Annotated in this window: 716 protein-coding genes, 12 tRNA genes, 3 rRNA genes, 1 other RNA gene, 2 pseudogenes and 2 riboswitches (2 of these 736 only partly in view); of the genes and pseudogenes, 431 read left to right on the top strand and 303 right to left on the bottom strand. The window is 40.8% G+C overall.

Annotated features, from left to right (window positions below; translation table 11 throughout):
• The 7 genes from G6053_RS22495 to G6053_RS22465 all read left to right on the top strand — a co-directional run.
• Positions 1 to 210, top strand: the end of a protein-coding gene (locus G6053_RS22495; RefSeq protein WP_165308562.1) for a SusC/RagA family TonB-linked outer membrane protein. The gene continues 3,372 nt to the left of window position 1, outside the view; only the last 210 of its 3,582 coding nucleotides appear in the window; the start codon falls outside the window, past its left edge; it ends in the stop codon at positions 208 to 210.
• Positions 211 to 222: 12 nt separating this feature from the next.
• Positions 223 to 1,686: a RagB/SusD family nutrient uptake outer membrane protein gene (locus G6053_RS22490; RefSeq protein ID WP_165308561.1), complete on the top strand. Its 1,464-nt coding sequence runs from the start codon at positions 223 to 225 to the stop codon at positions 1,684 to 1,686.
• 30 nt (positions 1,687 to 1,716) lie between these two features.
• Positions 1,717 to 2,868, top strand: a complete 1,152-nt coding sequence (locus G6053_RS22485; RefSeq protein ID WP_165308560.1) for a TlpA disulfide reductase family protein — start codon at positions 1,717 to 1,719, stop codon at positions 2,866 to 2,868.
• 319 nt (positions 2,869 to 3,187) lie between these two features.
• The gene (locus tag G6053_RS22480; protein ID WP_165308559.1) at positions 3,188 to 4,807 is read left to right on the top strand and encodes a DUF6377 domain-containing protein; all 1,620 of its coding nucleotides are present in this window, start codon (positions 3,188 to 3,190) and stop codon (positions 4,805 to 4,807) included.
• A 222-nt stretch (positions 4,808 to 5,029) separates the two neighbouring features.
• A complete protein-coding gene (locus tag G6053_RS22475) occupies positions 5,030 to 7,981 on the top strand; it encodes a TonB-dependent receptor (protein ID WP_165308558.1) in 2,952 nt (983 codons plus the stop codon).
• Between the two features lie 20 nt (positions 7,982 to 8,001).
• Positions 8,002 to 9,687 (top strand): RagB/SusD family nutrient uptake outer membrane protein, encoded by a 1,686-nt coding sequence (locus G6053_RS22470; protein WP_165308557.1) that lies wholly within the window; start codon positions 8,002 to 8,004, stop codon positions 9,685 to 9,687.
• Positions 9,688 to 9,746: 59 nt separating this feature from the next.
• Complete coding sequence (locus G6053_RS22465) at positions 9,747 to 11,018, top strand: histidine-type phosphatase (RefSeq protein WP_165308556.1); 1,272 nt, start codon at positions 9,747 to 9,749, stop codon at positions 11,016 to 11,018.
• Positions 11,019 to 11,199: 181 nt separating this feature from the next.
• Here G6053_RS22465 and G6053_RS22460 read toward each other — a convergent pair whose 3' ends face one another.
• From G6053_RS22460 to G6053_RS22425, 8 genes are all read right to left on the bottom strand, one after another.
• On the bottom strand, positions 11,200 to 12,594 hold the full coding sequence (locus G6053_RS22460; protein ID WP_165308555.1) for an alpha-L-fucosidase: 1,395 nt from the start codon (positions 12,592 to 12,594) through the stop codon (positions 11,200 to 11,202).
• A gap of 18 nt (positions 12,595 to 12,612) precedes the next feature.
• Entirely contained in the window at positions 12,613 to 14,070 is a 1,458-nt protein-coding gene (locus G6053_RS22455) for a hypothetical protein (protein WP_165308554.1), read from the bottom strand.
• Between the two features lie 158 nt (positions 14,071 to 14,228).
• Positions 14,229 to 15,260: a LacI family DNA-binding transcriptional regulator gene (locus tag G6053_RS22450; protein ID WP_165308553.1), complete on the bottom strand. Its 1,032-nt coding sequence runs from the start codon at positions 15,258 to 15,260 to the stop codon at positions 14,229 to 14,231.
• Between the two features lie 172 nt (positions 15,261 to 15,432).
• Complete coding sequence (locus G6053_RS22445; protein WP_165308552.1) at positions 15,433 to 15,786, bottom strand: Ig-like domain-containing protein; 354 nt, start codon at positions 15,784 to 15,786, stop codon at positions 15,433 to 15,435.
• A 24-nt stretch (positions 15,787 to 15,810) separates the two neighbouring features.
• Positions 15,811 to 17,766 (bottom strand): RagB/SusD family nutrient uptake outer membrane protein, encoded by a 1,956-nt coding sequence (locus G6053_RS22440; RefSeq protein ID WP_165308551.1) that lies wholly within the window; start codon positions 17,764 to 17,766, stop codon positions 15,811 to 15,813.
• A gap of 10 nt (positions 17,767 to 17,776) precedes the next feature.
• Positions 17,777 to 21,301, bottom strand: a complete 3,525-nt coding sequence (locus G6053_RS22435; protein WP_165308550.1) for a TonB-dependent receptor — start codon at positions 21,299 to 21,301, stop codon at positions 17,777 to 17,779.
• Between the two features lie 142 nt (positions 21,302 to 21,443).
• On the bottom strand, positions 21,444 to 22,640 hold the full coding sequence (locus G6053_RS22430; RefSeq protein ID WP_165308549.1) for a FecR family protein: 1,197 nt from the start codon (positions 22,638 to 22,640) through the stop codon (positions 21,444 to 21,446).
• 84 nt (positions 22,641 to 22,724) lie between these two features.
• A complete protein-coding gene (locus G6053_RS22425) occupies positions 22,725 to 23,273 on the bottom strand; it encodes an RNA polymerase sigma-70 factor (RefSeq protein WP_165308548.1) in 549 nt (182 codons plus the stop codon).
• Positions 23,274 to 23,538: 265 nt separating this feature from the next.
• Between G6053_RS22425 and G6053_RS22420 the strand changes: the two genes are divergently transcribed.
• The gene (locus tag G6053_RS22420; RefSeq protein WP_165308547.1) at positions 23,539 to 24,381 is read left to right on the top strand and encodes a hypothetical protein; all 843 of its coding nucleotides are present in this window, start codon (positions 23,539 to 23,541) and stop codon (positions 24,379 to 24,381) included.
• An 11-nt stretch (positions 24,382 to 24,392) separates the two neighbouring features.
• Here G6053_RS22420 and G6053_RS22415 read toward each other — a convergent pair whose 3' ends face one another.
• The 3 genes from G6053_RS22415 to G6053_RS22405 all read right to left on the bottom strand — a co-directional run bounded on the left by G6053_RS22415 (position 24,393) and on the right by G6053_RS22405 (position 26,550).
• Positions 24,393 to 25,133 (bottom strand): hypothetical protein, encoded by a 741-nt coding sequence (locus G6053_RS22415; RefSeq protein WP_165308546.1) that lies wholly within the window; start codon positions 25,131 to 25,133, stop codon positions 24,393 to 24,395.
• A gap of 84 nt (positions 25,134 to 25,217) precedes the next feature.
• Positions 25,218 to 26,273, bottom strand: coding sequence for a hypothetical protein (locus G6053_RS22410; protein ID WP_165308545.1), 1,056 nt, complete (start codon positions 26,271 to 26,273; stop codon positions 25,218 to 25,220).
• Positions 26,274 to 26,403: 130 nt separating this feature from the next.
• Entirely contained in the window at positions 26,404 to 26,550 is a 147-nt protein-coding gene (locus tag G6053_RS22405) for a hypothetical protein (RefSeq protein ID WP_165308544.1), read from the bottom strand.
• Positions 26,551 to 26,673: 123 nt separating this feature from the next.
• Here G6053_RS22405 and G6053_RS22400 point away from each other — a divergent pair, with 123 nt between their 5' ends.
• The 5 genes from G6053_RS22400 (at position 26,674) to G6053_RS22380 (ending at position 33,652) form a co-directional block, all read left to right on the top strand.
• On the top strand, positions 26,674 to 27,210 hold the full coding sequence (locus tag G6053_RS22400; protein ID WP_165308543.1) for a hypothetical protein: 537 nt from the start codon (positions 26,674 to 26,676) through the stop codon (positions 27,208 to 27,210).
• A gap of 222 nt (positions 27,211 to 27,432) precedes the next feature.
• Complete coding sequence (locus tag G6053_RS22395) at positions 27,433 to 27,855, top strand: hypothetical protein (protein WP_165308542.1); 423 nt, start codon at positions 27,433 to 27,435, stop codon at positions 27,853 to 27,855.
• 108 nt (positions 27,856 to 27,963) lie between these two features.
• Positions 27,964 to 29,043 carry an efflux RND transporter periplasmic adaptor subunit gene (locus tag G6053_RS22390; RefSeq protein WP_165308541.1) on the top strand — a complete coding sequence of 360 codons (1,080 nt, stop codon included), beginning with the start codon at positions 27,964 to 27,966 and terminating at the stop codon, positions 29,041 to 29,043.
• A 15-nt stretch (positions 29,044 to 29,058) separates the two neighbouring features.
• On the top strand, positions 29,059 to 32,220 hold the full coding sequence (locus G6053_RS22385; protein ID WP_165308540.1) for an efflux RND transporter permease subunit: 3,162 nt from the start codon (positions 29,059 to 29,061) through the stop codon (positions 32,218 to 32,220).
• The gene (locus tag G6053_RS22380) at positions 32,213 to 33,652 is read left to right on the top strand and encodes an efflux transporter outer membrane subunit (RefSeq protein ID WP_165308539.1); all 1,440 of its coding nucleotides are present in this window, start codon (positions 32,213 to 32,215) and stop codon (positions 33,650 to 33,652) included. The genes G6053_RS22385 and G6053_RS22380 overlap by 8 nt, the downstream gene beginning before the upstream one ends.
• Positions 33,653 to 33,716: 64 nt before the next feature.
• Here the strand turns inward: G6053_RS22380 and G6053_RS22375 are convergent, their stop codons facing one another.
• The 4 genes from G6053_RS22375 to G6053_RS22360 form a co-directional block, all read right to left on the bottom strand.
• Positions 33,717 to 34,181, bottom strand: a complete 465-nt coding sequence (locus G6053_RS22375; RefSeq protein WP_165308538.1) for a PepSY-like domain-containing protein — start codon at positions 34,179 to 34,181, stop codon at positions 33,717 to 33,719.
• A 164-nt stretch (positions 34,182 to 34,345) separates the two neighbouring features.
• Positions 34,346 to 35,272 carry a HipA domain-containing protein gene (locus G6053_RS22370; RefSeq protein ID WP_165308537.1) on the bottom strand — a complete coding sequence of 309 codons (927 nt, stop codon included), beginning with the start codon at positions 35,270 to 35,272 and terminating at the stop codon, positions 34,346 to 34,348.
• Positions 35,265 to 35,600, bottom strand: a complete 336-nt coding sequence (locus G6053_RS22365; protein WP_108635609.1) for a HipA N-terminal domain-containing protein — start codon at positions 35,598 to 35,600, stop codon at positions 35,265 to 35,267. The genes G6053_RS22370 and G6053_RS22365 overlap by 8 nt, the downstream gene beginning before the upstream one ends.
• Positions 35,600 to 35,803 carry a type II toxin-antitoxin system Y4mF family antitoxin gene (locus tag G6053_RS22360; RefSeq protein WP_108635610.1) on the bottom strand — a complete coding sequence of 68 codons (204 nt, stop codon included), beginning with the start codon at positions 35,801 to 35,803 and terminating at the stop codon, positions 35,600 to 35,602. The genes G6053_RS22365 and G6053_RS22360 overlap by 1 nt, the downstream gene beginning before the upstream one ends.
• Positions 35,804 to 35,971: 168 nt before the next feature.
• Between G6053_RS22360 and G6053_RS22355 the strand changes: the two genes are divergently transcribed.
• The 7 genes from G6053_RS22355 to G6053_RS22325 all read left to right on the top strand — a co-directional run bounded on the left by G6053_RS22355 (position 35,972) and on the right by G6053_RS22325 (position 44,677).
• Positions 35,972 to 36,364, top strand: coding sequence for a hypothetical protein (locus G6053_RS22355; protein WP_165308536.1), 393 nt, complete (start codon positions 35,972 to 35,974; stop codon positions 36,362 to 36,364).
• 15 nt (positions 36,365 to 36,379) lie between these two features.
• Positions 36,380 to 36,877, top strand: a complete 498-nt coding sequence (locus tag G6053_RS22350; protein WP_165308535.1) for a DinB family protein — start codon at positions 36,380 to 36,382, stop codon at positions 36,875 to 36,877.
• Positions 36,878 to 37,082: 205 nt separating this feature from the next.
• Positions 37,083 to 37,763: a response regulator transcription factor gene (locus tag G6053_RS22345; RefSeq protein WP_165308534.1), complete on the top strand. Its 681-nt coding sequence runs from the start codon at positions 37,083 to 37,085 to the stop codon at positions 37,761 to 37,763.
• Between the two features lie 2 nt (positions 37,764 to 37,765).
• The gene (locus tag G6053_RS22340; RefSeq protein WP_108635613.1) at positions 37,766 to 39,112 is read left to right on the top strand and encodes a HAMP domain-containing sensor histidine kinase; all 1,347 of its coding nucleotides are present in this window, start codon (positions 37,766 to 37,768) and stop codon (positions 39,110 to 39,112) included.
• 90 nt (positions 39,113 to 39,202) lie between these two features.
• Positions 39,203 to 40,477, top strand: a complete 1,275-nt coding sequence (locus G6053_RS22335) for a TolC family protein (RefSeq protein WP_165308533.1) — start codon at positions 39,203 to 39,205, stop codon at positions 40,475 to 40,477.
• Positions 40,474 to 41,580, top strand: a complete 1,107-nt coding sequence (locus G6053_RS22330; protein ID WP_165308532.1) for an efflux RND transporter periplasmic adaptor subunit — start codon at positions 40,474 to 40,476, stop codon at positions 41,578 to 41,580. The genes G6053_RS22335 and G6053_RS22330 overlap by 4 nt, the downstream gene beginning before the upstream one ends.
• 1 nt (position 41,581) lies before the next feature.
• Positions 41,582 to 44,677: a CusA/CzcA family heavy metal efflux RND transporter gene (locus G6053_RS22325; RefSeq protein WP_165308531.1), complete on the top strand. Its 3,096-nt coding sequence runs from the start codon at positions 41,582 to 41,584 to the stop codon at positions 44,675 to 44,677.
• 93 nt (positions 44,678 to 44,770) lie between these two features.
• On the opposite strand, the gene G6053_RS22320 is transcribed toward G6053_RS22325, so the two are convergent.
• From G6053_RS22320 to G6053_RS22300, 5 genes are all read right to left on the bottom strand, one after another.
• Positions 44,771 to 45,763 carry an ABC transporter permease subunit gene (locus G6053_RS22320; protein WP_165308530.1) on the bottom strand — a complete coding sequence of 331 codons (993 nt, stop codon included), beginning with the start codon at positions 45,761 to 45,763 and terminating at the stop codon, positions 44,771 to 44,773.
• Positions 45,726 to 46,724: an ABC transporter ATP-binding protein gene (locus G6053_RS22315; RefSeq protein ID WP_165308529.1), complete on the bottom strand. Its 999-nt coding sequence runs from the start codon at positions 46,722 to 46,724 to the stop codon at positions 45,726 to 45,728. The genes G6053_RS22320 and G6053_RS22315 overlap by 38 nt, the downstream gene beginning before the upstream one ends.
• Before the next feature lie 24 nt (positions 46,725 to 46,748).
• Positions 46,749 to 47,603 (bottom strand): NEW3 domain-containing protein, encoded by an 855-nt coding sequence (locus G6053_RS22310; protein ID WP_165308528.1) that lies wholly within the window; start codon positions 47,601 to 47,603, stop codon positions 46,749 to 46,751.
• A 211-nt stretch (positions 47,604 to 47,814) separates the two neighbouring features.
• Complete coding sequence (locus tag G6053_RS22305; RefSeq protein ID WP_165308527.1) at positions 47,815 to 48,105, bottom strand: hypothetical protein; 291 nt, start codon at positions 48,103 to 48,105, stop codon at positions 47,815 to 47,817.
• Between the two features lie 76 nt (positions 48,106 to 48,181).
• On the bottom strand, positions 48,182 to 48,628 hold the full coding sequence (locus G6053_RS22300) for an Hsp20/alpha crystallin family protein (protein WP_165308526.1): 447 nt from the start codon (positions 48,626 to 48,628) through the stop codon (positions 48,182 to 48,184).
• 436 nt (positions 48,629 to 49,064) lie between these two features.
• Between G6053_RS22300 and G6053_RS22295 the strand changes: the two genes are divergently transcribed.
• The 4 genes from G6053_RS22295 to G6053_RS22280 all read left to right on the top strand — a co-directional run bounded on the left by G6053_RS22295 (position 49,065) and on the right by G6053_RS22280 (position 52,257).
• Positions 49,065 to 49,661 (top strand): hypothetical protein, encoded by a 597-nt coding sequence (locus G6053_RS22295; protein WP_165308525.1) that lies wholly within the window; start codon positions 49,065 to 49,067, stop codon positions 49,659 to 49,661.
• Positions 49,662 to 49,935: 274 nt separating this feature from the next.
• Entirely contained in the window at positions 49,936 to 50,943 is a 1,008-nt protein-coding gene (locus G6053_RS22290) for a hypothetical protein (RefSeq protein ID WP_165308524.1), read from the top strand.
• 63 nt (positions 50,944 to 51,006) lie between these two features.
• Entirely contained in the window at positions 51,007 to 51,507 is a 501-nt protein-coding gene (locus tag G6053_RS30680; protein WP_206531799.1) for a DUF6265 family protein, read from the top strand.
• Between the two features lie 186 nt (positions 51,508 to 51,693).
• Positions 51,694 to 52,257, top strand: coding sequence for a DUF4468 domain-containing protein (locus G6053_RS22280; RefSeq protein WP_165308523.1), 564 nt, complete (start codon positions 51,694 to 51,696; stop codon positions 52,255 to 52,257).
• Positions 52,258 to 52,367: 110 nt separating this feature from the next.
• On the opposite strand, the gene cobA is transcribed toward G6053_RS22280, so the two are convergent.
• On the bottom strand, positions 52,368 to 53,129 hold the full coding sequence (gene cobA, locus G6053_RS22275) for a uroporphyrinogen-III C-methyltransferase (protein WP_165308522.1): 762 nt from the start codon (positions 53,127 to 53,129) through the stop codon (positions 52,368 to 52,370).
• A 199-nt stretch (positions 53,130 to 53,328) separates the two neighbouring features.
• Between cobA and nirB the strand changes: the two genes are divergently transcribed.
• The 4 genes from nirB to G6053_RS22255 are packed head-to-tail and all read left to right on the top strand — an operon-like array spanning position 53,329 to position 57,492.
• Positions 53,329 to 55,845, top strand: coding sequence for a nitrite reductase large subunit NirB (nirB, locus tag G6053_RS22270; RefSeq protein WP_165308521.1), 2,517 nt, complete (start codon positions 53,329 to 53,331; stop codon positions 55,843 to 55,845).
• A gap of 32 nt (positions 55,846 to 55,877) precedes the next feature.
• The gene (nirD, locus tag G6053_RS22265) at positions 55,878 to 56,225 is read left to right on the top strand and encodes a nitrite reductase small subunit NirD (protein ID WP_108635626.1); all 348 of its coding nucleotides are present in this window, start codon (positions 55,878 to 55,880) and stop codon (positions 56,223 to 56,225) included.
• 46 nt (positions 56,226 to 56,271) lie between these two features.
• Positions 56,272 to 57,084 carry a formate/nitrite transporter family protein gene (locus G6053_RS22260; protein WP_165308520.1) on the top strand — a complete coding sequence of 271 codons (813 nt, stop codon included), beginning with the start codon at positions 56,272 to 56,274 and terminating at the stop codon, positions 57,082 to 57,084.
• A 6-nt stretch (positions 57,085 to 57,090) separates the two neighbouring features.
• Positions 57,091 to 57,492: a hypothetical protein gene (locus G6053_RS22255; RefSeq protein ID WP_241254808.1), complete on the top strand. Its 402-nt coding sequence runs from the start codon at positions 57,091 to 57,093 to the stop codon at positions 57,490 to 57,492.
• Positions 57,493 to 57,566: 74 nt separating this feature from the next.
• Here G6053_RS22255 and G6053_RS22250 read toward each other — a convergent pair whose 3' ends face one another.
• Complete coding sequence (locus tag G6053_RS22250; RefSeq protein ID WP_165308519.1) at positions 57,567 to 58,265, bottom strand: Crp/Fnr family transcriptional regulator; 699 nt, start codon at positions 58,263 to 58,265, stop codon at positions 57,567 to 57,569.
• A 315-nt stretch (positions 58,266 to 58,580) separates the two neighbouring features.
• Here G6053_RS22250 and G6053_RS22245 point away from each other — a divergent pair, with 315 nt between their 5' ends.
• The 12 genes from G6053_RS22245 (at position 58,581) to G6053_RS22190 (ending at position 83,115) form a co-directional block, all read left to right on the top strand.
• Positions 58,581 to 60,200, top strand: a complete 1,620-nt coding sequence (locus G6053_RS22245) for a DUF6377 domain-containing protein (RefSeq protein ID WP_206531798.1) — start codon at positions 58,581 to 58,583, stop codon at positions 60,198 to 60,200.
• 226 nt (positions 60,201 to 60,426) lie between these two features.
• Positions 60,427 to 61,836: an SGNH/GDSL hydrolase family protein gene (locus G6053_RS22240; protein ID WP_165308518.1), complete on the top strand. Its 1,410-nt coding sequence runs from the start codon at positions 60,427 to 60,429 to the stop codon at positions 61,834 to 61,836.
• Between the two features lie 4 nt (positions 61,837 to 61,840).
• Positions 61,841 to 64,414 carry a glycoside hydrolase family 38 C-terminal domain-containing protein gene (locus G6053_RS22235; protein WP_165308517.1) on the top strand — a complete coding sequence of 858 codons (2,574 nt, stop codon included), beginning with the start codon at positions 61,841 to 61,843 and terminating at the stop codon, positions 64,412 to 64,414.
• A 22-nt stretch (positions 64,415 to 64,436) separates the two neighbouring features.
• Positions 64,437 to 66,776, top strand: a complete 2,340-nt coding sequence (locus G6053_RS22230; protein ID WP_165308516.1) for a GH92 family glycosyl hydrolase — start codon at positions 64,437 to 64,439, stop codon at positions 66,774 to 66,776.
• Positions 66,773 to 69,466, top strand: coding sequence for a glycoside hydrolase family 2 TIM barrel-domain containing protein (locus tag G6053_RS22225; RefSeq protein ID WP_165308515.1), 2,694 nt, complete (start codon positions 66,773 to 66,775; stop codon positions 69,464 to 69,466). The genes G6053_RS22230 and G6053_RS22225 overlap by 4 nt, the downstream gene beginning before the upstream one ends.
• A 27-nt stretch (positions 69,467 to 69,493) precedes the next feature.
• The gene (locus G6053_RS22220; protein WP_165308514.1) at positions 69,494 to 71,770 is read left to right on the top strand and encodes a GH92 family glycosyl hydrolase; all 2,277 of its coding nucleotides are present in this window, start codon (positions 69,494 to 69,496) and stop codon (positions 71,768 to 71,770) included.
• 85 nt (positions 71,771 to 71,855) lie between these two features.
• Complete coding sequence (locus G6053_RS22215) at positions 71,856 to 73,583, top strand: RagB/SusD family nutrient uptake outer membrane protein (protein WP_165308513.1); 1,728 nt, start codon at positions 71,856 to 71,858, stop codon at positions 73,581 to 73,583.
• 12 nt (positions 73,584 to 73,595) lie between these two features.
• Positions 73,596 to 74,048, top strand: coding sequence for a DUF5004 domain-containing protein (locus G6053_RS22210; RefSeq protein ID WP_165308512.1), 453 nt, complete (start codon positions 73,596 to 73,598; stop codon positions 74,046 to 74,048).
• Positions 74,045 to 75,034, top strand: a complete 990-nt coding sequence (locus G6053_RS22205) for a DUF4961 domain-containing protein (protein WP_165308511.1) — start codon at positions 74,045 to 74,047, stop codon at positions 75,032 to 75,034. Before G6053_RS22210 ends, G6053_RS22205 begins: the two co-directional genes overlap by 4 nt.
• A gap of 26 nt (positions 75,035 to 75,060) precedes the next feature.
• A complete protein-coding gene (locus G6053_RS22200) occupies positions 75,061 to 78,168 on the top strand; it encodes a SusC/RagA family TonB-linked outer membrane protein (protein ID WP_165308510.1) in 3,108 nt (1,035 codons plus the stop codon).
• 148 nt (positions 78,169 to 78,316) lie between these two features.
• A complete protein-coding gene (locus tag G6053_RS22195) occupies positions 78,317 to 79,999 on the top strand; it encodes a RagB/SusD family nutrient uptake outer membrane protein (RefSeq protein ID WP_165308509.1) in 1,683 nt (560 codons plus the stop codon).
• A gap of 71 nt (positions 80,000 to 80,070) precedes the next feature.
• A complete protein-coding gene (locus G6053_RS22190; RefSeq protein ID WP_165308508.1) occupies positions 80,071 to 83,115 on the top strand; it encodes a TonB-dependent receptor in 3,045 nt (1,014 codons plus the stop codon).
• Between the two features lie 143 nt (positions 83,116 to 83,258).
• Here the strand turns inward: G6053_RS22190 and G6053_RS22185 are convergent, their stop codons facing one another.
• Positions 83,259 to 85,856, bottom strand: coding sequence for a family 78 glycoside hydrolase catalytic domain (locus tag G6053_RS22185; protein ID WP_165308507.1), 2,598 nt, complete (start codon positions 85,854 to 85,856; stop codon positions 83,259 to 83,261).
• A 336-nt stretch (positions 85,857 to 86,192) separates the two neighbouring features.
• Here G6053_RS22185 and G6053_RS22180 point away from each other — a divergent pair, with 336 nt between their 5' ends.
• Complete coding sequence (locus G6053_RS22180; RefSeq protein ID WP_108635633.1) at positions 86,193 to 86,717, top strand: hypothetical protein; 525 nt, start codon at positions 86,193 to 86,195, stop codon at positions 86,715 to 86,717.
• A 134-nt stretch (positions 86,718 to 86,851) separates the two neighbouring features.
• Here G6053_RS22180 and G6053_RS22175 read toward each other — a convergent pair whose 3' ends face one another.
• Entirely contained in the window at positions 86,852 to 87,766 is a 915-nt protein-coding gene (locus tag G6053_RS22175; RefSeq protein ID WP_108635634.1) for a response regulator transcription factor, read from the bottom strand.
• A gap of 70 nt (positions 87,767 to 87,836) precedes the next feature.
• Complete coding sequence (locus G6053_RS22170) at positions 87,837 to 88,688, bottom strand: SDR family NAD(P)-dependent oxidoreductase (protein WP_108635635.1); 852 nt, start codon at positions 88,686 to 88,688, stop codon at positions 87,837 to 87,839.
• 225 nt (positions 88,689 to 88,913) lie between these two features.
• On the opposite strand from G6053_RS22170, the gene G6053_RS22165 reads away from it, so the two are divergent.
• From G6053_RS22165 to G6053_RS22150, 4 genes are all read left to right on the top strand, one after another.
• Complete coding sequence (locus G6053_RS22165; protein WP_108635636.1) at positions 88,914 to 89,465, top strand: antibiotic biosynthesis monooxygenase; 552 nt, start codon at positions 88,914 to 88,916, stop codon at positions 89,463 to 89,465.
• A 191-nt stretch (positions 89,466 to 89,656) separates the two neighbouring features.
• On the top strand, positions 89,657 to 90,112 hold the full coding sequence (locus tag G6053_RS22160; RefSeq protein WP_108635637.1) for a redoxin domain-containing protein: 456 nt from the start codon (positions 89,657 to 89,659) through the stop codon (positions 90,110 to 90,112).
• 6 nt (positions 90,113 to 90,118) lie between these two features.
• On the top strand, positions 90,119 to 90,628 hold the full coding sequence (locus tag G6053_RS22155) for a thioredoxin domain-containing protein (RefSeq protein ID WP_108635638.1): 510 nt from the start codon (positions 90,119 to 90,121) through the stop codon (positions 90,626 to 90,628).
• 234 nt (positions 90,629 to 90,862) lie between these two features.
• Positions 90,863 to 91,684 carry an alpha/beta hydrolase gene (locus G6053_RS22150; protein ID WP_108635639.1) on the top strand — a complete coding sequence of 274 codons (822 nt, stop codon included), beginning with the start codon at positions 90,863 to 90,865 and terminating at the stop codon, positions 91,682 to 91,684.
• 72 nt (positions 91,685 to 91,756) lie between these two features.
• On the opposite strand, the gene G6053_RS22145 is transcribed toward G6053_RS22150, so the two are convergent.
• From G6053_RS22145 to G6053_RS22100, 10 genes are all read right to left on the bottom strand, one after another.
• A complete protein-coding gene (locus G6053_RS22145) occupies positions 91,757 to 93,352 on the bottom strand; it encodes a sigma-54 dependent transcriptional regulator (protein WP_108635640.1) in 1,596 nt (531 codons plus the stop codon).
• Positions 93,353 to 93,390: 38 nt separating this feature from the next.
• A complete protein-coding gene (locus G6053_RS22140) occupies positions 93,391 to 94,767 on the bottom strand; it encodes a sigma-54 dependent transcriptional regulator (protein ID WP_108635641.1) in 1,377 nt (458 codons plus the stop codon).
• An 11-nt stretch (positions 94,768 to 94,778) separates the two neighbouring features.
• Positions 94,779 to 97,001: a histidine kinase dimerization/phosphoacceptor domain -containing protein gene (locus tag G6053_RS22135; RefSeq protein WP_108635642.1), complete on the bottom strand. Its 2,223-nt coding sequence runs from the start codon at positions 96,999 to 97,001 to the stop codon at positions 94,779 to 94,781.
• A 77-nt stretch (positions 97,002 to 97,078) separates the two neighbouring features.
• The gene (locus G6053_RS22130; protein WP_108635643.1) at positions 97,079 to 97,744 is read right to left on the bottom strand and encodes a YoaK family protein; all 666 of its coding nucleotides are present in this window, start codon (positions 97,742 to 97,744) and stop codon (positions 97,079 to 97,081) included.
• A gap of 4 nt (positions 97,745 to 97,748) precedes the next feature.
• On the bottom strand, positions 97,749 to 98,222 hold the full coding sequence (locus G6053_RS22125) for a DNA starvation/stationary phase protection protein (RefSeq protein ID WP_108635644.1): 474 nt from the start codon (positions 98,220 to 98,222) through the stop codon (positions 97,749 to 97,751).
• A 4-nt stretch (positions 98,223 to 98,226) separates the two neighbouring features.
• Positions 98,227 to 98,670: a DoxX family protein gene (locus G6053_RS22120; RefSeq protein WP_108635821.1), complete on the bottom strand. Its 444-nt coding sequence runs from the start codon at positions 98,668 to 98,670 to the stop codon at positions 98,227 to 98,229.
• A gap of 11 nt (positions 98,671 to 98,681) precedes the next feature.
• Entirely contained in the window at positions 98,682 to 100,565 is a 1,884-nt protein-coding gene (locus tag G6053_RS22115; RefSeq protein WP_108635645.1) for an amidohydrolase, read from the bottom strand.
• Positions 100,566 to 100,576: 11 nt separating this feature from the next.
• Complete coding sequence (locus tag G6053_RS22110; protein WP_108635646.1) at positions 100,577 to 101,338, bottom strand: M17 family peptidase N-terminal domain-containing protein; 762 nt, start codon at positions 101,336 to 101,338, stop codon at positions 100,577 to 100,579.
• Positions 101,339 to 101,342: 4 nt separating this feature from the next.
• A complete protein-coding gene (locus G6053_RS22105) occupies positions 101,343 to 102,737 on the bottom strand; it encodes an alginate export family protein (protein ID WP_241254807.1) in 1,395 nt (464 codons plus the stop codon).
• Between the two features lie 37 nt (positions 102,738 to 102,774).
• Positions 102,775 to 103,410, bottom strand: a complete 636-nt coding sequence (locus G6053_RS22100) for a hydrolase (RefSeq protein ID WP_108635647.1) — start codon at positions 103,408 to 103,410, stop codon at positions 102,775 to 102,777.
• Positions 103,411 to 103,956: 546 nt separating this feature from the next.
• Here G6053_RS22100 and G6053_RS22095 point away from each other — a divergent pair.
• The 4 genes from G6053_RS22095 to G6053_RS22080 all read left to right on the top strand — a co-directional run bounded on the left by G6053_RS22095 (position 103,957) and on the right by G6053_RS22080 (position 114,036).
• Positions 103,957 to 107,193 carry a TonB-dependent receptor gene (locus G6053_RS22095; RefSeq protein WP_165308506.1) on the top strand — a complete coding sequence of 1,079 codons (3,237 nt, stop codon included), beginning with the start codon at positions 103,957 to 103,959 and terminating at the stop codon, positions 107,191 to 107,193.
• Between the two features lie 11 nt (positions 107,194 to 107,204).
• Positions 107,205 to 108,968 (top strand): RagB/SusD family nutrient uptake outer membrane protein, encoded by a 1,764-nt coding sequence (locus G6053_RS22090; RefSeq protein ID WP_165308505.1) that lies wholly within the window; start codon positions 107,205 to 107,207, stop codon positions 108,966 to 108,968.
• A gap of 299 nt (positions 108,969 to 109,267) precedes the next feature.
• Complete coding sequence (locus G6053_RS22085) at positions 109,268 to 112,378, top strand: TonB-dependent receptor (protein ID WP_165308504.1); 3,111 nt, start codon at positions 109,268 to 109,270, stop codon at positions 112,376 to 112,378.
• Between the two features lie 47 nt (positions 112,379 to 112,425).
• Positions 112,426 to 114,036 carry a RagB/SusD family nutrient uptake outer membrane protein gene (locus G6053_RS22080; protein ID WP_165308503.1) on the top strand — a complete coding sequence of 537 codons (1,611 nt, stop codon included), beginning with the start codon at positions 112,426 to 112,428 and terminating at the stop codon, positions 114,034 to 114,036.
• 90 nt (positions 114,037 to 114,126) lie between these two features.
• On the opposite strand, the gene G6053_RS22075 is transcribed toward G6053_RS22080, so the two are convergent.
• Complete coding sequence (locus G6053_RS22075) at positions 114,127 to 115,536, bottom strand: alpha-L-fucosidase (RefSeq protein ID WP_165308502.1); 1,410 nt, start codon at positions 115,534 to 115,536, stop codon at positions 114,127 to 114,129.
• 130 nt (positions 115,537 to 115,666) lie between these two features.
• Here G6053_RS22075 and G6053_RS22070 point away from each other — a divergent pair, with 130 nt between their 5' ends.
• From G6053_RS22070 to G6053_RS22055, 4 genes are all read left to right on the top strand, one after another.
• Positions 115,667 to 117,085 carry a HAMP domain-containing sensor histidine kinase gene (locus G6053_RS22070; protein WP_108635651.1) on the top strand — a complete coding sequence of 473 codons (1,419 nt, stop codon included), beginning with the start codon at positions 115,667 to 115,669 and terminating at the stop codon, positions 117,083 to 117,085.
• A complete protein-coding gene (locus tag G6053_RS22065; protein WP_108635652.1) occupies positions 117,054 to 117,770 on the top strand; it encodes a response regulator transcription factor in 717 nt (238 codons plus the stop codon). Before G6053_RS22070 ends, G6053_RS22065 begins: the two co-directional genes overlap by 32 nt.
• Before the next feature lie 16 nt (positions 117,771 to 117,786).
• Positions 117,787 to 118,371, top strand: a complete 585-nt coding sequence (locus G6053_RS22060) for a Crp/Fnr family transcriptional regulator (RefSeq protein WP_241254806.1) — start codon at positions 117,787 to 117,789, stop codon at positions 118,369 to 118,371.
• Positions 118,372 to 118,666: 295 nt separating this feature from the next.
• Positions 118,667 to 119,485, top strand: a complete 819-nt coding sequence (locus G6053_RS22055; RefSeq protein WP_206531796.1) for an AraC family transcriptional regulator — start codon at positions 118,667 to 118,669, stop codon at positions 119,483 to 119,485.
• Here the strand turns inward: G6053_RS22055 and G6053_RS22050 are convergent, their stop codons facing one another.
• The 3 genes from G6053_RS22050 to G6053_RS22040 form a co-directional block, all read right to left on the bottom strand.
• On the bottom strand, positions 119,486 to 120,610 hold the full coding sequence (locus tag G6053_RS22050) for an MBL fold metallo-hydrolase (RefSeq protein ID WP_165308501.1): 1,125 nt from the start codon (positions 120,608 to 120,610) through the stop codon (positions 119,486 to 119,488). It lies immediately after the preceding gene.
• A 322-nt stretch (positions 120,611 to 120,932) separates the two neighbouring features.
• Positions 120,933 to 122,519 carry a sulfatase gene (locus tag G6053_RS22045; protein ID WP_165308500.1) on the bottom strand — a complete coding sequence of 529 codons (1,587 nt, stop codon included), beginning with the start codon at positions 122,517 to 122,519 and terminating at the stop codon, positions 120,933 to 120,935.
• Positions 122,516 to 124,348: a hypothetical protein gene (locus G6053_RS22040; protein ID WP_206531795.1), complete on the bottom strand. Its 1,833-nt coding sequence runs from the start codon at positions 124,346 to 124,348 to the stop codon at positions 122,516 to 122,518. Before G6053_RS22040 ends, G6053_RS22045 begins: the two co-directional genes overlap by 4 nt.
• Positions 124,349 to 124,856: 508 nt before the next feature.
• On the opposite strand from G6053_RS22040, the gene G6053_RS22035 reads away from it, so the two are divergent.
• From G6053_RS22035 to G6053_RS21985, 11 genes are all read left to right on the top strand, one after another.
• Positions 124,857 to 127,112, top strand: a complete 2,256-nt coding sequence (locus G6053_RS22035; protein WP_165308499.1) for a GH92 family glycosyl hydrolase — start codon at positions 124,857 to 124,859, stop codon at positions 127,110 to 127,112.
• Positions 127,113 to 127,478: 366 nt separating this feature from the next.
• Positions 127,479 to 128,060, top strand: coding sequence for a sigma-70 family RNA polymerase sigma factor (locus G6053_RS22030; protein WP_165308498.1), 582 nt, complete (start codon positions 127,479 to 127,481; stop codon positions 128,058 to 128,060).
• Between the two features lie 97 nt (positions 128,061 to 128,157).
• On the top strand, positions 128,158 to 129,396 hold the full coding sequence (locus G6053_RS22025; protein ID WP_165308497.1) for a FecR domain-containing protein: 1,239 nt from the start codon (positions 128,158 to 128,160) through the stop codon (positions 129,394 to 129,396).
• Positions 129,397 to 129,527: 131 nt separating this feature from the next.
• A complete protein-coding gene (locus tag G6053_RS22020) occupies positions 129,528 to 133,040 on the top strand; it encodes a TonB-dependent receptor (RefSeq protein WP_241254805.1) in 3,513 nt (1,170 codons plus the stop codon).
• 2 nt (positions 133,041 to 133,042) lie between these two features.
• The gene (locus tag G6053_RS22015) at positions 133,043 to 134,833 is read left to right on the top strand and encodes a hypothetical protein (protein WP_165308496.1); all 1,791 of its coding nucleotides are present in this window, start codon (positions 133,043 to 133,045) and stop codon (positions 134,831 to 134,833) included.
• A gap of 8 nt (positions 134,834 to 134,841) precedes the next feature.
• The gene (locus tag G6053_RS22010; protein WP_165308495.1) at positions 134,842 to 136,083 is read left to right on the top strand and encodes a hypothetical protein; all 1,242 of its coding nucleotides are present in this window, start codon (positions 134,842 to 134,844) and stop codon (positions 136,081 to 136,083) included.
• A 2-nt stretch (positions 136,084 to 136,085) separates the two neighbouring features.
• On the top strand, positions 136,086 to 137,243 hold the full coding sequence (locus G6053_RS22005; protein WP_165308494.1) for a fasciclin domain-containing protein: 1,158 nt from the start codon (positions 136,086 to 136,088) through the stop codon (positions 137,241 to 137,243).
• Complete coding sequence (locus G6053_RS22000) at positions 137,240 to 138,520, top strand: fasciclin domain-containing protein (protein ID WP_165308493.1); 1,281 nt, start codon at positions 137,240 to 137,242, stop codon at positions 138,518 to 138,520. Before G6053_RS22005 ends, G6053_RS22000 begins: the two co-directional genes overlap by 4 nt.
• Before the next feature lie 32 nt (positions 138,521 to 138,552).
• A complete protein-coding gene (locus G6053_RS21995) occupies positions 138,553 to 139,539 on the top strand; it encodes a fasciclin domain-containing protein (protein WP_165308492.1) in 987 nt (328 codons plus the stop codon).
• Between the two features lie 47 nt (positions 139,540 to 139,586).
• Complete coding sequence (locus G6053_RS21990; RefSeq protein ID WP_165308491.1) at positions 139,587 to 142,862, top strand: carboxypeptidase regulatory-like domain-containing protein; 3,276 nt, start codon at positions 139,587 to 139,589, stop codon at positions 142,860 to 142,862.
• A 111-nt stretch (positions 142,863 to 142,973) separates the two neighbouring features.
• Positions 142,974 to 143,213, top strand: a complete 240-nt coding sequence (locus tag G6053_RS21985) for a hypothetical protein (RefSeq protein WP_165308490.1) — start codon at positions 142,974 to 142,976, stop codon at positions 143,211 to 143,213.
• A gap of 172 nt (positions 143,214 to 143,385) precedes the next feature.
• Here G6053_RS21985 and G6053_RS21980 read toward each other — a convergent pair whose 3' ends face one another.
• A complete protein-coding gene (locus tag G6053_RS21980; protein WP_165308489.1) occupies positions 143,386 to 146,136 on the bottom strand; it encodes a substrate-binding domain-containing protein in 2,751 nt (916 codons plus the stop codon).
• Positions 146,137 to 146,428: 292 nt separating this feature from the next.
• On the opposite strand from G6053_RS21980, the gene G6053_RS21975 reads away from it, so the two are divergent.
• From G6053_RS21975 to G6053_RS21950, 6 genes are all read left to right on the top strand, one after another.
• Positions 146,429 to 147,751 carry a sugar porter family MFS transporter gene (locus tag G6053_RS21975; protein ID WP_108635659.1) on the top strand — a complete coding sequence of 441 codons (1,323 nt, stop codon included), beginning with the start codon at positions 146,429 to 146,431 and terminating at the stop codon, positions 147,749 to 147,751.
• 86 nt (positions 147,752 to 147,837) lie between these two features.
• Positions 147,838 to 148,794 (top strand): carbohydrate kinase, encoded by a 957-nt coding sequence (locus tag G6053_RS21970; RefSeq protein WP_165308488.1) that lies wholly within the window; start codon positions 147,838 to 147,840, stop codon positions 148,792 to 148,794.
• A 72-nt stretch (positions 148,795 to 148,866) separates the two neighbouring features.
• The gene (locus G6053_RS21965; RefSeq protein WP_165308487.1) at positions 148,867 to 151,992 is read left to right on the top strand and encodes a TonB-dependent receptor; all 3,126 of its coding nucleotides are present in this window, start codon (positions 148,867 to 148,869) and stop codon (positions 151,990 to 151,992) included.
• Between the two features lie 89 nt (positions 151,993 to 152,081).
• Complete coding sequence (locus G6053_RS21960) at positions 152,082 to 153,767, top strand: RagB/SusD family nutrient uptake outer membrane protein (RefSeq protein WP_165308486.1); 1,686 nt, start codon at positions 152,082 to 152,084, stop codon at positions 153,765 to 153,767.
• Positions 153,768 to 154,059: 292 nt separating this feature from the next.
• A complete protein-coding gene (locus G6053_RS21955) occupies positions 154,060 to 155,664 on the top strand; it encodes a glycoside hydrolase family 32 protein (protein WP_165308485.1) in 1,605 nt (534 codons plus the stop codon).
• Between the two features lie 61 nt (positions 155,665 to 155,725).
• Positions 155,726 to 157,231 carry a glycoside hydrolase family 32 protein gene (locus G6053_RS21950; RefSeq protein ID WP_206531794.1) on the top strand — a complete coding sequence of 502 codons (1,506 nt, stop codon included), beginning with the start codon at positions 155,726 to 155,728 and terminating at the stop codon, positions 157,229 to 157,231.
• A gap of 60 nt (positions 157,232 to 157,291) precedes the next feature.
• Here G6053_RS21950 and G6053_RS21945 read toward each other — a convergent pair whose 3' ends face one another.
• Complete coding sequence (locus tag G6053_RS21945; RefSeq protein WP_165308484.1) at positions 157,292 to 158,440, bottom strand: alginate lyase family protein; 1,149 nt, start codon at positions 158,438 to 158,440, stop codon at positions 157,292 to 157,294.
• Positions 158,441 to 158,595: 155 nt separating this feature from the next.
• On the opposite strand from G6053_RS21945, the gene G6053_RS21940 reads away from it, so the two are divergent.
• The 18 genes from G6053_RS21940 (at position 158,596) to G6053_RS21855 (ending at position 190,819) form a co-directional block, all read left to right on the top strand.
• Positions 158,596 to 159,195: an RNA polymerase sigma-70 factor gene (locus tag G6053_RS21940; RefSeq protein WP_108635666.1), complete on the top strand. Its 600-nt coding sequence runs from the start codon at positions 158,596 to 158,598 to the stop codon at positions 159,193 to 159,195.
• 67 nt (positions 159,196 to 159,262) lie between these two features.
• Positions 159,263 to 160,534: a FecR family protein gene (locus G6053_RS21935; protein ID WP_165308483.1), complete on the top strand. Its 1,272-nt coding sequence runs from the start codon at positions 159,263 to 159,265 to the stop codon at positions 160,532 to 160,534.
• A gap of 252 nt (positions 160,535 to 160,786) precedes the next feature.
• On the top strand, positions 160,787 to 164,323 hold the full coding sequence (locus tag G6053_RS21930) for a TonB-dependent receptor (protein ID WP_165308482.1): 3,537 nt from the start codon (positions 160,787 to 160,789) through the stop codon (positions 164,321 to 164,323).
• Between the two features lie 14 nt (positions 164,324 to 164,337).
• Complete coding sequence (locus tag G6053_RS21925) at positions 164,338 to 166,104, top strand: RagB/SusD family nutrient uptake outer membrane protein (protein WP_241254804.1); 1,767 nt, start codon at positions 164,338 to 164,340, stop codon at positions 166,102 to 166,104.
• Positions 166,105 to 166,176: 72 nt separating this feature from the next.
• Complete coding sequence (locus G6053_RS21920) at positions 166,177 to 168,819, top strand: alpha-L-fucosidase (RefSeq protein WP_108635669.1); 2,643 nt, start codon at positions 166,177 to 166,179, stop codon at positions 168,817 to 168,819.
• 29 nt (positions 168,820 to 168,848) lie between these two features.
• Complete coding sequence (locus G6053_RS21915) at positions 168,849 to 169,814, top strand: SGNH/GDSL hydrolase family protein (protein WP_241254803.1); 966 nt, start codon at positions 168,849 to 168,851, stop codon at positions 169,812 to 169,814.
• A gap of 53 nt (positions 169,815 to 169,867) precedes the next feature.
• Positions 169,868 to 171,709: an alpha-L-fucosidase gene (locus G6053_RS21910; protein WP_165308481.1), complete on the top strand. Its 1,842-nt coding sequence runs from the start codon at positions 169,868 to 169,870 to the stop codon at positions 171,707 to 171,709.
• Positions 171,710 to 171,818: 109 nt separating this feature from the next.
• A complete protein-coding gene (locus G6053_RS21905; protein WP_165308480.1) occupies positions 171,819 to 173,102 on the top strand; it encodes a Gfo/Idh/MocA family oxidoreductase in 1,284 nt (427 codons plus the stop codon).
• Positions 173,103 to 173,708: 606 nt separating this feature from the next.
• Positions 173,709 to 174,695 carry a LacI family DNA-binding transcriptional regulator gene (locus G6053_RS21900; RefSeq protein WP_241254802.1) on the top strand — a complete coding sequence of 329 codons (987 nt, stop codon included), beginning with the start codon at positions 173,709 to 173,711 and terminating at the stop codon, positions 174,693 to 174,695.
• A 195-nt stretch (positions 174,696 to 174,890) separates the two neighbouring features.
• Positions 174,891 to 177,476 (top strand): alpha-amylase family glycosyl hydrolase, encoded by a 2,586-nt coding sequence (locus tag G6053_RS21895; protein ID WP_165308478.1) that lies wholly within the window; start codon positions 174,891 to 174,893, stop codon positions 177,474 to 177,476.
• Positions 177,477 to 177,487: 11 nt separating this feature from the next.
• Positions 177,488 to 180,454 (top strand): SusC/RagA family TonB-linked outer membrane protein, encoded by a 2,967-nt coding sequence (locus tag G6053_RS21890; RefSeq protein ID WP_165308477.1) that lies wholly within the window; start codon positions 177,488 to 177,490, stop codon positions 180,452 to 180,454.
• A gap of 32 nt (positions 180,455 to 180,486) precedes the next feature.
• Entirely contained in the window at positions 180,487 to 182,079 is a 1,593-nt protein-coding gene (locus G6053_RS21885; RefSeq protein ID WP_165308476.1) for a RagB/SusD family nutrient uptake outer membrane protein, read from the top strand.
• Between the two features lie 89 nt (positions 182,080 to 182,168).
• On the top strand, positions 182,169 to 183,188 hold the full coding sequence (locus G6053_RS21880) for a SusE domain-containing protein (protein ID WP_165308475.1): 1,020 nt from the start codon (positions 182,169 to 182,171) through the stop codon (positions 183,186 to 183,188).
• A gap of 6 nt (positions 183,189 to 183,194) precedes the next feature.
• A complete protein-coding gene (locus G6053_RS21875; RefSeq protein WP_165308474.1) occupies positions 183,195 to 185,054 on the top strand; it encodes a glycoside hydrolase family 13 protein in 1,860 nt (619 codons plus the stop codon).
• Positions 185,055 to 185,087: 33 nt separating this feature from the next.
• Positions 185,088 to 185,735: a beta-phosphoglucomutase gene (gene pgmB / locus G6053_RS21870; RefSeq protein ID WP_165308473.1), complete on the top strand. Its 648-nt coding sequence runs from the start codon at positions 185,088 to 185,090 to the stop codon at positions 185,733 to 185,735.
• Positions 185,736 to 185,841: 106 nt separating this feature from the next.
• Positions 185,842 to 188,151 carry a family 65 glycosyl hydrolase domain-containing protein gene (locus G6053_RS21865; protein ID WP_165308472.1) on the top strand — a complete coding sequence of 770 codons (2,310 nt, stop codon included), beginning with the start codon at positions 185,842 to 185,844 and terminating at the stop codon, positions 188,149 to 188,151.
• 151 nt (positions 188,152 to 188,302) lie between these two features.
• Entirely contained in the window at positions 188,303 to 189,409 is a 1,107-nt protein-coding gene (locus G6053_RS21860; RefSeq protein ID WP_165306649.1) for an ISAs1 family transposase, read from the top strand.
• 84 nt (positions 189,410 to 189,493) lie between these two features.
• Positions 189,494 to 190,819, top strand: a complete 1,326-nt coding sequence (locus tag G6053_RS21855) for an MFS transporter (RefSeq protein WP_165308471.1) — start codon at positions 189,494 to 189,496, stop codon at positions 190,817 to 190,819.
• 184 nt (positions 190,820 to 191,003) lie between these two features.
• On the opposite strand, the gene G6053_RS21850 is transcribed toward G6053_RS21855, so the two are convergent.
• Entirely contained in the window at positions 191,004 to 194,960 is a 3,957-nt protein-coding gene (locus tag G6053_RS21850) for a two-component regulator propeller domain-containing protein (RefSeq protein WP_241254801.1), read from the bottom strand.
• Positions 194,961 to 195,396: 436 nt separating this feature from the next.
• Between G6053_RS21850 and G6053_RS21845 the strand changes: the two genes are divergently transcribed.
• The 3 genes from G6053_RS21845 to G6053_RS21835 all read left to right on the top strand — a co-directional run bounded on the left by G6053_RS21845 (position 195,397) and on the right by G6053_RS21835 (position 202,448).
• On the top strand, positions 195,397 to 198,381 hold the full coding sequence (locus G6053_RS21845; protein ID WP_165308470.1) for a SusC/RagA family TonB-linked outer membrane protein: 2,985 nt from the start codon (positions 195,397 to 195,399) through the stop codon (positions 198,379 to 198,381).
• A gap of 41 nt (positions 198,382 to 198,422) precedes the next feature.
• Positions 198,423 to 199,988 carry a RagB/SusD family nutrient uptake outer membrane protein gene (locus tag G6053_RS21840; RefSeq protein WP_108635682.1) on the top strand — a complete coding sequence of 522 codons (1,566 nt, stop codon included), beginning with the start codon at positions 198,423 to 198,425 and terminating at the stop codon, positions 199,986 to 199,988.
• 588 nt (positions 199,989 to 200,576) lie between these two features.
• A complete protein-coding gene (locus G6053_RS21835; RefSeq protein ID WP_165308469.1) occupies positions 200,577 to 202,448 on the top strand; it encodes a hypothetical protein in 1,872 nt (623 codons plus the stop codon).
• Between the two features lie 95 nt (positions 202,449 to 202,543).
• On the opposite strand, the gene G6053_RS21830 is transcribed toward G6053_RS21835, so the two are convergent.
• Positions 202,544 to 202,617 (bottom strand) — tRNA-Pro (locus G6053_RS21830).
• 231 nt (positions 202,618 to 202,848) lie between these two features.
• Positions 202,849 to 203,412 carry a porin family protein gene (locus G6053_RS21825; protein ID WP_241254800.1) on the bottom strand — a complete coding sequence of 188 codons (564 nt, stop codon included), beginning with the start codon at positions 203,410 to 203,412 and terminating at the stop codon, positions 202,849 to 202,851.
• 332 nt (positions 203,413 to 203,744) lie between these two features.
• Here G6053_RS21825 and G6053_RS21820 point away from each other — a divergent pair, with 332 nt between their 5' ends.
• The 3 genes from G6053_RS21820 to G6053_RS21810 are packed head-to-tail and all read left to right on the top strand — an operon-like array spanning position 203,745 to position 207,132.
• Positions 203,745 to 204,278: an RNA polymerase sigma-70 factor gene (locus G6053_RS21820; RefSeq protein WP_108635685.1), complete on the top strand. Its 534-nt coding sequence runs from the start codon at positions 203,745 to 203,747 to the stop codon at positions 204,276 to 204,278.
• Complete coding sequence (locus G6053_RS21815; protein WP_165308467.1) at positions 204,275 to 205,390, top strand: FecR domain-containing protein; 1,116 nt, start codon at positions 204,275 to 204,277, stop codon at positions 205,388 to 205,390. The genes G6053_RS21820 and G6053_RS21815 overlap by 4 nt, the downstream gene beginning before the upstream one ends.
• A gap of 47 nt (positions 205,391 to 205,437) precedes the next feature.
• On the top strand, positions 205,438 to 207,132 hold the full coding sequence (locus G6053_RS21810) for a hypothetical protein (RefSeq protein ID WP_108635687.1): 1,695 nt from the start codon (positions 205,438 to 205,440) through the stop codon (positions 207,130 to 207,132).
• Positions 207,133 to 207,298: 166 nt separating this feature from the next.
• On the opposite strand, the gene G6053_RS21805 is transcribed toward G6053_RS21810, so the two are convergent.
• The 4 genes from G6053_RS21805 to G6053_RS21790 all read right to left on the bottom strand — a co-directional run bounded on the left by G6053_RS21805 (position 207,299) and on the right by G6053_RS21790 (position 209,888).
• A complete protein-coding gene (locus G6053_RS21805) occupies positions 207,299 to 207,751 on the bottom strand; it encodes a KTSC domain-containing protein (RefSeq protein ID WP_165308465.1) in 453 nt (150 codons plus the stop codon).
• A 54-nt stretch (positions 207,752 to 207,805) separates the two neighbouring features.
• On the bottom strand, positions 207,806 to 208,027 hold the full coding sequence (locus G6053_RS21800; protein ID WP_108635689.1) for a VF530 family protein: 222 nt from the start codon (positions 208,025 to 208,027) through the stop codon (positions 207,806 to 207,808).
• An 86-nt stretch (positions 208,028 to 208,113) separates the two neighbouring features.
• The gene (locus G6053_RS21795; protein ID WP_108635690.1) at positions 208,114 to 208,632 is read right to left on the bottom strand and encodes an NADPH-dependent FMN reductase; all 519 of its coding nucleotides are present in this window, start codon (positions 208,630 to 208,632) and stop codon (positions 208,114 to 208,116) included.
• 107 nt (positions 208,633 to 208,739) lie between these two features.
• Positions 208,740 to 209,888, bottom strand: coding sequence for a hypothetical protein (locus G6053_RS21790; RefSeq protein ID WP_165308463.1), 1,149 nt, complete (start codon positions 209,886 to 209,888; stop codon positions 208,740 to 208,742).
• Positions 209,889 to 209,995: 107 nt separating this feature from the next.
• Here G6053_RS21790 and G6053_RS21785 point away from each other — a divergent pair, with 107 nt between their 5' ends.
• The 8 genes from G6053_RS21785 (at position 209,996) to G6053_RS21750 (ending at position 220,043) form a co-directional block, all read left to right on the top strand.
• Positions 209,996 to 210,553, top strand: a complete 558-nt coding sequence (locus tag G6053_RS21785) for a sigma-70 family RNA polymerase sigma factor (protein ID WP_165308461.1) — start codon at positions 209,996 to 209,998, stop codon at positions 210,551 to 210,553.
• Between the two features lie 183 nt (positions 210,554 to 210,736).
• Positions 210,737 to 211,840, top strand: coding sequence for a FecR domain-containing protein (locus G6053_RS21780; protein WP_165308459.1), 1,104 nt, complete (start codon positions 210,737 to 210,739; stop codon positions 211,838 to 211,840).
• A 187-nt stretch (positions 211,841 to 212,027) separates the two neighbouring features.
• Entirely contained in the window at positions 212,028 to 215,285 is a 3,258-nt protein-coding gene (locus tag G6053_RS21775) for a SusC/RagA family TonB-linked outer membrane protein (RefSeq protein ID WP_241254799.1), read from the top strand.
• A gap of 12 nt (positions 215,286 to 215,297) precedes the next feature.
• Positions 215,298 to 216,893: a SusD/RagB family nutrient-binding outer membrane lipoprotein gene (locus G6053_RS21770; protein WP_108635693.1), complete on the top strand. Its 1,596-nt coding sequence runs from the start codon at positions 215,298 to 215,300 to the stop codon at positions 216,891 to 216,893.
• 70 nt (positions 216,894 to 216,963) lie between these two features.
• Positions 216,964 to 217,446, top strand: coding sequence for a hypothetical protein (locus G6053_RS21765; RefSeq protein ID WP_206531793.1), 483 nt, complete (start codon positions 216,964 to 216,966; stop codon positions 217,444 to 217,446).
• 245 nt (positions 217,447 to 217,691) lie between these two features.
• Positions 217,692 to 218,249: an RNA polymerase sigma factor gene (locus G6053_RS21760; RefSeq protein ID WP_147430301.1), complete on the top strand. Its 558-nt coding sequence runs from the start codon at positions 217,692 to 217,694 to the stop codon at positions 218,247 to 218,249.
• Positions 218,239 to 219,057 carry a HEAT repeat domain-containing protein gene (locus G6053_RS21755; RefSeq protein ID WP_165308457.1) on the top strand — a complete coding sequence of 273 codons (819 nt, stop codon included), beginning with the start codon at positions 218,239 to 218,241 and terminating at the stop codon, positions 219,055 to 219,057. The genes G6053_RS21760 and G6053_RS21755 overlap by 11 nt, the downstream gene beginning before the upstream one ends.
• Before the next feature lie 104 nt (positions 219,058 to 219,161).
• Complete coding sequence (locus tag G6053_RS21750) at positions 219,162 to 220,043, top strand: DUF4097 family beta strand repeat-containing protein (protein WP_108635696.1); 882 nt, start codon at positions 219,162 to 219,164, stop codon at positions 220,041 to 220,043.
• Between the two features lie 124 nt (positions 220,044 to 220,167).
• Here G6053_RS21750 and G6053_RS21745 read toward each other — a convergent pair whose 3' ends face one another.
• The 3 genes from G6053_RS21745 to G6053_RS21735 all read right to left on the bottom strand — a co-directional run bounded on the left by G6053_RS21745 (position 220,168) and on the right by G6053_RS21735 (position 223,825).
• The gene (locus G6053_RS21745; protein ID WP_241254798.1) at positions 220,168 to 220,875 is read right to left on the bottom strand and encodes a methyltransferase domain-containing protein; all 708 of its coding nucleotides are present in this window, start codon (positions 220,873 to 220,875) and stop codon (positions 220,168 to 220,170) included.
• Positions 220,862 to 222,043, bottom strand: coding sequence for a nicotinate phosphoribosyltransferase (gene pncB, locus G6053_RS21740; protein WP_165308455.1), 1,182 nt, complete (start codon positions 222,041 to 222,043; stop codon positions 220,862 to 220,864). Before pncB ends, G6053_RS21745 begins: the two co-directional genes overlap by 14 nt.
• Positions 222,044 to 222,301: 258 nt before the next feature.
• Positions 222,302 to 223,825 (bottom strand): DUF6600 domain-containing protein, encoded by a 1,524-nt coding sequence (locus G6053_RS21735; RefSeq protein WP_165308453.1) that lies wholly within the window; start codon positions 223,823 to 223,825, stop codon positions 222,302 to 222,304.
• A 257-nt stretch (positions 223,826 to 224,082) separates the two neighbouring features.
• Between G6053_RS21735 and G6053_RS21730 the strand changes: the two genes are divergently transcribed.
• The 6 genes from G6053_RS21730 (at position 224,083) to G6053_RS21705 (ending at position 228,199) form a co-directional block, all read left to right on the top strand.
• Positions 224,083 to 224,841, top strand: coding sequence for an ABC transporter permease (locus G6053_RS21730; protein ID WP_108635700.1), 759 nt, complete (start codon positions 224,083 to 224,085; stop codon positions 224,839 to 224,841).
• A 6-nt stretch (positions 224,842 to 224,847) separates the two neighbouring features.
• Complete coding sequence (locus G6053_RS21725) at positions 224,848 to 225,621, top strand: ATP-binding cassette domain-containing protein (RefSeq protein WP_108635701.1); 774 nt, start codon at positions 224,848 to 224,850, stop codon at positions 225,619 to 225,621.
• 5 nt (positions 225,622 to 225,626) lie between these two features.
• Positions 225,627 to 226,631, top strand: a complete 1,005-nt coding sequence (locus G6053_RS21720) for an MlaD family protein (RefSeq protein WP_108635702.1) — start codon at positions 225,627 to 225,629, stop codon at positions 226,629 to 226,631.
• Between the two features lie 137 nt (positions 226,632 to 226,768).
• Positions 226,769 to 227,470 (top strand): RluA family pseudouridine synthase, encoded by a 702-nt coding sequence (locus G6053_RS21715; RefSeq protein ID WP_165308451.1) that lies wholly within the window; start codon positions 226,769 to 226,771, stop codon positions 227,468 to 227,470.
• Positions 227,471 to 227,497: 27 nt separating this feature from the next.
• Positions 227,498 to 227,761 (top strand): hypothetical protein, encoded by a 264-nt coding sequence (locus G6053_RS21710; RefSeq protein WP_108635704.1) that lies wholly within the window; start codon positions 227,498 to 227,500, stop codon positions 227,759 to 227,761.
• A 30-nt stretch (positions 227,762 to 227,791) separates the two neighbouring features.
• Positions 227,792 to 228,199 (top strand): DUF983 domain-containing protein, encoded by a 408-nt coding sequence (locus G6053_RS21705; protein ID WP_241254797.1) that lies wholly within the window; start codon positions 227,792 to 227,794, stop codon positions 228,197 to 228,199.
• A gap of 34 nt (positions 228,200 to 228,233) precedes the next feature.
• On the opposite strand, the gene G6053_RS21700 is transcribed toward G6053_RS21705, so the two are convergent.
• Complete coding sequence (locus G6053_RS21700) at positions 228,234 to 228,524, bottom strand: DUF4286 family protein (RefSeq protein ID WP_165308449.1); 291 nt, start codon at positions 228,522 to 228,524, stop codon at positions 228,234 to 228,236.
• A 183-nt stretch (positions 228,525 to 228,707) separates the two neighbouring features.
• On the opposite strand from G6053_RS21700, the gene G6053_RS21695 reads away from it, so the two are divergent.
• From G6053_RS21695 to G6053_RS21655, 9 genes are all read left to right on the top strand, one after another.
• Positions 228,708 to 230,549, top strand: coding sequence for a S9 family peptidase (locus G6053_RS21695; RefSeq protein WP_241254796.1), 1,842 nt, complete (start codon positions 228,708 to 228,710; stop codon positions 230,547 to 230,549).
• 9 nt (positions 230,550 to 230,558) lie between these two features.
• A complete protein-coding gene (locus G6053_RS21690) occupies positions 230,559 to 232,217 on the top strand; it encodes a HAMP domain-containing sensor histidine kinase (RefSeq protein WP_108635708.1) in 1,659 nt (552 codons plus the stop codon).
• A 102-nt stretch (positions 232,218 to 232,319) separates the two neighbouring features.
• Complete coding sequence (locus G6053_RS21685; protein WP_077438378.1) at positions 232,320 to 233,018, top strand: response regulator transcription factor; 699 nt, start codon at positions 232,320 to 232,322, stop codon at positions 233,016 to 233,018.
• Between the two features lie 132 nt (positions 233,019 to 233,150).
• A complete protein-coding gene (greA, locus tag G6053_RS21680; protein ID WP_108635709.1) occupies positions 233,151 to 233,624 on the top strand; it encodes a transcription elongation factor GreA in 474 nt (157 codons plus the stop codon).
• A gap of 284 nt (positions 233,625 to 233,908) precedes the next feature.
• On the top strand, positions 233,909 to 234,325 hold the full coding sequence (locus tag G6053_RS21675; protein WP_108635710.1) for an HIT family protein: 417 nt from the start codon (positions 233,909 to 233,911) through the stop codon (positions 234,323 to 234,325).
• A 140-nt stretch (positions 234,326 to 234,465) separates the two neighbouring features.
• Positions 234,466 to 235,116 (top strand): VTT domain-containing protein, encoded by a 651-nt coding sequence (locus tag G6053_RS21670; RefSeq protein ID WP_108635711.1) that lies wholly within the window; start codon positions 234,466 to 234,468, stop codon positions 235,114 to 235,116.
• 8 nt (positions 235,117 to 235,124) lie between these two features.
• The gene (locus tag G6053_RS21665) at positions 235,125 to 235,667 is read left to right on the top strand and encodes an inorganic diphosphatase (RefSeq protein ID WP_108635712.1); all 543 of its coding nucleotides are present in this window, start codon (positions 235,125 to 235,127) and stop codon (positions 235,665 to 235,667) included.
• 8 nt (positions 235,668 to 235,675) lie between these two features.
• Positions 235,676 to 236,989 (top strand): hemolysin family protein, encoded by a 1,314-nt coding sequence (locus tag G6053_RS21660; protein WP_108635713.1) that lies wholly within the window; start codon positions 235,676 to 235,678, stop codon positions 236,987 to 236,989.
• Between the two features lie 18 nt (positions 236,990 to 237,007).
• Complete coding sequence (locus tag G6053_RS21655) at positions 237,008 to 237,721, top strand: 16S rRNA (uracil(1498)-N(3))-methyltransferase (RefSeq protein ID WP_165308445.1); 714 nt, start codon at positions 237,008 to 237,010, stop codon at positions 237,719 to 237,721.
• Positions 237,722 to 237,798: 77 nt separating this feature from the next.
• On the opposite strand, the gene G6053_RS21650 is transcribed toward G6053_RS21655, so the two are convergent.
• The 3 genes from G6053_RS21650 to G6053_RS21640 form a co-directional block, all read right to left on the bottom strand.
• Entirely contained in the window at positions 237,799 to 238,275 is a 477-nt protein-coding gene (locus tag G6053_RS21650; protein ID WP_108635715.1) for a hypothetical protein, read from the bottom strand.
• 185 nt (positions 238,276 to 238,460) lie between these two features.
• Complete coding sequence (locus tag G6053_RS21645; protein WP_165308443.1) at positions 238,461 to 239,858, bottom strand: ABC transporter permease; 1,398 nt, start codon at positions 239,856 to 239,858, stop codon at positions 238,461 to 238,463.
• Between the two features lie 47 nt (positions 239,859 to 239,905).
• Entirely contained in the window at positions 239,906 to 240,547 is a 642-nt protein-coding gene (locus G6053_RS21640) for an ATP-binding cassette domain-containing protein (protein WP_165308442.1), read from the bottom strand.
• A gap of 373 nt (positions 240,548 to 240,920) precedes the next feature.
• Between G6053_RS21640 and G6053_RS21635 the strand changes: the two genes are divergently transcribed.
• The 3 genes from G6053_RS21635 to G6053_RS21625 all read left to right on the top strand — a co-directional run bounded on the left by G6053_RS21635 (position 240,921) and on the right by G6053_RS21625 (position 245,807).
• Positions 240,921 to 243,722, top strand: coding sequence for a TonB-dependent receptor (locus tag G6053_RS21635; protein WP_241254795.1), 2,802 nt, complete (start codon positions 240,921 to 240,923; stop codon positions 243,720 to 243,722).
• 82 nt (positions 243,723 to 243,804) lie between these two features.
• On the top strand, positions 243,805 to 245,259 hold the full coding sequence (locus tag G6053_RS21630; protein ID WP_165308441.1) for a hypothetical protein: 1,455 nt from the start codon (positions 243,805 to 243,807) through the stop codon (positions 245,257 to 245,259).
• A 110-nt stretch (positions 245,260 to 245,369) separates the two neighbouring features.
• Complete coding sequence (locus G6053_RS21625) at positions 245,370 to 245,807, top strand: hypothetical protein (protein ID WP_165308440.1); 438 nt, start codon at positions 245,370 to 245,372, stop codon at positions 245,805 to 245,807.
• Positions 245,808 to 245,901: 94 nt separating this feature from the next.
• Here the strand turns inward: G6053_RS21625 and G6053_RS21620 are convergent, their stop codons facing one another.
• The 5 genes from G6053_RS21620 to G6053_RS21600 all read right to left on the bottom strand — a co-directional run bounded on the left by G6053_RS21620 (position 245,902) and on the right by G6053_RS21600 (position 250,337).
• Positions 245,902 to 247,101 (bottom strand): hypothetical protein, encoded by a 1,200-nt coding sequence (locus tag G6053_RS21620; RefSeq protein WP_241254794.1) that lies wholly within the window; start codon positions 247,099 to 247,101, stop codon positions 245,902 to 245,904.
• Positions 247,102 to 247,588: 487 nt separating this feature from the next.
• Positions 247,589 to 248,314 (bottom strand): hypothetical protein, encoded by a 726-nt coding sequence (locus G6053_RS21615; RefSeq protein ID WP_165308439.1) that lies wholly within the window; start codon positions 248,312 to 248,314, stop codon positions 247,589 to 247,591.
• Positions 248,315 to 248,318: 4 nt separating this feature from the next.
• Complete coding sequence (locus G6053_RS21610) at positions 248,319 to 248,609, bottom strand: helix-turn-helix transcriptional regulator (RefSeq protein WP_108635722.1); 291 nt, start codon at positions 248,607 to 248,609, stop codon at positions 248,319 to 248,321.
• Positions 248,599 to 248,952, bottom strand: a complete 354-nt coding sequence (locus tag G6053_RS21605; RefSeq protein WP_165308438.1) for a type II toxin-antitoxin system RelE/ParE family toxin — start codon at positions 248,950 to 248,952, stop codon at positions 248,599 to 248,601. The genes G6053_RS21610 and G6053_RS21605 overlap by 11 nt, the downstream gene beginning before the upstream one ends.
• A 689-nt stretch (positions 248,953 to 249,641) precedes the next feature.
• Positions 249,642 to 250,337, bottom strand: coding sequence for a hypothetical protein (locus G6053_RS21600; protein ID WP_165308437.1), 696 nt, complete (start codon positions 250,335 to 250,337; stop codon positions 249,642 to 249,644).
• Positions 250,338 to 250,681: 344 nt separating this feature from the next.
• Here G6053_RS21600 and G6053_RS21595 point away from each other — a divergent pair, with 344 nt between their 5' ends.
• Both G6053_RS21595 and rlmB read left to right on the top strand, forming a co-directional pair.
• Positions 250,682 to 252,538, top strand: a complete 1,857-nt coding sequence (locus G6053_RS21595) for a DNA polymerase III subunit gamma/tau (protein ID WP_165308436.1) — start codon at positions 250,682 to 250,684, stop codon at positions 252,536 to 252,538.
• Positions 252,539 to 252,590: 52 nt separating this feature from the next.
• The gene (gene rlmB, locus G6053_RS21590; RefSeq protein WP_165309706.1) at positions 252,591 to 253,382 is read left to right on the top strand and encodes a 23S rRNA (guanosine(2251)-2'-O)-methyltransferase RlmB; all 792 of its coding nucleotides are present in this window, start codon (positions 252,591 to 252,593) and stop codon (positions 253,380 to 253,382) included.
• A gap of 223 nt (positions 253,383 to 253,605) precedes the next feature.
• Here rlmB and G6053_RS21585 read toward each other — a convergent pair whose 3' ends face one another.
• Complete coding sequence (locus tag G6053_RS21585) at positions 253,606 to 255,369, bottom strand: long-chain fatty acid--CoA ligase (protein WP_165308435.1); 1,764 nt, start codon at positions 255,367 to 255,369, stop codon at positions 253,606 to 253,608.
• Between the two features lie 214 nt (positions 255,370 to 255,583).
• Complete coding sequence (locus G6053_RS21580) at positions 255,584 to 257,452, bottom strand: DEAD/DEAH box helicase (RefSeq protein ID WP_165308434.1); 1,869 nt, start codon at positions 257,450 to 257,452, stop codon at positions 255,584 to 255,586.
• 277 nt (positions 257,453 to 257,729) lie between these two features.
• On the opposite strand from G6053_RS21580, the gene G6053_RS21575 reads away from it, so the two are divergent.
• The 6 genes from G6053_RS21575 to G6053_RS21550 all read left to right on the top strand — a co-directional run bounded on the left by G6053_RS21575 (position 257,730) and on the right by G6053_RS21550 (position 265,761).
• The gene (locus G6053_RS21575; protein ID WP_241254793.1) at positions 257,730 to 258,329 is read left to right on the top strand and encodes a sigma-70 family RNA polymerase sigma factor; all 600 of its coding nucleotides are present in this window, start codon (positions 257,730 to 257,732) and stop codon (positions 258,327 to 258,329) included.
• 128 nt (positions 258,330 to 258,457) lie between these two features.
• Positions 258,458 to 259,420, top strand: a complete 963-nt coding sequence (locus tag G6053_RS21570; protein ID WP_165308433.1) for a FecR domain-containing protein — start codon at positions 258,458 to 258,460, stop codon at positions 259,418 to 259,420.
• Positions 259,421 to 259,582: 162 nt separating this feature from the next.
• A complete protein-coding gene (locus G6053_RS21565; protein ID WP_241254792.1) occupies positions 259,583 to 262,915 on the top strand; it encodes a TonB-dependent receptor in 3,333 nt (1,110 codons plus the stop codon).
• 216 nt (positions 262,916 to 263,131) lie between these two features.
• A complete protein-coding gene (locus tag G6053_RS21560; protein ID WP_165308430.1) occupies positions 263,132 to 264,493 on the top strand; it encodes a hypothetical protein in 1,362 nt (453 codons plus the stop codon).
• Positions 264,494 to 264,563: 70 nt separating this feature from the next.
• On the top strand, positions 264,564 to 265,370 hold the full coding sequence (locus G6053_RS21555; RefSeq protein WP_165308429.1) for a hypothetical protein: 807 nt from the start codon (positions 264,564 to 264,566) through the stop codon (positions 265,368 to 265,370).
• Between the two features lie 13 nt (positions 265,371 to 265,383).
• Positions 265,384 to 265,761, top strand: coding sequence for a hypothetical protein (locus G6053_RS21550; protein WP_165308428.1), 378 nt, complete (start codon positions 265,384 to 265,386; stop codon positions 265,759 to 265,761).
• Here G6053_RS21550 and G6053_RS21545 read toward each other — a convergent pair.
• The 4 genes from G6053_RS21545 to G6053_RS21530 form a co-directional block, all read right to left on the bottom strand.
• Positions 265,715 to 267,079, bottom strand: a complete 1,365-nt coding sequence (locus G6053_RS21545; protein ID WP_165308427.1) for a S41 family peptidase — start codon at positions 267,077 to 267,079, stop codon at positions 265,715 to 265,717. The two genes, G6053_RS21550 and G6053_RS21545, sit on opposite strands and share 47 nt — an antisense overlap.
• A gap of 304 nt (positions 267,080 to 267,383) precedes the next feature.
• On the bottom strand, positions 267,384 to 268,730 hold the full coding sequence (locus tag G6053_RS21540) for an OmpA family protein (RefSeq protein ID WP_165308426.1): 1,347 nt from the start codon (positions 268,728 to 268,730) through the stop codon (positions 267,384 to 267,386).
• Between the two features lie 90 nt (positions 268,731 to 268,820).
• Entirely contained in the window at positions 268,821 to 269,663 is an 843-nt protein-coding gene (locus G6053_RS21535; protein WP_165308425.1) for a universal stress protein, read from the bottom strand.
• 14 nt (positions 269,664 to 269,677) lie between these two features.
• A complete protein-coding gene (locus tag G6053_RS21530) occupies positions 269,678 to 270,526 on the bottom strand; it encodes a universal stress protein (RefSeq protein WP_108635759.1) in 849 nt (282 codons plus the stop codon).
• Positions 270,527 to 270,955: 429 nt separating this feature from the next.
• Between G6053_RS21530 and alaS the strand changes: the two genes are divergently transcribed.
• The 8 genes from alaS to G6053_RS21490 all read left to right on the top strand — a co-directional run bounded on the left by alaS (position 270,956) and on the right by G6053_RS21490 (position 284,894).
• Positions 270,956 to 273,571, top strand: coding sequence for an alanine--tRNA ligase (alaS, locus tag G6053_RS21525; RefSeq protein ID WP_165308424.1), 2,616 nt, complete (start codon positions 270,956 to 270,958; stop codon positions 273,569 to 273,571).
• A gap of 272 nt (positions 273,572 to 273,843) precedes the next feature.
• A complete protein-coding gene (locus tag G6053_RS21520) occupies positions 273,844 to 274,941 on the top strand; it encodes a TlpA disulfide reductase family protein (RefSeq protein ID WP_165308423.1) in 1,098 nt (365 codons plus the stop codon).
• A 102-nt stretch (positions 274,942 to 275,043) separates the two neighbouring features.
• Positions 275,044 to 275,739, top strand: a complete 696-nt coding sequence (locus G6053_RS21515; RefSeq protein ID WP_108635762.1) for a response regulator transcription factor — start codon at positions 275,044 to 275,046, stop codon at positions 275,737 to 275,739.
• Positions 275,740 to 275,891: 152 nt separating this feature from the next.
• On the top strand, positions 275,892 to 277,229 hold the full coding sequence (locus G6053_RS21510; RefSeq protein ID WP_165308422.1) for a dihydroorotase: 1,338 nt from the start codon (positions 275,892 to 275,894) through the stop codon (positions 277,227 to 277,229).
• Positions 277,230 to 277,240: 11 nt separating this feature from the next.
• On the top strand, positions 277,241 to 278,296 hold the full coding sequence (locus G6053_RS21505; protein WP_165308421.1) for an LD-carboxypeptidase: 1,056 nt from the start codon (positions 277,241 to 277,243) through the stop codon (positions 278,294 to 278,296).
• Position 278,297: 1 nt separating this feature from the next.
• Complete coding sequence (locus G6053_RS21500; RefSeq protein ID WP_165308420.1) at positions 278,298 to 279,701, top strand: M14 family zinc carboxypeptidase; 1,404 nt, start codon at positions 278,298 to 278,300, stop codon at positions 279,699 to 279,701.
• A gap of 192 nt (positions 279,702 to 279,893) precedes the next feature.
• Positions 279,894 to 283,193 carry a SusC/RagA family TonB-linked outer membrane protein gene (locus G6053_RS21495; protein ID WP_165308418.1) on the top strand — a complete coding sequence of 1,100 codons (3,300 nt, stop codon included), beginning with the start codon at positions 279,894 to 279,896 and terminating at the stop codon, positions 283,191 to 283,193.
• Between the two features lie 111 nt (positions 283,194 to 283,304).
• Positions 283,305 to 284,894, top strand: coding sequence for a RagB/SusD family nutrient uptake outer membrane protein (locus tag G6053_RS21490; protein WP_165308417.1), 1,590 nt, complete (start codon positions 283,305 to 283,307; stop codon positions 284,892 to 284,894).
• Between the two features lie 74 nt (positions 284,895 to 284,968).
• Here G6053_RS21490 and G6053_RS21485 read toward each other — a convergent pair whose 3' ends face one another.
• From G6053_RS21485 to G6053_RS21470, 4 genes are all read right to left on the bottom strand, one after another.
• Positions 284,969 to 286,456, bottom strand: coding sequence for a RagB/SusD family nutrient uptake outer membrane protein (locus G6053_RS21485; RefSeq protein ID WP_165308416.1), 1,488 nt, complete (start codon positions 286,454 to 286,456; stop codon positions 284,969 to 284,971).
• Positions 286,457 to 286,474: 18 nt separating this feature from the next.
• Positions 286,475 to 289,687, bottom strand: a complete 3,213-nt coding sequence (locus G6053_RS21480; protein ID WP_165308414.1) for a TonB-dependent receptor — start codon at positions 289,685 to 289,687, stop codon at positions 286,475 to 286,477.
• A gap of 129 nt (positions 289,688 to 289,816) precedes the next feature.
• Positions 289,817 to 290,872 carry a dipeptide epimerase gene (locus G6053_RS21475; protein WP_165308413.1) on the bottom strand — a complete coding sequence of 352 codons (1,056 nt, stop codon included), beginning with the start codon at positions 290,870 to 290,872 and terminating at the stop codon, positions 289,817 to 289,819.
• 6 nt (positions 290,873 to 290,878) lie between these two features.
• Positions 290,879 to 292,105, bottom strand: a complete 1,227-nt coding sequence (locus G6053_RS21470) for an NlpC/P60 family protein (RefSeq protein ID WP_165308411.1) — start codon at positions 292,103 to 292,105, stop codon at positions 290,879 to 290,881.
• A 320-nt stretch (positions 292,106 to 292,425) separates the two neighbouring features.
• Between G6053_RS21470 and G6053_RS21465 the strand changes: the two genes are divergently transcribed.
• Positions 292,426 to 293,454, top strand: a complete 1,029-nt coding sequence (locus G6053_RS21465; RefSeq protein ID WP_108635770.1) for a N(4)-(beta-N-acetylglucosaminyl)-L-asparaginase — start codon at positions 292,426 to 292,428, stop codon at positions 293,452 to 293,454.
• Between the two features lie 171 nt (positions 293,455 to 293,625).
• Positions 293,626 to 294,141 carry a peptide-methionine (S)-S-oxide reductase MsrA gene (msrA, locus tag G6053_RS21460; protein ID WP_165308410.1) on the top strand — a complete coding sequence of 172 codons (516 nt, stop codon included), beginning with the start codon at positions 293,626 to 293,628 and terminating at the stop codon, positions 294,139 to 294,141.
• Positions 294,142 to 294,333: 192 nt separating this feature from the next.
• Here msrA and G6053_RS21455 read toward each other — a convergent pair whose 3' ends face one another.
• From G6053_RS21455 to G6053_RS21430, 6 genes are all read right to left on the bottom strand, one after another.
• The gene (locus G6053_RS21455; RefSeq protein WP_165308409.1) at positions 294,334 to 297,066 is read right to left on the bottom strand and encodes a DNA gyrase/topoisomerase IV subunit A; all 2,733 of its coding nucleotides are present in this window, start codon (positions 297,064 to 297,066) and stop codon (positions 294,334 to 294,336) included.
• A 158-nt stretch (positions 297,067 to 297,224) separates the two neighbouring features.
• Positions 297,225 to 297,758, bottom strand: a complete 534-nt coding sequence (locus tag G6053_RS21450) for a GNAT family N-acetyltransferase (protein ID WP_165308407.1) — start codon at positions 297,756 to 297,758, stop codon at positions 297,225 to 297,227.
• 27 nt (positions 297,759 to 297,785) lie between these two features.
• Positions 297,786 to 298,463, bottom strand: a complete 678-nt coding sequence (locus G6053_RS21445) for an ATP-binding cassette domain-containing protein (RefSeq protein ID WP_165308406.1) — start codon at positions 298,461 to 298,463, stop codon at positions 297,786 to 297,788.
• A complete protein-coding gene (locus tag G6053_RS21440) occupies positions 298,460 to 299,374 on the bottom strand; it encodes a hypothetical protein (protein WP_165308405.1) in 915 nt (304 codons plus the stop codon). The genes G6053_RS21445 and G6053_RS21440 overlap by 4 nt, the downstream gene beginning before the upstream one ends.
• Before the next feature lie 102 nt (positions 299,375 to 299,476).
• The gene (locus tag G6053_RS21435) at positions 299,477 to 300,640 is read right to left on the bottom strand and encodes an MFS transporter (RefSeq protein ID WP_165308403.1); all 1,164 of its coding nucleotides are present in this window, start codon (positions 300,638 to 300,640) and stop codon (positions 299,477 to 299,479) included.
• Positions 300,641 to 300,840: 200 nt separating this feature from the next.
• Positions 300,841 to 301,590, bottom strand: coding sequence for an RNA methyltransferase (locus G6053_RS21430; protein WP_165308402.1), 750 nt, complete (start codon positions 301,588 to 301,590; stop codon positions 300,841 to 300,843).
• A gap of 8 nt (positions 301,591 to 301,598) precedes the next feature.
• Between G6053_RS21430 and G6053_RS21425 the strand changes: the two genes are divergently transcribed.
• Positions 301,599 to 303,950: a BamA/TamA family outer membrane protein gene (locus G6053_RS21425; protein ID WP_165308401.1), complete on the top strand. Its 2,352-nt coding sequence runs from the start codon at positions 301,599 to 301,601 to the stop codon at positions 303,948 to 303,950.
• A gap of 66 nt (positions 303,951 to 304,016) precedes the next feature.
• Here G6053_RS21425 and G6053_RS21420 read toward each other — a convergent pair whose 3' ends face one another.
• The 4 genes from G6053_RS21420 to G6053_RS21405 all read right to left on the bottom strand — a co-directional run bounded on the left by G6053_RS21420 (position 304,017) and on the right by G6053_RS21405 (position 307,593).
• The gene (locus G6053_RS21420) at positions 304,017 to 304,544 is read right to left on the bottom strand and encodes a hypothetical protein (protein ID WP_165308399.1); all 528 of its coding nucleotides are present in this window, start codon (positions 304,542 to 304,544) and stop codon (positions 304,017 to 304,019) included.
• A 294-nt stretch (positions 304,545 to 304,838) separates the two neighbouring features.
• Positions 304,839 to 305,516, bottom strand: a complete 678-nt coding sequence (locus G6053_RS21415) for a hypothetical protein (RefSeq protein WP_165308398.1) — start codon at positions 305,514 to 305,516, stop codon at positions 304,839 to 304,841.
• 300 nt (positions 305,517 to 305,816) lie between these two features.
• Positions 305,817 to 305,945, bottom strand: a tRNA-OTHER gene (locus G6053_RS21410).
• Between the two features lie 130 nt (positions 305,946 to 306,075).
• Positions 306,076 to 307,593 carry a TROVE domain-containing protein gene (locus G6053_RS21405; protein WP_165308397.1) on the bottom strand — a complete coding sequence of 506 codons (1,518 nt, stop codon included), beginning with the start codon at positions 307,591 to 307,593 and terminating at the stop codon, positions 306,076 to 306,078.
• A 698-nt stretch (positions 307,594 to 308,291) separates the two neighbouring features.
• Here G6053_RS21405 and G6053_RS21400 point away from each other — a divergent pair.
• On the top strand, positions 308,292 to 310,502 hold the full coding sequence (locus tag G6053_RS21400) for a TlpA disulfide reductase family protein (protein ID WP_165308395.1): 2,211 nt from the start codon (positions 308,292 to 308,294) through the stop codon (positions 310,500 to 310,502).
• 212 nt (positions 310,503 to 310,714) lie between these two features.
• Here G6053_RS21400 and G6053_RS21395 read toward each other — a convergent pair whose 3' ends face one another.
• The 4 genes from G6053_RS21395 to G6053_RS21380 all read right to left on the bottom strand — a co-directional run bounded on the left by G6053_RS21395 (position 310,715) and on the right by G6053_RS21380 (position 313,561).
• Positions 310,715 to 311,569, bottom strand: coding sequence for a DUF695 domain-containing protein (locus tag G6053_RS21395; protein WP_165308393.1), 855 nt, complete (start codon positions 311,567 to 311,569; stop codon positions 310,715 to 310,717).
• A 106-nt stretch (positions 311,570 to 311,675) separates the two neighbouring features.
• Positions 311,676 to 311,930 carry a hypothetical protein gene (locus G6053_RS21390; protein ID WP_165308391.1) on the bottom strand — a complete coding sequence of 85 codons (255 nt, stop codon included), beginning with the start codon at positions 311,928 to 311,930 and terminating at the stop codon, positions 311,676 to 311,678.
• A 66-nt stretch (positions 311,931 to 311,996) separates the two neighbouring features.
• Positions 311,997 to 312,878, bottom strand: coding sequence for a hypothetical protein (locus G6053_RS21385; RefSeq protein ID WP_165308389.1), 882 nt, complete (start codon positions 312,876 to 312,878; stop codon positions 311,997 to 311,999).
• A 158-nt stretch (positions 312,879 to 313,036) separates the two neighbouring features.
• Entirely contained in the window at positions 313,037 to 313,561 is a 525-nt protein-coding gene (locus G6053_RS21380) for a hypothetical protein (protein ID WP_206531792.1), read from the bottom strand.
• A gap of 160 nt (positions 313,562 to 313,721) precedes the next feature.
• Between G6053_RS21380 and G6053_RS21375 the strand changes: the two genes are divergently transcribed.
• Positions 313,722 to 314,618, top strand: a complete 897-nt coding sequence (locus G6053_RS21375; protein WP_165308387.1) for an Rpn family recombination-promoting nuclease/putative transposase — start codon at positions 313,722 to 313,724, stop codon at positions 314,616 to 314,618.
• 241 nt (positions 314,619 to 314,859) lie between these two features.
• On the opposite strand, the gene G6053_RS21370 is transcribed toward G6053_RS21375, so the two are convergent.
• From G6053_RS21370 to G6053_RS21360, 3 genes are all read right to left on the bottom strand, one after another.
• Entirely contained in the window at positions 314,860 to 315,645 is a 786-nt protein-coding gene (locus G6053_RS21370; protein ID WP_165308385.1) for a hypothetical protein, read from the bottom strand.
• 167 nt (positions 315,646 to 315,812) lie between these two features.
• Positions 315,813 to 316,289, bottom strand: a complete 477-nt coding sequence (locus G6053_RS21365; protein ID WP_165308383.1) for a hypothetical protein — start codon at positions 316,287 to 316,289, stop codon at positions 315,813 to 315,815.
• Positions 316,290 to 316,475: 186 nt separating this feature from the next.
• Positions 316,476 to 317,078: an SMI1/KNR4 family protein gene (locus G6053_RS21360; RefSeq protein WP_108635786.1), complete on the bottom strand. Its 603-nt coding sequence runs from the start codon at positions 317,076 to 317,078 to the stop codon at positions 316,476 to 316,478.
• 211 nt (positions 317,079 to 317,289) lie between these two features.
• Here G6053_RS21360 and G6053_RS21355 point away from each other — a divergent pair, with 211 nt between their 5' ends.
• Positions 317,290 to 319,470, top strand: coding sequence for a S41 family peptidase (locus tag G6053_RS21355; protein ID WP_165308381.1), 2,181 nt, complete (start codon positions 317,290 to 317,292; stop codon positions 319,468 to 319,470).
• 133 nt (positions 319,471 to 319,603) lie between these two features.
• Here G6053_RS21355 and G6053_RS21350 read toward each other — a convergent pair whose 3' ends face one another.
• A complete protein-coding gene (locus G6053_RS21350; protein WP_165308379.1) occupies positions 319,604 to 320,161 on the bottom strand; it encodes a plasmid pRiA4b ORF-3 family protein in 558 nt (185 codons plus the stop codon).
• A gap of 647 nt (positions 320,162 to 320,808) precedes the next feature.
• On the opposite strand from G6053_RS21350, the gene G6053_RS21345 reads away from it, so the two are divergent.
• Positions 320,809 to 321,741, top strand: a complete 933-nt coding sequence (locus G6053_RS21345; protein ID WP_165308377.1) for a hypothetical protein — start codon at positions 320,809 to 320,811, stop codon at positions 321,739 to 321,741.
• Between the two features lie 67 nt (positions 321,742 to 321,808).
• Here the strand turns inward: G6053_RS21345 and G6053_RS30675 are convergent, their stop codons facing one another.
• Together G6053_RS30675 and G6053_RS21335 are read right to left on the bottom strand one after the other, a co-directional pair.
• Positions 321,809 to 323,524 carry a GNAT family N-acetyltransferase gene (locus tag G6053_RS30675; protein ID WP_206531791.1) on the bottom strand — a complete coding sequence of 572 codons (1,716 nt, stop codon included), beginning with the start codon at positions 323,522 to 323,524 and terminating at the stop codon, positions 321,809 to 321,811.
• A 23-nt stretch (positions 323,525 to 323,547) separates the two neighbouring features.
• Positions 323,548 to 324,090, bottom strand: coding sequence for a hypothetical protein (locus tag G6053_RS21335; protein WP_165308375.1), 543 nt, complete (start codon positions 324,088 to 324,090; stop codon positions 323,548 to 323,550).
• A 756-nt stretch (positions 324,091 to 324,846) separates the two neighbouring features.
• On the opposite strand from G6053_RS21335, the gene G6053_RS21330 reads away from it, so the two are divergent.
• Genes G6053_RS21330 through G6053_RS21320 form a run of 3 tightly spaced genes read left to right on the top strand, consistent with a single transcriptional unit; the run spans position 324,847 to position 330,136 of the window.
• Positions 324,847 to 325,560: a TlpA disulfide reductase family protein gene (locus tag G6053_RS21330; RefSeq protein WP_165308373.1), complete on the top strand. Its 714-nt coding sequence runs from the start codon at positions 324,847 to 324,849 to the stop codon at positions 325,558 to 325,560.
• Positions 325,557 to 328,778, top strand: a complete 3,222-nt coding sequence (locus G6053_RS21325) for a SusC/RagA family TonB-linked outer membrane protein (RefSeq protein ID WP_165308372.1) — start codon at positions 325,557 to 325,559, stop codon at positions 328,776 to 328,778. Before G6053_RS21330 ends, G6053_RS21325 begins: the two co-directional genes overlap by 4 nt.
• Before the next feature lie 11 nt (positions 328,779 to 328,789).
• On the top strand, positions 328,790 to 330,136 hold the full coding sequence (locus G6053_RS21320) for a RagB/SusD family nutrient uptake outer membrane protein (RefSeq protein WP_165308370.1): 1,347 nt from the start codon (positions 328,790 to 328,792) through the stop codon (positions 330,134 to 330,136).
• Positions 330,137 to 330,208: 72 nt separating this feature from the next.
• On the opposite strand, the gene G6053_RS21315 is transcribed toward G6053_RS21320, so the two are convergent.
• Positions 330,209 to 330,622: a hypothetical protein gene (locus tag G6053_RS21315; RefSeq protein WP_165308360.1), complete on the bottom strand. Its 414-nt coding sequence runs from the start codon at positions 330,620 to 330,622 to the stop codon at positions 330,209 to 330,211.
• Positions 330,623 to 330,768: 146 nt separating this feature from the next.
• Entirely contained in the window at positions 330,769 to 331,368 is a 600-nt protein-coding gene (locus G6053_RS21310) for a MauE/DoxX family redox-associated membrane protein (protein ID WP_165308357.1), read from the bottom strand.
• Between the two features lie 259 nt (positions 331,369 to 331,627).
• Between G6053_RS21310 and G6053_RS21305 the strand changes: the two genes are divergently transcribed.
• The 4 genes from G6053_RS21305 to G6053_RS21290 all read left to right on the top strand — a co-directional run bounded on the left by G6053_RS21305 (position 331,628) and on the right by G6053_RS21290 (position 334,249).
• Positions 331,628 to 332,155 (top strand): sigma-70 family RNA polymerase sigma factor, encoded by a 528-nt coding sequence (locus tag G6053_RS21305; protein ID WP_108635795.1) that lies wholly within the window; start codon positions 331,628 to 331,630, stop codon positions 332,153 to 332,155.
• Between the two features lie 43 nt (positions 332,156 to 332,198).
• Positions 332,199 to 333,494: a FecR domain-containing protein gene (locus tag G6053_RS21300; RefSeq protein WP_165308354.1), complete on the top strand. Its 1,296-nt coding sequence runs from the start codon at positions 332,199 to 332,201 to the stop codon at positions 333,492 to 333,494.
• Positions 333,495 to 333,510: 16 nt separating this feature from the next.
• The gene (locus tag G6053_RS21295) at positions 333,511 to 333,840 is read left to right on the top strand and encodes a hypothetical protein (protein ID WP_108635797.1); all 330 of its coding nucleotides are present in this window, start codon (positions 333,511 to 333,513) and stop codon (positions 333,838 to 333,840) included.
• Positions 333,841 to 333,988: 148 nt separating this feature from the next.
• Positions 333,989 to 334,249, top strand: coding sequence for a hypothetical protein (locus tag G6053_RS21290; RefSeq protein WP_108635798.1), 261 nt, complete (start codon positions 333,989 to 333,991; stop codon positions 334,247 to 334,249).
• A 125-nt stretch (positions 334,250 to 334,374) separates the two neighbouring features.
• Here G6053_RS21290 and G6053_RS21285 read toward each other — a convergent pair whose 3' ends face one another.
• Both G6053_RS21285 and G6053_RS21280 read right to left on the bottom strand, forming a co-directional pair.
• Positions 334,375 to 334,788 (bottom strand): hypothetical protein, encoded by a 414-nt coding sequence (locus G6053_RS21285; RefSeq protein ID WP_165308351.1) that lies wholly within the window; start codon positions 334,786 to 334,788, stop codon positions 334,375 to 334,377.
• Between the two features lie 67 nt (positions 334,789 to 334,855).
• The gene (locus tag G6053_RS21280) at positions 334,856 to 335,470 is read right to left on the bottom strand and encodes a SprT-like domain-containing protein (RefSeq protein WP_165308348.1); all 615 of its coding nucleotides are present in this window, start codon (positions 335,468 to 335,470) and stop codon (positions 334,856 to 334,858) included.
• Positions 335,471 to 335,931: 461 nt separating this feature from the next.
• On the opposite strand from G6053_RS21280, the gene recN reads away from it, so the two are divergent.
• On the top strand, positions 335,932 to 337,593 hold the full coding sequence (gene recN / locus G6053_RS21275; protein ID WP_165308345.1) for a DNA repair protein RecN: 1,662 nt from the start codon (positions 335,932 to 335,934) through the stop codon (positions 337,591 to 337,593).
• 64 nt (positions 337,594 to 337,657) lie between these two features.
• On the opposite strand, the gene G6053_RS21270 is transcribed toward recN, so the two are convergent.
• Both G6053_RS21270 and G6053_RS21265 read right to left on the bottom strand, forming a co-directional pair.
• Positions 337,658 to 338,104, bottom strand: coding sequence for a hypothetical protein (locus tag G6053_RS21270; RefSeq protein ID WP_108635801.1), 447 nt, complete (start codon positions 338,102 to 338,104; stop codon positions 337,658 to 337,660).
• 137 nt (positions 338,105 to 338,241) lie between these two features.
• Positions 338,242 to 340,767, bottom strand: a complete 2,526-nt coding sequence (locus G6053_RS21265) for an ATP-dependent Clp protease ATP-binding subunit (protein ID WP_108635802.1) — start codon at positions 340,765 to 340,767, stop codon at positions 338,242 to 338,244.
• A 185-nt stretch (positions 340,768 to 340,952) separates the two neighbouring features.
• On the opposite strand from G6053_RS21265, the gene ettA reads away from it, so the two are divergent.
• The 9 genes from ettA to uxuA all read left to right on the top strand — a co-directional run bounded on the left by ettA (position 340,953) and on the right by uxuA (position 351,718).
• The gene (ettA, locus tag G6053_RS21260; protein ID WP_165308343.1) at positions 340,953 to 342,635 is read left to right on the top strand and encodes an energy-dependent translational throttle protein EttA; all 1,683 of its coding nucleotides are present in this window, start codon (positions 340,953 to 340,955) and stop codon (positions 342,633 to 342,635) included.
• 8 nt (positions 342,636 to 342,643) lie between these two features.
• Entirely contained in the window at positions 342,644 to 343,834 is a 1,191-nt protein-coding gene (locus G6053_RS21255) for a PAS domain-containing sensor histidine kinase (protein WP_165309704.1), read from the top strand.
• Between the two features lie 153 nt (positions 343,835 to 343,987).
• Positions 343,988 to 345,055 (top strand): response regulator, encoded by a 1,068-nt coding sequence (locus G6053_RS21250; RefSeq protein ID WP_165308341.1) that lies wholly within the window; start codon positions 343,988 to 343,990, stop codon positions 345,053 to 345,055.
• Between the two features lie 208 nt (positions 345,056 to 345,263).
• Entirely contained in the window at positions 345,264 to 345,674 is a 411-nt protein-coding gene (locus tag G6053_RS21245) for a lactate dehydrogenase (RefSeq protein ID WP_108635805.1), read from the top strand.
• Between the two features lie 6 nt (positions 345,675 to 345,680).
• Positions 345,681 to 347,051, top strand: a complete 1,371-nt coding sequence (hemN, locus tag G6053_RS21240; protein ID WP_241254791.1) for an oxygen-independent coproporphyrinogen III oxidase — start codon at positions 345,681 to 345,683, stop codon at positions 347,049 to 347,051.
• The gene (locus tag G6053_RS21235; protein WP_346774510.1) at positions 347,038 to 349,452 is read left to right on the top strand and encodes a heavy metal translocating P-type ATPase metal-binding domain-containing protein; all 2,415 of its coding nucleotides are present in this window, start codon (positions 347,038 to 347,040) and stop codon (positions 349,450 to 349,452) included. Before hemN ends, G6053_RS21235 begins: the two co-directional genes overlap by 14 nt.
• A 5-nt stretch (positions 349,453 to 349,457) precedes the next feature.
• A complete protein-coding gene (ccoS, locus tag G6053_RS21230) occupies positions 349,458 to 349,619 on the top strand; it encodes a cbb3-type cytochrome oxidase assembly protein CcoS (protein WP_121127391.1) in 162 nt (53 codons plus the stop codon).
• Between the two features lie 107 nt (positions 349,620 to 349,726).
• Positions 349,727 to 350,545, top strand: a complete 819-nt coding sequence (locus G6053_RS21225) for an SDR family oxidoreductase (RefSeq protein WP_108635808.1) — start codon at positions 349,727 to 349,729, stop codon at positions 350,543 to 350,545.
• Positions 350,546 to 350,557: 12 nt separating this feature from the next.
• Complete coding sequence (uxuA, locus tag G6053_RS21220; RefSeq protein ID WP_165308339.1) at positions 350,558 to 351,718, top strand: mannonate dehydratase; 1,161 nt, start codon at positions 350,558 to 350,560, stop codon at positions 351,716 to 351,718.
• A 136-nt stretch (positions 351,719 to 351,854) separates the two neighbouring features.
• On the opposite strand, the gene G6053_RS21215 is transcribed toward uxuA, so the two are convergent.
• On the bottom strand, positions 351,855 to 352,877 hold the full coding sequence (locus tag G6053_RS21215; protein WP_108635810.1) for a LacI family DNA-binding transcriptional regulator: 1,023 nt from the start codon (positions 352,875 to 352,877) through the stop codon (positions 351,855 to 351,857).
• Between the two features lie 186 nt (positions 352,878 to 353,063).
• Between G6053_RS21215 and G6053_RS21210 the strand changes: the two genes are divergently transcribed.
• Positions 353,064 to 354,170 (top strand): ISAs1 family transposase, encoded by a 1,107-nt coding sequence (locus G6053_RS21210; RefSeq protein ID WP_165306649.1) that lies wholly within the window; start codon positions 353,064 to 353,066, stop codon positions 354,168 to 354,170.
• Positions 354,171 to 354,962: 792 nt separating this feature from the next.
• Here the strand turns inward: G6053_RS21210 and G6053_RS21205 are convergent.
• Positions 354,963 to 355,238, bottom strand: coding sequence for a hypothetical protein (locus G6053_RS21205; protein ID WP_165308337.1), 276 nt, complete (start codon positions 355,236 to 355,238; stop codon positions 354,963 to 354,965).
• A gap of 513 nt (positions 355,239 to 355,751) precedes the next feature.
• Here G6053_RS21205 and G6053_RS21200 point away from each other — a divergent pair.
• From G6053_RS21200 to G6053_RS21140, 13 genes are all read left to right on the top strand, one after another.
• Positions 355,752 to 357,281: ribosomal RNA gene (locus G6053_RS21200) — 16S ribosomal RNA — on the top strand.
• Positions 357,282 to 357,404: 123 nt separating this feature from the next.
• Positions 357,405 to 357,478: transfer RNA gene (locus G6053_RS21195), tRNA-Ile, on the top strand.
• Between the two features lie 102 nt (positions 357,479 to 357,580).
• A tRNA-Ala gene (locus G6053_RS21190) sits at positions 357,581 to 357,654 on the top strand.
• 282 nt (positions 357,655 to 357,936) lie between these two features.
• Positions 357,937 to 360,816, top strand: a 23S ribosomal RNA gene (locus G6053_RS21185).
• A gap of 171 nt (positions 360,817 to 360,987) precedes the next feature.
• Positions 360,988 to 361,099 (top strand): 5S ribosomal RNA (gene rrf, locus G6053_RS21180).
• The 16S, 23S and 5S rRNA genes sit together here with 2 tRNA genes alongside, the layout of an rRNA operon.
• 906 nt (positions 361,100 to 362,005) lie before the next feature.
• Positions 362,006 to 364,144, top strand: coding sequence for a cytochrome-c oxidase, cbb3-type subunit I (ccoN, locus tag G6053_RS21175; protein ID WP_108632969.1), 2,139 nt, complete (start codon positions 362,006 to 362,008; stop codon positions 364,142 to 364,144).
• Positions 364,145 to 364,148: 4 nt separating this feature from the next.
• Positions 364,149 to 364,343: a hypothetical protein gene (locus G6053_RS21170; protein WP_108632970.1), complete on the top strand. Its 195-nt coding sequence runs from the start codon at positions 364,149 to 364,151 to the stop codon at positions 364,341 to 364,343.
• A 3-nt stretch (positions 364,344 to 364,346) separates the two neighbouring features.
• Positions 364,347 to 365,240 (top strand): cbb3-type cytochrome c oxidase N-terminal domain-containing protein, encoded by an 894-nt coding sequence (locus G6053_RS21165; protein WP_165308335.1) that lies wholly within the window; start codon positions 364,347 to 364,349, stop codon positions 365,238 to 365,240.
• A 15-nt stretch (positions 365,241 to 365,255) separates the two neighbouring features.
• The gene (ccoG, locus tag G6053_RS21160) at positions 365,256 to 366,644 is read left to right on the top strand and encodes a cytochrome c oxidase accessory protein CcoG (RefSeq protein WP_108632972.1); all 1,389 of its coding nucleotides are present in this window, start codon (positions 365,256 to 365,258) and stop codon (positions 366,642 to 366,644) included.
• Between the two features lie 11 nt (positions 366,645 to 366,655).
• Entirely contained in the window at positions 366,656 to 367,078 is a 423-nt protein-coding gene (locus tag G6053_RS21155) for a FixH family protein (RefSeq protein WP_108632973.1), read from the top strand.
• Positions 367,079 to 367,087: 9 nt separating this feature from the next.
• Positions 367,088 to 367,777, top strand: coding sequence for a sulfite exporter TauE/SafE family protein (locus G6053_RS21150; protein ID WP_108632974.1), 690 nt, complete (start codon positions 367,088 to 367,090; stop codon positions 367,775 to 367,777).
• Between the two features lie 57 nt (positions 367,778 to 367,834).
• On the top strand, positions 367,835 to 369,298 hold the full coding sequence (cls, locus tag G6053_RS21145) for a cardiolipin synthase (protein WP_165308333.1): 1,464 nt from the start codon (positions 367,835 to 367,837) through the stop codon (positions 369,296 to 369,298).
• Positions 369,299 to 369,416: 118 nt separating this feature from the next.
• Entirely contained in the window at positions 369,417 to 372,140 is a 2,724-nt protein-coding gene (locus G6053_RS21140; RefSeq protein WP_241254790.1) for a carboxypeptidase regulatory-like domain-containing protein, read from the top strand.
• Between the two features lie 345 nt (positions 372,141 to 372,485).
• On the opposite strand, the gene G6053_RS21135 is transcribed toward G6053_RS21140, so the two are convergent.
• Positions 372,486 to 373,091, bottom strand: a complete 606-nt coding sequence (locus G6053_RS21135; RefSeq protein WP_108632977.1) for a thymidine kinase — start codon at positions 373,089 to 373,091, stop codon at positions 372,486 to 372,488.
• Positions 373,092 to 373,325: 234 nt separating this feature from the next.
• Here G6053_RS21135 and G6053_RS21130 point away from each other — a divergent pair, with 234 nt between their 5' ends.
• A complete protein-coding gene (locus G6053_RS21130; RefSeq protein ID WP_165308331.1) occupies positions 373,326 to 374,321 on the top strand; it encodes a hypothetical protein in 996 nt (331 codons plus the stop codon).
• 82 nt (positions 374,322 to 374,403) lie between these two features.
• Here G6053_RS21130 and G6053_RS21125 read toward each other — a convergent pair whose 3' ends face one another.
• The gene (locus tag G6053_RS21125; RefSeq protein ID WP_165308329.1) at positions 374,404 to 375,030 is read right to left on the bottom strand and encodes a hypothetical protein; all 627 of its coding nucleotides are present in this window, start codon (positions 375,028 to 375,030) and stop codon (positions 374,404 to 374,406) included.
• A gap of 99 nt (positions 375,031 to 375,129) precedes the next feature.
• On the opposite strand from G6053_RS21125, the gene G6053_RS21120 reads away from it, so the two are divergent.
• On the top strand, positions 375,130 to 375,435 hold the full coding sequence (locus G6053_RS21120; RefSeq protein WP_165308327.1) for a YbaB/EbfC family nucleoid-associated protein: 306 nt from the start codon (positions 375,130 to 375,132) through the stop codon (positions 375,433 to 375,435).
• A gap of 10 nt (positions 375,436 to 375,445) precedes the next feature.
• On the top strand, positions 375,446 to 376,129 hold the full coding sequence (locus tag G6053_RS21115; RefSeq protein ID WP_165308325.1) for a metal-dependent hydrolase: 684 nt from the start codon (positions 375,446 to 375,448) through the stop codon (positions 376,127 to 376,129).
• A gap of 83 nt (positions 376,130 to 376,212) precedes the next feature.
• Here the strand turns inward: G6053_RS21115 and G6053_RS21110 are convergent, their stop codons facing one another.
• The 3 genes from G6053_RS21110 to G6053_RS21100 all read right to left on the bottom strand — a co-directional run bounded on the left by G6053_RS21110 (position 376,213) and on the right by G6053_RS21100 (position 380,071).
• A complete protein-coding gene (locus tag G6053_RS21110; protein WP_120260579.1) occupies positions 376,213 to 377,034 on the bottom strand; it encodes a UDP-2,3-diacylglucosamine diphosphatase in 822 nt (273 codons plus the stop codon).
• A 204-nt stretch (positions 377,035 to 377,238) separates the two neighbouring features.
• Positions 377,239 to 378,102 carry an N-acetylglucosamine kinase gene (locus G6053_RS21105; RefSeq protein WP_104380805.1) on the bottom strand — a complete coding sequence of 288 codons (864 nt, stop codon included), beginning with the start codon at positions 378,100 to 378,102 and terminating at the stop codon, positions 377,239 to 377,241.
• A gap of 241 nt (positions 378,103 to 378,343) precedes the next feature.
• Positions 378,344 to 380,071, bottom strand: coding sequence for a sugar MFS transporter (locus tag G6053_RS21100; protein WP_165308323.1), 1,728 nt, complete (start codon positions 380,069 to 380,071; stop codon positions 378,344 to 378,346).
• Between the two features lie 294 nt (positions 380,072 to 380,365).
• Between G6053_RS21100 and rho the strand changes: the two genes are divergently transcribed.
• Both rho and pssA read left to right on the top strand, forming a co-directional pair.
• Positions 380,366 to 381,865, top strand: a complete 1,500-nt coding sequence (gene rho / locus G6053_RS21095; protein ID WP_108632983.1) for a transcription termination factor Rho — start codon at positions 380,366 to 380,368, stop codon at positions 381,863 to 381,865.
• Between the two features lie 76 nt (positions 381,866 to 381,941).
• Positions 381,942 to 382,628 carry a CDP-diacylglycerol--serine O-phosphatidyltransferase gene (pssA, locus tag G6053_RS21090; RefSeq protein ID WP_165308321.1) on the top strand — a complete coding sequence of 229 codons (687 nt, stop codon included), beginning with the start codon at positions 381,942 to 381,944 and terminating at the stop codon, positions 382,626 to 382,628.
• Here the strand turns inward: pssA and G6053_RS21085 are convergent.
• Positions 382,625 to 382,969, bottom strand: coding sequence for an Hpt domain-containing protein (locus G6053_RS21085; protein ID WP_108632985.1), 345 nt, complete (start codon positions 382,967 to 382,969; stop codon positions 382,625 to 382,627). The genes pssA and G6053_RS21085 overlap by 4 nt on opposite strands.
• Positions 382,956 to 383,453: a 2-amino-4-hydroxy-6-hydroxymethyldihydropteridine diphosphokinase gene (gene folK / locus G6053_RS21080; RefSeq protein ID WP_165308319.1), complete on the bottom strand. Its 498-nt coding sequence runs from the start codon at positions 383,451 to 383,453 to the stop codon at positions 382,956 to 382,958. Before folK ends, G6053_RS21085 begins: the two co-directional genes overlap by 14 nt.
• Before the next feature lie 121 nt (positions 383,454 to 383,574).
• Here folK and sppA point away from each other — a divergent pair, with 121 nt between their 5' ends.
• The 3 genes from sppA (at position 383,575) to G6053_RS21065 (ending at position 387,766) form a co-directional block, all read left to right on the top strand.
• Positions 383,575 to 385,341: a signal peptide peptidase SppA gene (sppA, locus tag G6053_RS21075; protein WP_165308317.1), complete on the top strand. Its 1,767-nt coding sequence runs from the start codon at positions 383,575 to 383,577 to the stop codon at positions 385,339 to 385,341.
• Between the two features lie 111 nt (positions 385,342 to 385,452).
• On the top strand, positions 385,453 to 386,643 hold the full coding sequence (locus tag G6053_RS21070) for a phosphoglycerate kinase (RefSeq protein ID WP_165309701.1): 1,191 nt from the start codon (positions 385,453 to 385,455) through the stop codon (positions 386,641 to 386,643).
• Positions 386,644 to 386,923: 280 nt separating this feature from the next.
• On the top strand, positions 386,924 to 387,766 hold the full coding sequence (locus tag G6053_RS21065; protein ID WP_108632988.1) for an endonuclease/exonuclease/phosphatase family protein: 843 nt from the start codon (positions 386,924 to 386,926) through the stop codon (positions 387,764 to 387,766).
• Here G6053_RS21065 and G6053_RS21060 read toward each other — a convergent pair.
• The gene (locus G6053_RS21060) at positions 387,763 to 390,612 is read right to left on the bottom strand and encodes a hypothetical protein (protein ID WP_165308315.1); all 2,850 of its coding nucleotides are present in this window, start codon (positions 390,610 to 390,612) and stop codon (positions 387,763 to 387,765) included. The genes G6053_RS21065 and G6053_RS21060 overlap by 4 nt on opposite strands.
• A gap of 644 nt (positions 390,613 to 391,256) precedes the next feature.
• Between G6053_RS21060 and mgtE the strand changes: the two genes are divergently transcribed.
• The 5 genes from mgtE (at position 391,257) to G6053_RS21035 (ending at position 394,225) form a co-directional block, all read left to right on the top strand.
• Complete coding sequence (gene mgtE / locus G6053_RS21055) at positions 391,257 to 392,633, top strand: magnesium transporter (protein ID WP_108632991.1); 1,377 nt, start codon at positions 391,257 to 391,259, stop codon at positions 392,631 to 392,633.
• A gap of 255 nt (positions 392,634 to 392,888) precedes the next feature.
• Positions 392,889 to 392,962, top strand: a tRNA-Asn gene (locus G6053_RS21050).
• A gap of 49 nt (positions 392,963 to 393,011) precedes the next feature.
• Positions 393,012 to 393,085: transfer RNA gene (locus G6053_RS21045), tRNA-Asn, on the top strand.
• 94 nt (positions 393,086 to 393,179) lie between these two features.
• Positions 393,180 to 393,253 (top strand) — tRNA-Asn (locus G6053_RS21040).
• 57 nt (positions 393,254 to 393,310) lie between these two features.
• The gene (locus G6053_RS21035) at positions 393,311 to 394,225 is read left to right on the top strand and encodes a PfkB family carbohydrate kinase (RefSeq protein WP_165308313.1); all 915 of its coding nucleotides are present in this window, start codon (positions 393,311 to 393,313) and stop codon (positions 394,223 to 394,225) included.
• A 7-nt stretch (positions 394,226 to 394,232) separates the two neighbouring features.
• Here the strand turns inward: G6053_RS21035 and G6053_RS21030 are convergent, their stop codons facing one another.
• From G6053_RS21030 to murB, 3 genes are all read right to left on the bottom strand, one after another.
• A complete protein-coding gene (locus tag G6053_RS21030; RefSeq protein ID WP_206531790.1) occupies positions 394,233 to 394,478 on the bottom strand; it encodes a cytochrome b5 domain-containing protein in 246 nt (81 codons plus the stop codon).
• Between the two features lie 32 nt (positions 394,479 to 394,510).
• Positions 394,511 to 395,020, bottom strand: a complete 510-nt coding sequence (locus tag G6053_RS21025) for a sigma-70 family RNA polymerase sigma factor (RefSeq protein WP_108632994.1) — start codon at positions 395,018 to 395,020, stop codon at positions 394,511 to 394,513.
• 261 nt (positions 395,021 to 395,281) lie between these two features.
• Positions 395,282 to 396,298: a UDP-N-acetylmuramate dehydrogenase gene (gene murB / locus G6053_RS21020; protein ID WP_165308309.1), complete on the bottom strand. Its 1,017-nt coding sequence runs from the start codon at positions 396,296 to 396,298 to the stop codon at positions 395,282 to 395,284.
• A 104-nt stretch (positions 396,299 to 396,402) separates the two neighbouring features.
• On the opposite strand from murB, the gene G6053_RS21015 reads away from it, so the two are divergent.
• Positions 396,403 to 397,017, top strand: a complete 615-nt coding sequence (locus G6053_RS21015) for a TetR/AcrR family transcriptional regulator (RefSeq protein ID WP_108632995.1) — start codon at positions 396,403 to 396,405, stop codon at positions 397,015 to 397,017.
• On the opposite strand, the gene G6053_RS21010 is transcribed toward G6053_RS21015, so the two are convergent.
• Together G6053_RS21010 and G6053_RS21005 are read right to left on the bottom strand one after the other, a co-directional pair.
• The gene (locus G6053_RS21010; RefSeq protein ID WP_165308307.1) at positions 397,014 to 398,000 is read right to left on the bottom strand and encodes a YpdA family putative bacillithiol disulfide reductase; all 987 of its coding nucleotides are present in this window, start codon (positions 397,998 to 398,000) and stop codon (positions 397,014 to 397,016) included. The two genes, G6053_RS21015 and G6053_RS21010, sit on opposite strands and share 4 nt — an antisense overlap.
• 30 nt (positions 398,001 to 398,030) lie before the next feature.
• The gene (locus tag G6053_RS21005) at positions 398,031 to 400,223 is read right to left on the bottom strand and encodes an FUSC family membrane protein (RefSeq protein ID WP_241254789.1); all 2,193 of its coding nucleotides are present in this window, start codon (positions 400,221 to 400,223) and stop codon (positions 398,031 to 398,033) included.
• Positions 400,224 to 400,480: 257 nt separating this feature from the next.
• On the opposite strand from G6053_RS21005, the gene G6053_RS21000 reads away from it, so the two are divergent.
• From G6053_RS21000 to G6053_RS20985, 4 genes are all read left to right on the top strand, one after another.
• The gene (locus G6053_RS21000; RefSeq protein ID WP_108632997.1) at positions 400,481 to 403,057 is read left to right on the top strand and encodes a phosphoenolpyruvate carboxylase; all 2,577 of its coding nucleotides are present in this window, start codon (positions 400,481 to 400,483) and stop codon (positions 403,055 to 403,057) included.
• Positions 403,058 to 403,132: 75 nt separating this feature from the next.
• On the top strand, positions 403,133 to 403,678 hold the full coding sequence (locus G6053_RS20995; RefSeq protein ID WP_108632998.1) for a hypothetical protein: 546 nt from the start codon (positions 403,133 to 403,135) through the stop codon (positions 403,676 to 403,678).
• A 391-nt stretch (positions 403,679 to 404,069) separates the two neighbouring features.
• On the top strand, positions 404,070 to 404,948 hold the full coding sequence (locus tag G6053_RS20990; protein WP_108632999.1) for an exopolyphosphatase: 879 nt from the start codon (positions 404,070 to 404,072) through the stop codon (positions 404,946 to 404,948).
• 74 nt (positions 404,949 to 405,022) lie between these two features.
• Positions 405,023 to 405,106 (top strand) — tRNA-Leu (locus tag G6053_RS20985).
• A gap of 98 nt (positions 405,107 to 405,204) precedes the next feature.
• Here G6053_RS20985 and G6053_RS20980 read toward each other — a convergent pair.
• Both G6053_RS20980 and G6053_RS20975 read right to left on the bottom strand, forming a co-directional pair.
• Positions 405,205 to 405,654, bottom strand: a complete 450-nt coding sequence (locus G6053_RS20980) for an SRPBCC domain-containing protein (protein ID WP_165308305.1) — start codon at positions 405,652 to 405,654, stop codon at positions 405,205 to 405,207.
• Between the two features lie 4 nt (positions 405,655 to 405,658).
• Positions 405,659 to 406,330 carry a DinB family protein gene (locus tag G6053_RS20975; protein ID WP_165308303.1) on the bottom strand — a complete coding sequence of 224 codons (672 nt, stop codon included), beginning with the start codon at positions 406,328 to 406,330 and terminating at the stop codon, positions 405,659 to 405,661.
• A gap of 322 nt (positions 406,331 to 406,652) precedes the next feature.
• Here G6053_RS20975 and G6053_RS20970 point away from each other — a divergent pair, with 322 nt between their 5' ends.
• From G6053_RS20970 to G6053_RS20945, 6 genes are all read left to right on the top strand, one after another.
• Positions 406,653 to 407,261: a TetR/AcrR family transcriptional regulator gene (locus G6053_RS20970; RefSeq protein ID WP_108633003.1), complete on the top strand. Its 609-nt coding sequence runs from the start codon at positions 406,653 to 406,655 to the stop codon at positions 407,259 to 407,261.
• 75 nt (positions 407,262 to 407,336) lie between these two features.
• Positions 407,337 to 410,090, top strand: a complete 2,754-nt coding sequence (locus G6053_RS20965) for a TonB-dependent receptor plug domain-containing protein (RefSeq protein ID WP_165308301.1) — start codon at positions 407,337 to 407,339, stop codon at positions 410,088 to 410,090.
• A gap of 27 nt (positions 410,091 to 410,117) precedes the next feature.
• Positions 410,118 to 411,392 (top strand): parallel beta-helix domain-containing protein, encoded by a 1,275-nt coding sequence (locus G6053_RS20960; RefSeq protein ID WP_108633005.1) that lies wholly within the window; start codon positions 410,118 to 410,120, stop codon positions 411,390 to 411,392.
• A 2-nt stretch (positions 411,393 to 411,394) separates the two neighbouring features.
• Positions 411,395 to 412,471 carry an SO2930 family diheme c-type cytochrome gene (locus tag G6053_RS20955; RefSeq protein ID WP_165308299.1) on the top strand — a complete coding sequence of 359 codons (1,077 nt, stop codon included), beginning with the start codon at positions 411,395 to 411,397 and terminating at the stop codon, positions 412,469 to 412,471.
• Positions 412,472 to 412,510: 39 nt separating this feature from the next.
• Entirely contained in the window at positions 412,511 to 413,902 is a 1,392-nt protein-coding gene (locus tag G6053_RS20950; RefSeq protein ID WP_241254788.1) for an aldehyde dehydrogenase family protein, read from the top strand.
• A gap of 24 nt (positions 413,903 to 413,926) precedes the next feature.
• Positions 413,927 to 414,517, top strand: a complete 591-nt coding sequence (locus tag G6053_RS20945; RefSeq protein WP_108633008.1) for a TIGR00730 family Rossman fold protein — start codon at positions 413,927 to 413,929, stop codon at positions 414,515 to 414,517.
• A 704-nt stretch (positions 414,518 to 415,221) separates the two neighbouring features.
• On the opposite strand, the gene G6053_RS20940 is transcribed toward G6053_RS20945, so the two are convergent.
• The 10 genes from G6053_RS20940 to G6053_RS20895 all read right to left on the bottom strand — a co-directional run bounded on the left by G6053_RS20940 (position 415,222) and on the right by G6053_RS20895 (position 427,221).
• Positions 415,222 to 416,016, bottom strand: a complete 795-nt coding sequence (locus G6053_RS20940; RefSeq protein ID WP_108633687.1) for a (Fe-S)-binding protein — start codon at positions 416,014 to 416,016, stop codon at positions 415,222 to 415,224.
• A gap of 7 nt (positions 416,017 to 416,023) precedes the next feature.
• Positions 416,024 to 417,322 carry a (Fe-S)-binding protein gene (locus tag G6053_RS20935; RefSeq protein WP_165308297.1) on the bottom strand — a complete coding sequence of 433 codons (1,299 nt, stop codon included), beginning with the start codon at positions 417,320 to 417,322 and terminating at the stop codon, positions 416,024 to 416,026.
• Between the two features lie 195 nt (positions 417,323 to 417,517).
• Positions 417,518 to 418,189 carry a TetR/AcrR family transcriptional regulator gene (locus G6053_RS20930; RefSeq protein ID WP_181390486.1) on the bottom strand — a complete coding sequence of 224 codons (672 nt, stop codon included), beginning with the start codon at positions 418,187 to 418,189 and terminating at the stop codon, positions 417,518 to 417,520.
• A 440-nt stretch (positions 418,190 to 418,629) separates the two neighbouring features.
• Complete coding sequence (locus G6053_RS20925) at positions 418,630 to 419,196, bottom strand: OmpH family outer membrane protein (protein WP_108633689.1); 567 nt, start codon at positions 419,194 to 419,196, stop codon at positions 418,630 to 418,632.
• Positions 419,197 to 419,300: 104 nt separating this feature from the next.
• A complete protein-coding gene (locus tag G6053_RS20920; RefSeq protein ID WP_108633010.1) occupies positions 419,301 to 419,834 on the bottom strand; it encodes an OmpH family outer membrane protein in 534 nt (177 codons plus the stop codon).
• Between the two features lie 519 nt (positions 419,835 to 420,353).
• On the bottom strand, positions 420,354 to 421,805 hold the full coding sequence (locus G6053_RS20915; protein WP_165306447.1) for an IS1182 family transposase: 1,452 nt from the start codon (positions 421,803 to 421,805) through the stop codon (positions 420,354 to 420,356).
• A gap of 165 nt (positions 421,806 to 421,970) precedes the next feature.
• Positions 421,971 to 424,535, bottom strand: a complete 2,565-nt coding sequence (gene bamA, locus G6053_RS20910) for an outer membrane protein assembly factor BamA (RefSeq protein ID WP_108633011.1) — start codon at positions 424,533 to 424,535, stop codon at positions 421,971 to 421,973.
• A 115-nt stretch (positions 424,536 to 424,650) separates the two neighbouring features.
• Complete coding sequence (locus G6053_RS20905; RefSeq protein ID WP_108633012.1) at positions 424,651 to 425,388, bottom strand: isoprenyl transferase; 738 nt, start codon at positions 425,386 to 425,388, stop codon at positions 424,651 to 424,653.
• A 235-nt stretch (positions 425,389 to 425,623) separates the two neighbouring features.
• Entirely contained in the window at positions 425,624 to 426,508 is an 885-nt protein-coding gene (locus G6053_RS20900) for an NAD kinase (RefSeq protein ID WP_108633013.1), read from the bottom strand.
• 50 nt (positions 426,509 to 426,558) lie between these two features.
• Positions 426,559 to 427,221: a CBS domain-containing protein gene (locus tag G6053_RS20895; RefSeq protein ID WP_121123996.1), complete on the bottom strand. Its 663-nt coding sequence runs from the start codon at positions 427,219 to 427,221 to the stop codon at positions 426,559 to 426,561.
• Between the two features lie 245 nt (positions 427,222 to 427,466).
• Between G6053_RS20895 and G6053_RS20890 the strand changes: the two genes are divergently transcribed.
• The gene (locus G6053_RS20890; RefSeq protein ID WP_108633015.1) at positions 427,467 to 428,300 is read left to right on the top strand and encodes a 1-acyl-sn-glycerol-3-phosphate acyltransferase; all 834 of its coding nucleotides are present in this window, start codon (positions 427,467 to 427,469) and stop codon (positions 428,298 to 428,300) included.
• A gap of 5 nt (positions 428,301 to 428,305) precedes the next feature.
• Positions 428,306 to 429,265 carry a GNAT family N-acetyltransferase gene (locus G6053_RS20885; RefSeq protein WP_108633016.1) on the top strand — a complete coding sequence of 320 codons (960 nt, stop codon included), beginning with the start codon at positions 428,306 to 428,308 and terminating at the stop codon, positions 429,263 to 429,265.
• 51 nt (positions 429,266 to 429,316) lie between these two features.
• Here the strand turns inward: G6053_RS20885 and G6053_RS20880 are convergent, their stop codons facing one another.
• The 3 genes from G6053_RS20880 to G6053_RS20870 are packed head-to-tail and all read right to left on the bottom strand — an operon-like array spanning position 429,317 to position 433,164.
• A complete protein-coding gene (locus tag G6053_RS20880; protein ID WP_165308295.1) occupies positions 429,317 to 430,051 on the bottom strand; it encodes an MIP/aquaporin family protein in 735 nt (244 codons plus the stop codon).
• A 9-nt stretch (positions 430,052 to 430,060) separates the two neighbouring features.
• Complete coding sequence (gene glpK, locus G6053_RS20875) at positions 430,061 to 431,560, bottom strand: glycerol kinase GlpK (protein ID WP_108633018.1); 1,500 nt, start codon at positions 431,558 to 431,560, stop codon at positions 430,061 to 430,063.
• 26 nt (positions 431,561 to 431,586) lie between these two features.
• A complete protein-coding gene (locus tag G6053_RS20870) occupies positions 431,587 to 433,164 on the bottom strand; it encodes a glycerol-3-phosphate dehydrogenase/oxidase (RefSeq protein WP_165308293.1) in 1,578 nt (525 codons plus the stop codon).
• Positions 433,165 to 433,533: 369 nt separating this feature from the next.
• On the opposite strand from G6053_RS20870, the gene G6053_RS20865 reads away from it, so the two are divergent.
• Positions 433,534 to 434,040, top strand: coding sequence for a thioredoxin family protein (locus G6053_RS20865; RefSeq protein WP_165308291.1), 507 nt, complete (start codon positions 433,534 to 433,536; stop codon positions 434,038 to 434,040).
• A 42-nt stretch (positions 434,041 to 434,082) separates the two neighbouring features.
• Here G6053_RS20865 and G6053_RS20860 read toward each other — a convergent pair whose 3' ends face one another.
• Entirely contained in the window at positions 434,083 to 435,474 is a 1,392-nt protein-coding gene (locus G6053_RS20860; protein WP_104380843.1) for an arginine decarboxylase, read from the bottom strand.
• Between the two features lie 108 nt (positions 435,475 to 435,582).
• Between G6053_RS20860 and argS the strand changes: the two genes are divergently transcribed.
• Genes argS through G6053_RS20845 form a run of 3 tightly spaced genes read left to right on the top strand, consistent with a single transcriptional unit; the run spans position 435,583 to position 439,651 of the window.
• Entirely contained in the window at positions 435,583 to 437,367 is a 1,785-nt protein-coding gene (argS, locus tag G6053_RS20855; protein ID WP_165308289.1) for an arginine--tRNA ligase, read from the top strand.
• Positions 437,368 to 437,371: 4 nt separating this feature from the next.
• Complete coding sequence (locus tag G6053_RS20850) at positions 437,372 to 438,448, top strand: oxidoreductase (RefSeq protein WP_165308287.1); 1,077 nt, start codon at positions 437,372 to 437,374, stop codon at positions 438,446 to 438,448.
• A 9-nt stretch (positions 438,449 to 438,457) separates the two neighbouring features.
• Positions 438,458 to 439,651 carry an aminoacetone oxidase family FAD-binding enzyme gene (locus G6053_RS20845; RefSeq protein ID WP_277603183.1) on the top strand — a complete coding sequence of 398 codons (1,194 nt, stop codon included), beginning with the start codon at positions 438,458 to 438,460 and terminating at the stop codon, positions 439,649 to 439,651.
• Between the two features lie 89 nt (positions 439,652 to 439,740).
• Here G6053_RS20845 and G6053_RS20840 read toward each other — a convergent pair whose 3' ends face one another.
• A complete protein-coding gene (locus G6053_RS20840; protein WP_165308285.1) occupies positions 439,741 to 440,814 on the bottom strand; it encodes a WYL domain-containing protein in 1,074 nt (357 codons plus the stop codon).
• A 158-nt stretch (positions 440,815 to 440,972) separates the two neighbouring features.
• Here G6053_RS20840 and rnpB point away from each other — a divergent pair.
• An RNA gene (rnpB, locus tag G6053_RS20835) (RNase P RNA component class A) lies at positions 440,973 to 441,350 on the top strand.
• Positions 441,351 to 441,415: 65 nt separating this feature from the next.
• Positions 441,416 to 442,807 (top strand): sigma-54 dependent transcriptional regulator, encoded by a 1,392-nt coding sequence (locus G6053_RS20830; RefSeq protein ID WP_108633026.1) that lies wholly within the window; start codon positions 441,416 to 441,418, stop codon positions 442,805 to 442,807.
• A 139-nt stretch (positions 442,808 to 442,946) separates the two neighbouring features.
• On the opposite strand, the gene G6053_RS20825 is transcribed toward G6053_RS20830, so the two are convergent.
• The 4 genes from G6053_RS20825 to G6053_RS20810 all read right to left on the bottom strand — a co-directional run bounded on the left by G6053_RS20825 (position 442,947) and on the right by G6053_RS20810 (position 447,997).
• On the bottom strand, positions 442,947 to 443,606 hold the full coding sequence (locus tag G6053_RS20825; protein WP_108633027.1) for an HAD family phosphatase: 660 nt from the start codon (positions 443,604 to 443,606) through the stop codon (positions 442,947 to 442,949).
• 75 nt (positions 443,607 to 443,681) lie between these two features.
• The gene (locus G6053_RS20820; protein ID WP_108633028.1) at positions 443,682 to 445,583 is read right to left on the bottom strand and encodes a DUF3857 domain-containing transglutaminase family protein; all 1,902 of its coding nucleotides are present in this window, start codon (positions 445,581 to 445,583) and stop codon (positions 443,682 to 443,684) included.
• The gene (locus tag G6053_RS20815) at positions 445,580 to 447,556 is read right to left on the bottom strand and encodes a DUF3857 domain-containing protein (protein WP_165308284.1); all 1,977 of its coding nucleotides are present in this window, start codon (positions 447,554 to 447,556) and stop codon (positions 445,580 to 445,582) included. The genes G6053_RS20820 and G6053_RS20815 overlap by 4 nt, the downstream gene beginning before the upstream one ends.
• A 66-nt stretch (positions 447,557 to 447,622) precedes the next feature.
• The gene (locus G6053_RS20810) at positions 447,623 to 447,997 is read right to left on the bottom strand and encodes a hypothetical protein (protein ID WP_108633030.1); all 375 of its coding nucleotides are present in this window, start codon (positions 447,995 to 447,997) and stop codon (positions 447,623 to 447,625) included.
• 432 nt (positions 447,998 to 448,429) lie between these two features.
• On the opposite strand from G6053_RS20810, the gene G6053_RS20805 reads away from it, so the two are divergent.
• Positions 448,430 to 448,954: a hypothetical protein gene (locus G6053_RS20805; protein WP_108633031.1), complete on the top strand. Its 525-nt coding sequence runs from the start codon at positions 448,430 to 448,432 to the stop codon at positions 448,952 to 448,954.
• 102 nt (positions 448,955 to 449,056) lie between these two features.
• Positions 449,057 to 449,935: an OmpA family protein gene (locus G6053_RS20800; protein WP_165308283.1), complete on the top strand. Its 879-nt coding sequence runs from the start codon at positions 449,057 to 449,059 to the stop codon at positions 449,933 to 449,935.
• Positions 449,936 to 450,020: 85 nt separating this feature from the next.
• On the opposite strand, the gene G6053_RS20795 is transcribed toward G6053_RS20800, so the two are convergent.
• The 3 genes from G6053_RS20795 to G6053_RS20785 form a co-directional block, all read right to left on the bottom strand.
• Positions 450,021 to 450,656 (bottom strand): gluconate 2-dehydrogenase subunit 3 family protein, encoded by a 636-nt coding sequence (locus G6053_RS20795; RefSeq protein ID WP_108633033.1) that lies wholly within the window; start codon positions 450,654 to 450,656, stop codon positions 450,021 to 450,023.
• A gap of 3 nt (positions 450,657 to 450,659) precedes the next feature.
• Positions 450,660 to 452,396 carry a GMC family oxidoreductase gene (locus G6053_RS20790; RefSeq protein WP_165308281.1) on the bottom strand — a complete coding sequence of 579 codons (1,737 nt, stop codon included), beginning with the start codon at positions 452,394 to 452,396 and terminating at the stop codon, positions 450,660 to 450,662.
• Between the two features lie 305 nt (positions 452,397 to 452,701).
• On the bottom strand, positions 452,702 to 454,294 hold the full coding sequence (locus G6053_RS20785) for an ABC-F family ATP-binding cassette domain-containing protein (RefSeq protein ID WP_165308279.1): 1,593 nt from the start codon (positions 454,292 to 454,294) through the stop codon (positions 452,702 to 452,704).
• A gap of 270 nt (positions 454,295 to 454,564) precedes the next feature.
• Here G6053_RS20785 and G6053_RS20780 point away from each other — a divergent pair, with 270 nt between their 5' ends.
• Entirely contained in the window at positions 454,565 to 455,905 is a 1,341-nt protein-coding gene (locus G6053_RS20780; protein ID WP_165308277.1) for a sigma-54 dependent transcriptional regulator, read from the top strand.
• Entirely contained in the window at positions 455,902 to 457,629 is a 1,728-nt protein-coding gene (locus tag G6053_RS20775; RefSeq protein WP_165308276.1) for an ATP-binding protein, read from the top strand. Before G6053_RS20780 ends, G6053_RS20775 begins: the two co-directional genes overlap by 4 nt.
• Before the next feature lie 502 nt (positions 457,630 to 458,131).
• Here the strand turns inward: G6053_RS20775 and yiaA are convergent.
• Complete coding sequence (gene yiaA, locus G6053_RS20770; RefSeq protein WP_241254787.1) at positions 458,132 to 458,581, bottom strand: inner membrane protein YiaA; 450 nt, start codon at positions 458,579 to 458,581, stop codon at positions 458,132 to 458,134.
• Between the two features lie 160 nt (positions 458,582 to 458,741).
• Here yiaA and G6053_RS20765 point away from each other — a divergent pair, with 160 nt between their 5' ends.
• The gene (locus G6053_RS20765) at positions 458,742 to 460,250 is read left to right on the top strand and encodes a hypothetical protein (RefSeq protein WP_108633038.1); all 1,509 of its coding nucleotides are present in this window, start codon (positions 458,742 to 458,744) and stop codon (positions 460,248 to 460,250) included.
• On the opposite strand, the gene G6053_RS20760 is transcribed toward G6053_RS20765, so the two are convergent.
• Both G6053_RS20760 and G6053_RS20755 read right to left on the bottom strand, forming a co-directional pair.
• A complete protein-coding gene (locus G6053_RS20760) occupies positions 460,244 to 460,867 on the bottom strand; it encodes a murein L,D-transpeptidase catalytic domain-containing protein (RefSeq protein ID WP_165308274.1) in 624 nt (207 codons plus the stop codon). The two genes, G6053_RS20765 and G6053_RS20760, sit on opposite strands and share 7 nt — an antisense overlap.
• Positions 460,868 to 460,928: 61 nt before the next feature.
• Positions 460,929 to 462,032, bottom strand: a complete 1,104-nt coding sequence (locus tag G6053_RS20755; protein WP_165308273.1) for a DUF695 domain-containing protein — start codon at positions 462,030 to 462,032, stop codon at positions 460,929 to 460,931.
• A gap of 212 nt (positions 462,033 to 462,244) precedes the next feature.
• Here G6053_RS20755 and G6053_RS20750 point away from each other — a divergent pair, with 212 nt between their 5' ends.
• The 10 genes from G6053_RS20750 to G6053_RS20705 all read left to right on the top strand — a co-directional run bounded on the left by G6053_RS20750 (position 462,245) and on the right by G6053_RS20705 (position 472,789).
• Positions 462,245 to 462,721: a BON domain-containing protein gene (locus tag G6053_RS20750; protein WP_241254786.1), complete on the top strand. Its 477-nt coding sequence runs from the start codon at positions 462,245 to 462,247 to the stop codon at positions 462,719 to 462,721.
• 13 nt (positions 462,722 to 462,734) lie between these two features.
• A complete protein-coding gene (locus G6053_RS20745; RefSeq protein WP_165308272.1) occupies positions 462,735 to 463,154 on the top strand; it encodes an SH3 domain-containing protein in 420 nt (139 codons plus the stop codon).
• Between the two features lie 176 nt (positions 463,155 to 463,330).
• Positions 463,331 to 464,200, top strand: a complete 870-nt coding sequence (locus G6053_RS20740) for a hypothetical protein (protein WP_165308270.1) — start codon at positions 463,331 to 463,333, stop codon at positions 464,198 to 464,200.
• Positions 464,201 to 464,469: 269 nt separating this feature from the next.
• Entirely contained in the window at positions 464,470 to 465,672 is a 1,203-nt protein-coding gene (gene tyrS, locus G6053_RS20735; RefSeq protein WP_165308269.1) for a tyrosine--tRNA ligase, read from the top strand.
• A 132-nt stretch (positions 465,673 to 465,804) separates the two neighbouring features.
• A complete protein-coding gene (locus G6053_RS20730; protein WP_165308268.1) occupies positions 465,805 to 467,562 on the top strand; it encodes an aromatic amino acid hydroxylase in 1,758 nt (585 codons plus the stop codon).
• 81 nt (positions 467,563 to 467,643) lie between these two features.
• Positions 467,644 to 468,003, top strand: a complete 360-nt coding sequence (locus tag G6053_RS20725; protein WP_206531789.1) for an S-adenosylmethionine decarboxylase — start codon at positions 467,644 to 467,646, stop codon at positions 468,001 to 468,003.
• Between the two features lie 3 nt (positions 468,004 to 468,006).
• Positions 468,007 to 469,443: a hypothetical protein gene (locus G6053_RS20720; protein ID WP_165308266.1), complete on the top strand. Its 1,437-nt coding sequence runs from the start codon at positions 468,007 to 468,009 to the stop codon at positions 469,441 to 469,443.
• Between the two features lie 14 nt (positions 469,444 to 469,457).
• Positions 469,458 to 469,676 carry a DUF350 domain-containing protein gene (locus G6053_RS20715; RefSeq protein WP_108633048.1) on the top strand — a complete coding sequence of 73 codons (219 nt, stop codon included), beginning with the start codon at positions 469,458 to 469,460 and terminating at the stop codon, positions 469,674 to 469,676.
• Positions 469,669 to 471,183 (top strand): polyamine aminopropyltransferase, encoded by a 1,515-nt coding sequence (locus tag G6053_RS20710; RefSeq protein WP_165308265.1) that lies wholly within the window; start codon positions 469,669 to 469,671, stop codon positions 471,181 to 471,183. Before G6053_RS20715 ends, G6053_RS20710 begins: the two co-directional genes overlap by 8 nt.
• Positions 471,161 to 472,789, top strand: coding sequence for an NAD(P)/FAD-dependent oxidoreductase (locus G6053_RS20705; RefSeq protein WP_165308264.1), 1,629 nt, complete (start codon positions 471,161 to 471,163; stop codon positions 472,787 to 472,789). Before G6053_RS20710 ends, G6053_RS20705 begins: the two co-directional genes overlap by 23 nt.
• A gap of 102 nt (positions 472,790 to 472,891) precedes the next feature.
• On the opposite strand, the gene G6053_RS20700 is transcribed toward G6053_RS20705, so the two are convergent.
• Both G6053_RS20700 and G6053_RS20695 read right to left on the bottom strand, forming a co-directional pair.
• Positions 472,892 to 473,794, bottom strand: a complete 903-nt coding sequence (locus G6053_RS20700) for a flavin reductase family protein (RefSeq protein WP_165308263.1) — start codon at positions 473,792 to 473,794, stop codon at positions 472,892 to 472,894.
• A 13-nt stretch (positions 473,795 to 473,807) separates the two neighbouring features.
• Positions 473,808 to 474,782, bottom strand: a complete 975-nt coding sequence (locus G6053_RS20695) for a fumarylacetoacetate hydrolase family protein (RefSeq protein WP_165308261.1) — start codon at positions 474,780 to 474,782, stop codon at positions 473,808 to 473,810.
• A 313-nt stretch (positions 474,783 to 475,095) separates the two neighbouring features.
• On the opposite strand from G6053_RS20695, the gene G6053_RS20690 reads away from it, so the two are divergent.
• From G6053_RS20690 to G6053_RS20655, 8 genes are all read left to right on the top strand, one after another.
• On the top strand, positions 475,096 to 476,253 hold the full coding sequence (locus G6053_RS20690) for a homogentisate 1,2-dioxygenase (protein WP_165308259.1): 1,158 nt from the start codon (positions 475,096 to 475,098) through the stop codon (positions 476,251 to 476,253).
• A gap of 29 nt (positions 476,254 to 476,282) precedes the next feature.
• Positions 476,283 to 477,410: a 4-hydroxyphenylpyruvate dioxygenase gene (gene hppD / locus G6053_RS20685; RefSeq protein WP_108633054.1), complete on the top strand. Its 1,128-nt coding sequence runs from the start codon at positions 476,283 to 476,285 to the stop codon at positions 477,408 to 477,410.
• Complete coding sequence (locus tag G6053_RS20680; protein ID WP_241254785.1) at positions 477,382 to 478,650, top strand: Glu/Leu/Phe/Val dehydrogenase dimerization domain-containing protein; 1,269 nt, start codon at positions 477,382 to 477,384, stop codon at positions 478,648 to 478,650. Before hppD ends, G6053_RS20680 begins: the two co-directional genes overlap by 29 nt.
• Positions 478,651 to 479,440: 790 nt before the next feature.
• Positions 479,441 to 480,220, top strand: a complete 780-nt coding sequence (locus G6053_RS20675; RefSeq protein ID WP_108633055.1) for an N-formylglutamate amidohydrolase — start codon at positions 479,441 to 479,443, stop codon at positions 480,218 to 480,220.
• Positions 480,210 to 482,042, top strand: a complete 1,833-nt coding sequence (locus tag G6053_RS20670) for a tyrosine/phenylalanine carboxypeptidase domain-containing protein (protein ID WP_241254784.1) — start codon at positions 480,210 to 480,212, stop codon at positions 482,040 to 482,042. The genes G6053_RS20675 and G6053_RS20670 overlap by 11 nt, the downstream gene beginning before the upstream one ends.
• 13 nt (positions 482,043 to 482,055) lie before the next feature.
• Positions 482,056 to 483,069, top strand: coding sequence for a glutathione synthase (locus tag G6053_RS20665; protein ID WP_165308257.1), 1,014 nt, complete (start codon positions 482,056 to 482,058; stop codon positions 483,067 to 483,069).
• 240 nt (positions 483,070 to 483,309) lie between these two features.
• Positions 483,310 to 484,293: a lipoate--protein ligase gene (locus tag G6053_RS20660; RefSeq protein WP_108633057.1), complete on the top strand. Its 984-nt coding sequence runs from the start codon at positions 483,310 to 483,312 to the stop codon at positions 484,291 to 484,293.
• A 47-nt stretch (positions 484,294 to 484,340) separates the two neighbouring features.
• Positions 484,341 to 485,108: a methyltransferase domain-containing protein gene (locus tag G6053_RS20655; protein ID WP_165308256.1), complete on the top strand. Its 768-nt coding sequence runs from the start codon at positions 484,341 to 484,343 to the stop codon at positions 485,106 to 485,108.
• A gap of 11 nt (positions 485,109 to 485,119) precedes the next feature.
• Here the strand turns inward: G6053_RS20655 and ybaK are convergent, their stop codons facing one another.
• Both ybaK and G6053_RS20645 read right to left on the bottom strand, forming a co-directional pair.
• A complete protein-coding gene (gene ybaK / locus G6053_RS20650) occupies positions 485,120 to 485,596 on the bottom strand; it encodes a Cys-tRNA(Pro) deacylase (protein WP_165308254.1) in 477 nt (158 codons plus the stop codon).
• Between the two features lie 8 nt (positions 485,597 to 485,604).
• Entirely contained in the window at positions 485,605 to 487,266 is a 1,662-nt protein-coding gene (locus tag G6053_RS20645; protein WP_108633693.1) for a DNA polymerase/3'-5' exonuclease PolX, read from the bottom strand.
• A gap of 258 nt (positions 487,267 to 487,524) precedes the next feature.
• Between G6053_RS20645 and G6053_RS20640 the strand changes: the two genes are divergently transcribed.
• The gene (locus G6053_RS20640) at positions 487,525 to 488,649 is read left to right on the top strand and encodes a peptidoglycan bridge formation glycyltransferase FemA/FemB family protein (RefSeq protein WP_165308253.1); all 1,125 of its coding nucleotides are present in this window, start codon (positions 487,525 to 487,527) and stop codon (positions 488,647 to 488,649) included.
• A 3-nt stretch (positions 488,650 to 488,652) separates the two neighbouring features.
• On the opposite strand, the gene G6053_RS20635 is transcribed toward G6053_RS20640, so the two are convergent.
• Positions 488,653 to 489,909 carry a hypothetical protein gene (locus tag G6053_RS20635; RefSeq protein ID WP_241254783.1) on the bottom strand — a complete coding sequence of 419 codons (1,257 nt, stop codon included), beginning with the start codon at positions 489,907 to 489,909 and terminating at the stop codon, positions 488,653 to 488,655.
• 288 nt (positions 489,910 to 490,197) lie between these two features.
• On the opposite strand from G6053_RS20635, the gene G6053_RS20630 reads away from it, so the two are divergent.
• On the top strand, positions 490,198 to 490,626 hold the full coding sequence (locus G6053_RS20630) for a nuclear transport factor 2 family protein (RefSeq protein ID WP_165308252.1): 429 nt from the start codon (positions 490,198 to 490,200) through the stop codon (positions 490,624 to 490,626).
• Positions 490,627 to 490,720: 94 nt separating this feature from the next.
• On the opposite strand, the gene G6053_RS20625 is transcribed toward G6053_RS20630, so the two are convergent.
• The 3 genes from G6053_RS20625 to G6053_RS20615 all read right to left on the bottom strand — a co-directional run bounded on the left by G6053_RS20625 (position 490,721) and on the right by G6053_RS20615 (position 492,028).
• A tRNA-Ala gene (locus G6053_RS20625) sits at positions 490,721 to 490,794 on the bottom strand.
• A 77-nt stretch (positions 490,795 to 490,871) separates the two neighbouring features.
• Complete coding sequence (gene bla, locus G6053_RS20620) at positions 490,872 to 491,621, bottom strand: BlaB/IND/MUS family subclass B1 metallo-beta-lactamase (protein ID WP_165308250.1); 750 nt, start codon at positions 491,619 to 491,621, stop codon at positions 490,872 to 490,874.
• Between the two features lie 68 nt (positions 491,622 to 491,689).
• The gene (locus G6053_RS20615; RefSeq protein WP_165308249.1) at positions 491,690 to 492,028 is read right to left on the bottom strand and encodes a cupin domain-containing protein; all 339 of its coding nucleotides are present in this window, start codon (positions 492,026 to 492,028) and stop codon (positions 491,690 to 491,692) included.
• Between the two features lie 198 nt (positions 492,029 to 492,226).
• On the opposite strand from G6053_RS20615, the gene G6053_RS20610 reads away from it, so the two are divergent.
• Positions 492,227 to 494,167 carry an AAA domain-containing protein gene (locus G6053_RS20610; protein ID WP_346774509.1) on the top strand — a complete coding sequence of 647 codons (1,941 nt, stop codon included), beginning with the start codon at positions 492,227 to 492,229 and terminating at the stop codon, positions 494,165 to 494,167.
• Positions 494,168 to 494,215: 48 nt separating this feature from the next.
• On the opposite strand, the gene G6053_RS20605 is transcribed toward G6053_RS20610, so the two are convergent.
• The gene (locus G6053_RS20605) at positions 494,216 to 495,739 is read right to left on the bottom strand and encodes an acyl-CoA dehydrogenase family protein (RefSeq protein ID WP_165308247.1); all 1,524 of its coding nucleotides are present in this window, start codon (positions 495,737 to 495,739) and stop codon (positions 494,216 to 494,218) included.
• A 183-nt stretch (positions 495,740 to 495,922) separates the two neighbouring features.
• Complete coding sequence (locus tag G6053_RS20600; protein ID WP_108633066.1) at positions 495,923 to 496,789, bottom strand: helix-turn-helix domain-containing protein; 867 nt, start codon at positions 496,787 to 496,789, stop codon at positions 495,923 to 495,925.
• A 380-nt stretch (positions 496,790 to 497,169) separates the two neighbouring features.
• Here G6053_RS20600 and G6053_RS20595 point away from each other — a divergent pair, with 380 nt between their 5' ends.
• Complete coding sequence (locus tag G6053_RS20595; protein ID WP_108633067.1) at positions 497,170 to 498,378, top strand: DUF1343 domain-containing protein; 1,209 nt, start codon at positions 497,170 to 497,172, stop codon at positions 498,376 to 498,378.
• A 276-nt stretch (positions 498,379 to 498,654) separates the two neighbouring features.
• On the opposite strand, the gene G6053_RS20590 is transcribed toward G6053_RS20595, so the two are convergent.
• Both G6053_RS20590 and G6053_RS20585 read right to left on the bottom strand, forming a co-directional pair.
• Positions 498,655 to 499,005: a DUF2200 domain-containing protein gene (locus tag G6053_RS20590; RefSeq protein WP_165308246.1), complete on the bottom strand. Its 351-nt coding sequence runs from the start codon at positions 499,003 to 499,005 to the stop codon at positions 498,655 to 498,657.
• Between the two features lie 62 nt (positions 499,006 to 499,067).
• A complete protein-coding gene (locus tag G6053_RS20585) occupies positions 499,068 to 499,637 on the bottom strand; it encodes a hypothetical protein (protein WP_165308244.1) in 570 nt (189 codons plus the stop codon).
• Positions 499,638 to 499,862: 225 nt separating this feature from the next.
• Between G6053_RS20585 and G6053_RS20580 the strand changes: the two genes are divergently transcribed.
• Both G6053_RS20580 and G6053_RS20575 read left to right on the top strand, forming a co-directional pair.
• Positions 499,863 to 500,612: a ThiF family adenylyltransferase gene (locus tag G6053_RS20580; protein ID WP_165308242.1), complete on the top strand. Its 750-nt coding sequence runs from the start codon at positions 499,863 to 499,865 to the stop codon at positions 500,610 to 500,612.
• A 100-nt stretch (positions 500,613 to 500,712) separates the two neighbouring features.
• Positions 500,713 to 501,402, top strand: coding sequence for a hypothetical protein (locus tag G6053_RS20575; RefSeq protein ID WP_108633072.1), 690 nt, complete (start codon positions 500,713 to 500,715; stop codon positions 501,400 to 501,402).
• Positions 501,403 to 501,416: 14 nt separating this feature from the next.
• On the opposite strand, the gene G6053_RS20570 is transcribed toward G6053_RS20575, so the two are convergent.
• Positions 501,417 to 502,178 carry a helix-turn-helix transcriptional regulator gene (locus G6053_RS20570; protein ID WP_108633073.1) on the bottom strand — a complete coding sequence of 254 codons (762 nt, stop codon included), beginning with the start codon at positions 502,176 to 502,178 and terminating at the stop codon, positions 501,417 to 501,419.
• A 772-nt stretch (positions 502,179 to 502,950) separates the two neighbouring features.
• Here G6053_RS20570 and G6053_RS20565 point away from each other — a divergent pair.
• From G6053_RS20565 to G6053_RS20555, 3 genes are all read left to right on the top strand, one after another.
• The gene (locus G6053_RS20565) at positions 502,951 to 506,088 is read left to right on the top strand and encodes a GH92 family glycosyl hydrolase (RefSeq protein WP_165308240.1); all 3,138 of its coding nucleotides are present in this window, start codon (positions 502,951 to 502,953) and stop codon (positions 506,086 to 506,088) included.
• Positions 506,089 to 506,486: 398 nt separating this feature from the next.
• Positions 506,487 to 508,805: a GH92 family glycosyl hydrolase gene (locus tag G6053_RS20560; RefSeq protein WP_206531788.1), complete on the top strand. Its 2,319-nt coding sequence runs from the start codon at positions 506,487 to 506,489 to the stop codon at positions 508,803 to 508,805.
• Positions 508,806 to 508,835: 30 nt separating this feature from the next.
• Entirely contained in the window at positions 508,836 to 511,079 is a 2,244-nt protein-coding gene (locus tag G6053_RS20555) for a GH92 family glycosyl hydrolase (protein WP_206531787.1), read from the top strand.
• 79 nt (positions 511,080 to 511,158) lie between these two features.
• On the opposite strand, the gene G6053_RS20550 is transcribed toward G6053_RS20555, so the two are convergent.
• From G6053_RS20550 to G6053_RS20540, 3 genes are all read right to left on the bottom strand, one after another.
• Complete coding sequence (locus G6053_RS20550; RefSeq protein ID WP_165308238.1) at positions 511,159 to 511,701, bottom strand: GNAT family N-acetyltransferase; 543 nt, start codon at positions 511,699 to 511,701, stop codon at positions 511,159 to 511,161.
• Between the two features lie 38 nt (positions 511,702 to 511,739).
• Complete coding sequence (locus G6053_RS20545; RefSeq protein WP_165308236.1) at positions 511,740 to 512,243, bottom strand: YfbM family protein; 504 nt, start codon at positions 512,241 to 512,243, stop codon at positions 511,740 to 511,742.
• 91 nt (positions 512,244 to 512,334) lie between these two features.
• The gene (locus tag G6053_RS20540) at positions 512,335 to 512,544 is read right to left on the bottom strand and encodes a hypothetical protein (protein WP_206531786.1); all 210 of its coding nucleotides are present in this window, start codon (positions 512,542 to 512,544) and stop codon (positions 512,335 to 512,337) included.
• 391 nt (positions 512,545 to 512,935) lie between these two features.
• Between G6053_RS20540 and G6053_RS20535 the strand changes: the two genes are divergently transcribed.
• Positions 512,936 to 513,439: a hypothetical protein gene (locus tag G6053_RS20535; RefSeq protein WP_108633079.1), complete on the top strand. Its 504-nt coding sequence runs from the start codon at positions 512,936 to 512,938 to the stop codon at positions 513,437 to 513,439.
• 19 nt (positions 513,440 to 513,458) lie between these two features.
• Positions 513,459 to 514,337, top strand: a complete 879-nt coding sequence (locus tag G6053_RS20530) for a hypothetical protein (RefSeq protein ID WP_165308232.1) — start codon at positions 513,459 to 513,461, stop codon at positions 514,335 to 514,337.
• A gap of 111 nt (positions 514,338 to 514,448) precedes the next feature.
• Here the strand turns inward: G6053_RS20530 and G6053_RS20525 are convergent, their stop codons facing one another.
• Positions 514,449 to 515,549: a glutaminyl-peptide cyclotransferase gene (locus G6053_RS20525; RefSeq protein ID WP_165308230.1), complete on the bottom strand. Its 1,101-nt coding sequence runs from the start codon at positions 515,547 to 515,549 to the stop codon at positions 514,449 to 514,451.
• A gap of 538 nt (positions 515,550 to 516,087) precedes the next feature.
• Here G6053_RS20525 and G6053_RS20520 point away from each other — a divergent pair.
• A complete protein-coding gene (locus tag G6053_RS20520) occupies positions 516,088 to 516,834 on the top strand; it encodes a DUF72 domain-containing protein (RefSeq protein WP_165308228.1) in 747 nt (248 codons plus the stop codon).
• A gap of 15 nt (positions 516,835 to 516,849) precedes the next feature.
• Here G6053_RS20520 and G6053_RS20515 read toward each other — a convergent pair whose 3' ends face one another.
• The 7 genes from G6053_RS20515 to G6053_RS20485 all read right to left on the bottom strand — a co-directional run bounded on the left by G6053_RS20515 (position 516,850) and on the right by G6053_RS20485 (position 522,385).
• Positions 516,850 to 517,182 carry a hypothetical protein gene (locus tag G6053_RS20515; RefSeq protein WP_108633083.1) on the bottom strand — a complete coding sequence of 111 codons (333 nt, stop codon included), beginning with the start codon at positions 517,180 to 517,182 and terminating at the stop codon, positions 516,850 to 516,852.
• Between the two features lie 11 nt (positions 517,183 to 517,193).
• Entirely contained in the window at positions 517,194 to 517,514 is a 321-nt protein-coding gene (locus G6053_RS20510; RefSeq protein ID WP_108633084.1) for a hypothetical protein, read from the bottom strand.
• Between the two features lie 36 nt (positions 517,515 to 517,550).
• Complete coding sequence (locus G6053_RS20505; RefSeq protein WP_108633085.1) at positions 517,551 to 517,865, bottom strand: hypothetical protein; 315 nt, start codon at positions 517,863 to 517,865, stop codon at positions 517,551 to 517,553.
• Positions 517,866 to 518,192: 327 nt separating this feature from the next.
• Positions 518,193 to 519,200, bottom strand: coding sequence for an alpha/beta hydrolase (locus G6053_RS20500; RefSeq protein ID WP_165308226.1), 1,008 nt, complete (start codon positions 519,198 to 519,200; stop codon positions 518,193 to 518,195).
• Between the two features lie 25 nt (positions 519,201 to 519,225).
• Positions 519,226 to 520,335, bottom strand: a complete 1,110-nt coding sequence (locus G6053_RS20495) for an L-dopachrome tautomerase-related protein (RefSeq protein WP_206531785.1) — start codon at positions 520,333 to 520,335, stop codon at positions 519,226 to 519,228.
• A 171-nt stretch (positions 520,336 to 520,506) separates the two neighbouring features.
• Positions 520,507 to 521,091, bottom strand: coding sequence for an alpha/beta hydrolase (locus G6053_RS20490; protein ID WP_206531784.1), 585 nt, complete (start codon positions 521,089 to 521,091; stop codon positions 520,507 to 520,509).
• Positions 521,092 to 521,320: 229 nt separating this feature from the next.
• Positions 521,321 to 522,385, bottom strand: coding sequence for an NADH:flavin oxidoreductase (locus G6053_RS20485; RefSeq protein WP_165308223.1), 1,065 nt, complete (start codon positions 522,383 to 522,385; stop codon positions 521,321 to 521,323).
• A gap of 110 nt (positions 522,386 to 522,495) precedes the next feature.
• On the opposite strand from G6053_RS20485, the gene G6053_RS20480 reads away from it, so the two are divergent.
• Entirely contained in the window at positions 522,496 to 522,831 is a 336-nt protein-coding gene (locus G6053_RS20480; RefSeq protein ID WP_206531783.1) for a helix-turn-helix domain-containing protein, read from the top strand.
• Between the two features lie 44 nt (positions 522,832 to 522,875).
• Here G6053_RS20480 and G6053_RS20475 read toward each other — a convergent pair whose 3' ends face one another.
• The 4 genes from G6053_RS20475 to G6053_RS20460 all read right to left on the bottom strand — a co-directional run bounded on the left by G6053_RS20475 (position 522,876) and on the right by G6053_RS20460 (position 525,691).
• A complete protein-coding gene (locus tag G6053_RS20475) occupies positions 522,876 to 523,619 on the bottom strand; it encodes a hypothetical protein (RefSeq protein WP_165308221.1) in 744 nt (247 codons plus the stop codon).
• A 14-nt stretch (positions 523,620 to 523,633) separates the two neighbouring features.
• The gene (locus G6053_RS20470) at positions 523,634 to 524,164 is read right to left on the bottom strand and encodes an NADPH-dependent FMN reductase (protein WP_108633094.1); all 531 of its coding nucleotides are present in this window, start codon (positions 524,162 to 524,164) and stop codon (positions 523,634 to 523,636) included.
• A 254-nt stretch (positions 524,165 to 524,418) separates the two neighbouring features.
• Positions 524,419 to 524,952 (bottom strand): GNAT family protein, encoded by a 534-nt coding sequence (locus G6053_RS20465; protein ID WP_165308219.1) that lies wholly within the window; start codon positions 524,950 to 524,952, stop codon positions 524,419 to 524,421.
• A 334-nt stretch (positions 524,953 to 525,286) separates the two neighbouring features.
• The gene (locus G6053_RS20460; RefSeq protein WP_206531782.1) at positions 525,287 to 525,691 is read right to left on the bottom strand and encodes an NUDIX domain-containing protein; all 405 of its coding nucleotides are present in this window, start codon (positions 525,689 to 525,691) and stop codon (positions 525,287 to 525,289) included.
• Between the two features lie 103 nt (positions 525,692 to 525,794).
• Here G6053_RS20460 and G6053_RS20455 point away from each other — a divergent pair, with 103 nt between their 5' ends.
• The 3 genes from G6053_RS20455 (at position 525,795) to G6053_RS20445 (ending at position 528,555) form a co-directional block, all read left to right on the top strand.
• Positions 525,795 to 527,498: an N-6 DNA methylase gene (locus G6053_RS20455; RefSeq protein WP_165308216.1), complete on the top strand. Its 1,704-nt coding sequence runs from the start codon at positions 525,795 to 525,797 to the stop codon at positions 527,496 to 527,498.
• Between the two features lie 95 nt (positions 527,499 to 527,593).
• A tRNA-Ile gene (locus tag G6053_RS20450) sits at positions 527,594 to 527,667 on the top strand.
• Positions 527,668 to 528,258: 591 nt separating this feature from the next.
• Positions 528,259 to 528,555 (top strand): hypothetical protein, encoded by a 297-nt coding sequence (locus tag G6053_RS20445; protein WP_165308213.1) that lies wholly within the window; start codon positions 528,259 to 528,261, stop codon positions 528,553 to 528,555.
• Between the two features lie 317 nt (positions 528,556 to 528,872).
• On the opposite strand, the gene G6053_RS20440 is transcribed toward G6053_RS20445, so the two are convergent.
• Positions 528,873 to 529,268, bottom strand: coding sequence for a hypothetical protein (locus tag G6053_RS20440; protein WP_108633099.1), 396 nt, complete (start codon positions 529,266 to 529,268; stop codon positions 528,873 to 528,875).
• Between the two features lie 537 nt (positions 529,269 to 529,805).
• On the opposite strand from G6053_RS20440, the gene G6053_RS20435 reads away from it, so the two are divergent.
• The 5 genes from G6053_RS20435 to G6053_RS20415 all read left to right on the top strand — a co-directional run bounded on the left by G6053_RS20435 (position 529,806) and on the right by G6053_RS20415 (position 533,556).
• The gene (locus G6053_RS20435) at positions 529,806 to 530,561 is read left to right on the top strand and encodes a hypothetical protein (protein ID WP_165308211.1); all 756 of its coding nucleotides are present in this window, start codon (positions 529,806 to 529,808) and stop codon (positions 530,559 to 530,561) included.
• Positions 530,519 to 530,776 (top strand): hypothetical protein, encoded by a 258-nt coding sequence (locus G6053_RS20430; RefSeq protein ID WP_165308209.1) that lies wholly within the window; start codon positions 530,519 to 530,521, stop codon positions 530,774 to 530,776. The genes G6053_RS20435 and G6053_RS20430 overlap by 43 nt, the downstream gene beginning before the upstream one ends.
• A 264-nt stretch (positions 530,777 to 531,040) precedes the next feature.
• A complete protein-coding gene (locus G6053_RS20425) occupies positions 531,041 to 531,742 on the top strand; it encodes an RNA ligase family protein (RefSeq protein WP_165308207.1) in 702 nt (233 codons plus the stop codon).
• A complete protein-coding gene (locus G6053_RS20420; RefSeq protein WP_165308205.1) occupies positions 531,743 to 532,849 on the top strand; it encodes an AAA family ATPase in 1,107 nt (368 codons plus the stop codon).
• A gap of 134 nt (positions 532,850 to 532,983) precedes the next feature.
• Positions 532,984 to 533,556, top strand: coding sequence for a Crp/Fnr family transcriptional regulator (locus tag G6053_RS20415; protein ID WP_165308202.1), 573 nt, complete (start codon positions 532,984 to 532,986; stop codon positions 533,554 to 533,556).
• A 34-nt stretch (positions 533,557 to 533,590) separates the two neighbouring features.
• Here G6053_RS20415 and G6053_RS20410 read toward each other — a convergent pair whose 3' ends face one another.
• Positions 533,591 to 534,076 carry a hypothetical protein gene (locus tag G6053_RS20410; RefSeq protein ID WP_108633104.1) on the bottom strand — a complete coding sequence of 162 codons (486 nt, stop codon included), beginning with the start codon at positions 534,074 to 534,076 and terminating at the stop codon, positions 533,591 to 533,593.
• A gap of 569 nt (positions 534,077 to 534,645) precedes the next feature.
• Here G6053_RS20410 and G6053_RS20405 point away from each other — a divergent pair.
• From G6053_RS20405 to G6053_RS20395, 3 genes are all read left to right on the top strand, one after another.
• Positions 534,646 to 535,146, top strand: a complete 501-nt coding sequence (locus G6053_RS20405) for a DUF2199 domain-containing protein (protein WP_108633105.1) — start codon at positions 534,646 to 534,648, stop codon at positions 535,144 to 535,146.
• Positions 535,147 to 535,580: 434 nt separating this feature from the next.
• Entirely contained in the window at positions 535,581 to 536,972 is a 1,392-nt protein-coding gene (locus G6053_RS20400; RefSeq protein WP_108633106.1) for a DUF1080 domain-containing protein, read from the top strand.
• 11 nt (positions 536,973 to 536,983) lie between these two features.
• Positions 536,984 to 538,399, top strand: coding sequence for a Gfo/Idh/MocA family oxidoreductase (locus tag G6053_RS20395; protein ID WP_165308200.1), 1,416 nt, complete (start codon positions 536,984 to 536,986; stop codon positions 538,397 to 538,399).
• Between the two features lie 549 nt (positions 538,400 to 538,948).
• On the opposite strand, the gene G6053_RS20390 is transcribed toward G6053_RS20395, so the two are convergent.
• Complete coding sequence (locus G6053_RS20390; protein WP_108633108.1) at positions 538,949 to 539,308, bottom strand: winged helix-turn-helix transcriptional regulator; 360 nt, start codon at positions 539,306 to 539,308, stop codon at positions 538,949 to 538,951.
• Positions 539,309 to 539,468: 160 nt separating this feature from the next.
• Between G6053_RS20390 and G6053_RS20385 the strand changes: the two genes are divergently transcribed.
• Positions 539,469 to 539,999 (top strand): NAD(P)H-dependent oxidoreductase, encoded by a 531-nt coding sequence (locus G6053_RS20385; protein ID WP_165308198.1) that lies wholly within the window; start codon positions 539,469 to 539,471, stop codon positions 539,997 to 539,999.
• Between the two features lie 774 nt (positions 540,000 to 540,773).
• Here the strand turns inward: G6053_RS20385 and G6053_RS20380 are convergent.
• From G6053_RS20380 to G6053_RS20370, 3 genes are all read right to left on the bottom strand, one after another.
• Positions 540,774 to 542,447 (bottom strand): M1 family metallopeptidase, encoded by a 1,674-nt coding sequence (locus tag G6053_RS20380; protein ID WP_165308196.1) that lies wholly within the window; start codon positions 542,445 to 542,447, stop codon positions 540,774 to 540,776.
• A gap of 3 nt (positions 542,448 to 542,450) precedes the next feature.
• Positions 542,451 to 544,625: a DPP IV N-terminal domain-containing protein gene (locus tag G6053_RS20375; RefSeq protein WP_165308194.1), complete on the bottom strand. Its 2,175-nt coding sequence runs from the start codon at positions 544,623 to 544,625 to the stop codon at positions 542,451 to 542,453.
• Positions 544,626 to 544,692: 67 nt separating this feature from the next.
• On the bottom strand, positions 544,693 to 546,081 hold the full coding sequence (locus tag G6053_RS20370; RefSeq protein ID WP_165308192.1) for an aminopeptidase P family protein: 1,389 nt from the start codon (positions 546,079 to 546,081) through the stop codon (positions 544,693 to 544,695).
• A gap of 545 nt (positions 546,082 to 546,626) precedes the next feature.
• On the opposite strand from G6053_RS20370, the gene G6053_RS20365 reads away from it, so the two are divergent.
• The 3 genes from G6053_RS20365 to G6053_RS20355 all read left to right on the top strand — a co-directional run bounded on the left by G6053_RS20365 (position 546,627) and on the right by G6053_RS20355 (position 552,593).
• Complete coding sequence (locus G6053_RS20365) at positions 546,627 to 547,511, top strand: AraC family transcriptional regulator (protein ID WP_165308191.1); 885 nt, start codon at positions 546,627 to 546,629, stop codon at positions 547,509 to 547,511.
• A 337-nt stretch (positions 547,512 to 547,848) separates the two neighbouring features.
• Entirely contained in the window at positions 547,849 to 551,064 is a 3,216-nt protein-coding gene (locus G6053_RS20360) for a SusC/RagA family TonB-linked outer membrane protein (protein ID WP_165308189.1), read from the top strand.
• A 44-nt stretch (positions 551,065 to 551,108) separates the two neighbouring features.
• Positions 551,109 to 552,593: a SusD/RagB family nutrient-binding outer membrane lipoprotein gene (locus tag G6053_RS20355; protein WP_165308188.1), complete on the top strand. Its 1,485-nt coding sequence runs from the start codon at positions 551,109 to 551,111 to the stop codon at positions 552,591 to 552,593.
• Between the two features lie 829 nt (positions 552,594 to 553,422).
• Here the strand turns inward: G6053_RS20355 and fabF are convergent.
• The 3 genes from fabF to G6053_RS20335 form a co-directional block, all read right to left on the bottom strand.
• Entirely contained in the window at positions 553,423 to 554,661 is a 1,239-nt protein-coding gene (fabF, locus tag G6053_RS20345) for a beta-ketoacyl-ACP synthase II (protein ID WP_165308186.1), read from the bottom strand.
• A gap of 60 nt (positions 554,662 to 554,721) precedes the next feature.
• Entirely contained in the window at positions 554,722 to 555,315 is a 594-nt protein-coding gene (locus tag G6053_RS20340) for a TetR/AcrR family transcriptional regulator (protein ID WP_165308185.1), read from the bottom strand.
• Between the two features lie 82 nt (positions 555,316 to 555,397).
• On the bottom strand, positions 555,398 to 556,024 hold the full coding sequence (locus G6053_RS20335) for a metalloregulator ArsR/SmtB family transcription factor (RefSeq protein ID WP_165308184.1): 627 nt from the start codon (positions 556,022 to 556,024) through the stop codon (positions 555,398 to 555,400).
• A 197-nt stretch (positions 556,025 to 556,221) separates the two neighbouring features.
• On the opposite strand from G6053_RS20335, the gene G6053_RS20330 reads away from it, so the two are divergent.
• The 5 genes from G6053_RS20330 (at position 556,222) to G6053_RS20310 (ending at position 560,802) form a co-directional block, all read left to right on the top strand.
• Positions 556,222 to 556,845, top strand: a complete 624-nt coding sequence (locus G6053_RS20330; RefSeq protein ID WP_165308182.1) for a superoxide dismutase — start codon at positions 556,222 to 556,224, stop codon at positions 556,843 to 556,845.
• Positions 556,846 to 556,890: 45 nt separating this feature from the next.
• Positions 556,891 to 557,382: a DUF2480 family protein gene (locus tag G6053_RS20325; RefSeq protein ID WP_165308181.1), complete on the top strand. Its 492-nt coding sequence runs from the start codon at positions 556,891 to 556,893 to the stop codon at positions 557,380 to 557,382.
• A 7-nt stretch (positions 557,383 to 557,389) separates the two neighbouring features.
• Positions 557,390 to 557,962 carry an NADPH-dependent FMN reductase gene (locus G6053_RS20320; protein WP_108633121.1) on the top strand — a complete coding sequence of 191 codons (573 nt, stop codon included), beginning with the start codon at positions 557,390 to 557,392 and terminating at the stop codon, positions 557,960 to 557,962.
• Positions 557,963 to 558,217: 255 nt separating this feature from the next.
• On the top strand, positions 558,218 to 560,164 hold the full coding sequence (locus G6053_RS20315; RefSeq protein WP_165308179.1) for a sensor histidine kinase: 1,947 nt from the start codon (positions 558,218 to 558,220) through the stop codon (positions 560,162 to 560,164).
• Positions 560,165 to 560,178: 14 nt separating this feature from the next.
• The gene (locus G6053_RS20310; protein ID WP_108633123.1) at positions 560,179 to 560,802 is read left to right on the top strand and encodes a response regulator transcription factor; all 624 of its coding nucleotides are present in this window, start codon (positions 560,179 to 560,181) and stop codon (positions 560,800 to 560,802) included.
• A gap of 17 nt (positions 560,803 to 560,819) precedes the next feature.
• Here the strand turns inward: G6053_RS20310 and cydB are convergent, their stop codons facing one another.
• Both cydB and G6053_RS20300 read right to left on the bottom strand, forming a co-directional pair.
• Positions 560,820 to 561,896 carry a cytochrome d ubiquinol oxidase subunit II gene (gene cydB, locus G6053_RS20305; protein WP_165308177.1) on the bottom strand — a complete coding sequence of 359 codons (1,077 nt, stop codon included), beginning with the start codon at positions 561,894 to 561,896 and terminating at the stop codon, positions 560,820 to 560,822.
• A gap of 6 nt (positions 561,897 to 561,902) precedes the next feature.
• Positions 561,903 to 563,246, bottom strand: a complete 1,344-nt coding sequence (locus G6053_RS20300; protein ID WP_165308176.1) for a cytochrome ubiquinol oxidase subunit I — start codon at positions 563,244 to 563,246, stop codon at positions 561,903 to 561,905.
• Between the two features lie 250 nt (positions 563,247 to 563,496).
• Between G6053_RS20300 and G6053_RS20295 the strand changes: the two genes are divergently transcribed.
• Entirely contained in the window at positions 563,497 to 564,480 is a 984-nt protein-coding gene (locus G6053_RS20295) for a hypothetical protein (RefSeq protein ID WP_165308174.1), read from the top strand.
• Between the two features lie 641 nt (positions 564,481 to 565,121).
• Positions 565,122 to 566,486 (top strand): sulfatase-like hydrolase/transferase, encoded by a 1,365-nt coding sequence (locus G6053_RS20290; protein WP_241254782.1) that lies wholly within the window; start codon positions 565,122 to 565,124, stop codon positions 566,484 to 566,486.
• 68 nt (positions 566,487 to 566,554) lie between these two features.
• Here G6053_RS20290 and bglX read toward each other — a convergent pair whose 3' ends face one another.
• The 5 genes from bglX to G6053_RS20265 form a co-directional block, all read right to left on the bottom strand.
• Positions 566,555 to 568,831 carry a beta-glucosidase BglX gene (gene bglX, locus G6053_RS20285; RefSeq protein WP_165308173.1) on the bottom strand — a complete coding sequence of 759 codons (2,277 nt, stop codon included), beginning with the start codon at positions 568,829 to 568,831 and terminating at the stop codon, positions 566,555 to 566,557.
• A gap of 191 nt (positions 568,832 to 569,022) precedes the next feature.
• Positions 569,023 to 570,408, bottom strand: a complete 1,386-nt coding sequence (locus tag G6053_RS20280) for a glucoamylase family protein (RefSeq protein ID WP_165308172.1) — start codon at positions 570,406 to 570,408, stop codon at positions 569,023 to 569,025.
• Positions 570,409 to 570,485: 77 nt separating this feature from the next.
• Positions 570,486 to 571,916: a RagB/SusD family nutrient uptake outer membrane protein gene (locus G6053_RS20275; RefSeq protein ID WP_165308170.1), complete on the bottom strand. Its 1,431-nt coding sequence runs from the start codon at positions 571,914 to 571,916 to the stop codon at positions 570,486 to 570,488.
• Positions 571,917 to 571,936: 20 nt separating this feature from the next.
• Complete coding sequence (locus tag G6053_RS20270) at positions 571,937 to 575,035, bottom strand: TonB-dependent receptor (RefSeq protein ID WP_165308169.1); 3,099 nt, start codon at positions 575,033 to 575,035, stop codon at positions 571,937 to 571,939.
• Positions 575,036 to 575,301: 266 nt separating this feature from the next.
• Complete coding sequence (locus tag G6053_RS20265; protein ID WP_165308167.1) at positions 575,302 to 578,187, bottom strand: triple tyrosine motif-containing protein; 2,886 nt, start codon at positions 578,185 to 578,187, stop codon at positions 575,302 to 575,304.
• Between the two features lie 322 nt (positions 578,188 to 578,509).
• Between G6053_RS20265 and G6053_RS20260 the strand changes: the two genes are divergently transcribed.
• The 8 genes from G6053_RS20260 to G6053_RS20225 all read left to right on the top strand — a co-directional run bounded on the left by G6053_RS20260 (position 578,510) and on the right by G6053_RS20225 (position 598,462).
• Entirely contained in the window at positions 578,510 to 581,611 is a 3,102-nt protein-coding gene (locus G6053_RS20260; protein ID WP_165308166.1) for a TonB-dependent receptor, read from the top strand.
• A 122-nt stretch (positions 581,612 to 581,733) separates the two neighbouring features.
• Entirely contained in the window at positions 581,734 to 583,248 is a 1,515-nt protein-coding gene (locus G6053_RS20255; RefSeq protein ID WP_165308165.1) for a RagB/SusD family nutrient uptake outer membrane protein, read from the top strand.
• 447 nt (positions 583,249 to 583,695) lie between these two features.
• The gene (locus tag G6053_RS20250) at positions 583,696 to 585,150 is read left to right on the top strand and encodes an alpha-L-fucosidase (RefSeq protein ID WP_241254781.1); all 1,455 of its coding nucleotides are present in this window, start codon (positions 583,696 to 583,698) and stop codon (positions 585,148 to 585,150) included.
• Between the two features lie 36 nt (positions 585,151 to 585,186).
• Positions 585,187 to 587,661: a glycoside hydrolase family 2 TIM barrel-domain containing protein gene (locus G6053_RS20245; protein WP_165308163.1), complete on the top strand. Its 2,475-nt coding sequence runs from the start codon at positions 585,187 to 585,189 to the stop codon at positions 587,659 to 587,661.
• Positions 587,662 to 587,665: 4 nt separating this feature from the next.
• Positions 587,666 to 590,236: a glycoside hydrolase family 95 protein gene (locus G6053_RS20240; protein WP_241254780.1), complete on the top strand. Its 2,571-nt coding sequence runs from the start codon at positions 587,666 to 587,668 to the stop codon at positions 590,234 to 590,236.
• A 19-nt stretch (positions 590,237 to 590,255) separates the two neighbouring features.
• Positions 590,256 to 591,443 carry an alginate lyase family protein gene (locus G6053_RS20235; RefSeq protein ID WP_165308162.1) on the top strand — a complete coding sequence of 396 codons (1,188 nt, stop codon included), beginning with the start codon at positions 590,256 to 590,258 and terminating at the stop codon, positions 591,441 to 591,443.
• A gap of 87 nt (positions 591,444 to 591,530) precedes the next feature.
• Entirely contained in the window at positions 591,531 to 594,224 is a 2,694-nt protein-coding gene (locus G6053_RS31055) for a glycoside hydrolase family 88 protein (RefSeq protein ID WP_165308161.1), read from the top strand.
• A gap of 62 nt (positions 594,225 to 594,286) precedes the next feature.
• Complete coding sequence (locus G6053_RS20225; protein WP_165308159.1) at positions 594,287 to 598,462, top strand: two-component regulator propeller domain-containing protein; 4,176 nt, start codon at positions 594,287 to 594,289, stop codon at positions 598,460 to 598,462.
• Between the two features lie 183 nt (positions 598,463 to 598,645).
• Here the strand turns inward: G6053_RS20225 and G6053_RS20220 are convergent, their stop codons facing one another.
• From G6053_RS20220 to G6053_RS20190, 7 genes are all read right to left on the bottom strand, one after another.
• Positions 598,646 to 599,845: an MFS transporter gene (locus G6053_RS20220; protein WP_165308157.1), complete on the bottom strand. Its 1,200-nt coding sequence runs from the start codon at positions 599,843 to 599,845 to the stop codon at positions 598,646 to 598,648.
• 146 nt (positions 599,846 to 599,991) lie between these two features.
• Positions 599,992 to 601,467, bottom strand: a complete 1,476-nt coding sequence (locus G6053_RS20215; RefSeq protein WP_108633141.1) for a RagB/SusD family nutrient uptake outer membrane protein — start codon at positions 601,465 to 601,467, stop codon at positions 599,992 to 599,994.
• 19 nt (positions 601,468 to 601,486) lie between these two features.
• Positions 601,487 to 604,555, bottom strand: coding sequence for a TonB-dependent receptor (locus tag G6053_RS20210; RefSeq protein WP_108633142.1), 3,069 nt, complete (start codon positions 604,553 to 604,555; stop codon positions 601,487 to 601,489).
• Between the two features lie 30 nt (positions 604,556 to 604,585).
• Positions 604,586 to 605,644, bottom strand: a complete 1,059-nt coding sequence (locus tag G6053_RS20205) for a dihydrodipicolinate synthase family protein (protein ID WP_108633143.1) — start codon at positions 605,642 to 605,644, stop codon at positions 604,586 to 604,588.
• 18 nt (positions 605,645 to 605,662) lie between these two features.
• The gene (locus tag G6053_RS20200; protein ID WP_108633144.1) at positions 605,663 to 606,685 is read right to left on the bottom strand and encodes an NAD-dependent epimerase/dehydratase family protein; all 1,023 of its coding nucleotides are present in this window, start codon (positions 606,683 to 606,685) and stop codon (positions 605,663 to 605,665) included.
• 7 nt (positions 606,686 to 606,692) lie between these two features.
• Positions 606,693 to 607,925 carry an Nramp family divalent metal transporter gene (locus G6053_RS20195; protein ID WP_165308156.1) on the bottom strand — a complete coding sequence of 411 codons (1,233 nt, stop codon included), beginning with the start codon at positions 607,923 to 607,925 and terminating at the stop codon, positions 606,693 to 606,695.
• Between the two features lie 4 nt (positions 607,926 to 607,929).
• Positions 607,930 to 609,453, bottom strand: coding sequence for a PQQ-dependent sugar dehydrogenase (locus G6053_RS20190; protein WP_241254779.1), 1,524 nt, complete (start codon positions 609,451 to 609,453; stop codon positions 607,930 to 607,932).
• A 374-nt stretch (positions 609,454 to 609,827) separates the two neighbouring features.
• On the opposite strand from G6053_RS20190, the gene G6053_RS20185 reads away from it, so the two are divergent.
• The 4 genes from G6053_RS20185 (at position 609,828) to G6053_RS20170 (ending at position 618,060) form a co-directional block, all read left to right on the top strand.
• Positions 609,828 to 612,944 carry a TonB-dependent receptor gene (locus G6053_RS20185; RefSeq protein ID WP_165308154.1) on the top strand — a complete coding sequence of 1,039 codons (3,117 nt, stop codon included), beginning with the start codon at positions 609,828 to 609,830 and terminating at the stop codon, positions 612,942 to 612,944.
• Between the two features lie 11 nt (positions 612,945 to 612,955).
• Complete coding sequence (locus G6053_RS20180) at positions 612,956 to 614,572, top strand: RagB/SusD family nutrient uptake outer membrane protein (protein WP_165308152.1); 1,617 nt, start codon at positions 612,956 to 612,958, stop codon at positions 614,570 to 614,572.
• A 55-nt stretch (positions 614,573 to 614,627) separates the two neighbouring features.
• Complete coding sequence (locus tag G6053_RS20175; protein WP_165308151.1) at positions 614,628 to 617,351, top strand: hypothetical protein; 2,724 nt, start codon at positions 614,628 to 614,630, stop codon at positions 617,349 to 617,351.
• Positions 617,352 to 617,421: 70 nt separating this feature from the next.
• Complete coding sequence (locus tag G6053_RS20170; protein ID WP_108633149.1) at positions 617,422 to 618,060, top strand: GntR family transcriptional regulator; 639 nt, start codon at positions 617,422 to 617,424, stop codon at positions 618,058 to 618,060.
• Between the two features lie 38 nt (positions 618,061 to 618,098).
• Here the strand turns inward: G6053_RS20170 and G6053_RS20165 are convergent, their stop codons facing one another.
• The gene (locus tag G6053_RS20165) at positions 618,099 to 618,896 is read right to left on the bottom strand and encodes an SMP-30/gluconolactonase/LRE family protein (RefSeq protein WP_165308149.1); all 798 of its coding nucleotides are present in this window, start codon (positions 618,894 to 618,896) and stop codon (positions 618,099 to 618,101) included.
• Between the two features lie 159 nt (positions 618,897 to 619,055).
• On the opposite strand from G6053_RS20165, the gene G6053_RS20160 reads away from it, so the two are divergent.
• The 7 genes from G6053_RS20160 to G6053_RS20130 all read left to right on the top strand — a co-directional run bounded on the left by G6053_RS20160 (position 619,056) and on the right by G6053_RS20130 (position 627,552).
• On the top strand, positions 619,056 to 620,378 hold the full coding sequence (locus G6053_RS20160) for an aspartate aminotransferase family protein (RefSeq protein WP_165308148.1): 1,323 nt from the start codon (positions 619,056 to 619,058) through the stop codon (positions 620,376 to 620,378).
• Positions 620,379 to 620,386: 8 nt separating this feature from the next.
• On the top strand, positions 620,387 to 621,565 hold the full coding sequence (dgoD, locus tag G6053_RS20155) for a galactonate dehydratase (protein ID WP_108633152.1): 1,179 nt from the start codon (positions 620,387 to 620,389) through the stop codon (positions 621,563 to 621,565).
• A gap of 13 nt (positions 621,566 to 621,578) precedes the next feature.
• The gene (locus tag G6053_RS20150; protein WP_165308147.1) at positions 621,579 to 622,349 is read left to right on the top strand and encodes an SDR family oxidoreductase; all 771 of its coding nucleotides are present in this window, start codon (positions 621,579 to 621,581) and stop codon (positions 622,347 to 622,349) included.
• Between the two features lie 3 nt (positions 622,350 to 622,352).
• Complete coding sequence (locus G6053_RS20145) at positions 622,353 to 623,744, top strand: hypothetical protein (RefSeq protein WP_165308145.1); 1,392 nt, start codon at positions 622,353 to 622,355, stop codon at positions 623,742 to 623,744.
• Positions 623,725 to 625,290 carry a sodium/solute symporter gene (locus G6053_RS20140; RefSeq protein ID WP_108633155.1) on the top strand — a complete coding sequence of 522 codons (1,566 nt, stop codon included), beginning with the start codon at positions 623,725 to 623,727 and terminating at the stop codon, positions 625,288 to 625,290. The genes G6053_RS20145 and G6053_RS20140 overlap by 20 nt, the downstream gene beginning before the upstream one ends.
• A 77-nt stretch (positions 625,291 to 625,367) precedes the next feature.
• Positions 625,368 to 626,567, top strand: a complete 1,200-nt coding sequence (locus G6053_RS20135) for an amidohydrolase (RefSeq protein WP_165309686.1) — start codon at positions 625,368 to 625,370, stop codon at positions 626,565 to 626,567.
• Positions 626,560 to 627,552 carry a Gfo/Idh/MocA family oxidoreductase gene (locus G6053_RS20130; RefSeq protein WP_165308144.1) on the top strand — a complete coding sequence of 331 codons (993 nt, stop codon included), beginning with the start codon at positions 626,560 to 626,562 and terminating at the stop codon, positions 627,550 to 627,552. Before G6053_RS20135 ends, G6053_RS20130 begins: the two co-directional genes overlap by 8 nt.
• 28 nt (positions 627,553 to 627,580) lie before the next feature.
• On the opposite strand, the gene G6053_RS20125 is transcribed toward G6053_RS20130, so the two are convergent.
• The 3 genes from G6053_RS20125 to G6053_RS20115 form a co-directional block, all read right to left on the bottom strand.
• Positions 627,581 to 628,258 (bottom strand): YiiX family permuted papain-like enzyme, encoded by a 678-nt coding sequence (locus tag G6053_RS20125; RefSeq protein WP_108633157.1) that lies wholly within the window; start codon positions 628,256 to 628,258, stop codon positions 627,581 to 627,583.
• Between the two features lie 139 nt (positions 628,259 to 628,397).
• Complete coding sequence (locus G6053_RS20120; protein ID WP_165308143.1) at positions 628,398 to 628,667, bottom strand: hypothetical protein; 270 nt, start codon at positions 628,665 to 628,667, stop codon at positions 628,398 to 628,400.
• Positions 628,654 to 629,148, bottom strand: a complete 495-nt coding sequence (locus G6053_RS20115) for a hypothetical protein (protein WP_108633158.1) — start codon at positions 629,146 to 629,148, stop codon at positions 628,654 to 628,656. Before G6053_RS20115 ends, G6053_RS20120 begins: the two co-directional genes overlap by 14 nt.
• A gap of 388 nt (positions 629,149 to 629,536) precedes the next feature.
• Between G6053_RS20115 and G6053_RS20110 the strand changes: the two genes are divergently transcribed.
• The 5 genes from G6053_RS20110 (at position 629,537) to G6053_RS20090 (ending at position 634,344) form a co-directional block, all read left to right on the top strand.
• Complete coding sequence (locus G6053_RS20110) at positions 629,537 to 630,346, top strand: phosphoribosyltransferase family protein (RefSeq protein ID WP_165308141.1); 810 nt, start codon at positions 629,537 to 629,539, stop codon at positions 630,344 to 630,346.
• On the top strand, positions 630,339 to 631,847 hold the full coding sequence (locus tag G6053_RS20105; protein ID WP_165308140.1) for a nicotinate phosphoribosyltransferase: 1,509 nt from the start codon (positions 630,339 to 630,341) through the stop codon (positions 631,845 to 631,847). Before G6053_RS20110 ends, G6053_RS20105 begins: the two co-directional genes overlap by 8 nt.
• Complete coding sequence (nadE, locus tag G6053_RS20100; protein WP_108633161.1) at positions 631,837 to 632,619, top strand: NAD(+) synthase; 783 nt, start codon at positions 631,837 to 631,839, stop codon at positions 632,617 to 632,619. The genes G6053_RS20105 and nadE overlap by 11 nt, the downstream gene beginning before the upstream one ends.
• A 101-nt stretch (positions 632,620 to 632,720) precedes the next feature.
• Positions 632,721 to 633,635 carry a hypothetical protein gene (locus G6053_RS20095; protein WP_165308139.1) on the top strand — a complete coding sequence of 305 codons (915 nt, stop codon included), beginning with the start codon at positions 632,721 to 632,723 and terminating at the stop codon, positions 633,633 to 633,635.
• A 4-nt stretch (positions 633,636 to 633,639) separates the two neighbouring features.
• Positions 633,640 to 634,344 carry an NUDIX domain-containing protein gene (locus tag G6053_RS20090; protein ID WP_165308137.1) on the top strand — a complete coding sequence of 235 codons (705 nt, stop codon included), beginning with the start codon at positions 633,640 to 633,642 and terminating at the stop codon, positions 634,342 to 634,344.
• Positions 634,345 to 634,418: 74 nt separating this feature from the next.
• Here the strand turns inward: G6053_RS20090 and G6053_RS20085 are convergent, their stop codons facing one another.
• Positions 634,419 to 634,994 (bottom strand): hypothetical protein, encoded by a 576-nt coding sequence (locus G6053_RS20085; RefSeq protein ID WP_108633164.1) that lies wholly within the window; start codon positions 634,992 to 634,994, stop codon positions 634,419 to 634,421.
• Positions 634,995 to 635,199: 205 nt separating this feature from the next.
• Between G6053_RS20085 and G6053_RS20080 the strand changes: the two genes are divergently transcribed.
• The 3 genes from G6053_RS20080 (at position 635,200) to G6053_RS20070 (ending at position 641,243) form a co-directional block, all read left to right on the top strand.
• Positions 635,200 to 635,979: a hypothetical protein gene (locus tag G6053_RS20080; RefSeq protein ID WP_165308136.1), complete on the top strand. Its 780-nt coding sequence runs from the start codon at positions 635,200 to 635,202 to the stop codon at positions 635,977 to 635,979.
• 203 nt (positions 635,980 to 636,182) lie between these two features.
• Positions 636,183 to 638,660: an SEL1-like repeat protein gene (locus tag G6053_RS20075; RefSeq protein ID WP_165308135.1), complete on the top strand. Its 2,478-nt coding sequence runs from the start codon at positions 636,183 to 636,185 to the stop codon at positions 638,658 to 638,660.
• A 9-nt stretch (positions 638,661 to 638,669) separates the two neighbouring features.
• Positions 638,670 to 641,243, top strand: a complete 2,574-nt coding sequence (locus tag G6053_RS20070; RefSeq protein ID WP_165308134.1) for an SEL1-like repeat protein — start codon at positions 638,670 to 638,672, stop codon at positions 641,241 to 641,243.
• A 250-nt stretch (positions 641,244 to 641,493) separates the two neighbouring features.
• On the opposite strand, the gene G6053_RS20065 is transcribed toward G6053_RS20070, so the two are convergent.
• Positions 641,494 to 642,030: a YfiT family bacillithiol transferase gene (locus G6053_RS20065; protein ID WP_165308133.1), complete on the bottom strand. Its 537-nt coding sequence runs from the start codon at positions 642,028 to 642,030 to the stop codon at positions 641,494 to 641,496.
• 223 nt (positions 642,031 to 642,253) lie between these two features.
• On the opposite strand from G6053_RS20065, the gene G6053_RS20060 reads away from it, so the two are divergent.
• On the top strand, positions 642,254 to 642,919 hold the full coding sequence (locus tag G6053_RS20060) for a DUF2625 domain-containing protein (protein ID WP_165308132.1): 666 nt from the start codon (positions 642,254 to 642,256) through the stop codon (positions 642,917 to 642,919).
• 120 nt (positions 642,920 to 643,039) lie between these two features.
• On the opposite strand, the gene G6053_RS20055 is transcribed toward G6053_RS20060, so the two are convergent.
• Together G6053_RS20055 and G6053_RS20050 are read right to left on the bottom strand one after the other, a co-directional pair.
• Positions 643,040 to 643,402, bottom strand: a complete 363-nt coding sequence (locus tag G6053_RS20055) for a hypothetical protein (RefSeq protein ID WP_165308131.1) — start codon at positions 643,400 to 643,402, stop codon at positions 643,040 to 643,042.
• A 293-nt stretch (positions 643,403 to 643,695) separates the two neighbouring features.
• Positions 643,696 to 645,006 (bottom strand): NYN domain-containing protein, encoded by a 1,311-nt coding sequence (locus G6053_RS20050; RefSeq protein WP_165308130.1) that lies wholly within the window; start codon positions 645,004 to 645,006, stop codon positions 643,696 to 643,698.
• A gap of 895 nt (positions 645,007 to 645,901) precedes the next feature.
• Here G6053_RS20050 and G6053_RS20045 point away from each other — a divergent pair.
• Positions 645,902 to 646,786 (top strand): annotated as a pseudogene (locus G6053_RS20045) (MFS transporter); the annotation flags it as partial.
• A 116-nt stretch (positions 646,787 to 646,902) separates the two neighbouring features.
• Here the strand turns inward: G6053_RS20045 and G6053_RS20040 are convergent.
• Positions 646,903 to 648,762 carry a CocE/NonD family hydrolase gene (locus G6053_RS20040; protein WP_165308128.1) on the bottom strand — a complete coding sequence of 620 codons (1,860 nt, stop codon included), beginning with the start codon at positions 648,760 to 648,762 and terminating at the stop codon, positions 646,903 to 646,905.
• 557 nt (positions 648,763 to 649,319) lie between these two features.
• Between G6053_RS20040 and G6053_RS20035 the strand changes: the two genes are divergently transcribed.
• From G6053_RS20035 to G6053_RS20010, 6 genes are all read left to right on the top strand, one after another.
• Positions 649,320 to 650,648 (top strand): inositol-3-phosphate synthase, encoded by a 1,329-nt coding sequence (locus G6053_RS20035; RefSeq protein ID WP_108633174.1) that lies wholly within the window; start codon positions 649,320 to 649,322, stop codon positions 650,646 to 650,648.
• A 197-nt stretch (positions 650,649 to 650,845) separates the two neighbouring features.
• Entirely contained in the window at positions 650,846 to 651,586 is a 741-nt protein-coding gene (locus G6053_RS20030) for an NDP-sugar synthase (protein ID WP_241254778.1), read from the top strand.
• 4 nt (positions 651,587 to 651,590) lie between these two features.
• A complete protein-coding gene (locus G6053_RS20025) occupies positions 651,591 to 652,484 on the top strand; it encodes a hypothetical protein (RefSeq protein ID WP_108633176.1) in 894 nt (297 codons plus the stop codon).
• The gene (locus tag G6053_RS20020) at positions 652,465 to 653,418 is read left to right on the top strand and encodes a CDP-alcohol phosphatidyltransferase family protein (protein WP_108633177.1); all 954 of its coding nucleotides are present in this window, start codon (positions 652,465 to 652,467) and stop codon (positions 653,416 to 653,418) included. Before G6053_RS20025 ends, G6053_RS20020 begins: the two co-directional genes overlap by 20 nt.
• Positions 653,408 to 654,397, top strand: coding sequence for a lysylphosphatidylglycerol synthase transmembrane domain-containing protein (locus tag G6053_RS20015; protein ID WP_108633178.1), 990 nt, complete (start codon positions 653,408 to 653,410; stop codon positions 654,395 to 654,397). Before G6053_RS20020 ends, G6053_RS20015 begins: the two co-directional genes overlap by 11 nt.
• Positions 654,398 to 654,399: 2 nt before the next feature.
• A complete protein-coding gene (locus G6053_RS20010; RefSeq protein ID WP_108633179.1) occupies positions 654,400 to 655,107 on the top strand; it encodes an HAD family hydrolase in 708 nt (235 codons plus the stop codon).
• Here G6053_RS20010 and G6053_RS20005 read toward each other — a convergent pair whose 3' ends face one another.
• From G6053_RS20005 to G6053_RS19975, 7 genes are all read right to left on the bottom strand, one after another.
• Positions 655,108 to 655,980, bottom strand: coding sequence for a helix-turn-helix domain-containing protein (locus G6053_RS20005; RefSeq protein WP_165308127.1), 873 nt, complete (start codon positions 655,978 to 655,980; stop codon positions 655,108 to 655,110). It lies immediately after the preceding gene.
• 1 nt (position 655,981) lies between these two features.
• On the bottom strand, positions 655,982 to 656,659 hold the full coding sequence (locus G6053_RS20000) for a M15 family metallopeptidase (RefSeq protein ID WP_206531781.1): 678 nt from the start codon (positions 656,657 to 656,659) through the stop codon (positions 655,982 to 655,984).
• A 134-nt stretch (positions 656,660 to 656,793) separates the two neighbouring features.
• Positions 656,794 to 658,863: a polyphosphate kinase 1 gene (ppk1, locus tag G6053_RS19995; protein ID WP_165308126.1), complete on the bottom strand. Its 2,070-nt coding sequence runs from the start codon at positions 658,861 to 658,863 to the stop codon at positions 656,794 to 656,796.
• Between the two features lie 167 nt (positions 658,864 to 659,030).
• Positions 659,031 to 659,405, bottom strand: coding sequence for a hypothetical protein (locus tag G6053_RS19990; protein WP_165308124.1), 375 nt, complete (start codon positions 659,403 to 659,405; stop codon positions 659,031 to 659,033).
• Between the two features lie 10 nt (positions 659,406 to 659,415).
• Entirely contained in the window at positions 659,416 to 659,994 is a 579-nt protein-coding gene (locus G6053_RS19985; protein ID WP_108633183.1) for a DJ-1/PfpI family protein, read from the bottom strand.
• A 77-nt stretch (positions 659,995 to 660,071) separates the two neighbouring features.
• Entirely contained in the window at positions 660,072 to 660,635 is a 564-nt protein-coding gene (locus tag G6053_RS19980) for an NAD(P)H-dependent oxidoreductase (protein ID WP_108633184.1), read from the bottom strand.
• A 109-nt stretch (positions 660,636 to 660,744) separates the two neighbouring features.
• Positions 660,745 to 661,680 (bottom strand): pyridoxal-phosphate dependent enzyme, encoded by a 936-nt coding sequence (locus G6053_RS19975; RefSeq protein ID WP_241254777.1) that lies wholly within the window; start codon positions 661,678 to 661,680, stop codon positions 660,745 to 660,747.
• 18 nt (positions 661,681 to 661,698) lie between these two features.
• Here G6053_RS19975 and G6053_RS19970 point away from each other — a divergent pair, with 18 nt between their 5' ends.
• Both G6053_RS19970 and G6053_RS19965 read left to right on the top strand, forming a co-directional pair.
• The gene (locus tag G6053_RS19970; RefSeq protein ID WP_165308123.1) at positions 661,699 to 662,745 is read left to right on the top strand and encodes an RluA family pseudouridine synthase; all 1,047 of its coding nucleotides are present in this window, start codon (positions 661,699 to 661,701) and stop codon (positions 662,743 to 662,745) included.
• Positions 662,746 to 662,765: 20 nt separating this feature from the next.
• Positions 662,766 to 663,632, top strand: coding sequence for an aminotransferase class IV (locus G6053_RS19965; protein ID WP_108633186.1), 867 nt, complete (start codon positions 662,766 to 662,768; stop codon positions 663,630 to 663,632).
• A gap of 37 nt (positions 663,633 to 663,669) precedes the next feature.
• On the opposite strand, the gene G6053_RS19960 is transcribed toward G6053_RS19965, so the two are convergent.
• Positions 663,670 to 664,245: an NAD(P)H-dependent oxidoreductase gene (locus tag G6053_RS19960; protein ID WP_165308122.1), complete on the bottom strand. Its 576-nt coding sequence runs from the start codon at positions 664,243 to 664,245 to the stop codon at positions 663,670 to 663,672.
• Positions 664,246 to 664,461: 216 nt separating this feature from the next.
• Here G6053_RS19960 and G6053_RS19955 point away from each other — a divergent pair, with 216 nt between their 5' ends.
• Positions 664,462 to 664,977, top strand: a complete 516-nt coding sequence (locus tag G6053_RS19955; protein ID WP_146190997.1) for a hypothetical protein — start codon at positions 664,462 to 664,464, stop codon at positions 664,975 to 664,977.
• Positions 664,978 to 665,289: 312 nt separating this feature from the next.
• The gene (locus tag G6053_RS19950) at positions 665,290 to 666,216 is read left to right on the top strand and encodes a polysaccharide deacetylase family protein (protein ID WP_165308120.1); all 927 of its coding nucleotides are present in this window, start codon (positions 665,290 to 665,292) and stop codon (positions 666,214 to 666,216) included.
• 93 nt (positions 666,217 to 666,309) lie between these two features.
• Here the strand turns inward: G6053_RS19950 and G6053_RS19945 are convergent, their stop codons facing one another.
• Positions 666,310 to 666,891: an alkylphosphonate utilization protein gene (locus G6053_RS19945; protein WP_108633711.1), complete on the bottom strand. Its 582-nt coding sequence runs from the start codon at positions 666,889 to 666,891 to the stop codon at positions 666,310 to 666,312.
• A gap of 170 nt (positions 666,892 to 667,061) precedes the next feature.
• Between G6053_RS19945 and G6053_RS19940 the strand changes: the two genes are divergently transcribed.
• Positions 667,062 to 667,931, top strand: coding sequence for a neutral zinc metallopeptidase (locus G6053_RS19940; protein ID WP_165308119.1), 870 nt, complete (start codon positions 667,062 to 667,064; stop codon positions 667,929 to 667,931).
• Positions 667,932 to 668,025: 94 nt separating this feature from the next.
• Here G6053_RS19940 and G6053_RS19935 read toward each other — a convergent pair whose 3' ends face one another.
• Both G6053_RS19935 and fabG read right to left on the bottom strand, forming a co-directional pair.
• Positions 668,026 to 669,006, bottom strand: coding sequence for an acyl transferase (locus G6053_RS19935; protein WP_165308118.1), 981 nt, complete (start codon positions 669,004 to 669,006; stop codon positions 668,026 to 668,028).
• Between the two features lie 138 nt (positions 669,007 to 669,144).
• Positions 669,145 to 669,888, bottom strand: a complete 744-nt coding sequence (gene fabG, locus G6053_RS19930) for a 3-oxoacyl-[acyl-carrier-protein] reductase (RefSeq protein ID WP_121123636.1) — start codon at positions 669,886 to 669,888, stop codon at positions 669,145 to 669,147.
• Positions 669,889 to 670,203: 315 nt separating this feature from the next.
• Here fabG and G6053_RS19925 point away from each other — a divergent pair, with 315 nt between their 5' ends.
• From G6053_RS19925 to G6053_RS19915, 3 genes are all read left to right on the top strand, one after another.
• Positions 670,204 to 671,703 carry a malate:quinone oxidoreductase gene (locus G6053_RS19925; protein WP_108633193.1) on the top strand — a complete coding sequence of 500 codons (1,500 nt, stop codon included), beginning with the start codon at positions 670,204 to 670,206 and terminating at the stop codon, positions 671,701 to 671,703.
• Between the two features lie 11 nt (positions 671,704 to 671,714).
• A riboswitch (TPP riboswitch) is annotated at positions 671,715 to 671,857 on the top strand.
• Positions 671,858 to 671,916: 59 nt separating this feature from the next.
• On the top strand, positions 671,917 to 672,537 hold the full coding sequence (gene pnuC / locus G6053_RS19920; protein WP_165308116.1) for a nicotinamide riboside transporter PnuC: 621 nt from the start codon (positions 671,917 to 671,919) through the stop codon (positions 672,535 to 672,537).
• Positions 672,512 to 673,606 carry an acyl-CoA dehydrogenase gene (locus tag G6053_RS19915; RefSeq protein ID WP_165308115.1) on the top strand — a complete coding sequence of 365 codons (1,095 nt, stop codon included), beginning with the start codon at positions 672,512 to 672,514 and terminating at the stop codon, positions 673,604 to 673,606. The genes pnuC and G6053_RS19915 overlap by 26 nt, the downstream gene beginning before the upstream one ends.
• Positions 673,607 to 673,733: 127 nt before the next feature.
• Here the strand turns inward: G6053_RS19915 and G6053_RS19910 are convergent.
• Positions 673,734 to 673,805: transfer RNA gene (locus G6053_RS19910), tRNA-Arg, on the bottom strand.
• Between the two features lie 327 nt (positions 673,806 to 674,132).
• Positions 674,133 to 675,035, bottom strand: a complete 903-nt coding sequence (xerD, locus tag G6053_RS19905; protein ID WP_108633218.1) for a site-specific tyrosine recombinase XerD — start codon at positions 675,033 to 675,035, stop codon at positions 674,133 to 674,135.
• 226 nt (positions 675,036 to 675,261) lie between these two features.
• On the opposite strand from xerD, the gene G6053_RS19900 reads away from it, so the two are divergent.
• Positions 675,262 to 678,117, top strand: a complete 2,856-nt coding sequence (locus G6053_RS19900) for a M16 family metallopeptidase (RefSeq protein ID WP_165308113.1) — start codon at positions 675,262 to 675,264, stop codon at positions 678,115 to 678,117.
• A gap of 126 nt (positions 678,118 to 678,243) precedes the next feature.
• Here the strand turns inward: G6053_RS19900 and G6053_RS19895 are convergent, their stop codons facing one another.
• Positions 678,244 to 679,104: an RNA polymerase sigma factor RpoD/SigA gene (locus tag G6053_RS19895; protein ID WP_028068906.1), complete on the bottom strand. Its 861-nt coding sequence runs from the start codon at positions 679,102 to 679,104 to the stop codon at positions 678,244 to 678,246.
• A gap of 388 nt (positions 679,105 to 679,492) precedes the next feature.
• Here G6053_RS19895 and G6053_RS19890 point away from each other — a divergent pair, with 388 nt between their 5' ends.
• Positions 679,493 to 679,714, top strand: coding sequence for a helix-turn-helix transcriptional regulator (locus tag G6053_RS19890; RefSeq protein ID WP_165308112.1), 222 nt, complete (start codon positions 679,493 to 679,495; stop codon positions 679,712 to 679,714).
• On the opposite strand, the gene fmt is transcribed toward G6053_RS19890, so the two are convergent.
• Complete coding sequence (fmt, locus tag G6053_RS19885) at positions 679,711 to 680,628, bottom strand: methionyl-tRNA formyltransferase (protein ID WP_108633221.1); 918 nt, start codon at positions 680,626 to 680,628, stop codon at positions 679,711 to 679,713. The two genes, G6053_RS19890 and fmt, sit on opposite strands and share 4 nt — an antisense overlap.
• 149 nt (positions 680,629 to 680,777) lie before the next feature.
• On the opposite strand from fmt, the gene G6053_RS19880 reads away from it, so the two are divergent.
• The 12 genes from G6053_RS19880 to G6053_RS19825 all read left to right on the top strand — a co-directional run bounded on the left by G6053_RS19880 (position 680,778) and on the right by G6053_RS19825 (position 695,792).
• The gene (locus G6053_RS19880) at positions 680,778 to 681,995 is read left to right on the top strand and encodes an FtsX-like permease family protein (RefSeq protein ID WP_108633222.1); all 1,218 of its coding nucleotides are present in this window, start codon (positions 680,778 to 680,780) and stop codon (positions 681,993 to 681,995) included.
• A 112-nt stretch (positions 681,996 to 682,107) separates the two neighbouring features.
• Positions 682,108 to 684,231 carry a cation:proton antiporter gene (locus G6053_RS19875; protein ID WP_165308110.1) on the top strand — a complete coding sequence of 708 codons (2,124 nt, stop codon included), beginning with the start codon at positions 682,108 to 682,110 and terminating at the stop codon, positions 684,229 to 684,231.
• Between the two features lie 26 nt (positions 684,232 to 684,257).
• Complete coding sequence (gene icd / locus G6053_RS19870) at positions 684,258 to 685,520, top strand: NADP-dependent isocitrate dehydrogenase (RefSeq protein WP_165308109.1); 1,263 nt, start codon at positions 684,258 to 684,260, stop codon at positions 685,518 to 685,520.
• A gap of 55 nt (positions 685,521 to 685,575) precedes the next feature.
• Positions 685,576 to 685,833, top strand: a complete 258-nt coding sequence (locus G6053_RS19865) for a hypothetical protein (protein WP_165308107.1) — start codon at positions 685,576 to 685,578, stop codon at positions 685,831 to 685,833.
• Between the two features lie 186 nt (positions 685,834 to 686,019).
• Entirely contained in the window at positions 686,020 to 687,087 is a 1,068-nt protein-coding gene (gene serC, locus G6053_RS19860) for a 3-phosphoserine/phosphohydroxythreonine transaminase (RefSeq protein WP_108633226.1), read from the top strand.
• 156 nt (positions 687,088 to 687,243) lie between these two features.
• Positions 687,244 to 688,191 (top strand): D-2-hydroxyacid dehydrogenase, encoded by a 948-nt coding sequence (locus G6053_RS19855; RefSeq protein WP_165308106.1) that lies wholly within the window; start codon positions 687,244 to 687,246, stop codon positions 688,189 to 688,191.
• A 124-nt stretch (positions 688,192 to 688,315) separates the two neighbouring features.
• Positions 688,316 to 689,629: an aspartate kinase gene (locus G6053_RS19850; RefSeq protein ID WP_108633228.1), complete on the top strand. Its 1,314-nt coding sequence runs from the start codon at positions 688,316 to 688,318 to the stop codon at positions 689,627 to 689,629.
• Positions 689,630 to 689,642: 13 nt separating this feature from the next.
• The gene (gene lysA / locus G6053_RS19845; RefSeq protein WP_165308105.1) at positions 689,643 to 690,803 is read left to right on the top strand and encodes a diaminopimelate decarboxylase; all 1,161 of its coding nucleotides are present in this window, start codon (positions 689,643 to 689,645) and stop codon (positions 690,801 to 690,803) included.
• A 105-nt stretch (positions 690,804 to 690,908) separates the two neighbouring features.
• A complete protein-coding gene (locus G6053_RS19840; RefSeq protein WP_206531780.1) occupies positions 690,909 to 691,670 on the top strand; it encodes a prolipoprotein diacylglyceryl transferase family protein in 762 nt (253 codons plus the stop codon).
• A 3-nt stretch (positions 691,671 to 691,673) separates the two neighbouring features.
• Positions 691,674 to 691,910 carry a hypothetical protein gene (locus tag G6053_RS19835; RefSeq protein WP_108633231.1) on the top strand — a complete coding sequence of 79 codons (237 nt, stop codon included), beginning with the start codon at positions 691,674 to 691,676 and terminating at the stop codon, positions 691,908 to 691,910.
• Between the two features lie 13 nt (positions 691,911 to 691,923).
• Positions 691,924 to 693,327, top strand: coding sequence for a radical SAM protein (locus G6053_RS19830; protein ID WP_108633232.1), 1,404 nt, complete (start codon positions 691,924 to 691,926; stop codon positions 693,325 to 693,327).
• Between the two features lie 119 nt (positions 693,328 to 693,446).
• On the top strand, positions 693,447 to 695,792 hold the full coding sequence (locus G6053_RS19825; protein WP_165308103.1) for a mechanosensitive ion channel domain-containing protein: 2,346 nt from the start codon (positions 693,447 to 693,449) through the stop codon (positions 695,790 to 695,792).
• A gap of 31 nt (positions 695,793 to 695,823) precedes the next feature.
• On the opposite strand, the gene G6053_RS19820 is transcribed toward G6053_RS19825, so the two are convergent.
• Positions 695,824 to 696,654 carry an AraC family transcriptional regulator gene (locus G6053_RS19820; RefSeq protein ID WP_108633234.1) on the bottom strand — a complete coding sequence of 277 codons (831 nt, stop codon included), beginning with the start codon at positions 696,652 to 696,654 and terminating at the stop codon, positions 695,824 to 695,826.
• Positions 696,655 to 696,761: 107 nt separating this feature from the next.
• Between G6053_RS19820 and G6053_RS19815 the strand changes: the two genes are divergently transcribed.
• Complete coding sequence (locus G6053_RS19815; protein WP_108633235.1) at positions 696,762 to 697,676, top strand: AEC family transporter; 915 nt, start codon at positions 696,762 to 696,764, stop codon at positions 697,674 to 697,676.
• A gap of 133 nt (positions 697,677 to 697,809) precedes the next feature.
• Positions 697,810 to 698,256, top strand: coding sequence for a DoxX family protein (locus G6053_RS19810; protein WP_165308102.1), 447 nt, complete (start codon positions 697,810 to 697,812; stop codon positions 698,254 to 698,256).
• 45 nt (positions 698,257 to 698,301) lie between these two features.
• On the opposite strand, the gene purL is transcribed toward G6053_RS19810, so the two are convergent.
• Entirely contained in the window at positions 698,302 to 701,976 is a 3,675-nt protein-coding gene (gene purL / locus G6053_RS19805; protein WP_165308101.1) for a phosphoribosylformylglycinamidine synthase, read from the bottom strand.
• Between the two features lie 464 nt (positions 701,977 to 702,440).
• Here purL and pheT point away from each other — a divergent pair, with 464 nt between their 5' ends.
• From pheT to rny, 4 genes are all read left to right on the top strand, one after another.
• Positions 702,441 to 704,837, top strand: a complete 2,397-nt coding sequence (gene pheT, locus G6053_RS19800; RefSeq protein WP_165308099.1) for a phenylalanine--tRNA ligase subunit beta — start codon at positions 702,441 to 702,443, stop codon at positions 704,835 to 704,837.
• 40 nt (positions 704,838 to 704,877) lie between these two features.
• Entirely contained in the window at positions 704,878 to 705,183 is a 306-nt protein-coding gene (locus tag G6053_RS19795; RefSeq protein WP_077432703.1) for a hypothetical protein, read from the top strand.
• Positions 705,184 to 705,240: 57 nt separating this feature from the next.
• A complete protein-coding gene (locus G6053_RS19790) occupies positions 705,241 to 705,531 on the top strand; it encodes a cell division protein ZapA (RefSeq protein ID WP_046675831.1) in 291 nt (96 codons plus the stop codon).
• 421 nt (positions 705,532 to 705,952) lie between these two features.
• Positions 705,953 to 707,506 carry a ribonuclease Y gene (gene rny, locus G6053_RS19785; protein WP_165308098.1) on the top strand — a complete coding sequence of 518 codons (1,554 nt, stop codon included), beginning with the start codon at positions 705,953 to 705,955 and terminating at the stop codon, positions 707,504 to 707,506.
• A 57-nt stretch (positions 707,507 to 707,563) separates the two neighbouring features.
• On the opposite strand, the gene G6053_RS19780 is transcribed toward rny, so the two are convergent.
• Positions 707,564 to 708,214, bottom strand: coding sequence for an HAD-IA family hydrolase (locus G6053_RS19780; protein WP_165308096.1), 651 nt, complete (start codon positions 708,212 to 708,214; stop codon positions 707,564 to 707,566).
• Positions 708,215 to 708,354: 140 nt separating this feature from the next.
• On the opposite strand from G6053_RS19780, the gene G6053_RS19775 reads away from it, so the two are divergent.
• Positions 708,355 to 708,882: an Mpo1-like protein gene (locus G6053_RS19775; RefSeq protein WP_165308095.1), complete on the top strand. Its 528-nt coding sequence runs from the start codon at positions 708,355 to 708,357 to the stop codon at positions 708,880 to 708,882.
• Positions 708,883 to 709,038: 156 nt separating this feature from the next.
• Here the strand turns inward: G6053_RS19775 and G6053_RS19770 are convergent, their stop codons facing one another.
• Both G6053_RS19770 and G6053_RS19765 read right to left on the bottom strand, forming a co-directional pair.
• Positions 709,039 to 710,364, bottom strand: coding sequence for an ABC transporter permease (locus G6053_RS19770; protein WP_165308093.1), 1,326 nt, complete (start codon positions 710,362 to 710,364; stop codon positions 709,039 to 709,041).
• The gene (locus tag G6053_RS19765) at positions 710,357 to 711,292 is read right to left on the bottom strand and encodes an ABC transporter ATP-binding protein (RefSeq protein WP_165308092.1); all 936 of its coding nucleotides are present in this window, start codon (positions 711,290 to 711,292) and stop codon (positions 710,357 to 710,359) included. Before G6053_RS19765 ends, G6053_RS19770 begins: the two co-directional genes overlap by 8 nt.
• Before the next feature lie 191 nt (positions 711,293 to 711,483).
• Here G6053_RS19765 and yihA point away from each other — a divergent pair, with 191 nt between their 5' ends.
• From yihA to G6053_RS19750, 3 genes are all read left to right on the top strand, one after another.
• Entirely contained in the window at positions 711,484 to 712,113 is a 630-nt protein-coding gene (yihA, locus tag G6053_RS19760; protein WP_165308090.1) for a ribosome biogenesis GTP-binding protein YihA/YsxC, read from the top strand.
• A 98-nt stretch (positions 712,114 to 712,211) separates the two neighbouring features.
• Positions 712,212 to 713,066, top strand: coding sequence for a UbiA-like polyprenyltransferase (locus G6053_RS19755; RefSeq protein WP_165308089.1), 855 nt, complete (start codon positions 712,212 to 712,214; stop codon positions 713,064 to 713,066).
• Between the two features lie 80 nt (positions 713,067 to 713,146).
• Complete coding sequence (locus G6053_RS19750; RefSeq protein ID WP_165308087.1) at positions 713,147 to 714,823, top strand: PNGase F N-terminal domain-containing protein; 1,677 nt, start codon at positions 713,147 to 713,149, stop codon at positions 714,821 to 714,823.
• A gap of 84 nt (positions 714,824 to 714,907) precedes the next feature.
• Here the strand turns inward: G6053_RS19750 and G6053_RS19745 are convergent, their stop codons facing one another.
• Entirely contained in the window at positions 714,908 to 715,369 is a 462-nt protein-coding gene (locus G6053_RS19745; protein WP_104381061.1) for an Lrp/AsnC family transcriptional regulator, read from the bottom strand.
• 158 nt (positions 715,370 to 715,527) lie between these two features.
• Between G6053_RS19745 and G6053_RS19740 the strand changes: the two genes are divergently transcribed.
• Both G6053_RS19740 and G6053_RS19735 read left to right on the top strand, forming a co-directional pair.
• A complete protein-coding gene (locus G6053_RS19740) occupies positions 715,528 to 716,595 on the top strand; it encodes a PLP-dependent cysteine synthase family protein (protein ID WP_165308086.1) in 1,068 nt (355 codons plus the stop codon).
• Between the two features lie 125 nt (positions 716,596 to 716,720).
• Positions 716,721 to 718,403: a cytochrome c biogenesis protein CcdA gene (locus G6053_RS19735; protein ID WP_165308085.1), complete on the top strand. Its 1,683-nt coding sequence runs from the start codon at positions 716,721 to 716,723 to the stop codon at positions 718,401 to 718,403.
• 546 nt (positions 718,404 to 718,949) lie between these two features.
• Here the strand turns inward: G6053_RS19735 and G6053_RS19730 are convergent.
• A complete protein-coding gene (locus G6053_RS19730; RefSeq protein WP_165308083.1) occupies positions 718,950 to 721,547 on the bottom strand; it encodes a DUF5686 family protein in 2,598 nt (865 codons plus the stop codon).
• Between the two features lie 301 nt (positions 721,548 to 721,848).
• A complete protein-coding gene (locus G6053_RS19725; protein WP_165308082.1) occupies positions 721,849 to 723,537 on the bottom strand; it encodes an RluA family pseudouridine synthase in 1,689 nt (562 codons plus the stop codon).
• 146 nt (positions 723,538 to 723,683) lie between these two features.
• Between G6053_RS19725 and G6053_RS19720 the strand changes: the two genes are divergently transcribed.
• From G6053_RS19720 to G6053_RS19675, 10 genes are all read left to right on the top strand, one after another.
• The gene (locus G6053_RS19720) at positions 723,684 to 724,157 is read left to right on the top strand and encodes a DNA starvation/stationary phase protection protein (RefSeq protein WP_108633250.1); all 474 of its coding nucleotides are present in this window, start codon (positions 723,684 to 723,686) and stop codon (positions 724,155 to 724,157) included.
• 217 nt (positions 724,158 to 724,374) lie between these two features.
• Positions 724,375 to 726,765: a glycoside hydrolase family 31 protein gene (locus tag G6053_RS19715; RefSeq protein ID WP_241255022.1), complete on the top strand. Its 2,391-nt coding sequence runs from the start codon at positions 724,375 to 724,377 to the stop codon at positions 726,763 to 726,765.
• Positions 726,766 to 726,767: 2 nt separating this feature from the next.
• Positions 726,768 to 728,726, top strand: coding sequence for a 1,4-alpha-glucan branching protein GlgB (gene glgB / locus G6053_RS19710; protein ID WP_165308079.1), 1,959 nt, complete (start codon positions 726,768 to 726,770; stop codon positions 728,724 to 728,726).
• An 87-nt stretch (positions 728,727 to 728,813) separates the two neighbouring features.
• Positions 728,814 to 730,226 carry a glycogen/starch synthase gene (locus G6053_RS19705; protein WP_165308078.1) on the top strand — a complete coding sequence of 471 codons (1,413 nt, stop codon included), beginning with the start codon at positions 728,814 to 728,816 and terminating at the stop codon, positions 730,224 to 730,226.
• Between the two features lie 6 nt (positions 730,227 to 730,232).
• Positions 730,233 to 731,516: a glucose-1-phosphate adenylyltransferase gene (locus G6053_RS19700; protein WP_108633253.1), complete on the top strand. Its 1,284-nt coding sequence runs from the start codon at positions 730,233 to 730,235 to the stop codon at positions 731,514 to 731,516.
• A 59-nt stretch (positions 731,517 to 731,575) separates the two neighbouring features.
• Positions 731,576 to 732,337, top strand: a complete 762-nt coding sequence (locus G6053_RS19695) for a hypothetical protein (RefSeq protein ID WP_165308077.1) — start codon at positions 731,576 to 731,578, stop codon at positions 732,335 to 732,337.
• Position 732,338: 1 nt separating this feature from the next.
• Positions 732,339 to 733,121 carry a M90 family metallopeptidase gene (locus tag G6053_RS19690; protein ID WP_241254776.1) on the top strand — a complete coding sequence of 261 codons (783 nt, stop codon included), beginning with the start codon at positions 732,339 to 732,341 and terminating at the stop codon, positions 733,119 to 733,121.
• Between the two features lie 74 nt (positions 733,122 to 733,195).
• A complete protein-coding gene (locus tag G6053_RS19685) occupies positions 733,196 to 734,977 on the top strand; it encodes a DUF4091 domain-containing protein (RefSeq protein WP_206531779.1) in 1,782 nt (593 codons plus the stop codon).
• Between the two features lie 256 nt (positions 734,978 to 735,233).
• Entirely contained in the window at positions 735,234 to 736,967 is a 1,734-nt protein-coding gene (locus G6053_RS19680; RefSeq protein WP_241254775.1) for a thiamine pyrophosphate-dependent enzyme, read from the top strand.
• A gap of 650 nt (positions 736,968 to 737,617) precedes the next feature.
• On the top strand, positions 737,618 to 738,085 hold the full coding sequence (locus G6053_RS19675) for a hypothetical protein (RefSeq protein ID WP_165308076.1): 468 nt from the start codon (positions 737,618 to 737,620) through the stop codon (positions 738,083 to 738,085).
• Here the strand turns inward: G6053_RS19675 and G6053_RS19670 are convergent.
• Complete coding sequence (locus G6053_RS19670) at positions 738,065 to 738,460, bottom strand: diacylglycerol kinase family protein (protein WP_165308075.1); 396 nt, start codon at positions 738,458 to 738,460, stop codon at positions 738,065 to 738,067. The genes G6053_RS19675 and G6053_RS19670 overlap by 21 nt on opposite strands.
• Positions 738,461 to 738,701: 241 nt before the next feature.
• Here G6053_RS19670 and G6053_RS19665 point away from each other — a divergent pair, with 241 nt between their 5' ends.
• On the top strand, positions 738,702 to 739,874 hold the full coding sequence (locus G6053_RS19665; protein ID WP_165308074.1) for a MalY/PatB family protein: 1,173 nt from the start codon (positions 738,702 to 738,704) through the stop codon (positions 739,872 to 739,874).
• A 105-nt stretch (positions 739,875 to 739,979) separates the two neighbouring features.
• Here the strand turns inward: G6053_RS19665 and G6053_RS19660 are convergent, their stop codons facing one another.
• Positions 739,980 to 742,142, bottom strand: coding sequence for a S46 family peptidase (locus tag G6053_RS19660; protein WP_165308073.1), 2,163 nt, complete (start codon positions 742,140 to 742,142; stop codon positions 739,980 to 739,982).
• Positions 742,143 to 742,369: 227 nt separating this feature from the next.
• Between G6053_RS19660 and G6053_RS19655 the strand changes: the two genes are divergently transcribed.
• Entirely contained in the window at positions 742,370 to 743,308 is a 939-nt protein-coding gene (locus G6053_RS19655; protein ID WP_108633259.1) for a hydrogen peroxide-inducible genes activator, read from the top strand.
• Between the two features lie 6 nt (positions 743,309 to 743,314).
• Positions 743,315 to 745,114, top strand: coding sequence for a chloride channel protein (locus tag G6053_RS19650; RefSeq protein WP_108633260.1), 1,800 nt, complete (start codon positions 743,315 to 743,317; stop codon positions 745,112 to 745,114).
• A gap of 138 nt (positions 745,115 to 745,252) precedes the next feature.
• On the opposite strand, the gene G6053_RS19645 is transcribed toward G6053_RS19650, so the two are convergent.
• From G6053_RS19645 to G6053_RS19615, 7 genes are all read right to left on the bottom strand, one after another.
• Complete coding sequence (locus tag G6053_RS19645; RefSeq protein ID WP_165308072.1) at positions 745,253 to 745,843, bottom strand: riboflavin synthase; 591 nt, start codon at positions 745,841 to 745,843, stop codon at positions 745,253 to 745,255.
• Between the two features lie 486 nt (positions 745,844 to 746,329).
• Positions 746,330 to 746,923, bottom strand: coding sequence for a sigma-70 family RNA polymerase sigma factor (locus tag G6053_RS19640; RefSeq protein WP_108633262.1), 594 nt, complete (start codon positions 746,921 to 746,923; stop codon positions 746,330 to 746,332).
• Positions 746,924 to 747,130: 207 nt separating this feature from the next.
• Positions 747,131 to 748,621, bottom strand: a complete 1,491-nt coding sequence (locus tag G6053_RS19635; protein ID WP_165308071.1) for an arylsulfatase — start codon at positions 748,619 to 748,621, stop codon at positions 747,131 to 747,133.
• Positions 748,618 to 750,141, bottom strand: a complete 1,524-nt coding sequence (locus G6053_RS19630; RefSeq protein WP_108633264.1) for a sulfatase-like hydrolase/transferase — start codon at positions 750,139 to 750,141, stop codon at positions 748,618 to 748,620. Before G6053_RS19630 ends, G6053_RS19635 begins: the two co-directional genes overlap by 4 nt.
• A gap of 54 nt (positions 750,142 to 750,195) precedes the next feature.
• Entirely contained in the window at positions 750,196 to 751,851 is a 1,656-nt protein-coding gene (locus G6053_RS19625; protein ID WP_165308069.1) for a RagB/SusD family nutrient uptake outer membrane protein, read from the bottom strand.
• Positions 751,852 to 751,870: 19 nt separating this feature from the next.
• Positions 751,871 to 755,302, bottom strand: coding sequence for a TonB-dependent receptor (locus G6053_RS19620; protein WP_165308068.1), 3,432 nt, complete (start codon positions 755,300 to 755,302; stop codon positions 751,871 to 751,873).
• A 183-nt stretch (positions 755,303 to 755,485) separates the two neighbouring features.
• Complete coding sequence (locus G6053_RS19615; protein WP_165308066.1) at positions 755,486 to 756,658, bottom strand: FecR family protein; 1,173 nt, start codon at positions 756,656 to 756,658, stop codon at positions 755,486 to 755,488.
• Positions 756,659 to 756,914: 256 nt separating this feature from the next.
• On the opposite strand from G6053_RS19615, the gene G6053_RS19610 reads away from it, so the two are divergent.
• Complete coding sequence (locus G6053_RS19610) at positions 756,915 to 757,331, top strand: hypothetical protein (RefSeq protein WP_165308065.1); 417 nt, start codon at positions 756,915 to 756,917, stop codon at positions 757,329 to 757,331.
• Positions 757,332 to 757,382: 51 nt separating this feature from the next.
• Here the strand turns inward: G6053_RS19610 and G6053_RS19605 are convergent, their stop codons facing one another.
• The 3 genes from G6053_RS19605 to G6053_RS19595 all read right to left on the bottom strand — a co-directional run bounded on the left by G6053_RS19605 (position 757,383) and on the right by G6053_RS19595 (position 759,698).
• Positions 757,383 to 758,246, bottom strand: a complete 864-nt coding sequence (locus tag G6053_RS19605) for a DMT family transporter (RefSeq protein ID WP_165308063.1) — start codon at positions 758,244 to 758,246, stop codon at positions 757,383 to 757,385.
• Positions 758,233 to 759,051 carry an alpha/beta hydrolase-fold protein gene (locus tag G6053_RS19600; RefSeq protein WP_165308061.1) on the bottom strand — a complete coding sequence of 273 codons (819 nt, stop codon included), beginning with the start codon at positions 759,049 to 759,051 and terminating at the stop codon, positions 758,233 to 758,235. Before G6053_RS19600 ends, G6053_RS19605 begins: the two co-directional genes overlap by 14 nt.
• Positions 759,052 to 759,125: 74 nt before the next feature.
• The gene (locus tag G6053_RS19595; RefSeq protein WP_165308060.1) at positions 759,126 to 759,698 is read right to left on the bottom strand and encodes a Crp/Fnr family transcriptional regulator; all 573 of its coding nucleotides are present in this window, start codon (positions 759,696 to 759,698) and stop codon (positions 759,126 to 759,128) included.
• A 205-nt stretch (positions 759,699 to 759,903) separates the two neighbouring features.
• Between G6053_RS19595 and G6053_RS30950 the strand changes: the two genes are divergently transcribed.
• Entirely contained in the window at positions 759,904 to 760,029 is a 126-nt protein-coding gene (locus tag G6053_RS30950) for a hypothetical protein (protein WP_277603181.1), read from the top strand.
• A gap of 2 nt (positions 760,030 to 760,031) precedes the next feature.
• On the opposite strand, the gene G6053_RS19590 is transcribed toward G6053_RS30950, so the two are convergent.
• The 9 genes from G6053_RS19590 to G6053_RS19550 all read right to left on the bottom strand — a co-directional run bounded on the left by G6053_RS19590 (position 760,032) and on the right by G6053_RS19550 (position 768,615).
• Complete coding sequence (locus tag G6053_RS19590; protein WP_165308059.1) at positions 760,032 to 760,826, bottom strand: hypothetical protein; 795 nt, start codon at positions 760,824 to 760,826, stop codon at positions 760,032 to 760,034.
• Positions 760,827 to 761,013: 187 nt separating this feature from the next.
• A complete protein-coding gene (locus tag G6053_RS19585) occupies positions 761,014 to 761,526 on the bottom strand; it encodes an AAA family ATPase (RefSeq protein WP_165308057.1) in 513 nt (170 codons plus the stop codon).
• Positions 761,527 to 762,072: 546 nt separating this feature from the next.
• Positions 762,073 to 762,660: a hypothetical protein gene (locus tag G6053_RS19580; RefSeq protein WP_165308055.1), complete on the bottom strand. Its 588-nt coding sequence runs from the start codon at positions 762,658 to 762,660 to the stop codon at positions 762,073 to 762,075.
• Between the two features lie 176 nt (positions 762,661 to 762,836).
• The gene (locus tag G6053_RS19575; RefSeq protein WP_165308054.1) at positions 762,837 to 763,157 is read right to left on the bottom strand and encodes a hypothetical protein; all 321 of its coding nucleotides are present in this window, start codon (positions 763,155 to 763,157) and stop codon (positions 762,837 to 762,839) included.
• A 495-nt stretch (positions 763,158 to 763,652) separates the two neighbouring features.
• Positions 763,653 to 763,922: an Imm17 family immunity protein gene (locus G6053_RS19570; RefSeq protein ID WP_165308052.1), complete on the bottom strand. Its 270-nt coding sequence runs from the start codon at positions 763,920 to 763,922 to the stop codon at positions 763,653 to 763,655.
• Between the two features lie 765 nt (positions 763,923 to 764,687).
• Positions 764,688 to 764,760 (bottom strand) — tRNA-Lys (locus G6053_RS19565).
• A gap of 138 nt (positions 764,761 to 764,898) precedes the next feature.
• Positions 764,899 to 765,177: a lipopolysaccharide assembly protein LapA domain-containing protein gene (locus G6053_RS19560; RefSeq protein WP_108633276.1), complete on the bottom strand. Its 279-nt coding sequence runs from the start codon at positions 765,175 to 765,177 to the stop codon at positions 764,899 to 764,901.
• A gap of 84 nt (positions 765,178 to 765,261) precedes the next feature.
• Positions 765,262 to 768,093, bottom strand: coding sequence for a heavy metal translocating P-type ATPase (locus tag G6053_RS19555; RefSeq protein WP_165308050.1), 2,832 nt, complete (start codon positions 768,091 to 768,093; stop codon positions 765,262 to 765,264).
• Positions 768,094 to 768,381: 288 nt separating this feature from the next.
• Entirely contained in the window at positions 768,382 to 768,615 is a 234-nt protein-coding gene (locus G6053_RS19550; protein ID WP_108633278.1) for a hypothetical protein, read from the bottom strand.
• Between the two features lie 267 nt (positions 768,616 to 768,882).
• On the opposite strand from G6053_RS19550, the gene fbp reads away from it, so the two are divergent.
• Positions 768,883 to 769,890, top strand: a complete 1,008-nt coding sequence (gene fbp / locus G6053_RS19545; protein ID WP_104381098.1) for a class 1 fructose-bisphosphatase — start codon at positions 768,883 to 768,885, stop codon at positions 769,888 to 769,890.
• Between the two features lie 118 nt (positions 769,891 to 770,008).
• Positions 770,009 to 771,457 (top strand): L,D-transpeptidase family protein, encoded by a 1,449-nt coding sequence (locus tag G6053_RS19540; RefSeq protein ID WP_165308049.1) that lies wholly within the window; start codon positions 770,009 to 770,011, stop codon positions 771,455 to 771,457.
• 46 nt (positions 771,458 to 771,503) lie between these two features.
• On the opposite strand, the gene G6053_RS19535 is transcribed toward G6053_RS19540, so the two are convergent.
• Positions 771,504 to 773,075: a DUF3943 domain-containing protein gene (locus G6053_RS19535; protein WP_165308047.1), complete on the bottom strand. Its 1,572-nt coding sequence runs from the start codon at positions 773,073 to 773,075 to the stop codon at positions 771,504 to 771,506.
• A gap of 169 nt (positions 773,076 to 773,244) precedes the next feature.
• On the opposite strand from G6053_RS19535, the gene G6053_RS19530 reads away from it, so the two are divergent.
• Positions 773,245 to 774,777 (top strand): SulP family inorganic anion transporter, encoded by a 1,533-nt coding sequence (locus G6053_RS19530; protein WP_165308045.1) that lies wholly within the window; start codon positions 773,245 to 773,247, stop codon positions 774,775 to 774,777.
• A gap of 1 nt (position 774,778) precedes the next feature.
• Here the strand turns inward: G6053_RS19530 and G6053_RS19525 are convergent, their stop codons facing one another.
• A complete protein-coding gene (locus G6053_RS19525; RefSeq protein WP_165308044.1) occupies positions 774,779 to 775,369 on the bottom strand; it encodes a methyltransferase in 591 nt (196 codons plus the stop codon).
• 498 nt (positions 775,370 to 775,867) lie between these two features.
• On the opposite strand from G6053_RS19525, the gene G6053_RS19520 reads away from it, so the two are divergent.
• From G6053_RS19520 to G6053_RS19500, 5 genes are all read left to right on the top strand, one after another.
• A complete protein-coding gene (locus tag G6053_RS19520; RefSeq protein WP_165308042.1) occupies positions 775,868 to 776,395 on the top strand; it encodes a hypothetical protein in 528 nt (175 codons plus the stop codon).
• Positions 776,396 to 776,655: 260 nt separating this feature from the next.
• Positions 776,656 to 777,198 (top strand): hypothetical protein, encoded by a 543-nt coding sequence (locus tag G6053_RS19515; protein WP_165308040.1) that lies wholly within the window; start codon positions 776,656 to 776,658, stop codon positions 777,196 to 777,198.
• 70 nt (positions 777,199 to 777,268) lie between these two features.
• A complete protein-coding gene (locus G6053_RS19510) occupies positions 777,269 to 778,063 on the top strand; it encodes a hypothetical protein (RefSeq protein ID WP_165308023.1) in 795 nt (264 codons plus the stop codon).
• A gap of 96 nt (positions 778,064 to 778,159) precedes the next feature.
• Positions 778,160 to 778,960, top strand: a complete 801-nt coding sequence (locus G6053_RS19505; protein ID WP_165308021.1) for a class I SAM-dependent methyltransferase — start codon at positions 778,160 to 778,162, stop codon at positions 778,958 to 778,960.
• Positions 778,961 to 779,306: 346 nt separating this feature from the next.
• Complete coding sequence (locus tag G6053_RS19500; protein ID WP_108633288.1) at positions 779,307 to 779,564, top strand: hypothetical protein; 258 nt, start codon at positions 779,307 to 779,309, stop codon at positions 779,562 to 779,564.
• A gap of 21 nt (positions 779,565 to 779,585) precedes the next feature.
• Here G6053_RS19500 and G6053_RS19495 read toward each other — a convergent pair whose 3' ends face one another.
• From G6053_RS19495 to G6053_RS19485, 3 genes are all read right to left on the bottom strand, one after another.
• Complete coding sequence (locus tag G6053_RS19495) at positions 779,586 to 780,122, bottom strand: hypothetical protein (RefSeq protein ID WP_165308019.1); 537 nt, start codon at positions 780,120 to 780,122, stop codon at positions 779,586 to 779,588.
• 164 nt (positions 780,123 to 780,286) lie between these two features.
• Positions 780,287 to 781,171, bottom strand: a complete 885-nt coding sequence (locus G6053_RS19490; protein ID WP_165308017.1) for an AadS family aminoglycoside 6-adenylyltransferase — start codon at positions 781,169 to 781,171, stop codon at positions 780,287 to 780,289.
• Positions 781,172 to 781,542: 371 nt separating this feature from the next.
• Positions 781,543 to 782,001: a hypothetical protein gene (locus G6053_RS19485; RefSeq protein WP_108633290.1), complete on the bottom strand. Its 459-nt coding sequence runs from the start codon at positions 781,999 to 782,001 to the stop codon at positions 781,543 to 781,545.
• Positions 782,002 to 782,319: 318 nt separating this feature from the next.
• Here G6053_RS19485 and G6053_RS19480 point away from each other — a divergent pair, with 318 nt between their 5' ends.
• The gene (locus G6053_RS19480; RefSeq protein ID WP_165308015.1) at positions 782,320 to 783,519 is read left to right on the top strand and encodes an MFS transporter; all 1,200 of its coding nucleotides are present in this window, start codon (positions 782,320 to 782,322) and stop codon (positions 783,517 to 783,519) included.
• Between the two features lie 73 nt (positions 783,520 to 783,592).
• On the opposite strand, the gene G6053_RS19475 is transcribed toward G6053_RS19480, so the two are convergent.
• The gene (locus G6053_RS19475; protein WP_241254774.1) at positions 783,593 to 784,126 is read right to left on the bottom strand and encodes a 5'(3')-deoxyribonucleotidase; all 534 of its coding nucleotides are present in this window, start codon (positions 784,124 to 784,126) and stop codon (positions 783,593 to 783,595) included.
• 110 nt (positions 784,127 to 784,236) lie between these two features.
• Between G6053_RS19475 and G6053_RS19470 the strand changes: the two genes are divergently transcribed.
• Positions 784,237 to 784,983, top strand: coding sequence for a DeoR/GlpR family DNA-binding transcription regulator (locus G6053_RS19470; protein WP_104381115.1), 747 nt, complete (start codon positions 784,237 to 784,239; stop codon positions 784,981 to 784,983).
• A gap of 55 nt (positions 784,984 to 785,038) precedes the next feature.
• On the opposite strand, the gene G6053_RS19465 is transcribed toward G6053_RS19470, so the two are convergent.
• Both G6053_RS19465 and G6053_RS19460 read right to left on the bottom strand, forming a co-directional pair.
• Positions 785,039 to 785,605 carry a YceI family protein gene (locus tag G6053_RS19465; protein WP_108633292.1) on the bottom strand — a complete coding sequence of 189 codons (567 nt, stop codon included), beginning with the start codon at positions 785,603 to 785,605 and terminating at the stop codon, positions 785,039 to 785,041.
• A 186-nt stretch (positions 785,606 to 785,791) separates the two neighbouring features.
• On the bottom strand, positions 785,792 to 786,361 hold the full coding sequence (locus G6053_RS19460; protein WP_165308013.1) for a dihydrofolate reductase family protein: 570 nt from the start codon (positions 786,359 to 786,361) through the stop codon (positions 785,792 to 785,794).
• A gap of 509 nt (positions 786,362 to 786,870) precedes the next feature.
• Between G6053_RS19460 and arr the strand changes: the two are divergent.
• The 4 genes and pseudogenes from arr to G6053_RS19440 all read left to right on the top strand — a co-directional run.
• A pseudogene (gene arr, locus G6053_RS31050) lies at positions 786,871 to 787,213 on the top strand (NAD(+)--rifampin ADP-ribosyltransferase); the annotation flags it as partial.
• A 408-nt stretch (positions 787,214 to 787,621) separates the two neighbouring features.
• Entirely contained in the window at positions 787,622 to 788,335 is a 714-nt protein-coding gene (locus G6053_RS19450; RefSeq protein ID WP_165308011.1) for a 2OG-Fe(II) oxygenase, read from the top strand.
• 41 nt (positions 788,336 to 788,376) lie between these two features.
• The gene (locus G6053_RS19445; RefSeq protein WP_165308009.1) at positions 788,377 to 789,090 is read left to right on the top strand and encodes a 2OG-Fe(II) oxygenase; all 714 of its coding nucleotides are present in this window, start codon (positions 788,377 to 788,379) and stop codon (positions 789,088 to 789,090) included.
• A gap of 17 nt (positions 789,091 to 789,107) precedes the next feature.
• Complete coding sequence (locus tag G6053_RS19440) at positions 789,108 to 789,371, top strand: Ada metal-binding domain-containing protein (protein WP_165308007.1); 264 nt, start codon at positions 789,108 to 789,110, stop codon at positions 789,369 to 789,371.
• A gap of 80 nt (positions 789,372 to 789,451) precedes the next feature.
• On the opposite strand, the gene G6053_RS19435 is transcribed toward G6053_RS19440, so the two are convergent.
• Positions 789,452 to 789,916 (bottom strand): Lrp/AsnC family transcriptional regulator, encoded by a 465-nt coding sequence (locus G6053_RS19435; protein ID WP_108633297.1) that lies wholly within the window; start codon positions 789,914 to 789,916, stop codon positions 789,452 to 789,454.
• Positions 789,917 to 790,105: 189 nt separating this feature from the next.
• On the opposite strand from G6053_RS19435, the gene eat reads away from it, so the two are divergent.
• From eat to G6053_RS19410, 5 genes are read left to right on the top strand one after another with little or no spacing between them, the layout of a single operon-like run.
• The gene (gene eat, locus G6053_RS19430) at positions 790,106 to 791,428 is read left to right on the top strand and encodes an ethanolamine permease (RefSeq protein ID WP_108633298.1); all 1,323 of its coding nucleotides are present in this window, start codon (positions 790,106 to 790,108) and stop codon (positions 791,426 to 791,428) included.
• Positions 791,425 to 792,786: a glutamine synthetase family protein gene (locus G6053_RS19425; RefSeq protein ID WP_206531778.1), complete on the top strand. Its 1,362-nt coding sequence runs from the start codon at positions 791,425 to 791,427 to the stop codon at positions 792,784 to 792,786. The genes eat and G6053_RS19425 overlap by 4 nt, the downstream gene beginning before the upstream one ends.
• 7 nt (positions 792,787 to 792,793) lie before the next feature.
• On the top strand, positions 792,794 to 793,942 hold the full coding sequence (locus G6053_RS19420; protein WP_165308005.1) for an iron-containing alcohol dehydrogenase: 1,149 nt from the start codon (positions 792,794 to 792,796) through the stop codon (positions 793,940 to 793,942).
• Positions 793,943 to 793,952: 10 nt separating this feature from the next.
• A complete protein-coding gene (locus G6053_RS19415) occupies positions 793,953 to 794,702 on the top strand; it encodes a gamma-glutamyl-gamma-aminobutyrate hydrolase family protein (protein WP_165308003.1) in 750 nt (249 codons plus the stop codon).
• Positions 794,680 to 796,056 (top strand): aldehyde dehydrogenase family protein, encoded by a 1,377-nt coding sequence (locus G6053_RS19410; protein WP_165308001.1) that lies wholly within the window; start codon positions 794,680 to 794,682, stop codon positions 796,054 to 796,056. Before G6053_RS19415 ends, G6053_RS19410 begins: the two co-directional genes overlap by 23 nt.
• 142 nt (positions 796,057 to 796,198) lie before the next feature.
• Here the strand turns inward: G6053_RS19410 and G6053_RS19405 are convergent, their stop codons facing one another.
• Positions 796,199 to 797,467: a metallophosphoesterase gene (locus tag G6053_RS19405; RefSeq protein WP_241254771.1), complete on the bottom strand. Its 1,269-nt coding sequence runs from the start codon at positions 797,465 to 797,467 to the stop codon at positions 796,199 to 796,201.
• A 176-nt stretch (positions 797,468 to 797,643) separates the two neighbouring features.
• Here G6053_RS19405 and G6053_RS19400 point away from each other — a divergent pair, with 176 nt between their 5' ends.
• From G6053_RS19400 to G6053_RS30945, 3 genes are all read left to right on the top strand, one after another.
• Positions 797,644 to 798,009, top strand: coding sequence for a hypothetical protein (locus tag G6053_RS19400; RefSeq protein ID WP_108633302.1), 366 nt, complete (start codon positions 797,644 to 797,646; stop codon positions 798,007 to 798,009).
• A 506-nt stretch (positions 798,010 to 798,515) separates the two neighbouring features.
• On the top strand, positions 798,516 to 798,725 hold the full coding sequence (locus G6053_RS19395) for a hypothetical protein (protein ID WP_108633304.1): 210 nt from the start codon (positions 798,516 to 798,518) through the stop codon (positions 798,723 to 798,725).
• A gap of 443 nt (positions 798,726 to 799,168) precedes the next feature.
• Entirely contained in the window at positions 799,169 to 799,291 is a 123-nt protein-coding gene (locus G6053_RS30945) for a hypothetical protein (protein WP_277603180.1), read from the top strand.
• A gap of 206 nt (positions 799,292 to 799,497) precedes the next feature.
• Here the strand turns inward: G6053_RS30945 and G6053_RS19390 are convergent, their stop codons facing one another.
• Complete coding sequence (locus G6053_RS19390; RefSeq protein WP_165307999.1) at positions 799,498 to 800,553, bottom strand: ketoacyl-ACP synthase III; 1,056 nt, start codon at positions 800,551 to 800,553, stop codon at positions 799,498 to 799,500.
• Positions 800,554 to 801,066: 513 nt separating this feature from the next.
• Here G6053_RS19390 and G6053_RS19385 point away from each other — a divergent pair.
• The gene (locus tag G6053_RS19385) at positions 801,067 to 801,432 is read left to right on the top strand and encodes a response regulator (RefSeq protein WP_165307997.1); all 366 of its coding nucleotides are present in this window, start codon (positions 801,067 to 801,069) and stop codon (positions 801,430 to 801,432) included.
• Between the two features lie 211 nt (positions 801,433 to 801,643).
• Positions 801,644 to 802,003: a hypothetical protein gene (locus G6053_RS19380; RefSeq protein ID WP_165307995.1), complete on the top strand. Its 360-nt coding sequence runs from the start codon at positions 801,644 to 801,646 to the stop codon at positions 802,001 to 802,003.
• Positions 802,004 to 802,287: 284 nt separating this feature from the next.
• On the opposite strand, the gene G6053_RS19375 is transcribed toward G6053_RS19380, so the two are convergent.
• On the bottom strand, positions 802,288 to 803,295 hold the full coding sequence (locus G6053_RS19375; RefSeq protein WP_165307993.1) for an AraC family transcriptional regulator: 1,008 nt from the start codon (positions 803,293 to 803,295) through the stop codon (positions 802,288 to 802,290).
• 127 nt (positions 803,296 to 803,422) lie between these two features.
• Here G6053_RS19375 and G6053_RS19370 point away from each other — a divergent pair, with 127 nt between their 5' ends.
• Both G6053_RS19370 and G6053_RS19365 read left to right on the top strand, forming a co-directional pair.
• Complete coding sequence (locus G6053_RS19370; protein ID WP_165307991.1) at positions 803,423 to 803,791, top strand: hypothetical protein; 369 nt, start codon at positions 803,423 to 803,425, stop codon at positions 803,789 to 803,791.
• Position 803,792: 1 nt separating this feature from the next.
• Entirely contained in the window at positions 803,793 to 804,188 is a 396-nt protein-coding gene (locus G6053_RS19365) for a nuclear transport factor 2 family protein (RefSeq protein WP_165307990.1), read from the top strand.
• A 424-nt stretch (positions 804,189 to 804,612) separates the two neighbouring features.
• Here G6053_RS19365 and G6053_RS19360 read toward each other — a convergent pair whose 3' ends face one another.
• The 3 genes from G6053_RS19360 to G6053_RS19350 form a co-directional block, all read right to left on the bottom strand.
• Positions 804,613 to 805,680, bottom strand: coding sequence for a 2,3-butanediol dehydrogenase (locus G6053_RS19360; RefSeq protein ID WP_108633309.1), 1,068 nt, complete (start codon positions 805,678 to 805,680; stop codon positions 804,613 to 804,615).
• A 117-nt stretch (positions 805,681 to 805,797) separates the two neighbouring features.
• Complete coding sequence (locus G6053_RS19355; protein ID WP_165307988.1) at positions 805,798 to 806,181, bottom strand: 5-carboxymethyl-2-hydroxymuconate isomerase; 384 nt, start codon at positions 806,179 to 806,181, stop codon at positions 805,798 to 805,800.
• Between the two features lie 215 nt (positions 806,182 to 806,396).
• Positions 806,397 to 806,633, bottom strand: coding sequence for a hypothetical protein (locus G6053_RS19350; protein ID WP_165307986.1), 237 nt, complete (start codon positions 806,631 to 806,633; stop codon positions 806,397 to 806,399).
• Positions 806,634 to 806,953: 320 nt separating this feature from the next.
• On the opposite strand from G6053_RS19350, the gene G6053_RS19345 reads away from it, so the two are divergent.
• Entirely contained in the window at positions 806,954 to 807,601 is a 648-nt protein-coding gene (locus tag G6053_RS19345; RefSeq protein WP_165307984.1) for an HD domain-containing protein, read from the top strand.
• 71 nt (positions 807,602 to 807,672) lie between these two features.
• Entirely contained in the window at positions 807,673 to 809,304 is a 1,632-nt protein-coding gene (locus G6053_RS19340) for a carboxylesterase family protein (protein ID WP_165307982.1), read from the top strand.
• A 192-nt stretch (positions 809,305 to 809,496) separates the two neighbouring features.
• Here the strand turns inward: G6053_RS19340 and G6053_RS19335 are convergent, their stop codons facing one another.
• The 4 genes from G6053_RS19335 to G6053_RS19320 all read right to left on the bottom strand — a co-directional run bounded on the left by G6053_RS19335 (position 809,497) and on the right by G6053_RS19320 (position 816,305).
• On the bottom strand, positions 809,497 to 811,092 hold the full coding sequence (locus G6053_RS19335; protein WP_165307980.1) for a RagB/SusD family nutrient uptake outer membrane protein: 1,596 nt from the start codon (positions 811,090 to 811,092) through the stop codon (positions 809,497 to 809,499).
• A gap of 10 nt (positions 811,093 to 811,102) precedes the next feature.
• Complete coding sequence (locus G6053_RS19330; protein ID WP_206531777.1) at positions 811,103 to 814,360, bottom strand: SusC/RagA family TonB-linked outer membrane protein; 3,258 nt, start codon at positions 814,358 to 814,360, stop codon at positions 811,103 to 811,105.
• Positions 814,361 to 814,511: 151 nt separating this feature from the next.
• Positions 814,512 to 815,702 (bottom strand): FecR family protein, encoded by a 1,191-nt coding sequence (locus G6053_RS19325; RefSeq protein ID WP_165307978.1) that lies wholly within the window; start codon positions 815,700 to 815,702, stop codon positions 814,512 to 814,514.
• Positions 815,703 to 815,792: 90 nt separating this feature from the next.
• Positions 815,793 to 816,305, bottom strand: coding sequence for a sigma-70 family RNA polymerase sigma factor (locus G6053_RS19320; protein WP_165307976.1), 513 nt, complete (start codon positions 816,303 to 816,305; stop codon positions 815,793 to 815,795).
• 324 nt (positions 816,306 to 816,629) lie between these two features.
• Between G6053_RS19320 and G6053_RS19315 the strand changes: the two genes are divergently transcribed.
• Together G6053_RS19315 and G6053_RS19310 are read left to right on the top strand one after the other, a co-directional pair.
• Positions 816,630 to 816,851 carry a hypothetical protein gene (locus G6053_RS19315; RefSeq protein WP_165307974.1) on the top strand — a complete coding sequence of 74 codons (222 nt, stop codon included), beginning with the start codon at positions 816,630 to 816,632 and terminating at the stop codon, positions 816,849 to 816,851.
• Positions 816,827 to 817,252 (top strand): DUF3995 domain-containing protein, encoded by a 426-nt coding sequence (locus G6053_RS19310; protein ID WP_165307972.1) that lies wholly within the window; start codon positions 816,827 to 816,829, stop codon positions 817,250 to 817,252. The genes G6053_RS19315 and G6053_RS19310 overlap by 25 nt, the downstream gene beginning before the upstream one ends.
• A gap of 89 nt (positions 817,253 to 817,341) precedes the next feature.
• Here G6053_RS19310 and G6053_RS19305 read toward each other — a convergent pair whose 3' ends face one another.
• Together G6053_RS19305 and G6053_RS19300 are read right to left on the bottom strand one after the other, a co-directional pair.
• Positions 817,342 to 817,548 carry a hypothetical protein gene (locus tag G6053_RS19305; protein WP_165307970.1) on the bottom strand — a complete coding sequence of 69 codons (207 nt, stop codon included), beginning with the start codon at positions 817,546 to 817,548 and terminating at the stop codon, positions 817,342 to 817,344.
• A 155-nt stretch (positions 817,549 to 817,703) separates the two neighbouring features.
• Positions 817,704 to 818,039 (bottom strand): hypothetical protein, encoded by a 336-nt coding sequence (locus G6053_RS19300; protein WP_146191000.1) that lies wholly within the window; start codon positions 818,037 to 818,039, stop codon positions 817,704 to 817,706.
• A gap of 770 nt (positions 818,040 to 818,809) precedes the next feature.
• Here G6053_RS19300 and G6053_RS19295 point away from each other — a divergent pair.
• The 4 genes from G6053_RS19295 (at position 818,810) to G6053_RS19280 (ending at position 823,361) form a co-directional block, all read left to right on the top strand.
• Positions 818,810 to 819,406: an NAD(P)H-dependent oxidoreductase gene (locus G6053_RS19295; protein ID WP_165307968.1), complete on the top strand. Its 597-nt coding sequence runs from the start codon at positions 818,810 to 818,812 to the stop codon at positions 819,404 to 819,406.
• A 204-nt stretch (positions 819,407 to 819,610) separates the two neighbouring features.
• Positions 819,611 to 820,555 (top strand): aldo/keto reductase, encoded by a 945-nt coding sequence (locus G6053_RS19290; protein WP_165307967.1) that lies wholly within the window; start codon positions 819,611 to 819,613, stop codon positions 820,553 to 820,555.
• Positions 820,556 to 820,707: 152 nt separating this feature from the next.
• Positions 820,708 to 821,829: a VWA domain-containing protein gene (locus G6053_RS19285; RefSeq protein WP_108633322.1), complete on the top strand. Its 1,122-nt coding sequence runs from the start codon at positions 820,708 to 820,710 to the stop codon at positions 821,827 to 821,829.
• A 65-nt stretch (positions 821,830 to 821,894) separates the two neighbouring features.
• A complete protein-coding gene (locus tag G6053_RS19280; RefSeq protein ID WP_165307965.1) occupies positions 821,895 to 823,361 on the top strand; it encodes a sigma 54-interacting transcriptional regulator in 1,467 nt (488 codons plus the stop codon).
• A 335-nt stretch (positions 823,362 to 823,696) separates the two neighbouring features.
• Here the strand turns inward: G6053_RS19280 and G6053_RS19275 are convergent, their stop codons facing one another.
• Positions 823,697 to 824,332, bottom strand: a complete 636-nt coding sequence (locus tag G6053_RS19275) for a carbonic anhydrase (protein ID WP_108633324.1) — start codon at positions 824,330 to 824,332, stop codon at positions 823,697 to 823,699.
• Between the two features lie 587 nt (positions 824,333 to 824,919).
• Positions 824,920 to 825,522, bottom strand: a complete 603-nt coding sequence (locus G6053_RS19270; protein WP_165307963.1) for an NAD(P)H-dependent oxidoreductase — start codon at positions 825,520 to 825,522, stop codon at positions 824,920 to 824,922.
• 109 nt (positions 825,523 to 825,631) lie between these two features.
• Between G6053_RS19270 and G6053_RS19265 the strand changes: the two genes are divergently transcribed.
• Positions 825,632 to 826,018 carry a helix-turn-helix domain-containing protein gene (locus tag G6053_RS19265; RefSeq protein ID WP_108633726.1) on the top strand — a complete coding sequence of 129 codons (387 nt, stop codon included), beginning with the start codon at positions 825,632 to 825,634 and terminating at the stop codon, positions 826,016 to 826,018.
• 63 nt (positions 826,019 to 826,081) lie between these two features.
• Here G6053_RS19265 and G6053_RS19260 read toward each other — a convergent pair whose 3' ends face one another.
• Positions 826,082 to 826,354 (bottom strand): hypothetical protein, encoded by a 273-nt coding sequence (locus G6053_RS19260; protein ID WP_108633327.1) that lies wholly within the window; start codon positions 826,352 to 826,354, stop codon positions 826,082 to 826,084.
• Between the two features lie 207 nt (positions 826,355 to 826,561).
• Here G6053_RS19260 and G6053_RS19255 point away from each other — a divergent pair, with 207 nt between their 5' ends.
• From G6053_RS19255 to G6053_RS19240, 4 genes are all read left to right on the top strand, one after another.
• Positions 826,562 to 827,698 carry a hypothetical protein gene (locus G6053_RS19255; RefSeq protein ID WP_165307961.1) on the top strand — a complete coding sequence of 379 codons (1,137 nt, stop codon included), beginning with the start codon at positions 826,562 to 826,564 and terminating at the stop codon, positions 827,696 to 827,698.
• Between the two features lie 125 nt (positions 827,699 to 827,823).
• A complete protein-coding gene (locus G6053_RS19250; protein ID WP_165307959.1) occupies positions 827,824 to 828,654 on the top strand; it encodes a YARHG domain-containing protein in 831 nt (276 codons plus the stop codon).
• Positions 828,655 to 828,710: 56 nt separating this feature from the next.
• The gene (locus tag G6053_RS19245; protein ID WP_165307957.1) at positions 828,711 to 829,370 is read left to right on the top strand and encodes an ElyC/SanA/YdcF family protein; all 660 of its coding nucleotides are present in this window, start codon (positions 828,711 to 828,713) and stop codon (positions 829,368 to 829,370) included.
• Positions 829,371 to 829,373: 3 nt separating this feature from the next.
• Positions 829,374 to 830,168 carry a hypothetical protein gene (locus G6053_RS19240; RefSeq protein WP_165307955.1) on the top strand — a complete coding sequence of 265 codons (795 nt, stop codon included), beginning with the start codon at positions 829,374 to 829,376 and terminating at the stop codon, positions 830,166 to 830,168.
• Between the two features lie 486 nt (positions 830,169 to 830,654).
• Here the strand turns inward: G6053_RS19240 and G6053_RS19235 are convergent, their stop codons facing one another.
• The 5 genes from G6053_RS19235 to G6053_RS19215 all read right to left on the bottom strand — a co-directional run bounded on the left by G6053_RS19235 (position 830,655) and on the right by G6053_RS19215 (position 834,949).
• Complete coding sequence (locus G6053_RS19235) at positions 830,655 to 832,196, bottom strand: protein adenylyltransferase SelO family protein (RefSeq protein ID WP_165307953.1); 1,542 nt, start codon at positions 832,194 to 832,196, stop codon at positions 830,655 to 830,657.
• A 12-nt stretch (positions 832,197 to 832,208) separates the two neighbouring features.
• Positions 832,209 to 832,364 carry a hypothetical protein gene (locus tag G6053_RS19230; protein ID WP_165307951.1) on the bottom strand — a complete coding sequence of 52 codons (156 nt, stop codon included), beginning with the start codon at positions 832,362 to 832,364 and terminating at the stop codon, positions 832,209 to 832,211.
• A 509-nt stretch (positions 832,365 to 832,873) separates the two neighbouring features.
• Positions 832,874 to 833,089 carry a hypothetical protein gene (locus G6053_RS19225; RefSeq protein ID WP_165307949.1) on the bottom strand — a complete coding sequence of 72 codons (216 nt, stop codon included), beginning with the start codon at positions 833,087 to 833,089 and terminating at the stop codon, positions 832,874 to 832,876.
• 64 nt (positions 833,090 to 833,153) lie between these two features.
• Positions 833,154 to 834,008, bottom strand: a complete 855-nt coding sequence (locus G6053_RS19220; protein WP_108633333.1) for a class I SAM-dependent methyltransferase — start codon at positions 834,006 to 834,008, stop codon at positions 833,154 to 833,156.
• Positions 834,009 to 834,589: 581 nt separating this feature from the next.
• Entirely contained in the window at positions 834,590 to 834,949 is a 360-nt protein-coding gene (locus G6053_RS19215; RefSeq protein ID WP_165309675.1) for an ROK family protein, read from the bottom strand.
• A gap of 297 nt (positions 834,950 to 835,246) precedes the next feature.
• Here G6053_RS19215 and G6053_RS19210 point away from each other — a divergent pair, with 297 nt between their 5' ends.
• Both G6053_RS19210 and G6053_RS19205 read left to right on the top strand, forming a co-directional pair.
• Complete coding sequence (locus tag G6053_RS19210) at positions 835,247 to 836,131, top strand: hypothetical protein (RefSeq protein ID WP_165307946.1); 885 nt, start codon at positions 835,247 to 835,249, stop codon at positions 836,129 to 836,131.
• Complete coding sequence (locus G6053_RS19205; protein WP_165307944.1) at positions 836,128 to 836,739, top strand: hypothetical protein; 612 nt, start codon at positions 836,128 to 836,130, stop codon at positions 836,737 to 836,739. The genes G6053_RS19210 and G6053_RS19205 overlap by 4 nt, the downstream gene beginning before the upstream one ends.
• Before the next feature lie 417 nt (positions 836,740 to 837,156).
• Here the strand turns inward: G6053_RS19205 and G6053_RS19200 are convergent, their stop codons facing one another.
• Positions 837,157 to 837,441, bottom strand: coding sequence for a hypothetical protein (locus G6053_RS19200; RefSeq protein ID WP_165307942.1), 285 nt, complete (start codon positions 837,439 to 837,441; stop codon positions 837,157 to 837,159).
• A 455-nt stretch (positions 837,442 to 837,896) separates the two neighbouring features.
• Between G6053_RS19200 and G6053_RS30670 the strand changes: the two genes are divergently transcribed.
• A complete protein-coding gene (locus tag G6053_RS30670) occupies positions 837,897 to 838,160 on the top strand; it encodes a hypothetical protein (RefSeq protein WP_206531776.1) in 264 nt (87 codons plus the stop codon).
• Between the two features lie 366 nt (positions 838,161 to 838,526).
• Here G6053_RS30670 and G6053_RS19190 read toward each other — a convergent pair whose 3' ends face one another.
• The 11 genes from G6053_RS19190 to G6053_RS19140 form a co-directional block, all read right to left on the bottom strand.
• Entirely contained in the window at positions 838,527 to 839,057 is a 531-nt protein-coding gene (locus tag G6053_RS19190; protein ID WP_165307940.1) for a DUF4382 domain-containing protein, read from the bottom strand.
• 959 nt (positions 839,058 to 840,016) lie between these two features.
• Positions 840,017 to 843,286, bottom strand: a complete 3,270-nt coding sequence (locus G6053_RS19185; protein ID WP_165307938.1) for a carboxypeptidase regulatory-like domain-containing protein — start codon at positions 843,284 to 843,286, stop codon at positions 840,017 to 840,019.
• A 40-nt stretch (positions 843,287 to 843,326) separates the two neighbouring features.
• Positions 843,327 to 845,459 (bottom strand): IPT/TIG domain-containing protein, encoded by a 2,133-nt coding sequence (locus tag G6053_RS19180; RefSeq protein WP_165307936.1) that lies wholly within the window; start codon positions 845,457 to 845,459, stop codon positions 843,327 to 843,329.
• Positions 845,460 to 845,525: 66 nt separating this feature from the next.
• Positions 845,526 to 846,500, bottom strand: a complete 975-nt coding sequence (locus tag G6053_RS19175; RefSeq protein ID WP_165307934.1) for a fasciclin domain-containing protein — start codon at positions 846,498 to 846,500, stop codon at positions 845,526 to 845,528.
• A 6-nt stretch (positions 846,501 to 846,506) separates the two neighbouring features.
• A complete protein-coding gene (locus G6053_RS19170; RefSeq protein WP_165307932.1) occupies positions 846,507 to 847,784 on the bottom strand; it encodes a fasciclin domain-containing protein in 1,278 nt (425 codons plus the stop codon).
• 12 nt (positions 847,785 to 847,796) lie between these two features.
• On the bottom strand, positions 847,797 to 848,828 hold the full coding sequence (locus tag G6053_RS19165; protein ID WP_108633349.1) for a fasciclin domain-containing protein: 1,032 nt from the start codon (positions 848,826 to 848,828) through the stop codon (positions 847,797 to 847,799).
• A gap of 8 nt (positions 848,829 to 848,836) precedes the next feature.
• Positions 848,837 to 850,138 carry a hypothetical protein gene (locus G6053_RS19160; protein WP_241254769.1) on the bottom strand — a complete coding sequence of 434 codons (1,302 nt, stop codon included), beginning with the start codon at positions 850,136 to 850,138 and terminating at the stop codon, positions 848,837 to 848,839.
• Positions 850,139 to 851,875 (bottom strand): DUF4397 domain-containing protein, encoded by a 1,737-nt coding sequence (locus tag G6053_RS19155; protein ID WP_165307930.1) that lies wholly within the window; start codon positions 851,873 to 851,875, stop codon positions 850,139 to 850,141.
• A 3-nt stretch (positions 851,876 to 851,878) separates the two neighbouring features.
• On the bottom strand, positions 851,879 to 855,352 hold the full coding sequence (locus G6053_RS19150) for a carboxypeptidase-like regulatory domain-containing protein (protein WP_241254768.1): 3,474 nt from the start codon (positions 855,350 to 855,352) through the stop codon (positions 851,879 to 851,881).
• 121 nt (positions 855,353 to 855,473) lie between these two features.
• Entirely contained in the window at positions 855,474 to 856,676 is a 1,203-nt protein-coding gene (locus tag G6053_RS19145) for a FecR family protein (protein WP_165307928.1), read from the bottom strand.
• Positions 856,677 to 856,909: 233 nt separating this feature from the next.
• A complete protein-coding gene (locus G6053_RS19140) occupies positions 856,910 to 857,509 on the bottom strand; it encodes a sigma-70 family RNA polymerase sigma factor (protein ID WP_108633352.1) in 600 nt (199 codons plus the stop codon).
• A 256-nt stretch (positions 857,510 to 857,765) separates the two neighbouring features.
• Between G6053_RS19140 and G6053_RS19135 the strand changes: the two genes are divergently transcribed.
• Both G6053_RS19135 and G6053_RS19130 read left to right on the top strand, forming a co-directional pair.
• Positions 857,766 to 857,990 carry a hypothetical protein gene (locus G6053_RS19135; RefSeq protein ID WP_108633353.1) on the top strand — a complete coding sequence of 75 codons (225 nt, stop codon included), beginning with the start codon at positions 857,766 to 857,768 and terminating at the stop codon, positions 857,988 to 857,990.
• Between the two features lie 165 nt (positions 857,991 to 858,155).
• The gene (locus G6053_RS19130; RefSeq protein ID WP_165307926.1) at positions 858,156 to 858,947 is read left to right on the top strand and encodes a hypothetical protein; all 792 of its coding nucleotides are present in this window, start codon (positions 858,156 to 858,158) and stop codon (positions 858,945 to 858,947) included.
• A gap of 265 nt (positions 858,948 to 859,212) precedes the next feature.
• Here G6053_RS19130 and G6053_RS19125 read toward each other — a convergent pair whose 3' ends face one another.
• Positions 859,213 to 859,632: a hypothetical protein gene (locus G6053_RS19125; protein ID WP_165307924.1), complete on the bottom strand. Its 420-nt coding sequence runs from the start codon at positions 859,630 to 859,632 to the stop codon at positions 859,213 to 859,215.
• Positions 859,633 to 860,494: 862 nt separating this feature from the next.
• Here G6053_RS19125 and G6053_RS19120 point away from each other — a divergent pair.
• Positions 860,495 to 860,746, top strand: a complete 252-nt coding sequence (locus G6053_RS19120) for a hypothetical protein (protein ID WP_165307922.1) — start codon at positions 860,495 to 860,497, stop codon at positions 860,744 to 860,746.
• 642 nt (positions 860,747 to 861,388) lie between these two features.
• Here G6053_RS19120 and G6053_RS19115 read toward each other — a convergent pair.
• On the bottom strand, positions 861,389 to 863,761 hold the full coding sequence (locus G6053_RS19115; RefSeq protein ID WP_165307920.1) for an FtsX-like permease family protein: 2,373 nt from the start codon (positions 863,759 to 863,761) through the stop codon (positions 861,389 to 861,391).
• A gap of 548 nt (positions 863,762 to 864,309) precedes the next feature.
• Between G6053_RS19115 and G6053_RS19110 the strand changes: the two genes are divergently transcribed.
• On the top strand, positions 864,310 to 866,037 hold the full coding sequence (locus tag G6053_RS19110; RefSeq protein ID WP_206531775.1) for a CocE/NonD family hydrolase: 1,728 nt from the start codon (positions 864,310 to 864,312) through the stop codon (positions 866,035 to 866,037).
• 217 nt (positions 866,038 to 866,254) lie between these two features.
• A complete protein-coding gene (locus tag G6053_RS19105) occupies positions 866,255 to 866,473 on the top strand; it encodes a hypothetical protein (protein WP_165307916.1) in 219 nt (72 codons plus the stop codon).
• 169 nt (positions 866,474 to 866,642) lie between these two features.
• Here the strand turns inward: G6053_RS19105 and G6053_RS19100 are convergent, their stop codons facing one another.
• Both G6053_RS19100 and G6053_RS19095 read right to left on the bottom strand, forming a co-directional pair.
• Positions 866,643 to 867,587 carry a polysaccharide deacetylase family protein gene (locus tag G6053_RS19100; protein WP_165307915.1) on the bottom strand — a complete coding sequence of 315 codons (945 nt, stop codon included), beginning with the start codon at positions 867,585 to 867,587 and terminating at the stop codon, positions 866,643 to 866,645.
• On the bottom strand, positions 867,584 to 867,991 hold the full coding sequence (locus tag G6053_RS19095; RefSeq protein WP_165307914.1) for a DoxX family membrane protein: 408 nt from the start codon (positions 867,989 to 867,991) through the stop codon (positions 867,584 to 867,586). The genes G6053_RS19100 and G6053_RS19095 overlap by 4 nt, the downstream gene beginning before the upstream one ends.
• 93 nt (positions 867,992 to 868,084) lie before the next feature.
• Here G6053_RS19095 and G6053_RS19090 point away from each other — a divergent pair, with 93 nt between their 5' ends.
• Positions 868,085 to 868,915, top strand: coding sequence for an AraC family transcriptional regulator (locus G6053_RS19090; protein WP_108633375.1), 831 nt, complete (start codon positions 868,085 to 868,087; stop codon positions 868,913 to 868,915).
• A 323-nt stretch (positions 868,916 to 869,238) separates the two neighbouring features.
• Here G6053_RS19090 and G6053_RS19085 read toward each other — a convergent pair whose 3' ends face one another.
• Genes G6053_RS19085 through G6053_RS19075 form a run of 3 tightly spaced genes read right to left on the bottom strand, consistent with a single transcriptional unit; the run spans position 869,239 to position 872,501 of the window.
• On the bottom strand, positions 869,239 to 870,924 hold the full coding sequence (locus tag G6053_RS19085) for a hypothetical protein (protein ID WP_108633377.1): 1,686 nt from the start codon (positions 870,922 to 870,924) through the stop codon (positions 869,239 to 869,241).
• 26 nt (positions 870,925 to 870,950) lie between these two features.
• Positions 870,951 to 871,955, bottom strand: coding sequence for a hypothetical protein (locus tag G6053_RS19080; RefSeq protein WP_108633378.1), 1,005 nt, complete (start codon positions 871,953 to 871,955; stop codon positions 870,951 to 870,953).
• 36 nt (positions 871,956 to 871,991) lie between these two features.
• Positions 871,992 to 872,501 carry a hypothetical protein gene (locus tag G6053_RS19075; protein WP_108633379.1) on the bottom strand — a complete coding sequence of 170 codons (510 nt, stop codon included), beginning with the start codon at positions 872,499 to 872,501 and terminating at the stop codon, positions 871,992 to 871,994.
• A 236-nt stretch (positions 872,502 to 872,737) separates the two neighbouring features.
• Here G6053_RS19075 and G6053_RS19070 point away from each other — a divergent pair, with 236 nt between their 5' ends.
• The 4 genes from G6053_RS19070 to G6053_RS19055 all read left to right on the top strand — a co-directional run bounded on the left by G6053_RS19070 (position 872,738) and on the right by G6053_RS19055 (position 877,674).
• On the top strand, positions 872,738 to 874,768 hold the full coding sequence (locus G6053_RS19070; protein ID WP_108633380.1) for a histidine kinase: 2,031 nt from the start codon (positions 872,738 to 872,740) through the stop codon (positions 874,766 to 874,768).
• Positions 874,769 to 874,773: 5 nt separating this feature from the next.
• Positions 874,774 to 875,511: a LytTR family DNA-binding domain-containing protein gene (locus tag G6053_RS19065; protein WP_108633381.1), complete on the top strand. Its 738-nt coding sequence runs from the start codon at positions 874,774 to 874,776 to the stop codon at positions 875,509 to 875,511.
• A 352-nt stretch (positions 875,512 to 875,863) separates the two neighbouring features.
• Positions 875,864 to 876,610: a nucleotidyltransferase domain-containing protein gene (locus G6053_RS19060; RefSeq protein WP_146191004.1), complete on the top strand. Its 747-nt coding sequence runs from the start codon at positions 875,864 to 875,866 to the stop codon at positions 876,608 to 876,610.
• On the top strand, positions 876,607 to 877,674 hold the full coding sequence (locus G6053_RS19055; RefSeq protein WP_108633383.1) for a nucleotidyltransferase domain-containing protein: 1,068 nt from the start codon (positions 876,607 to 876,609) through the stop codon (positions 877,672 to 877,674). The genes G6053_RS19060 and G6053_RS19055 overlap by 4 nt, the downstream gene beginning before the upstream one ends.
• Positions 877,675 to 878,075: 401 nt before the next feature.
• Here G6053_RS19055 and G6053_RS19050 read toward each other — a convergent pair whose 3' ends face one another.
• Positions 878,076 to 878,678 (bottom strand): hypothetical protein, encoded by a 603-nt coding sequence (locus tag G6053_RS19050; RefSeq protein ID WP_108633385.1) that lies wholly within the window; start codon positions 878,676 to 878,678, stop codon positions 878,076 to 878,078.
• A gap of 293 nt (positions 878,679 to 878,971) precedes the next feature.
• Here G6053_RS19050 and G6053_RS19045 point away from each other — a divergent pair, with 293 nt between their 5' ends.
• The 6 genes from G6053_RS19045 (at position 878,972) to G6053_RS19020 (ending at position 884,539) form a co-directional block, all read left to right on the top strand.
• On the top strand, positions 878,972 to 879,562 hold the full coding sequence (locus G6053_RS19045) for a TetR/AcrR family transcriptional regulator (RefSeq protein ID WP_108633386.1): 591 nt from the start codon (positions 878,972 to 878,974) through the stop codon (positions 879,560 to 879,562).
• 61 nt (positions 879,563 to 879,623) lie between these two features.
• Positions 879,624 to 880,715 carry an alkene reductase gene (locus G6053_RS19040; protein WP_108633387.1) on the top strand — a complete coding sequence of 364 codons (1,092 nt, stop codon included), beginning with the start codon at positions 879,624 to 879,626 and terminating at the stop codon, positions 880,713 to 880,715.
• 49 nt (positions 880,716 to 880,764) lie between these two features.
• Entirely contained in the window at positions 880,765 to 881,493 is a 729-nt protein-coding gene (locus G6053_RS19035; RefSeq protein WP_108633388.1) for an SDR family NAD(P)-dependent oxidoreductase, read from the top strand.
• 161 nt (positions 881,494 to 881,654) lie between these two features.
• A complete protein-coding gene (locus G6053_RS19030) occupies positions 881,655 to 882,656 on the top strand; it encodes an NADP-dependent oxidoreductase (RefSeq protein ID WP_108633389.1) in 1,002 nt (333 codons plus the stop codon).
• Positions 882,657 to 882,782: 126 nt separating this feature from the next.
• The gene (locus G6053_RS19025) at positions 882,783 to 883,685 is read left to right on the top strand and encodes an AraC family transcriptional regulator (protein ID WP_108633390.1); all 903 of its coding nucleotides are present in this window, start codon (positions 882,783 to 882,785) and stop codon (positions 883,683 to 883,685) included.
• Positions 883,686 to 883,807: 122 nt separating this feature from the next.
• Positions 883,808 to 884,539: an SDR family oxidoreductase gene (locus G6053_RS19020; RefSeq protein ID WP_108633391.1), complete on the top strand. Its 732-nt coding sequence runs from the start codon at positions 883,808 to 883,810 to the stop codon at positions 884,537 to 884,539.
• Between the two features lie 157 nt (positions 884,540 to 884,696).
• On the opposite strand, the gene G6053_RS19015 is transcribed toward G6053_RS19020, so the two are convergent.
• Positions 884,697 to 885,401 carry a TetR/AcrR family transcriptional regulator gene (locus G6053_RS19015; protein WP_108633392.1) on the bottom strand — a complete coding sequence of 235 codons (705 nt, stop codon included), beginning with the start codon at positions 885,399 to 885,401 and terminating at the stop codon, positions 884,697 to 884,699.
• 522 nt (positions 885,402 to 885,923) lie between these two features.
• Between G6053_RS19015 and G6053_RS19010 the strand changes: the two genes are divergently transcribed.
• Together G6053_RS19010 and G6053_RS19005 are read left to right on the top strand one after the other, a co-directional pair.
• The gene (locus tag G6053_RS19010) at positions 885,924 to 886,976 is read left to right on the top strand and encodes a DUF5694 domain-containing protein (protein WP_108633393.1); all 1,053 of its coding nucleotides are present in this window, start codon (positions 885,924 to 885,926) and stop codon (positions 886,974 to 886,976) included.
• Between the two features lie 116 nt (positions 886,977 to 887,092).
• Entirely contained in the window at positions 887,093 to 887,251 is a 159-nt protein-coding gene (locus G6053_RS19005) for a hypothetical protein (RefSeq protein ID WP_165307913.1), read from the top strand.
• Positions 887,252 to 887,316: 65 nt separating this feature from the next.
• Here G6053_RS19005 and G6053_RS19000 read toward each other — a convergent pair whose 3' ends face one another.
• A complete protein-coding gene (locus G6053_RS19000; protein ID WP_108633394.1) occupies positions 887,317 to 887,682 on the bottom strand; it encodes a helix-turn-helix domain-containing protein in 366 nt (121 codons plus the stop codon).
• Between the two features lie 94 nt (positions 887,683 to 887,776).
• Here G6053_RS19000 and G6053_RS18995 point away from each other — a divergent pair, with 94 nt between their 5' ends.
• Positions 887,777 to 889,018, top strand: coding sequence for a serine hydrolase domain-containing protein (locus G6053_RS18995; RefSeq protein ID WP_206531774.1), 1,242 nt, complete (start codon positions 887,777 to 887,779; stop codon positions 889,016 to 889,018).
• A gap of 52 nt (positions 889,019 to 889,070) precedes the next feature.
• Positions 889,071 to 890,252 (top strand): MFS transporter, encoded by a 1,182-nt coding sequence (locus G6053_RS18990; protein WP_108633396.1) that lies wholly within the window; start codon positions 889,071 to 889,073, stop codon positions 890,250 to 890,252.
• A gap of 506 nt (positions 890,253 to 890,758) precedes the next feature.
• On the opposite strand, the gene G6053_RS18985 is transcribed toward G6053_RS18990, so the two are convergent.
• The 6 genes from G6053_RS18985 to G6053_RS18960 all read right to left on the bottom strand — a co-directional run bounded on the left by G6053_RS18985 (position 890,759) and on the right by G6053_RS18960 (position 894,664).
• Positions 890,759 to 891,100: a carboxypeptidase-like regulatory domain-containing protein gene (locus G6053_RS18985; protein ID WP_108633397.1), complete on the bottom strand. Its 342-nt coding sequence runs from the start codon at positions 891,098 to 891,100 to the stop codon at positions 890,759 to 890,761.
• Between the two features lie 116 nt (positions 891,101 to 891,216).
• The gene (locus G6053_RS18980; RefSeq protein ID WP_108633398.1) at positions 891,217 to 891,711 is read right to left on the bottom strand and encodes a GNAT family N-acetyltransferase; all 495 of its coding nucleotides are present in this window, start codon (positions 891,709 to 891,711) and stop codon (positions 891,217 to 891,219) included.
• Between the two features lie 75 nt (positions 891,712 to 891,786).
• Positions 891,787 to 891,945, bottom strand: a complete 159-nt coding sequence (locus G6053_RS18975; protein ID WP_165307911.1) for a hypothetical protein — start codon at positions 891,943 to 891,945, stop codon at positions 891,787 to 891,789.
• A 321-nt stretch (positions 891,946 to 892,266) separates the two neighbouring features.
• Positions 892,267 to 893,124, bottom strand: coding sequence for an alpha/beta fold hydrolase (locus tag G6053_RS18970; RefSeq protein WP_146191005.1), 858 nt, complete (start codon positions 893,122 to 893,124; stop codon positions 892,267 to 892,269).
• Positions 893,125 to 893,377: 253 nt separating this feature from the next.
• On the bottom strand, positions 893,378 to 893,989 hold the full coding sequence (locus G6053_RS18965; protein ID WP_108633401.1) for a hypothetical protein: 612 nt from the start codon (positions 893,987 to 893,989) through the stop codon (positions 893,378 to 893,380).
• 102 nt (positions 893,990 to 894,091) lie between these two features.
• Positions 894,092 to 894,664 (bottom strand): hypothetical protein, encoded by a 573-nt coding sequence (locus G6053_RS18960; RefSeq protein ID WP_146191006.1) that lies wholly within the window; start codon positions 894,662 to 894,664, stop codon positions 894,092 to 894,094.
• A gap of 499 nt (positions 894,665 to 895,163) precedes the next feature.
• Here G6053_RS18960 and G6053_RS18955 point away from each other — a divergent pair, with 499 nt between their 5' ends.
• Positions 895,164 to 895,910, top strand: coding sequence for a nucleotidyltransferase domain-containing protein (locus G6053_RS18955; protein ID WP_108633403.1), 747 nt, complete (start codon positions 895,164 to 895,166; stop codon positions 895,908 to 895,910).
• Positions 895,907 to 896,974 carry a nucleotidyltransferase domain-containing protein gene (locus G6053_RS18950; protein ID WP_108633404.1) on the top strand — a complete coding sequence of 356 codons (1,068 nt, stop codon included), beginning with the start codon at positions 895,907 to 895,909 and terminating at the stop codon, positions 896,972 to 896,974. Before G6053_RS18955 ends, G6053_RS18950 begins: the two co-directional genes overlap by 4 nt.
• 412 nt (positions 896,975 to 897,386) lie before the next feature.
• On the opposite strand, the gene G6053_RS18945 is transcribed toward G6053_RS18950, so the two are convergent.
• Both G6053_RS18945 and G6053_RS18940 read right to left on the bottom strand, forming a co-directional pair.
• Complete coding sequence (locus tag G6053_RS18945; protein ID WP_108633406.1) at positions 897,387 to 898,127, bottom strand: DUF2490 domain-containing protein; 741 nt, start codon at positions 898,125 to 898,127, stop codon at positions 897,387 to 897,389.
• Positions 898,128 to 898,168: 41 nt separating this feature from the next.
• Positions 898,169 to 898,762: a hypothetical protein gene (locus G6053_RS18940; protein WP_108633407.1), complete on the bottom strand. Its 594-nt coding sequence runs from the start codon at positions 898,760 to 898,762 to the stop codon at positions 898,169 to 898,171.
• 309 nt (positions 898,763 to 899,071) lie between these two features.
• Here G6053_RS18940 and G6053_RS18935 point away from each other — a divergent pair, with 309 nt between their 5' ends.
• The 4 genes from G6053_RS18935 (at position 899,072) to pgl (ending at position 903,865) form a co-directional block, all read left to right on the top strand.
• On the top strand, positions 899,072 to 899,665 hold the full coding sequence (locus G6053_RS18935) for a DUF4375 domain-containing protein (protein WP_241254767.1): 594 nt from the start codon (positions 899,072 to 899,074) through the stop codon (positions 899,663 to 899,665).
• Between the two features lie 562 nt (positions 899,666 to 900,227).
• Positions 900,228 to 901,646, top strand: coding sequence for an NADP-dependent phosphogluconate dehydrogenase (gene gndA / locus G6053_RS18930; protein ID WP_165307909.1), 1,419 nt, complete (start codon positions 900,228 to 900,230; stop codon positions 901,644 to 901,646).
• A 9-nt stretch (positions 901,647 to 901,655) separates the two neighbouring features.
• Positions 901,656 to 903,137, top strand: a complete 1,482-nt coding sequence (zwf, locus tag G6053_RS18925) for a glucose-6-phosphate dehydrogenase (RefSeq protein WP_165307908.1) — start codon at positions 901,656 to 901,658, stop codon at positions 903,135 to 903,137.
• Between the two features lie 17 nt (positions 903,138 to 903,154).
• The gene (gene pgl / locus G6053_RS18920) at positions 903,155 to 903,865 is read left to right on the top strand and encodes a 6-phosphogluconolactonase (protein ID WP_165307906.1); all 711 of its coding nucleotides are present in this window, start codon (positions 903,155 to 903,157) and stop codon (positions 903,863 to 903,865) included.
• A gap of 247 nt (positions 903,866 to 904,112) precedes the next feature.
• Here pgl and G6053_RS18915 read toward each other — a convergent pair whose 3' ends face one another.
• Positions 904,113 to 904,889, bottom strand: a complete 777-nt coding sequence (locus tag G6053_RS18915) for an AraC family transcriptional regulator (RefSeq protein WP_165307903.1) — start codon at positions 904,887 to 904,889, stop codon at positions 904,113 to 904,115.
• Between the two features lie 81 nt (positions 904,890 to 904,970).
• On the opposite strand from G6053_RS18915, the gene G6053_RS18910 reads away from it, so the two are divergent.
• Positions 904,971 to 906,104: a 2-isopropylmalate synthase gene (locus G6053_RS18910; protein WP_165307899.1), complete on the top strand. Its 1,134-nt coding sequence runs from the start codon at positions 904,971 to 904,973 to the stop codon at positions 906,102 to 906,104.
• Between the two features lie 823 nt (positions 906,105 to 906,927).
• Here the strand turns inward: G6053_RS18910 and G6053_RS18905 are convergent.
• Complete coding sequence (locus tag G6053_RS18905; protein WP_165307895.1) at positions 906,928 to 907,944, bottom strand: hypothetical protein; 1,017 nt, start codon at positions 907,942 to 907,944, stop codon at positions 906,928 to 906,930.
• Between the two features lie 941 nt (positions 907,945 to 908,885).
• Between G6053_RS18905 and G6053_RS18900 the strand changes: the two genes are divergently transcribed.
• From G6053_RS18900 to G6053_RS18835, 14 genes are all read left to right on the top strand, one after another.
• Positions 908,886 to 909,407, top strand: a complete 522-nt coding sequence (locus tag G6053_RS18900; RefSeq protein ID WP_165307893.1) for a hypothetical protein — start codon at positions 908,886 to 908,888, stop codon at positions 909,405 to 909,407.
• A 138-nt stretch (positions 909,408 to 909,545) separates the two neighbouring features.
• Positions 909,546 to 909,704, top strand: a complete 159-nt coding sequence (locus tag G6053_RS18895; RefSeq protein WP_206531773.1) for a hypothetical protein — start codon at positions 909,546 to 909,548, stop codon at positions 909,702 to 909,704.
• A 2-nt stretch (positions 909,705 to 909,706) separates the two neighbouring features.
• Positions 909,707 to 910,060: a hypothetical protein gene (locus G6053_RS18890; protein WP_165307891.1), complete on the top strand. Its 354-nt coding sequence runs from the start codon at positions 909,707 to 909,709 to the stop codon at positions 910,058 to 910,060.
• A 152-nt stretch (positions 910,061 to 910,212) separates the two neighbouring features.
• On the top strand, positions 910,213 to 911,175 hold the full coding sequence (locus G6053_RS18885; RefSeq protein WP_165307889.1) for an Rpn family recombination-promoting nuclease/putative transposase: 963 nt from the start codon (positions 910,213 to 910,215) through the stop codon (positions 911,173 to 911,175).
• A gap of 311 nt (positions 911,176 to 911,486) precedes the next feature.
• Complete coding sequence (locus G6053_RS18880) at positions 911,487 to 911,960, top strand: hypothetical protein (RefSeq protein ID WP_165307886.1); 474 nt, start codon at positions 911,487 to 911,489, stop codon at positions 911,958 to 911,960.
• Between the two features lie 107 nt (positions 911,961 to 912,067).
• On the top strand, positions 912,068 to 912,241 hold the full coding sequence (locus G6053_RS18875) for a hypothetical protein (RefSeq protein ID WP_165307883.1): 174 nt from the start codon (positions 912,068 to 912,070) through the stop codon (positions 912,239 to 912,241).
• An 8-nt stretch (positions 912,242 to 912,249) separates the two neighbouring features.
• Positions 912,250 to 912,639 carry a hypothetical protein gene (locus G6053_RS18870; RefSeq protein WP_165307879.1) on the top strand — a complete coding sequence of 130 codons (390 nt, stop codon included), beginning with the start codon at positions 912,250 to 912,252 and terminating at the stop codon, positions 912,637 to 912,639.
• Between the two features lie 62 nt (positions 912,640 to 912,701).
• Entirely contained in the window at positions 912,702 to 913,589 is an 888-nt protein-coding gene (locus G6053_RS18865; RefSeq protein WP_165307875.1) for a hypothetical protein, read from the top strand.
• A gap of 265 nt (positions 913,590 to 913,854) precedes the next feature.
• Positions 913,855 to 913,949: riboswitch (TPP riboswitch) on the top strand.
• Positions 913,950 to 914,189: 240 nt separating this feature from the next.
• Positions 914,190 to 914,780 carry an RNA polymerase sigma-70 factor gene (locus G6053_RS18860; protein ID WP_165307873.1) on the top strand — a complete coding sequence of 197 codons (591 nt, stop codon included), beginning with the start codon at positions 914,190 to 914,192 and terminating at the stop codon, positions 914,778 to 914,780.
• An 88-nt stretch (positions 914,781 to 914,868) separates the two neighbouring features.
• Positions 914,869 to 916,026, top strand: coding sequence for a FecR family protein (locus G6053_RS18855; protein ID WP_165307872.1), 1,158 nt, complete (start codon positions 914,869 to 914,871; stop codon positions 916,024 to 916,026).
• A 198-nt stretch (positions 916,027 to 916,224) separates the two neighbouring features.
• Complete coding sequence (locus G6053_RS18850) at positions 916,225 to 919,542, top strand: SusC/RagA family TonB-linked outer membrane protein (RefSeq protein WP_165307871.1); 3,318 nt, start codon at positions 916,225 to 916,227, stop codon at positions 919,540 to 919,542.
• Between the two features lie 18 nt (positions 919,543 to 919,560).
• Positions 919,561 to 921,033, top strand: coding sequence for a RagB/SusD family nutrient uptake outer membrane protein (locus G6053_RS18845; RefSeq protein ID WP_165307870.1), 1,473 nt, complete (start codon positions 919,561 to 919,563; stop codon positions 921,031 to 921,033).
• Positions 921,034 to 921,046: 13 nt separating this feature from the next.
• A complete protein-coding gene (locus G6053_RS18840) occupies positions 921,047 to 921,901 on the top strand; it encodes a DUF4843 domain-containing protein (protein WP_165307869.1) in 855 nt (284 codons plus the stop codon).
• 52 nt (positions 921,902 to 921,953) lie between these two features.
• On the top strand, positions 921,954 to 922,746 hold the 5' portion of the coding sequence (locus tag G6053_RS18835; RefSeq protein ID WP_165307868.1) for a PKD-like family lipoprotein. Its footprint extends 749 nt past the window's final position; only the first 793 of its 1,542 coding nucleotides appear in the window; its start codon is at positions 921,954 to 921,956; its stop codon lies beyond the right edge, outside the window.

Below are 922,746 nucleotides of genomic sequence, written 5' to 3'. Positions count from 1 at the left end.
TATATTGAATTTAAGGAGCTTAGCTTAGGGTACAAACTGTCCAACCGCTGGACGGAAGCCATCCGCCTGAACAATGTCAACCTATTCGTGCAGGCCCGTGACCTAGGCTTGATCTGGCGTGCCAACGCTAAGGGGTACAATCCGGATTGGTTACCAGGCACGATGCGTCCTGCACAGAGTTATACATTTGGTATCAATTTTCAATTTTAATAACAGACAGACATGAGAGTGTTCACATATATAGGGCTTGCCGCTGCGATGCTATCGACCGCAAGCTGCAAAAAATACTTATCCGAAGAACCTAAAAAACAGGCCAGTATCAAAACCGTCGATCAGTTGGAGGCCTTAGTAGATAATGCGACTGTATTTTCCAGAGAAGAGAATTACGCAGCCACCTACGCTACTGATGACACCGAGATCAGCAAGGAGCTGTACAAAAATAATGTTACGGCATTCACTGTCGACAACCTCCAACGTTATGTATCCTCTCCGGAGGGTATTGAAAACCTCGCTACGGACGAGTTGTGGACCGGAGAATATAAAAAGATCTTCACCGCAAATGTCATTTTAAAAAACATAGACCTGGTGAGCGGTGATGAGGCCAGTCGCATACGGGTAAAAGCAGATGCTCATTTTATTCGGGCGATGTCTTATTGGACCCTTGTCAACAACTATTGTGCGCCATACACTGCGGCGAATATGAATAGCTTAGGACTTCCCCTAAAGCGTAGCGTGGATTACGAGGAATCCTTAAAACGGGCAACATTGAAAGAAACCTACGATTTTATCCTGGCCGATATTCAAGAAGCGAAGAACGTAGCCGAAGCCGATGTCGATCCTAGAAAGGCCTGGCGTGTGAGCCAAAAAGCTATTTCCGCTTTCATGAGCCGGTATTACCTATTCACTGGCGACTATGATAAGAGTTTGGCCGAATCAAACAAAGCACTAGAGTCGGGCACCGTAACTTTAGTCGACTATAATACCTTACTTCCGGGCAGAAGCGTCTCCTACAGCAATCCGGCCGCAACGCTCAGGTACTGTGAGTTAAATGACTGGAACGCGGCAAAATACCTCTATTGGAGCGAACTTTATTACAGCCGCTTTCAATACACAGGTACACAATGGTATATTCCGAGCAGCGCATTGGTGGCCCTCTACGATCAGACCAACGACCTCCGTTACAAACACCTGATGATCCCTAATGGAGGCCGACGTTTCAGTGTCGTGACACCGGCTGCGTATCGGTACACCATGTTTACCGATGGTAGCACTTTGGTTTCGGGTCCTACAAGAGCGGAGATGCTTCTTAACAAAGCCGAGGTGCTGGCCCGTAAAGGGGATGTTCAGAATGCGTTATTGACGGTCAATACCCTGCGTCAAAAACGCATGTCTAGCTATGTGGCGCTGACTGCCAATAACAAAGACGAAGCCATCAAACAAGTGCTCGCCGAGCGACGCCGTGAACTTCCGTTTGTGATGCGCTGGTACGATATACGTCGATTTAGTGTCAATGACTATGCCGCGGATAATATCACTGTAAGAAGAGACTTCTATCAGGTCAGTACAACAGGCGTCGACCTCAATACACCCAAAACCTATACCTTGGAAAGCAAGCATCTGGTCGTACCTATCAATGGTGTCGAAATAGATGCCAGCAAGGGACAGATACAACAGAATCCATACTAAAAAACTATTATTTAGCTAATCAATTCGATCATGAAACTAAGAAAATTATTCGTCCTAATAGGCCTGCTGGTAGCCAGCAGCTTGCATAGCTTCGGACAGAGCAAAACTTTTACGGTGACCTCCCAGATCGCTGACTTTAAGGACAGCACTTATAACATGACCATCTGGAATGGCGTGACCGATGTCTATTTCAAAAAAGGCAGCACTAAAAACGGGCAGATATTCTATCAGGATACGACTTCTATGCCATTAATCATACGGCTCACGCTTCCGACCGAAGCACTTTACAAGCGTGTCGACCGAGGTTATATCCCTGTCAAAAGCCAATCCATCTGGTTTGTGGCCATGCCGGGTGGCAAGATATTACTCAAAGGAAAGCTATCCGACTTTGCGGAGGTATATCCTAGTGGGGATAAAGAAAACAGTATCATCAGTAAGCTAAATAAGGGCTACCATCCACTGTTGAATAGATCGGCTAATATCGAGCTGAAATTGGCAAAAGACACTTCAGATGTGGTGCAAAACAAACGTCTTACAGCCGAGCAAGAACAGATCGATGCCCAGGCAGCTAAATACGTGAACGACTTTCTAAAGAAGCATGTTTCGTCTGTAGCCGGCCTGTATTACCTTGAAGATATGCTGGTCAGGGAGATTGTAACGATCGAGACTGTGGAGGCGCTGTTACCTACCGTAGATAAGGTATACCGAAGCTCTCCTTTCTATACCTCTTTAAAGAATCGTGTAGCGGGCAGCAAATACGATGTAGGCAAGTCCATATTCCAGATCAACAGTAGCAATACCTATGCTGGGAAGACATTCGATTCAAACAACTGGAAAGGCAAATTTTATCTCATCGATTTTTGGGGCTCATGGTGTGGCCCATGTATGGCCGATGTGCCTGATCTGAAAAAACTGAGAGACAGTTATCCCGATCAGCTGCGTGTGCTAGGCATCGCGTCGGATAAAAATGAGAGCTGGCGCAAAGCCATCGAACAGCACGACCTCAACTGGGTACAAATATTGAACGACAAAGGTAGCAACAATTTTGTCCTGCGTCTGAATGTCACCGGATTTCCGACAAAGATCCTCGTGGATCCCAATGGCAAGATCGTCTACCGCAGTACGGGCGGCGGCGAAACTTCCTTTGACAAGATGAGTGAAATCATCAAAAACTGGAAATAAGCCCGATAATCCAAACGCCTGAGTCTAAAAACCTTAGGCGTTTACTTGTTACATTTTTGTCCTGCTTTTTGTACCCTGCAGGTAAAACTGAAATTTTCATCGGCAGTGGCATTTCGTAAATTGCACAGTACCTGATCCACGATAAGACGATCTTCAGGATAAATATGGTTCAAAACTACATATCTGGACCTTGGAAAAACTATTATAAATTTGAGGAGATTAAAAATTAGAGGAATATTTTTATTTAACAACAATAACTGTAGTTTTGGTCTAGTCGGGATACGGCAGATATTAGTCTACCCTTTTTTAAGCCTTTATCATGAAAAAAATTATTCTTCTGGTTTTATTGTCCATAGCGTTATCCCCGGTTCTTGCAGGGGAAAATGTAGATTCATTGTTGCAGGTACTTGATAAAACGATAGTGCAGCGAAAGGAATTTTCGGATAAAAAAGAACGAGAGCTGAAAGAACTAAAACAGGCACTCGATAATAGCCGCGACTTATTTGACAAATTCAATTATACGGATAAGCTCTTTGATGCTTATAAACACTACAACCTCGACTCGGCTATTGCTGCTGCCCGGATGAAATTGACGGTTGCGCAGCAGCTGCATGATAAACAACTTGAGCTACAGTCACAAATGAACATTGCCGAGATCATGGGAAAAATGGGCATCTATAAAGAGACCTTTGATTGCATGGACAAAATCGATAAATCCCAATTAAAGAAAGATCAATGGGGCTATTACTATCACCTCTACCACTCCATTTATACGCTGTTATTCAATAATGCATCACTGGATGACGAAAAGAAACAGTATAATACTCTTATTAGCCGTTATAAGGATTCACTCCTACAGGTGTACGATGCACAGAGCATAGCCTATCGGCTGACTTATAATGATAAATTGCTGGAAAAAGGGGACTTTAGAGAGGCACTGCTTGTATTAAAGCCCATTGGAAGCCTTCCCGGGCAAGAAAATGCACAGAAAGCCAGTATTGCTTATCGTTTTGCAAAGACTTATGAAAAACTGGGCGATGTAGCTGAACAAAAAAAGTATCTGGCGCTCGCGGCCCTGATTGACATCCGAAGAGCAGCCAAGAGTTATGTGGCTCTGCGTGAACTGGCTGTCTTATTGTACGAGGAAGGACAAGTGGATAGGGCCTACGCCTATATTCGATGCGCCATGGAAGATGCTTCCTTTGCCCGCGCCCGGTTTCGGATGATAGAAATTACAGAGGCTCTTCCTATTATTGTAGCGTCATACGATAAAAAAATGGAAGCGGAGAAGAGTACGTTATTCAACTATTTGGTATTAATATCGGTATTGTCGGTGATCTTACTAGCGAGTAGTATCCTCATTTACCTACAGCTCAAGCGGATCTCTGCAACTAAAAAGATTATAAAAAGTAAAAACGATGAATTATTAGGGATCAATGTCACGCTTCGTGATCTGAATACCAAGCTTTCCGAATCTGACCACGTCAAAGAGACCTATATCGGCTATGTCTTCAACTTATGCTCGTCGTACATCAACAAACTCGAAAGCTATCGGGTCAACCTGCACAAGAAGCTCAGGGCTGGCCAGATACAGCAGGCTTTGTCGGATACTGGTGACACTAATCTGGTCTCTAATGAAGTCAAAGATTTCTTTCAGAATTTTGATGCGGTTTTCCTGAGTATATATCCTCGATTTATCACTGACTTCAATCAGCTGCTCAAACCTGAAGAACAGATCCAGCCCAAATCGGATGATTGTCTTACGCCCGAGTTGCGCGTTTTTGCGCTGATGAGAATGGGGATTCCGGATAGTAGCCGTATCGCAAATTTTCTGCATTATTCGCCACAGACAGTTTATAATTACAAACGGAAAATTATGAACAAATTGGTGGTTAATAAGGAGGATTTTTTGCTCAAAATGGAGCAGATCGGACGGTGATCCCGAAGAGATTGCCTACTCTGATGATACATTTTGTCTACTTTATTTTTAGTGTTTATTTTTTGTAATATATTGTTTTTTAGTTTTTTATATTTTATTTATTCTGTTGTTAATCTACTTTCTGAATCTACTTCTATTTTAATTGCAACTGTCTCGGTCTAACTTTGACCTGTCAAGCAAGGGATGTCCCATTGCTCAGTCATTTACCAATTATAGACAATTATGATACAGTTGAAACAGCGGAAAAATCTGCTCACTTTTCTAATTTTTCTTGTCAGCTATTTTTTCGTTTTGCAACAGACGATAGGACAAGAGATGCCTACGGTTAAAGGTACCGTTTTCAATCGGTCGACAGGAAAGGCAATCGTCGGGGCAAATATTAAAATCAAGGGACAAGATCGTACTATCCTCACGGATGAAAAAGGAAATTATCAGCTTAAAGCTGGAGAAAAGGTGACGCTTATCATCTCCTATGTAGGTTTTCAAAAACAGGAAATAGAATTTGACGGCCGTGCTCAGACTGATATCTATCTGGAACCTGTCGATCAGGAACTAGAAGAGGTGCTGGTGATCGGTTATGGTCAGGTCAAAAAAACGGATGCCACGGGGGCAGTAGCCAGCCTTAAGCCGGATCAGTTAAACAAAGGGGTCCAGGTGACACCGCAGGATGCCCTGGTCGGGAAAATTGCAGGTGTCAATATTGTTCCCGGAAGCGGTGCCCCCGGTAGTGAAGGGACTATCCGGATTCGGATGGGGGCTTCCTTATCGGCATCCAATGATCCACTGATCGTGATCGACGGGGTTCCCATTAGCAGTGGATCGCCACTGAGATCGATTAATCCGGGCGATATTGAGACTTTTACTGTATTAAAAGATGCCTCAGCTACGGCAATCTATGGTTCAAGGGCATCAAATGGTGTGGTCATTATCACGACCAAAAAAGGTACACTGGGGCAGTCAAAACCGCAGTTCAATTACAGCAGCAATTTTACCTTGAATAGGGTAGCAAGTTATTATGATGTGCTTTCTGCAGACGAGTACCGTAAGGCTTTTGCAGAGAAAGCAAATGCGCCAGCAGATTTTCAGCTGGGGGCAGCATCTACCGATTGGCAAAAGCAAATCTATCGTACGGCCTTTGGTAATGACCACAATATATCCTTAACTGGCAATACTGTGGGTACTCCATACCGTATATCGGGTGGATATACCAATCAGAATGGTATTATCAAAGAGAACAATTACAAACGGACAAACTTAGGATTTGGCATTTCGCCCAAATTTTTGAATAAACACCTATCTGTCGATCTGAATCTCAAAGGAAGCCTAGAGCGTGAACGCCCTATTTCCACAGGCGTGATCGGAAGTGCGATCTCATTTGATCCTACACGACCGGTGTTTGAGGAGTATCCTGAGCAAGTGGGATTGGGTTATTATGTATGGCGGAATGAAAGCACGCCGATTACACTCGCACCAAGCAATCCTGTGGCAGATCTTTTTTTGTCCGATAAGCTCGACCGAATCAAACGGTCTATCGGTAATATCGCTCTGGATTATAAAATACATGGCTTTGAAGAACTGAGACTAAACCTCAATCTGGGCTATGATGTCCGCAAACGGGATTATGAAGAGACTATTCCGGATCATGCACCGTCGATGTACACGTCAAACCGTAACGACGGGAGGGGAATATTTAGTACACAAAATGATAAGAATACCAATTATATGCTCACGGCCTATGCCAACTATGTGAAAAAGTTTGCCGGCAGGCACCAGATCGATGCGACCGCAGGCTACGAATGGCAACGGTTTTGGTATAGTACCGATCCCAAAAGCGTGGTCAAAGATGTCGTAGATACCTCTATTCCGGATGAAGATGTTCTCTACCTACTCTCGTTTTTTGGAAGGGTCAATTATTCCTTTGCAGATAAGATTTTATTGACAGGTACATTGCGGGCGGATGCATCCTCGCGTTTCTCTCCGGATAATAGATGGGGGTATTTTCCATCCGCGGCATTGGCTTACCGTCTCTCAGAGGAAGGTTTTATAAAAAACATGGAAAAAATCTCTGATTTAAAGTTGAGATTGAGCTATGGTCGGACAGGTCAGCAGGAGATCGGTGGCTACCATCCTTATCTGTCAACCTATTCGGTATCTAGCAATGCGGCCAGATACCTGTTTGGAGACAATTGGCTCAATATGTACCGACCTAATGGATACGATCCGAATATCCGATGGGAGACGACTGATACCTATAACTTGGGGCTGGACGTTGGCTTCTTTAAAAATCGTTTGTACGGAAGCTTTGATATCTATCAGCGCTATACCAAAGACCTTTTGAATAAAATCGCAGTTCCTGCCGGCAGCAACTTTACCAATATTATCGAGACCAATATCGGTGATATGGAAAGTAAAGGTATTGAACTTGCCCTAGGAGGGAGTCCGATCAAGAAAAAAGATCTTGAATGGACAGTCAATGCAAACTTCACTTATGGTAATGCCACGATAAAAAAACTCAATACCATCGATACAGATGATAATTATGTCAAGACTGGAACGATCAGTAGGAATGACTTTCAGGTGCAGAAAGTAGGCGAAACACCGAACACCTTTTTCCTACTCAAACAGGCTTATGACGACAACGGCAAAGCGATAGAAGGAAGTTATATCGCCAAAGATGGTTCGATAACGACGAGCGAGCAGGATGCTAACAAATACATCACGGGCAAAAGTTCGCGTGTGCCGTATTATTATGGACTCTCCACACGATTGAACTATAAAAATTGGGATTTGGGGATCAATGGGCATGGCAGTTTTGGGAACTATGTGCTCAACTACCAGCAGGCAAGTCAATCGCTGATGGATCTGTTCAGCTCGGAACGTGTTTCCAGCAATATTTCACAGAAAGCATTGGAAAGAGGTTTTGTACAGGAACGCTATTTCTCCGATCTGTTTTTGGAGAGTGGTGCATTTTTTCGGATCGACAATATTACCCTCGGTCGCTCGTTGCGCCATCTTTGGAACGACAGCAGTACACTGCGCATTGCATTGAGTGTACAGAACGTAAAGCTCTTTACAAAGTATTCCGGTGTGGATCCTGAGCTTTTCAATGGACTTGACAACAATGTGTATCAACGTCCGCGCGTCTATACACTCTCATTAAATCTTAGCTTTTAATCTCCTTAAGAATGAAAATCATGAAACACAGGATAATGATATATGTAGGTAGCCTTTTGATGCTATCCGGAATATTGAGTTCTTGTCTTAAAGATCTCGATACCTTGCCACTCAACGATCGACAATTGATCAATGAAGATGTCTATAAAACGGCTGCTGGTTATAAAGGCGTGCTGGCCAAATGTTATGGTTCGCTCATCTTGAATGGGCAGGAGGGGCCTGATGCCAATGGTGATCTAGGTGGATTGGATGTGGGGTATAGTGGATATACAAGAGCCTTGTTTTATCTACAGGAATGTACGACAGACGAAGTAGCCTTGCATTCGGGAAGTTCGCAGGGATCGCGGGATCTCCTTTTTGTCAATTGGAACCCGTCGACCATGATCAGCAAATATGCTTACTATAGGCTATATATGACCATTGGCTATTGCAATGAATTCCTCCGTGAAGCAACAGAAAGCAAACTGAAAGAAAGAGCGGTTTATGATGCGCTCAAAGATGATATGGATGCATTTCGTGCTGAAATTCGTTTCCTCCGCGCGTACTGCTACAGTATGCTCTGTGACTTGTATGGCTCGGGGCCCTTTATCGATGAGACAATGGCCACGGGAGCTATTCCAAAGCAAAAAACTCGCAAGGAAATCTACGATTATGTAGTTTCCGAACTTGAAGATGTACAGGCGATAATGAAATCCCCCGGTGAGAATGAATATGGACGGGTTGACCGGGTAGCGGCTTGGTTTTTGTTGGCGAGGGTATATCTGAATGCCGAAGTATGGTCAGGAACTAAAGAGTACACGAAGGCATATGCGTATGCCAAGAAGATCATTGATGAGGGTACCTATCCTCTGGCATCCGATTACCGTCATATCTTTTTGGCTGACAACGACAAATGCAAGGAGATCATCTGGCCATTGGTACAGGATCAGGACAATACGATCAATAGTGCGGGTACCAACTTTCTGATCAAAGCATTGGTCAATGGTGCGATGGGCAATTATTATTTGACTGGGATAGGCGCGCGCGGTTGGGGAAATGTACGTGCAAAAACACAGCTGCTGGATAAATTTGTGGCTACTGACCAAACATTTACCACCACCGATACTTGGGGAGATAGCAAAAAGGACAAGCGGGCCCAGTTTTTTTCGCCCGGCCATACCAAAGAAACATGGTTAGATGGCAAAGCATTCCAAAATGATTTTAATAATGGCTATGCCATTGTCAAATGGCGCAATGTCACCAAAGACCGCAAAGACCTTGCAGAGGGTGGTACTACCTATAGCGCTGTAGATTATCCCATGTTCCGTACAGCGGATGCCTATCTGATGGCTGCGGAGGCTATTTTGCGTGGGGCCGCAGGGACTAGAACGGAGGCATTGGATTATGTCAATCAGCTTCGGGACCGTGCTTACCTATCGGGTAATTACGGTACAGAAGCTAGTGGAAGAATTAGTGATGCTGAACTGAACTTGGATTTTATCCTTGACGAACGTGCCCGTGAGCTATACACCGAATCCGTTAGACGGACAGACTTGATCCGATTTGGCAAATTTACCAAAGGGTACAATTGGGACTGGAAAGGAAGTGATGGTGCGGCAGGACATTATGTGGGTAAGGATGTGGATGATAAATTCAACTTATTTCCGATCCCACAGGACGAGTTTACCGTTAATCCTAATCTAAAGCAGAATCCGGATTTTAATTAAGTCCGCGATATTGTCCACATTTCACGGGCATTTGATAAGACAGACACAATTTTTATAGCATGATAAGATATATTTATTTTCTTGTACTCTTTATTTTAATAAAGCAGACGACAGCACAGACAACAAAGGCCGAACTGTTCAACCAGATTGAAAAGGCTGGTGGTGTACACTTTGCCTACCCCGAGCATGAAATCAGTTCGCAAAGCCCGGTTCCCGACGGTTATATTCCTTTTTATATGAGTCACTTGGGGAGACATGGTTCCCGTTATCTCATCAGCGATACAGATTATAAAAGTATCATTGATATTTTTGAACGTGCGGCGCAAAAAAATGAATTAACACCATTGGGTAGGGAGGTTCTCGGTAGGCTCAATATCCTTTGGAGGGAAGTGCAGTGGCGGGGTGGCGATCTCTCCCCTCGTGGTGTCCGTGAGCAGCGTGGTATCGCTTCGCGTCTGTATGGCAGCTACCCAGAACTGTTTGGTGCTGAGAGCAAAGTAACGGCCTGTGCTACCACCGTGGTCCGCTGTGTACTGAGCATGGATGCATTTTGTGAACGCATCAAAGAGTTTAGCCCTGAAACACATATTGATCGCAACGCGGGTGAGAAATGGCAACGTTTTCTCAACCACCATACCAAGCAAGCTATTACCTACCGTTCGGCAGAAGATACTTGGAAACCTGAGTATAATAAATTTGAGAAAGCCCATGTAAAACCGCAAAGAATGATGGCGGCATTGTTTACGAACAGCAAGTCCGTTGAAAAGGAAATGACAGCCGAAAAGATCATGTGGGGACTTTTTGCCATTGCTGAAGGAATGCAGAATGTGGAGACCAAGATCAGTTTCTTTGACATCTTTACCAAAGATGAGCTGGTAGACCTTTGGCAGTGCAAAAATTTGAAAACTTACCTCAATGATGGCAATTCGGCGCTGAGCAAAGGTATTATGATGGAGAATGCGAAGCCTTTGTTGCGCAGTATCTTGGATAGCGCAGCGCAGATCATTGCTAATGGAGGGAGAGGGGCTGATTTTCGATTTGCCCATGACGGAAATATCATCCCTTTGGCGATGCTACTGCACCTGAAAGGTTGCTATAGCAGTGTTTCGGATGCGAATGAAGTGTATCTGACCTGGAGTGATTTTAAAGTTGCCCCAATGGCGGGAAACATACAATTCGTCTTTTTTAGAAAGAAAGATGGTAATCCGGATGATATTCTCGTGAAAATTCTACTCCACGAAAATGAAATTACGGTTCCACCGGTTAAAACAGTTGACGGTGTACATTATAGATGGAAAGACCTTCGGCAATTTTACGAGTCCTTGCTGTAACCCCAAGCAATGTTCATCATAGGGTTGTCTATGTTTATTTAGTTTTGAGCCATATCGCGAGATATGGCTTTTTAAGTTAATCATTCATGCCGTCGTAATATACATCAGTGTTGCTAGTGAATATTATACGCTTTTAGAGAGATCTTGTATTGGGTACAGGTGGATTATCTGATTGCGGGGACTACTTAGTCTCAATCTTATACACATAAATCGGTATACTCGGGTCTTTGACAGTTGGTAACACAAGTGCTAGCGTATCTTGGCCCTGCGTCCATTTCACCTTCGACGGGCTGCCAAGGAGGCTGATCGAGCTGATCGCAAGTTTGTCATTGGCAAGCTCCGGAATGGCAATCGCTTTTGATGCCGGACTCCGCACAAAGAGATAAACAACATTCCCCTTCTGCGTAAAACGATAGTCTGATACAATTTCTTTTGGGGTTGCATCATTGACAGCGTCCTTCATGCTGGCTTTATCTTTGTCGGATTCTTTTTTTGCCACTTGCGCTGCCGCGACTTCCTTATTGCCGTTCCATACGCTGCTGCCGTATAGGGCTTCGCCGTTGACCTTCATCCAGGCGCCTATCGCCTGTAGGTTTTCCTCACTCTCCACCGGCCAGCTGCCGTCGCCTTTCGGACCGACATTGAGCAGCAGATTGCCACCTTTGCTGACCACTTCAATCAGGTTGCGGACGAGCAATTCGGGGCTTTTCCATTTTTGATCATGCCGGTTGTAACCCCAATTTTCACTCATCGTAATGCAGGCTTCCCAATCCTTTCGTGCCGTTGAAACCAAGGTTTGCTCGACCACGGCATAGTCGCCCAGACCATTGCCGATCCGGCTATTGATAATGCACTGGGGTTGAATGGAGTGGATCAGATCGCGGATCTCCTGACTCTGTTTTTTGGTAATCAGTTCCGGTGTATCAAACCAGATAATACCGATGGGGCCGTACTGGGTCAGCAGTTCACGAAGCTGCGGTTTGACCTTGTTTTCAACATATTTGTTCAGGTCTTTGGCGTCTTCATCGGGATAGTCCCAGGTATTGCTGCGGCCGGCTTTGGTCGGCCAGTTGGTCGGTACATCGGGATCTGCCCAATCGCGGCCCAGGGAATAATAGAAGCAGAGCTTTAACCCGTACTTCTTGCAGGCCGCCGCGAGCGTGAGCATGGGGTCTTTGGCCCAGGGGGTTCTCCTGACGATATTATAGTCACTGACAGCCGAATTGTACATCGAAAAACCATCGTGATGCTTGGCTGTAATTACAATGTACTTCATCCCGGCATCATGGGCCATCTGCACCCAGCGGTCGGCATCGAAGGCGGTCGGGTTAAACTGATCGGCGATCTTCGCATAGGTCTTGACCGGGATCCGTTCATAGAGCATAAAATGTTCACCCCCTTTGGTCGGGTGTCCGTCCCAGTCGCCGGCCGTCTGCGAATACAGACCCCAATGCAGAAATAGCCCAAATTTGTCCTCGGTAAACCAGGGAGCGGGCTGGCCAAACAGGTTCAATCCTGCCAAAGCAAATAGCAGAAGCAGGATTGTTTTTGTTTTTCTAAAAAGTAATTTCTTCATCTCAGCGCTTTGCTCTTTCTAACGGTTTTGTACTTTCATGGATGAAACTTTATCGTTGAACGTAGAGAGATAGGAAGACGTAGATGTAACGACGAGGCTATCGCCGGTAAAATTATTTCCGTTGTATAAGGTGACTTTAACATTGGCTCCAACTTTAATGGAAGAGATGCTATTGTCTGTCACGCCTTTCGCCAATAAATCCGAGGTGGTATACTGCCCTTTACCAAAGCTTCCTTTCACACCGGCATAGGAGGCATTGGAATAGGTATACACCGAATCTTGATTGGTTGTCAGGAGTCCGTTGACATAGTTGAAATCGTAAACATTGGACGTAGTGTATCCATTTTGCAGTAATAATTTTACTTTAAGTTCGTAAGGTGTATTGCCTTTGTAATAAAGTTCATTGAGGTCTATGGTTCCTTGGATGCTACCCGAAGAAAGTGGCGCAAACTTCCATGTGACTGCATTGTAATCTTTGTTGGCCCCGGTACCTTCGTTGTTCACGTTGGGATCCATATAAACCAATATCTCGCTCACAGGCAAATTAGAAGTATAATTTCCTGTAATAAAGATTTTTTGCTGACTGTTGTCAATGGCAAATTGAGGTTGTACGGTATAACTGGGCGCCTGATAAGGACTGGCTGTTGCTACTGTTGATTGAAAAACTTCATTTCTGCTGAGAATTGCTGCATCAGAGCCCGTTAGGAAAGTAGGCAACCCCTTGCTAAAGCTCACATTGCCGCTTCCCATCAGTGATGTGCCCAAGGTAGGTTCTTCACTGACATATTTAGCACGGTTATGGGGCAGGTTTAATCCATGTCCCAATTCATGGAGCATACCGCCGAGATAGTTTGAGCTCGGATTCGGAATTCCATTGACGGACATGGAGGAATTGTCCACTGCAAAGCAGTATTTTCCATAGCCATAGAATGGCTGGCTGCCATCGCCGTCTGTTCTCGCCGGCAAAAGTACCAGGTAGTGATTGTTGGATGAAAATTGGCCCGGATGGCTGGTTTTGTAGGCATTGATCTCATTTATAATTTTACCGGCTGATATAGCTGAGCTATAGGGATAGTCCGCTTGTGCTCCCGCCGCCGGAATTTCAATAATGTTAACCAGACCGGTGGAATCTTTTGCCAGACCCAGATAATTGCTGTAGCCATAGCGCCCCATTTCATTATGTAACCAGTCCTGAAAATGGACAAACAGCTGAGATAGCCGGGTTTTGTAGCCGGGTAAGGCTGGATTGTCTGTGGGGACAAACATAATGATATTGAGATTGACCGGATTCGTGACAAATGTAAGGTTGGATAGTGATGTGTCTATGACGCCATTCGAGGAGGCCTTTGACCGTCGGATTTCTGTCGTACCTTGCTCTGACAATGGCTTTGAACAGGCGAAAAAAAGTGATAGGATTGTGGTGGACAATGCAATTCGTTGAATGATTTGCATCCATCTTTTTGTTGGTTTTTTCATAATTTTTGAAATAAATAATCTATAATTGTTAATGGGTATTGGTTACTTAGGGGCAACCAAAACACATATCTATAGTAGAGAATATATTTTGATTTATAGCGATTTCCGTTTAAGTCAAACGTTTGCGTAACTTACGAAAACGTTTCAATTGATATACTTTATTCAGAGGATTTGCGTGTGAGGATAGACGCTTGTAATTCAATGTTTTGGTACTGTGTTGCAATCTCGTTATCCGAACTGTCCAAAATTTTATGGAGAATAGCGAAAGCCTGAGATCCAATTTCACGCGAAGGCTGTACAATGCTTGACAATGACGGCTGAAAAATATTGGTGTATTGGAAATTAGCAAAACCGATAAGGGCTAAACGATCCGGTACGGAGATTCCGATTGTATGTAGAGCCTCTAAGGTTAAATAGGTAAGTTGATCTGATGCGGTAAAAATTGCTTGGGGCGGGGTACTTGAATTAACGAAATGTGTGAGGTGATTTTTTAGCTGGTCCAGCACATCTATTCTTCTTCTATTCGTTTCTATCGATAGCACGTAATTCGAATTATAAGCTATGTCAAAATCCCGTAGACATTGAATATAACCACGCCGACGCTCCGATGATGTTCCTGGCGATAGATTGGAAATAAATAGAATTTTTCTCTTACCGCGATTGATTAACTGAGAAATACCTTCGTAAACGACTTTGAAATTATCTATTCCAATCTTATACGTATTTATATCGTAATTGGTCCGGTCGATAAGGACAATAGGGGTGCCCTCATTTTTTAATTTTCGGAGATATTTTAATGAGATACTATTTCCTGTTGCTGCAATGACGATAGCATCCGCCCCCTTTTTAGATAACATTTCTAAATGTTTCAATTCAAGCTTGGGGTCGTCCGCACTCTGCATAATGATCAGGTTGTAAGCCGTTTCGGACATTTCTCTTTCAATACCTTCGAGAATCTGCGAGAAAAACGGATTGCCGATCGAAGGAACAATCATACCGATAATATTTGTTCGCCCCTTACGCAATAGTTTGGCATATTGATTGGATTGATAGCCGTTCTCATGAGCAAAATTTTGAATTTTAACTTTAGTTAATGAGCTGATTTCGTGACTATTTGAGAGTGCTTTGGATACGGTACCTACAGAGTAGCCTAAAGCCTTGGCAATATTTTTTATAGTTATTCTTTTCATGTTTTGGAATTGCTTTTATTTACTATTGGTGGCCTATTGAAAGTTTTATCTGTACTATCCCGGTATATGAAAGAAGACTACCAGGCGGTTTTGCCTGATAGTCTAAACTAAACACTAATTAATACATGGTCATCTCTTACCATTATTTTTTGAGCTTGTCGATCGTTGGCTTTTAGTTGGTTACATTGACAATATACCATACATTGAGTTCGCCAGATCGTATGGTGACAGTGTCCTTGCCGACGGCTAAGCCAGTAACCAGCCCGGTATTGCTATACGTGGCAATTTCGGGATGTTTGTTGCTATAGGTCGCGTCTGTTACAGTACGGTTTCCGGGATTGACTGCCAGATTGATCTGGAGCGGTGTACCGATTTTAACAGGGATCTGCATAAAGCCCCCCGAATTTACGGCCTCCCGAACAGTTAAATTGTCTTTGATCGGACCAAGATCTTTTTTGCAGGAATGAAAAACTAAACTTCCGCACAGGCAGCTTAGCAACAGGTATATATTTGATCTAATTTTCATGATATTATTTCTTTTTTATCCTCATTATTTTGCACCCAACCATCCGGGGTTCTGAACCAGCTGGCTACCGTCCAACGTGAGGTCATATAAAGGTAATGGCCAATAGTAGCGGTAGTCTGCCCATAAGGCGACGCCGTTTGTGATGGTGGCACTCCTCGGATATGCGATAATAAATCCATTATTATCCAAAAAGATGTCTTTATTGACTTCTTCTTTGAGGGCGATAATAGGTTTGGCGGTATGCGAACCATCGTATAATTTTCCTTTTTCGGCTGTAAATTTCATGCCGCGCAGGGGAACGGTCATCAGATTGCCGGCTTTCCAGCGCATCAAATCCTCATAACGGCGGTCTTCTAAGACCATTTCTACACGACGTTCACGCCTGATTTCACGGATAATAGGGCTAACGGTGTAATCCAGTTTGGTAGCGTAGATCTCATCGAGCCTTGGGTCTGCCGGAGGGTTGCCAAGCTCGAGCTTGCTGCTGGGGTATTTTGCAAAATCAAATCCTGCACGTTGGCGCAACAGATTGATCGTCCGATCGAGGTCATTCTGAGTCAAAGTGCCTAGGATAGCTTTAGCTTCTGCCAACATCAGCAATACCTCTCCATAGCGGAATTCAATAGCCGTTTGTTGTCCGTTTGTCGTCGCCTCATTTTCGGTCCGGTCACCCATCCAGTGTTTAATGGGAAGGTAACCGGTTACCGTGCTGCCTCCACTGACATTGTAGGATAGTCTAGGGTATGTGATACCATTTTTTTCGAGACTGGTGGTTCCATCCGTTCTGTTAAACAGGGAACGATTTTCACCTGGATAATTAATGGTTTGCTTCAGGCGTGGATCGCGGTTTTCAAGTTCGGACCATAGGCCATCATATCCTTTGAATAGGGGGTTGGCGGTATAGTTGCCAGCCGCGCCCGAGGTATAGATGGGTTTCCCGTCAATACAGAGGTATTCGTCAATAAGCCCACGTGTTGCACCTCCCGCTGGTCGCCCGCCTGAGACACTGTTGTTCTGATCCCAATACCGTTGAGTGGCATGGCCCACCACAGTACCATTGTATACCCTGGCTAAAATAGCCTCTTTATTACCGTCAGAATTTGGGTCTTTTTTAAACGTAAATAATTTCCAATAAGGGCTGTCGCCTGTGGCATAGAGCTGATAGCGACCAGTGGCTATGATTTTTTCACAGGCATCTACAGAAGCTTCTAGGAAAGATTTTGCTGTACTTTGCAAGGATAGCTCGTTGTGATAGGTTCGAAAGGAACCTTCGAACAGGCCTATCCGTGCTTTTAAAAATAGTGCCATATCCTGATTGATGCGTCCATCGGGACGGCCGGTGACGCCTTCCAGTCCCGCAATGGCCATATCGATCGTCTTCATTAAGGAATCAGCGACCACGGTGCGCTTATCCCTAGGATTGAACAATTCCTTACTGTCGATATTGAAATCACTAGAAATCCAGGGTACATCGCCAAACAACATCAGTTTGCGATAATAATCCATGGATTTAAAGAAATACGCCTCCCCGATATATTTGTTCAGTCGGGTAATATCATTATTGACCGCGGGCAATGCATTTGTGTAGTTTTGGATGAAATAATTGACCGAGCGCAGATTTTCCCATGTCCAGTCGACCGAAGCGCCTCCATTTGGCGGAATAAATGTGTTATCCAGGATACTGCTAATATTGCCATAACGGACCATATTGTCGGTCATAAAATCGCTGGCCAGCAGATGGCTGCCGCCAACCACATTGGGATTGACTTTGGCATCTGCCCAGACCGTACCATGCCCTAGAATATACCGGCTATAGAGGTTATTCAGGTAGAGTTTCAATTCGGTTTCAGTATATAATGAGTTGTCCTTCGATAGGTCGGTCTCAGGACTTAGTTGTAAAAATTTATCGTTACAGGACTGGGTCAGCAAGAGGGATGATGCTGCACCAATCACGATTAATCTGAATATGTTCTTTTTCATAATAGTTTAGTTAGAAGACAATTTGGGCACCAAAAGCAATGGATCTCTTTTGCGGATAATCGGCGGATATCTGGTCGACGTCAAAAATTGTTGGTATTTTAGTCACTTCAAAGATATTGTAACCGGCCAGTGTGAAGCGTAACCGCTCGACGCCAAATCGTTTGGTCAGCTCTTTAGGCAGGGTATAGCCTAATACGGCTTGTTTGAGTCTGAGGTAGGCACCGTTGATCAGATATCGGTCCTGAACGTCGACCGAAAGGCCATACATGGGAAATTCGGCATCGGTACGATCCGGAGTCCAGGATCTTTCGTACATCCATTTTGAGCCAGCGCCACCGCCCCAATAGGACGATAAGCCAGTCCAGATATCACGTTTCAGTACGCCCTGGAATAGGAAATCAAGATCGAAATTTTTGTACTGCACATTTCCAGTGATCCCAAACCGATAACGTGGTGTGGAATTTCCGATGACGACACGGTCACCCGGATTTGCCAGCGTATTCAAACCAGCATCTATTTTACCGTCCGGAATTCCCTCAGGTCCGCCCAGATCCTGGTACCAGATATAGCCTGGAAATACCGTTCCCTGATAAGCACCATTGTAAATCCAGTTGCCATTGAGTGGATTTTTGCCGGCAAAATCACTTTCCTGCAGTATCCCGCCGGTACGGTATCCCCATATTTCGCCAACGGTTTTCCCATCATACATCACTTCTCTGTTTGATTGATTGACAATCATCATGGTCGTATTAGAAGCATAATGCTGTACCTTGGTCAGGTAGTCGGAGAGGTTAAGACCGACACGATAGCGGAGCTCATTGTTAATCGTCTGCTTCCAAAGGAAAGAAAGTTCGAATCCTTTTGTCTCCAGTATCCCTGAATTTTCCAAAGGTGCAACCGTACCCAAAACGGATGGGAACGCGGCACTGCCATCAGTCAGGATATCCGTGGTCTTTCTGTTGTAATACTCAAAGGTAACATCGAGTCTGTTTTTGAGCAATGTACCATCTAAACCGATGTTCCAGGTTCTGGCCTTTTCGAAAGTCAGATAAGGGGAAACTAGGCCAGGCGGATTGATATAGACGATCTGTTCCCCATTGATCAGATAAGGAGCTTTTCCTGTTTCCATTGTTGCCTGATAAGGATAGATGGAGGAAGGCTGATTGCCTAATTTTCCCCAGCTTCCGCGCAGCTTAAGTTCGTTGAGCCAGTTTCTTGTACCTTCCATAAAACCCTCCTGCGAGATCCGCCAACCAGCAGAGAAAGATGGAAAGGTAACAAACCGATCATTCTTTGTAAATTTGGAACTACCATCATAACGCAGATTGCTCTCAAAGAAATACTTTTCGGCATAGTTGTAGTTCACCCGTCCGAATACGGCACGGCCGGCAAGCGTATATGCATTTCGGGATACAGTATGCAAAGATGGATCCTCTGCAGCATCAGGATTCTGTATGTCTGCTGAGATCAGTTTCCGGAATTTATTGGTGATCTGATTAAATTTTGTCTGTTCCTGATTATATCCCACGACCGTGGAAAAATTATGTTTCTCGGCCCAGGTCTTTTTGTAATCAGCATAGATATTAACCAAATATTTATTGGTGTTGTTGTTATCAAAATAAGCCTGATTCTCTCCTGCGTCGGCTTGTTGGGAGGAATACTTCCAGGAATCTATTATTTGGTTGAATTTTGGACTATACCGATTCAGGCTATAAGATTGTGGTTGATAGCTCAGGTCGGCCTTTAGTTTCAGTGCATTGGGTATAAGGGTAAATTCGGGCGAAATCAATAATGATACTCTTCTGTCCGTGGACTGGTTGTTAGCACCATAACTCAACCAGGCAAGAATGTTATCGGTGTAGGTATTGGGCAAAGGATCATTTGGCCCCGTTTGGATGGGCATATTGATGTTTTTGTGCGTCTCGCCCATCATGGCAGACCAGATGCTTCCCTTTCCGCCAACAATATAAGGGCTGTTGAAATTGGTCTGGTCAAAACCTATTTTCCCAAAAACGCTGAACCAGCTATTCACTTTGGCATTGATATTCATCAGGGCATTGTAGCGTTTCAATTTATCGGTGTTGATCTTATACATACCCGATTGATTCTGTAAGCCTCCGGAAATATAGTAGTTAATGGATTCGGCACCACCGCTGAGGTTAAGCGTATGTTTTTGCATCGGGGTCCATTTTTTGACCGCTTCCTCAAATGGATTGACATTGGCTACCCAAATGATGTTGTTTCCCTCCTGATACCAAGCATTTTCAGGCGTTGGATTATCCATGTACTTTTGGATCATTTCCAGCCTTTTTTCATCCGATGTGTTGGGTTTGCCATTTGTCCATAGTGTTCGGTCCATACCCGATTTTTGGATCTCATAGGCGTTGAGGATATCAGGAAGGCCAGAAGGCGTATCAAAGTTGGAATCGAAGTTGTAGGCTATCCTGCCTTTTTGATTGAACTCCCCACGTTTGGTGCGGACCAGGATGACGCCATAGGCTGCTTTTGTACCATAGATTGCAGCTGCAGAGGCATCTTTGATAAAAGACATGTCCATGATATCATTCGGGTTAAGCTGATTCAGGGCACCTGTGGAGCTCTCGACACCATCGATGATCACCAAGGGGTCGCCATTGACGGATTCAAAAACTTTTGTATTCGTATTATAACTCATGGACGTACCGCCTCTCAGGTTAAACCCCGGTGTACTGTTTGGCGAACCATTGCCAAAGGTAATGTTCAAGTTGGGGACGAGGCCCTGTAAAGCCTGCCCGATATTGGCAACCGGACGATTCTCAAAAGCTTCTTTGCCAACATGTGAAATAGCCCCTGTTAAGTTGACCTTCTTTTGTGTACCGAAGCCCACAACAACAACTTCTTCCAAAGCGCTGTCATTTTCTACTAGGGATACGGTTAAGCTGCCAGCCGTAGCACTGTTAAATTTGACAGTCTGTGAATTGAAGGAAAGGTGGGAGATCGTCAAGCTACCTTCTGATAGTGTGGATTTTAGCATAAAGTTTCCGTTGCTATCAGAGGATGTTCCGGTATTCGTTCCGTTTAAACTGATTGTTGCATTTTCAATGGGGGCACCGTCTTTTTGGGCAATCAACTTGCCTTTAATCGTGTATTGTTGTTGGGCCTGAACGGTATTTTTTGGCGCACTTGGCAGGACGATAATATGCTTTTTGTGCATTTCAAACTGAAGCGGCAGCTCGTCCGAAAGTTCTTTGAGTACGTTTTCCAGCTTTTGGTTGGAGACGTTGACGTTCACCTTTCTTAGATCGTTAAAGAGACTTTCATCATAAAAGAAATGATAGCCGGTTTGTTTCTTGATTTCCTGAAAGATCGTCTTCAGGTCGCCTTTGTTGAGATGCATGGTGACTTGTTGGGCTTCCGTTTTACCGTATACGCCATAAGTAAATAGTAAACCAAGAAATAGGGTTGCTTTCACTTTTTTTGAAATAAGGGGTGCAAAGCTAGGTTCGGTCATACGACTCCCGAACAGGTAATCTTTACATTTGATAAAGTAATTCATATATTCAGCAATAAGATTGGTTTTTTGTTTTTCATTCAGGTACTTAGGTACCTTTAATTAGCATCGACTGATGCGGTACCACTAAGGTTGGTTACGTAAATCTCTAAATCATAAATAGGTCCTCCTTTAATAATTGCTTGTCTTACTTGTTTTTGTTCTTGACGGTGACGGTTTTCTTGTCGATGGCGAATTCAACTCCGGCGCCACGCTTAATCAATTCCAACGCCTCGGCCAGGCTCACGCTTCGGCTGATGCTGCCCCCAAAGGTTTTCTTGGTGATGGGCCCCTGATAAATGACTTGGATGTCATACCATCTTGCCAACTGTTCCATAATATCCTGGATCTGGTCGTGCTCGAAGTAAAAGTAGCCCTGCTGCCAGGCAATTTCCTTTTCAATATTCGCCTTGGAAATATGCATGTCGTTGCCATTGAATTCAACTTTTTGTCCAGGAACGACCTGTTTTGTCGTTTTATTGGTATTGGTCAGCTGGATGCTGCCATTGATCAGGGTGACATTGGATGATGCACTGTTGTATGCCCTTAAGTTGAAAGCTGTCCCCAACACTTTAATATCACCATGGGCAGTGGTGACAATAAAAGGTCGATTTTTTTCATGGGCCACTTCAAAATAAGCTTCTCCGCGTAGTTCTACTTTGCGGACTGATTTGCCGAAGGCTAGCGGATAGCTCAGTTCAGAAGCTGAATTGACCCAGACTTTGGTGCCATCGGGCAGTACCATGCGATAGAACCCTGATGCAGGGACTGTCAATGTATTTTTTAGCGTAGCAAGTTCTGCCTGCGCACTGTTGGGTTTATAGTGCAGTTGTCCATCGCTAATCCGGAGCTGTTCACCATGTTGTTCCTGCAGGGTAGCCTGCTCTTGCGAAAGTTCTACAATCTTACCGTTGGAAAGGGTGAGTGTGGCTTTCTGTCCACCCGGTAAAACATCATTTTTATAATGATACACCTGATCGGCGACAATCTGTTTATCCTGCTGTGTTTTATTCAGGAACAGTGCGGCACCAATAATAAGGAGCAGGCTGGCGGCCAAGCCCACATAGATTTTTAGGTTTCGTAGGCGGCCATTGCCTACGGACCGAATTGCTGCCCTGGTCGGCTCGTAGTTTAAGATCTTTGTTCTTGCCCGATCAAGGTCCAGGTTACTCCAAAACTGGGCATCACTTGATTTGACTCCCCGGCTGATGGATTGCTCCCATTGATCGCGCAGGGTAGGATCATCTTCAAAGATCTTTTGGAGAGATTGCAGATCTGTTTGACTTAGTGTTCCGCTAAAATGCTTTACTAAGTAATCTACGAGTATAAATTGGTGGTCCTTCATGTTCTTCAATCGGCTGTTTGATTAAAAGAGCCACAAAGACTGCAAAAGGATGGAAGGAAAAATAAAAAGAATCGTAAAATATTATTAGTCAGGAAGTAAAAATAATAGGAGCGCTAGCATGCGGCTATCCAAACGCGTGCGTAGGAGCTGTATCGCTCTTTTTTTCTGGCTTTTGACGGTATTAATGGAAATGGTCAGGTTGTTGGCGATTTCATCGTTGGAGAGCTTCTCAAAAATTGCCATGTGCAGCACTTGCTTGCAGCCCTGCGGTAATTGGTTGATCGCTTCCATCAGTTGGTTGATAACTTCTGCCTGCATCATGGCATCCATGATCGTCTGTTCTTCGATCATGTCCTTATCGAGTTGGTCGAAGTATTTGCTTTTTACTTTTTCGCTCCGGATCTGTTTGAGGCAATTGTTTCGGATGGCGATAAAGAGATAGCCTTTTCGGGCATGCTCCTCCTGGGGCAGGGTATTGCGCCCTTCGCAAAGTCCGGCAAAAAAGCTCTGTACAACATCCTCAGCCTGTGCTTCGTCATGAAGGATATTATTTGCAAACAGACAGAGCTGTTTGTAATACTGCTGAAAGAGCGATTCAATATCATAAGGTAGCGATCTCTGCAAATTTTCCAAGTGATTTAATATGTATTAAGAAATTGACATAACAGGAGCTCTTGGAGCATCGCATAAATATAGGAAAATATGCTTAACTTTTGAATCGGGATCATTTGAACTACTTTTAGACGACAATTGCTGCTGGTCGGCCTTTTTCCACCGGATGCACTAGCTACTCTATCTGCTGGTTTAAGAAATGCCGGGCAATATATAATTTTCTTTTTTATAAGGACTTCGTGTGAATTTTATTAATTTTTGCATCATAGTCTTGGAGACCACATGAATGACAGCATTAAATACGAATAAACCCTATACAAAAATAGCATTTTGGGCTATTTTTATGCTTTTTGGTTGTGGCTCCAAAACTAAGCAACAACTGTCAGGTGCAAGAATCTTGCATGAGGTTCCTGCAAATGGGACCTACTGGAGGAATTCGGATAACACATTTCTTGTCGCAGTCGTCCAAGAATTAAATGCAATTTATTTATATAAGATTAGTCTAACGGACAGTGTTCATATCGTTAAATTCTTTGGTGAAAAAAGTAATGACACAATTTTTATGGATTGGCGAGATTATCAGGAATATCCATATAATTCGAAAATAGGTTATATCGGAGGTCAAATTTATCCCATGTGGACCATCGCCCGGAAAAATAAAGAAAATCCTAAAAACGATATAAAAGGATATTTTTCAGTGGATGAAATGTTGAAAGATGCCAATTTAAATCCAAAAATTGAACAAATTTCTAATAGCGATTTTTCTATGATATTGTCCCGTCAGCTTGAAAACAAGATCATTGACTTCAATAAGAATCAAATTGTATTTGATGCCAAACATTTAAAAAGTCGGAAATATAATTGTAATATGAGCATAAATTATGGTGATCTAGACTATACATCTGATAATCCGTACGGAACAATTAATTTATTTTATAATCTTACAATTTCCTCAAATGGGCAGGTCGTAAAATCTGATATCGATGGTATGAAAAATGCGAACCAAAACACGGAACTGTTAAAAGATGTTGCCGATAATTTGATTGGTAAAAAAACACAAATTTATACAATCTTAAACCTTCCTGTTTCAACTTGTATCCCTTGTGCCGTTGCGATACGGTTTAATTAAATTGAGTGATCTTATGATATGCTAGTACCCTTTGCTTTCTTGATCCGCTCAAGTACATATGCATAGATATAAGGCAACGAAATAATAATGGCCAATGCTACGATGATTTTTAGAAGCATGAGGATAATCTGAAGGGGGAGAGCGACCCAAAAGCTAAAATAATCCAAAGGAATAAATAGTCTGGAATCATCTGTTCTATTGATCAGTATTTTATAATTTTTAGCGTTGATGTACTCCTTTATCTGCTTGTCCAGTGCTAAATTATGGCCTTCGATATCGCCGTCTGTATTCCATAAGTTATTGGAGTAACGGCGGGTTGCCTCCGAAGCGTAAACTCGCTGCTCTTTGTCCCCGACCCTGTACGTGTAGGTAATGGATGCGGTAGATGAAGCTGCGGAGTGCTTTGTCGTTGGCGTCCAGCGGATTTTATAATCAATAATTCTGCCCTCTGCTTCCGTCCAGCTGGGATGAAAAAAAAGAAAGCTCCGGTATTGAAACCACGGTAAGCAGGAATAGATAGTTGATCCGGTCAAAAAGATCACAAACGAAAAAATAGCGAACTTCTTACTGAAGAGTTTACGGTTAAAAAATAGTATAAACAGCAGCGGGGATAAGACTATCGTAAAGATAAGAACAGGTGGCGGACTGACGCACAGGAATACAATATATAGCACTGGCATCAGAAATTTGTACGTAATTTTGTCGTACAATTTCCTTGTCTCTTTTAGATAACTTTCGTTTGAGTTATTCATCGCTATTGATCATCATATTAGATTATTGGCCGTTTGACTTGCGGCCAGACTGCCCAAAGAGGCCGTTGAAAGATCCGCTAAATCTTAGTCATTCATGCCGTCGTAATACACATCGATTTTGCTCAGGATCTTCTGAAGCTGTTCGTACTGTTTTTTGGTAAATCCTGTTTCGTACAGGAAGAACAGTCCTCGCCATTGTATTTTTTTGATAGAGGCCAGGAATGGCTCCCATTGCAGGGGATTATCGTCAAAGGGAACATAGACCAGCTTGGGATTTGTAGCAAGTACTTCGGGAAACGACTTAAATTGATTGTTGGAAAAATTTGCGTGATCCAATTTTTTTAATGTCGCGATAGATCTGGGCAATGAAGAAAGTTCTGCATTTTGTATACCCAGCTCTTTTAGTTCCGGCAGTTGCTGAAACAGGTCAGGTAGTTCCTTCAGTTTCGTTTCACTTTTGTAATTGCCCGATAGATATAATATGGAAAGTTGGCTCAGGCTAAAGATTTCTGCTGGAAAGGCTGTAAATAGGTGGTTGTACAGTCCAAGTTCTTCTAAGTTTTTGAGTTGTGTGAATGATGGCGGCAGTTCGGCAAGAGGGTTGTCACAGTCGAAAGCTGTTAACGCGGTAAGATTGGAAATGCTTGCTGGCAGTGATGTTAGCTTGTTTTTTCGTAGTGCCAGTTTCTTTAGGTGATGATGAGCTGTCTTGATTTCAGGAAAAACAGCTAACTCGAAATTGTCAATACCTAGTATTTCCAGTTGCGTAGCACGTTCAATGATTTGCTGCAAAATGCCGCTGTCGATAGACTTGCCGCTACCCACCGATCGAAATGACAGTTCTTTCAGTTTCGATAAGTCTGTCGTCGTCAGTTCTTCGATATTCTTGAAACGCATTTCTTTTCCTTCGATGGTTGTGGCATGGATAGGAACGGGGGCGATTGTGTAAAGGATAGGAACAGAGCTGGTTGTGGGCATCGGCACAGAGAGAGTATCTGCGGCCGAACCGTTGGTAATATAGTCTGGTTTAACGACAGGGATAAACTCCTTTGGTGGGGGTACCTGCTTTTTTCTTCTTTTCTGCGCAGCGACAGTTAACGTGAGTAGCGAAAGACTGAATACGATAATATATTTTTTCATGTTTGAATCGACGTTGTTTACATGCAAATGTGCATATTAAGATCGAATATTTTTTTACTGATTTATATCTGTCCTGCCTGATTTACGATTCGTCGACTTTGAAGCCATAGTCGACTTTGACCGCGGAACTTTAATCCTTGGCATTTCTATTATCGATGCTCATCTCATTGCACCTTTCGATCAAATAGGTCACTGGTCTTTGTTCAGCCATTGATCTATTTGATCGAATGATGTCTATATCCGAAGCGTCAGCTGATAGACTAATTTTTTTGGACATTGTTGTTAAATATCTTGATTTTCATTATTTTCATTTGGAGTTCGGTATTTGCTTATTTTAAGTATAAAGCTTATCATAATTTAAGCAATACTTTTATAGTAATGGAATAATCTAAATACATGTATGGAACTGGATACGCTCTATATCAGCATTCAAATTGAAAGAGAAAGATTAAACGCTTTTTTCGCAGCGAGACCAATGCAGGCAGCCATTGATAAGAATTGGTTGCAATGGTGGGAAAGCCGCCAGATGTATAATAAATTAGTCTTGGAAACCATTCCTACCTATTCAAAACAGTGTATCCGTGATGTCTTGGATGATTTGCTCAGAACAGCATCTTACGGAGCTATGGAACAATACGATGACACAAATCAGCGCTGGACTTTTGCAGCACTCCATTTCAGCGAAAACTATCACGAGATACTGCCAATGCTGGCTCTTTTTAAACAACTGGGCAGCTATACCGAGAGCGGTTTTGCATTGATCTTTGACTGGATGTGGGGCGGTGATACAGTGATGGCTTACGTCGATTTTAAGGGAGGCGAAGCATCGCTTGAGCCTGTGACAGCATCTTATGAGATCGAACTCAAACGTTTTGAAGAAGCGGATAGCTACTTACAGGTTCTTTCAGAAACCCTTTACGGAAATGGGCAGGATTGATGTGTATTCCCAAGGGCGTTCCGATCGTTATGTAGCGGCATAAATACAAGCAGACTTTTGTTTATTGTGTCTGAATCAGCGCGTTAGATCTATTTAAATATCATTATTTTAATTTTAATGGGTTAATTTTAAATACTTTGTAACAATAACCTGTAATCTTTAAAACTTCTATATTCAAATTCCTTGCATCCTTTTTAAAGTTTAATTACATTTGCTTTAACGATGCAAGGAAGATTCCATCAATATCTATTCAGCGTTCTGTGTGCAATACTTGTCAGTTTGGGCTGGTATTATGCATCAGCGTCAAATGAGCCTGCATCAGCCAAGCGTCATGCTGTCGAGCACTACAACAGACAGGTAAAAACCGAGGCACAGGATGTAGATGTCATCCGTAAAGGTGGACACCACCGCCACGAAAAACTCAGAGCTTTTGTCGCGGAGAAAGACGGTGAAAACGACGAGACAGGAAGTGATTCGGATACCACTAATTTATTTGCGCTTGCCAAAGAGGGTTTTGGAAATCTGAGCGCCTATATCCATCCCGCTTTTCACAATACGTGCACCGCAGTTTCGCTTGCCAATACAGAGCATCTTAGCCCATTAAAAAACGCCCTTTATATCCATTACAGTGTCTTCAGGCTGTGATTTTTAACTAATTTTTTTAAAAGAATATCAAAATGGCTTTCATTTATTTTGGAAGCTGGTCACACTATTGTTCAAATTTTTCAAAAATTATTATAAAAATATACGATCATGAAAAGCTTCATGTATATCAGCCTGTGTTTTATTGTGCTATCAACGAGCTGTCAGTCTGAAAAAAAGGAAAAGAAGGAAGCCGCAGTTTTCAACGTGACAACACCCCTGGTAAAAGACACCATTGTCAATAAAGATTATGTTGCCCAGATCCGCTCAATCAACCATATTGAACTGCGTGCGCAGGAAAAGGGCTACATCCAGTCCATATTTGTGGATGAAGGACAGTTTGTACAAAAAGGACAGCCGCTCTTTAAAATTATGCCCAACCTCTATGAGTCCGATGTCAACCGCGCAAAAGCAGAGGTCAAATATGCCGAAATCGAATATCAAAATACCAAAAATCTCTCTGAAAAAGATATCGTTGCGCCCCAGGAAACTGAGATGGCCAAAGCAAAATATGAGAAAGCTAAGGCCGAACTGGCGTCGATGAACACCCACCTCAAATTTACGGATATCGCAGCCCCATTCTCGGGTATCGTCGGTAAACTACATGTGCGCAAAGGAAGCCTGGTGGACGAGGGAGAATTGATCACCGAACTCTCTGATAATAGTAAAATGTGGGTATACTTCAATGTGCCGGAAGTGGAATACCTCAATCAGATGGAAGCCAAGAAGGACAACAGCCCCCTGCATGTTCGCCTGAACATGGCCAACGGCAAGGAATTTGGTCAGGAAGGTATTGTTGAAACGATCGAATCGGACTTCAATAATGAAACCGGAAATATTGCTTATCGGGCCACGTTCCCAAATCCAAAGGGGTTATTACGCTTTGGGGAGACGGGAAATATCGTCATTACCTCTCCTTATGTGAATGCGATGATGATCCCGCAGAAAGCCACATTTGAGGAGCTTGAAAAGAAATATGTATATGTCATCACAAAAGATAATAAAGTAAAAGCAAGGGAAATAAAGGTTGCTGCCGAACTGCCCCATATCTATGTTGTCTCTTCGGGACTGAATAAGGACGAAAAGATTCTGCTGAACGGTCTTCGCATGGTACAGGAAAATCAGACCATTGAAGCGAGGTACCAGACCCCGGAGAAAGTCATGTCAAACCTGGATTTATATGCAGAGTAATTAAAACGCAGCACTATGTTTAAAAAAGTAATTCATCGACCGGTATTTGCTATTGTCATATCGGTTGTCATCCTATTTATCGGGGGACTGGCGATCAAGCAGCTTCCTACCGAACAATTTCCGAAGATCGCACCGACCACGGTGGCGGTTTCGATAGCCTATCCGGGCGCCAGTGCGGATGTACTTGTCAAATCTTCGCTGATTACCTTAGAAAATGCCATCAATGGGGTGCAGGGCATGCGTTACATCGCCACGGACGCAACCAGTGCCGGGGAGGCGACCGTCAACGTGATCTTTGATCCGGGAACGGATCCCAACGATGCGGTGGTGCTGGTCAAAACCAGGGTGGATCAGGTGATGCCCCTCCTGCCTGAATTGGTGCAAAAGGAGGGGGTGATCGTCAATCCGATCCAGCCCAGTATGTTGATGTATGTTAACCTGTACAGTACCAGCAAAAGCATGGATGAGAAATTCCTGTACAACTATGCAACGGTCAATATCATTCCTGAAATCAACCGGATCCATGGGATCGCCAAATCCCAGATCTTGGGTAGCCGCCGTTATGCCATGCGGATCTGGTTAAATCCCGACCGCATGCGAGCCTACAACTTATCGGTGGATGAGGTAATGAAAGCGATCGGAGAGCAAAGTATCATCGGCCGGCCGGGTCGATTGGGTCAAAGCTCGGGTATCGCCGCCCAATCCCTGGAGTATGTATTGACCTATAAAGGACAGTACAATCAACCCGAAGAGTACGAAAACATTATTGTTCGCGCGAATTCGGAAGGGGAGAATATCAAACTCAAAGATGTCGGCAAAGTCGAACTGGGCAGTGAATTTTTTGATATCTACTCCAATCTGGACGGACATCCTTCGGCTTCCATTGTGCTCAAACAGAATTATGGTAGCAATGCCAATGATGTCATCAAAGATGTCAAAGCGAAGCTGGCAGAGATGAAGGGCAATTTCCCTCCTGGTATAGACTATAAGATCAGCTATGACGTATCGCAGTTTTTGGATGCCTCGATCGAACAGGTAATGCATACCCTGCGCGATGCCTTTATTTTGGTAGCTATTGTGGTGTTTATTTTTCTTGGCGACTGGCGCTCTACCCTGATCCCGATCATTGCGGTGCCGGTGTCGTTAATAGGTACATTCTTTGTCATCCAGTGGTTCGGCATGTCGATCAACTTGGTCACGCTGTTTGCACTCGTTCTGGCGATCGGAATTGTGGTGGACAATGCCATTGTCGTGATCGAAGCCGTGCATGCCAAGATGGAGGAGAGTGCGATCTCACCTTACAGTGCCGTCAAGGAAGTGATGGCTGAAATTGCAGGTGCGATCATCGCCATTACGGCGGTCATGGTGGCGGTATTTATTCCGATTTCTTTTATGACAGGCCCCGTGGGGACGTTCTACCGTCAGTTTTCAATTACCATGGCGAGTTCCATTGTGATATCGGCCGTGGTGGCGCTGACACTCACGCCGGTGCTTGCAGCCATGCTCTTGAAAAATAACCATGGAAAACCTAAAAAATCAAATCTATTTACCAAAGCGCTCGATGCCTTTAACCGTACCTTCGATCGGGTGACCGGCTCTTACGCTTCTTTTCTCCGAAAAATCGCCAGCCGTAGGATCATCACCTGGGGGATATTGATTGCGTTTTGTGTAGGCACGTTCCTGATCAACCGAACGCTTCCGGGCGGTTTTATACCGAGTGAGGATCAGGGGACGATCTATGCCATTATTCAGACGCCACCAGGATCGACGCTCGAACAGACCAATAAACTTTCCCGCGAGTTGCAGAAGATCTGTCAGGGGGTGGACGGCGTGGAGTCGGTCTCTTCCCTCGCAGGTTATGAGATCATGACCGAAGGCCGGGGTTCGAATGCCGGGACTTGTCTGATCAACCTGAAGACTTGGAGCGAACGAGAGCATTCGGTTAAAGAGATCATGGAGGAACTGGAAGAAAAATCTAAAAATCTGGGTGCAACCGTAGAGTTTTTCGAACCGCCGGCTGTTCCTGGTTTCGGTTCCTCAGGAGGTTTCTCCATGCGCTTACTCGATTTGAATAGAACCACAGACTACCAGGATTTTGATAAGGTCAACAAAGCCTTTATTGCTGAACTTAAAAAACGCAAGGAGCTGACAGGTGTGTTCACCTTTTTTGCTGCCAATTACCCGCAATATGAATTGGTGTTTGACAATAATGCCGCCATGCAAAAAGGAGTTTCTATCGGTAAGGCCATGGACAACCTCAATATCCTGATCGGTAGTACCTACGAACAGGGCTTTATCCGCTTTGGCCAATTTTTCAAAGTGTATGTGCAGTCATCACCCGAATTTAGAAGGCTGCCTTCGGATATCTTGAACCTCTATGTCAAAAATGACCATGATCAGATGGTGCCTTATTCGGCCTTCATGACCTTGAAAAAAACGCAGGGCCCCAATGAGATCACGCGTTATAATATGTACAACTCTGCTGCGATCCGCGGGCTGCCGGCCAATGGGTATACCACGGCCGATGCCATTCAGGCGATCAACGAGACTGCCCTTGCTTCCTTGCCGCATGGCTACAAAGTGGCCTGGGAGGGACTGTCCTATGATGAGGCACAACGGGGAAATGAGGCGATCTATGTCTTTTTGGTCGTATTGGTTTTTGTCTACCTGGTGTTGGCCGCACAATACGAGAGTTTTATTATTCCGTTTGCGGTATTGCTGTCGCTTCCTGTCGGTGTATTTGGCTCTTTCTTCCTATTGAAGGCCATGGGACTGGAAAACGACATTTATGCCCAGGTCGGATTGATTATGATCATTGGTTTATTGGGTAAAAATGCCGTACTGATCGTTGAATTCGCCGTCAAACGCCGTCAGGCCGGAGACACGATACTGGAAGCAGCCATCGAGGGCTCACGGGCACGGTTCAGACCGATTCTGATGACTTCATTTGCTTTTATAGCCGGACTCGTACCGCTGGTCTTTGCGAGTGGGGCCGGAGCCATCGGGAACCATACCATCGGTGCTTCTGCCCTGGGCGGTATGCTCGTCGGAACAGTCTTTGGCGTGATCGTCATTCCCGGACTCTATTACATTTTTGCAAAATTGGCTGACGGAAGAAAAATGATCCAGGCCGAAGACGATTCACCTTTAAGCGAAGACATGATACACTATGAATAAGAACAGAATATATCAATATACGGGTATCGCACTTTTCTTGCTCGGTTTTGCAGCCTGCAAACCCCTGGAAATACAACAGCGTGCCGAAAACAGAACAGTGCCGGAGAAATATGGGGTAGCTGAAAATGACTCTGTCAATACCGGAAAAATCAGATGGAACAGTTATTTCAATGATCCGCATCTACAGGAGCTGATTGGTATGGCATTGGCCAACAATCAGGAGCTCCATATTATGCTCCAGGAAATCGAGATGGCCAAAAATGAAGTCAGTGCCAAAAAGGGGGAATATTTACCCAGTGTGGGGGTAAAGGTCGGTGCCGGTGTGGACAAAGTGAGCCGCTATACCAATATTGGCGCGATGGAGAAAAATACGGAAATCGAACCGGGCAGGGAAATGCCTGAGCCGCTGTTTGATTTTGGGGTCGGTGTACAGGCAAAATGGGAAACGGATATCTGGGGCAAACTGCACAATGCGACCAAAGCACAGCTGCAGCGCTATTTTGCCAGCGTAGAAGGGAAGAACTTTATGGTGACGCACCTGATCTCCGAAATTGCGGATGCGTATTATGAGCTTCTGGCCCTGGATAATGAGCTGCTGGTCATCAATGAGAATGTGAAGATCCAAAATGACGCACTTACGGTGGTCAATGACCTGAAAAAGAATGCCCGGTCCAATAAACTTGCCATCAAAAGATTTGAGGCGCAGATCCTAAAGACTCAGGGCATGCAGTATGATATCCAGCAGCAGATAACGGAAACGGAAAATAGGATCAACTACCTGGTGGGACGGTTTCCGCAGCCGGTACAACGGGATCACGAAGCGTTTGATAAGCTTGTTCCGCAGACTGTATATACAGGTATCCCTGCTGATCTGCTGGAAAATAGGCCGGATATCAAACAGGCGGAATATGAACTGGCGGCTTCCAAACTGGATATCAAATCGGCGAAGGCACGGTTCTATCCTTCCCTGGATATTGCTGCTGGTGTAGGCTTGCAGGCTTTTGATCCGACTTACCTCATCAAACCGGAGTCTTTTCTGACCTCACTCGTCGGCGAACTGACTGCTCCCCTGATCAACAAGAGGGCGATCAAAGCGGCGTATTACAATGCCAACGCAAGACAGGTACAGGCGGTATATCATTATGAGCAAACCATACTGGGGGCTTACATCGAAGTGGCCAACCAGCTTTCCAAAATTAAAAACCTGGAGAATGGGCTGGCAATCAAGACCAAGGAGGTGGATGCGCTCAAAGAATCCATAGACATCTCCAATGACCTGTTTAAATATGCGCGGGCGGATTATATGGAGGTGTTGCTGACACAGCGCGATGCACTGGAATCCAAATTTGAACTGGTGGAAAAGAAAGCCAACCAGCTCAAAGCAAGTGTCGCCATATACCGATCCTTAGGTGGCGGATGGGATCGTCAATAATATAATTTTTGTTTTTTACTTGTTAGGGACTTATCGTATGGTAAGTCCCTTTTTGTAGTTTCATTTAATCATCAAGACCGATGAAAGCTCCCTCGGTATTAAATTTTAAATCCACCTCATTGGACAAGTCGATTTGGTAGCCATAAGGTTCTTTGTCAATCCCTTCAATAAATAGGGAGGCAGGGTATTGCTTGGTGACATAGTTCAATATCGGTGATGGAATTAATGCGTCGGGTAATTTTTGATTATTTCCGTCGATATCGGTCCAGTTGCCATCTTTGTCGAGATCGATCTCGATGCCGCTGGTCAATCTGACTTCATAGAGGCTACCGTCTGTATCGGCATTGTTTTTTCGCGTAACGCTGGCTACTGTGTTTACTCCAAAATGAGTTTCAATCATCGTTTTACCTGCCTGCGGCAATTCGGCATAGCTTGTTGTTGTTTCAATCGGATCGTCTTTGTCACATGCCATAAATGTCAATGCGCTGCCTGTCATTAGGACAGCGGCTAACCAAGTTAATTTCTTCATATTTGCTATTTTACTAAATTCTATTACATCTGTTGTTGACTTGTTTTCTGTCGTGCAGGCTGTCTTAAGCCTGGAAACAGAAAATGCTACAGGGTAAAGTTTCAGATAGATTCTGGAAACATTTGGGAAAGAAACTTGGAAGCTAAATAAATAAGCGGATAAATCTACAATTCGATTTGATTGAATTTATGGGTAACCACCTTTGCGTATTGTTCCTTATATTCCTCAGTTAAAAAGCTACGATCAATCCAAATGGGAATTTTATCGGCATGTTTTGAAAAGTCGCTGTAGATATTATTCCGAACTAAATCAGAAATTCCTAAACTTGAAGCGAATTGGTTAAAGTCAGATTGCTTAATCTTTCTTTTGCGACCTCCCAACGTTAAGGCCATATCGTCCTTGTCTTTCGGGAAGATCAAGTTCACATTTAGGAGATCATACGCAGGCGATAGTAAAATATTGTTATTATGATGGATTAATGAAAAGTTTTTTAGGTGCATGTCATTATTACCAGTGAGGAAACTAAACAGCACTAATCTAAAGTATTTGATAGCATCTAGTCCGGAATTTGTAGCAAATTGTCTGATGATTTTCCCCACTCGCTCATAAGAGCTATTGTATTTTTGCTCTGTCAGTAGCTGCGATAATTGGCATAAATCTTCAATATGAATTTTCTTCCCCTTTTCTCGGTCAAATCGTTTTGTGATATATGCTAATTCTCCAGTAGCTGTTCGTATCAGGGAGTGCTCAGCAGTTTCTATTTTAAATAGCTTAGCCAAATGCATTGTTAAATCTTCTACTTCAGGCATAAAAAGAAAATCTGTAGATTGGGGCTTAAGGATATATTCTCCCCATAAGCCGACAAGTGTTAGTCGTTTACTACCCTTTTCCCCATTTAAACTAAGTGATATCTTGGGTTGCACGCCGGTTAACGCCAGTCTTTCATTTACTGTTATTTGAGCTAATTTATTTAATTTTTCCCTATCTAATTCCAGATAAGGAACTTGGGCTGTGCCAAAAAACTTTTTTGAGCATGCAATATGGTATTCCCCACTTTCAACTGGCTGGTAGCAAAATAAACAATTAAGCATGATCTTCCGCCTCCATCGGATAGACGGAAACGGCCCCGATGGTGTCCCGGCATAGATTAATCAATAATTCAAAGCGGTCTCGGGGATTGAGTTTCCAATACTTTTCACCTATTTCCAATAACCATCCCTCTGGAATCAGACCGTCAAAAAAGGGAAAAAGCACATTGCTGTGGTACGCGTGTTCCGAAATCGGTAGGGTTAAACTGATAGGCTTAGGATCGGCTGTTCTGATATAATTTTGATCGTAGTTAAATGAATAACCACGATCGGTTTCAATTAGATATCCTGCTAATTGATCTTGAAAATATATTTTTGCTTCACGCGCCATTATGCTCTAATTTTATCCACTACGCCAACCTCTTTACCAAATAAAGCTAATACATCATTTACTTTATCTAACCGAAGTGTTTTTTTTCCTTGTTCAAGGTCACGGACAAAACGTAAACCTACCCCAGCATTAAATGCCAAATCTTCTTGAGTAAGCTTTAGTTCCTTTCGTTTTTGTTTTACAAATAATTGCAATGAATCCATATCTATACCTTTTCTGATATAAATATAAGTAAAAACAAATTATTTATACCACTTCGGGTATAGATTATTTGCCTTTGCTGTTTTTTATACCTTATCGGGGTTATTTTTTAAATCTTATTTGTCCTATCAAACTATTTTCGCCCTGTACTGTCTTCTAATAAAAAAGTTATGGAAAAATCTTGTTTTAAAAAGATCGCGCGCTATGGCCTAGGTGCATTTTTGGTCGTCGCGGGAATTGGTCACCTCACTTTTGCCCGAAAGGAATTTCAGGCGCAGGTACCGGATTGGGTACCGATCTCTAAAGACGATACGGTGGTCTATTCCGGTTTTGCTGAAATTGCCCTGGGCACGGCGCTGCTATTGGCCAGGGGTAAACAGCGTGCTGCCGTGGGTAAAATTGCAGCGGCTTTTTTTGTTGCGGTGTTTCCGGGCAATATCGCACAATATACTGAACATCGGGATGGTTTCGGACTTGACAGCGATGGGAAGCGCCTTGCCCGTTTATTTTTCCAGCCAGTATTGGTTGCCTGGGCGTTAAAGAGTACGAGCAAACGAAAATAGCTTATAGAATCAGGTATGGAAAACGTAGAAGTATGGATGCGGGGACCGATTGCAGGGATTCCCGATCTTTTGCAGCCGGTGGCTCATGCGCTGCTGCAGGCAGAAGAGGATATTGTAAAATATACCACGCAGCTGTCATCTGAGCAGCTCTGGGCTCGTCCCTGTGGAAATGCCAGCATTGGATTTCACTTGTTGCATATCGGCGGTGTGATCGACCGCATGTTTACCTATGCTGCGGGCAAAGCGCTGTCTGCTGGGCAGTTCGATTACCTTCGGCAGGAAGGTGTCGTGGATATGGAGCTTGATGTAGCTACTTTAGTCGAAAACTTACAGCTGCAAATTGAGCAGGCCTTGCAGCGCTTATCTGAAATTGACCCTGGGACCCTGACAGAACAACGTTTTTTGGGAAGAAAACGTATTCCAACGACCCTGATCGGTCTCTTGTTTCATGCGGCAGAACATGCACAGCGCCATGTTGGACAGCTATTAGTCACTGTCCGCTGCGTAAAATAGGGGCGTGCCGAATGCTTTTTCTGGCAAGGTGTTGATAGACAGTGGCTCCATCGGTGTATGGGGAGCCGAGAGCTGGATAAGGGCATCCATAGAGGCAGTGGACGGCTGTGGACTGCAAGGGATTAATTCTTAATTTCGTATACTTGCAAGATTCCATTGGGAAATACATGATTTTTATAACCCCATATAAAGATAAACTCCGTTTATGCAGATACTTTTGGTAGAGGACGATCGTCGTATCAGTAGCTTTGTGGTGAAAGGACTGGAAGAATTGGGCCATCGGGTCATTTTGGCGGAATCCGCGGAGGCGGCGCGGGAATGGGTCCATGCCGAATCCCTGGATATCGTGGTATTGGATATTATGTTGCCGGGAATCGATGGGATCCAGTTTACAAAAATGCTGCGCTACCGCAAAAACTATATTCCGATTCTGATCTTAAGCGCGCTGGGTGAAATTGAAGATAAAGTCGATGCCCTGGAAAGTGGTGCCGACGATTACCTGGTCAAACCTTTTTCGTTTAAGGAGCTCGTCAGCCGCATCAAAGCGCTGGTGCGCCGGGACAGTTATAAAAATATAGTTAATGACACCTGCATCGAAATTCGTGACCTCAAAGTAGACCTGGACCGTTATGAAGTCTATAAAGGCGGTGCAAATGTGGATCTGTCCCCCAAAGAATTTAAGCTCCTTAAGTATCTGATCGAAAACCGCAATAAAACACTTTCGCGTACCGCTATCTTGCAGGCGGTCTGGGGAATTGATTTTGACAATAATACAAATGTTGTGGATGTGTACGTCTCTTATCTGCGGGGTAAGGTGGATGACAGAACTGATACATCCATTATCAAGACGGTCAAAGGGGTTGGTTACATGCTCAAAACAGACTGACGATGAACCTCAAGATCAGATTGACACTTTTTTCTTCATTGGTCTTCACGATCATTTTTGGACTTGCCACGCTGGTCATCTATTGGATATTCTATAATTCTTCGGAACGCCATCTGATCAGTTCGCTGGAAAAAAATGCAAAGATTGCCGGGATCTACTACCTGGAAGCGGATGAACAGAGTCCTTTGAAACACCTGGAGTCTAAAAATCAATACGAAAGTCTGGTCAAGCGGGCCATGGTAGCAGTCTATAATGCCGAGGGCCGGGTAAGCTACGGTGGCTTGAAGTCGGATAGTCAAATCAATAAAAGCTTGCTGACGCAGCTGAAATCACAAAAAAAAGTTTATTTTAAAACGGAGGATAGCTTTTATTTCGGTCTATATTATCCAGATAATCAGGGTGATTTTTTTGTGTTTGTCAAGGAGTCAAATGCGGATTTCAGCCATCAGTTGAACCGCCTGCTTTTTATTCTCGTGCTTGTTTTTCTGGTTGCCCTGATCAGTATCGTCCTGCTGTCGGTCTGGCTGAGCAAATATGCTTATCTGCCCATTCGGAATGTCATTCAGGAAATCCGGCATAAGGATTTAAATACCATCCAGGAGCCGCTCACGGTCATCAGGACGAAGGATGAGCTGCAGGACCTGATCGAAAGCTACAATGCGCTCCTGCGACGGATCAGTGAAAACATGATCATCCGAAAGAATTTTGTGAGTTACGTCTCCCATGAGTTCCGCACACCTCTTGCCGGTATTCTGGGATCGATGGAGGTTTTTGGGACGAAAGCCCGCAGTCAGGCGGAGTATCAGGAGCTGGCAGCAACAATCACCGAACACGTCAATTTTCTGAACCAGCTTATCGGTAATTTTCTGTTGCTGACGGAAGACCGGGCCCTGACGCGCTCCATGGAGGTCTTTCGCATAGATGAGGTGGTATGGGACCTGGTGCCTAAGTTTAAGCGCACATTTTCCGTACCCCTGAAAATTGAGCTACAGGTGGATGAACCGCATTATTTTAATTTTCGGGGCAATCGCATGCTCCTGGCATTGTCGATTTCCAATCTGATCGAAAACGCGCTTAAATACGCCAATGGTCAGGAAGTGCTGGTCCGCATGACAACAGTCGATGAGCGTTTGTCCCTGGAGATCATTGATCAGGGTATCGGAATTCCGCAGGCGGAACTGGAGGCGGTGAAGCAGACCTTTTACCGCGCAACAAATGTCGGAAAAGTCAAGGGCAGTGGCATCGGTCTTTCTTTTGCGCAGATCGTTTTTAAAGACCAGGGCGTAGACTTTGCTATCCGTTCCGATGAACGCGGGACAACGGTATCGCTGCTGTTTCCAAAATTCTAATCTTTCTCTAATCTCTTCTAATCAAACTTTAATTTACCTTAAAGTTGCCTGTAATTCCTGTCGCTTAGTTTTGTGGAAATACAAAATAGAGTGAGAAAAATACGCATTGCATTACTTATTCTTCTTGGCCTGAATAGCAGGCTATCTGCACAGGAAATGCCCGAAAACCGTTTGCAAAAATCGGAAATAGAACAAGTCTTCTTAACACACAACCTGGCCCTGATGGCACAGCGTTTTCAGCTAAAGCAGGCTGACGCAGCGATCCTGCAAGCTAAGCTGTGGCCCAACCCTAAGATCTCCATCGGCGAGGTCAACCTCTGGAAAAACTCTTCCAGCGAGGAAATGCCGGCATTGATCGGGAACTACGGACGGTACCAACAGGTGGCCGTGGAATTGGAGCAGACGATTGAACTGGCCGGCAAAAGAAAAAAACGGGTACAGCTGCAACTCCTCGAAAAGGAGAATGCACAACTTCAGTTTGAGGAATTGCTCCGGAACCTGAAATATGACCTTCGCAGTCAATGCCTGGAGCTGCAGGTGCTGCAGGAAAAGGAGCGCCTCTACGCCAATCAGGTTGGAATCTTTCATCAATTGACGCAGTCTTACCGGAACCAGTGGAAGGAAGGCAACGTCAGCGAAATGGACTATCTCCGCATCCAGAGCGAGTCCATTGCTTTTGGGAATAAACTGAATGAAATCCAGCAGGATAGAATTGTAAAAATGAACGATGTCGCACGTTATCTGGGGGCGAAAGGAAAGGCGCTTTCCATTGTGGATACCATAGGCAATCCGGCCTTTATTGCGAATAGACAAAACGAATGGAAAGTCATGGCCCTGGATAATCGTGGTGATTATAAAATCATCCACAATGAATTTAAGAAAGGTCAGGCCCAGCTGGAAATAGAGAAAGCCGAACGTGTGCCCAACCTCGATGTTTCGGTGAATTATGATCGGGGCGGCAATATTATGCGTGATTTTATCGGTCTGGGCCTGTCCATGGACCTGCCCCTGTTTAATAGAAACCAGGGGAATATCAAGATCGCCAAGCTGGAACTGGAAAAAAACAAGGTCGAAATCGAGCAGTCCCGAATCGATATCGAACGTGAGATTGATTTTCTTTCGGCACGTCTTAGTAACCTGGAATCTAGCCTGAAGGCTACAGATAATGGATTTGACGGTAGATTGGATGTAGCCCTAGAACGCTACGTCCGAAATTTTCAGGAACGCAGACTGACGATTGTTGAGTTTATAGATTTTATCAATAATTATATGGAAAACAAAGAATCAATATTGGAACGAAAGGCAAAATATCTTCAGTATGGCGAAGAACTGAGCTATTTAGTCGGAAAGGATATCGTCCAATGAAAGGGAATGTTGTAATGCTGATGACGCTTTTGTCCATCTATCTCCTGTTGGGCTGTCAGTCATCGCAAAAGGAGGAACAGCAGATTGTGGGGACAAAAAACTTTTGCCTCAGTGATGATTTCAAAAACCATATTAAAATTGATTCAATCCAAAAGCGGGATGTGTCCGAACAGATTGCCTTAAATGGCGCAATTCAATACAACCAGGATGAACTTGCGGCATTGAGGAGCCCGATTCAGGGTATGGTGCAATCCGTCGCTGTAAACGTGGGTGATTATGTGGAGAAAGGGCAGGTGCTGATCGCACTCAAAGGGACTTCGGTCAATGATCTGGGCAAGGAACTCCGCGAACTGGAAAATAGCCGACGTCTGACGGAAAGTAAAGTGAATAGTTTACGCAGCATGCTGAAAGACGGGATGGCTTCCCAACGTGAGCTGGAGGAAATGGAGAGCGAACTGAAATCGGTGGAGATCGGGATCCGGAACGTAAAGGCAAATATGAAGCTGTTGAACGGATCGGCCGAAAATGGTATTTTCTATATCCGTGCGCCCAAAGCGGGGTATATCATTGACAAAAAGGTGAGTCCGGGCATGACGGTGGGCGACGATACGGATCTAATGTCAATCAGCAACCTGAATGAGGTCTGGGTGACTGTCAATATTTACGCAAATAACTTACCCTTTGTCAAAAATGGGGCGCATGTCAGGATCACAACACTGGCCTATAAAGGGGAATATTTTGAAGGCTATATCGATCAGGTGGCCAACTTTTTTGATCCCGAAGAACGGGTGGTCAAAGCGCGTGTCAAGCTGCTCAATAAGGATCTGAGGCTCAAACCGGGCATGAGTGTGGACGTATTGGTGGAGAAAGGATCCGCAGGGCAGAAACAAAACTTGCTGGCGATCCCCAAAGATGCGGTGATCCTGCATAACAACCAGAATTATGTCGTGATCTACAAAAGTGACTGTGATTTATCCTTGAAAGCTGTCGATATCGTATCGGAAAACGAAACCTATGCTTTCGTCGAAACGGGTCTGGAAGAGGGGGACCGCGTATTGACAGAAAATGAACTGATTGTATTTGATGAATTGATGAACAGATAGGATGAAGAAAGTTGTACAAAATATCGTTTCATTTTCACTGAAACATTCCCTGGTAGTGCTATTTTTTACGCTGGCTTTATTGTTCGGCGGAATTTACGCTTACCTCCATACACCGATCGAAGCATTCCCGGACGTGACCAATACCCGTGTCCGGATCATCACGCAATGGCCGGGACGTAGTGCCGAAGAAATCGAGAAATTCGTCACGCTGCCCGTCACCAAGGAAATGAACACCATCCCGAAAAAGACGGATGTACGGTCGATCTCCCTGTTTGGGCTCTCTGTCGTCACGGTCCAGTTTGAGGATGGAGTGGAAGACTTCTATGCGCAGCAATATGCCGGCAACAAGATGCGTTCCATTGAGCTGCCGGAAGGAGCGGAGAGCTCCATCGAACCACCGTCGGGTGCCACGGGAGAAATCTTCCGCTATGTGGTCAAGAGCAACCTGCCGATCAAGGAGGTATCTGCCATTCAGGACTGGGTGATCGAACGGGAGCTCGTCGGGGTGCCGGGCGTAGCGGATGTCGTGAGCTTCGGCGGTGAAGAAAAGATCTATGAAATAAAGATCAATCCAACGGAACTGGCCAACTACAACCTGTCCCCATTGGATGTATATGAGGCGGTATCGCGCTCAAATATCAATGTGGGCGGAGATGTGATACAAAAAGGAAATCAGGCCTATGTGGTACGTGGTGTGGGCTTGCTGGATAAAATAGAAGATATTGGCAATATTTTGATCAAAGTGGTGGGTAATACGCCCATCCTGGTCAAGCATGTGGCTGAGATCGAACTGGGTGCCAAACCGCGGCTCGGACAGGTAGGGCTCAATCAGGAGGATGATCTGGTACAGGGTATCGTTATTATGCTCCGGGGTGAAAATCCATCAGCGGTAGTGACACGCCTGAAAGAAAAAATTGAGGAACTGAACGGCCGTATCTTACCTGAAAATGTCAAGATCGAACCGGTGATTGACCGCACAAAATTGGTGAATAATACGGTACATACGGTGTCGAAAAACCTGATTGAGGGCGTTATCCTGGTTTCGATCATTGTCTTTATCTTTTTGAACAACTGGAAGACGACCTTTATTGTGGCCTCGGTGATTCCATTGGCCTTCTTGTTTGCGATTATTTTATTGAAAATACAGGGTTTGCCGGCGAATCTGATTTCCATGGGGGCACTGGACTTTGGTCTATTGCTCGAGGGCACGCTGGTGATCGTGGAGACGGTTTTTGTCTCCCTGGAAAAGGAGGCGCACCGGCTGGGGACGGCCCGTTTCAACAAGGTATCCAAACTGGGGATCATTAAAAAAAGTGCGGGTTCGGTGGCGGGGTATATCTTTTTTGCCTTACTGATACTGATTGTCGCACTGACACCGATTTTCTCTTTTCAAAAGGTGGAAGGAAAGATGTTTTCGCCATTGGCCTTTACCCTCGGCTATGCCCTGCTGGGCTCCCTGGTCCTGAGTCTGACCTATGTGCCTGCAATGTGTAAGTATCTGCTGAAGACGAATATCAAAGAGGATGATAATAAAATAACTAGGGTCAGCCGAAAGGTAATTTTTAGTGGGTTCAAAAAAGCTTTTGATCATCCAAAACGGACCTTGACGCTTTTTGGACTGGTGCTGGTTGTTTGTATGGTGCGCTTTAGCCATTACGGTTCGGAATTCCTGCCCAAGCTCAATGAAGGGGCCATTTATGTCCGTGCGACATTGCCCAATAGTGTCAACCTGGAGGAATCGGTCAAGTTGACGAAAACAATGAAAACCAAATTGATCAAGCAGTTTGATGAGATTGATTTTATTATGACGCAGACGGGTAGACCCAATGACGGAACGGATCCGACGGGGTTTTTTAATATCGAATTTAACATTGAACTGAAACCGGAGGGGGAGTGGAAGCGGAAAATATCGAAAGAGAAACTGATCGGGCAGATGCGCGATAGCCTGCAGACTTTTCCGGGAATCAATTTTGGTTTTAGCCAACCGATTCAGGACAATGTGGAGGAATATGTGGCCGGCGTAAAAAGTCCGCTGGTGATCAAGATTTTTGGTGAGAACTTGCAGGATCTGGAGAACAAGGCCAATAAATTTGCTGAATCGCTCAAGAAGGTAGCAGGAATCACGGATGTGAATGTATTTAAAAATATTGGTCTGCCCGAACTGCGGATTCAGCTGCACGACTCCAAGATGGCGAAGTATGGGGTGTCGACCAGAGATGTGCAGTCGGTCATCGAGATGACCATCGGAGGACAGTCCGTGACGCATTTTTACGACAATGAGCGCATATTTGATGTACGCCTGCGCTTTCAGAAACAGTACCGGGACAGCCCCGAAAAGATCGGAAACATCATTATTCCGACGATGAATGACCAGAAGGTGCCGCTGCGGGAAATCGCAACTATAGACTATCATACGGGACCGGCCTTTATCTACCGCGATGGGAATTCGCGCTATATCGGTGTTGGATTTAATATTGAAGGCAGGGATCTGGGCAGTACCATCGCGGATGCGAAAAAACAGATCGCGACTGACATTAAATTGCCCAAGTCGTACAAGGTTGTCTGGGCCGGTGAGTTTGAAAGCAAGGAAAGGGCCACTAAACAGCTGATGAACGTGGTGCCGGTTTCCCTGCTATTGATCTTGCTCTTGCTCTACGCCAATTTTGGCAATCTTAAAGATACGCTGATCTCCTCCCTGACGCTTGCCTTTGCATTTATCGGTGGGTTTGTATCCCTATGGATGACGGGGACGACATTCGGGATCTCGGCCGGTATCGGTTTTATTATTCTCTTTGGCGTGGCAACGATCGACGGAATTGTCTTAATAGGCGTCATGAAGGAAAATCTGCTGCACAAGATGGGCTTGAAACCTGCTATTTATGAAGCCGTAAAAAGCCGGATCCGGCCGATCTTAATGATTGCACTCATGGGAGCGATGGGCTTATTGCCAGCTGCCCTGTCCAATGGCATGGGATCTGAAATCCAGAAACCCTTGGCTATTATGATTGTCGGCGGCTTGATTATCTGTATGATTCTTTCGTTTTCCATTCTCCCGATTGTCTTCTACTACGCTTACAAAAGAGAAAATAGAGATTAAGCACCCATTTTTTATTCATTATATACTTGATAAAGGCTGCCTGCTAATAAAGCGGTGCAGCCTTTGTTGTTTTAGTATATTAAAACGATGCGATCAGCTCCTTATTTCCCTTCGCATAAAAATGTAATAGGACCAGGCAAAGCAGACCATCATGGCGGCGGTGAGTCCACTGATCTGGGGCCAGACCATCAGAAAACTTTCGCGAAAGGAGAGTGGTGAAGGGATGGCGCCGACCATCTGTTCCATGGCGATAGGGCCAAGGCTGCGTACCGAAGGCATCAGCAGGGTGGTCGTGGCATCGGTATAGAGCTGGCTTGGCGATAAGCGAAGCAGATTTAAGATCAATTCATTGTAACCAAGATATTCCTGTTCGGAGATGTAATTGGGATTGGGTAAAAATGGTCGAATGGCCAAATTTACCAGGATAGGAAAGAATACAGTAAAAAATAGCCAGATGCCGATTGCGGTGAGTGCTGAAGTGGCCGGCTGACGAAAGCGGATCGACAACAGGATGGACAGGCTCAGCCAGAAAGCAACATATAGCACACTGATTAGAGTGAAACCCAAAATACGCAGCAATTCCTGGGGTTCTATCCGCACACCGGTACCAATGAGTCCGCCACCGATCATCAACAGGACCAACGCGATAAATAAGGTGCCTACGACAATCAGCGGGGCCAAAAACTTGGCAAACAGCAGATTGTCGCGGTAGATGGGCTGGGCCATCAGACGGGTGAGGGTACCATTGTTATATTCTGCATTGACGGCGTCAAAACCAAGGGCTATGCCCAATAATGGTGCTAGAAAGTTTAAAAAAACATGAAACGGCGGAATGGAATTATCCGTTGTGGTCAGGAGCTTGAGGTACAGAAATGACTGATCGGGATCACGCATATTGCTGACAGCGTCCTTGAGCCCCATGGAAGAAACATACAGGGATGCTCCGAAGGTCAGTACGATGAGCAGGATCAGAATAATAAAACGCCAGCTGCGGATATGTGCCGCGATTTCTTTGCGGACCAGCACCTGCATCGGAACGGATGGTCGGTTATTGATATCTTTTGAAGAAACCGTTGGATTTTTCATAGACAGTATTTGTTGTTATGCTGTTCTCAAAATATGTATTATAAATATCGTCGAGCTGGTAGTCATTGCGGTTTACGGAAACAATATCAGCACCATTGTTGACCAGAATGCGTACGGCGGCCGCGGTGGCATCGTTGTCGGTTATCAACTCGATCGAATGTCCTGTGATAGCAAGTTTGCGAATTCCAGGCAGCACATGGAGCGCTTGCTCAATTTTTGCGCTATCGCCTGGGGGCTGTTCAAGAGTAATGACTGTGCTGACTCCTTTCTGCTGTTGCAGGTTTTGGGCCAGGCTTTCAATAGAACCTTCGACAAGTAACTTACCGCCAACGAAAATGCCCACCCGATCGCATACTCGCTGTACCTGGTGGAGGTGGTGTGAAGAAAGCAGTACTGTAAGGTTATGCTCCCTGCTGAGCTTCTTGATGAGTTCCAGGAATTCATCAACGCCCTTGGGATCAATGCCCAGCGTAGGCTCGTCAAGAATGGCAACCTCGGGAGCCTTGATCAGCACCTCGGCCAAGCCCAGACGTTGTTTCATCCCGCGGGAAAAAGCACCCGTTTTTTTATGCATCTCCCGTTCGAGTCCCACGACATGCAACATGTCTTTAGCGGCAGCTTGTGCATAGGATTCTGTAAGTCCATTTAATTGGGCAATGAAGCATAGGTTTTCCAACGCTGTCATGTCCGGGTAGAAACCTACATTGTCGGGAAGGTAGCCAACTTTGCGTTTCACTGCGATAGGATTGCGCGTGGCATTATGGCCACAGACATGGGCTGTACCGGCCGTGGGTTCGGTCAGGCCCAGCATCATGAGAATACTGGTTGTCTTTCCGGCGCCATTGGGACCAAGTAGGCCAAAGATCTCTCCGCGATAAATATGCAGGTCCAACTTGTCTACGGCGGTTACTTTACCGTAGTTTTTGGTCAGGCCTGTCAATTGAATGATAGGATCCTTCATAATGATAGTCTTTTTGTCGCGCCCTTATCTGCGGCCGTATTTGCGGATAAGATAATACACCAAGCCAATAGCCAATACGATGACCAGCATGCCGATCCAGCCGGAAAGCAAAGAGGTCTTGACGATCATACGGAATGAAATGTCGGCGTTGCTGTTGGATGACTTGATCTCGAATTTGGCCGCATAGTCACCGGCGATAGTCTTGTCGGGAACTTTTAGGTTGACTTTGACGTCGATAGATTTACCTGCTTCGAGCTGTTTGATAGTCGAGGGATCGAAGCTTGCCTCCCATCTGCTGGGTAATTGGGACGTCAGTTCCAGTGTATTGAGCGGAAGAGTACCTGTGTTTTTGACTTTAAGCAGAATTTCCTTGCTGCTGCCGGATACGACTTCGTCGCTGAGTCTTCCACTTGGTGTGGTCAGCTCAAGTGCATAAGAGCCCTTGACGACTGCTTCCAGATCGAGTTGTAGGGTATCTTTTGAAGATATGGCTTTTACGGGGATTTTATATTTATCGGGCTTAGCAGTGATGGGACAACTGATTTCAATGCTGATTTCCTGTACTTTATTGGGCTGCATCTGTAGGGAAGTCACTTGCGATCCTTCTACGCGGTAGCTAATCTGCCATCCGTCGGGTAGCTGTGCATTCAAGTTGTAGTTGACCAATTGAGCAGATCCATTGGTCAGAGTCGTGGTATAACGAAAAGGTTCATTGCTAGGGGCCTCAATATTGATCAACCTCGCTTCAAAACTGGATTTGAGCGGTTTCACGGTTTGCCCCGATAGATAAAGGCTGTTTGCCAGCACAATAAGTGCGATAAAAAATGGCCTGAAAGAAAAATGTCGGTCTGTGTTTGTAATTAGTAATTTTGTTAACATGATCCAATAACTAAAATTTATATTTAAATAGAATATTAGCTTTTAAAAAATGTCGGTTTGGGGTATCAGGTACCTTTTTGAAAAAACCGCTCCCAAATTAAAAATCAATTTGATAAAAATCAAGGGTGAAAGAAAAAAACAATTGTAAAAAAAATGTGCTTAAATGAACTGTAAGCCGATAATTTGTGCTGAATGCCAGAGCGGACTGCCGTCAGTCGAAATTTACTGACCGGAAGGTCTTCTTAATAATAATCTTGGTGTTTTCTGCCAATTCATCCAGTGTGCAGTGTATTGATCGTAATTGTGTCTTCGGAACCTCTGTGTCGTTCAGGAGAAGATTGATGCGCAATCGCCGGATGTCCGAGGCCTCATGGTCGCCAAGTAATTCATCAAATAATTCCTGAATAATCTTTTCGCAGCTGTTCTGGTCGAAACTGGCGATAGTGATATAACGTCCGTGGCAGTACATCTGTAATTCAATATAATAATTCGATGTTTTCATAATCTTTGTATTAAAGACTGAAAAATAGGTTAGCCTCCAGTGGAGGCTAACCAAGTTAAAGTTGCTATTTGAATCTTTAGGATATTTCGATCAGTCGTGGTTCTTTCTGTTTGGCCTCTTCTTTTTTAGGTATTGTCAATCGCAGCATGCCATTTTCATAGCATGCCCGGATATTATCCTGGTCGACTACATCCTTCTGAAGCTCAAAGCTACGCTGGAAAGATTGATAACTGAACTCCCGGCGTGTGTAGTTTTCCTTATGTTCCTCATTTTGTTCCTCCTTAGCCGAGGATATGGTCAATAGGTTGCCATCGAGCGTCACCTTAAAATCATCTTTGGCCATGCCCGGGGCAGCGACCTCAACTTCAAAAGTATCTCCATTTTCCTTGATGTTGACCGCAGGAACCGTGGTACTTGTTGATGAGTAATTTTTGTTGTCCCAATTTAAAAGCTCACGGTTAAAATTATCAAACATGGGCGAAAAAAGTGAAAAATTGTTCCAGTTTCTTTTTGCAAGTTTCATAGTAACCTCCTTTTAATGAAGTATAACAATAATTTAAATTTGCCAGCCGGCCGACTGTATTAAATAATCCACAAAAAAAATACCGAGCTTAAAAAACTGAAATTTTTGCACCAAAACTGCCAAATTTTACATGATAAATTGACAGAAAAAATAGAGCTTTTAGAAAAAATGGCTATTTGAAGCTTTTTTAAACTATTTTTAATTGGATCTTGTCCTTATAATAATCCATTTGATGGATAACTTAGTTATAAAGGTCAGGATTCTTTTATGTTCCTGGCCTTTTCTTTTTTTTGTGGGAAACTTTCGGCTCCAACCGATTGTTTATAAGATAGAATAATCGGCACAATGGACCGTACATGCTGTCGGACTTGACACGGTTGAATGTGTGCTTGTCGATTAGGGACTAGAGATTAGGTATTAAATTAAAAATTGATATATGAAACGGGAACAAATTGAAGTGTGGATTGCCGAGGGATATAACATTCTGGAACATAATAAACCCAAAATCGTCCAGGGGGATGTCTGGGAATATCTAAACAAATGTGATGGACAGGGCACCGATGTGTATGCCCTGTCGGAGTTGGCAAACTGGTCGGATCGGGAATTGTCGGAATTGGAACTGCGTAAATATGCGAAGGAGTACGGGCAATTGGGGGAGAAGCAATTCCTACGCAATGAAGCCATCCGAACGAAACAGTTTGATAAGTATGTTGCATTCCTCAAACTATTTTATCCCAATAGTGTCGAAAAAGAGCTTGAGGAAGCTAAATTTTTGGCAGAAAGGGTACAGCAGCTGACCAAAGCAGAGATGGAACAATGGGTCGTATCCAACAATATCAATGTCCTATTGTCCGATTTAAACTGTTTGGATGAATCGGCTATCATTACGGGAATGGTTGTCCCCTCCGAAGAACTGGTAAGTTATACCGATGGGGGATTACAGGATACCATGGACTGTCATGTGACGCCCATGGAATTTTTTAGCCACACGAACCACACTGCTTATTGGATAGATCCAAAAATAAAAGCCTAGCATCAATGCCGGGCTTTTGCCTGTAAAATGGCTCTCGAATTATCTTTTCTGCTTAATCGACGACATGAGTCTGTACGGCCTTTTGCCAAGGCTGACGACTCTGGGTATATTTTTGCTTTTTGCCAATGGCGTCTTTCTGCTGATCTGACTTGTCCTTCTGTATTTTGCGCTGACTTTTACGAATCGTAACTGATCTAATGCGGATATTAAAATAGATCCGCTTGTTGTGATGTTATCCCTATCTTTAGGGTCAAATAGATTATAAAAGCAAAAAATGAACGTAAAAATAACAAAGTTGTTAAGTCTGCTAGTATTGATTTTCTGTATGGGCAAAGGCTTGTTTGCACAGAAATTCTATCCAAGAAATTTCATTCATCTATATACAGATGAAGGGGTTCAGGCAGATAAAATTGCTCGGTTAAATAGAAGCTACCTACTACCAACGGGATTCCAGGAGGTCAATGATAGCCTCTATATACATCCGCAGACGAAGGAAAGACTGTCGTTGTCCACCAGACAGCAGGACAATAAGAATGAACTGTTGCTGACTTATATTACGGCTGCCGATCTTAGCGTTTTTAGAGCGCGCTTGCTTGATTATGAGCCTAAGCTTGAGCAGATCGATGCGAATACCTATCAAGCTGCGTTTAACAATCCGGTGGTTAGGTATATGATCGCCGGGGATACCGCCATTGACAATAAGCGGCTTCATACCATAAAATTCCTGCTGATCTATGACAAAGGACAAAAATTTCCTTTTTCTTCGGATAATTACACATTTCCTGTTACGGAGACTTATCCGCTCCAGCATACAACCTGGTATTTTACAGCCAAATACGAAAGATCGCCATCAAATTCGGAGTACAATGAGATGAGAATAATATTCGGCAAAGAGAAGACCGCCTACAAGATTGATTTTGTGGATGATATCAATTTTAAGTTAACGTATACGGATCCGAAGAAAAAGACACATGTGTATCAGGGGCAATATCAAAACTACAAATCTGATATCTCCTTTTTTAACCGTCAGGGCGGATGGTCGGACAAGGATAAAACGGGTAGGGCGCTTGCAACCCCCGGCGAACAGTATATGGGTAAGGAATCATTTTATGAAGATCCTAAAAAGTTTGCGGAGGAGGCAGGGACGGCCAGATACTTTCGATTTATCTTTTTAAATAACTACCAAGCTATTTACCATTCTGATTTAGGTCTGATGGAATTGAGTAAACAGGAAGCCAGGGAACAGGAAGATATTTTAAGTATGCCTAGGCGGGAGAGGTAAAATTGTATAAAAATAGGTATATTGAAGTCAATATTAACATACAATTCATAACCAAAATAGTAAATGATGAAAAGGATAGGTCTTTTAGTTTATACCGCTGTCGCTGTATCCTGTCACCAGACGATAAAAAGTGGTCCCGCTGCAACCTCAACGACTGCATCTGAATCCACAATGGAAACAGCGGTGAATTTAGATTGGCTCAACGGAAATTGGAAGCGGGTGAACGAAGAAAAAGGAAAAGAAACTTTTGAAAACTGGGAAAAAATAAGCGTGACAGAATATGCAGGCTTTTCCTATACATTGCAAAAAGGGGATACCGTAAGCCAGGAGCAAATGTCGTTAATCGCAACGGATGGAAAATGGAGCTTATTCGTTAAAACTCCGGATGAAAAAAGACCTATTGAATTTAAGCTGGCAGAGCTTAAAAGCAACGAGTTTGTTTTTACAAATGATTCGATAGATTTTCCGAAACAAATCCAGTATTGGACCGAAAGTGGAAAGCTGAAAGCAAAAGTTTCTAATAAGGACATGGAAATTCCCTTTGAATTTGAGAAAATTCAATAGCTTAAATGGATTTTCATTAGGAATACGCCAAATATGTCTGGTGATTCCGGATGATTATATTTTTTAAATGAGGAAAGACAAAACCTGCCGTTTAAAGTTTAACTGTATAAGTTTGGCATAATATCTGTTAACATAGCAACGTGTGTTAATATAATTAATCTTAAATTGAAAAAAGGACTACAGGTAATGAGTAAAAAGTTTTTTGCCGTTTTATTGTTTTGTATCGTTACGGCATTTGTGCAAGCACAATCAATGAAAATAACACCGAAGGATTTTGTAGATACTAGCGATGAGTCCAAAAGCTATGTTGTGTTGAATTTCGCCGGTAGATCACAAAACGATCTCTATAAAGCGGCGCTAAAGTATGTGAATTCCTATTATAATAATCCTGAGAAAGTAACGACGAAAATCGATGGCGAGCAAATTGTGATCGATGCGATGGAGCAGAAGGCTGTTTATACCACCTATTTGGGTTCAAAAACGTACTATGATTTTTATTATAAGATTACCCTGGATTTCAAAGATTCGAAAATAAGGTTCGCACCGAATTACAAATATTTTGAGTCGCCGGGCGGAGCTGAATACCCGTTGAACGGTACGAATAACTTTATGTCAAAAAATGCATTGTATGGTAGCAATGGCAAAGTGGCCCGAAAAAGCTTGCAGGAAGGGTTAGATGCATTCATCAATAGGTATATCGCTGAATTCTCAAAGGGAATCAACGATAGCAAGTCGAATGACAATTGGTAGAAAAACCACCAAATAATATATAATGAGAGAGCCTCCGTATGGGGGCTTTTTTCGTTTATGGGTTATGGTGTGAAATACGAAGCTATCAAAAGGAATTTTTAGGTGCTATATTATATAATATGCCGTTGTTCCATAACGATTGTGGCGGCCTGCTGCAAGTTGACAACTTCTCCGATGACAATAATCGCCGGATGCCCGAGGCTATTCTCCAGACTAGCTCGCACAAGATCTTTCGCTTTACATAACACCTGCTTTTGTTGTGGTAGGCTCGCGTGCTGTATAATGGCCGCGGGTGTATCTCCTTTGCCATAGAGCACATAAGTACGTGCAATCTCATCAAGTTTACGCATCCCCATATAAATCACCACGGTCGATTTGCTCTGGACAGCTAGTGGAAGGTCGGCTGATAGGCTGCCATCTTTTTTCATACCGGTCAATGCCCATACACCTTCACTTACACCGCGATGCGTGAGCGGGATACTATTGAGACCTGCACCTTGCATGCTGCTGATTCCCGGAATATAGGTAACATTTATATTTTGGTCTTTCACGGTAAGCCATTCTTCAAAACCACGTCCAAAGAGGTAGGGATCTCCGCCTTTCAAGCGTACCACATGCTCAAAATTTTGACAATAGTAAAGAATAAGGTCATTTATTTCTTCTTGTGGTACGTATTTGCCATAAGGATGCTTGCCAACATAACGTTTTATACAGTTTTTATTCGCTATACTTAGGATTTCCTCGTTGATTAAGTTGTCATATAGGATAACTTGCGCATTTTCGATCGCTTTATAGGCTTTAATGGTGAGCAATTCTGGGTCTCCCGGACCAGCTCCAACAATAAATAATGATTTTTCGGTTGATTTTTTCATGTTTTACCTGTTTTTACTGTCTTTATGTATGTAAATGTATTAAAAATTATGATTAAAATCACAAAATATTTGATTGTTTGTAGTTTTTTAATGAAAAAATATGATAAAAATCATATTTTTGTTGATTATTTGATTTTTTATTTCATAAATTAGTGGTATGAAATCAGGTATATGGTTTTTTAATAAAAAAATAGATGTTATGGAAAGAAAAATGATTGTAATTATCGGAAATGGTATGGTCGGGAATAAGATTTGTGAAAAATTAAAACAAAAATCTCCCGATCTACAGATAACTGTGTTTGCAGAAGAGCCAATTCGTGCCTATGATCGCGTACATCTGACAGATTACTTTAAAATTTCATCGATTGATGAACTTTTTCTTTCAAAAAACGATTGGTACGCTGAGAATAACATTAAAATTCATTTAAATGACCCCGTTGTTGATGTAGATTTAAGTAAAAAAGAGGTTTGTTCATTGAAGGGTGAAATTATTCATTATGACTACCTCATCTTTGCAACAGGCTCGGCTGCTTTCGTACCGCCAATTCCGGGGATAGAAAAGCAAGGCGTATTTCTCTACCGGACTATTGAGGATCTAGAATTGATCAAAGCTTATGCGGCGAAAGCTAAAAAAGGAACGGTTATGGGGGGCGGACTGCTGGGTTTGGAAGCGGCAAAAGCCCTCGTTGACTTGGGTATTGAAGAAACAGCAGTCATTGAATTTGCGCCGCGATTGATGCCCAGGCAGATCGATGCAAGCGCGAGCGCCCTTTTAGAAGCTAAGTTGGCTGAATTGGGGCTGAGCTGTCAACTGCAAAAATCCACAAGCCAGCTACTCGGAGATGAACACCTTACTGGTATTGCTTTTAATGATGGTACGGTGCTCGAAACAGATATGCTGGTGATTTCTGCTGGTATCCGTCCGCGGGATGAGCTGGCAAAAAAAATTGGATTAGCCGTCGGAGAACGTGGCGGGATACTGGTCAATGCACAGATGCAGACTTCTGAGCCTGCTGTATATGCCATTGGGGAATGTGCGCTGGTTAATGACATGATTTATGGCTTGGTTGCTCCTGGTTATGAAATGGCGGAAATTGCCGCTTCTCATATCATAGGTGAAGAGAAATCTTTCAAGGGATTTGATATGAGTACCAAATTAAAACTGATGGGGGTGGATGTGGCTAGCTTTGGTGACCCTTTTGTCAGTGAGCCTTATGCACGGACGATCCTGCTGGAGGATCGCAATAAAGGTGTCTATAAACGATTGAACGTCAGTACGGACGGTACGCGTCTGCTCGGTGGAATTCTCGTGGGCGAGGCTACCAGTTACAACATGCTCCTGCAAATGGTCAACAATAGTATGCCTTTGGCTGAGCATCCCGAACTGCTGCTGTTTGACGAGAAGCGCGAGAGCAAATCGGCTTCTTCGGGATTGGAAGCCCTACCGGATCAGGCATTGATCTGCAGTTGTGAAGGGATTACCAAAGCGCAGATCTGTGATGCTGTGACCACACATAATTGTGAAAATGCAGAGGCTGTTAAAAAATGTACCAAAGCTGGTTCGGGATGCGGTGGTTGTGTACCTATGGTAAAAGATCTGGTCAACTATACCATGAAGCAACAGGGTAAATATATCCGTAATACAATATGTGAGCATTTTGACCTGAGCCGTCAGGAGCTGTACGACCTGATCAAAATACACGAGCTGAAAAGCTACGATCATGTGCTGGATGCTTTGGGCAGGGGGCACGGTTGTGAGGTATGCAAACCGCTGGTATCTTCATTGCTCGCTAGTCTCTGGAATGAAATGATCCTTGGTAAGGGAAATGATGTGGCACAGGATAGTAACGACCGTTACCTAGCCAATATACAGAAAGGCGGAACCTACTCTGTCGTTCCACGGATTCCGGGCGGTGAAATTACACCTGACAAGCTGATCGTTATCGGTGAAGTGGCTAAAAAATATAATTTATATACAAAAATTACGGGAGGACAACGCATTGATTTGTTTGGTGCACACCTCAATGACCTCCCGTTTATCTGGGAGGAACTTATCGCAGCGGGTTTTGAGAGTGGGCATGCTTATGGAAAGGCACTGCGTACCGTGAAAAGCTGTGTGGGTAGTACCTGGTGCCGATTTGGTCTGCATGACAGTGTGTCTTTTGCTATCCGCATTGAGGAGCGCTATCGTGGACTGCGGGCTCCGCATAAGCTCAAGTCTGCTGTCAGTGGCTGTATCCGTGAGTGCGCCGAAGCACAGAGCAAGGACTTTGGTATCATCGCGACGGAAAAAGGCTGGAATCTCTATGTCTGCGGAAACGGTGGTAGCAAACCTCAGCATGCGCTACTCTTGGCGGCCGATATTGATAGTGAAACCTGTATCCGGTATATTGACCGTTTTCTGATGTTCTATATCCGCACAGCAGACCCACTGACGCGTACTGCTCCTTGGCTCAATAAAATGGAAGGGGGGATCGACTATTTGCGGAATGTGGTGGTGGAGGATAGTCTCGGAATGGGAGAAGCTTGGGAACAGGATATGCAATTGCTTGTTGATAGCTACCGTTGTGAATGGAAGGCTGCAGTAGAGGATCCCAATATCCGTAAACGTTTTGTACATTTTGTAAACGCACCTGAGGAAAAGGACGATACGGTACAGTTTGACATGATGCGCGGACAGAAAAAAGCAGCCGATTGGAATCTAAAAACTATTTAAACATTATACAAAACCTTTTTAAAGAGAATCATATGGAAACGCAACTAGACACACAATGGCTTCAAGCCTGTAAAATAGAAGATGCTATCGAGAATGGCGGGGTTTGTCTCAAGCTAAACAATCAACAGGTCGCGCTATTTTATTTTGCACGCCGCAATGAATGGTATGCTACCCAGAATGAATGTCCGCACAAACGGCAGATGATTTTAAGCAGGGGAATGTTGGGTTCGCTGGGGGATACGCCAAAGGTGGCTTGTCCATTTCATAAGAAAACCTTTGCACTGGATACAGGGGAATGTCTCTCCGGTGATGAATGTGCAATTAAGACTTACCCTGTTAAAGTGGAAAACGGGAACGTGTATATCGGAATGATCGCTTAGGGCTTTCGGAACTATTTAAATGGAAAACTTTTAACGTAAATAAATTATGGATTACATTAGCCCCAAAGAAGTGGCGGGAACAATGATGAATACCGCTATCTACAAATCTTCCTTGCCGGTCCGGGATCTCCTGATCCGTGGTGCGCTTGCCGGTGCCTTATTGGCGATATCGGTGACGTTGGCCTTATTGGCGACTTCACAGACGGGTTTGAGCCTGGTGGGGGCATTTGTCTTTCCGGTGGGATTTGTCATTATCGTCATCCTTGGATTGGAACTTGTGACGGGAAGTTTCTCCCTTGTGCCCTTGGCCTGGTTTGAAGGAAAAATTGGTTTTAGGGTGATGGCGAACAATTTGTTTTGGGTATTCTTGGGAAATCTCTTGGGAAGTGTCCTTTTTGCGTTGCTATTCTGGGCTGCAAGCACTGAAACGGGGCAGATCAGTCAATTGGGTAATATCGAGCAGAGTCTGATCCTGATCAGTGAAAAGAAAACAATCGGCTATGGTGATCATGGCGCTGCGGGTTTATTTGCCGCTTTTGTCAAAGCGATTCTGTGTAATTGGATGGTCTGTATGGGCGTTGTGATGTCCATGACTTCCAAGTCTACTTTGGGTAAAATACTGGCCGCGGGCATTCCGATCTTTATATTCTTCGCGCTGGGCTATGAACATGCGGTGGTCAATATGTTTGTGATTCCTGCTGGAATGATGTTTGGTGCAAAAGTAAGCATCTCTGATTGGTGGCTTTACAATCAGCTTATCGTGACCGCTGGTAATATTGTTGGCGGTTTGTTGTTTACAGGAATGGCAATCTATTACACGTATAGCAGAAAAGGACAAGTATCGACCTCGCAAAACTAAATAGTTATGGCTAAAATAAAACAAATCACGGTCATGCTGATGCTGCATGTGCTCTCGCTGGCGGCCTATAGCCAGCAAAACCCCGTAAAAGCCAGTTTATTTGAGGGTATTTTGGTGGCGGGATACGCAGATCACGGTGCTTACATTAACTGTACGGGGCCTGCCGTGAAATATAATTTTGCTAAAAAGAGGGCTGTAATGCTCGGATTGCTGCCTACGTTGAAATTAAAGGATGACAAGGTGGAAGAAGGGAAGCCAAAGAATTCTTGGATTACCCCGACGCTTGGATTTGGTCTGACGCTGGTATCCGGACATATGGCCATCCAGTTGCCCGCTTTTTATAATGCAAAAACCAGTACTTCTGATGGGAAATGGAAATTGGGGATCGGAATGGGGTACAAATTTTAACGTTGACGTATAGATTGGGAAATATTTACGCTGGGGAGCACAAGATCATTTTTAAGTTGTTGGCTCCCCCTTTTTTATACTTCTTGTTCAGAAGCTAATCTGTTTAACTGCTGGAAATCTTTAATAAAAATTTTCTTTCCCTCAACCGTGATTGTTCCCATCGCCGCAAGTTCGCCAAGCATACGATAAAAGGTCTCGTAGGTAGTACCCACATAGGACGCCAAGTCTTTCTTGCTTAGTGCAAGACCAATGTAACCCTCGCTAGACCCAGCACCAAAAATACGGTGGAGCAGCAGTAGGCTCCAGGCTAATCTGTTTTTAACGGATAGTTGGACAAGATTGCACATCTTCTGCTCCGAGAGCTGTAACTCGTCAGCATAAAAGAGCATGAGTTGATAGCTTAGCTCAGAGTTGATGCGTAGCGTTGACATAAAAAAGGGTAGATCAATAAAACAGAGTTGTGTTGGTTCCAATGCGGTTGCTGAAATTGGATAGACAGCTTGTTCGGATGAAACGCCCCGATGGCCGACAATATCACCTTCTTTCGCGAAACGGACAATGATTTCCTTGTCGCTAAGGTTGCGGTGTACTTTGATAAGTCCAGATTGTACAAAATAAATACCGTGGACAGCTTCTCCTTCAGCGATAAACTGCTCGCCTTTTTTTACCTTGATCTGTTTTCGATGCAGATCGATCTGGCCAAGCCAATCCTTTAAAACATAGCGGCACATAAGGCAGGAGTGGTCACAGGTCGTTGCTTTTTTTGATTTCATCAATATTCGTTTCAGGTACTGAAGTGGTTTTATCTGCCCAAAGGTATTATCTATTCACTTAAATTCCTATTTTGTCTGCTATAAAAAACGGACGATAAGGCAATTTTAAATTTGCAGCCTGTGCAATCCTTTATTTTATTAACGCTTGATAAATGGTTGGCTATTGAGGATCCGATATAATTCTCTAATGTCAATAGTTTATGCTCATAGCGGTCTATTTTTGATGCAACAATAACGTTAACTATACAATCGTGGGTTTTTACCAGCGAATTTTTACTTATATTTGAGCTACGTTTGATCAATTATAATAGCCTAGTGAAAGCGAGACAACTTATTCTTCTGTGCATTTTTGCATTAGCTTACTGTACACCACTGCACGCGAACAAAGTAGATTCCTTATTGAACGTACTGGATAAAGCAATCCATAATCGGGCTGTCTATTTAGATGCCAAGATCCATCAGATTGATTCAATCAAAGGTTTATTGAAAGGCCTTTCAAGGGACAAAGAGCGCTACGAGATCCAAAATCAGCTAATTTTTGAATACCAGACGTTAAACTGTGACTCATCACTGGCTTATATAGACGGCAATATTGCGATAGCCAAACAGCTGAACGATAAGATGCTCATGACAGAAAGCCAAGTCAAATTGGCTTTTGTTCTTTCCATCTCTGGATTGTTTACCCAGGCATGGGATGTACTGAAGCAAATCGATTATGATGGACTGCCTCAGCACCTGAAGGTCCTCTACCACTGGAGCAATATCCGTTATTATGAAAATTTGATCAAATATACTGACCACGATAATTACAATACGGAGTACGAAAGTGAAATCGCCAAATCCAGAAGCAGCCTTATGGGGCTGCTCGATCCTAACTCAGATATGTACCTCAAGGAGAAATCATTTAAGCTCAAAGCAGAGGGTATGTTCAAAGAGTCCGGTGATATCCAGTTGCATTTGTTCAAAAAGGAAAAAAGTGATACACATGCCTATGGGATGTCTGCGATGGGTATTGCGATGATTGCTAAAGAACTAGGAAAAGCGCAATTGGCGGAAGAATATCTTATTATGGCCGCAATTACAGATGTCCGACTGGCAATTAAAGAAAACGAGTCATTATTGACCTTGGCGATTTACTTGAATAAAAAGGGTGATGTGAATAGAGCCTTTGCTTATATTCAGGCTGCTCTGGACGATGCCAACTATTACAATTCGCGCTTTCGCAATACTGTTATCGCACGCACACAACCTATTATTGAAGCGACCTATCTTGCCAAGATCGATCAACAGCGGAAAAATTTGCGTCTATATGCAATCGTAATTAGCATATTTGCAGTTATTTTGATCCTCACACTCTATTTCTTATTTAAGCAGATGAAGATTGTATCCCGTGCCCGAAAGAAGCTCAATATGACTAACGAGCAGCTGATCTTCGTCAACCATAAATTGGACGAGGCCAATCTTGTACGTGAACGTTATATCGGCTATTACCTCAACCAATGTGCGGTATATCTGGAGAAACTGGATGATTTTAGAAAAAATGTGTACCGTAAGGTCAAAAGCCGCCAGCTGGAAGACTTACAACAGCTGACTTCTTCCAATGAATCCCTGGAAAAATACGCACAGGATCTTTACGCTGATTTTGACCGGACTTTTTTGGAGGTATATCCCAATTTTGTTGATGAATTTAATAACCTCCTCCGGCCGGATGAACAGTACCAGCTGAAAAAGGATAAACTCAATACCGAACTCCGCATTTTTGCCCTGATCCGCCTTGGAATATCTGATGTCAATCAGATTGCCATCTTTCTGCGCTATTCGATGCAAACCATCTATAATTATAAGAGCAAGGTAAAGAGTAAGGCCATTGATGATGCCCAACATTTTGAAGAAAAAGTGCGAAAATTGGGCGCAGTATCCACAAATCAATTCTAAATCATTTACCAAAATAGCTTGCTTATTGTTTTGTAACTATTTGTTTGTGAGCTGATTGTTATCTTTTCTTTGTTATAATCGTTTACTAGGAGCCCTACTTGCACATGCAAGTAGGGCTCTTGCGTTATACATTTGTTTCTAAGGAAATGCCGATAGGACCAATACCAATTTAATAAATCTATTTTTACGTTTTACCTATCGTCACCCCCTGTACAATTTTAATCTTATGGGAAATTATTCTAGAAAAATCTTTTCGGCGGGATTTGCCGTTCTTCTGTCTTTGGGAACAGCCGTCCGGACTCTTGCGCAACAAATTTCACCCTTTAAGGATGGCGACCGCGTGGTCTTTTTGGGAAATAGCATTACGGATGGTGGGCATTACCACGCCTATATCTGGCTGTATTACCTCACACGTTTTCCCGAAATGAAATTGAAGGTATTCAACGCCGGGATCGGTGGGGATCGGGTGGTTGATATGCTTCGACGATTGGATGGCGATGTCTTCAGCAAGCAACCTACGGTATTGATCACGACTTTCGGTATGAACGATTCAGGCTATTTTGAATATAACGGTGATCAGCCTGAGGATTTTGCTGATACTAAGGTAAAAGAGTCGTATGATGGCTATAAGGAAATGGAACAACGATACAAAGGGTTGGTCGATACCCGCCTGGTATTGCTTGGAAGTACTCCTTATGATGAAAATGTGGTGATCAAGGATAATAAGCCCTTTAAAAATAAAAACAAGGCTATGAAACGCATCGTCGATTTTCAGCGTGAATCTGCTAAAAGTAATGGCTGGGAATTCTATGATTTCAATCAGTCCATCAGCGCAATCAATGCGAATTTTCAGCAAAAGGATCCGTCTTTCACCTTATCGGGAAGTGACCGTGTGCACCCAGATAATAATGGGCATATGGTGATGGCTTACTTATTCTTGAAAGCACAGGGATTTGCCGGTCAAGGGGTAGCAACAGTAGGCATTGACGCCCCGAAACAACGGGTGACAGCAGCAAAGAACTGTACGGTTGAAAATGTCAAAAAAGCTGGAAATAACCTCAATTTTGATTATCTCGCGGCGGCACTACCTTATCCCATGGATACAGTCGCTAGAGGCTGGGGGGCTAAATATAGTCAGCACGATGCGGTTAAGATCGTCCCTTTTATGGAAGAAATGAATCAGGAAATCTTGCAGGTAAAGGGACTTAAAGGAAACTACACCTTATGGATTGACGATCAGGAAATCGGTGTATGGTCTGCTGCGGATCTCGACAAAGGGATCAATCTAGCGAATCAGACACGGACACCCCAATATCAACAGGCCTTGAAAGTGATGTTTCTCAATGAAGAACGCTGGGAGATTGAACGCCGCTTCCGTGATCTGGCCTGGGTGCAGTATAATTTTTTTCTTCCCAAAGGACTGTTGAATGCCGACAATCGCAAGGCAATCGAGGTCATGGATCAACATGTAGCCACAGATGGTTGGGTGCGCGCAAAAAGAGATCTTTATGCCAAAGCGATGTATCCTGAAGTACGTGCAGCCTGGCAAAGCCAGATTGATGATCTGCAGCAGCGGATGAATGAAGTAAATCAACCTGTTAAACGGTCTGTGCGTCTTGTACAGCTGAAAAAATAGTGGCATGACCGGGTTGAAAAAAATAGCAGTTATTTTGTTTCTTGTGTTGGTATCGGCAGCTGGTCTGCGGGGGCAGCAGCAAGCTTATTTTGTCGATGGTTACCACGGCGGGGTTTACGGACACTACCCCCTTTGGGTAACGTCATTTATGCTCGACCATCTGGAAGCAGTGCCAAGCTGGCGAATTGGACTTGAGATTGAACCGGAGACCTGGGATACGGTCAAGGTCAAGGATCCTGCTGGCTATGCACGTATGAAGGAATGGGCGAAGGATCCGCGTCTGGATTTTACAAATCCAACCTATGCGCAACCTTATCTGTATAATATCTCTGGTGAAAGTATCATTCGCCAATTTGCTTATGGCATGGCCAAATACCAGTCGCATTTTCCGGGTATTAATTTTACAACCTATGCTGCGGAAGAACCTTGTTTTACAAGCAGCTTACCCCAAATACTCAGGCAATTCGGATTTCAGTATGCGGTACTTAAATCTCCAAATACCTGCTGGGGAGGCTACACAAGAGCATATGGTGGTCAATTTCTGAATTGGGAAGGGCCTGATGGCACAGCAATCCTTACGGTACCCCGTTATGCAAACGAGGCTTTTGAAAAAAACTCAACCTGGCAGACTACGGCCTGGACCAATACTGCGGAATATTGGAAGAGCTGTTATGATGCTGGAATTATGAATCCAGTCGGTATGTGCTACCAGGATGCTGGATGGAAAAATGGTCCCTGGATGGGAACGTCCGAAAAGGTAAAAAATAATGTGCGCTACACCACCTGGACGGAATATTTTAGGTCGGTCCCGGCTGGAGGAGCTTTGCCCCGCTGGAAAATGGGACAAGAGGATATTTTGGTCAATTTAATGTGGGGCAGCCAGGTATTGCAGCGCATCGCACAACAGGTACGCCAGGCTGAAAATCGTATACTCCAGGCTGAAAAGATCGGAGCCATGGCTTTTATGGATCATGGCTTCGTGCCGGATGGTAAACGTCTTGACGAAGCCTGGCGGACGTTGATGATGGCACAGCACCATGATTCCTGGATTGTGCCTTACAATAAGTTGCATAAGGAGCAGACTTGGGCTCAGGCTATCGAAGAATGGACCAGCAATACGCTGACCATTGCGGATCAATTGATCCAGCAGGCAAATGCTTCTTATGCGACTTCCACGCGGAGCAGTAATGCTGAACTGGGCTATATACGGGTTTATAATACGCTAGCCCGGCACCGAAAGGAATGGGTACAGGTGCGCTTACCTGCAGATGTGGATGATGTCACCGTGTGGACTGGAAAGTACCAGGTATTGCCCGCGCAATGCCATCATATGGCTGGCGGTAAGGTCGTGGAATTTGAAGCGGAGGTGAACGGCTTTGGCTATGCTACCTATCAGCTTAGGGCAGCTCAACCTATTACGCTAGGGCAATCTAAATCGGGTGAACCGAAAAAGATTGTCCGTTTTGACAATGAAGGTAATTGTATTCTCGAAAATGAATTGTACAGGATTGTGCTGGACAAAAAGCAGGGGGGAACAATCAAGAGTCTGATTGCCAAATACGCAAATCAAAAGGAATTTGCGACACAAGATGGGGCTTATCGGATGGGAGAAATCGCTGGACATTTTTATGAGGCTGGGAAATTTTATTCTTCAAAAGACAGCCCCGCGGCGTTCGCTGTCGTACAGGACGATGGCCTGAAAACAACGGTCAAGATAACAGGGGAAATAAATGGACATCCTTTTGTTCAGTTGCTATCGCTTGTAAAAGGACAGCAACGCATCGATATGGATCTGACCATCGACTGGAAAGGCAATGTTGGGATCGGTGAATATAAGCAACAAAAGAAATGGACAGACAATAGACGTGCCTTTACGGACGATCGCTATAAGTTAAAAGTCATGTTTCCGTCAGCGATAAAGCAAGGGAAAATAGCCAAAAATGCCCCTTTTGACGTCACTGAAAGCGGCTTGGAAGACACCTTTTTTGGCCAGTGGGATCAGATTAAGAACAACGTTGTGTTGAACTGGGTAGATCTCTTTGACGAAAATAGCCAATATGGCCTCGCGGTACTGACCGACCATACAGGGTCATACGTCCACGGTAAGGAATACCCATTGAGTCTGACAGCGCAATACTCGGGTTTGGGATTGTGGGGGATGGATTATAAGATCACTGGGCCATTACACATGCGCTATGCCTTGATACCTCATGAAAAGAATTGGAATATAGCGCGTATCGCAGGCCGAAGCAATGCATGGAACGAACCATTATTGGCATCCTATCATCCCAATATCGAAGTCAGAGATCGCCAGTTGATCGCACTTTCGGATGATAATTTGGAAATATCGGCCATGCAGTTGGACCATGGACAACTTAGCTTACGCCTGTTTAATACGGGCAATAAACAGGCACCATCAACTGTCACCATAAACTTTCCAGCAACTTCGCTGCAGGAAGTCCTGCTGAATGGTGAACACAAAGGGAATATTTCCTTTAGAAAGATGGCAGAGGATAGGAAAGCTTTTGTCGTGCAGCTGCCACAATTCGGAATCAGGACCTTTAAAGTCAATAAATAGAACCTAAAAACGATAAATCACTATGAATAAATTATATGGACTGCTATCTTGTTTTGTTATCGCACTAACACTGTCTTCGACATCTTGTGCTAATCGCCGATATCATCCTGTTTCCAGTCCAGCAGACTATGTCAATCCATTTATTGGTGCCAGTACAAGCGTTGGCGCTGCAGGCACGTATCATGGTCTAGGTAAGACTTTTCCGGGGGCAACGACACCCTATGGCATGGTGCAGGTGAGCCCTAACACGATTACAGGCGGTGACAACAGCCCAGGGTATAGTTACGAGCATCGCAGTATTGAAGGTTTTGCCTTCACGCAGATGAGTGGAGTGGGTTGGTACGGCGATCTCGGAAATTTCCTGGTGATGCCTACCATTGGTAAGTTGCGTACCATTGCCGGAAAGGAAGATGGTAGTGTGAGAGGCTATCGTTCGCCTTACAACAAGTCCAGTGAGGTTGCTCAGGCTGGATATTATGCGGTTGATCTTGAACGGTATCATATCCGGGTGGAGGCTACCGCTGCGCCACATAGCGGCATGCTGCGTTTTACCTTTCCGCAAAGTAAGGAATCCCGCATCCAGATTGACCTTGCGCGTCGCGTCGGCGGCACAGCGATACAGCAATATGTCCGAAAAGTAGATGACTATAGTATTCAGGGATGGATGCGCTGTACGCCTGAGGGGGGCGGCTGGGGTGATGGCGACGGCAAGGCGGATTATACGGTTTACTTTTATGCACGCTTCGATAAACCCCTAAAAAAACACGGTATCTGGTCGGCAGCAATCCCCGACGACTGGAAGCGTAAGCGTGATGATATACAGTCCATCCCTTACCAAAGTCGGGTAGCCGAAGCGAAAGTGTGGCCCGGAAAAAATGAAATGGAAGGCAAACACCTCGGGGTATTCTCCGAATTTGAAACCAGTCAGGGCGAGCAGGTCAATCTACAGGTCGGCATTTCTTTCGTCGATATGCAGGGCGCCGAAAATAATTTAAAAAAGGAAATAGCAGGCAAAAATTTCGATCGTGTCCGTCGGGAAGCGAAAGAAATGTGGGATGCACAGCTATCAAAAATCGCTGTCAACGGCGGTACAAAGGATCAAAAAACGATCTTTTACACCTCATTGTACCATACCATGATTGATCCGCGCATCTTTACGGATGTCGATGGGCGTTATGCGGGTGGTGATAACAAAATCCGCCGTAGTCAGGGCTTTACCAAACGGACAATTTTTAGTGGCTGGGATGTCTTCCGGTCGCAATTTCCACTACAGACTTTGATCAACCCCTCCTTGGTAAATGATGAGCTCAATTCATTGATCAGTCTGGCTGACGAGTCTGGAAAGGGGTATTTTGAACGTTGGGAATTATTAAATGCGTATTCTGGCTGCATGATCGGCAATCCTGCGCTATCGGTATTGGCAGATGCTTATGCGAAAGGGATACGCAATTACGATGTATCCAAAGCATTAACCTACGCGATCAATACCTCCAAACGGTTTGGCAACGATTCGTTAGGCTACACTCCGGGGGCATTGAGCATTTCGAATACGCTGGAATATGCGTACACCGACTGGTGCATTGCGCAGCTGGCAAATGGATTGAACAAGACTGATATGGAACAAGTGTATTTGGCCAAAAGCCAAGCTTACCGAAAGATATTTGATCCAGAAAAAGGCTGGTTCAGACCCCGGAAAAGTGACGGATCATGGGAAGAATGGCCCGAGAATGCACGCACTAAAGAGTGGTATGGTACGATTGAAAGTAACCCATATCAACAGGGCTGGTTTGTGCCACATGATATTCCGGGCATGATCGAGTTGATGGGTGGGAAAGAAAAAACCTTAGCGGACCTAACAGATTTTTTTGAGAAGACGCCTGAAAATATGCTCTGGAACGATTATTATAATCATGCCAATGAGCCAGTGCATTTAGTTCCCTTTTTGTTCAACCACCTGAATGCGCCTTACCTCACCCAAAAATGGACCCGTTACATCTGCGACAACGCGTATAGCAATGCTGTAGAGGGGATCGTGGGAAATGAGGATGTAGGACAGATGTCGGCCTGGTACGTGCTGGCTGCATCGGGGATACATCCCTCTTGTCCGGGGTCAACACGCTTTGAAATAACAAGCCCCATATTCCAGGAATTGTCTTTTCAGCTGGATCCTAATTATTTCTCGGGTAAAAGGTTTCGCATTGTCGCTCACGATAATTCGCCGGACAATATGTATATCCAACGGGCAGTCCTAAACGGAAAACCCTATGCTAAAAATTACATTGACTTTAAAGATATGGTGGCCGGGGCAACTTTGGAGCTCTATATGGGGCCTAATCCAAACAAAGACTGGGGGATCGAATGAAAAAAAGACTAGTATATATACTGCTATTCCTACAGCTGGCGCTTGTAGGCTATGGTCAAGTACGCGAGATTTCGCTCAATAGTGATAATCCTGCGATTCGCTGGGAAATAAAGCCGCAATCGGATCTGCCTTATTCAGGGCAGGAAATAGCACAACCCAATTTTCGGATCAAAGACCCCGTACGTGGTATTGTCCCGGGTGTCGTCTTTACCGCTTATGTGAATCAGGGACTTGTACCGGATCCCAATTTTTCAGACAACATCTACCGCGTAGATGAACAGTTATTCAACCGTCCGTTCTGGTACCGTACCTCTTTCCGCCTCCCTGCAGACTATAGAAAGGGGCAGCGTGTATGGATTCATTTTGACAATACCAACCGCTATGCTGACTTCTTCTGCAATGGGGTGAAGCTATCGGGTGTAGCAGGCTCTACGAGAGATGTCAGTGGCCATATGTTGCGCAGTAAATTTGATATTACGGATCTGGTGCGTATGGGGCAGGAAAATGCAATTGCGGTGTTGATTACCGATGCCGATCAGAAAAAAACACGTACAGCAAAAGAACCGTTTGGCGTAACGGCAAGCCCCACGTACTTGGCTGCAGCTGGCTGGGACTGGATGCCTTATGTGCCGGGACGCTTGGCTGGGATTACCGGCAATGTATCGCTGCACTTTGGTGGCGACGTCAGTATGGAAGACCCCTGGATGCGGTCCGACCTGGAAAGCAATGAGTTTGCTTATCTGGACTTTTCGACTGATCTAAAAAATGCGGGGGACCAGACCAAAGAAATAACGCTGGAAGGAGTCATCAAGCCCGGAGATATCCGATTTTCTAAAAAAGTAAAAGTTCCGGCACATAGCACCCAAAAGGTATATATCACCCGCAACGAGGTGAAGGAATTTTTGATCAAACAGCCGCTGCTATGGTGGCCAAATGGTTATGGGGAGCCGAATTTATATCGTTGTGCACTTACCGCCAAAATTGCTGATGAGATCTCGGATCAGAAGGAGTTCCAGTTTGGGATCCGTAAATATGAGTACCATTATGTGCGTAATAAAGCGGGATGGCCAGTGCTGAATTTCTATATCAACGGAAAAAAGATCTATCTCAAAGGTGGGAATTGGGGAATGAGCGAATACTTGCTCCGCTGCCAAGGGGAAGAGTACGGTGTCAAGGTCAAACTTCATAAGGATATGAATTATAACATGATCCGCTTGTGGACGGGCTCAATCACGGACGATGCTTTCTATGATTATTGCGATCGTTATGGGATGATGGTGTGGGACGATTTTTGGCTCTATGTGGCGTATAACGATGTGGCCAATGATGATGATTTTAAAGCAAATGCGCTCGATAAAGTAAAACGATTGCGAAATCATGCCAGCATAGCGATCTGGTGCGGCGCCAATGAAACGCGTCCAAAACCCGAACTGGATAATTATCTGCGTGCTATTGTGGCATCGGAAGACCATAATGACCGGCTGTATAAGTCCAGTTCCAATCAGGATGGACTTTCGGGAAGCGGATGGTGGGGCAACCAACCGCCGCGGCACCATTTTGAAACTTCGGGAAGCAACCTGGCCTGGAACGATCCTCCTTACCCTTATAGCAGCGACTACGGCTATGGCCTACGTACGGAAATTGGAACGGCCACTTTCCCCAATTATGAAAGTATCGTGAAGTTTATCCCAAAGGACAAACTTTGGCCATTGCCTACGGACGAACAGCTCAAATCGGAAGATGACAATGTGTGGAATAGGCATTTTTTTGGTAAGGAAGCCTCGAACGCCAGTCCTATCCAGTATAAAAATGCGGTCAATAAACAGTATGGCGAATCGATGAATTTAGCTGCATTTGCTGAAAAGGCGCAATACCTTAACCTTGAAGTCATGAAGGGCATGTATGAAGCCTGGAACGACAAACTCTGGGACGATGCAGCAGGCATGCTGATCTGGATGAGCCAATCGGCCTACCCTTCATTTGTATGGCAGACGTATGATTATTATTACGATGCAACGGGCGCCTATTGGGGGGCGAAAAAGGCCTGTGAGCCGGTACATGTACAATGGAATGCATCCAACAACAGTGTCAAGGTCATCAATACAAGCTTAAAGAACCTGGATTCGGTATGGATTTCGGCGCAGACCTTTGATATGGATGGTCGGGAGATTAAAAAATATGGCCTTCGGACCAATGCTACTGTACATTCTAATGTGGCGATGGAGGTCTTTCGTCTAAATTTTGGCGGCGAACAAGAAGATACAGCCTTGTCGGATCTACACTTCATCAAGCTTACCCTGAAGGATAGAAAGGGCGTTTTGCTGTCTGAAAATTTCTATTGGCGAAATGGCCGAAAAGAGCTGGATTATACCAGCCTAACTAGCTTACCGAAGGCCAAGCTTGAATTTGACTATAAAAAAGAAGCGGGTACCGAAGGTATTGTGCTCCGGATCGTTAACCGTGGAACGACAATATCATTTGGTAATCGCTTGCGCCTGGTTGATGCAGCAACAAATGAACGGATTTTGCCGCTCATGATTTCGGATAATTATTTTACTCTAATGCCGGGTGAGGAAAAGTTTGTTCGGCTTACGGAATCTCATGCACAGCAATTGAAAAATGTGAAGCTGCTATGGAAGCAATATGGTCATGCCGAAAAGGAAACATTGAAACTAAAGAACATTTTTTAAAGATGATACAAATTTAAATAACTGATTATGAAACGAAGATTATGTATTTATCTAACTATGATTTACGTGATGCTAAATCAGGCGCAAGCCCAGCAGGTGGATCTGGTAAAGTATGTGAATACCCTTCAAGGAACGGATTCTGAATGGAGCCTGTCCTATGGAAATACTTACCCTACGGTAGGACTGCCTTTTGCGGTGCATTTCTTTTCGGCTCAAACGGGAAAAAATGGAGATGGCTGGAAATATCAATACAAAGCAAACAGCATACGGGGATTTCAGCAGGTTCACCAATGTAGTCCCTGGATGGGCGATTATATGGTTTTTTCTTTAATGCCAGGCCTTGGAAAACTGGAGGTCAATGAGGAGCGCCGGGCGCTCTCTTTTAAGCATGAAAATGAGATCGCTAAGCCGCATTATTATGCGGTGAATTTTGATAATGGTATCAAAGTAGAACTAAGTCCGGTGGAAAGAGGAGCGCATATGCGCTTTAGCTTCCCAAAAAAGGAAAAAGCATTCTTGGTATTGGATGGCTTTTTGGGCGATAGCGAGATTAAGATTATACCCGAAGAACGCAAGATTGTCGGGTATGTACATAATGGTCGTTTTGTCCCCGAGCATATGAAAAACTATTTTGTGCTGACTTTTGATGAGGACTTTAAAGCTTACGGCACTTGGGAAAATGTGAAAGGCACCATCCAGGATAGGCAGCACTATGATGCCGGGAAAGGTAAAGGTGGGTATCTGGAATTCCGCCCGGGGGCAAAAGTGGAAGTGAAGCTTGCTTCATCCTATATCAGTCCTCAGCAGGCAAATCTTAATTATAAACGCGAATTGGGAGGACACAATACTTTTGAGGTAAGTAAAAAGAAAGCTTTTGATACCTGGAATGCATTACTGAATCGCGTGCGCGTAGAAGGGGGGACGGAAGCGGAGATGGCAACATTTTATTCCTGCATGTTCAGAGCCAATTTATTTTCACGTAAGTTCTATGAAATGGATCCGGAGGGAAATCCCTATTATTTTAGCCCTTATGATGGTAAGATTCATAAAGGGTATATGTTTACGGATAATGGTTTTTGGGATACTTTTCGTGGGCAGTTCCCTTTGAGTAATCTCTTGCATCCGGTTATGCAGGGACGTTATATGCAATCCTTGCTGGATGCGCAAAAGCAGGCCGGATTTTTTCCGACCTGGTCCAATCCCGGGATGTCGGGCGTGATGATCGGCAATCATGCCATATCGCTACTGACGGATGCCTGGGTGAAAGGGATTCGAACCTTTGATGCCGACAGTGCTTTGGCAGCCTATTACCATGAAGCAACAAATAAAGGATTGTGGGGCGGATCAAATGGCCGCGAAGGGTGGAAGGCGTATTTTACCAAAGGGTATGTTCCTTATGGGGATATTCACGAAAGTACGGCAAAGACATTGGAATATGCCTATGATGATTTCTGTGGTTATCAGCTGGCAAAGGCTACGGGCAATACTTTCTATGAAAATATCTTTGCCCGGCAGATGTATAACTATAAAAACGTATTTGATCCTCAGGTAAACTTTATGCGCGGCCGGCTGGATAATGGGCAATGGCGTGAACCCTTTGATCCTGTCGAGTGGGGTGGCCCTTTTACCGAAGCGAATGCCTGGCAATATAGCTGGTCGGTGATGCACGATGTGAACGGCTTGATCAACCTGATCGGCGGGGTGGATAAGTTTAATGCAAAACTAGATACGTTCTTTACCATGGAACAGCGCGTCAACTATGGTAGCTATAAACAGGAAATCCATGAAATGCGCGAAATGTTGTTATCAAAAATGGGACAATATGCGCATGGGAATCAGCCTACGCAGCATGTTCCGTATTTGTATAATTTCAGTGGCCAACCCTGGAAAGCGCAAAAATATACCCGCATGGTGACATCAGGCCTATACAATGCGACCGAAAAGGGTTATCCCGGCGATGAGGACCAGGGGCAAATGTCTTCCTGGTATGTCTTGAGCGCTATGGGGATCTATAGTGTCTGTCCCGGAACGGATGAATACGTTTTTGGAAGTCCGGTATTCAAAAAGGTGACGATTAGTCTCGATAATGGCAAAACATTTACCATCAAGGCGGACAATAATAGTCCACAGCATGTCTACATCCAATCAGCAGCGCTCAATGGAGCAGTCTACGACAAAAATTTTATTCGGTATGAAGATCTGCTAAAAGGAGGGGAGCTTCATTTTGTCATGGGCGATAAGCCCAATTATAAAAGAGGAGTTTCGACGGATTCAAGGCCATTTTCCCTGAGTTCGATCAATTAGATTATTTAAAAATTTGATACCAGCGAGCTAGGCTCGCTGGTATAATGATAGCATAACCAATTATTTTACTGTTTTACAAAAAATTATGAACAAAAGCCAATTGACATTTTGCGCACTGGCCTTCCTGGCCTGTACGGCTTGTAGTAAACAGGGATTTTTAGATCAGACGCAATCATCAGATCTGAATGAAGAGGTCGTCTTTTCCGATAGTACCTATACCATCAACTTCCTGTCAGGAATATATGGTGATATTGGGTTTGCGACTTGGCCCAAACGCTTTGGTGGGGGTGGTCTTGATGCCAGCACAGACGAAGCGGAGGGAGCTGGACTGGGAAGCATCAATACCTTTATCCAGTTTGCTACAGGTACCGTCAACTCCAATATTATCACCAATGATGCTTGGGCAAAACCTTATACCAATATTCGTAGGGCAAATATTATGCTTAAAAATCTGCATAGGGCACGCTTTGGTACGAATATTAAGGTGCGGGTGAAGGCAGAAACCCGGTTTTTAAGGGCCTATTATTACTTTATCTTACTGGAGCATTATGGTGGTGTACCCCTGATGAGGGACAGTGTTTACACGGCCAATGATGCGATCCCTGCCAAGCGTAATACCTTCGAGGAGTGTGTGCGCTACATTGTGACTGAATGCGATGCCGCAGCGCAGGATCTCCCCTGGGAGCATGCTGGCGAAGACTATGGACGGATCAATAAAGCAGCCTGTTACGGATTGAAATCCCGCTTACTGTTGTATGCTGCGAGCCCCCTGTTCAATGGTAGCCCAGTGACAACAGAAGGAGCATTAAAGGACGTCGTGGCCTATCCCAACGCGGATGAAACACGCTGGCAGCAGGCCGAAGCGGCGGCAGCACAAGTCATTGAATCGGGACATTACAGTTTGTATGTCAACAATGATCCTGAACCGGGATTTGGCTTCTATCAGCTGTTTCAACTGCGGAAAAACTCAGAATATATCCTCGCCAAAATGCAAGATTCCAACCGGGATCTTGAAGGTATCTGGAATCCGCCAACTTTTGGCGTAAGCAACCCCGGAGCTTATCCTTATCTGGAAACGGTGGATGCTTTTGGGATGCGTAATGGTTTGCCTATTAGCGATCCGAATGCTGGATACGACCCGAAATCTCCCTATAAAAACCGGGATCCCCGCTTGGCGAATACCGTGACCCGGGATCAGTCTTTGGTCTTCCACCGGGATGGATTAGCCCGGAGACCAGTCAATATCTATATCGATAAGACCAATCCAAACAACGTGACTTCGGGACAGGATGCCATCTATAGGGGCACGCCTACAGGATATTATACCTATAAAATGGTCAATCGGGATGTAGCCGCGGATTGGTTTAATACCTATACGCCACGCTGTCTGCCAATCATCCGATATGCCGAAATTTTGTTGAACTATGCTGAAGCACGGAACGAATCGCTCGGGATCCCGGATCAGAAGGTCTACGCGGCGGTGGAGGCAATCCGAGAAAGGGCAGGATTGGATCCTTTTGTATTGCCGACTGGCCTAAACAAACAAGCTATGCGTGAGATTATCCGGAATGAGCGACAAAAAGAACTGGCCTTTGAAGGACATCGTTTTTTTGACGTACGCCGTTGGAAGTTGGCTGAATCATTGGAAAATAAACAGCTGCATGGAACCGAACCCGTCCGTACAGCAGCGGGAACAACCTACAATACCATCAACGTACGAAAACGTGTCTTTGACAAACGCATGTACCTCTGGCCCATCCCCCAATCTGAAGTAGCGAAGTCCTTAGACTTGATTCAAAATCCAGGTTATTAAAAAATTAAACGGATGAAAATATATAAGATACTTTCATGGCCCTTGATGCTGGTCCTATGTTGGGGAATAAACTCCTGTAAGGATGAGCTGGGCAATATCCGCACTGAGGAGGCGGAAAAAGATATTACCGGAAACTGGAAAGTAACACAGCTAACCCGAAATGGTGAAAACCTGAGTAAGCGGTTGAAATTGGAAAACTTTAAGATCGATTTCAATGCCGACGGCACCTATTCCATTGCTGATGATCTTCCTTTTGTGGTCAGCGGATCGGGAAGATACCGTCTGGATGATCCACAATATCCCTTTAGTGTTGTGCTTAGTCCAACGGAGGGCAAAGAAGAGGTGGTCCTCAAATTCCAATTCCCTGTGGTCAATGGCAAACGCCAGCTCAGTTTAGTCATGAGCCTGGGTTGCAGCAGCAACACCTATCAATATGATTGCGAACGTTTAAACGGGGGAATATGAAAAAGAACACACATTATTCGACGTATATCTACTGGGCAATGGGTCTATTTTTGGCCATATTCCTAGTCCAATGTGGTCTTAAAGCCATCTCAGTGGTTGTGCCGACAGCTGCAAAGGCAAATCAGCGGGTGACTTTTACGATGCATTGCGGAGCCGAACCCCGTATCCAGGGTGGAGGTAATTATAGCACCCAGCTGGTCGCGGGTATCATGGTGCCCAAGGGATGGAATGCGCGCAAAAACCTGACCATGTCCTTTACCAGTCCAAAAGGAAATGGCACCATGCGTATTATTCCGGACAGTGAACTGGAACCTGTATCTGGGCTGAGTTGGCATCAGGCCGCCAAGAAAATGTTCGGGATCGGCCCCAACTTGGTGGATGATATGGAATGGATTGTTTTTAGAAGTACGCAGGCCTATTCCTTTGTCAATAACGAAGACATCGATTTTACGGTGAAGGCGGAATGTAACGTTGGATCCGAAAATATGTTGGTGTCTTTGGGATTCTATATCGGTTCTTCAATCGAAAATTTGCGTCCAGAGGATACAGATTATAAAAAGTTTACCTTCTCAAATGCTTTCGAGGTAACTGATGGTGAAGGCGATCTGATCGATTTTATCAACCCACAGTTGGGTACGGTACAACCGGTCAAAAGTCTGGACAATGATATCATTACCTTGACTTTTGATGGCGGGGTTACCAATACGGTGCTGGATCAAGAGCCTGCCATCTACCTGCATGTCAGGGCAATGGATGAGTCAGGAAAGCTAATTGCCGAAATCAAGAAACAGACAGCAGATACCAAACTGACAGACATCGGTGGTAAAAAATACCTTATCGACATCTGGCCACGTGGATTTTTTAAGGTCGATAAAGATCGGCACATCGCCCGTCTGGAATACTTCTATACAGACATTACGGGAACTAAAAGTGTCGGCTATGGCAATACGGATGAGCCTTTTAAATATACCTTCCGCTGTGAGTGATTGCTAACCTAATAAACGAATGACAAATGTTTAACCATTATATAAAATTAAGTGTTGTCGGTGTACTGTTGGTGATTGCCGATAAACAGACCGCACAGGCTAGCTGGTATCCACGGCTCCGTGAGACAGTCTCAGGGAATGAGGAGCGGGCGATAGGGGAATTTCCGAAAATTGTGGATGAATATGGTAAGCCAATTTCAGGTGCTAAGGTCTATGATGCCGGGCGGCAGCTTATTGGTGAGACCGATGAAAATGGAGATTTGTCTCTGACAGGCCATGTTACGCATGAAGTCTTATGGGTGGAATATCCAGGATATTATAGAAAGAGGATAAAGGGAAGTGCCGATAAACAAGTGTCCCTGGTGCCTACCGTACTTCAAAGTGCAGACTCCCTGCGTATAGGTTATGAAAAAAAGAAAAGTTCGGAGCTCCTGGGAGCCGTTTCGGTAGTCTATAACAGTCAGATCAAAGATGTACCGACATCCTTGTATTTGAATGCGCTCACTGGTCGTATGCCGGGGCTGTTTACGCAGGAAGTCAGCGGATTTAGATCACCGAGCATGACCGCAATTACCTCAAATGATCTGGCAGGATCTCTCCCATCGGATGCCGTGAAATATCGTTCCAGTATCGGTGACAATACCGAAATTGGCTTCAACCTAAGGGGACAAAGTCCGGTGACTTTAATCGACGGTGTACAGCGGGATATCTATTCCATAGATCCCGAAAACATCGAATCGGTGACCGTCGTCAAAGATGCGCTGTCCAGTATTTTATTGGGACAACGGAGTTCTAGGGGGATATTGCAGGTAACGACGAAAAAAGGACAGGCAGGACCACCAAGGATCAGCTTTACAGCACAAACAGGAATCCAGCAATCGTTGAAAATGCCGCAGCCCTTGAACGCCTATCAGTATGCCTATCTCTACAACGAAGCACTACTCAATGCAGGGCGACAACCCGTGTATAGTTCGGACGATTTTAAGGCCTTTAGGGATGGAACCAATTCCTTGTTCTTCCCGGATGTCAACTGGTATGATGCTGTTGTACGGGACAATAACCCGACCACCAAATATAACCTTGGTGTGAAGGGCGGAATCAAAAATGCACGTTATACCCTTTCGCTAAGCTACCTGAACCAATATGGTCTATTTAAATCGGATGATAAATTTGACTACGAGACCAACGTACAGAATAAACGTTATCTCATCAATAGTGCAATTGATGTGGATGTAACTGATGACTTAACGATTGGACTGCAGTTTTTTGGAAAAATCCAGGATGGCAGACAGCCGGGGGCAAAAACAGGAACGATCTTATCGACCTTGTACAATACACCGAACAACGCGTATCCAATTTTTAATCCCGACCAATCTTATGGTGGCTCCTCGGTGTATCGGAGCAATTTGTACCAGCTTACTACGGGATCGGGCTATCTTTTGGACAATACGAGGGACCTGCTGGCTAATCTGGATTTTAATTACAAGCTTGACAAATTTGTTCCCGGACTGTACGCAAAGGGTAAGCTAAATGTTTCATCAACTTCGTCGAGCCTTATCGACCGGAATCGCCAACAGCCGGTGTATGACTTAAGCTATAACGAGCAAAAAGAACTCGTGTATGTACGTTATGGAACGATAGCGGATCAGCCTAATTCATTTGCGACTACTTCTACAGCAAATTTTTTCTATTTCCAGGGAGCACTGGGGTATGACAAGCAAGTGGGTGAGAAACATCGTGTCGGAGCCAAACTGTTTATGGACAGACAAACAGCCAATTATCAGTTTGACTTACCTGCCATCTATACCAACTTTGCAGCGACAGCAAACTATGCCTATCAGGATAAGTACTTTGCTGAAGTAGCCTTAAACTACTCAGGATTCAACCGTTTTATGCCGGGAAACCAATATGGCCTGTTTTATGCTTTTGGCTTGGGCTGGGATATGTTGCAGGAAGACTTTCTGAAGGAAAAATCGGATTGGCTTTCTCAACTGAAATGGCGCGCTACATTTGGGCGGACGGGAAATACCAACGAGGCCGCCCTAGGCTATTACAGCTGGCGAGCTTCTTATGGACAGGACGGAGCGAACGGCTATGACTTCGGCTCAGAATATGCTTATACCAATAGCTTGATCGAAAAAGGGCTAGCCAACATTGAGGGAACCTGGGAAAAGGGAAATAAATTTAACATCGGTTTGGATGCTGCATTCTGGCATTCAACACTAAAATTGACCGCCGATTATTTTAGAGATACTTATTTTGACCTATTGCAACAGCGCGGATCGACCATTGACTTGATCGGTATTGGATATCCGAATGAAAATATTGGTAAAAACCGTTATGAAGGGCAGGAAATCAGTTTGACCTATCAAAATAATTTGGGTGAGTTTAACTATTTCATTACCGCTAATGCCTCACGTATGAAGACCCAAGTGCTGTATATGAACGAGGTCTTTCAGCAATATAATTGGAACAGGCGCACGGGAATGCCCGTAGGCCAGACATTTGGTTACCGGGCCGATGGACTAATCCAGACGCAGGAAGAAGCCGATCATGCACCATTGCTATCGGGAAATAAGGTGTATCCTGGTGATGTCAAACTGGTGGACCTGAATGGAGATGGTATCATCAACCAGTACGATCAAACGGCCATTGGCAATACAAAACCACTCGTATATTTTGGTACTACCGTGGGATTCAATGTTGCGGGGTTTGATTTCAGCGTATTGCTTCAAGGGGTATTAAACCGTAGTTACCAACAGACGGATTATTCCTTTGGAAATACTGGCGACGGACAGGGATTTGATTATATGCTGGGACGTTGGACACCGGAGACCGGTACTGCTGCAACTTATCCAAGGTTGACGCTGGGACCCGATCCGACCAATACACAAAATATTTCGAGCTACTGGACCCGTTCGGGGGAATATCTTCGGGTTAGGAACCTTGATGTCGGCTATACATTGCCTTTCAATTGGACAAAGCGGGCGAAGTTATCCTCGGTACGCATTTTTGCAAACGCGCAAAACCTGTTCACTTTTACCCCCTATGGCCGTCTGGATCCTGAAATCTCATCAGGTACCGCTTATCCAGCACAGCGGATCATAAGCTTTGGTGTAAACGTCAAATTATAAACCTTAGAAATCGATAATGATGAAATACCCCTATTCAAACCACATACATGCTGAGGAGCACGAAATATCATGCGGATTGTCTGAAATGAAACCTGTGTCCAAAGTGGACCGGGGCTTCCGGATGCCCTTTAAATTACAAATCATTTGTATGACGTATGATCAGCTAAAATGGATGCTCGTAGTCGGAGTTGCGATCGGGATCTTCTCCTGTAAAAGCGACCTAGAGGAAGAGCCTATCGAGCTGCAGACACTGGACCAGGTGTTTGACCGACGGGATTCGGCCGGCGTAAATGCAAACCGGTTTCTGACCGATTGCTACCGTTATCTGCCCAGCCTGGGAAATCGGGTCGGTGGAGATTTTCTCGACGCAGCCACGGATGATGCTGTTTCCTCCAATCCGACCAATACATCGGTACAACAGTTGGCAACAGGCTCTTATACTTCGGATAATTATCAGGACAACCTTTGGGCATCTTGGTATCAGGGGATTCGAAAGACCAGCATTTTTATCCAAAATATTGATCGGGTACCGGTAAAGGGAAAACTGGAGAATGGTACGCCCATGCCGCGTGTATGGAAAGCCGAAGCAAAATTTATACGTGCCTTATTTTATTTTGAATTGGTCAAGCGGTACGGCGGGGTGCCGTTGATGGGCGATAAGGTATACCAGTTGAATGACGATATTGAGCTGCCACGGGCAAGCTTCGAAGAATGCGTCAACTATATTGTGGGGGAATGTGACGCAATAAAAGACAGTCTACGTACCGATCCATTTAATCTGGCTTTTTATGGAAGGCCTACGAAGGCGGCGGCCATGGCGCTAAAATCCCGTGTGCTCCTATATGCTGCCAGTCCATTATTCAACGGTGGAAATAGCAATGGACAGAATGTTCTTACGGGGTATACGGCATTTTCCGCTGGGCGATGGCAGTCTGCCGAAAATGCGGCCAAAGACTTGATAGACCTAAACCTGTTTAAGCTTGAACCTCAGTTTAAAGATGTCTTTATCACACGCAACAATGAACGGATCTTTGCGAAGCAAGGCGGCAATAATACCAGTTTTGAAAATAACAATGGCCCCGTGGGCTATGCCAATGGGGTGAACAATGGGCGCACTAGTCCGACCCAGGAACTTGTAGACGCCTTTGGGATGAGTAACGGTTTGAAAATTACAGACGAAAATTCAGGTTATGATCCAAACGATCCTTACACAGGGCGCGACAGCCGCTTTTACGCAACTGTTTTTTATAATGGCGCACCTTGGTTAAATCGGCCTGTACAAACCTTTGAGGGGGGATCAGATAAACCAGGTGGATCCAAGCAACAGACAAAAACGGGCTATTACCTCCGCAAGTTTATGGGGAACTTTGAATCCCTTACAAATTATAGTAATGTAAACCATGACTTTATCCTGTTCCGTTATGCTGAAATATTGTTGAATTATGCTGAAGCACGAAATGAACGTCTGGACAGACCTGATGTCAATGTCTATCGTGCTGTTGAACAAATACGACAACGGGCAGGACTAACTCCCTATCAGCTTCCCGAAGGATTGACCAAAGCAGAAATGCGGGAGCTGATCTACCTCGAACGGAGAAAGGAACTGGCCTTTGAGGAGCATCGCTTTTATGATGTGCGAAGGTGGAAAATAGCCGAAGAGGAGTTTAATAAGGAGCTTCACGCCACAGTCATTTATCAAACGGGAACCGGGGCGATCAGGCAGTCACTTCCTATTCTGAAAATGACATTTGATACGAAGATGTATTTGGCTCCCATTCCATTTTCGGAAGTGATCAAAAATCCAAAAATGGTACAGAACCCAGGCTGGTAATTGGCTTATTTACGTAAGCCGAAGAAGGCTGCGCGAATGGCTTTAATCATGAATAAATAAAATATAAGCGGATGAAAAAGAGCATATATCTGTTAACAATAATGGTTTTGACGCCATTTATACTATTGGCGCAATCCATTGTGAATGGTATTGTCAAAAATAGTTCGGGTCCCTTGGTGGGTGTATCGGTGCAGGAGAAAGGAGGGGGAGCCACACAAACAGATCAAAATGGACGGTTTAAATTGGCCCTACGTGGTACTAAGGTCTTAGTATTTACAAGTGTGGGATATAATACCCAGCAACGAGACGTGAAGCAGGGTGAAAATATCGAAGTGATTATGCAATCAAGTAGCCAGGATATTGATGAGGTGGTGGTGGTGGGATTTGGTACGACGAAAAAGCTCACTAGCACGGGCGCAGTCAGTTCAATAAAGGGGGCAGATATCCGTCAGGTACCAACGTCGAGCGTACAGAATGCATTGGCTGGAAGATTGCCGGGATTTGTGTCGGTACAACGTTCTGGCCAACCCGGTAAGGATGCTTCGGATTTTTATATCCGTGGTGTCAGTTCGCTAAATCCAGAAGGAAACCAGCCGCTGATCATTGTCGATGATATTGAATATACCTATGAACAATTGTCGCAGATCAACGTCAACGAGATCGAAAGTATTTCGATCTTAAAGGATGCATCGACGACAGCAGTCTTTGGTATCAAGGGGGCAAATGGTGTATTGGTTGTCAAAACGCGACGCGGTGAATCGGGACGGCCAAAGATCAATGCGCGTGTCGAATCAGGTATGCAGAGCCCGGTTACAAAATTGAAGTTTTTGAATGCCTATGAAAGTGCGCTCTTATGGAATGAAGCGATAGCAAATACGGTAGGAGACAATTCCAATCAACCCTTTAGTGAAGCCGACTTGGCACATTTCCGTTCGGGGGACGATCCTTATGGCCATCCCGATATCAATTGGTATGATCGGATCTTTAAACCGTCGAGCCAACAGTATAATACGAATATTGATATCACTGGCGGTGGTGAAAGTATTAAATATTTTGTGTCGGGTGGTGCTTTCTCCCAAAATGGAAACCTCTACAATTTTGAAAATGAGGGCGACAAGGTTAACAATAATTATTATTATCGTCGTTTCAATTTACGGTCGAATCTGGATGTACAGGCGACAAAGACACTCAAATTGCGTTTGGATTTCCGGGCAAACTTCAATCGCATTAATTCGCCCAGGGCGGGAAATATTGTTGGTGAGGTGTTTAATTTTAATAAGATAAGACCCTGGTCAGCACCTTTTATCAATCCAAATGGTTCATTTACCTATGCCAGCGATACGCAGGAGTTGCTTCCGACCATCAATGCACGCCTGGCAGCAGCTGGTTATAGCTTGGATCGACGCAACGACATCAATATTTTATTTGGCGGGACGCAGGAACTCAACGCTTGGTTAAAAGGGCTTTCTTTTTCGACTCGTGTAGCCTATGCCAGCGTGGAGTCAAACGGCCGTGAGCAGGCCCGTGATGAAATCCCGGTCTATCGTTATGACCCAAGCTCGGGCAGTTACCAGCTGAAAGGTGGGGCACCTTATGTGCTGGGTAATTATACCCTGCGGGCGTATCAGGGGGATTACAACAGTCGGGTAAATGTGCAGGCCAACTTCAACTATGCGCGAACTTTTGGGGATCATGCGGTGACAGCACTCTTACTATATAATCGGGAATCCTATAAAACAAAGGGTGATAAGAAAATCAACTGGATTCCACAGAATTTTGAGGGCTACACCTTTCGGGCAGGATACAATTTTAAAGAGAAGTTCTTGTTGGATGCGACGACAGCATACAATGGGTCAGACCGTTTTCCGGCGGCACAGCGTTACGGTCTTTTTCCGGCGGTCTCAGCTGGTTATAATCTAGCTAAGGAATCGTTTTTCAAAGACGCCTTTAGCTTTGTGGAGCTCTTTAAATTGCGGGCTTCCTATGGAATCGTTGGTTCTGACAAGGTTGCCGGTGATCGTTACTTGTACCAGCAAGTATACAATGAGGGTGGAAATTATTCGTTTGGTGAAACCCATCAGCCTTCACTGATTATCACGGAAGGAAATCTGGGAAATAATAATGTCACTTGGGAAAAACAAAAGTCATTTGATGTTGGGCTTGATGTCAATCTTTGGAAAAACAAGTTTTCCATGACCATTGACTATTTTAATAATTTACGATATGATCAGCTCGTGACTTCACAGTCGCTTTTCCAGCATATTGGTGTAGGCGTCTCACCATCAAATATTGCGAAGGTACGGAATAGGGGAGTGGAATTGGAACTGAATGTAAACAACAATATCGGTGCGTTTAATTATAATATCAAAGGGGTATTGACGTATTTCAAAAATAAGATCTTGTTTCAGGATGAACCGGCACCAGCTTATCCTTGGCTGCGGCTGACAGGGCAGCAGATCAATCAACCATTGGGCTATCTGTACGATGGTTTTTATACCGATGAAAATATCGGTACAAGCCCAAAACCATCAGGAGGATATGAGGTGCAGCCTGGTGACCTGCGGTATAAGGACCTCAATAACGATGGTGTAATTGATGACTATGATCGAACGGTGATCGGTAAGCCTAATATTCCGAATACCAGTTTTGGGCTTACCCTCGGGGGAAGTTACAAAGGTTTTAGTTTTAATGTGCTGCTGCAGGGAACTACTGGGTACAGTTTTAGCGTTCAGGGAAGTGGTATTGAGCCCTTTCAGAGTCAGTTTCAACCGATCCACCAAGAGCGCTGGACTGCACAAACAGCTGCTACAGCTAAATTTCCACGCTTGACGACTAATCCGACAACGATTAATAGCCCGTCAACCTATATGTCTGATTTCTGGCTTATTGATGCGACCTATTTACGTTTGAAGACAGTCGAACTGGGTTACCAGTTGCCCAATAAATGGCTGCCATTTAAGATGAACAATGCGCGCTTATATCTAAGCGGATATAATCTGCTGACTTGGACGAATTATTCCTTATATCAGCAGGATCCTGAGGTGACCTCCAACAGTGCTGGAGATGCCTATCAGAATCAGCGTGTCGTCAATCTGGGCATACAGATCGGGCTTTAGCAGCACCTGATCAGGTTTAAGATTTAAATAATAGGATTACGGGTTTAAATAATAAGCGGGACCAAATAGTTTTGGTCCCGCTTATTATTTAATGGCAATTTGGCGGATCTGGATTGCCCGCTTATCTTATTTCAATCGTTGGATTATTGATGGTAATTGATCGTGATATCCTTCTCTTCGAATCCTTCTGGGGCTTTTACCGTAGCAGTACTTCCAACAGGAAGGGTAATATCGAGCTTTAATTTATGCTTTTTGATGGACCAATCTACTTTAACCTCACCATAAGGAGTCTCAATGGCTGTTTTTGCCCAAGTAAGGCCTTTGGGAATCTGCGGACTAATTAGGATATGTTTATAGCCTGGTTGTTTTTCATCAACACGGATTCCACCGAGAGCTTGGTAAAACCAAGTTCCGATACCATTATAACAATTATGGATCCGGCTGCGCTCTCCACTCCAATATTCCCAGGTCGTGGACGCACCGTGGTCAAGCATAAAAAGATAGCCGGGATAACCCCGCTGCTTGAGCATAGTATACATAAAGTCAACAGCATCGTTGTCCGTGGCCCATTGCGTGAGAATTGGTACGCCAACGAGCCCTACGGCTATATGATTGTTGTATTTTTCGGCACTTTCTCTTAAGAGCTGTTGTTTTACTGTCGTATAGGAAGCTTTGGGCGTGATTCCGAGCAGCATGGGATAGCTCATGTCAAGTTGAGAGCCTGTAGCATATTGGTTTGTCTCTTCATTAAAAAATACCTGATGGATCAAAGTGTCCAATTTTCTTTTTCGTGTGGCAAAGTCCTGTGCTTCTTGTGGGAGCTGGAGGATTGTGGCTATTTTCTCCATCGTAGCCAAGCATTCGCTCACGACACAATTGCTGACTAGGTCGACCGAGCGAGCAGCTCCCGCATCTACGCCAGCTGGGGCAAGCCAGTCTCCTAAAAACCAATCGCGGTATTTGGTATCTGGCCAGCGTGTAAGGAGCCCATCTCTGCTATAGCGCTCTACATAAGAGAGCCATTGTTTCATGGCAGAATAGTGGCGTTGGATCAACCGCGGATCTTGATAGTTGACATAAGTACGCCAGGACGCCATAATGAAAAAGCTGCACCAATAAGGCCCGCCGCCACCTGCACCAGGATTGGGTGCTACATGTGGTAGGCTGCCTCCCTCGCGCATGCTATCCGACCAGGCCTGTAGCCAGTTGACAAATAGTGGCGAACTTGCAAACATGGTTTGTAAGGTATTGGTGGATGAATTTCCGTCGCCACCATATCCGGCCCGTTCCAAATGTGGGCAGTCGACCATATATCCACTGAAAGAAAGACAACGCATGGTGTATTGGATCATCGTGTGGATGGCATTGAGGTCCGAATCCGAACAGATAAAAGAAGAGATCTGGCGAAAGTCAGTATGGATTAAATGCGCTTTAACGTCTTTCTTTTTGGGGCTATGTCCGAGGTTAGAAATTTTGATGTATTGGAAAGCATGGTGATTGAACTTGTTGCGAAAAGTTTCGCGATGAAGTCCCAATGCAATGTAGCTATCCTGTTGTCCCTGAGGTATAAAATTACCAGTAGTGTCCAAGGCATCGCTATAATCGAAAACAACGGTCTGATCTTTCTTTAAACCAGTCATTTCCAGTTCGAACCATCCATTTAGAGCTTTTCCGATATCAATCAGCCAACTGCTATCGCTGAGCTGTTTGATTGAGGTGGGCCGGTAGGTCGCTTGAATGCTATTGGGCTCGGTCATTTGTGGGCTAGCCTGTATATGGGGAAGTGCTATCGTGGATACTGGCGACCAGGAGCGATGGTCTAAGGCAATAGCATCCATATCTGTTGGATTTAGGCTCGCATGGACACGCTCGCCTCCAAATTGCAGTGCCTGCCAGGGCCCTGTATCGGCGTACCCAGTTACTGAACCTTGCCAGGAGGAGTCGGAGACAAATTTTGTTTGCCAGTGACCCTTGTTGCGAATGTCGAGCTGAGCCCGGACTAACGCGCCATCGAAAGCAACGTTAAAACCTGTGGTTTTCTTGTACCAGCCCGTGCCTAGCCAAAGTACTATGCTGTTTTCACCCTTACGAAGATAGCTGCTGATGTCATACGTATTGATCAATGAACGATTGTTCAAATGGGACACTGCAGGAGAAAGTACATCTGAGCCCACCTTTTTCCCATTAATATATACTTCATAGTATCCGAGCGAATTGATATGTAAAAAAGAGAGTGCCACGGCATCCAGATGAAAGTTTTTTCGGAGCAAAGGGCTCTGCACACCTTTTAATCCAATATACTCACCTTGCATAGGCTGATCCTTCAGAAGCCCAATGCCAAACCGTTGGATATCACTCCAGTCGGATTGCTCGCCTTGGTTGCTCCATATCCTCACTCGCCAATAGCAAAGGGATCGAGACGCAAGGGGTTTGCCCTCATAAGGCACCATGACGGATGCGTCGGAGGCGATCTTATTTGATTGCCAGAAATCTGCTTGATGATTTTCAAGTAAGGTTATGCTATCGGATGCAACTTGAATTTCGTAAAACTGTTGGCTCATTTCTCCTCCGTGGGACTTAATTTTCCAACTGAAATGGGGACTGGTATTATCCAATGCATTTGGATTGATCAGGTTCTCACATCGAAGATCGTATAACTTGATGTTTTTGGATTTGCCGTAACCAACAGAGGTCAATACACTAAGTAGGCATAACGATAATAGGGCAAACGAATTGGTCATTTGAGGTCTAGTATTTGGTTTCCATAAAGGTAGTGAGCAAAGTGAGTGTTTTTCAGTAGCGTAAATCTGTTGGTAAACTTTTTAAAACTTCTTGTTGGTTTATATTGTTGTTAGTTAGGGTTTTATAGGTGTTTTTGATTTTTGGTTTGGTAGATGTATGTATTCTTTTTTATGCTGAAAATAAAAACAAAATGCTGGATCTGTAAGGTTAATTCTTGTTGAAAAGTTTGGCTAAAAATTGTTGTCCATCAATTTTTAGCTATCTTTATAAGAGTACTAAGCTATTGAATCTTACGATTTAAGAAAGGATGTTTTGAACGCTCAACTATGTAAACAATGAAAAAGATCGAATTTATTCCACTTGTAGGAATTCATATTGAAGACTTAGGGCGAGTGCCCTTCGGCATGGACCAAGCGCAGGTACAGGAATTTCTGGGTGCGCCATCAGACGCCCTTGACGGTCAGTATTATTATGATGAGCTCGAATTACGGTTGGATTTCAATGACCTGGGGCAGCTTGAATTCATCGAAAGCATTAATGGCCCTTATCCCCAAAAGACCGAAGTCAGTATCTACGGAGTCAACCCCTTTCAGGTGGAAGCCGACGAACTGCTCCATATATTGAGTGAAAAAAACAGTGGACCTGTCGATGATGCTGAGGCGGGGTATTGTTATGCCTTTTTGAACAGCTCAGTTGGTGTTTGGCGGCAGATGACCGTAGAGGATATCCAGGAGGATATCGAAGCGATAAAGGCCGAAGGGGAATACGAAGAGAATGTGGATATGCTGCTCGAAGACTTTGAAAAAGCGAAGTTTTTCTGGACGATCGGAATTGGTGTTGAAGGGTATTATGCCGATTAATGGTATCGCTAAAACTGCAAAGACCCAAGGCAACGGTCTATGGATTGGAGGAAATAGCCTAAGATCGATCGGTTTTTCCAGATCATGCGAGCAAAATGGTGGATACGGATGATCTGGATGTTTGCAAGCCGTACTTATTGAAACGCCTGCCTAAATTCTACGGGGCTCTGTTGCGTGTTTTTCTTAAAGACTTTACTGAATGACTGCGGGTGCTCAAAGCCTAGCTCGTATGCTATTTCGCTGATCGATAAGGCGCTGGTACTCAATCTTAGTTTGGCGTATTCGATCATTTTGTGTTGTATATGCTGCTGGGTATTTTGCTGCGTATAGATACGCAGTAGGCTACCGAGATAATTAGGGGAAAGATTGAGCTGCTGGGCAAGCATGCTTACTGTTGGAACTCCTTTTGTGATCAGGCTGTCGTAGCTAAAATGTGCCGAGAGTATATTTTCGAAACGGGTCACCAGCTCCTGAGTGGATTTTTTTCGTGTGATAAATTGACGTTCGTAATATCGTTCTGCATAGATGAGCAGCCGTTCGATCTGCTTGAGAATCAGATCGCGGCTGAATTTGTCGATGTTGGATTGATATTCTTTTTCGATATTCTGGAGAATGTCAACAATTACCGCCTCCTCCTTTTCGGAAAGAAAAAGTGCTTCGTTGACTTCATATTGGAAAAAATCGTATGTATGGATATGCTTCGCCAGTTCGCTGTTCCACAAAAAATCGGGATGTATCAAGAGAATCCAGCCACTGGGTTGGGCACGGACCTCTTGATTAATCTCTACTTTCAAGAATTGTAATGGTGATATAAAAGTCAATACACCCGAATCAAAGTCATATTGTTGCTGCCCATAATTGAACCTGGCATTTACATTTCGCTTTAAACCAATCGAATAAAAATGCTGTATCCAACTTAATTTGCTGTCATTAATAGGATAGTGCACTTGACTATAATCAACCAAACTGATCAAGGGATGCTCTGGTTGGGGCAGCCCGCAAAAGCTGTGGAACTCCGAAAGGGAATGAAAGCGAAATGTATTCTCCATAATTGTAAATTTAGTTATTTTCTTTTTTTAATGTTGCTGATTTTTCCTTGCTGTCAGTTCTAGCTTTAGGCTATTGTGCAGTCTGTTCAAAACCTGTGGATACCGTATAGCTCTTCCATTTTTCAATCTCGGCAGTCAACATGTTAATCTTGTTTTTGGCTAGTTCAAAGGCATCTTCACCCATTAGGAAATGGACTGGCGGATGTGTCAAAGTGCTGAGCTCGATCAATAAAGTAGCTGCTTTTTGCGGATCGTTTGTCTGATTGCCATGGATCTGGTGTAAGTGCGCTGCTTCATTTTCCCGTGCTGTGACATAAGCTTCGATGGGATTGGCTGCGGTTTGGATTGATCCATCGGATAAAAAATCCGTTCTGAAATAACCGGGATAAACCAGGGTCGTGTGAATACCAAAAGGCTGCATTTCAACAGCGAGTGCTTCCGTAAATCCGGATACAGCAAATTTTGTGGAACAATAGATGCCAAAACCCGGGTAATTTCCTGCAAGGCCACCAATGGATGCAATGTTAAAAATATGCCCCGATTGCTGACGTCGCATATGCGGTGCGATATGCCGGATAGCATTGAGTGATCCAAAGACATTCACGTCAAAATTGCGTCGGGCTTCGGAGTCGCTGAGTTCTTCGACACTGCCTGTCTGCCCGTATCCTGCATTGTTGACCAGGACGTCGATCCGCCCGAAATAATCAATTGCCGACAGCACTGCCCGTGCGACGTCCGCATCATTGGTGATGTCGACTTCAAGGGGAAGGAAATTTTCATTTTCACCGATTTCTTGTTCCAGGGCTCGTTTCGTACGCGAGGTCGCTACAACAAGATAATCTTGTGCTAAAAGTTCCTTTACCAAACTTAAACCCAGTCCTTTGGAGGCACCGGTAACAAACCATACTTTTTGTGATTTCATGTGTTTTAGTTTAAAAATAAATTGATGCTACAAAGTTGATGATTTGGTATTTTTGGGATGTAGGCAGATCGACGGATCTCGTAGCCAAATCGTGGGTTTGATGTTTTTTATAAAATTGTATTTTCGATAGGCAATCCCTACGAACTGTGCGATGAGAGAAAAGATAGATACCGGGCATAAGTATATCCCGGTTGTGTAAATGTAAACTTTTAACAAATAATAACTATGGAAAATCAGGGAGCCTCTGTCGTTATAACACATCATATTTTAGATGACAAGCAATTGGAATACGATCAGTGGCTAGCGGAGGTTGTTCCGCTCACCAAACATGCGAGAGGATTTATAGACTTACAGATCATCCGTCCTATCCCGAAATTGACGTTTGTCTATACGGTAATTATCCGGTTTGATACTGTCGATAACCTAAAAAATTGGATGAAATCGGACACGCGTCGACGTATGATCGAGAAAGCTGCTCCCTTATTTCGGAAGCAAGACCGCTATCAGATCAAATCAGGCCTCGAGTTTCTTTTTGAAACAGCAGAGCAAGCCCATCAGGTGCCGCGACGCTGGAAACAATATCTTGTTACCTGGTCAGCAATTTACCCGCTGTCATTGACTATACCAATAATTCTGCTGCCTGTTCTCCGGTATTTTCATATTCCTCAAAATCATTTTTCTGATGGATTATTGATCTCCGGATGTATCGTTTTTTTGATGGTTTATCTGGTCATGCCCAATTATACAAAGATGATCCGTAAATGGTTAAACAAGTAACGGAAACGATGAAATACAGCTCAATTGCTGCGTAAATTTGAGTGTACAACGGGCACTGTATTGATTTGATCGCAAAGAAAATAAAACAATTTTTCCATTACAACACTTTGTTTTATAGGTAGGGCCCAATGCGATAAATAGCTAAACCGGATTGCGGCCCTGGGTGATGGTTAAATTTTAAATATCTTAATATGCTACAGAAGAATGATGTTGCGCCTGATTTTACCTTGTATGCGACTCCGGATCAGACAATTAAATTGTCGGAATTTAAAGGTCATAATGTAATCCTTGCTTTTTATCCTGCTGACTGGAGCCCGGTATGTAGTGATCAAATGGCGCTGTACAATGAAATGCTTAAATATTTTAAGAAATATGATGCAGAGATATTAGGTATATCTGTAGACAGCAAATGGTGTCATCTTGCTTTTGCACAATCCAGAAAATTGCACTTTCCACTGCTGGCGGATTTTGAGGCAAAAGGTGAAGTCGCGAAAAAATATGGGGTGTATGATGAGGAGGAAGGAGAATGTAAACGTGCTCTTTTTGTGATCGATAAAGAGGGTGTTATTCAATGGAGCTACCTATCGCCAACAGCGGTAAATCCAGGAGCAGATGGGATAATAGAAGCATTGGAAAATCTTAAATAGAAATTTATGTCATTAAAGCCAAAAGTAAACGATAAGGATCATATCCAGGGTAATGGCAATGCAGAGGTAACGATTGTCGAATATGGGGATTATCAATGTCCACATTGTGGCGCTGCTCATCCCATATTGAAAAAGATGATGGCCGAATTGGGGAGTCAAATCAGGTTTGTATTTCGCAATTTTCCATTGTCAGAGATGCACGAATATGCGCGGCCAGCGGCACTTGCTGCCGAAGCAGCGGGCCAACAGGGTAAATTTTGGGAGATGCATGATGCAATCTATGAAAACCAGTTAAACCTGAGTACAAGGTTGTTTATAGATCTTGCTGAACAACTGGGGCTCGATGTCGGGAATTTTAAAAGCGCCATGCAAGACCAAAGCTTGGACGAAAAAGTAGAGGGTGATTTTGAAAGTGGTATGATGAGCGGGGTAAATGGTACACCTACATTTTTTGTCAACGGCGAGAAATTCGATGGCGGCGCAGAGGATCTTGTCCGGATACTATACGAAAATTGATAATTTAAATCTTGCCTGAATTAGGATTGGGCGGATAAGATAAGGCCTGTTGCGCGTGTTGGAAGGTTCGTGGACAACCGATCAATCCAATATGCAATTAACGATATTTCGTTGTTTTTAAATGGAAAGTTTTTGTTTTAAATACCTTAAAAACAACGTATTGTGTCTTATGGTTAAGTTGTTGTATTACGTATATTGTATAAATTAAACAATTAAAAATATAAATTATTCATCATGGCAACATTCAAAGTTCAAGACGGAACTGAAATTTATTACAAAGATTGGGGTACAGGGCAGCCCATCGTTTTCCATCATGGTTGGCCTTTGTCAAGCGACGACTGGGATGCTCAGCTGATGTATTTCCTCGATAAAGGCTATCGCGTAATTGCGCATGACCGTCGTGGTCATGGACGCTCTACACAGACTGACCAAGGGAATGACATGGATACGTATGCTTCTGATGTAGCACAATTGGTAGCAGCTTTGGATTTAAAAGATGCGATCCATATCGGCCATTCTACTGGTGGTGGGGAGGTAATCCGCTATATAACCAATCATGGGACTTCACGTGTCGCAAAAGCGGTATTAATTAGTGCCGTAACACCGACAATGGCTAAGAGCGAAACAAATCCTGACGGTGTACCCATGGGCGTGTTCGATGAAATCCGATTGAATACAGCGACACGCAGACAACAATATTTTCAAGACTTTACCCTTGCTTTTTATGGCTATAACAGGGATGGAGCCAATGTGCAGCAGGGGGTGATGGATAATTGGTGGCGACAAGGAATGATGGGGGGAATAAAAGCGCACTACGACTGTATCAAAGCATTTTCTGAAACAGATTTTACGGAAGAACTTAAGCAAGTAGCGGTTCCTGTTTTGGTTTTACATGGTGAGGATGACCAAATTGTACCGCTGGATATTACGGGTAGAAGAGCAGCACAATTGGTGAAAAATGGTACGCTGATCACTTATCCTGGATTCCCGCATGGAATGCCGACAACTGAAGCAGAAACAATCAATAAAGATATCCTGGCTTTTATCACAAAATAAAATGTGCCGCGGATCAAAATTAGTTTTTAAATAGTAGTGGGGCTGTTCTTTTTTAGGAACGGCCTTTTTTGTTTATTCTTTTAGGGATATAAATTTCTTACTTATACCAAGCTTTTTCATTTTGGACTGTAATGTGGTTGCTGGAATGCCAAGAATGGTCGCAGCACCATTTGTGCCTGAAATAAGCCCATTGCAGCGTCGCAACACCCAAAGGATATATTGTTTTTCAAAGTCTGCAAGGGTCTGTGGACTAAAGTCCGGAATTTTGTTTGCTCCGACAAAAACTGGGTTGTCTGATAACATGATGTTTTTTATGGTCGGACCCTCTGTCAAAAGAATTGCACGTGCTACAACATGTTCCAGTTCACGAATGTTGCCCGGCCAAGGATGTAAACCAAGACGTTGGAGCATTTTTTTTCCCATTTGCTTTGGCGGAACTTTTCCGGCATGTTTTTCAAGGAAATGCTGCACTAAGATGGGGATATCTTCTCTACGCTCACGTAAAGGAGGTAACGTGACTGGAAATGCGCTTATACGGTAATAGAGATCTGCTCTGAAGTTGCCGGCCCGTACTTCGGCTAGTAGATCCTTGTGCGTTGCGCAAATAATGCGCACATCTACGGGAATAATTTTATTGCCGCCAACACGCTCAACCTCTTTTTCTTGTAACACCCGAAGCAACTTAGCTTGTAATACGAGAGGGAGATCACCAATTTCGTCCAAAAATAAGGTGCCCCCATTAGCTTGTTCGAACTTACCGATCTTACGCTTTATAGCACCGCTAAAACTTCCTTTTTCATGACCAAAAAGTTCGCTTTCGATCAATGTCGGTGCAATCGCAGCACAGTTGATTTTGATCAAAGAATGCTGAGAACGGGTAGATAGACGATGGAGGTACTGAGCGACGACTTCTTTTCCCGTTCCACTTTCTCCTTGAATCAACAGGGTCATTTCTGTACTGGCAACTGTTTCGAGCTGTGATTTTATGATCTTTATTTGCTCGCTATTTCCGATTATTTGTGTTCTTAAAACCTCTGGCGTTGTAAAATCGGTTCGCACCGGGGCGGAGGATACAATTGGCGAGGCGAGTATTTTGGATGTCGTAAGCTGTACTGACTGGGTATTCATCCGTATATTGCCTATGGTAATGTTAAGTTGCGGAATAAGGCTGGTGATGCGGTTAATGAGTTGTAGATCGTTATCTGTCCGTTTTTTGTATTCCAGACTTAATATTGCCCAGCGTTGGTCATGCATTCGAAATGCCATGGATATAATTGCCTTACTGCCGCTACGTACCGCTTCAACAAGAATCGTAGGGAAGGTGCTTTCGGCTTTTAAAATCTCTTTGGGACCATGTTGAACTGGCTCGGCTGAATCAATGCAATGCTGAAAAAATCCTGCTTTGCAGCTCCACAAGTCGTTATTGATAACCTGCGTATTTCTTTTTACCTGTAAAAGTAGGCTATAGCTTTTTTCCTCTTTGTCCGCAACAAATATGTACAAGTTATCTTGATCCAAAAAATTTTGCAAATCTGGTTGAAGCGCCTCAAATGCCTTATGGGTAGATATTGTTGCCATTTTTTGACTGAGTGCTAATTGCTTAAGCTGTTCGCTTTCCCGTTTTCGTAAACGGTCGTATAGCGCTTGTAGAGCTGTTTCTGAGGTCATGTTTAGCGGTTATAAAGAAGGAAAATGAAATTTTGTTATTAATAGAAGTCCGATGTAATGCCGTATTTTTTCATTTTGGTATAAAGGGTGGAGCTGCTGATCTGTAAAATCTCTGTTGCTCCGCCTGGCCCAGAAATCTTTCCATTGCAGGATTCAAGGACCCGCAAGATATGGGCACGTTCCATTTCTTCGAGTGATCCCAATTTTTGGGGTTGTTTACCCCCAATTTTGGTTTGACCTCCCATATGATCTGTAAAAGCAAATGTGCTGATCATTGGATCTTTTGTCAGTAAAACAGTTCTTTCGATCAAATGTTGCATTTCCCGAATATTGCCCGGCCATGGATAGGCCTGCAGCTGTGCAAAAGCATTGGCTGTAAAACCCACAATGTCTTTGTTGAGTTTAGAAGCATATTTAGCCAAGAAATAATTTGCGAGTAATTCGATATCCTCTGTCCTTTCACGTAGCGGAGGGATAGCGATCGGAAAAATATTGAGCCTATAGTAGAGGTCAAGTCTGAACCGCCCTTGAGCAACTTCCTGTTCGAGGTTGCGGTTGGTGGCAGCGATGATGCGCACATTGATCTTGATCGGTAAGTCGCCGCCAACGCGGTCGATTTCTTGTTCCTGAAGTACGCGGAGCAATTTGGTTTGCGCCTCCAGCGGCAGTTCACCAATCTCATCCAGAAAGATTGTGCCGCGATCAGCTTGCTCAAATTTGCCGATACGGCGATTTTGAGCTCCCGTAAATGCGCCTTTTTCATGGCCAAAAAGTTCGGATTCGATCAAGGATAGGGGGATTGCTGCACAATTGACGACAACTAAAGGTTGTTGTCTGCGTAGTGAAAGCTGATGTAAGGATTGTGCAATCTTCTCTTTGCCTGTGCCACTCTCTCCTGAAAGCAATACCGAGGTATCAGTCGGAGCGACAAGCTCCACCTGTGACAACACCTCCTTAAAAGCGGGGCTTGTACCTACAATTTCCTCTTTGGCAGATTTACCAGTTGCCACTTTTACAGGCGTCTCCCAATCCTTTTTCTCTGTCATGAACCGTTCCTTGGCAATATCTAACATGATGAAAAGATCTTTCTCCCGGAAAGGCTTGGTCAAGAAGCCATAAGGTCTGGTTCCTTTTACCGCTTCCAAAATTCCCTGGTTTGTATTTGCTGATATAAAGAGAAATGGAATTTGTACTTCGTTAAGTCGCATGGCAAGGTCGATACCTGTTTCCGTTCCTTTTAATATGATGTCAAGCAAGACCCAGTCGGGCTTTTGGGTTTCGATGATTCCTGTAGCTTGCGTAACCGAAGATGCGATACCAACAACTTGATAGCCATGTTTTTTGAGAATCATCTTGAGATCGTTAGCGACGATAAATTCGTCTTCTACGATTAAGATCTTGTTGCCTTTGTGCATAAAATTTTGTCTTAAATTTCACCTTCTTTTTGAGAAAATTGGACGGTAATAAAAACGCCATGGTCTGATACAAGGTTAAACTCACCTTCGAGCTGAGAGGTCAGACCTCGCATGAGGCTCATGCCAAAAGAATCGTTTTCGTCCTTGTCAATATCTTCCTGCAAGCCCACACCGTTATCAGCAATACTGAGCATAAGATCATAGGGCGCTACCTTGATTCGTTTGAAGCTGATAAAAACCGTACCCTCCCGTTGATCAAAAGCATGTTTGATGGCATTATTGATCGCTTCATTAAGAATAAGTCCAACCGGTACGGCTTGCGATACGTCGAGGCTGATCTGATCCAATTGCATGTCAAAGCTTATCTTTTTTTCAGATTGGAAGCTATCTTTGAGGTAACCGGTAAGCTCCCGGATATACCACTTCATGTCAATGCGTGAGAGGTTATCGGTCTGATACAGTTTTTGATGGATCAAAGACATCGCATGCATCCGATTTTGGCTATTCTGGATTGCGCTGATCGCATCTTGATTATCTAAGTAAGCGGATTGTGTATTTAGCAAACTGATAATAATCTGCATATTGTTTTTAACACGATGGTGGATTTCTTTGAGGAGCCATTCTTTTTCAGCAATCAACTGTTTTAACTTTTCGTTTTGGGTATTGATTTCTTCCTGCTTAAGCGTGAGTTTTTGGTTGCTTCTTTTTTTAATTGTGTTCTGAACATAGAGAAACCCGACGAAGATAATAAGCACAATTAGACTGCCAATGAAGACATTCCGTATAATCGCTTCACGTTCAAGCAGTGATTTCTGGAGCTCACCTTTTTGTTTGAGCAAAACGATATCGTGATCCTTCTTTTCGGTATCGTAGTCCAGTTGTAGTGCGGTCAGTTCTTTTGCACGGTCCACGCTGTTGATCGAGTCGCTGATGGTTTTGAATGCTGCAAAGTTTTTAAAAGCTGATTTGAAATCCCCGCGTGCAGAGTCGGCCAGGTAATGGAGTTTACGTAACTCTGATACACGCAACAAACTTGTTTCTTTTGTCAAGGAGCGCTCAATTTCCGCTAAATATGGGTACATTTCCTTGATCTGACCGTTTGCAAACAGGAAGCTTGTAATGCCGATCATCATAATGTGTTTTTCCTGTCCGGTAATGTTTCCTGTCTTGTAATAGCTTAACAGTTTTTGATAATAGGGGCGTGCTTTTTGGGTGTCCTTGGTTTTGCAGTAAAGCATGGTATACAAATAGGCATAACGTATCGTATAGAGATCCGAAATATAGTCTTTTGTCACATTATCAAGCAGGTTCAACGCATCCGCGGTACGATTTAAACGGGATAATATCGTCGCCAGATTGAGGGTTATGGTATGGATAGCATAGCGGTCACCTTTTTGCTTGGCAATTTCAAATGCTTTTTGATAATTTGCAAGCGCCTCTTTATTGGATTTAAGATCATAATAGATTAGCCCGACAATATTATAAACGGCAGCCATATCATCTTGCGTTGTCGGCGTATTTTCGTTTTCGACAATACGGCGAGCTTGAAGAGCATATTTAAGTGCTTCTTTGAGGCGGAGGAGTAATCGGAGGTTGCCGGCTACGGATACCAGTTCCCTGCTGACGTTCTGATCCCCGGCCTGTTTTTTTAATGTGGCAGCGCGGTGTGCGGTATTTACTGCTCCTTTGTAATCACCATATCCGGAAAGATAACTGGAATGTTCCATCAGAATTTTAGATTCGAGCAGCTTGTCATTAGTCTTAGTGGCCTGTAGCAAAGCCTCTTTAAAGATTGCTTCTTTTTGATTAAAGGCTACGTCCTTGATATCCCCTGCCATGGATAAGTAAATTATTGCCGCAGCTTTATTGAGGCGATGGCTATGGGCAAAACGTAGGCTTGCTGCCTTTTGTTCTTTAGCAAGGGATGGTTTGCCCATCTCTTCCTGAATGCGCGCATCTAAAAGCATATTCATGGCGGCTTCGGTTTTGAGATTAGCTGCCAAATGCAGCTTTTGGGACCTTCTATTGAGCCATTGCGCACTGTCGAGGTCTTTTTTCAATTCACCGGGCTTTTCGAGATAACACTTTGCGGCCTCATATAAAAAATGACCTTTGCGTCCGGTATCATGCTCAAGGGATAAACTGTCCATATACCGGTCAATTAGGCCATTGTCCTGACAAAAAGCACTGTTCATCCAAAGGATAAATACGCTTAGTAAAAATTTGATTTTCATCAAGGTGGATATTAATTGGGTGCAAACGGACGATAAGTCGACGCTTGCACCGCTATTGTTTTTAAGCTTGCTATCCGTTAATGCTCGCTATCTCTGGAAAGAAAATAACAGATTAGCATTGCTATTCCTGCAAATATAATAGAACTTAATCCAAGTTGTTTACCGAAATAAGCACCAGCCAAACATCCAATGAAAAATCCCGATAGTGTAATCAGCTGTTTCCCAAAACTGACATTTGTCTCAGGGTTTTTAAATTTATTGGCAATCAACACACATAGGTCCAGTGAGGCCTGGGTCACATTGCCGGTCATCATGGTCGTCGGTCCATGTGTAGCTTTTGCAAATAATTTTCCGAAAGCATTTTGCATCCCCAGCGCAAACACAACAAGCATCACGAGTCCATACATGACTGTTTTGGACTCTTCGACTGGAAGCATAATTGCCAATAATCCTACAATTACGAGTAGCAGGGCTTCGACGAACAGAACGGTGTTTTTCTTGTGCGAACGTGAGGTGAGCCACCCGCCCGCCATGACAGCGGCGACAAAAACGGGAAAAGTGGCCAATTTGATCCAAGCACTGATATCTCCACCATTGATCAGCTGATAAGCAAAAACAATGAAGTTGCCTGTAACATGAGCCGAAAATATTTTGTCAGCGGCCACAAAAGTGACGGTATCACAATATCCTCCTACAAGCGTAAGAACCAGTGTGGTGATGTGCGCATTGTTTTGATTTTCCATAATTTTATTTTAAATGTGCGCGTAACATCCAGGCCATTTTCTCATGGGTTTCCATTAATCCTGTGATGAAATCACTTGTTCCAAAGTCTTTAAGCTGGGTGGCCAGATAATCGATCTTTTCGCGCAATGAAATAATAATGCTCTCGTGATCAACAAGCAAGTCACTGATGTATCCGCTGCTCTGGTTGGTCTGTCTGCTTTCTTCAGTGAGTTGAGACAATTGTAGGAATTGTTTTAAAGTTCCCGGTGCATAATGCCCCAATGTGCGGATACGCTCGGCGAGGCTGTCTATGATTTCATCCAGTTGGTTATACTGGGCTTCAAAAAACAAATGCTTGTTGTAAAAGTCTGGACCCTCGATGTTCCAGTGTGCATTTCGGGTTTTGGTGTATAACAGATACTCATCCGCTAATAATTTAGCGAGAAAATGGGCAGCATCAGCTAAATGAATTTCCTTTATTCCGATATGTGGTTCCATGTTGTTAACGTATATTTATTAATAGTTGATAGATAAAATGATCGATAGAGTAGGCTCCAGGGCCGGTCAGTAGCAGGAATAGAAGACATAACGTATACATAAATGGAATGTCTCTGACCTGAGGCGAATCATGACGGTGGACCACGAAATAGCCAACAGCGGTGACCCCAAGGGTTGGAAGTATAGCCAGCCTTCCACATAGTCCGAGTGCGATGAAGAAAGGTACGATGGTATCGGCAAATTGGGCAACAGCAGCATTAAGCTTCTCAGGGAGATGCAGGGGATTGGGAATCTGCTCTACCTGAGCTTCCTGGCTTTGCTTTATCTTCTTGAGGCCATGGACGGTAAGTAATTCCCAAGCGAATAGTATCCGAAAAATAAGTAGAGCGGTATTGTTGACCGCGGTACCTAAGTCGGTATAAAATAGTTTTTGAAGTATTTCCATCATTTTCTTGCGTATTAGAATGCAAAACATGAACAGCCTAAGGCCCCCCAGAATGCTGAATAATTGTTGATAGCAATATTGCTCATGCGGGCATGATTGTGGTTGTGTGCATGCACCTGGCAGCTGCCGCTACAAAGATGGACCGTATCCACAATATTGCTTTTTGTGGAAGCAGTATTGGGGTGATCGTGCTGGGGCGTTTTTGAGACACGATAGTAGCCACCATAACTTTTTGTGGGGGACCAGTCAGGTAGAACGGGGATAGGCGGTGGTGAAAATGAACTGAAATCGCCATCAGCGTAGACAATCTTACCTGCTACAATCGTCAGTTCGGATTCAATCGATTTGATGGCTTCCTCGTCGATTGTGAAATAGTCGCTGTTGAGCACGGTCAGGTCGGCCAGCATGTCCACCGCAATATCACCTTTTTGCTGTTGTTCTTGTGAAAACCAGGCACTTCCTTTGGTATAAAGCTGCAAGGCCGTCTGACGATCAAGTACACTGTTGTGATACAGTTGCCGTCCACCAACTGTTTTGCCAGCGGTAAGCCAATAAAGGGATACCCATGGGTTATAACTGCTCACACGGGTTGCATCGGAGCCACCACCGACAGGAACTCCCATTTCGAGCATTTTCTTGACTGGCGGTGTTTGTTCGGCTGCCTCGTGCCCATAACGATCGACAAAATATTCACCCTGATAAGCCATACGGCTTTGAATGGCGATGCCACCACCTAATGCCTTGGTGCGTTCGATATTACGTTCATCGATGGTTTCGGCATGATCAAAGATCCAGGCAAGTCCATCAAATGGAATATCTCGGTTGACTTTCTCAAATACATCCAAAAAGCGACTGATGCTTTCGTTGTAAGTGGCATGTAATCTAAAAGGCCACCTGTTGCTCACCAATAGACGGACGACTTTCTCAAGTTCGGCTTCCATGTTTTCATTGAGGTCAGGTCTTGGTTGTAGGAAATCCTCAAAATCTGCTGCCGAAAAGACTAGCATTTCGCCGGCGCCATTGTGTCGGTACATGTTGTCACCTTGGTGTAAGGGGACTGTATCAATCCATTGCTGAAAATCCTCATATTCATGTTTTGGTTTTTGTGTGAATAGGTTATAGGCAATGCGGACAGTAAGCTGATCCTCGCGGTGTAGGTCACTGATGACTTTGTAGTCATCAGGGTAATTCTGAAAACCGCCTCCAGCATCAATGACACTGGTGATCCCAAAACGGTTTAATTCCTTCATGAAGTGACGAGTCGAATTGAGCTGCTCCGCATAAGGAAGTGTAGGACCTTTTGCTAAGGTCGAATAGAGGATCATGGCATTTGGGGACGCAATAAGTAAGCCTGTTGGATTGCCTTGGCTATCACGTTCAATTGTGCCACCGGGAGGCGCTGGTGTATCTCTGGTATAGCCGACAGCACGGAGGGCAGCAGCATTCAATAATGCCCGGTCGTAGAGATGCAGTATAAACACTGGTGTTTCGGGTGCGATGGCGTTGATCTCTGCTAAGGTAGGCATACGTCGTTCTGCAAATTGAAACTCGGACCATCCGCCGACCACCCGTACCCATTGCGGATGAGGTGTTCGGTCAACCTGCTCCCGGAGCATGCGCAGAGCATCGGCTAAAGAGGGAACTCCATCCCAGCGTAATTCCAGATTATAGTTGAGACCACCGCGGATCAGGTGAATATGGGAGTCGTTGATCCCCGGGACTACGCGTTTTCCGCCGAGATCTATAAGTTTGGTGCTGGAATCGGCAAATTGCAATACGTCCTTGTCAGGTCCGACCGCGATAAATTTACCATCTTGAATCGCCACGGCGGTCACCTCCTGCTGTGCACTGCCAAAATGGGTTATTTTCCCGTTATGGAGAATGAGATCTGCTTTCATAGTCGTTGAGTTTAATTGTGTAAGGATGAAATCGCTTTTTTTATACCTTCACCTGCGGTTTCGAAGAATGCAGGGCCGGCCAATAAAGTGATCTTTTTTAATTTCGGCGATTGATCCATGTTTTTTGCACCCAACCATTTCTGGGTTCTAAAAGCATCAATGCTGCCAAGTACGATATTTTCTGCAATTAAGGCTGTCGGCGAGTCTATGCCGGCATCTTTGAGGTCGCTTGCAAAACTGAAATCCTCGACCCCTAGCCTAAGCGCTTCACGCATGGCGACGTGGGCAATATCTTTCATTTGTTCGGCATCGAAATCTTGACGGTTGCCCAAACCGATTAACAGTAGCTTTTTGCTTGCGAGTGTACCTTTTTGGGTTGGAGTCAGCAGAATGGTTTCGCGTGCGTGCCCCTTGAATTTACCCGATTTACGCATTTCGGTAAGGGAACCATGCAATGCCTCATCCAAATGGACAAGACCATTTAGCGCTGGGGGCAATGCAGGTGGTGAGATAAAGATATCACCTTCGGTGTATTCAAAAATACAGGCTATTTGCAATTCGCTAACTGCTGCCGAAGGGCCTTGCACCAATCCTTCAATGGCAAGTCCATCGACGTTGCCCCATATTGTGCTTGTTCCTATTGCTGTAGCTTTGGGGGCAACAGCGGTTGCTTGGGCATTGCTCTTTACAGGCGCAATTGCCAGAGCAGCAAATAAAGCAACCAGTGTCCATTGTGGTGTTTTGTTGTGAAAAAGTCTCTTTGCTATTTTCATATGATTAAAATTTAAAGGCTATCCTGCTATTGAAGAAAATTCCGTTTTTAGGTGTCGTAATGATGTCTTCAATGAATGCACCTGTTTTAAAATACTGGATCCCTGACACAAGCGAAAGTTGTTTGTTGGCAGCCCAAGTAAAGTTGGCTAGATAGGCTGTGCCAATGTAGCGTTTTCGGGACATTGAGCCTGCAAGGTTAAATGATCCGCTGGGTCTATAAACGCCGTCCTGAAGTGAATGGCGCCAATTAAATACCAGGTCAACCTGTAACTTCAAGTTTGCAAGCAGATCCAATGTGGCATAGGGATGGATATCGATCAGGTTGACCGGGCCGACCTGCGGACTGAATCCGAAATATCCTCCCTTGGGATAAATGGGATTGAAAGTCTGTAGGTTGCCATCTCCAGCCTTCTTGTCGCCTGAGATATAGTCGTTGCGCAGATTGATCGAAGGTTTTAAATAGCTGTCTTCGAAGAGGTAGCCGATATCGACCGAGGCAGTCCATGCGGATATTTTGCCTTTGCCAAAGGATCCGAACTGATAGGCTCCCTCAAGATTGTAAATAAAACCACCGCCATATTTCCATATACGGGTGCCAATGCTGTGTCTGGTTTCTTTGGCGGCATCTTCTTCAAATATTGACTGATCACGGTATATCCCAATGTAATAAAGGTCGATGTTTGCTTGTCGAGGCATGATGATTTTGCCATAGGCACCCCAAAGGTTGATCTGTTTGGACGGTTTGTTGTCAAAAACTCCCGCTTTAATGGTATCGGCCATCATCGCAAAAGTTTCGAGCTTGACTTTGCCTGAATTATAGGCAATTTTTGCACCTGTAAAATATCGCCTTGCATTGGGGCCTTCACCAACGGAGATCAGACGGCCAGAACCGTAGTCAAGTTCCTGTCTGCCTATGCGCAGTAGGAGCGATCGACTATTTCGTTCGAGGATTGTCCAATCGATAAACAAATTCTGGACATTCAATTGGTCCTCGTCGATCTGTCGGGAGCCGTTTTTGCGTCCATATTGCAAGGCTGACCGCAATTGTGTGAATAACCGGAAGCGCTCACCAAAATGGAGGTCTGCATGGAGGTTATAGCGCTGCAGTAGAAAGTTGTTGTTTCCAAGTTGTAAGCGCCCCCAGTCTTCATTGTTAAAATCCACGTATTCTGCTCGCGCCTCCCCCCCAAGAGATAGCCAAATTTTGTCGTCAGAGGCAAGTGGCATATATTTGAACCGCTCATAACCCCGGCGTGCTGAATCAGCGAGGCTACGATAATCTTCCTCAAAACGCATCAATTTGAAGCTTTGGGCGAAGAGATTTGGTAACAGGCCAAATAACAACAACAGAAGGGTCGCTCGACGGAAATAAGGGGCTATGGGTTGTTGTGGATACACGGCGTTTGGATTATAATTGTAACTTGTTTGGATGATGTTAGGAATGTTTGACCATATTGTGGGCGTAATGGATACCTAAGCCATAGCCGCCACCATGTTTTTTCATCAAGTCTGTTACGGCAACATAAGTTTCCTGACGTGCCCAGTCTCTTTGCAATTCTAAGAGGTACTGAACCGAAGTAATCGGTTTGACACCCCTATGAATCATACGTTGCATGGCACGTTCATGCGCTTCATGGCTCACGTCGCCACAGGCGTCAGCAATAACGTAAACTTCATAATCTTCAGCCAAAGCGGAAAGTGCCGGACCGACAATACAGACACCTGTCCATAGTCCTGCAAGAACAAGTTTTTGTTTTCCGGTGCCTGTGATGGCTTGATACGCCGCTTCATCTTCCCATGTGTTCATGCTTGTCCTATCGATGTATCCGCTGCTAGCTTGCGGGTAATAGGTTTCAATTTCCGGAAAAACCGGCCCTGAAAAGCTCTCTTCGGCGACAGTAGTGACGATTGTTGGGACATTAAATATTTTGGAAGCGCCACAGATTACTGCGACATTGTTTCTCAATTCTTCCATGGTAATGCTTTTGGTGGCAAAGGCCATTTGTCCTTCGAAATCGATTAATACAAGCGCATGGTTGCTTGGTGATAATAGTTCTGCTGATGGTTTCATAAATTATGTGTTTTAAATGTTGTTTTATGTTTCTTGAGAAGTTCAATTTTTCTGCCTGTTGTTTTAGTTGTCTATTTTATAGTGTATTAGGTGTTTTGTCTTTGTTTTAAATTTGACGATATTTCGTTAAATGACCTTTTCTTTAGATATATCTAATTAAATGATTTGCTAATGTTTGACTGTTATCCGTTTTTTTACAGCGGGTACACTCAAAATTAAGCGACCGAAATTTGCTGTTCATTGAACTAGTTTAAGAAAAGGGGGAAGGAGAAATTAATAAAGCGAAGAATTGCGAATACCTAGGTTAGCTCAATATTAGGATATCGCTCTTCGCTGACTCATTATTGGGAAACGCTAACGATATATATTAAAAGCTATTGTGATATTTAAACTGTTTATAAGTTAATTTTTTATTAAGTAAAGTTGTGCTAAACCTGTTTAGTAAGGGGTTGTATGGTTATTAATTAAATATTTCTTAATATTAAGGTAAATTATAAACCAAGTGAAAGCATCAACTTTGGTGCTGAATTCTAAACCAGACTAAAAATGCAGAAAACATTACTAATCAGTATGGCATTGGGTCTCTCATACCCCACATGGGCGAATGTAGAGCGTAATTATGTCAAATTGAACGAGAAAACGCAAGCTATTGCTATTCAGTCTACCGTGAATGGTGTGGTAAAAGACAAAAGCGGCACAGCTATGGCCGGTGTCACCATTACCAATCTATCGAGTCAAAAAACGACATCTACTAATGCATCCGGAGCGTTTAGCATTGAGGCTGCGATCGGCCAAAAATTGAAGCTGACTCTTGTAGGGTATAGCGAACAGGTGGTGACTGTAAACGCAACCCAATTACAACTTGTGATCGAGTCGAAAGATACCGAGTTAGAGGAAGTTGTCGTAGTGGGCTACGGAACCCAGAAGAAAGCAAATTTGACAGGTGCTGTGGATCAGGTAGGGTCAGAAGTGTTTGAGGGACGTGTCCTTGGCAATGCGAGCCAAATGCTCCAGGGTGTTGTTCCTAACCTGAATATCATCCCTGCCGATGGTAAACCAAATCGTTCTCCCAGTTTTAATATTCGGGGGACAACCTCGATTGGGCAGGGAGGAAGCGCCCTGATTTTAATAGATGGTGTCGAGGGCGATCCCGGTTCGATCAATCCAAATGATATCGAAAGTGTGTCGGTACTCAAAGATGCATCATCAGCAGCAATTTATGGTTCAAGAGGTACTTTTGGTGTAGTATTGATCACAACAAAACGGGCCAAATCGGGAAAGACTTCGGTGAACTATTCTGGAAGTGGATCTTTCCAAAAACCGGTTACTATACCAAAGTTCGTAACAGATGGTTATGAATATGCTTCTCATTTCTTTGAGGCTTACAACGCCTGGAACAACTATACCTTAACACCTAGTAAACTGAATAAGACCCAGATTTTTACTAAAGAGTGGTTGGACGAATTTAAACGTCGCAAAGAACAGGGCATAACAGAAGACGTCACTGTCGATAAGGATGGTAACTATGTTTATTATGGTAATGAAGATTATTATGGTACCTTGATAAAGGACAATACTTTTGTGCAGGACCATAATCTTTCGATCAGCGGAAACACCGAAAAGTTAGATTATTATATCTCGGGGCGTGCTTATGATTACAAGGGTATGTACCGTTATAATACGGACAAATATCAAAATTACAATACACGGGCTAAGGCCGGACTGCAAGTGACAGATTGGTTGCGGATTGCTAATAATATTGATTTTAGTTATGCCAAATACTGGGATCCTTCTACTGCTGGTGAAGGCGGCAATATATGGCGGAATATCGCGGATGAAGGACACCCTTCGTCGCCAATTTTTAACCCAGATGGCTCACTAAGTTTCTCCGCTGCGTATACCGTAGGCGATTTTATCTATGGCAAAAATGGAACCAGAAGTGGCAATCAGGATTTGCGGAATACAACCTCGTTTGAATCTAAGTTTTTTAATAATACGTTTCGTGTAAAGGGAGATCTCACCTTTAGAAGCCGTGATCTTAATTCGCTTCGCGTTAGGGTGCCAGTACCTTACAGTACAAAGGAAGGGGAAATCGTCAAACTGACGACAAATATGAACGATAACCTCTATCAGGTCAACGAAAACTGGCGCTATTTGTTCGGAAATATCTACGGTGAGTATGAAAGGACGATAGGAGATCATTATTTCAAAGGTTTGTTGGGTTATAACTATGAGCAACGCGCTTATAATGCGAGTTATATCACCAAAAACGGCCTGCTCAATGATAACGTGGAGAATATCAATCTCGCAGTGGGGCAAAGTACCACCGCAACAGCCAAATACAATAAATATCGAAATGTAGGTGTGTTTATGCGGGGCAACTATATTTTTAAAGACCGTTATCTATTTGAATTTAATGGACGTTATGACGGTTCTTCAAAGTTTCCGATCAACCAGCAATGGGGATTTTTCCCTTCAGCTTCGGTAGGCTGGCGTGTATCGGAGGAGCCTTTCTTTCAGGTGGATAAGAAGGTCTTGTCAGACTTAAAGCTACGTGCTTCTTACGGCTCTTTGGGAAATGGTAATGTGGATCCGTATTCGTATTTGGATCTTTATAAGATCGATATCATGGATAGGCTACTGAATGGAGAAAAATCGACGTATACCTCCGTACCCAAAGTTATTCCCGATAATCTGACCTGGGAAACAGCGCGTACGGCAAATGTTGGACTTGATTTTTCATCGCTCAACGGAAAACTTACTTTCACCGGTGATATGTATCAGCGTAAAACATTGGATATGTATACATTGGGGATGGCATTGCCTGAAATATTTGGTGCTGAATCTCCTAAAGGGAACTATGCTGATATGACGACCAAAGGTTTTGAGGTCAGCCTGGCTTACCGCGATCAATTTGAACTCAGCGGAAGCCCCTTTAACTGGTCTGTCAAAGCCACTTTGGCGGATTATAAATCGAAAATAGATCGCTACGATAACAAGGAAGGGATCATTAAGGATGGATACTATTATGAAGGTCAGCAAATCGGAGATATTTGGGGCTATGTGACACAGGGATTGTTTCATAATCAGGCGGAGATCGATGGTGCGGCGAAACAAAAGTTGATCAAATCATCCAATAACGGAACGATTTATCCGGGAGACATACGTTTTGCAGATCTCAATGGAGACGGGGTTATAGATTATGGGAACAATACCGTTTATAGCCACGGTGACCGAACAATTATCGGGAATTCCGAACCCCGTTATATGTATAGCTTTAATATTAACCTAGACTGGAAAAATGTATATTTTTCTACTTTCTTTCAGGGAGTGGGCAAGCAAAATTGGTATCCGAATAATGAATCTCTATTTTGGGGACAATATAATAGACCTTATAACAACCTACCGGAATGGCACCTGAACAATTATTGGACAGAAGATAACCCGGATGCTTATTTCCCGCGCTACGCTGGTTACAATGAGTCACTAAAAGTTACACCACAGACCCGTTTCTTGCAGAATATCGGTTATCTACGGATGAAAAATATTCAGATCGGCTATAATTTTCCAAAATCTGTAACCTCTAAACTGAAAATCCAGAATCTACGTGCCGGTCTTTCTGGTGAAAATCTGCTGACATGGTCCCCTTTTTATAAACATACCAGAGACTTGGATGTCGGTAATGTGGGAAAATCAGATCCTACTGTAGAAGCAGGTACACGTGATGGATTTAACTATCCGATCATGAAAAGTGTGAGTTTTAACTTATCCATTGGTTTTTAATATTTAGTATAATGAGAAAGATATTTTATTTGCCGGTTTTAGCCTTGTTGTTCGCTTCCTGCGAATTGAAGGAATTGCCAAAATCGGAGGCAACTGAAGAGGATATTTTCGGAAGCGAAAAGGGACTGAAAAACTATAGCAATTCATTTTATCGGAATATTACGTCAGGTAGCGATGCCTACAAAGGGGATGCTATGGCCGATTATGCGGCTGTGAATCGGGTGAATGACTTTATAATCGAAGGTGCATATAGCAAAGAAGTGGAGGAATTAAAGGGACTCTGGACCTGGACAACACTGCGTAATATCAATCAGATGATCGCCAAATGTACAAGCCCCAATTTAAGCGATAAGGTTAAGAATAATTACATTGGTTTAGCTCGTTTTTTCAGGGCCTGGTTTTATTACGAGAAAGTGGTTCGTTTTGGTGATGTGCCTTGGGTGGACCACCCTTTAACAGTTGATGAAACGGATATTTTAAAAGCACCCCGCGATTCGAGAGAAGTGGTCATGAAACATATCATGGAAGATCTTGATTTTGCGTATGAGCATATAACGGACGCGCCGGGAGATGGAACTACAGTAAATAAATGGACTGCACTGGGACTGAAAACACGGATCGCATTATTTGAAGGTACTTTTCGTAAATACCATCAACTGAATCTGCCAACAAAGCCCGAAGCTTTTTTTCAATACGCTGTGGACGCAGGTAAGATCCTGATGGAAACTGGGCCTTATCGCCTTCATATTGCCGCTGATCCTAAAATTTCACAGCGTGAGCTTTTCATTAGCGAACAACCGATGAAAGACGAGGTGATGCTGGCTGTTGCATTTAGTAAAAATCAAGCTTTGATGAATGATGCAAATTGGTGGTGGACTTCGGCCACTTATGGTCCGCGGCTGAGCCTGGTACGCCCATTTATCAATACGATTTTGAATGCAGACGGATCGCCTTATACTGATCGTCCAAACTACGAAAAAGAAGAGTTTTATGAGGAATGTCAAAATCGGGACCTCCGTTTAGCGCAGCTGATCCGCACACCGGGCTATAAGCGCGCCGGTAAGGCTGCTCCGCCCAATTTCGCAAGTTATACCTATACTGGCTATCAACCCATCAAATATGCACTGGATGATCCCTACTATGACAATGGTGGATTCAATACAAATGCGCTGCCCTTGATGCGGTATGCAGAGGTGTTGCTGAATTATGCGGAAGCGAAGCAGGAACTCGGAACATTCAACGATGTGGATTGGTCAAAGACCGTTGGTGCACTACGTGCTCGTGCCGGAATTTCCGACGGAACCAATGTGCTGCCGACCAAAGTGGATACCTATTTGAAAAACACATTCTTTCCGGGTATCTCTAATCCTGTTATGCTGGAAATCCGCCGCGAAAGACAGGTGGAGTTAGCATTGGAAGGATTCCGTTTTAATGATCTGAAACGATGGAAAACTGGTGAACTGATGGCTAAATTACAGTGGACAGGTATCTATATTCCTGCTTTGGAAAAACCGATGGACCTTGATCGCGACGGTACTCCTGATGTACTGTTTTATGATGCAAGCAGACCGGAGCCCACCGTGGAAGGGGTGACCAAGGTGAAACTGGGTGGTGCTAAAAACTCCCAGACAATGACTGCAGATAATCATTTGCAATGGGGTATAACAATGAATAGAATGTGGTACGATGATGGTAAACAGTACCTGTACCCGATCCCTTCTTCGGCGCTTGTGCTGAATAATCAATTGGGACAAAATCAAGGCTGGGAAAAATAACGGCTTAGTTCCCACAGTATACAAAAAGCACCATCTCTACATTTGAAAGGGCACTGAAAAAGCTTCTTAAAGGAATTTTTTCAGTGCCCTTATGGTTACCAACTGCCCTTTTTGTATATATTGGATCCATTATCTTCTTTCACCTTAAATATTTTAGTGGATAAAAATTGAATTAACCATTAAGTTTTTATTAGGCTTTCATTAGGTTTCCGTTAAGCATAGTGCCCAGCTGTGTATAGTATCTTTACGAATACTAAAAACCTTATACCTATTCAAGTAACTAATAAACTTTTTATGTTATGAATCATTTTTTTATTCAACCAAAGACTCAATATATGCTTCGTTGGAAAGCAAATTGTCATTGGTCAATTTTGCTATTGACTTCGGTAGCATGTTATTCGCCAGCCAGATCGGCTGAAATGAAAATTACCAAACCAATATTAAATCACCTCAATCTACAGGATTCGTTGATTTTAGTGACGGGGCAAGTAACAGGAGTACAACAAGGATTAAAGGGTATTTCCGGAGCTACAGTAGCTGTGAAAGAAAGTAAAGAACAAAGCCAAACGGATAGCAAAGGGATGTTCAGTATTCGTGTGCCGAAAAATGGCTCACTTGTATTTTCCTATGTGGGCCATCAAACACAGGTTGTTCCGGTACACGGTCGAAAAATGTTAAATGTAACTTTGCAGCCTTCGCAAACCAGTCTAAATGAGGTGGTCGTGGTTGGCTACGGCACACAGAAGAAAGCGAGTTTGACGAGTTCTGTTAGTACGGTTTCGAGTGAGGACCTTGAAAATCGTGCTGTTCCTTCAGTGATCAATATTCTTCAAGGCCAAGCTGGTGGTTTAAATATCCAGCAGACCGATGGCAATCCCGGCTATGGTTCAACTTCAGTGGATATTCGTGGCAATAGCACTTTGTCGAATAATCCGGTTCTTTATATTGTTGATGGTATTGCTGTGAACAATATTAATTACCTCAACCCAAATGATATCGCGTCTGTCAGTATTTTGAAAGATGCTTCGGCGACGGCTATTTATGGCGCCCGGGCTTCGGGCGGGGTACTTTTGGTAACAACTAAGAAGGGCAAAAAAAATAGTAAACCAAATGTACAATATAGCGCGATGTTGGGGGCACAACGTCCGGTGAAACTTCCTAAATTTGTAGATGCGCCGCAATTTGTAGACCTGTACAATCAGGCCCAGTTGAACGATAATCCAAATGCTCAGGTTAAATTCGATCCCGAATTAGCTGAAAAGTACAAATCTGGAGCCTTGCCGAGTACAAACTGGATCCCTTATATACTTGACAATCGTGCAATGCAAAACCAGCATAATTTAAGCGTGTCCGGTGGAAGCGAAAATGTAGATTATTTCGTTTCGGGAGGCTACCTAAACCAGGGCGGATTAATTAAAAATGTGGAGTACAAAAGATATAATACGCGGGGTAATGTAAATGTTCAGGTATCGAAAAGGTTGAAACTTGGTGTTAATACAGTGCTGACCAAGGAAGATAAGCAACAGCCTGCTTATGGCATAGGCAATGCACTACAATGGTCCTATATTGTTCCTGTAACCGAATATCCGTATACAAAAGGAGGAAATGACAGAAGTTACCGTGGGGGTGCTCAGCCGAATGATATCATGACAAAGGGCGGGGTCAGTAATGAAAATCTTAACACCATAAATACGAATTTTCTTGCTGAATTTAAAATTCTGGATAATTTGGTACTGAACGGGACATATAGTTATAACTATACCAATAGTTTTACTTCGGCATTTTTTAGCAGATATCCGCTTTATAATGATAATGAACAGATCGTAGTGTATGTGAATGATCCCAATAGTGCGAGTAAAGTAAATTATGCGCAAAGCCATCCCACTGGAATAATTACATTAAACTATAATAAGACCTTGGCTGACCACGCGATAAAAGTTTTACTGGGATATTCTCAGGAATCCGATCGCTATGATTACAACGCTATTACACGTTATGATTTCTTAAACAATTCCTTGGATCAGATTGATGCAGGATCATCTGATCCAACCTTGACCAATGTGTCCGGAAACGCAACATCTTACGCTGTTAGATCTTGGTTTGGCCGGGTAAATTATGATTATAGAGGGCGTTACTTATTGGAGGCAAATGCCAGATATGACGGCACCTCGGTTTTTCAGAATAAAAAATATGGCTTTTTCCCATCGGTTTCTGCTGGCTGGATTATTTCAGAGGAGAACTTTTTAAAACCTATCACGAATGTTTTAAATTTCGTTAAACTCAGGGCATCTTATGGCCAGGTCGGCAATCAAAATGCAAGCGGATTATACCCTTGGGCGAATACCATTGGACAGGATCGATATATTCTGAATAAAAATAGCACTACGACCACCTATTATAATAATTCGCCGAATCCAGATTTGACCTGGGAGGTCAAAACTACTGCAAATGTTGGGTTGGATTTCACATTTCTAAATCATATTGATGTGAACGTGGACTTATTCAGAGAACGAACATCAGGAATTTTACGATCGCCCGTTGTGCCAAGTACTTATGGGATTGGAGCACCTCAGCAAAATGTCGGAAAGCTACAGAATCAGGGTTTTGAGGTAAATATTGCCTACAAGAACCATGTCAATGATTTTCATTATCATGCTTCCGTTAATTTCTCTGATAATCGTAACAAAATCCTTGATTTAGGGGGAACCGGCCCCAGTTACGGCGATAACCCGCTTATCGTGGGACAATCGAGATGGATCTGGTATGGTCTGAAAGCAGAGGGGCTTTTTCAATCAGTAGACGAGATAGCGAATCATGCAACCCAGACCCCAAGAAATATCCCCGGAGATATCAAATTCAGGGATGTCAATGGGGATGGCAAGATTACGCCTGATGATCGCGTGATTTTGGGACAGGCAACTCCTCGGTATCGTTATGGAATTAATTTGGGTGGATCCTACCGTGGATTTGATATCGGAATTTTATTGCAGGGGGTTATGAGCAACCTTGCCCGTGTCAGCGGTGGAGCTCAAGTGCCTTTTTTTTATAATGGTGATGGAAATATGCTGGAATCACAGTTAGATTATTGGTCACCGACTAATCCGGACGCACGTTATCCCATATTGCGTACAGATCAGTCCATTAATAACAGTCAGTTTTCGAGTTGGTGGTTGTTTAATGCTTCTTATCTGCGTGTTAAAAATATTCAATTGGGCTATACGATGAATAGCAAAATTGTAAACAAGCTCGGTCTTTCCTCTTTGCGATTTTTTGCATCGGCGGACAATCTATTCGTTTTTACAAACAAAGATTTTCCAAAAAGTTTGGATCCTGAGATCTCGAATTATGGTGATGGATCCAATTATCCACAGGTTAGAAATCTGAGTCTGGGTCTAAATCTATCGTTTTAAAAGAAGGGAAAGTTGATTTTTAGAAATATAAAATAATGAGCAATCAAATGATAAAGTTAACACAATTATTAGGTGCCATGGCGCTCTGTATCATGACAGGAGCTTGTAACAAAAATATGTTGGATCATGTTCCGCTGAATCAGATCACAGATGAAACGTACTGGCAGTCTTCGGAGGATGCAGTGATGTTTGCAACTCGAATGTATACCTTTATGCCCCAGGATAATTTTGTATATTATGAGGGAATGAGCGATAACGGTATTAGCAATGATCCGACAACAAAACGCTTTGGCAATAGCACCCAAGATCCGACCATCAGTGGAAAAGAATGGAATTATGCTCCCATGCGACAAGCATTCAGTTTTTTTGAGCACGTAGACCAGGTTCCGGGCATGGAGGTCAATCTGAAAAAAAGATTGATTGCAGAAGTCAAATTTGTCTTAGCATACCGCTATTTTATGATGACTACACTCTATGGGGATATTCCTTTTGTTAATAGTCTGATTAAAGATCCAAATGAAGCAGATCTACCTAAAACTGCTAAATCGGAAATTATAAAAAATGTTATTCAATGGCTAGACGAAGCCGCGGCAGATTTACCTCAGTCTTATACAGGTGCAGACTTGGGGAGGGCGACCAAAGGTGCGGCGATGGCCCTTAAAGTTAGGGTATGTCTTTATAATGAACAGTTTAGTCAAGCGGCAGCTACTGCCAGAGAACTAATAGCGATGAAGACTTATAGTCTTTATCCGAATTATTATAATTTTTTTCAAAAGGACGGTGATTATTCGGCAGAGGATATTTGGTCCTTTGGGTATACTTTGTCCGTTAAGCAGAACAGCCTGAGAGATATTCTGGGATCTCAGGCCTTGATGAACGGTCGTAATATTCTTGGGCCTACGGCCGAATTGGTAGACGATTACGAAAGTAAAAATGGATATTATCCTTTCACGAAGGATCCTGGTTATAAGTCAACAGACCCTTTTGGCAATAGGGATCCCAGGCTAAGGGGGACGATATTGTGTCCGGGGGACATTTTCCCTTATCCTTTTTTTTCCAATATAAATCAGTATGACCCATTTAATAATGCTGGTGACAGAATCGGTGGTGACCTTGGCTCACGGACAGGTTTTTCATGGGCCAAAAATGTAGACAGATATGATTATGTAAGATCCGGAACAAACAATTGGAAAGCTTTTCGTTATGCTGAGGTTTTATTGAATTATGCTGAAGCACAAAATGAGTTATCAGGACCTTCAAATGAGGTTCTCGCTTCCTTAAACCAAATTCGGACGAGAGCAAATATGCCATCTGTCGAGCAGACTTTTGCATTGAATGGCTGGGCAATGAATCAATCTGGTTTACGTACTTTTATCAGACATGAACGAAGGATAGAATTAGCAGGGGAGGGACTTCGGTATTTTGATATACTGCGCTGGAAAATCGGAGAACAGGTTCTGCAAGGGCCTATATATACAGTTCATGCTCCGGATGGCATTGCCTCTATAAGTACAGAAAATGGCCATAAAAATAAATATTTGAAAACTGTAGTTGACACACGGTATTTTAATAATCCAAAATTTTACGTCTGGCCGATACCTCAATCTGCAATTGATGCTTCTAAAGGGGTATTGGTTCAGAACCCGCTATGGAAATAAAGGTAATGGTAAAAGGTGAAAACGAAAATTCCCGAGACGCTTTGCGATCGGGAATTTTTGCTGTTTTATATAGCGGGGAATCGTCTATTTCTACCTTCTTTCTTGGTAAACACCGATCTCATTTACCACCGCATTATCCTTCTCGGGATGGATATTGAAGCGTAATTTTTCTCCAAGGACTTCGTCAAAACGAAAGATCTTAATTCGGCCTTGTTGCACCGGTGTGGCTGAAATGGAATGCCATTTGCCACCTTTGAGGTAAGATAAACTATAGTGCGATGGGTTGTCTTTACCTTCCGTGATAACCACGCTATTGAAAGCTTTGCTACGCTCAAAATCCAATTCATACCATACTTCTTTTTTAGCCTGTGGATTGGATACCCAGGCGCTACCAAAATTATCATCATTGGCAAAATCCATAATATTCATATCCTCACCCCAGCTGCTGTAAGAAGCGACTTGTTTGGCAATATTGTGATCGACAATTGGAGCCTGATAGCTTGGTAAGGTGCTGTAATTAGGTTTGTTTTTGTACAATGTACCGATGGTTTTTAAGGCTTCAAGTGCGTTTTGATCCATTAAACCATCACTATTGGGAGCTACATTGAGCATAAAGTTGCAATAGGCATTGTTGTAGGGGATAACGAATTTTTCCACAAGTTCTTTCACATCCTTTACTGGAGCGGTTGGAAATGATGTTTTCCAGAACCAATTTTGCTGTAGGGGCAAACAGGCCATGGCGGGCAGCTTATTATGTTCTTTGGAGATAAATTGTCCCGCACCCTGCTCATAGGATTTGATGTCGGTATAAAATAATGCATCACCCGGATATTTAGCCGAATTGAGATCCATCAATAGGCATTTGGGCTGTAATGATTTGACTAAATAATAAATATCATCGAAAGGAACATCATCGTACGAAATGCGCGACCAAGGGGCATCCCAACCATCGATAACCAAAGCATCGATCTCGCCATATTGTGTCAATAATTCTGTGAGCTGATCCTTAATCAACTGGATATGGGCTTTGGTGATCGTCTTTGGGCGTATTCCCTGATGCATGTCCAGAATGGAATAATAAAGCATCACGCGCAGGCCATTTTTACGGAAGGCATCGGTAAACTCCTTCACCACATCGCGGTGTAAAGGGGTGTTCATAACGTTATAATCCGTGGTTTTGGTTGCCCAGATCGGGAAACCGCTATGATGTTTGGTGGTGAGACAGCCATAGGTCATATTGGCCGATTTAGCTGCCTTGGCCCATTGATCTGCATTGAGTTTCGGTGATTTGAACAGTTCCAAAGGAGCATTGGGATCAGACCAGTCCTGTTCCATAAAGGTAGGCATGCCATAGTGAATAAACATTCCAAATCCTAAGTTAACAAAATCGAGCTGGCTCTGCTCAAGAACTTTTTTCGAAAAACTGGACTGTGCGAATAGTGTATTACCCAACAAAAGGTAAAATAGGCTGTAAAGTAGTGTTTGTGAAATTTTGGACATAATTTGCTAATTTGTTATACTATAAAAGTACAGTTAATCGGGGTATCATCGGCCTAACGAAAGCTTAATGAAAGCCTAATAAAAACCTAATAGGTATCTTGAATCGGTAAATAGATGCTATTTTTAAACTATGAATAGCCTCAATAGAAATATATATCCTTGGGCATTTGGGACAAGTTTCTTGATCTTAACTGCCCTAATCGGCTTTTTGATTTTCAATACCTATCAACTTGAAGATAAAAACTATCAGATTGGACAGCTCAATCTGATCCAAAATGAATATGGTACAGCCATTATGGATGATAAGATTTTTCCCGGGGGGGATGCTGTATTTCAGGCGGAACTGGTTCCGTATCTGCAGACCTGGTTTAGGAAAGTCATGGCCCATTCGCCAGATGCACAACAGTACGGCAAGCAAAGGATGGAACAATTTCTCGCTAGCATGCGTAAAAAACAGTCGCTGGACAGCCTCTTTTATCAGATCGTTCAGCAGCAGCAGCTCGATACAGCACTGGTTTATTTATTTCATTTTGATGAGCTAGAACTCTACAATCCAATAGACAGTACCTGGAAGGTGTTTTATAAAAGTACGAATGCTAATTATATGTCGGCCATCAGTGGCTCACTCAAACAGGGATCGCTCAACAATCGGGTATTCCAGTTGGCCGTCAGCGACAGAGCTCCGATTCCTTATCGTTTTACTTATAGTCTCTATGTGGATTATGAAAACCGGAACTGGCGGATCATACAACAAATGGCGCCCGTATTTTTACTTTCCTTGGCTTGTATAGCTCTTATTGTGCTGCTGAGCTATAGAACCTACAGAAATTGGGTCAATCAACGTAAACTTGTCGATCTGAAAACAAGTTTCCTGAATCATATGCGGCATGAATTCAATACACCATTGACAACAATCTTGGTCAGCGCGCATAGCCTGATCGATCGGGAGACTGATCCGGACAATAAAGAGGTAGCTCAGTTGGGGCGTGTGGTCGAAAGGCAGGCAAAGCGGCTTAAGGACTATTTTGAACAAGTGATGGGATCCGTTGCTTTGCAGGAGCAGCAGGCCAAAATTGTACAGGTTCCCCTTGACTTATTTACGATGGAGATCTTACACGAACTGCGACTGCGTTACCAAGGAGAAATTGAAATTGACTATACGCCACTAGGGGAGGAGCTGTTATTGCAACTGGATGAAGGGTATTATTTTTCAATACTTGACAATCTGATCTCAAACGCCATCAAATTTAATGACCATTCCACCAAGACCATTCGATTGAGCTGGGAGAGGAAAGTTGAACAATATTGCCTGAAGATTGAAGACAATGGGCGGGGAATTGCTCCATCGGATAGGAATGCGCTATTTACGGCCTTCTATCGCGGACAGTCTTCGGGGGGTAAACCCGGACTTGGATTAGGATTATACTATGTAAAATCTTGTTTGGATCGCCTAGGTTGGAAAATCTGTTTGGAAAACAGGCCCGGGGGCGGTACTATTTTTTATATTTACATTGACAATGGGGATTTCAATAGCAAAAAAAAGGATTGATATCCTGCTAATCGAGGACGAACCTGATCTGGGCGAGGTTTTCTCACGCTATCTCCGCTACAAGGGATTTAGTGTGGTGTGGGCTTGCACAATGAAAACCGGACTGGAAGCCTTTGAGGAGCACGTGGCTAAATTGCTGATTATAGATGTGCAGCTACCGGACGGAAATGGTTTTGATCTCGCTCAGGATATTGTGCAACTGAAGAAGGGACAGCCGATTTTCTTTTTGACAGCCTTGCACGAACGAACTTCACGCCTCCAAGGACTGTCCCTGGGGGCGGTGGATTACATCGCTAAACCCTTTGATATGGATGAAATATTGCTTAAAATTCGCAATTTATTGGCCGTAGCTGCTGCTCCTGTACCGGATGATGTGTCTGAGACCGGACTGCGGATAGGTCAGCTGTGGCTCGATATGGAGCGTTATAGCTTGTCGGATAGCGAAGGAAAAGCACAAAAGCTGACCATCCGCGAAGCAGAACTGCTGCGCCATCTGATCTTACATAAAAATCTGTTGGTCAACAAAAAGGATCTTCTTTTGTTATTCTGGGGGAATACAGATTTTTTTAATGGCAAAAGCCTGGAGGTTTTTATTTCGCGTATTCGTAAATTGCTGCAGGTCGATAAGATGCTACATATCGAGAGTATCTATGGTGCCGGTTATATTTTACATGAAAATAAGTAGGTTTGACAATAATGATATGATGTACGCAAATATCCTCAACAATGTTTCCAAGTGTATAATACTTACAGAAGAAGAGATAACACAATTTACTGATTTGTTGACTACACGCAAAGTCCCCAAGAAAACCATGCTGCTGCAGGAGGGGGAGATCTGCCAGTTTGAAGGATATCTCCAGAAAGGCTGCGTTCGGATCTATTATCTTGATGAAAACGGTTTTGAGGTAACCTTGGCCTTTGCAGTCGAAGATTGGTGGATCAGTGATATCGCCTCCTTTCATTACCAAATACCGTCGAGTTTGTATATGGAAACATTGGAAGAATGTGAATTCCTTATGCTGACTCCGGAGACTAAAGAAAAACTGCTGGATACTATTCCAAAGTTTGAACGCGTCTTTCGTATGCTGGTACAGCGTAGGCTTGCTGTGCTACAAAATAGGCTGATCCACACCATGGCCAAACCGGCCACTGAACGCTATCTTGAATTTATCGACTTATATCCGACGATATCACAACGGGTGCCACAATATTATATCGCGTCTTATCTCGGTGTTTCACCCGAGTTTGTCAGTATAATAAGGAAAAGACTTGCTACAGGTAAGTAAGATGCGCATGGTGTCTTTTTTGATGATTAAAAGTGTGGAAAGCACCACTTCGGCCTGTATTGGAAAGAGGAGGTCCATACAACAATACGAAATAATGGTGGGCTAATAATCTTTGTCGGCAGCTTGGCGTAAGGTCGAGAGCACAATATTTTTTAAATGAGCTTTTGGGAACATATCATCTGAGCCGTATGGAAAATGAAAATTCAAAAAAGCAAACAATATTTGTTATCTTGGGAATAGGTTCCGCTTTTCGTACGAGGACGGCTTATTGCTATATGAATTGATAAAATTGAATATGATCAATATGGAGGAAAAAGATTTTGGAAAGGCTTTTTTATATTCCTGTTATGTGGATAAGGCTTTTGGTCATGAACAGTTTATCCCTGAACATGCGGTGCTGTTCCAGCTATCCGGTGAGACACATTTTGACCACGAAAAGGGAAAGCTGGTGACAAAGGAAGGGCAGATATTGGTCGCCCGGAGAAATCAACTGGCAAAGGCGTTCAAACACCCTTCGAAAAATTCCGCTTATCAGTCTATCTCCATCATGCTCCATGCAGACCGGCTCAAGAAATATGCCCTGGACCATCAGCTCTCTTCAGATAGGAAGCAGCAGTCGGATACGAATATTCTTCTGGAGGGTGATGTCTTTATCAAAAGTTATTTTGAATCATTGGCGCCTTATGCGGAGGCTTCGGACCGTGTCAGCCCTCAGATGGAAACCATCAAGATCTACGAACTGATCACCTTGTTACTGGAAAGATATCCATTCCTAAAAGACCTGTTGTTTGATTTTTCCGAACCGTTTAAGATTGACCTGGAGGAATTTATGTTGAAAAATTATAAGTATAATGTTCCTTTGGAGAATTTTGCCAAATTATCCGGTCGTAGCCTAGCAAGCTTTAAACGCGATTTTGAAAAGATATTCCGCACCTCGCCCCGCAAATGGCTACAGGAAAAACGTCTTTCGGAGGCATACTATCTGATTGAGAATAAGCGGAAAAGACCTGTGGACATTTACCTCGATCTTGGTTTTGAAAACCTCTCCCATTTTTACGCTTCCTTTAAAGAGAAATTTGGAATAACACCAGCAACAATTAATTCAATCGCTTAATCAGTTTTTCCACCAATAGCTGTGGCCACTGTCGGTATCATCCAGATCAACTACTTCACCGATGCGTGGGGTAAGCAGGGTTTGTTGCTGTATTGATGCTTCTTTGGAAATACGCTCTAAGGGTTCGTACCAGGCATGATTGGCTAGGACAAATTTGGAGGAGTGCACGGGTAATAACTTGGCTGCCTTTAAATCTATAGCCGCCTGTACCACTTCTTCGGGCATCATGTGGATGTATTTCCAACTCAGATCATATTGTCCATTTTCGAGGATGGCCAAATCAAATGGGCCCAGCTTGTCACCGATTTCTTTAAAATGGGTATCGTAGCCACTGTCTCCGCCAAGGTATAATCTGCGGCTTGGCGTCACAAGCACATAGGAGGCCCAGAGTGTGTTAGCCGACCAGATGCTGCGACCGGAGAAATGCCGTGCCGGTGTGACTGTTACATGAAATCCATTTCCCAGATCGATCTCTTCCCACCAATCTTTTTCAATAATCTGATCGTTACGATAACCCCAATATTCCAGATGTTCACCTACGCCAAGTCCAACGATTATTTTGCCGACTCGGGGTTGCAGTGCTTTGAGCGTTTTGTAATCCATATGATCGTAATGATCATGGGAAATAAATAGATAATCGATGGCCGGAAGCGCATCTGCTGTTGTTACATCAGCGCCCGCAAAGGCTTTGCCACTGCCCGGTATAGGCGAAATGCTGCCGCTTAGTACCGGATCGACAAGGATAGTTTTTCCGTCTGCACGCAAAAGATAGGAGGAGTGCCCCAGCCAAACCAAACCATGGGATCTGGTAAAAAGACTGTCCCAATTGACTGGAACCGAAGGTATCTTATGTTTGGGGCTAGTCTCGCGTGATTTTTTGAAGAAATAATCAGAAAGGGCTACCGTCCAGCTTTGTGTCAGCTGTGGTGTTGGGCTGCTGTTGCGAAATTTTCCATCCTTGAATTGCTTCGATTGTTCGATACGTTTAAGTCTTTCGCCTGAGGGTCTTTTACCAAATTGGGGATGCATCATATAGCCGGTGATTAATCCGATGAGAACAACAAGCGTTAGGGCTGACCATTTCAAAAATCGGAAGAAGCCTGCGGCTTTGTGCTTTGTTTTCATCTTTACTTGTTTTTACAATACAAAAATAAGTAGCCCGGTAATCTTTTGTTTTTGTGTAAAGCTCAATTTTAATGTGCTGTACGGCTCATGGTCCTCCGTATGCGTTTACTGCGTTGTTCAAGATAAAGTTACCGTAGATCTATTCAGCTGGTTACAGAAGTTGATTAACGAGAGCTAATATTTTTTTTCCATCCAGTAGCTTTATCCGTGTTAATCATGTATCAGTTTTATTAGGTTTAAAATAAAAGCCTTTGCGATTTGATCGTAAGGCTTTCTATAAAAGTTGAGCCAACTTAAAAAACTATTTTGTTGACAATAAACGCTATTGGTCTACAGATTTTAGCTGATCAGGATAGGGAACCTGTTGTCCAGTAGCCTTGTAAGTCGGCAGCTGTGCCTTCCATATCCGAAGTTGATCGGAAAGTAACTTGCTGAGTGCTTTTGTTTTCTCCTTCATTCGGGGAGCGAGGTTGTTGCGTTCACCGATATCCTCCTTCAGATTGTAGAGCTCTAATTTCCCCTGTTTCATGTCATAAAGCAACTTGTAGTCGCCTTGGCGTAGCGCCGAAAAGAAATTGATACCCGGACCATCCGGAACAGTCCATTTATTGGGTATATTCCAGATAAGGGGACGGTTATTCCATCGGTCGTCATTCTTGCCTGCTAGCAGACTCGTCAGATCCTTGCCATCCGGCTCGCGCTGTACGAGTTGATAATCCTTTATTTTTGCCATATGGAGAATCGTTGGAAATAGGTCTTCTACCATAACGGGTGTAGGATTACTGCTCGGTTCATGCCTGCTGGCTTGTTTTATCAGCAGTGGAATACGTATGCCCCCTTCGTAAAGAGAACCTTTGCCCGCTTTGAGCGGCAGATTCTGTGTATGGACTTCTCCCGAACGCTGGGGGCTGAGACTGAGCCCGCCATTATCGCTCAAAAAGATAATAACCGTATTGTCGTAAATGCCTTTGTCTTTTAGAAACTGGACAATATCGCCAATACTTTTGTCATAGCCTTCCACCAAAGAGGCATAAGCTGCTTCAGTAGAGTCCAGACCCCGGTCGAGGTAGCGCTGTACAAAACGCGGATCGGGCTGAATTGGGACATGAACAGCATAATTGGAAAAATGGAGGAAAAAGGGTTCCTTGCGACGAATAGGTTCCTCAAGTGCTTTCAGTGCTTCCTGCGTCAGTGCCTCCGTCAGAAAAGTGGATGACCCATGGTATTCCATCAGGTCCGGTACAGCCTGATAACTGGTTTTGCTCGGAAGGTTGCCATAGTTCTGTTCGCCATAGTAATTTTGTGGATGTCCCGCCGAATGGCCGGCCACATTGACCATAAAACCCAAATTAAGCGGACTGGCGCCAGGTGTGCCAGCAGATCCCCAATGGGCCTTACCGATATGGATGGTGTAGTAACCGTTAGACTTAAGGATGCTGGGAAATGGTGTCGCATATATGGTATGAGGAATATTTGGTACCGGACTCAATCCATTGATGTTCCAGTCAGGTGGATTAAGGATCTCATCGTTGCTGTCGGTAGCTGTATTGGCTTTCGGATGTGTCCAATTCGTTACCCGGTGATGTGCAGCATTTAACCCTGTGAGAAAGCTCACCCGCGAGGGCGTGCATACCGGCGTAGCATAAGCATTGGTAAACTTAACGGCATCTTTGGCCAGTGATTCGATATGTGGTGTATGAAACTTCTCGTTAATAGCTGTTTTGGTGGAATAGAATGGTTCGGACATGTCCTGCCAGCCCAGGTCATCCACAAAAAATACCACAATATTGGGGCGTTCATTCGTATTGAGATCCTGTGACTGATTGGCCGACTGTGCCAGGCATCTTAGTCCCACACTGCTAAATAACAGCAATAAAATCAGGTTGCTGTTGTTTTTAAAGGATATCATAGCGAAAGATGAAATGGTTTGCCATCGATGGTGTTATTCGAAATTTCATCGTGAACGACGCGCTCGAAGAATAAAGGTTTTTTATTCCAGTGGAATGCCGGATACGCCCTGTTTGTCCTGATCCGATTGTTGCGAAAAACTAGACCATCCACGGATTTCGCATAGAGTATGGGTTTATCAAAGGTCTCAAAAAGATTATCTTCGATGACTATACCGCTATGAAAATACTTTTGTTGATTTTTGAGGTCAGGAATTTCAGGATAGACCGAGATAATCGCATTGGTAAACTGAAACATATTGGTCAGCGCATTGATAAATGTATTGTGCCGGATCACAATATCATGACAGCTGCCGGTCTCATACCAGCCGTTGGCATCGCCGCAGAGTAGGATTGCAGTGCCCGAGGTATGGTCAAAAAGATTCCCTTCGACGAGGGTTTTTCTCGGTGTACTGAACAAAGCCCCGCGTGCACGATTGTGACGAATGGTATTGTCGCTGAAAACAACGCGAGGTGTCCAGGTGAGGTTTTCAATACCGATAGCTGTTTTCGCAGGATCTATTTCCGGATCGAGTGCCTGTTTGAACGTAATCTTAAATTCACGGACCGGATCATCCTCTTTGTTGCGCAATATCTGAATGGATTGAATCTGGTTTTTCTGGTTCCAAAGTTCCATCGTCCCTGATCGGATAAACTGCACCGTGTCTCCGGCATCACCCCAGTCAAATCCGTAGGATTGGTCATGCATATAACGGCCCACCAGTGTTTTATTGTCCAGTCTTGTCGTGATGTTGAGATAAGTGCCGTGGATGTTAATGGCATCGTCCATCATATTTTCGTATAGCCCATTTTTAGAGACAATAACACCTTTACAACCTGAAAAATGGGTCGCGTCAGCTTGTGCGGTAAAATACCGGGGATCTTGATCACCGCGCAGTGCCACTTGGAATCTGTCGAGGCTGATATTTTCGGTGAGCTGAGCCAATAAGCCCATGCCTTCCGCATAATGCACGCTGATATTTTCAAGTCGAATATCTTTTCCTTTATGGACAAAAACACCGGGGTTGGGGCGATGTCCTGCACGCATGGCCACGACGGTGCCCGGAATAAGCTTTGGATTTTTCCATTGCTCGGCTTGGATAATACCCGGCGAAAGCTCGGTTACTCTTTTTGTTCCTACCCCAATATCACTGGTATTGTAAACGATGCGTTTGGTTTTTTCCTCAAAGGCGATTCCGGATGTTGGACGCATGGCCCAATCTTCGCCGGTATTGTAAAATACACTGTCTTTGATTGTGTAAGTCACCCAGGGAGCTGTCTTGTAAACGATCGTGCCATTGATCGTGTCATTCTTCAGGATCTGGACCTGACAGATCTGTGGGCGTTCAAAATCTATATGGATATTTTTAAGGGTCAGATTTTTATTTTCGATCAATGCAATCGGCAACATCCGGCCATGATAAATGAAATCTGAGCCCTGGCCATCGATCGTGAGGTTGTTGCATTGTTCGAATGCGATACCTACTATCTTGGGATTATCCTGATCGTGGTTGGAAATATAGTATGTTCGTGATAATGCGCCCTCGGGATAAAAGTCATAGCGTCCTTTTTTGAATTTTAAAATGAGAGACTGATTTCTATTGGCCTTTCTGAGAATTGTCTGAAGGACTTGATTGATTGTAGCAGCGCTATTGGTCCCGGTATTGGGAAGTACACCATAATCGGAAAGATAAACGATTTTGGGGGCTTGTGAAGCAATGCTGTTCAGGTAAAAGCATGTTGCCAGTAAAGTAATCAGTGTCGATCGTACCCAGCACGTATGTAATTTCATATTGATTGATGGTTTATGCGCTATTGTAGCCAATTGGATGAATGCTTGCCGAATATAGGCATTATCCCTTAACATCCCAATTCCACTCTGGTCCGTAGCAATATTTTTACCCGAATGGAAGCAACACCGGAGACCATCATATCTCGTTGTTGGTAACGAAAAATAGACTGTTTTGACGAGCTGTAGATAATTGGAGAAATGTTCGGTTTCTCTCTAAAATTTTATAATTGAGATCAGGCTAAATCTAAATTGTGAAGGGAACAGTATGCCTTTTATCATCATAGTGAACTTTCGCAAAAAAAGCGAGTTCATTGATTGGCCGCGTTCGATCTGCATAGACCGCCTGGAGGATCATGCTGATGGTAGTATTAAACAAGTAAAACAAACGGGCCTCCTGAAAGGACCTAAATAATGGATACGGAGGGAATAAATGTGGTCAAAAAAAATTATCTTTAAGGGCGAAACGGATGTTTGGCCCTTAAACCATTAATCACTTAATAATTCTAGAATGCTAAATAAGAATATCAATCTGAAACATAAAACCTTTCTACGGACAGTCTGTTGTTTTTCTTTTTTGTCTATCTTTTTGCTAAAAGGTTTTTCCCAGTCCCAAAAACAAAAAGATTTTGTGGATTATGTCAATCCATATATGGGTAATATCAGTCATTTACTGGTGCCAACCTACCCGACTGTCCATCTGCCTAACAGTATCTTGCGGGTCTATCCCGAAAGGGACGATTTTACCTCGGATCGTCTGTATGGCCTTCCACTTATTGTTACGAGCCATCGTGGATCGTCGGCTTTTAATCTAAGCCCAATGCTGCAGTTGCCCAAGGAGCTTAAACCTGTGCAGTTGTACAGTTATGATCAGGAGGAGATTAAGCCTTATCGTTATTCAGTTGTTTTAGATCAGGAAGATATTAAAGTAGATTATGCGCTGTCTCATCAGTCGGGCATGTACACGTTTGCTTTTCCGAGCACAGCGACAACATACCTGCAGTTCAATTCACGCGACGGGGAATTGAACTGGGATGGACAAGCTCTTTCAGGCAGTCAGGAAATTGGCAATGGCACACGTGTGTATATCTATGCCGTTCCTGATATTCAACCAACTGGAGTTAGTAAACTGCAGGGTCAGCAATTAGAAAAAGGTATGGACGCAAAGGGCAGAAATGCTTGTCTTGTCCTGCAATTTGACAAGGCAGGAGCGAATTTAAAAATCAAGTACGGCGTTTCCTTTATTGACGCAGTACAGGCTAAAGCAAATCTGAACCGTGAAATTGCTGATTTTGATCAAAAGAAACTAGCAGAAAATGGCCGTAAAATCTGGAATCAAGCACTCGGAAAGATTGCTGTGGAAGGCGACAGTGAATCGGACAAAAATGTCTTCTATACCTCTTTGTACCGCACTTATGAGCGGCCGGTCAACATTTCTGAAGGGGGGCGTTATTTTAGTGCATTTGACGGCAAAGTACATTCGGATGAAGGTAAACCTTTTTTTACAGATGACTGGATATGGGATTCTTATCGCGCCCATCACCCCCTACGCGTTCTTCTGGACCCAGCGTCAGAATCGAATATTCTCCATTCCTTTGTGCGGATGTCGGAGCAGATGGACAGGCCTTGGCTGCCGACTTTTCCAGAGATCACAGGAGATAGCCGCAGAATGAATTCCAACCATGGCGTAGCAACTTTACTGGATGCCTATCGGAAAGGGATTCGTGGTTTTGATATTCAGAAAGCATATCTGGCTGCAAAAGGAGCGATTACCGAAAAAACCTTGGCGCCATGGTCGGGCAAGCCTGCAGGAAAAATGGATGAATTTTTCAAAGAAAAGGGCTATATTCCGGCTTTGCACCCGGGCGAACAGGAAATTTACCCAGAAGTACATGGCTTTGAAAAACGTCAGCCTGTAGCGGTTACCCTCGGCACTTCTTATGACTTGTGGTGTCTCGCGCAACTGGCGAACGAATTGGGTATAAAAGCGGATTATGATCTGTTTATGAAGCAGTCTTTCAATTACCGAAATCTGTTTAATCAACAGACCAAATTTTTCCACCCCAAAGATGAAAAAGGTAATTTTATCATGCCTTTTGACTATGTCTTCGCCGGAGGACAAGGAGCCAGGGGGTATTATGGTGAAAATAATGCTTGGATCTACCGCTGGGACGTACAGCACAATATCCCCGACCTGATTAAGTTGATGGGTGGCAACCAGCTGTTTGTCCAATATTTGGATGAAATGTTCCAACAGCCGCTGGGACGTTCCAAATTTGATTTCTATGCACAATTACCGGATCATACGGGGAATGTCGGTCAGTTTTCGATGGCCAATGAGCCGGCCCTTCATATTCCGTACCTCTATAATTATGCGGGACAACCCTGGATGACACAAAAGCGTATCCACAAACTAATTGGCGAGTGGTTTAGAAACGACGTGATGGGGGTACCGGGTGATGAGGATGGTGGTGGTATGTCTGCTTTTGTTGTTTTTTCACAGATAGGTTTTTATCCTGTTACACCCGGACTGGCGTCCTATAGCATTGGATCGACATTTTTCAGGAAAACAACGTTAAGCCTGCCGAACGGAAAATCTTTTGTGATCATCGGAAAAAATGCGTCAGCAAAAAATAAGTATATCCAATCGGCTACGTTAAACGGAAAACCATTGAATAGTACACAGCTAAACCATGCGGATATCCTGAACGGTGGTACGCTTGAATTTGTGATGGGGGACAAAGCGAACAGAAACTGGGCAAATTAATCCTGATCGAAAGAAATAGAGAAGGTATTACTATAATTTAAAAAACTGGCATAGACCGTTGGAAGTGCTTCCAACGGTTTTTTTATTTACCTATTATTGGTTTCGGAGACAGATCATAGGCTCTCTATTGTGACCATTGTTGACAAGTCGGTCCTACAATGATAAAGATTTGCGAAAGAATGCACTTAACAGAAACATAATACTAAACACACACTGCCCACATATTTCTTTAAGAATTTAGTACCGGAAGCATAATGTCCTGTAATTGGCCTGGAAATGCTTCCCTGCCATTGTGACCGATGAAAGGAATGTTCCTTTGCCGGTCATACAGAGAAAAAGAACTAGGATCGAAAATTTTGACCAGGGGTGAATTATACGAACTTATCAGACCGCGAATTATTGGAAAGCTGTTGTCAGGATGACGACTTGAAAGCTTATAATGAGCTTGTGGCCCGTTATTCCCCAAAATTGTATGCAACATGTCACTTGTATCTCAATGATGCCTTTCTTGCTGAAGAAATTGCACTAGATATCCTGTTCTGGCTCTGGAAAAAACGCCAGGAGTTTAGTATTCCTGATAATCTAAATAATTACCTCCATCGAGCGGCACACAATGCTGTGATTAGCCAATTGCGCAAACAGCGCCGCAATATTGTGGAAACAGTGGCGGATTATGCCGAAACTACCGCGGTGGAATACCGCATGGCCGATTATGCAGTGAGCTGTCAGGAGGAAGAAGAACAGTATCAGAAGCTTTTGTCTGGACTCAGTTCCCAGCGTAAAGAGGTTTTTGTACTCAGCCGTGAGCAGGGCTTCAGTTACAAGGAGATTGCACAGAAAACCAACCTATCTATCAACACCATCGAAAATTATATGGTCGCTGCACTAAAACATTTTCGTAAAGGAATCTTATCTCTTCTGCTACTGTTTTTAAATCTATTTTTTTAATTTTTATTTCTCAATATCAGTTAGTTGTGTTTTTTTTTGATTGACCGTAGGTGGTACAGTCTCATTTCTGCGCCTTTATATGTGAAGAAGCAAAAAAATGGACGAACAAATAATCACAAATGAACTGTTAAAGCGATATCTGCAGGGAAAATGCACTGTTGCAGAACAGCAGCTTATCGCAGATTTTCTGGACGATCCGAACAATTTGATCCTGCTACATCAGATCATGGCTGAACAGACAAACAGTCTTTGGGATTCTTCGGCAGATGTTCCACAGCATGATCGTGGGCAAATTACAGTTTGGCAGCGTCGTCTGCATGAAAGGATGGAAGAGGAGCAATTGATCCCATCGGATAAAACCAAGCCGAACTTACGTAAAAGAGGTATTATCCCAATCCGACAACGGATACAATGGTATGCTGCAGCTATCCTGTTATTTGTTGGACTGGGAGCGTTGCTCTGGTTGTGGATCCCTCAGGGAGCCAAACCGTCAGAGCAACTTGTTCATCAAAAGAACCGTATCACTCCCGGCAGTGACAGAGCTATCTTGAAACTGGCAGATGGATCGACGATCTCTTTATCAGATGCTGCCAAAGGAAGCATTGCAGATCAAGGTGGAGTGAAAGTACAAAAAACAGCCGAAGGTGAAATTGTTTATGCCGCTGTAGATAAAAGAGCATCCACACAATCCTATAATAGCATCAACACGCCCAATGGCGGACAATATCGTGTCACACTGCCTGATGGAAGTAGGGCATGGCTCAATGCGGCATCTTCACTGACCTACCCAGTGGAATTTGAAAAAAAAGAACGTCGGGTAAAAATGACCGGCGAAGTCTACTTCGAAATAGCCAAAATCACTAACGAAAATAAGGAACGCGTACCATTTTTTGTCGAGACCGATAAACAGGTGATCCAGGTATTGGGAACCACCTTCAATGTCAACGCTTATGCCGATGAACCTTATGACTGTACAACGCTGTTGGAAGGGAGCGTACGCCTCGTTGCCGCACATAGCGGGAAATCAGAATTGCTCAAACCCGGACAGCAGGCATTGGTCGGAAACAATATGCTGCTCTCGGAAGCAGATATACAACAAAACTTAGCCTGGATAAATGGGTATTTTATATTCCGTCGGGAAGACTTAGGCGGTATTCTGCGCAAGATCGCCCGATGGTACGATGTCACGGTGGAATGTCCTCCTGAATTAAGCACAATGAAATTTACGGGAAAGGTATCCCGAAGTCAATCGCTATCGGCGGTAACGGAAATGATCGCTTCCATCAATAAGGTGAAACTGGAGATCAAAGAAAGGAGGATTATCGTGAAGAAATAATTACCCATTACCATGACATTGGATAAAAAATAAGCGGCGATGCTACCAACATCACCGCCCGAAATAGCTAAAGTCATTAAAAAAGATGTGTCGTCAATTTTTAACATTTACTATAACTACAAGACAAAAGTATGAATTTTCATCAAGTCATGCGTGTTATGAAAATCACCATGGTATTATTAACCTGTGTACTAGCACATTTAAGTGCAGCTACATATGGTCAGCGCCTAACTATTAATAAGCAAAAGACCCTTTTGGCTGATCTGATGGAACAGATTAGCGTACAAACGGGGTATGATTTTTTTTATGACGCGGAGATCTTTGATCATGCACCGCGCATCACGATCAATGTGGTGAATGCACCCTTGGAACAGGTGCTGGAACGCTGTTTTGAAAAACTTCCTTTTGCCTATACGGTCAAAAATAGGATTGTAACCATTCGCCGTACAGGACCGGAAGATCCGGTGGACGAAAAAAAGCCTGTTCGTTTGTCCCAAACCACCACGGTCCGTGGCCGGGTACTGGACGGGAGTACAGGACAGCCACTGGCAGGGATTTCCATTAGTGTCAAGAATACCAAAAATTCAACCTCAACAGATGTAAATGGAAATTTTTCCATCGCGATCTCCGGTCAAAATGGGGTGCTTGTCTTTACCTCACTGGGCTACCAACGGAAAGAACTTAGTGTCACTGCACAGCAAGCTGATATAACCATACGTTTGCAGTCCCTAACGACTGCATTGGAGGAAGTTGAAGTCACAGTGCAGGCCCGAAAAAGAGCGAATACCGAAGCTTCAGTGCTCGAAGAACGCCGCAAAGCATCCATCGTACAGGATGCGATCTCGGCTCAATTGATCGAACGTACCGGTAGTATCACCACAACACAGGCCTTGCAACGTGTGACTGGGGTGACCATAACCGACGATAAATACGTGGCGGTACGTGGACTGGGCGACCGCTCGGTGATCGGACAGTTGAATGGCGTACGGTTGGCATCCTCGGATCCTGACCGCAGTGCTATCCCATTGGATCTTGTTCCGGCGTCTTTATTGGATAATATTACCGTCTATAAGACCGTCACACCGGATAAGCCTGCCGATGCGGCTTCGGGCATCGTCGAACTGAAGACCAAATCGGTGCCAGAAAAGATGACGTTTGAAGTGATCGCGCAGACAGGCTTCAATTCCAATATCGGAGTTGGCGGCAAGTATAACAGTTTCTGGAATAGCGATATGGGCGTATTAGGTACGGCAATCAATAAGAAAGATCTTTCCAAAGACTTTCTGAATCTATCCAAACAATACCCCAATGGCCTCAGTTCGATTCAGCAGCTGATTGCCTCGAGCAATTATAGTCCTGAAGTGCGCCAGGAGGTCAATCGCATCAATGGCATTATGCAGGGATTTGACCCCGTATTGACCTCACAGACCAAACGAGCACCACTCAATCAATTGTATTCCGCTACGTTCGGTAACAGTTACACCCTTTTTGATAAACATAAATTGGGCGTGATTCTCGGCGGAAACTATTACCGACGCACAAGCAATATCTACGACGGAGACCTGACACAATATAGCATTTACCAAGGTGTGGTCACAGGTAGCCCCTATATCTATAGCCAGCGCAAGATCCCTAATTTTACCACCACCAATAATATTGTGATGGGCAAGTATCAGACCTACAAGGAAAATACTGGTGTCGAGACGCTTAATTATGGCCTATTGGGTGGTCTGACCTATCGCTTTAACCCGAGACATGAAGTGAGTTTTCAGTATCTGGGCAGTTGGGGCGGGGAGAATAAGGCAACGAACCTGCGTGGCGGATATTACTATGCGGGTTTACCGGGTGAAGTAAACAGTACCACCTACTCGCTAAAGCAAACCTTCCGCACGCTACATACCTTTAATCTACAAGGAGAACACAAATTTTTAACAAGTGCATATTCACCACGGTTGAGCTATAATATGGCGTCATCCAAATCCAACCAGAATGATCCGGATTACCGCTTTGTCAATATGGTGGATTACAAACCGCGCTATGGCGGTGCCATTGAGCGGCCAAGTATTGCCCATCTCCCGAATACGGGGAATGTAGACTATGTTTATACCGAACGCTATTATGCGTTAAGCTCGGGTTATGTCAATGGATTTGGTCCTTTCGGTATTCTTCAGGCTGATCCGAATGGACGGCGCTGGCGGAATCTGGACGAAACCAACTATAATTACAAAGCTGATCTGACGATTCCTTTTAAGTTATCGGGCCATAAACAGGAATTAAAAACAGGATTCAACTACCTGAACCGTGAGCGGAAATTTGGGGAAAACGTACTGTTTCTGCCGGGATCTAATTTTACAAGTTATGGTGCTTATGGTCCTGGTAAATTTTCCTCAATTCCACTGTATGATGTGGAAGGTAATCTAGATCGCCTGGTCAGCAATGAGGTGGTCGGTGTGCGCGTACCCACAGGCGGGGTAGGTGAAGGTGACTTTCCCGTGGGGGGCTTCTTGTACAACATCCAGAAATCACCTAACAATTACACCGGATTTTACGAAACCAATGCGTTCTATGGAATGCTGGACCTGAAACTGACGGATGAACTTCGGGTCGCCGGTGGATTGCGGTTTGAAAATACCAATATCCAGTCCGCGGTGGATACGGCGAATGTATATCTGGATCCATCCCTGACAGCAGCCAATGCAAACGGGACCGTAAACCTGAACCCACAGAATCCAAATTCGGCCTATAAACAGGGCTACAAACCGTATTATTCAGTCAATGCAACGTATACCCTCAACGATAACATGAACTTTAGGGTTGCATTCAATACCACACTGGCGCGACCTGAATTACGGGAAATTACCAATGTTTACGAATTTGACGCTTTCCAGATGGGCTTGGTCGTCGGAAACAGAAACTTAAAAAACCAGTCGACCAAAAATCTGGATTTTCGCTGGGAATGGTTTCCCAATAGCGGTGAAGTCATTGCTGTTTCGGCCTTTGGGAAAGAAATCAATGATCAGTTGGTGAAGGTGTTCAGCCTACAGACACAGGGACTTGCCGCTACTTTTCCGGAATTTCCGATCATTCAATTTCAGAACGACCCCAACCGGGGCCGGGTCTATGGAATTGAACTGGAACTGGTGAAAAACTTAGGCTCATTCTGGCAACCCGCACAGGATTTCTTCTTGGGGTCGAACCTGTTGCTTGCGCAGAGCAATATTAAGAAAACACCGGAACGGCTTGCTGCCAACTGGTCTATCGACCGGAATGCACCGACCAATAGCCCGCTCTTTGAACAGGCTCCCTATAGTATCAATGCCTGGCTGAATTATAACAATAAAAAATGGGGCACGGATATCACAGCGACATACAATACGGTAGGCGAAAGGCTGGTACAGATCAATCTTACCGGAGAGCCGGATCTCTATACGCGGCCATTTTCCATGATGGACCTGGTATTCAGTCAAAAGTTGAATAAGAGGTTGCTCGTTAAAGGTTACGCAAAGAATATCCTGAACCCGGCCATCAAAACGGTTTATGCCAATCCAAATACAGGTGGCAAATGGTATGGACGCGAATACCTCAACCGGAGCTACAAACGCGGTACAGAAATTATGGTTGGATTTACCTATAACATTTTATAAGTATGAAACAGCAAAAAAAAGGAAATAATGGACAGCGCTTGAATGCGATGGGGTGGCTATCCCTGCTACAGGTCATACTGCTATTGGTCAGTATTTTTGTCCTCTCCTGTAAACGGGAAAACTTAGATTACACTTTTGACTATAGACCTAATCCAGATGCTGAAAAAGCCTCAAATATACGCTTGGTCAATTTATCCGAGAATGCACAGCTGATTGCTAATGGCGACAGTCTGACAAATTTCTTTGTGCCCCCACAGCGTTCGGGCTATATTCCACCCGAAGAGCTGACGCCACCGGGAACACGTTATTTTCCGAAAGATGGACGCTTGGGGCAGAGCTGGACCGTGCCGCAGGATCTCTTTCAGACCGATGGCACAGTACGTCTTAGGACAACCTTTGTGCCGATACCAAATAAGACCATTGCTTCTCATGATGTCGAATTTACAGTCCACGATTCTTACAACACTCCGAAGGACTATTACCTGCTGATCAATCACGAAAGCAGGGTGCAGAAACCGGATAGGCTGGTGGAGGTACCACGCAGTGTGACAGCTCCGGCACGTCCGGATCATTTTAAAATTCGGATCATTAATTTCGCCAAGAAGCTGATGCCAACAAGCGCTATGGAAGATATTACGGGACCTATTACATTGGCTTATGCTGATGGAACCCCCGTTGGTAATAGCACAACAAAGATTGCCAGTGATACTTGGTCGGATTATGTGGAACTACCCTATGGTACCTATCAGTTTAAACTGTTGACGGATGACGGCCGGCAGATTCCGGCTGTGGGGCATACTTATTACAATACTATTGACCGCTTCAACTCAACCATGGAGATGGGCGGCGGTGCCATTAGCCGAATGTCTTCTGGCCAGACCTATGCACCGGTTCAGACCTTCCAACCCGGTGGTATCTATACTATTGTCGTCCATCCCAAAGAATTTACCTGGACCACGGGTACTGACGATATCCGCGAACTGCAAAATGGTTTCCAGATTATAGCCGATATCAGCGAACCCCTGAATCGGACCTATGCGCAGATACAGCTTGCCAATGCCATTTCAGGACAAGACGTGGTGTTGCAGACTAAGGGCCAGGTTACAGCCGCCACAGGATATGGTAAGGCATCGAACTATCTACGGGTGGTCGGCGGTCAGCAGCATATTGTTATTGAAACAGCTTCAGGACAAGCTTTGGCCGCCATCGATACTGAACTACAGCCCGGACAAAATTACACGGCCTGGCTTTACATGGATCAGGACAAAAAAGCGAAGGCCCTAGTAGCAGCCAATAACTTGGCAGGGACGGTCTATACAGGGAAAGAAGGGGCAGGTAATAATGCAACAATAGACCGGGTCCGGTCCAGCTATATGTTTAATTTCCGTTTCCTGAATTTCTGTGCAGCTTTGCCATATGCCACATTCACCAACGGTGAGGGCCGTCCTTTTGGGACAGGGTCAATGGATAGTGGTGTAAATATGGCTCCTGGAGTTTTAAATATCCTGCAACCTTATACTTCGCTGCTCTATAGTGCCTCCAATGATGTCGGTGGCCCTTATCAGTTTATGGCTTACAGTTCGCTGCCAACACGTATCCCCGGCGATTGGCTGGAACAGGTCAAACCTATGTCCAGTATGCAACTTGTAGCAAACCCAAAACTGTATACTGCTGTCGGGCGTAAAGTTCCACTGCATGAACCAGGGGTATACTCCATTGCGGTGATAGGTGATCTGAAAAGCACCTCCGAAACTCGCAAAGCGAAATTTATGGTAGTAAAACATACGAAATAATCATTTTTATGAAATACAAGATTTTAAATTGTCCCATTTTTGCAGTTATCGCGTTATCGTTTATTTTTTGCGTAGCTAGCTGTACAAAAACCGAATATCGTACTGTCGAAGATCCTGCCTATATCCGGGTATTTAATAATTTGACATATACGCTCACCTTGGATAATAAAGAAGAAGCGCAGCCCTTTTTTTGCATGTTTATTGATCCAGAGTTTGATGCATCGGGCAAACCTATTGGCGGATTGGCGATAGGTGATTTTTTGGATAAACGGAATATTTATGCAGCCCCTAATGCCGCACATGCCGGATTGAGTACTTCTAAATACAACCCCGAATACCCGGGTAAAGAACTGGTACCCACAGCACCTATATTGAATGGTTTTGATTTAACAAATTGGGCACAGGTCTCTGCGGGAAAACGTCGTTTTTTATTTATGGCACGCCCTATCAGCACTGTGCCTTTCGCGCAATTGCCCGATGAGCAGCAGCGCAAAGTATTTCTGGATACAATTATTGATCTGTCCTCCCGTGAAGTGTATACTTTACATATACTGCAGAAAGACTTTAAGACGAAGGAAAACGGACTCTATGTACGTCAGGAGACTTTCCATAAACAGAGCTTTTCGGATACCCTGACTTATGTCAATTTTTATAACCTGAGTGCCAAAGGTTTTCTACAGGCGGACCTTTCACAGAAATTGCCCGTACCGGGGACAACAAGGTCCTTGCGTTATGGTATACGTGATACGATGAATATTTTTATCACGCATATTCAGCCAAGTGTGAACGCTGCCGGAGCGACAGTGCAGCAACGTATTCCAAATTTTAGTTATCAATACGCTGGTCAGATATTGCGTAACATTGGTGCCCCTAAAGTGACGCCTTATTATGGTTTCCCGATCTTCTTGCAGGATAAAAATAAGATTTATTCCAATACCTGGCAATATATCCAGTTGTTTGCGCCTTCCATTGATCCGCGTACCGCAGGATCCTATCTCGAACCGCCATCGGTCCCGGGAGGGCTTACGGAACCTGCTGTTAAAGACGGTACTTTCGGCTATATCCTGATGGATCATGCACAATATTCGCCCAGTTATTATCTAAATACTTTTTTTCCCGGTCTAACAGTCAATGTTCATTCTGGAACAGCTAATCCACGAACTTTCGGTGTAGTCAATAGTATTGAAATCGTCAATGGAAATGCCTTTCTGACCACGGTACAACGTAAATATCCGCAACCTATTTATTAATTATGAGACCTGATATTTTAGCTATAAATCAGCAAACAGTGGGCAGACAGACCGGCGGCATGCGATCGGGCAGTATGAAAATACTATTTTGGCTTGCTTTACTTTTAAACACATTCTTTTTCCATGCATGCAAGAATAAAGATCTTGATCTGTATGTCGAAAGTGACAAATACAGCAATGCAGCGGATTTTATTGGTAACAACTATAATCTGACCTTATTTTATGCTGCATTGAAGCAGGCTGATTTGTTGGATCTGCTCAAAGAGCCTGGGCCTTATACACTGTTCGCGCCAACGAATAAAGCTTTCAATGATCTCGGTATTGTCCGTGCCAGTGATTTCGCGAGCATGAAGCAAGATAGCCTGCGGCAGCTATTGCTTTATCATATTTTGCCGCGCAGGTTGTATACCAGTGATGTACCACCAAATACCATCGACAACAAATATGTTAACATGATGGAAAAAGAACTGTTTATCGGTTATAAAAACCAAAAAGTCTGTGCGGAATGTACGCTAATTTCGGACTTCTATGTTAATGGCTCAAAATCTGTCTTAGCGACGCAGAATATTGTATTGGCGAATGGTGTATTGCATGTCGTTGACAAAGTGCTGAAGTATCATCCAACCATACAAGATGTATTGAATTCCAAACCTGAGTATAGCTTATTTATTGCATTGCTCAAACGTACGGGAGATTGGGAGCGCCTGGGAGCGCCTGCAAATACCACTGTTTTTGCGCCCGATAACGAAGCCTTCGAAAAGGCTGGAATAACAGCCAATGACATCGCTCAGTTGGATCCTGGCAAATATGGCAAACGATTGTCGCATGTTTATCTGCTGTACAACCACTTCTTTCTTTCCGATATGGCAATCTATGGACAGTTACCGGGCTCAGGCTATTACGGAAGTCCTTATTATCGTGCGCGCATCGTGGGTGATGAATTATATTATTTTGGTATTTCCGCCAATACGCCAATGGAACCCTTTATTATTCACAGCCAAGCTCCTGAAGCCAATACGCCACTACGGATCAGTAACTTTCAACCTGGTTATCAAACGGATTATAAAGCGGACAATGGCGTTGTACATGGAATAAACAGCCTTTTGGTATTGCCCGAAGAAGCATTGATTAAGGAATCAACTAAGACAAATCAACGATGAAAAGTAGTTTAAATCAATATATTACGCTTGCAATATTCGCTGTCGTTCTCTTATTTTCCGGCTGTAAAAAGACGGAGTTTATGCCTGACGCAGTGGGAGAAGAGATCCCGGTGCCAACCTATCCTTCGCTGCTAGAAGGACTGCCGGAGAATACCAGTTTGTTTAAAGCAATGTGGCAAAAGGCCGACATGGATAAAGTACTGGCCACCGAACAGGCGCAGGCCAAATTAACCTTTTTGGTTTCGAACAATAGTGCAATGGAAACCGCTGGATATACGGCCGTAAAAATACAGCAGCTAACAAAAGACTCCTTGCAGACTGTATTGCGCTATCATGTACTCAACGGTGCAATCAGTTCCGATCAACTGGCTATGATAGGGCGGGATCTGACTTATTTTACACTATTGAAGCATCCTAAATTTTTGGATGGTGAACCCCGGGATGGTACATTGGTGCGGACGGTACCTTATTTCTATCGGCAGCAACTGAGTATGGACGGAGGAAACTTCATTATCGATGGAAAGAAATTAAAGATTGGGCAGGAACTTGCCGTTGCGCAGGGACATGTTTTTATTATTGAGCAGGTTCTTAAAGCTCCCCAGAAGCAGATGTACGATTTTTTGGTAAAGGACGGCCGTTTTTCCTTGTATTTAAAGTCCATGGAACTTAGCAATACAGAATATGCCAATGATTTTATGATGAATATGTATCCGGGTTTTGGTTTACCGGTTCGTTTTATGCTCGATTGGAACTATTATTTTGAGGGTACTTTTCACTACAGTAGTGAACGGCCTAGACATGTAATCCATTGCACACTGTTTGCGCCGACCGATGCAGCTTTCAACCGGATGGGCATTTATACGGAGGCTGATCTACGGGCATTGAATGGACGGATCGAAACCCCATGGTACTATGAAACAAACCAATTAACTCCGGTGGATAGCCTGCTCAAGTACCAGTATATAGGAGGTGCGAGACTGGAGACAGGTTACAATGAAGATTATTCCATGGTTACGGTCGATGTGCAAATGGACCGTTTTTTAAATAATGCAACTATTTTTTCGCAAATGTTGGACAACAACAGGTTGACTGAATTCAAGAATATCTACCATCGTTTTTACCACGAAGGCAATCGCATCCGGGTTGGTCATGTGAAAAGCAAAGAACAGCCTTCGGACATTATTGAGGAAAATATCAACACCATCCAGGGGCCAGTCCATGTTGTTGATCGGATCATTGTGCCGGATGATTTCAGCATGTGGCACAAGACAAAATAGTACAAAAAGCGTAAACGATTAGACAAAAAGACATGAAATCAATCAACTATCTATACGCCATCTTGGTGATATTATCCCTGGTGAACTGTTCCAAGGATGCGGTGAATCCTACGGCGGCTGTCGAAAAAAATACCTTAAATGATGTGGTTCGGGATAACTTTGGACTGACCTATCTCGCGACGGCACTGTATAAAAGTGGGCTGAATAACATATTGATGCAGGATGGTTCGTATACATTATTGGCCCCATCCGACGATGCTTATAAGGCTGCTGGTTATCAAAATCCAGCGGCAGTATATGCCGAACCAGCGGGCAAGCTCGCCGAGCAAGGAAATTATCATATCTTGAAAGCCCCGGTAGTGTTTACTGGAAAGGCCTTAAAAATGAACCAGGAGGAGGAAACTTTATTGGGTACCAAAGTGTATTGGAGTCGCGTGAAGCGCGGAAAAGATACACTGACGACGATCAATGGTGGGCGACTGCTGCAGGCTGATACCAAAGCTTCTAATGGTGTGATGCAGGTGCTTGACCGTCTATTGGTTCCCAATGTTCACGGCAATCTCAAACAGGCGCTGGCCGCGAATGTGGATCTCAGTCTGTTTTATCAGGCTTTAAAGGTTTCCGGACTGCTGGAATCATTGGCAGGTACAGCGAATTATACAGTATTTGCACTCAATAATACAGCGATAAAACAAATGGGCTATCCCGATCTGGAAGCGATCGAAAAGGCTGACCCCGTAGAGTTGAAAAAACTACTGAGCTACCATATAGCCAAAGAGCGCAAGTTTGCACAGGATTATTTTTTGCTGACGCCTGATGGAACAACGAGTTATACCGAAACGATGCTGAATGAAAAGACCGTGACCATCAACTTGCTTGGTCAATACAATGTACCCAATAGTTTTACGGGGATAACTATTAAAGGCATCGGCAATTCCTGGGCACTAACACCGCTACGTATGGATGTACTTGCGGGAAATGGAGTCATCCATGTAATGGGACATACACTCCAACAATAAGGTGAAAGACTGGGTGTTATTCACGCAGATTTATAAAAAATGTTTACATGAGAACAATCAATAATACAATATATCGTTGGCTAGGGATGCTTATTGCCATATTCCTGCTGCAATTACAGCCAACAGGGATTTTGGCCCAGGAGACTTCGGGGGCTCTGACGGGGCGTGTATTGGACGGTACAAAAACACCGATAGCGGGAGCTTCCATCGAGGCTGTTCACACGTCTTCGGGTACAAAATATACACTTTCAGCAGATAAGGACGGACGTTTTACGATCAATAATATGCGGATCGGCGGACCTTATCGCGTTACGGTTACAGCTGTAGGGCTGCAACCCGATATACGGGAAGATATTTATATCCGTTTGGGGGGAGCCCAGGAGGTTGAGCTGCTGCTGACCGCAGCCAACCAACGGATAGAGGAGGTGGTCGTCAGCGCCCGGACAAGGGGGCAGCGAGCTGATACCTTCGGTGCCGGTAAAAATATCTCGGGTGACCAGATCCGCAATATGCCGACAGTATCGCGTTCAATTACCGACGTTACACGCTTGACACCTCAGGGAAGCCGCGACAATAGCTTTGGCGGAACCAATTTCCGTTACAATAATGTCACCGTGGATGGTGCAATCAACAACGATGCAATCGGTTTTTCGCCTTCTTTGGGTGGGCAGACCGGTACCTCGGGCATGGCGGGGAGCTCGACCCGAACCAATCCGATTTCTATCGATGCGATTCAGGATGTGCAGGTTTATCTTGCGCCCTATGATGTCAAGATCGGGAACTTTACCGGCGGTTCGGTGAATGCTGTGACCCGATCGGGAACAAATAAAATCGAAGGCTCCGTCTATGGTTTTGGCCGCAATGCGTCGTTGACCGGAAAAGATAGGGTCGGTACATTGGGAAAAATGAACAGTGACTTCTACGACTATCAGTCTGGTTTCCGTATCGGTTTCCCGATTATTAAAAATAAACTGTTCTTCTTCAGCAATGAAGAAATCGCGAGCCGGCAGGATCCGACACAGCTTATTGTCGGCACAGCTGAAACGGCTCAGATACTGAGTGTGACGGATGCAGAAAAAATAGCAAATACCGTCAAAGAACGCTATGGTAACTTATTTGACGCCGGGACTGCTGGTTTGTATACCAATTGGAGCAAATCGGTCAAGTTCTTTAACCGTATAGATTGGAATATCAATGCCAAGCATCAGCTGGCGGTCCGGAACAATACCATCCGCAGTTCGGCGACGCATATGGACCGCGACCAACAGGACTTTCGCTTTTCGAGCATGGCCTTCAAACAGACCAATAACCAGAGCAGTACGGTAGCTGAATTGAAGAGCCGGTTTTCAAACAATCTATCCGCCAATGCGGTGATCGGTTATACCATTGTAAATGACAGCCGCGATCCACTTTCAGACCCCACGCTGCCGCAGGTGCAGATTCAGGGGCATACCCCCGGAACGACGATCTACATCGGTACGGACCGCGAAGCAAGTATTTTTGATATGCAGCAGCGTACCTGGGAGTTTACGGCCAATTTAACCTGGAACACAGGAAGACATAAACTGCTGTTCGGTACCCACAACGAGTTGTATAAAATTCGTTACGGCTTTGTCAATAGCTGGAACGGGCGTGTTGATTACAACAGTATCGAAGATTTTGTTAATAACAATCCATATCGTGTGCGCGGTAGCTACAATTATTACAACAATACCCGCGATTATATCCTAGCAAATCCAGCGGCAGATTTTGCTGTGAATATGTACAGTGTGTATGTACAGGACGAGATCAGAATACACGATAGACTGCGGATCACACCTGGGCTACGGGCAGATTTGGCAAGCCTTCCGGAAATGCCCGGACTGAGCGATAAAGTAAAGAGTATTCTCTCAGATCCTAATTTTGGTACGACCTATCTGTATACCCCATTAAGTCGTCTGCGCAATGATTTTATGAATAGGGTACAATTATCGCCACGAGTAGGCTTCCGTTGGGAAGTAACGGAAGATCGCAAACTTGTATTGCGAGGCGGTGCAGGATTGTTTACGGGACGTATTCCTTTTGCGTGGTTGGCTTACGCCTATTACAATACCGGAAATAGTTACGGTGCTTTCGACCAGCGGGCAGATCAAAAACCTTTTGCTCCGGGCAGTGATGCAATACGTCCGAGTGAAAATGGCCTGGCAGATTTTATTGCTCAGAATGGTGCTGTCGTCAATGATCCGAATAGCGGAAAAACGCAGGTCGATCTCGTTGACAATGGATTCACGCTACCACAGGTATTCCGTGCAAGTTTAGGAATGGATTATGAGGTGTCCGGTGACTGGAAGTTTACGCTCGAAGGGATCTATACCAAGAATATCAGTGATGTGTTATTCCAGCAGCTCAACACCTCCGATAATCCACATTGGTATGGTTATGATCGTACGCATCAACAGCCCGTATACAGTGGTACAGTAGATACCCGTTTTTCGAATATTTACTTGCTGAGCAATACCAATCAAGGGTATAAATACAGTGTGACAGGGACGGTGGCGAAGAAATACAAAACTTTAAATGCAACTGCGAGCTACACCTACGGCATGTCAAAAGATCTATCCAATGGGGTGCGGAACTCCATGGAGTCGAATTGGCAGCTTAACCAGTCCCTGATTCCCAATAATCCAAACCTGGCCCATAGCAATTTTGATATCCGGCATCGGATTGTAGCGAGTATCGGTTATGATAAACTATGGCATCGTGCCGGACGGACAAATGTCACACTGTTCTTTTCCGCGCAGTCCGGTTCGCCATTTACTTATGGTATTGTAAACAATAGCATACAGGGATTACCACAGCAGGTATCGCTGGTCTATATACCGACAGCGTCGGAAGCGATTCAATATTTTAAAGACATTGCCGGTGGGCAGACAGCTGCACAACAAGCTGCCGCTTTTAATGCTTTTATTGATGCAAATGAATATTTAAGCGGGCGAAGGGGCGATTTTACCGAACGTAACAAAGCACGTACGCCCTGGAATGTACAGGCCGATCTGCGGCTTGCACATGAACTACCGGTCAATGGAAAGGGACATATCCTGACACTTTCGGCTGATGTGATGAATCTGACCAACTTACTTTACAGGAAATGGGGGGTACAGTACTTTTCACCGAATACATTCAATTCCACCAGTTCGGTGGGACTGACGCAGACGCTGTTTCCACCGCAGCAGAATGAGGGAAATTGGCCTGTATTCGAGTTTCGCAATCCCGGGACACCTTATAGTATTGATTATTTTAATTCAAGAGCTCAGGTACAGCTCGGCCTGCGCTATTCATTTTAGATCCTGATACAGGATGAGGCATCTGGGGCTTTCTTGCTCCAGGTGTCCATCTTACTTAAATAGACAGAAAATTTGGCTACCGGAATAGACAAAAAACAGCATAAGCTGCTGATGGAGTGTATAGATCGACTACTTGAAAGTGAGGCTGATCCACAGGAATGGCTCAAACGCAAAGCGGAACTGGAAGATGCATTTGGAGAATTACTCCGTGCGATACGGCAGGTTGAACAGTCCATTGCTAATTATAAAAATCTGTATGCCGGTATCCGGCCCTTAGCGTCCCAAGCCCATCGAAGGCGGACGAAGAAATCATCAAAATCTTTTCACAAAAATTCTGATAAAGACAATTAACATAAATTTCATTTTATAGGGATTAACAATCGATCCCATAGAAGCGCTGATCTGTGGTCTTCAACTTCATTTTATAATGAAAACTGTCCTGGATAAACGCGAATTTCCCGATTGCCCAGGTGTTCGATACTGCCGCCGATGCTATTTTTTTACTTTACGGCATTTGTTGCTATTATTTTCGGTCAAGCTCTTTTTTAAAACTGCTTGGCGACTGTCCATATCTCTTTTTAAATGCTGAAGCAAAATAGGAAGCCGATGAAAAACCGACACTGCTAAAGATCTCATTGATATGGAGGCCATCTGCCATCAGGCTTTTGGCTTTTTTGAGCCTTCTTTCGACAATATATTCGCTGATGCTACAGTCGAGCAACTGTTTAACCTTTCGATAGAGCTGCACGCGCGATAAGTGAAGTTCGCTGGCAATATCGTCGACGCTCAGCCTTGAATCGGCCAGCTTTGATTCAACAATCGTCGAAAAACTATTGAGAAAGCGTCTGTCGCTCTCGTTAATGCTATCAGACTGTGAAGTATCAAATTGCTCCACAGTGCTGCTATATTTTTCTTTCAGCTGATGCCTCGATTGTAGGATATTGCCAATCCGTACCTTAAGGAGGGCTGCATTGAATGGTTTGGTGATATAGTCGTCTGCCTTCAAAAGGCTTCCCTCAAGCATAGTTTCTTCGTTAGCAAGTGCACTCAACAAAATGACTGGAATATGAGCAGTCTGATAGAAGGTTTTGACATCTTTGAGGATATCTAGGCCACTGCCGTCAGGCAGCATAATATCGGTGAGTACCAAATCTGGGAAATGCGTTTTCATAAAGTTATTGGCTTGACGCGAATCTCTGGCCAATAATAAATTGTAGTCGCTTTCTAAGATAGATCTGAGGTAGTCCCTGATTTCATCGTTATCTTCAACAATTAGGATGCTTTTTGATTTATCAGAATGAAAGGAAAGATTCTTTTCGGGAGACTTTACCTCAGGCTCCAGGTATTCTTGCTGCTTGAATATGGGCTTTATGCCGGATCCATCTTTCAGGAGCTCTTCCTGCTCGTAATGGGCATTGCCTATGGGCATCCGTAGTGTAAAAATCGAACCATGGCCTAATTTGCTGCTGGCCGTGATCTGGCCATGATGTAGCTCGACGATTTGTTTGGCGTAAGCAAGACCAATCCCAGAGCCATTCCTGCTACCTGTTCCTTGATAGAAAGGATCAAAAATATGCTCTATATCGATAGGTGCAATTCCTAAACCATTGTCCAATACGCGTAAGTAGAAGTAATCTTTGAAGCTATTTTCTTCCAATGAAATTTCAATTCTTCCGCTGGCTGCGGTATGTTTTATGGCATTGGAAAGGAGGTTGGATAGCACCTGTTCCATCAGGTATTCGTCAATCCATACTTCTTTTAATATACTTTTGTTAACGTAGCTGACGGATATTCTGTTTTTTTTGAGCAGTGGCTTGAAGCTGTTGATTACCTGTTGTATAAAAGGGTCAATCTGTACTGCTGAAACCTGAAGCTTGATCTTTGCTTTGCTTATGCGATGGATATCGATGAGATCGCTTACCAGGCGTTGCATTTTTTTCGCACTTCGTTTGACACGTGACAATTGGTCTTTGATATCGTCGGCAAGATCCTTCCGTGTTTCGAGATCCTCTATTGGTGCTAGGATAAGAGTGAGCGGAGTTTTGAACTCGTGGGAGATGTTGGTGAAAAAATCGTTTTTAATTTCCGCTGCCTGCTGAATCTGGCTGTTCATCTCAACGATTTGCTTCTGCTGGGACAAGATTTCGCCATTTTTGATTTCGAGATGTTTGTTCTTCTCCCAATTGCTTTTGATGACAATGACGGAAACACCGCCAAACACGACTGCGAGCACCAGACTGACAACAAGGACATTGAGGACAGACTTTTGATTTTGATAAATACGGTTCTGCTCGGTAATAAATTCCTGTCTTTTGTCGATATCTATTTGTTGCTGTTGGATCTTATGGGACTGCAGTGCGAGTAGTTCTGCATTTGTTTTGTCAATAACGGAGGTAGCAAGGATGTTCTCACGTTTATAAGGCTGATTGTTTATTATCGCTAGCGCTATTCGGATTGCTTCAGTACCGCCAGTGGGGTACAACATGGAAGCATACATATGGCCTTGCATAATCTGTTCCAAGCCATTGCCCGGTCCGGGCAGTGCATCTACGCCGATGATTTTAATATCCTTTTTGAGCTGCGCTTCGTCCAGGGCTTTTTTTACGCCCATGGCCATTTGATCATTGAACGTAAAAATGACATCGCTTTGCGCCATCTGACTGATGTGCTTTCGCGTTTCGGCATAGGCTGTGTTTTTTTCCCATCCCCCGTGGATAATACCGCTTATTTGCATGCCAGATGCTGCCAAAATACTTTGTTTAAAACCCTTTTCGCGTTCAATGGAAGCCGATGTCCCCGATAGTCCGGTCACTAATCCGACCTTGCCTTTGCCTTGAAGGACAGTTTGACTATATTGACCAGCAAGTTTACCAATGGCCAGGTTGTCTGCCCCTACGTATGCATTATATTGACCTGAAGAGGTTTTGCGGTCGGTTACGATCACAGGGATATGAAGCTGGTATATGGAATCAACGATGGGAGTAAGCGGCTCCGCCTCATTAGGCGAAACAATCAACAGGTCGATATCTGCTTTGGCAAGTTCGCGTATCTGGTCAATTTGCAGCGCATTGTTGCCATGGGCATCCCGGTATAAGAATTCAATGTCGGGATTAAAGGAGAGTTCGCGTTTCATTTCCTCGAGCATGGTCTGTCTCCAGGCATCATTCCCAATGCATTGCGAAAAAGCGATGACCCGTTTCTTTTTTTGGCTTACTGATTGACAACCCAAAAAAAGGAATAGGATCAATAGGCCATAAACGGTGTGTCTTCCCATGATTTTTTTTCCCTTTACAATCCGAATATACATCATTTCACTTTTTTTAGATAATCAGTATATGGTTAGTGTATTCATTACACTAAAATGGATTGAGATAAATATGTATCATTTTCTATAGGATATGTCTAAAAACTAACAGTTTTAAAAGATGAATTTTTTGTAAAATATTGATATATAAAGGTTTGTTGTGTTTTTAAAAATGTTACATAAATACATGTTTTTGCTGTGTCCAAATTTAAGTTAGCATGAATCCTGAGTTAAATTTGAGTTAATCAATTATAGGGAAAACATGAACAAAAACACCGTATTAGCCTGGTCATTTGTAGTGGCGTTGGGCGGATTCTTATTTGGCTTTGACACAGCAGTGATTTCTGGAGCTGAAAAGGCAGTACAGGAGCATTGGCATCTGAGCGAGTTTCAGCATGGGCTTACAATGGCTATTGCCTTAATAGGTACTGTCGTCGGTGCAGCATTGGGGGCGCTGCCTTCGGATAAGCTTGGCCGCAAGAATACATTATTTGTTGTGGCAGCACTTTATTTTATTTCCGCCATTGGGAGCGCATTGGCGAATGACTGGACTATATTTATTTTATTCCGTTTTTTGGGAGGAATCGGGGTCGGTGTGTCTTCGGTGACGGCGCCAATTTACATTTCCGAAATTTCCCCTGCGGCTTCAAGAGGCAAGTTGGTGGGCCTCTTTCAGTTTAATGTGGTATTGGGAATTCTGATTGCCTACTTATCTAACTATTTTATCGGACAATTGGGGGAAGAATCCTGGCGCTGGATGCTGGGTGTGCAATGCTTTCCATCGCTCCTGTTCTTTATATTGATCTTCTTTATTCCCGAAAGTCCGAGGTGGCTGTTATTGCATAAAAATAATTTGTCCGAAGCAACGAAGATCATGAAAAGAATAAATTCTGAAGATTACGAGCTTGAAATCGAGAAAATTCAGGAATCCAATAATAAGATGGCGGGCGAAGGTAAATTATTTATACGTGAAAATGCCAAGCCGATCTTGTTAGCCCTCTGTTTTGCGCTATTCAACCAGCTTTCGGGTATCAATGCGATTATTTATTATGCGCCGCGTGTCTTTGAGATGGCTGGCCTCGGCTCGCAGAGTTCGCTGCTATCCACAGTCGGTATCGGTGTGATCAATTTTATTTTCACTTTGGTGGCGATCAATTTTATTGATAAGGTAGGTCGCAAAAAATTAATGCTTGTGGGTTCTCTGGGATTGATCGTATCGCTAGCATTGGTTTCGCAGGCTTTCTACACCGGACAGACAACAGGATTCGCCATTACCATCTACCTGATGAGTTTTATCGCTTTTTTCGCCTTCTCGCAGGGAGCGGTGATCTGGGTGTTTATTTCCGAAATTTTTCCAAATGATGTACGGGCCAAAGGGCAGACATTTGGTAGCCTGACACATTGGGTGATGGCGGCAATTATCACTTTTTGTTTTCCGGCACTGACGGAGATTCTTGGCGGTGGAGGCACCTTTCTGATGTTTGCCCTGTTTATGGTATTGCAGCTTATTTATGTAGTGAAATTTATGCCCGAGACAAAAGGACGGTCTTTGGAAGATATGGGGCAGACCATCAATCTGCATTAAGTAGGTATTTGTAAAGGAAATTAAAATAATCAATTCGGTACACTGTTTTGGCACTCAGCCAAAGCGCTGTATAAAAAAGAGTAAATATGAGAAACGGAGATAAATCAATACAAGGTATTTGTTTTGGAGAGGTTCTTTGGGACAATCTACCTACAGGCAAAAAATTGGGTGGCGCTCCTTTGAATGTAGCGTATCACCTGAATAAATTGGGCGTTGTGACGCGTATGCTGACACGCATAGGCCGTGATGAAAATGGAAGCGAACTGCTTTCTGCGTGTGAGCAACTGGGAATTCCGACAACATTTTTTCAGTTTGACGATAGTTTACCCACCTCAACGGTCGAGGTTACGATTGATGCGGAACGCAATGTACAATACGAAATCGTTTATCCCGTTGCTTGGGATAGAATAGCGGTGGATACTGTTGTACTGGAAGAGGTTGAGGTCATAGATTTTTTGGTATACGGCAGTTTAGCCTGTAGAGATGAGATAAGTTTTCAAAGCTTGTTGTTGTTACTGGAAAAAGCACGTTTCCGCGTGATGGATGTCAATCTGCGCGCTCCATATTTCGGTCCCGAAAAAATACATAGCCTTTTAAAATACGCTGATTTTGTGAAAATGAATGCCGAAGAACTGCACATTATTTCGGATTGGAATGGTGCTACAGCTACTTCTACTGATCAGCAGCGTGTAGATCTAATCATGGAGCGTTTTGCAATTCAGGAAGTTATAGTAACGTATGGTGCAGACGGTGCAGTGTATCATTTTAAAAAAGACAATATAAGTTATCATTTTCCAGCATTGAAGGTTCAGGTAGAAGATACGATTGGAAGCGGGGATTCATTTTTGGCAGCTTTTCTGGCCAAGAGGTTTCAGATGCAGGATGGTGTTCAACTTGAGGAAGTACTGGAATTTGCAGCTACGCTCAGTGGTTTTGTGACGCAGAGCAGCGGTGCATGCCCTGCTTATAGTCCTGAAGATATCAACCGCTTCCATTGGCTGAATCCAATCTTTCGCGATAGCAATCTAAAGGTGAAACAATAGCTGTTTATGACAAAAATAAAACCAACAGCGAGACAAATAATCTAATTAATAATCTACTTATAATAACCAATTATGTTTACAAGACAGCAAGTTATGTTGCTCCCGTCTTTGGCGCTCTTTTCGGTAGCTGCTTTCGCGCAGCAGACAGAAATTCGGGGGCGGATTTCGGACAGCGGAACAGCGGCTCCTATCGCTGGAGCGTCATTAGTGGTCAAGGGAACCACTCAGGCAACCAAATCGAATGAAAAAGGGGAATTTGTGTTGCAGGTAGCGGGTAACAAAGGTACTTTGGAAATAACCTATGTAGGCTACGAACCTCAGACTATGTTATTGGGGGATCGGAAATTTTTGGATATCCGATTGATCAACACCGAAAAGGGACTTGATGAAGTGGTTGTTACAGGCTACCAGACCGAGCGCAAAAAGGACCTGACTGGGGCGGTGAGCGTCGTCAATGTGACAGAAATGATGAAAGCGCCTGAAAATAATCCAATGAAAGCACTTCAGGGACGCGTGGCAGGTATGACGGTAACCTCTGACGGTAGTCCCAGCGGAGCTGCCACGGTACGGATGCGCGGTATCAGTTCGATCAACAGTAGCCAAGATCCACTCTATGTCATTGATGGGGTACCTACGCAAGGCGGGATGCATGAGCTTAATGCTAACGACATCGAGAGTATTCAAGTCCTGAAAGATGCCTCATCAGCAAGTATCTATGGATCACGCGCAGCAAATGGCGTTATTGTGATTACAACCAAAAGAGGAAAAATCGGCGCAACAAAGCTTACAGTTGATGCCTATGCAACCAGTACACATTTTAACAACCGGATGAAGGTGCTTAACGCCCAGCAGTATGGACAGGCACTATGGCAGGCTACGATTAATAGCGGTGGTAATCCGAACAGCAATAATATTGGTTATCAGTTTGAGTGGAACAATGACGCTAATGGTCTGCCACAGCTAAACAAGGTCGTTATACCACAATATATCGACCGCGAACATACCATGTATGCCGCAGATACGGATTGGTTCGATGAAGTTTCTAAACCAGGTCTGCTCCAGTCCTATAATGCCACTTTGAGTTCGGCGACGGATAAGTCGAGTTCATACTTCTCGTTGGGTTATCTGCGTAATAACGGAACTCTTCGTTATACGGATTTCCAGCGCATATCAGCTCGGATGAATGCCGATTACAAACTTTTTGATGGTAAGCTGGTTGTTGGGGAGAATTTTACGGTCAACAATACAGGCGAGGTACAGGTACCCGGAGATGTACTTGATCTATCCCTGAAAGCATTGCCTATCATACCAGTACATACTGTTGACGGCATTGGTTGGGGCGGTCCAGCGCTGGGAATGAACGATCGCCATAATCCGGTACGCCTGCTGCATGACAACAGAAATAATAAATACAACTATTGGCGGTTATTTGGAAATGTCTATGCCGATTTGCAGCTTATTAAAGACTTGCATCTCCGGACAAGCTATGGGATAGATTACGGTAATTATTATAAACGTAACTTGCAAGTTTCCTACCTTTCCGGGTTTATGAGCAGCGATAGAAGTGCTGTCAATATGGAACAGTCACATGGAATGAAATGGACTTGGTCGAATACGGCAACCTACCGAAAAGAGATCGCTAATCATACGATAGACCTATTGGCTGGTGTTGAAATGAATCGTCAGAATGATATTAATTTTAACGCATATACCGGTGGTGATGGGGCTTTTTCTATCGAAACGCCTGAGTATATGTGGCCTGGCGTAAGCACTGGAATTGCTGCTGTCGGTGGTACCTCGACAGGCTTTTCGCTCCTCTCTTATTTTGGAAAGGCAAACTATTCTTTTGATGACCGTTATTTGGCTTCCTTTACAGTGAGACATGATGGCTCTTCCCGTTTTGGCAAAAATAACCGCTTTGCAACCTTTCCGGCTGTAACAGCGGGCTGGCGGATTTCATCCGAACGTTTTATGGCGAATACCAAAGATTACATTTCTGATCTTAAATTACGTGTGGGCTGGGGGCAGACTGGTAATCAGGGGATTGGTAATCTAGCGACTTATGCACTTTTTGTGCCTGAGTATGGGGTTGGTGACCCAACTTGGAATATCGTCGACGGTACTGCTTATGATCTTTCGGGTTCGGGAACCGGAATCTTACCTTCGGGATACCGGAAAATTCAGACAGAAAACAACGACCTGAAGTGGGAAACTACGACACAGACCAATATCGGTTTGGACTTCACGCTGTTTGGCCAAAGTCTTTACGGGTCAGTTGATTGGTATGTCAAAGCAACAAAAGATATGCTGATTAATCCCGCCTATATTGGTGTTGTAGGTGAGGGTGGTTATCGCTGGGCCAATGGGGCTTCGATGGAAAACAAAGGCCTGGATTTTACTGTGGGATACCGCAATAAGACCGCTTTTGGGTTGGATTATGATGTGACCGCTGTCTTATCGTCGTATAAAAACAAGGTAACTCACTTGCCTGTAGCCGTTGAAAACTCCTACGGTGGACGCCAGGGGGATAATATTATTGGTAGACCGTTGGGTTCGTTTTATGGTTATGTAACCGATGGGATCTTTCAAAATCAGATGGATGTTGACAATCATGTCAACCAAACCGGGAAAGGGATAGGGCGATTGCGCTACGTAAATGTGTATGATGCAGATCAGCAAATTACAGACATGGACCGTACCTGGATTGGAAACCCACACCCTGATTTTTCCTATAGTTTGAATATCGCACTGAAATATAAGGGCTTCGATCTTTCAGCCTATTTTCAGGGGGTGCAGGGGATTGATGTTGAAAATTGGCTGAAAAAACAGACTGATTTTTGGAGTGTAGATGATGTAAACTCCAACAAAGGTGTGCGCCTGCTCAATGCTTGGACACCGCAGAATCCAACTTCGACAATTCCAGCATTGCAGACGACAAATAATAATGATGAAGGCCGACTGTCCAATTATTTTATTGAAAACGGATCCTATCTGAAACTTCGAAACCTGTCCATTGGATACACGTTACCCACAGCAACCGCTTCTCGTTTGCGGATGAGCCGGTTACGCGTCTACCTTACGGGACAGAATCTGTTTACTGTCAAATCGAAGAATTTTACAGGTGTAGATCCAGAGAATGTAGGCTGGGGCTATCCTATCCCTACGACATGGACCGCGGGAGTAAATATTGGCTTTTAGCAAAAAGTAACCGAGAATCCTTAGATAATGGACAAAGGAACCAAAAGAATAATCCATCAATATGGAACATGTTAATAAATAGAATTCCAATGAAAAAAATAACCAATAAACTAGCGATAATAATGATGGTGTCAACCGGCCTACTGTCTGGATGTACCAAGTTTCTGGAGCAGACCCCCAATGCTGTACTGAGCTCCGACCAGGTAAAGGAACCTGAAAGATTACTGACGGCTACGTATGCTGCTTTGGGCAATGACCATTATGATGTACCTTTTAGCCTCTGGCCTTATGGTACAGTAAGGTCTGATGACGCGTACAAAGGTGGCTCGGGTCCGCAGGATATTCAAACGTTCCATTTTTTGGAGGTATCCAGCAATATTACGACCAATTTTGCGGAGCTGGATAAACTATGGTTTCAGCTGTATGTAGCCATTTCACGTGCCAATACGACGATCAAAACGATTCAGGAAATGGATGGTTTTGAAGGAAAGGAGGGAAAATTGGCCGAAGCAAGATTTCTGCGAGGACACTTCTATTTTATGCTTAAAAACCTCTTTAAGTATGTGCCCTATATCGATGAAAATGTGCCGATAGATAATTATGAAACGGTATCAAATCGAGCGTTGAGCAACGATGCACTTTGGCAAAAAATTGTGGATGACTTCCAGTACGCGGTAGATCATTTGCCGACCACGCAAACGGAAATTGGTCGTGCCAACCGAATTGCAGCTGCTGCCTATCTTGCGAAAACATACCTGTATAAAGCTTATCGCCAGGACAATGCCGAGCGACATGCCGTAACAGGAATTAACTCGGACGATCTGAATAAAGTGTTGGAAAATACAGACATTGTACTTGCTTCAAATCATGCACTTGAAGCGGACTTCGCTTTCAACTTTTTGCCCGGGAAATATGAGAACGGTACAGAAGCAATTTTTTCAGTTCAATTCTCAAAAGATGATGGAACCAAGTTTGGCCGTGTGAATTTCTCGGATGTGCTCTCTGTGCCAATGGGTGTAGGCTGCTGTGATTTTAATAAACCTAGTCAAAGCTTGGTAAATGCATTTCGCACGACAGGAAAGGGTGTGCCTCTTGATAACTATAATACTTTAAATACGTTCAATGCTACGGAAAGATATGACCCAAGGTTATTTCATACCGTAGCGATTCCGGGACTGCCTTATAAATACAATACCAAACGCACCTATCAAGAGAGCTGGAATCGTAATCCCGCGGACTATTCGGTTTATGCTTCGCTGAAAGAGAACGTTGATCCTGATTGTGATTGTTTTGTACCGATGGCTCCATTTTTTGCGAATACCAAAAACCGTATTGTGCTGCGTGTGGCCGATGTCTTGCTGATGCGTGCCGAAGCACTTATAGAATCACATCGTCCGGCCGAAGCCTTACCGTTGATCAACCAAGTGCGTCTGCGTGCAAAAAATAGTGCCACAATGACGGGGTATGCCACCGATAAAATGTTGATCGAAACGTATAAAAATGGTGAAAATATCATATGGAACGAGGAAAATGCACGGAAGGCTTTACGTTGGGAGCGCCGTTTGGAATTGGCGATGGAAAATGGCCGGTTCTTCGACCTGGTACGCTGGGGAATTGCGGATCAAACCATGAATGCGTATTATGAATCGGAGAAATCGCGTCGTTCTTATTATGCTGTAGCTCATTTTACGGCAGATAAGAATGAGTATTTGCCCATTCCGGAAGCACAGATCAGGCTAAGCAAGTACCTCTATAAGCAAAACCCGGGATATTAAAACATTAGCCAATGCCTCTTGTGGGAATATTAAAACGAACGATAGGATAGTGTCTTGTGGTTCCGTCAATATTGGTCTGTTTTCAATTTTTACGCTAAAGAGCTTAGAAAAATAGTTCCGATATACTTTAAGCAAGAAAAGACGGAAGCGCCTAGGTAGTGACAATTCATCATAGTGAGATGGTTGTTGCGAAGATTAAGCCTAAGTGAAACAGGATGGATTGGGAGGAGTTAAAGATACTGTAGGGGAATAGGCAAAACAATAGTAAGTAATAGTTTTATTGAGATCGTAAATGAAAACAAAATTTTATTTAATTCAGGTGCTATGCTTGATAGCGTTGCTGACAAGTTGTAAAAGTGGTGATCAAAGCTTGCCTCTCGATAAGCAGAGTGATCCAGAAGCAGTAGATCGGTCTATTTCCTGTACTTCGGTACAGGAAGCCGGCCTGTTTCAGACCTTTTATAAGCCACAGGAGGGATTTGTCGGAGATCCCATGCCGTATTACAATGCCGATGATAGAAATTATTATTTGTTTTATCTCTACGAAAATGCCAATCGTCATCCGATTTACGTGACCAAAACCAGCGATTACGCCACATTTGATGGTTTTACACAAGTATTGCCGGCCGGGGCTATCGGAAGTCAGGATGAATGGATAGGGACAGGCAGTTTTATTAAGAAGGATCAGACCTATTTTTGTTTTTATACGGGGCATAATGGCAACCTGAACCCAGCCGAAAAAGTGATGATCGCGACTTCGACAGATTTACTGAATTGGACAAAGCAGCCTGCCTGGACAATAGAGGCCGCTCCGGGTTATGACCAAAACAATTTTCGGGATCCCCATGTCTATTGGGACGAAACTCGTGGCAGTTACGTGATGTTGGTATCCACGCGTAAGGATGGCAAAGGTGCTATTGCACGGTATACATCTGCAGACCTAAACAATTGGTCTAGTATAACACCCATCGTAGCGACAGATGCACAAGCTGTAGGGACGTATCAGATTGAAACGGATGCAGAAATACTGGAGTGTCCAGATCTATTTAAAATGGGAGACAAATGGTATTTGACATTCTCCCGGATCAATCGGGACGCGCATCGCAAGACTTTTTATCGCATTGCTGATTCACCCGATGGCCCTTGGAAAATATGTCGAGATGCAAACGGCCATCATGAAACTTTTGATGGCTTATACCTTTATGCTGGCAAGACAGCAAGTGATGGAACAGCGCGCTACCTTTCGGGTTGGTGCTCCACAGGGCAGACCATTAACAGTAATAATGAATTGCCCTGGTCTGGAACTTTGATTACACACAGGCTACTGCAGGGGCCGACAGGGAGATTATATCCGGGTATTCCCGCTGCTGTGGACAATAAGTTTAATGAGGAGTTACTGTTTGAAAAGCTGAATGCTGTTGGAAATGTTTTGGAAAATAATAAAACATATCGTATAACGGCGCAGTCCAATGGGAGGAGCTATGCACAATTCAACCGAAACAAAACCGCTGTTAAAATATCAATGACGATAGATGCTTCGCAATCTGACCACTTTGGTTTCACTTTTGGTGCTTGTGACAATCCTTCTGAGTTGTACAGTATTGCCTTCGACTTAACTTCTGCAAATCGCTGGAGCATGCCTTCGCTCTTTATGAATCGGGAAGTCAGTTTGGGGGGGACAGCTGGAAAAACAGAACTTAACTTTACGCCGTTGATCATACCTGCCGATAAACGTTTTGACGTAAAAATTGTCATCGAAAAATCTATCTGTGTGGTCTATGTTAATAATAATGTCGCTTTTACCAATCGTATTTATAAAATGGAGCAGAATCCATGGACGATTTATGCTGATCAGGGTACCATTAAAGTCAATATGATGAAAGTCGAGAAATTATAAGAAATATCGCTATTTTATGGACAAACATAAATAACCTGAAATGATATAAACTAAATAAGCTATGAATAGAATAAAGAAATATGGAACTATGCTGCTTCTTGCGGGCATAGCGAGTACAACATTTGCGCAAGTTGATTTGAAAGAAATAAAAGATCCTAAGGAAAAATACCGTCCGATCTACCATTTTACGCCCAGGCAAGGCTGGATGAACGATCCGAATGGCATGGTATATATCAACGGAAATTATCACCTCTTTTTTCAACATAATCCCGATAAACCAGTCTGGGGGCCTATGCATTGGGGGCATGCGACCAGCAAAGATCTGCTTCATTGGGATGAAAAAAAGATTGCCTTATATCCGGACAGTTTAGGAACTATTTTCTCGGGAAGTGCTGTGATCGATAAGGATAACACGGCAGGTTTTGGAAAAGGTGCCATGATCGCCATTTTTACCCATCACAATCATCAGGAAGAAGACCGGAAAACAGGATTACATCAAAACCAAAGTTTGGCGTATAGTCTGGATGAGGGAGTCACCTGGACAAAGTATAAAGGGAATCCAGTACTACCTAATCCGGGCATATGGGATTTTAGAGATCCAAAAGTAATGTGGCATGCGCATAGTAAACGTTGGATCATGACTTTGGCAACCAAGGATTGCATCACTTTTTACTCATCTAAAAACTTAAAGGAATGGAATAAGGAAAGCGAATTTGGTAGGGAGGTGGGCGCACATGGCGGAGTCTGGGAATGTCCTGACCTTATCCCCATGAAATACAAAGGCGAGACGAAATGGGCTCTATTGGTAAGCATAAATCCGGGTGGACCCAATGGTGGTTCGGTAACGCAATATTTTGTCGGTGATTTTGATGGAAAGCAATTCAAAGCTGATGATACAGCAATTAAATGGTTAGACTGGGGACCGGATAACTATGCTGGCGTAACCTGGAGCAATCTAGGCGATAGACCTCTGATGATTGGTTGGATGAGCAATTGGCAATATGCTAATGAGGTGCCTACGACTGCATGGCGTTCCTCATCAACCATACCCCGTGTTTTATCCCTGGAAAAAGTTGGACAGTCTTTCTACGTCGCGAGTACTGCGCCTAAAGAAATTGAAACTGCATTTCGGCCGTTAAAAAAATACCATGACGGCGGGGCGAAAGAAGTTTCATTCGAGGAACACCTTCCACAAGCGTACCGTTTGGACCTCAAGAAATTGAAGCAACAGGCTTTTAAAGTGATCTTATCAAATGAATCCGGTGACGAATTGGTCATTGGTTATCGTGAAGACCAAAATGCATATTACATCGATCGTTCTAAGTCCGGCGAAGTGTCTTTCAATGCGGAATTCGCTAAAACGGCTTTGGCGCAACGCCTGTTGAATAACGGTACATTGTCTTTCAGCTTGTATGTCGATGTGAGCTCTGTGGAGCTTTTTGCAGATGGAGGACTGACGACAATGACCAGCTTATTTTTTCCGAATAAGCCAATAACCAAGATTCGTATCCTAGGGGATAAAAAGCTGGAGTTTCAAGAGCTGAGCATCGCTGAGTTTAAAAAATAAGCGCTGGTTTGTGCGATTAAAGCGATCCTTTGTCACGACAAGGATCGCTTTAATCCTGCGCTACTTGGTCGTACTGTCTGGACGCAAGTGTGCCGGCATTAGTGTTGGGAAGGTCCACGCAAAATGATTTTTTTTGTAGACCACGGGACGATAAATGGAGAGGTACGAATCAAATTCAGGCGTATGATAAATATCCTTCATGGCTTCGAACAGATTGGAAGGCCAGACTCCCACTGTCCTGTCCTGAATATCAACATCAGGATTCTTAAACCAAGGCCATGCTGTCGGATGTTGATTGTAATAATATAAATAATCTATGGCCCGCTTGATTGATTTTCCATCCTTCGTTGCTGCAAAAAGGTTTTCTCCCGTCGCGTTGTGTATGCACCACATGGCGGCTGTCAATGGAGCCAAGGAAAAGTACGTATACCATAAACCTTTCTCACCCCGTTTTACTTCTTCGATAAGGTGACCATCTGCTGCGATCTTTTCAAAAAGATCAGTCTTGATTAAGGCTATTGTAAAAGAAAGCTCTTTTTGGTCATCAAGAAAATTTGCTGAAAGTAGATTAGCAAATCTTGCCCAATCAGCAATATTATTGGGTCTTTCACGTAGGAAATGTGTTGCTTTTTGATAGACGTTCATAGTCCAGGTCTTAAAATGATCACGGTCGTTCTTCGTCCAAAGAGGATCGTTTTTAAGTAATTCAGCTGCGATCATTAATCCGGCACCAGCATAAGAAAGTACAACGGGGCCGTCAAAATCAGAATATTTTTTATTGATTGTGGCCCAGGAGTTGATGAAATATAGGGCTTTGGATGCATATTTCTCCTCACCGTTTAAGGTATAGGCTAAGGCAGTACAATAGGCCGCAAAAGCATCCGCATGGAGTTTTTTTGCCATGGCACGTTGGCCTTCTTTATCGCTGTAGAAGCCAGGCACACTAAAATCCTCGACAGCATGATGGTCGGCCAATAAAAGAGAGTCGGCCAGTATAATCAACTGCTTGTATGCAGTATATACCGGTTCGGATTTTTTGCTGATTTGGGATTTGACATCATGGATCTGGGTAATTGGGTGCATTAGGGATTGGGCATGACCATGTGTGGGTCTGATAAATAGGCCGGCTAGCAACAAGGTTAATCCTAATTTTAGAAATTGGGTGGTTCGGACCTGGAGGCCGAAAAATAAGTATATGAAATTTTGCATGGTTTTAAATGGATATATTAATTGATTGATTATGCAGCTATGGGGGGATTAGCTCCTGCAAATTAAGAAAAAATACCACAAGTTTGTAGGGATTCAGAAATTTGATTTGAAATATTGCAGCGAAGTAATTAACTTCATACCTAGAATAATCAATTATGGACATCGATCAAAATCTGCCTGAGAAGGAACTCTTGTGCCAACTCCATCATGGAGATATGCAGGCCTTTGATATTTTGTACCATCGTTATAGCCAAATTATTTACGCCAATATTCTTAAGTTTCTAAAAGATGAAACTAGCGCCGAAGATTTACTTCAGGATGTTTTTCTACGTATTTGGGAAAATAGATCAAAAATAGATCCTGAGCAATCTTTCGCAGCATTTCTGTTTACCTGTTCGCGTAATATTACTTTTAATTTCAAACGACGACTGAAATTGGAGATGGAATCTGAGATCCAGCTCGCCTACGGGGCATCGGAATCCGAGAATACCATTGATAAAGTGCTGGAATCAAAGGAGGCCATGGCCCTGGTTGAAGACTTGTTGAGCAGATTGCCCAAACAACGCCAAAAGATATTCAGGCTGTCTAAGCTAGAAGGTAAAAGCTATCAGGAGATTGCGGAAGAAATGGGTATTTCTATTGCTACTGTTCGTGACCATATTGTCAAGGCAAATAAGTTTATCCGAAGCGGTGCACTGCAGGACAATGGTTTCTCGGCCTTGTTACTGATTCTGCTTCTCCATTCTGCACATTAAAAAAAAAATTTTTCTAGAGCAGACCTTTATTCCATGCTGTGTGTATTTACTTTAAAAATACAGCTCAGTGGAGACCAATAAATCTAAAATAGACCAATTACTTCAAAAATATAAGGAAGGGAACTGTTCGCTTGAGGAGATCGAATGGCTACAGCATGCGCTTTCTACTGCTGATATCCATGGTCAGGATGCCATCGACCAAGCCATAGTCGCTAATTTACTGCAGCCTTCCTCTGTAGAGAAAATGAGCGAATCCAGGCAGAAAATAATGCTTGAAAACATCAAAGAGCAAATTCAGCGGAGGGCCGAAGATAGCGATGAGATATCCGATATGGGTGTAGAAAGTATCGTTCCGATGCAAAAGAAAACCATATTTTCTATTCGATGGCAATACTGGACTGCTGCGGCTTGTCTGCTGCTCTTTGTTTTTTCAATGGTATTTTGGCGGCAGCAGACGAGCCCTGTTCAGATGGATGGCAACCTGGCTGGGATACAGGATACAATGAAGGATATCGTACAGCCTGGCGGAAACCGTGCGACACTTCGTTTGGCGGACGGTACACTTCTGGAGCTTGATAAGCAAGCATCCGGGATTGTTATGGGCGAAAGTATTACCTACGAAAATGGGAAATCTATTGCTTCCGCCACATTAGGTAAAGAGAGGATGACAGTAGATCCGAGCAAGGTTATGTTGGAGTTAACCACTCCGTTGGGCGGGATGTACCAGATTACTTTACCTGATGGTACAAAAGTGTGGCTCAATGCGGCCTCATCTTTAAAATATCCGATGAGCTTTGCCAAAAATGAACGAAAAGTTATCCTGCTGGGCGAGGCTTTTTTTGAGGTGACCAAAGATAGTTCACGACCTTTCAAAGTGCTGAGTAAAGGACAGGAAATTGAGGTGCTTGGAACCGCGTTTAATGTAAATGCATATCCCGAAAATACGACGATCAAGACGACCTTAATCACAGGGAAGGTTAAATTATCAAAGGAAAATCATGCCACGCTGCCTATATACTTGAAGCCGGGACAACAATCGACCAATACCAATAGCGGAAATATACAAGTTGCAAATTTGGATACAGCACCCTTCACTGCTTGGAAAGATGGCCTGTTTTATTTTGATGAAACACCACTGTCGGAAGCATTGCAGCAGATTGGTCGCTGGTATAATGTAGAAGTGAGATACAAAGCCGAAGTGCCGCAGACGCATTTCTATGGTCGTATAAAACGAAGCAAGCCACTCCGGGAAGTACTCGAAGTATTGGAAGAAGGTGGGCTGCATTTTGAGCTGAGCAAAAAACAGGAAAAAAATATCTTATTGGTGACACCATTGTAATAATAATCCTAAATACTGATGAAAAAAGAAATGATCATGGATTCCACCTAAGCTGGAGAAGGGTATAGGCAAGACAAAAAGGGCAGTGCTGGGGGGCACTGCCTTGAATTGGATGCATATACTTACAAGTATTGCCCGAGGGCAAATTTTTGATAACCATTTATAAATAAATACAAACCGTACAAACATATGATTTTTTATCCATTTGTTAGGCTACACCCGTGGAGTTTAACTTTACGAAGTATACTGATTATGAAATTGATCGTACTCATTTCCTTGCTGACCACCATGCAACTGTTTGCTGAGGGAAATGCGCAGACCATAAACTTAACCGCTAAGCATGTGACCTTAAATCAGGTAATGCGAGATATCCAAAAACAAAGCGGGTTTAATTTTTTCTTAAATGGCAAGTCCTTGGCCCAGACTCGTTTGTCTGTCAATATACAACATGCCAAATTGGAAGATGCGCTAAACGCCATTGTAACGCCTCTGAATCTGGAGTGGGTCAAAAAAGACGAGGTAATCGTGATAAAACCCAAAAGAAAGCTGCTAAATACCGACCGAAAAGAAGTTCTACAGCGGAGCATTGGCGGTAAAGTCGTGAATGGCAAGGGACAGGCTGTTGTAGGAGCCACTATTATGGTGAAAGGTACCAATATCTCCACGATCACGGACCAAGAGGGAAGGTTCACCATTCAGTTACCTGCTACGAATGGCATCTTGGTATTTTCGAATGTGGGCTACCAGCGTTTGGAAAAAAGTGTCACTGGAAATGACGAATTAAGTATTGTGCTTCAGGAGGAGGTGAACGGTCTGGACGAGGTTGTTGTTGTGGGATACGGAAGCCAGAAACGCGCAAATGTGATTGGCGCTGTATCAACCGTGAGCGGAAGTTCAGTAGAAAACCGGTCAACGTCCACGCTTACCTCTTCCTTGGCTGGACTCGCGGCCGGCGTGAATGTACAGACCACAACAGGAAAACCAGGGGCAGACGGTGCTAATATCCTTATTCGTGGAAAGGGAACATTAAACAATACCTCACCCTTGGTGGTGATCGATGGTATCGTGGGTTCCATGGATGCTGTCAATCCCAACGATGTGGAGTCGATTTCGATTTTAAAAGACGCTGCGACGGCAGCAATTTATGGATCGTTGGGATCGAATGGCGTTATTTTAATTACGACAAAAAAAGGTGCCAAGGGGAAAAATAATGTTTCCTATACGGGCATGGTTTCGATGCTTCGACCCAATAATGTGCCCGAATTTATCACCGACTATGCACAGCATATGCGCCTTGTCAATGAAGGCTTCAAGAATTTGGGGCAGGCGGCCGTTTATACGGATGCAACGATCAATCTCTGGGAAGAAGCGAAGAAAAATCCAAACGGGCTAACCGAATTTGGTATTCCCAATGAAGTCGCTTATCCGAATACCAATTGGGGCGATGTGCTTTTTGGACAACGCAAACTTTTACAAAATCACAATCTTTCCTTAAATGGTGGCAACGAGAATACGCAATACCTCTTTTCAGTAGGCTATTTCAACAATCCGGGGACGATGCCCGAAACTGGCGCGGACAAGATACGTATGCGTATAAACTTACAGTCCAAAGTCGCCAAGTTTTTGACTGTAGGCACCCAGACGTTTGGCGATATGCAGAATTTGAGTGTGGCCGATGTGGTTACTGCATATTCCTATCTGACCCAAACTGTGCCCGGAGTGTACCCTTATTACAATGGTGTCTATGGTTTCCCGGCTGCTGCCGAAGAATCGGCCACTGCAAATAATGCCTTGGCTTTTCTAAATGGGATGGGCGGGAAGAACCAGGTCAATCGATTCAATACTACGGTATTTGCAAAATTAAATTTAATGAAAGGGCTGGAGTTTGAATCAAAGGTAAATTATAACCATACGTACACCGAAACCAATTCCCATCAGGTTCCTTATGAAAAATGGAATTTTGCAACCAACAAATTGAGTACAGCGGCGCTATCGTCAGGACAAATAACAACGCAATATGGCGTGACTAAGAGCTACAACGTGATCATCGATAATGTATTGCGTTATTCAGGATCATTTGGTAAACACGATGTGGGGGGGATTTTGGGTTACAATGAACAGTATTTTAACCAATATAATATTGGTGCGGCCAAACTGGGACTTGTGCATCCCGACTTGACGACATTTAATTCGGCGACAACAATGAGTTCCATTACAGGCGATGAGCTTGATTACGGTTTGCGGTCCTTTTTTGGCCGTGCCAATTATGCATACGATAATAAATACCTTGCCGAAGCGGTGGTACGGTACGATGGGTCATCGCGATTTGGCACCGCCAAACGTTGGGGCTTCTTCCCGGCCTTCTCCGCGGGATGGCGTATTTCGGAGGAATCTTTTATGAGTCCGCTCAAATCCTTTCTGAATGATTTGCGGCTAAGAACCTCCTGGGGGAAAACCGGAAATAATGCATCTCCGGGTAATTACGATCATCTTCCGTCATATGGTACTGTAAATTACTCATTCAATAATCAGGCTGTCCGTGGTTTGGCGCAGACTAAGTTGGGAAATGACCTGCTGCACTGGGAAACGACCACCACGACAAATGTTGGCTTTACAGCGACAGCATTGAAAAATAAATTGACAGTCGAGTTTGATGCCTACCGCGCTTACACGGATGGAATTTTATATGTCCCGACTATTCCTGCGACAACAGGGACCGCTACAGCAGCAACGATGAATATTGCCGAAGTCAGCAAACGGGGGATTGAATTGACCTTAGGATACCAAGATAAAATCAGCGATTTTAAATATGGAATATCAGCCAACTTCGCCTATAATACCAATCGGGTAGAAAAATATAAAGGGGCATTGTCGGAGGGCTATGTCACTGATGCCGCAGGTAATCGGGTTTATCAGTCAAATATCGGCATGGTTTCTAACGGGGTAAACCAGCGGATTCTGGAAGGGCACGAAATCAATGAATTCTACTTGTACAATGTGTACCGTGGATCAGGAAACCATTTTCTAACGGATGGTGCTGTTGATAAAAATGGTGGACCGCGCGACGGTATGATCCGCACCGAGCAGGATATGGCCTGGTTAAAGGCCATGGTCGCAGCAGGCTATTTGTTTCAGCCTGCAGATGGCATAGACCCTACCAAGATCTGGTATGGTGATTTGATTTATTCGGATATGAACGGGGACGGTATTTATGGAAATGTGTATGACCAAAAGTTTATGGGCAAAAGGGCAACACCGTCATTCAATTATGGTCTTACTATCAACATGGCCTATAAAGGATTTGATGCGTCTATGATCTGGTCCGCTTCTTCAGGCATGTCGTATTATTGGAATGAACTTTATCTCAATTCATCCATCGTGGCGCAGGGTAAATCGGTACCGGCATTGGTCGCTAACGACCATTATTATTATAATCCTGCAAATCCCTCAGATCCCAACAATCGGATCGATGGTTATTATCCACGCTTAAAAGGCGTGACTGACGCACAGAATGGACGTACCAGCGATTATTACTTGTATAACGCTTCTTTTGTGAAGCTGAGAAATCTTCAGTTGGGCTACACCCTTCCTGAAAGCTTAGCGAGCCGTTTATCGATCGCTAAACTCCGGATTTATTTAGCTGGCGAAAACTTGCTGACATGGACGAAGTTCCCGGGACTGGATCCGGAAATTGGACCAGCAAGTAACGACCCATCGTTGATCAACTCTTCTGTTGTAAACTACCCAACGATGCGCCAATATTCACTGGGTTTGAATCTAACTTTTTAATCCGAATGAGAACAATGAAAAAGATGAAAAAATTTCTGGCGATTGTATTGCTAACAAGTATAGTGGGGTGTAAAAAAGATCTTTTGGATACCTCTCCGTATTCATCGGTCTCCACTGAAACGATGTGGACAACCGATAATTTAACAGATTTGGGCGTTGCGGGAATCTATAGTTCCTTTCGACTCTTAATGGGGCATAGCGGATTGATTTCGCCTTATGAGCTCTATCAGTTTGACCGTTTCTCCTACACTGGGCAGGCACGTTTTGATGAACCCTTATTGACAGGGACCATCACTGCGGGCGATCCCTTATTTATGAATGTTTGGAAGATCCAATACGAAGGTATTCAGCGGGCAAACGACGCTTTGAAAAATATTCCCATAAAGTCGCCTTCAACAGCAGAAAAGAAAGCGAAATATATAGCCGAAGCTAAATTTCTACGCGCTTACTTTTACTTTCGACTCAATCAACTTTACAAAGGAGTACCTATTTACCTTGAGCCTTTTACGGCGGTCGAGGCCATCAAAGGGCGTAGTTCGGAAGATGAGGTCTGGAATCAAATATTGGCTGACTTGAACGATTGTATTGCGGAAACTAATTTTCCGGATCGTTATCCCGCGGGCAATGGGAATTATGGACATGCAACAAAGGCGGCGGCTTATGCCTTACGGGGTAAAGTGTATCTCTATCGAAAAGATTGGGCAAAGGCTGCAGCTGATTTTCAAAAAGTAAAAGATGCTGGCCACACACTCTTCGCTGATTATAAAGCTTTGTTTAAGGAAGCCAATGAGCAATGTCCTGAGATGATTTTTTCCATTCAGCATCGGAGTGAGTCAGGCTATGGAAATAATATGCAATTGTTTTGCGGTTGGCCGTCAGTCTATTCGCGGGGCTGGAATTATTACATGCCTTCACCACATTTGGTCGATCTCTATGAAAATAATGACGGTTCTAAATTTGAATGGGATAAAATCATTCCCGGATATAGCAGTTTAACTGAAAATGAAAGAGAAGTCTTTTTTCTACGCAACAACCTGACGGAGGCTGAGAAAGCGGCCGCGGCATTGAGAGGAGCAAAGATGAGCCTATATCTGCCGCAAGGTAATGAAGAGCGTATCAAAAAAGCCTATGAAAACCGTGACCCTCGTTTGCAGGCCAATGTCGTGACGCCTTATTCGACTTTTAGGGGCGCCTATAATTTTACCAATGTAGAAAGTCTTCAATTTATGCGCTGGCCATTTCGTGGACAGGCACAGGTAGATGGCGATATTCAGAGTGATACACAGATCAATTTCTTTTATTTCTACCGAAAATTTGTTGCGGAAGGAGTCAATGAGATTGTGGACCGTAATTATGGTCCCATTGATTTTCCGATTTTCCGCTATGCCGACGTATTGCTGATGTGGGCTGAAGCATTGAATGAAGACGGGAAATTGAATGAGGCTATTGCAAAAGTCAACGAAGTACGGCAGCGAGCTGGTGTCGCGCTTTTAAATTCAAATGCTGCAACGGCTGTTGGGGGAAAGGATGACTTACGCCTGCGTATTCGCAATGAACGTCGTGTGGAGTTCCCGAATGAAGGAATCAATTACTTCGACGAACTGCGCTGGGGAACTTGGAAAGAGAAGGTGTTTCAAACTGGCAATGGACGTAAACAGATCTGGGGAACAAATGTTGGGAATTACAGCTATAAGGGCGATTTCTTGACCGTATGGCCTATCCCTACCTCCGAAATACAGATGAACGTGAACTTGGTGCAAAATCCGGGTTGGATCGACTAGTTTTTGTAAAATAAAACCGGGGAGTGAGGCTATTTGGAGCTATCCCCGGTTCCATATAAAATAAACCTAAACATGATTGTTTTTAAATATAGCCTATACGTTATTTATTTTTTGACCTTTTTTTATCCTTTTCTTCTGCATGCAGATACAAGTGATATTGCAAAAAAAGGATTCGATTTAGCCGAACGACAATATGCTTTACTGTATCAAGATCATAAGGACATGAGTAAGTATCCACGCTCGGCAGATCGCAACGGAAAAACAACTTTTACGGATATCCGGGATTGGACCGGCGGTTTTTGGGCGGGCTGTCTCTGGTATGTTTTTGACTATACCGGTGACGATAAATGGCGGGACGCAGCATTAAAATGGACGAATTCATTACACCAAAATCAATTCAATACCAATCACCACGATATTGGTTTTGTCATGAATAGCAGTTATGGCAATGCCTATCGGCTTACTGGAGATACAACGTTCAAAGCGATTTTAATCCAGAGTGCTAAATCGCTGCTGACACGTTTTAATCCCAAGGTAGGTGCTATTAAATCATGGGATGTATTTCCTTCTTGGGACGGTAAACATAAATATGAGTTTCCGGTTATTATTGACAATATGATGAACCTGGAGCTGCTTTTTCTGGCTTCCAAGTTATCCGGTGATCCCATTTACCGTAATGCTGCCATTCGGCATGCGGAGACAACACTAAAAAACCAATATCGTCCAGATTATAGCTCTTATCATGTTGTTGCCTATGACCCCAACACCGGTGCTGTATTAAGCAAGGAGACCGCACAAGGTTTTTCGGACAATTCCGCCTGGGCGCGAGGACAAGCTTGGGGATTGTATGGCTTTGTGCTGATGTACCGTGAAACGAAAGACCCAAAGTATCTTGAAGTCGCACAAAAAATGGCGGATTTTTATATAAAGCATCCGCGTCTACCCCAAGATAAGGTGCCGCTATGGGATTTTGATGTCAACCAGCCCGGATTCTTTCCAAATTGGGATTATCGTAACGCTGATTTTAAGTCCGTACCGCGTGATGCTTCTGCCGCCGCAGTCACTGCTTCGGCATTGCTGGAACTGGTTGACTATATGGAAACTGGACAACAGCAGGAATATTTGGATGTGGCCGAAATGATCTTGCGATCATTGGGTTCGCCACAGTACTCCAGTGAGGTTGGAGCAAATGGCTTGTTTGTCTTGAAGCATAGTGTGGGCAGTATTCCGCATAAAGGGGAGATCGATGTACCCTTGGTATATGCAGACTATTATTATTTAGAAGCGTTGATGCGTTGGAACAAGCGAAGACATCGGCTTGCGCAATTGATGAAGGAATGGCAGGAGATGAACAGGCAGAAGGCACCGGCACTCAAGGATTTTCAGCAACAAAAATTTGGACTCTTTATTCATTGGGGGCTGTACGCCATTCCGGCGGGTATATGGAATGGAAAGAAGATAGAAGATTTGGGTAGTCCAAGTGTTGCCGAATGGATTCAATTGGTTGCAAAAATTCCACGGTCCACCTATGCCAAATTGGCGGATCAATTTGCGCCGCAATCTTTCGATGCCGATAAAATCGTTAAAATGGCCAAGGATGCCGGAATGAAGTATCTTGTTGTGACTAGCAAGCATCACGATGGATTTGCCTTATATGGCTCAGCGGTAAGCTCATTTAACGTGTTACAGGCGACACCCTATAAACGGGATGTCATTCAGGAACTTTACGATGCTTGCATTCGTCATCAACTCGATTTTGGTGTCTATTACTCCCATAATATTGATTGGAAAGACGGTAGTGACGCACAGTATGCCACTACCAAAGCACAGCATGATATGCTAAACAAAAAAACTGATGCCTTTGGGGCAAATCTTTGGGACCCCAGTGCCAATTCCTTTGCTTCCTACTTGAATGAAAAAGCAATTCCGCAGGTACAGGAAATCTTACAACGTTTCAAAAAATTAAAATATATCTGGTTCGACATGCCCGGCTTGATGACTGCCGAACAGAGCTTTCGCTTTTACAAAACAGTGTATGACCTCAATCCGAATATCATCGTCTCCGAACGGATTGGTAATGGGATGGGCGATTATGCCATTCCGGGCGATAATCGGATTCCCGATCCTTCGGAGCATTTTACCAGACCTTGGGAAGCCATCGGTACATTCAACCATTCCTGGGGCTATAAATCTTATGATCATGATTGGAAAGATGTGGATGAATTACGGTATTGGCTCTTGGAAATAGTCAGCAAAGGAGGTAATTATATGCTCAATATTGGTCCCGACGCAGAAGGAAATTTAGCCGCACCTGTAAAAAAAAATCTTGCTATCTTAGGGAGATGGTTACGACTCAATGCTGAAGCGGTTTATGGGACATCGCCTTGGACCATCGCACACGAGGGACCAACAATAATTCGGATAACAGACACCGAACAACGGGAAAGAGAGGGATTCAAAGCAGCATTTACTGCCTCGGATTTTTGGTTTACACAAAAGAAAGATTTTGTCTATGCCATGGCTCTCGTAGTACCCAAGGATGGGGTCGTCAACGTAAAGTCTCTGAACCAAAATAAAGCTAAAGTGAAATCAGTGGAAATCTTAGGGTTTGGTCAGGTCCATTTTTGGCAGGATGACCAAGGACTGCAGTTGAAATTACCTAGGAAGATGCAAAATAACAGTTTGGGCTACGCGCTCAAAATAAAATTAAGCTAATTCGAATATTGGCTCTATCAATTATAACGATGTTACAACTAGTAATGAATACAAAAAAAATGCGCGTTTTGTTGCTGCTTTTTTGCTTAAGTTTATGGTATACGCAAGCTATTGGGCAGAAAAAAGGAAATAATTTTGCTTGGGACGCGGGGCAAAAAGTGCTCTTTTTGGGCAATAGCATTACTTACGCCGGGCAATACGTCGCTATGACCGAAAGTCTGCTTCTGAGCAGTCACCCGAAAGGGCAACCTCAATTTATTAATTCGGGGCTACCAAGTGAGACTGTTTCTGGACTCAGTGAACCGAATCATGCCGATGGAAAATTTCCACGACCTTGTCTATTTGATCGTTTGGCCAGCGTGCTTGATAAAATCAAGCCTGAGGTTGTTTTCGTCTGTTATGGCATGAATGACGGCATTTATCTTCCTTTTGATTCCGCCCGTTTTGAAGCTTATAAAGATGGAATTATCCGCCTGCACAAACGCTTGGTTGATCAGGGCGTCAAACGCATAATATGGATGACTCCTCCTGTACATGATGATCCGCAGCTTCGACTCAATGGCTATAATAAAGTATTGGATCGCTACGCCGAATGGCTTATCGGCTATGCCAGAAAGCAGTCCTGGGAAATTATCGACCTCCATTTTCCCATGCGTCGTTATTTGGAAGCCAAGATCGAGAAAGATGCTCAATTTAAGCTGGCAGCAGATGGGGTACACCCTGGAGAACTGGGCCATTGGCTGATGGCAAAGGAAATTGTGCAGCACCTGATACCTGACTTTCCGCTTGAAAGCACATGGGACGACAATTTGCACAATAAGCCAAAACTTTTGCAATTATATGCGCTCGTTTTAAAAAGGCAGACAATTATGAAAGACGCATGGTTGACTTTTGCAGGTCATAAACGACCTGGACTATCCAAGGGAATTCCAATGGAAGATGCAAGCAAAGCATATGCTGCTATCCAGACGGAAATTAAAACTTTGGGTTTCTAATCGGCGATGGTTTGTCATCCGAATGAATGAACTTTTATGTATAAATCTATATCATGATGAAAATCAATTTTTTTAAGTGGAAGTGTGCAGTAGCGGTGGGAATGTTGCTGTGCATGACTGAGGGCGCAATTTCACAGACCAAGTCGCCACCTTATGAAGGTGTGGCTGGTTGGCAAGAGACTCAAGATAAGCGCATGGAATGGTTTAAGGAAGCCCGTTTTGGACTATTTATCCATTGGGGCTTATACAGTGCCGCAGGAGGTTCTTTTGAAGGAAAGCAATACCCACAACATTATGCCGAATGGATTCAGACTTGGGGTAAAATTCCTAGCAAGCAGTATGCTGAAGTGCTGAAACCAAAATTCACATTACGTTCTTTTGATCCGAAGTCCTGGGCGCGTCTTGCAAAAAAAACGGGAATGAAGTATATGGTGCTGACCTCCCGACACCACGAAGGTTTTAGTCTATTCAATAGCCAACAGCCTTATGCCCTGAAAAATGATGTAACGGGTACGGCAAATTTATCGCCAAAGGGAAGAGATCTTTACCGCGAAATTATGGAAGCTTTCCGCCAGGAGGGAATGAAAGTGGGAGCCTATTATTCGCTGTTGGATTGGCAGCATCCCGATTCTTATGAGGCATTTCAGTTAAATCCGAATACGGATAACCATCAGCCTGATCATGAGCGGTATAAAGCCTATCTCTATGGTCAAATTAAAGAGCTTGCCCAACATTATGGGCGTTTAGATATGTTATGGCCCGATTTCAGTAGCAAACAGCGTGAGGGCGAAGCCTGGGGTACAAAACATATTTTGACAGATCTGATCAAATGGCAGCCCAACATTATTATCAATAATCGATTTTGGAATGGACTTGAAAATAAGAACGGTGATATCGGAACTCCGGAGAAATATATTCCACCGACAGGTCTACCTGGCATGTATTGGGAGGTGAGCCATACCATGAATGAAAGTTATGGTTACAGTGCTCACGATCAAAACTGGAAAAGCTTTCCCAAGATCATGCAATTATTTGTAGAAACGGTGAGTAAAGGCGGCAATTTTCTGTTGAATGTCGGTCCGGATGGAGATGGAGCAATTCCCGAACCTGCGGTGCGGATTATGGAACAGATCGGTGATTGGATGAAGATCAATAGTGAAGCGATATACGGAACCACGGCCAGTCCTTTTCAGGCCCTGGATTGGGGCTATTGCACTCAAAAGAACGGTAAATTATACCTGCATGTCTTTGACCGCCCTGCCAGTGGAAAAATAGATCTGCCTATCAAAAACAAGGTGACAGCTGTTTATACTTTGGCTTCGCCCAAAACGAAAGTAAAACCTGCTTCGGAGAATGGAAAACCTGTAATTCCTGTCGATACCTTTGATAAAGGTAAAGGCCCGAAAGTTATTGTTGTTGAAATACAGGGAAAACCAATTATTGAGGAGAGTCTGACCCAGACACAGGCAGATGGGCGTATTGTAATGAACGCAAATAATGCAAAACTACAGGAAGGGAAGGGGTTGAAAATAATTGGCGCACATACCCATGATCCCAATCGTCCAAACGCTATCGGCCAATGGAAAGATCTTCAGGACAGGGTATTTTGGGATATCAAAATTCAAAAACCCGGTAAGTATAAGGTGCTCATTAATTATCTGCCCAACAACAAGCATCGAGGAAAAATTATGCTCTCGATGCTCGGCCAGCAACTGCCATGGGAATTTATAGCTGAACAAGAAACTAAATTTAAGGAAGTGAGTATGGGGACCATAGAAGTGTCTCAGCAAGTGATTGGCGAGCCCAGTACAAAGGTGATTTTGCAAGCTACGGCCATAGAAGGTGACACTCTGCCGGAGATTGCGTCGATTACCTTGGTTCCCATTCAAGAATAAACTATCTTTAGGAAAACCTGAATAAATCATTTATAGCTAAACCATTTTGCCGTCAAAGGCCTAAAAAGTGCCGGTAAAGACGAACAGAAAATAAATTATAAAACAAAGAATGAAAAGAAGAGAATTTATAGCCAAGGGGATTGTATCCTCTTTGGCTTTTACAATTGTCCCTCGTGTTGTGTTGGGGGGAAATGGATTCCTTGCACCCAGCGATCGTATCAATCTTGGCTTTATTGGTGTAGGAAAACAATCCTATACCTTAATGAATGGCCTCAATCGCTGTAAGGAAATCGCCAGTTTGGCTGCCTGTGATGTCGATCGTAACAAATTGGCTGCATTTATTGCTGCAACAACAAAAAAACAAACGGAACTATCAAAGGCACAGGTCGAAATCAAAGCATATCACCATTATCGGGAACTGTTGGGTCGGAAAGATATTGATGCGGTTGTCATCGCGACGCCGGATCATTGGCATGCACAGATTGCGGTCGATGCTGCTAAAGCTGGAAAGGATATCTATTGTGAGAAACCTCTTGCGCTTACCATTGCCGAAGGTCGGGCAATGGTCGATGCAACCCGGAAATATAAACGTGTATTTCAAACAGGTAGCATGCAGCGTTCGTCGTACAATTTTAGACAGGCCGCAGAACTGGTGCTCAACGGTTATATCGGTAAAATAAAGGAAATCAACGTATCTGTTGGCGAGCCGGTCAAGCAATGTGATCTTCCATCCATGCCAGCCCCCGACTATCTCGACTGGGATATGTGGGTAGGACCTTCACCCTATAGGGGATACAACCCAATCTTAAGTCCGCCATTGGAAGATGATAAATGGGCATGGTGGCGCGGCTATCGCGATTTTGGCGGTGGTTATATCACCGATTGGGGGGCGCATATGTTTGACATCGTCCAATGGGCATCGGGCATGGACGAATCTGGCCCAGTTCGTTTTAATCCACCCAAAGAAGCCAATAGCAACACGGGGCTTTCCTTTAGCTACGCAAATGGTGTTAAGGTAAATCATGTGCAATGGGGAGTACATAATGCGATTCAGTTTATCGGTGAAAAAGGTAAGATTGAAGTAAGCAGAGAATTTATCCGCTCGAATCCGGAAAATTTGGCCAATCTTAAATTGACATCTGCAGATCGTCGTCTGTATTATAGCGATAATCACTATCAGGACTGGGTTGATGCGATTAAAAAAAGAAGCAAGCCTATCTGTGATGTGGAAATAGGCCACCGGACGAGCTCAGTGTGCAATGCCATTAATATTGCTTATGAACTTCAAAAGGATTTGAAATGGAATCCACACAAAGAACAGTTCGACAATGACTATGCTAATCTCATGCGCAGCCGACCCTATCGCGGTGAATGGGATTTTAGAAAATTCTAGTCTTTGCTGTAAATTTTCGACTCAGGCTTGACAAGATTGTTTTGTCAAGCCTGTTTTGTCAAGCCTGTTTTGTTTATTGATCAATATTTCTACCACAATACAGACCTGTATTACCCTATCTTAGACAGCAACATGTTATAGACATCGAATCGCATACTTGACAAGTTTGACCTTATATTTTCTAGCTATCAACTTCAATATTCTTTCGTATAATAGACGTTTTTTTTTCGGAACTTAGTCGTTGCTTATCCGGTTCCAACCGAAGTAGTACCCAACAAATACCGAAGTAGTACCGAATAAGAAGCGAGTAAAGTATGAAAATGGTATTAGGTAAAACTAGTTTTTGACTGGCCGAAATAGGCAAGTTGTCTGATGGCGGAAAGATGATGAAAGCTAGCATATTGGAATGATCATTTACAATGTTTGATCACTAGATTGCTTTTCTTATACGGTGATAAATAAATACATGACTAGCTGATTTAAAACAGCGGGAACAAAAAAGAAAATTTGTTATTCTGGAGAGATAATTGCTTTATTTGTATTAAGCAATTATTAAATACGAACAGCAGAGGGAACCCCGATATGTCTCAATTAACAATAGTAGATTTGGCCAAAAGACTAGGCTTGTCAAAGTCCACCGTCTCCCGTGCATTTCGGGATAACGTCGATATTAATCCGGCTACGAAAGCTCGTATTTTGGCTATGGCCGAAGAAATAGGGTTTTCGCCAAATGTTTATGCAAGTAGCCTCAAAGCGAACAAAAGCCTGACTATTGCGATTATTATCCCCGAATTTGGCAATAAGTTTTTTTCACAGGCCATCAAGGGTATTGAAGCTGTGGCGCGGTCAAAGGGCTACCATACCTTGATTTACGTGACTGATCATCAGGTGCAGAATGAAGCCTCTATCATTCGTTCCTTGGCAAATGGGCGGGTGGATGGTGTTATCATCTCGGCTTCAGGTGAAGGAAAAGATCACTCCCATATCCAGTTGCTGGAAGAACGAGGTATTCCGGTGATGTTTTTTGACCGCGCATATGACGACTGGAAAGGGGGCTACATTACGGGAAATGACTTTGATTCGGCTTATCTCGCAACGAAGCATTTGATTACGAATGCCTGCAAACGGATTGCTTACCTCGCCATCAATCCCAATGTTTCTATTGGTAAGGTCCGTAAAAACGGGTACGAGAAAGCTTTGCGGGAAGCTGGACTGACGATCCATCCGGAACTGATCTTGGATACTGTTAACGATGCGGAACAAAATATGCGGGATATCGCCGCCTTGATCGAAAGGGAGAAACCAGATGCCATATTTGCTTCTGTTGAGCGCTTGGCGATTTCCAGTATCCGCGTTGCCAAGCAGCAGGGGATACGGATTCCGGAAGATCTCAAGATTATTTGTTTTTCCTGTCTGGATATCGCCGATCTCATTGATCCAGCACTCAGCGTGGTGAAACAACCGGCCTATGAAATGGGCGAATTAGTAACAAAATACCTCTTGGATAAGATGGATGATCCAACTAGTGATAAGTTTGCTAATTCGGTTTATCTTGATTCCCAGCTTATTTTTCAAAAATCCAGCCTGAAATAAGAAAAAAAATATTTGTTTTTTGTTATCCCATTATTTAGCTTTGATTACTTTCGGGAACATTCCCGAAAATGTTTAAATAATCAATTTGTATAAAATATTGGAAGGGGAAATCCAGAAAATCGCAATAGGCGATTTCTTTTTACCTTGATTTCGGGAACGTTCCCATTGTCAATTTCCAATGAAAACTAGTTATCGATGGGGAAGCATATCACGCGTTTAATAGGGTATCTTTGGATGGTCGTCCTATTAGCATCATGTGCAAATAAAAAAGATATTGTTGATATTGAACAGCCGCCTGTGACTGAACGGCAGGAGACCGGCCTCGTCAATCTTTCTTCTCCATTCCTCTTCTGGGATAGGGAAATTACACTGCAATTTGATTTTTCAAAAGGAAATGCTGCTTTAAAAGGTAGTACAGCAGATCTATACCTACACGCTGGATTGATCCCTATCAATGGTGGTAACTGGCAACACGTGGTGACAGGCTGGTCAACCAACGACAATGCCTACAAATTGAAGTTTATCGCGGCTGGACTTTATTCATTCACATTTACTCCCGCCAAATTCTTTAACCTGAGCAACGCTGAGGCCTTTGGCCAGCTGGCATTTTTGGTACGCAATGGCGATGGATCGCTGATCCAACGAAACCAAAATAATTCAGATTTATTTCTGCCTCTTGTGGCGGGCAATGGGCAGGCGATTCGATTTGTGTCACCTACGCTGCAACCCACTGATCCGATTACAACCGAGCATATGTATATCGTTGGCGAAGATTTGAAGCTTGAAGTTCAGGCAACGCGGTCCGGAAAAATCAGTATCTGGGACAATGGCCAGCAACTAGCAGAATCTACTGCTGCGCTGTCGTTGGAAAAATCCATCAGCTTACAAAGCAATGGGCTGCATGAGCTTGAGGCACGTCTGGAAATAGGTGGCCAGGTCGCTACGACTAAAATCACATTACTTGTACAGGCAAAACCGGCCATTGCGGCGCTTCCAAGAGGCGTTAATCCCAACGGGACGACAATCAATAAGGAAAAAGGACAAGTCAGTTTCGCATTGACTGCCCCCTTGAAAAACAGTGTGTATCTATTGGGGGATTTTAACGGTTATAAAGCATTGCCAGCCTATGCGATGAGTCAGACACCGGATGGTAAAACCTGGTGGGTGACTTTATCTAATCTGGATTTCGCTCAAAAATATACTTATGAGTTTTTGGTCGATGGTCAACTTTATATTGCTGACCCCTATGCCGAACTGATTCTCGATCCACAAAATGATCCGGCCTTGGGTCTGACAAGCAATGTTCTGCCAGCTTATCCGGCAGCAGCGCACGGAATTGTGGGGGTATTGGATCTCGCGGAAAAGCCCTATTCCTGGAAAAATAGCTCATTTACTAAACCTGCGCAAGGTAATCTGGTGATTTATGAATTGTTAGTCCGTGATTTTGTCAAACAGCATCGGTACACCACACTAAAAGACTCCCTAGCTTATTTAAAACGCTTAGGGGTTAATGCGGTTGAATTGATGCCTGTCCAGGAATCGGAGGGAAATTCGACTTGGGGTTATAATCCTTCTTTCCATCGCGCTCTGGATAAATATTATGGATTGAAAAATGACTTGAAAGCCTATGTGGATGCTTGTCATGAAAACGGTATTGCCGTGATTTTGGACGTTGTATTTAATCATGCTTTTGGTCAGTCCCCACTCGTACAGCTCTATTTTGAACAGGGCAATGTCGCTGGGAATAGCCCTTGGTTCAATACCGTTGCTAGACATCCGTTCAATGTCGGTTTCGACTTCAACCATGAAAGTAGCTATACCCAAACCTTTGTCAAGGATGTGTTGACCTATTGGATGCAAGAATATAAAATTGATGGTTTTCGATTTGACTTGTCCAAAGGATTCACGCAGAAAAATTCGGGGACTTCGGAAAATGACCTCAGCGCCTGGAATGCCTATGATGCATCCCGTGTGGCCATTTTGAAGCAATACCAGCAGCATGTTCATAGCATAGATCCTTCCTGTTATATTATTCTTGAACATCTTGGTGGAGATCAGGAAGAAATGGAGCTGGCACAATCGGGCATGCTGCTCTGGAATAATATGAATACTGTCTTCAATGAAGCAGCAATGGGATGGAATGCAAATAATGGCTCAGATCTGGGCAGATTGTTTGCCACCAGCCACGGTATGGCGCAGCCTTCTTTTGTATCCTATATGGAAAGTCACGACGAACAACGGCTGTTGTTCAAATGCCTGAATTATGGGAATTCATCAGGTAGTTATAACATCAAAAACTTGAGTACAGCGCTCAAACGTATGGAATTGGCGGCCCTGTTTTTATTGACTTCACCGGGGCCAAAGATGATCTGGCAGTTTGGTGAATATGGCTATGATGTGTCTATCGACGAAAATGGACGTACGGGTGAAAAACCGCTTTTATGGAGTTATCTGCAACAAGAAGCGCGTAGGCAGCTCTTTGAGACCTATGGCAAACTCACACGTTTTAAAACGCAAAATAACATCTTTCAAAATGGAAATATCACTGCCGCAGGTGTAAAGGATGTAGTGAAATATTTTGTACTGGAAAAAGATGGGCAACAAGTAGGGGTACTTGGCAATTTCGGAGTAGAAGATGCGGAGTTTGCATTGCCACAAGCATTAAAGGAACAATGGGTGGATAATTTTACGGGGAAAGAGCTCAACTGGTCCGGCCAGTCAAAACTGAGCCTTTTACCAGGGCAATACCAATTGATAAGCAAAACAAAACTAAATAAATAAACGGTTATTTTATGAACAAACAGCTATTACGTCCATTTTGGGCTCTGAACATGCTACTTGGGGTAAGTGCTTCGGCATTCGCCCAACAGGCGACGCTTCAAGGGCGAGTAATGGACCAGAAAGGAAATTCCTTGGTCGGTGCCACAGTGCGCTTTGAGGATATTCAAAAATCGCTGTCTACCAATGCGAATGGGGATTTTAGCTTGGATAGACTGCAAACGGGGAAATTACACCTGAAAGTGAGCATGGTCGGATATGCGAGCTTGGATACTTTAATCCAAGTGAACGATGGACGAAATCCGTTAAACCTCTACCTTAAATCCAATACGAGTGCCCTAGAGGAGGTCGTCGTTATTGGTTACGGTACACAAAAGAAAAGTGATCTTACGGGATCGATCAGTACGGTAACATCAAAAGACTTTCAAAAAGGGCAGATTTCTTCTCCTGAGCAGCTCATAATGGGTAAAGTACCGGGTGTGCAGATCACAACCAGTGGCGGACAGCCAGGAGCAGGAAGCACAATTCGTATCCGGACGGGAGCTTCCTTAAACGCCAGCAATGATCCACTTATTGTTGTTGATGGAATCCCATTGGCTGGTGGTGGCATTTCAGGGGTTGCCAATCCCTTGAGTATGATTAATCCAAATGATATCGAGACGTTTACTATCCTGAAAGATGCCAATGCAACAGCAATCTATGGTTCGCGTGCATCCAATGGTGTCATTATGATTACCACCAAGAAAGGTAGCCGTGCCGGTACGCAAGTCAATTTCAGTACACAGAATTCACTGGCGACAGTAGCTAAGAAAGTCGATTTATTGTCCGCAGATCAGATTCGTGATTATGTCAATGCAAATGGAACCGACGCGATGAAAAAGCTGTTGGGAACAGCGAATACCGATTGGCAGGATGTGATCTATGGTAATGCTTTTACAACGGATAATAATATCAATATCGCCTCAAAAGTTGCCAAGATGCCTTATCGTGTTTCGGTCGGATATATGAACCAGAATGGTGTGCTGAAAAATGACAACATGAAGAGGACAGCAACTTCACTGGCCTTGACACCCAATTTTTTCGATAATCATCTGAAACTGGAGGTAAACGCACGCGCAACTTGGTCGAAATCCAAATTCGCAACGCAGGACGCTATCGGTTCAGCCATACAGTTTGACCCGACCCAACCGGTCTATGTTGATGATAAAAATAGCTTTGGAGGATACTACGAATGGATACAGGGTGGGAAACCGAATCCAAATTCGCCCAGAAACCCTTTGGCATTACTGGAATTGCGAAAAGATATTGGAGATGTCTTTCGGAGCACGGGAAATGCCAAATTAGACTACAGTATGCATTTCTTGCCCGAGCTTCATGCTAACCTGAATGTGAGTTATGATTTGGCTCGTGCTAAAGGAAACACCCTGACACCTGCTATTGCGGCGCGTAATTTTAATGAAGGAGGGGAACGTACACAGTATAAGTCAGATATCAACAATAAAGTGCTGGAATTCTATCTGAAATATGATAAAGAATTGCCAACTATAAAAAGTAATATTGACGCCACCTTGGGCTATGGCTATTATAAAAATAGCACGAAGTCCTATAATTTCGATCGCACCAGTGAGGCAGGGGACATTTTGACCTCGGTGAATCTTCCTTTTGATAAACCTGAAAATCTGCTGATCTCCTATTATGGACGGATGATCTATTCCTATGACAACCGTTATGTGCTGTCCGGAACGTTAAGGGCGGACGGATCTTCCCGATTCAGTCCCGATAATCGCTGGGGATATTTTCCATCGGTGGGCTTTACCTGGCGAGCAAAAAATGAAGGTTTCTTAAAAGATCACAACGCGATCTCGGATCTGAAACTACGGTTGAGTTATGGGAAAACCGGACAACAGGATGGTATAGCAAATTATTCCTATATGCCTAATTATACCATAGGTGGTGACCAGTCGATGTACCGTTTTGGCAATGAATATTATTATTTGTACTCGCCGGTAGTTTACGATGGTGATATCCGTTGGGAAAGTACCACAACCTATAATGCCGGAATCGATTTTGGTTTTAACGATAATCGCATTTATGGTAGCGTGGACTATTATTCGAAAAAAACCAAGGACCTATTGAGTACCATTCCGATTGCGGTGGGATCCAACTTTAGCAATTTTCTACTGACTAACGTCGGTAATATGGAAAACCAAGGTCTTGAATTTAATCTACATGTGTTACCGGTTAAAACGGAAAATTCAACCTTGGACCTTGGCATCAACCTGACCTATAACAGAAGTAAAGTCACCAATTTGACGCTATCGGACGATCCGAATTTTATGATCGAAACAGGTGGTATCCGTGGTGGTACGGGCAACAATATTCAGGCCCACATGGTGGGGTTTACACCTTATAGCTTTAGGGTCTATCAACAGGTATATGATGATGCTGGAAAACCAGTAGAGGGATTGTATGTGGATCGCAACGGCGACGGCGTGATCAGTGATAGCGACCGTTACATGTATAAATCGCCTTTGCCTAAATATCTGATCGGTTTTTCGGCTGCTTACTCGTACAAAAAATGGTCTGCAAGCACAACTTTGAGAGCCAATTTGGACAACTATGTCTACGATAATGTTTCGTCCAATTTTGGAAGCAGTTACAATGTGATCGACCAGGCATCTTTGGTGATCAACAATGCACCTGTGGACTTTTTGAATACCAATTTCAAAGAAAAACAGTTACTCAGTGATTATTATGTCAAAAATGCTTCTTTTTTAAAGATGGATAACCTTAATGTCGCTTATCAGGTTGGTCATTTTATCCGCAACAGCAAAGCTACGCTTTCGATTTCGGCTACCGTGCAAAATGTATTTACGATTTCAAAATACAAAGGCGTGGATCCTGAAATTTCCAATGGTATAGATGATCGTTTTTATCCTAGACCACGTACCTATGTACTCGGAGTCAATGTCAATTTTTAAACTGAAAGAATTTGATTTAAAGCATAAACAACATGAAAAAACTAAATAAATATATAACGGTCTGTTTAATGGCACTATCGCTTTCGAGCTGCCATAAGGATTTGGATCTCAAACCGACCAATGATGTCACCGCGGATCTAGCCTATAAGGATTTCAAAGGGTATACAATGGCTTTCGCGCGATTATATGGTTCATTGACCATGACCAGTACCTCGGGACCAAACAATACAGATCTAGGTGGTCTCGATGCGGGTACTTCGGATTTCTTGCGTCTTTTTTGGAATGCACAGGAACTGACAACAGACGAGGCCGCTTGTGCATGGCTTAATGATGGCGGAGTTAGCGGTTTGGATTACCTCAAGTTTGATGATAGTAACCCCATGCTCCGCGGTCTTTACACCCGTTGTATCTATAGTGCTACGCTCGTCAATGAATTTCTAAGAGAAAGTACAGATGCGAAATTGAGCGGCCGCGGCATCTCGGATGCAGATAAAACTGAAATCGCTTACTATCGTGCCGAAGCTCGCTTTTTGCGTGCATATAACTATTGGGTATTGCTTGATCTGTTTGGAAATCCACCCTTTGTAACCGAAGAAACTCCTGTAGGGAAGGTGTCTCCACCGCAGATTAAGAGAGCTGAACTCTTTGCTTATGTGGAAAAAGAACTCCTGGAAGTCGCCAATCAACTGAAAGGAGCCAAACAGAACGTTTATGGACGTATTGACCAAGTAGCCGCATGGGGATTATTGGCCAGATTGTATCTCAATGCCGAGGTGTACCTGGGAACTGGCAATAAAAAATATGGCGAAGCCATTACCTATGCCGAAAAGGTGCTGAACTCAGGCTATAGCTTGGGCACGAATTATAGCCAATTATTTTATGCGGATAATGATGTCAACAATCCTGAATTTATTTTCTACTTGCCCTATGACGGTACCAAAACACAAAGTAAAGGTGGAACGACTTACCTCATCAATGCTGCTATCGATGCAACAATGAATCCGACTTCCTTTGGTGTTCCCGGAGGTGGATGGGCCGGTAACCGCGTACGCGATAATATCGCAACGATTTTTGGTGATTATTCCGGCGCAACGGACAAGCGTGCGATGTTTCACTTAAATACAAGTGTTAAAATTGAAGATATCGCTGTCTATAAGCAGGGTTTGGCCGTGACCAAATTCCGTAATGTGAACAGGGATGGATCGGCACCTACCGCCGCAGAAGGTTTTGTGGCATCTGTAGACTTTCCATTAATCCGCCTCGCTGAGATGAATTTGATTTATGCTGAGGCGACATTGCGTGGTGGAACAGGTGGTACGATGGCCAAGGCACTCGATTATGTGAATAAGCTGCGTGTCCGTGCCTATGGTAACAACAGCGGAAACTTAACCAATCTTTCGTTGGACGATATTCTCAACGAACGGGTTAAGGAACTATACTGGGAAGGATTTAGAAGATCTGATTTGATCCGCTATGGAAAATTTACGGGCGATAATTACCTATGGCCATTTAAAGGTGGAGTATTGGCAGGACAGGCAGTGGAAAGCTATCGGATATTATTTCCCATTCCTGCTGCAGATTTGATTGCTAACTCAAATCTTGTTCAAAATCCAGGTTATAATTAATTGAATATCATATTGGAGTGTCGGACAGTATCGTGTTCCATGATGTGAAATCGATAGGCCTGACGGACGCCAAAATAAAAAATAAAGGGATGAAAATTAGACACTATATCGGAATGATCCTGACTTTGTTTGTGGTCTTCCAGAGTTGTAAAAAAGACGAGACACAAGCAAGATTGGCTAGCGACGATGCCATAAAACCGGCGACATTGACCCTCGATAAAATCGCGGTGACCCTGTCAAAAGATAATGCCAGTGACACGGTGTTACACCTTACACTGGTACAGCCTGACTTTGGCTTTCAAGCTGCTGTGACCAATGTGCTGCAGATCGGTTTGAAAGGGGATAATTTTAAAACTGTAAAGGAAGTAGTGATCCCTAATGGCCGGACAAGCCTGGGATTTACGGGCAATGAACTGAATGGGTACCTACTTTCCCTTGGCGTGCCAACCGGAACAGTTTCAGATTTTGATGTTCGCCTCAAGTCGAGTATCAATACGAAAATTGCCGCTGTGTTTTCAGCTTTGGCAAGTCTTAAAGCAAGCCCGTATGCTTCGACGAGCTATTTGTATGCCATAGGCGCGTACGAAGATTGGGTAGAGGCCAATGCCGAATCGTTGATTTCGCCGACGAGCGATGGAATCTATACGGGAATAATCAATTTTCCAGAAGGAAAATTGACATTTAAACTGACACCTGAACGGAATTGGAGTAATTCGTATGGAGAGACAGAGCCGGGTAAATTAGTTTACAATGGCGGTCAGGACATCAAGGCTCCGCGCACAGGCAATCTCGAGCTTCAGGTCAATACCAACACAAATACCATTTCATACAAAGACCATAACTGGGGCATTATCGGTAGTGCCACACCGAAAGGTTGGGATGCGGATACGGATATGAAATACGACAACGCCAATCAGGTATGGAAGCTGACCGTTAGTTTGACGGCGGGGGAAATCAAATTCCGTAAAAACCACGATTGGGGAACTAATTTTGGTGGAGCAAATGGAACCTTGGAAGCTGGTGGTGCCAATATCACTGTTGCAAGTGCAGGTACCTATGATATTGTCGTGGATTTCAATGCAAATACCTATACGCTGACGAAGAAATAGCACATTATGTTAAAGAGCAATAGAAAGATTACCACCGTATTGGTGGCACTAACAGTGTTTGGATGGAGCCCCTTAAAGGGGCAATCCATCCAACGCATAGAACCCCTAAACTGGTGGGTAGGAATGGAAAATCCGACACTACAACTGGTGATCTATGGACCTGAGATTGGAAAAACCGATGTGCAGATTGAGGATAAGGGGATAGAGCTTGTGAAAATCAACCGGGTAGAGAATCCGAACTATTTATTTTTGGATGTCAAGGTTGCTGCTTCGGCTAAACCGGGCTGGTCAACCTTGACCTTTAGCCAAGGAAAGAAAAAGCTAACTTACCGCTATGAATTAAAACAAAGAGACCAAAAAGTAAAAGCGCAAGGGGTGAACAGTGCGGACTTGATCTACCTGATTATGCCGGATCGTTTTGCAAACGGCAATAAGGCAAACGACCAAGTAAAGGGGATGCTGGATATGAGCTTAAACCGGGATTCGATGTACCTCCGTCATGGTGGTGATCTGGAGGGGATCATCGGTAAGCTGGACTACTTACAAGATCTTGGCGTGACATCGTTGTGGTTAACGCCCGTGTTGACCAACGATATGCCGCAAGCTTCCTACCATGGCTATGCCAATACCGAAACCTATCATATCGATCCGCGCTTTGGCAGCAACGATACCTATGTGCAATTGGGCGAACAACTGCATAAGCGTCAGATGAAATTGATTTTTGACGTAGTGCCCAACCATATTGGAAGCTATCATTGGACGGTGAAAGATAAGCCCATGTCCGATTGGCTCAATGAATGGCCAAGCTATACACAGACGTCTTACAAAGACCAAACTGTTTTCGATCCCTATGCCTCGGCAGATGACAAAAAGAAAATGGTCAAAGGCTGGTTTGTTCCGACCATGCCTGATATGAATGAGCAGAACCCGTATGTCCAAAACTATTTGACCCAAAGTCACATCTGGTGGATAGAGACTGCGGCAATTGATGGATTCCGTATCGATACCTATCCCTATAATGACCTTGATTTTATGGCCAAATGGACCGATCGGATTCAGCAGGAGTATCCCAATTTTACGTTTTTTGGCGAGACTTGGGTGCATGGCGTAGCTAACCAGGCTTATTTTCTGGGCGGGAAACACGTAGGTCAAGAGGTGGATTCCAAGCTGATGGGTGTCACGGATTTTCAGCTTAATTACGCGATAGGTGATGCGCTCAATCAAAAGACTGAATGGACCGCAGGCGCGAATAAATTATATTCTACCTTGGCCTCAGACTATCAGTACCCCACGCCTGAGCGCAATGTGCTTTTTCTAGATAACCACGATAAGGATCGTTTTTTCTCCGTTGTGGGCGAAAATGTACAGAAATACAAATCAGCCATGGCTTGGCTGATGACCACGCGGGGGATCCCACAACTGTACTATGGCGCGGAGATTCTAATGAAGAACTTTTCCAATCCCGATGGCTTATTACGGGAAGATTTTCAGGGTGGTTTTGCAGGTGACAAAATGAATAAGTTTAGCCCCGAAGGGAGAACCAAGCCCGAGCAGGATATGTGGAGCTATGTGCAGACCTTAGCCAATTACCGAAAACAGCATGCTGTTTTACAAACCGGTAAAACAATGCAATATGTACCGGAGGATGGAATTTATGTTTATTTCCGTTATAACGAGCAGCAGACCGTCATGGTTGTGATGAATTGCAATGATGTGGCCAAGGAGATCAAACTGGATCGCTTTAAGGAAAGAAATAGCAAAGTAAAATCCTATTTCGATATTATCCAAAAGCAGGAGACTAGTCCGGCTGACAATACCTTGAAATTGGAAGCTTATGAGACTAAGGTGCTTGAACTTAAGTTTTAACACAATTTAAAATTCTATATAGTTCATTTTTCAATGATTAATTATAATACTATAAAAGCCGTAATATTTGATTTGGACGGCGTGTTGGTGGATACGGCAATCTACCATTTTCAAGCTTGGCATAGATTGGCAGAAGGCTTGGGCTGTTCGTTCAGCATTGTTGACAACGAACAGCTGAAAGGGGTCAGTCGTATCGAATCCCTGGAGCTGATTTTGAAATGGGCAGGACTCGAAAAATCCGAATCGGAAAAGGAAGATTTGCTACGGCAGAAAAACCAGTGGTATCTGGAACTGATCGAGCAGCTTAGTCCAGCCCATTTGCTTTCCGGAAGCCTCGAACTGCTAAAAAAGCTGCGGGAAAAGGGAATTAAGATTGCACTTGGCTCGGCCAGTAAGAATGCATTGGGAATTCTCCAGAAAACAGGAATCGTTGGTTATTTCGATGCACTGATTGATGGAAATGCGGTTCAGTTGTCAAAACCCAACCCCGAAGTATTTCTCAAAGGTGCGGAAGCATTGGGGATAGCAACAGCGGATTGCCTGGTCTTGGAAGATGCGCAGGCTGGAATTGACGCGGCAAGGGCTGCAGGTATGCAAGTGATAGGGATAGGACAAGCCGAAAATCTAAAAGGAGCAGATTTGGTCGTGGCTGATTTAGGGTTCTTAGTCGGTAAATTTTAACGTGTAGTAGCAATTTAGGTGATGATACGGCGCTATAAATAACATTGGTAAACAAAACAATAATTATTTATAGCGGCTGTCATCGGCCGTTGAAAAAATTAAATCAATGAAAACATATATCAAACATAACCCTTGGCAAATTATTGAGGATACATTTCGTCCGGAGCATAACGAATTTTCGGAAAGTATCTTTGCAATTGGTAATGGTCGGATGGGGCAAAGGGCTAATTTTGAAGAAGACTTTAGCGGGAAATCCTTGCAGGGATCATATTTGGCTGGTATCTATTATCCCGACAAAACACGCGTGGGCTGGTGGAAAAACGGGTATCCTGAATATTTTGCCAAGGTCATCAATTCCGTGGATTGGATTGGATTGCATATCCTTGTCAATGGTCAGGTACTTGATCTGGCTAAAGCAAAGGTCACAGCTTTTGAACGCCGATTAGATATGCAGCAGGGTATGCTATACCGCAGTTTCGTTGTTGAAATGCCAGATGGTGCGCAGATTAAGGTTGAGGCAAGTCGAATGTATCATCTGTTTGCTTCCGAAACGGCTTCCTTGCAATACAGGATAGCGGCACTTTCGGACGACATAACGCTAACGGTCACTTCGCGATTAAATGCCGAAGTAACCAACCGTGATAGCAACTACGACGAAAAATTCTGGGAAAGTGTAGGCCAAGGTAGGGACGAGGATGGTATTTTTGTGGCTGCGCGGACCAAGAAAACGGGTTTTGAGGTATATGCTATGCTCGAGACTAGCATAAAGACTGCGACAGCAACATACGGCGTACAGGATACGATCATAAGTTCAGGTTGTATGGCTGAGGTCTATAGCGTGAATCTGGCTAAATCACAGACTTGTAGTATTGAAAAACGTGTCGCCATTGTTACATCGCAGAATCATGCGGTAGCTCAGCTAAAAGAAGTTGCTTATGCGCATTTGCGAGCGTTTAGAGGGCTTGACTTTGATCAGTTAAAGGAAAAGCAGGCAGCAGCATGGCAAACGGTCTGGGCAGAAAGTGATATTGAAATTAGTGGTGATGTCGCCGCACAGCAAGCGATACGGTATAATATTTTCCAACTCAATCAAACCTATACCGGAGAAGATGAGCGGCTCAATATCGGTCCGAAAGGGTTTACGGGTGAGAAATATGGCGGTGTCACCTATTGGGATACTGAAGCGTACTGTATCCCTTTTTACCTCGCTACACAATCACCAAAAATTGCACGCAATCTATTGATTTACCGCCATCAACAATTGGATAAGGCCATTGAAAATGCCGCCAAGCTGGGATTTGACAAAGGAGCAGCGCTCTATCCCATGGTTACGATCAACGGGGAGGAATGCCATAACGAATGGGAGATCACCTTTGAGGAAATCCATCGCAATGGGGCCATCGCATTTGCCATCTACAATTATGTCCGTTATACAGGCGATGAAGACTATATTTGGTCACATGGTTTGGAAGTGTTGGTGGCGATTAGCCGATTCTGGGCACAGCGTGTCAACTGGAGCGCCGAACGTGGGCAATATGTCATGTTGGGCGTAACGGGGCCGAATGAATATGAAAACAATGTGAACAACAACTGGTATACCAACCGCATTGCCTCCTGGTGTCTGGAGTATACGCTCGAATGTTTAAAAAAGCTGGCGCAGCCGAAGTCTGACAACCTTAGTGCATTGAAAGTTAAGCTGGCAATTGGAGCTGAAGAACAACAAAAATGGCAGCATATCATTGATAATATGTATTATCCTTTTGATGCGCAACGCAATGTGTATTTACAGCAAGATGGTTTTCTGGACAAAGAGCTGATTCCTGTGGCGCAACTCGATTCATCACAACGTCCCATTAATCAGCATTGGAGCTGGGATAGGATTCTGCGTTCCTGTTATATCAAACAGGCTGACGTATTGCAGGGTTTTTATTTCCTCGAGGATCAATTCGACCGAGATACACTAAGCAGGCATTATGAATTCTATGAACCACTGACAGTACATGAAAGCTCACTTTCTCCTTGTGTACATGCGATATTGGCGGCTAAACTCAATAAAGCGGAAAAAGCGTACGAGTTTTATCTGCGGACTTCGCGTTTGGATCTGGACGATTATAACAACGATACCGAAGATGGCTTACATATTACGTCCATGGCCGGTACGTGGATGACGATCGTGGAAGGTTTTGCGGGAATGCGGATCAAGGCTGGAAAACTTTACCTCAATCCCATGTTGCCGAAAGAATGGGACGGGTATAAATTCCGTGTATTATTTCGTGGATCTACCTTGTTGATCGCGGTACATGCCGATGGTTATACGATCGAAAATATCAGTGATACAGCGGCTCATATCCAAACAGCAACCGAAACTTTCATACTCAGTGGACTGAGCAAAAAACAGGTGCCGCAGGTTAGATAAACCCTTGTTTTCAGCAGCAGAAATGGATTCTTTTGCTGCAGGGCTAACGCATTAAAAATAAAAAATTCAGGAGAGTTTCCACATTTTTAGGTTTTCGATGTTGGTAATATGTGTTTCGTTAATGCTCTGATGGAGGTATCTTTGTTCCATCATGTTAGAGAAAAAGAGTACCCTCCATCACTATTTTGAACAGTTTCCCGACCACCGGATTAGCCGGAACAAGAAGCATCTTTTGAGTGACATCATCATTCTGTCGATCCTTGGTGTACTTTGTGGTGCTGAATCCTGGGATTCCATTGAGGCTTTCGGTAAAACCAAGCTTGGTTTTCTCAAAGGTTTTCTCAAACTGCCTCATGGGATTCCCTCACACGACACGATCAATCGTGTCTTTAGCGGTCTTCGGCCCAAGTTGTTTGAAAAAATGTTCGTAGAATGGGCAGGTAGCCTGAAGAATGAGTCGATCAAAAAGGAGGTCATCAGTATAGATGGGAAGAGCATTAGGGGTTCAAGGGATAGTTTTCATTCCCAGAGTCCAATACACATGGTGAGCGCATGGGCATCCAGTAATGAGCTGGTATTGGGACAATTGAAAGTCTCTGATAAGAGCAACGAGATCACCGCAATCCCCCTTTTATTGGAACTGCTGGACATAGAAGGGAGTATCGTGACCATAGATGCTATGGGTACCCAAGTCGATATTGCACAGAAGATCGTAGAGAACAAGGCGGATTATATCCTATCGGTCAAGGGAAACCAACAGGAACTATTGGATCAGATAAAGGGTCGATTTGAAAACCAGCTTCCAGCAGACGCAGATCTCGCCCAGGAGAAAGGGCACGGACGCATAGAAAGCCGTAAATGCGAGGTGATCACCGACCTTACCTTCATAGACAACAGTATTTCATGGGCTTCAATAAAATCGGTGGTACGCATAAGTTCCACAAGGGAGATAGGAAACAAGGTGACCACAGAACAGCGCTATTATATCAGCAGCTTGAATGAAAAAGCTGCACATTTCAATAGTTATATCAGGTTACACTGGGGCGTGGAAAACAAGTTGCACTGGTCACTGGATATGATATTTAATGAGGACAGGCAAAGAAAGAGAACAAAGAATGCCGCCGACAACTTCTCATATATTAGAAAAATAGGACTCAATCTGCTCAAAAAGGATACATCAAAGGGCTCATTGGTCACAAAGAGACTCAAAGCGGGATGGGATGATAAGTATCTAATGCAAATTTTTAATCAAATTTAAATGCGTTGACCCTGTCTTTTGCTGCTGAAAATCGGGATTAAATGATAATTAATTGTATTTTGTCTTAAATTTTGATTGCCTATTATGGGAAATAAACCTGAATTAAGCATTAGCCAGGTCGTCAATATGAGTTTTGGGTTTCTGGGGATACAAATGGGTTTTGCTTTGCAAAATGGCAATGCCTCCCGTATTCTACAGACTTTTGGTGCTGATGTGGAACACCTTTCGCTATTTTGGCTTGCGGCTCCGATTACGGGGATGATTGTACAGCCAATTATAGGGCATTATAGCGATCGAACCTGGAATAGATTGGGCCGTCGTCGACCCTATATTTTGGTGGGGGCGCTGTTGACCACTTTGACTTTATTTTTAATGCCCAATGCGGCATTGTTTACAACATTACTGGCGCCACTTTGGATAGGAGCAGGCTTACTGATGTTTATGGATGCGTCCATTAATGTAACTATGGAGCCCTTTAGGGCCTTGATCGGCGATAATCTCCCCAGCAGTCAGCGGAGTCTGGGTTTTTCGGTACAGACCTTTTTAATTGGTATTGGAGCTGTTTTGGGATCACTGCTTCCGTTTATACTGACGAAGTATTTTCATGTAGCGGGAACTTCCGAAGTTGGGCAGGTACCCAGCAATGTCATCTACTCCTTTTATTTGGGCGGTTTCGTACTACTGCTGACGGTGTTGTGGTCTGTGTTCAAAACGAAGGAGTATTCGCCGGGTGAACTCCAGAAATTTTCGGATACTATTGCAGCTGAACAGGAAGCAGCACCAAAATTTGGCTTGCGATCCATTGTTAGCGACATCGGTAAAATGCCAATGATTATGCGTAAGTTGGGTTGGGTGCAGTTTTTCTCCTGGTTTGCCCTCTTTATGATGTGGGTATACACAACTCCGGCGATTGCAGATTCGGTTTTTTACTTGCGCGAAGGCAATCGGCAGGATCTCTATATGGAGGCTGCCAACTGGGTAGGTGTGCTCTTCGGTATTTATAATGGGGTTTCGGCAATATATGCCTTGTTTATTCCGCGGATAGCCAAACGCTTCGGGCGTGGAAAAACGCATGCTCTCGGCCTTTCCATTGGCGGACTCTCTTTAATTTCATTGTTCCTGATCAAAGATGCTAATCTCCTGATCCTTCCCATGATCGGTATTGGTATCGCTTGGGGGAGTATTCTGGCGATGCCGTATGCAATTTTGAGCGATCATTTGCCGGCGGGTAAAATGGGGGTTTATATGGGACTTTTCAATTTCTTTATCACCCTGCCTCAGATCGTGTGTGGTTTTTTCGGAGGCATGATCATCAAATATTTTTTTCACAGCCAATCGATTTATGGATTATTGTTGGCCGGTGTATTTATGTTGCTGGCGGCATTTTTCGTTCCAAAAAGTAAACACTAAGGTCATTATCGTAGACGTATTGGATCTAGCCTACGTCTACGATTTTTTTCTCACTTCGCTCGAGTCCCTCAATTGGATTTTATTCGCTTCCTGAATCTATCCTGACATTCTTTCGTTATCTTGGGCAGTTTTCTACGCCATCGGGATATTCATCTCGTTCCATGGACCAAAAAATGAGTATCCATCACTTGCTGTTTTCAAGAATATAGCTGCTCGGTGACATTCCGTAATGTTTATGAAAGTCCCTTGAAAAATTGGATTGCACGGTGTAACCAACCATAGTGGACACCTGAGTAATGTTATATTCTTTTTTGGTGAGCAGTTCTGCCGCCTTTTTTAATCGTGAAATATTGATCAATTCATTGGGCGTTAGGTCAGAGAGCCCTTTGATTTTGCGGTAGAGGGTTGGACGGCTCATATGCATCAATTTGGCCAGTTCATCGACATTGAGGTCTATCGTTGAAATATTTTCGTAGATAACCGTATTGAGCTGGCTGATAAAGTCTTTGTCCGGTGCAGATACATTGATATCCATTAAATTGGAACTTGAAGAATTGGTGAAGTAATTCTTGATAATTTTGCGGTTCTTGAGGATATTGCGTATTTGTACCATGAGGAATTCAAGCGAAAAAGGTTTTTCGATATAGGCATCGGCACCATTTTTTAAACCTTGGATTTTTGAATCCAGTGCATTTTTTGCCGTCAGGAAAATCACGGGAATATGACTATACAGAATGTCCGTTTTGATGCGTTTGCATAAGGCGAGCCCATCCATAATGGGCATCATAATATCTGTCAGTACGAGTTGAACATTCTCTTGATCTAATATTTCGAGTGCCTCGGCACCATTGCTGGCCCGTAGTATCGTATAGCTGGTTTTTAATTCTTTATTGAGGTAAGCCAGTATTTCTTTATTATCCTCGACGAGCAGAATCACTGGTTTTTCTTCCTCCTGTTCATCCAATTTATCATTCAACAGGTTATCGTCGCTATCTTCCTGAAAAGATTTGATATCCAGCGATTGCTCCTGGAAAATTGGCAGAGAAAGAAGGAATATATTGCGGTTTTCCTCCAGATGTACAAGGGATAAGGTTCCTCGGTGCAATTCGACCAAAGAGCGGGATAGAGGAAGACCAATGCCAGTTCCCGTATCTTTATCGGATTCGTTTAACCGATAAAATGGTTCAAATATTTTTTCTCTCTTCTCAAAGGGAATGGGCTCACCGTCATTCTTAAACTCAATATTGAACATAATATCATCGCTATTGAAAGGAAGGAGCTTGACATGGACTTCTTCATCCGCATATTTGATTGCGTTGTGAATAAGGTTAGTAAAAATTTTTCGCAAAGCTTCTTCATCCACATAAGCAGTGAGGCTAATGCGTGGAAGGCTGAGGTCATAGTGCAGCTGTTTATCTTTCGCCAGATAATTTAGATCGTGGAATACTTCGGATAGCAGGGCGTTGATATCCGTTTTCGTAAAAATAAGACTCATATTGTTGGTTTCTGCTTTTCTAAAATCCAGTAATTGGTTGGCCAGGCGAATTAATCGCGCTGTATTTTTTTCAATCAGTGCGAGATCTTTAACCGTGTCGCGGTCGGTGAATTTTTGATTATTTATTATTTTCTCCAGGGGCATTTTGATCAACGTGAGTGGCGTACGGATTTCGTGGGCCAGGTTGGTAAAGAACTCCAGCTTGAGATTATAGATTTCCTGTTCTTTTTTTCGTTCATAACTATCCATCTTTTGCGTATTGTTGGCCTTTAATAGTAAAAAATAATAGCGCAATACGAGCAGGGCAATCGTACCGAAGCTCAGAAAATAAAGTAAATAGGCCCAGCCTGACAACCACCAGGGAGGGGAAACGATGATAAGCAGTTTTTTTTCGGCCGGATTCCAGACACTGTTATTATTTGCGCCCCTGAACTTAAACGTATAAGTGCCCGGTGGGAGTTTATTGTAATAGATCTTTTGATTGCCAGTAATATCGGTCCAGTCTTTGTCATAGCCTTCCATGATATAACGATAGGGATTGCTTTTTGGGGACACAAAGCTCAAGGCTGCAATATTGAAACTGATATTGGAGTTATCGTAGGTGAGGTGGATCTCCTTTGATAGGGAGATGGACTGTTTCAGTATGCCATTTTCACGAACCGGTATGCTCACATTGTTGATCTGAATACCGCTGATGAATATAGGCGGAATAAAACTATTCTTAATGGATTTTGTGGGGTTGAAGCTGACCATTCCTTTGATGGTGCCAAAATATAAGGTCCCGTCGCTATCTTTAAAAGCTGAATTATAATTAAACTGATCTGCGGGAAGCCCGTCCCTTGATGTATAGATGACCCTCCGGGGAATACCCTCATCCAGTCTGACCAATCCACCACCCGTTGATATCCATATACTCTTATTGTCGTCTTCCAGGACTTTGAATACTTGGTTTGACGGTAAGCCCGATTCGGTCAGATAGTTGGTGAAACGTCCATCACGTCGGTATTTTGAAAGCCCACTTTCAGTACAAAACCAGATGTTTTTTTTGCTGTCTTCAAATAAGCCATTCACGTAGTTATTGACGAGCGTATTTTGTTTGCCTTGCTCGGACAGTAAATGCTGTATCTGTCCCGAGCTGCGATTATATTGATAGACCCCGCTGCCATAGGTGTTGACCCAAAGTATGCCATATTCATCTTCATAAATACCCTGGATCCAAGCCGTAATGGGAAGGAGATCAAAACTGTCGCTTTTTTTGTTGTAGACGTATAATGCGCGGTCTGTCCCTACAAACATACTGTTGTCTTTGGACTTATAGATGCAGACGGCAAAGCTACTTTGTAAAGAACCCTTACCGATGCGGTCATAGTGTTTTTTTAATTTTCCGGTCTTTACGTCAAGTATATCAAGGCCATGTGTTGTGGAACCCACCCAGAGGTCATCGCCGATCGTGGCCAAGCCATGAACATTATTATGTGCAATACTTCCCTTTTTTCCATTGGCAACAAAATGTTGGATTTGCTGCGTCTGAGCATCTATTTTATTCAGGCCTCCATCTTCTGTGCCTATCCAAAAATTTCCATATTTATCTTTGTTAATGTCGTGTACGATATTTCCCGATAAGGCTGATTTACCAAATCCGGATAAGTATTTTTTGAAATTGTCGAATTGGTTGCTGTATTGATTAAAGCCGCCAAAAAATGTCCCGAACCAGATGTTGTCTTCACGGTCCCGATAGAAATTCAAAACAGCGTTGTCCGATATGGCGAATGGATTGAGCAGATCTTTTTTGATATGTTGGCTTCGACCTGTGTGAATATCATACGTATATATTCCGGTCTCTGTTCCGATCCAGTAGACCGACTCTGTTTGTTGAATAATGCAATTCGCCTGAATGACTTTGTTGGGGTAATGGCTGGCGAATAGATTTTTTAGCGTTCCGTTTTTAAAATCAAATAAATAAGCTGAATTGATGGTGCCGACCATCAGCAGCGAGTCGTTAATGGCATAGACGGTCTTGGTATTGGACAGTGCTTTCCGATCTGTTTTTTTGAGCGCTATTTGAACAAATTTGCCCGTGTTGACTTGATACCGTTCGATCGTACTGTTATTGTCTGTTGTCCACAGGCCGCCTTTTTTGCTACTGGTAATGGCCACCAAGGTGTTTTTGTTTTGGTCGAATGAGACGATCTCTGTCGTGTAAGGATTATATCGATAGAGTTTTCCATTGGAAAGCAACCAGATAAAACCGGCGTATTCATGTATCGCATTTACTTCACCTATCGGTATACCCTTAAATGGTCTGAAATTTTCTTTAACGGGATCGTAACAATAGGTCCCCCATGTCGTTCCGACCCATAAGATACCTTGGCTGTCGGTAAGGATGCTTAATATGGATGAACTCCCGATACTTGTTGAATCCGAAGCGCTGTGCCGAAACACCTTAAATTGATTGCCGTCAAAACGATTAAGGCCATTCCTTGTCCCTAACCATAGAAAGCCCTGTACATCCTGAGTAATACACTTAACAGAACTATTGGAGAGACCATCGTGGGTTTGATAATTTTTGAAATAGAGCGATTGAGCCCGTAAGTTAGTCCATACGAGTAGCAGGCATAGGATAGGTATAAAGGTTATTCCGCGCAAAATTTATAATATCTATATAAAAATAGTCAATTAAAAGATAAAAAAGAGTTTTGTTGATACGCTTTGATATAAAATTGAGACGCTGTGATTGGAATTACAATAGGGATTTGGCGATTTTTATAGTACAATAAATAACCAAAAATAAACGTATGCCTTGCCCTAAAATTATGACAGCAAATTGCTGTATTCTTATTTTTCAGCGCGTTACTTGTTCATCTCTTGCCCTGATGCGAGCATCAGCGGGGAGTTTGTTTTTTACGACAGTTTTCAGGTCTCAGAATAGGTATTTGTATGCAGACTCAACGACAGTCGCACGAAGGTGTCCGTAGATCTCAGTCTATATTTTGTACTGTAAACATTGAAATCACTTCACACTATTTGAGCGAGAGATCGCCCAGAAATAATGAATCAATTAAACCAATCAATTTAAACGCGTATGAAAAACAAACTACTTGCGCAATGTTTCATGATACCGACTTTAATGCTTGTTACTTTTATAGCAGCAGCCCAGACTCGGATCTTGAAAGGAAAGGTCGTGGATGAGACCCAAAGTCCATTGACGGGCGCCACGATCAAAGTAAAGGGAACGAACACGGCAACAACGACGGATCCTGAAGGATCCTTTTTGTTGAATATTTCAAATGATGCCAAATTCCTTGAAGTATCGTATATCGGTTACGCACTGAAAGAGGTTCCCATTGCCGGAAATGACATGACGATTGCTCTTGAACCCAGTACAGATCAGGGGCTTGAAGAGGTTGTTGTCATTGGTTATGGTACCGCGAGAAAAAAGGATCTGACCGGCTCTATGGTGACCATCGGAGCAAAGAATTTCAATAAGGGCATTATGACAAGTCCCGATCAATTGATCCAGGGAAAGACACCTGGCGTAATGGTTATTAACAACACTGGGCAACCCGGCGGATCGACAACTGTACGGATCCGTGGTAATTCGTCTATTCGTGCAAGCAATAATCCGCTATTTGTTCTGGATGGTGTGCCAATGTCAGGTAATTCGCCGTTGCCGGAAGGCAGAGGCGGGTTCTCTTCGGATAGAGGTAATCCATTAACCTATTTGAATCCGGGTGATATTGCGAGCATGGATATTCTAAAAGATGCATCCGCTACAGCTATCTATGGTTCACGTGGAGCAAATGGGGTTGTCATCATTACTACAAAAAAGGGAAAAGTAGGCTCTCCAGAAGTTTCTGTTGGCGCATCCGGAGGTGTATCCTCCATGCGTGAATATCCAGATGTATTGAATGCGGCAAGATTTAGAGAAGCATTGAAATACTACACACCATCTGATGCTACTAATGCCGATTTTGGAGGCAATGAGGATGCGTTTAAGGCGATTACACAAAAAGCAATCACACAAAATTATTATGCTGATGTGGCCGGAGGAACCGAGCATGGGAAATATCGCCTATCTGGTGGTTATCTAAATCAGAACGGTATTATTCGGGGTTCACAATTGAAAAAATATACGGCTAATTTTACAGGCAACTTCCGTTTCTTGGAAAACAAGCGATTGGGACTTGATTTTGCGGTATTCTTGACGCAAATGGATAATAAATATGCACCGATCAATGCAATGGTTGGTTCGGAAGGTAATGTTATTTCGCAAGCTTTGCAGTGGAACCCGACCAGACCTTTACGTGATGAACAAGGTAATCTGACTTTTGTCAGTACAACGACACGTAATCCATTGACAAGTATTGAAGCATTCAAAGATATAGCGACCACCAATACCATGGTGGTTAACTTAGCACCCTATTATAAAATTACCGATGACCTAGAATACCGATTCATCTATAGTGCGATGCGTCAGACAGGTAATCGTCAGGGAATGTATCGCGCGGGACTGATCGATCCGTCCACAAATAAAGATGAGCAAGCTTTTATTTCCAATAATGGTGAAACCAATTTGCAGATGACGCATATGCTCTCTTACAACAAACAAATTAACGAAGATTGGAGCGTGAATGCAGTCGCTGGTTATGAGTACCTAGATTACAAATTCAATAATAATATTATGTTCGGTCGAGGTTTTAGTTACATGGGACTAGATTATTTCGATTACATGCAATATTCCACGGCGGCATTAAGAGAGGTAGCTTCTTACAGAAGCCCGACCAACCAATTACAATCGCTATTTTTACGTGGAGGTTTTAACTATTTGAATCGTTATTTATTGACAGCAACAGTCAGACGGGATGGATCGACCAAATTTGGTTCCAATAACAAATATGCAGTATTTCCATCTCTTGCAGTCGCATGGAATGTCGCTGAAGAACAATTCTTAAAATCCAGCGGCATTTTTGATCAATTAAAAGTAAGATTGGGCTGGGGAAAAACAGGTAATCAAGAATTCCCTTCCGGAGCTTCACAGGACCGCTTGGTTTTTGGAAACCAAAGCATTAGTCAGGCTAACTATGGTAATCCGGATTTGAAATGGGAAACCTCCACCACCATAAATGCGGGTATCGATTTTGGTATCCTGGGCAACCGCCTCTATGGCTCGATCGATTACTTTAATAAGAAGACCACGGATGCGCTATTTGAGCAAACTTTAGCACAGCCAGCACCCGCAGGTAGGATTTGGGTGAATCTAGGCGGTGAGATCGTTAATAAAGGGGTAGAAGTAGCTTTGACGGGTACAATCGTTAAAAATGACAATTGGAATTGGGATTTAACCGGAAATGCGACATTTCTAAAAAATAGCGTCAGTGGCCTGATTGGTTATTATCAGACCGGAGCACTTAGAGGACAAGGCTTTTCGGGGGTATTGGGACAACGGATGGTAAATGATCAGCCATTGAATGTTTGGTATTTAGCCGATTATCAAGGGATTGATCCACAGACAGGCATGAGTATGTACCGTGGTTTAGATGGTAGTATTTCCTCTAAAAATGATCCGGCGATGAACAAGTTTTATATGAACAGCCCGAATCCAACAACTTTACTAGGTATTTCGACAAATATAAGCTATAAACAGTTCTCTTTGGCGGCTAATATGAATGGTGCTTTTGGCCACTATTTATTCAATAATACAGCTGCGACCACATTGGGGTTAAGTAATTTATCATCGCGAAATATTGGTTCGGCCTTCTTTGATACCTCAGTACAAGAATCCACATCCAATTCAGCATCAGCTTCTACCCGGTATCTTGAAAAAGGTGATTATCTAAAGATGGCTAACCTCACATTGAGTTATAAAGTGGGAAATGTTGGGAAAACACTTAAAGATCTGAGTGTTTCACTGACCGGACAGAATTTGTTTATCATTACCAAATATACGGGATTTGATCCTGAAGTAAATACGGATGGTGCAACAAATGGAATTCCGTCACTAGGTATAGAGTATTTGCCTTATCCGCCGGCTCGAAATATTCTATTGGGAGTCAATTTCTCATTATAAGCACATAGATAAGTTATTGGGCTACATTAAAAAAAAGAAAGATGAAATTAAAGACTTTATTATATATAACAATTGCAGGTTCTATTGTGACAAGCACATTCTCCTGCACAAAGCTGAAAGAAGAATTTAATGGAGAACTGGGCGAAGGCAATACCAACGTCGAAGCAGGGGGCCTACTTGTTACAGCTTATACCTCTTTAAACACACCTTATCAGCAAGATCAGCGCTGGGTAATGCAGGAGATATCAACGGATGCTGCAATAGCGCCTACGCGTGGGGGCGACTGGGATGACAATGGGATGCACAGGGCAATTCACCTCCATACATGGAATGCTGATAACGGCTATATGAATGATACTTACGTGAGCTTGGGAACAGCAATTTACAATGCCAGCAATGTTTTGCGCTATAAGCCCAGTGCCCAGCAAGCTGCTGAAGCGAAATTTATTCGTGCGTTGGCAATGTTTGATATTTTGGATCTATATGGTGTGGTGCCTATCCGTGAAGGAGAAGCGATGGATGATTTTAGAATAGCGCCCGAGGTTTTACAGCCGCAGGCGGCCATAGATTATATCATCAAAGATCTAAATGAAATCATGGCAAGCCTGCCTAATAAAGGGCCCGCCTTTATTGCGAATAAAAATGCTGCAAGAACTTTGTTGATGAAAATCTACCTCAATAAGGGAGCGTTTTTGAATAGACAGACACCTACTTTTGCAGCGGAGGATATGAACAAGGTAATTGCGCTTTCAAAAGAAATCAGAACAAGCGGCTCATACAGTGTGTCGCCCGCAGGTAAGTACTTTGATAACTTTGCGCCGGACAATGACCTGAAATCAACGGAGAATATTTTTACGCTGTTTAATAAAAATGGAGAAAGAGGTGGTAATGTTGATCGTACGTGGAATACTATTGCCCACTATAATATGAGACCCGGGGGCTGGAATGGCTGGTGTACGTTGTCAGATTATTATAATAAGTTTGCGGCGTCTGATGAAAGAAGAGGGATATATTATGACTATCCTTCGGATACCACAGAAAATAGAACCCAGTCTTATCATCGTCAAAACGTAGGTTTTTTTGCGGGACAGCAATATGACTGGAAAACAAATGAACCTTTGAAGGCCAGAAATCCTGGAACTGCACCGCTGGTTTTTACTCCAGAAGTAACCATTCGGACGTCGGGAGCTACCTTAGAAACAGCAGGTATAAGACCTATGAAATATGCATTTGATTATGCTGTTACTGGCCAACGCAATAATGACTGGGTGGTTTACCGCTATTCTGACGTGTTGTTAATGGAAGCCGAAGCCATGCTCAGGGGGGGAACCGGAGGTGCGTCAGAAGCGCTCAACTTGGTTAATAGTATCCGCACAAATCGAGGTGTTGCAGCGTTTACAGCCCTAACTTTGGACAATCTATTGGATGAACGCGCACGGGAACTGTATTGGGAGGGCTGGCGAAGACAGGATTTGATCCGATTTGGTAAATTTTTGCAGGCTTGGCAAGAAAAAGAAGCTGATCCGGATCCAAAAACGCTTGTCTATGCATTACCTAGTCAACAGATAGCAGTTAACCCCAACCTGAAGCAAAATCCAGGTTATTAATAAAGAATAGCTCAGGTGCTGGCAAAAAAGTAGCTTGAACGATTTTGTATCAAAGGTATTTAGATTGTAGGAATTTCCCCCTATAATCTAAATACCTTTTTTCTTTAGATAGACAGATGAATGGCTCACCATGGTGTGGTTCGGGATTCCGTCGTGCTATAGTTAGGACTCCTTCGGGCCATAGTCGCCCCTGATTCGCCATGAGAACGCCATGAATCCGTACTGAGTCCGTGATGAGTCCGAGTTAAACACGGACTCATGGTTTAAGCAAGAGGGTCTTATCCCGCATATAACTGCACTATGGGGCGAAGAAGGGGTATCGCAGGCCCGAAGCAGACTCGAATCAATGCCGAAAGGCTGTATTACATGGACTATATTTATATGAGCCATTTATAAAACAGGTATGTGTTTTATTGTTACTTAACAGCGTATTGGCCAGCGTTGATCCGGCACATTTATTTCGAGCAAGACCAGCGTATGTTTTAATTCTCTTTGTCATTGATTGCTATAAAAACAGGGAGATTTTACCGTATTTTATATTCAATAAAAAAGGTGTAAATTGAATTAATTATACAAGAGATGAAATAAATGGTAAGAATGATCTTTAGGCAGCTCTATTTGGTATTGTTGATCATGGCATTTTGCCAATGCCATGGCAATAGCAATACGGTAGCAAATCGTGAAAAACTTATGTCAAGAGTGGATACGTTGGAAAAAGTGGAATCTGTTACGGGGCAGTTCAAGTCGAATAATCAGGTTATTCAATTAAGTGATGCAATGGAAAAGTTACTTTTTGTGCTTAATAAAGGTGACATCTATCTTCCTGAAAGCGGTTTTTTCTTACACTTGAGTCAGGTAGACGCCAAACGGCTGGGGACAGCATATATTTTATTGATTCCCCTTTTTCCCGATAGAGAAAACTTATTTTTCACCTATGACCAGGATTTTACGTTTGAGATAGTCCCTATGCCAGGCATGGAAAATTGTTATTATACAAAGAATGTTACGTTTTTCAATGCACATAATAAAGACAAGATATCGTCAGAAAATGACCGTTATCCAGCTACTATTTTTAACCAGCCTACATTAAAAGATACCATCGAATGGTCGATTTTTTCTGATTATCGCGACCTGCGCCATGTACCACAGTGGATAGATCATTTAGACAATAATCAGCAGGTTATCGTTCACTATGTAGGTTGCGCTGAAACAACTGATGGAGGGTATGCCATACATGATTACAGACCTACTACAGTGGCTGACCTTGCGAGAAAAAGGTTGAATGATGTCAGTAATCAGATGGAATCTTTGGGCGTACCGGGGGCCGAGGCTTCGCAACAGGAATGGAAAACCTGGTTAGATAAGGTAATCAGTCTTAATCCTAAAGATCAGTTCTCAAAAGGGGGGGCAAAAGTATGGACGAAGACCTTTCAGGAGAACACCAATGGGCTATTTGCCTTAGATGAAACAAAGGGCAAGATCATCCGCTTGCACCCACAGCCGGATTACCTGAATTTTAAGGATCAGCAGCTGTTGTCTATCAATCCTGCGGACAATAGTATACAGGTCGGTAAAATTGCTTCTTCACAACAACCAAATGCAGCGGAATTTGTTGATTTTAGGGTTGAAAATGGAACGCTATTCAGCATCAATAAGCTATTTCAATGGGGGCAATATAGCGCGGAACCAAGTAATGAAAAGACCACATTTTATAAAGAACGGGCTTCCAAAAAGTTGTTGCCAATGGTACGGGATATGATTATTGATCATACTTATATGACTCCGGAGCATAGTTATATCCTTTATCATAAGGACCAGACCGTAAATTATGAAATATTATGTATCAACAGTAGGACAGGGACAATAATAGCGCAAAAAACAGTAGACAGGTTGTTGGCTGAAGCACATATTGCCAAAGGAAAAATCGAGTATCTACCCTTCGCAACAATGAATAGCACTTCCCCGGACTTTCCGTTGCTGTTTAAATTAAACGAGGTCATCTATCACCTATCGCTCAATGCTAAATTGATACCTGTTGAAACAGTGAAGCTGCCCGCTAATTTACCATGGCACCCCAGTTATCTGTCTGCTGATAAACGGTCGTTTTATTTTGATAAAACCGATAATGAACTATTGTTTTATCCTATCGGTCAAAAAGAGTCCATACCATCGATCAAACTACAGGACCATCTTTTTGATCGGTATATCATGCTTCCAGATGGGGATAATTTTCGTTTCTTTTATGAATATGGAGACACTTTCACGCATGGCATAAAGACGGTTTTAATCAATGGTTCTACATTTAGGCAAGAGGGAGAAGCTGAGCTTGTTTATTCTTATGTGCCATTGGAAACGGAATCCAGTGACAATACACCCAATAATTTAAGAGCTTTTAAAATCGGAAAGAAATGGATAGTTACTTTTATGTTGGAACAGAAACTGATTGTGGCCGAAATTTGATTTACAATAGGATCCGTTTGAATCTAGGGTTGAATCCCAGGCTATAAAAAGAAAGACCACTTCATGCTTAAAATGAAGTGGTCTTTCTTTTTCTGTCGGGATGGCCGGATTTGAACCGACGACCTCCAGCACCCCATGCTGGCGCGATACCGGGCTACGCTACATCCCGAAATATTCCAATACGAATGTGGAGGATAATCCTAAACTCGTTTTTTAAAGAATAATTTTTTGGTAGCGCTAAAATAATAATTATTGACAAAAAATAAAATCTAATTGAAAAAAAATGGGATGTCCGACTTTTGACATCCCATTTTTTTAAGCTTTATTCGTATTCCCCCTGCATGCTCTTTCCAAATATTCAATCGTCGGGGGAGGCATTTTTTTGTTTAATGAGCATTGTCTAAAACTTATAGCCGACCATAATGCCAACAGTTTTGTTCTTAGCGTCTAAAGTTTTGTCCACACTCGTAAATCCATGACTGTAATAAGCGTCTACGGTAAAGCGACTGACATCGATTCCAATTCCGGCTCTGCCGTCAAGAGAGAATTTCTTATAATCTGTAGCCGCACTGGATTTGACGGTTTTTAGATCATAGTTTAATTGTGGTCCTAATAAACCGCGAAGGCTGAAATCACCGTTTTCTAAAAATTTATAGCCAACTTGCAGGGGAAGATTGACCTGGTAAAATTTAGGTGTCTTCTGATTATTTTCAAAAGTATATTCCTTTCGCAATAAACTGGCGCCAATGCCGGGTTGAAAGAAGATGCGATCCCCGACACGTGCAAATGCAGCGACAGAAACGCCTACTTTGCCATTATTGTCTTTAACAGATTTGTTTCCAAATGATGACATGTGATAGTTGCTTCCTACCTGTATACCATAGGTCACTTCCTGTGCTTGTGCCGTACCTGTTATTCCTAAGACTGTCAATGCCAATAAGGCCGCTTTGAAGGTTGTTTTCATGTTTGATATTATTTTTCGTTATCTATTTTCTAATGCACTTTTATCTTATGACAACGGAAAATCAGTATACCCTTAGAAAAAAAACATTTTTCTATTTTTAGATAATTAACTTTAGCACCGATCTGGGATAGAGGGGGCATCTTCGCAATTTAAAAGGTGACAGGACAAATTGGCCAAAGGCCCTTAATTTAGTCGGCATGACAATCATATATAGGATTGTGCAATAGACCGTTATTTTATGTAAAAAAAAATAAAAAAATAATAAGGGTAATAACTACTTCTGTTGTCTTAGTAATAAAGTAGATTGTTTAATCAATATGGTAGAGTAACCAATGTCGGAAAATAAAGAAAAGAATTTCGAGCGGCTTTTTCGAGCGCATTACAAGGAATTGCATCGTTATGCTTTTAGATATCTAGGGGATAGTGATGGGGCCGAAGAGGTCGTACAGCAAGTATTTCTACGATTATGGGAGAAAGACTGGGAGGAGCAGATTCATACTTCGCTGAAAGCATACCTATACCGTGCTATCTATAATGAAAGCATGAATGTCCTTAAGAAGGAACAGCGGAAGTTTAAATATCAGTCTTATGAACAGCATAGGCAGGAGTTGGAGCCGGCTGTAGATGAGAGCAGCAAGGATCTGGATGATAAATTAAGGGTCGCCTTGGCCGAACTGCCCGAAAAAAGCAGGACTGTATTCGAATTGAGCCGTTTTCAGGAGATGAAATACAAGGATATTGCAACAACATTGGATCTGTCCATAAAAACAGTAGAAGGGCACATGAGTAAGGCTTTGCGTCACTTACGCGTCGAACTTATGGATTATTTGACATTGATTATTTTCTATCTTATCTATATGTTATGAATAAGGAATTACTGGAAAGATATATCGTTGGGGAAACCAATGAAGTAGAGAATAATTTAGTACAGCGCTGGTTGGAGGAAGATCCCGACAACAGAGCAGAATACCTAAAAGTGAAAAATGTATTTCTATCTTATCTATACGCTATGAATAAGGAATTACTAGAAAGACATATGGTCGGGGAAACGAATGAAGCTGAGCGTATGATCGTAGAGGAATGGTTGGAAAAAGATGCTAATAATAGGGAGGCATATTTGCAAATGAAAAAGTTATGGGATAGCTTGCCTAAACCCCTGGAGGTTCCAGAAGTGGATGTGGATAAGGCTTGGATGGATTTTAAAATTGTTAGGGACAGAAGAGCATTGGAATCGACTGAACCCCCCAAAAGAAAAACAAAAGTGATCCAATGGAACTGGTGGGCCGCGGCGAGCATTTTGTTGGTCTGCATGGTGGGATTCTATGTGTTTGATCGTTCACAGCGGAAGGAAATGCACCTTGTGAGCCAAGAAGCCGTACGTCAGGATGCATTGCCTGACGGATCTATAGTCACGCTCAATAAGAATACTGAACTGGCCTATTCCAGCACATGGAGTAATAAAAACAGAAATGTGGAATTAAAAAAAGGAGAGGTGTTTTTTCGGGTGCAAAAAGATAAAAAACATCCTTTTGTGATCGCGACAGGCAATACGCATATAACAGTGCTGGGCACAAGTTTTAATGTGCGTCGCATTCCCAATGCAACGGAGGTCATCGTCGCCACGGGATTGGTCAAAGTGGCTTATGCAGATAAAGAGATTTTCCTACGGCCCGATCAGATGCTTACGATTAGAGATACAGATACCATGAAAGTTGCAAAGAAGCCTGTTCAGGATAAATTCTATAAATATTATGTAGACCGTGAGTTTAATTTTGAAAATACACCTTTAAAAAGGGTTATTGAGGTGCTTAGTCAAGCATACGACTATAAAGTTATGATCGGTGATCCTACTCTTGAAAAAATACCATATACTGCCGAATTTAAACAAAATAGCTTGGCAGAAATACTTAAGGTAATGGCAAAAAGCCTCGACTTAAAGGTCGAAGTGCGGGATAAAGAAATTCACTTAACAAGATAATCAAAAGCGATAACATGTTTTCGAAACAAAATTGTACAGATAGCAGCATGATACTATTTTTTATAAAGCGAATCAGGTTTTATATCCTCTTCTCTCTGCTATGCTCCTTTCATTGGGGGCTAGCACAGCAAAAGCTCGCTGCGGAAATTCAAATGCCCGCTTTCTCAAAAACTACGGTCGGCGAAGTCTTTCAGCTACTAAAAGAGCGGCAGGATGTGCTCTTTTCCTTTAATGGAAATATATTACAGATGGATAGTGTCATCTATCCCAGGGCTTATAGGGGAAATTTATACGATTATCTCGACGGGATTTTGGGTAAAGAATATAGCTTTAAGGAATTAGGCAAACATATTATCGTTCAATATACGCCGCAACGGATGTCGGTTGATTTTGAAGTACAGACCCCGAGGAAAGATAAGGTTGTGATCACGGGGTATATCAAAAATATCCGAACCAATAACCCGATTTCCAATGCCAGTATTTTTGACAGAAGCGCGTTGCTATCTACGTTGACAGATAAGAATGGTTATTTTGAATTGGATGTCAAGAAAAAAAGTAATCTGATCGCCGTTAATGTGAGCAAGGAGATGTTTCGGGATACAAGTGTAATGGTTATTTTCCCTATTGAAGCACAGATAGGTGACAAAAAGAAACGTGAGTATGGTTATTTTGAAGGCTATGAGGAGGATCATGGCCTTTATCGCTCATTTTTTGGAAGGGTCTTTTTGTCTCCTGCCCAACAGATACAGAGCATGAATCTCGGTGGTATGTTTTTGTATAGTCCTTATCAAATATCTATGACACCGGGATTAAGCTCACATGGTTTTATTCGGTCACAGATTGTCAATAAGTTTTCATTAAATATCATCGGCGGTGCAACCGCCGGGGTGAGTGGCGTTGAGCTCGGCGGAGTATTCAATATCAACCAATATAATATGCAGGGGTTCCAGGTGGCCGGGGTATTTAATACTGTCGGCGGTAATGTAGGTGGAGTACAGTTAGCGGGGGTAGGTAATCGGGTTTTTGGAACCGTTAAAGGTGTCCAGATTGGCGGAGTATTGAATAAGGTTGATACGGTAAGGGGCGTACAGATCGCTGGTGTTGCTAATACCGCAAAGGAAGCTGCCAGAACAACCCAATTAGCGGGTGTATTAAATAATAGCAGCGGAAATGTGGGCATCCAAATAGCGGGGATTGCAAATAAGGCAAAAAAAGTAAAGGGATTTCAACTGGCCGGAATTGTTAATATTGCTGATAGTAGTGATTACCCGATTGGTCTATTAAATCTAATCAAAAACGGAGAAAAAAGCCTTTCGTTGGCAATAGACGAGAATCGGTACCTTGGACTGCAGTTTCGTTCCGGAGGCAGGGTACTTTATAGTGTGTTATCTGTCGGTGCAGCTCTTGTTGATGATGGACCTTCTAAATATGCTTTTGAAGTAGGTCTGGGGGCAGTTCTGCTGAACACTTCTAAGTTTGCGCTTCGCACGGAAATTACGACACGTAATCATCTGACTGATAAATTTAAATTGTTGGATAATCACCAGTCTTCTTTCCGTATTATTCCAGCCTATAAATTAACTGAAACCCTGTCCATTTTTGTAGCACCAAGTTTCAACTATGCTGAACGGGATGAAGACACTATTTCTGGGACCGGTACCCGTTGGAAAACCTGGGGAAGAGACCGCACCAGAAATACGTTCTACGGTGGCGGTATCGCCGGGCTAATGTTAAAATTATAATTTAATTAAAACTATTTTGGGTACACAAGTGTTATACAAATAGCTTTTAAACATTTAACATTTTACATAAGCGCCCTTGTTGTATCAACAAAGGGCGCTTATGCTTTAACGGATATATCGTCTATATACGAGTATGTATAATGACCGTTTGAAATTTACGCTTTAACTAGACAACAACCGTGGCTGTTTTCAGTACATTCCGGTATGGGTAAGAATGAAAAACATGTCTACGTGCAAATCGTCCTAAAGAATCAGCATTGACAAATTTTACATAATCATTTCGTTGGACGCCAAAGTATTCATATTGACTGCCATCCTGGAAGGTGATTGTCAATATTTGGGCCTTCCAGTCGATATCCTGAATAAGCGAATTCGTAATAGTTTCTGTATAGATCGGTAATTGTTGTTCAATAGTTTCCGGGCAGATACTGACCAAAAAATGATAAGCTTCAATCATTTCTACACTCTTTTCTTCAGCAGCCAAACGACCTTCTTCGTCATTGACAAATTTATCCGGATGACATTCTTTCATAATCGTCCGATAGGTGGATTTGAGCGTTTTGAGATCCGCTGATTTATCCACATTTAACAACTTTCGGTAGTCGGCAATTTTTTTCATGGCGGCAAAGATATGCTTAATAATCAGATTATTTGTATTATCAGGGAAATAAGATTATTTTTTACCCAGGGTTTTGACATAGAGTTGTTCAACCTTCTCACGCGCCCAAGGTGTTTTCCGTAGAAAAGTTAATGAGGATTTTATGCTCGGATTTTCATTGAAACATCGGATGGCTATCCTTTGCCCGAGTTCTTCCCACCCATAATAGTCGACCAGATACTCAATGATGGTATCTAATCGTTTTCCATGTAATGGATTATTGACTTGTTCTTGCATGTTGTAAAGTTAGCAATCTTTGTATATTTTAAATGACTTTTTATTGCATTTCCATAGCAAGTAGATGGATTCAACAATATTTTTTATTAGAATTTCTTGAGCTGTTCGGCAAGTTTATCAAGCTGTTGCTCAAGTTTTTCGTCCCAAATATTTCCCGTCGCGTCGAGTTTGCCTTTTATTCCCTGGACAAGCAGGTTTCTCTCGGGGTCAAGCTGTGCTCCAAGTCCCTGCATGATGCGTTGCAATTCGGCATGGCCCGTCTCTCCTTGCGCTGACGCGGTAATAATGCTGACAGGCTTGTCGGTAAAAATAGTCGTCGCAGCGCACCACTCAAGCAGGTTTTTTAACCCACTGGGAATGCTGAAAATGTACTCTGGACTGCTGATCAATACCAGATCTGCATCCTGAATAACCTGACGTAAGGCAATGATTTCTATTGGTGGACGGGACGTGCTTTCCTCAGGATCGAAATGAGGCAGCTCTTTTAGACGGTCAAAGACAATCAGCTTCACCTCTGGATTTACCTTATGTTGAAGATGCCCTATGAGCTGGTGATTGGACGAATGTTCACTTGCACTACCTATTATCGCGAAAATGGTTTTCATTGAATATATTTACTTGTTGGACGCTAAGGCCCTGATTGTTTAATGTATAATTTTCAGTACTGGAGCTCAGTTGTGCCCTATAAGATTTTGAAACCGCTAATTTACGATTATAGATCCACACGATTGACATAGTTTTTAGCCTGAATGTAATTTTTTCGTTCCAGAAAAAATAGCAATACGGTAGGATATAGCGTGAAAAAATGACTACTATCGAAACTGTTTTCATGTCCCTTTAATAGAACCTCACAAATAATCATCACTAAAACTAACAGAAATAGGTTGAGTATGATAATGACTCTTAAGTCCCTTTTTCTTGAAAATTGATATTGGATGAAACTGGGGTAATCTATCGTCATAAAGGCAAGCTGGCTGAGTAGAAAGGTTACTGTGCCAATAAGAAAAAAGATACCCTGATTGGTATAAGATTGCATGATTAACGATTCTAATCCGATAAAATCTTTCCGGAAATAGAAAAAGGATACCGTTCCAAGTATAATGAAAAGAAATAGTCTGTACCCTTTTTTTTCGAGCTGGATCAGGTTGGTCAGTTTATTTAATGTATCAAATAATTTGCAGATGATCGCTGTAATAACGAGGCAAACAATACTGTTGATTTGAAAGGTGCCAAAAAGTCCAATAATATTGTCATCTTGGTCTGTCTGCAAATAAGCTTTTCGGATCAGAAGAAAAAGACAGTAAATAAGATTATAAATCGTCGCATAGAAAGAGATACGCTGTAACAATAAAAGCTTTCGGTCTTTCTTATGGCGTTCATCTGGAATTTCCGTCATTTCGACAGCAGAAATATTGGAAGGGGCGACTAGATTGGGTTGTCGTGAACCTTGATCTTGGTCTGTTTTATTTATGGACTGTGAAGACGTTGTTTGGAACTTGGAAAGAGCTGCTGGTTGTTCAGCGTCTTTCGGGTTCAGCGAAACCACACTGTTTTCGTCAATTTTGGGATCAACAATTTCGGTATCTATGCTCTCTTCTTTTTCGGAACGAAATTTTTGCGGTGTAAAATAGATGATAGTCTTACGGAGCAAAAAGATAATGATAGCGATCCATGCCAAAGCAAAGACCGTCAAAAATACCCATTTTATCATTAATAAACGGATACATAAGTAAAGTATTGGTGTGATTAAATAAGCTAAAATACCTTTTGGACGCATCTTCCGATGGTCTTTAAGCCACTTCAACACATAGAAGTTCAATACAATACAGATAAATAAGGTAATTATAATTTCAGACCACATACAGATAACTATACCTAAAGATAAAAACTTTTTCCTTTTACGGATTAAGTTTATACTTTTGGAAATAAGGACTTATATTAGCTTTAATACGGATTATATGCTTTGTTATGAGAAATAAAATGGGGTACCGCCTGTTGTGGGAGCGTATTCGTACGGGTGACGAGGGAGCATTTTTTGATCTGTATGCGGCACTCTATCAGGAGCTTGTTAATTTTGGAATCCGCACCTGTGGTGACAGCGACCTGGCAAGTGAAGCAACTGATCAGGTTTTTGTCAAGATCTGGGAAACAAGGGCACAGCTTGAACGCGTTGAAAACGTACAGTCCTATCTTATTACCTTTCTAAAAAGACGTATTCTTCGTCTGATCGAAAAGCAGCATAAAATTAATACGGCACTTCAAAACGTCAAAGCAGAGGATGAATGGATCGAGATGCCTTACGAAGAGTTTGTGATCAAAGTACAAACCAATGAGATTATTCAGATCCGTTTAAAAGAAGCATTGGAGAAGCTGTCTTTTCGCCAGAAACAATTGGTCAATCTGAAGTTTTTTGAAGGCTATTCTTATGAGAAGATCTCAGAAATCACGCAGATGTCTGTCAAAACCGCTTACAATACGCTTTATGATGCATTGAAAATCTTGCGGGAGGAACTAAAGGATATTTAATACGATCGCCTACGGGGGGTGACAGATGTAAAGCATTAAAGGATTGTCAGATTGAATTTTGCTGGTTTTAGGATAGTTTTTCTGAAAAATAAAATACTTATAATGAGGTTGTTATAAAATATTTCATTTTTTTCTTAGGAAAAAAACTGCTTTCAGGGCACTATAGGTTAAATACCCATTAGAATGAGCCAAAAAGATTATAAACAGTTAGAGGATTTTTTGATTGACGATACTTTTCAGAAGTATTGCTCCGGAGAGGATAAAAACTGTATCCTTTACTGGCAACAATACAGCTTAAATCATCCCGAGCAGGCTGAAATGATCTTAAAAGCAAAACGTCTTTACCAAATATTGGTCGGAAACCGAAAATCCGTCCATGAGCAGTTGGAAAGATTGAAAACTGATCTTCAAAATGCTCCCATTGAATCTTCACCTATCCGTCGAATAGCATGGCAAAGATGGGCAGCTATTGCTGCGGTATTCGTCGCTTTAGTGGCGGGCGGAATATGGTATTATACAGTTCCGACACAAGATATTGTCCCTCAGGAGCTGACCGATATTGGTCAGGTTTACCAGACAAAGAAGGGTGAGAAAAAGACTTTTGAGTTAATTGACGGTAGTACTGTCACTTTAAACTCTGCAAGTAAATTGGAGGTGTCTTCGGATTTTAACCATGAATTGCGCCTCGTGAAATTAGTTGGTGAAGGCTATTTTCAGGTCGCGAAGAATAAAGAAAAACCATTTATGGTGCAGGCTTCTGATTTTGATATCAAAGTTTTGGGAACAACCTTCAATGTGAAAAGTTATCCCGAAGAGCCAACAGCCGAAGCCGTATTGGTAGAGGGATCTATTGAGATGAAAAGCAAAGGCCAGCGCGAGAATTCCGTTGTCATTAAGCCAAATCAAAAAATTACAATATTCAAAAATCAGGCTGCACTTTTAGTTAATTCATCTCAGGGAGATAAACCAGCCCTAAGTAAGTTGCCCATTAAGGAAATTGCCATCGAAAATATCCCCGTAGTGGAGTCAGATGCCACCGAAATACCTGATATCGCCTGGAAGGAAAATAGATTAGAAATTGTGGACCAAGATTTCGAAACTTTACGGCGCACGCTGGAGCGTTGGTATGACGTGGATATTCAGCTTCAAAGTGACCAGTTAAAGCAATATCGCTTCACGGCAACCTTTAGCAAAGAAAACATTACTCAGGTACTGAGTGCTTTACAAAAAGTCGAACCTTTTAAATTTGAATTATATGGGAAAAAAATAACTATCTCAGAAAAATAAAAAGGATGGTGGACCAACACCATCCTTCATTGAAAAAATGATTAACCAAAAGCAGCAACATTGGGGCGTGCTGCTTAATATTAATTTTAACCAACACTAAAATATGATTAAAAATTGCTTATTGCAAATGCGCAATGGATATATTGTGCATTTTAGATTCATTATCCGGATGAAACTAGCCTTAATTATGACTACGTGTGCTGTAATCAATGTCTCAGCATCTGTATTTTCCCAACAAAAAGTTTCCTTGGATGTCCAAAAGACAAAACTGAGCAAGGTACTTAAGCTGATCGAAGAGCAAAGTGATTATTACTTTGTTTATAATTCGACCAACGAAAATTTAAATAAAGAAGTATCCGTCAATGTCAATAATACGAAAGTATTGGACGTTCTGGCGAAGCTTTTCAATAAAAGTGGACTGGTATATTCGGTATCAAAAGAAGGCCTTGTTGTGGTGAGTCAGCAGCAACAGGTTTCCGTTTCGGGTTTAGTAACAGACGACAAAGGGAATCCATTGGCAGGAGCCAGTGTTCGTGTTAAAGGAACTGCTGTCGGACGGGCGACCGATATCAATGGGCGATTTTCCATCGAAGCGACTACAGGTAATACGTTGATTGTTTCTTTTGCGGGCTATGCATCGCAAGAAGTGGCCGTGACAAAGGACGGTGACATGAAAATCATCTTAATCGAAGACAATCGGATGTTAAATGAGGTGGTGGTGACTGCCTTGGGGATGAAAAAGGAAAAGCGTTCACTAGGGTACTCCGTTACACAGGTTGCTGGGGAATCCCTAACCACAGCGCGTGAAAATAATGTGATGAATTCACTTGTCGGAAAAGTTGCTGGTCTGGATATTAGCTCAACTTCAGGTGGGGCAGGCGCTGCATCGAATGTAACAATACGCGGGGTTTCCAGTATCTCACAGTCTAATCAACCTTTATACGTGATCAATGGTATTCCAATGGAAAGCAAGCCTGTTGGTGTTGGAAATGCTAATTCCAGAGGAAACTCGGGTAGCCAATGGGACAACGCACCGGATCTGGGAGACGCAATCAGTAATATCAATCCTGACGATATCGAAAGTATTTCGGTATTAAAAGGCGCTGCGGCTTCAGCATTATATGGTTCACGGGCTAAAGCAGGTGTTATTTTGATTACGACCAAATCCGGAAAAGGAAATTCAATAGATTTTAACAGCAATTATGTCGCTGAGAAAATTATCGATCAAACGAACTGGCAAACGGTATATGGTCAGGGGGCAAACGGTGAAAAACCTGCCGATGGTAAGGCCGCAGCACAAGTTGGGGGCTCTAGTTGGGGAGCGAAATTGGACGGCAGTCCAGTGCCCCAGTTTGACGGTGTATCGCGACCTTATTCCTATCAATCAGGTAATCTGGGACGTTTTTATCGTACAGGTTCTACATGGACAAATACCTTGGCATTAAATAAAACATTCGAAGGTGGTTCAATCCGTTTCTCTGGTACGGATGTAAAAAATAAATCTGTTGTTCCTAATTCGGGATTGGATCGACAATCATTTAATCTAGTCGGTTTGTTTGAACCATTGAAAAGGTTGACCATTGATGCGCGTTACAATATGATCTTGGAGCAAGTGAAAAACAGACCCATGGTGTCCGACATGTCAGGTAATGCCAATTTTAACGCAATGTTTTTGCCAACAAGCATCAATGTGAACGATTTAAAACCTTGGAAGAAAGAAAACGGGTTTGAACTTCCGTTTACAACAGGTAATACCTATGCAACCAATCCTTGGTTTGCGGCTTACGAGTTTCAGAATAACACAAAAAGAGATCGTTCAATTGCTTCTTTGACGGCGAAATATACGCTTGAAAATGGACTATTTATTCAAGGACGTGCTGGTCGTGATGCTTATAATGATCACTACAGAAATGTTTTGCCTACCGGAACAGCCTATTATGAGTATGGAAAAATAAATGAACAACAAACAAAATTTGCCGATATAAATGCGGATATCTTAGTGGGCAAAGCTTTTAGTTTTGGTGATTATACAGTAACACCGAATATCGGTGCCAGCTATCGCAATACAAAAATGTCGCAGTTAACGAACTCAGGAACCGATTTTATTATCCCGTTCGTTTATAATATATTAAATGCCAAAAATAAATCTGTTAATTACCTGGAAAGCGAGTCGGAAACTCAGTCTGCATATGGTACAGCGGAGTTTGCCTATAAAGATGTGTTTTATCTGACAGGTAGCTTGCGCTCGGATTGGTATTCCACCTTGGCAACACCGGGTTACGATAATAAATTGAATTCGGTTTATCCTTCAGTTTCAGGTTCATTCATATTTTCGGAGTATTTTAAACCATCTTGGTTGTCTTACGGTAAATTGAGGGCGGGTTTCGCTCAGGTGGGACAGGCCACTGATCCCTATCAGACAATGTTAACTTATAATTTTAGAGGCGAGAATTTAAATGGAGCTCCCTTGGGATCAATTAGCAACAGAGGGATTCCGAATACTTCCCTAAAAGCCTCTATTGCGAGTGAATTGGAAGTAGGTGCTGAACTTCGTTTGTTGAATGATCGCTTAAATGTGGATTTGACTTGGTATAATAAGAAATCAAAAGATGAAATTATATCTAATACAACAACCCCCGCAACAGGATATGTTGCGGCTGTATTGAATTCTGGGGAAATGCAAAACAAGGGTTTTGAGGCACTGATTTCAGCGACCGTCGTGAAATCGGAGAGTTTCAAATGGGTGTCTTCGATAAATGGTTCTTACAATGACAACAAAATTATATCGTTGGCAGATGGCTTAAAAGACCTACTCGTGGCAACTTCACGTTCTAACGTTGGATTTATTATGAACAAAGTGGGTATGTCTGCATTTCAGGTGATGGCCTACGATAATAAATACGATAGTGAAGGTAAGATAGTAACACTGGAAGACGGGTCGCCGGCACGCGGAGAACTTAAATCCTATGGATCAGCAATGAATAAATGGTTTGCGGGTTGGAACAACGAATTTAATTATAAAAATTTCAATCTGTCTTTCCTTATTGATGGTAAATGGGGAGGAAAATTATTCTCAGCAACCGATTATTATGGATATATCTGGGGACTACATCAAAATACGGTGGAAAGACGCGAAGAGATAGGAAGGGCAGCGGCGAAATATTATGAAAATACGGCGAACAACGTTTCGAAAAACTTTGTCAACAGTGCCGACTTTATAAAATTTAGACAACTAATCATCGGTTATACCTTCCCAACAGCAATGTTTAATAATAAAATAAAATCCTTAAATGTAAGTGTTGTAGGACGGAATCTCTTTACATTGATGCGTAAAACCGATAATATTGATCCAGAATCAAGTTACAATGCAACATTCCCCGGTCTTGAATTGGGAGGTGTGCCAGCCATACGCACATTTGGAGCAAACCTAAGTGTTAAATTTTAAATCTAAATTGAAATGAAAGCAATGATTAAACCAATTATATCTACGTTAGCTGTTGGTCTTATTTGTTTGACAGGTAGCTGTACCAAGGATTTTGAAAAAATAAATACAGACCCCATAGCTTATGATAAGGAAAAATGGGATCCTAATTATACTTTATCTTCATCCCAATTATTCTATACAGGCAGTTTTGACTTCGCCTATGATACCTGGCGTGGAAATTTGATTTATTCAGCCACTATGATGCAGGGGTTATCTACAGTAATTAGCTATTGGGCAGGCGATAAATATTTGCTAAATGAAGGTTATACAGCAGCTTATTGGGGAAATGGAACTGTAGGAGCGTATATTGAGCAGGTGCGGAATATTCAGGATGTGGTGATGAATACAAAAGGTAAACCCGAATTAAATAATTTATATCAGATAGCAAGAATTTGGCGCGCTGTTATTTTTGCAAGACTAACTGACCTTTATGGCGATGTACCATATTCGGAAGCTGGTGTTGGGTACTATGAGAAAATTTATAAACCCAAGTTTGATAAACAACAGGATATCTACAATGATTTGCTAAAGGAAGTTGATGAAGCTGTAGCAGCATTGAAGACAGATGGGGACAATGTTTTTGGAGATGTTATTTACAAAGGGAATATTGATAAATGGAAACGTTTTGGAAATTCTTTTTTGCTGCGCCTGGCAATGCGCCTAGTGAAAGTAGATGAGACCAAAGCAAAACAATATGCGACCAAAGCTGTAGCAAATACATTGACTAATAATACTGAAAACGCTTACATCTCACACGATGAAAGTGGTTCGCGTGTAACACAGAATAGAAATTCACAGGTACTATTAGGGGATGGAGGACAAGAATGCTATTATGTGAAGTGGTCAAATACATTTATTGATTTTCTAAAGAAAAATAATGATCCTCGTTTAGGTTTAGTGGCTGTGACTAAATTATATTTAAAAGACGATGTTAAGGCACAGAATCCGGATTATGTAAGTAATCCCGCGGTTCAAAAAGGAATGCCTAATGGAAAGGATTTGAGTTCTGATCCTAAGTATAAAATTAGCAGTGACCCAAGTTTTACCACATTCCCTGATTATTCATCACCGAATCCGAAGATGATCAAGAGAAATGGTGTGACATTTATACTGACATATGCCGAGACAGAGTTGTTGAAGGCAGAAGCCGCAGAGCGTTGGGGGGTTGGAGGTTCGGCTGCTGAACATTACAAAAATGGACTGAAGGCCTCTATTACTTATTTGAATCAATATGATCCAGAACTAGCTGTTTCGGATGCATTAGCAGAGGCATTTGCTGTTGCGAATCCTTATGATGCGAGCAAGGGCTTGGAACAGATCAATATGCAGTATTGGGCACATACGATTACCATGCTGGATTTTTATGAAACTTGGGCCAACTGGAGACGTACAGGGTTTCCAAAACTGACGCCAGTAAACTACCCTGGAAACGCCACTTCAGGAACTATTCCACGTCGTTTTCCATATCCTTCTACGGAAGAGGCTATCAATGGCGAAAATTTTAAAGCAGCAGCAGCGGCAGTACCCGGCGGGGATAATCTTGCAGGCCGGGTCTGGTGGGACAAATAATCACAATGGTTTGTTTTTTTTGAGGCTGAACTTTCGTAGTTTGGCCTCTTTAAACCTCTTATAAATTACTATGAACCTAAAAAATCAAATTTTGCTAATTGCGGTTATGCCATGCATAGTCTTTTCCTGCAATAATGCCGGTGAACAACAGAAGGAAAATAAGGCTGCAAAAGCCAAATCATTGACCGGGACTTACAGACTCCTGGAAAGTAAAACAATCAAAGGGAAGGATACAGTGACTGCATTCGCGGATACCAGTAAAACCGAAATGTTTAAAATGTTTAATGAAGATCATTTTTCGTTTTTCAACCACGACAAGGAAAAAGGTAAAGGGAAAGAGCCTCATTTTCTTGCTGGTGGGGGGACTTATTCATTTGACGGTAAAAATTACCAAGAACGGCTACAATATTGTAGTCTGCGCGATTGGGAAAGCAATAAGTTCGATTTCGAATTGGAATTTAAGGGGGATACACTTATTCAAAGGGGGGAGGAGAACTTGCCTGAACTTGGTGTAAAACATACCATTATTGAAACCTATCTAAAAATAAAATAATATAACACTGGCTTATTGAAGATCTCATAAAACTTCATAAAGTATTTTTTGTTAATGCAAGCACCCAAGGTATTCTTTGGGTGTTTTTTTTATTGCTTAAAAACAGTGAAAAAAGTTGTTTATTGCGGTTTACGAGTGCTTTGTTATTTATTTTAGAAAAAAAATAAAATTATATTGCAACATTTTTCAACGCTTTCCGACTATAGAATAGAAACATAGAAAATTAACAGTATTAAATAGTACACGTGCAGAATCAACTTAGCGATAGAGACTTATTAGCTATGTGCCAGTCCGGTAACGAATCAGGGTTTGCACAGCTTTATCATCGCTATGCGAAGAAGATTTTTAACTCGATCTATCGGATTTTGTCCAATCAGGAGGAGAGCGAGGATATTTTACAGGAGACTTTTGTGGAGTTTTTCTCAAAATCCGATAAGTGGCATGCGGTACTAAATGTTGAGGCTTGGTTGCGGCGGATGGGAGTGAATAAAGCGATCTCTCTTTTACGGAAGAATAAGCAATATCACACACCGATTGATGATCTGGAAATCCGGGACGAGGGTGAAGATGAGTTATTGGAAAAGGAATGGCGGGAATGCCGATTAACTGACCTGGAATCGGTTATTGATCAGTTGACCGGGATACCCAAAATGATTATCAATCTTTATCTTTTTGAAGATATGAGCCATGATGAAGTTGCTGAGTCTTTGGGAATGACGGCCGTAGCGGTAAGGAGTCAATACCATCGTGCCAAAAAGAAAATTTACGAACAATTGAAGGAGAGGTATAATTATGCGGGATAATTTGAAAGATTTTGTAAATGCGAATCGGGATGCATTTGACCATAGAGAACCTTCTGCGGATTTATGGAATAAAATCAAACCACAGGTAGTTCCTCCGGTACAGGAAAAGAAAATTAAACCATTATGGCGATGGGCAAGCATTGCAGCAGCGACATTATTGGCTGGTACTGCTACATTACTGATTTTTAATCAGCAAGAAGATCACGCGACCAAAGTAGCAGATAGAAGACCAGTTTCTGTCCAAAAGGATGCATCGGAAACAATGACACCTGCACAGCAGGGAGTTTCTGTAGAAATTGAAAAGAAGGAGCCGGTTCGAACCATACAAACAATGTCAAATGTTCAAAAAATAAATCGTGTGGCTAAAGTGAAAGGACAAAAAATAGTTCAGGACAAGAATCGGTCGGCCAAAAAACAGGATTATATGGAAATGCTTCAGGATTCCACTTGGGCAAGTACACGTCTCGCAGCCATACTTGCTCTACAAAAACAAGGAGATCTGAATGACGATGCAACACGAGTGCTGGAGAAAATGGCAGTTTCTGATGAAAGCAGCAATGTACGTATGGCAGCCATTGAGACCTTATTGGAAGGAATGACACCGGAAGCCAGACAACAGAAAGTTCAGGATTTTTTTGTCGCACAGAATGACCCTACATTGCAGGTCGAACTGATGCAAATGATCGGGCAGCGAGATGAGCTGGAAATGAAAAACAGCACAAAGGATAAACTGAATGCGATCGTGGAAGATCCCTTTACATTGAAGTTTGTGAAAGAACAGGCCTATGCCGTGTTGCTGCATCAATAAGGGAACAAAGCGATAAGGACTATGAAACAAATGGGATAGGCGGGGCCAGCGAATACAGGAGGAGATTAAAAAAAATTAGATAAAGAAACATTAAAATTAAGGAAATGAAAAGGATAAGAATAATCATCATGGGAATGGCGCTGATTTTTGCACATGCATTGCAGGCTCAGATATCAGAGCATGTGGAGGGGGCTGTACCGCCGAAGCCTCCCAGACCACCAAGAGCAATTCGAAGTGCTGTTGAAAATAGTGGAAAGAAAGTTTGGAAAGAGTTTAAAGTACCTGCTTTAGGAGAGAAGTTATTGCTAAAATTTGATAATGTGGCTATCGAAGGCTATAATGGCAAAGAAGTTTTAATTACAGCGAATGTAGAGGAGCAGGAAGAAAACGACCGTGCTAAAGGTTTACGCGTAGTCAACGGTTCGGGTTTGTCCGATAATTCGGGAATGGGGATGAATATCCAGAATAATGCTGGCGTGACCGAAATCAGCATGGTCGGCATGCCAATGGAGGATTCGGTACATGTGCGTGTTCCTTTTAATCTTCCTATTAGCGTAAAAGGCCGCGGCGGTTTTTTTAATGGCGGTGGTATCGAGATAAAGGATGTTAAAGCTGAGGTGGAGATTTCCAGCACGATGGGCGATGTCAAGGTGATCAATGTAACAGGACCGATTAATGTAAAGGTTGCTCAGGGTGATGTTGTTGCCAAATTTGTGCAGCCCGTCAAAGGGCCTATTTCGCTCATTGCCGCAATGGGTGCGGTGGATGTGGCCTTCCCCGCAAAATTCGGCGCCAACGTAGATATGAAGACCTCAATGGGCAATATCTATGCGGCAGATGAATTTCAATTTGAAAAGCCTGTTGAGGAACCTAAAAGTAGTCCTTACAACATGTCAAATACTGTTAAAGGAAAAATGAATGGTGGCGGACAGGATGTGATCCTGAAGACTTCTATGGGTGATATCTATATTAGATCCCAAAAATAGTAGATGAAGTTGAAATAGGCTGACCACATTTAGCATACAAATGCAAAAAACCTTAACTACCGATAGGTAGTTAAGGTTTTTTTGATGTGTTTTCAGTTGTGCCTAAAGTTTTGAAATAGGTCTGTTATTTTTTCGGTTCCATGCGTACCAAATACTGATCATTTTCATCTTCATATAGAATCTGGACTACCCAGCCCAGTTCATGGGATATGTTGATCAGTTTATCCTGATCTAAATACAGCCATTTGAAGGGAAACCCCCTTTGTCCTTTATATTCATATTGATATTGGATCTCTCCAAAATAGTAGGGCGGCTTTTTGATATTATAATCTTCGTAGAGATAAGTGATGTCCGAAGAATCGAAAATAAGCTGCCCTTTTTCAGTTAGAAGTTCTTTACTATGGTGCAATAGCTGTTTAAAACCAGCAATGTCACGAGAAATACCGACACCATTCATAAGAAACAGAAGCGTATCATACTTTTGTCCGTTAAATTGATAAAAATTTTGACAGATGATATTTTGTACGCCGCGTTGTTGCATAATATGGCAGGCAGTTGGTGATATTTCCAATGCATCAACCTCAAATCCCTTATCCTGTAAATACAAGCTATGACTGCCTACTCCCGCTCCTACATCCAATACCCGTCCGTCACAGAGCGATAATGCGATAAACTCCAGTTCTGGAAAATCATCTGCATCCCTAAAAAAAACTTCTACGGGCATTTCTTCTTCTTCCCCATAACTTGTATAAAGCATTAATGGGAATTTTTCTTCCTGGTGGACAAAGTAATCGTCCAATGCCTCACCATATACGTCTCTAAAAATTGTCATTATCGATCATTAATACTTTTTTTGCGATATAAATGGAATCTTCATCACCAGTGTGTTTCATTGGCTCATCCGAAAGTTTGATGACAGGTGTCCATTGGTCGTCTTCCGGGAGAGCATCGGTCATTTTGATGACGATGTTCATAGGTTTAAGTCCCACATCGTTGGTAAAGTTGGTACCAACACCAAAGGAGTGTAATATCTTGCCTTCGCAATAATTCGCTATCCGCTCAACTTTATCGTAATCGAGCCCATCGGAAAATATAATTGTCTTTGACAGCGGATCTATGCCATTTTTCTTGTAATGTGCAATAACCTTGTCCGTAAATTCCAACGGGTCGCCGCTGTCGTGTCGTACACCGTCAAATAATTTGGTGAGCTTTTTATCGAATTGCTGAAAGAAAACTTCCGTGGTATAGGTATCGGATAACGCAATCCCAAGGTCGCCTCGATATACATCAGACCAGTGTTCCAGCCCCAGCAGGTTAGCCATCTTATAGCCATATTTGGCGGCGTGAAACATAAACCATTCGTGTGCATGCGTGCCGATGGGTTTGGTCTCATATTTCATGGCCAGATGAACGTTGCTGGTTCCGATAAAGGTTCTTTCTCCGTATTGCTTTAATGTACGGACAACCAAATCGTGAACTTCATAAGAATGCCTTCTGCGGGTGCCAAAATCAGCGATGGTGATATGGAGTTTTTTGTATTTTTCAATTTTGTCTTTAGCTGTGGCGATGACTCCTTCATCTGATGCACGGATTAAGCCTTGTGATTCATAAAAAAGCTCACAGATAAGTGACATTAACGGTACCTCCCAAAGAATAGTGCGATACCAGTACCCTTCGATGATAACCTCTAGATCAGGTCCATCCTGTGTGATCTTAACTTCATCGGGATCATAACGATAACCTTGCAGAAAATCAAAATAGGTTGGATCAATGTAGGGGCAGTTTCTCGCGAAAAAGGCTTTTTCAGCTTTGGTAAGCCGTAAGTCTGCCATTTCGTTTACAGCCTCCTTCAAAAGGACATCGAACCCTTCCGGAAACTTGTGATGGCCCCGATTGATAAAGTGGTAGCGCGCTTTTGCCTTTGGAAAGAGCTTAACTACCGCATTCTGCATCGTGAATTTATAAAAGTCGTTATCTAATATAGAGGTGAATGAAGCCATCTTTATTAATCTGATTTTTGTTTGAGTTTGTAAATTTACTAATTAACATGAAATTGTGCGGATTGTTCATCATAAATAAAACTTTCGCGGTTCGATGGCTGCGCGAATAGCGCCGGAAATTTTAATGGAATGACTAGGGGAGCAAAGGAAATTCCTCGAAGTCTAAAGAGAATAAAGAAGAATCAACAAGCGGCCGGATGACAAAAAAGCGGGTCAGTGATTCACTGACCCGCTTTTTATCCTAAATTTAATCTATTATTATCGTGTACGTGTTCTTTCAGAACCGCCGCTTGAACGGCTAGCGCCTTCAGATGATCTTGATCTTGGCGCTGAAGAGCTACCGCTATGTGCCGAACCTGATCTATCCACCGCAGGGGCCGAGGACCTAGTACGGGTGTTCTCATAGCTTCTATTTTGTACTGGCTGGGTAGCTTGATTTACAGGCTGACTAGAACGCGTTCTACTGTTGCTTGTCTCATAACTCCTATTTTGCACCGGTTGAGCAGGTTGGTATACGGGCTGGCTAGAACGGGTTCTGCTGTTACCCGATTCATAGTTTCCATTTCTTTGCGGTGTCGTTGTTGGCTGCGAACCGCGTGAAGAAATGGCGTCAACAGTGTTTCCTTGTCTGGTTCTACCGGTAGAAGTAGGGTTGTTATTATTTGCTGGATTCGACTGCCTGTCGGATCGTGTTCTGAAATCGTAATTATTTGAATTGGGCGTTGTTCCAACATTATTTCTGTTGGTTGCTCCATTGTCTCTTGTTCTACTGTTATTGTCAGTAGAGCTACGTGTAGACCCGTTGCTGTTTGCATCATTACGTGATCTGACCGAGGCATTACCACTATTGTCTATATATAACTCCCGGTTTCCAGATCTGGAATTGATGTTATCCCGATTGGAAATGACACGGTTGTTGCGGTCTGATATCGCACTATTATTATTACGTGTGCGGGTCGATGCATCGACGACATTGGTCGGGCGTGCCGATGAACGTGTGTTGCGGTCTACAGTCGGACGGTACATACTGATTTCGTTTGTCCTCGTACGGCTGTTGCTGCTGCGCGCAGATCCGGGTCTGTCCGCATTGGCAATCCGATTGACCGTAACACTTCTGCCTGTATAACGTTCGATATCAGATCGACGCGGTCCACCGACATAGTAATTATTGTTGATGATAGTCGTATTGTTGATAACAGTAGTTCTATTATAGATGCTGTTATAATTTCGACGATTCACATAATATCTATCCATGTTTCGGTTCATAAAATGATTGACTGAAACAAAGGTCCAGAAGTTCATGGGGATATTGACAGAAACATTGATATTCATGCCGGGACCTAATGGAGCCCAGCCATAATAATCATTGCTTTGACGCCAGTTTACCCATGCTGGTCCCCATTCATAGTCAGGAACCCAACCCCAGCCATAGCGGTCATTGTAATTCCAACGACCATAGTGGAAAGGAGCCCAGCCCCAATCGTAGTTGGAGACCCAGGTATTACCATAATCCGTCATCGACCAATACCCATTGGTTGCATAAGGTTGGAAATCAGGGCCAGCATCCGGAATCCACACATATCCATAGTTCGGATCATTGACCCATTGCCCGTATGGTGAAAGCTCATCATAGAACATCTGAAATGAAACACCGGAATTGCTATAATTGTTATACCCTGTGTTGTATCCCCCTCTTTGGGCCATGGAAGTTGTACAACTTGTGAAAGAAGCAACACCGATCAAACCCAATGCCCAATATTTTATATTCCTTAAATTTTTCATCTTCGTAATATTTTAAAGTATGACAAAACTCTATGCGCTTGTCGTTGTTATTATGACAGCATAACGTATTAAATGGTTTAATCAGTACACTATAAATCTGATTTTTTTTATATAAAAGTCAAATTGATGATCTTTTTACATAAACGACAATTTTAGATACATATTTTTTATTTACCTTTACCGCTCGAATTGTTACGTGTTTGTTGAGCATATAAGGTGTTTTATGACACATTGATTTGACATAGACATATTTTTAAATGGCTAAAAAACTTCAGACTTTTTTTCTAGAATTCGCGAACATTCACCGTTTCTTATTGCGGTTTTGGCGCGAATTAGTAACACCACCATACGAATTCAAGGAAATTATACGCCAATGCTATGAGATAGGCTATAAGTCGTTGCCTTTGATCAGTTTAACCGGATTTATCGTTGGCTTTGTATTTACAAAACAGTCTCGTCCTTCGTTGGAAGAATTTGGTGCAACTTCGATGTTACCGTCCTTGATCTCCATTGCAATTGTTCGGGCTTTGGCCCCTTTGGTAACGGCTTTGATTGCCTCCGGTAAAGTGGGGTCACAGATCGGTGCTGAATTAAGTTCGATGAATGTGACCGAGCAGATCGATGCCATGGAGGTGTCGGGTACAAATCCTTATAAGTATTTGATTGTAAGTAGAATTTTAGCTACAACCATCGGTATTCCTGTCCTCTGTTTTTATGTGGCCGGTATTGGTCTCTTGGGCGGTTACCTGAGTATGATGAGTAAAGATGACCTGAGTTTTTTGAGTTTTTTTACACAGGTTTTTGAAACCATTGCTTTCAAAGATTTGGGGGCTATGGTATTGCGTGCGGTGATATTTGGTTTTACCATTGGAGCTGTTAGTTGCTATTGCGGCTATTTTTCTTCGAAAGGTACCGAGGGGGTAGGTAAAGCTGCCAACGCTGCTGTAGTCGCTTCAATGTTCCTTGTATTTATTGAGGAAATAATTATTGTTCAGGTTTTGTCGTTCTTTGGATAGTGGTATATGGAAAAAGCGAAATTAAATATAGATCATTCTCAATCTGTTATTGAAATCAGAAATGTGAGTAAATCTTTTGGAGATAACCATGTACTGAAGAATGTTAATCTGGATTTATATAAAGAAGAAAACCTTGTTGTTTTAGGCCGTTCAGGTACGGGTAAGTCGGTTCTGATTAAGTTGATTTCTGGCTTATTAAAACCGGATGAAGGGGCAATTGATGTATTGGGTGAATCTGTTACTGAATTAAACGATCGTCAACTGCGTGAATTACGGTTAAAAATAGGTTTTTCTTTCCAGAATAGCGCGCTTTATGACAGTATGACGGTTCGTGAGAATTTGGAGTTTCCTTTGGTGAGAAACAAACGGAAGCTGACTCGATCTGAGATTAATTATGCGGTAGAAGAAGTGTTGGATGGGGTAGGCTTATCCCAGGCAATCAACCAGATGCCATCTGAACTGTCCGGAGGCCAGCGTAAGCGGATTGGTATAGCGCGTACGTTAATCCTTAGGCCGGAGATTATGATGTACGATGAGCCCACGGCGGGTTTGGATCCGATTACCTGTTTGGATATTAATGGGTTGATTAATGAGGTTCAGGAGCGGTATAAGACTTCGTCAATTATTATTACACACGATTTGGCCTGTGCAAAAGAAGTCGGTGATCGTATTGTGATGTTACTGGACGGTAAATTTGAAAGACAGGGGTCTTTTGAGGAAATTTTTGATACAGATGACGCACGGGTAAGGGCGTTTTATAATTATAATTTTATTCTATAATATACATGAGTAAGGCAGAAAATAAAAGAGCAATCATTGTTGGTATTTTTGTTTTTTTAGGCGTATTGATTCTTTTGGCCGGGATTTTTATTTTAGGCAGTCAACAGAAGAAATTTACAAGAAACATCGAGATCACCACTTCATTTCCTGATGTTGCAGGATTGAAAGTAGGAAGTAATGTCTGGTTTTCTGGAGTTAAGGTGGGCATTATTAAAAATATTCATTTTAAAAGTGTACAGGATGTCGAAGTTGTTTTGACTATTGAAGAGAAATCTGCAGAATATATCCGTAAGGATGCAGTCACAAAATTGGGTTCTGATGGACTGATCGGTAATAAGATTGTTGTTATTTCAGGAGGATCTCAAAACGCACCTACCGTAGAAACAGGTGACTTCCTGCGGTCCGCCAAAACTGCGGATATGGAAGCGATGATGGAGACATTGCAGGTGAATAACGAAAACTTAGCTAAGATTACCACAGACTTTGTCGAGATATCACGTGGATTGGCAGATGGCAAGGGGATGGTCGGTGCGATGTTGACCGATACGGCTATGGTGAATACCTTACGTGCGAGTTTATTGTCCATCAGTGCGGCAATGAACAATGCAAACAAGGCATCGGCTAACTTGGTGACGTTGACAAATTCGTTGAACAGCAACAGAGGTTTGATCCATGATCTGACCACAGATACCGCGATATTCTCCAATTTACGTCAATCTGCTGCCCAATTGCAGGGCGTTTCGCAGACCGCAAATGCATTGATCAATAATTTGAATAACGCCTCAAGCAGATTGAACGATAAGGATAATGCCGTAGGTGTCTTATTGAATGATCCTGCTTCGGCTGACCAGATTAAGTCGGCAATTAACAACTTGAATTCAAGTACCGAAAAGTTGGATGAAAATATGGAAGCCTTGCAACATAACTTCCTATTACGCGGCTTCTTTAAGAAAAAAATGAAGGAAAATGCGAAGAAAGCCGAATTACTTAAGGCAGATAGTGCACAGTAAACTGTCGTAAACATATTATCGAAAGGCTTTACGCTTGCGTAGAGCCTTTTTTTCTTTAATAAATAACAAATCATACGGGTTTTCAAACGAAACTTAGGCTTATAGCGAACGTTTGAATGACTTTTAGTTAAGAGGAAATGAATAAACCTGAAATTACGGATAAAGAGGTGATCTTTGAAGACAATCATCTGATAGCAATCAATAAAAGCGCAGGGGATATTGTACAAGTTGACGAAACCGGAGACCTTTCATTGGAAGATATGGTAAAGATCTACCTGAAAAAGAAATATGATAAACCCAATGATGCTTATGTTGGGGTTATCCATCGTTTGGATCGACCGGTTAGCGGTATGATTCTTTTCGCGAAAACGAGCAAAGCCCTTGAGCGCATGAATAAGTTTTTTCAAGATCGCACGGTAAAGAAAACTTATTTTGCCATTGTGCGCCAACGTCCGAGAAATGCCGAGGGTAAATTGATCAACTGGCTAATTCGAAATAGACAGACGCGAGTGACCAAGGCATTCCCACGTGAAGTGAAGGGCGGTACCTATGCTGAATTGGATTATGCGGTGATAGGTGAGTTGAACGGGTTTTACCTGTTGCGTGTTGAACCGCTTACAGGCCGTACACATCAGATTCGCGCACAGCTGGCGGCGATGGGTTGCCCCATTGTTGGCGATAACAAATACGGATATCCAAGAGGAAGTTCATTGGGAAGTATCTGTTTGCACTCGCGATCGTTGGCGTTTATGCATCCCATCAAAAAAGAGCAGATGACATTGGTGGCGTCATTGCCGCAAGATGGTTTTTGGGACAAATTTGAAGCATTGGTACGCTAATCGTTAAATTTTCAGTAACTTTGGGCTATGAAATGGTTTAAATATCTACTCTTAATATTTACCTTAAGCTGCTCGATGGTGTCTATTTCTCGAGCACAGTGTGCCATGTGTACATTGAATGCCGAAAACGCTACGAAAGAAGGCAATATGCAGGGAAAGGGGTTGAACGACGGTATCTTATTTCTATTGGTAATTCCTTATCTGGCAGCTGCAGGACTAGGCTATCTATGGTATAAAAAATACCGAAAAAAGAATCCGCCAACCAAAAAGTTTATTAACGAGATAAAATAGAATCTAATGCCGACATCTAAATTTCATGCAATGATACATTCCAAATGTCCTAAATGTCATGTTGGAAATGTATTTGAAGGAAAGGTATACAGTTTGCGGAAGCAGCATATGAATGAAGTTTGCCCACATTGTGGTGTTAAATATGAGGTCGAGCCCGGCTATTTTTATGCGGCAATGTATGTTAGCTATGCGCTTTCTGTAGCAGAAATTGTGTCAGTGTCTGTTGCTATTGCGATTTTGACGGGAAGTGAGTCGCCTTGGTTCTATTTGGGAGGTCTGGCTGTTACCATTTTAGTTTTCGCTCCCTTTAATTTTAGGTATTCCCGCTTGATCCTATTACATTTTTTAACGCCAAAAATAAGCTATGAACCTCGCTATGAGCTCGCTTTGGAAATTGGGGAGAAAGATAAGGAAGCGCAGGGTAATAAAAAGAATTAACAATATTTAAAAAAATAAAGAGCTTTATAGCTCTTTATTTTTTTAAATATTTCATTGTACTGTCGAAAAGGAAAACTTTATCCTTGTACGACTCCGAAATAAGTTGTTGTAATGGTATCAAATGCACCTGCTGAAAATCCGTGATATGTTCTTCGGAAGGCAGGATGACTTGAATACAATAAGTCATTCCTTCGTGCGGGGACTGGAGCATTTCCAGAAAATGCACTTGGAATTTTTGGGATTGTACGATATTATCCTCAATCCAGGAAACGATCTCGCGATGGATTGTTTCTTCTGCTATAACAGATACATTGTATAAAAACATAAACAAAAATACGGTTTTATACGCTATTTTTGAATATTACGTTTAATTACTATATCTTGTAAAAATAAGGTTGCATTGACTGCAATTTGGTATTTAATTACAATATTTGGGTTAAATGATAAGGACGTATTCGGGATTATGAGGTTGCAATTTTGGACTGTTTTATTTTTTTGTGCATTGACTATGTTAGGGTGCCAACAACATAAGGTTGACCCTATACCCATTAATCAATTCTTTTCCACACCTGAAAAATCAAATTTTAAAATTTCTCCCAATGGTCGGTTCATTGCTTATATCGGTATGGACAACCATTGCAAAAATATTTATTTGATAGATTTGATGGACAAGGACAGCTCCAAGCAGCTCACTTATCAGAATGATATTAACGTAAAATCCTTTGTCTGGAATAACGATTCCAAAATTTCTTTTTTGACCGAGCAATCTGCCCAGGACAGTTTACGTTTATATGCTGTGGATATTAACACAGAAAAGATTTGGCCCCTAATTAAACCTGCCCGTGCAAGATTCAGGTGGGTTCATCCGATGGTTTCCAATAGCGATAGTTTTGTTGCTGGAATCAATGACCGTGATTCCTCGTTTTTTGATCTTTATCGCATTTATTTGGACGGTAGACCCCGGGAACTGATTTTACAAAACCCCGGTAATATGAGTTCTTGGATTGCATCCAATGATGGGCAGGTGCGTTTAGCAATCGCAAATGATTCGGTACAGCAGTCTGTTCTTTTCCGGGCTTCTGAGAAAGAACCTTTTAAGGAGATTATTCGCTGTGATGTCGAGAGTAGTTTCACTCCGTTGGGATATAAGGATAGTTCAGATCGTATTATTTATGCACTTTCAAATATAAATCGTGACAAGCTGGCTCTCGTTAGTTATGATCTGGTTGATGAAAGGGAATTGGGGGAGCTGTATAGCCATAAAGAGGTCGATGTAAGTCCCGGAGGTTACTTTCCGGAGCAAAACCGCTTGTTGTTTGTTAATTATACAACTTCGAGACAGAGCCGGCATTTTTTTGACGATCAAACAAAACGGAAATATGATGAACTGTCTAAGCAAATTGATGGTTTTGAATTCCAGGTACTCAATACCGATGTTTCGGGAGAGAAAGTCATTATTAAGACCTATACAGATGTTAATCCCGGGGGGATTTATTTTTACGATTTTACATCCAAAAAATTGACCAAATTAGCCGACAATAACTCGGATCTCAAAAGTAAGGAATTGTCTCCCAATGAATTTATTACCTACAAAGCGAGAGATGGCATGACGATCTCAGGGTATTTGACCTATCCAATACATTCCAACCGGAAGGATCTGCCTATGGTGGTACTGCCACACGATGGTCCCAATGGACGCGAAGTATGGGGATTTGACAATGAAGCACAATTTTTAGCGAACAGGGGATATTTGGTTTTTCAGATGAATTATCGAGGTTCAACGGGATTTGGAAAGAAGTTTTGGACTGCTGGATTTAAGGAATGGGGTGGAAAAATTCAAGATGATATTACGGACGGGGTAAAATGGCTAATCAAAGAGGGGATTGCCGATAAAGATCGTGTGGCCATTGTGGGAAAAGGATTTGGGGGCTATTCGGCACTACATGCTGCTTGCTTCAATTCAGATCTGTATAAATGCGCTGTTTCTTATTCCGGATATACCAATCTATTTACCTATTTTAGGGATATTCCACCGTATTTTAAGTCCTATGTACAGAAAATGTATCAGATCGTAGGGAATCCTATTCGGGAAGCGGAGTTGTTTAAAAATATATCTCCTGTTTTCCATTCGGATAAGGTACGGATTCCTGTACTATTAGTCCAAGGGGGCAAAGACCGATTTAGTTCGGTGACAGATGCAAACCAATTTGTTCAGAAATTGAAGAATAACCATGTTCCTGTGCAATATGTCCTGAAGGAAGATGAGGATAGAACTTTTAAAAAAGATGAGAATATATTTGGCTACTATAATGAACTGGAGCGATTTTTGGAAAAATATCTAGCGGACTAGGGGCATTATATGAAAGCAGAGAAATACAGCTATCGAAAAAATTATGGACTATTGTTGATGTTTTTCATCGTCATCAGTGGTTTGTATATTTTTGCGCTTTTTCTATCCAGAAGCTATACCGAGTCCCATATAAAGAATGAATTTACCAATAGGAAATCGGAAATTTTTGATCAAACCTTAATTCCTTTCAATGACTTTTTCCAAAATAGAATTCCTGAGGTCTCGTTTTATCAGGGCTTTTTGGACTCTGTACAAGCCGGAAAATATGCCTACAGTATTTTAAGTTCTTATCCTTTTGTGCGCGAAATCGGTTTTTTTGATTTACAATTTAACAATGATCATAATTTAAATTACGGTTTTATAGTCAATAATTTGAGAATTCAGCCTAAGACCATTACATTTTTTACGGTATCCCGCTCGGGGCTGAACAAAAATACGATCCGTGACCGTGGTCAGATGGGCCTTCATTCGGAGGAAATCAATAACATTGGGGTTAAGCTCGCTACTTATATTGACAAGTTGCAGCCGAATGCGAAACTTTCTGACAAGGATATTTTAAAGGTATTCTATACGATCAGACCCGGACAGATTACCTATTTAAATATACCAAGGGTCAATGATTTGATCGTTTATAAAACCATTATGGAGGGGAATCTGGACCATACTGTCGGCTATGAGCAGGACATGTTCAATTTTCAGATCGACCCAATGTATCTGGAGGTGAAAAATAGTTATGCCAATCTCTATGAAAAGGTGGAGATCGTCCCCTTGGTAGGGGCACCGATTACACCGGAAAATGATGAAATTTCGACAGAAATGCCTTTGCCTGGAGCTTTGGCGGATTATAAACTGCTCTTTAGATCAAGTAAAAGTTTTCTCTCGAAGGAAATAAACCGCAGTTTTTGGCCCGTATTGGGCGGTATATCCTTGATTTATATTATTTTGATCGCTATTCTATATTTAATTTATAGAAATTTAGAAATTAACGGGAGACTTTTTAAATTGCAATATGATTTTATCAACAATTTGACCCACGAGTTTAAGACGCCTGTAAGTGTCATAAAAATTGCTGGAAATAACATCAAGAGTGCACAAGTTTTATCCGATGAGGAGCGAAAGATGTATGGTAATATTTTGGATCAGGAAGCCGACCGGCTCAATAATCTGATGAATAAATTATTGTCGTTTAGTCAAATTGAAAATAAAACCATCAAATTAAATAAGGAGGAGGTAGATCTGGAGGAATTTACCGAAAATTTGGTTGCTTCCTCGAGAATAAAATATGCTGACTTCAAAATTAGCACAAAAATTGATGTAAGAACATCGATGCTTGCGGATCCGGTGTTATTGAGCAGCGTATTTCAAAATATGATAGACAATGCCTACAAATATTCGAAAAATGGGCACAAAATCTTGGATATTGCAATACAACAAAATAAGAAGAATTTTGTTATTACTTTTAAGGATGAAGGAATTGGGATAGAGAAGGCAGAGTTTAACAATATCTTCAAAAAGTTTTATAGAATAAAAAGTCAATATAATCAGCAAGGAAGTATTGGTTTAGGTTTGGCTTTCTGTAAGGAGATCACCGAGTTTATAGGTGGAGAGATTACGGTAAAAAGCCAATTGGGGCAAGGCACTACCTTCACGTTAGTATTTCCGGTTTAAAAAATAAATTTAAATATGAAATATCCATGTTTAGAAAACATGAAAACTTATAATTATAAACTGGATATTCCATAAGACATTTAAAAGACAAATTATTTACTTATGAATAAAGACATCACTGTTGCTGTTATTGAAGATGATGAGAACTTACGTTTCTTGGTAAAACATCGATTAGAATCTGAGGGCTATCAAGTCATCCAAAGCGGAAATGGGAATGAAGCAGAAAGTTTAATCTTGGAGAAACGACCGGATGTGGTCCTCTTAGATTGGATGCTCCCTGGAAAAGAAGGTAACGAGATCTGCGAGGATGTACGTAAAGCAGGATTTGAGAATATCATTATTATGATGACAGCCAAATCCCAGGATGTGGACAAGATTGAAGCGTATAGCTTTGGTGTGACAGACTATATTAGCAAGCCGTTCAATATGGACGTGTTGATCGCAATGATAGATAATAAGGTGAAGTTTTTCCTGCCTAAGAACAGCCCTGAAATCTACAAGTTTGGACAGACAGAACACCATCCGAATATCCATTCCTTGATACGGGATGGCAAAAAGGTCGAATTGACTATTTTAGAGAATAGAATCTTATTACATTTTCTTCAAAACTTAGGTCGGGAGATCACACGTGAGGAGTTGATGGAAGTGGTATGGGGATATAGCTCCAATGTGAATACACGGACGCTGGACATGCACGTTGTACGTCTGCGGAAGAAGATAGAGACAAATCCTGACAAACCGCATTATTTGCAGACAGTACGCGGATTGGGCTATAAATTTGTTGATGAAGAAGAGATTTGATGGATAAGAATTTGTTTTGTTGAAAACAATTATTATCTTCGTATAGATTGAAAGCAAGACCATGTTACCCGAAGAGGGTAATATGGTCTTGTTTCTTTTTTTAAATGTAGAAAATAAGAAAAAGATAAAATTATGGCAGAAGTAACTTATTTTACGGAAGAAGGATTGCGTAAGCTTAAAGAGGAATTAGCTTATCTGAAGACGGAAGGAAGATCTAAAATTGCCAATGCTATTGCAGAGGCAAGAGACAAAGGAGATTTGTCTGAAAATGCGGAGTATGATGCAGCTAAAGAAGCTCAGGGACTTCATGAAGCTAAAATAGCCAACTTGGAGAATACCTTGGCGACAGCCCGATTGATTGACGAATCCAAATTGGATACATCTAAGGTGCTAGCTTTGTCTATCGTTAAGATCAAAAATAAAAAGAATGGTGCTGTGATGACTTATCAATTGGTTGCCGAATCAGAGGCGGACCTTAAGTTGGGCAAGATTTCCGTTAAATCTCCTATTGCTCAGGGATTATTGGGCAAATCGAAAGGTGACACGGCAGAGATCGAAGTGCCTGCAGGTAAGATTGAATTTGAAATTGTAGAGATTTCGAGATAACATATGTCGGTTATGTGCGGTACGCCATAACCGCACATCCGCAAATTAACTTTATATTAAGAAGGTCGGGTTCTAGCAATCGCGACCTTTTTTGTTTATATTTGTTGAGAACATCATACTTAATGTTACTTATGGTCGTTTTTTATCAAATGTATTTAGATCGTAAATGGTAGACGTTAGGCTATCTTTCTGCAAGCCAATGGGCGGTAGAATCGAAGTCTCCTATGCCATACTCATATCTCAATACTTTATTACAAAAAGAGTTTATTCCAATATAGAATAATATGTCAACAATTTTTTCAAAAATCGTCGCTGGAGAGATTCCAGCTTACAAAGTTGCGGAGAGTAATGATTTTCTGGCTTTTTTGGATATCAGTCCTTTGGCGAAAGGCCATGTTTTGGTGATACCTAAAAAAGAAACAGATTACATTTTCGATATCGAAGATGATGAGTACATGGCACTTTGGGTATTTGCAAAAATCGTTGCGCAGGGAATAAAAAAAGTAATTCCGTGTGTTAAAGTTGGCGTGGCTGTTGTGGGATTGGAAGTTGCGCATGCACATATCCATCTTGTTCCGATCAATAAAATAAGTGACCTAAATTTTGCTGGGCCTAAGTTGAGTTTAGGCGAAGATGAACTACATCAGATCGCTGAAACAATCCGGGAGTCCATTATCAGCATAACTGCACAAAATCAATAACAAGATTATATTACACTTGATTTACTTTCGTTTTTTAGAAGAATACTATATTTGTACTTTGTTGTTTTAAAATTATACAGGGAAAAAAGTAGATTTTGATTCTAAAATGGAGAAAACAACATTGATTTTTACTGAAAGTTATGCATGAACTTTTGTTGTCATTTCAACAACTAATGAACCCCGAAGAGCTCCTGAGTTCAGGCGGGTTTTATTTAGTTATATTAATCGTATTTGCCGAAACGGGTCTGTTTTTTGGTTTTTTTCTACCGGGCGATTATTTATTATTTTTAGCAGGACTATTTTGCGCGCTCAATAAGATCGATGTGAGCATTTATACGCTTTGTCTGGGCTTATTGGGAGCAGGAATATTGGGTAATTTTACTGGTTATTGGTTCGGTTATCGAGCGGGCCCCATGTTATTCAAGCGAAAGGATAGTTTTATCTTTAAACGGAAATATGTGGTCATGGCGGAAGAATTTTACCATAAATATGGGGGAACCGCATTAATTATAGGTAGATTTGTTCCAATAGTTCGTACTTTTGCTCCGATCTTTGCCGGTGTTGTAAAATTAGACTTCAAAAAATTCGTTTTATATAATATCAGTGGAGCTTTAATTTGGGTCTTGGTATTAACTCTTTCGGGTTATTTCCTAGGGATAGAGTTTCCTTGGATCATCCATTATGTGGAATACGTTGTGGTTGGAATGATCGTGATCGCATTTTTGCCTATTGCAATAACTTTGCTCAAAAAGCGAATAAAAGACAAAAGAAACAAACAAAATATACAGTAAAATAAAAAATGAGTAAACAAAACCCTTGGCACATGGTTTCTCCAGGTGAGAATGTGCCAAATGCCGTAAATGCTATCATTGAGATTACAAACGGATCCAAAGGAAAGTACGAATTAGACAAAGAAACAGGTTTGTTGCTTTTGGACAGAGTAATGAGTTCCTCTGTTGTCTATCCAGCCAATTATGGTTTCATTCCACAGACTTATTGCGATGACAAAGATCCTTTGGATATTTTGGTAATTTGTTCGGTTGATATTTTACCATTAACATTGGTGGAAGCACAAGTTATCGGTGTCATGAATATGGTTGATGGCGGAGAGCAAGATGATAAAATCATTGCTGTTGCCAAAAATGATCCTATATTCAACTACATTAAAGACATCGATCAATTGCCGCCGCATACCATGAAGGAAATTGTACAATTCTTTGAAAGTTACAAAGCTTTAGAAAAGAAACATGTTATTGTTGAAGGGGTGAAAGGACGTGAAGAAGCACAAAGAATCTTGATAGAGGCTATTGAGTTGTACAAAACAGAATTTGTTAACAAATAACCCCCAGCATGGCGCTCGATATTTTTTGGACATTGTTTTTAGTACTGGCCAACGGTTTTTTCGTTGCGGCCGAGTTTGCTATTGTCAAAGTCCGAATCTCCCAAATTGAAGTTCAGGCAAAAACAGGTAGTAAAGTTGCTACAATAGCCAAAAGTATAACGGAGCATTTGGATGGTTATTTGGCCGCTACACAATTGGGTATTACACTTTCTTCACTGGCCTTAGGTTGGGTAGGAGAGGCTGTAATGACCCAGATTGTGCAGGGGGCTTTAGGTTTCTTTGGTGTTGAATTGACCGGTACGATAGCGACCAACGCAGGACATGTGCTGGCATTTACAATTATTACCGTATTGCATATTGTCTTTGGGGAGCTAGCTCCCAAATCAATTGCCATTCAAAAACCTGTTGCAACAACCATGAAGATTGCGGTTCCACTGCAATTTTTCTACTTTATCTTTAGACCTTTTATTTGGATATTAAATGGTTTTGCTAATTTTCTGCTTAAAATTTTAGGCTTTGAAGTCACTAAAGGTGAATCTGCCCACTCTTCTGAGGAATTACAATACCTCTTGGATAAAGGAAAAGAATCCGGAGCATTGGATATTTCTGAACATGAGTTAATTAAAAATGTCTTTGATTTTAATGAACGTATCGTCAAGAATATTATGGTGCCAAGGACGAAAATTGTTGCTGTCGAAATAACGGCAGACGCTTCAGAATTGATTGAGACCATGACGGAGGAAGGCTATTCACGTCTTCCGATCTACGAAGATAACATTGATCAGATTGTTGGTATTGTGCATACCAAGGACATCCTTCCGCTATTGGCCAAAGGCAAAGAGGTGGTGATGAGAAATATCATGCGTAAACCATACTTTATCCCTGAGACCAAAAAAATCAATGATCTGATGGCCGAGTTTCAGCAGCGACGCCTGCAACTGGCCATTGTACTGGATGAATTTGGAGGAACAGCAGGGATGGCTACCTTGGAGGATATTGTGGAGGAATTGGTAGGGGAGATCCAAGATGAGTACGATGAGGAAACACCAGTTGTGGAACGTATATCTGAAACAGAATATATGGTGGATGCGGGGGCTAGTATTCATGATGTGAATGAGTTTCTTCCGATAGAATTACCTGAAAGTCAGGATTACGATACAATGGCCGGATTGGTCAGTGAAATCTTTGATAAAATTCCTGAGGTAGGTGAGCGGAAACAGGAATACGGTTATGTGTTTACAATCATCCGCAAGGCGCAGCAGAATATCGAATTTGTTAAATTAGAACTGGTCGAGTCGACGGATGACGATCTAGCGGAATAAGATCACAACGAACAGTACATGCAGTTATTTTTTACACCGGAATTAAATCCTTCTTTAGAAAATTTTATCCTCTCTGAGGAAGAAAGCAAGCATGCTGTCCGTGTACTTCGTATGAATACGGGAGACCGTTTATATTTAATTGACGGTCGTGGCGGCCTTTACGAAGCTGAAATTATAGATCCACATCCGAAACGTACTGTACTTCGCATATTAAGTGTCAAAGAGAACTACCAACAGCCAAACTATCATTTGCATATTGCTGTTGGACCGACCAAGAACATCGACCGTATCGAGTGGTTTTTGGAGAAAGCTACCGAGGTCGGGATTCAAGAGATTACACCTATTATTTGTGAGCATTCCGAGCGCAAGGAGGTGAAGTTGGACCGCTTGAACAAAGTCATTGTGTCAGCCATGAAACAATCTTTGAAAGCGTATTTGCCAAAACTTAATCCTGCGATACCCTTTAAACAGTTTTTAAAAGACCTTCCAAAGGAAGGTGTCCAAAAAGCAATTGCACATTGCGTTGATTCGGACAAGAAGTATTTGAACGAGGTATTTGAAGCCGGACAACATTATATCATTTTGATAGGTCCGGAAGGAGATTTTTCAGCCGAGGAAATCGATCTGGCAATAGCTGTAGGGTTTCGGCCAATATCGCTTGGCGAAGCACGTTTACGGACCGAGACAGCGGCATTGGCGGCTTGTCTTGAGACCTCGCTACTCAATAGATAATTTAAGCTATCTTTTAGTGTTTCTATGTGAATCCGATCTAATAATATAGATAAGATTCAGCATAGAAGAGGATATGTTTATTTTACAAGTTCAGCATCGACGATCTGAATTTCGGAATTTCCTTTCAGTGGGTCCTTTGTAAAAATCATCTTTCCTTTGAGCTTGATGGGATCTTCGGAAAATTTTATTGCTCCCCCTTTTAAGGTCACTTCTACCATAGGTGGTATTCCATTGGAACCACAAAATTGACATTGCATGACAGGTAGCACAGACATCATAAAGTTCTTATGATTACGGCCACTGTGTAGGGGCACCATATAGCCCGGTAATTCGACCACTTTGTTTTCAAGCGCTTTGAGCTCTTTCGGATAAAAAGGAGTATATACTTTTTTTGCACCATTATAGGTTACTTTATAAGCCATTTTATCAATGGCATCCCATGTTTTGTTCATCATGGGTGTATGATCAGGCACATCGGGGTTGCTGCCGATCTGTGCCTGTGCTTGCATGATATAGAAAAATATAAAGGCGAATGCTGTGATAATTTGTTTCATCTGTTTAATTTTTTGTAGTTGCGGTGAAGCGATTAGATTTATTCTGTATGATGAATAAATCATAATGGTTTCATCTGTTTTAGTATTGAGTATATTGTATTGCGTACTGAGATTTTGCCGAAGCAAATCCAGAATTTATCTTGTATATGCTATTCTTCGTTTTTTTACTCCAATACGCAGTTGTCCTATTTGTTTGATAAAGTACCGGCTATACTTGTCCTATACGCTTTCACAGCGGGAATCAGCGCTGCTAGCACGCCGATGAGGCAAGCAACAAGCAAAAATACCAATTCTTTTGGATGTAGCCTAAAAGCTTCGATAAAGTCAGCACTCTGGCTCGTTTGGTTACTGATATAATATAATGCCAGATGTGCCAATAACAGCCCGACTAGTCCGCCCACGATTGTTATGGTCAGGCCCTCCAATAGGACAATGGTAAATAATTTTCCTTTAGACGCACCGAGTGTACGCATAATGGCCAGATCATATTTACGTTGTTTCAGCGCATTGTAGAGGTTAATAAATACACTCAGCCCAGCAATGAGCATGATGACATAAGCAAGGATCGCTAAAGAATCTATCCCTACGCCTAGGAGTGAAAACAGACGTGTACTTTCCATAGCAGGAGAAGCTGCTTGCATATCTGTTTGTTGGTCGATCATTTTAGGCAATATACCGATAGCTGCCGGTGACTGGTATTTTATTAAAATAGCTGTTATTTCAAGACCATTTTGTTTGACCATATCGGCTCCAATAGATTTGACAAATACCCCTTCCTCTTCGTGTTCGTGGTCATCATGATCGTGATCATGATGTTCTTTTTCATTGGTTGCCACTTGTCCGGTAGCATTTTCCGGCAAGTCTTCTCCATGGTGATGTAAATGTGCTTTGACTGTTTCCTGACGGTCTTCTTCCCGTTCACGTTGTTCTTTTTGTGCTGCGGTTTCGTTGTCAGCATGAGCATGGGCGATACCATGAACATCCCAGACGCTTTCGAGATTGGTCAATATGAGGTTATCGGTTACATTGTTATTTTGTTTTAGAATACCTACGATGGTAAAAGGATGTTCGTCGTGACTATGGCCATCCTTGCTGAGTCCATGGGAGCTGTTGATCTGGTCACCTATTTTCAAATGGTGCTTTTTTGCGACCTGCTCACCGATAACGGCTTCAAAGTCTTTTTGCCAGATGCGGCCTTCATTTATTTTGGTATTGTAGATGGTCAGAAAAGAAGAGTCCGTCCCCACAATTCGATGTCCCTTAAAGTTATCACCTAATGACAAGGGGACCGCGAGTTGAACAAGCGGGTTTTGGCGCAGGGGTTCGAGTTCATCCAAAGGTATATTTCCAGTTGGGTTGTCGATATGATATACGCTGGATAAGATCAATTGAAGTGGACTGCCCTTAGCTCCGACAACAAGATCAATGTTACTGCTATTATTGTCAAGTTGTTTTTCAAATGTATCACCTGTGATAGAAAGCACAGCTAAGATGGAAATTCCAAAAGCTGTCAGCAAGATACTAAGAAAGACAGAGCCAAATTGTCTACTTAAATTTTTCCAAACCAACTGTATCGTATTCATAACAAATTCTAAAGCTAAAAGGGTGAATGACTATATGACGTATTCAATTATTTTAAGATATACATTTTTGAGAACTGATCTCTAATCCGTTTGTCATGTGTGGTGATCAAGAGGGTTGAGCCGGCGGTATCTGCAATATCCAAAAGTAGTTCCAGCACACGATTTGTATTGCTGTCATCCAAAGCAGCTGTGGGTTCATCCGCGATGAGCAGGGCAGGCTTATTGATCACACTACGAGCAATCGCGGCACGTTGTAATTGGCCACGACTTAATTCATTCGGATAAGCCGCAGTTTTGTGATCCAGTTGCAGTTGTTTCAAGACCTGATGAATCTGATTCACATCCACCTTTTTTCCTGCAAGGGACTGTGCCAATTTGATATTTTCCAACAAAGTTAAATTTTTGAGAAGGTGTGCCTCCTGGAATATAAAACCGATATATTGAGATCTGAATTTGTCTAGTTTGCTATTAGATAATAGGGAAAGATCCTGATTATTAATTTTAACGTGCCCTGTTGCGGGTTTAGATAAGCCGCCCAACATGTTCAGCAAGGTTGTTTTTCCAGTTCCTGAATCGCCCAATAATAGCGTGTGCTGTCCTTTCTCGATGTGGATGTCCGGAAATGCGATGCTTTTAGCATTCGTATATTGGAATGTTAGCTGTTCAGTAGATACGATCGGGTTGCTCATATGCTCAAAAATTGAAAATCTATTCAAACTTAGAGAAATTGCTTTGTATATGCAATATAATTGCAATAATAAGATCATTCTCGGCATTTCGTCTCACACAGAGGTGATACTTTTTCTGATAAAACCTAATATCGTCCCTAATATGTTAATAACTTTTCGGCTTAATAATTTTATTACACTTCTTTAATATTATACTTTGAAAATGATGAAATATTCGCTCAAATTCTCCTTCAGGCGGGTTTTTATCGAAAAATTTAATCTAGAATTTCCAAGGTAACATTAAATTAACAAGTGGTTTACGTAATGGTAATTGGTTGTTAATGTTAATATAATATTGTGCCAATAGCTTTGCAGAAACAAAAAACAAAATAAATTGGAACCACAATTACAACTTAAAAGAATCGCTGCTGCCATTACGTTCGTCGTAGCTGCGTCAACAACAGTTTATGCACAGAGCAGTGGGAAGTTAATGGGGACTATTACAAATAGTAAGACGGGAGAAACGATTACAGGAGTAACTATTCGTGTTATTGGGACTTCGAGAGGCGGAAGTTCAGATGTTTCGGGTAAATATAGTATTCCAGCGTTGCCTGCTGGTAAATATACCGTGGAATACGCTTATATTGGTTATGCCACAAAACAAATTACTGAGGTAGAGATCAAAGCGGATGACATGACCAATTTGGATATAGTCCTTGATAACTCAGAGGGTAAGGTGTTGGATCAAGTTGTGGTTACAGGTTCTTTTAAAAAGGAATCAATCGGTGCGTTATACGCACAACAAAAAAATAGCGCATTGATTTCCGATGGTATTTCAAGTGAACAAATTAGAAGATCACCAGATAAAAATACATCTGAGGCATTACGTCGTGTAAGTGGCGCTACTATCCAAGACAATAAATTCGTTGTCGTTCGTGGATTAGGTGACCGTTATAATGTTTCGATGATGGATGGTTCAGTGTTACCGAGTACAGAAGCGAACCGTCGTGCATTTTCATTTGATATCGTGCCATCTAACTTGATTGACAAAATTACGATTTCAAAAACTGCAACACCGGATCTTCCCGCAGATTTCGCTGGTGGCGCGGTTCAAATTAGTACTAAAGATATACCTGATAAAAACTTTGTGTCCTTTGGTATTGGCTACGGATTTAACTCTGTTTCGACATTCAAAGATTTTTTACAGACGAAAAAGAATATTCAGAATTATTTAGGTTTTGATGATGGTTCAAGCCAACTTGCTAAGAATTTTCCATCGCGTACTGATGTAAATGCTGGACTCTCTCAAAAATGGCAGAGATTGGCTTTAAAATCGCTTCCAAATGATTATGTTATTCAAAATAAAAGTGCATTACCATCACAAAATTATCAGTTTTCTTTGGGGCGCATAAAGCAATATAAAGATGATAGCCGTTTTGGTGCATTATTTTCTGTTAATTACAGAAACTCACAAAATATTCTGCCGAATATCGAGCGGAATTGGTTTACATACGACTATCGCGATCAACAATACAAGTTTTCAACCAATTTAGGAGCCCTTGCAAATTTTGGGTATAGTTTTGGTAAAAATAAAATTACTTGGAAAAATTTATATAATAGAACTTACGATAATACTTATACAGAACGATATGGTACAGATGCTAGCTCATCATCAATCAATAAGTTTTATGCATTTGATATTATGCAAAAATCATTGTTTAAATCTACTTTAGAAGGTGAGCATGTATTAAGTGATAAAAATGATAAGTTAAAATGGACCGCTTCCTGGAGTAACATCGGCAACAATCAGCCAAATCAAACCAAAATAAACTATCAAAAACACGAAGATTACATTAATGATTCGTCAGTACCTTATTTAGCTAATCTAACTACAGTTGGTAAAGCAAATTCAAGACTATTTGCAGATTTGAGTGAAAATATCTTTTCTGGAGAAGTTAGTTATTCCACTCCATTAAACTTCTTAAACGTACCAAGTAGTTTAAAAGCAGGAGGTGGTGCACAATATCGTAAACGTAATTTTGATGCACGTTTTGTTGGGTTCGAGTTCAATTCTTTAGCGGTGAGCGGTGATGAGCAAACTCGCATATTACAAATGACTCCGGATAAGATTTTTTCCTCTGATTTAATAAATCAAAATATTTATAAGTTTGGGGAAGTAAAAGGGGATGGCGATATCTATGAGGCAAAATCTCTATCAACATTTGGATATGCGATGTTAGATCAGAAATTTGCTGATAAATTTCGAGTGGTGTATGGTCTACGCGTTGAAAATTATAATGTACAAATAGACGCGTATAGAATTTTATCTGGACAAATTGAGAAAAGTGTAGACGACACTAAATTAGACTTCCTTCCTTCGGTCAATATGACTTACAGCCTAACTCCTAAAACCAATTTGAGGGCGTCTTATTATAGGACGTTGGCGAGGCCAGAATTCAGAGAATTAGCTCCTTTTGCATTCTATGATTTCGAAAATATGGCAATGATAAACGGTAACGAGAAGTTGAAAAGAAGCTCAATCAACAATGTCGATTTTCGATTTGAATTTTATCCGAAAGCAGGAGAAATATTGTCGGTATCTGCTTTTTACAAAGGATTTACGGATGCAATTGAGCCATTCCGCTACGATGTTAATTCAACACCTGATATCAGTTATTTTAATGCCCCAAAAGCAGATTTATATGGCTTGGAATTGGAAGCCCGTAAAAATCTTGGATTTATTCAGGATAAAGAATTTCTAAAGAACACAATTGCCTATCTAAACGTTTCACTTGTTCATTCAAAGGTAAAAAATCCCACAGATTTAGAATATATAGACAAGACAAGGCCAATGGTTGGTCAATCTCCTTACGTTATTAATGCGGGATTACAACATACAGCTCTCGACAATAGACTAAATGTTAATCTATTATATAATAGAATAGGAAAACGAATTACTCAAGCAAGCGGTATGCGTTTTGCAAGCACTTGGGAGGCTCCTCGCAATGTATTAGACTTTCAGGTCGGGTATAAGGTGATGAAAGGTAAAGGGGAGTTGAAACTTAATGCTGGTGATATTCTAAATAATGCGATCAATGTGTATTATGATAACAAGCAGCTCAACTTACCTAATGAAACAAGTTTTAAATATAAGCCAGGATCAAACTACTCATTGTCATTTAATTATACATTTTAGAATATAACATAAAATTAATAGTGATTTAATCACAAGGTTATAACAGTTGAATTTATTTGTTCAGTATATTAAAACAAAAAAAATGAAAAAAAGATTTTTATTCTTGTCCCTATCGGCATTATTGCTAGCAGGAGCCTGTAAAGAAACAACCATTACGGATGATGGTGATGGAACAGAAACCCCGACAAATCCCGGTAATGAAAATGTTGTAGAGATTTCCGGTGAAATTACGAGTAATACGACATGGACATCGGATAAGATTTACTTGTTGAAAGGATTTGTATTCGTTTCAAATGGCGCTACTTTGACTATAGAGCCAGGAACCATTATAAAAGGAGACAAAGCAACGAAAGGCACCTTAACCATTACACGAGGATCAAAAATAAATGCTACTGGCACTATCGAAAAGCCAATAGTATTTACCTCTGCATTAGCTGCGGGAGCTAGGGCACATGGCGATTGGGGTGGTCTTATTATTTTAGGTAAAGCTCCTGTTAACCAAGGTGCTGATGTCAAGATAGAGGGTGGTCTAGCGGGACCATCAGGTAAAGACGAAAAGAAATACATCTACTATGGAGGTACTGATGCAGCCGATAATTCTGGAACCTTAAAATATGTGCGTATTGAATTTGGTGGAATTCCATTCTCACCCGATAATGAAATTAACGGCCTTACTTTAGGTGGTGTAGGAAGTGGAACAACACTTGATTATATTCAAGTTTATCGTTCAGGCGATGATGCTTTTGAATGGTTTGGGGGTACAGTAAACGCCAAGCATTTATTGGCAATTGGTACTTGGGATGACGATTTTGATACCGATTATGGCTATTCAGGAAATGTACAGTTTGCGGTGGCACAACGCGCGAATGCAGCTGCTGACGTTTCGCAATCAAATGCTTTCGAGTCGGATAACAATGGAAGTGGCACCAACCAAACTCCGAAGACATCTGCTGTATTTTCCAATGTTTCGGTTATTGGGCCAATTTCTAAAGATGGATTTAATCCGAACGCAAATTTCCAACATGGAATTCAGATTCGACGAAATTCGTCTGTTAGTGTTGTAAATTCAGTGATTTCTGGATTCCCAATTGGTATTTACGTGGATGATACAAAGGTAAGCACTCCAGAATCTACATCTAAAAATGTAGTTGACGGAAGTGCGTTATTTGCAAATAATTTGTTTTACGGCACGCCAGTGGGTATCAAAACTACCGCGGCTACAAGTATTGCAAGTCAAGTTGAGGGTTTGCTTAAATCGAGCAATACTTTCGAAAGTAAATTATATGCTAATAATCTATTTACCGCACCATTTAATTTCGGGAAAGATTTTTCGTCCAGCCCAGCTAATCCAGACTTTACTTTGTCGACAGGTTCGGCTGCGGCTAGTGGTGCGAACTTTACAAATGCGAAGGTTTCTGGAAGCTTCTTTGAAAAGGTTGCTTATAAGGGCGCTTTTGGTTCTGAAGATTGGACAAAAGGATGGGCTCATTATGATCCACAAACTTTACCATACACAACTCCTGGTCAAGTTAAATAGTAATGACATCGTATTAAAATTATTAGAAAATCCTGCCACGAGCAGGATTTTTTTTGTAGCATCTCGTGCTGATATTTCGTTATATAGTCAAATAATATAAACTCTAAAAGATGAAAAAAACAATCTATTTGTTTGTGTTGAGCATTTTTCTGCTTTTAAGCTGTAAAAAGTCTGATAATAAAATTGATCCTGAAGATTCTGGACTTAGGATAGAAATCAAAGGAATTTCTGGTTGGGGTAATGGGGTGGACATCAGCATTGATCAAAGTAAGACTGAAATTAAATATCCTAAAGATGGTTTATCAGAGACAAAAAAAGATAAAGTATATAAAACAAGTGAGGCTACATTGAAGCAGCTGTCCAGCTATATCAATACTTATAAATTAATGGATGCTAAAATTGAGGAATGTGCACGTTGCGCAGATGGACTGGATTATGTGATCACAATAAAATCCGAAGGCCGTGAAAATACAGTAACTATTGCTGCTCATCGTACAGATGGTAAATATACAGACCTCTTAGACTTTATTAATAATGTGATTAACTAAAGCTAAGGAGCGATTTAGGAACTTTAAGTAAAATAACGAAAGCGGATAAAATAGAACGCCTCTTTATTATCACGGTTATTTTTAGCTCACAAGTTTACCTCGGTTCATAGTGGTAAACAATCTGATAGGATTGCTTCTTAAGCTCCTCAGACAATTGACCAAGGGCCAGACTCTGTGCTTGCGGAGTAGGTTCGCAGATGGAATAGTATTTGCCATTGTATAAAATCGCATCACCTATAGGTCGTTCAAATTGGACGGCCATCGTGATATGTGTGGGATAGAGCAGTGTGATCATCGGAAGGTTATAAATTTCCTTGACCAGGTAAAAGAATAATGCTACTCGGTCATCACAGTCGCTGGATTTATTTAATAATGTCTGTTCTGGTGATAACCGTTTTTCTGTGCCAAAATTATTTTCATCGTTTTCGTACAGAAAAGCATAACGTGTAAATCGCATTAAATAATCTACGCCTTCCTTTTCGTTCTTGCCTTTTAAATTTTCTTTGAGTGCGGGAATTAATGATTGGTAGGTTTCCTTACTCAATGGAATATTGAAATAAGTTTCGAAATCTACTCCCGGATAGTTTTTAAAAAGGTCGCTGATATCGTTGTTCAACTTAATATTGAAGTGATAAGCTTTATGTCCATCATTGAATGCAAGCTGTTTTTCTATATAATTTGCTGGAACGAAATCCGGTAGTTTAGTGATTTTATAGCTGAAATCGTTAGTGGCTTCCGGTACTTTAATCTTTATGGGTATATAGGCGTCTGCCCTTTGAAATAGCTTTCCATAGTCATGGAAATTTAAGCAGGTATATTTTTTACCATCAATTTCAAAGAAAGGAATATCAGAAATATCCTCATTATTTTGGATAAAAAAGATAATCTGATTGTTGCCCACCGCCAAACGTGCATCATATCCGGACTTACACATCAAGAACCATTTGTATAGTGTGTAGCGCGCATAGTTTTCCGCTTTAGGGGCTATTTGTTGTGCTGTACGGCGCACAAGTTGATAGTATACCCAGTCATTAAGATGTTGCTTGTCCTTGTAATCCAATAGGCTGTTAACTAAATTACGGTATTCTGTCTGATCGGCAGCCTGATAAAACTCTTGGACACGAGCTCCAGTTAAACTATCATCGAATGGAATATTGAACGAGGGGGATACATCAATTGAGACCTTTCCGTCATAGAAATCGAAATCATGACGTTGCGCCCTAACAGGTTGTAGACTGTAGGTTAACCAGCATAAGATGGTCAAAAACGCAATATAGTATCCTTTGATATTCAATTCTTAACAATTTGATAACATTAGTGTAATATAAATTTAACAAATTGTAATAGCTTTTTATAAGGATTAATGAAAAATGTTTTTGGCATTTGGTTTTTTTCGCAAGCTCTTCTCTGGTGAAGTAAGGATTATTGCGTAAATAGGATAATATTAGGGCTGAGTTTCCTTTTAGGTTTTCTCCCACAGTTTTTCCAGCCTTCGGGATTTGGGTGTTTACTTTTCGGTTTGTATAACTTAGCATGAGATTCAATCCATTGGGGATTTCTTCCACTGTTAGTTTCATTGTGGGGTAAATAGAAATTTCTTTACGGATCCTGAGAAATCTATTGCCATATTTTTCAATCTCGCCAGTTAGATAAAAGGCTTCGGCAATTAATTTATTTCGTGTGTAAGCGCTATAACTATTTCGTTCTAGATCTCCATTATAGCGGTAGAAGTTTTCTGATCCAAAATTTCGTAATCACATAAAAAAAATCAAACTAGATTTTTAAGGCTTGGCTAAATAGGAGTGTATTGTTCCAGCAGAGATTTCAGGCATTTTCTCCAATATCTCATTCCTCCAATATCTCAACACTCCATCAACAGAATCTTTCTGCAATAGGGCCTGACGGCTTCCACATAGGATTTTCATACATTTTTCAATATCACTAATGCGAAATTTAAACATGCCTTGCGCTTTAATTTTCTTGAAGATTTCTAAGGCATCACGTTTTTGTTCGAAATAACCCTGGTCGATCCAGTTCTTCAAAAGTGCGAGTATAGCTTTATTGGTCTTTCGGGTACTGCCTTTTGGTGCATTTTTCTTCTTCCAAATGATCCGGGTGCCGTCTCCGTTCGGAGAATAAACGATATGCGAAAAACCTTTATATCCATCCTCGTCGATATTTTTTGTATGGTAAAGCTGGATATTCCCGGATTGGGTGTCATTTACGAAAATTTTTGAGAAAGGACATTCTAGGATAAAAGGAAGTAGATCCAGTTGATCTTCGTGGAAACGATTCTTATCACTTGGCTTGATAATGAAACTAAAGACGTAATTATTGGGTTTGCCAAGGAGAAATGAGAGTTCATCATCGCGCATGTCTATTTCATTCAACCGTTTGATCACTTGGCAGATGATAACATAGTCCATGCAGGACATAATCACATCCGGTTTTTCCGCTTTGCGGATAGATGGTCTTTTGATAATTTCGATCAATGGAGTAGCGATCAAAAATTTAAAACTCTATGGATATTTTGACTTTGCCTCCAAGTCCCTTTTCAACAATGTCAAAAAGTGTTTTTAAAGTAATATTGCTTCCATTGTTCTCAACCCTTGAAATATACTCACGTTTTTTGTCAATCAGTTCGGCGAGCTCGGATTGAGTAATATGTCTTTCCTCACGCGCTTTTTTAAGGAGCAGACCTATTTTAAAAGATTCAAAATCTCTATCCAATTCATCTCTTCTTTGGGTGCCCACTTTTCCGTAAACATCATCTTTAATATTTTTCCAGTTCTTAGTTTCCATCTTCTCTACCTTTTTGTTCGTAATACTCAGCCATGATACTTAATGCTTTTTCGATCTGATTCTTTGGTGTTTTCTGTGTTTTCTTTTGAAAACCGTTCATTAAGATAACGAGTTTATCACCATCAAAAAAGCAAAATACACGCCATATATTGGAGCCAAGCCGAATCCTAGCTTCATATAATCCGTCGGTTCCAGTTAAATGTTTTAAATAATTACTCGGAACCCGTTCAAGAGTTTCTATTGCTTCAATTATTTTAAAAATTTTGTCCTGTACCTTTTGGGGTTGATCCAAAAGGAAGTCTTCAAAATAATTTTTAAAAGCAATTACCTCTCTTACTCTCATTTTACAAAGGTAATTTAAAAGTTACTTTTTGTCAAGTTTTTTAAGCGTTTCATTTTCCTGATTTTTGAAATGTTAACAAAATCAAAGTTAGGGAAGGGGATGCCAAAAAATTGGGCTTTTAAGTACTATTTTTTGGTGTTTGCTTCGCTAATTATTCAGTATTTCTTCGCCTCTTGTCCGTACCATCTTCGGAATGCCCATATAGATTCTCTACCCATTCTCCACTTATTGCCTACATAATCAGTAGGGAAAGAGTAGGGGATGAGTGGAGAAAAGTAAGGTGATAGGCGAATATGGGGCGAAGCAGTCCTGAACGAGTCCCGAATGAGGAATGAGCAATTTTTAGATAATGCCAATCGCACTAACTTCCTATGTTCTTTGCTGTTTTTTATGAGCGTATTCGCTTCCCGCCCCACTTTTGGGTTACTATCTACCTACTGTTGGCCTACTCCAGTAGGCCAACAGTAGGAGAAATGTAGGAAAATGGTAGGTGAAACGTAGAATTAGATTAGGAAATTCCTAAAGGAGAATAGATGGTTGGTAGCTTAAATGTCTTATCATATAAAATGAGAAAAGTGTATTCATTTTATTTGTAAGTCGATCCTTGGATGAAGTACCGGTTTGGAAAGTTTTGTAGAGGAAAGCCCAGTCTTATGAGGGAAGACTGGGCTTTCCTCCGCATTAGGACATTAATAAGTAATTTTGGGCTTATCATTTTCACAAACCACACCTTTAGCTGGTTTGTCATTTTTATCTGGACAGTTGAAGCTTTTGTCTAGCTCCTTTTTTGCATAATACAGGTGATTATACTGTTCCATCATATTGCCAAACTCAGCGAAGTTTTGTTTATCGGTATATAGTATGGGGATAAATTCACAGTCTTTGCGCAAGGTAGCAATGTGCCATTTACTTGGATCGTTGCAGGGAACGTCATCAAAAAAGGTCTGCAATTTGGGTAGCAGATCCGCCAATAGTTGATTGATTTCAGATAATTCCAGATCTCTAGCCGAAGCGACTTTCAGTTTACCGGCAATGCACCGTAATCCAAAATGGGGTGGAAGATAATTCTCAGCAGGACTTGTATTGTATACAGGAGGTCCTTTATATACTTTCTGTGCTCTTTCTTTAAGATCTGCGGCCTCGGCAAGTAATTTATTATAGGCTTGCTCGAAGCTCGGATGTACGGGTACATAGGTGTAATAGAGTGTGTCAATACGGCATTCCTTCAGATCATTGCAAGAAAGATTTTCAGTTAGTTTAACGGCTTGCTGAATTTTATCATCTGCTAGACTGGTGAGTTCTTCATAGCTGTCTTCTTTTTTGCATCCGGAAAATAAAAAAATACTCAATAAAATGGTGTAAAATAAGGTTGTTTTTTGCTTCATAATTTGGTTTTAATTACTTTGATGGTAATATAACGATCAATATTAAAGTTTCGCTACAAAAATAAAAGTAAATATCAATACAATGAAGATGCGATAGTTCTATTGGGGGGCACCTCCTAAATAATTATATCCTGTTTCATCGTTCGATTTGTTTAATCTACAATGTAATTAGATATTGTATATAAAAGCAAATTTATCTAAGTTTGAAAACCAAATGTTTGTGGGTATGTTATTTTCATCCATGAAGTGATCCCAGAAAGTTGGACATCCCTATTAATTACTGACTTGCGATTTTTAGGTTTTAGTTTCTCCATTTTCTTTTTTAAAATCCGTATCTTCGTGCAATGGATAATTTTATTGTTTCTGCACGTAAATACCGCCCGATTACCTTTGATTCGGTTGTAGGTCAGCAACACATTACAGGCACCTTAAAAAATGCAATTCACAACAATCAGTTGGCGCAGGCATTTTTATTCTGTGGTCCACGGGGTGTTGGTAAAACTACTTGCGCGCGTATTTTGGCCAAAACAATAAATTGCGAACAGATCTTACCCGGAACTGAGCCTTGTGGCGAATGTGACAGCTGTAAATCCTTCCAAAACGGTAATTCGTTCAGTATTCATGAACTTGATGCCGCATCCAACAACTCGGTAGATGATATCCGTAATCTCATTGATCAGGTCCGTATACCACCGCAGGCCGGAAAGTATAAGATCTATATCATTGATGAGGTGCACATGCTCTCGCAGGCTGCTTTCAACGCATTTTTGAAAACATTGGAAGAACCGCCTTCCTACGCGATTTTTATCTTGGCTACAACGGAGAAACATAAGATTTTACCCACGATCCTTTCACGTTGTCAGATCTTTGATTTCAATCGTATAAAGGTGGAGGACATGGCAGGTCATCTGGCGAGAATCGCTGACCGTGAGACGATCGCTTATGACCAAGATGGTTTACATATCATTGCACAAAAGGCGGATGGTGGTCTCCGTGACGCCTTGTCTATGTTTGATCAGATTGTCAGTTTCTCAAATAAGAACGTAACCTATCAAGCTGTGATCGATAATCTGAACATTCTGGATTACGATTATTATTTTAAGCTAACGGATTCGATCTTGGCTGAAGATGCTGCGCAAACGCTTTTGACATTTAATGAGATTTTGAACCATGGCTTCGACGGAAGTCATTTCATTGCTGGTTTGTCGGCTCATTTCCGTAACCTGCTGGTGGCCCGAGAGCCCGCGACGTTAAAACTATTGGAAGTTAGCGATAGCATACGACAAAAATATTTACAGCAAGCGCAAAAAGCTTCTTCGGGGCTTCTATTGTCGGCATTGAATATTTCAAATCAGTGTGAAATAAATTACAAGACCAGCAAAAACCAACGCTTACAGGTAGAGCTTGCTTTGTTAAAAATGTGTCACATCGCAAGTGCCATTAAATTAAGTCAGCTTGGTTCCGTACAGATTCCTTCAGCTGCTGAAGGAGTAAAAAAAAAACTCCCTGAGCCAGTAGTTTCGCAGGCAAAGGAAAGTCCTTCTACGGCAGCATCTTCTGGAAATACAGGACAAAATGGGACATCAGTACCAGTTGTATCCACTCCCGGGCCTATATCCAATCCGCAAACAACAGTTTCCAATCCCCAGACTTCAACCGTCAAGCCCGAGGTTAAAAATGAGGCAGTTTCAAATGTGCCGCCAAAAGTTAAAAAGGGGGGATGGGGATCCTCAGCTTCAGCGATTATTCCATCATTGCCGGATTTGAACACCATTTATGACAACAACGCTGTTGCCAAAGAAGGGGATGAACCTGAATTAATAAGAGGTACCGAACAACGTGAGGTAAGCTTTAATCAATTTATTGCGATTTGGAATGCTTATGCTGAGCAGTTGAAGACAGAAAATAAAATCAATCTATATACAATGATGACGGCTACGCAACCTCGCTTGAAGGGCACATTGATCGAGATAGATGTCGAGAATGGTGTACAGATGGATGTATTGCAAAGCGCGAAAGTGGATGTATTGAATTATCTTCGCGTCAAGCTACAAAATTTTGCGCTCGATCTACAAGGGGTTATGATGGAATTTACGGTTTCCCGCAAACCGTACACTTCGCAGGAAAAGTATCAGGCAATGGTAACCAAAAATCCGCTTTTAGATACTTTGCGTAAAGAGTTCAACTTAGGTTTAAGCTAATTTTTGTACCTTTGCAATCTCTTCTATTTGGAAGGTAATATTTAGTTTTATGATGCAAGGAAATTTTCAGAGACGTGATCGCGATCAAGGCGAAAGACGTGAAGTAAATCAGATGGTATTCGGTATCCGTGCCGTTATTGAGGCGATTGATAGTGGTAAAGAAATTGAATCGTTATTTGTACAACGCGGATTAAGCGGTAGTCTGATTCTGGAATTGAAGTCCTTATTGAAAGAACATGATATTGCTTTTCAGCAGGTACCTATTGAGAAACTGAACCGTATCACACGGAAAAACCATCAAGGGGTAATTGCGGTGATATCGCCAATTACTTATCAAAATATTGAAGATCTCTTACCGCAGATCTATGAGAAGGGTGAAACTCCTTTACTTTTGATGTTAGACGGGGTGACTGATGTCCGTAATATGGGGGCTATTGCACGTACGGCAGAATGTTCAGGTGTGCATGCGATCATTGTGCCTAAAAAAGGATCTGCTGAAATAAATCCGGATGCAATTAAAACATCAGCTGGTGCGCTGTATAAAATCCCGGTCTGTCGTCACGACAGCCTTTCTAAAGTGGGTAAATTTCTGATAGATTCAGGCGTACAATTGGTTGTTAGTACGGAAAAAACAACATCAAGCATCTATGATGTGGATTATACTGCGCCTACTTGTGTCATTATGGGAGCTGAAGATGTCGGCGTATCAAATGATTTAATTCGTATCGCGGATAATCTTGCCAAGATACCCATGTATGGCGAAATAGGATCCCTTAACGTGTCTGTATCGGCTGCGGTTGTGATCTATGAGGCAATTCGTCAACGTCTGCCGAAGAAGTCTTAAGCTTTAAAAAAATCTACGATATAACATAGCTTTTGTCTCTGACAAAGGCTATTTTTTTGAATACCGATCTTATTGAGTTTCAATTTGATTCTTAAACAAGGGGGGGGGATTTTATACTAATCTTGCTGATTCTTATTTCAATACATGGACAAAAACACCTGGCCCAGTTACTGATATCTTAGATGCTTTGTTGTTTGCCCCTAAGATCTGCTTGTCTATCTCGTTAAGTATTGTAGATTGCCTCAACCTCTTTTTCATACTTCTGGAGAATGATTTTCCGCTTCATCTTTAAGGTTGGGGTTAATTCTCCAGTCTCTATCGTCATTTCGTTCGGAATAATCGCAAATTTCTTGATCTGCTCCCAGTTACCAAAATTTTGATTGATGCGATTGAGTTCGGACTCAATCTGTTGTTTGACTTCAGCGCTGTTGAGAAATTCTATTTTCGACAGTTTTGCCAATGAAGGGGTGGCGTTTTTGCTCCATTCCAAAAGATTGGCATAGTTCGGAACAATAAGAGCTGCGGGGAATTTCTGTGACTCACCAATTACCATCACTTGCTCAATCAGAGAAGATTCCGCAATTTTGGACTCAAGCTGTTGTGGAACAATGTATTTTCCGCCGGAAGTCTTAAACATTTCTTTTTTACGGTCAATGATTTTAAGAAATTTGCCGTCCACCCATTGACCAATATCACCTGTATACAGCCAACCGTCTTTCAGGACCTCAGCAGTGGCTTCTTCATTTTTATAATAGCCAATCATATTGTTTTCCCCTTTGGTGAGAATCTCCCCATCATCGGCAAGTCTGATTTCGATATTGATCAGTGGCAGACCGACTGTGCCGATTTTCATCCCTCTTTTAAAACAGTTTACAGCAATACAGGGGCCTGCTTCAGTTAAACCATAGCCTTCATATATCGGTATTCCGGCAGCCATGTATAGTCGAATTAATCTTTCCTGTAAAGCTGCACTGCCCGATGCGATACCTTTGATATCTCCGCCTAATGCCGCTCTCCATTTCGAAAAGACTAATTTTCGTGCAATACTTAATTTAATGTCATACCACCAGGAACGGTTATCCAATGTATATTGTTCACCGATACGAAGCGACCAAAAAAATATCTTGCGTTTTAATCCGGTCAGTTGATCACCGTTGGCCTTAATTTTTTCATACACTTTTTCAAGCACACGCGGTACGGCAGAGAAAATATGAGGCCGGACTGATTTGAAATCTTCTCCAATGGTATCCATCGACTGAGCGAAAAAGATTGTCAATCCCTTATACATATAGACGTATTGGAATACACGTTCGTAGGCGTGGCAAACCGGGAGAAAGGAAAGTGCTCGGTCGCCACGTTCAACAGGGAAGGAATACTCACTGCTCATGGTATCGGCCAATAGATTTCGGTGAGCCAGCATAACTCCCTTTGGATTTCCGGTTGTCCCCGATGTATAAATGATTGAAGCCAGGTTATCGGTATTGACGGCATTTCGAAGTGTTTCAAGCTGCTCATCAGCGATGGAAGAGCCCTCAGCTATGAAATGCTGCCAAAGTGGTACATGCTCTTCTTTATCTAAGGTGAAAATATGCTCCAGGAGCGGGCATGAGTCTTTGATCGCAGTGATTTTGGTGTATAATTTTCTGGAGCTTACGATACAATTTCTGATCTCAGCATGGTTGAATATATACCTGTAGTCTGATTCAGAAATATTCGGATAAATCGCGACAACAACAGCGCCGATCTGCTGGATTGCAAAATCAAGAATATTCCATTCGATACGGTTTTCACTGATTAAAGCAACTTTTTCTCCTGCTTGAACACCTAATGCAATGAGACCTTTGGATACCTGATTGACCTGTTCGATAAAGTCTGTATTGCTTACCGCTACCCAATTTGTTCCGTTTTTGTAGGAAAACATAGGAAAGCCGGGCGCAGTTTCTTGTTGCAGATAGGCTAAATCAAATAATCGTGTTGCTGTTAGCATGATGGAAATCCCGTTCGTATAATTGAGCTAATTTACGGATTTTTGGGGAGATTAAAGCAGTTGGGAAATGGAATATCGTGCATGAAACTGACGAGAAGGGGAGGAGTATAACTGGTTGTGGACCCGTCGGGGGATTATAAACGAAAAAGACTCTGATCTGCAAAGCCGGGGCTTCCCAAATCAGAGTCTTTATACGTTTATCTAAATACTAAATCTAGTATTTGCTTTTAGATTCTTTACGTTTACCTGAGAAATCACGGAAACCTCCGCCATTGCTACCACGGTCGCGTTTTTCGCTGCTGAATCCGCCTTCACGTCTTCCGCCACGGTCACCGCCACCATATCCGCCTTCACGTCTTCCGCCGCGATCACCACCACGGTATCCGCCTTCGCGTCTTCCGCCACGGTCACCACCACGACTTCTTCCACGATCACCACCACGGCCTTCGCTTTTTGCTTCTCCAGATACTTCGATACGTACTTGACGACCGTTGTAATCCACACCTTGGAATCCTTGGAATACTTTCTCTACTTCAGCATCTTGAACTTCAAAGAATGTAAACACACCTTTTAAGTCAATTTTACCGATAGATTTTCCTGAGATATTCGCATTGTTACAGATAAAGCCTAACATGTCTCCACGAGAGAATTCATCTACTGAACCTAAGTTCATAAACAAACGTGTATAACCTTTCGAACCTTCGCGAGAACGACCATCACGTCTGTCACCACGATCTTCACGAGAACCTTCGCGGGCTTCGATATTTAAATCAGGTGCATTTTTATAATAATCTAAGAAACGGTTAAATTCAAGAGAAGCAAATCTTTTGATAATATCTTCTTTTGAAAGAGATTCCAAGTTTTCCATAATTGCAGGCAAGAATGGACTGATTTGTTCATCATTTACTTCTACGTTTTCAATCTTCTTAACGATAGAGAACAATTGTTTTTCGCAAACTTCAGCGCCTTGAGGAACTTGTTTTTTCTCAAAAGCTTTACCGATGATCTTTTCAAGATGACGGATTTTGCTGAGCTCTTTTACGTTTACCAATGAAAGAGAGATACCAGTTTTACCTGCACGGGCTGTACGGCCTGAACGGTGTGTATAGTTTTCTGTTTCATCAGGTAAAGAGAAGTTGATTACGTGAGTTACATCACTTACATCAATACCACGAGCTGCTACGTCTGTTGCGATCAATAATTGTAAACTACGGTCACGGTAACGTTTCATTACTTTATCACGTTGTTGTTGGGACAAGTCACCGTGCAACGAATCTGCATTGTAACCATCTTTGATCAACGCTTCAGCGATATCCTGTGTTTCGATTTTTGTACGACAAAATACGATACCAAAGATATCAGGGTTTGAATCCACAATACGTTTGAACGCAGCATATTTATCTTTTGCTTTGATCAAATAATAATGGTGTTCAATGTTGGCGTTACCTGTGTTTTTTGTACCTACAGTAAGCTCAACAGGATCGGTCATATAATTCTTCGCAATACGACGTACCTCGGAAGGCATTGTCGCCGAAAATAACCAAGTTTTTTTCTCGTCAGGAGTTTCTGACAAAATGTTGTTGATGTCTTCTTTGAAGCCCATATTGAGCATCTCATCCGCTTCATCTAATACAACATACTTAACATTTGAAAAATCAATTGCATTTCTGCCAATGATATCCAACATACGACCCGGGGTCGCTACTACAATTTGCACTCCACGTCTGATTTGACGTAGCTGGTCTGAGATATTTGCACCTCCATATACAGCAACAACATGTACGTTGTCAACGTATTTAGCAAATTTTTCTAAATCTTTTGAGATTTGTAAACATAATTCCCGAGTTGGGCAAAGAATTAATGCCTGTGGGTGTTTTTGAGAAAAGTCTAATTGCTCTAATAATGGAAGACCAAATGCCGCGGTCTTTCCTGTGCCAGTTTGGGCTAATCCGACAAAATCGTCGTTACCAGTCAATAAAACAGGAATGGCTTTTTCCTGAATTTCAGAAGGTTTTTCGAAACCTAATTCTGAGATGGCATTAACAACTTCCTCACGGATTCCCAGTTCTAAAAATGGGTTCATGAAATATTATATACAATAGGCACTATTGCCTAAGGCGTTGCAAAGGTAAGAATAATATTTGAATAATCAAAGAATTTAAATGATTGATTTTTAGTGAGATTGAAGGATTTAAAATTAAGGGGATAAAAACTTTAGTCACGCTGTATAGGTAAGGATAAGCTGAAAAGTATTATTTTGATTGTAAACTATTTTGCTTCTTTGTACTTTCTTTATTCATTTATTAATAAAAACTTAATATCCTAACCTTATTTTTGATATTAGTATGGAGCAGGTACCAATGATATATCAACAGTGGCTAAGGGCTATTAAAGAGCAGAATGATACCACTGCTTATGCTGCATTATATCAGTATTGCTGGAAAGACCTTTATCAACATGCTGCCCGGCGTATTCTTGATGCGCAGGATGTAGAAGATATTCTCCAGGAACTGTTTGTCCAGTTTTGGGAAAAACGTCATACGATCGATATCCAGATGAATCTTCCTGCCTATCTAAAGGGAATGCTCAAATATAAGATTATCGATTTTTTCAATTCCAATAAGGCAAAAGACAAACTCTTGGATCATTGGAGCAAACATATTTTTGATTATGTACAGCATCATCCCGAAGAGCTTGAAACTTACCTCATGCTTGAAAAGATGTTGGAAGATGAACTGGAAATTATGCCGCATAATATGCGGCAGGTGCTCTTATTGAAGTGGGAGCATCTATCAATTCGTGAAATAGCACTGCGGATGGGACTCTCTGAACAAACCGTAAAAAATAACCTTACCGAAGCGTCTAAAAGACTAAAGAAAGCAATAACCGGCTATCAAAATGTCCAAAATGGCAGCTTTACACTCCTGCTTATTTTTGTTCTGGAAGAACTTTCCAAGTAAGGATTGTACGTTTAAAAACGATCGCAGGAATAAAAATCAACTTAACAATTCTTTTATAAAACATTAACCATTTCTTGAAGTACTTTCTGGCTTTTTTAAAGACTTGTATATAAACAGCAAGGAAAAAAGTGAAAAGAAGAATTTTTGAATCCTTAATCTATAGATATCAGCAGAACAAAGCCAACAAGGCTGAGCAGTCTCTGATTGATCGCTGGTACGATACGCTTGATCAGGAAGAACTTCCTGTAAAGGAGATAGATGAGGTTCGGTTGTGGAATAGTATACAAGAACGTATTGGAAATACAGCTCCTAAAAAATCAGCGGTTCGGAAAATAAGCTATTGGAGTGGGGCAGTGGCAGCAAGTCTGCTGTTGTGCTTTGGAATTTTATTTTGGAAACAACAGCATGAGCCTAATTTAATCGCAAAAGAAACGCATTTAAAACCGGGTTACCGGATTTTTGAAACCGGGGCCTCACAGCGTAAACGGGTACTTTTGGCCGACGGATCAATCATTGTAATGAATGCCTATTCCAAAATTAAATTGGATACGGTTTCTTACGACAGGAGGGACCGTGTTGTAGAGCTTCTTGCTGGAGAGGCGTTTTTTGAGGTCAAGAAAGATTCTGCAAAGGCTTTCATTGTGCATACCCAACAAGTACAGACAAAGGTCTTGGGAACCTCGTTTACCGTAAAGAACTACACTGGATTGGATGATATATCGGTGTCTGTATTTACAGGTAAAGTACAGGTCACGGCCAATAATCATCCGTTGGGTGTGTTAACTCGTGGCGAAGAGGTCCGATATTCCAAAAATAACCACCATAACAATCAGACGGTTTTTGATCTGACGATACGTAATAGCTGGATTGAGGGAAGAGTTTACCTTAAGCAAAGCAGTTTTGCAGAATTGGCACGGGCGGTCAAAAATATTTATGATGTGGATATTAAAGCTGGCGACCAGCGGATTGCCCAACAACGTTATAGCATGCCGATATCAAAGCAGCTCTCCTGGACGGCAACCCTGGAAAGTATTAAAGCAATTCATCATAACAAATCCAGAAAGGAGGGCGGGATAGTGCATATTTACTAATTCGGGGACAAAAAAAGAGCTGACGACGGCCATCGTCAACTCTGAATCATACACCATTTGGAGATGGTATAAATAACATATACAACAACTTATAGAGATATTATATACGCATACAAATTTATGAAATTTAAGCAATACGTTACGCAAAACGATATTAAGTTTATGATAAGGACATCGTTGGTAGGTTTACTTCTTTCGATCGTGTCGGCCGAAATGCTTTTTGCTTCGGGCGCATACGGCCAGTTACTCAATAAAAAGATCGCAATTTCTTTTAATGAATCCACTATTCCGGCAGCTTTCGAGCGTTTGGAATCCAAAAATATACCTATCGCTTTCGATGCAGCGAAATATAATCTGGCAAAGAAAAAGGTCAATGCCAAAATTTTCAAAAGCAACAGTGTCCGGGATATCATGCATTATCTGCTCAAGGAAACGAACTTGATGGCGCATGACAACGGTGTCTATATTACATTGGTCGAAAAGCCGGTACAGCAGGATGGGCGTATCGCAGGTAAAGTGATTGATGATCGCGGTCAGCCTTTGGCCAATGCCAGCATCAAACTGATCGGTGCCAATAAATCCACCCAGAGCGGTATCGACGGTAGCTATGTGCTGAATGCCGAACCGGGAACCTACATACTGGAAGTCAGTTATCTCTCTTACCAGACCCAACGTATTGAGGGGGTCAAAATACAGGCTGGACAGCGGACAGGACTAAATATTGCCATGAAGACGCAGGTGAATGCGTTGGAAACGGCAGTTGTCAGTGTATCGTTTAAAAAAGCTTCTGTAGCGGGACTTTATGCAGCACAAAAGAACGCAGCTTCGGTGACCGATGGTATTTCGGCTGAACAGATCGCCCGCACACCAGACAATGATATGGGACAGGTTTTGAAACGTGTTACCGGAGTGACAACGGTCAACAACCGGAACGTCATCGTACGGGGCATGTCGGACCGCTACAATCAGGCCATGCTGGACGGAGTCGTGATTCCAAGTACTTCACAGAATAGACGGGATTTTTCTTTTGATATTATCCCAACAGAAATGGTGAGCTCGGTAGTTGTTAATAAAACAGCAACACCAGATGTGTCCGCTGAATTTTCGGGCGGGCAGGTTTCGGTGAATACATTAGATATTCCGGAGAAGGATTTTACGACAATACAATATGGGATAGGCGGAAATTCCCGCACAACAGGCAAAGATTTTTACAGGCTGGGGGAGGGGCATACGAGCGAATATTTCGGTTTTTTTGACAAATCTTCTAAAATGCCTGATGGAATAAAGACATGGCAGTGGAATAGTCGGGCGATACAATTGGACGCGCCTCCCGGTTATATTTTGACTGACTCTGAATTGAACAATACCCCTTTAAATCCAACTGAGTTTGGCGATGCCGTGAAGTATAACGATTTGGATGCTATAGCACAGTCCAAGCGCTTTAATAATGACGCACTGCGACAATATAAATATAAAGCATACCCTAATCAGAATATGCGTTTTTCGCTAGGACGGGTTTATCAACTAAATAACGGACAGCGATTGGGGTTTGTAGCATCCGCAAATTTTAGAAACGAACAAAACATTATTGCATTTAATAATGCACGTAATTCAACTCAGGCTAATTATATAGATAGTTTGGGAGTAGGTGATAATGGAGCTGGCATATCTTATCGCTTCAATAGTAATGGCGGGTTGATGGCCAATGTTGGATGGCAAGGCCAAGGCTTTAAGGTTTCCTTAAAGAATACATATGCGCGTACTTATAGTGATGTTTATAATGAGTCTATTCAAAAACCTTATAACGATGCTATTCCGGTAGCTTATAAAATGATTTATCAATTGCCGGAAGCAATGTCTTTGCAGCAACATCAGTTGACAGGAGAGTATCAGTTACCATGGGAAATAAAAGCTGAAGGAATGGTTACTGTTAACAAAATCAAACAACAGATTTTAGATGAACGAAAACTTTCTTATAGGATAACTACTACGATAGATAATATACCTTATTTTCAAACCCCCAGCCTAATGACCAACAGCAGCTCATCAGTGGCGGGGGTTTTCAAAGACTCCAGAAGATGGACGCATATTGATGAGACGGATTATAATTGGAGTACGGCATTTTCTCGAAAATTTGGTGTGAATTCAGCAGTGCCAACCTTGGTGAAATTAGGCTATCAGGCTTGGTCAAAGAAGAGAACGCTAGATTTATTCAATTTCGTTCCCTGGACAAGATCTTGGGCGGAGGGCACTACGAATCAACCGCCTCCCGCAATAGAAATACCATACCATGAATTGTTCAACGCTGATAATATAGGTAATGGAAACGGTCAGGCCTATTATTACGCAGACGCATTGGGGGGGCGATATTATGATGGTGAAATGTCTTCACAGGCGGTGTATCTGATGGCGGATCAAATGCTATGGCATAAATTACGTTTGGTATATGGTGTTCGTGCAGAGTTTTTTAATTTAAACTCTAAGCAAGAGGAATTATATAGGAGAACTTATCAGGATGAACCAGATCCCAATGACGTGCAACGGCACCGTTTCGGTGTAAAAGAAAATAATTGGCGTTTTCTACCTTCCCTTAATGCTACTTATAGGGTAACAAACGATTTTAATATCCGAAGCAGTTACGCAAGGACGGTAATTCGGCCAGATTTTAGAGAAGTTGGTATGTTTGCCATGTATGATTATGAGTTAGACGGTTACGTTTATGGAGAGCAAGTTAAATCCACGTTGATCGATAATGTAGATCTTCGATTTGAATGGTACCCCTCACCAGGTGAAATAATTTCGATAACAGGATACTATAAATACTTGGATAAACCCATAGAACTTGTTCATAGTGGGGGGAACACGTATACTTTTGCCAACATGGAAAATGCGAAAAATCTTGGACTCGAAATGGAGATTAGGAAAAATTTGACATTTCTATCGGATAAGGACTGGTTAAAAGACCTATTTATATATGCTAACGGAACACTGCTCAAATCGAAGGTCAATGTCTTAAGTCATTGGGAATGGATCAATAACCCTGAAACCCAAGTTGCTGAGCGCGTTCAACAGCGCTATCCCAATCAAGATAGACCACTGATGGGGCAGTCACCTTGGTTATTGAATCTAGGCGTAGGATATTGGGGTGAGCTTTTTGGGGTAACAGCAAGCTATAATCATCGAGGGTATCGAACAAATTTAACCAATGTTAATATGAACAATGTCGAATATGAGTTGGCCCCAAAACAATTGGATGCACAACTTTATACACGTTTTCTAAAGGGCAAGATGGAAGTAAAATTCAATATGGCCAACCTATTGGATGAATGGACTCGGTATTATATGAATATTCAAGATTATGAACAAGATGATACAAAATTTTATGTATTGAAAAAAGGTAAATCTATAAAATATAATAAAGAAGAAGGAGATATTATTACCTACCGTCGAAAAGACGGTCGACGTTTTAATCTCTCAGTGACTTATAATTTTTAAGAAAAATACCAACTGCGCGAGGCAGGTTCATGCTAACCCATAAATACTTAAAACAGCGTTCCAAGACTTGTCCAATAGCACAATCTGGAAGATATTCAAATTTATCATAATGGGGGAATGAATAACTATGCAACTATAGGAATAGCTATCCGCTATAGAAGCATAGTCTAAAAAGTGATCTTGTGATGGCTAAGTTATGTAAAAGTTAACAAAAAAATGAAAAAAATCTTAACGCTAGCAAGTGTATGCGCAATCGCATTGGCATCTTGTAACAAGGACAACTTGACTCCGGTAAATGGTTCAACAGCTGGATTACCATCTTTACCTCAAGCAACAGTTCCAACTGATGCTAATGGTCTAATCACTGTAACAACCCTTACTTCGGATAAAGTATGGAAAATTGATGGTGTAGCCTTTGTAAAACCAGGTACAACATTGACCATCCAACCAGGTACTTTTATTACTTCTGGTGTAACCAAAGCGTATCCAGATCAAATCACTGGTATTACACAGAACATCAAAGGTGTATTGGTTGTACCTAAGACTGCAAAATTAATCGCTAATGGCACAGCGACAGCGCCTATTGTATTTACTTCACCAAATGCAGCTGGATCACGTAATCCAGGTGATTTCGGAGGCGTTGTATTGTTGGGGTCATCAACGACAAACCAACCTGTTACCAAAAGAATTGAAGGTATTCCTCAGCCTGTAAACGTTGATGTTACGTATGGTGGTTCAGTACCTGCAGACAATTCAGGTTCGTTGAAATATGTACGTATCGAGTTTGCTGGTTACAATTTGACTGCTGACAATGAAATTAACGGTTTGACTTTGGGTGGTGTCGGTTCAGGTACTGTATTGGAAAACATCCAAGTTTCTTGGGGTAAAGATGATGCGTTCGAATTCTTTGGTGGTACCGTAAATGCGAAATATCTAGTTGCCTTATCAAATGACGATGATGATTTCGATTTTGACCATGGTTATAAAGGTACGATCCAATATGCCCTGTCCTTAAAAGATCCTAATTCAACGAATAGTACTTCAAGCGGTAGCTCAGATTCAAATGGTTTAGAATCTGATAACGAAGCAAACTCACCTTGGTCGGCTACACCTAAAACACGTCCAGTTTTGAGAAACTTTACGTTCTTGGGTATCGGCAATTCTTCATTAGCTGGTACTAAATTAAAATTTGGTAACCGTTGGAGAAGAGGTACTGAATTGGATATCGAGAGATCAATTATTGCTGGTTATGCCACAGGTGCTGCTTTCCAAGATGGTGCTACCGGCAATTTTAGCAACAATGTAGTTCAGGCTTATACTGCAGCTTTTAGTGGAACTGCTCCAGGTACGGGAAATGCAACTAATATTGGTTCAACTCCAAATAGCTATTTATTATTAGGAGGTGCTGGTATAAATCCTTTCTACACAACAACTGCTGCAGCTAGTTTTGATGTATGGAACTTGGTTCCATCTTCTACAAGTCCTGCTGCTGGCGTAAATTATAAAGGTGCATTTGACCCTGCTGCAACGACCTTGTGGACAGATAATTGGACGAAATTTACTCCAAAGACTTATTAACTATTATTTATAACATATGTGATCCTGCCCTATATTACGGCAGGATTACATTTTTTACTACATCCATTCTATGAAAAGACTATCAGCAGCTTTTATTGTTTTCCTAACATTAATCATTTCTTCTTGCCAAAAAGGGGAACATGTTGAGATATTTCAAAAATTTACTAATGTTTTTATTAAAGATCTTAGTATACTAACTGGTCCAGACAAGGGTAAATTGCTGATCGATGATCGGACGATATCTATAAGTAACAATGAGACGGTAAAAATAACTCCTGGACAAAAGAAATTTACGCTTCTCGATAGTACGGGGAATATTCTGTTTAATGACACTCTTTCTATTGGAGACAATATAGATACGTTGCAGTACGTGAAGATTACCGATGATATCCCTCCAAGTTTGATAAAAATGAAAGCAGAAAATCGGGTCGATGGAAAGATAAAAATTCGAATTGTAAATGGTAATAAAGAGTTGAACACGCTATTGGGGGGAGAGAAATTCCACTTGGTTTTCTACCACGTTGTAGAAAGGTTATCAGGGCCGCCTTCTAGAAGAAAAATTGTCTATAGTGCGACAGGAGATACAATAAAAAATATCGGAAAAACCTTGCCTGCAGATTATCAATTACTTACACTGCCGAGTGCGGATGTTCTTTTTAACTATGGTTTTTATGGTAGAGCGCAGATTTTAAAGGAAGATCTCAAGCCGCTTTTGATCAATGGTATGGAGGCTTATTACGGGTATTCTATAAACTATCATAATTATGGTGTCCTAACCTCATTTACAACCAATAATTCGGGAGCAGCCAATAGCCCTGCTGCTAATATCCCAACATATTGGGAGTTTGCAGGTTTAGAGGTTGCATTTGGCAATTAAAAAGGGATAAATTATGAAAGGCATAAACGAAATCAAACACCAGCGCTTACTGCATCTGATGATCGAGATGCAGTATAAGTTGGCATCCGATGGTGACGGGGTTCTGATCAACAAACTACAAGCTGAAGGTGAGAATTTACAAGCTTTATATCTTCGTTATTTAAAGCTACTGGATGAGGTAGGTACAGTGGTGAAAGACTATGAGCTCAAAGAACGGCAAGTCCGTTCGGGCTTATTGTCTAAGCGTATTCGCATGTTATCAAGAAGAAGTGGTAATGATTCACCTATAGCTTCTTGGATCTCTACGATCAATTCTTGCGCGTTAGCTAGCCTTTTATTCTTTTTTATTTGTCCTTTTCAAATGTTGAGAGGAGCAGAGGAAATGTCATAGGAATGGCGCGATAGCTGCTACCGAAATACGGCGAAGTAAACGTTTTTGCACTAGTACTAGCTTTTCTGTTGAGTGATTGTGTTGTCTTGTTCGCTATGATGTTCAACGCCTGTTGTAGCAATGGGTCTTTTTCATCGCCAAAGGGAAGCAAGGGCAATTGTGCAAATTCATCTGTATGGTAATGCGGGATGAGTCCACTGCTGTAATCACCAGATCCATCTCTGTTGTAAATTTTGTATACCAGCGGCATCAGCAACCAAGCACGTTGATTACCACTGACCTGGGGTGGTGAGGAAAGGGTAGTCGAAGCCATATCCTTGCCTAAGGTTTCTGTACCGATCTGAATGACCTCGATATAAGGTTTTAAACTGTTGATCAACATCTCCGAAGCAGATGCGGTGTTAGGGCCTGTGAGTACAAAGATTCGTTTTAGTTGCAGTCCGCTCCGTAGAAGCTCTTCTGCTTGAAAGCTGTAACCTTCGGGCTGCTGAGCTAAAGTAGATTGAAAGGTTTCCTCTCTGTTGCCCAATTTCTCGTTGCCCCTGAACCTGACAAATACAGAATTCGGCGCAATATCAGCAAGTGTTAATGAGCAAAAAGAGGCAAAGGCTACTTGTCCGCCAGTATTATAGCGAAGATCAAGAATCAAATCTCGCACCAGGCCAGCTTTAAGTTTTTGGATAGCCTCCAATATCGAATAACCACCGCTGAAATCAAACTGGCTTAAAAATAGGTAGCCCACATTTGTTTGCTTATGAAAGATCTGACTGGTGTAGACTACCGGCTGGGATATATAGGAAGCGGGCAGCTTCATTTTCTTCCCATTCTGTAATTGCAATTGGATAGAAGGTAGTTTCAACGCCGCTTCTAACACAGGAGCAAAATTGTATGCTTCTAAGGGTTGCGTGTTGACTTGTTGGATGGTGTCACCTCTATGTAGGCCAGCTAAGTCTGCTTCTGAAAAGGGAACTACTTGTGTCACCAATTGCATGGTCTGACCATTGTGCTGAAGCTGAGCTATATCAAACCCAAAGGTATTCGCGAGCGTATTGCCATAGGTGTCACTGTTGAGGACTTGTAGAATAGTAGAATAATGGTCGTCACGATACAATAGATTTTTGAAAAAGATATTTGGCTTGCCATCGAGTGTAACTTGATTGGGCAACTTGCTGTTCCAATAATAATATTGCTGCATTTGCTCTAGCGTCCATCGGTTGATAGCTTCATTTGAACCTGGCTCATCAGGCGGAGGATCTTTTTCACAGGATAAGAGAACCACTGAAAACAAAGCCAAAAGAATAGTTTTTGATTGACGCATTTTTTTGTTTTTGGTAGATTAAAAATACGACTTATTATACTTTAATGGATGTTATCTTTTTGTTGCTCCAATGTTTAATTGCTTTAAAATTAGGTGCTGACAAATGAAAGGGCATTGGCGGTATCTGAAAGATGGATCCATTCTCAATTGGTTATATCGTTAAGTTGTTGCGAAGTTGGGTTGTGCTTAAATCGCAATGACTGAGTGGCGCCTAGGAATGGAATGAGTAGTTATATTAAAAAGAAAAGCTGCCCCAATAAACTTGAGACAGCTTTTTTCTTCATATATCTTGAAGATGTATCGATTAATAAAGTGTAAACTCTACGCGACGGTTTTGTTGACGACCAGCAGCATTCTTATTGGATGCAATGGGTTGGTCAGGACCGTAACCTGTTGCTTCAATACGTGAAGCGTTTGCGCCCTGAGATACTAAGTAAGCTTTCACTGACTCAGCACGCTCTTTGGATAAACGCATGTTCAATTCGCGTGAACCTGTGTTGTCCGTATGACCCGCTAATTTCAAGCTAAAGTTTTTCTCAATCAACAATTCAGCAACTTTGTTCAATGTTGCATAAGAAGTAGGACGGATGGTTGATTTGCTTAAATCGAACTCTAAGTTTTTGATCGCATCAGCAACAACTTTTCGGTCTGCTTCCGTAACAACAACTTTCTCAACAACTTTAGTTTCGTTTTTCACTACAATTGGACAACCTGCACCATCTACCTGTACACCAGAAGGTGTGCCCGGACATTTGTCGTATTTGTTTGCTACACCGTCACCGTCATCATCTTTCAAATCACTGTTCAAACCATCCAATTGACTTTGTAAAGCTTGGTTTTTTGCGTTTAATGCGTCATTTTGAGCTTTTAAGTCATCGTATTTTACCGTATAATCACTTACTAGGGTCGCGACCGGGTTTGAGTTGTTCAAGGCTGGTTTGCTACCGCTACCCAAAGCAAATTCTAAACCTGCGTGTGCGTAAGTGAACAAGTCGTTTTTATCAATTTTTGGTCCGCCAGCTGGGTTAGCCAAATTGTCGAAGCGTTGATTTACCCAGTTCAGCTGATAACCCAATTCAAAATTGATACCTTTTGCAACGGCAAATTTAAAACCGAAATCAGCAGGTACAAAGATTTTTGAATAAGAATCGCCATACTCACCTCTGTTTCCGCCGGTAATTCCAGCGGTTTCGGCATTCATTACCCCCACACCGATAGATGCGTAAGGTTTGATGAAGCTATTGAAGAATCTCCAGTTGGTGTTTGCCGCCAAAAATTCTCCAGATAAAGCTACTGACCAAGGTGTTTTGGTTTCAAAACCGGTTTGCTTGTCATCAGCCGTATAGCCAGAAGTTTTGCCGCCAAAATAAGTTGCTTTCAAACCGAAGGAAGGAGAGATTTGTTTCTTGATATAAGCACTGTAACCTAAGTTCCAGTCCAGTTTATCATAACCTCCATTATTTAACTTGGCAATATTCTGCAAACTCGTTACACCGGCCCCCACACCGATTGACCAAGTCCTGTACTGTGTAGTCGGACCAAATGGAGATGTGCCTTCAATTGATGACTGCTTTGCGCTTTGTGCAAAGGATGCTGTCGAGATGATTCCTGCCGCGATTAGTAATCCTGATTTTTTAAGGCTAATTTTCATAATGTGTTCTTGTAAAATTTTCTACTATAAAATTCTTGTTAAATTAACTCATTGACTACTCTTGCAATAAATTTGCCAAAAATTATTTGGTCAATCCACTCGACCGAAAAAGTTTGGTACCTCAATTTCGAAAGCCATGTGCTTAACAATATTTTCAGTAAAAATGTTTTGAAAAAAAGTTTTCCTACTTTTTGTAATCAAAATCACATCAATATCTTCATCTCTGATAATCGTATGTATTCCGTTTGCGATGTTCTCTCGTGAACCTGCGAAATAGCTCGGCGCTTTGACAATATATGAAATGTCTTCAATGCCTGTTTCAGCAATAATCTGTTCAATCCATTTTTCGAGTTTCTGGCCTAATATATTGATTTCCAGTTCGCTTTTGTTGATGTGGATAAGCTGTAAATGAAAGTTATTTCCATACAAAGGAATCGCTTGCTTAAGCACTTCAAGCTCGCCGGGCTTAAAATTAGTCAGTAATGCAATGTTATCTTTTTTTAATTTTACGGCATTTTTTGGGATTGCCAATACGGGAATTTTTGACTCTTTAATAACGTCATAAGTGTTGCTTCCGATTAGTACAGATTCAAGTCCGGTGACTCCTTTTGTTCCCATAATCACGGTCCGATAGCTATCTTTTATCTCTTGTCTATCCAAAGATTCTGCTAAAATCCCGTTCGTAAACAGAGTAGAAATTTTTATCGAAGGATATTTTTGTAGAAGTTCAGCGACAAGTTTTTCCATGTTACGATGTGCTTCTTCTTCAGTAGGGTCTACTAAATGCTTCGCATTTGCAAATTTATTGATATGTGAAGTGAAGGAGTGAAAGAGTGTAATTTCATCATGTGTTTCCTGCGCGATCTGAGCAGCATAGTCTGCTGCGATTCGAGCATTTTCGGAAAAATCTACGGGTATTAATAATTTAGACATAGCGATATACTTAATTATGCTTTGGTAAAAAATATTGGAACTAAAGGATGGCTAAACAATGCTTTTGCCACTGATCGGGTGAAAGCACGTTCAAAAAACGATTTTCGCGAACGTGTCACCAGTAATATCTTGATCTTTTCGGCATGGATCATTTCATTGATGACCTCAGGGACGGTGTCCAGATCCTCAATATCTCCCTGTATAGAGTCGACTTCAATGGCAATGTTGGTGACGCCGATATATTTTTTGATTTTATATTTCCACACTTCCAATTTGTCTTCAATCCGGTTTTCTGAAGAATGATCATAATGTACATGCATCAGTTTTAATTCAAAATCTTTGCCCATGATATTGACAAAATCCTGAACCGTCTGCACTTCTTCTTCCTTGAAATTGGACAGTAAACCAACTTTGTCAAGTTGTTCAAATGAAACTTCTGCGGGGATGGCCAAAACGGGAATTTTTGATTTTTTACTAATGACATAGGTTGTACTGCCGATAAGTTGACTGTCATCATTTGTAATCCCTTTTGTGCCCATGATCACGAAATCAAAGCGATCAGGTGTAGCGATGTCAGATAAAGTTTCTGTGATTATGCCGCGCTCACATTGGGTCGTAACCTCAAGAGCAGCATTTCTGGATGTTATCTGCTCGGCAAGCTTCTTAATCAGAATATCAGCTTTAAATATAGGACTCTGTTTACCTGTGGAACCTGTTTCCTCCTCGAATACAGCAGAAGCTGAGGTATAATTGTGGTAAAGGTGAATGCTGTACCCCTTCTGAGTTGCCAGATCCACAGCGTAATTTACCGCATTGTTAGAATGTGCCGAAAAATCTACGGGTAGTAGAATGTTTTTTTTCATTGGAAGGAATTTTATCTGCGCTATCTTATCTTAAATTTCTATTTCGGTATAGGGTAACTATTCAAAAGAATCGTTGTTGAGACCCCTTATCCCTATCAAATGTAATAAAACAAATGCAATTGTGAATGCGTATCAGTCAAAATGTTTTTATTGTTAAACGTATTGGACCTAATTATGATGATACAAAGTTGGATAACATTTAATGCTTTTAAAATGTTGTATTTAATGTATAATTGTGATTACTGTCATCTTAAAAATAGAATAACCCTGTCCGTCTGAATCTTAAGTCCTGATCTTTTTGTTAGAAAAGTCAATTTCCTATGGAGAAGAAAGGCTGTTAAAATCGTTGAATCGAGGTTATTATCTCGTATTCTACATTGCATAACAGACCAATTTTGAGTAAGTTTGCACATATTTTTAGATAATTAAATGACAAGTAGAGAAATTCGTCAAGCCTTTTTAGACTTTTTTAAAAGCAAGGGGCATCAGATAGTACCTTCAGCACCAGTAGTTGTAAAAAATGATCCGACATTGATGTTTACCAATGCAGGGATGAACCAGTTCAAGGATTTATTCTTGGGAGAAGCACCAATTAAATTTCCGCGTGTTGCAGATACGCAGCGTTGTTTGCGTGTTTCTGGTAAGCATAATGATTTAGAGGAAGTTGGTATAGATACTTACCACCATACCTTATTCGAGATGTTAGGAAACTGGAGCTTTGGCGATTACTTCAAGAAGGAAGCTATTGCTTGGGCCTGGGAGCTATTGACCGAAGTCTATAAGCTCGACAAAGATCGTTTATATGTGACCATTTTTGAAGGTGATGCAAGTGAAGGTTTGGACAGAGACATGGAAGCATTCGATTTCTGGAAGCAGTGGATAGCCGAAGATCGTATCTTGCTTGGCAACAAAAAGGACAATTTCTGGGAAATGGGAGAGACCGGTCCTTGTGGACCTTGTTCTGAAATCCATTTTGATATGCGTAGCACGGAAGAACGTGCACAGGTTTCGGGGCAAAGTCTGGTCAATGCAGACCATCCACAGGTGATCGAAATCTGGAATTTGGTCTTTATGCAATTTAATCGCTTGAAAGATGGTTCACTTCAAACTTTACCTGCGAAACATGTGGATACAGGGATGGGCTTTGAGCGTCTTGTCAGATGTATTCAAGGCAAAACCTCAAATTATGATACAGATGTGTTTACGCCGACCATTGATTTTATTGCTGCAAAGTCGGGGATAAAATATGGCTTAGACGAAAAGAGTGATATCGCAATGCGTGTGGTATCTGATCATATCCGTGCCGTTAGTTTCGCGATAGCGGATGGACAATTGCCCTCTAACAATAAAGCGGGCTACGTAATCCGACGTATTTTACGCCGTGCTGTACGTTATGCTTATACGTTTTTGGGATTTAAAACGCCATTTATTCATGAGCTTGTTCCAGTACTGGCGGCACAATTCAGTGGTGTATTTGATGAATTGATCCAACAGCAGGATTTCGTGCAGAAAGTAATCCTGGAAGAAGAGGTTTCATTTTTAAGAACCTTGTCCACTGGTGTGCAACGTTTTGAAAATTACGTTGAAGATCATACGCTTATTAATGGTGACTTTGCGTTCGAATTATACGATACTTACGGTTTTCCGATCGATCTAACTGAATTATTAGCGCGCGAGAAAGGATTGTCTGTTGATATGGATGGTTTTAAACAGGCACTTCAGATTCAAAAGGATCGCTCCCGTGCGGCAACAGCGATAGATACCGGTGACTGGATTGTTGTTAATGATGACGAGGGCTTCGAGTTTGTAGGTTACGATACATTGACGGCAAAAACAGAAATCGTAAAATACCGTAAAGTTGTCGCAAAAAATAAGGAGCAATACCAATTGGTACTTTCGGTCAGTCCGTTTTATGCGGAAGGAGGAGGTCAGGTAGGTGATTCCGGAGAATTGATTTCGGAAGAAACCGGCGAAAAGATCTACATTACGGATACAAAAAAGGAAAATGGAATCTTCGTCCATTTTACCAATAAGTTGCCATTGGATCTGAACGGAACCTTTGTCGCCGAGGTTGACAGAACCAAACGATTGGATACGGAAAATAATCACTCCGCAACTCACCTACTGCATGCTGCACTAAAACAGGTATTAGGTACACATGTAAATCAAAAAGGTTCATTGGTCAATGCTGATATTTTACGTTTTGATATTTCTCACTTTGCAAAGATGAGTGAAGAAGAGATCAAACAGGTGGAAGATATCGTGAATGCTAAAATCCGTGAAAATATTCCATTAAAAGAAGAACGTAATATACCTTATCAGCAGGCTTTGGACTCCGGTGTCACGGCTTTGTTTGGTGAGAAATACGGTGATTTTGTTCGTGTGATTACTTTTGAAGATCAATTCTCCAAAGAGTTATGCGGGGGGACCCACGTGAAAGCAACGGGGCAGATCGGATTCTTTAAGATTGTTTCTGAATCGGCTGTTGCTGCGGGAGTACGTCGTATTGAGGCGATTACCGGGACGCGTTCAGCTGCGGTAATTCGTGAGCATTTTGAACTGGTACATCATTTAAAAGAACTCATGAACAATCCGAAGGACTTTGTGTCAGCCTTGGGTAAGATCATCGACGAAAACGGTGCACTGAAAAAGGAAATTGAGAAAAGTATTACCGAGAAATCTTTGGCGTTGAAATCAGATCTGGAAGCAAAGATCGAACAAGTTGGTGATGTCAACTTTTTATCGACTCTAGTTGATCTCCCTAATGCAGAAGCGGTAAAGACGTTAGCCTATGCTGTAAAGGGAGCTGTCAATAATTTGTTTTTGGTTATAGGAGCAGAATTCGACGGCAAACCAAGTTTAACTGTTGTTATTTCAGATGATTTAGCAAAAGAAAAAGGTTTGAATGCAAGCAATATCGTCCGTGATCTGGCAAAAGATATCCAAGGCGGCGGTGGCGGCCAACCTTTCTTTGCGACAGCGGGAGGTAAAAATTCTGCGGGATTAAAAACGGCTATTGAACGTGCGAAGGAATTTTTAAGTTAAATTTGCGTATTTAGATCGGAGACTTAGGATACTTGCTTGAATAAGTTTCAAGCTTATCGGAAGTCTCTCCGAAAATGCTATGCGATGAAACTATCCTACTTATCCAAACCGAGTGTAACGAGTTCATAAATTTGGCTGAAGAGCAATTTATGAATGAATAATAACATGGACGGGCGTAATAAATAGGATAGTTTCTACAATTAAAAAAGAAACCGAGTGCTATTAACATCTAGTTATGGATGGACTTGAAGCACTCACAAAACGATATGTAGATGAAAAAGGCAATTTTTTTAGTAGCTGGAGTGGTTGGATTGATGTTTGGTTGCCAGAATAAAGAGCAGTTTACCATCGAAGGAAATATAGAAAACCCCGGTAATATAAAAGTTATCTCCTTGTACGAAGGGGATACCAAGCTGGATTCTATGTTTTTTAGCGATAATAACAAATTTCAGTTTGTACGTCAAGCGAGTCAATCTAGGCTGTTGTCGTTACGCGTCGGCAAAAATCGTTATGATCTGATCGCTTCTCCGGGTGAGACAATTTCATTTAAGGCAGATTTGCATAAGAACGTCAATGATTATCTTGTTGAAGGATCTGAATTGTCGAAAACAATACAGCCATTTGCTAAGGAACGAAACCACCGCGATTACGTGCAAGATTCTCTTCAGGGTGTCTTTTCCAAATTAACAGCGAATTCGACTGCTGACGAAATTGAAAAACTTCGTGCAGAATATAAAGCCAAATTTGCGGATGAACTCCGTGACTATACCAGCAAGGCGGTCGATTTTTCCGCTAAGCATAATGATCTAGCTGGATTTTACGCCATCTCAACACTGGATCCTGAAGTAGCAGAGGCAGAAATAATTGCTTATGCAGATAAAATTAAAAATGAATTTACAGAAAATAGATATGTGACGCAGTTTAAGGAAGAAACCGAAAAACTGAAGAAAATGGCTATTGGTCAACCGGCACCGGAACTGACCTCCTTTACGCCTACTAACAAAGAAGTAAAGCTGTCCAGTTTCAAAGGGAAATATACTTTAGTGGACTTTTGGGCTTCTTGGTGTATGCCCTGCCGTCAGGAAAATCCGAACCTCGTCAAGTTGTATAATGCTTATCATACCAAAGGTTTTGATATTCTATCTGTTTCATTTGACGACAATCCCGGTTCGTGGATGCGGGCTATTGCAGACGATAGACTTACGTGGACACATGTGTCTGACTTGAAAGCTTGGACGTCACCGGTCGTAATAGATTATCGTGTCAAGGCATTGCCAACATCTTATATCCTCGATCCCAACGGTATTATCGTTGCAAAGAACTTGCGTGGCGAAGAGCTGGCAGATTTTCTGAAGAAAACAATTAAGTAATCAATGTGTTATTGTTAATTGAAATATTACTTAATGATTTGGTAACATTAGATTAACCGATTGTTATCATTTTGTTCATATTTTAGCAAAAAAATAAGACAAATGAGTTCTTCGAAACAAAAGATTTTAATTGTTGATGACGAAAAGGATATCTTGGATTTAATTGCATTCAACTTAAATCGTGAAGGTTATCAGGTCTCTACAGCGCAAAATGGGGAAGAGGCAATACAGGTTGCCAAACAAGTAAACCCAGATCTGATCATCTTGGATGTGATGATGCCCAAGATGGACGGTATTGAAGCTTGTCGCATCATGCGCGCGATGCCTGAATTCAAAAATACCTTTATGGTATTTTTGACTGCCAGAAGTGAAGAATATTCGGAAATTGCCGGATTTCATGTTGGAGCGGATGATTATATTGCCAAGCCAATTAAGCCCCGTGCGCTGATGAGCCGCATCAATGCGATATTGAGAAGAAATGCGTCGGAGGAGTCTGATTCTTCTGTACAGGACAAAATCGAGATCGCAGATCTGGTGATAGACAGAGATTCGTTCTTAGTCTACAAAGGAGAGCAAAAGATTGTGCTTGCCAAAAAAGAGTTTGAATTACTCTACTTGCTGGCATCCAAACCCAATAAAGTTTTCACTAGAGAACAAATCCTAAAAAGTATCTGGGAGGACTCGGTGGTTGTCACCAATCGTACGATAGATGTGCATATTCGTAAGCTTCGTGAAAAAATAGGCGACGATTATGTGACCACTGTAAAAGGAGTGGGTTACAAATTTGATAAAGAATAAAAGAAGAGACTTAGGTCTCTTTTTTGTTTTAGGGATAAGGATGAGTTTTATCTGCTTTTTATCGTCTTATTTGGGCAACTCTTTGAACAGATAACTTGATATCACGGCAACAAATCTTTACTTTTGACAGATACCAAAGTAAAGAGATCAACATGTCATCTATTCTTATAAAATCTGCGCAACTTGTTAACGAAGGTAAAGTTGAGGCTGCTGATGTATACATCAGCAATGGTCGAATCGAAATGATCGCACAGGAGATTAATCATCCTGCGGATCAGGAAATCAATGCTGAGGGACTGCACTTGTTTCCGGGATTAATTGACGATCAGGTTCACTTTAGGGAGCCCGGATTAACTTATAAAGCAGATATATGGCATGAAAGTCGCGCTGCGGTTGCAGGTGGTACTACCTCTTTTATGGAGATGCCGAATACGGTTCCCAATACCTTGACGCAGGAATTGCTTCAGGATAAATATAATATAGCAGGAAAGAATGCATTAGCCAATTATTCATTCTTTATGGGAGCAGCTAACGATAATTTAGAAGAGGTTTTGAAAACCAATCCGCGTGATGTCTGCGGTATAAAGGTGTTTATGGGTTCATCCACTGGAAATATGCTGGTGGATAATGAGAAAGCATTGGAAGGTATTTTTGCCAACGCTCCCACATTAATTGCCACACACTGTGAGGACGAGGCAACGATAAAGGCCAATCTGGCAGCATTCAAGGAAAAATACGGTGAGGACGGATTGAAGATCGAGATGCATCCGTTGATCCGCTCTGCGGAAGCTTGCTACCTGTCTTCATCCAAGGCTGTGGAACTGGCTAAAAAACATGATACAAGATTACATATTTTACATATATCGACAGCAAAGGAGATTGCGCTATTTCGGAATGATATTCCACTAAAGGACAAGAAAATCACAGCCGAAGCTTGCATCCATCATCTTTGGTTTTCTGATCAGGATTACACGACAAAGGGAAATTTTATTAAGTGGAATCCGGCTGTTAAGACGGCCAATGATCGTGATCATATTCTTAAAGCGGTATTGGATGGACATATTGATGTCATAGCGACAGATCACGCGCCGCATACGATCGAAGAAAAAATGCAGCCTTACGCCACAGCTCCGAGTGGTGGCCCCTTGGTTCAACATGCTTTACAAGCTTTATTGGATATGGTCAAAGCGGGTAAAATGACCTTAGAACAATTGGTTCAGAAGTCAGCACATAATACCGCAACATTGTTTCAGGTCGAAGATCGCGGTTATATCCGAGAGGGTTATTGGGCGGATCTTGTGCTTGTGGACCTAAATAAACCATATACCGTTTCCAAAGAAAATATCCTTTCTAAATGCGGATGGTCACCATTTGAAGGACACACATTTAGTTCAACGATCGAACATACCATTGTATCGGGTAAAGTCGCATTTTCTAAAGGACAGATTATTGAGAAAGGTGCCGGAGAGCGTCTATTGTTCAATAGATAAGTTAGCGTAATATGGAGAAAAGGGCTTTTATAAAATCAATTGCTTTGGGCGCATTGGCTATTCCGGTGTTGGGAGCTGGGCGTTCTACAGCAATCGCTGGGGAGCTAGCAGAGCCAGCTACTTTGCTGGCAAAGAAGCTACAGCTCGGGGATACGATCGGATTGATCACTCCCGCAGGTGTATTGGACGATGAGGAATCAATTATTATCGCTCGCGAGATCTTTGAAACATTGGGTTTTAAAGTAAAAGAGGGAAAACATATCCGTAGCCGTTATGGCAACTTAGCCGGGACAGATCAGGAGCGTATTGCCGATATACATGATATGTTTGCTGATAAGGCTGTTAAAGCAATAGTTTGTGTAAGGGGAGGCTCGGGAACTTCCCGTCTCTTGGACAGACTTGATTATAAGATGATCGCCCAAAATCCTAAAATTTTGTTGGGCTATTCAGATATAACGGCATTAATTCTAGCGTTGTATGCGAAAACAGGACTTGTTACTTTCCACGGTGCGGTCGGTATAAGCACATGGACGAAGAAGCTTGCCGATGCATTTAATGCGCAATTTGTAGCGAATAAACCTGCGGTATTTGAAAACCCTAAATCAAAAGGGGACAATATTGTACAGACTAAAGACCGGATTACCACAATTTCTCCGGGTACTGTCGATGGCGTACTGCTCGGTGGAAATTTGACCGTATTGACGGGGTTGTGTGGTTCGCCTTATCTACCCGACTTTAAAGAAAAGATACTTTTTATTGAGGAGGTGGATGAAGATATGGAACGCGTTGACCGCATGTTTTGCCAATTAAAAAATGCAGGAATATTAGCTGTGATCAAAGGTTTTATTTTTGGGAAATGTACCAATTGTAAGCCGTCGGGAGGCTATGGCTCTGTGACATTGGATCAGCTATTCAATGATTATATCAAGCCCTTAAAGGTGCCTGCTTATAGCGGAGCTGTCATTGGGCATATTGCGGAGCAATTTATCCTTCCGGTAGGTGCAAAGGTGAGAATGGATGCATCGCAGGGAACGATTACCTTACTTGAAGCCGCCTTAAACGACTAAGATGAATTTAGTAAAAGAAGATTTTCTCAAAGCCTTTTCTTTATATGAAGAAAAGGCTTTGCAGCATAGACGATTTAAATACGCTGATATCTTGCCACTTTTGCAAGGAATAGAGGCCAGTAAACAATTTACCGTTGAAGAGATTGGACAGTCAGTGGAGGATCGTTCGATTTTTAGATTGAAATATGGGCAAGGACCGATAAAGGTTTTGTTATGGTCGCAGATGCATGGGGACGAACCTACGGCAACAATGGCGCTATTTGATCTGTTTAATTTCTTAAATGGGGAGGCGGACGGCTTTGATGCCTTGCGAAAGGAGATGGGGAATAAACTGAGCTTATACTTTATTCCGATGCTGAACCCTGACGGTGCTGAGCGTTATCAGCGGCGGACTGCCATGGATGTGGATATGAACCGGGATGCGCGTGCGCTTGCAACGGTGGAGGGCAGCCTTTTAAAAGCACAGGCGAGGCTACTTAAGCCAGACTTTGCTTTTAATCTCCATAATCAGAATAATTACTACAATATTCCAGGCAGCGCCACTCCGGTAACAATTTCCTTGTTGGCACCAGCATACGATTATGCGAGAAGTGTGAATACAGTTCGGGCAGATGCTATGCGGCTTATCGTTGGAATAAACAAGATTTTACAGGAGTTTATACCGAATGCTGTCGCGAAATATGATGATGAACATACCCCACGTGGTTTTGGAGACAATTTTCAAAAATGGGGGGCGCGTACCATTCTGATTGAATCAGGAGCCTACGCCGGTGACCCTGAAAAACTGGAAGTTCGAAAATATAATTTCATTGCGCTTTTACACGCCTTTCAGGAAATCGCTTCGGGATCCTATTTAGTACATGATATTGCAGATTACAACGCAATTCCTTTTAATGACGAAAAGCTGCATGATGTTTTGATTCGAAACTTATCCATCAAAAAAAATGGTAAAAGGATGTTGGTGGATGTGGCTATTCGACAAAATGAAAAAACTGTGGCGGGTGACTATTACGTAGAAGGTGTGATTGAGGATATCGGTGACTTTCAGGATTTCTACGGATATACTGATATTGATGTCGCAGGACTCCAATTTATTCCCGCAAAAATGTATACCGACCAGGTCTTTTCACTGGCGGAATTAACCTTACCTATTGTGATTGAGTTGTTGAAACAGGGGTATGGGGCGTTACAGATTTCTGATAGGGACGAAGGTACGCAGCTGCATGATTTTCCGATTCAGGTGCTGAATGGTGCCAATTTTGTTGCTGATACCTGTCTGAGATTAGGGGGTGGCGCTGATTTTTTTATTGGGTCCGAAAAGGAGATACAATATGCAGTGATAAATGGTTATTTAATCAATTTTACGCAATCGATTGATAATAAATCAAAAAATGTAGTGAAATAATACTGTTTTATCGCTTGAAATAATATTAAGCCCATAATTCTATGGGCTTTTTTGTTTGTTTTTGTCTTTTTTATGCCTCGTTTGGAATTAATTAAAATACAACAAAGATTTTACATTAAATTCTAATTAATATATATTTGGCGCTAGAATCTACGAAGCAAGAGAAACTAACTTAAAACCATCCCACTAATTATGTCAGAAAAAACAAAATTATTTTTCGCATTGACTTTAGTAGCGTCAAGTGGATTTGCATTCGATGTACATGCTACGCTGAATACTGCAAATACAATTGAGTACAAAGTTGCGCAACAAGAGATTACTGGCCAGGTCAGCGATAAGGACGGGCCAATTGTAGGAGCTTCCGTCAGTGTCAAAGGATCTGCGATAGCGACCTATACCGATCAGCAAGGGCGTTTCAAATTAAGTAAGCTGAATCCCGGAGCGATTATCGTTGTATCCTACGTAGGCTATGGATCTAAGGAATTGAAATATGAAGGCCAATCAAACCTGTCTATTTCTTTAGATGCCACATCAACTGATTTGGATGAAGTCATGGTCGTAGCCTATGGTACGGCAAAAAAATCAACCTTTACAGGATCTGCGACCGTAGTTAAAAAAGAGCAGCTGGAAAAAATAGGCGGATCGGGGTTTGCTGAAACCCTTCAAGGAATGAGCCCAGGGGTCAATGTAACCAACAATGAAGGTAATCCGGGCGGTGATTCTCGTATTCAGATCCGCGGGATCAGTTCCATGAGCGGTTCATCCAATCCATTATATGTGGTGGATGGCATGCCATACGATGGCCAGCTAACATCTATTGCCCCTTCCGACATCGAATCCATTACAGTGTTGAAAGATGCGGCAGCTTCTTCCTTGTACGGATCCAGAGCGGCCAATGGTGTTATTGTGATCACCACTAAGAAAGGTAAAAGTTCCAAACCTACCCTGAACTTTAAGTCTACCTGGGGAACCTCGGATAATGCTGTTGGCAATCCGACAAAAGCCACACCCGAAGAACAACTGTTGAACACTTGGGAGGGCATGTATAATGACCAGTTTTACCGTTATAACAGAACTTCGAAAGAGGCGGGGGATTGGGCGTCTGCCAATGTACTTGGTAAGCTACTGAAAAAAAGCAGCGCCGGTGTTTACGTATCTCCATTTAAAGACATCAATGAAAATTATGTACTTCATGATGGAAATGGGAACGCTTATATCAACCCTAAATTGGAAAAGATCTGGAATGAGTCTGACTATGACTATTATGGTGCTGTATTCTCCCGCAAATTGCGACAAGAGTATAATTTAGATGTGAGCGGTACCGCTGGCGATGGCAAAACCAATTATTTTCTGTCTTCGAACTATTTGGATGACAAGGGATATGCTATGACTCAATATTTTAAACGTTATGGTTTTAGGGCTAATGTAACATCGCAGGTAACTGATTGGTTGCAGCTCGGAGGGAATATGTCGTTCTCTTCATCTAAACAGAATCTTTCCGGAGCTAGTAGAGCCTTAGATTTTAGTACAACATTGACATCCCCTTGGTTACGTAATGCTGACAATACAGATTGGGTTTATTCTGAAAAGACTGGCCGCCGTATGTTTGACTATGGTACTTATGGCAATAACTTTTTTGGTATCCACGTGTTGAACAATGGCGGTGACTACTGGGATAATCCGAACGACGAAGGATTTACCAATAACCAGCACAACATGATATCAGCCCGTTACTTTGCTGGAATTAAATTACCCTACAATTTAAACTTTAAGTCTAGCATTAGCATAGATAATAATGTTTATAAAGAATTTACGTATGGTTCTGCTGTGCATGGGCCTGGACAACAGGCACCTTACGGAACAAGTGTTCTAACAAGCGGGGGAAGCGCGGGGCGTAAAAACGATGAAAAACGTTCCGTTACATTCAACAATATATTGAGTTGGGAGCAGAATTTCGGAGAACATCATCTATCTGTGTTGGCGGGTCAGGAATCGTATACTAGAAATACTGTTGGTGATAATGGTTACGGCGAAGGTATTATGCAGCTTGGGCAATATGAGTTGACTTCGACAACGACCAACTGGTCCGTGGGTTCGTATAAAGATCGCTATGCCTTATTATCGTATTTGGCTAAAGTGGATTACAATTATAATGACAAGTATTTTGCTTCTGTTTCTTTCCGTCGGGATGGATCCTCTCGTTTTCACCCCGATAATCGCTGGGGAAATTTCTTGTCCGGTGGACTTTCCTGGAAAATTTCCAAAGAGAATTTCTTAAAAGAGGCGACTTGGTTGGATAATTTATCGTTCCGTAGCAGTTATGGTACTACCGGAAATGACCGGTTGATCCGACGTAATGCGCAAGGTGTGGCAACTGATGAGATTCTTTATGGCTACCAGGCATATTATAGTGCTGATAATCTTTATGGATTACCAGGTTTAAAACCTAATACTGTCGCAGCACCTGATCTGCAATGGGAAAAAAACAAGCAGTTTAATATCGCTGCTGATTTTGCTTTCTTAAAGCGTTTTTATGGAACAATAGAATATTATTCAAGAAATTCTTCTGATCTTCTTTTTTACAAAGAATTTCCCATTTCGGCGCAGGCTGGAAATGCAATTGGACAGAATATTAACCTTGGTAATCTGAGAAACAGTGGTTTTGAATTCTCGTTTGGTGCAGATGTTTTCCGAAAAGATAATTTTAATTGGAAGATAGATGCAAATCTATCCACTCTAAAAAATGAAATTACCTATTTGCCGGGCGGAGCTTTTACATTCAACAACCGCGGTGCCGGTTATCGTTTAGAGGAAGGGCATTCATTGTATGATTTCTATATGGTCAAAAATGCAGGTGTCAATCCGGATAACGGCAATATGCAATATTGGGTGAAAGATGATAAGGGGGGCTGGAAGATTTCCGAAGACTATGTTGGTGAGGTCACATCCGATGATTATCAATGGATTGGGTCAGCTCTGCCAAAAGTATATGGTTCACTGACCAATAGTTTCAAATTGCATGGGTTGGATTTCTCGTTTATGTTCTATTATTCACTTGGTGGAAAAATGTATGATTACTCCTATTCTGAGCGTAGTACACTCCGCGGTGGGGTGGGAGTAACCCAGGATTTAGTCCAGGACCGTTGGCGTAAACCCGGTGATCATGCCTTGCTGCCAAAATGGTCGGATGACAATTATGCTTCGACACGCAGAGCTTCTGATTTTTATATTTTCAACAACGATTATTTACGTTTGCGGAATATCACACTGGGTTATTCCATTCCGAAAAACACCTTACAAAGGCTGGGATTATCCAATGTCCGGTTTTTTGTTTCAGCGGATAATTTATTGACTTTTGGTTCTGCCAAAAATCGGTATACCGAACCAGAAACAGGTTTGTCGGGTAATAACTATAATGGCAATGCGGATACGGATAATGGTCGGCAAGGGGCGAGAAGAATCTATACTGGTGGCTTGCAGGTTACATTCTAAGGATAAATTAAATCGAGGAAAATTATAGGAACCGGCCATCTGACTGACGTATAGATCAAATGAAATCGGTGTATACAGGATGAAAAGGTTACTTGTATAAAAAATATATTAATGAAAAAGATATTCAAAACCATACACTTTACAATTTTGGCTTCTTCATTGCTTTTTATGGGGAGCTGTAAGGACTTTTTGGATGCCAATACCTCCGTCGATACCGAAGAGGGAATGGCTTTATCCAGTGCAGGGCAGTTACAAATGGTGCTGACCTCTGCTTATCGACAATTATATTTTAATGACCAGGGCGCAGACCGTGTTTATGCGGGGTTACCGGGATTGCAAATGTATGTGGATCTAGGTGGAGCAGATATTGTTAGTCATACCAACATGGGCGGTAATCAGGTTGATACGTATAAATATGAGGCAGTAAGGACGCAGACTACAGGTACTTCGGACGCAATTTGGTCAATGATGTATAAAATTATCAATCAGACCAATAAAATTATTCAGGCTGTACCGGCGGCACAGGGGGATAATGCGATTAAAAACCAGATTTTAGGACAAGCTAAAGCTATTCGGGGAATCTGCTACTTTCACCTAATCCAGAACTATCAACAAACTTATATGATCGCCAAAGAAAAGAAAGGGGTGATATTACGTCTGGATCCGAAGGAGGACCTTAACTTACCCAGAGCTACCGTGCAACAGGTCTATGATCAAATCCTGGCTGACCTTGGTGAAGCGAAATCATTGTTAAAAGGATTTGACCGTCCGGATAAATGGACAATTAATGAGGATATTGTATCCGGCCAACTGGCACGAGTCTATTTGGTGATGAATAATTGGCGGGGCGCCTTGACTGAAGCCTCAACGGTTTATAATAAATATAGCCAACTCATGACACGGGATCAGTACCGTAGCGGTTTTGATGATGCGATCACCAATGCTTATCCAGAAGTGGTTTGGGCGATGAAGTTTACGGCTACTAATAATTTGGGAGGTGGCACGCAGTTTAATTTTTGGTACAACCAAGATGAAAAATATGGCGAAGGGTATACAGATGGACCGATTTATGCCTTCTTGGATTTTTTTGCGGATGGGCAGTATGAAAAATTGTTTGAAAAGACAGAAGACCGTTACCAATTCTGGAAACGCACCAAAAATGCAAACAAAGAATGGTCTACTAAATGGGCTTACGATAAATACAAGCATTATGGTGATGCCAATGGTGCGGTGCAAGGAAATACACGACCAGAGGTTACACTGATGCGCGGCTCAGAGATGCTCTTAATTATGGCAGAGGCAGCTGCCCACTTAAATAACGGCATGGGGCTTACTTATTTGAACCGCCTACAGACTGCCAGGGGTGTGAAAAATCTGACTAAGATAGCTGCCGGAGAGCCTCTTTTGGAAGCAATTTATGTTGAACGACGCAAAGAATTACTTTGTGAGGGCGTGACAGGATTATATGATCTGCTTCGCTTACAAAAGCCTTTGCAGCGTATTCAGGAAACGCCTACCTATGTGGAGGGACATTATACTTGGGGTATGACCAACTTGGATGGGTATGATCCGAAGAGTGCAAATCCGACAGGGACATTACCGTCTAATGATTACCGCTTTATCTGCCAGATTCCACAGTTAGAAATGACAAGAAATACTCAGCTAAAGGAAAGTGATCAAAATCCGTTTAAAGGACAGTAATTCCAAGACGCATTTACAATCAAAAACAGCACCCCGCCTCGGGGTGCTGTTTTTTTAGAGCTAATCTATTACATCTAGTATCCGGGGTTCTGCTGCTCCTTCAACGTTGGATTGGCATTGATTTCCGATTGAGGGATTGGCAGGATATACTTTTCAAAAGTTCGGTCAATTTCCTTAGGACGGGTTTTGATCGTCAATCCCTGAAAGTCATCATTGAATGTGATTTTCTTATTGAGCCGGATCATATCCCAGTATCGATGCCCTTCACCAAACAACTCTTTGCTCTTTTCATTAAGGATGGCATCTTCGTTGACCGTGGCCGAAGAGAATGCAGGACGGTTCGGAGAGCGTTTACTGATAGCATTTAATAATTCTGCCGATTTTGCGGGATCTGCGCTTGGCTTTTTTAAAGCAGCCTCCGCAGCGATAAGGTAAATTTCAGAAAGCCTGATTACTTTGATATTCACAGCTGTATTATTTGTGTTTCCTTTGTCCCCAAGTGAATTTAGTGGTAAGGAGGTATTGGTATTTACACTACCTAGATTTTTATAAACGGCTCCCATACGTGTTGCCGAACTTTCGTCTCTTCCCAAAATTGCCCAACGCACATCACTGTTGTCCTCTTTCATGCGATTGAGATAATAATCACTTGCGTAGAACATTCCACCCTGTCCACCTGTTCTCCGCATCAGGTAATAACCCAGGCTTGCTGTACCCAAGTCAGCTTCACCTTCGTTAATACCAAGTTCATAGATAGATTCTGTGCCATACATGCTCGCCCAAGAAGACGTCCATTTCTCATTCTCATACAATTTATAGGTACCACTGGTGATGATCTCATTTGCTTTTGAATAGGCATTTTCATAGTCCGCCATTGTCAGATAAACCCTGCTTTGTATGGCTAAGTTCGCATAATAATTGATATACCCATTGTCAATAGCTTTATTTGCTCCAAGTAGCTCCTGGCCGGTTTTGAGATCTTTTAAAATCTGGGTGTAGACTTCTTCTACAGTTGCTCTGGCTGGTTTACTGTTATAGGATGCCGGACTGATAACAATGGGAACCCCCCGAGAAGCTTTATCCTGTGTATATGATTTTCCATATAAACGAACGAGGTCAAAATAAAATAATGCCCGTAAAGTAAGTAACTGTCCCTGTGCATTTGCATATTGCGCTTTGGAATCCATAGCCACTTGGTCAATTTTTTCCAATACGTCATTTGTCTGGGCAATACAATAATAAATCTGTGACCAGAAACCCGAAAAGTTATTTGTTTCTGCATCTTGATTAAATGAATACAGTTGATCAAGCCCTCTTCCTTGGGAATAAACCGTTAGATCGCCCCCTTTGACCTCGCCATATAGTTCAAAGTTTCGACCGTAATAACTTGATGAAGCGATCAGTCTGCTTAATCCGTTTATTCTATTGCGGGCATCATTGGCGCCATTAAGTGCTGTCCCTGCATCAATGGAATTGCCCGGTTCAACGTCTAGAAAATCCTTGCAGCTGCTGAAGGACGTTACCAGAGCTGCGGCTATAATAGATATTTTAAATATTTTCATTTCTTAAAAGATTAACGATTAAAAACCCAGTTCTATACCAAATGTGTAGGTCTTCCCTAGCGGTGTTTCCCAGCCGCGTGTTGCGTATTGACCAACCTCAGGGTCGGCAATTTTATACTTTGATGCGGTCAATAGATTAGTTCCATTGAAATATACTCTGGCATTGCTAAATCCTATTTTGTTCAAAACAGTTTTCGGTAATCTATAACCAAAATTGATATTTTTTAGCCGAAGGAATGAGGCATCATGTAGTTGTCTGGAACTATATTTTTGAGGGTCAGTCAGGTCGTTTCCGTCTAATTTTGGTAAGGTGCCAGATGTATTGTTTTCGGTCCACATATGCTCAAAGGCATATTCCGAGCGAATCCTTTCCCAGTAGTAACCATCATCGGCGACATCTTTGAATGCTCCATCGTATAGTTTACCGCCAAGTTTGTATATAAAATTGAAGCCTAGATTGAAGTTTTTGTACTCAAAATCAGTATTTATACCACCGCTGACATTCGGAATACCATTTCCGATGATTGTATAATCGGCTTGGTTAAAGTCATAAGTTGCTTTTCGACCATTGTAATCAAATATACCCGAACCTGTGTTGCTGTTATTGGTATAATAGACGTTTTTGCCATTGGTCGCGTCAACGCCTGCCCATTCGTAACCATAAAACGCGAGTGTCGACTGCCCTTCTCTATAAATAAATTGCGCACGGGCATCACCGCTCCCTTTCGTATCATTGCCCACTGAGCCAGTAGGATCATACCAGATAATATCCTGGTTGTCATTTAGCTTTTGGACTTTTGAATTGATGAAAGCTGCGTTTACATTTGCACTCCATCTAAAATCATCTTTTTTGATAATGTCACCTGCTAATTCAATTTCTATTCCTTTGTTGTTGATCTGTCCTACGTTTCTCAATACGGTGCTGAATCCGGTTGTTTGTGAGGTTGGGACATCCTGTAATAAGTTTTTAGAAGTGCGGTTGAAGTATTCTACTGACCCCGTGATTCTGTTGTTTAAGAAGCCAAATTCCAGCCCGGCATTAGTAGTATAAGAGGTTTCCCAGGTAATATCCGGGTCTGGGTTGGAGACAAGGTTACCTCCCGGTTGTCCTTTATAATTGAAGTTGTTAAAGGATACAAGTCTTCTCCATCCAAAATTGTCCGTTGGTAAGGTTCCGTTGACACCGTAAGAGGCTTTCAGACGTAATGTACTGATGGCATCGTTTTCACGCAAAGACGGAAGGTTTTTCAAACTATAAGCACCTGATATCGACCAAAAATCTCCCCATCGGTTTTTCGGACCTAGTTTTGAAGAACCATCACGGCGATAGGAAGCCGCTAAAAAATAAGTGTTGTCATAATTGTATTCCGCCCTTCCGAGAAATGACATCAGGTTATAACCCCAGCTATACGCATTGGCTTCAAACTTACCTGCCGAAGAAATGTAAGGAAGCTCGGCGGAACCCAAATTGCGGCCTGTTGTACGCATAAAATCCGTCTTATTTTTTTCGGCCTCAAATCCAGCGAGTAAGTTTATAGTGTGCTTGTCAAATGATTTATTATAATTTACGGTATTTGAAGTTACCAATTTCAGCATATTCGTGTTAAATTGGTGCACTACACCACCATCGCTGATACCATTGAAATGTTTAGCGCTATAATATAAATAGTCCTTCATGTCCGTATAATCATATGAGAATACAGTTTTTGCTGTCAGTTCGGGAAGAATTGTCCAGGTCAGGTTGCTGATGACGCCTAGCTTATTTGTTTTCGAGTTGTTGTCCCATTGTTGGTCATAATAGTCGGCATTATAAGCATAGCTACCATAGCGGTCTGTCCAAGCTTCACCCGTTTTATAGTTTGTAGGCCAGTATAATGGCCACAGGAGATTTCTGGATTGTAGAAAATAGTTCGATCCCGTATTGCGGGTGTCGTTAAAACCTTTTTTCTTGTTGTGACCGATATTGATATTCGTTCCAAATTCCAGGTTATCAACGATTTTTTGCGTTAGATTGAGACGACCTGAGATACGTTCGAAATCATTGACCCTAATTCTACTTTTATCTGTGGTGTAACCTAAAGATGAAAAGTATTTCGTTGACTCGGTTCCCCCTGAAAGTGAAAGATTGTTGTCCTGATAAATTGCTGTGCGAAACAGGGCTTTATCCCAATCATAATATTTGCCTTCACGGTTTTCAATTCCATCAGTCATTCCTAAGATGCTAATGTTGCTCATTCTCAAGGGATCACTGACTTCAAATCGGTAACCATGTTTGTTAAATCTGTTATTTAGCTGTCCAAGGGCGTAAGTACTGGCATCCGCATCGGTATAGTTTACACCAGTTTTTGGATTGACGTTTGACGTGCGGTAATCATGAAATATCTGATACAGCATGTTAACTTGATCCTGAGGCGACGCTGTTTCGTAATTGTCTGTTGCCCAGGTTGGCGTAAAGCCGATAGAGCTTTTAAAATTGACCGTGGGTTTTCCCGTTTTGCCTTTTTTGGTCGTTATTAAGATGACACCATTTGCTGCTCTGGAACCATATAGGGAGGAGGCCGCCGCATCTTTTAGTACGGTAATCGTTTCAATATCATCGGGATTGAGATTTCCCATCACATTGTTGGATGTGTAGATATAATCGCCCATTTGACCACCCGAACCAGAATTGGCAGGAACACCATCTATAACATAGAGCGGTTCGTTCGAAGCATTCATCGAGCCTACGCCCCGAATACGAATGCTAGGTGTTGAGCCTGCTTGTCCAGAGGGAGTAGAAACTGTCAGACCCGCAACGCGTCCACTTAGGGCACTTTCAAATGAGGTTGTGGGAACATTATCTATGTCTTTGGCTTTTACTGTTGCCGCAGATCCAGTATATGTACTTTTTTTTGCTGTACCATAAGCGACAACCATGACCTCATCCAAAGCCTGTTCGCCACTGGCAAGTGTAATACTGATTGTTTTTCGGCCATTGACCTGAATCTCCTGTGCTTTATAGCCGACAACAGATAGCATTAGTGTAGCATTTGAATTTGCATTAAGGGTGAATAAGCCTTGATCATTGGTCGATGTCCCTTGGCTGGATCCTTTGACATTTATGGTAACTCCACTGATGGGATTTCCATTGCTGTCTGTGATTTTTCCGGCAATCTGAATCTGTTGCGCATATAGAGACTGCATCGAACTACAGGCTATGAGACACAACGTTGTGAGTACATGTTGTTTCATAAGAGTTTGAATTGATTAATTTAGTTTGTTAATGTTTTGGTTGCTATTGGCCTTTGCTTACAAATGCTATAGCGAAATCAATGCAATGTTCTTCTTGTAAGACCGAAAAACATTGCATTGAATATAATCTTATTTTCTTAAAATTCCAATTCCCGGACGGTTAGGTAAGATACAGTTGCCATCGATTACCGTCATGCCATCATAGATATCGTTATCGATCAGGAGTGCCCCATCTAAATCTGCCCAATCGGTTAGTGGTGCCAATTGTGCCGCTGCACTGATGGCACAGGAAGTTTCGGTCATACAGCCGATCATTACTTTCATTTCAAGGGAACGTGCAAGTTCAGCCATCCGCTTAGCTTCACGCATACCGGTACATTTCATAAGCTTGATATTGATGCCGCTGTAGACACCTTTTAATGCTGGTACATCAGCCAATCGTTGACATCCCTCGTCAGCAATAGTCGGTATTGGACTGTGCTCGGTTAACCAGGCATTATCGTCGATCTGTTCTTTGGGCATCGGTTGTTCGAGAAAAGCGACGTTACGCTCCGCCAGCCAATGTGCCATTTCCAATGCCTCTTCCCGGGTTTTCCACCCTTGGTTGACGTCTGCACATAATGGGCGATCTGTTGCCTGCCGAATGGTTTCAATAATCATTTTATCGGTATCCAGACCCAATTTTACTTTTAGAATCTTAAACTGATCTGCTTCAGCAACCTTTTTGCGGATCATGTCCTCCGTATCAATACCAATTGTGTAAGAAGTTGGCGGGATAAGATCCGGATTTAATCCCCATATTTTATAGAAGGGCTGGCCCATAATTTTACCAAGCACATCATGTAAGGCAATATCTATCGCTGCTTTTGCGGCAGTATTCTTTGCTGCTACTTGGTCTACATAATGCAAGATCTCCTCCGTTTGGAAAGGGGAGTTGAATGCTGATAAGTCAATTTGATTTAAAAAGGCGATCACGCTTTCCTGCGACTCACCAAGGTAAGGCGGCATGCTGGCCTCTCCATAGCCGATGATACCCTCGTACTCCAGTTCGGTCAATACAACAGGTGTCGTACTTCGGCTGTAAGAAGCGACGGTAAAGACATGGCGCAATGTTAGGGTATATGGACGGAACCTTAGCTTAAAGGCCCCAAAGTCCTTGCTGATCCATTCAGATTGATTGCTCATTATGGTTTATTTGTTGATGTAGTAATTGCTTTCAGCGATTTTTTGAATTGCAGAATCCTTGGCACCTAAATAACGACGGGCAGCAACAACGGTACGTGTCTGAAAATCGTCGTAATCAGCAGCATCTTTCAGCATGCTGTTAATACGAACCAATCCTGCAGCATGGATAAAAGTGCCATTGCCTATATAAAGCGCTACATGGGTTACGCGTGCATTGGGATTACTATTTTTGCCCGCAGCAAAAAAGAGTAAATCTGCAGGTTTCAGGTTTTTAAGCGCTTTGTCAGGATCAAAATGCCCCTCGCTGTCCAAAATATCTATCTTTTCGCCCGCTAAAACCTGTTGTGATGCATCTCTAGGGATAACGAAGCCATTCATAAAGAAGCTTGTCTTGGTAAATCCGCTACAATCGACCCCTTTGACCGATGTGCCGCCCCACAAATAAGGTAGTCCCAACATGGTTTTTGCACTTGCGATAATATGGTCAGCGGTAGGATTACGCGTATCCAGCCAATTTTTTAACGTTAGGCTTTCAGATTTCTTGATATAACCTTTGCGGCCATCGGGGTATGCGATTTCATAAAAACTGCCTTTTTGTCCGGTTAATTTTAAGATATCCCCATATACAAGATCCGATACCCGCTGGCTTTTCTCGTTGGGTTCGGAATAAGATTTTCCGAATTCAGTGGTGTAGATCAGCTTTTCTGATTGTCTCCAGTTGTCGGCCTCGGCCTGATCCATGACAGCTATTGAAGATGCTGGCACCCAAGCGATATAACCATCGGGGGTACGTACCCGGTATTCACCACTTTTCTTCTGTAGCAGATCTACTTGTGTACCCAATAAAACTTGGCTTGTCAATTCCGCGGAATTATCCGGGAAGGTACGCATGTTGGCAACTGAAAGTCTGATTACCCCTACAGTTTTTCCCTCAACACTGGCGTCCGGTAAAAGTTGAACTTGGATATTCGCGGATATTTCTTTTGCTTTTTGTTCCAGAACAAACTTAGCATCTTTTTCGGTTGTTTCGAGAATATATATATTTTGAGGAACATCCGCTTTTTGAATAGCCACTATTTTCGTTCTCCGATCCGGTGCAAATTCACGTTTTACGTTTTCTTGCAATTCTTTGATTTTGAAATAAGTGGTGGAATCTACTTGCTGTGCATGGCCATGACTTGTGCCAATAAGACTTGCACATGCTAAAATAGCGAATTTTAGTGTGTTTTTCATGCTGATTAGTTTGTTTCTAAAGATAGGATTAATTCACAATATAAATCAACGTTTGTTGTCGATTTTTGAGTGATTTGAATATTGTGTTGCTAAAAAACGAACCTTTGGGCCTAATTTTAATTAATTTGTCTATTTGCTAAAACCATTTTGTATTATTGCTTATTGATCGCAAAATCGTCGATTGTTTTTGAATCTCACTGCCAAAAAGCAGGTTAGCGATTGCGAATTGTGGCAATGAACAATTAAAAACGAATTATTCATGCTTGTAAAATGCCGGACGGTGGAGGCAAACAGGTTATTAAAAGACAAATAGTTTATATATGAGTTCTAGACGTAATTTTATTAAACAAGGTTTTATGGCTGCTACGGCGATAGGTACCTTGAGCGCATTTGATACAAAAGGGCTGACGATTGCATCCGATGATAAGGTGAAAAAATATCCGATTGTCATATCAACCTGGGATTTTGGAATAGCGGCAAATAAGGCGGCCTGGGAGATCTTATCGAAAGGCGGAAAAGCTCTTGATGCTGTCGAACAAGGTGTGCGTGTACCCGAAGCGGACTTAAAAAATATGACCGTCGGAAAAGGAGGGTATCCGGATCGTGATGGACATGTGACCTTAGATGCCTGTATTATGGATGCTGATGGTAATTGTGGTGCTGTGGCTGGTATGGAAAAAATCGGACATCCGATATCGGTGGCCCGCTTGGTTATGGAGAAAACACCACATGTCATGCTAGTTGGAGAGGGGGCATTGCAATTTGCATTGGAAAACGGTTTCAAAGAAGAGAATTTATTGACGCCTGAGGGAGAGAAAGCTTGGAAGGAGTGGTTAAAGGAGAAGAAATACAAGCCAGTCGTTAATATCGAAAATAAAACTTTTGCTGCGGAGCGCCTGCCGGGAAACCAATACAATCACGATACCATTGGTATGCTAGCCTTAGATGCCAATGGAAATATATCCGGAGCTTGTACAACCAGTGGAATGGCATTTAAAATGCATGGCCGGGTGGGAGATAGCCCGATCATCGGCGCTGGCTTATATGTTGATAATGAAGTTGGTGGAGCTACTTCGACCGGGGTGGGTGAAGAAGTTATCCGTAATGTAGGCAGTTTTTTGGTGGTTGAATTGATGCGTCAGGGTTATTCCCCTGAAGATGCCTGTAAGGAAGCTGTGATGCGTATTGTGAAGAAAAAGCCTGCAATTGCCAAAGAGATACAAGTTGGATTTTTGGCGATTAACAAGAAAGGTGAGTATGGAGCTTTTGCATTGCAAGAAGGATTCTCTTACGCCGTTTGTGACAGTAAGCAGCAGGACCTATTGATCAAAGGAAAACATTATTATTAGGAATCACTCAATACGCACACTAAATATAGAATACACCTTTAGATAGAAGTATTAAATTGAATAATGATTATCTTTGTGTGGGCATTGTGGAAGTAAAATAATAATATAACGAGCGTGCTAAGGGCTTATAAAATTAAAGTCTAAATACGCAGTACTCAATACTATAAAAATATGAAAGCAACATTTGGAGGTGGATGTTTTTGGTGTACGGAAGTGATTTTCCAAAATACCGAAGGAGTGACATCCGTATTGCCAGGATATATGGGAGGTCATGTAGACCACCCTACTTATGAGCAGGTATGTACAGGTACAACCGATCACGTGGAAGTGGTGGAGTTGGAGTATGACGATGAACTGGTCAATTATGAGGATCTGTTGAAGATTTTCTTCAAAACACATAATCCGACAACATTGAACCGTCAAGGTAATGATGTGGGTACGCAGTATCGTTCTGTAGTCTTCTATCATAACGAAGAACAGGAGATCTTAGCGAAAAACTTTATTGATGAGTTGGAAAACGAGGATATCTATGATGATCCAATTGTAACAGCGGTAGAACCGGCGTCAACATTCTGGCTGGCCGAAGATTATCATCATAATTATTTTAATGATCATCCTGAGAACCCATTTTGTTCAGTGGTCATTGCGCCGAAACTTCAAAAATTCTTAAAAGAATTTAAAGCCTAAAGTAAAGGTTTTAATGGGGAGTTTTGTGTTTAGCGCAGCAAATTGATGGTGGGCTGTTTATTAGCGGGGGAGGAGGATTGAAACAAGACCTTGGTGACCTTTGAAAACTACCTGCGATCAATAATAATATAAAAGGCTCGAATATGATGTTCGAGCCTTTTCTTTATGCGGATTACTTATTGAAAAATGTTGTTAAAACATTTCCATTTGCCCCTTGTCATCAATTTGGATGTCATCAGGATTAGTGATCTCTAATTTGATGTCATCTTCTTTTTTATCCTTAGTGGCATCCGCTGATATTTCATCAGTTGCCGCATCGGATTTGGTCTCTCCGGATTTTGTTTCACCACCTTCTGAAGCGACTTCAGCTTTCTCCTTTCCTTTTTCACTTAGATCTTCATCAGCCGTGATCAAGGTGACAGATTTTACGGTATGGAAGGACAGACGGTTGCCTTGTGCTTTTATACCCTTTATGTCAATAATTTCAGTCAACGGTTGTTCCAGTGTTTCCTCCGTTTGTGATTTACCTTTCAGGATGTCCAATTTGACGGTCGGCTCAGCAGCATTGCTCATAAGCACTAATTTTGAACCGGGTTCTTCGTTGATAAACGAAATACGTTTACCAATGGGCTGGTCATCAAATTTAAAACGTTTGACAAAATAAGTACCACTCTTACCATCTTGATGTACCACAGTATAGATATGTTCCGGGTAGAATTTTTCTATACGGATCATTTTTTCATCAAAGTGGTTACTTAGGTCGAAGTTCGATAACTCGTAGCTACCGTCGGAAAGCACAATTAATATTTTATCATCACCATCAAATTCCCCTAAATATTGACCACGTTCATCGGCATTTAAGCGTTTCATGATGCTGTCATACCAAATTTTTCGTCCTGCGAGTGTTGAAATACCTGAGCTTTTAAAGGCGATTTTCTTGACTGGATATTTGGAAACAATATTGCCCTGAGATGCACGACCTTTAATGGCAATTTCAGCGAAGTCCATATCGAAATTCAATTTACGCAATTTCGTGTGTGGTTTGAGCTGTATATTGACCACTTCGGCCTCACCATTAGGATTAGCGGTGAAATATAAAACCTTTGATCCTTTTGACCCTTTGGATACATCATACTCCTTATCGCGGGTAACGCCGACAACCGAGAAACGTTTAATATAACTCGTACCGGTTTCGCCTTCTTTATAGATCACGTTGTATATGGTACGTTCGTCCCCTTTTTTGAAGACCGCTACATGGATAATTCCTTTTCCGACAAATACTTTATCCTGGATTTTGCTGACGACATATTTGCCATCTTCGCGGAATACAATGATATCGTCGATATCTGAGCAATCACAGACAAATTCATCTTTCTTCATTCCGGAGCCGATGAAACCTTCTTCGCGATTGACGTACAGCTTCGCATTGGCTAAAGCAACTTGTGTTGCCTCAACTTTATCAAAGATGCGTAATTCAGTCTTTCGCTCGCGATCTTTGCTGTATTTTTCACGTAGTTTTTCATACCATGCAATAGCATATTCTGTCAATTGACGCAAATGGCGCTTCACCTCTTTGATCTCATTTTCGAGCGTCTTCATCGTTTCGTCTGATTTTTTTACATCGAAACGTGTGATACTACTCATTGGTTTATCGATCAGTTTCTTATAATCCTCCGGAAGAATTTCACGATAAAACTGTTCAAAGAATGGCTCAAACAAGCGATTTAAAACCTGTACGACAGTGTCAAAGTCACCGGCATTTTCATAATCGGCGTGTTTGTACATCCCCTCTTGGATGAATATTTTTAATAAACTATTGAAGAATATTTTTTCCTGAAGATCATTTAAACGGATCTCCAATTCCCGCTTCAATAGATTTTTGGTGTTTTTGGTATTTTCAATCAAGATGTCATTGACACTCATAAAATGAGGTTTCTCATCTTTGATGACACAGGTATTTGGCGAAATGGAAACCTCGCAGGCAGTGAATGCATACAAGGCATCGATAGTAACGTCAGGAGATATTCCCGGCGCTAAATGCACGATGATTTCAACATTTCCAGCGGTGTTGTCCTCAATTTTCTTGATTTTGATTTTGCCCTTTTCATTGGCTGTCACTACACTCTCGATCAAGCCGCCTGTAGTAGTGCCAAAAGGAATTTCTGTGATCGCCAGCGTCTTTTTATCCCGTTCCTCGATTTTAGCGCGCACACGGATCTTTCCACCGCGTTGTCCCTCGTTATAGTTGGAGACATCAGCCATACCACCTGTCGGAAAATCGGGAAGAATATTTGGTCGTTCGCCATTCAGTACCTGAATTGAGCCGTCTATAAGCTCAATAAAGTTGTGGGGCATAATCTTGGTTGCCAAACCTACAGCAATACCTTCGGCTCCCTGAGCCAGAAGCAATGGAAATTTAACAGGTAAAGTAACTGGCTCACGGTTACGTCCATCGTAGCTCTGTTGCCATTCTGTCGTTTCGGGATTGAAGACAACTTCATTCGCAAATTTAGAAAGCCGTCCTTCGATATAACGTGGTGCTGCAGCCGAATCACCCGTGATCGGGAAGCCCCAGTTACCCTGACAATCGATCAGGAGGTCTTTCTGTCCCAATTGAACCATGGCATCTCCGATGGAAGCATCTCCATGCGGGTGATATTTCATGGTATTACCAATCACGTTGGCAGCCTTATTATATCGTCCATCATCCATTTCTTTTAGGGAATGGAGGATACGACGTTGTACGGGTTTCAAGCCGTCATTTATATGGGGTACAGCTCTATCCAAGATCACATAGGACGCATAATCCAAAAACCAGTTCTCGTACAGTCCAGATAAAGGTATTGTCTGACTTCCGCCCTCTGTTTTTCCTGCTCCTAATTCTTCTTGGTTATCTTCCGTTGGGAAGTTTGTTTCGTCACTCATTTATTCAGCAATAGATTAAATTGTACAATACAGAAATGTTCGAAATTTTATTTTATTCGAACGTGTAAAAATACAAAACCATTTTGTTTTATCCCAGTGAAAGTATAAAAAGTTAAAAAAATTAGTTTTTAAAGCTAATATAATTAGTTTTGCACCGATTACTCGACCAGGTCGTACCAATAACATTGGATGTCCCAACGGTCGAAATAAAACTCTTCGGTGACCTGAAAACCCACTTTCTCCAATACATGCCTTGATCCTTTGTTTTCGGTATGGGTGATGGCATGGAGCTCGAAATGAGTCAGGTGTTCCCGATAATACTGCATACAGGCTAATGCCGCCTCAGTGGCATATCCTTTACCCCAGGATTCTACCCTGAAACGATAGCCTAGGTCCAAAAACCCGATACGTCCGTTTTCCAGTTCATCAATATATTTAAAACCCGTCCAGCCGATCCATTGGTTGCTTGATTTTTCAACAACTCCCAGTCGGCCAATACCGTATTTTTCATATTGTTGCCGAATGAGAGCGATCACTTTTTCCATTTCTTCGATGGATTGAACTGGCTCTTTATTGAGGAAGGTATGTACCTCAGCCTGTGAATCCATGGCAAAAAAATAGTCCTTATCGTCCATGCTTATCGGACGGATGATTAGACGTTCGGTTTCTAATGTTGGTAGGTATTTTTCCATCTGGTATATTTTAGATTTTAGTGGCTTTTAAAGCCACAGTTTATCAATATCTTTTTTCAATATTTTCTCTTTCATTTCTTCTTCAAAATTACCGAACTCTTCTTTTTTAACAGTCTTGCTGATCCGACCTTCTTCCAAAACCAATATCTCATCACAGGTATCCTTTAGTGTCGAAAATATATGCGATGAGATCAGAATGGTTTTGCCCATTGCTTTAAGACGTAGTACGATTTCGGTCAGGATAATACTACTTTGTAGATCTATCCCGTTAAAAGGTTCATCCAGAATGTAGAAACAGTTGTCCTGGAGCAGAGTCGCTGTCAGTGCCAGTTTCTTTTTCATCCCCGTGGAATAAGAGCTCGCATACTCTTTTAATGGTAATTCGAAGATATTTCTGTCATAGAGGTTTTTAATACTTTTCCCACGGGCGTCGGTAAGGAGGTAGATATACTCTTCACCCGTCAGTTTTGATAAGAAATACGGATCTGATGTCAGGTAACCTAAATGGTTCTTAAGTGGTTGCAGATTTGCGCTGATCTTTCCCGAAGCTGTTTCCAGCCCTGCTATACAGCGAAATAAGGTTGTTTTTCCAGCCCCGTTTTCGCCTACGATGCCGTAGACTTTTCCGTCCTCAAAAGTAAAGGAGACCTCATGCAAGACCTGATGCTGCCCAAAGGATTTACTGATATGAATAAGTTCGATCATAAATAGTTCTTTAGATTTTTGAGGGCTTTAAAGTAATAAAAAGGTAATAATGCCAATATCAATGGATAGAAGCTGAAACATAATACCAGCGCAAAAACCTCCGGAAAATTGATCTCTCGTGGATAAGCGACATATTTTAAGGTAATGGCAAAAGGGAGTAGGAATAGTATACCGCCCAAAACAATTAGTGCATTAAACCATTCTGATGAAAAAATAAAGGCGTATGTCAGTAGGAGCGGAAAGGCAAATAAAAGGCATTGCAGTATTCCATGCCTAAATTTCCGCAGCAGAAATCTGGCCGGTGACTCTCGGCTGTTCCAAAGATAAAATATAGGTTCCGGTAATTGATAGTAGAATACAGCGGTAAGTGCAATACCAGCGATACAAAATAGAACGAGGTTAGGGTTCATTACATAGAAGCCGATTGCTCCGAGTATATACAGAATGAAAATTAGCAGGTAACTCCTTCGGAATCCAATAATAAATTCAAAAGGTTTCTTTGTGAACGGAGTTGGAATGGATTTACCAAAAGCCCTAAAGACCAAAAAAGCGAATACAAGAGCTAGTGCAATGAGCGCCGCGCCATATAGCCATAGCCCTAGAAATAGAAAAATAGCAATGGTCGGTAAAATCACGAATCCATTTTCCACTAGCCTGATCGTATAAAATTTTTTTTTACTAAAGGTATTTTTAAGAAAATCGTTCCTGTTTTTTTCGGTCAGGAGAAAGAGTAACTGAAAATTGCTAAGCAGTAGGGCATAGCTTCCAAAAACAGGATACTGGAGCAGAAGATAATGGGCAAGATAACAGACTCCCAGTAACAAAAGTGGCGCAACCACAATCGGAAGGCCGGTCGCCTTAAAATGGCGTGTCAACAATTTATATTGAAGCTTTAAATAATTGTTTATCATTTGCTATCTGTTTATAAATAGTCATACAAGCGATGCTATCGTGAGCTTGTTAGTCCGCCGTTAGCGTACTTAAATTTAATGACTCCAATCGAATAGCTAAAGCTAAGATTTTCTTTGCCAATTTAGCATATAGAGTAAGGCAATCACGAGCACCACGGCATTGGCATACATAATTTGCGGAATGCGGAGGATGACATCTGCATAATACAGTCCGGCGAGGAGGGCCCCAAGGCCAATTCCCGCTTCGAGCGAAATATACATGGTCGCGACCGCTTTGCCCCGATGTTCGGGGATGCTCAGGTCAATGGTCCAGGCATTTACCGCAGGAGATAATATACCGGTACCGATACCGTAGATGCTGGCCCCGACCATCATACCGATAAAGCTATCCTCAAAACCAATGACCACCAAAGCAATTGCAATAATCACTAAACCTGTGATAATAACTTTCGGCCTCCCATAGCGATCGGAAACCTTTCCCGAAACAAAACGTATCATGACGGATGCGATCGTGAAGGCCAGAAAGAAAAGGCCTTTATTTCTTAATCCAAGGTGTTCACTCCAATCCGGTATAAGGGTCAGGATCACACCGTATGCCGTATAGGATAGAAAGGTAACTATTCCAGCAGGGAGTGCGCGCCATTCAATAATGTCTTTTCGGTTTATTTTGAGCATGGAAAGGTTAAATTTCTCCTTTTTAACCAAGGTTTCCTTCATATTGATGACGATGAGGATTGATAACAATGCCATGAAAGACGAGGAGTAGAACATGACATTAATTCCAAAAGCATCAAAAATTGCGCTCCCTATTGCTGGGCCTACTGCAGTACCGACACTGAATGCAAGTCCATGCATTCCCAAGGCTTCACCCCATCTTTTCTGAGGAACAAGATCTGCGACATATGCCGAGGTGGAGGTCGGTTTAAAACCGGTGGAGAAACCATGGATCAACCGAAGAAACAGAAAGCCCGCGACGGAAGTTAAGATCGGATAAAGAAAACCACAGATAAAACAGACGATGGATCCGATGGCCATGACTGGTACACGGCCCCAACGATCGGTCAGTTTACCACTGAAAGGTCGTGAAATTCCGGCAGTCAATGTAAATAGTGCTATGATCAGACCCTTATATTCAGCCCCGCCCAGGCTACTCAGGTAATTAGGTAGCTCGGGAATAATCATATTGAAACTAGACGAGAATAGGAGTGAGCTCAGGCAAAGTAAAATAAATTGAAGCGTGTAGATGGATTTCTGTTCAGATGGCATTTTAAAAAAATTATCGTGCATGAATAATTCCTCAAGTATGCGGTACCGTGGATGATACCTGTACTTTTTGAAGTGTAGGTCAAATGTACAGCTTTTGAAACGATTAAACTTTTTCTTTTGTTCGAAATTTTCGAAAAATCTTCCAATTATGACATCACATTGGGTACATCAACGGATATCATCTGCGGTTGAACGTCCATTCAGATCAGCCGCTGCCGGGCGATCTCACTACAGAATATCGTTGTTGCTACGGCAACATTCAGCGATTCCGCTTGACCGATGCGGGGTATGGTCACTGCCTGATCTATTAAAGTTATTACTTCTGTACTGATACCGTTGCCTTCATTTCCCATGACAATCAATCCTTCTGTACTCCATTCGGTCTGGTAAATGGATTGCCCATTGAGCAGTGCGCCATAGACCGGTAGGTCTGTTGAAGAAATAAATTCATGCAGATCCACATAATGAACTTGTATCCTTGCCAATGAGCCCATTGTCGCCTGCACGACTTTTGGATTATAGGCATCTACCGTGCCAATGGAGCAAATGATATGTTTGATCCCAAACCATTCGGCTGTGCGAATGATGGTACCCAAATTACCGGGATCCTGTACATCATCCAAAACGATGTTGTAGCAATTTCTTAAATCACTTACTTCAATCTGTTGTTGTTTTGGGAGCTTGACCAGAGCAAGGATGCCTTGCGGAGATTTTAGTGTACTAATCTTTTGAAATTCAGCCCCCGTCAGTTCATGGGATTTTATATTATGCGAGATTTTACCCACTTTTGTGTTTGCGTCGTCTGTATAGAAAATGGAATCAACCCGGTAACTCGATGAGATAAATTCCTTGACGGATTTTATGCCCTCAACGATAAATAAGCCATGTTGTTTTCTATACTTTTTGTTTTGTAGAGACGTTATTAGACTGATTTGCGCTTTTGACAACATTTTTATTGATGATTAAGTACCCTCGTTTTATCGGATTTGCAAGTATAATGCTTTTGACGCTATTTTTTGCATCTTGCCGATCTTCAAAATATATAGATGACGACCAAGCCTTGGTTACAAAAGTACAGATTTCTGGAGTTTCACCAGCACTGAAAGAGTCTTCCGAGACCTATATCTCCAATCAGATCAGACCTAATTCGCGGGTAAACCTATTTATTTATAATACCTTCAATACAAAAAAAGGTCGCTATAAGACCAAGAAGATCAGAAATGTTGGTGAGCCACCACATTTGTTGGACTCGGCAATGGTCGACTTGTCGGCCAATCAAATCAGACGTTTTCTATTTACGAAGGGATATTTTAACGCCAAGGTCAGTCCCGAGATTAAGGTTGAAAAAAAGAGGGCACATATCGATTTTAGGGTAGATGAAGGAAATGCGTATCAAATCAGAAATATTGAGCGTAAATATGAAGATGGCGATGCAAAATGGTTATTTGATCGGGATATTCTGCCAAAAAGTAAAGTCAAACCCAATACGCAATATGATGCGGCCAAATTGTTGGATGAACGCGAAAAATTATATGTTGTCATGCGCAACAATGGCTATTACGATTATTTGCGGCAATATATGCGTGTAGGTATTGACTCTGCGCTGAACGGTGATCAGATCGATTTAAAAATAACTATTGAAAACCCGAGTGATTCAACGATACATAAAAAGTATCAAATTGACAGTGTATATATGACTGTTAGGAATTATGGGGCAATATCAAAGAAACCACCCCGCCGCATAACTGACTCTTCAAAACGACTTCTTTTTGTGGATGAGACCAATAGCTTTCGCTGGAAACCTTTGGAGCGATATATGTATTTGCGATCCGGTCATTATTATTCCTTGGCCGAAGAAAATAAATCTTATGATCGGCTATATGAGATGAACGGTTTTCGGTCGGTGAAAATACAGTTTGTAAAAAAAGATTCCAATAAACTTGATGTACATTATGACTTTGTTCCAAGACCGCGTATGGGCAACCAGATTGAAGGGGAGTATACTTTTAGTTCGGGGATGAGCGGTTTTAATATTGGAAATACGTTTTCACAGCGTAATATTTTTGGTGGTTCGGAGCAATTGGAAGTGAAGCTGCGGTACGGGGTATTGTTTGATCCACGTTTGTCGGGCGGGCTTTCCAGCAAGATATTTAACAATGATTTTCAGGCGGGTGTGAATTTGGTGATTCCACGCCTCATGGTGCCGTTCAATATTAATCCAGGGGGAAAATATGGTTTACCCAAGACGACCTATTCCATGACTCTTCAGTTATTTGATCAGGATCGGACTTATTCCAACCGCTACTTTACAACTTCACTGAATTATTCCTGGTATGAAACAGAGAATAAGTATCATAGTTTTACGCCGATCGTATTGGAATATCGGGACGGAAGATTGGACTCGAATTTTCGGAAAAACCTTGAACAGGGCGGATATCAGCTGTATGTACGTAGCAATGACCGTCAATATTTTGGACTGGGTACCCAATATACCTTTATGCTGAATGGCAAGAAGCTGACCAGCAAAGAAGATTTTCAATATTTCCGTGGGACGGTGGATGTCAGCGGAAATGTCTTGGATCTGATCAGCAGTCTGGCCAAACTACCGGCGAATGCCGATGGTGAGAAAAAAATATTTGGGGTGCCATTCTTGCAGTATGCGAAAACGGAGCTTGATTATCGTTTGTATCGGAATCTTGGAGGAAACAGACAATTTGTTTTCCGATTTAATCCGGGGATAGCCATACCGTATGGGAACAATTCGAAGTTGTTGATATTTGAAAAGAGCTTTTACAGCGGTGGAATGAATGGTATCCGGGCCTGGCAGGCGCGCACACTGGGGCCAGGCGCCTATAATCGACAAAGCCTAAGTGAGGACCTGCGTCTGAATTTGCGCAACTTGGATCAACTTGGCGAAATTAAATTGGAGGCAAATGCCGAATATAGGTTCCGCATCTTAAATAATTTTCTAGGGGCCAAGATGAACGGAGCCACCTTTGTTGATATGGGAAATGTCTGGCGGCTTAAAAAAGATGATGAATTAAATCCCGGCGGTGAATTTAAATTCAATAAGTTTTTGGGGCAGGTAGCTATCGGTACAGGGTTTGGACTGCGTTTTGATTCAGATTATTTTGTGATCCGTCTGGACGCAGGACTAAAGGTTAAAGATCCGCAGTTTTCGGGTAGCAACCAATGGGTAATCAAGCATTTCTTTGACTCAAAAGAGTTTAAGCAGCAATATTATGACAGCCATAGGCCCGATCGGTATAATTTTATCCAGTACAATTTTGGGATCGGTATGCCGTTCTAGTGCGTACTAATTTTTATAAATAGCTCAGTAAGCTGGATTATGACTTTGCTGTACTGCTATTGCATGCTAGCCCAACAGATTCTTTAGACTGGAGAAAATTGACTCAACGATCTTGCTTAAATCTAATCCCTGTGAGTGATTGAATATAAAGAAAACAATTGCCAGCGCAATGGCTGTCATAATCACTTTTTTGAACATATAGGCGATACCCAATACAACGGCAGGGATGATCAAAAACATCAGTCCGCTGATGGCAAAGGGAGAAAGTCCATTATCTGTCTTGTAGATATAAAACAGGCGACCTTTGGATTTCTCCTGGTTTTTGTGACTAAAAAATACAAAAGTAGATGATTCGATTTTTTGAGCCGGCACAGCTACGCCATCGTGAAATTGGAGCGCCTGAGAGAAACCATTAATGGTAAATAGGTAGTTCCCATTGATAGTCTCATTGGTATTGCCTATTGAATCCAAAGCGACGACCGCAAGTTTTCCGTTTTTGGAAAGATTCTCTTTTATTACAAAGTCTTGGATATTCTGCTCCTGAGCACCTGCCCAGAAAGGTATCAGTAATAGAAAAAATATAAGCTTTTTCATCTTATTATAAGCGTTTAATTTAACCCATTTGTAGCAAGAGATTTGACTTATTTGCTTATATTCCTTTCTACAAGCCAAGGCAAATTCATGTTGGCGATGTCGCAATAGATATCGTCGAAATGAGCATGCAATTTTAGGAATTTTAATCTTGTTTTGGAAATCTTAAATTATTCGGGGGATTATTCTAATCGAAAACTTTCTCTTTTTCTTCTCAGATCTTATGGTTAATTTTTTCCATCAAGCGAAGCTTGGGTTCTTCTGTTTGTTTTTTTGTGTATTAGCAATATGCCGAAATTAATCTTCCTTGTTAGATTCTTTATTTTCATTCTGTCCCCAAATCAAGATGTTAGCAATATTATTTATCTTAAATTCCGCTGCTAGACTCTCTAATTTTTCGGAGAAAAAATGTAACTGATTTAATAAGATTAGCAATGCTTTTTTTATGGTTTGGTAGTCAAGTTCGATTTTATTTTTTGAAAAATATGGAAAGAAAGGTTCGTCTTTATCGTCGCAGAAAATGATAATCCTGTCTTGATTTTTGGTGATTCGGGGTGAGGGGTGGCACTCCAATAGTGAAAAATCTTCGAAATTTTCATTTAGTATTCTTTTCCATTGTTGGATTTCTTCTAAGAGGCCACAGCATTGTGGATACAATTCAATCTGTCCATTAATGGAAATTGCGTACCCACCAAATAGTGAGCAAGAGTCTTTTATGGGCATGTCTCCAATATGGAGTTTGATGATTGTTCTTAAATCTTCGATCTTAATGTCAAAAAGTCTATATTGATAAATTCCTGTTGTGATTGGACGGGGGATATCAATATAGTTTTTCCTTAATTCAATTTCTTGATATAGATCCCATTCTGTCGTATTCGTAAAGGAAGTTCCTGCAGGTACTATATTGCTTTGTGCTCCCTTTATGGTAGGAAGTTCAATAAGTGGTATAAAATCTATTTTGTCCATTAACTTCATTCGTGGTGAATCTCATATATCCAGTCTTTTGGGAGGACTTGCCATCAAAAGTACAATGTAAGAGAATACATTGTACTTGACAAATTTCTAGTTTAAAAAACAGAAGCAAAAAGCAACAATAGTGGGGGCTAGTCATTGCCGGATTCGAACCGGATAATCTTGTTGATTTTACAACTTCATTATTCCTCCCCTTCATGGTGACGAAGTAACTATCGTTTACGGCATTCTGTTTAGCATCAAAAAGGCAACTGACGAAAAGAGTCTTTTCCGACGTTTTCGATATCGTCTATCTAGAACTGATCGGAAGCAGGATTTGAACCTGCCATTGGACCGAAGTAACTCTTTTCTACGGCACTTATCCAATTTTATCATAAAGCAAGGTAACTAACGAAAAGAGACTGTTTTTCCTGCTCTACCAACTGAGCTACTCTAAATACCTATAGAGACAGGACTCGAACCTGTGACACGGGCAACTCAAATGCGAAGTAACTCTCTTCTACGACACTTGCTTATTTTATTCCTTTTATTAATCCCGCAGCCAAATTACTGCGGGATGATCTTATATTTCCACTTGATGGATCTGTTCGACAGCGGATAGGGCATTGTCCATGCCAGAAAGTATGTCAAACACTTTATCCGACCAGCCTGCTAATAGGTAAACATCATTTTGTCTAACATCTATGGGCTGTTTTCCATATCCCGCCAGATCGAATAGGTAGAGTTTCGCCGTTGGGGCTAAACTTTTGTAATTATTCCATGACTTCTCCAAAGAATTACCATTATAATTACTATCCCATAATTGACAGTCAGTAAATATCATGACTTTATCCACGATCTTTTTTCTATGGATTAGATCGTCAACGACCAGGTATCCATTTGTCGAATAGCCTACTTCACCTTCTCGTTTGTAATATTCCATTACATTCGTCAGCACCCGATGTTTAGGCATATTGATTATTTTGTATGTATCACCAAATATCCCTGTTGTTACATCTTTACATTGTGACTGTAATAGCATTGCTAGCATTAAGCCTACATCGTACAGTAAAACCGTACTTTTTGCCGAAATAGGTTTTTGCATAGATCCAGATACATCACAGGCGATTATGACAGAAGTCTCAAAACTGAAGCCTTTTATATTTCTGGCACTGCATAACGTGGCATCTTCCAATGCTGTCAATACAGTTGACGTTAAACCCGATTTTAGCACTTTCAACTCTCTATAAGCTGAAAGAAACCTGAACGGAAGTTGTCTAGAGTTGAGTACCGCTTGCTCATTCGATAGATAATTGCAGACCATCAAGATATGCTGTACTGATACGTTGGCCTCCAGTATATTACGAAGATTTCTGAGCAAAGCCATATAACTCATTTTTTTACTTTCGATCAACTCTTCCCATTTTCTGGCGAAAGCATCAGCTCTGGCCAGGGCGTTATCAAAATTTTCCTGACCCAATTTAGAAAGTTCCGTTTCCCAAGTATAAGGGATTGAAAGTTTATCCGCTGCGATCCTGTCAAAAATAGCCTGTTGTTGATCGTTCTTAGGGCGAGGGTGTACAAGAAACAATGCATCCTTTAACTTAATTTCAGCTTTCCTGTCATATTTTGCAAACTGGTATTCATCAAATCTGTTAAAAGAGTCTACAAGACCTTTTTGGATTTGTTTGGAAAGTTTACTTAACTTTTTCGCTCCATTTCTGTTATTTGCAATCTGGTAATAAGCCAAAAGTTCAGTTATCTCGTCAGCACGCAATACTACACCGCTCACTGCTTTACTAACGATCGACTCGCCAGAGGCTTTCTTCGCTAATTCGACAGCTAGTACTATCGGGATGGATCTTAAGTTCATCGCCGTACGTGCATAGATGGCCAGTTTGGCGACAAATATCGATTCGCATGTCATGACCAGCTCCTTGATTCGATTTAATCTACTGTTGCCGGTCTCATAAAATGAGTCATTCAATCCAGTTGTGACTACCATAGTATACAACTTCAGTTCTGGTGTCATGAGATAAGCCTTTGCTTTTTCATGATTCGTAATCAGCTGTTTTTTAGTGTTAAGGAAGTTGAATTTCATAATCATTGCATTATCGTTAAACGTTTGTGCCAGACTGTTCTGAACTGACATTACAAAATTGCGAGCTGATCTACGCGTTATATGTGCGTAATAAGAGGTTAATGTGCGGTTAATGTTTATTTATCTGATTATTAGTCTGTTATTTTTTTTATTTCGAAAAATTATTTGTTTAGTATATTTAAGTGCGCAGGTTTATTGCGTGGTATTGCTTCAATCTGTTTTACCTGCCTCGCGTTAAGGGTTAAGATTCGTTATAAAAAAACGTAGATGTGTAGATATCATGTTGGACAAGGCTTGGTTTGAGCGATTGGCATTTTGGAAGTTTCCGGATTATAGGGTATTCGTTGATCGGCTCAAAGTAATAAGCTTGCGTTTCTGCTCCCTTACTCGTTACCAATCGGTAGGTCGATATTAATTAAACATCTGTTATAATAATCCGTTAAATTGCAACCTGCATAGTGGTTTAAAATCGAGTTTTTATGGAAATCAAGATCAATGGATTTATTACTTTTCTATCTGCAAGAATATCAATTGGTTTTGTCCAAAGTTACGAGTCTTTCCGATGCGGGGAAGATCATAAAGAACTGAAGAACAAAGGAGTCATCTTTTGCTTTATATATTTTTTTAATTGGTTGTATATGGTATATTAAACAGAATTTTTATTAATTTTAGAGATAACCATATAAAACTATTTGTTGATGAGAAGATTATTATTCGTATTCCTTTTATTGAATTCTGTCTGTTTCGGCCAAAAGAGTGTTAGTTATAAGATAACGGAGGAATCCTTTTCCGAAGGGAAGCTTATACAGTCTAAATCAACCTATTTTACATTGTCTAAGAACAAGTCAGCATCAAAAAAAGAATTCCCTTCAGAAATAAGGATTAATGCTATTGAATATAAGGATTCCCGTAATCCATTTTTCTTTTCCAGTTTTTATCCTGACAGTAACCAAAATGTTTTATCTTCCAGCATACTGGTTGATATTTTGACGAACTTACAACAGCCTATTCGCTTCAATTTCCAGCATCAAGAGACTATTGTTGATACATCTTCACTTAGAAAAGAGATCCTGTCAAAGGCAAAGTACTGGCAGTTATCGGACGATATCACGGATATGGTAAGGAATAATGTTATGGTTGGAGCAGAGTTTCTTTGTAGCTGGTTAAATTATAAGTATCTAGGTAAAGATATCTTAAAGAGACTTCAATCCGGACCAGTGTTAGTCAAAAAACAACTGTACAAAATTGCCAAAAACGATAAGAAAAATTTGTATCTCACTTTTAGGGACACATCAACGCTTTTGAAGGGAGAGCTTGTTGTCGATAAGAAGACACTTTTACCTGTTATGCTCTCACGGCAAAATGAATATAGTTATGATAGTCGGACATTTATCAATACAACAAAATTACAAGTGATCGATACCGTTGTGTCCAGTACTTACAATGTAGCATACGCGGAGATGCTGCTGAATGGCAGCTTTGCCAGTAAGGTGCTTTATACCGATGAGGCAATTGATAGTTTGAAGGTGATGGATTATATTGTTAAGTATGATGCTATTTTTCCAAATGATAGGTCATTCGTACAGCGAAAACTAAGTCTACTTCAGCAAATTAAGAACCATAAACTTTATGACCTAAGTTTGAACGATGCGCCGGTCAATTTTCTTGCGGGTACACATCATCTTTTGAATTTCCTCTACAATGGGGACTTATCAAGGGATAAGTTTATCGCAGCAATTCCGTTACTAGACCATGAAAAACGATATGATTGGATGCAGAATGGTTTATATCAACACTTGGGGCGACCAGCGAAAGCAGGAGCCTTGTCTTCCGATGAACAGACCGACTTATTAGTCAATTATTTTTCCGAAATTGAAAAACAATATACCTATCCGATGGTATTGGGACGGCGGATTATTCAGCAGACCGACAATCTATCGCAATCAAAAAAAATGCTTAATGAGTTGATGGATCTTAATGACGACTATTGGATAAATGGAAATATCGGGCGATATGCGTTATTGGCTTATCAGCGGATGGTCTCTGTAGATCTGGACTACAGTCGGCAATTGTTAGCAGATATTATTTCAAAACTTACGGTACTTTATAATGCAGATAAGACCGATCATCGCAATATAACACGTGCGCATCTCGCTACGGCCAACTATTTAGCCTTCCAAGTGGATAGCAAAAGCAATAAACAAGAAGCGCTGAACTATTTGGAGAAAGCGGCGCTATACTCACCCAAAAACCAGGCGGAGGCTGCATACAACTCGTCTTACGATATTATGTTTTTGAAATCGAAGAAAAGCTATGCGGAAGAATATCTTACAGAATTGGCTGCAGGCGGTAAGAAAGATGTTGCTCTACAGAAATATATTGATGAATTTTTGACCGTTCAGGGGACAGGATACAAGGGGTTACGTGATTTTTACCAGCATTATTATCCGGAACAGAAATTCGGCGAGTTTTTCATTCAGAAGGTCGTTCCACAATTACCCGATGCGCCAGATTTCGCTTTGGCGAATCTGGAGAACAGCAAAGTCGAGAAGGCAGACCTAAAAGGTAAATGGACATTGGTTGATTTTTGGGGTACGTGGTGCGGTCCATGTGTCGCGGAGATGCCTAAACTCAACAATTTTTATGAGAGATTGAAGTCCGATAAATCGAAACGGGACAAGATTGGTTTTATGAGTATTGCATGTAGTGATACAGAAGATAAAGTGAAAAGCTTTATTACTAGAAATAATTATACAATACCAGTGCTGATGTCAGACAGTCAGGTTGAGAAAAACTTTAAGGTCCGTGGGTATCCGAGCAAGTATATCCTAACGCCTGAGGGGAAGCTAATTGCTATACCATTTAGTTTTGACTGGCAGCCGTTGTTGGAAGAAGTCGCGACTTTTTGATGTACATTTGTGCGATGAGACAGTGTCAATTATTCTGTTTCGTTGCTGCTTTTTTCTGATTCGCACGGACTTTGATGCAATAAAAAGTTGATGGATTAGATTAGAAGATCATTTTCATCAATCGTATAATTTATTTTCATTTTGGTGATCAATATTATGGTTTATGAAGCTATTGACGACGGCCTAACGTGATCTTTGTTGTTTGAAGATATTTATCCATTTGGGATTTTTTTTCTGAAAACTTGATATAAGTCCCAGTTCTTGTCTGTTGAAATTTCGTAGTTAAATTCTCTTGTTTTTTTTGAATCCTTTATGCTGTTGAAGACTTTTGTTGCACCTATTTTGTCGTTTGTTACAATATAAAAATTCCTCATCCCTCTGTATGTATCTCGAAAAACATAGTAACATTTGATGTTATTTTCTTTTAGACACATTTCAATAGTATGCTCGAATTGGTCTAATTCATTAAGTTCCTCATTCGTTGGTAGCATTGTCTTTGGCGCTTCGTTGGCAAAAGCTGTTGTTATTTTTACAAAGTGGCAAAATTCTGCTTTATGAGGAAATCTATCAAAAGCCGTATTTCCAACCAGTAAATAAGGAAGATTGTCTTTTAAATAGTCAGTAGTCTTAAATTCATCGGGTACTGTGTAAGTATCCCGTTGTAATGGCTGACCTTTGTTTATATTTCCGACATCGAAACCGTCATAAGTGGTTTTATATTTATCAGCTATTTTATAGAGCTCTTTGTCTAGTTCGAATAAGCTTTTTGCATTATGGATCTCTTTTCTTTCCAGATGCAGCCAATAGCTTTTATCATCAGCCTGGAAAATTTCTACAAATTCAAAATTCTGTTTTTTAAGCTCTTCGCTGATTTGATCGAAATGATCTTTACTATCTGAGGTGAAGAAATATCCCCAAAGTAATATTGTATCCGTATATACTCCATTTGCTTTCATTTTGGAAAACATTCCTTCGATCTCTTCTAAAGGAATTTTGTAGGATTGGGATTTAGAGCTATTACAAGCGAAAAGCCCGAGTATACATATCCAAATAAATAAAGTTTTCATTTCCCAGTATTAATATTATTTCTATTGTCAGAAATTAGGTGGTTAAATGCCGTCAAATTCAAGTTAAACTTCAAATATACCAATTCATCCAATTAACATGAATAATCTAATCATACCACCAATCCATGATTTGATTAGCAAATGATTCGGCATCTATTTCATGGTTGAAAAATCCATATCTTACAACAAGATCACTAGCGATAACTGTCCTGATTTTCGTTCTATCGGCTCTCTCTGATAAGTGTTTTAATAATTTATGCGCCAATGGATCAAATTCATCCAATGGTGCGCCAGGTATTAAGTTCCAGGACTTAATGATTTTCCTGATAAGTCTAATTTGACTGTGATATTGGTTTTGCATAAATTTTCTATCTATATCTCTGATAATCAAATTAATGAATTGAAAATTTATGAATAATGATGGTTTTTATTGTTTCAATAAATCTTCGATCAGTTGAAGCTTCACATTTTCCAATATCCCTTTTGGATCATCAATGACTACTTTTCCAAAGATATCCTTTTTAATAGACGCATGGTTTCCATTGTTATCGCTGGCTTCATAATTTCCAAATATATCCTTTCTTACGGAAACACGGCTCCCTCTGTTGTCTTCAATTGTTTTGCCACCCAATATGTCTGTTCTAATGGTTGTACTTTTACCGGTGTTACTTTCAATAGTCAGGTTTCCTAAAATATCCTTTGATACACGACTGCTATTTCCTTGGCTGTCACGAATGTCTAAGCCACCTATAACATTTTTAGATACAGTGGCGTGGTTGCCACTTGCATCACGGATATCTAAACCGCCGAAGATATTTTTTGAAATAGTAGTGAGGTTCCCATGGTTGTCACGTATCTCCAAATTATCGAGGGTATTTATGGAAGCAGTGGATGGACTCCCGTCCTGATCAGAAATATCAAAATCCCCACTTATATTTTTTCTGACCGTTTTTTCCTTTCCGTTGTTATATTTTACGACTATATTGCCGGAAAAATCCTGTTTTATCGAAGTTTTAAGTCCGTTGTTATCCTTTTTTGTATATCCGTCCCAGTGGTCTTTGCTATATTTGACACTTTTACCCCAGTTGTCTGAAACGGTTACTTCTCCCCAGCTATCGGTTTTTATTTTAATGGAGCTTTTATCTAAGCCTTCCGAAACAGCTAATTGTGTAATATACTTTCGGATATTATCAGAAAGCGTATCAGTTAACTGCTTGGAATAATTTTTATTGGAAGAAAGAGCAGCTTTTACTGTCATTATCGAAGAGAATAACAATGCAAAGCTAAATAGGATATATAAGCGTTTCATGTGGCTGTGATTTATGATTAAGATACACTTTTTTTTGACAAGAATAAATTTTGTTTCAATTTCCTTTCCATGAAATTAAAAAATACTTTTTGAATAGGCCATTTCCTAATTTATGCTTCTTTTTGTTCCAATTTTTTCACTCTACATTTTATGTTGGACTACATATGTGCGAAAAAATTGAAGCTTTGTTGAGCAGTTAATCTAGGCTTCGCATCTGACGATTTATTTACAAAATTTTCATACAATTCGATCGTGATAATCTTAGCTCCAGCAGGGATTTTATAGGTTTCATCCTTTGTATAATTGTAACCCCGAATATTCGAATTTTCTTTGCCCGCTATCCTTTTGATCTCGACAATATATTTCAGCCTAAGAGTATTCCCCGTTAATTCCTCTTCGATTCGGATTTTCTGTATGTGATTGATATAATGGCTACTAGAGGAAATATTGCCCTGCAGACGGAATTTTAATAAGTTTTCCTCTTTGGATATCATAAAAATCAGGGGATTAAGTCGCTCTGTAATCTCTTTAAACGTGTTAAATTTATGGGAGACGCCGTTTTCAGAAACATCGCTTGTTATCTTTTTTGGCTCCGCATAAATAGGGGAGATCCGGAATTTTTGTTCGTTGGTTTTACAACTCAATAGTGTCAAAAAAGTTGAAACAATCATGATATTTCTCATTGCTTATTTTTAATCAATTTTTCGAGTTAAAGTTAGCACAGACTGTCTGATAAGAATATCCCTGATATCGGTGATTTTATTAATCTTTATAAATAAAAATGCTAATATATTTAGTTTTTTTTATTATCTTTAAGGCGAATAACCAATATTATAGATCTAAATGAATAAAAGAGCTAACACATCGAAGTACATCAGTATGCTTTCTGATTTTGGCTGGAAGCTTTATTTTGGACGAGAAGAACACAAGGAAAATCTAATCAACCTGTTGAATAGCCTGCTTGAGGGAGAGCACGTGGTAGCGGATCTTACATACAGCAATGTAGAGGAGGATGGGGATCAACCGTACGATCGGAAAGTAATCTTTGACCTACGCTGTGTAGGCACTGGTGGTGAGGTTTTTTTGGTGGAAATGCAGCTTCAAAATCAAGATTTCTTTTTTGACCGTGCTGTCAGCTATACTTCTCGGACGATAAGCCGACTGCCCAAGAAAGGACGTGCTGGAAATAATTATGAACTTCCACCTGTATATTTTATCGCTGTACTGGGGTTTCCGATAGATTTAGCAAACAGGGAAAAGTATTATTATAGCGCAAAGATCATCGATGAGTTCGATCAGGAAGTCCTTTATCCCAAGCTAAGTTACAAGCTGCTGGTGTTGTCCAACTTTAATAAACCCCTGGCCAAACTAGATACAATCATCGATCAGTGGATGTACCTGATGAAGCACCTCGATGAGTTGGAGGGATTGCCTAAGTATTTGGATAAAAGAATATTCTCCCGTATCTTTGCAATAGGAGAACTGGCAAAGTTAACGCCAGAGGAACAGATGTCATACATATCAAGCTTGGAACAGAAACGTGCCTATAATGCTACGATTGCGTATGCTGAAAAGGAGGGTATGGAAAAAGGTTTTGAAAAGGGTAAGCTGGAAGAGCGCGCCAAAGCCGAAGCGGAGAAACTCAAATCCGCATTAGAACTTAAGAAAATAGGTGTAGCTATAGAGAATATTGCGAAAGCTCTTGGGTTGACTGTGGAGCAGGTCGAAAAACTAAAATAATATTCATTCAAAATACTTTAAAAGCCAGTTCTTTTTAAAAGGGACTGGCTTTTATTATTGCAATATGTTGATTTCGTCTCCAATGCTTGTCCTAATTTGATGCTTGTCGAAAAAAGTGAAATATCATGTCAAAAATAATGTTAATGACCTAGACACTTCACCACTTTTGGCAAACACACTGGTTTGACCAAGATATTGAGCTGGACAAAATACGCTAATTTATCGTTATTTTTTCAGATAGTTATAATCCCAATGCCCTCAGTCCGCTAATAATGTCTAAATAAATTTGTGGTATTTGCAAATTTCCGATATTTCTACGCATTATATCGGTTATAGCAGCATGGGAAATACCTTTTTGCGCACGTATGTGTTCAAATCGATCACCCCAGGCGGCATTTTGTAACGGTATCATCCCGTCATTCTCACCAGCTACCCGTGTCAGATATTTAAACGTCAGGGCATATAACAGATCATCTTGTGCCATGTTCATTGTTGAGGCAAAGCTCTGATAATATACATTGTCCATGTTGGGATTGAACTGATTGAAAGTCTGCATTTCCCTTACACTCAAATCTCGAATTACCTCGATTGGGTTTGGAGATTGACCACCAAATAAGAATGAAATACGGTGTACAAGTTTTTTAGTGATAGAATCTTCCGATAGATGTTTTTCTATTAGATAGTCTGCTATTGGTGTTCCCAAATGTGGGGTTGATAGCGTACTTAGAGATGCGACTATTTCATGTCCCCCTAGTGTTGAAATAAAATGCCGAGCGTCTATTCCGCCCTTGGAATGAGCGATCAGATTAAATTTTTCAGCACCTGTTGTTTCTACAAGTCTTAATAGATTTGCTTTTAACATCTGTGCGTTATCGGAAACATTAGCCCAGCCATCTGTTTTTCCGTAATAAAACAGAATGTTGTTGTCTCTAAATGTCTTTGGAATTCTTCCCCAAAACAAACTGTTATCTCTGGCAGCTGTACCGTGTATAAGAACGATGGGATATTTTAAGCTAAGATCTGTCATTTGAGAAATATCTTACCAAAGCTATGATTTAAACTCTAATATTGATAAATCCAATCAAAAAGTGTTAATTTTTGAAAAATAATGAAGATTTATACCATGTATGAATATCTAATGAAATCGAAGGAAAATATGGAAGGGTTTCTTATAAAATGGAGGAGTTAAAAGATCTAATCTAAAATCTCTTCGTATGTAAGTGTATTTTTACCTTTTAGTACACTGATCTCTACGAATGTCGGTGCTATTCCTTTGCCATTAGGACGGTACATAGAATAGATATAATACTTGCCGTTTGTATAATTAGCCCTCAATGTATCACCTTCATACCTGTCCACTAATGGCGAGTGAATCTGTATGCGTTCATCCGGTTTATCATCCCAAATTCTCCCTTCAATAAATGTTCGTTTATCTTTCTCGGAGATGGACAGTTCAAATTTATGTGTATAGTCTCTAAAACCACCGCTTTGGTTGAAAGTGACCTCGAAATCATCATGCAGTATGACCTGATGTTCTTTTAATATTTCTCTTGCTTCAGATTTAGAAAGGAATAGCTCGTCAAAGATGATGTATGAAGTGAAAAAAAGAAAGGGAAAGATTAAAACTATCGAAGCAATGATGCCAGTTTTTTTACGACCTGATTTTTTCAAGATCCAATAGAGAAAATATATAAATAGGCATGGTACGCAAAAAAATAAAAGAAAGATCATGAAGTAAAATATGTGATCCATCCCATTTAGTTTTTGCTGTTTATTTGAGTATTCATTTCCGAAATTACAAAATTTACAATAACAATATGGGGTTACTCTTCATTGGATTCACACATAAGCCTATCATTAATACATATCTTCTTCATCAATAAAATTATAACCATTATTGATCAGCAACTGGAGATATTCATCGAAACTATCCGCTATGACGCAAAACTCATCGGGATCATGCACGAAACGTACTATTTGCCCTTTTTTACCTTTTTCTGAAGGACTGAAATCTACGAATAATTGTGAAGTGCCACCGTTGTTCATACAGTCGGAAAAATGAAGCCATTTTAAGTTCGCTGATTTATCAGTAATCTTGCTATCAATTTCCACGTGGTCATATTTCCGATCGATATAATCAGCATAATAGGTATGTGCAATAGATTGATTTTCGATCATCTCTTTAGAAGAAAGTAGATAATATGGATACTCATTTAAGTCAGACCCTAGAAAGAAGAAAGCTATTTCCTCATCGGCGTAGGTTCGCCAATAGGTCCCATCAACATACTCGAGCAGTTCTACGAGTGCTTGGGGGATATCTGAAAATATCTCTTTGAGCTTCTCCAGATCTGTTTTATTTGCACCATGTTTAATCTGTTCAAAATGATCCCAGGCTTCCTCGCCATTGTTGTCATAGTAAGTCTTTTTTAAGCCCAATAGATATTTTTCCGCTATTTCCATTTATTTTTCTTCTAGTAATGTGAAGTTAATTAAATTTTATGAGGCAATAAAAGCAAATACTGTCAATTTTCCTTTTCTATCTAATTTTTATAAAAAGCGGTTAAATTTACAATGTTATGCAAAATAAAAGATCAAAAATATTTTTGTATAAGCCTTAAAAAGGTAGTTGCAATTAATTCATTAAATGGTTAATTTAATGAAAATTTTAATTATGAGATCTAATAGCCTATTTATTTTCCTTGTTGTTCTTCTAACGACGATCTCGAATCGTCTGTATGGTCAACAAAACTTTAACTTTTCATTTGATAAGCCCATTGGTAGCCCTTGGTTCAATATCGGAGACACTACCGCCTTCAAGAGCCGTATCAATCAGAATACATATTACAGTGCAAAGGGAGCACTCCAGATTGAAAGCATAAAGAAAAATAAAGGATTTGGTGGAATCATGATGTGGTTGCCGTCAAATTTAAAAGGCGATTCCATTGAGGTATCTGCCATGATCAAGCGCGAGAATATCACAGAAGGATCCTATGCTGCGATGATGTTGCGAATAGATCCGAAAGTCTTTTTTGATAATATGGCTAATCGTCAAATTCGGGGAACAAAAAATTGGGAAAATATTAAGCTGAAGACGAAGTTGGTACCCGACCAAACCGAAGGGATATCCATTGCATTTTTTCTGTCTGGGGAGGGCAAGATGTGGGTTGATGATGTACTTATTACTGTCGATGGTAAAGATATTACTAGAGAAATGGGAATATTTGTTCCGTTTGCAAAAGGGATTAGTGACCCTGTGAGTTCAGGTATTTCTGATTTTAACAATACGCCTGAGATTGATCAACGCTTGGTGGATTTGGGAAGAATCTGGGGCTTTTTGAAATATAAGCATCCAGCGGTAGCACAAGGGAAGTACGATTGGGATCAACAGTTATTTAAGTCTATGAATACTGTTATTATGGCAAAAGATAATAAATCCATCGAGTCGCATTACGCAACGCTGCTAGATAGCCTTGGTACCACAGCCAATTATGCTAAACCACATGTCGAAAATGTCGTTCAGGAGGTAGATTATAGCTGGATTGACGGTCTTCCTTTTAACGATGGCCTCAAGGATAAATTAAGACGTATTCGTTATAGTAGTTTCGATCAGCATCATTATTTTGATTTTGCTAAGGGTGCAGGCAATGTTCTTTTTAAGAATGAAAAAAAATACGAAAATGTATATTCTGCGGATGCGGGATTTCGTTTGTTGACGCTCTTTCGCTTTTGGAATATGATTGAGTACTTTTCTCCCTATAAAAATCTGACGGATCCCAAATGGGACACTGTATTAAAAATCTCGGTACCGGAAATGATCCTTAGCCGGGATGATAGATCTTATGGCCTTTCACTGTTGAAGATGGTGTCACGTGTTAAAGATGCGCATACAGGATTATGGAGCATACCTAAAGGCTTAGTAGGTTTTTATGGTAAGTATCGAATGCCTGTTGAAATACGCATGATAGAGGGAAAAGCCGTGGTGACTAAAGTCTTTGACAGTGAGAAATCAGGAGATAAACTTAGGATAGGGGATGTGTTAATCACTAAAGAGCATAAAAAGGTGGAAGAAATCAGAGATTCCCTATGGGCTTATATGAGCACACCAAATGAAGCGGTTGCCAATCGTGATCTGGCGCGAAAGCTTGTGACAAGCAATAGCGAGATTGTGCGCTGTGAGTTAGTGCGTGATGGCCAGCAGATTAAAGTAGATATTGCTGCAATACCCTCTGGCCAAATTAAACCTGCTTCAAGAGATACCGTGCCTTTTAAGATGATGGACAATAATATTTTGTATATCAATCACAGTTTGCTGCGTGGTAAGATGATCACAGAAAATATGGCAAACTGGAGCAAGGTAAAAGGTGTTGTGATTGATGACCGCAATTATCCTGGTGATTTTTTAGTATTCAAGCTTACACCCTTGTTGTTAACCAAGCCTACTGATTTCGTTCGTTTTACCAGCACGAGTCTTCAATATCCCGGCACTTTTGTAATGAGCAGCCCATTACAAGTTGGGGAGAATGCCAATGATTGTTATCAAGGTAAAGTGGCTATTCTGGTCAATGAAGATACGCAGAGTTCTGCGGAATATCATGTGATGGCTTACCAGGCCACTGCCAATGTCAAGGTTTTCGGATCACAGACAGCGGGTGCTGATGGCAATGTCAGTTCCATTGATTTACCGGGCAATCAGCGGACAATGCTTTCCGGATTGGGGGTATATTATCCCGATCAACGTGAAACCCAGCGTGTAGGTATTAAAATTGATGAGATTGTCAAACCGAGTATCAAGGGGATTTGCGAAGGTAGGGATGAGGTAATGGAAAAAGCATTGGAGTATTTAAATAAATAGGGTAGGATATTCCATCGGTAATTTATGGAATATCCTACCCAATATTTGCCAAGGCATTAGAACCTGAATTGCGAATGCATTGCGTTCGCATTTGGGCTGTACACAATGATTGTTAATGCGGCTTCACTTGATACTATACTGCCGCTACTTCTTGCTTGGCCTCGTTCATATCAAAGTAGTTTGGATCCCATTTTTCATCTTCTAAACCAAGCCAGGTGCGCACGGAGTCGTGTTCCTCATGTTGCTTATTTTTCATGATATCTTTGATGTTTTCATAGCCCCAAGTACCGCCACAATCTTCGGGTGGACAGGCTCCTTTTCCATCCAATAATTCAGCCTTTAACTGGTTTCTATCTATTATGTCTTCAATGGTGATCAGGTGTGTCCAGCCATCACCGAAATCATAAATATAGCTATACTTTTGTCCTTTTTGATTTAGGAATTCTTTTAATATTATCTTCTCTGCATCCTCTGTATTTCCTTCATCCCACTCCTCATCGATAATCCCAATTTCGGGGTAAGAGCCAAGACCTTTTGGAGAGAATTGGTAGAGATGATAGTTCTGCCAGCCGAATGCTACCTGTATCACCTCATGTAATCTATCAAATGTAAAATAATCAGGGACCAATAATTTACGCCACACCGGAGGTTTGGTTATTCCTTTAATCTGTATTTTTAATTGTAATAGCATGGTATCAATCTTTTTCCATTGTTTTCCTAGTTGAATGATCTCACTGTCCTAATGTATTGTATGTGTTCAATACCGTTACAGTCAACTATTTTTATATGTTTGCTTTTAACATGATTTTGAATCGCATTGTTCTATTGCTAAATATACTTAGATTTATTGCATTTGAAAAAAGTCTTTTCTTATTTTACCCATTGGTTTGCCAAATCCGCTTTTAAAAACGATTCTAGGTCTTTGTCGGGGATAATACCCTAAGGAAACTGTTTTTGGTATATCTCCACTGTAAGAAGATGTCTTGGTTGGTAGTTTTTTGAAAGACGACCGCCATAATGAAGCTCATTTATAAGCTCATATATACATATAAATGAGCTCATATCTTGGCTGTTTTAGGCGTAAATAATCTGTTTTGTAAGCTTAAATAGTTCAGGTGGTGAGCCAAAATATGCTCATGCTGTAAACTTAAACTGCATGGGGCATCTTTGGAAACGAAATATTTTATATCGATTTATAGGCATATTAGCCAACGTGTTTTCGAGCAGGAGCGTCAAGGAAAACGGTTTTGGTCAATGATATATTTATTACTAAATATTTTAGTTTTTAATACAATTTTTATTATCTTTACTCAGCTAACCAATTGATATAAAGAGTATATGAAAAGAATTCACAAAAAAGTGGATGATCCATTGTGGAAAGCCGTATTAGAACAGACCTTTGTTCATTTTTTACGATTTATGTTTTCAGATGCCGATATGGTCTTCGATTTAGAAAGGCCGTTCGATTATTTGGACAAAGAATTTGAGAGCCTGTTTCCACCAGAGGCCAATGGTAAAGGTATCCGGTATGTAGACAAACTTGTCAAAGTATTTCTTAAAGACGGCAGCGAACAGTTTGTGTTGTGCCATATAGAGGTTCAGAGCAGTAAAGGTAAGGGAGACCTCGCAGAGCGTATGTTTCAGTACTTTTATAAAATAACAGATCGGTATCGGGCCCCTGTTACAGCTATTGCGATCTTAGCAGATGGCAACCGAAACTATCTTCCAAAGGTTTATTTTAAGGAGTTTATGGGAACATCGCTGCGTTATGAATTTAATAGCTATAAAATATTAGATCAGGATGAGTCAACATTGCGCGCAAACGACAACCCGTTTTCGGTGGTTGTATTAACGGCATTACTCGCTATTTTGAACAAAGATCTGACAGACCAGCAGCTTAGGGATATGAAACATGATCTCTATCATGAAATGATGCATCGCAAGATGGATAAGGAAACACGACAGGGTTTGTATGATTTTTTAGCCTACTATGTAAGCTTTGATAATCAGGATAGTTTGGTTATATTTGAACAGGAATTAAAAGAAAAATTAGGAAGGAGTGATATCATGGGTACTCAAGAATATTTATTGGATAAGGCAGAACGGAAGGGGATAGAAAAAGGTGTTTTGAAAGGTAAGCGAGAAGAGCGTGCTAAAGCTGATACTGAGAAAAAAGCGTCGGCGATAAAGATGTTACAAAGTGGCTTTGATACTAAGCTGATCGCAGACATTCTGAACCTTTCTGTTGAAGAAATTGAAAAGCTGAAATAATATTCATTCAAAATACTTTAAAAGCCAGTTTTTTTAAAGGGACTGGCTTTTATTTATAAATAGGTTTCTAAGATAGCTCAGGGTTATCTATAGCATATAGCGCCCAGCTTTCACCATCCTCCTCAAAATTTTTCACATATTTCAGCCCTAATTTTTCAAGTACATGGATTGAAGCTGTGTTTTCTATGCGTGCCCTGCCGACGATTTGTCTGATATTTAACCTTGTAAGTCCATCAGCAAGGACCACTTGGGCGCTTTCGGTGGCAAAGCCCATACCCCAGTATTTTTTGAAAAAGCGATAACCGATATCAAATTCGTTCAATTCGGGATGGTACTTGAGACCGCACCAGCCTAATATCTCGCCAGTTTCCTTTAAAGTCACTATCATACGACCAACACCAAATCGCTCATACTGATCATAGTTTACCAGAAATTCTTCTGTTGCCGGTATATCCTCAAACTGGGTGTCGCCTGTATATCGCAGTACATCAATATCATCGTTGAGTGCGTACATTACAGCACCATCCTCTTTTCTAAAAGGTCGGAGGTGTAATCGCTCGGTATCTAACTCAAGCCTCGCCAGTGTAATAGCACGTATACATCCCTCACGTATTTTCCAAAGTTCGTCTAAAGAATATGGAATCTTATTTTCTTCAATCCAATGAGAAAGAAAGTTTCTGTGATACTGAACTTTGTATTCTGAGATTTGATCAGGGTTGATTTCTACTTCATTTAGAAGATCCAGTTCAAATTTGGTCTCATTGACACCAATTCCTGTGAAATCCAGTATATAATTCTTCGTTCTGAAATAACTGTGCGCTTCAGGGATATATTTTAACTTATATCTTTCTAAGGTATCTTTTATGGCAAGAGTATTCTTACCATTCATTTTAAAAATCCCCAATATAAGTTTAAGGCTTGTATTCTCATTCTCATCAGCCAATAGCTTTAACAATGCATGTTTGGTACTACAGGTACCACATTGCTCGTCAAACAACACCAACTTATTATTTTTATTGTGATTGCGTCTATAGTCGAGGTCACTTACCCATTTACTGGCCTGTTGAAACGTGTTTATCCCAATAGCTGTAAATGATTCAGAGATTGTTCCCGATCCACTTTCAATTTTAAAATCTAAGGGTTTAAAAAATAATCTTCTTGAGAATAAATTCGTTCGGCTGCTGTCCAAAAGAGGTTCTCCGGATTTTTTATTAATAAAATAGCGGATATTTTGGATCAAATACCTTGGGTGAAAGTCAGGGCCAAATTCATCATAGCTTCTGAAAGTGTTGAATATTTCTAAAGCTGTTCTCGTTGAGTCGAAATAGCCGTTTTCAATTAGTTCTCTAAAGAAAGACTGTACTTTTTCATACGTGCTTAAAAAGAGCGTGGTTTCTAATTCCTCCTCTTTGTCCTCCACGGTTATTTCAATAGGATCCGCTTGGCAGCCCTCATTTTTGATATAGATTACCCGCTTTGTTCTCTTTCTATCGATTTTAGATTCTTCTACTTCGAGTTTGTATAGATCTAACAGGCTTGTATTAGGGTTGCATTCCGTTAAGCATAAGACTTTACCTAGATGGACACTGTCCTCTGGGTCAATCAAAGTCGATTTAAAGGGGTTTTCTGCATCTCTGATGAAAAAGTCGTGCTTTCCTAGTAGGAATGAGCACTCAAAAGCAGAGATTCCCTTTTCTGTTCTTGCCTTATGAAACAATAAAACCTTATCAAATGAGATGGCAGGAAAAGTGGCACTTTGCATTTTTCTTTTTCTTGAGGTCATAATCTGTACCAAGATAAGGATTTTTAAGGTCTTTTAAAAAGTGCTTCCTCTTCGCTCTTTCTGATCAAATTTCCTTTTTTAACAGCTTGTTCTATAATCGCGGTAAAATCTTTTGCTTCCCAATTTTTCTCTGCTTTGCTCCCACAATATTGCGCGATTTCTTTTGATGTGTGCCAATTATCGAAAAAGGTGTCACTTTCCTCTACTAATAATAAATGAAGGCTACCCGTTTGACCCAATTCTGTAGGTTCAATTTTGGTGATGATCTTTTCAACCATTTTTTCTTCAAAATCAATCGGTGGATAGAAATCATTTAAAGTATATATTTTATTTATTCCTTTCCCCTCGCAAATCATTGTAAATGATCTTGCGAGCTTATTTAATTGAACATCTGTATATCTAGCAGTGCTCGATTTTCCCTCTATTGCACCTAATGGATTATTAATTGAATCGATTTCTAAAATATCAGCTATGTCCTTAAATGAAAGTCCAAGTTCAATTCGAATTTTCTTAATGATGTTGATAATATAAAGGTGAATTGATGAGATAATTGCTATTTTCTTCATACCTCACAATATCCATATATGGCTATTTATAGTTTTGGTGAAATAAAATTTGAATTATTATATTTATCTCATTATATTTGTTTTGTAAAACATTTTTTTGTTTTGTGGCATTTAACTAAAAGAGTCTCGGTAGCAAATTCCGACAAATTTGATTTAGAACGAGACGATAGGACAATGCCCTGTGACGACTTTTGTGTATTATTGTACACGCTATAGCGTCACGGGCCCTATCGTAATTCCGTTTCTAAGAGGCGTCGGAACCTTGCTGCACGGTTGATGGGGTCCAGCTATAGTCTTCATTACCTTCCGTGACTCATAAATTATAAAATCAATTTATGAGTATGAATAAAAAGCAAACAACGAAAAACAAGATTAAACCCGCAGAGTAGCTCTGTGTGTCAAGTCATACAATGACTTTTCTAGCTGCTGAAGACGTAACGTACCAATTATAACACTTGAAACTACCAATCAAACGTCTTGCGCTTCCCGCATTTTTAACCATTTTCTTATTTGTGACCTGAGCTAGGCTTAGGAGCAAAAGCGATACGTTTGTAAGCATCTAAAGGAATTCTAATCCAGCAGGTCACAGCCCTCAAAAACCTTTTAAAAATGAACAATTTTTACAGGGGTGGGAGCGAACTGCCTATTGGGAAAGATTCATCCTGCTCAAAACACATTAAACCAAACAGCCAAAGAACCAGACATGCGGCAATTCTGATTCTATTACGCATATGTTTTGTCTATATCTGCCAAGCAATGGCTAGATACTCAGGCGGAACCTACTGTAAGGGTGCTGATCGAATGCTCCTTCTATGCATAGCTTTAGTGTTTCAATTTGTATTTTCTTCTTTTAAGGTATTGAAGAATACATCAATGCTTTTGACATGCATTGCTGTATTTCATATGTTTAGTTTATCAGCTCAGACGCCCCACAAGGATAGTGGGGCTGATGGGTTGGATAAAATAAAAGCTCTCCAAATTGGCGATACTTTGTCAAATGAATTTTGGACCACTGTACATAGTAAGCTCCAAAACGGCGATTCTGCTGAGTTCAGTTTTAATAAAGCAAAAGGAAAGTTTATCCTGTTGGATTTTTGGGCAACCTGGTGCACAGTCTGTGTTAGGGGATTCCCAAAAATTGATAGCCTGCATCGGAACTTGAACGACAATGTGAGGATTGTCTTAGTCAACGAAAAAGGGAATAGAGATAACAAGGAAAGCATCACAGCATTCTTTGAAAAGTATCATAGTCGTTTTCCCTACGCATTGGATATACCACAGATCTACAGCGACAGCGTACTGTGCCAATATTTCCCCCATAGAAGTATTCCCCATTATGTCCTTATTTCTCCAAAGGGAAGAGTCTTGTCTTTAGGTTCTATTCGTGAATTTACCGCGATGATGGAAATGTTGGATTTCGCACCTATTAAAAATAGAACAAAAGCAGTAAAAGAAAGGAGCACAAAATGAAGTACATACTAAAAGCAGTCTGTTATATATTTGTTCTTATTCATTTCGCTAATGGTCAAACTCCTGAAAAGTTAGTGAGAGGTAAGGTTGTAACTTCCGGTGGCCTACCACTGGGAAATGTAAACGTAACTTCAAAAGGCAGATCCGTACGGTCTGATGATTCCGGAAAGTTTTCGATAGAAAGTGGCCTAAATGATTCTATCCAATTTTCTCTGATTGGATATCTATCGGAGAAGATATTAATCAGCAGATATAGCAATAATCTTACTGTTATGCTTAAGGAAGCAACAAATCAATTGGCAGAGGTTGAAATCAATACAGGCTATCAAAATCTCAAGGTCAATCAAATAAATGGATCAGTTAGTGTACTAAAAAAAGATCTGTTGGAAAAGCAGGTTGGAACGAATATACTGGACCGATTGGAAGGTGTAACCAACGGATTGGTTTTTCAGAAAGGAAAAACCAATCTAAACCCGCAGAATAAACTAGGGATTACCGTAAGGGGGTATGGTACCATAAACGGTCCGCTTGATCCCCTGATCGTATTGGATGAATTTGTCTACGAAGGAGATATCAATAATATCAATCCTAATGATATTGAATCAGTCACGATATTGAAAGACGCCGAAGCGACATCGATTTATGGTGCCAGAGGTGGAAATGGGGTGATCGTCCTTACTTCAAAAAAATCAAAAATGGATGGAAAGACTCGTGTAGACCTCAATCTCAATGCGACGATCAAAGAAAAACCCGACCTTTCAAAACTGGCTATCCTTGGTAATAGAGAGTATATCCAAGTGGAAGAAATGCTGTTTGATGCTGGCCAGTTTGATAGCAGACTAAACAGTTGGGATGCACCACCGGTGTCTCCTATAGTTTATTGGCTGGACAAAAGACGTAAAAAGGAGATTTCGGAGGAGATTTATCAATCACACAAAGCCTTCTATTTAAAATCCGACTTTAGGGAACAATATAGTAGCTATTTTTATAATCCTGCCCATACGCAGCAGTTGGCCGCGAATATCTCAGGAGGTAACGTTAACAACAACTGGACTGTGGCTTTGGGGCATGACTGGCAGAAGGATAATTACAGTCAGCCTTCTGCACGTACAACTATTAGGCTGGCCAATACGGTGACCTTGAACAAATGGTTAAATCTCAACCTGTCGGCATCTTATTCCAATCAAAAAAACAAGAATAGCAATATCCCTTCCTATTCTACACTGGCAAGTGTGGGCAACCAGTATGTGGTACCATATCTGTCTTTGTTTGATGAGACAGGTAGCCCGGTAGCATTTTATAAGAATTATGGAAAAACAGTGCTGGATACCGTAGGAAAAGGAAGACTATTTGACTGGAACTATTATCCAACCGAGGACTATAAATACAATACAGAAACGAATACTATTCAGGAGTATATCGGAAATATCGGTGTCAGTGTCAAATTATTTCCTGGTGCTGTATTCAAAGCAAATTATCAGCGCCAGCGTCAGGATGGACAAATTGATAACCATTTCAAGAAAGAAAGTTATTTTGTGCGCGATATGGTGAATTCTTTTAGCCAGATCAATGAAACCACAGGTAAGGTTACCTACATAGTCCCTTATGGGGATATTTTATGGAAGACTGGTAATGACCAAGAGTCTTATGCTTTTAGAAGTCAATTTGATTTTAATAAAAAGATAGGCCAACATTCTTTAATCGCAATGGCTGGGCTAGAAATGCGTGAAACAAAATCGTGGGGTAATAGCATGATCTACTACGGTTATCGTGAGGATCCACTATCACTGGTTCCGGTCGACTTTACAACGAATTATCTCAAGAAACCTTTCGGAAGTTACGGTACAATATTGGGAAGTCCAAGTTTGTCCCCTACACGGTTAAATAGATTCGTGAGTGTATATGGAAATTTTCATTATACATGGAAAGATCGTTATATGCTCAGTGGAAATATCCGACGTGATGGCTCAAACATCTATGGTGTCTCGACCAATGATAAATGGAAACCGCTCTGGTCGGTTGGCGCAGGCTATGTAATGTCCAAAGAATCATTTTTTGAAAAACTTCCAGTAAGTTATCTGAAACTTAAAATGACATTGGGCCATAGTGGTAATGTTGATCTGAGCAGATCGGCATTACCTGTTAGCGGTTCGGCGACTAATTCGTCAATTAATGGCTCGTTGCCTTACGGGAGGATCGGAACAATCAATAATCCCTCTTTGCGCTGGGAAGAGGTGATGCAACTGAATACAGGACTGGAGTTTGCCCTAAAGGATTTTCCACTTTCCGGATCGCTAGAATATTATATCAAGAATGGCTCTGATCTATATGGTGAGACCAATTACGATTACACGAGCTGGGGAGCGAGGGGCACGATCATCCAGAATGTAGCTGCAATGAAAGGAAAGGGCTTGGATGTACAGTTAAATTATAGCCTAAAATCAGGTGTATGGGGCTGGCAATCGTCTTTGATCTATAACTACAATAATAATAAAACAACAGCTTATTATTATCCCAATGATCAGGGACAGCTTTACCGCATGGTGGCAGCATCCGGTTCGCAGATTAATCCGGTTATAGGATACCCGCTCTATGGTCTTGCTGCGTTCATATGGAAAGGACTTGACGATAATGGTAATCCGCAGGGGATATTGAATGGTAAAATTTCCACGGATTATACGGCAATTAACAACGGTTCCATAGGAAGTGCCGAAGAAGGAGGTTCTGTGCGCTTTGTTGGTTCTGCGATACCAGTGCATTTTGGAGGTTGGCTCAATACGTTGAACTATAAAAATCTGAGCCTGTCATTCAATCTCAGTTATCGCATGGGCTATTACTTTCGGAGATCTTCGTTCACTTCCAGTGCATTGATCAACTATGGAACTGGTCATCCTGACTTTTATAATCGTTGGCGGCAAAAAGGAGACCATACAGACGTGCCATCCTTTGAATTTCCATTGATCATGTCCGGCCGGGATGGGTTCTATACATCAAGCGAGGTGCTCGTTGAAAAAGGAGATCATATTCGTCTCCAATTTATAAACTTGTCGTATGATCTACCAAAAACAATTCGGGGACTTTACAATATACAGTTATTTGCCAATGCGGCTAATTTGGGTATTATCTGGCGAGCAAACCGGAATGGACTGGACCCGGATTATCCCGAAGCGATTCCTTTGCAGAAAAATTACTCACTTGGTCTACGGGCCAGCTTTTAACCAATTGCTTTATGAAACTAATTATATTTACTACTTTGTTCTCTCTTATTTCATGTTTTTCGTGCAAACACTATCTTGATCCGAAAAATAGCAATGCCTATCAGGTTCCAACATCTATACGAGACCTGCAGGAAATATTGGATGATTTTGGTTACATGAATGAACTAAGGACGCCCTCGTATGCTGAGGCGGCAGCTGATGATTATTTCCTGACGGATAACAATTATAAAGCTCTTTTACCCGAAAGGAAGTTGCTCTATCAATGGGAAGCTTTTGATTATTCGTATCCTAATGATTGGTCTGCTGCCTATCTGCCGATATATAATGTCAACTTTTGTTTGGAAGTATTGGACAAAATAGAGCGAACCGAGGCTAATAATAACGATTGGAAGAATGTATACGGTTCGGCTCATTTTTATAGGGCTTACTATTTCCTCCAATTACTTTGGACTTATGCTCCGGCATTTGATCCGGGAGGAAAGAATGATGAGAAAGGCATCGTTTTGCGGCTTAAGTCTGATTTCAATGTTAAAAGTGAATTTTCTCCAGTAGAGGAATGTTATCAGCAGGTCTTGAATGACGCTAAGGTTGCCGTAGCAAATCTACAAGATTTACCATTGGTGAAATCACGCCCCTCAAAAGCAGGAGCATACGCATTACTTGCCCGCGCTTACCTGTCCATGGGACTTTATGAACAGGCAGGAAGTGCAGCTGACGAATCGTTGAAGCTATTCGAATCGCTGATGGATTATAATCGGCCTGAGGACGGGATCAAGATCAATGCTGCGGTTCCATTTTCGAAGTTTACTAAGGAAACGATCTTTTATTCTGAAATGGGCCAGAAATTCCCGAACTATAGCCCAAATCGAGCTTGTATTGATTCCAATTTAATGAATAGCTATGACAGTGCAGATCTTAGACGGATAGCTTTTTTTACAGCCTCGGGTGAGTATTTTAAATTTAAAGGAACTTACTCACATTCCGTTCAGTGGATGTTTTCGGGATTGACATCGGCAGAAATGCTGTTGATACGGGCGGAAAGTAATGCGCGAAAGGGTGATCTGAAAACGTGTGTGGAAGATATTAATTTGCTATTGAAACATCGTTGGGATAAGACTAAAATATTTGTGCCAAGAACTGTACAGGATAGGAATGAAGCTTTAAGGCTTGTGCTGTCTGAAAGACGAAAAGAGTTGTTAATGCGGGGAATTCGTCTGTCAGATATCAAACGTTTGAATCTCGAGGGAGCTAATATAAAAATGGTTCGAACGATAGAAGGAGAGCGACTGGAACTTAGTCCTAATTCATCACGTCTGGTTTTAAATGTACCCACAGACTTGGATTCTTTTCTAAAATAGGAGCTGACTTGATCCATGACAATCGCATATTGAAAGCCCATAGCCGGATTTAATAGCTATGGGCTTTTTAGTTTATGGCTCCAATGGTCTGTTCAATGGATCATTGTACTGTGGTGTAGCTGCCGAAGAAGGAGATACGCCGTAATTGTTGGTACTGTGTTGAAATGTCTCGATCGTTACTTTGGATGGATCGATATTATTTCCGCCATTCATTGTGCTGGTAGCTGGTACAGCTATCGAACAGGCAACCTCCTGCTCTGTAGATGCCGAACAGTCACTTGTGCTTCGCTGCCAGTTTGAAGTGTTCTTTACGTTAGTATCCGAATAAGGAGCTGGCGAACCAGCCGGCGGCACATAAGTAAAGATTAAATCAGTATCCTTATTTTGTTTATTTAGTTCAATTACTTTAAACGAACTAAAACCAATTATTGCAGCTCCGGCCAAAACGACCATCGCATGCTTTTTAATGAAAGATATTGCTTTCATACCGAGGCCTTTTTTATAGTAGCAAAAAAAGTTTACCTCCACAAAAAACTCAATGTTAAATTTTTTTGACCAGCACTTTGCTTTAACGAGGTGTACTGGTCCATCCTATGCCTCGGGATCTGTTTTTACGGGCTGTCCATCACGTATCATAATTTAAACTGCACCGGCCCGGCCGGGAAGACAGCAAATCGCATTTTGTATTTCTTGACGCGCTCCAAGATGATCGCATAGATCGGAATACTGAACAACAGAGATCTGACGGGAAATAAAACCACCTGCTTTTTGTATCGTTTAGACTTGGCCATGGGGGTAGTTGGGCCACTCAAGTACCACCCCAAGATGGATAGAAACAACAATAGCAGATTGACAACAAGGTGCCAGCCCCAGGATAGTCTGCTCAGTACCGAAGCACAGCCACAAGGCTTTTGCGCATATAATCCTGCAACGCCTAGTCCGATATAGACTGTAAAGACAGTCAATAAAAAGGCAGATAGTAAGAAAGGATTGAAAAATGTATGCTTTTTGAATTTATAAGTATGTATCGCAAGTAGCGCCACGATACCCATTTCCACCAAAGGCAACAACCAAAACAAGATCCCTGCCCACCAGTCCGGAAAAGGCTGCTTTATCAAGGCCATGCGGAAACTTTGCAGATCCCATAGCTTGTCGAGCGCGACCCATGCCCAAAAGAGTATCATAAAGACACGGATACTGGTGGTGGTGATATGTAAAGCTCTTGTTTTCATTTTTTTATGCACTATAATTTCAGGTCATACTTTTTGTATAACTATTTAAAAATCAAATATTTGTATTTGTTTTGTCGGTTTTTTATTTCTATTTTAGTATTGCCAATTCAATTATTTCATTCCTGTTTATATATAGCTACCATAAGTAAGCGATATGTACCTGCTGTAAATAGAATTATTTTTTAAATAGCTGTTTATTAGGTATTTATTTTTTATTTAGTCGGTTATATAAACCTTTGTTACACTTAAATGATGAGATATGGGGGAAGATCCTTTTGAGATTTTAGTTAGAGAGCCCGACCGCGGGTTGAGGCTCATTATGGCTAAACATGGTAGCCAGCTAAAAAAACGAATCAAAAACTTTATCAACAATGACGATGAACTTGTCAAAGACGTGATTTCAGAAACACTGAAACTGCTATTTGTGGAAAGGGAAAAGATTGCTTTGCGTAATGATCCTTTTGTCTGGATGATGGTGATAGCGAAAAATATTGCCCTGAAAATGCGAAGACAGGAAAAGATTGATCGAAAAATGGCAATAGAAGAGCTCAGGAATGAACCTCACAGCAATGACTGTGACGCTGATCTACATTATAGAGAAATGCTGGAAGTGGTCTTATCAAAAGCAGAACAGCTTACCCCCATGGAAAAGAAAATATTGATAGATGCGAAAATAAATGGTCTGGACAATAAGGAATTGGAAATCCGGCATAAATTACGCCCCCAACGGGTCCGAAACTTACTCAGTACGGCACTCGCTAAGATGCGGCGGCTCCTAAAAGGATAATAATACCAACTTATAATTGATTACAGATTACAATCTACGAAAAATGGAACGCGATAATATAAAAGTTCAAGAGCTGATCAAGAAGCAGCTGCTGGAAATAATAACCCAAGAGGAAGAGGCTGAACTGTTAGTTAGAAAAGCATACTATACAGAAGAGGAATATGACGCTCTGCTCATTGAGGGACTCAGAAAGCTGGAAGGTCAGCTGCCCAAAGATTCGCTGGACAATTGGAATCCTGATTTTGATGCAATAAAAATCCACGGCGAGGATATACGGAAAAAGAGGAAAATAAAGCAATACGTCCAATTTGGATATGCTGCAGCCTTGTTGTTATTTATTGGAGGCATATTGTTATACTTATTTTATCCACATAAAAAAGAGGATATCATATTGCATTTGGAGGGGCAATGTCTTGGCATCGCGGACAACACGGAGATCCCGCTAATTGAGTCTTCCTGTTTCTTATTGGCAACTGACTCAACATGGATAAGGGTTGAGCAGGATACCTTTGGTAAAATAGTACAGCTTGGTGAGCTGGCTGTCACCCGCACAGAGGAGGGGCTGCTGCGTATTCAGAGAAATCAGATAAACAGTAGTAATGCGCCCAGTTTGAAAAATCTGGAGATTTATACTGGCCCGCGTCAGCAATGTGTCGTTGAGCTAGAGGATGGTACGAAAATACGTTTGAATGCACAGTCTCGATTAAGCTACCCTCTTGTAAAACGGGACTCAACAGTAGTGTACATAAAAGGAGAGGCTTATGTAGATGCTAAAACTCGCAACAGAAGTGCCCCCTTGAGTATAGGTACGGAAAGAGGTAAAATAATGACTAGTCATGCCGACTTTCTAATTCGATCGGATACCAGCAATATGAAGGCTATGCTAAATGATGGAACCTTAGAAATTTATTCTCGTAACCTGAATAAAACGCGGTCTATAGTCTGTCCTGGTGATTTCGTATATATTGGGGCTAAATATGTAGGTAAAAATCAGCTTCCTCGTGATACAATGACCTATGTCGCAAATCTGGATTTTGAAGAAGCAAAGATGTGGACTCGAAAAATCCGGATTTATAGAAACATGCCTTTATGGGCCTTTGTGGATGAAATGAGCCGCTGGGAAGGGTTTACGATAAAAAGATGGGACTGCATTCCAAAGAACAAACTCATTTCGGTATCTATCTGCTACCAAAGCGGCAGGGAGGAAGTATATAGCGCAATTCGACAGGCAGGTGTGCTGCTGCATGAAGAGAAAGGGATGATAAGCTTCTGTCCCGAGGATAAACGCGATAGAGTAGCCATGCGGCAATTAGATAGGAATGACAGGAAATTAAAGTAAGAAAGGAGCAAGTAACATGGGCAGCAAAAAGCAGTTTATCGATGAAGTATTCACTACTTTTGAAATCAGTAGCCTGATCGAGCGACACAAATGCCGTGCTACTGGAAAGGTGCGTTTTAATAGTCGGAGCGAAGCAAGCTTCTTTATGCATTGGTTAAAATGGCGTTATAAGAAATGGAGGCTTAGACCAGATAGGCGTAAGCGTAATTTTAATAAGGGACAAGGAAGGCCTAAGCAACGTTATGTGTATAGCTGCACTCATTGCAACGGTTATCACATTACAAAAGAAAATCCCTATGATTTCAACAGAAAAAAAGAAAAATACCAAATGAAATACTTTGAATAAACAGCAGTTTATATGAAAATTCATAGAAAATTTTGCTGTTGCTTCCAGTTATTTCATTACTGGATTTATTTCGTCGCCGGTTTTTTCAATTTTATTTTTCAAACATAGAATATTTTGTACATTTGTATTGAATAAAATCGAAATAGAAATGGCAGAAACTGTACAACCAAGAGCTCCAAAGACAACTGATAATAATGCGAATCAAACTCATTACTACAAAACATTGGTAGTAGCTATCGCTTTAGGTTTAATAGGCACATTTATCCGTTTTGTACCGGATGTATGTACTGCACTGGGACAACAAACATTCTTGTTCTCCGCGATAGCAAATATCTCATTGATCGTAGGTTCTCTTATCGCATTTAAAACTGTTTTTGGTATTTTGGGATTTGGAAAAAACCGTGACTAACTAAAGTCGTTTAAAATATTGAAAGCCTCAGTTTTGCTGAGGCTTTTTTTGTATTGGCGCGGTAACTGGTAAATAAAAAAAGGCATCAACTAAACAATTGATGCCTTTTGCTATGATTGATGAGACTATGCAAATAATGACCATGTACCCCATGGAATACGGGCAAGCATCAGGATTAAGCTGATGATGTAGAAAATCACAACAGTTTGATTTGCTTTTCTGGAATTTTCCATCTTTTTAGCTTTTGAATAACCAATGGTGATCAATACAATGGCAATGATCATTGTCAATGGGTGCTCAATGATTTTTAAACGTAATGTCGGATCTTTCATCACGCTGCCAGAGATCATCGATGGGTACTTCAAAACGAAGAATAAAATCAATCCCACCAATAATTGAATATGCGATACGATAAAACCTAATAAGGCAATTTTACGGTTGTAAGGTTTGTTGCCTAGATAGTTCATTAAGGTGATCACAATAGATATCACCAGGGCTAGCAATAAGACAATTGCTATAGTCGAGTGTAAGTGTAACATAAAAGCTCTCTTTAATTGTTTCCTAAGTTAGCAAAGATAAAAATATAATGAATGTATTTGTTAAAAATCATTGTTCTAGTAGAAATACCTCCGCAATTGGGTTGAACAGGTACATGCGTTTGCTGGTCAGCTCCATGCATTTATAGCGTTTCCGTATTTTCTCGATCCGCTGAAAAGACCGCCCGTTCTTCAATTTAAAAAAATGGCCATCCTCCAATGCTTCTACCGTCAGTGCATTGCTTTTTGCTTTGTCATAAGCTTTTAACGCACGGAATAGATGAAGATCGGTACAGCTTGATGCTGCCGGATTCTCCATATAACTGTGTATTGCGCCGCTTATGTCAGCCGGAAAGATATTTAGTTTTAAAAATGGATCCATTAGCTCCTTAAAATGTTTTTTCCATTCAGTCCCATGCGGTTTTACACGGTGCTGATGCTTGTTCCAAGTCTGTAGATGTGCAAATTCATGTATGGTTGTGATTAGAAAGGAATAGGGATTCAGATCATGATTGACCGAAATACGGTGTGGACTGCCCCTAAAAGGAGCACGGTAGTCGCCCAATTTGCTGCTACGGGAACGGGAGATCTTAAACAGGCACGCTGTATGATTTATCCAGTTAGATATGATCGGCGCAGCTTCCTCAGGCATGTATTTTTTAAGGGTAGCACTGTAATCTTGCATGCTGTAAAAATAGTTATTTATTCATGCTTACCTAATATTGACGCGACATTATTTTGTCACAAGCAAACATGATACTGTCAAAAGATAAGGTTTATATGTTTATAGTCGAAGTAGATACTTGTCGTATATTGCTCTTGATAAGATCAAATCCTTGTATCAAGGGGGCTAATCTGCGTAATCACTGGTAGATAAAATACCATTGATGATTTTTTAACTGTTAGTTTTTAGCTATTATAATTAGTTTTATTTGGAATTTTGATATTATTTTTAGTATTTAGCAGTAGTGAATTAATTAAAGCACTAGATGTTTAAATCCGAAACAATTTTTTTTGAAACAAAATGCATTGAAAACGTCTGATTTTTAGGTAAATTACCTACTAAAGAAAGGACAATAAAAGATACGATACAATCCGGATGAGGAACGGTTTTCCTCCCAACTGTAACAATAGACCTTTAAGAATATGCTAGATACCTTACATATTAAGAATTACGCCCTGATCAACGAATTGGAAATCCAATTTGATAAAGGGTTGAATATGATTACTGGGGAGACTGGAGCGGGTAAATCCATTATTATGGGAGCACTTTCCCTGATTTTGGGCAATAGGGCAGAGGGAAAACACTTTTTTGATCCGTCTAAAAAATGTGTAATCGAAGGGGAGTTTAATATCGGAGCTTATCAATTAAATAGTTTCTTTGAGCAGAATGACCTTGACTATGCGGACCATACGATTATCCGACGGGAAATAACACCAGATGGTAAATCCCGTGCCTTTGTAAATGATTCTCCGGTTACATTGGTGATACTTAAACAATTGGGAGAGCAATTGATCGATGTGCATTCACAGCATGCGACTTTACAGATCAATACCGAGGAATTCCAGTTTTTGGTAGTCGATAGTGTAGCGGATTCATTTGCATTGAAACAAAGCTACAAGGAGAGTTATGTGTCCTATAAAAAGGCAAAGCGCGAACTTGAAGAACTGAAAGAAACGGTTAAAAAGGCGGCTTTAGAACTGGATTATTTTCAATTTCAATTTGATGAGCTAGATGGGGCGAAGCTCGTGCCTGACGAACAGGGGACACTTGAGCAGCAACAGCGGCAATTGGAGAATGCCGAGGATATCAAACGGTCCTTAAATGCGGCCTCCCGTCTGTTAGAAAACGAGGATATAGCCGTATTGACACAATTGAAAGATGCTATGTCGCAGATCGAAGGAATATCTTCATTTCTGCCCGAAGCGGCCGATCTAGCTGCACGGGTAAAGAGCACCTTGATCGAATTAAAAGATGTGGCTGCGGAGTTGACTTCGCTCGAAGAGGATACGCACTTGGATGAGGGTACCTTACTGGAGATCAATGAGCGATTGAGCCTACTGTATTCGTTGCAGAAAAAGCATCATGTCGACTCAGTGGAGGAACTCATTCAATTAAGAGATGATCTGGAAGCAAAACTATTGGCCATCAATTCCTCCGATGAGCAGTTGGAGCGTCTGGAAGCAGAGGTTATAGAGAAGCTGAAAGTTGCGCTACACAATGCGAAAGAGCTTTCAAGCGCACGCAGATTAGTATTGGATAAAATAGCCGGGGAGGTGCAAAATACGCTGTTGAATGTCGGCATGCCAAATGCGGTACTTCAGATTGTATTAGAGCAACTAAAAGAAGGAGAGATGCGTGAGTCTGGAATAGATACCATTCAGTTCTTATTTTCAGCGAATAAAGGACAGGCTTTGCAATCCATCCATCGTGTGGCTTCGGGCGGAGAGCTTTCCCGTGTGATGTTGGCCATAAAGTCTCTGGTTGCCAAAACTTCGGCTTTACCAACAATTGTTTTTGATGAGATCGATACGGGAATTTCGGGAGAAGTCGCTTTGCGTGTCGGTGAGGTCATGGAAAATTTAGCCACAAATATGCAGGTGATTGCGATTTCTCACTTGCCGCAGATTGCCTCAAAAGGTGCTGCGCATTTTAAAGTATACAAGGAAGATAGGGCTAACCGTACCATATCAAATATCGTACGTCTGGATCAATCAGGAAGGGTAAAAGAGATTGCACAAATGCTGAGCGGAGCAAATCCAACGGATGCTGCTCTAGAGCATGCAGAGTTGTTGTTGAAAGGGTAGGTACGAAAGTAAATTATATAGAAAAAAATAGCCTCGGACTTCTATTTCAAGGCTATTTTTTTTATTAGTTACCGCCGTTATCAGCATCTGTAAGTGTAACTTTTGCATACATGTTTGGAGGGGGAGGAGGAGTGCCGTTTACAGGAGCTCCGACATACGCGGCATTAATAATAACATACCCAACCTCATAGTCAAATGTATAACTGTAGTTACCAATATATTCCGCTGGAATATTCGTGTATGATGTAGCATGTCCTTTGTTTGGATCATAGTTGAATGTTATTGCAACTCCTACATGACCATAGTCAAAATATTGAGCATCCAATTCATCAAATTTAAGTTCATGGCTAAAGTTAGATGGGTTATTGTTGTTGCGGACCCAGCCATTTGAAGGAACTGGCGTAACATAACTCACTCCGGGTAGGTAATTTGTAACATACTCCTTCTTGCAAGAAGAGAATGAAACCAAGGCTGCGGTTCCAATTAAAGCTGCTAATAAAAGTCTTTTCATATCGTTTGTGTTATTTGTGACAGTTTTTTTATTATAGGACGATAAAATAGTGTAAAAGTTTAACGTCAATCTTCTTTACAACAAAAAATGCACCATTATGGTGCATTTTCTGAATTTATTTCGAGTACAGCAAGCGATTATTTCTCCGCTGTATCTTTTGAAGACTTCGGATCTGAACTAGAGACCTCAATATCTTTGGTTTCCGGATTGATGCTCACGGTCAAAACTGAACCGGTTTGGACATTTCCTTTCAGAATTTCTTCTGCAATTGGATCCTCCAGATATTTTTGGATTGCACGTTTTAAAGGACGTGCTCCGAAATTACTGTCATAACCTTTATCTGCAATGAAACCTTTAGCCTCATCTGTCAAGTTAATGGTATAACCCAAATCTGAGATTCGTTTAAACAATGACGTCAATTCAATATCTATGATCTTAAAGATATTTTCTTTTGTCAACGAATTGAAAACAATCACGTCATCAATACGGTTTAAAAACTCCGGCGCAAATGCTCTTTTTAACGCAGTTTCGATTACTCCACGGGAATGCGCATCCGTTTGTTGCGATTTTGCCGCGGTCGTGAAACCAACGCCCTGACCAAATTCTTTCAATTGACGTGCGCCAATGTTGGAGGTCATGATGATAATGGTGTTACGGAAATCTACTTTACGGCCCAAACTGTCGGTCAACTGACCTTCATCCAATACTTGCAGCAACAAGTTGAACACATCTGGATGGGCTTTCTCGATTTCATCCAAAAGCACTACAGCATAAGGTTTGCGACGTACCTTCTCAGTCAACTGTCCACCTTCTTCATAACCGACATATCCCGGAGGCGCTCCTACAAGGCGTGATATCGCAAATTTCTCCATGTATTCACTCATGTCAATTTGAATCAGTGCGTCCTCAGTGTCAAACATAAACCGCGCAAGCTCTTTCGCTAATTCTGTCTTACCGACACCTGTAGGTCCCAAGAATATAAAGGAACCGATCGGTTTTTTAGGATCCTTCAGTCCGGCACGTGTACGTTGGATGGCTTTTACTAATTTGCCAACAGCGTCATCCTGACCAATAATTCTTCCCTTCATCAATTCACCCATATTCAACAGCTTTTGGCTGTCAGTTTGGCTGACACGTTGTACAGGGATACCGGTCATCATCGCGACAACTTCCGCTACATTTTCTTCGGAAACAGTATATCGCTTAGATTTGGTTTCTTCTTCCCAGGCAATCTTTTCTTTCTCCAATTCCTCGATAAGCTTTTTCTCTGTATCGCGTAACTTGGCAGCTTCTTCATATTTTTGACTGCGCACTACTTTGTTTTTCTCTAATTTGACCTCCTCGATTTTATTTTCGATGTCAATAATGGATTGTGGAACATGGATATTATTTAAGTGTACGCGTGAACCAGCCTCGTCCAAAGCGTCAATCGCTTTATCCGGTAGGAACCGATCAGTAATATATCGTGTTGTCAGGGACACACAGGCTTCGATTGCATCCGGAGTATAGGTCACATTGTGGTGATCCTCATATTTCTCTTTGATGCGATTCAAAATCTCTACAGTCTCATCATGTGTGGCCGGTTCAATCGTCACACGTTGGAAACGACGGTCTAAAGCGCCATCTTTTTCAATATATTGACGATATTCGTCCAGTGTAGTTGCACCGATACATTGTATTTCTCCTCTTGCCAAGGCTGGTTTGAACATATTGGAAGCGTCCAAAGATCCTGAAGCACCGCCAGCACCTACAATGGTATGTATTTCGTCAATAAACAAAATGACATCCGGTGATTTTTCCAGCTCATTCATGACCGCTTTCATGCGCTCTTCAAATTGACCCCGATATTTTGTGCCCGCAACCAATGAAGCCAGGTCTAAAGTAACCACACGCTTGTTGAACAAGACACGGGATACTTTGCGTTGCACAATACGTAGTGCCAATCCTTCCGCTATCGCTGATTTACCTACTCCGGGTTCACCGATTAATAACGGATTATTCTTTTTACGACGAGAAAGAATCTGTGATACACGTTCGATTTCTTTTTCACGACCTACAATCGGATCCAGCCTACCTTCTTCGGCAGCTTTGGTCAGATCTCGGCCAAAGTTGTCCAATACCGGTGTTTTGGATTTGATATCCGAAACCTTTTTAGGTTGGATATATTGATCATCCTCAGCAAAGTCATCATCACCGGTAGGAGAGCCCGGAGCTTCATCCTTGATGGTGGTTTTATTTTGCTCTACTTCGGCTTTGAAGATGTCATAGGTCACATTATATTGCTGTAAAATTTGCGAAGCGATATTATCTTCATCCCGTAAGATAGCCAATAATAGGTGCTCGGTCCCAATAATGTCAGATTTGAAAATCTTCGCTTCCAAATAAGTAATTTTCAGAACTTTTTCAGCTTGTTTAGTTAACGGCATGTTGCCAATAGGTGCACGTGATACAGATGCCCCCTTCACTGCGTCTTCCACAGATTGACGTAGGGCAGTTGTGTCAATGCCTATGTTTTTAAGGATTTTGATCGCCATTCCATCGCCTTCACGAATCAAGCCGAGCAACAAGTGCTCTGTGCCTATATAATCGTGACGCAATCTCAAAGCTTCCTCTCTACTGTACGATATGACATCCTTTACGCGCGGTGAAAATTTTGCTTCCATTGAATACCTTTCTGTTTTATATTAAGGATATATAAATGTAGTAAATTCTACATTTCAAACCTTAAAATTATTTTAAATAATGTCATCAACAATTAAGCCATGACCATTATACGTCCAAAATGTCAGTATAAAAGATTACATTTGTATGTTAATATAATAAGAGTTTTCCAATTTTTTTAAATTTTATGTCAGACGAGAAGATTATTTTTTCGATGGCGGGTGTCAATAAAATCTATCCGCCTCAAAAACAAGTTCTAAAAAATATCTATTTATCTTTTTTCTATGGTGCCAAAATCGGCGTGATCGGTTTGAACGGATCCGGAAAATCTTCACTATTGAAAATTATTGCGGGTTTGGACAAATCTTATCAGGGCGAAGTCGTGTTTTCTCCGGGTTACTCTGTGGGATATTTGGCACAGGAACCCCAATTGGATCTCGAAAAGACCGTTCTTGAAATTGTACAGGAAGGTGTTGCCGAAATCACGGCAACCTTAAAAGAATACGAAGAAATCAATGAGAAATTCGGCTTGCCGGAGGTCTACGAAAATCCAGATGAGATGGATAAACTGTTGACTAGACAGGGCGAATTGCAAGATAAAATCGACGCAACAAATGCCTGGGAAATTGATTCTAAATTGGAAAGAGCAATGGATGCCTTACGTTGTCCGGAACCTGATGCTAAAATTGCCAATTTGTCAGGTGGTGAGCGCAGGCGTGTAGCATTATGTCGCTTATTATTACAAGAACCAGATGTTTTGTTGCTCGATGAGCCGACCAACCACTTGGATGCAGAGTCTATCGACTGGTTAGAGCAACATTTAAAACAATATAAAGGAACCGTTATTGCTGTTACCCACGACCGTTATTTCTTGGATAATGTCGCAGGATGGATCTTAGAACTGGACCGCGGTGAGGGCATTCCATGGAAAGGAAACTATTCCTCTTGGTTAGACCAAAAGGCTAAACGTTTGGCGCAGGAAGAGAAACAGGAAACCAAACGTCAGAAAACATTAGAGCGTGAGCTGGAATGGGTACGTATGGCTCCAAAGGCTCGTCATGCCAAATCTAAAGCCCGCCTTCATAATTATGAGAAATTGGCTTCTGAGGAAACAAAAGAACGCGAAGAGAAATTGGAATTATTTATTCCGCCGGGACCGCGTTTGGGTAACTCTGTCATCGAGGCAACCGATATCTCCAAAGCTTATGGCGACCGTATTTTATTTGAAAATTTAAGTTTCATGTTGCCTCCGGCGGGTATCGTTGGGATCATCGGACCAAATGGCGCGGGTAAAACAACCTTATTCCGTCTGATCACGGGACAGGAGACGCCGGATACGGGATCGTTCAAAGTAGGAGAGACGGTCAAATTGGGGTATGTCGATCAGATGCACCATGACCTTGATCCTGAAAAATCCGTTTGGGAAAATATCACCGGCGGTAACGATAACATGATCCTGGGCAATCGCTCCGTAAATTCCAGAGCTTATGTATCCAAATTTAACTTTAACGGTGCTGACCAACAAAAGAAAGTCGGTGTGCTTTCCGGTGGAGAACGCAACCGTGTCCATTTGGCGATCACGCTAAAGGAAGGATCAAATGTGCTCCTGCTCGATGAGCCGACCAATGACATTGATGTCAATACATTACGTGCTTTAGAGGAAGGTTTGGAGAATTTTGGTGGTTGTGCTGTGGTCATATCCCATGATAGATGGTTTTTAGATCGTATCTGTACGCATATTCTTGCTTTTGAAGGCGATTCTCAGGTTTATTTCTTTGAAGGTAACTATACCGAATATGAAGAAAACCGTAAAAAACGTTTGGGTGATGTAACTCCACATCGCATTAAATACAAAAAATTGGTGAAATAAAAATGATCATGGAAGGCGGAAGGCTTTTGGCGGCCATAATAGACCATGCAATTGATGGAATTATTACCATAGACAACAGGGGGAATGTCGAAAGCATTAACCCTGCTGCCTTAGAATTGTTTGGATATAACGCTGAAGAAGTAATAGGACATAATGTGTCAATGTTAATGCCTGAGCCCGATCGGGGTAATCATGACAACTATATTCATAATTATCAAACCACCGGCCATAAAAAAATTATAGGGATCGGACGCGAGGTGATGGGGCTAAAGAAGAGCGGAAAGACATTTCCGTTTCGCTTGGCAGTGAGCGAAGTCTGGCTTAAAGACAAAAATATTTTTACAGGATTTATCCATGATCTCTCACGTGAAAAGGCTGCAGAAGATATGCTAAAACAGCATGCTGCCGAATTGGAACATAAAGTCAGTGAAAGGACACGTGATTTGATATCACTGGTTTCCGAACTGGAAAAAGCAAAAGCAGAAGTTTCCAAATCTCTGGAAAAAGAAATCGAACTTAACCAGCTTAAATCCCGATTTGTCTCCATGGCTTCACATGAGTTCCGCACACCGCTGAGCTCTGTCCAATTGTCGGCTTCTCTGATTGAAAAATATGCGGATCGCTCCGATGATAAGGCCAGTATTATCAAACATACCAACAAGATCAAAGGAGCAGTGCAGCTTCTCACCAGTATATTGAATGATTTTCTCTCACTGGAAAAATTAGAAGCGGGAATTGTGGTCATGAACAAACAGTATATTAATCTGGTTGAACTGGCGGAAGAAATCACCGAGGAGATGCAATTGATCTGTAAGAAAAATCAGCATATTGTCTACCAACATACGGGGGAAATAGGACATTTTTCGCTGGATCCGAACTTGTTAAAAAATGCGCTGGTGAATTTGATTTCCAACGCCATCAAATATTCGGGTGAAGATACTTTAATAGAATTTACAACCTGTATAGATGATAAGGGCTGCTCGATCTCCGTTAAGGATAATGGTATAGGTATTCCTAAAGAGGATCAAGTGCATTTGTTCGAACCGTTTTTCAGAGCACATAACACCGGAAATATTCCGGGGACTGGACTGGGCTTAAATATCGTAAAAAGGTATATCGAGCTTATGGAGGGTAAAATGGAATTTGTTTCGGAAGTGCATAAGGGAACATCATTTAAAGTCAGTTTTGATAAGATTTAAATTCTATCTGAATCGATGGTGGAGCGATAGGCTTGTCAATCATAAATGGAAAGGATTTGTGTATTCAAATGACTATAAAGACGAAAGAAGAACTGAGTGTAAAAAGTTAATTGAAAGTAATGACAATAGACACTCATCAATAATTATTGAGACATGAACAATAAAAAGACTATTCTAATCATTGAGGATAATATTGACATTAGAGAGGGGACAACTGAGATTTTAGAGTTGACAGGACGGTATGAGGTGATTACAGCTGAGAATGGTCGGGTGGGAGTTGATTTGGCAACTCGACATATTCCTGATTTGATTCTCTGTGATATCATGATGCCAGAATTGGATGGTTATGGTGTACTATTTATGCTGAGCAAGATAGAAAGTACTGCAAAAATTCCTTTTATTTTTCTGACCGCAAAAGCCGAACGCGCAGATATGCGTAAGGCAATGGAGATGGGGGCGGATGATTACCTGACCAAACCTTTTGATGATGTGGAACTGATGAACGCAATTGAGGTTCGTCTGAAAAAGCATGAGCAGTTATCCGCAGATTCGGGTGAGGAGTATGATTTGAACCTAAGTGAAGAGGAACAAGTTTTATTGCTACAGGAATTGCTCGCCAATTCACGTGTGAAAACGGTAAAAAAGAAACAGTCAATCTTTGAGAAAGACGATTCACCTACGTATGTTTATTATGTCAAATCGGGGCAGATTCGTAGCTTTAAGTTGTACAAAGACGGGCGGGAACTATCGACAGGGATTTATATAGAAGGGAATTATTTTGGCTATGCTTCTGTACTGTTGAATGAAAACTATGAAGATTATGCGGAAGCTGTTGAATCCAGCGAAGTTATTTTAATCCCAAAAGACGCCTTTTTGGAGCTCCTATGGAAAAAACCTGCTATAGCTAGCAAATTTATTAAATTACTTTCGGTGGACCTTCGTGAAAAAGAAGAGCAATTGTTGGGCTTCGCATACCATTCTGTCCGCAAACGTGTGGCCAATGCACTGATCAGTGTAGCCGAAAAAAACGGAATCAATATCAATGAGGTCAATGCCTGTACAATTGATATTACCAGAGATGGAATTGCTTCGATAGCAGGTACGGCAAATGAAACAGTTTCACGTATGCTTTCCGATTTTAAAGAGGAAAAGCTGATCTCGAAGGAAAAAGGAAAGATTTACATCAATTCGATCAAAAATCTAAGGGATGTAAAACAATAACAGAAATAAATTGAATAGTCAGTGCGCTTTGCGCTTGCGATACTTAATATCTACAAAAGGGCCTGTCCGAGCAATTCGGACAGGCCCTTTTCCATAATTGTGATATATATCATTGTCAGGTATGGTCATGTATCATGTTTTTGGGCCTAGCGATGATTTACTTTTGTTTTTAGGATAAACTTATATAGGGTTGATTGTAGAATTCAAAATGAAAGTAGTTGTATATAATGTGAGGTCATTTGAAAAAGAGTTTTGGGCATTGGCCAATGCAAAACAGCATGACCTCACCTTGATTTCAAATGGATTAAATCTCGAAACGCAAAATTATGCGCGCGGAAAGGATGCGGTTGTCATCTCTGGGGGAGATATTTTGGATGATAAAATGCTACTTAATTTAAAAAAATTAGGAATTAGTAAGATCATGACAAGAAGTAAGCATACATCGCATATTGATTTGGTCAAAGCGGGTGATTTGAGAATTCAGATTGCCAATGCGCCTTTTGAGGATCAAAGCCCAAAAGGACTGGCAGAACAGACTGTTCGGAATCTCAATCTTTGGGGAATGGAAAAATGTGTCGGTAAAGCGTGCTGTTGCTTGAATGACTGCGCAAAAAAATAACTTTCAATGAGTACACAGGAAAAATCTATGGAGGAATTGGTGCAGAAATACAATGTCGCGGCGCCACGGTATACCAGTTATCCGACAGTTCCATTTTGGGACGAGCGAACATTTTCTACCGAAGCTTGGAAGGATCAAGTATACCATACTTTCCAGCAGTCAAAAGATAAGGGACTGAGCCTATATATCCACCTGCCCTTTTGCGAAAGTCTATGCACATACTGTGGTTGTAATACACGTATCACAAAAAATCATCAGGTTGAGCTGCCTTATATTACGGCGCTCCTGAAGGAGTGGGAGATGTATCGGGCTGTTTTCAAAGGGGAGAAACTGCTCGTCTCAGAAATACATCTGGGCGGCGGCACACCAACTTTTTTTCAGCCGGAAAACTTAAAATTCTTGATTGAGGGGATTCTGAAAGATGTCGATGTCACAGCAGATCGTTCTTTTTCATTTGAGGCACATCCCGCGAATACCAAAACAGAACACTTACAGATTCTTTTCGACCTCGGCTTCCGTCGTCTCAGCTTAGGGATACAGGATTTTGATCCATTGGTGCAGTTTATGATCAATAGGCAGCAGACCTTTGAAGAAGTTGAAGAAGTGATGCTGAATGCAAGAAAGATCGGTTTTGATTCCATTAATTTCGACTTGATTTATGGCTTGCCTAAGCAGACTGAAGCATCTGTGCAGGATACCATTGAAAAATGCATGCTACTGAAGCCAGATCGTATATCTTTTTATAGTTATGCCCATGTTCCTTGGTTGAAGCCGGGACAGCGGCATTATACCGAGGCAGATCTGCCGAAGGGTACTGCTAAATTAGCACTTTATAATCTCGGGAAAAAGCTGATCCTGGCACAGGGATACGCAGATATCGGTATGGACCATTTTTCGAAAAAAGACGATGAACTCTATCTGGCTTTTCAGGAGGAACGCTTGCACCGTAATTTTATGGGTTATGCGGATCGGTTTAACCCTTTATTAATTGGTCTTGGTGTGTCTTCAATCAGTGATGCTTGGGCTGGTTTCGCACAAAATGTGAAAACAGTTGAGGAATATCATAAGCTGATCGCATCGGGTGTGTTGCCCGTAGTGAAAGGACATATCCTTAATGTGGAAGATCTGGTCATAAGACGCTATATCCTCGATATGATGTGTAAAGGTAAAGTGCAATTGGATCCTACATCGGATTTAACCGAACAGATTAAGGAGGAATTGTCCATATTGGTCCAGGACGGCTTGGTTAGCATAGCAGGTGAGCTGATTCAATGCACTGCCGTGGGGCGTTCATTTCTACGGAATATTTGTATGGCTTTTGATCAGCGTTTTTTGAAGCTGCGTACAAAAAAGCAATTATTTAGTGAAGCAATTTAACAGGGATATGCCGGCAATAAAGGAAGAAGTACAACGAATCGAAAAATGTTTCCACTGTGGAGACAAAATCGAAGAAACAGGTTACCGTCTCGATGATCATGATTTTTGCTGCCTCGGATGCCAAACAGTATATCAGGTTTTGCAGGATGGGGGGATGCAACAGTACTACCGCTATAACCAGCATCCGGGGAAATCCAATAAAGAAAAACAAGCGGATTTTTCGTACTTGGATGAACCACAGATTGCTGCTAAATTAGTTGATTTTAAGGATGATAAAATGACTATCATTACTTTTTATATTCCCGCTATCCATTGTAGCTCATGTATTTGGCTATTGGAAAACCTCTATAAGCTAAATCCAAATGTGCTGCAGTCCCGTGTGGACTTTATGAAAAAACAGGCCAGTATTACCTTTAATCATACGTTACTTCCTCTGAAAGATTTAGTTTACCTCTTAGTGAACATTGGCTATGATCCCAAAATTACTTTGCAGGATGTCGTTAAAGAGGGGAATATGAATAACCTGAATCCCTTGGTTGCTAAGATAGCAGTAGCTGGATTCTGTTTTGGAAATTCGATGTTATTTAGTTTCCCGGACTACTTCGGCATGGGGGCATTTGAAAAGCAATATGCGAATTTTTTCGGTTATATCAATTTAGCTTTTGGGTTGCCGGTTTTGTTGTATTGTGCTTCAGATTACTTTAAGTCTGCCTATGTCAGTTTGAAACAAAAAAGATTAAACCTGGATGTTCCGTTGGCCTTGGGAATATTGGTTCTGTTTCTACGTTCGGCCTTTGAGGTGATGACCCAGACAGGAGCCGGTTTTACAGATACTTTGTGTAGTTTGGTGTTCTTTATTCTGATCGGAAAGTGGGTACAGCAACGCACTTATTACCACATTTCTTTTGAAAGGGATTATCGGAGCTATTTCCCCGTTGCGGTAACTGTGCTTACTGAAAATGGGGACAAGCCCGTACAATTGGCGGATATTCGTACTGGCGACCGTATCCTCGTACGCAACAATGAGATTATTCCGGCAGACGCCATATTATTAAAAGGCGATGCAGCAATTGACTTTAGTTTTGTAACCGGCGAATCAAGTCCTGTGAGTAAAACCTTAGGGGAAATTATTTATGCTGGGGGACGTCAGACAGGGGAGGCAATCGAACTGGAGGTCATAAAGCCGATTTCACAGTCGTATCTGACCAAATTATGGAATAATGAAAATTATAAAGATTATGATAAGCACTTTCAGACTTTTGTAAACTTTATAAGTAAATATTTTACTGTTGTTTTATTGGCGATCGCCTTCTTTGCAGCGCTTTATTGGGCTATGAATGGAAGTGCCAATCGGGCCTGGGGAGCTTTTACGGCAGTGCTGATTATTGCGTGCCCTTGCGCATTGGCGTTGAGCTCTCCATTCACCCTATCTGCGGCATTAAGTATTTTCGACCGAAATAAATTTTATGTTAAAAATACCGCTGCAATCGAACAGATGGCCACAATAGATACACTCGTTTTCGACAAAACAGGGACTATTTCTTCGCCCAAAGCAACTTCTATTTATTTTGAGGGAGCACTTACAACGAATGAAAAAAAGCTGCTCAATGCAACATGTCGAAATTCTAGTCATCCGTTAAGCCGTGAGATCGTGAAATGGCTGAATGTGTCATCGGATATTCCGGTGACAAACTTCAAAGAGTTTCCCGGAAAAGGAATGACGGCCGAGCTTGCAGGGCAGGTGGTTAAGATCGGTAGCGCCAATTTTTTGAATATAGGAAACATCAAGACCGACGGATCCGTCGTATTCGTACGCATCGGTGATGAACTGAAAGGATATTTTACCATGGAACAGGCATGGAGAACTGGCTTGTCGGCATTGATCGAAGATTTCAAACCTCGTTACGACCTGCATCTGATATCGGGAGATAATGACCGGCGTCTGGATGCACTAAAATTGATTTTTCCCTCAGCGGCCTGCTTGATGTTTAACCAGTCGCCAATGGAAAAACTGGGGCGCATTCAGAAATTTCAGCAGGAAGGAAAACATGTCTGTATGATCGGTGATGGATTGAATGACGCCGGAGCATTGCGTAAAGCTGATTTGGGAATTGCAGTAAGTGATGATATCAATAACTTTTCGCCCGGATGTGATGCTATTCTTGATGGTGAGTCATTTTCAAAATTATCCGATTTCTTTGCTTTCAGCAAAGATGCTGTAAAGGTAATCCATATGAGCTTTGGGATATCCTTGCTCTATAATATAATCGGGCTGAGTTTTGCCATTCAGGGGATTATGTCGCCCTTATTTGCCGCAATCTTGATGCCGATAAGTACTGTTACGATCATCTCTTTTACCAGCTTAATGACAAGATGGTATGCAAAACGTCATAAACTATAGTTGTTATGGAAATCATGTACATTCTAATCGGTTGTAGTGTCCTATTGGCATTGGTGTTTTTATGCGCTTTTTTCTGGGCGAATAAATCGGGTCAGCACGACGATACTTATACCCCTTCGGTAAGAATTCTGTTTGATGATGAAATAATAGAAGAAGAGGGAAAATAGATTAGTGTTAACTAAAACGTTATCGTAATTAAATCAATTACTTTTTTTTGTAATTAAGGTTATTATCAATAAAATTGGGGATAAATACCAATTTGAAATAGAAATACATGAGTAATAACCCATTTTCATTAAAAGATAAGGTTGTCGTTATCACAGGAGGTACGGGAATTCTAGGCGAGGCATTTGTGGAAGCACTGGCTGAAGCAGAGGCCAAAGTTGCTATTCTTGGACGTAACCAGCAGATCGGAGCTGAGCGTGTGCAGCAGGTGGAATCCCTTGGTGGGGAGGCCATGTTCGTAGAAGTAGATATCATGGACGAACAGGATATCAGCAGAGCAAAGGATGAAATCCTCGATAAATGGGGGCGAATAGACGGTCTGGTGAATGCTGTAGGCGGAAATATCCCAGGTGCAACAATAGGAGCTGATCAAGATCTGTTTGCAAGTAATATTCAGGATACCATCAAAGCGATCGAGCTGAACCTTTATGGAACAATTATTCCTACACATATTATTGGCCGTGTCATAGCGGAAAGCGGAAAGGGAGTAATCGTAAATATTTCCTCCCTGACTGCGAGCAGGCCCTTCACAAGGGTATTAGGATATACGGTGGCTAAACACGGTATTGATGGCTATACAAAGTGGATGGCAACGGAACTTGCGCAGCGTTACGGTGACCAAGTTCGTGTCAATGCAATTGCTCCGGGTGTCTTCCTGACCAAACAAAACAAAAATCTATTAATAAACTCCGACGGTAGCTATAGTGAAAGAACCAAGCGGATACTCAGCGGAACACCTTATAATCGTTTGGGAGATCCGCGGGAATTGAAAGGGACTTTGATCTATTTGTTGAGTGATGCCTCAGCATTTGTAACTGGAGAGACGGTTTTTGTGGATGGCGGCTTTAATGCATGGTGTGGCGTTTAACGAAATTTTGAGATGAATAAATTAGAACAAACATGGCGTTGGTATGGTCCCAACGATCCGGTATCCTTACAGGATGTTAAACAGGCTGGTGCAACGGGTATCGTGACGGCACTACATCATATTCCCCATGGGGAAGTTTGGCCTCTGGCTGATATTCGGGAACGAAAACGTATTATTGAAGATGCGGGCTTAGTTTGGTCGGTGGTGGAGAGCGTGACGGTTCATGAAGAAATTAAAACAAAAGGACCGAAAGTTGATGAGTATATCGCTAAGTATAACCAGACACTAGCTAATCTTGCGGAATGCGGTATTAAAACAATCTGTTACAATTTTATGCCAGTACTGGATTGGACTAGAACGCAACTGGATTTGGTGATGGCAGATGGCTCAAAGGCTCTTTATTTTGACTGGATTGACCTGGCGCTTTTTGATATTTTTATTTTAAAAAGAGTCTCCGCTGAAAAGGATTATACAGAAGATATTGTAAAAAGAGCAACAGCGCGCTTCGATGAAATATCTGAACAACAAAAAGATAGCTTGTCCAATGTTGTGTTGATGGGGATTCCGGGAGAAAAAAGTGTGGAATTGGATGCTTTAAAAGCTAGCATTGATACCTATAAACATATTGGAAGGGATGGCTTGCGTAGCAATCTGGTCTACTTTTTAAACGGAATTTCTGCCGTATGCGAAGCCAATGGCATCCATATGACCATCCATCCGGACGATCCGCCATATCCGATTCTGGGTTTGCCTCGTATAGCGAGCAATGGAGAGGATTTAAACTATATATTGAACGAAGTACCTCAACAATTCAATGGTATTTGTTTTTGTACGGGTTCTTTAGGGGCCAGCCAGACCAATGATTTACCGGCGATATTAGAGCAGGTGAAGGCGCGGGTAAACTTTGTCCATTTGCGGAATGTTAAGAAAGATACCATTGGTAGTTTCTATGAAGCAGACCATCTGGATGGGGATGTGAATATGTATAAGATTATGCAAATTTTAGTCGCGGAGAACCAATTGAGATCTACAGCAATACCTTTTAGACCGGATCATGGACATCAGATGCTGGATGATCTTCATAAAGTGACAAATCCCGGCTATTCTGCTATCGGTCGCTTAAGAGGTTTAGCCGAATTACGGGGATTGGAATATGGAATTGCCGGTGAGTAACCTATGATAATAATCATGGTAATTAATTTTGTCGGTGATAAGATCATAATATGAAAAAATACAGTCAGGAGATAATAGCACAAGCGATATTTTCCGACTGTATTTTTTTCTTTTCCCTCAACGTAAAAGGGAAGGGTTATAACGAAGATTTTCTTACAATAAGTTGTGTCGGAAGTTCAATGGTTTCAAATTCGTGAATTGGTCTTGTCTGATTGATGGTGTCAATCAATTTTTTGGTTGCTATTTCTCCAATTTCAGTTGCGGGTTGCACGACTGTTGACAATGCAGGATTTAATGACGCTGCGATTTGGGTATTGGAGAATCCAATGACAGCGACTTGAGCCGGAACTTCTATCTGAAGTTCTGCCAGAATTCCCAATGTTCTTGTTGTGATAATATCCGTTGCACCAAAAATTGCATCGATATTTTTGTGATCAAGATATTCCTTGATGATAATTTCTTTTATTGTATTGTCCAAATCAACCACGCTGTTAAAACTACATTCAATGTAGTGATTTTCATTAAAAGGAATGCCTGCATCGGAGAGGGCGGCTTTGAAACCATTTAAACGTTCGACTGCAACCCCTAGGTTTTTCCCCGTAATATGTAATATATTTCGTTTTCCTTGTTGAATTAGATGCTGGGTAGCATTGTATGCTCCCTGGAAGTTATTGACCCCTACCTTGAATGTATCCAATTTGTGGTTGATGCGGTCGAAGATGACAACGGGTATTTTAGCTTTAATAAGATCTTTAAGTTCTTCAATATTTGATCCAGACGATACGGGAGCGATCATTAGCCCGTCTATACCACGCATTCTTAATACGTCTATGCAATTTTTTTCGATACGTTCATCCTCCCTGCTTTGCATGAATATAATATCGTAGATGGTTTGTTGGGAGGCGATCTGGATTCCATCGAGAATCTGTGACACGAAGGTATTGCTGATATTGGAAACAATAACTCCAATGGTATTTGATTTTCCAATTTTTAAACTCCTTGCTAATTTATTGGGATGGAAATTATGTTTCTTGGCATAATCCTGAACCAATTTTTTCGTTGCTTCACTGATTTCGTAGCTGTCTGATAGCGCTTTGGAAACGGTGGAAACAGAAATGTTGAGTTCTAAAGCTATATCTTTCAGGGTAGTTCTGCTCATCACGTTGGAGGTTATTATGAGAAGATAAATCTACATAAAAAAATATACAAACAAACTTTTTTTGATAATTATCCAGGGCTAACGCATTAAAAATAAAAAATTCAGGAGAGTTTCCACATTTTTAGGTTTTCGATGTTGGTAATATGTGTTTCGTTAATGCTCTGATGGAGGTATCTTTGTTCCATCATGTTAGAGAAAAAGAGTACCCTCCATCACTATTTTGAACAGTTTCCCGACCACCGGATTAGCCGGAACAAGAAGCATCTTTTGAGTGACATCATCATTCTGTCGATCCTTGGTGTACTTTGTGGTGCTGAATCCTGGGATTCCATTGAGGCTTTCGGTAAAACCAAGCTTGGTTTTCTCAAAGGTTTTCTCAAACTGCCTCATGGGATTCCCTCACACGACACGATCAATCGTGTCTTTAGCGGTCTTCGGCCCAAGTTGTTTGAAAAAATGTTCGTAGAATGGGCAGGTAGCCTGAAGAATGAGTCGATCAAAAAGGAGGTCATCAGTATAGATGGGAAGAGCATTAGGGGTTCAAGGGATAGTTTTCATTCCCAGAGTCCAATACACATGGTGAGCGCATGGGCATCCAGTAATGAGCTGGTATTGGGACAATTGAAAGTCTCTGATAAGAGCAACGAGATCACCGCAATCCCCCTTTTATTGGAACTGCTGGACATAGAAGGGAGTATCGTGACCATAGATGCTATGGGTACCCAAGTCGATATTGCACAGAAGATCGTAGAGAACAAGGCGGATTATATCCTATCGGTCAAGGGAAACCAACAGGAACTATTGGATCAGATAAAGGGTCGATTTGAAAACCAGCTTCCAGCAGACGCAGATCTCGCCCAGGAGAAAGGGCACGGACGCATAGAAAGCCGTAAATGCGAGGTGATCACCGACCTTACCTTCATAGACAACAGTATTTCATGGGCTTCAATAAAATCGGTGGTACGCATAAGTTCCACAAGGGAGATAGGAAACAAGGTGACCACAGAACAGCGCTATTATATCAGCAGCTTGAATGAAAAAGCTGCACATTTCAATAGTTATATCAGGTTACACTGGGGCGTGGAAAACAAGTTGCACTGGTCACTGGATATGATATTTAATGAGGACAGGCAAAGAAAGAGAACAAAGAATGCCGCCGACAACTTCTCATATATTAGAAAAATAGGACTCAATCTGCTCAAAAAGGATACATCAAAGGGCTCATTGGTCACAAAGAGACTCAAAGCGGGATGGGATGATAAGTATCTAATGCAAATTTTTAATCAAATTTAAATGCGTTGACCCTGGATAATTATCCAAGATTTATGTTGTAACAATAATGTAGTCCGCTTTATAGCATTTTTATGTTTAACAAGTGCAATTTTTGAGTGCTTTTACTTCAAAAAACTACGTTTCTATCCAATGACTTGGTGTTTGATCTATTTTGGCGTTCTTTCGGCGTCGATTCGAGATCCCCTCGAGATCCCCTTGGAATGGGCTCGGGCTTAAAGGAGTAGGAGCGCAGATGTTAGCATGGTTCAACTGGGCTGCTACTGCTGTTCTAGCGAGTTAGGCTCGGATTCACTACGGATATATGCCACCACTAGCCTCATAGTCTGGTTATTAGCAAGACTGGTTTATGCCTAACCCATCTCTATTGTTTACCTATACAAACAGCAGACAATGAGGGAAAAGGTAGGTAAACGTAGAGAAAAGCCGGGGAGATGGCAAGAAGGTAAGAAAAAACCCCCGGAAAAAGGATGTTTTTGGCTGCAGAGATACCTGGTCTGGTATTTTTTAAAGATAAGTCCAATATTAAAGTAGTAGTAACCTACTATTAGGTTAGGATTTAGTTAGGTATTCATTAGCTTTTACCTAAAGAATACCTAAACTAAACCTAAACAAAACCTAAGTAAACCCTAACTAAACATTGGATCTGTATCGGCATTGCTGTTGCTGCTTCTGCCTTGTTTTTATATGACCCCTGCGGACTGCCCGGCTGCGGTTTTTATACCTGCACATGATTCGGTCTCCCTGACCGGGGTGATCCGGCTCATTGGGAGTTTTCCGGTTCTGGTCTTTTGTCTATCCGGCCGGGGTGCTCTTCAGTTCCCCTAGAAGTCTACTGCTATCTGATCCCAGACCTTGCATCGCTGACCTTTCCGATCCACCGTCTCCGCACCTGTGCTCGATTCCCTTTTCTTTTCCACGGCATCCGCCGCGCCTGAGTTCCGATTTCCGTTCCGGAAAGGACCCGAAATCCTCCGTCAGGGCGTCGGAATACTGTAAATAACGGTAAACCCATGCCCATATGGTTATTTTTGCATTGCCATGTCCTTTCTCCGGTACACGATTCTCCATTTTAGGCTTCCTGAACCCTGTTCTGCAAAAACAATCAGCCAGATGTCCAGCCAGTTAGGGTGATATCAAAAGAAAATAAAACAAAAGGCTTGGAAGTTTGTTAGTAATCTCCCTATCTTTGCACCACTCCGCAAGGGAGGAACGGTTGCTTCGAAAGAGGGAGCCAATGAAAAAAGAAGGGTTTAACGGGAGTTAAGCGCAGAAATTGGAAAAGAAAAAGAAAAAAAACTTCAAAAGTTTTTTGGAAGTTCAAAAAAGATTTCTACCTTTGCAGTCCCAACGGAAACGGAGGGAAACATAAAAAGATAAAGACGGGCCTGGTGCCCATCGGAATATAGCGGATACGGAAGTTGAAGCGCAGAAGTTCTTTAAGAAAACACAATCATGTAAGCGTGACGAGTAGGAGACGAAAGTCATGAACAAATTCAAGAATTGGTTCAATTCGGTCCAAGATCAGAGATATAAAAAAAGAATTCTGATTATGTAAATAGTTGGAATCAAAAACTTCATTTTACAATGGAGAGTTTGATCCTGGCTCAGGATGAACGCTAGCGGCAGGCCTAATACATGCAAGTCGGACGGGATCCATCAGAGAGCTTGCTCGAAGATGGTGAGAGTGGCGCACGGGTGCGTAACGCGTGAGCAACCTACCTCTATCAGGGGGATAGCCTCTCGAAAGAGAGATTAACACCGCATAATATAACTATTCGGCATCGTCTGGTTATTAAATATTTATAGGATAGAGATGGGCTCGCGTGACATTAGCTGGTTGGTAAGGTAACGGCTTACCAAGGCGACGATGTCTAGGGGCTCTGAGAGGAGAATCCCCCACACTGGTACTGAGACACGGACCAGACTCCTACGGGAGGCAGCAGTAAGGAATATTGGTCAATGGGCGGAAGCCTGAACCAGCCATGCCGCGTGCAGGATGACTGCCCTATGGGTTGTAAACTGCTTTTGTCCGGGAATAAACCCAGGTACGTGTACCTGGCTGAATGTACCGGAAGAATAAGGATCGGCTAACTCCGTGCCAGCAGCCGCGGTAATACGGAGGATCCGAGCGTTATCCGGATTTATTGGGTTTAAAGGGTGCGTAGGCGGCCCATTAAGTCAGGGGTGAAATACGGTGGCTCAACCATCGCAGTGCCTTTGATACTGATGGGCTTGAATCCATTTGAAGTGGGCGGAATAAGACAAGTAGCGGTGAAATGCATAGATATGTCTTAGAACTCCGATTGCGAAGGCAGCTCACTAAGCTGGTATTGACGCTGATGCACGAAAGCGTGGGGATCGAACAGGATTAGATACCCTGGTAGTCCACGCCCTAAACGATGATAACTCGATGTTGGCGATAGACAGCCAGCGTCCCAGCGAAAGCGTTAAGTTATCCACCTGGGGAGTACGCCCGCAAGGGTGAAACTCAAAGGAATTGACGGGGGCCCGCACAAGCGGAGGAGCATGTGGTTTAATTCGATGATACGCGAGGAACCTTACCCGGGCTTGAAAGTTAGTGAAGGATGCAGAGACGCATCCGTCCTTCGGGACACGAAACTAGGTGCTGCATGGCTGTCGTCAGCTCGTGCCGTGAGGTGTTGGGTTAAGTCCCGCAACGAGCGCAACCCCTATGTTTAGTTGCCAGCATGTAATGGTGGGGACTCTAAACAGACTGCCTGTGCAAACAGTGAGGAAGGTGGGGACGACGTCAAGTCATCATGGCCCTTACGTCCGGGGCTACACACGTGCTACAATGGATGGTACAGCGGGCAGCTACATAGCAATATGATGCTAATCTCTAAAAGCCATTCACAGTTCGGATTGGGGTCTGCAACTCGACCCCATGAAGTTGGATTCGCTAGTAATCGCGTATCAGCAATGACGCGGTGAATACGTTCCCGGGCCTTGTACACACCGCCCGTCAAGCCATGAAAGTTGGGGGTACCTAAAGCATGTGACCGCAAGGAGCGTGTTAGGGTAAAACCGATAATTGGGGCTAAGTCGTAACAAGGTAGCCGTACCGGAAGGTGCGGCTGGAATACCTCCTTTCTAGAGTATCGCGGACCGGTGCTCGTCACGTTACATATGATTGCAAAAGAAGAAAAACATCAGAAGAAAGTGCCCGCCCCTTATGGAGCGGTCCCTGAGAGAGAAGAGATGAACAGAATAGCTAGTCCCGTAGCTCAGTTGGTTAGAGCACTACACTGATAATGTAGGGGTCAGCAGTTCAAATCTGCTCGGGACTACTTGATAGAGTATTTAGTAGGAAGTATTTAGTATTTAGAGAAATGCATGGCGACATACCATGATCTAGCTACTAAAGTCTAACATCTAACTACTTAAAAAAAGGGGAATTAGCTCAGCTGGCTAGAGCACCTGCCTTGCACGCAGGGGGTCAACGGTTCGAATCCGTTATTCTCCACGTTCTTAGTAGTACCAAGTATTTAGTATATAGTATTTAGAGATGATATGGCGACATATAAAAATCTTGATACTGCTATCTAACTACTCACTACTAAAAAAAGAGTTCTTTGACATATTGAAAGAGAAAAAAAATTACAAGAGAAGACAACAGTATAGAGACAATGCTTGTATGTGTTTGATGTGATGAGGAGACCCTCGGTCAAGGCCGAACGAATCATTGCGTAGCATACGGGTATATATATCAAAAGCAGCCGCATAGTGGCAAAAGGCTATGTCGGTGAAGAAAGTAAATAAGGGCACACGGGGGATGCCTAGGCTCTCAGAGGCGAAGAAGGACGTGATAAGCTGCGATAAGCTACGGGGATCGGCAAATGCGACTTGATCCGTAGATTTCCGAATGGGGCAACCTGGCTATTTGAAGAATAGCCGTATAAAACGCGAACGCGCTGAACTGAAACATCTAAGTAGGCGTAGGAGAAGAAAATAACAATGATTTCCCAAGTAGTGGCGAGCGAACGGGAAAGAGCCCAAACCGATTATGTTACGGCATAGTCGGGGTTGTAGGACCACGATATTGTACAATGCTATGAACTGGAAGCAGGTGGGAAACTGCGCGACAAGGGTGAGAGCCCCGTACAGGCAAAGAATATTGGCATAGTGGTATCCTGAGTACCGCGGGACCGGAGAAATCCTGTGGGAATCCACCAGCACCATCTGGTAAGGCTAAATACTCCTGAGAGACCGATAGTGAACCAGTACCGTGAGGGAAAGGTGAAAAGAACCCCGAACAGGGGAGTGAAAAGAACCTGAAACCGTGTGCTTACAAGCGGTTGGAGCAGAGAGATTCTGTGACAGCGTGCCTTTTGCATAATGAGCCTACGAGTTACTCTTGTCTGGCAAGGTTAAGTCCTTCAGGGACGCAGCCGAAGCGAAAGCGAGTCTTAATAGGGCGCATAGTCAGATGAGGTAGACGCGAAACCTTGTGATCTACCCTTGGGCAGGTTGAAGTTGCAGTAACATGTAATGGAGGACCGAACCGATAAACGTTGAAAAGTTTCCGGATGACCTGAGGGTAGGGGTGAAAGGCCAATCAAACTGGGAAATAGCTCGTACTCCCCGAAATGTTTTTAGGAACAGCGTCGGCATGGAGTCTGATAGAGGTAGAGCTACCGATTGGGTGCGGGGGAGTCAAATCCTACCAAATCCAGACGAACTCCGAATGCTATCAGATATGGCCGGCAGTGAGGCTTTGGGTGCTAAGGTCCAAGGCCGAGAGGGAAAGAACCCAGACCATCAGCTAAGGTCCCCAAATTCGTTCTAAGTTGAACTAACGAGGTCCGGTTGCCCAGACAGCTAGGATGTTGGCTTGGAAGCAGCCATTCATTTAAAGAGTGCGTAACAGCTCACTAGTCGAGCGGCCGGGCGTGGATAATAAACGGGCATCAAGAACGGTACCGAAGCTATGGATTTGCATTGAAAGATATGCATCTGGTAGGGGAGCATTCCATATGGGGCGAAGATACCTGGTAATGGGTGTTGGACCGTATGGAAAAGCAAATGTAGGCATAAGTAACGATAAGGCGGGTGGGAAACCCGCCCACCGAAAGACCAAGGTTTCCTGATCAACGTTAATCGGATCAGGGTCAGTCGGGACCTAAGGCGCACCCGAAGGGGGCAAGCCGATGGACAACTGGTTAATATTCCAGTACTCTTCATAACTGCGATGTGGTGACGGAGTAGTGACACTGCCGCGAACTGACGGAATAGTTCGTTGAAAGGCGTAGGTATTGGGGTTGTAGGCAAATCCGCAACTCTAGCTGAAACCCAATAGTACAGCAAAGCTCCGGTGGCGCTGATAGAGCAGGTAAACAGACTTCCAAGAAAACCCGCTAAGCTTCAGGTTATGAAGACCCGTACCGCAAACCGACACAGGTGGTCGAGGAGAGAATCCTAAGGTGCTCGAGTGAGTCATGGCTAAGGAACTCGGCAAAATGGCCCTGTAACTTCGGGAGAAGGGGCGCTGTCTCAGCGATGAGCAGCCGCAGTGAAAAGGCCCAGGCGACTGTTTAACAAAAACATATGGCTTTGCAAAATCGCAAGATGAGGTATAAGGCCTGACACCTGCCCGGTGCTGGAAGGTTAAGAGGGGATGTCATCGCAAGAGAAGCATTGAATCGAAGCCCCAGTAAACGGCGGCCGTAACTATAACGGTCCTAAGGTAGCGAAATTCCTTGTCGGGTAAGTTCCGACCTGCACGAATGGTGTAACGATCTGGGCGCTGTCTCAGCCATGAGCTCGGTGAAATTGTGGTATCGGTGAAGACGCCGATTACCCGCAACGGGACGGAAAGACCCCATGCACCTTCACTATAGCTTAACATTGAGATTGGGTACAGGATGTGTAGGATAGGCGGGAGATGTTGAAGCGGCTTCGCCAGGAGTCGTGGAATCAACCTTGAAATACCGCCCTTTCTGTATCCGGTTTCTAACTCTTTATGAGGACATTGTTTGGTGGGTAGTTTGACTGGGGTGGTCGCCTCCAAAAAGGTAACGGAGGCTTTCAAAGGTAAGCTCAGTACGCTTGGTAACCGTACGCGGAGTGCAATGGCATAAGCTTGCTTGACTGTGAGACCGACAAGTCGAACAGGGTCGAAAGACGGACATAGTGATCCGGTGGTTCTGTATGGAAGGGCCATCGCTCAAAGGATAAAAGGTACGCTGGGGATAACAGGCTGATCTCCCCCAAGAGCTCATATCGACGGGGAGGTTTGGCACCTCGATGTCGGCTCGTCACATCCTGGGGCTGGAGAAGGTCCCAAGGGTTGGGCTGTTCGCCCATTAAAGTGGCACGCGAGCTGGGTTCAGAACGTCGCGAGACAGTTCGGTCCCTATCTGTTGTGGGCGTTGGAAGTTTGAGTGGATCTGACCTTAGTACGAGAGGACCGGGTTGGACAGACCTCTGGTGAACCTGTTATGCCGCCAGGTGTACGGCAGGGTAGCTACGTCTGGAATAGATAAGCGCTGAAAGCATCTAAGTGCGAAACTAGCCACGAGATGAGACTTCCTTATAGGGTCGTAGGAGATGACTACGTTGATAGGCCATAGGTGTAAAGGTTGAGAGACCAGAGCCAAGTGGTACTAATAGCCCGAAGCTTTCTCAAGCAGACAGACACTGTTGTCTTCCTCTTTAATTTTTGAAACGAAAAGAATAACAAAAAGAAACGAAACTCTTTCAATATATATGTCATTTAGACGTGGACATGTATGCGTGCTATGTGGGACCTAACAGGATCTCGGTACTCATATCTCATATCCCACATCTAAAAAGATCTTTAGGTGCCTATATCGGCGGTGTCTACCTCTTCCCATTCCGAACAGAGCAGTCAAGCCCGCCAGAGCCGATGGTATTGCCGTAACAGGTGGGAGAGTAGGTCGGTGCCTTTTTTTATACGGAAGCCCTTGCTGGAAACAGTCAAGGGCTTCTTTCGTTTAGATCATATCTCTTTTCCGGAAGATCTTTTATTTGTCCCCGGTTCTTTTATCTCCCTTTGCTGATATTATGTTCCGGCCGATGTTCCCTATGAAGAAGCGCCGGGCAGGGAAACCCTGGGGAACAGCTACGGAACAAGGATCCAAAAAACCATTCAGAATAGCATTCCTCGAAAGAACTGGGTTATGATCTAATCCCACAACCGATCTGAATACATTTGACTGTTAAAAATACATGTCGATGGTAGGTTATTCACGGCGATCCGAAGTTTTAGGAAAAACGATACATCATTGCGATGGCTAGAGTCGCCGGAGGTGGGGCATATATCATAGGACTGACTTAGCACATGTTAAATTTCTCTTTGGATGGAGCTGAAGAGAACAAGCAAAAGGAAATCGAATGGGCAACACGTAATCCATGCGAGCGAGTTTGGCTATTCTGTCTATTATAAATGCCTATTTGCCGCCAGAATGAATCATAATGGTATAAGAATCTTAACTGTCTTGCATAGCGGGGTATCCCGAAGGAGGTATAGCGAGGAGAGAACAAAATACGACAGAAAATTAGGCGAAAAATAAGGGTAAATCGAGTTTCCAATGTGCTTTCCATAGTAATAATAACCTAGCGATTCTATTGGCGAAAGTGACAGATATCACTTTTATTCCTGGACTTTTGTACAGTAAACTATTTTATTTCTTACATTTTTGATTTAAATATCTTGAAATCAACCAAAACAGACGACAGAAAACAGATTATCGCAATTTATATAAAGTGATGTACATCACTTTTGTACGCCTTGTACATCATTAGATTGTCATAAAATGCTGCTTACTTTTGATTCAGAATCAACAATTTAAGTAATGCAGTTAGAGCAATTTAATTACGACAATAAAATTGTCAGAAATTTCGGAATCGCTACCATTATTTGGGGGATAGTTGGTATGACCATAGGATTGCTTGTGGCAACGCAGCTTGTTTGGCCTCAAATGAACTTCGGATTACAATACACAACGTTTGGCCGTGTACGCCCAGTACATACCAACGCCGTGATATTCGCGTTCGTAGGTAATGGTATTTTTATGGGAGTCTATTACTCCTTGCAACGGGTACTTAAAGCGCGAATGTTTAGTGATGCTTTAAGCAAGCTCCATTTTTGGGGTTGGCAGTTAATTATTGTCGCCTCGGCTATCACTCTTCCACTAGGACTTACTTCAAGTCACGAGTATGCCGAAATGGAGTGGCCAATTGATATCGCAATTACCCTTATTTGGGTAGTGTTTGGGATCAATATGTTTGGTACAATTATCAAAAGGCGTGAACGTCATATGTACGTCGCAGTTTGGTTCTATATTGCCACATTTGTTACGGTAGCGGTATTACATATCGTCAACTCCATTCAACTGCCGGTGGCAGGATGGAAAAGCTACTATGTGTATAAAGGTGTACAAGATGCACTTGTGCAATGGTGGTATGGCCATAATGCTGTAGCGTTTTTCCTAACTACTCCTTACTTGGGAATGATGTACTACTTTTTGCCAAAAATGGCTAATCGTCCGGTTTATTCCTATAAATTAAGTATTCTGCACTTTTGGTCATTGATCTTTATCTATATCTGGGCCGGACCTCACCATTTGTTATATACCGCATTACCAAGCTGGGTTCAGTCCCTAGGCGTAGTATTTTCGATTATGCTAATTGCACCAAGTTGGGGCGGTATGATAAACGGTCTGTTGACCCTGCGTGGTGCCTGGGATAAAGTACGGACTGAACCTATGTTGAAATTTATGGTCGTCGCACTGACCTGTTACGGTATGGCAACGTTTGAAGGACCGATGCTGTCTTTAAAGCAGGTAAATGCGATTGCACACTTTACCGATTGGATCGTTGCGCATGTACATGTTGGTGCATTGGGCTGGAATGGTTTTATGACATTCGGTATCCTCTATTGGCTAATCCCACGTATTTATAAAACAGAACTTTACTCTAAGAAATTAGCCTCAACTCACTTTTGGATCGGTACACTTGGAATTCTATTTTACGCTATTCCGATGTATTGGGCAGCGGTTGTACAAGGGCTAATGTGGAAAGAGTTTACACCAGAAGGCGTTTTGAAATATCCAAACTTCTTAGCAACAACATTGGAAATTTTACCAATGCATATGATGAGAGCTTTGGGTGGGGCACTTTATTTATCAGGTGTCTTCCTGATGACGTTCAACCTGATTAAGACCATGAAGCAAGGTAAGCTCATGGCCAATGAGCCTGCTGAAGCACCAGCTTTATTACCGGTTCAGGTCAATGAACAGTCCCAGCACCGTCGTCTTGAGCGTAAACCCATATTGTTCATGGTACTGGCGCTTATCGCGATTCTGATTGGTGGTATGGTTGAGATGGTTCCTACATTTACCATTTCCAAAAACGTACCGACGATTGCAAGTGTGAAGCCTTATACAGCACTGGAACTGCAGGGACGTGATCTTTATGTCAGAGAGGGCTGTGTCAATTGTCATACACAAACAATCCGCCCGTTTAGATCGGAGACTGCCCGTTACGGTGAATATAGCAAAGCTGGCGAATATGTATACGATACACCATTCTTATGGGGATCGAAACGGACCGGGCCGGATTTACATCGCATTGGTTCCAAATATCCAAATAAATGGCATTTTGATCATCTTTTGGATCCAACCATAACTTCTCCGGGAAGTATTATGCCTTCTTATCCTTGGCTAATAGACCAGCAGTTGGATAACTCTATTTTGAAAGATAAAATGGAAGCTCTCCGCAAATTGGGAATCCCCTATACGGATGTGGCGATAGCAAATGCGGAACAAGATCTGCATAAACAGGCGCAAAAAATTGCTGACGATCTGAAACAGAATCAAGTCAATGTATTGGCCGATCGCGAAATTATAGCAGTAATCGCTTATTTACAACGACTCGGAACGGATATAAAAGCAGCTCCGAAAGCGGCTGAGGATGTTAACGTAATTCAATAAGACTATGTTTAAACAAATCACAAATTTGAACGGAAGTGAGCTTTACCTTATTGTATCACTTTGGATATTCCTGATTTTCTTTATTTCGGTCGCAATCATGTTGTTTCGCATGAAAAAGGACTATGTAAACTATATGAAGGAGCTGCCTTTGGAGGAGGAAACTGAAAAGGAAACGAATCATTCACCTGAAAGTATATAGTATATGAGTTTATTATTAGATACTGCACCTGCTACAGTAGAAGTCATTCCGTCTTCTTCGGGTTTTGGTACAGATAATTTATACACAGATATCTTAATTATCGTATTGATAGTCGTGATGTTGGCCCTTCTGGCCTCGGCACTCATGGTTAACCGCGCAATGAAATCCATTATTAAGATTACGATGCCTGAATTGGTTAAAGAGGAAGAGCTCAAGAAATTAGCCAATAGAGGATGGTTGAAACGATCTTGGAATAAGATCATGGGAATAAGACCTATCTCTGAGGAAAAGGACATAGTCATCGATCACGAATATGATGGTATCCGGGAACTGGATAACCCCATTCCAATCTGGTTTAATTTTTTGTTTTATGGAACAATCTTTTTTGGGGTGGTCTACTTATTCATCTATCAGATTTCCGGGATTGGTATGAATCAAGATCAGGAGTACGCGCATGAGATGGTTGTTGCGGAAAAGGAAAGACAGGCGTATTTAGCTGCTTCTGCCAGCAATGTTGATGAAAATACGGTTGAATTTGAACCAGACATGGCGGTTGAAGGAAAAGCAATATTCGCTGCAAACTGTGTCGCCTGTCATGGTGGAAACGGGGAGGGCGGTATTGGCCCCAACTTGACGGATAAATTTTGGTTGCATGGCGGTGAGATTAAAGATCTCTTCAAAACTATTAAGTACGGTGTTCCGGATAAAGGAATGGTGCCTTGGGAGCAGACCCTAAGTCCGGCGCAAATTGCACAGGTGGCAAGTTACATAGTTACGCTGAGGGATACACACCCTGCCAATCCAAAAGAACCACAAGGAGAAGAAGTTACCTACGGAAATGCTGAGGGTACAACCAAAGCAAATGACGGCACTGGGGCAGAAAAAAAAGCTGAATAGTAAATCAAGATTGAAATGAGTACAGTAGTAGTTAATAATGCCAATAATGGTGGATCTAAGTCAAAAAAGAGACAGTGGATCTATGCAAAAAAACCGCAGGGAGCACTTTATAAAAAGAGACAGTGGGTTGGTTATACACTACTACTGTTCTTATTTGTAGCTCCCTTCGTCAAGATAAATGGTGAGCCGTTCTTAATGTTCAATATTATTGAACGGAAATTCTCGATTTTAGGAAACCTTTTTTACCCCCAAGATCTCTATATATTTGTTTTTGGGATGCTGATCGTCATGGTCTGCGTGGTGTTATTTACAGTGGTCTTTGGACGTGTCTGGTGTGGATGGACATGTCCACAAACAATTTTTCTCGAACTGATCTTCAGGAGGATAGAATATTGGATCGAAGGGGATTGGCAGCAACAAAAAAAGGGCGATGAAGGTCCCAACACCGATCAGAAACAGATGAAGAAGCTGTTGAAGCATGGCATATTTCTGATTATTTCGTTTTTTATATCGAACATCTTTTTGGCTTATATCATCGGTTCGGATGCATTGATTAAAATAGTCACCGATCCATTGGATCAGCATATTGCCGGCTTAATCTCCATCATCGTATTCACGCTGGTATTTTATGCGGTATTTGCCTATATCAGGGAAATCGTCTGTATTGCAATTTGTCCCTATGGAAGATTGCAAGGTGTCCTTCTGGATGATCAAAGTATCACAGTGGCCTACGATCATAGACGTGGTGAACCCAGAGGAAAGCAGCAAAAAGGCGCTTCTACCTCGCATGGGGATTGCGTGGACTGCAAACTCTGTGTGCACGTTTGTCCTACAGGAATTGATATCCGCAAAGGCCTACAATTGGAATGTGTGAGCTGCACGGCATGTATTGATGCCTGTGATGCTGTTATGGAAAAAATCGGAAAGCCCAAAAAGCTGATCGGTTTTTACCCCATGGGGGAGATTGAAGGTACGCTCAAGAAGAAAAGCAATATGCGGGCGGTGGCATACACCATTGTCTTGGTGCTGTTGCTATCGGTATTTGGTTTTTTGCTGTTCAATCGCTCCCAGGTTGATGGTCGATTGTTACGGGCAAAAGGAAGTACCTATCAGCTTCGGGATGATAAGACAATCAGTAATCTTTACGCCCTGGAGTTAATTAACAAATCTGGCAAAGAGATGCCTTTTCGATTAGTATGCGAGGATCCGAGACTCAAAATTCAACTGGTTAATCCTATCCAAAAGCTTGGTAAAGATGGACATGCAACTTTAAGCTTTTTTCTGATTATCGCGAACAAGGATGTCGAAACATATAAAAGTAATATCAAATTATCTATCTATTCAGGAGATAAAAAAGTTGAAAGCTTAAAAACAACTTTTATTGCTCCTCCCGGGATGAATTAACAAATAGAACAATGAATTGGGGTACAAAAATTTTTTTGATCTTAGCGGTATTTATGTTGTGCATCGTTGCGGCTGGATTTTACATGGTCACTCAAGATACGGACAGCTTAGAAGAAGACGATTATTATGAACAAGGCTTGAATTATGATCAGGCTTATGAAAAAAAACAGAATGTGCTGAGCATGAAAGAGACGCCGACGGTTGAGCTCAGAAAAGATACACTTTATATACATTTTGTCTCGAAAGTGAACAAAGGGAAACTATTATTTCGTAAACCATCGGATAGTAAGCTGGATAGGGAGCTGCCATTCCAGACAACGGGCAATGTGCTGGCATTGCCTATTTCCACATTCGACAAAGGAATGTGGAATTTGTATGTTGACTGGAAAAGTGAAGGCAAGGATTTTTTATTTGAGGAGCATATTTTATTTTAAACCGGGAGCATGAGCTATACCTACTTTGCATTCTTTATGGGTTTATTTGGAAGCATACATTGTGCTGTCATGTGCGGTCCCTTAATTTTTGCCATTGAGGGCAGGCATGGGCTGAGTTGGTCTATTTTTCTGAACAAGGTAATGTATCAATTAGGCCGGGTTTTGACCTATGGTAGTCTGGGATTTCTTTTGGGAACCATTGGTACATTTGCACAAATTCAGGGCTGGCAACGCGCATTGAGCTGGGTCACAGGGGTAATATTGGTGCTGATCGCTGTGTTTCAGCTTGTAGGGAAAAACAACCTTATTATAGCCCGCTTGCAGACTCGTTCCGTGCAGCCCTTTGTCAGACTTCTGTCGAAATGGTTGTATAGACCGGGGGGGAGTTTTATTGCGGGCATATTGAACGGATTATTACCTTGTGGTATGGTATATATGGCCTTAATGTCCGCAATGAATGCCGACAGCCCACAACAGAGTTTCCTATTTATGTTGTGTTTTGGATTGGGGACTATTCCACTGTTGTTTTTGTTTTCCTTATTGGGGAACTTCTCCAGATCTTTCAAAATTAGCTTTTCAAAATGGGTACCTTTTTTATATTTCCTATTGGGGATCTGGTTTATACTTAGAGGGGCGAACTTAAATATCCCTTATTTAAGTCCTCTTATCCATATTGACGGTGCAATAAACTGTGCTTAAGGGCATACAATTTGTCGGGGCTAAGTATTATATTTGATATTAAACTTAGCGCATCATATGGAGGTACTTCATTATATTTTACAAATTGCTTTACAATATTACTGGATTCCCTTACTTGTCTTATATATTGGTGTAATCGGCACCATCTTGATTGAAAACCGTAATCCTGCCAAAACGATCGCTTGGATTATGGTGATTGTTTTTCTGCCTGTAATCGGTCTGCTCAGTTATTATTTCTTTGGTCAAAAATTTAAGAAAGTTAAAAGAATGAAGCGGATGTACCGCGAGCAATCAAAAAAATTACTAGATGCCTGGCGCAAGGAATCGGAAATTATGGAGGAACATATTGATACCCTGAACGAACGCATAGGGAGTTTGGCTATGGTCTATCGGTACCTCAAAAACCAGAAAATATCCACATTCTCCCTAAATAACGATGTGACATTGTTTATTAATGGCGAGGAAAAATTTCCGGTATTGATTCAGCAACTGAAAGATGCGAAACATTCCATTCATATGGAATACTATATCTGGGAAATGGATGAGGTCGGACGCGAAATATTGCAAATATTAGAAGAGAAAGCAAAAGCAGGAGTGACAGTACGTTTGATCCTGGACAGTTTTGGTGCTCCTGATGTAATTAAATATTTACATAGACATAAGCCTGATTTTCTTTTTGAGCCCTTTCTTCCCGTCACTTTTTCTTCCTTGGCCAATAGCAATTATCGAAATCACCGAAAGATTGCGGTCATCGATGGAAAAGTAGGTTTTGTTGGGGGAATCAATATTTCAGATCGTTATATCAATAATGGAAAAAATGACATTTATTGGCGCGATACAGCAATGATGATCATTGGAGCGGCCGTAAATACCTTGCAAATTCAGTTTTGGAATAGCTGGAATCAAACGGATGCAGAATCATTTGAACTAGGTAAAGGCTATTTAAATAGATTTCCGATCGCTGATGAGGACGCGAGTGGTGTTGGCTTTACAGCGAGCGATCCCGGCTCTCCGGCTCCATTCAATATGGAGGCAATTATTGCCGGAATCAATGAAGCAAAGGAATATGTACAATTGTGTACACCTTATTTTATTCCGAGTGATCAACTGACGACAGCATTGATGCTGGCAGTTTCTTCAGGGGTTCGCGTTGATCTGATGTTGCCGGCAAAATCTGATTCCTTTTTTGTACAGCATGCTTCCTTTTCCTTTATCAAGCCGCTGCTCGAAAGGGGAGTAAATGTATATCTTTATACCAAAGGATTTCTACATGCCAAAACGATCTGTATCGATGGTAAACTAGCCTATATTGGCACGACCAACCTGGATATCAGAAGTTTTTATATCAATTTTGAGATATCGGGGATTGTTTCTGACAAAGCGCTTTGTGAACGTCTGAACAATCAATTTCTTGTGGATATTGAAGCTTCGGATTTAATTACAATTCGTAAATGGATGCAAAGAAGCCGCTGGAAACGGGGGGTCGATTCCATCTGCCGTTTATTGGCGCCTTTACTTTAGCAGTTTGCTTGAATGCAGGTATAATGTTATAATAAATGTTAAAAATGCCATAATAGGACTGGCCTTTGGGTAAAATTGAATATATTTAGCTATTCTTTTTTTAATTCTAAGACTTTCAATGAAGCACATAAAACTATTGACTTTATCGATAGGGATTTTAGGAGTCGGGTCAACATACGCACAGACTGCACCTACATTACCTATTAATACGATCGTAGAACGAGTTCAAAAATATTTTCAAGGTTACCCAACAGAAAAAGTACATCTGCACTTTGATAAACCTTATTATGCCGTGGGGGACACGCTATGGTTTTCTACTTATTTATCCCGGAATCTTCCAGAATATGAGCCGAGCAAAATCGCCTATGTAGAAGTTTTGAATAGCCGCGATTCACTTATTCAGACCTTTAGGGTTCCGTTGGATAAAGGTGTTGGAAATGGCCAGATGGTGCTCGATCCACAGTTCATGGTGCAGGATAACTATCGCTTCAGAGCTTATACCAAATGGATGTCAAATTTTGACGCTTCTTACTTCTTCAATAAAATTGTTCCAATAGGTGATGTGATCAATAAGAAATTGACCACAAATATTGAATTTCAGAATAACCTCAGTGGAAATAAAAGTCAGGCTGTCATACAGTTCAGGGATCGAACAGGCAAGCCTATGATTAATTCAAAGATCAACTGGGAATTTGTGTCTGGATGGGAAACTGTCGATAAAGGCAAAGGTGAAACGGATGCCATGGGGAAGGTGACGATCAATTTATCGGCAAAAGAAAAGACCAATCTGGAGAAAGGACAATTAAAGGTGAGTATCCAGGAAAATAAAAATGAAAAACCGCTGTCCAGTTCTTTTTTACTGAAAAATGCCCTCTGGGATGCGGATGTGCAATTTTTTCCTGAGGGTGGAGACTTAATCGCCGGACTTGCTAAAAAGGTGGCCTTTAAAGCTGTGGGATCTGATGGCAAGAGTCTGAAAGTAAAAGGTTCAATTCTCGATTCAAAAGGAAAATCTGTTGCAGAATTTGAAGATTTTGGATCGGGAATGGGGTATTTCTCCTTGTTGCCTTTAGCTGGAGAAAACTACCAGGCAGTCATCAAATTTGACAATGGACAGGAACGTAAATATAAGCTTCCGGCTGTTGCTAATGATAAGGCAAATGTTGTATTTGTCAAACAGGATGAAATAAATGCCGAATTTGCTGTTGTGACTAGCGAGGATAATTTTTCGAAAAACCCTGCTCAATCTTACTATGTATTGGTTCAGTCGAATGGTCATCTCTGTTTTGGCGCTCAGGTTAATCTAAAATCTTCATCTGCGCTGGTCAATATTCCAAAAGAAAGATTACCTAACGGTATCGTTCAGGTCACTTTAATGACTCCTGACGGCAAACCTGTAAGCGAACGCCTGGCATTTGTACAGAGTGAGAAATTACTCAATATTCAGATCGCCAGTGACAAACAAAGTTATAAAGCGAAAGATCTGGTCAATTTAAAGCTTTCCGTTGATAATAATGGACAGAAATATCCAGGCAGTTATTCTGTTTCAGTAATTGATGAGTCTAAGGTCCCTTATAATGACCAAGCTGACCTCTCCATCGTGAGCAATTTCCTGCTGACTTCGGATCTGAAAGGAAATGTCGAAAACCCGAATGCTTATTTTGATGAAAAAAATCCAAACCGCGAAAAGGCCTTGGATGCCTTATTAATGACACAGGGTTATCGCCGTTTTGATTATCCTGCATTAATCGCTGAAAAGTTACCTCCGGTTAGTTTTCTTCCTGAACAAGGGATCGAGTTATCGGGGATTCTGCGCATGAATACCGGTCGTCCATATCCGAATGGAGGTCTATTGTTGTCTGTACCTTCACGGAATATCAAAAAGGATGTATACACCGATCAAAATGGCCGATTTACATTCAAAGACCTTGTTTTTCCTGATTCATCTAAAGTGACTGTAAATGCGCGGTCAAACGATAATTACCGGAGCTTGGTGATCAATATGGATCAGAGTTATTATCCCGAAATAGATAAGAATAATGGCTATAAAAGCTACTTTGTTCCCAATATAGACCAAGCAATTGCGCCTTATCTGGATAATAGCCGAAAAGAGTATCGAAAATCCATTCTGTTGGATGAAGTAGAGGTGACGGGAGTTCAGAAAAAGGTCATCACCAATAAGGATTTTCCATCGATTTCGGGTTTGTCTATGCCTGAACATCGTATCGAGCCAGAACGCTTAACAGGGTGTAATGTGTTGACTATGTGTCTGCAGACTGTTTTAACGGGAATCACCTACGACCCCCAAACATTGAAATATTATGTTTCGCGTGATTACAATGCGGGTGGACGTACCCCCGTTCAGTTTTTCCTAAATGGTATGGCCATAGACGAGCCCGGATTGAATAGCATCAATGTGGCGGATATCGAGGGAATAGAAATCTTTTTGCGTGACGAATTGGGCACGGTATCAAGAATGTATCAAAACAATGGTGTTGTCTCTATTTATACTAAGAAAGTGGAGGCCAAGAAACCTCGGATGGCTTTGAGTGAAATTGAGAAACTCCTGCCAAAATCGAATGTTATAGACATGTTCCCACTAGGCTATGTTAAAGAACGTAAGTTCTACACGCCAAAATATGATACACCAGAGCGAAAATCGGCAAACGACCTACGGACCACCATTTATTGGAATCCGAAAGTAACGGTCACCGAGACTGGTGAGGCCGCCGTTCAATTCTACAATGCGGATGGAAACGGCAATTATAAAGTGATTGTCGAAGGGATGGATCAGACGGGTAATATCGGTCGAAAAGTGATCAACTATCGCGTACAGCCCTAATGAGATTGAGCTTAACGTAATACAATAGAAACGCTGTTCTTGAAAAAGGGCAGCGTTTTTTTAGCACAAAAAAACACCTCCTTGATGGGCAAGGAGGTGCAAACTAACCAATTATAAACCTAAATTATGAAAAGTATTTTGTCGCTTTTGAAAGCGTTTATCTTCTTATTTGTAAAGTATATTTCAAATCCTATGCCAAATTGATTCTGGGTCTATCTGGCAGTTATTTCTAACAGAAATGTTATAAATAGATCCGGTAAATGCAATCGGCAAGCAGCTGTTTTTGATCGGAAGGAACGATAGATGCCCAGTAGAAGAATGAAATGACTAGTGGAGGTCGTATTCCTAACGTTGATTACGCGAGTGACCCTGTTGATCCAAATGGTAATAACATTGCCTACAGCGTGGTTCATAGGCTTCCTTTTCACCGAGTAGCACGGTTTGTGTGTCATCTGTGAGCCGATAAGAATAATTCGCTGGAGCGCCGCATTGCATGCATACTGCGTGAACTTTGGTGACATGTTCAGCTACCGCCATCAAACTAGGTATTGGACCGAAGGGTTGACCTTTATAATCCATATCCAATCCGGCAATAATCACACGAATTCCACTGTTTGCCAATTTGACACATACTTCTGTCAATCCGTCATCAAAAAATTGTGCTTCATCTATGCCAACAACTTGAGTAGCCGAACTCAATAGCAGGATTGCTGAAGAATTTTCAACCGGAGTAGAGGGGATACTATTGCTGTCGTGGGAAACGACCAATTTTTCATCATATCGTTTATCGACTGCAGGCTTGAAAATTTCAACGTTTAGGCGTGCATATTGTGCGCGTTTTAGCCTGCGTATCAATTCTTCGGTTTTGCCTGAAAACATTGATCCACAGATAACCTCAATACTTCCATATCGAGCCGGTCTCAATGTCAGATTATGTTCGGAAAAAAGCATTTGATTAAATTATTTTTTTCGGATGGCCAGCAAATAAGGTATTATTTGTCCATAGACCTCCTATTATATTCTGTTTTTGACAATGCTAATATCAGAATTAAATATTAAATTTGAGTAGCAAAAAAGTGACTGCAAATTCAAATATTTATAAATCAAAGGATTGAGTTTTCCACTTTTTAAGGTAAGGAATGTAAAGGAATTATAAACGATTAACAGGCGATTTCAAATAGAATTATGGGTACTAAAGAAGAAATTTTTAATAAGATAGGAGATTTATTACAGGATTTGAATGCACAGTATTTGGATTTGTCGGAAAAAGACGGTACTGCTGAATTGAGTGATTGGGTGAGTTTGGAAGCGAAAGCGCAATCTGTGGCAGCTTATGTCACTTTACTTAAGACAGACACTGTATTACAAGGCGGGCAAGTTCAAAATACCTTAAAAGAATCGGCGTTGGAGAGCAAAAAAATAGCGTTCAATGATTATTTTACACCACCTTCTTCGATACGGATAGCTAACCCGCCCATTGTTGAAACTGAAAACACCGCACAGCATATTGTGGATAGCGGCACATCTAAAAACTCAAATGAAGCTGCTGTTGAAGCACAAGCGGAAGTAGAAGAAACAGTGGATCTGCCAGCAGTCTCGTATACACCGAAGATCGCTGATGAGGCTAATTCAACAGCCGTTGATCAGGCTCCACCTACAACACCTGAAGCTGCTGTAGAACCTGTTGAGGAAAATCAGTATACCATAAATGAACCCAAGATAGATCTTATTGATGAGGAACCAGTGGTGGTGACCGAGGTTATAGAAGAACCAAAACAGGTGATCATCAAAGAAGTTCAAGAGAACCTTATCCAGGAAGAAGTCAATACGGTAATGGAGGAGGCTCCTTCCAGACCGCTCACCTTAAATGAGATTATCTCACAGCAAAAGCAGGCTGGAGTACAGAACCGGGTATATCAAGTCAATCAATCCGGAAGTTCAGATAAACTGACAGACATCAAAACCGGAATAAGTTTGAACGATAAGCTTTTATTTATTAAAGACTTATTTAATGGTTATAGTTTGGCTTATAGCGAAGCGGTAGAGTTATTAAACAGATTTAGCAGCTATGCAGAAGCTGATGCATTTTTGCAAACCAATTATGCGATCAAAAACAGGTGGGCAGATAAACCCCATACTGTTGAAAAGTTATACGAGGTATTGCGGAGAAGGTATAGCTAGTGCGTAATTTCATCACAAAAAAAGCATCTTTAATCAATTTAAAGATGCTTTTTTTGTGAAAGAGATATTAAATTGTTCGCTACTATTTCAATTGAAATTGTAACCAGTCTTTGCCTTCGTGGCCATAAACGAAATATTTTGGCTGAAAGATCTCCGCTAAAGATTCCAGCTCCGTAAGGTAATCGTATCCCGGGGTCTGGGCAAAACCGGGTTTTGTCATGATAAAAAGCTGATCGAGTTCAATAGCCTTTGATTGTGCAATTGAGGGATCATTTAATAATAGCGGAATATGGGTAAATACAGTTTCGTCGCTGTCGATAAGGATAATTTTATCTGCCTCATGCGGAGTTGTCGTAGGAATTCCGCCTGCTATTTTGATAGACTCCTGAAGATAGGCCGATTCATTGATTTCCAGTGGTTCAATTTGATCTAAAACCAATACTTTGGGTCTGTCACTGGCCGTTATAAATTTGAGCTTGTGAATCAAGATGCTGGTTTCATCTTCTATTTTTTCGATAAGCTCATTGATGTTTTCTTCGCTGTTTAATTCTTCGCCAAGCGTATTGATATAAGTAATGACGTCTTCGATGCTCACGATTGCCGATTGCTTTGCTGCTAACTTAGCGTATGTTTCCGGTGAGAAAGTGCTATTATTTAGATTCAGCTGTTCCAAAAAATGGGCAACTAATTTTTCCTGATTGCTTTGCATGCTGCAAAAATACAAAAAGGCGAGCATTAGCGAAAGTAAATTAGCAATAGTAGGTATTGGAGGATTTTTGTAAATTGGCATCAAATAAATGTGATAGATATGTTTGACAAATTATTTCAGGCACAGCAAAAGGCAGAAGAAATCAAGAAAAGACTAGATACAATTTCGGTATCCGGTGAGGCTGAAGGTGGTTTGATCCGAGTAGTAGCAACAGCCAATAAAGAGATTAAAGAGATTACGATAGATCCTGTTTTTTTGTCTAATGCAGATAAAGAAGAATTGGAGGAATTATTGGTTGTTGCTTTAAACAAGGCAATCATCCAAGCAGAGAATATCAGTCAGGCTGAAATGCAGGCAGCGAGTAAGGATATGTTAGGCGGTTTAGGCGGCTTATTTAATCAATAGCAATATGATCATGAAAGCAACTTATTACGGTCAATCTTGTGTTGAGTTTGATTTTGATGGAACGAAGGTATTATTGGACCCGTTCGTAACGTATAATCCACTGGCGAAAGCAATTGATGTAAATGCGATTAAGCCCGATTACATCTTTTTAAGCCACGGACATCAGGATCATGTCGCAGATATGGCGACCATCCAAAAGAATAGCGATGCTACAGTATTGGCCATTGTAGAAACAGCGGCATGGGTAAGAAGACAGGGCGTGCCTGACGAAAAGGTGATTGAGTTCAACCTTGGCGGAACGATACAGCTGCCTTTTGGCACTGTCAAGATGGTTTATGCTGCACATACGAATAGTACGCCCGATGGCCAATATGGTGGATTTCCGGTTGGATTTGTCTTTAATGTACAGGGGAAAAAGATCTATTTCGCCGGCGATACGGCATTGACCATGGAAATGAAGCTGTTGGCAGATCTGAAATTAGATTGGGCATTTTTACCAATCGGTGGATATTATACCATGGATGTAGATGACGCGATCAAAGCAGCGGAGTTTATTAACTGTTCACGTGTGGTAGGGATTCATTACGATTCATTTCCGCCAATTCAGATTGATAAACAAAAGGCTTTAGACAAATTTCAAAACGAAGATATTTCACTGTCTCTTCCAAAAATAGGAGAAACAATAACGTTGTAAAAGATAAAAAGAAAAGGCCGAACTAGTTCGGCCTTTTTTTGCTTAAATAAGTTCTGTGCAGCTATGTGGCACTCATTTTCCGCCTAGGATGAGATAACGATTTTCTTGAGATCTTCTAAGCTGAAAAGGGGAGTGTCAATGATTTTGTTTTTAAGGATCTGTTCCTTATTCTCTTCAAAATAGAACAGCTTCCATTCACCATTTTTGTATTCTAAACTACTGAGATTTTCGATCCAATCACCGGAATTCATATAGGTGCAGGTGCCTTTTCGGGTGATAACTTCCTTTATTTGGGGTTGATGAATATGACCGCAGATCACGAAATCATAATTTTTTTCAATCGCCAGTTCCGTTGCTGTATGCTCAAAGTCCGAGATGTATTTGACGGCCTTTTTAACAGAGTTTTTTATCTTTTTTGAAAGCGAATATTTCTCTTTTCCCATTTTATCCAGGCAATAGTTAATGACATTGTTGAGCTGTATCAGCTTATCATAACCCCAGCCGCCAAGTTTTGCCAGCCATTTTGAGTGATGGATGGATGCATCGAAAACATCCCCGTGAAAGATCCATACTTTTTGATTATTGAGTGAAAGAAGGAGTTTGTTGCTCAGTTTGATATTACCAAGTTTAAGATCCGTAAATTTGCGGAGCATTTCGTCGTGATTGCCGGTTATGTAATGGACTTCGGTACCCGTTGAGCTCATGTCAATGATCTTCTTGATAACCTTTAAATGATCCTGCGGAAAGTAGCTTTTCTTAAATTGCCAGATATCGACAATATCGCCATTGAGGATCAATATCTTGGGTGCGACAGATTCCAGGTAAAGTAAAAGTTCTTTGGCTCTACTTCCGTATGTACCTAAGTGTATGTCTGAGAGTACAAGTATATCAAGGCTTCTTTTCATCGGAATAAACTATAAATATTCTTTTTACAAAAAAAAGGTAAATTTATTGTGTACTGATGAAATTCCTGTTATTAAATCATTAAAATATCCTGTAAAGCGGTATAAGTAAGTTTATTAGAATTTAATATTAGCTTTTTTATTCAATAAAAAAGGTGTCTGATCTGGATCAGACACCCTATAATATGTTAAAGATTATTTACCTTCTTATTTGGCAACTGCAGCTGCTCTATCAATGTGGAACTGGACAAGATCATCAATTGGAGAACGCAGGATTTTACCTACTTTCATACCATATTGTTCTGCCTTTTCAGCCAGTACGTTTCTGAAATTGTAACCTACTGAACCAATGCAATTGAAGGTATAGCTTTGATAATTAGGGTATTTGCTGACTAAATTTCTAAAGAAAGCTTCAAATGCTTCATCGACGATATTACGTGTATACTCAATGTTCACATTGTTGTCATAGACGAATTTGCTGAAACTTGCACAGAAACGGTTAGGCATTGGTTTGGTATAAACCGCATCCATGATTTCGTCTTTTGTCATTTTGTACGTGTTCCAAAAAACTTCTTTGACATCTTTGGGCATTAAATTACGAACATAGTCTGCAAGTAATTTTTTACCAATATAACTACCCGATCCCTCATCACCTAAAATGTAAGCTCCGGAGTCAATATTTAATGTAATTTCTTTACCGTCATAGAGACAAGAATTTGTTCCTGTACCCAAAATTGCAGCAAATCCGGCTTGAGATCCTAATAATGCTCTTGCAGCAGCAAGTAGATCGTGTCCTACTTCCACTTTCGCTGTAGTAAATACTTGTTTTAAAGCATCAACTACAATTTGAGCTTTTTCTTTATTATGGACACCAGCACCATAATAATTTACTTCCGCGATTTTTTCAAAAGGTAAATCCTGCGGTAATCCTTTTTTTAGGGAGTTTACAATGTATTCACTGTCAACAAAATAAGGGTTATAACCCTCGGTATTGAAGTAGATCTTTTTATTTGAATCATCTAACAAACACCAGTTTGTTTTTGTTGATCCCCCGTCAGCAATGATTATCATTATTGAGTAGTTTTAATTGTGTTTATCGTTATAAAATGAGTAATCAATTCATTAATCAATTCCCCGAAAATACATTTTTTAATTTTAAATATCATAACTTATCCATGTATTTTTAAAAAAATAAATTTTAAGAATTTGCTCATTATATAAAAAAACTGGCTTAACGGTGTTGTTAAGCCAGTTTTTGAATAGTGTAATAAAATTGTTTAAATAGTGTACTATTTACAATTAGTTGATGCGCTTAGTGACCTCCTTCAGCCTCGATTTCATCAATATTGATTCCTTGTTTGGTTAAAATTCCTTTGACAAATACCGCAAAGAAAACAATATAACAGAATCCGATTAATGGTAGGATATAGGAGTTGTGTATTCCGATAAGATCGGCCAATTTTCCTTGGATAGGAGGAAGGACACCACCACCAAGAATCATCATAACCAAGAATGCTGAACCCTGAGCGGTATATTTTCCAAGACCAACGATTGATAAACTGAAGATGGATGACCACATAATTGAACAAGCAAGACCTCCTGATAAAAATGCATAAATAGCAATTGTACCGGAAGAGAAAAGCCCGATTAACATGGCAATGATTCCAAATAAACCAAAAATAATCAATGTACGTGCAGGTTTTTCTTTACTTAGGTAGAAAGCCACGATTTGCAGAATAATACAGATCACATAGTAATAAAGGTGTGACATTTCGAAGCCTGCAAGTGTATTAACACCAACAATGATCGAAAACGCAACCAAAGGGACAACGATTAGTAAGCCGTTTTTAGTCGATTTGCTCAGGTTGAATGCTGTAATTGCACCTGCCCATCGACCAATCATCATACTTCCCCAGTACATGGATACATAGGGTGTGATCTGAGAAGATTGTAGGTGACCAAATTCTTTTAAAGTCAACAACTCACCTAAGTTGCTACCAATCGCTACTTCAATACCAACATAGATAAATAATGCAAGCATTCCCAATGCTAATTGTGGGTATTTCATTGCTCCCCATCCTTCCGGATTCTTTTTAGCACTTCTGTTTGAAAAGAGTAAGCCGCCGATGACAACGATTAAAGCACCTGCTAACCATAGCATACGTTGTGTTTCCAGCGGTTTGGCAACTTCCTTAATGTGTGCTTTTAATTGATCTATCTGAACCTGGTCGGTCAGGCTTGCTACTTGTTGGTGTAGTTGTTCGATGTGCAATGCAAGGTCACTCTTGTAACTTAAAAATACAGGTGCGAACATGCCAAATAATAACACCGTCATGATGATCAAAGTGCGTAGAGCCTTGTTAGCTTTTTCCATTGGCTCATTGCTGATTCCAGCCGGTACTTTTTTGCTAAAGTTGAACAATGCCGCAGCGAGGAGAAACAACAGACCCACACCAACGTAGAGGTAGACCACTTTATTTAAAGGTAGATTGGCAATCTCAGAATCAGAAATAGGTTCAAATGTTCCGAAAAGGGAGAACCCAATCACTAAGGGGCCAATGGTTGTTCCAAAGGAGTTGATACCGCCACCAAGGTTGACACGGGAAGCTCCTGTCTTTGGATCCCCTAATAAGACGGCGAAGGGATTGGCTGCAGTTTGCTGCAAGGAAAATCCCAGTGCAACCACAAATAACCCCAACAACATGCCAATATATAGATTCACCTCGACTGCCACTATCATTGCTGCCGCACCAAGTGCTGAAAACAATAGACCATAAACGATACTTTTTTTGTAACCCCATTTTCCAACGAGATCTTTGCCGCCTATCGAACTAAAGATGAAAAGGAGCAATGCACCGATATAGTATGCCGTATAAAAGGCAAAGTCTATAAGTTGCGATTGAAATTGGTCCAGGTGAAAATAATTCTTGCAGAATGGGATAAATACGCTATTTCCCGCCGCAATAAACCCCCAAAAGAAAAACACAATAATCAATGTGTAGAGTGCGGGGTAATTGGTTTTAGTTTGTTGCTGTTCCATATAAGGGATCTAAAAACTTAAATTTTGAAAGGTACGAACTTATGAAAAAAAATATAAAATTCAATCTAAAAATGTTGTTAAATCGTTTTACTAGCTACAATAGTAAATATTTTTTTTGAAATATTTTGAAATAACAAAATTTGTTTTTTTCTTTGTCTAGGTTCTCAAGATTTAATCCACTTCGGTTTAAAAGAAATCATTAAGTTCTTCATTCACTTAAACAAGGAAACAAGCTTAAGTGTGTAATCAGAATAAAGCTCAAAAGAAAATCCAAAAATCATACACAACACATTAATGGATATTAACGAATTAAACGCTAAACTCGTATCGGAATTGCGCGAGATTGCTAAGTTGATCGGTATCGCAGATGCTGATAAATTGCGTAAGCAAGAATTAATAGAAAGAATTAGCAATACCGGTGGGGAAGAAGAAGCAGCTCCGGCTTCTACAGAAAATGTTGCTAAAGTGGAGGAAGACAATCAGGAACAGGCTGAACGTACACGTAAACGTGTGAGAACGGTGAAAACCGCAGAGCCTGTGACTGTAAGAAAACGTGAGGCTGTCGAAAGTGAAGAAAGCAGTCCCGCGGTAGATACAACTCCGACAACAGATAAAGGTTCCCAACCTGAAAAAACTCTTCAAACTCCTAAAGCTGAAAATACTTCTTCCAGTACAGATTTCGACAATGTTATCGTTAATGAGGGTGTTTTGGAAATTATGCCTGATGGCTATGGTTTCTTGCGTTCTTCGGACTATAACTACTTGACATCTCCGGATGATATTTATGTATCACAATCTCAGATCAAATTATTTGGTTTGAAAACAGGGGATACCGTTCGTGGCTGTATTCGTCCGCCAAAAGAAGGTGAGAAATATTTTCCTTTGGTTAGAGTAGAAGCTATTAACGGACAGAATCCTGCAGAAGTACGCGACCGCGTGCCTTTTGACTATTTGACCCCATTATTTCCGGATGAGCGCTTAAATTTAGATATGGGTATGGGTAATTACTCTACACGTATCATGGATTTGTTTACACCTATCGGAAAAGGTCAACGTGGACTGATTGTTGCGCAACCAAAAACAGGTAAAACAAATTTGTTGAAGGAAGTTGCTAACGCAATCGCTAAGAATCATCCTGAAGTATACCTTATCATCTTATTGATTGATGAGCGTCCTGAGGAGGTTACGGATATGGCAAGAAGCGTACGTGCGGAGGTTGTTTCATCTACTTTTGATGAACCTGCTGATCGTCACGTAAAGATTGCTAATATCGTATTGGAAAAAGCGAAGCGTATGGTAGAGTGCGGTCACGATGTGGTTATCCTGTTGGATTCCATCACTCGTCTCGCTCGTGCTTACAATACTGTTGCTCCGGCTTCGGGTAAGATCCTGTCCGGTGGTGTGGATGCAAATGCGCTACATAAACCAAAACGTTTCTTTGGTGCGGCTAGAAATATCGAAAACGGCGGCTCATTGACAATCCTTGCGACAGCCTTGACAGATACAGGTTCCAAAATGGATGAGGTGATCTTTGAAGAATTTAAAGGAACTGGTAATATGGAGCTTCAATTGGATCGTAAATTGGCAAACAAACGTATCTTCCCTGCAATTGACATTACAGCATCTAGTACGCGTCGTGATGATCTATTGACAGACAAAGAATCATTGCAACGCATTTGGGTGCTTCGTAATCACTTGTCGGATATGAATTCTACAGAAGCAATGGAATTCTTACAGGGACAAATGCGTGGTACTAAATCAAATGAAGAATTTTTGATCAGTATGAATGGGTAATCCCATCAAATTTTGATATTTTAGCCATCATTTCTAACCGAATGATGGCTTTTTTTATAAAAAATAAATCACTTAGATGAAAAAACATATTCCAAATTTGCTGACCTGTCTGAATCTTTTTAGTGGTTGTATTGCTGTGCTGATGGCCTTGGAGGGGAATCTTAAAGCAGTGACCATCTGTGTTCTTGCCTCTGGAATATTTGATTTTTTCGATGGCATGGTTGCCAGACTACTCCATGTAAAATCACCTATTGGCAAAGAATTGGATTCGTTGGCTGATATGGTCAGTTTTGGATTTTTACCGGGTACGATCATGTTTACATTGTTGCAGAAAGCGCTTCCTGATGCTTCCTTACTGCCGTATCTAGGGTTTATTATAACCGTATTTTCGGCTTTGCGTTTGGCCAAGTTTAATTTGGACGAACGACAAACTTCAGATTTTATTGGACTCAATACCCCAATGAACACTTTTTATGTACTTTCATTGCCTTATATTGCGGATAAGTATCCTGAACTCATTATAAATCCAATATTTTTGATTTGTAGTGCACTCTTGACCAGTTACTTGTTGATTAGCGAGATTCGGCTGTTTTCGATGAAATTCAGTTCAATGGACTGGGCGACGAATAAATATCGCTTTATTTTTCTATTCTTAACTTTGGTTTTATTTGCAATCGGGCAGTTTATGGCTTTGCCAATTATTCTACTTTTGTATTTTATACTGTCGGCCTTGCACTTCAATAAAAAAAACGATCTGGCTTAGATCGTTTTTTCGTATTGTTCAAGTTCGAATAACAGTTCTTTCATTTCGATATCCAAGACGTGAAAAGTCGCTCGGAGTCCCTCTAAGGATTCCTGATTTTTGGCATTCATTTCCAATTCTTCAAATTTGGCTTTTAAATGGAATGCCCCGATATAGTCCATCGTCGGTTTGATGTGGTGAGCGGCATCAGCAATTTTTTGATGGTCACCTTCAGCTAGTGCATTTCGTAAGTTGTCCAAATCTACGGGGGTTTGAATAAGATACATTGATACAAATTGTTTGATCAAATCTGAATTGTCAAACATGTTTTGCTTGATCAGGTCAATGTCAATATGGTTCATCGTTGCTAATTTTCTTTACGGGTAATTCGTCCTTGCAGTTATGCAATAAATATACGTTATTTTTTTTGTAAACGGGGTGAATGTAGTCCGGCGCTATTTCTGCTAAGGGCGCTAAGGTGAACCGTCGTTCTGAAATAAACGGATGTGGTATAATTAGATTTGGGTAGTTGACAATTTCGTCGTTGAAATAAAGTAAATCAATGTCAATCGCTCTTTGGCCCCATTTCTTCAGACGTACTCTTCCCAGATCCAATTCAATCTGCTGTGTGCGATTCAAACAATCCATTGGGGATAAACCGGATTTTATTAAGATGACCTGATTTAGGAATGCGGGTTGGTCTTCAACACCCCAGGCGGCGGTTTCATAAATGGAAGATGCCATCAAAATTTCTCCAACCTGTTTTTCAAGCGCTTGCTTTGCCCGTAAAAGTTGTCGCAGACGATCTCCCAAGTTGGTCCCTAATAATATAAAAATCTTATTCATCCTACTAAATTAAGGCTTTATAGAATAAAATACTGGGGGAATAAAAAATATTGCACTACCTTTAGTGTAAAATAAATCTTTTCATTTGCAAGATTGTAAAAATTGGGATTAATTATAAAATATGAGATCATTTTTTAAGTATGTATTGGCTACGATTACAGGGATTGTGATATCTTTTGTGATTTTGTTTATTGTTGTTATGGGTATCATCGGGGCGCTTATCAGTTCGGCGTCTTCGGAGCCGGAGGTTGTTGTCAAAAGCAATTCGGTGTTATTTCTATCCTTTGACTATGATATCAATGAACGGAACGACAATAATCCTTTTGGAAGCTTAAATCTTCCGGGATATTCCACAAAGAGTATTGGTTTGGATGATATCCTGGGTAGAATCAGATATGCCGCAACGGACGGGAGTATTAAGGGAATTTATATCGATGCGGGAAGTATCGGGACTGGTTTTGCGAGTTTGAAAGAGGTGCGGGATGAACTGCTGGCTTTTAAGAAAACAGGGAAGTTTATCGTTGCTTACAATGCCGGCTACAATCAAAAAGCATATTATGTGGCGAGTATTGCGGATAAAGTGTATGTCAATCCACAAGGAACCATTGATTTTAGGGGGCTTGGGAGTTCGACCATGTTTTACAAAGATCTATTGGATAAAGTGGGGGTAGAGATGCAGATTGTGAAAGTAGGTACATTTAAGAGCGCGGTGGAGCCCTTTTTCTTAAATAAAATGAGTGATCCAAACCGTCTACAGGTAACATCATATCTGGGAAGTATATACGAAACTTTTATTAATGAGATTTCGACAAGCCGGAATATTCCTGCGGACACGTTACGCGGTATAGCGAACAATTACTTGGTTAGAAGTGCAGATGATGCGGTGCGCTATAAGCTCGCGGATGCTAAGATTTATAAAGATGAATTGTTGGCTGATTTAAGAAAACGACTGAAGATAGGGGAGAAGGAAGAAATATCATTTGTTTCGTTATTAGATTATAATAGGAAGCTGAAGGACGATGGTAGTGGATCTGAGGTGGCTGTTCTTTATGCGGTTGGAGAGATTGTGGATGGCGAAGGGACGCGCCCGGGTGAAATTGGTGGCGATAAATTTTCAAGGGAATTACGTAAGTTGAGAGAGGATGACGCTGTCAAGGCTGTTGTGTTGCGTGTGAATTCTCCCGGAGGCTCAGCCCTTGCCTCGGACATCATCTGGCGTGAGGTCATTTTGACTAAAAAGGTTAAACCTGTCATTGTTTCAATGGGTGATGTTGCCGCTTCAGGAGGATATTATATATCGGCTGCTGCCGATTCAATATTTGCCGAGCCAACGACCATCACAGGATCAATCGGCGTATTTGGTGTAATACCGAATTTCCAGAATTTAATGAACAATAAAATTGGCGTGCACTACGACGGTGTGAAAACCGGAAAATTTGCGGATTTGAATACGACTTTTGATCGTCCTTTGACAGCTGAAGAAAGGGATATCATCCAGCGTGAGGTTGATAAGGTATATGCTACCTTTACAAAAGTTGTAGCGGAAGGGAGAAAGATCCCCTTGCCAAATGTTGATAGCATTGGTCAAGGCCGGGTCTGGACAGGTGCTCAGGGCTTAAGTAATAAATTGGTTGATCGTTTGGGCAATCTTGATGTTGCTATTCAGGCAGCAGCTAAAAAGGCTAATCTAAACAAGTATAAAGTAACGCAATATCCTGAAAAGGAAGATCCGTTCACTTCGATATTGAACAATTCAAAGGAAAAAGTTCAGGCTTGGGTAGCGAAAGAACAAATGGGCGAATACTATCGTTATTTCGATGTGATGCGGCAGGCAACTACACAAAGTGGTATTCAGGCAAGGTTACCTTACACCGTAGAAATTCATTAATGATAATTTAATCCGATAAAAAGGCATTTATTTGATGAAAATAAATGCCTTTTTTCTATATTTAGCTGTTCGTTTGGCAAACGACAGATCCTAAAACATTAAAGTTATATGATGAAAACAGTAGACGATTTAAATTTTGCAGGTAAAAAAGCCTTGGTTCGCGTAGATTTCAACGTTCCTTTGGATGAGAATTTCAATATTACGGATGATAATCGTATTCAGGGAGCTGCTCCGACAATAAAGAAAATTTTGAATGACGGCGGAAGTGTGATATTGATGTCCCACTTAGGAAGACCAAAAGATGGTCCTACTGATAAGTATTCATTAAAACATATTGTTGCTCACCTCTCTAAGGTGTTAGGTACAGAGGTTCAATTTGCCAATGATTGTATTGGAAATGATGCTGTAGAAAAAGCTGCGGCATTGCAAGCTGGCCAAGTTTTATTACTTGAAAACCTACGTTTTTATAAAGAAGAAGAAAAAGGTGATGTAGGATTTGCTGAAAAGCTTTCAAAGTTAGGTGATGTATATGTGAATGATGCTTTTGGAACTGCGCATAGAGCACATGCTTCAACGGCGATTATCGCACAGTTTTTCCCTTCAGCTAAATATAGCGGTTATTTGATGGCTGCTGAAGTAGGTAATGCGGAGAAGGTGTTAAATAATCCGGTTAGACCGTTTACAGCGATTATGGGTGGTGCGAAAGTTTCTGATAAAATCCAGCTGATTGAGGCATTATTGGATAAAGTGGATAACTTACTGATTGGTGGAGGTATGGCATATACGTTTATCAAAGCAAGAGGTGGCGAAATCGGTAAGTCATTGGTGGAGATGGACAAGCTTGACCTAGCCAATGAATTGGTCAAGAAAGCGAAAGAAAAAGGAGTAAATTTGGTTATTCCTACAGATGCGCAAATCGCTGATGCATTTTCTAATGATGCAAATGTATATGATGGTCCAAATGATCAGATTCCTGCAGACCTTCAGGGCTTAGATATCGGTCAGGATTCGGCAGCGAATTTTGCGTCTATTATCAAAGATTCAAAAACAGTCCTTTGGAATGGTCCTATGGGAGTTTTTGAGTTTGATACCTTTGCAAAAGGTACGAAAGCTGTGGCCGATGCGGTTGTCGAGGCGACGAAAAATGGTGCATTTTCTTTAATAGGAGGTGGAGATTCGGCTGCTGCTGTAAGTAAATTTGGTATGACCGAAGATGTCAGTTACGTGAGTACAGGTGGTGGCGCATTGCTGGAATATATGGAAGGAAAAGTTCTTCCCGGTGTAAAAGCACTGGAAGATTAATAGCTTTAAAAAAATAGTATGGAAAAGGGATAATATTGTGTTATCCCTTTTTTATTGCAAAATGTTTCTTATCCATGCATTGAAACTTGTTTCGGTTGAGGAGCATGCTTTAGTATTAGGCGCCAATGGTTTTGAAAAAGACAGCTTTGGTTTAGAATGAGCCATATTTTCTCGCTAATGTCAGATTTAAATCAATTATCTGTTAAATATCTGTATGGCAGTGGCGAGTATTTATTGTATTTCTTAAATTTATGATGACATGATTATATAGGTTTTATTGATGGATGCTAATCACAAAAAAGATAAAGATAGTTCGGGTTTTTTTTCGGTGTTGACTTATAATGTAGCGGGATTGCCGGGGTTTATTTCTTCTGCGATTACAGGTAGAAGCAGAAGTATTGCTGAAATAGGCAAAAAGATTAATCCTTTTGATATTGTGAACGTGCAAGAGGATTTCAATTATAACAATAGTCTCTATTTGGGCGGGAATCAACACCCTTATCGTACCAAACCTAAGGGACGCGTACCCTTTGGAGACGGTCTCAATACCTTGTCCCATTTCCCTATGTCGGATGTTGTGCGAGTTCCTTGGAAAAAGCGTACCGGAGCTGATTTTCTGACACCCAAAGGTTTTACCCTGGTCAAGGTGGAGATCGTTGCTGGGATATGGCTAGATGTCTATAATGTACATGCGAATGCCCAGAATAATAGACGGGCTTCCAGTGCGAGAAGGGATAATCTTAATCAGTTGCGTGATTATATCGGCGAGAATTCTAGTGAAAACGCGCTGATTGTCATGGGGGACTTTAATGCACATTATAGTTTCGGTGATGATAACCTGCACGATTTTATGGAGTCAACCACATTAGTAGACAGTTGGGTTGAACTCCAGAACGGAGGACTTGTACCGGAAGCGAAGCATGCGTTTAAACCACCTCATATGCTGTCAATCGGTAATCAGAGCGAATCAATAGACAAGATTCTCTATCGTAGCAATAGCCATCTGAGTTTGGCCGCCCGTGATTATAATATAGAACACAACCTATTTACGAATGTCAGGGGCTTGCCTTTGTCAGATCACTATGCTTTAGCGGCTAATTTTAATTGGGCCGTTCATCCTTAATAGGTGTAATTTAAACTTACGGTTGGTACGATGCGCTGTGTTGTCGTATTATCATTGATGTAAGTGCCTTTCACGACAAACTCAAAGTCGGGCAGCGGATATCTAAAAGCATTGAAATCAAAGGAAAGGTATGCTCCAAAGCTCTTCGGTGCCGCTTCCTTATGTTTGTGGATATTCTGATAATCCGCGAATACACCACCTTTTATACGTTTTATATAGGCTAGTGATCCTACCCCAAAATCAGGATAGGCAATAGGGAATCTATAGTTGATCAGTAAGGTGTTTTTCACTTTCTCATATTTATAATAACTAAACCCGCTGACCAAGGGAATGTCGTTGATGTATTCATAGATACCTGTACCCGCCTGTGCGCTTAAGCGGACCTGAAATCCATGGTTATTCATGAATCCGGGGAGATAGAATACTGTTCGTGCGGATAGAATTTCACCTTTGGCCTTGTTTTCAAAAGGAGTGTGTCTGTAGGTTACACTAAAATTCTGTCCCCATCTCGGATATTGGTCCATCGTTGCCATGCGGGCATTTCGATTGAAATAAAGTTGGTAAGTCAATGGAAATGCAGTCTCGTAATTAAAGTTTTTAAGGTCATTGCGACTTAAATTGTAGCGTTTCAAATAAGCCGTTGCAAAATTGAATCCCATTGAATAATTGTAATCAAGTCTATAAAAAGACAACGGGATGGAAATCTGTGACGAAACGTAATGTTCTCTCCAGTCGAATCTAATGCTGCTGTCCGGTTTGTTGGGGATCGTTGCAGCTGCGATTTGACCTCTGTTTTCATAACGGAGGGAGAATTTTGGAAAATATTTATTATACGTTAGCTCGGCAGAATAAATACCTTTTCGGATGTCCGTGTCGTATTCGTAACCAAGTGCAATTTGGGTGGTGTTTAAAATGTTATTTGAAAGCCAAAAAATACCCGGTTTGAAATTGTCGAAACTTTCAAAATTGCTGCTGCTTAGTGAGAGACTATGGAAGTTGAATGTTCGGCCGGGTCCTTTGTAGGGTGTGATGATGTATTTTTGGCTGGAATCCGGTGCAGTGGCGGCAATATTGAATATACTGTCCTTTTGTACAGCTGCGGAATAGTAATGGGAAAAATAATCAGTTTCCGGTTTGATTTCAAAGACGGTGTCTATGTCTGTCTGACTGATTTTATAGCCATTATACTGATAGTTATTAAAAAGTAATCGCTTGGTGTCCTTATCGTAAAAGGGATTAAAAGCACCAAATGGCGCTTTCGTCAAGAGCTGTTTGGCGCCCGACTGACGATCTATCTTGTAAATGTTGTCAATACCATTAAAGTTTGCTTTGACAAGGATATTCATACCCGGAAGGTATTGAGGTCGTTCGTATTGTTGGTTTCCCCAAGGAGTCAGGTTTGTTATTTTATCATTTTTTAGATCAATCTCACAGAGTGCCGTTCCAATTTCTGAAAGGCGGATCGCGATGATTTTATCGCCTGTGGCATTAAATGCAGGATGCTGAAGCTGCTCGGACCCCGGAGTTTTTATACGCTTGATTACAGAGCCGTTTTTAAGGCTTATGAGCGTAAGATAGCTTGTGTTGGATAAATCTACTTCGATGCAGGCGATAGACTCTTCTATGGGGCTAAATACGGGTGAGTAATACCTGGATTGCTTGGTAAGTGTTTTAATTTCTCCAGTTTTCCGGTTCATTAAGTTGATGACACTGTATGTTCTCTTGTTATAACGTGGATCTTTTCGGAGTTCATCCCATACGATGTATGTGCTGTTGATGTCGAAATGCGGTGTCAGCTGGATGCCTGTTTTTACAAGTTGTGCTTCCGATTTCTTATCGTTGTCATAAGTATATATCGCATTTGTTTTTTCTGGATTTTGCTTGATGAAGTAAATCAAATTTCCACTTGATTTTGGTAATAGATTGTTGTTGTAATAGCGGTTATTTTGACCAGAAATTTCAACGTAATTTTGGGCGGAATAATTTGCTGTTTTTGTCTTCCATATCGTGTCCAATTTTGCGATCGTTTTGTTAAATAAATAACTGCTATTTCCACCTATTTTTTTCTTCAATACACGATTGATATTATAGGGGTAGAGCGGCCGTTTGTTGAGCTCTGAAAATAAATCTGCTTCGTAATTTGATGGCAGTTCAGCCTTCAGCGTTGATGTCATCAGGTAGCCAATGGTGTAGTAACTGGGGACAATATCCTTAAAGGATCCGAGTAAGTATTTGTTGAAACTGTAGTTGTGTTTCGATTGGAAGTTGGCTTTGATCGGCATTTCAAAAGAAGGCAATCGCCCCCTTCCGCCATGAGAATAAATGGTTTCAGTTAGTGTGGCGTCACCCTCAAAAAACCAGGAAGGAACTGTAAGTCCATAATAAGCTAAGGCTAATTGTTCAAAAAAAGGAGCTCTCAATTTTCCTGTCAATTTGTCAAATTGACTAACGTGTCTAGACTCGTGGAGGATCAGATTAGGTAGCCAAGTTTGGTTGTCGGGTTCAGCTCCGGCGGTGCTATAGAGTTCGGATTTGCGAGGAGATAATTGCACAAAACCATTTGTCTCTAGGTTCGTGTTGTGTATAATGAAAGGAATTTTTCGAGGTGTTATTTTGTAATTTCTACTTGTTGTGCGCAAGGAGTTGTGGACCTGATTTGCTAGGGTAGGGGCTTTGTCTTTCATCTCTTCAGGGAAAATGAGTTTAAAATTAGGTGTCTCAATTTTGAACCATTTCTGACTTAAGGGGGCTTGGCTATCCTCAAAAAACTGTGCGAAAGCACTTTTTGAAGATATTGTTAATGTTAATAGTATTAAAGCGCTGGTAATTATATTTTTATACTTCATTTATATGGCTATTTTTTGATTTGCTATTTTTTTTAGCTAAATATTTTGATTTTATATAAATCTTATGTTTTTATTGATTTTATAAATATGTTGATTTATATATAGTTATGGTTTTGTTGTGTTTATGTTTTTTGCTGTCTATTTGTTGTTTTTTATTGATTTTAGTGAGCTGCTTTCGTCGTGGAAATTTGTTTTTCAACTGGAAAGAAGTATGTGACGAATATACTTAAATATTCATCCATAAGATAGCGCGTGTCAAAAAATATTTGGATATTTTTTGCAGCAGAGAATTTACAGATGAGGTCTGACGAAGCTGCAGTTCTTGTAGCGTTGTACTTGTGGATCCTTCAAATTTTGTGATGGGATTTATAAAGGAAAAAGCCCGGGGGAAGATTTTATTGAGAAGTGGCCCTTCCATTTTTCTTGATCGAATCCTGGGTTGTTTTTGTGATACATTTGATGATGACAAAATGTCTTTATTTAAAAGAACTACATTTGTTAGGTGCATGATTGAAAGAGGGATTTTACCGCAGTTTCGATATCTTTTTATTATTTATTTTTTTATTCAGAATTTACTTTAAAAAAGCGATTTTTGTAACATATAATTTTTTACCGATGTAGGATTTTAAAATCGAAAGGAAGATATGGAAGAACTGGAAATGCAGGTAAGTCAAATAGAACAATTGATAGCAAATGAAGACTTTGTTGGGCTGGAGGAATTCCTAAATGAATTGAATATTTCTGAAGTAGAGGAGCTGATTGATGAACTGCCTGAACATGGTCCACTCTTTATCGAATCCTTAAATTTAAATCGTGCGGTAAACGTTTTTCGTATCCTGGATTTTCCTACTCAAAATCGAATTTTTAAAAGACTTTCTAAGGCTAAAATAAGTGCATTAATTAATGAATTACCTCCTGATGATCGGACCTCTTTTTTCTCCGAAATGAAGGATGATATTAAGCATTTAATATTACTATTACCGCCTAAAGATCGGGTTGAGGCGCTCGCATTATTAGGGTATCCTGAAGATAGTGTCGGACGGTTAATGACGCCAGATTATATTACGGTAAAAGCACACTGGAGTATCGAAAGAATATTAGGGCATATCCGTCGATATGGGAAAGATTCTGAGACCATAGATGTGCTTTATGTCATAGATTCAAATGGTAAACTGATCGATGATATTCGTATTAAAGATGTTTTGATGGCGGAGCCCGAAACAATTGTAGGGGACCTTATTGATTACCGCTTGATTTCCCTGAATGCTTATGATCCGCAGGAGGAAGCCATTAATATTTTCCGGATGAACAATAGGGTTGCGCTTCCGGTTGTGGACGGGCAGGGGGTGATGCTTGGGATCGTTACCGTGGATGATATCTTATGGTTGGCCAATGAGGAGTATACGGAGGATATGCAGCGTATTGGGGGGACAGAGGCGTTGGATGAACCCTATTTGGATGTTTCTATTAAAAACCTCGTGAAAAAGCGGGCTGGCTGGTTGATTGTTTTATTTCTGGGGCAGTTGTTGACCGCGACGGTCATTGAGCATTTCGAAGAGCAGATGGCAAGTGCCATCATGTTATTCGCTTTGATGCCGGTCATTATTTCCAGTGGTGGCAATAGTGGCTCACAGGCTTCGACATTGATCATCCAGGCGATGGCATTGGGTGAGGTGACTCTTTCGGATTGGTGGCGTGTTATGCGCAGGGAGATATTGTCCGGTCTGCTGCTTGGGCTTATTTTGGGTGCATTGGGCTTTTTGAGGATTATGGCCTGGCAGTCATTTGCGCATACCTATGGTGAATACTGGGTATTGGTCGCTTTAGTGATTTCATTATCCTTGATCGGTGTTGTTCTGTGGGGGTCGCTTATGGGTTCGATGTTACCCTTTGTGATGAAAAGATTGGGAGCGGATCCGGCGAGCTCATCGGCACCATTTGTGTCTACGCTAGTTGATGTTACAGGTCTTCTCATTTATTTCACGGTGGCCACACTTATCCTGAAAGGGGTGTTGCTCTAAAGGTCCGTTTGATTTGATTCGTTGGGAGCAATCGCTAAAGGTGTCTTTTTATGTGGCGGTAAAACCTGGATTATGCTGTTTGAATTGCTTAAAGGAGGTTTTTTCCCATGATTCCACAAAAGAAAAATAAATTATTCTTGTTGGATTTTAGGAAGTTGTAAAAAATGTGTTCAAAAAATTTGTAGTATTCTAATAATCTTCCGATACTTGCATCACGGAAACGCGATAGAGTCTCCAGAAAAATTGAAAAAATACTCCTGAATAGCTCAGCAGGTTAGAGCATCTGACTGTTAATCAGAGGGTCGCTGGTTCGAGCCCAGCTTCAGGAGCAATTAGAAACTTACATAACCGGAGTTTTTAAAGTATTTAGTTTTTCATTCCTGAATAGCTCAGCCGGTTAGAGCATCTGACTGTTAATCAGAGGGTCGCTGGTTCGAGCCCAGCTTCAGGAGCAATAAGCAAATGATAAAATTATTTGCGAATACTATAAAAATGTGCTATTTTTGTGCATTCAATGAGAAAGGAGTTTCTCGGAAAAATAAAAATTCCTGAATAGCTCAGCAGGTTAGAGCATCTGACTGTTAATCAGAGGGTCGCTGGTTCGAGCCCAGCTTCAGGAGCAATATTGAAACCGGCTTTATGCCGGTTTTTTTGTTTACCATGCTTATTAAAAAACTATGAGTTTAGTAATTATTGGTACGGTGGCTTTTGATACAATTGAAACACCGTTCGGTAAAACTGACAAAATTCTAGGTGGTGCCGGTACCTTTGCGAGTATAGCGGCATCCTATTTATGTGATCAGATCAAATTGGTCAGTGTTGTTGGAGAAGACTTTGGAAGCTCCAATCTTGCACTTATAAAAGATCATGGTATCGATGTTTCAGGTGTTCAGATAGTTCCGGGGGGACAAACATTTTCTTGGTCCGGAAGATATCACAATGACATGAATAGCCGCGACACGTTGGCGACTGACTTAAATGTACTGGCAGATTTCGACCCGATTATTCCTGATAGTTATCAGGACTGTGAGTATCTTCTGCTCGGGAATCTAACACCTCAGGTGCAGTTAATGACATTGGCCCGTCTAAACAGGAAACCAAAACTGGTGGTGCTGGACACGATGAATTATTGGATGAATGTTGCCTTGGATGATTTAAAGAAAGTTCTCCAAAAGGTTGATGTCTTGACGATCAATGACGCTGAGGCTAGACAACTATCAGGTGAATATTCTCTGGTCAAAGCCGCAGAAGTTATTTTGGCAATGGGGCCAAAATATTTAATCATCAAAAAAGGGGAACATGGTGCATTGCTTTTTGGTGAAAATCAGATTTTTTCTGCGCCAGCACTACCTCTAGCCGATGTATTTGACCCTACAGGAGCAGGAGATTCTTTTGCAGGTGGTTTTATCGGCTATCTTGCCAAAGTGAAAAGCATCAACTTTAACAACATGAAAAACGCCTTGATTTTTGGGTCTGTATTGGCTTCCTTTTGTGTAGAGAAGTTTGGGACAGATCGTCTTGTAGAGCTCACCGATACAGACATACAGAAGCGTCTGAATGCCTTTGTTGCGCTGTCACAGTTTAGTCTATAAGTTCTAATTAGCCTTTCAAGATCCCAATAACCTCGAATTTAGAAAATACAGTATCTGAATGAGGAGCATCTATGAGCTCCTCAGTTAGATCTTGGCCTGCCCAATGTTCATAGTGCAAGCCATTTTTCCAAAGCCTACTATCACTCACATCATAGATATAACTATTATAAGCCACCCAAATTTGCGGCTTATCTTGTCCATTTCGCAATGCGAGCTGGCTCTTACTATATTCGGGTAATCCTTCTTTTTCCATCACAATCTGTAAGAAGGCGAAGATAGAAAAAACTAGGCGACTTTATAAGCTGATAGTGACCGTTTCATTAATTTCCGTGCCACATGTATTCTTGTCTTTACAGTTCCGATAGGGATGTTTAAATGTTCTGATATCTCATGGTATTTAAATCCTTCGAAATAGAGGGAAAAGGGGACGTAGTATTCTTCTGAAAGATTAGATAGGGCTTCGTGAATATCCTCCATGACAAACTTACTTTCTCCTTGGTTGCTTGAAGCGGATATTAATAGATTTGAATTGGAGATATCCTCATCCTTTGTAATAAAGGAGTTCGTTTTTACAATCCGTCTATAGTTATTTATAAACGTATTTTTCATGATGGTATAGAGCCATCCTTTTAGGTTAGTGCCCTCTTTAAAATTTTTGAAATAGGTTACAGCTTTGAGGATGGTGTCCTGTACAAGATCATTTGCATCTTCATAATCGCTGGTAAAATTTCTGGCGTAGAGTTTTAGTGAGTCCGATTGCTCAATAACCATGCTGTCAAATTCATTCTTTGTCATAGCTTAATGAATTATAACTGTTCTTTTTAGAAAACAGTAAGTTTATAAATGCGGTTCGTTAAGTATGAGGCAAATAATGCGCCAAAATCCTTAAAAAATGGATTTCTTAATGTAATTTTAAGATTATTTTAAGGCATGCAATCGTGTGCGTGTATTAACCCTAAGTAAATAAGACGGGCTTTAGTTGATGTTGAGATCAAATAGAGGCTATATTATTGTTCTTTTAAGTTTCAAAGCGATACAAATATTTTTTTTGATTCTTTACAATAAATTAACTTCGCGCTCGAGCGTAATGCCAAATTTGTCTTGTACATCTTTAATAATCTGGACAGAAAGGTTGTAAATTTCCTGACCGCTAGCATGTTGTCTATTTATTAGTACAAGCGCCTGATTTTTCCAGACACCAGCTTGACCATAATCTTTTCCTTTCCAGCCGCATTGTTCTATTAACCATCCGGCGGCCAGTTTTGTTTGTTGGTCGGGCATCGGATAATGTGGGATCGCTGGATAAAGTGCCAATAACCTTTCAAAATTATCCGCAGCGATCACAGGGTTTTTAAAAAAGCTTCCGGCGTTGCCAACTGTACTTGGGTCCGGTAGTTTTTCCACACGAATTTTTGATACTATGGTTGCGATATCAGCGATGGATGGTTGAGTTATATTTTCTTTTACGAGTTCAGCTTCAATGGCGCCGTAGCTTGTATTTATTTTAGGTGTAAGACTTAGTTTATAGGTTACCTCCGTAATAATAAAGCGGCCCTTATACTCCGTTTTAAAAATACTGTCGCGGTAGGAAAAATTGCAGTCTTCCTTTTTGAATGTTTTAAATGTGCCCAGTTTGGTGTCAAAAGCTTCGCAGGTATGAAAAACATACATTAATTCGGCCCCATAAGCACCGATATTTTGTACGGGCGATGCACCTACAGTTCCGGGAATAAGAGCCATATTCTCTATTCCTGCATAATTTTGTCTGATGCAATGCCAAACAAAGTCATTCCAAATCTCCCCGGCTTTTGCGGTGACATATACATGATCCGATTCAATTTTGGCCTGTATACCTTTGCTGGCCATTCGGATAATATACCCATCAAACGGTTTGGTGAATAAAACATTGCTTCCCGCGCCAAGAACAAAAAAGTTTTTGTTGAAAAGCCCTTGTTTAAAAATTTCGGTCAATGTCTCGTTATCATTCACTTCGATCAAGAAATTTGTCTTTTCTTCTATTCCAAATGTATTGAAAGGTTTCAAAGAGATATTCGATTGAATGTTTAATTCCATATTGACTTTAGTTTTCAAAAATTCAAAAAAATCCGCTATCTTTAGCATGATAATCGGTAAAGATAGTATAAACCGTTTATTTAACGATAAAAAATATAAGTTTAATGGGTAACGCAGATGTAAAAAGGATCAAAATTCTAGAAGCTGCAACAAGGCGCTTTGCACACTTTGGAATGGCTAAAACGACAATGTCGGAGATTGCTAAGGATCTTAATTTTTCAAAGGCACTGCTTTATTATTATTTTCCCGACAAGAACAGCCTGTATTCTGCTGTTTTTGAATATGTTATCGATAAGATGATTGAGGAGATCGAAACAGTTATCGATAAAGGTGGAAATTTTGAAGAAATCATGATGTACTCCATTGATATGCGTGTCAAGGCAATCAATCAATATTACAATTTGTTTGAATACACCATGAAGATGGTCAAAGAACTTCCGGATGAATTGGAACAAGTATTCAAAGAATCTTATCTGCGGGAGGTTGAAATCATTGAAAAAATTCTGAAGATTGGAATAGACGCCCAGGAGATCCAGGTAGATGATCTCAACGAGACTGCCCGTATTTTATTGTATTCGTTATTTGGTATGCGTATGGGGATCTTGAAAGATATGAAAAATATGCTCTTCCCCACGAAAGAAGAATTTGATCATATCCTCAGTTTACAGAAGAAAATGATGAAAATCTTCTTAAATGGTTTGCGGTATCAACAGCGTTAAATCGGCATTGTTTGTATATGTTCGATAATCTGCCTGGCGTGGATACGTGAATTTTCAATAAACCAAAGGTGGGTATTTAATCCACCACAGACAACCCCTGCTAAGTATAGGCCTTTTATGTTTGTTTCCATTGTCTGCTCATTGTGGCAAGGGATGCAAGGAGCCTGTTCTGGGATGTCAACTCCTATTTTGCGTAGAAAGTCAAAATTTGGCCGATATCCGGTCAGCGCAAGTACAAAATCATTTTCGATTTCCAGGATGCCTGTCGGTGTTTGAATGGTGGCGCTTGTTTCGGTAACCGCTGTTAATTCACTGTTGTAAAGTACATCAATTTCTCCCGCAGCAATTCTATTTTCGATATCCGGCTTTACCCAATACTTGACTCTTGGGCTGATTTCATTGCTCCGAATGACCAATGTTACCTGAGCACCTTTTCGAAATGTTTCCAGGGCAGCGTCTATGGATGAATTGCTTGCTCCAACAACGATTACTTTCTGTCCGCTGTAGTAATGCGGATCATTGTAATAGTGTCGTACTTTGCCAAGTTCTTCTCCGGGGATATTGAGTAGCATAGGGATGTCATAGAAACCCGTAGCAATAATGACTTTTTTTGTCGTGTAATTACGTTTATTGGTTTTGACGTTAAAATAATCAGGATCTTTTTTTGTAATATCCAATACTTCTTCAAACAGGTGGGTATCTAGTTCAAATTTTTGCTGGATACGTCTGTAATATTCCAGCGCTTCGGTTCTTCGGGGTTTTGGATTGGTGGTCACAAAGGGAATGTCCCCAATCTCCAGTCGCTCAGAAGAAGAAAAAAAGGTCATATTTTGCGGATAGTTATAGAGCGAATTGACTAAACATCCTTTTTCCAGAATAAGATAGTTGAGATTGGCCTGTTTTGCTTCAAGAGCACAGGCGAGACCGATGGGGCCTCCGCCAACGATAATGATGTCATAGGAGGCTGTTATATGTTCACTCATAATGTAAATTTCGTGAATTTTTGGGATAAATTAGCTTGCCAGTTTAGATAATTCTGTTGCTTGTTCGGCGGCACTTTTATCATGGAGATCCCGAACAATCTTATTTAAGTCCTGGGCAATCTTGTACAGGAATTCCAATTGCTCTTCCAATAGTTTTCCGTCAGCAGAATTGATGTCGCTGTTGTCGAAGCGATGATTCGATATTTCGATTTCCATGGGCGAAAATACGCTACTGGAATCTGATGAATAAAGCAATTGAATAGATTGGTCCAGGCTATTTAATATTTTCCGTATGGTCCGAACATGGTCTTTGTTAAGGTAGTTATTGTCCATTTCATCCAGATGGTTCATCAGTGTAACAGAAAACGAGGCCAGAATATGGTTGAATATGACAAACTTATTGACCTCTTTGCTGTACTTTTGCCTTTTTTTGGGTTCAGTCAGCATACGTTGAAAAGTGGAACCCATATTTGCGGTTTCGACATAAACGGCTTTTCTTGCTAACTTGTAATCTGTAATCGATGGCGCCTGGCCCGCAATTTCCTTTAATGCCTGAAAGATATAATTATAATTGGCGATCAAAAGCTTGCGCATGGATTCCTTCACTTGCATGCTTTCCCAATTCGGGAAAATAATATAGCTGGAGAGGAAGGCGATCATTCCCCCAATAAATGTGTCCAAGATCCTTTCTTTGGTTACTTCTAGCGTATTGGAACTGATAAAACTGAACATGATCAATACATAAGGCGTCATGAAAAGTACAGCAACGACATAATTGACTCTAAATAAGCTGTATGCTGTCAGGAAGAAAAACACCAGCAGTACAAATAGTATGGTTGGATCATGTATCGTCAATAGGATGCCGGCTCCGATCAATCCACCGATGGTCGTTCCGATAAGACGTTGTATATTACGCTCTTTCGTAAGGCCAAAACCGGGTTTTAGGATAACCATTATCGTCAGCAGTATCCAGTAGACATTGTTGGTGATATTGGTTGTCTCAAAAACGTAGTAGGTGACCGACATCACGATTGCCATGCGGCAGGCATGTCTAAAAATTGTCGATTTTAAGGTCAGGTTTTCACGGAATTTCTTCAGGTCGATGGCTGAACTTTGAACGAAACGTTTGGCGTCATCAATTTCTTTCTTTTTGACGTCGTCAGGTTGCAGGTGAGAATAGCCGTAGATATTTTTTATACGACGGACCAGGTCACGTAAATTGATCAGTACTTTACGCAGGGCAAAGGTGCTGTATTGATTTTCTTTGTCAAGCTGGTCAATTTTAGCATGGAGACGTGTGAGGTCTGCATCGAAATCATAGAGGGGTTTGGGCTGAATATTCGTGTTGAGCTGGTAGGCCAAATTGTCGAGTTCGTTCGTGTATTTTAAAATAACGTTTTTGAAGTCCTCTAGGATACCCGTTGGGCCGAAACGTTCGCTAATCGTGTTGTAATCATAATGCGCGGCCATACTTTGCTCAAATAGATCGACAATATCGTTAAAGATCAAGGTGAGATACCGGCCTACTTTTGTGGTGTCTTTAATGGATCTTTTGCTTTGGAATAATAAGTCCCTTACATTTTCCTGATGTTGGTTCACTTCAACCTGTTTGTCAATCAATTTCAGGTAATTTTTGTCATTGTCAATTTTCGCATCGTAAAAATTAGCTTTCAATCGAATATAATCGGCAACATAACGGATGGTTTCTGCAAGTTCCTGTTCGGCTAACCGATAGGGGCGTACCTGTGTAATAGAAAGACTGATCGCAATATACCAGAGTCCACCAAGGGTGTAAAAACCCAGATAACTGATGGCTTGATCCAAGGGGTAGTGCGTCTGCACGTGGATTAGCATCATCAATATGCACATTAGGCCAACATTGGCTGCCCGGCTATTGAATACGGCAAACATGGCAAAGATAAAGCAGGCGATTCCGATGAAAATGGCAAGGAGATATACATTTTGATTGACAATATTGGTCAGGATAAATGTCAGGGTGGTCAGTATGGCCCCGGCAAACATACCTTTTCGTCTATGGCTTGGCGCTCCGGGCGTATCGGATAGCCCGACCAAAAGGGCGCCCAGGGATACAATGGTTCCATTGGTAAACTGGCCTATGGTGGCAAAAATGAGGACAGGTACAATGCATCCGATGGTAATTCGCAGTCCATCCGCAAAATATTGACTATAGAAAAAACTTTTTATTTCTTGTGTCTGTTTCATAATGTATAGCACAAATATACGAGATAAGGCTATATTAGCCTGAGGTTTCCCTGCTTGTTGCGATAATATACTAAAAACGAAAAATTACGAATTTTCATTAATATCTTTATAATATTTTGATGTTTTTTTTGATTAATTTATATTTTTTTATTTGTTTAAATATAATATTGCTATATTTGGTGCGTAGGGTAATTTCAGATAATACAGAAAATCAAGAGTCGCCTAAACTCTCTTGACCATTTTTCAAAGATTTAAATATGAAGCAAAGTAAAAATGAAGCCGTCTTTCAGGACGAGGTATTGACACGCTTTGAGCTTTTTAAAAGTTTGTTTTTAACATTGCCATTCCAACGTGTTAAGGATACAGGTACTTTATTGCCATTTTTTGCAAAGCAATGTGAGAAGGGGGTTGATCAACATTTAACTCCAGATGAGATTATAAAGAGTTTTTTTGATCAGCATGAAGAGTTTTCTTCGGAAGAACAGCGTATTGATTTATTGTTTCGTTTTGTGCAGTATATAGAACGCCAGGTGGTATTGTTTGATGCGATAGAGGATTCATCATTTCAAATGGTGGGCCGCGGCGACGATGAAAATGTATTGGGTGCATTGATCAAAAATGCCGAAGGCAATGGTGACATGCGACGCAAAATCGTTTCTAAATTAAAGGATTTCTCCGTTCGCCTGGTACTTACGGCACACCCTACTCAATTTTATCCAGGGCCAGTACTGGGGATTATCAATGATTTGATTGATGCGATAAAGACTAATGATCTTCATAGCATACATTTATTACTGCAACAGCTTGGCAAGACGCCATTCATCAATAAAAATAAGCCAACACCGGTAGATGAAGCTGCCAGTTTAGCCTGGTTTCTGGAAAATGTATTTTATAAAGTCGCTTCAGAGATCCAGTCTTTTATTGACGATGAATTGGATGTCGATACGGAGGAAGTAAAACAGCTGATCGAATTGGGCTTTTGGCCAGGAGGAGACCGTGACGGAAATCCAAATGTCAGCGTTGAAAGCACCAAGAAGGTGGCGGCTTTATTGCGTACTATTTTGTTTAGATGTTATTACCGCGATTTCCGTATTGTACGACGCCGCATTACATTCAGAGGGGTCGAAGAGTATATGGAGAACTTGCAGACCTTATTTTACGACAATAGCTTTAATCCTGTTGAAAACCCCGCAGATGAAACGGATAACATTATTACGAACTTAAAAGCTATTAAAAATGTTCTGGAAGAATATCACAATGGTCTTTTTGTTGAGATTGTCGATGACTTGCTTCGTAAGGTAATGACATTCGGTTGTTTTTTCACGACTTTAGATATTAGACAGGATAGCCGTATTCTACGTGAAGCAACAAATTATTTGATTCAACAAAATCAGGAGGCTACTGGCGTTCCATTAAATTATTTGGAACTGAATGAAGCGGATAAACAAAAGGCGTTGAAGTTTAAGGAATTGGATCTAAGTGTAGGTGATGATGCAGATCCATTGACAAAAGACACCTCTGGCGTAATCAAATTGCTTAAGGAGATCCAACGTTCGGGGTCTGAGCGCGCTGCACAGCGTTTTATTATTAGTAATTGCCAGCAAGCAAGTGATATCCTTGGATTGCGTCAGTTGTTTTTGTGGTCTGGCTGGAAGAAAGATGCATTAACCATAGATTTCGTACCTCTATTTGAAACAGTGGATGATCTGACCAGAGCTGCTGATGTCATGAAAACGCTATATAGCAATAAAGAATATAAGGCGCATCTAAAACGCAGAGGAAACAAGCAGACCATTATGCTGGGCTATTCGGATAGCACAAAAGACGGGGGATATCTGATGGCAAACTGGTCAATCTATAGAGCGAAAATAGAGTTGACTGCAATATCGCGTGAATATGATATTGATCTTGTCTTTTTTGACGGCCGTGGCGGACCTCCGGCACGTGGAGGAGGTAAAACACAACGTTTTTATGCTTCCATGGGTAAGGAAATTGCCAATGATCATATTCAATTAACGATACAGGGACAGACGATCAGTAGCCAATATGGCTCGTTGGATACGGCTCGATTTAATATCGAGCAGCTCCTACATGCCGGTATTATCTCTGATTTAAAACAACGGGTAGGGGATACGCTGACCAAACATCAGCAAGAAATTATTGATAAATTGGCCGAATTGAGCCATCATAAATTTATGGATCTTCGTACCAATAAGTTGTTTCTGCCTTATCTGGAAACGATGTCTCCGTTGAAAGCACTTTCATCCATCAATATTTCAAGTCGTCCCGTGAAAAGGAATTCGGGACGTGAGTTGCGTCTTGAGGATTTACGGGCGATCAGTTTTGTGACTTCGTGGAGCCAGCTGAAGCAAAATATCCCTGGATTTTATGGGGTAGGGACTGCTTTGCAATGGGCCGAGAAAAATAATCTATGGAAAGACGTGCAACAGCTGTATGTTTCTTCGGGCTTCTTCCAGACCTTGATTGACAATTGTATGATGTCCATGACCAAATCTAATTTTGATATCACAGCTTATATGAAGGACGATAAGGTGTATGGTGAATTCTGGAAAAATCTTCACGCGGAATACCAGATTACCAAAGAGTATTTGTTAAAACTCAGCGGAACATCTAAATTGATGGAGAACTACCCCGTCGATCGTGAGTCAATTTTGGCGCGAGAAAGCATCGTATTGCCATTATTGGTGATCCAACATTATGCGATTCGTGCACTCAATTCGGATAAATTAGATGAGGCACAGCGTGAGGATTATTCAAAACTGATCGCACGCACAATATTCGGTGTGATTAATGCGGGAAGAAATGTTGCTTAATTTTTGCTTCTTTTCGCTGATTAGGTTTCGAAGAATGTATATTTTATCTACTTTTGTATAATTAACAAAATTGATATGAAGATTAATAAGTTATTTATTGTAGCTGCTTGTGCGAGTACTTTATTTGCGTCTTGTGGTGAAACAGCTGCAAATAGACAGCGTCAATATGCCAATGCATCTTTAGCAGATGGCGATGCCTTTGCCATGATTAAATTCGTTGGTGAGGAAGGAAACTATTTAGTAAATCTTGCTGATGTGGCTGCAAAGCAATCCGCATCAACAGAGGTGAAGAATGTAGCAGCTAAAATTAAAGAAGCTTACGCGACTGTATTACCCGAGTTGGACGGTTTGGCAAAAGAACTGCATGTAGGTGATGCACAACGTGGTGTGCCTGCTTTTCAAACTCCGGCGTCAATCGGATCAGATAGCACTGCGGCATTCAACGATAAAGCGTTTTTAGCATTGGTATTGGAAAAACAAGGTGAGATCAATAGCAGATTGTCCCACGAAGAACATAACACCAACAAAGAGGTTATTCATATTTCGGAAGAATCTTTGAAGAAAGTTGAAGAAATCTATAAATTGGCTGGTGGTAAAGTTGAAGGACACGGTCATCACTAAGTAGCGACTATATAAGAAGAAAAAGGAATATTTACTCCGGTGAATATTCCTTTTTTTATGCGATTGTTTCCTTGTCATTCCCTGTAGATAAATGATTGGTCTATACTCATAGCAAATAAGACCGCTGTGAAAACGATTGAACTGCACGGAGATCTTTACTGGGATTTTCAAAAGATTTCTGAGTCTCATTTTAAACGCTGTAATTCAATATGGGGTTTATTTTTCGGGGTGGGAATAGATCCGGTTTTCCATTCATGCAGGAGAATCAAAAAAGAAATAATTTGTTGAGTTGTTAAATTAATAATAACTTAACATTACTATAATGCAGTTGTTAATAACTGTGTTTATTTTAGCATGATTTAATCAAATAATATATAAGAAACGACATAACGTGAGATACGCTGCTATAGATATAGGCTCCAATGCGGTCCGTCTTTTGATCGCTGATATCATTGGCCAAAAGGATCAATACAATTTTAAAAAAAATACGCTTTTACGTGTTCCTTTACGTCTGGGCGATGATGCATTTATTCAACAGGAAATTTCTCCCCGAAAGGCGGAGAGCTTGATAAAAACAATGAAAGCATTTCGTGAATTGATGGATGTTTATCAAGTGGAAGACTATATGGCTTGTGCGACCTCTGCGATGCGTGATGCCAAAAATGGTCCGGATATTGTTGCGGAAATTAAGAAAAACGGGATCAATATAGATATTATCGAGGGGGCTAAGGAAGCTGAGATTATCTACAATAGCCATTGGGATAATAAGATGGAAAAAGATAAAGTGTATCTTTATATTGATGTAGGTGGTGGTAGCACTGAGTTGTCTTTATTTGCGAATGGCGTTCTGGTAAATTCCAGGTCCTTTAATCTAGGTACGATACGTATTTTGGATAATCAGGATAAAACAGAGACCTGGGACGAGCTCAAAGAGTGGGTCCGGAGCAATACGCATATGTATAAACAGGTCATTGGGATCGGAACAGGAGGCAACATCAATAAGTTGGCCCGGTTGTCTGATGAAAAAGTTGATAAGCCATTATCATACGCCAAATTAAAAGCTGTTTATGAGCATTTGGCATCATTTTCTTTAAAAGAACGTATTATTTTATTGGGACTCAACGAAGATAGAGCTGACGTCATCATTCCTGCAAGTGAGATTTTTCTGACGATTATGAAGCATGGCAGGCTAAAACAGATCATTGTACCCCGTGTTGGTTTGGTAGACGGAGTAATTAGAACCTTGATCAATAGGAATTTAGTGAAATAAAGCATTAAAAAGCATTTTTCGCCTTGCAAAAGAAGGAAAAATATTTATTTTTGTGATACCAAAGGCGAATATGAGCCCAGGTGGCGAAATTGGTAGACGCACCATCTTGAGGGGGTGGCGCTCGTATGGGCGTGGCAGTTCGAATCTGCTCCTGGGCACTTAAAAAAGGCCAAATCTTTAATTAAAAGATTTGGCCTTTTTTCTATTTCAACGATCCCATCTTTTGGATCAAGCATAAGATTGAACTTATGAATTGCTATTTCTCACTGATTTCTTTCAGTATTTGTAATGCTTTTGGCCATGTTTCGTCAAAGTAATCCAAATACTCCTCATTGGTGTCCACATCGATCTTTAACAGGGTTTTACTGCCAAGATCCTCAAAGGTGTAATTTTCAAACGAACCGGCCCAATCTTCGACTGCGGGTCCTTCGGTAATCTCTTTGCCTTTGTCTAATATACCGTAATGACGAATGGATATGTATTTATTTGGAATATGATCGGCTATCTCTGCAACCATACCTTCTTTTTCACCATCTTTATTAATGCCTATAAAATAAATCTTGGCACCCTTTTCCCAGCTACCTTCAAAGTCAGAAGTTGGATTGAAAGCAGCCGTCCACTTTTTATAGGTTTCTTTATCGAGCATGGTTTTAAATACATGATCGACCGGCGCGTCGATGGTGATCTGATAATTCATTTTCTTCATATTCTTATTGTTTTGGGAAGTTAGGATCTGCTTTTACCTCTGCAATCTGTTTGGTATGTCGAGCACAATGTGCGGCAATAAACATTAAACCTTGGTAACCGTCGACGACGCCTGTCGGGTAATCGTTGATATGACTGCGCAGGTCTTTTGCATCCGCTTTCGTAATGTAATCGATCACTGGTTGTCGCGCAGCACGAAAATCAGCCAATGCCGTTTTTGAATCTTTGTATATGCCGGTTGGTTGAAGTTCTTTTGGAGCCTGAAATTTATGGCTTCGATCTGTAATTGTCGTTTTTAGATTGTCGTCGGTCATTTGCACCTCGCTCTTTCTTTCGGGCTGTGGCGCCTTGGTCAATGCGGCCTTTGCCATGTCAAATATCATCCGTTCAGATAGTACAATATGTTCCAGGCATTGGCTGATTGACCATTTGTCCGGAGCAGATTTAAATTGTAACTGAGCTTCACTGAGTCCTGATACTTGTTTTTCGAGTTCGTTCGTCGTCTCATTGAAGTACTGCAATAGGGAATCTGTGCCCTCTTGCTCTTTTGTGAGTGTAGTTTGCTCAATTGCTTCAATAGCATCGTGCTGACTTGCTGCTTGCCTTGGAGCTGGGGTTGATGAAAGGAGTACTGCGCTAAAGCCGGCAATCGCTATCATATTCATAATCTTGTACATGTTTATAATTTTTTTAATTGTTAAACGTCACTTTCTTTTTACAATTATAATTCATTTTTGTTTTTTTATTCTTTTCATAAGGCAAGAAATAGGATAGGATAGGATGTATGCCTTTAAAGACTGCCATTTTTACGATAGTAAATCTAAAAATGCTTATGAAATGTTAAATTTAATTTATAATAAGAATAGGCCGGAATCAATAGGAGGACTTAATGGCGTATTTAAAAGGACTATAGGTAAGATTTATTGTATATATTTTCAATTTTCAAACATTTTATTAAAATGTTTGAAAATTGAAAATATATAACTAACTTTAATTCAGATGAACAAAAAGGAACAGGTTAAGGTGCGGATTGGTCAGGCCGCAATGGAGTGTTTTGAGCGATATGGCTTGGAAAAGACAACATTGGACGATATCGCAAAAGCGGTTGGATTGAACAAAACGTCTCTTTACTATTATTACAAGAACAAGGAAGATATTTTTATAGAGGTTGCTATCCGTGAAGGGGAATCCTTTATAGGTGCGTTGCAGCAGAGTACATTAAAGAAAAAAGGAGTGGAGCATCAGATTGCCTTTTATCTGGAATCAAGATTGAACTATTATACGAATGTACTGAATATGAATCGGGTATCGGTAGAGTCACTGGATAAGATTTTACCTCGTTTTTTTGAACTGTATGATGCGATGATGGTGCAAGAGAAAGACTTTCTGACAAAGCTTTTAGTGCAAGCCACCGTTCAAGAACAGCTAGATATGGAAGATCCGGATAATACGGCCTCGGTATTGATCAATTTTGCGAATGCGTTAAAGCATAGTACCGAGCAACAAGCAATCCTAAAGAAGCAAGTCGAAATCGACTATACGCAAAGTCTTCGGGATACTAAATTTTTGGTTTCCTTGATTTTTAAGGGAATCAGAAAGCGGGGATGATGACCTGTTTTAGGGAATCATGGATGGGGTAAAGTGAAGCATTGAAGCGAGTATTATACGCTAACCAATATAAACATGAAAAAAATTACCTTATTCATCCAGATTCTCTGTTTCTGCGCTCCACTGTCGTTGGTTGCGCAACAGACGATCAACGGGCGCGTGCGTAACAGCCTGACCGGAGAAGCAGCTTATGCAGTCTCCATACGTATAAAAGACGGTAAAGAAGGCACCTTTTCGGACGATCGAGGTCGTTTTCAATTGAAAACGACCAAAGCTTTACCACTCATCCTATCTATTTCTGCAATCGGTTTTGAACCCAAAGAGGTTGTTGTTGAAAGCTTGGCTTCCACGTTGGAAATTCCGCTGAATGTTTCGCCGATCTTAGGACAGGAGGTGGTGGTTTCTGCGAGCCGAACGGTGCAGACCAAACTTTCTTCTCCGGTAACTATTGAGCAAATCAGTAATAAAGATATTCACAATGCAGCGCAGATAAATTACATGGATATGCTGCAGGGGCTGCGGGGAGTCGATGTTACCGTATCGAGTATTGGTTTTACGAGTGTCACTACACGTGGGTTCAATACGAGTGGAAATACAAATTTTACACAGATTGTTGATGGGATGGACAACCAAGCTCCGGGCTTAAACTTTCCGTTGGGTTCAGTGATTGGCCTGACCCAGCTTGATGTTGACAATATTGAGTTATTGTCTGGCGCATCTTCCGCTTTATATGGCTCACGAGGACTCAATGGAACCATGATCGCTACAGGAAAGAATCCATTCAAATATCAGGGATTAAGTGTATTGGTAACTCAGGGGGTCAATCATATAAACCCTAAAAAGAACAATGATCCAGTCCCCACTTCACCCTACTATGACTGGTCCGTTCGCTATGCCAAGCAGCTCAGTAATCGGATTGCTTTTAAGATCAACGGTCAATATACACAAGCAAAGGACTGGGTCGCCAATGATGAGACAAACAAAAACGGTTTGGGTACAGCGCTCACAGATCCCAATTATAATGGTGTGAATAGGTATGGTGGGGCAACTTCGGTAGATATCAATCCTTTCCTGGAAGCTGCCCTTGCAGGAAATCCGGATTTGAAGCCTATTGTTGAACCTTTACTTGCCCATCCAAATTATGTCTCGCGGACAGGCTATCCTGAGTATGGATATCTCGATAATCGGGCAAAACTTTTTAAGGTGAACGGCGAATTTCGTTACAAAATTTCACCTGATATCGAAGCGATTGCCTCAGCGACTTTCGGTACCGGAAATATTGTGTATACCAATGATACCCGCTATCAGTTGAAAGGATTTAAAGTAGGCCAATACCGTTTGGAGGTACGGAGTGACAAGTGGTTTGTCCGGGCGTATACGACTCAGGAAAATTCAGGCAAAACACTCGTGGCCGGACCGACTGCGCAATATATCAATGAGTCATGGAAAACCAGTTACGATGGCAATGTAGGGGGCTGGTACCCTGAATATACTGCTGGTCTCCTTCAGGCACTGGCCTCGGGGACAGCACTTACAGATGCCCATCTGCAAGGACGTAGTTTGGCGGATCAAGGACGGGCGGAACTAGGTACTGCGCTATTTAATAGACTCAAAGACAGCATTAGTAATACGCCAATTTCTGAAGGGGGAACGTTATTTCTGGACCGAAGTAAGCTATATAATACCGAAGCACAGTATAATTTCTCGGAACATATCAAATTTATGCAGGTCATAGCAGGCGTAAATTGGCGTTTATATAGCCTGAATTCTAAAAATACTTTATTTCCGGATAAGGATAAACCGATTCACGTCAATGAATATAGTGCCTACCTTCAACTCGCGAAAAAGATTATGGAGGAACGGATGCATATCGCTACTTCTTTTCGGTATGATAAGAATACCTTGTTTGCTCAACCGAAACTTACATCGCGTGCATCAATGGTATACGAAGTGCTAAGACAGAATTATTTACGTTTTTCTTATCAAAATGCGTATAGCTTTCCTTCAAATATTCAGGCGCTCCAAAATACATTGAACGGCTATAATAGTTTTTCATCCGGTGGATCCTCGCTATTATTGATCGATAATTATCAATTTGACCGTTATCCTCCTTACACATTGGAAAGTGTGCAAAAATTTCAGGCGACAAATGATCCGAAGGTACTTCAGCAATTTAAGTTTGACAATATAAAACCACAGTCCGTAAATGCTTTTGAACTGGGATATGCAGCCGTGTTTGGTAAGCGTGTCATGGTTGATGTACTCGGTTATTTTTCAACATGGAAGAATTTTATCGGTTATGCCAATGTCGCAAATACACCGGGCACTGACGATATCAATGCTTTTAAGGATCATGCAACCTATGTCCAATATAATGTGGCCTTTAATGGTGGAGAAACCGTAAATACATACGGCTATGCCGCAAGTGTGAGTATAGATCTAGGTCGGAATTTTATGACAAAGGCAAACTATTATTCGGATTATCTTAAGAACAAAAATAATAGCCAGATCAACAACTTTAATACACCGAATTATCATGTCAATTTTGAATTTGCAAATAGTGGATTCGGTAAAAAGCAGGTCTGGTCTTTTAGCACATCCCTTCGTTATAAACCCGGATATTATTATGTTGTTTCAGGCGGTCTTGCTGCGGGACAGGTGCCTAGTTCGACAGTAATTGATGCGCAAGTGAGCTATAAGTTTATTAAAGCCCGTTCTGGTATTCGCGTCGGTGGAACAAATATTACGAACAAATACTATTCTACAGGTATCGCAAACCCTCGCATCGGTGCGGTGTATTATGTCACCTATGCTTATAATATTTTTTAACCAAAATAAATCATAAAAAAATAAATCATGAAAGGATATGTAAAAAACGGGCTCATAATGGTGTTCATAAGTTTCGCCTTTTGGAGCTGCAAGAATCAACAAAGTAAAGATTATCATGTGCTGACTTTTGGTCCCGGGCAGGAGGAAGCAATTGAAGAGGCTTTTCTGTCGATTAAAGATAGTACAAATATACATTTGAAATCAGGTAAATATCGTTTTGATAACCTGAGTATAGCCCAGGTCAACCATATTAAAATTGAAGGCGAGGGGCACGAAAAAACCATCATCGACTTTTCGGGCCAGACACAGGGGGGAGAGGGCATCCGTATTACTGATGTCAAGGGGCTGACAATCGGAAAGATGACGATCCGGGATTCAAAAGGAGATCTATTGAAGATAAACAACAGCCAGGACATTATTATTGCAGACCTGCATAGTATATGGAGTTCGGCTGACTCTACCAGTGGCGGATATGGAATTTATCCGGTGCTCTGTAAGAATGTTCTTATCGAGAATTGCTATGCCGAAGGCGCTTCTGATGCAGGTATTTATGTTGGGCAAACCAAAGGAGTCGTGGTAAGAAAATGTAAGGCATCCAAAAATGTAGCTGGCTGTGAAATTGAAAATACGACTGATGCGGAGGTGTATGACAATGAGTTTTATGGAAATACCGCCGGTTTTTTAATTTTTGATTTGCCCGACCTGTCCCAACGGGGCGGACGAGTGAAGGCTTATCGTAATAAGATTTATGATAATAATTTTAGAAATTTTGCAAAAGGAGGTAGTTTTGGGACATTTTGGGGTGTCGGAAATGCCTCTCCCGGAAGTGGAATTATTATCCTTTCCACATCAAATATCGAATTGTATAACAATACGATTGAACACAATAATACTTCGGCTATTACCATAGCTTCTGGTTTTGCTGTGGATGAGAAGGCCGCTGAGCGCATCAATAACAACTACTCGCCAATACCCTCGCAGATTAAAATCCATGGAAATAAAATAAGCATGGGAGACAAGTTTCCTCAGCCTGCTTATGAACACCGCATTGGCCAATTAATTATTGCTACTGAGGCGCAGCTCAATGTCGTGGAACCCAATCGTTCAGTGAAAAGAATTCCTGCAATTCTATACGATGGTATTTCCAGTAATATTATGACAAATGGTACTGCCCCAAATCCGGATGCTATTTGCATTGATCAGCCCGGCGAAAATATGTTTGTGTCCGCAGATTTTAAACATGCGGGCCAGGGAGACAAATGGAAACCATCAAGCAATGTGAAACCATTTCAATGTAAATAGCCGTGAAAAATATAAAACTAACCCTAGTTGGGATTGTTATTTTGTGTGTGTTCCTATTGATTTTACAACAAAGCTGCCGGCAAGGGAAAAATAAATCGGAACAGGTCAGTAGTTCATTCGTGTTTAAAGAAAAGCTTTCTGATTATGGATTTTTCAAGGGAAGGTTGAGTGATCTATTGCCGAAAGAAGGTATTCTCCCTTATGAATTAAGTACACCTTTGTTTTCAGATTATACTGTTAAAGATCGTTTTATTGTTCTTCCTACTGGAAAATCAATTGCGTACACGTCACAAGGACCTTTAGATTTTCCGGATTCAACAATAATCGTTAAAAATTTCTCCTATATCAATGTTCAGGGGCAGAAGATTATTATTGAAACACGTTTATTGGTCAAAGACCCCGCAGATCATAACTGGAAAGTCATGAACTACCTTTGGAATGTGGAGCAATCAGATGCGATTAAGCATATTCGGGGGGCAAAATTGGCGATCACTTTGGTCGATAACAATGGGAATAGGAATAAGACAAATTACATGGTGCCAAATACCAATGACTGTAAGCGTTGTCATAATAATGCATCGAAATTAATGCCAATAGGTCCTAAAGCCCGTAATCTGAATTTTGTCCGTTCAGGCGATTCTGTCAATCAATTGGCTCACTGGAGTACCAGGGGATTGTTGAAAAATATGCCCGACTTAAAACATGTCGCGCAATTGCCGATATGGACGGATAAGACCAAATTTAGTCTCGAAGATCGTTCCCGGGCTTATTTAGATGTCAATTGCGCCCATTGTCATACAAAGGGCGGGGACGCGTTTAATACAGGATTATTCCTCAACTACGAAGAGGATACACCGGCACATCTGGGTGTGGATAAGGCTCCTGTATCAGCAGGAGGAGGAGCAGGTGGATTAAACTATGATATTATACCCGGGGATTCGGAGCATTCTATCTTGTTGTATCGAATGAATAGTATAGAACCCGGGACAGCAATGCCTGAATTGGCCCGAAGTATAATCCATAAGGAAGGTGTGGATTTGATTCGGCAATGGATAGATAATATGCCAAAGAAAAAGTAACATTATTTTCACCTTCCGATTTATATTAATTCGAATAGCATGATCGATCAAATAGATTCCATATTTCAGCAACAGCAACTCTTTAAAATTGAATTGCGACATAGCGATGTCCATGAACGGATAGAAAAGTTACGCAGATTACGCCGCGTAATTGAAAGCAACGAAGATTTAATTTATGAAGCGCTGGCAAAAGATTTACGCAAATCAAGAAATGAAGCTGCAATAAGCGAGGTATTATTTATTTATGGTGAAATCGAGTTTGCTATTCGTCATTTGCGAACATGGATGCGGCCAAAACGCGTGGGGAGGTCAATGACGAACCTACTGGCAAAAAGTTCGATTGTATATCAGCCCAAAGGGGCTGTTCTGATTATATCTCCCTGGAATTATCCCTTTCAGCTTACGATGAGCCCTTTGGTATCAGCCATTGCCGCAGGTAACTGTATTGTTTTGAAGCCGTCTGAACACAGTCCATATACTGCATCCCTAATTTGGAAGATGATTTCCGAAGCATTTGATGTCAAAGAAATCGTTTGTATCGAAGGTGAAAAATCTACAGCGGAGACACTTCTGAAACTTCCTTTTGATCATATTTTCTTTACTGGTAGTTCAGTGGTGGGCAAACAGATTATGAGAGCTGCTTCTGACCATTTAAGTTCCGTAACTTTGGAACTCGGCGGGAAATCACCGGTTATACTGGATGAAACAGCTCATCTTGAAAAGGCGGCAAATAAAGTCGCCTGGGGGAAATTGATCAATGCTGGGCAGACTTGTATTGCTCCGGACTATGTTCTTCTTCCAACAGGATTGCGTGATGAATTTGTAAAACATTACTTAAATGCTGTAAAAAAAATGTTTTTTACAGGGAGCGGTGAAATAGACCCGACGCGTTACGCGAAGATTATCAATCAGAAGCATGCTGATCGCCTCAGTACTTTGATCGCCAGATCGGTTGAAGATGGGGCAACGTTGGTTGAAGGAGGCCTGCTATCGGAGGATTTAACTTTAAATCCGACCTTGTTGACAGGTGTTTCTTTGGATAATGCGATCATGAGCGAAGAAATATTTGGTCCCATCCTTCCGATTATAACTTATGACAACTTGGAAGACGCAATTTCTATCGTAAATCAAGGCGAAAAACCATTGGCATTGTATATTTTTAGCGAAAGCAGGCATCATACCCAGCTTATCATCCAACAGATAGCGTCCGGAGGTGTCTGTGTCAATGATGTGCTGATCCATGTCTCTAATCCCCATTTACCATTCGGAGGAGTCAACGGTAGTGGCCAAGGAAGCTGCCATGGTTTTTTTGGCTTCAAGGCATTTTCACATGAGCGTGCTGTAATGCGTCAATCTAAATATGATCTTTCGAAATGGATTTATCCGCCTTATAAAAATGGAATATTTAAATTGCTAAAAAAATGGATTTAGGCTGCTTATTTTTTATACTTGTATATGAATAAAATCAAAAGCATTGTTGTATTTTGCGCTTCCAGCTTGGGCAATTCCACCATATATGAAGATCAGGCGAAATACGTAGGTCATACTTTTGCGCAACGGAATGTTCAATTGGTATATGGCGGTGGACGCGCTGGATTAATGGGCGTGGTTGCAAATGCCGCTTTGGAAAAAGGTGGCTCGGTCATTGGCGTTATTCCCCATTTTTTAAACTCAAAAGAGCGGGAACATCGAGGTGTAACGAAGTTAATCATAGTAGACAGTATGCATGATCGTAAAAGAATCATGAATGAATATGCTGAAGGAGTAATTGCACTGCCCGGTGGATTTGGAACACTGGAGGAGCTTTTTGAAATGACGACCTGGGCGCAACTGGGGCTACATAGAAAACCTGTAGGATTGTTGAATATTAACGGGTTTTATGACCACCTAATCAAGTTTATGGACCACATGGTTCATGAAGGTCTTTTAAGGCCGGAGAACCGCGAGATGCTGTTGGTCGGCCAGACAATTGAAGAACTTTTAGATAAGATGGAAAACTATGCCCCGCCGGCAGTAACAAAATGGATCGAAAAAAATGAGATTTAAAAAAACGTTGTTGTTTTAACGGGGGTGCTTTCTAATATGGTCTTCATATGGCTCTTATTCTTTGTGGAGACCATTCTTATTGCATTTTGATATTGTTTCGGAGTTTGTAACAAAAATTCTTTATCTAATTATTTTATAATTCAAAAGCCTTGCTACACCTTTATTAATTACTGCTCCTTTCTATCTTGATGCACGGAGGATTTCATGTGACAGTTATTGCTCTCTCCCAATATGATCCATGAAGTAAAACAAGTTTCCAATGCATTCAATTTGTCTATAGATTATCATGTTATTGTTTCCTGGGATTTACATTTGTAACAGACAAATTTGATTTTGTTTTTACAGGTCTGATAGCCCGGACGTTCCCTTAAATGTTATGCTGAAATATTTCGCTACCTCCTCTGGGGAACTATTGTTTTTTTTGAAATTTACAATTTGATCAATTTTTTCTAGAAAATGGTCAATAGATAATTGGGCAATGCGCTCTATCTTTGAAATGGCTATCAACTTGGTTTGATTGATGGGGAATAAGAGAAATTTACCCATCGTTAGCTCGATCATAGGTACCCATATTTTAACCGGCGGGGTGCCTATGACAGCTAACTTTTAGCAAACGTTAAAGGGTAGTGTCCTTTTAACAAAAAAGGCTTGATCTTCGGATCGAGCCTTTCTTATTTTACATCGTGATTTCTAAACTGAAATAGTTAAAGTTTATTTGCCCGGGCTGTTATTTCTGCAATATCGAGTACCTCTATTTCGGACTCTTTCTCTTTTATTTTTACACCGTCTTTTAACATCGTCATACAGAAAGGGCATGCCGCAGCAACAACCTGTGGCTGTATTCCTATTACCTCTTCAATGCGTTCAATGTTGATATCTTTCTTGCCTGGTTCGGGTTCTTTAAACATTTGGCCCCCGCCGGCGCCGCAGCATAGACCGTTGCTCTTGCAGCGTTTTAATTCAACAAGTTGTGCATCTAGACTTTCAAGAACTTTTCGAGGTGCTTCATAGACTTCATTTGCGCGGCCTAGGTAGCAAGGATCATGATAGGTTATTTTTTTCCCCTTAAAGATATTATTGTCAGCCGGTTTCAACTTGCCCTCGTCGATGAGACTCTGGATCAATTGCGTATGATGAATGACTTCATAATGACCACCCAAAGCAGGATATTCATTTTTAAGCGTGTTAAAACAGTGGGGACAAGCGGTTACGATTTTTTTGATTTCGTAGCCATTCAAAACCTCTATATTCATCATGGCTTGCATCTGAAATAAAAACTCATTTCCACTTCTCTTAGCAGGATCACCGGTACAGCTTTCCTCCGTTCCAAGAATAGCATAGTTAATACCAACGTGCTGGAGAATTCGACAGATATCACGTGTTATTTTTTGCGCGCGTTCATCAAAGCTACCAGCACAACCCACCCAAAATAATATATCGGGAGTTTCTCCCTTAGCTAACAGTTCAGCGACTGTTGGAACTTTCAATTCATTTTCCATCATTAAACTATTGTTGTTGAGTCCAATTTGCGCGATCCATTTGTGCATATTTCCATGGAGCACCATTATTCTCAATGTTTCCAAACATATTATTAATACTTGCGGGCGCCTGAGATTCCTCCATAATCGCAAACCGACGAAGTTCTATGATAATGTCCAATGGGTTAATATTGACAGGACATTGCTCTACACAGGCATTGCAGCTCGTACAAGCCCATAATTCTTCCCGGCTGATATAGGTATCGATAAGAGACTTGCCATCCTCCACAAAGCTGCCGTTTACCTTAATGTTATCACCTACTTCGGTTAGCCTATCCCTTGTGTCCATCATTATTTTTCGTGGTGACAGAAGTTTTCCTGTGATATTGGCAGGACAGGAGGACGTGCAACGGCCACATTCGGTGCAAGTATAGGCATCCAAAAGGCTTTTCCAGGTTAAATCCTGGACATCTTTGGCTCCAAAACGAGCTGTCCCATCCGAAGATGGTGGCGTAAAGCTTGGATCAAGCATTGCTTTTACTTCATTTGTCACAGCAGCCATATTGGATAATTTCCCTTTGGCATCCAAGTTTGAAAAATAGGTGTTCGGAAAAGCGAGTATGATATGCAAGTGTTTTGAATAGGGGAGGTAGTTTAAAAAAGCCAATACACCTAATATATGAAACCACCAACAAGATCTTTCGATGATATATAAAGTAGCAGTTGAGGTAGGCAAATAGGGCAAGAGATAGTGGCTCACCGGAAACGAACCAACAGACTTAAAATGCTCGAATCCATAAAGCTGTAATTTGAGATCGGTCGCATTCATCAGCAGAAAAGCCGACATCAGCAGAATTTCTGTGACCAAGATGATATTAGCGTCGGTTTTGGGCCAATTATTAAGCTCTTTACTGTTCAGGCGATTTACCCGAATGACATTTCTTCGAATCAGGAAGACTAAGCAGGACACCAGTACCCCAAGTGCCAGCCATTCAAATGAACCGATCAAGAAATTATAGAAGCTTCCCATAAACGAAAATACCCGATGGGTTCCGAATAAACCATCAATAATGATCTCTAGCATTTCAATATTGATGATAACAAAGCCTAAATAGACAAATAAGTGCAGAATGGCAGGAATAATGCGCTTAAACATCTTCTTTTGCCCAAAGGCAACCAAAAGCATTGTTTTCCAACGCTCCGAAGGCCTATCAGAACGATCTAACTCCCGACCTAATTTGATATTACTATAGATCCGCCGTGCATTTTTACTAAAAAAAAATAACGCGCCCAGAAAACAAACTGCAAATATTAGTTGACCTATCATATGCTCGAATATTGGTTACATAACAAATATACCATATTATTTTGTTATGCTAACATAGTAAAAATAAATCAAAAAATTAGATTGTTCATAATCATTTTCTAAAAATATTTAAGGAAGAGATAGCGGGGATGGGAAAAGAGACTTCCAAGAAATTATCGGTATTTCTTGGAAGCTGAGGTTATTTTATTTATCAATTTATTCTACGTCGGAAAATGTCTGCTTAAGAATTCTTCCAATCGTTTTTTCGATACGTGTTTTTCCTTCTTCTGTATTGATATCTATGCCACAGAACGTGCTGCCCGTCGATTTGGCCTGTAAGCTGAGGTAGTAAATTCCACTAACCAATAAAGCTAATGTCGCTCTTATATCGTTTTCAGAATTTTCAAATTTTGGATCAAAGTATTTAAATAGTTCTTCGCCAAGAGCTTCACGGCGATCAGCTATATTTTTTAGTGCTTTTGTTTTTTCACCCAGCCCCCAATGGATGATTTTTTGTTTGGTTTTATCTTTTAAAAATGTATTCAACTGGGATTTAAGTAATTCATTTACCAGGTCAACATCAATATCCTCTGGATTTGATATCATCTGTTCCAAAATTCCTTTATCTCCGATTTGCCAAAAGTCCTTTTGTGTCAGATAAGCTTCAACCAATTGGTCAAGACCGCCAAAATAGTTCCAGATAAGCGCTTTATTTAAACCACATTCAAGTGCGATATTCGGACCGTTCAAGGCATGATAACCTTTCTTTTGGATGACTTTTCCTACCGCAGCAATCATCCGTGCTTTGGTCCGTTCTTTGTCCCGGATGGGACCAGATGTTACTTTTCTTTCTTTCTTTGGATGATCCTCAGTTACTTTCTTTTTCATTAGAATAATTTGTTTATTCATTACCAATTTGTTTTCAAAGGCATTCATGCTGCCTTCGTCGGTTTAATAGCACTGAAGCTATCATAGACTGAGTTATATAAGCCTTTGAGCTGATTTAAGCCCATGATAATTTCATGCGATTAAAACCATTTTTAGCAATGAAGCTTTCATAAGCTGTCCTCTTTGTTCGTTAATAAACAAATTTGAGCTCATGATGTTTTCATTAGGGTAGATATGTATTTTTTTACAATATCTAAATTTTAGCTGGTAAATGCAAGAAAATCGTATGACAGATTTTTTTTCCTATTGATGAGTCGACTTTAGTAGCTATTTCTGTAACATTATTAGCTGCTAATTTCAGGGAGTGGGTAATAAAAAGAGGCAATAAAAAAGGGATTATTCAGATGAATAATCCCTTTTTTATGCTGTAAAATATGTTATTATTTTTTCGCTGGTGCTGCAGGTGCTGCTGTAGCAGAAATACCTAATTTTGTTTTAACGGCAGCAGTCAAATCTTCGCCACCTTGGAAATAAGGAATATTGGTGCTTGAGATATCAAATACATAAGCCATGCCTTTTTCTTTGGATACTGCGCTTACCGCCTCAGCCACTTTTCTTTGAATAGGAGTAATTAACTCATCTTCTTTTTTACCCAACTCCTCTTGCGCAGCTTGTTGTGCTGTTTGAATACGCGATTGAATATCTTGTAACTCTTGTCCTAATTTATTGATTTCAGGATCAACGGTCTCTTTATTCGCTTCACTTCTGTTACGTAATTTATCATTGGCCTCTTTTTGTTTGGTTTGATAAATGGTAACCATATCTTGAATTTCTTTTGTTTTACCATCGCTCAATGTTTTCAATTGGCCTTCAGCTGTTTTATAATCTGAAGTGGATTGAATGATTTCAGCGAAATTGATATGACCAAGTTTTTGCTGAGCATTTGCGAATTGAGTTGAGAAAAATACTGCCACTATAGCAACCGCACCTTTTAATAAATTTTTCATGCTTTTCATTTTAATCTAATAAGCCATCTCTATGGCAATCTTTTTAGTTTTCTAATTAATTACTATTTGTATTACTTGTGTCCACAATGATAATAAACTCCAGCTTAGTTTGCAAGACTAGGATTAGGTTTATAACCTAATTTTGTAATGACTTCATTACTTTTGTTCAATTTTTGGTTCGCATATAGGAATGTGGACTCTTTTCCTTTATCCATAATGAAATCAATATTCTGTGCCGAAGCCACTTCTTGTATTGCTTTTGCAACACGGTCCTGAATAGGCTTTACCAGTTGTATACGTCTTTTAAAAAGTTCACCTTCGAATCCGAATTTTTGTTTTTGATAATCTTTTACTTCTTTTTCTCTGGTAACGATTTCGTCCTCACGACGGCGACGCATATCTTCGTTTAATAAAACTTGATCTTTTTGATAAGCCTGATATAATTTTTCTATTTCAGCATATTTTTGATCCACCTCTTCCTGCCATTGCTTAGAAAGATCATCCAATTGTTTTTGTGCGGCGGTATATTCGGGGACATGTTTTAGGATATATTCTGAATCTACATACGCAAGCTGTTGAGCAAATGTCGCTGTAGCACTCACGACTACAAAAGCTATAACTAACAATATTTTTTTCATATTTCCTGTAAGTTTTATAGACTATAATTTATTATTTAACATTAATTTACTTTATGACAATGTATAAGCTCAAAAGTTTAATCTGACAAATTGCCTTAAATAAATTTACGGTTCAAAAATAACAAAAAAGATGCAATCTAACAGATATTTCTCGGGTTTAACACTATTTAACTTGTTGGCCGATTCTCACGATGCCTTTCTAGAAAGGGCAGTATGTCTAACCTTTGTTGCTGAAAATAAGCTTGCTTCAATATAGGAAGATTTAAATATATCTCGCATCAAATTTGAAAATTAATTTGATACAAAAAAAGCTATCGCAGTTTGTATAGGGCACTGAAAAAGTAGACATAAAATAGTCTATAAAAAGATAAGCGGATGAACAGATCATAAGATGTTCATCCGCTTCATTTTTTAGCGGCATATTATTTTTTCCTCTAAGGTCGACTTTGGTATGTTTTTTGAATCTAGAGAGCGTTTTCTACTTTCGAAAAGGATTTTTCAGAAATGAGACTCTCAAATCTAGAATTTGAGTATTCTTTTTAGATTTACTACGAATATAGCCAGTGCTCCTTGCATTTTCATGTTTTCCAGGCCGTAGGAATCCGCCCTGTCATATCCATGAACATTCTTTAACTCGCTGTTTTTTGCTTCAATTTTATATCTATGCCTCGACTTTTCCCTGAAGTATTCGCTCTGCTGAAACACCTCCTGTTCTATATGCTCATCTGTTCGTATAGAGACTGAATATGTTTTGCTTTTAGCTTCCGGTTTGTAGCATCCATCCCTTAGTGGGCATACCTTGCATTTTTCGACATCGAAATAATACGTCATTGTCTGGTTGCACCGGTGTATCTTTTTACCCTGCACTCGCTTGTACATTGCCAGATGCCCTGCTGGACAGACAAACATATCTGCATCCTTGTTATAGTCAAACTTTTCTTCCTCTTTTCTGGCACCATGGGTGATTGCAGGATTTATCTTGGCTACAATTTTGATTTTATTGCCTTGTTGGTCTTTAAGCTTCAGGTTTTCCTTTCCAGCATAGGCCGCATCACCTATGATGGTATCTACCTCCATTCCGTTGGACCGGGCCTGATTCAATAGTTTTGGTAGTTCAGGACCATCCCCCTTTTCTCCTGAGGTAACAACTGCTGCTGCTATGATACGCTCTTCTGTCATTGCCAAATGCGTCTTATAACCAAAAAAACTACTGTCTGCGGTCTTGTGCCCAACTCTGGCATCCACATCTTTGGAAATTATATAGTTCTCCTGGGTATCTTCAACGGTCTCTTTTAGCAGGTTTAGTTTCTCCTTTACAGCTGGAATTTCGCTTAAAGTCGTATCAGACTCAATCAGCTTTTGAAGCGCCTTACAATATGCTATTTCTTTCCGGATATCATTTGACTCATTTTTCTGAGGCATTTGATCCTTGAAATCCTCATCCATCGAATATACAGCCTTACGCAGTAATTTTGAACGTTGTCTGAGCACCTCAAGTGGGGAATATGGATTCGACCGGGAAAGCGAATGGGTCGAATCAACGATGATGGACTTGGATTTGATAATACCTTTTTCCAATGCTATGGAAACGGTTTTCCCTATCAATAAATTCAACAGATCCATATCCTTAAGCCGCAGTTTACGGAACTTCGTCAGAGAGCTGGAGTTGATGACATCCTCTTCAGGTGACATCTCCAAAAAATATTTAAAGGACATATCGTAACGGGAGCGCTCCACAACATCAACATCTGAAACGGTGAATATGGTTTTCAACAACAGATATTTGAACATCCGGACAGGGCTTTCTGCAGTCCGCCCATTATTTGAACAATACTTATCCAAAAGCTCATTATAAATGAAACTAAAATCTATCATTTCATTGATCTTGCGAAGTAGATTGTCTTTAGGAACAATCAGATGGTAGAGCCTGGAATATTCACTAAGTTGGATTTTTTGTTGTTGAAATAACATTGGATGAACATAAAATACAACTATAAGATACAAAAAAAGGAGTGGAAAATCTAAGATTTTCCACTCCTTTTTTTGTTAAAAGCTTTAAAGGACTTTTTCAGTGCCCTCCAGTTTGTACGATAGCTTCTTTATTAAGATTGATCTAAAGGGTTTAATCATCCCCGATTAGAATCCACCCATATTTTGCATAATGCTAAATGTAAAGTTTTGTTTCCAGGTACTGCTCGGTAATCCTGGGATAGGATCGAATGCGTGACCGTAGTCAATTCCCAGCATACCAAAGATAGGTAGGAAGATACGGGCACCTACACCTGCTGAACGACGTACTTTAAATGGATTGTATTCAGTGAATTTGTTCCAGGTGTTACCCGCTTCGGCAAATGCCAGTACGTATACCGTCGCTTGATCATTTAACATCACAGGATGGCGCAATTCCATTTGATATTTCGTATAGATCGGGCTACCTGAGTTTCTTGCTACATTTACATTTTGAGTACCTTCTGGAATAATCACACCATTTGCATAACCACGCATAGCGATAATTTCTGAACCCTGAAGGTAATCAAATCCCTGCATACCATCACCACCAAGCTTGAATCGTTCGAAAGTGGAAATTTCTGTTTTGTTGGAATACTTACCTAAGAAACCAAACTGTGCCTGAGCTTTGAAAACTAACTTTCCTACAATTTTTGCATACCATTGTGAATCGAATTTCCATTTGTGGTATTCAGTCCAGCGGTAACGATCTTGAGGAGTACCGTTTTTATAGTCAATATTATTGAACAATGAATAAGGAGGCGTTAGTTGCACTGAGAATTTGATGTTCGAACCCGAAGTAGGGTAGATCGGTGCATCTATTGAGTTCCGGCTAAATTCTTGTGTCAAGTTAATATTGTATGCCGTACCATTGTCAAACAAGAAATAATTACCATAATTTTGAAGTTTGTAACGTTGGAACGACAATGAAGTATTGGCTTGGAACCAGTTATCTGGCCATTGTAAACGCTTACCTAAGGTTGCTGTAATACCCGTCATCCAAATCCGGTTCAACTCCGAATCTTTTACAATTTGCTCACCAGTATAATAATTGAATCCACCATAGGATGAACTAGAGGTATAAGCACTTAAACCAAAATAGATAGGTTTTTTTCCACCTAACCAAGGTTCTGAGAAAGAGAAGCTGTATGATTGGTAACGTTTACCAGAAGTCTGACCACGTACACTTAATTTTTGACCGTCACCACGAGGAAGGGGTTTCCATGAACTTTTATCAAAGAAATTACTTGTAGAGAAGTTATTAAAGGTTAATCCCAGTGTACCGATGATCTGTCCAGCTCCATAACCTCCCGAAAGCTCTACTTGATCAGAGGGTTTCTCTGTCACATTGTAAACAATATCTACCGTTCCTTCTGCATAGTTCAAATTGGTCGGAACCGGATTTGTTTTTTGCTCATCAAAATTTCCTAATTGGGCAATTTCACGCACACTTCGCATAATTTGCTCTTTTGAGAATTTTTGCCCCGGTTTTGTATAGATAGAACGTAAAACCACACGGTCATTCGTGACATCGTTACCTTTTACAATGACGTTGTTAATGGTATATTGAGCACCTTCATAGACGCGTAAATTCAAATCAATGGTGTCATTATAAACACGTGTCTGTTCAGGATCTACGGAGAAAGTCAAATATCCATCGTTCATATAGATCGATGAAATATCATCGGAATTTCGACCACCGCCCAACAATTTGGTATTCAGTTTTTCTTCGGAGAATACATCTCCGCGTTTAATCCCTAAAATCTTATTCAATAAGGTATCGGAATATTTTGCATTTCCTGTCCATACAATATTACCAACGTAATATTTAGGTCCTTCGTAAATATCAAAATTTACCAATACATTTTTTTCTCCATCCCGAATGACCGTATCCTTTAAGATTTCGGCATCACGATAGCCTTTGGCCGCCAGTTTTTTGATCAGGTTCTCTTTACCTTCCTTATACTTCTCTTCTTTGAATTTACCCGGGCCAAAAATGCGGTACCACATTTTCTGTTTGATTGGTTTGGCCATTTTCCGCAGTTCTTTCTGTGAAAAATGCTCGTTGCCCGTAAAGGTCATTTTTTTAACCCTTACCTTGTGTTTTTTATCCACATCCGCAATCAGGATTTCATTGTTGGCCTGTGCCGAATCCTTAACTGTTCTTAGTTTAATCTCCGGATATAAGTATGCTTTTTCCTTTAAAAAGCGTTGGATTGTTGCGCGTGTGGTGTTCATCAAATTTTCATTGACGATTTTACCCGTATTGCTATTTAAACGTTTACGGACTTCTTCCGTTTGGCTTTTGCTCAGTCCATTAATGTCAATACGGGTCAAACGAGGGCGTTCTACTACGCGGATGGTCAAAAAGATGTTTTCGCCTTCAATTTTGTCTGCCCATAATTCGACATCATCGAAGAGGCCTTGAGCCATCATATCTTTTACTACTTTTGCAGTCGCTTCACTTGGCACTTCCAAATATTGACCTACCGACAATTTAGATATGGTAATTAATACGTTTTTATCCAAAAATTGTGTTCCGGTTACATCAACAGCACTAATTACATAGTTTTTAGGGTTGAGATAACTGATTTTTTCGGGGTCATTTAAGTTGAACGCACCTTTTTCCTGTCCGTAGACAAGTTGCATTGATGAGAGACCAAAAAATAGTATTACGGGTAGTATACGCTTCATTTATCTTGAATTATTGGCGCTAAAGTACACCAATCAGTTGTTAATTTTTGTTAATTAAGAAAATTTAACCAGCTTGTTTTTTATTCAAATCAGTTGACAAATTTAATAAAATCATTTATAACTGTTCACTTGTTTTTCCAAACCTTCTTTCTCGTTGCTGATATTCTACAATTGATTTATATAAATCTTCTTTTGTAAACTCTGGCCACATCTTGTCTAGGAAGCATAGTTCAGAATAAGCAATTTGCCACAGAAGGAAATTACTAATCCGAAGTTCTCCGCTGGTTCGGATCAATAAATCTGGATCCGGAAGATCTCGGGTATAGAGATTAGCGGAAAAGATATCGTCATTGATATCTTCAATGGCTATTTCACCTGCATTTACTTTTTTAACCAAATTTCGGGTGGCTTCCACAATTTCCTGACGTGAACTATAGCTCAGCGCAAGCGTTAATGTACAATGTGTATTGTCTTTGGTGGCGTCAATTGTTTCCTGAAGTTTTTTTTGTGCATTTGTTGGGAGCTTGCTGATATCTCCGATGGCATTTAATCTAACACCATTTTCCTGAAATGTCTTGATTTCTTTTTTTAAAGAGGAGACCAAAAGTTCCATCAGTGCGATCACTTCTAATTTTGGCCGATTCCAGTTTTCCGCCGAAAATGCGTAGAGCGTTAGAAATTTGATGTTGGCCTGAACACATCCTTCTAAGGCCTCTCTTACTGCTTTCACGCCATTTTGGTGTCCGAATACACGGAGTTTGCCTTTTTGTTTTGCCCAACGGCCATTACCATCCATGATAATGGCAATGTGCTGGGGTAATTTAATTTTATCAATTTGATCTAAAAAGCTCATTGTTGCTATTTTCAATAAATTAACACTTTAGCTTAGTTTCAGCTTATTTGCGTGTTAAAAACCAGATACTGGTTGTCTGTGTATTATCTTTAAACGAATTTTGACCTCGCAGAATGAATTCGTTTGATCACTAGTGTTGAATCCTCATTATAGATACCTTATATACCTTATCTATGCTTATTTGTTCCAAATATCGATTTTTAATTGGAAATTCAGAAGTACAATATGATAAAGATTAATAGTTTCTGACATCGATACCCCAGAGCAGCTTTTCTCTTAATGTGCTAAAAAAGCTTTCGTGCGGAAGACGAATCAGATTAATCGTAAATGGGGCTTGTTTGATTGTCAGTTTGACAGAGGTGTCAATAGACTCGTTTTTTGAGTCACAGCTGAGTATGTATTGATTGCTTCGGCTTTCAATTTCAAGTTCAAGCGTGAATTGATTTGAAATAACGATTGGTCTGACATTAAGGTTATGTGGTGAAATCGGTGTAATGACAAAATTTCCACTTTCGGGCATAATGATCGGGCCTCCACAGCTCAGTGAATAGGCTGTAGAACCAGTAGGGGTGGCGATAATCAAGCCATCCGCCCAATAGGAATTGAGCAGTTCACCGTTAATTCGTGCATTGACTGTGATCATGGCAGAGCTGTCATAACGAAATACCGTAATATCATTAAGCGCATAATGATTGCCCTGGAACAAATTGATCTGTTCAGACTCTACGGAAAGAAGAACGCGTTTTTGGATATCGTAACGATTGTTTAATATATCATCTATTGCATGTTCGAAATCATTTTTATTAATGGAGGCCAAAAAGCCCAAACGTCCAAAATTAATTCCTGCAATGGGAATCCCAGAGTCTCTAATGAGTGATACGGCGGACAACATCGTTCCATCGCCACCTAAACTGAGCATAAGATCTGCACTGTTTTTAATTTCCTCGTATGTATGGTAAGTAGGGAAATTAAAATCACATTCAAACTGCGTTGTCAAGAACTTATAAAAGGGTGCGTAAACCCAAATATCAACGTTTTTACTAACGAGGTATTTAAATAAGTGCTTCACATGTGCTATAACGGAGGGTTGAAACTCTCGTCCATATATCGCAATTCTCATATTTTTTGAATTTATGGGGCAAAGATGAGAAAAAAACTAATCTTAACTAATTAAATGTTGATGTAATTCATAAGCTGCTGATACCGTTCGGCTGTGTCATCAAATGCGGCAACAGTATTGTGTGTCTCCATAATTATATAATTATGTCTTAAGAATGAATTAAGCAATGCATTGATATTGGATTTATCTACTTTTAGCGTAACTTCAATCGAGTCGCTTTCGAGATTTATTTTTGTAGCGCAATTGAGGATTCTACAGTTGTCACTTTCTACCAGATGCGCAATTTGAGATAATGAAAAGTCATGTAATCCAATTGATAGGACAATAATAGCTCCGGATTCATTTTGAGATTGGATCAATGAAATTGCTTTTAAAATATCTAATTGTGTAGAAACACCGACATATTTGTTATCCTGGTCCAAAATAGGCACCAATGAACTATTATATACAGTCATCATGACCAGGCCATCATAGGGATGTTGGTTAAATTTAAGCTGTATCGGCGCCGTATTAATTTTAATGGCGGAAATAGGAGCTTCTTCATTGTCGGCATCCAATAAAATTGACTCGTTGACGAATCCAATATATTCATCTCCATTTAAAACAACCAATTCTTTACAAAGCATGTCCTGTAGTTTTTCTAATGCCTGCTGTATTGAATCAGCCTTTTGAATGCTGAAATCTGCGTTTGAAAGAAATTGTCCTATTAACATACTCAAACTTAATAAAAAAAAATGATGTGAAGGGGAAATTTTTACAGATCAGATTCCTTCAGGAAACAGTGGCTTTTTTGAGTTTAACGGATAAAATAAAAGTAAGTAATCACATTATTGCAAATAAGTACAATTTTAATGTTTAAAATTGTACTTTTATTAGCATTCTGTTAGTATTTTTGTCAGCAATTTGATATATGCTTAAATAGGGTAAGTAGGTATTTTTAGTCAGAAAAATAAGATTGATGATTACGAGTGAGAATAAAAAATTTATTGATATACGCGAAGTTATTCACAAAAAAAATGCTGGACTAGCAAAATGGATTCCATCTTTCCTGCTGAACTATCTGAAGAAAACGATCCATGAGGATGAAATCAATGATATCATGACACGCTTTGCCGATTTGCAAGGGCTGGACTTTGTCGACGCGTTAATCAATGATCTGGGGGTAAAAGTGAACTTATACGGCGCAGAAAATATTCCGGTGTCTGATTCGGTAATTTTTGCATCTAACCATCCTCTGGGTGGATTGGATGGTATTGCATTTATGCATGCGATCGGAAAGCATCGTCGGGACGTGAAATTTTTGGTCAATGATATCTTGTTGAATATAGGTAATCTGAGGCCTTTATTTGTGGGGGTGAATAAATTAGGGAGTCAGGGTAAACAAGCCATTTCGGCAATTGAGGAAGCTTACGGTGCGGATGATGCCTTGCTTGTATTTCCCGCGGGGCTAGTTTCTAGAAAGCAGAAAGATGGGCGTATTGAAGACCTGGAATGGAAAAAAAGTTTTATTAGTAAAGCGAAAAAATATAAAAAAGATGTCATTCCGGTACTGATTGACGGCAAAAACTCTAAGTTTTTTTATAATTTTGCAAGGCTTAGACAAAAAATAGGTCTTAAGGTAAACATTGAAATGTTATATTTACCCGATGAAATGTTTGCCCAGCGCGGGCATACCGTTAACATTATAGTAGGAAAGAGAATCCCTTATACAGCGTTTGATCAATCAAAAAACGAAAAGACTTGGGCTGAAGAAGTGAAAAGAAGGGTTTATGGATTAGCTCAAGAAAAATAGAATTTATGCAAGAAATTATACCTCCAGTTGATAGAGAATTATTGAAAGCCGAATTGAATAAGGAGGTTTTTTTACGCTATACCAACAATGGAAATAACGAGATATACTTAATCAACTATCATAACTCACCAAATGTGATGCGTGAGATCGGTCGGTTACGAGAGTTGACGTTCCGTGGCGCAGGAGGAGGTACAGGGCTTTCCATCGATATTGATGAAAACGATACATGCGAAGACTGCTATGATCAATTGATCGCTTGGAATCCTGAAGATGAAGAAGTTGTTGCGGGATATCGCGTGATTAAATGTGCCGAAGCAGGAGAGTCAAACGGTATTCCCAATTTATCTACAGCTCATTATTTTCAGTTTTCTGATCAGTTTACAAAAGATTATTTACCGTATACAATTGAACTGGGCCGATCGTTCGTGCAGCCTAGGTACCAGCCGGCAATTGATAATAGAAAGGGGATTTTTTCGCTAGACAATTTATGGGATGGTTTGGGCGCTTTGGTTATGCTGAACCCTGAAATTAAGTACCTTTTTGGAAAAGTAACGATGTATCCGCATTATAATAAGGATGCTAGAGATATGCTGCTTTACTTTATGGATTACTATTTTCCAGATCATGATAAATTGGTTGTTCCACTTCCTGACCTTGAAATTAAAAATGACTATGATCGTTTTGTGGGTGTTTTTGACGGATTGGATTATAAGGAAGGGTATAAAATATTAAATAGTCATGTCAGGGCATTAGGTGAAAACATTCCACCCTTAATCAATACTTACATGAACTTGTCACCAACGATGAAGTCTTTTGGCACTGCCCGAAATGATGAGTTCGGTACAGTAGAAGAGAAAGGGATATTGATTGTTATTGAAGATGTTTATCCAGTAAAAAAGGAACGACACATGAATACTTTTGAGCGGGACCGTGAATATGGTTGCCGAAAACCAAAACGGGTATAAAATAACAAAGGGATTCAATTTATTGAATCCCTTTGTTATTTTATACTTTATTTATTTTATTAAAATATAGACAACAAATGCTAGCACCGCTCCGGTGATAGGTCCTATAATGGGAATCCATGCATACGACCAATCCGAATCTCCTTTTCCTTTAATTGGCCAGATTGCGTGGAATATACGGGGACCCAAATCCCTTGCAGGGTTAATTGCGTAACCTGTTGTTCCGCCTAATGATAATCCAATAGCCCAAACCAAAAAAGCAACAGGTATGGCACCTAAAGAGCCCATTCCAATAGGTTCAGTCTTTCCATTGATGGTCACATCTTGTCCGGTGATAAAAAAGATGACAAAAATTAAGACGAAAGTCCCGATGATTTCACTCGCTAGATTCGTCGCGGTATTTCGGATGTTTGGGATCGTAGCGAAAACACCTAGTTTTGTGGTAGGGTCGGCTGTGGCATCAAAATGATCTTTGTGTATAATGTAAGTTAGCAATGCTCCACAAAAACCGCCCGCAATTTGGGCAAGAATATAGCCCGGTACTTCTGTCCAGGGTAGCGCTTTATGAAGTGCCATGGCGATTGTCACTGCCGGGTTTAAGTGAGCGCCTGTGTAAGGGCCTGCGAATACGACTCCGATGTATACGGCTAAAGCCCATCCGGTCGTGATGACGATCCAGCCGCTGTTTTCTCCTTTTGTTCCTTTTAAGATCACATTCGCAACAACACCGTTACCAAGAAGTAGAAGGAGTGTGGTGCCGATAAATTCTGCTAAATAATGGTTCATAAGTATTGGTTAGTTTTCGGTCCAGAATTGTAATGCTTTAACACCTTTGGTCCATTGCTTAATAATTTGCTGGGTTTGTTCTTCTTGTTCTTTTTCGGGTTCAAAAAGACGGTCTTGCGCCCAGAATTTTGAAAGTTCTTGTTCGTCCTTCCAAAAGCCAACTGCCAATCCTGCCAGGTAAGCTGCTCCCAGAGCTGTTGTTTCAGTGATTTTAGGTCTAATGACATTGCTGTTCAGTACGTTGGCCTGAATCTGCATCAGAAGATTATTTGCCGTTGCTCCGCCATCCACACGAAGTTCCTTGATCGGTATTCCGCTGTCAGCTTCCATGGCCTTTAAAACATCACTGGTTTGGAGTGAAATAGCTTCCAGTGAAGCTCTGGCAATATGCCCGTTTGTCGTTGCTCGTGTTAGTCCGAATATCGTGCCTTGTGCCCTAGCGTTCCAGTAGGGCGCGCCCAGCCCTGCGAAAGTGGGAATAAAGGTTACTCCACCGTTATCTTTTTCGGAGAGTGCCAACTGTTCAATATCCGCGGATTTGTAAATAATATTAAGATTATCCCGTAGCCATTGAACCAGCGCGCCGCCTATAAATATACTTCCTTCTAAAGCATATTCAGTTTTTCCGTTAATCTTCCAGGCTACGGTTGTCAGTAGGTTGTTTTTGGACATAATTGGCTTATTGCCAATATTCATTAACATGAAACATCCTGTGCCATAAGTATTTTTTACCATGCCTTTTTCAATGCATTGTTGACCAAAAAGTGCTGCTTGTTGATCCCCGGCAATTCCGGCAATTTTGACTTTATGTGCGAAGATTGTTGTTCTGGACTCACCATATATTTCGCTACTTTCCTTCACTTGAGGTAGCATGGAGGCGGGGATATCAAATAATTCAAGAAGCTCGGCATCCCAGTCCATGGTATGGATATTGAACAGAAGTGTACGTGAAGCATTGGTCACATCGGTAATGTGAACATCTCCGCGTGTAAGATTCCATACCAGCCAGGTGTCAATAGTGCCGCAGATCAGCTCACCATTTTGGGCTTTTTCTCTTGCGCCATCGACATGGTCAAGAATCCATTTTATTTTCGTTGCCGAAAAATAAGGATCCAGGATAAGTCCCGTTTTTTTCTGGATCATTTCATGTTTGCCCGATTGACGGAGTTCATCACAATAATCCGCAGTACGTTTATCTTGCCATACAATGGCATTGTAGATCGGTTTGCCGCTTTCCTTTTCCCATACAACAATAGTTTCCCGTTGATTGGTTATTCCGATGGCGGCGATGTTTTTGCCATTCAGTCCGGCCTTTGTTGTTGCTTCGGCGGTGACACCGGCTTGCGTGGACCAGATTTCATGTGGGTCATGTTCCACCCATCCCGGTTTTGGGAAGATTTGTGTGAATTCTTTTTGTGCAATTGAAACGATATTTCTTTCTTTATCAAAAATGATGGCTCTGGAGCTCGTTGTACCCTGATCCATGGCCAAGATGTATTGTTGTTCCATAATTGATTACTGCTGGTTATTTTATATTAGTTTAAGATATAATTTTTTGCAACTTTCTCGAAGTTTTCGATCTGATTTTTTTGCCAGTTCTCGTCTTTGCCTAGTTCTTGAGCGATTATTTTAGCGACTTCAGGAGCTGCGGCAATGGCTGCTCTGGCATCGAGAAATAGAATACGTACACGACGTGAAAGTACGTCTTCTACCGTTTGTGCCAATTCATTGCGAACAGCCCACACCACTTCTGCTTTTTTAAATTCTAGATGATCCACTATTTTTTCATTCCAGACAGGATTTTCTTGCGCGAGCGCATGTATCGCTTCCTGGTCAGCGCCATAAATATACATGTGGTTGCTTCTGTCGGTTGTAGGGATGGCGCTATAAATCTTTTGTGTCGCTGAGTTGCTTTCCTTTTTGGGTAAACAGCCAATTTTAATTGCTTTATCGACTGTATCTTGTCCCATTCTGCGAAAGGTAGTCCATTTTCCTCCAGTTAGCGTCAGTAATTTTGAATCGCTGACAATAACTTTGTGGCTTCGGGAAATTTCTTTGGTTTTGTTGGAATTCCCGGTTGGAGCCGCGAGGGGTCGAAGACCGGCAAATACAGCAAGTGCATCTTGACGGGTGGGCTGCTTGGTGAGATAGCGTCCAGCAGTTTTTAAGATGAAGTCGATTTCTTGTTCGAGTGCTACAGGTTCAAGACTATGTTCGTCAATAGGTGTATCTGTGGTTCCCGCAATAACCCGATTGTGCCATGGAACAAGAAAGAGCACCCGGCCATCGTCCGTTTTAGGGATCATGATCGCATCGTCACCGGGGAGGAAAGATTTGTCAAAAACAAGATGTACACCTTGACTTGGCCTTACCATCTGTTTGGCTTCGGGTTTATCCATTTTTAGAATGTCATCGACAAAAATTCCCGTAGCATTGATGATAGCTTTGCCTTGGATTGTGAAAACTTCTCCAGTGTCAGTATCTTGTGCAATAACACCATTTACTTGGCCTGCATTATTTTTGGTAAGGTTGGTTACGCGTATATAGTTCAATGCTACACCACCCATTTGAATACAGGTTTGTGCAACATTGACCGCGAGTCTTGAGTCGTCAAATTGACCATCCTGATAAACAACGCCGCCATAGAGCCCTTTTGTCCTCACTGTACTGATTCTTCGTTGTGTTTCCTCCTTATTGATATGTATGGATTTTCCTAGACTTAGTTTGCCCGCTAGGAAATCGTATATTTTCATGCCGATGGTGTAGAAAGGGCCGTCAAACCAACTGTAATTAGGAATTATAAAAGATTGATTTTTAACTAGATGAGGTGCGTTTTGCTGTAATAGCCCCCTTTCATGAAGTGCTTCTCTGACTAAGGAGATGTCTCCTTGGGCGAGGTAACGTACACCGCCATGGACAAGCTTTGTTGCTTTGCTGGATGTACCTTTTGCAAAATCGACTTGTTCCAATAATATCGTTTTGAATCCTCTACTAAGTGCATCCAGTGCCACACCTAAGCCACTAGCTCCACCTCCTATCACAATAACATCCCACTCACTTGTGTCTTTTATTCTTTCTATTAATCTTGACCTTTTGAATTCTTTTTGTTTCATTTTGTTTCGTTTTTGGTCCTGAGGTTATATCCCTTAGTATGAATCGTTTTAGCCGATTAGTACTAAGTTATAGTATATTTATGAGATTTTAAAGGAATTTGTTAAAATTATTTAAAAACATTTTATGTTTTATTTTCTTTTGTTTTGTTTTGATATCTATATTTTTAGTGTTTTAAATAGTTCGTTACCACCGATGTTTTTTTGTGAAAATTTTAAAAATAATTAAGGTAACATTGTTACTATGGCCCTATATATGTCGCTTGCCTTTTTTCGAAAAGAACGATATAATGTTTAACCATTATAATAGGCTTATGTTTTGGTTTGGGAAAATGATTTTGTAATTTTAAATCATTAATAATTTGTTGAATAATGAGAAGGATTAAATTGTTGTTTTTAGGAATGGGGGTATTAATGGGTGTCCAATTGCCGCATTCAATTGCCTTTGCGCAGGAAGCCCCGAAGATTCAATCGGAACTTTCCAAGCCATATCATCCAGAGGCTGATGCACAGAAAGACATTGATAGCTTATTGAAATTGGCCAAGAAGGAAAAGAAGAATGTCATTATTCAGGCCGGTGGGAATTGGTGTGTATGGTGTCTGCGATTTAATGATTATATCCATAAAACGGCAAGCATAGACAAATTGTTAAAAAGTCGTTTTCTCTATTATCACCTAAATTATTCGAAAGAAAACAAGAATGAGATGGTTTTTCAGAAGTATGCACCTGAGGGTGGAAAGTTAGGATATCCATTTTTTATTGTATTGGATACAAGCGGAAAGACACTTCATGTACAGGAAAGTGGCAGTCTAGAAAAGGATAAAAGTTATGACGAAGAAAAAGTATTGAAATTTTTCAATGCCTGGGTGGCTAAATAAAAAAATCCTGTCAACTGACAGGATTTTTTTATAATTTTTTATTTATTGGTAGCCCAATAATTTCATGACCTGTTTGGAATTTTGTTCCTCCCCAAAGACTTCATAATTGAAAGTTTCATCTCTATTTCTTCGTACCAATACATGTTTAGGCGAAGGAAGCAGACAATGATGAATTCCACCGTATCCACTCAATACATCTTGATAAGCTCCGGTGTGGAAGAATCCTAGGTATTGTACTTTACGTGTTTTAGGCATAAATACAGAGTTCATGTGTGCTTCCTGATTGTAATAATCCTGGCCATCACAGGTGATCCCACCTAAGTTCACTCGTTCATATTCCGAATCCCAATTGTTGATTGGTAATAAAATGTATTTTTGGTTTAAAGCCCACACGTCCGGTAAGTTGGTGATGAAAGACCCGTCAATCATAAACCAACGTTCGCGATCATTTTGTTGCTTACGTCCCAAAACTTTATAAAGAATTCCTGATGCTTCAGCGACTGTATATTTGCCAAATTCAGTAATGATATCCGGCTCCATGACTTCATGGTGCGCGCAAATCTGTTTGATCCTGTTGACAATTTCATTGACCATATATTCATAATCGAAATCATGTACCAATGAATCCTTAAAAGGCATGCCACCACCAATATCCAAAGTGTCTAAATCAGGATTTATTTTTTTGAATTTACAATAGAGCGTGACGTATTTCTCCAACTCATTCCAGTAATACGGTGTGTCTGATATACCCGAATTAATAAAAAAATGAAGTAGCTTCACCTTAAAATTTGGATTGTCAACAATCTTATTATTGTAAAAGTCGATGACATCTTCTTGGCGAATGCCCAATCTGGAGGTGTAAAATTGAGAATCTGGCTGCTCCTCTGAAGCGACCCGGATCCCCAAAGCACATGGTTCGTCTAATTCAATCTCATCATCATAGAGATTGAATTCCTCCTTATTGTCCAAGACAGGAATAATGTTTGTATAACCATCATGGATCATATCAACAATATACTGTTTGTACTGATAGGTTTTGAATCCATTACAGATGACTGTAATGTCTTTTGTTACGGTACCTTGTCTTTCCAATGAATCGATCATCGGCATGTCAAACGCAGATGAAGTTTCAAGGTGGATATCATTTTTCAAGGCTTCTTCTACAATGTGCTTGAAATGGGAAGATTTAGTACAATAACAGTATTTGTAAGATCCGCGATAGTTGTGTTTCAGAATTGCGGTCTGAAAAAGGATTTTCGCTTGTTGAATTTTTTTGCTGACGATAGGCAAATAGGTAAAACGTAACGGCGTACCGTACGTTTCTATCATTTCCATTAAATTCAAATCGTGGAAATACAATTCGTCGTCGATGATTTCGAATCCGTCCTGGGGAAAACCAACACTTAAGTCAAGAAATTCCTGATAGCTCTGCATTTTTTATTATTTTTGCAAAGATATACTTTAATGGTGAATACCTAAATAAGGAATGTTATTTATTTCCAGTTCACTATCAGGAAGTTGTAAAATTTACAAAATCATTAAATGGCAAATTCTATTCAAAGGCGACTTGTTGAAGTCACAGTACAGGCTGTTAAAGCGCTTTACAATGCAGATATTTTAGAACATCAGATAGCTTTACAAGCGACCCGAAAGGAGTTTGAAGGGCAGATTACGATCGTAACTTTTCCAGTAACGCGCTTCTCAAAATTGTCTCCGGAGCAGACCGGAACAGCAATCGGTACCTATTTACAGCAGCATATTACTGAAATCTCAGACTTCAACGTAATAAAAGGCTTTTTGAATATCGTGCTTTCTGATGACTACTGGGTTTCCTTATTGAACAATACGATTGTTGCCAGAGATTTTGGCATCTTTCCAGCTAATGGAAAGAAGTTAATGGTGGAATATTCTTCGCCGAATACGAATAAGCCTTTACATTTGGGGCACATCCGAAATAATCTATTAGGGTATTCTGTTGCTGAAATTCTCAAAGCCTATGGTTATGAAGTCATCAAAGCCAATTTGGTGAACGATCGTGGTATCCATATTTGTAAGTCCATGTTGGCCTGGCAGAAATTTGGTGCGGGGGAAACGCCGGAATCCACAGGCATGAAGGGTGATCACCTTGTCGGTAAGTATTATGTCGTTTTTGACAAGGAGTATAAAAAAGAAATAGAGTTGCTGAAAGCCGAGGGGCAATCCGAAGATGAGGCGAAAAAGAATGCGCCATTGATGAAAGAGGCTCAGTCTATGCTTCAAAAATGGGAGGCAGGAGACGAAGAGGTAATCAGGCTTTGGAAAACCATGAATAGTTGGGTCTATGCCGGTTTTGAAAAAACCTATAAACAGTTGGGGGTAGACTTTGATAAATATTATTACGAATCCGACACCTATCTTTTGGGTAAAGATATTATTCAGGAGGGACTGGACAAAGGCGTTTTCTTTAAGAAAGAAGACAATTCGGTCTGGATAGATCTGACAGACGAAGGATTAGACCAAAAATTGGTTCTCCGTGGGGATGGTACTTCAGTCTATATTACACAGGATTTGGGTACTGCACAGCTTAAATATGATGAGTTCAAAATGAGTGAATCCATTTATGTTGTCGGTAATGAGCAGGATTACCATTTCAAGGTCTTGTTTTTGATCCTCAAAAAACTGGGTAAATCATGGGCGGATGGTTTGTTCCACTTATCTTATGGCATGGTTGATTTACCTTCCGGTAAAATGAAGTCACGTGAGGGAACGGTTGTGGATGCCGACGACTTGATGGCCGAAATGCTTAAAACAGCACAGGAACGTACGGAAGAACTTGGGAAAACCGAAGGCTTGGCTGAAGATGCCAAGGCTGCGCTTTATAACACCATCGGGATGGGTGCGTTGAAATACTTCTTATTAAAAGTAGACCCAAAGAAACGTCTATTGTTTGATCCAAACGAATCGGTAGATTTTCAAGGTCATACCGGACCTTTTATCCAATATACACATGCACGCATCAAATCTGTTTTGAGTAAGGCTGAATTTGATGCGAATAGTCCGGTATCGGTACTTCCATCAATTTCATCTTATGAGCGTGATCTGATTCAGCAGTTGGGTGCCTTTCCCGAAACTATTGAGGCATCTGCACAGGAATTTAGTCCAGCGCAATTGGCCAATTACGTTTACGAGGTTGCCAAGTTATATAATAAATTTTATCACGAAGAGAGTATATTAAAGGCCGAAGCCAACGATGTAAAGAATTTTAGATTACATCTATCAGCGGCAGCAGCGAAAGTTATCGCCAAAGGAATGGGGTTGTTGGGTATATGTGTGCCGGAAAGAATGTAACGATATGAGGAAGATTCGTGTTGGGCTTATAGGCTTTGGTATTTCAGGACAGGTTTTTCATGCTCCTGTAATGCGTTCTATCGTGGCACTGGAACTTGTAAAGGTTACCGCGCGCAAGGCTGAGCAACAGGCGCTATTGAAAGAGCGCTTTCCGCAAGCGGAGACTGCACTGTCCGCTGATGAAATTTTTGCTGATGAAACCATCGAACTGGTCGTGATTGCTACCTCTAACGATATGCATTATCCAATGGCAAAACGTGCTTTGGAGGCTGGAAAACATGTCGTTGTTGAAAAACCGTTTACAAATACGGTAGAACAGGCAGATGAGTTGATTGCGCTCGCCAGAGAAAAGAATTTGGTGCTTGCTCCCTATCATAATCTGAGATTTACTTCGGATTATCGAACGGTAGAGAAAATTATAAAAGGTGGCCGATTGGGACGGATCGTAAATCTGGAATCAAGATTTGACCGCTTTCGAAATTATTTGAGACCCAATGCATGGCGTGAAGAGAATTTGCCCGGATCAGGTATATTTTACGATTTGGGTCCGCATCTTATCGACCAGGCTTTGCAATTGTTTGGAAAACCGAATGCTGTATTTGCAGACCTTGCGATACAACGGGATCACGCAAAGACCATTGATAATTTTGACTGTATTTTGTACTACGATAATTTGAGAGTTTCGCTCAAAGGATCAATGCTTGCGAAAGAACCGACCCCACGATATCGCCTCTTTGGTATGAACGGAAATTTTGTAAAAAATGGTGTTGATCCCCAAGAAGCATTATTGCGGGACGGTAAGTTCCCTGATGAGGACCCCAATTGGGGCGAAGAGGAGCCCAATATCCATGGTAAACTGAACATTGTTGAAGAAGGTAAAGATGTGGAAGAAATTATTGTATCAGAAAAAGGTTCTTATCCTGACTTTTATCAAAATGTTGCGGATACTATTTTAGGTCAAGCCACCTTAATAGCTTCGCCGGAACAGGCTCGAGATGTGATTCGTATCATCGAACTTGGTTACCAGAGTCAATCGGAAAGACGGGTCATTTCTACAGAAGATCAATTGATTGCTTATTAATATAAGACTGTGAATACATACGATGCGATTATCATTGGCGGTGGTGCCTGTGGTTTAATGTGTGCGGCACAAGCTGGACTGTTGGGAAAGAAAACATTGCTGTTGGAACGCAATGATAAAGTGGGAGCCAAGATCCTGATTTCAGGTGGCGGAAGATGCAATTACACAAATACCGGAACTACAATTGCTAATTTTATCTCTGAAAACCCGGATTTTTTGCACGGCATATTTAAGCAATGGACAGTCGAAGATACCATTGATTTTTTTGAAGCATACGGTATTAAAGGGCAAGAAAAGACTTTAGGGCAATTGTTTCCAGCAACGAATAAAGCGAAAGATATCGTTGCGGTATTTTCGAAAATTCTTTATGAAACTGAACAGGATATAGCGCTCAGCACGCTCGTGAAATCGGTGGAAAAGAATGCTGATGGGTTTACGGTTCATGTAGAAAGTCCGAAAGGAGAGCATCTGTATAAAGCTAAAAAGCTGGTGATTGCTTCAGGGGGGCTCCCGGTTCAGAAGCTGGGTGCATCTGATTTTGGATTACGTATTGCAAAACAGTTTGGCTTGGAGCTTGTTGCTACGGCCCCTGCATTGGTTCCTTTGACAATCACGGGAAAAGATGCAGATTGGTACAGTTCGTTGTCCGGGAACTCCGTGTTCTCCAAAGTATCTGTTGCAGGGATGTCTTTTGAAGAGAATATTCTGTTTACGCACTGGGGATTAAGTGGCCCGGCAATTCTTCAGATATCAAGTTATTGGCGGCCGGGACAGGAAATTATCCTTGATCTGCTGCCTAATTTTAATTTAGATAATCTTATCAAACAAGAGCGCCAAGTCGGGGGAAAGAGGCTTGTTTCACAACTGCTGAATGACTATTTTAGTCGAAAGTTGGTGGATGCGCTCGGTAAATTCCTTGCATTGGATATCAAAATAGCATCCCTGAGCAAAGCTGACGCTAAGTTGATTGTTGATACGGTTCATCGTTTTAAGGTCAAACCTGCAGGTGATAAGGGATATGATAAAGCCGAGGTGATGCGTGGTGGTGTTTCCACAGCGGAATTGCGCGGCAAGACATTAGAATCCAAGAAAATACCCGGTCTTTATTTTGGAGGTGAGACCGTCGATGTTACAGGCTGGCTTGGTGGCTATAATTTCCAATGGGCCTGGGCAAGCGGTTATGTGATTGCGCAAGCTATTTAGCGCCCAAGATAAATAGCCGGCTTACCGGGGAAATGTCCTGAAGGTGAACTGCGGAACGATCATAGCTCAATACCGTTACATACAGATTTTTAGGTAAGACGATTAGAAGCGTGCTGATTCTGTGCGGTATCAGTTGGCTTTTCCGACCGATCTAGATATAATTGAGCTGCCGCAGTTAAACGTTGTCTTATCCGGCTTTGTAAATTGCGCGGAGTCAATACTTTGATCGCTTCGCCAAATCCTAAAATTTCCCGCTCCAATTCAAAATTCAGGACAACATCTATACGGATTAAGACTGATCCGTCCTCCTTTTTGTCTAAAATCTGCTGAGAGGGATGTATCGGTTTGGTTTCTACATAAGGCGCATTTCTGGCGTTGATCTCTAGTATCACACGTTGGCCACGATCTTTTTGTGTTTTAGTAACTCCTATGGTATCGGAAAAGTATCGTTCAAAATCTATTCCTGTATAGGCGATGTATGAATTTTTACCCATCTCCTCAATTGTATTAATTCGGTCCAATGCAAGTGTCATCAAACCCTCGCTTTTTTTATGGTGGCCAATCAGAAACCATCGGTTACGGTATTCTTTTAAGAGATAGGGTGAGAAAATGAGGTCCTGCCGTTGCGTTGCTTTGAAAGACTGGTAACTGATGAGAAGTGGTGTTTTTTCACGAATGGCCTGATGGAGGGGACTAATAAATGATAGCCCCTTCAAAAGATTGTTACTCTCCATTTGGATAATGGCGGGTTGATTGTCTTTTTTAGTGTGTATACTGTCCTCAAGGCGTGCGACTATATCACTCATTTCGTCGAAGCTTGAAAAACCGCTGACATGTTTTAAAACCTCTACAGCTTCCTTCATTTTTTGCATATCTCCAACAGAGATAGGTGAGTTGCTGATACTGTAATTTGGGTCTTCGTAGGTGTAAAATTTGCGATGTGTGACAATAATGGGGGCATTATATCCCAATTTATTGCTTCTCATCAACTGTATATCGCCCTGAATAGTTCGTTTGCTTATACCGTTTTTGATTCCTTCAAATTCATAAAGTGCATCGGAAACCTTTTCCATTAAGTCTTCTAAAGTCCATTTACGGTGTCTTAGACGCAGACAGCTGTCTATTGTTTTGTAACGGATAAGTGCGAGTTTATTTAATGCCATATGTTTACTGATGGAAGTTTAGATGAAAATACAAACTTTATATTATCTACGCAAAGGGACTGCGTAAATTTTAACTGTCTTCAACGCGTTAAAGGAGCAGCATTGAATTTTTAAGGAAATTCGCTGTTTATCCAAGTAAAATAGCTACTTTTGCGGAGAAGCAAACTGGTTCTATCGCTGCTCTTTCGGGAGGAGAGGAAAGTCCGGGCAACATAGAGCGACACGCTTCCTAACGGGAAGGATGCTATCAAAATAGCAGACAGAAAGTGCCACAGAAAATATACCGCTTTTCGGAGTAAGGGTGAAAACGTAAGGTAAGAGCTTACGGTCTTATATGGTAACATATATTACGGTAAACCTCGTGTGTTGAAAGACCAAATAGGTTACGAAATCTGAAGGCTGCTCGTCTTCTTTCAATTTATTGGAATTCGTAATGGGTAGGTTGATTGAGTTTGTCAGCGATGGCAAATCTAGATAAATGATAGAAATTCCACTTCGGTGGTCTACAGAACCCGGCTTACAAGGTTTGCTTCTTTTTCGCTAATTGCTAAAAAAACCTTATATTGATTTCCATAATTGAAAATAGCATAACGCTGAATTTATGAGTACAATTTTAATCATTGACGATGAACGCGCCATCAGAAGTTCTCTGCGTGATATCTTGGAATATGAAGATTATACGATTTTAGATGTTGACAATGGCCGGGATGGATTGGATATTTTAAAAAAAGAAAAGATCAACTTGGTGCTATGTGACATCAAGATGAATAACATGGACGGAATGGAGGTGCTGTCCGAAGCACATCAGACCAGCCCAGACATTCCTTTTATTATGATTTCCGGTCATGGCACGATTGAAACAGCAGTTGAGGCGGCAAAAAAGGGTGCTTTTGATTTCCTTGAAAAACCATTGGATTTAAACCGATTGCTTATTACGGTTCGAAATGCATTGGATAAGAGTTCGCTAGTCACCGAAACCAAGGTATTAAAACGTAAAGTCAGCAGTTCAAAGACAAAAGATATATTGGGTGAATCCGGAGCAATTAAACGGATCAAAGAAACAATAGATCGTGTTGCTCCGACGGAGGCAAGAGTATTGATTACAGGGGCAAATGGTTCGGGTAAGGAGCTTGTGGCCCGTTGGCTGCATGAAAAATCAAATCGTTCACAGGCACCATTGATCGAGGTAAACTGTGCTGCGATTCCTTCGGAACTGATTGAATCCGAATTGTTCGGGCATGAAAAAGGTTCCTTTACTTCGGCGATTAAACAACGGATAGGTAAGTTTGAACAGGCCAGTGGTGGAACATTGTTTTTGGACGAGATAGGTGATATGAGCCTTTCTGCTCAGGCTAAGGTTTTGCGGGCTTTACAGGAACATAAAATTACCAGAGTGGGGGGAGACAAGGAAATTGATGTGAATGTACGTGTTGTCGCTGCAACCAACAAAGATTTGCTAAAAGAAATCGAAGAGGGTAATTTTAGAATGGACTTGTATCACCGTCTTTCGGTAATTTTAATCCATGTGCCGTCATTAATTGATCGCGTTGATGACATCCCTTTGCTTTCCACCAACTTTTGCGAAGAAATATGTATGGAGTACGGCATTCCTGTGAAGGAAATAACGAATGCTGCAATGAAAGAATTGAGCCATCTCCCCTGGACAGGAAATATTCGTGAATTGCGTAATATGATCGAGCGTCTAATTATTTTGAGTGATAAATCCATTACTGATAAAGATGTTGTTGCATTCGCTAATCCTTCGCGTGAGCCAGTAGGTGGAGTTGCCTATGAAAAAGGGGCAGTAAATTATGGGTTGGATATGGATTCGTTTGATTCGTTCCAGGATTATAAGGATCATGCGGAAAAAGAATTTATAAAATATAAATTGGAAAAGAATAATTGGAATGTGTCCAAGACTGCGGATGACCTCGATATACAGCGTAGTCATCTCTATAGTAAAATTGAGAAATTTGGTCTCAAAAGAGATTAATATAAAATAAGGGCTTTCAAAAGAAGCCCTTATTTTATATTAATCTAGCGATGTATTTTACATTAAAAATCATGGTTAAGTAGCTGTATTGTTAAAATAATCTTAACATGATTTAATAAGCTGTCTAATCAAGATTTTTCTATTGCAGTATTGCTTTCACATTTGCTACTGAAATCTCAGTATAGTTTCTGACATAAGTATCGCTTACAGGAAGCTCTTGTTGTTTATGCGTTGATAATACAGCAACAACCTTCATTCCCGCATTCTTAGCAGCTGTAATACCCGAAAAGGAATCTTCAAATACAATACATTTTTCAATCGGCATACCAAGATTTTCAGCTGATTTCAAGTAAACTTCGGGATGTGGTTTATGAAGTTTCACATCTTCGCTGCTTAATGTGGACGAGAAAAGATCCCGGATCTTTAACTCATCCAAGATCAGATCCATATTTTCCTTGGGTGCAGATGTTGCTACTGCAAGTTTAAATCCATTGTCTTTTAACTCTTTTAAAAATTCTATTAAACCTTTAATAGGAGCTACATGTTCTTTGTAGATCACTCTAAAAAGCTGTTCTTTTTCAAATTCAAGCGTACGCAATTCTTCAGGAGATATTGGTCGTTTAAAAAAATGCTGCATGATATAGCTGTTGTGTTTGCCATACATATGCTGTTCAAATTCTTCTTCAGTAGCCTGCTGTACGTTATGGTTTTTAAAAAAAGCTCTGAAAGCTTCTGCGTGGAAGGGATTTGTGTGACTTATAACCCCGTCCATGTCAAAAATTGCCGCGTATTCTGTCATTTGGCTAATATACAATAATTGCTTTATTTGATTGTTTGTCGACTTTCATATTCCAGTAAATATTTTAGGATACTGTTACAATATGCCTAGATTATAACGACCTTTATCGGAACTGCTTACTTCTCTATGAAACTGGAAGAAATCTTCGTAGTTACTTGCTGGATAATTCCCTTCGAAGAGCTCCAATTTTCGATACGTTAATAATTTATTTCCTTTTATTTCTGATTTAAATTCATATTTACCAAATGGTTTTTCGATGATCTTCTGTTCAGGTGTTATATTTTTTACGATGTTGTCCGGGAGTGTGATGCTAATGCTGTCAATGTCAATAAACCCACGTTCTATAAAAATATCCTCTGTACGATTTTTATTCTCAGAAATGCTGGATTGTGTATTGAAGATATTGGGCTGGATCAGCATTTTATTACCATTTTTCACAGCATAATTTTTAATGAAAATCGTTAGGTTTTCTTCAATAAATGGTTTCTCCTGTTTGTGTTCGGCGTATTTTACCTGGTCGAAATTGATATTGTCGATGTTATAATACTCGGCCAATAATTTGGTTTTCTCATTGTTGTTCGCTAAAAGTATCTCCATATGGTTTTCATATTGCGTGCCATAAAACTTCGTGTTTAAAACACCTTTTATGCTGCCGTCATCAGCGAGTGTCAGGTCAGCATTGCGAAGCTGGAGATTGGTTGAGTTACTATATTTTGGCGTATGCATAATCACCCCGCCATTTTCGGTACAGGCAATGACGTCCCTGTCATCCGTAAAATTGCTGAGGAATCCAAAAGGAAGGTTCTGACTGGTACATTCCAGCCAAGTCGTGTCATTTTTGAAGGGGACGCATAGGATTGCATGATTGCCATCCTGTACGTTTGCAAATGTCTTGTGGAAATTCTCCTTGCGTTTTCCGGCTTCAACCATACAATAGTAAGAAGGTATATCAACTGCTGATAACATACTTCTCATATAGTTCACCAGGGCTTTGCAATCACCATATCCTAAACGGTCAACCTCAGATGCAGGAAAAGGTTCAAGTCCGCCTATTCCGATCTGAATGCTGATGTATCTCGTGTTTTTTTGCAGATAATCGTATAGAATTTTTGCTTTTTCCCGATCCGATGAAGCATTCTTTGTAAGTGATATGAATTTCTGTTTTGAGGCTTCGGTAAGATCTTCCTTTTTGCTCAATAATTTGGTTGTAAACCAGTCTCCGTATTCTTTCCAGTCGCTAAAGTTGCCTTCTTTTCCGTAGTAGACAAAGTTTTTAGGAACGATCAATACACTTGTTCTTTTTAGATTGGGATTGGGGCTATAAGACTCCTCTTTTTTAGCGGGAATTTGTTCTGTGCTCCAGATTTTGCTGACTGTTTTGTCGGTTTTCTCCTCTTTAATAGCACCTTTATAGTTTTTTGACTCGATGCGGAATTCAGTGCCAATCGGTGTTATAAATTGATAGCTGCTTTTTTCAATGGAAACATTGTTCGAAACTTCAGGAGTCCATGAAGGAATAATCAAGTTTTGTTTATGTTTTACTTCGTATTGATATTCAATTGTATAGGGGTAACTGTGGTAATCGGGAACATAGAGCTTCATCCTCGAATCCGCAAACATCGTACTGTTGTCGACAGCACTAAGATCTTTAAAATCCTTACTTGCTATTTTTTTCTGTAATATCCCCATCTCATTATAAATCGCTCCTTTGATGCTCTTGATCTCATTTGATTTGTTATAATGTATTGGAAGGGCAGCATAGTAATCCCCATTTTTATTATAAACGGTAATGGCGCGCGTGACGGTTTCAATAACTTGCTCCGGGGATTTTACGTCCACCACGGTTTTGTCATTTCTAACGGTGGCTACGGCCCGGCTCTTTAATGCACTCGGAATGTTGGCAATATCATAGTTATCTTGTCCAATAGCGGCAATTGGAAGGAGGAAATAGATTAAATTGGCAATTAACGTTTTCATTTTTTTGTGGTTAATCTAATATCTAATTTTTGCTGTTGTATAATACGTGAATAAAGCTCTTTTAAGGAGAAGTACTCATCTACCGTGAATATGGGCTTGTTAAAACTCAGGCTTCCCAGAACTTCCAGTTTATTGTCATTTAGTTGTGTCATATATTTATATCGCGCAGCGGATTCAGGAAGAGCCAAAGATACGTTTTGAGGTTTATCAGTTACGTCATATTGTTCCGGGATTTCCAATTGGATAGTATATTGAAGCTTAGACTTAAATCCCATATCTACCGGATAGGTACGGTCCTGAATTTTGAATGGATTATAGGATATACGGTCGATGACGTTAGGAGCAAACGATAATATAGTACTTCCTTGTTGCTTATTGACATCTAGTGTAATATCAAATGTCTCATTTAATACCTGATCAACCTCGTTGAGATGTTCAATTTTAGCATTTGTAAGGCTGACGTTGGGCATCTCTTCATCCAGTTTCTCCCAATATTCTTCGAGGGAGTTGAATTTGGCGATATGTTGTCTTTTCAAAAGCGCTTTATTGCCTTGACTGCTTATGGTGAGTGTTCCTTTAATCTGGCCTTGGTCGTTTAGTACGCCTATCAAGGTATAGTATTGTTCGGATATCTCTTCGGAAGCTAATGGAAACCAGTCTGAACTCTTTTTGGAGTATATGATTCTGCCGCGTTCATTGAGACATTGTAGTGGCAATGAGCCAAAGGGAAGATAGGTGTTCGATGCATCCAGTTTATATTTTGTTCCATCGATGTCAACGCAGGCGATAACATAGTCAAAATCTGATAATACAGGGAATAGTGAATTTGGGGTGCCATTTCGTCTAGTCGATAGAATAATTGGATAAGCGTCTAAATCCGCAGCCTGTAAAGCCGTGACCAGCGCTAAATTGATATCACCAATATTGCCGGTTCTTTTTTCCAAAGCTTTTTCGATTCCGCTTTCTGCATATTTCCCGAGATAGTTATTCCATTTTATCTGTTTCTTGATATAGTCATAGATTTTGTTGGCCTTTACCAATTTTGAATCATTTGGAGATAAAAGCGTTGACAAGGTAGTTTTGAAGAGATCTGTTTTCTTCAATTGTCCACCAAAGGTCTTCTCATTCATTAATTCTGTGTCAACATCTTTCCATGTCTTACTAAAGGTTTTTTTAACACCGGTACTTGGATAGAATATAGATTCGAGTTCATAATATATTGCGGATTTAAAATTTTTTGGAGAAGTCATAAAGTCTTCTTCAATAAAAGCTGGAATATTGGACATCGTATAGGTGAGCTTTGAACAATCCATTCTTATTCCATCCAAAAAGAGATATTCCTTCAAAACCTCTCCTTTTTTTTGGTCATCCAGTTTATATGGACCACGCAATACGACATTATAAGTAAAAGATGCAGGTATAATAGCGATATATTGGCTCTTTAATTTAGGAATATCATCCTGAAATACCCATGTCTTAAAATTAAATAGATCCTGTTCGAGTGTTCGATAAGAAACTTCTATGATGGATCCTTCTTTAATATTGGGAAGCGTAAATTTATTCAGATCAAGGTAAGCCGAGTAATTTTCTTTAAAAACCTTTTTATTCTCAAGTTCTGTTCGATTGATCTGCCCGTTTTCCAAATTGTAGGTAACAGCCTTTAACTCGTCCAGATGGTCACGGATATAACTCCCTCTTTTGTAGGATGGTATTTCGAAGTTAGCTTTTTTAAATCCTTCTTTGTTATTTATACGAATAAGCACATGGTACTCATGCATTAATTTTACCCGGTGGTCATAGTCATCGACGAAGACTGCGCTTTGCCCAAATTCTTTTAAGACAATAGCATCGGCATTACTGTCGAGTGGCGTAGGCGAAAAATCCGAAATAGAGATTCTACCAAAATCGAAATTTTGACCAAATATAGTTGGACAAAAATAAAATATTAAAAATAGCGTTAAAAAATGGCGCATAACTTAGGCGTAATTTGTTTACGAATATAAGTTTTTGTCCAAAATTAAACGATAGCTTTAAAAATATTATTTGTCTATTTGTAGTAGATTGTTAATGACTTCGGTGATATTATCGATATCTTCACCATCCTCCAGCATCGAAAACGCGAGATATGTTGCATAGATCTCAGGACTGAATTTAACATGTTTGTCTGAAATAAACTTGTCGATCTGCTGCTCATTGCATTCGAAATTTATACTTTGCAACTCGTTGAACAGGTTGGTTGAGATTGTTTGATGATTTTCCCCACAGGCAAATCCTGCAATAATATGGAATAGAAATTTATCGGTTATTTCGTCATCTTCCTTTTTGAACATAGCACGAATATGCTTATAATCGAATTTAGTTTTTGCACTATTGACTATAGTGTCCCAAATCTGATACTCCGCTTTTGTCTCCATAGCTCACTTTAAATTTATATTGGTATAAGCAATATACTAAAAATAATTTTATTTTGGGCAAGGGTGGAAGCAAGATTTCTTTGGAAGTGGCGTGTATGCTATTTTTTTTGTACGCCATCCAGACGCAAATTAAGACATTAAGAGGTTGAAAATCATTTCACCTAATAAACATCCCAATAAGATGCCGGAAATAACGGATAGACTTATTTTTAACCAGATAGGGCTTGTTGTTAACGCTAATTTCATGCTGTAAAAATGCATTAAAAAAATCCGTTAAGAAAGAATTTTGCTGGAGAAAAAGCCTATTGTAGTCATATCATGACATGAAACTATGGGCTTTGTGGTATGATAATTGAAAATTAATATTTGAATTCGATTTTTTTAGTAATTTAAGTCGGAAAATGATTGTTTGAAATAGCCTGATTTATAATTATGATGACACGAATAGTATTGACAGTATTTCTGTTTACAATGGCAAAGATGGGGCTGGGGCAGCAGTTGAATATTGATAAGATCCGGAAAGATTATGCTGAGGCCGTTAAGGATGAGGATTTATGTGAACGGAATTTTGAAATACTCGATGAAGGTGCTAAATCCACTACAGAAAAAGTTTACCGGGCGGCTTATGAGATATTAATGGCTAAACACATGGGTAACCCCTTTAAAAAAGTCGGTCAGTTTAAAGAAGGTAAGAAGCATTTGGAAGAATTGATTAAAGATAATCCCAATCATATAGAAGCCAGATTTATTCGATGGAGTGTGCAGGTCCACGCGCCTTCATTTTTGGGATATAAAGATAATATTATTGAAGATAAGAACTTCCTTATCAAAAATCTTCATAAGTTGCCAAATGAAGAAGCAAAATCAATCATTTACAATTACCTGAAAGGAGCCAATTCCTATCTGAAAGGGGGGCAGATATTTACTACGGTTGATTTAAAGGAACTTGGACAATAGACGTTAAAGGATGTTAATTCAATAGAATGCTATTTTTTTGGCTGCAATATTGCTTTATCTTAGTTCGACGAATTAATTCAACATCTACAAAATTAGAATGCTATGAAGAATATAGTTTTTCCGATGTCCATACTGACCGCAAGTTTACTTTTTACGGCATGTGGTGTCAGTAAAAAAACATATGTAGGTTTGCAGACAGAGTATAAAACCTTGCAGACAAAATATCAGGATAGCCAACTTCAATTGACTGAAAGTCGGTCACGGATTAAGAGTTTGGAAGATCAATTGGCTTCAGAACGGCAAAATAATGCTGATCTTAAGGCGGCTTATGCAGCGTTACAAAGTTCTTTGGATAAGAGTATCAATCAAAACTCACAGGGAAATGTCAATATTTCCAAACTTGTTGATGAAATCAATGCTTCAAATAAGTATATCAAACATCTTGTTGAAACAAAGAACAAGTCTGACTCGTTGAATTTGGTGTTGACAAATAACCTGACTCGATCACTGAGCCGTGAGGAGTTACAGGAGGTTGATGTTCAGGTTTTAAAAGGTGTAGTATATATATCGCTAGCAGATAATATGCTGTACAAGTCTGGTAGTTATGAAATCAGTGATCGTGCTGACATGACGCTGAGCAAAATAGCGAAGATTATTCAGGATTACAGAGATTACGAAGTATTGATTGAGGGTAATACAGATACTGACCCTATTTCAAAACCAAACATCCGGAACAACTGGGATTTAAGTACATTAAGAGCTTCTTCTGTTGTTCAGGCCTTACAGACTAAGTACGGAGTGGATCCCAAGCGATTGACAGCAGGGGGTAGAGGAGAGTATAATCCTGTTGCAGATAATTCAACCGCTCTTGGAAAGCAACGCAACCGTAGGACACAGATTATTATTACACCGAAGCTGGATCAATTTATGGAATTGATTGATAAAGCCCCGGAGCCAACTGAGGTAACACCGGAACAATAAGTTAATCCCAATATCGCTCCGTGGAGCGATAGGAGATACTTTTTAAATAAAAAATCCTTTCCGATCTCTGGAAAGGATTTTTTATTTACCCGAAAAATTTACTTGGATCAAAACCATGTTCCTTCAGTACATCGTCTGGAACACCGTTCCAAACCCCCGGTTTATTGCCGGCATATCCTATATCTTTGATGCCTATCTCACTGGTATAAAATCCGGAAGAAGTGAGGTTGCGCATCAATGAAAAGAACGCGGCGCCCTGTTGCATTTCTGGTTTTGCCAGCTCAGGATAAGCAATTTCATCTACGAGTGCAAGTTGATCTTTGCTGGCACACTTTATAAATACATTACCATACCGTCTTTTAGACTGAAGATCCAGCCAACGTAGACCGCCCCGCATCGGGATCTTATTGTCGGGTAAATCTTTGACAATAAACTCGATAAAATCGGGAACTCCTGCCTCTGAAGCACTTCCTGATGTGCTGTCCTTTGGAATAATGATATCGGCTAAAACAGTAATTGTTGCCATTTCATGTTCATCAAAAAACTTTTCTGCCTTTAACTGCGCTGTCCTTTCATATTCAAAATCCTGAACACCGGGCAATTTATCCGCATTATTTGCAGTTGTAGCGTTTTTAGCGTCTTTGGAATTACAAGCTGCGGTTAAAAGACCAGATCCAGCCGCAATAAAGCCTAATGCTTTTAGAGATTCTCTTCTATTCATGCTTTAACCATTTAATTTTTTCTTTTCCTGTAATATGTATTCTGCCGTGCGCATTGATAGAGCCAGAATTGTCCATGTGAGATTTTTATCACCTTGTTGTACAAATGGACCGGCGTCTACTACATAGAGATTTTTGCAGTCATGGGCTTGTCCCCATTTGTTTAATACTGAAGTTTTAGGATCATTGCCCATTCGGGTTGTGCCCCCTTCATGAATAATTTTTCCTGGGGCTTCCAAACCGTATAAGGTATCTGCACCCGGAATTTTAGACGTAATGACAGCACCCATTTCATGCATAATGGATTGAAATGTTTCTTGCATGTGTTTGGCTTGTGCTATTTCTTCATTTGCCCATTTGTAATTAAAGCGGAGTACCGGAATGCCAAATTTGTCAACTTGGTTAGGGTCAATTTCACAATAATTATCTTTTCTTGCCAATGCTGTACCGCGACCTGCCATACCAACATTTGCACCATAGTAGCTGCGGAAATCTTCTTTCAGCGCTGTGCCATATCCGCCTTTCGCTTTTGTTTGTCCATTGGCACCTTTTCCGGTATCATTTACGTTTGGTACCCAGTTTAAAAAGCCATAGGATGGCATATGCAAACCACCGCCGTATTCAATATGATAACCTCTTGGGAAATTCAGTTTTGCGTTGTCTTCCCACCATGGTGAATAGATATGGACGCTCCCCACCCCGTCTTCGTTATATCTCTTACGATCGAGAAGTTGGGGTAAATATCCAGAAAGGCTGGCTCCAGTCGAATCATGGAGATATCTTCCGACTAAGCCACTGCTATTTCCCACACCGCCGGGGTGCGATTTCGATTTTGAATTTAGCATGATCCGGGCGCTTTCGCAGGCACTCGCACCCAGAATAACCGTTTTTCCTTTTACGGTATATTCTTGTAAATCTTTTGTGTCAACATAGGAAACTCCAGTAGCGATGCCCTCATCGTTGGTCAATACTTCCCGAACCATTGCATTGTCGATCACTTTTAGATTCCCGGTTTTCATTGCTGGAATTACCAGGCAAGATGATGATGAGAAATCCCCATATACTTTACATGCACGGCCGCATTGTCCGCAATAGAAACAGGTACCTCTGTCTTTAATGTCTTTGGAAACCTCGGTCAGTACCGCACCACGCCCCGGAATGACAGGTACACCGGCTTTCTTGGCGCCTTTTGCAATATATAATTCGTTGAGTCGAGGTTTTGGAGGTTTCATAAAAATACCATCAGGTTCGTTATGTATGCCCTCCGCTGTTCCATAAATACCGATCATGCGGTCTACGCGATCATAAAATGGTTTCACTTCATCATAAGTGATCGGCCATTCATCCGTGACCCCATCTTTCGGTTTAAAATCATCAGGTCCCATCCGCAAAGATATACGTCCCCAGTGATTTGTTCGACCACCCAGCATTCTTGCTCTGAACCATTCGAATTCGGTTCCATTTACTTTACTGTAAGGCTCGCCCTCAAGTTGCCAACCGCCAAAGGCAGCGTCGAAATCGCCAAAAGGCCGTGTGGTACCGGCTCCTCTTCGTGGGGACTCCCATGGCCAACGTAACTGTAACGAATCTTTTGCCGGATCATAAAAGGGACCAGCCTCCAGCATCAATACTTTGAGACCCGCATGCGCCAGGATATATCCGGCCATACCCCCTCCGGCACCAGAGCCGACTACGATCGCGTCAAACAATTCGGGATTTTCTTTAATTTGATAATTTGACATAATTAAATTGAGTAATTAATTGAATACCCGATGAGATACATTTCTTGAGCGATTTAGCTATCTATGGGACGGTTCAATTAATTGATGGTTATTGTTTCATGTTTAAAATCATCGTGAATATATTGATAAAATTTTATTTTTTTTCAATTTAATTTATCGTTTTAGCAAGTTTCTAAATAAAGAATAGAAGATTGTTACAAATGTCGTGCTGATTATTTGAATGAAACGAGCATGATGTGGGTGCCCAGCGTAAAATGGTACCGATATTACTCGCACAAGAAATATCGGTTACCGCTTGATCTGACTTAATTTTTTAAGTTGATTGTGCTATCTATTCCAATCTCTTGCTGAAATATTTCATCATGTGAAATAACAAGCAGTGTACCCTTGTAACCTTGAATTGCATGGGTAAGTACACGAATATTTTGGATATCTAAATTATTGGTAGGTTCATCCAATACGATCAGATCCGGAGCCTGCTGTTTAATTGTTAGGCAGCACAGGATCAGACGCATTTTCTCGCCGCCACTTAGAAATTTACAAGATTTGTCCCAGTCATCTTTCCCGAATAGAAAACGGTTGAGTCTAATTTTGATTTCGTGTTCCGGTAAGGATTCTGTATTGTAATTTTGAGCCTGTTCATAAACGCTCAGCTGCGGATCGATAAGTGAATACTCTTGGTCGAGGTAGATAGCGCTGAAGTTATGTCGTTCAATTCGACCTTGCGTAGGAGTGAGTCGGCCTAAGAGCAATTTAACCAATGTCGTTTTGCCGGAACCATTGTTGCCCTTTATAATAACTCGGTCTCCACTGAATAGCTGTAAGTCAATATTTTCCTTCCATAGTGCAGTTGAATTGTATTGAAAATTGATGTCTGTGGCTTTGATGATGCTTTTTCCGAGGGGGAAAATACTGTTTCCCAAATCAATTTTGATTTCATCCAATGCAGCTTTTGTACTCCTAAGTCCTTGGAGATTGGATTGGATATCGCCAATTTTGTCTTGGTGAACACTTTTGATTTTGGCCGTGCTTTTTTCCGCATTGTTCCGTAATGTGTTCATCATAATACGGGCAACACCTGCTTTCTCCTGTTTTTTTTGACCGCGGTTGTTTAATCTATTTTGCCTTTCAATGGTTTCTCTTTCTTTTTCTTTTGCAATTTTGACTGCTTTTTCCTGATGTTGTATGTCCTGTTGTAAAGCATGATGCTCTATTTCTTTTTGCGACTCATAAAATGCATAGTTTCCACCGTACCGTTTGATGCCCTTTACTGTCATTTCTAAAGTATCTTCCAGAAGGTTGAGGAGCATTCGATCATGGCTGACGACAATAATGGTTTGCTTTGAAGATTCTATCCAGCGATAAAGCTGCTTTTTGCTTTCAAAGTCCAAATGATTGCTGGGTTCATCTAAAAGAATAAGTTCACAAGCGTGAATCTGGATACCGGCCAACAGTATTTTAGTTTTTTGTCCGCCGCTGAGGTCAGACATTTTCTTTTTCAAATGAATTTCTGGTAGATTCCAATACCTGAAAGCTTCCTGACAGCGTTCTTCCAGTGTCCAGTCCTCTTGAAGATCATTGAAATTTTGTTCGGAAGCATCGCCTTCTAGAATAGCATACAGTGCTTCCAGCTTTTTGTCAATGCCCAAAGCTTGGGCAACAGTAAACTCGTCATACTGTCCGGTAACTTGCGGGACGTACAAGGGGCGGGTATCGCAGTGTATGCTGCCTGCACTGGGAGATAGATCTCCGGCCATCATACGCAGTAATGTGGATTTGCCGACACCGTTGTTGCCTATTAATGCTATTTTCTCTTGCGAGTTGATTGATAGACTTATGTTTTCAAACAATAAATCTTTATTTGGATGTATATAGGATACCTGTTGTAATGAAATCATGCTAAAATTCTTTAAATGTTAAAACAGACCATTTCGATAAGCCATTTATCGCTGGTATTGATGACGTTCTAAAGAATTTTAATCTTACATACAGTTTTATTTAGTTGTGATACTGCAAATATACAGCTTTATTTTTGATCTCAAAAGTTTGTTTTTGATCTATAGTCAAATTCCTTAATACTTGGCTACAAAAATATAGGGTAATAGGTTGAATTTTGAGTGTATATTATTGCTGTTTGCGTGGAACAAATCGTAATTTTGAAAAAAAACATGGTAAATAAAATACTTCTTATAGATGACGAGGAGAAACTTCGTAAACTGCTCGCTAAGATTATCACTTTGGAGGGGTTCGAGGTAATCGAGGCCGCTGATATTAAATCTGGCTTGAAAAAGCTTGATGTTTTCGATATCGATGTTGTATTGTGTGATGTTAAGTTGCCTGATGGCAATGGCGTGGAAACCGCAAAACTGATCAAGGAACGTTATCCTATTGTTGAAATTATACTATTGACTGCCTATGGTAATATTCCAGATGGAGTTAAGGCAATAAAAAATGGTGCATTTGAATATATAACCAAAGGTGATGACAACAACAGGATTATTCCTTTGCTCTATAAGGCCTGTGAGAAGGTTGCGCTCGCCCGAAGGGTAAGACAATTGGAAAAGCAGTTGGGTGCTAGACTCTCATTTGATAAAATTATAGGAAGCTCTGCTGCCATAAAGTCTGCAATCGCTTTGGCTCAAAAAGTTTCTGTTACGAATACGACTGTGCTTTTAACCGGGGAAACGGGGACAGGTAAAGAGGTGTTCGCACAAGCGATTCATCAAGCTAGTCCGCGAAAGGAACGTAGTTTTGTCGCAATAAATTGTGCGGCTTTCACGAAGGATCTGTTGGAAAATGAATTGTTCGGACATAAATCAGGTGCATTTACGGGCGCAACAAAAGACCAGCGAGGTCTCTTTGAAGAAGCGCATTTGGGGACCATTTTTTTGGATGAGATCGGGGAGATGGCGATCGAACTTCAGGCCAAAATCCTCCGTGTACTAGAGACAGGGGAATTTTTAAAAGTAGGTGATTCCAGGCCAACAAAAGTGGATGTCCGTATTATTGCCGCAACCAATAGGGATCTTGAAGCTGAAATTGATGCCGAGCATTTTAGAAGCGATTTATTTTATAGACTATCGGTCTTTACGATACAGTTACCGCCTTTGCGCCAACGTGTCCAGGATATTCGGTTATTGGCCCAATATTATGCCGATATTTTCGCCCTAAAATCGAATATCAAACCTTTACAAATGACAGCCGAATTTGTCGCTGCTCTCGAACGAAATGTGTGGCGGGGAAATATCCGTGAACTAAAAAATGTAATTGAACGCAGTGTCATATTAAGCGAAGATGGACGGCTCGATGTCAGCAGTCTTCCTTTTGGAGTGAATAGTTTGAAAGCCAACGATGTGTTATCCTCCAGTTTTTCCATGACAACTGTAGAACGCCAGCACATTCAGCGCGTATTGCAGCACACAAATGGAAATAAAGCAGAAGCAGCGCGCTTGTTGGAGATCGGTGTAGCCACCTTGTATCGAAAAATTGAGGAATATAAAATACAATGAAACTTAAGGCAAAGCTGACTTTCGGTGTAGGTTTTTTATTTTCCATGATCCTGTTTTTGGCCGTTTTAAGTGGCTGGAAAATCAGTCGTTTAAAACAGGATACCAATAATATTTTAGTTGCAAACTACAATACACTACAGTATTCAAGGAATATGCTGCTTGCCTTGGAGCAACTTCATGCCGACTTGAGCGGGCTGGAGCTTTTTGCACAGAACTTAAAATTGCAACAGCAAAATATGACCGAAAATGGAGAAAAGGAAGCTACCGCACGTGTGAGTTTACATTTTTCAGCACTCCAACGGCAGCCATCAAATCTTGTTTTAATCGCTGATCTCAGGAAAGATATATCTCAATTGATGTATCTGAATATGGAAGCGATTGAGCACAAAAGTAAAATAGCAGATGACACGGCAGAAAAAGCAATTCTAGCCATATCGGTAGCAGGAGCGATTTGTTTTATGATTGCTTTTGTGCTGCTTATTAATCTTCCTGCGACAATCGCAAACCCAATTGCCCAATTGACGGAGAGCATACAGCAGATCGCCAATGGAAATTATCGACGACGCTTGCGTTTTGAGCGAAATGATGAATTTGGTCTCGTCGCCCAGTCCTTTAACACCATGGCTCAAAAGCTTGAAGAATATTCCGAAAGTAAGCTGGGGAAAATATTGGCTCACAAAAAGCGGATTGAAGCATTAATAGCGAATATGCATGATGCGGTTATCGGCGTTGACGAAGAGGGGAAAGTACTTTTTGCGAATGAACAAGCCTGTCTGATAACTGGGGTAAAACTGAATGATTTTGAGGGAAGAAAATTGCAGGACATTGCTCTGTCTAACGATTTGGTAGATTGTTTAACAGGTAAGCTGTCGCATGAGCACCGAGAGAAAACGAATGCAGACCCGATTAAGGTGTTTGTCAATGGCAGGGAGAGTTATTTTGAGGAAGAGATTATCCCTATTAACATTATTCCAACAGGAGAAAGTGATTTTCAATATATAGGACAGTTTATCTTATTAAAGAATATAACCACATTTAAGGAGCTTGATGTCGCCAAAACAAATTTTATCGGAACAGTTTCTCATGAGTTGAAAACACCGATTGCTTCCATACGAATGGGAGTCCAGTTGTTAGAAAATAAGCAGATCGGTGCGTTGAATGACGAACAGAAAGAATTGCTTGTTAGCATTGCCGACGATACAGATCGTTTGTTACGTATCACTGGTGAGCTGTTGAATACGGCTCAGGTCGAAAGTGGTGCAATTCAGATGAAACTGATTCCAGTTGATGTAGCACCAATAGTAGAATATGCTGTATTGGCCAATAAGTCGATGGCTGAGCAGCGAGGAATTCATGTTGATGTTCATGTAGCGGAAGATTTGCCGTTAGTCATGGCAGATAGTGAAAAAGCGGCCTGGGTATTGACGAATTTGCTGTCTAATGCAATCCGGTATTCCAATGAACGGACTTCAGTTTCTATTCTAGTCAGCAAGCACGAGTCAGGAGTGTTTATAAGTGTACAGGATGCAGGGCAGGGAATCGCGCCACAATACCTTGCCAAAATTTTTGAACGATATTTTCGTGTTCCAGGGACAAACAAAGAAGGTACAGGCTTAGGGTTGAGTATTAGCAAAGAATTTATTGAAAGTATGGGCGGGAATATTAGCGTGGAAAGCGAGTATGGTGCTGGAAGCACATTTTCATTTTTTCTCCCTGTAGCCTAAATAGTGCAACCCTATCAATCTTTAAATCTATTTTCAAAATAGAGCGGTTTTTCCAATCAGAGGCCTTTTGGTTGGTCTTTTTTACGACCAAGCTTGGGGTAACATAGCACATTTATTGCCGTTTACTTACTCTTTCATTACTTTTTCATGGTTCATACAGCAACGAAAAGGCAACGAAACAACAACCAAATACCAGAGAAATAGCAAAGAAATAGCGAAGCAGAAGTAAAGCAGAAGCGAGTCAGGTCCCTAGAAAGTACGAAGAAACGGCCTATAATAACCAAAGAATCACCAAAGGATCACCAAAGAATAAGCGAAAAATAAGCAGAGAAATAGTAATAAATAAGCAAAGAATAAGCAAAGAATAACCAAAGAAAAAGGCCATATCTCATTGCTTCTTTTTGAAAAAATCGCTTTTTGATATGACCTTTTTCTGTTTTCTTTAGTGATCTACAATAAATCCTGCGGCGTGCCAAGCAGCGGCCGCAGGACAGGCAAACCGCTAAAGTTTTATTTCATTATCGTCAATAAGCTTAGCGTCCCGTGTGTTTTTCTGAACGGCAATCGCCGAGAATATACTTAATGAAAAAGACATGGCGTAAAACCCTTTTTCGCTCAGCAGCAAATCTGCGTTCCATAATCCTACCACAAGTAAGACTACGGCGGCAATGGTTGCAAACCAACTTAAGCCGTAATAAAGTTCAGTTACGGCAAGCCCTTCGGCTTTATCTCTGACACTTTTCTGAACAGAGATAACTGCAAATAAGGCAAACAATAGGATGGTAAAATAATATCCTTTTTCATTTAATGCCATTGAGGCATTCCATAGCCCGATGCAGTAACCAATAGTTCCAACCAGCAAAGCGGTCCACGATGCGCCAATGAACGCTCCTGTTGGTTTGAAAGGATTTCTTGTGTTTGAATCCTTTTTCGAAATTTTTTCTTCAATCATGTTTTTTAGCGGTTCCATAATTTTTATTTTTTATTGTTGTTTTTTGTTATTTGTTGATTCAAATATCAGAAGGATCTGAGCTAATAGAAAATCAAGTTATTTAAAATACTGATGATATTTTTTTATTTATTAGATTTGATTCTGATGTAAATTTGAAGTTATGGATTCAATTGCAGAACTTATTGGTATATTAAATAATGAAGATATTAAAGAGTTTAAGGGGTTTTTAAAAAAGAAAAACAAACGAAACGATGTCAAGAATATCAGGTTGTTTGAAATTTTAGAAACTGATGATATAAATAGATTAAAAAAACTTTATGGTTCTTCAAAAAATAAAGATGCTTATCATGCACTAAGGAAAAGATTACATGATAGTCTTTTATTTTTTATTTCAAACAAGACTTTTGAACGCGATAATAGTGAGGCGCATGAAGCGCTGAGATTGCTGATCGTTGGCCGTTTCCTACTGGAAAATCACCTGATAAAACCGGGCTTTAAATGCTTACAACGGGCTGAGCATAAAGCTTTACTTCTGGAGCAGTTTAGTCTGCTCAATGAAATCCTACAAGTTAGGTTGCAATATGCCTATCTGGAATCTCATCCTGAATTAGAACTATTGGTGGATCGTTTTAGAGTAAACCAGCATAAAATGCAGCAGGAAGCAAAGTTTCAAATTGCTTATGCAATTCTCAGGGTCGAATTGCAAGATATTCATTTAAAGGGGAAGATTGTAGATCTGAATAAATTAGTGCTTGATACAATCGGTAAATATGATATTTCATTACATGAATTATTGTCTTTTAAGTCGCTTTATCAGCTTTTGTTTATCGCTAACGAGTATGCAATGATCCATCAGAATTATGCGTTGGTTCGGTCATTTTTGAAAACAAGTGACGAATTTATAACAAGGCAAAAGGTAAATTCAGTGCATCACTCGTTTTACTACCTGCATATCCTTTATTACCTTGCAAATTTCAATTTACGGAATAAGCTATTTGATGAAAGTCTAACCTATTTAGAACAGTTGATTGCAGGCTGTCCTCCGGGGACAGTGCTTCGTGCTCAATTTCATTTGCGTTATTATTTACTAAAGGCCTTAAACTACCATTATATGGGCGAAGGAGTACAGGCCCTTGCTATTTTAAGACTTGGGATCCAGCAATCAACATTGAAGTCCAATGAAGCTGATCTTGCCGACTTACAATTATGTCTAGTTATGTTTTTGACGCAATTTCAAGATAAACTAGCATTGACAGAATTAAGGAAAATGATTAGGACGGATGCTTGGTATGAGAAGAAAATGGGTATGCTCTGGACGATCCGCAAGAGTTTGTTGGAGATATTGATCCATATTCAATTTGGGGATATTGACCTTGCAGTTTCGCGTATGAAAAGCTTTAAGCGTCGGTATAGAAGATACTTGGAGACGGTTCGGGAAGGTCGCGTTGTCCATTTTTTAAGACTGGTTGAAAAGTATCTCCAAAACCCGGCGATGGTGAAAAATAAAACCTTTATCGCCGCCATTGACAGCATGGCTCAAGATAACGAAAATCAAGATTTATTTGTGCTGGGATTTATTGCCTGGTTAAAATCATTGATCACATCGGAAAGTCCTTATCAAGCTTTATTGCATCTGGTCGGAACATTGAAGTTGAAAAAAGATCAATAATAAATAGTCAAGATGATCTGTTTTGGCGAAGGGTCAATAACAGCCTGCAACCTTTCGTAGAATTTTACATTTACCATCGGGCAGCCCTGGCTCAAACATATGGAAGCAACCTGTTCATCATAGGGCATGCTATTGTATTTATGCAAAACAATGTTTCTGCTATAGGCATTGCTATTGGAATCTTCAAGTCCATATAACTTATAAGCCTTTCCGAAGTGGCCATTGTAAGATGGGCCGATCGAGTACATGCCTAATGAAGTAGCATAAGAGTTTTCTGTATTACTGAAATGAAGTTGACCAGCTTTTCCGGTTTCCGAGCCAGAGCCATGAGCCACTAAACCCTGATCCAGTATCCGGTTGTTTTGAAGGTCGACAACAAAAAAACGATTCCTGCCTGAGGGTCTTCTCATATCGAGAAGAAAAGCAATCTCTTCATTGTATTTTTTTTTATTTTCAACCAGGCTTTTGACCCGATTGAAGGCTTTATTATACCGCTCCTGGTCTGATAAGGTCGTGTTTTCAGTGCGCTCTGCAAAGGACCAGTTGTTAGTTCGGGATATTTTGAAAGCGATTAAACCGATCCCGATTATGATCATGAGCGCAATAAGTTTATTCATTTATTAGAAATAATTTCTTGTTTATAAAGGGATGCCTATCTATTTTTTGCGGTTTATATCGTTATTCCACTGTTCTGTTAAATCGCTCAAAAGATTTCCAATATTTATCTTTATAGATTGTATAGTCTATCTGGAGCTGATTTTGATACTGTGTTATTAGCTGATCTATCGTTTGGGAGGATTTTCTAAATTCCGTGCAAGCGAGATAAACTTCCCTTAAATTGTCCGCAGTTTCCCGGCCAATATTGAGGTAGCCAATATCATGTGGAAGACTAACCATGAGTTCATCCTCAAATTTATCCATTAAGTCGTATGTTTTCTGGTCAGGCATACCGTTTGTGGCAGTTCCGTCATAATTGATCCGTAATGTTACGATCCAGGGATGTGAGGCCTTTCCGTCCCAGTCCAATAGTGTTGTGTTTATTATGGCTAAAATAGGTAGGTCATTTTCCATTACACCCTCAAAAGCAGCGTAGGAATCTTTTTCGGTTTCGTGTCTTATATCTGTATATTTTTCAATAAATTCTTTTTCCCGCCATATTAAATAGTCTTTTAACTTGTTCAGCGGGATGAGCTCTCCAGTTGCTTGTTGGCTTGACGTGACATTTAAGTTATCAATGGTGATGATCGAATTTAGCTCGCCGATATAATTATCCAAGAAGATTTCAACGCCATGAGCGATGTTAGCTTTGTTTTCTTCCGTATAATCGGGGTGGACAATAATTATATCGACATCATCGGGACGATATCTATGCTCGATAGGGTAAAAATACATCGTGTTAATATCAAAGGAAAATCCATACATTGTTATTTTGAATTTCTCCATATCCTCGATTGCCGGTTTTAAAGCCGTGAATTTCCAGTTTGGAAGGGGAGGCGCTGCATCAACTAGGGCCTCAACAAATGCGATATTTTTTACAACGCCATCAGGAGTAATGACAAGTTCAGCTATATTATCGTTATACATTCCTGTTAAAAAATAGAGCTCTTTTCGGAGTGCGTCAATTCTTGGAGAAAGTTTGCTGAAAAAATTCTGATCGATATCATCACTATTTTTTACTGTTTGGAAAAAAGCCTGCTCGTTTTTTGTAAACCAATTCCAGAAATCCTGTATACTATCTTTTTTATTTTCTTTCTTACCAAAAATATTGTTCAAAAATCCCATAATTCCTATTTATTCGATTGAATCCCTATATCGTATGTAAAAACTGTTACATCTTTGCTATTAAAATTAATGATATAATTAGGATCCAACAAGTGATTTGCTGTTTAAAAATTATCTGACAAACAATTGATCGAGCAGTTTGTTAAGGATATTGTTGGAAATTATAAATTAATATTGAGCATATGAAATTTTGCAAATTAACATTTTGCCTTTTGGCAACATCTGCAGCACTTTCTTTTTCTGCATGTAAATCAGGATTATCGGATGATAAACTAGAGGAAAAGATAGAAAATGCACTTACGGGACGTAAAACTGTTGATGTTGAGGTCGAAAAAGGAAAGGTAATCCTTAGCGGCACTGTAGCGTCAGAGGAAGAAAAACAACAGATTGAATCGATCGCAAAAACAGCAGGGGATAAGGATGTCAAATCTATTCAAAATGATATCGTTGTGAGTGCACCTGTTGCAGCAACACCGGCACCTATTACAGTATCGAATAATGATGCTACACTTGGCGCAGCCGTAAATACGTTTATGAAAGATTTTCCATCCGTTCAGGCGAGCGTTAAAGATGGGGTTATTTCAGTAACAGGAACGTTGGAACAGGCAAAGATTGTTACATTGAAACAAGGTTTGGATAATCTAAATCCAAAAAAAGTGGATTTGAGTGGTATTGTTGTAAAAAAATAAAATAGCAAAAATTATGTCATTACAAGAAAAATATAAAGTTCTTTTGGATACTGCGCAATCTTCAGGAGTTAACGATCTGAATTACGCTGAAATGGACGGTGTGCTTCAGATTAGGGGTACTGCGCCTACCGCTGATGCGAAAAATAAACTGTGGGAAATTTATGGAAATATAGATCCAAACTTTCAGACAGGTGATGTCGTCTTAAATGTTGATGTGGCTACAGAGGTGCCCGGAAGCCAGGTGAAGGTAATCACAGAGAATAGCAACTTAAATATTCGAAAAGGCCCCGGAACTGACCAGCATATTGTAGGAAAAGCAGCGAAGGGTGAAATTATCACATTGATTAGCAAAGCAAACGACCAATGGTGGTTGGTGAGGACCAACGATAATGAAGAAGGGTACTGTTATGCTCAATACCTTGAGTCGGTCTAATAAGATCAGTTCCTGAATAAAATATAGGGAGATCTATCTTAAGGATATTTCTCCTTTTTTTTCTGTATGCTGTTGTTTTAGCGCTTTATATTCCCTGTTTGAATTTAGTTTCATCTGGACTTGCAGTTTTTGGTGTAATAATTGTACTATATGTTTTGCAACAAACTTATTACAATATGTCGAAATTGAAATTTTTCTTGTTCCCATGTATTGCTTTGTTGGGACAAATAGCCGCAGCTCAGGAGTATGTTCGTTTGGATAAAGACAGGTATCAGTTACATTTATCAGAATCTCCAAAAGATACTATTAACATCGTTGAAAAAGGACAGGTCACTAAATTGAAGCAAGGAAAATATATTGTGCAGCAAAATCAATTTATGGGCCCCTCTAATGCCTTTATTGCGGTCAACAAAGACGGTTTAGTGGATGGAAATTTTAAGATTGAAAAGGAAGGAAAGCGTGCTTTGGTCCAGGTCAGGCACGGTGTGATGCAGCAAATGGAGGTGAAAGCGGATGCAGTAATGGATTTTCAGTATACGATTACGGATACTTCAAGTGTACAGCGCGATTTTCGAAACGGTAAAATCAGCCAGGAAAAGATAGTGATTTATCAACCTAATATAGGAAAGAAGAAAGTGTTAAAGACTTTTTTTGACAGCTACTATATCGTTGAAAACGAGTTTGACCACAGTAAATCGGAGTATGGCCTGGATAACAAGTTGCTTTATAAAGCGAAGTTGGATTGTGTCGGTCAGGTCGTCGAATCGAAGTCGTTCAACAGGGACGGCCAACTACTTAAACATACCTATAAAAAAGATAAAGTCAATTACACCGACTTATATCAGCATAATAACCTTGTCGAGAGACTGTACAAATTCAATGGTTCGAGTTATAGGGAATATTTTAAGAACCAATTATTATTGAAGAAAATTGTTGAGAAAAAACGAAATGGCCGAGTTGAGAGATATGTATATAATGCCGAGGGTAAATTGCTGGAGAAAAGTGAAGGCAGCAATTTGAAAAAGACAGACGGGAGTAATGTATAATAGCGTTTTTGATCAGTAGGAAGCAAAACCCGACCTTCGGTAGAAGCTGACCATGTATTATACCGCCTTTTTTGAATTTTAAAATTATAGCATTACCTTTGCCTAGGCAATGAAGAAAATGAACAACATATTACGTCTTCCATTTTTCTTTAATTATTATCTCCCGATAGTAGTTCGGGAACCTTATGCCTATTAAAATTTAGAAAATTTAATTATTTATATAGCTAAGCCCGAACATAACGTTCGGGCTTTTTTGTTTTTATAGCATTATGTTAACAGATTTAGAAGAAAACATTGAAATTATGTTGCCAAAGGATGGGCTGAAGTCCAAATTGCAACAATCTAAAGAAACTGGGCGTCCGCTGATTATTAAACTGGGCTTTGATCCTACTGCTCCGGATCTTCATCTGGGGCACGCTGTGGTGTTGAAAAAGCTAAAACAATTTCAGGAATTGGGCCATCAAATCGTCGTTTTGGTTGGGAGTTTTACTGCGCGGATAGGAGATCCAACTGGCAAAAATAAAGCGCGTAAACCGTTGAATCAGGAAAAAATAGCTGACAATGCGGCTACTTATATCGCACAGTTAGCCAAAATTATCGATATGTCGAAGACAAAGGTTGTCTTTAATGGCGATTGGTTAGATAAATTGGATTTTTCGGAGGTTATTCAGCTTGTTTCAAAAGTGACAGTAGCGCAGCTTATGCAACGACATGATTTTCACAAGCGTTTTACGGAAAATCAGCCTATTGCCATGCATGAACTTATCTACCCGATACTACAAGGTTATGATTCGGTGCACATCAGGAGCGATATTGAGATGGGGGGGACAGACCAATTGTTTAATTGTACAATGGGGCGACAGCTTCAGGAATCTTTCGGTATGGATCCTCAGGTTGTGCTCTGTATGCCACTGCTCAGAGGATTGGACGGTAAGGAGAAAATGAGCAAATCACTGCACAATACCATTGGTCTGTTGGATGAACCGAATGAAATGTTCGGCAAAGCAATGTCTATTCCCGACAGCTTAATCCCGGATTATATTGATCTCACAACAGACTTTACTGCGGCGGAAAAGAAAATGCTAAAGTCACGCATGGAAATGGGCGAAAATCCTATGGAAGTCAAAAAGCTTATTGCACATAATCTTGTATGTCAATATCACGACCAGCAGGCGGCAATGGACGCAGCGGATTTTTTTGCCAAACAATTTCAGCGAAAGTCTTTTGATGATAAAAGTTTTGTAGAGGTATCACTGCCACTTGCCAAGACACAATTGGGGCCTGTTACAAAGCTTGTTGATCTTTGTCACTTTTTAAAAAAGGATCAGAGCAAGTCCGCTGTCCGTAGACTCATATCCGAAGGAGCAGTTCAGATTGATTCGACTAAATGTCTGGATCCGGATCTGCCTATTGACCTGACGACTGGTTTTAGAATTAAATTAGGAAAAAGAAGTTTTTTTAGATTTGTTTAGGAAGGTTTTATGAGTCATACCTTTGATATATTTTGTAAAAAAGCACGAGAATATAAAGTTGCCCTTTCGGAAACCATAAATATTTTCTACCTTCATACAAAGTCTCACACTTTATTTTGATACCAATTATAAATGGAAACATATAATAATGTTGTTTTGGAGCAGTTGCCCAAACATTTAAAGCGCTATGTAGTCGCCCAGCAATACGAACGTTATACGGCTTTGGATCAAGCCTTGTGGCGCTATGTCATGCGCCAAAATTATTCCTTTTTAAAAGATGTCGCTTATTACCCATACATACCAGGATTGAAGAAAGCGGGGCTTTCCATTGCGCACATACCGGATCTGCAACAAATGAACGATAGTTTGAAATTAATCGGTTGGGGGGCTGTAACGGTTGATGGATTTATACCACCGGCAGCTTTTATGGAATTTCAGGCGCATCGAGTATTGGTCATTGCCGCAGATATCCGACAATTGGAACATATTGAATATACCCCTGCGCCAGATATCATTCATGAATCTTCTGGCCATGCACCGATCATAGGTGAGCCCGATTATGCGGTTTACTTGCAGTACTTTGGTGAAATTGGAACAAAAGCATTGTCGTCCCGGAAGGACTTCGAATTATATGAGGCTATTCGCCATTTATCAATTTTAAAAGAGCATGCGGGCACAACCGAAACCGAATTGGCGGAAGCTGAAAACCGGTTGAAGATTGTCCAGGATAATATGGGCGAACCTTCGGAAATGGCTTTGCTAAGTAGATTGCACTGGTGGACTGTGGAGTATGGTCTGATCGGTAGTCTGGAAGATCCCAAGATTTATGGTGCGGGGCTACTCTCTTCCATTGGTGAAAGTGCCAGCTGTATGCAGAAATCGGTACCTAAGCTCCCTTATGATTTAAATACTGTAGCATATACCTATGATATCACTAAGCCACAGCCACAGTTGTTTGTAACACCCGATTTTGAACATTTAATGGATGTCCTGAATCAGTTTGCTAATAGCATGGCTTTTCGGCTTGGAGGTAATCAGAGTTTGGAAAAAGCAATTAACTGTCAGGCTGTATGTACTGCAGTTTATAGTTCTGGATTGCAGGTGTCAGGTATTTTTAAGGCGGCGAATGCAGATCAATCTATTTCCTACATACAGACAATAGGCCCCACGGCATTGGCGTGTTCTGGGAAGCAATTAGAAGGACACGGAATAAATTATCATCGGGAGGGCTATGGTTCTCCGGTCGGTCTTCTCGCAGATAGCAATAAAGATTTGGCGGATTTCTCAGACGAAGAATTGACCACTTATGGTATTAGTCAAGGAAAGCGATGTTCTTTACGGTTTTATTCAGGGGTTGAAGTTGAGGGCGTTGTTTTGAAGGTTGTACGTCAGGCGGGTAAAGTTGTGTTGATTTCATTTGATGACTGTGAAGTCTACCGAAATGACCGGAGGGAAGTTTATTTTAAACCTGAATGGGGAGTTTACGACATGGCTGTAGGGACCGAGATTATTTCAGTATTTGCGGGGGCTGCCGACAAAGATGCTTATGAGTCTATTGAAGAAGAGACGGAGAAGCCATCCGTTTTATCGTATACGCAGATTGAAGACTCAAAATTGCTTGTCTTGCATGCACAGATCGGAACACTCCGCTCGGGATCTTTTGATGCTGAGCATTGGACGGCTATCTTTGGTCAGCTGGATTCCGACACCACAGATCACTGGCTCGCGCTCGTCGAGCTTTACGAAATCGCTTGGGCACATCATGCCTATGATTTAGCTGAAAGTGCTGAACGCAAGCTTCTAAATATTATTACAAGACGACCCAACTTGAAAAAGCTGATAGATGACGGTATCCGGGTAGCGAAAGAAGAACCCTTAAATAATCATTGAGTGAAATGATTGATTCCCATAGTATAAAAATCTGGTAAAACTTTTTATATTTGGAACGTTTAATTTATCCAGTTATTTCTGATGAACGAAAAGTATACTCCCGGAAAACACCTGTTGATGACATTGCAGGTAGAGGAGGTATCGTTATTGACAACCATAGATGCTTTTTTGGAATTTACCAAAAAGCAGATGAATGTCCATAATTTGCAAATTGTAGGTATTTCCACCCATTCTTTTCAGGGCGGTGGATTTACCGCTGCTATTTGTTTAATGGAATCCCATATCTGTATCCATACCTGGCCGGAATTTGGACAATTGACATTAGATGTTTATCTCTGTAATTATCTAAAAGATAACAGTGAAAAAGTTTTGCATTTGGGTAAGCTCTTCAAAACTTATTTTAATGCGATAGTTATTAACGAAACTGTGGTTAATCGGTAGTTTATGGACGTAATATGTAAAAAATGTGGCCATGCACACCGATTTAAGATCGAGGTAACCGACTTTTCAGGTTTCGTTTGTGCAAAATGCCATAGTTATTTTAAAGGTAAGACAGTTGAAACCTTAACGTATGCGAAGGAATTTTCGGCCCCTTTAGCCATGCAATGGGCTACGTTAGGTGAATCCGTTCAATTCAAGAGAAATAGTTATTATATTATCTCCAAGATACAGCGCTTTACAAAAAGCGGCGAATATGGAAATGAGTTTGTGGGGTTAAACGCGAATCAAGACGATATTTATTTCAGCGATGGCGTAGACTATGCTTGTGCCTTACATACCATTGATCGAGAGCAGGTGACGCTTTTACCGAAAGGCAACACCTGTAAGTTTGGTAATAGACACTATGATCTGGAGTATACCGAGGAGCAAACTGTTGTCTATGCGGAGGGCTTTGTATTTGAAGATCTGGAATCGATGTCAACGACCCTTACCTATATTCAAACAGTTAATGAGGATCGTTTTATTTCTCAGGAATTTATTGATAACGATGTACAGTATTATCAGGGAATTTACCTGGAGGATGAGAGCTATTATAAAATTTTTGACACCTATAACGACTATATTGCCAAAAAGGAGATTGTAGGGACGAAGCTGAGAAATATTGGTGTCTTTGCTGTTTTGCTATTGGCAGCTCTATTCTGGGTTTTAAACTGGGGACAGATCGGTAAGGATACGTATAAGTTTGATGAAAAATTCCCCGGAAAAAAGGCAAACTCGGAATTTGTCGGCGCCTCTTTCGAATTAAAAGGCGATAAACCCAAGAAGCTGGTCCTGGAGGGAATATCTGAATCTAAAAGCCATCCTATCCAGCTGATGATCAAATTGGTCAATGAAAAGACAAATGAGATTATTGAGTCTGGTACAGCTGTTCACGAGAATAATGATGTTAATTATGCCAGTGGATTGACTGTCGATTTTTGTCGTATCCAACCCGGGATCTATCACCTGGTTTTTGTGACCTCTTCAACCAATGGTGCCGCCGATATGGATGTTAATTTTGAACTCACAGAGGACTATAAATTAACATACGGAGGTACCAGTTATACCTTTTTGATTCTTTGTTTGGTGGGCATTGTTTTCCTTGTGGGGATTTTTAGACATAATATTCTGGCGATTAAAAATAAAGATTTTGTCGCTAGGGCTGAAGGTTTAGGTTATTTCGATATCTTAAAATTTGATCGGCTGGGTGTAGCTTTAGTTGCTTTTTTTGCCTTTTTTGTTGCTGTTAACCTATTTGTAAATTCCTCTACAGATTGTAAGACTACAATGCGGACGAGCACCTTGGAAGACCATACTTATACAGGATCAAGATCGCATTATCGTCGATCCTTTTATGGTAGCGGAGGTAGTTATAGTGGATATGGTTCAGGTCATAAATAAAAATTAATATAAAAATGAATTACGAATTGTTTTATAAAGGAATTGCAGCATCATTGATTTATTCGCTTATTGGAATTGCTGTATTGTTATTGGCCTATTGGCTTATCGAGCGATTGACACCGGAACAATCTTGGCAGGAGATCGTAAAGAACAAGAATATAGCTTTAGCGATTGTTTTTGCGGCTTTTATATTAGGCATATCGATTATAATAGCTGCGGCAATACATGGGTAAAAAGAGCAATCTGCCCATTTTTCTCTTATTTGCGGTATTTGTCATTGCAACTTGCGGGCTTATTTACGAGCTGGTTGCGGGTGCATTGGCGAGCTATTTATTGGGAGATTCAGTCAAGCAGTTTTCATTTATTATCGGTACCTACCTGTTCTCGATGGGGGTGGGATCTTTTTTAGCGAAGTACATCACCAAAAACCTCTTTGACCGGTTTATTGATATTGAGCTCTTGATCGGGGTCATTGGCGGTTGCAGTTCTGTCGTTTTATTTTTACTATTTCAGCAGGTTGAACACTTTCAATTTGTACTCTATTTCTTTGTTTTTCTGACAGGCTGTCTCTGCGGTATGGAGATACCCTTATTGATGAATATTCTAAAAGATAGGGTTCAGTTTAGGGACTTGGTTTCCAATGTATTTGCTTTTGATTATATCGGCGCATTGATCGCTTCGGTACTGTTTCCTATCCTGCTGATTCCGAGGCTGGGCGTGATGGGAACATCCCTGTTTTTTGGGATCATTAATATTTTAGTAGGCGTCTTTCTATCATTCTATCTTGCTAAAAGACTTAAAAATCCTAACTGGATTAAAGCTAAGTCACTAGTTTGTCTGGTATTGCTTTCGGTTGTATTTTTTTATTCCGATGATTTGCTTAAATATTCCGAAAGTCAATTATATGGGAATAATATTGTCTATAAGCATTCTACACCCTATCAACGTATTGTTCTGACGGAGAGCAAGGGCGAATATCAATTGTTTCTGAACAATAATTTACAGTTCAACACCAAAGATGAATATCGGTATCATGAGGTTTTGGTGCATCCGGCGATGTCTATGGCCAAAGATGTATCGCATGTCTTGGTATTTGGCGGTGGAGATGGACTTGCCGTCCGGGAGGTTCTGAAATATCCAGGTGTAAAAAAGGTTACATTGGTGGATCTGGACGAGGGTATGACCAAATTGTTCCAGACAAATGAATTACTGGTCAGTCACAACAAGGGCTCGCTGAACGACCCGAGAGTAAAGGTGATCAATCAGGATGCATTTATCTGGGCAAAATCTGCAAAGGAAAAATACGATGTCATGATTATAGATTTTCCGGATCCGTCAAACTATAGTCTTGGAAAATTATATACGACAAGTTTTTATCAAAGTCTACAACCTTTCATGACACCCTATACCATGGTGTCGGTACAGACAACTTCGCCTTATTTTGCACCCAAATCTTACTGGTGTATCCATGAGACAATCAGCACGGTTTTTCCAAATACTGTCGCCTATCATACCTATGTGCCATCCTTTGGCGAATGGGGATTCTGTCTATTTTCAGCAGATATGACACAGCAATTTAAGCGTATTGCCCGACGGGTGGATAAACTGCGTTATTATAACTATCATTTTGGGGAATTGACAGAGTTTCCGGCTGACATGCGGGCGGATCATGTAGAAATAAACCGTTTGGACAATCAGATTTTAGTGCGGTATTTTGATGAAGAATGGAGTAAGATTTAATCCCTCGCGGCGTGGTTTTCTCAAGCTTGCATTTTTGGGGGCAATCGGCCTGCAGTTTGCTCAGGCCTGTAAGAGAAAGATGAACCGTATTTTTTTGCGTCTCACAGGGACAAACCATATTTTGGGGCACCGCATGCGATTCCCGGATTTTCCCAAATCTACAGAAGTTATTGAAATACCTATTCTGATTCTCGGTGGTGGCGTAAGCGGACTATCTGCTGCCTATCGTTTGCAACAAAAGGGAATGAATGATTTTCTACTTTTGGATATGGAATCTGAAGTAGGGGGCAATGCGCGTCATGGCGAGAATGATTATAGCCGTTATCCGTTAGGAGCACATTATCTTCCTATTCCGAATGCTTCCAATAGGGAACTCCTGCGGTTTTTGGAGGAATCGAAAATTATCGTCGGCTGGACGAATGAGGGTGTTCCATTATTTGATGAGGAACAATTGTCCTTTGCGCCTCATGAACGACTTTTTATCCATAACATCTGGCAGGAAGGCATTGTTCCAAGTTATGGATTAACCCCGCAGGAGACGGCCGAAATAGATCGTTTTATGACACAGATGGGTCAGTTTAAGCAATTGAAAGGTAGCGATGGAAAGTACGTCTTTGATATCCCGATGCGCAATGCTTCGCAGTCGGCCGATCTCAAAAGATTAGATGTCCTGACGATGCGTTCATGGATGGAATCAGAGGGGTATAAGACGGAACCTGTGTTTAGTTATGTGAACTACTGTTGCCGTGACGACTATGGAACGGGTATCGCGGCCACTTCTGCTTTTGCTGCTATACATTACTTTGCGAGCCGAAAGCACGATTGGTCTGCCTACCAGGATCTGGTGCTCACCTGGCAAGAAGGGAATGGACGATTGGTCAGCCATTTAAAAAAATATGCGGATGGTAGGGTATTGAATCAACATCTGGCTTATCAGATACATGTAGGGCAAGATGCTGTGGAAGTGTCCGTCTTCGATGATAAAACGAAATTGTCAAAGACCATTAAAGCCCAGAAGGTGATCAATTGCTGCCCACAATTTGTCAATCAGTATCTGTTGCCAAACCGTACGGCATTGACGAAAAAATTTCATTATGCACCTTGGATCGTAGCGACGATTGTATTGCATCGTTTCCCTTTTGCAGATGGTGCGACACTTTCCTGGGAAAATATTATTTATAACGGAAAGGGATTGGGTTATGTGTATGATCAACACCAGAGCCTAAATCAGTTGCAAAGCCCTTTTGTGATTACCTATTATCATAGTCTGGGAGATGGGGACCTCAACGGAAACCGGAAACAGCTATATCAGTGGACAGACCAGCAATGGAAAGAGTTTATTTTGGAAGATCTTGAGAAGGCGCATTATGGCATAGAAAATGAAGTCATTAGTATAGAAGTCTTTCGACACGGACATGGCATGATAAGCCCTGTCAGTGGTTTTCTATCAGACAATGCGCGTGCTGAATTGACAAAACCTATTGCTGATAAAGTCTATTTTGCACATTCTGATTTAAGTGGTATATCTATTTTTGAGGAAGCCTTTTACCAGGGAATCACCGTAGCCGATCAGGTTTTCGCTGACCTTGGTCAAAAAGAAGCATAGCTGTCGGTCTATGCTTCCGGATTTCTGTCGGGCTGCTATAGGTATTGCGTACCCGATATTTTTATAGGTTTGCTTATTTGTAGTATTATGCAACGAAACTTTTTATAGGCTTAATAGTACCTGCCATGCTTTGTCTAATTGCTCCGTATCCAATAATTGCGCAGCGTAAGCATGTACTTTTTGTGTCAATTGCGGTGAACCTTGTTGAAAATTCAGCCGGAGGTAGTTTAAATATTTATCCTCTTGGGTGGCTTGCTCTAGAACTGGTAAGGATTCTACATTGGCCAATAACCCGAGATGGTTTCCGGTAAGTACTTTGGAAAGGCGAATACTTTGGGGCAGCTGATCTACGCCAATCCCCAGACTGCGCAGTGGTTTAGGAACAATAAAGAGGTTTTCATTGGTTACACGGCAGTACCAGTCGCCGCCGAGACGAGCGACCAGATCTAGTTCCTCTTGTTTTATCGTATTGTTTTTGTGCAAGAGTTCTTTGTGCACATGCATATAGAGTACTTCCGCAATAACGAGATTTCCTGCTCCGGGTTCGTCACTTAGGGCGATCACTTCTCTCACACGACATTCCAGTTGAACCGGAGATTCCGCTACCCGTGGTGGGCGAACATGTAATGATGGGATCGGTGTAAACCCAGATTTGTCAAATTCATTTACCTCCTTGCTATACTCTGTACTGGCCAGTGACTGTTGCTGTACCATCGCATAGTTTACGATATTGATGACAACCTCATTGACCTCCTGAATATTGTCCAGTGTATGTTTGGTACTGCCATCACGCATGCGACGCAAAGGTGAGAATACGCATATTGGTGGTTGGTGTGACATCAGGTTAAAGTAGCTGAAAGGACTCAGGTTAACATTGCCCGCCGCATCGATGGTACTCGCAAAACAGATGGGACGAGGTGCAATGGCATATTTGATTAAATTATCAATGATGGCTTTATCAGCCGAGGATTCAAAAGTGACTGTATCGAAAGAAGAAGAATTCATTTTTTGAATAGATTTATTGGTGGTATAATACTACGGAATTGGAAAGCTTGCCCAGACCTGTTACTTCCAGCTCGACCTGATCGCCTACCTGTAGCCATTGATCCTGATGAGCGGGATTCTCCATGCGCCCAGTGCCGTTGAGTTCTAAAAAACATCCTGTTCCAACTGTTCCCGAACCGATCACATCACCCGGAAAGAGACGTACACCATAGGAGACGCGTTCGATAATTTCGGCAAATGTCCAGTGCATCGTAGCAAAATTACCGGAAGAAACCTGTTGACCGTTCACGCGGCATGACATATCGAGATTATATCGATCACCAATATGATCCGCTGAAGATTTAATTTTATAGGGTTCCAATTCGTCCTTGGTGACTAACCATGGACCAATTGCCGTAGCAAAATCCTTTCCTTTGGCGGGCCCCAAGCTTAATTTCATCTCGTCCATCTGGAATTTTCGTGCGCTAAAATCATTCATGATCATGTATCCGGCAATATATTTATCAGCCTCTGAGGCAGGGATATTTATACCTGTTTTATTGATCACGATGGCCACTTCAAGTTCAAAATCCAGTTGTTCAAGATGCAGCGGCATACATTGTATCGGACCGGGACCTTGTATGGCCTGATGATTGGAGAAGTAAAAAACAGGAAATTCATCGAATTCAGGAATCATATCCAGTCCGCGGTTTCTTCTTGACGTCGCTACGTGCTGCCGAAAAGCATAGGCATCACGCACTGATGTAGGATGCGGTATCGGTGCAACAAGCTGAATATTTTGCAATAACTGGTAAGGTCTGGACATCCGTCCCTCCAGCAATGCACTTTGATAATACTTTAAATCATTTATGGCTTCATCTCCACGGATCAAAAAATCAGCCATATCGGTCGGAAGGGAAGGGGCTATCTCCGAGCAGGTGTATACCCGGTCATTGATTATAATACCTAATTCATGTTGGCCATTTTTCGTGCACGTAACAATTCTCATATCGGAATATTCTATTGGTTATTCAATCTTTGAATGCGACACAAATATATCGTATAAGTTTTGAAAAAAATATTTCTTCCCTTGAAAACAGAAAAATATTCTTACCTTTATTATAACATTATAAACTAGTAAAAATGATCAATCGTGGAATACATCGCTTTGCGTCATCCATGCCCTATATTGCTTTTAATAGAGCAATTATAGCTGATATCATTTTTGCCCAATACTAATCCCTTCGAATTTTTTGCCAATCGATGCTATTGGCAACGTTGATATTCATTTATTTTTTATAACCGTTTTAAATCGTAGAATTATGCCATTTTATGTTAAACAAGGGCAAATTCCAGCACAGCGACATACTGTTTTTAGAAAGCCCGATCACACGCTTTATGCGGAAGAACTGGTTTCTACCCATGGCTTTTCCAGTCTTTATTCGCTCGTGTATCATTGCCACCCGCCTACGTTGGTCAAACAGATCCGTGAACCTTATGATGTTACTCCAAAGATTGCCCGTGAAAAACATCTTAAACATACCAGTTTAAGAGGATTTCAGGTTCAGGCCAAAGATGATTACCTGGAAAGCCGCACACCTGTTCTGGTCAACCAGGATCTACACATTTCACTGGCTGCCCCCCGTCAGTCCATGACGGATTATTTTTATAAAAATAGCCAGGCCGATGAGATTATTTTCGTGCACCATGGAACAGGGAAACTCAAGACGGGATACGGAAGCATCCCCTTTCAGTATGGTGACTATTTGGTTGTCCCTAGGGGCACAATTTACCAGATGGAATTTGATCAGACTGACAACAGATTATTTATTGTTGAATCGTTTTCCCCGGTACGTACGCCAAAGCGGTATCGGAATGAATTTGGTCAGCTGATGGAGCATGCTCCTTTTTTCGAACGTGATATCCGTGTACCACAGGATCTGGAAACTTTTGACCAGCTTGGTGATTTTGAGGTGAAAATCAAGAAACAGGGATTGATTTATCCATATATCTATGGAAGCCACCCTTTTGATTTTATTGGTTGGGATGGCTATCATTTCCCTTGGGCATTTTCCATTCATGACTTTATGCCAATTACCGGAAAATTGCATCAACCACCACCTGTTCATCAGACTTTTGAGACCGATACCTTTGTGTTGTGCAGTTTTTGTCCACGTCTGTATGACTATCATCCAAAAGCTGTACCTGCGCCTTATAACCACAGCAATGTAGACTCAGATGAAGTGCTATATTATGTGGATGGTGATTTTATGAGCCGGAAATCGGTTGAAAAAGGACAGATTACATTACATCCGGGCGGTATTCCGCATGGACCACACCCCGGTACGGTCGAAAAAAGTATTGGACAAGTTAAAACCGAGGAACTAGCGGTCATGATCGATCCTTTCCGTCCCCTGATGCTGACCGAAGAAGCGTTAAAAATTGAAGATCCCGATTACTTTAAATCCTGGATGAGTTAAGTTAAATACGAATAACCTTTATATAAATTATGGCAAATACATTTGCAGAGAAGATTGCCCAAGCGCAAGATTTTCTACCTATTAATGGAACTGATTACATTGAATTTTATGTGGGGAATGCGAAGCAGGCTGCACATTACTACAAAACAGCCTTCGGTTTTCAGTCGGAGGCTTATGCAGGGCCAGAGACCGGTATTAGGGACCGGGCGTCTTATGTCTTAAAACAAGATAAAATTCGCTTGGTGCTGACTACGGCACTTAAATCGGACCATCCTATCGCGGAACATGTCAAAAAGCATGGCGACGGTGTCAAAATATTAGCTTTATGGGTCGATGACGCCCGAAAATCATTTGAAGAGACGACCAAAAGGGGAGCAAAGGTTTATCAAGAACCGCAACTTCTCAAAGATGAACAAGGGGAGGTCTGGACTGCAGGGATATACACCTATGGAGAAACGGTACACCTCTTTGTAGAGCGAAAAAACTACAGTGGTTTATTTATGCCCGGATATGAAAAATGGGAAAGCGACTATAACCCTGCAGAGACTGGTTTGCTCTATGTCGATCATTGTGTAGGCAATGTAGGCTGGAATAAAATGAATGAAACGGTCCAATGGTATCAGGATGTGATGGGCTTTGTCAACATCTTGTCCTTTGATGATAAGCAGATCAATACTGAATATTCGGCATTGATGAGCAAGGTGATGAGTAATGGCAATGGTTATGTAAAGTTTCCGATCAATGAGCCTGCGGAGGGGAAAAAGAAATCTCAAATCGAGGAGTATCTTGAATACTATGAAGGTGAAGGTGTGCAGCATGCGGCATTGGCGACGAAGGATATTGTACGTACAGTGAGGGAACTCAAATCCCGAGGTGTCGAATTTCTGGGAGCTCCTCCCGAAGCATACTATGACATGCTACCGGAAAGGGTCGGAACGATAGATGAGGAAATCCGGATCATCCAAGAACTGGGTATTTTGGTCGATCGTGACGAAGAGGGGTATCTACTCCAAATTTTTACCAAACCTGTAGAAGACCGACCTACCTTGTTCTATGAGATTATTCAGCGAAAAGGAGCCCAGAGTTTTGGTGCAGGTAATTTTAAGGCACTTTTTGAAGCAATCGAACGTGAGCAGGAACGCAGAGGTAATCTATAAGGATATGTTGGGTATGAAAGAATTATTGCGCGCATTTGAGCACAGGAGTCCAGAAATCGTATTTGAGTGGAAAGATAGTGAAACTGATGCCAAAGGATGGATTGTTATCAATTCGTTGCGGGGTGGTGCAGCAGGTGGAGGTACACGGATGCGGGCAGGCCTGGATCGGCATGAAGTAGAGTCCCTTGCCAAAACAATGGAAGTAAAGTTCACGGTTTCAGGTCCCGCTATTGGTGGTGCCAAATCTGGTATTGACTTTGATCCACATGACCCACGCAAAAATGAGGTTTTAGACCGTTGGTTTAAAGTAGTAACACCGCTATTAAAAAATTACTATGGGACAGGAGGGGATCTTAATATCGATGAAATCCATGATGTCATTCCATTGACCGAAGAATATGGGCTATGGCATCCGCAGGAAGGAATCTTGAATGGACATTTTAAGGTAAATGAGAGCAACCGTATCCACCAAATAGGACAGTTGCGCTATGGCGTTTCCAAAGTATTGGAGGACAATACCTATAGTCCGGATTTAAAGCGTAAATATAAGGTTGCAGATATGATAACAGGCTATGGAGTCGCCGAATCTATCCGTCATTATTATCAGCTTTTTGGCAGTGACTGTAAAGGAAAACGTGCAGTTATTCAGGGCTGGGGAAATGTTGCTGCCGCCGCGGCTTTTTACCTCTCTAAGCTGGGGGTGAAAATTGTCGGAATTATTGATCGGGCCGGTGGTTTAATCAATCGTGAAGGTTTTAGCGAAGCAGAAATTACGCACTTATTTCTGGATCGTAGGGGAAATGAACTGAATTCACCTGATTTGATTTCATTTGAACAGATTCAGAAGGAAATATGGGGATTGAGGACGGATATCTTTGTCCCGGCAGCTGCATCACGGTTGGTTTCCAAAGATCAGATCCAACAGCTCATGGAAAACGGGCTTGAAGTCATTGCTTCTGGCGCAAATGTACCTTTTGCTGATCAGGAAATATTCTATGGTCCAGTGATGGAGTTTGCGGATCAGCATGTTGCGGTGATACCTGATTTTATTGCGAATTGCGGTATGGCACGGGTGTTCGCCTATTTAATGCAACGGAATATAGAAATGAGTGATGATGCGATCTTCTCTGATGTTTCAAAGGTGATTTTTGAGGCTTTGAAAAAGATAAGAGATTCTTCCGCCGATCGCACACAGATTTCTTCTAGAGCATATGAAATTGCCTTAAAACAACTGATTTAATTCTTTTACAGGAGTCGTTAAACGAAAAACACTTGAAGCGGGGAACTTCAAGTGTTTTAACTAACCAATTATTAACCTAAATTTATGAATGCTTAAAACAGTGCAATACCTGTGCCAAAACTTATTTACCTAAGATGAATAAATTGTCATTTTTTTGTTAACTTATGATTTCGCTTCCAATTTGGACAAACACCTCATATCGTTGATTCTTAAAAGTTAATTCTCGATTGAATCGTGATCAGTTACAGTCGGATTAAGGTTTGTAGGGTATTGAGAATTTTTACCATTTTTTATTGTTTAAGATACTGATAAACAGAAACTCCTGAAGCGGGGAGCAACAGGAGTTTTCCTAACCAATTATTAACCTAAATTTATGAAAAGTACAAGTATAACGTGATCTCAACATAAAATGTTTCAACTATTTTCACTTTTCTGGATTTTTTAACATTTTTTAGTATTTCTATATTGATTTTCGGTAAGACTTTATAGCAAAACATCTTCTTTTCGTATTAGAAAAATAAAAAACCTGTTAGCGGGGACTAACAGGTTTTTTATAAACTAACTAATTATTAACCTAAATTTATGAAACTAGTAAATAACTTTCAATAAGAATGCCAAGGCATAAATCGACCTGCCGGTTTAACGATTTTTAACGCTTTATATATACAGGCGATAGGCAAGAGACTTTAACCTTAACCTGTTATTTTATTTTTCAAACCTTTTATTGCCTGTAAACGTTTACTTAAGCAGAGTGAGCAAATAATATGTGAAACTGTTTAAAATAAAGTACATGTCGCTGTCCTATCTTTATCAATTCGAAAATTATAGAAGTCCTTTTTGGGCTTTTGCAATCCACGATGGCCATCATATCGATGCGGATTTAGAACCGCATTTGCATATTTCTCCCGAAAATCGGTTACGAGAAGAGGATCCGTATACTGCTATTTTGGCAGAATTGCCTTTCAATCGCTTTGTTTGTGGCACATCGAGGTTTCAATTGGATTTGAATCGGAATAAAGACGGAGCAATTTATTTGACACCTGAACAGTCATGGGGAATACAGGTATGGGAAACAGATTTGCCACAGCAGTATAAAGATCAACTGTATGAATCTTATGATCGCTTATATCAAAAAATAGTACAGCAGATTCAAAATACCATCGATCGGTATGGTTATTTTGTCGTTTACGATATTCATAGTTACAATGCACGCCGCGATGGTCCGGATACAGTTGTTGACCAAATCAACAATCCGCAGATTAATATTGGTACAGAACACAACCATAGCAAATGGCAGGAATTGACCCGCTCATTTATGGATGTACTTCGTACTGGTAAAGATGGGCAGGCTTATGATGTACGTGAGAATGTTAAATTTAAGGGCGGCTTTTTGTCATCTTATTTAAATGAGCAATTCGGCGATAAGGGTTGTGTTTTCTCTATTGAGTTTCGCAAGGACTTTATGAATGAATGGACAGGAGAGGTCTACCCTCAAAAGCTACAGGAATATAAACAGTTGTTAATGCAGAGTATAGAAACCCTTGAATCCTATTTTGCCTATGAAAGATAATGCAAAGCAGCTGGCGGGCATTCTAAAAAAGATCAAAAATAAAGAGGTTTTTCATGTTCAGATACCGCCAAAGAATAAAATGGTGTTCAATCAGGTTGTACCTTACTTATTTCTTTATCGACAGTTTTTTAATCCAGATCCGATGCTGGCGGAATTAGTGAAATCAGAGCCCGCATATTTTAGGGTGAAGGATTCCGAAATGAATGTGTCAGACTGGATTGCTCCAATTCTCAATCAGCTTGTAGAAGAATTTGGAGCCTGCCTTATTATAGAGGCATGGACCGCAGGGCAAGGCCAGGAAGAGGATATCCAGATCCATATTGCCCGGAAAAATGTACAATCCATTGCTCAGTATCTTGGAAAACAATTGGAAACAGAGGAATCTATTGCCAAGGTTGAGATTGTGACCGAATCGAAAACCAATGCGACACAGAGTCTTTCACCTGCAAGTATTCAACTGGACAAGTTAAATAGCAATATTTTGTACATGGGGCTGGAAATCAAACCAAAGTATCTGTTAGGGACTAATCAGCAAATACTGCCGATTGACCTGCGGCATTTTCGAGAAGCGATATCTCGAAGCCTGTCCAAGACTTTTTTTGAGTTTATTCGGATACATACCCTCTCAAAACCGACATCGTTTAAAATAAGTCATCCCAAAAAGATGCTTCCATTGGCTTGGGAAATTGATCAAAAATTGGCGCGTGAAAGTCAACGCTTTGATTTTCTATTATTAATTACACCGACAAATTCTTACGATGCATGGCTACAGTTCAGAAAAGGAAATTATCGCAAAGTACCTGTTTTTCGTTACCGGCCGATGCCCATTGACCCCGATATTATTAAACGCAATTTGTATAATCTGCATATTGAAGATCTCTACGATCCATCGATTGCTTATTTGTTCCGGGACAAACGCAAAGAGCTTGATCAGATGATGAGCATGCTCAGTGAGCGAGGGAAAGAAGGCTTTCTACTCGGCAGCATGCAGGTGTTTGGTACCGTCAACGAAAAGCTGTTGGAAAAAGCGCAAGCCATATTAACAATTACAGCGACGGACAGAGAACATCGTACAAAGGAAGAGGATATCGTCTATGCCGAAGAGTTTGCGAAACTAGCGCAAGAGGAACTGGATTATTTAAAAAGTCAGGATCCGAATTTTTCAACTACTGTACGGCTTCGGGATGATATATACGGGGTCATGGTGAATCAAGGGGTGCTAAATATCAGTAAACAATATAGTCTACCCCGACATCGGGTGCAGGCATTAATTCAGCACGAAGTAGGAACACATATCGTTACTTATTACAATGGCAAACAGCAACCTTTCAGTCTTTTTAGATTGGGTGTGCCGGGCTATGAAAAGCTTCAGGAGGGATTGGCTGTACTCGCCGAATACTTGGTTGGTGGCTTGACGAATAATCGATTACGCATATTAGCCGGTAGGGTGGTAGCGGTATATCACATGCAACAGGGAAACACTTTTTTAGATACTTTCGCGCTGTTGGTAGATAAATATCAGTTTCTGCCAGAGACGGCTTTTCAGATGACCATGCGTGTTTTTAGAAGCGGAGGGCTTACGAAAGATGCGTTATACCTCAGTGGTTTGATCGAATTGATAAATTATATAAAAAGTGGTCGGGATCTCACCTTGCTGACTATGGGCAAGATCAGGGAGGATTATATTCCGATAGTCGAGGAACTGATGCTTAAAGGGATTCTGAATGCTCCAGTCTTGACACCTAAATACCTGACATCCCCTTATAGGGATGTACTGGCCAACCTAAAGAAAAGTAAAGGAATATTTCAGATGATACAATAATTAACGACACTATATGAAGATAGCATTTGTTATTAATCAAACGCATAAAGAAACGGAACGTTTCACAACAACTCTGCTCGCATTGAAGGCGCATCAGCTAGGACATGCGATTTATTACATCGGATTAGCAGATTTTTATTATGAATCTGCCCATATTGCTGCCCATGTGCGGGAAGTATTGCCTGAGCAGAAGGTTACTTCAGCCAAGCGGTTGATGGAGGTGCTACGAGCCACGACAAAGACAAAAATGAATATGGAGAAGATGGATGTGGTTTGGCTTAGATTCGATCCGGTTTTGGATATGGTGAATAGACCCTGGGCAGCTTCATCCGCGCTGCAGTTCGCCTCCTTATTAAAAGAAAAAGGGGTACAGGTCATCAATGATCCAGATAGTTTGAGTAGGGCAAGCAACAAATTGTATCTCGAAGGTTTTGACGAATCTATTCGGCCTAAGACAATTGTAACCAGGAATTATGCAGACGTAGTCGAGTTTTTTGAACAACAAAATAAATTGATTATTCTAAAACCCCTAAAAGGTTCAGGCGGGAAAAATGTGTTTTTGATCAATAAAGACAATCAACAAAATCTAAAGCAAACGGTGGAGGCGATTGCCAGGGATGGCTATGTGATTGGACAGGAGTATCTGCCCGAAGCAGCTGCCGGTGATATCCGTTTTTTTCTGTTGAATGGTGAACCCGTCTCCATCAATGGAAAATATGCTGCTGTTCATCGTGTGCAGCAGGGGAATGAGATCCGGAGCAATGTACATCAAGGGGCAAAAACTCAAGCCGCGATAATCTCGCCGGAGTTGCTACAGATGGTTGATAAAATTAAAGATAAATTGATTCAGGATGGAATGTACTTCGTGGGGTTGGATATTGTGGGCGATCGTATTATGGAAATAAATGTTTTTAGTCCGGGAGCTTTATGCCAAACAGAGGAGATTGTAAAAGAAGATTTTTCCGCATTGATTATCAAAAACCTTGAAGAAAAAATAGGATCTGCGAGAAATTCATCGGGCGTTTAGTAAGACGATTATATGTAATTGGTTTTATAATAAGGGAGCAGAGATCAATAATTGACCGGACTGTCTAAAAGCATACCTGATTCTGAGAACTCAGTTGTTTTTGGCGTTATTTGAAATCTCTTGGCGGTAATTAGGATTGTAGTAGGAAACTAACAAAACGCGGGATTGATGAAAATTATGAGTTTGAGATGAATCAAGCCAGTTGAATTCTTGCTAATTTTAAGAAAATAAAAAAATACGATGTTTATTATAGATTCACCTTCTCATGATGCTTATTTCAATATTGCTTCGGAGGAATATCTGCTCACCAAATATCCAAAAGAGCCTATATTTTTGCTGTATATGAATGAACCGTCAATTATCATTGGTAAATTCCAGAATACGCTCGCTGAAATAAACCTTGATTACGTGAACGATAATAAGATTAAGGTCGTTAGGAGGATGTCCGGTGGTGGTGCTGTTTATCATGATTTAGGAAACCTCAATTTTTCCTTTCATACGCTATTGGGAAATTTGGATTTTATGGATTTTTCGACTTTCACACAACCTATTGTTTCGGTTTTGAATAAATTGAATATTCCAGCAAGACTGGAAGGAAGAAACGATCTCTTGGTGGATGGAAAAAAATTTAGTGGGAATGCGAAACTCGCGAGAAATGGTAAAATGATCCAACATGGTACTATTTTAATCGATTCGCAGATGCAGATATTGAATGATGCACTGAAAGTAAATCCGCTTAAATTTATTGATAAGGCTGTCAAGTCGAACAGGGCGCGTGTAACAAATCTGATCGATTATCTCCCACCGGAATTTACAACAATAAAATTTAAGGAACTCTTGATCGCCGAGATGCAGCGTGAAAATCCGGATGCGAAGGTCATTCATTTCTCAGCAACTGATATCCAGAATATCGAACATCTGGTGAAGGAAAAATATGAAACCTGGGACTGGAATTTCGGTTTCTCTCCGAATTATAATTTTAAAAAGGCAATCAAGATTCCTGCGGGTTTTATTGAATTACACTTAGACGTACATAAAGGTTATATTGAACATGCCAAGATTTTTGGGGATTTTTTTGCTTCTAAATCTATTCACGAGTTGGAAGAACTCCTAATTGGCGAAAAGCATCAGTTGGAAGAAATTGCTGCTCTGCTGAATTCGATAGATGTAACTTCTTATTTTGGAAAAGTTGAAGCGCCTGAAATACTGGAATTGTTTAAATAAAAATTGTTTTATCAGTCCCGTAGGGTCTGAAATAAAAAAAAGTTATTATGCCTTGGAACCCAGATGTATATAATCAGTTTAAAGACATTCGATTCAAGCCTTTTTATGATCTATCCGAACTAATAGCTTCGGAGGTAACGATGAAAGCCGTGGATCTCGGATGCGGAACCGGCGAGCAAACGGCTATTTTAAGTGACAGATTTCCACAGGCAACATTTCTTGGAATAGATTCTTCTCCGGAAATGTTATCGGCGAGTAGTAAACTCGAAAATGAGCGTCTAAGGTTTGAGAACGGCAATGTTGAAAATTTTTTGGAAACGGCGGGTTCATGGGATCTAATATTCAGCAATGCGGCGTTGCAATGGTTGGATGATCATCGTGTACTTTTCCCACGGCTCATTTCCAAATTGAGCCGTGGCGGACAGCTAGCTGTCCAAATGCCTTATCAACCGGACAATGTATTAAATAAAATTTTGTTTGACATGGCTGAGGAAGAGCCTTATCGAAATTATTTAGCTGGCTGGAACAGACCTTCATCCGTGCTAAGTATAGACGATTATGCAGCAATTTTGTTTGATTCGGGTTTGAAGGAATTGGACCTGTCCCTTCGTATATATCCAATTATTGCAGCAGAATCGGATACACTTTATAACTTTATTTCTGGATCGGCATTGATTCCTTATATCGAACGATTGGACGAAGATAAGCGCCCTGATTTCATTACTGATTTTAAAATGCGCATAAAGCAATTTTTTTCGAAATTTCCGGCGATCTACGCTTTCAAACGTATTCTATTGTATGGACGGAAGGATTAAAAAGGAAAATTTTAAACACTAATTAAGTCTGACCAGATCGCTTTGGTCATCGTTGCTAAATCGTTGGGATTTAATATCATTTGAAGGCCTCGTTTTCCCGCGCTCACAGAAATTTCTGTTTCCAATTGAGCTGCTTCCTCAATAAATGTTGGAAATAGTTTTTTCATGCCAATAGGTGAGCAGCCACCGCGGATATAGCCCGTTACAGCTAGGAGATCCTTCATAGGGAGCATTTCACAATTTTTATTACCTGATGCTTTAGCGATCTTTTTTAAGTCAAGTTGGGCATTTCCGGGAATTACAGCAACAATGTAAGGGTCTATATTTCCTTTCAATACTAAAGTCTTATAAAGTGTTTCAGGGGACAGACCCAAGGATAAAGCCACATGATCAGCACTTACATCATGATCATCAACTTCATATTCTCTTAAACTATATTTTACTTTTGCCGTATCTAAAAGGCGAACGGCATTTGTTTTATGTGACATGACGATCTTTATACGCTTTTGCGATTTGTAAAATAGTTTGTAATCTCTGCCAACGTATATGTATTAAGGCAATTTTTTGACTCAAGTCCACCTTTTTGTGCAACAAAAATACCATACTGCATGTCCAGTAGTCCTTCGGTGCGGTGGGCATCGGGGTTAATGGATAACAATACTCCCTTTTCCACGGCATAGCGGTGCCATCTCCAATCTAAATCTAGTCTTAAAGGGTTCGCATTAATTTCAATGACGACCTGATTAGCGGCGCAGGCATCAATTATTTTTTTAAAGTCGAGTGGATAGCCCGATCTACTTAATAAAAGACGGCCTGTTGGATGGCCCAAAATTGTTGTATATGGATTTTCAATTGCTTTAATCAATCTGGCGGTTGCTTTTTCCTCATCCATCTTTAAGTTGGAGTGAACAGAGGCGACAACAAAATCAAATTGTGCTAGTACTTCATCGGGGTAGTCCAGTGATCCGTCGCTTAGAATATCGGATTCTATCCCTTTAAAGATTTTAAAAGGCGCTAGTTTTTCATTTAAGCTGGCAATTTCCTTCCATTGTTCTACCAATCTCTCGATGGAAAGGCCATTTGCATAGACGGCAGTCCGTGAGTGATCACATATTCCAAGATATTCAAGACCTAGTGTATCTTTACAATGAAGAGCCATTTGTTCTAAATTATGTACACCATCACTGTAGGTTGAGTGATTGTGTAGTGTTCCCTTAAGATCTTTAAATTGTATTAATTGTGGTAGAGTATGGTTCTGAGCGCGTTCGATTTCGTCGAGACCTTCACGTAATTCTGGTTCAATATAATCAAGCCTTAAATTGCGATAAATTGCCTCTTCGCTGGAAAGTGAAGGTAGATCAGAAAGAATGTTGAATAGAAGATCCAAATGTGCAGCAGAACCTGTACTGAGAATGAGGTCGCGGTAGAAATCATTGATATTCGTACTGAAAACCTTGAATGTAAAACCGAATTCATCTGTGATTTCCAAAGAATTTTCTGTTTTCTCTACCAACGTGTAATTAATCAGAAATTTTTCTACGGCTTCAATGCTTTCGGAAATGAGAAGATCTACCGTACTTAATACTTCGCATTTTCTTCTAAAATCTCCTGTGAAAGATAAGAGCGAAGAAGGAAAGTGTGTTTTTAGAACAGTGTAAAATACATCGGCCTGAGGTAATACCTTGGCATACAGAAACCACCCTTGATTCGATATGGAAAATTCGATGGATTTTTTTATTTCTTCCTGGGTTTTTAATCCAAATCCCTTGGCTTCAACAAGACGGTTTTCATTGCAGGCATACAGTAGTTCACCGACGCTTTCAATCCCTAGGTCTTGCCAGATAATCTGCACCTTTTTGGGGCCTAGACCTTTTATGTTTAGCATTTCAACAACCCCTGATGGCGTATTTGCCAATAACTCATCAAGCTCCTTAAACATTCCCGTTTGTGCCACCTCTTTTGCTTTTTCGGCTGTACTTTTTCCTATACCCTGTTGTGCACTCAATTCTTCAAGCGAGGCTTCATCGATACGAAAAGGTAATTTGTCCAATTTAAAAGATGCACTAGCCATAGCCTTTGTCCGGAATGGATTTTCGTTGTGAAGTTCCATTAATTGGCTACACAATTTAAAAATTTTAGAGATCGCTTTATTGTCCATCATCGTGGTGAGTTGTTAGGCTACAAATATCCTAAATTTTGAACCAAAATACCAATGAAGTTGACAATATAATCCCGTTAAATAATGTGAAAAAGCCATTTTTTATTAGAATAATTCCCTGTTTTATTAAATTAACAACAAAGTGACAAATGAACACCTGTATAACCGAGCATTTTGGCTAAGTTTGTCGTTTTTGGGTATTGAAATCGATAGAGGATATTGTGTTTTTTGAAATATCCGATAACAATTAGTGGTGTTATGATAGCAGATATAAGTGACAAAGAGGTCAGCGGCCTTTACAAAACAGGTATTATTCAGCAGACAGCCTATTGGTCCGCTGTGAAAAAGATGCAGGGGATAGAATCGAAGGCTTTTAATTTCAAATCGAAGCACTCTGATCTTTATATCGGAGTGGAAGACGATACTTACTTTGTGGGAGATCTGTTGATTATAATCCAGACGATAGATCATGAACATAGCATAGCTTATGTACCGTATGGACCTGAAATTGAACCATCAGAAGAAAATCAAGGGCATTTTTTAGAGCAACTTTCCGAGAGTTTACGTGGGTATCTGCCTCAAAACTGTATTATGATACGTTATGATTTATCCTGGGAATCACATTGGGCGAAGGATGATGATTGTTATGACCTTTATGGAAATTGGTTAGGTGTTCCAGAAAAACGAATTCAGGAAATGCGCTTTAATTTTAATACGGAACATTGGAATTTTCATAAGGCAAATACGGATATTCTTCCTTCTAATACCATTTTTATGAACCTTAAGGGCGAAGAAGATCATTTGTTGGCCAATATGAAATCAAAAACGCGATATAATATTAATCTGGCGCAAAGGAAAGGTGTAAAGGTGCGTTCCCTTGGCCTGGAAAGTCTGGAGATCTGGTATGAATTATATCGGCAGACAGCTGCCCGAAATAACTTTTTCTTACATGATATCAACTATTTTAAGATTGTGCTTTCAGCAAGAGCAAACGATACATTGTCGCCGGCGGACGTTTACCTGTTGGTTGCAGAGGTGGAAAGTCAGCCTTTAGCTGCAATGTTTCTCGTCATAGCGGCAAATCGGGGCACCTATTTATATGGGGCATCGGCTTCTGAAAATCGTAATTATATGGCTACTTATGCTTTGCAATGGCGTGCCATGCAGGTTGCAAAGGAAATGGGGTGTACCGAATATGATTTCTTTGGTGTATCTCCCCAAGCTGATCCATCACATCCCCTATACGGACTTTATAGATTTAAAACCGGATTTGGAGGTGAAATTTATCATCGTATGGGCTGTTGGGATTATCCATTAAGCAAAGAAAAGTATAGATATTACGCCTCCATGGAGTTTAAAAACCAAAGTTATCACTTGAGTTAAGTATTAAAATACTTCACCCAAAGTCAGTCTCACACCACGGTGATTCGTACTGATGCCGTAGTCAATGCCAATATTGGTACCTGAATTTTTGTTGAATTTAATTCGGGCGCCTGCACCTGTACCGATATTCCAGTCTGCAAACATGCTGTTTTTGGGGCCGTTCACAGTCGTGAAATTCATAAAAGCAACAAAGCCAAACAACCCATTGCTGCTGATGTCACGACGATATTCTGTTTCTAGATAATACAATGATTTACCTCGGAATCTACTTACGGGGAAACCTCTTCCAGAACTATTGTAGGGGTCCCAGCCCAAATTGGGTAAATCAAGATAGGGCGCTTTACTATTGAAAACAGTCCAGAAAAAGCTACGTACAGCAATCATATTCTGCTTGTTGGGATCCTGAGTCAATCGGTGATATCTTCTGATTTCGAGAAATAAGGATTTCCAATTTTGATCACTCCCCATAAAAACCGGATTTACGCGAAATTGTAAATTGGCATAATTGCCAGACCAGGTATTAATAGAATTCGCGCGCGTATCATAAATGAGATTGAGACTCAGACCCGATGAAACAGTATGATCTTTTAAATCCGTGCCATAAGGATAGGAGGTGTAGTCTGCAAGCGGAATATCACCGGTAGATTTGATGTTCATCCGGTAATCCAGATCATAACCAATTCCCATAAACAGTCCCCCGTGTATTCTTTTTAGCGCGTGTTGATATAACCTAAAATAGCTATAATCCAAATTGATCTGCTGGTCACCATGATGTTCTTTTCCGATTCCCCAGGTTTCATGGGGGTATTTTAATAGTCTGATATCACCATCAATCACCCAGGTATTATCTTTCAGCCATACATAGGAGCGGATAGGGAGACCAAATCGCTTTCCAAAATTTGTATAGGGTGTGAAAGTGACTTTTGACATATAGGTGCTCTTGCGTTCACCTAGGTAGAATCCGGCTGTGGTACTTGTGATCAGCGCATGCCCACCTCCAGGAACGTTTGTTGAAAACGGCAAAAAAGAAAAGTAAAACTTTTTTCCTGTGCTATCGACCGACTGCGGTGGCTTTATCTTAAGGATTGCTTTTCCAATATCGATCAGGTCGCGCTGTTTACTTGTATCTGCAACATGTTTGGTAATTTCTATTTCATTGACTGGTCGTTGCGCGTATAATTTAGATTGGTATATCACCAACGAAACCATCAAAAGGGTGAAAATAGTATAAGAAGTATGTCGTCTGTCGTAGTGTGCCATGAAAGCACGCAATCTAAGAGGAATTGGACAGAATTGCAATATTCTGTGTAATAAATTATTCTTTCTGTGGAGTTTTACCGATAAGTCGACAAAGCCGAATTTTTATTCACCTACAAAAAAACGGCATTTACCGATTTTAATGTAATGTTAATCTAAATGTAATGGAATCAACACATGAGTTGTCTTAAATTTGAATCAGAAAATAAATGAAAAAAAAGCGCAACAAATTTAGGTTGTGTGCGACTATAGAATAAGAAAATATACTAATACATTATAAATAGAAAAGATATGAAAACTTTAGTAAAAACATTTGTGGCAGCAGCAATGATAGCAATCTCCACTTGCTCAATGGCTTCGGTTAAACCAGAAGAACGTAATTTAATTACAGCTGATTTGGCAATTGATGAATATGTTGGCGCAATGACCGAAGGTCAGGTAGCGAATTTAGATAGGCTATTCACTTCTGATTTTAATCAGAAAATCTGTGGTAAACAAGATTTAAATCACAGCCGATCGGAGATGATTGAGTTCTTGAAAAAACAAAAAGGAATAAAAATGAACTGTAAAACAACAACGCAGATCGTTGAAGAATTACCAGATTATGCTATTGCGAAAGTAACCATGCAATTTGATGGTTTCTCTAAGACCGATTTGATCACACTTGTGAAGGAAAACGGTGCTTGGAAAATTTCTAAATCAGTTAACTCTTACAAATAGGAATTACTGCCACAAATTGAAATGATGTTTCGGGAAACTGAGCAATGTATAAAAACAAAAGAGGCTACTTGTGAAAAGTAGCCTCTTTTGTTTGTGGAGCATATCAGGATCGAACTGATCACCTCTTCACTGCCAGCGAAGCGCTCTAGCCAGATGAGCTAATGCCCCCTTTGTTTTTCTGTCGCTAAGATAATACCTTTTTTGTAAAAACAAAATTGCTTTTTTATTTTTTTTAGTATTATTATTTATTGCTTCTCGTTAAGCAACTCTTCGGTACGTTGTATCTGCTGATTATCCTTCCATCCATCATGTCCAGGGATAACCATTTTTATCTGGGGATACTTCGCTAATAATCTGGCTAATGCAGGCTTCCAGGCTTTGACGTCACCATCAACAATATTACCCAAATTTTTTGCATCCGAGCTTTTGATAAAGCAACCCCCATCCAGAATTTGATAGTCGGGAAACCAGACAACGACATTATCCAAAGAATGTCCTGCACCAAAAAAGTTCAAAACGAAGGACTGACCACCGACTTTATAGGTCTTGTTGATTTTGACGAGATGCGTAGCTTGGGCTTTATGATTTGCCTTAAGCAGGTCGTTGGTCATTTTTGTCGCATAAGTTGGAATGCCTATACGATTATAATATGCAAATCCTCCCGCGCGATCCTCATGCCAATGTGTGGCATATACCGCAATGACAGGTAGTTGATGCTTTTGTTTAATACTGTCCAAAAGCGGTTGATATTGCGTCGAGTCCCAAGGCGTATCAAATAGAATAACACCCTTCTTGGTGATTAGATAGACCGCATTAGCGGCATATTTGGTGCCTTCAAAGGTATTGTAAGTCGTATAAAGATATAGCTGTGAATTGATCTTTTCAATGGATAATGGTTTTTCCTGTGCGCGCAAAGATGGCAATACACAGCAAGAAAGACCGAGAAGTAGCGTAGCTACTTTTGCGGAGAAGAGCGAAATAGTATTTTTGAACATAAGTAAATAAACGATTGTTCGGAACGAATATTGTTGAGTTGGACCTGTTTAATTCCTTTTTTTACTGGTTACGATGACCTAACGAAATCTTCTCGATGTGGCGTGAAAGAATCTATCAATTCGCCTTCTTCAAGGCATTCACAGCCGTGGATTAAATCTGGATGAATGATACAGGAATCACCGACAGTTAAAATCTCGTCTTTGCCATCAATGTGGTACCTAAACTTTCCGGCGCTGACATAAGATATTTGTGTATGTGGGTGTCGGTGTAAGGCACCGATCGCACCTTTTTGAAAACGGACTTTCATTAACATCAATTCATCGTTATAGACCAATATTTTACGTTGTACACCATCGCCTAGGTTCGTCCAGCTCTGCGCATTATCGTGTAGGAATATCTCACTCATTTTAATCGTTTATATTTTGAAAAATTAAGCAACTAATCGTTATTGCCAATAATAGCAAATAAATATGACTTTTGTAGCTCAGCTTGAAAAGTTGTTGAACAGCATCTGTCGTTAAAGAAAAATAACCTGATTTATTCGAGAAAAATCCGATAACATCTAAAAACTGATCGGCAAAGTGTTTGAAAAAACTGTTACTTTGTGTCTGATCAAAGCGAATGCACAGGTATGAATTATTTCGATGAACTTATTTCCCTATTAAATGAAGAACAGCAATATGATAAGATGCAGCATGAAGCAATATTGTTGCAAAGCAGTTTAAATGAAAGAAGGATGCAGGGGATGACTTGGTTTCCCATTCAGATTACAGATAGTGAACTGGGGCGGGGAGATTATCTGTCAGTTAGTTTAAAAAAAACAAATCATCTCGATGTTGATCATCGGTTCCGTTTCGGGATACCTGTTTCTCTATTTTCAAACCATGACCCAAAGGCGGACAGGATAGATGGTGTTATATCTTCAGTTAATAAGGAAAGTATGCGGATTTCATTTCGTATAGAAGAACTGCCAGATTGGAGCAGAAGGGGAAAACTCGGTGTGGACTTATTATTTGACGAGCATTCATACCGTGAAATGACTAATGCGTTGCGACAGGCAAAGGAAATCGCGACTGATCCACGACAAGGCAAATTGATTAGAAAGCTTATTGGCGCAGAACAATTATATACAGAAGAAAAAGAATTATTTTTTGAACATCCAGACCTCAATGACGGCCAAAATAAGGCGGTTCAGCGGGTCTTGGGCACAGCAGACATAGCACTTTTACATGGCCCTCCCGGCACGGGGAAAACGACCACATTGATAAAGGCAATAGCCACGTTGTTAAAGAGCAATAATAAGCAGATACTCGTTGTAGCACCGAGCAATACTGCGGTTGATCTATTGACGGAGCGTTTGGATGCTGCGGGCATAGTCGTCACACGAATCGGTAATCCCGTTAAAGTATCTGAACACCTACAGGAGTTGACCCTTGACAGTAAAATAGATCGCCATAGCGCGAATAAGGATATAAAGTCTTTGCAAAAGCAAGTTCGAACCTATACGGATATGGCCCAAAAATATAAACGTAATTTTGGTAAGGCCGAACGGGAGCAAAGGAAAGCATTGTTTGACGAGGCTTACAGAATTCGTAAAGATGTGGATAGGATTCAGGATTTTATTGTAGCGGATATTCTCGATCGCTCTCAGGTAATAACCGCGACGCTAGTAGGAGCAAATCAAGATGTTATACGAAACCGAAGATATGAGACGGTTGTTATTGACGAGGCTGCTCAGGCACTGGAGCCTGCCTGTTGGATTCCGATATTAAAGGCAGACAAATTGGTGTTAGCTGGAGATCATTGTCAACTCTCACCAACAGTGAAATCAAATAAAGGTATATATAATAAACTTAGTAATACGCTGTTTGAAAAGCTCATCGATCTTTATCCCGAAGCGGTTTCGTTGCTTGATATCCAATATCGAATGAACGAACAGATTATGAATTACCCGTCCTCAGCTTTATATGGAGGTCTCTTGAAAGCTGATCGTTCTGTTGCGCATTGGACAATAGCAAACGATACGGAACCGATTGTATATATTGATACAGCTGGGGCAGGTTTTGAGGAAACCGAAAGTGATGGTGCGATCTATAATCTCGGGGAGGCCAGTTTTCTGAAATCTCATTTAAAGACAGCCATCGCAACTTGGGTACGATCTTCTCCAATCGAACAATGGCCTAGTATTGGGATAATAGCACCTTACCGGAAGCAAGTGTCCATATTAAAGGAAATGTTGGAGCAGGATGAGGAATTACGGCCGTATGCTGCTATTATCAAAGTACAAACCATTGATAGTTTTCAGGGGCAGGAGAAAGATATTATTTATATCAGTTTGACGCGAAGCAATAATGAACAACAGATTGGTTTTTTATCCGATGTGCGACGGATGAATGTCGCCATGACAAGGGCCAAAAAGAAGCTGGTTGTCATTGGCGATAGCGCAACGATAGGGGATCATTCGTTCTACCAGAAATTTATTATTTACGCAGAAAATCTTGACCACTACCATAGTGTTTGGGAATGGGATATTGCGGAGATGTAATAGAAAAAGGGACTGCGATGAAATTCCTTTCGCAGTCCCTCTCAATTTTTATAAAGAGGTGAAATTCATCCAATCAGCCTTTTCGTCATAGTTCATAAGCGGTTCGGCATTATTGTTATTGGAGAGTTGACCGACCAACATGTACAGATCCATACTAACATGCTGACGGGCAATTTCTGTCATTTTATCATTAAAACCAGCGTTATTGATTTGCAGGACATATTGGAAGCAAACAACACGCGCAATTATTTTCCCTAAAGTGACCATCTCGCGCTGTTTAGGTTGAAGCGGGAAGTCGAAATTCAAAATAGAAGAGAAAAATGGAGCCGCAAGTTCGGTTGCCGGATTTATTTTCAGGAATGAAAGTAGATTGCTCTCCTTGCTTTTGCGCATTAGTTTAGCAATTGCCTCCGCAACCTGCGAATAAAGCATCTCGTTTGAACCTTCAAAAATTTGGAAAGGTCTGCTATCGACTAAGCCGCGTCCGGCAACATGATCCAGTCTATAGCCATTTGCCCCAGACAACTGTACGCAGATCTGTGCAGATTCGTGCATAAGATCTGTTACCAGTGCCTTGACACTGTTGGCGTCTACACTGTGGCCAGAAAGATCATTATGAATTGAACTGATCGAACTACTATATGCACACATCGCCGAACATATCGTAAAAGCTGCTTGTAAACGGGACAATTGAAACTTCACAGCATCCAATTCATTTAAAGGAATTCCACTGACACGTCTTTCGGTACAATGTTTCATGGCCTCATCCAACATCCGTTTTATGAAACCCATACCCATGCCCGGAAATTGAAGCCTGCTTCGATGCAAGGTGTCCAACATGAGTTTTATACCAGTGCTCTCCGGGGTTAAACGGTAATCTACCGGTACTTTGATGTCTATTTTATTGATGCCGTAAGGAATGGCATATAGACCAAGACTATTATACTTTTTCAGTACTTCAATTTTCTGCTCTTCGATGGAATTGTCGGTCACAAAGAAATCTATATCCCGTACAAGTTCACCATGCTCATTTTTCTTTCGAGCAGTAACCAGCCAAAAGTCTGCAGCACCTGTCAAGCCTTGCCAATGTTTTTCTCCCCTAATATGATATTTATCTCCCGCTTGTTGGTAGGAGGTACGCATATTGAGGGCATCGCTTCCGTAAGCTTGCTCTGTGATCATCAATCCGCCCATGGCTTTCTTCTCTAAAAATTGATGGAATACTTTTTCCTGAAGTAAAGTATTGCCATACTTGGCAAAAGGTTCCAAAAATAAAGCGATATTGATACCGAAGATCAGGGAAAGTGACAGAGACTCATAGGAGGCAGCGGCAAGCACCCCCAGACATTCCTTTACATGCAATCCACGGCCACCGTGATGTTCAGGAATAGCAACGGACAATGGTCTCATTGCCATGATTTCGCTTAAAAACTGCGGGGGTAAACCACGTGTTAAACTCAGGTTATTATAGTCATATTCCGTATGGAATAAGCTTGACAATCGCTCTTTGAATTTTCCGATATATAAATCGAAATCTTCGATCTGTTTTTTTTGTCCTAAAACGTTAGACATCGCTAGATATTGATTAAATGATAAAACATTTGCAATAGTAGATGTATACGATATATCCCTTATTTAAGATAGCTGTGATTTACTCCTAACATCCCATCGCTATACAAAAATAATTCATATCGCTGTGATTGGTCTGTCCACTTTTGTATAAAATATAGGACAAATCGTGCATGTCTAAAAATGTTAGGTTGCCTTGTTTCGATAAGAAGTAGGGGAAATTCCTACAATTTTTTTGAATAAACGGGAGAAATAGGAGGGGTCAGAAAAATCCAGCTCATAACAGATATCGGCAATGCTTTTATTTGATTCAAACAGAAGAAATTGACTATGCATGATAAGTACTTCTAAGATCAGTTCTTTAGAGGATTTTTTGAACACTGAAAATACACAGCGATTCAGGTAATTGGTCGATACTGCGAGCTTATCTGCATAAAAAGCAATATGCTTTTGCTTTTTGAAGTTTTTGTGCACAAGCTGTTTAAACATCATTGCAATTTCCTGCCTTCGGTTGAGCGCCTGGTTTGAAGAAGATAGCTTAATAATCTTTAATAAAAGGGATTTTAGCAAACTTTCAAACAATTCTTTATAAGGCGACTCAGAAAGTAATTCGTTGTAAAGTAATTTGAAGAGTTCGTTAAGATCTGTGCTGTCTTGTGTAGATAGGTTTAGTAGAGGCGAAATATTAAAAATATTCAGGATCTCTTGTTCCCTAAATATGGAGGTCATGGCGTTGTCATTGATCAGTACACAATGTCCCTTTGCCGATTTGTCAACAGATTTGATCGTCGAAATATTACCGTAATTGCTAATGAGAATCGCCGGTGCTTTTACGACATATTCTTTTGCTCCAATCTTGTGTTTAAAATAACCTTCTGTTATATGTACCAAGAGGTTGTATCCCAAGAAAATGGGAGGAGTGGGGAATTTGATATAAGGGGCAATTTCACTGAGCTGGAATATTTTAACTGGAGACTGCTGGTACCTCAGGTGTTCCAGACTCCCTGTCATAAACCGATCTACAAATTCACCTGCGTTTACCTGCTTTTCCATTGTTGTCCATTATGTTTTTGCAAAACATCAAATTCTCCTATTTTCTGATTAATAAGACGCGTTGCAAACGGATTTTACGTAATATCAGTATAATATTTCAAAGGTAATGCGATAAAATAGCTTTGTCAATATAAAATGTATGATGATTTTTTAAAATAGTTGCAATATGCTGCCATTGCTGCCAATAGCGGCACTCCATGATCGTTTTTATGCAAGGGTAAAAAAACTAATCGGATTTTCTAACCATTTAAGACCAGGGCGATAGGTTATGATTGATAAAAAATGATTTTGGAAAACGAAGGTTTATCATTAGCTTTAATCTTTAGCAAAATCTGAATCGTTTGTTTCTCAACGACTTCTTTATTATAAACCGAGCGAGTATGAAAATTGTATCTGTTTTTTTATCCTTATTTTTTTCTTTTGTTGCTGTTCGGGCGCAGGACCGGATCAATTACTGCAATGATTACATCCAAACGGGTGCAGAACGAACTGAGCAATATATACCTTACCTCAATGGAAAGCGTGTAGCTATTTTGGGTAATCCATCTACCGTGATCAAGAAAAAACATCTTGTGGATAGCCTACTTGCCAGGGGAATTAAAATCGTAAAAATATTTGGACCTGAACATGGATTTCGCGGAAATGCCAGCAACGGAACGAAAGTGGGGGATGAAATCGATCCGACAACTAAAATTCCGGTGATCTCACTTTATGGAAATAAAAAAAAGCCTTCGGCGAAAGATCTAAAAGATATTGATGTGTTTATCTTTGATGTGCAAGATATGGGGGTGAGGTTTTACACGAATATTAATACACTTCGGGACATCATGGAAGCCTGTGCCGAAAATGAGAAGGAACTCTTGATTTTAGATCGCCCCAATCCAAATGCGTATTTAGTTGATGGCCCTATACTGGATATGAAACATAAATCGGGTATTGGTCAGTTTCCGGTTCCGATTGCTCACGGGATGACAATCGCTGAGTTTGCCCAGATGATTAACGGCGAGGGCTGGATGGCAACGACAAAAAAATGTAAGCTAAAGATCATACCCGTAGCGGGATATAATCATCAAATGTTATACAAGCTTCCGGTTAATCCTTCTCCAAATTTAAACACCGAACAGAGTATTTTACTTTATCCAAGTACCTGTCTTTTTGAAGGAGTAAAGATAAATCATGGGAGGGGAACAGATTACCCCTTCACGGTTTTTGGAAGTCCGGTTTATAAAGGATTGTATAGTTTTTCGTTTACCCCCGTGAGTAAAAAAGGAATGAGTGAAACGCCACTCTTTATGAATGAAAAATGTTATGGTTTGGATTTACGGGAATATGATTTGCAGAAGCTGGTGGATAGTAAGAAAATAAATCTTTCCTGGATGCAAGAGCTTTATCAGAATTCTCCTGAAAAAGATAAATTCTTTGATCAGTCATTTTCCAAGCAGATTGGCAGTATAGAAAAATTGGTTGGTGTTGATTCCTTTCGACGACAGATTGCAGATGGGGTTTCGGAAGCGGAAATTCGAAAAAGCTGGGAACCGGGATTAGGACGTTACAAAGAAATGAGAAAGAAATATCTTATTTATCCCTAACCTATTTATCGGTACCGGAAGCTTTTGCGCGGAGTTGTAAATGTTCTTGCAAAAGTGATAAATGCCTATGCCCCAATTTATTGGGGAATTACTATTTAACCCTCAAAAATAAATGATGTTTGATCAAAGATATTATTGCTTTTATGTTGTTTTCTTATGGGGGCTTATCGCAAATTTAAGCGTGGTCTCCGGGCAACAGCTAGCGCGAAGCGTGGACCGGCTTAACTATATCGCTGCCGTTGAATAATCTCTGTATGGTCGTATTTTGGAGTTGATTTATTTTCTTAGAATTTTTTCCATTGATTTACCCTTTGCCAGTTCATCAATCAGTTTATCTAAATAACGAACTTTTTGAACAAGAGGATCTTCAATATTTTCGATACGATAGCCGCAAATAACACCAGTAATCTTTGTTGCATTGGTATTGAAATGGGGCGCTTGGCTGAAAAAATGTTCAAAGTCTGTTTTGTCGGCGATGAGCTGTTGTAAAGCCGGTATATCATAACCTGTTAACCAAAATATAATTTCATCGACTTCTTCCTTTGTGCGGCCTTTTTTTTCCGCCTTTTGTATATAATGTGGATACACACCGGCAAATGACATGCGATATATTCTAGTATTGTCCATTTTTCTTTTAATGATCGTTGATGTTTTTTGTTAATTTATCGTTTTTTGAGTATGGAACTTCTTTAAAATATAATTTTTCCTGTTCTTTTATCAAAAGTAATAGTTTTGTTGGGGCTTCCATAAAAAAGTGTTATGCGAAGTGTTGTATCCGTTTCTGAATTGAAAATGATATCTTTTGTGTTTCCTATTCTTGTCGCTGTCCCGTCATGATTTAATGCATTGTCGGTACAGCTAAAAACTCTTTTTTCAATAATTCCCTTTTTTTCAATTATTTCTAACCAGGGTGCGGATAAAACACTATACCCAACGATTTGGGCGCGATAATTTTCGCCTAAATCTTTCGTCATCTCCAAGCCGAAAGGAGACATAGACAATATCAAGGTATAAAAGGGTAGCATCATTGGCAGGATGCTACAAATTAACCCCAATATTAATCCGGACAACATAATCTTTGCCAGTATCTTTTTCCAGAAGACGACAATCACGAGTATACTCAGTCCTAGCCATGTCCAAAAAAGTAGGACGTCACTATAATAACCGATTAAACTTATCTTTTCCAGGTAGTAAGCGAGCATATCTATACTCAGTAATAACGTAATGATAATATATAGTAGTTGTATTTTTCTTTTCATTATAGTGATTTGTCGTTTAAAACACGTCTTCTTGCTTAGATTTTGTTCATATCGCTCCTATGCTTGATTCTATTGTAACAGTAAATATAGTGAACGTGGGCGTAATATACTTATTTACTGTTAGATGTCTATCAGAAAGAATCTTTGACATTAATCGGTAAAGATGATGTAATAATTTTTAAATTATAGTCCTATCTTTATAGGATACAAAATTGTCGTTAAAAAATGAGTTTGAGGTACAAACGTAATACCATTCATATAAAAGAAGGGGAACAGCGACGCATTCAGGATTTTCGGGTGCTAATTGGGGGCTGCGGTATTGGTAGTTATATCGCTGAGTGTTTGTTGCGCATGGGATTTGAAAATATGACCATCATTGACGGCGATATTGTCGAACTGACAAATCTTAATCGCCAGAACTATGTGGAGGGTGATATTGGGGTAAATAAGGCTATTGCTTTAAAAGACCGATTGATGGCCATTCATCCAGATGCAAAGATCAAGGCTTATCCCGAATTTCTTGATACAAACAATTTGTATAGCCTTGATTTGAACTGTGACGTAGCTATTAATGCCTTGGATTTTTCTTCAGATATTCCTTTTTTATTTGATGAATATATGGCACAGAAAAATATCGTTGTTGTTCATCCCTACAATTTGGGCTGGGCGGGCTTTTTAACTGTTATTACCCCCGAGAGCCGCAATTTGCGGTCTTTGGATAAAGAGCACCATGCATTTGAGATAAATGTCGGGAAATATATTGTCGATAGGCTAAAGGAAAAAAATATTGATACGAATTGGCTCGAAGATTTTCTTTTGGAATATGGCAAAATCGCAATGGAGTCTCCACCGCCACAGTTATCATTGGGTCTATATTTATTAGCCGGGATGGTTTGCCAAGTTGTGTTCAATATTGCTACGGATAAAGCGATAAGAGTTTTTCCTGAATCGTACTATTTATCTATGCGTGAGTAAAAGAAGCTAAATAAGTATTACCTTTTGTATTGAATCTACTTCTCTGTGAGGATCTAATCAACAAATCTATTTTAATAAAGCATTTCTGAATTTCAACTGCATGAACTGGACGCCCGAAAATTATTATTTTACCAAACTTAATAGTGCAGAACTGCCTGAACTTATTCATTTTTATTTGGTTACCGTCCAAGAACATTATAAACTCGAGGAGTATTCCGAAGAGGATTATGATATCGATTACCAATCTTTGATCGGGGAGGATTCCGTCTTTTTTGATCGGTCCATTTATTATGTTCTGCGGAATAAGATAAATAATGCGATCCATGCTTCAATTCGGATTACCTATTGGGATAAGGAAACTTGTTTGCCTATTCAGAAGTTATTCGATATTAAGACCGAAGACCTGTTGATACCCAACGTTGACAATTTTTGGCATATTGGACGCTTTGTAATTTCTGGGAAAATTATTGGAAATCGGATTAATATTCTTAAAAAAATGCTTTTCGATGCTTTTTATGGTCCTTATAGTTTAGGCAGCGGCTTAATAATTGCAGAATGTGACCGGAAGGTGGTGAACACGTTGCGTAAGCTGGAAATTGAATCTTATCAATTGGGAGATGCTATTATTTACTTTTATTCCGAAACATTGCCTATATATATTAAATCTCAATGGCTGGAAACCTTTATCAAAAAAAATAAACTTTCACATTCCAGTACCGAAAATGATAAGGACATTCAAAAATTTATAACGATGTCAAAAGATATGTTGTTCGATTCCAAAAAAAATTAGTACTGAAAGAACTATTAAAAGAGAGACAACTCGATAGCTAAAGCGGTAGCTTCCGTTATACTCTTTACTTTTAGTTTTGAAAATATCTGTTTTTTATGAAATTTAACTGTATCAATAGATACATAGAGCCTGTCTGCAATCTGATCCATTGTAAGACCCTGCGCTGAAAAAAGTAGTATATTCTTTTCCCGCGGTTTTAATTTTACACGCGGCGTTTCCACCCAGATATCTTTGACCAGATCATATTCAAATTGTCTTCCATCTTCATCAGATTTAAATCTGATGTTACCTGCATTTGCATGCGAAGACATAGAAACTAAACAAAGCGCAATCCAAGGGTTTGAATGGTTGTCCAGCAACAGCGGTTTCAATTTATGGTTAACAAGTAAAGGTTTGCTGCCGGGCTGCTTCAGATGAAAGTCGTATGATATAGAATACTTTAAACGATCATCAGCGCCTAATTTACCATAGAAATCAAAACCAACATCATTTATTTTCTTTAATAAATGAAGATCGCCTTCTGGAACATTAGTTACATAGTGGTTATATCCTTCTTTCATTACTTCTGCAGGGGAACTTCCGCATAAAAAAATGGGATTGTCGGAAACAAATAAAAAACTTTTCTTTGAATAATCTATAAGATAGATGCTTTGATAGGTTAGTCGGCTTAGGGATCTTGCGAAATTAATAAATGCGTTTACGATCTCATAATCATCTTTGCTAAAGTTGTCTTTAACATGTATCGGCTTAAAAAAATCTTCAATTTTTATTTTCATAGTTTAAATCACAAAGATGATCTATTGTCACTTCGAAATTTCCAATTAGACTAATGTTATTCTCGCAAATGCAAGAATAAGCTTTCAGCCCAAAGTAATTAACAAAAAACAGGCTTTTCTGACCTTAGTCTATCTAGTACTTTGGCCAAAAGAGTATTTAATTTTTCTTATTAAACCCTTCTAACATAGTGGAGTAATATTCTACACAAATGGGTAGAATATTACTCACCATGATAAAATGTTGTATTTTACTTTGTACCTTTAATATCTTCAAAGCAATTAATATGATATAAATATACTCTATTGGATTCAAATACCCAATGGTTAGCTTTGCTTTTAATGGAATTTTTAATGCGATACCAAATCGTAGCGAAATTATCTCCAAATTGTTTCAATCCTACTCTCCTTCTTAACATGCTAAATGATCATTATAATTTACGTCGTGGACCTTAGTAGGTATGTAAATACTTGATTTATCCCTTTTAAATAGCTTATCTATATGTATGTACATTTAATTTTTTTTGTTTGATATTTATTATTATTTATGGTAATATTGTGTGCTAGATCTATTATTTTAGGGGTTTATTTTGTTTTTCAACAACTTTATTGTTGTTTTTTTTTATGTATGTACAATATTGTTTTTGAGGATGATTTTCTGTATTGATGGGTGTTTTTTGTTTTTCATCTTCATTCTGATACAAACAATAAATGGAAACAAATAACTGTCTGAACAAAAAGACTCGCATATTTTTTATTCTAAAATCCATCAATCATGAAAAAGCATTTTCCCACTACCATTCTCACAGGCTTGTTGTTGATCTCAGGACGATTTGTTTCGGGGCAGGAGAATACTGTTTGGCAACTGGGCAATCCAGATGGCTCTAGTAAGGAATTCGCCTTGGCTCCGCACGATTACAAGGGATTTCTTGAACATGATTTTGGTTATGAGGACAAATACTTTATTGTTGGCGAGTCTTCGTTATCCCGGGATCTTCCATATGTATTGCCCGGACCTGCCAATGAATGGGGTGGGACAGGTGGAACTTCTGGTCTAAGAACCCACTTTTTGAATTTATACAGTGTCTTAGGTGGTCATGTTGAAAATGGGAAATGGGTGCTGGAAGTAAAATTAGCAAATAACGACCCCAAAAATAAACCAACTTTACAAATTGCAATCAATGGTAAACCTTATAATTACGAACTGAAGAATGGGGACGGCCCTGCTGACCCGGCAGGTACAGGTTCAAAGCCCGGAGCCTCTACGATACGGATTGCGTTACCTGAACATCTTATTTCCGAAGGATTTAACCAGGTTACACTGACTGTAATAAAGGGGGGATGGGTTGAGTTTGATTCCTTTAAATTATTGGGGCCTGATCAAGCGAAATTGTTGACAGATTACACTTCAATAGTCAAAGCAGTACGCCAGTCGGATTTTGAGCTAAAAAATGGAAACGAACGCATCCAGTATATGCTCGTTGATCTTTTGAAATTGAAAGATCAGGAGCGCATAAAAGTATTGTTGGATGGAAAGAAAATTTATGATGGAACCCATGAGAAGGGATTGTCGCGACTTGAAATCCCAATGCCTTATACATCGAAAGAGATCCGAAGCAAATATGCGATATATGTCAACGATAAATTGATCAGCTCATCTTCCATACAACGTTCACCCAAAAGATTAGGCGGAGTTTCGGATTACGTCAATACCATGATAGGGGCGGCACATTCGAGATGGATGCTGGCACCGGGGCCATGGATGCCATTCGGAATGGTGAAGATCAGTCCGGATAATCAGAATATTGGTTGGCAAGCGGGGTATGAACCTTCAATAGAATCCATTGGTACATTTAGTCATATACACGAATGGACAATGGCTGGACTGGGGACATTTCCGACAGCAGGCCAATTGAGAACTAATGTAGGGGATCAATATTCTGTGAATTCAGGCTATCGTTCTGCAATAGATAAAACAAGTGAGCAGGCGCCATTAGGCTTTTATTCTGTCCATCTTCTCGATCAGGATATTGATGCAAAACTAACTGCGGGCACACGATCCAGTTTTCAAAAATATACTTATCATAAGTCGGATACCGGACGTGTAATGATTGATCTTAAAGTGAACGGCGAATATGATTATAAAATCAAAGATCTTTCCCTTAAAAAAGTTTCTGATTATAAGGTTATTGGCTACAGTAGCCAGTTGTCCGAAAATGTCTGGTCTACGGATGCAAAGCAAGATTATGTTGTCTATTTCGTAATGGAGTTTGATAAACCGATTATCAATTTTGGAACTTGGCATGACGGTAAAATAACAGCTAAGTCTGATCTGGTTGCTGACAGTGCTCAATTTGCGGGTATGTATGTTGAATTTGATGTCCGCAAAGATAACGAGGTACAATTGCGGACCGGAATTTCCTATGTCAGTGTAGCGAATGCTGCTGAAAATCTGAAAACAGAACTTTCTGATCCGTTTGGTTGGTCTTTTGAACGCGTGGTCGCCAATCAACATCGGGTGTGGAATGATTTATTGGGGCGCCTGGAGATAAAGAGCAATGACTATTTGGAAAAAGAGAAGTTTTACACAAATATGTATCGAACCTTGGCTAGTCGCAATACATTTAGCGACGTCAATGGCCAATGGCGGTCTTCTGACGAGGCAATCAGAACGATGACACATCCGGGAGATCTGGCCTTGGGCTGTGATGCTTTTTGGAATACATTCTGGAACTTAAATCAGTTTTGGAACCTGGTTACCCCAGAATGGTCGAATAAATGGGTGCGATCACAGTTGGCTATGTATGATGCCAATGGTTGGCTGGCAAAAGGACCTGCTGGGATGGAATATATTCCAGTAATGGTTGCTGAACATGAGATTCCTTTAATCGTGGGGGCATACCAGATGGGAATACGGGATTATGACGTTACCAAGGCATTTGAAGCGGTTAAGAAAATGCAGACAACGAGTCCGCTAAAATTTGAAGGAGGTTTTGCTGGTAATCGGGATTTAGATATCTATTTGAAGTATAAATATGTTCCTTATGACTTGGGGCGTTTCTCGAATTCGATGGAATATAGTTTTGACGATTGGACAGTTGGCCAATTCGCGAAATCATTGGGAAAAGAAAAGGAGTATAGCTATTTTAATGATCGGGGAAGCTGGTGGAAGAATGCAATAGACGTCAAAAGCGGCTACGCGAGGATGAAAGATGCTCAGGGAGAATGGTATCAGGATTTCGATCCCTTTAAATCCGGAGCCAATCATCATTATGTTGAAGGCAATGCCTGGCAATTGACGTTCTTTGTACCTCAGGATATTTCCGCGTTGGCAAAAATGATCGGAGAGGATGTTTTTCTAAAACGTTTGGAATGGGGATTTGGAGAGAGTGAAAAATGGCGCTATAATGGACCAAATGATCAGTATTGGGATTATCCGGTTGTCCAGGGAAATCAGCAGTCCATGCATTTTGCTTATATTTTTAACTGGTTGAACAAGCCATGGCTTACACAAAAATGGAGCCGGTCTATCGGCGAACGCTATTACGGACAGGGTATTTCTAATGCCTATTTAGGAGATGAGGACCAAGGGCAGATGAGCGCCTGGTATATCATGAATGCCATAGGACTATTTCAGTTGGACGGAGGGACACGAACAAAACCGATTTACGAAATTGGTAGCCCATCTTTTGAAGAAATTAAAATTAAGCTGGGACGACAATTTGGCCGAGGGGAGCAATTCATCATTAAAGCTAAAAATGCAAGCAAAAAGAATATGTATATCCAGCAAGCGACTTTGAACGGGAAGCCCCTGCACACATTCTATTTTGACGCCGAGGAACTGTTGAAAGGCGGCGAATTAGTTTTAGAAATGGGAGATAAACCAAATATGCAATGGGGATTGTCGCATTAGTACTACTATGTCTTTTGTCGAAAGACTATGGTAACCTTATTGTTTACTTTTTCAAAAAGCCGAAATTTTTGTTAAAGTTTGGTTAAACAGCGGTGCGGAAGATAACAATATCTGAGGAGTGGCGTTATAAGTGTAGTTTTCATAATTTAGGTTAATAATTGGTTAGTTAGTAAAAATCCTGAAGTTCCCAGCTTCAGGATTTTTTTTGTGGAGGTGCTTTTCGCTGTTGAGCTAATGCTGCCCGGACCATTCCATTGGAATACGCTGACTTTACTTTGTAAGGGTCGACTTCTCGAATTCAATGCTATTTTTAGTTCTGCTAAAACCTATTAACATTGTAAAATGATAGATATATGTGCCGTGGATATTTGTAAATCTTTGGTATTATCTGTAGTATTGTGACTACACTTAAAAATGAGCAACTACTGTTCCCTATTTATGGACAGGTCGTTTGCCTTTATCAAGATATGATCAAATTTATCCGTTATTTCCTTTTGGGATTATTTGTTTGGGAGAATGCGTCTGCGCAAAAACTACCGACAGACTATGTCAATCCTTTTATCGGTACCAGTAATTATGGTACTACCAATCCGGGGGCTCAAGTACCTCATGGTTTAATGAATGTATCCCCCTTTAATGTAATGGGATCATCAGTTAATGCCTTCGATAAAGATGCACACTGGTGGTCTACGCCTTACGAACATAGCAATAGCTATTTTACAGGCTTTTCGCATGTTAATCTGAGCGGCGTAGGTTGTCCTGATATGGGAAGCTTGCTATTGATGCCAACGGCCGGAAAATTAGAAGTTGACTACCATCAATATGGAAGTACTTATACACAGGAAGAGGCCCATCCGGGCTATTATAGTAACGTGTTAAAAAAATACGGTATCAAAACGGAGGCATCCGCAACCGTCCGTGTGGGAGTATCTAAATTTACTTTTCCTAAAGGACAGGCTAATATTCTGCTTAATTTAGGTGAAGGACTGACGAACGAAACAGGTGCCACAGTTCGTTATGTCAGTGATACGGAACTCGAAGGTTCGAAATTATTAGGTTCGTTCTGTTATACCAATAATCAGGCTGTGTATCCGATTTTCTTTGTGATGCGAGTAAATAAAAAGCCCACTAAGAAAGGTTACTGGAAATTTCAGCGTGCTGGTGAAAAATGGGAGAATGATTGGAACAAAGATGCGGGCAAGTATAAGATTTTTACCGATTATTCGGATCAATTGTCTGGAGATGATCTGGGCGCGTTTCTGAGTTTCGATGTTCAGGAAAATGAAAGTGTAGAGGTTCAACTGGCTGTATCCTTTGTGAGTGTCGAGAACGCTCGAAAAAACCTGCAGGCCGAGCAGCCAAGTTTTGGGTTTGAACAAACCAGAAAGGAAGCATCATCCCTATGGAACGGCGAGCTATCGAGAATTGAGGTAGAAGGAGGTACCGAAGATCAAAAGACGGTATTTTATACGGCCATGTATCACGCGATGATCCATCCAAATATCCTACAGGATGTCAATGGTGAATACCCTGCTATGGAAAATAGGAGGACACTCGTTGCGGATCACAACCGTTATACAGTATTCTCCCTATGGGATACCTATAGAAATGTACAGCCTCTTATGTCTTTGGTCTATCCGGATAAACAGGTGGGCATGATTCGTTCCATGATTGATATTTATAAAGAAAATGGATGGATGCCTAAATGGGAACTTTATAGCCGTGAAAGCTATACAATGGACGGTGATCCAGCGGTTCCTGTCATCGTGGATGCCTGGATGAAAGGCATTCGGGATTATGATATCAATACGGCTTATGAAGCATTTCTGAAGTCAGCGACCACAATCGATTCGACGAATCGAATTCGTCCCGACAATGCCGATTATGTAAAATATGGCTATGTTCCTCTTCGCGATTCTTTCGATAATTCAGTTTCTCACGCGATTGAGTATTATATGGCTGATTGGAACTTGGCGCAGCTGGCCAACTCACTGGGGAAAACTAAAGACGCACAAACTTTTGGCAAGAGAGCGCAAGGATACAAACATTACTATTCGCCGGAATATGGTACATTCCGCCCTATTCTTCCAAATGGATCATTTTTGACCCCTTTCAATCCATTGATGGGCGCTAATTTCGAACCTAATCATGGATTCCATGAAGGGAATGCCTGGAATTATAGCTTTGCAATACCATTTGATATTCCCGGTTTAGTTCAATTGATGGGTGGTAAGAAGAAATTTGTAGACAGATTGCAGGCAACCTTTGACAAGGGGTATTTCGATGTCACAAACGAACCAGATATGCTCTATCCGCATGTTTTTTCGGAAATAAAAGGTGAAGAATGGCGCACGCAAAAGTTGGTGAAGCAAATTCTGGACAAACATTTTACGAATAGTCCCGGAGGGATTCCCGGTAATGATGACACAGGCACAATGTCTACCTGGGCATTAATGAATATGATGGGAATTTACCCTTTTTGTCCCGGTAGACCAGATTATACGATTGTGAGTCCTGTATTTGACAAAGTCACTATTCAACTTGATAAAAAATATTATCCTAAGTCTGATAAGGTAACCATCAGACGCGAAAAACAAGGCGATGGAGAATATATCAAAAAAATTGTGGTTGATGGAAAGTTATTAGCAGGCTTTAAGATAAGCCATCAGGTTTTGGTCAACAGCAAAGATATCCTGATTGTTACCGGAAACAGATAACACATAAAGATTAAAGAAGCTATCTACACTATGAAATATATGAAATACCTGGCATGCGCAGGGTTATTGGGTATCCTGAGCTGCGCTTCACAGAAAGATTCAGCAGAAGGTTCTTATGCAAAATCTGTCAATCCATTTATAGGGACAGATTTTACTGGAAACACCTACCCCGGAGCACAATCCCCCTTTGGCATGGTACAATTGAGTCCAGATAATGGATTACCCGGTTGGGATCGTATTTCGGGGTATTTTTATCCCGATAGTACCATTTCTGGCTTTAGTCATACCCATTTAAGTGGGACAGGTGCCGGGGATCTGTACGATATATCGTTTATGCCCGTTACATTGCCTTATCATGAAGCAGCAGCACCTTTGGGTATCCATTCCAAGTTTTCGCATCACAACGAACAGGCATATGCGGGCTACTATAAAGTCAAGCTGACAGACTACAATATTGATGTAGAGCTAACAGCAACTCCACGTTGTGGTATCCAACGCTATACATTTCCTGAGGCACAATCCGCTATTTTTTTGGATCTAAAAAAAGCCATGAACTGGGATGCGACAACAGATTCATACATCGAGGTGGTCGATTCGGTCACTGTACGGGGCTATCGATTTTCTGAAGGCTGGGCGAGAGGGCAACGTGTTTATTTTGAAACCCGATTTTCAAAGCCATTCCACGCAGTTCATATAGACAGTTCAGCAATACAGTCAAGTGTTGACACCATAACAAAAACGAGCAGGCGTATCGGTACGGCTTTCAAGGCACGTTTTGATTTTAAAACAACTGCTGGCGAGCAGATAACGCTCAGTACAGCCCTTTCGGGAGTAAGTATGGATGGGGCTTCCAAAAACCTGAAAGCTGAGGTGGTAAAAGATGACTTTGATTATTATCTTAAGCAAGCTGAAGATAACTGGAATGAGGAGCTAGGGAAAATTCGTGTCCAAACGAGTGATAAAGATGAAAAAACAAAATTTTATACAGCATTGTACCATTCGATGTTGGCTCCTACCATATTTGGAGATGTGGACGGAGCTTATTTCGGTGCTGACCGAAAAATACATCAAGCAGAGGGCTGGACGAATTACAGTACTTTTTCGCTTTGGGATACCTACCGTGCTTCACATCCCTTGTTTACCTATCTTGATCCAAATCGTGTAAATGATATGGTTAAATCATTTATAGCATTTTATGAACAGCATGGTCGCCTGCCGGTATGGAATATTTATGGTAGTGAAACTGATATGATGATTGGCAATCATGCAATCCCGGTTATTGTAGATGCCTATCTGAAAGGAATAGGTAATTTTGATGTTGAAAAGGCATTGGAAGCCTGTGTCGCAACAGCGAATATCGATAATTACAGAGGTATTGGAATTTATAAAAAGTTAGGTTACGTTCCCTATGACGTTGTTGATAAATATAATGCCGAGAACTGGTCTTTGTCACGTACGCTCGAATACGCTTTTGATGATCATTGTATTGCTGTTATGGCACACAAGATTGGAAACAAAGAGGTTGCCGCTACGTTCTCTAAAAGGGCAAAAAATTATAAAAATGTTTATAATCCGGCGACATCATTTATGCAACCCCGTAACAGCCAGGGTGCTTTTGTTAGTCCATTTGATCCGGAGGATTACAGTGCTCATATCTGCGAAAGCAACGCTTGGCAGTACTTTTGGTCTGTTCAACACGACATCCCGGGGTTGATCAATCTCGTCGGCGGAAAAGAACGCTTTGGACAGAAATTAGATAGTATGTTTACCTTCCACCCGTCAGATACTAGTAAACTGCCTATTTTCAGTACGGGTATGATCGGACAATATGCGCATGGAAATGAACCAAGTCATCACGCAATATACCTATTTAACGCAATTGAACAACCCTGGAAGACGCAGCAATATGCTGCTGAAGTGATGCATAAACTCTATCTAAACAACCCGTCGGGACTAAGCGGAAACGACGACTGTGGACAAATGTCTGCTTGGTATGTATTCAGTGCACTGGGTTTTTACCCTGTTGATCCGGTAAGTGGGAAGTATGAAATCGGTACACCATTGTTTGAGCATAGTGAATTTAAACTTGCGAATGGGAAGAAGTTTACTGTGAAAGCAAATCATGTAAATAAGACCAATATTTATATTCAGTCGGTTACCTTGGATGGAAAACCCCTCGAGACAAGTTATATCACGCATGAGCAGATCATGTCCGGAGCTACCCTCGTTTTCCAAATGGGAAGTAAACCCGGTCCCGTTTGGTATAAAAAATAGCTGACAGCAATTCTTTGTTTTTGCCTACAAAATCTCCAATAAGTTCACGCTTATTGGAGATTTTTTTACGAATAGAATACTATTCAAGATTTTTATAAAAATAGGTTGTACTACAAGGGGTGCCATCGGGAAAAAGTGCGTAATTTGGTATATCTCCTACAACTTTCCATCCACATTTAAGGTATAGGGCATGAGCTGGGCTATTTGTTACAGTATCCAATACCAATAGCGATTTTTTCATTTTGCATGCAATTAACTCAAGGTGTTGCAACAGACTTTCAGCGATGCCGAGGCGTCGAAAAGATGAGTGTACCAACATCTTTGCAACATCGGCCCGGTGAGGCTGATTTTGAGGGAGATCTATCTGTAATTGTACAGTGCCTATAATCTTGTCCGATAAGGTGTCTTTTGCAATAAGTAGTACTATTTTTTTCTGTTGTACCTTTGCCAGCACTTCGTTCCAGAACTCAAAAGCTCTTTCTTTATTTATATCTTGCATAAAACCGACTGATGCTCCTCCCCGGACAATATTTAATGTTAATTCTACAAAGTCCGAAACTACGGTGTTATTCGTTTCCTTTAGTTCTTCGATGAGGATATTCCTCCTATTAGAAATATGCATGTTTTTTTTGTCTTCAGTACGTATGAAATAGTTGTTCATTAATTGAGAAATAGAATTACGGCTTCATTTTGCATGTATGCCATCTGATAAAATGCTTTTAAATCTTCGAAGTATTGAAGCAGATAATCTAATGCATTTTCATCATCCCAGATATCGGGGTAAATATCTTTTTCCAGCATGGTAGCCGCGTCAAAACGCTGAGATAACTCTTCCATGGATATATCTTGTAGTGCTAAACTGATCTGTCGTGTCTGTTCAATATTGGTATAGGTAGCTGGGCCGTAACCCATATCCTGGTTGCGGTCGATGTCATTAGGGCCAACTAATATCCATGATAAAGGCGGGGATGCCTGATCATAGGTGCCAATTGATTCTCCTGTCAATAGAAAGAAAATACCTTCCCAGGCTTTATCAATATCTATCAAATTATCCAAATGGATGGCTTCTTTACTATATACCATGTCGCTTAAGGCACTGCTATCAGCGAGAAAGCTATTTAATGTCTCCAAATTGACCCGGAGAAAATTCTGTATCATACTCATGACCTCTCATTTTGTTTGACTGCATTATGATTTCAGTTTTACAACCTATGTTGTACCACTAGTTCTATTATGAAAATGAAATGTATAATTATTACTTGTCGCTTCTTGTAAACGCAAAATAGATTACATATAGCCAGCCCAAGATACCGTGGATAAGAGCCCAGAGGATAGATTTGTTGCGATCCCACGAAGTAACCACGGCAATTACAGAACCAAGTCCAATTCCAGATTGTGTAATTGTCTGGGTCGTAGAACGGTCAATTTCTTGTCCGAAAACCACGCTAGACATTACGATGAGCATGATCAATAAAGCTAATCGTTTCATATTGTTTTATTATTAGTCCTTCTCAATTTGATTCATTATTGATTTCCTTAAGACCACTAAAATCAAGGAACTTCTGATTTGGTCATATTCTTTTTCTAAGTTCTGTATTTCTTTTGTAAGAAACAAGTCAACGCACTTGACCTATGTCGCTGGATTTTCTTAATGATAATTATCTTCTATTATTTTACTGTTTCTGCTTATTGTATTTCACTAAAAATAAGTTTCATATGTTATTAATTGTAGGTTTTTATTTGATTGAGCGGGAAGAGCGGGCAAATTGACAACGAATCTTAAAAGATCTGCAACGAATATTAATTACCAGGGATAATGGCAATTGAAAATACGTTATTTGTTGAAAAATCAAGAAATGAGAATTATTATTTTGACCTTAATCATCAGTATATTCGCGTTGACATCCTGCGGTGGTAATTTGGAATTCGGCTATAATGAGAAGATAGCTGGCCTTTTCCATGGCTGTAAAGAAAAGTTGGATGAGAGTTATAACAAACTGTTGGAAGGTAACTATGATGTGGACAAGGCTGACGAATTATCATACGAAATGAAACTAAAGGAGGCGCAGGCCCTGAGCAGTTATGTCAAAGGCATAAGAAGTGAAGTGAATGAACTAAAACCCAGTGAAGCTGCAAAGAACTTTCATTTGACCACAATCGCTTATATGACAAGAATTGCGGATGGTTATGGAACATTGTTGATCAAATATGTAGACGAACAGAAAAAAGGGGCAAGACAAGCCTTATTAAGGGATATCACAGACGAAAAAGATAAGATAGCCGCTTTGGCGGATACTTGTTTGCAGAAACAGGTGGAGTTTTTAAACAGGGCGGGGATAAAGGTAAATGCTGTGCAGTAACACGATTAATTTCTAACAAATGGGAACATCTTTAATCAATCACAGATTTTATTTAATTGGAGTATTACTCTCACTTGTTGTATCCTGTAAAAGCAAAGCTATAAAGCAGAAGGCCAGCTTTCTCCATCAACAGGAAATTGCACGACCAGACTGGTTAGCTGAAAAGTATTCACAGGTGACAATGATTGATGATGACCATGTGGCTGTATTAAATGGGAATTACCTCGTGGACATGCCTTTGCAGTTTAATACAGATTCAAGCTATGTATTTTATTTGAACGCAAAAATTCCGGTAGAACTCTTTAAGGAATCATTGGGATTTTACCCCGAATTAAAGCAGTTTATTCTTATTGTCCCCGACTGGAAATTCTATGCTGAGGTCAGTAAAACGACGTCAAAGGAGGGGATGTGCGTGGAGCCAGAAACGACCAATTTTTACTACTATATCAGACGTGAAGAGGATAATGTAAAAGTTGATAGTACTCGACTTGGAGGGCTGGAAAATCCAGCACTTGATTTTGACAAATCTGTGGTGCCTGACGATATGCTAACCGTGTACCGAAAGGAAAGCTATGGTTCTGTCTGTTGCCCCCGTGATCCAATGTGGGATATCGCTGATCAGGATAGTTGCTTTTTCCGTGGCTTTGAAGAAAGAAATAAATTCAAGGTAACTATGGGGAGATATATTCAAATGCAAGGGAAAGAAGGCGAAAATAGTATATATTATACATTGCCGGGCTTGGCACCACTGCAGCGATTGCAATTTCTGCTTGAGAAGCGTGTGCAATGGAGGTTAAATAGGGAGGAAAAGAAAATGCCGCTTTCGCCTCAATTGTTTACACCTCAATTGCATCAAATGATAACAACGGGGTTTAACAAGTTTGAAGAAATGCCTTGACAGATGAGACATAGTTCTGAGCCGAAGACTTCTGCTTTTTAATTGTAAACAATTGAGGAAATAACACTTTATGAATTAAAATAATTAGGTTATAAATAGGGTAGATAACGGTTAGTCCGATAGCTGTATTTCAAATGTTTTGTCCCAATTTTTTCCTGTTACAAAAAAGGTGTTTGATTTTTTATTGTACGCAATTCCGTTCAGTACATCGAGATCGACGTGTTGTGTCACATTTTCTCGTAATTTAGACAGGTCCACTAAACCTTCTATGGCCCCTGTTTTCGGATTGATAATTCCCATGACGTCTTCCATAAAGAAATTAGCATAAATTTTCCCTTTTACCCATTCCATTTCGTTGATCTGATTGACGATTTTCTCATTTGTAGCAACACGGATATAATCAATTTTAGAAAAATTATTGGGATTTAATACATAGATGTTTTCTGAACCGTCGGACATATACAAATTTTTGCCGTCTGAGGTCAGTCCCCATCCTTCCATATTTTGGAAGTATGGTAGTGTTTTAATTGTCTTTAATGTTGCCATATCATAGACATAGGCGAGGTTGTTTTTGTAAGTCAATTGATATAATTTGCCATTTAATATGGTCGCACCCTCGCCAAATATTGAGTCGGCTAATTCGACCTTTTTGATCAGTTCTCCTGTCTTTGGATTCACAATACGGATACTTGACTTCCCTTTACTTCCACTTACCCCAACACCATTGCCAGTGCTTTCCATTAGGTTATCTCCGAAAAATTCTAGGCCTTGTGTAAATGCCTTGATGTCGTGCGGGTAGGTGTTTACAATACGATACGTTAAAATTTGAGGTGGGTTTGGAGGTAAAAAGTCTATGTTTACGGTGTTTTCTTCGGATTCTCCGTTGCTAAATACTATCGCTTTAATAATTTGTTTGCCAAATTTCTCTTGCGATAATCTATAGGTTATCCTCGTGTTTTCTAAAACTTTAGCAATTGGCTTATCATTGATATAATAGTGGATGGAATCAACTTTTAAATTAGGCGTCCTTGTAATCTGAAACGATAATTCTTCATTTGTTGTATAATCTTGTTTGATCCCTTCGAAACTAAAGTTCGGGTTATTTTTTGGTAAGGTATCTAAAGAAGGTGATGTCTTTTTTTTACCGTTTTCTCCGCATCCTATAAAAAGAGATGCTACTGTTAGCAAAAATAAGGAGGGAATCGTTTTCATTTTTAAAAAGCTTTAGAATAGTAAGATTTGTTTTATACCTGAGGTAAGATAAATATAATTTCAAAAGAAACCTAAATCATGGTCGGGGAAATATTAGGTATTGAATGAGTTGATTTTCTGCTTGAAGAAGTTTCTTTCTGTTATATTCCTCTTTGATTAAATCCAGGACGTTGTTTTAGCAATACAAAAAAAACGAGATCCTACTGTGTAATCAATATTCTTTATGTTTAAATTTTTCCAAAGTTTAATAAAACAGGCTGTACGGTTTCTTCGGCCAAATAAGAGGACCTGGTTTTATTGAATGCATATTGGTATACTTTGGTGCTCCATTGATCAAAGTATACTCAAATTTTTGAATATTTAGCGAATAATTAATTCCAAAGTGTAGACTTGGCGTCTCTAAATATGGCGAAACTAAATGATTTAATTTGGATAGCGTTTTTTATCCGTCAAAACGTTAGTATGATGAGACTTGTTTCTAAAGAAACCTATAGTGGACTGTTTGAACTATTGTCCTGGTTTTAATTGTTATTGCGTTATGGAGATCCGATATTTTTCAGGCACAAGTGGAATTCTGTTGCCGTATAAGAACAAGAGCTATTATCCGAATGATTTAAAGGATAAGAGCAGAATTGCTGTATACAGTCTATTGTTCAATTCTTTAGAGGTTAACAGCTCATTTTACAAGATACCTCGCAGGGAGACTGTTGGACGATGGTCTCTAGAAACGAATGATAACTTTCGTTTTACTTTTAAGCTTTGGAAGGGAATTACGCATCAAAAGAATTTAATGTTTGATCATAGTGATGTTGTTAAATTTTTGGATGTCATTAGCGCTGTGGATAAAAAGAAAGGATGTTTGTTGATACAATTACCTCCATCAACCACATTCTCTTCGCTAAGTCATTTAGATAAACTTTTAAAATGTATTGCAACGGATAAGCTAAGTTTAGGCTGGCATGTATGTGTTGAATTTCGGCATCAGTCTTGGTATTGCCAGCAAACAATGGCACTATTAAATTCTTATGGTATGAATCTGGTGCTACACGATAAAGATGCTAAGGGAATAGCCATACAGTACATTGGTAGTGATATGGTCTATATGCGTTTTCATGGACCCGAAGGTAATTATAAAGGAAGCTATGAAGATGACGTATTACATGAATATGGTGGTTATATCAAGGAATGGTTAGCTGAAGGAAAAGAAGTTTATGTATATTTTAACAATACTATCGGTGCCGCTATCGCTAATCTCAGAACATTAGAAGATTATATTAAACAATGATAATTTAGGAATGGTTTAAAATATACTCCCACGGATATATTCCTTTCCCATATAGCCATCCCAGCTTTCATGGTCACGCATAATGTGATGATAGACTGCCGCTAAAGCCTGTGCTTTGGTAAATAACGGGATACCTTTACGAATACAGTCATAATCTCCATAAATTCCATCAGAGTCATTCCATTGAAGCCACTCGAGTAATTCCTGCCGTTTCATGAGTGAAAGTCTGTCGAAAAGAGTTTTATCTTTTAAATCCAGTAGCTGATAACGCCAATCTTTTCGCTGTGATTCCATTGCTAGGATTTTTGGCAGTTGATAACCGATAATCTGTTTGATGAAAGATTCCATAAATTCAGCATTTAGTTGTTAAACATAAGTTGTATTGAGCCATTCGAAAAATTATTATATAGCTTTTTCGTATGATTTCGTAAGATCTCTCTATAAGTATATTCGACAGCCTTTGATTTGCAAAGTGGTTTTACGCCATTGTCCATGCATTTACGATCTGTGTAATTACCCTTTGGATTGTACCATTGCAACCAGTCAATAAGGACCTCCCGATCCATCACTTCAAGTCGTTGGCGTAAACCATTTATTTCGCTGTCTTTAAGCCGTTCTCGCCAGTCGGACCATATTGATCGTGATATGAATTCTCGGTTTGCTTTGAATTTATTTTCCATTGTGTTACTTATAAATTATTTTTTGTTTGACTTTATTTAAACGATCAGCTTGCTTATGATCGCATTCCCCAATTTACTTTTCATAAATAATGCAATTTGTTGTAATAATTCCGGGCTGACTTCAGGAACTCTTTCCAGATCCCGAATAAACCATTTTTGGATTACAGGATAATGTTTAATAACTGGGTCAAATTTTACTACTTCGGCTCTGGATGATTTCCCTTCAGGATCATAGTATGACCAAAGTACAATAAAGATAGTATCAGGATCCTCATCGGGATAGGGGGTATGGAAGCGAACAATATCGCCAACATGCAATTCCTTATTGTCATATCCTTTTGCCTGTTCCATAAAGACGTTGTCTAAAATTGATAGTCAAATATACTAAAAATATTAGTTTTAAAAAATTTTATTTATTTTTTTTGCTAAGTATATTAATGGTGTTCAAAGGAGCTGATTAGCATTTTTTTTATGCTAATATGTCAATGTGTTTTTATTTGCCTGCTTGAGCGATCGTGTTAAAAATAGTTGCAGCGCTGATCTATCGCGTAGATGGTTTCTCTCTTAGAGAAAACATCTACGCGATAGATCTTAAAAGGCGGAGTACAGAGGTTATTCTGCATTAATACAAAAGAGAAGGTTGTTTGTGCGTATGATAACCTTAAGGAAGCGATAGAATCAGTCTTTTAAAAAAGAAACAAGGGGCTTGATAAATCGCTCGAAAGCTTCAATATGAGGTAAATGTCCAACATTGTCGAGTTCAACGAGTTTTGATCCCTTGATTTTTTGTTGTGTTTCCTTTCCTAAATGCTGATATAATCCCATTTTTGCGGCCACTTTTGGATCTTTAACACTAGCTTTGCCAATGGCTGTTCTATCCCTTGTACCAATGATGAGTAGGGTGGGTGTTTTGATATATTGAAATTCGTAGACAACAGGTTGGGTAAAGATCATGTCTGATGTCTTTGCGTTCACCATGGCAACAATGGGATAATCCTTAGCTTTTGTCCAGCCCGTGAGTAGGTATACCCATTCATCATATTCTGGCTTCCAATTGTTATCGTAGTAAAATCCCCTTTGGTATTTTTTTGTAGATTCATATCCCGCTTTTAATTCCGTTTGAAAATTTTGGTCAATGGAAGTGTAGGGAGCGACAAGTTTCCAGTCTTCGAGTCCAATGGGATTTTCTAAAATAAGTTTTTTAACAGTCTCAGGATACATCAATGTGAATCGGGTAGCAAGCATCCCACCCATGGAATGTCCAAGTAAATTGATCTTATCAATACCTAATTTGTCTAGCAGTGCTTTTGTGTTTTCAGCCAGTTGCTGAAAGCTAAACTGATAATCTGTAGGTTTCGAGGATTTACCAAATCCGATCTGGTCAGGCACAACAACGCGATATCCTGCTGTATTTAAAGCTTGGATGGTTGTTTCCCAGTACGCTCCGTTAAAATTTTTGCCATGAAGCAGCAATACTGTTTGACCATTTGGCTTTTGTGACCTGACATCCATATAGGCCATCCTTATTTCTTCTGTTTGACTTTTGAGCGACAGATAATTTACTTCATAGGGATATTGATAGTTGTTGAGCATAATATCCAGCACAGGACGATCTGTCTGCGCTTTGGACAGCGAATGAACAAAGATGAGTAGCAATAGAGAGAACTGTTTGGTCAATAATTTCATTTATGTATGCTTAAGATTCAAGTAATCAATTCGGCAACTTTATTTTATAAACACGATAGGGTAATTCAACCCGGTCTACGCCATTGTTCCATTGCGGATCTCTGGATAGTTGTGCACATGAAAAGTAAAGATAACCATTACCATCTATACCCAAAGAATCGGGCCATAACAATCTGGGGTCCTGTGTCAATAGATGAATTTGTCCGTCCGGACTCAAGTATTTGATACTGTAATCCATTGAGGTGGTCAAATAAATATTACCGTTCCGGTCAGCAAGCAGGCCATGTGTAACACCTACATTTCCCATGTTTTCTACTTTGCTCTGTAACTCTTGTTGGGAGAGTTTCACATCCGAAAGATACTTTGTTGCGACGCGATATAGGTGATTTTTATTGATCGGTTTAAAGTAAAAGTAATTAAAATCATGACTTAGTGCTATTCCGTTCACATGGGAGACGAATGGAGCGCCGTTCTTATTGCGCATTTCTATACCCGAATAGGAGATAACAACTTCGGGATCCGCTAATGTGAAGGAGCTTTTTTCCAGTACTTTTCGGCTATTTCCCGTTTGGAGGTCAAGGACAATGATTGCCGCCTGTCCTGGGTCTGAAAGATACGCCAGATTTTTTTGTATATCAATGCGGACATCGTTCAAACCCGATTTCGTTTTGTCCAGGTCATCAAATGTGTAGATACGCATGACCTTATTGTTTTTTGTGTCGATTTTTAGGAGTTTGAATTGTCCAGTGGGAGCTGCCCCATCTGGACCGAAAATGGACCCCGAAGTTGATGGTTTGGAGTCTAATACCCATAAGTAATCGGCTGCATCTACAAATATATCCTGAACATTTACAAAATGGGAATCTTCGTTCCCTTGTTCATTCCATGTTTGGTTCGGGTAGGGGATGGGTTTGCCATCGATGATTTCTGTCAATGCATACTGATAGTCTTTGTTCAGTTTAGGAAATGAGACGAATAGTCTGTTTGTTGAAGTTGCGCTAACTCCTATGGGACGATAAGAGTCAAAAGATGCCGCGACTTCCAGTTTTGGATCGAGTGCGAGTTTGTCTTGTGCTTGCATTTTAAAGCTTAACAGATGGACGGATAGGATAAAAAATGTAAGTTTTTTGAACATATCAGGTATTTATTTAAGATCTGGTCATTGTGCCGAATAACGATAATGGTTTTTTAAAAACGAATACTCTTTTTTATAACTTCATTTTCTGCATTATTGTTTTAAGAGATGCATTGAATGGAGACTTTGTTGGTCTACCTTATTCATTAAGAGCAGGTCTGTTTTTATATGTTATCTCAATGGAAGAAATAATTTAATTAAATTATTTCTGATCGGAATTATCCGGTCTTTGCTGCCATGGATATGGATTAAGTTGTTGGGAATAGTCTTGTTTTTCCATTTTACGATTTGACTGATCGCCCAAAACAGAAATTCAGCATCTGTATCTCTTAATATTTGTTTAAGCATCATTTTATCTTCTTTTAAGGTTATGCCAAAGAAATAATTTGATAACACAGTGTGTAATTTTAGCATTGAGTTAGGTATACATTTATGAAGATTGATCAAACCAATAACTTTATAAAGTTTAGGAAGTTCATTGTCGGCTTTGGCTGAAGCGAGCAATATGACCCGTTTTACATCAATAATTTTAGCAATTTCCATGGCAACCATACCTCCGAAAGATAATCCAATAAGAACGGGATATTTAGTCGTAATTTTAGTGGATAATCGTCGTGCATAGCTAGAAATTGATTCTGTTGAACTTGGAGAGATCCATTCCAGATAGGTAACTTTTAGACCCTTAAAATTTATTTTGTTGAGTACCCTTCGGTCTACACCTAATCCACTAAGTATATAAATATGGGTATCGGACATGATGATCGGTTTAAAAGCATTTTCACTGCAATTTATTAATAATGTGCTGATATCCAAAGTCAAAAAAATATTAAATTAAGGAATTTTATATGATTTCTTAAAAAAAGCAAGATACCCAAAGACGAGTGGATATCTTGTTTTATCCATAAAAATGAATATTCGTCTTTTATGGATTTTTAGCATATGACTGTTAATATAAATTTTTAGCGCACTTAGATCATTGATCTATTTAAGACAAAGTTGCTAAGCTTCTGGCCTCAAAGATAGACAAGTCTCCGAATTGTTCTGCTTGAACTTTCTTTACCCAATTCGGATCTTGCAAAATTGCCCGACCCACTGCAACCAAATCGAAGTCTCCTCTTTCATATCGACGTACCAATTCATCCAGTGAAGCTGGGGATGACTTAAATTCTGAATTTGTAAATACTTCACCAAAATCTTCGTCAAGTCCTACCGAACCTACCGTTATTGTCGGTTGACCAGAGACCTTTTTCAGCCATCCGGCAAAATTTAAATCACTGCCCTCGAATTCTGGTTCCCAATAACGTCGTTGACTTCCATGGAAAATATCTACACCGGCATCAACTAATGGTAAGATCCAATCTTCCATCATCTTTGGGGTAGGGGCTAATCTTGCCGTATAATCCTGCTGTTTCCATTGTGATAGTCTGATGATAATTACAAAGTCAGGTCCAACGGCTTTTCGCATTGCCTTCACTACTTCGACGGCAAATCTGGAACGCTCCTTTATCGTTTCACCACCGAATTCATCTGATCTGTGGTTCATTCCCTCCCAAAAGAATTGATCAATCAAGTAACCATGTGCAGCATGTATTTCGAAGGCATCGAAACCTAGCTCTTTTGCAGCTTTTGCAGCATCGGCATACGCTTGGATAGTATTTTCTATATCCACTAAAGTCATTGTGTCGGGACTTTCAAAAGCCGCCGGTGGAGTCCACTGCATTGGCGTATACCCTACATGCCATAGTTGAGGAGCTATTTTACCTCCTTTTGCGTGGACAGCCTCGACAATGTTTTTCCAGCCTTTCAATGCCTGGTCTCCATAGAAATTTGGAATGTCCTTTAAGTTTTTTGATGCGGGCCGCTCGATGACGGTTCCCTCGGTTAGAATCAAACCAACGTCTCCCGCTGCCCGCCGTTCATAGTAACCTGTAACGACATCTCCAGGGATTCCGTCAACAGAAAATGCTCGTGTCATGGGAGCCATGACGAAACGGTTTTTTAATACAAGATTTTTGTATTGGAATGAACTAAAAAGTGTTTGTATGCTCATTTTTTATATCATTTACGAATTTCTTTACAAATATATTTTAAATAGTATATTTTTGTAACCATTAATAGTGCAAAGTAGTTACCTTTGTGTAACTATCAAATGTTTTGACGATGAAAAGAACTGATTTTAAGAATTGTCCATGCGCGATGCAACGCTCTATGGGAATTTTGGGAACAAGATGGAAGCCCATTATTATATACACGCTAAGAGATCGGAAAGCCCGATTTGGACAACTCGATGCATTGATCGAAAATATTTCAAGAAAAGTACTGACATCCTCGTTAAAAGAATTGGAGGAAGATGGCATTATTTTGAGAGAAGAATTTAAAGAGTTGCCTCCTCGGGTAGAATATTCGCTGACTCAAAAAGGGAAGGCACTTATTCCAATTATGTGTCAGTTAGCGAAATGGAATGAGGAATATTATGCAGAAGGAATCTCCATTTGATAGCAAATCAATTTGATTTCTCATCAAATCGCTTTGTTTGGCCATCAACATCCTTTAGCGTAATACCAGAGATTTGAATCACCATCATCATCGATGATTTTTATCCAACCTTGGATGATGCGTTCAATATTGTCCTTGTCATCAAGGTCAGTTTCACAAGGATGTTCTCTATATTTTGTCACCTTGACTTTACACCATTGTCCCTTTATTTGATTGGATAGTTTGATTTCGAATAGATCTCCTCGAATGGCTTCAATAATATCGCTTGAGGTATTAGGTTCTTTTCTGATTCGAAGTCCCGGGACTTTCGCATAATAACCAAGTACTTTTTCATTTTCTTCCAATAGAAAATTAATCCATGGCCTCGCTGAAAAGTACATATTGTTTAGTTCTTTAACCGAAATCCAATAATTTCCCATTTCTGTTAGAACACGAATGAAACCGTCCCGCTTTTCATAATATGGAATAGCGTAAACTTCATTGCCAATTAATTTGAAATTATCTGTCGTAAGTTTCTTTTTGTCATCGGCTGTTGCCAAAAAAATGAAATATGGTGATTGATTGTCGTCTTCCCTGATCTCCATCTTTAATTTTCCGATTACTTTTCCATTTGGCATATCGTATAGTTTAAATCCGTTTTTTGGGGATAGAATGCAACAATATTTGCTCGTATAGCGTAAAGTGTCTCCGGTAGGAAGAAGAAGACCAGCCTCCTTGGTTTGTGCACTTAGAAAAAATGGTGCTATAGATAAGGTAAGGAGATAAATCCTATGGAGCAATCTTAACATATAATAGAATTTTGTTATACGAGTTGTTTCTTAAAGTTTTCTATTTTTAGGTTAAGTGCCGTTAAAAGTTCTGGGTTAATGACACCATTGTTCAGATCAAAATTCTCATAGAATTTTGGCAGGGAAAAGGTTTCTTTGATGATAGCACCAAATTGTGGAAAGAATTTTTGTGCCTCGGCCATCACATTTCCGCCGCCATAACCGCCTGGAGAGGTGGTCATTAATAACATTGGTTTGTCTTGAAACACCTTGACATTTATTCGGGAAGCCCAGTCGAAAACATTCTTAAAAGCAACGCTATAGGAGCGGTTGTTTTCCGCCAATGAACAGATAATAATATCGCTTTTGGTAATATTATCCAGAAAATGATGTGCTTCTTCCGGAAAACCATTTTTTTCCAAATCGACAGAAAAAACAGGCATATTATAATCGTTTAGATCAATCAGGTTGATTTCATGGTTACCAAAACTTTTTAGAACAAACTTGACCAATTGTTTATTGATCGAAGTGGAGGAATTGCTTCCGGCAAAGGCAAATATTTTCATGATATATTTTTGTATGGTTGTCTATAGTCTAAATTTACCGAATTTTTAAATAAGATAATTCGTTATTTCATTATTCGCTCATACGTATTAGACAATACAACGAAAGGTCGATATCTCCTTTTTAAAAAAAGAGTAGCGTCATAGGTCATATTTTATCCTCTTGGATAGCTTAATCTACAGTTGGAATGAAGCAAAATTATGATTATTGCTGATAGCGTATTGAAATTAGAATGTTGTTTTCTGGCACGTTAGTATTATCTATTTTCTTTAAAAATTGAATACATTGGGATATCATAATATTTGTCATCTTTCTTTAGATGCTGTTTTAATACGGCCTCTTTTTTCATTCCTATCTTGCCTAGAACTTTTCCAGAAGCTGGGTTATGAGGGAAATAAGTCGCAAATATTTTGTTGAAATTCAGTTGACTGAAACCGTAGTCAATCACAGCTTTCGCAGCTTCAGTGACATAGCCTTTATTCCAGTTTGGAATGCCTATCCAATAACCTAATTCGGCTTTATCCGAGCCTTCATCGTGAAGTCCTATGGCACCGAGCAATTTTCCTTTTTTTTCTCGAATTGCAAAGGTGATTCCTTTACGGTTTTGAAAGCTTTCGGTTGATAGTTTCAGCCAAAACTCAGCATCTTCCTTCCGATACGGGTATGGAATATTCGACGTATAATCGGAAAATACTTTTTCCTGAAGATATAATACAATCTGTGGAATATCTTCCACTGTTATTTTGTCGAGAATAAGTCTTTCAGTTTCTAATCTTGGAAAGTCGTTCATCCTTTTGGTATTATAAAATGGTTGTAAATAATAGAGTAAGAAGATTTTATGTTTGAAAAAAAAATAAATGTCATTTTCTGGTTACTTAAAACATTACAAACTAAATAAAAGAACAATAAAGTCGTGTTTTAGTTTAGCCATGCCAATGGTTCTCCATTAATTCAAGTTTTTTGCCAGCTGCTCATCAATCCTTTGCCTAACTTCAACACGTTCTCTATATTCTATATGAAAGTATTGACTGTCTCGTTTTGCCAGATGCGGTGTATAAACTGGCTAAATGACTATCTACATAGCTAAAGTAATGGATGGAGTTGCTTCCGTTTTGAACTTGTGGTTAATCGATGAGTTTTAGATCTTTTAGTTTCTGTAATATGAGATTATCCACAGCAGAAGTTTTGTTCTTATCAGCAAAACTGATCCATTCAAAGCGCTCTATTTCGTTGGAAGCTGTCAAAATACCGGTAAATTCGGCAAAGTAACAGGACATCTGTACAATAACATTCTTTCCGCGCCCATCAGCCGCAGCTTCAAAAGTGCCAAAAAATCTGACAGAATGCTCGATAATATCTACATTTAACTCCTCACGGATTTCTCTCCTTAGACATATTATATCAGTTTCACCATGTTCTCTTTTTCCGCCGGGGAAATAAAGTTTGTCTTTACCTTTTGACTGTGTACTTAAGATTTTCTTATTAGAAATGTGAATTAATGCGACCTTATCAATGATATTATTGTCCATTTGTATTATTTAATTATTGAAGATAACAAAAATCATCCGAAAGAATTTTCTCAGATTAAAGATGGGGCGAGTAAAGTGTAATTTGATAACTTTGAGCATATTTATGAATACTATAAAAGACGGTCTAAATATCAAGAAAAATGGAGCAACATTTACCCCTGTATTGCTTGCTGAATTTTTGGCGGAAAAAATACTAAAATACAATACTAAAGATTCGGTCAGTGTGTTAGATCCTTCTTGTGGGGATGGAGCCTTATTACTTAGCATTGGAAAGGAATTGGTCTCGAAAAAAATAACCTTTGAGTTGAGAGGTGTTGATATCAATTATAATTACTTGGGTAAGGCAGAGACAAGGCTTGAAAGTCATTTTGGCGAATCGAGATACCAGGTTCAGTATGCTGACTTTCTGGAAAGTATTTCCTTTGATGATACCCGTTTTGGAACGTATAATGGTATTTCCATGGATATGAATCAATGTGCTGATATTATTATTGCCAATCCGCCTTACGTAAGAACGCAGTTATTAGGCGCGGACTATGCTCAGCAGATATCCAAAAAGTATGGACTTAAAGGGAAAGTGGATTTGTACTTTCCATTTATTAAGGCAATGACATTTGCTTTAAAAGAGGGGGGGATTTTGGGTGTTATTACATCAAACAAATATTTGAATACAAAAAGTGGAGAAAGCATCCGGGAGTTTCTGAGGGAGAATTATGAGATATTGGAAATCATAGATCTGGGCGATACAAAATTATTCGATGCTGCAGTATTGCCGGCTATATTCATAGGAAGAAAAACACGTACCTATAACACGGAAAGTTGCCAGTTCTTTAAAATTTATCAAGACTTTAATAGAAAAACGAAGCCAGGAGGTAAAAAAATGTCAATTTATGAGGCATTGAAAAATAACTATGTTGGCAATTTTAAACACAATGAGAATTCCTATGTATGTACATCTGGTGCTGTAAAATTTGATTCATCCAATAAAAGCAACTGGATTTTGCTCGATTTGAGGGAAGAGGAATTTGTGCGCAAAATCGAGGCGGCTTGTTTTTCCAGAGTAAGAGATCATTTTAAAGTAAAAATAGGCGTCAAAACAACCGCCGATAAGGTGTTTATTCGTAAAGATTGGGGTGCTTATGATATCATTGAGCCAGAGGCAGAATTAATGTATGATTTGATATCACAAGAGAACATTAAAGCGTGGGGGGCACCTAAAACAGATTTAAGAATACTATATCCTCATTTTGATAACAAGGGTAAACGTAATCGAATAAATCTAGAGGATTATCCTAGGACAAAAGAATATTTGCTCAGTAATTTCGAAGTACTAAATAACAGGCACTATGTTTTAAAATCTGGGCGCGGCTGGTATGAAATCTGGGTTCCCCAGAACCCGGCTCTCTGGAAACTCCCCAAAGTTGTATTTCCGGATATTAGTATTGAGCCCCGATTTTGTTTTGACTCCAGTGGTAAATTGGTGAACGGAAACTGCTATTGGATGGCGGCGACAAACGAGAAAGATCTTGATATTCTTTTATTCATTCAGGGCGTCTGTAACTCTAGATTAATGAATTATTATCATTCACTGATGTATAACAATAAACTCTATGCTGGAAGAAAACGTTATTTTTCTCAATATATTGAAAACTATCCTCTTCCTAGATTCTCCAGTGCAAACTTTCAGGCTGTAGTTGCCCTTGTTAAACAACTGAATAATAGTGAAACCTTAGATAAATGCGATCTGGAAAATAAACTGAACAAATTAATTAATGAGGCATATGGACTTTGTAGGGATTTCTTTTAACGAAGACCGGTGTCTACTCCAAAAGTTATTTTTTTTTGGAGTTTTTATCTTGATCTTATATATTTGCAGACCTTTCAAAATAGAAGTGGAAAATTGCGCCTATAGCTCAGTTGGTTAGAGTAGAAGACTCATAATCTTTTGGTCCCTGGTTCGAGCCCAGGTGGGCGCACTTCTTTTCTACGATCAATGAATTCAATATATTTTGGTTTCTCTACTTTCTTATTTTTCGCGCGGTATCATAGAAATATTGGTTTCTTTTCATTTGGCGCTTTGTCAACAACAATAAAATCAATGGTATCCCTTTTCGTTTGTAGGCCAAAAGCTGTTACTTCATTGTTGACTACTTGTTTTTGTTGAGCAGAACATAGATAATGGATAAATATAAATAATATTAAAATTTTAAATTTCATCTTTTGTGTAATAGATTAGCCGAACTCCCTCATGTCCGGTCTTTAAATATAGATATTTTTCAAGAATTGATCTATATGTAAAGGATCTATAGGGTCTGAACCTAAATTGAAGTCTGAGCATAATACTATGATTTAAATTAACTAACTTAGCTATTATCTTTGGCTGCGAGGCTCGGAACATTCCCTAGCGAACTAGAAAAATGAACCGGCTTTGAGCCACTCGCCCCCGGCTTTCGGGGGCTTGTTTTTAATTTTTTTAGCGCATCGGGATGTGTAAATTGGAAAACAGGCGGTAGAAGCCAATTGTCACTGTATGATGTGTTGGAAAAGCTGGTGATAAACAACAAGTAATGATAAAATTCTTAAAAACAAAAGGTACTCTTTTCTTAATCCTTGGGATATTGGGGTTTATCGGTGTTGCCGTCACGGTTACAATATTGGGTACTGGACACTCTGCTCCCGACAAATTAATGGCGATATACATTGGGATATTCGGATTAATTCCAATCCTGCTGTTGCTTATTATCGATCGTATCTGCGTCTGGAAATTTGGGCCGGCTAAAGTGAATAAAATAGAAGTGTATGTGTTAACTGCATTCATTTTACTTTTCGTCTTAAACTGGATCCGTCTACAATTGCAGATCTAAGATAGTTTATTGTGGATGGGATACGCTGTTTGATCTGCGATAATTGGCCTATTTGACAAACGGACACGGCTTCGGACAATATTAGCACAGTGCATATGATATTGGGTAGTCAGATGCAATTGTTCACTTACGGCATATTAAATCCCTTGCTGATTATGTTGCATAATCTTTTCATATTGACAGGAATTATTATCTAGAATGCTTTGAATACAATATCCCGTTTATTTTCTGTTCGAGAGATTGAACGTAAACGGGATATAAATGTTAAAGGTACTTGTAAGGCTAGTCCATTGTGGGGTAATATTATCCTGGATAAATTACATGTTTACTTTATAGCGAATATTGATCGCCAATTGTCCCACGAAAGCTGCTGTTCTACTCGTGTTGTTTAGTTCCGCCATTGTTTCGGCACCATTGATCACGATGTCCTTCAAATCGGGCTGATCGTCCTTAGAAGTTGTCTCTTTGAAAAATTGAACGGCCTGCCCGAGCTCATAGCTATTTGCAATAGCTTGACTTAAGGTATCCTGTAGATCGTCAGGCATGGTCATCAATTGAAATTTTTGACTAGTAGTCAGTGCGAAATTTGCTTCCATCCAAGATAGAAAATTTCGACGAATAGCATTTGTTTCAATTGCTAATAAACTTGCTGGCAATGCCAGGATTCGAAATTGTACTTTGGCTACGCCATGGTTGTTGAATTGTTGTTTCATTATTTGAATTCATTATATTACAATATCTCAAAATTTTATTATAAATTATCTTTTTTTTACTTAAAAATATGATAACACGACAATGAAATGTAGGTTATTGATTAGTTAAACCTCCATAAAGCAACGAATATTAATCTAAAATAGCAATTATTAACGGTTTGTCCTTCAGTCTTGGCTTGGAAGAATGTTATGATTTTGTTAATTACTTTGTAAATATTATCGTTTGTGTGTTCCACTGTTTTATAATTTCGATATTATTTATTATATTGGTATACTTTTGTAAGTAATTTATTTAATTTTGTTGTCCTAACCAGATTATTTCGGAGAAACGTCATGAAATCTATCGTTTATTTTTTTTGCTCGCTGATGCTGTCTATTGTTTTTAATCTGAAAACAATATCGTTTCAAGGTTTTTTGGAACGATCAGATCAGTTTAAATATTGGATTTTGGTTGTCATAATGATCTGTGTTTTTTGGATTGGGGCAACAATGGTATCACTTGTGCTTAATCTGCCAACATATTGGAGTGTACCTTATATGCGTGAACGAATAGGGCTGCCTGCAAAAAACATTCCCGGTCTTGATATTATCCTGCATTTTATCGCTTTTTTTTCGCTCCTTTTAGTGTCTGTTTTTCCATTTTTATTATTGTATGTCGCGATTATCTTCGTTTATAGCCAGTCTTCGGTTGAACGTTCGGTTCTTTTTGAGCTTCATATGCAAATCTATGGAATACGCTATGCTACTATTTTTGTATCATACAGCCTGATGGTGTATATGTGTGAAAATTGGTCACTACTCTATCATTCCATTGGCCAACGGCAGAATTTGGCTGTTTTCTATAACAGACCACTTATGCAGGTTGTAAGCAATGTGAGTTCAGAGAAAGAATTAGCTGTTTCTGGGCAAATGGTAACACAGAGAAGACCTTTGATAAAAAAAAGATCGACTTTTGAACAATTTGAACAAACTGCACCGATCGTTTCGTTAAATGAATCCTGGAAAATAAAAGAAAATAGCTTAAAGAAGAAAGAGCAATTCTATGGAATGGACATCGACAACATCGACGTCTATCTATTGGCTGACCTACTGGCTAAAAGGGGAGAGCTTGTCCAACAGATCAACCTGCAACAGCTGCGATTTGTTGATCTTATTGCAGTCTACACTACAGCAGAGACCAAATGCATTATCTTGCGTAACGGAACAATATTGGACTGTCCGACAATTTTCGATCAGCTAAAAAAGCTGGCATGGAAAACTGGCTTGTCAAAATATCAAAAAATTATGCAATAAATATGTTCTTTGTGCAATATCCGATCAAACGTGTGGCAGACGACCTGAAGCTGCAGCCCTTTATTGAGAAGATGTTGCTGCAAAATATTCGACAGGAGCAGCTTAATGAAATACTGCGGACTGGAAAAGGGCTTAGGGGGCATCAAGTAAAACTTTTCTTAAACAATCAAGAGGATTACTCCCGTATTGGCTGGGATACGCCTATTAACATCTAGATAACATCGAACCTCATTAATATAAGAACTTTTATTTATAGCTTTTGGTTATTCTGTTATGCCTGCTGGTGTAACGGTTTTTTATTTTAAGAAAATTATCTATTTTTGTCTCAATAGATCATTAATGTTATATCTTTTTAAACACAGAGTCATGTAATGCTGTACCAAATATATGGGGATACGTAATCAGATGGGAGAATACCCAAACTGATTGCTGCTATACCTGTGTGTTTAAATCAACATTATTCACTTTAGTTTAAAAAAATGGAATCAACAAAATATGGTCGCACCTATCATTTTCCTTTTTCACCCGGGACAAGTAGCAACGATCGTTTTAATTATGAATACTGGAAGGATATTCAATCTTTCTCAGATTTACTTTATACCGAAAAATTGGATGGCGAAAACAACTGTCTATCCAGGCGGGGTGTATTTGCCCGGTCGCATGCGGCACCGACAACATCTCCTTGGACCGCGCAGTTGCGTGAACATTGGGGACGCTTAAAGAATGATTTAGGTAATCTGGAGTTTTTTGGTGAAAACCTTTATGCGGTACATTCAATCGAGTATACGCAATTGGAACATTATTATTATGTGTTTGCCGTTCGGGTTAAAGATACTTGGCTTTCATGGGAGGAAGTAAGCTTCTATGCAGCCTTGTTTGATTTGCCTTTGGTACCGTTGTTGAGGTCTGAAAAGGTAGCAGACATACAACAGATAATGCAATTGGAAGAAACTGTTCAAAATCTAGCTTCCCAGCCTTCGGTGTTAGGCTCTATCGATCCGAGACAGGGCACCGAATGTACCTCAGAAGGTCTAGTCTGTCGGAATGCGGATGCTTATCCAGTTTCTAGGTTTCAACATAATGTCTTTAAGTACGTGCGAAAAGGACATGTACAGACGGATGAACATTGGACAAAATCCTGGAAAAGAACAAAGCTTATTTGGGAAAGGAGAATTAGCTAGATGGAATGGAAATTAACAGCAGATAAAGACTGGTTGAAATTGGAAAAACAGTTTTCCTGGGTAGCGGACATGCAGAATGTTCCGCAGGATCCCGTTCATCATGCAGAGGGGAATGTTGCTATCCACACGCAATTGGTACTTGAGCAGTTACAACAATCCAGTGACTACAGGGGGCTTAATAGGCAACGGCAGGAGCTACTTTGGACAGCGGCATTGCTGCATGATGTCGAAAAACGATCTACCACATCGGTAGACGGAAAAGGAAGGGTCAGTTCGCCTGGTCATGCGCGGAAGGGGGCGCAGACAGCACGTCAAATTTTGTTCCGTGATGTGGAGACACCTTTTGCCCTTCGGGAAGAAATCGTAGGGCTGGTCCGGTATCATGGACTGCCGTTGTGGCTGATGGATAAAGTTGATCCAATGCGTAGCGCCTTGGAAGTATCATTGCGGGTAAATATGCCCGAGTTGAAACTGTTGGCTGAAGCCGACGCCAAAGGGCGAATCTGTCGGGATCAAAACGCATTACTTGATGTATTAGAGCTTTTTGAACTGTATACAAGAGAAATTGGTTGTTGGTATTCACCACGATCTTTTGCGACACTGAATGCACAATTTACTTACTTCAACAAAGCGGACGGTTATGTGGATTATGTTCCTTTTGATAGGTTCAGATCTAAGGTTACTATGCTAGCTGGATTACCGGGGATGGGTAAAGATCATTATGTAACTAATCATAATGAGGATATCCCTGTCATTAGTCTAGATGATATTCGTCGTAGATACAGTATAGATCCAACAGATAGAAAACGGAACGGCTGGGTAGTGCAGCAAGCAAAAGAACAGGCAAAGATTTATTTGCGCAGAGGACAGGATTTTATCTGGAATGCAACTAATATTACAACATTAATGCGTCAACAGTTGATCGATTTGTTTGTTAGCTATCAGGCCTATGTTAAATTGGTCTATATTGAAAAACCGTACAGCCAATGGCGTTTGCAAAATCGGAATAGGGCCTATCCTCTCCCGGACGTAGTATTAGATAAAATGCTCCACAATTTGGAAGTCCCGCAGCTGACAGAGGCACACGAGGTGCTTTATTTGGTTTAATAATGAGGAAATAAAAGAAGTCTGATGTAAAAATAACCTTGTGAGATTAGTTACAAAAATCATATCACCTCAGGTTTTTTTTGGTGAATGCAATTGGAGGTGAAATTTTGATTATCAGAATAAATTAAAATGTATTGGAAACATTTAGAACACATTTAGAGAAATTTATCCAAATTGATGATAATACATTTGAAATAATATCAAAGTACTTTGATGTTATTTCAATAGCTAAAAAAGAGAACTTGCTAGAAGAGGGGAGAGTCTGTCGATATCACTACTTTGTATTGAAAGGAATATTGCGTAAGTTTTTTGTCAATGAAAAAGGTGTAGAGCAAACAACAGAATTTGCGATTGAAAACTGGTGGCTTACAGATAATATGGCGTATGAACATAAGCTTGTTAGTTCCTTCTATATTCAAGCTGTCGAAAAATCAGAGATTTTATATATCAGTCAAGAAAATCAAGAGAAATTGATGCTAGAATTTCCTATAATGGAACGCTATTTTCGTTTTGTGTATCAGAGGGCTTATGCAGCTGCGCAAATGCGTGTTAAATACCTTTTTTCATTGCCTAAAGAACAGTTTTATCGCGACATGCTACGTAAGTATCCAGACTTTGTGCAACGTGTACCGCAATATCTTATTGCATCTTTTCTAGGTTTTACTCCAGAATATCTGAGTGAAATTCGAAAAAAAATTGGTTCTTAAAATATACAATCGGCTTAAAAAAACAATTTGCAAACTAATAGCATTGATTCGAATCTGTTATTCGGTAAGGTAGCGTTTGAAAGTAAAGATTATGTTCTTTTGAATAATTCTTGACTAAATTATTGAATTTTTCAATAGCCTTTTCTTCAGATCTAGCAAAGCAATGGAGGTTGATTTCCAACGGTCTTTCGGAAGTAGCTTCTTCTATACGCAGTTTTCCGACTTCGGAAAGAACCACTGCAAATGAAGTTTTACAGATCTCTATTTCTAATTTGTTGTCAATCAACTGGGAAGAAATACTGTAATAAGAATCGTTATTTTGGATTTCATCTTGGAAGGGATCTAAAAGCGTCGTTACGATGGAACGATAGCCATATTTCGCATTGCCAAAAAAATGGTCGATATATTCCTGTGCTTTTTCATAAGTAGAAAAAACACCCTCTAGATTGGTGAATACATCCGGATCTTCTTTAATCTCTTTTGAAACTACTGTATATACCTTAATGGGGGTGGTTGTCATATTTTATAATGCTACTGTCTATACATGTAAGTAAAGTTTTTCTGCAAAAAAACTAATTTGAAATTCTATCATTGATATGCTCAAGGATAAAATCGTCTTTTTAAAATAAAAAAATTTCCTTTGTCTACTTTGTAGCCTATTTGGAATATATGTTTGTGCTTTAAAGTTGTGTATAATTTTCGTTTTCTCCAAATTTTTTACTGATTGTTTTTATTTTATTTTTTAAAAAGGAAGAACATCCCAGTATTGCCAAACTCCCTCCAATATAACTTTGAAAAGGTAAAATCGTGAAAAAATTATAGAGTTGATCTAATCAGCAGGAAGCATGCGCAAAAAATAGCTAGTTAGGGTTTTAATCGAGTTACTTTAAATTTTGGTGGAAAAAGCGTTAAGCCCAATCGAAATTGGGGACACGGAGAAGATTAAAGTTATCGAGTAATTGAAGTTTTGGCCGAAATTCTGGTGGTTAAACTTAGCAGATGATTTCTAACAATAGAATTAATTTTATGGGAATTTAAAAGTTTGATTAAGTTTGTAATAGAGAAAATTCTTTTTTTGAACGAAGATATATGAATAATTTTATTTGTAAAAATTGTGGTGTAGAACATACTGAATTGCCATCCTTAGCGTTTAATGCCCCCTTTCACTATGATATATTAAACTCTGTGGATAAAGAAAAATTTACGGATAAAGATGATGATTTTTGCGTGATTCACCACGAAGACCAGATAGATTATTTTATTCGTGCAGTTTTGCAGGTTCCGATTTTGGGCCATGATGAAACTTTGGATTACGGTGTCTGGGTTTCGGTGAGTAATGAAACGATGGACGAATACCGCCTAATGTTTGCAAATAAAGAAGCCGAGGAAAAAAACTATTTTGGGATGCTCAGTAATGAAATAGAGGATTATGAAACCTCAACAATTGGCCTTTATATGCAGGTTGTTACCCAATTAGATGGATACCGTCCGCTATTGATACCTTACGAATCGGAACACCACTTGGTACAGGATTGGTTAAATGGTATCCATAGGGATGAAGCTATGTTACGGGTTAATTCAGTTTTGTAGGCCATAAAACTAAATTGGTTTTTTGTTCATGCGTATTGCTTAGATGTAAAACTGTTTTTAGAATTTGGTGATTTTTTGGAGATAGACCTATCTACACGTTAGGTATCTCACCTCCCAGTTTTATGCGGTATATTTATATGCAACCTATAGGCTTTCCTTCCGCCATTAGATTTTTTGATGTTTCAAACGTTTTCGTAAATAAATCGTACAACTTGGTTCATTTGACCTATATTAATTAATATATTGTTTTATTAAAGCAATTGGATAAATAACCATAAGGTAAAGACAGCGCACCCATCTCCTGGATCGAAAGGGATTAAATTATATAATAACTTTAGCATCCCAATATTGAAAAATAGGTGCACATGATATGAGTAACAAACCAATATTCAATAAATAAACCGAGCATAAGAGCTCAAGAAGTAACTATCACAATGAAGAGAAACACAATATTTAAGTCTGTCTTGATGGCAGCGATGGTTGGAAATTCAATTTTATCGCATGCGCAGATAAATAAGGATACGGAAAAAGGGTGGACAGACCTTTTTGATGGAAAAACGTTGAATGGCTGGAAATCTGTAGGCGGAAAAGCTCCTTATTCTATTGAGGGAGATGCAATCGTGGGGCGAATGACGAAAGGTACTCCCAATTCATTTTTGATTACCGAGAAAGAATACGGTGATTTCATATTGGAACTGGATGTTAAGCTCGAAGGTAGTCAAACAAATTCAGGAATCCAGACCCGGAGTCATCTAGACCCTAAAGCTAATGATGGGCGTGGTAGAGTGTACGGAAGACAAGTGGAGATAGACCCCTCATCCAGGGCGTGGACAGGTGGTATCTATGATGAGGCACGTCGTGGTTGGATCTATCCCTTAGATCTCAATGAAAACGCTAAAAAGGCATATAAAGCTGAAGAATATAACCACATTAGAATCGAAGCGATTGGCGATGAGCTGCGTACTTGGATCAACGATGTACCCGTTTCTTATGTAGTGGACACAATTGACAGGACAGGCTTCATCGGACTACAAGTACATAGTATCCCTTCAGAATTAGATGGAAAGAAGGTCTATTTCAAAAATGTTAAAATCAAGACAAGCGATCTAAAGTCAAAAGGTTTTCCGAAGGAGGTCTATATTGTCAATTTAAAACCAAATGAAGTCACTGATGCCGAAAAGAAAAAAGGAGTTAAGCTTTTATTTGACGGAAAAACAAATAATGGATGGCGCAGCATCCATGGGAATAAATTTCCTGATCGCGGCTGGGAGATTAAGGATGGGCAATTGACAGTTTTGAAATCTGATGGCGGTGAGTCTACTAATGGCGGTGATATTGTAACAAAGGATAAATACGCCGTATTTGATCTATCTTTTGAATTTAAGCTGAGCCCCGGGGCCAATAGTGGTGTCAAGTATTTTGTAACATTAAAAGAAAAGTCTAAAGGATCGGCTATTGGTCTTGAATACCAAGTGCTCGACGATGACTTGCATCCCGATGCGAAGTTAGGAAGAGATGGCAATCGTACTTTAGCCTCTCTTTATGACCTCATCACATCAAATAGGGATGGACGTGCGCGGAGACCGATAGGCGAATGGAATAGGGGAAGAGTAGTGGTGACAGCCGACAATAAAGTTGAACACTATCTGAATGGAATTAAGATGCTGAGTTACGAAAGAGGATCGAAGGAGTTCAAGGACCTTGTTGCTATCAGTAAATATAAGGACTGGGATAACTTTGGTGAGGCAAAAGAGGGATTTATCCTATTGCAAGATCACGGAGATAAGGTTTCATTTCGCAGTATAAAGATTAATACACCAAACTAAGCTTAGAGTTTATGAACCATTATTTATCACGCAGAAGCTTTGTTAAACAATCTGTTATTGCAGCTGGTGCTGTAATGTTATCGAATAGTGTCCTGGGGAAAGTCAATCTGGCAACACCAAATGAACGGGTCAATTTGGCCTGTGTGGGTTTGGGGAATAGAGCGGCAGATATTATAAAAGAACTTTATAAAACCGGACTTTGTAATATTGTTGCATTATGCGATGTTGATCTGGGTGCGAAGCAAACGCAGGAAATTCTGGCAATGTTTCCTGATGCACCAAAGTTTAAAGACTTTAGAGTTATGTTTGATAAAATGGGAAGTCAGATCGATGCGGTTAGTATTGGGACACCTGATTTTTCCCATTTTGCGATAACAATGTTGGCCCTCGATCTTGGAAAACATGTCTATGTGGAGAAGCCAATGGCGCGAACATTCCTCGAAGTTGAATTAATGGCCAATAAAGCCCGGAAGAACCCAAAGCTTGTAACACAAATGGGAAATCAGGGACATTCCGAAGCAAATTACTTTCAATTTAAGGCTTGGAAGGAAGCCGGAATAATTAAAGATGTCACTCGGATAGATGCACATATGAACATGCCGCGGAGATGGCATGGATGGGATGTGAATATGAAAGGATTTCCTGCCGCTGAAATAATCCCGGAAACTTTAGATTGGGAACTATGGCAAATGCAAACACTAGGTCACAACTATAATAAAGATTTTGTGAATGGGCAATGGCGTTGTTGGTATGATTTTGGGATGGGAGCTCTTGGTGATTGGGGAGCACATATATTAGATACTGCGCATGAATTCTTGGATCTTGGCCTACCAACCGAAGTCAGTGCCGTTAAACTTGATGGACATAATTCGTATTTTTTCCCCATGTCTTCGACACTTAAATTTCATTTTCCCAAACGGAAAAGAATGCCTGCTGTTGACATTAATTGGTATGATGGGTTAAATAATTTACCACCTATACCAGATGGTTATGGAGTTTCGGGATTGGATCCGAATATTCCAGCTCCTAGTACAGGTAAATTGGAACCAGCAAAATTAAACCCCGGAAAAATTATTTATGGAAAGGATCTGACGTTCAAAGGTGGTTCTCATGCAAGCATTTTGCAAATCATTCCCGAAGCGAAAGCAAAGGAAATGGAATCCCGTCTTCCAGAAATTCCAAACTCACCGTCTAATCATTTTACTAACTTCTTAAAAGCGTGTAAAGGAGAAGAAAAAACAAGGTCTGCTTTTGAGATCGCCGGACCTCTGAGTCAAGTATTTTGTCTGGGAGTAATCGCCCAGCGTTTAAATACCAAATTGATCTTTGATCCCACAAAAAGGGAGATCAGTAACGATAAATTTGCCAATGCACTGTTGGCAGGACCGCCCCCCGCAAGAGGCTGGGAGCAGTATTATAAAATGTAAACTGCTCATTTTGATTTATAAAAAAAGCGAGGGATATTTAATTTATACCTCGCTTTTTGTTTATTGGACTTTTATCGAGGAGCTAACTTTGTTTACTATGACGTTAAACGCCACTGTATTCAAATGCATTGTATTGCATGAGACAAATCGGATGTATTTTGATCTATCTTGATGGAAATATGAGCTATTGTAAATATTTTTGTTAAAATGCCTTAGGATAGTTATGATGAGAACTAATATCTGGCCTGACTAATGGGAGGAAAAAGGGAGTAAAAAAATGGATTTAGATACAAACAAAAAAAGGTTTTCAAACGGGGAGAATGAAAACCTTCAATAACCAATTATAAACCTAAATTATGATAGTACAAATATAAGTGTATTTTATACACTATGCAAATTTATTTTAAAATAAAAATATCAATATGATAATGGCTATATCAAAAGAGGTTTTGATCAAACTTTTTGATGTTATATAAATTAACGCTAAGCTGTTTGGGTCAAGCTGGAATTCAATGTTTTGCTTATCTTATTTAGAAATGTCAATAAATCCTAAAGAGAGAGTCCCTTTAGTTTTTCTCCCCATTTTCCAAGCTCGTGAATAATTGGAGATAATTCATGGCCAATTGCTGTCAATTCATATGTTACTCGTGGTGGAACTTCTGGATATACCGTACGTTTTACAACTCCACTTTCCTCTAATTTTCGCAATTGCAAGGTCAACATACGTTCGGTAATATTAGGAAGACACTTTCTGATTTCATTATATCGAAGACTTCCGTTGATTAAATAGCAACAGATAGCTAAAGACCATTGACCACCAATAATATGAGCTGCAAATACTTCAGGACACTCATTTGCTAACATTTGCTTATTGGCGAAATTACTGGAACTTTCTTTGATTTTTGTCATCACCTACATTTTTTATAGTACCGAACATTGGGTTACCACCGTACCAAAATAAGAAATATCTATCTATTTTTAATCCCAGATAGCAACGCTAATGAAACTATTACAGTTATCAGATGCTGCGTGGTAAATAGTATATAAAACTTTTTAATAACTAGATATAATGAAAACGTTAGTAATGATAATTCACCCAAATATAAACGAATCAATCGTTAATAAAAGGTGGATTGAAGAATTGAAAAAATACCCGGAAAACTATGAAATCCATCAATTGCATGAGAAGTACCCCGATGAAATAATAGATGTAAAGGAGGAACAACAATTGATTGAAAAGTATGATAAAATTGTATTTCAATTTCCTTTTTATTGGTTTAATTGCCCCCCGTTTTTTAAAAAGTGGCTGGATGAGGTGTTAACATACGGTTGGGCTTATGGAAAATCAAGTGGTTATAAGTTAGCGGGAAAAAGAATCGCATTGGCATTGTCTGTTGGGGTTGATGAAAAAGAGTATTCTACTACAGGCAAGTACAAATATAACTTGGATCAATTGACTAGTCCATTTGAAATTACTTTCAATTATATTCACGCGAATTATCGTCCACTTTTCGCATACTATGGCATTGAACAAAATGTTTCGGAAGAATGGGTCGAACGGAGTGTTCCACTGTATCTTAACTTTTTAGAACAGTTGTAGGCGTCTGATACTAAATTAAGATCGTGGGTGATTCAGTAGGCCTGTGTCATTTAAAATCAAAGGCATCTTTAGTTTATCTTATGTACATAAAAATAGCAAGGATGGTTTTCACGTGTTTCCTGTATTATTCTGTTAAGATGCTTTTGAGAGTTACAAAGTGTGTTGGCAATATCTTTTAGCTAATATTTCGACCGCTATACCATTCACTAATTTGAATAAATGATGATCCAGAAACTTAAAGTACGGAAATTCGATGGCTATTAGATTATAATCGTTTAATGAAGAATAATTTGAAAAGAATTTATCATTTTCAATCAATCTTAACGCGCTAAATTTAATTTATCTTGGTAAGAGTTAAGGACAAAAAAAAAGGTTTTCAAACGGGGAGAATGAAAACCTTAAATAACCAATTATAAACCTAAATTATGATAGTTCAAAGATAGTGTGTTTTATACACACCTGCAAGTTTTTTTTAAAAATAATATAGAAATGAAGGTGCCGATTAAGTTTGTTTGTTATGGACTCACCGGGTAACAGTTTCTATTTATGTTTTCTAGTTTGAATAGAAGCAATTCTTTTTCTTCCGGTTCTCTGATCTTATGCACCGAAAAAAGGGGCAATATTAGTTCAGAGTTGATTAATTCATAAGAAGACCAAGAGACGTAGCTGTATATAGATTGGTGTTAAGAAATTAAAAATTAACGTATAAATGCTGTGCTCCAAAAATAGCTACATACTTTTGTTGGGGCACAGTGTCTGATTCTTGAAGAAATATTACTCTGATAAAACCCCAACATAATAATTGAACGTGTCTATATCAATATTTTCTTTATTTAATCCTGGAATTTTAATTGCCCGAAAATGCTGATCTAAATGGACCAACTGTCTGTTTTTACCCTTTATTCCAATATGTATTGGCATATGAAACCCTTTGACTTCGCTAATCCATCTTCCCAGTATTGCACCGGAAGCATCCTGTTGGATCTCTAATGTCGGAATAGATGCATGCTGAACATACTGTTCAAATACTTTTGATAGATCCAAACCAGATTGCTGGCTTAAATAACGGACAATATCATTATAGTCAACCTGTTGATGGTAAAATTTGCTGTTCAAGCCTCGTAATAACTTGCGCCATTTATCATCATTGGCTATCATCGTACGGATCATGTTGAGCATAACACCACCCTTTGGATACATATCACCGGAACCTTCTTTGTTAACGTGATATGGCCCCTGCATGGGGATGTCATTTTGAATGCCACGTCGAATACCATGGACATAAGCTTGACTAGCTTCTTTTCCATAAAAGTAATCAATGAACAAGGCTTCAGAATAGTTAGTGAAGCTTTCGTGAATCCACATATCAGCGAGATCAGCAGCGGTAATGTTGTTGCCGAACCATTCGTGGCCCGATTCGTGTACGACAATGAAATCCCATTTTTTTCCCCATCCTGTGCCTGACGCATCGCTGCCAAGATAGCCATTTTGATAACCATTTCCATATGCAATAGCACTTTGATGCTCCATTCCCAAATGATGAGTTTCAACCAATTTGTAACCGTCCTCGTAGAATGGATAGGGGCCGAACCAATGTTCAAATGCGGTAATTGTACGCTTTGCATTGTTTTGAAGATGCGCCTTTTTATCAGCTGTATTATTCTCCCGCAGGATATAATAATCTATATCCAACGGACCTTTTTCACCTTGATGCTTTTCTTGGAAATGAACATAGTCACCAATATTGATAGCGACATTATAATTGTTGATAGGATTGACTACTTTCCAGTGAAATTTTGTATATCCGTCGTTCAGATTTTCGACCTTTGCTAATCGACCATTGGATACGTTCATTAGTCCTTTTGGGACTGCGACTGAGATTAGCATACTATCGACTTCATCATATTGATGATCTTTGTTTGGCCACCATACACTAGCGCCCATGCCTTGACAGGCTGTTGCTATCCATGCTTTTCCATTGCTGTCTTTTTTCCAGTCGATTCCACCGTCCCATGGTGCTTTTATCGCTTCTGTAGGGTGTCCTTCATAATAGACCGTGAATTCTTCTTGGCTGCCCTTGTCGATTATCTTTGGGAAATCTACATACACCGCGTTATATTCCCGGGTAAAAGGAAGGTCTTTTCCCTGATAAACGACTTTGTTCACTTTTAAATCCGCAAATAAGTCGAATTGCAGACGCTTAAAATCTTCCGCTGCCCTGAAGCGGAATAAATTGGAGCCCGAGATGAATTTGCTATCAATATCTACCTTAATATCCAGATGATAATATTGGATGTCATAGCAAGTTCTTTGGGGTGTCAGGTTGCCCCTAAGTGAATCTGCTCGCGTGAATTCATTTTTGACTTTCATCAGCTGCGCGGCCACATGTTCGCTTTTTGCGGTTAAAATGGCATAGGCAGCAAGTGCAATTAAATGTGTTCTTTTCATGGGTTATCTTCCGCCTGGAGGGCAATGTAATTTTAAATAGTTCGTAAATAATGTTTTTAGATGCTCATTGGTGCCTTTTCCTTCACTGATAGCGTGACTGCGGTTGGGATAGGACATCAATTGAAACTGAACGTTGTTTTTGATCAGTTCATCAATCAGCACTTCGGCATTCTGATAATGTACATTGTCATCACCGGTACCATGTATATATAGTAGATTTCCTTTAATATTTTTGGCATACTTTAATGGCGACCCATTTTCAAAATCTGCTAGATTTTCTTGAGGTAATCCCATATAACGTTCTTGATAAACATTATCATAAAGCAGCTGATTGGCTACTGCAGCTATCGCTATTCCTGTTTTATAGATTTGTGGATATTGTCCCAGCAGATTAAGTGTGCTTGAGCCACCTCCGCTCCATCCCCAGACTGCAATGCGAGAGCTATCTACGAAAGACCATTTCAATATTTCCTGTGCCGCCAGTGCCTGATCACGGATATTGAGCTGTCCAATATTACGGTAGATGCTTTTTCGCCATACATTGCCTTTGGGAGCAGGAGTACCACGGTTATCAAGCGAAATATAGATATAGCCGTCATGAGCCATATTTCCTTTGTATAAGCTATTGTATCCAGCACCGAAATTGTCCAGTACAGTCTGCGATGCTGGTTCGCCATACACCATAAAAACTACCGGATACTTTTTGCTGGTATCGAAATCAAGGGGTTTGACCATCCAGCCATCTAGCTCGATGCCTTCAGCAGTTTTGATTTTGAAAAATTCTGCAATACCGTCACTTGCTTTCTTTTGACGCTTAATTTCAAAGTCCACTAAGGTCTGATGGTTCGGTAGTGATACTACGGCATCATATTTAAGTTCAGCACGATTACTGAAGTTAAAGATCGCCGTCTTACCGTCTTTAGAGATATCATAGTCGCAAGTTCCCTCAAACGATGTAGGTGTGAGCCTTTTGGGAGAGCCACCTTTAGCAGAGACGCTATACAGATATTTTTGAGTCGCATTAGTAGGAGAAGCAGTAAAATAGATTGTTTCTCCTTTTGGATCTAGAAAATCAAGATTAATAATGTCATAATCTGCTTTCGTAATGAGCTTTTCATTACCTTTTAAGTCGATTTGATAAATTTTTCGCCAGCCGTCTTTTTCGGAAACCCATATAAATGCTTTCCCTTCCTGGATCCAGTCCCAGCCCGAAGGGTCGTTATTATTCCATCTTGCCTTGATATCGATCCATGAATTGCTCGTTTCGCGATGTATCGCTTGAGCTTCATGAGTAGCAATGGAAGCTGTGTAAATTTTACTCTCGTTTTGTTTCCTGTTGAGTTGCTGAAAAATAAGCTGTTTGCTGTCCAGACACCATTCCATGCGCGGAATATAATGCTGTTCAGGATCTCCGGGGATATTGATATGATGGCTGTTTTTGCTAGCAAGTTCATAGGTCCAAATCGAGCACGCGCTTGGTGATTGTCCTACCTTTGGGTATTCGACAGGGATGGTAAAAGAGTAGAGACTATCCGTATTATTGATCATTAGAAAATTGCGGATACTACGTGCATCAAGCTTCCAGTAGGCAATCGATTGGCCGTCCGGAGACCACCTAAAACCATCTTTGCAACCAAACTCTTCTTCATAGACCCAGTCAAATGTTCCATTGATCATTCGGTCAGTACCATCGGTTGTGACTGCACTGATGGCTCCATTCGTTAAATCTTCAACATAAATATTATGGTCAGCTTTGTTTACATAAGCCACTTTGTCATTTAGGGGACTGAACTTTGCAAACATCAACTGAGCTGAAGGAAACTGCTTCCCCAATTGTTTCAATTGGTTTGACTGTTTGTTATACACCCAGTAGTCTCCTCTTGTATTCTCGCGCCACACCTTCGCACTATTTGTATAGATTAAAATTAGTTCCTTATTCTTGGATATGGAAAAATTCTCAACTTTTAATGCTGTTTTCTTTCCCTGAGGAACAAGTAATTCATGAGATAAAAAGATTGTTCTGGAGCCGTTTTTAGGATTGACGGTTTCTATTCCTTTATCCGAAAATTCATAATATTGATCACCATTTTCCATCCAGAGTCTCTGAGCAAAGAGTGGATTGGATACGTAGATAACTAATAACAGATTGACTATAATAAAATGTCTAATTCGATTCATTTGTTTATGATGTTTGTAAGTCAAATATTCAACGCACAGCGTTTCGCCATTTCGGCTTCCGGTATCCTTAATTGGGAGCATTGTCTTTAAGCTGATAGATTTCATTTACCTCCCGTTCCAGGTATTTTCCCATACGTCTTGCCCCATTCTCCTGAATAATATAATTATCTTCGATACGGATACCGCCAAATTTGAGGTGTTTTTTCAGAAAATCATAATTGACAAAATCCCTATGCAGATTTTGCTGCTCCCAAAGCTGTGTCAGCTCGGGGATGAGATAAATGCCCGGTTCAACGGTAAGTGCGTTACCCGCTTCTAACTGCTTGCCCAGTCGTAGGGATTTAAGACCAAAAGTCTTGGTGTCTTTAGGCTCGGTTTCGGTATAGCCCACATATTGTTCACCGAGATCTTCCATATCATGTACATCCAAACCGATGAGGTGGCCGAGTCCACATTGAAAGAATAAAGCATGTGCATGGTTAACTACTGCATCTTGCACGTTACCTTTCATAAATCCAACTTGTATCAGGCCCTCGACAAGAGCTTCACAGGCTTTTAAGTGGATATCTTTAAAGCGAGCTCCAACAGTTAATAAGCGTTCAGCAGATTTAAAAGCATGTAAAACGATCTGATAAATTTCCTCCTGTAAAGACGTGAAGCGTCTGCCTACGGGAAAGGAACGCGTTAGGTCGGAGGCATATCCGAGTGATGTTTCAACACCTGAATCGTTTAAAAGGAGGTCTCCCTCATGAACTTGATGAAATTGCATGTGGTTATGCAAAATTTCACCTCGTTTGGTAACGATCGGGGGATAAGAAAAAGACATGCCCTGATCTTGTGCAAAATGCTGCATGGCATTGCTGATCTGATACTCATAAAGACCGGGTTTGGTCATCTGAATGGCAAGACGGTGCATATCCACAGCGACGTCCACAGCTTTCTCTAATTCAATAATTTCCTCTTCTGATTTAATACTGCGTTGTGCGGCTACGGCCTGAATTAAAGCGATAGATGGTTGAAACTGTTCAACCGGACAATTAAGCAATTTCCCAAGCAATAATTTGTTGTGCGACTGATAAGGGGGGAGGTAATGGATCGAATTTTTTCCGCCTTTTTTTAGGTAGTCAAAGAGTTGCTCAAAAGGAAGTAGCTTATGGATACCTGAAAGTGCAGCTTTTTCTGCCAGAGTCTGCTGTTGTCCCATCCAGACAATTTCATCGATGGTCATTTCATCGCCAAACAATACGGTTTCTCCCAGGTCAATATCGAGTACAGCGGCTAATCGAGGGCTTTTTATGCCGATATAATATAAAAAACTGCTGTCTTGACGAAAGGGGTAAGTATTGTGTTCAAAATTGATCGGATTTTCAATATTTCCCAACAACAAAACTTTACCTGAAGTAAATTTTGTAGTGAGTTCGTTCCTGCGGGTAATATAGATATTTGTGTTAAACATAAATTTTTGAAAATTAAGAGCGGCAATGGGGCCGTTATCTGATGAAAATATCAAAATTATTTTTTATTCTGTTGTGTGGTAGCGTTTAGTTGAGATTTTAAATGTGTCATTTACTATTATAATATGCTAGCTATTATCGTTAAAAATTTATTTTTTGATCCGTGAAATAAGTGTCGTCAATAAATTGTTTATACGCTTGATACTTTTACGCTGTTACAATTGCTTACTTCAAGTGATTTATGCATCAAAACAAAATAATATTGGTATTAAATAAAGTTCGAAGTTTCCATTGAATATTAATTATCACAATTTATCAAAGTCTAATTGTATTTTAACCTAGTTTTTTGAAAAATATTAGGTTATGTTATGTGATTTTATGGCCTACCGATTGCATAATCGGTAGATATGCTAAATATTATCCCATTATATACATATTTTGTTTTTGTTTTTATATCTATTGCGGACGATATCTTTACTTGTTTCGTAGTTGTTATATTTATGTTAACTAAACAGTAGTAGTTTTGAACATAAACTTATGAAACCCTATGAAAACGCTCCAATTTAATGTGCCCTGTATGCAGGGACAAAGCCTCACTGTACAAGAAGATATTTTAGAAACTTTTTATCCGCACCTTCACAGACACCAAGAAGCACAGCTCATGTGGATAATAAAAGGAAAGGGAATATTGATTGTTGAAGATACGTTACACCCTTTTAAGGAAAATGATATTTTCTTCTTGGGGGCAAATCAACCACATGTATTTAAGTCGTCTTCTCAGGATGGTTTTTCAAATGAATCCCGCTCTATCTCTATTTTTTTTGATCCAAATGGTAAGCTCAAGTTAATGTTTTCTTTGGAGGAATTTGAATCGTTAAATCAGTTTATTTACAACAATTCATGTGGTTTTAAGATCCCAGATGAATATTTCATGCAAATTTCAGAGAGAATTTTACAATTGAAATCTTCAGATCAGATGGATAAATTGATGCATTTTTTCTACCTGTTGCGATCTTTGGCGACTATATCGAGGGACACAGATCCACTTTGTGCGGAAAGAGGTGAAGTGATACTCGACCCGATTCATAGCTCCAATCGAATTGATCTAATCTGTAATTATATTAAAGAAAACTATAAACATGATCTTAGTCTCGAGGATGTCGCTGATCACGCAAACCTGACGCCTCAGGCATTTTGTAGGTATTTTAAAAAACATTGTGGGGTTACTTTTGTCGCATATTTAAATCGAATACGAGTTAAAGAGGTTTGTAATCAATTGAACGAAGATCATCTAGATAGTGTTTCGTTTATCGCGTACAGTTGTGGATTCAATAGTATTACCAATTTTAATCGTGTATTTAAACAGATTATCGGCTGCAATCCTAAAGAATATGTTCAACACTATAAACAGACACTCTACTCAGTTATATAAACATAAGAACCTTGCAATGTAATTTTTTCCTAATATTTCGTCTTTGAATTTCAAATATAGGATGATTTTTTACTTGATTTTGTTTTTTTTGTTTTAAACTTTTGTTTTTTATTTTGGTTTTGTTTGTTTTTTATTAGGATGTAATGGAAAAGTGATTGTTAATGTGTTTTTTTTGTGCTATTTCGGTTTTGTGTCTTGATATTTGTTGATTTTATTTAACATTTGTGGTTAATAATCGGGTAATAGTTGTCAAGATTCGGTTAGTAAAGAGGATGAGAGGTCGATAACTTAGTTTATAATAAAAAGCACTATAAACTAAACATCTGAAACTAAACTTATGAACAGAAAAAGCATTGCTATGCTAGCCGCTACAGTCTTAGTAAGCTCGGCAGTATATGCGCAAACAGTTTTGAAGGGGAAGGTGGTCGACCAAGACGGGAAACCTATCCCTGGAGTTACAATCACACTTAGAGATGGAACCGGTACACAGACTGGGCAAAATGGAGAATTTACAATAAACTACAAACAGGCCGGACAACTAAGTGTTTCGGCTATTGGTTATGGTCGCAAGGAAGTTAATCTAACCAATCAGACCACTATTCAGGTTACATTACAATCTGATGAACGGAGCTTGGATGAGGTAATCGTAACGGCGATGGGAATTACCAGGGATAAAAAGTCACTAGGGTACGCAATCCAGGAGGTAAAAGCAAAGGATTTGACAGATGCAGGACAATTGAGCGTAACGAGTTCTTTATCAGGGAAAGTTGCGGGGGTTCAAGTCAATCAATTTGGAGGAGCTGTTGGATCGTCAGCTCGTATTTCTATTCGTGGAAATACTTCCTTTTCAGCTGATCAACAGCCGCTAATCGTTGTAGATGGGGTTCCCATTACAAATACCACTCAGCGTTCTGGAGACAATAGATATTCTGGGGTAGATTATGGGTCGGGATTAAATGATATTAATCCAGAGGATATAGAGAATGTAACTGTGTTAAAAGGCGGTTCAGCAGCACTCTACGGGATGCGTGCAGGTAAGGGCGTAATTATGATAACCACTAAGTCGGGGAAAAAAGCTAACAATGGAGTTCAAATTTCCTATGATGGTAATTTTACTATAGATCGCGCTGCAACGATTCCGAAATATCAAAATAGTTATGGTCAGGGAACAAGAGGAGATGAATATAGTTTAAATACTTTTGGGAAAGGATTAACTTATCAATCTTATGCTCAGGATAGCGTATTTAATTATGTTGATGGTAAAGGTGGAGGGGTAAACGATGGGATTGACGAATCTTGGGGACCAAGATTAGATATAGGCTTGATGCTCCCTCAATTTAATAGTCCTATGGTGGATGGTGTACGACAGGCGACGCCGTGGATTTCTCATCCTTCTAATGTGAGAGATTTTTTTCAGACCGGATATTCAATGAATCATAATCTTTCTTTAATGTCAAAAACAGATCGTTCTTCTACTAGAGCGTCATTATCTTTTCGGGACCAAAAAGGGACTGTGCCGAATACCGATCAGAAGAAATATTCCGCTCAAGTAAATAATAGTTATAAGATTAGCGAAAAAGTGTCCTATGATATTATGTCATCATTTACAAGAACGGAGAGTGATAATTTAATTATGCAAGGGTATGATGGTGCAAATCCAATGAATGGATTAATCTGGTTTGGCCGTCAAGTTGATATGAAAGACCTGAAGAATAATTGGGACCAACGTGATGCACAGGGTAATTATACCTATTATAATTGGAATTCAATTTATCATATGAATCCTTATTATTCTATGCATGAATCTATTAATTCATTGAAAATGAACCGAGTTTTTGGTAAATCTTCCCTTTATTATCAACCTTTTGATTTTTTAAAATTCGAGGGAAGAGTTGGTTTAGATTATTATAATACAAATAGATTTGAGCGTAATTATTTCAATTTCGATCATAGAAATGGAAGCTTTAGCGAAAATAAAAATAGTACAACCGAATTCAACTTTGATTTCCTAGCGAACTTTAATAAACAATATGGAGATTTTAATGTACTTGGAACAATAGGAGCAAATTATCGTGATAATCAGTTTGAATCAAATACCTTAGGAGCAAATGGATTAGCCGTACTGGGAGTTTATACTATTGCAAATAAGATTGGTGCGGCCGATGTCTTGATGGACCATTCTCACAATCGTTCTAATTCTATATATGGACAGGCGTCAGTTGGCTGGAAGGATCAGGTATATGTCGATCTGACAGCTCGAAACGATTGGTCATCTACCTTGACAAAATCTTTTTTTTATCCCTCGATGAGTTTGAGCTGGCTTCCAACGACATCGTTTACGAGTATCAAAAGTGATGTTTTATCATTTTTAAAACTAAGGCTTAACTTGGCAGAAGTGGGCAATGCTACAAACCCATATGCCAACGGAAATTATTATTATGCTCAGAACGATGCTTTCAGAGATATTGCACAGATGTATAAGAGTATGACTTATGCATTAAGGGACTTAAAGCCAGAGTCTATTTTTACTTGGGAAACAGGAGTGGAAGTAGGCCTATTTAAAGATCGACTACATGCTGATATTTCTTATTATCATAAAAATGCAAAAGATCAATTAATTAGTGTAAATACTTCAAACACAGTAGGATTTACTAGTTTATTCTTAAATGCAGGAAATATAGAAAGTAAGGGCGTTGAGTTGCAGTTACGTGGCGATATTCTTCGAAGAGAAAATGGTGTGAATTGGACTGCTACGGTGAATTTCTCAAAAGACAAAAATAAAGTTCTGGAGTTATATCCTAAGTTAGATCTAAACGATTATCAAATAGGATGGACCTGGGGTATTCCTACAATGGCTTCAAAGGGTAGACCATGGGGAACGTTGATAGGTAATGCTTATGATAGAACCGAAGATGGTGCGATAAAGGTTACAGAAGATGGGCTGGCAATGGGAAAATCTACGCAACCAATAGGTAATATCGTTCCTGATTTTATGGCAAGTTTGCGAAATGATTTCAAGTATAAAGATTTTAGTTTTGGCTTTATGTTGGACTTTAGGAAAGGAGGAGATATTTGGTCGCAAACAATGTCCCATGCCTATGCAACAGGTATAGGTGAAATTACAGCAGCTAATGGTATAAGGGAACATGCTATTGTTGCGGGTAAAGATGTGATGAAAAATGAGCGATTTGTGATGCAAGACAAAAATGGGGAATGGGTGCAAAATACTATTCAAACAAATGCACAAGATTGGTTTAAAAATGGAGATGTAGATGAGGCTTTTGTATTTGATGGTTCATTTTTAAAATTGAGAGAAGCATATTTAACTTATAATCTACCTCAGCATATATATAGCAAGATTAAAGGTATAAAAAGGGCAAATGTCTCTTTAATAGGTTCAAATTTAGCATTAATATGGGTACATAAATCCAACACAATGCGTTTGGACCCAGAAACTGGAGGTGTTTCGAGCGATTCCAGAGGTATGGGATTTGAACAAGCCTCAGTTCCAACTTCACGTAGTATTGGTCTAAAAGTTGGATTTACATTTTAGTGTTAAAAATGGTCACGTATTAATCGGCCACAAACTTGAAAACAATGGAAAAATTATTATTTAAAATTAGATATATCTTCTTGTTTGCCCTTATTTCTTTGGTAGGGTGTACTAAGGACTTTGAAAAAATTAATACAGATCCGGACGCGCTTAGTAATGTCCCTCCACAGAATATGTTGACCAATGTTCTTCGATACGCTGGAGAACAATTCGGCGGCGATGTAGATGGATATGGAACGTTTGCCGGGTATATTGTGAAAATTCAGTATCTAGATAAATTAGATGGTTTAACTCCTTCAAATAATGGTTATGGTAATAGGTGGTACGCTTCTTATTACAACATTACGCAGCTTAATGATTTACTCGGAAAGACTGCCGAAAAGGAGGGTGCCTATAAAAATATCAGAGCGATAGCACGCATTTGGCAAAATTATATGTGGTCTTATTTGTTAGATGGTTGGGGGGATATTCCATATTCAGAGGCATTCAAAGGGCTTCCTGCTGACGGAGATATTTTAAGACCGAAATATGATAAGCAAGAGGATATTTTCCCCGCTGTTTTAGCAGATTTAAAGAAAATTGCGGACGAAATGGCAGCAGGGACAGGTAGTGATATTGTAGGCGATTTTGATATTATTTACAATGGCGATATGAAAAAATGGCAGAAATTTTGTAATTCGCTACGTTTACGAATGGCAATGCGTATCTCTGCTGTAGCTCCTTCACTAGCTAAATCTACCATTGAAGAGATTGCAGGTAATAAGTCAAAGTATCCGGTTCTTGAAAGTAGTGAAGAAAACTGTTACTTGTATTATCCAGGAACATTACCGTATATGGAGCCATGGTATAAGTCTGGTATCAACGGAGGTAGAATTGATAATTGGGGAATGTTTGATATTTTCGTTAACTATATGACAAGTGTGGATGATCCAAGAATAGCTTCAATAGCTGATACTACAAATGTTGGAACTTATGTTGGTTTTCCTAATGGACCAGCCGCTGGGGGACCGAAGGTTCTGAGATCTGTTTCTTGGATAGGTGGGGATTATATACACAATGCTGCTGGATTTACACCATTTTATAAATCTTGTGAAACATATTATATTTTAGCTGAGGCAGCTTTAATGGGATACAATGTTGGAATGAGTGCGGAGACAGCCTACAATACTGCTGTAATGATTTCTATGAAGGACAATGGTATTTCTGAAGATAAAGTGAAGAAGTATCTTGCTAATGCTGGTAAATTTGATAATACTAAAGAAAGAATTTGGTGGGATATGTGGGTCGCTTTGTTTAAAGAGAATTATGAAGCCTGGGCATTATATAGACGTACTGGAATTCCTAGTACCAATTATCCTTCATTAAATTCTAAATGGGGAAATAACCATACTGATCAGCCCTGGCGTCTTCCTTACCCAAATAATGAATATTTATATAATAAAGTTAATACAGAAGCAGCAGCTAAAGGGGTTGTTGATCATGTTTGGGGAAAAAGATTGTGGTGGGCAAAAGATAATGGCAAAAAATAGTTTCATATGTTTATTTTTGCGCAGCGAGGCAATTTCGATTGTCTCGCTGTTTTAGTTGTACTCTCCCTGATTATTTTTTTAAAAAACTTGTTGATCAACGGTTTGTGCCGGAGTTTCTTTTCTCAATTCGACAACGGTTACGGTTTGCAAGAATAAGCGCATCAAGGCGAAGACGGTATTTAAAGGAATAGCTGTAGCTAGAAAATCTACAATGGACTGGTTCCATAACTTCAAACTTCAATTAGTCATAAATGATAGAGGCGAGATTTTGAATGTTCTGATTATGGCATGGACGCAAGACCTCTGCTTCGCTATCGTTCCGTGTCTCCTTCGATGCATCTTCGTATCAGGATCAGGATGTATCCGTGGTGAGAGCGACATGAGTCCGTGGTGAGTCCGAGTTAAACTCGGAGATAAGAGAGTAGCATGGCTGTCAGAAAATGCTCTTATCTGCTCCTAAGTACGAATAAGGCCCGAAGATGCCTCGAATCATCTTCGAAGAAGGGGTTAAATAGTCGATAAGACACGGACTCCGTTCTGAAAAATAACATCAGTGAAACACTATTGAAGGTACTCAACGGATTTATATCTGGTAAATGGAGAAATGTGCCAAATAGTTTTGTCGTATTCGGTTAAAAATAAAAAAATCTAGTTTGCTAAAAAACGTAACGTTACGATTGCCCCCCCCCCCGGTTACCCACTGAACATAAAAAAAGGTTTTCAAACGGGGAGAATGAAAACCTTAAATAACCAATTATAAACCTAAATTATGATACTACAAAGATAGTGTGTTTACTACACTTTGTCAAGAGTTATTTCAAAAAAAATGTTAAATCTTTTTAAAAAGAATACTTGAATTGTGCCCACCAAAACCGAAGGCATTGCTCATGGCTGTTTGGACTGTCTTTTCCAACGGTTGGTTTACAACAATATTGATTCCATCGGGGATTGTAGGGTCTATATTTTCGATGTTTATAGTTGCAGGAATTACATTGTTGTTTATGGATTTTATCGCAATAATCGCTTCAATTGCACCTGCAGCGCCTAGCAGGTGACCGGTCATTGACTTGGTCGAACTGACCCAGAGGTTGCTGGATTTACCAAATGCCAGTTGCATGGCTTTCAGTTCGGCAATATCACCGACGGGAGTAGAAGTAGCATGAAGATTTAAGTAATCCAATTGATCACTGTTTATTTGGGCTTCTTCCAGAGCAAGTGACATTGCCTTGGCTGCACCTATACCTTCTGGGTGAGGGGAAGTCATGTGATAGGCATCCGCAGTCATGGATGCGCCGACAAGCTCAGCATAGATCTTTGCACCTCTTTTCTTGGCATGCTCATATTCTTCCAGTATCAGGGCCCCGGCGCCTTCTCCCATGACGAACCCATCCCGATCTCGATCAAATGGCCTACTTGCCGTTTTGGGATCATCATGCCTACCCGACATTGCTTTCATGGCAGAGAAACCTCCTACCGAGGCAGGAGTAATGGGAGCTTCCGATCCGCCGCTAATAAAGACTTTTGCTTTTCCTAACCGAATATAATTGAAAGCATCCATGAACGCTGTATTGGAGGTTGCACAGGCAGATACAGTTGTATAATTGATGCCCTTCAGACCGAATTTCATTGATATCATTCCCGAAGCCATATTAACAATAAGCCTTGGGACGAAAAATGGGCTGAATCGAGGGACATAATTACCCTTTACATAGTTTTCAACTTCATTTTCGAATGTTTCCATTCCCCCTTGTCCAACACCCCAAATAACACCAAAATCGAATGGATCTATTGTATTCGGATCCAGACCGGAATCTTCTAAGGCTTGCGATGCGCTATATAGGGCATATTGTGTAAAGAGATCACTTCTCTTGATCTCATTACGATCGAGGTATTTTTCCGGTTGAAAGTTTTTGATTTCGCTCGCGATTTGCGTCCGAAATAGAGACGCGTCAAAGCGGCTGATGATAGCTGTACGGTTTTCACCGTGTAAAATATTATCCCAGAATGTATCAATGTTATCTCCTAATGGGTTGATTGTCCCCATTCCGGTAATTACAACTCTTTTCATTTTTATGATATTAAAATTAATGTATAAATATACCGATTGGTATGTATGTGTTTAAAAAAATTAGATTTTGATCTCCCGACCTACCATTTCTTTCATATTATCCAATACAATAGTTAAATCTTTACCGCGTCCTGAAATTTTTGAAAGTAAAATACCGCCTTCGATCATGGCCATGAAGGTAACTGCAAAATGTTCAGCAGAAATATGCTGTTTAAACTCTCCAGACTTAACACCTTCTTCCAATATCGAAATCAATCGTTGCTTCCAAAGTGCAAATGATCGTCTGACTTTGGGAGTCAAAAAAGGCAAGGAGTCATCAGCCTCGATAGCAGCATTCATTAGCGGGCATCCACCCGAAGCCGCGATATTTTTGAAATTTTCTTTGTAGAAATCAAAAAAAGCAAAGAGTTTCTTTAAGGACGTCTTTTGTTGGATAATCTGCTGATCTACTCCATCAGCTATTTTTTTACTTTGATAACTATAAACATGAAGTGCCAAGTCATCTTTGTCCTTAAAATTACCGTATATACTGCCTTTTGTTAAACCTGTAGCAGTAGTGATGTCGGAAAGGGAAGTTGCAAAATAGCCCTTTTTATTAAAAATAGGAGCCGTTTTTTCAATGATAAATTGCCGTGTCTGTTCTGCTTTTGACATGATCTCGATGTGCTTTGATTGCAAATATAAAAAATACTTTTTGGTATATTATGAATTTGTTTGAGTGCTGTAAAAAAATATACTATTTTCTTTCTGTAATGCGATAAGTGCAACGTGCAGCATCTTCTATAATATACTCTATTCTATCAATCATATAGGATGGTCCGATAAGCTGTTGAAAATTGTGAAGCTCCGAACGGCAGAAACCTTGGCATTCTGTTGCCGCAGCGCATATGGGACAGTGATTCTCAATGAAAAGGTAAGATTCTCCCTCTTTTTTCCATTCCGCCATATATCCTTCTTCCGTTCGCTTCGTTGCCATAATATCAAGTTTATTCTCCAGCGTTTCAATGCCAGATAATGCATTTTTATACCGCTGATATACTTTTGACTCTCGATCAGTGATCAATAGATCGAGCGCATTCTCGCCAAGCAATTGTTTAATGGATTGGAGCAGTTGGACGGTAATATCAGCGTGACTATCCGGAAATTTTGAAAGTCCCAGTGCTGAAAGACAATAGTAGGTTGACGGTCGACCGATCCCCTCGCTTCTTGCATAGGATTCAATAAGCCCTTGATTGGCAAGGTTGAGGAGGTGTTTGCGAGCCCCTTCTTTCGTGATCAAAAGCTCCGTGGCAACTAGGGCAGCAGTAATTTCGCCCCGCATTTTTAATAACATCAATATTCTATCTGCAGGTGTTTTTTGCATTTGACAATAAAAAAGTTGTTTTAATGTTTCTGCACAAAGATACTACATTTTCTATATGTTGTTATAATGATCCTCTTTTAAACTGTATGAAGTATGCAACAGATTTGATGCTTTTAATAAAACAACTTTTTAGTTGTTTTATTAAAAGCTATTATTTAGCTTTGACTTATTATAAAAACAATAAAACTCAAAACATCATGAACAAATTTCAATTACCGGATTTACCTTATACTTATGGAGCGCTTGAACCTTATTTTGATCAGGAAACAATGTCTATCCATCACCAGAAACATCATCAAGCCTATATTGATAATCTAAATAAAGCACTGGATACGACGAACGAAAGTGCTGAATTGGAAGACCTCCTGGCACAGGTGAGTCAGTATAGCCCTGTTATTCGGAACAACGCTGGCGGTCATTACAATCATTCCTTGTTCTGGGAAATCTTATCTCCATCCCCAAAAACGATACCTACTGGAAGGTTAGCCAAAGAAATAGATGCGACTTTTGGTTCTTTGGATGAGTTAAAAATAAATATAAAAAATGCGGGGCTTGGACAATTTGGCTCTGGGTGGTCTTGGCTCTATGTTAAGTTCAATGGTACATTGGACGTTGTGGCTACACCTAATCAAGACAATCCCTTAATGGACACCCAGCTGACGAGTAGAGGAGTACCAATTTTAGGTGTTGACGTATGGGAACATGCTTATTATTTGAAATATCAGAATAAAAGGGCGGACTATTTAGATGCTTTTTGGTCTATCCTGGATTGGTCCGTAGTCGAAAAGAAATACGAAGAGATCATCGGTAAATTGATTTAATCGCTTTAAACTTCCATCAAACAGCGATGATAATTACATAAAGATATGTTTGTAAATAAGGTTGAAAATTCGGGTATATTGGCGTTTGATCTCATTGATTTCAAAAATATAGTTGAAATTATAGAATTTGACATCAAAATACTCTTTTACCAAGAAATGATTGTCCGCGAAAAGGAATTTAAGGCTTCCCTGGCTGCGTTGGACTTGAAGCCTTTTATGGGCAAAGCAGTCGCATTTACTTGTTCCGTTGACGCAATTATTCCACCTTGGGTATATATGGCGTTAGCCGAAAAATTCCATCCTGACGTAGTATATTATGATTTTAAAAGTGTGGAAACAATGGAACTGGAGTTATGGACACAGCATTTGAAGCTTGCGGATCTTTCCTTGTATCGGGATCAAAAAGTTGTTATAAGGGCGCGGCCAAATATGCCTGAATCACTTTATATATTGGCTACTTCACGTTTAATTCCGATTGTCAAAACATTGATGTACGGGGAAATCGGTATGCCAAAGGTTATTTTTAAAAGAACATAAAGAAATCATGAAAGCATTAATATTTAATGGAGCTTTGGAGCGGAGACAAGAATCTACTTCGGGTATATTATCTGATTATTTCGCTGAACAACTGAATCAGCTTGGGATAGCGAACAGCGTGTTTAATCTGGCTGATAGTGGTATTCCACTTTTTGATAGTAGTCTTAGCAGGATTCCGAATAGTGTAAAGATTATGAATAATCTTTTTTTAGAGGCAGATGTACATTTTTGGTTATCTCCTTTATATCACGGAAGTATCCCTGGTGTAATGAAAAACTGTTTGGATTGGCTGGAGATAAGCGCAAAAAATAGTCCGGCATATCTTACGGATAAAAATATTGGGCTGGTTTGCTGGGCAGATGGGGTGCAGGCTTTACAAGGGATCAACGCAATGGATACGATAGCAAAATCATTACGAGCATGGACCCTGCCTTTTAGCGTGCCTATTGTTAAAAGTGGACTATTTGAAACCTCTAGTTCAAGGAAGCTTTCTTCAACGTATCAATGTAAATTAGACCTGTTGATTAATATCGCAACAACTAGAACGGCAGTGTTTGAAACTTTATCGGGACGTTCATAAAAATTTTATTTTCATAAAAGCAGTTTAGGTAATTGCTGCGTCGGAGAATATAAAGCACCTTGATCACTATCGAGGTGCTTTATATATTTTTAAAATTGCTTAGTTTTGAAGGACCATGTGTCGAAGAGTTCGTGTCCACCGAATTTTCCAGAATCACACATTTAACGAGGCGCATCTCGCTAAAAATGCAATAAACTGTTTTTATTGTTCATGTTATATAAGGTATCTGATTAAATGGGCTTACAATGTCGGGTTTTGTTAAAGTTAATTGTATGCTGTGCGATGTGTTTTGCTGCACAGACGACAAAAGCGCAGGTTTTTCTGCCCTTAAATGAGGAGAAATATCGGGCTGATGCCGAAATGCTGTTGAAATCAACTTCAGATGACAGCGTAAAAACACAACAGTACTTTTATTTGGCGGATTACTACAGGTTTCGTGATACAGCGAGATTCTGGGAAAATATGCGGCGGGGGGAGCAGAAGGCTAAACCATTCAAAAGCCTTCAGGCCATGGGGGCACTTTATAAAAGCTTCTTCTATGGCCAATTTTTAGATAGTGAGCGTGCAGAGGTTGAAGCCCAAAAATGCGTGGGTATCCTGGGGAATGCCAAGCAGCCCTTTCAGCAGCAGCTCTTAGCCAAAGCTTGGTATAATCTGGGCTTAATTCGATTTCCGAAAAAAGGGTTTGCTGATTTTTTGGATATACTCAATGGTAAATGTCTGCCATATGCCAAAGCACACGATCCCCTCATGGAAGGTGCGATAAATACGATGATCGGTATGACCTTTATGTCATCCAATCAATTGGTAAAAGCAGATGAGTATCATCAGATGGCAATCAAACAGCTCGAACAACAACCAGCGAGCACAGCATTACTGGTAGCCTATTTAAATGCCGTCAGTACATATTGTTATCAGGTAAAATCAAAAGAGGCTCGATTGCTATTGGACAAAGCTAAGCTCCTTTTAGGTAAGAATCCAAACTCTTCTCAGCTACCCAATTACTATTACAATGAAGCGCTCTATTTTACGACGAAACAACAGACGGATGAAGCGTTACGTATGCTGGATATTGGTTTGGACTGGTCGAAGAAAATGAACAATTGGAAATCCTACCAGATGATGCTGTTTAGAAAGTTTAATGTTTATTTGATGCAAAAAAAATATGCTGAAGCGAAACTGCCATTGGAGGAAATTATAAAAAATGGATTGTTGACACGCGATCTTTACAACAGTAAAATTGTTTATGGTCAATTGGCAGCGGTCAATGAACTCATGGGGGATTATAAAGAAGCACTTAAGATGTCCAATGTGGCGAGTAAGCTCTCTGATAGTATACAGAAGGTACAGCTTTTGGAGAAGATGAACGAAATGGAAGCTAAATACAAAACCGTAGAAAAAGAAAAATTGATTTTAAATCTACGTGCAGAAAAAGATCGCAATCAATTAAAGATCTTGCTTGTTTTAGGTATTGCTATTTTACTTTTTATCGTTGTTTTATTTGTTACATTTTCCTATAAAAAACAACGGAAACTGAATGGACAGATCCAGATGAACCATGAGATTGCTTTAGAGAAATTGGCAAAGGAAAAGCAGTTGCAAATTTCCGAGTCCATGCTCAAAGCTGAAGAGCAGGAACGGCAGCGTATCGCACAGGATTTGCACGATAGTATTGGCGGAATGTTGACAGGATTAAAGTTTAAGATCGCTGGAGGGCAGACTGATGAATTCAATTTGACGGATGAATTACCTCACAAACTGAACGATATTTTGGGCGAAGTTCGACGGATATCGCATAATCTGATGCCCGAGTCATTGCGGCAATTTGGTCTGATAGCAGCATTGGAACAATTGTGTCTTTCGATGAGAAATAGTAAGGTTCAGATCCAATTTGAAAATTATGAGGACGAAGTGCGCCTGGACTTCCAAAAAGGATTGGCAATATATCGGATTGTCCAGGAGGCGATCTCAAACGCATTGAAATATGCAGATGCAGACCTCATTATTGTTCAGGTAAGTAAATCACAGGGGATATTGCAGATTTTGATAGAAGACAATGGAAAAGGGTTTGATTCTTCCGTCGCAAATTATGGAATGGGATTAAATAATATGGTAAAGAGAATTAAATGGATTAATGGATCTATTGATATGCAGAGTAAAATTGGATCTGGTACCCAAATTGAAGTAGGAGTAAGTGTTTAGTTAAAAACTAATGTATGAAAATTATTGCCATATTGGATGACCATCCTTTATTATTGGAAGGCGTAACGTCTTTTCTCAATAACCAAAACGGGTATAAAGTATATTCATTTCTGGAGGAAGTATCATTGATCGAATTTTTGGATAGTACAAGTGTAGATTTGGTGCTTATGGATATGCAGCTTGTGAATACCAGCGGATTGGACGTCTGTTTGCAAGTGAAGAAGCTGTTTCCCATGATTCCGGTTATTGCACTGAGTAATCTGGCAGATCGTAATCTTATTTTTCAGTTTATGCGAAATGGGGGAAAAGGTTACATATTAAAAGATGTGTCTAACGGAGAATTCCTTCGTTGTGTAGAGCTTGCATTAAATGGACAAGAAGCGCTCTGCGATAGTGCGAGGGCGCTTTATGTTGGGGCAATATCTTCTATGGAATCTCTTCCTCGTTTAACACAAAGGGAAAAGGAGATTTTAATTATGATATCCAATGGCCATACCAGCAATCAGATTGCGGAGAAGCTGTTTTTAAGTCCCGTTACGATAGAAACACATCGACGCAATCTCTTGACAAAATTTAAGGTGAAAAATATGGTCGAATTGGTGCAACTTGCCTTGAAGCACAAATTATTAGGTCTTTAAAACATCATATAATTGTTTTAATGTTCACCATAACCTACATCATCTAATTTTCCTTTAAAGACTCGAAATTGGATGATAAAATAAGCGACTACCAAAATTGCCGCAAAAATAAACCATCCTAAACCTACAGCGAGCCCATATTCATGTGCAGCAGCATTCTGTATGGTCAGTGATGGGTTTATAGTATTGGTCGAAGGAAGTAGGGTAGGAAACATGGAGGCTACTGTCGTCGCAAAACTTCCTAGTATAAATAGCGCTGAGAAGAGAAAACCGATGCCATCTTTTTTGAATGTTCTGATCCAAAACTGTCCAAACAAGCCAATAGTTGCGATCAGTGGAAAGATCCAAAGCCAATAATGATTTTGCAGATTATTCAGGGATATCGGTTTTACATAATGCCAGACATAAGCCGATAGAAGGACCAATGCAAGCAATACGAAATTCAGTTTAAATATGATATTTTTAAGCCGTTGATTTAAAGTACTGGATGTTTTTAATATGACCCATCCAGCACCATGGATTGTCAGCGTTATGACTGCCACTAAACCTAATATTACCGTAAACCAGTCAATAATGCCTTGATGTTCGGCAAGAGGATCAAAGGTGGGATTCCAGAGCGCCAGGAAAAAATAATGCGGTTCCTGAGTAGATACGCCATTTTCGACCATGCCGAGGTTAACTCCGCGGACTACATTGCCTAAAGCGGCTCCAAAAAAAAGTGCAAGAAGCAGGCTCGCCAGACCAAAAGCTTTGTCCCACAAGGCTTCCCAAAGCCTATGATGCACTTGACCTCTCAGTTCAAGACTTATTGCCCTAAAGATCAGTAACCATAATACCAGCATGAGAGGGAGATAGAATCCACTGAAAGATGACGCATAAAGTGTGGGAAAAGCAAAGAATAAAACTCCACCCGATGCGATCAGCCAAACTTCATTGGCATCCCAAAATGGACCGATTGCATTTGTTACGGCCTTCTTCTCCTGTTCGGTCTTAGCAAAAAATAAATGCACAATTCCCGCTCCAAAATCATAACCGTCGAGGACTACATAGATACCCAACATGAAAGTTAATACAACAAACCAGAATATTTCCATGACAAATTAGTTTAAAGCGATAGGAGTATGAGGCTCGGGGCCTTTTCGAATAATTTTCAATACTAACATAAGGAACAACAATCCCAAAAGAATATAGAGTCCGACAAATCCCAATAAGGTAAATAACGTATTACCAGAAGATACCGTGGGCGATACACCATCTACCATACGCATCAGATTGTAGACCAACCAAGGTTGTCGTCCTAGTTCGGATGTATACCAGCCTGCCGTATTGGCGATATAGGGAAAAGGGATCATAAACATAATAATCCACAGTAACCATTTGGTCTGATACAACTTATTTCGCCAAAGTAAAAAGCTGCCCAATACCATGATTCCAATGAATATTGTCCCTAAACCAACCATGATGTGATAGCTATAATAGAGCCCCGGAACATTTGTGGGATGTAATGAGCCGTTGAACTCGTTTAGCCCTTTTATTTCAGCATCCCAGCGTTGGTAGGTAAGAAAACTTAGGACATTTGGGACAGCAATTTTATTGTCAAGTTTTTTGTTTTCCATATCAGGTTGGCCGATAAGGACAATTTCGGATCCTCCCTTCTCTGTTTTAAAGATTCCTTCCATGGCCGCAAATGCAGCAGGTTGGTATTTAACAACATTTTTGGCGGCAAGGTCGCCTGTTGGGAATGCGAGCATAACGGATGAAATGGCGCCAAAGATAACGCCGCTTTTTACGAATATCTTTCCAAATTTGCTATGTCTGTCGCTTAGGAGGTAGAAAGCTCCGATAGAGGCAACAAAAAAAGAACTTGTAACCAAAGATCCAGCTTGATTGTGGAGATAAGAAGGCCATAACCATGGATTGCTAAATAAAGAACTGAAATTGTTCAGTACAAACTTGCCATTTTCGAGAATTTCATAGCCTACAGGGTGCTGCATCCAGGAATGCGTGGCAATAATTAGAAATCCACTGGCCCAAGATCCAATGAATACCATCAAACCGGAGAGAAAGTGTAGCTTGTGGCCAAGTAATTTTTCTCCGAAGAGAAACATTCCCAAAAAGGAAGACTCCAGAAAAAATGAAAACATACCTTCCATTGCTAAGGTCTGTCCAATGATCCCCCCTGTAAGTTCAGAGAATTTTGCCCAATTTGTGCCAAATTGAAATTCCATGGGTATACCTGTCACAACACCCATGGTAAAATTGAGTGCAAAGATCTTCATCCAGAATTTTGAAGCATTGTTGTAATCTTCATTGCGAGTTTGTAGAAATTTCCATTTGAAATAGACGATCATCAATGATAATCCCATGGTCAATTGGGGAAATAAATAGTGGAATGTGATTGTAAAGGCAAATTGAAGCCGATTATAAAGAATCATGTCTTCCATGGATCCGAAGTTTTGGTTAATGACATTTAAATATAACCATTTTTTTGTCGTGCCGGCCTCTTAATTCGCTTTATTTTTTTTGATAAAATGCAATATTGTCGAATAAATTAACTGTCGTTAACTTGTATCCATAACAGAAAATAGATCAGCGATCGACCAGATAAAATAGCCTTTTTAATAAGTCTGTTTTTTTGTCTTATCTTCGTCCAAATAATGGAAAATAGCAAAAGAGAAGAGAAACATCGGTGACATGAAAAAAGCGATAATTTTAATGGGTATTTTGCTGATACCTATACTTTTTATTGTGCTCAACAATAAGGCCGGGGGAAAAGTTTCGAAGGATAATATCATATTTCGAGATAGATTATCCGACTATGGATTGTTTAAAGGGAAAATAGCCGATCTTGTACCAAATGACCAAGGTATTTCTTACGAATTAGCTTCGGCATTATTTACAGATTATGCCGAAAAAAAACGTGTTATTTTCCTTCCAAAAGGAAAGAAAATTGTGGCATCAGATAATGGATTGCCAAATTTTCCGGATGGAACTATTATTGCTAAAACTTTTTTCTACCCGAAAAGGGGTACTTCCCAAGAGTCAAAATCAATATTGTTGGAAACGCGCCTCCTGATTAACGAAAGTGGGCAATGGAATGCAGCGACCTATCAATGGAATTCGACTCAAGATGAAGCGTTCTTACTAGCTGACAGCGCAGCGGTTCCCGTTTTGTTTTTAGATGATAAAAGCGTAAAAAGGCAGACAAATTATATTATTCCTTCCCGCACAGATTGTATTGCCTGTCATCGTCAGGGAGATCACATACTACCTATAGGTCCCAAGATCAGAAATTTAAATCGGGTAGTCTTGCGGGACCGTGATACAATCCAACAATTGGAATATTTGAAAGCTAGAGGTATAATAGATATTCCACCATTGAGACTAGGTTCGCTGCCTAGCTACGATGACCTGAACCAATCTACTGCGCATAGGGCAAGAGCCTATCTGGAGGTGAATTGCGCACATTGCCATAACCCTATGGGAACAGCCTATATGACTATGCTGGATCTTAGATTTGAAAGTCCGATTAACGAAACCGGAATTTGGCTTAAACAGGCAAAAATTATTGGACGAATGTCGGTATTGGGAGAGATGCACATGCCTCAAAAAGGAACCACTCTACTTCATGAGGAGGGTATAACGCTAATTAAAGTCTATCTGCAGTCCCTCAAATAAATATTTAACATACTTTTAAAGCATTGATAATTAGTTTATTATGATCTTTTTTTTGTTCATCGCGGATCGGATTTTGCCTGTGTTTTTAATAATATCTATAGAATTAGTAGATTATATTGAAATATCTTTTATATTTGTGGGAGACAACAAAGATATTAAAGACAAAAAATGGTGTCTTCTTGGCAGAATAAAATTTTAATACATGGTGAACTATATCAACATTAGTAAAATCACATTCCTTATAAATATTACTGTAAAGTCTTTAATGGCTAAATCCTCTTCTGTAAGAAAAATGCGAATGTGTATTATAGGATAAATTTCCCTTATCTTTTCTCAAATTGACATTAGGGGAGGCGCTCGCCTCCCTCAATGTCTTCAAAATAGAAACAAGTTTTCGATTGGCGTTGGCACTTGTTCGTATTCAGGAATAACATCCTATTTAGATGTTTTTGACATTATTGATCGAAATAATAATGTTGAGATTATCATTGAAGAAAACATTAGAAAAGCATGTCTTTGACCAAAAAATAGTTCTTGTCATCCATTTTTCAAATGAGACTAACCAAAATACTAATTTAGCATAAAATCCAACTTGGTAATTTCTTATATTGCGACAATGTTTCCAATTAAATAATGCTATCATGATACGGTATACCAAACTTTTCATGGCAATGACCATGTTTCTCTTCGCTACATTTGTTAATGCACAAAATAAGAAGCCCAATATAATTCTGATTCTTACAGATGACTTAGGGTATAGTGACCTCGGCTGCTATGGGAGTCCAAATATTTCAACCCCTTTTTTGGATTCTATCGCTAATAGAGGCGTGCGGGCGACAAACTTTATGGTGTCAACTCCCTCTTGTACCCCTTCTCGGGCATCTTTGCTGACCGGACGATATGCTTCTCGTTATAATCTACCGGCGCCAATTGGTCCGGGATCAAATCTCGGACTACCTGATGAAGAAGAAACCATTGCCGAGCTGCTAAAAAAAGTAGGTTATAGGACAGGTCTGATCGGTAAGTGGCACCTTGGCGATAAACAGGCGTATCATCATCCCAATAAGCAAGGATTCGATTTTTTTTATGGTATGTTATATAGCCATGATTATCGAGACCCTTATGTAAAAACAGATTCAGTCATAAAAATTTTTAGAAATAGGAAGCCAGAGGTTGTAGCACCTGATGATTCAGATTTAAGTACATTATATCATAAGGAAACGGTGAGTTTTATAGAAAATCAAGATAAAGATCATCCTTTCTTTTTGTATTATGCGCATAATTTTCCTCATTTACCATTGGCTTTTGCCAACAAAAAGAATAAGTTTGTTGATCAGCAGAATGCAGGCCCATTGGGCGCAGTCATGCGTGAGTTAGATCATAATTTTGCCGAGCTCTGGAAGACCGTAGAGAAAAAAGGATTGGCGGATAATACGATTTTGATTTTCTCCAGTGATAACGGTCCTTGGATTGCATATCCTTCAAGGATGTCGGACGACCATGCGACCAAAAACTGGCATGTGGGGACAGCCGGTGTATTTAAAGGGTCGAAAGCTGAAACTACTGAAGGTGGGGTCCGTGTTCCATTCATCGTGTACGGAAAAGGATATGCACAGGAAGGTAAGGTAATTAGACAAGCGATCAGTAATTTGGATCTGTTGCCAACGATAGCAAAATGGACAGGGGCCCCTCTTCCAAAAAAATCCATCGACGGTCAGGCGATAGATGCCTTACTAAATGGTAAAGCGAAAGATCTAAAAACACCACATCGCCCGATATTTTTGGTAAACTACGGCCATGTAGAAGCTGTCCGGTCGGGAGATTGGAAATATAGGCGTATACCAGCTGGTGTCAACCAGATATCTGGAAAACCTTATGATGCGGTGGAAGAATTACATAATATTGCATGGGACCCGAGCGAAAGAACGAATATCATAATGGATTATCCGGAGATAGCGCAAGAACTTCGAACCTTGTTCGAGGGCTTTGATGGAAATATGAAGTAAAAGATGAATCAAATTTTAAAAAAAGCGATACCTTTTTCAAAAGGTGTCGCTTTTTTTTTTGCTTTAGCTTAAAGCAGTTTGAAGGAAACTTCTTTAACATCTCGACTATTGGGACCAATGTAAATTTTAAAATCCCCGGGTTCAGCAACATAATTAAGATCATTATTAAAGAACTTGAGATCTTTGAGTTGAATGTCAAATTTAACTGACCTGACTTCGCCTTTCTTCAAAAATATTTTTTGAAAACCTTTTAATTCTTTAACCGGACGGGTGACAGAACCAACTAAGTCCTGGATATATAATTGAACGGTCTCCTCTGCGTCATAGTTACCTGTATTGCTAATATCAATACGTGCTTGAATGGTGCCATCGTTGTCCAATGTGTTTTTATCCAGATGAATCTCTCCATAAGCAAAGGTCGTATAACTCAATCCATAACCGAAAGGGTAGAGTGGGGAATTGCTAATATCTAAATAGTTTGATTTAAACTTTTCAAAATCCCCGGAGTTTCCATAAGGTCTTCCTGTATTTTTATGTGCATAATAGATTGGGATCTGACCAACATTGCGCGGAAAAGTCGCTGTAATCTTTCCTGAAGGAACAACATCTCCATATAAGACATCAGCAACAGCCTTTCCCGTTTCCGAGCCGCCGAACCAAACATTTAAGATCGCCGGAACATGGGCATCTTCCCAAGTAAGCGTTAGCGGTCTCCCTGTAAATAATACGAGCACAACTGGTTTTCCTGTTGATAATAATGCTTTTAAAAGGTTTTGTTGATTTTTAGGTATGTCCAGCTCGGAGCGGCTTGAGCTTTCTCCGGACATTTCTGAAGATTCTCCGAGTGCGGCAACAACAACATCTGATTGTTGAGCAACTTTTACGGCATCTGCGATAATTTCTTCTTCTTTCCGAGGATCTCTTACTATTGTACGCCCAAACATTGTCGCGTGCTTTTGGTAGGTAGGATCTTCCAGCAGATTCGTCCCAAGATGTGTCAGGATGTTTACTTTATTACCCAGCACCGCCTTCATTCCTTCTACTAATGATGCTGTTTTCTCTAATTCTGCACTCACGCTCCAGGTACCCGGCATATTAGCTCCTGAATTGGCTAAAGGGCCAATGACGGCAACTGTGCCCGTTTTTTTTAACGGAAGAATCTGAGTTTCATTTTTCAGCAAAACGAATGATTTAGCGGCAATTTCTCTTGCCTTGGCATGATTTGCAGCCGAACCTATCACAGTTTTCGCACGTTGATCATTACAATAACGGTATGGATCTTCGAATAGCCCCAATTTATATTTTGCTTCCAACACAAAACGGCAAGCTCTGTCGATATCAGCGAGTTTAACCTTGCCTTCGTCAAGCGATTTTTTCAGTGTTGTGAGAAAACCTTCACCTACCATATCCATATCAACACCAGCGTTCAGACTTAATGCCGAAACCTGTTGTAGATCGCCGAGGCCGTGCGCTGTTAATTCATTGACAGCCGTATAATCTGTTACAACTAAGCCTTTAAAACCCCATTGCTTGCGTAGCACATCGGTCATCAACCATTTGTTGGCTGATGCGGGTACGCCATTAATATCGTTAAAGGAGGTCATTATACTGCCAGCTCCGGCATCTATAGCTGCTTTGTAAGGTGGTAGATATTCATTGTACATGCGATGTAGGCTCATGTCCGTGCTATTATAGTCCCGTCCGCTTTCTGCTGCGCCATAGAGTGCAAAATGTTTGACACAGGCCATCATTGTGTTGTGTGCTGCTAAATTATCCCCCTGGAAGCCTTGGACGATAGCCTCAGCTACTTTTGAACTTAGGTAAGTATCTTCACCAGCACCCTCGGAGATACGTCCCCATCTCGGGTCTCTGGAAATATCCACCATCGGCGAAAAAGCCCAGTTGATGCCATCTGCTGTCGCTTCTTCTGCCGCTATGCGGGCAGATTGTTGAATTAAACCCATATCCCATGTCGCCGCAAGGCCCAAAGGAATAGGGAAAACAGTGCGATAGCCATGTATGACATCCATACCGAAGATAATTGGAATCTTTAGCCTAGACTGCTTGATTGCAATTTCCTGGGTCTTGCGAATTTTGGATGGCGTACTCATACTAAAGATACCACCAATCTGGCCATTTCGAATTTTAGCGTCCACGTCTGTGGAAACCGTTGTTCCCGTTGTCGCCTCGCCGCCGGTAACAAGATTTAGCTGCCCGATCTTTTCTTCGACTGTCATCTTGGCCATAAGCTGGTTAATGAACTCATCCATTTTTTGATTTGACTGTGCTGGACTCACATGCCAAGCTAGAAATGCAAGAAGGAATGTTCCTACTACTTTTTTCATTGTATTTTTTTTGTACGTTATGAACTAAATGTTTTAATTGAGCGCATAACACCCGATTTAGTTGCTGATTGTAAAATTTATTTATAAAATAAGCTTGTGTTGACTAAGAGCTTCTTGTTGACAATTTTATATTTTCGTGGAGGGAACCATTTTCAACGTGTGACAGATTAAAAATGATTCCGAATTTCCCACTACTTTAGATAGGGACTTGTAAAACCAAGTTTTTTCAATCCCTGCTGAATCTCTGGTGCTTGCATGAATAAGTCCCAGATTTTTCCTGTTCTATAATTTTCGATCATGACGATAATGGGACCTTGATCGATGGCAAGATAACGTTGAGGGTACCAATTTGCAGTTTCGCTATAAGCGTCATAATATCCATATTTTCCCCAGACTTTATTACCCAATTGTTTGTTTAAGTATTGGGCAAACTGAATACTTTCATGAGGTGTATAGGGCATAGATGACAAGGCTGCTGTTGGTGAGATTACACCGGGATCGTTGTCCGGGTGGTGTGCATCGTAGCCTTTAATGGAATAACTGGCTGTCCAACCCCAGCCTTTTTCAGCACCATAACCTTTATATCCTTTTGGATTTTGGTTGGCATAGGCTAAATTTATCTTAGCATGGTTGCTTGTTGCTTCCCAATAATCCGCGTACTGATCTTTTAATCCTTTGGGGCTTAGTCCTAAGTAAGAATAATGCTCCCAAAAAAGCGGGCCTACTTCGCCTTCTTTGGCATTATGTTTAAGTACTAACGGAATATCATATTTTTTAGCCGTGCTTTTAATCCCTCCGGATCTTGCCCAACCCTCGTGATATACTTTGGGTGAGATCGGATGAGAAGGAGAGGAGCTGGCTAAAATATAGGTAATAAGGCACTCATCATATCCTCTAACGGGGTGGTTTTGCTGAAAGTTGAATTTTGGGCTCCAATGCCAATAAATTACGTTTTGTCCATTCGTATAATGATTCCAATTTATTCCCTTCCAGAGCTTGTCGGCTTTTTGAGCAACCAATTGAGCTGAATCACCTTTATCCTTTAGATATTCACGGATAGTAACCAGACCTTGAGCCAAGAAAGCGGTTTCCACAATGTCGCCTCCGTTATCTTTTTCACTGAAAGGTTTGGCCGTCCCCAGTTCCCCATCATACCAATGTGCCCATGCGCCTTTGAACCGTTCGATCTTGCCTAGATAATTCATGATATGATCCAACTTTTGGATACCTTGTTCCTGACTGATAAATCCACGTTCCATAGCGACAATCATGCTCATAAGCCCGAATCCACTACCACCTATGGTAATCACATTACGGTCATTTTCTGGATAGACACCGTCCATATGAATACGTTCCCGAGCAAGGCCAGAAGTAGGTTCGGCGCCTTCCCAGAAATATTGAAAGGTATGTTGTTGAATATTGGTCAACAACGAATCTTCGTTGAAATGATGACCACTGATTGAATCAGTTTTTGAAGGGTTGTCTGTATGATTATTGGAGGCGTTTTGGCATGAACTGCTGAGAAGAAGCGCCAAAGCAATACCAGTTAAGTAAGGATATGCTGTTCGATTTCTCATGGCTAGTGTTGTTTAAAGTCTTAAAAAAATGTTCAAACGACCATTGGTCGTTTGAACCGAGTTATAGTTTGTGTGTATTACCAACCTGAATTTTGTGGCATTTCCGGAGTTTGGATACGTTGATCTTCCGGGATAGGGAAAAGCAACATTTTATCCTGAAATGTTTTTCCATCAGCAGCCATCGCTGTTTTTGCTTGTTTAGTACGGATGAGATCAAACCAGCGGTCATGTTCAAAGGCGAGTTCAAGGCGCCTTTCTTTCCAGATCGATTGACGGAGCTGTGCCTGATCGGTCGTAGTTACGTTGGCTAATTTTACACGTGCCCGTACGGTATTCAATGCATTCAGCGCTTCGCTGCTATTGCCAAGTTCATTTGTAGCTTCAGCAAGAATAAGGTAAATTTCACCTAAACGGAGATAACGTACATTTTTATCTGTATGATCCGCACCACCATTAGCAGATGAGTACGCTTTCATATTGTACATCGCATTTTCTACGCCAGCGTCGATTACGCGACCATCATATAAGGTGGAATTTCTAAAAATAATAGTCGCATCACGACGGATATTGTCGTGCTCAGCATTAAAAGCATTGAGTAGATTTTCGCTAGGCGTATTAAACCCCCAGCCGAGTTTTACCAGACCACCACGTGGAGCTTGTACTTGGCTATATTGTTTGATACCTAAAGCGATCGATGTGCCTCTCGCTTGCCACTCAAACAACGATTCGGGGCCATTTTCTCCCGCCAATCGCCAAATTGTCGCGTAGTCTTTTTCAAGGCTATATCCCCCTGAGTTGATGACAGTTTTGGCCATATCAGCTGCTTGTTGCCACTTGCTTTGATACAAATACACTTTTGATAATAATCCTTGTGCAGCGCCTTTTGTTGCTCGACCCAGATCTTTCGCAGCGTATGCTGATTTTACCGGCAGGTTGTCGATAGCAAATTGTAGATCAGCTTCGATGTAAGCATAGACCTCGGAGGCCGACGCACGGTTAATCAAATCTTTTTCTTGGATAGGAACGTCTCCCCATCCACGGACGAGATAAAAATAGTTGAGCGCACGTAAAAAACGAGCTTCAGCAATCAGCCTATTTTTATAAGCTTCGTCAGTTAATCCAAACTTTTCCGTGTATTCTATTGCCTGAGTTGCGCGTCCAATTGACTTATACCAGTGAGTCCACAGCGATTTAAAAGATCCGGTTGTTGAGGTATATGTTAATTGATCTAAACTTAGCTTATCTCCGCCTGCATCGGTCGAAGCAGAGCCTTTATCCCCATTGTCGGACAGCATATCTGTTATACCGATGTAGGAGAAGGAGTAATCCCAAGATGTAAACATACCATATACACCGTTGACAAATTGTTCGGGTGTATATATCACTTCACTATCTTCAGCTTCAACTCTTTCACGAGAAGGGACATCCAAGAAATTATTGTCTTTGCAACCCTGAAGTGCAATACCAGCACTAAGAAAAAGGGATATATAGAGTTTGTTAATTTTCATTGTTTTCAAAACTTAAGTGATTAAAATTGCATGTTAAGCCCAAAAAGGAAATTGCGCGTGGTTGGATAGGCCGATAACTCAATGCCAGAGGTTAACTTTGGACTACCATCGCCTGCCAATTCAGGAGAGAAACCACTGTAGTTGGTAAACATAAATGGATTTTGAGCTGTTACGTACAGACGTAATTTGGATTTAGAACTATATAAGTTGTTGAAGGTATATCCGAGAGTAATATTATTGATGCGGAAATAGCTGCCTGATTCCAGATAATAACTAGAAGCCCAATAAGCATGTTCAGCACCCGGATGTACGTTGGTTGACCCTGCACCCGTCCAGCGATTTTCAAAGGTTTCTAAAGTGATATTTTCACCCGCGTTTTGTCTCACACTTTTCAGCCCGTTGTAGACTTTATTTCCGGCAACACCATAGCCCGATAGATTAAAGTCGATGGCTTTGTAATTGATACCAATATTAATTCCGTAAGTAGATGAAGGTAAAAATGAACCAAAGAATTTTTTATCTCTGGTGTCAATTACACCATCGCTATTTTGATCTTTATATTTAAGGTAACCAGGTTTTGAAGCACCGAATCCGGGGTTGTTTGCAACATCTGCATCATCTTGGTAGACACCGATAGATTCAAACATCCACCAACCATAAATAGGTTGCCCCACACGAAGTTGTTTGGTGATTTCACCGTTATTCAAACTTCCTCCGGTGTCCCCGTCATAAGCTGGTACGACATCAGTAACTTTATTTTTGTTATAAGCGTAGTTGATACCAACATTATAGCTAAAATCTGGACTTATATTTTTATTCCAATTAAGAACAACCTCAACACCTTGGTTTAAGACCTTAGCACCGTGGGCATAGAAGTTTTGTTCTGAAGGAGATGTTAAAGTCGGTGTTACATTTAAGATTGTATTCGTGTTCAGCTTATGATAATAATCAATTGATCCTGAAAGTTGATTGTTTAAAAAAGCGAAATCCACGCCAGCGCCTGTTTCACGGGTTACCTCCCAGGAAACATTTACAGCTGGTGTTCCATATGCACTACCGTATACGAGATTTTGTTCAGGCCCAAAGACATAGTTATATGTAGAAGCTTCAGGACTGCTCATGATTGTCGAGACGTTTAATGGAATATCCTGGTTACCCAACTTACCCCAGTTTCCTCTTAATTTTAATAAGTTGATCCAAGATGCATCTTTCATGAATTCTTCATTGGAGACATTCCATCCAAGCCCGATTGATGGGAATGTTCCCCAATATTCTTTGGTGTTTTTAAAGACGCTGGAACCATCACGACGCAATGTACCTGTAAAATAATAACGACTGTCATAATTGTAAGCGACACGACCAAAATAAGAAGCTAATGCTCTTGGGGTATAATAAGTTTGACGATTGATTATCTTATATTCATCTGACGCCAAATCGATATTCCAGTATTGTTCTTGTCCCGGGACGCTATATCCCATCTGGCTATTCATACTATTGATATCATATTTTTCGCGAGACATCCCTACCACAGCTTCAATATTGTGTTTGTCAAACGTCTTGTTAAATGTTAGGAAGTTTTCCCATGCCCATCTGAATTGCTCTAAATTTTCGTACTTAAGACTATTATTTGCAAATGCAACATTCCCCGCACCACCTTTTTCTTTTTCTGCATAGAAATCTGCTTCAGATTTCAATGGATTAGCATTCAAGTAGTTTTCTTTGATATTGACGAAGTTGCGGTCTTTTGAATAAAATTTATTGCCACCGATACGAGAATTGATTTTTAAATAGTCCGTTATTTTAAACTCTCCCTCAAAACTGCCCTGTAAACGCAATGTATTTGTCAATTGATTTTGACGGAGTACTTCATATATTGGGTTACCTTCGGAATTTAAGTTACCTAAGCTTTCGCCCGGAGCAGTTTCTAACCCAACGATCCCCGTTTTTTTATTGACACTATTGGTCCCATATCGCCCATTGCTATACATTACAGGAACCAAAGGAGACTGCCTGTAAGCTGTTGTAAAGGCACTATAAGGCTTAGGGGTAGCTTTAGTTAAAGTCAAGTTAAGGTTTTGACTAAACTTAAGGCGGTTATTGAATAGCTTGTATACATTGTTATTACGTAGGGTATTCCGGATATATTTGGAACCATCAAGGATTCCGTTTTCAGTGAAGTTATTGGCTGATACAAAATAATCAACTTTGTCACTACCTCCGGAAATATTGATCGCATTGTTATAGACACTACCCGTTCTGAGAATTTCATCGAACCAATCCGTATTGGTTGTTTGAGTGGAGTCTAATAAGTAATCTCCATTAACCGACTCCAAGAATTCGTTCGCATAGGTGATGAATTGTGAAGAATTAGCCATCTTAACGCGGTTAAGAACTTTCTTCATTCCAGCATAACTTTCGTAATTGATGCTAACAGTACCTGCTTTTCCTTTTTTTGTAGTAACAATAATGACACCATTTGCAGCTCTTAAACCATAGATGGAAGCCGAGGAAGCGTCTTTTAATACATCCATGGATTCAATATCCGAAGGATTGATATTATTAATATCATCTTGTGCGATACCATCGACTACATATAAAGGATTCCTTCCTGACAATGCTGTTCCTAAACCCCGAATAATGACATTTGGCGAAGAGCCTGGTGCTTCATTTGCGATGATATTTAAACCTGCAGCTTTACCTTGTATGGATTGCATCGCAGACATTGCTGGTTGCTTCGTAATGTCGGATGACTTCAAGGAGCTAATTGATCCTGTCAAGTCAGCTTTCTTTTGTGTACCGTAACCGATGACAACAACTTCTTCCAAGGCTTTATTTTCATTCTCTAAAAATACATTGAGTTGCGTCTGATTACCGATGTATACCGTTTGTTTGCGATAACCTAGAAAGTTAAATACCAGTGAATCGGTAGGAGCGGCATTGATCTGAAATTTCCCCGTTGCGTCGGTTTTTGTAGATACTGTTTTCCCTTTAATACTGATGGTGACCCCAGGCATGGATACCATGCTTGAGCCATCTTTGACTACCCCTTGTATAGAAGTTTGTCCATAGGCTACCGAGACGACCATGGATGTCAAAAATAATGCGGATAGATTCCTCATATCGTAAATTTTTGGTGTTTGTTTAAAATACAGTTGGTTATTTCCCTGAAGCAAATATGTTGATGTAGTACAACTTCGCCAAAATTTAACATTTTCACATCACTACTACAGCTAATTTCAACTTTCTCAAGGTAAATTTGTTTTTATTTTAAATAGCTGATAGTAAGAATATAAAGAAGTGTTTTTATACAAAAAAAAGCATGCGTTAGTGTGAAGGTGACACTAACGCATGTGTGTGGTAATGATGTAGTGTTTGTAGCGAAATTTTAACGTTCCAATAGGAATTCAGAGAGGTTTTTATCTGTTGGAATACCCAATTTCTTACGCAAACGATAGCGCCTGATTTCTACACCCCGCGTACTAATGTTGAGTAATGAAGCAATCTCTTTACTCGACATATTGAGCCGCAGGTAAGCACATAATTTTAGATCATTGGGGACAAGGTCTGGAAATTCATGCTTTAATTTTTTAAAGAAATTCTCATGCGATTCATTAAAACTCTTCTCAAAAATGTGCCAGTCACGATCATCGTTATGGGCGTCTTCGATCAGCTTATTTATTTTTTTCAGTTCGTCAGAACTTAGCTTGTTGCCTTCTGCATCTTTAAGCTGCTTGAGTTCATCGTGCAGATTGTTCAACATTTCATTTTTATAGACAATATTGAGTGCAGCGTTGGCCAGTTCCTTGTTCTTTAGATTAAGTTGATCTTCCAGTTGTTGGTTCTTCAATTTAATCCATTCCTTTTCCTGCTGTTCGGCTTCTCTTTCCAATGCAATTTTCTTCTCTTCCAGCCATTTTCGCTTCGCCTGAAACTGTCTCTTTCTTTCTCGTTGAAGATTAAAATTATAAAGAAGATAAACCATTCCGCCGGACATCAAAATATAAATGCTTTTTGCCCACCAGGAGAGGTACCAGGGATATTTAATGGTGAGAGCAATCGTCTGTACCTCCGAAGTCAAGCCAGTGTTGGTTCTGGCCCTTACTTTAATTTCGAAATGCCCATAGGGCAAGTTTGTAAAATCTTGAAAGGCTGTTTCACTCCATTCAGACCATTTTCCTGAATACCCGTCGAGGTAATATTGGTATTGTAATGGTGAAGAGGAATAATAAGGGCTTGAGAAGCTCACCCGGAGATTGTTTTCGGATGAGGCCAATTTAAGGTCAGCCCCCGGTAAGATAGTTTCTCCGGTTGTGAGATTGGTCAATTGAGCAATCTGCGGTGGCGGCAATATAAATTTAGCGGGCTCATCAGAATTCCGGTAAATGGCAAAACCATCGTCCAAGCCAATGAGATAGTAGTGATTTTCTATGGGTAGGATGTTTTCATAATTATTCATCATACGATCTTGCAAAGGGCTGAGGAGATTGGAGTCTATCTTCAGTTTTCCTTTGCTATCAAAATCCACTTTGGCAATTTTTGTCTTCTGAATAAACCAATAACTATTGGTGTTGATGGGAATTATCTTATTTGAATTTTTGTAACTTCCTAATGCATTGTTCAATTCATCGGAATAGCTAAAGCGTTTGACAATGTTATCAAACTGCATGAAGCCACTGTCTGTGGCGAAAACGAGATTATTTTCTAAGGTATAAATTCCATTAAATCTTCGTTTAGCAGCGAGACTGTCTTGCATCGATGTAAATTGGATATGTGCTTTTTGGAAGCTCGGATCAAAATCAATTAACTGTACCTGTCCCCAATCCCCAATCCAAAATGAATGGTTATCTTTTTGGGCAAGGAATCGAACAGGTTCTTTGATTGAAGAAAATTGCTGCACAAATTGAATTTGTGTACCATCAAAAACGAATTTTGATAATCCTGTATAATTCCCCTGAAGAATATTTTTTGTTCCAAAGATAGGTTTGAATATCCAGCCCCCTGTAATTTGGGAGATCTTTTCCAATTTACCACCGACCAGTTTGAAGGTTCCTTCATTATGACCGCAAATGAGGTCTTCACCGAAAATGGTCAATGTCCAGACTTGACCATTTGAATTGGGGACTTGTACAAAATCTAATGAATTATAATTGTTTAAACCCTTCCATTCACTGACGAATAAGCCCTTATTTGTCCCTAAGTAAATTTTCCCCTGATAAATAATTGAAGTATACACAGTACCTATCTTGCCTACAAAGTCGGTGTAGAAAGATAAAGATGAGTTGATTTCGATACGGTCAATTCCATTATCGAGGCCTACCCAGATATTTTGTTGTTTATCCTTTACGATGCTAAGTACCGTATTATTCTGTAAACCATTGTTTTTATTGATATGTTGAACAATTTCTCCAGTTTTATTGATAATAATCACGCCATTTTGAATGGTGCCAAAAGCATATTGACCATCGTATAAATAAATACCGTTATTTATTTGAGATTGACTAAGAATAGCATTGGCTGGAATTAACCATTGTTTAATTAAACCGTTGGACGCCATCAGATAAAGCCCGTGTCGGGCAGTAGCAACTATTGAGTGATCCTTATCAAAGGGTAATATCGCTAAAATATTTTTATCCCGGAGGATCTCCTTGCCTTGTACAGGGACCAGCTTTCCGGCTCTAAATTCATGTAGACCACTGGGGAGCTGTTCAAAAAATAGCTGATTGTTGAGCTGATGGGGAAATAAGAATGGTTCACCTTTAGCTATAAGTGGTCTGATTTTATTGTTCTCCCAGATGTAGGACTTAGAAAAAGTGTGGAAGAATACACGATGATCCTCCACGATAATTTTCCAGATCTCCTCATTTGGAAAATAAGTCTTGTCTGCTACCAATTTGGATAAGCTATGATAGGTCATCTCTCCAAATGCCTTTGAAGTCCAGTAGCCGAATTCACCTCGTCCGCCTGTATATACTCTTCCAGCTTTATCAACAGCAACACTACGTACTGTTGAGTGGTTGGGAAGTGGGTACATGCGCCAGAATTGTCCGTCAAATCGTAGCAAACCTTCTGTATTGGCGCTATAGACCCGTCCTTCTTGATCGATAGCCAATGACCAATTCTGGTTTCCAGCTTTGTATTGGCTTTTTTTGTATTGTTTTACAAATGGTGTTCCCGTAGGTATGATTGTCTGGCAATAGCCGGTATCCATATTAAGAATAAAAAAAGCGCAAAACCAAAAGATACAGGCAATGCTATATTTTTTTGATATCATCGAATATCTCACTTTAAATTGATTTGAAAAGCAATATATAGATTTTATCGCAAATGGGCGAATGCGAGCCGCAGATGATTGTTATTATAGACATTTTAAGCTATTTTTTTAAACAAAATAGTCGAAATCGTTTTCGCATTTTTAATCCCCTAATTTCATGAAGTCTACTTGTTTTTTAATTACCTTGGAAACAAATAACCAAACAAAAGACGACTATGACTTGAACAAATCTTTAAAAATTAGATTTGGATTCAAACGAATTGCTCAAGGAGGGAATCCATCAATCAAAACGTAAACCCAAAAAACACTAAACAGTAAAATTATGAAATCAAAGCTTTTCGGAAGAGGGCCCTGTGCGCTTATTCCCTATGCTTCCATGGCAATATTTTTGTCACCGGGACTATCACTGGGAATAACTAAAAGCCAAAACAGAAGTACCCATCTTCAAATTAATCAGGAAGAATCAGAAATCAGAGGTAAGGTTGTCAACAAAGATAATTCTCCTTTGCAGGGAGTATCCATAAGTGTAAAAGGAATCCCCGATCGGAGTACCCAGACCAACGATAAAGGGGAATTTATGATAAAGGTGCCTGCACATGCAACTTTAACTTTTTCATCCATAGGCTACGCTGGACAAGAAATTAAACTTGGGGCGAATCAAAAGACAGTACAGCTCACCTTACAGTCGAACGAGTCACTTATGGATGAGGTTGTCGTCGTGGGCTATGGAACACAACGAAAAAGTGATTTAACAGGTTCTGTCTCTTCCATTAATGCAAATCAAATTAATGCGTTTCCATTGGCCGGTACTGCACAAGCATTGCAGGGAAGAGCTCCCGGAGTCTCTGTGACCAGCACGAATGGAGAGCCCGGTAAAGCTCCTCGTGTACGGATTAGGGGTGGTAGTTCCATCAATGCGAGTAGTGATCCATTGTATGTGGTTGATGGCTTTCCAGGTAGTTCGGCCCCCGCTCCTGAAGATGTTGAATCTATCGAAGTATTAAAAGACGCTTCTGCAACAGCTATTTATGGTTCCAGAGGGGCTAATGGAGTGATCATGATAACAACAAAAAAAGGACGTTCAGGCAAACCTGTTATTGAATTAAATAATTCCTTTGCTTCACAGAAAGTAGGGAAGCGCCTTTCGCTATTAAATGCGTCGGAATTTGCCTCCTATATTAACGATACCTATACGAATGCTGGAAACAATAATCTACCATTCAAAGATCCGAAATCCCTGGGTGAAGGAACCGATTGGCAGGATCTTATTTTTAGAAACGGAAACCAGTTGAATAATCAAGTCTCCGTGTCGGGAGGCAGTGACAATATAAAATACTATACTTCCGTCAGTCATTTTGGACAAAAAGGAACTGTGATCAATTCCGATTTTAGAAGACTTTCCGGAACTTCAAATTTAGAAATGAAGGTTTCTGATCGAATCAAAATCGGAACCAGACTGCTGTTTAATCGCAATAAGTTAAATGGTGTAAGGACACAGGAGGGAAGTAGCGGAACGACAGGTGCGGGAGTGATCTCTGCAGCCTTGCGCTTTGAACCCACACAGGGAGTTTACGATGAGGAAGGAAAATATACCTTAAAGCAGTTCGGTGATCCGCATGATAATCCGGTGGCTGCTGCTATGGAAAGAAAAAACGAGGTGATTACAGATCTATTTCAGGGGAATGGATTTGTGGAGTTGGGGATTCTGAAAAATCTGATATTCCGTAGCACCTTTGGTGTACAGGTTAGTAATCAACGTACAGGTAATTATGTATCAAAAGAACTTGTCGAAGGGAGGAATTTCGGTGGAGTTGGATCGATCGCGGCACATAAAAATACCAATTTGATCAATGAAAACTTCTTGACATATACACAAACCTTTCACGAAGACCATAATCTGAATGCTATGGCTGGTTATTCCTATCAGAGTTCTAGAAATGAAACCTGGCAGGCCAATAATCGAAATTTCATTTCAGACAGCTTTAGCTATTGGAATCTGGGGGCTGGTTCCAATTATCAAAATGCATCTTCGAATCTTGAAGATTGGGTAATGTCTTCCTTTTATGGTAGGTTGAATTATAATTATAAGAATCGCTATTTCGTTACCGCGACAGGAAGGTACGATGGCTCTTCCAAATTTGGAGATAATAATAAATGGGCTTTCTTTCCTTCGGGAGCACTCGCCTGGAATGTGAGCCAGGAGCCGTTTATGAAATCGATCGATTGGCTGAGCAATTTAAAATTGCGAACAAGTTATGGTGAGACTGGAAATTCTGAAATTGGTTCCTACCAATCTTTGGCTAGATTCTCACCTACCTTGACAACAATGGGCGGAAGTCCAGTTAACGCAGTGCGTCCCACGAATGTTGCCAACCCGAATCTGACTTGGGAAACGACCAAACAGACAGACGCCGGATTGGATATCGGCATTCTAAAGAGCCGAATCAACCTATCAGTAGACTATTATTACAAAAAAACGATCAATCTCTTGTATCAGGTGCCTCTGCCGCTCTATTCGGGTTTTACTACAGCGCTTCAGAATGTAGGAAGTGTACAAAACAAAGGTTGGGAATTTGGTTTGCAGACAACCAATCTCAATGGCGCCTTTGGATGGAAAACAGATTTTAACATCAGTTTCAATCGCAACAAGATTTTGCAGCTTCCTGGAGGCGAGATTCGATATAATACAATCCCTGGTCACATGCTTTCAACGGATTCGCAGCTGCTCCGTGAAGGAGAGGTACTCGGTGCATTTTTTGGATGGGTGACAGATGGAATTTATCAGCAGGGTGATGATTTTAGCGCACAGCCAAATAAGAAACCCGGTGATATTCGCTATAAGGATTTATTTGGCCGCGATAAAAATAACCAATTGACTGCTGGCGCAAATGGTGTTGTGAATGCCGATGACCGTACAATTATAGGCGATCCAAATCCTGATTTCACCTTCGGTTTTAACAATGATTTTAAGTACAAGAATTTTGATCTGAATATTTTTATGCAAGGAAGTTATGGCAATGATATGTTGAACATCACACGAATGGAACTGGACTGGATGGCCGGGAAAGGAAATGCCACTAAGGATGCATTGCGACGCTGGACACCCGAAAATACCAATACTGACGTACCAAGGGCAAGCTCAACTAACAATCCCGAAGTTTCCTCGCGTTGGGTAGAAGATGGCTCTTACCTCCGGTTAAAGAATCTTGCTCTTGGCTATAATTTTTCTGAAAAGTCACTCGAAAAAATTCATCTAAAATATTTAAGAATATATGTCAGTGCACAAAATATATGGACATGGACCAACTACACGGGTTTTGATCCTGAGGTAAGCTATCAGGACTCTAACCGAAATGTCGGATTAGATTACATGGGCTACCCCAACATTAAATCGTACACCCTTGGCCTAAATCTGAGATTTTAATAGCACGGATAATATTTTAAGGTGTTAATGATGAGTGAATTAAAGATAAATAATATATAATTAGAGTGTATCATTTCAGTTAACAAATCGAAATACGCACTTGTTAATAATAATTTATGCTAATGAAAAAGATAACGATATATCGTATTATACTTACGACGCTGTGTTTTACCAGCCTGTTTTCCTGTACCAAACTGAACGAGGAACCGGTAAGTATTTTGGATCCCAAGCAATATTTTAAGACGGAAGCGGATGCAGAAGCTTCAGTGATGGGGATTTATGGGCTGTTAGCCAATGCCGATTTTTATGGGCGGCGATTGACCATGGTACTGCAATTGCTGGGGGATGACATTGATATTGCTGATATAGGTACGCAGTCTAGTCGGATTCAGCTGAACAGTTTTACACATGATGCAAGCAATCAGGATCTGCTCGCTGTGTGGAAAACCGCTTATCTGGGTATTGGCGCGGCAAATGCCGCCATAGATGGTATTCCGGCCGTTACAATGAATGAGGCTAAAAAATCTGCACTCATTGCCGAAGCAAGGTTACTTCGGGCTTTATATTACTATCACTTGGTTCAGCTATTTGGAGATATCCCCTATATAGGTGAATTCGTCAGTGATCCAAGCAAAGTAATTGCAATCAGCAAAACCCCGGCAGCAAAGGTTTATGAGCATATCATTGCCGACTGCGAATATGCGATAGTGAATTTGCCAGATACTTATGCTAATAACAACAAAGCGAGACCATCCAAAGGAGCCGCTCAGACGTTGTTGGCATCGGTCTATATGGTCTTGAAAAAATGGGATGATGCCGCTAAGATGGCTGAGGCTGTCATCAATGATGCAAACAAATACCAATATGCTTTGGTCAAAGATTATAATAACCTATGGGATGCTGATCTTGGTTTTCAGACTGAGCATGTCTGGGTCGTTGATTTTCTGGGCGGAATTACCGGAGAAAATTCATCCAATCAAGATTATACGGCACCGATGACCGGTGTGCGGGACGCTGATATGTTGGGTTGGAGCGTTCTTGTACCATCAACTGGCGTATATGGTAGTTTTTCTGATCAAGATTACAGAAAGAAAATTAGTTTTCTGACCGGAACACCGATAAAAGGAGTGATGACACCTTATCAGAAATGGAAATGGCCTCGTATACATACAGCAAAATGGTGTTTGCATCCGGGTACGAATGCTGGAGCGGATGGTTCGGATTCGGATATCAAACATGTTATCTTTCGCTATGCTGAAGTTCTTTTAATGGCAGCTGAAGCATTAAACGAAAGTAAAGGTGGACCGACAGAGAAAGCATATACCTATATAAATGCGGTTCGGGCTAGAGCAAGATATACACAACAGGGAGTACAGAATTATCCTGCCGACCTGGCAACGGGTATGTCGCAGACAGACTTTCGAAAAGCTGTGCAGGAAGAACGTCGTGTTGAATTAGCTTTTGAATGGAAAAGATGGTATGATATCAAACGTTGGGGACAAGTAGTGGATGCATTTACTAGGCAGGGAGCCTATGAAAGCCAGCCAAAAGTAAAAGATTTTCATGCGCTGATGCCTATTCCTCAGGATGAAATCGCACGTAATACAAATTTACTCCCCCAAAATCCAGGGTATTAAAATACTAGTATCAGACTACTTTGAAGCTAAATGAAAGAAAATATCAACTTATAAATAGGTTGATATTTTCTTTTTGAGTATAGACATCGCATTTTTATGCTATCGTCAACAAAGAAACAGCGATTGAAAATTTAATTTTCTTCAAAATCCATTCAATTCTGTCATAAATCAAGGAAAAAGACATTTTTTCCACCTATTTGAACGAAAAATACCCCGCTTGGACGGGGGCTATTCTTGATCTTTGGTTTCATTTATTGAGTTAAATAACCAAATAAACCAAGACAACTATGATAGCACCGATAACCAAAACGGTAGGAAAAAGAGCAATTTGACGGGAGCAGTTGCTGCAGTAGACGGAAAAGTGCTGAATAAACGAATTGCGACTAATCCTAACCCAATGATAAATTTACGCAGACAAAAGGTTTCTAAAATATAACCATTATAGGCATGAAAACTAAACTCAAGATGTACAAAATTCTATTCCTGATCCTCCTGGTCTCAGGAATCTCAAGTGGCGCTTCAATGGCGCAGGAAAATAAGTTACCTGATAGTCTACGGATGAAATGGTGGGAGGAAGCCAGATTTGGGATGTTTATCCATTGGGGCGTATATGCACAATTTGGCGGTGTCTATCGTGGTCATGAACAGGCTCGGGGTGGAGCGGAATGGATTATGAACCGTTCAAAAATCCCTGTTGACGAATATCAGGCTATGGCAGGCCAGTTTAATCCCCTACAATATAATCCCGACGAATGGGTGCGGATGGCGAAAGATGCTGGCATGAAATACCTCATTATTACGGCCAAACATCACGACGGTTTCGCATTGTTCGAAACCAAAACCAGCAAATGGAATATGGTTGATGCGACTCCTTATGGTAAGGATCTGTTAAAGCCTTTGGCTGCCGCCTGTAAAAAGTATAGAATCAAATTGGGTTTCTATTATTCACAGGCGCAAGACTGGAATAATCCCGGAGGTTCAGCTGCGCGAAAACTCATGCGCGAAGGCTGGCCTAATCCGGATTCAGCCAAAATAGATGCCTATACCTTAGCACATAAAGGCCATTGGGACCCAAAGCAAGAAACTGCGAGTTTTGACGACTATATCAAAAATGTATCTGTACCACAGGTGAAAGAACTTTTGAGTAATTATGGTGATATTTCCGTCTTGTGGTGGGATACACCAACAAATATGACCGATGAAGCGGCAAGCATGTTACAGGAACAACTGCGCCTGCAACCCAATATTATTACCAATGATCGCTTGAAAAGACCAAATTTTCCGGGTGATACAAAGACGCCAGAACAGAAAATTCCAGATTGGAGCGAATTGGAAGGGAAGCATTGGGAAACTTGTATGACTATGAACGGAACCTGGGGCTTTCGTACGTCTGATCAGAAATGGAAGCCGGCAGAAACATTGATCCGTAATTTGGTTGATATCGCATCAAAAGGCGGGAATTATTTGCTCAATGTCGGCCCGAAACCCGATGGAAGCTTTCCGCAGGAAAGCATAGATAGGTTGGCGACGATAGGCAAGTGGATGAAAATAAACAGTGAAGCAATTTACGCAACCAAAAGCAGTCCGCTGCAACCTTTTGAGTGGGGAAGATGCACAATGAAGGAACAGGGAGACAAAACCTTGCTTTACCTGACCATATTTGACTGGCCGCAAGATGGAACGGTCGTTCTTCCAATAAAGAACGAGGTTTTAAAAGCCAGTTTTTTAGCGAATGGTAAAAAGCTTAAAGTGAAATCGCAGTCTGATGCGATCAAAATTGAGGTTGCCAAACAGGCAATTGATCCTGTCGCAACTGTGATCAAAATTGAATTGGCCGGAAAACTAGAAAAAGAGAAGACCGCCACAGCAAAGAAAATGAAAACCGGAGCCTTGGATGAATAACCCAGATCTGAAGATTAAGAAAAGAGAAGCATATTAATGATAACAAAAAATAAATTTTATAAGATACTGACACTGCTATTGGGATTTGGCGCCTTACAACTCCAAGCGCAGGAATCAAGACGCATTGACCAAGAATGGGACTTTCTGAAGAGTGATCTCGGAGGGATTTGGGAGGCTGTACGACCGGTCGGAGCTGGTAATCCGGAATCCGTTCCCCTATGGCAAACAGTTAGTTTGCCTCATTGTTATAATGCTTTAGATGCTGTTGATCCAGCTGTAAATTACTATCAGGGCCCAGGTTGGTATAGAAAGACATTAACCATTGAAAATCCCTATCCAAATGGTCATACATTGCTTCATTTTGAAGGTGCAGGACAAAAGTCTACGGTTTATATCCATACGCAAAAGGTTGGGGAACATGTCGGTGGCTATGACGAATGGACAGTAGATATTACTGAGGCTGTCGAACAGTTTAAAAAAACGGAAGCCTATAAAACACAGTTTAAAGGGAAGATACCGGTTTCAATTCGGGTCGATAACTCGCGTGACCTCGAAATGATTCCCTCAGACCTATCCGATTTTAACCTATATGGTGGTATCTATCGCCATCTGAATTTGAAATATGTACCACAGACAGCCTTAGAAAAAGTCTTTGTTAGTCCCACTGTCGATGTCAATGGAAAACAGGGGGTATTGCAAATCCGTGGTCGGCTATTAACACCATCCAACAGCTCAAATTTTGATGTCGAAACACAGCTTTATGATCCTTCAGGTAAATTGTTACTGAGTCAGACACCAGTTGTTCGTTCGGTGGAAGGATCTCTTGACTTTGGAAAATTAACGGTTAAAAAACCTGAATTGTGGAGCCCAGATCATCCCGCTTTGTATCGTTTGGTAACCATCGTCAAAAGCAATGGACAGACATGTGAAGAAGAGAGCCTTTTTGGTTTCCGACATGTAGAATTTAAAGATAATGGCCCCTTTTTATTAAACGGGAAAAGACTTTTGCTTCGGGGCACGCATCGTCATGAAGATCATGCTGCTGTAGGAGCGGCAATGACAGATGCACAGATTTTACAGGAAATGACGATGATGAAAGAGATGGGCGTCAATTTCATTCGGTTGGGGCATTATCAACAAAGCCGCAGGGTGCTCGAAGCCTGTGATAGTCTTGGTATTTTGGTTTGGGAGGAAATCCCTTGGTGTCGCGGTGGCTTGGGCGGTGAAATCTATCAGCAACAAGGGAAGCGGATGTTGACAAATATGATTGAGCAGCACTATAATCACCCTTCGATCATTATCTGGGGCCTCGGTAATGAAAATGATTGGCCCGGTGATTTCCCCGAATTCGACAAAGAGAAAATCAGGACATTTATGCGTGAATTGCATGTACTTTCCCACCAATTGGATCCCAGTCGAAAAACAGCCATACGACGTTGTGACTTTTGTAAAGATATTGTTGATGTGTATTCACCCTCTATCTGGGCTGGTTGGTATCGTGGAGTGTATACAGACTATAAAACGGCCTCGGCAGAGGAAATGAAAAAGGTCAAACATTTTCTTCATGTGGAATGGGGCGGAGATAGCCATGCTCGCCGCCATGCCGAGGATCCGGATCGTGCACTAGCTAAAATAGAAGGCGATGGTACCACCGATGAACGGGCTGGCGATGCATCCCTCGTGGGTGGTGCTGCAAGAGTTTCCAAGGATGGGGACTGGAGTGAAAGCTATATCTGTAATTTGATCGATTGGCACCTCAAGGAGCAGGAAACCATGCCTTGGCTTACGGGTACCGCATATTGGCCCTTCAAAGATTTTTCGACACCTGTTCGGCCAGATAATCCGGTTCCCTATGTCAACCAGAAAGGTGTTGTCGAACGCGATTTTACGAAGAAGGAGTCCTATTATGTATTTCAATCGTATTGGACTTCAAAACCGATGTTGCATATCTATGGACACTCTTGGCCTGTTCGTTGGGGGGAGCCAGATGAAGCAAAGATGGTCAAAGTATATTCTAATGCAAAGGAAGTCGAATTATTTGTCAATGGCGAAAGTCAGGGGATAAAGAAAAGAAATAGCCAAGATTTTCCTGCTGCCGGATTACGTTGGATGGTGAAGTTACGTGAGGGAAAAAATCAGATCAAAGCTGTTACCAAAAATGGTAAGGAGCTTATGATAGATCAAATTGAACAAGTGTATCAGACACAGCGTTGGGGCAAACCCGCGAAATTACAGGTTGAAGAAATTGCACGGGAAGATGATATCATAACCGTACAGGCCAAGGTATTGGATAAAGATGGTATTCTTTGTCTGGATGCCAAAAATTGGATCTATTTTGATGCTACAGGAGATGGTGAGCTGATCATTGATCAGGGAACATCCATAGGGGCGAGAAAAGTACAGGCATACAATGGAAGAGCCTTGATACGGCTTCGCTTATCCGAAGGAACAGCAGTTGTGTCCGGACGGATGGACGAATCAAAAAGTACGTTATTGACAATTGAAAAATAGGGAGATGATAAAATTAAACACTGATTTGAACTTTTTTCTTTTGCTCGGGATAATGGCCATTGCTACCAGTGGTTATGCACAACATAAACAAAAGAAGCGCCAACTATGGTACGATAAACCTGCTGCATATTGGGAGGAAGCACTACCATTGGGTAACGGTACGACAGGAGCCATGGTTTTTGGCGGGGTGAACAGGGATCGTTTTCAGATTAATGATAATACCCTGTGGTCGGGCGAACCTGAGGCTGGAAACAACCGCAATGGTCCGCAAATTTTACCATCAGTACGTGAAGCTATTTTAGCGGGGAAATATGAAGAGGCTGCTGTGCTCTGGAAGAAAATGCAAGGCCCTTATTCAGCACGTTATTTACCCATGGGTGATCTGTGGCTGGATTTTCATCAAGAGGAGAAAGAGGTGAAAGCTTACCGGCGGGATTTGGATTTGGAAGGGGCGGTGAGTACCGTAAGTTATACGTATAAAGGTGTTCAATATCAAAGAGAAAGCTTTGTCAGCTATCCGGACAAAGCTTTGGTCATTCGCTTAAAAGCAAATAAAACGAAATCGATCACTTTCGATCTGTCCATGACCAGTAAACTGAAAAGTACCGTTTCGGCACTCGGCAATGATGTACTAAGCCTTTTGGGTAAAGCTCCCAGTTTTGTGGCCAATCGGGATTACGAACCTAAACAGGTGGTTTACGATAGCATTGAGGGAAAGGGGATGACTTTCGAAATGCGTGTTAAAGTACAGGCAAAAGGAGGGAAGGTACAGCAAGAAAAGGATAAGCTTCGTATCATTGGTGCTGATGAGGTGCTATTATTACTGACAGAAGCGACCAGTTTTAATGGTTTCGACAAATCACCGAGCCAAGCTGGAAAAGATGTAAAGGCGACAGTTAACAGTTTAATGAAACAGGTCGCGGTAAAAAACTTTACAACACTGCTTGCTGATCATCAGAAGGATTATAGAACGCTATTTAACAGGGTAGATTTTGAACTGGCTGGAACTTCAACACATGCGGATTTACCGACCGATCAGCGGATTATGCAATTTTCAAAAGGCCCTACGGATCTGGATTTACTGACTTTGTATTATCATTTTGGACGTTACCTGCTGATCGCTAGTTCGAGACAAGGGGGAAGACCAGCCAATTTGCAAGGCATCTGGAATGATCATGTACAGCCGCCTTGGGGAAGTAATTACACCACGAATATCAATACCGAAATGAATTATTGGCTGGCGGAAAATACCAACCTGTCTGAATGCCATCAGCCGCTATTTGATTTTATGGAGGAACTGGCCGTCAATGGAGCGAAAACTGCTGCCGTAAATTACAACATAAAGGAAGGCTGGGTAGTTCACCATAATTCGGACTTGTGGGCCAAGACCTCTCCTCCGGGAGGGTATGACTGGGACCCTAAAGGTATGCCGCGATGGTCTGCATGGCCAATGGCCGCTGCTTGGTTCAGCACACATCTGTGGGAACATTATCGTTTTACAGGGGATAAATCTTTTCTCCAAAATAAAGCCTATCCACTGATGAAGGGGGCGGCTCAGTTTATGTTGCATTGGCTGATCGCTGATCCTGCTAACAAATACTTGATAACAAATCCTTCCACATCGCCTGAAAATACAATTAAAATAGCAGGAAAGGAATATCAATTGACCATGGCATCGACGATGGATATGGCCATTATCCGCGAGCTATTTACTGCGGTTATTCGCTCTTGCGATGTACTGCAGATCGACACTGAGTTTAAATCGACATTGGAACAGGCGACTGCAAAATTATACCCTTATCAGGTGGGACAGTATGGTCAACTGCAAGAATGGTTTCAAGATTGGGATGATCCCAAAGATCAGCATCGGCATATTTCGCATCTTTTTGGACTCTATCCGGGCAACCAGATTAGCGTTACAGAAAATAGTGAATTGGCTGCTGCAGCAAAAAAATCACTGCTTTTGCGGGGTGATGTGAGCACAGGTTGGTCGATGGCATGGAAAACAAATTGGTGGGCAAGATTACAGGATGGAAACCACGCTTATAAAATTCTTAAGGATGCGTTGAACTTTATTGATCCCAAACTGGATCGCGCTCAGATGAGCGGAGGTGGTGCTTATCCGAACTTATTTGATGCACATCCCCCTTTTCAGATCGACGGCAATTTTGGCGCAACAGCTGGAATGACTGAAATGCTTTTGCAAAGTCACGATGGTGCTATTCATCTGTTGCCAGCGCTGCCCGATGAGTGGTCAACAGGGCATATCAAGGGAATTAAAGCAAGAGGAAACTTTACGGTAGACATCGATTGGAAGGATAATAAATTGCAAGAGGCACGCATCGTTTCCAATATAGGTGGAATATGCAAGTTGCGCACCTCTATGCCAGTGAAAGTAATTGGGACGAGTGGGAATAATGTCAATGGGGCTGAAAATGAATTGCTATACAAACCAAGTTCATTAGAATACCATATCCTTGACCGCGAAAAATTATCGCCTTTATCAACCAAAGAAAATTTTGAAATTGAATTTCAAACAGTCAGGGGCAAGGAGTACCGAATTATCCCGATATAGCTTATATAAATCTAAGGAAATGAATTTAAAATCAATCTTCAGACTAGCTTGCACATGTATTGGGATTGTGCTGCTCCCCCTATTCGCTGAGGCCAATGAGCCCAATGGATCTTTCAAGAGTAAAATTATGACGGTTTTGCGTCCTATTATAAAAAAGCAATCAAAATGGGCCATGAAGCAAAAGCCCTTGACTGTGACGGCTTACCCTGCAGTTCGAAGTAGCGGTGGTATCCATGACTTTTACTCGGAAGGCGACTATTGGTGGCCAGATCCAATGGATGCGGGCGGCCTCTATGTCCAACGGGATGGTATGAGTAATCCAGCCAACTTTGTTGACCATCGAAAAGCCATGATCCGTTTTAGCCGAATTATCGGCGCCCTAGCTTCGGCCTACCGTTTAAATCCGGATAAAAAATATGTGCAGCAGGCGTTGGTTCATTTGCAAGCTTGGTTTGTCGACTCGGAGACGATGATGAATCCAAATCTGCTGTATGCCCAAGCTGTAAAAGGTCGATTTACAGGTCGCGGTATAGGCATTATTGATACCGTTCATTTAATGGAAGTGGCGCAGGGTGTCAAAGTGCTCGAAAATGATCCAAACTTTCCACAGTCGACCAAAGATGCCATACATCGTTGGTTTGCGACATATCTGCGCTGGTTGACAGAACACCAATATGGTAAAGATGAAATGAATGCGGCAAATAATCATGGCACCTGTTGGGTGATGCAGGTCGCATCCTTTGCCAGTCTAGTGCAGGATACGGCTTTGCTCAAGATGTGTGCTGAACGCTACCAGCAAATTTTATTACCTAGCCAGATGGAAAAAGATGGTAGCTTTCCGCGAGAGCTCCAACGGACCAAGCCTTTTGGCTATTCCCTCTTTAATCTAGATGCCATGACCATGATTTGCCATATCCTGTCAACAACAAATGAACCGTTGTGGCAATATATGTTACCCGATGGACGTACCATCAAAAAAGGGGTGGATTTTATGATACCTTATATCAGTGATAAGAACAAATGGCCTTATCAAAAGGACGTGATGTATTGGGAGCAATGGCCTGTCGCCCAACCTGCCCTTGTCTTTGCTGCAAATGCTTACCAAGATAGTACCTATTTGCAACTTTGGGCTAAACTGGATCATAACCCCAAGGAGGAAGAGGTCATTCGCAACTTGCCTATCCGTAATCCTTTAATATGGTTGTAATGCAGGGATAATAATTTTATTCCGGCGTGTAAATCTTACCGATTAACCTTTTACTTAAACAAACCTAAATGTAATATCATGTTCAATATGAATACACTGCTATCAAAATATATTGATGTTTCGAATCGTTTTATCCGAAAAAGACGATTTATCATTTCGATACTGGGCTTGACAACTATCCTTTTTGGTATTCAGGAAACAAAAGCGCAGAGCGCAAAGCAATTGAAAAAAGCCTGGGATCTTGCGGATCGACAGTCGCAGCTGCTCTACAAGGAACTGCAGGTGCTAAAAAAAGTTGATTCCACATTAGCTTCCCCACGTACGCTTTCTGAAAATAACGAGCTGGTGGCCGTTAAACGAGGCGATTGGACAAGTGGTTTTTACCCCGGGGTTTTATGGTATTTATATGAAAAATCCGGAAAACAAAAATGGAAAGAACTGGCGGGCGAATTGACAAGCTCAATAGAAGACGAACAATATAATGGGAAGACCCATGATATGGGTTTTAAAATCTTTTGTAGTGTTGGTAACGGTTATCGCCTTACTGCCAATACACATTATCGGGATGTCATTATCCAATCCGCTAAAACTTTGGCAACACGATTTAATCCTAAGGTTGGATGCATCCGTTCCTGGGATCATAATAGCCACCGTTGGGATTTTCCGGTCATTATTGATAATATGCTCAATCTGGAATTGCTTTTTGAAGCAACAAAATTGACCGGGGACTCTAGCTATTATCATATCGCTGTAAGTCATGCAAACACAACGATGAAAAATCATTTTCGGTCGGATTATAGTACCTATCATGTTATTGACTATAATCCTGCAACAGGTGAAGTCCAGCACAAAAATACACATCAAGGGTTTAGTGATGAGTCTACCTGGGCTCGGGGAGAAGCATGGGCACTCTATGGTTATACCATGTGCTATCGTGAGACCGGTGATCCAAAATACCTGCAGCAAGCTGAAAAGGTCGCGCATTGGCTTTTTGGCCATCCACGTATGCCCAAGGATTTAATCCCTTACTGGGATTTCGATGCACCTCATATTCCAAATGAACCGAGGGATGTTTCAGCTGCCACCGTGATCGCGTCGGGACTATTGGAGCTGAGTACATTTAGCAATCAGGGGAAAGATTATTTGAGCAAAGCGCGGACAATAATGTCTAATCTGATTGACCACTATATGTCCCCTCCAAATAAAAATAAAGGGTTTATATTACTGCATAGTACCGGGTCAAAACCCTCCAATACCGAAGTAGATAAGCCATTAAGTTACGCAGATTACTATTTTTTAGAAGCCTTGCTTCGGGAGGAAAACTTGCGTTCGGGACGGGCACAGTCAAGCCTGGTTCGAAAAGACCCCGAAGGTAAACTCATCTATTTTCCGGATGATAAGGGAAATATGGTCCCTGATTTCAGTCGGGTTGGTTATCACCAAGGAAATCGACCGCTCCCAGCTGTAGCCAGCACTATTTCATTGCATCCTACAGCAGATGGAACTGATCAGCAGATGATACAACGTGCCATCGATGAAATCTCAAACAAACCCCTTGATAAAAACGGATATAGAGGGGCGATAACGCTGAAAAAAGGAATTTACAATATACCTGGAAGTCTACTGATCAAATCGAGTGGTATTGTGTTGAGAGGAGAGGGGGCTGCCGAAGGTGAAACGTTATTGCGTGCCACGGGAAAGCAACAACGTAGCTTATTGAAAATTTCTGGTGACGGAAACTATGTCGAAGACCAGGCTAAAGGACATGTGGTTCAGTCAATATATATCCCCGTCGGAAGTAAGTATGTCGTTGTGGACGACAGTCGCGATTTTCAGAAAGGGGCATCAATACTTCTTTCTTATGAACTCAATGCGGCCTGGATTAAAGCAGTTAAAATGGACCAAATTATAGCAAGGGAAGGAACAAAACAATGGACAACCAAAGAATATAAATTGAAATTTGAACGTGTTATAGCAGCCATTAGCGGAGATACGTTGTTTTTGGATAATCCGGTCGTTATGGCCATAGATCCGCAGTTTGGTAAAGTATCGGTCGTACCTTTTAAGTTTCCGGGACGTATTCAGGAAGTAGGGGTTGAAAATCTACGTTTTGAATCCGAATTTACCGATGAAACGGACGAAAATCATGGCTGGATAGCCGTTGAGCTTGATAAAGTTGAAAATGCCTGGGTGCGCAACATTACAGCTCGCTATTTCGGCTATGCGGCAGTAAGCTTGGGACCCTTAGCAAAACAGACAACAGTCATCAGGTCAAAATGTCTTGATGCTAAATCTCAAATTACAGGGGGGCGTCGGTACTCTTTCAATAACAATGGACAGCTCAATCTGTTTACGCAATTATATACCACAGAAGGAAGGCATGATTACGTCACTGGGGCGAGAACATTGGGGCCAAATGTATTTAGTATATCTGCTGCAACGGATACGCACGCGGATATTGGTCCACATCATCGTTGGGCTGTAGGTACCTTGTACGATCAGATTACGACCGATGGCGAAATTAATGTTCAGGACCGGGGCAACTGGGGAAGTGGGCACGGCTGGGCCGGAGTCACACAGGTATTATGGAATTGCAAAGTCCGGGGAGCGGCGGTACAGCGACCCTGGGCATCAGGACAAAATTTTGCAATAGGAGTAAGCGGCGAAAAAATCCCCGGAAGATTTAAAGATAGGCCCATTGGATTTTGGGAAAATCAAAACAAAAAAATGCAGATTGAGTCGCTTTATGAGCAACAATTAAACGATAGGTTAAATAAATAACTATTGGTGCTTTATAAAATGGAATGATTATTTTTAGCCTATCCATTTCAATTATATTCCTTATGATGCCATTGCGTATTTATATACTCTGGGTTTTTAGTTCACTGATTACCTTTTCTATTTCTCATGCACAGGAAAAGAACTATCGTTTTTTACATCTGGATGTAAACGAAGGTTTATCGCAAGGGAGTGTTTTTGCTATTGAACAGGACCACTTGGGATTTATGTGGATCGGCACCCGTGACGGCCTGAATAAATATGATGGCCGCAAGTTTACAATTTATAGAAGCAATCCGCAGGATAGTCTTTCTTTAGAGCATAATTTTATACAGGCGATCACTGAAGACAAAAAAAAACGACTTTGGGTAGGTACAACAGGCGGCCTTAACTTATACAATCGTGATGCAGATAATTTTGCGCGGATCTCCTTGCCCGTAGTAGAGAGCAACAGTGGGAAAATAGAAGTAAATGTGCATCAGATTTTCCAGGATTCTAAAGACCTAATTTGGGTCGCAACAAATGTTGGATTATATCGGATAAAGGAAGGAGCTCATTTGGAGGCTGAGCTTGTTTTTAATGAGATTACGGTAGAAGGGAGCAATGGGCGTTCGTATTTTAGGAATTTTAGAACAATCTACGAAGACGGGAAGAAAAGATTATGGTTATGCACAGATGATGCAATTGTACTCATGCAGTCAGCTTCTAGAGGCGGCAATAGGTTGAAAGTGTTACGCACCTATTTCAATCAGAAAGGATTGATTAATAAAGTAAATCAGCGATTTCAGGCTGTACTGGAATTTGCTCCCGGAGTCTTTTGGGTGGGAACAAAATATAATGGAATAAAAATAATCAATGAAAATACGGGCGAAGTATCTTCCCTGATGGGGCATGATAGCCAGACTGCAAATTTAGCAAACCAAGATGTCCGTTCACTAAAGAAGGCTGATGATGGCAGCATATGGATTGGAACATTCAACGGTCTCTATCTGTATCGAAATGGAAAGCTATTATTTATACAGGCTGACGATAATAATCCCAATAGTTTAAGTAACAACTCTATTCGACCAATTTTTCAGGATAAAAGAGGTTCTATTTGGATCGGAACCTATTTTGGCGGAATTAATATCTATGATAAGGATATACCTAATTTTCAAAATTTTACGCATCAGTCCCGAAGAAATAGCTTGAGCTATAATGTTGTCAGCGCTTTTTTGGAGAATCCGAATGGAGAACTAGTCATAGGCACAGAAGGTGGTGGATTGAATTATTTTAACCGATATAATGGTTCATTTTTTAATGAAAGACACGATAAAAATAATGCTGGAAGCTTAAGCCATAACAATGTGAAATCTATCTGTCGCGATCGGGAGGGAAATTTATGGGTCGGTACCTATGATGGTGGATTAAATTTGAGACGCAAGGGGCAGCAGGTATACGAACATTTTCGTTTTGATCCAAATGCGGCAAATGGGCTGGCTAACAATAATGTCTATGCGCTGTTGGAAGATCGCCAGGGCGATATTTGGATCGGAACATTTGGTGGCGGTTTGCAGGTACAGCGGAAAAATCAAAAATCCGGTTATTTCCAGACCTTCAACGTCGCCGGTAAACAGTTGAGCTCAAATATGGTCAGAGCACTCATGGAGGATTCCAGCGGTAATTTATGGATCGGCACTTCTAATGGACTAAATCTTAAAATAGCAGGTACCGATAAATTCGTATCGTTTTTGAATCACAAAAATGACTCCCTTTCGATTAGTGGTAATGATATTATCAGTATTCATGAAGATAGAAAAGGACAAATCTGGATTGGAACCTATATGGGTGGTTTAAACCGGTATCTACCCGAAAAGAAAGCCTTTAAGCGTTTCAATAAACAGAATGGTCTACCAATAAATAATGTTTTTGGTATTTTGAGCGATCTTAAAAACAAATTATGGTTGAGTACCAACACTGGGATTACCTGTTTCGATCCGCAAGCGGGGAGTGTTAGAAGTTATACAAAAGTGGATGGCTTGCCGGGGAATGAGTATATTCAAAATGCAGCCACCATACTACGCAACGGAAAATTCGCTTTCGGTAGTTTTTCCGGCTTTACCCTGTTCAATCCCGATAGTCTGAGTGTGAATAGTTATGTGCCGCCAATACAGTTTACTGATCTCAAATTGTTTAACCGTACTGTCAGACCTGACGTGGATGGCGTAATCGCCAAGGATATTTCCATGATTGATGAATTGGTGCTGGATCATAATCAGAATGTATTTAGCTTAGAATTCAGTGTGTTGAATTATGTTCATCCCGAAAAAAACCAATATGCCTATTATTTAAAAGGTTTTGATCAGGATTGGAATTACGTAACAAATCCGGTAGCAACCTACACGAATTTAGATCCGGGCAATTATGAACTCTGGATAAAAGGATCCAATAACGATGGTATTTGGAATGAAAAGCCACGGGTATTAAAAATAAGGATTCTCCCTGCGCCATGGAAAACATGGTGGGCCTATACCGGTTATTTTTTGATTTTAGGCTTTGTTGTATTTTTGATTATTCGTTTTTTTCATGGTCGAAATAAACTAAAACGCGACCTTTTGATTAGGAAGCTCGCTTCAGAAAAACAAGAGGAATTGCACGAAGCTAAACTGAATTTCTTTACAAATATCTCACATGAGTTCCGTACACCTTTGTCATTGATTATAGGTCCCTTGAACCAGTTGAAAACGGATCATTCCCTATCGGAGTACGCAAAAGAACATTTGGGATATGCCACACGGAATGCTGACCGCTTAATGAATCTGGTTAACCAGCTGCTTGATTTTCGAAAACAGGAAGGTGGAAAAATGAAACTGAATTATCAGAAAGTCCAGGTCGCCGAATACCTTAAAAATGTTTTATTAAACTTCCATTTTATCGCAGAAAAGAATAATATCCAGTTTTTTCTCGAAAATAATATCCCCGTCGATTACAGGACAACGCTGGATCCTGAACAGTTTGAAAAAGTACTTGTCAATCTAATCTACAATGCCTTTAAATTTACAGATAAGGGGGGACGGATAAAAGTACAAAGCGAATTGCAGGATGTTGGAGGTGATACCAGACTACTTATTTCCGTATGGGATTCGGGTAGAGGGATTCCGGCAAAAGATATTCCCCATGTATTCGAACAATTTTACCAGGCAAATACCGACGGAATCGTCGCCACCAGCAGTGGCATTGGACTTGCATTGTCACGATCCATCATCCATTTACATGGGGGCTTGTTAACTGTTGAAAGTAATATGGCAAAAGAAGCTCTGGCGTACAATACTGTTTTCCGGATTAGTCTGCCACAGCAGAATTTGAGTATGGATACCTCAAGTACCACGGATCTTTTAACAGATATGGCTGAATCCGACGTGACCGTACACACGGATCAACAGGTGGATGATCACGAAAAAAACGATATCGAGGCGGAGCACATAGCGGATGAAAAACCGGTTATTCTTGTTGCCGAAGATAATGTGGAACTCAGATGTTTCCTTTCTGAAAATTTACGCAAGAAATATGTGGTTTTAGAGGCCAATGACGGAAATGAGGCGCTGGCATTAGTTCATACGAGGCAACCTGACATTATTATTTCTGATGTAACGATGCCCAATTGCGATGGGATAACATTGTTGCAGCAAATAAAAAATGATAATAGCACAAACCACATCCCTGTTATTTTATTGACTGCCCGAACGGCAGATCCTTATATTACTGAAGCCTTTGAAGTTGGTACCGACGATTATATTACCAAACCATTTAGTATGCCACACCTGATTCAGAAAATAGCCAACATTATACAGACAAGAAAACGTTTGGAAGAAAAGTTTGTGCAGAATTATCTGCTGGGAGGCCAGGGAACAGAGACAACCGAAAGAACGCGTTTTTTGGATCAGGTATTGGGTATCGTGGAGGAAAACCTGGGCTGTGAAAACTTCGGGGTACAGGAATTGACGAAGGCAATAGGGGTGAGCCGATCCGTTTTATACCGCAAAATAAAACAGCAAACTGGTCTCAATCTGGTCGAATTTATCAATATGGTCCGTCTAAAAAAGGCCGCCCACATATTAGTACACAACAGCGAACTGAGTATCAGTGAAGTTGCCTATCAAGTCGGTTTCAATGATCCAAAATATTTTAGTAAGACCTTTAAGAAATTCTATAAAGAAAGCCCGCGTACGTACATCGAAAAATTGAGTGTGAAAGAAAATTAAGAGAAATTGTATCGCATAAAAAAAGGTTTTCAAACGGGGAGAATGAAAACCTTCAATAACCAATTATAAACCTAAATTATGATGATACAAAGATAACTGTTTTTAAACTTATTCCAAAAATAAAATAGCACCCTTATCGGAATGTGTGGCTTAAAATCTACAATGTAGTTTTATCTGTTTATATTACAGCCTATTCGTTTTAGCTAACTTACTAATGAAAAGAAGAGTGAGCAAGCCCAGTACCGCAAATAAAGCATAGCCCAGTCCGATTTCAAGCTGAGACGAAGGGTTGACCAAGCTGACAGTGCCATAACTTAAGGAGGATGTGACCAGGTAGGTAATTCCACCGACTAATCCGCCCGCAATCCCCGCAGACAAGGGGAATCTGCCCAGACAATAACTGAAATAGTTGTTAAATATAAATCCGGCTGTACAATGGATGGCAAACGCAAAGAATGTCAAGGTATATAAATTTGCTATATAGGGAGAGACCACAATCATGACTAACACCAAGATGATCTGAATAAAATTTGCCATTCGCAATTTAGGGAGGAGGGCTCTTTTGATCAATGCTTTTCCAATAAAGCCTCCACACATCCAGGCCAATCCCATGATAAGCGATGTGTACCCCGTCGTGATTGCCCCGTAACCCAATTGGTGCTCGATGAAAAATGGACCACTAAGGTTATAAAACATAACAAGTCCATAAGATATCCCGCACATCAATACGCCGAACGTGAAGTCATTTGTCTTTAACATCATTTTAAATTCGCCGATAAGATAGCTGATGTGCAATGGTTTTCTTTGTTTGATCGTCTCTCCGGAGAAGATCAATTCCAGCACAAAAAGGATAGCGCTATAAACGGCAAGAACCATAAAATTAGACCGCCATCCAAACTGTGTTTGCAGGTATCCGCCAATAAAAGGAGCAATAATAGGTCCGATCGACCAGACGATGGTCATAATACTGAGGTAATGTTTGCGCTGCTCTCCTTCATACACATCCACAAAGTAGGCCCGTTTCGAAATCACAACGAACGCAGACAGAATTCCTTGGAGAATACGCATACCGTAAATGACCCAGATATCATGTGTAGTTGCGGTTATCCAAAAACTAAGGACAAAGAGAAACAGTGAAATCAGATTAATTTTATATCGTCCCCAGGCATCTACAAGTGCGCCAGTGAAGAATTGTGCGACACCATAACTGATTAGAAACAATGAAAGCGTTAACTGGATGTGACCTTCGCTGAGACCGAGTTCCAGAGCCATTTGTGGCATCGAAGGTAGATAGATGTCAGTAGCAAGCCCTGTTATGGGAACAAGTGCAAAAGCCAGTATCGTCGGAATAAAAGATTGGCGGGGTTTAGCGTTTTTTTTCATCTTGATAATTTGTCGACAAAAATAATTCCATTGATGGAAACAAAATATATAGAATTCAAACAAATTATTGTGAAAATCAAACAGCCTGTGCGGCAAACTTCCAGGATAGCAATGCTGGCAATGGCCAACATTGCTATATATGCGTTTTAATAGCCTGGATTCTGCTCAAGGATGGTCTTTCCGACCAGATCGATTTCTGTTTGTGGAATCGGGAAAAGATGCATATAATCTTTGGGTGATAACGTGACTTTCTGAGCGATTTGTGAGGAAGGATTGTAATTACGTTCTTCGACCTTCATCACTGCCGTCATTTTTCCTTTACGGACCAAATCGTACCAGCGTTCGCATTCAAAGGCTAGCTCGATCTGTCGTTCATCGAGCAATGCGGTAACAAATTGGTCTTTTTGCGTCAGCTGATCAATGCTGTAGTTATGATTTTGATTTCCGAATGCCCTTTGACGTATTTTATTGAGTTGTGTTATTGCATCGCCAAGTTTGCCGTTTTCATTCAGCGCTTCTGCATACAGTAAAATGATATCGGCCAATCGAAGAATGGGAAGATCCAATCCCGCTGCCAATGCCGTGTGTTTGACAATAAATTTGGAGGCATATGGAAAATAGATGGCATTTTGTCCACCTGATACTGCGGAAAAATAATTTGATTCAATCGTTTTGCGAAGACGTTTATCATCAGTCTGAATCTTTTTATGTAGACTCCAGGAAGGGAGTGCAACCTCAGAACCACGGGACACCAAATTATAAATTCCGCCATTAGGAACAAATGCTGTAGACAGGTCTTGACCGTTGGTACCGTCCGTATAGCCAATGCTGAAAAGAACCTCACTATTGTTCTCATTTTCCAGTGACCACAACTGATTATAATCAGCGACCAGCGTATAATTATCTCCATAACTGGTGAAAAATTGTCGCAACACTGTCTCAGCGTTCGTCCAGTCTTTTTTTGCCACATATACTTTGCCAAGCAGTGCAAGAGCTGCTTCCTTACTTGCCCGATTTCTGGATAAAGCGGATTTTAACGGAAGTTTTTCAATCGCATCGTTCAGGTCCTGAATAATTTGATCGTAAATTGCTTCCGTAGCACTTCTTTTGTATTGTCTGGCTTCGTCAATCGACAATGCTGTAAGTACTTTAGGAACAGCACCAAAAGTTCGGACCAGATCAAAATAAAATAAAGCCCGCATAAACTTAGCTTCGCCCAGATGTTGATTTTTTTTGCTCACGGTATAATCTTTAGGTTTGTCTATATTCGAAATTACGGCATTGGCCCTAAAAATTCCCGCATAGCTTTCCTGCCAGAAAGTGGTCAGGATAGGGTTGGTTGGAGAGATGGCCAATGCATCTATTTCAGGAATACCCGCAAAACCGGTATTGGTTGATCCATATAAATTATCGGAACAAAGCTCCAGCAACTGATAATCATTTGGCTTCCGGCTTTGCATTTTAGCATAAATACCGAGGACGGCTTTTTCCATATCGTTGGCATCATTGTAATAATTGATGTCTGTCAGTGATGATGGTGGAATTGTGTTCAATAATTCATCCGTGCAGCTGCCGAACAGCAAACTTGAAGCCAGTAGCAGGGTTGTTGTGTTTAATTTCATGATAGGCACACATTAATAATTAAAAACTGAGATTTAATCCAAAGGTGTACACACGGCTTATGGGTTCAGAGCCCACATTATAACCGGGCGTGCTGCTGATACCACCGACTTCACCACCCGTATAACCTTCAGGATTGTAGGCGTGAAAACCTTTTTTTGTCAACAAGAAAGCATTGTTTACCGAGGTAAATAGCCGAAGACTCTTTATGCCCATTTTTGAAGATAAATCTGTCGGGAAAGTGTACCCAAAATTGATATTACGTAAAGCCAAAAAGGAGGCATCTTCGATGTAAAGGTCCGAATTGGCGTTAAAGCTTAGTTGGCTCAGAGACAAGGCTGGAGTATGGCCATCGCCAGGGTCTTGTGGCGACCACCAAGAGCCGGCAACCAGCGATTTTCTCATATTCCCCAATACAGAACCCTGATAAAACTGATTCTCGAAATTGTACATTTTTGATCCGATTACGGCCTGCAGGGTGAAAGAAAGATCGAAGTTGCGGTAAGAAAATGTATTGGTCATCCCCCAGTAACTTTTAGGCATAAAGTTACCAAGGATGCTGCGGTCGTCAGCTGTTATTTTACCATCTTTATTGATATCTTCATAAATGGGATTACCAAGCTTTTCGCCCGTCAGTTTCGGTAAACTGTTTAGTTGTTCCTCACTCTGGAAAACGCCAATATGTTTATATCCGTAGTAGGAAAACATCGGCTCGCCCACGCGAAGGAGCCAGTTCATACCATAGGAAATGGACGTCATCCTTTCATTGACACCGCCCAGATTAATCACTTTGTTGCGGTTGATGGAGAAGTTGAAATTTGTGTTCCACTTCAATTTGCCAATGAGATTTTTGCTGTTCAGATCAAATTCGAAACCTTTGTTTTCGATTTCGCCAATATTGGATAGAGAGCTGGTAAAGCCGGTTGTACCGGGGATGGAGACTTGGTAGAGCAGGTTTTTTGTACGTTTACGGTAGTAGTCGGCGGTGATCGAAAGTCGATTTGTCCAAAACGACAGGTCAATGCCAAGGTCAAACTCATTGGTTTTTTCCCAGCTTAGTTTATTATTGCCAAAACTGCTTTGTGCTAGCCAGTTCTGTGTTTGATCATTTACCGTATATAATCCGCCAGTGACCAGGCCTAAATAAGCGAAATCGCCAATGTTCATATTGCCTGAATTTCCTAGGCTTGCACGCAATTTAAAGTCTGAGATCAGATCTTGGTCCAGCATAAAGTTTTCTTTGCTAATGCGCCAGGCCGCGGAGGCTGAGGGAAACAGCCCCCATTTGTTATCGGGTCCAAACCGCGACGAACCGTCGGTACGGATGGACGCAGAGAGTAAGTATTTTTCTTTATAAGCGTAATTTGCACGTCCAAAATAAGAAATCATTCCCCAGACGGATTTTAAGGTATTGCTTCCGTTGGGATTGATCAAGGCATTATTTAATGTTTCAATTATATTGTTGTTGAATGTTCCGTTGACGGCCAGCAAATTGATATTTCGGCTTGTAGCTTTTTGGTAAGAAGCGCCTGCCATTAAAGAAACATCATGATGTTGAGCAAACGTCCTGTTATAATTTAACGTGTTTTCATTGAGCAGCGTGATGATGCGGGAATCTGCGGCATTGCCCGAGGAAAGTCCGGTATTGGATGCCCAAGAAGCCTGAAACTTATCCGTATTGTTGTAAAACATATTTGCATTCAGGGTCGTTTTAAATGTCAGGCCATCGAGGATTTTGTAGACGGCATAGATATTGCCCAATGCACTGAGTGTCTGTCCCTGATTATTGGTTCCCATCAAGATTCCCATTGGGTTGGCTTGTGAGGATACGTTGAAGCCCCAATAATCACGTGCTTTAGGGTAGCTTCCATCCGGATTTTGGATCGCAACAAAAGGTGGGTATTTATTGTAGGAGTCCATTGTCAACGGGGAGGTGCGAGCTGACTGATAGGTTGGGTTGAGCATTGCACCGATCTGGAACCGTTCGTTGATCTTCGTATCTACGGAAGCCCGCATGCCATAACTCTTGAAAAAGGTGTTTAACAGCGTTCCCTGCTGGTCTTTATAAACTGCAGAGAGGTAATATTTAGTCTGTTCAGTACCCCCGGTTACAGAAAGATCATAACTTTGAAAAGGCGCATTTTTGGTTACTGCATTTTGCCAGTTGACGTCGTTACCATTCAGTATGTCCGGATTCACCTGGTAGCCTGCCGGGCGGCGTGAGTCCCCCCACAGTGGGAGGCTGGTATCGCCACCTACATAAAAGTATTCCCGATTCTGATATTTAATAATGGTTTCATAATACTCTTGGCTGCTCATAAAATCGTCATGTAGGATAGGTTGTGACCATCCCGCCAGGACATTTGCACGTACAACGGGCTTGCCCGCTTTCCCTGTTCTTGTGGTAATGATGATGACCCCACCAGAGGCTCGTGACCCATATATTGATGCCGCTGATGCATCTTTCAATACTTCGATGGATTCAATATCATTTGCATTGATATTGGACCAGCTCGCCCCGGGGAATCCGTCAACCACCAGAAGCGGATCATTTCCAGCAGAAATTGAGCCTATACCACGAATCCGTATGACGGGAGCGGCACCAGGGGTACTTCGGGTCTGCGAGATATTTAATCCTGGTAATCTAGCCTGAAGTGCGGTCTCCGGCCGTGCGCTTGGAACCTGGTCCAAATTTTTATTTTCAATTTTTGACACCGAGGCGGTTAGCGAGCTTTTTTTGATCGAACCATAGCCAATGACAACGGTTTCCTCCAACTGGGTTGCCGCCTTGACTAGGGGGATAATAAGCGTTGGGGTACTGGTCAGGGCTACCCGATAGCTATCATATCCCACGGAGGTGATGGTCAGGGAATCCCCCGGTGATGCCAAGAGCTTAAATTTTCCTTCGTTATCTGTTGAGGTGTACTTTCCGCTGGAGGTTCTTATGGTAGCTCCAGCTAGTCCAACATTAAGCTGCTTATCCTTGACCAAACCATCGTAGGTTATTGCTTGTTGGGCTACTGAAAACAGCGGGCTGGCGCCACATGTTGCGCAGAGCAAAAGGCAGGAGATATTGGTTAATTTTGCCATAATTTAGTTTGTAAAGTAGTACGCAGTAAGTTATCTTAGACCTAAGAAATTTTGTACGAATGCATCGTCGTTTAGTTCTGGATAATCGCTGTACACACGGTCGATTTCCTCTTTTTGCCCCGGCGATAGTTGTTCCTTTGGATTGATACACCAAGTACCTTTCATCAAGCCCTGACGCGTAAGGACTTCATGGAGCCCCGGTATACAGCCGTGAAAAGCATTTGCCGGATCAAAAAATGCAGCATTGCTGTCGGTTATTGCAATGGCTTTGCTTAATAGGTGACTTGCTGTCTGATTATCAGGATTGCATTTGTAAGCCTTAATTTCATCCAGAAGTGTTACTGCTTTTTGCGTCCACACGGCCCAATGACCCAGTAAGCCTCCTTTAAAATCAATCTCAACAATCTTCCCGTTCACTGGAAATTGATAAGTGGTCATTAGGTCATTGACAATATTGTCATCATTGCCTGTATACATGGCGATTTGATCACTACGATTTGAATTTGCGAGCGCACGCATGACATCCAGTGTTTGGTAGCGATTGAAAGAAGCACATTTGATAGCAACAACATTTTCTATCGCAACAAACTCCTGCCAAAAGGAATAGGAAAAAATACGTCCGCCCACCGAGGGTTGGAGATAGAATCCAAATACCGGAATGATAGCGGCAATTGCACGTACCCGATCAAGTATAGCCTTTTCTGTCCATCCGTTGAGCCCGCCCATACTTAATAAGCCAATATCATAGCCATATATAAGTGCTGTGTTTGCCTCCTGTATCGCTTGCTCGGTAGGTCCGCAGATGCCCGCAATCTTAAGAAAGGGGCGTTGAAGCTGCGCCTTGTCCACCTCTTCGCTGGCCCATTTTAAAACAGTTTCGAATAGGTTGATTTTTGGATCACGAATTTCGAACTGGGTGGAATGTACGGCGACGGCAATTCCTCCAGCTCCGCTTGCGATGTAATATTTTGTCAAAAGGCGTTGAGACTCTTCATCTATGCTGCGGTCTTCATGAAGAGCCAGGGGATGGGCGGGGATGACCGTTCCTGCCTGGAGATGTTGTTGTAAATTAGCGTCTAATTTTTTCATTGGAATAATTGTTTTTCTTTAGAATTTCCCTTTTCTTTCTTGAAAATGGGTGTCTTTGTTCCAGAGCTCACCGCCGTTCATTAACCAGTGTGCCGTAATAGCAATGGCTTCCCGGATGGTCGTTTTTGGATAGCCAAATAGGCGGTGACATTCAGAGGCATTGTTGAGCAGGGCTGTTCCTGCAGCTTGGTTTATAAATACCGGTGTACTGTTGAAATGTTCGCCAAATCGCTCAGCAATCCAACGTATAGATAGGATTTCAGGACCGGTCACATTCAATATTTTTGCAGGAGTCTGGCAGTGCAATAGGGATCTTAAAGCAATTTCATTCGCGTCCCCTTGCCAGATTACATTCACGTTTTCGGTTGTCAGGTCTATGGGCAATTGCTCCTTGACAGCTTTTGCTATTTCAACCAATACACCATAGCGAAAATCGACAGCGTAGTTTAGTCTATAGATAAGGGTCGGTGTATGGTTTTTCTTGGCAAAATATTCGAAAATGCGCTCTCGGCCCAAGCAGGATTGTGCGTACTCACCCACAGGTTCTGGTGTAGTTTCTTCGGATGCTCCGGCACGATTGATGGGCACAAAAGGAAGTACATTACCCGATGAAAAGGCGACAATATTGGATTTTTCGAAATGGGAGGCAACCATTCCGGGGAGGTAGGTGTTCATCGCCCAGGTGAAGTCCTCATTTCCCGTTGTGCCAAATTTATGCCCGGCCAGGTAAATAACATTGCGGACCTGCGGAAGCTCCTTGAGCTGATTGGGATCCAATAGGTCGCAGGCAATAGTCGAGACACCGATATCTTCTAATTCCTGCTGTAATTCTGTCGTTGAAAAGCGCGATACGCCAATAACCTTTTTTTTAATGCCAGCAGCCTCAATCGCCCGAATAGCCAATTTAGCCATGCTTGGCCCCATTTTTCCGCCGATTCCTAAGAATAGGATGTCTCCCTGGATTTTTTTTATGTCTTCAATGAGCTCCGCCGATGGCGCGAGTATCTGTTGCTCTAATGCTGCTAAAGTGTTGTTATCCATAGCTGATTTATTTGATTAAATTGTAAAAATTACTGATAGCGAGGGCGACGAGCAATACAAGTCCCAGGACGGCCCACAATTTCGTCAATGGTTTGTTTCGGAGATCGCCCATGATCTCCTGATCGTTGGCGATGAGAAATAGGATAATACCAATAAAAGGGACAAGGAAAATGGTGATACTTTGTGCAAAAACAATTAGTTCCAAGGGTAGGTTTCCGAAGAAAAGGGCAATGACAGAACCAAAAATCATAACCATGGAAATGAACAGCTTGACTTTCGGATGGTTCAGGTTATTGCCATAACCAAAGGTATCACCGAGTAATGATCCGCCGAGGACGGCGTTTCCAATTAAGGACGAAAAAGAGGCTCCAAACAGTCCGACGAAAAAGAGGTGCGAAGCATAAGTTCCCAAAAGTGGCTCCAGCGCACGACCCATTTCAGCAGCCGAACGCAGTTTGATGCCCTGAGGATGGAGTGTGTTCGCCGCACATACCATTACGGCGGCACTCATAATGCCCAGGATAATGATACCGATCCGGCTTCCCATGAGCTGCCTTTGGGTCGTCTGCTGGTCGCCGGATAATTTGCGCCGGGATTGTACGAGATAGCTCTGATAGAAAGCGCCCACAATGGAAAAACAGGAAGCCGTAAAAGCAATGATCAGGCCGACTGAGCCAGGTGGGATACTTGGTGCAAATCCTTTAAGAAAGTCGCCTACAGGGGTCTCAATCATAATCGCTGTTGAAAGAAAGGCAAAGAGCATAAGAATAATCAATGCCAGCATTAATTTTTCCAGCAGTGCGTAGAATGATTTAAAGAAGAGTAGCAGAATACCGATCACATTGAACACAATAATCCAAATTTGCGGATTTGTTCCTGTTGCCTCCGAAATGGAAATGGATACCCCGGTGGCGTTGCCCGATTGGAAGCAGGTGGCGACGAGAAAAATACCGATGCCAATAACAATGGATATTGTCTTCCCGAATTTATTTCGGATTAAAGTGAGGAGGGATTCGTCACGGGCAATGCCGATACGTGCCGCCATATTGGTGAAAACTGTCATAAAACAGATGGCGACAACGACGACCCAAAGGAGTGAAAAACCGTAATCGGCGCCCATTTTTGATGTAATGGTCATTTTACTTGGACCGAAAACCAGAGCCGCAGTAATGACACCCGGTCCCAGGATGGATAACCAGTTCTTGAATAAGGAGCGTTTGGGAGCTTGTTGCTGTTCCATAAATTTAGCGTAATGAGGTTAAGTTCTGTTGGTTGATTTTAGAGGCATTATTCCCAAAATGAGTTCGAATATAATTTGCAACCGCGATGATCTCCTCGTCTTTGAGAAACGAAAATGCCGGCATTGCACCCTCATAGTTGACCCCATTGATCGACTGACCGTTCAGTCCATGTAAAAGCAGCTTTAATAGGGGTTTGGGCTCACCAATGACCGTGGCTGACTGTGTTAATGGCGGAAATGTATTTGTCAGTCCCTTACCGTCAGATTTGTGACAGGAAGCGCAATAGGAATCGTATAATGTTTGCCCGTTTTTTACGGTCGGCGCGATACTGTTGGCCGTTTGTGGCTTAAGGATGGGAGCGGCCGCCTTGTCTGAAAGCCGAAGCCGATAAATAACATCGTCATCTGGCTTCGGAAATCCTTTTTGCGGATTCCAGTCACGGTTGCTCGAACAGAAATAGATATCACCGTTGGGTAAAACCAAAACCGAGCGCAAGCGGCCAAGCTGATCTTTAAATAAAACTTTTTCATCGGTTATCTTTTTGCCATCGGCTGATAATTTCAGAATCCGTAAGGACTGGTTTTTTAGCGTTGCTAAAATCAAGCTGTTCTGCCATTCAGGGATGGTTGCGGCACCATAATAAGCCATTCCGGAGGGGGCAACCACTGGTGTCCACGATTTTATCGGTTCAGTTCGAGGGCTTAGCTTGGCTATAGCTTTTTCCTTTTCGGTATCAATCATACCTTCAATTTGCGGCCAGCCATAATTTTTAAGGGGCTGGATAAGATTAATCTCATCTTCAATGGCATCCCCATGTTCGGAGGTGTAGATTGTTCCTTTGTCGTTATGGGTAAGTCCCTGCATATTACGGAAACCCCAGGCATAAACATAACTGTTTGCTATCGGATTATCCGAAGGAATCGTACCATCCAAGTTTAACCGTAAGATCTTTCCATTTAACGAACAGCTATCCTGGGCAAAGGTATCACTTGCCGCATCGCCTGTCGCCCAATACACTTTCTTGTCAGAAGATACAATGACACGCGAACCATTGTGTCCGGTATTGCCGGGTATCTGCAACAGGAGCTTAGGGTTGGACAGTCTGCCATCGGCACTATAATCGTAGCGGTACAAATTTGAAAAAATAAGGCTGTCTCTTTTACTGGTATACGACAGATAGAGGTAGGCCTGCTCGTGTTCAGGCTGATACAGGGACATACCTAACAAGCCGAGCGTACGCTGATGGTAGACGTCTTTTAGGCTGTCGACTAAACTGACCTTTTTTGTTTGTATATCCAGCCTTCGGATACTTCCGCCAATTTCCGAAAATAAAATAGCCCCGTTTACATGATCGTATTGTAAGTCCCATGGAACTTGTAGGCCAGTGGCCTCTTTGGATAAAGAAAGTATGCTGTTCTCCAATTGGATGCTATTGATTATCACTGTCTCCTTTTCGTCCCTTGTAGAACAGGAAGACAGAAAGAACATCAATGGCAATAACCAAACATAGTTTATTTGTTGTTTCATTGTCGGTCAATGGTTACTTTTTTGATTTATCTGGTTATGTCAAAATTAGTTTATTAAAAATAAATATACAAAAAATAATGTAATTTGTATACAAAATTATTAGATACGCATTGCTAAATTCGATTTAGTGTTGTTATTAGTTAATTCTATAGATAGTTTTACTAGGTTGATCTGTGTTTATTAGGGAGGATGCTTTGTAAAAAAGTAAAAAAAATATTGAATTGTATACAAAAAATATATATTATTGTATTCACTATGATAAAGTATAGGAGCGAAGTCATTGTAAATTATAAAACGAAATGCCGCTTCTTTAAAATACCAATAAACTGAAGAGCTTATAAATCATTTATTTAACCACTTTAACCTGAGTATTCATGATACTAAAACAGATTAAAATACGGGATGTGATAAACAGGAACTGTCTTTTGGTTGGACTGCCTTTTATTTCAATGGGTGCGTTTGCCTCTGTTCCCTCTTTTCCCTATCTGGAAAAGATTCCTATTCAACGCGTTCTTAATTCGGCAGGGAGCGCAGTAAATTTTCAACAGCAGATCGTTGGGCAGGTGCTCGATGCGAAAGGTCAGCCACTGGCTGGAGTGGAGGTGCGCAATCTTAAAAACTCATCCGTTACGGTGACAGATCAGGAGGGGCGGTTCAAATTGAATGGGTCTTCTTCGGATCAGATTCAGTTTCGCCTGATCGGTTTTAGTACAAAGGTGGCTTTGGCAAGGGATGTGCAGGCTTTGGTGCTTGAAACGAATGAAAGTACGCTTGATGAAGTCGTTGTAGTTGGTTATGGTAAGCAGAAGAAAGAGACGCTGACAGGTTCTGTTTCCAGTGTTAGGTTTGATGAGTCAACGGTGAGCCGACCAAACATGAATTTAGCATCCGCTTTGGTCGGTAAGGCATCTGGACTTAATATTGCGCAGACCTCCGGTAGTCCCGGTGCAGAAGGATTTGATCTGTTGATTCGCGGTAAGGGGACGATGAATGATGCTTCTCCTTTGGTTGTCATTGACGGGGTGCCCGGTGCATTGAATGATGTCAATCCCAATGATGTGGAAAGTATATCCGTGTTGAAGGATGCGTCATCGGCTGCAATATATGGTTCCCGGGCTGCGAATGGCGTTATACTGGTAACCACCAAGCGCGGGAAGGGAGAAGATTTTACTGTAACCTATAATGGGTACTTCGGGCGTCAGCAAGTGGCTAAAAATATCGATTTTATAACTGATATGGCAACCCATATGGAGCTTGTTAACGAGTCGGAAGGGCGGGAAAAATATAGCGCTGAATTAATTGATACCTGGAGAAAGGAGTCGGCGGCAGGTAATCCGCTGTATCCAAATACAGATTGGTACAAGGAAATGCTGAATACCGCGCCGTTAACCGAACATACACTGTCTGTTCGTGGCGGCGGTAAAAAAGGAAATTTTGCCATGTCCTTGGGTTTTCTGGATAACAAGGGGGTGGTGGATAATTCCGGTTTCAAAAAATATGATTTTCGGATCAATGCCGATACGAAGATCAAGAATATCTTGACCTTGGGCGGAAATGTTTTTGGTACCTGGTCAAACCGGCAGCCTCTGGATGTGAATAGCTTTTTTGGAGCGATCCGTAATACGACACCGGGGGTCGTACCACAATATGAGGACGGCCGTTATGGAGGGGAGATGTTTCCGGGGCTGCCTCAGGGGTCTAATCCAAGAGCTTATGTAGATAATATTCGGGGTGACTACGAAAGGCAAAAGCTTGGGCTTAAGTTTTTTAGTATAGTGAATTTCATGGAAAATCTGGAGTGGGAGAGTAGTTTTGGTTTTAATTACAACAATAACCGGAATTGGGAATATGTGCGGCCTTACTCCTTGTGGAACTTACAGACCGGATTGGAATATCAAAAAAAGCCAAGCGTAAGTAGTTTGTTCAATGGTAGTATCCGTAATTATACAACGGTGCTGAATACCCTGTTGCGGTACCGTGAAACAATTGCGGACAATCATCATTTGGCGGTATTGCTTGGTTTTGATCAGCAGTATAACCGTATGGATAAATTTGATGCAAAAAAGAATGATATATTGGGGGATGATGCGATCTATATTCTGGATGCGGGGGCAAACCTTGAAGCGATCAATGGTTCCGGAACAGATGATGCTCTTCAGTCTTATTTTGGTCGTTTGAATTATGATTTTAAAGGGAAATATCTATTTGAAGCAAATGCTCGCTATGACGGTTCTTCCCGATTTGCAAAGGAGAATAGGTGGGGGTTCTTCCCGTCCTTTTCAGCGGGCTGGCGTGTAACAGAAGAGGAGTTTGCGCAGCCTTTGAAAGCTATATTTGATGAAATTAAAATTCGTGGTTCATGGGGTAAGCTGGGGAATAATAGAATCGGCGATTATACTTATCAAGTCGTATACGGTTCCTATTTGTATCCATTTGGTGGTCAGCTGAAGCAAGGGGTGGCGCCAAAGGAAATTGCGAACAGTAAAATTAAGTGGGAAACGACAACGATCGCTAATATCGGTTTGGATCTTGCTTTGTTAAATAATAGGTTGACTTTTAGCGCGGAATATTTTGATCGTAACACCTCGGATATCCTGACAAAGATCCCTATTCCTATGGTTATGGGTAACTTCTCGCCACCCTGGCAGAATATTGCCGAGATGCGTAACAGAGGGGTTGATCTCCAGCTTGGATATTTTGGGAAAATAGGTGCAGATTGGTCCTACGGTCTGAATGGTAACCTGTCCTTCCTGAACAATAAAGTGATTAAGTTCAACGGCAATAGATCAATCAATGAAAGTTATATTACCATGGAAGGAAAGCCTTTCAATAGTTTTTATATGCTTGAATTTGATCGAATTATACAGGACCAAAGTGAAATTGATCAATTGAAGGCTGATGGTTATACTTTTGGGACATATGTGGGCGGAGAACCTAAACCGGGGGATATGTTGTACAAAGACGTGAACGGCGACAAGGTGTTCAATGAGGAGGATAGGGTTGTCAAGAATTATTCGGGATTGCCTAAAGTTACCTATGGATTGAGTCTGAATGCAGGTTTTAAGGGTTTTGATCTGAACGTCGTGGCACAAGGTGTTAGTGGTGTGAAGCAATATTGGGGTAACGATGGTTTTAATACCTTCAACATCAATGAAGGTTTCTTGCAGAATGCGGAAATATTAAACCGCTGGACACCTGAAAACCATTCTACCGAATATCCGCGACTGCGTACTTCGGGCAGTGCTTTAAATACCGTATACAGTGACTACTGGCTGCATAATACCTCGTTTTTGAGAATAAAATCGCTACAGCTGGGCTATGCTTTGCCAAAAGAGGCTTCGGCAAAATTTAAAGTGGATAGGTTACGTGTATTCGCTAATCTGGAGAATTACTTTACATTCACAAAGTTCAAAGGTTATAATCCGGAGAACGCCAGTGTCTCTTATCCCTTAATGAAACAATGGGTAGTTGGTTTAAATGTAACATTTTAAGACGAAAAGCCATGATTAAGAAATTTAACAAAATAATAATTGCATCATTTGCATTGGCGCTACTAAGTTCTTGTAGTGATTTTTTGGACCGAAACTCACTGGTCGGTCTTTCGGAGGAGAGTTTTTGGAAGTCTGAGCAAGATGCTGTCATGGGGGTGAATACCCTTTACCATGCCAATAGGGAATTTACCAATAGTATCGTGATTTATGGGATGATGGATGATTTTACCGATATATCCTATCAGTCTTTTGCAACAGGATTGACAACGGGTGTTTTTCCTGCCAACGCAGGTTTTTACCTCACCTCCTGGGGGATCTTTTTTAAAGGAGTGTATCGTGCAAATACGGCCCTGAAGAATATTCCTGCTATCGCAATGAGTGACGCTATAAAAAAACGGAGTATTGGCGAAGCTAAGTTTTTCCGGGGGTATTTTTATTTTAAATTATGGGATTATTTCGGTGGAGTTCCTTTGTATGAAACTCCTATTAATGTGGATGAATCTTATGAGCCCCGGAATACAGAGAAAGAGGTGTACGAGTTTATTGTTAAAGACATGACCGAAGCTTATGAGACATTGCCGGATACTTATGATGCTTCAAATAAGGGGCGTGTGACCAAATGGGCTGCCCTCGCCATGCGGGGCAAAGCACATCTTTGGGCGAAGGAATATACAAAAGCTGCTGCTGATTTTAAGGAGCTGATGGATAACAGTGACCGCAAGTTGCTTGCTGATTTCCATACTTTGTTTCGGGTTGCCGGCAATAACAATAGTGAAGTGATCTTTGATGTGCAATATATTGCTGAACAGGGGCACGGTATAGCGACCGACCGTAATTACGGTAATGCCCGAGGTGCGACGACAGGGTCCCAAAGGACAAGACCCACGCCTCAGCTTGTCAATGCTTTTGATATGGAAGATGGAACGGCTTTTAATTTTGCGAATTATACCAATGCAAAAGGGCAGCCTTTTAACCCCAATAGTGCGGAGGATTGGAAAGACGAGGCTTCGGTGCGTAAGCTATTTGAAAAACGCGATCCGCGCTTGCAGCAGTCCATTGTTGTGCCGTGGTCAACTTTTGTGGGGAGAGGTGGCGTGACTTATCTCTACAAGTTTCCGGTAGCGAGCACCGACCCGAATGCCTATGTGCCCGTGTGGACAAATGGTAGCTATGCATGGCGCAAATTTGTGGAGACAGGTTCTGTTTATACGCTTCAGGATAATATGCCGCAAAACTTTCCGTTGATTCGCCTGGCGGATGTGCTTTTGATGTATGCTGAAGCAAAGAATGAAACCTTGGGTGCACCTGATCAAACGGTCTATGATGCAGTGAATGCGGTTCGTAAAAGAGTTAAAATGCCTGATCTGCCTTCTGGTTTGAGTAAGGAACTGATGCGTGAGAAGATACGTCACGAACGTATGGTAGAGCTGGCCGGTGAAGGGCAGCGGTATTCGGATATTCGACGATGGAAAATCGCAAAAGATGTCGTGGATAAAGTTTGGATGACAGATTTTAACGGGACGCAGATCAGGCAGCGGGGATTCCCGGATCATTATTATCTGTGGCCTATTCCGCAGGCAGAAAGGGATGTGAATCCAAATTTGACACAAAATCCAGGTTGGGAGTAAAAATACTTCCGGCTGTTGGCTAAATAGTTATATTGTATCATTGGTAATGAGTTGGATGAAAATATATTTTTCGTTGTTTTTGGTGTTGGTGTCAACGTCGGCCTCCCATGCGCAGCAAAAAGAGATTCTAGTTGATTTGAGTCGGGGTGACTTAAATAAAAAGACCGTCGTTTATGAAAAACCAAAAGGAAAAGGTGAGCGGGGGCTGGTGTTGAAAACCGTTCCCGTTTCAGGTTACCCTGATCGTTTGGCAGATATTGAAGTTGCGGTTAAGGTGCCGCAGGCAGGGTGGTATGTGCTGGAGTCAGATGCTCGGCCCCGGGATCTGGAGCGGTTAAAACAGGAGGATGAAACGGGCTTACTGACAAAAGTCGCCTATTTTCAGTTGGGTAGACAGCGGGTGACAAAACGTATCGTGTATGATAAACTGAAAGGTGGGCATCAGGAGCTTGGAAAATTTGAACTCCTGAATACAACGGAAAAATTAAAAATCTGGCTGCCTGCAAATTTAATGTTGCAGGGCTTACGCATCAGGCCCTATGTTCCGCCTGTGGCACCTTTAGAGGCTGCACATTATCAGCCTAAAATTACGCCGCCGCAAGAAAGGCCAAGGTTGTGGGTGAATAAAGAAAGCTTGCCTGTTGTCAGGGCGCGGCTTTTATCTGAAGAGAATGGTCCGGCATGGAATAAAGTGAAAGTCTCGGCTTTGGCTCCCTATACCTTTCCGACCAATGAACATCAGGAAATATTTTACAATGAAGGGCTAGAGCATATCATTGAGCAGAAAGCTTTTTACTACCTTATGACGCAGGATGAACGAGTTGGCAGGGAAGCTGTGGATCTGGTCTCGCGTTATTTGTCAGTTCTGGAATTTGGGAATGTAACACACGGTGATATTACCCGCGAATTGGGGCGTGCGATCTATACAGGGGCACTGGTCTATGATTGGTGTTATCCATTGATGGATGCCGGTGTTAAAAGTCAGATGCGGAAGGATTTTAAGCGATTGGTCATGGATATGGAGGTGGGCTGGCCGCCATTTTACGGACTGGAAAGTATTATTAACGGTCATGGTAACGAAGCGCAGATCTGCCGGGATATGCTGTCCTGGAGTTTGGCGGTATATGATGAAGATCCTGAGCCCTATAAATATGTTGCTTATAGTGTTCTGGAGCAGCTTGTGCCGATGCGTAAGTTCGAATATCAGTCCCCAAGGCACAACCAGGGGGTTGATTATGGTGGTTATCGCTTTGGCTGGGAAATGCATGCAGCCTGGTTGTATTACCGTATGTTGGGTTATCCCGTATTTGATGATAACATCAAGAATATGCCCTATTATTGGTTGTACATGCGTACGCCTGACGGTAAAATGCTGCGCGACGGTGATATGTTTAATGTGAAGTATAATTCCAGTGATGATTTTTATTGGAAAAATCCCCAGACAATGCTGCTGTGTTATGCCTATTCGGGAAATGCGATGATCAAGGCAGAGTTTTTGAAACAGGGTGGTTTGCCCGACAATCCGGTGTTGTTTCTGTTGTTAAATGATCCGAAGCTCAAAGCAGATTTCGATCGCTCAAAGCTGCCATTGACCAAAGATTTTGGATCGGTTTTGGGGGCTATGGTCGCCCGGACGGGATGGAGTGAGGAGAAAACAAGTAAGGAGGTTGTTGCTGAGATTAAAGGCGGCGGTTATCATTTTGGAAATCATCAACATGCGGATGCCGGTGCCTTGCAGATTTATCATCATGGTATTCAGGTGGGTGATCTGGGTTTATATCTTTCTTATGGATCACCTTATGACTTTAATTTTAATAAGCGCTCCGCGGCGCATAGTATGCTATTGGTTCGCGATCCTGCTGAACCGCTTTTATTCAGGACCAAAACTAATGATGGTGGGACACGCTTTAGTCAGCGTTTTCCGCGTACCGTAGCGGAAGTGCTCGGTGACTCCTGGTACCATACTGGGGAAATCAGGGCTTCGGCGTTTGGTGCGGATCCTATCCAACCTGCTTACAGTTACTTTAATGTGGACCTTACTGCTGCCTATTCGTCTAAAGTAAAGTCGTATGCAAAGAGTTTTCTGTTTTTGAATCTGAAACGGAAAGATGTGCCTGCTGCGATTGTGTTATTGGATGAATTGAAAACCAATAATAGCGAATTTCAGCCCTACTGGCAGATTAATACGCTGAATAAACCGGTCGTTAATGAAGCAGGGTTTGTTTTGAATAGTCAGTTTAAGAATGTGGGTGGAACGACTTATGTCGATATGTTTAAGCCTGCTGTGGTCGATCGGGAGGTGAAAGTTTATGCCGGTGATTCCACGGCTTTTGTATTTGGGGACCTGTATCAGGTGAAATCGCCCTGGCCTGAGGCGCGCGGGGCGCGGGTTTTGGTTAGTCCAAAAGCTAAAAGCACACAGGTGAGCTATGCGACGGTTTTTCAAATGGCGGAAAGTGCCGAAGCAAAATTACAGGTGAATTACGAGGAAAAGGAAGATTATTACTTGATTCGGATTGCAGACCGTATGCTCGTTATAGCCAAACCCGATCGGTATCTCGATAAAACGATTGAAATCGCTGTTCCTGCGGATCAAGAATACGAAGTGATTGTCGTGGGCCTGAAAGATGGTTTCTGGAATGTGAAAAATCCATCGAAAAATAGTAGCTTTAATATAAATATCCTCAAAGGGAATCATACGACCAGTTGGAAATCTAAGGCAGAACTATTCTATTTGTCACGGGGGAGACAGTATGGTGCCCGTGAGGGGACATTTTAGTAAAGGAATATATTGTTTAAATTTTTTAAATGATTTTGTATTCTTATTTTTGTAGAAAATTGTATACAATATGAAAGAGGATTCGCTTGCCAATAAGGTTTATTTGGAAGTCCGCAAGAAGATTTTATCAAGTCAGCTCGCTGGTGGGGCGCGGTTGGTCGAAAGCGCCTGGGCTGATAAGTTGGCTGTAAGCAGGGTAGCTGTTCGCGAAGCCTTTATGCGTTTGGCGGGAGAGAGTCTGGTGGAATTTGGTGAAAAAGGAGGTTGCTTTGTGAAAAAGATGACCGTCGAGGATGTGCGGGATATCCGTGAACTGCGTGAATTGCTTGAAGTCGGTGCTTTAAAGATTTTGTTTTCAAAAAAGAATAACGAACTGATTGATGATTTGGAATTGATCTGCAATGACTTTTCGGATATGGTGAGCAAAGGGTATTATGGTGGCGCCTGTGAGGCCGATGTACGCTTTCATGAACGAATTATCGAAGGTACTTGCAATTCCAGATTAATCGCTATTTATAAAAATAGCAATATTCCTTTATTTCACATGAAATTAGGGGCCATTCTTGGGCAGATGGAGGATTATCTGGACACCGAACAAGAGCATCGTGCAATTGTGGATGCATTAAAAGCGAATGATTGGAACAAGGCTTATGAGACTTTGGTGCATCACCTCGATCGAGGTGAGCAGGAAGCTTTGGAGCTTGTGTAAAGTCTCGCTGGAACATACGAAAGACAAGGGGATATAGACTATAATATCCCCTTTTTTATGTGATTCAGTTGGAGTAATTGACCCTTTTCTGCTTCTGTAATAATTAATCCCATCGCCCCGGATGGGTCTATCGCACAGTTGGTAGGGTTTTGTCCTGATGTTTGAATTTTTTCAGTGGCTGTACCGTATTGATCCAGTACTAAGATATGCGAAGAGCCATATATGGCAACAAATAAATTGCCTTCCTCATCAAATGCGATCCCATCGGGTCCGATCTGTCCACCTGCAAGTGCAAATTTTTCAATGGAATCCATTTGGCATGATAAGGCATTCCAGTTCATTTTCCAAATCCATTTACTGCCTGTTTCAGCAAGGTATAGTTTGCTGCTGTCGGGGGCAAAGGCTAGCCCGTTTGGATAGTACATGTTCTGATGGACTGCCTGAGCGGTGCCATCGGTCCGTAGGCAGCAGATGTAGCCCGTTCCATCTGTCAATTCGCTTCCCGGACAGGTAAATAACAGGTTTCCCTTGCTGTCAAAACATAAATCATTGGGCATTTTTAATACCCTGTTGTCCAGTTTATTAAGGCGGGTGTCGCAGCTGTTGTCGGTGGGATTATACCTACGTATGCTGTTTTGTAATGCATCGCAGAACCAGATTGTTCCGTCTGGCGCAACAGCAATTCCGTTGGGATGCCCGTCAACAGGTATGCGATCGTACTTGTTGTCCCGGTAACGAATCAGGTTGCCGGCATTTTTTTCTACCAGCCATATATTGCCTTGATGATCAAAGGCGGGGCCTTCTGGAAAATGTAGGTCGTCAATAAGTATGTTCATCTGAATTATTTTAAAATTTATTTTAAATGTATACAAAAATATTGTAATTTGGTATACATAAAACAGTATGTGTTTAAATACAAGATTGCTGTATCACGGATTAGATACGAAGCAGTCACCCCAATTATAAAAATAATAAAAGCAAAACTTTTAATAAGCATGCAAGAAAACGAAAGATCAGCCGCAATACTGCGCGAGAATGCAAAATGGATACCAGGAGGTGTGGTATCGTTGAACAGAAAGTCGGATCCCAATATCTGCTTCGTTAAGGGAAATGGTAGCCATGTGGAGGATATCGACGGAAATAGTTATATCGATTATCAGGCTGGATTTGCCGCTTCCTTTCTTGGTCATAATGATCCAGATGTCAATGCTGCGGTATTGAAGACGCTTCAGGAACAACAGGTGCTGATGGGAGCAGGGCCCACTTTATTGGAAGGGGAGTTTGCGGAACTGTTTTGTGCATCGGTGCCCAATGCCGAGAGCGTGCAGATCACCACAACGGGATCCGAGGCCACTTATCATGCGATCCGGATCGCCCGAGCGGTAACAGGACGCGATCATATCATCGTCATGCAGGGCGGATACAATGGTTGGCATAATGATGTGGCCTGCAATGTAATCAGTCAAAAAGCTGATATCGGATCTTATCAAAGTCCTGGTGAATACCCATTTGACTCACTGAGTGCCGGGGTTCCCAAAAACCATAGTGATCTGGTACATATCATCAATTACAATGATCTGGATAGTGTTCGCTATGTGCTGCAGAAGTATTCGGTAGCCTGTATTTTATTGGAACCTATTTTACAGAATATTGGTATCGTAAAGCCGCAACCGGGATACTTGGAAGGACTTCGTAAGCTCGCAGATGAGCAGGGTTTCTTGTTGATCTTTGATGAGGTAAAGACCGGATTTAGACATGCTTTAGGTGGTTATCAATCCATTTGTGGTGTTCAGCCAGATCTTTCCACCTTTGGAAAGGCGGTAGCGAATGGTTATCCTTTGGGCGTGATAGCGGGAAAGAAAAAGTATATGGATTATTTTGTTGATCCAGATAAAGCCAAGCGGGTCATGATTGCGGGAACATTCAATGCTTTTCCGTTGACTACGGCTGCGGCAATTGCAACATTGAAGAAACTTTCTAGTCCTGAGCACCAAGTCTATAAGCATGTTGAACGTTTGGGCGCACGTTTGGAACAGGGATATCAGGAAATATTTCCTAAATTAGGCATACCATTTTTTGTCGCTCGTCAAGGCTCGGCCTTCTGTACTTACTTTATGGATCATGCGCCGCTTAATTTTCACGATATTCTGGATAATCATGATTTCGAACTGGATATCCGCTACCGCAAAAATCTCATAAAAGAAGGGATCTTTAATTTCCCGGCTGCAATTAAGCAGGGAAGCATTTCCTTTGCGCATACGGAAGATGATATTGACCGGACCTTAGAAGCGACAGCACGTGTAATAAAAACTTTGTAACCCTAACTATGAAAATAACCGCTATCGAAACCTTTGTATGCCATGCGCGCATGCGAAATTGGATTTTTGTTAAAATTGTAACCGATCAGCCCGGACTTTGGGGTTGGGGTGAGGCGACGTTGGAGTGGCATACACAAAGTGTCGTTGGTGCAATTAAAGATATATCTCAGCTGTTGGTCGGCGAGGATCCACGGCGCATTGAATATCTGTGGCAGATGATGTACCGTCAGCATTTTTGGCATGGGAACGGAATTGTCCGCGGAACGGCAATCAGTGGTATTGATATCGCCCTATGGGATATTTTAGGTAAAATTCATAACGTGCCCTGTCATGAATTGTGGGGTGGTCGTGTACGGGATTATATCCGTCTCTATTGTCATTTGGGTGGTGGCCGAATGGAAGATTTTTACGAAACAGCACCGGACGACGCTAAACGTTTTGGCGATCTTGCCTTGAAAGCTGTTGATGAGGGTTTTACGGCTTTTAAATCCATGGCTGTTCCGGAAACGATGTCCCTAGAAGGGCTTCGTCCGATTAAATATGCTGAAGCCTGTGTAAAGGCAATGCGCGATGCCGTAGGTGATGATATCGATATTATGGTAGATTGTCATGCACGTCCTAGCCCACGCATGGGCATGCAATTTGCCAAAGCGCTGGAACCTTATGGTCTGTACTTTTTTGAGGAGCCATGCTGGCCCGAAACCATGGAGGATATCGCCCTGATCCAACGGGCAGTGGCAACACCTATCGCTTCCGGCGAACGCCTGATCGGTGTGCATGCTTTTCGGGATATGCTTGAAAAACGTGCGGTAAGTGTTATTCAACCTGATATTACACATTGCGGTGGATTATCCGAAGCCCGTAAAATAGCTGCTTTGGCGGATGCTTATCGCGTGTCCATGGCGCCACATAATCCACAGGGACCTGTAAGCACAGCTGCCTCTATCGAGTTGGGCTTTGCAACACCTTCGTACATCATCTGTGAAAGTGTTCACAAAGATGTTGAATGGCGGCAAGATGTCGTCAGTGAAGGATTTACGGTGCAAGAAAAAGGCCGCATTGTCCTCCCCAATACACGTGCCGGTCTGGGTATTGAAATCAATGAAGAAGAAGTGAAAAAGCACCCGTTCCAGCAGGAAATTTTACAGCGTACATTTTACAAAGATGGCAGTGTTGGTGACTGGTAGATTTTAAGTAGATATGAGAGCAGAATATAAAAACAAAGTAGTTTTGATCAGTGGTGGACTTGGTGATATTGGCAGGGCAATAGCCGAGGCTTTTCTGACGTCGGAGGCAATTGTCTGTATTGCGGATCGTTTTGTGCCAGCGCTTGCGAAAGAACGGTGGCCTTTGCTCGATGAATCTCAGACCAACTTATTTTACGATCAGGTTGATGTCTCAGATGCTGATCAGGTAGAGGCTTGGGTTGATCGTATACAGCGGGAGCTCGGAACAATAGCGATCTGTATTGCCAATGCGGCCTGTGTCACGATTCAAAATTTTCGGGAGCTCAGCAATGCGGCATGGAAAAATGAAATGGCAGTCAATCTGGACGGTGCTTTTTTTCTGGCCAACGCCTGTGCGAAATCATTTGTTGCTACTGGTGTTCGCGGGAATATTGTCTTTTTGGGTAGTTGGGCAGGGCATGCCGTGCATCAGAACCTGCCCGCATACAGTGTTTCCAAAGCTGGCTTACGGATGCTTTGTCAAGCCATGGCGCTCGAATATGCTGTTGATGGAATCCGTGTCAACGAAATTGCACCCGGTTATGTCAACGCGGGGTTGAGTAAAGTGGTTTGGTCCAAGGATGCCGCGCTTCAAAAAAAGGCTGCCGCGGTAGTGCCGCTGGGGGATATCCTCGAAGCGGAGGAAATCGCCAAACAGGTGCTTTGGATATGCTCCGACAATTGTAGACAGATGACGGGGACAAGTATCGTACTGGATGGGGGACTCTCATTAATTAGACCTTAGATCATGGAACAAAAGGATCCAAGAAAAGAAACAACAGGTGGTTTACAGGCCAAAATTGGACTTGCCCAATGCGATATTACACCTACCTTAGGGATCTACTCACGCAATTGGGGGGCTGCTACTGCTGATCGGGCTGTTGGCGTGCACCAACCCTTGCTGATGCATTGTCTCTATATGGCGCCTGTTGATTCTCCTCCTGCCATTATATTGACAGCCGATCTGGGCTGGTGGAAAAATGCGGAAGACGAACGGACATTGCGTTTTGCATTGCTTGATCATTTCAATCTGACAGCATCACAGCTGGTCTTTACACTTTCACATACGCATGCTGGCCCCAGTATCTGTTCTACGGATATACATCAACCCGGAGGTGAGTTGATTCCACCGTATCTGGAATTCTTAAAAGCGCAGGCGATCAGCTGTATCCAGCAGGCAAAGGATGAATTGTTCGAAGGAAGTTTACATTGGAGTTATGGGGTATGTGATCTGGCCTGTAATCGGGATCTGGAACTTAATGGCAAATACCTCATCGGGTTTAATCCTGTAAAAGAAGCTGATCATACCTTATTGCTCGGACGTGTATACGATAACACCGAAAAATTGAAGGCGTTGATCTGCAATTATGCCTGTCATCCGACGAGCTTTGCCCACGAAAATGAACTGCTTTCTCCGGATTTTGTTGGTGAAATGCGGCATACGGTGGAAGCGGTCGTGAAAGTTCCCTGTTTGTTCCTACAGGGCGCATCAGGTGATCTGGCTCCCAAGCGTCAATATGTCAAAGATCCTGCTTTGGTCGAAGCCAATGGTCGACAGTTGGGCTATGCGGTGCTTGCAACGTTGGCTCAGGAGGATCATGCAGCTCAGCGTTGGGCGTTTGACAAAGCGTTAATTTCGGGAGCACCTTTAGCTTGTTGGAGTTTTCAGAAACAGGTGCTATCGACTGAATTTAAGCAACTTGTGCATACGGTTCAAGTACCCTACAAAAACTTACCGAGCCTTGAGTCTATTTTCGAGGAGTACGAAAGCTGTTCGGATCGGGTTATAAAAGACCGCCTTTGGCGAAAATACAATACCCGCAAAACCATTGCCGATCAGCGCGAAGCAAACATTCCGGTATGGCTCTGGAAAATGGGGGACGCGATTTTGGTGGCTCAGGCCAATGAAGCATACTCTTGTTACCAGTCAATTATACGGGCCGAATTTCCCAATCATACCATTGTCTTTATCAATATCGCCAATGGTTATGTGGGCTACCTCGCGCCAGCGCAGCTCTATGATAAAGATATCTATGCCGTATGGCAGAGTCCTTACGAACGGGGTAGCCTCGAGATACTTATTGAACAAACGAAATTAGGAATTCAAACATTACTGACCGATGAAACTAGATTGGATTGATGTCATTATTTTTGCGGTATACATAGTCGGTATCGTCGTATTGGGATTATATGCTTCGAAAAAAAGTTCTTCGTCCAAACGGGACTATTTTTTGGCTGGTGATAAGTTGCCCTGGTGGATGATCGGAGGGAGTATTATTGCCGCAAATATCAGTAGCCATCATCTTGTCGGCGCCATGGGAGCGGCCTACAGCCGTGGGTTTGTGGCCATCACTTTGGAATGGGGGGCCATATTGATCGGTTTTAATGCGCTGCTTTGGATATTTCTGCCTTTCTACATCCGCAATGGTTTTTATACAATTCCAGAATATCTTGAAAAAAGATATGGAAATGCCACACGGGTACTCTATGCAATCTTGATTTTATTTACCTATGTATTTGTGGAGATCGGTGCGGTGCTCTATCTGGGCGGACTCTCCTTACATGCTTTATTTGGTATTCCCATTTTGTATAGTATTTTCGGAATGGCGATTTTGACGGGCTTGTATACCGTGTTAGGAGGGCTGAAAGCCGTTATCTGGACTGAAATGGTGCAACTTGTTATTTTGGTGCTCGGCGGTATTGTCCTGACCTTCGCTACCATTAATGCGGCGGGCGGATTTCAATCCGTCGTGGAATCATCCAAAGACTGGAAGATGTTCTATCCGGCGTCTGATCCCGATTTTCCCTGGACAATGTATCTGGGAGGTTTGCTTTGTATCAGCGTATTCTATTGTGCGACCAATCAATTTATTGTTCAGCGTGTCTTGGCAGCAAAAAATGAATGGCATGGCCGTATGGGGGTTATTTTCGGTGATTACCTTAAATTTCTGGTGCCGCTGATCATAACCATCCCCGCTTTGGTAGCACCCAAATTTTTACCGCATTTGGATCAGCCGGATCTGTTATTTGCGACGCTCGTGGAAACACTGTTGCCTAAAGGGCTGATCGGGCTGGTCATGGCTGGTCTCATCTCTGCGATTATGTCCCATATTTCAGGCGCTATAAATTCGTGTACTACCATACTCACGGTGGATATTTACAGTCAATACATCAATAAAAACGCCTCTGATGATCAAGCGATCCGCTTTGGTAAACGTGCAGGAGTTGTCATCATTGTACTTGGTATTATGAGTGCTATCGTATTGATTAGTTATTCCGACAAACCTGTATTTCTCTACCTGATGAATCTGTATGGTTTATTTACACCGGGTATCGCTACCATGTTTCTGATGGGGGTCTTTTGGAAGCGGACTACGGCACAGGGCGCATTAACGGCTGGCTTATTGACCATTCCACTTTCGTTGCTTTTGGAGTATTTACTTCCTGACATGCCATTTTTTAACAGAACCGGCATTGTGTTCTGGACCTGTATGATCGCCTGTGTACTGGTCAGTCTATGTACACCGGCCGTTCCGGAAGCGCGTTTGAAAAATCTGATATTGACACGCGATTCGTTTCAGATGCCCGAAGGGGATCGAGCTTCTTACCGTGGCTTTCGGAATCCAACCCTCTGGTGGATCATTATTACAGTGATGGTGCTGTATTTTTATGTGCGCTATTTTTAACTTAACTTGTTGGACGATTCCTTATGAAAGTATCGTAATTGAAATATCTTTTTACCAATACATCGATGAAGAATGCTATGTTGAAAGAATTAGACGCTGAAATTGAAACTATTTTCCCGGAGATTGTTGCGATCCGCCGGCATATCCATCAGCACCCTGAGCTGTCTTTTCAGGAATATGAGACGAGTGTATATATCCAAGAGAAGTTGACCCGGCTCGATATTCCGTTTAAAGTTGTTGCCAATACAGGTGTGGTTGCCGTGCTTGAGGGCGAAAAGTCCTTAAGTGAGGATATCGTGGTTTTGAGAGCTGATATTGATGCATTACCTATTCACGAGCAGAATGATGTGCTATACAAGTCCACAAATGAAGGTGTTATGCACGCTTGTGGTCACGATTTTCATACGGCAAATCTATTGGGTGTCGCTACTGTTTTAAAGGGATATAAAACCGAGTTTTCAGGAAAAATTGTGCTCTTGTTTCAGCCTGGGGAAGAAAAGATTCCCGGAGGTGCGATCCAGATCTTGGAGTCTGGTATCTTGGAGTCTTTCGGTGGAAAGATTAAAGCGGTTTTGGGTTTGCACGTCAGTCCACGTGTACCTTTAGGGAAAATAGGCCTACGCCCGGGGCGGTTCATGGCTTCAAGCGATGAGTTTTATTTTACCATTAAAGGGCGTGGCGGTCATGCGGCCGAGCCACATCGTGCCGTTGACCCAATTATGATTGCCGCTCAGTTGCTGACCACTTTACAGCAGCTGGTTAGTCGTAAGGCAAACCCCGATATTCCATCTGTATTGACTTTTGGCCGTTTTATTGGTGATGGTGCAGCGAATGTCATTCCCGAAGAGGTCAAGTTGGCTGGTACCTTTCGTACCATGGATGAAACCTGGCGCAAGGAGGCGTTGGAGACTGTAGCGACAATTGCCCGGACATTGCCCGAGGCCTTGGGCGCGACAGCGGATGTGGAAGTGCGCCATGGGTATCCTGCATTGAACAATGATCCCCAATTGACCGGGCAAGTAAAAGATATCCTACAAAGAAGCATGGGAAATGAAGTCGTGCAAGATTTGGAAATCTGGATGGCAGCAGAAGATTTTGCTTATTACTCATACCGGTACCCCGCTTTATTTATGTTGGTGGGCACGAATAATGACAGCATCAATACCCAATATGGGCTTCATAATCCGCAGTTCAATCTTGATGAAAAGGCGTTTAAGACGGCGATTTCAGCGTTGGTGAATAGTGCTGTTTCCTTATTGAATGAGTCCAATGGATAGAAAACATTTCTTACTTTCTTTATTGCCGTTGGGGCTTTCTTTTCAAACAAAGGCAGATTTTTCTAAAGAAGGGTTCAAGCTGATATTACCAAAGCCGAAGAAGAAAAAAATCGGCATTATCGGTTTGGACAGTACGCATTCCATTGCTTTTACAAAAGCGATTAATACGGCCAGTGCCGATAGTTTATATGGGCAATTTTCGGTTGTTGCGGCTTATCCTTATGGTAGTAAAACGATCGCGCTTAGCGCGGAGCGTATTCCAAAGATCACGGCCGAAATTCAGCAATATGGCGTCTCGGTTGTTTCCAGTATTGCTCAGCTGCTCAAACAAGTGGATTATGTGTTTTTGGAGACGAACGATGGAAACCTGCATTTACAACAGGCTCTTGAGGTTCTCGGGGCTCGAAAACCCTTGTTTATCGATAAGCCTATAGCCAATTCGTATACCGATGCCCTAAAAATATTTGAAGCTGCCCGAAAATACGGTTGCCCTGTTTTTTCCTCCAGTTCATTACGTTACATTGTAGGCCTGCAGGAGCTTGATAAAAGTAAAGTTGTTGGAGCTGATGTCTATAGTCCGGCGGTCACGGATCCGTCGCACAAGGATCTGTATTGGTATGGAATTCATGCAGTGGAAATGTTGTTTGCCCTAATGGGGCCGGGCTGTATAACGGTGCGAACGGTACAGGAAAGGGGGACTTCCATGTACATTGGTCAATGGGATGATGGCCGGATTGCCTCGGTTCGTGGTATCCGGGAAGGGAAGGATGATTTTGGTGGTACCGTCTTTCTGAAAGATCAGATTGTTCATCTGGGACAATTTATGGGTTATGGTCCCCTGCTCGATCGTATACTTCCTTTTTTTCAAACAGGGGAAAGTCCTGTGGATGAGCGGGAAACTTTAGCAATTTGTGCTTTTATTGATGCTGCGGAACAGAGCAAATTGAATGGCGGCGCCCCCGTTAAACTGCAAAAGGTAGGCTAATTCGAAGCCGATGTCGTGTAAGGCTTGTTTAGTTGCTTGCTACTGTTGTCAAAAGATCGCTATTAAAAATCGATGCCGGTGAAATTACTGTTTCCTCCAAAGGGATCTGATTGCCGTAACGTTCTTTGAGTTTGCTTTTGACCTCGGCGCTACTGAGATCAAAATCTTTGAGTTTTTCCAGTTTGCCTACTTCAATTCCGGCCCCCCGCTGGTATATTTTCCAGATCAGTTCCGAACAATAAATTCTGTTATCCGACCATTCGAATGTAGCATCATAGTTTTTACCCAAAAATCCCTCACCGATCCCTTTCATTTTAGCTAAAACCTCAGCCGATAGTACTTTGTCTGCTTCTTTAAGTCGTTTGATGACATAATGTTCGTTTTTTCCTCGAGCGATCCAATCTGTCAAGCTGGTAACTGTTACGGGCTGAACAGCCTCTAGTACATATGGTTTTCCCTGTTCATGAAAAATTAACCCACAGTGGGAATAGGGCGAGTGAGTCGCTAGTTGTACAGCTTTACATTGGGGGGAGATCGAAGATTGAAAGATCATATCCCCATCTTTTAATTCCGGTAAAATTGAACGGTTTGAAACGTTTTTGCCAGTAGAAGCAGTTTCGGCTCTTGTTTCATTGATCCGGAAATAAGCCCGCCCGATCAAGAGGCCGCAAATTAACAATAGGACAAATACAGCTTTTTTTTTCATGGTTGTAATGCTTTAAGATAGCATGATTAAATCTCCAATGAGTGTTTATTCCAACAAGACGTAAAACGTACCGGCTTAATAGACGGATATACTTGCCCGATAATAATTTGATAACGTTATTTAAGCGATTATTAGTATGTTATGACTCCACATTTGTGCGCAGGAACAGGTTGTGCCGATTCAGTGCCATAGCAAGATAGCTGCTATCGTTTACCGGTAGATTATAATGTAAATAACCGTCTTCAATGATGGAATAACAACTGAGCGGCTGCTGTCTCCGTTGATCAGGAGAAGTCGCCAAGGCCTCCAGTGGTATTAAAAGTGTACTTAGACTGACGTGTAAACAGGAAATGTACGCTGAGGTTCTCAAGAACAATGCTCGAACGAAAGACAATTTATTCATCATCATATTGTGCGAAAATTGTGTTGATTTCATCTATAATTTTATAGGCATCTGATTCCAGTAGGTCTATTTCTGCTTGAATGGCAGGTGTAATCGGCGATTGCATCAATTTTTGATACACCTGTATATCCAGTTCAATAACGCTGAGTTTGAGCTGAAGTAAATATTGTCCTTGCTGGGTTTGTAAACTTAATTGGCTGAGCGCCCGTTTCAATCCTTCCAGTTCGGCAATTGTTCTGCTGTGGTCATTTTCTCCCGCGAGACCATAATTGGGATATTTTTCACCTAATTGATTAAACGCATCAAGATATTCCTGTTCCGATAGGGAATGTATATTCATGTAAAGCAGATTATAGGCATATAAGGCTTCCTGATTTTCCTCACTGATCGGAACGTCCTGATAATCTTTGACCAGATCCGTGATATCCTGATATTCAATTTGTAAAATAGCTTCGATATCCTTATTGATTAAATCTGATGTGTTCATGTGCATATTTTATCCTCTTTGGCAGTCAACGATTGTGATCAATTCGCTTGACCGTTTGTCTCAAGGGCAAAGATCAGGTTTTCAATGAAAGATACTATCCCCATATTCAGCCAATTTATTACGACTTTCTTTATCTTTTTGTTTCTCTCACTTTCAAGCCATTCTGCGATAATTGAAGAATATTGTCATTCTACGTAAGGTATATCCTTATGTTTTAAATGAATTGGTAGTTTTATGGTTTTAAATTATTTGGTTGAAAATCAATTAATTATGTTTTGGTATGGGTTTGTTGAGTATTTTTTACTCAATAAACTTTGGTGAAATAAAAATAATGCGCATCTTTGTTGAGTAAAAAGTACTCAAATAGAGTAGTTGTAAAAAATGAAAAATGATTATATTAAATAAACATCAGCTTATCACCGAACAGTTTCCCAATGGGGAAACGAAGGTGAAGGATTTCGATCAGTTGATCAAAGCGGAAAACCTGCTTGAATTTACCTATCAGGAAGATGGCGATTTGATTCGTTTGTTTTTTGTCAGGAAGCGACTTGAAGAAGCAGGGGCAAGCTGTCAATTATGGATTCGTTATATGCCCTACAGTCGTATGGACCGTAAAATTGAGGGGGACCTATTTACGCTAAAATATGTCGCTGCATTTATCAATAGTTTACAGTTTGATAAGGTTTATGTTGTTGAGCCACATTCCGAAACAACCCTCACATTATTGGAAAATAGCATAGCGATCTATCCTGCTTTGGACTGGCTGCCGAAACTGATGGAAAAACTGAAATTCTCGGACAATGACCGCATAGTATTTCCGGATAAAGGGGCGGCGGCACGCTATCTAAATAGCGGTTACGACGATGCCTGTGTCTTTGAAAAACAACGCAATCCGCAAACGGGGCGTATCGAAGCGATGGAATTGAAAACAGGAAACATTGTAAAGGGGGCGAAATGCATTATTGTCGATGATTTATGCTCTGCAGGAGGAACATTTCTCTGGGCGGGAAAAATTCTAAAGGAGATGGGAGCAAATGAAATCTATCTGTTGGTGACACACTGTGAGCCAAGGGTTTTCAAGGGGGCTTTACTGGATGAAGATTCACCGATCGACCTTGTTTTCACGACAGATTCGATGATGAACACCATGCATCCAAAATTAAATTATATCAACTTAACAACTGAAAGCTATGTTTAGAGCGATGAGCAAAAATCCGATTCTCTGGACGGACGGTTACAAATTGTGTCACAAAGATCAGTATCCGGCACATACAGCGTGGGTTTACGAAACCTGGACTCCCCGGATGTCACGGATCCCAGGAGTAAGCCATGTTGTCTTCTTCGGCTTGCAGGGTGCCCTGGCCGAGATCAGCAATTCTTTCGATGAATATTTCTTCGCTCAGCCGGAGGATGCTGTTGTCGCACAATACGAAGAAGCCATCCGCGAAGTGTTCGCGATGACCAACCGTAATTTTGCGGACACACATCAGTCACAACATATACGCGATTTACACCGCTTGGGTTACCTTCCGATCAAGGTGAAAGCTTTGAAGGAAGGGAGTCTCGTGCCTATAGGGGTGCCTATGTTTACGATCGAGAATACCCACCCGGATTTCTTCTGGTTACCGGGTTACCTCGAAACGCAACTCTCTGCCTATATCTGGTCCCCGATGACTGCTGCAACTATTGCCGATCAATGCAAAAGATTGTTGATGGGCTTTGCAGAAAAAACAGGCGATGTCAATAAGGTATTTACACAGGCCGGAGACTTCTCCATGCGGGGTATGGGATCACCGGAAACAGCTTATCGCACTGCGGGTGGCCATTTACTGAGTTTTGGTGTTTCGGCAACACTCTCGGTTCGGGAATACCTCAAAACCTATTATGGTGCAACAGGCGACGTCATGATGTATACACCATCCACAGAACATAGTGTAATGTGTTCTTACGGTGAACACGAAGTAGAGGCCTTCCGCCATTTGATTACGGAGGTCTATCCGAGTGGCAACATTTCGATTGTGTCCGATACCTATGACCTATGGCATGTTGTGGATCATGTATTGCCACAATTGAAAGATTTGATCATGGGGCGGGAAGGTAAAGTTATCATTCGGCCGGATAGTGGCGACCCTGTTAAGATTATCTGTGGTGATCCGCTGGCAGACCATGAAACAGTTCAAAAGGGGATTGTCGAGCGATTATTTGAACTCTTTGGCGGGACAGTTAATGCGAAAGGTTTCAAAGAACTTGATCCGCATATCGGTGTTGTGTATGGCGATTCCATTACCGTGGAACGGGCAGCTATGATCTGCGAAGGTTTGATGGCCAAAGGTTTTGCCTCGACCAATACGGCGCTTGGAATAGGATCTTATACCTATCAGTATGTGACAAGGGATACCTTTGGATTTGCCTTAAAGGGAACGGCCGAAATTGTTGACGGTCAGTTTAAAGCTATTCAGAAAAGACCGGCCACAGATACCGGAAATTTTAAGAAATCCCAAAAGGGCATCGTTGCCGTCGTATTCGAAAACAATGATTTTCGCTTGATAGATGATCTCAATCCAACGACCGTCGAACAATTGAACGATAGCAACTTGCTTAAAGAGTGCTTTTTGGACGGAGCATTTGTCAGCCCCGTTAGTTTTAAGGAAATAAGAAACAGATTACAAACAGAATCAATAAGAGTATATGGAAAATAACCTAAGAAAACCGTTTTTCATCAATGATGAAAACGTCGAACAGTATGCACAACAAATGGCATCATGGATTGCGGGACAGGTGAATGCGGCAAACCGTCAAGGTCTGGTGCTTGGCATGAGTGGCGGTATTGACTGTAGTGTGGTTGCTTGCCTATGTCATTTGGCCAACGTGGATGTCCATTTGATCATGATGCCCTATGGTAGTGACATGAACAATAGCAAGAGCCATGCACATGGCATGGAGCTTATCGAAAAATTTAATTTTCCTTACCATATCTTTGATATCAAGCCTGCGGTCGATGCGCTGACCATCAATAATGAAGCTTATATTGCAGCTTCTAGTGAATCCAACCGTGTCTTGAGTTTGGCCAATATCCGGCCGCGGGTCCGCATGACTTACCTCTATCAATTTGCACAATTGGGAAGCCGTTTTGTGATCGGTACCGGTAATATGGCCGAAGCGACTGTGGGTTACTTTACCAAATGGGGAGATGGTGCTTATGATCTTAACCCCCTGGCCATGGTGACCAAACAAGAAGTATATACACTGGCAAAATATCTGGGTGTCCCCGAATCCATTCAAGATAAGAGTCCTTCAGCAGGGCTATGGGAAGGACAGACGGATGAAGAGGAGCTGGGAATGAGCTATGCACAGATTGACGCATTTATTCTGACCGGAACATCCGGAGAACCAGCGATAGATGAACTGATCCATAGACGTCAACAACAGTCTGCCCATAAGTTTGCTGCAATTCCAACATTTAAGGGCTGATAAAAAAATTAAAGCTAAAAATCAGTTAGATTTAAAATTTTATCACCTAAAAGAATGTGAAATTGAACACATACAATACATAAATATTGAATTACTGACAGATGAAAACAAGATACGAACAGATCGTTGATGTAAGACATATAGCATCCGAAAAAAGGGATCATATTCCGTCCATATTGTCATTGGTAGGGCAGGAGCAAATCCTGCCCGCTTCTACCGACAAAAAACGGACACTGCTTTTGGCTATTGACATACAAAATGATTTTATGGAATCCATTGGCAGTCTACCAGTAGCTGGTTCGCGTGCTGATGTACACCGGCTGACCCAATGGATGTACAACAATATGGCTTCTTTGACCCAGGTTATGTGCAGCCTCGACTGTCATTCGCTACTACAGATCTTTCATGCAGACTGGTGGGTGGACAAGAAAGGAAATCAGCCTAAACCATTTACAGTCATCCGTTATCGGGATCTTGTGGATGGGACCTGGACTGTTTCCAATGCGGATACACTGGAACGTTCATTGGCTTATCTTAAAAATTTAGAAACCGAAGGGAAAAAAGAACTGTGCATCTGGCCATATCATTGCCTGGAGGGTAGCTACGGAGGGCAACTGGAAAGCCAGTTTGCCAATATGCTCTATTTTCACAGTGCCCTGCGCCAGTCCAAACCTCTCTTAGTCTATAAAGGACAGGATCCCTATACTGAAATGTATGGCATTATCAAGGCTGAATATGATAACAATAAATTTGTCAATCACGCTGTACTTGAAGCTATTCGGGCTTATGATGCAATTTATATTGCTGGGCAGGCATCAAGTCACTGTGTATTGGCCTCTGCAATGCAGATATTGGAATATTTTGCGAAGGACAAAGCGATTACCTCCCGCATTACCTTACTGATTGACTGTATGTCACCTATTGCGGGTTTCGAAGAGTCTACGCGGCAAGCCTTTGAATCACTACATGAAAAGTATGGTATACAAATCAAAAAGTCCACTGACATAATTTTATAAGACGATGGCTACCGCTCAAAAAAAATACACCTACGATTATCCAAGGCCTGCAGTTACAGTCGATTGTGTGATCTTTGGTTTTGAGAAAAATCAGCTTAAACTGTTATTGACCAAACGGGCGATAGAACCTTATTTAGGGAAATGGGCATTTCCCGGTGGTTTTATCCGGGAAGATGAAACTGCGGATGAATGTGCGCTGCGTAAACTGTCCGAAGAAGCCGGGCTAAGTAATATCTTTCTTGAGCAACTTTATACTTTCTCAAAGCTGAACCGCGACCCACGGGGACGGGTCATCAGTGTAGCCTATTTTGCGTTGGTCAAGCCGACCGAATATACGCTAGAGGCGGGACTTGACATCGATGCGGTGCAATGGTTTAGTTTAGAAGAGGTGGCTGATCTGGCATTTGATCATCAGCAGATCTTGTCTGTTGCGGTCGAACGGCTGAAAGGTAAAATCCGTTACCAGCCGATCGGATTTGAACTGCTGCCAGCGCAATTTACGTTACCTGAGCTACACAACTTGTATGAAACAATCCTCCAGCGTTCAATAGATCGGGGCAATTTTCGTAAAAAGATGCTAAGCATGGGCTTGCTAATTGACCATAGCGACATGCAGAAGGATAGACATGCTAGAGCAGCAAAAATCTATAGTTTTGACAAAGTAAAATACGAGGAACTGAAGGAAAGCGGATTTTACTTTGAAATCTGATCGCAGTTAACTATCCACCATGCTCATATGCGTGTCAAATGATGCTTGGTGGATATATCCATTGAAGGGCACAGTTACCCTTGAAAGTCTCCACAGTCATGTACTTCAAATTGGCCAATTAACCCATCTTGTGTGTAGAATTTGGCGATTCTCTTGTTTTTCAGAAGAAATGGTTCGCCAATAATCTTTAGTTCAAAAATTGGCTCTTTTTCAACTTTCCTCAGGATAAACTCGGAACGCTCGGTTTTTATACGGAGTGTAGAGTCGTTGGCAGTATAGCTGAAATTCCTGAGTTGATAGATTTCATTCGAATCACAGACATTCACAAACTGGACCAGATCTTTTTCGACCTTGATCTCCGCTAGATCACAGGAATAGCAGATACCCGAAAATTCGATGCCATATTTTTTAAATGTATCTTTGCTTTCGGGCTTTAGCATGTCAATCGGATAGAGTTTGTGAAAAATTTTCAAAGGATCAGTAGCGGTCAATAAGGGTTTTTCTTTCGCCTTTACTGTTTCCTTTTGTACGAGCGTATCTTTGACTGCTGCGCTAGGCTTGCGGACAACGTTGTCTCCTCTTTTTTCCGGATGACAGCTGAATATAGAAAGCAAGACCAGCAAGAAGAGTATTGTCGGATATAATTTCATACCAATGATCGTCTATTAAATATCAATAGCCTAATATACATTTAACTATTTAATCTTTACAAGTCGAATATTGATTGTCACGGCCCGTAAATTGAGTGATCTTTAGTATTGTGTGGCTAAAATACGATATTAGACAAAATATCTTATGGGTAACTTAGTTATGAAGAAAGTACTTTATTGCGCTGCCATTATTTTAACGTTGTGTATGGCATGTCAAAGAAATCAGGTAAAAAATGCTGCGAACATTTCCACGAACATTTCCGCCGGAAAGCTTGCGCCAACGAAGAAAACACCTGTGGATTCGCTTGTCTTTCAGGATAAAATGATCAGAATTTATAAGATAGATTCCATCAGCTTTTTTAAGGAGCAACAACAGGCCGATTATCGGAGAGATACCATTGCTTCAGTCAGTGACATAAATGTCGTAAAGAAGATGTTGCAGGGACGTGTCAAATTTGGAGGTTATACGCCGGGTAAGGACATGGAAGTCGACACCCTTGTGGAGGGAAATTTAATTGCTCTGGTACGATTTAATGATGGTCGATTGCTATCGGCCGGAAAAACAGAAGGTGCCATTGATCTGTTGGAGAATATGTTTGTGAAATATTTTCCTTCAGAGGAGGTTCTGCTGCTTGAAGGTGGTCATACGACAGATCAAGCACTTGATTTGCGTCAGGGAAAATGGGACGTCGAGGAGATCGGTAATTTGGATTATGTCTATTTTTCGAAACATAAGAAATATAGGTTGAACGGCATGTTTAACGGGCAGGAATGTTCCAGTTACTTTTTGCAAAAAAAGGAAAATGGAGGCTATCTGACTTACGCGCAGATTCCCCTGGACTGGAACGACAACTTTGAGCTATGTACATTAAAAGAGATCTTTTGGAAAGGCGATCAGCAGGTGTACTTTCGGAATTTTTTCTATGGAGCACCACATGACAAACGAGCTGGTTTTTATAGGCTAGATATTATTTCCGAAGATTGATAGCGTCACCATGAAGGTGTCGATCAATCGCCCGGGCTTCTGTAAAACCACCTTCCGTACCTATTTAAAAAATCCCTGTTTTCCGCTAAATGGAATATTTGATAATAGCTGTATTTTTACTGCTTTAGATGTGGTGTTTACCGTTTTCATCCAACTGAGATAAACAGTATACATCTATTTTAAGACTATCGCACAATCAGATTATGGCACATCGCATTTACATATATAACGTCAATTCCAAAACAAAAGAAACATTTGAAACATATCTGGCCGAATGGAATTATGAAATTCCAGCTCTGATGCTCCCGCTATTTTCTTCGGGTATCCATGTCAGGGGTACACAGCTCTATGCCAATAAGGAAGATGGTATTGCAAGAATGCGCTATTTTTATGCGCTTCTTGCCGATGTTTATCAATTGCATTACAAAAGGAAATATACGGAACCCGTCAATAAGATGTTTGAGTTTTTGGAAAGTTTACCGTTCGATACTTTTCGGATTGATGCACGGGATGTCTTCAACATGAATGTGGAAAAACATACGGAACAGGCGAGTGACTGGGTCGATGAGATCAGGACGACGGGAGCAGTATATACACAGGCGTTTGAGCAACAAAGTTTGGATCCTTTACAGAAGATCTTGCGATTGTCTGGCTACCATACTTTCCTGGAAATGCTCGAGATAGACTGGATTAACTATGGCTTGGGTCTTTGGGAAGAACATGCTTTTCAGCAGGAGGGGGCCGAAGTCTTTGATGAAAATGGAAAACAGGGATTGAAAGACAGACTTGGGAATATCCTGGCTGTTGCAAAATATAATGAAATATTTGAGTTCAACGAAGCCGGGATTGCTGTGGTTCAGCTGGATAACCTATTTGGTTATATCAATGAGCAAGGAGAGGAAATTATACCTTGTCAGTACGTTGAAGCATTTGACGCGCGTGTTATCGATGGTGTTAATTACGCGGAAGTTGAAATCGAAGGCAAGCGTGGTGTATTGCACATTGCAAGCAAACAACTTTCCCTACCTGCTGCTTATGACAAATTGGACTGGTTTGCCCACGGTTTTTTGAACGCAAAGCAAGGTGCTGACTATTTTCTTTTTGCTGCTGATGGGGTACAGGTTATTGACGAATCAGCGGATGAACCTTTTGGATACGATTACAGTAAGCTTTTTTATAAGCGGCAAAAAGGTACAATGAAGCGGAAATACTTTCGTATGGATGGTCACTATTTGGGCAGTTTCCTGGAAGATAGCCTACAGGCTCTTCCCAACGCCTATTTTTGGATCAAACCCAACAAGTTACAGCGGAAGATTTCAGTCATCAAGCCCGATGGCAACGTGCTTGATGAAGAGATTGATCGGATCATCGTTCTGGATGATTATCGCAGTATCGCTTACCTGAAAAATAAACAATGGCAGATTTACTCACTTGCGCATGACCTATTCCGCCTAGGCGATCGGACCATTGACAAAGTCTTGGTCGATAGCATTAAAAACTTTCGAAAAGATGTCTTTGTTGTCGCCTGTGCCGAAGGGCAGGGGATATATGAAGCTCATCTTGATCAATGGTTGCTCGAACCTGATCGGGCTTATCAGAAAATCGAATATTGCTATATGGACTTTATGCGTATCCAGCAATCCGAAGGCATGCGCTATTTTGATACAAAAGTAAATTTCTGCAGCGAACTTTATGATTATGTCAGTGCGCCGATTCATGATCCTCATCCAGAGCGAAGCGAAGGTGAATTCTTACTCTTATTTAAAGGAGAAAGGCTGTTTTATGTAGATCTAAAACGAAATGTCGCGGAATTTCCTGAAACAGCATTTGGCCGTTTGTATGCCGAAAAATATAATTTGCAGGGAGCTGACCAGAATTACTTTGTACAATTTTATCAAGCATGGACCAAACGAAAGGGGGCGGGCTACGAATCTTATCTCGATAATGAGACGCTATACGAAAAAGCACAGAAACTAAATTGGGCCGGTAAGAAAAACGAGGCGATACATTTGTTGACCATCGGTGCCTCCCGAGGTAGCGCTGACTGCCAATACCTTCTCGGCAATATCTATTGCGATACAGATCATGAAGATTTTCTGGATATTCCTAAAGCGATTCGCTTCTACGAACAGGCCATAGCGCAGGATCATGCGCAGGCTTGGACGAACTTAGGGTTCATATATGCTACGGGCCTCGGCCTTCCGCTTGATATTCCCAAAGCCTTAGAGGCCTACCAAAAAGCTGCGGCATTGGGGGAACCACAGGCGATGAGCAATCTTGGCAATTGGTATTATGAAGGGGAATATCTGGAACAGGATTTTGTGCAGGCCTTACACTATTTTAAACAGGCTGAAAAAGAAGGTATCAATAATGATGCGCAGGTAGCCGAAATTTATTACCAACAGAAAGATTACGCCAATTTATTACGCTATCTTAAAAAGGATAAAGACGGACAATATGCCGCGATTTATTATGGTATTTTGTATGAAGAAGGCTGGGGCGTAAAACAGAGTATGGTGAAGGCACTGCGTTACTATGAACAGGCAAACGAAAATGCGACCTATGCTTATGCCGTCAATCGTCTCTTGTATTACTATAAAAATGGAGCGTTTGCAGATTCCGCTAAATACAACTTTTGGTTGGATTTTGCCAAAAACAATGCGGTTGATATTGAAGAATAAAAGAAGAATATGGCACATCGAATTTATATTTATAACACAGATAAAAAAGATCAGGAGTATTTCCATGCTTATTTGGGTGAATGGAACTATGTCATTCCAGATTTGTTGCTGCCTTTGTTTGCCGCAAATCCAAAAGCGAAAGGTACCTTGGTATATGCTGAAAAAGAAGCGGGTGTTTTAAAATTAAGGAAATTCTACGATCTGCTTATACAGGAGTATAACTTGATATCCAATGCTGCTGTCCTGTTGACCATCGAAAAAATGTTCGATTTTCTGCATGGACTTCCATTTGAATGCTTCCAGATCAATGCGCGTGATGTTTTTAATATGTCTGAGGTCAAACATAGCCAACAAGCAAAGGATTTTGCATTTGAAATTCAGGAGAAGAACCTGTATTACGAAAAAGCAATAGAGAAGCAGTCGTTATCAGCGCTTTATCCTATTTTGAGCCGCTCAGGTTATGATTCCTTTTTAGCGATGTTAGAAGCTGAGTGGAGCAACTATGGGCTGGGCTGGTGGAATGGGGAAGCGATTGATAGTCTTGATAACCAGTTTTTTGAAGAAAACGGAAGTTGGGGGATCCGAAATGCGAAGGGTGAGGTGAAAGTCGAACCCTGTTATGACGAGATCGGAGACTTTGATTACAATGGCTTTGCAGTTGTTGAGAAAGAAGGCTTGTTTGGCTATATAAATAGAAAGGGCGAAGAGACCATCCCTTGTATGTACGCCTCTGCAGAGCCTGTACAGAGCGGCCGTGGTAAGATTGTAGGAAAAGTGAGTTTAGCGGGCAAATATGGCTTGGTGGACGTGGAGACTGGAGCTACAATTATTCCCTTGAACTATGCGGTTTTGGACGATTTTGCTTATGGATTCTACCAGGGACAGCTGGATGGAAAATATGACATTATCGATGCTGAAGGTAAGGGCTTGAATACGACGAGCTCCGATGAGCCTTTTGAAATAGACTACGAGGGCTTTATTTACCAACCAATAGCGAACAGCAAACTACGTAAATATTATTCCAATCAGGGTGCTCTATTGGGCGAGTATCCAGAAGGGGTTTTAAACGAATTGTTGTTTGATTTCTACGCGGTCAATTTAAACAATAAAAAAAAGAAATCAGTCCATGCGGCAGACGGTTCCCTTTTGGTAAAAGATGTGGCTGTGCTAAATGCCATGAATGGGCTCAGTGCATTGTATTACCTTACAGCGGGCAAATATTTTCTGTATGACCTCGCCAGTCGGGATTTTCTTCTGCAAGATCTGACGATTAAATCTATACAGGGAGGTGCAAATTTTGGTAATGGTGCCTATAATTGTTATATCATTGAAACCGAATCGGAAAGAGGAATCTATCACACAGAGACTAAAAGCTGGCTGCTTCCATTGTCAGCACATTATGCCACAATCAGCTACGCGCTGATGGACTATTTTATCCTGCAAGATCAGGTGGGCGGGTATTATTACTACGATACTGATAGCAAAGAACTGAGTGAATCCTTCGATTTTATCTGTGGTAGTGTAAGACATTATCAAGATCTAATGATGTTGCGCGACGGCAAACTGTTTAATAAGGGATATGAAGGATTGGAAGAGGTGCCCCAAGATCAGTATGGATATTATATCAAGGCATTGGACAAGCTGGAAGGAAAGGAACTTGAGGTTTTTGACCATTTTTTTACGCAGTGGAAATCGGATCGGGGCGTAGATTTTGAATCTGCCTATGATAGCTATACATTGTATCACATGGCCATGGATTGCTGTAGAAATGGAGACGTCGAAAATGCTATCCGTTACTTTACATTTTCAGCTGATCAGGACAATGAAAGCAGTATGTATGAACTTGGTAATATCTATACGGATACCGATAATGAAAATAAGCGTTTTCTGGACCTGAAAAAAGGAATTGCATACTATGAGCGGTCCGCCGGAAAGGGGTATGCAGCTTCTTGGAATAGCATTGGTTATCTTTACCAGCATGGAATAGGGTATACATCGGATCTAAAAAAAGCTTTTGAGGCCTATACCAAAGCGGCTGATCTTGGGGATGGCTATGCATTATCCAATCTGGGTTATTTCTATTTTAGTGGGACCTATGTGGAAGAAGATCTTGAAAAAGCATTGGATTACTACAAAAAAGCGGAATTGAAACTGGTTGAAAATAATGGCAATATTGCCTCGATTTATTATAGTTTAGATGACTATGACCGTCTACTTGTTTATCTGAAGAAAGATAAAGCGAATAGCTATTCCAACATTTATTACGGTTTGATGTATGATGCGGGTTTAAAATTTAAAAAGGACAGCAAAAAAGCCATTCATTATTTTGAGCGGGCAAATCATTATAGTGTCTATGAGTCTGCTACAGAAAGCTTATTGGGTTACTATAAAAATGATCCCAATTTTATGGATCAGGAAAAACACGCCTATTGGTCGGACTTTGCCCGACAACACGAATTGGATATTGAACCCGAATTGTTGATTTGGGCGAATGAGAAAAGTGGGGGAGTAGAAGCACAGGACGAACCTACAGGAAATAGTAGTTCATCCTTTTTTAGTAAACTGTTTAAAAAGAAAAAATAATCTGCACGATGTTATCTTCTGCGAATTTAGATTTCACAGGTATGCTGATCGACCTAGCCTTTATGCTTTCAGAAAAAGACCAAAACGTTCGGCTATTATCTGCGGACGTTTTTGATTTCGGGGATTATAGGTCTTGCATTGGGCGCTTTATTCGTTATGATGTGGGTACAATCATTATAGTTCGCACACAACTTGATTCAGGAGCTTTTGTCGTTGGGTAGACTCTGCTCCTGAAAATAGGACTTTATCGTTAGACTGATCTATTTTTTGCATTGACAATGTGCATCAGATGGTGGTTGCAATGCCAGGCATATAATCCAATATTTACTTTAAGTGAAATATATCGTTTGGTAACGGGATGAATAAAGGCACGTTCAAGTTGCTCATCACTTAGACTTTTCAAAAGAATCTCCCAACGTTGATGCAAACCTTCCAATAGACGCAGCGAGCTTTCTATCGGATTGTGTTTTGCATCGGGAAGTTCGGCCCATAGGTTTTCTTCATAGAGTTTTATCGTAGGGTCATCTTCTGACAGGGCTAGCTTAAAACGGACAAAGCTATTCATATGGCTATCTGCGCAATGATGCACCACCTGTCTGATCGTCCAGCCATCTGGGCGATATCGTTTTTCCAATGCACTATCCGGTAGGTCACTAACTTCCGATTTTAGGCGGGCCGGGAAGTCTGCAATTGTTTTTATCCAATCGCTCAATAATTGCTTGTTAATCTGATCTGGTACGGCAAAGCGGCCTATGGGATACCGAAGTTTTTCTAATTCATGTTGCATGGTTTAAATTTAACGAAAATTGCTTGAAGGTTCGTATGTTTTATGTGTAAAGTAACGGTCAGATCATCTTTTGGACTTTAACAAACCTACCTATGTGATTTGGATGACAGGAAGAATTATGGTAATTTCGGCAATTCGAGATGCATCACTTTATTTTTTTTCTATAATCGATGAATTAGGAAAATAGGTAAGGACGGTTTGTTTTGGATATAAAGCACAAGGAATGAAGAGTTTAAATGAGTTGATTAATCCGACAGATTCAGGATGGAACCTGGTCGAAGAATGGATGAAGGGAGCTAGCAATCCTTATGAGGTACTGCCCAGAAATGCAAAACGTGCAGATGAGGAGCTGCTAAGAGCTCAGATCACTACAAAATCACCTATGGGCGCTATAATTCATCAAACCGGAGGAATACTAATTGACAATGGGTGGCTACGGATATTGGGTTCGGGTTCAGTCAAATTGAATCGGGGTATTATGGAGTGGAACAAAGGAAAGAGTTTTGACAAAGAAGGAGAGAAAGGTGGTTTTCTATTAATTGCCGATGATGTTTTGGGTGGCTATTTTGCGATTAATGCGGGGGCTTTGGGCGAGGGCATAGGACAGGTCTATTATTTTGCACAGGATACCTTGGAATGGGAAAGCTTAGAGTGCGGCTATTCTGATTTTATTTATTGGACACTGAAGGGGGATATCCGTCAATTTTATGAAACATTTAAATGGAAGGATTGGGCCGATGATGTGCAAAAATTGGATGGCAATCAAGTATTTTCATTTTATCCTTTTTTGTGGACGGAACAGGCCCGCGATTTTCGGAAGGTTGATAGAAAAGTTGTTCCGATCGATGAAAACTACCATTTTACAATGGAATTTGCTGGTGGAAGATAGCTTTTTAGCAGTTAGCAGGCTTGATGGTCACCGTTTTCCTAACGCTGGTTTAGTTGGAAATTTATCAGCGAACCAGCTTGTCCATGTGCGAGATAGACGATTTTATTGGACATAAACAGATTATTTTATCTGGATTACATGCTTTGAAAACGTCTTTCGTTTAGATATTAAATATTGCTGAATAGATATCGGCGTTGTATAAGCTTGTTTTTGCTGTCTGTTTAGCATGACTATCGAATCAATTTGATCGACCAATAAGTATTTAATCGAGGTTCCATCCCATTTTCCAATTGAAAAATGCTGCCTGAATTGCGGATTCGTATGCAGCGATACATCAATGGGATTTGTTTTCGAAGAAATTCCGACGTGCTTGCTGTCAGTTGATTTCAGGTATACTAAAATATGTGTATCCTTTTTCTTTGCTTCAATCTGGATCGTTCGTACAGGATCACAGGCTAGCAACAGGAGAATAGATAAAAACATTGTTATTACAAAATATAGACTCATTTTCATCATCGAAGATTTACATTTCGGCAATCAGACCAACCATCTAGTTCGTAAAGAATTCTTTTTAGACCGTAGATTATCTCCCCAAAAAATTGGAGCCTCTCGGATAGTTACAAATATAACTGGAAATAGGAAGGATATTCTAGCTGTTTTCAGGGAATTTTATAGCGAGCGAGAAGGGAAGGAGAATCTATATTGACTGCTGACCGAACGATTATCTTTTCCTTCGATCAGCAATCATGTCTTTTTTTGCTCAATAAAAAGTCATCCTAGCTGGGTTGATTTTGGAGCGCATAGGTATGCTCGTTGAGTTTCGTTATCTCCAGTTGAATTCCTTCTGCAAGTCCAAGCTGTGTAGCTGCTTCTTTCCCTAGTTTAAGGACATGGAATCCACGGCCACGGTAAGTGAAATTGCATTCATACTCATTGGAATCGATCACGATCCGGAGCTTTTGTGATTTTGCTGGAAATAAAGGCTTAAAATCTTTCGTAATTCTGATTTGCGATTTTTTTGCATCATCCGCTGTAATTTTATTTCCTGCTGCTGGAAATAACATACGATTGGGAGAATCATTTTGAGCTATGTTTTCTACTACTTGTTGTTCATCTTTCTGTTGAACTGCCGCAACCTCTTTCGGAGGATTTTCCGATGCCACTGTATCTTGAGGCTTTTTATTTTGGCGGCTTTTTTTTCTTGCATTTTGATTGGCAGGTTTTGTCGAAACTTCCTGCGATTTTGCATCAGTAGTCGATACTGTTTTTTTGTCTTCAGCGGTTGGTGAAGGGGCGGCGGCAGATAAAGGTCTTTTGATAATATTTCGAATATAATAATGTTTTATACGCGATTTGTCCGTATTACGTTCTTCAATTTCAAAATCTTCTGTATAGGCTTTAAAAAGGTGGGACATTTTATCGTAACCATAGTTTCGCGCATCAAAATCTGGTTTTCTTTTATTGAAAAGACTGCCAATTTCCCCTAAAAATGCCCAGCCATTTTCATCTGCGGTGTCATCAACAGTATCTTTTAATAATTCCAGCGTCTCTTCATCAAGCACAGCTATACTGGTTGGATTGTCTACAGGGACAGGTTTGGGCTGATTTTGCTGTTTTTTCTTTGTGTTAGGTTCTTTCTTTGGATTCTTTTCAAAGATCTCAACATAAATAAATTTGTCGCAAGAAGCGATGAAAGGCTTCGGCGTCTTTTTCTCTCCGATACCGATCACCAATTTGCCGGATTCTCTTAACCGTGTCGCCAGCCTAGTAAAGTCACTGTCACTTGATACAATACAGAACCCATCAACCCTGTCAGAATGCAGGATGTCCATCGCATCAATAATGAGTGCCGAGTCCGTGGAGTTTTTGCCCTGAGTGTAACTGTATTGTTGGATAGGGGTGATCGCATGGGTGAGGAGCTTATCCTTCCATTTTTCGACATAGGGATTTGTCCAGTCACCGTAGATCCGTTTGATCGTAGGAATACCGTAGCGTTTGACTTCGTTCAGAATTTCTTCGATCTTTCGATAAGAAACATTATCCGCATCGATTAATATTGCGATTTGTAAATCCCCATGTTCTGCCATATATGTTTAATTATATTTCGATGTATTATTATGTGTACGCCACCAATAGGATTTTCCTATTTTTTGAACATACGGTTAAAAATACGTTATTGTTGAAGAATTATTGAATTTTTTGAAAATTTAATTTGAGTGATGATTTTCTGAGGGACACTATTTTGAAAGATTTCCTATCCTCTTTTATGAATAATATGATAACAAGAGCATCGGAAGAGGAACATTAAATAGCGCTTAATAGAAAGAAGCGTAGGAACAAAAAAAGGTTTTCAAACGGGGAGAATGAAAACCTTAAATAACCAATTATAAACCTAAATTATGATGATACAAAGATAGTGTGTTTTTCACACTTATGCAAGTATTGTTTAATTTTTTTTTATTGAGCAATTATTTTTGTGGCTAAAAAACTACAGACTCCGTTTGCTATCCTGATTTCAAAAATAACGATCATCTGAGGTTCGCCATATCCGTATTGCCGGTATATGATCTCAGGTAAAAATTGACCATTGTTTCAGATTTTAATTCGAAACCACATTTATAAACTTGATAATTACCGTGATCCAACTTTATATCAAGATAAGGCCAAAACCGTATTTAAAATCGAAATAACACTATATTTAAACCATATTAACAGGGGGTTTACAGGGATCTACCCCTGTTATACCCCTGTAAAACCCCAGTAATTACTAGGTTATTATAAAAGTTGGTATCAATCAGGTATTTTCCTTTACCAAATATGGTAAGGAAGGTTTCGCAATGGAGCAGGTCATGGTCGCAGAAGTTTGAAAAAAAGCAGATGAAATTAAAATGATATAAGACGCGCTGCCGAGAGCGTGCAACCGGTGATCAACGCTGAATAAATGCAGATGGGCGATAGGGTGATACAGGCTCTTTATTTGTAGGTTCTGTTATGATCGGATTAGGAATATGTGTGGGTAATGTGGTGGCACCGGGTTATATTAAAACCAGTTTCCCCCATCATATCGGACTGATGACGGGAATTTTTGCCGTAGCAATGAATCTGACCGCGGCATTTGCATCGGGCTTTAGCCTACGTATTGGGGAATGGACAGGATTGGGATGGCAAGGTTCTTTAGGGCTGTGGGGCATATTGGCCATATTCACAATTATCGCTGTCTTTTTTGATCAATTCGCTGGACCGAAAGATGCTGCTCCCGGCCAAAAGCAGCAATCTAAGAGCAGTATTGGCCATATTTTTAGATCCAGATTGGCTTGGTATATCAGTATATTTATGGGTATTCAATCATTGGTTTATTATAGCCTGATTTCTTGGTTACCTAAGGTATTGGTCGACTATGGAATGGCGGCTAAAGATACGGGATGGTTGTTATTTCTGATTCAGATTGCGATGATTCCCATTATGTTTTTCGGACCTATTATTGCACACCGGATGAAAGATCAGCGGTTAATGGCTGTTGCTGTTGCGGCTGGCATGTTGGGCAGTATACTGATTTTCTTTCTGTTTAAGCTTGAGGGGATTTATGTTGCGGCCGTATTACTCGGACTTTCCAATGGTTTGTCTTTTAGCCTTTCTATTCTCTTTTTTAGCTTAAGGGCAAAAACCACGGCAAATGCAATTAAAATTTCGGGAATGGCACAGTCGGTCGGTTATCTGATAGCTGCATTTGGTCCACCAATTTTTGGAAAACTGCACGAGGTTGATCCCTCTTGGAATTACTCTTTTTATTTTCTTGCCGGTAGCATTATCCTCCTGTTGATTACAGGAATAAAAGCAGCGGAAAACAAATTCGTGGAAGAATCTTGAAACAGTAAAAACAGTGCTTCATAAAACAGATTCGGGCCGATATTCTTAAATATCGGCCCGAATCTGTTTTGCGACTGGTTGATTTTCGCTACCAGGTATCCAGTGATCAGTTAGCCTTAATCTTTTAAGATATCAAATTCGATATAGGTTGCATTGTTGACATCATGAAAAATGCGTTGTGTAGCCTTACGGAAATCGGCTTTGGTCGCTGTATAGGGTTCCATAAATACTTGCGGATTTCGTTCAGCCAATGGGAACCATGAGTTTTGCACCTGAACCATGATACGATGTCCTTTTTTAAAGGTATGGGCAACATCAGGCATAACGAAGTCTACTTTTTCCACCATGCCCGGTGTCAATGGTTGCGGTTTGTCAAAGCCATTTCGATATTTGCCCGCCATGATCTCTCCTCTGACCATCATCTGGTATCCCGCCATTGGTTTTCCATCAAAATTCGGCGCATCGTTGGGATAGACATCGATGAGTTTAACAATATAATCCGCATCGGTACCTGTTGATGCTACTTTTAGAAAATTCTTGATCGGCCCGACAATCGTGATGTCTTCCGTCAATGGTGCAGTTTGATAGACCATGACATCTGGACGGCTGGCTGCAAAACGTTGATCATCGACCATATACTCGCGGGTACGGTTCTGGATTAATCCGCCTTGGTGCGGAACCGGTTTATTGGGATCTGTTACGTATTCATCCCATGAGTCTGTGCGTTGGACTTCCTCAAAACCAAGTTTACCCTGTGGCTGAAAATAAAGCTTTTTTGTTTCGACATTCTTTGGTGGCCATTGTTCAAATTGCTTCCATTCATTGCTTCCGGAAATAAAGATATTAGCCTCGGCGGGAGAGAAGCTTCCTTCTTGTTTTAAATGATGACTGAAAAATGGTTGTTCAAATTTTTCCTGGTAGGTGACGCTTGTTTTTTTCTCAAATTGGATGTCACCTAAGTAATCTCCTGTTGCACGTACCCAGCCACCATGATACCAAGGGCCTGCAACCAGAATTGAATTGTTTTTTTTGCTCTTTTCTTCAATGGATTGATAGGTTTTAAATGTTCCGTAAGCATCCTCGGCATCGAAAAAGCCACCAACGACCATGACTGCCGGTTTCACGTCCTGTAGATAATTGGTGACGACACGGCTTTTCCAGAAGTCATCGTAATTCGGATGCTTAAAGAGGTTATTCCAGAATAGGACAGAATCGCCAAAATATTTTTCTTTGAGTTCTCTGGCGGTTCCGGCTTCAAGGAAAAAATTGTATTTATCCACTTCGTTGATCTGAATCTTACTGTTAAATTGATCCGGCGTAATTGGTTTAGGGCGCGGAACGCCAAAGGTCGACATAAATGTGAAAGCATCCTGCAAGAATAGAACACCATTGTGATGGAAATCATCACCGATAAACCAATCTGTTACCGGAGCCTGTGGCGAAACAGCTTTGAGGCTCGGATGCGTTTTGATCAGTCCGACCGTAGAATAAAATCCCGGATAAGAGATACCATAAAGCCCCGCTTTGCCACTATAATTCTTCAGGTTTTTTTGTAACCATTCCAATGCGTCATAAGTGTCCGTGCTTTCATCAATCGCTTTTTTACCCTTACTGAAGTTTGTGGGACGAACGTCTTCAAAATCGCCTTCACTCATCCATTTTCCACGCACATCCTGATAGACGAAGATATAACCGTCCCGCATCATTGCAGGGAAGTTGCCTAAACTCTTTTTGTATTCGTTTTGGCCATAAGGGCCTACCGTGTAGGGTGTTCGATTCAATAAAACAGGGTATTTCTTGGATTTGTCTTTGGGGCTGTAGATCACAGTAAACAATTTCTTACCATCTCTCATCGGAACCTTTACTTCGGTTTTTTCATAATGATCCCTGACATAAGCGGAATCTGTGGTCGTCTGTGCATGTAGCTGGCTTCCCGTAACAAGTGTTAAAGCCAGAAACGAAATTGTAGTTTTCATTTAAATAATGATTTAAGAATGTCGATTTATCATGTTTTACATGGATTCTTTACACTCGGTTTGTTTTCTTAATGGAAATGTAGCTATCATGAGCGAAATTATTTTCGGTTTTGTTAGCTGATTTGAGCTCACGATGGTTGCATTAATTTAAGTCTAAAGGTAATGCTCCCGAAATCATTTTCCAATTTTATTGTCATATTTATATGGATTAGAAAAAGAAAAATTGACCAATTTTTTAGAAAGAATAACTTTTTTTGAATTGTATTTGGATTAGTTTTTTAATGTTAATATATTGAGTAAAATTAGTTATGATTATATTTTATTTTTCAAGGTATGTTCAAATGACTTAAATTTCAATGAGATGAGTGATCACGACTTCGGTCGGAATCGTATTTTATTGTAGTTCTTTTGTATTCGAATAGGCCTTGAAAAAGCAATTGTCACGATTTTATAAATAAAGTGACAATAGGTGTGAAATATGTTTTTTTAAGCTAATTTTAAGAATTATTTTATCATAAAACATCAATTAAATAACAAATTAAGTATATAGAATTAATATGGGACAACAAGTGAAAGATGCCAATGGCAAATTGGGTATTCTTATTCCGGGATTGGGTGCTGTGGCTACAACATTGATCGCTGGTGTGGCATCTATAAACAAGGGTTTTTCAAAACCGATAGGATCTGTTTCGCAGTTGAGCAGAATCCGTTTAGGTAAGCGCACGGAGAATAGAAATCCATTAATAAAGGATTTCGTCCCTTTGGCAAAGTTGGAAGATGTAGTTTTTGGTGGTTGGGATGTTTATGAAGATAACGTCTATGAAGCAGCTTCAAAAGCACAGGTATTGGAACAAGGTCAACTTGATGCCGTAAAAGCTGAACTGGAAGCTATTCAGCCGATGAAAGCTGTCTTTGATCGCAATTTTGTAAAGAATTTAGACGGTACACACATTAAAACGGAAAAGACACGTCGTGAGTTGGCTGATGCCGTACAACGTGATATCCGTGAATTTAAAGAAAAAAACGGCTTAGACCGTGTCGTATTGGTATGGTGTGGTTCTACTGAACGCTATATTGAGACAAATGAAGCCTTCTCAACAATTGCAAAGTTAGAAGAGGCTTTGGATAATGATGATCAACGTATTCCACCGAGCATGATCTATTGTTATGCGGCTATAAAAGAGGGTGCTCCTTATGTTAACGGTGCGCCTAACTTAACGTGTGATGTTCCTGCTATTGTAGAATTAGCTCATGAACATGGCGTTGCAATTGCTGGAAAAGACTTCAAAACAGGTCAAACATTGATGAAAACAATTGTTGCTCCTGGTCTTCAGGCAAGAGCGCTAGGGGTAGAAGGATGGTTCTCTACAAATATCTTGGGTAACCGCGATGGCTTGGTATTGGATGATCCAGAAAACTTCAAAACAAAAGAAGTTTCTAAATTATCCGTATTGGAAGAAATTCTTGATGCGAAAAAGAACCCAGAATTATACGGTGATTTATACCACAAGGTACGGATCAATTACTACCCTCCTCATGGAGACAACAAAGAGTCTTGGGATAACATCGATATCTTTGGTTGGTTGGGTTACAAAATGCAAATCAAGATCAACTTCTTGTGCCGAGATTCAATTTTGGCAGCTCCAGTTGCTTTGGATTTGGCATTGTTTATTGATTTGGCACAACGTGCTGGTATGTCAGGTATCCAGGAATGGTTGTCTTTCTATTTGAAATCACCACAAACGGCACCGGGTTTACCTCCTGAGCATGATATCTTCAAACAATTGATGAAATTACAAAATACCTTGCGTCATATTATGGGCGAGGACTTGATTACTCACTTGGGACTGGATTATTACCAAGAGTTAGTAGATAGTATTCAATAGATTACCTTTATAAAAAGGGGAACAATTACTTCGGGTGATTCTTCCCCTTTTTCTTCGGGATAATTATATCGTGGCCTCCGGATTTGCGCTATTAAAAAATAGGATAGGGATGCTTTCAAATAATTACCCACCAATAACCCGCTGTAAACTTTTGCGTTTGCAAACGCTAGTATGGTGACAGGGGTTTTACTTTTTTAATGAATGATTTTATTTTGCAATTAGAAGGAATGGAATTTGCTATTATTGCGGCGGGAGAAGGATCTCGATTGCGAAAAGAGGGGTTTAATTTACCTAAGCCCTTGCTACCCTTACATGGAGTTCCATTGATTGAACGATTGATTCGCGTTTTTGCTAAAGAAGGTGCGCAGCAAGTGCATGTTATTATCAATAGACAATCACCTGAATTGAAGACGTTTTTAACACATACAGCATTTGAACTCCCTATCATCCTGATCGAGGAGGACACCCCCAGTTCTTTGCATAGTTTTGCTTTGTTGGTCAAAAACAATCCTGCTTGGACTTCCTGCTGTCTGACGACTACAGATACTGTTTTTAGACCCCACGAATTTCACGAATACCTCACCGCTTTCCATCAGAAGTCAGATGCAGACGCCTTTATGGCTGTGACACCATTTGTGGATGACGAGAGCCCACTTTATGTGAATACAGACGATGAATTACATGTGGAAGCATTTTTGGACAAGGCCACAGCCGGGACAAAATTTGTTTCGGGAGGGATTTATTGCTTTCGCAAGGCTGCGATGGACTGCGCACTCCGCTCTGTCGCCGCCGGAAATTCCAGGATGCGTAATTTTCAACGTGCGCTTTTAGAAAACGATTTGAACGTTGACGCTTTTGTATTCGAGAAGGTGGTGGATATCGATCACTTAAAGGATCGCATTGTAGCGGAACGGTTTTTGAGTGAGGAAGTTAGTTAATAAAATGAGCGAAATGATTTCTATTTTAGGCGTGACGCGTAAAAATCGCTTTTCACCCAATCACGTGGGGAATGATGCTGCAATATTTAACGAAGTTGTGCTAAAATTAACCGAAAAAGGTGCAGCCGTTGAAATTTGCAATGAGGATGAATTTTTAGCTTCTGATTCCGTCAAACAGGGAAATATCCTGACGATGGGAAGAACAAAAACCTTGGTTAAGAAGCTGCAATCACTTCAAAATAATGGTGTTCATGTATTGAATTCAGGTTTTGGTATTGAAAACTGCTTTCGAAAAAACATGACACTCAAATTGTTGGAAGGTGGGATTCCATACCCTAAAAGTATTGTTATCTCTACCGTCGCAGATATGCAGTCAATTTTTGAAAAGTTGAAGGGGAAAGGCGTCTGGATCAAACGCGGCGATTTCCATGCCATCCATAAAGAGGACGTTACCTTTGCTGCCAGCCTCAAAGAAGCGCAGCATATCTTGAACGAATACGCCCTTCGGGGAATTAAAGAAGCGGTAATATCTGAACATTTGGCTGGGGATTTACTCAAGTTTTATGCAGTGAGAGACACCGATTTCTTTTTCTATTTTTATCCTTACGAGCATAATCATCATAAATATGATTTGTATGAGCAAATTAATGATGAAGTTGTGCATTTTCCGTTTGATTTGGCTGATTTAAAGCAAGTAGCCAACCGCGCAGCAGAAGTGTTGGATGTCCATATCTATGGCGGTGATGTAATAATCGATCCAAACGGAGATTTTCATATTATTGATCTAAATGATTGGCCAAGCTTTGCCCCTTGTCGAGCCGAAGCCGCTGAAGCCATTGCGCAAATGGTTTACCATAAATTTACTGAAAAGAACCAAAATGCAGAGAGAACAAGTTAATGTAGTCGAAGAACAGAATTTGAGTGCATTCGAACAATCTTTAAAATCCAACGATACCGAAGAAAAAATAGATATCTGGTTTTATAGGCCTATTGGATTTCGTATTGCACAGATATGCGCTAAAATCGGGATTACACCCAATGCAGTGACTATTATAAGTATTTTCTTTGGTGTTGCTGCGGGTATTCTGTTTTATTATGGCGATTTATGGATAAATGTGATCGGGATGTTGCTGCTGATCTTCGCGAACTCCTTGGATAGCGCAGATGGACAATTGGCACGAATGACAGATAATAAGAGTCGTTTTGGTCGAATTTTGGATGGTTTTGCAGGTGATTTTTGGTTTGCATCTATTCATATCGCTATTTGTTTGCGCAGTATCAACGAAGGCTGGACGGATTGGCTATGGGTGTTCTGTATCCTTGCCGGGGTATCCCATATGATACAATCTGCAATGGCCGACTATTATCGTAATGTCCACCTATTTTTTATTAAGGGTAAAGCTGGTAGTGAGTTGGATAATACACGCGATTTGAAAGTTGATTACGATGCACTTTCCTGGAAGAAAAACTTTTTCAGCAAATTTGTGTTGAACGGTTACATGGGGTATACCCGAAATCAGGAAAAATTATCGCCAAAATTGCAGAAACTGCTGCATATCGTCAAATCGCGATATAAAGACGACTTGCCAAAACAATTGATGGTTGATTTCAGAATGAAAAATAAACCATTGATGAAGTACACCAATATTGTACAGTTCAATACTCGGGTAATCTTTCTCTTCGTTTGGTTGTTTATCGGGCAACCATGGATTTACTTTTTCTTTGACATGTTTGTATTAAATCCAATCTTAATCTATATGTGCAACAGACAGGAAAAGGTAAGTGGTTATTTTGTAGATAAGTTAACAAACGATCCAACCTATGGGGAGTAAAATCTATAAGGTCCTTTTTATGCTGATTGGTATAGGCACCTTGGCTTATATGATTCGTGCGATGGGAGTTGAGGAGATTTGGACTAATCTGGAGAAAATCGGTTGGTGGTTTTTGCCGGTACTGGGTAGCTGGGCTGTCCTCTACTGGATGAATGCCATCGCGTTTAAAGCGATTATTCAGGAACCGCAATTGCCGCAGACCGATGTTCCTTTTTGGAAAGTATTGCAATTGACGGTATCGGGGTATGCGATTAATTACATTACACCATTTGTCGCACTAGGGGGGGAGCCTTACCGAATTATTGAGCTTAAAAATTATGTTGGTGGTTCAAAAGCAGGTTCATCCGTTCTTTTATATGGTGTTATGCATATTCTATCCCATATTTTATTTTGGGTAGTGTCTGTTTTTCTGATTCTCTGGTTTGTACCCGCCAGTACATTAGTCGATGTCGCCTGCGCCGTAATTTTTGTGATGGCCATCGTATGTACCTGGTTGTTTACCAAATTCTATAAAAAGGGAATCACGGTTTCGTTATTGAGAGCTTTGTCAGGTTTGCCTTTGGTCGGAAAGAAAATCAATAATCTGCTAGAGGCGAAGTTCGAGACACTGAATGATGTTGATCAACAAGTCAAGAATTTATTTCAAAACCGTAGGGGCCGATTTTATACGGCTCTTTTCTGGGAATTTGTTGCTCGGGTAGTCGGCTGTCTGGAGATTTATTTTATCGGTCTGGCCTTGGATATCAATATAGATTTTATTGATGCCATGATCATTAGTTCTGGATCTTCTTTATTCGCCAATTTGGTATTTTTCTTCCCGATGCAGTTGGGGACACGTGAAGGTGGGTTGGCGATGGCAGTAATGAGCATCGGCCTACCGGCTTCTGTCGGTATTTTTATGGGAATTGTAACCAGAATCCGGGAAATCGTTTGGATCATTATCGGTTTGGGCTGGATGAGTTTAGTTAAAAAGAAATAACAATGGATAAGTTTATAATTAAGGGAATTATTTTTGATTACGGTGGTACGTTGGATACAAATGGGGGACACTGGGGGGCGGTAATATGGGCCGGCTACGAAAAGTATCAAGTTCCGGTCAACTTAAGTTCATTTCAAGAAGCATATGCTTATGCCGAAAGGCAGATGGCGATTCAGCCGATCATCAAACCGGAGTTTAACTTCTTGGAGGTACTTAAAGCAAAATTGAAAGTGCAGTTTGAGTACCTTATTGCTGCTGGCTATGACCTGGATAGGCAACTGGCTGATAAAATTGCATTTGATGGTTATTCTCTTGCCAAGGATACGGTAGCCCGGGTAAAGCCATTATTGGTTGCGCTAGGCGAAGAGTATCCTATTGTAATGGTTTCCAACTTCTATGGCAATCTAAAGGCTGTGCTGGCTGATTTTGGTATTTTATCTTATTTTAAAGCGGTTGTTGAGTCAGCTGTCGTGGGCGTACGTAAACCAGACCCCGCGATTTATGCGCTCGGTGTCGAAGCAATGGGTTTACCTGCTGCGGAGATTTTGGTCGTTGGTGATTCCTATAGTAAAGATATGGCTCCAGCTAAGGCTGTAGGTTGTCAGACACTATGGTTGAAAGGACAGACCTGGGGAGAAGATAAGTTGCAGGATACTTCTGCTGCGGATAGGCAATTTAATACAATTTTTGATCTCCATGATTTCGTTTAATCAGGCTTTTTGACGAAATTCTTTAGGCGATATGCCTACATTTCGCTTAAAGAATTTCCCAAAAAAAGACTGATCTGAAAAATGCAGTTGCTTCGCAATTTCGCCGATCGAAAGCCCCTGGCGGAGCAAGCATTTAGCCTCTTCCACCAATACATTCTGTATTAATTCTATCGCTGATTTTCCCGTAAGTTCTTTTGTGATCACCGAGAGATGTTTTGGGGTGATACCAAGTTCTGAAGCATAAAACTGCACGGTATGGTCCTGACGAAAAGACTGTTTTAGCAGGAGGTAGAAATTGGCCAATATTTCTCTTTTTCGTGAGGGTACGACGGGGATATTTTTGAAATTTTGACTTGCCAGGCGCGCAATTTCACAGAACAGCACTTCGGCCAGAGATTTGATAATCTTTGGTTTGAAAATATAATCATGCCCCTGTTTCTCGTAATGGATAAACTGTTTAAACAGATTGGACAGGTTGGTGGCATCCTGCACCGAAAGAGCGAACACATGACTATTATCCAAGGCGAGTGATTTTTTTGTGAGATCAAAAAAATCCTTTCGAAAGTCCAATTTGAAGATAAAATCTATACTGAAGAAAATCAGATAAACTTCGCAGTCCCAAGATTTGGCAACAGATGCACCGTTAACTTTCGAGGATGGACTGGTCAATAGCAGGTGATGCTGCCCAACCTGTACCCGCTCATCATTAATCATGAAAGATGTTTCCCCCTTTTTTATTAAACAGAGTGAATAAAGATTCTTGTTCGCCAATATAAGCTGCTGCTGCGGACTGAATACTGGCTTGGATCTGTTTCCTTTGATATGAAAAGCAAAAAAATCTTTGTTGTTGAGATGTTGATCGATGACAGGCATATTATTTTACAATAAAATCAAAATAGGTTTTACGATAAGGTTCATCCTTTAGGGTGTAATGCCACCATTCTTTGTCGTAGGCTTTAAAGCCAAATTTAGCCATGGCTTCGCGAAGTATTTTACGATTTTCTTTTTGTTTTGTTGTTAGTTTTGAATAGTTGTGGTGGGAGATATCACCAAAGAAATCAAAAGGTGCTCCCATATCGAGTTCTTTATTATTAGTGAGATCGATCAAGGTTAAGTCGACAGTACTACCTCGACTATGGCCAGACTTGCCGGCAATAAAGCCCAGTTTAAATAAGTTTTTTTTATCTAACTGTGGATAGAACTCACGTTTAGCAATGGTATCTTTGGTGACCAGTGACCAAGCTTTGAAATGATCGACAGCCCGTTGTGGACGATAGGCGTCGAATATTTTTAATGCCAAACCCTGTTTGTTCAGATGTTTTTCAACTTGTTGTAGGGCCAATGCGGCACGCTTGGTCAGGATGGCAACTGGTTTTTCATAGCCGTTAACAGGGCGGCCCGTAAAGTTATGGCTTCCAAAGTAACGCATATCCAGGCTAATTGTCGGAATAAATTCTTTTACATAGGCGAAGTTTTGCGGCATTTCTTGCTGGGCTTTCAATTGGAAGGCAAAAAATACAAGACTAATGGATAGACAAAAATTGAGTTTCATGGGTTGAAGATACAACTTTAGATGCTCAATTCCAGCATCGAGATGTGAGCTACATACCCCTTATAGCTGATAATAAGGATGGTAAATACGCAAAACCTCAGGCAATGGAGGCCTGAGGTTTGTCGGAACTTATCTTAATGATCCGTTATTTTCTTTTTTAAGTATTTGTAGATCTCAATCTGTGAGCGGCAGGGGTCCTTTTTATTTTCAACATAATGATTGCTTAAGGAATTGTTCAGCATACGAGCCTTGACGTTATCATTGAGCTGTATGTAAAGCATTTCCTTTAGGTCTTCCTTGATCTTCTTACTCGTGATTTTTACGGCGGCTTCAATACGGTGATCTAGATTTCGGGTCATCCAATCTGCTGAGGAGATATACATCAGCTCTTTACCGGCATTGTAAAAATACATGACCCTTGCATGTTCGAGATATTCATCCACGATTGAAATCGCATTCATGGGTAATTTAAATGTTTTCTGGTTCGTCGCACAATAAATTCCCCGAATAATCAGATCTATTTTAACTCCGGCGGTTGCCGCATCATAGAGCTTTTTAATCATATCTTTGTCGCTCAGCGAGTTTACTTTGATAATGATGGATGCTTTTCGGCCAGCTTTAGCCTCTGCTATTTCCAGATCGATAAAATGCAGCAGTTCCCTACGCATATCTATGGGACAGATCAATAAACTTTTACAGTTTTTGATCATGTCAGCTGGGTTGGATTTGGGCCGTCTGAGGTAATTGAATACTTTATTGATGTCGGCGATGACATCCCTATTACTGGTCAAGAGGCAATAATCTCCATATAATTTAGCGGTTTTCTCATTGATATTTCCTGTACTGACAAAACCATACTGAATGGTTTTTGCACCTGTCCGTTTTTTGATGACACATAATTTGGCGTGTACTTTTTTATTGGGAATACCTGTAAGTACCTTGATTCCTTCAAGTTCTAGCTTCTCTTTCCAGTCCAGGTTATTCTCTTCATCAAATCGCGCCCGCAGTTCAAGCATGACCGTTACTTCCTTTCCATTTCGTGCAGCATTGATCAATGCATTGGCGACCTTGGAATTTGAAGCCAAGCGGTAGGCGGTAATCTGTATTGTTTTTACATCCGGATCCATTGCTGCTTCGCGTAATAAATCGATGATTGGCCTAAACTCATGGTAAGGAAAAGACAGCAGCACATCCTTTTTTAATACAGTATCGGTGACCCGCTCATAATTTTGAAAATAGGGGTGTGGGAATGAAGTTCGTTCCTGTGGTTGATGATAGGACTTAAATACGTTCGGAAAGTCCATAAAATGTTTAAAATTATGGATCTTCTGTCCGGGTATGATACTGTCTTTTTTTGATAGGTTGAGCTTTTTGATCAGAAACTCCACGAGTTTTGGATTCATCTCCTGATCAAAAATAAAACGCGTCGGTTTACCTTTACGTCTATTCTTAACCCCTTTACTTATCTTTTCGACCAAGGTTGTATTGATGTCGTTGTCGATATCAAATTCAGCATCTTTTGTGACTTTAAACACATGTGCATGGAAAACATCAAAGCCAAAATAGGAGAATATCAATGGAAGATTGAACTTGATGACATCTTCGAGAAGGATAATATGTTTTTCATCCTTTGGAGCAGGCAACTGGACGAAGCGTCCATTTTGGCTCGTAGGAATTTCAATTAAAGCAAACTTAGTTTCATATTGCCATTCACTTTTACCCATGGCAATACCCAGATAGAGGCTCTTATCACGGATATAAGGCATTGGACGGACATCATCGAGGATCAGAGGGATGACATTTGATTCCACATCATCCTGATAATACTCGCTGACAAATTTTTGTTGTTCCGGACTTAGTTCTTCACTCGTTTTGATAAAGACATTTTGCTTGGCCATATCCTTTTGGATTCGGTTCCAGGTATTGTCAAATTTCTTTTGCTGTTTGATTACTCTGACATTAAGCTCTTCCAAAATCAACTGCGGATCTTCATAAAAAGATTGATTGGCACTTTTGTCTTTGAGGTCAATAGCACGTTTGAGTCCGGCAACCCGAACCCGGAAAAATTCATCGAGGTTATTGGAAAATATACCTAAAAATTTGATCCTTAAGGGTAAAGGAACAGACTCATCTGCAGCTTCTTGCAATACCCTGCCATTAAAGCTTAACCAACTGATATCTCTAGGAATAAATTTTTTCGCCATAGCTAAATATACATAAATTTAAGATGCAAAACTAGAGCTATGGGTGCGATAAACGAACTTTTTCGTGTTAAAGAATTATTAATTTATTTTTTCTTCATCTTGTCTAAAAAAAATACCCCAAAAAGTGCGAAACGTTTTGGGGTAAACAGAAATCTTGTAGCTGCCTATTACTTTTTTCCGTATTTTTTGGAGATCTGAATCGCTTTATATTTGCTGCTGTCAAAATGTGGGGCATCAATTGTCAGACTTGTTGGATAAGGAGCCGTACGATCGAAAAAATATACAGTTGTTGTACTACCATAATCATTGACCGGTAGCAGCTCCAGGCAGCCCGTGTAATCTGCATTCAACACATCACCTACTGTCACGGCATAGATGCGGATAATTCCACCTTTATTTTGTTCATTCCTGACAAAAGCAACTTCTTTAAACCCGCCGGGAAGATCTTCTATACTTTTCTGATTGAAAGTATCTTTTAAAATAAAACCCAACAACACTAAAATCGGAATGACCAAAAGCCATACCTTTTTATTCTTCTTCATTAAAATACGCTTAAATAGTAATGTTTATAGCCAATAATTTATAAAATTCTTTTAGGATAGCCTGATGTCCCGGCCAAGCAGGAGAGGTCACCAGATTTCCATCCACAATCGCTTGGTCAGCTGGAATATTTTTCCAAGTTCCGCCAGCCAATTCAATATCTGGTCCTACCGCTACATAGGCAGTCAACGTACGTCCTGTCAAAACCTTTGCCGCTGTCAATACCTGAATTCCATGACAGATTGCAGCGACAGGCTTATTCTTTTCAAAGAAATGTCTTGTAATCTCCAATACGCGTTGATTAAGGCGGATATATTCCGCCGAACGGCCACCGGCGATATAGAGTCCATCATATTCTTCGGGATTAACCTGGTCAAAATCCTTATTGATCGCAAAATTATGTCCCCGTAGTTCCTTATACGTTTGGTCGCCAGTAAAATCATGTACAGCAGTGGGTACGACATCACCCTTTTTTCGATCGGGGGCGATGGCATCAACTGTTATTCCTATTGATCCCATTGCTTGAAATGGAACCATTGCTTCGTAGTCTTCTACAAAGTCTCCAACCAGTAATAATATTTTTTTTGCCATATCAAAAACCTCTTTTAATAGGTTTTGAATTTACGTATTAAAAGAGGTTTTCACAATGATTATTTGTTAATCTTTTGTTAACCTTGAACAGCCAATTTCTCTGCAAGCACACGTTTAGTCTTACGTACTTTCGCTTCGAGCTGGCTTCTTAAAGTTGGATTGATAATACCTTTTCCTTCTTCAAAGTTTTTATGGAATTCAGGAAGGGAGAATGAATCCAGGATTTCAGCACCGTCCCACGTGATTCTATTGACTGCAGCATTTAATACAGTAGATCCACCCATTGGTCCGGGAGCGGTTGCCAATAAGAAAACTGGTTTGCCATTGAACGTTTTGCGATTTGGGATGCGGGAAACCCAGTCTACAATATTTTTGTAAGCTGAAGTGTAGGATCCGTTGTGTTCTGCCAATGAAATGAGTAGGAAATCTGCAGCATCCATCTTTGCGGCAAAATCATGGGCCAACTGTGGAATACCCAATTCTACTTCCTTATCATAAGAATAAATAGGCATTTCGAAATGATTGAGATCAAGGAGCTCTATGCTGTCATCCGCTTCTTTATAATATTTCGAGGTACTCGTTACAAAGATTTTGTTGATGGAGTTTTTATTACTTGTTCCTGCAAATGCTAATATTTTCATCTGTGTATAAGTTTTTAATTTTTAAACTGGTCAAACTTACAACATAATCATAAAAAAAATGTCAGTCGAATGTCTGCTGAGGGCATAATACTACATTTATTGATCTAGGTCAATTAAAAACAAACCGTTGGTACATTCCGAGCAGCCCGGTGAGTCCGCCTGTGTGTACTATCAGCAGTTGATCCGCGGGTGTGAAATAATCCTTTCTGATCAGATCATCCACGGCGTAGAGCAATTTTCCGGTATAGGTGGGTTCGATCATAATTCCCGTGCTGCTCATAAAATGCTGAGTGAATGTGAGGAGATCCGGTGTTGTTTTGGCATAACCGCCAAAATGATAGTCCAGATGCAAAATAGGGGGCGGAAGTTGAGGGTAAAGCTGAGCGACCTCGTCATTGATAAAACCGCCATTCTTTAGTACAGGTACACCATGTATCTGTGTGAAAAGATCTTTTTTATCAATTGCGTTGGCAATTCCGGCCAAGGTGGTTCCGGTACCACAGGCGGTAAAGATATGTTGGTAATCCTGTTGGAGTTCATCGACAAGTTCGGCACATCCTTTGGCGCCTAGGAGTCCGTAGCCACCTTCGTGGATATAGAAAGTTGTTGGATCCTGTTCGAAATGCATACGATAGAGCTGCTCTTTGTCCCGATAGGAATCGCGGTCCACATAAATAAGTCGCATGCCAAATAATTGACACATGGTTAGAACAGGGTTGTTCGCCTGTTCATCACCTCTGACAAAAGCTGTTGTTTTGAACCGGAAAGTAGCTCCAGCGCAAGCAGTCGCCAGTAGATGGTTGCTCCATGCACCTCCAAAAGTAACGAGATGATTTTTCTGAAGCTGTAAAGCTTCCTGAAGATTGTATTTCAATTTTCTCCATTTATTGCCTGAAATGAAGGGATGGATCAGATCATCCCGCTTCAGCGTCACCTTAATGTGCTTTTTTTCCCATAGAGGTAACGTGATTTCTGTTTCGGGGCTATGGATTTTGAATGGCAACATAACATTAAATGAAAACAAAGTTAACGAAAATTGTTTCATTTGGTTTATTTTTGTAGCATGACCGAACAAATGGGATCGCAAGATCAAGAAGAACAGGAGTTATTTGAACATCTACGAATTGAAGTGGATAAGGGACAAGCTTTACTCCGTATTGATAAATATCTGATGAATAGGGTGGAAAATGCGACAAGAAGTAAAATTCAGCATGCCATTGAAGCGGGTTCTGTCATGGTCAATGGTAAAGAGATCAAGGCGAGTTATAAAGTCAGACCGGATGATGTCATTACTTTGGTATTGCCCGATCCACCACGTGACAATGAAGTTTATCCCGAAGATATTCCCCTGGACATAAAATATGAAGATGATGATGTATTAATTGTCAATAAAGAAGCGGGTATGGTTGTACATCCGGGCTATAATAATTATACGGGTACTTTGGTCAATGCATTGACTTACCATATACAGTTGCTGCCGCAATTGCCTGGAAATTCAGACCGTCCGGGGCTGGTACACCGGATAGACAAAGATACTTCGGGATTATTGGTGATTGCCAAGAATGAAAAATCGATGGCATTTTTGGCCAAACAGTTTTTTGACCATAGTATCACCCGCAAATACATTGCGCTGGTATGGGGAGATCTGAAGGAAGACGGAACGATTACAGGATATATTGGTCGTCATTTGAAAGATAGACGTATTATGGCTATGTACGATAGCGAAGATAAGGGAAGGTGGTCTGTGACGCACTACAAAGTGCTGGAACGATTGGGTTATGTGACCTTGATCGAATGTCAGCTGGAGACAGGCCGTACGCATCAAATCCGGACCCACATGCAGTCTATTGGCCATCCATTGTTTAATGACGCAATGTATGGTGGCGATAAAATATTAAAAGGGACTGTATTCTCAAAGTATAAGCAATTTGTGGACAATTGCTTCGCCCTGCTTCCACGTCAGGCGCTCCATGCGCAGGTATTGGGATTTATTCATCCAACTACAAAAGAAAATATGTATTTTGAGGTACCATATCCTGAAGATTTTCGTTTAGCATTAGAAAAGTGGCGCGGTTACGCCGCAAATTCCATGGCTGTAGAAAATGATTAAAATTTAGAAAATAAACAAAGATGCCGACAAACTATATCAATTTTAATGGCAATGTAGTGCCGGAAGAACAGGAAATATTTAGCATTGAAAATAGAGGCTTTCGCTATGGTGATGGATTGTTTGAAACCATGTTGTATAAGGATGGTGATATCCGTTTTCTGAATTTTCATGTAGTGCGCTTACAGCAGGGAATGGAATTGATACATCTTGATGATGCAAATCTTTTCGATGAATTTTTTATTCGTTCAAGATCAGAGGAGCTGATTCGCAAGAATAATATGTTGGGACAGCAGGTTCGCATTCGGCTGATTGTATTCCGAATGGGTGGGGGGCTCTATAGCCCAACGACAAACAAACCTGGATTTGTTTTGCAGGTACAACGCATAGAGCCCAATCTGAGGGATAAGAAAGTCGGTCTGATTGTGGGCTTATATAATGAGTTCAAAAAACCTTATAGTGACTTGTCAAGATTAAAATCACTCAATTCGCAAATTTATGTGCTGGCGGGCATATACAAGAAAAAAATGGCCTTTGATGATGTATTGATTTTAAATCAGGAGGGCTACCTTTGTGAGTCTCTGACCTCCAATATCTTTGTGTATTATGAGAAAATACTTTATACGCCTGCGCTTTCTGAAGGTTGTATTGAAGGGGTCATGCGTCGTGTTGTGATGGATATGGCGAGAGCTGAAGGGATTGAAGTAGTGGAGGCGCAGATTAGCCCCGAGATCATGAAAAGGGCAGATGAAATTTTTTGTACAAACGCGGTACAAGGGGTGCAATGGGTCATGGGATATAAACAAAAACGCTATTTCAATAAGATCTCACGTATATTGCAGGACAAACTATTAAGTTGGAATTACGATGCAAACGAGGAGCAAAATTAAGCTTGCACAAATAAATAACAAAGACAAAAGGCCAAGATTAATCTTGGCCTTTTGTGTGTACGATCCGGATGATCCAATGTTCAAAAGCTTTTTTAAAACTGAGTAGAAAATCTTTTGTTCTCTGGAGTTCGATTTTTCCATTTTCACCGATACAGTCTTTTATATTTCCGAGATAGGCTTCCGGCTGCTGCATGGGATAAATATTAACAAATACCAGTGACTGCCGGATATGATGATTTGCTCCGAACGCCCCGTAAGCTCCCGGTGAAGAGGAGATGATAGCGCCGGGTTTGCCGTCCCATTTATTTTTACCATAAGGTCGGGATCCGACATCTATGGCGTTTTTTAAGACGGCGGGGACGGAGCGATTATATTCAGGTGTTATGAAAAGAACTGCATCAAGTGCAGCGATTTCTTTTCGAAAGCGGACATAACTTTCAGGTGGGGTGCCTTCATCATCAAAATCCTGATTATATAGGGGGAGATCCCCAATTTCGATCACGCGATAGTTAAACTTATTGGCCGGTTGTTCGCAGATAAACGCTGCTATTTTTTTATTATAGGATTGTTTCCTTAAGCTGCCGACGATGATTCCAATGTTGTAAGTATTCATTCCAAAGTCCAGTTAATGTATGAAAAGTATTATTGGTTGAACAATTCGTATCCCAAAATGTTTCCCTGTAAAGTAAGATGAAGTTAAAACTAAGCTGTTTATGCTGAATAGGTTAAGTTTTTGTTAACAAAAATTAACATTTATCTTTTAATCTTTTGCATACAGTTTGTGTCGTAATGTAAAGAAGAAATTACAAAACTAAGGGAGGAGCTACTTATGAAAAAATTGTTGTACACCGCTGTTATTGTTGCAGGACTTTTCGTGACAGGGAAGGCCGATGCACAGGTCAGCATTAGCGTAAATATCGGAAGTCAGCCAAGCTGGGGACCGGTAGGTTATGATTATGCCCGTTATTATTATATTCCTGAATATAATATGTATTATGATGTGCCTGCAAGATGTTACGTTTATTACGATAATGGTGGCTGGATACGAAGAGCAAGCTTGCCGAGAAGATATCGACATTATGATTTTTACAGAGCACATAAAGTTGTGATCAATGATCGTAATCCTTGGCGTCATCATGACCGTTATAGAAGTAGATACGGTCACTCACGTGGTAGACAGGTGTCTATCCGTGATAGTCATCATAGACACGGCAGCTATTCTTTTGCAAGCGAGCGTAGGGTCAGCCGTAATCATTCTTGGAAAGAAAATCGAAGAGATCATGATAGAGGTAGAGGGCATGGACGTGGACACGATCACGGGCATGGAGGAAGGCACAGAGATTAGTTGGATGAAGAAAGTGCCCATTTTAAGTATCTTAATCGTTTAATAAGAAAGGGCCTACCTTGTGGTAGGTTCTTTTTTTTGTTATTATTTTGATAAAACATGGCATTCGCTCAGCTCCGCGTGCCTTCGCCTATGCTAAAATTTTATAATGTTATGTTCAATAAAATATAATGTGGAGAATAAATTGAAAGATATAACACGTTGATTCATGAAAATAATCTTAATTTTGCGACACGAATATGCTAAGCAACTTTTAAAAGGGCGGATTTTGCATGTTTGAGGTAGCATGTGACCTGTAAGTTAATTTTTGTGATGGGAAAAATATTTAAATCAAGCCTCGTATGGATGAGCTTGGGAATGACCGCTTTGGGACTAGTGTCTTGTAATCAAAATAGCGGTAAAAAAGAAGAGAAAAATGTTTCTGTTGATTCTGTACAACAAAAGAAAGATAGTCTGGTTGTCGTGCAGGATTCCATTACGAAAGTGGATTCATTACGTAAAGATTCTATTACCAAAATGGAGGAAAATACCTCTTATACTGGCGTTAAGGATACTACGGTTCTACTCACGGACTCGATTTCACCGCGTTACGTTTACCTTACTTTTGATGACGGTCCCCTTAATGGTAGCCAATATTTGGATTCTATCGCTACAGCTAAGGGCATTAAAATCAATGCGTTTTTGATTGGAGCTCATGACAAGATGAGTAAAAAACTGCATGGTTTTACGGAGCGTTATAAAAATAATCCGTTGGTCGACTGCTATAATCATAGTTACTGGCATGCACATGATAAGTATACTACATTTTACTCAAATCCACAGACGGCATTTGAAGATTTCGAATTGGCAGAACAGTCTCTGGGTTTGCAACATAAAATCGTTAGACTTCCGGGGCGAAATATCTGGTATGTGGGTGACCGTAAAAAGGTTGATCTAAAAAGCGGTGCTTCTACTGCCGAGCTTTTACATCAAAATGGTTATAAAGTTATGGGCTGGGACTGTGAATGGAAAATTAATGGGGTGACCGGTAAACCAGATTTAACGGTCAATCAGCTGTATACACAGATGAAAAACTTACTTCGGAAAGGTACGTCTTATACAAAAAATAATGTGGTACTTTTGACGCACGATAATATGTACCAAACAAAAAAGGGACAAAAATTATTGTCAGATTTGATTGACAGCTTAAAACAGCATCCAAACTATCGTTTTGAGTTTATGCGTAATTATCCAAAATAGGGCATTTGTGCTATTTATTATTATTTAGCCCCAAACTAATCGTCTTTCGAAACTAGTTTGGGGCTAAATTTATAAGTGGAAGGCTGTTTTTTCTTAATTTTGTTTGCGCAGGTATTTTGTCAATATGACGATGGTCTGGCCTTCTATTTTTCCTTCGATCTGCTCAATATTATCAGCTACTAGACGGATATTTTTAACCACGGTACCTAAGGTTGCCTTGAGTGAAGAACCTTTTACATCCAGTGTTTTTGTCAATACAACGGTATCGCCTTCCAATAGTCTTTGACCAATACTATCTTCATGAAAGGAAACATAACCATCGTTTTCATGATCACCGGTTTTCTTTGCTTCCGTTAACGTTTCATCATCAAGATAAAGGATATCGAGTGCTTCGGAAGCCCAGCCTTCATTTTTCAGACGGCTTAACATACGCCAGCAGACAATTTGTATGGCAGGTATTTCTGACCACATGGCGTTAGGCAAGAATTTCCAGTCTTCTGGATTTAATTGCTCCGTTTTGTTGAGCTGATTGGCCAGGGTTGCTGAAATCAGTAGGGTGTTATCCAAAGTAGAACTGGTTTCCGGTGGTAAAATATAGGTTACTACATCCGTTTCAGCGCCTGTTAGCTCACATTTCCCTCCAGCCCGCGCGAGTAATTGTTCTTCTAATTTCATATCTGTTTCTATAAAAGCCCAAAAATAAGAATATAAATTGTAGTAAGTTCTAACTGTTAAAATAAAGCTGGTTTTTTGCAAAAAAAATAAGGACATACCGCTATATTGGTATTGAATTTGTACACTAACGAGATTGGAAAAGATTATTAACTGAAATAAGAATATAGCATATGAAATGGCAAGGAGGTAAACAAAGTGGCAATTTTGAGGATCGTAGGGGGATGTCTGGTGGTGGAAAGATTGCATTGGGAGGTATTGGGGGGATCATCGTATTGGTCATTGGTTTTCTGATGGGGGGAGATCCCATGCAGTTGTTGCAGCAGGCGCAAAATATGGGTACACAGACGGAGCAGTCCGGACAGCCGCGCGAACTAAATCCTGAAGAAAAGAGACTGACAGAGTTTTCCTTGACCGTACTTCAGAGTACAGAGGATGTCTGGGCTAAATTATTTAAGGAACAAATGCAGCAAAATTATACGCCCACTACCTTGGTTTTTTACGATGGTGGTACACAAACAGATGGTTGTGGAATGGGACAGGCTTCATATGGGCCGTTTTATTGCCCCGGAGATCAGAAAATCTATCTGGACCTGACTTTTAACCGTGAACTTTCTGATAAGTTCGGGGCGAAGGGCGAATTTGCCATGGCTTATGTGATTGCGCATGAAGTAGGGCATCATATTCAGCAACTGGTGGGATTGTTACCTAAAACGAATCAAGCCCGGGGTAAACTCAGTGAGAGTGAAAATAACAAGATATCGGTTATGACAGAACTTCAAGCCGATTTCTATGCCGGCGTGTGGGCACATTATCTCAATGAATATACGGATATAAAAATAGATTATAACGATATTATGGATGGGATGAAAGCGGCAGAGGCAGTAGGTGATGATAAGATACAGACAGCCGCACAGGGGTATGCCGTGCCAGAGTCTTTTACCCATGGAACCTCAGCACAACGTATGGCCTGGTTTAAGAAAGGATATGACTCTGGCGATATGCGTGCTGGAAATACATTTGAAGATCCAAGCCTGAGATAATAAAGAACAGGTTGCCGGATAGTTGTATCTATAAATAAGAGAAGCATTATATTGAACTGCACCCTACAAGTTGGACAAAACTTGTAGGGTGTTTTTATTGAACTAATAAATTGCAGCCCCGAATATCGCTTTGGTCAAAGCGGCCCAATATCTCAAATGAGCCATCTTGATACACTTTTCCTAAATCCTGCGTTGCAATAAATGAGCAGGAATACCGATTGGCCAGGTCGATGACATTAATGCCGCCTGTGCTATCGGAGGAGATTAAACTCAGTGGATCATTTGTATCACGTATTAGTACTTTCATCCATTTAGGTAAGTGGAAAATTCCCTGACCCGAAGAGTAGCCCTGTGACAGCAATTCGGTCATGCCATATTCTGAGTGGATCCCACTGACCTTGAAGGCATCTTCGAGGAGCTGGTGGATCTCCTGTTTGACCATCTCTTTACGTTTACCTTTCATTCCGCCAGTTTCCATGATAATGAGCTCCGGAAAGTCAAAGGCATATTGCTCAATAAAATCAAGCAGGGCATAGGTAACGCCGAAAAGGATGGTTTTGGTTCCGTTATCTTTTAATTGGACAAGTGTATCATATAGTTCCTGATGATTGTAGAGGAAATAGTTGCTCTGCACTTGTTTACTTTGTTTCATCAAGTCATCGATCATATAGATCAAGGAGGAACCACTTCTTTCCAGATAGGACGGCAGCAGGGCTAAAATAGCGATATCTGTAGTTGGTCCGTAAAAATCTTCAAATATACGGCGAAAAGTACGCTCATAGATGGATACATCAGCAACAAGATGCTTAGAAGTGACCATGCCCGTTGTCCCTGAACTTGAAAATACAATTTGAGGGGTCATTCCGGCAGCCAGTACTTTTTGTGTTTTAAAAAATTCGATTGGGAGGAAGGGGATGTCCGTATAATGCTGGACTTGATTTTTTTCTTTGCCTATTAGCGAAACATAGTCGCGGTAGACCTGACAATGCTGCAGCTGGAAGTGATAAGTTTCTAAACAATGTTGATTAAAATCGTCTTCCGTTTGAATTTCAAGAAAATCCGTCCAATTCGTCATAGCATTTAAATTTGTTGGACAAAATTAGCTAAAATTTAGAAATATTGAGTAGCGAAGCCGGAGCCGGCAGTAGGAATAACATAAAAGCGCTTGCTGCTGAATTTCAGCAGCAGGCGCTTTTATGTCGAAAGCTATATGTTACAGCATACCACCGTCAACAGGAAGAACCTGTCCAGTGACATATGCGGATAAATCAGATGCAAGGTATAGACATGCATTGGCAACATCTTCTGGCGATCCGGCGCGTTTCAATGGAATTCCAGCTTCCCATGTTGCGATCACTTTAGGGTCTAATATATCTGTCATTTCCGTACGGATAAATCCTGGAGCAACCACGTTCGCGCGAATATTGCGAGAACCTAATTCTTTCGCAATGGATTTGGTGAATCCTATAATACCTGCTTTGGAAGCGGCATAATTTGATTGACCAGCATTTCCCTGAACGCCAACAACGGAAGACATATTGATGAAAGAGCCTTTACGGTTTTTCATCATTATTTTTGAGGCCGCTTTTGTTACATTAAATACGGATTTCAAGTTAACGTTCAATACATCGTCCCAGTTTTCTTCTGTCATACGCATCAGCAGACCATCCTTTGTGATGCCGGCATTATTGACTACGATATCCAGGCTTCCGAAATCTGCAACGATCGCATTGACCAGTTGTTCTGCTTCTTCAAATTTTGAAGCATCAGAACGGTAGCCGATTACTTTTGTTCCGTAGGCTTGAAGCTCTTTTTCCAGCGCTTGTCCCTTTTCTACAGACGAAAGGTAAGTGAAAGCGACATTGGCACCGTGTTGTGCAAACACTTCGGCAATTTTTCTTCCAATTCCTTTTGATGCTCCAGTTACCAAAGCAATTTTTCCTTCAAGTAGTTTCATATAAGAGTGTAATGTTATTCGTTGATGTTTTTGCAAAAATGTTAAAACTATATTATAACACAAAATCTTTCGATAAATAAGGATTTAAAACGCGCCAAGTGTTGGTGTGATTTGCGGCTATTCATGGCCGGCAGAATAGGCGATATCATGTGTATGGTGTGCGGAAACCAGAAAAGTGGAATTTTGCCAACACTTAGGATTATTTTAATAAATCAATGGTATTTTTGAATAAGTGTTCCTAAAAAGTACAGTTTTTTGACAAAAGACTTGGGCGTTTACCAAAAACTATATTAAATTTGCATCAATCACAAAAACATGAGCAAAAAATCAAATAAAGAAGTTGACGTTGTTCTAATCGGCGCCGGTATTATGAGTGCTACTTTGGGTACGCTAATCAATGAATTAAGCCCAGACGTTAATATTGAAATTCTTGAGCGTTTGGATGTTGTGGCGGCTGAGAGCTCTGACGCTTGGAATAATGCTGGCACAGGCCACTCGGCCTTGTGCGAATTGAATTATACACCGGAACAAAAAGATGGTTCGGTAAAAGTTGATAAAGCTGTTAAAATTGCGGAGCAATTTGAAGTATCGAAGCAGTTTTGGTCGTACCTGGTTGATAAAGGCATTATTGCCCAACCGGAGAATTTTATCCGCAGCATTCCACACATGAGTGCGGTTTTTGGTGAAAAAGATGTGAAATTCCTGAAGACAAGATGGGAGACGATGAATACCCAAACTTTGTTCAAGGGCATGGAATATACCGAAGATGCAGAACTCTTGAAATCATGGATTCCTTTGATGATGGAAGGACGGGATGCAAGCGAGAAAATTGCTGCTACCAAGATGGATTTAGGTACTGACGTGAATTTCGGTTCATTAACACGTGATTTGATTAACAACCTGGCAAACAAAGAGAATATTTCAATTTCCTTAAACCACGAAGTTGTTGATATCGATCGTGAAGACGATGGACGTTGGGAAATCGAAGTGAAAGATCTGAAAACAGGGGTGAAGAGAGAGCTAAAAGCGAAGTTTGTTTTTATCGGTGCTGGAGGCCACTCCTTGTTATTGCTGGAGAAATCTGGTATTCCAGAAGCAAAAGGTTACGGTGGATTCCCTGTAGGAGGACAATGGTTGAGATGCGTAAACGAAGAAATTATCAATACGCACCATGCTAAAGTATATGGTAAAGCATCTGTCGGTGCGCCACCGATGTCTGTACCGCACTTAGATACCCGTTATATCGATGGTAAACAAGCCTTACTTTTCGGTCCATACGCTGGTTTCTCAACCAAATTTTTGAAACAGGGTTCTTATTTTGATTTGCCGGCATCAATCAAATTATCCAATATCCGTCCGATGTTATCCGCAGGACTTGATAATTTGCCATTGACCAAGTATCTCATTACAGAGGTTATGAAATCTCCTAAAGATAAATTGGAGTCGCTGAAACAATTTATGCCAACCGCTAAATTAGAAGATTGGGTTATTGAAAAAGCTGGCCAGCGTGTACAGGTGATTAAAAAGGATGAGAAAAAAGGAGGGATTTTAGAGTTTGGTACTGAAGTGGTATCGAGTGCAGATGGTTCTATCGCTGCCTTATTGGGCGCGTCGCCGGGTGCATCTACTTCGGTGGCGATCATGATCAGTCTCTTGAAGAAATGTTTCCCTGAGCGTGCTAAATCAGATGAATACCGCAAAAAACTGCGCGAGATGATTCCTTCACACGGTAAGTCATTAAATGATGATGCTGAGCTTTGTCGTGAAACTCGTATCCGTACGCATAAAGCATTGAAATTAATTGCTATAGATTAATTTCAATAAACAATATACTTATGGGGTGCTCGGAAATGACAATGTCATCCGGGCTGAGATTATACCCAATAAAAGCGATTGTACGGCCTTGTACAATCGCTTTTATATACCTGATCCGGGTAATGCTGGCGTAGGGATTTTAATTTCAATAAAAACATCCGTTTTTCCGCTCATAAGTTTATTATGTAATTACACAAAATAATAAACAATTGAATGACTTCTGAGACAATTTTCGAAGCTTTTATTAAACAAATACAACAAGCCTCCATAGCCGAATGGCTGGGGGTCTGTTTTGGTATCTTGCAGGTTTGGTTTTCACGACAGAATAAATCGGTCAATTACTTCTTTGGGATTATTGGTATCATCATCTCGGTATATGTTTTATTCCATGCAAAATTATATGCCGAAATACTGTTGCACCTGTATTATCTTGTCATGAGCGTTTATGGCTGGATCTACTGGAAATATAGCAGTGATATTATTGTGCCGATCAGTCGTAGTACAACCCGAGATTGGCAGATTGTTGGTTTTATCTGTGTGGCAGGTTTTCTATCGTTCTATTTTGGTCTGGTGCATTTAACTGATTCGGATGTTCCGGTATGGGACTCCTTTGTTTCCTGCACAGCCTGGGCGGGGATGTGGCTGCTGGCGAAACGTAAACTTGAAAATTGGATTTTGCTTAACATCAGTAACCTGATGGCGATTCCTTTGCTTATGCACAAGGGTTTATTCCTGTATGCTGCTTTAACCTTATTTTTATTTGTGATGGCTTTTAGTGGCTATTTTAATTGGCGGAGAATATTAAGTGATGAAAAAAAATATGCAACTGACTGATGCAGCTATCGCTGTTCTAAAAGATCAGCAACGTAAAGGAATTCAGCAAAAGAGTTTGTCTGATGAGCAGCTTGAGCTAATATACCGGAACAAGTGGTTTAAAATCTGGGTACCACAATCTTTGGATGGCTTGGGGTTGGATTTGGTCAGCGGGCTTTCCTTGTTGAAGGAGCTGGCCTACCAGGATGGCGGATTGGCGTGGACAGTAACTTTATGTGCCGGCGCGAATCTTTTTGTTGGCTTTATTGATCCAGCGGTCGGGCAGGATATTTTCAACTCAAAAACGGTATGTTTTGGCGGCAGTGGGCAGGTTGCTGGTGTCGCTGAACGTGAGGGTGAATCTTATCGTCTGAAAGGGCTTTGGAAATATGCTACCGGTGCTCCCCACTTGACACACTTTACATTGAACGCCTATATTCAGGAGGATGGAAGGCCGCTATTGGATGAGGGTGGAAATCCACTTGTAAAATCTTTCTTTGTGGCGCGTGAATTTGTATTGATTCATTATGATTGGGATACATTTGGCCTGGAGGCGACAGCATCGCATTCCTTTTCGCTGGACAGTATACGGGTGGATGAGAATCAGTCATTTTTTATCGATGCGTCAAAAAGTACACGGACTGAGCTGCTCTATCAATACCCTTTTGTGCCGTTTGCCGAGTTGACCTTACTGGTAAACTTTATGGGGATGTATCATCGGTTTTTGGATTTGATCGAGAAGTTATTTGTATTGAAGTCCAATCAGGGGAAATGGGAGCAAATGGAAAGTAAAGCTGCTTTTCGGAAATTGGATGAAATGCAGCAGGACTATACAGCTAGGGAAAATAGTATCATGGAGCTTGCTGTTCGATCTTGGGATAATCTCAAGGATGAAGCTGATAATAACGCGTTATATGAGCGTATAGCGATAGAAAGTAGAGACTTTGTGGAAACTATTCTGTCCAATGTCATTAAACTCTATCCCCATACGGGGATTTCGGGCGCAGCCACTGACAATGAAATCAATATTTTGTTTCGGAATATATTTACGGCATCTCAGCATAAATTGCTGCAAAAAGAGTTTTTGTAAGCTTGATAGGGGGGTAGGTAGCAACTACAACCTGATAAAAAATGAAGATTGTTGCGTACATTTTTCATTTATGTTAACACTAAAAAAGACGATCAATTGATCGTCTTTTTTAGTGTTAAATAGGATGTGTTCCCGGCGGGGGTCGAACCCACATCGTCAGAACCGGAATCTGAAATTCTATCCATTGAACTACGGGAACGTGTCGCAAAGATATACTATTTTCCAGATCTTACAAATAATCTTTGCGATAAAATTTAAACTTTTGAACGGGGGATTTCAGGAGCATGGCCATCCTAGTTTTAGTCGCCCAGCTTTTATAATTTATGCCATTCCGGTTTTCTGGCCTAACTTTTTGTCTATTAGTAACATGTATTCAAGATTGTGTTTAAGCTGTGCTGCACTGTTTACTCGGATGCTTTACACAGACTGCAAATTCCAATGGGTTTAGGTCAGCAAAAAAATATCATTGCATGTGGCTCAACAAACATTTTAAACTTACCTATTGATTTGCCCAACCGATAACAGATTAAGATCTGGGATGGTATTGTGTGATGATGGAATGGAGGTAATCCCGATCAATATGTGTATATATTTCAGTTGTTGTAATACTTTCATGCCCCAGCATATCTTGTACAGCCCTTAAATCAGCACCGCCTTCAACGAGGTGAGAGGCAAAGCTATGTCTAAATGTATGGGGGCTAATCGTCTTTTGCAATCCAATTTTTTGAGCAAGCTCCTTAATGATCAGAAAGATCATCACCCTGGATAAAGCCGAACCTCTTCTGTTCAGAAATACAATGTCCTCATTCCCATCTTTGATTTTAATATGTGGTCTAACGGAATCTAAATAGAGCCTTAAATGTTTGATCGCCTGCTGACCGATGGGAATCAGCCGTTCTTTACTGCCTTTGCCTTCCACTTTGATAAATTCTACATCGAGAAACAAATTGGATATCTTGAGGTTGACGAGTTCGGATACCCGCAGTCCACAGCCATATAATACTTCAATAATTGTTTTGTTGCGCTCACCCTCAGGGCTAGATAGATCTATGGCTGCAATTAATTGGTCAATCTCATGAATGCTCAATACACTCGGCAGTTTTCTGCTCAGCCGTGGTGCCTGCAGCAGTTCTGTCGGGTTGTTGTCCAGTTCATGTTCGATAATCAAAAAACTAAAAAATGTTTTTAGTCCGGATATCAGGCGCGATTGCGTGAACGGCGATATGTTAAATTCCTGCAACCACTGTAGAAAATGCTGAATATCTTTGCGGGCAACCTGATTTAAACCGAGGTTATTGTCCTCACAATAGATCTGGAATTTAGAAACATCGTTCAGGTAAGCGTCTATCGAGTTGATGCTTAAACCCCGCTCGAACTTTAGAAATTGTTCGAATTCTTTTTTAATGACCTGCCAGTTGCTGAAATCCATTTGCAACAAAATTACAATTAACTATTGTTCTTTTCGAAAGATATTCTGTATTTTTAAGCGTATTTTTTACAAAACATGAGCAATAGCAATGAGAAGCTCCATCCCATAAGGGATATTAAAAGTATTTTATCCGTATTTTACTATCTATCGGGAGAATTGGTCTCCAATCCCGTTTACCTTAATACAAACAATTAGCAAAAAATAACTAAAAAAGAGATTTTTTTGTATGAAATTCATTAAACCACTCGCATTAGCCTTTTTACTACCCGCGACTTTCTATGGAGTAGAAGCAAAAATGCCAACCACCTTGAGGGCGGAAGCCAGAGCTATTCTGTCACAGGATAGTTTGGCCTTAAATCAAAAATTACCTTTCGACAATGAAGTTGTTACCGGTAAACTAAAAAATGGATTTACATATTTTATCCGTAAAAATACAGAGCCCAAGGGCCGTGTTACCATGTATTTGGGCATGAAAGCCGGTTCGATCCTGGAAAATGAAAAGCAGCTCGGGTTGGCGCATTTTTTGGAACACATGAACTTTAATGGTCTGAAGCATTTTCCAAAAAATGAACTTGTCAATTACCTCCAAAAAGCAGGTGTCCGGTTTGGCTCAGATCTGAATGCCTATACCAGTTTTGATCAGACGGTCTATCAATTACCTATACCGTCGGATGATCCGGAATTGTTAAAAAATGGAATGCAGGTCATGCGCGACTGGGCGCAGGATGCTCTATTGGATGGTGAGGAAATTGATAAAGAACGTGGGGTAATTTTGGAAGAGAAACGCGGGGGAAGAGGCGTGCAACAACGTCTACAAGATCAGTATTTTCCGATGGTACTCAACGGATCTCTTTACTCAAAACGTTTGCCGATTGGTACGGAAGAAATTTTAAAGACCTTTCCATATACCGAAATACGTAAGTTTCACCAGGACTGGTATCGCCCAGATCTGCAGGCGCTCATTATCGTCGGTGATATTGATCCTAAAGCAATCGAAGAAAAAGTGAAGGTGTTATTTTCGGATATGACGATGCCGAAGAAGGTTCTTCCACGTAAAGAGTTTCGGGTGGATCTATTGAATAAAAATCAATTTTTGACGATCTCGGATCCAGAACTTCCTTATACCGTGGCTCAGATCCTGATCAAGAACGAAAAGGAAAAGGTGGTTACTGTTGGAGATTACCGCAATGAATTGCTCAAAAGCATTTTCAATCAGATGATTGCTGGCCGTTTTTCTGAGCTGATGCAGCAACCTAATCCACCTTTTATGCAAGCAGGAGGTAGTATCGGCGATTTAGTGGCTAACCTAAATACGTTCTCCCTAGTGGTGGTACCTAAACCGGGAGAACTGGAATCAGGGTTTAAAGCGATGTTGACCGAATTTGAGCGTATCCAAAAATACGGCTTTACACAGACTGAGCTTGATCGGGCACTTGCTGATATGAAGAAGGGCAATGAAATGGCCTATATCGAGCGGGATAAGAAAAAATCCGATAGCTATGTCAACCGTTACCTGAACTACTTTATCGACAACGAGCCTGCCTTGAGTAACGAGGCTTCCTATAACTTATCAAAACAATTATTGCCCACTTTAAAACTGGAAGAGGTAAATGCCCTGGTCAAAAAATATTATACCGATTTAAATCGTGATATATTAATTATGGGGCCAGAAAAGGAAAAGGCGAACCTGCCTACAGAACAAGCTGTTTTGGGATGGGTGAAGGCGGTCGAAGATAGTCCGGTTTCTGCTTATGAGGATAAGGTCTCCAGTCTTCCCTTGCTTTCCAAAGAACCTACTAAGGGTTCAATCGTGTCCTCAAAGGATGTCACAGCGGTCCAAGCTAAAGAATTGGTTTTGAGCAATGGCGTGAAGGTGATTTTAAAACCTACAGATTTTAAAAATGACGAAATCCAGATTATGGCCTATAGTCCTGGAGGAACGTCGTTGTATGCTGATGCTGATTACTTCTCCGCTTCAAATGCCTCTTCATTAGTCGATGCGAGCGGTGTCGGACAAATGAGTAATGTCGAATTAACGAAATACCTTGCCGGGAAGGAGGTATCGATTTCTCCGTATATTTCCGAGCGCTATGAGGGTATCTCTGGTCGCACAGATAAGGAAGGCCTGAAAAATGCCTTTGAGTTGATCTATGGTTATTTTACGGAACCACGGCTGGATAGCGATGTCTTTCAGAGCACCATGACCAGAGCAAAAGGGGCATTGGAGAACAGGCTGAGCGACCCCAATAATGTCTTTTCAGATAAAGTAAAAGAAGTGCTCTATGGTAATAATGTACGGAGACAAAACCCGACAGTCGAAACGCTTACAAAGATTGATCCTAATCGTGCATTGGCAATTTATAAAGAGCGATTTGCAGATGCTTCGGATTTCGTCTTTACTATTGTGGGATCATTTGATGAAAACCAGATTAAGCCATATATTGAGACTTATCTTGCCGCTCTGCCTGCGGTCAAACGGGGAGAGAACTATAAAGATTTAAATATTCTGGAGCCAGCTAAAGGGGAGCGTGTTGTCGTGCACAAAGGCAAGGAGCAGAAGGCAAGTACACAATTGGCTTATTATGGCGACTATAGCTATAATGAAAATGAAAATGTCAATATGGAAGCTTTAGAAAGTGTATTGACGATCAAATTACTTGAACGATTGCGGGAGAAAGAAGGCGGTGTGTATGGCGTCGGTGCCCGTGCCGGTTTCAATAAACTTCCTAAAGCACGTTACGCCTTTTCAATTGGTTTTGGTTCAGCAGTGGATAAGGCGGACCCATTGATCAGCTCTGCTTTGGACGAGGTGAAAAAGATTCAGGACAAAGGGCCGGAGAAGGTGGATATTGAGAAATTTGTGGCTGAACAAAGAAGACAGAACGAATTAAACCTGCGGGAGAACGGCTATTGGCTGAATTATATCTCCAGTTCTTACCAAAATGATCTGGATATCAGTAGATATACACGTCGCACGGAAAACCTGAATAAAGTCACGCCGAAATCTGTACAGGATGTCGCGGGGAAATATTTGAAAAAAGATCGACTTTTTGAATTTATTTTGATGCCAGATTCTAAGTAGGGTAGAATCCATTGCACATACAATAAAAGGGTCGTTTACTGCATGCAGTAAACGACCCTTTTATTGTAAAAAAAAATCCCAATCATTTCTGATTGGGATTGCCAAAAATTTCAATAAATATCTTTTTTAACCTAAATAAGATTTTAAGATTTTGCTTCTTGAAGTGTGTCTCAAACGTTGAAGAGCCTTGTCTTTAATTTGACGTACGCGTTCGCGTGTCAAATTGAATTTCTCGCCGATTTCTTCAAGCGACAGTTGGTGGTTGGAACCTAATCCAAAGAATAGAACGATGATTTCACGTTCTCTTTCTGTTAAAGTTGCCAATGATCGCTTGATTTCTTCTGAAAGAGATTCATCAATTAAAGAGCTATCTGTGTCTGGGTCATGGTTTTCCAATACATCCAAGAGTGTGTTTTCTTCACCTTGAACAAAGGGTGCATCCATGGATACGTGACGGCCGGAATTACTTAAGGTGTCCGAAACCTTATCAACGGTGGTTTCAAGGATATCTGCCAGTTCTTCCGGAGATGGCTCCCGCTCGTATTCCTGTTCTAGTTTTGAGAAAGCCTTACTGATTTTGCTTAGAGAACCGACTTGGTTCAATGGCAGACGTACGATACGTGATTGTTCAGCAATTGCTTGAAGAATAGATTGGCGAATCCACCAAACGGCATAAGAAATAAATTTAAAACCCTTTGTTTCGTCAAAACGTTTAGCTGCTTTAATTAAGCCCAGGTTGCCTTCATTGATTAAATCACCTAAGGTCAATCCTTGATTTTGATATTGTTTTGCTACTGATACTACGAAACGAAGGTTGGTTTTAGTCAATTTTTCCAAGGCAACTTGATCGCCCTCGCGGATGCGCTGTGCTAATTCTACTTCTTCTTCTGCTGTAATTAAGTCTACTTTACCAATTTCATGTAAGTATTTGTCCAAAGACTGGGACTCACGATTGGTGATAGATTGTGTAATTTTGAGCTGTCTCATTAATTTTTATTAATTCTCCTCTCTAAGAAATGTTTGCGAAAATACGAAAAATTTTTGAATTATTAATGGAAAATGGATTATCTATCCGCTCATCTATAATGAGTTATGATTTGGTAGACCTTCATTTTACACTATCAAAAACTATTCCATTTAATATTGTTTTTCTTCCTCAATTGTAGCTTTAATATTCAACTGATTGATATTTAAAGCCCTAACAATTTTTATTTTTTTTCTATTCTCAAGTAATTTATCTAAAGATATCAGATATGTTACGTGTGCTCCATTCTTTCAATTTATTTTAAAATGATAATTTTATGATAAAACAAAAAGATATATGTTTTGTTTTACTAGAGACATTAAATAAATTTAAAGGAATAAAAATTATAATATGCCAATCTTAATTCATTTGGATAAAATAATGAAAGAGAAAAAAATGTCACTTAACCAATTGAGTGATAGTGTAGGGATTACGCTTTCTAATCTTTCAATCATAAAAAACCAAAAGGCCAAGGCCCTGCGGTTAGATACACTTGAAGCAATATGTAGAGCACTAGACTGCCAGCCCGGTGATTTGTTGCAATATTATGACGGTGGTGATGAGAAAATCTAGAATCTGTAGCCTTTTAAAAAGTCTACGACATTCATTTTCTTTTTGCCTTCCAGCTGCAGTTCTGATACGCTGATATAGCCATCTTGCGTTGCAAACTTCAAATAGCTTTTTTGGTCTGTCTCTATTGTTCCCGGAGCGACAGCGGTAGCTGTTTGCTCTTTTTCCGTTTGATATATTTTTAAGACTTTGTCTTTCAGGATCGTGAATGCTGTAGGGTAGGGACTAAGTCCGCGTATAAAGTTGTAAACAACGTCGGTAGATTGATTCCAGTTGATTTTACAATCGTCTTTGAAGATTTTTGGTGCATGTTTCAATGCGGTTGTTGGGACGATGTTGTCTTGGCTTTTAGGTTGCAGAGTTCCTGCTTTTAACGCCTGGATTGTTTGGAGCAATGTTCGGGCTCCTGCATGCATCAGCTTGTCGTGAAGATCTCCGGCGGTATCCGTTTCACGGATAGCAACTTTTTCGGCCAACAGTATATTTCCTGTGTCAATTTCATGCTGCAATAGGAATGTGGTCACCCCAGATTCTTTTTCACCGTTCATAATGGCATGATTGATCGGTGCAGCACCCCTGTACTGCGGAAGTAAAGAAGCGTGGACGTTAATCGTACCGTATTTCGGCATGTCCCAGACCATTTCGGGCAACATGCGGAATGCGACTACGACCTGAAGGTCGGCCTGATAACTCTTTAGTTCAGTAAGAAAGCCTTCGTCCCGGAGTTTGACCGGTTGAAGAACCGGAATATGATGTTGTGTGGCGTATATTTTAACGGCTGATTCCTGTATTTTCTGTCCCCGGCCGGCAGGCTTGTCCGGTACTGTAACGACAGCAACGACTTGTTCGCCAGATTGAATGAGTGCTTCAAGTGAAGCAACAGCAAAGTCAGGAGTCCCCATGAAAATGATACGCATAGTAGAGGTGTTTTTTATAAAATTCTTAAAATCAATCAATAACTTGGCAGATGATCAATCCGCCGCGAAAGCGCTAATTATTTGTTATTACAGTTTTGTAAATAACAAATTTTTATAACTTTGCGAAGTTACATAAATATATTGAAAGCTTGAATTTTCCTTATTTTTTAGCAAATCGAATAGCATTTTCCGGTAAACGGACTTTCTCTAAATTGATTGTTCGGGTTACAATTGGTGCAATTGCGCTAGCCATTGCTGCCATTATTATCTCTATTGCTGTTTTGCGGGGATTTAAAGGGGAAATTATTAGCAAGCAACGCGGCTTTTTTGCGGATGTACTGGTTTTGCGTTACGATCTAAATAAATCCTACGAAAATTCACCTATTTCACTTACGCCCAAACTTCACAAAGCCATATTGGCGAATCCGCAAGTGTATTCCATCAATGCATTTGCGACGAAGGCTGGCATCATCAATGTGAATGATGAGGTGGAAGGTGTTGTTTTAAAAGGAATTGATTCACTATATGATCAGCAGCCGATAAAAAATATGCTGCTCGAAGGGAATACCATAGATTTTAAGTCCGAGACTGTCGATAATCAGATTTTAATCTCTAAATATCTGGCCGACCGGCTTCTCTTAAAAGTAGGTGATGATTTTATTATGTATTTTGTTCAGGAGCCTATCCGTAAAAGAAAGTTTGTCATTAAAGGAATATTTAATACGGGCTCAGAAGAACTGGACAAGGTGTACGTGATCGGATCGCTTAACCTCATTAGAAAACTGAGCAATCTTGATGACAATGAGGTAGGAGGGTATGAAATTCGGATTAAAGATTTCAGTCAGCTGGGACAGACAACAGCTAAGATAGAGGATATGTTGCCGATTGATATGCAGGCAATCAATATTAAAGATCAGGTGCCGGATATTTTTCAGTGGTTGGATCTACTGGATATGAATACCAAGATTATCTTTATACTCATGACTGTGGTGGCTATTATCAATATGATCTCGGCCTTATTGATTACCATTCTTGAGCGTACTTCCATGATCGGTATTTTAAAGGCGCTGGGCTACCATAATGCAGGTATTCGACGGGTGTTTATGTATAGCGCATTATACCTGATCGGTCTTGGCCTGCTGATCGGTAACCTCATCGGTTTAGGCTTTTATTTTTTACAGGATTATACCCATTTTTTTAAGTTGGATGAGCAAACCTACTATATTTCTTATGTGGCTGTAAAGCTTTATTGGTCAGACGTCGTATTGGTCAATCTTGCTGTAGTCTTTATTGGTATGGTTTCCCTGTTTATTCCTTCGATGTTAATTACCAAGATTAGTCCGATAAAAGCAATTTCTTTTAAGTAAGCCTTTTTTTAGGACTCGTTTTGCTGGAAAAATCGTATTTTTAGGGCTGTTAGCTATTTTCGGCTAGTAAGGAAATAGCTAGATACATTTTACCGATAGCATACGAGCACATATGAATAAAACTTTCGAGCATATTTCCCAAGCTTTTGAAGCGCCTTTACAAAATCCCGTACTTATTTTTTCACTGGTACTCTTTATTATCCTTCTTTCCCCCATCATCCTTCGGCCAATTAAAGTACCGGGTATTATCGGACTGATTATCTCCGGTGTCATTATTGGCCCCCACGGATTAAATTGGCTGGAGAAAAATTCAGCTATTAACCTGTTTTCAACCATAGGGCTTTTATATATCATGTTTATTGCCGGGCTGGAACTGGATATGAATGAATTCAAAAAGACTAAAAATAAAAGCTTACTGTTTGGTTTTTTTACATTTATCGTTCCCATAAGCATCGGTTATCCCGTTTGTCATTTACTATTGGGATATGATGTCCTGGCGAGTTTGTTGATATCGAGTATGTTTGCGACCCATACTTTGGTGTCTTATCCCATCGTGAATAGTTATGGGATCTCTAAGATGGAAGCGGTGGCGATTACAATTGGTGGAACGATTCTGACTGATACGGCGGTGCTCATCATCTTGGCTGTCATTACAGGTGTCTCACAAGGGAATATAGGAAATGAATTTTGGGTTACACTCGGTATTTCCTTTGCGATTTTCCTCTTTATTATGTTTGGTGTTATTCCGAGGATTGCGAAATGGTTTTTTGAGCGGCTGGGCAGTGAAAAAACAGCAAACTATATTTTTGTACTTTCCGTTGTATTTTTTGCGGCCTTTCTGGCAGAAATAGCGGGTTTGGAACCCATTATCGGAGCTTTTGTGGCGGGTTTGGCTTTGAATAAATTGATACCACATTCTTCAGCACTGATGAATCGAATTGAATTCATTGGTAATGCCATTTTCATTCCTTTTTTTCTGATATCTGTCGGTATGATTGTGGATGTAAGTGTTATTTTGAAAGGACCACAGGCATTAATTATAGCCGGTACGCTTACGATTGTGGCTATTGTGGGGAAATATGCGGCGGCTTGGCTGACACAGAAAATATTCAAGTATAGCCGTGGGCAGCGCAACCTGATTTTCGGTCTGAGCAGTGCGCATGCTGCAGCTACATTGGCTGTTATTATGGTCGGTCACAAAAACGGAATTATAGATGAAAATGTGCTGAACGGAACAATTTTGCTCATTTTGGTAACCTGTATAGTTGCGACCATCGTCACGGGAAATGCTTCTAAAAAAGTGGTTATGGACGGCGAACAGGATGAGGAGCATACAGATGTGGTAAAAGAAAAAGATGAAAACATCTTGATCTCTATTGCTAATATGGATAATATGGAGCCGATCCTTGATTTTTCAACCTACATCAAGAGTAAAAAGTGTACCTATCCAGTGAGTATTGTATCTGTAGTAAAGGATAATGAGCAGGCACAACTGAATATGGCCCGCGCGCGTAAGAATCTGGACAATATGGTACGTTATGCTTCGGGTTCGGAGACAAATGTCAATATCAGTGCAACGATAGATTTAAATATTGCCAGCGGTGTGGCCCGGTCAGCAAAAGAGGTGTCGGCCAATTGTATTGTGCTGGGCTGGCCAAGCGCAGCCAATTTTATGGATAAATTTGTCGGCGAAAAAACAGAAAGTATTCTCAACAGAACGTCGGCCAATGTAATGCTCTGTCATTTTAAAAAGCCTTTTATTTCCAATAAATCCATTGTTGTGTTTGCTCCGCCGATGTGTGAGGCCGAGTTTGGTTTTGAATACTGGTTGGAAAAGGTTATCAAGCTTGCTCAGGAGCTCTCTGTTCCCATTTCTTTTGTCGTTGATACACGGTCTGCTTCGGCGATCAAAGGGCATCTCGCCGAAATCAAAAACTCTGTTCCCGTGACGTTCAGGCATTACGATGATTGGGATAATTTACAGGGACTAAAAGCGTTTAAAGAAGAAGAGTCCATGTTTATCTTTGTTTCTGCACGGAATGGGGAAGTATCCTATCGGGATTCGCTGGATGGTGTTGCAAAAAAATTAGATCGTATCTACGCAAACGAAAACCTTGTTTTGGTGTTTCCTAGTAGAATAGAGAATGCGCATATCGACGAATACGAGGATGTTGAGGCTGCACCGATATTCCGGAAGATTAGTAAAGAGATTGGAAATATGTTTAATAAAGGATAGTTGCTATCCGCTAAAAACGCAGATTTATGTCAAATAAAATTACAATGTCCAACGAAGGAACATTACAGGTTCCAGATTTCCCAACGATTCCTTTTATCATCGGTGATGGCATAGGTCCTGACCTATGGCATGCCGCAGTGCGTGTTTTTGATCGGGCTGTAGAGAAGGCATATGATGGACGGCGGAAAATCAGCTGGAAAGAAGTTTTGGCGGGAGAAAAAGCTTTTCATGAAACCGGTGAGTGGTTGCCAAAGGAAACTTTAGCTGTACTACGCGAATATCTGGTGGGCATAAAAGGGCCATTGACTACTCCTGTAGGCGGTGGTATCCGCTCATTGAATGTTGCCTTGCGCAAAGACCTGGATCTGTATGTCTGTCAGCGGCCGACGAAATGGTTTGAGGGGGTACCGTCTCCAGTCAAACATCCTGAATATGTGAATATGGTTATCTTCCGCGAAAATACCGAAGATATCTATGCCGGTATCGAGTTTCAGGCCGGCAGTGCTGAATCCAATAAATTGCAGGATTTCCTTCATGACGAACTTGATATTGATTATAACTTTTCGAGTACGACAGGGGTTGGGGTCAAACTGGTTTCTGAAGAAGGATCCAAACGTCTGGTTCGTGCAGCCATCGAACATGCTATTCAATATGGATTACCTTCGGTGACCATCGTCCACAAGGGTAATATCATGAAATATACCGAAGGAGCCTTCAAAATCTGGGGCTTCGAGGTCGCTGAAACGGAATTTGCGGATAAAACCTATACCTGGGGACAATGGGAGCGAACCAAGGCTGAGAAAGGTGAGACCGTTGCCAATCAGGAACAAAAAGATGCGCTTGCTGCCGGTAAAATTTTGGTTAAGGATATTATTGCGGATAATTTTCTGCAACAGATCCTGCTTAACCCGCGTGACTTTTCGGTGGTGGCAACCTTAAATTTAAATGGGGACTATATCTCTGATGCCCTTGCAGCCATGGTCGGTGGGATAGGTATCGCGCCGGGAGCGAACATAAACTTTAAGACAGGGCATGCCGTTTTTGAAGCTACGCATGGTACCGCGCCGCGATTTGCAAATACAAATACCATGAATCCGTCATCTGTTATTCTCAGTGGAGTGATGATGCTGGAATATTTAGGCTGGACAGAGGCTTCGGCAGCTATCGTAAAGGCACTCGGGGAAACCATTATTGCAAAAACGGTGACCGTGGATTTTTACAATTTAATGGATGATGCAACATTGGTGAAAACCAGTGAGTTCGCAGATCGGATCATTGAAAAATTATAAGAATTTTCTTTTTTAAGATATTAAGCAGAAATTTGATTAAAATTTCTGCTTTTTTATGCACTATGATCAACTTCCCCCTTTTGTAAAAGAATCCACTGTATTTAGTTTGGAAGATAAAACTAAACTGGCTCAGATAGACCGTTTGCCTACTCCACAAGAAGTAGATGAAATTACATCCCTGCCTGAAATTTATGAATTATTAAATGCCTTCATCGGTGATCAATCCTCACGCAATGTCCATCTTCAGCTTAAAGCGAAAGAGTATTTGCAAGATAATCAATTAGATATGGCCTGGAAGGTGCTTCTTCTTTGATTATTTTAATAATCAATCGGCATCTTGTTGTGTGATATTTTTATTGAAATGAATCATAATTTTGTAAATTATCAATAAAAAAACAGAATAGTTGAAAAATATATAATTTTATTTTACCTTTGGTTTTTAAACAACAGATTGCTTTACTAGGGTTCAGAAAGGGCAATCAAACAAACTATAACATCAATGAAACATAATTTTGGAGCAGGTCCATGTATTCTGCCAAAGGAAGTATTTCAACAAGCCTCAGAAGCTGTAATTGATTTTAACAACACAGGTTTATCAATTTTAGAGATCTCTCACCGTTCCAAAGAGTTTGAAGCAGTGATAGATGAGGCGACTCAGTTAGTACGCGAATTATTAGCCGTACCACAAGGATATTCGATTCTTTTCTTGCAAGGTGGAGCAAGTCTGCAATTTGCGATGGCACCCCTAAACCTTTTACCTGAAGGCGGTAAAGCTGCTTATTTAGATACAGGTGTATGGGCGACAAAGGCCTTAAAAGAAGCGAAGAAATTCGGAACAGTAGATGTTGTAGCCTCCTCAATAGATAAGAACTATTCTTATATTCCTAAAGGATATTCAATCCCTTCGGATGCTGCTTATTTTCACTATACCGCAAATAATACAATTTATGGTACCGAGGTGTTTGAAAAACCAGCTACGGAATTGCCAGTAGTTGTGGATATGTCTTCAGATATTTTTTCCCGTGAGATCAATGTCGCAGATTACGATTTGATATATGCCGGAGCACAAAAAAATATGGGCCCTGCCGGTGTGACTTTGGTTATTGTGAAGGATGATATTTTGGGTAAATCAGGACGTGTACTGCCTTCGATGTTAGATTATAAATTGCATATCGATGGCGGTTCCATGTATAATACGCCTCCGGTTTATTCGATCTTTGTTTCGATGTTGAATTTACGCTGGTTAAAAGCAAAAGGTGGCGTTGCTGTTTTGGAGCAGGAGAATATCATTAAAGCACGTGCACTGTATGATGAAATTGACCGTAATCCTTTATTTAAAGGAACTGCAGCTGTTGAAGATCGTTCACGCATGAATGTGACTTTCGTCATGGATACGCCTGAACTGGAAGCGGAATTCTTGGCTTTGGCGAAAGAGCGTAATCTGATTGGTATTAAAGGTCACCGCTCGGTAGGTGGATTTAGAGCTTCGATCTACAATGCATTGCCATTGAGCAGCGTGAATGCGTTAATCGATGCGATGAAAGAATTTGAAGATACGCACAAATAATAAAATTGATTAAAAGTATGCTGATGAAATAAACCGGCTTTACGGAGATCATCATTGATCTGCAAAAGGTTTGTTTGCCTCATCTCATAAAAAGCAAACAGGGTTTAACAGAGTCATTAATACAATGAAAATCGGCCCACATAAATAATTATAAGGATGAAAATATTAGCAAATGACGGTATCGATCCGCTAGGAAAGAAAATGTTGGAAGATGCCGGTCATACTGTAGATACAAACCATATACCTCAGGAAGAGTTAGCGGAAAAGTTGCTTGCTTATGACGCTATTACTGTACGTAGTGCAACCAAGGTACGCCAAGAGCTGATCGACGGCTGTCCTAATCTGAAAGTAATTGGTCGTGGTGGTGTGGGAATGGATAATATTGACGTGGAATATGCGCGTTCAAAAGGCATCGCTGTTGTGAATACACCGGCTGCATCTTCTTTATCCGTTGCTGAATTGGTTTTTGCACACCTATTGAATGGTGTACGGTTTTTATATGACTCCAACAGGAAAATGCCTGTTGAAGGAAATACCAAATTCGGTGCTTTGAAAAAGGCGTACGGTGCGGGAACTGAACTTCGCGGAAAAACAATCGGTATCGTAGGCTTTGGCCGTATCGGTCGTGAGGTCGCTAAGATCGCCATTGGTTTGGGAATGGATGTCGTTTATACAGATCTGTTTGAAGGCCCGAAAGGACTTACCATTGAGCTTTCAGGGGGTATTCAGGTTGAGGTTCCGATCAAACAGGTGGAAATGACCGACTTGTTGAAAGTTTCTGACTTTATCTCCTTGCATGTACCGTTTTTGGATAAACCAGCGATCGGTGCTGCGGAATTCCCATTATTGAAAGATGGTGTTGGCTTGGTGAACGCTTCCAGAGGTGGTGTTATTGATGAGCTGGAATTGGTGAAGGCATTGGATGCTGGCAAAGTTGCATTTGCGGGTTTAGATGTGTTCGACAACGAACCCACACCGCGTGAGGAAATTTTAAAGCATCCAAAGATTTCGTTGACACCACATATTGGAGCAGCGACAAATGAAGCACAAGAAAGGATCGGCGAAGAATTGGCCGGTCTACTGATCGAAAACTTGAAGAAGTAATTCTTCCGCATAGAATTAATATATGCGGCACAAAACTTTCATGATTTTGTGCCGCATTTTTTTTAATATAAATTCATGAATTGCCTATATTGGCGCACAGAAATTTAATAATTGTAACTTTAGTATGAAAGTTTTAAAATTTGGTGGTACTTCAGTAGGAAGTGCAGTACGTATCAAAGGGTTGTTGGATATTGTAAACCCTTCGGAACGTCAGATCGTTGTGTTGTCCGCGGTAGCTGGAACGACAAATGCTTTAGTGGAAATTGGTCAGGCTTACACAGTAGGTAAGAAGGACGAGGCTAAGGATTTGATCAAGAAGCACAAGGATAAGTACGAAGACCTTATTAAGGAACTTTTTAATACTGAAGCTGGCTATAAAAATGGCAAGGAGCTCATTGACTACCATTTTAACCTAATTTCCAGCTTGGCAAATGAGCTGTTTACGCCAATTGAAGAAAAAATTATTTTGGCACAAGGGGAATTGATGTCTACCGCATTATGGCATTTTTACCTCAATGAAATCGGTATCTCATCCGTCTTGTTACCAGCATTGGATTTTATGAAAATCGATGAGGACAATGAGCCTATGGTGGAATATATCGGTGAAAAATTAAACACAATTTTGGCTCAGCATCCAGAGAATACTTTGTTTATCACACAGGGATTCATCTGTAGAAATTCATTTGGTGAAATTGATAACTTGCGCCGCGGTGGATCGGATTATACAGCTTCATTGATCGGAGCAGCTATCCGTGCCGATGAAGTTCAGATCTGGACAGACATTGACGGTATGCACAACAATGATCCGCGTGTCGTAAAAGGGACCACGCCAATTGCGCATCTTAGCTTTGACGAGGCTGCCGAATTGGCTTATTTTGGGGCAAAAATCTTGCATCCACAATCGGTATTTCCTGCACAAAAATACAATGTGCCGGTTCGTCTTTTAAATACGATGGAACCGAACGCCAAAGGAACGTTAATTAGCAAAGATGGTGCACAAAAAGGTTGTATCAGGGCAATCGCTGCAAAAGACGGTATCACCGCCATTCATATTCATTCCTCAAGAATGTTACTTGCTTACGGTTTCTTGCGTCGCGTTTTCGAAATTTTCGAACGCTATAAAACACCTATCGATATGATTACTACTTCAGAAGTAGCGGTTTCATTGACCATAGATGATACGACAAATTTAGCCGATATTATTAAAGAAGTGGAAGACTTTGGTTCTGTTACCGTAGACGGTGATCAGACGATTGTCTGTGTGGTCGGTGATTTCGGTCTGAATAGCCATGGTTATGCCGCTCGCGTACTTGATGCTGTAAAACATCTTCCGGTTCGTATGATTTCATACGGTGGTTCGGACTTTAATGTATCCATTTTATTGAATTCGGATCATAAAACTGAGGCTTTACGTTCATTGCATAATCGTTTATTTTAAGAAAGTAGGTTTTATGATAAATACAGCTATTGCGGCAAAATTCGCAGAGAAAGAAACGCCGTTTTATTACTACGACTTGGCCGTGTTGAACAAAACCTTGGAAGCGGCTTATACTGCTTCCCAAAAAAGGGGATTCCATGTTCATTACGCATTGAAAGCCAATTTTAACGATGTGTTATTAAAAGCTATGCAACAGATCGGTTTCGGTGCGGACTGTGTGAGCGGAAATGAAGTGAAAAAGGCTATTGAATGTGGCTTCGCGCCCCAGAATATTACTTTTGCCGGCGTTGGAAAATCGGATAAAGAGATCAATTATGCACTACAGCAAAATATCTTTGCATTCAATGTGGAGTCTATTCAGGAGCTTGAGGTTATCAACGAACTGGCTTCAAAACAAGGTGTAAAAGCCAATGTTGCTTTGCGAATAAATCCCAATGTTGATGCACATACCCATCATTATATAACAACAGGACTTGACGAGAACAAATTTGGTATTCCAAATGCGGATTTAGAGAAATGCGCTGCTGTTCTTAAGAAATGTGATTTTATAGAGTTGGTGGGATTACACTTTCACGTGGGCTCTCAGATTACCGATATGACGGTATTCAAAAGTTTGTGTGTAAAGGTCAACGAGTGGAAGAACTGGTTTGAGGAACGCGGGACAAAGATCCGTGTGTTGAACGTTGGTGGTGGGCTTGGGATAGACTATAAAGATCCGGATGGCAATCCGATTCCGGATTTTGAAGCCTATTTCGATATTTTTGACCGTTTCTTGGAGCGCAAACCCCATCAGGAAGTTCATTTTGAGCTAGGTAGAGCCTTGGTCGCTCAGTGTGGAAGCTTAGTGAGCCGTGTATTATATGTCAAGAATGGCGTCAAGAAAAACTTTTTGGTACTGGACGCGGGAATGACTGAATTGATGCGTCCGGCTTTGTACCAGGCTTACCATAAAATGGAAAATATCAGTGAAGGCTCGGGAGCGGAGGCGCTAAACTATGATGTTGTCGGGCCAATTTGTGAATCCTCGGACTGCTTTGGGAAGGAAGTGCCTTTGCCTGTATCAAAACGGGGGGATTTGATCGCTATCCGTTCAGCTGGAGCCTATGGTGAGGTAATGGCTTCCCGTTATAATTTGAGAGAAGAAATCAGATTTGTCTACAGCGATCAACTGTAAGAGACGATTTTAGACGAAAACAGATTTAAAGAGCCGGTTCATTTTGTGGACCGGCTTTCTAGTTTTCATGTATAGATATCTGAAATGTCTTTTGTATACTTGTTTATGCTTACAGCGATTGAATTTCCGGTTACCATTGACCTATTTGGAAAAACCTTTCTCTTACATCCGTTTATGGAAGGATTGGGGATGTTTATGGGGATGCGTTATTATCAGCTCCTGAAATGGAAGGATAAGGAGAGTTTAGGGCATACCAATTCACTTTTGATTGTTATTGCTGCGGCCTTAGGCGCCTTGATCGGATCCCATATCATTGGTTCGCTGGAACGTCCGGAGGAGCTGTTGAATGCCGTGAGCAAAATGCGTTACATCTGGTTAAATAATACCATTGTAGGCGGCTTGGCAGGTGGACTGCTGGGGGTGGAACTGATAAAAAAAATCATGGGTAAGAAAGAGAGCACCGGCGATCTCATGGTATTTCCCCTGATAGTTGCGATTATGATCGGAAGGATAGGTTGTTTTTATACGGGGGTATTTGAGCAGACTTATGGACTGCCTACGGACTGCCCATTGGGGATGTACCTTGGTGATGCTTATCGAAGACATCCGGTGGCCTTATACGAAATTGCATTTCTGATGCTGTTATTTGTTTCATTGCAGTGGTTTAAGCGAAGGTTTATATTCCATAATGGTTTACTCTTTCAACTCTTTATGCTCAGTTATTTTAGCTTTCGTTTTTTATTGGATTTTATCAAGCCAAGGGCAATCATTCTTTTTGGGATCAGTACCATACAGATTACCTGTCTTATTGTAATAATTTATTATATTTATTTATTGAAGAATGCACACATAGAAAGGAGGGTCTAAATTATGTATTTACTCGAAGGATCATTTGGTTCGGAAAACACAGCTATGTTGGGCTTGTTTTTACTGTTTGGAGGTGCTATAGTTATTGGAATAGCACTTTTGGTCATCATTATCGGTTCGATTATAAAATCCAATAATAAAGAATCTACATTTAATGTTAACCCTTGGCTGAAAGTATTATTGGGCGGTATTGGAGCAATGATCGCTGGCGGGGTTGCCTGTGGAATAGCACTAAATTAATAGCGATAGATATATGCCAGTTAGAAATTACACCTATTACGATTATACCATTAGTCTGTGTCCGACTTGTCTTTCGCGTGTAGGTGCAAAGATTATCATCGAAGATGAAAAGGTCTTTATGACCAAAAATTGCCCTGATCACGGTTTTTTTAAAACGTTGATCGCAACCGATGTGGAATACTATAAAAATATCCGGAACTATAATAAGGCATCTGAGACACCGTTAAAATTTGAAAATGAGGTCCACTATGGCTGTCCTTACGATTGCGGTTTATGTGTTGATCATGAACAGCACAGCTGTCTTTCTATCGTTGAAGTGACCGACCGTTGCAATCTGACATGCCCCACCTGCTACGCTATGTCTTCGCCTCATTATGGGAGGCATCGTTCACTGGAGGAAATCGAGCGTATGTTTGACAAGATCGTTGAAAACGAAGGTGAGCCGGATGTCGTTCAGATCAGTGGGGGAGAACCAACTATTCATCCAGCGTTTTTTAAGATACTGGATATCGCAAAAACAAAACCGATAAAACATTTGATGCTGAATACCAATGGTATCCGGATTGCAAATGATCCCGGATTTGCTGAACAACTTGCGACTTACGCGCCAGAATTTGAAATTTATCTGCAATTTGATTCTTTCCGACCGGAAGTGCTTGAGAAGTTTAGGGGAAAGGATCTGACTGATGTACGCAAAAAAGCTATTGAAAAGCTCAATGCGTTAAATCTGAGCACAACGCTCGTTGTGGTCCTGGAGAAGGGTACCAATGACGACGAGATCGGAGCAATACTGGATTATGCTTTGAATCAGCGCTGTGTGCGTGGGGTAACCTTTCAGCCCGTGGAGATTGCCGGTAGAAATGCGGAGGATGCCCCGCAGCATAAAATGACACTGACTGAGGTCAGGCAGGAGATCCTCGATCAGTACCCTTTGTTGAATCCGCATGATATCATTCCGGTTCCGTGTAACCCCGACGCGCTGGCGATGGGCTATGTGCTAAAGATCGGTGAGGAAAAGATTCCACTGACACGACATATTGATCCCGCCGTACTGTTAAATAATCAATCCCGTAATACCATTGTATATGAACAGGATACCGGTGTTCAGATGCAGTTGCTGGATATTTTTAGTACGGGTATTTCGGTGGATAAAGTAAAACCCAAGGTAAATCAGCTGTTATGCTGTCTGCCTGAGGTCTGTGCTCCTGAACTCGATTATGATAATCTTTTCCGCATCATTATCATGAATTTTATGGATGCCTATGATTTCGATGTCCGCGCGGTCAAAAAATCATGCGTACATATTGTCAATAAAGATCTGAAATTAATCCCCTTTGAGACAATGAATCTCTTTTACCGTGATGATAAGGCCAAACGGTTGGAAGAACTTAAATTATCGGATGCTATTCGATTTTAGAGTTGGATAAACTATTTTTGCTGGAAAATAATAGGATAGGTTTTTTTTCTGAAACCTCGTTTTGTAGTTCTTCTAAGATCGAAATGGCTATTATTGAAAGAGATTAACAATTTGGGAATATGAAATTGAGCAGCGTTAAGCATTTCATTGCGGTTATCAGTTTTTTGACATTACATTTCTACGCCTTCGGACAAGATTCGGTGCAGGTAAGAAGAGGAGGAACGGCCAATACCGACGGGTCGGTATCACATACGGGTTTAAATAGAAGATTAAGTGCCGATTCGACTCGAATGGGGAATGATTCGCTGCGCAATGATCTGCGGAAAGTCAATCTGACGTTCCTGTCCAATATTCGCACGGCATCAATGGCGGAATTTGTGGCTCAACTAAATGAAAGATCCAATTCGTATGCGGCGACTAGTAGCAACTCAGCAAAAGACTCCGTCGCGACCATAAAAAACGCAATTTCCGAAGAAATTAAGCAGCTGAGATCTATTAAAGGAAGTATCGCTAATTATTCCGGCAGTTTAAGTAGCACACAAGATCAGATCAGGGGTATCATCAGCCGATATGCTATTAGTGCCAGCAATCACACGCGCGCCTATCAATATCTTAATAATGCCCAACTTCGGCTGGCTGCAAAGATGGATTCCCTCGAATCGATCAATCGTACAATTGATGAGCTTATCATCAAGGATCAGCGGCATCTCAATAGATTAGACCTGATTCCCGAAACAAAAGCTGCTGCTAAGAAAGCGGATGTTGCTCCGGGCAAGAACTCAATCTGGAAAGCCAATACGACAAGTATTTCGAAAGATGTACTCTTGGACAATATTCGCAGTAATTATAGTAATAATAAATCCATAGACAAATATGTCAATCGCACGGATTGGGCGAGCCGGATTTTGTTGATTGTGCTCGGGCTGGCCTATTCGTATTGGATCGTACGGGTGGCTTATATTCTGAAACAGAATGATCCGGAACATAAGCTTGCCATCGATGCCATTGTCGGGAAAACCATTATCTTGCTGCTGACATTACTGCCCTTTGTCAATTTCTTTACACCATCCTTTATTTTACAGGCCTCTCAGCTGGTGATCATGTTAATCTTCATGTATCTATTGCGGCATAAAATGACGGGACAGCAGCGTAAGATTGCCTTGATTCTGATCATCTTTTACCTATTGGATGTCTTTGTCAATATGATTGTAAGTGATGATCTGTTTTTGCGTATCATCTGTATCGGCTTTAATCTGATCGCATTGGGATTGGTAAGTTATACTAAAAGACGTATCAAGAATCCGGAGAGCCCGGGGTATATCAGTAATTTTATCTATGTGGTGTTTGCTGTCTTAAATATCACGGCGATTACATTGAATGTCATTGGACATGTGGAGCATTCACGCAGCTTCAGCATCGCATGTGCCGTAGGCTTGGTGCAATCATTTACCTTACAGTATTTTGCTGATATGATCAGAGCAGATGTCCGCAATCAATTCAAAAAAGACCGTTTGGTGTCGGGATTCTGGATGCGCTTTAATGAGCAGCGCACTTTGGCGATTATAACAGAGATCCTTCGTATTGTATGTGTCCTGTTGGCAATTATTGTCCTGGCAAATAACCTCCAGTTTATTGACAGCTTATTGGAACTCAGTGAGACGTTTTTTGGCAAGGTGCGTAGCATCGGCAGCATCTCCTTTACCTTAGGCAATCTCGTTGTTGCGGTACTGCTGTTGCTTGTGGCCAATTGGTTTCAAAAGAATATCAGTCTCATTGTGCTCGGTGGTGAAGATGGCCAGCTAAATCAGGCCTATAATCAGAAAATGACGCTCTTTCCGCTATTTCGTTTGGCGATTATTCTGATCGGCTTTTTCATGGCTATCTCGGCTTTGGGTATGAGCCTTGATAAACTTACCGTCGTCATTGGAGCACTGAGTGTTGGGATCGGTTTAGGGATGCAAAATATCATTAATAATTTTGTGTCGGGGATCATTCTTGTTTTTGATAAGCCTTTTCGGGTGGGCGATCAGATCGAACTGGCCGACAAAAAAGGGCGTGTCAAAGAGATCGGTATCCGTGCCAGTGTATTGAAAACTGCAGACGGCGCCGATGTGATTATTCCCAACGGTGATTTACTTTCGGGTAGAGTTGTCAACTGGACCTTATCTCAAGAGTATAGCAAAGCAAGTTTTGTGCTTCATATTGATCGGAAGGCAGACCTTGATCAGGCGAAGCAATGGATTAATGATGCAATGACGGCGAGCCCATATTTCGTCAAAGAACGGGATAGCGGCATCAGTGTGCAAGATATCAGCGAAGAAATGATCTATTTAAGCGTTTCCTGCTGGGTGAATTTCGCCGCGAATGTCTCATCTTTTAAAAATGATGTGCTGATTATCCTTTACAAGCAGTTTGAAGAAAAAGGATTGAAATTCTATAGTATCCTATCTCCTAAAAATAACTAAAAGAGTTTGTTAGCCCCTGTAGTGTTGCGGATTATTTCGTCTGGAGTTTTCTATAGGTTGTTGGACTGTATCCCTTTGTACGCTTATAGAAATGGGACAAATGGCTTTCATCAACAAATCCTAATTCCTGAGCAATCTGTTTTAGTGTGTATGCAGTGGATTTAAGTCTATGTTCGATTAATTCGATGCGGTACATGTTGATGTAGTCTCTTAGGCTACTGCCAAAGTTCTTCTTAAAATAGATGCCAAAATAAGTCGGAGCGATATTAAATTTCTGTGCTATTGTTTTTATCTGAAGATACTCAGGCGTAAAAATATGCTGATGGATATAAGCTGAAATCGAGCTGTCCAGCTGAAGTGTATGTGTTTGCGGCAAGCGTTTTATCTCGGATATTTCTTTATAAAGTCCAAAGATGGCAAGTAGTTGATCAAATAACCACTGTGCGGTCTGGCTGACTGCTGCGAGGCTGTATAACCTGACTGCCTCCATAAGATGAGAAAAGATCAAACGGTGGTGTTCGGTCAGGACGAGTTTATTTTCTCTTAGCCCTCTGTCGTTCATTAACTCCATAATCCATGCATATAATTTTTGCTGACGTCGATTTTGCAGAAAATAGCTGTCCGTAAAAAGAATAAACAGAAAATGTGTTTTTTCCTGTATGTTGAAGTAGTGCCTATCTGCGGGACTCACAAGAAAAATATCACCACGTTCGTAATCCAATTCAAATTTATTGATGACCTGCTTCCCACTTCCGGCGCGAATGTAAACTAATTCATAGTAATTCTGCTCATGCATGGGGAGGTGAAAGGTATCTTCCACAAATTCGCTGATCAATAACGGTTCAAATTGTTTTTTTCGCATGTTCTTTTGATAGATAGTGCTAAATGTACATAAAAATAATGTATTTATACATGTTTTTCCTAGGACTACTATTGCACTTTTGTGTTGTCTTAAATTGTAGGAAAAACATGGTTAATTTTATAATGATTGCGTTTTGTATCGCTGCTGGCATGCTGTTAAGGAAAGCAAAGTTGATCCATGCTGAGGCACATAAAGGAATCAATACCTGGATACTTTATTTTGCGCTTCCGGCGGTTTCCTTCAAGTATATCCCAAAGATTGTCTGGTCTTCAGCGATGTTGTTTCCGATTTTTTCAGCAATTTTGGTATGGGCTGGAAGCTGGTTATTTATGGAATGGTACTGTAAGCGAAAATCCTATAAACAGCGTTCCAGAAGCAGTCTGGAGTTGGCGGCAGGCTACAGCAATACTTCCTTTATTGGGTTTCCGTTGATCATGGCCTATTTCGGAGAGGCGCAGTTGCCGATAGCTATTATTTGTGACCAGACAACGTTTATCTTATTGTCCACTGTGGGGATTATCAATGCCCTGAAAGCAAATCTGCATGAAGGGCAATCCATTGATGCAAAATTTATGGTGAAGAAGCTGATTACTTTTCCCCCTTTGATCGGATGTCTCCTCGCATTGACCTTATCCCAATTTGTTGACTTCAGTATGGCTGAACCCTTTTTTGATAAACTCGTAGCGACGGTAGGACCATTGGCACTATTCTCTATCGGTTTACAATTGAAGTTTGATGGCTGGCGCCAACAAGCCGCACAGATCAGTACAGCCATGATCTATAAATTGATTTTGGCTCCGCTGTTGGTCTTGTCATTTGCATTGCTGTTGGGCGTAAAAGGTCCTGTGGCACGGATCAGCATTTTCGAAGCTGCTATGCCTACGTTGGTCACTTCGGGTATTATTGCCGAACAATATCACCTCAATACAAAATTGGTGAACTTAGTGATCGGTTTTAGTATTGTAGCGGGACTAATAACAACTGCATTGTGGGATCTAGTGATTCAGTTTGTGATAGCCTGATCTGTTTCACGACCTTTTAATCCTCTCCAGGCCGCGCGACCGCAATAGCTTGTGTATTAAAATGATACTAGGAACAACTTTTTTGTGTTTCAGCTGTTATAGCAGTATAACCATCTATAAAAGGAGGTATATTATGAACCTGATACATAAAATTGAACATTGGGGAAACGTCCATCACCCACAATGGATTGATTACCTAAGAATTGCCCTGGGCATCATGATTTTTGCCAAGGGGATAAGTTTCGTAAACGATAGGCAAGTGGTTGAGCACATGATTGAACAGAGCAGTTTCCACCTGTCCATATGGGGAGCTGTTCATTATGTGGTCTTTACGCATCTGGTCGGTGGCCTGTTTCTTATTTTGGGTTTTCAAACCCGTTTAGCGGCCTTATTGCTGTTTCCTGTCTTGGTGGGAGCTGTCTTTTTTGTCAACATCACCAACGGCTTTAGTTATTTGAATTCCGAATTATGGCTTTCGATAGTCGTATTCTTTTTGTTGATCTTTTTTATGGTCATGGGATCTGGAAAATACTCCCTTGACAATATGATGAACAAACCTGGATACAAAAGGGATATCTAAAAAAAAGCTCCTTCATAGATGAAGGAGCTTTTATCTTTTCGCTTGTTATTTGCTTTGGTTGTCAATCCAATTGCGTGCATTGACAAATGCTTCTAACCAAGGGGAAACCTCATCTTGGCGTCCTTTTGGATAGTTTGCCCAATGCCATTGGAAAATCGAACGCTCGATATGAGGCATCGTTGCCAAGTGACGTCCAGTTTTATCACAGATCATCGCTGTATTGTAGTCTGAACCATTTGGATTATGTGGATATTGCTCATAACCGTATTTGGCTACAATATTATAGTGTTCTTCTGCAAGTGGTAAATTGAATTTTCCTTCACCATGTGAAATCCAAACTCCCAGCGTACTGCCTGCTAATGTAGAAAGCATAACGGAGTTATTTTCCTGAACTTTCACTGAAACGAAATTTGACTCATGCTTTCCTGAAGTGTTGTGCAACATTTTACCATGAACCTCGTGCTCCGGATTGATCATTTCCAATTCCATAAATAACTGGCAACCATTACAGATCCCAACAGAAAGGGTGTCCGGACGGGCAAAGAAGTCCGTCAATGCCTTTTTCGCTTTCTCATTGTAGAGAAATGCTCCGGCCCATCCTTTTGCCGAACCTAAAACGTCAGAATTCGAGAAGCCACCCACGGCGCCGATAAACTGAATATCCTCCAATGTTTCGCGGCCTGAAATCAGGTCTGTCATATGCACATCTTTTACATCAAAGCCTGCCAAGAACATTGCATTTGCCATCTCGCGCTCCGAATTGGAACCTTTCTCACGAAGAATGGCCGCTTTTGGACGTGCTTTACTTCCGTCGATCGTTGGTTTTTTACCATCGAACTGACTTGGGAAAGTAAAAGTTAACGGTTGATTTTTATAATTATCGAAACGTTGTTGTGCAGTTCCGTTTTTCGATTGTCTCGAATCCAATAGGAATGAAGTGGTCGACCACACGTCACGTGTTGCCGCAACATCAAAGCTGAAGTTCTCTTCTCCGTTTTTGATGGTCACTGTAGTTCCTACGATAGCCTGACCGATTTTTATGGCATCTACACCAGCTTCTTTGACAGCTTGCTCGAAAACAGCATCATCCTTCGCCTGTAGCACAAGTCCAATATTTTCACTGAACAGTACTTTTACACTGTCGGATTCATTCAAACCTGAAAGATCATAGTTCGCAGCTAGGTTAACATCGGCAAATGTCATTTCCAACAATGTCGTGATCAGACCACCGGATCCGATATCGTGACCGGCTTCGATCTGCTTATCGTTGATTAATTGCTGAACGGTATTGAATGCTGTTTTGAAATAGTTAGCATCTTGGATTGTCGGAACTTCCGTGCCCAGTTTATTGACAACCTGCGCGAAAGAAGAACCGCCTAATTTGAAGTTGTCCTTTGATAGGTTGATGTAATAGATGGAGCCCGCATTTTTGTTTAAGACAGGTTCTACGACTTTGGTAATATCCGTACAATTTCCAGCAGCAGATATAATCAATGTGCCGGGAGCGATTACATTTTCACCATTTGGATATTTTTGCTTCATCGACAAGGAGTCTTTTCCTGTAGGGATATTGATTCCTAGTGCGATTGCAAAATCCGAACATGCTTTCACGGCTTGGTAAAGCCGAGCATCTTCACCTTCGTTATTTGCTGCCCACATCCAGTTGGCTGACAATGAGATGCCTGAAAGACCATTTATAATCGGTGCAAATACGATATTTGATAATGATTCTGCGATAGCAGTTTTACTAGCCGCTGCTGGATCAATTAATGCTGCGACAGGGGAGTGTCCTATAGTTGTTGCGATACCCTCTTTTCCTTTGTAGTCAAGAGCCATGACACCAACGTTATTTAAAGGCAACTGCAACGGGCCGGCACATTGTTGTTTGGCAACACGGCCGCCGACGCAACGGTCCACTTTATTGGTTAACCAATCTTTGGAAGCCACCGCCTCCAATTGCAAAACCTGATTTAAATAACTTGGGATATTGGCAGAGTCATAGCTAAGATCTGCGTAGTTACGGGTGATGGTTTTATCACGCATAAAAGTTTTTGGTGATGAACCAAAGAAATCCTCTAAAGCATAATCCATTGGCTTTGCACCATTGCTCTTGGATGCAAACGTAAAACGATGGTCACCAGTGACATCACCTACAGTGTACATTGGTGCACGCTCGCGGTCAGCAACACGTTTAAGCGTTGCAATGTCAGCTTCAGCAATCACCAAGCCCATTCTTTCCTGCGATTCATTACCAATGATTTCTTTCGCTGAAAGTGTAGGGTCACCCACCGGAAGCGCATCAAGGTCGATTAAACCGCCTGTCTCCTCGACCAGTTCGGATAGACAGTTTAGATGTCCGCCAGCGCCGTGGTCATGGATAGAAACAATAGGGTTATGGTCTGATTCCACCAAGCCTCTAACGGCATTGGCCGCACGTTTTTGCATTTCCGGATTTGAGCGCTGGATCGCATTCAGTTCGATGCCCGAACCGAAAGCGCCCGTATCCGCAGAGGATACAGCAGCACCACCCATGCCTATGCGGTAATTTTCACCACCTAAAATGACGATTTTATCACCTGTCTTTGGGGTATGTTTTTTGGCTTGATCTAATTTTCCGTATCCCACACCGCCAGCTTGCATGATCACCTTATCATAGCCAAGTTTGCGGCCTTCCTCTTCGTGTTCGAAAGTAAGTACAGATCCTGTAATTAGGGGTTGCCCGAATTTATTACCGAAGTCGGAAGCTCCATTCGAAGCTTTGATTAGGATATCCACGGGAGTTTGGTAAAGCCATTGGCGTTCTTGCATGGCTTTCTCCCAAGGACGATCTTGTAATAAGCGGGAGTAGGCCGTCATATAGACAGCTGTACCAGCCAAAGGAATAGCACCTTGACCACCGGCCATACGGTCACGAATTTCACCGCCGGAACCTGTAGCAGCTCCGGAAAACGGCTCCACAGTCGTTGGGAAATTGTGTGTTTCCGCTTTTACCGATAAGACCGAATCAAAGGATTTCTCCTCATAAAAGTCTGGTTTGTCGGCCGATTTAGGCGCAAACTGAGTGACACGTGGACCTTTAATAAAGGCTACATTGTCTTTATAGGCAGAAACAATCTCATTGGGATTTGTTTCCGAAGTTTTCTTGATTAATTTAAATAAAGAAGTAGGTTGCTCTTCACCGTCAATGATAAAAGTCCCATTGAAGATCTTATGTCTACAGTGTTCGGAATTGGCTTGTGAAAAGGCAAAAACTTCAGAGTCTGTCAACAGACGGCCCAGTTTAGCTGCAAGGTTGTTGAGGTAAGCTACTTCCTCCGGATTTAGTGCCAATCCTTCGGACTTGTTATACGCATCAATGTCTTCAATTTCCAAAATAGCTTCCGGACTAATGTTGACTGTATACATGTCTTGCGTCAACATACTGAACTTTTGCGAAATCATTGGATCGAAATCATTGAAATCTGCTGGTACCGGTTGAAATTCTTCGATGCGAACAATTCCTTCAATAGCCATGTTCTGTGTGATTTCTACGGCATTGGTACTCCAAGGAGTGACCATCGCTGCACGGGGGCCTACAAAGTAATGGTTAAGGGTTTGGTCGTCGAGTTTTTTGGCGTTGCCGAATAGCCAGTTGAGTTTAGTAATGTCTTCTTGTGATAAAGAGTTTACGCTTTGAACACCATATACGGTGTTCGATGGGTTCTCAAAGAAATGAATCATTATAAATGTTTGTTTTGAACGTTCTTCAAATTAAAGCACAAAGTTACATATTATTTTTATGGAAATGATTGAATTTTGATTAAAAAATCAAGCTGCTCGTCCGTTTGAAAAAAGAGTAAAATAGCTGTTCTTATGTAATTAAATGTAAGTTGTATTAATTCCTGTAAATAAATGTTATCATGCTAGCCTGTATTAGGATGGAAGCCTTAAAGCCGCTCATAATCAATAAATTTTCTAGGTTATTTTGGTTAAACATTCCTTATTTGATGGGCATTTTATTATATTATATTTTATCGCCTATCTATTTTTGTGTTGGATAAGTGTCTATTTTCCCGCCTGCAGGCTGGCTTGTCTTTGGATTAGAACTTAGCGGATGGAATGCAGGGATCCTGGGGCGGATCACCAAATTGACGTTGTATATAACCTCAAATTTATCTAAGTTTGTGCATCAAATCAAATTCGAGATGAACATTTCATATAATTGGTTAAAACAACACGTTAATATAGATTCGACTCCGGAGGAATTATCTTTGATCTTGACAAATACAGGATTGGAAGTAGAAGCACTGGATGTCGTACAGAGTATCCCGGGAGGATTGGATGGTTTGGTTGTTGGCGAGGTTAAAACTTGTGAACAACACCCCAATGCGGATAAATTACGCGTCACGACAGTTGATGTGGGCGCTTCTGAATTATTGAATATTGTATGTGGGGCGCCAAATTGCCGTACCGGATTGAAGGTAATTGTGGCAACAGTGGGTACGACATGTCACCCTTTGACCGGAGAGCCATTTAAGATTACCAAATCTAAAATACGCGGTGAAGTATCCGAAGGAATGTTATGTGGTGAGGATGAGATCGGTTTGGGTACATCCCATGCCGGCATCGTTGAATTACCTGCCGATGTTGCGGTAGGCACATTGGTAAAAGATCATTTCAATATTCAGGACGATTATCGTTATGAAATCGGTCTTACACCGAATCGTGCGGATGCGGCTTCCCATTTAGGTGTGGCACGCGATATTGCTGCTTACTTCCGTACGGATATCAAAAAAACAGATCTTTCCGCATTTCAGCCAGGTGAGGAAGTGGGAACTGCTGTTGTTGTTGAGGATACTATTGCATGTCCACGATATAGTGGAATCAATATTTCTGGCGTTCAGGTAGGTGAATCGCCAGACTGGCTGAAGGAAAAACTAAATGTAATCGGCGTACGCCCGATCAATAACATTGTTGATATAACGAATTATATATTGCATGATCTTGGGCAACCATTGCATGCGTTTGATGCGGATAAAATTGCTGGTAACAAGGTGCTTGTCCGTACGGCAAAAGAAGGGGAAAAGTTTGTGACCTTGGATGCTGTGGAACGGACGCTTTCTGCCGAAGATCTTGTGATTGCAGATGCTGAAAAACCAATGTGTATTGCCGGTGTTTTTGGCGGTGCACATTCAGGCGTTTCCGCAGAAACAACGAATGTGTTTCTGGAATCGGCTTACTTCAATGCTGTTTCAGTACGGAAGACATCCAAAAGGCATGGTTTAAAAACCGATGCTTCCTTTCGCTTTGAGCGAGGTACAGATCCTAATATTGCGGTGGAGGCGTTAAAGCGGGCTGCATTATTAATCAGGTCAATCGCAGGTGGTACCATATCTTCAACATTGAAAGATGAATATCCCGTAGAAGTTAAGCCATTTTCATTCCCTGTCAGTTATGCGAATGTGGTGCGATTGATCGGACAGGCCATTCCTAACGAAGAAATTAAAGCTATTATTAAGGCATTAGGTATTGAGGTTGCCTCAGAGACAGCCGAGGGACTCGATGTTTTAGTACCCGCATATCGCGTTGATGTAACTCGTGAAGTGGATGTGGTCGAAGAAGTATTACGGATTTATGGTTACAATAACATTGAACTAAAATCCCAAATCAAAGCTTCATTAAACACTGTTGAAAAGCCAGATAAGGAAGTGGTTTTAAATCAGCTGGCTGACTTATTGATTGGTAATGGATTCCGTGAAATATTAGCGAATTCGTTGACAAAGCTTGATTATGCGGATGACAGCGAGACCGCGGTAAAATTGTTTAATCCGTTGAGTTCGGATTTGGATACCATGCGTCAAAACATGTTGTTCTCGGTGTTAAATGCCATTGAATATAATCAGAAACGCAGAAATTTTGATCTGAAATTCTTCGAATTTGGTAAAACTTATGCATTGGATGGGGAAGGATATAAAGAAACGCAACATTTGACTTTTGCAATAAGCGGTAGAGAAGAGGCCGAACAGTGGAATAGTAAAAAGGGAAACGTTAATTTTTATAACCTCAAAGCGGCAGTTGATACGATTGTTAAGCGTCTAAAGATTGAGGGTATACAAATACAAGATGCGCCGAGCAATCATTTTGCCTACGGATTGAGCTATATGAAAGGCCAGAAATGTTTGGTTTCTTTCGGTTCGGTAGCTCATGCCAACCTGAAAAAAGCAGATGTTGAGGGGCAGGTTTTCTTCGCGGATTTTGACTGGGATGTCCTGATGAAAATCATTCGCAAGAATAGTATTCAATACAAAGAAGTGTCGAAATTCCCTTCGGTGCGCCGTGATTTGTCGCTGTTAATTGACGAAAATGTGAGCTTTGATAAACTCCAATTTGTTGCTCAAAAGACCGAACGCAAGCTTTTAAAGGAGGTAAATGTGTTTGATGTGTATAAAGGTGATAAAATTCCGGAAGGGAAAAAGTCTTATGCTCTGAGCTTTATCTTGCAAGATGAAGAAAAAACATTGACCGATAAACAAATTGATGCGATAGTTCAAAAATTAATTGTTAATTTTGAGAAGGAACTAAGCGCAGAGGTGCGTGGTTAAACAGAGATATAACATTAATTGGTAATATTCGATTTACGCTATGGCAACATTGTCTTCACAAATGAATCTGATCGTTGAGAAAACGAAAAACTTAATTCAAATGTGCGAAGTCTTGCAAGAAGAAAATGATTTGCTTAAATTAGAGGTACAATCCTTAAAAGTGGCTTTCGATGCGAGCAACGATAAAAGCAAGCAGCTGGAAGAGAAGGTCAAGGCACTGGCAGTAGCCCGAACCTTAGATTCGGAAACGGATAAGGAGGCAATTAATGAAAAAATACTTGACACAAAACAAAAAATTAACGATTTTGTGCGAGAAATAGACAAGTGTATTAGTTTGTTGAAGTAGTTGGAATTTGGAGATCATCGGAATTTAAACTAATACAACGTTAAAAAGCTCAAAGAAATGGGAGAGATTTCCATAAAAATAAATATCGCAGACCGTGTTTATCCCCTACGGGTGGAAAGCGCGGAGGAGGAAGTGATTCGACATGCTGCGAAATTGATAAATGAAAAAGTAAAGGAATTGCAGGAAAACTATACTGTGAGAGATAAGCAGGATCTGTTATCCATGTGTGTATTGCAGTTTGCTACGCGGATGTTAAATGCGGAGCGACAATCCCAGAACCACGAAGTGGGGCTGGAGAATTCAGTACAGGAGCTTGATCAGTTGTTGACGGATTTCTTTAAAAAATAAATTTACGTTCTTTATATTTAGAGCTTAAAACGACGAATTTGCCGCAATTAAATTCGGGTTGTCACTATTTTAAACTTAACGCTTCAATATTACAGGCGCAAAAAGATATAGGCCATTTTGCGAAAGCCATCTGGGTCATAATCTAAGCCTAATTATGTAATCACGAAGTTTAATAATACATGAGACCTGTTTAAATTTAATTGCGGTTTTTTTTTGTTTGGAAATCAGCGGGCAATTGGCTGGCATGCAAGCGGAGTGAATCAGATTGGATTCAATTCCCCTGCATTTCCAATAGCGACTGCAAATAGAATACCCGATGCCAATAAGTCAGCTTATGCAAGGGTAGTGGAAGAATGGAGAGTTTTATCTGAAAAATTTAGTAATTAATAAAAACAAACATATATAATACAATTATACATACATGGACGTCGCAATTTATATCATAATTTCTCTGATTGTTGGTGTAGTTATAGGTCGTTATCTATTGGTTCTGTTATTCAAAAAACAAGAACAGGAAGCCAAAGATAAGGTAAATAGCATACTAAAAGATGCAGAGCAAGAAGGAGAACACATTAAAAAGAAACGCTTATTAGAGGCGAAAGAAAAATTCCTTCAATTAAAATCCGAACACGAAAAGGAGGTGAATCAACGTAACAATACCATCAACCAAAAGGAGAATACGTTGAGACAGAAAGAACAATCCATTAACCAAAAGCTGGAAAGCATCAATCGCGATAAGCAGGAGGTGGACGCCAAAAAGAAGCAACTGGATAAATTGGTTGAACTCAATGAAAAGAAATCCGAAGAAGTTGAGTCTTTAAAATTACAACAGATCAAACAATTGGAGAGTATCGCCGGTGTTACGGCGGACGAGGCTAAAAACCAGTTGGTGGATTCATTGCGAGAGGAAGCCCGCTCCCAGGCCATGATCCAGATCAAAGATATTGTGGACGAAGCGAAATTGACCGCGACGAAAGAAGCGAAAAAAGTCGTTATTCAAACAATTCAACGCACCGCTACTGAATCCGCAATCGAAAATACGGTGTCTATTTTCAATATCGAAAATGATGAGATCAAGGGCCGTATTATTGGTCGTGAAGGCCGTAATATCCGTGCTTTGGAAGCGGCAACAGGTGTAGAGATCATCGTTGATGATACACCAGAGGCAATTATCTTGTCTGGTTTTGATCCCGTACGTCGTGAGATTGCCCGTTTGGCCTTGCACCGCCTGGTGACAGATGGCCGTATACACCCTGCTCGTATCGAGGAGGTTGTCGCAAAAACACGTACACAAATTGAAGATGAGATCGTTGAAATTGGTGAGCGTACAGCCATTGACCTTGGGATTCATGGACTACATCCTGAACTGATCCGTATGGTCGGACGTATGCGTTATCGTTCGTCGTATGGTCAGAACCTTCTGCAGCACTCCCGTGAGGTTGCCAATTTCGCAGCAACAATGGCGGCAGAGCTTGGCCTGAATGTCAAACACGCAAAACGTGCCGGATTACTCCACGATATTGGTAAAGTGCCTGACGATAACCCGGAATTGCCACACGCAATTTTAGGTATGCAGCTTGCTGAGAAATACAAAGAACACCCTGATGTGTGTAATGCAATCGGTGCGCATCACGATGAGATCGAAATGACAGCGTTGATTTCGCCTGTTGTACAGGCATGTGACGCTATTTCTGGAGCACGCCCGGGAGCACGCCGTGAGGTGGTTGAAAGCTATATCAAACGTCTGAAAGAACTGGAGGACCTAGCATTATCCTACCCTGGTGTGGAAAAAACTTTCGCCATTCAGGCGGGACGTGAATTGCGCGTTATCGTGGAAAGCGAGAAGGTGTCTGACGCACAGTCAGAGATACTTGCTGCCGATATCTCCAACCGTATCCAAACGGAAATGACGTACCCGGGACAAATTAAGGTAACGGTTATCCGTGAGACAAGATCCGTGTCTTACGCAAAATAGATCCTGAGGGATCGATCTTAAAAAAGCTCCAATCTATTATAGGTTGGAGCTTTTTTATTATCCAAAAAATTCAATTAAATCTGCAACACTGTGCAGGAGATAGGCTGGCGATTCCTGTTCGAGTTCCGCTTGGCTGCCATAACCATAAAGCACAGCAATGGCATCCATGTTTGTCTCTCTGGCGCCGATGAGATCATGTTTGCGGTCGCCGATCATGATACAGTCATGCGGGTTCGTTAGCCGAGCATTTTCCATCACATATTGAATGACACTGGTTTTTGTAGGTCTGGAATCGTCCAGGGCACTTCCCCCGGCGAAATCGAAATATTGGTCTATAGCAAAGTGCTGCAATATCCTATGCGCAAAGATTTCGGGTTTGGATGTCGCCAAGTAAACCTTATAATCTTTCGATTTGAGTCTTTCCAGTAGCTCGGGAACGCCATCAAACAGCATATTCTCATACAAACCCTGCATGGCAAAGCGCTCACGGTATTTGTCCACACAGGCCAAAGCTTCCTGTTCCCCAAACCCGTAGCTGTGCATGAACGTATCTTTCAATGGCGGCCCGATCAGCGGTTTAAGACTATCCAGATCGGGCGTAATGATTCCTTTGGCTTCGAGTGCATAAGCAATGCATTTGGTGATGCCCTCAGCAGGGTCGGTCAAGGTTCCATCAAGATCAAATAAGATGTGTTTATAAGACTTCATGCTGCAATATTACGGAATTGGATAGGAGATTGCCAGCTAAAACCAGAAGAATGCATTTAATGACAAGCGTCAGACCAAAAAAATAATATTATTATGGCGCGCAACCGTCTCGGCAGATCAATATTTATTAAATTTGCCGAATGAAACAAAAGAAGAAAGTTCAGGAAGTAGAACCGAAGCGTCCGGTAGATACCTATTTTGAGGAGTTGGATGCTAATTTTCAAGACCCGACCAATCGCATGATTCAGATTATCTTTTTGCCGCTGCTATTCTTCGGCGTGATGGGCTGTATCTGGATGATTCCTTTCCCACAGTTTGAATTTTTAGTGAAGCTCAATTGGCATACTTTTTTGAATTGGGGTTCTTTCTTCATTGCGGTTGTGATCTATTTTTACCTTAAGCTATCTGCAACCCTGTCTTATGCAATTTTATTCTCGATCGGGGCAATGAGCTATTTTATTGTGCAATTGGAATATGTGCAAAAAAATGGTGGCCCTGCAGTGATATGGGTATGCCTTGCGATTGCTTTGCTCGCACTTGCGGCGTTGTATATTGGTAAAGGAAAAGAGAAAAAAGCAATAAGCGGAAAACAGTTTCTGCAATTCCTGCTCATTGGCCCGATATGGTTATGGCATTTTGTATTTCAGAAGTTCAATATTCGGTATTAAACGTTCTATAGGATGGGTGTCTTACTAGGAAAACATGTTTTTGTAGCAAAATAAGAGAAGATTCTATCCTATACACGATATCAGAAAGGCCAGATTGCACAATGCGATCTGGCCTTTTCTATTTATTTTTTTGACTCGTTATCGTGATCAACCCGATCAATTTTTATAATTGAACCATTTGATGATTTCCTTAAGGCTTGCCTTTTTACCATAGATCAGGATGCCAACACGATAGATTCGGGCAGCCACCCAAGTGATCAATAAGAATGTCAGGATCAACAAGGTCAATGAGGTTAATATCTGCCACATCGGCACGCCAAAAGGTATCCGAACCAACATGGCGATAGGTGATGTGAACGGAATAAAGCTCAACCAAGTGGCAATAGGCCCATTGGGATCGTTGATAATGACACCAAATGAAAGGATATACGTTAACAATAGGGGCATGGTAATGGGCATGGAAAACTGATTGGCTTCTGTTTCATTGTCTACAGCGGAACCAGCAGCGGCAAAAATAGCGCTATACAGCAGGTAGCCGGCAATAAAAAACAGAAAGAAAAAGATAATGACTTCGGTAAAATTAAAGCTTTGGATGGAGGCGAGAATGGAGGCGGATCCGCCTTGTCCGATTGCTTTGGATACCGTTCCCATATTGCCAGCTGCGGGCTGACTGGCAGCAACCTCCTGCATATCCTGCGGATTGACAAACAACAGTGTTGCCGTTATAAAAAGGCCTCCTGTAAGCAGCAGCCACATCACAAATTGAGTGAGCCCGACCATCCCAATCCCAACAATTTTACCCATCATAAGCTGAAAAGGCTTGACGGAGGAAATAATAACTTCGATAATACGGTTGCTCTTCTCTTCGATGATACCACGCATCACCTGTGCGCCATACAGAAACAGGGAGAGATAAACCAGGATGGCCAGTGCGACACCAAGTCCCATGGCAATCGCCGTATTACTGTTTTTCTCTTCACCGTCAGCCGTGATCTCTTTGGCATCGATAGCGACTTTGGGTTTGATGGACTGGATGATCTGCAAGTCTATTCCCTTAGCTTTATACTCTTTTTCGCGGATGATTTCTTCCAGTTGTCCGCCAATGATCTCCTGCGTGACAAAACTTGTTTTGCCACTGGTAATCAGTTCGGCCTTCTGGCTGCTAAGAATATCCTTGGGAATGTACAAGATCGATTGTTTTCCTTCGCTCTCTGAGAGCTGCTTTTTTTGCGCCTTTAGATCTAACTTGCTGATCGTATAGCTTACGTTTTTATTGCTTTGGAGTTTCCCCGCAAATTCACCCTGCTCATCAATCACAAAGACCTCGGTGTGGGCATCTTTGAAGCTTTTTTTAGTCAGGTAAAACATGCCCGCATACAATGCAAAAAAGAATAGGGGCACGGCAAAGGTCATCACAATAAAAGATTTTTTCTTGACGCGGGACAAATATTCCCGTTGAATAATAAGTAATATTTTATGCATGATCGTTGGCTTTAGGTGAGACTTGAGTAACTTTTTGGATGAAAATATCCGCCATGGAAGGTACAATTTCTATCAATTGATTTAGCTGTATTTGTGGTAAAAAATGCATTAATACATCATTTATATAAATATTTCTATTTAACTGAATTGTAGTGATGTATGTTTTTTCAATCCTTGTAGACGTTATGACCTCGAAGAGAGCGTCGTTGGACAGAAGAAAATTATCTTCGGTTGCTGTATATTCCAATTTGTAAGTCTGATTCCGGTATTCTTTTTTTATCGCTTGAACAGAGCCGTCCAGTATTTTCTTTGATCGGTTGATGAGCGCAATATTATCGCAAAGTTCTTCGACCGTTTCCATGCGGTGTGTCGAAAAGATAATGGTGGCCCCTTCCTTATTCAATCGTAAAATCTGCTCCTTGATGATATTGGCATTGACCGGATCAAATCCCGAAAAAGGCTCATCCAGGATAATCAATTGGGGCTGGTGAATAACAGTGGCGACAAACTGTACTTTTTGTTGCATACCCTTACTGAGGTCTTCGATCTTCTTGTCCAACCATGAGGATATATCAAGACGTTCGCACCAGTCGTGTATCCGATGTAAAGCTTCTTTTTTAGAAAGCCCTTTCAACTGCGCCAGATAAAGCATCTGATCACCTATTTTCATTTTTTTGTAGAGCCCCCGTTCTTCGGGCAAATACCCGATTTGGGAAATATGCTGTGGTCCCAAAGCTTCGCCGTTAAAGAGGATTTGGCCGGAATCGGGAGCGGTAATCTGATTGATAATCCGGATAAGGGATGTTTTGCCGGCTCCATTCGGTCCCAATAACCCAAAAATTTTACCTTTTGGAATCTGAATGGAAACATCGTCCAATGCACGATGATTGGCGTAATCCTTGGTGACATGATTGATTTCTAGTAACATCTTTTTAGGGTTTAATTAAATTCAGTATGGCGAAAAATATAGCATATAGCGTTTGCTATCAAATATACGCTTGTTTATTTTGACTATTAGTATGCGGCCACCCTAAAATGTTACAGATTGGCCGTTCAGTTTTTTACCGCATAGCAGGGTGAAACCTTGCCAAACGGATTCATTTAATGTACCTTTGTTCCATGGAAGTAAAAAAAGCCGAATTCGTGTGTAGCAACACGAGAGTTGACAAATTACCTGCGCCAAATTTGCCTGAGTACGCCTTTATAGGCCGTTCTAATGTAGGTAAATCTTCTTTGATCAATGCAATGACAAATAAGAAGGGGCTTGCCAAAACCTCTCAAAAACCCGGTAAGACTCAGTTGATCAATCATTTTATTATAGATGATACCTGGTATCTGGTCGATTTACCCGGTTATGGATTCGCTAAGGCGTCCAAAACAAGTCGTAATGAATGGGAAAAATTCATTCGCAGATACCTCACCCATAGAGACAATTTACAATGTGTATTTGTTTTGGTAGACAGTCGTCTCGAACCACAGAAGATCGACCTTGATTTCTGTTATTGGTTGGGTGAATGCGGTTTACCCTTTATGTTGGTCTTTACCAAAGCAGACAAACAATCAGCTGTAAAATCTGATGCGAATATTGCAAAATTTAAAAAAGAGCTGTTGCAATGGTTTGAGGAGGTGCCGCCGATCTTTTTGACCTCGGCTGAGAAGAAAGTCGGTCATGAGCCGATTCTGGAAACCATTGATGACGTCAATCGCCGATTTGTGGGACCTGAGCCGGAAGAAAGAATGCCGTTTTAAGTAGTTCAAAAAATTAAAATTCGTTAACATCATGGCCTGGTCAACCTGATCATTGCCCAGAGATTGGCGAACGTTTTAAAATCCATTAAGATCACCTCATGAAGAAGTATCTTTCTTTAGTTTTGTTTGCACACAGTGTATTTGCATTGCCATTTGCCCTTATAGGCTTCTTTTTGGCCCTGCATACCACTGAATATACCTTTTCCTGGAAACTGTTGCTATTGATGTTATTGTGCATGGTAACGGCCCGGAATGCAGCCATGGCCTTCAATCGGTATTTGGATCGGGACATTGATGCCATTAATCCCAGGACGGCAATGCGTGATATTCCGGCAGGGAAGATTTCGGCCCGGAATGCACTGATCTTTACCATAGTCAATTGCTTACTTTTTGTCATGGCGACTTATTTTATAAATTCCCTGTGCTTTATGCTGTCGCCCATTGCACTCTTCGTTGTGCTTTTTTATTCTTACACCAAACGCATTACACCGTTGTGCCATTTGGTCCTTGGTGCGGGACTGGGTTTAGCACCAATAGGGGCCTATATGGTGATCACGGGACAATTTGCAACTGTCCCTGTTTTGTATGGCTTTGCTGTATTGACCTGGGTGAGTGGCTTTGATATTATTTACGCATTGCAGGATGAGGCCTTTGACCGGGCGAATAAGCTGAACTCCATTCCGGTATGGTTGGGAACAAAAGGAGCGATGCGGGTATCCGAATGTTTACACGTGTTGTCTTTTATATTTGTTTTAATACCAGCGTTTTTAATGCCTGTCGGCTGGATTTATTATTTAGGTGTGGTTTTCTATGGTGGGTTGTTGATCTATCAGCATACGCTGTTTTCGTCGACAAATCTAAGTCGCGTAAACCGCGATTTTATGACCACCAATGGTTACGCTTCCGTCATCTTTGCGGTCTTTTATCTTTTGGATATCTGGTTGATAAAATAAACGTTTTAGCATAAAATAAGAAAGGCTTTAGGAATTCCTAAAGCCTTTCTTATTTTTGTGTCTAATCCAATATGTATACGATGAAGAAAAATATCCTTTTTGTTTCAATGTTATGTCTGTCATTGTCCTCTTATGCCCAGAAGCTAACGAGCTATGTGATCCAGTATAATCAAAGTTTTAATGGCAATACACCTGCCAATCAGAATGGGGTAGTGGTGTATGCCAATGTGAATGAAACGTATGTCAGCTCGGAGAAAGATCTAAAAGGACAATTATCGCCGCCCTACGAGCGTGTGTTGGTGGAGCGGTCAGCCGGAAATAACCTGCTTAAAATTGCGAAACTGAAAGATGGTTCCCTCATCCTAACAGGGGATGCTCAGGCGCTTTCCAAGCAGAAATTTACACCGACCAATGAGACTAAGACCATTTTGGGCTATCCCTGTAAAAAAGTGGAAACCAGTATCAATTCCAATAAGATTGAGCTATGGTATACGGATAAACTAGGGGTAAAGGGAGCCCCGAGCGAACTAGGGCAGGATCTGGGGTTAGTATTGGAAGTAATCAGAAATGGCAATACAAGGACTTTCGCAACCAAAGTAGAGAAAGTCAATACAATCCCTGACCAATTGAAGCTAAAAGGAAGCGAAAAGCGCTATGATGAACTTTCCTATAAAGACCTTATTTGGAAAAATCGTTTTATCCGGCTTCCTATCTTTCAAAAAGAGCGCATTCGTTTTTCCGAGGATGTCAAATCTGATTCAATCCTGCGTTTTGCGAATGGTACAGTCATTGTCAAGAAAATCAAAATACCAAAAATCAAACTTAGCGATAATGTGTTTGTTCAGCTTGTGGAGCAATCAAAAGGGGATGCCTATGACCGCACCGGATCTGTTTTTATTATCCCTGCCAATAAAGCACAGAGCTTTTTGGATGGGATGAAAAGCGGGATGTCGACCTTGCCGAAGTATGAAAATGGTAATGGGAAAAGCTACCAAGGTGTGATAAGGACCGCCACTTTCGAACCTATCGTTGAATTGATGCGGTTTTTTACTCCCTTTGGTGTTAAGCAGTTTAACTATCTTCAGTTAAAGGATAAGGTTTGGCAGGATTCAGTACTTTACAGGCAGGATGTGTCAGAGCTCGCTGGGATGTTGAGCGAACAGGAGGTATACGTAGGCGCTTTTATTGGTAACTATGATAAGAATGGTCATGAAGTTAGCGTCGAGCTCACCATTCACCCTGGTTTTGAAGCTGGATCGGAAGGAGAATTAAAAAAGACTATGTCCTTATTTACGACGACCAATGTGATGGAAATGGGCGGTCAGGAGTATGGATCTATGTTTGATCAGGATAAAGGGCTGACGCTCTCGTTTCGTTTGGATCAGGACGCTAAAAATGTACAATTACGCTATATCACAACCGGTCATGGTGGTTGGGGAAATGGCGATGAATTTGTACCCAAAGAAAACCGTATTTTTCTAAACGATGCCCTACTGTTTAAATATACACCCTGGCGTAACGATTGCGGTTCTTACCGTCTGTCCAATCCCGCTTCGGGTAATTTTGCCACGGGATTATCTTCGTCCGATTTAAGTCGTTCCAATTGGTGTCCGGGAACGGTTACACCTCCGATTTACATCGATTTAGGCGATTTAAAAGCTGGTGATTACAAATTGCAGGTTCAGATCCCACAAGGCGCTCCGGAGGGAACAAGTTTCAGCAGCTGGAACGTCACCGGGACCTTACTGTTCGATTAGACTGAATGATACAGGTGAGGTATTGATCTTATTGAAATCAATACCTCACACTTTTTTTGGGGTACTTGGCCTGATCCCTACGCATTATAGAGGATAAGCAGTTTCACTCTTTGTTTCCGATAATACAAAATAAGTCTGTACGGTATTGACCTGCGGGAGCACCGCCAGACGGTGTCTTAAAAAGATGTGATAAGCGTCCATGTCTTTGGTAGCAATACGCAACATGAAGTCATAAGATCCAGCCATCTGATAGCATTCCATAACTTCGGGAAACTTCGCTACTTCTTTTTCAAATTCGTTCAAAACCTCAAAGGTATGTGCTTTCAGGAATACCTGCGAAAACGAAATCAGTCCAATCCCGATTTTGTGCCGATCCAGGATCGCTACCGTTTTTTTGATATACCCCAGTCTTTTTAATTTTTTTACCCTTTCGTGCACTGCTGCGATTGATTTATTCAATTCAAAGGAGAGTTCCTTATTACTTAATGAAGCATCGTGCTGTAATAAGCGCAATAATTTTAGATCAATATCGTCCAATTCCATAATATGAATATTTTCGGTGTTGTTGCAAAATTACAATGTTGGAATGAATAATTTATTGTTAGTTATGTCTTTTTATTGAATTTTTATTGAAATTATAGTTTTGTATTGAATAATATCTTGTTATTATCCAATTTTGCAACAGAATAATCATTTATATAAAAATGGCTGAACAAGAATTACTAAGTGCATGTTTATCGCCTGCATTGGACAAAAGATTTAAGCATTTGTGGAGATTGGTCGGTAATACGCCAATGTTGGAATTGCAGTATACCTACAAAGGTAAGCCAGGCCGGGTGTTCGTGAAATGTGAGAATTATAATTTAACAGGTAGTATCAAAGACAGAATGGCTTTATATATCCTGTATAAAGCATATATGAATTGCCAGATTAGACCGACGGATGTTGTTATTGAAGCTACGAGCGGAAATACAGGAATTGCTTTTTCGGCAATTGGTAAAGCTTTAGGCCATCAGGTAAAGATCATCATGCCAAATTGGTTGAGTAAAGAGCGCACCGATATTATCAGAAGCATGGGGGCTGATATTCAGCTGATCAGCAAAGAAGAAGGTGGTTTTTTGGGGAGCATTCGTTTGAGTGAAGAGCTTGCTGCCGCTGGTGGTGTTTTTCTTCCACGACAGTTTGAAAATCAATATAACGCTGAAGCACACGAGAAAACGACCGGTTATGAAATTGTGAAGCAACTGGAAGAACAGGGTTTGATCGCTGACGCCTTTGTGGCAGGAGTGGGAACAGGTGGGACCGTCATGGGGGTAGGGCGCAGCTTGCGGAAGGCGAATCCAAATGTTCGTGTACATCCCTTGGAGCCAGCGGAAAGTCCAACATTAACAACAGGACATAAAGTCGGTTCACACCGTATTCAGGGTATATCCGATGAATTTATTCCGGCAATAGTGAATTTGGATGAACTGGATCGTGTTGTTTGTGCCAACGATGGCGATTCGATCATTATGGCCCAGAAGCTGTCAAGGCAATTGGGGCTTGCCGTTGGAATTTCCTCGGGAGCCAATGTTATTGGAGCAATTAAGTTACAACAGGAGTTAGGGGACGAGGCAGTTGTCGTCACGCTACTATGTGATGACAATAAAAAATATTTAAGTACGGATTTGGTGAAAGAAGAGCTTGTTAAACCGGGCTATTTATCCAGCGATGTTGATTTTCTGGGTTTTCAACCAATTTGTAGGCTGCCAAATCCTGTATTTGGAGCATAGTAAGATTCAGTTTCATATGTTTATAGTGAACTCGGGGAGTGTATTGCTCCTCGGGTTTTATTTACACAAGAACAAATGAACAGGTCTCAAAGCAAAATAAATTATGAAAAATACATGATATTCTGATGAAAACTAATTTTAAACTATTAACCCTTTTATTCCTGCTCATCTTTCCTCTTGCTATGTTTGCGCAGCAGGACAGTACGGTTAGCCCGGATGGTATCGAATTCACGGATGGTACAATCAGCCCGGATTCTTTATCTTTTGAAGAGTCACCTGACACGGTTACAGCTCAAGCTGACTCCAGTAAGACAACGGTGGCTGCCACAGCTAAAGCAGGTGGTTCGGCAGAAGGTGGAAAAAAGTCACTTTGGAGCATTTTTATCGCAGGCTTGGTCGGAGGCTTCGCGGCCTTGTTGATGCCTTGTATATTTCCGATGCTTCCTTTGACCGTAAGCTTCTTCACTAAGCAGTCCGGTAGCCGCGCCAGTGGCATTAGTAAGGCTTTATTGTACGGATTATTCATCATTGTGATCTATGTCGCTTTGGGAATGATTATTACCATTGCATTTGGTTCTGATGCACTCAATGCCCTTTCGACCAATGGGATTTTTAATTTTATTTTCTTTTTGCTGTTGGTGGTATTTGCGGCCTCATTCTTTGGTGCATTTGAAATTACCTTGCCGAGCTCTTTTGTGAATAAAATGGATGCCAAGTCGGATAAAGGTGGATTTGTAGGGCTATTTTTTATGGCATTCAGCCTGTCGTTGGTGTCGTTTTCCTGTACGGGGCCGATTATCGGAACGCTCCTGGTGGAAGCTGCATCAAAAGGTGAACGATTGGGGCCTGCCATAGGTATGTTGGGATTCTCCATTGCCCTGGCTATTCCATTTGGCCTATTCGCTATGTTCCCATCGATGCTTAAATCGCTGCCAAAATCAGGTGGCTGGTTGAACAGTGTAAAAGTGGTGCTTGGTTTTTTGGAGCTGGCTTTGGCATTGAAATTTTTGTCGAATGTAGATTTGGCTTACCATTGGAACTGGTTGGACAGAGAAGTATTCCTCTCCTTATGGATCGCCGTATTTGGTTTGATGGGGCTTTATCTGATCGGTAAAATTAAGTTTTCCCACGATAGCGACCTCAAATTTCTGTCTGTTCCGAGAACAATACTCGCTATTGTTGTTTTTTCCTTCGTGGTGTATATGATTCCCGGTTTATGGGGCGCTCCCTTAAAGTCTATTTCAGCCTTTTTGCCGCCATCGGCAACCCAGGATTTTGATTTATCCACTGGAGTTGGCGGTGGTCCTGCTGCGCATACAGATGGAAAAGTCAAAAAATATGCTGAAATTTTTCACGAGCGTGGTACACCAAAAGGCTTCGATCCCTATTATGATTACGATCAGGCTTTAGCAACTGCTAAAGAGCTTAATAAACCTGTTTTGATTGATTTTACGGGCTGGAATTGTGTTAACTGCCGTAAAATGGAGGCAAATGTATGGACAGATCCTGCGGTAGCCAAGTTGTTGAAAGAAGAGTTTGTAATGGCCGAGTTATTTGTAGATGATAAAACTGAACTGCCTGTCAATGAGCAGATAGTTTCTACATACAGCAATAAAAAAATAAAGACTATCGGAAACAAAAATAGCGATTTTCAAGCTTCCGCATTCAATAGTAATTCGCAGCCATTGTATGTAATTGTTGATCCGAACGGTCGGGTGCTGGTTCCTCAAAGTGGGGCAAATTACAATGTTGAAGAATACAAAGCATTTCTACAGAGCGGTGTAGATGCATTCAAAAAGAAAAACTGACCATCGTCATATTCTAATTTTATCCTCCTTGCTGTTTGCAAGGGGGATTTTTTTTGTGTAAACCTTAGTTTTTCGACCATGCAATGCTTCTTAATATCATACTTTTCTAGGGATTCTTTCGGTCACCATCGAGTTCGCTTCGCCAACGCTTCGGCACAGTATCGTATCTACTTCACCCTAAAGTCGGGGTGAATCCGTATTGAGTCCATGATGAGTCCGTGTTGAGTCCGAGTCTAGGACGCATTTATCAGATACTCATGGCGTAGTAAACACGCTCACACCTGGTAGCAGAGGCGAATCTGTCCCAAATCTGTCCCGAATCAGATACAAATATGCCCCGAATAACTCCCCGAACTTGGAGTCAGTGAGGGTTAAAGTTTTTGGGGTTTTTCGCCAAGCCGAACCGCAATCGGATAAATCGACAAAGAAAGATGGGGAATACCGCGGGATAAGGATCAAATGGGAGACGCTGTAAATAAGAAAAAAGGCCCTGTCATTCTCTCGATTGACAGGGCCTCAAATTATAATATAAATTTACGGAAACTATTAGAAGTCAAATTTGACGCGGGCACGGATCCCCCAAGCCGGAGCATCCACATGGTCAAGGTAATTCAAACGTTTGACGTAGTCCACACGCAAAATTTTAAAGATGTTGGACAGACCGATACTGGCTTCCATATAAGGTTCAGAGCCGAAGGTATATGAACTTTGGATATCTTGTGCATTGCGTTGCCATGCAAAGACTTTTGAACCGTAATTCGGATCGTCAGGATCGTTTTCTTTACGAAGACCACCATATACCCCTTTGAAACTAAATACCTCGCGTAGCTTGAGCTTTTTGATCAATGGGATCTTATTCAACAGGAATCCATTCATATAATACTGCAGATTGATAGAGGCGTTGTGATCACTGACAAATTCCAGGAAGTTCATCAAGTTATACGAGTTTAACTGATACGCATAGGTCTGGTTGGCCCGGTGGATTGTCAGGAAAGGAAATGGAATCTCTTTTCCAGCGATGTAATTTCCCTCTGCAGTCACATCGGCGTAACCAAATTGACTTAGGTAAAAACGCTTGAATGCGCCCACGTTAAAACTATGGTAATTATATTCCCCTTTTGCCAGACCTTTAATACCTGCTGTATAATTGAATGTGAATATGGGATATTGATTGAAGATCGGCGTACGATAGATTTTACCTTGGTAAAATTCTTCGTGCGGAGCGTATCTAAAGTTGACCGATAATTCTGTTGTATTTAATTCGTTGAACAATTTGTTTTGTCCATTTTCATCCAGCATTTGATAGGTTAGACTACCCGCGGGAGTCTGTTTGTTAATGTTAAATCCAGCACCAATAGTCAAATGGTTCAAGAATTCTTTTTTATATTCCAGTCCGTAGTTGGTTTCGTAGATATAACGGTCGTTATCACCACGTTTGAAAGATAACAAGAAGTTATCTTCCTGAACGAATTCGAGCTTTTGTCCCGGAATCTTCGTATCTTTTTTATAAGAGGCCCTGATATAGTGCATAGGGAAGGAGTATACCGACTTGTTGTTAAAGGCATAAGTCCCACTGAAAAAGTACTTCCATTTCTGATCCTTGAATCCATAAGCCGCATAGCTCTCTGCATAGAAACGTTTGCTCAATGATTCGGTCGTACGACCACCCACACGCAAGCGAAAGCCTTCAACAGGGTTGAAACTGTAGAATGTATTTACCGGACCAATTTCCACCGGACCGGCTTGTTTGTAACCCGAAAGAAGCAGGGCCGCGATATCCATGAAGGTTCTGAAAGAAGGAATTTTCTGTAGCGTATCTATATTGTGGTAGATATTCAGTTCATTCTGTGCCAAAGCCAACGGACGTTGTGTTTCAAATAAGGACTTTGTCGCTTTTTTATTCTCGACATTGTAAGCTATTACCGTTGATGGACCATCGTAAATGCTATCGGGTTGTTGCACACCGACTTTATAGTTGTTGTAATCGACCGTTCGGCTTCCGCGGATACCCATTCCTTTTTCAGTTAATGAAAAATCAATTCCCAATGTACTTGTCTTCAGGTAGAATCTGCTCTTATTGTCTTTTTCGAATTTGAGCTGAACCTGAAGGTCGCGTACAAAATTTAGGTTGATATCATCCGCAACAGTCATATTCGCTCCTTGAACGGCATAATTGCCATCCAGCGTAACATATAGTTGTCCTTTAAACAACATATCTGCTTTATTGCGGGGAACGAAGCTCAATTCGACCAGCCAAGGCTGAGAAGTTTTGATGGTATCGGTAATGAAAAACTTATAAAACGTCGGTGCAGAGTTCGCAATCGGACTCAAAAACTGGTTGGTTACCAATGAAATGTTGTTGTCATAGATATCAACTTGTTCGTAGAGTTTATTAAAATAGGCCGCCAGACCATCATTATCTATAAATTTAGGGTCAAACTGCGCGCGTTGATCCCCCAAAATATATTGTTTGGTTTTGCTCGGATCTTTACGGTAGTACACTTTGGATATTTTCTCTTCGATAAAAGCCGGCAAAACATATTTATTGGCGGTTTTAGCCGAGTCATCGGTTTCGAAAAGAAATTGATAGTTCTTAAAGATCTTTTTGTTGACGAATTTTTCTGAAAGATTGCTCAATCCCAAAGACATTTTCTCGTATTGATCAAATTCAGCATATTGTTGTCCCGACAAACGGTTTTTATCTTTATTTTCAATCACCTTACGTATCAGGGCAACGGCAGGATTGTCTTTGTTGCTGTATTTTTTCTTTTTGGCTTTGACAACAACTTCCTCCAGCATATTGTCCTGTGCATCCATCAGGATTTCCTTGGTCTGTACAGCATCGTTGGTAACGAAAGCATCTTTATTGTCATAGCCAACATAGCTTGCTCTGATTTTGACATAAGATGTCGGGAAAACCAGCTTAAACTCACCATTTGCATTGGTCGATGTTGAGGTTCCTGCAGCAGCAGGCGCGCCAACGACCGCAACAGTGGCGTAAGCAATGGGGGCCTTTGTCTTTGCATCTTTGACCGTACCCGTCACCGTTTTGGTCTGCGCGAATGCAAGAGATGCTGATAGCAAAAATGTTATCGAGAAAAAGAGTTTGTTTATGAAGGTCTGTGCGTTTATTTTAGCTTCCATTATATTGCTATAATCTTGAAAATTCAAAATTGTTTTCTTGTTTTTACTTTATTTCTGACTTTATAAGTATTAAAATCAAAAAATCAGTGAACAAAGGAAACAAAAAATTAAGAATAATTAAAATCTTATTGTAATGTAATAAAAGAAACGTAGTTCCGTCTTTTAAGGTTTAAATAGTTGTTTTTTAGCGGTTTGTCTTAAATTATTGATTTAGATCAATAATTTAACCCCCACATTTTGACTTCACGATGATTTTCCAGTCCACTATTTATTGACTTTTGTAACGATATAGTCAGTGCTGCTAAAAATCCGACGGGATTTGAAAAGAGATTTCCTGTCTGGAGCCCGGGTGAATAAATTTAATAAAAGCAGCATGCAGGTGTAACCTATTTGCTTTTCTGCCATATAGATCATCACCCAAGATCGGGGTATTCAGCCCTTCTGGGTGTACAGCGTGCATACGGAGTTGATGTGTCCGGCCTGTTAAAGGATAGAAGCGAACGCGTGTTTTACCATTTTCGACAGCAATTCTTTCCCATTTGGTCTGTGCTGGCTTTCCATAGGTATAACAGACCATTTGTCGGGGTCTGTCATCCAAATCCACACGAAGAGGCAGATCAATCAGTCCACATTCCTGTTCAATAACACCATCGAGTAAAGCAATGTACTCCTTGGTTATGGTATGTTGTATAAATTGGTCCTGGATGAATTGATGCGCCACCTTGTTTTTGGCTACCACCAAAAGCCCCGAAGTGGACATGTCCAGCCGATGGATAATAATCGGGCCGGCATTTGGATAGCGTTTGAGAACACGAGTATAGACGGAATCTTTCACATATATACCGGGAACGGATAAAAACTCTGCGGGTTTGTTGAAGACAATAATATCTTCATCCTCATAGATCTGCGGGAGTTCTGTTTGCAAGGTGGTTTCCTGTTGCATGGGATTCGGGTCGACCGTAAGTCCCTGAAGCATGTAACCCAGAATAGGTTCACATTTTTTACGGCAGGCCGGATAGTAATTTTTATGTCTACGGATTTCGGAAGCAGGGGAACAGCCCCACCAAAATTCGGCCAGTGCTATGGGGGTAAGATTGTGGCTGTAGGCATATTGTAATAATTTGGGCGCAGCACATTCTCCGGAGCCTGCAGGAGGTGTACTTTGGTCAAAATCCTGAAAAATGGCAATCACATTCTTTTGCTGCCCTTCAGCATTTAAAAAATTATATTGTTCAAAAAGTTGTCTTTGCAGATTGCCCGATCGGGTCTTGCGCTCCTCTTTCATTGCCAAAATATCGGAAAGCAATCGTTGGAGCTTAAGGTTTTCCGATTCCAGGGCCAGATGCATGTCATATTGATAGCGCTGAAGTTCTTGTTTATCCTTTAAGCTTTGGTTACGCATATCTTCCATCAGCGTTTCATACGCTTCGTCTGACAGGATAGGGCGCAATCTGGTTCGGGTTTCCTTACGTTCTTTTTTCTGATTTCTGAGTTTTGTTTTGAGCAGGTCAAGCGCTGTGTCCCATTGATCTTTTAGTCTATTGAGATTGCTTTTTGTTTGCGCCAGTTCCGCGCTGTTTTCAAGAAGTTCAATTTTTCTGTTGAGCGCATTTAAGTGTACTTCTTCATTCAAAAAGAAGCCATCCTTTTCCAGCATGTCAAATATAGGGGGCACAAAGTAGCTGTGTTTGTTGCTGCCAGCAAGCTTGCCTGATACAGCCGCAAGATATCCGAGGCGATGCTGCTGATCGCGGACAACCAATATACCAAACATCTTGCCTATGGCATGACCATCATTATTTTCTTCAAGACCAAAGTTATGTGTCCACTCGTTTTGTATCTCAAGGTAGGCCTGGAGTTGCTGCGCAGCAATAATGGCTAGCGGATGCGGTTCATAGCAAAACGGAAAAGTGAATCGCGACGGGAGTTCGATGCCCGAAATATCCTCCTTGAATGAATGAAAATAAGCGTTGTTGTCTAAAGTACCCACGGTCTTCCTCTAATAATATTTTGCTCGCAAAAATACGGTTATTATGCGATTGAAATGACATTTTAACGCCGTTTTTTTTGTTTTCCCTGCTTTTTTTGGGTAAATTTAACTAAGCGAAGAAGCTATAGTTAACAAATAAACACAATATGAAAACTTCAATTGGAATTAAAGATGCAGACTTAAAAAAAGTTGCGAAATTGCTCAATGTCTTATTGGCCGATGAACATATTATCTACATGAAAACACGCAATGCGCATTGGAATGTCGAAGGAGCTGATTTTCATGCGGCTCATTTATTTTTGGAATCCCAATACGATGAGCTGGCCGAAGTGATTGATGAAGTTGCGGAGCGTGTTCGTACCTTGGGCCATTATGCGGTGGGTTCCTTTGATAAATATCTGAAATTAACACGTTTGACAGAGTCTACTTCCGAAAAGACCGATAGCCAGTCTTATTATAAGGAACTGTTAACAGATCATGAGTCTATTGCGATGTCGATTCGTGCGGATATTGCTGTAGTCGAAGGAACGGCAGACAATGGTACGGAGGACTTTTTGGTTGGGCTATTGGAAAAACATGAAAAGATGGCCTGGATGCTGCGCGCGCATTTCATTATGTAGCATGTAGCAATTCATCTACGGTTATTGAAAAAAATCCCGCCCATCCTGATGGGTCGGGATTTTTTTTTACGTTTTGTTGTCGGCGCGGGATAATTTTTCTATCTTAAAGAGGAATTAAGCCTTCAGAAACATTTAATATAATACAGCTATGCTTGAAGACGACAACCTAAATCAAACCACACTAAACGAGGAAGAAAATGATGGTACTTTGGAGAGTATGCATCATGTGAATAATCCGGTATTGGATCTGCCCAAAATTGAAAAGAAATACCTCGAAAATGTTGTATCCCACAACCAAAACGATAAATCATACTATTTTTCCGACGGTAAGGCAACAGTTGAGATTAAGATCGTAACTGATGAGATTGTCCGTGTTCGATTGGCACCACAAGGAACGTTTTTAGAAGACTTTTCCTATGCGCTGGCAAAGAAAGATCATCGCGTCAGCATCCATCAGTGTAAAGAGGAAGAAGATCATTATAGTGTGCATACGAACACGATTTCCTGTCGGATCAATAAAGAAGACTTTTTGATTTCTTTCTCGGATCGGGCCGGCAAATTGTTTAATGCGGATCAGGCACCTATGCATTGGGAGGAAAATCCGGATTTTGGCGGATATTACGTCTATAGTACAAAGATAGCTTTTGAAAACGAAGCGTTTTATGGGCTAGGCGACAAGGCGACCAAGCTTAACCTCCGCGGTAAGCGATTAAAAAACTGGAATTCGGATACCTATGCATTTGCTTACGATCAGGATCCTTTGTACAAAACGATCCCCTTTTACATCGGGTTGAAAGATGGGGAAGCCTATGGTATTTTCTTTGATAATACCTTTAAAACCTATTTTGACTTTGCCGCTGAAGATCAGGGTAAGACTAGTTTTTGGTCTGAGGGTGGGGAATTGCAATATTATTATATTCATGGCCCCCATATTATTGATGTAATCCGGAGGTACCATACCTTGACCGGCACACATTATTTACCACCATTATGGGCTATTGGGTACCATCAATGCCGATGGAGCTATTACCCCGAAGCGAATGTACGTAAGGTGGCCGAAGAATTCCGTAAAAGACAGATTCCATGTGATGCCATTTACCTGGATATCGACTATATGGACGGATATCGCTGTTTTACCTGGAATAAGCAATACTTTCCAAATCCGAAGAAAATGATTGCCGATCTTGCCAATGAGGGCTTTAAGACCGTGGTTATGATTGATCCGGGAATTAAGGTTGACGAAAACTACTGGGTATTTAGAGAAGGAAAGGAGAATAGATATTTCTGTCGACGGGGCGATGATTATTTTATGGAAGGATTTGTTTGGCCCGGGCGCTGTCAATTTCCTGACTTTACGAACCCTGAAGTTAGGCAGTGGTGGGGAACTTTATACCAGGGACTGGTGGAGGACGGAGTTGCGGGCTTTTGGAATGATATGAATGAACCTGCAGTTTTTGGTCGTGGGACATTTCCGGATGATGTCAGGCATCAATATGACGGCCATCGCGGCTCGCACCGAAAAGCACATAATGTATACGGCATGCAGATGGTGCGGGCTACCTATGACGGCCTGAAGAAACTGTATAAGAATAAAAGGCCATTTACCATTACACGAGCGGCTTATGCCGGCACACAACGTTATTCATCGGTATGGACGGGAGATAACTTGGCTAGCTGGGAACATCTCAAATTAGGGACTTTACAGTTGCAGCGCTTGTCCACCTCAGGAATGTCTTTCTGTGGAACCGACATCGGCGGATTTACAGGGGAACCGGATGGTGAACTCTTTACGCGATGGATGCAGTTTGGCGTTTTTTCACCATTTATGCGTGTACATTCCGCCGGGGATACTCGTGACCGCGAGCCTTGGAGCTTTGGTGAAGATTGGGAAAAAATAAATAAAAAGTTTATTGAGCTGCGCTATCAGCTTTTGCCATATATCTACACTTGTTTTTGGGAACAGACCAAATACGGCTATCCGATCTTACGTCCTATTTCAATGGTTGAGCAGCATATTCCGACCAATTGGCAGCGGGAAGAGGAGTTCTGTTTTGGCGATAAAATATTGGTGTCGCCAGTGTTGCAACCCGGCCAGAAAAGCAAGATTGTCTACCTTCCCGCAGGAGATTGGTTCTATTATTTCAATAACGCGGTATACGTGGGCGGCAAAGAACATACCATTGCAACACCTTTGGATGAAATGCCACTATTTATTCGCGGTGGATCCGTTATTCCGGAATATCCCGTCATGCAATATACCGGAGAAAAGAAAGTGGAGGAACTGCAATTGAATATCTATTTTTCGGAGGGCGTGCATCGTTCTTACGTGTATTCCGACCATGGTGATACCTTCGCGTATGAGCAGGATATTTATCTGGAGAAATGCTTTACGGTGTCCGGATTAAAAGATTCCCTGTCAATCAAACAGACCCGTGACGGATTATTTACGGAGCGGTACGAAGAATATAAATTGCAATTGATCGGGTTGCCGTTTAGGGTAAAAAAAGTAAAAACAGATGGAATAGACACAAAAGTACAACAAGATGAACAGGGGCGATATTGGATTAATGTCGCACGTGAATTTGATAACATATTGATCGAGGGTTAAACATGGCCAATCAAGTAATACCGCATAGTCTTTTTTCGGAATTTGATGTCGCACTGTTCCAGGCGGGCAGGCATTTCAAACTGTATGAAAAATTTGGTTCGCATGAACTGGAAGTAGAGGGTGAAAGAGGCGTTTATTTTGCGGTTTGGGCCCCAAATGCAAAATCCGTTTCCGTAACGGGAAACTTCAATTTTTGGGACAAGGGGAGTCATCCCTTAAATGTCCGTTGGGATACCAGTGGCATCTGGGAAGGATTTATTCCCGGAATAGCCAATGGTGAAACCTATAAATATTGTATTCAGACTTCATCGGGAGAGGAACTGGAAAAAGGTGATCCATTCGCATTCAGATGGGAGGTGGCTCCTAAGACGGCTTCCATTGTCCATTCGACCTGGTATGAATGGAATGATGGCAACTGGATGAAGGAACGCATCGTAAATAATAGACTGGATCAACCTTGGTCGGTCTATGAGCTGCATTTAGGGTCATGGGTAAGGGATCCGGAGAGCCCGGAAACGCTGTTAAATTACCGTGAGATCGCCGTGCAGCTGGTGGCTTATGTTAAGGAAATGAATTTTACACATGTGGAATTTATGCCGCTGATGGAACACCCCTATTATCCTTCCTGGGGGTATCAGATTACAGGTTATTTTGCAGCAAGTTCGCGGTATGGCTCCGCCCAGGATCTGATGTTCTTGATTGATGAATTACATGCTGCGGGTATTGGCGTGCTACTGGATTGGGTGCCTTCACATTTTCCGGGGGATGCCCACGGACTCTTTCGTTTTGATGGTACGAGTCTCTATGAGCATGAAGACCCGCGGAAAGGTTTTCATCCAGACTGGCAGTCCTATATTTTTAATTATGGACGCAATGAAGTGCGCTCATTTCTGATCAGCAATGCTTTCTATTGGTTGGATCGCTTTCATATCGATGGGCTTCGTGTAGATGCTGTGGCCTCGATGTTATACCTGGACTATAGCCGAAATGCGGGTGAATGGATTCCGAATGAGTTTGGTGGTAATGAAAACCTTGAGGCCGTGCATTTCCTAAAAGAATTTAACGAGGCTGTTTATGCTCATTTTCCAGATGTACAGACGATCGCTGAAGAGTCCACATCCTGGCCGGGGGTGAGTAAGCCAACTTATGCCGGTGGTTTGGGCTTTGGAATGAAATGGATGATGGGGTGGATGCATGATACATTGGATTATTTTAAGGAAGACCCGATCAATAGAAAATACCATCATGATCGCATCACTTTTGCTACAGTATATGCGTTTCATGAGAATTTCATGCTCCCTTTGTCACATGATGAAGTCGTCTATGGAAAACAGCCTCTGATTTATAAAATGCCCGGTGATGAGTGGCAAAAATTTGCCAATTTGAGGGCTTTATACTTGTTTATGTATACTTTTTCAGGAACTAAACTGCTGTTTATGGGGGGCGAGTTCGGCCAAACGTCTGAATGGAACGTGAATCAATCGCTCGATTGGCATCTGCTGGAATTTATGCCGCATCAGGGAATGAAAAAATTTGTGGCAGACTTAAATGCGACGTATCGGCAGCAGCCCAGTCTCTTTCAAAAAGCTTTTGATGCATCTGGATTTGAATGGATAGATGCCGGCGACCGGGAAAATTCGGTTTTGGTCTATTGGCGTAAAGCTTTTGATTCTTGGGATGACACGGTGATCGTAATCAACCTGACGCCTGTTGTCCGTGAAGATTTTCGAATAGGTCTGCCTTATGCCGGTGAATGGGAAGTGGTATTAAGTTCAGACGATCTCCATTATTTCGGTTCAGGAATCTGTAGCCAACATGTTGCAAGTGAACAACTGCATTGGATGAATCGAGCGCAGTCTGCTCAGGTAGATCTTCCACCGCTTGGTGGCTATATCCTCAAACGTAAGCAGGATCGGAAAGAATCCACTCCAGTGAAGTCTGCGGAACGTGTCCCTGTATAGGGCGATGCATCCATGACCGGAGAAGTTGGTGAAGTAAATTTTAATAGGATAGGTTCCATCTGAGCGATGGAAAAAAAATATGTACAGATGAAAGTATTTCATTTAAGTGTTGAATGTTACCCAATCGCCAAGGTTGGTGGTCTCGCGGATGTCGTTGGTGCACTGCCCAAGTATCAAACTAAACTTGGGGTGGAAGCGGCGGTGATCATGCCCTGGTATGATCGCCCATTTGTTAGGGAGCATTCCTTTGATGTAATTCAAGAGGGAACTTTTTATCAAGGGTCTGAATTATTGAACTATTCTGTTTTTAAAGAAAAGGAAAACACACTTGGTTTTGAACTCTATTTAATAAAAATACCGGGTAAACTGGATCGTCAGGAGGTCTACTGTTATCCGGACGAAGGAGAGCAGTTTATAGCTTTTCAGCATGCAGTATTAAACTGGTTCAAAGCGAAAGCAATCGTACCGGATATTGTGCATTGCCATGATCATCATGTTGGCTTGATGCCTTTTCTGATGAAGTATAGCAATGAGTATAATTTCCTTTCCGGCGTGAAGACTGTTGCGACAGTACACAACGGTCAATACCAGGGCTGGACGCATTGGAGCAAGGCAATTCTATTACCCGGATTCGACAGCTGGAAATGGGGACTTTTGGATTGGGATGGTCTGATCAATCCACTTGCCGCATTGATTAAGTGCTGTGACGCCTATACGACCGTTTCGGAGGGGTATCTTGAGGAACTCTATGTGGAGGCAAATGGTCTCCAGCATCTGTTTTATGATGAGCGTCACAAGTCCGTCGGTATCGTCAATGGAATTGATTGGGATATCTGGAGCCCGGATAAAGACTATACCTTGATTGAAAATTATGATCTTGCATCAGCCTTTGCCGGTAAACTTAAAAATAAGCAGGCATTGGCGCAGCAATATAAAATTGATCCGAAGCTCCCTTTGCTCGTCTTTATAGGACGTTTTGCGACCGAAAAAGGCGCAGATCTGTTGCCGGATATAATTTTGGATTTGACCGAAAATTTTTCGGACAGATTGAGTATATTTATATTAGGTGCCGGGGATCCGGCAATTCAGTCACGGGTAAAAATGCTCGTGGATGAAAAGATAGAAAATTTTGATGTGTTCTTTGGTTATGATGAAAATCTAGCGCACTGGCTTTATGCAAGCGCAGACTTTCTTTTGATGCCTTCGCGGGTTGAACCCTGCGGGCTCAATCAGCTTTATGCCATGAAATATGGCACTTTGCCGATCGTACACCGTGTGGGTGGTCTGAAAGATACAGTCATTGATTTGGAAAACAATGGGTACGGCATTGGTTTTGAGTCGCTTGAGGTGGCTGAAATCAGAAAGGCGGTTATCCGGGCGGTCGAATACTATGAAAATAGGATTGAATTTGAGGACAACCAGCACAAAATAATGAGTTTGGATTTTTCCTGGGATAAATCCGCAGCAAAATACATAAGTCTATATAACCAATTAATTTAATTTGATATGTCACATCACAATGTAGTAGCTATCGTTCTGGGCGGGGGAAGGGGCTCGCGTCTGTATCCTTTGACCGACCAACGGTCTAAACCAGCTGTTCCTATTGCAGGAAAATATCGCTTGGTTGATATCCCCATCTCGAATTGTCTCAATTCGGGATTCAATAAGATTTTTGTGTTGACACAGTTCAATTCGTCCTCCTTGAATTCGCATATTAAGAATACGTACAACTTTAGTATTTTTAGTAAGGGTTTTGTCGACATTTTAGCGGCTGAACAAACCAATGATGGTGACAAATGGTTTGAAGGTACAGCAGATGCCGTACGCAGATCCTTCAGGAAGCTGGCAAGCATAGATTATGATTATGTCTTAATTTTGTCGGGGGATCAGCTTTATCAGATGGATTTTGATGCGCTGGTGGATTTCCACGTACAGAATGAAGGTGATTTGACAATTGCGACCATTCCCGTCAACGGTAAAGATGCAACAGGATTTGGAATTCTTAAATCGGATGAGCACAACCACATTACCTCGTTTATAGAGAAACCCAATCGGGAACAGCTGGTGGACTGGAGTTCAGAAGTGAGCGACCATTTGAAGTCGGAGGGACGTGAATACCTCGCATCCATGGGTATATATGTGTTTAGTAAAGGTGTACTAAAACGTCTGCTGGAAGAAAACAGTGGGATGGATTTTGGAAAAGAGATTATCCCGGATGCGATTGAAAATATAAAAGTGCTCAGTTATCAATATGAAGGCTATTGGACAGATATCGGAACGATCGGCTCATTTTATGAGGCCAATATTGGACTGACTGATAATATCCCTGCCTTTAACCTATTTGATAAAAATACAGTTTTTACTCGACCGCGGATGCTGCCACCATCTAAGATCTCGGGGACAACCCTGCTTAACTCCGTTATTTCCGATGGATGTATTATCCATGCCGATAAGATCGACCGTTCTGTGATCGGTGTGCGTTCGCGTATCGGTATCGGTTCGGTGGTACGCGGGACCTATATGATGGGATCAGACTACTACGAGGACTTTTCGGATATGGACGAAGCCAAAAGAAAAAATATGCCTATTGTAGGAGTAGGAGAACGTTGCTATATCGAAAATGCCATTCTGGATAAGAATTGTCGTATTGGAAATGATGTTCGCATCAATGGCGGTCCTCATTTATTGGATGCTAACCACCAGACTTACACGGTTTGTGATGGCATCGTGGTTATCAAGAAAAATGCCGTTATCCCAAGTGGTACCACCATCGGGCTGACAACAGTATAAATTTATTTAAACAAGGGAGATAATATATTGTTATAATTGCGTGTTATTGTAATAAAAAAATGCAGTTAAAACAGATTATCTCCCTTCTTTTTGTGTTGATCGCACTGGCCGCCTGTGATACTTCCCTAATGGTGCAGAGTACAGGCGTTTTGCGGGATGCATCGCGGAAATTTGAACTCCATAACGGCGATCGTCGTATCATTTACATTCCGATGCGGCATTTAGGGACTCGCGTATATTATGATCAGATACAGACTGCTGTAGATTCTCTTCAAAAATCAGGATATGTCGTTTTTTATGAAAGTATCGCCTATCAGGTGGATAGCGCGGCACAACGCGACCTTTATGACCGCAAGTTTAGAAAATTGACCGGTAACCGGCTCGGACTGCAGCAGTGCATTGAGACTCCCGGAGATACCTCCCGCGTATTGAGAGCTCCTTTGTACCGGAAACTGGGACAGCGTATTATCAGCCAGCCGGATTATTCTTTTTTTCTGGTCAACTATGAAACTGCTGTCAACGCTGATATTCCTAAAAACAAATTACTTGATGATTTTGAATTCCGTTATGGTACCATACAGCTGGATGCCTGCGACTATAATACCCCACTAAATGCACCCTATAGCTGCAAACCGATAAAAACAGCGCTCAAAAACAAGTTTGACAAAGAGTTTGTTATGCAGCAAAGAGAAGAAAATCTAGCTTCCCTGGTGGCTGATGCCCCTCAGCAGAAAATTTTAATCTTATTTGGTACATCTCATTTTAAAGGCTTTTTGCGTAATTTGCAAGCCAGAGACCCACGTTGGATAAAGATAAAATAATATGTTGGAAAAGATTTTTATTATACTGCTCATACCAGTAGTGATTTATGTTGTCTATTACCTATTGAACCGTACGGCTAAAAATAATACGGCAATTAAACGTGTTTTGAGTGATGAGGGGAAAAACATCCTGGAACAGGAGGTGGCCTACTATCGTCACCTTTCGGTTGCCGATAAACAGGAGTTTGAAACGCGCTGTCTGGCATTTTTGGATACGGTCAAGATTGAAGGCGTGGGAGTAACCCTGGAATTGAAAGATTATATGCTCATTGCTGCGAGCGCCATTATTCCGATATTTGCCTTTAAGAAATGGACTTATCCCAACTTGACCAATATTATGGTCTACCCATCACACTTTAATGCAGATTACCAGTTCGAAGGACATGCAGACCGGAATATTATGGGCATGGTAGGTGAGGGCGCTATGAATGGACAGATGATTCTATCCAAATCGGCTTTGGAATATGGTTTTGAAAATCCAAATGACGGACAGAATACCGCGATCCACGAATTTGTGCATCTCATTGACAAAACAGATGGTACAGTAGATGGCGTTCCAACTTATTTATTGGATAAGGCTGCCATAATTCCTTTCATGAATTTAATACGGGAGGAAATTAACAAGATCAAAGAAGATAGATCCGATATTGACACTTACGGCATGACTAATCCCGGAGAATTTTTTGCTGTTGCTTCCGAATATTTTTTTGAAAATCCGGCAAAATTTCAAAAGAACCATCCCGAACTTTATACAGCACTTTCTAGAATTTTTGAACAAAGTTAAGTGGGGATAAATAAAATTTTAGTATTTTTAAAGCAAACAGAAAATGTTTGCTTTTTTTGTTAATTACAACTGTTATGCCTAAAACTACTATTTATTCTACTATTGCATTCGCATGTCTATTATTTTGCGGCAATAATCAGGTTTATTCTCAGGAGCGTTATGCCGTGGGGACAACTTTTACTGAAATGGCAGATCCGACAAAGGATACGCTTTCTAACTGGTCGAATGTTAAAGCAGGTCTGCATGCTTCATTTGTATCCATAGATAAACGTTATCCAAAGTCAGTGAATCCCAATGTTACTGTTCAGCACAGTGCTACATTGGATGCCTGGAAAGGAGAACAAGTATCTGCTCAGGTACTTCTATGGACCAATGCTGCAACAGCAGATGTTGTTGTTGCGCCGGGTGAACTAAAAGCAGGTAATGGAAAATCTATTGGTGCAGATGCAATTCAGGCACGATTCGTTCGTTATGTGATGACAGACGAATTTGCGAGTGGCTGTGGTCATCGTAAGCCTGAAGATTTTAAAGCTTCCCTTTCTGCGGATATGTTGGACGATCTGAAAAGTTATGATCTCGAAGCGAAGCGTGTCCGCCCTGTGTGGATTACGGTCAAAATACCTTCCGGAGCTACTGCGGGTCAATATAAAACGACAATTGCCGTTAAACAAAAAGGTAAGGTGAAGCAGAACTTGATATTGACCGTGAATGTTCAAAATCAGGTTTTGCCACCAGCCTCACAATGGTCATTTCATTTGGATCAATGGCAGCATCCATCGGCCGTGGCCCGTGTCAACAATGTTAAGATGTGGAGCGACGAGCATTTTGAAGCCTTAAAGCCAACAATGAAACAGCTTGCGGCAGCGGGACAGAAAGTGATAACGGCAACACTTAATAAAGATGCCTGGAATGTACAGACCTATGACCCTTATGCAGATATGATCAGCTGGAAGAAAGCGAAAGATGGCTCCTGGAGCTATGATTATGCTGTGTTTGACAGGTGGGTGCAATTTATGATGGACTTAGGGGTCAATAAACAAATCAATTGTTACTCTTTATTGCCATGGAATAATGAAGTTCATTATTTCGATGAAGCAAAAAATGAACTTGTGAATGTCATTGCGAAACCAGGAACACCGGTGTTTGAGGAGTTGTGGACACCTTTTTTAAAGGATTTTAGCAAGCATGTCAGTGCTAAAGGCTGGCTGAAGATTACCAATATCGCAATGGACGAAAGGAGCCGCGAGGAGATGGATCCAGCGGTAGCGCTGTTGGAGCGGGTGGCCCCTGAATTTGGAATTGCGTTTGCAGATAATCATAAAAGCTACCAACGCTATCAAAAAAGTACAGATATTAGCGTAGCTGTGGGCGATCCTTTTGACCATAATGATCTTATCGAACGACGTAAAAAGGGTTATATCACAACATTTTATGTTTGCTGTTCGGATGAATTCCCGAATCAATTTACCTTTTCTGATCCTGCGGAGTCTACTTATATGGCCTGGTATGCGCTTGCTGCAGGTTTTGACGGAGCATTGCGTTGGGCCTTTAATTCTTGGGTAGTTGATCCTTTAAGGGATTCGAGATTTCGGACATGGCCGGCGGGGGATACTTATATTGTTTATCCGCAGGGACGAAGTTCAATTCGCTACGAGCGTATGCTGGAAGGTATTCAGGATTATACAAAAGTCGGTATCCTGAAAGCGAAATTAGAAGAGGCGAATGATGCATCAAATTTAGCAAAATTGAATGCCAAAATTGCCAAATTAAATAAGTCCAAACGTTATGCGGACTGGAATAAAGACCTCAATGATGCGAAGGCGTTTGTCAATGCATTATCCAGTCAGATCAAATAAACAGCTCACAGGACATTTGGATGTACCGGCTGCCCCTTTATCGTATTGGGGCAGCTTTTTTTTTGATTTTTTTCTTTGAGCCCTGATGCTCAATTTGTGGTTTCGGTCTGAAAAACGGTCAGTCCGGCGCCATTTATCTTTTTCGCGCAATGGCAGAATATCCAAAACCATTGTTTCCCAATATTGTTGTTATAAGAAGGCGGTCGCATGATTAATACATCGTCGCATTATCAACTTCTTAAATCATTATATGGGTATGAAAAATGTAGCACACCAAATCGTTGGTATTTTAAAAGATGCGGGAATCAAACGTATTTATGCCGTAACAGGAGATAGTTTAAATTTTTTCAATGAGGCTGTTCATGAGGACGGAACCATGCAATGGATACATGTTAGGCATGAGGAGGTTGGCGCATTTGCCGCGACAGCGGAAGCAGATTTACATGGAATCGCCTGCTGTGCGGGAAGCAGTGGTCCGGGACATGTCCACCTGATCAATGGCGTTTACGAGGCGCATAAGACACGTGTTCCGATGTTGGTAATTGCTTCGACCTGTGCCACCTATGAGTTTGGTACAGACTATTTCCAGGAAACCAATCCGATTAAATTGTTTGACGACTGCTCTTGTTATAATCAGATGATTACCCGCCCGGAACAGGTGCAGCGTATGGTTCAAAATGCATTACAGCAAGCGATTTCCAAACGCGATGTTGCTGTCATCGGCTTACCGGGAGATGTTTCCGAAATGGAATCCGTTCATATGAATACTTCTTCAAAAGTGTTTTTTACACAGCCACAGATCAGACCCTCTGATCTGGAAATTGGCCGTTTGGCACAATATATCAATCAGGCAGAAAAAGTGACTTTATTCTGTGGTGTTGGTGCTAAGAATGCGCAGCAACAGATTGTTCAGCTCTCCCAGAAAATTCATGCACCGGTAGGCTATTCGTTTAAGGCTAAACTGGATATCCAACGGGACAATCCCAATGAAATCGGTATGACGGGACTTTTGGGAACTGCGTCGGCCTTTCAGAGTATGCACCATTCCGATCTGATCCTGTTATTGGGAACAGATTTTCCTTATAAGGATTTTATACCTACCAATAAAACGATTGTTCAGATAGATATCGAAGGGGAGAAACTCGGCCGACGGTCAATCGTGGATTATGGTCTGGTCGGTGATATTGAGCACACGCTGAAAGCTGTCTTACCATTTGTGGAGGCAAGAAGCGATTCAAGTTTTCTTGAAAAACAATTGGCAGCTTACGAAAAAGTAAAAGAGGATTTAATGATCTATGTGGATGATTCGGGCAGTGAATGTGCTATTCAACCAGAATTTGTAGCCCATATGATCGATCAAAAGGCAAGCGACGACGCAATATTTTTGCTGGATACGGGAATGTCCTGTGTTTGGGGGGCACGCTATATCAATCAGCGGCGGGATCGCAAGATGCTTGGATCATTTAATCATGGATCCATGGCAAATGCTATGCCGATGGCAATTGGTGCAGCATTGACACATCCTGAAAGACAGATTATCGCGTTCTGCGGTGATGGAGGTCTTTCGATGCTGCTCGGGGACTTGGCTACGATAAAACAATACAATCTGCCAATAAAACTGATCGTATTCAATAACCGTTCGCTTGGGATGGTCAAGCTGGAGATGCAGGTAGCCGGTTTGAAGGATCAGGAAACCAATATGGTTAATCCTGATTTTGCCCTGGTCGCACAGGCGATGGGAATTCGCGCATTTACCGTGACTCAACCCGAAGCGGTCGATGGTGTGCTCAGTGAAGCATTTCGCATAACGGATGAACCTGTGCTTATTGATATTTATACCAGTCCAAATGCCTTGGCCATGCCTCCTAAAATTTCCTTTAGCCAAATGAAGGGAATGACTGAAAGTATGGCGAAATTGATGCTTTCAGGTAACTTTGAAGAAGTCTGGGATACCATCAAATCAAACTATAAGCATTTGAAATCGCTCTGATAATGCTGAACAAAACGCTTAATCCATCATAAAAAAGCCTCTCCAATGCAAATTATAGTTGGGGAGGCTTTCTGTTTCAAGAAAAAATGTTCGGACTATTAACTTAATGAATTAGAGATCAACACTGGCGCTGAACGAACCAAAGGCTTTTCAATAACTCTTCTTTACAGCGTCGAAGCTTTTCTATTTTCGATTCCGAAGAAATAGAAACGTTCTCTTTAACAATAATAGCCAAATCTGTTTCAATGGATAATTTAGTGAGGGATGTACACCCACTATCAAATTTCTTAAAGCTTACATCTTTCATACTAATATTGGTTAAGAATTCCTGAATTTTATAGAGTACAATTTACTAATAAAAATTAGCTTTACAATACGCTAGGGATAATTTTATTGTTACTAAATTGTTTATTTTTAATCTTTTATCGCATTATAACTTATAAACAATATTGGTGTGATTTTTGTTTTCTTAATTCCAAAATATTAAATGCTAGTTATTTAAAACAATATACTGTTTTGATTGCTATTCATATTAATAAACAAAGGTAGAGGATATAAGCTGTTCCGCAGTTTCGATCGTGGTATGAACAGACTTTCCCCAACGCGTATTTCATCAGCTTTAGCTGCATACTTTAAAAGAAATTATTCACATGAAAATAATCAATTTTGGATTGTCATTACTGGTTTTTGCCACTGCCTGTCAGCAAACCGGAAAAAAGCAAAGTGACCATGTACAAATGGGATCAGATACCACAAGTGCTACAGCAACAGTTGCTGAAAATGGAACTTATCAATACCTCAAAAATGGAGATACAATTTCGTTAACAATCGCTATTGATGGCGATAAAGTACATGGCGATCTCAATTACATCTGGAAAGAGAAAGACCGAAATATAGGACATATAGATGGTGTGCTTAAAGACAGCATTTTATTGGCAGACTATACCTTTTCCTCCGAGGGACAGCAATCCATCCGTCAGGTAGCTTTCAAATTTGGTAAAAACCGCGTCGTTGAAGGGTATGGTGCAATGGAAGATAAAGGCGATAAGATGTCATTTGTTGCTCCGGACAAATTGGTGTATGATCAGAAATTTGTTTTAGAAAAACTGAGACAATGAGCTCATTGATAGGAATTTTGGGATAAATATGATCAGTCCGATCAGCAAGGCCATTAGACTGCTTAGCAGAACCGCTGCCGCGGCAATGTCCTTGATTTTTTTGATGCTGGGATTTTTTTCCTGGCAGATAAAATCAGCGATGTGTTCGATGGCGGTATTAAGCAATTCACAAACGAGAACAAAACCGATGGAAAGAATAATGGCCAGCCATTCATAACGGCTGATTCGGAGCAGACAGGAAAGTATAATTACTAAAATTGCTGCAACGAGGTGTATCCTGAAATTATGTTCTTCTTGCCCAACAATTTTTAATCCGTTGAAGGCATGACTAAAACTTCGGATTCTATCTTTCCATGAAAAATTGCTCCTGGCCATATTCGTTCCTAAATTTAATGTAAATATAATCTTTCCCTTTGTCTTGCACTGTCTTAATTTATGTTTGCCACTGAAGTTGCTCTAATTAGCGGTAACTTTTGCCAATAGTTCACTTTACCGATCTGTAGTTTTTTTGCCGAGGGGTATGCATTGTGTTTTGAGCTGAATTTAATCATTTTGGTAAGCAATTTTTCCCAATGATTTTATTGGCAATACGTTCTATTTTTGAGTAAATTGCTTAATGATCTACAATTTTGATAAAATAATCGACCGTAGGGGCACCGATTCCGTAAAATGGAACCAGCAGGACTATGTTGATTTAATCCCGCTTTGGGTTGCTGACATGGATTTTTCTGTTTCAAGGCAGGTTATGGAGGCGCTGACCGAACGTGTTCAACATGGCGTTTATGGCTATGCGAAAGTTCCGGATGTTTTTTATGAAGCGGTATCAGACTGGTCTAAACGTAAACATGGTTTTCCATTGCAGCGCGAATGGATACTTCCGGTTTTGGGTGTTGTGCCGGCTCTGTCGGCTATTGTTGCAGCATTGACCGAAACTGGAGACAAAGTGCTTATTCAGGAACCTGTGTATCACTGTTTTTTTTCATCTATCGAACGCAATGGCTGTGAGGTAGTTTCTAATGACCTACGGTACCAAGATGGACAATATACGATAGACTTCGAAGACTTCGAAGCTAAAGCGAGCGATCCAAAAGTAAAACTTTTTATCCTCTGCAGTCCACACAATCCTGCGGGTAGGGTATGGACCAGGGCGGAGCTTGAACGCCTTGGTGAAATCTGCCTCAAGCATGATGTTCTTGTTGTCTCGGATGAAATCCATTGCGACCTGGTTTTTGAAGGACATCAGCATATTCCTTTCGGAACGATCAATTCGGCCTTCCTGGCGAATACGATAACCTGCATTGCACCAAGCAAAACCTTTAATCTGGCCGGGTTACAAGTTGCCACTGTCATTGTAGCAGATCCGCTGCTGAACAAGAAGGTGCAGCATGCTTTTCTGGTCAATGAGATTGCAAGTATAAGTCCATTTGCGATCACGGGGCTAATTGCTGCTTATCAACACGGTGAGGACTGGTTGCAACAAGTGCTGGCCTATATCCATCATAACTATTGTTATTTAAAAAATTTTATGGATGAGCATTTGCCAGCGTTGAAAGTTGTTCCGTTGGAAGGGACTTATCTGGTCTGGATAGACTGTACGGCTATGAAAATCCCTAGCCGAAAGCTGGGACAGATGTTGCTAGAGGATGCTCATTTACAGGTGAATGTTGGTGCCATGTACGGTAAGGGAAGTGATTTTTTTATCCGTCTGAATATTGCCTGTGCCAGGACTGTTTTACAGGAGGGGTTAAACAGATTGAAACAGGTACTGCTGAGTCTGCCAGGAGAATAACGTACTATTGAACTAAATTGGTTATATGCTGCTTGTAAAAAGCACCTGAACAATTGATTCAGGTGCTTTTTTATTGGGAGGTACTTTGCGGTGAAGTGGGTATGGTTATATACCCATTTCCTTTAAGATAAAATTTGCATTATCAATTTTGTCAGCTACCCAAAGCACATAACGGATATCCACACCAATGGATCGGCTATAGCTTTCATTCCAAGCAAAATCGTTAATTGTGGCATCGTAAGCACGGTCAAAGTTTACACCTATCAACTCACCATTTGCGTTCATGATGGGGGAGCCGGAGTTACCGCCCGTGGTATCCATATCATACAGTATATTGACAGGAACCGATCCTAAGTCTTTCTTGAGGTACGGACCGAAGTTTTTATTGAGATAAGCGGTCTTGATTTCCTGCGGATAGTCAAATTCGGGCAGACCGAGGTTTCCTTTTTGAATAATTCCTTCAATGGTCGTGAAAGGTTTCATATAGGTGGCATCTGCAGGAGCATATCCCTTGATGTGCCCATAGGTTAAACGCAGGGTGGAATTGGCATCCGGAACGAAGTTTTTGGCCTGAAAGATTTCCTTTACAGCAACATAGTCACCCATCAGTTTGTTGAGGACACCTTCACGTCTTTCCTGTTCAGCAGCGAAGATGACAATATCGCTATTCAGTTCATTTTGAAAAGCCAGCAGCTTATCATCAAATTGCTGTAAGGCGTTTGCATTGGCCAAAACTGTATTTAAAATATAGTTTTGATCAGCTAATTTACTGCCATTGATGATTTGTGTCGCAAAGTTATTGGCTGATTCGTTATTCAATTGAAGTTTTTGAACTGCCATAATCTGATTTTTTCCCTGAAAAGCGGCAGCGTCGGCAAGCATTTTCCCAAAAATACGTTCGTCAGCCTGTTTGTTGTAGCTTTCATAAGTTTCCTGGATGCTCTTTTTAAGCTGTTCAACATTGTAATCAAACAACTGTTTAGCCATTTGTGGAGATCGCTCTTTACGCATTGCAACTTTTAAGGTATTCAGATCCCGGGCGACTTTCAGTAAACTGGTGCTGTTGTAAATATTATTAATCCAGAGCTCTTTCAACGCATCTTGATCACTGACCTGGTAGTAGGCAGCGATATCGTTCAACAGATTGCCATACTTATCTTTAAGTTCCGGTTTGCTTAAAATAAATGCGGCTAGGGCCTCATCTTCTTGCTTTTTGGTTGAGAGAAGGTCTATACCACGCAGCCCTTTTAGCTTACCGCGGTAATTTTTGAGCACATTGGCGTTACGTTTGATCCGTGTTGCCAGAGAGAGTGCGATATCCGTATTGTCTTTACCTGCTTCTTCCATTTGCCTATTCTGGAAATCGTACAGATTAGAAACATAGGGTAATAAATAATCTTGTTGGTATTTGATATACTGTGCGGGACGGTGTCGGAATGTTTTGCCCGGATAACCCAAGATAAAGGTGAAATCATTTTCTTTCACGCCATTTGGATTGACTTTCAGGTGTTTTTTTGGCTGGTAAGGCACATTATCTTTCGAAAAGGGTGCTGATTTTCCATCTTTACTAACGTAGGCTCGAAGGAATGAATAGTCGCCCGTATGGCGTGGCCATACCCAGTTGTCGGTCTCACCTCCAAACTCACCAATATTTTGACGTGGAATATACACCAGACGAACATCTTCGATCGTTTTGTAGCGAAACAGCACGTAGCTCTTGCCGATGAACATTTCGGAGACTTCGGCTTTGATCGTTGGATCTTCTTTTTCGGCCTGTTTAACAAGTTCTTCTTGTTTTCTTTTGATCGTATTGATGCGTTCGACTGGATCGCTGATATTAGCTACAGCATTTAATATTTTGGCCGATACATCTTCGTATGAATCTGTAATTCTTATTTTTAATCCTTTTGCTTCAATCTCCTGTTCCTGATTTTGTGCCACAAAACCATTTTTAAGATAATTGTTGATGGCAGTACTGGCCAATTGAACGGCTGAAAACGCACAGTGATGATTGGTAATGATCAAGCCGCGATTGGAAACGAAAGATCCAGTACATCCGCTGACCTGAACCAAAGCGTCCACCAATCCAACTTGACCGGGATTGTAAATGTCCTTTTCACTGATCTTTAGTCCGGCTTTTTTTAATCCGGCTCTATTCAGGTCACTCAGCGGATACATCCCTTCGTCTGGATTTGCTTTACCAAGCGGGACATTTGTAGCGGATAACAATAGTGCCAATGCAATTGTAGTATGATGTCTAAACTTCATAGGATTCTTAAATGTCAACTGTTGTAAATCTCCAAATTTAAGAAAAGCTTTTTGATGATTCGACTTTTCTGTCAACTATTGTCATAATTACAGGACAATTACAGCTTTTTGGCAAGGTATTTATTGTATTATATGATAGCGCGGGCAATGGTCAAGTCTTAAAATATGGTGTATTTGCCATCGTTTTACAGGAGTATTCGTAATTTTGCGCTTTTAAAGATTTTAACATGACCTTAATCCAATTGGAATATATCATTGCTGTTGATACTTATCGTAGTTTTGTCGCTGCAGCTGAAAAGTGTTTTGTGACACAACCGACATTAAGTATGCAGATCCAGAAACTGGAGGAATCGTTGGGAGCCAAAATCTTTGACCGGAGCCGCCAGCCTGTCGTACCTACTGAAATTGGGGAGAAAATTATTCTCCAGGCTAGATTGGTCTTGACCGAGAGCCGGAAAATCAATGAGATTGTACAGGATAAAAAGGGCGAGATCGAGGGGACGTTAAAAGTTGGGGTTATTCCGACAATTGCGCCATATCTGCTGCCCAAAGTACTGGCAACTTTTATGGAAAAGTATCCTAAGCTACAATTGCAGATCTGGGAATATACGACCGAACGTATAGTTCATGAACTGAAAGTTGGTCTTTTGGATTGTGGTGTGCTTTCGACACCGTTAAATGATCCGGGCATATTAGAATCGCCTTTATTTTATGAAAATTTTGTCGCTTATATCTCTGAAAATAGTCCCTTGTTTTCAAAAAAAGTGTTAAGTGGTGATGATATTGCTGATGACAAGCTCTGGCTGCTCAATGAAGGACATTGTATGCGTGGGCAGGTGCTCAATATCTGTCATCATAAACATAATCAGGATCTCTCCGGACGTTTTGAATATAATACCGGCAGCGTGGAAACCCTCAAAAGAATGGTGGATATCAATGATGGTATAACAATATTGCCTGAGCTTTCAATTTCGGATTACGTGGACGAGCAGCTGGATAAGATCCGGTATTTCAAATCACCGGAGCCTGTGCGGGAAATATCTTTGGTCACGACTCAGAATTATGTTAAACGGCATGCAATCCAAGCATTGGAAAAAGAAATATTAGCAGTGGTACCCGATAAATTCAAAACAAAAAAGAAAAAGGAAGTGTTGAGCTTTCAATAAGAAGACATGGCAAATCTCAGTGTACGTTTTTTTAAGAAGATAGATCAGATCAATCAATGGCGGATGAAAAAAGTTTCGAACCGGAACTTTATTATTCTATTAGCTTTTTTAGTTGGTATAGTTGGTGGTCTGATGGCGTCTGTTTTAAAAAGACTAACGCATTTTATTGCGGCGACAATTCAGGATGACATTGATTGGAAGGTTAAGTATTCCGTTTATTTGATTTTCCCATTAATCGGGATATTACTGAGCGTGTTTTTTGTCCGGAAATTTTTGAAGGGCAAGAAGATGGAACATGGTATTACACCTATTATCTATGCCATCAGCCGCAAGGGTAGCCGATTGGATCCAAGCAATATCTATTCACAGGTTGTCACTTCGGCAATTACGGTAGGTTTTGGAGGATCTTGTGGATTGGAAGCTCCGGTTGCTTTGGGTGGTTCGTCAATTGGTTCCAATATTGCCCGCTTTTTTGGTCTGCAATATAAAGAGGTCACCATGCTTTTGGCCTGTGGGGCGGCGGCGGGAATTTCGGGAGCGTTTAACAGTCCCTTGGCGGGAATGATCTTTGCGATAGAAATATTGCTTCCCGAATTCTCCATTCCGGTTTTTATTCCACTTTTGATTTCTTCGGCGCTCGCTTCGGTCGTATCGCGGCTCCTGTACAGTGAGCCTTTGTTCAGTACATTCAATTCGGACTGGCAGATCTCAGCGTTGCTGTTTTATTTGTTATTGGCGGTATTGATCGGCTTGTATACGATTTATTTTGCACGTGTCTCCAGTACGGTAGGAAAATGGTTTTCAAGAATAAAAAATCCGTACAACAAAGTTTGGGTAAGCGGAATATCCCTGGGGCTTATGATTTTTGTCTTTCCTGCCCTTTACGGTGAAGGCTATATCACGATTCAGCAGATTCTCAATGGACAATTTAACTCGATTGTAAAAAACAGTTTGTTTTCTGATTATAAAGACATGGGATTAGTCGTGCTGGGCTATACTGTTCTGACCTTATTTGGAAAATCTTTTGCCGCATTATTTACATTGAATGGCGGTGGAAACGGTGGTGTGTTCGGGCCGAGCCTGGTGATGGGTGGCCTCTTGGGTTTTGCCTTTTCGTACGGTATAAATCTGACCGGAATTGCGGAATTAAATGTGCCGAATTTTGTGGTTGCTGGCATGGCGGGCGCGCTGAGCGGTATTATGCATGCACCGTTAACGGGTATCTTCCTGATCGCAGAAGTAACGGGCGGTTATACACTGATGGTTCCCTTGATGCTGGTCTGTTCCATTTCTTATCTGATTAACCGCGCTGTATTAAAACACTCGATCTATACAAAAGTATTAGCTGAATCGGGCGACTTAATTTCTTACGAAGACAAGGACCGTTCTGTGTTGAGCATGATGCGGATTAAATATGTTCTGGAAACAAATTTTGTGATTTTACGTCCTGATGAGACACCTAAAAGCCGACAGACAGATATCATCCATAGCAAACGCAATATTTTTCCCGTGGTGAGCCATGAAGGTAAATTTATTGGGCTTCTCTATAGTGAGTTTCTGTTTTCGGTTCTGCTAGGAGAGGTAGAAGGGGGGGATACTCCATTTGAAAAATTGGCTCAGAAGCCAAATGATACCGTTGGGATCAATGAGAATATGGAAATTGTCATGGCTAAGATGAACAAGGACGACACATGGATATTACCTGTACTTGGGGATGAAAACAAATATATGGGCTTTGTATCCAAATCCAGCGTCTTTAATAAATATCGTGCACTACTTATCCGTCAGGGACATTATCTGGAGTAAAACCCTATTTTGGACCGCTAATAAGGGCGCTAGCAAAATTTTTCACGGTTCTTCTCAATTATCTTGATGCATATCAGATACTTACATGGACTTATCCATTATTTGATATTAATCCATGTAAGTATTGCTCGGGCTGAATTAGCCGCGCATCGCCATAATTTTTGTGACGTATTTTCCAATAATATCAAATTCGATATTGACTGTCGAGCCTACTTCAACCTGCTGAAGATTGGTGTGTTCGAGGGTGTAGGGAATGATCGCCACAGAAAATCGATCATCACGGGAATCGACCACAGTCAAACTGATACCATTAACGGTGATGGATCCTTTCTCTACCGTGATATTCTGTTTGTTGGGATCGTATTGAAAAGTAAAAATAAAACTACCGTTTTCATCTGTCTTCTTGATACAGGTCGCGGTCTGATCGACGTGCCCCTGGACGATATGTCCGTCAAATCTTCCGCCAGCTAAAGTACATCGTTCAATGTTAACCAAATCTCCGGTTTTCAACTGTGCCAGATTGGTTTTTTGTAAGGTTTCATCAATCGCTGTTACCTTGTGTACCTGATCATCCAATCCGACGACCGTTAGGCATACACCATTGTGGCTTACGCTCTGATCTATTTTAAATTCATTGGAGATCGGGGAGCTGACATAAAAGTGGATGTTGCTTTTTTCATGTTCGATACGTTCGATTTTTCCTAAGGTTTCTATGATTCCGGTAAACATGCAATAAAATTTTGATTGAATCAAAGTTACTAAATAATCAAAGGAAACATTGTTTTTGTGGACAAAATAGACGCATGGATGACAGAATAATCTATCGTAAACATAATTCATGACCAAGATAAATACTGTAATAGAAACGGCATTAATAGGGTATGATAAATAAGGGCTTATTAGAAATAGCAAAAAGATTGTGTGTATAATATACACTTACTAATCCTTTTGTGATAGCTATGCCAAAACAAATTTATGGGAGTTGAAAAAAAATATTACAAAATTTTTGTTTATATCATTGGAAGCACTATCTTTGTCATAGGTTTAGGTTGATTGCCTCTTACAAAGAGGTATTTATAAAAGCTTAGCAGGTCGCCCGACCGGATGCTAAGCTTTTTTTATTTTAAAGTAAATCGTTGTTTTACAAGCGCTTGTCTTCTTTTAGTGTGTGTTTTTTCCCTTAATGGTATTGGATTCTATAGATAAGCGATCTGCTTAGTTTTTGAGGGTATGTAAAATAGACATTGAAATCAGGAGCAGGTATTCAAAATTCTTAGATTTGAAACGTTCTTTTAAGGCGAGTAGTGCTTTGGAACGGGCATAATAGATGTTTGACGGCGTAGTGTCCAGTGCTTTGCAGATTTCTTCGGTTTCCAGGCCTTCCAAAAAGCTCAATTTACATATTTTAGCTTGCTGTTTTGGTAGCTTATTGATTTCAGCCAGTAACAACTCAGTCAGTTCTGTCCTGAATATTTTTTTTAGAATATCGTCTTCCGGAACGGATAGGTTTTGCAGTATATCCAATTCTTCAGTATGCATTTTAAATCTGGCCGATCTTTTCATATCAATACAGGCATTCTTTGTGGCGATATACAGAAATGCTTTGAGGCTTTCATAGTTTTCCACCTTCTGGCGGTGATGCCACAGTTTGACAAATACATCAGATACAATCTCTTCAGCATCAGTTTTGCTTCGTAGGTAGGAAAAGGCAAAATAACGTAAGGGATGACCAAAATGATCCATAAAAAAGCATAATGCGCTTTCCTGTCCCTCTTTTAATGCGTTAATATGCGACTCTAGTTGAAGCATGTTTGGTTATCAATAGTTTTCTTTTATTGCCCCAAGTTGGACATGATGACAAATGTTACGGTGTTTATTGTTTTTCAATAGAATATTGCGCGTCAGTTTCCCGTTTCTGATGTTAACAACGAAGTTACATAAAAAAACTTGGGTTGTTATGGTTTCAATCCAACAACCCAAGTTTTTTAACCGTTGACAAATAGGGTTTGGTAAAATTTATTTTTTCACCAGTTTACTGTCTATAATTTCCCATTCTTTGATATGGGCAGGGCGATGTTCCTGTTTGACAATCTGATCAAAATGATCGAGCAGTTCGGGGTGGTTTTCAGCAATATTTTCTTGTTCCCAAGGATCTGTTTTTAGATTGTACAATTGCCATTTTGCCTTGGGATTGTTTTTCAGGTCCAGTTTGACAGCCTTCCATTGTCCTTCACGTATGGCTACCTGACCACCTTTTTCAGGATATTCAAAATATAGGTATGCATGTTTTTTCTGGTTGTTTTGTCCCAGCCAGGTAGGCAGCATGGATAAGCCATTGGTATTGCCGGGATCCTGTTGGATCAGCTGGGCAAAGGTTGCCATCAGATCATATTGCGCGGAGATAAGATCCGTTTCGGTATTTGCTTTAATTTTCTTGGGCCAACGGACGATCAGAGGAACTTTAATTCCGCCTTCAAAGACATCCATTTTTAATCCTCTGAGTGAATCGACACTCTTAAAAAAACGATAGTCAATACCACCATTGAAGCCTGTGCCATTATCACTGGAGAATAGGATAATGGTATTATCATCTAGACCCAACGATTGGATATGTTTCATGATCAGGCCTACCTGATCATCCAGGTAAGTAATCATACCAGCATAGGTGGCTCTTGGGTACGGTGTTGCGGTATAACCATTCTGTCCATAATACGGGCGATCATGAAAAAGATTCTTATACCGATCTACGTATTCTTGGGGTACCTGAAGGGAAAGATGGGGGAGTGTGTACGGAAGATAGAGGAAGAACGGATTGTTTCGGTTCTTGTCAATAAATGCCATCGCTTTTTCCGTCATGATTTCCGGAGCATATTGTTTGCCGCTGAATTGCCCGAAATCTTTAGCGGTTGCTTTGGTCGAGTCGAGCGGAATATGCACGAATTTTTCTTTGTTCTGAAGCGGGTATTTTTGCTCGTTTTCCCAAAGATGGCTTGGGTAGTAATTGTGGGCCTGCTTCTGGTCCAGGTAGCCAAAGAAGTAATCAAATCCCTGTTTGTTTGGGCTTCCAGTAGTATTTTGCATGCCGAGCCCCCATTTTCCGATAGCTCCGGTATGGTAACCTGCTTTTTTAAATAGATGCGCCATGGTATAGGTTCCTTCGGGTAGAGGCATTTGTCCAGCCTCCAGGCTATCGGCAAATCCACCTAATTCATAATTTCCCCGGATATAGGACTGTCCTCCATGTTTTCCGGTCAACAACATACAGCGTGCCGGGGCACAAACCGGTGTACTGGTGTAATGATTGATAAAACGAAGTCCTTCCTGTGCGAGTTTCCGTAGGTGAGGTGTTTTGATCAACTGTTGGCCATAGGGTTCCGTCTCGGCGTAGCCTAGGTCATCCGCATAGAAAAAGATGATATTGGGCAGTTTTGTCTGCACTTGCTTTTGTTGCGCAAAAAGTGCGCCCCAACCTAATAGGAAAAGAGCAAGACCTATTTGCTTTTTCATTTTTTCCGTTCTCCTTCCAATAACTGTTTTAACTCGGTCACTTTTTCGGGATATTTAGCTGCGACATTGTTTTTCTCACCGATATCATTTTTAAGGTCATACAATTGGTCTTCGGGGAGATTTCCGGTTTCGGTATCCGTCAATTTCATATAAGGGGTACCTTTACTTGGTGCAATATATTTCCAGTCGTCCTTGACAATGGCAAGGGTTTGGGCGTGCTGAACCATGGTGCTGCGTCCTTTGGGGTCTTCACCGGTTAAGGTTTTTAACAAAGCCTTGCTGTCTTTTGCTTCGTCAGCTTTTAATCTTACGCCTACAAGTTGTGCACTTGTTGCCAACAGATCCATTTGACTGATCAGTGCATTGGACACCTTTCCTTTTGCTACGCCCTGTCCACTGACGATAAACGGTACACGGGTTCCGCCTTCAAAGATGCTATATTTACCGCCTCTGAGCGGTCCTGCCGGCTGATGTCCATTGAGCTGTGCCACGGCACCGTCCACGTAGCCATCATCCAGTACAGGGCCATTGTCGCTGCTAAAGATAATAATGGTGTTTTTGTCCATGCCCAGTAGCTGTAATTGCTGTTGGATCTGTCCGACCGTCCAATCCAATTGGAGAATGGCATCACCGCGGTAACCGAGCTTGCTTTTGCCTCTAAACTGTGTGGCTGGCATACGGGGCACATGGGGCTCTGTCAAACAGAAGTACAGGAAAAAAGGTTTATTCTGATGTTGTGAAATAAAGTCCTGTGCTTTATGTAGAAAGGTTGTGGAAACTTCTTCGTCTACCCAGCGAGCACGTGTACCGCCGCTCATGTAGCCAATTCGTCCGATGCCGTTGACAATCGTCTGGTTGTGGCCTTGACCGGGGGAGGATTGCATTTTGAGTAACTCTGGGTGTTCTTTTCCGGTAGGATCATTCCCTATTTTTTTCTCATAATCGACCAGGATAGGGTCGTTTGCTTCGGCCGCAACAACCTGATCATTTTCTAAGAATACGGTCGGAACGCGATCTGCTGTTGCTGGAAAGATAAAAGAATAATCAAAACCGACATCGTTAGGGCCGGGTTTGATGGCTGCATTCCAATCTTTTTTGACTTCGCTCCCAAGTCCCATGTGCCATTTACCGACAATTGCTGTTGCATAACCTGCATTTTTAAAGACTTTGGGCAGTGTAATTTTGTCTGTCGGAACAATCAGTTTGGCATCACCGGGCAGAATCCCGGTTCCATCCTGACGCCAAGGATAGGTCCCTGTCATCAACGCAAAGCGGGAGGGAGTACAGGTCGCCGAAGTACTATGTGCATTGGTAAAGCGTGTGCCGCTTTGCGCCAATTTGTCCAAGTGGGGTGTTTCAATCTGTTTGGCACCATAGCTGCTCAAATCACCAAAACCAAGATCATCCGCATAGATATAGATGACATTCGGTTTACTCATTTTTTGGGCCAGTAAGGTCATGGGCAGGGTTATCGCCAGACTTGAGGAAAGAAGAATTGGAAGAAATAAGGTCTTTTTCATATTGTGCAAATACGTTGATAGGGATCCATCATAAAAATGACAGATCCCAATATACTATTTTAAATTTGGATTGATATCAATTTCATTTTGCGGAATCGGCCAATGGTTGTCCTGACCGGCTCTAAAGGATTTTTTTGTTACATACCAGCGGCTATAGCTGTCTCTGATGCCTCCGGACTTTACGCGGATATTTTTGGCATCGGGATATGGTGCGCCGTAGAAATCACCGTTTAAGACATCTTTTGCGGTATCCCAGCGCAGGAGATCCCAATAGCGAATGCCCTCTAAAGCTAATTCCACCCGTCTTTCATTCCGTAATGCAGAGCGAACTGTAGCGACACTAGCAACACTGATTGGCGGCATATTGACACTGCTGCGCCGTCTTACAGTATTGATGGTTTTATCCAAAAGTTCGGCCGTTAGAGGATCACCATTTTCAAGTTTGGCCTCCAGGTAGCTCAATAGGACTTCAGCATAACGGATAATGGGGAGATCAGTTCCGGAGTTCTGTAAGTTGCCGCTAAAATTTTCATCGTTAAATTTACGGAGGCCATAGCCCGTGCGTGTCGCTTGCTTGGTTGTTGTGAGCTGGTCAATGGACAAGGTTGAATCCGGATGTGAAATATAACGAAGGTTCTTGAAACGGTCTCCATTGCTGATGACTGTAAAGCCTAGTCTCGGATCCCGATTTTGAGTGATGTTCTGCGCGTTATAACGAGGATCCGTATAGGAAAACGCTGTACCATCCGAGAAGGAATAGCTCTCTACTAAGCTTCCCAATGGACAGTGCAGATGCCAACCGCCGGCGACTGCCGGGAAGTTATGTTGGAACATACCATTTCCGGCCAAATCTACGAGGTATTGTGTGGCAAAAATAATTTCTTTGCTGGACTCGTTGCTGCCGTTAAAAAGGCTTGCATAGTTAGGGTCAATACTATTTTCGTTGGCATTGATGATATTCTCATAGGTCTTAATCGCCGCGGCATAAGATTTTTCAGCCAGTTGTAAACGCCCCAAAAATGCATAAGCGGCCTGTTTCGTGACACGGCCCCGTTCTGCTGCAGGTAATTTGCCGTAGCTTGGAAGATCATTTGCAGCTTCTTGCAGTTCACGTTCGACAAAGGCAACCAATTCCTGTTTTTTATTTTTCGAGACATGATTGGCTTCGTCAGGTGTCAATGTTTTGGTCACCAAAGGGGCATCCCCCCAGTACTGTGATAGGTAGAAGTACTGACAGGCGCGAATAAAACGTGCTTCAGCCTTAAAACGGGCCAGCATTTCAGCTGAAACAGGCGTTTTGTCGACATTTTCCAAGAAGAAATTCGCACGGGCAATCCTTTTGTAGGAGAGTCCCCAATAGTCAGACAAAATGCCGATATTACTGGTGAGTGTGCCGTCTGATAATTTATTGAAGGCAGAATTATCCCCACGACGGTCATAGGCATTGTCAGAGGCAAACTCCATGTAAAGCAGACCATGATAAGACCACCAGTCTGTGGGACTGAATTCGGCAAGACCATTCATCTGGATCTCACCTTTGTAGAGACCTGTGATTGCAAGCCGTGTATTTGTTTCACTGCTCCAGAAAGTATCATTAGCGAATTTGTCCAGTGGGTTTGTATCCAATTGTTTTTTGCAGCTTAAGGTTAGACTGGAAGCAAAAAATATACAAAGGGCCAGTTTTATATTTTTATAGGTTATATGTCTCATGTTATGGTTATTGAAAGATTTAAAAACTAAGATTTACACCGAACGTGAAATTGCGCATAATCGGGTAGTATGCGCCGCTTGAATTGATTTCTGGATCCCAGCCTTTTCTATAACTGCTGCTTGTAAATATATTTTCGGCATTCGCGTAGACGCGCAAGCCTGATAATTTCCATTTGGCAAGAAGGCTTTTGGGAATGGCATAGCCCAATTGTACATTTTTCAAACGGATATAGCTTGCATCCAACAACCAATAGTCTGATAATTGTGTATTGGGGCTTCCGGTGCTCGGTAATTGCTCAAATCGTGGATACACTGCATTTCGATCTGGATTTGCGGTAGTCCATCGCCCATCGGCCTGCCAACGTTGGATATTACCATTTTGATTTAGCGCAAATCCGGCATAATTATTTAATAAACCCTGCACGCCACTGACACCTTGGAGTAGAAGACCTAAGTCAAAACCTTTATAATTAAATCCAAGGTTCATTCCATAGGTATATTTGGGGATACGGGATCCGATAACGGTCTTGTCATAAGTTGCATCCACCTTACCATCGGGAACCCCGTCAGGTCCACTGATGTCCTTGTACCGGATATCGCCGGGCTGTGAATTTGGATTGATACTTTTTTGATCGACCCATGAGGTTACATCAGCCGCATCAACAAATAAACCGTCGGTCTGGTAACCGTAATAAGTCTGTATTGGATAACCGATAAACAAATCAGATCCATTACCAATCATACCGTTGGATTGGTTGATATTGCCAACTCCTAGATCGACCACTTTGTTTTTAACCGTGGAGAAGTTCAGATTGATATTATAGGAGAGCTCATTGATCTTATGTTGGTGACCTAAAGTAAACTCCCAGCCTGTATTTCTGAGTTTACCTGAATTTTGTATACCCACTTCAAAACCCAATACCTTTGATACACTTGAGCCCGGACTGACCAAAATATCGTACGTAAAACGATTGTAGTAGGTGCTGCTAAAGGTCAATAGATTTTTAAATAATGCGATTTCGAGGCCGGCATCAGTAGTCCGGGTGGATTCCCAGCGTAAGTTTGGATCTACAATCTTGGTGCGTGCTACCCCGGGCGATATGGTATTCCCGAAGGGATAGTTATAGCCGGTATTTAAGATGTTTTGGTAAGGATAATTTGAAACTACTCTTGAGGTAAGATTATCGACAATATTTTGATTGCCTAAAACACCAAAAGAGCCTTTTAATTTCAATTCAGTAATCCAGTCAAATTTCTCTTTTATAAACGATTCTTCACTGATCAGCCATCCCGCCGCGAGTGAAGGGAAAATAGCATATCTTTTGCTGGTCGGGAAGCGAGATGAACCATCGTATCGGATGACCCCTTCGAGAAGGTATTTTTTTGCGTAGTTATACTGAATACGACCGAAGAGCGATTCCAATGCCCATTCTTCCGCCGTGCCCGAATTAGTTTGTCCATCTGGCGATCCAATATTTAGTTCTGTAAGCTCATTGCCCGGGAAGTTTTGGCGAAAAGCGGTGAGTCCTTCACTATAACCTTTTTCAAAGGAATATCCTGCAAGGATTTTCAGTGAATGGTTATTGAATGATTTGGTATAATCGGCCAATGCCTGAAAGGTCTTATATGTCGTATAAGGGGCGCTTTGGCTCAGCGTAGAAGGAGCAAGGGTGATTGCGCTATTGATCCGTTGTGAAGCGCGAAACAATTTGGAACGGCCATTGGTCTGCGCATAGCCACCGATTGCAGATAGTGTCAAATCGGATATCGGGGTCCAGTCGAAACGAGCATTTCCAGAGAGATCAGACACTTTCTCTTTGTAAAAAGATTCGCTCTCGAGAAAAGAAACAGGTGTTCCTTTTAAGTTATTTCCGGCTCCCCAGTCGCCATTGCTCATACGGATTGGAAAAGTCGCGGGATAGCGGATGACTTGGGAGATGATATCTGTCATTCGCGAAAAGTCAAGTGTCGCCGGTGCTGCGGGTTCGTCGGTGTTGGTCTGTATTGCGGAGACCCTTGTTGTTAATTTAAGTTTATCGTTCAGATTTGAAATCAGGTTAAGGCGGACGTTGTACTTGTCAAAATTGTTTTTGATGACAATACCTTTCTGATTGAGGTAGCCGGCAGATACGGTATACTGTATCTTTTCGGTTGTATTAGAAATATTTAGGTTGTGTCCGGTCTGGCTTGCCTGCGATTTAAATGTGCTACCGATGTAGTCGCTGTTGGGGTAATTGTCCGGATCGGATCCGTCCTTAAATTTCTGGATTTGTTCTTCGGTATACCCGCCGCCCCCAGTTGTGGTTTCATTGAGCATGCTGGCATATTCCCAGGAGTTGACAAATTCAGGAAAGGCTGTTGGTTTTTGAATACCAAAATAGCCGTTATAATTAACAGCGAGTTTTCCGGCTGTTGAACCAGTTTTCGTAGTGACGAGAATGACACCATTGGCCGCTCTGGCACCATATATTGCTGCCGATGATGCATCTTTTAAGACAGAGATGGAGGCAACGTCATTGGGGTCAATATCATTGAACGAATTGGTCGGAATACCGTCTACCAATATAAATGCATCGGTGGTGGCACCAAAGGAGCCAACACCTCTGATCTGTATGCTATTGTTGGCCGCACCGGGTTGCCCCGAACGTTGGATAACCGTCACGCCCGGCATCTGTCCAGTCAGTGCCTGCGCCAGCTGGGGAACGGTACGTTTTGCAAGCTGTTTGCCGTCTATCTGAGAAACTGAACCGATCAGCTCTTTCTTTTTGGTTGCTCCGTAACCGACAATTACCACCTCTTCTAACGCGTCAATCTGTTGGCTGAGCGCAATGTCGAGATAGATCTGCGTAGTTAAGGCGATTTCTTGTGGCTGGAATCCGATCATTTTAACGACAAGTGAGGCATTACGGTCATTGACATCAATCTGGAAATTTCCACTGATATCTGAGGTGGTGGCCTTGTTTGTTCCTTTAATGCTGATAGTCGCTCCGGAGATTGCGCGTCCTTGACTGTCGTGGACATTTCCCTTAACGGTTCTTGTCTGCAACATAAAGGCATAGTTTGTTGGACTAATGACAGCGGAGCTGTTTGTTTTCACAGCCGTGACGACCAGCATATTGTCTTTGAAACTCCAGCTAATGGGTTTGTCTTTTAACAATACTGACATAGCCTTTTCTAAGGGCATATTTTTTACATGCCCTTCGATTTTTATTTCGGCGAGTTCTTTACCGTTTAACAGAAAACGAACACCGCTCTGCTTTTGGATGGTTCGCAGCACTTGTATAAGCGATGTTTTATTTGCGTCTATGGTAATCGATTGTGCGTATCCAGCTGCTGAGAGTTTGACTACACATGCAAGCGTAAAAAAGGCGCTAAGCTTCATTTTGGTCTTCCATTGTTTGGGGATGTCCATAGCAATAGGTTTTCTATGGACAAGAAATTTAAAATTCATAAATTTGTTGAATTAGGGACATAATCTGTTTGTACACTGATTGGGTGAATCGGTTAAAAATGGGGTCGCTAATAGATTGGCCGATTAATGTTGGAAGCATTATTCGGCTTTTTTAGTGGCGCCGTTCCGTTTGGTTAAGTTGGCTTTTTCATCTGTATAATTTAATTATGGTTATATAATGGGTTAATTGGATATCAGGAGCTTACGGATACCATTTTCTTGGACCAATTCAAACTGGATATTACTTCTTTTTAAAATTTCCAATACGGCGGATAAGCTTTTTGTCCGCTGAATTTCCCCGTATAAATAGGTCTCTTTGATGGTGTTTTTGTAAATAATCTGTAGATCATACCATTGGCCGATTGTCTGAAGCGCGGTATGGAGGTCTGTCTCATTGAAATAAAATTTATTGTCAATCCAGGCAGTGTAATTGTGCGGGTCTACGCTTTTCTGGGAAAGTCGTCCTTCTGAGAGGATGGCCTGTTGATTGGGTTTGAGCTGTATTTGCTGTCCATTTGCCGATAAATTGATGGAACCTTCGACAAGTGTCGTACTGCTTTTTTGTTTTGAATAGGTGTTGACGTTAAATTCGGTACCCGTTACTTCAATCAATTGGCCATTGGATTTTACACGGAAGGGAACTTTTTTATTTTTGGCGACTTTAAAATAAGCTTCCCCATTCACTTCAACAAGGCGTTGGTCTTTAGGGAATTGCAATGGGTATCTGAATGATGTCTTAGCATTGAGCGTAACCTGTGATCCATCTGCCAGGGTAATTTGGAGCATGTTGCCTGCGGGTGTATTGACAGTGGCGACCAGATCTGTATTTGGATCCGTCGATTGAATCAGGGTACCATCGGCATATTTCAGTTCGCCAGATGTAACCAATGCGCCTTTTCCATTGTCCAGTTGGATTACTTTGCCGTTGGAGAGCCGTATTTCAGCATGGTTATTCGGTAATTCGACATCGTGTAAGACGATTCTATTGGTATTGGGCGCTGAAGGTTTCCAAACAAATCGGTAGATCAAACCAGCGAGAACAAAACTACATAAGACTGCAGCAAAAGGTATAATTCGCCTGATCCTACGGAAACGATTGGGGCTCTCCTGTGCATGGATCGATGCTAGGGTTTTTGTTTTGAGACGTTCAGTCCAATCTGTTGTATCAGATTCCTGAACAAGAATCCATTGCTTCAAATCTACCATCAGTTCTTCTTTTTGCAATAGATCATGAAGATAATTGCGATGTGCCGGAGATTCCGCTAGCCAGGAGGTCAAAGCATCTTTTTCGACAGGCGATAAATCGTCGTGCATGCATTTTACAATCAGTTGCTTGATATCCTCCGTTAGTCTCATGGTTTATAATTTTAGATAGATACGTAGCATGAAGAGGAAATCTTAGTAAAAAAATAAAAAATTTGTATTAAGTGTTCGAATAGGACATATCTTGTGTGCAAATAGTTAAATATGAGTTCTATATCTGCGAATGTTTGTTGTTGCTTTTTAATTTTTGGATTAGTTTGCACCTTTAGGAAAAGTTTATCTTTTGTACCGATCTGTTGTTCTGAAGGACAAAGAACAAAATCATGCATAAAATGGTTATGAACGTAGTATGAAAAAACAATTGGCTTATATCTTCTTAAGAATTACAGGTTTCAGTGTCTTGACGACCTTTATCTTGACGGCGATACTTCAGGCTAATAATGAATCTGCAAAACGGGCCCGTTGCTATATGCCTTTGTTTACTGAATTGCTGTTATCATTTAGTGTTCTGTGCATTTGCCTGCTTACATTGGGGATCTTTTTGAATAACAATTCACGCTTTAGAAGCAATCGCGTTTGTGTGTTTCTATCCTTTACTTTGTTGCCTTTTGGGGTGATCCTACTGTTTACTTATCTATTTATCACGGAAGATGGAAGTCTAACTTTATTTGGGTTCTTGCATCTACTGGCCACATCGGTGCCGGTCTGCAGTTTGATTTTGTGGGAGTATTATAAATTTAATAAATCATTGCGCGACGGGAGCTGAAAAAGATGCTCCATGTGCTTATCTTGAAAAACAACATGGAGCATCCTTTAATTATTTTCGGAGATTGATAACGGTGACCGCAAGTAGGATGAGCACTATGCCGGCCCACTGAATCCCTGAGACAGTTTCGTGCAGTAATAAGACTGCCGAGATGGTAGATATGGGAATCTCCAGGCTGGAAATGATATTTCCCAAAGCGATACCGGTCCTGGGAATACCCCGGGTAAAGAATAGGGGTGGAAGAACAGTGCCAAACAAGGCAATGATCAGTCCCCAAGGTAAGGCTTTCAGCGTCATCTGTTGAACAATTTGTATATTCCAGAAAATAATGATCAGGAGGAGCCCGCCGAGTACCAAAAACAGGCTTCGGACAGGACTTGGTAGCTGATTGGCGATATTGCTGGACGAAAAAATGGCAACGGCATAACTGATGCCGGCCCCAAAACCGAGTAATAGGCCTCTTGTGTCCAAAGCCTTTGTTTCTGAGAAGATATCGGTTGAAAGAGCGGTTCCCAATAAGACGGTGACAACACCTATTATTTTTGCTTTTGAAGGCATTTGTTTTTTGATCAGCGCTTCAACTATTAAGCTGATCCAAATGGATTGCATGAGTAGGATAATTCCCACAGATACCGGGATATATTGTATGGCGAGGTAGTACAGCGTTGATGTCAATCCGAGGGACATTCCCCAGGCAGTTAGTTTTAATTTTACGGGAAGGCTTGCTTGTTCCTGTATTTTTGATTTTGAAAAATAATTGAATCCCAGCAAAAACAGGAATCCTATCAAGAATTGCAAAAAAGTCAATACGCCTGTATGAATCCCCAGCTTATTGGCATATTTGACCAGTGTAGCGAGCAAACCGTAGCTGCAGGCCCCCGCGGCGACGTAAAGAATAGATTTATAATCTTTCATGGCCAAAATAATTTTGAAAAAGGACCAATTGATTGACTAGCGATTTATTCCAATAAGCGGTATCGTGCCCCCCAGGAGACTCTATGTACAGATGCTCTATATTTTTGTCCGTTAGCTGTTGATGCAAGGAGCGGTTCATTTCTAGCATTTGGACATCTTCAGTGCCACAATCCAGTATATATCGCTGCTCATTATGGATCATTTTATCCACATTGTTATAGATTCGGAAACTTGGGGATAGGTCTTTTAACTCGCCGAGTACTTTGTCCACTTGGTAACCTTGGTATCCTTTGCCAAAGCGGTTAAAATCAATGGCGCCACAGGAGCTACCGATGATGGAAAAGACTTTGGGATAAGCAACACCGATATGCAATGCACCATATCCCCCCATGCTCCAACCGAGTAAGCCTCTTGCATTTCTATTTTCCTGTGTGGGAAAGTTCAGATCGATATAACGGATCAGCTCATCTCCGATAAAGGTACTGTACTGCAGTTGTGCATCCAAGGGACTATCTACATACCATGAGTTATAATTTCCGTCCGGGATAATATAAATCGTTTGGAATTCAATTGCTTTTTGAGATAAATTAGGGATATCCTGTTCAATTGTTCTCGTGGGATTACCACTGTAACCATGTAAGATATACACGGTTTTATAACGTACACCTTTTTGGATATCAGGTGTTACGATGATCACATCTACATTTTTATGCATTTTGGCACTGTAGACTTTCCGATGGATGTTGTGTTGGGCACTAACGGAGAAGTAGAGTGCCAATAAAAGAAAGGTGATTCCTATTTTCATTGCTTAAGAATTTATTGTTGTACTGCAAAATTCTCAAGGATATTGTTTAAAAACATATACAAATGTTGATGGAATTATTGTTTTAATTCTTTACGAATACGACTTAGCTGGGTAGGGGTCACACCTAGGTATGAAGCGATATGGTGTTGTTTGAGGCGTTTAAAGAGAGATTGATTGCTGTAGAGCTCAAGGTAACGTTCTTTAGCAGATTCCCATTTCAGATTGATTTCAAGCGGCTCTTTTTTTACTACCCAGTTTTTTTCGAGATAGGCGATTTGGAAGATTGCTAAATCATGGTGTTGTATCACCAGTTCACGGAAAAGCCTTGCTGAATATTGCATCAACAGCACATCTTCAAGGGCAACAATATTGAAATTACTTGGTTTTTCTTCAATGATAGCTGCTGTAGATGCACAAAAGCTGTTTTCTTCAAAAAATAATTTGTAAATAATATTACCTGCTGTGTCTAATTTATAATAGCCTAATAGCCCGGTGTTTACGAAGTAATAATATTTTGCATAATCGCCAGCACGTAAGATCAGCTCATTTTTCTTAAAGCTTTTAGGTTGACAGATCTTTCTCAACGCTGCCATCGTCTGCTCGCTGAGCGGGAAGTATCTGTTCATTTCGGATAGCAGCTTTTCCATCTTAATTTCTCTGAATTTCGTCCGTATTGACTGGTTGATTTCCATCAATAATGGCTAAAGTTAACAAAATAAATGCTGTACTGTTGTCGATAAAAAATATCGTTGGATTCGACATTGTTTATTGATCCTGGCAATGGGCATTCATTTCTTGCCGAGCAAAAAAGCGGAAGCAGATCCCACAAGCAGCCTGTGCATTTAGGAACAGATGGAGCAACTGCAGGTACCACCTTTTTTGTTTATTCCTTTTGTTGAAAATGTCGTCAAACATGGCGCGCATCAGGCGATGGAAGGCGGGCAACATGTACAGATGGGTTTTTCGCTCAGGAAATAAATCTAATGGGTTTCTATTTGAGCTGAATACAGTACATATTCAGTTCCGTTGAGTCCCACATATATGTATTTATTGAGATCCCCACGATAAGCAACAAACAACGGATATTGATGTACCCGTAAGGGATTATTATAGTATTCTTCGATGGAAGCATACTTTGCTTTGATCAGAATTTCACCTGTTTCCTTATTTTTTATGCCCTGGAGTAGCGTTTGTTCGTTGGAAAAATAGGTGCATGGTATTTCTGTGAATTTAGGATAATAAATCAATCGAATCCCTTCGTCGATAAACATTTTATTTTTTTCTTTAAAGTCAGCCATGGACTGAACATCAGGGAATGCGATTTGACCCGTTTGATTGTTCTTTATTTGTTGAAATAGGGTAGTATCGTCCACTTTATTTATCGTATGTGATGTAGAATTTTTAAAAAGCTGAATGAGTGTTTCTCCAGTTTTAAAATCTGCGGCATCGTACTTGTAAACTGGATCGCCATGTTTGTTGATGCGGTACCGCTCACCATTACGTTGGACCCACGCATATTCAGCTGATCCATATTTTATAATTTCCGGTTTGTTGACATGGAAGATCTGGAAATTAAAATCTTCTTCAAATAGTTCTGCGCTTTCGTAAACAGGAGGCAGTTTTATGTCCAGAAGACTGTCACAGTAACCATATAGACTATCGTTTACCAAGACCGGAATTAAATCGGGGTATGGCAAATTGTTGATTATAGGCTTAGTTTGTGCATAAGTGAAAGCACATATTAATGTCAAAAGGAGAGTGAAAGAGGTGCGCATCTGTTTATGTTTTGTCTAATATATCAAAGATACGGCAACCTAAGCGGATTTAATATCCATGAAATCAGGGGTTTTTAATCTCTCTTTCGCTTACTTAATTATTTTGCCTCTGTCTTAAGGAACTGCACTTAAACTTTTATAACAGACACGCAAAAATTGAAATCGCTGATCAGCAATAGTTCGTATGCTATGGTGAGATTCTAGCAATTACCTGATCTCTTCGATTGGATAAAATGCCACTTACTTCAATCACTGATATTCCAAAATCGGCAATCCAGTTACGGATTACATGATCAACCTGTTTTCTAATTTTTGACAACTCTATCTGATGGCTCGGTATTAGATCTGGCTCTTCAATAGGAACAAACACAAAAAGATCAATTTCTGAAATAAGTTCCTGAACGGTCTGATAGAGCTGTTGAATATTTCTATCTGGATCAAGAACATGAAGATAAGCTAAGATGTCAATGACACATCGGTCAAAGATTACATCGTCTCCGCTTTCTAAAATCAGTTTGGCAGAACAGTTAAATTGTTCAAAGAAATCCTCCGGAGTGGGGGTTTCTAAAAATTCATAGCCTGAAAGTTCCAGTTGATAATATGGTTCTTGTTCAAACGTATATCTCGAAAGATTTTCCAGAAGCTCTTCTGCCAATGTTGTTTTGCCAACTTTGTGGGCCCCAAATATTGCAATTCTCATATTTCAGTTTAAACTTCTTCGATTTTTGTTATTGTAGATTTAATAAGATGTCACTCAATGCTTTACTGTCTAGTGCGCCTTGATAGAGCAACTTTCTTTCTCTATCCAGTAACATAACAAATGGATATCCTAGCTTTTTCGGCTTCCCATTTTGCACTTCTGGCAACTCCCAATCACTAAGGATGGTATTTATTGGAATAGCTTTAATCTTTTCTTTTGATACACGTCGATAATGCGAATAGCTGGAATAATACCATGTGTTTTCTTTGGGAAGTTGATGTCTATAAATCTACGAATATTTCGTATGAATAAAAAATATTTATTAAATAACTTAACAAATCTATTCGTCCCCAAACGATCAACGGGATTAGCCAATGTTGCTTTTATAGGCTGATAACTGATTGTAGCAAAAGAAATAAGTATAGCTGCAAAACCCCGCGATCACAAAATAATACCATTCAATATCGATCCGATATTCATGGTCCTTTAGCCAATTGTTCATCACCCACGCTGCAATTGGTGAAGCAAATAGAAAAGAAATAATAATCAATTACTGCGTGCCAGATCGACCAGTAATCGGCTTACCTGATTGTGCTCGTATTCGATCTGTATTTTTCTGATGCTCAGTGCAAACAGATCTTTCAAGGTCATGAGGATACTGAACGCCGAGCTTTCTTTGCCGAGTGACAATTTCTGCTGAAGCTCCAGGATCTTGTCGCGGGTATTTTTCTCCGCACGGAAATCCATGCTCGTGACCAAATGCTGATACACGGCCCGCCGTGCCTTGAGCACAGGCTGAAAAAAGGGATGGATATCGGTGTGCTGGCCAAACAGGATCTCGGGCTCGAAACAAAAACCATAGACCAGGTAACTGCCACTTTCAAGATGGACGATATGCGCAGCAGGGCTGAGCTGACTTCGCTGGAGAAAAATGGCCGGATATGGCTGATACGGCAGGAGGTCGAAGCGGCCATTAAATGGTATAGTGTGCCTAAGGGGAAAATATAAAATTTTGTGCGCGCCTCGGTTGCCGTAACCAACTGCTGGGGCAAAGAAATGTCGAAGAAATCGGATTGGCGAGGTACCGGTAATTGTTGGCGGTATTTCAATCTGCCGAAACGCCGGAGGCTCCATGACACCGTATTTTATAAGTTGCGCCGTGGATGCCCGACAGTATAATGGCTCCATATATTTTGATCAGACAATAGGATCAAAAGTGCTTATTGTCATATGACAACAAGCACAGGAAAGATTGCAAAAGGATACTTGGACCCAGCCTATCACCCCTGTAATAATAATTGCCAATATCTTCACAATGAATAGACGTGCTGTTTCCTGCAGCACGTCTTGTTTGGAATAACTGTACTTCCACTGCATATACACGAAGGTTTTTGAGCGACGGTAGCCGCCTGTTGATAGAAATCGGCCGGATACCTCTGGACGACAACCGAAAGAACAGCTGTGACAACAGTGACCAGCCACAGCATGATCAAGTCGGACCGGAGCACAGCAGTGGCCCGTGATACCGTTTCGGTCCGGGATGGCTCTACACGGTCAAGCCGCTCTCTTTCATGGGGGGACTGCGCCATGCATGTACCACCTGTGCATGGTTTATGCGTATAAATGATCACGTTCTTTTGCTCCAGTCAGCTGTCTATCTCCATATGGCATAACATTGTCGGCTGTTATTTTCTCCCCGGACTGTGGCGCTATCGCAGGAGGCGGAGCATAAGCATCTCATTCCTGCTTTTGGACAGGGCAACTAAAAACAGCGTTGCGGCCTTTTCCCGCTGCGGTATTACGCCAGCAATTGAGGGGACGGACTAGGGCGATTATTGCCGTCAAATATCATATAATGTCTGTTTTTTGCATGTGAGTTGCGTGGAAAATGACTTTGTTGCCAGCCCTTGTCAGTTTGTTGGCTATTGCTCTTTTGTTGGCTAAAATTTGTGTCATCCTACAGGAAGGGCCCCCTGAATAATAGGATACATGGATAAGCACTTGAAGTAGGTCGATTATTGAAAAATGGTATCAAAAATGAAAACCAGCTCAAGCAGGCACAACGGAGATTTTAAGGAATTTGTCAAAATTCTAAGTCATATTCATGTGAATGAATAAAGAGTATTCTACAACAATACCCATGTCATGCCTGCAGCAATAAATAACAATGATAGCAGGATGTACATTACCTGTGCGGTACGAAAACCAAAGATTTCCGCTAACCACGCAATGTTGAACATACCATCGCCACCCTCAAATAGCCAGCCCCAGCGCCTGATAGAACCATATAAAACGATGAGACCAACAGCAATAAACAGCCAGCCAAATTGGTTGGGATTTTGCTGAAAGTATTCGGCCAGTTGGTCTATGTAGCTTTTGTCTGTTGCTTGTTCCATGCTTTGTCTTTTTTTTAATTTGAGTTTTGAGGATTGATTTGGTTCGGTACGAACAGGAGCCAAGGCGGAGAAATTGCTATTTCGCTTTTAATTTTTCAAACAGTTTTTCAAGTTTTAATATATCATCATATTTTTGAGTTCGATCGGTATAAGTAAGCCATTAATCTAACAATATTTCAAAAATCACTTTCCCGTTTTCTGTTATAATCATTTCACTATTAAACGCTCCATCTGAACGAAAAGGAGAATAATTAAGTACCTTTTAAGCCGCTAAATTTAAATAATTACAATGACTCTTCTAAATATTCCTCAAATGAATTGCTGAGTATTTCAACCTCTCGATCATCAAAAAGATAAACTACAACTTTCCCCTCTTTTATACCAATAGGATTTCCAGAACAATCTGTTCCACCCGGCCCGCCCTTCTTTCAAATCTTAATCCCCTTAACAAGAAAAGCTAATCTTGCGATTAGCTTTTCCTCTGTGATCCCGCTGGGATTGGCTCAGCCCCACAGTTCCCGTACACATCCCTGAGCCTCCGACGGATCGAACCCGGCCCGCCCTTCTTTCGAATCTTAATCCCCTTAACAAGAAAAGCTAATCTTGCGATTAGCTTTTCCTCTGTGATCCCGCTGGGATTGGCTCAGCCCCACAGTTCCCGTACACATCCTTGAGCCTCCGACGGATCGAACCCGGCCCGCCCTTCTTTCGAATCCTAATCCCTTTAAACAAAAAAAGCTAATCTTACGATTAGCTTTTCCTCTGTGATCCCGCTGGGATTCGAACCCAGGACCCATACATTAAAAGTGTATTGCTCTACCAGCTGAGCTACGGAATCATACTTCTTTTAGAACTATTGTTCCTTGTTTGAAGTGATGCAAAGATAGGGTTAATCTCTATTCTACGCAACTATTTCTGCGATAAAAATGGGTTTAATGTGTTTAAACCTTCATTTTTAGTAGTTTATTTTTTATTGCTAGGACAGAAATTCGCGATCTTCATCGGATAATTTGGATTTTGGCTCTTCATAATCCTCTTCCGATTCATCAGATTTTGCTGTATGTTCCTGCTGTTGTTTCTTTTTACCGCCCTTTAACAAAAAAGCGAAAATAGTACCCATCACAAAAAAAGTCAGCAGGAGTTTCCATAATGTTATCTTGCCCTCCACAAAGAGATCAATATTGACAGTTTGTGAATTTTTGACACAAACCAGCGTCACGATGACCGACAAAAGTATTAAAAGTATGTTGCGCATAATGATGATAAATATATGTCATTAGGAATGGCGAATATAGGTAATTATCTATTTTTCGGTGCTATCAAGCGCTTTTCTTTTTATTTACTTATTATCTATTCCAATTGTTGCGCGGTTTAAACGTAAAGAATTTAAAATCACTGAAACGGAACTAAAGCTCATTGCTGCTGCTGCTATCATGGGGGATAAGAGGATACCGAAGCTCGGATATAGAATCCCTGCCGCTAACGGGATACCTAGAATATTGTAGATAAAAGCAAACCCTAGATTTTCTTTAATATTTCGGAGTAGCTTCCGGCTCAGTATTTTGGCTTTGGCAATGCCTATTAGGTCGCCCTGAAGCAAGGTCAGCAATGCACTTTCAATTGCTACATCTGTTCCTGTTCCCATGGCGATACCGATATCGGCTTGCGCAAGGGCAGGAGCGTCGTTAATACCATCACCAGCCATCGCGACAACATGTCCTTGTTCCTGTAAACGGTGTATTTCCTGCAATTTATCTTTTGGTAATGCATTTGCTTTGAAATGCCTGATCCCGACTTGCTCTGCGACGGATTTTGCCGTATGTGCATTGTCACCTGTAAGCATAATGACATCTACATCATGCTGAAGCAGGTAGTTTATAGCTTGTTTGGAAGAGGCCTTGATCTGATCGGAGATACTAAAATAGCCGAGTAAATCATTTCCTTTCGATAGGTAGGAGACGGTTTTGCCATGAGATTGGGCTGATTCGACAGCCTTGCGTATCTCGTCCGGAATGGTCACCTGCATGGATTCCATTAACAGCTGATTGCCGAGAGCAATCAATTCGCCGTTTATATCTCCCCTGACACCTTGTCCAGAAACGTTTTCGAAGTTGGTGACTTGTTGCTCTATTTTATTGCCTTCCTTTTTGGCCTTTTCAATAATAGCCTGTCCGAGTGGATGGGTACTGTTGCTGTTGAGGGAGGCGGCTAAAGATAATATTTCACTGATACTGCTGATAGGGGTGGGTTGAATGTCATCAACGGTAGGTTTGCCTTCGGTTATTGTTCCTGTTTTATCCGTTAATACAACATCAACCTGGTTCATTTTTTCCAAGGCACTCGCATCTTTGATGAGTATACCATTTTTGGCTCCCTTGCCGACACCGACCATAACGGACATCGGCGTTGCCAGACCAAGGGCACACGGGCAGGCAACAATAAGAACAGCCAATGCATTGGCAAATCCATAAGCTAGTGACGGCGCAGGTCCCCAGATCCACCAGACAAAGAATGTCAACAGAGCAATTACAATTACGATCGGAACAAATATTTCAGATACTTTATCGGTAAGGCGTTGAATTGGCGCTTTACTTCGGCTAGCATCATTGACCATCTGAATGATCTGAGCCAATAGGGTGTCCGAACCAATGCGTTCCGCTTTCATCAGAAAACTCCGTTCGCCATTGATTGTACCAGAGCTGACCTTGTCACCTTCCTGTTTTTCGACAGGCAGGGGCTCACCCGTCAGCATGGATTCATCAATATTTGTGCTCCCGCTGGTAATCTGACCGTCGACGGGAATCTTATCTCCGGGTTTTACTTTCAGGGTGTCACCGATCTTAATCTGATCGACTCCAATTTTTACGTCAACCCCATTTTCGACCCGAGTGGCATCTGAAGGACTGAGTTTAATGAGTTCCTTGATCGCTGAATTGGTTTTGGAATGCGCTTTGGCTTCCATCACCTGACCGAGGAGAACTAATGTTAGGATGACAGTAACGGACTCAAAATATAGAGCAATATAACCGTGATGATTTTTTAGGTCAGCCGGAAAAATCTGGGGAAAGAATAGACCGACAAGGCTATATACAAATGCTGCACCCGCGCCAAGGGCAATCAGGCTGAACATATTCAGACGCCAGGTTTTGAAAGAAACCCACCCACGCTTGAAAAATGACCAACAGGTGTAGAAGACAACAGGCAGGGACAGAAATAATTGTATCCAGCCCGACCAATTTGGTGGAATGACTTTGCCGATGGGATTGCCGGGAAGCATTTCTCCCATAGAGAGAATAAATATCGGAACCGTAAACAAAATAGACAGCCACAATTTCATGCGGAGATCTTTATATATTCTGTCTTCATCATCATCGCTCCCGCCCGCGATCGGAACAAGATCCATACCGCAGATGGGGCAATTTCCTGGCTGATCCCGGACAATTTCGGGATGCATAGGACAGGTATATTGTGTTGTTTTGTATAATTCGGGAACTTTCTCCAGGTTCATCCCACAAACTGGACAGTGGCCCGGTTGATCATAAAGTTTGTCGCCTTCACAGTGCATCGGGCAATAGTATTTTCCTGCAGAACCTGCATGATGCTGCTTGGACACTCCGGCAACGGACTGTTCATTGTGCTGATGCATATGCCCATGATGATCGTGCTCCTGTGTGGAAGATCCATGATTGGGGTGACGATTATGATCCTCTGCGGTGGTATGTCGCTGCCGTTCAGGCGCCGTTGTTTTGTTTGCAGCAGATGGTCCGAAATGATCCGAATGATTTCCATGACTGTGCTCGTGTTTGCTTTGTGCCTGTTCGACAGGTATGAGGTACATGCCGCAAACCGGACAACGCCCGGGTTGATCATATGTTTTCTCCCCTTCGCAGTGCATCGGGCAGTAGTACTTGCCCGAAGAGGACAGCTTCGATGAGTTAGTCTCGATTAAGGAAGGTGTTGGCTGACCCGGTTCGGTGATTTGGTAGTTACCTAATCTGGATAGGATTTCCCGTAGTTGCTCGACCGGTATTTCTTTCTGAGATTCTATCGTCAACAACGGTGGATCTAGTGAAACTTTAGCCTGAATTTCGGGAAGCTGATTAATCGCATTTTCAATAGTGGTTCTACATCCGTCACAGGACATTCCTGAAAGTCTATATTGGTATCGCATAGCATTTTATTGTAAAATAAATTTAAGGGTTATCGCTGGGCGAATGTTATACTTTTACACTGTTTTTTTGTAATATTTCAATCTGGCGTGTCCGTCGTGCTAATAAGAAAATTAGTGTATTGGGTAAATAATTGCCGTGATGTGTCACATAAAATAAACAAATAAAAGGAGCGATTTGTTTTATACGAATTATCCCTGTTGTACGCATGCTATGGGATATATTAGACAAGTTAAATTCATCCTCTGAGGAGCGAATAGGATGTGCTTCTTAGTCCGGTAGTTTTTTATTTAGGAAAGTAGCATGGCTTCGGGATGTTTCATTAAGCGCTGGATTGTTAATTGATTGTCGAGTAATGCCTCATAAAAAGGAGCGGGAACCATTATTTTAAACGTTTTACGTGCTGTTTTAACGAAAAAAAGCGCACCATGAATGACTTGCTTATCATCAATGATCAAGGTATGTTGCGTAACGGGCTGACTACTTAGCTTTTCCTTTTCAACGAGCTGTATGAGTTGTTGCATTGTATCAATATATTTTGCCAAAATTACCAAATACTTATCATTTTTTGTTTTTTTTTATTTCTCAAAATTTAGAAGATATCCACTTCTTCTGACGCTTTGTTATCTTTTTGTAGTTGGTAATCGTTTTAGCAAAAGAAAGTTTTCAAAGATATACGCAATCGATTGCGTATTTTGTCTGCTAAAGTTTAGCTGATTGAGGGGAGTGTCTTGCTAAAATCTATTTTACTTTTTTAGCTTTGTGAAACAAATATCCAATAAAACACTATTATGAGTGGTATAACAACATTAGGTCAATTTATTATTGAAAAACAAGCCGATTTTCCTTATGCAAAAGGTGAGCTGTCCAGGCTTTTACGTGATATCGGAATTGCGGCAAAGATTGTTAACAGAGAAGTTAATAAGGCAGGATTGGTCGATATTTTAGGAGATGCCGGGCAAACCAATATTCAGGGTGAAGGACAAAAGAAACTGGATGTGTATGCTGATGAGCAATTTATTAAAGCGCTTCAAAGCGGTGGCGAATGCTGCGTCGTAGCTTCTGAGGAACATGAAAATCCAGTGTACATGCAATCTGGAGTTTCAAAAAATGCGAAGTACATTGTTTGTATAGATCCCTTGGATGGCTCGAGTAATATTGACGTTAATGTTTCAGTAGGTACGATTTTTTCCATTTATCGTAGGCTTTCGGATACCGGAGTATCATGCAATAGCAACGATATTCTGCAACACGGTACCAAGCAAGTGGCCGCAGGTTATGTCATTTATGGAAGCTCAACCATGTTGGTATATACCACAGGCAAAGGGGTGAATGGTTTTACTTTAGATCCTTCCATAGGGGAATTCTGTCTGTCTCATCCCGATATGAAGATTCCAGAGGCGGGGCATATTTATTCGATCAATGAGGGAAATTACTCTAAATTCCCCAATGGTGTCAAGCAATATATCAAATACTGCCAAATGGAAGATGTGGCTACCCAGCGTCCCTACGCGTCGCGCTATATTGGATCTATGGTTGCTGATATTCACCGTAATCTACTGAAAGGGGGGATCTTTCTTTACCCGACGACTTCAGCACACCCGAATGGAAAATTACGATTGATGTACGAATGTAACCCAATAGCGTTTATCGTAGAACAAGCAGGAGGAAAGGCGACGAATGGGTATCAACGTATTTTGGATATCGAACCCAAGACGCTGCACCAACGGACAGCTGCATTTTTAGGCAACACGGCAATGGTGGAACTCCTTGAAGATTTCCTCCAAAAATACCAGTAATTCATTCCTGTAGTTATTCGATGACAGGGAAGATTCGTTTGCCAATAAGAATTATTTATCTTTGTCCCAGAAAATGGCTTCATTATTGCGAAGCCATTTCTTTTTCATTATTTTTAGTATGTCACGTTTTTTAGTTTTTATTTCCTTCGTTTCAATTGTATTTTTTTCTTGCAAAGAGAATCCGCCCACTTATGGTGATGTGCTGGCAAAAGGTTTTGAACAAAAATCTTATAAGGAATTTGATACAACAGCTTATGTAAAGGTGTTTCAGGAGGTATATAGTAAACAGAAAGCCAACCTGCATAATCCGAGCTGGATGAAGAAATTATCTGATTCTACGGCAGGAATGACTTTAATCGCTGAACATCTATTTGACGGAAGCATTGATACCCTATTGAGTTATTTTGAACGAAGTGAAGAACATGGGATACGTAGCAGTTACTACCATACTGCGGAGATTAAAGAAACCTTATTTTCCCTCCGGAAACTGAAACCAAAGGATGTCGCGGAATCTTACCCTCTTTTAGCCAAGCTGGACCTTTTGGGAACAGATGGTCTTGTGGCTTATGTCAGCAGCATGAAATATGGTGTGGTCAATCCAAAACGTCTATATGGAAGATATTTTGTGCCTCAGAAGCGCATGAATTATACAGCGGTTGTTCACTTGTTGGACAGTGTCAAGATGGGCCCCCTGATGGCAGAGATACAACCGAAAAACCAATATTATATTCAATTTCAGGATTTGTTGGAAAATGGTAATCTGAATAATGAGCAAAGGGCTAAAGTGTTGATGGTCTTGGAGAAACTACGCTGGATGAGGGAGGCTTTTCCAGAAAAGTATATTTTTGTCAATATCCCAGAACAGCGATTGCGCATCATGGAAGATGGTAAAACCAGTCAATTGATGAATGTATGTGTTGGAGAAACTGATAACCCTGCCTATACGCGCAAAGGTGAAAACCATGAAACGCCGGTCATGCAGGGTATTCTGGATGCAATGCAGGTCAATCCTGTTTGGAATATCCCCAGCAGCATTGTGAAAAAGGAATTGTTAGCGAGCGTGCGGAACAATCCGAATTATTTGGCTTCGCGTAATATGGTGGCTTATTATAAAGGAAAACAAGTTGATCCAAGTACGGTCAATTGGAATGCGGATTCGGTGGAGAAATTCCGGTTTAAGCAAAACCCTGGTTCGGACAATTCTTTGGGGAATGTGAAGTTTCTGTTTGAAAATGCCTATTCGATCTATCTTCATGATACACCTGCCAAACAAATGTTCGGGCAGACTAACCGTGCCGTGAGTCACGGCTGTGTGCGTGTTGAAAAACCTGTAGACTTAGCCAGCTATCTGGTCAATAATGAGAAGCAAGCCGAAAAGATCGCAAAAGAAATTACCTCTGACTCCATTTCCAAATCGCGTTGGGTAACGCTGAAACGTCAGATGCCTGTGTACCTTACTTATTATACCACTTGGCTTGATGATGATGGTAAAATAGTTTCTTTCCCTGATATCTATGGCTATGATCCTCGTCTAAAAGAGGCGCTGAAGAAATATTGGACAAATTGATAAAAGCCTTAACCGCGATTGGTTAAGGCTTTTTTAATATTCCGATTTAATATTCAGAGTTATAAGCGAGGGCTAAACGTATAAAAGGGTAGTCTTTATTCACATTTTTATGGTCTTGGTAATGCCCCTCCAACCTAAAATATCCTGAGTAAAGATTGACACCAAAATTTTTCCAGATCCGTACTGAAGCGCTAGTCGATGCGGTATGAAGATAATGATGGGATTTATTGCCACTGATGGTGACAAAATAGCCGCCGCGGTAGTCTATTCCAAATTTGAAGCGATTGAGCGTACTTAGGGTTGCCGATGCCCGAATATCTGCTCCCGGTCCATAGTCGTAGGTGCGGCTTTCGCCAAAATGAAGATACGGATCTGGTACCGCTGCCAAAACTACCGGGCCACCGGCAAGGACGGTGGTCAACTTGGTATGTTGGCCGATATTAAAATTGGAATAAATGTTATAGTTGATACTCTGTGATCCATAATAGAAGGCTTCATTTCGCAGAAAATCAAAATGAGCGGAGACGATTCCACGATGTCGCCCTGTTAAGTTGGATAATATACGGTTGCCATAAAGGGAGGCATAAACATTGACGGCGTTTACGACGGAACTATCGTCTGAACCAATCTCAAGATTCAGGAAAAAATCGTCAAATGGTTTCTTCTTGTCGATATCGTCATTGTTATATATCAGCTTGATGCGCGCATAAATATCATTTTTTCCGCGGCTTAAGACATTGTGTTCTTTGGCATCAAATCTCCGGATTCCCAATTCAACTTCCGTATGAACCAGCGAACTGTCAATGACTGCTCCCTTCGTGGTATTTCCCCAACGACCATCAAGCAGTCTGTTTAATCCGTTTATCGGATTGATCAGCATGGCTAATATTTCCTTTTTATTGCGTTGTCCTTTTGTGAGACTGGGCCTTGCCAGGATATGATGTGAAAGACGATGGGTCATCTCCCCAAGGATCGTTCCGCCAAAACTGGTGTTAATGATATCGTTGATCGAAGGCGGTTCCGTTTCACCAGCTGTCTCCCAGATGTAACTGCCGGCGACAGTAGCTAATGTAGACTGTAGAAAGGTAAAATTGTTGGACCGGAATGAATTGAAATAGAACTGACCATGGTAGGGGTGGGCAATCTGATTGGTAGCGAAGAGATTATCATCCCAGGTCCAAGCTGAAAACTTCAAATGGCTAAAGAAATTTTTGAATGAAATATGGGAGACCGGATCTTTACGGATGAAATAATTAACCGATGCAGGGATTGCCTGAATGGAAAACCATTCTATGCCCGCCCGCAAAAAGTTTTTCTTTTGATAATTGATGACACTATCAGGCAGTTTGGCATTGATCCGATCGGAAATCCATCTTGCCTGTTGTCTCGATACCGCCATGCTGTCTTTTAAATTTGCGCACCTTACGGTTAGAACGGCACTATCTACCGATGAAATCGAGTATGTCGCATTTAAGGAGTCATATTGGGGGCTATTTTGATTTGTTTGAACGGAGGCAATGACAGCTGACTGGGCTAAAACTAGGGGGCCAAAAACGGTAGTAAATACATTCAAAAGCAAAAATAAAATATAGCGATAAAACTTTGGATTTTGTTTCATACGGGTCAATATACTGTTTTGCAATAAAATTTGTATTCAATAACAAATATTGAGTAAAAGTGTTTTTACGATGATCATTTCTTTCTTCTTTTAGCTGCATTTAGGTTGCTGATATGCACGAGGGAATGTTACCTTTGCAACGCTTTATAACTGTTCAACTGATTTTGATATGAACAATACCTTTGAATTTTTAAACATACGGTCTGTCAATTTGAAAAACGAGCTATTTGCCGGTTTGACGGTTGCCATGACCATGATACCTGAATCGCTTTCATTCGCCATATTAGCAGGCTTGCCTCCTTTGACAGGTTTGTATGCCGCTTTCTTAATGGGGCTTGTGACTGCTGTGTTTGGAGGGAGACCGGGTATGGTATCCGGTGGAGCCGGAGCTACTATTGTTGTTCTGATGGCTCTCGCGGCAAGCCACGGTATAGATTACCTTTTCGCAGCTGTGGTCCTGGCAGGCATTTTGCAATTTTTGGTCGGTGTTTTTAGGTGGGGAAAATTTGTCCGTTTGATACCACAACCTGTTATGTATGGATTTCTAAATGGATTGGCGGTTATTATTTTTATGGCACAGGTTGTCCAATTTAAAGTGAATAGTGGGGACGGCGCGGTTTGGATGTCGGGTTCAACTTTATATATCATGGGCGGACTTACGCTATTGACTATGTTGATTGTTATCGGATTCCCGCGGCTCACCAAAGCAATCCCCGCTTCCCTGATTGCTATTTTGGTTGTTTTTGCTATCGTCTCCCTACTGGGGATCGAAACTAAGAAGGTGGTGGATATTGCCTCGGTCAGTGGGTCATTGCCGCATTTTCGTTTACCGCATATTGCATGGAATTGGGAAACATTGCAATTAATCTTTCCTTATTCCCTTGTTATGGCAGGGGTAGGACTTGTTGAATCACTTCTGACACTTAATATGGTCGATGAGATTACCGCGAGTAAAGGGAATGCTAATCGCGAATCCATGGCTCAAGGGCTAGCAAATATGGTCAATGGATTTTTTGGTGGTATGGGAGGATGTGCGATGGTCGCCCAGACTTTGGTAAACTTGAATGCGGGCGCCAGGACGCGGTTATCTGCTTTTATCGGAGCGATGACAATCCTGTTGATTATCTTGGTAGGAGCTCCTTTTATTGAGCAAATCCCCATGGCAGCACTTGTCGGTGTGATGATGATGGTTGCTATCGGCACTTTTCAATGGGTGAGTTTTCGGATTATCAATAAGTTTCCGAAATCAGATATTTTCGTTGGTATTCTTGTTGCCGGCATAACGGTACTATTGCACAATTTGGCTTTGGCAGTACTTGTCGGTGTCATAGTTTCTGCATTGGTTTTTGCCTGGGATAATGCGAAGCGTATACGGGCGCGAAAATATGTTGACTCAGAAGGTATAAAACATTATGAAATATATGGGCCTTTGTTTTTCGGTTCCACAGCTAATTTTTTAGATAAGTTTGATATTCAGGAGGATCCTGATCATATCATTGTAGACTTTAAAGAAAGTAGAGTAGTGGATATGTCTGCTGTGGATGCACTAAATAAAATTACCGAGCGCTATGCAGCACAACAGAAGAAGGTGGAACTCTGGCATCTCAGTGAAGATTGTCGCTCCCTCCTCAAAAATGCGACGGGAATTGCTGTCGTTAATATTAAGGATGACCCAACTTATCAGGTCATGCCCGGAAAGTAGGTTATTTTTGTCTTAATTCGATAAAAAGCTCGCTTCCTTGTCGCTGCGGTATACTATTGAAACAGGTCTCCATCTTTAAAATATCAAAGGCTGAATGAAACAAATGCTGATATTCCGTTTTGTTTCCACCAAATGGAGGCCCCTCTGACGGGAATTCCCTATCGAATAACAAACCTGCGAGAATACCGCGCGGTTGGAGCAATGAAGCTATTTTGCTGCTGTAGCTTTTTCGTAGGGCTGGATCCAATGCACAGAAAAATGTCTGCTCCAAAATATAGTCGTATTGTTGTTCATGCTGAAAAAAATCCTGACAGATAATCTGAAGCTGCGGAATTTCACCAAATGCTTTTTGAACCTGATCAACTAATGTCGGTGCGATATCAAGCAAGGTGATATTTTCAAAGCCTTGCTCCAGAAGTGCCTTAGCTTCGTGCGCGTTGCCACAACCGGGAATTAAAATAGATGCGTCTTTGGGAATTACGGTCTCTGCATACTTTATAATCGCTGGTGATGCATAACCAATATCCCATCCGATCTCCATGTTTTTATAGCGATTGTCCCAATAATCTTTATTCAAATCCAATATATCCATAGCAACTTACACCTGTTAAAAGCAAGTTATACAATTTAAGGAAATCTTGTGTAATACGGTGTTGTTTTTGTTTTTTACTTGAAACTATGTGCATAAAATTAATGAAGATATTCCAAAGGTGAATAAAAATAAATTACTTTATTTCAGTCTTTTAGCCTTTTGCTTTTAAAGTCGGTAAAACAAAAAGCCAATTCGTCGTAAATTCCAGAAATTTACTGTTTATTCCACTTGACTTTGATGTTTCTGGGATTCTTTCCGTCGCTTCTACCGAGATGGTCAATGGACTCTGCGAAAGTTTAAAATCTTTGGTACTGATCCTTAAAAATCATGAAAGTGGACATATTGTAAAAGGAATAGCGCGAATTGTAAATAAATCTATTATTGTGGCGGTAGTGAGCTAGCTTTATCCCAACAGACAGATAAAATAAGACTCGTTAGGCTTTGACAAGGGGCAATTTGAAAAATAGCCTGCTGTTAATCCAAAAAAGATAATTGTATATGAAACAGCCACTACAATCAGAAGCCTTTAACTTTGACCGAATACTTTTGTATAGCTTATATGCCGCTTTAATTTCTTTTGCTCTCATGTTCGCTAGCACACTACTAATTGGCAATATCCATCCCTTATGGAATGCCATTCTCGTTATAGGTTTCCCGTACTCCTTGTTTGTTTCGAAAATAAAAACGAGTGGCGATAATATGATTTTTGAAGAAAATCATATTGTTTTGAATGGAAATCGTATTGATTTTCAGGATATTGATTCTTATCATTTGTTTGACTCGTTGAAACTTTATTTTGTATTACGGATCAGGTTGAAAACAGGCCGACAGTATATTCATTATCTTCCGGTTGACGTAAAACAGGATGTCGAAAAATATTTTGATAAAGCAGAAGTGAGAAGTGATAAGAGGTCCTTTGATTTTATTGCGCGGTATTTTATCTTGTTATATGTCCTGCCTTTTTTCACCTTTCTAGGATTAGCCTATTCATTAGGTACGCGTTTGTATTATTTTTTACAGTATTGAGAAAATCGGGAAGACCATCAAATCCGGTAGAAACAATAGGGCATAAAAGCAATACCTTAAAACCTTCCAAAATGAACCAATTAACGTCAGCGCCTATTTGAAAATTTCGTTATTATAGACGGATATTCATTGTGCTCGGTCGAATATTAGACTGATCTAAAAGTAGATGACGCATATTTTATATTTGGTTGTTGGGTTAAATATCGGAATATTTTCCTGATAGCTACTGCGTTTATTTAGACACTATTAATTTCAATAACATGAAAACAATGAAAATGACAATCTTGACCCTGTTGGCCGGATCGACTTTAGCGATATCAAGCTGTGGTGCAGGGAAAGATCAGCCTGCAACACCGATTAATGCGGATCAGTTTGAAAAATTATATGAAAACAAAGACAATGACGGTAAACGATTTAGCTTGACGGGCTATCCTTATCTTAATAGCGATGTGACAGTTCGTAACGACATGGAAATTGCCGTTTCCTTGTTTTCTGAACCCAAAGGAAAGGGAGATTATATCGCCAGTATAGATTTGGGCTATAAGGATAATAAAAATGGGATGTATATTCCTGATAAGTTTACAGCCGACGATTTGCAGGTTTTTGATAAAGAAGGGAATATTCTTGGCGTAAACGATAAAATTACTATATCTTTCGAAATGGAGCTGGATACCAGGCGCCCGCCAAGAACAGGGATCAAAAAATTAGAAAAAGATGAAAATGGCCATCCTAAAATGGTTGAGCAGAAACCGGCGTATTATGGCGATGGACCATCTGATATTATTATCGAAAAGGCGAAATGATTGTTTTTCTTATTGAATCAGGCATAGGGGTGATACATGAGTGATATTAAGAAGTTAAAACTTGATTGTTATGCTGGCACTTGAAAATTACAAAATACTGCTGTTTGTATTAACGCTGCAATGCTGTGGGGACCATGTACAGAAAGCCGTGGACAGTACCATACATCTTACTGATGATGACAACGGAATTGTAAAATATAAAAGTGACTCAGCCAATGAATTGGTTTTAAACTTCCATGATCACAGTTATTTTTATAAGGAAACAAACTTACCTTTGAAAGCAGGAGAGGATGTGGGGTATGAACATCAATCCAGGGGTACATTTGCAATCAGGAATGATACGTTGACTTTTTTCTCTTCAATGCCGTCGCAGGTAGATGTTACAACGGATTGGTCTACGAATACAGAATTTCTGCCCTTGTATCAAACCCATGAGGAAATTGATGCCAACAGCGTGAAGATCTATTTTGATAATATCGCTGAACCGCAATATTATCAGGCGTTTGAGTTTAAAAATGGAGGATTTGAAAAGCTGAGGGTGAAAAACTGTGTAATAGATGGAGACTTTGGTTGGATAGAGGGCACAAAAGATAAGATCCCATTGCATCAATATTTACTTATTGAAAAGCCACAAAGCAATAAACTTTTAATTATTGACAGTCTGCAAGCGCAGAAAAGTTATTTTTTTGATTTTGATCATATCCCTTTTCGCTCATTTCACTTTTACACGCGAGCATATTGGAGTTATTACGATTTTACAGGCTTAACATTTGTCCGTACAGACAAGAAGCTTAAGCTAATTGACAAAAATAGGTTGGGGCGTTACCAGCATTCCGCTATGGATTTGATATTTTTAAAAAAATAGGGGATTAAAGGTGATAACTACCGTTAAAGAGATTATTCTTCTGCAAGAATGGGGAGAATCGTATAAATTATCTGGATAAAAAGGGTAGATTAGTCTATGAATAAAGAACACCAATATTTGGACATAAACCGAACATCCTGGAACAATAGAACAGATGCGCATCTTAATTCTGAGTTTTATGATCTTCCCAGCTTTCTGCAAGGGAGAAACTCGTTAAATGAGATCGAGTTAGGTTTACTTGGTAATCTGGAGGGTAAAACTGTTTTGCATTTACAGTGTCACTTTGGCCAGGACACCATTTCACTGAGCAGGCTAGGCGCGGAGGTGACCGGAATGGATCTGTCCGATAAGGCAATTGACAGTGCGCGAAAAATAGCTGAACAGACAAATGCCAATGTTCACTTTATCTGTTGTGACATATACGATCTACCAAATCATTTGGATCAGCAATTTGATTTTGTTTTTACGAGTTATGGTACAATTGGCTGGTTGCCAGATTTGGATAAATGGGCACAGGTTGTTTCCAGATTTTTAAAGCCGGATGGGAAATTTGTATTTGTTGAATTCCATCCTGTCGTTTGGATGTTCGACGATAATTTTGAGAAAGTTGGTTATAGGTATTTTAATTCTGGAGCGATTATAGAAACAGAAACTGGAACCTATGCGGATAAAAATGCAGCTATAAAACAGGAATATGTGATGTGGAACCATAGCATAAGCGAAGTGGTGAATAATTTGATCAAAAATGGACTCCGTATCACACAACTTGATGAATTTGATTATTCACCTTATAATTGTTTTAAAGGGACGGTTGAATTTGAAAAGAATAAATATCGGATTGAACAGCTTGAAGACAAAATTCCAATGGTATATGCTGTGGTAGCCGTAAAAGCTTAACGATTGGTTTTTTGTAATGAAAACGAGGGTAGTTATGATCAAAGTACCAGAAATAAGTCTGATGCGCCAAGTGCAACTGTCGCAGAATTTGCTTGTCGTTTGGTCAATCTATTGATTTTTATAGACTTGAAGGTCTTGAAGAGGATGATATATTATTAACGGCTAAAATAATTAGTATTTTGATGTTTTCTTTTGTATATTTACATGTTCCATTTGCACTATAATGCTATTGATCGATTTATTGTTAGATTGGTGGCAGCAATATATTAGGAACCCGTATTTGTTTATGAGCTTTAGATAAGCCGAACATTTTTTTGATAGAATAATAAATTTTGAGTTGCTTGTCATGGAAGAGACGATTGGACAGCTAGATACATCCTATAAAGGGCAGATATTTCGCATTACATTTAAAGAAAAGGATTTTCAGGTTCAGCTCTTAAAAAAAAGCCCTACCAAAGACGAAACAGCGCTAGAAGTATTGTTAGATGGCGGGCTACAAACACTGGTAAAGAAAAAAGAGAGATGGTCTTTTCTCCAAAATGATTTAGATCAGGATCTAGCAAATCACATCTGGCGGGCCATCTCTCTCCGATATAGGCTTTGATATGAATCAAAGTAAGGTTGCTTAATTTACTCCAGCGGCGATAAGTTCGGTTGTAAGGCCTAAAAATCGCAGTAAGTCATTGCTGTCAAAAATTAGCGTAGCATAATGCTTTCCTTTTTTAAAGGTGAGTTTTGTACCACCTGGAAATGTGCTTCCAGCTTCCATTTTTTCTGTTTTAGCAGCATATACGCTAAATTTTGCTTTGCTCTCCTTTAGGGTTGTTTTGTTGATCACAAGATTGAAAGGAAGCCCCGCTACGATGAGTGGTTTATCGTCCGGAATATCAAAAGATACTTCATTAATAGTATTATTTTTTCCAAGACTAGCATACAGTTCCAGTCCGGATTTTGTTAGCCATTTGGCATATTTTTCTTCATTTGCATCTTCGTAGTAAACGGTCTTCGTATTTAATGCAGTTTCAATCTTCTGTGCTGTTTGCGGAAAAATAAATTCTGAATTCTTATTTAATAGCGAATTTAAACCTGCATTGTTTTGCGAAAATGCGCTTAAGGTCAATAGCAAGAAGAACATATTCAATGTTAGTGTTTTTAGTGTCATAACGATCTTATTAAATTTTGAAAATATGATAATTAAAGATATTAAAAAATCAGTCAAATGAGCAAAAAGAAAAGAATGGCAAAATAGGCTGAGATTGCTCTCGATTCCAGTTGTTAACAATAACTAAGCCTAACCGTCTGATTTATTTTTGAGTACCACTATCGCTATATTGACGGGCTACGGGATATTTCTTTTGTCTTTAAAGCATTGAGATATATTCTGACATCCGCTTCAAGTTTTGTGGGATATTCATAGGTTAACTTACTTGCGAGTTCCCTGCCGATCGCTGCGACGAGGTCTACCATTGCAAATAATGCCTTCCAGTTTTCATTTATATCGCTGCCTGAAAAGGTTTGGATTACTTTCTCCCAGGTCTGCCGGGGTAAATATTTCTCAAATAGACGCCCGTGTTTATTGGTTGTGATGTTCCATCCATGCTGGCTGGCTATATCCCACTCAATTAATGGTACCAGATAACTGGTACGTATATTATCTTCGGACATAAATTTTGCATAAAAAATATCCTTTCTAACGAGACACTTGGCTACATAGGTGCAGTCCCACCAAAAGTCATTGAGCAGCTGCTCGAATTTTTGTGCTGTAGGCCTTTTGATGACTGATACCTGATATGTCGGTTTTTGGAGCGTCTGTGTTATGCCTTCCTTATCTATAAGTACTTTGTAGCCAATATCCCAGTCTTCAGGTAAGTGCTCTTGGTGAACCTCTTCTAAAAAATTTGATTTACTGTATAATTTAAAATCAACTTTTGTATGATCAGCGTACAAAACCATCTTCATTGCGTGTTTGTACTCGAAGTAGCTTTCATCCTCTTCAACCATGGCAATAGGGGTACCAAAGTTATTTATCCAATTCTTATCCAGAATATAGTTTGTATTGTCATCAAATACAAGTTCGATATCTAGATCACTTAATTCATCGATTGGAGCCAGAGGATTTACCAATGAACTTGTCAGGAGGACTGCGCAGATATCCGGATTGTTTTGCGACCAATCAATAATTTGCCTTAATTTTTCTTCACGTGTTTGCATGCGTTTAAATTTATTGATAAATACTGCCCTATTATTTGCCGATGGCATGTCGCTGATCTTTTTTCCAAAAGATTCGGAGCGGCGAATATCAAAAATATACGAAAAATTTGTCTGCGTGACAAAGTCATAACAAATCAGCTGTTCCAAATTTCTGCCTGATCCGATATTTGTTGAACCGTACGCCTTCAGATTTTACATGTAGTAAAATTGGCAATCTTTCTTGTATATTTTATAATTGTAGGTATACGACTTTCTAGATGCCTTGGAAAATACATTAGATAGCATATTTTTAGTGCAGATTTAACTATTTAATCTATTTACTTTTAGTAATTTAAAGGTTTGTGAGTAAGGTCACGGAAAATGCTATTTATTTAGAAACCGAAGAGTCCGCTGAAAATAACAAGACAATAGATTCCTATCACTAAGAAGAGATTGATGCATAATGCTGCATAATTCTTTTTAGCAAGCAATCGCATTGATTCTATCGCAGTATAAATAATAAGTGGTATTCCAAAACCGAGCAGCTCAAAATAGAGCAAATAACCCGCGCCCAGACGATCAGTTTCTTTATCTATAAACCATTGGGAAATAACGATGATCAGGGCAATAAATAAGAGGACACTCAATCTGACCAAAAGATGTTTTCTTAACTTTCTATCCTTTAAAATCGGTCTTTTGACAAGAAAGACCGTCCCTACGAAATACAGTATTAGGAATATAATCCCCAGAAATTGTCGGAATGCGTAAGATACATCAAACCAGCCATTCGTATAAAGTAATCCGATAATTAGCGTTGAAGAAAGAAAATAACCAATAGTTTTATAATTCATTTCGTGAAATAGCTGTTTTTTATGGTTCACTATAAAGCCTTTTTGCGGGAAAGACGTTGTTTATGCCAGTAATTTAAGGATAAATCATGATTATGGCAAAATAGTCCTCCAACATAAGGTGTAAAATCATTTTTTGGAAATCGTAGTTCTGGTCGGGGGGCCACATGAGTATTGTAATATTGATTTATATCAATTGTTCTATTGCTTTAATTTGCATTTTTTGCAATATTATGCAATAATATGCTTTATTATTGATAGTTTTGTGTACTGAGCCTAGACAAGTCTATCGCTATACTATTTTAGTTTATCTCAATTTATATGGAAATTAAATCATTGCACATTCGTCCGGATACAGCGCGAAATGCTGTTAGGTTTATCTTTTTTGTGTGCGGGCTGGGGCTTGCCAGTTGGGCGCCTGTCGTTCCTTATGTTAAACAGAGACTCGGTATAGATGATGGTGTGTTGGGGCTTTTGATGCTTCTTATAGGTGGTGGAGCGCTTTTTATCATGCCATTTTCGACCGTTCTTCTAAATAAGTTTGGAACAAGAAAAATTATCTTTATTTCGGGCATCACACTGGGACTGATCTTGCCAATGTTGTTAATAGCTAATTCCATAATCACCATGGGGATTACGTTATTCTGTTTTGGTATGTGCATGGGAGGAATAGAGGTTTCGGCAAACGCACATTCGATCCTGATCCAAAAACTTTTTGACCGGCCAATTTTATCCGGCCTGCATGGCATCTTTAGCGTTGGGGGATTAACGGGATCGCTTGGTTTAGGACTATTGATAAAGCTGGGATTTCAGGCAACTTATGCCATGTTGTCGATCTCCTTATTGATTGTTATCATTATGTTTGTCATGTACCGTAGATTGTATGCGCATGATGATGAAACGCGCATTAATAGCCATCACGACGATAAGGAAATGGCAGTGGGCCAGTCCAAATGGGCAGGTTGGTTCAATTTACATGTTTTATTTCTGGGTATGCTCTGTTTTTGTGCTTATCTCTCCGAAGGTTCGATGCTGGATTGGAGTGCCGTATTTTTGCATGAGGAAAAAAAAGCACCGCTTGAAATTGCGGGTATAGGATATGCGGCATTTTCTATCGCCATGGCCACAATGCGACTTTTTGGTGACATGCTTGTCGTTCGGTTAGATCATCGTGTTGTTGTGGTCGGAGGGGGACTCTTAGCGGTATTCGGTCTGTTGATAGCTGTTTTATCACCCTCTTATTGGGGGGCATTGGTAGGATTTATTCTTCTGGGTTTCGGGGCTTCGAATATCGTTCCGATTTTATTTAGTCATGCCGGAAATTTAAAAGGAGTAGGGGCTTCGGCAAGTATTCCGGTGATGTCAACCTTAGGGCATTCGGGGCAATTATTGGGACCTGCCTTGCTGGGCGGAGTCGCACAGTTTTATGGAATTTCAACTTCGCTTATGGTGGTGGCTTTTCTTATGCTTTTGCTTTCAGTTTCTTATTGGATCTATTGGAAATTTCAGACTGGAAAATAAAATCCAGTAAGCTATAGCTGGCAAATTAATCTTGCGATTGGCCAGCTGTAGTTTAACCGTTGGACGTCTTATTTTACAGATCAGCGGTAAAAAAACGATGTGCGTCCGTCCAGTTCTTCAATCTTTCAAACCGGTGCTCATTGACATTGTGAAATGTATCAAATAAAAGCCCTTTTCCAGAAAAGCTGTCTAAATTTTTTAGATGATCGTCAATGAGAAAATCGGTGTCTATAATCCCTTTACTCCCACAGAACACAATGTTTTTCCAAGAAATATATGGAAAATATTCCTGTAGCCATTCCCGTTTCTCTAAAAGACTATTTGGAAATTCCATCGCGGCGGATACAACAAAAATATCGTAATAATGCTGTAATTCTTTCACCACGTCTTGTGCATCTTGTGCAACGGGAATGCTGCGGAAAAAGCCCGGTTTATGCAAATATCTTAAGACTGCCGTTTTATCAGGTAAACAATCCGCTTCTTTTAGTCCCACGATATCGTTCTCATTTATCCGTATACCAGTTTCATCAAAATAATGTGAAAGATAATGCCGTTGGATGTCTGCGAGTACACCGTCCATATCGATGGAAATTGTCTTTTTTATCATAATTTTTATTTTTATTATGGCACAAATGTAATTATATAATTGCAAAATATTGCAATTATAGCAGTTTTTTGCAATTTATTTTATTCTGTTAAATCTATATATTTGTTCCTATGCTAAAGTACGATCGTCTACAAACCATTTTAGATATCACCAATAGGGAGGGGTCGGTTTCATTTCAGACCTTGAGTAAAAAGCTTTCGGTATCCGAAGATACCATACGGAGAGATATTAAGGAATTGAATGATCGGGATCTTCTTCGCGGGGTAAGGGGGGGGGCGCACAGCATTGTTCAAAAAAAATACCATTATCGTGATCGCGAGAAGGCGGGGTTGGAACAGAAAAGGATCATTGCGCAAAAAGCACTATCATTGATTAAAAATGATCAGGTACTTTTTTTCGATGGAGGTACATCCATTTTAGAGTTAACTAAAATTTTACCGAAGGATCTTAAGGTTACGATCATTACGAATAGCTTTCCTGTTGCGAGTGTGATTGAGGACCATCCTTTGATAGAAATAATATTTTTGGGAGGCAGGCTTTACAAATCGGCCTTTACAACATTTGGCAATACGACGTTGGAAAGTATCGCTAATTTTAGGGCTGATTTATATTTCTTGGGTGTTTGTTCGATTACTCCCGAAAATTTATCGTGCAATTATCAGGAGGATGCCGAAACAAAGCGGGCGATGATGAAACAGAGCGTCCGGATCGTTGGATTGTGTACATCGGATAAATTTGATACGGAGTCAAATTTTATCATTGATGAGACCAAAAAGCTTGATATCATCGTCACGGAGAACGATTCAACGAGCCCACAGATGAATAAATATATCGCACAGGGAATTGAATTGATTTAGGCAATCAATGATAGCTGGTTAAAAGAGGTTGCTATAACCTCTTTTGTTCTGAAAGTTATTTTGTGGCTTTGATCTGAATATCCAAAGTAAATTCGTCTTCAATAGCCCGGTTTCCGAGATCAGAGAAAAAGCTTGCCGAACGATATTGGATATCAAAATCCAGTCGATTTACTTTTACACCCAATGCTTCAGCGGAAAGCCCATCGGCGGTGCTAGTTACCTTTGCTGGAAAAGATATGGCTTTCGTTTTGTTTTTAATTGTAAGATTACCTGTGATTATTGGAGTAGTCTTGCTGTTATCCACTTTGGCGATAACGAATTTTGCCGTTGGATATTTAGGTACATCAAAGAAATCTTCATTTTTAAGATGACCGGTTAATTTCGGCGCATCAGTACAGGCCATAGAATTCATATCAATGGTAAATCCGCCTCCTGTAATTTTACCTTTATCAGTTTGGATCGTTCCCTCTTTCAAGGCTATGGTACCGACATGACCACCGACGACTTTCTTTGCCTCCCATTTGATCGTTGATGTTTGTGTATTGACTTTGTAGGTTGTTTTTTGCGCAAAGGCAAAGGAAGAGCTACAAATAATAGCAACGAATAATAAGGTTCTTTTCATAGAAATGATTTGTTTTAAATCAAATATACAAGAAACCGGACATATTTAAATAAATAACATCGTGATCGCATAGTTTATGGCTGCAGGTCACTGAGCGTAAGCCTTTTGAAACATAAAACTAACTCGAAGTATGCTTAACCGATATACATTTGAATCGCATAGTGCCTTATTTCTCCTGTCGAACTATTATTTTTTTAATAATCCAATATATTTATAGCTATTGATGAAAACGCCTGTAGGAGTTGCCTTTGAATCGATAAAAGCGAGTTTTTGCGCATTTACCTTGTCTGACAGTAAACGTTTGCCATGCCCCAACAGAACAGGGTAAGTAATGAGCACGACTTCGTCAACGAGACCTTGCTCAAGTAAAAGGGAGGTCAGTGCGGAACTTCCCACAACGATCAGATCGGGACCGTCTGTTGATTTAAGTGCATGAATAGCAACTTCAATGTTGTTGCCTAAATTTTTGACAGGCCCCCAGATTAAACTGTCGGGACGGTGAGTTGCGACGTATTTCGTAGCAGCATTTATTGCATTGGCCATTGGAAAATCGCCTGCATTGGGCCAGAAGCTGCTAAAGATATCATAGGTATGACGGCCCAAAAGAAGGTCAAAGTCCGAACCATAGGTCTGAAAGAGCATTTCCGCTCCTGCAGGACTTCTATAGGCTGTTGTCCATGCGCCATAAGTGTAATCTCCATCGTGTTCGATGACGCCGTCGAGCGAGATGTGTTCGAAAATTCTGATCTTTCTCATTGTTTCAAGTGTTTGCTTATTAATCCAAATTTAGCGAAGTTTAAAAATACGAATGCGGTGCAATCGCGACAATATAAGGGTGGAATGCGTAACTTTAATCCATAAGTTAGCTGTACATGTGGATTTGAAGTCTCCATGTGCTATCGGCAATTCAGCGATGTAAGAAAAATAATGCATATATGGAATTTTCACCTTTCAACAATGTTGTTAAACTTTGTCTTCAGGGCTTGAGCATGGAAGAAGCAAAACAGCCTGAAGAAGCCCTTAAACTATTTATGCAGGCCTGGAGCGGAGCTACCAACGATCACGAATGCTTTCTTGCAGCTTATTATGTAGCCCGGCAGCAAAAAACTGTTTCAGATAGATTGATATGGCTCGAAAAGGCCTTGAGCCATGCCTTAAAACTAAATGACGATACAGTTAAAAGTGCGCTACCGAACCTGTATCAGAAGCTTGCCAAATGTTACGGAGATCTGGGAGATAGCCAAAAATCAGCGGAATATGCTGAGTTGTCTACAATCCTGAACGAAAAACCATCGGATACTGGACCTTTTTACCATGGCACCAAAGCTGACTTGAAAGTAGGCGACCTATTGACTGCTGGCGGGAAATCGAATTATCAGCCTGAACTGACCATGAATCATATTTATTTTACGGGGCTAGTTAGCGGTGCCGGACTCGCTGCTGCTTTGGCAAAAGGAGAAAGAAGGTCGCGAGCGTGTCTATATTATTGAACCGACGGGAATCTTTGAAAATGATCCAAATCTAACAGATAAAAAATTCCCTGGTAATCCGACGCGCTCATACCGTTCCACAGCTACTTTGAAAATTGTTGGTGAAGTAGAAGATTGGGACAGACCGAGCCTGGAAGATCTTCAAAGATTTCGTGAGCGGCGGACCGAAGGTAACGGTGAAATAATTGACTAAATCTTTAGTACTTAATGTGTTGCCGATCTAACTTAAATAAACTTTCGTGCACCTAGAACTGGAAAATAGCTTTTCTATCGATCTGTATTTATTCTTGATTTTCTGTTTTTAACGTAAAACCTGTTCTTTTTTTAGTTTTTATACTTATATCTACCCATTGTTTTTTCTTCGTTTAAGTGGTTCTTTTCACTGGTTTTCGATAAGCGATACGAATGATAATTCGTTGTGTTTTTTTACAATTGATATCCTATTTCTAAAAAAGAGAAAATAGCATATTTCGGATTTTTTATCTTGCTTGTTAGGGGTAATTTTGAACTGTTGAAAATTATCGTCATGGAAAATATGGAATCAAGATTTTTGGACAAGGATTGGGAGTTGATCACCGAGGAATTGCATGATAGGGGCTTTGTGGTTGTACCTGATATACTGAATAAAGAAGACTGTGATGAACTGGTTGCAGCGTACGGTGCTGACAATAGGTATCGAAAGACGATCGTGATGGAGCGTTACCGTTTTGGTCTAGGGGAATACAAATATTTCCAATATCCATTGCCGAGACTGATCACGGCAATCAGGGAAATAGTATACTGTATGATCGCTCCGGTTGCCAATCAATGGATGCAGGAACTCAATATGGATAAAAGATTTCCGGCTTCGCATGCTGCCATGCGAAATCTTTGTCAGCAACATGGACAGCTGGAACCGACCGTCCTTATTTTAAAGTATAATGTGGGCGGATTTAATACATTACATCAGGATCTGTACGGTGAAATCTATTTTCCCTTACAAATCGTGGTGTTGCTAGATCAGGTGGATCAGGATTATACGGGCGGTGAATTTGTGATCACGGAACAGATACCGCGAGCACAATCGAAGGTCAATGTCTTAAAACCCAATCGCGGTGATATGATCGTCTTTACGAGTAATTTTCGCTCAGTGAAAGGAACTAAAGGCCATTATCGTGTCCATATGAAACACGGCGTTAGCCCATTGCACAGCGGAATGAGGCATAGCCTTGGCATTATATTCCATGACGGACTTAGCTAACGGATGCCAGGTAGGTAAAATAGACTATTTAGATAACAGGTATGCACACAATAGAAGAAAGATTAAAAACGAAACAATGGGATCTTATTCTTGACGCATTGATCGACAAGGGGTTCGCGGTTGTTCCCGATGTTGTAGATGATCAGGAATGTGCCGAATTGTTAGGAGAGTTTAAGAGTGAATATCGTTATCGGAAGACCGTTGTCATGGAGCGCTACCGTTTTGGCCGTGGCGTTTATAAGTATTTTCATTATCCATTGCCCGGTATCCTAACCGAATTAAGGGAAAACTTTTACGGTTATTTGATGCCTCTTGCCAACAGATGGATGGAGGTTTTAAAAATAGCTAGACGGTATCCGCCAACACATCAGGATTTTATTGAACAATGTAGGAAGAATGGTCAGGAGAAGGCTACGGCCTTAATCCTTGGGTATGGTGCCGGTGGATTCTGCACCATGCACCAGGATCTTTATGGGGAGATTTTCTTTCCGATGCAGCTTGTTCTTTTTTTGGATGATATCGATACAGACTATACGGGAGGAGAGTTTATTTTAACTGAAAATATACCGATGGCTCAATCCCGTACGCATGTCATTAAGCCAAAAAAGGGTGATATTATTGTGTTCGCTACTAATTTCCGTCCGGTTAAAGGGGCAAAGGGTTACTACCGCGTGACCATGAAGCATGGTGTATCGACTATTCATAGTGGCAATCGGCATACCTTAGGCTTGATCTTTCATGACGCTAAATCATAAAAAACTAGTCCTACACAATGGTCAGACATATAGATTTGGGAGAGACAACTGCCGATAGAAAGAAGTCCTTAAATTCCTTCATTCGAAAGGGCGAAATTACTTTGGGTGGCTATCAAAAGACGAGGATTTATGGCCGTTTAGACTGCCTGTCCGGTAAACGAATGAAAGTCGAGCATCGGATTTTCTTTAAAGATGAAACCGAGGCAATCAGCAATGGATATAGACCTTGTGGCCATTGTATGCGCAAAAGATACCAGCAATGGAAGGCTAATAAGCTGTAGGGACTGCACCTTTCGTCAAGTAAGTGCATATCATGCTCCGGAAATTTACAGCTAAATTTTAATTTGCAAGGCAGGGCAACTTAAAGGAAAAGTGGCAGTCGTGTAGTATTAACAATTTCTTTCATCACAAAATAGCTTTCCATATGCCGGATTCCTTTAATCGTCGCCAGTTTATTGAAGTTAAATTCATGATAGTGGTCGACATCCCTGACCATAACCTTGAGCTGGTAATCAAAAGCACCGGTCACGTGGAAGCATTCGACCACTTCCGGAAATTTCTGTATTTCTTCCATAAACAGCAAAGCGCTTTCGTTTGAATGTTTTTCCATACTGATGGATACAAGGACCATAAGGTTCAGATCGAGTTTTCGCCGATCCAGTAGATATACTTTTTGCCTGAGCACAGTTGTTGTCATCAATTTCTTAATCCGTTCGTATACAGGAGTCATGGATAAGTTGACGCGATCGGAAATTTCCTTGTTACTCATGTTGGCATCCTGTTGCAAAAGGTCCAAGATCATCAGATCTTTTTCATCTAATTTCATTGTCGTAGTAATTTAAATCTAAAAACAAAGGGGTATAAGCGTATCGTTAGGTTTTTACATCCAAAAATAATAATATTTTAATATTATTTTACTAAAATAAAGATAATGATAGGTTTTAAATACTATAATTTAAATTAAAGTAGTAAATTCATCTTGCTTAATATCAGTTGCCAACCTAGAAAAAGAATTATGAGTGATCCCCAATTAAAGAAAGTCCTTGGCCCCGTTATGTTATGGGGATTGGGTGTAGGGTATGTTATTTCAGGAATGTATTTTGGGTGGAACCTCGGACTGGCAGAAGGAGGGACATTGGGGTTAGCCATCGCAACGATTTTTGTTATTATTATGTACCTAACCTTTACATTCAGTTATACAGAGATGGCATGTGCCATACCAAAAGCTGGGGGAGCTTTTGAATATGCCAATCGAGGACTTGGAAAACACTTGGGATTTGTTGCCGGAATTGCTCAAAATATAGAATTTGTGTTTGCACCGCCAGCCATTGCGGCGGCGATAGGAGCTTATCTACATCTGCTCCATCCCGATGTTGACTACCTAATTTTTGCTATCGGAGCCTATCTGATTTTTACGACGATGAATATTCTAGGGGTGAAACTTGCCGCTTCCTTTGAATTGGTTGTTACGGTTCTGGCAGTTATTGAGTTGCTGATATTTGCTGGTGTGACACTGCCGGCATTTGAATTTTCCAATCTACAGCAAAATGCGCTTCCGAATGGTTATTCTGGCATTTTTGCGTCCATTCCCTTTGCCATCTGGTTTTTTCTTGCCATTGAAGGTGTTGCCAACGTCGCCGAGGAAACTATCAATCCACAAAAAAATGTGTTGATCGGTTTTGGATCGGCTATTGTCACTTTGGTCGTGTTGTGTATCATTACATTTTTATCGGCAGTCGGAGTCGCGGGCTGGGAAGCTGTCGTCTATCCTCCGGGCAGCACCGAAGCTTCGGATTCGCCCTTACCTCTTGCCATTGCCAACGTTATGAATAGTTCACACATCCTTTACAAACTGCTTATCGGCGTGGGTCTGCTTGGACTTATTGCATCCTTCCATGGAATTATCTTGGCTGGGGGGCGTGCTACCTTTGAGTTTGGACGGGTAGGGTATGCACCATCCATCTTGGGAAAAGTTCATTCCCGCTTTAAAACGCCGGCTAATGCATTATTGATTAATATGGCAGTTGGTATTGTTGCACTACTGACGGGTAAGACAGCAGGAATTATTACCATTGCCTGTTTTGGAGCAATCAGTCTATATATCATATCCATGTGGTCTTTTTTCGCCTTACGTAAAAAAGAACCCTCATTGGAACGCCCCTTTAAAGTTCCTTTATATCCCGTATTTCCGATGCTCGCACTGATCATTGCCGTGATCTGTCTGGTTGCTATGATATTTTATAACCCATTGACAGCCTTATTATTCTTTGGGCTTGTCATCTTATCATATCTTTATTTCCTAATCTTCCTTGACAAGGATAAAACCGTCAAATTATGATAGACAAAAAAGAAATTATTTCCAAATTAAAGACAAGTAAGAGTACACATGTCAAAGTCGCAGTAGCGGATATCGACGGTGTATTGCGTGGCAAATTTATGCATCGGGACAAGTTTATCTCTTCATTGGACAGTGAATTTGGTTTTTGTTCCGTGGTATTTGGATGGGATGTCAATGATCAGGTTTATGACAATGTAGAAATTACAGGATGGCATACTGGTTATGGCGATTTTCCTGCACGTATAGATGGAAACACCTTCCGTAAGATACCCTGGCAAGAAGATATTCCTTTCTTTCTTGCCGATTTTGAGACGTCAGAAGCTACAGACAAAAATGTCTGTCCAAGGGCACTTCTTAAAAATATCATTGCACAGTCGGAGGATTTGGGATACAAACCTATTTTTTCACAGGAATTTGAGTGGTTTAATTTTGTAAAAGTAACTAATGGATCTTCCCAAAATAGTTTTAAAGACATGACACCGATCACCTCCGGTATGTTTGGATACTCCATATTGCGGATGGCTGACAATTACAGCTTTTTTCAGGACCTGTTGGCGATGCTCGAACAGTTTGGTGTCCCTTTGGAAGGATTGCATACAGAAACAGGGCCTGGTGTACTGGAAGCTGCTATTCAATGTAGTCATGCACTTGAAGCTGCTGACAGGGCCACACTCTTTAAGTCAGCCGTAAAAGAGATCGGTAAAAAACATGGTATCGTTGCCAGTTTCATGGCCAAACAGACTAAAGAATTGCCCGGCTGTAGTGGACATGTACATCAAAGCCTGTGGGATCTCAAACAGGAGAAAAATCTTTTTTATGACGCAGATGACCAACGGGGTATGAGTGAATTGATGAAGCAGTTTCTCGCTGGGCAGCTATATTGTTTACCTGATGTTCTACCCTTATTTGCTCCTACTGTAAATAGCTATAAAAGACTCACGGAAGGGGCTTGGGCTCCGACGACCTTAACCTGGGGGATTGATAACAGAACTACTGCACTCCGTGTTATTGATGGTGGACCGAAGGCGACTCGTATTGAGCACCGCGTTGTCGGCTCAGACGTCAACCCATACCTTGCCATCGCCGCCTGTTTGGCCAGTGGGCTCTACGGGATCAAACACAAGCTATCATTGGATAATCCGAATACTGTTGGCAATGGTTATAAGGATTTACAACATGGTATTCTGCCGAGGAATCTCTATGAAGCTACCGGTCGGATGGCACAGTCTGAAATCGCTTCGGAATTGTTTGGAGAACGATTTGTTGATCACTTTTGCAAATCAAGGCTTTGGGAATGGCGTCAGTTTTCGGAACAAGTAACAGATTGGGAAACAAAAAGATATTTTGAAATTATTTAACTGCAAGATGGATACAGCTAAAATTTATGGCTTTAATTTTCCTACACCCATTCGTTTCGGTGCAGGAGCAATCAATGAATTACCGGATTATCTGTTGAATAATGGTCTTATTCGGCCTTTATTAGTAACGGATCCAACTATTGCTGAGCTTCCTTTTTTTAAGGATATCCAGCGTAAATTGATGAGCAGAGGAATTGATGTGGTCGTGTATCACGATCTGCACAAAAATCCCGTTAAATCTGATGTACTGCAGGGCGGTGATGTTTATCGGGACAACAATAGAGATTCTATTATCGGTGTAGGTGGCGGAGCAGCACTTGATGTTGCCCGTGCAATAGCACTTCGCGCGCATCATCACCGTGATCTTTTTGATTATGACGATCTTATCGGGGGAGATATCTATGTGACCAATGAGATCCCTCACTTGATCACGGTACCCACTACAGCCGGTACCGGAAGTGAAGTCGGCCGAAGTGCCATTATTTCCGAAGACGAATCCAAGAAAAAGCGTATTCTGTTCAGTCCAAGATTGATGGCGAAAATAGTCTTTGCGGATCCACTCCTTACCATGGACCTCCCGGCATTTGTTACGGCAGCAACGGGGATGGACGCACTCACCCATAATATAGAAGCTTATCTGGCAAAAGGATATCATCCAATGTGTGACGGTATTGCGCTAGAAGGGATGGCTATGGTAGCCGGGTCTATTGAAAAAGCAACCAAGGAATCTGATTTACAGTCGCGTTCCAAGATGCTTTTAGCTTCACTCATGGGAGCTGTGGCTTTTCAAAAGGGACTGGGTATCGTACATAGCCTTGCACATCCGCTTTCATCTTTGTTGGACACACATCATGGGCTTGCAAATGCCATTAATCTACCCTATGGCATGCAATTTAACTATGCAGGATTCGAAGATCGTTTTGATAAGATTGCAGTTGCGCTTGGTATCGGTAATAATGCTGGGGATAAAGTCGTAGACTATTTATTTGAACTCAATACACGTTTGAATTTACCGACGCGTTTATCCTCCATAGGTGTGCAAAAGCAACATCTTGCACCATTGTCGGAATTAGCATACGCAGATTTCTGTCATCCCTCAAATCCTAAGCCGGTTACAACAGAAGACTTTCTAGCTATTTATGAAACAGCATTTTAGTAAACATAGTATGATCAAAATAGGAATAAGCGCATGCTTTTTTTATCCCGACAAGGATCGTGCTGTTTTTGGGCCCAAATCGTTGAGCTATATGGAAAATGACATGGCACGCTGGATCGGGAAAAAGGGCATACTTCCGGTGCTGCTCCCAGATTTGGATGATAGCTTGTTGACGGAAATCATTGATCAGATGCATGGTATCATCCTCCAGGGCGGAAGTGATATCGCTCCGGGGTATTATGGTGAAGTTCCAATAGGTCGATGGAAAGGAGATGCTTATCGGGATCAGTATGAATTAAAAATACTGGATTACGCGATTAAGCAGGAGAAGCCAATATTGGGGATTTGTCGGGGTTTTCAATTAATGAACGTTTATTTTGGTGGCACGCTTTATCAGGATATTCCTTCACAGGTACCCGTTGCGGGAGTCCATCGATCGGCGGAATTATACGATACGATTAATCACCCTATTAAATTTGTTTCCGGAACCTTGTTTGGTGATCTGTATGGACATGTTTCTAACCCTAAGGTAAACACTGTACATCATCAGGCGATCAAACAACTGGGACAAGATTTGGAAGTATATGCTCATTCAGAGGATGGTTTTATAGAAGCATTTGGATATACCAAAGTAGCTGCCGGTAAAGTTATGGGAGTACAATGGCACCCAGAGTTCTCGGGCACGCAAGCTGGCGAGCTTTTGGATGAAGAATTGATTTTTAATGTTTTTCTTGAACATGCAAAACAACATAGAAATTAGAAACCCTGCCACAGGAGAGGTGGACGCTGTGATCCCTGCCATCACGGCTGCTGAATTGGATGTAACGGTTAACGTTTTGAAAAAAGGGCAACGTTTCTGGTCAAAAGTACCACTACAACAACGTTTAGACTGTATAATTGAATTTGGTCAGTTAATTCTGGCCAATAAACAGGAGCTTGCTGAAATCCTGACAAGGGAAACAGGAAAGCCTATAACGCAATCGCTGAACGAAATTGCGGGTGCACAAAACCGTATTGAGCATCTTAAAGCAAACGCCAGCCGATGGCTTTCGGAGGAACTCATTACGACGGAAGGGACAACACATGAAAAGATCGTGTATGAACCATTGGGAGTGATCGCCAATATATCGGCATGGAATTTCCCATATAACGTTGGATTTAATGTATTCCTGTATGCGTTGGCGGCTGGAAATGCCGTTCTTTATAAACCATCCGAGTTCGCTACCGTTACAGGCATACGATTTGAAAAATACCTATATCAAGCGGGGATTCCTGAAGACGTATTTAAATGTATTGTTGGAGATGGCCAAATTGGACAACGGTTGTTGGAGCTGCCTTTAGCTGGTTATTTTTTTACAGGTTCGTATAAGACCGGTGTCCATATTGCTACCACAGTGGCACATAAACTGGTTCCGGTTCAACTGGAGCTCGGGGGGAAGGATCCATTATATGTCACCGATGATATCGTTGATATTAAGAAAGCTGCGATTCTCGCCGCAGAAGGTGCTTTTTACAACAATGGGCAGAGCTGCTGTGCTGTAGAGCGCATTTATGTCTCGGATAAGATTTATGATCAGTTTGTTGAAGCCTTTATTGAAGAGGTAGCCTCTTATACTATTGGAGATCCGATGATGCAGGATGTATTTATCGGGCCGCTCACCAGAGCCGCCCAGCTTACTGTGCTTGATGCACAAGTAAAAGATGCACTCGCCAAAGGAGCGACGTTGCGCCTAGGTGGGCATGCACTGGAAAAAACCGGATATTATTATGCGCCTACGGTATTTGAACACTGTAACCATGAAATGGAATTGATGAAAGAAGAGACTTTTGGGCCATTGATCGGCATACAGAAGGTAACTTCAGATGATGAGGCAGTCCGTTTAATGCAGGACACCACATACGGTTTGACCGCGGCTGTGTTTTCCAGTGACGAAGAGCGGGCCATGACCATCCTCGAAAAAATGGATACGGGAACAGTATATTGGAATTGCTGCGATAGGGTAAGTCCAAATGTCCCTTGGTCGGGGCGGAAAAACTCAGGATTGGGATCAACCTTATCCGCGCAGGGAATTCGGGCATTCGTTCAGCCCAAAGCATACCACTTACGACCCTAGATTGATATACTAATATCCGAGGTAGGGGAGGCAGGAACGAATTTCGACATTTTAAGTAAGTCGTTTAGTCTAGCGAAAGTTTTTTATTGATAAAACTTTCTAATTTATATAAGGTGTGTTCCATAATTCAATATTTATGGGGCTACACCTTATTTTTTAAATGGAATATCGTGATCTCAGGCAGTATCCCCAATCTGCTTGGGTAATCGAGGTAGCCGAAACCAACATTGACATAAAGCGATTGATGTTTCTCTTGGTATAGGCCAGCCCATTCACGATATGCGTATTGGATTGGACTCCATTGATAGTCAGGATGGCTAAACCCAAATTGTCCGCCATGCGTGTGTCCGCTAAAGGTGACATCAATCATGGGGTATTTTGGTAATATCTCAGCTCTCCAATGTGAGGGGTCATGTGAAAGCAGCAGGTTGACTGCTGAGGAGGGATCCATTTTGGACATAGCCAGATCAAGATCACCATAGTTGTGCGGGTTGTTTACGCCCCAATTCTCGACACCGATGAGGGTGATTTTTTCGTTATTTAGGCTGACCTCTTTTGATTCATTGAGAAGGAGCTGCCAACCAAGTTTACGATGAATGTCTTTTACATTGACTAAATTCTCCTTCTTTGTCGAGGTATGTTTATTGTTGAAATGAAATCTATTAAAATGATAGTCTCCATAGTCATGATTTCCCAAAATTGAAAAAATGCCGAGCGGGGCGCTTAGCTTGTTAAAAATGGGGAGGTAATCATCCATTTCCTCAGCAAAATCATTTACTAGATCTCCTGTAAAAAAAATCATATCCGGTTTCTGTGCAAGCAGTAGTGCTACACCTTTTGTTACTGCATCTAAATTATAAAGGCTCCCGGCATGTATATCTGAAATCTGAGCGATAGTAATACCATCGAAAGATCTAGGAAGATTTGGTAAAATCAGGTTAACATGTTTGACCCGGTAATTATAAAGATTGGACTTAAACCCACGGGTCAACGCCACCAATGGAATACTGCTTATCAAAAGTCCACTTTTGATAATAAAATCAGATCTTCCCATGCGCGCGCTGTTACCATTTGAATCCACTACCATGCTGTTCTCTGTTGGCCGTCTAAAAATATTTATGATGAACGCCGATAGTGCATCAACGCCAATAAATAGAAACAGGATCGCTTTTCCCAATAACAGGGAAATAGGGAAGAACATGAAACAAACAGCGATAAAATTGCTCCATTCAAAAAATAAATTTAAGAATATACAGACATAAGAGGAAATACTCAATAGCCACCAGATGATGTTTGCAACTAATGGCTGTGATTTCCATACAGCCAGTCTGCGTAACCTTAAGTATATTAAAACGTCAAAAAGAAGAAATATAACGATAATTTTTAGGTAAGTGTATAACTGTGGGATCATATAAAATTTTACCTTGTTAAGGGATAAGTCGAAAATTGATTAATTATATCTAAAGTACTATTTTTTATGTTAATCCTGATATGGATTTGTCCTGCTACCAAAGCTAAATCTTGTCATAGGACAAGCGTTTTGACTAATTAATTTTACTATTTTGTTTGTGATTTAAGAACAAAAATATGAACATAAAATTTGAAGCGGGGATTAATATCGCTATAAAAATTCCCAAAAATAAATACGAAAAGACTGTTGCATTTTACAGGGATATACTGAAATTGGATGTGGAGGAGAAGCCAATCAATAACCCGACGGTTTCGAGGACACATGAAGTGAAATTTGGACACAATATCATTTGGTTAGATTGCGTGGATAATTATACTCATTCCGAAACTTGGTTGCAGCTTACTGTTCCTAATGTCCCGGAGGCAACCGATTATCTGTTATCAAATGGAGTGGAAACCTGTGACGAAATCGAGGAACTTCCAGAAAATATGCACTGGATAACTGACCCTGCGGGTACAGTGTTTAATTTGCAAAAAACATGATAATTACAAGTTAAGTGATGTTTGCAGCATCCTACCTTTTTTCTACTTTGATGGCTTTCCTCAAAAGATGAAAGTGAGATAATATGACAATAGGTACTATGATAGTTGGAAGCAAGACATATGGAAATTGTAGTACAGCAATATTGGGTTGATCAAATGCCATTGTTTGTAAAGGTAATGGCGATGATAATATACCAATAACAACGACTTGCAATAACGAACATATCCCTAAAATATTCCATACTTTGAAAAGTGCAGATGTCAATATTCTGGGATTTAGGCTACTGAATACTAAAAATAAAATGGCGGTGACACCAAAAAATAGATCATAGTTCCAACCAAGAAAGGTCATTTCGATGGGGAGCATTTTATGCTTGAAAAGTTGGAAAATGATGAATTCAATCGGGATTCTAATGATATGGATACCCAACAGGTAATAAACGTTCAACCTTACATTTTTTGATAATCTATAGTAGCTTATACTGAGCAGGAGAACACTCACAAGGATGAGCACAAAAGAAGGTGGAAATGATAGGAAAATATTAAATGATGAGACTGCTGAAAGTGCAAATGACCATATCATCATAGGAATGATGATCATTTTATTAGGGGACGCCAGTCCAAATAAAACGATACATGCTAAGGTGAAAACTGAAAAAAGAACGTGCATAGAAAAACAGATTTGTGTTATAAAACTAAAAGATATTCTGGTTTAAATACTTGTCCTAAGACAAGTATTTAAATGACTTATCTGCTGTCTTCTTTGAATTTGCGCTATCCAAACTTTACGCGCCAAGAGCGCTGACAATGAAAAAATTATTTGACTGAGGTATCAGCTTTTCAAAGTCAATAAATGAATACGGATGCGAATGGCCTTTAAAAGACGACCGTTTAAATTATATTAATTCCGGTGTATATAATTGTTTTTTCGTAAATGGTTTAATGCGAATTATTATTCGTATCTTTAGGAATAAGGTTTACTACTTACATAACCCATTCGTAAGCCAAATATGATAAAAGCTTCTTGTTTTATCTTTAAATTTCCCCAATCACCCAATCGCGAAATTTTCTGTTAGAACCAACCGCACATAATTTTAATCACCCGCTGCTAATGTTTTTATGGTTATCGGGTATCTTCACAATATAAATTTCATAGGTCATGAGTAAAGATCAAAAAAAGGAAAAAAGCACCAAAGAAAAAACGCAGTCTTCTTATCAAAAAGAGAAAGACTCGGTTTCAAAAGATTTAACAGATAATGTCTTCCGAAAGAAAAAGAAATAAGCCGTGTAGCAGATTGCTTGTCTTAAAATAATGGTAGATTATTAATTTGGAGCGAGTATAAAGGATGGAGTATTAGACCATGCTTTTGCTCGCTTTTTTATGTGCAAATTTTTTATGCTCGCCTCATTAATTAAACTTTTTTCGATTAAGGCCAAGTGTTTAAATTCTCTCCAGAAGAGGAATAAAAATTTCAGGAGTCATTAACACTAAAGCTTATAGGTAAAAGCATTGATATTCATTCCAGCACCTACCGAAGCAAATAAGATAATGTCATTTTTTTGAAAGGAATGACCATTCATTTTTCCCTGTCTGATTAAATCGTAAAGCGTTGGAATTGTTGCTACACTGCTATTTCCAAATTTATGAATAGACATAGGCATGATGTCTTTTGGCGGCTGCATGTGGTATAAACCATAGAATCGTGAAATAATAGCCTCATCCATTTTCTCATTAGCCTGATGAATTAATACTTTTTTTATTGCAGTAATATCTAAATTAGCTTTTTCCATACAGGCCTGCATGGCTAAAGGGACTTTGTTGAGTGCGAATTCATATATTTTCCGCCCTTTCATTTTTATGTAGCATGTATTTGGTTCGTGTTGGCTGTTAAAGGAATTGCCAAAATAAAGGTAATCGGATTCATCAAAAGTATAACTTGCACTCTGATAAGAGAGCAATCCTGCTTCCGAGGCTGTTCCTTCTACAATAACTGCACCCGCACCATCAGCATAGATCATCGAATCACGATCGTAGGGATCTACGACTCGGGAGAGAGTTTCGGTACCAATAATCATACAACGTTTGGCCATTCCCGATTTGATAAATGCATTCGCCTGTATCATCCCTTCATTCCAGCCCGGACAGCCAAATAGAAGGTCGTAAGCGATACAGCCCGGATTTTTTATTCCTAATTTTTTCTTAACCCGAGCGGCTAAACTAGGTACGGTATCCGATTGAGTCTTTCCATAACGTACATCTCCATAATTATGCGCTACAATGATATAATCGAGTGTCTCTTGATCTACTCCAGCATTTGCGACTGCTCTTTCTGCCGCAATAAATGCAAGGTCAGAGGCCACTTGATTCTCCGCAGCATAACGACGTTCGGAAATTCCGGTAATATCTTTAAACTTGCCTATAATGGACTCGGGATATTTGATTGGCTCGCCTGTTTCATCCAAAAAAACACGATTTTCAAAATGTGTGTTGTTTATTATAGTGTCCGGAAGATAGCTGCCCGACCCAATAATTTTAGTATTCATAAATGTCCCTCCGTTTCTCAACTATTGAGTTAGCAATTGTATTTTATCTAGTGGAAACGCAGCGTTCTCTTTCGATGCCCAGTGATATATAGATTTCAATGTACACGTTTTTTTACTGAGCCTTCCTTTTTTTAATTTACTAAAATTATTTGTAATATTCCTACACAAAATAAATAAAAGAGGATTTTTTCTTTATCCCTGGTGTATATACCTTAAGTGTCAATCAAATTCGTTCTAGGTGAACTAATATACATTGAGAACTGTTCTCTTGAGAAAAAAGTCCGACATTTTAAATATTAAAAGAATGGTATTGGGCCATCAAAGTAACCAATTTGCATAGCTGCAACAGAGTAATTGTACTGTTGTGGGCATTAGGAAATGTGTCATAGACCAGCAAAGCGAAGATCTATCATTAACAATCGGAATTTTTTGTATTCTGACGAATAGCTAACAAAAGACCTATGTCGCTTATGAATTAATCTATGCTCATTGTATGATTTTAAAAATATAACAATGAAAAGACAAATTGTGGTTTGTGACAATGATATAGAGATCTTAAATGCATTTTCTATGATCTTAGAAGACGATCAGACTGTCGTAACAACGGTTGCTAACGCCTCGGCCTTAGCTGCTGTATTGGATGCTATAAAAGCTGACATACTTTTTATGGATATCCATATGCCTAACCAAGATGGCGATCAAATACTTCGCGAATTACGGGCTTCGGATAAACATCATAGGCTGCCTGTTGTCATGATTTCTGGAAGTCCCGATGGAAGAAGTATATCCTTGGAATGTGGAGCTGATGGGTTTTTAGCTAAGCCTTTTGATATCATTGATGTTGAAAATTATATTCGAAGATTTGTCTACGAACGATGACTTTAATTCTTGTTTTAGTAAGCGTATCCTCTATTTTGAGGCTTTATCGTTTGGTCGAAACACAGGATAGCAAATATGTGGGTACTACTGGTGATTTTGGTCATCAGATACGGTAATCAACGGTGATACTCCCTATAATAAGGCATTTCACCTAAAATATGACGGCCAATATGGAAAGACTGCTGCAAGTTTAAGCCTCTATTACGAAGATATGAATACGGTTTTTGAGACATATAATCAAACCTACTCTGACCATCAAGGGGCGAGGCTTAATTTTAACACTCCTTTTCAGCTGGGGACATCTACTCCGCTATCTCTGATCTATGGAGTAGACCTGCTGAAAGATCATACGGTACAGAAAACGATGAAGGATGATCTGGTTACCCCAGATATGAATATGGACAATATAGCTTTCTACTCAAAACTTACCTTTCTATTCTCGATCAACAATCTTTTCAATGCCAATTATTATCCAACTCATGCTGAGGTGCGCGGTGCTACCAATGAGGGACGCTACTATATAAAGGGCCGTGGAACTATGGCCAATTTTGGCGTACAGCTTGATATATAATCGCTGATCACCGAATAGAAATCTATTTATTTTAACGTGTTATTTATTTTAGGTACAATCATTATCATTGGACTTGTTTATTTTTTGCAAGCATTGTTTGCCCAAACACCAAAAGGAAGTGTTAGTGAAAGTCTTACAATGTAAATTAAGAGCTCAATTTATATTACTTCGCAAAATAAGAATGTTATCGTAGACTATCAATTGACAGAGAAGAATGTAGAAGCGCTACAGGAAGTAGTATTGTAACAGCATAAATGTATAGTATTATTCTAAACAAGAATAACTTAATGACTGGATAGTCTGTAGCCAGTGGGTGTTTCTCCTGTCCATTTTTTAAAGGCACGAACGAAGGCACTCGGTTCGGCATAGCCCAAAATGATTGATATTTCTTTTACAGATGAGGTCGTGTTCTGCATATAATGTATGGCTAGAGATTTGCGAACCTCCTCAACAATTTGTATATAAGAAGCTCCTTCATCTTTGAGTTTACGCTGTAAAGTCCTTACACTTACATTGAAATTTCCAGCTACAGCTTCTATGGAGAGGGAATAGAGGTAAGAATTGGCGATAAGATAGTTAAATATTCTTTTTGAAAGAGATCCCATCAGTTCGTTCGGGTTTTGTAATTGATTTATCCTGTTAATGAGCAAAGTCTGTATCTCGTAGTTGGCGGTAATTATCGGAAAATCCAGGTATTCCTTTGGAAATTCTACGGTATAATGTGTTGATTTTCTTGCCGAGCATCTTAAGATCGTTTCATAAGCCGAACTGCTTTCCCGCTGGAAGTTAGGTAGCCCTACCATGGTAGGGCTCAAATTTTTAAGGAGTAACCCTTTTAATTCATAGATTGTGAATGCTATTAAGAAATCTCCGAATTGTCTTTGGGTAGTAGGTAAGTGATCAAAACCTCCATTTTTATGGTATTCGATGACGCATGTTTTATGCTTTAAGTCTATTTCCATTGTATAAAGATCTGTGACGAAATGCATGAGCGATCGCACTTGAAGCAGTGCGTCCCTCACGGTACAGCTTGTTTGGATGATCTGTCCTACGATATTTAAGGCTGCTAGTTGCATGGTTGCTCCAAAATGCAGGCCTATCAGTTGATCCTTTGAAAGCTGTACAATATTCCTCCATACGTTTTCAATCTGCTGATCAGTGATCTCAAATTGGCGACTGTTCATTAACTGAGCAATTGAAAAACCCGATAATGAGACAATTTTAGTGCTATCCAAACCTCGATCCTCACAAAAAGCAATTAAGGCTTGCAACATAGTCTGTTTATAATTCATATTGTAAATGTACTGATATGTTTTGCAGCCTGTATCAAATTGTCGTATAATGTCAATATCTTGTCGTCTATTGGTAGCCCAAAGCCTTGTAAGCAGTTGTACTTTTGAGTAATAAAAAAAAGAAATTATGACACTAAAAAATGTATTGCTGACCAATGCGATCAGCTCAGGAATGACAGGCGTTTTATTGGCAACCATGCCTTCTGTATTTACAAAGCTATTTGAAACTGGAAATAATACAACATTTATCCCGGTAGGCGTTTTCCTCATTGTGTTTTCGATATTTGTTTTAGCCACTGCTATGAAGGAAAGTATCCCGATCAGCTGGACCAAGTTTATCATCACACTAGATATTACTTGGGTTATAGCTAGCGTCATCGCCGTTATCGCCCTGTTTTCTTCCATTAGCACGATTGGATCTGTTATGATCCTAGCGGTCGCGGGATGGGTCGGAATGATGGTTTATCTACAGCATAAAAATCTAAACAGAATTTAAGATGGAAAATATGGATCTATTGATAAATAATTTCTTAGGTTACTTACAACGACGGGAGTTAGAAAATTTAGTAAACCTTTTTGCGGAAGAATTTCAACTCGAAATTCCAGGTAATACGGCTCAGATAGAATGGTTGGGGAAGCGAAGCTCAAAGCCAGAAGTGGAACAGCTTTTCAAATTACTGTGGTTTGCGGTAGAACCGGTGACTGCGGTAGTTGAGACGATATTGACTAATGGAAATCAGGCTATTTTAAAAGGGAAATTTACCTCTAAGATGCTAGAAACAGGTAAGCTCGTCAGCTCCATATTCTTTATCCACATGAAGGTACACAATAATAAAATTATCGAATACACCTTATTGGAAGACAGCTATGCGGTATCAGAAGCTTTGCGATAAAGACTAAAATCTTAAATGCATAGGACCGCATGTGATGTATGCTAGCATGGTAACTCGTATGGATGCCTATGTAGGTCAAATTGTCGATAGACTGCGTCAAATCTTGCGGAAATGAGACTAGAGACTTATTTTACAGAAAGTAATGAGCAGTAACCCAACAGTAGAAATGTATGATCTCAAACAAGATCCAAAAGAACAGAACAATGTTTGCTAATGGCAATCCAAAAAAGGTGCATGAAATTGCGTCAGCTGAATTAGAAGGCCCATGTTGAAAGTGCAATTTTCCCATTGACGAATAAGCGCAGTTAGAGGTCAATCCATTCATGAACAATGTCTTTCGGGATATCCCGAAAGACATTGTTCATGAATGGATCAGCATATTTTTTCTGATATAAACAGGCCATTGCAGTATCAACTGACGATACTACTTTTTCTGTATATCAATTAATATTTTGACTTCAGTAGGATCATTAACCAAAGCTTCAAATCCCTCTGAAACGATATTTTCTAAGCTTATTTTGCTTGTCACAAGTTTTTCCACTGGCATACGTCCACTATCGATAAGCGCAATAACTTGTGGAAAGATGTTACGATAAGCAATAATACCCTTGATTGTGATTTCCCGCAGTACCTGATCCAGCGCATTCGTGGTAACCGGCTTGCCAAACAAAGCTACTAAAACCGCTGTTCCACCATTTTTTAAACTATCAATCCCTGTTGAATAGGAGGCCTGTACGCCAGCACAATCCAGAAATACGTCTACACCAAGTCCTGTAATGGACTTAATTTTTTGTGGAATCCCTTCCTCTTTCGCGTTGATGGTATGTGTTGCACCGATGGCTTTTGCCTTCTCTAGACGTTTGTCTGCGATATCCGTGACAATAACTGTTGTCGCACCTGCTGCAAGTGCCGCCTGAACACATAGTAAACCTATGGGACCAGCACCAGAGACTAATACGGATTCACCGATTTTAAGCCCGCTTTGGTGCACTGCATATACCGCGACAGCGGCAGGCTCCACCAATGCGCCTTTTTCAAAAGACATGCTGTCCGGTATTTTGTGTAGCATGTAGTCTTCAACGACAACATACGGAGCAAATCCGCCATTACTGGAAAGCCCGATAAATCCCAAGGGTTCGGACAAATTATATGCGCCATTTGCAATAAAGGGACTATCAAAGTTTTTAAAAATCGGTTCAACGACCACGCGGTCACCGGCTTTTACATGTTGTACACCTTCACCTACGGCCTCCACCACACCCGAAAACTCATGTCCAAGCGTAGTGACTCCCTGGTGTCCGTTTAGCGGGTAGGGTTGATCTACCGGGATTAATTGCGGGCCATGTACATACTCATGTAAGTCAGATCCGCATATTCCGGCGAAATGGACAGCTATTTTAACCTGACCAGCCTTTGGTTCAGGGATTTCTGTTGGTTCTACCCTAATATCTTTAGCAGCATACCAACGTGCAGCTTTCATAGTATTTGCCATGTTTGTCTTCTTTTTTTGTATATACTAAGGTAAAAAGAATGATCTGCTATCGATGTGATCTATATCTCCAACGTAAATGAGCTGGATCATTTCGCCGGGAGATTAACGGATTAAATCCTACAATTCAAAATGGCGATCATGATTAATATTCTGAGGATTTATTAACGAACTGTTGCAGTAAGTTGCAGCTTCAAATTCGCTGATACTCATTGAAAGGAAAGAGATTGAAGGAAGCAATTTTTTTAGTCTGGCAGTGATTGTTTTTGAAAGATTTGCTTTTTGTTCCATAGTTCGTCCTTCCATAATATACCCGAAAACATGTAAGAAATTAGTCTTATTATTTCCGAGTCGATAATATTGGTAAGGCTGAATTCTAACCTTTATGTCATTAGCAGCGAAAATTCCTGCAGCAGCAGCTGTCTCGTATACAGCTCCCATGAGCTCAGCAGGAGCGATTGTTTGAAGAATATCTTGCGAACAGTCTATAATAAAATGAGGCATTAGTAGTATAATCTATTCTCTAACTAACAGTATACATTCGAAATTGTTTATCCGGATATTGTCGTCTCCAAAAGTCGATGTCAATTTATGCGTGCGCGGAGAGCTTACACCATGGTGATTTTATTCAATTGTCTTCATATGCTCTTAAGTGACTGTATATGAAGACAATTGAATTCAATATGAATTCTGTATTCTAAGATCTAGCTTACATTGTGCTAATCATTGTAATGATTTTCGGTTGCAAATGAAAACTTAATTGATTTTTGAGGATAAGTTTCCATACTCATGCGGCTGGTATTTTTGATAATACTTTTTAAGCTGACGCGATCACCCAATTTAAAATAAGCTTCTACGGTTTGGTAATCTAATAGATAAGGGCCACAAAAGTAATTTCCATTTGCATCTTTTTCTATGACTCCTTGATAAAGTCCCGCTTTTGTTTCTTTTGGCATATGTGTTTAATTTGAAAACAAAGGTAGGAAGAGTAATCGGCAATTCGGTGGCAATTGTAATATTCTCTTATCGAGAGTGCATTTGAATGTGAATAATAGCTCTTATAAATAGTCTCAGGTGTCTGTTCTGAATAACTATTCCAAGAATTTTATTAGTCGATTTTAGACGCGATTAAAACAAGAAAGTTTGTATCAGTATTTGATGACAGCAGCTTTTTTCGTTGAAGATCTACTTTATCCTAAGTAAGAAATATTAAATTAGCTGTTGATAATTAGAATATAAATATATCAGATTAGAAGTAAAGTTTCATATATATAAGATGATTAATAAAATAAAACTGGAGCAGTTATCGGCGATATTAGATGTCCTGAAGCTGGCTGAAAAACTAAAATTCGAATTGCGGCATAGCTGGCTGTCTAATGGTCGTCAGGAGAGCGTTGCAGAACATACTTGGCGGATGTCGTTGATGGCCGTTTTGATTGAACCGCTTTTAGAGCAAAAAGTTGATCTCGCCCGCCTATTGAAAATGATTATTATCCATGATCTTGTTGAAGCCGAAGCTGGTGACGTATCGGTATTGGATCAGATCCGCAACCCAGAGATCAAAAAAATCAAACAACAAAATGAAGAGAAGGCAATTCTTAGAATTAGAGAGCTGCTTACAGCAAGTAATGGTCAGGAGATATATGATCTTTTTTATGAGTTTGAGGAGAAGAAAACCTTCGAAGCAAAGGTGGCTAATGCTATTGATAAATTAGAAGTTCAATTGCAGCATAATCATGCTGATATTTCTACCTGGGAGGAGATCGAATACGATTTGTCTTTTGTGATTGGTAGGCATGTCCAATTTGATCAGACCTTTGTCATGTTAAAAGATTTAATAGAAAAACAGGCTTCACAAAAACTTGAAGGTGCGGGATTGAATGTTTCAGAGATTCGTAATCGTGCAATTGCAACATTTAGCTAGTTGGGACAAATGCAAAAAATGTTCCTATATTTAATTGGAACAGTCCCGTGTAAAATATTGACAACATTATTATGATAAAGACTTTTTTTACCGTCGCCGCGTTCCTGGTTATATCATTTGTTTTTGCCCAACAGCCCCAAGTAAAGGTTGAAGAGGGTATAATGGAAGGAATTACGTTATCCAGCGGCGTGCAGGCATTCCGTGGGATTCCTTTTGCAAAACCACCGGTTGGCAATTTACGATGGAAAGAACCACAACCTGCCGATCATTGGACAGGGATCCGCAAGGTAGATCGCTTTGGAAATTCACCAATGCAGAAACCGATCTATGGGGACATGAGATTTCGCTCTCCGGGTATAAGTGAAGATTGCCTCTACCTGAATGTATGGCGACCAAAGGCTGGGTGCTCCGATAAACTTCCTGTTTTAGTTTATTTTTATGGTGGCGGTTTCAATGCCGGTGATGGATCAGAAAATCGTTACGATGGGGAGAGTTTTGCCAAGGAAGGCATTATTGTCGTTACCGTCAATTATCGTCTGGGCATATTTGGTTTCTTCGCGCATCCGGAACTAACCCAAGAATCACCAAAAAATGCATCAGGGAACTATGGTCTCCTGGATCAATATGCGGCATTAGCATGGGTCAAAAAGAATATAGCTGCCTTTGGAGGTGATCCTGATGAGGTTACCATAGGCGGCGAATCTGCCGGAAGCATGTCTGTTTCCGCCCAGATGAGTAGTCCGCTTTCCAAAGGGTTATTTAAGCGTGCTATCGGTCAGAGCGGAAGTGTTTTTAATTTAAGATATGGCACTATTTCCCTTGGGGAGCAAGAACAACAAGGTGTAGCATTTGCTACCAAAGTCAATGCAGGCAACCTTGACCAATTGCGTAAAATTCCCGCCGCAGAACTACTTGACCGGGCCAGTGAGCCGGGCGCCTTTATGACACGTCTGATCATAGATGGTTATTTTCTCCCCAAATCACCGTTGGAAATATTTGAAGCAGGGGAGCAGTCCAAAGTTTCTCTACTTGCAGGCTGGACGTCTACAGAGGCTCCTTATACTGCCTTCACCGGCAAGTCTTATCCATCACCGGACAACTATGAGAGATTAGTACGCGAGCAATTCGGTGCTAGGGCTGATGAAGTGCTCAAATTGTATCCGGGGAAAACAGAAAGTGAAGTCATCACATCGGCGACCGCGCTAGCCAGTGATAATTTTATTGTTTACAGTACTTGGAAATGGCTCGATTTGCAACGAATAAACAGCGGCCAACCTGTTTATGTCTACACCTTTAGCAAAGCACGGCCACCGATGAAAGCAGCTTATAACAATGTGGAGACAGGGCTTGCTGGTGGGATAAGAAAAAAATCTACCACTGCAGACAAAGAGAATCTGCCACCGGTCCTCCCGGGAGCGTTCCATGCCAGTGATATTGAATATCTATTAGGAAATCTGAAGAGCAACGATGTTTTTGCCTGGACGAAGGATGACTACAAAGCTTCACTACTGGGACAGCGCTACTTCATCAATTTTATTAAGACTGGTAATCCGAATGGGAAAAATCTTGCTGTGTGGCCAAAAACTACAGCAACAGACAAGGTGATGAATATACTTGACCTCAATATCGAAGCGCAGGCATCTCCAGAGAAATTCAGAGACAGATACCTTTTTCTTGATGGTTTATTTATTGGCAAAAAATAAAGAATTCTATGCTATTTGCGCATATAATGGTGTTCCACTTCCTGCCATTTATAGGAAATATCTATCTTTTCACTTAGGTAGGCTATTCCTGTTAAAAGTTGTGTTTAACAAAAAAAAGTAAAATGCGAGAGCGGCATTCCCTATGAAATACCGCTCTTGCAATATTGGACAAAAGAATACGGTTGTATTTGATTAATAGCCCGGATTTTGCACCAAGTTGGGCTCCACCTGAAAACTACTTTCGTGAAACGGCCATAAGTACTGATGGTTTAAGAACTTTCGGTCCTCAATTTTGAGTATTTCGGATTGTCCGCCTCCATTCAGACGCATATGACCGAGAGCGGGTTGATTAAGGACTGTTTCTGCTGTTTTCCATCGCAAGATATCGCTATAACGTAATCCTTCGCCAGCAAATTCCGTTCTCCTTTCGTTGCGGATTAGCGCTATCCATTCCTGTTGTGATTTTGCCGTTAAATTGACATCAGCAATGGTCATATCGAGTCCGGCTCTTTTACGAATCTGGTTGATACAACTTTTAGCCAGTTCATCTATATCATTCAACATGATCTTTGCTTCGGCATAGGTTAACAGGACTTCAGCATAGCGAGCCAAGGGAAAATGCATATTTCCGCCAGTACGAAACGCATCGGCTTGGTCGACAAATTTCTTGAACCAGTATCCTGATCTACTGCTACGTAGGTTTTGGTAATAAAAAGCACTTTTAGCATCATAGATATCTATTTTTTCATTGTTGAAGAGATCGCCATGACCGAATACACTAGCTTCATACCGTGGGTCACGGTTTAATTTTGGATTAAGCTCATATTCTTGTTTAGTATGTAGCGGACATTTATCAATTGATCGGCCCTGTAACGTCCAATAACTATCCACGAGCGCTTTTAAGGGAACAACATAGGATTGGCCATTTCCGGTTCGGTATTGTGGAGCGAGATGCTGAAATGACGCCGTTGCTGAATTGTTATGGCTCTCCATATCAAACTTGATAATAAATTCTTTGTTGGTTTTATCTGCTTGATAATTAAATAGATTGGCGTATTGGGGATGAAGTTGATACTTCCCGCTATCCATAATCTCCTTAGCAAGTCTTGCCGCCAGTTCGTACCTTCCATTATAGAGTGCGTAGCGCATGACCAATGTTTTAAAGGAATACTTGTTGAACATATATGCGTTTGTGGTACCTTCATTTTCTGGAAGTCTATTGGCAACATCTTCACTCATTTCAAAGAGCTTGTCAAGGATTTCGGCTTTAGGTGTCACCGGTGGTGTTGCTTCCTCCAGTTTGACAGGAGTTAGCACAAAAGGGACGTTACCCCAGAATTCTGTAATCCTGAAGTAATGCCAGATGCGCAAACCTTCGAGAATTGCTTTATACCGTTGTCGCGTAGATTCATTTTCGACATATGGCACCCCAACATTTGCCAGATAGGTGTTAATACGGCCTATATGCTGATTGTGTAAATTCCAGTAATAAACGGCCAAAGCGGAGTTACTAGTCATATTGCCATTGGCGATGATCATGTGATGATCTGTCTCAATGCGGGCATAAGCATTGTCCGAACGACCTTCGGTCATGTAAAAGAGGAGGCGACGTTCACCTGGCCCCATAAAAGCATCTAAATAACTACTGTAGACCACGCGACGCAAATCTTCTTCTGTGTTAAAAAACTCATCAAAAGAAGTTGCTGTTGGATCTCGTTTATCAAGAAATTTTTCGCAGCTACTGAGGGTTGCCAACGCTATTATAAGGGTAATAATTTTCTTTTTCATTGTGATGATATTAAAAAATGCTCGCGCTTAATCCAAAACTATATGTTGCCATCCGCGGATAATTTCCATTACCGCTTTCGATCCGCTCAGGGTCCAAACCTTCCCACTTTGTTATGGTGAATACATCCTGCGCGTTTACATAAATCCGTAAGTTTTTAACACTTTTGCCAATGGATGGAAAAGTATAGCCGAGTTGAAGTGATTTAACACGAAAAAAGGCTGCATTGCTGAGCCATACATTACTTAAAAGGGTATTGGGCGTGGAGCCTGTCCAGAGACGCGGGAAGCGGCTATTTGGATTTTCTGGGCTCCAATGGTCGGCAACATATTCAACACGTGGTGCCCCCAGGTCATTACTGTTTCCATCGACATAAACTGGATAAGCTTCCTGACCGGCTAATCGGCCAGTTCTTTTGCCCACACCTTGACCCAGTGCTGAAAAATCCCAGCGTTTATAATGTAGGTCCATATTGATGGCGTAATTGTAATACGGAAGTGGATCCGCGAGGTAAACGCGGTCATTGTCGTTAATTAAACCATCTTGATTTTGATCGACATAGCGGATATCGCCAGGTCTGGAATTGGGCATTTTCGCTGCGGTTTCATCAATTTCTTGTTGACTCTGAAAATAACCATTTGATTGAAAACCGTAATAGTTGTTGATCGGGATCCCTTTATACCATATCTGGTCATTGTTGCCTTTGAAAATCAATCGGTCATTTTCATTATAGCCAGCCTTGAGTATGCGGTTACGATTGTTAAAAAGCATTGCACCGACTTTATAGGAGAAATCATCTTTCTTGTCAGACCAGTTTACCGAGACTTCCCAACCATCGTTCTCTACCGCGCCAATATTTACTGCGGATACTAAGGTGTATGAACCCGTTAATGGTGGGACAGCAAATTGATCATAGATTAAATCATACGAATTCTTATGGTATACCTCCGCTGTAAGAGAAAGTCTATTTTTGAGCGCATTCATATCGAGGCCAAGATTCCATTGTTTTTGTTTCTCCCAGGAAAAATTAGAATTAGGGACGCGCATCGTCCATCCCCAGGTATTGACAGATTCCTGCCATAAATAAGGCGCTACATTTTCATTACCAATCAACCCGTATGACGCACGAATCTTAATATTGCTGATCGCCTCGGATTCGAGAATAGGTTTGAAAAAGCGTTCATTATGTAAATTCCAGGCAAAAGCTCCCGATGGAAAGAATCCCCAGCGACGACCCGGTGCAAATTTACTGCTTCCATCCGATCGACCTGTTAATTCAAATATATAACGGTTATCAAATGAATAGTTCAGTTTACCGAAAAAAGAAGCCTTGCTAATTTCTCTAAAATCAGTGAAGGTATAGCTCATGATCTCAGAACCGGCAGTGAGATAGATTTTGTCTTTATCCTGACGTAGTTCTTTGTTATAATTTACCAACGCCCTCGCGGTCAGCTGGCTCTCACTTACACCTTGTGAAGCATCCACATCGTTGCCCCATATGCTGATCGGAGCCCCTTTTTCATCAAAGAATTTGTAGGTTAACCGCTTTTGTTTGTCAGCAGATTTGTTGATCATGTATGACACGTTTCCTTCAATATTTAGATTGCTGTTGATATTGTATTTGGGGCGAAGATTAATGGTACTGCGATCATGCATATAGTTTTTGGTTCCCCCATGTTTAATCGAAGCTATAGGGTTAATGTTGTTATGGAGGATGAAGGGTTCGGGTCTGTCAGCATTATAATAAATCTGTTGTGTTGGATTCAGGCGCCAGGCTTGTTGGTAAAGCCCGTGACCATCGTCGTTTGCCATGAGACGGTCTACTTGCAAGCGATGCGCATAGAAGTCAGCCATGAGGACGAATTTATCAGCAATATTGATATTGGTATTGAATCGTGCCGAAAATTTCTGTGTTCCTTCGATGTTATTAAGTCCATTTTCCTTAATATGGCCCAACATAAGGTTGAAGGTCCCCACACCGCCGCCACCGGAAATACTGGCGTTGTTGTTAATTGCTGTGGAGGTTCGTTCCATTACTTCGTCCAACCAATTGACTCCTTTTATTTTTCCGCTGGCATATTGTTCAATTGTTTCATCCGAATAGATCGCAGGTTGTCCTTGTTGGACCAGTGTTTCATTTCGCAATTTCATAAAATCAACTGCCCCTACAAATTCAGGAAGATCTATCGGTTTGTTTATGGCATACCAATTATTTGTAAAAACCTTGAATTGACCCGTTTGCCCACGTTCTGTTTCGATGATAATAACGCCATTGGCACCACGTGAGCCATACATAGACGCTGAAGCCGCATCTTTAAGTACGGTAATACTTTTCACCTGGTTAGGATCGATATCGTGAATACTTTGTTCCATTCCATCCACGATGACCAGAGGATCGGCATTTTGTAGGGTGCTGATACCACGAATGGAAATCGTCCCGGGGACACTGCCGGGAAGACTATTTCCCCGCATCATTGTAACACCGGGAATTGTTCCTGAAAAAGCATCCTGCATTTTATAAATGGGCCGGTTTTTTACTTTTTCCATATCCATTTGGGATACGGAGGAAGCCAGGTGCTTTTTATCGACCTCTGAAAATCCGACCACCACAACCTCCTCAAGCCCGACTTCGTCGTTGTCCATGACGATATTGAGCTCAGTTTTGTTGTTGATAGGAATTTCAAGCTGTTTAAAGCCTACCGCGCTGAAAATCAATGTGCCCTTGTTCCCGTCTGGTAGAGAAAGCTGAAATTCACCCCTGGTATTTGTCGAGGTTCCTATGTTTGTCCCTTTGAGCAAAATACTGACCGCACTTAATAGATTCCCTTTTGTGTCATGTATTTTCCCTCTGATGGATCGTTGCTGATACAGCTTTTCGCTGCCTGACCGATCATCAGAGGCATCGTCCTGTTTTCTTTTTATGACTACGGTGCCACGATGTACCATGTAATAGAAGGCACTATTTTTAAATAGCTGATCAAGTGTTTTATTCAGGGGTGCATCTGTTATTTCAAGATTTGCTTTTTCATTGTTCAGTAAGCCCTCCATAAAGATAAAACGTACTCCTGTCTGTTTGGTGATGTTTTTGAGGACGGTTTCGATCTTGGCGTTTTTGGCGTGCAGTGTAATCTGAGCAGAGCTTGAAGCATAGGCACCCATCATGGATGTTGCCAATAATATTCCTGTCAGTTTCATTTTGATTAGATTGTTCAAAAATTTTCCCTTGTCTATAGGACAAAGAATTCCTTTTGAATAAAATAAATTATTCATAATTTGGTAGAGAATTAATAGTTTACGATCAGTTGTTAATTCAATCAGATGCAGGAGTATTGGAGTACTTCTGCATTCTTTTTTATACAATATTTAGGTATTTTTCTTCTTACATATTTTAAGCCCTCCTTTTCTTGGTTAGATAGTTTATTTATTTTTTGTCGACCAGCTTATTAACGATTAGTTTTTCTTTGTCGATTGTCAGCTGATAACCAGTCAGGTCTTTTAGTAGATTACAGACCTCTGCAAGGGTCACATCTCTTTTTATGCCACCTTTGTAACGTCTTTTATCCAATGAGACGTTGGAGTCAATTTTGATACCATACCATCGGCTTAGCTCATCGAGAATCTGTTGCATACTCTTATTTTCGAAATAGAAGTAACCATCTTTCCAGGCCGTTGCTTCTTCCATATCTGGTATCGGAAAGGCTACCAATTGACTGTTAATCATTTTTACCCCATTTCCTGCATCTATAAAAATCTCATTTTCCTGTCCATTGACTTTTAGGCGTCCCTCTGTAAGTAAAACTTTAGCATTAGGTTTATAGGAATTGATGTCAAAGGCTGTTCCTATAGCTTGGACATTAAGGTCATTGGCCTCCACCACGAATGGGCGCTTTGTGTCTTTGGCAACTTCAAAATAGGCTTCACCCTTTAATCTTACTTTCCGTTCGTTTTTCTCGAAATTGGCCTTATAGGTCAATTCCGATTCCGAATTCACCCATACCCGTGTACCATCACTTAGTGTTAGTGCTATGGTAGATCTTTTGGGCACAATTAAGGTGTGGATCGGATTAGACTCTTCGGTTTTGAGCTGTGAGTACAGCAATTTACCATCTTTTAATTCAATCCCCTGAGGAAGACTTCCGTCAACTTGTTTATTCATTAAGTTAATTTCGTCTTGTCCTTTAATCTTCAGGATAGCACCGTTTTCTCCGGGAAGAACATCATTTTTTTGTCCATAGACCTTGTCCGGAATAAGATAATTGACAGGTTTTAAATAAGATTTCCAGATCCAGACAAAAGTAAAGAGCAATAATAATGCGGCAGCAATTCTAATAGCGGGTTTCCAGTTCCCATTTAACCGATGATAATTTGGTGCAATTTTTCGTTCATTGTATTTGGTTTTTAAAATTTTCCACTCCTGATCCAGGTCAGTGGTACGTAAATCAAATGGAACATGGATATCTGTATTGGCAAGCCGGTGGCGTAAATTATCCTTTGCATCGGGATATTTTTCCAGCAAACGTCTTAGTTCATTCTCTTGTGCAGTAGGTAGTTGTCCGTCTTTCAGGAGTAATGAAGCTAATTCAGCCAAGACTATTTTATCTGTTTCTATCATAATTCAATAACTAAATAACTTGAGGAATCAAAATGGGTGACTCCAAATGAAAAAAAATATTTTTTTTAAAAATAGAAGGGCAAATGATCCTTAAAATAAAAGGAAGTTCAATACTATATTCAGGAATTTGGTTTTCAAAAGGTTTATTGCACGCATACGCTGCGTTTTTACGGTGTTGACGGAAACATCTAATTCCTGTGCGACCTCATCATATTTCATACCATCCAAATAAATTAAACGGCAGATCCGCTGACAGCCCTCAGGCAATTGGTCGAGTTCACGGTGTAATGCACCAATCAGTTCGGCATTGATAAGATCGTCTAAGATATTCCGATCGTCAGACTCCGGTATGGTAATAGCATCCCGTATCTTATCAAATACCCTATCTCGCCGTTTGGCATTCATTGCCATATTTTTTACTGAGGTGTAGAGAAAGCTTTTGATAACACGTTCTCCCTTCTCCAACAGCTCTGGTTTATCCATCAAGACAATAAAAGCATCCTGTACAATATCCTTAGCTATTTCCTCCGAGTTGACCCATGGAAAGGCAAATGTACAGAGCTGTAGAAAATATGTTTTGAAATAATATTCGATGGATAACATTACCTAGCTATTTTTTTAAAATATAGCTATTATACAAAAATATTGGAAACAATGCGTGTATTTTATATAAAGTAGTCTTAGAGGCATTTTTGTCAATAAGTGACTGAAATACCTGTTGTTAAAGTTCGGTTTCTAATTGTTTTTCTGTGCGGCTAGATGTTGTTTTTGTCGTGTTAACTTTCCAACTGTAACAAATAAATGTTGCAAAGCGGCTCCCGTACCAAATTTTTATGCTTTCCAAAGCTGCTGAAAATCTAAAATTTCGGATACAGGGAAATATTTATTCGAGTGGACATCACATCAACTGGATTAGAAAAATCCGATTTGAAAAAGGAAAACAGTTTGGGCAATGCCATTACACTGCGTTATTTTGTTGAACTTCAGAGAAAGCCAGGTAAAGAAAATGCAAATTTAGCGGGCTATAACTATACGAAAGATGAAATCTACAAGATACCGCATAATGTCAAAATAATAAAAATTGAATCGTACGAAGATCGTAAAGAATATTTTATATTTACTCAATGGAACATTTATTATCAATTGTGATTGCCACTATTTTTATTTTGTTAGCGTTGCTTCATCTCTTTTGGGTATTTGGGGGAAAGTGGGGGATAAGTGCTACTATACCCACAGACCTCAATGGAAGAAGGGTATTTAATCCAGGCCGGCCCGGTACTTTACTGGTTGCGATTGGATTATTATTTTTTGCATTGACAAACCTCTGTGCAATTGGCGTTCTGAAAGGACCTTTTGATAACAACTACGCGGGTTATGGCATGTATATGATCAGTGGTATTTTCTTTGTTCGATTTATCGGGGATCTGAAATATGTCGGCGTATTCAAGAAGTATAGGAATACTGTATTTGCCTCACGGGACACCTATATTTATACTCCATTATCGCTGTTTTTGTCAATTTCCAATGGCATTCTAGCCGTTATGTTTTAAACTGATAGATTGGGAAATATACTGTTATATCAAGCACAAAGAGCAGCTAGTTCATAATGGCTACTCTTTGTGCTTTACTTTACTGCAAACTAATTAGAAAAGACCCCAAAGTCAGCAAGATGTGAATAAAAGAAATCACCCCAGGAATTCACCGATTCTACTTTAAGATAACGGGTACTGATCGTTGCATCCAGGTTAACATTGATCCAGGAACCGGAGACTTTGCTCAATTGGGCGGATTTAATCAAGGTCCAGCTTGTGCCATTTGTGCTGGTATAAATATTAATATCTTTCATTGCCCATTTAAATTGTCCCAGTTTCGAAATGCGAGTCCTTTTACCATACGTAAAGCAACTATATTCACAGAAAAGAAGTAAGGCTGCGTCGTTTGGGCCGAAGACCACGGCGTATGCCAAATTGTGCCCGGAACTAATTTTTATTGACCAAGCTTTTATTTATAGGCGTAATAACAGCTTTGACTGTAAAGGCGTTGTAAATTTGCTGAAGAAAGCCAGCTATATTTTTTGTATATAAACTGTTTAAATTGGTAGAAATCTACAAATTCAATTCCTGTATCGGAGCGAATGGGATTCTCGACTATAAAACGGTGTGCAATTTGATGTACTTTTTTGCAGAGAGCATTGCATTCCTCCAGTTGCTGCGGGAGCAGATCTGGAAATTTAGTAGCCAACCTTTCGTTAATTGGTTTTAACCAATTTTGTCCAAACTCCATAGATAGTTGAAGGCCATAGTTTAATATTTCAATTGATAAATTTATTTGAGTCATAAATCATAATAAGTTTTTTAGACTAGCTCTGTTTTGCTCGCTATAGATGTTTACTTGTGTCGGTATCTCATCCGTTTTTGTCCCATCCGGTTATTATATGCTATCGCTAAAATAACAATTTATCCTTAAAAACTTGGCTGTCTGCTGTACAACATTTTTTTTATAGGGTTAAGCTTGGTGGGCTGATTCATTCGTAACGGAATAACTTAGGAAGCCGATGTTAACTTTGGGTCATTAGTAAATCATTACAAAAGCGAATGTTGATTTTGCTGCGAATACCTTCGGGGTGCCGACTGAAGCAGCGAGCATTACGGCTAGGAACAAATGGTTGGTAGTGCTTTAATTTCGGAGGCTATTATTTTACCTGTAACGGATCCGAAATACTGGGTGATTGTTCTCTTCGCAATCACTCCTATATCGTCCCGGATGCAGTGTATGGTCGGTTTATGAAACAGATAAACAGATGCTTTAAGGATTTCTTGGATAATTTCCTTAACTAGTTCAGTTTATAGGCATGCACCAGATTGGTTCGGACCGTATGTATGTAAAGAAACGACTCTGTTTTACCTGAAAAATGGTTAATTTAGTTTTCGGGCCGAACATTATTATATTAAAAAGGCTATGGCAAATGGAATTGTTAATTATCCTTCAGACAATAAATTATTTGATCATGATAGCAAGCGTTCAGTTGCCGATATTGTTTTGATCAAATAAAAGTGATTCGAACTTATAATGAAATTTTGAATAACAAAAGTAATCCTCAGAATATTATGAATATTTTAATTGTTTACTGTCATCCGAGTGAGAGATCTTATACTTTTGAGATCTTCAACCATTTAAAGACCCTTCTGTCGGCACAAAATTGGAATATTGAGGTTTCCGATCTGTATGCTAATAATTTTCAGAGCAATATGACCGCAGAAGAATACTTGCGGGAAGGGCTTTCTCAAACATTATTGCCTATCCCAAAAGATGTGCTTGAAGAACATCGAAAGATAGGAAACGCAGATTGTATTATCTTCCTTTACCCCGTTTGGTGGAGCGATTGCCCGGCCATGATGAAAGGTTGGTTTGACCGGGTATATGCTGTTGGTTATGCTTATGGTCAAAAGCCAGATTTGCCAAAAATGAAAACAATCAACTATGGATTAGTTATCTGTACAGCAGGCCATCCTAACAACTTTTTAGAGGAAATCGGGATTGCACAAAGCATGCAGCATATTATGCTTGACGACCGATTGGGGCAACGCTTTAAGCACAAGGAAATGTTCATCCTTGGAGGAACTTTGGCAATAGACGATGTGAGAGAACACCATCTGCAACAGATTGACGGATTCATAAAAAAAATAGTCCGCTACTGTAGCTAAGGCTTTTATTATTTTGGAGCATTATCACAACAACAACTAATAGGCATGGATTTGATACCTTTATGTCTATCTTGTGCAATATATGGTGATCGTTCCAGCTTCATGTCCTATTTTTATTTTAATTGCTGTAACTTTAGATTAGGTACTGGTTATTGATCACTGAGAAGAACCTTTTTACAAGCGAACAACAAAAGATTAATGTAGATGAAAAAGATAAAAATACAACACACAGATTTAGAGATTGCTCCGATCAACTTTGGTGGTAATGTCTTCGGATGGACACTTGATGAACAGAAATCATTTGAGATTCTGGATAAATTTGTAGGAGCCGGATTTAATTTTATAGATACTGCGGATACCTATTCCTGGTGGGTAAACGGGAAAGGCGGCCAATCTGAAGAAATTATTGGTAAATGGTTAAAAAATCGCGGTAATCGCAACGACATTGTACTGGCGACTAAGGTTGGGTCTGAGACGAAGGAACATGGTTTTGATATTTCCAGGAAACATATTTTGAAATCAGCTGACGAGTCCTTGCAGCGTTTGGGGGTAGATCACATAGATTTATACTATACCCATTTTGATGACAACGTTACACCTGTTGAGGAGACCTTATCAGCCTACGATGAACTAATAAAGGCCGGTAAAGTTCGGTTTATCGCTGCCTCAAATATCTCTCCTGAACGGCTTATTGAAAGTTTTGATAGTGCGGAAAAAAATGGTCTACCCCGATATGTCGCATTGCAACCTCATTATAATTTGGTTGAGCGTAGCCGTTTTGAAAATGACTACGCTCCGATAGCCGAAACCTATGGTTTGAGTGTATTCCCATACTGGTCTCTTGCGGCGGGTTTCTTGACAGGAAAATATCGTACCGAGGCAGATTTTGACAATACCGCCAGAGGTGGCGGCATAAAGAAGTATTTTGATGACAAAGGTAAACGTGTATTGAAAGCTTTGGATGTGGTGGCTGAAAAGTATGATACTAAACAAGCTACAGTAGCGCTAGCATGGCTTCTGGCAAAGCCATTGGTCACTGCTCCGATTGTGAGCGCAACCAGCGCGTCGCAACTGGAGACCTTATTTGCTGCTCCGAAACTGCCATTGGATGCTGAAGATATTGGCCTTTTAAACGAAGCGAGTAAATAAACGACCACTTGTTGTCAGACCGCAGACGATAACCATTGTCCAATGTTAATGGGGAATGGCTCTTTATATGGATTATTATGTCGTAAATTTATCTTATGAAGCTATTCTGGTTTTAACGGGCGAATAGCTTCTTCATCCTAATAAATGAACGTATGAGCAGCACGAAACGAAATAGGGGATTTTTCTTCAAGCAATATGACGAGCCGTTCCAGACACCTTTTGAAAAATTATTTGATATTTTCAAAGAATTGATTACCCATACCTCGGGTGATTTTGATGAAGCCATTGATTGGCTGCGTGAACTGGATCGGGAGTTCAAACTGACCACTCCAGAATATACCATAGATGATTTCATCGCCGATCTGAAGAATAAGGGATATATCAGGGAAAAAATGGAATTTGATGGCAACGGTGGCGTAGACATTACCTCAAAGATGGAAAAGGCCTTGCGACAAAATGCATTGGACCAGATTTTTGGGAAGATGCGAAAAGGAAAGTCCGGTAATCATAAAACCAGCCAACAAGGCCAGAGTGACGAAAACATGGGCGATTTTAGAAATTATCAGTATGGAGATGGCCTCGAGAAGATTGCTTTGACTGAAAGCCTGAAAAATGCACAGATCAATCATGGTATAGGCGAGTTTGGTTTGTCAGAAAATGATCTGGTTGTAGAGGATACACAGTTTAAATCGCAGATGAGTACGGTGCTGATGATCGATATCAGCCATAGCATGATCCTATATGGCGAAGATCGGATTACCCCTGCAAAGAAAGTAGCCATGGCCCTATCGGAGCTTATCCTTACACGGTATCCCAAAGACACGCTTGATATTATTGTCTTCGGTAATGATGCCTGGCCGATAGCGATCAAAGACTTGCCCTATCTGCAAGTGGGTCCGTTTCATACCAATACTGTCGCTGGCTTACAGTTAGCAATGGATATACTCCGGCGCAAGCGGCATGCAAACAAGCAGATATTTATGATTACAGACGGCAAGCCGAGCTGTTTAAACATGCCGGATGGGACCTACTATAAGAATCCAATGGGCTTAGATCCATTTATCACCGGAAAGTGCTATAGCATGGCCGCGCAGGCCCGAAAATTGGGGATACCTATTACGACCTTTATGATCACCTCAGATCCCTATTTGCAGCAATTTATCGACGAATTTACGGCTTCAAATCAGGGCAAGGCTTATTACACAGGGCTTGGAGATCTGGGCGGAATGATTTTTGAAGACTACGAAGAAAATCGCAAAAAAAGAATACGATAAACAATTCATTTAGCGGCAATAAAATATAAATCTTGCGCAAGGTTTGCGCCTCATCATCAGAAGACATGGATTACACAAAGATTACAACATTTGGTGCACTGAAAAACTCAGGTTACAAGCCTAAGACGATAAAAGAAGAATTGCGTCAGAATCTGATTACAAAAATTAGGAAGGGCGAAACCGTGTTTACCGGAGTACATGGTTATGAGGATACCGTTATTCCCGAACTTGAGAGAGCTATTCTTTCCAAACACAATATTAATTTCCTTGGTCTTCGTGGCCAGGCAAAGACACGTCTGGCTAGGCTCATGGTTAATCTGCTGGATGAATATGTGCCTGTAGTAGCGGGTTCTGAGATTAATGACGACCCCTATAACCCCATATCCCGCTATGCCCTGGAGCTCCTGAAGGAAAAAGGTGACGACACTGCGATAATTTGGCTTCATCGAAGTGAACGTTTTGCCGAGAAACTTGCTACACCAGATGTGACCGTAGCCGATCTGATCGGTGATGTCGATCCGATCAAAGCAGCCAATTTGAGATTGAGCTATGCCGATGATCGCGTGATTCATTTTGGTATGATTCCGCGGGCAAATCGCTCGATATTTGTCATTAATGAACTGCCTGATCTTCAGGCCCGGATTCAGGTGGCACTTTTCAATATCTTGCAGGAAGGGGATATCCAGATCCGTGGATTCAAATTGCGCCTACCCTTAGATATACAGTTTGTGTTCACTGCAAATCCGGAAGATTATACCAATAGGGGGAGTATTGTGACGCCACTGAAAGACCGGATAGGATCGCAGATATTGACACATTATCCCGAATCAGTTGAGATCGCGAAGGCAATTACTGCCCAGGAATCCAACCTGGAGGCGGCACAGAAAGAGCAAATATACGTTCCTGAACTGGCCCGTGAATTAATTGAGCAGATCAGTTTTGAAGCCCGAAATAGCGAATATGTTGATGAAAAGAGTGGCGTCAGCGCACGGATGAGCATTACAGCATTTCAGAACCTATTAAGCACAGCTGAACTGCGCATGCTCAAAAACGGATCAAAAAAGACGTCAGTACGCCTGAGCGATTTTGTGGGTATTGTCCCGGCTATCACCGGAAAAGTTGAGCTCGTTTACGAAGGTGAACAGGAGGGAGCTGCTACCGTCGCGTTGCAGTTGATCGAAAATGCAGTAAAAAGCCTATTCCCGATTTTATTTCCTAAAATTGAAAAACTGGAAAGGGACAACGAGCGCTATCCTTACGACGATATTATTCGTTGGTTTTCAGAATCGGAAGGCATTGAGCTGTCCGATGAACTTACAGATGCAGATTACAAATGCCAATTGGACCAAGTGACAGCTATCCAAACATTGATTGAGCAATACCAACCGCAAACGAAATCCGAAGATCGTTATTTTTTGAGCGAGTTCATCCTTTGGGGGTTGGCGCTAAATAACAAATTAAGCAAATATAGGCTGGGCAATGGCCTTCAGTTTCAGGATAACTTTCAGGGTTACCTTCGAAACAATCTATAGGCGGAAGACGAAGTGCTAAGGATATAATTGCATCAAAAAAGCTGTAAAGAGACTCTTTGCAGCTTTTTTGATGTACCAAATATTTATTCATTTCAAAAGAAAGTTGATACTCATTGATGTGAAATCATCTTTCGCCCACTTTTTCCTGTTGCCTTCCCTTATCGTGGAGATAACGAGCTAGCACCTAATCCTGTTTGCTCGGATGCAGGTCGAATAGTGCGAGAAAGACGTTGTTACTGGGACCGCATTTAAAGGAGAGACAGTGAGGAAAAGGAAGTCACTTCTTATTCAGGTAGCGGCGACAGGCTTTAATCAATATATCAATTTCGGTAAAACTACAGCCAACTTACGCTTCCAGTTTCAACATCGTAATTGGCACCGACAATCTTGATCTTACCTTCTTCTTCAAGCTTCCGAAGAGTTGAACTTTGTCTGCGAATATCTTTAATGGCGTGTTTAATATTCTGCTGGTTTAATTTCTCCAGCAATACGCTATTTTTTGATGAACGTTCTTCGTCTTTATCTATCACTTCATTGATAATAGCATCAAAATGATTAACTAAATGGTTCAGGTTGTCCATGCCCAATCCTTCGATTTGTGCAGCATCCAATCCACCTTTCAGGGCGCCACATTTGGTATGGCCCAATACAACAACGAGTTTGGAACCGGCTACATTGCAACCAAACTCCATTGAGCCTAGAATGTCCTGATTGACAAAATTTCCTGCAATTCTGATGCTGAAAATATCACCCAGACCTTGGTCAAATATAAGCTCAGCAGAAGTACGGCTATCTATACAGCTTAATACTACAGCGAACGGCCATTGCCCTTCACGGGTAGCATTTACCTGTTCGAGAAGATCCCGGTTTGCTTTTAGATTATTGACAAAGCGCTGATTTCCTTCTTTTAAGAAGTCTAATGCTTTTTCAGGAGTAATTGTTGACTGCGTTTCGTATGTATGTGCCTTCATAAAATTTAAATATTTCGAGTATTAAAGATAGGATAAATTCGCTAAATTTTAATGACGGGCAAAAATTGAATGTATTTTTATGTTATCAATTTAATGTATGCGCCAATTGTTATCGAGGAAGAGTATTACTGAAGCAGTGAAATTTAGCTTATTCTGGCCTCCGTTTTTTAGCTATTTAATGAGTCAGGTATAGTTGGCAGGTCGCCAAGTTGTACAAATAGGTATCAATAGAAAACGTAGACGCTGAAATATGTATGAACGCTTAAAGTATCTTGTTTCGCCGCTTTTTATTTTTGTTCTTTTCCTGTTAATTATCAATGACTTTTTTCTGAAAGCGGCATTCCACAATACGTTTACCGGAAACTTTCCGATTTCAGTGGACTTTTTATTTTTCTCATTTTCTGATCCGCTATCTTCCCTAAACAAAAGTTATGTTAAGACCGCTTCCTATCTCGGCATTTCTATGGAAAGAGGAAACTGTATTGAATACATTTGCGATTTTCCTGTTAAATGCTGATTTCTCTGCCAGATAAAAATCCTTGCCAAAATTTAAATGACAAGGATTAATTTCCGATCAGATCTTTATATTAATCAATGGCAATATTCTCAATTGCTCTTTCCAGTGATGTCTCCATTATCCCGGGAATTGAAAGACCCTCTGCGCGGAAAACACTGATGTCAGAAACACCGTAAAATCCAAAGATATTTCTGATGTAAGGAATATTGGAGTCATATATTTGGTATGGGCCTTCCGAATAGATATTTCCAGAGGTAAAAGCGACGTAGAGCTTCTTGTCGTTCAACAGGCCCTTTGGTCCATTTTCATCATACTTGAAGGTATATCCTGCTCTTGAAGTAAAATCGAAATAAGCTCTCAGAGTCGCTGGAACTGAGAAGTTGTACATTGGAGAATCAATGACGATAATGTCGGCTTCCTTTAATTCCGTAATTAGACCTTCCGAATATTTGCTAATTGATTGCTGTTCTTCAGAATGATTTTCAGCGGGTGTAAAAAACGTATTTATATGTACCTCCTCCAAAAGTGGAACTTTACTTTTTGTCAGATCGCGTTCCTTTACAATGGTATCGGAATACTTTTCCTGAATTTTTTGAATAACAGCATTTCCTAATTTTCTACTTGCAGATACCTCTGCTCGTGGACTTGAAATAATGTGAAGTATATTTTTCATTTTTCTTTGTTAAAATTTCTTTAGCAAAATTATGTATATTTGCTTATTAAAAGTTAGTAGTAATCAAAAGGTTAGTAGTAACCTTTAGGTTAGTATAATGTTGAATCCCATGGAAAATACAATTGATTTAGCGGAGTCTATCACGGCTGCAAAATGTTCTGAAAATCTTTCTTCTGTTGAAGATGCAATTTATGTTATTGGCGGAAAATGGAAATTAAAGATTATTATTGTTTTGCAGGAAAGCGGGAATATCAGATTTAATGAGCTTCAAAGAAATATTAGGGGCATCTCAGCGCGAGTGCTTTCAAATGAATTGAAAGATCTTGAATTAAACGGTTTTGTCAAAAGGGTCGTGCACGCCGAGCAAACGCCAGTGGTCGTAGAGTATATTTCCACAGATTACAGCAGAACCCTTAGAAACGTTATTATAGCACTTTCGGATTGGGGGAAAATGCATAAACGAAATATTCGGACGGAAGCATTTTTAAGTCAATAGAAATTACACTGTCAGCTCATGATGAATATTTCCAAGCTGATTTAATTTTGATTCTTGTTTTTTTTACCAGCCTTCATGTGCGAGAATGGAACTTACTTTAATCAATTCGCGTAATCGTTCCTGTTTTTCGTCACCCCGTGCTTCCAATATAGAAATTACTGGAATTAACGTTTTGTCAAGTTCAAAGAGACTATTTTCCACTTTAGGTGGTAAGACAGGGAATATGGTGCAAAAGGAATGATGCAAGAAATAGCGGAGTGCCCAGGGATCACAGTTGAGGAGGCCATTCAGCAGGTAGTGAAAAGTTTGGGAAGTATATATGTTCACTCCAGCCATTAACTCAGATGGAAAGTGATACGGCGAAAGCAACTATATATTTTTTAAGGTGCGATAATTCCGAAAAAAACGCAAATGCCTACGAATGATAACCCATCGCCAGCGAATTATAATTTGTTTAATTTCTTATAGATTTTACAGTTAAATTTGAGTATAGAATAAAGCTGACATCATCAACTAATACATTCCATTTTAGAATAATTGTATATGAATAGACTATTATTAGCCATTTTACCCTTAATTTTTTCTTGTAAAAGTCAAGATAAAATAGATCTGGCGACCTTGAACTTAAACGAGCCGATTGAAAAAATCAGCAGTTTTGATGACGTATTATTGATCGGTGTAGAAACTGTAGAATATCCTTTTAGTTTGTTGTTGGAGGTTGAAAAATCGAAGGAATACAGTTTTGACGGAATTGATCTGGAAGGCCAGCGGATTATTTTTCAAATTGAATCGGAGAAACTGAAAACAGATAGCATTACACGATTAGGCGGTGGACATATCGATCTCAAACAGGCTAAAAATATCAATGAGTTATATGAGGTTTTAAAAAATTATGATGCTGAAAGCAAGATCTACGGCGTAAGAATTGAGTTGAAAACGCCAGAACTGCAGGCCAATATTTTAAAGAAACTAGAGGCTAAATACGGTAAGGGCACTAAAAATCCGAATACTGACAACGGTTTGTACTGGAATATAAAGGCTCAAAATAAATTTGTTTTTTATGCTCCAGATTACAGAAGATTAATCATTTTGAACAATACGGATCTGTCCAAATCGTGCTATTGGGATATTATGAATGGTTTAATTGATTTTGGCGGATGCGATAATGAAAAGTACATGGCAGATTTGGTGAAAAATGCAACCAGGCCAGAAGATGTTAAAGAGAAACCTACTATAAAAATTGATAAAAACTGGAACATTAATGGTTTGATTGTTGGTAAAACAACAGAAGAAGACTTTCTAAAATCAGCTACAAACAAGCGTTTTGAACGAATAGCAGAAATTGATGGGACCACGGCAAAAACAAATGAAATCTATTATCAGAATAACTATCATGATTTCTACTTTTACTTTGCTGTAAGCAACAGCAATCCCGATAATCAAAAGGAAAATTTCATTAACGGCTTCGCCATCAACGACTTTAGAAAGGTGGAGATCTCCTTTGAAAATGGCTTAAAACCGGGTTTAAAATTTGATGAAGTGCTCAAGTTGCTGGAAAAGCTCAAAATAGACTATCACCCAGTTGATTTTGCCAATTATATCGAAATTAAAACTTCACCTTATAAAGTGACCTTGAATTTTAATGATAATATGTTGCTTTCTGGAATGTTTGTTAAATAGCTTCTGATGAAAAAAGATCAGTTCTTTGGAAATGGGAGCGCGGTTTCCGTAAACATCACACCTGGGTTTACCCGATACCATATTTGTCATGATCATGTACGGTATTTTCCACAAAGTCTTTAACTATGAAAAAAATCCTTTTCATCATGTTGCCACTTGTTTCTACCACTTTCGCTCAATCGAAACAAGTGAATAATTGTCCGTGTACAATCCAATCGGATATTAATGTATGGGCACCTGAACTTGAAAAAGGCTACGATGCAGAAACCGATGTCAACAACTTTGCTTACAGTGTAAACGGTGTGTATCTTGCCGAAGACCGCGATTCGCTTTATCAGATCAAAATCATAGTCGACCCAAGGTCTTATTGTACTTTTGTTTACTATCAGCACCTGAGCTTTAGCAAACAAGGACTGATCAATAAACAGGTCACCCTCTGCGAAAGTTTGCCCAACGTACATGATGGCGGTTGGATCGGTACCCATATTTTCGCACCTGTAAAGGTAGTTAACAAACAATATGTGGCTTCTGATTTTTTTGTGGGTGAAAGCTATCTTAGGGTAGACAAGTCTCATTTTTATCGTCTATACAAATGTGAAAAAGAAAGTAAATTCGGTATTCACGATGTAGATAGCGAGCGTTTCTATAGGAAGGTTTATTGGAAACCTGAAGGGAATTTTACGGATATTTCACTTCGTATTTTTACATGGGCAGACGTGAAAAAATACAGTAAACAGCAACTTGCAGAAATGCGTAACGAAGTTTACGCCCGCTACAATTACGCTTTTAAGGAAGATGGGAAGTGGTATCAGCATTTCAATAAAAAACCAAGTTACCGCTGGAACCATTTTAAAGATGTAACACCTTTTATCACTACTGTAGAAGAAGAAAACATCAAATACATTATGGGGTTTGAGGGGGCGGATTCTGCCGGGGTCTCAAAAAAACGAAAATAGTTTTGCCGGAGAGATAAAGAAAACCGATTTTTATAAATTGTTGTAAAATCAAGCGTATGAAAAAGATTAAAAAGTTCCTTTTGTCGTTTATCATTCTATGCCTAATAGCGCTATTTGTTGTTTTAGTAACCAACAGCAACGTAAGGGACGAAACAGAAAAGCTGATTTTTACCGAACTTAAAGATGTGCCAAAAACGAAGGTAGCCATCATTTTTGGTGCCGGTATAAACGGCGATCAGCCAAGCAGGTATCTAAAAGATAGGCTGGATGCCGGGATTTCGCTGTACAAAAACAACAAGGTGGATAAAATATTGCTGTCAGGAGATAACGGTAGAGATGAATACGATGAGCTTACAGTAATGAAGTTATATTGTCAGAAAAATGGAGTCGATACCACAAAAATTTACATCGACTATGCTGGGTTTGATAGCTACTCGACCATGTACCGTGCAAAACATATTTTTTATGTTGATACAGCAATTTTGGTATCTCAGAAATATCACCTGAACAGATGTATTTATCTGGGCGATAAATTGGGAATAAAATCATTCGGTTATAGTGCAGATAGGGGCGTTTATCCAGGTTATAAATACTATGCATCCCGGGAAAAACTATCGGTTAGCAAAGCCGTTTTAGATGTGATAAGAAACAGAAGACCAAAGTATTTAGGTGAGCCGGTTGATATAAACAGAAAATCAAATTATACGAAAGAATAACTGATGAGATACCTTCCTTTCTTTGTATTACTTGTGTTTTTAGGCTGTAATCCTATCCCTAAAAAAGATAAACACCCCGATGTGCCTCAACTGATCGAGTTGCTAAAAGACGAAAGCAAGTTCAGAAAAGTTACCGATATGACAGGCTTAAGCAGTCTTGTTTTTTTAAATGATGACAGAATACTTTTAAAGCCCAGCAACAGTAATTCGCCCGTAAAAATTATTGATGTGGATAAAAATATTGTGTTTGAAAAGATTTACGACTGGGAACAGCCATTTTATATTGATACACAGGGGAATTTATATCTCAACAGAAAGAAGTTTTTCTATCCGGATTATAAAAAACAAGAAGATTTTAAAACGGTCGTTATCACAGATAGCCTGCGGAGAAAGTCGGAAGAATTGAAAGATCTGAACGATAGTCTGCAGATGAAAGCTTTAAATAGATACGAGCTGGAGATACTGCAGCCGTATGGGCTAAAACCTTGTCCTTACACGATCGTGAATACAGAGCGCTGCGATGTATTTAAAGTGATCAATCAGACTTTGGTCGTTAGACAAACAGACCTTTTTAAAAGCGAACTCGATATACCAAAAACTGAAATTCCTAAATTCGATGACGATGTTTTGATTGGCTGGCATAATGGCAAACTGCCCAGTCCGGATTATTTGGCTTATTACGAACTGAAAAAACAACGCTTTAAGTGCGATGACATGACCATGCCGAAAATCATAACATTAAAAGATAAGCCGTATTTTTTTGCTCCTGGTTTGGGTTTGTACCAGATCTTATTTTAGAAGCGGCAATTTAATCGAATACAATTCAGAGCCCCGTCCTCGATGGAAGATAATGCAATTCTCTTCGACTTAAAACCATCGAATGAGCAAAAATATATTTCCGACCATAAAGGCAAAATCTGCGCTATTATTTCAGTAGATTATATTTTGATCAGCGTGCTCATTGTTGGATCTATTTGAAAATTTATAAATTCATTCATAACAACATCTAGTTCGATTCAGAATTATTATTTTATTTTTATTAAAGTATCGAGTTGAATAAACAATTATTTAAAATGAGTAACTTCTATATTTATTGATATTAGCATTGCCGAATATTTTACTGGACATTGCTATTTGGCGGTTATAAATTTTCACTAGATACTGGAAGCCTGAAATGGCTGAAGACAGCTTCCTAAAGCTTATAGGTCAGTGTGACTGCCGCCATTTCAAATTCATACAATAGGCTGTCTCATTAAGTGTGTCAAATATAATAAATCTCTGTTGTTATGAGCTACATGATAACGTAGAACATCCTGCGGTATTGTTATAGCTGGACGGGCGCTTTTTGGAAAATTCCGGAAATAGTTCCTGGTATGGATGTTCTAATGCCTGAGTTAGTTTAACTAACATTTCTGTTTTTCCGCTACTAATTTCTTCGATACACTCGTAGAGTAGATAGTTTCTCAGTATAAATTTAGGATTTGTCGTTTCCATTAATTTCAGGGACTCTTGCTTTGAAATCGAATTCGAATGCAGACGGGATCGGTATTGTTCAATGAAGTCTTCAAGTTTATTGATTTTTTCTTCATTGAAAACAGTATAAGCGACCGGGCTGAAATGTTCATTTAAATCTGTATCAGGTGTTATTTTTTCCAATTGATTGAAGAATAACGTGTGATCCAATTGCAGCTCCTGCATTAAGCCCTGCCAGTTGGTGAAAAACTCTGCGTCCTCTTTTTTGAGCCCGTCAAATCCGAATTTTTTGCAGAGCATTTTATCATGGGCTTCCCAAAAATAAATTCCAAAATCATTTAACGTGTTTTCCAAAAAATTTTCATCGTTGATTATCGGTTGAAGGGCATTCGCAAGTTTCCATAGATTCCAGTGTGCAATCTGTCCCTGTTTCCCAAATGCATATCTTCTTCCAGGGAGATCCGTTGTATTCGGCGTGAAATTTAAATTATATTCATCCATCATGGAGTAAGGACCATAATCAATCGTTAAACCTAGGATAGACATATTGTCCGTGTTCATTACACCATGAACAAAACCTACTCTGAACCATTCTACCATTAGGTCTGCCGTGCGGGTACATACGTTTTCAAAAAAATCTTTATATTTCTGATGATCGGATGAAACAATTTCAGGGAAGTAGTTTTCAATCGTAAAATCAAGCATATCCTGCAAGAGCATGTGTTCACCCTGGGCAAACATCAGCTCAAAATGCCCAAAACGAAGGAAGCTTTCGGCCGTTCTTATGATTACGGCCCCTTTTTCGTACTGAGGATTGCCGTTATACATGATATCCCGTATGACGTCTTCTCCTGTAAAGGCCAGGCTTAACGCTCTAGTAGTGGGTACCCCTAAGTGATACATGGCTTCACTTATCAGGTATTCGCGTACCGAAGACCTCAACACGGCCCTTCCGTCGGCACGCCTTGAATAAGGGGTTGCACCGGCCCCTTTCCACTGGACCTCTGTTTTCTTGCCGTTTGCATTGGTAATTTCTCCCGCGAGAATAGCCCTTCCATCTCCCAGCTGGCCCGCCCAGTTACCAAATTGATGTCCGGCGTAAGCTGTAGCGTAGGTCTGCATATTGTTGGGAAGCTGAGAACCCACAAGAAAATTAAGATCTTTTTCCTCAAATTTTCCCAGTCCAATTTCCTCAGAAAGCGCTTCGTTAAAAGCAATTAAATGAGGCTTGTAAAACTCGGCAGGTTTAACCGTGGCAAACAAAACTTTTGGCGTATTTCTCTGTAGAGGATTATTGGAAAAATCTCCAGGGAATTTTTTGAGGAAAGGCTGTCCGATGTGTTCGATATTCATACCCCAAAGATATTAATTATAAAAGATAAGACCTTGAGCTGCGTATTTGAAATTTCTAAGGAAAGAATTTTCAAACTTCTTGTAGTTATCGATTTCTCCCTTGTCCTGAGCGTATACGCTATTGATCATGACATAGAGGATGAGCAGTATAAATTTGATTGTTTTCATTATTTAATATTTTATTCGTTTACCACCAAAAGGACAACGGGGGAAAAGCAAACTCTCCAAAAGCTTGTGTTCCTTTTAAATTATATAGAGCGTGAGATACTTTGCTCTTAGGATCTGGAAGTTCGGGTGGTGCTCTTTGTATTTTAATCATGATGGGTATATCAGGGTTTTCAATGTTAAGATCATCATATACTAGTTAAAATCTAATTTATCTTTAATACTTAACATCTCTTTAATCACGAGCGGATGTGAACCGTCAGAAAATCTAAGTTGTATTGCTTTCTCATTATACTGCACTTTTAATGTAAAGAATGATGGTGCATAGTTTCTTTTCTTGGCATTTGAAATTTTGTGATCAGATCATTTGTCATAAAGGAAACATGATTATTGCAAGATTGAATGATAATTTAGTCATCAAATATTTAATGGTCAGTTATATATGATAAATCATATTAGGTTAAATTTCAGCCTCATATACTGCACTAACGTTTTTTCATTCACGGCAGCATTTAGCCGAATTGAGCGCTATGATTTTTTGATAATTTATTTCCTTCCCACATACCGCATACATACACATTGTCTTCCTCGGATAGCCACATCATCAACCAGTACCTCGTCTTTGCGATAGCAGTAATTGGACTTTTCCAATTTATTGTACTAAAAGCTGCCCACTGAAATTTTGAGACGACCCGCTTTAAATTGCCCGTTGCTGCTTTGGTTTTCATTGATAGGGATAATCCGACCCTTAAAAAGCTGGCATCCCAGCTGAATTTGTCAAATTCAAGATTTTTATGAAAACTGAAAACTTATCATTTCCATAAAGCCGCTAGTTGGGTAGATATAAATTTCGTTATCTCCATATAGTTTTTTCTCCATCGACTGTGTCGAATCAGACGTTACGATTTCTCCTTTAAAAAATTGGATTAATCCGATGATATCAAATTTATGATAGACCATGATTGGCCAGCCTAAGCCCTGTTCTAGGGAACGGAGCATGAGACGGGATTTCTCCCGATTGCTTTCATGAATGGTTTCAAATGGTAAAACGTAGTCTAGTATGACAACTTTATTTCCATCAGCGGCAGCTAATTTTTCAAGCAGTGTACTGAACTTATCCCGGCTGATGTAATAGACAAAACCTTCCAATAAGAATATCGTCGGACTTAATGAATGATGCCCCAATCTTTTTAGTTCATCCAACAAGGGGTCAATATCAGTAGCATCATGAGTGATTAGCCTTACTTTATTCTGATCACCGATCAATTCCGTATAGAGAGCTCGTTTTTCATCCATAAATTCAATATCAACTTCAAAGATCGTTTCAATTTGATGGTCGTATTGTTCTAGTAGATAGAGTGAAATTGGATCGAGACCAGCTCCCAAAATACAGACCTGAAATTGTGTGAATTGATTAGCGTAATAGTCGAAAAGATTGCGGATATATCTCTTTCTCAGCACAGCGATTGATTCGGAGTGTTCGAAAATTTGTTTAAAACTCTTTAAAAGCAATTCCCCTTCTGATGTTTCAATGTTTTCTAAATATGCCTGGCATGTTTTTCCATCTTGATAAATTTCGCTTGCTAAACAAAGTACTAAGCTGGCTGTTGGTGAAATTTTAAATTTACTTTTTAAGCTGTTGTCCATAATGATTTAAAAGAAAGGTTTTAGATAAGGCTATAATTGTTTTGCCGTAAATCTCTATTTGCAATAATACGAGAAAAAAGGAAATTGTAAGTAATTATTTCATTATGTTTCTATAAATATTATCTTGTAGTTATGTTTATCTATTCTTGAAATCACGTTTCAGTTTTTCTCATCGCCTCGCTATTTTTAGAATGAGTACTTTTAGCCGCTCAATTTTTTACTGTCTGTGTTCGTAAACTAGATGTTCCGATAGAAGAAAGGATTGCTCTTCACATAAAATTTGCTCATTAAAATGCATTAGCTTTTATTTTGACTATATCATACTGCATTATCAATAAATTTAATTTAAGATTATTAGACGAAAAGTATTTTAAAACGTGTAATGGACCTTCTGGTCTTATCATTCTATCCTGTAAATAACAAGCATTGATGATGGATTGAGGTGGTGGGCTACAGCGTTTATGTAAACCAGCATCCATCCATAAGCCATTCTTTTTGAAATTGAAATATAGTAGAACAGGTTGGGAAATTTGGTGCCTTAAAAATATTGGTTTATCCGAAATCTACATAAACACTGAATATTAGCTAATATTTAATGTCTCTCCATTTAATGCCAGTATTGCTATAGAAGCAGTCTCCATCAGCTGCACATTGAGCAAGGATGATATTTCAATACTCGTATACTTTGACAGACCATTGATGCTGAATTCCACGACAGCGGCCTGAATTTGAGGAAGCAATATTTGCCCGATTCTTGCACCATATCCGCTAATAATCACTTTTTCTGGATTGATAATATGTATTAGAGTAGCAATACCTTTTCCAAGCATATAGCCTATCCGAGAGAATGAATTAATCGCTAGTTGATCACCATCTATAGCTGCTTCCATCAATTGGTTTAATGTGATTTTTCGTTCCCGTTGGTATAGTTCGCTTAGTATTGAGACCTCCCCGGTATCAAGTTTTAACCTGGCAGCAGGTCAGGCACGAATTGCTAGAATAACACTGTTGTGAAGCAAGCAGAAAATTAAGTGGAAACAGGACTATAGCAAATAAATAGGTTACTGAAACGAATTATAAACGATGACCCTCGAATATAAAATTGTAACCTGTTGTCTTGAGAAATACCTTAGATTTAAGCTGAATTTAGTTTTTGACTAACAGATAAATGAAACTGTTTCCAATAAAATGGGTTAAGGCAGTGGTATCAGAACTTTAAAGTTATTAGACACATAAAAATGAAACAAATTATTTTACTTACCATCCTGATTTTTCTTGGTATTACAGCTTATTGTCAAGAGGTGAGGAAACTCGATGATAGTTATTTTTTGGATTTAGAAAAATTTGAAAAAGGCTTCGGTATTTTGGAAATAAAAGCGAACCCAGAAAACCGTGAAAAGGAAATACTTACACTCAAAGAAGGAACGTATTTTTTACAGAATAAAAATCAGAAATTTTGGTTTAAAATAAATGGGAAACATCAATTTACGGAGACCGCCAAAGCCCAAATAACCAAAGGAGAGAAATTGTATACCTTGTATTTTACTTTTGAAAATGGCCTGGCAATTGCAACAGATCTGAAGGATACTTCAGGAAACCTTATCAGCCACTTTGAAACAAAAGACTCCGTTTTTGTGGTAAAACATTTTCGTCAAACTGGGAAATTAGCCAAAAAAATAGTTTTAAGAATGGGGGCAGGTTTGTCTGATGCTGTTGAGACGGCCTACTATGAGAATGGGAATATAAAATCGGAAAACGACCATATAAATAAAACGACAAGACTGTTTTACGAAAACGGGAAAGCAGAATATTTTTATCATTCTGGTTCAGAAGAAAAAATTTATTTCAATAAAAATGGACAGAAAACAGCACATAGCTACTACTCCAAGAATAAGGAATGGTGTACTGAATATTTTGAGAATGGAACTATTGTAAGCAAAAATTGCAATAGTGCAGATCATTCACAGAAGATACAGTATTGCTACAAAAGTGGGAAACTAGATTATTACGAAGTGGAGCTGCTTTCAACTGGCGAAATAAAAAAATATGATAAAAATAACAAGCTACTAGGTAGCAGAAAAGGTATGTATCCTAACACGGTACCCAATTCGACAAAGCCATGAATAATTTTTTTATAAATGAACTACAACGCCGAAGTCTGATTATTATTGCTATTATGTTGTCGATCAGTGTGATAATACCAGTTATCTTCTTTGTTGGGACGATGATTGAAACCGAATCTTATGGCAAAGCAGTGTTGGGTGAAGAACGCTATAATACAAGGGTGAAGGACAGTTATCTGTATGCGCTGATACTTTTTGGCTGTGTGATGTTGATGGTTATTCCAGCTATTCTTTACATTAGAAAATACACTGATAATTATCGGCGGTTTATTGGAACACTATCAGAAAAAGATATGGAAAAGCTGATAAAGTTCAACGATAAAGCTCCTTTCTACGAAAAATTCATGCCGCCCTATATTATAAAAGAAGATGCAGTCAGTTTTTTCATACACTTACGTCATACGACCATCGCTTGTAACAATATAGTAAGTATTCATGTCGCACAAACGCATTATAAAGGCTACAATGCTACCGTGACAATTCAAACAGCAGAAGAAACACATCGTTTTCGCTTGAGCGGAAATATCTTTAAAGTAATAAATTTCGTAGATGAAGCCCTGCAAAGCAACCCCCAAATAATAGTAAATAAAAATTGGAATGTAGCTTAAAATAATCCAGTATTCCCGAGCTCTTCGCGTGCCTGTTTGATGATATCATAAATATCGCCATTACGAGAATATAGTACAGTATACTCATCGCTTCGAACGCTTATGTGCCCATAACCAACCGTAGGGTTCATCCTTAATATTTTCCTTTAGGAGGTCAATGTACTTTTGCGTTATTTCTCGGTCCTTTGTAAGTTCGGCATTGGAGCATATCGGTACGCAGGCAATTTTGTAACTTCCTTTTGATAATTGTTTTATCAGCTTTTTATTAAAATTATGGCAATAAGCCCAGTCAAATATAATTATACCGTAAATTTGTTCAAGAAGTTAATATAATATAACGCATAACAAAAGAAATAACGGTAATGGATGCTATAAGTGCTGTAAATTAACTTTAACATCCTCAACAAATAAAGTAAGCTATTTTCTGGTGAGGCTCTTCGTTATTTGCCATGATTTTAATTTATGATTATAGGAGAGAACCCAAGCTGTTTCACGGGTTCTCTTCCCTTTTCCGTTTAAATATTCACCTACACGGACTGTTATCAGAGGAGTGGTATCTCTAAGTATTTCAGCATATGCTTTTTCACCAGTGCTAAGTTCTGCTATTGCCGGAATATTTTCTACACTTACTTGGGGTTCGAACAGAAATTTTGCCGTACACCCAACATTGAGACTTTTTCCTTGAAATATGATTCCGTTCATGATGATATATTTTGAAAGATGAGAAATTCATATTATCCAAAAGCTAGTAGAACATTCATACTCTTTTAAAAGTTCTATTGTAATAATAACGTTTACAAATAGTAATTATTATTCCTACGGATTTCATGAATTCAATATTACGTTCTACAACGTAGATCGGAATTGAATTTTCTCTCTAAACACGCAGTGTTTGATACGATACATTTCCCGCATCACCCAGCCAGATAGCCACTCCATGGCGCTGGCATCTATCTGACCAAAGGTTTTAGAATATGATTGTCCGTCTATCGCGGTATAAGTTGTGCAGAAATGTCGCTAGAATCCGATCCGAGGAGCAAGTAGCATGTGCCTTTTGATTAAAATGGTACACCCTCTGCGGGAAGAATTGTTCTTTCCTTGCCAGGACGGCGATTTGACAGAATTGGCGCATTGATAAAATTTAAGATAATGGCAATATGGATCAGCTTAGCTTATTTGAAAATGAAGGATATAATTTCCCCGAAGAACTCATGGACTTTGAGCCGGATTTTCTTAGACAACAAGAAGCTGATCAGCTGTTTGATCTCCTGCTCAAGGTAGTGCCATGGCAGCAAAGATGTAGAAAAATATACGATCGTTCGGTGATGACGCCCAGGTTGACGGCCTGGTATGGTGAGGAGGACACGAACTATCAGCTGGCCGGAAAAACCATAGTCGCAAACCAATGGCTTGAACCCTAAAAAGCGTTGAAGGAGAGGATCGAACAACAGATTCACTGTACGTTTAATTCGGTACTGTTAAATTTATACCGCGATAACAATGATTCGGCCGCCTGGCACCGCGACCGAGAGAGCGAATTGGGCAACAACAGGTCCGTAATCGGATCTGTAAGTATGGGCTAAGCGCGCTATTTTGATTATAGGAAAGTGGATGATCATAGCAAGAAGTACTCATTGCTAAATCATAGTTCATTATTGCTGATGAAAGATAGGCTGCAAGAAACTTGGGGACAGCGCAGCGCAAAATCCGCTCAAAAGATAAAAGCACGTATCAACCTGACATTTTGCCTTATCGGTGAAAGTGAGCTGTACCATTTCAATATTGCGTTAATCCAATACCGCAGTTATGTTAGGATTAATTACAAATTTTCCATTAACAGTCTCATCGATAAAATCTGATAGATTGATATCAAGCATCAAGGTATGCGTTTCATTCGGCATGAGCAGTTTATTCTCCGCGATATTCACGGCAATAAATTGTCCTTGTGGCATCTCTAAAGGATAGGGAGATCCATCTATCACTATTTGATTGCCAGCAGGTACTACTTTTAGCATAATTTCCTGTATGTTGCCATGGGGGACATGTCCCCCTGCAATGATGCTATCCTTTTGTATTCCTAGGATGTTTAATTTTTTATTCGCCTCGATTTTTCCTCCACCCGCAGATGTGCGAGTCCATAGTTGTAGGATGTTGAGATAGACTGCATCATACTGATCACCGTCACTTTTTACCTTGACCTTTAGGTGTGCCTGATCCGGTGCGGGGCTATCGTCTTCATGGCAACTGCCCAAAAGTATCAGCAGGACCACAGACATAAGATACAACATTGCAGACATCCCTCGGGCGGTTAACTCCATATATTTTGTATTGAAAACAAAGGTCATCATAGTTTTTGAGTTGAACACAAGAGAAGCCTTGATCGTTTGCTTTTTTTTAAACTAATTTCTCTACTCCACGATCAAAAGTAGCAAAGCTCTCTCCTAAACAGCCACCGTTTTACCAAAGAGCTTTTATATTCCAGAGAGACTTTCTTTTGCAGACTAAAGCTGATCAATTGTTTAATATCTCCTTTAAGGATGTATCTAGGTGCCAGACTTCAAAAAGATATACGATTGAATGAGGTTAACTATCTCATTATCAGTATGCAAACTGAACAAAGAAAGGTGATGGCGTACTGACGCTCCCTTTTGGTGTTTTGGAACTTTATATTCTTTTAAGGATAAACTTATCGAACTGTTTTGTGTGTTCACAGTACATTCAGAAATCAATGATCGCAACCTTATCCGATCATATGGTCAGATTATACGGATACTGGTGTTGATATAAGGATCTATTTTTTAATTGATGACAAAATGTGATATACATGTGCGATACACTTTCTCGTTATTTTTTCTTCAAATTGTAATATTTCTTCTGTCGTTTGTGACTTATATTTTGGGGCTCCATGAAAATATAACAAATGAGTCGATAAGGGGCAATCTTTCAACCAAGAAAATTGCCGAATATACCACTGTTACTGTTTTTAATCTTTGGATGTGTGATCGCTTATAATATTATACATACCGATCATACGGATGGTTTTCAAATATTTGATAGTCCCTGCATATTATTTTTACTGACTTGCTTAATTTCCTTAAAACTTGAAAAGCGGAAACAGGACCGCATAATAGAGGCATTGTTTGCTACGCTATTGTAATTTTAACAATGTCCATTTTTTAACGATTTAAAATTACAATACCTGGACCGGTCCTATAAGGCCGGTCCAGGTATTGTAATGCCAAGTGTAATTGTAGCTCAGCAAATTCAATGTTAATTTCTAAAAAGTATACCTAATTCCTAATTGGACCTGTGCTCTCGAATTGAAATAGTCTATACTATAAGGGCTACCCGGGTCACTAAAAGTGTATATCGGCCAGTTGCCGGTATGCTGCTGTGGCGGGAACAGTGTTGGAGTCAATCCCACCGAACTGGTCGAATTGAACGTATTCGGTGAGAAGTATTGTACGCCCCATTCCTTTGAAAGCAGGTTTGTTAGGTTTACGATGTCTGCCGAAATTGTTAAAAACTGCCCACTCTTCATCACGGGTAAGTCGTGTGCCATTCTCAGGTCAGCCTGTATGTTCCATGGGGTGCGGCCGGTATTCCGTTCGGTAAAACCCCCGCGTCTTGATGACAGGTATTCGTTGCCATCAATGAAAGTGTTGAAAGCTTGAGCTTGTTGCTGAGCGGTCAGACCACCCTCCACATCCTTGAAATAGTTTATAGCTTCAGCTTGTGACGGTATATATACCAACGACACCTGTTGCGGAAGCCCTTGTATGTTGCCATTCACGATTCCGTAGGTAAACGGCGATCCAGACTGGGCCGAAAAGAAAAGGTTGATGTTCGTACGGCCTGCCGATCTCCATTTGTGCGTATAACTAAAGTTGCTTACTATCCGGTGACGGATGTCAAAGTTGCTGTAAGCAAGTTTGGGATCATTTGGGACTAATGATTGGTTCAACTGCCAGTTGGATTCCATGGAGTTCCGAACACCATTTGAGATATCTTTTGACTGCCCGAAGGTATAGCTTGCCGTGGCGTTCAGCTCCTTGTAGTTTTTGGCGATTGTCCCAGTAATGCTGTAGCGGTACCCCTGACTAGTATTGGACAAGAGATAAACATTGGAAAAACGGTTGTCTACTGTACCAGTGTATACAGGCTGCTGTTTGCTTCTGTCGTATCCATACCAGAACGGGTTATCTTTAGTGTTCAATTGCTGAAAGATAACATCGCTGATGTTGCGGGTGTACATGCCCTCTATCGTAAACTTCCAGTTATCTATCGTTTCATAATCCACACCCAAGCTGGCACGGAGTACCTGTGGCAAGGTAAAGCCATTGTCCACCAGGTCCACTTGTGTTTTTCCACTATTGGGATTATCAACGATGGCTCCATTCTGCCCAATAAAATCCGCCAGACCATTTGGGCTAGGTTTAATAGCGTCCGAACCGGGTGTGAAAGCTTTTTGATCGGCACGTTGGTCAAATGCGCCATAGCTGTCACCCGTATTGTAATAGGCATAGGCTAGCCATGCAAAGGGAATGCGGCCGGTAAAGAGCCCGGCACCTCCGCGTAGCACCAGACGACGGTCTTCGGTAGCTTCCCAGCGGAAGCCCACACGTGGAGACAATTGTATACGGTTCAGGAAATCATTTTTAATGCGATTCAATGGGGTATAGCTATAAGTCGTTCCGAAATTCGGATCTGCCCAGATATCACTTACCTTCGCACTTAATGTGGGCATGGTCGGTAGATGGGCTAAGTCTGCACGCAATCCCGGTGTGATCCGCAACCGTTCACTAAGGCGGATCTCATCCTGTATATACAGGCTATACATGTTTACGTTAAAGTCTGCAGCTGGATTATCGAGAATATAGTCCCTGGTATTGTTGCTGTAGTTGTAGCTACCGCGCACACGATAGGGGGTGTTGCTGATAAAATCTTCAATGCTGTTATAATCCACCCGACCATTCCAGGCATTTACAAATCCATAGCGGATTCCGTATAGTTCATTGTGCGTGCCAAAGAGCAATTTATGACGTCCGATATTCCAGTTTAGGTTGGCTGTCAGCTCCCAGGTCTTTTGCTGCATGTCAAAGATGCTGGCCTCCCGGTCCGTACCGATATAGATGGTGCTCCCGGGGGTCCGCCCCTGAATCTGTACCTGCGGTAAGCTTGGATCACTCAATGGATCCCTGTTATCGTTGACAAGCGTATAGCCGACGACCGCATTTCCTGAAAGTGAGTTAGAAAAGCGGCTTTTTAATTCGGCGACGGTAGAACTCTGATTGTTTGTTTGTTTAAAAGCCATGCTGGAAAATCGGAAATCCTGTTGGTCACGGTCCATATGTGTCGCCGAACTGCGGATGGTATTGTTACGGATCCCCAGTTGGTGACGATCATTGATGTTCCAGTCCAGACGATTGAAAAATTTGACCGATTTTGACCAGTTAGTATACGATCCTGCGGTACCAGCATCAAAGATGTTACCGTAACGGCTCTGTACAGTGCCGGCGATATTGTTTGCATCCTCCGGACTCAGGATATGAAGGGTTTCATTGCTGCCTGTCACCAATTGGGCAGGATCCTGGCGACGGGTCAACTCTTCGTTGCTAAAAAAGAACAGTTTATCCTTAATGATCGGAAATCCAATGCGGAAACCTGCTTGATAGTCATAAAAGTCATTGTTCATCTTGCCAAGCGTGCCCACACGATCCTTTCCTATGAGGCTGGCATTGCGACCAAAACCATAGACAGAACCCTCCACTTTATTCGTGCCCGAACGGGTGACAGCATTGACTGATCCGCCAGTAAAGTTTCCGATTTTCACGTCATAAGGAGCTAGATATACCTGCATGTCCTGTATGGCATCCAACGAGACCGGATTGGTTCGCGTAGAACTCCCGGTCATACCCGAAGTACCCGTCTGTCCACCTAATGATGGGGAGAATCCAATGGCATCGTTGTTGATCGCACCATCAATGGTGACATTGTTGTAGCGAAAGTTGGTGCCTCCGAAACTATTGTCGCGACTTCCCTGTGGTGTAAGCCGCGTTATATCTGTCAGGGATCGGCTGACTGTAGGCATACCCTGTACCTGTCGGGCGTTGATATTCTTGCCCGTACCATAGCTATCAGCATGTTTACCAGCCACACGGGCCGTGACGGTAACCTCCTCCAAGGCCTGAGCATCATTGCCCAATACAAAATCGAGCAGCTGTGCAGCGCCTAAGCGGATATAGATATCCGATCGGATAGTCTGTTGCATACCGACTGTAGAGACCGTTAAGCTGTATGGTCCACCGATGCGCATGTTATTGATTGTATACCGGCCATCAGTATCGGCGGAAAGGCCATAGCGTGTGCCCGAAGGGGTATGTACCGCTAAAATCGTTGCGCCGGCAATGGCTTGGCCATGGGTATTCACTATCCGGCCCGTTAGTGATCCGGATGTTTCCTGCGCTGTCGCAAACAGCGTGTTCAGCAGCAAGAATAAGATCGTCATAATCGGATCGCGCCACCGTTTTAAATATATCGTTGTCATTTCGTTATTTTTATTTTGGGCTCACTATTTTTTATTCCAGCTATTTAAATATCACTTTACGGATGGCACTTCCTGTGACATCGAGCAAATAAATATTACCCTCCTTATCTATCGTTATATCACTAATGATACCCCATTTTGCCGAGCTCAGATCACCATCTGCAAAACCACGCTCTACCTTTGCGAGCGTACTTATCATCTGTTCCTGAAGATTCACTTCTCGGATAGCATTGTTATTGCTGTCCATGATGATCAAGTTACCTTGGGCATTCAACTTTAGTGCTGCCGGACCATATCCGATCTGGGCAGTAGAGATAGGCCCGTCCTGATAACCATAGCGTTCGTATTGACCGATCCAGTTGACGCCTCGACCACCGGGTAATGTTCTGGTAATCATTCCTTGATAGTCATCAGAAGAGTGGTAAATGGTGCCGTCGGCCGCGATTGCAATCCGACACTTGTCAGAAGCCCCACCTGTATTCATATTCTGCACCGTACCCGTAGGTAGTGTAACCTTAAGTATGCCATTCCAGGAGTTCGGATAATAGAAATTACCATTTTTGTCGACTGTAATGCCTCTGGGAGCAATAGCTGCAGTCGGAATGGTGGTCACTTGACCATTCAGCGTCACTTTCTTGGCAACAGTTGATTCGACAACATAGATTACATCATTCATGATGTCCATCCCCATGATACCAGTAAAGCCAGTTGCTAATATAGCACTTACGCCTTCGGGTGTAACCTTCATGATAGATGTGAGATTATTTACATATAGATTGCCTTTTGAATCGATGACTATTTTTGAATAGTTATAATCAAGGGTCATAAAACCTTTGGCTACGGTCGTTACTCCTGAACGACGGAATGCTAGGGGAGCCCGGGCAGATAGATTACCTACTTGTACATTAAGTGGACCTGTACTCAGCATCGGTGGAGCAATCACTTTGAGTACACTTTCGCTGGCAGAGATAATTTGTGCCCGGACACCATTGAAAGATACTATGTTGCCAAGTAAATCCTTGGAAAAGCCGCTTCCCTGAATGGTGATTTCTGTTCCTGCCAGACCACTTTCGGGACTTACCTTGGTAATGCCCAATTCTTGGTTCACAAATTCAGGGCCCACGACCTTCTGATCATTGACCAGTACTTCGATCTTTCCACTTCCGATATTGGCCGGATATCGGACCACAAGCTCTGTACTGGAGGGGTTCGTCTCCAGAGGTATTTCCTTGCCATTGATCAATACTTTGTTTTCATCTTTAACCGTACTGAACGTACTTCCTTTAATGGTGATAATGGAGCCAACTGGGCCACTTAAAGGCGATACCGCAGCGATCTTCGGCAGGGGAACCACACTAAAGATTGCCGCGCTCACCGTTTTCTGTCCATTGATAATAACAGAAGCCTTATTACTTTCGATTCCCTCCGGAGCGATTACAACAAGTTGCTTTGGTGTCGCTTCGATCACTGTAGCCTGTTTGTCGTTAAAGTAGACCTTATTATTTTCCTTTACGCTTTCAAACCCCTCGCCACTGATGGTAATCTTAGTGCCTTTGCCGCCAGTCAAGGGTTTGATGGACTTGATTTCCTGATACGTGAAAATCTCGCCTATGGACACCATATTATCCACAAAAACCTTGACTGCTCCGGTACCTGCTCCGGCTGGGACTTTTGCTACAATAAGCGTATCGGATATGTTGACGACCAAGGCGGTGGAGTCATTAATGGTCACTCTTGTAGGTTGCTGCAAGCTTCCAAACCCTTCACCCGCGATCCGTATATTGGAGCCGGCAGGGCCATTGGCAGGCCATACCCGCTTTAGACTCAGGCGCTGGTAAGTATAATTGCCGACCTCAATAGCCTGACCACCGGTTTTTACTGTCAATTTTCCGGTAGTGGCGGCTTCCGGAGCCACGACAACCAGTGATGTCGACTGCGCGGAAAAGACTTCAGCCCGTACCCCCGCAAATTCCACAATGTTTTCTTCGATATTTTCGCTAAACCCCGTCCCTTTAATGGTAACCAAGGTACCTGCTTTCCCACTGTTTGGGAAATAATGTTCTACCGACAGGTTTGCACTGACCTCATCACCGGGACCATCTTTCTTGCAGGAGAAAAATAGCAACAGCGCTGACAAGAGGGCAAGACTTATGATGTGTTGAATAGTATTCATTTTTGTATTGTTATTTTTTAAGTATCGATTTCCATCGCTATATATGAATCCGTTACAATTGATTGATCAGTTTAAAAGGACTTGGTCAATGATGTGCAGTACGCCATTGCCAGCCAGTAGGTTTTCTCTGGTTAGATTTGCTTCGGCTGTATTTCGGGTACCTAAAAGTGTTATTGTATTGTACAATCCTGTTCCGATGTTAAATATCAGCGTTACGGTGAGGTTATCGCCATCCAACATTGTTTCTGTTGTTTTGATATTGGTGTTGTCATCTGTAGGCGTTGTCAGCACATAATCATATAAGAATCTACGGTCCGGTACGATGTGGTAGCGCAATAGTCTTTCTAGCTCATCTACAGGTTTTTTATTAATGATTTCCAGGGTACCGTAACCCTGCTTGATCATCGCAGCATTATTGGGAGCGAAAACGGTATAGGCCCCCGGTTTTTGCAATAAACTTTTGACCGCAGGGACCCTTTCCAGTGCTTGGTTAAATAGCGTGATGTCATATTCATTTTTTAGGGCGTCGCTTAGATAGTCGAAAAGATAAGGTTCGAGTAAGCGGTTTATCACCTGTATTTTGCCATTATTGGCATTTTTCATCACTGGAGTAACAATAGCACCGTTGATGGTAAGGACAGTGTCCCGATCCTTTATCCATTTGGTAACAAACATCTTTCCTCCGGAGTAAGAGTAGATTTCCTGGTTGAACTGAAAAGGGATTTTGTTGAAATCGTACACCCCATTGAGTACATGATATCGCATGATTTTGGTCAGGCGATTTAACCCTGCCGAATTTACGTCGACTGTAAAGGCATCATCAGAGGGTGCAAGCTGCGTGAAAGGACCTTTCTGTAGCAGCATATCATATAACTCGGTCCGTTTATTGGCGGCATTTAATTTAGAGAGGTTTGCATTGTCTGCAATAATCATACTGATCAGATTCGCATCATACGAATAGTGATTAGTATCCTCTTTTTCGCAGGAGCTACACGTAAGGAAGCAAGTAGCGATCAATACGTATTTAATGATATTTTGCATAGTTTCTTAAAATTTGTTTGGTATAAACAGGCGGTCCACAAGATAGAGCGGTCCGTTTAGCGTTAAAATATCCTGCTCAACGACCGTAGCTGGCTCGCTTCCCTTTCGCGCATTTTTCAGACTTATTTTCAGCTTACCATTTTCGCGTGAAAAGCGGTAAGGACAGGTCATACGAGGTTGGCTGTTGGGATCGTAGCTCTCCATCTGCAGGATGTAATCGCCTAGGTATTCGTTCGTTAAGTCATTTGAAAAAAATACGGTGGAGAAACCACTGCCTCCGCCGTCTGTAGGATAGTAACGCTGGCCCCAACCGTGGTGATACGTCAGGACAGAATCGTTTTTGTGGAAGGTTCTGTAATTATAGGGAGCGCCATCCGAAAACCTGAGGTACTGCCCTCTATATTTCCAATGCGCATCATTTAATCGAATAAACTCTGCAGCAGTTTCATAACCGGCTTTGATAAAAGCCTCGTTGGTAGGGGCAAAAACAGAGGTTTGATGGCTGATATATGTAGCGCCCGGATTATACGGATCAACTGATAAGTCCAATTGGTTTTTCATGACCGCTTCTTCCATATTGTAGACAAACCAAGGATCTTCGTCCAAACTAAAAGATTGTGCATAGGAATCATCGTTCGCTTCCACAATTTCTAAAAACATGGAAAGCCTGCTGTCTGTTTTCATTGTTTGCCAGAGCGTTTTCTCTGGTTTTTTAAGAAAAGTATCGATAAAGATGACGTCAGCCTCTACCGCATTTTCTATACGATAATCCCCCACGGTCTTTCCATTAAGCAAAATTTTCTTTGCTGTAATGGCTAAATAATGGTAATAACTATAGGCTGAAGAAGCATATTGATTGCCTTGCCTTAGTTCTTTATCTTCTAATTTAGATTTCAACCGAACGCTTCCGTATGTGGCGTGCACATTTGCTGTATCTATTTTATCAGCTAACACATGGTAGAGGACGATTGAATCCAAAGCCGCAGTACTCATGTTTTTCAGTTTTTCCTGTGTCATACCCGCGGCCGTAAAAGCGGCATCGCTCGGGACTAAAAAAGTAAGCGGAAGGTTTTTCCATTCCTTATCCAATAAGGTACGCACGGTGCTTCCATCCAGTGCTATTTTGAACAAATGGCTTTTGGAATCCATCAGCAGTGCATCTAGACTCTTTTTATCTTTCTCCACATAAGGAACCTTTTCTCCATAAGGTTCGGGCATATATTCTTCCTGTTTACAGGATACCACTGCGATAAGCAGCAGTAGTAATGCTATGATTCTATTCATCGGTAGACGCTTTTAATTTCCAGTGTTTGTTAAAACAGCTTCATCCGGCAGGAACAATAATTGTTCGATATGATGTATTGTGCCGTTGTCTGTGAGGTAATTAACCTTATTATTGGCGGATAGTGGCGTGAACCTACCGTATTGACCGGCTTCTTGCGTCTGTACAGCAAACCAGCGGATATCTACGTTGTAAAAGATTTTTCGGCTCATTCGGACATCCCCTTCTATGGACGTTGCCAGAGATTGACCAGATAATTCCAAGTCCGTTAAGAAAATACGAGTATCAAACAGGTAGACGCCCATAAAACGATTGTAGAATTTTCCGGGATCCATTCGGTTTATGCTATCGAGCGTGATGCCAGCTTTCTCAAATGCCTGATTGTCGGGTGCCACCACCGACCATTCGCCTTGCGCAAGCCGTTCCCAATAACCGAACTTTTTGAGGCCGGCAACAAAAACGCTATATTCAGGTCGTTTCGAAAGAAAATGCTGTACATTTCCTTCCTGATATTTGAAACAAGCGTTGACAATGTTCAATATACCATTGGTCAAGGCAATATCGATGCGTATTGCTTCTACACCATTGACAAATACCCGTGTCTTATCCCATTGGGAGGTTCCGGCATGTTTTGAAATGATGAGATCCTTGCCTGCCATATTGGGATATTTTGCATCGAGTGTCTTGACCGGAATCTCCTCACTAGGTAGTATTTTGGCCAATATGTGATATTGAATCATGGTTTTCAGGCTGTCCTGATTAAGCTTGTCGAAATCCGAGGCACGGTATATCCCTATGGCATTGAAAGCAGCGTTGGTGGGTGCATATACGGTGACCTTTTCAGTTCCTGTCACCGCTTTCAATAGATCGGTTTTTAGCAAAGCGGCATGAAATAAGCTCAGGTCGAAATTGTTACCGATATAGTCCCCCACGTTCCGCGTTTCCGTGTTTCCTTCATATACCATAAATTCATCATGACTACAAGCCTGCAAGAGCATGCAGCTCAGCAGAAAGAGGATATATATTTTAATTTTCGTTAGTTGCATCAGCTTAATTATTTATAGATAGGTGGATCAAACTTGCGTTGAATTGTAGTGAGATAGGCCTCTCCATTGACGACTTCTATGGTATTTACAGCAGGAAACGATTTAGGATTATTAAGGCCTGAATGCGTATTGATAAACATACTCGGGAATCGTGCTGAATTGCCTCTGCCGGGAAGTTGTACAAGTTCGTTGAGGCCATAGAAGCTTAGATGAGAACATAAGCCTTTGGGCATATTAGTTCCTCCGATACCCATTTCAATAAAAGTCAGCCCCGGTGCAAGGAAAGTGACCTGCTGTACCATATTGGTAGTAATGGTTTTTGTGCTGTCTGCAAATAGTGGAAAACTAAAATAATCACTTACGGTAGCCTCTTCGGTATCACGGTACAGCGGCTGAAGGAACCGCGCATGATATCCCGGTAACGCTGTTTCAACCGTATATGTGGTTGTTTCCTGTGGATAGAGGGATAGATAGACATTCATTTCGTCTTTAATACCATCTGTAAGAGTGATCATACCGTTGGGCTTTCTATCCTCGGAGGTTGAAAAGCCTTTGGCACTCATATTATAAAAATTAAGGTAAACCGATGAGTCGGAGAAAGGTAGCTTGTGGAAATTTTCCTGACGTAAGAGTAGTCCGTTCTCTTTCGTTTTAAAATCTTTCTGGACCACATGTAGCGTATAAATCTCCCGATCTTTCAGGTCATAGTTGCCTTCAGCGGCAACATTTTTTTTCAGATCATCGCTCAGTTGAAAAAATGGGATGTCATTGACAGGTCTAAAGTAGAAAACTATCCTGTGGGAGCCCGAAGGGATCTGAGCCCAACTGGAGAGATCAAATCCATTTATGATAGGACCTACCAGTACATTTTCCTTGCCCGGGTATTCAGGATTGTTTCGTTTGGTGCTTCCGGCACTGTGCGTAGGATAGGGAGCTGCATACCGTGCACGTTTGTCTAAAAAATCGCCGACGATAGCCGCCTTTACGGGGATACCGTTTTGATCAAATTCGGGATCAATAAGCATAGTTAAATAAGGTACGAGAAGCCCCTTGTCACCAAGGTTCACCTCATAGTTGAGGTTGTTGAATACCCTTAAGTAAGCTGGATTTTCGACCTCGTGATAATCTATCTTTGTACAGGAAACAAGAAATAAAAAGATAAAAAACAGAAAAAATGCTTTGCTTTTATAGCCTATTGGATTGCTGTTCATGCCGAACGGAGTTCCGTTTCCGGGTGCTTGCTTTTTTTTGGACACCAGGTTGTTGTTAAAAGTGTCATTGCTCATAACTACTTGTCTAAATTGTCCCATTTATTTGGTATGTTTAACGATCATCATTCTGGATTTGTAGCGCGGATCCTCCGTTTGCTTCCCGATAAGGGCAATGCTGTAGGAGCCGATATCGGCATTGGGCAATGCGCCCCGTACTGCGAAAAGCTCTGGCTTCGCAATCAGATCCTGGGTTGTATAGATGGCTACCTCGTCTGCCCATGATCCGGGAGTGGTATTTTCGGTGGCATGATAAGCCATTATTTTTTGTGTTTGTATTTTGGTGTTGCCGCCCATTTGTACTAATCTGACATAAGGATTAACCCAAGGAATGTAACCCGGGGTCAATTGTTCTGTAGATCGTTCATTAAATGCCCATCCGTTATTGCTGAACGGTTTGCCATTATCGGAGGTGAAAGTAGCATAGGGAAAAACTTTGTTAAAATTGAAAAAACGAACGTCAGTGTAAAAGTTAGTTTTAAACCGTTCGTAAGTAGCATCCTGTGTACCGCTTTGCCCACCAAAAGTGACACCAGATAAGTTGTTGTGCGATACGACCAGACTGTCTTTGCCCGTTGCCGTGCTATAAAGCCATACGGTATAGTTGTCGCCAGCTTTTACATCATAGTTTACAGCTGTCAAAGCGGTATTGTTGAGTACTGCCTGAAACTGAAGTTTCCCATGGATAGCAGGCATGTACGCTGTATGTGACCCAAACCCGACAGCTTCCGTGCTTTTATCACCAACCTTAAGGGATACAGCCCCAGCTTCAGCTCTGGCATTGACAAACTGAATACGTGCATAAGTATTGTTCACTGGCGGGTCCATATCTGCTATAATTTGGAATCCATTCTGAACCTGATTGTGCGTATACTCCGGGTCATTGATATTTGGATAATCAAAAGGCTGAGAGTAAACCACGACTGTATATACACCGCCGGGTTTAAAGTTGGCGATCGGATTGTAGGTGAGGTAAGTAGGGATGACCGCCGTTCTGTTTTCAATATAACTGATGGATGAGGTCATATAGTCCATTGTAAGACTTCCGGTAGAGGGCAATTGTCTTTGGTTTTCCGTAAGTACTTTAAGTTGATAGGTTCCATAAGGGATCTCCACATAGTCCGATACCTTGCCGACAGGGACATGGCTGAGCGCATTGTTGATTGCTGTTCCATCCGACCATGTCAGACTTACAGGCCCGTATAGATCTTCTATTGCTTCCTGTGTTACCTGGCTCTCACCCGGTTTTTCGGCGAAGTTGATAATTCGGATTTTGCAGTTTTCCGGGTTGCGTGGAGATTCTACACTTCGAGGCACTTCGATTACTTCGGGGAGCCCTACATTATAATAATCACCCAGCAACGTGTAATAATCTACCGAATTGCCTTTATCCTGTATTTTAAATTTCTTCTGGAGACCAATGCCAATTCCCTGATAGGCGACATAAGTAACCTCGATATCCGCACTGTTTTGTTTGTTAAGTAGGTCTTGGGGAACATTCCACAGCGTTCCGAGGCGACCATCTACGGGGAAATATTTGGTAGGAGGGTACTTACCAGCCATAGGATCCGTTTCTCCTTTTCGGATAACGAAATTGGTAATACTGTCTCCGTTTACGATTACCTGATTTGAACCGCCGAGGTTAACGATGCGCACATTGGAACTTTTGGAAGCCCCGGTGTTGTATCTGTTATCTACTTCTTCGACAAATTTGTCCTTAGAACAGGATACAAAAAGTTCGAGCAGGAGCAGGACAAATATTTTTTTACTACTTTTCATATGCTAGAATAGATTATAGGTAAAACCAAGCATCACTTCACTTCCGCGTTTGTAGCTACGGTTTATGTATTCATTTCCATACCATTTGCCACCAGTGTTTGGGTTGGCATATACGGTCTTGATCGCTGGGTTGAGAATGTTTTTGGCATAGCCCTTAAAGGTCAACCGGGACACTATTTTCTGGCTAAAGACAAAATCAAGCGTCGGTGTCGGCTGTGTATACAGATCCGGTTCCCCGGTCAGGTTGATCTGGATCAGGCGTTCACCAACCATATTGAATGTCGTGGTCAGGTCTGTTCCGGTTTTTTTATTGTTGTAATTTAGCCAGGCATTGATGGAATAAGGAGCCTGTTCAAACAAAGGGCTGTTGAGTGGAGCATGGCGATCGATAAATCGGTTTGCTGCAAGTCTTTCTTCGGATTTCTTGATTTCGCTTTGCGCAATCAACAGATTTGATCCCAAAAAAAGCACATCTTTTTGTCCCCAGAATTTACTCAGGTCTTTTACGGCTTCAAATTCCAATCCCCAGACTCGCCCAGTATTTTTATCATTTTGAAACTGTATGATCGGAAATTCAGGATAGGTCGCCGCGAGACCCTCCGTTTTCAGGCTGAATACCTTGACCAATTGATTGTCGATTTGTTTTCCAAAGGCAGAAATGGCAAATACTTCACCTGCCGCCGGAAACCATTCCCATCGAAAATCGAGGTTCTGCGTCTTCTGGTTGATCAGATCCCGGTTACCGACGATTAAGCCCATTTGATAAGGGTCAAATTCAAAGACGTTGGTAATCTCCCGAAGCTCAGGTCGTGCCAGGGTACTGTTGTAAGCCAGGCGAAAATTCATGTCTTTTCTGAATTTATAAGTCAGGTTGGCCGAGTAATACGGAACGTATTTCGTCTTATATACCGAGTTGGCATCTCCAAAAGGGGTGACTAAAATATTGCCTTCCTCGTCCACAGAGGCTAGTTTGGGATCCACGTAAACGTCTTTGGTGTCTACCCGTGTCTGAATATTTGTTTTTTCGACCCGTACACCACCCGTCAAGCGGATATTTTTGGGCAACTGTAGATCAAGCATGGCGTACGCCGCCCTGGTTTCGTAGAAACCTTTATAATTATTGGGTGATTTTTTGCTGTTGTACAAAAAGCCACCTACGGGAATTTCACCTTCACCAGTACCGCCGGAGGGTACTTTTATGCCGATTACTTCGTTGCTGACCATCCGGTTGAGGTTACCCTCCACATCAAGAAGTGTAATCCGGCCGAGGTCGTTGAAGTTAGAGCCCGGGAGAAAGAGAATATTTTCGGTAAAATGGCGCTCTCTATAAAGATAGTTAACGCCGGTTTTTAATTCTTGCTTTTGACCGAGAAAAGGAAAAGGAATGCTAAGATCCGCTTTATGGTTGTAACTGTCTTCGTTGAGGTTTCTCCAGCGTCGACCATTCGGCTCGGCCTGAATGGTTCCATAGGTACCAAAGCCGTTTACATAACCCGAGCTTAGGGCATAAAGATGTTCGGTGTACGCCCATTCGCTATTTGCGCCACCTGTCGTACCCACGATTGGTTTCAGGTAATAGGTGCCACCTACCGGAACATAGTCTATCAATGAGACATAGCGAAAATCAGGATCATTTTGGCTAGATTTAGACATGGAGAGATTATAGCTCAATCGTGGAGAATAGCTGGATTTTAAGAACTTGTGCTCCCCCTGAAAATTAAAAGTCTGCAAATCCCGTAGCGTTTGCTTCAAGGAATAGATGGTACTATAAACATCTCCGGTTAGTCCGGTATATTCATACGCTCCCCTCATGTTGGTAGCCTTTGATTCTCCCCCCCAGCTTCCCACATACTGTGCACTGATCTCATGACGGGGATTGAACCGGTACGTTAATCCGGCGAGCACACCATAATTGAGTGTCTCTACTCCCGTATTCTCCTTATAGGATTGATATTTTCCCATATATAAGCTGTTTGGTGTAATATAATTTGGGATATGACGGTAGCTGTAGATATCCGGATTACCTGTGACCACACCCTGGTAAATACTATACTGGGTAAGATCCCCATTGTATATATCCGTTGTGCGTCGGTAGTAGTTTCCGCCGAGTATCACGCCCAGGGTATGCTTGTCATCAAATAGTTTATATGAATTTCCAAACGTAGCAGAGTAAAGTTGGTTGAGGGGAGCACGTCGGTGCTTGGTCGTCATGACCGGATCAAAACTTTGCATGATGCCGTTTATCCGTTGTACCTCTGTTCTTGCTGCCGGACTGTAGCCACTGTTTGCAATCAGATTATGGATATCACCGAGTCCTTTGGGGTATTGAGTGGAAAGGTTCAGAAAATCTGATGTCAAGTTTTTATGATTGATCTTGGTACCGAGCAGCCCCATGTCACTGTTCCAGAAACTATTGTATTGGCCACCTATCCCAATATTGGAGTTGAATCCCGTTTGCGCGATAAGCTCAAAAGTCATGCTATCCGGTACTGACTTTGTTTTAAGTTCCACAATCCCAGAGGCAGCATCGGCAGGTTTATCGGGTGTAACTGTTTTGTATACCGTGATATTATCCAGCAGCGAGGCCGGTACCAAATCCAAGGGAATGGAGCTTTTGTCAGGATCGGAGGATGCGAGACGGACACCGTTCAGTTGGCCGATAACGGAGCGATCCCCCAGTCCGCGTACGGCGACATACTTGTCGTCTGTTACGGTGACACCGGTTACCCGGGAAAGAGCCTGCGTTGTGGTGATGCTGGCTGTGCGTTCGATCAGCTGTGCAGAGATGGCATCCTGTACGATAGAAGAATTTTTTCGCTCTTCGAGTACCGCTGCTTCCGTATTGGTGCGGCGACGGGCTTGTACACTTACGGCTACTTCCTCAAGTCTTTCAGACGCTTCGCTCATTTTTACAAGGATACTGTCATTGGGCCCGACCTTGATCTCCTGCGGCTCCATACCTAAAAAAGTAAATAGGAGCGAAGCTCCGGTTGCGGTAATCGTAATCGAGAAATTTCCATTTGCGTCTGTCGATGTAGCAGCCTGTGCACCTTTGACGCGTACCGAAACACCCGAAAGTGGTTTACCGCTCATATTGGTGACCCGACCTTTTACCTGTCGCTGTTGTAACCTTTCTGGTGTACTGGTTTTATTTTCAGGTAGTTTTGAAATGCTTACATATTTGTCTTTGATCAGGTATGTATAAGGTTGTCCGCTAAAACAAGCCTTTATTGCCTGGTCTAGGCTGACATTAGTTACACGAATATTAACGGGTTTTGCATTATTAAAAATAGCTGTATTATACAGAAAACTGAAGCCGGTTTGCTTCCTGATCTCCTCCAGCACAAGATATATACTGCTGTTACGTTTTTCCAGCGTCACACGCTGGGCATATGTAAAAGCACTTACCTGTACAAAAAAGCAGGTCATTAATACCATGGTGATTTTCATAACACGCATGATTTGATAAAAATTCATACTTTTGTTGAAGTTAAATTATCTATTGATGTTAGGACATTACTTTGGTAGCTTAACTATTCGGCCAAAGGTGGTGCAAACACCTTTGGCTATTTTATTAAGCAAGCTCATTTTTAGGGAACTAATCGCTCACTGTCAACCTCCTTCCTGCAATCTTTATTTTGACCTCTTTTGTAGACTCGATCATGTCTACGATAGAAGAGAGCGGTATGGAACGGGATATGATTCCGGTAAATTTAATTTTACTATACTGCGACGGACACTTAATTTCAAGATCATACCAGCGGGCGAGCTGTTTGAGCATCTTGTCAAGATCTTCGCCTTTAAATACAAATTCTCCATTTTTCCAGGCCAGTTGTTGTTGAATGTCTGCGGTATGTACAGATAGTTTATCCGAGAGTAAGGATTCTTGCCCGGGTTTTAATAAGACAGATGCACCATTCAGGGAAGATGTCACACGGACGCTGCCTTCCACCAGTGTGGTTCTTATAGTGGGCTCATCTTGATACGCATTGATATTAAATTGCGTACCTAAGACCTGAATCAGTTGTTTGTCGGTCTCAACGACGAAGGGCAGAGCCTCGTGGCTATGCGGGCGTTTTAGTTTTGCTACTTCAAAATAGACTTCTCCGGTCATTTTTACCCGACGCTCGCGCTGGTCAAAACGGGTCGGATAACTTAAGGAAGAAGCTGCATTCAACCAAGCTTTCGAGCCATCAGGGAGAATGATTCGATACTGACCTCCTTTGGGTGTGGACACCTTATTGAAGGCTAGCGATCTTACTGCTGCCTGACTTTCGCTGTGGTAGACAATTTCACCTGCAGCAGTTTTTTCGACATGTACACCGAATTGGTCGGCCAATTTTCCACTCTTGGCATCAGACAATGCGATTGTCGATCCATCGGCAAGAGTCAGTAACGCTTTGTCGCTACCCGGCACGATTTGATGACCTTTCTGCGCCAGCTTTTTCTGGTTTTCACTGCCGTTGTCAAGATGGAATAATAAGCCAAAAGAAACCATGATCAAGACCGCGGCCGCAGCTATATAGGGACCCCATTTTTTTGGAAACCCAGTCCTTATTTCTTGCTCAGACATCGGAATAGCATACTTCGTCTTGAAAGCCAATAACTTGTCATTCAACTCGTCCTGTTCGGTGTTTGTTTCAGGCAACAGATCTGGTATTAATTCGTCCATGACATCGTCAAACAAATTTTTATTCCCCGGATCGGATATCAAGAGAATTACTTCCTGTCTTTCCTGATCTGTTATATCACCTAAAAGGTATTTTTTTATCAGCTTACGCTGCCGCTGGTTTACATTCATCCACTGAAATTATTTCTCGTGCGCTATTAGGCAATCTTTAAGACGATTTTTGCTGTCAACAAAAGAATGCGTATACATAAACACAAACACATTTTTCTCCTGATACCACCCAATGGGCTTTAAAGTAAATTGTAGTATATTGAAAATCAGTGGAATAAAATAGTGGATGGCTGTCCGTTGACGGTTATCCTTCGCGCCGCTTGAGATCGAATAGCGGGCTGCCGGGGGGGCGATTAAAAAAAGAGGTTCAATGAAAGGATGACAAGTACTGAAACCAGTTTCTCTGCAAGTTGGCGGCGGCATATGGCCAAGGCGGAAACCATGTATTTCTCCACGACATTGATCGAAATACCCAACTTTTCACTGATTTGTGCATAAGTTAGGTTTTCTTCCCGACTCATACGGAAGACCAATTGTTTTTGAGGAGATAGATGATTGATTGTCTCTTCATATATCCTGATCATCTCAGCATCCAAGATATTTCCATCTACCGTGCTGCTTGATAGTAGCTTTTCTTCGGGAATATTATCTATGTGTACCGTTTCAGCCAACTTGGAACGGAAGTGATTATAGACCGCATTCTTGAGCGCCCGGCGGAGATAAAAGCTAAACTCGATATTTTCAGGCAATTTTTCTCTGTTTTTCCAAATCCGGAAGAGGACATCCATCGCTAATTCTTCACTCATAGGTTTATCCCGGATAAACTTAAAGCAATATTGAAAGGACGCTCTATGGTAACGCTTAAACAGCATATCGAATGCTCCCTGATCCCCATTGATAAAGCGGCGCAAAAGTATGGAATCTGACAATACGGTTAACACTTCCTTTTTCATAGTAATTATGCTATGGTAGTGCTACAAATATCGACGCCTCAAGTTAACTGAGTATTAGTAAATCATTAATTGTATTTCTTAAAATAATTTCTGTTCAATATAATCTAGCATGCTTCGTATTTACCGATGATGACAACCAGACAAATATTCGAATTTGTTAATCCTATTTCAGAACTAAAAACACTTTCCCAATTCTTTCCTAAATTGATATATAGCTTAGGTTATCATAATATTTAAAAATTAAAACTTGAGTGATATGACTAATTGGAATTTAATAAGAGGAGCGGAAGGAACATTGTCTGCCCAAGATATCAGAAGAAATATTCTATCTTACATTATCAAAAATCACCCTGCAAGCCTGATTCAGTGCATTGAAAAAGAGTATAATACTTACCGGATTGATATTCTGGGTAGTGATAGTCTACTATTCGATTTGCAAGGCCAATTTGTAAAAGCAAATATCAGAAAAATCAAAGGATAGACCTGCAGTGGCTAAGCAATTTCTAGCGTCCAGATTGATTGGAAAAGCTTACTGAGGGATCCTGTCCGGGTTGCTCTGTCCTTGTCGCTAAAGATGTGCCTTTGGCACAGAAGATGTGGGATAATCAGGATTAAACCGTAAATTCATCGATTAAATACCTTTAGCATGATATTTCTATACCGATGTCTTCGTTTGTCTGCGCTACTAGCGACATTAATATTTTCTACGAATGTTTTTGCACAAAAACAATCTAGTGTTGATAGCAATGCTCTTGCGCTTCAATTCGTTGACCGATTACTTCCTGAAGGCAACTATACCGCAGCGGTGTTGGGAACTCCCCGGCCGAATGCATCGCAGGTTGCAATTGTTCAGAAAATGAAACTTGCCATCAAAGACAATGAAGACTGGTTTCTCCAAGTCATGAACGAACTAAAACCCGGAGAGCCTATGCCATATCACAAAAATCTAGGCATTAGCGAAGAGGAGTATGCCGCTTTTATGCAGTTTTCGCAATCTATAAAAATAGACAAAGTAGGAGCGATAGCGCTTAAGGTCATCCGCAGGGACAGCAGTTTACATTTCGAACCCACAGATTTCGGAGATTATTTAAAATATCTGGTTATCGATTTAAAAGATCACAGGGTCATGGTTGATCGTCTGGGCTTGCCATACAAAGGGCAGATCACTATGGATGCCAAGCGGACGACACTGGTAGCTGGACCTTGGAAAGGATACTCCTGGCGACTCGAAGAATTTCGGAAAGAAGGACAATTAATTGCAGATCCGAATAAAGTAGATCCGACAGAAATGCGGGAAATGGATATAAAATCTGTCGAGGTTATTGTAGGCAAACTAGATCACAGCGATCAGTGTTTTCTTTATCTCAAAAGTGATATTGTTGATAAAGGACATGTGCTTGCAAAACAGGATATAGCCCTTTTATTAACCAAAGAATAAATTATCGAGAAGTTCAATAGAACCTTCACTGCGATGTATTCCAATGCCTAGCGGAGAAATACAACTTCTCCAAACCCCACAGTTGTCTGAGTTTATCTCCAACGAAGTATTGAAATTCTAATTAAGAGAGGGGTTACAGTAATTATTTTATTACTGCAACCTGGGTATCTCTATCACCCTTCAGACATTGCTAAGGTGAGGTTAGTCGTAAATTCTAGACCAGTGGTTGACAGCGCCTTTATTGTAACCTTATAGCTACCAGCTTTTAAGCTGTCGCTTTTTTTAGGGAAACTACACCTGTTTGTGTATTTACACTAAACAGCTTTTCGCTATCAGCAAATGCAATTCCATCTTTTTGTATTGAAACCAGTTCAAATGTAGATTTATATTTTTCCGGATATAATGTTGGAGCCGCCGAGACATAACCATTTGAAAGACCGATATGTATCAGGCTAAAGTCAATAGTAAGGTTTAGATCGGGATAATATTGTCCAAACAAAAATTTAATTTGTGGAATCAGAATGACCCTGAAGGTGGTGGAAGCGACCGGAAAACCATCTTTCCTCAGTTCGGGAGTCAGCTCGAACGACTTTTCAGCTTTCTTTTCCGGATCGCCAGCATCTTTTGATAACTTGATATGCGTACCCGACATTGAAGCAATATTTTCCTCTCCATCCTTTTTCATCAAATGAAAGCTAGCGCCAGCAATTGGGATACCAAGCGGGTCTATTTCAAAATCAGTAGACCGTACTTACCCGACAAAGGACGGAGTTAGTTAGTATCTTATGAGATGTTCTCCTTAACGTAGCAATTGAATTCATACCTTCTCAATCTTAAACAATATCCCAGTAATTATTGCGGCGATCGAATAATATATCGCCGATTCCATTGAGCGCACTGTTAGTGCCACTGTCATTGCAATTCCAGCCAGTGTAACGAGTATTAATGTCATTTTGATCCAATTAACGTTGAGTGTATTGTCCTTAAACCAGCTGAATGCCAATATATAACATACCAACGTAGGAATAGAATAAATCGCGCTATAGCATAACCAAAGTATAGAAAAGAATATTGTTTGACCAATACCGGAAGAATTTAACGGGTTCAATCCAGGGAATATGCTCACAAGTGTAGTACCCAATAGTAGAGTACCTATCCAGTGCTTAAAAATATAAGACCATCTTAGACTGTGCGACATAATCGGTGTTATTAGATTGAAAACTTAGAAAACAGCTTTCAAGTTTGTAGTAATTATCACTGCTAACAACAGGAAATAGGTTGATAATGATTCCATGATAATATTTTCTCAAGTCAACATGGCCTAAGTTTAGTAATTGACGCTTTTTTGTTAGACTTTTCATCGTTTGGTCGATTGATTTAACGAAAGTAATAATTTATATTAAAAAAATGCGCCATAGATTTTATATGACCACTTTTGGCGCCAAAGCCAAGCGGCAGCTCACTTTTGTTTGCCAATGATCAATGGGCTTTTGTAATCGGTTCTCCCGTTAAGGTAACAAAAAAATCATATAAATTGACCGGGGACTTTGTCCAACCAGGGATTGATTGCCGCTCTAAGCGGAAGGAATTTTTTCAGGTCTATTAAATCGCCTCTTGAAGGGAAGGGCGTCTATGGAACCCTTGAAGAAAGGGAATATGCCTCACCTGTTATCAAAGCGAATGAAGGTTTTTCAGTAGGTTCGTGGATCCAGGAATCTTTGTTGGAGTTTGGTGGTTTAATCTATGTCGTCCAAATTGTCGATAAGCAAGGAGATGTCTCAGGTGCGAGGCGAGGTTAAAGATCGGGAATTCGGTCAATAACGATGCTTATGTTAATGATTTAGATTTAGGGACGCTGGTCTATGTTAATGGATCAGCGACGGTCAAGAGACTTACCCAAAATGGTGGCACTATTAATCCGAATCTGTAAACACGCTCATTGTCGAACCGTCAGCGCAGCCGAACGCTGCTGGGACCTTTAGGATACGAATTTCGTATAGAGCGACATAGATATTGTAAAATTGAGCTGACAAGCATAGCTCTAACAGCCGATGCGGGCATCCTACAGGGTGTCGCATTTTTTTCTATATCAAGACTTTTCGACCCTACTGACAAATCAAGTATTAACTACTTCAGTTAACTTCCTATCTTCCGTCATGTTGGACAGCATTGTTTTTACCTGAGCATTGGCAACATCTTGTTTTTTGTGATGAAAGGCGCCTAATTTCCTTTATCCTTCCAATAGTATGTTGATCTGACTCGATGCGTATTGTCTGAAAAAATTAGAAGCAGTTGAGCATGTAGATCTTTATTATCCCAAACTGTTTTTGGAATAGATAAGTGTCTGATCCCCATAGTGATTTGACACTTTTGGGTTCTTTATCATCAGAGCTAGTCTGACCAAATATTTGGATCATGTTTTATGGACCTTATGCCATGCATTATTCCGTTCGCAGTGATTTTAATGGATTTGTTCGAGCTGCTCTATAAGATTTTAAACCGACAGTAGCGGAGCTAATGGCCAAAACAATTGCTATCGCTGCAAAATATATATCAAACCCAATATTTATCTTATACGCAAAATTTTCCAGCCAGCGGTTCATCGTCCACCATGAAATGGGTGCTGCAACAACAATTCCGACAAGGATTAAAATAAGCAATTCTTTGCCGAATATCCATAAGATACCCTGAACTTTAGCACCGAGTACTTTTCTGATGCCAATTTCCTTTGTTTTTTGAGCAGCCATAAATGAGATCAGCCCAAATAGTCCTAAGCAGCCAATTACGATAGCTATACATGAAAATATTGAAATGATATCTAAATACCGACGTTCCTGACTATAAGCCTCTGTGATCTGTTGGTCAAAAAAGCTATACTTATAAACATTTTCCGGGAATGTCTCAGTCCAGATTTTTTCAACGTCCCCCAATACGTGACGTAGGTCACGGGCGCTTACCCTTATAGCAAAGTTAAAATACCAAACATTGGCGCTAGTGATGGCAAGTGGAGATATTGGGGAGTGTAGAGATTTATGGTGGAAATCCTGAATTACACCAACCACCTTACCTTTATTTCCGTTTATGTACACTGTTTTTTCAAGAATATCAGCATTTTTTTTCAAACCAAGACTTTTGACGGTACTTTCATTGACCAGGTATTCCATGATTGTGTCGGAGGATATTAAGTTCCTCCCAGCTAGAATATTTAAACCAAATACTTTTACATACTGCTCATCACTTACCCTGTAGGAGATGGTAAATTTTTCATCTTCATTCCTGTTATCATACCGGATTCCGGCATTATTGGCCTCTTCCGATATCGGCGGTTCATAAAAAAAGGTACTTTTTTCAATACCAGCAACTGCAGCAAGACGGTTGCGCAATCGTTCAATAACTGCGCTAGTATTGTTAGGTATCGGGAAAATAACAAGTTCACTTGATTTAAATCCCAAATCTTTTTTCAATGAATAATTTATTTGCTTGGAAATAACCAATGTTCCTAAAATTAATAAGAGTGCAATAATAAATTGAATTGACACTAAGATTTTCCTGAGCGAAAAATTAGTATTGGTTTGTGGATATTTCCCCTTTATTGCAATTATCGGATTAAAACCACTTAAAATTATTGCGGGATAGCTCCCCGAAAGAAAAACTACAACTAATAGCAGAACGGGAACAAAGATAATAAACCTAATATCGGTATATTGTAAATTGCCTATGGAAATGTTAAAGAAAGCTGAAAGATAGGGCATTAATATCAATAGCAATCCCAAAGATGTCATTAGTGACACTAAACATATTAGGGCTGTTTCTGTCATAAACTGCCAAAAGATCTGTTTTCTATTTATTCCAAGTGTTTTTCTTATACCGATCTCTTTCGTTCTTTTCAAAGCTTGAGCGGTTGCGAGATTAATAAAGTTTACGCATGCTGTCACGACTAAAAATATTCCGATTATGGAAAGAACAATTATGTTTTGTTTACTAATTTTGCCACCCATATCGATGTTAAAATGTATATCGGAGAGTGGCTGAAGTTTAAATTTCCATATTTTTTGGTTTTCCGGGACGTAATATTTTTTTGTTAGTTGCGTAAGCGATTTATTGACGATTTCCGGTAGGATCTTTTCCTTAAGGACAATAAAACATTGCATATCGTCATTGACATTTGTCCAGTGATCTTTTTTTATCTGCCAAGGCTGAAGGGTTTTCAAGCTTTCAAAAGACACATAGACCTGTTCACGACGGTCAGTATTATTTGGCAGACTCTTTATAATGCCGGTAATCGTAACATCCAGCTTATTTTCAAGTCTCATTATCTGTCCAATGGGATCAATGCCAGCAAAATACTTTTTTGCAATATCTTCAGTAATGATTGCAGTGTTCTGCTGATTGAGCTGCGATCTCGGATTCCCCAAAATAATGGGAAAATTAAAAATATTAAAAAATTCAGAATCAGTAAATGCGACATCTTCTTCAAATTTTGAAATAGCATCTCCTTTTTTGATTGATATAACTTGTTTGCGTGCCGTGAATATTTTTGTTATGTTCGTAGCGAAGTCAAAATCAGTTCGAAAAGCGTCTGTCAGTGGATACGGAACACCGGTAATCTGTTTTTGTACATCCTGATGTAATTCAGTTGTTATACGATATGTTTTTGAAAAATTGGGATTGAACTTCTCATAGCTCAGATTAATATTCACCACAGAAAATATAACAATTGAGCAGGCAATGCCTAGCGAAAGACCTAAAATATTGATGAATGTATAAGTCCTCTGATGCATTAGATTCCTCCATGCGTATTTTAAGCTGTCCATTATCATGATACTTTTTAGAAGAAAAGTGCCAATTAAAATGCCTTAAATTTAAAGTGTTGTTTTTCAATTCCTTACAATTTATCTTGAATCGATCGTTGTTCAAATTTGGACATCTATTGTTCATTTTTGAACAATACACTAGTAATAAATGTCAGTTTACTAAAGGTACCTTTCTGATACTGTCTCCACTGAGAATAACTTTTTAATATCTTTTTAGCATTCTGAACCGTTACATCTGTCTTTATGTAATTTTGTATTTACGTGACATCAAGAGATTCTTTAAGCGGTAACCAATTACCCGTGCATTAATAAAGATAGCTAGAGACAACTACAGGAGCTTGTTTTATCAGTCAGCTCCATATTAGAGAGGCAAAAAAGTATAAAATATTTTTTGGAATGTTGAAGCTAATTGATCTACGATATCAGGTTAAGAATTTCCAAAATGTAATATTTGTTTTAGAAGGTTGTTGTATATTTAGCTACATCATTGAATATCCTTGGTGATATGATAGCTGATAAAACAAAGCAAATCAATGCGCATAAAAATTATGATATTAGCTTTAACATTAATAGCATTTTTTAGTGTTAAGGCCCAGCAAACTGTTAAAACCAAAAATCTTCAGGATAGTATTTATGATATTCAGGACAGCGTAATGATTCGGACAGAAGATGATACTGAAATATCAGCTATCGTGGTTCGGAAAAAAGGCAATTATGAACCGAAACCTACTATACTACAGTTCACGATTTATGTTCGTGATGGGGACCGTGATTTACAATCACTCAAGGAATCTGCAGACAGAGGATACATTGGCGTAATCGCTTACACACGAGGTAAACGCTTCAGCAGTTCACAAATCTATCCTTACGAGTACGATTCCAAAGACGCTTATACTGTCATTGACTGGATAAGCAGACAGCCTTGGTCTAATGGAAGTATTGGGATGTTCGGTGGCAGTTATAACGGCTTTACACAATGGGCAGCTGCAAAGAATTTACATCCGGCTCTCAAAACTATTGTGCCCTATGTCGCTAACCGTCCGGGAATGGGACTACCGATGGAAAATAATATTTTTATTAATCCAAATTATGAGTGGTCCTTTTATGTAGGAAATAACAGATACCTTGATCATGAAACGGGCGATAATCGTAAGCGATTTCGCGATTTGATGTTTAAATGGTGGGAGAGTGGTGCGCCCTATAATAAAATGGATAGCATTGATGGCGAGTCCAACCACCTTTTCCAACGATGGATAGGCCATCCTGATTTTGATATTTATTGGCAGAAAATGGCACCTTACAAAGAAGAGTTTGCTCGAATAAACATTCCAATTTTACTGTTTGACGGTTATTATAATGATTCCCAAAATTCAGGACTTTATTATCTCAGGGAGCTAGGCAGGTACAATCCTTCAGCGGCAGCATATCTAGTCATTGGACCTTACAGTCATTTCGGCACGCAGCTTGGGGGGCAAAAGATCGTCAATGGCTACACGGTAAGCAAAAGTGCACTATTTCCGATCAAAGATTATACCTATCAGTGGTTTGACTATATATTGAAAGGTGGACATAGACCGGGCTTTTTACATGATAAGATCAATTATCAGGTGATGGGAACAGATCAGTGGAAAAGCGCACCTTCACTTGATGCAATGAGCAATAAATCTCTTAAGCTTTACTTGAGCACCGTCAAGAAGGGTAACTTCTATAAAATGATCGAGAATAAGCCGGGTAAATCAGAATTTTTAACACAAAAGGTTGATTTTGCAGATCGTTTGACAAGCAACAACGATTATTATCCCGACCCCATTATCCGAGATTCTTTATCGTCAGGAAATGGATTTGCATTTGTAAGCCCGCGTTTAGATGAAGATATATTAATCAATGGTTCTTTCACAGGAAAAATTAATCTGAGAATAAACAAAAAAGATGTTGACATTGGAGTGACACTATATGAGTTAACAGCTGAGGGTAAATATTTCCATCTGTCGTATTATATAGGGAGAGCCAGTTATGCAAAAGATATGACCAAAAGACAACTTTTAGTGGCAGGAAAAAGAGAATCGCTTATTTTTAAAAACACACATTTAATAAGCAAAAAATTGCAGAAAGGAAGCCGTTTGGTAATCGTGCTCAATGTGAACAAAAATCCTTTTTCCGAGTTAAATTACGGAACAGGTAAAATAGTAAGTACAGAGAGCATCAGCGATGCCAGCGATCCCCTTGTCGTGGATTGGTTCAACAGCAGCTATGTTGAAATTCCTGTATTAAAATAAAAAAATCTGTCAAAACTTAATGTATTGGTAATTCCAAGTGGTTTACACCATCTTGCAGTTAGAGATTTTAAAGGACGGTATAAACGATCATAATAAAGCTAATCTAATGAAAGATTCAAAATCATGTATTTGGATTTTTCAATTATCAAAAATTAATTATAAGCTTTGGAATTATTAGTTGTAAAACTAGCCCAGATGTAAGTTAAATAATTACTCTATGATGCGCAAAAGGGGATTGACTTCATACTTTTTGCATATGGCGAAAAAAGAGTATATCATTGCTGCCCCGCTGGGCAGCCTCATGGGAGGGGAATACTTTTCATCGGAAAAGGAGACCACTTGTATAAAATCCATAAATCTCACTATCCGCAGAACTGGCTTCCCGAATACCGAACGATTGATCTTGACACGGCCCATTTTTCCCAATAGGGTATAGAACAAGGCTTTTGTAATGAATGTTGTTTTGGCCGGAGTTATTCCTTTTCAAAAAATGGCAGGAGTAGGGCGTTTAAAGGTTTTAATTAGGTAGTGGCAATTACAACTCAACGGCAAAAAGCACCGCTTTAAAGCAAGTGGCGCTTTTTATTTTTTATTTGAGAAGCTAATTATTCCCTTATCGCAGTTTCGTCTTTTAAGATTAGGTCTGCAATTTCGTCTTTCCGTTTAAAGCTTACGCCTTTGTGCTGCTGCATGTAACGGATAATCTGTTCAGTAGCATTCACCATTTGCGGCGTTCCGCCGATTCTGTCATGAAAACTGATCGACAGTTGTCTACGCTTGGTTTCAGCTTCTTGATAAAGCTGATCAAATTCCATTTTAACCTGACGTACAAATTGATCGGTTGAGTAATGTTCGCCGGCAATCAATTGGATATCGTTGCAGCGAAGGGTATAAGGTATTACAGCAAAGTCCTCGTTTTTTACTTTGATGATAAAAGGTTCGTCCCTGCTCAGATCATCAATATGATATCTGAAGCCCAACTCCTGTAGAATGTTTAGTGTATTCTCGCCACGTCGCAACCAGTTGGCGTTATAACCCACGGGGCGAAATCCGGTTGACTGCATAATGGCATCTACGCCATCCTGTATAAATTTCTTTTCCTCTTCGTAAGGAAGATTATACTGTTTACTCCAGTTCATCCCATGTGCTGCCGCTTCGTGACCTCTTTCGACAATTTCTTTCGCCAATTGTGGGTTGTTGAGTACGGCAGAACCGACCATGTGCGACGTAACTTTGATTCCGAGCCTGTCCCAGTTATCAAGCATCCTGGGAATACCTTCCTTATAGCCGTATTGGTACCAGGTTTCGGCGGGAAGATCTTTAAAGCCTTTTTCTATGTTCTGTGGAAACGGGCTTTCAGCATTGTCCGGCTGTCCGCCAGATTCAAACTGCATGGATATGGAGACGATCAAACGTGAGCCGTCTGACCATCTGGAACCAGGTTTTACTGGAGCGCTTTCTTGGACGTTACCCGGACTATTTGTAAAGGGCAATATACTCAACGTACCAAGGACTCCGGTTTGCTTAATAAATGTGCGTCTTGTGGTCATGGATTAAGGTATTGTAGATTGAAAAGTTTGTCTAAAGCCCATGAGTTGCTCTGAATAAATTGCAGCAGTAGGGCAAAAAAAGCAAGGTGCAGTAACTGGGAGGGCAGGGCTTCCCAGTTCTCAATCATGGCTGTGCCGAAAAGCAGGATCAGCAATATTCCTGCGCCCATGATTAGTGCAGGTTTTGTAAACAAACCAATCAATAGAAACAGACCCACTGTGAATTCTGCCACAGGTAGCACATAGCTGAACGGTAGTACCATAGCCTTTGGCAAAAAAGATTTTTCAAAACTGGCGATCATCCATTGGCTGAAAGCGTTTAATTTAGGTAGCCGTACAAGACCGTGGCCAAACATACTGATGGCAATGCCCAGCCGAAGGAGTAAGAAAACTGTTGTATCCATTATCTTATTTTAATTTTATTTGCTAATTCAAAATTGCATCAATCTACCCTCGGAAATCGGTATATTTGGAGGTATTATCGGTAAAAAACTAGGATGAGGTTAAAAACATTGCACAGACCATTTGAAATCGAGCTGCTCACATTAAATGAGTATACTGCCGTTCCTCATAAAAACACCTATTTCGAAATGGTTTTTATCCTGGAAGGAAGTGGTGTTCAGATTATCAATGAGCATGAGCTTCCCTATGATAGCGATAAGCTTTTTTTAATTTTCCCTCAGGATTCACATTCCTTCCGTATAGCCTTGACAACGAGTTTCTTCTTTATTCGATTTAATGAAAGTTACTTAAAAACTCAACATAAAGAATGGGTACAGAAGCTTGAATACATCTTTTACAATCATGACCATTTGCCCGGCTGTATTCTTAAAACGATTACTGATAAGCCAATGGTGAGAGCTTTGGCCGAGGCGCTGTTAAGGGAGCAGCAAAATGGAGGTCCCCATCATCAGGAAGTTATTCAACAGTTGCTGAACACGATCATTTCCATCGCCGCAAGAAATATTGCATCCATCCAAACAGCATATCCTTATCAACCAGCTCATCCGTTGTCAATGCTTGGGTATGTACACCAAAATATCAAACAGCCAGAGGCACTAAAGATTGAAGAGCTAGCTTCCTATTTTCATTTGTCGCCAAACTATGTGGGGGAGTATTTTAAAAAAGAGACAGGGGAGAGTCTGCAAAAGTATATCCGCAGTTACAGGCTGCAGATGATTGAAGCAGCACTTATACATACAAACAGGCGAATTAGCGAAATCGCGCTAGACTTAGGATTTACGGATACCAGCCATCTCAATAAGATGTTCCACCGAGAATATGGGGTAAGTCCAACAACTTTTAGAAAAAGACTGCAAAAAAAATAGGCATTTATAATTCGATTTGAAATCCCCGGCCTGGTGAATACACTTGTTATTCTAGCGTATACGATTAAGTCGCCTTGCTTAAGCAAGGGGAAGTCAAGCTCCGACATCTATATAAAAACTGCACTTGAGCTTAATCTCATGCCATCAAAATATATAATTTTTGAAGATTCGATATCAGGCATTCGAGCAGCCTTTGCTGCGGATATGAGCGTAATGGCAGTACCCGAATCGGAAAGTTTGATGACGAAGGACCCTAAGTAACAAAAAGCGCACCCAAAGTGCGCTTTTGTTTAATACGCTGTTACGGTTTAGAAAGCACTATTTTACTTGCCAAATAATTTTCTTAAAAGACCGTTTGTTGAGTTTTTATTAGCTTCTGCGATTTTTAAGTTTTCAACTGTCGTTGGCAAATTATTATATCTGATGGATTTTTTAAGGCATTCAATTGATTCATCATAGCGTTTCAGATCCAAAAAAGCAATGCCCATGTGTTCATGGATTTCAGCAATAACATCATCAGATACATTATCTTGCTGGGCTAGCGCCTGTATCGCCTGCTCACCATAATGTAGTGTTTTTTCATTATCTCCCAAATGGTATGTACAATGTGTCGCCCAATAGTAACACCAGAAGTCTTGATTTCCTGCGAATATACTACGCTCAAAACTATCGCAGGCCGCTTCATTGTTTTTCATAAAGGCAACTTGTAGATAACCCATATTATATAATGCAACCTGTATAGAACGGTCCTGTTTTTTTTCTTTCGCAAAATTTAGTGCATACCCATAACACTCCATTGCTTTGCTGTAATCGCCTTCCTCTATAAATGAATTCGCCCTGCTGATGAGCAAGCTTGGATTATCGGGCATGCTTTCTAATAATCGATCTGTTTCTTCCGAAATGACTTCAGTCTGGCTTTGTGTACCCAAGGCACTTTCAACCTCGGCTTTGTAAATATAGAAGTTTGTAAAGCAGCGCACCAGCTCTTGATCCTGGCTTATTGGATTGGTGGGATCGAGCTCATAATAGATTTCCAGGCCTAGGTTGATCCACTCCAGTGCCTCTTCATAGTTTTTCAATTCCATATGTAAGTCACATATATTATCAATTGTCGCGAAATAGGTCAGTAAATCCATTTGGTCACCAAAATCTTCGATTAGACATTGACCATCTTGTATAGCGAACTCCAAAAGCCCTGCATCCAAATAAGCTCCAAATCTATTTTGTAGGATGATCATAAAGGAAGATTGATTTATACCTTCGGTACAAATTTCAATCGCTTTTTGATGCTCTTGGCGAGACCGAAACTCACTGGCGAGATTGTTACAGCACATGGCGAAGGTATGGGGGGCATAATTGATGAAATCACCATTTTGCGCTACAATGGCATCCTTGTAGAGCTTATATGCATGTTCATAGCATTGGTATCTCATTGTGGAGAGTCGTTGTGCCTGCTGAGCTGGTATAGCAGTATATTTACCCAATAGGTAGTTGATCTCAACACCGGCATTATAAGCCTCCATACCCGATGTTGTAAAAATGTCAATAGACAGCGTAGCAAAATCAGGGTTGGGATTATGCTGGTTCTGCATGTTGAATAAGCGGATTTGTAAAACAGGAGAGGTAACCAACTCAGCCGCTTTTTTATAATATTTTTTTGCAGCCTCCCAATCTCTAAGCCAGTAAAGTGCCGATCCTGCGTGCCGGTTACAGTTGTAGTTGTCAGGGTCTATATCCAAGCCTTTCTTACTCCATTGTACGCATTCGATAAGCGCTTTTTCCCTGTCGCTTTCAAAAACTTCATTGTAATCAAGGGCTATAATACCGAGTATGGCATATAAATCCGGATTGGGGGATGCTTCAACGAGTGCTGAAATCTGTTTGAAAAGTGATTCTACAATAGTTGGATCCTGAGGCAAGGCATTGCCTTGAATCCAAATTTTGGATGCAGTAGCATAATCTCCTTCAGATAATGCCTTTTCGGCCTGCTGTTGTATATGTTGTTTCATATGATGGATTGAAAAAATAAATACTTTTATCCTATTGTTTTCCAGCTCTCGAATAGCTTTAATTTTTGTGTCAATAGACCAGAGACCTTTTTGTAAAGATCTTCGTCGAATACAATATCATTGAGAAACCGGTCCACGACCTCATAATTTTCCTCACTTAGACGTTCAAATGCATCTTTTTTATTTAGAGCGGATAAAATGATGTCACGGAAATAGAAAGATACGGGATTGCCTTCTGGATCAGTCAGCTTTCTATTGGTCGTGATGTTATACAAGAAAGATGATAAATATTCGACATCTGCTAATTGATTTTTCCAAAGATGGTTATTTAGGTGTTGCTCCACAAAATCTAAAATTTCTTCAGAATCAGGTTTCAGACCTTTTTTGTATAAATCTTTATCAATCAACAAAAGTTGGTTGTCAAATAGCCATTTGATAATAGCGGTGTGTCCCAATCTTAAAAAAGGGAAGTTTTCAAATTCATGGCTGCGATTAAAAAAATCTCTACTGATAATCTCCGACTGCTGCCTTATAGCGATCCAGCTGCTATAAAATGCATTTCCTTTACTACTTTGCGTATATTTTATGGTAATTATATTTTCCGTTCCTTCGGACATCGCATATGCTTTTTCAACCTCGTTTTCGTACGTTGGTTTTCCCATCAATCGCTCGACTTCTTCATGCGGAGCTTCAGGTAATGGCAGTACATCCCAAAAGTCCTTTGGTTTAGAATCGGGATGTTTACTCGAATGATCGACATGGGTGAACATAATACTGCATAAGTAGGCTACGAACTTGCCGCTATCATTGCTTGTGCTTATAGGTGGTTGAAAATGATCGTTTTTTATGTCGTATTTAAACCAAAATGAAATATTTAATGGTTTATAGATGATAGTTTTTGTGCTTTGGTTGGCTGTTATTGTTTTGGGTAGTTTCCCTAATGCATAACGCTCGAAGAACTGGACTATTTTAGGATCGGTGGAAGATAGACCTAGTAATGCTATTAGCTCGCTCTGTTTTAAGGTATTCATGCCTTTATTATAGTATGTTTTTTACTTAAGGAAATTTTATTTTAACGATCGCGTATTTAACCCTGTTAGAATTACACCATCAATAATTAATGATTTGCAACTAAGGTTCATGTAGGAGGTCTCATCATCGTTGACAAAATTGTCATTCATACCGTCCATCACTACCGACTTCAGTTCTATTTTTCGAGATGGAAGCTTACCATAAGAATCCGTTACTGTGATCTGACCGTTCAGGGTTGTGTTTTTTTTCATAAACAGACGTAATAAGGGGATGTCCAGCCGGTCGAATGTAATAACGATATAACAGGGATTGTAGTCATCGGCTACTTGCTGATTCACGGAGTCTTTGGTTGTCATTGTCGATGGTTTATTGAACGAGATAGAAACCGTCGTTAGCTTTGAAATGGTTGTCTCTTTGCCATCTTGTAATGACAATTCAATCTTCATTCTATTTCGCTCCCATTGTTGGGCATGGGCTACATTGACAAATAATATAGTGGCAAGGAACAGCAGAAGCACAGGCTTGAATTGTGTAGAGATTTTCATGTTTTTTTTAATTTACTATACAAGATTAAATATTCAATAACAGACTAGATCGTATTGATTTGTAACCGGTAGGTTTGAATATGTATTTGGCTTGTGTGGGTTTTTAATTATTTCTTGTCAACGTTTGTATATATATCTGCATATTCATTTATGGATTGGAAAACAAAATGCTGAGGGTACCGATTTCTACCTTTTAAGACTTTATTTATTAAATTAGCAGGGTCTTAATAAACTGAATGGAAGCAATTGTTAAGTTTTTGAATATCTATTTGGCTACCGGGCGAACAGCTTTGTCTATTCTAGTTCTGATGTTTATACTTCTTTGTACCATGAAGGTTTCTGCACAGCAACAGACTCAGATTGAGAAAATGGCTGCAGAAGGTTACGCGATGCGCTTCTCTGACACCATTGCAAGTTTGCGTATTCAGCAAGAAGCTCTTTTTCTTGCAAAAAAAAATAATAGCAGGGTTGATGAAGCCATATGTTATGCCTATTTGGCAATGACCTATAGACGTCTTCTCCAACTTAAGGAATTCACCCGGTATGCAGAGCAGTCCTATGGAATAGCTAACACAACAGCTGATAGCCGCGCGATTGCCTATTCCAATTGGGCTATGGGGCTTCTGCGGTCTTATATTGACGATAAGGCAGGCGCTGTGGATTATATGCTAAAAGCATATGGTTTATTCGCGCAGTTGAATGAATATTCTTATTGTGCTAAAATAGGAGCAGACGTTTCTTATCTCTTTTATCCAGGCTCAGAAGTTAACATGAGGAAATATGCTGACGAAGCACTCCGCTTTGCAGAGAAATCCAATGATCCGGAAAGTATATTACATGCCCGGTTGGCGGTTGGAAGCTATCTGCTGGAAAGCGCTTCTTCTAATGACTCGCTATTATGGAAGCAAGCTGTCTCTTTTTACAAAAAAACTATCCATCAAGCGGAGCAGGTTGAGGAATTCATTGTCAGTAAAAGCAATATCGGTATCGCTCATCTAAATATAGCCGCGTTGTATATGAATGCTCCTAAACTTATTGATGAAAAAGCATTTTTATCTCATCTGGAACAAGCGACCCATATAGGCAGAAAATATAACTTAAGGAATATTTATCGGAGTTCGCTGGGGCTCAGGGGACAATTTTTCATACAGAAAGGGGACTATCGGACTGCTGAAAATCTTTTTAAAGAAGGGATAGCCTATCAACAGACATTACCTTATAAAGATAACGATTTATTGGCTGCATTTTTTGGCTGTCTTAAGGAGCTTGCTTCCAAAGAAAAAGATTATGCCGCATACCATGAGTATGATATCTATTTCAATAAGTATAATAAGCTGAAGTATGATGAGGAGATGCAAAAAATATTGCAGAATACCGATGCCCGGTTTGAGTCGGAGAAAAAATTGGAATTGATCAAACAGTTGGAAAAGGAAAATGAACTTGAAAAAAAGAACAAATTTTTGAGCTATGGTATCTCTGGAGTTCTTTTGGCGGGTTTAGTATTTGTGTACAGATCTTATTATTACAGACAACGATATTATCAAAATAGGGAAGATATCCTGCAGCAAAAGCAGACTAATAGCGAGTTAAAGGTCCAGTTGATGGAAAAGGAATCCTTGGAGATCCTGGCGGATAAATTGTCAATCGAGCGAAGATTACTCCAGTCTCAGATGAACCCTCATTTTATTTTCAATCTTTTGGGGAATATCCAAAGTATGATTCTGAAAAATGACCGGTTAATAGCCATTTCCTATCTGGGTAAATTTGCTAAACTGACCCGACAGGTATTGGAACAATCGCGTATGGATCGTATCAGTCTGGAGCTAGAGGTTCAAACATTGAAGAATTATATGGATCTGCAACAATTGCGACTTAATCATAGTTTTGATTACTATATTGACATGGATGAAACAGTTGATCCGAATGTACATATACCGCCATTGCTCTTGCAGCCCTTTGTCGAAAATGCAATTGAACATGGATTGAAGCCTCTGGCCGATTTACGGCATGGATTTTTGAAGATTTCATTTCACCTCCGTATGGATGCTGATGTTCTTGAATGTACAATTACAGACAATGGTATTGGATTAGAGGAGTCAAGAAGCAAAAAAAAGAATGTACCACATACCTCCTTATCGACAAAGATAACAGATGAAAGGCTCGCTCTGCTATACCCCGATAATCCATTTGTCCAATTAAAAATGACTGATAGAAAGGACGTTGAGGGGGCAGGCTGCCACGTCTTTTTATCGATTCCTTTAATTTAAACACTATGTATAAAACTATTCTTGTAGAAGATGAATATTACCTGAGAGAAGCATTAACGATTTTATTGGAAATGGTAGCACCAGAAAAAATACAGGTCATCGGTTATGCTGAAAATGCTGAAGAAGCGGTCAAACTGATCGATCGGCTAAAGCCTGATCTGGTGTTTATGGATATCATCTTAAAACGAGGGACAGGTTTTGATGTGCTTAACCAGGTTACCTACAAAGCGTTCCAGTTGATTTTTACTACGGCTTATGAGGAGCATGCCATTCGTGCTTTTAAGTTTAATGCGCTAGATTATTTGCTGAAACCTATTGACTCCGAAGAACTCAAAGGGGCAATAGATCGGTTGGTGGACCGGAAAGCACTGAAAGAATTAGATGCCCATTTACAGCAACTCGCTACAGATTACAAAAAAACACCCGATAGGATTGTATTACCTACCCAAGAAGCTATGCATGTAGTCAAGGTGGATGATATTCTGCGATGTGAAACCTCAGGTTCTTACACCACATTTATGCTGGTGGATGGCAAGAAGATCATTGTTTCCAAGCCGCTCAAACACTATGAAGATATCCTTACTCTCCCTCAATTTATGCGCATACATCAGTCCCATATGATTAATATGAAATACGTAGTCAGCTATTCAAGAGAGGGTATTGTACACATAGAAGATGGAAGTTCAATACCCATATCGCGGTCCAATAAAGAAATATTTTTTAAACACATGAAGCCGTCATAAGTTAAAATGGGTGGCTACAACCGTGGAAATTTAAATCAGGATTTTAGATGCGAAAAGTACTTTGTATAATTTTAAAGGATTTCCAGGAATACAAAAAAATGTTGTAAGATCTATTTAGGACTAAGGGTTAAATCTGTAAAGTTTTTTTGGACGATACGAATCACAAATCTACGCTACGCAATCTATCTGCGTACTTTTATATTCCTGTGTAAGCTTCATTTTTTTTGAGAAAATTATCTTGCTGATAATAAGTGATCTACTGGTGTTTTTATTCTCTTTTTTTAATGCGCAAAAAGGCTTCAGTATCGTAATCAATCTTTGTGTTAATGAAAATTTAAAAAAGCACGAAGAAATGAAAGCACATATCATCAAGAAGCTAATGGAGATAGAAGCGAGCGAAGGAGTACGTATACTTTTCGCCTGTGAATCAGGAAGTCGGGGTTGGGGATTTCCGTCAATCGACAGTGATTACGACGTTCGGTTTATTTATATAAGAAAAGCGGAGGACTACACCCGCTTGTTTCCGCTGCCTACCGAAATGCGGTTTCCGATAATCGATGACCTTGATATCGCAGGATGGGATCTGTTTAAAGTACTCACATTACTGTATAAGAGTAATGTCAGTCCATTTGAATGGATCCAGTCACCAGTGGTCTATCACGAGTTTAACGGATTCAAAATAAGTTTTAGGACAATGATGGAAAATTATTTTGATGCACGTAGGCACGTCCATCATTATTTAGGGATCGTCCGCAGTAAACTAGGAGATCTTCAACTGGAAACGATGAAGCTCAAAAGCTTATTTTATATCCTAAGATCTTTACTTGCAGCAGACTGGAGTATGACCTATCGCAGTTATGCGCCCATGACATTGGCAGAACTATCCGTAGTATTGCCTGATGTTGTTATGAACGAAGTTATGGAATTGCGCCAGTTGAAGAGCCAAGTCGATGAAGGGTTTATATACAGCTGTTCAGCGACCATAAGGAGCTACATTGAAACAAGGCTAATAGATTTAGAGAATCAAGTAAAACAGGTTCCCGTGTCTATATCGGATAAAGAAGGACTGGAGAAATACTTTAAAATTCTATTAAGATGACTATAAACGAACTTCGAAAGAACGGGCTGATCCTGTTTGAGGCTGTTGTCGGCAGCCGGGCATATGGATTGGCCACAGCATCTTCCGACACCGATATCAGGGGGGTATTTTATCTGCCCCTGGAATATTACTTGGGCGGTCAATATATTGCCCAGGTGGCTAATGCCAGCAATGATGAAGTTTATTATGAGCTTGGGCGTTTCGTAGAACTCCTTTCAAAGAGTAATCCTAATATCATGGAGCTTTTGGCTAGTCCTGCCGATTGCATAGTATATAAAGATCCACTAGTTGATCAATTTAAAATGCAGGATTTTATCACGCGAGAGGCAGCTATGACTTTTGCGCAATACGCCATGGTACAGGTGCGGAAGGCAAAAGGATTGAATAAGAAAATCAACAATCCAATGGATCGTGAACGTAAAAGTTTGCTGGATTTCTGCTTTATCATAGCTGGTCACGGAAGTTTATCGTTGAAAGAATGGTTAAGCAGCCGGCAGTGGAAACAGGAAAACTGTGGTTTAGCAAAGATTGAACATGCAAAGGGAATGTATACTCTGTATTATGATCAGAGCCAGACTCTAGGTTACAAAGGTGTCGTGGCTACACTGGAGAGTAATGAGGTTTCTTGCAGTTCTATCCCCAGGGAAGAAACACTTTGTGCGTACCTCTTTGTTAATCACGAAGCTTATTCATCTTATTGCAAGGCCTATAATGAATATTTTAGTTGGGTGTCGGCACGCAATGAAGCGCGCTTTGAGGGGACAATGAATCATGGCCAGGGCTATGACGCCAAAAATATGATGCATACCATACGTCTATTGCAACAGGCAAAAGAGATTTTGTCGAAAAGGGAACTACAGATACAACGTCCCAATAGGGTAGAACTCCTGCGCATCAAGAATGGCGCCTGTAGCTATGATGAACTTTTTGACTGGTCGCACGAGCTCTTTGAGGAAATTCGAGAACTCTGCTTGCACAGTTTACTTCCGGTAGCGCCAGATCAGGTTAAGCTAAGGCAGCAATTGGTGGACATACGTACGCAGCTGTATCATGTCAAACTTTAATTTCTTATGCAAGGGTTTAGTCCTTTGTTAATGGTAAAAATCTTTTGAACAACTTTTTTGAACAAATTAAGAATTAAGTAAGCCTCGTTTTTCGAGAAATCATTGTGGCTTTCATCTTGCAATGTGATAAATTGATCAGTAGCCTTTAATAGTTTTAAGAGCTTAACAAAGGAACCATAATAGACCGCTGTATCCCTGTTGCCGTGAAAAATAATCACAGGACATTTTACTTTCTTTAGGAAAAAGGCATTATCAAAACTATAGGGAATATTGGTGGTGTCCAGTTCAGGAGCCACATCATTTGTCCAGTCTTTTTATATCCGGCAAAATAGCATTGGTGTGCCTGACCAGGTTCAAATTGAAAGGTCGAGTTTGAAGAGCTCGACCTTTTTTTGTAAGTGTTAAATATAATCTTTGCTAACCTTAAATTTTGAGTTACCTTGGCTATCGAAAATTACTGTACCGCACTCCTCGCAGGTATCATCAGTAAGTGATTCGCCCATTTTCAACTGCCAAACATTCATACTACCACAGCTACAGTACACCGTGTAAAGAACTTCTCCGGTTTGGCTTCCCCAGGGTCTGAAATTCCAAAAGTTATCACCTGCTTTTTTGATTCGTTTACTGTTCTCCTTTTCAATAACAGCTACGTAATAGCTATCGTTACCTAAATCAAGTAGCACTATTTCAAAACTTTTATTTTTAAGCTCATCATTTGATGCTTTCAGAAGGGCGGGAACGAAATCTCCGGGTGTAACGGCCTGCTCATTTGCCATCTGATAAGCTGGAGTAAAATCCATCGACGCCTCCGAGCCAAATGCTATTGCCCGGTCTTGTAAGAAGCTGCCAATCTCATTTAAATAGGACTCTCCCTTCCAGTCTATCTGTAATAGGATTCGATTATCCAGTAAATAATTCAGCATATCATCATCGCTAAATTTTTCGGCAGGCAAGTTTTGCTGTTCCTCAGCTGATATAATGTAAGAAAATGCAGTTGTTTTCATTGTTTAATTAAAGGATTGTTCAATTTACTTATTTTTCTGCTTATTTCATCGTTTTCATCGACGCATCAAATTTTTTATATTAAATAATCGATAGACGAATTTACTTCCTCATTTGCAACAACCAAAGGCTTTATCTCCGCTCTTGGAAAATCCAATGTACCCACAAGTTCCGGAAAGAGGAAATTCAACTTCTCATCATTCAGAATGCGCTATGTTAAAATATACTAAAAAGTATATTTTACTTGTTTTTGAAATATACTTTTTAGTATATTTGCAAAGTAAATTAAAAGACGATGTTAACAAAAGCAGAAAAAACGAAGTTATTTATCCTAGAGACAGCAAGCCCGCTTTATAATGAGAAGGGGATTTCTGGCGTAAGCATAGATGAGGTTTTGGAAGCGACCAAATTAACAAAGGGTTGTATTTATGGACATTTTAACGGAAAAGATGATCTATCCGAACAGGTAGTGGACTTTTCATTAAAAAAAATGTCACAAAAGCTGGCGGGTGTTGTTTCCCAGGGTAAAACCGCAAAAGAAAAGATTTTTTTATATCTCGATTTTCATAAGAACCCAATCGATACCTATATCGCTGGTGGCTGCCCGATTTTTAATACCGCTGTTGAAGCAGATGATCATTTTCCGTCTATTAAAAATAAAGTTGCAACAGTTCTAGAAACAGGAATGCAGGGGCTTTCAATTATTTTAAAGGATGGTATTGCTAATGGTGAGTTTTCAAAAGAACTCAATGCGGATGTTTTTGCTTTTAAAATAATGTCAGCAGTGGAAGGAGGAATTGTCATTAGCAGAACAATAGATTCTAAAAAATTGATGATCGAACTTATAAAAGATCTTAAGAAAGAATTAGAGCACTATTCGCTGTAATTTTTTTTAATATAAAATATACTAAAAAGTATATTTTGGAGAAATGAATTAAAAATAAGATATGAGTAACAAATTATTTGAAAGCTACGAGCTTAGCGGAAAAACACTCAATAACAGAATGGTAATGGCTCCTATGACAAGAGCCCGTTCCGCTAATTGGGGTAATGTTGCAACAGAGCTGACAGCAACTTATTACGCACAGCGTGCAACAGCCGGACTTATCATTACCGAAGGTACGTTTATCAGTGAGGAAGGAATCGGGTTTATTAACGTTCCTGGTATATATACAGATAAACAAGTAGAAGGTTGGAAGCTAGTGACCAAAGCAGTTCACGAAAAACAAGGCAATATCTTTGCACAGTTGTGGCATACAGGAGCGTATTCACATCCTGATCTGCATGAAGGAAGATTACCATTGGCTCCTTCAGATTTTAATCCTGAGCAGAAAGCTTTTACAGCTGAAGGTTTTAAGCCTACAGTTACCCCCCAACCAATGACGGTTGAAGATATCAGGAGAACGGTTGAGGATTTTAAACAAGGGGCTATCAATGCGATTGCGGCAGGTTTTGATGGGGTAGAGTTACATGGAGCAAATGGCTATCTTTTACAACAATTCTTTAGCAAAAATTCTAATTATAGAACCGATGAATACGGAGGCTCAGCTGAAAATCGTGCCAGAATTCTTTTTGAAATATTAGAGGCCATCAAAGAAACTGTTGATCTCAAAAAAGTAGGTGTCCGTCTTAATCCGTCTCTAAATGGAATCATGGGGATTTCTGTAGATGATGAAACCATTGCAACATATGACTATATCGTTACCAGATTAAATGATTACGGTTTAGCTTATATTCATCTAATAGAGCCTTTTACAGATGTCACAGGTAATGACAATGCCATTCAGGAAGTGGCAAAACATTTTCGGAAAATTTATAACGGCACTATTATTATCAATCGTGCTTTTAACAAAGAGACAGCAACACAGGTTTTGGAAAATAACGATGCAGATTTGGTTTCTTTTGGAGTTCCGTTTATTGCCAATCCGGATTTGGTCGAGCGATTTAAAACTGATTCAGCTCTTAACGCTCCAGATCAAGAAACCTTCTATACACCGGGAGAAAAGGGGTATACAGATTATCCTTTTCTTAACCAATAAATTATTACAAAAACAAAGTATCATACAATATTAAATAAATTCAATCAAAATGAAAACTACAGGAAATACCATATTTATCAGTGGCGGAAGTGCCGGAATAGGATTGGCAATTGCTAAAAAATTAAATGAGGCTGGGAATAAAATCATTATCAACGGGCGTAGCGAAGAACGTCTTCAAAAAGCTTTAGTGGAGTTGAAAGATGCAGTAGCAATTCAAGGTGATTTATCAGTGGAAGCAGACAGAATTCGTATTGCAGAAGACTTGAAAACGAATCATGCTGATGTTAATATTATCATCAACAATGCCGGAGCAGCTTTTGGATATCTATTGAGTGAAACCACCAATGCACACGAAAAAGCATTGATTGAAATGAACACCAACTATTTTGCAATCATCCATTTTACAGAATTAATGATTCCACACTTGTTAGGAAAAGAAGAATCTGCCGTAGTGAATGTATCATCCATAGCGGTATTTGGAAGTCATAAATTCTTACCAACTTATGGAGCGACTAAAGCAGCGTTACATAGTTATACAACTGCTTTAAGAAAAACTTATGAAGAGCAGAAAAACCTTCAGATCTATGAAGTTTATCCTCCATTGGTCAATACAGAATTTTCTGCTGAAATAGGTGGAGCGGCAGGAATTGAGCCAAGTGAAGTAGCGGATGAGCTATTGATTGGATTAGAAACTAACCTATTTGATATTCCGGTAGGAGATACCAAGATCTATGCAGATGCAATCGGTGAAGCTATGTCTAAATTAGCGCATGCATAAGAATTGGTAGTCGGTGTTACTCCGTTAAATTTGGGTATCCCGAGTGATAAATATTTACAGGGGGCTATTTATTTTCCTTAACCGAATTGCGCCGGATAAAGCCTATCAATTGGTTAATAAGAAAGAGCATTACCAATCTATCCAATAAAAACAAATTTTTTATGAAAGCATTTGTAGTTCAAAATTATGGTAAAAAAGAGGATCTCACACTCCGTGAGGTTAGCAGGCCGATTATAGGGGAGGCTGAGGTCCTGGTTGAAATCTATTCAGCAGGAATCAATCAATTGGATACTAAAATCCTATCTGGTGAGTTTAAACAGATATTACCGTATAAAACACCATTTATTCTGGGGCATGATTTGGCTGGTACTGTCATTGAAACAGGTTCAAAAGTTACAAAGTTTAAAATTGGAGATGAGGTGTATGGCCGTCCTTCCGACCATCACATCGGAACCTTTGCTGAATATTTAGCAGTCGGAGAAAAAGATCTGGCTTTAAAACCAAACAACCTTTCCATGGACGAAACAGCAGGTGTTCCCCTTGTGGCTCTGACCGCTTGGCAAGCTTTGGTAGAAATAGGGAAAGTAAAGAAAGGACAAAAAATATTTATACAGGCAGGATCCGGAGGAGTTGGTATTGTTGCCATTCAGTTGGCAAAATATTTAGGTGCTACTGTTGCCACTACAGCTGGAAAAGCAAGCTTTCCAATGCTTAAGGAATTAGGTGCTGATGTTTTAATTGACTATAAAACGCAGGATTTTGAAGCCGTTTTGAAAGATTATGATTTGGTCTTGAACAGCCAAGATAGCAAAACGCTTGATAAGTCGCTGAATGTGTTAAAAAAAGGAGGTAAGGTAATCTCTATATCCGGTCCGCCCACACCCGAATTTGCAAAGGAAATCCATGCATCTTGGCTTATCAAGATGATACTATCACTTATAAGTTTAGGCGTTAGAAGGAAAGCCAACAAAAAGGGGGTTAGTTATCAGTTTTTATTTATGAAATCCAGTGGCGAACAGCTTGAGCAAATTACAAAACTTATTGAAGATGGAATTATTAAAACCATAGTAGATAAGACTTATCCTTTCTCCCATACCAATGAAGCATTGAATTATGTGGCAACTGGAAGAGCAAAGGGAAAGGTTGTGGTGAAAATAAAATAGCATGGCTTACCACATCTTTACTACGTTGTTTATACGGAGCCTATATATCTCATTTTGGTCCATAGTTTCTTTATTTCGCAAGAGGAGATATACAAAGTCATGGACAAATTTTAACTATTATTGTATATGAAAATTTCTGATGAAATCTCGCCTAAAACATTTCAAGGCAATGGTGTGGAAAGAGGTAGACAAACAAGTGACTTAGATGAATTTCATATAGTTGACATCGGTGCAATAGACAGCACTTTGTTTCCATTGGAATATAGCCGTAAAATATTTTATACGGCCACCTTACTTCAGGGTAATTATATACTTGAATTTGAGGACCGGAACATTGAGATCTTCGGAAATTCTTTACTTTTCACTACTAACAAAATACCTTTTGGCATACACGCTATCGATGGTTATAAAGGACTTAGCTGCGTATTTAAAGAAGAATTCATCACCAAATCGAACAGTGGCTATCGTTTGCTTGAATTACCGATCTATAAGCCGGGGAGACAGAATATCTATTTTCTTACAGAAGCGCAGGCCAGAAATTTTATCACTATCTATACTAAGATAGATAACGAATCAAAAGCTGACAGCGACTTTAAATTCAATCTTTTACGAAACTATCTGCTTGAAATCATTTTCAATGCCCAAAAGCTCGAAGCTGCCAGCTCATTTGTGAAAACAAATAGTACGGCTGAGGTTATAGCTTGCTCTTTTATCAGATTGTTAGAATCACAATTCCCCATAGATTCGCCACAGGACATTATAAAATTAAGAACCTCAAAAGATTTTGCGGATGAACTTGCTCTCCATCCGAATTACCTCAATCGACAGGTAAAATTATCTAGAGGTAGAACGGTAAGTGATATTATCGCAGCACGACTTGTACAAGAAGCGAAAATTCTATTAAAGCTAACCAATTGGCAAATTGCTGAAATTTCATACGTACTAGGTTTCGAAGAGCCTTCTCACTTCAATCTTTTTTTTAAAAAACATGCTAATGCTTCTCCTACGCAATACAGGAAGCTAAAATAAGAAAAATTTGTTCGCAGTGAGACAGCATTGTAAGTTTGATTTTAGTAAGGATTGGTTTTAATTATACTAACTCCGATTATACCTTCGGTTCTACCTTTGCATAGTAATTTAAAAGATTTTATATGACAAAGATAGCATTAGTAACAGGAGCCAATAAAGGGATTGGTTTTGAAACAGCCAAAAAATTAGCACAACAGAACATCAAGGTTTTATTAGGGGCAAGAAATGAAAATGAAGGTAAAAGGGCAGAAGAGACACTTCGAAGCCTTTCACTAGATGTGACTTACATAAAACTGGATGTCAGTTGTTCGGCTGATATAGAAAATGTCAGAAATCTTATTGAAAATAATTATGGTTCATTGGATATTCTGATCAATAATGCAGCTGTATTTTTGGACAGCTCTTGGTTTGGAAATAACATTGAAACTGTTCCAATACAAACCCTTCGAAATACTTTTGATATCAATTATTTTGGTACAGTGGAGCTAACCCAGTCATTATTGCCGTTGATTAAAAAAAGCAAGGCTGGGCGTATTGTCAACATCAGTAGTGTTTCCGGTTCCTTCGCAGCCCATTTGGATGAATCCCATTGGATTTATACTCTGAAGCCTTATGCATACAGTGCTTCAAAAACAGCTCTTAACCAGTTTACAGTATTTTTAGCCAATGCACTTCGTGAGACCAATATAAAAGTTAATGCAGCGAGTCCGGGATGGGTACAGACTTCAATAGGCTCAGAGCAGGCTCCACTTACCCCAGAAGAAGGCGCTAAGACGGGTGTTTCATTAGCTTTGTTGGATGAGGATGGACCAACTGGAACATTTTCCCAGGCCGGCGAGCCTTTGCCCTGGTAAGAAAACTTGGTATTTCAATTATTTTTGAACTATTTTATTTTAAACCTTATTAAAAAAAAATGACGACTAATTAGTAGTCATTTTTCGATAGTAGTGTTTTCTTAGGAAAGTACTACTATTTTTTATGGATTCGGACTGAGATGGCGTAGTAATAATTCTATTGTTTCCACTTTTCTAAAGTCTCATTAGCCTCATATAAATTGATGACTTTTTTCTGGGCAGCTATAATAGCCGCTTGGTGTGCAATGGTTTCCTTTTGCTTTTTGATCTCTCGCGCTAGCAAGCTCATTTTATTATGTGAGATATCTTTATTTGTCAGATTATCTATAACGGATTGCTTAAGGCTGGTGAGACTTTTATGTGCCTTACCTAGACGAGATAAAATAGGGAACATTGCCAAAATGTTTAAAATTTCAATCGACTTATCCTGCGGGTTTTGGGTAGTTACAAATTGATTTTTAGTTATTCCTTCTTCAATGACGGAAGTAAGCCAATCAGCAAGAAAATCGTAAAATTTACCTACTTCCAATTTGATATTAGTATCTATATTATTCATATCTGAGGAAACAGAAACAATGGGACACATCTGTCCTTTATTAGCTAAATCCACATAAAAGTCGATCAGTAGGGAAAGCTTTTCCTGTGGATTCTTCTCCGATATGGCTTCAAATAAAGCGGCTTGTATATTTTGAGAATAATGTATTATTTCGACGATTAGGTCTGATTTGGTGGGGAAATAATAATGTATCGAAGAAGTTTTAATTCCGATTGCGTTTGCAATATCATGGAAACTGAATGCATTAAAACCAATGTTAGATAACATCTCTGCTGCTGTATTGACTATTTTCTCTTTTGTTGTCATAATCTATCTACTAGTAGGTAGATAAATATAGGGTTTTTTATTGCAAATAGATTAGCTGAATTTAATTTTGTTAAGGTCGTATTGTATGATCAATGTTTTATCTTCGAAGGCAGATTTTAACGATTCAAAGGTTTTAAAAATGCTGTAACCTAAATTAAAGCCAAAGGAATTCCAGGATTAATCATTGAACCGTTATGGGAAATTCTGTTGCCGTTGCACGGGCAAAATAACAACTGAGCAAGATAAAGCCTATGCGCATCGTTTTCGGAATTAAAGAAGAATCGCAAATGACATTTCTATTAACCCAAGTACTGTGGCTGAATTTGGAAGGTTAAAGCTTCGAATTAAGGATTATAAAGAAGATCCGAATGACTATGGCCTATGCGGTAAACTGTACGAATTTATTTGTATTTTTAATCCTGTAGGCACAGTGCCTGAGAGTGAATTTGTAAACCGTAATACCAAGTGTGTAGCTGAATAAGGAAACACCCAATAAATGAACTAAACAAGAAGGCACAAAATATGAAGTATATTTTTTATTTATTTTTTTTAATCTCGATCAACGCCAAAGCACAGGATATTGAGGTTTTATTGATAGGTGTTTCCCATGATTATAGTAAATATCCAACCCAGGATTTTTCCAGCATCCATCAAAAAATCAGAAAATTTAAACCTGACGCATTTTTTGGCGAGTTCTTGAGTAAAGAAGATGAGCGGTTGGTGATGGATTATTGGTGCAAGCAACCGAATATCAAACGGCTAAAAAAATTAAGGAGCAATCGCCCTATAAAAGAAGTATTACTGCGGCATACTATTGACAGTTTGAAGAAACGATCCAATCAGCAACCCAGTGATTATCGTGTAAGAGCCGATTTAGCGCATGCCTATTATCTTGATCAAGATGTGGCAAATGGGCATTATCAGTTTTGGCAAGTTTATAATCTACTGAAGCATCACCCTGATACTGAACTTGAAAACTATATAGAAAAATTGCTGAGCCCTAAGGTAGATACCACCGGGCGAAGTATGAAAAGGTTAAAAACTTCTGAATATGCTTATATAGCCTTCCCTATGATGCAAGAGCTAGGCATCGAGGAACTGATGTCCATGGATTGTCAGGACTATGATCTGAATTGGCAAGCATCTTGGGGAGCATTTGACGCAAGGTTTGTCTTGTTCAGGAAAGATATGGCTGACTCCTCTAAAAATTATTTGAAATCAGCTTTGACAGCTATTGACAATGGTTTTGAGAAATATGCCAAAATCGAAAAGTCTTCAAATACGATAACGGAATGGTTGAACACCGACGAGGCGGCCGGGATTTCTGCCTCGGGAGATTTTTACTTGCCCATTATGTATAACATGAATGGCTTTCCAAAAGAAGAAATGCTGTCAAAAATACATTGGTGGATCATGAGAAATGAGGGCATGTGCCATAATGTTGTCAACAGGGCTAAGATGGTAGGGGCTAAAAGAGTCGTAGTCATTGCTGGGGCCAATCATAGAAAGTACATGCAGGACATTTTCAAAACGATGCAAGCTGTAAAAGTGAGAAACATCAATGAAGTTGACTAGATCGTATCTGAAAACATTTTTCGGGGACACCGATGGCAATAAATCAGATTGCAAAATGAAATTGCTCAGAAAATGAAACTTGCCATCAAAGACAATGAAGACTGGTTCTCAAAGTAATGAAGGAATTGAAACCGGGCGAGCCTATCCCATATCACAAAAATCTGGGTATCAGCGAAGCGGAATATGCCGCTTTTATCCAGTTTTCTCAATCTGTCAAAATAGAAGCTGTGGGCAAGTTTGTGGAAAATTACAATGACAAACAATACCATGAATAACTGCACTAGATTCCTTGTCAACCTTAAAGAAAATCTGATTAGAAAAATCGATGAAAGATAAATCCCTATTGTTGCACAACAATCTTTTTGTGCTTCTTACCCCACTGGCTTAGTTTCGCCCATATAGGTATAAGTTCTTTGGCAATTATTGTCAATTCATAATCTACCCTTGGTGGTACTTCGGCATGAACAGTTCTTTTAACCAAACCGTCCTTTTCCAGTTCACGAAGCTGGAGCGTCAGCATACGTTCCGTTATTCCATTGATCTGATTACGAAGTTCACTGAAACGCAATTTCCCGTTTTCGAGCTTGCAAAGAATAAGCAATTTCCACCGACCACCTACTTTACAAACTGCATATGTCAAATCACAGCTTTCAACGATAAAACTTTCGTTCAACATATTGGTTGAGTTTTCCTTTCTTTTTCCCATTACTTACAAATTTGTTAGTACCATACAAATAGCTGTATACTATGCGAATTTAGTTATTACCGGGTAATTTTGTGTGTTCAATTCAAATAAATTAATGATGTACAGACAAATTTTAACTTTCATCGCCAGCCAGGTCATATTGACCAGTTCGGCACAAATACCTTTATTAGAAAAAAGAGTAGATGACTTATCCAATCGGTTAATTGCAAACAAGGAAGTTGCAGGAGGTAATGTTTTGCTGATTAAGGACGGCAAAACAGTGTACAATAAAGCCTTTGGTTATGCGGATGTGGCAACCAAACAACCCATGCAGACCAACCATATTTTCCGTATCGCATCACAGACCAAGGCCATCACGAGCATAGGGGTGATGATGCTTTGGGAAGAGGGGAAATTCCTCCTGGACGACCCTATTTCCAAATACATCCCGGCGTTCAAAACTCCGAACGTGCTGGACAAATTCAATCCTATCGACAGTAGCTACACGACTGTTCCTGCACAAAGGGAAATCACCATCCGTGATTTGTTGAGGCATACTTCAGGTATCGGCTATCCATCAATTACAGACGACAGCAGGATACAAGCCATATACAAAAAATCGGGAGTTTTATCAGGAATAGGCAGTAAGGCTCTGTTGAAAAATCAGATAGAAATATTGGCGAAAATGCCATTGCTGCACCAGCCCGGCGATCAATTTACATACGGATTGAATACCGATTTATTAGGCTTCCTCATACAGGTGGTAAGTGGCTTGCCGTTGGATGAGTTTTTCCATAAAAGGATTTTCGAGCCTTTGGAAATGAACGATACACACTTTACCATTCCACTGTCAAAAGCCAACAGGCTGGTTTCCATTTCAGAAAAAACAACTAAAGGCTTTGAAAAAGTCAATCATCCTATCTACGGAAACAGTCCTGTCAATTATCCCTTGGAGAAGGGCATTGTGTTGTCTGGAGGAGCTGGATTGAGTTCCACTACAGAAGATTATGCCAAGTTTCTGCAAATGTTGTTAAGCAAAGGTATTTATAAAGGGAAAAAGTTTTTAAGTTCAAAAACCATTGCGTTAATAACCACAAACCAACTTTCTGATAATACCATTTCTAAAGGAGACCCCGATTTTCGTTTTGGCCTCGGTTTTTGGCTAGTAACGGATGAAAACAAATTTATCCACTCTGCCAATGTCGGAACATTTTTCTGGGGCGGTGCATTTAACACACATTATTGGGTAGACCCAAAGGAAAATATTATTGGATTGGTTTTTACGCAGGAATATTTGCCGGCTTCCTATTGGGATTTGGGAACATTGTACAAAAACGTGGTTTATTCTTCCCTTTAGAATCCGGCATCAATGAATTATACAGAGAATTTTTAAAAAAGACTTTTAACAAATGAAAAAATACGCATATATAGGAGCATTGGGTTTTTTAGCGGTCATTACAACAGAATTTGGCATCATCGGTATTTTGCCACAGGTAGCGGAACATTACCATATCAGCATTGATAAAGCAGGGTATTTGTTAAGTGCTTTTGCTTTGGTAATTGCTCTTACGGGACCTTTTATGACCTTGCTGGCATCAGGGTTTGACCGTAAGAAAGTGATGCTGACGGCTATCTTTATTTTTCTTGTTACGGGAGTTGTATCTTCATTTTCACCGCCCTTTTGGTTGTTGATGCTTGTGAGGATATTGCCTGCATTTTTACAGCCTGTTTATATCGCAACAGCTTTATCCGTAGCGGTTTCGCAGGGCAATAAACAGAACGAGAACGAATTGATGAGTATCGTATTCAGCGGTGTTGCCATTGCAATGGTAACGACCGTTCCGTTCGCCACTTATATAGCCAGCCTTTTCTCTTGGGAATATTCGTTTATGGTGCAGGCAATTATCAGCGTTGTGGCTTTGCTGGCCATCTACTTTGTATTGCCACCTATGCCTGTAAAAGAAAAAAAATCCTATGGGAGCCAGTTGAAAATATTGACCAAACCAACCTTCATAGTCAGCACTGCGATGAATTTCTTTATGATTTCGGCGTGGTTTTCCACCTATAGCTACTTTGCCGATTATCTGAATAAAGCAAAAGGTATGGACAGCACAATGGTCAGTTATATGTTGTTTGTATTTGGCATTATCGGTGTGCTTGCCAACTGGGTGGCAGGCAAAATGCTGAACAAAAACATAACCTCTACAGCCTTATTTTTTCTTTCAGGGACAATCATAGTGCCTATACTATTGCATTTTTCGGGAGGAAATACCGTTGCAACGATTGTTGTAATCGCCTTATGGGGCTTTCTGTATTCGCCAAGCTTTTTGAATGCCTCTACCTATATGATTTCCTCAGCACCAGAAGCAATGGAGTTTGCGAATAGCCTGGCCACTTCATTTGGAAACCTGGGCGTAACCGTGGGAACGACCGTGGGAGGTTGGATAATTGTTTCTAAAGGCGTGCAGTTCACGCCTTGGATAACCATTGTATTTGGTGTACTGGCTTTTACAATGATACTTTTACGCCAATACGTGGAAAGAAAGGAATTGCTGCGGGTAGATCCAACGAATGTTGGAATACAACCATAGAAATAACTGCTGATCTCCCCCCCCCCCCCCGGAAATTCCCATTTCAAAGGAAATTTCATCGAAGCAGATCACTGGCAAATCAGTATTTTATTAGCGTGTTCTATTATCGCACAGGTTGCTTGCAGCATGATTTAAAGGTAATGATTTAAAGCTACCCTTATCAGTTTAACACAAGCTGTTCAATCTTTCATCATATTGTACGGCCTTGCTGTGCATTGCCAGCATCTTGTTTTGTGTGGGGAATAGGCCTAATTCTGTTTATCTTTCCAATAGTAAGTCAGCCTGACTCGATGCGTATTGTCTGAAAAGATTAAATCCAGCTGAGCATCTTGGATTTGCAGTCCCGCTTTTTTAAAAAGTGATTGTTCACCTCTGTAAGGTCAGTGGTTTTTCTATAGCAGATAACAACGCATCATATTGTTCTACAAGCTTATCTGTTTGTTCATCATCGTTCAGAGATCCATTGGTCATTCTGCCCATCGCCTTCAGTAATTAAACCCCGACAGTTATTTGACCTGTTCCAACACAATGGTTGTTGTATCGTTTTTATTGATAAAGCTGTAATTTACCCTTTCCCCGGATTGCCGTGTTACGGTGGGGATAGAGTCCACTTTGTAGCCAGCCTTATAAAAAATCAATGTACCCAACCACTGCGGTGTGCGGGCTAATTTAAAATAGCCATTACCATCTGTCTTTGTCTGAGCTCCCGTTTTCGTGTCATCCTCAGAAACAAGCACATTTTTCAGTGGCTTGTTTTGCTCATCAATTACTCGGCCCTGGTAGAAATCGTTTACATCATTACAAGACCCTACTAGAAGAGGGATCATGCCAAATAATATCTTCATCATAACTTAGCTTATTTGTATATGAAACTATTATTCCATCTAATCTACAGATATTTTGGCAATGACACAATAATGCAGAACCGGGCGCTATGCATGCCGGTGTGCTGTGTACAGCCCCATTATAAAGCCCGTTTTTCGAGAATAATGATATCGCCTTCATTGCTCATCTTCTGAAAACCCAATTTTTTAGCAAATTTCAGTGCTTTAAGATTCGTTATTTCCGTCTTTGCGACCAATACATTTACCTGGTACTTTTCTTTTGCCAATGCTATCAACAACTCAAAAGCTGCAGACATTATTCCCTTTCCCCAATATTCGGGCAGCAGAGAACCACCGATCTCAATTTTCTTTTTTTCCTGATTCCAGTGATGTAAGGCACAGTCACCAATAACTATATTCTCATTTTCCACAGTTCGTATACTGTAGAGTTCCTCACAAAGAGATAAAATATGTTCTGTAAACTGTACCGGATTCATATGCCCCTCATCGGTTGTCTGATCTTGAATGGCTGACTCATCTCCAAAGTACAATCGGTAAAATGACTCAGAATCTTTCACAGATATTTCTTTCAATATGATCTTTATATGGCCGCCGGCTGATTTCATGACCTCCATAAATTATGAATTTAATGTTTATTTATCAATAACTGCCGATCACAGATCGTTCAGTTCCCTTATACGATCTTCAGATCAGGTACCCTGTTCAGCTTTCAATTCGGCAACAGTTGTGCGCGGCGTGAGTCTTGACCAGTCGTCGGTAAACCTAACCGTGATATCGCTACCATTTGGAATGGGTAACGTAGCGTCTCCCTGGGCGGTGAAGGTTCGGAATGAACCAGTTCTCGGCATATTGGCCATACTGTATCTTGGAAGTCATCCCGATCCACTGTTATCACCACGCCACGAATATGGCCGTCTTCTATGTAAATGTCGTCAACGCCTTTAAGTTTCCTGAGTTTCAGCTCCTCGGTCTCGATCTTCCATCCTGAAATTCCCATTTCAACGGAAGCTTCATCGAAGCCGATCGCTGTCAGATCAATATTTTATTGGCGTGTTCTATTATCGCACAGGTTACTTGCAGCACAGTGGTTCAAAAGTCGTGAATTTTGTAAACTATCCCTATGAATGCATTATTAGATTGGGAAAAAAGTACTTGTTCACGACCGGTCCCTATTTATTCCTTTCCAAAATTAACTTTATTGAACTTAGGTAAGCCTCGTTTTTCGAGAAATCGTTGTGGCTTTCATCTTGCAATGTGATAAATTGATCAGTAGCCTTTAGTAGTTTTGAGAGCTTAACAGAGGAACCATAATAGACCGCTGTGTCCTTGTTGCCATGAAAAATAATCACAGGACACTTTACTTTCTTTAGGAAAGAGGCATTATCAAAATTATAGGGAATATTGGTGATGTCCAGTTCAGGAGCGACATCATTTGTCCAGTCTTTCAGATTATAATAAGGTGCTTGCAGGATCAGAAGATTCGGATTGTTCTTTGCGGCTATGTACGATGCGAGGGAGGTGCCCATGGATTGACCTAAAACGATGATCTGATTTTCCGAATAAGTTTCCCGGAGTTTATCATAAACAATTTGAATGTCCTGATACAGTGAATCCTCGTCCGTCACCTTACCTTGGCTCTTGCCATAACCACGATAGTCGAGCATAAATACATCGTATTCATTGGAGGTGTATATTGGCGCAATTTTGCCCCACGTATCCAAAGCGTTGTTACTTCCATGTAAATAGAATATAACACCTTTAGGCTTTTTAGCTTTAAAAAGTAAACTATGTAAAACTGTATTATCATTTACATTGATAAACTTCTCTTCAAAGGGGACGTCAAATTGAAAAACTGCGCTATCAGTTTTTTTACCCGGGAATAACTGTTCGGTTAACAAACGCGTCCAATCTTCGGTTGATAAGACTGTTTTGTTTTGTGCATTACTGAAACAGGGAAGCAGAATCAAACTAATGAAAAGATATATGCATCCGAAGGATAGTTTTTTAATACCTACTTTTTTTTCCATGTAATGTGTTTTATTTGCCTTCACTTCATGCTCACGCTCTTATGGCATAAAGCGAATGGAGTTATAAGTGTTAATGACCAATTGCGGTAATACAATTTAAAAAGAATATATCACATCCCTGGTATTTTTCGATTGCAAATACCGACTTTTCGGCATCCCCCACATAGCGCTTACATGCACCTTGTTTTCCACAGATAGCTACTACTTCTGCTAGCTCCGGTTTAATTTTTTTATCAGAGCTAGCAGAATAGGCCTAATTCTGTTTATCTTTCCAATAGTAAGTCAACCTGACTCGATGCGTATTGTCTGAAAAGATTAAATCCAGCTGAGCATGTAGATCCATATTATCCCAAACTGTTTTGCGGGATAAATATGTGCTTGAGTCCCATGGTGATTTGACACTTTTGGGTTCTTGATCATCAGCGTTTGCCTGACCAAATATTTGGATCATGTTCTTTTTTATTCGCTCGTATTCCTTATTATAGATGTCAAGTTTTTTATTCTCTTGTTTCCAGCCTTTAGCAAGCTCCTGCATCGATTTATTATATTTGGTCACCTCCCAGTCACAAGAAACTATTCGGAGTAATGAGTCTTTTTCTGAAAAAAAATATTCAACCGACAATGGCAAATAATCTACCGCTGATCGTTCTACAACTATTGGATTCTGGAGAGGGTACTTTTGGAGGTAAGGATAATAATCTGATGACATGAAAATATTTTGATTTAAAAATTTCGCATCTGGATTCAGTTGTGATTCGAATTTCATCGCGTCATTTACCTTGGTTTGATTTACCCAAAGTTTTTCCTGCCCAAAAGTGATACCACCTAAGGTAATTAGAAATAAAAGTATTGCCACTCTGTTCATAACATCTATCTTAAATTTTTTAATTCATCTAGAAGGCTATTCTGTTTATTCACGAAATGATCCAAGCTATCTTTTTGTAAAGGATTTGCATTTTGGTATTTTTCAATTTTTTTTGACAGATTCATCTATAAGTTTCATTAGATGATCGACTGTTTTATCTACCTCTTCTTTCTGCACGACTAATGTTTTTTTTTCTAGACCCTGAGGAAGAGAAACCTTGCCATTAAATTCAGGAAGAAACAAATTGATCTTTTCCTGATCCATTTTATTGAAATTAATAAAAGTCCATTTTTTGGTTTCGCCCTCTTTTAACGCTAATAAGTTAGCTGAAGTGATTGCCATTTTGCCTTTTTCAGGCATAGACATTACCAATACTTGAGGAATAAAGCAATACGCTATCCCATCAATTTTTGAGACATCTATATCGACATAATTGATCATGGAATCAATTTTAACCCCGTATTTTATAAGAGAAGAATAGAGTTCCTTGGTCAGTTTTGTTGCCTGATCTATCCCGCCCATGCTTTCAATTATGCGGGGTGATGTTTGACTTAGAATTCCTTCGATATCTCCGGAAATAGATGCTTTTGTCATGATAGACAGTGCTTCCCTGAGCTGTGGATCTTTTTGCGCAGAGCTTGTATGATGAAAAATAGTTAATAGTGTAATTAACAAAAATATTTTTTTTTGCTGGATGTATTTAAACAGGTAGAACCAATTGTTGCTTTGCATCATGGAAAGAGGTTAATTTCTATTGAATTTACAGGTTTTTATTTACAAATCAAATTTAGATAAGTGTCTCCATATTCCAAAAAGAATAGTGTGCTTAGGCGAATAGTTGTACTGCCTTGCTAGCCTTTTTTGATCGCTGTAATATGTTACGGCTTTACACTATTTAAGTGCATGTTGTGTTATCAGCCCCCTGTTTGGATAACAAAACTAGCTACTTTTAGGTACCTCCCACATACCATAGACACTTTTAGTTGCCTTATGCTACGCAATATATCTGCGTACTTTTATATCCCTGTGTAAGCTTCAATTTTGTATAAGAAAAGTATTTTCCTGATAATAAGCGTTCTCATTATATTTTTGTTCTCTTTTTTGAATGCGCAAAAAGGCTTCAGTATCGCAATCGATCTTTGTGTTAATGAAAATTTAAAAAAGGAGCAAAGAAATGAAAGCACATATCATCAAGAAGCTAATGGAGATAGAAGCGAGCGAAGGAGTACGTATACTTTTCGCCTGTGAATCAGGAAGTCGGGGTTGGGGATTTCCGTCAATCGACAGTGATTACGACGTTCGGTTTATTTATATAAGAAAAGCAGAGGACTATAGCCGTTTGTTTCCGCTGCCTACCGAAATGCGGTTTCCAATGATCGATGACCTCGATATCGCAGGTTGGGATCTGTTTAAAGTACTCACCTTGCTATATAAGAGTAATGTGAGCCCGTTTGAATGGATCCAGTCACCAATAGTTTATCACGAGTTTAACGGATTCAAAGCAAGTTTTAGGGCAATGATGGAAAATTATTTTGACGCACGTAGGCACACCCATCATTATCTTGGGATCGTCCGTAGCAAAGTAGAAGATCTTCAACGGGAAACCATGAAGCTCAAGAGCTTATTTTATATCCTTAGGTCTTTACTTGCAGCAGACTGGAGTATGACCAATCGCGGTTATGCACCCATGACATTGGCCGAACTATCCGTATTATTGCCTGATGATGTTAAAGTCGAAGTTATGCAGTTACAAAAGTTGAAGAGCCAAGTTGATGAAGGGTTTGTGTACAGCTGTTCAGCTATCATAAGGAGTTATATCGAAACAAAGTTAATACATTTAGAGCATCAAGTAGGGCAGGTTCCCGTATCCGTATCGGATAAGGAAGGACTGGAGAAATACTTTAAAACTATATTAAGATGACTATAGACGAACTTCGAAAGAACGGGCTGATCCTGTTTGAGGCTGTTGTCGGCAGCCGGGCATATGGATTGGCCACAGCATCTTCCGACACCGATATCAGGGGGGTATTTTATCTGCCCCTGGAATATTACTTGGGCGGTCAATATATTGCCCAGGTGGCTAATGCCAGCAATGATGAAGTTTATTATGAGCTTGGGCGTTTCGTAGAACTCCTTTCAAAGAGTAATCCTAATATCATGGAGCTTTTGGCTAGTCCTGCCGATTGCATAGTATATAAAGATCCACTAGTTGATCAATTTAAAATGCAGGATTTTATCACGCGAGAGGCAGCTATGACTTTTGCGCAATACGCCATGGTACAGGTGCGGAAGGCAAAAGGATTGAATAAGAAAATCAACAATCCAATGGATCGTGAACGTAAAAGTTTGCTGGATTTCTGCTTTATCATAGCTGGTCACGGAAGTTTATCGTTGAAAGAATGGTTAAGCAGCCGGCAGTGGAAACAGGAAAACTGTGGTTTAGCAAAGATTGAACATGCAAAGGGAATGTATACTCTGTATTATGATCAGAGCCAGACTCTAAGTTACAAAGGTGTCGTAGCTACACTGGAGAGTAATGAGGTTTCTTGCAGTTCTATCCCCAGGGAAGAAACACTTTGTACGTACCTCTTTGTTAATCACGAAGCTTATTCATCTTATTGCAAGGCCTATAATGAATATTTTAGTTGGGTGTCGGCACGTAATGAAGCGCGCTTTGAAGGGACAATGAATCATGGCCAGGGCTATGACGCCAAAAATATGATGCATACCATACGTCTATTGCAACAGGCAAAAGAGATTTTGTCGAAAAGGGAACTACAGATACAACGTCCCAATAGGGAAGAACTCCTGCGCATCAAGAATGGCGCCTGTAGCTATGATGAGCTTTTTGTCTGGTCGCACGAGCTCTTTGAGGAAATTCGAGAACTCTGCTTGCACAGTTTCCTTCCAGTAACGCCCGATCAGGTTAAGCTAAGGCAGCAATTGGTGAACATGCGTAAGCAGCTGTATCATGTCAAACTTTAATCGCTAATGTATGGTTCATTGTTTAATTAAAGGATTGTTCAATTTAACTAATTTTCTGCTTATTTCATCTTTTTCATCAACTCATCAATTTTTTTTTAAATAATCGAATGACGAATATAATTCCTCATTCGCAACAACCAAAGGCTTTATTATCTCCGTCTTGAAGGTTTTTTTCAAGTGTTTCTGCTGGGTGGCAAAAGGCTGCTGCGAAAGTGCTGGAAATGCGGAAAGTAGAAAGTAGAGAAACGAGGAGAGGTAAATTAATCGCATAGATAAAATTGCCTCCAAATAAATGTAAAGGATATTGTCATTAAAGCAAGAAATCATTTACACTGCCTATCTTGAGGCTCTCGGCAAACAGCATAATTGCCAACTTTGTTTAGAATAAGCTAAAAATAAAACGGTAAAGAAATTAAAGCCGTACATAAGCAGCTAACTGAATAATATTATTTTTGACATCCGTATTCTTACCATTTACATATTGATACATGTATCCGCATTCAAGGTCAAACTTTGGCGAAAAGCGCCATCCTAAAGACATGTATGCTCTATTCTGATCAAAAAATTTTCCGTTGGTCAAAGTTGGTGCATTATCGATATTCACAAAGATCTCGTCCTGCAAAGATATAAAAGCACCGTCGGTGAAGCTTTTGGTTTTAACTATCGGAAACACGCCTCTGACAAAGTAGCGCAGCCGGTGCGAAAACTCATAGCCATCAATCAGCATTGAGTTTTCGTCCGGATAAGTTTTTCCGATAAAACGTTGCTCCAGCCTGAACCGATGCTGGAGTGAGGTAGTATGATCGCTGATATCCAGATTCTGATTATAGATAAATTGCTCCCATATTCGGTGTTCGGGCAGCATATAAGCCGTTTCGTCTATAACACGGCGGTTTTTGATATAAGCATAGCCAATAGTCAAAATTTTATTGCCAGATACATGAAAATTCAGGCCAGGCCTTATTAGAAAACTCTGCAAATGTCTGATCTCATCTGTACTTCGCAGCTGTCCATCCAGATGTATGCTGAATTTTGGGCTGATTCTATAGGATGAAAAAACTGCGCCCCAGCCTGAGAAATTACGCTCGGTCTGGGCGGACAGCGAGAGGCTGCAAAATAGAATGATAAAAAATAAAGAATTCTTTTTATCCATAATTTAAGTTATAAAAATAAGATCTGATGTGTTCATAACATCTATCTTAAATTTTTTAATTCATCTAGAAGGCTATTCTGTTTATTCACGAAATGATCCAGACTATCTTTTTGTAAAGGATGTGCATTTTGATATTTTTCAATTTCAGGGAGCGTTTTTCTGATTTTAAAAGTGGTATAGAGGCTTGTCAAAGTCTCATTATTTTTGTTGATCAGATCAATCCGTTCCTTTATATTTTTTACGTTGAGATTGTATTGTTCAGAACTGGCCATAATTTCCTTTTCTACCTGTTGCCTGACTAATGAATCTGTGATAGATTTTGTCTGCTGATGAGCATCCTGATAATAAGAGGTAGAGGTGTTAAGTATATTTTTATAGACGGCTAAAGTTCTTCCGGTCTCCTCGAAGGTGTTTTCTATTTTGGTATTGAGCGCCGTCAGATTTTTATCATTTTTAATCAACTCAAAATAGATACGGTTTACGGTCAGCTCGTCGCCCCGATAGCTTTTAAGGGAACCGGAAGCTGAGGAGCCTGCATTATCTATTACGTTGTCTACAGGGGAATTAACAGATTTATTATCTCTGCAGGAGAGCAGAGATAAGGTCATGACAGAAGCAAAAAATATTTTTTTCATACTATATTTTTAGTGGTTTACAATTCATCATATCCCATTGACTAAAATTAATCATTTCAATGCTATCACTGGTAATTAAGGGATATAATTTTATTTAATTATCGAATTTTGCGAGCGGTTAATGCAGTGAGAAAATTTATTAAAATAACTTGCTATAATTTCATCCTTGATCCGATCTTTGAGATCAGATTTGTTCGAAATAACTGATCAGCGATTTCCGAAATTGTATGGTCAAGGCTTCCGAAATCTCCATGAATAGGATTATTGCATATCTTTGCGTACTAAAAAGTTTTAACGATGATAAAATCAATGAGACAACAAATTATTACCATTGGAATTATATCAATAATAATTTTAAGTTTGTTTGGCTGCTCTGAACGTATTCAGCAAAACAATAGTAAGCCATCAATCCAGACCCCATTAACCGAACACATCATTGATACGACTTCAGATGAAATGTTATTAAAAGTCGTTTATGATAATCTCTATCGTAAGTTATCGGCAGCATATGATAAAGAATATGAAATCGTCATGTCCTGGAACAAATCAAGACAAGCAATTTATATGATCGTCCAATTAGAAGCAGAAGTAAATAATGGTGGCTATAATCAATTTTATTCCAATTCAAGCGGTCAATTTGCTAAAGCGCTACCAGAAGCGTTGAAATTGGTCGGCGCAACTAAATTTGCCGATCTGACTGAGCGAGCAAACAACACGTTTGAAAAAGAGAAATCGAAAATAACTGAACATCAGGATGGCACGGTAGAAGGTTTTAGTAAATCCTATGAGAACAATCCGTTGAACAAATTTGACGATGAATTCTATAAACTTAATGACGCGAAAAACTTGCAAAAAATTCAGGTTGACTACATCCGAAAGAACAAGAAAGAGTTTACTGATTAAAGATGGGCCATTGGCGCAGAAGTTGGAACACGTTTAAATAGCACCTTCTATGATAATGAATAAATTTAAAGAGATAGTTGAGAACTATTTTAAACACAGTATTGACTCCTATCATAGTTGTATCCAAAACGAGGAAAATCGATATTTATTTCGTGAAATAGGTTTGTCCCACAGTGATGTTCAACCTGAAAAAGACTCGATAAAGATTTTGTATAATGATTCGCGCAGTGCATATTATGTTATTGAAGTCAGGCTGAATTTGAGGTCAAAACAATTGAATCTAGGCCATTATATATTGATCCTAAATGAAGAAAACCAGGTATTGGATGATTATCTAGTTTTCATTTAGGGAGAGTAACAAATTGAATAATTACGATCGAACGAGCGAGTTTATCGTATTAAATATTCATCCATTGAATATAAATAATCTTATTGAATTATTCATTCATGACATTTTCCAGTTGATGATAACTAGTGTAACGATTGAAAGAAAATTTTAGATAATTTTTTTACTGGCATGCATTTCAGTAAATTTGATTTATAACATAAACTTTAAGTAAGAATGGAAAAGTATAATTACGGGGTCATTGGTCTGGGTGTAATGGGAAGAAATCTGCTTTACAATATTGCCGATAATGGTTTTTCTACCGTAGGATTCGATTTAGATGAAGAAAAGGTAATAGAACTTCGTAAAGGAGTGGCTTCAGGTACAAAGGTTGTTGGGTCTGTTTCTCTAGAGGAATTTGTGTCAAGTTTAGACAGTCCGCGAAAAATTATTTTGATGGTTCCTGCAGGCAAACCGGTTGATGCTGTTCTTGAAAGCATAACACCGCTTTTGAGTCCAAACGATGTTGTAATTGATGCGGGAAATTCTTATTTCAAAGATACCGAGAGACGTAGAGCTGATTTAGCTTCTAAAAACCTTCATTTTATGGGAATGGGAGTTTCTGGAGGAGAGCAGGGCGCAAGAAGAGGACCGAGTATTATGCCGGGTGGAGACTTGGAAGTTTTTAATTTGGTGAAGCCTATGCTGGAAGTTATTTCGGCAAAAGTAAACGGGGAACCTTGCACCGCTTATATGGGGAAAGGAGCTGCAGGCAATTATGTTAAAATGGTTCACAATGGTATTGAATATGCCATCATGCAGTTAATCAGTGAAGCATACGATTTACTGAGAAAAGGAGCTAATCTTACCAATGAACAATTGTATGAAGTTTTCAAAAGATGGAATGAAGGCGAGATGAATTCCTTCCTTATTGAAATAACAAGAGATATCTTCCAGCAAAAAGATGATGTAACAGACGGTTTTCTTGTCGACAAGATTTTAGATAAAGCAGGAGCAAAAGGAACCGGAAAATGGACCTCCCAGGAGGCGATGGAAGTTGGGGTGTCTATTCCAACGATCGATATTGCAGTAACATCAAGAATTTTATCCGCTTACAAAGATGAGCGCGTGAAAGCATCTCAATTATATGCTAAAGAAGAAGTAAAAACGCCTGAAGATACAGAATTGTTCATCAAAGAAGTGGGGGATGCTTTATATTTATCTACTTTAATCAGTTATGCTCAAGGTTTGGCATTATTGGTAAAAGCTTCTGAAGAATATCAGTTTGAAATTCCATTAAAAGATGTTGTTAAAATCTGGAGGGGTGGATGTATCATCCGTTCTGTTCTATTGGAAAAATTTTATCTGGCTTATTCAAAATATGAGAACTTATCTAATATTTTATTGGATCAGGAAATTTCAGAAATTGTAAAAGATAAAATTTCGTCATTAAGAAAAACAGCTGCTTTTGCTGTATCAAACGGAATTCCAAGCTTAGGAATTCAGTCGGCTCTTGGGTATTTCGAAGCTTACACCACAGCATCTTTGCCTGTAAACCTGCTTCAGGCTCAGCGTGATTATTTTGGTGCACACACTTACCAAAGAACTGACAGAGAAGGAGTCTTTCATACTTCATGGCAAAACCCAAATAACTAGATCCTAACAATGAGCGACAATACAGTCCTGCATCCAACAACGATCGTTATTTTTGGTGCAACAGGGGATTTGGCAAAAAGAAAGCTTTTTCCTGCCTTTTACAATTTATATATCGATGGCAGAATGCCAAAAGGTTTTAATATTTTAGCTTTAGGAAGAGCCGAAAATACGGATGAAAAATTCAGCGCTTATATTAAGGAAAATCTGGAGACTTTTTCTAGGAAGACTGTAATCAAGGAAGATTGGGCTGGTTTTCAGGCTCACATCAGCTATTTTCAGCATCAGCTTGATGAAGAAAGCTCTTATCAGAATTTATATCAGAAACTGGAGAATTTCGATAAAGTGTACGGAATGAGAGGAAACAGACTTTTCTATTTGTCCATTGCACCAAACTTTGTATCGGTAATTTCAAACCATCTTAAAAATACGTCAATAGCATCTGATCCTGCAACAGATCGAATTATTATCGAAAAACCTTTTGGTCACAATAAAGAATCTGCCATTGAGCTGAATAATCTTCTTTCACAAACTTTCCAGGAAGAACAGATCTATCGTATCGATCATTATTTAGGTAAAGAAACAGTTCAGAATATTTTGGCGTTCAGGTTCGGAAATTCAATTTTTGAACCTCTTTGGAACCACAGACATATAGAATCAGTACAGATTACGGTTGCCGAGGAAGTAGGAGTGGAAACAAGAGCCAGTTTTTATGAGCAGACAGGAGCTTTGCGCGATATGATTCAGAACCATCTTTTGCAAATTCTTTGCATGGTTGCTATGGAACCCCCGGCTTCACTCGAATCGGGCGAGATCAGGGATCGTAAAGTTGATGTTTTAAAATCCATCCGTAGGATTTCTCCCGAAAAAGTAGATCATTATGCGGTAAGAGGACAGTACGGGCGAGGCAAAGTAAATGGATTAAAAGTAAATGGCTATCGCCAGGAAGAGGGAATTGCTCCTGATTCCAATACGGAAACATTTGTCGCTATTAAGTTTTATCTGGATAATGAAAGATGGGAGGATGTTCCCTTTTATGTTCGTACCGGGAAGAAGATGAAAGAAAAGCATTCTTATATAACGATTCAGTTTAAGCCACTTCCACATTCGACGTTTTCAGAAAGCACCTCGCTTCTGTCGGCTAACCGGTTGGTTATTAATATCCAGCCACAAATGGACATCAGATTGCAGTTTATGTCTAAAAAGCCAGGCTTGTCTTTAGCGCTTAAACCTGTGGAAATGATTTTCGATAATTTTGCCTGTCAGACCGATACGCCCGAAGCTTATGAAACTCTTTTATTGGAAGCACTTGTGGGAGACCTGACACTGTTTATGCGCTCTGATCAGGTAGAAGAAGCTTGGGATGTGATAAAAACGATCCAGGAAACCTGGGAAAAAACCAAAGACCCATCTTTCCCAAATTATGCTTCGGGAAACTGGGGACCTGATGACAGTGATGCACTGGTAGAGCGGCAGGGACATCAGTGGGTTTAAAATCTAATTAAAAGAAAATGAATATTACAATATTTGATAATCTGGATGCCTTATATAAAAAAGCCGCTGATACATTTGTTGAGCTTTCGAAACAAGCAATCCAGAAGCATGATAAATTTGTGGTTGCGTTGAGTGGAGGCTCTTCACCGAAAGCCATCTTTAGTTTATTAGCTACTCCCGAATATGCAGATAAAATAATTTGGGACAAAATCCATTTTTTTTGGGTAGATGAAAGATGGGTTTCTCTTGACGATGAGAAAAGTAATTTTAAGATGACTTTGGAAGTACTTTTGAATAGAGTTCCAGTCAATGAAAATCAGATTTTCCCCATGTATAAAGACGGAATTGAGCCTGGAAATTACGCTAAAGAATACGAAGCTCAAATCAGAAATGTTTTGGGCGCTGACGGTATTTTTGATTTCATCCTTTTAGGAATGGGGGATGATGGACACACAGCTTCTCTGTTTCCAGGTGAAAAGATTTTACAAGAAAAAGAAAAATGGGTGGATGCCTACTACCTAAAGCCACAGGAAATGTTCAGAATTACTTTGACTGAACCTATCATCAATAAGGCTGAAAATATTCTGATTGTTACATTTGGTAAATCCAAGAAAAACGCTTTGAATGAAGTTCTTAATGGTGTATATAATCCTGAATTATATCCGCTACAGTTAATTGAAAAGAGAGCAGGAGTCCAGATTTTTACCGATAAAGAAGCTGGAACTTAATGTCATTTCACTATCGTGGACATCTAGCCAAAAAGGCTCCCTTATCGATTGACAAGGGAGCTTAAGTACTCTTGTCAAGACAGATATAGCCCCTTAAGGAAATATTGGATTTTTTGTAATTGGAGGGCTGTTGTCATTACTTTATAAAGTATTTCAATTTCTTTAGGGGATATACAAACCTTGTATGCAGTAAGGATGAGACTATAACGTACGCCGTGTCAATAGAATGATCCATTAAGATTATTTATTATAGCCTCGCCCTATATTGCTGAGGTGACAGTCCAAAATATTCTTTGAATAGATTGGAAAAGTTAGGTACGCTTTCATACCCAATTTGATAGACAATTTCAGCGATATGCATATCCTTATTTTCCAATAATTGAAGTGCTTTTAGAAGGCGATGCTGTTTTATAAACTGGAATATGGTGATCTGCATTTCTTCCTTAAACTGTCTGAAAAGTGTTCGCTCCGATAGAAAAAATTTAGCGCTAATCTCAGCGATTGACAATTTATTGTCGAGGTGTTGGAGGATATACGTGCTCACCCGGATCATCAATTCACTTTTTGCCGGCGTGATTTGTAAAAGGATCGGTTTTGCCAATAGTATGGGGAGCATAGCCTTTAAGGCCTCCAAGGTAGCTGTTGTCAACATGTCGTGATCTTTCAGCTTCCAGTATTGCTGGCCAAAGGTCAAAAAATGATTCAACAATTCATTTGATGGATACACTTTAACTTCCTCGTGCATATTATTCATATCCAAAAAAATGGTTTTTATTGACAGTTGCTGCGAACGGGAAATGAGTTTGTGCGGGACATGTGCTGGGATATATACATAGAAAGTACTAGGTACACAGAAACTGGCTTTTTCTGTATAGATAAAGAGGGTACCATTTGTCGGGCTAAGTACCTGTACTTGTTCATGAGCATGCATTTCTGTATTGAATTGCCCGTAGTTGCGTAAGTCAATTGTGCCATCGCGAAAGTTTTTGGCACATTGAACGAAGGGAATGGTCGATTTTGGCATTATTGAATAACAATTGTTTTATTTTCAAATATATTAAATTCTGTAGTTCCGGTACTTTTGAACTATAAAAATAAGTTGAACATGAAACAAGTTAAGATTTTCGATACTACTTTACGCGATGGAGAACAGGGACCGGGCTGCCAATTGACACTAAATGATAAATTGGAAATTGCTGAAAAACTCGATGCAATGGGGGTAGATGTGATAGAGGCAGGGTTTCCAATAAGTTCGCCAGGAGATTTTAAGGCAGTAACAGAGGTTTGTAGACTGGTGAAAAAAGCAACAGTCTGTGCATTGGCCAGGGCCAATAGGAAAGATATCGAACAGGCCACTTTGGCCTTGGCTAAGGCCAAGGTGGCACGGATTCAGCTCGGAATCGGAACATCGGACATTCATATTCAACATAAGTTTAATACCACTCGTGAGGTCATCTTGGCGAAAGCTTATGAAATGGTGGCTTATGCGTCGGATAAATGTGATGAAGTACAATTTTTTGCCGAAGATGCTGGCCGCGCAGACAATGATTTTTTGGTTCAAATGACCGATACGGTTGTTGAAGCGGGTGCGAAAATTGTAAACCTTCCTGATACCAATGGTTTTTGTACACCCTTTGAGTACTATGAAAAGATCGCCTATGTGAACCAACATAGAAGGGAAAAAGAGAACGCCATTCTTTCTGTCCACTGTCATAATGATTTAGGTATGGCTACAGCCAATAGTATTGCTGGGCTAATGGCGGGTGCACTGCAGGTGGAAGGAACGATTAATGGTGTGGGCGAACGTGCTGGAAATGCTGCCCTAGAAGAAATTATTTTGACACTCATTGTAAAAGAAAATCTAGGGATTGCGACCGGAATTGATCCAAAATATATTGTCGAACTAAGTAGTATGATCGAACGGGCAATGTCAAATCCTGTACAGGCCAATAAGGCCATTGTTGGGAAAAATGCTTTTGCGCATTCCTCCGGCATTCACCAGGATGGCGTGCTGAAAGACCGTAGAAACTATGAAATTATTGATCCCCAAATCATAGGGGGGAAGTTGCCAGAATTGTTTTTATCCGCACGGAGTGGACGAGCAGCATTAAAAGACCGGTTAAAAAGTATGGAAATAGATTTCCCGGCTGAACATTTTGAAAATATCTATAACCGATTTCTTGTTTTGGCAGATCAGAAACGTTTTATTGAAGATAACGACCTCCGGAATTTGGTTTAGTTGGGAGCACTAATTACAATTATATTTTAAAAATCATGAATGAACATCCAAACTTAGTTTTAGTAAACAAATTTTTCAATGCATATTCGAGTAATTCAATCGATGAATTGCAGAAATATTCCATGCTGATGTAAAATGGCATATTCCGGGCAGACACCCTTTAAGTGGAATTAAAACTGGGGTTGGAGAGATCGTAGAATACCTCAATCAATTAGGTAAGTTTATAACTTTAGAGCCGAAGGTGTAGTATTAGGGGTAAGTGATGATTATGTGGTAGACTGTCACAGAAATTGGAGTGAACTAGAAAATGTAGACAACTTAAATAATTTATCTTGTTTATTATGGAAATTTGAAGAAGGAAAAATTAAAGAAGTGTTTAATTTCCCTCAGGATCAACACCTAGTTGACTCTTTTTTTAATGAAAATTTTAAGGATAAATAGCCATTGAGTTACATACAGATAGAAAGTGGGAGATCGCCTGTCTCCAAAACAATATTTGCATTAAAGATCAAAGCAGAAATTCTATCCGCTTTGATCTTGTATAAATACTCCTCGTGCAAGGGACTAGCAATCTAAAAAAAGCAATGATTCGTGGCGTCCGATTATACCGATTTCAGCTCAAATTGCTTATATTCGTATCACAGCCAAACAAACAAAGGATACCATTATGCGCCGGGATATTAACCTCCATACCTATATTGATATTATTTTTCACTTTGTCTAACGTTGTTTCGATATTCAAGAATAAATTCAGATTTATAGTCGAAAAGCTGTACTTGAATTTTGCATTTAAGCACGCTATATGCTTTCCCATGCGACAGCTTTACTTTATTATTAATTCCTTTTTTAGCGAATTTGTTTTAATCGCCTTTCGGCATCGGCTCATACGTTCACTATTTCCCTCGTTTGCAAGTCCTAAATCAAGAAAGATGCTATCTTGCAGTTTAGCATCGCCCCATTTCAGTTTTCTGTCTACCTTTAAAGCTCTTTCAAATAAATTTTCAAAATCATCATTAATCTTTAAGCCAAGCTTTTTGGCTTTCAGATAAGCTCCTGTTAAAACCATTAATTCAGTTTCCAGTTCAGGTTGCTTGAGTTCAGGATATTTTTCAAAAATTTGTTTTAATTCTTGATATTTACCTTGTTCCATAAAAGCCATTAAAGCATTAAAATAGAATTTAGAACCCAAATTTTTGTGTTGGCACAATGCAATAATTTGTTCTATCTCATTATTTTTAGCGTAATTTTTTACTAATAAACCTTTAGCTTCATTCACTTCATATTTATTGACAACGGGTTTACTTTGCTTGAAATATTTGAAGAAACTTTTATCATCGCCCTTCATTGCATAATGTTTGAGGATAATTAAATAGCCTGTATCCAAATTATCTTGTTCTTTGAAGATAATTGTTGGTTTGAAGTTTGGGATAAATTCCTCTGCCTTTTTTATATCTCCTAAAACTACACAATTGGTAATAATGTGTTTTAGAATGTGGTTGAACATTATGTTGTCATTCACAATTTTTTTTGCAAATTCAAGCATTGTATTTTCGTCGTAGTTTGCAAAATCAAATAATGTCAAAAGTGCATTTTTCCAAGATAGAGAATTGGTAATGCCTACATCTCCAAAGCGTTTTGACATATCTACAAAAGTGTTTCTGTAGTCTTCAAAACCATAATCCCCAATACCTAAATTTCTACCTTCATAAGATAGCTCTAAGGTCTTATTTAGAGTTTCTAATACAAATTTGTCATTTCCGTTTACTTCTTGACTCCCTTTATTTTTATTATTTAAAGCTTCAATGCAAAAGTTAATAGATTCTTCAAGTTCTTGTTTCATTGTCATTTTTGGTTGTTATCACAAGCTGTAATCTAAGGTCTGTTTATTGGTTTTATGCTGACAGCTAACGTTTCGGGCTTTGCGATGGCAGGCAAACCGAAGCCGAAGCCTTCAACTAATATAAAGATTGCACGAATTTAAATTTTCACATTTCTGCCAACGCCATTAAAAATGAACAAACTTTCATCTATACAAGCACTTTGATTTAAGATGTATTGGCAATTGTTCAAATGTAAAAATATTATTTTTTGCAGAGTAGACCATTTACAATTCGCCGAGGATCGCCTAATTCGTTAAAAAAAATCCATCAATGTGACTTGTTCCTGCAATCACTATTCTACTAAGTAACGAATAACGCAATAGTTATTAAAATGTGTAATAACCAAAATTTAGAGACAATTCTTACTTTTCGGTATCTCTCCAATACTGCTTACATACACCTTGTTTTCCTCCGCTAGCGTCCGTAGCAGCCATACTTTTGTTATACACATAAAAACACAAGAATATGGCAAATCAATTTTTAATTAAGGAAACGGTGGATGCGATGCGCAATTTATCCGCTACTGAAATCGCAGGATTGCAAGTAACTAAGGCCTGCGCATGATAGACTTACACTTCAAGGCGAATTAGCTCTCGGAGAAAAGTTGTTGAAAATCAGGAGGTGATATATAGAGACTTGGCTAATTAAAAAATAGCTATAAATCCGTTATGGGAAAATGATTCAGTTTCCGGAAATTTTGTGCATATTATACAACTTAATAGGGGATTCAAATGACTTTATCATAAGATTTGATGACAACAAGAGGGCTCCGAAGCTCATGATAAGTCGTATAAACTAATTTGGTAATTGACTAAGATCAATGTATAACTGTTATTTTCATAAATGCTTAATAAATAACCTCATAGTCAGTGATCTATATAATAACTATAAATAATTAAAAATGAAAAAAACACTTTTATTCTTTCTTTTGTCGGTTTTCGGCTTAAGTTTAACGTATGGACAGCAATTGAAACCTTTATATAGTAAAACTGATACTTTACCAAGAGTTGTTTACAAAGATCTTAATGAAAGACCTTCGCCTAAGCTAGAGATGCAAGGAAAAAATTACTTAGGCGATGGCATGCTGTCCTTAAAATCTGAAGGAGTTAAGTCAGTAGATATTAACAAAGAAAGAGGAGCAGTGGTAATTGAATTGACACCTGAATACAAACCTGTTTTAATGAGTTTGTCAGATATTATAAAAAAATATACAAACGTTAAATCTGAACACGTAATATTTCGGATTGAAGATAACCTTGTGCAGAACAACCCGAATGAAGTTCTTGTCGATGCAAGCAATATTATGCTAATTTCCGTTTCTCCTGTTAAGTTTATCGGTGACCTAGAAGATCTGTATATGGTGACATTAGTGCCGAGGACGGATAAGAATGTTGAAAAATTGAATCAAATCCGCATTCGCTAAGCATATTGAAGTACGCTTACAATAAGTCATTATCAAAAATGTAATGCTACAATAAAATCGATCTGTACCTATTCGAACCGCTTCCCTCGAATTAAAAGGGGGGAAGCTTTTTCGGACTATTCTGAGTATACCTAAGGAATGCATGGTCGAAATGCCGGGCTCCGGCTGGATCATATTCTTTTAAGCCCAATCGTTGCTCCATTGCTATTGGAAGGCGGGATCGACCGACAGGTGCGGGGCTGGGAAAAAGCCAGCGATCATGCGCCCGTCTGGATAATATTGAAAGATAAAAAATAAATATGGCTGCTAGTAAGAAATCCAAAAATGAGCTACTAAGAGAGGCACGATTGCAGGAACTTGAAGGTAAAACCGAAGATGCCATAAAAAGCTACAGCCGAGTTATAAGCAAAGCCCCATTACAGGCCGGGGCATACAATCGCTTAATGATCCTTTATCGAAAGCTAAAAGATTATAAAAAAGAACTGGCAGTTATTAAGCAGGCTATCGCCGCATATGAAAAAGATATAAAGGACGATCAACAAACCTGGAAGAAGGCAAACCGTAAATCTGCCCGGCTCAGCCTCAGCCTGGCTAAATCAATGGGGCTCCTCAACGACAAAGGCAGTTTATCATTATTAGGCCGTTCGTTTTGATTTGTTACGCACCAATAATCGGAAATTGGTTTTATAGAATTCCAGTGCTTCGGAGACATTGTTCTATTAAATATCTTTATACTAAAAATATTAGTATAGAAGTATTTTTTTACTTATATTTGCATTGTTAACCAATTTAAAAACAATGTATTATGAGTGAATTGAAACAATCTAAATATATCGATATCACGACAGATTATGGCTTTAAAAAAGTTTTCGGATCAGATACCAATAAAGATCTTCTCATCGCTTTCTTAAACGAACTCTTTAGAGGTCGCAAGGTTATTGCTGACCTGTATTATAACAAAAATGAACATGTTGGGGATACAGAGGATATCGGTACAGTTATTTTTGATCTGACCTGTACGGCAGACAATGGGGAACGGTTTATTATTGAAGTGCAGCGCACGTCACAGGTTAATTTGAAAAAGCGCATGCTCTACTACAGTAGTAAATTAATTGCGGATCAGGCACCCAAAGGCAACCGAAGGGCTTGGAATTATGAAATTAGTGAAGTCTATATTATTGTGTTGATGGATGGATTTGCAATGCCTGATGCGGGCGCAGAGAAGTGTTTTTTGCACGATATTTGTTTATGTTATCGAGATCATGGTAAAATATTTTATGAGGATCTAGGCTTTATATATATAGAATTGGTTAACTTTGTTAAAGCTGAGGCAGGGTTAGTTAATGATTTAGATCGTTGGCTTTACGTACTCAAAAATATGTCTTCGCTAAATGGACTTTCCACCTATTTGCGTAAGCCTATTTTTGAAAAGTTATTTCAGTTAGCAGAGTATAGCAAACTAAAACCGGAGGAACGAGAGATGTACAACGTAAGTTTAAGAAATAAATGGGATGCGGAGAGCATCCGAAGTAGTCAGGAAGAGCTATTGAGACGAGCGCGCGAGAAAGCAATGGCTGAAGGAAAAGCTGAAGGAAAAGCGGAGGGAAGAGAGGAAGGAAAAGCAGAGGGAGAAGCTAAAGGGAAATCAGATGTAATAAAAAACCTTTTGTCTCTGAATAAGTTTTCGATTTCGGAAATTGCCGAATTAGCAGACGTCACTGTAGAGTTTGTAAAGCAGATCGAGGCAGAGAAGGCTAAAAGAAAATAAAACGGATTACAATATAAGATTTTAAGGCCACTTGGATATTGTCTAAGCGGCCTTTTCCTTTTTTATACGCTGGGGAATAGGTTTTCTATTTACCGTCTCTTCCATGTGGAGTGAGGACGTTGATACCTGGATTAGGAGTTTGTATTGTGGGCAGCGATCTACAGCCCGTCCTAATATTTTTGATATTGATTATGTACTAGCCAACGTTGAAGAGCGCTATTTGTCAGAAAGTGTATTTATAGAAAGCGATTCAACCATTGTTATAAGAATCATTCCGGCCTTTTTTATAATATAAACCCTATTTTAGCCTTATGCTGTACAATCCCTTTGAACAAGTCACCAAAAGTTCGTTTCGCGAGCTCGTCGAGTCCGGCTATGCCGACTTTGTGTTGCAGCGCTTTGAGTGGCCCGATGTCAAGGAGAAGGCAGGCTTTCTACTCACGCCTTATGATGATCAGGAAGCAGCCAATCAGCATGCCCATCAACTGGGGGCAAAGGAAGGAAGAGCCCTGCAGCTGCCGCAAGATGCAGATAAGATCGAAAGCCTGCTAGCAACAGGATCTGGCTATCGTATTTTTCTTAACCGTATCAAGGAAGAGAACTGGGACAAGCGCATGCTTAAGCTCTATGAGAAAAATATTGTCAATTACCTACGTACCAAAACCAGGTTTCAGTGTAAAAATCCTATCGATATCCTATTCTCCTTAGAATATGGTCGGGTAGTAGCGACCATTACCGATGGACAGACCCAAAAGAAAGTATTTGCTATAGACATCCTTCGGTAGCCCCGATCTAGTCCGAACTGAAAAGCACAATTTTCTTGCCTTGGGCAATGACTATTTACGGTGCAAATTGCGTATATTCGTATCAAAGCCAAACAAGAAAGGATTCCATGATGTACAGGGATATTAACCTCCACTCCGATATTGAGATTATCAAAAAGACCTTTCCGCAATTGCGGGACGACTGTCGTCAATTGGATTACTACAATGACCGCCATGAAGCTTTCGACTGGGAAGGATTGCTACCCTTAGGAAGTGATACCGTGCAGACTTCGTTGTTTTAAATCATCCAATGGGAAGTTTAACGAAATATGTCTCAAAAAATGATAGCCCGGAGTTCGCGATTTATATCGAAGATGACGATAAGGTCTGCTACGCATATTTATGGAAAGAGAAAAAAATAGTTGGAGATATATGGCTGTATAATAGCGCTCCGACTCCAAACGAACCTGAATGGAATAACAAGGAAAATCTACCATTTTTAAATCCTGCTGAATTTGTCAAGGAGAATCTTGAACCATTCAACGCGTGGACGCCTATTGAAGTTACTTGGGATTTTGGCGAAGAAATAGTGGCTAATATATTTTTAGCGTCCAGATTGATTGCAAAGCTAAAAGAGGGATCCTTCCCCGGTTGGTCCGGCCTAGTGACGAAGAATGGACCGTTGGCGTTGAAACTGTAAGGTTTTTACGAAACTAATTTGAAACAGATAGAACAAATACGTAAAAACATAGACGAATAATAATGAAATACTTTTTAAGTCTTATCCTTTTGGCAGCAACGACTTTTACTAAAGCCCAAATAAAGCTTGATCAGAAAGACCTCAATAATTTAATAGCTATTGCTGAACTCTATTCCTATAATACAGATGCAAGAGGGGCTAAATTTGCCAAATCAATTGACTCATTACGGACACCTAAGCTGAATCATATTGTTGATGCTTTAATTGCGGTTGGCAAAGGTGACCATACAATTTTAGAAACGCACTTTCTAGCAAGACCAAATGATGAAGAGTTGGTATTATGGTATGTTATCCGCGAAATCCATTACAATAGGACAAACGAAAAAGTCAAGGCCAGGCCAGTTGTAGCTGTAGCAAATGAAGTACTTTCCAAGCAGATTGATAGTCGATGGTTGCTCGATAACTATTACTATCGTATCCATGGAGGTATAACTTCATTGTTTAACGAAGCTGATTTGAGCAAGTACAATTTCAATATGGACAGTTTAGGATTTAAGGACGAAACTGAAAAGGCAATCTTCTTTTTAAATATGATGGACGCTTTGGTTGGACCACGCTTCAAAGTTCTACAGATGATGAAGAACAATAAAAAGATACTTGAGTTTTGCGACAAGCTTCCAAAGTTTAATGGCAAGGAATACTTCTACTTTAAAAACTTTGACTATGCAGATTTTGATTGGATTGGATACGATAAAACAGTAGGATACAATGAATGGCACATTGGTGGGCTTTACAGCACATTGATTGCACAATTCAGTGCATCTGCCGAATTACAGGACAAGAAAAGGATGCAAGAAATTTATTTCAATTCTATTTTGCACGAGCCAAAATATTTTAAATTCACGGAATCAAAAGATGAGTTACAATCATTCTATGACAAATCCAAATAAATAACAGTCCTGACAAGCAATCCAATGTGTTCATTTTTCATTTAGTCCCCAGGTTTTAGAAACAGATAGGGAAGTTAATTATAATTATGGAGCATTGCGATTCAAGACTGGAATCGCAATGCTGAATTACCTTGCAATCTTTGCCGCACTTTGTTAATTTTTTGCAAGGCGGTCCGTGCCCAAATGAATTCGTTCAGCCTATCTATTTTTCACAAATTAACAAATCTTTGTAAAACTAAATGTGATTGGCTTTTGTCCTTATATTGGAAACATCTTGGGGTGGTTTGAAAAAATCTGAGAATATACCCATAGAACCTGATCCAGGTAATTCTGGCGAAGGAAGAAATGTTTCCTGGGGTTTTGGTTTCGGCCAAAACCCTTGTTGTTTATTAGTATTGCAAACTTAATTGTTTATCCTTTAACTGTCAGATCAGATCGAAACTATTTCACATGAGCGCCTGTCCCAAATAAACAGATGCTTGTTCTTTACATATTTGAAGGTATCCAGTTGTGAAGAAAGACACACTCCTAATACATTGTTATCGCTTTTATTCTTGAATAAGAAGATATTTTTTTAGCTTTGTTTTACATTCTGCCTAAATGCTTAATTATAAAAAATATAGCGACTATGATCTCTTGACTCTCTTCAATACCGATGATGAGCGCGTGTTAATAGAAATTTATAACCGGTACTGGGATAAGATGTTGGCTGTTGCATTTAATCGCTTGGGCAATTTGGAGGAAGCTGAAGAATGTGTGCAGGATGTGCTTTGTAAACTTTGGAAACTTCGCTCAACTTTCAGTTTGCAAAATGAAAAACTATCCAGTTACCTAGCACGGGCAGTCCGCAACCAGACCTTCAACATCATCTATCAGAATAAGCAGAAACGCCAAAAACTAGCAGGATACAATCTACAAGAGAATGTCATCGATTCGATTTCGCCAGAGCGGAAACTTATCATTCAGGAACTCCAACAACAGATTGATAATGCCATCAAAAACCTGCCTCCACAGTGTCAGCTTGTTTTTGTTATGAACAAAAATGAAGGTCTCACAACAAAAGAGATTGCTGATAAGCTTAATTTGTCAGAAAATACGGTCAAATCACATCTTAAAAAAGCGAAAAAAGATCTAGGAAACAATACCGAATTTCTTACGATCATTGTTTTTTTCTCAATTTACTTTCGCTAATAAAAAAAATTGTTGGGCAGACTCACCCTATCCGTCTTTTTTACTGTCTATTTAGATAGGAAACACCCTTACTACCAATTTTTAATTCATGCATAACGATCTTAGATATATAGAAGATTTAATAGTCAAATTTCAGACTGGTATAATTTCTCCACAGGAATTGGCCGAGCTTACGAAATGGTACAACAGTCATTTGGACGAGGAAGTGACCATTGTTACTGATGAGCCTTTGCAAAAGGAACAGATCCGTGAGCGTATGCTCAATGGTCTGCTCGCCAAGATCAGGATCGCCCAGCCAGTAGATAAAAACAATGTATATTGGATGCAGCCGAAATTTTGGGCGGCTTCTGTAGCCGTGTTATTGATACTTTCATCATTGGCATGGTTTGGAATTAACAGGAATAAGCAAGTTAAATCTCCGGATTTTGCAGTGCAGTCCTCCTCAGATGCTATTTTGCCCGGTGGGCCTCGGGCAGTTCTCCTCTTAGAAGACGGGCGAAAGCTCATGCTAGATACTGCGCAAGATGGGATTGTTGTGGATGGTGCGATTCATTATGCAGACGGAAGAAGCTTAGCTAGTAATGTCGATCTGGATAAGATGAGCGATTTACAATTGTATGTTCCCAAGGGTGGGATTTATCACATAACCTTATCAGACGGTACACAGGTCTGGTTAAATTCCGAATCACGATTACGTTATTCCGCAAAGTTCGCATCTACTGAGAGAGAAGTGGAGCTAGATGGAGAAGCATTTTTTATGGTAAAAGGACAGTTCAGCACTAAAGGAAAGCGTATTCCTTTTTTCGTAAAGACGGAACAGCAGACCGTGGAGGTCCTCGGTACACAATTCAATGTAAACGGATACTCCACGCAGTCATTTGTGAAAACAACCTTGTTGGAAGGCAAAGTCAATATCCATGCAACTGACCAAAAAATTATTCTGAATCCGGGGCAACAGGCTAGCACCCGAGGTAATCTGACAAAAATAAAAACTGTGGATGCGCAGATGGAAATTGCCTGGAAGGATGGCAAATTTAATTTCGACGGCAAATCCTTTGACGAGACAATGGCTGAAATAGGTCGTTGGTATGATTTAACGATTAAATATAATGGCAAGATACCAGACGTCGAATTGGTGGGGGATGCCTATCGCAATGAAAAAATTAACCTTGTACTCCGGTTGCTGGATGCCGCAAATGTTCGTTATCAACTGGATATCCGCAAGCGAGAGCTTATTATTTATTAAAAAACAAACTATTTACCTAAACAACGATCATGATGAAACAGACCTAATGACCATGAAGAGTGCCGTATAAAAGAAGGAAAGGACGGCCATCCTTTCCTTTGATTATCGGTTGCAACAAAGCCAAACTAAACAATTAGCAGATTTTGCACTAACCAAACCCACGTAAATTTAATGAATAAAAATTACTTATTAAAAGTGATGAGAATTACACTATTCTTACTATTGACTGGAATATGCGCTGTGAGTGCTAAAAGTTATTCACAACAAATTACATTCAAAGGCCGTAATGTTTCCCTGGAGGCAGTGATTCAAGCCATTCGCCAGCAAACGGGCTACAGTATTTTCAGTACCAAGCATACCCTAAGCAGTACTGTGCCTCTTACGATAGACGTCAAAAATATGGAACTGGATCAGTTTCTCAGCCTAGTGACGCGCAATCAGCCTTTAACGTATCAGGTAGAAGATCGGACGATTTCTTTTTATAATTCAGAAAAAAACAGTTCGAAAATCCAGTCCGGTACAATTTCTACTCAACAGCAACACATTACCGGAAAAGTCATCCATGCCGAGTCAGGTGAGCGCATTGAGAGTGTTACCGTACAGATAAAAGGAACAAATAGGGTAACTACCACCGATGCAAAAGGGCAATTTCAGTTGCTTGCTACAGGCATGCAACACGAAGAATTTGTCATACTGTTTCGTCACATAGGTATGAAACCTAAAGAAGTTGCTTACAGCGGTCAAAAGTTTATTGAAGTAAAACTTGAGCCCGCCGCTGCTACAGAAATCAAAGATGTCGTTGTTACAGGAATTTACCAGCGTGACAAAGAAAGTTTTACGGGCTCTTCATCCACTTATACAGCCAAAGAACTGAAGATGGTCGGCAATCAGAATGTTTTACAGAGTCTAAAGACCTTGGATCCCTCTTTTGCCATTGTGGATAATAACCAGTTTGGATCCGATCCGAATCGCTTACCCGATATCGAGATTAGGGGCAAAAGCAGTGTGATTGGCCTCACTGACGAATACAGTTCCAACCCCAATCAGCCACTTTTTATTTTAGACGGTTTCGAGAGTACCTTGGCCGTGATAGCAGATCTGAGTATGGACCGTGTCGAAAGCATCACTTTACTCAAGGATGCCGCCGCGTCGGCCATTTACGGCTCTAAAGCCGCCAATGGGGTGGTGGTGGTTGAAACAAAACGCCCTAAACCCGGACAGCTACGGATCAACTATACGCTCAATGGTAGCATTAGCTTTGCAGACCTCACCGACTATAACCTCATGAATGCTGAAGAAAAATTACAATTTGAGTTATTGTCTGGCTTCTATGGTATGCTCGATGACAAAGGGCAGATTATATTAGGGGCTAATCCCGTCAGTGAAGCAAATTATTTAGAGCGCTTAAAAGAAGTGCGTCGCGGTGTCAATACCTATTGGGCAAACGAACCCTTGCGCACTGCGATCAACCAGCGGCATACACTTTTTGCAGAAGGTGGCGACCAAAGCTTACGGTATAGCGTTTCTGTTAACCATGGGATTACCAATGGCGTCATGAAAGCTTCAGACCGAAAGGCAACTAACGGCAATATTCGTCTCTTGTACCGAAAAGGAGATTTATCATTTACCAATTCATTGAGTATTGACCATGTAGTAGCGAATAAAGAAGTTTCTCCTTTTTCCACATTTTCGAGGGCCAATCCATATCACCGCAAATACGATGAAAATGGAAATATCAAAATGGTATTGGAAGACTTTAGTGCGACCCGCTCCGGTTATGATCCAATTTATAGCCCTTTTTACGATCTCAACAATTTGAATATAAATACACAGGGGTCTGAGGGCTTTACCAATAATTTTGAGATCGAGTGGCGCATGCTGCCAGAGTTGCGGGCAAGGGGGCGTTTTGGCCTGCGCAGTTTAAATTTACACGATGAAATATTCCGCTCGCCCTTTAATGTGGAGTTTGTGGGTACAGACCAGTTACAAAAAGGATCCTATCAGGAAAACAATGGTAAGAATGTGAATTATGACGGTGATTTTAGTCTCACCTATGGGAAGCTCTTCGCAGACAGACATATGCTCAATGCGGTGCTGGGAGCACGTATGGAGCAGGCCACTACCAAACGTAGTAGTTATCAGGTCCGAGGGTTTATTGATGATGAGTTCTCAAACCCAAATTTCGCTTTAGGCTATCCCGAAGGACAGCGTGCAGACTACATGCAATCCAAGCGGCGTGGCGCCAGCTTCTTTATGAATATGGGCTATTCTTACGACAAACGCTACTTGTTGGATGCGACCATAAGATCTGACGGTTCTTCGGTATTTGGATCCGAACGTCAGTTTTCGACAATATGGTCTTTGGGTTTAGCCTGGAATGCACATAACGAAAGCTTTTTCAAACAGTTTCATTGGATTGATCAATTGCGTTTGAGAGCTACAATAGGTAATCCCGGCAATCAGAATTTCGACGATTATATTTCAATGCGTGTTTACCGTTATAATAATGACAACCGTAATCCTTTTGGGGCGAGTACAATTATCAGCAATATGGGCAATAGCGGACTCCGTTGGCAGACAACTTTGGACCGCAATTTAGGTCTGGATTTTACAACATTTAAAAACCGGCTTCGTGTCAATTTCGATTACTTCGTAAAGAGTACAGATCCCTTATTGGTGCTTGTGTCATTACCCACCTCTACAGGTGTAAATACCGTGGCTAAAAATATGGGCGCACAGGTTACCCATGGTTTTACGATAGCTGGTGATTATACTTTGCTTCGAAGAGAGCAATTCAACTGGCGTGTCAATCTAAATATGCGACAGCTAAAAGCAGAATATCAAAATATTGGAAATCAGCTGAGCAATTTTAACGAGGCCAATAAAAGCCGTAATCTCATCCGCTATTATGACGGAGGCAGCCCATCCGACCTTTGGGCCGTGCGTTCTCTGGGCATCGATCCCGCGACCGGACGGGAGATCTTCCTGAATAAAAATGACCAACAGACTTTCGTACACGATTATAGAGATGAAGTTGTTGTGGGAAATAGTGATCCCGACCTCGAAGGAATATTAGGTACCAGCTTCTACTATAAGGGGTTTTCGGCTTCGGTTAACTTGCGCTACAGATGGGGGGGGCAATCATTTATGCAGACACTTTTTGAAAAGGTAGAAAATATTTCGGCAAGGGATGTCGCACTTAATCAGGATAAACGGGCATTGTACGACCGCTGGAAGCAACCGGGAGATGAGGCAAAATTCAAAGCGATTTCCAATACAGACCAGACACCCATTTCATCGCGGTTTGTCGCGGATAACAATATGCTCGTCGGTGAAGCATTTTCGCTTGGCTACGAGACTACTACAGCCGGCTGGTTAAGATCCATCCGCGCCTCTTCGGTAACTTTTAGGGCGTATATGAATGATATCTTTCATCTTTCGACTATAACAAATGAGCGCGGAATAGATTATCCCTTCGCACGGTCAGTCTCATTTTCGGCTGGAATTCGGTTTTAATAATTAAAGATCTAAAAAATGAAAATACTAAAGTACATTATCCTGATTTCATGTCTCACCCTTGTAGCAAGCTCGTGCAGTAAATGGATTGATGTCAAGCCTGCCGACAGGCTGGGAGAGGAACAGCTGTTTGTCAACCGGGCCGGCTTTATGAAAGCGATCAACGGCATCTACGTCGAAATGGCCAGTACGGATCTTTACGGACAGCATATGAGCACGGGAATTATAGACGTCCTGGCACAATATTATTACATCAATGGTTCCACACATGTATTTGACAAATATAACAACTTTGTATATACAGAAGCGAGTGTCAAATCTGGCTTCGAGCAGATTTGGAAAAAAGCCTATGAGCTTATAGCCAATTGCAACGTCATTCTGGACAAATGTGGGAATGCTCCGAGTGAGATCCTTCCGCAGTCCTATTATGGAATCATCAAAGGCGAGACACTGGCCTTGCGGGCGATGATCCACCTTGATATGCTCCGGTTGTTTGGGCCGATCTATTCCGAAGACAATAAGGACAAGCCAGCATTACCCTATATCGACAAAATCAGTTATGACATCTCACCATTACTTGGATCCGAAGAATTTACCGAGCATGTTGTTGCAGATCTTGAAGCAGCTCTTTTATTGTTGCAAGACAGTGATCCGATACGGACAGAAGGTGTGCGTAATCAAGGTAGCCCGACAGGGGAGAATGATCTTTATTATCGGCAGTATAGGCTCAATTACTATGCTGTAAAAGCATTATTGGCAAGAACATACCTTTGGAAGGGCAATCGGACTGCAGCATTAAAATATGCCGAAGAGCTTTTGACCGAAGTACAATCGGCTGATAAGATGACTTTCCCCTTTGTCACCTTTGCAAGTGCTGTAAGTGTTGACAAGCCAGACCGGATGTTTTCGACCGAAGTGATGTTCTCCTTATACAATATTAACAGAAAGGAGATGTACAATAGATTATTTGATGTCAGCCTGCAATCAAATAACAAACTTTCTTTTTCCAACGGCGATGTCAACGATACACGCATAAGGGCCATTTATGATGACAACAATGATTTCCGTCGTCGGATTTGGCAAAGTGCTTCCAATGGGACGACCACCGCGACGACCAATATGAAATATGCTGATGTGATCGATGGGCCCGGGCGCTATATGATCCCGCTTATCAGACTGTCCGAGGTATTACTGATTGCGGCAGAATGCTCCCCCGAACTGGCCAAGGCGACTGCCTATTTCAATAGCCTGCGCACCGCGCGCAACTGTGTCTCGCTTGTACCCGTCGATCAGACAGCACTGAAAACCGAAATCACCAAAGAATTCAGACGTGAAATGTTGGGTGAAGGACAGCAGTTTTTTTATTATAAAAGGAATGCCATGCAGGCTTTACCTAATTCGTCCACACTCAATATCAGTCCGGAGAAGACCATGGTGCTTACGAATTACACTGTTCCGCTACCGGACAGTGAAACCTCCCAACGTTATTAATTAGTATACAATTATGAAAAGAACAACTTTTTATATCATGTTTTTTCAGCTGTTTGTACTATTTACGGCCTGCAAAAAAGAAATCATGTCCTATGAAGGTAAGGAAGGCGTCTATTTCGCGATGCGTCATGGTACAAATGAGTATCTTCCGGATCTATGGCCCTATCAGCCCTTTACCGATATAGACTTTGTACGCATGAGTACCGATGAAATTGATTTTCCGGTTAAGGTCATGATCACAGGTCCTAGCAAAACTTATGACCGGATTTATCGGGTGGAGGTCAATCCAGACTCCACTACCGCGATTTTGGGACAGCATTACGAGGCTTTGAAGGACCAATATATTCTGCCTGCCGGTGCTGTTTCGGCGCAAGTCAATGTGCGGCTTAAGCGCACGGCCGATCTCGAAGAAAAACCCGTAACCCTGGGCTTAAAACTTGTAGCCACCAAAGACTTTGCGCTTTCCTTTCCCGAATGGCATTCTATCCCTTCATTAAATTCAGGTACTGTAGTGCCACAATTTGATGCTACCCTGCATTCTTTAAATATCAATGATGTGATGGTGCAGCCCGCTGTCTGGTCCGGTTCATTGCAGCCTGGCAATAGGGAGTCAGGATTGTTTGGCGTTTTCTCCAGACGTAAAATGGAGTTTTTAGCGGAATATTTAGGACTCAAATATGAAGACTTTGGCGCCGCGGAGACTATGCCAATGGCTAGGATGATGCTTATCGCCAGCGATGCGACAAAGGTTCTGGTTAAGCGCTATAATGAAGGCAAACCTGTCCTCGAAGATGATGGCCGGTTGATGTGGATGGGCACTGTACCCTGGACCTCATATCTGGGCGTTCCGTGGGTTCCGGGCGGATAAGATAAAATCAAAAGAAGAGCGAAATCAGTAGGAATAAACAAGTTATATTGAAATGAAAACCTATCAATTAATCATGGGCGCAGTCTTCCTATTTATCCTAGGAGCCTGCAGCAAAGACCTTGGTAATTACGATTACCAGGAAATAAACGAATTGACAATCAAAGATATAAAAGAAGAATATACTTTACGGACGGGACTTGATACCTTAAGTATAAACCCTAACATTACCGCTTCTATGGACGGCAATGATCTCACCCGTTATACTTATAATTGGATTCTCAGAATTGACAATAAAGTTTTTGATACCCTCAGCAGAGCAAAAGATATCAATTATCCAGTTCGTTTAGCTCCAGGAGAATATGCTATTTTTTACCGGGTGCTTGACAAAATGACCGGTGTCTCCTGGGCAAGCAATGTCAAGCTCAAGGTCGTATCGCCTTATTCCAGAGGACTTTTAATCATGGGGGAGGATCCTGAAGGCTATGCTGAGGCAGAAATGCTATCCATGCAGAGCGATACCATTCATGTCAGGCACATGCTATCCGGATCGGGTTTACCTCGTCTTCGAGGACCATTGGGGATGGTACATACCGGCGGCTCGAGTGCATATGTTAGATTATGGGCGATGACCCGTGAAGGGTCGTACTTTTTAGACCGAGCATCCATGACTGCTACCTTAGACAATCATCTGGGACGTTACGTGTTTATGTCAGATATTATCGATCCCAAAACGCTAAATCCCGTCGTTATTGCACCGCAGATACGCACAGCAACCGGTGATATCGGTAGTACCCTTTATCGTGCCTTGGTAACCCAGCGCGGCGATATTTTTGCAAACGTACCCC

It is taken from the genome of Sphingobacterium sp. DR205 (assembly GCF_011064245.1).
In the GTDB taxonomy this organism is placed as follows: domain Bacteria; phylum Bacteroidota; class Bacteroidia; order Sphingobacteriales; family Sphingobacteriaceae; genus Sphingobacterium; species Sphingobacterium athyrii.
The sequence above is the reverse complement of the archived record's forward strand: the minus strand, read 5'-3'. Positions and strand labels throughout refer to the sequence as shown.

What these genes read in the sequence shown, in the direction of transcription:
- G6053_RS22490 (WP_165308561.1), top strand. Translation starts at nt 223, where the DNA reads ATGAGAGTGTTCACATATATAGGGCTTGCCGCTGCGATGCTATCGACC.
- G6053_RS22485 (WP_165308560.1), top strand. Translation starts at nt 1,717, where the DNA reads ATGAAACTAAGAAAATTATTCGTCCTAATAGGCCTGCTGGTAGCCAGC.
- G6053_RS22480 (WP_165308559.1), top strand. Translation starts at nt 3,188, where the DNA reads ATGAAAAAAATTATTCTTCTGGTTTTATTGTCCATAGCGTTATCCCCG.
- G6053_RS22475 (WP_165308558.1), top strand. Translation starts at nt 5,030, where the DNA reads ATGATACAGTTGAAACAGCGGAAAAATCTGCTCACTTTTCTAATTTTT.
- G6053_RS22470 (WP_165308557.1), top strand. Translation starts at nt 8,002, where the DNA reads ATGAAACACAGGATAATGATATATGTAGGTAGCCTTTTGATGCTATCC.
- G6053_RS22465 (WP_165308556.1), top strand. Translation starts at nt 9,747, where the DNA reads ATGATAAGATATATTTATTTTCTTGTACTCTTTATTTTAATAAAGCAG.
- G6053_RS22460 (WP_165308555.1), bottom strand. Translation starts at nt 12,594, where the DNA reads ATGAAGAAATTACTTTTTAGAAAAACAAAAACAATCCTGCTTCTGCTA.
- G6053_RS22455 (WP_165308554.1), bottom strand. Translation starts at nt 14,070, where the DNA reads ATGAAAAAACCAACAAAAAGATGGATGCAAATCATTCAACGAATTGCA.
- G6053_RS22450 (WP_165308553.1), bottom strand. Translation starts at nt 15,260, where the DNA reads ATGAAAAGAATAACTATAAAAAATATTGCCAAGGCTTTAGGCTACTCT.
- G6053_RS22445 (WP_165308552.1), bottom strand. Translation starts at nt 15,786, where the DNA reads ATGAAAATTAGATCAAATATATACCTGTTGCTAAGCTGCCTGTGCGGA.
- G6053_RS22440 (WP_165308551.1), bottom strand. Translation starts at nt 17,766, where the DNA reads ATGAAAAAGAACATATTCAGATTAATCGTGATTGGTGCAGCATCATCC.
- G6053_RS22435 (WP_165308550.1), bottom strand. Translation starts at nt 21,301, where the DNA reads ATGAATTACTTTATCAAATGTAAAGATTACCTGTTCGGGAGTCGTATG.
- G6053_RS22430 (WP_165308549.1), bottom strand. Translation starts at nt 22,640, where the DNA reads ATGAAGGACCACCAATTTATACTCGTAGATTACTTAGTAAAGCATTTT.
- G6053_RS22420 (WP_165308547.1), top strand. Translation starts at nt 23,539, where the DNA reads ATGACAGCATTAAATACGAATAAACCCTATACAAAAATAGCATTTTGG.
- G6053_RS22415 (WP_165308546.1), bottom strand. Translation starts at nt 25,133, where the DNA reads ATGAATAACTCAAACGAAAGTTATCTAAAAGAGACAAGGAAATTGTAC.
- G6053_RS22410 (WP_165308545.1), bottom strand. Translation starts at nt 26,273, where the DNA reads ATGAAAAAATATATTATCGTATTCAGTCTTTCGCTACTCACGTTAACT.
- G6053_RS22405 (WP_165308544.1), bottom strand. Translation starts at nt 26,550, where the DNA reads ATGTCCAAAAAAATTAGTCTATCAGCTGACGCTTCGGATATAGACATC.
- G6053_RS22400 (WP_165308543.1), top strand. Translation starts at nt 26,674, where the DNA reads ATGGAACTGGATACGCTCTATATCAGCATTCAAATTGAAAGAGAAAGA.
- G6053_RS22395 (WP_165308542.1), top strand. Translation starts at nt 27,433, where the DNA reads ATGCAAGGAAGATTCCATCAATATCTATTCAGCGTTCTGTGTGCAATA.
- G6053_RS22390 (WP_165308541.1), top strand. Translation starts at nt 27,964, where the DNA reads ATGAAAAGCTTCATGTATATCAGCCTGTGTTTTATTGTGCTATCAACG.
- G6053_RS22385 (WP_165308540.1), top strand. Translation starts at nt 29,059, where the DNA reads ATGTTTAAAAAAGTAATTCATCGACCGGTATTTGCTATTGTCATATCG.
- G6053_RS22380 (WP_165308539.1), top strand. Translation starts at nt 32,213, where the DNA reads ATGAATAAGAACAGAATATATCAATATACGGGTATCGCACTTTTCTTG.
- G6053_RS22375 (WP_165308538.1), bottom strand. Translation starts at nt 34,181, where the DNA reads ATGAAGAAATTAACTTGGTTAGCCGCTGTCCTAATGACAGGCAGCGCA.
- G6053_RS22370 (WP_165308537.1), bottom strand. Translation starts at nt 35,272, where the DNA reads ATGCTTAATTGTTTATTTTGCTACCAGCCAGTTGAAAGTGGGGAATAC.
- G6053_RS22365 (WP_108635609.1), bottom strand. Translation starts at nt 35,600, where the DNA reads ATGGCGCGTGAAGCAAAAATATATTTTCAAGATCAATTAGCAGGATAT.
- G6053_RS22360 (WP_108635610.1), bottom strand. Translation starts at nt 35,803, where the DNA reads ATGGATTCATTGCAATTATTTGTAAAACAAAAACGAAAGGAACTAAAG.
- G6053_RS22355 (WP_165308536.1), top strand. Translation starts at nt 35,972, where the DNA reads ATGGAAAAATCTTGTTTTAAAAAGATCGCGCGCTATGGCCTAGGTGCA.
- G6053_RS22350 (WP_165308535.1), top strand. Translation starts at nt 36,380, where the DNA reads ATGGAAAACGTAGAAGTATGGATGCGGGGACCGATTGCAGGGATTCCC.
- G6053_RS22345 (WP_165308534.1), top strand. Translation starts at nt 37,083, where the DNA reads ATGCAGATACTTTTGGTAGAGGACGATCGTCGTATCAGTAGCTTTGTG.
- G6053_RS22340 (WP_108635613.1), top strand. Translation starts at nt 37,766, where the DNA reads ATGAACCTCAAGATCAGATTGACACTTTTTTCTTCATTGGTCTTCACG.
- G6053_RS22330 (WP_165308532.1), top strand. Translation starts at nt 40,474, where the DNA reads ATGAAAGGGAATGTTGTAATGCTGATGACGCTTTTGTCCATCTATCTC.
- G6053_RS22325 (WP_165308531.1), top strand. Translation starts at nt 41,582, where the DNA reads ATGAAGAAAGTTGTACAAAATATCGTTTCATTTTCACTGAAACATTCC.
- G6053_RS22320 (WP_165308530.1), bottom strand. Translation starts at nt 45,763, where the DNA reads ATGAAAAATCCAACGGTTTCTTCAAAAGATATCAATAACCGACCATCC.
- G6053_RS22315 (WP_165308529.1), bottom strand. Translation starts at nt 46,724, where the DNA reads ATGAAGGATCCTATCATTCAATTGACAGGCCTGACCAAAAACTACGGT.
- G6053_RS22310 (WP_165308528.1), bottom strand. Translation starts at nt 47,603, where the DNA reads ATGTTAACAAAATTACTAATTACAAACACAGACCGACATTTTTCTTTC.
- G6053_RS22305 (WP_165308527.1), bottom strand. Translation starts at nt 48,105, where the DNA reads ATGAAAACATCGAATTATTATATTGAATTACAGATGTACTGCCACGGA.
- G6053_RS22300 (WP_165308526.1), bottom strand. Translation starts at nt 48,628, where the DNA reads ATGAAACTTGCAAAAAGAAACTGGAACAATTTTTCACTTTTTTCGCCC.
- G6053_RS22295 (WP_165308525.1), top strand. Translation starts at nt 49,065, where the DNA reads ATGAAACGGGAACAAATTGAAGTGTGGATTGCCGAGGGATATAACATT.
- G6053_RS22290 (WP_165308524.1), top strand. Translation starts at nt 49,936, where the DNA reads ATGAACGTAAAAATAACAAAGTTGTTAAGTCTGCTAGTATTGATTTTC.
- G6053_RS30680 (WP_206531799.1), top strand. Translation starts at nt 51,007, where the DNA reads ATGATGAAAAGGATAGGTCTTTTAGTTTATACCGCTGTCGCTGTATCC.
- G6053_RS22280 (WP_165308523.1), top strand. Translation starts at nt 51,694, where the DNA reads ATGAGTAAAAAGTTTTTTGCCGTTTTATTGTTTTGTATCGTTACGGCA.
- cobA (WP_165308522.1), bottom strand. Translation starts at nt 53,129, where the DNA reads ATGAAAAAATCAACCGAAAAATCATTATTTATTGTTGGAGCTGGTCCG.
- nirB (WP_165308521.1), top strand. Translation starts at nt 53,329, where the DNA reads ATGGAAAGAAAAATGATTGTAATTATCGGAAATGGTATGGTCGGGAAT.
- nirD (WP_108635626.1), top strand. Translation starts at nt 55,878, where the DNA reads ATGGAAACGCAACTAGACACACAATGGCTTCAAGCCTGTAAAATAGAA.
- G6053_RS22260 (WP_165308520.1), top strand. Translation starts at nt 56,272, where the DNA reads ATGGATTACATTAGCCCCAAAGAAGTGGCGGGAACAATGATGAATACC.
- G6053_RS22255 (WP_241254808.1), top strand. Translation starts at nt 57,091, where the DNA reads ATGGCTAAAATAAAACAAATCACGGTCATGCTGATGCTGCATGTGCTC.
- G6053_RS22250 (WP_165308519.1), bottom strand. Translation starts at nt 58,265, where the DNA reads ATGAAATCAAAAAAAGCAACGACCTGTGACCACTCCTGCCTTATGTGC.
- G6053_RS22240 (WP_165308518.1), top strand. Translation starts at nt 60,427, where the DNA reads ATGGGAAATTATTCTAGAAAAATCTTTTCGGCGGGATTTGCCGTTCTT.
- G6053_RS22235 (WP_165308517.1), top strand. Translation starts at nt 61,841, where the DNA reads ATGACCGGGTTGAAAAAAATAGCAGTTATTTTGTTTCTTGTGTTGGTA.
- G6053_RS22230 (WP_165308516.1), top strand. Translation starts at nt 64,437, where the DNA reads ATGAATAAATTATATGGACTGCTATCTTGTTTTGTTATCGCACTAACA.
- G6053_RS22225 (WP_165308515.1), top strand. Translation starts at nt 66,773, where the DNA reads ATGAAAAAAAGACTAGTATATATACTGCTATTCCTACAGCTGGCGCTT.
- G6053_RS22220 (WP_165308514.1), top strand. Translation starts at nt 69,494, where the DNA reads ATGAAACGAAGATTATGTATTTATCTAACTATGATTTACGTGATGCTA.
- G6053_RS22215 (WP_165308513.1), top strand. Translation starts at nt 71,856, where the DNA reads ATGAACAAAAGCCAATTGACATTTTGCGCACTGGCCTTCCTGGCCTGT.
- G6053_RS22210 (WP_165308512.1), top strand. Translation starts at nt 73,596, where the DNA reads ATGAAAATATATAAGATACTTTCATGGCCCTTGATGCTGGTCCTATGT.
- G6053_RS22205 (WP_165308511.1), top strand. Translation starts at nt 74,045, where the DNA reads ATGAAAAAGAACACACATTATTCGACGTATATCTACTGGGCAATGGGT.
- G6053_RS22200 (WP_165308510.1), top strand. Translation starts at nt 75,061, where the DNA reads ATGTTTAACCATTATATAAAATTAAGTGTTGTCGGTGTACTGTTGGTG.
- G6053_RS22195 (WP_165308509.1), top strand. Translation starts at nt 78,317, where the DNA reads ATGACGTATGATCAGCTAAAATGGATGCTCGTAGTCGGAGTTGCGATC.
- G6053_RS22190 (WP_165308508.1), top strand. Translation starts at nt 80,071, where the DNA reads ATGAAAAAGAGCATATATCTGTTAACAATAATGGTTTTGACGCCATTT.
- G6053_RS22185 (WP_165308507.1), bottom strand. Translation starts at nt 85,856, where the DNA reads ATGACCAATTCGTTTGCCCTATTATCGTTATGCCTACTTAGTGTATTG.
- G6053_RS22180 (WP_108635633.1), top strand. Translation starts at nt 86,193, where the DNA reads ATGAAAAAGATCGAATTTATTCCACTTGTAGGAATTCATATTGAAGAC.
- G6053_RS22175 (WP_108635634.1), bottom strand. Translation starts at nt 87,766, where the DNA reads ATGGAGAATACATTTCGCTTTCATTCCCTTTCGGAGTTCCACAGCTTT.
- G6053_RS22170 (WP_108635635.1), bottom strand. Translation starts at nt 88,688, where the DNA reads ATGAAATCACAAAAAGTATGGTTTGTTACCGGTGCCTCCAAAGGACTG.
- G6053_RS22165 (WP_108635636.1), top strand. Translation starts at nt 88,914, where the DNA reads ATGGAAAATCAGGGAGCCTCTGTCGTTATAACACATCATATTTTAGAT.
- G6053_RS22160 (WP_108635637.1), top strand. Translation starts at nt 89,657, where the DNA reads ATGCTACAGAAGAATGATGTTGCGCCTGATTTTACCTTGTATGCGACT.
- G6053_RS22155 (WP_108635638.1), top strand. Translation starts at nt 90,119, where the DNA reads ATGTCATTAAAGCCAAAAGTAAACGATAAGGATCATATCCAGGGTAAT.
- G6053_RS22150 (WP_108635639.1), top strand. Translation starts at nt 90,863, where the DNA reads ATGGCAACATTCAAAGTTCAAGACGGAACTGAAATTTATTACAAAGAT.
- G6053_RS22145 (WP_108635640.1), bottom strand. Translation starts at nt 93,352, where the DNA reads ATGACCTCAGAAACAGCTCTACAAGCGCTATACGACCGTTTACGAAAA.
- G6053_RS22140 (WP_108635641.1), bottom strand. Translation starts at nt 94,767, where the DNA reads ATGCACAAAGGCAACAAGATCTTAATCGTAGAAGACGAATTTATCGTC.
- G6053_RS22135 (WP_108635642.1), bottom strand. Translation starts at nt 97,001, where the DNA reads ATGAAAATCAAATTTTTACTAAGCGTATTTATCCTTTGGATGAACAGT.
- G6053_RS22130 (WP_108635643.1), bottom strand. Translation starts at nt 97,744, where the DNA reads ATGGAAAATCAAAACAATGCGCACATCACCACACTGGTTCTTACGCTT.
- G6053_RS22125 (WP_108635644.1), bottom strand. Translation starts at nt 98,222, where the DNA reads ATGGAACCACATATCGGAATAAAGGAAATTCATTTAGCTGATGCTGCC.
- G6053_RS22120 (WP_108635821.1), bottom strand. Translation starts at nt 98,670, where the DNA reads ATGATGGAAATACTTCAAAAACTATTTTATACCGACTTAGGTACCGCG.
- G6053_RS22115 (WP_108635645.1), bottom strand. Translation starts at nt 100,565, where the DNA reads ATGAAAGCAGATCTCATTCTCCATAACGGGAAAATAACCCATTTTGGC.
- G6053_RS22110 (WP_108635646.1), bottom strand. Translation starts at nt 101,338, where the DNA reads ATGAAAATAGCAAAGAGACTTTTTCACAACAAAACACCACAATGGACA.
- G6053_RS22100 (WP_108635647.1), bottom strand. Translation starts at nt 103,410, where the DNA reads ATGAAACCATCAGCAGAACTATTATCACCAAGCAACCATGCGCTTGTA.
- G6053_RS22095 (WP_165308506.1), top strand. Translation starts at nt 103,957, where the DNA reads ATGCAGAAAACATTACTAATCAGTATGGCATTGGGTCTCTCATACCCC.
- G6053_RS22090 (WP_165308505.1), top strand. Translation starts at nt 107,205, where the DNA reads ATGAGAAAGATATTTTATTTGCCGGTTTTAGCCTTGTTGTTCGCTTCC.
- G6053_RS22085 (WP_165308504.1), top strand. Translation starts at nt 109,268, where the DNA reads ATGAATCATTTTTTTATTCAACCAAAGACTCAATATATGCTTCGTTGG.
- G6053_RS22080 (WP_165308503.1), top strand. Translation starts at nt 112,426, where the DNA reads ATGATAAAGTTAACACAATTATTAGGTGCCATGGCGCTCTGTATCATG.
- G6053_RS22075 (WP_165308502.1), bottom strand. Translation starts at nt 115,536, where the DNA reads ATGTCCAAAATTTCACAAACACTACTTTACAGCCTATTTTACCTTTTG.
- G6053_RS22070 (WP_108635651.1), top strand. Translation starts at nt 115,667, where the DNA reads ATGAATAGCCTCAATAGAAATATATATCCTTGGGCATTTGGGACAAGT.
- G6053_RS22065 (WP_108635652.1), top strand. Translation starts at nt 117,054, where the DNA reads ATGGGGATTTCAATAGCAAAAAAAAGGATTGATATCCTGCTAATCGAG.
- G6053_RS22060 (WP_241254806.1), top strand. Translation starts at nt 117,787, where the DNA reads ATGATGTACGCAAATATCCTCAACAATGTTTCCAAGTGTATAATACTT.
- G6053_RS22055 (WP_206531796.1), top strand. Translation starts at nt 118,667, where the DNA reads ATGATCAATATGGAGGAAAAAGATTTTGGAAAGGCTTTTTTATATTCC.
- G6053_RS22050 (WP_165308501.1), bottom strand. Translation starts at nt 120,610, where the DNA reads ATGAAAACAAAGCACAAAGCCGCAGGCTTCTTCCGATTTTTGAAATGG.
- G6053_RS22045 (WP_165308500.1), bottom strand. Translation starts at nt 122,519, where the DNA reads ATGATATCCTTTAAAAACAACAGCAACCTGATTTTATTGCTGTTATTT.
- G6053_RS22040 (WP_206531795.1), bottom strand. Translation starts at nt 124,348, where the DNA reads ATGAAATTACATACGTGCTGGGTACGATCGACACTGATTACTTTACTG.
- G6053_RS22035 (WP_165308499.1), top strand. Translation starts at nt 124,857, where the DNA reads ATGCTAAATAAGAATATCAATCTGAAACATAAAACCTTTCTACGGACA.
- G6053_RS22025 (WP_165308497.1), top strand. Translation starts at nt 128,158, where the DNA reads ATGGACGAACAAATAATCACAAATGAACTGTTAAAGCGATATCTGCAG.
- G6053_RS22020 (WP_241254805.1), top strand. Translation starts at nt 129,528, where the DNA reads ATGAATTTTCATCAAGTCATGCGTGTTATGAAAATCACCATGGTATTA.
- G6053_RS22015 (WP_165308496.1), top strand. Translation starts at nt 133,043, where the DNA reads ATGAAACAGCAAAAAAAAGGAAATAATGGACAGCGCTTGAATGCGATG.
- G6053_RS22010 (WP_165308495.1), top strand. Translation starts at nt 134,842, where the DNA reads ATGAAATACAAGATTTTAAATTGTCCCATTTTTGCAGTTATCGCGTTA.
- G6053_RS22005 (WP_165308494.1), top strand. Translation starts at nt 136,086, where the DNA reads ATGAGACCTGATATTTTAGCTATAAATCAGCAAACAGTGGGCAGACAG.
- G6053_RS22000 (WP_165308493.1), top strand. Translation starts at nt 137,240, where the DNA reads ATGAAAAGTAGTTTAAATCAATATATTACGCTTGCAATATTCGCTGTC.
- G6053_RS21995 (WP_165308492.1), top strand. Translation starts at nt 138,553, where the DNA reads ATGAAATCAATCAACTATCTATACGCCATCTTGGTGATATTATCCCTG.
- G6053_RS21990 (WP_165308491.1), top strand. Translation starts at nt 139,587, where the DNA reads ATGAGAACAATCAATAATACAATATATCGTTGGCTAGGGATGCTTATT.
- G6053_RS21985 (WP_165308490.1), top strand. Translation starts at nt 142,974, where the DNA reads ATGGAGTGTATAGATCGACTACTTGAAAGTGAGGCTGATCCACAGGAA.
- G6053_RS21980 (WP_165308489.1), bottom strand. Translation starts at nt 146,136, where the DNA reads ATGGGAAGACACACCGTTTATGGCCTATTGATCCTATTCCTTTTTTTG.
- G6053_RS21975 (WP_108635659.1), top strand. Translation starts at nt 146,429, where the DNA reads ATGAACAAAAACACCGTATTAGCCTGGTCATTTGTAGTGGCGTTGGGC.
- G6053_RS21970 (WP_165308488.1), top strand. Translation starts at nt 147,838, where the DNA reads ATGAGAAACGGAGATAAATCAATACAAGGTATTTGTTTTGGAGAGGTT.
- G6053_RS21965 (WP_165308487.1), top strand. Translation starts at nt 148,867, where the DNA reads ATGTTTACAAGACAGCAAGTTATGTTGCTCCCGTCTTTGGCGCTCTTT.
- G6053_RS21960 (WP_165308486.1), top strand. Translation starts at nt 152,082, where the DNA reads ATGAAAAAAATAACCAATAAACTAGCGATAATAATGATGGTGTCAACC.
- G6053_RS21955 (WP_165308485.1), top strand. Translation starts at nt 154,060, where the DNA reads ATGAAAACAAAATTTTATTTAATTCAGGTGCTATGCTTGATAGCGTTG.
- G6053_RS21950 (WP_206531794.1), top strand. Translation starts at nt 155,726, where the DNA reads ATGAATAGAATAAAGAAATATGGAACTATGCTGCTTCTTGCGGGCATA.
- G6053_RS21945 (WP_165308484.1), bottom strand. Translation starts at nt 158,440, where the DNA reads ATGCAAAATTTCATATACTTATTTTTCGGCCTCCAGGTCCGAACCACC.
- G6053_RS21940 (WP_108635666.1), top strand. Translation starts at nt 158,596, where the DNA reads ATGGACATCGATCAAAATCTGCCTGAGAAGGAACTCTTGTGCCAACTC.
- G6053_RS21930 (WP_165308482.1), top strand. Translation starts at nt 160,787, where the DNA reads ATGAAATTGATCGTACTCATTTCCTTGCTGACCACCATGCAACTGTTT.
- G6053_RS21925 (WP_241254804.1), top strand. Translation starts at nt 164,338, where the DNA reads ATGAAAAAGATGAAAAAATTTCTGGCGATTGTATTGCTAACAAGTATA.
- G6053_RS21920 (WP_108635669.1), top strand. Translation starts at nt 166,177, where the DNA reads ATGATTGTTTTTAAATATAGCCTATACGTTATTTATTTTTTGACCTTT.
- G6053_RS21915 (WP_241254803.1), top strand. Translation starts at nt 168,849, where the DNA reads ATGTTACAACTAGTAATGAATACAAAAAAAATGCGCGTTTTGTTGCTG.
- G6053_RS21910 (WP_165308481.1), top strand. Translation starts at nt 169,868, where the DNA reads ATGATGAAAATCAATTTTTTTAAGTGGAAGTGTGCAGTAGCGGTGGGA.
- G6053_RS21905 (WP_165308480.1), top strand. Translation starts at nt 171,819, where the DNA reads ATGAAAAGAAGAGAATTTATAGCCAAGGGGATTGTATCCTCTTTGGCT.
- G6053_RS21895 (WP_165308478.1), top strand. Translation starts at nt 174,891, where the DNA reads ATGGGGAAGCATATCACGCGTTTAATAGGGTATCTTTGGATGGTCGTC.
- G6053_RS21890 (WP_165308477.1), top strand. Translation starts at nt 177,488, where the DNA reads ATGAACAAACAGCTATTACGTCCATTTTGGGCTCTGAACATGCTACTT.
- G6053_RS21885 (WP_165308476.1), top strand. Translation starts at nt 180,487, where the DNA reads ATGAAAAAACTAAATAAATATATAACGGTCTGTTTAATGGCACTATCG.
- G6053_RS21880 (WP_165308475.1), top strand. Translation starts at nt 182,169, where the DNA reads ATGAAAATTAGACACTATATCGGAATGATCCTGACTTTGTTTGTGGTC.
- G6053_RS21875 (WP_165308474.1), top strand. Translation starts at nt 183,195, where the DNA reads ATGTTAAAGAGCAATAGAAAGATTACCACCGTATTGGTGGCACTAACA.
- pgmB (WP_165308473.1), top strand. Translation starts at nt 185,088, where the DNA reads ATGATTAATTATAATACTATAAAAGCCGTAATATTTGATTTGGACGGC.
- G6053_RS21865 (WP_165308472.1), top strand. Translation starts at nt 185,842, where the DNA reads ATGAAAACATATATCAAACATAACCCTTGGCAAATTATTGAGGATACA.
- G6053_RS21860 (WP_165306649.1), top strand. Translation starts at nt 188,303, where the DNA reads ATGTTAGAGAAAAAGAGTACCCTCCATCACTATTTTGAACAGTTTCCC.
- G6053_RS21855 (WP_165308471.1), top strand. Translation starts at nt 189,494, where the DNA reads ATGGGAAATAAACCTGAATTAAGCATTAGCCAGGTCGTCAATATGAGT.
- G6053_RS21845 (WP_165308470.1), top strand. Translation starts at nt 195,397, where the DNA reads ATGAAAAACAAACTACTTGCGCAATGTTTCATGATACCGACTTTAATG.
- G6053_RS21840 (WP_108635682.1), top strand. Translation starts at nt 198,423, where the DNA reads ATGAAATTAAAGACTTTATTATATATAACAATTGCAGGTTCTATTGTG.
- G6053_RS21835 (WP_165308469.1), top strand. Translation starts at nt 200,577, where the DNA reads ATGGTAAGAATGATCTTTAGGCAGCTCTATTTGGTATTGTTGATCATG.
- G6053_RS21825 (WP_241254800.1), bottom strand. Translation starts at nt 203,412, where the DNA reads ATGAAAACAACCTTCAAAGCGGCCTTATTGGCATTGACAGTCTTAGGA.
- G6053_RS21820 (WP_108635685.1), top strand. Translation starts at nt 203,745, where the DNA reads ATGTCGGAAAATAAAGAAAAGAATTTCGAGCGGCTTTTTCGAGCGCAT.
- G6053_RS21815 (WP_165308467.1), top strand. Translation starts at nt 204,275, where the DNA reads ATGAATAAGGAATTACTGGAAAGATATATCGTTGGGGAAACCAATGAA.
- G6053_RS21810 (WP_108635687.1), top strand. Translation starts at nt 205,438, where the DNA reads ATGATACTATTTTTTATAAAGCGAATCAGGTTTTATATCCTCTTCTCT.
- G6053_RS21805 (WP_165308465.1), bottom strand. Translation starts at nt 207,751, where the DNA reads ATGAAAAAAATTGCCGACTACCGAAAGTTGTTAAATGTGGATAAATCA.
- G6053_RS21800 (WP_108635689.1), bottom strand. Translation starts at nt 208,027, where the DNA reads ATGCAAGAACAAGTCAATAATCCATTACATGGAAAACGATTAGATACC.
- G6053_RS21795 (WP_108635690.1), bottom strand. Translation starts at nt 208,632, where the DNA reads ATGAAAACCATTTTCGCGATAATAGGTAGTGCAAGTGAACATTCGTCC.
- G6053_RS21790 (WP_165308463.1), bottom strand. Translation starts at nt 209,888, where the DNA reads ATGTGGTCTGAAATTATAATTACCTTATTTATCTGTATTGTATTGAAC.
- G6053_RS21785 (WP_165308461.1), top strand. Translation starts at nt 209,996, where the DNA reads ATGAGAAATAAAATGGGGTACCGCCTGTTGTGGGAGCGTATTCGTACG.
- G6053_RS21780 (WP_165308459.1), top strand. Translation starts at nt 210,737, where the DNA reads ATGAGCCAAAAAGATTATAAACAGTTAGAGGATTTTTTGATTGACGAT.
- G6053_RS21775 (WP_241254799.1), top strand. Translation starts at nt 212,028, where the DNA reads ATGACTACGTGTGCTGTAATCAATGTCTCAGCATCTGTATTTTCCCAA.
- G6053_RS21770 (WP_108635693.1), top strand. Translation starts at nt 215,298, where the DNA reads ATGAAAGCAATGATTAAACCAATTATATCTACGTTAGCTGTTGGTCTT.
- G6053_RS21765 (WP_206531793.1), top strand. Translation starts at nt 216,964, where the DNA reads ATGAACCTAAAAAATCAAATTTTGCTAATTGCGGTTATGCCATGCATA.
- G6053_RS21755 (WP_165308457.1), top strand. Translation starts at nt 218,239, where the DNA reads ATGCGGGATAATTTGAAAGATTTTGTAAATGCGAATCGGGATGCATTT.
- G6053_RS21750 (WP_108635696.1), top strand. Translation starts at nt 219,162, where the DNA reads ATGAAAAGGATAAGAATAATCATCATGGGAATGGCGCTGATTTTTGCA.
- G6053_RS21745 (WP_241254798.1), bottom strand. Translation starts at nt 220,875, where the DNA reads ATGACAATTTTTAGAGACGTATATGGTGAGGCATTGGACGATTACTTT.
- pncB (WP_165308455.1), bottom strand. Translation starts at nt 222,043, where the DNA reads ATGGCTTCATTCACCTCTATATTAGATAACGACTTTTATAAATTCACG.
- G6053_RS21735 (WP_165308453.1), bottom strand. Translation starts at nt 223,825, where the DNA reads ATGAAAAATTTAAGGAATATAAAATATTGGGCATTGGGTTTGATCGGT.
- G6053_RS21730 (WP_108635700.1), top strand. Translation starts at nt 224,083, where the DNA reads ATGGCTAAAAAACTTCAGACTTTTTTTCTAGAATTCGCGAACATTCAC.
- G6053_RS21725 (WP_108635701.1), top strand. Translation starts at nt 224,848, where the DNA reads ATGGAAAAAGCGAAATTAAATATAGATCATTCTCAATCTGTTATTGAA.
- G6053_RS21720 (WP_108635702.1), top strand. Translation starts at nt 225,627, where the DNA reads ATGAGTAAGGCAGAAAATAAAAGAGCAATCATTGTTGGTATTTTTGTT.
- G6053_RS21715 (WP_165308451.1), top strand. Translation starts at nt 226,769, where the DNA reads ATGAATAAACCTGAAATTACGGATAAAGAGGTGATCTTTGAAGACAAT.
- G6053_RS21710 (WP_108635704.1), top strand. Translation starts at nt 227,498, where the DNA reads ATGAAATGGTTTAAATATCTACTCTTAATATTTACCTTAAGCTGCTCG.
- G6053_RS21705 (WP_241254797.1), top strand. Translation starts at nt 227,792, where the DNA reads ATGATACATTCCAAATGTCCTAAATGTCATGTTGGAAATGTATTTGAA.
- G6053_RS21700 (WP_165308449.1), bottom strand. Translation starts at nt 228,524, where the DNA reads ATGTTTTTATACAATGTATCTGTTATAGCAGAAGAAACAATCCATCGC.
- G6053_RS21695 (WP_241254796.1), top strand. Translation starts at nt 228,708, where the DNA reads ATGTTAGGGTGCCAACAACATAAGGTTGACCCTATACCCATTAATCAA.
- G6053_RS21690 (WP_108635708.1), top strand. Translation starts at nt 230,559, where the DNA reads ATGAAAGCAGAGAAATACAGCTATCGAAAAAATTATGGACTATTGTTG.
- G6053_RS21685 (WP_077438378.1), top strand. Translation starts at nt 232,320, where the DNA reads ATGAATAAAGACATCACTGTTGCTGTTATTGAAGATGATGAGAACTTA.
- greA (WP_108635709.1), top strand. Translation starts at nt 233,151, where the DNA reads ATGGCAGAAGTAACTTATTTTACGGAAGAAGGATTGCGTAAGCTTAAA.
- G6053_RS21675 (WP_108635710.1), top strand. Translation starts at nt 233,909, where the DNA reads ATGTCAACAATTTTTTCAAAAATCGTCGCTGGAGAGATTCCAGCTTAC.
- G6053_RS21670 (WP_108635711.1), top strand. Translation starts at nt 234,466, where the DNA reads ATGCATGAACTTTTGTTGTCATTTCAACAACTAATGAACCCCGAAGAG.
- G6053_RS21665 (WP_108635712.1), top strand. Translation starts at nt 235,125, where the DNA reads ATGAGTAAACAAAACCCTTGGCACATGGTTTCTCCAGGTGAGAATGTG.
- G6053_RS21660 (WP_108635713.1), top strand. Translation starts at nt 235,676, where the DNA reads ATGGCGCTCGATATTTTTTGGACATTGTTTTTAGTACTGGCCAACGGT.
- G6053_RS21655 (WP_165308445.1), top strand. Translation starts at nt 237,008, where the DNA reads ATGCAGTTATTTTTTACACCGGAATTAAATCCTTCTTTAGAAAATTTT.
- G6053_RS21650 (WP_108635715.1), bottom strand. Translation starts at nt 238,275, where the DNA reads ATGAAACAAATTATCACAGCATTCGCCTTTATATTTTTCTATATCATG.
- G6053_RS21645 (WP_165308443.1), bottom strand. Translation starts at nt 239,858, where the DNA reads ATGAATACGATACAGTTGGTTTGGAAAAATTTAAGTAGACAATTTGGC.
- G6053_RS21640 (WP_165308442.1), bottom strand. Translation starts at nt 240,547, where the DNA reads ATGAGCAACCCGATCGTATCTACTGAACAGCTAACATTCCAATATACG.
- G6053_RS21630 (WP_165308441.1), top strand. Translation starts at nt 243,805, where the DNA reads ATGAAAAAAAGATTTTTATTCTTGTCCCTATCGGCATTATTGCTAGCA.
- G6053_RS21625 (WP_165308440.1), top strand. Translation starts at nt 245,370, where the DNA reads ATGAAAAAAACAATCTATTTGTTTGTGTTGAGCATTTTTCTGCTTTTA.
- G6053_RS21610 (WP_108635722.1), bottom strand. Translation starts at nt 248,609, where the DNA reads ATGGAAACTAAGAACTGGAAAAATATTAAAGATGATGTTTACGGAAAA.
- G6053_RS21605 (WP_165308438.1), bottom strand. Translation starts at nt 248,952, where the DNA reads ATGAGAGTAAGAGAGGTAATTGCTTTTAAAAATTATTTTGAAGACTTC.
- G6053_RS21600 (WP_165308437.1), bottom strand. Translation starts at nt 250,337, where the DNA reads ATGAAGCAAAAAACAACCTTATTTTACACCATTTTATTGAGTATTTTT.
- G6053_RS21595 (WP_165308436.1), top strand. Translation starts at nt 250,682, where the DNA reads ATGGATAATTTTATTGTTTCTGCACGTAAATACCGCCCGATTACCTTT.
- rlmB (WP_165309706.1), top strand. Translation starts at nt 252,591, where the DNA reads ATGCAAGGAAATTTTCAGAGACGTGATCGCGATCAAGGCGAAAGACGT.
- G6053_RS21585 (WP_165308435.1), bottom strand. Translation starts at nt 255,369, where the DNA reads ATGCTAACAGCAACACGATTATTTGATTTAGCCTATCTGCAACAAGAA.
- G6053_RS21580 (WP_165308434.1), bottom strand. Translation starts at nt 257,452, where the DNA reads ATGAACCCATTTTTAGAACTGGGAATCCGTGAGGAAGTTGTTAATGCC.
- G6053_RS21575 (WP_241254793.1), top strand. Translation starts at nt 257,730, where the DNA reads ATGATATATCAACAGTGGCTAAGGGCTATTAAAGAGCAGAATGATACC.
- G6053_RS21565 (WP_241254792.1), top strand. Translation starts at nt 259,583, where the DNA reads ATGATAAGGACATCGTTGGTAGGTTTACTTCTTTCGATCGTGTCGGCC.
- G6053_RS21560 (WP_165308430.1), top strand. Translation starts at nt 263,132, where the DNA reads ATGAAAAAAATCTTAACGCTAGCAAGTGTATGCGCAATCGCATTGGCA.
- G6053_RS21555 (WP_165308429.1), top strand. Translation starts at nt 264,564, where the DNA reads ATGAAAAGACTATCAGCAGCTTTTATTGTTTTCCTAACATTAATCATT.
- G6053_RS21550 (WP_165308428.1), top strand. Translation starts at nt 265,384, where the DNA reads ATGAAAGGCATAAACGAAATCAAACACCAGCGCTTACTGCATCTGATG.
- G6053_RS21545 (WP_165308427.1), bottom strand. Translation starts at nt 267,079, where the DNA reads ATGCGTCAATCAAAAACTATTCTTTTGGCTTTGTTTTCAGTGGTTCTC.
- G6053_RS21540 (WP_165308426.1), bottom strand. Translation starts at nt 268,730, where the DNA reads ATGAAAATTAGCCTTAAAAAATCAGGATTACTAATCGCGGCAGGAATC.
- G6053_RS21535 (WP_165308425.1), bottom strand. Translation starts at nt 269,663, where the DNA reads ATGTCTAAATTATTAATACCCGTAGATTTTTCCGAAAATGCTCGAATC.
- G6053_RS21530 (WP_108635759.1), bottom strand. Translation starts at nt 270,526, where the DNA reads ATGAAAAAAAACATTCTACTACCCGTAGATTTTTCGGCACATTCTAAC.
- alaS (WP_165308424.1), top strand. Translation starts at nt 270,956, where the DNA reads ATGACAAGTAGAGAAATTCGTCAAGCCTTTTTAGACTTTTTTAAAAGC.
- G6053_RS21520 (WP_165308423.1), top strand. Translation starts at nt 273,844, where the DNA reads ATGAAAAAGGCAATTTTTTTAGTAGCTGGAGTGGTTGGATTGATGTTT.
- G6053_RS21515 (WP_108635762.1), top strand. Translation starts at nt 275,044, where the DNA reads ATGAGTTCTTCGAAACAAAAGATTTTAATTGTTGATGACGAAAAGGAT.
- G6053_RS21510 (WP_165308422.1), top strand. Translation starts at nt 275,892, where the DNA reads ATGTCATCTATTCTTATAAAATCTGCGCAACTTGTTAACGAAGGTAAA.
- G6053_RS21505 (WP_165308421.1), top strand. Translation starts at nt 277,241, where the DNA reads ATGGAGAAAAGGGCTTTTATAAAATCAATTGCTTTGGGCGCATTGGCT.
- G6053_RS21500 (WP_165308420.1), top strand. Translation starts at nt 278,298, where the DNA reads ATGAATTTAGTAAAAGAAGATTTTCTCAAAGCCTTTTCTTTATATGAA.
- G6053_RS21495 (WP_165308418.1), top strand. Translation starts at nt 279,894, where the DNA reads ATGTCAGAAAAAACAAAATTATTTTTCGCATTGACTTTAGTAGCGTCA.
- G6053_RS21490 (WP_165308417.1), top strand. Translation starts at nt 283,305, where the DNA reads ATGAAAAAGATATTCAAAACCATACACTTTACAATTTTGGCTTCTTCA.
- G6053_RS21485 (WP_165308416.1), bottom strand. Translation starts at nt 286,456, where the DNA reads ATGAAAATATTTAAAATATCTATTATAGCCGCAGCTCTGGTAACGTCC.
- G6053_RS21480 (WP_165308414.1), bottom strand. Translation starts at nt 289,687, where the DNA reads ATGAAACAACATGTACTCACAACGTTGTGTCTCATAGCCTGTAGTTCG.
- G6053_RS21475 (WP_165308413.1), bottom strand. Translation starts at nt 290,872, where the DNA reads ATGAGCAATCAATCTGAATGGATCAGCAAGGACTTTGGGGCCTTTAAG.
- G6053_RS21470 (WP_165308411.1), bottom strand. Translation starts at nt 292,105, where the DNA reads ATGAAAAACACACTAAAATTCGCTATTTTAGCATGTGCAAGTCTTATT.
- G6053_RS21465 (WP_108635770.1), top strand. Translation starts at nt 292,426, where the DNA reads ATGAGTTCTAGACGTAATTTTATTAAACAAGGTTTTATGGCTGCTACG.
- msrA (WP_165308410.1), top strand. Translation starts at nt 293,626, where the DNA reads ATGAAAGCAACATTTGGAGGTGGATGTTTTTGGTGTACGGAAGTGATT.
- G6053_RS21455 (WP_165308409.1), bottom strand. Translation starts at nt 297,066, where the DNA reads ATGAGTGACGAAACAAACTTCCCAACGGAAGATAACCAAGAAGAATTA.
- G6053_RS21450 (WP_165308407.1), bottom strand. Translation starts at nt 297,758, where the DNA reads ATGGAAAAATACCTACCAACATTAGAAACCGAACGTCTAATCATCCGT.
- G6053_RS21445 (WP_165308406.1), bottom strand. Translation starts at nt 298,463, where the DNA reads ATGATCGAACTTATTCATATCAGTAAATCCTTTGGGCAGCATCAGGTC.
- G6053_RS21440 (WP_165308405.1), bottom strand. Translation starts at nt 299,374, where the DNA reads ATGATAAACAATTATTTAAAGCTTCAATATAAATTGTTGACACGCCAT.
- G6053_RS21435 (WP_165308403.1), bottom strand. Translation starts at nt 300,640, where the DNA reads ATGCCATCTGAACAGAAATCCATCTACACGCTTCAATTTATTTTACTT.
- G6053_RS21430 (WP_165308402.1), bottom strand. Translation starts at nt 301,590, where the DNA reads ATGTTGTCAAAAGCGCAAATCAGTCTAATAACGTCTCTACAAAACAAA.
- G6053_RS21425 (WP_165308401.1), top strand. Translation starts at nt 301,599, where the DNA reads ATGATTAAGTACCCTCGTTTTATCGGATTTGCAAGTATAATGCTTTTG.
- G6053_RS21420 (WP_165308399.1), bottom strand. Translation starts at nt 304,544, where the DNA reads ATGAAAAAGCTTATATTTTTTCTATTACTGATACCTTTCTGGGCAGGT.
- G6053_RS21415 (WP_165308398.1), bottom strand. Translation starts at nt 305,516, where the DNA reads ATGAAGTTAATGGACAAAATAGATTTTATACCACTTATTGAACTTCCT.
- G6053_RS21405 (WP_165308397.1), bottom strand. Translation starts at nt 307,593, where the DNA reads ATGAAATTCAACTTCCTTAACACTAAAAAACAGCTGATTACGAATCAT.
- G6053_RS21400 (WP_165308395.1), top strand. Translation starts at nt 308,292, where the DNA reads ATGAGAAGATTATTATTCGTATTCCTTTTATTGAATTCTGTCTGTTTC.
- G6053_RS21395 (WP_165308393.1), bottom strand. Translation starts at nt 311,569, where the DNA reads ATGAAAACTTTATTTATTTGGATATGTATACTCGGGCTTTTCGCTTGT.
- G6053_RS21390 (WP_165308391.1), bottom strand. Translation starts at nt 311,930, where the DNA reads ATGCAAAACCAATATCACAGTCAAATTAGACTTATCAGGAAAATCATT.
- G6053_RS21385 (WP_165308389.1), bottom strand. Translation starts at nt 312,878, where the DNA reads ATGAAACGCTTATATATCCTATTTAGCTTTGCATTGTTATTCTCTTCG.
- G6053_RS21380 (WP_206531792.1), bottom strand. Translation starts at nt 313,561, where the DNA reads ATGAGAAATATCATGATTGTTTCAACTTTTTTGACACTATTGAGTTGT.
- G6053_RS21375 (WP_165308387.1), top strand. Translation starts at nt 313,722, where the DNA reads ATGAATAAAAGAGCTAACACATCGAAGTACATCAGTATGCTTTCTGAT.
- G6053_RS21370 (WP_165308385.1), bottom strand. Translation starts at nt 315,645, where the DNA reads ATGACAGATCTTAGCTTAAAATATCCCATCGTTCTTATACACGGTACA.
- G6053_RS21360 (WP_108635786.1), bottom strand. Translation starts at nt 317,078, where the DNA reads ATGGAAATAGCGGAAAAATATCTATTGGGCTTAAAAAAGACTTACTAT.
- G6053_RS21355 (WP_165308381.1), top strand. Translation starts at nt 317,290, where the DNA reads ATGAGATCTAATAGCCTATTTATTTTCCTTGTTGTTCTTCTAACGACG.
- G6053_RS21350 (WP_165308379.1), bottom strand. Translation starts at nt 320,161, where the DNA reads ATGCTATTACAATTAAAAATACAGATTAAAGGAATAACCAAACCTCCG.
- G6053_RS21345 (WP_165308377.1), top strand. Translation starts at nt 320,809, where the DNA reads ATGAAAAGAATTCACAAAAAAGTGGATGATCCATTGTGGAAAGCCGTA.
- G6053_RS30675 (WP_206531791.1), bottom strand. Translation starts at nt 323,524, where the DNA reads ATGACCTCAAGAAAAAGAAAAATGCAAAGTGCCACTTTTCCTGCCATC.
- G6053_RS21335 (WP_165308375.1), bottom strand. Translation starts at nt 324,090, where the DNA reads ATGAAGAAAATAGCAATTATCTCATCAATTCACCTTTATATTATCAAC.
- G6053_RS21330 (WP_165308373.1), top strand. Translation starts at nt 324,847, where the DNA reads ATGGCTAGATACTCAGGCGGAACCTACTGTAAGGGTGCTGATCGAATG.
- G6053_RS21325 (WP_165308372.1), top strand. Translation starts at nt 325,557, where the DNA reads ATGAAGTACATACTAAAAGCAGTCTGTTATATATTTGTTCTTATTCAT.
- G6053_RS21320 (WP_165308370.1), top strand. Translation starts at nt 328,790, where the DNA reads ATGAAACTAATTATATTTACTACTTTGTTCTCTCTTATTTCATGTTTT.
- G6053_RS21315 (WP_165308360.1), bottom strand. Translation starts at nt 330,622, where the DNA reads ATGAAAGCAATATCTTTCATTAAAAAGCATGCGATGGTCGTTTTGGCC.
- G6053_RS21310 (WP_165308357.1), bottom strand. Translation starts at nt 331,368, where the DNA reads ATGAAAACAAGAGCTTTACATATCACCACCACCAGTATCCGTGTCTTT.
- G6053_RS21305 (WP_108635795.1), top strand. Translation starts at nt 331,628, where the DNA reads ATGGGGGAAGATCCTTTTGAGATTTTAGTTAGAGAGCCCGACCGCGGG.
- G6053_RS21300 (WP_165308354.1), top strand. Translation starts at nt 332,199, where the DNA reads ATGGAACGCGATAATATAAAAGTTCAAGAGCTGATCAAGAAGCAGCTG.
- G6053_RS21295 (WP_108635797.1), top strand. Translation starts at nt 333,511, where the DNA reads ATGGGCAGCAAAAAGCAGTTTATCGATGAAGTATTCACTACTTTTGAA.
- G6053_RS21290 (WP_108635798.1), top strand. Translation starts at nt 333,989, where the DNA reads ATGGCAGAAACTGTACAACCAAGAGCTCCAAAGACAACTGATAATAAT.
- G6053_RS21285 (WP_165308351.1), bottom strand. Translation starts at nt 334,788, where the DNA reads ATGTTACACTTACACTCGACTATAGCAATTGTCTTATTGCTAGCCCTG.
- G6053_RS21280 (WP_165308348.1), bottom strand. Translation starts at nt 335,470, where the DNA reads ATGCAAGATTACAGTGCTACCCTTAAAAAATACATGCCTGAGGAAGCT.
- recN (WP_165308345.1), top strand. Translation starts at nt 335,932, where the DNA reads ATGCTAGATACCTTACATATTAAGAATTACGCCCTGATCAACGAATTG.
- G6053_RS21270 (WP_108635801.1), bottom strand. Translation starts at nt 338,104, where the DNA reads ATGAAAAGACTTTTATTAGCAGCTTTAATTGGAACCGCAGCCTTGGTT.
- G6053_RS21265 (WP_108635802.1), bottom strand. Translation starts at nt 340,767, where the DNA reads ATGGAAGCAAAATTTTCACCGCGCGTAAAGGATGTCATATCGTACAGT.
- ettA (WP_165308343.1), top strand. Translation starts at nt 340,953, where the DNA reads ATGTCAGACGAGAAGATTATTTTTTCGATGGCGGGTGTCAATAAAATC.
- G6053_RS21255 (WP_165309704.1), top strand. Translation starts at nt 342,644, where the DNA reads ATGGAAGGCGGAAGGCTTTTGGCGGCCATAATAGACCATGCAATTGAT.
- G6053_RS21250 (WP_165308341.1), top strand. Translation starts at nt 343,988, where the DNA reads ATGAACAATAAAAAGACTATTCTAATCATTGAGGATAATATTGACATT.
- G6053_RS21245 (WP_108635805.1), top strand. Translation starts at nt 345,264, where the DNA reads ATGAAAGTAGTTGTATATAATGTGAGGTCATTTGAAAAAGAGTTTTGG.
- hemN (WP_241254791.1), top strand. Translation starts at nt 345,681, where the DNA reads ATGAGTACACAGGAAAAATCTATGGAGGAATTGGTGCAGAAATACAAT.
- ccoS (WP_121127391.1), top strand. Translation starts at nt 349,458, where the DNA reads ATGGAAATCATGTACATTCTAATCGGTTGTAGTGTCCTATTGGCATTG.
- G6053_RS21225 (WP_108635808.1), top strand. Translation starts at nt 349,727, where the DNA reads ATGAGTAATAACCCATTTTCATTAAAAGATAAGGTTGTCGTTATCACA.
- uxuA (WP_165308339.1), top strand. Translation starts at nt 350,558, where the DNA reads ATGAATAAATTAGAACAAACATGGCGTTGGTATGGTCCCAACGATCCG.
- G6053_RS21215 (WP_108635810.1), bottom strand. Translation starts at nt 352,877, where the DNA reads ATGAGCAGAACTACCCTGAAAGATATAGCTTTAGAACTCAACATTTCT.
- G6053_RS21210 (WP_165306649.1), top strand. Translation starts at nt 353,064, where the DNA reads ATGTTAGAGAAAAAGAGTACCCTCCATCACTATTTTGAACAGTTTCCC.
- G6053_RS21205 (WP_165308337.1), bottom strand. Translation starts at nt 355,238, where the DNA reads ATGGAGAATCGTGTACCGGAGAAAGGACATGGCAATGCAAAAATAACC.
- ccoN (WP_108632969.1), top strand. Translation starts at nt 362,006, where the DNA reads ATGCAGTTAGAGCAATTTAATTACGACAATAAAATTGTCAGAAATTTC.
- G6053_RS21170 (WP_108632970.1), top strand. Translation starts at nt 364,149, where the DNA reads ATGTTTAAACAAATCACAAATTTGAACGGAAGTGAGCTTTACCTTATT.
- G6053_RS21165 (WP_165308335.1), top strand. Translation starts at nt 364,347, where the DNA reads ATGAGTTTATTATTAGATACTGCACCTGCTACAGTAGAAGTCATTCCG.
- ccoG (WP_108632972.1), top strand. Translation starts at nt 365,256, where the DNA reads ATGAGTACAGTAGTAGTTAATAATGCCAATAATGGTGGATCTAAGTCA.
- G6053_RS21155 (WP_108632973.1), top strand. Translation starts at nt 366,656, where the DNA reads ATGAATTGGGGTACAAAAATTTTTTTGATCTTAGCGGTATTTATGTTG.
- G6053_RS21150 (WP_108632974.1), top strand. Translation starts at nt 367,088, where the DNA reads ATGAGCTATACCTACTTTGCATTCTTTATGGGTTTATTTGGAAGCATA.
- cls (WP_165308333.1), top strand. Translation starts at nt 367,835, where the DNA reads ATGGAGGTACTTCATTATATTTTACAAATTGCTTTACAATATTACTGG.
- G6053_RS21140 (WP_241254790.1), top strand. Translation starts at nt 369,417, where the DNA reads ATGAAGCACATAAAACTATTGACTTTATCGATAGGGATTTTAGGAGTC.
- G6053_RS21135 (WP_108632977.1), bottom strand. Translation starts at nt 373,091, where the DNA reads ATGCTTTTTTCCGAACATAATCTGACATTGAGACCGGCTCGATATGGA.
- G6053_RS21130 (WP_165308331.1), top strand. Translation starts at nt 373,326, where the DNA reads ATGGGTACTAAAGAAGAAATTTTTAATAAGATAGGAGATTTATTACAG.
- G6053_RS21125 (WP_165308329.1), bottom strand. Translation starts at nt 375,030, where the DNA reads ATGCAAAGCAATCAGGAAAAATTAGTTGCCCATTTTTTGGAACAGCTG.
- G6053_RS21120 (WP_165308327.1), top strand. Translation starts at nt 375,130, where the DNA reads ATGTTTGACAAATTATTTCAGGCACAGCAAAAGGCAGAAGAAATCAAG.
- G6053_RS21115 (WP_165308325.1), top strand. Translation starts at nt 375,446, where the DNA reads ATGAAAGCAACTTATTACGGTCAATCTTGTGTTGAGTTTGATTTTGAT.
- G6053_RS21110 (WP_120260579.1), bottom strand. Translation starts at nt 377,034, where the DNA reads ATGAAAAGAAGCCTTGATATACTTGTACTCTCAGACATACACTTAGGT.
- G6053_RS21105 (WP_104380805.1), bottom strand. Translation starts at nt 378,102, where the DNA reads ATGATAATCATTGCTGACGGGGGATCAACAAAAACAAACTGGTGTTTG.
- G6053_RS21100 (WP_165308323.1), bottom strand. Translation starts at nt 380,071, where the DNA reads ATGGAACAGCAACAAACTAAAACCAATTACCCCGCACTCTACACATTG.
- rho (WP_108632983.1), top strand. Translation starts at nt 380,366, where the DNA reads ATGGATATTAACGAATTAAACGCTAAACTCGTATCGGAATTGCGCGAG.
- pssA (WP_165308321.1), top strand. Translation starts at nt 381,942, where the DNA reads ATGAAAAAACATATTCCAAATTTGCTGACCTGTCTGAATCTTTTTAGT.
- G6053_RS21085 (WP_108632985.1), bottom strand. Translation starts at nt 382,969, where the DNA reads ATGAACCATATTGACATTGACCTGATCAAGCAAAACATGTTTGACAAT.
- folK (WP_165308319.1), bottom strand. Translation starts at nt 383,453, where the DNA reads ATGAATAAGATTTTTATATTATTAGGGACCAACTTGGGAGATCGTCTG.
- sppA (WP_165308317.1), top strand. Translation starts at nt 383,575, where the DNA reads ATGAGATCATTTTTTAAGTATGTATTGGCTACGATTACAGGGATTGTG.
- G6053_RS21070 (WP_165309701.1), top strand. Translation starts at nt 385,453, where the DNA reads ATGAAAACAGTAGACGATTTAAATTTTGCAGGTAAAAAAGCCTTGGTT.
- G6053_RS21065 (WP_108632988.1), top strand. Translation starts at nt 386,924, where the DNA reads ATGGATGCTAATCACAAAAAAGATAAAGATAGTTCGGGTTTTTTTTCG.
- G6053_RS21060 (WP_165308315.1), bottom strand. Translation starts at nt 390,612, where the DNA reads ATGAAGTATAAAAATATAATTACCAGCGCTTTAATACTATTAACATTA.
- mgtE (WP_108632991.1), top strand. Translation starts at nt 391,257, where the DNA reads ATGGAAGAACTGGAAATGCAGGTAAGTCAAATAGAACAATTGATAGCA.
- G6053_RS21035 (WP_165308313.1), top strand. Translation starts at nt 393,311, where the DNA reads ATGAGTTTAGTAATTATTGGTACGGTGGCTTTTGATACAATTGAAACA.
- G6053_RS21030 (WP_206531790.1), bottom strand. Translation starts at nt 394,478, where the DNA reads ATGGAAAAAGAAGGATTACCCGAATATAGTAAGAGCCAGCTCGCATTG.
- G6053_RS21025 (WP_108632994.1), bottom strand. Translation starts at nt 395,020, where the DNA reads ATGACAAAGAATGAATTTGACAGCATGGTTATTGAGCAATCGGACTCA.
- murB (WP_165308309.1), bottom strand. Translation starts at nt 396,298, where the DNA reads ATGGAATTAAACATTCAATCGAATATCTCTTTGAAACCTTTCAATACA.
- G6053_RS21015 (WP_108632995.1), top strand. Translation starts at nt 396,403, where the DNA reads ATGGGTAACGCAGATGTAAAAAGGATCAAAATTCTAGAAGCTGCAACA.
- G6053_RS21010 (WP_165308307.1), bottom strand. Translation starts at nt 398,000, where the DNA reads ATGAGTGAACATATAACAGCCTCCTATGACATCATTATCGTTGGCGGA.
- G6053_RS21005 (WP_241254789.1), bottom strand. Translation starts at nt 400,223, where the DNA reads ATGAAACAGACACAAGAAATAAAAAGTTTTTTCTATAGTCAATATTTT.
- G6053_RS21000 (WP_108632997.1), top strand. Translation starts at nt 400,481, where the DNA reads ATGAAGCAAAGTAAAAATGAAGCCGTCTTTCAGGACGAGGTATTGACA.
- G6053_RS20995 (WP_108632998.1), top strand. Translation starts at nt 403,133, where the DNA reads ATGAAGATTAATAAGTTATTTATTGTAGCTGCTTGTGCGAGTACTTTA.
- G6053_RS20980 (WP_165308305.1), bottom strand. Translation starts at nt 405,654, where the DNA reads ATGAAGAAAATGAATTATCAGATCACCATCGACGCGCCGGTCGATCAT.
- G6053_RS20975 (WP_165308303.1), bottom strand. Translation starts at nt 406,330, where the DNA reads ATGTACAAGATTATGAATATGATAGCGATTGCCGGCTTTAGCGCAGTA.
- G6053_RS20970 (WP_108633003.1), top strand. Translation starts at nt 406,653, where the DNA reads ATGAACAAAAAGGAACAGGTTAAGGTGCGGATTGGTCAGGCCGCAATG.
- G6053_RS20965 (WP_165308301.1), top strand. Translation starts at nt 407,337, where the DNA reads ATGAAAAAAATTACCTTATTCATCCAGATTCTCTGTTTCTGCGCTCCA.
- G6053_RS20960 (WP_108633005.1), top strand. Translation starts at nt 410,118, where the DNA reads ATGAAAGGATATGTAAAAAACGGGCTCATAATGGTGTTCATAAGTTTC.
- G6053_RS20950 (WP_241254788.1), top strand. Translation starts at nt 412,511, where the DNA reads ATGATCGATCAAATAGATTCCATATTTCAGCAACAGCAACTCTTTAAA.
- G6053_RS20945 (WP_108633008.1), top strand. Translation starts at nt 413,927, where the DNA reads ATGAATAAAATCAAAAGCATTGTTGTATTTTGCGCTTCCAGCTTGGGC.
- G6053_RS20940 (WP_108633687.1), bottom strand. Translation starts at nt 416,016, where the DNA reads ATGGAAAATGAATTGAAAGTTCCAACAGTCGCTGAACTGTTAGCTAAG.
- G6053_RS20935 (WP_165308297.1), bottom strand. Translation starts at nt 417,322, where the DNA reads ATGATAGGTCAACTAATATTTGCAGTTTGTTTTCTGGGCGCGTTATTT.
- G6053_RS20930 (WP_181390486.1), bottom strand. Translation starts at nt 418,189, where the DNA reads ATGAAAAAGAAAGTAACTGAGGATCATCCAAAGAAAGAAAGAAAAGTA.
- G6053_RS20925 (WP_108633689.1), bottom strand. Translation starts at nt 419,196, where the DNA reads ATGAAAAATTTATTAAAAGGTGCGGTTGCTATAGTGGCAGTATTTTTC.
- G6053_RS20920 (WP_108633010.1), bottom strand. Translation starts at nt 419,834, where the DNA reads ATGAAAAAAATATTGTTAGTTATAGCTTTTGTAGTCGTGAGTGCTACA.
- G6053_RS20915 (WP_165306447.1), bottom strand. Translation starts at nt 421,805, where the DNA reads ATGTTATTTCAACAACAAAAAATCCAACTTAGTGAATATTCCAGGCTC.
- bamA (WP_108633011.1), bottom strand. Translation starts at nt 424,535, where the DNA reads ATGAAGCGTATACTACCCGTAATACTATTTTTTGGTCTCTCATCAATG.
- G6053_RS20905 (WP_108633012.1), bottom strand. Translation starts at nt 425,388, where the DNA reads ATGAGCTTTTTAGATCAAATTGATAAAATTAAATTACCCCAGCACATT.
- G6053_RS20900 (WP_108633013.1), bottom strand. Translation starts at nt 426,508, where the DNA reads ATGAGAATTGCGATATATGGACGAGAGTTTCAACCCTCCGTTATAGCA.
- G6053_RS20895 (WP_121123996.1), bottom strand. Translation starts at nt 427,221, where the DNA reads ATGTTAATAGGACAATTTCTTTCAAACGCAGATTTCAGCATTCAAAAG.
- G6053_RS20890 (WP_108633015.1), top strand. Translation starts at nt 427,467, where the DNA reads ATGATTACGAGTGAGAATAAAAAATTTATTGATATACGCGAAGTTATT.
- G6053_RS20885 (WP_108633016.1), top strand. Translation starts at nt 428,306, where the DNA reads ATGCAAGAAATTATACCTCCAGTTGATAGAGAATTATTGAAAGCCGAA.
- G6053_RS20880 (WP_165308295.1), bottom strand. Translation starts at nt 430,051, where the DNA reads ATGAACCATTATTTAGCAGAATTTATCGGCACCACACTCCTTCTACTT.
- glpK (WP_108633018.1), bottom strand. Translation starts at nt 431,560, where the DNA reads ATGGAACAACAATACATCTTGGCCATGGATCAGGGTACAACGAGCTCC.
- G6053_RS20870 (WP_165308293.1), bottom strand. Translation starts at nt 433,164, where the DNA reads ATGAAACAAAAAGAATTCAAAAGGTCAAGATTAATAGAAAGAATAAAA.
- G6053_RS20865 (WP_165308291.1), top strand. Translation starts at nt 433,534, where the DNA reads ATGAGAAGGATTAAATTGTTGTTTTTAGGAATGGGGGTATTAATGGGT.
- G6053_RS20860 (WP_104380843.1), bottom strand. Translation starts at nt 435,474, where the DNA reads ATGCAGAGCTATCAGGAATTTCTTGACTTAAGTGTTGGTTTTCCCCAG.
- argS (WP_165308289.1), top strand. Translation starts at nt 435,583, where the DNA reads ATGGCAAATTCTATTCAAAGGCGACTTGTTGAAGTCACAGTACAGGCT.
- G6053_RS20850 (WP_165308287.1), top strand. Translation starts at nt 437,372, where the DNA reads ATGAGGAAGATTCGTGTTGGGCTTATAGGCTTTGGTATTTCAGGACAG.
- G6053_RS20840 (WP_165308285.1), bottom strand. Translation starts at nt 440,814, where the DNA reads ATGGCATTAAATAAACTCGCACTTATCCGTTACAAAACAATAGACAGC.
- G6053_RS20830 (WP_108633026.1), top strand. Translation starts at nt 441,416, where the DNA reads ATGAGTACAATTTTAATCATTGACGATGAACGCGCCATCAGAAGTTCT.
- G6053_RS20825 (WP_108633027.1), bottom strand. Translation starts at nt 443,606, where the DNA reads ATGACAGAATACGCGGCAATTTTTGACATGGACGGGGTTATAAGTCAC.
- G6053_RS20820 (WP_108633028.1), bottom strand. Translation starts at nt 445,583, where the DNA reads ATGAAAACGTTAATTGCCAATTTAATCTATTTCCTCCTTCCAATTGCC.
- G6053_RS20815 (WP_165308284.1), bottom strand. Translation starts at nt 447,556, where the DNA reads ATGCGCCATTTTTTAACGCTATTTTTAATATTTTATTTTTGTCCAACT.
- G6053_RS20810 (WP_108633030.1), bottom strand. Translation starts at nt 447,997, where the DNA reads ATGGAGACAAAAGCGGAGTATCAGATTTGGGACACTATAGTCAATAGT.
- G6053_RS20805 (WP_108633031.1), top strand. Translation starts at nt 448,430, where the DNA reads ATGATGACACGAATAGTATTGACAGTATTTCTGTTTACAATGGCAAAG.
- G6053_RS20800 (WP_165308283.1), top strand. Translation starts at nt 449,057, where the DNA reads ATGAAGAATATAGTTTTTCCGATGTCCATACTGACCGCAAGTTTACTT.
- G6053_RS20795 (WP_108633033.1), bottom strand. Translation starts at nt 450,656, where the DNA reads ATGAATAGAAGAGAATCTCTAAAAGCATTAGGCTTTATTGCGGCTGGA.
- G6053_RS20790 (WP_165308281.1), bottom strand. Translation starts at nt 452,396, where the DNA reads ATGTCAAATTATCAAATTAAAGAAAATCCCGAATTGTTTGACGCGATC.
- G6053_RS20785 (WP_165308279.1), bottom strand. Translation starts at nt 454,294, where the DNA reads ATGATTTCATTACAACAGGTATCCTATATACATCCAAATAAAGATTTA.
- G6053_RS20780 (WP_165308277.1), top strand. Translation starts at nt 454,565, where the DNA reads ATGGTAAATAAAATACTTCTTATAGATGACGAGGAGAAACTTCGTAAA.
- G6053_RS20775 (WP_165308276.1), top strand. Translation starts at nt 455,902, where the DNA reads ATGAAACTTAAGGCAAAGCTGACTTTCGGTGTAGGTTTTTTATTTTCC.
- yiaA (WP_241254787.1), bottom strand. Translation starts at nt 458,581, where the DNA reads ATGATTGAAGAAAAAATTTCGAAAAAGGATTCAAACACAAGAAATCCT.
- G6053_RS20765 (WP_108633038.1), top strand. Translation starts at nt 458,742, where the DNA reads ATGGATTCAATTGCAGAACTTATTGGTATATTAAATAATGAAGATATT.
- G6053_RS20760 (WP_165308274.1), bottom strand. Translation starts at nt 460,867, where the DNA reads ATGAATAAACTTATTGCGCTCATGATCATAATCGGGATCGGTTTAATC.
- G6053_RS20755 (WP_165308273.1), bottom strand. Translation starts at nt 462,032, where the DNA reads ATGGGATTTTTGAACAATATTTTTGGTAAGAAAGAAAATAAAAAAGAT.
- G6053_RS20745 (WP_165308272.1), top strand. Translation starts at nt 462,735, where the DNA reads ATGTCATTACAAGAAAAATATAAAGTTCTTTTGGATACTGCGCAATCT.
- G6053_RS20740 (WP_165308270.1), top strand. Translation starts at nt 463,331, where the DNA reads ATGTCGAAATTGAAATTTTTCTTGTTCCCATGTATTGCTTTGTTGGGA.
- tyrS (WP_165308269.1), top strand. Translation starts at nt 464,470, where the DNA reads ATGTTAACAGATTTAGAAGAAAACATTGAAATTATGTTGCCAAAGGAT.
- G6053_RS20730 (WP_165308268.1), top strand. Translation starts at nt 465,805, where the DNA reads ATGGAAACATATAATAATGTTGTTTTGGAGCAGTTGCCCAAACATTTA.
- G6053_RS20725 (WP_206531789.1), top strand. Translation starts at nt 467,644, where the DNA reads ATGAACGAAAAGTATACTCCCGGAAAACACCTGTTGATGACATTGCAG.
- G6053_RS20720 (WP_165308266.1), top strand. Translation starts at nt 468,007, where the DNA reads ATGGACGTAATATGTAAAAAATGTGGCCATGCACACCGATTTAAGATC.
- G6053_RS20715 (WP_108633048.1), top strand. Translation starts at nt 469,458, where the DNA reads ATGAATTACGAATTGTTTTATAAAGGAATTGCAGCATCATTGATTTAT.
- G6053_RS20710 (WP_165308265.1), top strand. Translation starts at nt 469,669, where the DNA reads ATGGGTAAAAAGAGCAATCTGCCCATTTTTCTCTTATTTGCGGTATTT.
- G6053_RS20705 (WP_165308264.1), top strand. Translation starts at nt 471,161, where the DNA reads ATGAAGAATGGAGTAAGATTTAATCCCTCGCGGCGTGGTTTTCTCAAG.
- G6053_RS20700 (WP_165308263.1), bottom strand. Translation starts at nt 473,794, where the DNA reads ATGAATTCTTCTTCTTTCGATACAGTCACTTTTGAATCCTCGGCTGAT.
- G6053_RS20695 (WP_165308261.1), bottom strand. Translation starts at nt 474,782, where the DNA reads ATGAGAATTGTTACGTGCACGAAAAATGGCCAACATGAATTAGGTATT.
- G6053_RS20690 (WP_165308259.1), top strand. Translation starts at nt 475,096, where the DNA reads ATGCCATTTTATGTTAAACAAGGGCAAATTCCAGCACAGCGACATACT.
- hppD (WP_108633054.1), top strand. Translation starts at nt 476,283, where the DNA reads ATGGCAAATACATTTGCAGAGAAGATTGCCCAAGCGCAAGATTTTCTA.
- G6053_RS20675 (WP_108633055.1), top strand. Translation starts at nt 479,441, where the DNA reads ATGTCGCTGTCCTATCTTTATCAATTCGAAAATTATAGAAGTCCTTTT.
- G6053_RS20670 (WP_241254784.1), top strand. Translation starts at nt 480,210, where the DNA reads ATGAAAGATAATGCAAAGCAGCTGGCGGGCATTCTAAAAAAGATCAAA.
- G6053_RS20665 (WP_165308257.1), top strand. Translation starts at nt 482,056, where the DNA reads ATGAAGATAGCATTTGTTATTAATCAAACGCATAAAGAAACGGAACGT.
- G6053_RS20660 (WP_108633057.1), top strand. Translation starts at nt 483,310, where the DNA reads ATGTTTATTATAGATTCACCTTCTCATGATGCTTATTTCAATATTGCT.
- G6053_RS20655 (WP_165308256.1), top strand. Translation starts at nt 484,341, where the DNA reads ATGCCTTGGAACCCAGATGTATATAATCAGTTTAAAGACATTCGATTC.
- ybaK (WP_165308254.1), bottom strand. Translation starts at nt 485,596, where the DNA reads ATGTCACATAAAACAAATGCCGTTCGCCTTTTAGATACGGCAAAAGTA.
- G6053_RS20645 (WP_108633693.1), bottom strand. Translation starts at nt 487,266, where the DNA reads ATGGACAATAAAGCGATCTCTAAAATTTTTAAATTGTGTAGCCAATTA.
- G6053_RS20640 (WP_165308253.1), top strand. Translation starts at nt 487,525, where the DNA reads ATGATAGCAGATATAAGTGACAAAGAGGTCAGCGGCCTTTACAAAACA.
- G6053_RS20635 (WP_241254783.1), bottom strand. Translation starts at nt 489,909, where the DNA reads ATGGCACACTACGACAGACGACATACTTCTTATACTATTTTCACCCTT.
- G6053_RS20630 (WP_165308252.1), top strand. Translation starts at nt 490,198, where the DNA reads ATGAAAACTTTAGTAAAAACATTTGTGGCAGCAGCAATGATAGCAATC.
- bla (WP_165308250.1), bottom strand. Translation starts at nt 491,621, where the DNA reads ATGTTCAAAAATACTATTTCGCTCTTCTCCGCAAAAGTAGCTACGCTA.
- G6053_RS20615 (WP_165308249.1), bottom strand. Translation starts at nt 492,028, where the DNA reads ATGAGTGAGATATTCCTACACGATAATGCGCAGAGCTGGACGAACCTA.
- G6053_RS20605 (WP_165308247.1), bottom strand. Translation starts at nt 495,739, where the DNA reads ATGTCTAACGTTTTAGGACAAAAAAAACAGATCGAAGATTTCGATTTA.
- G6053_RS20600 (WP_108633066.1), bottom strand. Translation starts at nt 496,789, where the DNA reads ATGGAAAAGCAGGTAAACGCAGGTGAATTTGTAGATCGGTTTATGACA.
- G6053_RS20595 (WP_108633067.1), top strand. Translation starts at nt 497,170, where the DNA reads ATGAAAATTGTATCTGTTTTTTTATCCTTATTTTTTTCTTTTGTTGCT.
- G6053_RS20590 (WP_165308246.1), bottom strand. Translation starts at nt 499,005, where the DNA reads ATGGACAATACTAGAATATATCGCATGTCATTTGCCGGTGTGTATCCA.
- G6053_RS20585 (WP_165308244.1), bottom strand. Translation starts at nt 499,637, where the DNA reads ATGAAAAGAAAAATACAACTACTATATATTATCATTACGTTATTACTG.
- G6053_RS20580 (WP_165308242.1), top strand. Translation starts at nt 499,863, where the DNA reads ATGAGTTTGAGGTACAAACGTAATACCATTCATATAAAAGAAGGGGAA.
- G6053_RS20575 (WP_108633072.1), top strand. Translation starts at nt 500,713, where the DNA reads ATGAACTGGACGCCCGAAAATTATTATTTTACCAAACTTAATAGTGCA.
- G6053_RS20570 (WP_108633073.1), bottom strand. Translation starts at nt 502,178, where the DNA reads ATGAAAATAAAAATTGAAGATTTTTTTAAGCCGATACATGTTAAAGAC.
- G6053_RS20565 (WP_165308240.1), top strand. Translation starts at nt 502,951, where the DNA reads ATGAAAAAGCATTTTCCCACTACCATTCTCACAGGCTTGTTGTTGATC.
- G6053_RS20555 (WP_206531787.1), top strand. Translation starts at nt 508,836, where the DNA reads ATGAAATATATGAAATACCTGGCATGCGCAGGGTTATTGGGTATCCTG.
- G6053_RS20550 (WP_165308238.1), bottom strand. Translation starts at nt 511,701, where the DNA reads ATGCATATTTCTAATAGGAGGAATATCCTCATCGAAGAACTAAAGGAA.
- G6053_RS20545 (WP_165308236.1), bottom strand. Translation starts at nt 512,243, where the DNA reads ATGAGTATGATACAGAATTTTCTCCGGGTCAATTTGGAGACATTAAAT.
- G6053_RS20540 (WP_206531786.1), bottom strand. Translation starts at nt 512,544, where the DNA reads ATGCTCATCGTAATGTCTAGCGTGGTTTTCGGACAAGAAATTGACCGT.
- G6053_RS20535 (WP_108633079.1), top strand. Translation starts at nt 512,936, where the DNA reads ATGAGAATTATTATTTTGACCTTAATCATCAGTATATTCGCGTTGACA.
- G6053_RS20530 (WP_165308232.1), top strand. Translation starts at nt 513,459, where the DNA reads ATGGGAACATCTTTAATCAATCACAGATTTTATTTAATTGGAGTATTA.
- G6053_RS20525 (WP_165308230.1), bottom strand. Translation starts at nt 515,549, where the DNA reads ATGAAAACGATTCCCTCCTTATTTTTGCTAACAGTAGCATCTCTTTTT.
- G6053_RS20520 (WP_165308228.1), top strand. Translation starts at nt 516,088, where the DNA reads ATGGAGATCCGATATTTTTCAGGCACAAGTGGAATTCTGTTGCCGTAT.
- G6053_RS20515 (WP_108633083.1), bottom strand. Translation starts at nt 517,182, where the DNA reads ATGGAATCTTTCATCAAACAGATTATCGGTTATCAACTGCCAAAAATC.
- G6053_RS20510 (WP_108633084.1), bottom strand. Translation starts at nt 517,514, where the DNA reads ATGGAAAATAAATTCAAAGCAAACCGAGAATTCATATCACGATCAATA.
- G6053_RS20505 (WP_108633085.1), bottom strand. Translation starts at nt 517,865, where the DNA reads ATGGAACAGGCAAAAGGATATGACAATAAGGAATTGCATGTTGGCGAT.
- G6053_RS20500 (WP_165308226.1), bottom strand. Translation starts at nt 519,200, where the DNA reads ATGAAATTATTGACCAAACAGTTCTCTCTATTGCTACTCATCTTTGTT.
- G6053_RS20495 (WP_206531785.1), bottom strand. Translation starts at nt 520,335, where the DNA reads ATGTTCAAAAAACTTACATTTTTTATCCTATCCGTCCATCTGTTAAGC.
- G6053_RS20490 (WP_206531784.1), bottom strand. Translation starts at nt 521,091, where the DNA reads ATGTCCGATACCCATATTTATATACTTAGTGGATTAGGTGTAGACCGA.
- G6053_RS20485 (WP_165308223.1), bottom strand. Translation starts at nt 522,385, where the DNA reads ATGAGCATACAAACACTTTTTAGTTCATTCCAATACAAAAATCTTGTA.
- G6053_RS20480 (WP_206531783.1), top strand. Translation starts at nt 522,496, where the DNA reads ATGAAAAGAACTGATTTTAAGAATTGTCCATGCGCGATGCAACGCTCT.
- G6053_RS20475 (WP_165308221.1), bottom strand. Translation starts at nt 523,619, where the DNA reads ATGTTAAGATTGCTCCATAGGATTTATCTCCTTACCTTATCTATAGCA.
- G6053_RS20470 (WP_108633094.1), bottom strand. Translation starts at nt 524,164, where the DNA reads ATGAAAATATTTGCCTTTGCCGGAAGCAATTCCTCCACTTCGATCAAT.
- G6053_RS20465 (WP_165308219.1), bottom strand. Translation starts at nt 524,952, where the DNA reads ATGAACGACTTTCCAAGATTAGAAACTGAAAGACTTATTCTCGACAAA.
- G6053_RS20460 (WP_206531782.1), bottom strand. Translation starts at nt 525,691, where the DNA reads ATGGACAATAATATCATTGATAAGGTCGCATTAATTCACATTTCTAAT.
- G6053_RS20455 (WP_165308216.1), top strand. Translation starts at nt 525,795, where the DNA reads ATGAATACTATAAAAGACGGTCTAAATATCAAGAAAAATGGAGCAACA.
- G6053_RS20445 (WP_165308213.1), top strand. Translation starts at nt 528,259, where the DNA reads ATGATAAAATTCTTAAAAACAAAAGGTACTCTTTTCTTAATCCTTGGG.
- G6053_RS20440 (WP_108633099.1), bottom strand. Translation starts at nt 529,268, where the DNA reads ATGAAACAACAATTCAACAACCATGGCGTAGCCAAAGTACAATTTCGA.
- G6053_RS20435 (WP_165308211.1), top strand. Translation starts at nt 529,806, where the DNA reads ATGCGTGAACGAATAGGGCTGCCTGCAAAAAACATTCCCGGTCTTGAT.
- G6053_RS20430 (WP_165308209.1), top strand. Translation starts at nt 530,519, where the DNA reads ATGGAAAACTGGCTTGTCAAAATATCAAAAAATTATGCAATAAATATG.
- G6053_RS20425 (WP_165308207.1), top strand. Translation starts at nt 531,041, where the DNA reads ATGGAATCAACAAAATATGGTCGCACCTATCATTTTCCTTTTTCACCC.
- G6053_RS20420 (WP_165308205.1), top strand. Translation starts at nt 531,743, where the DNA reads ATGGAATGGAAATTAACAGCAGATAAAGACTGGTTGAAATTGGAAAAA.
- G6053_RS20410 (WP_108633104.1), bottom strand. Translation starts at nt 534,076, where the DNA reads ATGACAACCACCCCCATTAAGGTATATACAGTAGTTTCAAAAGAGATT.
- G6053_RS20405 (WP_108633105.1), top strand. Translation starts at nt 534,646, where the DNA reads ATGAATAATTTTATTTGTAAAAATTGTGGTGTAGAACATACTGAATTG.
- G6053_RS20400 (WP_108633106.1), top strand. Translation starts at nt 535,581, where the DNA reads ATGAAGAGAAACACAATATTTAAGTCTGTCTTGATGGCAGCGATGGTT.
- G6053_RS20395 (WP_165308200.1), top strand. Translation starts at nt 536,984, where the DNA reads ATGAACCATTATTTATCACGCAGAAGCTTTGTTAAACAATCTGTTATT.
- G6053_RS20390 (WP_108633108.1), bottom strand. Translation starts at nt 539,308, where the DNA reads ATGACAAAAATCAAAGAAAGTTCCAGTAATTTCGCCAATAAGCAAATG.
- G6053_RS20385 (WP_165308198.1), top strand. Translation starts at nt 539,469, where the DNA reads ATGAAAACGTTAGTAATGATAATTCACCCAAATATAAACGAATCAATC.
- G6053_RS20380 (WP_165308196.1), bottom strand. Translation starts at nt 542,447, where the DNA reads ATGAAAAGAACACATTTAATTGCACTTGCTGCCTATGCCATTTTAACC.
- G6053_RS20375 (WP_165308194.1), bottom strand. Translation starts at nt 544,625, where the DNA reads ATGAATCGAATTAGACATTTTATTATAGTCAATCTGTTATTAGTTATC.
- G6053_RS20370 (WP_165308192.1), bottom strand. Translation starts at nt 546,081, where the DNA reads ATGTTTAACACAAATATCTATATTACCCGCAGGAACGAACTCACTACA.
- G6053_RS20365 (WP_165308191.1), top strand. Translation starts at nt 546,627, where the DNA reads ATGAAAACGCTCCAATTTAATGTGCCCTGTATGCAGGGACAAAGCCTC.
- G6053_RS20360 (WP_165308189.1), top strand. Translation starts at nt 547,849, where the DNA reads ATGAACAGAAAAAGCATTGCTATGCTAGCCGCTACAGTCTTAGTAAGC.
- G6053_RS20355 (WP_165308188.1), top strand. Translation starts at nt 551,109, where the DNA reads ATGGAAAAATTATTATTTAAAATTAGATATATCTTCTTGTTTGCCCTT.
- fabF (WP_165308186.1), bottom strand. Translation starts at nt 554,661, where the DNA reads ATGAAAAGAGTTGTAATTACCGGAATGGGGACAATCAACCCATTAGGA.
- G6053_RS20340 (WP_165308185.1), bottom strand. Translation starts at nt 555,315, where the DNA reads ATGTCAAAAGCAGAACAGACACGGCAATTTATCATTGAAAAAACGGCT.
- G6053_RS20335 (WP_165308184.1), bottom strand. Translation starts at nt 556,024, where the DNA reads ATGCAAAAAACACCTGCAGATAGAATATTGATGTTATTAAAAATGCGG.
- G6053_RS20330 (WP_165308182.1), top strand. Translation starts at nt 556,222, where the DNA reads ATGAACAAATTTCAATTACCGGATTTACCTTATACTTATGGAGCGCTT.
- G6053_RS20325 (WP_165308181.1), top strand. Translation starts at nt 556,891, where the DNA reads ATGTTTGTAAATAAGGTTGAAAATTCGGGTATATTGGCGTTTGATCTC.
- G6053_RS20320 (WP_108633121.1), top strand. Translation starts at nt 557,390, where the DNA reads ATGAAAGCATTAATATTTAATGGAGCTTTGGAGCGGAGACAAGAATCT.
- G6053_RS20310 (WP_108633123.1), top strand. Translation starts at nt 560,179, where the DNA reads ATGAAAATTATTGCCATATTGGATGACCATCCTTTATTATTGGAAGGC.
- cydB (WP_165308177.1), bottom strand. Translation starts at nt 561,896, where the DNA reads ATGGAAATATTCTGGTTTGTTGTATTAACTTTCATGTTGGGTATCTAT.
- G6053_RS20300 (WP_165308176.1), bottom strand. Translation starts at nt 563,246, where the DNA reads ATGGAAGACATGATTCTTTATAATCGGCTTCAATTTGCCTTTACAATC.
- G6053_RS20295 (WP_165308174.1), top strand. Translation starts at nt 563,497, where the DNA reads ATGAAAAAAGCGATAATTTTAATGGGTATTTTGCTGATACCTATACTT.
- G6053_RS20290 (WP_241254782.1), top strand. Translation starts at nt 565,122, where the DNA reads ATGATACGGTATACCAAACTTTTCATGGCAATGACCATGTTTCTCTTC.
- bglX (WP_165308173.1), bottom strand. Translation starts at nt 568,831, where the DNA reads ATGAAAAAAGTAGTAGGAACATTCCTTCTTGCATTTCTAGCTTGGCAT.
- G6053_RS20280 (WP_165308172.1), bottom strand. Translation starts at nt 570,408, where the DNA reads ATGAGAAATCGAACAGCATATCCTTACTTAACTGGTATTGCTTTGGCG.
- G6053_RS20275 (WP_165308170.1), bottom strand. Translation starts at nt 571,916, where the DNA reads ATGAAAATTAACAAACTCTATATATCCCTTTTTCTTAGTGCTGGTATT.
- G6053_RS20270 (WP_165308169.1), bottom strand. Translation starts at nt 575,035, where the DNA reads ATGAGGAATCTATCCGCATTATTTTTGACATCCATGGTCGTCTCGGTA.
- G6053_RS20265 (WP_165308167.1), bottom strand. Translation starts at nt 578,187, where the DNA reads ATGATATCAAAAAAATATAGCATTGCCTGTATCTTTTGGTTTTGCGCT.
- G6053_RS20260 (WP_165308166.1), top strand. Translation starts at nt 578,510, where the DNA reads ATGAAATCAAAGCTTTTCGGAAGAGGGCCCTGTGCGCTTATTCCCTAT.
- G6053_RS20255 (WP_165308165.1), top strand. Translation starts at nt 581,734, where the DNA reads ATGAAAAAGATAACGATATATCGTATTATACTTACGACGCTGTGTTTT.
- G6053_RS20250 (WP_241254781.1), top strand. Translation starts at nt 583,696, where the DNA reads ATGAAAACTAAACTCAAGATGTACAAAATTCTATTCCTGATCCTCCTG.
- G6053_RS20245 (WP_165308163.1), top strand. Translation starts at nt 585,187, where the DNA reads ATGATAACAAAAAATAAATTTTATAAGATACTGACACTGCTATTGGGA.
- G6053_RS20240 (WP_241254780.1), top strand. Translation starts at nt 587,666, where the DNA reads ATGATAAAATTAAACACTGATTTGAACTTTTTTCTTTTGCTCGGGATA.
- G6053_RS20235 (WP_165308162.1), top strand. Translation starts at nt 590,256, where the DNA reads ATGAATTTAAAATCAATCTTCAGACTAGCTTGCACATGTATTGGGATT.
- G6053_RS31055 (WP_165308161.1), top strand. Translation starts at nt 591,531, where the DNA reads ATGAATACACTGCTATCAAAATATATTGATGTTTCGAATCGTTTTATC.
- G6053_RS20225 (WP_165308159.1), top strand. Translation starts at nt 594,287, where the DNA reads ATGATGCCATTGCGTATTTATATACTCTGGGTTTTTAGTTCACTGATT.
- G6053_RS20220 (WP_165308157.1), bottom strand. Translation starts at nt 599,845, where the DNA reads ATGAAAAAAAACGCTAAACCCCGCCAATCTTTTATTCCGACGATACTG.
- G6053_RS20215 (WP_108633141.1), bottom strand. Translation starts at nt 601,467, where the DNA reads ATGAAATTAAACACAACAACCCTGCTACTGGCTTCAAGTTTGCTGTTC.
- G6053_RS20210 (WP_108633142.1), bottom strand. Translation starts at nt 604,555, where the DNA reads ATGGCAAAATTAACCAATATCTCCTGCCTTTTGCTCTGCGCAACATGT.
- G6053_RS20205 (WP_108633143.1), bottom strand. Translation starts at nt 605,644, where the DNA reads ATGAAAAAATTAGACGCTAATTTACAACAACATCTCCAGGCAGGAACG.
- G6053_RS20200 (WP_108633144.1), bottom strand. Translation starts at nt 606,685, where the DNA reads ATGGATAACAACACTTTAGCAGCATTAGAGCAACAGATACTCGCGCCA.
- G6053_RS20195 (WP_165308156.1), bottom strand. Translation starts at nt 607,925, where the DNA reads ATGGAACAGCAACAAGCTCCCAAACGCTCCTTATTCAAGAACTGGTTA.
- G6053_RS20190 (WP_241254779.1), bottom strand. Translation starts at nt 609,453, where the DNA reads ATGAAACAACAAATAAACTATGTTTGGTTATTGCCATTGATGTTCTTT.
- G6053_RS20185 (WP_165308154.1), top strand. Translation starts at nt 609,828, where the DNA reads ATGATACTAAAACAGATTAAAATACGGGATGTGATAAACAGGAACTGT.
- G6053_RS20180 (WP_165308152.1), top strand. Translation starts at nt 612,956, where the DNA reads ATGATTAAGAAATTTAACAAAATAATAATTGCATCATTTGCATTGGCG.
- G6053_RS20175 (WP_165308151.1), top strand. Translation starts at nt 614,628, where the DNA reads ATGAAAATATATTTTTCGTTGTTTTTGGTGTTGGTGTCAACGTCGGCC.
- G6053_RS20170 (WP_108633149.1), top strand. Translation starts at nt 617,422, where the DNA reads ATGAAAGAGGATTCGCTTGCCAATAAGGTTTATTTGGAAGTCCGCAAG.
- G6053_RS20165 (WP_165308149.1), bottom strand. Translation starts at nt 618,896, where the DNA reads ATGAACATACTTATTGACGACCTACATTTTCCAGAAGGCCCCGCCTTT.
- G6053_RS20160 (WP_165308148.1), top strand. Translation starts at nt 619,056, where the DNA reads ATGCAAGAAAACGAAAGATCAGCCGCAATACTGCGCGAGAATGCAAAA.
- dgoD (WP_108633152.1), top strand. Translation starts at nt 620,387, where the DNA reads ATGAAAATAACCGCTATCGAAACCTTTGTATGCCATGCGCGCATGCGA.
- G6053_RS20150 (WP_165308147.1), top strand. Translation starts at nt 621,579, where the DNA reads ATGAGAGCAGAATATAAAAACAAAGTAGTTTTGATCAGTGGTGGACTT.
- G6053_RS20145 (WP_165308145.1), top strand. Translation starts at nt 622,353, where the DNA reads ATGGAACAAAAGGATCCAAGAAAAGAAACAACAGGTGGTTTACAGGCC.
- G6053_RS20140 (WP_108633155.1), top strand. Translation starts at nt 623,725, where the DNA reads ATGAAACTAGATTGGATTGATGTCATTATTTTTGCGGTATACATAGTC.
- G6053_RS20135 (WP_165309686.1), top strand. Translation starts at nt 625,368, where the DNA reads ATGTTGAAAGAATTAGACGCTGAAATTGAAACTATTTTCCCGGAGATT.
- G6053_RS20130 (WP_165308144.1), top strand. Translation starts at nt 626,560, where the DNA reads ATGGATAGAAAACATTTCTTACTTTCTTTATTGCCGTTGGGGCTTTCT.
- G6053_RS20125 (WP_108633157.1), bottom strand. Translation starts at nt 628,258, where the DNA reads ATGAAAAAAAAAGCTGTATTTGTCCTATTGTTAATTTGCGGCCTCTTG.
- G6053_RS20120 (WP_165308143.1), bottom strand. Translation starts at nt 628,667, where the DNA reads ATGATGATGAATAAATTGTCTTTCGTTCGAGCATTGTTCTTGAGAACC.
- G6053_RS20115 (WP_108633158.1), bottom strand. Translation starts at nt 629,148, where the DNA reads ATGAACACATCAGATTTAATCAATAAGGATATCGAAGCTATTTTACAA.
- G6053_RS20110 (WP_165308141.1), top strand. Translation starts at nt 629,537, where the DNA reads ATGATTATATTAAATAAACATCAGCTTATCACCGAACAGTTTCCCAAT.
- G6053_RS20105 (WP_165308140.1), top strand. Translation starts at nt 630,339, where the DNA reads ATGTTTAGAGCGATGAGCAAAAATCCGATTCTCTGGACGGACGGTTAC.
- nadE (WP_108633161.1), top strand. Translation starts at nt 631,837, where the DNA reads ATGGAAAATAACCTAAGAAAACCGTTTTTCATCAATGATGAAAACGTC.
- G6053_RS20095 (WP_165308139.1), top strand. Translation starts at nt 632,721, where the DNA reads ATGAAAACAAGATACGAACAGATCGTTGATGTAAGACATATAGCATCC.
- G6053_RS20090 (WP_165308137.1), top strand. Translation starts at nt 633,640, where the DNA reads ATGGCTACCGCTCAAAAAAAATACACCTACGATTATCCAAGGCCTGCA.
- G6053_RS20085 (WP_108633164.1), bottom strand. Translation starts at nt 634,994, where the DNA reads ATGAAATTATATCCGACAATACTCTTCTTGCTGGTCTTGCTTTCTATA.
- G6053_RS20080 (WP_165308136.1), top strand. Translation starts at nt 635,200, where the DNA reads ATGGCATGTCAAAGAAATCAGGTAAAAAATGCTGCGAACATTTCCACG.
- G6053_RS20075 (WP_165308135.1), top strand. Translation starts at nt 636,183, where the DNA reads ATGGCACATCGCATTTACATATATAACGTCAATTCCAAAACAAAAGAA.
- G6053_RS20070 (WP_165308134.1), top strand. Translation starts at nt 638,670, where the DNA reads ATGGCACATCGAATTTATATTTATAACACAGATAAAAAAGATCAGGAG.
- G6053_RS20065 (WP_165308133.1), bottom strand. Translation starts at nt 642,030, where the DNA reads ATGCAACATGAATTAGAAAAACTTCGGTATCCCATAGGCCGCTTTGCC.
- G6053_RS20060 (WP_165308132.1), top strand. Translation starts at nt 642,254, where the DNA reads ATGAAGAGTTTAAATGAGTTGATTAATCCGACAGATTCAGGATGGAAC.
- G6053_RS20055 (WP_165308131.1), bottom strand. Translation starts at nt 643,402, where the DNA reads ATGTTTTTATCTATTCTCCTGTTGCTAGCCTGTGATCCTGTACGAACG.
- G6053_RS20050 (WP_165308130.1), bottom strand. Translation starts at nt 645,006, where the DNA reads ATGGCAGAACATGGGGATTTACAAATCGCAATATTAATCGATGCGGAT.
- G6053_RS20040 (WP_165308128.1), bottom strand. Translation starts at nt 648,762, where the DNA reads ATGAAAACTACAATTTCGTTTCTGGCTTTAACACTTGTTACGGGAAGC.
- G6053_RS20035 (WP_108633174.1), top strand. Translation starts at nt 649,320, where the DNA reads ATGGGACAACAAGTGAAAGATGCCAATGGCAAATTGGGTATTCTTATT.
- G6053_RS20030 (WP_241254778.1), top strand. Translation starts at nt 650,846, where the DNA reads ATGAATGATTTTATTTTGCAATTAGAAGGAATGGAATTTGCTATTATT.
- G6053_RS20025 (WP_108633176.1), top strand. Translation starts at nt 651,591, where the DNA reads ATGAGCGAAATGATTTCTATTTTAGGCGTGACGCGTAAAAATCGCTTT.
- G6053_RS20020 (WP_108633177.1), top strand. Translation starts at nt 652,465, where the DNA reads ATGCAGAGAGAACAAGTTAATGTAGTCGAAGAACAGAATTTGAGTGCA.
- G6053_RS20015 (WP_108633178.1), top strand. Translation starts at nt 653,408, where the DNA reads ATGGGGAGTAAAATCTATAAGGTCCTTTTTATGCTGATTGGTATAGGC.
- G6053_RS20010 (WP_108633179.1), top strand. Translation starts at nt 654,400, where the DNA reads ATGGATAAGTTTATAATTAAGGGAATTATTTTTGATTACGGTGGTACG.
- G6053_RS20005 (WP_165308127.1), bottom strand. Translation starts at nt 655,980, where the DNA reads ATGCCTGTCATCGATCAACATCTCAACAACAAAGATTTTTTTGCTTTT.
- G6053_RS20000 (WP_206531781.1), bottom strand. Translation starts at nt 656,659, where the DNA reads ATGAAACTCAATTTTTGTCTATCCATTAGTCTTGTATTTTTTGCCTTC.
- ppk1 (WP_165308126.1), bottom strand. Translation starts at nt 658,863, where the DNA reads ATGGCGAAAAAATTTATTCCTAGAGATATCAGTTGGTTAAGCTTTAAT.
- G6053_RS19990 (WP_165308124.1), bottom strand. Translation starts at nt 659,405, where the DNA reads ATGAAGAAGAATAAAAAGGTATGGCTTTTGGTCATTCCGATTTTAGTG.
- G6053_RS19985 (WP_108633183.1), bottom strand. Translation starts at nt 659,994, where the DNA reads ATGGCAAAAAAAATATTATTACTGGTTGGAGACTTTGTAGAAGACTAC.
- G6053_RS19980 (WP_108633184.1), bottom strand. Translation starts at nt 660,635, where the DNA reads ATGAAAATATTAGCATTTGCAGGAACAAGTAATAAAAACTCCATCAAC.
- G6053_RS19975 (WP_241254777.1), bottom strand. Translation starts at nt 661,680, where the DNA reads ATGAAACAATTTTCGTTAACTTTGTTTTCATTTAATGTTATGTTGCCA.
- G6053_RS19970 (WP_165308123.1), top strand. Translation starts at nt 661,699, where the DNA reads ATGACCGAACAAATGGGATCGCAAGATCAAGAAGAACAGGAGTTATTT.
- G6053_RS19965 (WP_108633186.1), top strand. Translation starts at nt 662,766, where the DNA reads ATGCCGACAAACTATATCAATTTTAATGGCAATGTAGTGCCGGAAGAA.
- G6053_RS19960 (WP_165308122.1), bottom strand. Translation starts at nt 664,245, where the DNA reads ATGAATACTTACAACATTGGAATCATCGTCGGCAGCTTAAGGAAACAA.
- G6053_RS19955 (WP_146190997.1), top strand. Translation starts at nt 664,462, where the DNA reads ATGAAAAAATTGTTGTACACCGCTGTTATTGTTGCAGGACTTTTCGTG.
- G6053_RS19950 (WP_165308120.1), top strand. Translation starts at nt 665,290, where the DNA reads ATGGGAAAAATATTTAAATCAAGCCTCGTATGGATGAGCTTGGGAATG.
- G6053_RS19945 (WP_108633711.1), bottom strand. Translation starts at nt 666,891, where the DNA reads ATGAAATTAGAAGAACAATTACTCGCGCGGGCTGGAGGGAAATGTGAG.
- G6053_RS19940 (WP_165308119.1), top strand. Translation starts at nt 667,062, where the DNA reads ATGAAATGGCAAGGAGGTAAACAAAGTGGCAATTTTGAGGATCGTAGG.
- G6053_RS19935 (WP_165308118.1), bottom strand. Translation starts at nt 669,006, where the DNA reads ATGACGAATTGGACGGATTTTCTTGAAATTCAAACGGAAGACGATTTT.
- fabG (WP_121123636.1), bottom strand. Translation starts at nt 669,888, where the DNA reads ATGAAACTACTTGAAGGAAAAATTGCTTTGGTAACTGGAGCATCAAAA.
- G6053_RS19925 (WP_108633193.1), top strand. Translation starts at nt 670,204, where the DNA reads ATGAGCAAAAAATCAAATAAAGAAGTTGACGTTGTTCTAATCGGCGCC.
- pnuC (WP_165308116.1), top strand. Translation starts at nt 671,917, where the DNA reads ATGACTTCTGAGACAATTTTCGAAGCTTTTATTAAACAAATACAACAA.
- G6053_RS19915 (WP_165308115.1), top strand. Translation starts at nt 672,512, where the DNA reads ATGAAAAAAAATATGCAACTGACTGATGCAGCTATCGCTGTTCTAAAA.
- xerD (WP_108633218.1), bottom strand. Translation starts at nt 675,035, where the DNA reads ATGGATTTCAGCAACTGGCAGGTCATTAAAAAAGAATTCGAACAATTT.
- G6053_RS19900 (WP_165308113.1), top strand. Translation starts at nt 675,262, where the DNA reads ATGAAATTCATTAAACCACTCGCATTAGCCTTTTTACTACCCGCGACT.
- G6053_RS19895 (WP_028068906.1), bottom strand. Translation starts at nt 679,104, where the DNA reads ATGAGACAGCTCAAAATTACACAATCTATCACCAATCGTGAGTCCCAG.
- G6053_RS19890 (WP_165308112.1), top strand. Translation starts at nt 679,493, where the DNA reads ATGCCAATCTTAATTCATTTGGATAAAATAATGAAAGAGAAAAAAATG.
- fmt (WP_108633221.1), bottom strand. Translation starts at nt 680,628, where the DNA reads ATGCGTATCATTTTCATGGGGACTCCTGACTTTGCTGTTGCTTCACTT.
- G6053_RS19875 (WP_165308110.1), top strand. Translation starts at nt 682,108, where the DNA reads ATGAATAAAACTTTCGAGCATATTTCCCAAGCTTTTGAAGCGCCTTTA.
- icd (WP_165308109.1), top strand. Translation starts at nt 684,258, where the DNA reads ATGTCAAATAAAATTACAATGTCCAACGAAGGAACATTACAGGTTCCA.
- G6053_RS19865 (WP_165308107.1), top strand. Translation starts at nt 685,576, where the DNA reads ATGCACTATGATCAACTTCCCCCTTTTGTAAAAGAATCCACTGTATTT.
- serC (WP_108633226.1), top strand. Translation starts at nt 686,020, where the DNA reads ATGAAACATAATTTTGGAGCAGGTCCATGTATTCTGCCAAAGGAAGTA.
- G6053_RS19855 (WP_165308106.1), top strand. Translation starts at nt 687,244, where the DNA reads ATGAAAATATTAGCAAATGACGGTATCGATCCGCTAGGAAAGAAAATG.
- G6053_RS19850 (WP_108633228.1), top strand. Translation starts at nt 688,316, where the DNA reads ATGAAAGTTTTAAAATTTGGTGGTACTTCAGTAGGAAGTGCAGTACGT.
- lysA (WP_165308105.1), top strand. Translation starts at nt 689,643, where the DNA reads ATGATAAATACAGCTATTGCGGCAAAATTCGCAGAGAAAGAAACGCCG.
- G6053_RS19840 (WP_206531780.1), top strand. Translation starts at nt 690,909, where the DNA reads ATGCTTACAGCGATTGAATTTCCGGTTACCATTGACCTATTTGGAAAA.
- G6053_RS19835 (WP_108633231.1), top strand. Translation starts at nt 691,674, where the DNA reads ATGTATTTACTCGAAGGATCATTTGGTTCGGAAAACACAGCTATGTTG.
- G6053_RS19830 (WP_108633232.1), top strand. Translation starts at nt 691,924, where the DNA reads ATGCCAGTTAGAAATTACACCTATTACGATTATACCATTAGTCTGTGT.
- G6053_RS19825 (WP_165308103.1), top strand. Translation starts at nt 693,447, where the DNA reads ATGAAATTGAGCAGCGTTAAGCATTTCATTGCGGTTATCAGTTTTTTG.
- G6053_RS19820 (WP_108633234.1), bottom strand. Translation starts at nt 696,654, where the DNA reads ATGCGAAAAAAACAATTTGAACCGTTATTGATCAGCGAATTTGTGGAA.
- G6053_RS19815 (WP_108633235.1), top strand. Translation starts at nt 696,762, where the DNA reads ATGGTTAATTTTATAATGATTGCGTTTTGTATCGCTGCTGGCATGCTG.
- G6053_RS19810 (WP_165308102.1), top strand. Translation starts at nt 697,810, where the DNA reads ATGAACCTGATACATAAAATTGAACATTGGGGAAACGTCCATCACCCA.
- purL (WP_165308101.1), bottom strand. Translation starts at nt 701,976, where the DNA reads ATGATTCATTTCTTTGAGAACCCATCGAACACCGTATATGGTGTTCAA.
- pheT (WP_165308099.1), top strand. Translation starts at nt 702,441, where the DNA reads ATGAACATTTCATATAATTGGTTAAAACAACACGTTAATATAGATTCG.
- G6053_RS19795 (WP_077432703.1), top strand. Translation starts at nt 704,878, where the DNA reads ATGGCAACATTGTCTTCACAAATGAATCTGATCGTTGAGAAAACGAAA.
- G6053_RS19790 (WP_046675831.1), top strand. Translation starts at nt 705,241, where the DNA reads ATGGGAGAGATTTCCATAAAAATAAATATCGCAGACCGTGTTTATCCC.
- rny (WP_165308098.1), top strand. Translation starts at nt 705,953, where the DNA reads ATGGACGTCGCAATTTATATCATAATTTCTCTGATTGTTGGTGTAGTT.
- G6053_RS19780 (WP_165308096.1), bottom strand. Translation starts at nt 708,214, where the DNA reads ATGAAGTCTTATAAACACATCTTATTTGATCTTGATGGAACCTTGACC.
- G6053_RS19775 (WP_165308095.1), top strand. Translation starts at nt 708,355, where the DNA reads ATGAAACAAAAGAAGAAAGTTCAGGAAGTAGAACCGAAGCGTCCGGTA.
- G6053_RS19770 (WP_165308093.1), bottom strand. Translation starts at nt 710,364, where the DNA reads ATGCATAAAATATTACTTATTATTCAACGGGAATATTTGTCCCGCGTC.
- G6053_RS19765 (WP_165308092.1), bottom strand. Translation starts at nt 711,292, where the DNA reads ATGTTACTAGAAATCAATCATGTCACCAAGGATTACGCCAATCATCGT.
- yihA (WP_165308090.1), top strand. Translation starts at nt 711,484, where the DNA reads ATGGAAGTAAAAAAAGCCGAATTCGTGTGTAGCAACACGAGAGTTGAC.
- G6053_RS19755 (WP_165308089.1), top strand. Translation starts at nt 712,212, where the DNA reads ATGAAGAAGTATCTTTCTTTAGTTTTGTTTGCACACAGTGTATTTGCA.
- G6053_RS19750 (WP_165308087.1), top strand. Translation starts at nt 713,147, where the DNA reads ATGAAGAAAAATATCCTTTTTGTTTCAATGTTATGTCTGTCATTGTCC.
- G6053_RS19740 (WP_165308086.1), top strand. Translation starts at nt 715,528, where the DNA reads ATGGCTGAACAAGAATTACTAAGTGCATGTTTATCGCCTGCATTGGAC.
- G6053_RS19735 (WP_165308085.1), top strand. Translation starts at nt 716,721, where the DNA reads ATGAAAACTAATTTTAAACTATTAACCCTTTTATTCCTGCTCATCTTT.
- G6053_RS19730 (WP_165308083.1), bottom strand. Translation starts at nt 721,547, where the DNA reads ATGGAAGCTAAAATAAACGCACAGACCTTCATAAACAAACTCTTTTTC.
- G6053_RS19720 (WP_108633250.1), top strand. Translation starts at nt 723,684, where the DNA reads ATGAAAACTTCAATTGGAATTAAAGATGCAGACTTAAAAAAAGTTGCG.
- G6053_RS19715 (WP_241255022.1), top strand. Translation starts at nt 724,375, where the DNA reads ATGCATCATGTGAATAATCCGGTATTGGATCTGCCCAAAATTGAAAAG.
- glgB (WP_165308079.1), top strand. Translation starts at nt 726,768, where the DNA reads ATGGCCAATCAAGTAATACCGCATAGTCTTTTTTCGGAATTTGATGTC.
- G6053_RS19705 (WP_165308078.1), top strand. Translation starts at nt 728,814, where the DNA reads ATGAAAGTATTTCATTTAAGTGTTGAATGTTACCCAATCGCCAAGGTT.
- G6053_RS19700 (WP_108633253.1), top strand. Translation starts at nt 730,233, where the DNA reads ATGTCACATCACAATGTAGTAGCTATCGTTCTGGGCGGGGGAAGGGGC.
- G6053_RS19695 (WP_165308077.1), top strand. Translation starts at nt 731,576, where the DNA reads ATGCAGTTAAAACAGATTATCTCCCTTCTTTTTGTGTTGATCGCACTG.
- G6053_RS19690 (WP_241254776.1), top strand. Translation starts at nt 732,339, where the DNA reads ATGTTGGAAAAGATTTTTATTATACTGCTCATACCAGTAGTGATTTAT.
- G6053_RS19685 (WP_206531779.1), top strand. Translation starts at nt 733,196, where the DNA reads ATGCCTAAAACTACTATTTATTCTACTATTGCATTCGCATGTCTATTA.
- G6053_RS19680 (WP_241254775.1), top strand. Translation starts at nt 735,234, where the DNA reads ATGAAAAATGTAGCACACCAAATCGTTGGTATTTTAAAAGATGCGGGA.
- G6053_RS19675 (WP_165308076.1), top strand. Translation starts at nt 737,618, where the DNA reads ATGAAAATAATCAATTTTGGATTGTCATTACTGGTTTTTGCCACTGCC.
- G6053_RS19670 (WP_165308075.1), bottom strand. Translation starts at nt 738,460, where the DNA reads ATGGCCAGGAGCAATTTTTCATGGAAAGATAGAATCCGAAGTTTTAGT.
- G6053_RS19665 (WP_165308074.1), top strand. Translation starts at nt 738,702, where the DNA reads ATGATCTACAATTTTGATAAAATAATCGACCGTAGGGGCACCGATTCC.
- G6053_RS19660 (WP_165308073.1), bottom strand. Translation starts at nt 742,142, where the DNA reads ATGAAGTTTAGACATCATACTACAATTGCATTGGCACTATTGTTATCC.
- G6053_RS19655 (WP_108633259.1), top strand. Translation starts at nt 742,370, where the DNA reads ATGACCTTAATCCAATTGGAATATATCATTGCTGTTGATACTTATCGT.
- G6053_RS19650 (WP_108633260.1), top strand. Translation starts at nt 743,315, where the DNA reads ATGGCAAATCTCAGTGTACGTTTTTTTAAGAAGATAGATCAGATCAAT.
- G6053_RS19645 (WP_165308072.1), bottom strand. Translation starts at nt 745,843, where the DNA reads ATGTTTACCGGAATCATAGAAACCTTAGGAAAAATCGAACGTATCGAA.
- G6053_RS19640 (WP_108633262.1), bottom strand. Translation starts at nt 746,923, where the DNA reads ATGCTTCAACTAGAGTCGCATATTAACGCATTAAAAGAGGGACAGGAA.
- G6053_RS19635 (WP_165308071.1), bottom strand. Translation starts at nt 748,621, where the DNA reads ATGAAAAAGCAAATAGGTCTTGCTCTTTTCCTATTAGGTTGGGGCGCA.
- G6053_RS19630 (WP_108633264.1), bottom strand. Translation starts at nt 750,141, where the DNA reads ATGAAAAAGACCTTATTTCTTCCAATTCTTCTTTCCTCAAGTCTGGCG.
- G6053_RS19625 (WP_165308069.1), bottom strand. Translation starts at nt 751,851, where the DNA reads ATGAGACATATAACCTATAAAAATATAAAACTGGCCCTTTGTATATTT.
- G6053_RS19620 (WP_165308068.1), bottom strand. Translation starts at nt 755,302, where the DNA reads ATGAATTTTAAATTTCTTGTCCATAGAAAACCTATTGCTATGGACATC.
- G6053_RS19615 (WP_165308066.1), bottom strand. Translation starts at nt 756,658, where the DNA reads ATGAGACTAACGGAGGATATCAAGCAACTGATTGTAAAATGCATGCAC.
- G6053_RS19610 (WP_165308065.1), top strand. Translation starts at nt 756,915, where the DNA reads ATGAAAAAACAATTGGCTTATATCTTCTTAAGAATTACAGGTTTCAGT.
- G6053_RS19605 (WP_165308063.1), bottom strand. Translation starts at nt 758,246, where the DNA reads ATGAAAGATTATAAATCTATTCTTTACGTCGCCGCGGGGGCCTGCAGC.
- G6053_RS19600 (WP_165308061.1), bottom strand. Translation starts at nt 759,051, where the DNA reads ATGAAAATAGGAATCACCTTTCTTTTATTGGCACTCTACTTCTCCGTT.
- G6053_RS19595 (WP_165308060.1), bottom strand. Translation starts at nt 759,698, where the DNA reads ATGGAAAAGCTGCTATCCGAAATGAACAGATACTTCCCGCTCAGCGAG.
- G6053_RS30950 (WP_277603181.1), top strand. Translation starts at nt 759,904, where the DNA reads ATGGAGCAACTGCAGGTACCACCTTTTTTGTTTATTCCTTTTGTTGAA.
- G6053_RS19590 (WP_165308059.1), bottom strand. Translation starts at nt 760,826, where the DNA reads ATGCGCACCTCTTTCACTCTCCTTTTGACATTAATATGTGCTTTCACT.
- G6053_RS19585 (WP_165308057.1), bottom strand. Translation starts at nt 761,526, where the DNA reads ATGAGAATTGCAATATTTGGGGCCCACAAAGTTGGCAAAACAACATTG.
- G6053_RS19580 (WP_165308055.1), bottom strand. Translation starts at nt 762,660, where the DNA reads ATGGAGCCTCCGGCGTTTCGGCAGATTGAAATACCGCCAACAATTACC.
- G6053_RS19570 (WP_165308052.1), bottom strand. Translation starts at nt 763,922, where the DNA reads ATGGAACAAGCAACAGACAAAAGCTACATAGACCAACTGGCCGAATAC.
- G6053_RS19560 (WP_108633276.1), bottom strand. Translation starts at nt 765,177, where the DNA reads ATGCGCAACATACTTTTAATACTTTTGTCGGTCATCGTGACGCTGGTT.
- G6053_RS19555 (WP_165308050.1), bottom strand. Translation starts at nt 768,093, where the DNA reads ATGCGATACCAATATAGACTTTCAGGAATGTCCTGTGACGGATGTAGA.
- G6053_RS19550 (WP_108633278.1), bottom strand. Translation starts at nt 768,615, where the DNA reads ATGCAACAACTCATACAGCTCGTTGAAAAGGAAAAGCTAAGTAGTCAG.
- fbp (WP_104381098.1), top strand. Translation starts at nt 768,883, where the DNA reads ATGAGTGGTATAACAACATTAGGTCAATTTATTATTGAAAAACAAGCC.
- G6053_RS19540 (WP_165308049.1), top strand. Translation starts at nt 770,009, where the DNA reads ATGTCACGTTTTTTAGTTTTTATTTCCTTCGTTTCAATTGTATTTTTT.
- G6053_RS19535 (WP_165308047.1), bottom strand. Translation starts at nt 773,075, where the DNA reads ATGAAACAAAATCCAAAGTTTTATCGCTATATTTTATTTTTGCTTTTG.
- G6053_RS19530 (WP_165308045.1), top strand. Translation starts at nt 773,245, where the DNA reads ATGAACAATACCTTTGAATTTTTAAACATACGGTCTGTCAATTTGAAA.
- G6053_RS19525 (WP_165308044.1), bottom strand. Translation starts at nt 775,369, where the DNA reads ATGGATATATTGGATTTGAATAAAGATTATTGGGACAATCGCTATAAA.
- G6053_RS19520 (WP_165308042.1), top strand. Translation starts at nt 775,868, where the DNA reads ATGAAACAGCCACTACAATCAGAAGCCTTTAACTTTGACCGAATACTT.
- G6053_RS19515 (WP_165308040.1), top strand. Translation starts at nt 776,656, where the DNA reads ATGAAAACAATGAAAATGACAATCTTGACCCTGTTGGCCGGATCGACT.
- G6053_RS19510 (WP_165308023.1), top strand. Translation starts at nt 777,269, where the DNA reads ATGCTGGCACTTGAAAATTACAAAATACTGCTGTTTGTATTAACGCTG.
- G6053_RS19505 (WP_165308021.1), top strand. Translation starts at nt 778,160, where the DNA reads ATGAATAAAGAACACCAATATTTGGACATAAACCGAACATCCTGGAAC.
- G6053_RS19500 (WP_108633288.1), top strand. Translation starts at nt 779,307, where the DNA reads ATGGAAGAGACGATTGGACAGCTAGATACATCCTATAAAGGGCAGATA.
- G6053_RS19495 (WP_165308019.1), bottom strand. Translation starts at nt 780,122, where the DNA reads ATGACACTAAAAACACTAACATTGAATATGTTCTTCTTGCTATTGACC.
- G6053_RS19490 (WP_165308017.1), bottom strand. Translation starts at nt 781,171, where the DNA reads ATGCAAACACGTGAAGAAAAATTAAGGCAAATTATTGATTGGTCGCAA.
- G6053_RS19485 (WP_108633290.1), bottom strand. Translation starts at nt 782,001, where the DNA reads ATGAATTATAAAACTATTGGTTATTTTCTTTCTTCAACGCTAATTATC.
- G6053_RS19480 (WP_165308015.1), top strand. Translation starts at nt 782,320, where the DNA reads ATGGAAATTAAATCATTGCACATTCGTCCGGATACAGCGCGAAATGCT.
- G6053_RS19475 (WP_241254774.1), bottom strand. Translation starts at nt 784,126, where the DNA reads ATGATAAAAAAGACAATTTCCATCGATATGGACGGTGTACTCGCAGAC.
- G6053_RS19470 (WP_104381115.1), top strand. Translation starts at nt 784,237, where the DNA reads ATGCTAAAGTACGATCGTCTACAAACCATTTTAGATATCACCAATAGG.
- G6053_RS19465 (WP_108633292.1), bottom strand. Translation starts at nt 785,605, where the DNA reads ATGAAAAGAACCTTATTATTCGTTGCTATTATTTGTAGCTCTTCCTTT.
- G6053_RS19460 (WP_165308013.1), bottom strand. Translation starts at nt 786,361, where the DNA reads ATGAGAAAGATCAGAATTTTCGAACACATCTCGCTCGACGGCGTCATC.
- G6053_RS19450 (WP_165308011.1), top strand. Translation starts at nt 787,622, where the DNA reads ATGGAAAATATGGAATCAAGATTTTTGGACAAGGATTGGGAGTTGATC.
- G6053_RS19445 (WP_165308009.1), top strand. Translation starts at nt 788,377, where the DNA reads ATGCACACAATAGAAGAAAGATTAAAAACGAAACAATGGGATCTTATT.
- G6053_RS19440 (WP_165308007.1), top strand. Translation starts at nt 789,108, where the DNA reads ATGGTCAGACATATAGATTTGGGAGAGACAACTGCCGATAGAAAGAAG.
- G6053_RS19435 (WP_108633297.1), bottom strand. Translation starts at nt 789,916, where the DNA reads ATGAAATTAGATGAAAAAGATCTGATGATCTTGGACCTTTTGCAACAG.
- eat (WP_108633298.1), top strand. Translation starts at nt 790,106, where the DNA reads ATGAGTGATCCCCAATTAAAGAAAGTCCTTGGCCCCGTTATGTTATGG.
- G6053_RS19425 (WP_206531778.1), top strand. Translation starts at nt 791,425, where the DNA reads ATGATAGACAAAAAAGAAATTATTTCCAAATTAAAGACAAGTAAGAGT.
- G6053_RS19420 (WP_165308005.1), top strand. Translation starts at nt 792,794, where the DNA reads ATGGATACAGCTAAAATTTATGGCTTTAATTTTCCTACACCCATTCGT.
- G6053_RS19415 (WP_165308003.1), top strand. Translation starts at nt 793,953, where the DNA reads ATGATCAAAATAGGAATAAGCGCATGCTTTTTTTATCCCGACAAGGAT.
- G6053_RS19410 (WP_165308001.1), top strand. Translation starts at nt 794,680, where the DNA reads ATGCAAAACAACATAGAAATTAGAAACCCTGCCACAGGAGAGGTGGAC.
- G6053_RS19405 (WP_241254771.1), bottom strand. Translation starts at nt 797,467, where the DNA reads ATGATCCCACAGTTATACACTTACCTAAAAATTATCGTTATATTTCTT.
- G6053_RS19400 (WP_108633302.1), top strand. Translation starts at nt 797,644, where the DNA reads ATGAACATAAAATTTGAAGCGGGGATTAATATCGCTATAAAAATTCCC.
- G6053_RS19395 (WP_108633304.1), top strand. Translation starts at nt 798,516, where the DNA reads ATGAGCACAAAAGAAGGTGGAAATGATAGGAAAATATTAAATGATGAG.
- G6053_RS30945 (WP_277603180.1), top strand. Translation starts at nt 799,169, where the DNA reads ATGAGTAAAGATCAAAAAAAGGAAAAAAGCACCAAAGAAAAAACGCAG.
- G6053_RS19390 (WP_165307999.1), bottom strand. Translation starts at nt 800,553, where the DNA reads ATGAATACTAAAATTATTGGGTCGGGCAGCTATCTTCCGGACACTATA.
- G6053_RS19385 (WP_165307997.1), top strand. Translation starts at nt 801,067, where the DNA reads ATGAAAAGACAAATTGTGGTTTGTGACAATGATATAGAGATCTTAAAT.
- G6053_RS19380 (WP_165307995.1), top strand. Translation starts at nt 801,644, where the DNA reads ATGAATACGGTTTTTGAGACATATAATCAAACCTACTCTGACCATCAA.
- G6053_RS19375 (WP_165307993.1), bottom strand. Translation starts at nt 803,295, where the DNA reads ATGAATTATAAACAGACTATGTTGCAAGCCTTAATTGCTTTTTGTGAG.
- G6053_RS19370 (WP_165307991.1), top strand. Translation starts at nt 803,423, where the DNA reads ATGACACTAAAAAATGTATTGCTGACCAATGCGATCAGCTCAGGAATG.
- G6053_RS19365 (WP_165307990.1), top strand. Translation starts at nt 803,793, where the DNA reads ATGGAAAATATGGATCTATTGATAAATAATTTCTTAGGTTACTTACAA.
- G6053_RS19360 (WP_108633309.1), bottom strand. Translation starts at nt 805,680, where the DNA reads ATGGCAAATACTATGAAAGCTGCACGTTGGTATGCTGCTAAAGATATT.
- G6053_RS19355 (WP_165307988.1), bottom strand. Translation starts at nt 806,181, where the DNA reads ATGCCTCATTTTATTATAGACTGTTCGCAAGATATTCTTCAAACAATC.
- G6053_RS19350 (WP_165307986.1), bottom strand. Translation starts at nt 806,633, where the DNA reads ATGCCAAAAGAAACAAAAGCGGGACTTTATCAAGGAGTCATAGAAAAA.
- G6053_RS19345 (WP_165307984.1), top strand. Translation starts at nt 806,954, where the DNA reads ATGATTAATAAAATAAAACTGGAGCAGTTATCGGCGATATTAGATGTC.
- G6053_RS19340 (WP_165307982.1), top strand. Translation starts at nt 807,673, where the DNA reads ATGATAAAGACTTTTTTTACCGTCGCCGCGTTCCTGGTTATATCATTT.
- G6053_RS19335 (WP_165307980.1), bottom strand. Translation starts at nt 811,092, where the DNA reads ATGAAAAAGAAAATTATTACCCTTATAATAGCGTTGGCAACCCTCAGT.
- G6053_RS19330 (WP_206531777.1), bottom strand. Translation starts at nt 814,360, where the DNA reads ATGAATAATTTATTTTATTCAAAAGGAATTCTTTGTCCTATAGACAAG.
- G6053_RS19325 (WP_165307978.1), bottom strand. Translation starts at nt 815,702, where the DNA reads ATGATAGAAACAGATAAAATAGTCTTGGCTGAATTAGCTTCATTACTC.
- G6053_RS19320 (WP_165307976.1), bottom strand. Translation starts at nt 816,305, where the DNA reads ATGTTATCCATCGAATATTATTTCAAAACATATTTTCTACAGCTCTGT.
- G6053_RS19310 (WP_165307972.1), top strand. Translation starts at nt 816,827, where the DNA reads ATGGAACATTTATTATCAATTGTGATTGCCACTATTTTTATTTTGTTA.
- G6053_RS19305 (WP_165307970.1), bottom strand. Translation starts at nt 817,548, where the DNA reads ATGAAAGATATTAATATTTATACCAGCACAAATGGCACAAGCTGGACC.
- G6053_RS19300 (WP_146191000.1), bottom strand. Translation starts at nt 818,039, where the DNA reads ATGACTCAAATAAATTTATCAATTGAAATATTAAACTATGGCCTTCAA.
- G6053_RS19295 (WP_165307968.1), top strand. Translation starts at nt 818,810, where the DNA reads ATGAATATTTTAATTGTTTACTGTCATCCGAGTGAGAGATCTTATACT.
- G6053_RS19290 (WP_165307967.1), top strand. Translation starts at nt 819,611, where the DNA reads ATGAAAAAGATAAAAATACAACACACAGATTTAGAGATTGCTCCGATC.
- G6053_RS19285 (WP_108633322.1), top strand. Translation starts at nt 820,708, where the DNA reads ATGAGCAGCACGAAACGAAATAGGGGATTTTTCTTCAAGCAATATGAC.
- G6053_RS19280 (WP_165307965.1), top strand. Translation starts at nt 821,895, where the DNA reads ATGGATTACACAAAGATTACAACATTTGGTGCACTGAAAAACTCAGGT.
- G6053_RS19275 (WP_108633324.1), bottom strand. Translation starts at nt 824,332, where the DNA reads ATGAAGGCACATACATACGAAACGCAGTCAACAATTACTCCTGAAAAA.
- G6053_RS19270 (WP_165307963.1), bottom strand. Translation starts at nt 825,522, where the DNA reads ATGAAAAATATACTTCACATTATTTCAAGTCCACGAGCAGAGGTATCT.
- G6053_RS19265 (WP_108633726.1), top strand. Translation starts at nt 825,632, where the DNA reads ATGGAAAATACAATTGATTTAGCGGAGTCTATCACGGCTGCAAAATGT.
- G6053_RS19260 (WP_108633327.1), bottom strand. Translation starts at nt 826,354, where the DNA reads ATGGCTGGAGTGAACATATATACTTCCCAAACTTTTCACTACCTGCTG.
- G6053_RS19255 (WP_165307961.1), top strand. Translation starts at nt 826,562, where the DNA reads ATGAATAGACTATTATTAGCCATTTTACCCTTAATTTTTTCTTGTAAA.
- G6053_RS19250 (WP_165307959.1), top strand. Translation starts at nt 827,824, where the DNA reads ATGAAAAAAATCCTTTTCATCATGTTGCCACTTGTTTCTACCACTTTC.
- G6053_RS19245 (WP_165307957.1), top strand. Translation starts at nt 828,711, where the DNA reads ATGAAAAAGATTAAAAAGTTCCTTTTGTCGTTTATCATTCTATGCCTA.
- G6053_RS19240 (WP_165307955.1), top strand. Translation starts at nt 829,374, where the DNA reads ATGAGATACCTTCCTTTCTTTGTATTACTTGTGTTTTTAGGCTGTAAT.
- G6053_RS19235 (WP_165307953.1), bottom strand. Translation starts at nt 832,196, where the DNA reads ATGAATATCGAACACATCGGACAGCCTTTCCTCAAAAAATTCCCTGGA.
- G6053_RS19230 (WP_165307951.1), bottom strand. Translation starts at nt 832,364, where the DNA reads ATGAAAACAATCAAATTTATACTGCTCATCCTCTATGTCATGATCAAT.
- G6053_RS19225 (WP_165307949.1), bottom strand. Translation starts at nt 833,089, where the DNA reads ATGAAAACCAAAGCAGCAACGGGCAATTTAAAGCGGGTCGTCTCAAAA.
- G6053_RS19220 (WP_108633333.1), bottom strand. Translation starts at nt 834,008, where the DNA reads ATGGACAACAGCTTAAAAAGTAAATTTAAAATTTCACCAACAGCCAGC.
- G6053_RS19210 (WP_165307946.1), top strand. Translation starts at nt 835,247, where the DNA reads ATGAAACAAATTATTTTACTTACCATCCTGATTTTTCTTGGTATTACA.
- G6053_RS19205 (WP_165307944.1), top strand. Translation starts at nt 836,128, where the DNA reads ATGAATAATTTTTTTATAAATGAACTACAACGCCGAAGTCTGATTATT.
- G6053_RS19200 (WP_165307942.1), bottom strand. Translation starts at nt 837,441, where the DNA reads ATGAACGGAATCATATTTCAAGGAAAAAGTCTCAATGTTGGGTGTACG.
- G6053_RS30670 (WP_206531776.1), top strand. Translation starts at nt 837,897, where the DNA reads ATGGATCAGCTTAGCTTATTTGAAAATGAAGGATATAATTTCCCCGAA.
- G6053_RS19190 (WP_165307940.1), bottom strand. Translation starts at nt 839,057, where the DNA reads ATGGAGTTAACCGCCCGAGGGATGTCTGCAATGTTGTATCTTATGTCT.
- G6053_RS19185 (WP_165307938.1), bottom strand. Translation starts at nt 843,286, where the DNA reads ATGACAACGATATATTTAAAACGGTGGCGCGATCCGATTATGACGATC.
- G6053_RS19180 (WP_165307936.1), bottom strand. Translation starts at nt 845,459, where the DNA reads ATGAATACTATTCAACACATCATAAGTCTTGCCCTCTTGTCAGCGCTG.
- G6053_RS19175 (WP_165307934.1), bottom strand. Translation starts at nt 846,500, where the DNA reads ATGCAAAATATCATTAAATACGTATTGATCGCTACTTGCTTCCTTACG.
- G6053_RS19170 (WP_165307932.1), bottom strand. Translation starts at nt 847,784, where the DNA reads ATGAATAGAATCATAGCATTACTACTGCTGCTTATCGCAGTGGTATCC.
- G6053_RS19165 (WP_108633349.1), bottom strand. Translation starts at nt 848,828, where the DNA reads ATGCAACTAACGAAAATTAAAATATATATCCTCTTTCTGCTGAGCTGC.
- G6053_RS19160 (WP_241254769.1), bottom strand. Translation starts at nt 850,138, where the DNA reads ATGGGACAATTTAGACAAGTAGTTATGAGCAATGACACTTTTAACAAC.
- G6053_RS19155 (WP_165307930.1), bottom strand. Translation starts at nt 851,875, where the DNA reads ATGAAAAGTAGTAAAAAAATATTTGTCCTGCTCCTGCTCGAACTTTTT.
- G6053_RS19150 (WP_241254768.1), bottom strand. Translation starts at nt 855,352, where the DNA reads ATGAATTTTTATCAAATCATGCGTGTTATGAAAATCACCATGGTATTA.
- G6053_RS19145 (WP_165307928.1), bottom strand. Translation starts at nt 856,676, where the DNA reads ATGAATGTAAACCAGCGGCAGCGTAAGCTGATAAAAAAATACCTTTTA.
- G6053_RS19140 (WP_108633352.1), bottom strand. Translation starts at nt 857,509, where the DNA reads ATGAAAAAGGAAGTGTTAACCGTATTGTCAGATTCCATACTTTTGCGC.
- G6053_RS19135 (WP_108633353.1), top strand. Translation starts at nt 857,766, where the DNA reads ATGACTAATTGGAATTTAATAAGAGGAGCGGAAGGAACATTGTCTGCC.
- G6053_RS19130 (WP_165307926.1), top strand. Translation starts at nt 858,156, where the DNA reads ATGATATTTCTATACCGATGTCTTCGTTTGTCTGCGCTACTAGCGACA.
- G6053_RS19125 (WP_165307924.1), bottom strand. Translation starts at nt 859,632, where the DNA reads ATGAAAAAGGATGGAGAGGAAAATATTGCTTCAATGTCGGGTACGCAT.
- G6053_RS19115 (WP_165307920.1), bottom strand. Translation starts at nt 863,761, where the DNA reads ATGGACAGCTTAAAATACGCATGGAGGAATCTAATGCATCAGAGGACT.
- G6053_RS19110 (WP_206531775.1), top strand. Translation starts at nt 864,310, where the DNA reads ATGATATTAGCTTTAACATTAATAGCATTTTTTAGTGTTAAGGCCCAG.
- G6053_RS19105 (WP_165307916.1), top strand. Translation starts at nt 866,255, where the DNA reads ATGATGCGCAAAAGGGGATTGACTTCATACTTTTTGCATATGGCGAAA.
- G6053_RS19100 (WP_165307915.1), bottom strand. Translation starts at nt 867,587, where the DNA reads ATGACCACAAGACGCACATTTATTAAGCAAACCGGAGTCCTTGGTACG.
- G6053_RS19095 (WP_165307914.1), bottom strand. Translation starts at nt 867,991, where the DNA reads ATGGATACAACAGTTTTCTTACTCCTTCGGCTGGGCATTGCCATCAGT.
- G6053_RS19090 (WP_108633375.1), top strand. Translation starts at nt 868,085, where the DNA reads ATGAGGTTAAAAACATTGCACAGACCATTTGAAATCGAGCTGCTCACA.
- G6053_RS19085 (WP_108633377.1), bottom strand. Translation starts at nt 870,924, where the DNA reads ATGAAACAACATATACAACAGCAGGCCGAAAAGGCATTATCTGAAGGA.
- G6053_RS19080 (WP_108633378.1), bottom strand. Translation starts at nt 871,955, where the DNA reads ATGAATACCTTAAAACAGAGCGAGCTAATAGCATTACTAGGTCTATCT.
- G6053_RS19075 (WP_108633379.1), bottom strand. Translation starts at nt 872,501, where the DNA reads ATGAAAATCTCTACACAATTCAAGCCTGTGCTTCTGCTGTTCCTTGCC.
- G6053_RS19070 (WP_108633380.1), top strand. Translation starts at nt 872,738, where the DNA reads ATGGAAGCAATTGTTAAGTTTTTGAATATCTATTTGGCTACCGGGCGA.
- G6053_RS19065 (WP_108633381.1), top strand. Translation starts at nt 874,774, where the DNA reads ATGTATAAAACTATTCTTGTAGAAGATGAATATTACCTGAGAGAAGCA.
- G6053_RS19060 (WP_146191004.1), top strand. Translation starts at nt 875,864, where the DNA reads ATGAAAGCACATATCATCAAGAAGCTAATGGAGATAGAAGCGAGCGAA.
- G6053_RS19055 (WP_108633383.1), top strand. Translation starts at nt 876,607, where the DNA reads ATGACTATAAACGAACTTCGAAAGAACGGGCTGATCCTGTTTGAGGCT.
- G6053_RS19050 (WP_108633385.1), bottom strand. Translation starts at nt 878,678, where the DNA reads ATGAAAACAACTGCATTTTCTTACATTATATCAGCTGAGGAACAGCAA.
- G6053_RS19045 (WP_108633386.1), top strand. Translation starts at nt 878,972, where the DNA reads ATGTTAACAAAAGCAGAAAAAACGAAGTTATTTATCCTAGAGACAGCA.
- G6053_RS19040 (WP_108633387.1), top strand. Translation starts at nt 879,624, where the DNA reads ATGAGTAACAAATTATTTGAAAGCTACGAGCTTAGCGGAAAAACACTC.
- G6053_RS19035 (WP_108633388.1), top strand. Translation starts at nt 880,765, where the DNA reads ATGAAAACTACAGGAAATACCATATTTATCAGTGGCGGAAGTGCCGGA.
- G6053_RS19030 (WP_108633389.1), top strand. Translation starts at nt 881,655, where the DNA reads ATGAAAGCATTTGTAGTTCAAAATTATGGTAAAAAAGAGGATCTCACA.
- G6053_RS19025 (WP_108633390.1), top strand. Translation starts at nt 882,783, where the DNA reads ATGAAAATTTCTGATGAAATCTCGCCTAAAACATTTCAAGGCAATGGT.
- G6053_RS19020 (WP_108633391.1), top strand. Translation starts at nt 883,808, where the DNA reads ATGACAAAGATAGCATTAGTAACAGGAGCCAATAAAGGGATTGGTTTT.
- G6053_RS19015 (WP_108633392.1), bottom strand. Translation starts at nt 885,401, where the DNA reads ATGACAACAAAAGAGAAAATAGTCAATACAGCAGCAGAGATGTTATCT.
- G6053_RS19010 (WP_108633393.1), top strand. Translation starts at nt 885,924, where the DNA reads ATGAAGTATATTTTTTATTTATTTTTTTTAATCTCGATCAACGCCAAA.
- G6053_RS19005 (WP_165307913.1), top strand. Translation starts at nt 887,093, where the DNA reads ATGAAGGAATTGAAACCGGGCGAGCCTATCCCATATCACAAAAATCTG.
- G6053_RS19000 (WP_108633394.1), bottom strand. Translation starts at nt 887,682, where the DNA reads ATGGGAAAAAGAAAGGAAAACTCAACCAATATGTTGAACGAAAGTTTT.
- G6053_RS18995 (WP_206531774.1), top strand. Translation starts at nt 887,777, where the DNA reads ATGATGTACAGACAAATTTTAACTTTCATCGCCAGCCAGGTCATATTG.
- G6053_RS18990 (WP_108633396.1), top strand. Translation starts at nt 889,071, where the DNA reads ATGAAAAAATACGCATATATAGGAGCATTGGGTTTTTTAGCGGTCATT.
- G6053_RS18985 (WP_108633397.1), bottom strand. Translation starts at nt 891,100, where the DNA reads ATGATGAAGATATTATTTGGCATGATCCCTCTTCTAGTAGGGTCTTGT.
- G6053_RS18980 (WP_108633398.1), bottom strand. Translation starts at nt 891,711, where the DNA reads ATGGAGGTCATGAAATCAGCCGGCGGCCATATAAAGATCATATTGAAA.
- G6053_RS18975 (WP_165307911.1), bottom strand. Translation starts at nt 891,945, where the DNA reads ATGCCGAGAACTGGTTCATTCCGAACCTTCACCGCCCAGGGAGACGCT.
- G6053_RS18970 (WP_146191005.1), bottom strand. Translation starts at nt 893,124, where the DNA reads ATGGAAAAAAAAGTAGGTATTAAAAAACTATCCTTCGGATGCATATAT.
- G6053_RS18965 (WP_108633401.1), bottom strand. Translation starts at nt 893,989, where the DNA reads ATGAACAGAGTGGCAATACTTTTATTTCTAATTACCTTAGGTGGTATC.
- G6053_RS18955 (WP_108633403.1), top strand. Translation starts at nt 895,164, where the DNA reads ATGAAAGCACATATCATCAAGAAGCTAATGGAGATAGAAGCGAGCGAA.
- G6053_RS18950 (WP_108633404.1), top strand. Translation starts at nt 895,907, where the DNA reads ATGACTATAGACGAACTTCGAAAGAACGGGCTGATCCTGTTTGAGGCT.
- G6053_RS18945 (WP_108633406.1), bottom strand. Translation starts at nt 898,127, where the DNA reads ATGGATAAAAAGAATTCTTTATTTTTTATCATTCTATTTTGCAGCCTC.
- G6053_RS18940 (WP_108633407.1), bottom strand. Translation starts at nt 898,762, where the DNA reads ATGAAAAAAATATTTTTTGCTTCTGTCATGACCTTATCTCTGCTCTCC.
- G6053_RS18935 (WP_241254767.1), top strand. Translation starts at nt 899,072, where the DNA reads ATGAGACAACAAATTATTACCATTGGAATTATATCAATAATAATTTTA.
- gndA (WP_165307909.1), top strand. Translation starts at nt 900,228, where the DNA reads ATGGAAAAGTATAATTACGGGGTCATTGGTCTGGGTGTAATGGGAAGA.
- zwf (WP_165307908.1), top strand. Translation starts at nt 901,656, where the DNA reads ATGAGCGACAATACAGTCCTGCATCCAACAACGATCGTTATTTTTGGT.
- pgl (WP_165307906.1), top strand. Translation starts at nt 903,155, where the DNA reads ATGAATATTACAATATTTGATAATCTGGATGCCTTATATAAAAAAGCC.
- G6053_RS18915 (WP_165307903.1), bottom strand. Translation starts at nt 904,889, where the DNA reads ATGCCAAAATCGACCATTCCCTTCGTTCAATGTGCCAAAAACTTTCGC.
- G6053_RS18910 (WP_165307899.1), top strand. Translation starts at nt 904,971, where the DNA reads ATGAAACAAGTTAAGATTTTCGATACTACTTTACGCGATGGAGAACAG.
- G6053_RS18905 (WP_165307895.1), bottom strand. Translation starts at nt 907,944, where the DNA reads ATGAAACAAGAACTTGAAGAATCTATTAACTTTTGCATTGAAGCTTTA.
- G6053_RS18900 (WP_165307893.1), top strand. Translation starts at nt 908,886, where the DNA reads ATGAAAAAAACACTTTTATTCTTTCTTTTGTCGGTTTTCGGCTTAAGT.
- G6053_RS18895 (WP_206531773.1), top strand. Translation starts at nt 909,546, where the DNA reads ATGCATGGTCGAAATGCCGGGCTCCGGCTGGATCATATTCTTTTAAGC.
- G6053_RS18890 (WP_165307891.1), top strand. Translation starts at nt 909,707, where the DNA reads ATGGCTGCTAGTAAGAAATCCAAAAATGAGCTACTAAGAGAGGCACGA.
- G6053_RS18885 (WP_165307889.1), top strand. Translation starts at nt 910,213, where the DNA reads ATGAGTGAATTGAAACAATCTAAATATATCGATATCACGACAGATTAT.
- G6053_RS18880 (WP_165307886.1), top strand. Translation starts at nt 911,487, where the DNA reads ATGCTGTACAATCCCTTTGAACAAGTCACCAAAAGTTCGTTTCGCGAG.
- G6053_RS18875 (WP_165307883.1), top strand. Translation starts at nt 912,068, where the DNA reads ATGATGTACAGGGATATTAACCTCCACTCCGATATTGAGATTATCAAA.
- G6053_RS18870 (WP_165307879.1), top strand. Translation starts at nt 912,250, where the DNA reads ATGGGAAGTTTAACGAAATATGTCTCAAAAAATGATAGCCCGGAGTTC.
- G6053_RS18865 (WP_165307875.1), top strand. Translation starts at nt 912,702, where the DNA reads ATGAAATACTTTTTAAGTCTTATCCTTTTGGCAGCAACGACTTTTACT.
- G6053_RS18860 (WP_165307873.1), top strand. Translation starts at nt 914,190, where the DNA reads ATGCTTAATTATAAAAAATATAGCGACTATGATCTCTTGACTCTCTTC.
- G6053_RS18855 (WP_165307872.1), top strand. Translation starts at nt 914,869, where the DNA reads ATGCATAACGATCTTAGATATATAGAAGATTTAATAGTCAAATTTCAG.
- G6053_RS18850 (WP_165307871.1), top strand. Translation starts at nt 916,225, where the DNA reads ATGAGAATTACACTATTCTTACTATTGACTGGAATATGCGCTGTGAGT.
- G6053_RS18845 (WP_165307870.1), top strand. Translation starts at nt 919,561, where the DNA reads ATGAAAATACTAAAGTACATTATCCTGATTTCATGTCTCACCCTTGTA.
- G6053_RS18840 (WP_165307869.1), top strand. Translation starts at nt 921,047, where the DNA reads ATGAAAAGAACAACTTTTTATATCATGTTTTTTCAGCTGTTTGTACTA.